At 66.8% G+C, this 922,746-nt stretch carries 828 protein-coding genes, 27 pseudogenes and 3 riboswitches (2 of these 858 running past the window's edge); of the genes and pseudogenes, 445 read left to right on the top strand and 410 right to left on the bottom strand.

Annotated features, from left to right (window positions below; translation table 11 throughout):
- From PSR88_RS16205 to PSR88_RS16195, 3 genes are all read right to left on the bottom strand, one after another.
- Positions 1–585, bottom strand: partial view of an RES family NAD+ phosphorylase gene (locus PSR88_RS16205; protein WP_016882023.1) — the 5' portion only. It extends 30 nt beyond the left edge of the window; only the first 585 of its 615 coding nucleotides appear in the window; it begins with the start codon at positions 583–585; the stop codon falls past the left edge of the window.
- Positions 586–604: 19 nt separating this feature from the next.
- Entirely contained in the window at positions 605–1,219 is a 615-nt protein-coding gene (locus tag PSR88_RS16200) for a hypothetical protein (protein WP_016882024.1), read from the bottom strand.
- 745 nt (positions 1,220–1,964) lie between these two features.
- Positions 1,965–2,984: a LacI family DNA-binding transcriptional regulator gene (locus tag PSR88_RS16195; RefSeq protein ID WP_016882025.1), complete on the bottom strand. Its 1,020-nt coding sequence runs from the start codon at positions 2,982–2,984 to the stop codon at positions 1,965–1,967.
- A 138-nt stretch (positions 2,985–3,122) separates the two neighbouring features.
- On the opposite strand from PSR88_RS16195, the gene PSR88_RS16190 reads away from it, so the two are divergent.
- The 6 genes from PSR88_RS16190 to PSR88_RS16165 all read left to right on the top strand — a co-directional run bounded on the left by PSR88_RS16190 (position 3,123) and on the right by PSR88_RS16165 (position 8,551).
- Complete coding sequence (locus PSR88_RS16190) at positions 3,123–4,160, top strand: Gfo/Idh/MocA family oxidoreductase (protein WP_016882026.1); 1,038 nt, start codon at positions 3,123–3,125, stop codon at positions 4,158–4,160.
- The gene (locus PSR88_RS16185) at positions 4,157–4,942 is read left to right on the top strand and encodes a TIM barrel protein (protein ID WP_016882027.1); all 786 of its coding nucleotides are present in this window, start codon (positions 4,157–4,159) and stop codon (positions 4,940–4,942) included. The genes PSR88_RS16190 and PSR88_RS16185 overlap by 4 nt, the downstream gene beginning before the upstream one ends.
- 96 nt (positions 4,943–5,038) lie before the next feature.
- On the top strand, positions 5,039–6,469 hold the full coding sequence (locus PSR88_RS16180) for a sugar porter family MFS transporter (protein WP_016882028.1): 1,431 nt from the start codon (positions 5,039–5,041) through the stop codon (positions 6,467–6,469).
- 50 nt (positions 6,470–6,519) lie between these two features.
- Entirely contained in the window at positions 6,520–6,879 is a 360-nt protein-coding gene (locus tag PSR88_RS16175) for a universal stress protein (protein WP_016882029.1), read from the top strand.
- 64 nt (positions 6,880–6,943) lie between these two features.
- Positions 6,944–7,972, top strand: coding sequence for a substrate-binding domain-containing protein (locus tag PSR88_RS16170; protein WP_016882030.1), 1,029 nt, complete (start codon positions 6,944–6,946; stop codon positions 7,970–7,972).
- A gap of 411 nt (positions 7,973–8,383) precedes the next feature.
- On the top strand, positions 8,384–8,551 hold the full coding sequence (locus PSR88_RS16165; RefSeq protein WP_016882032.1) for a hypothetical protein: 168 nt from the start codon (positions 8,384–8,386) through the stop codon (positions 8,549–8,551).
- 37 nt (positions 8,552–8,588) lie between these two features.
- On the opposite strand, the gene PSR88_RS16160 is transcribed toward PSR88_RS16165, so the two are convergent.
- From PSR88_RS16160 to PSR88_RS16130, 7 genes are all read right to left on the bottom strand, one after another.
- Positions 8,589–8,894 (bottom strand): XRE family transcriptional regulator, encoded by a 306-nt coding sequence (locus tag PSR88_RS16160; protein WP_037196773.1) that lies wholly within the window; start codon positions 8,892–8,894, stop codon positions 8,589–8,591.
- A gap of 9 nt (positions 8,895–8,903) precedes the next feature.
- Complete coding sequence (locus PSR88_RS16155; RefSeq protein ID WP_029538992.1) at positions 8,904–9,275, bottom strand: type II toxin-antitoxin system RelE/ParE family toxin; 372 nt, start codon at positions 9,273–9,275, stop codon at positions 8,904–8,906.
- Between the two features lie 278 nt (positions 9,276–9,553).
- The gene (locus tag PSR88_RS16150; protein WP_157180144.1) at positions 9,554–10,450 is read right to left on the bottom strand and encodes an alpha/beta fold hydrolase; all 897 of its coding nucleotides are present in this window, start codon (positions 10,448–10,450) and stop codon (positions 9,554–9,556) included.
- Between the two features lie 150 nt (positions 10,451–10,600).
- Positions 10,601–11,845, bottom strand: coding sequence for an NADH:flavin oxidoreductase/NADH oxidase family protein (locus PSR88_RS16145; RefSeq protein WP_029538994.1), 1,245 nt, complete (start codon positions 11,843–11,845; stop codon positions 10,601–10,603).
- Positions 11,846–11,874: 29 nt separating this feature from the next.
- Complete coding sequence (locus tag PSR88_RS16140) at positions 11,875–13,350, bottom strand: class I adenylate-forming enzyme family protein (protein WP_037196775.1); 1,476 nt, start codon at positions 13,348–13,350, stop codon at positions 11,875–11,877.
- Between the two features lie 11 nt (positions 13,351–13,361).
- Positions 13,362–14,309: an alpha/beta hydrolase gene (locus tag PSR88_RS16135; protein ID WP_016882039.1), complete on the bottom strand. Its 948-nt coding sequence runs from the start codon at positions 14,307–14,309 to the stop codon at positions 13,362–13,364.
- Positions 14,310–14,317: 8 nt separating this feature from the next.
- Positions 14,318–15,283 (bottom strand): enoyl-CoA hydratase/isomerase family protein, encoded by a 966-nt coding sequence (locus PSR88_RS16130; RefSeq protein WP_016882040.1) that lies wholly within the window; start codon positions 15,281–15,283, stop codon positions 14,318–14,320.
- Positions 15,284–15,460: 177 nt separating this feature from the next.
- On the opposite strand from PSR88_RS16130, the gene PSR88_RS16125 reads away from it, so the two are divergent.
- The 4 genes from PSR88_RS16125 (at position 15,461) to PSR88_RS16110 (ending at position 19,709) form a co-directional block, all read left to right on the top strand.
- The gene (locus PSR88_RS16125; protein ID WP_016882041.1) at positions 15,461–16,165 is read left to right on the top strand and encodes a TetR/AcrR family transcriptional regulator; all 705 of its coding nucleotides are present in this window, start codon (positions 15,461–15,463) and stop codon (positions 16,163–16,165) included.
- 115 nt (positions 16,166–16,280) lie between these two features.
- Positions 16,281–17,189 (top strand): SDR family oxidoreductase, encoded by a 909-nt coding sequence (locus tag PSR88_RS16120; RefSeq protein WP_016882042.1) that lies wholly within the window; start codon positions 16,281–16,283, stop codon positions 17,187–17,189.
- Positions 17,190–17,835: 646 nt separating this feature from the next.
- Positions 17,836–18,486: a helix-turn-helix transcriptional regulator gene (locus PSR88_RS16115; protein WP_411755669.1), complete on the top strand. Its 651-nt coding sequence runs from the start codon at positions 17,836–17,838 to the stop codon at positions 18,484–18,486.
- On the top strand, positions 18,483–19,709 hold the full coding sequence (locus PSR88_RS16110; RefSeq protein WP_272943394.1) for a saccharopine dehydrogenase NADP-binding domain-containing protein: 1,227 nt from the start codon (positions 18,483–18,485) through the stop codon (positions 19,707–19,709). Before PSR88_RS16115 ends, PSR88_RS16110 begins: the two co-directional genes overlap by 4 nt.
- Before the next feature lie 1,441 nt (positions 19,710–21,150).
- Here the strand turns inward: PSR88_RS16110 and PSR88_RS16105 are convergent.
- A pseudogene (locus PSR88_RS16105) lies at positions 21,151–21,399 on the bottom strand (dihydrolipoyl dehydrogenase); the annotation flags it as partial.
- A gap of 141 nt (positions 21,400–21,540) precedes the next feature.
- Positions 21,541–21,822 (bottom strand): annotated as a pseudogene (locus PSR88_RS16100) (winged helix-turn-helix transcriptional regulator); the annotation flags it as partial.
- A gap of 655 nt (positions 21,823–22,477) precedes the next feature.
- On the opposite strand from PSR88_RS16100, the gene PSR88_RS16095 reads away from it, so the two are divergent.
- A complete protein-coding gene (locus tag PSR88_RS16095; RefSeq protein WP_016882047.1) occupies positions 22,478–23,473 on the top strand; it encodes an NADP-dependent oxidoreductase in 996 nt (331 codons plus the stop codon).
- A 106-nt stretch (positions 23,474–23,579) separates the two neighbouring features.
- Positions 23,580–24,446, top strand: a complete 867-nt coding sequence (locus tag PSR88_RS16090; protein ID WP_016882048.1) for an alpha/beta fold hydrolase — start codon at positions 23,580–23,582, stop codon at positions 24,444–24,446.
- 322 nt (positions 24,447–24,768) lie between these two features.
- Here PSR88_RS16090 and PSR88_RS16085 read toward each other — a convergent pair whose 3' ends face one another.
- The gene (locus PSR88_RS16085; protein WP_411755679.1) at positions 24,769–25,137 is read right to left on the bottom strand and encodes a transposase; all 369 of its coding nucleotides are present in this window, start codon (positions 25,135–25,137) and stop codon (positions 24,769–24,771) included.
- Between the two features lie 444 nt (positions 25,138–25,581).
- Between PSR88_RS16085 and PSR88_RS16080 the strand changes: the two genes are divergently transcribed.
- On the top strand, positions 25,582–25,902 hold the full coding sequence (locus tag PSR88_RS16080) for a transposase (RefSeq protein WP_083853078.1): 321 nt from the start codon (positions 25,582–25,584) through the stop codon (positions 25,900–25,902).
- A 660-nt stretch (positions 25,903–26,562) separates the two neighbouring features.
- On the opposite strand, the gene PSR88_RS16075 is transcribed toward PSR88_RS16080, so the two are convergent.
- Together PSR88_RS16075 and PSR88_RS16070 are read right to left on the bottom strand one after the other, a co-directional pair.
- The gene (locus PSR88_RS16075; protein ID WP_029538998.1) at positions 26,563–27,276 is read right to left on the bottom strand and encodes an SDR family oxidoreductase; all 714 of its coding nucleotides are present in this window, start codon (positions 27,274–27,276) and stop codon (positions 26,563–26,565) included.
- A gap of 113 nt (positions 27,277–27,389) precedes the next feature.
- Positions 27,390–28,466, bottom strand: a complete 1,077-nt coding sequence (locus tag PSR88_RS16070) for an alkene reductase (protein WP_016882051.1) — start codon at positions 28,464–28,466, stop codon at positions 27,390–27,392.
- A 176-nt stretch (positions 28,467–28,642) separates the two neighbouring features.
- On the opposite strand from PSR88_RS16070, the gene PSR88_RS16065 reads away from it, so the two are divergent.
- Entirely contained in the window at positions 28,643–29,245 is a 603-nt protein-coding gene (locus PSR88_RS16065; protein WP_016882052.1) for a TetR/AcrR family transcriptional regulator, read from the top strand.
- A gap of 131 nt (positions 29,246–29,376) precedes the next feature.
- Here PSR88_RS16065 and PSR88_RS16060 read toward each other — a convergent pair whose 3' ends face one another.
- Complete coding sequence (locus PSR88_RS16060; RefSeq protein ID WP_016882053.1) at positions 29,377–29,550, bottom strand: hypothetical protein; 174 nt, start codon at positions 29,548–29,550, stop codon at positions 29,377–29,379.
- Positions 29,551–29,622: 72 nt separating this feature from the next.
- Between PSR88_RS16060 and PSR88_RS16055 the strand changes: the two are divergent.
- From PSR88_RS16055 to PSR88_RS16040, 4 genes and pseudogenes are all read left to right on the top strand, one after another.
- A pseudogene (locus PSR88_RS16055) lies at positions 29,623–29,854 on the top strand (alpha/beta fold hydrolase); the annotation flags it as partial.
- A gap of 156 nt (positions 29,855–30,010) precedes the next feature.
- Positions 30,011–30,835 (top strand): SDR family oxidoreductase, encoded by an 825-nt coding sequence (locus PSR88_RS16050; protein ID WP_016882055.1) that lies wholly within the window; start codon positions 30,011–30,013, stop codon positions 30,833–30,835.
- Entirely contained in the window at positions 30,832–31,266 is a 435-nt protein-coding gene (locus PSR88_RS16045) for a DUF4345 domain-containing protein (RefSeq protein WP_083853079.1), read from the top strand. Before PSR88_RS16050 ends, PSR88_RS16045 begins: the two co-directional genes overlap by 4 nt.
- 515 nt (positions 31,267–31,781) lie before the next feature.
- A complete protein-coding gene (locus PSR88_RS16040) occupies positions 31,782–31,925 on the top strand; it encodes a hypothetical protein (RefSeq protein WP_016882058.1) in 144 nt (47 codons plus the stop codon).
- A 614-nt stretch (positions 31,926–32,539) separates the two neighbouring features.
- Here the strand turns inward: PSR88_RS16040 and PSR88_RS16035 are convergent.
- The 4 genes from PSR88_RS16035 to PSR88_RS16020 form a co-directional block, all read right to left on the bottom strand.
- Positions 32,540–34,075 carry a long-chain-fatty-acid--CoA ligase gene (locus PSR88_RS16035; protein ID WP_016882059.1) on the bottom strand — a complete coding sequence of 512 codons (1,536 nt, stop codon included), beginning with the start codon at positions 34,073–34,075 and terminating at the stop codon, positions 32,540–32,542.
- Between the two features lie 77 nt (positions 34,076–34,152).
- Positions 34,153–34,986, bottom strand: coding sequence for an alpha/beta fold hydrolase (locus PSR88_RS16030; RefSeq protein ID WP_016882060.1), 834 nt, complete (start codon positions 34,984–34,986; stop codon positions 34,153–34,155).
- The gene (locus tag PSR88_RS16025) at positions 34,983–35,885 is read right to left on the bottom strand and encodes an SDR family NAD(P)-dependent oxidoreductase (RefSeq protein WP_016882061.1); all 903 of its coding nucleotides are present in this window, start codon (positions 35,883–35,885) and stop codon (positions 34,983–34,985) included. Before PSR88_RS16025 ends, PSR88_RS16030 begins: the two co-directional genes overlap by 4 nt.
- Positions 35,885–37,174, bottom strand: a complete 1,290-nt coding sequence (locus PSR88_RS16020) for an NADH:flavin oxidoreductase/NADH oxidase family protein (protein ID WP_051004158.1) — start codon at positions 37,172–37,174, stop codon at positions 35,885–35,887. The genes PSR88_RS16025 and PSR88_RS16020 overlap by 1 nt, the downstream gene beginning before the upstream one ends.
- Before the next feature lie 51 nt (positions 37,175–37,225).
- Between PSR88_RS16020 and PSR88_RS16015 the strand changes: the two genes are divergently transcribed.
- Positions 37,226–37,810, top strand: a complete 585-nt coding sequence (locus tag PSR88_RS16015; RefSeq protein ID WP_016882064.1) for a TetR/AcrR family transcriptional regulator — start codon at positions 37,226–37,228, stop codon at positions 37,808–37,810.
- A 1,154-nt stretch (positions 37,811–38,964) separates the two neighbouring features.
- Here the strand turns inward: PSR88_RS16015 and PSR88_RS16010 are convergent.
- Positions 38,965–40,230 carry a PucR family transcriptional regulator gene (locus PSR88_RS16010; RefSeq protein ID WP_237724043.1) on the bottom strand — a complete coding sequence of 422 codons (1,266 nt, stop codon included), beginning with the start codon at positions 40,228–40,230 and terminating at the stop codon, positions 38,965–38,967.
- 180 nt (positions 40,231–40,410) lie between these two features.
- On the opposite strand from PSR88_RS16010, the gene PSR88_RS16005 reads away from it, so the two are divergent.
- On the top strand, positions 40,411–41,745 hold the full coding sequence (locus PSR88_RS16005) for an MFS transporter (RefSeq protein WP_029539003.1): 1,335 nt from the start codon (positions 40,411–40,413) through the stop codon (positions 41,743–41,745).
- Positions 41,746–41,966: 221 nt separating this feature from the next.
- Here PSR88_RS16005 and PSR88_RS16000 read toward each other — a convergent pair whose 3' ends face one another.
- Together PSR88_RS16000 and PSR88_RS15995 are read right to left on the bottom strand one after the other, a co-directional pair.
- Positions 41,967–42,692 (bottom strand): type 1 glutamine amidotransferase domain-containing protein, encoded by a 726-nt coding sequence (locus PSR88_RS16000; RefSeq protein WP_016882068.1) that lies wholly within the window; start codon positions 42,690–42,692, stop codon positions 41,967–41,969.
- A gap of 193 nt (positions 42,693–42,885) precedes the next feature.
- Positions 42,886–44,163 (bottom strand): NADH:flavin oxidoreductase/NADH oxidase family protein, encoded by a 1,278-nt coding sequence (locus PSR88_RS15995; RefSeq protein ID WP_016882069.1) that lies wholly within the window; start codon positions 44,161–44,163, stop codon positions 42,886–42,888.
- A 107-nt stretch (positions 44,164–44,270) separates the two neighbouring features.
- Here PSR88_RS15995 and PSR88_RS15990 point away from each other — a divergent pair, with 107 nt between their 5' ends.
- The 8 genes from PSR88_RS15990 to PSR88_RS15955 all read left to right on the top strand — a co-directional run bounded on the left by PSR88_RS15990 (position 44,271) and on the right by PSR88_RS15955 (position 54,031).
- Complete coding sequence (locus PSR88_RS15990; RefSeq protein WP_016882070.1) at positions 44,271–44,882, top strand: TetR/AcrR family transcriptional regulator; 612 nt, start codon at positions 44,271–44,273, stop codon at positions 44,880–44,882.
- Positions 44,883–44,950: 68 nt separating this feature from the next.
- A complete protein-coding gene (locus PSR88_RS15985; RefSeq protein WP_016882071.1) occupies positions 44,951–45,865 on the top strand; it encodes an acetoacetate decarboxylase family protein in 915 nt (304 codons plus the stop codon).
- Positions 45,866–45,915: 50 nt separating this feature from the next.
- A complete protein-coding gene (locus PSR88_RS15980) occupies positions 45,916–47,508 on the top strand; it encodes a succinic semialdehyde dehydrogenase (RefSeq protein WP_342338264.1) in 1,593 nt (530 codons plus the stop codon).
- 197 nt (positions 47,509–47,705) lie between these two features.
- A complete protein-coding gene (locus tag PSR88_RS15975) occupies positions 47,706–48,677 on the top strand; it encodes an NAD(P)H-quinone oxidoreductase (RefSeq protein WP_037196781.1) in 972 nt (323 codons plus the stop codon).
- A gap of 212 nt (positions 48,678–48,889) precedes the next feature.
- Positions 48,890–49,843 (top strand): alpha/beta hydrolase, encoded by a 954-nt coding sequence (locus PSR88_RS15970; RefSeq protein ID WP_011595762.1) that lies wholly within the window; start codon positions 48,890–48,892, stop codon positions 49,841–49,843.
- Between the two features lie 488 nt (positions 49,844–50,331).
- Positions 50,332–51,705 carry a YhgE/Pip domain-containing protein gene (locus PSR88_RS15965; RefSeq protein WP_029539006.1) on the top strand — a complete coding sequence of 458 codons (1,374 nt, stop codon included), beginning with the start codon at positions 50,332–50,334 and terminating at the stop codon, positions 51,703–51,705.
- 236 nt (positions 51,706–51,941) lie between these two features.
- A complete protein-coding gene (locus PSR88_RS15960) occupies positions 51,942–53,051 on the top strand; it encodes a saccharopine dehydrogenase family protein (RefSeq protein WP_016882075.1) in 1,110 nt (369 codons plus the stop codon).
- A 371-nt stretch (positions 53,052–53,422) separates the two neighbouring features.
- Entirely contained in the window at positions 53,423–54,031 is a 609-nt protein-coding gene (locus PSR88_RS15955; protein ID WP_011595759.1) for a TetR/AcrR family transcriptional regulator, read from the top strand.
- A 190-nt stretch (positions 54,032–54,221) separates the two neighbouring features.
- On the opposite strand, the gene PSR88_RS15950 is transcribed toward PSR88_RS15955, so the two are convergent.
- From PSR88_RS15950 to PSR88_RS15940, 3 genes are read right to left on the bottom strand one after another with little or no spacing between them, the layout of a single operon-like run.
- On the bottom strand, positions 54,222–55,391 hold the full coding sequence (locus PSR88_RS15950) for a phosphotransferase family protein (RefSeq protein ID WP_011595758.1): 1,170 nt from the start codon (positions 55,389–55,391) through the stop codon (positions 54,222–54,224).
- Positions 55,388–56,152: an SDR family oxidoreductase gene (locus tag PSR88_RS15945; protein ID WP_011595757.1), complete on the bottom strand. Its 765-nt coding sequence runs from the start codon at positions 56,150–56,152 to the stop codon at positions 55,388–55,390. The genes PSR88_RS15950 and PSR88_RS15945 overlap by 4 nt, the downstream gene beginning before the upstream one ends.
- Positions 56,149–57,408 carry an acyl-CoA dehydrogenase family protein gene (locus PSR88_RS15940; protein ID WP_016882076.1) on the bottom strand — a complete coding sequence of 420 codons (1,260 nt, stop codon included), beginning with the start codon at positions 57,406–57,408 and terminating at the stop codon, positions 56,149–56,151. The genes PSR88_RS15945 and PSR88_RS15940 overlap by 4 nt, the downstream gene beginning before the upstream one ends.
- A gap of 91 nt (positions 57,409–57,499) precedes the next feature.
- Between PSR88_RS15940 and PSR88_RS15935 the strand changes: the two genes are divergently transcribed.
- Entirely contained in the window at positions 57,500–58,513 is a 1,014-nt protein-coding gene (locus PSR88_RS15935; RefSeq protein WP_016882077.1) for an AraC family transcriptional regulator, read from the top strand.
- Between the two features lie 588 nt (positions 58,514–59,101).
- On the opposite strand, the gene PSR88_RS15930 is transcribed toward PSR88_RS15935, so the two are convergent.
- Positions 59,102–62,113, bottom strand: coding sequence for a Tn3 family transposase (locus PSR88_RS15930; RefSeq protein ID WP_016882078.1), 3,012 nt, complete (start codon positions 62,111–62,113; stop codon positions 59,102–59,104).
- Positions 62,114–62,577: 464 nt separating this feature from the next.
- Here PSR88_RS15930 and PSR88_RS15925 point away from each other — a divergent pair, with 464 nt between their 5' ends.
- The 4 genes from PSR88_RS15925 (at position 62,578) to PSR88_RS15910 (ending at position 66,321) form a co-directional block, all read left to right on the top strand.
- Positions 62,578–62,772, top strand: a complete 195-nt coding sequence (locus PSR88_RS15925; RefSeq protein WP_342338262.1) for a hypothetical protein — start codon at positions 62,578–62,580, stop codon at positions 62,770–62,772.
- Positions 62,773–63,564: 792 nt separating this feature from the next.
- The gene (locus tag PSR88_RS15920) at positions 63,565–63,957 is read left to right on the top strand and encodes a hypothetical protein (protein ID WP_342338261.1); all 393 of its coding nucleotides are present in this window, start codon (positions 63,565–63,567) and stop codon (positions 63,955–63,957) included.
- A gap of 831 nt (positions 63,958–64,788) precedes the next feature.
- Positions 64,789–65,619 carry a hypothetical protein gene (locus tag PSR88_RS15915; protein ID WP_157180151.1) on the top strand — a complete coding sequence of 277 codons (831 nt, stop codon included), beginning with the start codon at positions 64,789–64,791 and terminating at the stop codon, positions 65,617–65,619.
- A gap of 144 nt (positions 65,620–65,763) precedes the next feature.
- Complete coding sequence (locus PSR88_RS15910) at positions 65,764–66,321, top strand: hypothetical protein (RefSeq protein ID WP_157180152.1); 558 nt, start codon at positions 65,764–65,766, stop codon at positions 66,319–66,321.
- A gap of 755 nt (positions 66,322–67,076) precedes the next feature.
- On the opposite strand, the gene PSR88_RS15905 is transcribed toward PSR88_RS15910, so the two are convergent.
- Genes PSR88_RS15905 through kdgD form a run of 3 tightly spaced genes read right to left on the bottom strand, consistent with a single transcriptional unit; the run spans position 67,077 to position 70,221 of the window.
- Positions 67,077–67,619 (bottom strand): heme-binding protein, encoded by a 543-nt coding sequence (locus PSR88_RS15905; protein WP_016882083.1) that lies wholly within the window; start codon positions 67,617–67,619, stop codon positions 67,077–67,079.
- A gap of 57 nt (positions 67,620–67,676) precedes the next feature.
- Positions 67,677–69,299, bottom strand: a complete 1,623-nt coding sequence (locus PSR88_RS15900; RefSeq protein ID WP_016882084.1) for an aldehyde dehydrogenase (NADP(+)) — start codon at positions 69,297–69,299, stop codon at positions 67,677–67,679.
- Positions 69,300–69,306: 7 nt separating this feature from the next.
- Positions 69,307–70,221: a 5-dehydro-4-deoxyglucarate dehydratase gene (gene kdgD, locus PSR88_RS15895; protein ID WP_342338259.1), complete on the bottom strand. Its 915-nt coding sequence runs from the start codon at positions 70,219–70,221 to the stop codon at positions 69,307–69,309.
- Positions 70,222–70,342: 121 nt separating this feature from the next.
- Here kdgD and PSR88_RS15890 point away from each other — a divergent pair, with 121 nt between their 5' ends.
- The 4 genes from PSR88_RS15890 to PSR88_RS15875 all read left to right on the top strand — a co-directional run bounded on the left by PSR88_RS15890 (position 70,343) and on the right by PSR88_RS15875 (position 74,731).
- Positions 70,343–71,227 (top strand): LysR substrate-binding domain-containing protein, encoded by an 885-nt coding sequence (locus PSR88_RS15890; protein ID WP_016882085.1) that lies wholly within the window; start codon positions 70,343–70,345, stop codon positions 71,225–71,227.
- 251 nt (positions 71,228–71,478) lie between these two features.
- Positions 71,479–72,840 (top strand): MFS transporter, encoded by a 1,362-nt coding sequence (locus PSR88_RS15885; RefSeq protein ID WP_016882086.1) that lies wholly within the window; start codon positions 71,479–71,481, stop codon positions 72,838–72,840.
- Positions 72,841–72,863: 23 nt separating this feature from the next.
- Positions 72,864–74,210: a glucarate dehydratase gene (gene gudD / locus PSR88_RS15880; protein ID WP_029539013.1), complete on the top strand. Its 1,347-nt coding sequence runs from the start codon at positions 72,864–72,866 to the stop codon at positions 74,208–74,210.
- Positions 74,171–74,731, top strand: coding sequence for a double-stranded RNA binding motif domain-containing protein (locus tag PSR88_RS15875; RefSeq protein WP_411755668.1), 561 nt, complete (start codon positions 74,171–74,173; stop codon positions 74,729–74,731). The genes gudD and PSR88_RS15875 overlap by 40 nt, the downstream gene beginning before the upstream one ends.
- Here the strand turns inward: PSR88_RS15875 and PSR88_RS15870 are convergent.
- On the bottom strand, positions 74,679–75,803 hold the full coding sequence (locus PSR88_RS15870; protein WP_016882089.1) for a LacI family DNA-binding transcriptional regulator: 1,125 nt from the start codon (positions 75,801–75,803) through the stop codon (positions 74,679–74,681). The two genes, PSR88_RS15875 and PSR88_RS15870, sit on opposite strands and share 53 nt — an antisense overlap.
- Before the next feature lie 130 nt (positions 75,804–75,933).
- Here PSR88_RS15870 and PSR88_RS15865 point away from each other — a divergent pair, with 130 nt between their 5' ends.
- Both PSR88_RS15865 and PSR88_RS15860 read left to right on the top strand, forming a co-directional pair.
- On the top strand, positions 75,934–77,205 hold the full coding sequence (locus PSR88_RS15865) for an MFS transporter (RefSeq protein ID WP_157180153.1): 1,272 nt from the start codon (positions 75,934–75,936) through the stop codon (positions 77,203–77,205).
- A 22-nt stretch (positions 77,206–77,227) separates the two neighbouring features.
- Entirely contained in the window at positions 77,228–79,000 is a 1,773-nt protein-coding gene (locus PSR88_RS15860; RefSeq protein WP_016882091.1) for a glycoside hydrolase family 3 protein, read from the top strand.
- Positions 79,001–79,330: 330 nt separating this feature from the next.
- Here PSR88_RS15860 and PSR88_RS15855 read toward each other — a convergent pair whose 3' ends face one another.
- From PSR88_RS15855 to PSR88_RS15845, 3 genes are all read right to left on the bottom strand, one after another.
- Positions 79,331–80,782 carry an aldehyde dehydrogenase family protein gene (locus PSR88_RS15855; protein ID WP_016882092.1) on the bottom strand — a complete coding sequence of 484 codons (1,452 nt, stop codon included), beginning with the start codon at positions 80,780–80,782 and terminating at the stop codon, positions 79,331–79,333.
- A gap of 243 nt (positions 80,783–81,025) precedes the next feature.
- A complete protein-coding gene (locus PSR88_RS15850) occupies positions 81,026–81,598 on the bottom strand; it encodes a TetR/AcrR family transcriptional regulator (protein ID WP_016882093.1) in 573 nt (190 codons plus the stop codon).
- 153 nt (positions 81,599–81,751) lie between these two features.
- Positions 81,752–82,060, bottom strand: coding sequence for a hypothetical protein (locus tag PSR88_RS15845; protein ID WP_016882094.1), 309 nt, complete (start codon positions 82,058–82,060; stop codon positions 81,752–81,754).
- Positions 82,061–82,857: 797 nt separating this feature from the next.
- Here PSR88_RS15845 and PSR88_RS15840 point away from each other — a divergent pair.
- From PSR88_RS15840 to PSR88_RS15830, 3 genes are all read left to right on the top strand, one after another.
- Positions 82,858–84,189 carry a flavin monoamine oxidase family protein gene (locus PSR88_RS15840; protein WP_037196806.1) on the top strand — a complete coding sequence of 444 codons (1,332 nt, stop codon included), beginning with the start codon at positions 82,858–82,860 and terminating at the stop codon, positions 84,187–84,189.
- A 165-nt stretch (positions 84,190–84,354) separates the two neighbouring features.
- The gene (locus PSR88_RS15835) at positions 84,355–84,510 is read left to right on the top strand and encodes a LysR family transcriptional regulator (RefSeq protein ID WP_083853081.1); all 156 of its coding nucleotides are present in this window, start codon (positions 84,355–84,357) and stop codon (positions 84,508–84,510) included.
- A 114-nt stretch (positions 84,511–84,624) separates the two neighbouring features.
- On the top strand, positions 84,625–84,972 hold the full coding sequence (locus tag PSR88_RS15830; RefSeq protein ID WP_037196800.1) for a cupin domain-containing protein: 348 nt from the start codon (positions 84,625–84,627) through the stop codon (positions 84,970–84,972).
- A 1,130-nt stretch (positions 84,973–86,102) separates the two neighbouring features.
- Here the strand turns inward: PSR88_RS15830 and PSR88_RS15825 are convergent.
- Both PSR88_RS15825 and PSR88_RS15820 read right to left on the bottom strand, forming a co-directional pair.
- Positions 86,103–86,318, bottom strand: coding sequence for a hypothetical protein (locus PSR88_RS15825; RefSeq protein ID WP_016882099.1), 216 nt, complete (start codon positions 86,316–86,318; stop codon positions 86,103–86,105).
- Between the two features lie 93 nt (positions 86,319–86,411).
- A complete protein-coding gene (locus PSR88_RS15820; protein ID WP_157180154.1) occupies positions 86,412–86,771 on the bottom strand; it encodes a hypothetical protein in 360 nt (119 codons plus the stop codon).
- Positions 86,772–87,590: 819 nt separating this feature from the next.
- Between PSR88_RS15820 and PSR88_RS15815 the strand changes: the two genes are divergently transcribed.
- Positions 87,591–88,337 carry a hypothetical protein gene (locus PSR88_RS15815; RefSeq protein WP_237724048.1) on the top strand — a complete coding sequence of 249 codons (747 nt, stop codon included), beginning with the start codon at positions 87,591–87,593 and terminating at the stop codon, positions 88,335–88,337.
- 64 nt (positions 88,338–88,401) lie between these two features.
- Positions 88,402–88,828 (top strand): annotated as a pseudogene (locus PSR88_RS15810) (SDR family oxidoreductase); the annotation flags it as partial.
- A gap of 71 nt (positions 88,829–88,899) precedes the next feature.
- Here the strand turns inward: PSR88_RS15810 and PSR88_RS15805 are convergent.
- On the bottom strand, positions 88,900–89,814 hold the full coding sequence (locus tag PSR88_RS15805; RefSeq protein WP_342338255.1) for an LLM class F420-dependent oxidoreductase: 915 nt from the start codon (positions 89,812–89,814) through the stop codon (positions 88,900–88,902).
- Between the two features lie 466 nt (positions 89,815–90,280).
- Between PSR88_RS15805 and PSR88_RS15800 the strand changes: the two are divergent.
- Both PSR88_RS15800 and PSR88_RS15795 read left to right on the top strand, forming a co-directional pair.
- A pseudogene (locus PSR88_RS15800) lies at positions 90,281–90,613 on the top strand (cytochrome P450); the annotation flags it as partial.
- A gap of 404 nt (positions 90,614–91,017) precedes the next feature.
- Entirely contained in the window at positions 91,018–91,458 is a 441-nt protein-coding gene (locus PSR88_RS15795) for a MerR family transcriptional regulator (protein ID WP_157180104.1), read from the top strand.
- A 179-nt stretch (positions 91,459–91,637) separates the two neighbouring features.
- Here the strand turns inward: PSR88_RS15795 and PSR88_RS15790 are convergent, their stop codons facing one another.
- On the bottom strand, positions 91,638–91,934 hold the full coding sequence (locus tag PSR88_RS15790) for a putative quinol monooxygenase (RefSeq protein ID WP_009480791.1): 297 nt from the start codon (positions 91,932–91,934) through the stop codon (positions 91,638–91,640).
- 393 nt (positions 91,935–92,327) lie between these two features.
- Here PSR88_RS15790 and PSR88_RS15785 point away from each other — a divergent pair, with 393 nt between their 5' ends.
- A complete protein-coding gene (locus tag PSR88_RS15785) occupies positions 92,328–93,419 on the top strand; it encodes a glutathione-independent formaldehyde dehydrogenase (RefSeq protein ID WP_237726894.1) in 1,092 nt (363 codons plus the stop codon).
- 517 nt (positions 93,420–93,936) lie between these two features.
- On the opposite strand, the gene PSR88_RS15780 is transcribed toward PSR88_RS15785, so the two are convergent.
- Together PSR88_RS15780 and PSR88_RS15775 are read right to left on the bottom strand one after the other, a co-directional pair.
- Positions 93,937–94,764 (bottom strand): SDR family oxidoreductase, encoded by an 828-nt coding sequence (locus PSR88_RS15780; protein WP_016882103.1) that lies wholly within the window; start codon positions 94,762–94,764, stop codon positions 93,937–93,939.
- Positions 94,765–94,788: 24 nt separating this feature from the next.
- The gene (locus PSR88_RS15775) at positions 94,789–96,342 is read right to left on the bottom strand and encodes an aldehyde dehydrogenase family protein (RefSeq protein WP_016882105.1); all 1,554 of its coding nucleotides are present in this window, start codon (positions 96,340–96,342) and stop codon (positions 94,789–94,791) included.
- A 133-nt stretch (positions 96,343–96,475) separates the two neighbouring features.
- On the opposite strand from PSR88_RS15775, the gene PSR88_RS15770 reads away from it, so the two are divergent.
- Positions 96,476–97,720, top strand: a complete 1,245-nt coding sequence (locus PSR88_RS15770; protein WP_016882106.1) for a PucR family transcriptional regulator — start codon at positions 96,476–96,478, stop codon at positions 97,718–97,720.
- 342 nt (positions 97,721–98,062) lie between these two features.
- On the opposite strand, the gene PSR88_RS15765 is transcribed toward PSR88_RS15770, so the two are convergent.
- Positions 98,063–98,683: a TetR/AcrR family transcriptional regulator gene (locus PSR88_RS15765; protein ID WP_016882107.1), complete on the bottom strand. Its 621-nt coding sequence runs from the start codon at positions 98,681–98,683 to the stop codon at positions 98,063–98,065.
- Positions 98,684–98,774: 91 nt separating this feature from the next.
- Between PSR88_RS15765 and PSR88_RS15760 the strand changes: the two genes are divergently transcribed.
- Positions 98,775–100,136: a cytochrome P450 gene (locus PSR88_RS15760; RefSeq protein ID WP_081437439.1), complete on the top strand. Its 1,362-nt coding sequence runs from the start codon at positions 98,775–98,777 to the stop codon at positions 100,134–100,136.
- A 250-nt stretch (positions 100,137–100,386) separates the two neighbouring features.
- On the opposite strand, the gene chrA is transcribed toward PSR88_RS15760, so the two are convergent.
- The 3 genes from chrA to PSR88_RS15745 are packed head-to-tail and all read right to left on the bottom strand — an operon-like array spanning position 100,387 to position 102,785.
- The gene (gene chrA, locus PSR88_RS15755) at positions 100,387–101,790 is read right to left on the bottom strand and encodes a chromate efflux transporter (protein ID WP_011595739.1); all 1,404 of its coding nucleotides are present in this window, start codon (positions 101,788–101,790) and stop codon (positions 100,387–100,389) included.
- A gap of 57 nt (positions 101,791–101,847) precedes the next feature.
- On the bottom strand, positions 101,848–102,279 hold the full coding sequence (locus tag PSR88_RS15750; protein ID WP_011595738.1) for a chromate resistance protein ChrB domain-containing protein: 432 nt from the start codon (positions 102,277–102,279) through the stop codon (positions 101,848–101,850).
- Complete coding sequence (locus PSR88_RS15745) at positions 102,276–102,785, bottom strand: Chromate resistance protein ChrB (protein ID WP_016882108.1); 510 nt, start codon at positions 102,783–102,785, stop codon at positions 102,276–102,278. Before PSR88_RS15745 ends, PSR88_RS15750 begins: the two co-directional genes overlap by 4 nt.
- 205 nt (positions 102,786–102,990) lie before the next feature.
- Here PSR88_RS15745 and PSR88_RS15740 point away from each other — a divergent pair, with 205 nt between their 5' ends.
- Positions 102,991–104,034, top strand: coding sequence for a YncE family protein (locus PSR88_RS15740; protein ID WP_029539020.1), 1,044 nt, complete (start codon positions 102,991–102,993; stop codon positions 104,032–104,034).
- A gap of 212 nt (positions 104,035–104,246) precedes the next feature.
- Here PSR88_RS15740 and PSR88_RS15735 read toward each other — a convergent pair whose 3' ends face one another.
- The 3 genes from PSR88_RS15735 to PSR88_RS15725 all read right to left on the bottom strand — a co-directional run bounded on the left by PSR88_RS15735 (position 104,247) and on the right by PSR88_RS15725 (position 106,014).
- On the bottom strand, positions 104,247–104,462 hold the full coding sequence (locus PSR88_RS15735; protein WP_016882110.1) for a hypothetical protein: 216 nt from the start codon (positions 104,460–104,462) through the stop codon (positions 104,247–104,249).
- Positions 104,463–104,682: 220 nt separating this feature from the next.
- Positions 104,683–105,483 carry a crotonase/enoyl-CoA hydratase family protein gene (locus PSR88_RS15730; protein WP_016882111.1) on the bottom strand — a complete coding sequence of 267 codons (801 nt, stop codon included), beginning with the start codon at positions 105,481–105,483 and terminating at the stop codon, positions 104,683–104,685.
- Between the two features lie 330 nt (positions 105,484–105,813).
- A complete protein-coding gene (locus PSR88_RS15725; protein WP_005264727.1) occupies positions 105,814–106,014 on the bottom strand; it encodes a tautomerase family protein in 201 nt (66 codons plus the stop codon).
- Positions 106,015–106,556: 542 nt separating this feature from the next.
- Here PSR88_RS15725 and PSR88_RS15720 point away from each other — a divergent pair.
- Positions 106,557–106,709 carry a hypothetical protein gene (locus PSR88_RS15720; RefSeq protein ID WP_009475838.1) on the top strand — a complete coding sequence of 51 codons (153 nt, stop codon included), beginning with the start codon at positions 106,557–106,559 and terminating at the stop codon, positions 106,707–106,709.
- Between the two features lie 151 nt (positions 106,710–106,860).
- Here PSR88_RS15720 and PSR88_RS15715 read toward each other — a convergent pair whose 3' ends face one another.
- The 8 genes from PSR88_RS15715 to PSR88_RS15680 all read right to left on the bottom strand — a co-directional run bounded on the left by PSR88_RS15715 (position 106,861) and on the right by PSR88_RS15680 (position 115,022).
- Complete coding sequence (locus tag PSR88_RS15715) at positions 106,861–108,114, bottom strand: CaiB/BaiF CoA transferase family protein (RefSeq protein ID WP_009475837.1); 1,254 nt, start codon at positions 108,112–108,114, stop codon at positions 106,861–106,863.
- Between the two features lie 114 nt (positions 108,115–108,228).
- Complete coding sequence (locus PSR88_RS15710) at positions 108,229–109,677, bottom strand: aldehyde dehydrogenase (RefSeq protein ID WP_016882113.1); 1,449 nt, start codon at positions 109,675–109,677, stop codon at positions 108,229–108,231.
- Between the two features lie 294 nt (positions 109,678–109,971).
- Positions 109,972–110,841 (bottom strand): SMP-30/gluconolactonase/LRE family protein, encoded by an 870-nt coding sequence (locus PSR88_RS15705; RefSeq protein ID WP_029539022.1) that lies wholly within the window; start codon positions 110,839–110,841, stop codon positions 109,972–109,974.
- 64 nt (positions 110,842–110,905) lie between these two features.
- Positions 110,906–111,202 (bottom strand): Dabb family protein, encoded by a 297-nt coding sequence (locus PSR88_RS15700; RefSeq protein ID WP_083849750.1) that lies wholly within the window; start codon positions 111,200–111,202, stop codon positions 110,906–110,908.
- A complete protein-coding gene (locus PSR88_RS15695; RefSeq protein ID WP_011595728.1) occupies positions 111,199–112,848 on the bottom strand; it encodes a flavin-containing monooxygenase in 1,650 nt (549 codons plus the stop codon). The genes PSR88_RS15700 and PSR88_RS15695 overlap by 4 nt, the downstream gene beginning before the upstream one ends.
- Positions 112,849–113,069: 221 nt before the next feature.
- Positions 113,070–113,273 carry a hypothetical protein gene (locus tag PSR88_RS15690; protein ID WP_009475832.1) on the bottom strand — a complete coding sequence of 68 codons (204 nt, stop codon included), beginning with the start codon at positions 113,271–113,273 and terminating at the stop codon, positions 113,070–113,072.
- 522 nt (positions 113,274–113,795) lie between these two features.
- Complete coding sequence (locus tag PSR88_RS15685; protein WP_237724049.1) at positions 113,796–114,017, bottom strand: hypothetical protein; 222 nt, start codon at positions 114,015–114,017, stop codon at positions 113,796–113,798.
- A 237-nt stretch (positions 114,018–114,254) separates the two neighbouring features.
- A complete protein-coding gene (locus PSR88_RS15680) occupies positions 114,255–115,022 on the bottom strand; it encodes an IclR family transcriptional regulator (RefSeq protein ID WP_192815071.1) in 768 nt (255 codons plus the stop codon).
- A 238-nt stretch (positions 115,023–115,260) separates the two neighbouring features.
- Here PSR88_RS15680 and PSR88_RS15675 point away from each other — a divergent pair, with 238 nt between their 5' ends.
- The 3 genes from PSR88_RS15675 (at position 115,261) to PSR88_RS15665 (ending at position 118,260) form a co-directional block, all read left to right on the top strand.
- A complete protein-coding gene (locus PSR88_RS15675; RefSeq protein WP_009475827.1) occupies positions 115,261–116,439 on the top strand; it encodes an acyl-CoA dehydrogenase family protein in 1,179 nt (392 codons plus the stop codon).
- The gene (locus tag PSR88_RS15670; protein WP_016882117.1) at positions 116,439–117,527 is read left to right on the top strand and encodes an acyl-CoA dehydrogenase family protein; all 1,089 of its coding nucleotides are present in this window, start codon (positions 116,439–116,441) and stop codon (positions 117,525–117,527) included. Before PSR88_RS15675 ends, PSR88_RS15670 begins: the two co-directional genes overlap by 1 nt.
- A 226-nt stretch (positions 117,528–117,753) precedes the next feature.
- Complete coding sequence (locus PSR88_RS15665; RefSeq protein WP_016882118.1) at positions 117,754–118,260, top strand: mycothiol transferase; 507 nt, start codon at positions 117,754–117,756, stop codon at positions 118,258–118,260.
- On the opposite strand, the gene PSR88_RS15660 is transcribed toward PSR88_RS15665, so the two are convergent.
- Positions 118,245–119,477, bottom strand: a complete 1,233-nt coding sequence (locus PSR88_RS15660) for an oxygenase MpaB family protein (protein WP_029539026.1) — start codon at positions 119,475–119,477, stop codon at positions 118,245–118,247. The genes PSR88_RS15665 and PSR88_RS15660 overlap by 16 nt on opposite strands.
- A 141-nt stretch (positions 119,478–119,618) precedes the next feature.
- Here PSR88_RS15660 and PSR88_RS15655 point away from each other — a divergent pair, with 141 nt between their 5' ends.
- Positions 119,619–120,245: a TetR/AcrR family transcriptional regulator gene (locus PSR88_RS15655; RefSeq protein ID WP_016882119.1), complete on the top strand. Its 627-nt coding sequence runs from the start codon at positions 119,619–119,621 to the stop codon at positions 120,243–120,245.
- A 99-nt stretch (positions 120,246–120,344) separates the two neighbouring features.
- On the opposite strand, the gene PSR88_RS15650 is transcribed toward PSR88_RS15655, so the two are convergent.
- The 7 genes from PSR88_RS15650 to PSR88_RS15620 form a co-directional block, all read right to left on the bottom strand.
- Positions 120,345–122,651, bottom strand: coding sequence for a serine/threonine-protein kinase (locus PSR88_RS15650; protein ID WP_011595722.1), 2,307 nt, complete (start codon positions 122,649–122,651; stop codon positions 120,345–120,347).
- Positions 122,629–123,174, bottom strand: coding sequence for a glycosyltransferase family 87 protein (locus tag PSR88_RS15645; protein ID WP_011595721.1), 546 nt, complete (start codon positions 123,172–123,174; stop codon positions 122,629–122,631). The genes PSR88_RS15650 and PSR88_RS15645 overlap by 23 nt, the downstream gene beginning before the upstream one ends.
- Positions 123,175–123,302: 128 nt before the next feature.
- Positions 123,303–124,112, bottom strand: a complete 810-nt coding sequence (locus PSR88_RS15640; protein WP_011595720.1) for a sugar phosphate isomerase/epimerase family protein — start codon at positions 124,110–124,112, stop codon at positions 123,303–123,305.
- Positions 124,109–124,576: a type II 3-dehydroquinate dehydratase gene (gene aroQ / locus PSR88_RS15635; protein WP_016882121.1), complete on the bottom strand. Its 468-nt coding sequence runs from the start codon at positions 124,574–124,576 to the stop codon at positions 124,109–124,111. The genes PSR88_RS15640 and aroQ overlap by 4 nt, the downstream gene beginning before the upstream one ends.
- Positions 124,577–124,619: 43 nt before the next feature.
- Positions 124,620–125,711, bottom strand: coding sequence for a Gfo/Idh/MocA family protein (locus tag PSR88_RS15630; protein WP_016882122.1), 1,092 nt, complete (start codon positions 125,709–125,711; stop codon positions 124,620–124,622).
- 43 nt (positions 125,712–125,754) lie between these two features.
- Positions 125,755–127,086, bottom strand: a complete 1,332-nt coding sequence (locus PSR88_RS15625) for an MFS transporter (RefSeq protein ID WP_016882123.1) — start codon at positions 127,084–127,086, stop codon at positions 125,755–125,757.
- Positions 127,087–127,299: 213 nt separating this feature from the next.
- On the bottom strand, positions 127,300–127,986 hold the full coding sequence (locus PSR88_RS15620) for a TetR/AcrR family transcriptional regulator (RefSeq protein ID WP_011595716.1): 687 nt from the start codon (positions 127,984–127,986) through the stop codon (positions 127,300–127,302).
- A 100-nt stretch (positions 127,987–128,086) separates the two neighbouring features.
- On the opposite strand from PSR88_RS15620, the gene PSR88_RS15615 reads away from it, so the two are divergent.
- Entirely contained in the window at positions 128,087–128,419 is a 333-nt protein-coding gene (locus tag PSR88_RS15615; RefSeq protein WP_009475820.1) for an ArsR/SmtB family transcription factor, read from the top strand.
- Entirely contained in the window at positions 128,416–128,904 is a 489-nt protein-coding gene (locus PSR88_RS15610) for an SRPBCC family protein (protein WP_011595714.1), read from the top strand. Before PSR88_RS15615 ends, PSR88_RS15610 begins: the two co-directional genes overlap by 4 nt.
- Here the strand turns inward: PSR88_RS15610 and PSR88_RS15605 are convergent, their stop codons facing one another.
- From PSR88_RS15605 to PSR88_RS15590, 4 genes are all read right to left on the bottom strand, one after another.
- Complete coding sequence (locus tag PSR88_RS15605; protein WP_016882125.1) at positions 128,905–130,074, bottom strand: NADH:flavin oxidoreductase; 1,170 nt, start codon at positions 130,072–130,074, stop codon at positions 128,905–128,907.
- A gap of 131 nt (positions 130,075–130,205) precedes the next feature.
- Positions 130,206–131,624, bottom strand: a complete 1,419-nt coding sequence (locus PSR88_RS15600; protein WP_016882126.1) for an amino acid permease — start codon at positions 131,622–131,624, stop codon at positions 130,206–130,208.
- Between the two features lie 16 nt (positions 131,625–131,640).
- A complete protein-coding gene (locus PSR88_RS15595) occupies positions 131,641–132,867 on the bottom strand; it encodes a Glu/Leu/Phe/Val dehydrogenase dimerization domain-containing protein (RefSeq protein ID WP_016882127.1) in 1,227 nt (408 codons plus the stop codon).
- A gap of 207 nt (positions 132,868–133,074) precedes the next feature.
- Positions 133,075–133,602 carry an Lrp/AsnC family transcriptional regulator gene (locus PSR88_RS15590; protein ID WP_011595710.1) on the bottom strand — a complete coding sequence of 176 codons (528 nt, stop codon included), beginning with the start codon at positions 133,600–133,602 and terminating at the stop codon, positions 133,075–133,077.
- 180 nt (positions 133,603–133,782) lie between these two features.
- On the opposite strand from PSR88_RS15590, the pseudogene hppD reads away from it, so the two are divergent.
- From hppD to PSR88_RS15570, 4 genes and pseudogenes are all read left to right on the top strand, one after another.
- Positions 133,783–134,988: pseudogene (gene hppD, locus PSR88_RS15585) on the top strand (4-hydroxyphenylpyruvate dioxygenase).
- 101 nt (positions 134,989–135,089) lie between these two features.
- Positions 135,090–136,640 (top strand): FAD-dependent oxidoreductase, encoded by a 1,551-nt coding sequence (locus PSR88_RS15580; RefSeq protein ID WP_037196824.1) that lies wholly within the window; start codon positions 135,090–135,092, stop codon positions 136,638–136,640.
- 14 nt (positions 136,641–136,654) lie between these two features.
- Positions 136,655–139,030, top strand: a complete 2,376-nt coding sequence (locus PSR88_RS15575; RefSeq protein ID WP_016882129.1) for an FdhF/YdeP family oxidoreductase — start codon at positions 136,655–136,657, stop codon at positions 139,028–139,030.
- Positions 139,031–139,070: 40 nt separating this feature from the next.
- Entirely contained in the window at positions 139,071–139,976 is a 906-nt protein-coding gene (locus tag PSR88_RS15570) for a DMT family transporter (protein ID WP_016882130.1), read from the top strand.
- Here PSR88_RS15570 and PSR88_RS15565 read toward each other — a convergent pair.
- Entirely contained in the window at positions 139,949–140,716 is a 768-nt protein-coding gene (locus PSR88_RS15565) for a hypothetical protein (RefSeq protein ID WP_029539029.1), read from the bottom strand. The genes PSR88_RS15570 and PSR88_RS15565 overlap by 28 nt on opposite strands.
- Positions 140,717–140,848: 132 nt before the next feature.
- Between PSR88_RS15565 and PSR88_RS15560 the strand changes: the two genes are divergently transcribed.
- Complete coding sequence (locus PSR88_RS15560; protein WP_029539030.1) at positions 140,849–141,094, top strand: sigma factor-like helix-turn-helix DNA-binding protein; 246 nt, start codon at positions 140,849–140,851, stop codon at positions 141,092–141,094.
- A gap of 121 nt (positions 141,095–141,215) precedes the next feature.
- A complete protein-coding gene (locus tag PSR88_RS15555) occupies positions 141,216–141,524 on the top strand; it encodes an antibiotic biosynthesis monooxygenase family protein (RefSeq protein ID WP_016882133.1) in 309 nt (102 codons plus the stop codon).
- Between the two features lie 937 nt (positions 141,525–142,461).
- Here PSR88_RS15555 and PSR88_RS15550 read toward each other — a convergent pair.
- Positions 142,462–143,610, bottom strand: a complete 1,149-nt coding sequence (locus PSR88_RS15550) for a serine hydrolase domain-containing protein (RefSeq protein ID WP_016882136.1) — start codon at positions 143,608–143,610, stop codon at positions 142,462–142,464.
- Complete coding sequence (locus PSR88_RS15545) at positions 143,607–144,998, bottom strand: APC family permease (protein ID WP_016882137.1); 1,392 nt, start codon at positions 144,996–144,998, stop codon at positions 143,607–143,609. The genes PSR88_RS15550 and PSR88_RS15545 overlap by 4 nt, the downstream gene beginning before the upstream one ends.
- A gap of 146 nt (positions 144,999–145,144) precedes the next feature.
- Here PSR88_RS15545 and PSR88_RS15540 point away from each other — a divergent pair, with 146 nt between their 5' ends.
- Positions 145,145–145,855 (top strand): TetR/AcrR family transcriptional regulator, encoded by a 711-nt coding sequence (locus tag PSR88_RS15540; protein ID WP_016882138.1) that lies wholly within the window; start codon positions 145,145–145,147, stop codon positions 145,853–145,855.
- Positions 145,856–146,189: 334 nt separating this feature from the next.
- On the opposite strand, the gene PSR88_RS15535 is transcribed toward PSR88_RS15540, so the two are convergent.
- Positions 146,190–146,882: a GntR family transcriptional regulator gene (locus PSR88_RS15535; RefSeq protein ID WP_237724050.1), complete on the bottom strand. Its 693-nt coding sequence runs from the start codon at positions 146,880–146,882 to the stop codon at positions 146,190–146,192.
- 163 nt (positions 146,883–147,045) lie between these two features.
- Between PSR88_RS15535 and PSR88_RS15530 the strand changes: the two genes are divergently transcribed.
- A complete protein-coding gene (locus PSR88_RS15530; RefSeq protein WP_016882139.1) occupies positions 147,046–147,939 on the top strand; it encodes a LysR family transcriptional regulator in 894 nt (297 codons plus the stop codon).
- Here PSR88_RS15530 and PSR88_RS15525 read toward each other — a convergent pair.
- Genes PSR88_RS15525 through PSR88_RS15510 form a run of 4 tightly spaced genes read right to left on the bottom strand, consistent with a single transcriptional unit; the run spans position 147,879 to position 151,111 of the window.
- Positions 147,879–148,748 carry a LysR family transcriptional regulator gene (locus PSR88_RS15525; RefSeq protein ID WP_016882140.1) on the bottom strand — a complete coding sequence of 290 codons (870 nt, stop codon included), beginning with the start codon at positions 148,746–148,748 and terminating at the stop codon, positions 147,879–147,881. The two genes, PSR88_RS15530 and PSR88_RS15525, sit on opposite strands and share 61 nt — an antisense overlap.
- A 41-nt stretch (positions 148,749–148,789) precedes the next feature.
- Positions 148,790–149,533 carry a 3-oxoacyl-ACP reductase FabG gene (gene fabG, locus PSR88_RS15520; protein WP_009475780.1) on the bottom strand — a complete coding sequence of 248 codons (744 nt, stop codon included), beginning with the start codon at positions 149,531–149,533 and terminating at the stop codon, positions 148,790–148,792.
- A 14-nt stretch (positions 149,534–149,547) separates the two neighbouring features.
- Positions 149,548–150,738, bottom strand: coding sequence for an acyl-CoA dehydrogenase family protein (locus tag PSR88_RS15515; RefSeq protein ID WP_016882141.1), 1,191 nt, complete (start codon positions 150,736–150,738; stop codon positions 149,548–149,550).
- 22 nt (positions 150,739–150,760) lie between these two features.
- Complete coding sequence (locus tag PSR88_RS15510) at positions 150,761–151,111, bottom strand: AMP-binding enzyme (protein ID WP_016882142.1); 351 nt, start codon at positions 151,109–151,111, stop codon at positions 150,761–150,763.
- A 231-nt stretch (positions 151,112–151,342) separates the two neighbouring features.
- On the opposite strand from PSR88_RS15510, the gene PSR88_RS15505 reads away from it, so the two are divergent.
- From PSR88_RS15505 to PSR88_RS15490, 4 genes are read left to right on the top strand one after another with little or no spacing between them, the layout of a single operon-like run.
- The gene (locus PSR88_RS15505; protein ID WP_020476788.1) at positions 151,343–152,512 is read left to right on the top strand and encodes an acyl-CoA dehydrogenase family protein; all 1,170 of its coding nucleotides are present in this window, start codon (positions 151,343–151,345) and stop codon (positions 152,510–152,512) included.
- Positions 152,513–152,516: 4 nt separating this feature from the next.
- Positions 152,517–153,740 carry an acetyl-CoA C-acetyltransferase gene (locus PSR88_RS15500; protein WP_016882144.1) on the top strand — a complete coding sequence of 408 codons (1,224 nt, stop codon included), beginning with the start codon at positions 152,517–152,519 and terminating at the stop codon, positions 153,738–153,740.
- A 46-nt stretch (positions 153,741–153,786) separates the two neighbouring features.
- A complete protein-coding gene (locus tag PSR88_RS15495) occupies positions 153,787–154,239 on the top strand; it encodes a MaoC family dehydratase (protein WP_016882145.1) in 453 nt (150 codons plus the stop codon).
- An 18-nt stretch (positions 154,240–154,257) separates the two neighbouring features.
- Positions 154,258–155,454: an acetyl-CoA C-acetyltransferase gene (locus PSR88_RS15490; protein WP_016882146.1), complete on the top strand. Its 1,197-nt coding sequence runs from the start codon at positions 154,258–154,260 to the stop codon at positions 155,452–155,454.
- Here the strand turns inward: PSR88_RS15490 and PSR88_RS15485 are convergent.
- Together PSR88_RS15485 and PSR88_RS15480 are read right to left on the bottom strand one after the other, a co-directional pair.
- The gene (locus PSR88_RS15485) at positions 155,451–156,887 is read right to left on the bottom strand and encodes an MFS transporter (RefSeq protein ID WP_016882147.1); all 1,437 of its coding nucleotides are present in this window, start codon (positions 156,885–156,887) and stop codon (positions 155,451–155,453) included. The two genes, PSR88_RS15490 and PSR88_RS15485, sit on opposite strands and share 4 nt — an antisense overlap.
- A complete protein-coding gene (locus PSR88_RS15480) occupies positions 156,871–157,299 on the bottom strand; it encodes a MarR family winged helix-turn-helix transcriptional regulator (RefSeq protein WP_016882148.1) in 429 nt (142 codons plus the stop codon). Before PSR88_RS15480 ends, PSR88_RS15485 begins: the two co-directional genes overlap by 17 nt.
- A gap of 210 nt (positions 157,300–157,509) precedes the next feature.
- Here PSR88_RS15480 and PSR88_RS15475 point away from each other — a divergent pair, with 210 nt between their 5' ends.
- Positions 157,510–160,776 carry a protein kinase domain-containing protein gene (locus PSR88_RS15475; protein ID WP_016882149.1) on the top strand — a complete coding sequence of 1,089 codons (3,267 nt, stop codon included), beginning with the start codon at positions 157,510–157,512 and terminating at the stop codon, positions 160,774–160,776.
- A 133-nt stretch (positions 160,777–160,909) separates the two neighbouring features.
- On the opposite strand, the gene PSR88_RS15470 is transcribed toward PSR88_RS15475, so the two are convergent.
- The gene (locus PSR88_RS15470) at positions 160,910–161,167 is read right to left on the bottom strand and encodes a hypothetical protein (RefSeq protein WP_029539035.1); all 258 of its coding nucleotides are present in this window, start codon (positions 161,165–161,167) and stop codon (positions 160,910–160,912) included.
- 305 nt (positions 161,168–161,472) lie between these two features.
- On the opposite strand from PSR88_RS15470, the gene PSR88_RS15465 reads away from it, so the two are divergent.
- The 3 genes from PSR88_RS15465 to PSR88_RS15455 all read left to right on the top strand — a co-directional run bounded on the left by PSR88_RS15465 (position 161,473) and on the right by PSR88_RS15455 (position 165,894).
- Positions 161,473–163,296, top strand: coding sequence for an amino acid permease (locus PSR88_RS15465; protein WP_009475761.1), 1,824 nt, complete (start codon positions 161,473–161,475; stop codon positions 163,294–163,296).
- The gene (locus tag PSR88_RS15460) at positions 163,293–164,183 is read left to right on the top strand and encodes a universal stress protein (protein ID WP_011595685.1); all 891 of its coding nucleotides are present in this window, start codon (positions 163,293–163,295) and stop codon (positions 164,181–164,183) included. Before PSR88_RS15465 ends, PSR88_RS15460 begins: the two co-directional genes overlap by 4 nt.
- Positions 164,184–164,286: 103 nt before the next feature.
- Positions 164,287–165,894, top strand: coding sequence for an SLC13 family permease (locus tag PSR88_RS15455; protein WP_016882151.1), 1,608 nt, complete (start codon positions 164,287–164,289; stop codon positions 165,892–165,894).
- Here the strand turns inward: PSR88_RS15455 and PSR88_RS15450 are convergent, their stop codons facing one another.
- The 6 genes from PSR88_RS15450 to PSR88_RS15425 are packed head-to-tail and all read right to left on the bottom strand — an operon-like array spanning position 165,895 to position 171,533.
- Positions 165,895–167,091 (bottom strand): TetR/AcrR family transcriptional regulator, encoded by a 1,197-nt coding sequence (locus tag PSR88_RS15450; RefSeq protein WP_016882152.1) that lies wholly within the window; start codon positions 167,089–167,091, stop codon positions 165,895–165,897.
- Between the two features lie 15 nt (positions 167,092–167,106).
- Positions 167,107–168,654: an acyl-CoA synthetase gene (locus tag PSR88_RS15445; RefSeq protein ID WP_016882153.1), complete on the bottom strand. Its 1,548-nt coding sequence runs from the start codon at positions 168,652–168,654 to the stop codon at positions 167,107–167,109.
- A gap of 22 nt (positions 168,655–168,676) precedes the next feature.
- Positions 168,677–169,480 (bottom strand): SDR family NAD(P)-dependent oxidoreductase, encoded by an 804-nt coding sequence (locus PSR88_RS15440; RefSeq protein WP_016882154.1) that lies wholly within the window; start codon positions 169,478–169,480, stop codon positions 168,677–168,679.
- 31 nt (positions 169,481–169,511) lie between these two features.
- Positions 169,512–169,892: a MaoC/PaaZ C-terminal domain-containing protein gene (locus PSR88_RS15435; RefSeq protein WP_016882155.1), complete on the bottom strand. Its 381-nt coding sequence runs from the start codon at positions 169,890–169,892 to the stop codon at positions 169,512–169,514.
- Positions 169,889–170,344, bottom strand: a complete 456-nt coding sequence (locus PSR88_RS15430; protein ID WP_016882156.1) for a MaoC family dehydratase N-terminal domain-containing protein — start codon at positions 170,342–170,344, stop codon at positions 169,889–169,891. Before PSR88_RS15430 ends, PSR88_RS15435 begins: the two co-directional genes overlap by 4 nt.
- A 1-nt stretch (position 170,345) precedes the next feature.
- Positions 170,346–171,533 carry a lipid-transfer protein gene (locus tag PSR88_RS15425; RefSeq protein WP_016882157.1) on the bottom strand — a complete coding sequence of 396 codons (1,188 nt, stop codon included), beginning with the start codon at positions 171,531–171,533 and terminating at the stop codon, positions 170,346–170,348.
- 21 nt (positions 171,534–171,554) lie between these two features.
- On the opposite strand from PSR88_RS15425, the pseudogene PSR88_RS15420 reads away from it, so the two are divergent.
- Positions 171,555–171,844 (top strand): annotated as a pseudogene (locus PSR88_RS15420) (hypothetical protein); the annotation flags it as partial.
- A 114-nt stretch (positions 171,845–171,958) separates the two neighbouring features.
- Here PSR88_RS15420 and PSR88_RS15415 read toward each other — a convergent pair.
- From PSR88_RS15415 to PSR88_RS15395, 5 genes and pseudogenes are all read right to left on the bottom strand, one after another.
- A pseudogene (locus PSR88_RS15415) lies at positions 171,959–172,432 on the bottom strand (RNB domain-containing ribonuclease); the annotation flags it as partial.
- Positions 172,433–172,644: 212 nt separating this feature from the next.
- Positions 172,645–173,010 (bottom strand): universal stress protein, encoded by a 366-nt coding sequence (locus tag PSR88_RS15410; RefSeq protein WP_011595672.1) that lies wholly within the window; start codon positions 173,008–173,010, stop codon positions 172,645–172,647.
- A 37-nt stretch (positions 173,011–173,047) separates the two neighbouring features.
- Positions 173,048–174,484, bottom strand: a complete 1,437-nt coding sequence (locus PSR88_RS15405) for a sugar porter family MFS transporter (RefSeq protein ID WP_011595671.1) — start codon at positions 174,482–174,484, stop codon at positions 173,048–173,050.
- 99 nt (positions 174,485–174,583) lie between these two features.
- Entirely contained in the window at positions 174,584–175,540 is a 957-nt protein-coding gene (locus tag PSR88_RS15400) for a dioxygenase (RefSeq protein ID WP_011595670.1), read from the bottom strand.
- Between the two features lie 57 nt (positions 175,541–175,597).
- Positions 175,598–176,674, bottom strand: coding sequence for a maleylacetate reductase (locus PSR88_RS15395; protein ID WP_016882159.1), 1,077 nt, complete (start codon positions 176,672–176,674; stop codon positions 175,598–175,600).
- 257 nt (positions 176,675–176,931) lie between these two features.
- On the opposite strand from PSR88_RS15395, the gene PSR88_RS15390 reads away from it, so the two are divergent.
- From PSR88_RS15390 to iolG, 4 genes are all read left to right on the top strand, one after another.
- A complete protein-coding gene (locus PSR88_RS15390; protein ID WP_011595668.1) occupies positions 176,932–178,539 on the top strand; it encodes an IclR family transcriptional regulator in 1,608 nt (535 codons plus the stop codon).
- 190 nt (positions 178,540–178,729) lie between these two features.
- Positions 178,730–179,815 carry a Gfo/Idh/MocA family protein gene (locus PSR88_RS15385; RefSeq protein WP_011595667.1) on the top strand — a complete coding sequence of 362 codons (1,086 nt, stop codon included), beginning with the start codon at positions 178,730–178,732 and terminating at the stop codon, positions 179,813–179,815.
- The gene (locus tag PSR88_RS15380) at positions 179,812–180,711 is read left to right on the top strand and encodes a sugar phosphate isomerase/epimerase family protein (protein ID WP_011595666.1); all 900 of its coding nucleotides are present in this window, start codon (positions 179,812–179,814) and stop codon (positions 180,709–180,711) included. Before PSR88_RS15385 ends, PSR88_RS15380 begins: the two co-directional genes overlap by 4 nt.
- Before the next feature lie 67 nt (positions 180,712–180,778).
- Positions 180,779–181,786 (top strand): inositol 2-dehydrogenase, encoded by a 1,008-nt coding sequence (gene iolG, locus PSR88_RS15375; RefSeq protein WP_011595665.1) that lies wholly within the window; start codon positions 180,779–180,781, stop codon positions 181,784–181,786.
- A 451-nt stretch (positions 181,787–182,237) separates the two neighbouring features.
- On the opposite strand, the gene PSR88_RS15370 is transcribed toward iolG, so the two are convergent.
- Positions 182,238–182,387 (bottom strand): hypothetical protein, encoded by a 150-nt coding sequence (locus tag PSR88_RS15370; protein ID WP_016882160.1) that lies wholly within the window; start codon positions 182,385–182,387, stop codon positions 182,238–182,240.
- 303 nt (positions 182,388–182,690) lie between these two features.
- Positions 182,691–183,581, bottom strand: a complete 891-nt coding sequence (locus tag PSR88_RS15365) for a LysR family transcriptional regulator (RefSeq protein ID WP_011595663.1) — start codon at positions 183,579–183,581, stop codon at positions 182,691–182,693.
- A gap of 224 nt (positions 183,582–183,805) precedes the next feature.
- Here PSR88_RS15365 and PSR88_RS15360 point away from each other — a divergent pair, with 224 nt between their 5' ends.
- The 8 genes from PSR88_RS15360 (at position 183,806) to PSR88_RS15325 (ending at position 194,510) form a co-directional block, all read left to right on the top strand.
- A complete protein-coding gene (locus PSR88_RS15360; RefSeq protein WP_148228389.1) occupies positions 183,806–185,143 on the top strand; it encodes an MFS transporter in 1,338 nt (445 codons plus the stop codon).
- A complete protein-coding gene (locus PSR88_RS15355; protein ID WP_016882162.1) occupies positions 185,140–186,408 on the top strand; it encodes an alpha-hydroxy-acid oxidizing protein in 1,269 nt (422 codons plus the stop codon). Before PSR88_RS15360 ends, PSR88_RS15355 begins: the two co-directional genes overlap by 4 nt.
- 92 nt (positions 186,409–186,500) lie before the next feature.
- Positions 186,501–187,388 (top strand): AraC family transcriptional regulator, encoded by an 888-nt coding sequence (locus PSR88_RS15350; protein ID WP_148228388.1) that lies wholly within the window; start codon positions 186,501–186,503, stop codon positions 187,386–187,388.
- A 120-nt stretch (positions 187,389–187,508) separates the two neighbouring features.
- Positions 187,509–188,972 (top strand): benzaldehyde dehydrogenase, encoded by a 1,464-nt coding sequence (locus PSR88_RS15345; RefSeq protein ID WP_011595659.1) that lies wholly within the window; start codon positions 187,509–187,511, stop codon positions 188,970–188,972.
- A 188-nt stretch (positions 188,973–189,160) separates the two neighbouring features.
- The gene (mdlC, locus tag PSR88_RS15340; protein ID WP_011595658.1) at positions 189,161–190,747 is read left to right on the top strand and encodes a benzoylformate decarboxylase; all 1,587 of its coding nucleotides are present in this window, start codon (positions 189,161–189,163) and stop codon (positions 190,745–190,747) included.
- Positions 190,748–190,767: 20 nt separating this feature from the next.
- Positions 190,768–192,129, top strand: a complete 1,362-nt coding sequence (locus PSR88_RS15335; protein WP_016882164.1) for an FAD-binding oxidoreductase — start codon at positions 190,768–190,770, stop codon at positions 192,127–192,129.
- 90 nt (positions 192,130–192,219) lie between these two features.
- A complete protein-coding gene (locus PSR88_RS15330; RefSeq protein WP_237724051.1) occupies positions 192,220–193,473 on the top strand; it encodes an amidase family protein in 1,254 nt (417 codons plus the stop codon).
- Between the two features lie 608 nt (positions 193,474–194,081).
- Complete coding sequence (locus tag PSR88_RS15325; protein ID WP_029539042.1) at positions 194,082–194,510, top strand: hypothetical protein; 429 nt, start codon at positions 194,082–194,084, stop codon at positions 194,508–194,510.
- A 40-nt stretch (positions 194,511–194,550) separates the two neighbouring features.
- Here the strand turns inward: PSR88_RS15325 and PSR88_RS15320 are convergent, their stop codons facing one another.
- Positions 194,551–194,922 (bottom strand): hypothetical protein, encoded by a 372-nt coding sequence (locus tag PSR88_RS15320; RefSeq protein ID WP_029539043.1) that lies wholly within the window; start codon positions 194,920–194,922, stop codon positions 194,551–194,553.
- Between PSR88_RS15320 and PSR88_RS15315 the strand changes: the two genes are divergently transcribed.
- The 14 genes and pseudogenes from PSR88_RS15315 to PSR88_RS15250 all read left to right on the top strand — a co-directional run bounded on the left by PSR88_RS15315 (position 194,863) and on the right by PSR88_RS15250 (position 209,659).
- A complete protein-coding gene (locus tag PSR88_RS15315) occupies positions 194,863–195,105 on the top strand; it encodes an acyl-CoA dehydrogenase family protein (RefSeq protein WP_411755678.1) in 243 nt (80 codons plus the stop codon). The two genes, PSR88_RS15320 and PSR88_RS15315, sit on opposite strands and share 60 nt — an antisense overlap.
- Before the next feature lie 50 nt (positions 195,106–195,155).
- Positions 195,156–196,248, top strand: a pseudogene (locus PSR88_RS15310) (CaiB/BaiF CoA transferase family protein); the annotation flags it as partial.
- Between the two features lie 4 nt (positions 196,249–196,252).
- Complete coding sequence (locus PSR88_RS15305; protein WP_029539045.1) at positions 196,253–197,164, top strand: acyl-CoA thioesterase domain-containing protein; 912 nt, start codon at positions 196,253–196,255, stop codon at positions 197,162–197,164.
- 133 nt (positions 197,165–197,297) lie between these two features.
- A complete protein-coding gene (locus PSR88_RS15300; RefSeq protein ID WP_011595652.1) occupies positions 197,298–198,056 on the top strand; it encodes a TauD/TfdA family dioxygenase in 759 nt (252 codons plus the stop codon).
- Positions 198,053–199,063: an AurF N-oxygenase family protein gene (locus PSR88_RS15295; protein WP_016882172.1), complete on the top strand. Its 1,011-nt coding sequence runs from the start codon at positions 198,053–198,055 to the stop codon at positions 199,061–199,063. Before PSR88_RS15300 ends, PSR88_RS15295 begins: the two co-directional genes overlap by 4 nt.
- The gene (locus tag PSR88_RS15290; RefSeq protein WP_016882173.1) at positions 199,060–200,382 is read left to right on the top strand and encodes a KamA family radical SAM protein; all 1,323 of its coding nucleotides are present in this window, start codon (positions 199,060–199,062) and stop codon (positions 200,380–200,382) included. Before PSR88_RS15295 ends, PSR88_RS15290 begins: the two co-directional genes overlap by 4 nt.
- Complete coding sequence (locus PSR88_RS15285; protein WP_016882174.1) at positions 200,379–201,869, top strand: GNAT family N-acetyltransferase; 1,491 nt, start codon at positions 200,379–200,381, stop codon at positions 201,867–201,869. The genes PSR88_RS15290 and PSR88_RS15285 overlap by 4 nt, the downstream gene beginning before the upstream one ends.
- Positions 201,866–202,942, top strand: a complete 1,077-nt coding sequence (locus PSR88_RS15280; protein ID WP_016882175.1) for an Ldh family oxidoreductase — start codon at positions 201,866–201,868, stop codon at positions 202,940–202,942. Before PSR88_RS15285 ends, PSR88_RS15280 begins: the two co-directional genes overlap by 4 nt.
- A complete protein-coding gene (locus PSR88_RS15275) occupies positions 202,939–204,165 on the top strand; it encodes an acetyl-CoA carboxylase biotin carboxylase subunit family protein (protein ID WP_016882176.1) in 1,227 nt (408 codons plus the stop codon). Before PSR88_RS15280 ends, PSR88_RS15275 begins: the two co-directional genes overlap by 4 nt.
- Positions 204,162–205,433 carry a GNAT family N-acetyltransferase gene (locus PSR88_RS15270; RefSeq protein ID WP_016882177.1) on the top strand — a complete coding sequence of 424 codons (1,272 nt, stop codon included), beginning with the start codon at positions 204,162–204,164 and terminating at the stop codon, positions 205,431–205,433. The genes PSR88_RS15275 and PSR88_RS15270 overlap by 4 nt, the downstream gene beginning before the upstream one ends.
- The gene (locus PSR88_RS15265) at positions 205,424–206,344 is read left to right on the top strand and encodes a branched-chain amino acid transaminase (RefSeq protein ID WP_016882178.1); all 921 of its coding nucleotides are present in this window, start codon (positions 205,424–205,426) and stop codon (positions 206,342–206,344) included. Before PSR88_RS15270 ends, PSR88_RS15265 begins: the two co-directional genes overlap by 10 nt.
- Complete coding sequence (locus PSR88_RS15260; protein ID WP_016882179.1) at positions 206,341–207,090, top strand: hypothetical protein; 750 nt, start codon at positions 206,341–206,343, stop codon at positions 207,088–207,090. The genes PSR88_RS15265 and PSR88_RS15260 overlap by 4 nt, the downstream gene beginning before the upstream one ends.
- Positions 207,087–208,406 (top strand): MFS transporter, encoded by a 1,320-nt coding sequence (locus tag PSR88_RS15255; RefSeq protein ID WP_016882180.1) that lies wholly within the window; start codon positions 207,087–207,089, stop codon positions 208,404–208,406. The genes PSR88_RS15260 and PSR88_RS15255 overlap by 4 nt, the downstream gene beginning before the upstream one ends.
- Complete coding sequence (locus PSR88_RS15250) at positions 208,403–209,659, top strand: ATP-grasp domain-containing protein (RefSeq protein WP_016882181.1); 1,257 nt, start codon at positions 208,403–208,405, stop codon at positions 209,657–209,659. The genes PSR88_RS15255 and PSR88_RS15250 overlap by 4 nt, the downstream gene beginning before the upstream one ends.
- Positions 209,660–209,681: 22 nt before the next feature.
- Here PSR88_RS15250 and PSR88_RS15245 read toward each other — a convergent pair whose 3' ends face one another.
- The 5 genes from PSR88_RS15245 to PSR88_RS15225 form a co-directional block, all read right to left on the bottom strand.
- Positions 209,682–211,085 (bottom strand): WS/DGAT/MGAT family O-acyltransferase, encoded by a 1,404-nt coding sequence (locus tag PSR88_RS15245; protein ID WP_011595642.1) that lies wholly within the window; start codon positions 211,083–211,085, stop codon positions 209,682–209,684.
- 232 nt (positions 211,086–211,317) lie between these two features.
- Positions 211,318–211,689 (bottom strand): hypothetical protein, encoded by a 372-nt coding sequence (locus tag PSR88_RS15240; protein WP_011595641.1) that lies wholly within the window; start codon positions 211,687–211,689, stop codon positions 211,318–211,320.
- A 95-nt stretch (positions 211,690–211,784) separates the two neighbouring features.
- Positions 211,785–211,940, bottom strand: coding sequence for a hypothetical protein (locus PSR88_RS15235; RefSeq protein ID WP_011595640.1), 156 nt, complete (start codon positions 211,938–211,940; stop codon positions 211,785–211,787).
- On the bottom strand, positions 211,937–212,179 hold the full coding sequence (locus PSR88_RS15230; RefSeq protein ID WP_016882182.1) for a glutaminase: 243 nt from the start codon (positions 212,177–212,179) through the stop codon (positions 211,937–211,939). The genes PSR88_RS15235 and PSR88_RS15230 overlap by 4 nt, the downstream gene beginning before the upstream one ends.
- 101 nt (positions 212,180–212,280) lie before the next feature.
- Entirely contained in the window at positions 212,281–212,742 is a 462-nt protein-coding gene (locus tag PSR88_RS15225; protein WP_237724053.1) for a hypothetical protein, read from the bottom strand.
- 41 nt (positions 212,743–212,783) lie between these two features.
- On the opposite strand from PSR88_RS15225, the gene PSR88_RS15220 reads away from it, so the two are divergent.
- Positions 212,784–213,260, top strand: coding sequence for an SRPBCC family protein (locus tag PSR88_RS15220; protein ID WP_016882183.1), 477 nt, complete (start codon positions 212,784–212,786; stop codon positions 213,258–213,260).
- Positions 213,261–213,277: 17 nt separating this feature from the next.
- On the opposite strand, the gene PSR88_RS15215 is transcribed toward PSR88_RS15220, so the two are convergent.
- On the bottom strand, positions 213,278–213,694 hold the full coding sequence (locus tag PSR88_RS15215; RefSeq protein WP_411755667.1) for a hypothetical protein: 417 nt from the start codon (positions 213,692–213,694) through the stop codon (positions 213,278–213,280).
- A gap of 897 nt (positions 213,695–214,591) precedes the next feature.
- Here PSR88_RS15215 and PSR88_RS15210 point away from each other — a divergent pair.
- The 6 genes from PSR88_RS15210 to PSR88_RS15185 all read left to right on the top strand — a co-directional run bounded on the left by PSR88_RS15210 (position 214,592) and on the right by PSR88_RS15185 (position 219,833).
- A complete protein-coding gene (locus PSR88_RS15210) occupies positions 214,592–215,209 on the top strand; it encodes a hypothetical protein (RefSeq protein ID WP_016882185.1) in 618 nt (205 codons plus the stop codon).
- A 138-nt stretch (positions 215,210–215,347) separates the two neighbouring features.
- A complete protein-coding gene (locus tag PSR88_RS15205; RefSeq protein ID WP_009475715.1) occupies positions 215,348–215,728 on the top strand; it encodes a hypothetical protein in 381 nt (126 codons plus the stop codon).
- Positions 215,729–215,776: 48 nt separating this feature from the next.
- Positions 215,777–216,481 (top strand): TetR/AcrR family transcriptional regulator, encoded by a 705-nt coding sequence (locus PSR88_RS15200; RefSeq protein WP_009475714.1) that lies wholly within the window; start codon positions 215,777–215,779, stop codon positions 216,479–216,481.
- Positions 216,482–216,489: 8 nt separating this feature from the next.
- A complete protein-coding gene (locus tag PSR88_RS15195) occupies positions 216,490–217,419 on the top strand; it encodes an ATP-binding cassette domain-containing protein (protein ID WP_009475713.1) in 930 nt (309 codons plus the stop codon).
- Positions 217,416–219,053: an ABC transporter permease gene (locus tag PSR88_RS15190; protein WP_011595632.1), complete on the top strand. Its 1,638-nt coding sequence runs from the start codon at positions 217,416–217,418 to the stop codon at positions 219,051–219,053. Before PSR88_RS15195 ends, PSR88_RS15190 begins: the two co-directional genes overlap by 4 nt.
- A 27-nt stretch (positions 219,054–219,080) precedes the next feature.
- Positions 219,081–219,833, top strand: a complete 753-nt coding sequence (locus tag PSR88_RS15185; protein WP_011595631.1) for an IclR family transcriptional regulator — start codon at positions 219,081–219,083, stop codon at positions 219,831–219,833.
- 312 nt (positions 219,834–220,145) lie between these two features.
- On the opposite strand, the gene PSR88_RS15180 is transcribed toward PSR88_RS15185, so the two are convergent.
- Positions 220,146–221,156, bottom strand: coding sequence for an NAD(P)-dependent alcohol dehydrogenase (locus PSR88_RS15180; RefSeq protein ID WP_009475709.1), 1,011 nt, complete (start codon positions 221,154–221,156; stop codon positions 220,146–220,148).
- A gap of 102 nt (positions 221,157–221,258) precedes the next feature.
- Between PSR88_RS15180 and PSR88_RS15175 the strand changes: the two genes are divergently transcribed.
- From PSR88_RS15175 to PSR88_RS15160, 4 genes and pseudogenes are all read left to right on the top strand, one after another.
- Positions 221,259–221,942 carry a TetR/AcrR family transcriptional regulator C-terminal domain-containing protein gene (locus PSR88_RS15175; protein WP_016882187.1) on the top strand — a complete coding sequence of 228 codons (684 nt, stop codon included), beginning with the start codon at positions 221,259–221,261 and terminating at the stop codon, positions 221,940–221,942.
- A gap of 101 nt (positions 221,943–222,043) precedes the next feature.
- A complete protein-coding gene (locus tag PSR88_RS15170; RefSeq protein WP_016882189.1) occupies positions 222,044–223,015 on the top strand; it encodes a PDR/VanB family oxidoreductase in 972 nt (323 codons plus the stop codon).
- A 30-nt stretch (positions 223,016–223,045) separates the two neighbouring features.
- The gene (locus PSR88_RS15165; RefSeq protein WP_037196868.1) at positions 223,046–224,248 is read left to right on the top strand and encodes a cytochrome P450; all 1,203 of its coding nucleotides are present in this window, start codon (positions 223,046–223,048) and stop codon (positions 224,246–224,248) included.
- 107 nt (positions 224,249–224,355) lie between these two features.
- A pseudogene (locus PSR88_RS15160) lies at positions 224,356–226,545 on the top strand (glycoside hydrolase family 3 C-terminal domain-containing protein).
- 7 nt (positions 226,546–226,552) lie between these two features.
- Here the strand turns inward: PSR88_RS15160 and PSR88_RS15155 are convergent.
- Entirely contained in the window at positions 226,553–227,227 is a 675-nt protein-coding gene (locus PSR88_RS15155; RefSeq protein WP_029539049.1) for an FCD domain-containing protein, read from the bottom strand.
- A gap of 119 nt (positions 227,228–227,346) precedes the next feature.
- A complete protein-coding gene (locus PSR88_RS15150; RefSeq protein ID WP_016882193.1) occupies positions 227,347–228,708 on the bottom strand; it encodes a dicarboxylate/amino acid:cation symporter in 1,362 nt (453 codons plus the stop codon).
- A 117-nt stretch (positions 228,709–228,825) separates the two neighbouring features.
- On the opposite strand from PSR88_RS15150, the gene PSR88_RS15145 reads away from it, so the two are divergent.
- Together PSR88_RS15145 and PSR88_RS15140 are read left to right on the top strand one after the other, a co-directional pair.
- Positions 228,826–230,274 carry an aspartate ammonia-lyase gene (locus PSR88_RS15145; RefSeq protein WP_009475702.1) on the top strand — a complete coding sequence of 483 codons (1,449 nt, stop codon included), beginning with the start codon at positions 228,826–228,828 and terminating at the stop codon, positions 230,272–230,274.
- An 87-nt stretch (positions 230,275–230,361) separates the two neighbouring features.
- Positions 230,362–231,201 carry an HpcH/HpaI aldolase/citrate lyase family protein gene (locus tag PSR88_RS15140; RefSeq protein WP_016882194.1) on the top strand — a complete coding sequence of 280 codons (840 nt, stop codon included), beginning with the start codon at positions 230,362–230,364 and terminating at the stop codon, positions 231,199–231,201.
- Between the two features lie 19 nt (positions 231,202–231,220).
- On the opposite strand, the gene PSR88_RS15135 is transcribed toward PSR88_RS15140, so the two are convergent.
- Positions 231,221–232,111, bottom strand: a complete 891-nt coding sequence (locus tag PSR88_RS15135; protein ID WP_016882195.1) for a LysR family transcriptional regulator — start codon at positions 232,109–232,111, stop codon at positions 231,221–231,223.
- A gap of 135 nt (positions 232,112–232,246) precedes the next feature.
- Here PSR88_RS15135 and PSR88_RS15130 point away from each other — a divergent pair, with 135 nt between their 5' ends.
- From PSR88_RS15130 to PSR88_RS15120, 3 genes are read left to right on the top strand one after another with little or no spacing between them, the layout of a single operon-like run.
- Entirely contained in the window at positions 232,247–233,614 is a 1,368-nt protein-coding gene (locus tag PSR88_RS15130; RefSeq protein ID WP_009475699.1) for an MFS transporter, read from the top strand.
- On the top strand, positions 233,611–235,326 hold the full coding sequence (locus PSR88_RS15125; protein WP_016882196.1) for an acyl-CoA dehydrogenase family protein: 1,716 nt from the start codon (positions 233,611–233,613) through the stop codon (positions 235,324–235,326). The genes PSR88_RS15130 and PSR88_RS15125 overlap by 4 nt, the downstream gene beginning before the upstream one ends.
- Positions 235,323–236,504 (top strand): CaiB/BaiF CoA transferase family protein, encoded by a 1,182-nt coding sequence (locus PSR88_RS15120; protein ID WP_016882197.1) that lies wholly within the window; start codon positions 235,323–235,325, stop codon positions 236,502–236,504. The genes PSR88_RS15125 and PSR88_RS15120 overlap by 4 nt, the downstream gene beginning before the upstream one ends.
- Before the next feature lie 6 nt (positions 236,505–236,510).
- On the opposite strand, the gene PSR88_RS15115 is transcribed toward PSR88_RS15120, so the two are convergent.
- The gene (locus PSR88_RS15115; protein ID WP_029539051.1) at positions 236,511–237,206 is read right to left on the bottom strand and encodes a FadR/GntR family transcriptional regulator; all 696 of its coding nucleotides are present in this window, start codon (positions 237,204–237,206) and stop codon (positions 236,511–236,513) included.
- A 197-nt stretch (positions 237,207–237,403) separates the two neighbouring features.
- Here PSR88_RS15115 and PSR88_RS15110 point away from each other — a divergent pair, with 197 nt between their 5' ends.
- From PSR88_RS15110 to PSR88_RS15100, 3 genes are all read left to right on the top strand, one after another.
- The gene (locus PSR88_RS15110; RefSeq protein ID WP_016882199.1) at positions 237,404–238,768 is read left to right on the top strand and encodes an SLC13 family permease; all 1,365 of its coding nucleotides are present in this window, start codon (positions 237,404–237,406) and stop codon (positions 238,766–238,768) included.
- Between the two features lie 166 nt (positions 238,769–238,934).
- Positions 238,935–240,131 carry a CaiB/BaiF CoA transferase family protein gene (locus PSR88_RS15105; RefSeq protein ID WP_011595614.1) on the top strand — a complete coding sequence of 399 codons (1,197 nt, stop codon included), beginning with the start codon at positions 238,935–238,937 and terminating at the stop codon, positions 240,129–240,131.
- A complete protein-coding gene (locus PSR88_RS15100; RefSeq protein WP_029539052.1) occupies positions 240,131–241,639 on the top strand; it encodes a carboxyl transferase domain-containing protein in 1,509 nt (502 codons plus the stop codon). Before PSR88_RS15105 ends, PSR88_RS15100 begins: the two co-directional genes overlap by 1 nt.
- Positions 241,640–241,708: 69 nt before the next feature.
- Here the strand turns inward: PSR88_RS15100 and PSR88_RS15095 are convergent, their stop codons facing one another.
- From PSR88_RS15095 to gcvP, 5 genes are read right to left on the bottom strand one after another with little or no spacing between them, the layout of a single operon-like run.
- A complete protein-coding gene (locus PSR88_RS15095; RefSeq protein WP_016882201.1) occupies positions 241,709–243,091 on the bottom strand; it encodes an L-serine ammonia-lyase in 1,383 nt (460 codons plus the stop codon).
- 3 nt (positions 243,092–243,094) lie between these two features.
- On the bottom strand, positions 243,095–244,363 hold the full coding sequence (gene glyA, locus PSR88_RS15090) for a serine hydroxymethyltransferase (protein ID WP_016882202.1): 1,269 nt from the start codon (positions 244,361–244,363) through the stop codon (positions 243,095–243,097).
- Positions 244,360–244,764, bottom strand: a complete 405-nt coding sequence (gene gcvH, locus PSR88_RS15085; RefSeq protein WP_009475688.1) for a glycine cleavage system protein GcvH — start codon at positions 244,762–244,764, stop codon at positions 244,360–244,362. The genes glyA and gcvH overlap by 4 nt, the downstream gene beginning before the upstream one ends.
- A 38-nt stretch (positions 244,765–244,802) precedes the next feature.
- Positions 244,803–245,918: a glycine cleavage system aminomethyltransferase GcvT gene (gene gcvT / locus PSR88_RS15080; RefSeq protein WP_011595610.1), complete on the bottom strand. Its 1,116-nt coding sequence runs from the start codon at positions 245,916–245,918 to the stop codon at positions 244,803–244,805.
- Complete coding sequence (gcvP, locus tag PSR88_RS15075) at positions 245,915–248,869, bottom strand: aminomethyl-transferring glycine dehydrogenase (protein ID WP_016882203.1); 2,955 nt, start codon at positions 248,867–248,869, stop codon at positions 245,915–245,917. The genes gcvT and gcvP overlap by 4 nt, the downstream gene beginning before the upstream one ends.
- A gap of 121 nt (positions 248,870–248,990) precedes the next feature.
- A riboswitch (glycine riboswitch) is annotated at positions 248,991–249,082 on the bottom strand.
- Between the two features lie 285 nt (positions 249,083–249,367).
- On the opposite strand from gcvP, the gene lipA reads away from it, so the two are divergent.
- The 5 genes from lipA (at position 249,368) to PSR88_RS15050 (ending at position 254,920) form a co-directional block, all read left to right on the top strand.
- Positions 249,368–250,297 (top strand): lipoyl synthase, encoded by a 930-nt coding sequence (lipA, locus tag PSR88_RS15070; RefSeq protein ID WP_016882204.1) that lies wholly within the window; start codon positions 249,368–249,370, stop codon positions 250,295–250,297.
- 34 nt (positions 250,298–250,331) lie between these two features.
- Positions 250,332–251,705: a dihydrolipoyl dehydrogenase gene (gene lpdA, locus PSR88_RS15065; protein WP_016882205.1), complete on the top strand. Its 1,374-nt coding sequence runs from the start codon at positions 250,332–250,334 to the stop codon at positions 251,703–251,705.
- 161 nt (positions 251,706–251,866) lie between these two features.
- Positions 251,867–251,958, top strand: a riboswitch (glycine riboswitch).
- 3 nt (positions 251,959–251,961) lie between these two features.
- A riboswitch (glycine riboswitch) is annotated at positions 251,962–252,062 on the top strand.
- Between the two features lie 123 nt (positions 252,063–252,185).
- Entirely contained in the window at positions 252,186–252,878 is a 693-nt protein-coding gene (locus PSR88_RS15060; protein ID WP_016882206.1) for a DUF5058 family protein, read from the top strand.
- Between the two features lie 29 nt (positions 252,879–252,907).
- A complete protein-coding gene (locus tag PSR88_RS15055; RefSeq protein WP_016882207.1) occupies positions 252,908–253,645 on the top strand; it encodes a hypothetical protein in 738 nt (245 codons plus the stop codon).
- 51 nt (positions 253,646–253,696) lie between these two features.
- Positions 253,697–254,920 (top strand): amidohydrolase, encoded by a 1,224-nt coding sequence (locus PSR88_RS15050; RefSeq protein WP_029539055.1) that lies wholly within the window; start codon positions 253,697–253,699, stop codon positions 254,918–254,920.
- Between the two features lie 69 nt (positions 254,921–254,989).
- Here the strand turns inward: PSR88_RS15050 and PSR88_RS15045 are convergent, their stop codons facing one another.
- Entirely contained in the window at positions 254,990–256,345 is a 1,356-nt protein-coding gene (locus PSR88_RS15045) for an MFS transporter (protein ID WP_011595602.1), read from the bottom strand.
- 197 nt (positions 256,346–256,542) lie between these two features.
- On the opposite strand from PSR88_RS15045, the gene PSR88_RS15040 reads away from it, so the two are divergent.
- A complete protein-coding gene (locus PSR88_RS15040; protein WP_016882209.1) occupies positions 256,543–258,975 on the top strand; it encodes a response regulator in 2,433 nt (810 codons plus the stop codon).
- Between the two features lie 42 nt (positions 258,976–259,017).
- Entirely contained in the window at positions 259,018–260,058 is a 1,041-nt protein-coding gene (locus PSR88_RS15035; RefSeq protein ID WP_011595599.1) for a YihY/virulence factor BrkB family protein, read from the top strand.
- Positions 260,059–260,090: 32 nt separating this feature from the next.
- Here PSR88_RS15035 and PSR88_RS15030 read toward each other — a convergent pair whose 3' ends face one another.
- Both PSR88_RS15030 and PSR88_RS15025 read right to left on the bottom strand, forming a co-directional pair.
- Positions 260,091–261,587, bottom strand: a complete 1,497-nt coding sequence (locus tag PSR88_RS15030; protein WP_011595598.1) for a flavin-containing monooxygenase — start codon at positions 261,585–261,587, stop codon at positions 260,091–260,093.
- A gap of 30 nt (positions 261,588–261,617) precedes the next feature.
- Positions 261,618–262,511 carry an SDR family oxidoreductase gene (locus PSR88_RS15025; protein WP_016882210.1) on the bottom strand — a complete coding sequence of 298 codons (894 nt, stop codon included), beginning with the start codon at positions 262,509–262,511 and terminating at the stop codon, positions 261,618–261,620.
- A 76-nt stretch (positions 262,512–262,587) separates the two neighbouring features.
- Here PSR88_RS15025 and PSR88_RS15020 point away from each other — a divergent pair, with 76 nt between their 5' ends.
- The 7 genes from PSR88_RS15020 (at position 262,588) to PSR88_RS14990 (ending at position 269,883) form a co-directional block, all read left to right on the top strand.
- Entirely contained in the window at positions 262,588–263,241 is a 654-nt protein-coding gene (locus PSR88_RS15020; protein WP_016882211.1) for a TetR/AcrR family transcriptional regulator, read from the top strand.
- 120 nt (positions 263,242–263,361) lie between these two features.
- Positions 263,362–264,639, top strand: a complete 1,278-nt coding sequence (locus PSR88_RS15015; protein WP_016882212.1) for a hypothetical protein — start codon at positions 263,362–263,364, stop codon at positions 264,637–264,639.
- 146 nt (positions 264,640–264,785) lie between these two features.
- The gene (locus tag PSR88_RS15010; RefSeq protein ID WP_016882213.1) at positions 264,786–266,138 is read left to right on the top strand and encodes an MFS transporter; all 1,353 of its coding nucleotides are present in this window, start codon (positions 264,786–264,788) and stop codon (positions 266,136–266,138) included.
- An 18-nt stretch (positions 266,139–266,156) separates the two neighbouring features.
- Entirely contained in the window at positions 266,157–266,918 is a 762-nt protein-coding gene (locus PSR88_RS15005) for an IclR family transcriptional regulator (RefSeq protein WP_011595593.1), read from the top strand.
- A gap of 172 nt (positions 266,919–267,090) precedes the next feature.
- Positions 267,091–268,824 carry an FAD-dependent oxidoreductase gene (locus PSR88_RS15000; protein ID WP_029539056.1) on the top strand — a complete coding sequence of 578 codons (1,734 nt, stop codon included), beginning with the start codon at positions 267,091–267,093 and terminating at the stop codon, positions 268,822–268,824.
- Position 268,825: 1 nt separating this feature from the next.
- Positions 268,826–269,134, top strand: coding sequence for a YciI family protein (locus PSR88_RS14995; RefSeq protein WP_029539057.1), 309 nt, complete (start codon positions 268,826–268,828; stop codon positions 269,132–269,134).
- Positions 269,131–269,883 carry an SDR family NAD(P)-dependent oxidoreductase gene (locus PSR88_RS14990; protein WP_011595591.1) on the top strand — a complete coding sequence of 251 codons (753 nt, stop codon included), beginning with the start codon at positions 269,131–269,133 and terminating at the stop codon, positions 269,881–269,883. The genes PSR88_RS14995 and PSR88_RS14990 overlap by 4 nt, the downstream gene beginning before the upstream one ends.
- 68 nt (positions 269,884–269,951) lie before the next feature.
- Here PSR88_RS14990 and PSR88_RS14985 read toward each other — a convergent pair whose 3' ends face one another.
- Both PSR88_RS14985 and PSR88_RS14980 read right to left on the bottom strand, forming a co-directional pair.
- Complete coding sequence (locus PSR88_RS14985; RefSeq protein ID WP_016882214.1) at positions 269,952–270,410, bottom strand: hypothetical protein; 459 nt, start codon at positions 270,408–270,410, stop codon at positions 269,952–269,954.
- 185 nt (positions 270,411–270,595) lie between these two features.
- Positions 270,596–271,630, bottom strand: a complete 1,035-nt coding sequence (locus PSR88_RS14980; RefSeq protein ID WP_411755666.1) for an MBL fold metallo-hydrolase — start codon at positions 271,628–271,630, stop codon at positions 270,596–270,598.
- A 357-nt stretch (positions 271,631–271,987) separates the two neighbouring features.
- Between PSR88_RS14980 and PSR88_RS14975 the strand changes: the two genes are divergently transcribed.
- Positions 271,988–272,749, top strand: coding sequence for a ParA family protein (locus PSR88_RS14975; protein WP_009475665.1), 762 nt, complete (start codon positions 271,988–271,990; stop codon positions 272,747–272,749).
- Entirely contained in the window at positions 272,746–273,327 is a 582-nt protein-coding gene (locus tag PSR88_RS14970) for a hypothetical protein (protein ID WP_016882216.1), read from the top strand. Before PSR88_RS14975 ends, PSR88_RS14970 begins: the two co-directional genes overlap by 4 nt.
- Positions 273,328–273,522: 195 nt before the next feature.
- Here the strand turns inward: PSR88_RS14970 and PSR88_RS14965 are convergent, their stop codons facing one another.
- From PSR88_RS14965 to PSR88_RS14945, 5 genes are all read right to left on the bottom strand, one after another.
- Positions 273,523–273,942: a WhiB family transcriptional regulator gene (locus tag PSR88_RS14965; protein WP_011595574.1), complete on the bottom strand. Its 420-nt coding sequence runs from the start codon at positions 273,940–273,942 to the stop codon at positions 273,523–273,525.
- Positions 273,943–274,115: 173 nt separating this feature from the next.
- The gene (locus tag PSR88_RS14960; RefSeq protein WP_016882217.1) at positions 274,116–275,627 is read right to left on the bottom strand and encodes a gamma-aminobutyraldehyde dehydrogenase; all 1,512 of its coding nucleotides are present in this window, start codon (positions 275,625–275,627) and stop codon (positions 274,116–274,118) included.
- 116 nt (positions 275,628–275,743) lie between these two features.
- A complete protein-coding gene (locus tag PSR88_RS14955; protein WP_011595572.1) occupies positions 275,744–277,231 on the bottom strand; it encodes an alanine/glycine:cation symporter family protein in 1,488 nt (495 codons plus the stop codon).
- Positions 277,232–277,234: 3 nt separating this feature from the next.
- Positions 277,235–278,128 carry a 4-hydroxy-tetrahydrodipicolinate synthase gene (gene dapA, locus PSR88_RS14950; protein WP_011595571.1) on the bottom strand — a complete coding sequence of 298 codons (894 nt, stop codon included), beginning with the start codon at positions 278,126–278,128 and terminating at the stop codon, positions 277,235–277,237.
- Positions 278,129–278,172: 44 nt separating this feature from the next.
- Complete coding sequence (locus tag PSR88_RS14945) at positions 278,173–279,567, bottom strand: flavin monoamine oxidase family protein (RefSeq protein WP_029539060.1); 1,395 nt, start codon at positions 279,565–279,567, stop codon at positions 278,173–278,175.
- A gap of 295 nt (positions 279,568–279,862) precedes the next feature.
- Between PSR88_RS14945 and PSR88_RS14940 the strand changes: the two genes are divergently transcribed.
- On the top strand, positions 279,863–280,651 hold the full coding sequence (locus PSR88_RS14940) for a GntR family transcriptional regulator (protein WP_157180155.1): 789 nt from the start codon (positions 279,863–279,865) through the stop codon (positions 280,649–280,651).
- A 3-nt stretch (positions 280,652–280,654) separates the two neighbouring features.
- Here PSR88_RS14940 and PSR88_RS14935 read toward each other — a convergent pair whose 3' ends face one another.
- Complete coding sequence (locus tag PSR88_RS14935; RefSeq protein WP_016882220.1) at positions 280,655–282,016, bottom strand: MFS transporter; 1,362 nt, start codon at positions 282,014–282,016, stop codon at positions 280,655–280,657.
- A 1,094-nt stretch (positions 282,017–283,110) separates the two neighbouring features.
- Between PSR88_RS14935 and yddG the strand changes: the two genes are divergently transcribed.
- The 4 genes from yddG (at position 283,111) to PSR88_RS14915 (ending at position 288,455) form a co-directional block, all read left to right on the top strand.
- Positions 283,111–284,202, top strand: coding sequence for an aromatic amino acid DMT transporter YddG (gene yddG, locus PSR88_RS14930; protein WP_016882222.1), 1,092 nt, complete (start codon positions 283,111–283,113; stop codon positions 284,200–284,202).
- A 215-nt stretch (positions 284,203–284,417) separates the two neighbouring features.
- On the top strand, positions 284,418–285,656 hold the full coding sequence (locus PSR88_RS14925; RefSeq protein WP_016882223.1) for an acyl-CoA dehydrogenase family protein: 1,239 nt from the start codon (positions 284,418–284,420) through the stop codon (positions 285,654–285,656).
- Positions 285,653–287,068, top strand: a complete 1,416-nt coding sequence (locus PSR88_RS14920; protein ID WP_016882224.1) for an LLM class flavin-dependent oxidoreductase — start codon at positions 285,653–285,655, stop codon at positions 287,066–287,068. The genes PSR88_RS14925 and PSR88_RS14920 overlap by 4 nt, the downstream gene beginning before the upstream one ends.
- A gap of 28 nt (positions 287,069–287,096) precedes the next feature.
- Positions 287,097–288,455 (top strand): styrene monooxygenase/indole monooxygenase family protein, encoded by a 1,359-nt coding sequence (locus PSR88_RS14915; RefSeq protein ID WP_016882225.1) that lies wholly within the window; start codon positions 287,097–287,099, stop codon positions 288,453–288,455.
- Between the two features lie 126 nt (positions 288,456–288,581).
- Here PSR88_RS14915 and PSR88_RS14910 read toward each other — a convergent pair whose 3' ends face one another.
- A complete protein-coding gene (locus PSR88_RS14910) occupies positions 288,582–289,184 on the bottom strand; it encodes a CGNR zinc finger domain-containing protein (protein ID WP_020476792.1) in 603 nt (200 codons plus the stop codon).
- A gap of 69 nt (positions 289,185–289,253) precedes the next feature.
- Here PSR88_RS14910 and PSR88_RS14905 point away from each other — a divergent pair, with 69 nt between their 5' ends.
- Together PSR88_RS14905 and PSR88_RS14900 are read left to right on the top strand one after the other, a co-directional pair.
- Positions 289,254–290,111, top strand: a complete 858-nt coding sequence (locus tag PSR88_RS14905; RefSeq protein WP_016882227.1) for an alpha/beta fold hydrolase — start codon at positions 289,254–289,256, stop codon at positions 290,109–290,111.
- A gap of 103 nt (positions 290,112–290,214) precedes the next feature.
- Positions 290,215–291,654 carry an ISNCY-like element ISRjo3 family transposase gene (locus PSR88_RS14900; RefSeq protein ID WP_016882228.1) on the top strand — a complete coding sequence of 480 codons (1,440 nt, stop codon included), beginning with the start codon at positions 290,215–290,217 and terminating at the stop codon, positions 291,652–291,654.
- A gap of 185 nt (positions 291,655–291,839) precedes the next feature.
- On the opposite strand, the gene PSR88_RS14895 is transcribed toward PSR88_RS14900, so the two are convergent.
- From PSR88_RS14895 to PSR88_RS14885, 3 genes are all read right to left on the bottom strand, one after another.
- Positions 291,840–292,118: a YciI family protein gene (locus tag PSR88_RS14895; RefSeq protein WP_011595559.1), complete on the bottom strand. Its 279-nt coding sequence runs from the start codon at positions 292,116–292,118 to the stop codon at positions 291,840–291,842.
- 90 nt (positions 292,119–292,208) lie between these two features.
- Entirely contained in the window at positions 292,209–293,384 is a 1,176-nt protein-coding gene (locus PSR88_RS14890; protein ID WP_037196840.1) for an Nramp family divalent metal transporter, read from the bottom strand.
- A gap of 353 nt (positions 293,385–293,737) precedes the next feature.
- Positions 293,738–294,676, bottom strand: a complete 939-nt coding sequence (locus PSR88_RS14885) for a dihydrodipicolinate synthase family protein (protein ID WP_005250735.1) — start codon at positions 294,674–294,676, stop codon at positions 293,738–293,740.
- 175 nt (positions 294,677–294,851) lie between these two features.
- Between PSR88_RS14885 and PSR88_RS14880 the strand changes: the two genes are divergently transcribed.
- Positions 294,852–295,940, top strand: a complete 1,089-nt coding sequence (locus tag PSR88_RS14880; RefSeq protein ID WP_016882230.1) for a LacI family DNA-binding transcriptional regulator — start codon at positions 294,852–294,854, stop codon at positions 295,938–295,940.
- A 168-nt stretch (positions 295,941–296,108) separates the two neighbouring features.
- The gene (locus tag PSR88_RS14875) at positions 296,109–297,305 is read left to right on the top strand and encodes a TetR/AcrR family transcriptional regulator (RefSeq protein ID WP_016882231.1); all 1,197 of its coding nucleotides are present in this window, start codon (positions 296,109–296,111) and stop codon (positions 297,303–297,305) included.
- An 84-nt stretch (positions 297,306–297,389) separates the two neighbouring features.
- On the opposite strand, the gene PSR88_RS14870 is transcribed toward PSR88_RS14875, so the two are convergent.
- The 8 genes from PSR88_RS14870 to PSR88_RS14835 all read right to left on the bottom strand — a co-directional run bounded on the left by PSR88_RS14870 (position 297,390) and on the right by PSR88_RS14835 (position 306,709).
- A complete protein-coding gene (locus PSR88_RS14870) occupies positions 297,390–299,027 on the bottom strand; it encodes a thiamine pyrophosphate-binding protein (protein ID WP_016882232.1) in 1,638 nt (545 codons plus the stop codon).
- Positions 299,028–299,120: 93 nt separating this feature from the next.
- Positions 299,121–300,935, bottom strand: a complete 1,815-nt coding sequence (locus PSR88_RS14865; protein ID WP_016882233.1) for an AMP-dependent synthetase/ligase — start codon at positions 300,933–300,935, stop codon at positions 299,121–299,123.
- A gap of 39 nt (positions 300,936–300,974) precedes the next feature.
- Positions 300,975–302,606, bottom strand: coding sequence for an SDR family oxidoreductase (locus PSR88_RS14860; protein WP_016882234.1), 1,632 nt, complete (start codon positions 302,604–302,606; stop codon positions 300,975–300,977).
- The gene (locus PSR88_RS14855) at positions 302,603–303,772 is read right to left on the bottom strand and encodes a thiolase family protein (RefSeq protein WP_016882235.1); all 1,170 of its coding nucleotides are present in this window, start codon (positions 303,770–303,772) and stop codon (positions 302,603–302,605) included. Before PSR88_RS14855 ends, PSR88_RS14860 begins: the two co-directional genes overlap by 4 nt.
- 68 nt (positions 303,773–303,840) lie before the next feature.
- Complete coding sequence (locus PSR88_RS14850) at positions 303,841–304,644, bottom strand: SDR family NAD(P)-dependent oxidoreductase (protein ID WP_007301704.1); 804 nt, start codon at positions 304,642–304,644, stop codon at positions 303,841–303,843.
- A gap of 26 nt (positions 304,645–304,670) precedes the next feature.
- Positions 304,671–305,066 (bottom strand): MaoC/PaaZ C-terminal domain-containing protein, encoded by a 396-nt coding sequence (locus tag PSR88_RS14845; RefSeq protein WP_007301703.1) that lies wholly within the window; start codon positions 305,064–305,066, stop codon positions 304,671–304,673.
- On the bottom strand, positions 305,063–305,518 hold the full coding sequence (locus PSR88_RS14840) for a MaoC family dehydratase N-terminal domain-containing protein (RefSeq protein WP_016882236.1): 456 nt from the start codon (positions 305,516–305,518) through the stop codon (positions 305,063–305,065). Before PSR88_RS14840 ends, PSR88_RS14845 begins: the two co-directional genes overlap by 4 nt.
- A 3-nt stretch (positions 305,519–305,521) precedes the next feature.
- The gene (locus PSR88_RS14835) at positions 305,522–306,709 is read right to left on the bottom strand and encodes a lipid-transfer protein (protein ID WP_029539063.1); all 1,188 of its coding nucleotides are present in this window, start codon (positions 306,707–306,709) and stop codon (positions 305,522–305,524) included.
- A gap of 312 nt (positions 306,710–307,021) precedes the next feature.
- On the opposite strand from PSR88_RS14835, the gene PSR88_RS14830 reads away from it, so the two are divergent.
- The 11 genes from PSR88_RS14830 (at position 307,022) to PSR88_RS14780 (ending at position 319,403) form a co-directional block, all read left to right on the top strand.
- Positions 307,022–308,254 carry a cytochrome P450 gene (locus PSR88_RS14830; protein ID WP_016882238.1) on the top strand — a complete coding sequence of 411 codons (1,233 nt, stop codon included), beginning with the start codon at positions 307,022–307,024 and terminating at the stop codon, positions 308,252–308,254.
- A gap of 19 nt (positions 308,255–308,273) precedes the next feature.
- Complete coding sequence (locus PSR88_RS14825; protein WP_007301699.1) at positions 308,274–308,480, top strand: ferredoxin; 207 nt, start codon at positions 308,274–308,276, stop codon at positions 308,478–308,480.
- Entirely contained in the window at positions 308,477–309,430 is a 954-nt protein-coding gene (locus PSR88_RS14820) for an acyl-CoA thioesterase (protein WP_016882239.1), read from the top strand. Before PSR88_RS14825 ends, PSR88_RS14820 begins: the two co-directional genes overlap by 4 nt.
- Positions 309,431–309,488: 58 nt before the next feature.
- On the top strand, positions 309,489–310,391 hold the full coding sequence (locus tag PSR88_RS14815; RefSeq protein ID WP_029539065.1) for an SDR family NAD(P)-dependent oxidoreductase: 903 nt from the start codon (positions 309,489–309,491) through the stop codon (positions 310,389–310,391).
- Between the two features lie 76 nt (positions 310,392–310,467).
- Positions 310,468–312,033 (top strand): acyl-CoA synthetase, encoded by a 1,566-nt coding sequence (locus tag PSR88_RS14810; protein WP_016882241.1) that lies wholly within the window; start codon positions 310,468–310,470, stop codon positions 312,031–312,033.
- 9 nt (positions 312,034–312,042) lie between these two features.
- Positions 312,043–313,200: an acyl-CoA dehydrogenase family protein gene (locus PSR88_RS14805; RefSeq protein WP_016882242.1), complete on the top strand. Its 1,158-nt coding sequence runs from the start codon at positions 312,043–312,045 to the stop codon at positions 313,198–313,200.
- Between the two features lie 47 nt (positions 313,201–313,247).
- The gene (locus PSR88_RS14800) at positions 313,248–314,474 is read left to right on the top strand and encodes an NAD(P)/FAD-dependent oxidoreductase (protein ID WP_016882243.1); all 1,227 of its coding nucleotides are present in this window, start codon (positions 313,248–313,250) and stop codon (positions 314,472–314,474) included.
- A 13-nt stretch (positions 314,475–314,487) separates the two neighbouring features.
- Positions 314,488–315,279: an enoyl-CoA hydratase/isomerase family protein gene (locus PSR88_RS14795; protein ID WP_016882244.1), complete on the top strand. Its 792-nt coding sequence runs from the start codon at positions 314,488–314,490 to the stop codon at positions 315,277–315,279.
- Positions 315,280–315,324: 45 nt separating this feature from the next.
- On the top strand, positions 315,325–316,497 hold the full coding sequence (locus PSR88_RS14790) for a CaiB/BaiF CoA transferase family protein (protein WP_020476794.1): 1,173 nt from the start codon (positions 315,325–315,327) through the stop codon (positions 316,495–316,497).
- 333 nt (positions 316,498–316,830) lie between these two features.
- Positions 316,831–318,141: an MFS transporter gene (locus PSR88_RS14785; protein WP_029539067.1), complete on the top strand. Its 1,311-nt coding sequence runs from the start codon at positions 316,831–316,833 to the stop codon at positions 318,139–318,141.
- Positions 318,142–318,245: 104 nt separating this feature from the next.
- The gene (locus PSR88_RS14780; RefSeq protein ID WP_016882247.1) at positions 318,246–319,403 is read left to right on the top strand and encodes an acyl-CoA dehydrogenase family protein; all 1,158 of its coding nucleotides are present in this window, start codon (positions 318,246–318,248) and stop codon (positions 319,401–319,403) included.
- A gap of 66 nt (positions 319,404–319,469) precedes the next feature.
- Here PSR88_RS14780 and PSR88_RS14775 read toward each other — a convergent pair whose 3' ends face one another.
- From PSR88_RS14775 to PSR88_RS14745, 7 genes are all read right to left on the bottom strand, one after another.
- Positions 319,470–320,234 (bottom strand): IclR family transcriptional regulator, encoded by a 765-nt coding sequence (locus tag PSR88_RS14775; protein ID WP_007301689.1) that lies wholly within the window; start codon positions 320,232–320,234, stop codon positions 319,470–319,472.
- A gap of 56 nt (positions 320,235–320,290) precedes the next feature.
- On the bottom strand, positions 320,291–321,274 hold the full coding sequence (locus PSR88_RS14770; protein ID WP_237724057.1) for a cyclase family protein: 984 nt from the start codon (positions 321,272–321,274) through the stop codon (positions 320,291–320,293).
- Positions 321,275–321,282: 8 nt separating this feature from the next.
- A complete protein-coding gene (locus PSR88_RS14765) occupies positions 321,283–321,558 on the bottom strand; it encodes a hypothetical protein (RefSeq protein WP_007301687.1) in 276 nt (91 codons plus the stop codon).
- A 19-nt stretch (positions 321,559–321,577) separates the two neighbouring features.
- A complete protein-coding gene (locus PSR88_RS14760; RefSeq protein WP_272943396.1) occupies positions 321,578–322,525 on the bottom strand; it encodes a TRAP transporter large permease subunit in 948 nt (315 codons plus the stop codon).
- Between the two features lie 11 nt (positions 322,526–322,536).
- Positions 322,537–322,914 (bottom strand): TRAP transporter large permease subunit, encoded by a 378-nt coding sequence (locus PSR88_RS14755; RefSeq protein WP_272943397.1) that lies wholly within the window; start codon positions 322,912–322,914, stop codon positions 322,537–322,539.
- Positions 322,911–324,272: an NAD(P)-binding domain-containing protein gene (locus PSR88_RS14750; RefSeq protein ID WP_016882250.1), complete on the bottom strand. Its 1,362-nt coding sequence runs from the start codon at positions 324,270–324,272 to the stop codon at positions 322,911–322,913. Before PSR88_RS14750 ends, PSR88_RS14755 begins: the two co-directional genes overlap by 4 nt.
- A 400-nt stretch (positions 324,273–324,672) precedes the next feature.
- Complete coding sequence (locus tag PSR88_RS14745; protein WP_016882251.1) at positions 324,673–324,909, bottom strand: alpha/beta fold hydrolase; 237 nt, start codon at positions 324,907–324,909, stop codon at positions 324,673–324,675.
- A gap of 82 nt (positions 324,910–324,991) precedes the next feature.
- On the opposite strand from PSR88_RS14745, the gene PSR88_RS14740 reads away from it, so the two are divergent.
- Entirely contained in the window at positions 324,992–325,138 is a 147-nt protein-coding gene (locus tag PSR88_RS14740) for a hypothetical protein (RefSeq protein ID WP_016882252.1), read from the top strand.
- A gap of 75 nt (positions 325,139–325,213) precedes the next feature.
- On the top strand, positions 325,214–325,672 hold the full coding sequence (locus PSR88_RS14735) for a short chain dehydrogenase (RefSeq protein WP_016882253.1): 459 nt from the start codon (positions 325,214–325,216) through the stop codon (positions 325,670–325,672).
- Between the two features lie 123 nt (positions 325,673–325,795).
- Here PSR88_RS14735 and PSR88_RS14730 read toward each other — a convergent pair whose 3' ends face one another.
- The 3 genes from PSR88_RS14730 to PSR88_RS14720 are packed head-to-tail and all read right to left on the bottom strand — an operon-like array spanning position 325,796 to position 328,885.
- Positions 325,796–327,007 carry a CoA transferase gene (locus PSR88_RS14730; protein ID WP_016882254.1) on the bottom strand — a complete coding sequence of 404 codons (1,212 nt, stop codon included), beginning with the start codon at positions 327,005–327,007 and terminating at the stop codon, positions 325,796–325,798.
- A 25-nt stretch (positions 327,008–327,032) separates the two neighbouring features.
- Positions 327,033–328,040, bottom strand: a complete 1,008-nt coding sequence (locus tag PSR88_RS14725; protein ID WP_016882255.1) for a MaoC family dehydratase — start codon at positions 328,038–328,040, stop codon at positions 327,033–327,035.
- Positions 328,037–328,885 (bottom strand): HpcH/HpaI aldolase/citrate lyase family protein, encoded by an 849-nt coding sequence (locus PSR88_RS14720; protein WP_016882256.1) that lies wholly within the window; start codon positions 328,883–328,885, stop codon positions 328,037–328,039. Before PSR88_RS14720 ends, PSR88_RS14725 begins: the two co-directional genes overlap by 4 nt.
- A gap of 180 nt (positions 328,886–329,065) precedes the next feature.
- On the opposite strand from PSR88_RS14720, the gene PSR88_RS14715 reads away from it, so the two are divergent.
- Both PSR88_RS14715 and PSR88_RS14710 read left to right on the top strand, forming a co-directional pair.
- On the top strand, positions 329,066–330,217 hold the full coding sequence (locus PSR88_RS14715; RefSeq protein WP_016881904.1) for an acyl-CoA dehydrogenase family protein: 1,152 nt from the start codon (positions 329,066–329,068) through the stop codon (positions 330,215–330,217).
- 31 nt (positions 330,218–330,248) lie between these two features.
- Positions 330,249–331,001 carry a GntR family transcriptional regulator gene (locus tag PSR88_RS14710; protein WP_007301678.1) on the top strand — a complete coding sequence of 251 codons (753 nt, stop codon included), beginning with the start codon at positions 330,249–330,251 and terminating at the stop codon, positions 330,999–331,001.
- A 26-nt stretch (positions 331,002–331,027) separates the two neighbouring features.
- Here PSR88_RS14710 and PSR88_RS14705 read toward each other — a convergent pair whose 3' ends face one another.
- Positions 331,028–331,366 (bottom strand): winged helix-turn-helix transcriptional regulator, encoded by a 339-nt coding sequence (locus tag PSR88_RS14705; RefSeq protein WP_009475646.1) that lies wholly within the window; start codon positions 331,364–331,366, stop codon positions 331,028–331,030.
- Between the two features lie 75 nt (positions 331,367–331,441).
- Between PSR88_RS14705 and PSR88_RS14700 the strand changes: the two genes are divergently transcribed.
- Entirely contained in the window at positions 331,442–332,053 is a 612-nt protein-coding gene (locus PSR88_RS14700) for a malonic semialdehyde reductase (protein ID WP_011595551.1), read from the top strand.
- A 10-nt stretch (positions 332,054–332,063) separates the two neighbouring features.
- Here the strand turns inward: PSR88_RS14700 and PSR88_RS14695 are convergent.
- Positions 332,064–332,399: pseudogene (locus PSR88_RS14695) on the bottom strand (beta-mannosidase); the annotation flags it as partial.
- Between the two features lie 201 nt (positions 332,400–332,600).
- Between PSR88_RS14695 and PSR88_RS14690 the strand changes: the two are divergent.
- Positions 332,601–337,079, top strand: a complete 4,479-nt coding sequence (locus tag PSR88_RS14690) for an AAA domain-containing protein (RefSeq protein ID WP_016882260.1) — start codon at positions 332,601–332,603, stop codon at positions 337,077–337,079.
- A 32-nt stretch (positions 337,080–337,111) separates the two neighbouring features.
- Here the strand turns inward: PSR88_RS14690 and paaI are convergent, their stop codons facing one another.
- Genes paaI through paaZ form a run of 3 tightly spaced genes read right to left on the bottom strand, consistent with a single transcriptional unit; the run spans position 337,112 to position 339,886 of the window.
- The gene (gene paaI / locus PSR88_RS14685; protein WP_016882261.1) at positions 337,112–337,525 is read right to left on the bottom strand and encodes a hydroxyphenylacetyl-CoA thioesterase PaaI; all 414 of its coding nucleotides are present in this window, start codon (positions 337,523–337,525) and stop codon (positions 337,112–337,114) included.
- 7 nt (positions 337,526–337,532) lie between these two features.
- On the bottom strand, positions 337,533–337,850 hold the full coding sequence (locus PSR88_RS14680) for an EthD family reductase (protein ID WP_009475641.1): 318 nt from the start codon (positions 337,848–337,850) through the stop codon (positions 337,533–337,535).
- Entirely contained in the window at positions 337,847–339,886 is a 2,040-nt protein-coding gene (gene paaZ / locus PSR88_RS14675; RefSeq protein WP_009475640.1) for a phenylacetic acid degradation bifunctional protein PaaZ, read from the bottom strand. The genes PSR88_RS14680 and paaZ overlap by 4 nt, the downstream gene beginning before the upstream one ends.
- Before the next feature lie 159 nt (positions 339,887–340,045).
- On the opposite strand from paaZ, the gene PSR88_RS14670 reads away from it, so the two are divergent.
- From PSR88_RS14670 to PSR88_RS14610, 13 genes and pseudogenes are all read left to right on the top strand, one after another.
- Positions 340,046–341,266, top strand: coding sequence for a thiolase family protein (locus PSR88_RS14670; protein ID WP_029539072.1), 1,221 nt, complete (start codon positions 340,046–340,048; stop codon positions 341,264–341,266).
- A complete protein-coding gene (locus PSR88_RS14665) occupies positions 341,263–341,991 on the top strand; it encodes an enoyl-CoA hydratase/isomerase family protein (RefSeq protein WP_016882263.1) in 729 nt (242 codons plus the stop codon). The genes PSR88_RS14670 and PSR88_RS14665 overlap by 4 nt, the downstream gene beginning before the upstream one ends.
- On the top strand, positions 341,988–342,842 hold the full coding sequence (locus PSR88_RS14660) for a 3-hydroxyacyl-CoA dehydrogenase family protein (protein WP_016882264.1): 855 nt from the start codon (positions 341,988–341,990) through the stop codon (positions 342,840–342,842). Before PSR88_RS14665 ends, PSR88_RS14660 begins: the two co-directional genes overlap by 4 nt.
- A gap of 39 nt (positions 342,843–342,881) precedes the next feature.
- Positions 342,882–343,673, top strand: a complete 792-nt coding sequence (locus PSR88_RS14655; protein WP_016882265.1) for an enoyl-CoA hydratase-related protein — start codon at positions 342,882–342,884, stop codon at positions 343,671–343,673.
- A gap of 86 nt (positions 343,674–343,759) precedes the next feature.
- Positions 343,760–344,713 carry a 1,2-phenylacetyl-CoA epoxidase subunit PaaA gene (gene paaA, locus PSR88_RS14650; RefSeq protein WP_005250773.1) on the top strand — a complete coding sequence of 318 codons (954 nt, stop codon included), beginning with the start codon at positions 343,760–343,762 and terminating at the stop codon, positions 344,711–344,713.
- Positions 344,710–345,015 carry a 1,2-phenylacetyl-CoA epoxidase subunit PaaB gene (paaB, locus tag PSR88_RS14645; protein WP_016882266.1) on the top strand — a complete coding sequence of 102 codons (306 nt, stop codon included), beginning with the start codon at positions 344,710–344,712 and terminating at the stop codon, positions 345,013–345,015. Before paaA ends, paaB begins: the two co-directional genes overlap by 4 nt.
- A gap of 8 nt (positions 345,016–345,023) precedes the next feature.
- Entirely contained in the window at positions 345,024–345,941 is a 918-nt protein-coding gene (paaC, locus tag PSR88_RS14640) for a 1,2-phenylacetyl-CoA epoxidase subunit PaaC (protein WP_029539073.1), read from the top strand.
- A gap of 1 nt (position 345,942) precedes the next feature.
- Positions 345,943–346,452: a 1,2-phenylacetyl-CoA epoxidase subunit PaaD gene (gene paaD, locus PSR88_RS14635; protein WP_009475633.1), complete on the top strand. Its 510-nt coding sequence runs from the start codon at positions 345,943–345,945 to the stop codon at positions 346,450–346,452.
- Between the two features lie 2 nt (positions 346,453–346,454).
- Positions 346,455–347,552: a 1,2-phenylacetyl-CoA epoxidase subunit PaaE gene (gene paaE, locus PSR88_RS14630; protein ID WP_011595542.1), complete on the top strand. Its 1,098-nt coding sequence runs from the start codon at positions 346,455–346,457 to the stop codon at positions 347,550–347,552.
- 32 nt (positions 347,553–347,584) lie between these two features.
- Positions 347,585–348,883, top strand: a complete 1,299-nt coding sequence (gene paaK, locus PSR88_RS14625; RefSeq protein ID WP_011595541.1) for a phenylacetate--CoA ligase PaaK — start codon at positions 347,585–347,587, stop codon at positions 348,881–348,883.
- Positions 348,884–348,894: 11 nt separating this feature from the next.
- Positions 348,895–349,923: a helix-turn-helix domain-containing protein gene (locus tag PSR88_RS14620; RefSeq protein ID WP_011595540.1), complete on the top strand. Its 1,029-nt coding sequence runs from the start codon at positions 348,895–348,897 to the stop codon at positions 349,921–349,923.
- Positions 349,924–350,255: 332 nt separating this feature from the next.
- Positions 350,256–350,426: pseudogene (locus PSR88_RS14615) on the top strand (amidase family protein); the annotation flags it as partial.
- Positions 350,427–350,496: 70 nt separating this feature from the next.
- The gene (locus PSR88_RS14610) at positions 350,497–351,111 is read left to right on the top strand and encodes an amidase family protein (protein ID WP_037196851.1); all 615 of its coding nucleotides are present in this window, start codon (positions 350,497–350,499) and stop codon (positions 351,109–351,111) included.
- A 16-nt stretch (positions 351,112–351,127) separates the two neighbouring features.
- On the opposite strand, the gene PSR88_RS14605 is transcribed toward PSR88_RS14610, so the two are convergent.
- Genes PSR88_RS14605 through PSR88_RS14590 form a run of 4 tightly spaced genes read right to left on the bottom strand, consistent with a single transcriptional unit; the run spans position 351,128 to position 354,847 of the window.
- A complete protein-coding gene (locus PSR88_RS14605) occupies positions 351,128–352,405 on the bottom strand; it encodes an amidase (protein ID WP_016882268.1) in 1,278 nt (425 codons plus the stop codon).
- On the bottom strand, positions 352,402–353,952 hold the full coding sequence (locus tag PSR88_RS14600; RefSeq protein ID WP_009475625.1) for a cation acetate symporter: 1,551 nt from the start codon (positions 353,950–353,952) through the stop codon (positions 352,402–352,404). The genes PSR88_RS14605 and PSR88_RS14600 overlap by 4 nt, the downstream gene beginning before the upstream one ends.
- Before the next feature lie 5 nt (positions 353,953–353,957).
- Positions 353,958–354,251, bottom strand: coding sequence for a DUF485 domain-containing protein (locus PSR88_RS14595; RefSeq protein ID WP_005255961.1), 294 nt, complete (start codon positions 354,249–354,251; stop codon positions 353,958–353,960).
- A 2-nt stretch (positions 354,252–354,253) separates the two neighbouring features.
- Positions 354,254–354,847, bottom strand: coding sequence for a flavin reductase (locus PSR88_RS14590; RefSeq protein WP_016882269.1), 594 nt, complete (start codon positions 354,845–354,847; stop codon positions 354,254–354,256).
- Positions 354,848–355,072: 225 nt separating this feature from the next.
- On the opposite strand from PSR88_RS14590, the gene PSR88_RS14585 reads away from it, so the two are divergent.
- Positions 355,073–355,693 (top strand): response regulator transcription factor, encoded by a 621-nt coding sequence (locus tag PSR88_RS14585; protein WP_011595535.1) that lies wholly within the window; start codon positions 355,073–355,075, stop codon positions 355,691–355,693.
- A 15-nt stretch (positions 355,694–355,708) separates the two neighbouring features.
- On the opposite strand, the gene PSR88_RS14580 is transcribed toward PSR88_RS14585, so the two are convergent.
- From PSR88_RS14580 to PSR88_RS14550, 7 genes are read right to left on the bottom strand one after another with little or no spacing between them, the layout of a single operon-like run.
- Positions 355,709–356,668, bottom strand: a complete 960-nt coding sequence (locus PSR88_RS14580) for a PDR/VanB family oxidoreductase (RefSeq protein WP_016882270.1) — start codon at positions 356,666–356,668, stop codon at positions 355,709–355,711.
- Positions 356,669–356,714: 46 nt separating this feature from the next.
- The gene (locus tag PSR88_RS14575; protein WP_011595533.1) at positions 356,715–357,455 is read right to left on the bottom strand and encodes an SDR family NAD(P)-dependent oxidoreductase; all 741 of its coding nucleotides are present in this window, start codon (positions 357,453–357,455) and stop codon (positions 356,715–356,717) included.
- 41 nt (positions 357,456–357,496) lie between these two features.
- Entirely contained in the window at positions 357,497–358,000 is a 504-nt protein-coding gene (locus PSR88_RS14570) for an aromatic-ring-hydroxylating dioxygenase subunit beta (RefSeq protein ID WP_011595532.1), read from the bottom strand.
- A complete protein-coding gene (locus tag PSR88_RS14565; RefSeq protein ID WP_011595531.1) occupies positions 357,990–359,264 on the bottom strand; it encodes an aromatic ring-hydroxylating oxygenase subunit alpha in 1,275 nt (424 codons plus the stop codon). The genes PSR88_RS14570 and PSR88_RS14565 overlap by 11 nt, the downstream gene beginning before the upstream one ends.
- A complete protein-coding gene (locus PSR88_RS14560) occupies positions 359,264–359,764 on the bottom strand; it encodes a nuclear transport factor 2 family protein (protein ID WP_016882271.1) in 501 nt (166 codons plus the stop codon). Before PSR88_RS14560 ends, PSR88_RS14565 begins: the two co-directional genes overlap by 1 nt.
- A 5-nt stretch (positions 359,765–359,769) precedes the next feature.
- On the bottom strand, positions 359,770–360,147 hold the full coding sequence (locus PSR88_RS14555; RefSeq protein ID WP_009475617.1) for a hypothetical protein: 378 nt from the start codon (positions 360,145–360,147) through the stop codon (positions 359,770–359,772).
- Positions 360,148–360,175: 28 nt separating this feature from the next.
- A complete protein-coding gene (locus tag PSR88_RS14550) occupies positions 360,176–361,336 on the bottom strand; it encodes an acyl-CoA dehydrogenase family protein (protein ID WP_011595530.1) in 1,161 nt (386 codons plus the stop codon).
- A gap of 198 nt (positions 361,337–361,534) precedes the next feature.
- Here PSR88_RS14550 and PSR88_RS14545 point away from each other — a divergent pair, with 198 nt between their 5' ends.
- Positions 361,535–363,040 (top strand): PAS domain-containing sensor histidine kinase, encoded by a 1,506-nt coding sequence (locus PSR88_RS14545; protein ID WP_011595529.1) that lies wholly within the window; start codon positions 361,535–361,537, stop codon positions 363,038–363,040.
- Between the two features lie 99 nt (positions 363,041–363,139).
- On the top strand, positions 363,140–363,409 hold the full coding sequence (locus tag PSR88_RS14540) for a hypothetical protein (RefSeq protein ID WP_005250812.1): 270 nt from the start codon (positions 363,140–363,142) through the stop codon (positions 363,407–363,409).
- 82 nt (positions 363,410–363,491) lie between these two features.
- Here the strand turns inward: PSR88_RS14540 and PSR88_RS14535 are convergent, their stop codons facing one another.
- The 7 genes from PSR88_RS14535 to styD form a co-directional block, all read right to left on the bottom strand.
- Positions 363,492–365,201, bottom strand: coding sequence for an amidohydrolase (locus PSR88_RS14535; protein WP_011595528.1), 1,710 nt, complete (start codon positions 365,199–365,201; stop codon positions 363,492–363,494).
- Positions 365,202–365,234: 33 nt separating this feature from the next.
- The gene (locus PSR88_RS14530; protein ID WP_016882272.1) at positions 365,235–365,756 is read right to left on the bottom strand and encodes a DUF5134 domain-containing protein; all 522 of its coding nucleotides are present in this window, start codon (positions 365,754–365,756) and stop codon (positions 365,235–365,237) included.
- A gap of 8 nt (positions 365,757–365,764) precedes the next feature.
- Positions 365,765–367,204, bottom strand: coding sequence for an APC family permease (locus PSR88_RS14525; protein WP_009475612.1), 1,440 nt, complete (start codon positions 367,202–367,204; stop codon positions 365,765–365,767).
- Positions 367,197–369,155: a primary-amine oxidase gene (locus tag PSR88_RS14520; RefSeq protein ID WP_011595527.1), complete on the bottom strand. Its 1,959-nt coding sequence runs from the start codon at positions 369,153–369,155 to the stop codon at positions 367,197–367,199. The genes PSR88_RS14525 and PSR88_RS14520 overlap by 8 nt, the downstream gene beginning before the upstream one ends.
- A gap of 172 nt (positions 369,156–369,327) precedes the next feature.
- Entirely contained in the window at positions 369,328–369,897 is a 570-nt protein-coding gene (locus PSR88_RS14515) for a TetR/AcrR family transcriptional regulator (RefSeq protein ID WP_029539077.1), read from the bottom strand.
- 205 nt (positions 369,898–370,102) lie between these two features.
- Entirely contained in the window at positions 370,103–371,218 is a 1,116-nt protein-coding gene (locus tag PSR88_RS14510) for an NDMA-dependent alcohol dehydrogenase (RefSeq protein ID WP_011595525.1), read from the bottom strand.
- 40 nt (positions 371,219–371,258) lie between these two features.
- On the bottom strand, positions 371,259–372,746 hold the full coding sequence (gene styD, locus PSR88_RS14505; RefSeq protein WP_016882275.1) for a phenylacetaldehyde dehydrogenase StyD: 1,488 nt from the start codon (positions 372,744–372,746) through the stop codon (positions 371,259–371,261).
- Positions 372,747–372,916: 170 nt separating this feature from the next.
- On the opposite strand from styD, the gene PSR88_RS14500 reads away from it, so the two are divergent.
- On the top strand, positions 372,917–373,582 hold the full coding sequence (locus tag PSR88_RS14500) for a helix-turn-helix domain-containing protein (protein ID WP_005255983.1): 666 nt from the start codon (positions 372,917–372,919) through the stop codon (positions 373,580–373,582).
- 92 nt (positions 373,583–373,674) lie between these two features.
- Complete coding sequence (locus PSR88_RS14495) at positions 373,675–374,250, top strand: cupin domain-containing protein (protein ID WP_009475605.1); 576 nt, start codon at positions 373,675–373,677, stop codon at positions 374,248–374,250.
- A 70-nt stretch (positions 374,251–374,320) separates the two neighbouring features.
- Here the strand turns inward: PSR88_RS14495 and PSR88_RS14490 are convergent, their stop codons facing one another.
- Positions 374,321–375,673 carry an ammonium transporter gene (locus PSR88_RS14490; protein ID WP_011595522.1) on the bottom strand — a complete coding sequence of 451 codons (1,353 nt, stop codon included), beginning with the start codon at positions 375,671–375,673 and terminating at the stop codon, positions 374,321–374,323.
- Between the two features lie 201 nt (positions 375,674–375,874).
- On the opposite strand from PSR88_RS14490, the gene PSR88_RS14485 reads away from it, so the two are divergent.
- Positions 375,875–376,426 (top strand): HutD family protein, encoded by a 552-nt coding sequence (locus PSR88_RS14485; RefSeq protein WP_016882276.1) that lies wholly within the window; start codon positions 375,875–375,877, stop codon positions 376,424–376,426.
- 45 nt (positions 376,427–376,471) lie between these two features.
- Here the strand turns inward: PSR88_RS14485 and PSR88_RS14480 are convergent, their stop codons facing one another.
- The 5 genes from PSR88_RS14480 to PSR88_RS14460 are packed head-to-tail and all read right to left on the bottom strand — an operon-like array spanning position 376,472 to position 379,939.
- On the bottom strand, positions 376,472–377,047 hold the full coding sequence (locus tag PSR88_RS14480; RefSeq protein ID WP_016882277.1) for a TetR/AcrR family transcriptional regulator: 576 nt from the start codon (positions 377,045–377,047) through the stop codon (positions 376,472–376,474).
- Positions 377,044–378,042, bottom strand: a complete 999-nt coding sequence (locus PSR88_RS14475) for a heme-dependent oxidative N-demethylase family protein (protein WP_016882278.1) — start codon at positions 378,040–378,042, stop codon at positions 377,044–377,046. Before PSR88_RS14475 ends, PSR88_RS14480 begins: the two co-directional genes overlap by 4 nt.
- Complete coding sequence (locus PSR88_RS14470; protein WP_016882279.1) at positions 378,039–379,016, bottom strand: PDR/VanB family oxidoreductase; 978 nt, start codon at positions 379,014–379,016, stop codon at positions 378,039–378,041. The genes PSR88_RS14475 and PSR88_RS14470 overlap by 4 nt, the downstream gene beginning before the upstream one ends.
- Entirely contained in the window at positions 379,013–379,549 is a 537-nt protein-coding gene (locus PSR88_RS14465; protein WP_011595517.1) for a dimethylamine monooxygenase subunit DmmA family protein, read from the bottom strand. The genes PSR88_RS14470 and PSR88_RS14465 overlap by 4 nt, the downstream gene beginning before the upstream one ends.
- Positions 379,550–379,555: 6 nt before the next feature.
- Positions 379,556–379,939, bottom strand: coding sequence for a cupin domain-containing protein (locus tag PSR88_RS14460; protein WP_009475598.1), 384 nt, complete (start codon positions 379,937–379,939; stop codon positions 379,556–379,558).
- A 313-nt stretch (positions 379,940–380,252) separates the two neighbouring features.
- On the opposite strand from PSR88_RS14460, the gene PSR88_RS14455 reads away from it, so the two are divergent.
- The 6 genes from PSR88_RS14455 (at position 380,253) to PSR88_RS14430 (ending at position 387,131) form a co-directional block, all read left to right on the top strand.
- Positions 380,253–381,446 (top strand): NAD(P)/FAD-dependent oxidoreductase, encoded by a 1,194-nt coding sequence (locus PSR88_RS14455; RefSeq protein ID WP_011595516.1) that lies wholly within the window; start codon positions 380,253–380,255, stop codon positions 381,444–381,446.
- 45 nt (positions 381,447–381,491) lie between these two features.
- Positions 381,492–382,853 (top strand): type III glutamate--ammonia ligase, encoded by a 1,362-nt coding sequence (glnT, locus tag PSR88_RS14450; RefSeq protein WP_016882280.1) that lies wholly within the window; start codon positions 381,492–381,494, stop codon positions 382,851–382,853.
- A gap of 24 nt (positions 382,854–382,877) precedes the next feature.
- A complete protein-coding gene (locus PSR88_RS14445; protein WP_016882281.1) occupies positions 382,878–383,774 on the top strand; it encodes a class II glutamine amidotransferase in 897 nt (298 codons plus the stop codon).
- On the top strand, positions 383,762–384,460 hold the full coding sequence (locus PSR88_RS14440) for a protein glxC (protein WP_009475594.1): 699 nt from the start codon (positions 383,762–383,764) through the stop codon (positions 384,458–384,460). The genes PSR88_RS14445 and PSR88_RS14440 overlap by 13 nt, the downstream gene beginning before the upstream one ends.
- 10 nt (positions 384,461–384,470) lie before the next feature.
- Complete coding sequence (locus tag PSR88_RS14435; protein ID WP_009475593.1) at positions 384,471–385,787, top strand: FMN-binding glutamate synthase family protein; 1,317 nt, start codon at positions 384,471–384,473, stop codon at positions 385,785–385,787.
- A gap of 105 nt (positions 385,788–385,892) precedes the next feature.
- A complete protein-coding gene (locus PSR88_RS14430) occupies positions 385,893–387,131 on the top strand; it encodes an allantoate amidohydrolase (RefSeq protein WP_016882282.1) in 1,239 nt (412 codons plus the stop codon).
- 37 nt (positions 387,132–387,168) lie between these two features.
- Here the strand turns inward: PSR88_RS14430 and PSR88_RS14425 are convergent, their stop codons facing one another.
- Positions 387,169–387,762 (bottom strand): TetR/AcrR family transcriptional regulator, encoded by a 594-nt coding sequence (locus tag PSR88_RS14425; protein WP_009475591.1) that lies wholly within the window; start codon positions 387,760–387,762, stop codon positions 387,169–387,171.
- A gap of 80 nt (positions 387,763–387,842) precedes the next feature.
- On the opposite strand from PSR88_RS14425, the gene PSR88_RS14420 reads away from it, so the two are divergent.
- Positions 387,843–388,229 carry a DUF1304 domain-containing protein gene (locus tag PSR88_RS14420; RefSeq protein ID WP_016882283.1) on the top strand — a complete coding sequence of 129 codons (387 nt, stop codon included), beginning with the start codon at positions 387,843–387,845 and terminating at the stop codon, positions 388,227–388,229.
- A 25-nt stretch (positions 388,230–388,254) separates the two neighbouring features.
- Complete coding sequence (locus tag PSR88_RS14415; protein ID WP_016882284.1) at positions 388,255–389,262, top strand: NADP-dependent oxidoreductase; 1,008 nt, start codon at positions 388,255–388,257, stop codon at positions 389,260–389,262.
- 53 nt (positions 389,263–389,315) lie between these two features.
- On the opposite strand, the gene xylB is transcribed toward PSR88_RS14415, so the two are convergent.
- The 4 genes from xylB to PSR88_RS14395 are packed head-to-tail and all read right to left on the bottom strand — an operon-like array spanning position 389,316 to position 394,111.
- Entirely contained in the window at positions 389,316–390,698 is a 1,383-nt protein-coding gene (xylB, locus tag PSR88_RS14410; RefSeq protein ID WP_011595509.1) for a xylulokinase, read from the bottom strand.
- Entirely contained in the window at positions 390,695–391,618 is a 924-nt protein-coding gene (locus PSR88_RS14405; protein ID WP_016882285.1) for a carbohydrate kinase family protein, read from the bottom strand. The genes xylB and PSR88_RS14405 overlap by 4 nt, the downstream gene beginning before the upstream one ends.
- Positions 391,615–393,096, bottom strand: coding sequence for a mannitol dehydrogenase family protein (locus PSR88_RS14400; protein ID WP_016882286.1), 1,482 nt, complete (start codon positions 393,094–393,096; stop codon positions 391,615–391,617). The genes PSR88_RS14405 and PSR88_RS14400 overlap by 4 nt, the downstream gene beginning before the upstream one ends.
- A 10-nt stretch (positions 393,097–393,106) precedes the next feature.
- Entirely contained in the window at positions 393,107–394,111 is a 1,005-nt protein-coding gene (locus tag PSR88_RS14395; RefSeq protein WP_011595506.1) for an NAD(P)-dependent alcohol dehydrogenase, read from the bottom strand.
- A 150-nt stretch (positions 394,112–394,261) separates the two neighbouring features.
- Between PSR88_RS14395 and PSR88_RS14390 the strand changes: the two genes are divergently transcribed.
- Genes PSR88_RS14390 through PSR88_RS14370 form a run of 5 tightly spaced genes read left to right on the top strand, consistent with a single transcriptional unit; the run spans position 394,262 to position 399,639 of the window.
- Entirely contained in the window at positions 394,262–395,284 is a 1,023-nt protein-coding gene (locus PSR88_RS14390) for a sugar-binding transcriptional regulator (protein ID WP_011595505.1), read from the top strand.
- Between the two features lie 52 nt (positions 395,285–395,336).
- Positions 395,337–396,662 (top strand): ABC transporter substrate-binding protein, encoded by a 1,326-nt coding sequence (locus PSR88_RS14385; protein ID WP_009475583.1) that lies wholly within the window; start codon positions 395,337–395,339, stop codon positions 396,660–396,662.
- Entirely contained in the window at positions 396,659–397,624 is a 966-nt protein-coding gene (locus tag PSR88_RS14380) for a carbohydrate ABC transporter permease (RefSeq protein ID WP_011595504.1), read from the top strand. Before PSR88_RS14385 ends, PSR88_RS14380 begins: the two co-directional genes overlap by 4 nt.
- The gene (locus PSR88_RS14375; protein ID WP_011595503.1) at positions 397,624–398,502 is read left to right on the top strand and encodes a carbohydrate ABC transporter permease; all 879 of its coding nucleotides are present in this window, start codon (positions 397,624–397,626) and stop codon (positions 398,500–398,502) included. The genes PSR88_RS14380 and PSR88_RS14375 overlap by 1 nt, the downstream gene beginning before the upstream one ends.
- 51 nt (positions 398,503–398,553) lie before the next feature.
- Positions 398,554–399,639: an ABC transporter ATP-binding protein gene (locus tag PSR88_RS14370; protein WP_016882287.1), complete on the top strand. Its 1,086-nt coding sequence runs from the start codon at positions 398,554–398,556 to the stop codon at positions 399,637–399,639.
- A 67-nt stretch (positions 399,640–399,706) separates the two neighbouring features.
- On the opposite strand, the gene PSR88_RS14365 is transcribed toward PSR88_RS14370, so the two are convergent.
- The 5 genes from PSR88_RS14365 to PSR88_RS14345 form a co-directional block, all read right to left on the bottom strand.
- Positions 399,707–401,356 (bottom strand): AMP-binding protein, encoded by a 1,650-nt coding sequence (locus PSR88_RS14365; protein ID WP_016882288.1) that lies wholly within the window; start codon positions 401,354–401,356, stop codon positions 399,707–399,709.
- A gap of 192 nt (positions 401,357–401,548) precedes the next feature.
- Positions 401,549–402,349, bottom strand: a complete 801-nt coding sequence (locus PSR88_RS14360; protein WP_016882289.1) for an SDR family NAD(P)-dependent oxidoreductase — start codon at positions 402,347–402,349, stop codon at positions 401,549–401,551.
- Positions 402,346–403,302, bottom strand: a complete 957-nt coding sequence (locus tag PSR88_RS14355; protein WP_020476795.1) for an acyl-CoA dehydratase activase — start codon at positions 403,300–403,302, stop codon at positions 402,346–402,348. Before PSR88_RS14355 ends, PSR88_RS14360 begins: the two co-directional genes overlap by 4 nt.
- A 3-nt stretch (positions 403,303–403,305) precedes the next feature.
- On the bottom strand, positions 403,306–404,646 hold the full coding sequence (locus PSR88_RS14350) for a 2-hydroxyacyl-CoA dehydratase subunit D (RefSeq protein WP_016882291.1): 1,341 nt from the start codon (positions 404,644–404,646) through the stop codon (positions 403,306–403,308).
- Positions 404,647–404,674: 28 nt separating this feature from the next.
- Positions 404,675–405,847: a 2-hydroxyacyl-CoA dehydratase subunit D gene (locus PSR88_RS14345; RefSeq protein ID WP_016882292.1), complete on the bottom strand. Its 1,173-nt coding sequence runs from the start codon at positions 405,845–405,847 to the stop codon at positions 404,675–404,677.
- Positions 405,848–406,003: 156 nt separating this feature from the next.
- Between PSR88_RS14345 and PSR88_RS14340 the strand changes: the two genes are divergently transcribed.
- On the top strand, positions 406,004–407,110 hold the full coding sequence (locus PSR88_RS14340) for a CaiB/BaiF CoA transferase family protein (RefSeq protein ID WP_016882293.1): 1,107 nt from the start codon (positions 406,004–406,006) through the stop codon (positions 407,108–407,110).
- 48 nt (positions 407,111–407,158) lie between these two features.
- A complete protein-coding gene (locus tag PSR88_RS14335) occupies positions 407,159–408,028 on the top strand; it encodes a PaaX family transcriptional regulator C-terminal domain-containing protein (RefSeq protein WP_029539079.1) in 870 nt (289 codons plus the stop codon).
- A 68-nt stretch (positions 408,029–408,096) separates the two neighbouring features.
- On the opposite strand, the gene PSR88_RS14330 is transcribed toward PSR88_RS14335, so the two are convergent.
- The 4 genes from PSR88_RS14330 to PSR88_RS14315 are packed head-to-tail and all read right to left on the bottom strand — an operon-like array spanning position 408,097 to position 413,290.
- Entirely contained in the window at positions 408,097–409,533 is a 1,437-nt protein-coding gene (locus tag PSR88_RS14330; RefSeq protein ID WP_016882295.1) for an aldehyde dehydrogenase, read from the bottom strand.
- Positions 409,534–409,569: 36 nt separating this feature from the next.
- The gene (locus tag PSR88_RS14325; protein WP_016882296.1) at positions 409,570–410,676 is read right to left on the bottom strand and encodes an NAD(P)-dependent alcohol dehydrogenase; all 1,107 of its coding nucleotides are present in this window, start codon (positions 410,674–410,676) and stop codon (positions 409,570–409,572) included.
- 57 nt (positions 410,677–410,733) lie between these two features.
- The gene (locus tag PSR88_RS14320) at positions 410,734–411,963 is read right to left on the bottom strand and encodes an NAD(P)/FAD-dependent oxidoreductase (RefSeq protein WP_016882297.1); all 1,230 of its coding nucleotides are present in this window, start codon (positions 411,961–411,963) and stop codon (positions 410,734–410,736) included.
- 4 nt (positions 411,964–411,967) lie between these two features.
- Entirely contained in the window at positions 411,968–413,290 is a 1,323-nt protein-coding gene (locus PSR88_RS14315; protein ID WP_016882298.1) for a cytochrome P450, read from the bottom strand.
- Positions 413,291–413,633: 343 nt separating this feature from the next.
- On the opposite strand from PSR88_RS14315, the gene PSR88_RS14310 reads away from it, so the two are divergent.
- On the top strand, positions 413,634–413,954 hold the full coding sequence (locus PSR88_RS14310) for a 2Fe-2S iron-sulfur cluster-binding protein (protein ID WP_029539081.1): 321 nt from the start codon (positions 413,634–413,636) through the stop codon (positions 413,952–413,954).
- A 22-nt stretch (positions 413,955–413,976) separates the two neighbouring features.
- Here PSR88_RS14310 and PSR88_RS14305 read toward each other — a convergent pair whose 3' ends face one another.
- Both PSR88_RS14305 and PSR88_RS14300 read right to left on the bottom strand, forming a co-directional pair.
- A complete protein-coding gene (locus PSR88_RS14305) occupies positions 413,977–414,912 on the bottom strand; it encodes a helix-turn-helix transcriptional regulator (protein WP_016882300.1) in 936 nt (311 codons plus the stop codon).
- Positions 414,905–416,032 carry a LuxR C-terminal-related transcriptional regulator gene (locus tag PSR88_RS14300; RefSeq protein WP_016882301.1) on the bottom strand — a complete coding sequence of 376 codons (1,128 nt, stop codon included), beginning with the start codon at positions 416,030–416,032 and terminating at the stop codon, positions 414,905–414,907. Before PSR88_RS14300 ends, PSR88_RS14305 begins: the two co-directional genes overlap by 8 nt.
- Positions 416,033–416,254: 222 nt before the next feature.
- On the opposite strand from PSR88_RS14300, the gene PSR88_RS14295 reads away from it, so the two are divergent.
- Both PSR88_RS14295 and PSR88_RS14290 read left to right on the top strand, forming a co-directional pair.
- Positions 416,255–417,034: an enoyl-CoA hydratase/isomerase family protein gene (locus PSR88_RS14295; protein WP_016882302.1), complete on the top strand. Its 780-nt coding sequence runs from the start codon at positions 416,255–416,257 to the stop codon at positions 417,032–417,034.
- Between the two features lie 107 nt (positions 417,035–417,141).
- Complete coding sequence (locus PSR88_RS14290) at positions 417,142–418,821, top strand: AMP-binding protein (protein WP_016882303.1); 1,680 nt, start codon at positions 417,142–417,144, stop codon at positions 418,819–418,821.
- Positions 418,822–418,884: 63 nt separating this feature from the next.
- Here the strand turns inward: PSR88_RS14290 and PSR88_RS14285 are convergent, their stop codons facing one another.
- Together PSR88_RS14285 and PSR88_RS14280 are read right to left on the bottom strand one after the other, a co-directional pair.
- Positions 418,885–419,301, bottom strand: a complete 417-nt coding sequence (locus PSR88_RS14285) for a MaoC family dehydratase (RefSeq protein WP_016882305.1) — start codon at positions 419,299–419,301, stop codon at positions 418,885–418,887.
- Entirely contained in the window at positions 419,298–419,750 is a 453-nt protein-coding gene (locus tag PSR88_RS14280; protein WP_016882306.1) for a MaoC family dehydratase N-terminal domain-containing protein, read from the bottom strand. Before PSR88_RS14280 ends, PSR88_RS14285 begins: the two co-directional genes overlap by 4 nt.
- A 62-nt stretch (positions 419,751–419,812) precedes the next feature.
- Here PSR88_RS14280 and PSR88_RS14275 point away from each other — a divergent pair, with 62 nt between their 5' ends.
- Together PSR88_RS14275 and PSR88_RS14270 are read left to right on the top strand one after the other, a co-directional pair.
- Positions 419,813–420,988 (top strand): acyl-CoA dehydrogenase family protein, encoded by a 1,176-nt coding sequence (locus tag PSR88_RS14275; protein ID WP_016882307.1) that lies wholly within the window; start codon positions 419,813–419,815, stop codon positions 420,986–420,988.
- Between the two features lie 2 nt (positions 420,989–420,990).
- The gene (locus tag PSR88_RS14270) at positions 420,991–422,943 is read left to right on the top strand and encodes an AMP-binding protein (RefSeq protein ID WP_016882308.1); all 1,953 of its coding nucleotides are present in this window, start codon (positions 420,991–420,993) and stop codon (positions 422,941–422,943) included.
- Positions 422,944–423,003: 60 nt separating this feature from the next.
- Here PSR88_RS14270 and PSR88_RS14265 read toward each other — a convergent pair whose 3' ends face one another.
- A complete protein-coding gene (locus tag PSR88_RS14265; protein WP_009475550.1) occupies positions 423,004–423,765 on the bottom strand; it encodes a FadR/GntR family transcriptional regulator in 762 nt (253 codons plus the stop codon).
- Positions 423,766–423,882: 117 nt separating this feature from the next.
- Between PSR88_RS14265 and PSR88_RS14260 the strand changes: the two genes are divergently transcribed.
- From PSR88_RS14260 to PSR88_RS14195, 14 genes are all read left to right on the top strand, one after another.
- The gene (locus PSR88_RS14260) at positions 423,883–424,962 is read left to right on the top strand and encodes an acyl-CoA dehydrogenase family protein (RefSeq protein WP_016882309.1); all 1,080 of its coding nucleotides are present in this window, start codon (positions 423,883–423,885) and stop codon (positions 424,960–424,962) included.
- Positions 424,963–425,034: 72 nt separating this feature from the next.
- Complete coding sequence (locus PSR88_RS14255) at positions 425,035–426,201, top strand: acyl-CoA dehydrogenase family protein (RefSeq protein ID WP_016882310.1); 1,167 nt, start codon at positions 425,035–425,037, stop codon at positions 426,199–426,201.
- The gene (locus PSR88_RS14250) at positions 426,201–426,950 is read left to right on the top strand and encodes an SDR family NAD(P)-dependent oxidoreductase (RefSeq protein WP_016882311.1); all 750 of its coding nucleotides are present in this window, start codon (positions 426,201–426,203) and stop codon (positions 426,948–426,950) included. The genes PSR88_RS14255 and PSR88_RS14250 overlap by 1 nt, the downstream gene beginning before the upstream one ends.
- Positions 426,950–428,143, top strand: coding sequence for a thiolase family protein (locus tag PSR88_RS14245; protein ID WP_016882312.1), 1,194 nt, complete (start codon positions 426,950–426,952; stop codon positions 428,141–428,143). Before PSR88_RS14250 ends, PSR88_RS14245 begins: the two co-directional genes overlap by 1 nt.
- Positions 428,143–429,381, top strand: coding sequence for an acetyl-CoA hydrolase/transferase family protein (locus PSR88_RS14240; protein WP_016882313.1), 1,239 nt, complete (start codon positions 428,143–428,145; stop codon positions 429,379–429,381). The genes PSR88_RS14245 and PSR88_RS14240 overlap by 1 nt, the downstream gene beginning before the upstream one ends.
- A 19-nt stretch (positions 429,382–429,400) precedes the next feature.
- Positions 429,401–430,324: a hydroxymethylglutaryl-CoA lyase gene (locus tag PSR88_RS14235; protein ID WP_016882314.1), complete on the top strand. Its 924-nt coding sequence runs from the start codon at positions 429,401–429,403 to the stop codon at positions 430,322–430,324.
- A 38-nt stretch (positions 430,325–430,362) separates the two neighbouring features.
- Positions 430,363–431,121, top strand: a complete 759-nt coding sequence (locus PSR88_RS14230) for an SDR family NAD(P)-dependent oxidoreductase (RefSeq protein ID WP_005250876.1) — start codon at positions 430,363–430,365, stop codon at positions 431,119–431,121.
- 105 nt (positions 431,122–431,226) lie between these two features.
- Positions 431,227–432,084 (top strand): 1,4-dihydroxy-2-naphthoyl-CoA synthase, encoded by an 858-nt coding sequence (gene menB / locus PSR88_RS14225; RefSeq protein ID WP_016882316.1) that lies wholly within the window; start codon positions 431,227–431,229, stop codon positions 432,082–432,084.
- 116 nt (positions 432,085–432,200) lie between these two features.
- Complete coding sequence (locus PSR88_RS14220) at positions 432,201–432,986, top strand: enoyl-CoA hydratase-related protein (RefSeq protein ID WP_016882317.1); 786 nt, start codon at positions 432,201–432,203, stop codon at positions 432,984–432,986.
- Positions 432,987–432,991: 5 nt separating this feature from the next.
- Positions 432,992–433,963, top strand: a complete 972-nt coding sequence (locus tag PSR88_RS14215) for an EamA family transporter (RefSeq protein ID WP_016882318.1) — start codon at positions 432,992–432,994, stop codon at positions 433,961–433,963.
- A complete protein-coding gene (locus PSR88_RS14210) occupies positions 433,964–435,151 on the top strand; it encodes a CaiB/BaiF CoA transferase family protein (protein ID WP_016882319.1) in 1,188 nt (395 codons plus the stop codon).
- Between the two features lie 81 nt (positions 435,152–435,232).
- Positions 435,233–436,042, top strand: coding sequence for an enoyl-CoA hydratase/isomerase family protein (locus PSR88_RS14205; protein WP_016882320.1), 810 nt, complete (start codon positions 435,233–435,235; stop codon positions 436,040–436,042).
- A 5-nt stretch (positions 436,043–436,047) separates the two neighbouring features.
- Positions 436,048–436,899, top strand: a complete 852-nt coding sequence (locus PSR88_RS14200; RefSeq protein ID WP_051004164.1) for an enoyl-CoA hydratase/isomerase family protein — start codon at positions 436,048–436,050, stop codon at positions 436,897–436,899.
- A gap of 36 nt (positions 436,900–436,935) precedes the next feature.
- The gene (locus tag PSR88_RS14195; protein WP_016882322.1) at positions 436,936–437,970 is read left to right on the top strand and encodes a phosphotransferase family protein; all 1,035 of its coding nucleotides are present in this window, start codon (positions 436,936–436,938) and stop codon (positions 437,968–437,970) included.
- Between the two features lie 62 nt (positions 437,971–438,032).
- Here the strand turns inward: PSR88_RS14195 and PSR88_RS14190 are convergent, their stop codons facing one another.
- The 5 genes from PSR88_RS14190 to PSR88_RS14170 form a co-directional block, all read right to left on the bottom strand.
- Positions 438,033–438,839, bottom strand: a complete 807-nt coding sequence (locus tag PSR88_RS14190) for a PaaI family thioesterase (RefSeq protein ID WP_016882323.1) — start codon at positions 438,837–438,839, stop codon at positions 438,033–438,035.
- A gap of 104 nt (positions 438,840–438,943) precedes the next feature.
- A complete protein-coding gene (locus PSR88_RS14185) occupies positions 438,944–439,840 on the bottom strand; it encodes an SDR family oxidoreductase (protein ID WP_005250892.1) in 897 nt (298 codons plus the stop codon).
- 28 nt (positions 439,841–439,868) lie between these two features.
- Positions 439,869–441,005 (bottom strand): acyl-CoA dehydrogenase family protein, encoded by a 1,137-nt coding sequence (locus tag PSR88_RS14180; RefSeq protein ID WP_016882324.1) that lies wholly within the window; start codon positions 441,003–441,005, stop codon positions 439,869–439,871.
- Positions 441,006–441,094: 89 nt separating this feature from the next.
- Positions 441,095–441,901, bottom strand: a complete 807-nt coding sequence (locus PSR88_RS14175; RefSeq protein ID WP_016882325.1) for an enoyl-CoA hydratase-related protein — start codon at positions 441,899–441,901, stop codon at positions 441,095–441,097.
- 294 nt (positions 441,902–442,195) lie between these two features.
- A complete protein-coding gene (locus PSR88_RS14170; protein ID WP_016882326.1) occupies positions 442,196–442,717 on the bottom strand; it encodes a thioesterase family protein in 522 nt (173 codons plus the stop codon).
- A 46-nt stretch (positions 442,718–442,763) separates the two neighbouring features.
- Here PSR88_RS14170 and PSR88_RS14165 point away from each other — a divergent pair, with 46 nt between their 5' ends.
- Complete coding sequence (locus tag PSR88_RS14165; protein ID WP_016882327.1) at positions 442,764–443,315, top strand: TetR/AcrR family transcriptional regulator; 552 nt, start codon at positions 442,764–442,766, stop codon at positions 443,313–443,315.
- A 48-nt stretch (positions 443,316–443,363) separates the two neighbouring features.
- Here the strand turns inward: PSR88_RS14165 and PSR88_RS14160 are convergent, their stop codons facing one another.
- The 3 genes from PSR88_RS14160 to PSR88_RS14150 form a co-directional block, all read right to left on the bottom strand.
- The gene (locus PSR88_RS14160) at positions 443,364–444,380 is read right to left on the bottom strand and encodes a hypothetical protein (protein ID WP_016882328.1); all 1,017 of its coding nucleotides are present in this window, start codon (positions 444,378–444,380) and stop codon (positions 443,364–443,366) included.
- The gene (locus tag PSR88_RS14155; protein ID WP_016882329.1) at positions 444,377–445,669 is read right to left on the bottom strand and encodes an MFS transporter; all 1,293 of its coding nucleotides are present in this window, start codon (positions 445,667–445,669) and stop codon (positions 444,377–444,379) included. Before PSR88_RS14155 ends, PSR88_RS14160 begins: the two co-directional genes overlap by 4 nt.
- A gap of 129 nt (positions 445,670–445,798) precedes the next feature.
- Positions 445,799–447,040 carry an acyl-CoA dehydrogenase family protein gene (locus tag PSR88_RS14150; protein WP_016882330.1) on the bottom strand — a complete coding sequence of 414 codons (1,242 nt, stop codon included), beginning with the start codon at positions 447,038–447,040 and terminating at the stop codon, positions 445,799–445,801.
- Between the two features lie 150 nt (positions 447,041–447,190).
- On the opposite strand from PSR88_RS14150, the gene PSR88_RS14145 reads away from it, so the two are divergent.
- A complete protein-coding gene (locus tag PSR88_RS14145) occupies positions 447,191–447,643 on the top strand; it encodes a MaoC family dehydratase (protein ID WP_029539088.1) in 453 nt (150 codons plus the stop codon).
- A gap of 19 nt (positions 447,644–447,662) precedes the next feature.
- A complete protein-coding gene (locus PSR88_RS14140) occupies positions 447,663–448,655 on the top strand; it encodes an NADPH:quinone oxidoreductase family protein (protein ID WP_016882332.1) in 993 nt (330 codons plus the stop codon).
- Positions 448,656–448,665: 10 nt separating this feature from the next.
- On the opposite strand, the gene PSR88_RS14135 is transcribed toward PSR88_RS14140, so the two are convergent.
- The 7 genes from PSR88_RS14135 to PSR88_RS14105 all read right to left on the bottom strand — a co-directional run bounded on the left by PSR88_RS14135 (position 448,666) and on the right by PSR88_RS14105 (position 456,586).
- Positions 448,666–449,706: a phosphotransferase family protein gene (locus PSR88_RS14135; protein WP_029539090.1), complete on the bottom strand. Its 1,041-nt coding sequence runs from the start codon at positions 449,704–449,706 to the stop codon at positions 448,666–448,668.
- Between the two features lie 148 nt (positions 449,707–449,854).
- On the bottom strand, positions 449,855–450,562 hold the full coding sequence (locus PSR88_RS14130) for an SDR family oxidoreductase (protein WP_016882334.1): 708 nt from the start codon (positions 450,560–450,562) through the stop codon (positions 449,855–449,857).
- Positions 450,559–451,887: a PucR family transcriptional regulator gene (locus PSR88_RS14125; RefSeq protein WP_016882335.1), complete on the bottom strand. Its 1,329-nt coding sequence runs from the start codon at positions 451,885–451,887 to the stop codon at positions 450,559–450,561. The genes PSR88_RS14130 and PSR88_RS14125 overlap by 4 nt, the downstream gene beginning before the upstream one ends.
- A gap of 7 nt (positions 451,888–451,894) precedes the next feature.
- Positions 451,895–452,815 carry an LLM class flavin-dependent oxidoreductase gene (locus PSR88_RS14120; RefSeq protein ID WP_016882336.1) on the bottom strand — a complete coding sequence of 307 codons (921 nt, stop codon included), beginning with the start codon at positions 452,813–452,815 and terminating at the stop codon, positions 451,895–451,897.
- A gap of 113 nt (positions 452,816–452,928) precedes the next feature.
- Complete coding sequence (locus PSR88_RS14115; RefSeq protein WP_016882337.1) at positions 452,929–453,909, bottom strand: zinc-binding alcohol dehydrogenase family protein; 981 nt, start codon at positions 453,907–453,909, stop codon at positions 452,929–452,931.
- Positions 453,910–453,970: 61 nt separating this feature from the next.
- The gene (locus PSR88_RS14110) at positions 453,971–455,380 is read right to left on the bottom strand and encodes an FAD-binding protein (RefSeq protein ID WP_016882338.1); all 1,410 of its coding nucleotides are present in this window, start codon (positions 455,378–455,380) and stop codon (positions 453,971–453,973) included.
- 9 nt (positions 455,381–455,389) lie between these two features.
- Complete coding sequence (locus PSR88_RS14105) at positions 455,390–456,586, bottom strand: Ig-like domain-containing protein (RefSeq protein WP_011595500.1); 1,197 nt, start codon at positions 456,584–456,586, stop codon at positions 455,390–455,392.
- Positions 456,587–456,846: 260 nt separating this feature from the next.
- Between PSR88_RS14105 and PSR88_RS14100 the strand changes: the two genes are divergently transcribed.
- Positions 456,847–457,302, top strand: coding sequence for a MarR family winged helix-turn-helix transcriptional regulator (locus PSR88_RS14100; protein ID WP_011595499.1), 456 nt, complete (start codon positions 456,847–456,849; stop codon positions 457,300–457,302).
- Positions 457,299–458,723: an MFS transporter gene (locus PSR88_RS14095; protein WP_016882339.1), complete on the top strand. Its 1,425-nt coding sequence runs from the start codon at positions 457,299–457,301 to the stop codon at positions 458,721–458,723. Before PSR88_RS14100 ends, PSR88_RS14095 begins: the two co-directional genes overlap by 4 nt.
- 8 nt (positions 458,724–458,731) lie before the next feature.
- Here PSR88_RS14095 and PSR88_RS14090 read toward each other — a convergent pair whose 3' ends face one another.
- Positions 458,732–459,310, bottom strand: coding sequence for a TetR/AcrR family transcriptional regulator (locus PSR88_RS14090; RefSeq protein WP_011595497.1), 579 nt, complete (start codon positions 459,308–459,310; stop codon positions 458,732–458,734).
- Between the two features lie 68 nt (positions 459,311–459,378).
- Between PSR88_RS14090 and PSR88_RS14085 the strand changes: the two genes are divergently transcribed.
- Positions 459,379–459,849 (top strand): group II truncated hemoglobin, encoded by a 471-nt coding sequence (locus PSR88_RS14085; protein ID WP_011595496.1) that lies wholly within the window; start codon positions 459,379–459,381, stop codon positions 459,847–459,849.
- 26 nt (positions 459,850–459,875) lie between these two features.
- Here the strand turns inward: PSR88_RS14085 and PSR88_RS14080 are convergent, their stop codons facing one another.
- The 3 genes from PSR88_RS14080 to mdlC (PSR88_RS14070) are packed head-to-tail and all read right to left on the bottom strand — an operon-like array spanning position 459,876 to position 464,371.
- Entirely contained in the window at positions 459,876–461,333 is a 1,458-nt protein-coding gene (locus tag PSR88_RS14080; RefSeq protein ID WP_016882340.1) for an aldehyde dehydrogenase family protein, read from the bottom strand.
- A 27-nt stretch (positions 461,334–461,360) separates the two neighbouring features.
- Positions 461,361–462,737 (bottom strand): MFS transporter, encoded by a 1,377-nt coding sequence (locus PSR88_RS14075; protein WP_016882341.1) that lies wholly within the window; start codon positions 462,735–462,737, stop codon positions 461,361–461,363.
- A gap of 47 nt (positions 462,738–462,784) precedes the next feature.
- Positions 462,785–464,371 (bottom strand): benzoylformate decarboxylase, encoded by a 1,587-nt coding sequence (mdlC, locus tag PSR88_RS14070; RefSeq protein ID WP_016882342.1) that lies wholly within the window; start codon positions 464,369–464,371, stop codon positions 462,785–462,787.
- 122 nt (positions 464,372–464,493) lie between these two features.
- On the opposite strand from mdlC (PSR88_RS14070), the gene PSR88_RS14065 reads away from it, so the two are divergent.
- Positions 464,494–465,408 carry a LysR family transcriptional regulator gene (locus PSR88_RS14065; protein ID WP_016882343.1) on the top strand — a complete coding sequence of 305 codons (915 nt, stop codon included), beginning with the start codon at positions 464,494–464,496 and terminating at the stop codon, positions 465,406–465,408.
- Here the strand turns inward: PSR88_RS14065 and PSR88_RS14060 are convergent.
- Positions 465,376–466,506, bottom strand: coding sequence for a nitric oxide synthase oxygenase (locus PSR88_RS14060; protein WP_029539092.1), 1,131 nt, complete (start codon positions 466,504–466,506; stop codon positions 465,376–465,378). The two genes, PSR88_RS14065 and PSR88_RS14060, sit on opposite strands and share 33 nt — an antisense overlap.
- Positions 466,507–466,647: 141 nt before the next feature.
- On the opposite strand from PSR88_RS14060, the gene PSR88_RS14055 reads away from it, so the two are divergent.
- From PSR88_RS14055 to PSR88_RS14010, 10 genes are all read left to right on the top strand, one after another.
- Positions 466,648–467,622, top strand: coding sequence for an LLM class flavin-dependent oxidoreductase (locus PSR88_RS14055; protein WP_016882344.1), 975 nt, complete (start codon positions 466,648–466,650; stop codon positions 467,620–467,622).
- 112 nt (positions 467,623–467,734) lie between these two features.
- A complete protein-coding gene (locus PSR88_RS14050; RefSeq protein ID WP_005250920.1) occupies positions 467,735–468,751 on the top strand; it encodes a LacI family DNA-binding transcriptional regulator in 1,017 nt (338 codons plus the stop codon).
- The gene (locus PSR88_RS14045; protein ID WP_016882345.1) at positions 468,752–469,756 is read left to right on the top strand and encodes a 2-hydroxyacid dehydrogenase; all 1,005 of its coding nucleotides are present in this window, start codon (positions 468,752–468,754) and stop codon (positions 469,754–469,756) included.
- Complete coding sequence (manD, locus tag PSR88_RS14040) at positions 469,753–470,970, top strand: D-mannonate dehydratase ManD (protein ID WP_011595487.1); 1,218 nt, start codon at positions 469,753–469,755, stop codon at positions 470,968–470,970. The genes PSR88_RS14045 and manD overlap by 4 nt, the downstream gene beginning before the upstream one ends.
- Before the next feature lie 5 nt (positions 470,971–470,975).
- On the top strand, positions 470,976–472,511 hold the full coding sequence (locus tag PSR88_RS14035; RefSeq protein WP_029539093.1) for a mannitol dehydrogenase family protein: 1,536 nt from the start codon (positions 470,976–470,978) through the stop codon (positions 472,509–472,511).
- 51 nt (positions 472,512–472,562) lie between these two features.
- A complete protein-coding gene (locus PSR88_RS14030; RefSeq protein WP_020476797.1) occupies positions 472,563–473,942 on the top strand; it encodes an MFS transporter in 1,380 nt (459 codons plus the stop codon).
- A complete protein-coding gene (locus tag PSR88_RS14025) occupies positions 473,939–474,553 on the top strand; it encodes a bifunctional 4-hydroxy-2-oxoglutarate aldolase/2-dehydro-3-deoxy-phosphogluconate aldolase (protein WP_016882347.1) in 615 nt (204 codons plus the stop codon). Before PSR88_RS14030 ends, PSR88_RS14025 begins: the two co-directional genes overlap by 4 nt.
- Positions 474,553–475,491, top strand: a complete 939-nt coding sequence (locus PSR88_RS14020; RefSeq protein WP_016882348.1) for a sugar kinase — start codon at positions 474,553–474,555, stop codon at positions 475,489–475,491. The genes PSR88_RS14025 and PSR88_RS14020 overlap by 1 nt, the downstream gene beginning before the upstream one ends.
- 35 nt (positions 475,492–475,526) lie before the next feature.
- Positions 475,527–476,603 (top strand): L-idonate 5-dehydrogenase, encoded by a 1,077-nt coding sequence (locus tag PSR88_RS14015; protein WP_016882349.1) that lies wholly within the window; start codon positions 475,527–475,529, stop codon positions 476,601–476,603.
- A gap of 88 nt (positions 476,604–476,691) precedes the next feature.
- Entirely contained in the window at positions 476,692–477,693 is a 1,002-nt protein-coding gene (locus PSR88_RS14010; RefSeq protein WP_029539094.1) for an MDR family oxidoreductase, read from the top strand.
- Positions 477,694–477,714: 21 nt separating this feature from the next.
- Here PSR88_RS14010 and PSR88_RS14005 read toward each other — a convergent pair whose 3' ends face one another.
- The 4 genes from PSR88_RS14005 to PSR88_RS13990 are packed head-to-tail and all read right to left on the bottom strand — an operon-like array spanning position 477,715 to position 483,826.
- Positions 477,715–480,936, bottom strand: coding sequence for an acetyl-CoA carboxylase family protein (locus tag PSR88_RS14005; protein WP_011595481.1), 3,222 nt, complete (start codon positions 480,934–480,936; stop codon positions 477,715–477,717).
- Positions 480,933–482,642 (bottom strand): AMP-binding protein, encoded by a 1,710-nt coding sequence (locus PSR88_RS14000; RefSeq protein WP_016882351.1) that lies wholly within the window; start codon positions 482,640–482,642, stop codon positions 480,933–480,935. Before PSR88_RS14000 ends, PSR88_RS14005 begins: the two co-directional genes overlap by 4 nt.
- Positions 482,643–482,675: 33 nt before the next feature.
- Positions 482,676–483,302: a TetR/AcrR family transcriptional regulator gene (locus tag PSR88_RS13995; RefSeq protein WP_029539096.1), complete on the bottom strand. Its 627-nt coding sequence runs from the start codon at positions 483,300–483,302 to the stop codon at positions 482,676–482,678.
- Positions 483,303–483,328: 26 nt separating this feature from the next.
- The gene (locus tag PSR88_RS13990; protein ID WP_411755677.1) at positions 483,329–483,826 is read right to left on the bottom strand and encodes a cytochrome P450; all 498 of its coding nucleotides are present in this window, start codon (positions 483,824–483,826) and stop codon (positions 483,329–483,331) included.
- Positions 483,827–484,487: 661 nt separating this feature from the next.
- Between PSR88_RS13990 and PSR88_RS13985 the strand changes: the two genes are divergently transcribed.
- The 3 genes from PSR88_RS13985 to PSR88_RS13975 all read left to right on the top strand — a co-directional run bounded on the left by PSR88_RS13985 (position 484,488) and on the right by PSR88_RS13975 (position 486,364).
- A complete protein-coding gene (locus PSR88_RS13985) occupies positions 484,488–485,645 on the top strand; it encodes an IS30 family transposase (protein ID WP_342338222.1) in 1,158 nt (385 codons plus the stop codon).
- A 120-nt stretch (positions 485,646–485,765) separates the two neighbouring features.
- The gene (locus PSR88_RS13980; RefSeq protein WP_029539109.1) at positions 485,766–486,236 is read left to right on the top strand and encodes a hypothetical protein; all 471 of its coding nucleotides are present in this window, start codon (positions 485,766–485,768) and stop codon (positions 486,234–486,236) included.
- Entirely contained in the window at positions 486,233–486,364 is a 132-nt protein-coding gene (locus tag PSR88_RS13975) for a hypothetical protein (RefSeq protein WP_272942756.1), read from the top strand. The genes PSR88_RS13980 and PSR88_RS13975 overlap by 4 nt, the downstream gene beginning before the upstream one ends.
- Positions 486,365–486,530: 166 nt before the next feature.
- Here PSR88_RS13975 and PSR88_RS13970 read toward each other — a convergent pair whose 3' ends face one another.
- Positions 486,531–487,676 carry a LuxR C-terminal-related transcriptional regulator gene (locus tag PSR88_RS13970; RefSeq protein WP_029539110.1) on the bottom strand — a complete coding sequence of 382 codons (1,146 nt, stop codon included), beginning with the start codon at positions 487,674–487,676 and terminating at the stop codon, positions 486,531–486,533.
- 102 nt (positions 487,677–487,778) lie between these two features.
- Between PSR88_RS13970 and PSR88_RS13965 the strand changes: the two genes are divergently transcribed.
- From PSR88_RS13965 to PSR88_RS13935, 7 genes are all read left to right on the top strand, one after another.
- Positions 487,779–488,249, top strand: a complete 471-nt coding sequence (locus tag PSR88_RS13965) for a grhN (protein ID WP_237724061.1) — start codon at positions 487,779–487,781, stop codon at positions 488,247–488,249.
- A gap of 11 nt (positions 488,250–488,260) precedes the next feature.
- Positions 488,261–489,064, top strand: a complete 804-nt coding sequence (locus PSR88_RS13960) for an MBL fold metallo-hydrolase (protein WP_011595472.1) — start codon at positions 488,261–488,263, stop codon at positions 489,062–489,064.
- Positions 489,065–489,834: 770 nt separating this feature from the next.
- Complete coding sequence (locus PSR88_RS13955) at positions 489,835–490,701, top strand: alpha/beta fold hydrolase (RefSeq protein ID WP_016882357.1); 867 nt, start codon at positions 489,835–489,837, stop codon at positions 490,699–490,701.
- A 343-nt stretch (positions 490,702–491,044) separates the two neighbouring features.
- The gene (locus tag PSR88_RS13950; RefSeq protein ID WP_020476798.1) at positions 491,045–491,374 is read left to right on the top strand and encodes a hypothetical protein; all 330 of its coding nucleotides are present in this window, start codon (positions 491,045–491,047) and stop codon (positions 491,372–491,374) included.
- A gap of 246 nt (positions 491,375–491,620) precedes the next feature.
- Positions 491,621–492,193, top strand: a complete 573-nt coding sequence (locus PSR88_RS13945) for a hypothetical protein (RefSeq protein ID WP_016882358.1) — start codon at positions 491,621–491,623, stop codon at positions 492,191–492,193.
- Complete coding sequence (locus PSR88_RS13940; protein ID WP_016882359.1) at positions 492,190–492,729, top strand: hypothetical protein; 540 nt, start codon at positions 492,190–492,192, stop codon at positions 492,727–492,729. The genes PSR88_RS13945 and PSR88_RS13940 overlap by 4 nt, the downstream gene beginning before the upstream one ends.
- 199 nt (positions 492,730–492,928) lie before the next feature.
- Entirely contained in the window at positions 492,929–493,327 is a 399-nt protein-coding gene (locus PSR88_RS13935) for an anti-sigma factor (RefSeq protein ID WP_342338220.1), read from the top strand.
- A gap of 111 nt (positions 493,328–493,438) precedes the next feature.
- Here the strand turns inward: PSR88_RS13935 and PSR88_RS13930 are convergent, their stop codons facing one another.
- Positions 493,439–493,603, bottom strand: a complete 165-nt coding sequence (locus PSR88_RS13930; RefSeq protein ID WP_237724063.1) for a hypothetical protein — start codon at positions 493,601–493,603, stop codon at positions 493,439–493,441.
- A 197-nt stretch (positions 493,604–493,800) separates the two neighbouring features.
- On the bottom strand, positions 493,801–494,256 hold the full coding sequence (locus PSR88_RS13925) for a Clp protease N-terminal domain-containing protein (protein ID WP_016882361.1): 456 nt from the start codon (positions 494,254–494,256) through the stop codon (positions 493,801–493,803).
- 907 nt (positions 494,257–495,163) lie between these two features.
- Between PSR88_RS13925 and PSR88_RS13920 the strand changes: the two genes are divergently transcribed.
- Positions 495,164–495,766, top strand: a complete 603-nt coding sequence (locus PSR88_RS13920) for a DMT family transporter (RefSeq protein WP_051004165.1) — start codon at positions 495,164–495,166, stop codon at positions 495,764–495,766.
- Between the two features lie 800 nt (positions 495,767–496,566).
- Here PSR88_RS13920 and PSR88_RS13915 read toward each other — a convergent pair.
- From PSR88_RS13915 to PSR88_RS13900, 4 genes and pseudogenes are all read right to left on the bottom strand, one after another.
- The gene (locus tag PSR88_RS13915; protein WP_016882363.1) at positions 496,567–497,661 is read right to left on the bottom strand and encodes an alpha/beta hydrolase; all 1,095 of its coding nucleotides are present in this window, start codon (positions 497,659–497,661) and stop codon (positions 496,567–496,569) included.
- Between the two features lie 31 nt (positions 497,662–497,692).
- Positions 497,693–497,870: pseudogene (locus PSR88_RS13910) on the bottom strand (IMP dehydrogenase); the annotation flags it as partial.
- A gap of 13 nt (positions 497,871–497,883) precedes the next feature.
- Entirely contained in the window at positions 497,884–498,237 is a 354-nt protein-coding gene (locus PSR88_RS13905; RefSeq protein ID WP_237724064.1) for a cyclophilin-like fold protein, read from the bottom strand.
- Positions 498,238–498,439: 202 nt separating this feature from the next.
- On the bottom strand, positions 498,440–499,696 hold the full coding sequence (locus tag PSR88_RS13900) for an MFS transporter (protein WP_037196906.1): 1,257 nt from the start codon (positions 499,694–499,696) through the stop codon (positions 498,440–498,442).
- 167 nt (positions 499,697–499,863) lie between these two features.
- On the opposite strand from PSR88_RS13900, the gene PSR88_RS13895 reads away from it, so the two are divergent.
- Positions 499,864–500,790, top strand: coding sequence for a helix-turn-helix transcriptional regulator (locus tag PSR88_RS13895; RefSeq protein WP_016882366.1), 927 nt, complete (start codon positions 499,864–499,866; stop codon positions 500,788–500,790).
- Between the two features lie 36 nt (positions 500,791–500,826).
- Positions 500,827–501,219, top strand: coding sequence for an SDR family NAD(P)-dependent oxidoreductase (locus PSR88_RS13890; RefSeq protein WP_016882367.1), 393 nt, complete (start codon positions 500,827–500,829; stop codon positions 501,217–501,219).
- Between the two features lie 294 nt (positions 501,220–501,513).
- Here the strand turns inward: PSR88_RS13890 and PSR88_RS13885 are convergent, their stop codons facing one another.
- Complete coding sequence (locus tag PSR88_RS13885) at positions 501,514–503,019, bottom strand: PLP-dependent aminotransferase family protein (RefSeq protein ID WP_016882368.1); 1,506 nt, start codon at positions 503,017–503,019, stop codon at positions 501,514–501,516.
- 198 nt (positions 503,020–503,217) lie between these two features.
- On the opposite strand from PSR88_RS13885, the gene PSR88_RS13880 reads away from it, so the two are divergent.
- From PSR88_RS13880 to PSR88_RS13870, 3 genes are all read left to right on the top strand, one after another.
- Complete coding sequence (locus tag PSR88_RS13880) at positions 503,218–503,733, top strand: antibiotic biosynthesis monooxygenase family protein (RefSeq protein WP_016882369.1); 516 nt, start codon at positions 503,218–503,220, stop codon at positions 503,731–503,733.
- A gap of 67 nt (positions 503,734–503,800) precedes the next feature.
- Positions 503,801–504,646 (top strand): cupin domain-containing protein, encoded by an 846-nt coding sequence (locus tag PSR88_RS13875; protein WP_016882370.1) that lies wholly within the window; start codon positions 503,801–503,803, stop codon positions 504,644–504,646.
- Positions 504,647–504,693: 47 nt separating this feature from the next.
- On the top strand, positions 504,694–506,199 hold the full coding sequence (locus PSR88_RS13870; protein WP_016882371.1) for an aldehyde dehydrogenase family protein: 1,506 nt from the start codon (positions 504,694–504,696) through the stop codon (positions 506,197–506,199).
- 530 nt (positions 506,200–506,729) lie between these two features.
- Here the strand turns inward: PSR88_RS13870 and PSR88_RS13865 are convergent.
- Both PSR88_RS13865 and PSR88_RS13860 read right to left on the bottom strand, forming a co-directional pair.
- Complete coding sequence (locus tag PSR88_RS13865) at positions 506,730–507,611, bottom strand: DUF4268 domain-containing protein (protein ID WP_237724065.1); 882 nt, start codon at positions 507,609–507,611, stop codon at positions 506,730–506,732.
- A complete protein-coding gene (locus PSR88_RS13860) occupies positions 507,602–507,745 on the bottom strand; it encodes a hypothetical protein (RefSeq protein WP_237724066.1) in 144 nt (47 codons plus the stop codon). Before PSR88_RS13860 ends, PSR88_RS13865 begins: the two co-directional genes overlap by 10 nt.
- Positions 507,746–508,732: 987 nt before the next feature.
- On the opposite strand from PSR88_RS13860, the gene PSR88_RS13855 reads away from it, so the two are divergent.
- Positions 508,733–509,173, top strand: coding sequence for a hypothetical protein (locus PSR88_RS13855; RefSeq protein WP_342338217.1), 441 nt, complete (start codon positions 508,733–508,735; stop codon positions 509,171–509,173).
- Positions 509,174–509,220: 47 nt separating this feature from the next.
- Here the strand turns inward: PSR88_RS13855 and PSR88_RS13850 are convergent, their stop codons facing one another.
- Both PSR88_RS13850 and PSR88_RS13845 read right to left on the bottom strand, forming a co-directional pair.
- Positions 509,221–509,430, bottom strand: coding sequence for an excalibur calcium-binding domain-containing protein (locus PSR88_RS13850; protein WP_342338215.1), 210 nt, complete (start codon positions 509,428–509,430; stop codon positions 509,221–509,223).
- A 159-nt stretch (positions 509,431–509,589) separates the two neighbouring features.
- The gene (locus PSR88_RS13845; RefSeq protein ID WP_237724067.1) at positions 509,590–510,012 is read right to left on the bottom strand and encodes a hypothetical protein; all 423 of its coding nucleotides are present in this window, start codon (positions 510,010–510,012) and stop codon (positions 509,590–509,592) included.
- 332 nt (positions 510,013–510,344) lie between these two features.
- Here PSR88_RS13845 and PSR88_RS13840 point away from each other — a divergent pair, with 332 nt between their 5' ends.
- Complete coding sequence (locus PSR88_RS13840; protein ID WP_029539115.1) at positions 510,345–510,620, top strand: response regulator transcription factor; 276 nt, start codon at positions 510,345–510,347, stop codon at positions 510,618–510,620.
- 674 nt (positions 510,621–511,294) lie between these two features.
- Here PSR88_RS13840 and PSR88_RS13835 read toward each other — a convergent pair.
- From PSR88_RS13835 to PSR88_RS13815, 5 genes are read right to left on the bottom strand one after another with little or no spacing between them, the layout of a single operon-like run.
- The gene (locus PSR88_RS13835; protein WP_016882374.1) at positions 511,295–511,750 is read right to left on the bottom strand and encodes a MaoC family dehydratase; all 456 of its coding nucleotides are present in this window, start codon (positions 511,748–511,750) and stop codon (positions 511,295–511,297) included.
- Positions 511,751–511,793: 43 nt separating this feature from the next.
- A complete protein-coding gene (locus PSR88_RS13830; RefSeq protein ID WP_016882375.1) occupies positions 511,794–512,555 on the bottom strand; it encodes an SDR family NAD(P)-dependent oxidoreductase in 762 nt (253 codons plus the stop codon).
- 17 nt (positions 512,556–512,572) lie between these two features.
- Positions 512,573–514,369, bottom strand: a complete 1,797-nt coding sequence (locus tag PSR88_RS13825; protein ID WP_016882376.1) for an acyl-CoA dehydrogenase — start codon at positions 514,367–514,369, stop codon at positions 512,573–512,575.
- A gap of 31 nt (positions 514,370–514,400) precedes the next feature.
- Positions 514,401–515,132: an SDR family NAD(P)-dependent oxidoreductase gene (locus PSR88_RS13820; RefSeq protein WP_016882377.1), complete on the bottom strand. Its 732-nt coding sequence runs from the start codon at positions 515,130–515,132 to the stop codon at positions 514,401–514,403.
- 21 nt (positions 515,133–515,153) lie between these two features.
- Entirely contained in the window at positions 515,154–516,371 is a 1,218-nt protein-coding gene (locus PSR88_RS13815) for an acetyl-CoA C-acetyltransferase (RefSeq protein WP_016882378.1), read from the bottom strand.
- A gap of 150 nt (positions 516,372–516,521) precedes the next feature.
- On the opposite strand from PSR88_RS13815, the gene PSR88_RS13810 reads away from it, so the two are divergent.
- The 3 genes from PSR88_RS13810 (at position 516,522) to PSR88_RS13800 (ending at position 518,913) form a co-directional block, all read left to right on the top strand.
- Positions 516,522–517,157 carry a TetR/AcrR family transcriptional regulator gene (locus PSR88_RS13810; RefSeq protein WP_016882379.1) on the top strand — a complete coding sequence of 212 codons (636 nt, stop codon included), beginning with the start codon at positions 516,522–516,524 and terminating at the stop codon, positions 517,155–517,157.
- A gap of 320 nt (positions 517,158–517,477) precedes the next feature.
- Positions 517,478–517,903, top strand: coding sequence for a nuclear transport factor 2 family protein (locus PSR88_RS13805; protein ID WP_016882380.1), 426 nt, complete (start codon positions 517,478–517,480; stop codon positions 517,901–517,903).
- Positions 517,900–518,913: an NADP-dependent oxidoreductase gene (locus PSR88_RS13800; RefSeq protein ID WP_016882381.1), complete on the top strand. Its 1,014-nt coding sequence runs from the start codon at positions 517,900–517,902 to the stop codon at positions 518,911–518,913. Before PSR88_RS13805 ends, PSR88_RS13800 begins: the two co-directional genes overlap by 4 nt.
- Positions 518,914–519,168: 255 nt before the next feature.
- Here PSR88_RS13800 and PSR88_RS13795 read toward each other — a convergent pair whose 3' ends face one another.
- The gene (locus tag PSR88_RS13795) at positions 519,169–519,390 is read right to left on the bottom strand and encodes a hypothetical protein (RefSeq protein WP_157180158.1); all 222 of its coding nucleotides are present in this window, start codon (positions 519,388–519,390) and stop codon (positions 519,169–519,171) included.
- A 97-nt stretch (positions 519,391–519,487) separates the two neighbouring features.
- On the opposite strand from PSR88_RS13795, the gene PSR88_RS13790 reads away from it, so the two are divergent.
- The 13 genes and pseudogenes from PSR88_RS13790 (at position 519,488) to pntB (ending at position 530,716) form a co-directional block, all read left to right on the top strand.
- Positions 519,488–519,610, top strand: a complete 123-nt coding sequence (locus PSR88_RS13790) for a hypothetical protein (protein WP_016882383.1) — start codon at positions 519,488–519,490, stop codon at positions 519,608–519,610.
- A gap of 223 nt (positions 519,611–519,833) precedes the next feature.
- Positions 519,834–522,191 carry a LuxR C-terminal-related transcriptional regulator gene (locus tag PSR88_RS13785; RefSeq protein ID WP_016882384.1) on the top strand — a complete coding sequence of 786 codons (2,358 nt, stop codon included), beginning with the start codon at positions 519,834–519,836 and terminating at the stop codon, positions 522,189–522,191.
- 259 nt (positions 522,192–522,450) lie between these two features.
- Entirely contained in the window at positions 522,451–522,669 is a 219-nt protein-coding gene (locus PSR88_RS13780; RefSeq protein ID WP_237724069.1) for a cytochrome C oxidase subunit IV family protein, read from the top strand.
- 327 nt (positions 522,670–522,996) lie between these two features.
- Positions 522,997–523,689: a VOC family protein gene (locus tag PSR88_RS13775; RefSeq protein ID WP_157180159.1), complete on the top strand. Its 693-nt coding sequence runs from the start codon at positions 522,997–522,999 to the stop codon at positions 523,687–523,689.
- A 10-nt stretch (positions 523,690–523,699) separates the two neighbouring features.
- Positions 523,700–523,954, top strand: a pseudogene (locus PSR88_RS13770) (acetyl-CoA C-acyltransferase); the annotation flags it as partial.
- A gap of 11 nt (positions 523,955–523,965) precedes the next feature.
- Positions 523,966–524,724, top strand: a complete 759-nt coding sequence (locus PSR88_RS13765) for an SDR family oxidoreductase (RefSeq protein ID WP_016882391.1) — start codon at positions 523,966–523,968, stop codon at positions 524,722–524,724.
- Positions 524,717–525,388 (top strand): HAD family hydrolase, encoded by a 672-nt coding sequence (locus PSR88_RS13760; RefSeq protein WP_016882394.1) that lies wholly within the window; start codon positions 524,717–524,719, stop codon positions 525,386–525,388. The genes PSR88_RS13765 and PSR88_RS13760 overlap by 8 nt, the downstream gene beginning before the upstream one ends.
- On the top strand, positions 525,385–526,149 hold the full coding sequence (gene fabG, locus PSR88_RS13755; protein WP_016882397.1) for a 3-oxoacyl-ACP reductase FabG: 765 nt from the start codon (positions 525,385–525,387) through the stop codon (positions 526,147–526,149). The genes PSR88_RS13760 and fabG (PSR88_RS13755) overlap by 4 nt, the downstream gene beginning before the upstream one ends.
- A complete protein-coding gene (locus PSR88_RS13750) occupies positions 526,146–526,598 on the top strand; it encodes a MaoC family dehydratase (protein ID WP_016882399.1) in 453 nt (150 codons plus the stop codon). Before fabG (PSR88_RS13755) ends, PSR88_RS13750 begins: the two co-directional genes overlap by 4 nt.
- The gene (locus PSR88_RS13745) at positions 526,598–527,626 is read left to right on the top strand and encodes a phosphotransferase family protein (protein ID WP_016882400.1); all 1,029 of its coding nucleotides are present in this window, start codon (positions 526,598–526,600) and stop codon (positions 527,624–527,626) included. Before PSR88_RS13750 ends, PSR88_RS13745 begins: the two co-directional genes overlap by 1 nt.
- The gene (locus PSR88_RS13740) at positions 527,626–527,775 is read left to right on the top strand and encodes a hypothetical protein (RefSeq protein WP_016882401.1); all 150 of its coding nucleotides are present in this window, start codon (positions 527,626–527,628) and stop codon (positions 527,773–527,775) included. Before PSR88_RS13745 ends, PSR88_RS13740 begins: the two co-directional genes overlap by 1 nt.
- A complete protein-coding gene (locus tag PSR88_RS13735; RefSeq protein WP_016882402.1) occupies positions 527,772–529,292 on the top strand; it encodes a Re/Si-specific NAD(P)(+) transhydrogenase subunit alpha in 1,521 nt (506 codons plus the stop codon). Before PSR88_RS13740 ends, PSR88_RS13735 begins: the two co-directional genes overlap by 4 nt.
- Positions 529,293–529,297: 5 nt before the next feature.
- The gene (gene pntB / locus PSR88_RS13730; RefSeq protein WP_029539116.1) at positions 529,298–530,716 is read left to right on the top strand and encodes a Re/Si-specific NAD(P)(+) transhydrogenase subunit beta; all 1,419 of its coding nucleotides are present in this window, start codon (positions 529,298–529,300) and stop codon (positions 530,714–530,716) included.
- Positions 530,717–531,175: 459 nt separating this feature from the next.
- Here the strand turns inward: pntB and PSR88_RS13725 are convergent, their stop codons facing one another.
- The gene (locus PSR88_RS13725; RefSeq protein ID WP_016882406.1) at positions 531,176–531,706 is read right to left on the bottom strand and encodes an ester cyclase; all 531 of its coding nucleotides are present in this window, start codon (positions 531,704–531,706) and stop codon (positions 531,176–531,178) included.
- A 466-nt stretch (positions 531,707–532,172) separates the two neighbouring features.
- Between PSR88_RS13725 and PSR88_RS13720 the strand changes: the two genes are divergently transcribed.
- Positions 532,173–535,487 (top strand): protein kinase domain-containing protein, encoded by a 3,315-nt coding sequence (locus PSR88_RS13720; RefSeq protein ID WP_016882407.1) that lies wholly within the window; start codon positions 532,173–532,175, stop codon positions 535,485–535,487.
- A 428-nt stretch (positions 535,488–535,915) separates the two neighbouring features.
- Here the strand turns inward: PSR88_RS13720 and PSR88_RS13715 are convergent, their stop codons facing one another.
- The 4 genes from PSR88_RS13715 to PSR88_RS13700 form a co-directional block, all read right to left on the bottom strand.
- Positions 535,916–537,355: an ISNCY family transposase gene (locus PSR88_RS13715; protein WP_016882408.1), complete on the bottom strand. Its 1,440-nt coding sequence runs from the start codon at positions 537,353–537,355 to the stop codon at positions 535,916–535,918.
- A gap of 103 nt (positions 537,356–537,458) precedes the next feature.
- Positions 537,459–538,604 carry an acyl-CoA dehydrogenase family protein gene (locus PSR88_RS13710; protein ID WP_016882409.1) on the bottom strand — a complete coding sequence of 382 codons (1,146 nt, stop codon included), beginning with the start codon at positions 538,602–538,604 and terminating at the stop codon, positions 537,459–537,461.
- 13 nt (positions 538,605–538,617) lie between these two features.
- Positions 538,618–538,902, bottom strand: a complete 285-nt coding sequence (locus PSR88_RS13705; RefSeq protein WP_016882410.1) for a hypothetical protein — start codon at positions 538,900–538,902, stop codon at positions 538,618–538,620.
- A 299-nt stretch (positions 538,903–539,201) separates the two neighbouring features.
- Positions 539,202–540,128, bottom strand: coding sequence for an MBL fold metallo-hydrolase (locus PSR88_RS13700; protein WP_342338213.1), 927 nt, complete (start codon positions 540,126–540,128; stop codon positions 539,202–539,204).
- Between the two features lie 249 nt (positions 540,129–540,377).
- On the opposite strand from PSR88_RS13700, the gene PSR88_RS13695 reads away from it, so the two are divergent.
- Entirely contained in the window at positions 540,378–540,995 is a 618-nt protein-coding gene (locus tag PSR88_RS13695) for a TetR/AcrR family transcriptional regulator (protein WP_016882412.1), read from the top strand.
- A 239-nt stretch (positions 540,996–541,234) separates the two neighbouring features.
- Here PSR88_RS13695 and PSR88_RS13690 read toward each other — a convergent pair whose 3' ends face one another.
- Positions 541,235–542,152, bottom strand: coding sequence for an alpha/beta hydrolase (locus PSR88_RS13690; protein WP_016882413.1), 918 nt, complete (start codon positions 542,150–542,152; stop codon positions 541,235–541,237).
- A gap of 97 nt (positions 542,153–542,249) precedes the next feature.
- The gene (locus PSR88_RS13685) at positions 542,250–542,741 is read right to left on the bottom strand and encodes a tautomerase family protein (RefSeq protein WP_016882414.1); all 492 of its coding nucleotides are present in this window, start codon (positions 542,739–542,741) and stop codon (positions 542,250–542,252) included.
- A 638-nt stretch (positions 542,742–543,379) separates the two neighbouring features.
- Here PSR88_RS13685 and PSR88_RS13680 point away from each other — a divergent pair.
- Positions 543,380–543,553, top strand: coding sequence for a hypothetical protein (locus PSR88_RS13680; protein ID WP_157180160.1), 174 nt, complete (start codon positions 543,380–543,382; stop codon positions 543,551–543,553).
- Positions 543,554–543,806: 253 nt separating this feature from the next.
- On the opposite strand, the gene PSR88_RS13675 is transcribed toward PSR88_RS13680, so the two are convergent.
- From PSR88_RS13675 to PSR88_RS13645, 7 genes are all read right to left on the bottom strand, one after another.
- On the bottom strand, positions 543,807–545,594 hold the full coding sequence (locus tag PSR88_RS13675; protein ID WP_016882416.1) for an AMP-dependent synthetase/ligase: 1,788 nt from the start codon (positions 545,592–545,594) through the stop codon (positions 543,807–543,809).
- A gap of 600 nt (positions 545,595–546,194) precedes the next feature.
- Positions 546,195–547,076: a crotonase/enoyl-CoA hydratase family protein gene (locus tag PSR88_RS13670; RefSeq protein ID WP_342338212.1), complete on the bottom strand. Its 882-nt coding sequence runs from the start codon at positions 547,074–547,076 to the stop codon at positions 546,195–546,197.
- Between the two features lie 2 nt (positions 547,077–547,078).
- Entirely contained in the window at positions 547,079–547,864 is a 786-nt protein-coding gene (locus tag PSR88_RS13665) for an NAD(P)H-dependent flavin oxidoreductase (protein WP_342338210.1), read from the bottom strand.
- Positions 547,865–547,950: 86 nt separating this feature from the next.
- Positions 547,951–548,850 (bottom strand): MBL fold metallo-hydrolase, encoded by a 900-nt coding sequence (locus PSR88_RS13660; protein WP_016882419.1) that lies wholly within the window; start codon positions 548,848–548,850, stop codon positions 547,951–547,953.
- A gap of 305 nt (positions 548,851–549,155) precedes the next feature.
- The gene (locus PSR88_RS13655; RefSeq protein WP_016882420.1) at positions 549,156–550,940 is read right to left on the bottom strand and encodes an AMP-dependent synthetase/ligase; all 1,785 of its coding nucleotides are present in this window, start codon (positions 550,938–550,940) and stop codon (positions 549,156–549,158) included.
- Positions 550,941–551,477: 537 nt separating this feature from the next.
- Positions 551,478–551,963: a tautomerase family protein gene (locus tag PSR88_RS13650; protein WP_016882421.1), complete on the bottom strand. Its 486-nt coding sequence runs from the start codon at positions 551,961–551,963 to the stop codon at positions 551,478–551,480.
- A gap of 338 nt (positions 551,964–552,301) precedes the next feature.
- Positions 552,302–553,219 (bottom strand): alpha/beta hydrolase, encoded by a 918-nt coding sequence (locus tag PSR88_RS13645; protein WP_016882423.1) that lies wholly within the window; start codon positions 553,217–553,219, stop codon positions 552,302–552,304.
- Positions 553,220–553,753: 534 nt separating this feature from the next.
- Here PSR88_RS13645 and PSR88_RS13640 point away from each other — a divergent pair.
- Positions 553,754–553,932 (top strand): annotated as a pseudogene (locus tag PSR88_RS13640) (IS701 family transposase); the annotation flags it as partial.
- 224 nt (positions 553,933–554,156) lie between these two features.
- Here the strand turns inward: PSR88_RS13640 and PSR88_RS13635 are convergent.
- Both PSR88_RS13635 and PSR88_RS13630 read right to left on the bottom strand, forming a co-directional pair.
- Positions 554,157–554,336 carry a hypothetical protein gene (locus PSR88_RS13635; protein ID WP_041811401.1) on the bottom strand — a complete coding sequence of 60 codons (180 nt, stop codon included), beginning with the start codon at positions 554,334–554,336 and terminating at the stop codon, positions 554,157–554,159.
- 396 nt (positions 554,337–554,732) lie between these two features.
- Positions 554,733–554,993 (bottom strand): annotated as a pseudogene (locus PSR88_RS13630) (nitronate monooxygenase); the annotation flags it as partial.
- 486 nt (positions 554,994–555,479) lie between these two features.
- Between PSR88_RS13630 and PSR88_RS13625 the strand changes: the two are divergent.
- The 7 genes and pseudogenes from PSR88_RS13625 (at position 555,480) to PSR88_RS13595 (ending at position 562,455) form a co-directional block, all read left to right on the top strand.
- Positions 555,480–556,298: an SDR family oxidoreductase gene (locus PSR88_RS13625; protein WP_016882427.1), complete on the top strand. Its 819-nt coding sequence runs from the start codon at positions 555,480–555,482 to the stop codon at positions 556,296–556,298.
- Entirely contained in the window at positions 556,295–557,110 is an 816-nt protein-coding gene (locus PSR88_RS13620; protein WP_016882428.1) for an enoyl-CoA hydratase-related protein, read from the top strand. Before PSR88_RS13625 ends, PSR88_RS13620 begins: the two co-directional genes overlap by 4 nt.
- Entirely contained in the window at positions 557,088–558,341 is a 1,254-nt protein-coding gene (locus PSR88_RS13615; protein WP_016882429.1) for an acyl-CoA dehydrogenase family protein, read from the top strand. Before PSR88_RS13620 ends, PSR88_RS13615 begins: the two co-directional genes overlap by 23 nt.
- A 1-nt stretch (position 558,342) precedes the next feature.
- Complete coding sequence (locus PSR88_RS13610; protein WP_016882430.1) at positions 558,343–559,125, top strand: SDR family oxidoreductase; 783 nt, start codon at positions 558,343–558,345, stop codon at positions 559,123–559,125.
- Positions 559,118–560,152 (top strand): phosphotransferase family protein, encoded by a 1,035-nt coding sequence (locus tag PSR88_RS13605; RefSeq protein ID WP_016882431.1) that lies wholly within the window; start codon positions 559,118–559,120, stop codon positions 560,150–560,152. The genes PSR88_RS13610 and PSR88_RS13605 overlap by 8 nt, the downstream gene beginning before the upstream one ends.
- A 2-nt stretch (positions 560,153–560,154) precedes the next feature.
- Positions 560,155–560,289, top strand: a pseudogene (locus tag PSR88_RS13600) (IS3 family transposase); the annotation flags it as partial.
- A gap of 807 nt (positions 560,290–561,096) precedes the next feature.
- A complete protein-coding gene (locus tag PSR88_RS13595) occupies positions 561,097–562,455 on the top strand; it encodes an MFS transporter (RefSeq protein ID WP_016882433.1) in 1,359 nt (452 codons plus the stop codon).
- A gap of 645 nt (positions 562,456–563,100) precedes the next feature.
- Here the strand turns inward: PSR88_RS13595 and PSR88_RS13590 are convergent.
- Positions 563,101–563,751: a TetR/AcrR family transcriptional regulator gene (locus tag PSR88_RS13590; RefSeq protein ID WP_016882435.1), complete on the bottom strand. Its 651-nt coding sequence runs from the start codon at positions 563,749–563,751 to the stop codon at positions 563,101–563,103.
- 34 nt (positions 563,752–563,785) lie between these two features.
- Here PSR88_RS13590 and PSR88_RS13585 point away from each other — a divergent pair, with 34 nt between their 5' ends.
- Positions 563,786–563,965: a hypothetical protein gene (locus PSR88_RS13585; RefSeq protein ID WP_157180162.1), complete on the top strand. Its 180-nt coding sequence runs from the start codon at positions 563,786–563,788 to the stop codon at positions 563,963–563,965.
- 165 nt (positions 563,966–564,130) lie between these two features.
- A complete protein-coding gene (locus tag PSR88_RS13580; RefSeq protein WP_016882438.1) occupies positions 564,131–564,334 on the top strand; it encodes a hypothetical protein in 204 nt (67 codons plus the stop codon).
- Positions 564,335–564,687: 353 nt separating this feature from the next.
- Here the strand turns inward: PSR88_RS13580 and PSR88_RS13575 are convergent, their stop codons facing one another.
- On the bottom strand, positions 564,688–565,596 hold the full coding sequence (locus PSR88_RS13575; protein WP_342338207.1) for a crotonase/enoyl-CoA hydratase family protein: 909 nt from the start codon (positions 565,594–565,596) through the stop codon (positions 564,688–564,690).
- Between the two features lie 2 nt (positions 565,597–565,598).
- Positions 565,599–566,603 carry a nitronate monooxygenase gene (locus PSR88_RS13570; protein WP_342338205.1) on the bottom strand — a complete coding sequence of 335 codons (1,005 nt, stop codon included), beginning with the start codon at positions 566,601–566,603 and terminating at the stop codon, positions 565,599–565,601.
- 419 nt (positions 566,604–567,022) lie between these two features.
- On the opposite strand from PSR88_RS13570, the gene PSR88_RS13565 reads away from it, so the two are divergent.
- The 6 genes and pseudogenes from PSR88_RS13565 (at position 567,023) to PSR88_RS13540 (ending at position 572,870) form a co-directional block, all read left to right on the top strand.
- Entirely contained in the window at positions 567,023–567,949 is a 927-nt protein-coding gene (locus PSR88_RS13565) for an MBL fold metallo-hydrolase (RefSeq protein WP_342338204.1), read from the top strand.
- Positions 567,950–568,095: 146 nt separating this feature from the next.
- Positions 568,096–568,335, top strand: coding sequence for an AMP-binding enzyme (locus PSR88_RS13560; protein ID WP_157180163.1), 240 nt, complete (start codon positions 568,096–568,098; stop codon positions 568,333–568,335).
- A gap of 86 nt (positions 568,336–568,421) precedes the next feature.
- Entirely contained in the window at positions 568,422–569,534 is a 1,113-nt protein-coding gene (locus PSR88_RS13555) for an alcohol dehydrogenase catalytic domain-containing protein (RefSeq protein WP_016882443.1), read from the top strand.
- A complete protein-coding gene (locus tag PSR88_RS13550) occupies positions 569,524–571,020 on the top strand; it encodes an NAD-dependent succinate-semialdehyde dehydrogenase (RefSeq protein ID WP_011595383.1) in 1,497 nt (498 codons plus the stop codon). Before PSR88_RS13555 ends, PSR88_RS13550 begins: the two co-directional genes overlap by 11 nt.
- 105 nt (positions 571,021–571,125) lie before the next feature.
- Positions 571,126–571,260: pseudogene (locus tag PSR88_RS13545) on the top strand (IS3 family transposase); the annotation flags it as partial.
- Between the two features lie 263 nt (positions 571,261–571,523).
- Positions 571,524–572,870, top strand: a complete 1,347-nt coding sequence (locus PSR88_RS13540; RefSeq protein WP_016882446.1) for an MFS transporter — start codon at positions 571,524–571,526, stop codon at positions 572,868–572,870.
- A 710-nt stretch (positions 572,871–573,580) separates the two neighbouring features.
- Here PSR88_RS13540 and PSR88_RS13535 read toward each other — a convergent pair.
- A complete protein-coding gene (locus tag PSR88_RS13535; protein WP_011595379.1) occupies positions 573,581–574,705 on the bottom strand; it encodes an NADH:flavin oxidoreductase in 1,125 nt (374 codons plus the stop codon).
- A 941-nt stretch (positions 574,706–575,646) separates the two neighbouring features.
- Between PSR88_RS13535 and PSR88_RS13530 the strand changes: the two genes are divergently transcribed.
- Positions 575,647–576,087 carry a hypothetical protein gene (locus tag PSR88_RS13530; RefSeq protein WP_016882448.1) on the top strand — a complete coding sequence of 147 codons (441 nt, stop codon included), beginning with the start codon at positions 575,647–575,649 and terminating at the stop codon, positions 576,085–576,087.
- 47 nt (positions 576,088–576,134) lie between these two features.
- Here PSR88_RS13530 and PSR88_RS13525 read toward each other — a convergent pair whose 3' ends face one another.
- Positions 576,135–576,524 (bottom strand): excalibur calcium-binding domain-containing protein, encoded by a 390-nt coding sequence (locus tag PSR88_RS13525; RefSeq protein WP_016882449.1) that lies wholly within the window; start codon positions 576,522–576,524, stop codon positions 576,135–576,137.
- Positions 576,521–578,728, bottom strand: a complete 2,208-nt coding sequence (locus PSR88_RS13520) for an ATP-binding protein (RefSeq protein ID WP_411755665.1) — start codon at positions 578,726–578,728, stop codon at positions 576,521–576,523. The genes PSR88_RS13525 and PSR88_RS13520 overlap by 4 nt, the downstream gene beginning before the upstream one ends.
- A gap of 276 nt (positions 578,729–579,004) precedes the next feature.
- Here PSR88_RS13520 and PSR88_RS13515 point away from each other — a divergent pair, with 276 nt between their 5' ends.
- From PSR88_RS13515 to PSR88_RS13485, 7 genes and pseudogenes are all read left to right on the top strand, one after another.
- On the top strand, positions 579,005–579,958 hold the full coding sequence (locus PSR88_RS13515; protein WP_016882451.1) for an AraC family transcriptional regulator: 954 nt from the start codon (positions 579,005–579,007) through the stop codon (positions 579,956–579,958).
- Between the two features lie 40 nt (positions 579,959–579,998).
- The gene (locus PSR88_RS13510; RefSeq protein WP_016882452.1) at positions 579,999–582,026 is read left to right on the top strand and encodes an acetoacetate--CoA ligase; all 2,028 of its coding nucleotides are present in this window, start codon (positions 579,999–580,001) and stop codon (positions 582,024–582,026) included.
- 190 nt (positions 582,027–582,216) lie between these two features.
- A complete protein-coding gene (locus PSR88_RS13505) occupies positions 582,217–583,128 on the top strand; it encodes an MBL fold metallo-hydrolase (RefSeq protein WP_016882453.1) in 912 nt (303 codons plus the stop codon).
- A gap of 432 nt (positions 583,129–583,560) precedes the next feature.
- Entirely contained in the window at positions 583,561–584,460 is a 900-nt protein-coding gene (locus tag PSR88_RS13500; protein ID WP_009475391.1) for an alpha/beta hydrolase, read from the top strand.
- A gap of 149 nt (positions 584,461–584,609) precedes the next feature.
- Positions 584,610–585,050: a tautomerase family protein gene (locus tag PSR88_RS13495; RefSeq protein WP_016882455.1), complete on the top strand. Its 441-nt coding sequence runs from the start codon at positions 584,610–584,612 to the stop codon at positions 585,048–585,050.
- Positions 585,051–585,490: 440 nt separating this feature from the next.
- A pseudogene (locus PSR88_RS13490) lies at positions 585,491–586,242 on the top strand (enoyl-CoA hydratase/isomerase family protein).
- A 687-nt stretch (positions 586,243–586,929) separates the two neighbouring features.
- Positions 586,930–587,703: an SDR family oxidoreductase gene (locus tag PSR88_RS13485; RefSeq protein WP_029539130.1), complete on the top strand. Its 774-nt coding sequence runs from the start codon at positions 586,930–586,932 to the stop codon at positions 587,701–587,703.
- Positions 587,704–587,873: 170 nt separating this feature from the next.
- On the opposite strand, the gene PSR88_RS13480 is transcribed toward PSR88_RS13485, so the two are convergent.
- The 14 genes and pseudogenes from PSR88_RS13480 to PSR88_RS13415 all read right to left on the bottom strand — a co-directional run bounded on the left by PSR88_RS13480 (position 587,874) and on the right by PSR88_RS13415 (position 602,119).
- Complete coding sequence (locus PSR88_RS13480; protein ID WP_016882460.1) at positions 587,874–588,062, bottom strand: hypothetical protein; 189 nt, start codon at positions 588,060–588,062, stop codon at positions 587,874–587,876.
- 864 nt (positions 588,063–588,926) lie between these two features.
- Positions 588,927–589,115, bottom strand: a pseudogene (locus PSR88_RS13475) (tautomerase family protein); the annotation flags it as partial.
- 92 nt (positions 589,116–589,207) lie between these two features.
- Positions 589,208–590,518 (bottom strand): lipase family protein, encoded by a 1,311-nt coding sequence (locus PSR88_RS13470; protein ID WP_342338198.1) that lies wholly within the window; start codon positions 590,516–590,518, stop codon positions 589,208–589,210.
- Between the two features lie 463 nt (positions 590,519–590,981).
- Positions 590,982–591,413 (bottom strand): ester cyclase, encoded by a 432-nt coding sequence (locus PSR88_RS13465; RefSeq protein WP_011595364.1) that lies wholly within the window; start codon positions 591,411–591,413, stop codon positions 590,982–590,984.
- 317 nt (positions 591,414–591,730) lie between these two features.
- Positions 591,731–592,834: an NAD(P)-dependent alcohol dehydrogenase gene (locus PSR88_RS13460; RefSeq protein ID WP_016882463.1), complete on the bottom strand. Its 1,104-nt coding sequence runs from the start codon at positions 592,832–592,834 to the stop codon at positions 591,731–591,733.
- Positions 592,831–594,357 (bottom strand): aldehyde dehydrogenase family protein, encoded by a 1,527-nt coding sequence (locus PSR88_RS13455; RefSeq protein ID WP_016882464.1) that lies wholly within the window; start codon positions 594,355–594,357, stop codon positions 592,831–592,833. The genes PSR88_RS13460 and PSR88_RS13455 overlap by 4 nt, the downstream gene beginning before the upstream one ends.
- A gap of 31 nt (positions 594,358–594,388) precedes the next feature.
- The gene (locus PSR88_RS13450) at positions 594,389–594,793 is read right to left on the bottom strand and encodes an SCP2 sterol-binding domain-containing protein (RefSeq protein WP_011595361.1); all 405 of its coding nucleotides are present in this window, start codon (positions 594,791–594,793) and stop codon (positions 594,389–594,391) included.
- A 53-nt stretch (positions 594,794–594,846) separates the two neighbouring features.
- On the bottom strand, positions 594,847–596,400 hold the full coding sequence (locus PSR88_RS13445; protein WP_016882465.1) for a long-chain-fatty-acid--CoA ligase: 1,554 nt from the start codon (positions 596,398–596,400) through the stop codon (positions 594,847–594,849).
- A 646-nt stretch (positions 596,401–597,046) separates the two neighbouring features.
- On the bottom strand, positions 597,047–597,748 hold the full coding sequence (locus PSR88_RS13440) for a TetR/AcrR family transcriptional regulator (RefSeq protein WP_011595358.1): 702 nt from the start codon (positions 597,746–597,748) through the stop codon (positions 597,047–597,049).
- A gap of 94 nt (positions 597,749–597,842) precedes the next feature.
- Positions 597,843–598,226 carry a Zn-ribbon domain-containing OB-fold protein gene (locus PSR88_RS13435; RefSeq protein WP_016882466.1) on the bottom strand — a complete coding sequence of 128 codons (384 nt, stop codon included), beginning with the start codon at positions 598,224–598,226 and terminating at the stop codon, positions 597,843–597,845.
- Positions 598,227–598,251: 25 nt separating this feature from the next.
- Entirely contained in the window at positions 598,252–599,415 is a 1,164-nt protein-coding gene (locus PSR88_RS13430; RefSeq protein ID WP_016882467.1) for a thiolase family protein, read from the bottom strand.
- Positions 599,416–599,456: 41 nt separating this feature from the next.
- Positions 599,457–600,689: an NAD(P)/FAD-dependent oxidoreductase gene (locus tag PSR88_RS13425; RefSeq protein WP_016882468.1), complete on the bottom strand. Its 1,233-nt coding sequence runs from the start codon at positions 600,687–600,689 to the stop codon at positions 599,457–599,459.
- Between the two features lie 6 nt (positions 600,690–600,695).
- On the bottom strand, positions 600,696–600,890 hold the full coding sequence (locus PSR88_RS13420; protein ID WP_011595354.1) for a ferredoxin: 195 nt from the start codon (positions 600,888–600,890) through the stop codon (positions 600,696–600,698).
- Complete coding sequence (locus tag PSR88_RS13415) at positions 600,887–602,119, bottom strand: cytochrome P450 (protein WP_011595353.1); 1,233 nt, start codon at positions 602,117–602,119, stop codon at positions 600,887–600,889. Before PSR88_RS13415 ends, PSR88_RS13420 begins: the two co-directional genes overlap by 4 nt.
- Positions 602,120–602,308: 189 nt before the next feature.
- Between PSR88_RS13415 and PSR88_RS13410 the strand changes: the two genes are divergently transcribed.
- From PSR88_RS13410 to PSR88_RS13395, 4 genes are all read left to right on the top strand, one after another.
- On the top strand, positions 602,309–603,964 hold the full coding sequence (locus tag PSR88_RS13410; RefSeq protein WP_016882469.1) for a fatty acid--CoA ligase: 1,656 nt from the start codon (positions 602,309–602,311) through the stop codon (positions 603,962–603,964).
- A gap of 71 nt (positions 603,965–604,035) precedes the next feature.
- Entirely contained in the window at positions 604,036–605,064 is a 1,029-nt protein-coding gene (locus PSR88_RS13405; protein WP_011595351.1) for an LLM class F420-dependent oxidoreductase, read from the top strand.
- A 334-nt stretch (positions 605,065–605,398) separates the two neighbouring features.
- Positions 605,399–606,496, top strand: coding sequence for an NAD(P)-dependent alcohol dehydrogenase (locus PSR88_RS13400; RefSeq protein WP_016882470.1), 1,098 nt, complete (start codon positions 605,399–605,401; stop codon positions 606,494–606,496).
- A 30-nt stretch (positions 606,497–606,526) separates the two neighbouring features.
- Entirely contained in the window at positions 606,527–607,969 is a 1,443-nt protein-coding gene (locus PSR88_RS13395; RefSeq protein ID WP_016882471.1) for an aldehyde dehydrogenase, read from the top strand.
- A 176-nt stretch (positions 607,970–608,145) separates the two neighbouring features.
- On the opposite strand, the gene PSR88_RS13390 is transcribed toward PSR88_RS13395, so the two are convergent.
- The 8 genes and pseudogenes from PSR88_RS13390 to PSR88_RS13355 all read right to left on the bottom strand — a co-directional run bounded on the left by PSR88_RS13390 (position 608,146) and on the right by PSR88_RS13355 (position 615,817).
- Entirely contained in the window at positions 608,146–608,910 is a 765-nt protein-coding gene (locus PSR88_RS13390) for a hypothetical protein (RefSeq protein ID WP_029539132.1), read from the bottom strand.
- Positions 608,892–609,151: pseudogene (locus PSR88_RS13385) on the bottom strand (DUF4193 domain-containing protein); the annotation flags it as partial. The gene PSR88_RS13390 and the pseudogene PSR88_RS13385, both read right to left, overlap by 19 nt.
- Positions 609,152–609,871: 720 nt before the next feature.
- The gene (locus PSR88_RS13380) at positions 609,872–610,207 is read right to left on the bottom strand and encodes an RES domain-containing protein (protein WP_237727009.1); all 336 of its coding nucleotides are present in this window, start codon (positions 610,205–610,207) and stop codon (positions 609,872–609,874) included.
- Positions 610,208–610,506: 299 nt separating this feature from the next.
- Positions 610,507–611,013 (bottom strand): hypothetical protein, encoded by a 507-nt coding sequence (locus PSR88_RS13375; RefSeq protein ID WP_016882473.1) that lies wholly within the window; start codon positions 611,011–611,013, stop codon positions 610,507–610,509.
- 476 nt (positions 611,014–611,489) lie between these two features.
- Positions 611,490–612,920 carry an amidase gene (locus tag PSR88_RS13370; RefSeq protein ID WP_016882474.1) on the bottom strand — a complete coding sequence of 477 codons (1,431 nt, stop codon included), beginning with the start codon at positions 612,918–612,920 and terminating at the stop codon, positions 611,490–611,492.
- 53 nt (positions 612,921–612,973) lie between these two features.
- Complete coding sequence (locus PSR88_RS13365; protein ID WP_016882475.1) at positions 612,974–613,468, bottom strand: RidA family protein; 495 nt, start codon at positions 613,466–613,468, stop codon at positions 612,974–612,976.
- Between the two features lie 22 nt (positions 613,469–613,490).
- Positions 613,491–614,636: an ArgE/DapE family deacylase gene (locus tag PSR88_RS13360; protein ID WP_016882476.1), complete on the bottom strand. Its 1,146-nt coding sequence runs from the start codon at positions 614,634–614,636 to the stop codon at positions 613,491–613,493.
- 44 nt (positions 614,637–614,680) lie between these two features.
- A complete protein-coding gene (locus PSR88_RS13355; RefSeq protein WP_037196943.1) occupies positions 614,681–615,817 on the bottom strand; it encodes a diaminopropionate ammonia-lyase in 1,137 nt (378 codons plus the stop codon).
- Between the two features lie 361 nt (positions 615,818–616,178).
- Here PSR88_RS13355 and PSR88_RS13350 point away from each other — a divergent pair, with 361 nt between their 5' ends.
- Both PSR88_RS13350 and PSR88_RS13345 read left to right on the top strand, forming a co-directional pair.
- Complete coding sequence (locus PSR88_RS13350) at positions 616,179–616,322, top strand: hypothetical protein (protein ID WP_157180164.1); 144 nt, start codon at positions 616,179–616,181, stop codon at positions 616,320–616,322.
- Positions 616,323–616,415: 93 nt separating this feature from the next.
- On the top strand, positions 616,416–617,876 hold the full coding sequence (locus tag PSR88_RS13345) for an amino acid permease (RefSeq protein ID WP_051004168.1): 1,461 nt from the start codon (positions 616,416–616,418) through the stop codon (positions 617,874–617,876).
- A 76-nt stretch (positions 617,877–617,952) separates the two neighbouring features.
- Here the strand turns inward: PSR88_RS13345 and PSR88_RS13340 are convergent, their stop codons facing one another.
- On the bottom strand, positions 617,953–618,879 hold the full coding sequence (locus tag PSR88_RS13340; protein WP_016882479.1) for a LysR family transcriptional regulator: 927 nt from the start codon (positions 618,877–618,879) through the stop codon (positions 617,953–617,955).
- Positions 618,880–619,137: 258 nt separating this feature from the next.
- On the opposite strand from PSR88_RS13340, the gene PSR88_RS13335 reads away from it, so the two are divergent.
- The 4 genes and pseudogenes from PSR88_RS13335 (at position 619,138) to PSR88_RS13320 (ending at position 620,846) form a co-directional block, all read left to right on the top strand.
- Entirely contained in the window at positions 619,138–619,401 is a 264-nt protein-coding gene (locus PSR88_RS13335; protein WP_237724076.1) for a hypothetical protein, read from the top strand.
- A gap of 57 nt (positions 619,402–619,458) precedes the next feature.
- Positions 619,459–619,605, top strand: a complete 147-nt coding sequence (locus PSR88_RS13330) for a hypothetical protein (protein WP_237724077.1) — start codon at positions 619,459–619,461, stop codon at positions 619,603–619,605.
- Positions 619,606–619,753: 148 nt separating this feature from the next.
- Positions 619,754–620,125 (top strand): annotated as a pseudogene (locus PSR88_RS13325) (DUF6308 family protein).
- Positions 620,126–620,705: 580 nt separating this feature from the next.
- Positions 620,706–620,846, top strand: coding sequence for a hypothetical protein (locus tag PSR88_RS13320; RefSeq protein WP_237724078.1), 141 nt, complete (start codon positions 620,706–620,708; stop codon positions 620,844–620,846).
- On the opposite strand, the gene PSR88_RS13315 is transcribed toward PSR88_RS13320, so the two are convergent.
- Positions 620,824–621,363, bottom strand: coding sequence for a nitroreductase family deazaflavin-dependent oxidoreductase (locus PSR88_RS13315; protein ID WP_192815072.1), 540 nt, complete (start codon positions 621,361–621,363; stop codon positions 620,824–620,826). The genes PSR88_RS13320 and PSR88_RS13315 overlap by 23 nt on opposite strands.
- A 180-nt stretch (positions 621,364–621,543) precedes the next feature.
- Between PSR88_RS13315 and PSR88_RS13310 the strand changes: the two genes are divergently transcribed.
- On the top strand, positions 621,544–622,011 hold the full coding sequence (locus PSR88_RS13310) for a DUF6069 family protein (RefSeq protein ID WP_016882481.1): 468 nt from the start codon (positions 621,544–621,546) through the stop codon (positions 622,009–622,011).
- Here PSR88_RS13310 and PSR88_RS13305 read toward each other — a convergent pair.
- A complete protein-coding gene (locus PSR88_RS13305) occupies positions 622,008–622,658 on the bottom strand; it encodes a TetR/AcrR family transcriptional regulator (protein WP_009475326.1) in 651 nt (216 codons plus the stop codon). The two genes, PSR88_RS13310 and PSR88_RS13305, sit on opposite strands and share 4 nt — an antisense overlap.
- Positions 622,659–622,726: 68 nt before the next feature.
- On the opposite strand from PSR88_RS13305, the gene PSR88_RS13300 reads away from it, so the two are divergent.
- Together PSR88_RS13300 and PSR88_RS13295 are read left to right on the top strand one after the other, a co-directional pair.
- Positions 622,727–623,671 carry an oxygenase MpaB family protein gene (locus tag PSR88_RS13300; protein ID WP_016882482.1) on the top strand — a complete coding sequence of 315 codons (945 nt, stop codon included), beginning with the start codon at positions 622,727–622,729 and terminating at the stop codon, positions 623,669–623,671.
- A 3-nt stretch (positions 623,672–623,674) separates the two neighbouring features.
- The gene (locus PSR88_RS13295; protein ID WP_016882483.1) at positions 623,675–624,289 is read left to right on the top strand and encodes a TIGR03086 family metal-binding protein; all 615 of its coding nucleotides are present in this window, start codon (positions 623,675–623,677) and stop codon (positions 624,287–624,289) included.
- A 4-nt stretch (positions 624,290–624,293) separates the two neighbouring features.
- Here the strand turns inward: PSR88_RS13295 and PSR88_RS13290 are convergent, their stop codons facing one another.
- Entirely contained in the window at positions 624,294–624,905 is a 612-nt protein-coding gene (locus PSR88_RS13290; RefSeq protein WP_005250938.1) for a TetR/AcrR family transcriptional regulator, read from the bottom strand.
- Positions 624,906–625,037: 132 nt separating this feature from the next.
- On the bottom strand, positions 625,038–625,988 hold the full coding sequence (locus PSR88_RS13285) for a hypothetical protein (protein WP_016882484.1): 951 nt from the start codon (positions 625,986–625,988) through the stop codon (positions 625,038–625,040).
- Positions 625,989–626,129: 141 nt separating this feature from the next.
- On the opposite strand from PSR88_RS13285, the gene PSR88_RS13280 reads away from it, so the two are divergent.
- From PSR88_RS13280 to PSR88_RS13250, 7 genes are all read left to right on the top strand, one after another.
- Positions 626,130–627,281 carry an acyl-CoA dehydrogenase family protein gene (locus PSR88_RS13280; RefSeq protein ID WP_016882485.1) on the top strand — a complete coding sequence of 384 codons (1,152 nt, stop codon included), beginning with the start codon at positions 626,130–626,132 and terminating at the stop codon, positions 627,279–627,281.
- A 123-nt stretch (positions 627,282–627,404) separates the two neighbouring features.
- Complete coding sequence (locus PSR88_RS13275) at positions 627,405–628,199, top strand: enoyl-CoA hydratase-related protein (RefSeq protein WP_007301580.1); 795 nt, start codon at positions 627,405–627,407, stop codon at positions 628,197–628,199.
- Positions 628,200–628,228: 29 nt separating this feature from the next.
- Positions 628,229–628,963, top strand: a complete 735-nt coding sequence (locus tag PSR88_RS13270) for an SDR family NAD(P)-dependent oxidoreductase (RefSeq protein WP_011595334.1) — start codon at positions 628,229–628,231, stop codon at positions 628,961–628,963.
- A gap of 25 nt (positions 628,964–628,988) precedes the next feature.
- Complete coding sequence (locus tag PSR88_RS13265; protein WP_016882486.1) at positions 628,989–630,668, top strand: class I adenylate-forming enzyme family protein; 1,680 nt, start codon at positions 628,989–628,991, stop codon at positions 630,666–630,668.
- 11 nt (positions 630,669–630,679) lie between these two features.
- Positions 630,680–631,822, top strand: coding sequence for an acyl-CoA dehydrogenase family protein (locus tag PSR88_RS13260; protein ID WP_009475318.1), 1,143 nt, complete (start codon positions 630,680–630,682; stop codon positions 631,820–631,822).
- A gap of 89 nt (positions 631,823–631,911) precedes the next feature.
- Complete coding sequence (locus tag PSR88_RS13255) at positions 631,912–632,574, top strand: TetR/AcrR family transcriptional regulator (RefSeq protein WP_016882487.1); 663 nt, start codon at positions 631,912–631,914, stop codon at positions 632,572–632,574.
- A 19-nt stretch (positions 632,575–632,593) separates the two neighbouring features.
- Entirely contained in the window at positions 632,594–633,193 is a 600-nt protein-coding gene (locus PSR88_RS13250) for a hypothetical protein (RefSeq protein ID WP_016882488.1), read from the top strand.
- On the opposite strand, the gene PSR88_RS13245 is transcribed toward PSR88_RS13250, so the two are convergent.
- On the bottom strand, positions 633,190–633,423 hold the full coding sequence (locus PSR88_RS13245; protein WP_009475315.1) for a hypothetical protein: 234 nt from the start codon (positions 633,421–633,423) through the stop codon (positions 633,190–633,192). The two genes, PSR88_RS13250 and PSR88_RS13245, sit on opposite strands and share 4 nt — an antisense overlap.
- A 257-nt stretch (positions 633,424–633,680) precedes the next feature.
- Here PSR88_RS13245 and PSR88_RS13240 point away from each other — a divergent pair, with 257 nt between their 5' ends.
- Together PSR88_RS13240 and PSR88_RS13235 are read left to right on the top strand one after the other, a co-directional pair.
- The gene (locus PSR88_RS13240) at positions 633,681–635,222 is read left to right on the top strand and encodes a DUF4118 domain-containing protein (RefSeq protein ID WP_029539141.1); all 1,542 of its coding nucleotides are present in this window, start codon (positions 633,681–633,683) and stop codon (positions 635,220–635,222) included.
- A 54-nt stretch (positions 635,223–635,276) separates the two neighbouring features.
- Positions 635,277–635,711: a LytR/AlgR family response regulator transcription factor gene (locus tag PSR88_RS13235; RefSeq protein WP_020476801.1), complete on the top strand. Its 435-nt coding sequence runs from the start codon at positions 635,277–635,279 to the stop codon at positions 635,709–635,711.
- Here PSR88_RS13235 and PSR88_RS13230 read toward each other — a convergent pair.
- Positions 635,689–636,345, bottom strand: coding sequence for a response regulator (locus PSR88_RS13230; protein ID WP_011595329.1), 657 nt, complete (start codon positions 636,343–636,345; stop codon positions 635,689–635,691). The two genes, PSR88_RS13235 and PSR88_RS13230, sit on opposite strands and share 23 nt — an antisense overlap.
- A gap of 90 nt (positions 636,346–636,435) precedes the next feature.
- Between PSR88_RS13230 and PSR88_RS13225 the strand changes: the two genes are divergently transcribed.
- On the top strand, positions 636,436–636,984 hold the full coding sequence (locus tag PSR88_RS13225) for a hypothetical protein (RefSeq protein ID WP_237724079.1): 549 nt from the start codon (positions 636,436–636,438) through the stop codon (positions 636,982–636,984).
- A 137-nt stretch (positions 636,985–637,121) separates the two neighbouring features.
- Here the strand turns inward: PSR88_RS13225 and PSR88_RS13220 are convergent, their stop codons facing one another.
- Positions 637,122–637,688 (bottom strand): peptide deformylase, encoded by a 567-nt coding sequence (locus PSR88_RS13220; RefSeq protein WP_011595327.1) that lies wholly within the window; start codon positions 637,686–637,688, stop codon positions 637,122–637,124.
- Positions 637,689–637,734: 46 nt separating this feature from the next.
- Between PSR88_RS13220 and PSR88_RS13215 the strand changes: the two genes are divergently transcribed.
- Positions 637,735–638,277: a PadR family transcriptional regulator gene (locus PSR88_RS13215; RefSeq protein WP_016882491.1), complete on the top strand. Its 543-nt coding sequence runs from the start codon at positions 637,735–637,737 to the stop codon at positions 638,275–638,277.
- Between the two features lie 21 nt (positions 638,278–638,298).
- Here PSR88_RS13215 and PSR88_RS13210 read toward each other — a convergent pair whose 3' ends face one another.
- Positions 638,299–638,604 carry a WhiB family transcriptional regulator gene (locus tag PSR88_RS13210; RefSeq protein ID WP_011595325.1) on the bottom strand — a complete coding sequence of 102 codons (306 nt, stop codon included), beginning with the start codon at positions 638,602–638,604 and terminating at the stop codon, positions 638,299–638,301.
- Positions 638,605–638,827: 223 nt separating this feature from the next.
- Complete coding sequence (locus PSR88_RS13205; protein WP_029539143.1) at positions 638,828–639,685, bottom strand: SGNH/GDSL hydrolase family protein; 858 nt, start codon at positions 639,683–639,685, stop codon at positions 638,828–638,830.
- A gap of 223 nt (positions 639,686–639,908) precedes the next feature.
- Between PSR88_RS13205 and PSR88_RS13200 the strand changes: the two genes are divergently transcribed.
- On the top strand, positions 639,909–641,267 hold the full coding sequence (locus PSR88_RS13200; RefSeq protein ID WP_011595323.1) for an LLM class flavin-dependent oxidoreductase: 1,359 nt from the start codon (positions 639,909–639,911) through the stop codon (positions 641,265–641,267).
- A 76-nt stretch (positions 641,268–641,343) separates the two neighbouring features.
- Positions 641,344–642,204 carry an SDR family oxidoreductase gene (locus PSR88_RS13195; protein WP_011595322.1) on the top strand — a complete coding sequence of 287 codons (861 nt, stop codon included), beginning with the start codon at positions 641,344–641,346 and terminating at the stop codon, positions 642,202–642,204.
- 2 nt (positions 642,205–642,206) lie between these two features.
- Here the strand turns inward: PSR88_RS13195 and PSR88_RS13190 are convergent, their stop codons facing one another.
- Positions 642,207–642,962, bottom strand: a complete 756-nt coding sequence (locus PSR88_RS13190) for an IclR family transcriptional regulator (RefSeq protein ID WP_009475304.1) — start codon at positions 642,960–642,962, stop codon at positions 642,207–642,209.
- Positions 642,959–644,413, bottom strand: coding sequence for an APC family permease (locus PSR88_RS13185; protein WP_011595320.1), 1,455 nt, complete (start codon positions 644,411–644,413; stop codon positions 642,959–642,961). Before PSR88_RS13185 ends, PSR88_RS13190 begins: the two co-directional genes overlap by 4 nt.
- 422 nt (positions 644,414–644,835) lie before the next feature.
- Between PSR88_RS13185 and PSR88_RS13180 the strand changes: the two genes are divergently transcribed.
- The 4 genes from PSR88_RS13180 (at position 644,836) to PSR88_RS13165 (ending at position 650,406) form a co-directional block, all read left to right on the top strand.
- Complete coding sequence (locus tag PSR88_RS13180; RefSeq protein WP_029539145.1) at positions 644,836–646,341, top strand: aldehyde dehydrogenase family protein; 1,506 nt, start codon at positions 644,836–644,838, stop codon at positions 646,339–646,341.
- A gap of 170 nt (positions 646,342–646,511) precedes the next feature.
- Positions 646,512–648,002, top strand: a complete 1,491-nt coding sequence (locus PSR88_RS13175) for an APC family permease (protein WP_011595317.1) — start codon at positions 646,512–646,514, stop codon at positions 648,000–648,002.
- Entirely contained in the window at positions 647,999–649,945 is a 1,947-nt protein-coding gene (locus PSR88_RS13170) for a primary-amine oxidase (RefSeq protein WP_016882495.1), read from the top strand. Before PSR88_RS13175 ends, PSR88_RS13170 begins: the two co-directional genes overlap by 4 nt.
- A 5-nt stretch (positions 649,946–649,950) precedes the next feature.
- On the top strand, positions 649,951–650,406 hold the full coding sequence (locus tag PSR88_RS13165) for a hypothetical protein (protein WP_016882496.1): 456 nt from the start codon (positions 649,951–649,953) through the stop codon (positions 650,404–650,406).
- 9 nt (positions 650,407–650,415) lie between these two features.
- Here the strand turns inward: PSR88_RS13165 and PSR88_RS13160 are convergent, their stop codons facing one another.
- Together PSR88_RS13160 and PSR88_RS13155 are read right to left on the bottom strand one after the other, a co-directional pair.
- Positions 650,416–651,306 (bottom strand): alpha/beta fold hydrolase, encoded by an 891-nt coding sequence (locus tag PSR88_RS13160; RefSeq protein ID WP_029539146.1) that lies wholly within the window; start codon positions 651,304–651,306, stop codon positions 650,416–650,418.
- A gap of 79 nt (positions 651,307–651,385) precedes the next feature.
- A complete protein-coding gene (locus PSR88_RS13155; protein WP_016882498.1) occupies positions 651,386–652,297 on the bottom strand; it encodes an amidohydrolase family protein in 912 nt (303 codons plus the stop codon).
- 77 nt (positions 652,298–652,374) lie between these two features.
- On the opposite strand from PSR88_RS13155, the gene PSR88_RS13150 reads away from it, so the two are divergent.
- Positions 652,375–653,193, top strand: coding sequence for an alpha/beta fold hydrolase (locus PSR88_RS13150; protein WP_016882499.1), 819 nt, complete (start codon positions 652,375–652,377; stop codon positions 653,191–653,193).
- Here PSR88_RS13150 and PSR88_RS13145 read toward each other — a convergent pair.
- The 6 genes from PSR88_RS13145 to PSR88_RS13120 all read right to left on the bottom strand — a co-directional run bounded on the left by PSR88_RS13145 (position 653,168) and on the right by PSR88_RS13120 (position 658,601).
- Positions 653,168–654,394: a cytochrome P450 gene (locus tag PSR88_RS13145; protein WP_016882500.1), complete on the bottom strand. Its 1,227-nt coding sequence runs from the start codon at positions 654,392–654,394 to the stop codon at positions 653,168–653,170. The two genes, PSR88_RS13150 and PSR88_RS13145, sit on opposite strands and share 26 nt — an antisense overlap.
- 41 nt (positions 654,395–654,435) lie before the next feature.
- Positions 654,436–655,269 (bottom strand): ABC transporter permease, encoded by an 834-nt coding sequence (locus PSR88_RS13140; RefSeq protein WP_011595311.1) that lies wholly within the window; start codon positions 655,267–655,269, stop codon positions 654,436–654,438.
- Positions 655,266–656,222 carry a daunorubicin resistance protein DrrA family ABC transporter ATP-binding protein gene (locus tag PSR88_RS13135; protein ID WP_016882501.1) on the bottom strand — a complete coding sequence of 319 codons (957 nt, stop codon included), beginning with the start codon at positions 656,220–656,222 and terminating at the stop codon, positions 655,266–655,268. Before PSR88_RS13135 ends, PSR88_RS13140 begins: the two co-directional genes overlap by 4 nt.
- A gap of 30 nt (positions 656,223–656,252) precedes the next feature.
- Positions 656,253–657,098 carry a DUF4097 family beta strand repeat-containing protein gene (locus PSR88_RS13130; RefSeq protein WP_016882502.1) on the bottom strand — a complete coding sequence of 282 codons (846 nt, stop codon included), beginning with the start codon at positions 657,096–657,098 and terminating at the stop codon, positions 656,253–656,255.
- Between the two features lie 72 nt (positions 657,099–657,170).
- Entirely contained in the window at positions 657,171–657,686 is a 516-nt protein-coding gene (locus PSR88_RS13125) for a YlcI/YnfO family protein (RefSeq protein ID WP_029539147.1), read from the bottom strand.
- A 123-nt stretch (positions 657,687–657,809) separates the two neighbouring features.
- Positions 657,810–658,601 (bottom strand): SDR family NAD(P)-dependent oxidoreductase, encoded by a 792-nt coding sequence (locus tag PSR88_RS13120; protein WP_016882504.1) that lies wholly within the window; start codon positions 658,599–658,601, stop codon positions 657,810–657,812.
- Positions 658,602–658,753: 152 nt separating this feature from the next.
- Here PSR88_RS13120 and PSR88_RS13115 point away from each other — a divergent pair, with 152 nt between their 5' ends.
- The gene (locus PSR88_RS13115) at positions 658,754–659,941 is read left to right on the top strand and encodes a serine hydrolase domain-containing protein (protein ID WP_016882505.1); all 1,188 of its coding nucleotides are present in this window, start codon (positions 658,754–658,756) and stop codon (positions 659,939–659,941) included.
- A 61-nt stretch (positions 659,942–660,002) separates the two neighbouring features.
- On the opposite strand, the gene PSR88_RS13110 is transcribed toward PSR88_RS13115, so the two are convergent.
- Positions 660,003–660,680 (bottom strand): GntR family transcriptional regulator, encoded by a 678-nt coding sequence (locus PSR88_RS13110; protein WP_011595305.1) that lies wholly within the window; start codon positions 660,678–660,680, stop codon positions 660,003–660,005.
- Between the two features lie 215 nt (positions 660,681–660,895).
- On the opposite strand from PSR88_RS13110, the gene PSR88_RS13105 reads away from it, so the two are divergent.
- A complete protein-coding gene (locus PSR88_RS13105) occupies positions 660,896–662,677 on the top strand; it encodes a CocE/NonD family hydrolase (RefSeq protein WP_237724080.1) in 1,782 nt (593 codons plus the stop codon).
- Positions 662,678–662,695: 18 nt separating this feature from the next.
- On the opposite strand, the gene PSR88_RS13100 is transcribed toward PSR88_RS13105, so the two are convergent.
- Positions 662,696–665,050, bottom strand: coding sequence for an arylsulfatase (locus PSR88_RS13100; RefSeq protein ID WP_016882507.1), 2,355 nt, complete (start codon positions 665,048–665,050; stop codon positions 662,696–662,698).
- A gap of 225 nt (positions 665,051–665,275) precedes the next feature.
- Here PSR88_RS13100 and PSR88_RS13095 point away from each other — a divergent pair, with 225 nt between their 5' ends.
- Together PSR88_RS13095 and PSR88_RS13090 are read left to right on the top strand one after the other, a co-directional pair.
- On the top strand, positions 665,276–666,415 hold the full coding sequence (locus PSR88_RS13095) for an EstA family serine hydrolase (RefSeq protein WP_016882508.1): 1,140 nt from the start codon (positions 665,276–665,278) through the stop codon (positions 666,413–666,415).
- A 59-nt stretch (positions 666,416–666,474) separates the two neighbouring features.
- Positions 666,475–666,954: a nucleoside deaminase gene (locus PSR88_RS13090; RefSeq protein WP_011595301.1), complete on the top strand. Its 480-nt coding sequence runs from the start codon at positions 666,475–666,477 to the stop codon at positions 666,952–666,954.
- Here PSR88_RS13090 and PSR88_RS13085 read toward each other — a convergent pair whose 3' ends face one another.
- The 5 genes from PSR88_RS13085 to PSR88_RS13065 all read right to left on the bottom strand — a co-directional run bounded on the left by PSR88_RS13085 (position 666,955) and on the right by PSR88_RS13065 (position 671,951).
- The gene (locus PSR88_RS13085) at positions 666,955–667,863 is read right to left on the bottom strand and encodes an ABC transporter substrate-binding protein (RefSeq protein WP_016882512.1); all 909 of its coding nucleotides are present in this window, start codon (positions 667,861–667,863) and stop codon (positions 666,955–666,957) included.
- A gap of 11 nt (positions 667,864–667,874) precedes the next feature.
- The gene (locus PSR88_RS13080) at positions 667,875–668,630 is read right to left on the bottom strand and encodes an ABC transporter permease (RefSeq protein WP_011595299.1); all 756 of its coding nucleotides are present in this window, start codon (positions 668,628–668,630) and stop codon (positions 667,875–667,877) included.
- Entirely contained in the window at positions 668,627–669,277 is a 651-nt protein-coding gene (locus PSR88_RS13075; protein ID WP_011595298.1) for an ABC transporter permease, read from the bottom strand. The genes PSR88_RS13080 and PSR88_RS13075 overlap by 4 nt, the downstream gene beginning before the upstream one ends.
- A complete protein-coding gene (locus PSR88_RS13070; protein WP_009475282.1) occupies positions 669,274–670,389 on the bottom strand; it encodes an ABC transporter ATP-binding protein in 1,116 nt (371 codons plus the stop codon). The genes PSR88_RS13075 and PSR88_RS13070 overlap by 4 nt, the downstream gene beginning before the upstream one ends.
- Positions 670,390–670,454: 65 nt before the next feature.
- Positions 670,455–671,951: an aromatic amino acid ammonia-lyase gene (locus PSR88_RS13065; protein WP_016882513.1), complete on the bottom strand. Its 1,497-nt coding sequence runs from the start codon at positions 671,949–671,951 to the stop codon at positions 670,455–670,457.
- 256 nt (positions 671,952–672,207) lie between these two features.
- Here PSR88_RS13065 and PSR88_RS13060 point away from each other — a divergent pair, with 256 nt between their 5' ends.
- Genes PSR88_RS13060 through fdhD form a run of 4 tightly spaced genes read left to right on the top strand, consistent with a single transcriptional unit; the run spans position 672,208 to position 677,054 of the window.
- On the top strand, positions 672,208–673,293 hold the full coding sequence (locus PSR88_RS13060; protein WP_009475280.1) for an S-(hydroxymethyl)mycothiol dehydrogenase: 1,086 nt from the start codon (positions 672,208–672,210) through the stop codon (positions 673,291–673,293).
- Entirely contained in the window at positions 673,290–673,922 is a 633-nt protein-coding gene (locus tag PSR88_RS13055; RefSeq protein ID WP_009475279.1) for an MBL fold metallo-hydrolase, read from the top strand. The genes PSR88_RS13060 and PSR88_RS13055 overlap by 4 nt, the downstream gene beginning before the upstream one ends.
- A 4-nt stretch (positions 673,923–673,926) precedes the next feature.
- Positions 673,927–676,233, top strand: coding sequence for an FdhF/YdeP family oxidoreductase (locus PSR88_RS13050; RefSeq protein ID WP_016882514.1), 2,307 nt, complete (start codon positions 673,927–673,929; stop codon positions 676,231–676,233).
- Positions 676,233–677,054 (top strand): formate dehydrogenase accessory sulfurtransferase FdhD, encoded by an 822-nt coding sequence (gene fdhD, locus PSR88_RS13045; RefSeq protein WP_011595295.1) that lies wholly within the window; start codon positions 676,233–676,235, stop codon positions 677,052–677,054. Before PSR88_RS13050 ends, fdhD begins: the two co-directional genes overlap by 1 nt.
- Before the next feature lie 78 nt (positions 677,055–677,132).
- Here fdhD and PSR88_RS13040 read toward each other — a convergent pair whose 3' ends face one another.
- From PSR88_RS13040 to PSR88_RS13030, 3 genes are all read right to left on the bottom strand, one after another.
- Complete coding sequence (locus PSR88_RS13040) at positions 677,133–678,371, bottom strand: helix-turn-helix transcriptional regulator (RefSeq protein WP_007301542.1); 1,239 nt, start codon at positions 678,369–678,371, stop codon at positions 677,133–677,135.
- A gap of 101 nt (positions 678,372–678,472) precedes the next feature.
- Positions 678,473–678,964, bottom strand: a complete 492-nt coding sequence (locus PSR88_RS13035; protein ID WP_011595294.1) for a Clp protease N-terminal domain-containing protein — start codon at positions 678,962–678,964, stop codon at positions 678,473–678,475.
- Complete coding sequence (locus tag PSR88_RS13030; RefSeq protein ID WP_016882515.1) at positions 678,961–679,176, bottom strand: hypothetical protein; 216 nt, start codon at positions 679,174–679,176, stop codon at positions 678,961–678,963. The genes PSR88_RS13035 and PSR88_RS13030 overlap by 4 nt, the downstream gene beginning before the upstream one ends.
- A 162-nt stretch (positions 679,177–679,338) precedes the next feature.
- Between PSR88_RS13030 and PSR88_RS13025 the strand changes: the two genes are divergently transcribed.
- Positions 679,339–680,943 (top strand): serine/threonine-protein kinase, encoded by a 1,605-nt coding sequence (locus PSR88_RS13025; RefSeq protein WP_016882516.1) that lies wholly within the window; start codon positions 679,339–679,341, stop codon positions 680,941–680,943.
- A gap of 13 nt (positions 680,944–680,956) precedes the next feature.
- Here the strand turns inward: PSR88_RS13025 and PSR88_RS13020 are convergent, their stop codons facing one another.
- Positions 680,957–681,727 carry an IclR family transcriptional regulator gene (locus PSR88_RS13020; RefSeq protein ID WP_005260937.1) on the bottom strand — a complete coding sequence of 257 codons (771 nt, stop codon included), beginning with the start codon at positions 681,725–681,727 and terminating at the stop codon, positions 680,957–680,959.
- Between the two features lie 213 nt (positions 681,728–681,940).
- On the opposite strand from PSR88_RS13020, the gene dctA reads away from it, so the two are divergent.
- The 10 genes and pseudogenes from dctA to PSR88_RS12970 form a co-directional block, all read left to right on the top strand.
- The gene (gene dctA / locus PSR88_RS13015; RefSeq protein WP_011595292.1) at positions 681,941–683,374 is read left to right on the top strand and encodes a C4-dicarboxylate transporter DctA; all 1,434 of its coding nucleotides are present in this window, start codon (positions 681,941–681,943) and stop codon (positions 683,372–683,374) included.
- Positions 683,367–684,149, top strand: a complete 783-nt coding sequence (locus PSR88_RS13010) for an MTAP family purine nucleoside phosphorylase (protein WP_011595291.1) — start codon at positions 683,367–683,369, stop codon at positions 684,147–684,149. The genes dctA and PSR88_RS13010 overlap by 8 nt, the downstream gene beginning before the upstream one ends.
- A gap of 4 nt (positions 684,150–684,153) precedes the next feature.
- On the top strand, positions 684,154–684,561 hold the full coding sequence (locus tag PSR88_RS13005) for a gamma-glutamylcyclotransferase (RefSeq protein WP_011595290.1): 408 nt from the start codon (positions 684,154–684,156) through the stop codon (positions 684,559–684,561).
- A gap of 26 nt (positions 684,562–684,587) precedes the next feature.
- Complete coding sequence (locus tag PSR88_RS13000) at positions 684,588–685,412, top strand: hydroxypyruvate isomerase family protein (protein ID WP_016882517.1); 825 nt, start codon at positions 684,588–684,590, stop codon at positions 685,410–685,412.
- A 40-nt stretch (positions 685,413–685,452) separates the two neighbouring features.
- Positions 685,453–686,337, top strand: coding sequence for a 2-hydroxy-3-oxopropionate reductase (locus PSR88_RS12995; protein ID WP_342338183.1), 885 nt, complete (start codon positions 685,453–685,455; stop codon positions 686,335–686,337).
- A 36-nt stretch (positions 686,338–686,373) separates the two neighbouring features.
- Complete coding sequence (gcl, locus tag PSR88_RS12990) at positions 686,374–688,179, top strand: glyoxylate carboligase (RefSeq protein ID WP_016882518.1); 1,806 nt, start codon at positions 686,374–686,376, stop codon at positions 688,177–688,179.
- An 8-nt stretch (positions 688,180–688,187) separates the two neighbouring features.
- Positions 688,188–689,339 (top strand): glycerate kinase, encoded by a 1,152-nt coding sequence (locus PSR88_RS12985; RefSeq protein ID WP_016882519.1) that lies wholly within the window; start codon positions 688,188–688,190, stop codon positions 689,337–689,339.
- Entirely contained in the window at positions 689,336–690,394 is a 1,059-nt protein-coding gene (gene alc, locus PSR88_RS12980) for an allantoicase (protein ID WP_009475264.1), read from the top strand. The genes PSR88_RS12985 and alc overlap by 4 nt, the downstream gene beginning before the upstream one ends.
- 53 nt (positions 690,395–690,447) lie before the next feature.
- The gene (locus tag PSR88_RS12975) at positions 690,448–691,845 is read left to right on the top strand and encodes an NAD-dependent malic enzyme (RefSeq protein WP_009475263.1); all 1,398 of its coding nucleotides are present in this window, start codon (positions 690,448–690,450) and stop codon (positions 691,843–691,845) included.
- Positions 691,838–692,206 (top strand): annotated as a pseudogene (locus tag PSR88_RS12970) (amidohydrolase family protein); the annotation flags it as partial. The gene PSR88_RS12975 and the pseudogene PSR88_RS12970, both read left to right, overlap by 8 nt.
- 40 nt (positions 692,207–692,246) lie before the next feature.
- Here the strand turns inward: PSR88_RS12970 and PSR88_RS12965 are convergent.
- Positions 692,247–693,495 (bottom strand): annotated as a pseudogene (locus PSR88_RS12965) (RNA-guided endonuclease InsQ/TnpB family protein).
- A gap of 807 nt (positions 693,496–694,302) precedes the next feature.
- On the opposite strand from PSR88_RS12965, the gene PSR88_RS12960 reads away from it, so the two are divergent.
- The 5 genes from PSR88_RS12960 to PSR88_RS12940 all read left to right on the top strand — a co-directional run bounded on the left by PSR88_RS12960 (position 694,303) and on the right by PSR88_RS12940 (position 703,271).
- Complete coding sequence (locus PSR88_RS12960) at positions 694,303–695,820, top strand: NCS1 family nucleobase:cation symporter-1 (protein WP_016882522.1); 1,518 nt, start codon at positions 694,303–694,305, stop codon at positions 695,818–695,820.
- A 12-nt stretch (positions 695,821–695,832) separates the two neighbouring features.
- Entirely contained in the window at positions 695,833–696,561 is a 729-nt protein-coding gene (locus PSR88_RS12955) for an aspartate/glutamate racemase family protein (RefSeq protein ID WP_016882523.1), read from the top strand.
- Between the two features lie 84 nt (positions 696,562–696,645).
- Positions 696,646–699,462, top strand: a complete 2,817-nt coding sequence (gene aceE / locus PSR88_RS12950; RefSeq protein WP_342338911.1) for a pyruvate dehydrogenase (acetyl-transferring), homodimeric type — start codon at positions 696,646–696,648, stop codon at positions 699,460–699,462.
- Positions 699,463–699,480: 18 nt separating this feature from the next.
- The gene (pyk, locus tag PSR88_RS12945; RefSeq protein WP_011595279.1) at positions 699,481–700,953 is read left to right on the top strand and encodes a pyruvate kinase; all 1,473 of its coding nucleotides are present in this window, start codon (positions 699,481–699,483) and stop codon (positions 700,951–700,953) included.
- Positions 700,954–701,087: 134 nt separating this feature from the next.
- Complete coding sequence (locus PSR88_RS12940; protein ID WP_342338182.1) at positions 701,088–703,271, top strand: malate synthase G; 2,184 nt, start codon at positions 701,088–701,090, stop codon at positions 703,269–703,271.
- A 59-nt stretch (positions 703,272–703,330) separates the two neighbouring features.
- Here PSR88_RS12940 and PSR88_RS12935 read toward each other — a convergent pair whose 3' ends face one another.
- The 9 genes from PSR88_RS12935 to PSR88_RS12895 form a co-directional block, all read right to left on the bottom strand.
- Entirely contained in the window at positions 703,331–704,068 is a 738-nt protein-coding gene (locus PSR88_RS12935) for an anti-sigma factor domain-containing protein (protein WP_011595277.1), read from the bottom strand.
- Complete coding sequence (locus tag PSR88_RS12930) at positions 704,061–704,639, bottom strand: sigma-70 family RNA polymerase sigma factor (protein ID WP_005259110.1); 579 nt, start codon at positions 704,637–704,639, stop codon at positions 704,061–704,063. Before PSR88_RS12930 ends, PSR88_RS12935 begins: the two co-directional genes overlap by 8 nt.
- Before the next feature lie 98 nt (positions 704,640–704,737).
- Entirely contained in the window at positions 704,738–705,538 is an 801-nt protein-coding gene (locus tag PSR88_RS12925; RefSeq protein ID WP_016882526.1) for a DUF1295 domain-containing protein, read from the bottom strand.
- On the bottom strand, positions 705,535–706,839 hold the full coding sequence (locus PSR88_RS12920; protein WP_016882527.1) for an SAM-dependent methyltransferase: 1,305 nt from the start codon (positions 706,837–706,839) through the stop codon (positions 705,535–705,537). Before PSR88_RS12920 ends, PSR88_RS12925 begins: the two co-directional genes overlap by 4 nt.
- Complete coding sequence (locus PSR88_RS12915; protein ID WP_016882528.1) at positions 706,836–708,224, bottom strand: class I SAM-dependent methyltransferase; 1,389 nt, start codon at positions 708,222–708,224, stop codon at positions 706,836–706,838. Before PSR88_RS12915 ends, PSR88_RS12920 begins: the two co-directional genes overlap by 4 nt.
- Positions 708,221–708,961 (bottom strand): DUF1365 domain-containing protein, encoded by a 741-nt coding sequence (locus tag PSR88_RS12910; RefSeq protein ID WP_016882529.1) that lies wholly within the window; start codon positions 708,959–708,961, stop codon positions 708,221–708,223. The genes PSR88_RS12915 and PSR88_RS12910 overlap by 4 nt, the downstream gene beginning before the upstream one ends.
- Positions 708,958–710,298: an NAD(P)/FAD-dependent oxidoreductase gene (locus tag PSR88_RS12905; protein WP_029539160.1), complete on the bottom strand. Its 1,341-nt coding sequence runs from the start codon at positions 710,296–710,298 to the stop codon at positions 708,958–708,960. The genes PSR88_RS12910 and PSR88_RS12905 overlap by 4 nt, the downstream gene beginning before the upstream one ends.
- Positions 710,291–710,938, bottom strand: a complete 648-nt coding sequence (locus PSR88_RS12900) for an alpha/beta fold hydrolase (protein WP_016882531.1) — start codon at positions 710,936–710,938, stop codon at positions 710,291–710,293. The genes PSR88_RS12905 and PSR88_RS12900 overlap by 8 nt, the downstream gene beginning before the upstream one ends.
- Before the next feature lie 172 nt (positions 710,939–711,110).
- Positions 711,111–711,776, bottom strand: coding sequence for a fasciclin domain-containing protein (locus PSR88_RS12895; protein ID WP_011595269.1), 666 nt, complete (start codon positions 711,774–711,776; stop codon positions 711,111–711,113).
- 205 nt (positions 711,777–711,981) lie between these two features.
- On the opposite strand from PSR88_RS12895, the gene PSR88_RS12890 reads away from it, so the two are divergent.
- Positions 711,982–712,584 (top strand): lipocalin family protein, encoded by a 603-nt coding sequence (locus tag PSR88_RS12890; RefSeq protein ID WP_029539162.1) that lies wholly within the window; start codon positions 711,982–711,984, stop codon positions 712,582–712,584.
- Here the strand turns inward: PSR88_RS12890 and PSR88_RS12885 are convergent.
- A complete protein-coding gene (locus PSR88_RS12885; protein WP_011595267.1) occupies positions 712,563–714,044 on the bottom strand; it encodes an SDR family oxidoreductase in 1,482 nt (493 codons plus the stop codon). The two genes, PSR88_RS12890 and PSR88_RS12885, sit on opposite strands and share 22 nt — an antisense overlap.
- A 59-nt stretch (positions 714,045–714,103) precedes the next feature.
- Here PSR88_RS12885 and PSR88_RS12880 point away from each other — a divergent pair, with 59 nt between their 5' ends.
- Positions 714,104–715,456, top strand: a complete 1,353-nt coding sequence (locus PSR88_RS12880) for a TIGR01777 family oxidoreductase (RefSeq protein WP_016882533.1) — start codon at positions 714,104–714,106, stop codon at positions 715,454–715,456.
- Here PSR88_RS12880 and PSR88_RS12875 read toward each other — a convergent pair.
- Positions 715,437–715,805, bottom strand: a complete 369-nt coding sequence (locus PSR88_RS12875; protein ID WP_016882534.1) for an MmcQ/YjbR family DNA-binding protein — start codon at positions 715,803–715,805, stop codon at positions 715,437–715,439. The two genes, PSR88_RS12880 and PSR88_RS12875, sit on opposite strands and share 20 nt — an antisense overlap.
- A 169-nt stretch (positions 715,806–715,974) precedes the next feature.
- Between PSR88_RS12875 and PSR88_RS12870 the strand changes: the two genes are divergently transcribed.
- Positions 715,975–716,394, top strand: a complete 420-nt coding sequence (locus PSR88_RS12870; protein ID WP_016882535.1) for a carboxymuconolactone decarboxylase family protein — start codon at positions 715,975–715,977, stop codon at positions 716,392–716,394.
- A 16-nt stretch (positions 716,395–716,410) separates the two neighbouring features.
- Here the strand turns inward: PSR88_RS12870 and aztD are convergent, their stop codons facing one another.
- The 4 genes from aztD to aztB all read right to left on the bottom strand — a co-directional run bounded on the left by aztD (position 716,411) and on the right by aztB (position 720,675).
- On the bottom strand, positions 716,411–717,565 hold the full coding sequence (aztD, locus tag PSR88_RS12865; RefSeq protein WP_016882536.1) for a zinc metallochaperone AztD: 1,155 nt from the start codon (positions 717,563–717,565) through the stop codon (positions 716,411–716,413).
- Positions 717,566–717,640: 75 nt separating this feature from the next.
- Positions 717,641–718,552, bottom strand: a complete 912-nt coding sequence (gene aztC, locus PSR88_RS12860; RefSeq protein WP_029539164.1) for a zinc ABC transporter substrate-binding protein AztC — start codon at positions 718,550–718,552, stop codon at positions 717,641–717,643.
- A 5-nt stretch (positions 718,553–718,557) separates the two neighbouring features.
- Positions 718,558–719,832 (bottom strand): hypothetical protein, encoded by a 1,275-nt coding sequence (locus PSR88_RS12855; protein WP_016882538.1) that lies wholly within the window; start codon positions 719,830–719,832, stop codon positions 718,558–718,560.
- Positions 719,833–720,675: a zinc ABC transporter permease AztB gene (aztB, locus tag PSR88_RS12850; protein ID WP_016882539.1), complete on the bottom strand. Its 843-nt coding sequence runs from the start codon at positions 720,673–720,675 to the stop codon at positions 719,833–719,835.
- 42 nt (positions 720,676–720,717) lie between these two features.
- Between aztB and aztA the strand changes: the two genes are divergently transcribed.
- A complete protein-coding gene (gene aztA / locus PSR88_RS12845) occupies positions 720,718–721,353 on the top strand; it encodes a zinc ABC transporter ATP-binding protein AztA (protein ID WP_016882540.1) in 636 nt (211 codons plus the stop codon).
- Here the strand turns inward: aztA and PSR88_RS12840 are convergent.
- The 3 genes from PSR88_RS12840 to PSR88_RS12830 all read right to left on the bottom strand — a co-directional run bounded on the left by PSR88_RS12840 (position 721,334) and on the right by PSR88_RS12830 (position 723,595).
- Positions 721,334–721,726 carry a VOC family protein gene (locus PSR88_RS12840; protein ID WP_029539166.1) on the bottom strand — a complete coding sequence of 131 codons (393 nt, stop codon included), beginning with the start codon at positions 721,724–721,726 and terminating at the stop codon, positions 721,334–721,336. The genes aztA and PSR88_RS12840 overlap by 20 nt on opposite strands.
- A 26-nt stretch (positions 721,727–721,752) precedes the next feature.
- Entirely contained in the window at positions 721,753–722,226 is a 474-nt protein-coding gene (locus PSR88_RS12835; protein ID WP_016882542.1) for a VOC family protein, read from the bottom strand.
- A 91-nt stretch (positions 722,227–722,317) separates the two neighbouring features.
- Positions 722,318–723,595 (bottom strand): MFS transporter, encoded by a 1,278-nt coding sequence (locus PSR88_RS12830; RefSeq protein ID WP_016882543.1) that lies wholly within the window; start codon positions 723,593–723,595, stop codon positions 722,318–722,320.
- Between the two features lie 190 nt (positions 723,596–723,785).
- Here PSR88_RS12830 and PSR88_RS12825 point away from each other — a divergent pair, with 190 nt between their 5' ends.
- The 4 genes from PSR88_RS12825 to PSR88_RS12810 all read left to right on the top strand — a co-directional run bounded on the left by PSR88_RS12825 (position 723,786) and on the right by PSR88_RS12810 (position 729,606).
- Positions 723,786–725,849 carry an acyltransferase family protein gene (locus PSR88_RS12825; protein WP_016882544.1) on the top strand — a complete coding sequence of 688 codons (2,064 nt, stop codon included), beginning with the start codon at positions 723,786–723,788 and terminating at the stop codon, positions 725,847–725,849.
- Positions 725,850–725,865: 16 nt separating this feature from the next.
- Positions 725,866–726,603, top strand: coding sequence for an IclR family transcriptional regulator (locus tag PSR88_RS12820; RefSeq protein WP_009475227.1), 738 nt, complete (start codon positions 725,866–725,868; stop codon positions 726,601–726,603).
- Positions 726,604–726,694: 91 nt separating this feature from the next.
- The gene (locus PSR88_RS12815) at positions 726,695–727,873 is read left to right on the top strand and encodes a 4-hydroxybenzoate 3-monooxygenase (protein WP_011595255.1); all 1,179 of its coding nucleotides are present in this window, start codon (positions 726,695–726,697) and stop codon (positions 727,871–727,873) included.
- 128 nt (positions 727,874–728,001) lie between these two features.
- Entirely contained in the window at positions 728,002–729,606 is a 1,605-nt protein-coding gene (locus PSR88_RS12810) for a transposase (RefSeq protein WP_342338179.1), read from the top strand.
- Between the two features lie 95 nt (positions 729,607–729,701).
- On the opposite strand, the gene PSR88_RS12805 is transcribed toward PSR88_RS12810, so the two are convergent.
- The 7 genes from PSR88_RS12805 to PSR88_RS12775 all read right to left on the bottom strand — a co-directional run bounded on the left by PSR88_RS12805 (position 729,702) and on the right by PSR88_RS12775 (position 734,804).
- A complete protein-coding gene (locus tag PSR88_RS12805; protein ID WP_016882545.1) occupies positions 729,702–730,328 on the bottom strand; it encodes a TetR family transcriptional regulator in 627 nt (208 codons plus the stop codon).
- 10 nt (positions 730,329–730,338) lie between these two features.
- Positions 730,339–731,613: an NAD(P)/FAD-dependent oxidoreductase gene (locus tag PSR88_RS12800; protein ID WP_016882546.1), complete on the bottom strand. Its 1,275-nt coding sequence runs from the start codon at positions 731,611–731,613 to the stop codon at positions 730,339–730,341.
- Positions 731,610–731,795 (bottom strand): rubredoxin, encoded by a 186-nt coding sequence (locus PSR88_RS12795; protein WP_009475223.1) that lies wholly within the window; start codon positions 731,793–731,795, stop codon positions 731,610–731,612. The genes PSR88_RS12800 and PSR88_RS12795 overlap by 4 nt, the downstream gene beginning before the upstream one ends.
- 1 nt (position 731,796) lies before the next feature.
- Positions 731,797–731,964 carry a rubredoxin gene (locus PSR88_RS12790; RefSeq protein ID WP_005251085.1) on the bottom strand — a complete coding sequence of 56 codons (168 nt, stop codon included), beginning with the start codon at positions 731,962–731,964 and terminating at the stop codon, positions 731,797–731,799.
- Positions 731,964–733,196, bottom strand: coding sequence for an alkane 1-monooxygenase (locus tag PSR88_RS12785; RefSeq protein ID WP_029539173.1), 1,233 nt, complete (start codon positions 733,194–733,196; stop codon positions 731,964–731,966). The genes PSR88_RS12790 and PSR88_RS12785 overlap by 1 nt, the downstream gene beginning before the upstream one ends.
- 305 nt (positions 733,197–733,501) lie before the next feature.
- Positions 733,502–733,915 carry an aminoglycoside phosphotransferase family protein gene (locus PSR88_RS12780; protein ID WP_081437424.1) on the bottom strand — a complete coding sequence of 138 codons (414 nt, stop codon included), beginning with the start codon at positions 733,913–733,915 and terminating at the stop codon, positions 733,502–733,504.
- 400 nt (positions 733,916–734,315) lie between these two features.
- Positions 734,316–734,804 carry a hypothetical protein gene (locus tag PSR88_RS12775; RefSeq protein WP_011595250.1) on the bottom strand — a complete coding sequence of 163 codons (489 nt, stop codon included), beginning with the start codon at positions 734,802–734,804 and terminating at the stop codon, positions 734,316–734,318.
- A gap of 121 nt (positions 734,805–734,925) precedes the next feature.
- Here PSR88_RS12775 and PSR88_RS12770 point away from each other — a divergent pair, with 121 nt between their 5' ends.
- Positions 734,926–735,999, top strand: a complete 1,074-nt coding sequence (locus tag PSR88_RS12770) for a diacylglycerol kinase (RefSeq protein ID WP_016882549.1) — start codon at positions 734,926–734,928, stop codon at positions 735,997–735,999.
- 32 nt (positions 736,000–736,031) lie between these two features.
- Here the strand turns inward: PSR88_RS12770 and PSR88_RS12765 are convergent, their stop codons facing one another.
- The 7 genes from PSR88_RS12765 to PSR88_RS12735 form a co-directional block, all read right to left on the bottom strand.
- Complete coding sequence (locus PSR88_RS12765; protein ID WP_011595248.1) at positions 736,032–736,730, bottom strand: HAD family hydrolase; 699 nt, start codon at positions 736,728–736,730, stop codon at positions 736,032–736,034.
- Between the two features lie 52 nt (positions 736,731–736,782).
- Complete coding sequence (locus tag PSR88_RS12760) at positions 736,783–737,106, bottom strand: putative quinol monooxygenase (protein WP_011595247.1); 324 nt, start codon at positions 737,104–737,106, stop codon at positions 736,783–736,785.
- A gap of 35 nt (positions 737,107–737,141) precedes the next feature.
- Positions 737,142–737,714, bottom strand: coding sequence for a TetR/AcrR family transcriptional regulator (locus PSR88_RS12755; RefSeq protein ID WP_009475216.1), 573 nt, complete (start codon positions 737,712–737,714; stop codon positions 737,142–737,144).
- A 20-nt stretch (positions 737,715–737,734) separates the two neighbouring features.
- Complete coding sequence (locus tag PSR88_RS12750) at positions 737,735–738,205, bottom strand: DUF1348 family protein (protein WP_009475215.1); 471 nt, start codon at positions 738,203–738,205, stop codon at positions 737,735–737,737.
- A gap of 141 nt (positions 738,206–738,346) precedes the next feature.
- Entirely contained in the window at positions 738,347–739,951 is a 1,605-nt protein-coding gene (locus PSR88_RS12745; protein WP_016882550.1) for a cation acetate symporter, read from the bottom strand.
- Positions 739,948–740,301, bottom strand: coding sequence for a DUF485 domain-containing protein (locus tag PSR88_RS12740; RefSeq protein ID WP_009475213.1), 354 nt, complete (start codon positions 740,299–740,301; stop codon positions 739,948–739,950). Before PSR88_RS12740 ends, PSR88_RS12745 begins: the two co-directional genes overlap by 4 nt.
- On the bottom strand, positions 740,298–740,777 hold the full coding sequence (locus PSR88_RS12735; protein ID WP_016882551.1) for a nuclear transport factor 2 family protein: 480 nt from the start codon (positions 740,775–740,777) through the stop codon (positions 740,298–740,300). The genes PSR88_RS12740 and PSR88_RS12735 overlap by 4 nt, the downstream gene beginning before the upstream one ends.
- 203 nt (positions 740,778–740,980) lie before the next feature.
- Here PSR88_RS12735 and PSR88_RS12730 point away from each other — a divergent pair, with 203 nt between their 5' ends.
- From PSR88_RS12730 to PSR88_RS12705, 6 genes are all read left to right on the top strand, one after another.
- Positions 740,981–741,586: a TetR/AcrR family transcriptional regulator gene (locus PSR88_RS12730; RefSeq protein ID WP_011595245.1), complete on the top strand. Its 606-nt coding sequence runs from the start codon at positions 740,981–740,983 to the stop codon at positions 741,584–741,586.
- Between the two features lie 137 nt (positions 741,587–741,723).
- Entirely contained in the window at positions 741,724–742,917 is a 1,194-nt protein-coding gene (locus PSR88_RS12725) for an acyl-CoA dehydrogenase family protein (protein WP_016882552.1), read from the top strand.
- Positions 742,914–743,663 (top strand): hypothetical protein, encoded by a 750-nt coding sequence (locus tag PSR88_RS12720; protein ID WP_009475208.1) that lies wholly within the window; start codon positions 742,914–742,916, stop codon positions 743,661–743,663. Before PSR88_RS12725 ends, PSR88_RS12720 begins: the two co-directional genes overlap by 4 nt.
- Positions 743,660–744,508 carry an alpha/beta fold hydrolase gene (locus tag PSR88_RS12715; RefSeq protein ID WP_011595243.1) on the top strand — a complete coding sequence of 283 codons (849 nt, stop codon included), beginning with the start codon at positions 743,660–743,662 and terminating at the stop codon, positions 744,506–744,508. The genes PSR88_RS12720 and PSR88_RS12715 overlap by 4 nt, the downstream gene beginning before the upstream one ends.
- Positions 744,505–746,211: an AMP-binding protein gene (locus PSR88_RS12710; protein WP_011595242.1), complete on the top strand. Its 1,707-nt coding sequence runs from the start codon at positions 744,505–744,507 to the stop codon at positions 746,209–746,211. The genes PSR88_RS12715 and PSR88_RS12710 overlap by 4 nt, the downstream gene beginning before the upstream one ends.
- Positions 746,204–747,439 carry an acetyl-CoA C-acetyltransferase gene (locus PSR88_RS12705; protein WP_011595241.1) on the top strand — a complete coding sequence of 412 codons (1,236 nt, stop codon included), beginning with the start codon at positions 746,204–746,206 and terminating at the stop codon, positions 747,437–747,439. Before PSR88_RS12710 ends, PSR88_RS12705 begins: the two co-directional genes overlap by 8 nt.
- A gap of 4 nt (positions 747,440–747,443) precedes the next feature.
- Here the strand turns inward: PSR88_RS12705 and PSR88_RS12700 are convergent, their stop codons facing one another.
- The 4 genes from PSR88_RS12700 to PSR88_RS12685 form a co-directional block, all read right to left on the bottom strand.
- The gene (locus PSR88_RS12700; RefSeq protein ID WP_016882553.1) at positions 747,444–748,238 is read right to left on the bottom strand and encodes an alpha/beta fold hydrolase; all 795 of its coding nucleotides are present in this window, start codon (positions 748,236–748,238) and stop codon (positions 747,444–747,446) included.
- Positions 748,239–748,310: 72 nt separating this feature from the next.
- Entirely contained in the window at positions 748,311–749,159 is an 849-nt protein-coding gene (gene catA / locus PSR88_RS12695; RefSeq protein WP_016882554.1) for a catechol 1,2-dioxygenase, read from the bottom strand.
- A gap of 22 nt (positions 749,160–749,181) precedes the next feature.
- Positions 749,182–750,798: a 4-hydroxyphenylacetate 3-hydroxylase family protein gene (locus PSR88_RS12690; RefSeq protein ID WP_011595238.1), complete on the bottom strand. Its 1,617-nt coding sequence runs from the start codon at positions 750,796–750,798 to the stop codon at positions 749,182–749,184.
- 21 nt (positions 750,799–750,819) lie between these two features.
- Positions 750,820–751,392 (bottom strand): flavin reductase family protein, encoded by a 573-nt coding sequence (locus tag PSR88_RS12685; protein ID WP_011595237.1) that lies wholly within the window; start codon positions 751,390–751,392, stop codon positions 750,820–750,822.
- Between the two features lie 239 nt (positions 751,393–751,631).
- Between PSR88_RS12685 and PSR88_RS12680 the strand changes: the two genes are divergently transcribed.
- From PSR88_RS12680 to PSR88_RS12665, 4 genes and pseudogenes are all read left to right on the top strand, one after another.
- Positions 751,632–752,579: an AraC family transcriptional regulator gene (locus tag PSR88_RS12680; protein ID WP_011595236.1), complete on the top strand. Its 948-nt coding sequence runs from the start codon at positions 751,632–751,634 to the stop codon at positions 752,577–752,579.
- A gap of 65 nt (positions 752,580–752,644) precedes the next feature.
- Positions 752,645–752,770, top strand: coding sequence for a hypothetical protein (locus tag PSR88_RS12675; protein ID WP_272943400.1), 126 nt, complete (start codon positions 752,645–752,647; stop codon positions 752,768–752,770).
- Positions 752,770–753,711: pseudogene (locus PSR88_RS12670) on the top strand (DUF222 domain-containing protein); the annotation flags it as partial. The gene PSR88_RS12675 and the pseudogene PSR88_RS12670, both read left to right, overlap by 1 nt.
- Before the next feature lie 108 nt (positions 753,712–753,819).
- Positions 753,820–754,173 (top strand): HNH endonuclease, encoded by a 354-nt coding sequence (locus tag PSR88_RS12665; RefSeq protein WP_237724082.1) that lies wholly within the window; start codon positions 753,820–753,822, stop codon positions 754,171–754,173.
- Here PSR88_RS12665 and PSR88_RS12660 read toward each other — a convergent pair.
- The 3 genes from PSR88_RS12660 to PSR88_RS12650 are packed head-to-tail and all read right to left on the bottom strand — an operon-like array spanning position 754,070 to position 756,868.
- On the bottom strand, positions 754,070–755,281 hold the full coding sequence (locus tag PSR88_RS12660; RefSeq protein ID WP_011595234.1) for a cytochrome P450: 1,212 nt from the start codon (positions 755,279–755,281) through the stop codon (positions 754,070–754,072). The genes PSR88_RS12665 and PSR88_RS12660 overlap by 104 nt on opposite strands.
- A 14-nt stretch (positions 755,282–755,295) precedes the next feature.
- Entirely contained in the window at positions 755,296–756,660 is a 1,365-nt protein-coding gene (locus tag PSR88_RS12655) for an NAD(P)/FAD-dependent oxidoreductase (protein ID WP_016882557.1), read from the bottom strand.
- Positions 756,650–756,868: a ferredoxin gene (locus tag PSR88_RS12650; protein WP_011595232.1), complete on the bottom strand. Its 219-nt coding sequence runs from the start codon at positions 756,866–756,868 to the stop codon at positions 756,650–756,652. The genes PSR88_RS12655 and PSR88_RS12650 overlap by 11 nt, the downstream gene beginning before the upstream one ends.
- 358 nt (positions 756,869–757,226) lie before the next feature.
- Between PSR88_RS12650 and PSR88_RS12645 the strand changes: the two genes are divergently transcribed.
- Positions 757,227–757,511: an ANTAR domain-containing protein gene (locus PSR88_RS12645; protein WP_011595231.1), complete on the top strand. Its 285-nt coding sequence runs from the start codon at positions 757,227–757,229 to the stop codon at positions 757,509–757,511.
- Here PSR88_RS12645 and PSR88_RS12640 read toward each other — a convergent pair.
- Entirely contained in the window at positions 757,508–757,849 is a 342-nt protein-coding gene (locus tag PSR88_RS12640) for a TraR/DksA family transcriptional regulator (RefSeq protein WP_016882558.1), read from the bottom strand. The genes PSR88_RS12645 and PSR88_RS12640 overlap by 4 nt on opposite strands.
- 83 nt (positions 757,850–757,932) lie before the next feature.
- Between PSR88_RS12640 and PSR88_RS12635 the strand changes: the two are divergent.
- Positions 757,933–758,415, top strand: a pseudogene (locus PSR88_RS12635) (class I SAM-dependent methyltransferase); the annotation flags it as partial.
- Between the two features lie 36 nt (positions 758,416–758,451).
- Here the strand turns inward: PSR88_RS12635 and PSR88_RS12630 are convergent.
- Positions 758,452–758,991, bottom strand: a complete 540-nt coding sequence (locus PSR88_RS12630) for a DinB family protein (protein ID WP_011595228.1) — start codon at positions 758,989–758,991, stop codon at positions 758,452–758,454.
- A gap of 41 nt (positions 758,992–759,032) precedes the next feature.
- On the bottom strand, positions 759,033–760,052 hold the full coding sequence (locus tag PSR88_RS12625) for an Lrp/AsnC family transcriptional regulator (RefSeq protein ID WP_016882560.1): 1,020 nt from the start codon (positions 760,050–760,052) through the stop codon (positions 759,033–759,035).
- Positions 760,053–760,180: 128 nt separating this feature from the next.
- On the opposite strand from PSR88_RS12625, the gene PSR88_RS12620 reads away from it, so the two are divergent.
- The 6 genes from PSR88_RS12620 to PSR88_RS12595 all read left to right on the top strand — a co-directional run bounded on the left by PSR88_RS12620 (position 760,181) and on the right by PSR88_RS12595 (position 768,547).
- Positions 760,181–761,425, top strand: coding sequence for a M20 family metallopeptidase (locus tag PSR88_RS12620; protein ID WP_016882561.1), 1,245 nt, complete (start codon positions 760,181–760,183; stop codon positions 761,423–761,425).
- Complete coding sequence (locus PSR88_RS12615; RefSeq protein ID WP_011595225.1) at positions 761,422–762,738, top strand: MFS transporter; 1,317 nt, start codon at positions 761,422–761,424, stop codon at positions 762,736–762,738. The genes PSR88_RS12620 and PSR88_RS12615 overlap by 4 nt, the downstream gene beginning before the upstream one ends.
- Before the next feature lie 92 nt (positions 762,739–762,830).
- Complete coding sequence (locus tag PSR88_RS12610) at positions 762,831–763,973, top strand: lipase family protein (protein ID WP_011595224.1); 1,143 nt, start codon at positions 762,831–762,833, stop codon at positions 763,971–763,973.
- Between the two features lie 157 nt (positions 763,974–764,130).
- Positions 764,131–765,786 carry a sigma-54-dependent Fis family transcriptional regulator gene (locus PSR88_RS12605; protein ID WP_016882562.1) on the top strand — a complete coding sequence of 552 codons (1,656 nt, stop codon included), beginning with the start codon at positions 764,131–764,133 and terminating at the stop codon, positions 765,784–765,786.
- A gap of 116 nt (positions 765,787–765,902) precedes the next feature.
- The gene (locus PSR88_RS12600) at positions 765,903–767,411 is read left to right on the top strand and encodes an aldehyde dehydrogenase family protein (protein WP_011595222.1); all 1,509 of its coding nucleotides are present in this window, start codon (positions 765,903–765,905) and stop codon (positions 767,409–767,411) included.
- Between the two features lie 23 nt (positions 767,412–767,434).
- Complete coding sequence (locus tag PSR88_RS12595) at positions 767,435–768,547, top strand: NDMA-dependent alcohol dehydrogenase (RefSeq protein WP_009475183.1); 1,113 nt, start codon at positions 767,435–767,437, stop codon at positions 768,545–768,547.
- Between the two features lie 34 nt (positions 768,548–768,581).
- Here the strand turns inward: PSR88_RS12595 and PSR88_RS12590 are convergent, their stop codons facing one another.
- Both PSR88_RS12590 and PSR88_RS12585 read right to left on the bottom strand, forming a co-directional pair.
- Positions 768,582–769,586 carry an LLM class flavin-dependent oxidoreductase gene (locus PSR88_RS12590; protein ID WP_009475182.1) on the bottom strand — a complete coding sequence of 335 codons (1,005 nt, stop codon included), beginning with the start codon at positions 769,584–769,586 and terminating at the stop codon, positions 768,582–768,584.
- Between the two features lie 109 nt (positions 769,587–769,695).
- Positions 769,696–770,679 carry an LLM class F420-dependent oxidoreductase gene (locus tag PSR88_RS12585; protein WP_011595221.1) on the bottom strand — a complete coding sequence of 328 codons (984 nt, stop codon included), beginning with the start codon at positions 770,677–770,679 and terminating at the stop codon, positions 769,696–769,698.
- Between the two features lie 199 nt (positions 770,680–770,878).
- On the opposite strand from PSR88_RS12585, the gene PSR88_RS12580 reads away from it, so the two are divergent.
- From PSR88_RS12580 to PSR88_RS12570, 3 genes are all read left to right on the top strand, one after another.
- Positions 770,879–775,417 (top strand): non-ribosomal peptide synthetase, encoded by a 4,539-nt coding sequence (locus PSR88_RS12580; protein WP_016882563.1) that lies wholly within the window; start codon positions 770,879–770,881, stop codon positions 775,415–775,417.
- A 31-nt stretch (positions 775,418–775,448) separates the two neighbouring features.
- On the top strand, positions 775,449–776,225 hold the full coding sequence (locus PSR88_RS12575) for an RsiV family protein (RefSeq protein ID WP_011595219.1): 777 nt from the start codon (positions 775,449–775,451) through the stop codon (positions 776,223–776,225).
- Positions 776,226–776,380: 155 nt separating this feature from the next.
- Positions 776,381–778,003 carry a flavin-containing monooxygenase gene (locus PSR88_RS12570; protein ID WP_029539178.1) on the top strand — a complete coding sequence of 541 codons (1,623 nt, stop codon included), beginning with the start codon at positions 776,381–776,383 and terminating at the stop codon, positions 778,001–778,003.
- 74 nt (positions 778,004–778,077) lie between these two features.
- On the opposite strand, the gene PSR88_RS12565 is transcribed toward PSR88_RS12570, so the two are convergent.
- Positions 778,078–778,584: a hypothetical protein gene (locus PSR88_RS12565; RefSeq protein ID WP_011595217.1), complete on the bottom strand. Its 507-nt coding sequence runs from the start codon at positions 778,582–778,584 to the stop codon at positions 778,078–778,080.
- Positions 778,585–778,810: 226 nt separating this feature from the next.
- Between PSR88_RS12565 and PSR88_RS12560 the strand changes: the two genes are divergently transcribed.
- From PSR88_RS12560 to PSR88_RS12540, 5 genes are all read left to right on the top strand, one after another.
- Entirely contained in the window at positions 778,811–779,971 is a 1,161-nt protein-coding gene (locus tag PSR88_RS12560) for a Rieske 2Fe-2S domain-containing protein (RefSeq protein ID WP_016882564.1), read from the top strand.
- Between the two features lie 28 nt (positions 779,972–779,999).
- Positions 780,000–781,181, top strand: coding sequence for an acyl-CoA dehydrogenase family protein (locus PSR88_RS12555; RefSeq protein WP_009475174.1), 1,182 nt, complete (start codon positions 780,000–780,002; stop codon positions 781,179–781,181).
- Between the two features lie 37 nt (positions 781,182–781,218).
- Complete coding sequence (gene bphC, locus PSR88_RS12550) at positions 781,219–782,124, top strand: biphenyl-2,3-diol 1,2-dioxygenase (protein ID WP_016882565.1); 906 nt, start codon at positions 781,219–781,221, stop codon at positions 782,122–782,124.
- A 170-nt stretch (positions 782,125–782,294) separates the two neighbouring features.
- A complete protein-coding gene (locus tag PSR88_RS12545) occupies positions 782,295–783,086 on the top strand; it encodes an IclR family transcriptional regulator (RefSeq protein ID WP_007297613.1) in 792 nt (263 codons plus the stop codon).
- A 20-nt stretch (positions 783,087–783,106) separates the two neighbouring features.
- Positions 783,107–784,060, top strand: coding sequence for an alpha/beta hydrolase (locus tag PSR88_RS12540; RefSeq protein WP_016882566.1), 954 nt, complete (start codon positions 783,107–783,109; stop codon positions 784,058–784,060).
- Here PSR88_RS12540 and PSR88_RS12535 read toward each other — a convergent pair.
- Entirely contained in the window at positions 784,057–784,794 is a 738-nt protein-coding gene (locus PSR88_RS12535) for a PadR family transcriptional regulator (RefSeq protein WP_011595212.1), read from the bottom strand. The two genes, PSR88_RS12540 and PSR88_RS12535, sit on opposite strands and share 4 nt — an antisense overlap.
- Before the next feature lie 129 nt (positions 784,795–784,923).
- Here PSR88_RS12535 and PSR88_RS12530 point away from each other — a divergent pair, with 129 nt between their 5' ends.
- From PSR88_RS12530 to PSR88_RS12490, 9 genes are all read left to right on the top strand, one after another.
- On the top strand, positions 784,924–785,442 hold the full coding sequence (locus PSR88_RS12530) for a flavin reductase family protein (protein WP_009475170.1): 519 nt from the start codon (positions 784,924–784,926) through the stop codon (positions 785,440–785,442).
- A 143-nt stretch (positions 785,443–785,585) separates the two neighbouring features.
- On the top strand, positions 785,586–787,253 hold the full coding sequence (locus PSR88_RS12525) for an FAD-binding protein (protein ID WP_016882567.1): 1,668 nt from the start codon (positions 785,586–785,588) through the stop codon (positions 787,251–787,253).
- Positions 787,254–787,508, top strand: a complete 255-nt coding sequence (locus tag PSR88_RS12520) for a hypothetical protein (RefSeq protein ID WP_011595210.1) — start codon at positions 787,254–787,256, stop codon at positions 787,506–787,508. It abuts the gene before it with no gap.
- A gap of 13 nt (positions 787,509–787,521) precedes the next feature.
- Complete coding sequence (locus PSR88_RS12515) at positions 787,522–788,322, top strand: mycofactocin-coupled SDR family oxidoreductase (RefSeq protein WP_016882568.1); 801 nt, start codon at positions 787,522–787,524, stop codon at positions 788,320–788,322.
- Positions 788,323–788,324: 2 nt separating this feature from the next.
- Positions 788,325–789,155, top strand: coding sequence for a mycofactocin-coupled SDR family oxidoreductase (locus PSR88_RS12510; RefSeq protein ID WP_016882569.1), 831 nt, complete (start codon positions 788,325–788,327; stop codon positions 789,153–789,155).
- Between the two features lie 104 nt (positions 789,156–789,259).
- Positions 789,260–789,742, top strand: coding sequence for a nuclear transport factor 2 family protein (locus tag PSR88_RS12505; protein ID WP_016882570.1), 483 nt, complete (start codon positions 789,260–789,262; stop codon positions 789,740–789,742).
- Positions 789,742–790,503, top strand: coding sequence for an SDR family NAD(P)-dependent oxidoreductase (locus PSR88_RS12500; RefSeq protein WP_011595206.1), 762 nt, complete (start codon positions 789,742–789,744; stop codon positions 790,501–790,503). Before PSR88_RS12505 ends, PSR88_RS12500 begins: the two co-directional genes overlap by 1 nt.
- 270 nt (positions 790,504–790,773) lie before the next feature.
- Positions 790,774–791,640 (top strand): TauD/TfdA dioxygenase family protein, encoded by an 867-nt coding sequence (locus PSR88_RS12495; protein WP_009475163.1) that lies wholly within the window; start codon positions 790,774–790,776, stop codon positions 791,638–791,640.
- A gap of 56 nt (positions 791,641–791,696) precedes the next feature.
- The gene (locus PSR88_RS12490) at positions 791,697–793,232 is read left to right on the top strand and encodes a phospholipase C (protein WP_009475162.1); all 1,536 of its coding nucleotides are present in this window, start codon (positions 791,697–791,699) and stop codon (positions 793,230–793,232) included.
- A 10-nt stretch (positions 793,233–793,242) separates the two neighbouring features.
- Here the strand turns inward: PSR88_RS12490 and PSR88_RS12485 are convergent, their stop codons facing one another.
- Complete coding sequence (locus PSR88_RS12485) at positions 793,243–794,220, bottom strand: Gfo/Idh/MocA family protein (protein WP_016882571.1); 978 nt, start codon at positions 794,218–794,220, stop codon at positions 793,243–793,245.
- Positions 794,221–794,333: 113 nt separating this feature from the next.
- Positions 794,334–795,749 (bottom strand): amino acid permease, encoded by a 1,416-nt coding sequence (locus PSR88_RS12480; protein WP_016882572.1) that lies wholly within the window; start codon positions 795,747–795,749, stop codon positions 794,334–794,336.
- Positions 795,750–796,006: 257 nt separating this feature from the next.
- On the opposite strand from PSR88_RS12480, the gene shiA reads away from it, so the two are divergent.
- Positions 796,007–797,365, top strand: coding sequence for a shikimate transporter (shiA, locus tag PSR88_RS12475; protein ID WP_016882573.1), 1,359 nt, complete (start codon positions 796,007–796,009; stop codon positions 797,363–797,365).
- 36 nt (positions 797,366–797,401) lie between these two features.
- On the top strand, positions 797,402–797,521 hold the full coding sequence (locus PSR88_RS12470; RefSeq protein ID WP_009475158.1) for a hypothetical protein: 120 nt from the start codon (positions 797,402–797,404) through the stop codon (positions 797,519–797,521).
- 4 nt (positions 797,522–797,525) lie between these two features.
- On the opposite strand, the gene PSR88_RS12465 is transcribed toward PSR88_RS12470, so the two are convergent.
- Both PSR88_RS12465 and PSR88_RS12460 read right to left on the bottom strand, forming a co-directional pair.
- Positions 797,526–798,305 carry an IclR family transcriptional regulator C-terminal domain-containing protein gene (locus tag PSR88_RS12465; protein WP_011595201.1) on the bottom strand — a complete coding sequence of 260 codons (780 nt, stop codon included), beginning with the start codon at positions 798,303–798,305 and terminating at the stop codon, positions 797,526–797,528.
- A 45-nt stretch (positions 798,306–798,350) separates the two neighbouring features.
- Positions 798,351–799,175 carry an arylamine N-acetyltransferase family protein gene (locus PSR88_RS12460; RefSeq protein ID WP_016882575.1) on the bottom strand — a complete coding sequence of 275 codons (825 nt, stop codon included), beginning with the start codon at positions 799,173–799,175 and terminating at the stop codon, positions 798,351–798,353.
- A gap of 363 nt (positions 799,176–799,538) precedes the next feature.
- On the opposite strand from PSR88_RS12460, the gene PSR88_RS12455 reads away from it, so the two are divergent.
- A complete protein-coding gene (locus PSR88_RS12455) occupies positions 799,539–800,618 on the top strand; it encodes a PQQ-dependent sugar dehydrogenase (protein ID WP_016882576.1) in 1,080 nt (359 codons plus the stop codon).
- Between the two features lie 39 nt (positions 800,619–800,657).
- Here PSR88_RS12455 and PSR88_RS12450 read toward each other — a convergent pair whose 3' ends face one another.
- On the bottom strand, positions 800,658–800,987 hold the full coding sequence (locus tag PSR88_RS12450; protein ID WP_016882577.1) for a hypothetical protein: 330 nt from the start codon (positions 800,985–800,987) through the stop codon (positions 800,658–800,660).
- Positions 800,988–801,107: 120 nt separating this feature from the next.
- On the opposite strand from PSR88_RS12450, the gene PSR88_RS12445 reads away from it, so the two are divergent.
- On the top strand, positions 801,108–801,959 hold the full coding sequence (locus tag PSR88_RS12445; protein WP_009475154.1) for a spermidine synthase: 852 nt from the start codon (positions 801,108–801,110) through the stop codon (positions 801,957–801,959).
- On the opposite strand, the gene PSR88_RS12440 is transcribed toward PSR88_RS12445, so the two are convergent.
- The 4 genes from PSR88_RS12440 to PSR88_RS12425 are packed head-to-tail and all read right to left on the bottom strand — an operon-like array spanning position 801,956 to position 806,977.
- Entirely contained in the window at positions 801,956–803,347 is a 1,392-nt protein-coding gene (locus tag PSR88_RS12440) for a GntP family permease (RefSeq protein ID WP_009475153.1), read from the bottom strand. The two genes, PSR88_RS12445 and PSR88_RS12440, sit on opposite strands and share 4 nt — an antisense overlap.
- Before the next feature lie 42 nt (positions 803,348–803,389).
- On the bottom strand, positions 803,390–804,019 hold the full coding sequence (locus tag PSR88_RS12435) for a bifunctional 4-hydroxy-2-oxoglutarate aldolase/2-dehydro-3-deoxy-phosphogluconate aldolase (protein WP_016882578.1): 630 nt from the start codon (positions 804,017–804,019) through the stop codon (positions 803,390–803,392).
- Positions 804,016–805,632 (bottom strand): N-acyl-D-amino-acid deacylase family protein, encoded by a 1,617-nt coding sequence (locus PSR88_RS12430; protein ID WP_016882580.1) that lies wholly within the window; start codon positions 805,630–805,632, stop codon positions 804,016–804,018. The genes PSR88_RS12435 and PSR88_RS12430 overlap by 4 nt, the downstream gene beginning before the upstream one ends.
- Before the next feature lie 22 nt (positions 805,633–805,654).
- The gene (locus PSR88_RS12425; RefSeq protein ID WP_011595193.1) at positions 805,655–806,977 is read right to left on the bottom strand and encodes an amino acid deaminase; all 1,323 of its coding nucleotides are present in this window, start codon (positions 806,975–806,977) and stop codon (positions 805,655–805,657) included.
- A gap of 220 nt (positions 806,978–807,197) precedes the next feature.
- Here PSR88_RS12425 and PSR88_RS12420 point away from each other — a divergent pair, with 220 nt between their 5' ends.
- The 3 genes from PSR88_RS12420 to PSR88_RS12410 are packed head-to-tail and all read left to right on the top strand — an operon-like array spanning position 807,198 to position 809,407.
- Positions 807,198–808,202 carry a sugar kinase gene (locus tag PSR88_RS12420; protein WP_029539182.1) on the top strand — a complete coding sequence of 335 codons (1,005 nt, stop codon included), beginning with the start codon at positions 807,198–807,200 and terminating at the stop codon, positions 808,200–808,202.
- Positions 808,203–808,206: 4 nt separating this feature from the next.
- Complete coding sequence (locus tag PSR88_RS12415; protein ID WP_011595191.1) at positions 808,207–808,956, top strand: IclR family transcriptional regulator; 750 nt, start codon at positions 808,207–808,209, stop codon at positions 808,954–808,956.
- A gap of 46 nt (positions 808,957–809,002) precedes the next feature.
- Positions 809,003–809,407, top strand: a complete 405-nt coding sequence (locus PSR88_RS12410) for a RidA family protein (RefSeq protein ID WP_011595190.1) — start codon at positions 809,003–809,005, stop codon at positions 809,405–809,407.
- A 3-nt stretch (positions 809,408–809,410) separates the two neighbouring features.
- Here PSR88_RS12410 and PSR88_RS12405 read toward each other — a convergent pair whose 3' ends face one another.
- The gene (locus tag PSR88_RS12405; RefSeq protein ID WP_016882581.1) at positions 809,411–810,751 is read right to left on the bottom strand and encodes a potassium channel family protein; all 1,341 of its coding nucleotides are present in this window, start codon (positions 810,749–810,751) and stop codon (positions 809,411–809,413) included.
- Positions 810,752–810,967: 216 nt separating this feature from the next.
- Here PSR88_RS12405 and PSR88_RS12400 point away from each other — a divergent pair, with 216 nt between their 5' ends.
- Together PSR88_RS12400 and PSR88_RS12395 are read left to right on the top strand one after the other, a co-directional pair.
- The gene (locus tag PSR88_RS12400; protein WP_011595188.1) at positions 810,968–811,417 is read left to right on the top strand and encodes a PPOX class F420-dependent oxidoreductase; all 450 of its coding nucleotides are present in this window, start codon (positions 810,968–810,970) and stop codon (positions 811,415–811,417) included.
- 53 nt (positions 811,418–811,470) lie between these two features.
- The gene (locus tag PSR88_RS12395) at positions 811,471–811,953 is read left to right on the top strand and encodes a hypothetical protein (RefSeq protein WP_016882582.1); all 483 of its coding nucleotides are present in this window, start codon (positions 811,471–811,473) and stop codon (positions 811,951–811,953) included.
- Positions 811,954–812,036: 83 nt separating this feature from the next.
- On the opposite strand, the gene PSR88_RS12390 is transcribed toward PSR88_RS12395, so the two are convergent.
- The 6 genes from PSR88_RS12390 to PSR88_RS12365 all read right to left on the bottom strand — a co-directional run bounded on the left by PSR88_RS12390 (position 812,037) and on the right by PSR88_RS12365 (position 816,380).
- Entirely contained in the window at positions 812,037–812,270 is a 234-nt protein-coding gene (locus tag PSR88_RS12390; RefSeq protein ID WP_011595186.1) for a hypothetical protein, read from the bottom strand.
- 110 nt (positions 812,271–812,380) lie between these two features.
- Positions 812,381–813,136, bottom strand: coding sequence for an AIM24 family protein (locus tag PSR88_RS12385; protein WP_011595185.1), 756 nt, complete (start codon positions 813,134–813,136; stop codon positions 812,381–812,383).
- Positions 813,133–813,834, bottom strand: a complete 702-nt coding sequence (locus PSR88_RS12380; protein WP_016882583.1) for an AIM24 family protein — start codon at positions 813,832–813,834, stop codon at positions 813,133–813,135. The genes PSR88_RS12385 and PSR88_RS12380 overlap by 4 nt, the downstream gene beginning before the upstream one ends.
- 5 nt (positions 813,835–813,839) lie before the next feature.
- Positions 813,840–814,463, bottom strand: a complete 624-nt coding sequence (locus PSR88_RS12375) for an AIM24 family protein (protein ID WP_009475139.1) — start codon at positions 814,461–814,463, stop codon at positions 813,840–813,842.
- Between the two features lie 80 nt (positions 814,464–814,543).
- Positions 814,544–815,686 (bottom strand): DUF475 domain-containing protein, encoded by a 1,143-nt coding sequence (locus tag PSR88_RS12370; protein ID WP_009475138.1) that lies wholly within the window; start codon positions 815,684–815,686, stop codon positions 814,544–814,546.
- Positions 815,687–815,804: 118 nt separating this feature from the next.
- Positions 815,805–816,380, bottom strand: a complete 576-nt coding sequence (locus tag PSR88_RS12365; protein ID WP_009475137.1) for a TerD family protein — start codon at positions 816,378–816,380, stop codon at positions 815,805–815,807.
- A gap of 258 nt (positions 816,381–816,638) precedes the next feature.
- Here PSR88_RS12365 and PSR88_RS12360 point away from each other — a divergent pair, with 258 nt between their 5' ends.
- The 7 genes from PSR88_RS12360 to PSR88_RS12330 all read left to right on the top strand — a co-directional run bounded on the left by PSR88_RS12360 (position 816,639) and on the right by PSR88_RS12330 (position 825,138).
- On the top strand, positions 816,639–817,760 hold the full coding sequence (locus tag PSR88_RS12360; protein WP_029539185.1) for a hypothetical protein: 1,122 nt from the start codon (positions 816,639–816,641) through the stop codon (positions 817,758–817,760).
- Positions 817,761–817,772: 12 nt separating this feature from the next.
- A complete protein-coding gene (locus tag PSR88_RS12355; RefSeq protein ID WP_016882585.1) occupies positions 817,773–818,975 on the top strand; it encodes an HpcH/HpaI aldolase/citrate lyase family protein in 1,203 nt (400 codons plus the stop codon).
- On the top strand, positions 818,972–820,255 hold the full coding sequence (locus PSR88_RS12350) for a phosphoribosyltransferase family protein (protein WP_016882586.1): 1,284 nt from the start codon (positions 818,972–818,974) through the stop codon (positions 820,253–820,255). Before PSR88_RS12355 ends, PSR88_RS12350 begins: the two co-directional genes overlap by 4 nt.
- Positions 820,252–821,361 (top strand): cysteine protease StiP family protein, encoded by a 1,110-nt coding sequence (locus tag PSR88_RS12345; RefSeq protein WP_011595179.1) that lies wholly within the window; start codon positions 820,252–820,254, stop codon positions 821,359–821,361. The genes PSR88_RS12350 and PSR88_RS12345 overlap by 4 nt, the downstream gene beginning before the upstream one ends.
- Positions 821,358–822,236, top strand: a complete 879-nt coding sequence (locus PSR88_RS12340) for a hypothetical protein (protein ID WP_016882587.1) — start codon at positions 821,358–821,360, stop codon at positions 822,234–822,236. Before PSR88_RS12345 ends, PSR88_RS12340 begins: the two co-directional genes overlap by 4 nt.
- Positions 822,237–822,298: 62 nt before the next feature.
- On the top strand, positions 822,299–823,564 hold the full coding sequence (locus PSR88_RS12335; protein ID WP_011595177.1) for a TerD family protein: 1,266 nt from the start codon (positions 822,299–822,301) through the stop codon (positions 823,562–823,564).
- Between the two features lie 8 nt (positions 823,565–823,572).
- Positions 823,573–825,138 (top strand): TerD family protein, encoded by a 1,566-nt coding sequence (locus PSR88_RS12330; RefSeq protein ID WP_016882590.1) that lies wholly within the window; start codon positions 823,573–823,575, stop codon positions 825,136–825,138.
- 21 nt (positions 825,139–825,159) lie between these two features.
- On the opposite strand, the gene PSR88_RS12325 is transcribed toward PSR88_RS12330, so the two are convergent.
- The 3 genes from PSR88_RS12325 to PSR88_RS12315 all read right to left on the bottom strand — a co-directional run bounded on the left by PSR88_RS12325 (position 825,160) and on the right by PSR88_RS12315 (position 828,117).
- Positions 825,160–826,566 (bottom strand): ABC1 kinase family protein, encoded by a 1,407-nt coding sequence (locus tag PSR88_RS12325; protein ID WP_011595175.1) that lies wholly within the window; start codon positions 826,564–826,566, stop codon positions 825,160–825,162.
- Positions 826,567–826,683: 117 nt separating this feature from the next.
- On the bottom strand, positions 826,684–827,538 hold the full coding sequence (locus tag PSR88_RS12320; protein ID WP_011595174.1) for an LLM class F420-dependent oxidoreductase: 855 nt from the start codon (positions 827,536–827,538) through the stop codon (positions 826,684–826,686).
- A 258-nt stretch (positions 827,539–827,796) separates the two neighbouring features.
- On the bottom strand, positions 827,797–828,117 hold the full coding sequence (locus PSR88_RS12315) for a GYD domain-containing protein (RefSeq protein WP_009475126.1): 321 nt from the start codon (positions 828,115–828,117) through the stop codon (positions 827,797–827,799).
- A gap of 83 nt (positions 828,118–828,200) precedes the next feature.
- Here PSR88_RS12315 and PSR88_RS12310 point away from each other — a divergent pair, with 83 nt between their 5' ends.
- Complete coding sequence (locus tag PSR88_RS12310) at positions 828,201–829,016, top strand: DUF72 domain-containing protein (RefSeq protein WP_011595173.1); 816 nt, start codon at positions 828,201–828,203, stop codon at positions 829,014–829,016.
- 62 nt (positions 829,017–829,078) lie between these two features.
- Entirely contained in the window at positions 829,079–829,552 is a 474-nt protein-coding gene (locus PSR88_RS12305; protein WP_011595172.1) for a hypothetical protein, read from the top strand.
- Positions 829,553–829,557: 5 nt separating this feature from the next.
- Here PSR88_RS12305 and PSR88_RS12300 read toward each other — a convergent pair whose 3' ends face one another.
- Positions 829,558–829,875 carry an ArsR/SmtB family transcription factor gene (locus PSR88_RS12300; protein WP_016882591.1) on the bottom strand — a complete coding sequence of 106 codons (318 nt, stop codon included), beginning with the start codon at positions 829,873–829,875 and terminating at the stop codon, positions 829,558–829,560.
- Between the two features lie 88 nt (positions 829,876–829,963).
- Between PSR88_RS12300 and PSR88_RS12295 the strand changes: the two genes are divergently transcribed.
- On the top strand, positions 829,964–831,022 hold the full coding sequence (locus tag PSR88_RS12295; RefSeq protein WP_016882592.1) for an SDR family oxidoreductase: 1,059 nt from the start codon (positions 829,964–829,966) through the stop codon (positions 831,020–831,022).
- A gap of 11 nt (positions 831,023–831,033) precedes the next feature.
- Here PSR88_RS12295 and PSR88_RS12290 read toward each other — a convergent pair whose 3' ends face one another.
- A complete protein-coding gene (locus tag PSR88_RS12290) occupies positions 831,034–831,558 on the bottom strand; it encodes a MarR family winged helix-turn-helix transcriptional regulator (RefSeq protein ID WP_016882593.1) in 525 nt (174 codons plus the stop codon).
- A gap of 66 nt (positions 831,559–831,624) precedes the next feature.
- Between PSR88_RS12290 and PSR88_RS12285 the strand changes: the two genes are divergently transcribed.
- Complete coding sequence (locus tag PSR88_RS12285; RefSeq protein ID WP_011595168.1) at positions 831,625–833,037, top strand: FUSC family protein; 1,413 nt, start codon at positions 831,625–831,627, stop codon at positions 833,035–833,037.
- 6 nt (positions 833,038–833,043) lie between these two features.
- Here PSR88_RS12285 and PSR88_RS12280 read toward each other — a convergent pair whose 3' ends face one another.
- Positions 833,044–833,352 carry a hypothetical protein gene (locus PSR88_RS12280; RefSeq protein ID WP_016882594.1) on the bottom strand — a complete coding sequence of 103 codons (309 nt, stop codon included), beginning with the start codon at positions 833,350–833,352 and terminating at the stop codon, positions 833,044–833,046.
- Positions 833,353–833,445: 93 nt separating this feature from the next.
- On the bottom strand, positions 833,446–834,033 hold the full coding sequence (locus PSR88_RS12275; protein WP_029539198.1) for a TetR/AcrR family transcriptional regulator: 588 nt from the start codon (positions 834,031–834,033) through the stop codon (positions 833,446–833,448).
- 94 nt (positions 834,034–834,127) lie between these two features.
- Between PSR88_RS12275 and PSR88_RS12270 the strand changes: the two genes are divergently transcribed.
- The 3 genes from PSR88_RS12270 (at position 834,128) to PSR88_RS12260 (ending at position 836,995) form a co-directional block, all read left to right on the top strand.
- A complete protein-coding gene (locus tag PSR88_RS12270; RefSeq protein ID WP_016882596.1) occupies positions 834,128–835,162 on the top strand; it encodes a hypothetical protein in 1,035 nt (344 codons plus the stop codon).
- A gap of 20 nt (positions 835,163–835,182) precedes the next feature.
- Positions 835,183–835,851: a vancomycin high temperature exclusion protein gene (locus PSR88_RS12265; RefSeq protein ID WP_016882597.1), complete on the top strand. Its 669-nt coding sequence runs from the start codon at positions 835,183–835,185 to the stop codon at positions 835,849–835,851.
- A gap of 67 nt (positions 835,852–835,918) precedes the next feature.
- On the top strand, positions 835,919–836,995 hold the full coding sequence (locus PSR88_RS12260; protein ID WP_011595163.1) for a VIT1/CCC1 transporter family protein: 1,077 nt from the start codon (positions 835,919–835,921) through the stop codon (positions 836,993–836,995).
- Here PSR88_RS12260 and PSR88_RS12255 read toward each other — a convergent pair.
- The 3 genes and pseudogenes from PSR88_RS12255 to PSR88_RS12245 form a co-directional block, all read right to left on the bottom strand.
- Entirely contained in the window at positions 836,918–837,304 is a 387-nt protein-coding gene (locus tag PSR88_RS12255) for a hypothetical protein (protein WP_237724084.1), read from the bottom strand. The two genes, PSR88_RS12260 and PSR88_RS12255, sit on opposite strands and share 78 nt — an antisense overlap.
- Positions 837,305–837,603: 299 nt before the next feature.
- A pseudogene (locus tag PSR88_RS12250) lies at positions 837,604–837,870 on the bottom strand (GAF domain-containing protein); the annotation flags it as partial.
- A gap of 62 nt (positions 837,871–837,932) precedes the next feature.
- Entirely contained in the window at positions 837,933–838,247 is a 315-nt protein-coding gene (locus PSR88_RS12245) for an ArsR/SmtB family transcription factor (protein ID WP_016882598.1), read from the bottom strand.
- Between the two features lie 194 nt (positions 838,248–838,441).
- Between PSR88_RS12245 and PSR88_RS12240 the strand changes: the two genes are divergently transcribed.
- Complete coding sequence (locus tag PSR88_RS12240; protein WP_342338910.1) at positions 838,442–839,296, top strand: FAD-dependent monooxygenase; 855 nt, start codon at positions 838,442–838,444, stop codon at positions 839,294–839,296.
- A gap of 158 nt (positions 839,297–839,454) precedes the next feature.
- Here the strand turns inward: PSR88_RS12240 and PSR88_RS12235 are convergent, their stop codons facing one another.
- Positions 839,455–839,781 (bottom strand): hypothetical protein, encoded by a 327-nt coding sequence (locus tag PSR88_RS12235; RefSeq protein ID WP_016882600.1) that lies wholly within the window; start codon positions 839,779–839,781, stop codon positions 839,455–839,457.
- Between the two features lie 483 nt (positions 839,782–840,264).
- Here PSR88_RS12235 and PSR88_RS12230 point away from each other — a divergent pair, with 483 nt between their 5' ends.
- Positions 840,265–841,737, top strand: coding sequence for a DUF4185 domain-containing protein (locus PSR88_RS12230; protein WP_016882601.1), 1,473 nt, complete (start codon positions 840,265–840,267; stop codon positions 841,735–841,737).
- Between the two features lie 60 nt (positions 841,738–841,797).
- On the opposite strand, the gene PSR88_RS12225 is transcribed toward PSR88_RS12230, so the two are convergent.
- Complete coding sequence (locus tag PSR88_RS12225; protein ID WP_016882602.1) at positions 841,798–843,009, bottom strand: SfnB family sulfur acquisition oxidoreductase; 1,212 nt, start codon at positions 843,007–843,009, stop codon at positions 841,798–841,800.
- Between the two features lie 126 nt (positions 843,010–843,135).
- On the opposite strand from PSR88_RS12225, the gene sfnG reads away from it, so the two are divergent.
- Positions 843,136–844,251: a dimethylsulfone monooxygenase SfnG gene (gene sfnG, locus PSR88_RS12220; RefSeq protein WP_011595156.1), complete on the top strand. Its 1,116-nt coding sequence runs from the start codon at positions 843,136–843,138 to the stop codon at positions 844,249–844,251.
- A 43-nt stretch (positions 844,252–844,294) separates the two neighbouring features.
- Here sfnG and PSR88_RS12215 read toward each other — a convergent pair whose 3' ends face one another.
- From PSR88_RS12215 to PSR88_RS12205, 3 genes are all read right to left on the bottom strand, one after another.
- The gene (locus PSR88_RS12215) at positions 844,295–845,950 is read right to left on the bottom strand and encodes an FAD-binding dehydrogenase (protein ID WP_016882603.1); all 1,656 of its coding nucleotides are present in this window, start codon (positions 845,948–845,950) and stop codon (positions 844,295–844,297) included.
- On the bottom strand, positions 845,947–846,654 hold the full coding sequence (locus PSR88_RS12210) for a TetR/AcrR family transcriptional regulator (RefSeq protein WP_016882604.1): 708 nt from the start codon (positions 846,652–846,654) through the stop codon (positions 845,947–845,949). Before PSR88_RS12210 ends, PSR88_RS12215 begins: the two co-directional genes overlap by 4 nt.
- Positions 846,655–846,761: 107 nt before the next feature.
- Complete coding sequence (locus tag PSR88_RS12205; protein WP_016882605.1) at positions 846,762–848,087, bottom strand: MFS transporter; 1,326 nt, start codon at positions 848,085–848,087, stop codon at positions 846,762–846,764.
- Positions 848,088–848,222: 135 nt separating this feature from the next.
- Between PSR88_RS12205 and PSR88_RS12200 the strand changes: the two genes are divergently transcribed.
- Genes PSR88_RS12200 through PSR88_RS12190 form a run of 3 tightly spaced genes read left to right on the top strand, consistent with a single transcriptional unit; the run spans position 848,223 to position 850,305 of the window.
- The gene (locus PSR88_RS12200) at positions 848,223–849,392 is read left to right on the top strand and encodes an LLM class flavin-dependent oxidoreductase (RefSeq protein ID WP_016882606.1); all 1,170 of its coding nucleotides are present in this window, start codon (positions 848,223–848,225) and stop codon (positions 849,390–849,392) included.
- Positions 849,393–849,411: 19 nt separating this feature from the next.
- The gene (locus tag PSR88_RS12195) at positions 849,412–849,864 is read left to right on the top strand and encodes a helix-turn-helix transcriptional regulator (RefSeq protein WP_016882607.1); all 453 of its coding nucleotides are present in this window, start codon (positions 849,412–849,414) and stop codon (positions 849,862–849,864) included.
- A 9-nt stretch (positions 849,865–849,873) separates the two neighbouring features.
- Positions 849,874–850,305 carry a VOC family protein gene (locus PSR88_RS12190; protein ID WP_011595150.1) on the top strand — a complete coding sequence of 144 codons (432 nt, stop codon included), beginning with the start codon at positions 849,874–849,876 and terminating at the stop codon, positions 850,303–850,305.
- A gap of 10 nt (positions 850,306–850,315) precedes the next feature.
- Here PSR88_RS12190 and PSR88_RS12185 read toward each other — a convergent pair whose 3' ends face one another.
- Entirely contained in the window at positions 850,316–850,828 is a 513-nt protein-coding gene (locus PSR88_RS12185; protein ID WP_009475097.1) for a CGNR zinc finger domain-containing protein, read from the bottom strand.
- Positions 850,829–851,091: 263 nt separating this feature from the next.
- Between PSR88_RS12185 and PSR88_RS12180 the strand changes: the two genes are divergently transcribed.
- Genes PSR88_RS12180 through PSR88_RS12165 form a run of 4 tightly spaced genes read left to right on the top strand, consistent with a single transcriptional unit; the run spans position 851,092 to position 854,827 of the window.
- Positions 851,092–852,942: a hypothetical protein gene (locus tag PSR88_RS12180; protein ID WP_029539202.1), complete on the top strand. Its 1,851-nt coding sequence runs from the start codon at positions 851,092–851,094 to the stop codon at positions 852,940–852,942.
- Complete coding sequence (locus PSR88_RS12175; protein WP_009475094.1) at positions 852,939–853,133, top strand: hypothetical protein; 195 nt, start codon at positions 852,939–852,941, stop codon at positions 853,131–853,133. Before PSR88_RS12180 ends, PSR88_RS12175 begins: the two co-directional genes overlap by 4 nt.
- Positions 853,134–853,496 (top strand): hypothetical protein, encoded by a 363-nt coding sequence (locus tag PSR88_RS12170; protein WP_011595147.1) that lies wholly within the window; start codon positions 853,134–853,136, stop codon positions 853,494–853,496.
- Positions 853,493–854,827 carry a hypothetical protein gene (locus PSR88_RS12165; RefSeq protein ID WP_016882609.1) on the top strand — a complete coding sequence of 445 codons (1,335 nt, stop codon included), beginning with the start codon at positions 853,493–853,495 and terminating at the stop codon, positions 854,825–854,827. The genes PSR88_RS12170 and PSR88_RS12165 overlap by 4 nt, the downstream gene beginning before the upstream one ends.
- 15 nt (positions 854,828–854,842) lie before the next feature.
- On the opposite strand, the gene PSR88_RS12160 is transcribed toward PSR88_RS12165, so the two are convergent.
- A complete protein-coding gene (locus PSR88_RS12160; RefSeq protein WP_007297722.1) occupies positions 854,843–855,649 on the bottom strand; it encodes a family 1 encapsulin nanocompartment shell protein in 807 nt (268 codons plus the stop codon).
- A complete protein-coding gene (locus PSR88_RS12155) occupies positions 855,646–856,698 on the bottom strand; it encodes a Dyp-type peroxidase (RefSeq protein ID WP_342338165.1) in 1,053 nt (350 codons plus the stop codon). Before PSR88_RS12155 ends, PSR88_RS12160 begins: the two co-directional genes overlap by 4 nt.
- Positions 856,699–856,851: 153 nt before the next feature.
- Between PSR88_RS12155 and PSR88_RS12150 the strand changes: the two genes are divergently transcribed.
- Complete coding sequence (locus PSR88_RS12150) at positions 856,852–857,277, top strand: pyridoxamine 5'-phosphate oxidase family protein (protein WP_011595143.1); 426 nt, start codon at positions 856,852–856,854, stop codon at positions 857,275–857,277.
- A 7-nt stretch (positions 857,278–857,284) separates the two neighbouring features.
- Here PSR88_RS12150 and PSR88_RS12145 read toward each other — a convergent pair whose 3' ends face one another.
- Positions 857,285–860,782, bottom strand: a complete 3,498-nt coding sequence (locus PSR88_RS12145; protein WP_016882611.1) for a serine/threonine-protein kinase — start codon at positions 860,780–860,782, stop codon at positions 857,285–857,287.
- Between the two features lie 69 nt (positions 860,783–860,851).
- On the opposite strand from PSR88_RS12145, the gene PSR88_RS12140 reads away from it, so the two are divergent.
- Positions 860,852–861,523: a cyclase family protein gene (locus PSR88_RS12140; protein WP_029539209.1), complete on the top strand. Its 672-nt coding sequence runs from the start codon at positions 860,852–860,854 to the stop codon at positions 861,521–861,523.
- Positions 861,524–861,529: 6 nt separating this feature from the next.
- Here PSR88_RS12140 and PSR88_RS12135 read toward each other — a convergent pair whose 3' ends face one another.
- The 3 genes from PSR88_RS12135 to shbA are packed head-to-tail and all read right to left on the bottom strand — an operon-like array spanning position 861,530 to position 863,555.
- The gene (locus PSR88_RS12135; RefSeq protein ID WP_009475067.1) at positions 861,530–861,820 is read right to left on the bottom strand and encodes a MoaD/ThiS family protein; all 291 of its coding nucleotides are present in this window, start codon (positions 861,818–861,820) and stop codon (positions 861,530–861,532) included.
- Positions 861,817–862,914, bottom strand: a complete 1,098-nt coding sequence (locus tag PSR88_RS12130) for a WD40/YVTN/BNR-like repeat-containing protein (RefSeq protein WP_016882614.1) — start codon at positions 862,912–862,914, stop codon at positions 861,817–861,819. Before PSR88_RS12130 ends, PSR88_RS12135 begins: the two co-directional genes overlap by 4 nt.
- Before the next feature lie 53 nt (positions 862,915–862,967).
- Positions 862,968–863,555 carry an RNA polymerase sigma factor ShbA gene (shbA, locus tag PSR88_RS12125; protein ID WP_009475065.1) on the bottom strand — a complete coding sequence of 196 codons (588 nt, stop codon included), beginning with the start codon at positions 863,553–863,555 and terminating at the stop codon, positions 862,968–862,970.
- Positions 863,556–863,724: 169 nt separating this feature from the next.
- Here shbA and PSR88_RS12120 point away from each other — a divergent pair, with 169 nt between their 5' ends.
- The 3 genes from PSR88_RS12120 (at position 863,725) to PSR88_RS12110 (ending at position 867,743) form a co-directional block, all read left to right on the top strand.
- Positions 863,725–864,912 (top strand): AAA family ATPase, encoded by a 1,188-nt coding sequence (locus PSR88_RS12120; RefSeq protein WP_029539211.1) that lies wholly within the window; start codon positions 863,725–863,727, stop codon positions 864,910–864,912.
- A gap of 130 nt (positions 864,913–865,042) precedes the next feature.
- Positions 865,043–866,998: an aconitate hydratase gene (locus PSR88_RS12115; RefSeq protein WP_016882615.1), complete on the top strand. Its 1,956-nt coding sequence runs from the start codon at positions 865,043–865,045 to the stop codon at positions 866,996–866,998.
- Between the two features lie 28 nt (positions 866,999–867,026).
- Entirely contained in the window at positions 867,027–867,743 is a 717-nt protein-coding gene (locus PSR88_RS12110) for a M50 family metallopeptidase (protein ID WP_029539213.1), read from the top strand.
- On the opposite strand, the gene PSR88_RS12105 is transcribed toward PSR88_RS12110, so the two are convergent.
- Together PSR88_RS12105 and PSR88_RS12100 are read right to left on the bottom strand one after the other, a co-directional pair.
- On the bottom strand, positions 867,678–882,389 hold the full coding sequence (locus tag PSR88_RS12105; RefSeq protein ID WP_016882617.1) for a non-ribosomal peptide synthetase: 14,712 nt from the start codon (positions 882,387–882,389) through the stop codon (positions 867,678–867,680). The genes PSR88_RS12110 and PSR88_RS12105 overlap by 66 nt on opposite strands.
- Positions 882,390–882,524: 135 nt before the next feature.
- The gene (locus PSR88_RS12100) at positions 882,525–883,532 is read right to left on the bottom strand and encodes an NAD(P)H-dependent glycerol-3-phosphate dehydrogenase (protein ID WP_009475061.1); all 1,008 of its coding nucleotides are present in this window, start codon (positions 883,530–883,532) and stop codon (positions 882,525–882,527) included.
- 106 nt (positions 883,533–883,638) lie between these two features.
- On the opposite strand from PSR88_RS12100, the gene PSR88_RS12095 reads away from it, so the two are divergent.
- On the top strand, positions 883,639–884,307 hold the full coding sequence (locus PSR88_RS12095) for a hypothetical protein (RefSeq protein ID WP_029539215.1): 669 nt from the start codon (positions 883,639–883,641) through the stop codon (positions 884,305–884,307).
- A gap of 8 nt (positions 884,308–884,315) precedes the next feature.
- On the opposite strand, the gene PSR88_RS12090 is transcribed toward PSR88_RS12095, so the two are convergent.
- Positions 884,316–885,632 (bottom strand): DUF222 domain-containing protein, encoded by a 1,317-nt coding sequence (locus PSR88_RS12090; protein WP_342338162.1) that lies wholly within the window; start codon positions 885,630–885,632, stop codon positions 884,316–884,318.
- A gap of 236 nt (positions 885,633–885,868) precedes the next feature.
- Here PSR88_RS12090 and PSR88_RS12085 point away from each other — a divergent pair, with 236 nt between their 5' ends.
- Positions 885,869–886,501 (top strand): DUF3592 domain-containing protein, encoded by a 633-nt coding sequence (locus tag PSR88_RS12085; RefSeq protein ID WP_148228379.1) that lies wholly within the window; start codon positions 885,869–885,871, stop codon positions 886,499–886,501.
- Here the strand turns inward: PSR88_RS12085 and PSR88_RS12080 are convergent.
- Both PSR88_RS12080 and PSR88_RS12075 read right to left on the bottom strand, forming a co-directional pair.
- Complete coding sequence (locus PSR88_RS12080; RefSeq protein ID WP_016882620.1) at positions 886,482–887,318, bottom strand: class I SAM-dependent methyltransferase; 837 nt, start codon at positions 887,316–887,318, stop codon at positions 886,482–886,484. The genes PSR88_RS12085 and PSR88_RS12080 overlap by 20 nt on opposite strands.
- Positions 887,319–887,421: 103 nt before the next feature.
- Entirely contained in the window at positions 887,422–890,124 is a 2,703-nt protein-coding gene (locus PSR88_RS12075; protein ID WP_011595131.1) for a helix-turn-helix transcriptional regulator, read from the bottom strand.
- A 122-nt stretch (positions 890,125–890,246) separates the two neighbouring features.
- On the opposite strand from PSR88_RS12075, the gene PSR88_RS12070 reads away from it, so the two are divergent.
- Together PSR88_RS12070 and PSR88_RS12065 are read left to right on the top strand one after the other, a co-directional pair.
- Positions 890,247–892,181, top strand: a complete 1,935-nt coding sequence (locus tag PSR88_RS12070) for a 2-oxoacid:acceptor oxidoreductase subunit alpha (protein WP_016882621.1) — start codon at positions 890,247–890,249, stop codon at positions 892,179–892,181.
- A gap of 5 nt (positions 892,182–892,186) precedes the next feature.
- Complete coding sequence (locus PSR88_RS12065) at positions 892,187–893,254, top strand: 2-oxoacid:ferredoxin oxidoreductase subunit beta (protein WP_011595129.1); 1,068 nt, start codon at positions 892,187–892,189, stop codon at positions 893,252–893,254.
- On the opposite strand, the gene PSR88_RS12060 is transcribed toward PSR88_RS12065, so the two are convergent.
- The 7 genes from PSR88_RS12060 to PSR88_RS12030 all read right to left on the bottom strand — a co-directional run bounded on the left by PSR88_RS12060 (position 893,230) and on the right by PSR88_RS12030 (position 901,388).
- Positions 893,230–894,582 (bottom strand): MFS transporter, encoded by a 1,353-nt coding sequence (locus tag PSR88_RS12060; protein WP_009475052.1) that lies wholly within the window; start codon positions 894,580–894,582, stop codon positions 893,230–893,232. The genes PSR88_RS12065 and PSR88_RS12060 overlap by 25 nt on opposite strands.
- Positions 894,583–894,728: 146 nt before the next feature.
- The gene (locus tag PSR88_RS12055) at positions 894,729–895,523 is read right to left on the bottom strand and encodes a 1,6-dihydroxycyclohexa-2,4-diene-1-carboxylate dehydrogenase (RefSeq protein WP_009475050.1); all 795 of its coding nucleotides are present in this window, start codon (positions 895,521–895,523) and stop codon (positions 894,729–894,731) included.
- Positions 895,520–897,058 (bottom strand): benzoate 1,2-dioxygenase electron transfer component BenC, encoded by a 1,539-nt coding sequence (benC, locus tag PSR88_RS12050; protein ID WP_011595127.1) that lies wholly within the window; start codon positions 897,056–897,058, stop codon positions 895,520–895,522. The genes PSR88_RS12055 and benC overlap by 4 nt, the downstream gene beginning before the upstream one ends.
- A gap of 36 nt (positions 897,059–897,094) precedes the next feature.
- Positions 897,095–897,604 (bottom strand): benzoate 1,2-dioxygenase small subunit, encoded by a 510-nt coding sequence (benB, locus tag PSR88_RS12045; RefSeq protein ID WP_009475048.1) that lies wholly within the window; start codon positions 897,602–897,604, stop codon positions 897,095–897,097.
- Positions 897,605–897,618: 14 nt separating this feature from the next.
- Positions 897,619–898,995: a benzoate 1,2-dioxygenase large subunit gene (benA, locus tag PSR88_RS12040; protein ID WP_009475047.1), complete on the bottom strand. Its 1,377-nt coding sequence runs from the start codon at positions 898,993–898,995 to the stop codon at positions 897,619–897,621.
- A gap of 183 nt (positions 898,996–899,178) precedes the next feature.
- Positions 899,179–900,174, bottom strand: a complete 996-nt coding sequence (locus PSR88_RS12035) for a 2Fe-2S iron-sulfur cluster-binding protein (protein ID WP_016882622.1) — start codon at positions 900,172–900,174, stop codon at positions 899,179–899,181.
- Positions 900,175–900,176: 2 nt separating this feature from the next.
- A complete protein-coding gene (locus PSR88_RS12030) occupies positions 900,177–901,388 on the bottom strand; it encodes a cytochrome P450 (RefSeq protein WP_016882623.1) in 1,212 nt (403 codons plus the stop codon).
- Between the two features lie 218 nt (positions 901,389–901,606).
- Here PSR88_RS12030 and PSR88_RS12025 point away from each other — a divergent pair, with 218 nt between their 5' ends.
- On the top strand, positions 901,607–902,554 hold the full coding sequence (locus PSR88_RS12025) for an AraC family transcriptional regulator (RefSeq protein WP_005562308.1): 948 nt from the start codon (positions 901,607–901,609) through the stop codon (positions 902,552–902,554).
- Between the two features lie 22 nt (positions 902,555–902,576).
- Here PSR88_RS12025 and PSR88_RS12020 read toward each other — a convergent pair whose 3' ends face one another.
- Complete coding sequence (locus PSR88_RS12020; protein WP_009475043.1) at positions 902,577–904,193, bottom strand: 4-hydroxyphenylacetate 3-hydroxylase family protein; 1,617 nt, start codon at positions 904,191–904,193, stop codon at positions 902,577–902,579.
- A 24-nt stretch (positions 904,194–904,217) separates the two neighbouring features.
- Entirely contained in the window at positions 904,218–904,778 is a 561-nt protein-coding gene (locus PSR88_RS12015) for a flavin reductase family protein (protein ID WP_009475042.1), read from the bottom strand.
- A gap of 165 nt (positions 904,779–904,943) precedes the next feature.
- Between PSR88_RS12015 and PSR88_RS12010 the strand changes: the two genes are divergently transcribed.
- Positions 904,944–905,882, top strand: a complete 939-nt coding sequence (locus tag PSR88_RS12010) for an AraC family transcriptional regulator (RefSeq protein WP_011595123.1) — start codon at positions 904,944–904,946, stop codon at positions 905,880–905,882.
- A gap of 10 nt (positions 905,883–905,892) precedes the next feature.
- Here the strand turns inward: PSR88_RS12010 and PSR88_RS12005 are convergent, their stop codons facing one another.
- Complete coding sequence (locus PSR88_RS12005) at positions 905,893–907,377, bottom strand: multicopper oxidase family protein (protein WP_016882624.1); 1,485 nt, start codon at positions 907,375–907,377, stop codon at positions 905,893–905,895.
- A 51-nt stretch (positions 907,378–907,428) separates the two neighbouring features.
- Positions 907,429–908,376, bottom strand: a complete 948-nt coding sequence (locus PSR88_RS12000; protein ID WP_005573872.1) for an acyl-CoA thioesterase — start codon at positions 908,374–908,376, stop codon at positions 907,429–907,431.
- Between the two features lie 231 nt (positions 908,377–908,607).
- Between PSR88_RS12000 and PSR88_RS11995 the strand changes: the two genes are divergently transcribed.
- Positions 908,608–909,147, top strand: a complete 540-nt coding sequence (locus PSR88_RS11995; protein ID WP_011595121.1) for an intradiol ring-cleavage dioxygenase — start codon at positions 908,608–908,610, stop codon at positions 909,145–909,147.
- 14 nt (positions 909,148–909,161) lie between these two features.
- Here PSR88_RS11995 and PSR88_RS11990 read toward each other — a convergent pair whose 3' ends face one another.
- Positions 909,162–909,932 carry an IclR family transcriptional regulator C-terminal domain-containing protein gene (locus tag PSR88_RS11990; protein ID WP_009475037.1) on the bottom strand — a complete coding sequence of 257 codons (771 nt, stop codon included), beginning with the start codon at positions 909,930–909,932 and terminating at the stop codon, positions 909,162–909,164.
- Positions 909,933–910,139: 207 nt separating this feature from the next.
- Between PSR88_RS11990 and catA (PSR88_RS11985) the strand changes: the two genes are divergently transcribed.
- Genes catA (PSR88_RS11985) through catC form a run of 3 tightly spaced genes read left to right on the top strand, consistent with a single transcriptional unit; the run spans position 910,140 to position 912,430 of the window.
- Positions 910,140–910,982, top strand: coding sequence for a catechol 1,2-dioxygenase (gene catA / locus PSR88_RS11985; protein WP_009475036.1), 843 nt, complete (start codon positions 910,140–910,142; stop codon positions 910,980–910,982).
- Positions 910,983–911,011: 29 nt separating this feature from the next.
- Positions 911,012–912,133, top strand: coding sequence for a muconate/chloromuconate family cycloisomerase (locus PSR88_RS11980; protein ID WP_009475035.1), 1,122 nt, complete (start codon positions 911,012–911,014; stop codon positions 912,131–912,133).
- A gap of 15 nt (positions 912,134–912,148) precedes the next feature.
- Positions 912,149–912,430, top strand: a complete 282-nt coding sequence (gene catC, locus PSR88_RS11975; RefSeq protein WP_009475034.1) for a muconolactone Delta-isomerase — start codon at positions 912,149–912,151, stop codon at positions 912,428–912,430.
- A 49-nt stretch (positions 912,431–912,479) separates the two neighbouring features.
- On the opposite strand, the gene PSR88_RS11970 is transcribed toward catC, so the two are convergent.
- Positions 912,480–913,673: an ROK family transcriptional regulator gene (locus PSR88_RS11970; protein WP_029539222.1), complete on the bottom strand. Its 1,194-nt coding sequence runs from the start codon at positions 913,671–913,673 to the stop codon at positions 912,480–912,482.
- Positions 913,674–913,824: 151 nt separating this feature from the next.
- On the opposite strand from PSR88_RS11970, the gene zwf reads away from it, so the two are divergent.
- The 5 genes from zwf to PSR88_RS11945 all read left to right on the top strand — a co-directional run bounded on the left by zwf (position 913,825) and on the right by PSR88_RS11945 (position 920,680).
- The gene (gene zwf / locus PSR88_RS11965; RefSeq protein WP_016882626.1) at positions 913,825–915,303 is read left to right on the top strand and encodes a glucose-6-phosphate dehydrogenase; all 1,479 of its coding nucleotides are present in this window, start codon (positions 913,825–913,827) and stop codon (positions 915,301–915,303) included.
- Positions 915,300–917,153, top strand: coding sequence for a phosphogluconate dehydratase (edd, locus tag PSR88_RS11960; protein WP_011595118.1), 1,854 nt, complete (start codon positions 915,300–915,302; stop codon positions 917,151–917,153). Before zwf ends, edd begins: the two co-directional genes overlap by 4 nt.
- Positions 917,154–917,165: 12 nt before the next feature.
- A complete protein-coding gene (gene eda, locus PSR88_RS11955; RefSeq protein WP_016882627.1) occupies positions 917,166–917,792 on the top strand; it encodes a bifunctional 4-hydroxy-2-oxoglutarate aldolase/2-dehydro-3-deoxy-phosphogluconate aldolase in 627 nt (208 codons plus the stop codon).
- Positions 917,793–917,821: 29 nt separating this feature from the next.
- On the top strand, positions 917,822–919,000 hold the full coding sequence (locus PSR88_RS11950) for an ROK family transcriptional regulator (RefSeq protein WP_009475029.1): 1,179 nt from the start codon (positions 917,822–917,824) through the stop codon (positions 918,998–919,000).
- A 228-nt stretch (positions 919,001–919,228) separates the two neighbouring features.
- On the top strand, positions 919,229–920,680 hold the full coding sequence (locus tag PSR88_RS11945; RefSeq protein WP_009475028.1) for a sugar porter family MFS transporter: 1,452 nt from the start codon (positions 919,229–919,231) through the stop codon (positions 920,678–920,680).
- Between the two features lie 37 nt (positions 920,681–920,717).
- Here PSR88_RS11945 and PSR88_RS11940 read toward each other — a convergent pair whose 3' ends face one another.
- Positions 920,718–921,449, bottom strand: a complete 732-nt coding sequence (locus tag PSR88_RS11940; protein ID WP_009475027.1) for a FadR/GntR family transcriptional regulator — start codon at positions 921,447–921,449, stop codon at positions 920,718–920,720.
- Between the two features lie 167 nt (positions 921,450–921,616).
- Here PSR88_RS11940 and PSR88_RS11935 point away from each other — a divergent pair, with 167 nt between their 5' ends.
- Positions 921,617–922,746, top strand: partial view of a GntP family permease gene (locus tag PSR88_RS11935; RefSeq protein ID WP_016882628.1) — the 5' portion only. Its footprint extends 265 nt past the window's final position; the window shows 1,130 of its 1,395 coding nt (coding positions 1–1,130); the start codon lies at positions 921,617–921,619; its stop codon lies off the right edge, out of view.

Raw genomic sequence — 922,746 nt, 5'->3', positions numbered from 1 at the left:
ATGGGATCTGACCAGCTCCACCCCGGCTCGGTCATCGAGCTTGATCGGGCCCCGGGAGACGGTCATCAGGTCGTGCAGCCCCACACCGGCACTGGGTGTGATGGTCATGACGACGGAGAACCTGTCTTCGTCGTTGCGTGCCCGGTATTTGATACCGAGCACCCCTGCGGTCCCGTGCAGGATGGATGCTGCCCAGTCCCGGGTGATCGGGTAGTCGATGGGGTCGCATTTGGTCAGCCAGGTGTCCTGACCGATCGCCGCCAGATGTGAGCCGTGCACCAAGGCGACCGGGACGTCGTCGGTGACGGTGACCTGGGACAGGACTCGACCGGCCAGCTTGGCCTTGCGCAGGATCCTCGGCATGTGATCATCGAGCGGCAGCGACCGGCAGTAGGTCTCCGCGATGCAGGTGGAGATGTCCTCCCCGAAATAGGAGTAGTGGTACGACCCGTCGGGGGAGTCGAACCGTCCGCCGCCCGCTCCCGCCGGGGTCGGATTCAGGGTCAGGGCGCCCCGGTTCGGGTCGGCGGAGTGGATGCGCCAGAGCTTGGTTCCGGCGGTGAGCGACCCGACGTGCGCGGTCACCGATACCGGTGGTGGGCGGTTAGGCAAGGTCGTCGGCGATCTCGGCGCGCAGCAACGCGCGCACGACGTCATAGGATCCCTCGTCGAGCAGTTGGACCGGGGACTTGCGGTCTGCGGCCGACGGGTTCGGCGAGAGCCACCACGACGCGACACCCCACGGATCGTCCCGGGCGCCGAGGGCCACGTTGGCTTCCCGTACGACCTGGGTCGCCTCCTCGGGCTGGGAGAACTGAAACTCCGGATACCGGAACTTCCCGGCCCGCTTGAGCCCGATGACCTCGCCTTTGGCGCTGAGTTTGCGCAGCGCATCGCTGGGGTTGGCCCAGTTCTTGTCGTAGGTGTCCGCGACCTCTTTGGCGGAGAGGTGCGGGAACGACAGGATGCGTTCGACGGCGTCGCTGAGCACCGTCTTCTCGTCGAGGATGTCGTCCGATTCGATGAGTTCGAGGATCGGGTCGTCTCGATCGATCCGTCCGGCCAGCATGATGTGGGTGACCCGGTCGGCGACCAGTCGCATGCTCGGCCTTTTGTACAGCTCGGCTCGCATGCGGGCGATAAACTCGTGGTCGCTCACGCCGCTGCGCTGTGGTTGCGGATCGGACTCGGAGCCCGAGCCTGCGGTCTTGTGCGCCATGTCCCTCCTCGGTGCCCGGCAGGTACCCTCAACCTCAATTCTATATAGAAGTCTACCGTAGATCCGTGCTGGAGGGGAGAGCCGCGGAGAGTGGCCCGGATGTATGGCCTGCCGAACTGACCCGCACCCGGGCCGCTCCCGACAGATGCCACTCGTACGCAGCTGCCGGCGCCTTGCCGCGGTCCGTGCGAACGAGTTGTGACCAGGGGAAACGATCCGCCACGGTGAGAGGCAAATCATCGGACAGGAGGCGTCGACAAGGGCAACGAGTATGGGGTGGGTCCGCAAACTAGGGCGATGACCTCGCTGGCAGATGCTTCGGCGATCTCAACCGGGCAACCCCCGCATGAACCGCCGAGCGATGGCTGGGTGCCCTGCCGCTGACAATCCGCGGGGCCCGGATCCTCCACAGGACCCGCCTCTGCCGCGTTGGTCTCCAGCTGAAACTCGATGATCTCGGAATCTTGAATCGGCCAACGATCGAAGGCTGGTTCGCGGGCCATGCCATGAAGCGTAAGTAGGCCGGGCTTCTCACGCGTGGGAATTCCGGAGTAGCTAGCGCAGCATCCGATTTTCGACAGTTGCTGGTCGACGGGAAGCGGAACCTGCACCGCCGGGGCGAGATCCGCGCTCAGCACGTGACCGCAGCGGTGGGCGCTCATCTCCGAATGGGGATCGTCATCCGGTGCCCTGATGGCGCTCCGCTAACCGCCAACGGCCTCACCCACTGGAGTAAGGTTCCTGCTCAGCTGGGAGCTGGGCCGGTGGTGTCTCGGGGTATCAATCGCGGGGGCAGGATGGTCTCGCTCGGAGGCCCGCCGGCGATCTGTCGGGCGAGGTTTGTCACTACTTCGTCGGCGATCCGGTCGGCGTCCTGTGCGATGGTGGACAGGCTGATGTGAGTGAGCTGTGAGAGCCGTGAGTCGTCGTAGCCGAGGACCGAGATGTGGTCGGGGGCGCGGATTCCGCGGCGGAGCAGTAGGTCGAGGACGCCGATGGCGCATCGGTCGTTGAATGCGATTACCCCGGTTGGTTGTTCGCCGTGTTCGAGTCCTTCGGTGATCGCGCGGGCGCCGTCGGTTTCGGTGGGTCCGCCGGCGACGACACGGGCGCCCTGGGCTAGTCCGTGGGTGGCCATCCGTGTCGTGAACCCGGTGACGCGTTCGGCGCTTCCGGGTGCGTCACCGCCGGTGATGTGCAGGATTCGCCGGTGGCCGAGGGTAACCAGATGATCGACCGCGGCGACGATTCCTGCGGTGTCGTCGGTGCGGACCGATCCGACGAGGTCGGTACCGGACGGACGTGCCACGACCTGGGTGGGCATCCGCGCCGCCAGGGTGGCCAGGTCAGGTGCCCGCATCCGTGAGCCGAGCAGAATGGCCGCCTCGCATCGGTCGCGGATCAGGTCGCCGATCGCCGCGTGTTCGTCTCGGCTGGGTGCGACGCAGCTGAGCGCCAGGTCGTAGCCGTGTGCGGCGGCGGCTGGATACAGTCGCTCCACCAGGTCGCCGTGGAAGGGTTGCTGCACTTCGAAGGTGACGCCGATCAGCCGCGAGCGCGATTGCCGGAGCTTCTGGGCGCGGCGGTCGGGCACGTATCCCAGGTCGTCCGCGACCTGGCGCACCCGTTCCCTCGTCGCGTCGCTCGCGCCGGGCGCTTCGCGCATCACGATCGACACCAGAGCCGTGGAGACCCCCGCGGCCGCGGCGACGTCGGCCATGGTCGGGCGGCGATCACCACCGTGACCGGTCTGTACCGCTGCCATCGTCGTGCTCCTTTCCGCGTCATCGTCGCACGGGCCCAAGCGTGGGCCTTGACCGCGGGACGTGATCCACCTAACATTCAGAACTAGAACGTACTAGTAGAACGTACTAGTCCCTATCTTCCCAGGTCGGAGCATCACATGTCTACCAACACCCCGGTACGTCTGGCGTTGATCGGCGCAGGCCGGATCGGCTCGAACCACGCCGAGCTCGTCGCCCGCCACGTCCCCGGCGCCACGCTCGTCGCCGTCGCCGATCCCACGCCGAACGCGGACCGTCTTGCCGATGACCTCGACGTCTCCGTGGTGGAACGGTCGACTCAGGCGGTACTCGATCGATCGGATGTCGACGCGGTCCTGATCACCACCCCCGCCCGCACGCACGCGGACCTCGTCGCCCAGGCTGCCGCGGCCGGAAAGCACATGTTCGTCGAGAAGCCGATGGCGGTGACCCTCGACGAGGCCGACCGGGCGATCGCGGCCGCCGCCGATGCCGGTGTGGTGCTGCAGGTCGGGTTCAACCGGCGGTTCGCACCCGGATGGGTCGCCGCTCGTGCCGCGATCGACGCCGGCCGCGTCGGGACCCCGCAGTTGCTGCGATCGGTGACCCGCGATCCGGGCCCGTTCTCGGCCGATCCGGCGCGGATTCCGCCGGGAACTATATTCTTGGAGACACTGATTCACGATTTCGACGCACTGTGCTTCCTCAACCCGGGCGCGCGACCGGTCCGGGTGACCGCACTCGCCGACGCCCTGATCCGCCCGGACGCCAAAGCCGCGGGACATCGTGATACCGCGGTCGTGACGATCGAATTCGACAACGGGGCGATCGCGACCGCCGAGGCGAGCTTCAGCGCACTCTACGGATACGACGTGCGCGCGGAGGTCTTCGGCTCGGGCGGCATGGTCACCGCCGGCAACGGCCGCGCCAGCGACATGACATACTACGGACCGGAGGGGATCGGTATCGACACCGCCCGCCGCGACACAGACTTGCTGCGCAGCGCCTACCTCGCCGAATTCGTCGCGTTCACCCGCGCGATCCGGACCGGAACGCCCGCACCGGTGACCGGCACCGACGCCCGCATCGCCCTGAGCGTCGCCCTCGCCGCGGTCCGCAGCGCTGCCACCGGCCGCGCCGTCGAGATCGCCGACCTCGTCGCGGAGGTGACGGCATGACCGGGGTCGCGCTGGCCGCCTGCGCCGAGATGTTGTACCTCGATCTGCCGGTGGTCGACCGGATCAAGCGGATCGCCGATCGCGGACTGCTCGTGGAGATCTGGGACTGGTCGAGCAAGGACATCGATGCTCTCGCCGGATCCGGCGCCAAATTCTCCTCTATGACCGGCTATCTCACCGGAAACCTGACCGAGCCCGAGGGAATAGCGGAGCTGCTCGCCAGCGCGCACCGGTCCCTCGAGGTGGCCGAACGTCTCGACTGCCCGCGGCTGAACCTGCACGGAACCGGTCTCGGTGACGGCGGCCTCCCGGTTCGGCCGGTCCAGGTGGTGACCCCCGCGATGTGGCTCGCCGCCGCGGACACCCTCCAAAAAGTGGCCGAACTCGGCGCCGCCGCGGGCCGCACGTTCGTGCTCGAGAACCTCAACCTCGCGGTCGATCACCCCGGCACACCGTTCGCCACCGCGGCCGACACCCTCGCCCTGGTCCGTGCAGTCGACCACCCGAACCTCCGACTGAACCTCGACCTCTACCACGCGCAGATCGGCGAGGGAAACCTGATCGACCTGGTCACCGAGGCCCTGCCGTACATCGGTGAGATTCAGGTCGCGGACGTGCCCGGCCGCTGCGAGCCGGGCACCGGCGAGATCAATTACGCGGGAGTCGCGGCCGCGCTGAAGCGGATCGGCTACACCGGCGTCGTCGGCCTCGAGGCATGGGCATCAGGCGACTCGGACGCCGCACTGGACGCATTCGAAACGGCCTTCGCCCGGGCCCGCTGACACCATCCCGCCCGTCCGGGCAACTCCCGCCCACGCGCGAGGGCCGCTGTCGCGCCCCATCCTCATCGCCCTGTGGGCAGAAACTGGAGAACCGCTGTGTCTCATGGCATACCACTCACATCAGCGAGCGTCTCGCTACCGCCGCTGCGACCCGGACCGCATCAGCGTCGCCTCGACCTGATCGCCGTCGTCGCCACCTTCGGCGGGCTACTCTTCGGCTACGACACGGGCGTTCTCAACGGCGCCCTCGAGCCGATGACGCACGATCTCGGACTCACCTCGTTCACCGAGGGTCTGATCGGCGCCGTCCTGCTCGTCGGCGCCGCGATCGGCGCCCTGGCCTGCGGCCGGCTCAACGACAGGATCGGCCGCAAGAAGACCCTGACCATCCTCGCCTTGGTCTTCTTCGTCGGCACCTTCGGCGCCGTGTTCGCCCCGAACCTCGAAGTCATGCTGCCGGCGCGGTTCGTGCTCGGACTCGCGGTGGGAGGAGCCTCGGTCACCGTCCCGGTCTATCTGGCCGAGTTGGCGCCGACCGAACGCCGCGGTGCGCTCAGCGGCCGCAACGAGCTGGTGATCGTCTTCGGGCAGCTGCTCGCGTTCGTCGTCAACGCCGTCATCGCCAACATCTGGGGCGATCACGAGGGTGTGTGGCGGTACATGCTGGCCGTCTGCGCCATCCCGGCCGTCGTCCTGTTCTTCGGCATGCTGCGGATGCCCGAGTCCCCGCGCTGGCTGATCTCGAAACAGCGGCACGACGACGCGCTGGCGGTGCTGATACAGGTGCGCACCGAGGACCGGGCGCGCGCGGAGATGGCCGAGGTCGAGCACCTCGCCGAGGAGGAAAGGGAAGCTCAGACCGGGGGCCTGGTGGACCTGGCCGTCCCGTGGGTGCGGCGCCTGCTGATCGCCGCCGTCGGTCTCGCGATCGCCCAGCAGTGCACCGGCATCAACTCGGTGCTGTACTACGGCCAGCAGTTGCTGATCACCGCCGGATTCGACCCGAACACCGCACTGATCGTCAATGCCGCCGTCCCCGGCGTTCTCGGTGTGGTCGGCTCGATCATCTGCCTGTGGGTACTGATCGACCGCATCCCCCGTCGCACGCTGATCATCAGCGGTTTCATCGCGACCACCATCTGCCACGGCCTGATCGTGTGTGCCGCATGGCTGCTCCCCGAAGGCACCGCAAAGGCCTACATCATTCTCGCGATCATCGGCCTGTTCGTCTTCTCCATGCAGATGATGCTCAACGTCCCGGTCTGGGTCTGCCTCTCCGAAATGTTCCCCCTGCGGATGCGCGGATTCGGGATGGGCGTCGCCGTCCTGATGCTGTGGATGACCAACGCCGTCCTGACCTACGGTTTCCCGATCATGCTCAGCATCACCGGCCTCACCGGCTCGTACCTCGTGTTCTTCGTCCTCGGCCTCGTATGCATCGGCTTCCTGTGGAAAATGTTGCCCAACACCAGCGGACGCTCCCTCGAAGAACTCGAGGAAGCATTCGCCCGAGGCCACTTCCGCTGACCCGTGCACCCGGCCACCGCCGACACCCCGCACCCACAGACAAGGACGCCATGACAGTCATCGTCGCCGTACCCGACAGCGCGGAGGGCAGACACGCCTTCACCGCAGCAGTCACCGAGGCCAAACACCTTGCCGCAGAACTGGTGGTCGTCAACCTGGGACTGACCACCCTCGACATCCCCGCACACGACCCCGCCGTGACGGTCACCGTCGTCGACCGCCACGGGCGAGACGACCGAGATCCCGTGGACGCCGTTCTCGACGAAATCACCGACCGCAACGCCACTCGCCTGGTCATCGGAGTCAAACGGCGCAGCGCGGTGGGCAAGGCCCTCCTCGGCAGCGTCAGCCAACGCCTGCTCCTGAGCGCCCCGATACCCGTGCTCGCGATCAAACCCCCCGAGGATTAGAACCCGCGAAGGGCTACTTCATCCGACGGCGCCCCGCCACACCCACACAACAAGGAGCAAGGCCATGACCAGGTCCAACGCTGCGTCGTCGACGAGGCCGCGACGACACGCACACAGGTTCACCGCCGTAGCCGGTGCGAGTGCAGTGATCGTCGCACTTGCCGGATGCTCGGCCACGGGCGGCAAGCCCGAATCGGCCGGCAGCGGAATGTCGGCGGGATCCGCCGACACCCCCCGGTTGACAATCGCCATGATCACCCACGAAGTGCCCGGAGACTCCTTCTGGGACCTGGTCCGCAAGGGCGCCGAGACCGCCGCGGCCAAGGACAACATCGAACTGCGTTACTCCTCGGATCCCGAGGCACCGAATCAGGCCAACCTCGTCCAGAGTGCCATCGACAGCCAGGTCGACGGCATCGCTGTCACGCTGGCAAAACCCGACGCGATGCGCACCGCCGCGGCGAGTGCGGACGCTGCCGGAATACCGTTGGTCGCGCTCAACTCCGGCCTCGATGCCTGGAAGCCGCTGGGCGTCAAGGAATACTTCGGGCAGGACGAGGCGATCGCCGGTGAAGCCGCCGGACAGCGGCTCACCGAGGACGGGGCCCGCAAGACACTCTGCGTCATCCAGGAGCAAGGCCACGTCGGCCTCGAGGCACGATGCGCCGGCGCGACGAAGGGATTCTCCGGTCAAACCGAAATCCTCAACGTCAACGGCAAGGACATGCCGTCCGTCGAAGCCACCATCACCGCGAAACTGCAGCAGGACCCCGGCATCGACCGCGTCCTCACGCTGGGGGCACCGATCGCACTCACCGCCGTCCAGTCGGTGAGCAACGCGGGCAGCGACGCGAAAGTGGTCACCTTCGACACGAACGCCGAACTGGTCGACGCGATCAAATCCGGAGACATCCAATGGGCAGTCGACCAGCAGCCGTTCCTGCAGGGCTACCTGGCCGTCGACTCACTGTGGCTGTACCTGAACAACGGGAACGTCATCGGGGGCGGTGCGCCGACCCTGACCGGTCCCGCCTTCATCGACCAGTCCAACATCGACTCGATCGCCGAATACGCAAAGGCCGGAACCCGCTGAACACAGATGCTCGGCACACCATCCTTCACCGCTAACAAACGACCGAGCCCGTACCTGAGTGCGAGTAGGGACCGTACCGTCTTCGAGATGAGTAGAGACCACACCTTCGAGGTCCACACCCTTGAACTCGGGCCGTATGACACCTTGAATGATCTCCACCGAGAGCTCTCAAACCACACATCGACGTTCGCCAACATCGTGTTCGAGCGGGAGAACGGGGGCAGTCCAAGAACCTGCTAGTGGGCCGGTTGACCTGAGGCGAACGGAGGCGTCGACGCCCTGCGCCGGAATCGGCTCGCCGACTGGGTTGCCCGCGCCCGAGCCGTGGACCGGTGCGGGTGGAGGGCTGCCGAACCCTGGTCGTCCGGCGAGCGGGAGGCCGCGGCTTGGTTTCTGGACGATCACGATGCGATGGAGAGGTTCGACATCACGCCGGCAGAGATCGTCACACGCCTCGGTTACGACATCCAGGCCCGCAGCCGTGCGGAAGCCGAACGTTACCTGGGCCTTGCGCGAGCGACCTTCGCGGCCGAGCAAGATCCCGCCACCGGGCCCGTCGATGTCCCGAACGAAACGTGATTCCGAAGCAGCCGACCGCAATCGCAGAGTTCGGGTACTACGCGATCTGGAAGCGCTCGTCGCCAAGTTCGACTTCGACGCGAAGTGCTCCGCCGACGGCTTCGACGTACCGGCGCAACGTGTCGATCTGAACACGCTCGAGGTCGCCGTGCTCGATGTTGGACACGCGGTTCTGCCCGACTCCGAGCCGCTCGGCCAGCTGTTTCTGTGTCAGTGCCACCGATTCGCGCAGCTCCTGAAGTCGATACGCCCGCACCTGCTCGATCATGCGGGCCTTGTGTGCCTCGACCGCGCCGCGATCGACAGGACGCTCGGCGAGCATCTGCTCGAGACTCTTTGCCATCGTGTTCACCTACCCTTCCAACTCGTCGAGATGGGCCGCGAAGCGGTCATCGGCGATCGGGATGTTGACCTTGTACCAGCTCTTCCACTGTCCGGCCTTGTTGCCGGCGACCAGCAGGATCGCCTTTCGTTCGGGGTCGAACGCGAACAGCACCCGCAGCTCCGAACGGCCACTCGACCCCGGCCGCAGTTCCTTCATGTTCTGATTTCGGTGATGACGAATCAGCTCACGATCCTCGGGAGTGCGTGGTTTTCCACCGCCGAAGCCCAAGACATGGCCGACCTCGTCGGCACCGGCCAACTCGACCTTTCCACGCTCGAGCATCACACATTCCCACTGGAAAAGATCAACGAAGCACTCAAGGACCTGCCCGCCAGACATGGGGGTTTCACCAACTTCATTAGCGTTCCCTGACGGTCAGTGCCAGGACGTCTCGTACTCGGCCATCATTGGGTGTGCGAAATGTCCGTGGTGACTCTCGGGCCGGCGATCGTAACGAGCTGCAGTTTGGTCTCGTCCGCGCTGCCAGGACGGCCGTCATGATCACCCGGTGATCCGGGCGGCCTCGGCGGCTCAAATCCGTCCTGCGATGATCTCGGTGTCTTGGTTTGCCAGACGGTACGGCGGCCGCTGCGATAGCGCGGGTGTGACCGGGTGCTCTAGGTAGGTCCGTGCGGTGGGCGAAGGAATTTCAGCACCTCCTGGACGAACTGTTCGTGGTGTTGGAACACGCCGCCATGACCGGCGTCCGGGTAGATCCGGAGCGAGGCGTTCGGGAGGCGGTGGGCGAGGTCGAACGAAGCCCGCGTCGGGAGCATTCGGTCGTCCTCTCCGTTCGCGACGAGCACGGGGTGCTCGATCGAGCCCAGGTCCATGGGATCCTGCGCTCCCCATCGCCGAATCGCGAGGATCTGCGCGGCGACTGACCGAGATGAGGTGGGGTTGACGCGGTCGTGGGTGCGTTCGGTGAGCCGGTCCATATAGGCCGTTGCCGCTGCCTTGCCGTTGGCGGTCCTGGTGAAGAAGAGGTAGCGCTTGGGGTCTGTGCGGGTGAGCAGCCCGTGCACGGTGTCGCCGAGAAGTTTCACCGTGATGTTGCCGACGCCGTTACCGCCGGCTGCGCCTGTGCCGGCGAGGATGATCCGGCGGACCAGCGCAGGCTGCTGCGCCGCGATCACCTGCGCGATGAATCCCCCGAGGGAGAATCCCATCAGGTCGACTTGCTCGAGGCCGAGTGCTCGGATGATGGCGATTGCGTCGTCGGCCATGGCCGCGACGGTGGTGGGCGTGTGACCTTCACTTGCGCCGATCCCGCGGTTGTCGAAGGTAATCACGCGACGTTCCGATGCGATTCCGTCGATGACACGCGGGTCCCAGTCGTCGAGGACCGCGGTGAAGTGGTGCAGGAAGACAACGGGCACGCCGGTGCTCGGCCCGAACTCGCGATAGGCGAACCGCTTTCCGTCGACGTCGACGGAAAGGGTCGGAGACGTGTTCGCAGTTCTGGGTGGCGCTTGAGACGTGTTTGCAGTTCTGGGTGGCGCTTGCTGGTTCATCGTTTCTCCAATCAACGGCGTGTTCTGCCACGGTTTGACCTGAGCGTTTCTCGGCCGACTCCTGCCCTGCTGCCGGGGACAACCGTGGGCACAGGGGTGGCCGCGTACCGGTGGCGAAGTCGCCGGGAGGAGTGGGGGAGGGCAGTTGCTTCAGCCGCCGCGTGTGGGGCGCAGGGTTGTCCGGCCGTTGCGGCGCAGCAGCGCCACCGTGGTGGCGAGGCGCCCCCGATTCAGGTCGGGTTCGAGACCGGCGCTGATGCGGTGCAGCTGGTCGGTGTGCCAGCCGAGGTCGAGGATCCCGTCGAGGGCCTTGATGTCGATCACCCGGCCCAGGACGTCTCGCATCCCGGATCGCTGTTGGTGTGTGGTGAGGGTGTCGGTTCGCCCGGTGAGAATCACGTCGGCAGCGTCGGTGGTCGTTGCGGTGGGTCGGCCGATACCGACGACATCGCATTCGCCGGCCCCGATCGCCTGATCCATGGCGGTGCGGGAGCGGAAACCGCCGGTGACCGCCAGCGGGACATTTCCTGCCAGGGTGCGGACCGTGCGGGCGTACTCGAGGAAATAGGCCTCGCGGGCGCGTGTACTGGCCGCGGCGGTGCCCATCATGGCGGGGGACTCGTAGCTTCCGCCGCTGACCTCGATGAGGTCGAGTCCTTCCTGCGCCAGTGCCGCGACCACGGCGCGCGACTCGTCCTCGGTGAATCCGCCGCGTTGGAAGTCGGCCGAGTTGAGTTTGATGCCGACCGCGAAGCCGGGCGACACCCTCGCGCGGATGCGGCGCACGACCTCGAGGACGAACCGCATCCGCCGCTCCGGGTCACCGCCCCAGTCGTCGTCGCGCCGGTTCGTCAGCGGTGAGAGGAACTGGGCGACGAGGTAGCCGTGTGCACCGTGAATTTGCACGCCGTCGAAACCCGCTGTCTCGCAAACGAGAGCGGCGGCGGCGAAACGTTCGATGATGTCCTCGATCTCGCCGGGAGTCAGCTCACGCGGGGTTACCGCGCCGGGAATATCGAGCGGGACCGCGCTGGGGGCGACGGGAGTGTGCCCGAGCGCCAGCGGGTTCGACTGGCGTCCCGGATGGTTGAGTTGCACCCAGATCGGGACGGCGGCATCTTTGGTCGTCTTGGCCCAGCTTGTCAGTGCGTCGAGGTCGCGTTCGTCCTCGATGACGATGTTGCCCGGCTCACCGAGCTGGGTGCGGTCGATCATGACGTTGCCGGTGACGAGTAGGCCGTACCCGCCTCGACTCCAGGTGGTGTAGAGCCGCTCGAGGCGGCCGTCGGGAGCGTTCCGCGCGTCGCCGAGCGCTTCGCTCAACGCGGCCTTCATGATGCGGTTCGGGAGCACCTGGCCGCAAGGCAGTGGCAATGGGTCGTGGAGGGACGTCATAGAGGTTTCCTTTCAGACGGATTCGTTGGTCACGACGTTGCAGAGAGCGCTGTGTGGGCGGCCCGCAGTGCAACCTTGTCGATCTTGCCGACCGCGTTCTTGGCGATGGTGTCCACCACGTCGAGCGCGGTGGGGCGCTTGTAGCGGCTGAGTTTGCGCGCGCAGAGCGCTTGCAACGCAGCGGGATCGACGGTCGAACCCGGTGTCGGCTGGACATAGGCGACGACGACCTCACCCCAGATGGTGTCGGGTACGCCGATGACGGCGGCCTCGAGCACGGACGGGTCACCGGCGAGGACGTCCTCGATTTCCTTGGGATAGATGTTCTCCCCGCCGCGGATGATCATGTCTTTCGAGCGCCCCACCAGTGTCAGGTAGCCCTCCGGATCGAGGTGGCCGACATCGCCCGTGTGCAGCCATCCGTCGATGACGGTCCGTGCGGTGTCCTCGGGACGGCCGAGGTAGCCGCGCATCACATTGGGGCCGCGCACGAGAACCTCGCCGTCCACCCCGGGGCCCAGTTCGACGCCGTTCTCGTCGACGACGCGAATCTTCTGACCCGGGAACGCGATCCCCACCGATCCGGCGCGCCGAGGCCCCGAGACCGGGTTGAGAGTGGAGGCGCACGTTCCTTCGGACAGCCCGTAGCCCTCGAGGAGGGGAAACCCGTACCGGTCCTCGAACCGGGTCAGCAACTCCGCTGAGGCGGGTGCGGCGCCACAGATGCCGAACCGCAGTGAGGACGTGTCGGGCCGAACATCGGCCGGAAGCGCCGCCAGGATGCTGTAGATCGTCGGCACCGCGCTGAAGTAGGTGGGGCGTTCGGATTCGACGAGGTCGAAGAAGGTTCGGGGATCGAATCGGCCGGCGATGACGACGCTCGCGCCGGCGAGTAGCGGGGTGAGGACGCTGACGACGATGCCGTTGACGTGGAAAAGCGGCAGGATCAGCAGGCATCGGTCGGCCGGCCCCAGCTGCAGCGCCTGCACACCCATCTCGGCCATGGCGTCGATGTTGGTGTGGTCGAGCATCACGCCCTTCGGCACCCCGGTCGTGCCGCTGGTGTAAATCAGCAGGGCGAGTGCGGACGAGTCCGCAGGTGATGTGGGATCGGACTCGGTCGCCTCCTGGAACAGCTCGTCGACGGCGAGAGTGGCGACACCGCCATCTCCTGCACCCGCCCAGCCGTCCTCGACGACGAGCAGCCGGGCGGCGGAGTCGGCGAGTTGGCGAGCGACCTCGATGTCGGTCAGGGTCGGGTTGACCGGGGTGATGGTGGCGCCGAGTCGCCAGGTCGCGAACAGCAACACCACGAACTCGGTGCGGTTCGTCAGCTTCAAGGCCACGACATCTCCCGTGCCGATTCCCAGGTCCTGGAGATGACGGGCCGCCGCGCGGACCCGGCTCAGCAGCTGAGCGTTGGTGAGCGAGCCGGCGGGGTCGGAGATTGCCGGCCCGTGCGGGTCGAGATCGGCGCGGTGGTCGGGCAGCGATGCGAAATTCACGGTGGGTGTACTCACCTTCGGTGCGGTGCGATTCGGCCGGCAGTGGGTGTCGCGGGTGCGGGATCGAGGTGGCGGGTGAGGAACTCGATCTGGTCACGGACCAAGGCCTCGAAGGGTTCGCCGAGGTAGAAGTCGAAGTGGCCGGCGTCGTAGGTCTTGATCTCGCCTCGTGGTGCGGTCCGCGCGTATCGGAGGGTTTGGTCGGGTGGGGTGACGGTGTCGGTGTTGCTCACGCAGAACAGGATCGGGAAGTCGATCTTCTTGGCCGCGCGCCCGGGCCGGTAGGTAACGAGACTGGGAATCACCCGGGCCGCTACCTCGTTCCGGAACGTCGTCCCGTCCGGCACGATCGCCTGGTAGCCGGGCAGTGCGTCCGGGGCGTTCATCAGGGCCAGTGAACCGGGGGGCCCGGCGAGCGGAATCATGACCGGCGCAATGCGACGAACTTTGGCCACCAGATCCCGGGCGACCACGGGGGAGGCCTTCACTGAGGCGGCCGGGCCGAGTGCGAGCGCGGAGGCGAGACCGTCGGTGAACGGGCATTGGGCGACCGCCGCCCGCAGTTCCGGATGGCGTGACGCGACGGTGATGGCGTGGCCACCGCCGAAGGAGCTGCCCCAGACCGCGATGCGTGTGCTGTCGAGACCGCGGCGAGCCTTGACCCAGGAGATGGCGGCGTCCCAGTCGGCGAGTTGGCGCTTGATCGACAGCAACTGGCGGGGATGGCCGCCGCTGTCACCGAAGTGCCGATAGGTGAACGCGAAGGCGGCGATGCCGGCCTTGGCGAAGCGTTCGGCGAAGGCGTCTAGGCGCATGTCGCGGGTGGCGCCGAGGCCGTGGCCGAGGATGACGACGGGCGGTGAGGTGACGCCGGTGGGCAGATACAGCCATGCGGCGCAGGAGCTGTCGCCGGAGGAGAAGAGGACGTCGTGGCGGGTGTAGGGTTTCTTGGTGGCCATGGCTGGTCTCATCGTCCGTTCGTCGAGCCGCCGGGCACGCGCCCCGATTCGAGTGCCTGCTTGTAGGTGTCGGGGTTGTAGAGGGGCAGCTCACCGGTGGCGTCGGCGGTTGCGAGGTAGTCGAGCATCAGTTGTTGGCCGTCCTCGGATTGGTCGGTGCCGAGGAATTCGGTGCGCTCGACGTGCAAACCCTCCGTCAGCGACATCGAGCCGCCGAAGTACACGGATCTCTTGACCGCCGCGATCGCCTCCCTCGGGCGGGCACCGAAGTATTCGGCGAGTTCGGTCGCCCGCGTGATCACGTCGTCGGGGGCGACGACCTCGTCGACGGCTCCGTTGGCGAGGGCCTGCGCGGGTGTGAACGGCTTGCCTTCGAGGATGGCGACCAGGGAGCGGTGGGTGCCGATCAGTCGGGTCAGGCGCTGGGTACCGCCACCACCCGGATTGATTCCCAGCAGTATCTCGGGCTGGCCGATGAAGAAGTCACCGTCGGCCATGACCCGCAGGTCGCACGCCCAGGCGAATTCCGCGCCGAGGCCGAGGGCTGAACCATTTAGGGCGGCAACGAAGATGACGCCACTAGCGTTCATCTTCAGAAACGTCGCGTGCAGCCGGTCGAGTTGGACCGCTCCCCACAGCGGGGTCCTGCGCACCACGGGCTCGAGAAGACGGGCTCGATCCGCGCCTCTGGCCACCCGCGCGATCGCGGAGGCACCGCGACGGCCCAGCGGCGGGACCGCTGCACCCTCTTCCTGCAGCCACCGCACATCCGCATGGCTGACGAACCGGCCGGGGCGTGTCCCGGTGAACACGACCGCACGGACGTGCGCGTCGCGGTCGACGCGGTCCACCAACTCCTCGAGCTGGTTGGCTATATCGAGGCCGAACAAGCTGTGCGGGCCGCCGTCGACGCGGACGATCAGCACGTCCCCGCGGTCCTCGACCTCGAGATGGCCTTTGTCTTCGTGTGTCATGAGATTTCACATCCGTAAATGGGAGGAAGGGGAAGGACGTGCGGCGAGCACCCGTGGGAGCGGCCATCAACCTGTAACTTCGTTATGACGTACTATAACCATGTTATGCGGTGGTGGCAAGGGTCACTCGGGCACTTCGGTGCCCACCGGGCGGAAAATGCGAAGTCAGGTGGAGATATGGGAGAGACGTCGCCGACCACACCCGAGGGTGTGCCGGAGCGGCTGATTCGGGCCACGGTCGGCCTGCTGGCCGAACAGGGCCCGTCCGCGATCAAGGCGCGGACGGTGGCGTCCGCCGCCGGATTGTCGACGATGGTCGTCTACCACCACTTCGGCGGCATCCCCGAGCTCGTCCGCGCGGTCGCAGACCATGGATTCACCGAACTCGGCACCGCCTTTTCCCAGGTCCCTGTGACGGAGGATCCGGTCGTGGATCTGTTCGCGCTGGCATTGACGTGTCGGCAAGTGGCGCGCGAGAACCCCCACCTCTACGACCTGATGTTCGGACTCTCCACTCGTGCCACCTACCGACCGTTGGAGTCGGACGTGCGGTTGAGTGGACATTCTCCGGCCTTCCGTGATGCCTACACACACGTCACCGACGCGTGTGCGCGGTTGGTGAGCTCCGGCAGGGTCGAGCCCCACGCCCCGGAGGTGGTCGCGGCGCAGTTGTGGAGTTACGTGCACGGCTACATCACTCTCGAGCTGGGCGAGCACTTCGCCGAGTTCGACGACGCGGTGGGACAGGTGCTGCTGCCGATGGGCGTGAACTTTGCGGTCGGCCTCGGCGACACGCGCGAACGTGCCGAGGTCTCACACGAGAGGGCCGTGCGCATGTACGACTCGGTCCGGCCCGCTTTGGACAGCTCGGCGGGCGCCTGAGCCGAGACCGCGGGGCCCCGGCGCGAAGTCGTTGCTGGGGCTCGGATTCATCCCGACTGGAGGTTGATGGAGCAGGGGCATTGCCTTCGTCATATAACGAAGTTACAGTTGCCGCATGAAACGTGATCTCGTGGGCCGCAAAGTAATCGTCACCGGAGCCGCGCGCGGCATCGGCGAGCAGGTAGCACGCCTTGCCGCGGCGCAGGGTGCTCGGCTCGCCCTGATCGGTCTCGAACCCGACAGACTGCGCGCCCTTTCCGAGGAACTCGGCCCGTCGGCGCACTGGTGTGAGGCGGACGTGCGCGACAGCGCGGGATTGCGGTCCGCGATCGACGAGTGCGCCGATGTCATGAACGGCGTCGACATGGTCGTCGCCAACGCCGGAGTGGCCGCCTACGGAACGGTGCGACACGCGGACGAGGCGTCCTTCGAGCGAGTCGTGGACATCAACCTGAACGGCGTATTCCGCACCCTCAAGCATGCGACACCTCATCTGCAACGCAGCCGGGGCCACGTGCTGATCGTGGCATCCGCACTGTCCTTCACCTCGATTGGCGGTCTGGCCTCTTACGGCGCGAGTAAGGCCGGGGTCGAGTCGCTCGCACTTGCCTATCGCGCGGAAGTGGCCCACCTCGGGATCACCGTCGGTCTTGTCCATCCGTCCTGGATCGACACCGACCTCGTGCGGGGCGCCGAGGTCGACATTCCTTCTTTTCAGCAGATGCGCCGGCGCCTGCCGTATCCGGGGAACGTCACGACCGGTGTCGACCGAGCGGCCTCGGCCATCGTGGACGGGCTCGCGCACCGGCGCAGTCGGGTCTACGTTCCCCGGGCGGTCGCCGTCGCCAACTGGGCCAAGGCGCTGCTGAATTCTCCGGTCGTGTGGCCGTGGACCAGGCGGTTCTCCGCCACGACAATTCCGTCCCTCGAGACCGAAGTTGCCGCCTTGGGCCGCAACGACCAACTCGTTCCAGAGTTGCCGCACGCCACCGAAAACGATCAGCGCAGCCCGGCACGCATCTAGCGAAAACCACCGTGGTCCGCATGTAGAAAGAGATAGAAACACGATGAAGGCTGTCGTTCTCGACCGGTATGGGAACAACGACGGCGTGTGGGCAGCGAGATGCCCGCCCCGCAGTTGCGAGAGATGACCTCCCGGTTCAAAAGACCGTATCGCGAGTCTGAATCCCTTGGTTCTGAAGACCCTGAAGTGGAAGCTCAAACCTGTTCTGCCCTATCATCAACCGATCGTCCTCGGCAATGACCCGGCCGGTGTCATCGCCCGTGTCGGACCCCCGCGGTGCGGCGATTTAAACCAGCCGACGAGGTCTACGCGCGGCCCCGGCAAGGTCGGATCGGTACATTCCCGGAATTCAATTCCGTGCACGAGGAAGACGTGGAGATCAAGCACGAGAGCTCACCATGGAAGAGGCGGCGTCGCTCCCTCTGGTCGGCTTGACCGCGTGGCAAGCGTTGATCGAGAGGGCGAACCTGTAAGCGCAGCAGAAGGTTCTGATCCATGCCTCCTCCGGCGGCGTCGACACGTTCGCGATTCAACTGGCCCGGTATCTCAACGCAATACGTCCGGCCGTCAATCGTCAATCAGGTCCGTAACTTCGAATCAGTCCAAGCAGCAATGTATTACGTTGAACAGGAGCGTGCAAAGGGTAATGTCGTCATCAAGGTCGGATGATAATTCCCTGGTCAGTTGGAGACGGTCAGCTTCCGTTGCTCATCGATTCGCCAGACGCCATGCATCGCCGAGGGCCGAAGCCCGCTTCGTCGATCGGGCTGCTATGCACACCGGCATCTCGTCGACCGCGCCGCGAGCTGATGGAACTCGGAAAGGTCACCTTCTGCTGCCGCAGCCGGTGCCGCGCAGAAGGTGCGAGGGGGGCGCCACGTTGGAGAAGGGTCCTGCCGCGACGAGCGCGGCCCCGCGGATCCGGGATCGGGTACTTCGTGCGCTCGAAGCCCACGAGGACGGTACCACCTCGGGCGCCGACATCGCCCGAACTTTGTTCGTCAGCCAGTCGCACCTTCGACGGTTGTTGCGTCGGGAGGGAGTATCGCTACGTCAGTTGCGCGATCAACACCTCGCCGCGCGAGCTGTCGAGGAACTGCTCCAAGGCAAACCGATCACGATGCTTGCCCTCGAACTCGGCTTCTCCGATCCCCGGGCCTTCCGCCGAGCATTTAAGCGGTGGACCGGATCGACCCCCAGCACTTTCACCCGACGGATAAACCCCTCCACGACAGACGTTCCGTCGACACCTGTCGGTGACGAGTCAGAACTGGTGTCCGCGGTCAGCAGGCAGTGAATGAAAGGCGAAACCGTGGAACAACGCAGAATTGTATTGCTCGGTGCGAAGGATATACCGGGCAACGAGTGCTCCGAGAACTGCTCGCACGCGGTGAGACGCCGACCTTGGTCGGCCGAAACCGCACCAAAATGGTGGCCCTGACCGACCGCTTCGAGGCCAACATCCCCGTGGCCCAGGTGGATATCACCTCGACGCCCGACCTTACGCGGCTCCTGGAACCCACCGATGTGGTGATTTCTACGGTGGGGCCATTCTTGCAGCTCGGTCTGGCGACGGTCACCGCGGCGGCACAGGCGGGGGCTCATTACTTCGACTCCACCGGGGAGGGAACCTTCGTCCGGCGTGCCTTCGAGTTGGATTCCGTCGCGGCCGCCCGCGGAGCGTCCGTCGTGCCGGCGTTCGGCTACGACTATGTGCCGGGCAACCTCGCCGGCGCGCTCGCGCTGACGCGTGCGGGTGATCGGGCAACCCGGATGGAGATCGGCTACTTCCTCACCCGTGCCGGACATGGTGACCCGCTGCGCTACCGAAGCGGCCTGCATGACGTCTTCACCCTGACCACCGGGGGCACGCGGCAGACGCTGGTCAGTGCGGCGGCCGATGACGCGTTCGCCCACCGCCTCCCGCACGCCGGGGCTCCCGCCCGCCTGGTCGACGAGCGCGTCGGCAAGCGTGTGCGCACCTTCCGCTACGCGGGCATGAACCGTGCGGCGATGACCGTCGCCGGCTCCGAGCATCTCGGCCTGCCGGAAGTCTTCCCCCAACTGGAGAGTATCGACGTGTGCATGGGGTGGTTGGGGCGATGGACGCGCCCGATACGGACGGCCACCGCGCTCTCTGCGCCCCTCCTGCGGACTGCGCCGGCGCGGGCCGCACTGACCTGGCTGTCCGAGCGGCGCCCCGGATCGCACCGCGAGCCGAACAGCGACGGCCGTTCGCTGGTCATCGCCGTCGCGCGCGACGACTCCGGTCGGGCTCTGGCCACGACAGCCCTGACCGGACCCGATCCCTATGAGATGACGGCATCGCTCTTGGCCTGGGGCGCCGTCCACGCGGCAGCACCGGATTCCGTCCTCGCACCCGGCGTGCACGGTCCTATCGCGGCCTTCGGGCTCGACACCCTCCGAATCGGCGCCATCGAAGCCGGACTCCACGACGTCGACGAACCGTCGGCCCGCGTGGGCCACACGAGGATGCCGACCCGACAACTCGAAGTATGAATCGGGCATTCGGGTGACCGGCGACCAGCGGCAGACCCTCCGGGCGCCCGCGCCAACGTCTTCCAGCGGTCACTCTGAGCGAACGGTGGCGGAAGGTTACCGCCGTTGATGCGTGTCGACGTGACTTTCGGGCATGAGCGCAGGTCGGGACTTGTGCGCGGTATCCGCGATGTACGGCCTGCCTACGCTCGCGAATTAGCGAGGGGGCCACCGAATGCGCCTGCCAGGCGCTGGTCGAGATAATCGAACAACCGACGGACGATATCGCCGACATCGGTGGCGCCGCCGGCCAGTCGGCGAGATTATCGATGCCAGATGCTCGCTACCTGGGGCGACGGTCGACGGTGTCAGCCACGAGCTCACGCTTGTCACGGCTGGGCCGAGCACCCGATCACCACCCCCTCAACCCAGCTGATTGTTGACCCTCACACCGATGACACAGACAGGAGCATCTCGGTGATCGAACCGGACCGGAACCGGGCACTGTGCCGCCGGAATCCGCAATTGTGGGGCGACACCGCCGACGCAGCGAACACGAGCGTCGAAACTCCGGCACAGCGCTCCATCCGCCACCGCGCGGCGATTACGTTCTGTCGAATGTGCTCAGTGATCGACACGTGCCGAAACGAGGTCGCACTCGCGTCGAATCCAACCGGAGTCTGGGCCCGGTGAGGTTTACCCGACGCCCGGTCACCGGATCCACGGTGAGCGCCAATCGAAGACCGATTACAGAACCCATGCGGTCACCGCGGCACGCCAGGTCGGTCGCCCGGCAGGGATTAGCGGTGATTCCTCCGATGCGGCCTTCACCGATCTGATCACCGCCATCCAAGCGCAACGTGAATCAAGGGAGGCATCGAGCACGAGTTGAAGGGTGTGGCTCTCTCGGCCAGCGTCGGGGTAACCGCACGCCGAAAGGCATCCTCTATGAATGTGACCGATGGCAGCAAGGCGCATCTTCGAACCTACCGTCCAAGATCAAGAAGTTGTTGCAGGGCAATGGGATCCGCGCCGCGAACGTAGTTGTGGGACTGTGCAGGTCGGTGCATGTCACGCGGGCTGAACCGGTCGGTGAGCGGGTGACCCTCGAGGTCCATCGCAAATGCGATCGTCACGCGCCGAGAGCTCCAGTTGTCCTTGCGCTCCGGGTAGAAGGGAGGGGGCGCTGGCGCCAACCATCATAGCTACTACGGCGATGAGGGAAACAGCGATCCTGCCCCGGTGCCGAGGTCTACCCGGATCGGCTCGGCGAGCTCATATGCCCTGTCTGTTCGCGCGATGCTGGACAGACACCGGCAACGAGTCCGACCGCGCGAGAACGGATTCAGAGGCTGATCATGTGGCCGGTGAAGTCCGTGAAACCGTTCCTTGCAACGTTTCGCTGAGCGTTGTGGGGTGTGGCCACTCCGCGCGACGGAAGCCCTGAGGCCCCACGTCTGCGCAGCAGTTGTCCGAACTCGGCATCAGCGGACAATCTTGACGAACCCGAGGGGCTTGCTCAGTCCTTGCGCGTTGCCGTTGACGGCGAAGGGGAACTTCGCCACCTACACGTCGTCGCCCTCATCGCGTGCTGGTTTGCTCGGCTAGGGCTTGCTCTTCAGCGAGTTGGAGCTTGGCAGTCACGTCACCGATGGACGCACGGGGTAGGCACCGAAGTACGCGTGGAGTCGTCGATGGCGATCGCTCCCCGTCGCGGAGGGGCGTCGAGGCGAGTGACCTCACCACGACGTACGACCTGGCCGCACGCCCTGCACGCCGCGACCGCGTGGTATTCCTCGCCGCAGGCGTGCTCGAACCTTGTCGGCGCGCCTGATTCACCTGCCAGATGGCGATCGCCGAACTCACTCATCGTCGTGATGATCGGGCCGAGTGCGTGACCCAGGTCCGTGAGGTGGTACTCGAAACGTGGCGGTCGCTCCTCGTACCGAACGCGGGTGACGAAGCCTTCAGCTTCGAGACGGCGTAGTCGCGTGGCGAGAATGTCGCGTGAGGCGCCGGTGTAGCGCGCGATCTCGTCGAACCGATGGTTGCCGAGCAACAGCTCACGCACGGCGAGCAGTGTCCATTTCGCGCCCACAAGCTCCAGCGTGCGAGCGGTGGAACAAGCACGCATCTGCGATGTCATGGTGACGAGGTTACGCGGGTTGGAACTCACAACCCAGTCCGTTGGAAATCAAAACTAACTTCGTTACCGTGGAAATAGGGTGGTTTCACCTTGACCGACTACGGGATCGACAACCACGTAGGCCGTGGTCATGTTCGACGGCGTGCTGGGCCTCCTCCCGGTCAGGGATGTCGGCGGCTGCGCCGACTGTGCTGGCGAAAGAACGGAAGACGATTGTGCGGCTCGGTAGCGGAATTGAGAGAACTGGAGCTGCAGTAGTAGCTGCGTAGTGCTCGTGTGCGCGATTCCGGCCTGGTCGGTTCGTTTCCGGCAGCGGATCGGCTTCGGGGTAAGACCTTGACAAGGTTTATGAGCACACTCATAATTGAGTATGCTCGGCTAAGGTGTGGAGTGAAGCTCAGGAGATGGACATGGCCGGTGCTCATCGTTCACGGTGGCCGTGAACGGATGGTGCCGGTCGCGAAATGCCACCGAGGTGGCGCGCCGTCTGCCGGGCACACACATGGTTGTACCCGGACTCCGGTCATTGGGGTCGACTTTCACACTCGCCGCGAGTTCGGCGCCGCCGCAAGGGACTTCCTCTGCCGTGAGCAGCGTGCCCTGCGTCAGCCCGGGTCCATCACCGAAGAAGGAGTATCACGCTATGAGAGCGTTCGTCGTCGACAAGTACAAGGGTCCACTGCAGGAGCGGGACGTGCCCGAGCCCGTAGTCGGGGAGGGTGATGTGCTCGTCCAAGTGCAGGCCGCCGGACTCAATCAACTCGACGAAAAGATCCGGGCGGGCGAATTCAAGCAGATCCTGCCGTACACGCTGCCGCTGATCCTCGGCAACGACGTGGCCGGCACCGTCCTCCGGGTCGGCGCGCGGGTACGGGGGTTCAAGGCCGGTGACGAGGTCTTTGCCCGGCCGGACAAGGACCGCATCGGCACGTTCGCCGAACGCATTGCCGTCGCCGAGACCGATCTGGCGTTGAAACCGGCCTCGATCAGCATGGAGGAGGCGGGTTCGCTTCCATTGGTGGCGTTGACCGCGTGGCAGGCGCTCGTCGAGCGCGGCAACGTACAGCCCGGGCAGAAGGTCCTCATCCACGCCGGTGCAGGGGGAGTCGGGACGATCGCGATCCAGCTCGCCAAGCACCTGGGTGCGATTGTCGCGACCACGGCCAGCGCCACCAACACCGACTTTGTCCGCGAACTCGGTGCCGACACCGTCGTCGACTACCGCAGCGAAGACTTCGAGCAGGTCCTGGGTGGCTACGACCTGGTGCTGGACAGCCTGGGCGGGAAGAACCTCGAGAAGTCGCTGCGTGTGTTGAAGCCGGGTGGCACGGCGATCGGGATCGCCGGACCACCGGACCCGGCCTTTGCCCGTGAGGCCGGCCTGAACCCGATACTGCGCCTGGCGATCACCGCCCTCAGCAACCCCATTCGCCGCCAGGCACGAAAGCTGGGCGTGAACTACCAGTTCCTCTTCATGCGCGCCGACGGCGATCAGCTACGCCGCATCGCGCACCTGGTCGACACCGGGGCGCTACGTCCAGTCGTCGGACGTGTCTTTCCATTCGATCAGACCATCGAGGCTCTGGGGCGGCTCGAGCAGGGCGGCATCCGCGGCAAATCCGTGATCAGCAACACCTGACCGCACGCACCGACCGGACCAACCATCCCCGTCCTTACGCCAATCTCACAGCACGAATAACACCACCCCACAACACGAACGACAATCGACAGCGCAAGGGAACGTCATGAACACCAGCAACCACACACCAGAGAACATCACCACCACGTACAAAGACGCTCCGTCCCGCACCGTCACCGCCGGCGGAGTCACCTACGCCTATCGCGAGCTGGGACCGAAGGGCGGAATCCCCGTCGTCTTCTTCGTCCACCTCGCCGCGACCCTGGACAACTGGGATCCCCGCATCATCGATCCCATTGCCAAGAAGCACCATGTCATCGCTTTCGACAATCGTGGCGTCGGTGCCTCCACCGGCACCGTCCCCGACAGCATCGAGGCAATGGCCGACGATGCCGTGACGTTCATCAACGCCCTCGGCTTCGACAAGGTCGACATTTTCTCGTTCTCCCTCGGCGGCATGATCGCCCAGGACCTCGTCGTCAAACACCCTGAACTGGTGCGCAAACTGATTCTCACCGGCACCGGTCCCGCCGGTGGGAAGGACATCGACAAGGTCGCAGGCACCACCTATTACGACACGCTGCGGGCGACCCTGACTCGGTCGGACCCGAAGGAGTTCCTGTTCTTCAACCGCAACGCCACCGGCAAACGCGCCGCGAAAGCGTTCGTGAAGCGCCTCGAAGAGCGCACTGCCGACCGCGACGCATCCATCACAGTGAAAGCATTTCAGACACAGCTGAAAGCGATCAAGAAGTGGGGCCGGGCAACGCCGGTCGATCTGTCCACGATCACTCAGCCCACCCTGATCGCCAACGGCGATAACGACCGAATGGTGCCCTCGGTACTCTCCGAAGACCTCCACCACCGAATCAAGGGCTCCGAGCTCATCATCTACCCCGACTCGGGTCACGGCGGCATCTTCCAGAACCACGACAAGTTCGTCCCCGCAGTGCTCGAGTTCCTCGCCCACTGACCGGACGCGTGCGTCGTGTTCGCGCGCACAAGAAATGGGAAGTGCCATGAGCACGTCACCGTCGAACGCGCAGCCACACGTGTTAGGAAGCATCTTGCGTCCTCAATCCTCTTGTGAATGGTACTAATCACCATCGCGACAGGGGCTGGAATCTTGGGAAGGGGCCGCACTCGGCGATCATCTCGGCGACTAATGGTCTGGAAGACCATCAACATCCACCTGGCCGAGGTCAATCCGGGACTGTGGCCGGCGGCATCGAGACTGATATCCCGGTCGAACGCACGTTAGACGGGGACCACCGGGACTGTCACTTGATCCTCTGTCAAGCAGCGGCTGCGGCGACAAACAGTGGTAGATCTGCGGCCATCGCTTTGAAGACGGCGTCCGAGAGTCTGCGTTTGAGGATGCGAAGTGCTTCCATTCCACCGTCGCCGCTGGCCTTGCGGGCCAACAATGCTCGCGCGTCGGGATGACAGCGGGCCTGAGTGAGCGCGATGCGGTGGATTGCGGCATTGAGCTGACGGCTCCCGGTGCGCGAGAGTCGATGTCGAGCGCGGTTCGACGACCATACCGGAAGGGGCGCGGTCCCATTGTGCCGTGCGAACGCATCCTTGGAGTGAAATCTATCGACACGAGCGGTCTCACCGACCAGCTTCGCTGCAATGAGCGGTCCGCACCCAGGAATCGCCAACAAGGACGAAGCCAGCGCAGCGATCCGGGAAGTGATCTCCCCTTTGAGTTCGTCGATCTCGACAGTGAGGCGGCGTAGGTGCTCGACGAGTCGGGGCCACCAGTTCGGCGACGAGACCCCAAGTGTTCGACAGATGCGCTTGAATCTTGTCGAACGCGCTGGTCCCGCCGGTTTTCGTCGGCGCCTTCCACCCGGGATCGAGCTCGTGAAGGTGCCAGCGCTGTCGTGCGATGATTCGAGTCCGTTCGGCAACGAGGTCTTCGCGACGGTCGACCAGAAGCTAAGAGCTCGCGTTCTGTGCCGTCGAGGCGGCCTTCGGGCAGATCGGGCTCACGCAGGGCCGCGCGTGCGACTGCGAGCGCGTCGATTGGATCCGACTTGCCGTAGGTCGCGGACGTTCGCTTCAATTTCGGCGGGACGCGAACTATTCGTTCGCCGGAGTCGATGCGGTGGTCGGGTTGTCGGTGGTTGCTCGTCGGTGATTTCGGGCGGTTCGCTTCGGGCGAGAAATTGGTGGCCTACCTGGGTCTGCATAAAAAGATTCGGCAGTCCGCGAATCGGTCGGCCAGTCACGGTCACGTCGCCAAGTCCGGTCGTGCAGATGACGTCACGGACTTGCGGCATGCCGGTCGAGGCGCCGTGGGTTGCCTCCCGCGCACCAGGACCGCCAAAGGGCGTTCTACAACCGGATCAAAGTACGGCGCGGACCTCAAGTCGCGGTGGTGGCGACGGCGCGAAAGCTGGCCGTCCTATGTTGGCATCTGACCGTGTCCGGTGAGAACTTCGCTTTCGCCCGGCCCAGCAAGTGGCGTTCAAGCAGCGCAAGCTTGCCCTCACCGCCGGCGCTCCGCGCGTGCGCATGCCCGCCGGGGTCCTGGCGACGACTACAACGACAAACAGTTGCGCCGACACGAGCGAGAAGTGATCGAGGTTGCCGAACGCACCTACGAAACACTTATCGCAGGATGGCAGCCGCGGCGGCCGAATCACAACGCGACCGCAGCCTTCCAGGGTCGATCCAGCGGACGTAGGGTGGCCGACGCCGAGGTCAAGGCACCCGCTGCGCGGTGGCCTGGCGGCCAGCACCGACCGCGGACCCGGGCCGCCCACATGCTCTGAACCGACCGCGGAAAGGAGGTGATGAACGGTCCTGCTGACGAGTGGAGACTTGACGATTACATCCGTCGGTGACACGTCTGATCTCGGGCGTCTCCGCGATCCACGCTTACGAGGTGTCCGAGGCACGGCCCTGCGACAGGGGGCCGGGGATCAATCGAGCCGCCGGTGTCGGAGCCGCTCTGGCCTATGCGGAGGACGGCACGGTTCTTCCGTGCTACCAGCAGTCCTGTCTATTGACGTTGCTCGATCACGGGCGGAGGCGTCGCGGCCATTTGCGTGGTGGCCTAGACGCCTCCGCGTGGTTGGTCAGGCGTCTGCGGCCTTGAGTTGGGGGTAGAGCGTATCGATGGGAGCGCTGAGTCCGGCCTTGAGCTGTGCGGAAGTTTCGTCAGCGAGAACCTCGTACTCGCCGGCCTGGACAGCATCGAACACGGTGCGCACAAGCTCGGCAGGGTCAAGCTTGGGGGCGGTGGTGTGTGCGGCCATGGGGGTGTCGACGTAGCCGACGTGCACGCCGACGACGTGGACGCCGTCGGCCGCGAGCTCGAGGCGCAGTGAATTGGTCGCGGACCACAGTGCCGCCTTGGTGGCGCTGTAGATTCCGGCGACCGCCCACCAGCTCAGTGCGGAGTGGATGTCGATGATCACCGACTCCTTCTTCGCCGACAGGATTGGCGCGAACGCACGGGCCAGGAACAGGGGGCCGAGGAAGTTCGTCTCGACATTGGTGCGGATTTCCTCGTCTGTGTGGGTGAGGATACCGGCACTGGACACCGACGCTCCGGCATTGTTGATCAACACTGTCACGTCCCCGGCCGCCTCGACTGCAGCCCGGATGGAAGTGCGGTCGGTGACGTCGAGAGTCAGGGGGATGATGCGTTCGTCGTCCCATGTGCGGGGGGTGCGGGCGGTGGCATAGACCTTGCTCGCACCGCGGGCGAGGGCGTCGTGGACGAAGTGGGTTCCGATGCCGCCGTTCGCTCCGGTGACGAGGACGACGGATCCGTTGAGTGAGGGCATCTTCACGTTCTTTCTGTATGTACGGGTGGTGCACCGGTCGGTGCGGGTCGGGAATGGGGTGCGGGCTGCCCGTCCCCGGTTGAGTCAAAGAGGGTGCGGCTCAGGAAGGGCGGTCAGGCGGGGGTCAGTGCCGGGTAGTCGGTGTATCCGGCTGCATCGCCGCCGTACAAGGTGGTCTGGTCTACCTCGTTGAGTGGGGCGTCGATCCGCAGGCGCTCGACGATGTCGGGATTCGCCAGTGCGAAACGACCCAGCGGCGCGATGTCGGCGAGCCCGGTGTTGATATCGTCGGCGATCTGCTCGCGGGTGCGTCCGTATCGGACTACGAGCAGCGCGGTTGGCCATACGTCGCGGAACGAGCGGAGCAGTTGGTCGTCGCCGATGTGGTGAATGTGTAGGTAGGCCAGGTTCAGTGTGGCGAGCTCACCGACCAGGTGCCGGTACTGGACTCGCACGCTGTCGGGGTCGCCCTCGTCGATTCCTCCCAGTGGCATTGCGGGGGAGAGGCGGATGCCGACTCGGTCTGCTCCGATCTCCTCGGCCACCGCGGTCGCGACCTCGATCACGAACCGAGATCGGTTCTCCACTGATCCGCCGTAGTGGTCGGTGCGGTGGTTGGCATTCGGAGACAAGAACTGGTGCAGCAGATACCCATTTGCTCCGTGGAGCTCCACGCCGTCCGCGCCGGCGTCGATCGCGGATGCTGCGGCGTGACGGAACTCGGCGATCACGGCGGCAATGTCGGTCACGCTCAGCTCACGCGGCAGCGGCGTCTTCTGTGCCCCGGTTGCGGTGAACATGTCCTGATCGGCGGAGATCGCCGAGGGGGCGACCGGTTGGCGGTGGTGCGGGGTGTTGTCCGGGTGCGACATCCGGCCCACATGCATCAGTTGGATGAACAATGCTCCGCCGCCCGCGTGGACCGCGTCGGCGACGCCCCGCCAGCCCGCGACATGTGCCGGTGTGTAGATACCCGGCGTGTTCGGGTATCCCTGCCCGTCCTCGGAGGGCTGGGTACCTTCGGTGATGACCAGTCCGAGCGATGCACGTTGGCCGTAGTAGGTCGCGGCGAGAGCGCCGGGGGTGCCGTCGGGTTCGGCTCGGTTGCGGGTCATCGGCGCCAAGGCGAGCCGGTGTGGAAGTTCCACGCGGCCGAGTGTGAACGGCTGCCAGAGTGGGGAACTGGTCATGAGACGGTTGATCCTTTACATCGATCGGTCAAGGAAGGTCACCGCAGACTGGAGTCGAGCAGTGCTACGCAATCCACGTCGACGAGGAATGATGCGCACGGCGGATGCAACTCCGGGCATGAGTGACTATACTCAGAACCGAGCGTAGTCAGAATCTATTCCGAAGGATCCCCGTCATGTCAGTCACATCCCGGTCGGTCGGTCGTCGCGAGCGGAACAAGCAGCAAAAGCTCGACCGCATCACCGCAGCTGCTCGCGAGCTCTTCACCGAGCACGGGGTCGACGAGGTCACCACTCAGCAGATCGCGGACAAAGCCGACATCGGTACCGGGACGCTGTTCCTCTATGCGAAGACCAAGAGTGAACTTCTTCTGCTCGTGCAGAACTCCAGTTATGCCGACGCGCTCACCAGAGGCAGGGTGGCCGCGGAGAGCACGACCGACGTGCTCGAGGCGGTGATCGCGATCGTCCGTCCGGTCGTGGAATGTAACCGAACCCAGATCGACAACGGGCGAACCTATTTGCGGGAAATCGTATTCGGTGACCCTGAGGAACCCCATCACCGTGACGCGCTTGCCCTGACCGTGCAGACCGAGGAAGCAATCGCTGCCGTATTGCAGCGCGACGAGAGTGTCAGCGCACCCGATGCAGCCACGTTGGCGCACATCGTATCCGCGATCATGCTCCTCAGCATGGCGGCCACGACGAACATCGCCAGCACCGTCGACGACATAGTGCAGGACATCGAACACCAGGTTCGTGTCCTCCTTCAGCACTGAAACCTCGTACAGAATCGAACACCTCCGTAACCGCCTTGCACGTTCCGGGGGTACGGTCGCCGACCGCAACAGCAGTACAGGATCTGCTGGTCCGCAACTTCACTCCGGACAGGCAGGGGTTCGGTCGGGGCTCAGTTCGAGCGCATATCCGAACCCTCATCCACGAGCAGGATCGTCGCACGCCCGCCTTGTTCACTGTGGATGGTGGACGCAGCCTCCCGGGTGACCTCCGCGTGCACCTGACTGCGGCGGGCGAGCCGCGCCCCGGCCGCCGGCTGAGGGGCGAGCCGCGTCGGACGTCTCATTGCCAGATCGGCTGCTGTCGATTATCGTACGATCATAAGATAATTTGGATCGACAGTTCAGAAGGCCTCCTCATGACCAAGGAAGCGCCCACCAGCACCGCCTCGGCCGGCGGAGTCACCTTCGTCTACCGCGAGCTCGGACCGCGCGGCGGCGTACCTCTCGTCTTCCTGCACCACCTGGGAGCCGACCTGGATGACTGCGACCCCCGGGTCATCGACAGGATCGCTGCCCGGCGCCACGTGATCACCTTCGACAACCTTCATCCGCGCACTCGGCCATGACCAGGACGACCTGATCGGCTTCCCTCGGCCGAGCTGGCCCGGCTCTAGCCCAACGCGGAACCGGTCCATCTACCCCGACCCCGGGCACGGCGTCTTCCAGCACTACCCGCAGCTCGTGTCGATAGGCCCACGAGGCCAGCTGCACATCCCATGCCGACAACGAAAGAGGAGGAATCACATGCCGTCTGTACTGGTGACCGGTGCAAGCCGAGGGATCGGTCTGGCAATCACCCAACACATGAGCGAACGAGGCTGGGACGTGCACGCGACTGCTCGGTCAGCTGCCGACCTTCGCGACCTCGACCGGTTGCCGCGCGTGCATCCGATCCAGCTCGACATCACCGATCGTTCCGCCGTCGTGGGCCTGCACGAACATCTCCCGCCCACGCTGGACGGAGTGGTCAACAACGCCGGGATCATCGTGCAGGGACCCGTCGAGGGCATCGCGCTCGATGACCTGTCGCGGCAGCTGGACGTCAACGTCACGGCCCAGATCGGGGTGATCCAGGCTGTGCTCCCACAGATCCGGAAGGCCCGCGGACGGGTGGTGTTCATGTCGTCGGTCAGCGGGTTGATCACCCTGCCGGGCACCGGCGCATACAGCGCATCGAAGTACGCCGTCGAGTCACTGGCCGATGCCCTCCGGATGGAGCTGCGCCCGTGGCGGATCCCGGTGTCACTCATCGAGCCGGGGCCCACGCGCACCGACATGTGGGGCGACGTGCTCGACGACTACGACCGCATGACCAGCCAGCTGAGCCCGGCGCACCGTGAGCTTTACGCATCGCACCTTGTCGGCAATCGCAAGTTCTTGGGCCGCATGCAGAAGCTCGCGGGCGATCCCAAGAAGGTCGTGGCGACCGTCGACCGTGCGCTCACATCGAGGCACCCGAAGCGTCGTTACCGGTGCGACAACCTCAGTCGCGCGCAGCTGGCGCTCACGTCCGTCACCCCGACCACCGTCAACGATGCGGTGCTCGCAGCCGCCACCACGTCCAGATGAGCCCTCGCTCAGCGCCACCTGCCCCCAACGGGCGCAGCCGACGACGCCTGCAGTGGACCCTCGCGGCGCTAGCGGCCGTACCCCTGGCCAGCGCCAGCCGCGAGATCGTGCTCGGCCCTCAGGGAGTGCCGGGCGGATCACCGGACGTGACCCCGACGGTGGACAGCGCGCTTCGCTACGCCAACGTGTTCAAGTTCGCGGTGGGGCCGGTCATCTGGTCCCAGCTCGGACAGGTCGAGCGATCGCCCAACCTGACCTACGCGCTCTCCAGCATCTTCGTCGGCGGATTCGCCCGGCTGCGGTCCTGGCAGCGACGGGGACGGCCCCACCCGGTCACCGTGGCGGCGGTTGTGATCGAGATCGCGGCACCACCGCTGTTGATTGCATGGCAGCGGCGCATCCTCTCCCGCTCGACTCCACAGGAGCGCTGACGGCCGACGTATCCGCGGCTGAGCGCAAGTGGACGATCAACCTGGGCGAAGGCGAGCATGGTGTGGTCTTCGCTGAGCATGGTCTTCATTTCCTTCGCCGCGGGGTGGTCAACCGGCGATGCGGGGTGTGACCGGGTTCGGGACGTGGGGGAGGGTCGAGCACGGGCGGGCCACGAGAGTTGCCACGACGGCGATGAGGGCGTGGACGATGAGGATTCGCATTCGGGTGGGTTCCTCTAGCCGAACGTATCCGTGGTCCCGTGTTCGGTGAGATCGGCGGAGGTTCGCTCGGTCCGGGGGTGGATGGCCGCGGGGTCGGGGACCTTGCGCGGCCGATGCTCAGTGCGGCCGCCTGCAGCAGTGGTGTCAGGGTTCGCGGTCGCGCCGTCGGGGGTGGGGCCGGCGCCGGGGGTGTGGGGTGTCGCGGGGCGGGTGTGGGTGTCTGTTTCGCCGGTCTTGTGGTGACTTTGAAATAAATTGTGTGTCAATATGTGTGGGTAATTAGTTGGTGAGTAGTGGACCTCGTACGCACGGTGTTCGACGCGGTCGAAGCGGGCGAGTTCGAAGCCCTCGCCGACGAGATGTCCGCGAAGGTCAAGGCAGGACTCGCCGCGCCGCTCGAGGTGGTCTATCCGCAATTCGAGGCCGCAAACGCCTGAGCTGCCACACGGAGGCGTCGTGGTCCCTACATCGATTCATCTCCAGAATCGATACGAGGTAACAAACACGGAAGGCATTTGTCCCGTCCCGCGGCAACGCAGTTGAAGGGAACGTGATCACCGAGTCCTGCTTCGCGGCGGACACGGAAATCACGACAGGGGAGTGACTTTGGTGTTGTCACGGAATCTCCATCCCGCCGAGGCGCGTGCGGCGGCAGATTTCTACCATCGTCGCGAGGCGGGGCGGTGTGGAAATCACGTCCGTACCGAATTGGGGACGGCGTAATCTGGGCGCGTTTCGATCGGCTACGGGAGATTCTCCGGCAGTGTGCCGTACCGGATGTGCTGCAGCGGAACGGAAAACAGCACGCACGGGGCTCCATCGCGATTGGAATCTGTTCGGAGAAGCGGTGGCGGCTTGCCAGGTGTGTGAACGTCTGTACGACGGCGTCAACGCCCGTGCAGGGTCTCCGTCGCGGCTCAGGCCTGCCGGCCACGCGAACTGCGGCGATGGTGTTGGCGCCACGGACTTCACCGCCGCTGGCGGAGGTGCAAACGACCGTGGCCGGGGCGCCCGATCGGGATGGGCGCCCGTGCCACGTTCTGCGATCCTGTCACCGCAGTTCGCGCTTGAGGATCTTTCCTGTCGCGGTCATGGGAATTGAGTTCGTGATCTCGATGATGCGTGGGTACTTGTAGGCGGCCATCTGCTCCTTGGCCCAGGCGATCAGGTCGTCGCTTGTGGTATCGACACCGGTGTTGAGGATGACGAATGCCTTGATCTCCTCACCATGACTCTCGTGCGGGACGCCGATCACGGTGGCGAGGCTGATGTCAGGGTGGCCCATGAGGACTTCCTCGATCTCACGGGGATACACGTTGAAGCCTCCGCGCAGGATCATGTCCTTGGAGCGGTCGACGACGTAGTAGAAGCCGTCCTCGTCCTTGCGAGCCAGGTCACCGGTACGGAACCAACCGTCACGCAACACTTCAGCAGTCGCGTCGGTGCGCTGGTAGTAGCCCTTCATGACGTTGTGTCCCCGGATCGCGATCTCACCGATCTCGGGCACCTCGTTCCAGTCCTGGTCGATCAGCTTGCACTCGATGCCCCAGATGGGAACACCAATCGACCCGGGTCGGGGAGCCTGGTCGGGGTCGCTGAACGTGACGACCGGCGAAGTCTCCGACAAGCCGTAGCCCTCGAGGATCTGCACTCCGAGCTTCTGTTGTGCTCGGGTGATGATGTCGACCGGCAAACTCGAACCGCCGGATACACCGATGCGGAGGTTCTGCGCGATCCGCTCGACGTCCACGTCGTCGGTCAACGCTTCCAGTAGTCCCCACCACATGGTCGGGACGCCAGCGAAGAACGTGATGGCCTCGCGCTGCATGAGGTCGATGACCTGTCCTGCATCGAAGCGGGGCACCAGATGCAACGTTGCGGCCATCGAGAAGCCGGCGTGCATCTGCACGGTCGCGCCGAAGGTGTGGAACAAGGGCAGCGCCAGGACATGCGTGTCAGTCGCCGGCACGCTGGAAAAGAGGCGGTTGCATGTGAGGGAGTTGAAGGAGATGTTCGCGTGCGAGAGTTCGGCGCCCTTCGGCTGTCCGGTGGTTCCGCTGGTGTAGAGGATGGCGGCCGTGTCGGTCGATTCGGTGGCGGCGGACTCGAACGAGGCAGACATGGTGGCCAATGCCTGTCCGAGGGTCTCGACTCCTTCGATTGGGCTAGGTGCGGCTGGGTTCGCCGTGATGAGGAGGAAGTGCTCGGCGCTGGACTCGAGGAATCCGCTGTGTCCTTCGGCGCCCATGGGCAGGGCCGGGGTGCCTTCGAAGCAGAAGTACGCCACGGCGTCGGAATCGGCGAGGTGGTAGGCGATCTCACGGGCCTTCAAGAGAACGTTGAGGGGGACGACGACGGCGCCCGCCTTGAGAGCCCCGTAGTACACGATGGGAAACCACGGGATGTTGGGGCTGCTGAGGGCAATCTTGTCGCCGGGCTGGATGCCTCGTTCGACCAGTAGGTTCGCCACCTGGTTGGCGGCTCCGTTGACCTGCGCATAGGTCAGGCGTGTTTCGCCCAGGACCAGCGCATCGCGTTCAGGGTACTTGCGGGCAGAGTCTTCGAGGAGGACGGATAGGTTGAACATCGAGCTGGCTCCTTGGCTGTTCCGGGAACCGGGAACCGTTCACTTGGGGGCGAACTGTTCCCACGGTTGGATTTTCGTCAGTCGGCCAGGAACTTCAGGACTTCAGGGACGAAGGTCTCGTGGTGCTGGAAGACGCCGCCGTGGCCCGAGTTGGGGTAGATCGTGATCGTGGAGTTGGGCAGGCGTTCGGCCAGGTCCTCGGAGTGTTCGCTGGCGACCATGAGGTCGTGGTCGCCGTTGGCGACGAAGACTGGTGCGGTGATCTTTGAGAGGTCGTCGGGTGCGTGGAGTCCGCCGGTGGTGATGGCGCGGAGCTGCGCGAGTCGGGCCTGGTTTGAGATCGGCTTGTCGCGGTCGGTGGTTCGCTCGGCGAGGCGGTCAAAGTAGGCGTTGGCGGCCTTCTTGCCCTCGAGGGTGCGGGGGAAGAAGAGGAAGTGGCGGGCATCCTTGCGAGCCAGTGCCGCCTTGGCGTAAGCGCCGCCGACAATGAACGGCATCTTCCAGATTCCGCCGCCGCCGCGTGGCCCAGTGCCGGCAAGGACCATGCGACGTACGAGGTCGGGTGCCTGCAGGGCGATCATCTGAGCCACGGCTCCGCCCACGGAGAAGCCGAAGAGGTCGACTTTCTCGTGGCCGAGCGCCCGGATGAAGGCGATGGCGTCGGCACCCATTTGCTCGAGGTCGGTGGGCACCTTGGAGCCGGTGCCGCCGACGCCCCTGTTGTCGAAGGCAATGACGCGGTGCTGGGCGGCAATGCCGTCGATGACGCGAGGGTCCCAGTCGTCGAGGACCGCGGTGAAGTGGTGCAGGAAGACCACCGGAACGTCGGTGTCGGTGCCGAGTTCGCGGTAGACGTAACGCACTCCGTCCACGTTGATGCTGCTGGTCGGCACGTCTTTCCAGGTGGTCATGAGATCTTCTTCCGTGTTGTGGTCGGGGTGGAGGTTTGTCGTTGGGATCCGCGCTGGTCAAGGCGAGCCAGGACGTCAAGCACGGTGCGATCTGTGGTGAGCTTCTTGTCGAGCACCGGTCCGATGACGCCGCGTGCAGCCGAGATCGCCGACCACCGGGAGGGGTGAATCACGCGTGGTGTGCGACGTTCGAGCCCGTCCGCGATGGCAGTGGCTGCCGATGTCGGTGTGACGCGCTTCATCAAGGTTCTGGGGAGTGCGCCGAGGAGGTCGAGGACCACTTGGTCCTCGTCGACGCCGTGCTTGATCATGTCGGTATCCACCAGGGAGAAGTAGGCGGTCAGGACGGAGGCGCCGGCGTCGGTGAGTTCGATGCGAAGACCGCGGCCGAGCTGCTCGATTGCTGCCTTGCTCATGGCGTAGGGGATGGTGCCCATGCCGTTGACGAAGGCGAACACCGATGAAATCAGCACGACCTGCCCGTGGTTGGCCAGTACCTGCTCCAACGCTGCATCGACGGTGTTGACCACGCCCGAGACGTTGACCGCCAAGGCATTGTCTACGTCGGATTCTGGTGTGGTGCGAAGAGTTGCTGCCTTCGGCAGGAGACCGGCGTTGGCGATCACCACGTCGACCCGACCGAAGTGCTCCACAGTCGCAGCGACCGCGGCGGCGAGCTCGTCGCGCCGGCGTACGTCGGCAACCACCCCGAGTGCATGGGTGGAGTGCAGTCGGGAGGCGCGTTCAGGCGTATCTGGTGCGAGATCGGCGATGGTGACCCGTGCACCCCTGCGGAGGAGTTCTTTGGCTGTGGCGCTTCCGATCCCGCCGTTACCGCCGGTGATCAAGACGACCTTGCCCCTCAGGTCGTAGGTTTTGGGGCGGGACCGGAACTTCATCACAGGCCCCGACGCTTCCCGAAGGTGAAGCGGCCGTTGCGGCGCACCATCGTTAGAGTGGTTTTGATCGGGCCGCGTTTGAGGTCTGGCTCCTGGCCGCGGCTCAGTCGGTGCAGTTGGTCGGTGTTCCAGCTGATGTTGAGAAGTCCGTCGAGCTGCTCGAGGTTGGTGACCCGGCCGAGGAATGGGCGAAGTCCGTACTTGATTTCGTGTGTCTTCAACTCAGCGTCTTCGTCGGCGAAGATGTCGGCAGCAGCCTCGGGGTTGGTGGCGGAGGGGCGTGCGATGCCCACGAGGTCGCACTCGCCGTTCCTGACGGCCGAGTCCATGCCCGCGTGGGTGCGGAAGCCTCCGGTGACAGCGATCGGCACGTCGCCTGCCACGTCCTTGACGGAGGCCGCGTACTCGAGGAAGTACGCCTCGCGAGCGCGTGTGCTCGCCGCTGCGGATCCCGACATGGCGGGGGACTCGTAGGTGCCGCCGCTGATTTCGATGAGGTCGACGCCTTCGTTGACGAGGGCGGCAACGACGTCGCGTGACTCGGCCTCGGTGAAGCCGCCTTTCTGGAAGTCAGCCGAGTTGAGTTTGACGCTCACGGCGAACCCCGGGCTGACTGCCTTGCGGGTGCGTCGGACGATCTCGAGCAGGAATCGCCTGCGTCGTTCGGGGTCGCCGCCCCATGCGTCGGTGCGCAGGTTCGCCAGGGGCGAGAGGAACTGGGTGACGAGATACCCGTGGGCGGCATGGATCTGAACACCGTCGAAGCCGGCGGCCTCACATACGGTCGCAGCGCGGGCGAATCGATCAACGATGTCCTCGATCTCGGCGGCGCTCAGTTCGCGCGGTGTCGCCGCGCCGGGCATCGCCAACGCGACAGCGCTGGGAGCGACGGGGGTGTGGCCGAGGTTGAGTGGGTTTGCCTGTCGGCCAGGGTGATTCAACTGGACGAAGATGGGTGTGCCGCCGTCGTGGGCGGCCTTGGACCACGACGCCAGGGCATCGTGGTCGCGTTCGTCCTCGATGACGACGTTGCCGGGCTCCCCGAGCTGAGTGCGATCCACTGCGACGTTGCCGGTGATGAGCAGTCCGTAGCCTCCGCTGCCCCAGCGTCGGTAGAGGTGTGCCAGCTGCTGGTTCGGGGCGTTGTCGCTGTCGGCGAGTGCCTCGCTCATCGCGGCTTTAGTGATGCGGTTCGGCAGGCGCAGGCCGCAGGGAAGGTCGAGCGGGTCGCTCAGGGTCGCTGTCGGATTGGTCACGGTCACTCCAGAAGTTGATTGGAGTACGATCATAATATGATGGTCGTCATATAATCAAGAGGTGGATGAGGAAGGGATGCTCTGATGGCCAGATACGCCAGTGATCACAAGGAGGCGACGCGACGGCGCATCATTGAGACAGCGGGTCGTCGCTTCAAGCGTGACGGGATCGATGGTGCCGGCATCACCGCGTTGATGTCCGATGCGGGACTGACCAACGGCGCCTTCTACGCGCATTTCGCATCGAAGGACGATCTCATCGCTGCCGTCGTCGCTGACCAGCTCGAAGCACAGGCCGCCACCATCACCCAGCTTCCCGAGGGACGCGAAGCCCTCACCGACTACGTCCGCTGGTACCTGTCACTGGATCACCGCGATGACGTTGCTAACGGGTGCCCTTCCGCCGCGCTGCTCGACGAGATCGCGCGGCAGGGTGGAGAAGTAGGTGTGGCCTATCAGCGCGGCGTTGCCGCGATCGTTGATGAGGTTGCGCATCGACTGGCAAGGGATTGGTCCCTTGATCCCACTCTGGCCAGGACGCGAGCAGTCGGGCTGATGACTGTCCTCATCTCGAGCATGCAGCTGGCGCGAGCGATGACAGGCGAGCAGGCGGTGGAGCAGATTCTCACGGCCGGGCTCGAGAACGCCCGAGCGCTCCTGGCCTCCTGATGCGGTAGTTCGAGTCAGGTGGCTGCGTCGGCCGGAGTGCGGTCTTGTTGGACGGCGCCCCACCGCGGGGTCTTGCGCACCAGGGGCTCGAGGGCGCGGGCGCGATCAGCGCTTCTGGCGACCCGCGCGATCGCGGAGGCACCGCGACGGCCCAACGGTGGGACCGCCGCACCCTCTTCCTGCAGCCAGCGGAAGTCGGTTGATCGGCGCCAGGCCTAGCTCAGTCCCGCCTCCGGCAGATCCGTAAGGACCGCCGCGGCATCGCCGAACAACAGTCGTTGCCGTTGTCGTTGTCTGGGCTTTCCGGCCGGTGCCGGTTTCTCCCATGCGGTCAGTGCCCATGTCGGTGTTCGGTCTCGCGAGTGTGCTCTGCCGGGAGCCGGGACTGGGAGACTTCCTGTCATGCAGCAACTTCTCGCCGATCACGAACTCCTCGTCACCGTGGTGATGGTTGTGGTCGTCGTGGCGCTCGCCGCCGCCGCGGTGTGGACGATCTTCCGCTGACCGGCACGGTGCCGGATCGTACGGCGCGGCGATCTGCATCCCGGACCCTGCGTGAGAGTGCCGGCCACCGCCCGGGCGACCGGATCGTCGTGTGTTCCCGCCGAAGTCGGCGTCGCGGTCTGGAGAGTCCACCGGAGGGCTGCTCGACCTCCTCGTGGACAGTGCGCTCCCTGATGCGATCGCAGAGTTTTCGGATGGGTGGTGCGGTGACCACTCACTGTTGCGTTCGCTCTGGATAGTTATGCGCTGTTTCGGGTTGTCTCTCATTCGATGGTTCGCGAGACACCCCGAACCCGAGGACGTTTCCCCAGGTCGTCGGTGCCACGTTTCCCGTGTCCGCGGCTATGGCGCACGCTCGGGGGTTCGTCTTACGCTCGACGGCTGCGGATCGACCTTGGCTCAGGTCTCCACAGCGATCAACTGGCGAGTTCGTCGTCGGCATCTACCACCGGCGGGTGAGGTGCACTTGGAAACGGACCGTCTACTGCAACCTCACCTGAGCAGCAACCAACCGGATCGTGCCAAATAGCGTCGGCAAAACCGTGCCAAATACCGCTGGGAATCACAGTCAGAGGGCATGTCGAAAAAGGATCGATTCTCGACAGCTTGAGAGCGGAGTCGGCAGTGTGATCGCACTGTAACCTTGGGCGTCAGGCCACGGTTGAGCCCGCATGGCCACCGTCGGCGCCGCTCAGCAGTCGGACCGCGATCAGCAACTCCTGGACGTCGACAATTCGCCGCAGGTCATATCCGGTGCGCGCGGCGATACGGTCGAGTCGGTAGTACATGGTGTTCACGTGGGTGTGCAGGCGTTCGGCCGCGATCTTTGCGTTCAGGTCCGCGTCGATGTAGGCGAGCAGTGTCGCGATCAGAACACCGCCACGACGTAGGTCGTCCTCGACGAACATCCGTAGCTTGGGGCGGATCAGGCGGTGCACTGTCGGGTCGGGTCGGCTTACCAGGTAGTCGAAGGTCGACAGCCGCGGCATAGCCCGGATCCCGGGCTCGCGGGCCAATCCGTCGCGGGCGACACCCGCTTCGGCGTATGCCTCGGACACCGAGCCGTGGCCGGTGTGCTCGGTCGAGACACCGAGGCACAAGCTCAGGCCGGCACGCTTCAGCTGCGCGTGCGCGCGAGTGAGCCGATCGATGAGCGCGTCGACCGAGCCGACGACGGGCGAGACACCGATCAACTCGTCTTGGCGGACGACGGTGAGTCCACGGTTTCCGGTTCCGAAGGCGCTGTGCAGCGTAATCAGCGCCTCGCGCAAGCTCTGGCCCGGGGCCAGCGCCTGCGCCGGCACGGCAGAGGCTACGACCAGGCGTGTCGAGGTCTCGAGGCCGACTTCGCGAAGCAGGTCCCGTCGGGGCCCCGCCGCCGGCTCCCGTCCGGCCAGCAGATCCTCGAGCAGGTCGCGGCGTGCCCGGTCGCCGTCGGCGACGTCCAGCTGCTGGGCCTTCAGGTAGGTCTGGGCGGCGACCGAGGCTCCGGCCTCGATTACCTGCATCACGTGCGAGACCTGACCGAGCGCCGCGTCGCGCAGTTGCCGATCCCCGCCGCAGGCCGTGACGATGCCGTGCCACAGATTCTCCTGGTTGAGTCGGTAGGCACGGAGGAAGTCGGCGAGGCCGACGCCCTGACGCACCCGCCGCGTGGCCTGCGAGGCGGTCATCGGGAAGTCCTCGGGCCTCGCGGCGCGGCCTTCGCGCAGGGTGTCGAGCACCACCCGAAAGACCGCGTCGATGTGGCGGTGAAGGTCGTCCCGCAGACTCGCGTCGGGACTTGCGGAATATGCCCCCACTTCGTCCCAGGTGCGCTGCACGGACGACTCCACGATCTCCTGGAGTGAGCCATGCACCCGCTCGGCGATTCGTACGACCCGCGGGTCGGCTGGGGAGGTTGCTGGCACGTTCACGACACTCACTCTCTCTTTGTGTGGTTCGACCACAAGCCCTCCTCGAAGATCCTGTGACTGGCCCATCGTGTGTCCGGGGTCACGTCCGAGGACAGTTCTGTTCTGAGGGACGGCGGGAGCCCTCGACCGAGCCCGCCGACTACCGAACGCCGCGGCAGCGGCTCGACCAGTGAGGCATTCATGACGATCAGAACCAGCAGGGGCGCGGCCCCGGGGCAGTCTTCCGCCCTCCGACGTCCGATGGCTCGCATCGCTGCGGCCTCGTTGGTCGGTACGACGATCGAGTTCTACGACTTCCTGATCTATGGCACCGCAGCGGCTCTCGTGTTCGGCCCGCTGTTCTTTCCTTCGCTCGGTCCGGGCGCGGCGACCGTGGCCGCGATCGCGACCTTCGGAATTGCGTTCGTGGTGCGCCCGCTGGGCGCGATCGTGTTCGGACACTACGGAGATCGGCTGGGCCGCAAGCGCACGCTGGTCACCAGCCTGGTTGTCATGGGCGGCTCGACCTTCGCGATCGGTCTGGTCCCGACTGCGGACGCCATCGGAGTTGCCGCGCCGTTGATGCTCGTGTTTCTGCGCGTTCTGCAGGGCCTTGCGCTCGGCGGCGAGTGGGCGGGAGCGGCGCTGCTGACGTCGGAATACGCCGACTCCGGCGAGCGCGGGAAGTACAGCATGTTCCCGCAGCTCGGCCCCGGGATCGGCGTCGCGCTGTCGAGTGCGACCTTCCTGCTGACCTCCTTGACCATGAGCGGTGCCGCGTTTGCGGCGTGGGGTTGGCGGATTCCGTTCCTGATCAGTGCCGTGCTCGTCTGCGTGGGCCTGTGGGTCCGACTCAATATTGCCGAGACGCCGTCGTTCACCAAGGTCGTGGAGGGTCGGCAGCAGCTCAAGCTCCCGTTCCTCGACGCGATCCGCGATCAGTGGCGGCAGATTCTGCTCGGCGGTGGCATGCTGTCGATGACATTCGGCTGTTTCTATATCTCGATCGTCTTCCTCACCGGCTATGCCAGCGCCGCGCCGGAGGTCGGCGTCCTCGGTCTGCCTCAGCGGTCGATTCTCGTGGTCAATATCCTTGCTGCCCTTGTCATGTGCGTTGTCGTCGTCGCGTCGGCGATCCTGTCCGACCGGTTCGGGCGCCGTGCCGTCCTGCTCACCGGCACCTGCTTCGGCATCGTCGCCGGACCGCTCGCTTTCGCGGTCATGCAGCCCGGCAACGCGGTCTCGTTCTTCATCGCGATGGCGGTGCTGATGATCACCCTCGGCATCCCCTACGGTCCGGCCGCCGCCTACCTGCCCGAGCTGTTCCATGCCCGCTACCGCTACAGCGGTGCCGGCATGGCATACAACCTGGCCGGCATCCTCGGCGGTGCCGTGCCCCTGCTCCTCGCCGACCGGTTGGTCGACGCCTTCGGCAAGGCGGGCATCGCCGGGTTCCTCTCTGCCCTCGCCGTCCTCAGCACGGCCTGCCTGATTGCGCTCAAGGAGCCGCTGGGCGAAACCATGGACGACGAGTGAAGAACGCCTCGGGGACGGCTGCAACCAGCGCCGCACCGATCCCCCGGCCGGTGCACGGGCGAGCCGATCCCATTGGTGGTGACGGGGAGAACCCAGTACTCGAGATCGGCGGCGCACACACCGGCGACTGGATGCACGATGACGCCAGTGCCCACAATCGCTCCGCGGCAGTCGGGAAATGCTCGGCACCAGGCCGACACCGAGATGCGAGCACGACGGCCCTACCCGGTCGCGGAGCCTTTCGCGGCGCCGACAACAACGTCGACGAGCTGGGTGGCCAGTTTCTCCGAGGACTGCGGGTTCTGACCGGTGTAGAGGTTGCGGTCGACGACCACATGTGGGCGCAGCGGGATCAGTCCTTTGGAGTACTCGGCGCCAACTTCTTTCAGTTTGTCCTCCAACAGCCACGGCGCCTTCTTGGCGAATCGGTTCAGCAGTTCTTCGCGGTTGGACAGCCCGGTCATTCGGTAACCGGCGAAGGCCGAGGTGCCGTCGGGGTTGGTTGCGGCCAGGACCGCGGCCGGCGCGTGGCACAGCAGGGCCAGCGGTTTACCCGATGCCAGACGGTGGGTCAGCAGTTCGCCGGAGGTCTTGTCGTAGGCGAGATCTTCCATCGGGCCGTGTCCGCCCGGGTAGAACACCAGGTCGTATTCGTCCGAATCCACCGAATCCAGCGACGCCGGGTGGGAGAGTACGTCGGCGATGCTGTCGAGGTAGTTCTTCACATCGCGGCGTTTCCACGGCATTCCCCCGGAAATGCCGAGGCTGAGCTGATCGAGCGTCGGTGCCTTGCCGCCGGGGGTGGCCACGGTGATGTCCCATCCGGCTTCGGTGAAGATGCGGTGGGGCACCGCGAGCTCCTCGGCCCAGTACCCCGAGGGATGCACGGTGCCGTCGTTGAGGGTCCACCGATCGGCTGCGGTTACTACGAAAAGGACCTTCGTCATGATGTGTTCCTCTCGAACGGGGCGTCAACGGGCCACGTGGGATGGTTTCGGTCTCGGCACACCGCCGAATGTGCACACTGCTTACATTATGCGGGTGGTGTGCGCGCGTCAACAGGTGGATGCCTTTGCCGCGAGGGGCAGGGCGCGGAGTAGTGGAAGGTTCGCCGCGCTGGATGGAGAGGTAAGCGCGGGATCACACGCGGGAGGCGCCGGTCTCGCTGCGCGGCTGGGAAGCGAGCCACTTCGAGTACTGCCGGAGCGCGCGGCGTTTGACCAGCTGATCGGCGACGAGAGCGCGGGCCGGGCCGACGCCGACCGCGGGCTGCTTCCCGCGGGCCAACCGGCGCAGCTGATAGCGCACCATGCCCATGCCGGCGAGGGACGCGAGCGGCTTGTCCTTCCACGTGACCGGCTTGAGCGACGCAGTGGCGTCGGTTCCCGCGCGCCAGCGCGCCGGCAGATCGGGGGTGACGGCGAGGGCGGTGCCGATGCCGACGAGTGCGACGTTGTTGGCGAGTACGTGCTCCGCGGTCTCGCGGCGGGTGATTCCCCCGGTCAGCATGAGCGGTACGGGGCTGTTCTGGGCCAGTTCGGCCGCCAGTTCCAGGAAGTAGGCTTCCCGGGCCGCGGTGCGCCCGTCCACCGGGCGCCCGGACATCGCCGGGCTTTCGTAGCTACCGCCGGAGATCTCGACCAGGTCGACGCCGAGTGGGGCCAGCATGGCGATCACGGTGCGGGCGTCGGCGGCGTCGAACCCGCCGCGTTGGAAATCGGCAGAGTTGAGTTTGACCGCGACCGCGAAGGTGGGCGAGACCTGTGAGCGCACCTCCCGCACGATGTCGAGGAGCATTCGTGCCCGATTCTCGAGCGAACCACCCCACTCGTCGGTGCGGGTGTTGACCAGCGGCGAGAGAAACTGCGACAGCAGGTAGCCGTGTGCGGCGTGAATCTCGACACCGTCGAACCCGGCCGCTTCCGCTCGCCGCGCGGTGGTCGCGAAGCGGGCCACGGTGTCGTGGATCTGCTGCGGTGTCATGGCGGTAGGACGACCGAAGTTCTTCGAGTGCTTGCCGACGTCCACCGCCTTGTCGGACGGCCCCCAGATGACACCGGGCATGTTCGCCTGGATCTGCCGACCGGGGTGGCTGATCTGCATCCACATGGCGGCACCGCCGGCCTTCCCCGCCTTCGCCCAGGCGGCAAACGGTCCCAGCGGCGAATCCTCGTCGAGCACCACACCCCCGGGGCCGGTGAGCGCCTCCGCGTGCACCATCACGTTCCCCGTGATCAGCACGCCGGCCCCGCCGGCGCCCCACCGGCGATACAACTCGATCAGCCCCTCGGTGGGCAGCTGCCCCATGGCGGCCATCCCCTCCTCCATCGCGGCCTTCGCAATCCGGTTGGGCAGCAATTGCCCGGACCGCAACGTGATCGGCTGGAACAAGTCGGTGGCGAATATTTCCTTGGACACCTCGAACCCTTTCGGTCAAAGGCTTCCGGGCGATCCCGAAAGCAAGTAAGCGCCGCTTACACTAAGCTGGAATGTAAGCGGCGTCAACAACCGAGGAGGTTGAGTACATGACTGTCACGCCCTATCACCGCGGCGACCTACCCGATGCGCTCGTGCGTGCCGCCATCGAACTGCTCGATGAAGACGGTGGCGCGTCGGGCCTGTCGCTGCGCGCGGCCGCACGCCGCGCAGGCGTCTCGGCGGCGGCTCCGTACCGCCACTTCAGCGACCGCACCTCACTGCTATCCGCAGTGGCCGCCGTGGGTTACCGGGAACTCGTCACCACCCTGGAGGGGGCGCACCCGGCGCCCGAGGCCCCGGGCGACCTTGCCGACATCGCGGTGGCATATGTGCAGTTCGCGCTTGCCAGGCCGGCGTTGTTTCGGGTGATGTTCGCCGAACCGTGCCATCCGGCGGACGCCGAGCGGCAAGGCGCCGCCGACGAGATCGAGGGCTACCTGCAGACGCTGGTGCAGCGCGCCATCCCGTCCGCCGACCCCGCGGCGATGGCCACCGCAGTCTGGGCGCTGGTGCACGGCCTGGCGTTCCTGCACCTGGACGGCAAGTACGCCGGTAGCTCGACCCCCGATCTCAGGGCCCGGATTCGTGGGGTCGTGCACGCCACGCTCGGCCCGCATCGAGAACGCTCACCCCAACCCCAAGAACCCACGAGGTGTTGACATTGCTTACATCATCGGTCTAGCATCATGTAAGCAGTGCACACATACCGATGGCGAAGGGCCGACACATGACTTCAACAAAGCAGAACACCATCGAGGTCGACCTGGGTGGACATACCGTCACAGTCCCCGCCGGCGGCCTGTTCGAGCGCTTCCGGATGGACACCGACCTGGACGAGGTGGCGCGCGATCCGCGGGTCAGTGGAGTCGACTTCTTCCGGACCCTTCCCAAGACCCGGGTCGAGTCCCGGATCGGGCCCACCTTGACTCCGAACTTCTACTACGCGATGTCGTCGGCACGTCTGACCATGATCGCGCCCAGCAAGGCGATCCGGAACCGGATCCCGGGTGAGCTCGCCCCACTGGAGATCGCTCCCGGTCTCGGCCTGGTGTCGGTGATGTTCTTCCGCTACGACGTCTGCGACATCGACTTCTACACCGAGGCTGCGGTGGGGGTTGCGGTGCGCCCCGCCCGTCACGGCAAAATTCCCGTTGCAGACGTCGCGTCCGCGCTGGCGAACGACCACCTCCACTCGTACGTGCTCTCGCTGCCGGTGAACACCGACATCGCCCAGGTGCGTGGCCGCCACGGCTACGGCTTCCCGAAATGGGTCACCGAGCTGGACGTGAACATCGACGACCGCCGGACCGCCGCGCGCGTCGCCAACGCCGACGGCGGCGTCGACCTCGCCTTCTCCGCCCCGACACCGACTCAGAAGCGCACCCGGAGCGGCGAGAAGGTATCCACCCTGACCTCCTACACGAAGGTCGACGACGCCTGGTACTCCACCCTGAACCAGACCAACGTGCTGGCCAGCGGAACCTCGATGTTCCCGCGCGGGGTAGACCTCACTCTCGGCGCGGGACGCATGGCCGACGACCTGCGCGCACTCAAGCCGATCCGCACCATCGCGTTCGACGTCAGCACCGAAGCACAGGCCGCGCTGCACATGCCGGTTCCGTTCTCGGTCCGCAGCCGGTAATCGGCCACGCCTCCACGCCGACATCCGACACCCTCAACGGAGTCCCCACCATGTCCATCTACACCCCCGAAAAAGCTACGACGACCGCCGGCCTCCCGTCCTCGCTGACCGCCCAGCTGCGGGAGCGTCTGACCGGTCGGGTCGCCGCCAGTGCTGACGCCGCCCGCGTCGCCACCGCCGCCCCCTACACCGGCGGGCCACTCGCCGAATTCCCGGTCTCCACCCCGGGCGACGTCGAGGAAGCGTTCGTCCGGGCTCGTCGCGCCCAGGCCACATGGGCAGCCACCCCGATCGGTGAGCGCCGCAAGGTGCTGCTGCGGTTCCACGACCTGGTCCTCGCACGCCAGAACGAAGGCCTGGACCTGATGCAGGCGGAGAACGGCAAGACCCGTCGCGACGCGTTCCTGGAGATCACCGACACCGCCATCACCTCCCGGTACTACGCGCGCAGCGCCGAAAAGCTGCTGGCCCCCCAGCGCCGGCGCGGAGCGATCCCGATCCTGACCCATACCACCGAACTGCACCATCCCAAGGGCGTGGTCGCGATCATTTCGCCGTGGAACTACCCCCTGTCGATGGCCGCCGGCGATGCGATTCCCGCCCTGCTGGCCGGTAACGCCGTGGTACAGAAGCCCGACACCCAGACCGCGCTCACCGCGTTGTGGGCCATGGATCTGATGTACGAGGCGGGGCTTCCCGCCGACGTGTGGCAGATGGTGGTCGGCCGTGGCAGCTCGATAGGCGAGCCGCTGATGAATAACGCCGACTACGTGATGTTCACCGGGTCCACCGCCACCGGCCGCCAGATCGCCCGCGACGCCGGCGAACGTCTGATCGGAGCCTCGTTGGAGCTGGGCGGCAAGAACCCGATGCTGGTGCTCGACGATGCCGACCTCGATCGTGCCGCCGACGGCGCCGTCGCCGCCGCGTTCCCGTCGGCCGGGCAACTGTGCGTCTCGATCGAGCGCATCTACGTCGCCGAATCGGTGCGCGAGGAGTTCGTGACCAAGTTCGTGGAGCGGACGAAGAAACTGAAGCTCGGCGCGGCCTACGACTACAGCACCGACGTCGGAAGCCTCACCACTGCGTCCCAGCTGGACACCGTCACCACGCACGTTGCCGACGCCGTCGGCAAGGGCGCCACAGTGCTGGCAGGCGGGCACGCCCGCCCCGATCTCGGTCCGCTGTTCTACGAGCCGACCATCCTCACCGACGTCACCCCCGAGATGACCCTCCACGCGCACGAGACCTTCGGTCCAGTGGTCTCGATCTACGGCTTCGCCGACGTCGAGGAGGGCATCGCGCAGGCGAACGCCACCTCATACGGGCTGAACGCCAGCGTGTGGAGCCGCAACGGCGCCCACGGACGTGCGGTGGCTGCCCGGGTGCACGCCGGCACCGTCAACGTCAACGAGGCGTTCGCGGCGGCGTGGGGCAGCATCGACTCTCCGATGGGCGGAATGGGTGACTCGGGCGTGGGACGCCGCCACGGCAAGGACGGCATCCTCAAATACACCGAACCGCAGACCGTCGCCCATCAACGCGCCCTCGGCTTCACCCCGCCCGCACGCATCCCGTGGACCACATGGGCGCCGGCGCTGAGCGCGGTACTGCGCGTCTGGAAGCTGATCGGCGCCCGCTGACCGGTCTCCGCATCCCTCATCCCTCAGAACCCGCGATCCGGACCAAGACGCATCCTGTTGCCGCACATCGGGATCCGCCGGTCATCGGACGACCCAACTATTCATCGCAGTCGCAGCGCGCCCGGCCTCCCCGGCCTTGCCGCCGCGGTTGCACGGAAGGCACTGACATGACCACCCCCGACACCGTTCCCGACACCATGCGGGCCATCGTCGTCGACAATGACAAGAACATGAACATCGAGCAGGTCTCCACACCGACCCCCGCCGCCGGCGAGGTCCTGCTCGAGGTCGCCGCAGCCGGCATCAACCGCGCCGACCTGATGCAGCGCCAGGGCCTTTACCCGCCGCCGCCCGGAATCACCGACATCATGGGCATGGAGGCCTCCGGGACCGTCGTCGCGGTCGGCGCGGGAGTCGACGGGTTTCGGCCGGGCGATGAGGTGTGCGCTCTCATCGCGGGCGGAGCATACGCCGAGTACGTCGTCGTCCCGGCGGCCCAGCTGTTGCCGATCCCGGACGGGCTCTCCCTCGTCGACGCGGCCGCGCTGCCCGAGGTGGCGAGCACCGTGTGGTCGACCATCGTCATGGACGCCGGCCTGAAGGCCGGGGAAACATTGCTGGTGCACGGCGGCGGCAGCGGCATCGGCACCCACGCCATCCAAGTCGGCAAGGCACTCGGCGCCACGGTGGCGGTGACCGTCGGCTCGGAGGCCAAAGCGCAGCGCTGCCGCGAGCTCGGAGCCGACATCGTGATCAACTACCGCGAGCAGAACTTCGCCTCCGAGCTCGCCGGACAGGTCGACGTCATCCTCGACATCATGGGCGGCCAGTACGTACCCGGCAACGTCGATGCGCTCGCGATCGGCGGACGACTGGTGATCATCGGCATGCAGGGCGGCCTCACCGGCGAACTGAACGTCGGAGCACTCATCGGCAAGCGCGCCCGGGTGATCGGCCTCAACGTCCGGAACCGGCCGCTGACCGGTCCCGGCTCCAAGGCCGAGATCGTCGCCGCGGTGGCCGAGAAGGAGTGGCCACTGGTCACCCAGGGGCTCGTGCGGCCGGTCATCTCGGCCAAGCTGCCACTGGCCGACGCCGAACGAGGACAGGCGATGCTCGATTCGAAGGACTCGGTCGGCAAGGTGCTACTGCTTCCCACCCAATCCTGACCCCCACGAACTGGTGCCGTCGACGGCAGGATGTACCGACCACCGACGGCACAGGACTTCTCGCGAAGAAAGGAGGCAGGAACCATCCCGGCTTGCCCAGAATTTACTGGTCGAGCCGAAACAGGTAGCACCGACGATGGGGCCGTGCCCCACGGTGATTCGCATACCGGCAGTGCACCCCGCAGCGCCGGAACCCGCGACAGGAGAGTGACATGACCGACATCAAGCCCGTCCTCGAGCCCGAGGCCGCCGAATTCGCGAAGGCGACCGACACGCCCCCGTTCCTGTTCCAGCTTCCACCGGCCGAGGGGCGCAAAACGGTCGACGAGGTCCAGTCCGGGGAGATCGACAAACCGGCGATCGACGAAGAGTGGATCACCGTCGAGGGCGGTCCGACCGGATCGGTGAAGGTGCGCATCGTGAAACCGGCAGGCGCCACCGGCACCCTTCCGGTCCTGTTCTTCATCCACGGGGCCGGTTGGGTGTTCGGCAACGCGCACACCCACGACCGACTGGTCCGTGAGCTCGCCGTCGGCGCCGACGCCGCGGTGGTGTTCCCCGACTACGACCTGTCCCCGGAAGCGAAGTACCCGACGGCGATCGAGCAGAACTACGCCGCCGCCCAGTGGGTGTTCGCGCACGGCGCCGAGAAGGGGCTCGATGCCACCCGGTTCGCGGTCGCCGGCGACTCGGTGGGCGGCAACATGAGCGCCGTCCTGACTCTGATGGCCAAGGATCGCGGCGATGTGCACATCACGCAGCAGGTGCTGCTCTACCCGGTGACCAACGGTGCATTCGACACCCCCTCGTACCACCAGTTCGCCGAGCACTACTTCCTCGCTCGCGAAGGCATGCAGTGGTTCTGGGACCAGTACACCAGCAACGAGTCCCAGCGTGCCGAAATCTACGCCTCTCCGCTGCGCGCGACCGTCGACCAACTGCGCGGATTGCCCCCAGCCCTGGTGATCACCGCCGAGGCCGACGTGCTTCGCGACGAAGGTGAGGCCTACGCCGCCAAGCTCCGCGAGGCCGAGGTCCCCGTCACCCACGTTCGTGTCGGTGGCGTCATCCACGACTTCATGATGCTCAACGCGCTTCGCTCGACCCAGGGTGCGGCCGCCGCCATCAAGCTGGCGCAGGACACTCTCCGAACCGCCCTGCACTGATCGGTTACCGGTGGTCGCTCGGCGTCTGTCGAGCGACCACCGGACCGCTGCACCGCGGCATCCGCTGTTTCACCGATCCGCATCGACAGTCACGCGGAGTCCCGCGTCCACCTCGTACGTCCGGGGCCGAAATGACCGCCACACCGGACAATCTCGTGCGGCCCTGTACCCAGCTCGCCCGGATAACCCGTCCGCGGCACACGGCGTCAAGGCGAGGTTCCGCGGTCACGCCGCACCCGACCGGTCGAATGTGCGCCACAGACACACCACCACCACCGTGCAAGGAAACCCACCGACCGCACAGCTCGACTTCAGTGCCGCCGTCCTCCTCGAAAGACCTGATCCGGGCACAGATCAGTCAGCCGCATACCTCGTAGGCGTCGGAAGTCGCCCTATGCACAACTTCGACCGGCTTCGGCGCGCGCAACGCGGCGTCCGATCCCATTCAGCGTCACCACCTACTCAACGAATGACCGAGGAGTCGCGCAGTGAGCGAACCCAGCCCAGCAGCCCGGACCACGAAACACGCAGTGCCCGAAGTATCTCCCTCGGTAGTCGCCGAACCCGTCACGCGGCGATTCCTTTGGCACCCGCGTACCTGGATAGCGTCCGTAACGATCCTGATCCTCCTCGGGCTCACGCTCCCCGCCGTCTACCTCGGCGGCACCATCGACCCGCAGGGTGACCTGAAGGACCTTCCCGTAGCGCTGGTCGTGGAGCCGCAGACCGTGCAACTCGGAGCCGCCAGCCCCGCCGACGCTGTGGCCGACGGCATCGAGCAACACGTCGACGACAACAAGATCACGCTGATGGCGATGTCCACCGACGAAGCCGACCACCAGATGCGAAACGGGCACATCGTCGGCATCATCCGAATCCCGAATGACTTCAATGCCCAGGTGGGCGCGCTGACCCGTCCCGGCCCGGGTGCGCCGACGCATCCGGTTGTCCAGTTGGACACCACGTCCCGGTCCGGTGCGATGACCGCCGGCCTGTTCACCGGTAACGTCGGCCCGGTTGTCGAGGGGGTACGCACTGCACTCGGCCGGCAGCTCATGGCCACTGGTGGAGCACCTGTTGACACCGCCACCGCCACCGCCCTGGCGACTCCGTTCGCCATTGCCATCGCACCACTCGATCCGCTGCCCTCCCACACCGGCCTAGGCACCAGCGTCTTCTACCTGGCAATCGTCCTGATCATCGTGGCATTCATCGGCGCCTCCGCGGTACATCCACTCATTGACACCGTGATCGGGTTCATCCCTCAGGAGACAGGCCCCCGTGTCCGTCGCAACCCGTACCGCCATCTTTCCCGTACCCGCACCTTGATCCTCAAGTGGCTCGTGATGCTGGCTGCCACTCCACCAACGACGGCCGCGATCCTCCTCGTCGCCGGGCCGTGGCTCGGTATGCCGCTGGTCTCACCGCTCACACTATGGCTCTTCGCGACCGCTACCGTCGCCGCGGTCGGCGTCGGTGGGCTGACCGTTTTCGCTCTGTTCGGATCCTTCGGTCCGCTCGTCAACACCTTCTTCTTCGTGGCATTGGCGATGACGTCGTCGGGTGGGGCCATCCCACTGCAAGCCACCCCGGACTTCTTCCGTGCGATCGCCCCATTCGAGCCGATGCGTGCAGTAGTCAACGGACTGCGCTCGATCCTCTACTTCGACTCGACGCCTGGCTCAGGAATGGAGCCCGCCTGGTGGTACCTACTGGTGCTTGCCGCGATCAGCATCGCGACCGGGCTGATAGCGACCCGCGTCTTCGACCGCTTCCCAGCCTTCACCCGGCTTCCAGACGACGGTGCGTCTCGCAGCGTCGACAAGGCTCAGCGCACAGAGGTGCACCAGTTCACCGCCTGAGAGCCGCCGGCAATCACCGGTATTACCTGCGCCGGTAGGAAAGGGGACCGCCGCCCGGGGAGCGCCGACTGGCGGTCGTCCGTACCGCCGCCGGGGCCGCACGATTGCGGATCACCGCGGACGCCTGGACCGGACCGAATTCGGCTCGCTGAGCTGAACACCGAACACCGGGCCGCCCGAGGTACCAACCCCAGCACGGCCAGGCACACCGACCCGAACTCGAAGGAGACTCCACCATGACAGAGAACGCGCCAACCCGGATCGTCGTCTTCGGGGCCACCGGATACGCCGGTGGCCTGGCCGTCGAGGCGCTCGTGCGGCGAGGCCTGCGACCGGTGCTCGCCGCCAGATCGGAACACAAGCTCGCACACTTGGCGGCCGCGCACGGCGGCCTCGAGTACCGGGTCGCCGACGTCTCCGACCCCGCCAGCGTGCAGGCACTGATCGAGCCGGGCGAGGTGCTGGTAACCGGTGTCGGACCGTTCGAGCGGGTGGGATGGGTCGCGGCCGAAGCTGCCGCCCGATCCGGCGCGCATTACGTCGACTCCACCGGCGAGATCGGGTTCGTGCGCGAACTCCACCGCCGCCACGACGCCCGTGCCCGCGAGACCGGATCGGTAATGCTTCCCGCGTTCGGCTACGACTACGTTCCCGGGGTGCTCGCCGGTGCGCTCGCCGCCGAGCAAGGCGGCGCGGCAACGTGGTCCCTCGACATCGGCTACTTCGCAACCGGACCTCTGTGGAAGGGGTTGAGCCAGGGAACCCGGAAGACGGTCGCAGAGGGGATGACCCTCCCGGTCACCATGTACCGGGACGGGGCACTGGCAGACCGGCGCGCCGCCCAGGACGTCAGGCGCTTCACGGTGCGCGGTGCCACGCGGAACGCAATCCTCGCATCCGGCACCGAGGTGCTGCAGCTGCCGGCCCGGTACCCGGGGCTTCGCCAGGTGCGGGTGTTCAACGGATGGTTCCCCGAGCTCGCGCGACCCATGCAGGCCGCCTCGCTCCTGGCGACCACCCTGTCCCGCACCGCCCTCGGACGCCGCGTGCTCGACGGTGCCTTTGCACGGATGGCCGGCCCGGCCGGCGGTCCAGACGCGGCAGAGCGCGCCAAGACCCGGGGACTCGCGGTCGCAGTCGCCCGTGCGTCGTCCGGGAAGGTCCTGGCCGAAGTGGAGGTGGAAGGCCCATCCCCGTACACGGTCACAGCCGAACTCATGGCAATGGCAGCACACCGCCTGGCTCTAGGTCTGGGACGAACCCCCGGTGTCGTCGGCCCGATCGACGGACTCGGCGCTGACGAGTTCCCCGCCGCCTGCGCCGAGGTCGGCCTCGCGCGCATCTGACTGGACGGCCTCGGCCCTACTCGCCGATACGAGATAGACAATGTTGTCGTCCGGAAGGACTTGGCGCGCGAAGCTGAGTACGCGGCGCAGGAGAGAGGGATGCAGGTCACCGGCATCGGCTTCGGACCTTGGCACCGGATCCTGCGTGAGCGCTGGGGCCGCTCATCGGTGGATTCTGCCCGGCGCGCCCGCTCCGACAGATGCCGCCGCGGTCACGACACCGTCCACCGCGATCACGGCGCCGCGTGCCTGTGCCGCGCCTCGAGGACACGCTACCTGCCAGCGCCCTGCTGACGATGATCACACCATGCGTTGCGTCACTAACACCAGGCGGGTATGTAAGCGTTGTCAACACTTGCTAAATTGAGATTATGGCAACGACGACCCAGCCGTATCACCACGGCGATCTGCGCAACGCGCTGGTGCGCGCGGCGGTGGAACTCCTCGAGGAAGACGGAGCCGCCGAACTCTCGCTCCGCGCCGCCGCTCGACGCGCCGGCGTGTCCACGGCCGCGCCCTACCGGCATTTCTCCGACCGCGATGCGCTGCTGTCCGCCGTCGCCGCGGTGGGCTACCAAGACCTGGCCGGCCGGCTGACCGCAGCCCATCCCGCCCCGACCACCGCAGACGACCTCGCCGCGATCGCCATCGCCTACGTCCAGTTCGCGCTCGCACGCCCCGGACTGTTCCGTGTCATGTTCGCCGAACCGTGCGACCCGACCAACCCTGAACGGGTAGCCGCGACAACGGCGATTCACGAGTACGTCAAATCTATTGTGCAGCAGACATTTCCCACTGCCGCCCCGGATGCGATGGCTGATGCGGTGTGGGCGCTGGTGCATGGTCTGGCGTTCTTGCACCTCGACGGCAAGTTCGATGCCATCTCCACCGGGGCCGTCGCCGAGCGAGTCCGCGCCGCGGTCCACGCGATCCTCGGGGCGTCGGGCTCGTTCGCAGCCCCGCCCGCCGCACAGCCCTGACACCACCTGTTCATTTGCCGAATTGAGGCGACGATCAGTCGGGGCAGTCAACTCTGTGAGGGCATACCGGACGTTGATCTGTTTGCATTCGGTCGGACGCCTCGGCGATGCCGACCTGGCCGACGGGCCGCGGTACTGCGACGACCATCTGTGTGTGGGATAGGCACTCGGCCGGGGGATCGCGGCGCGCTCACGACCGCTCCAACCCGATGCGCCGTGCAGCGGTTCCGGCTCGACGGCGGCGTTCGATCTCGCGGATGATTCGGCGGCAGCGCAGTTCGAGGGCGACGACGGCGATCCCGAAGGTCCGGAAGGCGGCGTTGGTGGTCTGACGGTGGTAGTAGCGGTAGTAGATCTGCTGACAGATTCCGGCAAGTCGAAATAGGCCGAAGACCTCGTAGAACGCCCATTGTTCCTCGGTGACGTCGATTCGCGTCCGTTCGGCGTAGTGGGCGACGACCTCGCGTCGGGTGAGCATGCCGGGAACATGGGTGGGTTGGCGGCGGAACTGCCGGAACAGCCAGCCGTCGTCGGCTTGGACCCAGTACGCCAACGCGCTTCCCAGGTCCATAAGTGGGTCACCAATGGTGGCCATTTCCCAGTCCAGCAACGCGACCGGGACGGTGGGGTCCGCCGGGTCGAGGACGATGTTGTCGAGTCGGAAGTCGTTGTGGATCAGTACCGCGGCACGGTCGGCGGGTTGGTTCACCCGCAGCCAGTCGATGACCCGGGCGAAGGACCCGACGTTGCGGGTGCGGGCCGCGGTGTAGCGCTTGGCCCAGCCCTCGACCTGCCGACTCACATAGCCATCCCCCTTGCCCAGTGCCGCGAGTTCGGTCCCCTCGATCGGAACACAGTGCAGATCGACGAGCACGTCGACCACCCGGTGACACAGCCTGCTCACCTGCTCCGGTGCCTCCGCGTTTTCTCGGGGAAGATGCCTGCGGGGAATCGGCCCATCGACGCGCTCCATGAGGTAGAACGGGCTCCCGATCACGCCCGAGTCCTCGCACAGAGCGATAGTTTCCGGAGCGAGCGGGAAATGTGGACGCAGTGCGGTCTGCAGCCGGTACTCCCGCCCCATATCGTGGGCCCCGTCGGATTTAGTTCCCGCAGGCGGGCGCCGCAGGATCACCTCTCGTCCTGACGGAAACCTCAGCAGATACGTGAGGTTCGAGGCTCCCCCGGAGAACTGCGTGACCCGCGGGGTGCCCGACAGTTCCGGCGCCCACTGCGGGCCGACATGCTCGGGCAGCCAACCGGCGAGGGCGTCGACGTCGAAAGCATCCTCGCGGCGAACCTCGCCGGCGGCCTCGGGTCGGCGGTGGTGCTGCGTGTGCCCGCGGGCGCGCCTGCTCATGACAGTTTCCTGACCACCGCGAGCGGCAGGAACCGCATCGCGGCACCCACGAGAACCCACGGCCAGACCGGTACGTAAGCCTTCTTGCGGCGCTTCTCGATCGCGGTGACCATCGCCTGGACGCCGGTGGCCGTGTCAACCAGGAACGGGGTGCGGTCGCGGACATGTGCGTTCATCTCCGAGGCGATGTAGCCGGGGTAGATGACCGAAATGTCGATGCCGCTGAGTCCTTCGGCGCGCAGCCCCTCGGCAGCCACGGCGACGCCAGCCTTACTGGCGGCGTAGGTGGTCATTGCCCGGCGCATACCTCGAACCGCCGACATCGATGAGATCAGTACCAGGTGTCCACGCCCTTGCCTCCGGAAGACCTCCATAGCGGCGTCGGCCTGAGCCAGTACTCCGACGAAGTTGGTCTCGGCCGTGATCTTGTTGGCGTTCCAGCCGCCGGTGCCGAGCGCGGCCCCCGTGCCGCTGCCGGCGTTCGCGATCAGTCGGTCGATACCGCCGAGGCGCCGATCGAGCTCGGCCACGACGGTATGCACCGCGTCACCATCGGTGACATCGAGCGCGGCAACCTCGACTCGACGATCGGGATGGGCGGCGAGAATCTCCTGACGAAGTTCGGCGAGTCGTTCCACCCGCCGCGCCGCCAACCCGAGGTCGTAGCCGAGGGCGGCGAACTGGCGGGCCATCTCCGCCCCCAAACCTGAACTGGCGCCGGTGATGACGATCGAACCGCGCCGCTGCTGCCCCGCCCTCATCGGCGGGCCCCGTACTTGCCGAGCTCGACTCGCGCCACCATGCCCAGGTGCACCTCGTCGGGGCCGTCGGCGAGCCGGACCGCTCGGGCGGCGGTCCAGGCGCCAGCCAGCGGAAAGTCGCTGCTCAGACCGGCGCCGCCGTGCAGTTGAATGGCGAAGTCGATGACCTGCTGGGCCATGTTCGGCACCGCCACCTTGATCTGGGAGACCTCCGACAGCGCGTGCAGTGCCCCGCCTCGGTCGAGTTTCCACGCGGCGTGCAGCACCAGCAGGCGTGCCGAGTCGATCGCGATCCGGGCCTGGGCGATGCGCTCGCGGTTGCCACCCAAGCTCGCCAGTGGCTTTCCGAACGCGGTGCGCTCCAATCCACGGCGACATGCGAGCTCGAGTGCATGCTCAGCCAAACCGATCAGGCGCATGCAGTGATGCACCCGTCCCGGACCCAGTCGCCCCTGGGCGATCTCGAAAGCGCGCCCCGGCCCGGCGATGATGTTCTCGACCGGCACCCGGACGTCGGTGAAGCTGACCTCCCCGTGTCCGTAGGGCTCATCCTGAAAGCCCATGGTGTCCAACAGGCGCTCCACCTTCACGCCGGGCGTTGCGACCGGCACCAGGACCATCGAGTGGCGGCGGTGGCGGTCGGCTTCGGGCGCAGTCACCCCCATCACCAGCAAGATCTGACAGTCCGGATGACCGACACCCGTCGACCACCACTTACGGCCGTTCAAGACGACCTCGTCGCCGTCGACGACCGCCGAAAGCTCCATGTTCGTCGCATCCGACGAGGCAACACCCGGCTCGGTCATGCAGAACGCACTGCGGATCTCTCCCGCGAGCAGGGGATCGAGCCACCGCGCTTGCTGCTCAGTGGATCCGTATTTGAGCAGTACCTCGGCGTTGCCGGTATCCGGCGCGTTGGAGTTGAAGACGTACGGCGCCAGGAACGAGCGGCCCATCGTCTCGGCCACCGGCGCGTAGTCGACGTTGCTCAGGCCGGTTCCACCGCAGGTGCCGTACCGCTCGGCATAGTCCCGCTCATGCCCCGCGGGAAGAAACAAGTTCCACAATCCCGCCGCCCGGGCCCGCGACCGCAACTCCGCCACAATCGGCAACGGGATCCATGGGTCGCCACCGCCGGCCCGCAGCTGCGCGACCTCCTGGTGATACTCGTGCTCGATCGGGGCGATGTGCTCGGCAATGAACCCGGAGACCGCCTCGGTCAGCTCCTGGGCGCGTGCCGAAGGTGTGAAATCCATGGCCCCAACGTATGGACGCGCCGTCCATCGAACTTGACGAATCGCGCCAACAATTTGACTGATCACGCCAACGGCCGCGACACTCTTCGCTATGGCGTGGGTGAGATCTGCAGGCCTGCGTGGCGTCCGCCACGTCATCGAGGAACTTGGCGGCGACGCGGATGAACTCGCGACCCGTGCAGGACTCCCCCTTGCCTCCCTGGACAGCGACGAACTCCTGGTCAGAGACACAGCCATGGCCGCGATGCTCGAACTCGCGGCCCAGAAACTGAACTGCTCCGATATGGGACTGCGGGTAGCGCTGCGCCAAGATCTCGACCTGCTCGGCCCCCTGGCAATCGCCGTTCGCAATTCCCGATCGATCGCTGAAGCACTCGACTGCACTGCCAAATACCTCTTCGTCCACGCGCGCGGCCTCAGCGTCGCACTCGTCCCCGACCCGCGCGGCGTCCGCGGTGTCGTCGGCTGCCGCTACGGATACCCGCCCGGCGTCAGCGCCCCACCCCAGAGCATCGACATGGGACTCCTTTTCCTCCACCGCACGCTCCTCTACCTCAACGGCGGCAACTACGGACTCCGCAGCGTCGAACTGCCCCATGCTGGGGTCGCACCCCTTGCCCGATACGAGTCGCTGTTCGGCACCCACGTCACATTCAACCGCGACGCCGCCGTGCTGCGTGTCCCCCGGTCGCTGTCCCGACAACCCATTGCCGGTGGCGATCGCACCACCCGACACCTGGCACTGACCTACCTCGAACAGCACCTCAGCCCTCCCGACCTAACCGTCACCACGCGCGCCAAGACCCTCCTGCGTCAGTCCCTCGGCACCAGCCACCTCAGCATCGAGGCGACCGCGAACCTCCTTGCCATGTCGACACGTTCACTTCAACGGCACCTCCATAGCGAGGGCACGAACTACGGCACAATCCTCGACGACGTCCGACGCGAACGCGCCGCGACCCTCCTCACCGAGACCCGATTGCCACTCACACAGATCGCCGCGACCATAGGGCTGGACAACCAAGCAACCCTCAGCAGGTACGCCCGCCGTTGGTGGAACACCACCGCCCGCCAGAAGCGGCAAACAGCATCGGATTCCACCTGAATCTCACGCCGAAAGCGACCACGCCACGAACCTGTATCGGACGGCGATCCTGCTCCGCCCTACCCCCGCTGGCGATGACCTTGTGAGAGAAGGAGTTGGGCGATCAACTGGCCCAGCGCAGCAGGCGCGGTGAGGACAATGACGTCCCCGGGGCGAACGCTCGTCGAGTCGGCCAAAGCCGGCATCATTACTCGCGACAGTTGAGCACCCCGACAGCGCCTCTTTGCGCCGTAGGAGCAGAGCGAATACCTGACCACCACAACCGGCCCTCGACCTGATTGAAACCCTCGGCCCAGGATTTCCCGGGCAACATCGGCATGGCGGCGACCATGGTTTCCCTCCGCTCCCGGCTCGGGCGGTGCTGTTACCGGTGAGGTCAAGGGACGGCGCCGACACAAATCTCGGGCCAATGACCCTGGGCCGCCGGCGGTGTCAGTCAGGCGGGTGTGCGGTGCGGGCGGCGAGTGCATCCGGGTGGGGTCGGCGAGAACCCGGAAGCTGTCGAGGCGCTCGGAATCGGACGCGACGGGGTGACTCAGGCTCGCGGCCGGGGCCATCGGGTCCATCGCATCACTCGGTTTCCCCCGGTCAGAACAGGGTGTCACGTACGCGCAGCGGCCGGTACCCGGTGGGGCCGAGCTGGGCGAGTTCGGCGTCGATGTCGACCTCGATGGCGCCGAAGAAGTTGATGTTCTCGCTGTGGGCCGGGGAGATGTGCGCCAGCACCTCGTCGTCGATCCGCCGCCCGGCCCGCCGCATTTGTTCGGTCGCCAGCCCGTAATACTCGGTGGTCCAGGCGATGACGGCGTTGGTCGCCAATGTGAGGCACCATGCCTGTTCGGTCTGTCCCTCCAGGTGCCTCGCGCGCACGGCGCCTTCGTGCGCGTAGAGCAGGTCGCGGCGGAGCGCGTGCAGGGATTCGCCCTTGTTGAGCTGGCGGGAGATCTTGCGCCGATAGTCCGGGTCGGACAGATACCGGGCGGCGTAGATCGTGCGCCGCAGCGCCCCGTATTCCTTGAGCGCCGCCGCGAGGGCGTTCTGCCGGCCCGACGCGGAGAGCTTGCCGACCAGCAGCGACGCGGTGGCGTGCCCGAACTTCAGCGACCCGGCCAGCCGGAGCAGGTCGTCGTAGTGCTCGGCGATGAGATCCAGATTCAGCTTCCGGGTCAAAAGCGGCCCGGCGTGCGGGAACGCGGACTCGACCTGGGCCCGCGGCGCCGCCCGGTACAGGGTGATCCGGCCCAGGTCCCGGATGCGGGGCGAGAGCTGCAACCCGAGCAGGTCGAACAGCCCGAAGTTCACCAGGGTGACGCCGTGCGTGTCGGTCGCATGCTCGGTGATCGGCAGATCCGTTGCATTTCCGAGGATTTCGTCCAGCACGTAGTGAGCTTCACGTCTCGTCGCGACGATGACCTTCGTGCCGTAGGTGGCGTGCTGATCGGTGACATGGGTATACGTGCTCAGTCCTTCGGTCGCGAAATAGCGGCTCAACGCTCTGGCGGTGACCGATTTCCCGCGGGTCGGGAACCGTTGCCCATCACTCGACGACAGGGTGCCGGCGCCGAAGACCGGGGTCAGCGGCAGCCTTTGGTGGTAGTCGATGATCGTCAGGTTCGCCGCCCGCAGCGTCTCCTCCCGCACATACCATTCGCTGGTCCAGGCCAGAATGTCGTAGGAGAGGCCCGACGCCTCGGCCATTCGGGTCAGCCCGAGGTTGGTGGAGTAGGCCAGCAGAACGGCGATGAGGTTGCGCTTCACCTCCGGGCTGCGGGCCTGCTTGCCGCCGGCGTGGGTGAAGCAGTCCAGGTAGCCGGTGCGTTTGTCCAGCTCGATCAGCAGCGACACGATCGGCGCGAACGGCAGCATCTCCGTCAGCTCGGCCTTGAGCGCCGTCGCCTCCGCGGGCACGTCCTCCGCCGACAGCGGTGAGATCACCAGGTCACCGGCCTCATCGAGACGGACCGGCCCGTCGCCGACGGCGAGCACCTTCTCCAACTCGCCCATAGCGTCGTCGAGCTCGTCGGTGGCGGTCGCCAGCGCGCGAGCGGGATCAGCGGATTTGCCGACCAGGCGACAGAACTCGTCGCGCTGCGGCTCCCACGCCTGCGGGGTCAGCAGGTACGCGGCCGGGTCGGCGTAGCGGCGTGACCCCGGCACGAACACATCCCCGCTGCGCAACCCGTCGCGCAGCCCCAGCAGCACGCACAGCTCCCAGTAGTGCCGATAGGCGGTGGTACTGCCGGCTTTGCGGGCCTCGTCGAGGTAGCCGCGCCACTTCGTCGGCACGAACCCGGTCGGCGCGTCGTCGGGCACCTTACGGGTACCGGTCGCGTTCAGCTGCCGCAGCATGTGCACCCCGATCAGCAGCTCGGTCGCCGCGGTGCCGCCGGCGAACCGGACCGTCGACAGCACCTGCGGGGTGAACTGCCGCAGGTAGGAGTACGAGCTGTCCAGCGCGGCCAGGTGCCCGTGATCGCGCGGCAGCCGAGGCTTGGCCTGCGCGACCGCGGCCCGCAACCGCTCCCATCCGATCCGATCGCCCCGGATCAGGCCGCCGATCTCCTCGTCGGGGATCTGCAGGTCACAGACGATCGCCAGCAGGTCGTCGAGCAACCCCTGCCGATCCTCTCCGGCCTTACCGCGCTCGGCCAGCTCGTCGCGCATCCGGCGTTCGGCCTTGCTCGACCTGGCCGAGATCGCCTGATCGAATAGCTGCACCACCTCGTCGAGCACATCGGTGGCCGACTGCGCCAACACGGTGAGCAGGATCGGGTAGCGGCGTTGCGGATCCCGGCGTTCGAGGGCTTGGCCCGTCAAGCGGCGGCCCACCGTCGCCAGGAACCGCCGCCGCTCCGCCGGCAGCACCGACATATCCAGCTCATCCGCGCCCAGGTTGCGCAGGAACACCAGCTTCTCGACCTCGGCCTTTACCGCGGTCGCCGACGCCTCGACCGGGCCGGTCGACAACCACCGCAACCGCGACATCTCGATCGACGGGTCGACGACCAGCAACGCATCCAGTTCCTTACACCGCTGCGGTGTGAACTCGTGCGCCAACCGGTCGTAGGTCTCCCGCTGCGCCCGCATGCGGGCGTGCGCGACCCGGCGGACCACCGTTTCCGGGCCCGGCCGGATCACCCGCGCCGAGGTCAGGTACTCACACGCCAGCCGGAACAACAGCGTCGGCGAATCGTGCTCCATCGCCCGCGCCAGCAGGAACTCGTCCAGCTCCTTCAACTCCATCGCCCCGGCAGGCCGCCACCCCAGATACTGGGCCACCAGCCGCACATGCTCGGTCCGTGTCTGCGCCCGCTTGCCATACGAACGAAGCTGCTCCGCATCGATATTCAGCTGGTCCGCCAGTCGGGCCACCGCCACCGGCGGCGCCGACGGCACCTTGTCCGGCACGAACCCCAGCCACGGCAAGGTGCACAGCGCCACCGCCAGGCCCAGACGGACCGCAGGGCCCCTGCCCTGCGGAGCAACGAACGCCAGATCCGCCGGGGTCAGCGTGAAGTACCGGAACAACTCCTCACGACTGATCTCCGGGAACTCCCGCAGGCGCTGCAACTCCTCGTCCGCGAATACCCGCGTCGCCACGAACCCCAGCCTCCAACACGCCGACCAACCTCATCGGCAGCCAAGCCAAGCACCAACCACCCCGGCTCGCAGCCCGAACCGAGAAATCGCCGCCGACCAGGCACTACGCGAACTTCGTTGTTTTTTGCGCCATTACTACCGGGACCCGAGATTGCAGCAGTCCTGGAATTCGAGGGTGCCACGCTCGCACAGTACGACCAGATCCGCAGGGGAGGTCACCCACTCACGGAGGCAGGCAGAGGAGCGCTGTCGCAGACTGAACCAGAAACTGATCTACCGGCCCCTCCGAGCGGGGCCGGTAGATATGCACATCGGGCCTGTTGCAGAGCTAATTCTGTGCTGCCTTTGGGTTATCTCCGTACTCCGGTGCGCACTCCGAAGCGCCGCATGGAGTGTCTTCAGCCGACCAGTTTTGCGGCAATCTGTATGTGCCTTGGTCGGTTCCGGTGTAGGTCCCCGGGCCCGTGTATGTCGTCCCCGGATCGGTGTATGTCGTCCCCGGATCGGTGTACGTCGTCCCCGGATCGGTGTACGTCGTCCCCGGATCGGTGTACGTCGTCCCCGGATCGGTGTACGTCGTCCCCGGATCGGTGTACGTCGTCCCCGGGTCCGTGTACGTCGTCCCCGGATCGGTGTACGTCGTCCCCGGGTCCGTGTAGGTTCCGGGATCCGCCCCGTATCCGCCGATGTCAGGTGGAGCGCCATGTGAAGAATCGGGCATCGGGGCCACGGGCGCAGCTTCGATCGGAGGGGCTTGGGGCGCCGGTGCAGCCTCGACCTGGGGTGCGGGCATTGCCGGTGCGGATTGCGCGCGTGCAGTTCCGTCATGGGCGTCGGGTATCGACGGCGGCGACGCTGGCTCTACCGGCGGAGCAGGCATGGCCGGCGCGGGAGCTGGCTCTACGGGGTCCGCCGCGGCGGGAGCAGGCGCCGCCGGAGCGGGAGCGCCCACAGGTACGGGATCAGCGGGAGCCGGGGCGGCCGGATGGGGTTCTTCGGGAGAAAGATCCGCGGGAGCCGGGGCGGGTGGAGCGGGCGGCGCAGGAGCCGGAACTGGTTCGGGCGTCACCGGATCGGACACGGGCTCCGCCGGAACGAGCCCGGGGTCTCCAGGATCGGGTGCGGGCTCGACGGGAGCGCTGCCCTCATCCCCGGGAGCGGGTTCCTCGACCGGTGTCGCGGCGGGCCGGTTCAGCATCTTCGGGCCGGGCTGGACCGGGGTGTTCCCGTAGTTCACGTAGACGGCACCGATCAGGCCGATCGCGGCGATGCCGACTACGAGGAGGACCAGAGCGGGCCCACTGAGGCCGAGAAGCAGCCGGGCCTCCCGAGCTCTCTTCACAGCACCGAAGGGTCGGGCCGCCTGGGCGGCTCTATTGACGGCCCGGGCGCCCTGACTGAGTTTCTGGACGCTCTTGGCGGCCTGGGCGGCGTTCTTAGCGTCTACGAACTTGCGCATCTCGATGAATTTCTCGGCCATCTGCGCAGCTTCGGGGCCGTGCTTTCCGAGGAATGCCGCTGTCTCGAGCTCCGCCTCGACTGTCGCGACGGTGGTGTTCGCTGCTGCGGCCGCTTCGGCCACGGTCATCTGCCCCCACCGTAGTTTCTCGATGATTGTTGCCCAGGGTATTCCTGGATCGGACATGGGATTCTTCTTCGATCGTCCGGGGCACCCCTTCGGTTGGCGGAACACCCTCGTGGATGTCGACAACCCTTGTCCGCATCTGCAGGGACGAGCACCAACCCTAGGGCTGATGAACCGCACCCCAGGGTCAATTTCTCCCAATCCCACGGTGATCGCGATCCCGGCAGGCTCTTCTGCCATTAACGGCGATGCCGTCTGATGCAATTCCCGAGGGTTGTAGTAGGTCATCGTCGAACGAAGTTTGCCGGGCGATCCGGCTCGGGCCCGGGCGATCCGCTCGGGCCCAGGAGGAAGGGTCGGCGTCGGAGACGCCGCAGTTCAGTGCCTCTATGCACGGCACGACGACACCCCGACCGGTCTCCGTCAGCGTCGACGACACCATCCCCTTCCGGTGTCTCACCAGTTGGTGTCCCAGTAACGGCCGATACCGAGACAGTCCGGATTCGACGGACAGAGAGATAGCCCGCCCGCCAACCGGGACGACTACTCCGTCCGGGGTGGTGGAGATCCGCAGATCCGCATGTCCGCCTATCCGTAGACACGAGAGAGGAAGGCCCACCAGACGAGGACGGTCTGGCCATTCTCGGTGAACCGCTCACCGATCACCCTCATCGGCAAACCCGACACGCTAAATACACCGAATCCCCTTGCTCATGGCGTTATCCATAGCGAGGTCGAACGTGGCGGGGAGGGAACCGAAGCACCGCATCCGTTCGTCACCGTGGCGACCCGCACGGCGTCCTAGTGCCCATATGTCAGATCGCCGGATGGACAGGGTTGGCCGGCTCACTCCCTCGGCATCATCGGGCGCGAACAGACTAAGCGCCATTCTGCGGTCACCAGTTTTGTCCTCTGAATGGGGGGTGGACTAGGAGGACCACTCAGTACCGACCGGTCTTGCCCTTTCGACCCACGGCAGAGGACGATTGTTAGGTCAACATTTACATATTGCCCTGCCCACGCGTCGGCACTTCGGACTCTGGGGAATTGATTGAGCGGGCAATTGAACACACCGATACGGGAAAATGCGATGCTGCTGTTCATTCATGGCGATACTAGGGCCGCCGCAACAGGGAGACTCGATGCCGCAGGTAATTATGTCAACTTACGAGATTACCCACCAGGTAGCTTAAAGGTGTGGTCACACATCGAGCCGGTCGGCGGCGGACGGCTCTTCTTCTACTTCGTTCAGGAAAACAGAGCTGCGACGTATGAGATCGATGCAAACGGTACTTTGGTCAATCTAAAAAACTTTCCTAACGGACAATTCGGGTCCTGGCATATAATCGTGGGAATCGGGGACGACAGACTCTTCTTCTACTCCTCCTTCACAAACGCTGGATCAGTGGGGAGACTTGACGCAACAGGCGATTACATCCACATAAGGGACCTACCTCCCCAGTTCGCAGACTGGAGCACTATCGCTCCGGTGGGCGGCGGACGACTCTTCTTCTACGACCGGGATAGCACGCGAGCTGCATCAGGCCAGATCGATGCGGCCGGGAACTATGTCAACTTGAAAGACTTTCCGGCGGGGCAATTCGGCAAGTGGTCCTATATCCTGCCTGTCGGCGACAGCAAACTATTCTTCTACAGCATGCTGACGAGAGCAGGCTCACTGGGAAAACTTGAGACGACCGGAAATTACATCCACATAAAAGATTTTCCTAGCCAGTTTTCCCAATGGACCGATATTGCGCCGGTCAGCAGCGGAAGGCTCTTCTTCTACAACCGGAATAACACCCAAGCTGCATCGGGCGAGTTCGACGCGGCCGGAAATTTTGTCAACTTGAAAGACTTTCCTGCCGGGCAGTTTGCGAAGTGGAACTGGATCGTGGGTGATTTGCACGCAAGATTCTAAGTAGCGGGACTGCGAGAACTGTGGCCCGCAGGCGCCCGAAAGAACACCCAACGTGCCCTCTCGCCTACCTTCTCGGTGTCTCGACTAATGATTCATTATAGCCCGGAATTAGTACTCGCAGCGGCCGATATGGAGGGAACGAGTGTGTGGAGCAGTCTGGAGATCGCCAAACTTATTGTTTCGGGCCTAGTGCCCTTGACTGTTGCACTGTTAGGCATTTGGGTTGGCCGGCTCGCGAAACGGCTTGAAGACGTTCAATGGCGCAACCAGAAACTGATAGAAAAGCGCATCCTGATTGTCGACAAGCTCGCGCCCGATTTGAACGACTTGTTCTGCTACTACGCATGGGTTGGTCGATGGAAAGAACAATCTCCGGCAGACGTGATCGAGCGCAAACGGCGACTCGATCACACAGTACACATCAACCGCCCGTTCCTGACGACGACTTGCATGGAGACTTACAGCACATTCATGGACCAACTTTTCGTGACCTACGCCGCGCCGGGGCAAGATGCCAGATTGCGAACCACTCTTACCTCAATCTATGGCGATCGGGTTAAAGATTACGGCGGTAGGTGGGAGCCGAGTTGGAACGCACGGTTCACTGGCGACTTCGCCAGTCGAGCGGATCTAGATGCGCTATACCACAATCTTATGAATCAGCTCGCGGACCAGCTCGGCGTCGAACGAAACGGCCGTTAGACATCTACTTGTTCTCCGTTAGACATCTACTTGTTCTGGCGGTTAGATACTGTTAAGCACGGTGATCCCGACCGGACCGGGGGCAACAGGGCCGCTACTCAAGTCCCAGATACCGATCCGCACCGGGCGCAGCGGGACGACGCAGCACCCGGATTCGTAGGAATCCACCTGGTCGGACACAGTGACCTACCGAACCAGTTGGACCCCCACTCGCCAGCCGAACAACTTGGACTGCATTGCGCCAAATATGCTGCTAGAAGCACATTTTCGTCATACCGAAATATTTATATTATGTCAACTAGTAAGTTGGTTATTCGCATGGCCCGCAAATACGACCACCCGCGGTATCTGTCCGTTGACAGGACAGTTGGCATTTTTGACAAGGTTTGCGACACACTACGGTTTGGCGCTTAATAGTCAGGCAATTTGGCATACGACACGCCTCGTGAAACTGATCGAACGTGCGATTGAAACGCTGCCGAACAGGTCCGTCGTGCTGGCAACTTGCCGTCGAATCTGACCGACCGCACGCGCTTCTCGTCCGCCTCGGCGGCGAGGTCCGCAACGACCTGCCGTCGCCGCACGCATCACGTCAACGCCACTCGCGCTCGCAGCGCACCCGCCGAATCGCTACGGAAATTCCACCTGCGAGAATCGCGGTCGGGCGGGTTACCGTGCTGATCGGGCAATGAATGGCAACCCGCCCGCGCAATCAGCCGAAATCACCGTTGATGGCGGCCGAGTTCTTGGGTGTGTCAGGACACGTTCAGGCGGTGCCGGGAATCGAAGTCGCGCACGTCGGCTACCACCGCCTGCACGATGTCGGCGCCGGCTCCGGGGGTGATCGTGACCACGGATAGAACGCCGACGAGCGGGGCGATGTCGCCGGGCTGTGGTGTCCAGGCGGGAATGAGGCCGACGCCGTTGTCGGAAAGTGGTTTGGTGCGGAGGGGGTAGGTTTCGCCGCCGTATTCGCGCACCGCGGCGGTCTTCGCAAGCTCGATGGATTCGTCGAGTAGTTGCGGCGGAGCCCCGTCGGTACGGCAGCATCCCACCAGGTCTGCGGCCGCATCGACGACGGTGATGGCTGCGGCGACGTCGTCGGCCGCGGTGTGGCGTCGGGCCAGGTCGAGGACGAGTTGTGCCCGCGCTGCGGTGAGTGTCATTGCGGTCTCCGGGGTCGAGTGGGTCGCATCGCAGGCGTGGACCGATGGGAACTGGTCGACTTTGCTGCGCAACTCGATCAGATGGCGGGCGTGTTCGTCGAGGGCGAGACCGCTTTCGTTGACTAGCGTCATCAGGTCCCTGAAGTCGGAGGTCGGGTGGAGTGCCGAGCGGCGTAGGAGGATCGCTCGCTACGCCGCTCGGCGATCGGGGCTTCCCTGGTCAGGGTTTTGCAGGGATCCGTCGATGCGCCGCCAGATTCCGAGTGGGTTGTCTGACCGCAGTTCTGGTGGCAGAAGTTCCTCGGGGGCGTTCTGGTACGCGACCGGGCGCAGGAATCGTTCGATCGCGCGGCTGCCGACCGAGGTGGTGGACGGGGCGGCCGTGGCCGGGAACGGGCCGCCGTGCACGATCGCGTGGCCGACCTCGACGCCGGTGGGCCAGCCGTTGAACACGACGCGTCCGGCGAGAAGCTCGAGCTTGTCGGCCAGTGGACCGGCGATGGGGTAGTCCGCCGGTGTGGCGTGGATGGTGGCGGTGAGCTGCCCTTCGAGGCGGTCGATGATCGGCCCGATATGGGTTGCGTCCGGGACCCGGACGATGACGGAGGCGGGTCCGAAGACTTCGTCCTGCAGTGAGTGGTCGGCTTCGAATTGTTCTGCCGTGGTGACGAACAGGGCCGGATGTCCCGGATATGCGATCGAGTCGGCGTCGGTTCCGCGGGCCGCGGTTTCGACGCCTGTGTTCGCCCCGAGCCGGGCGGCGCCGTCGGAGAATCCCGAAGCGATTCTCGGGTTGAGCATGGGTGCCGCGGCCGTCTGCTGTACCGCGGTCGAGGCGGCGGAGACGAAGTCGTCCGCTCCGGGACCGTCGACGACGAAGACCAGGCCGGGGCTCGTGCACAGCTGCCCGACACCGACATTCATCGACGCGATGAATGCGGAACCGAGGTCGGTTCCCCGTTCGGCGAGGGCGCCGGGCAACACGAACACGGGGTTGATGCTCGACATCTCGGCATAGACCGGGATCGGCACCGGACGGCCGGCGGCCGCCGCGGTGAGCGCGAGCCCGCCCTGGCGTGATCCGGTGAACCCGACGGCGCGGACCCGGGGGTCGGTGACAAGGGCGATGCCGACCTCCGGTCCCCCGAGGACCAGGGAGAAGGTTCCTTCCGGGAGGTTGTGTTCCTGGACCGCCCGGCGGACGGCGCGGCCGACCAGTTCCGACGTGCCGGGGTGCGCCGGGTGCGCCTTGACGATCACCGGGGCACCAGCGGCCAGGGCCGACGCCGTGTCGCCGCCGGCCACCGAGAAGGCGAGGGGGAAGTTGCTGGCCGAGAACACCGCCACCGGGCCGAGCGGTACCTCGCGTTGCCGCAGGTCCGGCTTCGGCAACGGCGTCCGGTCGGGGTTCGGGGTGTCGAGCTGTGCCTGAGTCCAACTGCCTTCCCGGACAACGGACGCGAACATCCGCAATTGTCTGGTGGTGCGGGCGACTTCACCCTGCACCCGGGCTTCGGCGATACCGGTCTCCGCGATGACCCGGTCGACGAGGATGGATCCCAGATTCTCGATTTCGGTGGCGATGGTCTCGAGGAACGCGGCGCGCTGTTCGAGCGTGGTGTGCCGGTAGCTGCCGAACGCTTCCCAGGCCAGGGCGGTCGCGCGCTCGACGTCGGCGGTGCTCGCCTCGTGGTAGACCGGTTCGAGTGCCGCGCCGGAGGCCGGATCGATGCCGGTGACGGCGGCGCCGGTCCCCGGCAGGTCTGTGGCTCCGACGAGGTTGACGCCGGTGATCGCGGTGGGGGCAGTCATGGTCAGCTCAGCTCACCTTCTTGATCAGGTCGGCGAGCTCGGCCAGTTCGACGGCGTCGAGGTCGGTCAACGGCGCGCGGACGGGGCCGGCGGGTCGGTCGATCACCGTCATGCCGGCCTTGATGATGCTGACCGCGTAACCCTGTTTCTTGTTGCGCAGGTTGCAGTACGGGATCACGAACTCGTTGAGCGCGTTGATGACGAACGCGTTGTCTCCGCTGCGGAGTGCGTTGTAGAAGTCGATCGCGAACTTCGGCACGAAGTTGTAGATGGCCGAGGAGTAGGTGGTGACGCCCAAGGCGAGATAGGGCAGTGCGAACATCTCGGCGGTGGGCAGTCCGCCGATGTAGGTCAGCCGGTCGCCGAGACTCGCGTAGATGCGCGTCATCTGCTCGATGTTGCCGACACCGTCCTTGAACCCGACCAGGTTCGGGCAGCTGTCCGCGAGCTCCGCGACAGCGGCCTCGGTGTAGACCGCGTTGGCGCGGCTGTAGATAGTCACCCCGAGAGTGGTTGCGGCACACACCTCTTTGACGTGGGCGACGAGGCCGTCCTGGCTCGCCTCCGTGAGATACGGGGGAAGCAAAAGGATGCCGTGCGCGCCGACGCTCTCCGCCGACCGGGCCATCTGCACGGCGGTGGAGGTGCCGTAACCGGCGGGTGCGATCACCGGGAGACCGTCGAGTGCCTCCTGTACCGCGGCCCGGACCACCTGCTCCACCTCGGGCGGGGTGAGCGAGAAGAACTCGCCCGTGCCGCCCGCGGCGAACAACCCGGAGGCGTCGAACTGCCCGAGCCAGCCGATGTTCTCGCGGTACGCGGCCTCGTCGAACGAGTGGTCGTCCTTGAAGTGGGTGACCGGGAACGACAACAGACCGGAGCCGAGCTTGCGGGCGATCTCCTGGGGTGTGGCTGTGGCCATGGGTTTCGTCTCCTCTTCGCAAAGCGTCACGGTTGATGCGCGCTGTGTCCCCAAGGCTAGGAGCGTCTATCATTCAAGTCCAACACTCGTTTTGGATTCTTCAATATAGAAAAGGTATCGGATGTTTTCGCTCGTCCAACTGAGCCATTTCGTCGCCGTGGCCGAGGAACTGCACTTCGGGCGGGCCGCCGAGCGGTTGAAGATGACCCAGCCGCCGCTGAGCCGGCAGATCCAGCTGCTCGAGAAGGAGCTGGACGTACAGCTATTCGACCGATCGAGCAGGGGCGTCAAGCTGACCCCCGCGGGCAAGGCGTTTCTGTCCGACGCCCGCCGGCTGCTCCAGCAATCCGACCGCGCGGCACTGTCCGTTCGCAAGGCCTCGGCCGGCCGGTCCGGCACGCTGCGGATCGGCTTCACCGGCGGAAGCGTGCACTCGGGCCTGGCCATGGTGCTCGACACCGCGCGCGCCACACTCGACGAGGTCGAGGTCGAGCTGCGTGAACTGGTGACGATGGACCAGCTCGAGGCCTTGTCGGAGGGCTCCCTCGACATCGGATTGGTGCGACCCCCGGTGACCAGGCCCGATCTGTCGTCACGCGCCCTGGTGCGCGAGTCGTTGATCGTGGCCGTCCCGAGGAACCACCCCCTGGCCCACCGCGACAGTCCGATCGATGTCACGGACCTGCACGGGGCGAACCTGGTGATGTACACCCCGATCGAGTCCCGTTACTTCCACGAACTGCTGTCGTCGGTGTTCCACGAGTCGTCCGTGGCCCCGGTCATCACCCAGTACATGACCCAGATCCACAGCATCATCGCACTGGTCAACCTCGGGTGGGGACTCGCCGTCGTTCCCGAATCCGCCGGCCGGATGCATTATGACGGCGTCGTCTACCGCCCACTGACGGTGCCTCGTCCCGCACCGGTCGAGTTGGATCTCGTCTGGCGCCGAAACAGCGACGACCCGGTTCTGCACCGACTGCTGACCGCTCTCGGTGCGGATTGATACGAAGCCGCTGCCTGCGGAAGGTCTCGTCGGCGTACGGTCGAAGTGCCAGCGAGACCCAGCCAAGCAGGAGCAATACCTTTTCTGTATTCCAGAATCCAAAACTAGTCTTGGACGAGCATCGGTTGGTTCACTTACCGTCATGGTTTGTGAGCCGAGTCACGATCTTGCGGGACAGCGCGGACGACTCTCTCCACACCGTCCAGATAGGCGCCGACACGCGTAATCGTTCCAGCCGAAAGGAGTGACCGATGTCGATCACTCACTCAGCCAGCACCAGCCTCGACTCGGCTGTGTCCAAGATCTTCCGACGAGTTGTTCCCCTGTTCATCATCATGCTGATCTGCAACCAGCTGAACAGGTCGAACATCGGATACGCCCGTGAGTACCTCGAGGCCGACGTGGGCATCGGCGCCGCGGCCTACGGATTCGGCGCAGGTGTCTTCTTCATCGCATACGCGCTGTTCGAACTCCCCAGCAACGTCATGATGGAGAAGTTCGGTGCCAGGATCTGGCTCACCCGCATCATGGTCAGCTGGGGTCTCGTGTCCGCTGCCATGGTCTTCGTCCAGAACGCGGAAATGTTCTACGTTCTCCGGTTCCTCCTCGGTGCCGCCGAAGCCGGATTCTTCCCCGCCGTCATCTTCTATCTGGCGAAGTGGCTTCCGAACTCGCACCGCGGACGCGCCACCGCGCTGTTCGTGGCGGGGTCTTCCGTGGCGGCGGCGATCTCCGGTCCCGTCTCCGGGCCTCTGCTCTCACTCAACGGGCACCTCGGCGTGCACGGCTGGCAGTGGATGTTCGGCATCGAAGGCACCCTGTCCGTCGTCATCGGCATCGTCGCCTACTGCTTCCTCGATTCCCACATCAAGGACGCCAAGTGGCTCGACGACGACGAGAAGACCGCGCTCTCCCAGACGATCGAGCGTGAAGAAGCCGACAAGGCCGAATCGTCGGGCATGGGGGACGGCCGCTCACGGTGGCGCATGCTCGCCGACCCCAAACTCATCCTGTTCTGCTGGATCTACTTCGCCATCCAGCTCTCGATCTACGCGAACACCTTCTGGCTGCCCTCCATCGTGCGCCGCATCGAAGGCACCAACGACATCACCGTCGGGTTGCTGTCCTCGCTGCCCTGGATCTGCGCCGTCGTGGCGATGTATCTGTCGGCCCGGGTCGGCGACCGCACCGGCAACCGACGCCCGCTGCTGATCATCGCTCTTGCGACCGCCGCGGTCGGTACCTACCTCGCGGCCATCGCGTCACCGTGGTTGGCGCTGGTGTTCCTGTGCATCGCCGCGATGGGCTTCAAGAGCGCCAGTCCACTGTTCTGGGCCTTCCCCCAGACAATGCTCCACCCCCTGGTCCTGGCCCCCGCCATCGCCGTCATCAACTCGCTCGGCAACCTCGGCGGATTCGTCGCTCCCTACGGATTCGGGCTCGTCAAGTCCGCCACCGGCGAGGTGACCTGGGGACTCTACGCACTGGCGATCGCCTCCGCTATCGCCGCCGCGTCGGTGATGTTCATCCGCAAGAGCAACAACCCCCCGACCCCCGCGACACCGGACGCGGACGACGACACACGCGCGACTGTCTCCGCCACCGCCAAATGACCCACCGACAGGAAATCCGCGCGATGAACACCCTCCCAGGCACCCCCGTCGTCACCGACATGCGCGTCATCCCCGTCGCCGGACATGACGACATGCTGCTCAACCTCAGCGGCGCCCACGCACCGTTCTTCACCCGCAACCTCGTAGTGCTCACCGACTCGTCCGGCAACACCGGCGTCGGCGAAGTCCCCGGGGGCGAACCGATCCGCCGCACCCTCGAAGACGCACGAACCCTCGTCGTCGGCCACAGCCTCGGTACATACAACGCCATCCTCGGCGAGATGCGCCGCACCTTCGCCGACCGCGACGCCGGCGGCCGGGGAGCCCAGACCTTCGACCTGCGGATCGCCGTACACGCTGTCACCGCAGTCGAGTCGGCACTGCTGGACCTGCTCGGACAGCACCTGGGTGTCACCGTCGCCGCACTCCTCGGAGACGGACAGCAACGCGAACGCGTCCAGGCGCTCGGATACCTCTTCTTCGTCGGCGACCGAAACAGGACCGACCTCGCCTACCGGTCCCCGACGGACGAGGCACCCGACGCCGACGACTGGATGCGGCTGCGACACGAGGAGGCGCTCTCACCGGAATCCATCGTCCGGCTCGCCGAAGCCGCGCACGCACGCTACGGTTTCACCGACTTCAAACTCAAGGGCGGCGTCCTACCCGCCCAGGACGAAGCCAAGGTGGTCACCGCACTCGCAGACAGATTCCCCTCCGCCCGAATCACCCTCGACCCCAACGGCGGATGGCTGCTGAAGGACGCCATCGACACCTGCCGCGGGCTCGCCGACGTCCTCGCCTACGCCGAGGACCCGGTCGGACCCGAGGGCGGATTCTCAGGCCGCGAAGTGATGTCGGAATTCAAACGGGCAACCGGCCTTCCCACCGCGACGAACATGATCGCGACGGACTGGCGCGAACTGGGCCACACCATCCGCTCCGGTGCCGTGGACATCCCCCTCGCGGACCCCCACTTCTGGACCATGAACGGGTCGGTACGCGTCGCCCAACTGTGCGACGCCTGGGGACTCACCTGGGGATCCCACTCGAACAACCACTTCGACGTCTCCCTGGCCATGTTCACCCACGTCGCCGCGGCCGCCCCGGGAACCATCACCGCCATCGACACCCACTGGATCTGGCAGGACGGCCAACGGCTGACCAAGAACCCCTACACCATCGTCGACGGCTACCTCCACGTCCCCGAAACACCCGGCCTCGGAGTCGAACTCGACATGGACCAGGTCGCCGCCGCCCACGAGCTCTACCAACGCGAGGGCCTCGGCTCCCGGAACGACGCCACCGGCATGCAATATCTCATCCCCGAATGGAAATTCGACAGCAAACGCCCCGCACTCGACCGCTAGTGTTGCCCGATGAATACGAATGGAATCCAGAGAGGCCGCGCTACGCCGACGACCGAATGGCCGCACTGAACCTGGACGGGGCAAAGAAATCCAAGGCACTCTCCAACCCTACCGCCCGGCTGATGAGCCTCGCCCAGAACAACAATCAGGCCCCGCCCGTATGGGAGTTCCACACCGACAGGCCCGCGCACGCACCCCGGTTCACCGCCACCGTGCACCTCGCCGGCCACACCGCCACCGCGAAAACCGCGGCGAAGAACAAGCCAAAACGGGCTGAGCCCCGTTCTGCGGTCATCAGCGTCCGCCAGGTCATACCGGCACCTGAGAACCGGCGCTCCACGGCGAACCTATGGTTGGTGAATCGGCCGCAACCCGTTCGTTTTAGACGTCCGGGTGAAAAATCCGATAAGAAGCGCCTGAAAACGAACGATCTGGTTTGTCGGGCGGTCCGGCGTAGGCGAGATGACGTCACGTCCTCGCAGCGGGATTGGGCGCCACCGGTATCGCCGGTAAGGCGCTAAAGGGTGTTGGGCACATAGGTTCAGCCGGACGCAGGCGCGGGGTGGTCGACGCCCGCTCGACGAGTTGCGTATCGATCTCGTGCCGTTGCTCGTCGAGTTCTTCGCCGCGGATGCTCCGGAGCAGCAGTTCGACAGCGAGGCGCCCCATCTCGGCATAGGGCTGGCGCATCGTCGTGAGCTGCGGATCGACCAGACCCGCCGCCCGTTCGTCGTCGAAGCCGATGAGGGAGACGTCTGCGGGCACCCGCAGCCCGTGCGCCCGCAGGGTGCGCAGCGCCGGCGCCGCCAGGAGGTCGGCTATGCAGAAGATGGCGTCGATCTCGATTCCGCGCTCAACGGCCGCGGAGAGCGAGGGCAGCGTCGGGCGCGCTTCCTCGAGGAAGTCGTCGCAGTCGATGACGAGCGACTCGTCGTGGGCGATGCCCGCGGCCTCGAGGGCGTCGCGGTACCCGGCCGCACGCTCGTCAATGAAGAGGCCGTCGCCCCAATCGGTTGACCCGGCGCCGAGGTCGACGCTCAGCAGCGCGATCGATCGCCGGCCTTGCGCGATCAGGTGCTCGACCGCAATCCGCGCACCCTCACGATTGCGCGGGGAAACAGTGGGGAAACGCACCTTCCGGCTCGTATCGTCGATCGCCACTGCGGGCAGCGCGATGCGGTCGCAGGCCTCACGCACGGCATCCTGGTGGGGAACGCTGATGACGATGACCCCCTCGGTGGGCACGTTCGCAAGGCCCTCGACGATGGCCGCCATGCCGCCGGGGGTGCCGGCGACGGGGTGCACCATGAGCTGGTAACCCTCGGCGGAGGCCGCCGTGAACGCAGCGCGCACGACGGGCTCCCACCAACCCCAGCCGGCATCGGGCACGATCGCACTGATCGCATGAAACCCACCCGAGCGCAGGGCACGCGCCGTGACCGAGGGGCGGTAGCCGAGCTCGCGGGCGACGGCGCGCACACGCTCGCGGGTGGCCTCGCTCACGTCGGGGTGGTCGCCCAACGCGCGCGACACCGTCGCCAAGCCGACGCCTGCTGCGCGCGAGACGTCGCTCAGCCTCACCTTGCGTGCCATCGGACCCCTTCCAGTCATCAAGGGCTTGACGCCCTCCTGCGTTGTGGCCTAGCTTACAGACCCGGTAACGATTCCGGTAACGATTCCAATAGCTTGGTTCGCTACGCAACGCTCAATGGTGAGGATCCCCGTGCCCGCTTCCCTCAGCACCCCAGAAACAGCCACCGCCACCGCCCCCAAACCGGTCGGCCCGCTGTTCCTCTCCGTCTACGCCCTGGCCATGTTCGGCATCTGGATGTCGATCATGCTGCCCGCCTCGGTCACCCTGGCCCTGCGCATCTCCGAGATCAACCCCGAGGGCAAGACCACCAGTTACTCGATCGCCGCCGGCATCGGCACGCTCACCGCGTTGCTCGCCAACCCGCTCTTCGGCCGGCTCAGCGATCGCACCCGCAGCCGCTTCGGGCGGCGGCGGCCCTGGATCGTGGTCGGCCTCGCCGGCACCATCGTCGGCGCGGCGGTCATCGGGCTCAGCAACTCGATTCCGCTGCTGCTCCTCGGCTGGATTGTCATGCAGGCGTTCGTGAATGCGGCCATCGCCGCCACCCTCGCCATCGTGCCCGACCACATCCCCGCGCGGCAGCAAGGTCTGGTGGGCTCGCTGTCGGGCACCGCCTCGGCGGCCGCGGTCGTGGTCGGCGTGTTCTTCGTGCAGTGGTTTCCCTCGAACATCCTTGCCCAGTTCGGGCTGCCGGTGCTGGTGGCCGTCGTGTTCTCCACGCTGCTCCTCGCATTGTTCCGCGACGACGCCCCGGCCGACGACGACATCGAGCCGTTCAGCGTCCGCGAGTTCCTCGACAGCTTCTACATCAACCCGCGCCACTCACCCGACTTCGCCAAGCTCCTCGCCGCGCTGTTCCTCATCTGCTGCGGGCTGGGCGTCATCGCGACCTACACCGTCTACCTTCTGCAGGACCGCATCCACGCGTCCGAGGCCGAACTGCCGCACCTGATCACCCTCGCCTACGTGATTCCCGGCATCCTCGCCGTCGTCTCGGCGCCGATCGCCGGCTGGCTGAACGACCGCACGGGTCGCCGCAAGCTCGTGCTGGGAATCGACGCGGTCATTGTGGCCGCGGGCATCCTCGTGACCGCCTTCGCGGAGTCGGTGCCGATGTTGCTGCTCGGTGTGTGTCTCGTTGCCGGCATCGGCACCGGCGTGCTCTACGGCAGCTACATCGGCTTCGCGGTTGCGACGATGAACGATCCGGCCACCTCGGCCCGCGACCTCGGCGTCACGAACATCGCCATCACCCTGCCCTTCTCGATCATGCCGTTCGCCGCCCCCCTGCTGCTCGATATCGGTGACGGCGGCCCCAACTACCCGGTACTTCTCATCCTCAGTGCGGCGCTCACGCTGTGCGGTCTCGTGCCACTGCTCGCTATGCGCGGCGTCCGCTGACCCGACCGACCGAAACGAGATCATGAACGACTATCGCGATCCCGCCCTGCCCGTCGACCGACGGGTCGAAGACCTGCTCGCCCGCATGAGCGTCGCCGAGAAAGCGGCGCTCATGTTCCACCCGTCCACCGCGCCGGCCGGTGACGGTCTGAGCGAGACCGAGGCGCTCACCGCCGCAGAACAGTACGCCGGCCGGCGCGGCATCAGCCACTTCAACGTGCTCGGCGGCGCCGACAGCGTCACCGTGGCCCAGTGGCACAACACCCTGCAGGCCATCGCCGAGGACACCCGACTCGGTATCCCCGTGACACTCTCCACCGATCCTCGACACGGCCTGCGCAGCAACCTGTTCACCGGGCAGGCGCTCGACAGCCTCTCGCGCTGGCCCGACCCGACCGGTATCGCCGCGATCGGCGGCCTCGACGCCGCGCGCGTCTACGGCGAGACCGTGCGCCGTGAGCTCCTCGCCATGGGTATCCGGGTCTTCCTCGGTCCGATGGCCGACATCTTCAGCGAGCCCCGCTGGTCTCGCGGCTCGGGCACCTTCGGCGAAGACCCCGGGCGCGTGGCCGAGCTCACGGCCGCGTTCATCGAAGCCCTCCGGGGCGGTGCCGCGCTCGGCCCGAACTCGGTCGCCGCGGTCGTCAAGCACTTCCCCGGCGGCGGCCCGCAACTGAACGGTGACGACGCGCACGACCCCCGATACCCCGAACAGATATACCCGGGCGGCATGCAGCAACTGCACATGCGCCCGTTCGAGAAGGCGTTCGCCGCCGGCGCCACACAGGTCATGACGTATTACGGCAAGCCCGTCGGCACCTCGTGGGAGGAGGTCGGCTTCGCCTTCAACGCGCCGGTCGTGCGCGACCTGCTGCGGCGGACCCTCGGCTTCGGCGGCATCGTCGTCACCGACTGGAACCTCCTCGAATCCGAAGCGATCGGCGGCCTGCAGTTCGGCCCCAACGGCTGGGGTCTCGAGCACCTGACCCCGCTCGAGCGCGCGGCGATCGCAATCGAGGTGGGAGTCGACCAGTTCGGCGGCGACCGCAATCCTGCGCTCGTCGAGGAGCTCGTCGACTCGGGCCGCATCGCCGAGTCGCGGATCGACGAGTCGGTACGGCGATTGCTTCGCGAGAAGTTCCGGCTCGGCGTCTTCGAGCATCGCCGCGTCGACACCGATGCCACCCGCGACGTCTGCGGCTCACCGGTGTTCGTCGAACGCGGCCTCTGCGCCCAGCGCACCTCGCTCGTGCTGCTCACCGACGACGAGGACCAGACGGTGCTCGCCGCCGGAGCGCGTGTACACCTCGACGGCATCGCAGCCGAAACCGCCGTCGCAGCCGGTTTCGTCGCCGTCGACGACCCCACCGAGGCCGACGCGGTGATCGTCCGACTCGACTCTCCGTTCGAGCCCGGACGGGGTTCGCTCGGCGACTTCTTCCGCGGCGGCTCGCTCGCCTTCCCCGACACGGTCGTCGCGCGCATCCGCCGCTACGCCGCCCAGGCGCCCGTGCTCGTGTCGGTGTACCTCGAGCGGCCCGCGGTGCTCACACCGCTACTCGAACCCGCCGCCGTCGTGGTCGCCGACTTCGGTGCGAGCGACGCGGTCATACTCGATGCCCTCGCCGGTCGCGCCGCCATCACGGGCATCCTTCCGTTCGACCTGCCCTCGTCCATGGCGGCGGTCGAGGCCTCGCGCGAGGACGTGCCCTTCGACACCGCAAACCCACTCTTCCGCGCGGGTTTCGGGCTCCGGCGTGCCGCCGTAGCCGACCTCGAAGGCGCGCATCAATAGAGTCGACGACGGTGAACGCCGATCGGGTGGGGACATCGAACCCGAGGCACCTGTGAGAGGCATTCCCTGTGCGCCGTCCAGAACGGATGTTCGCGTTTAGTGAACGGGGTTCACGTTCCGAGACCTTCACACTCGACCAATTGGCGGCGGCTCACGCCACAGCGGGAATCCGCTGCTATCACGACCAAAGTCGTTGTGAAAGCCTCAATTTACTTCGGCGGGCCGGTGGGCATCAGATGGGTGCCCACCACCCGCCGAAGTGTCGCTGTCGTCAGGCTGCATTCTAGACATCGGATTGTTTCGATTTTGCGCGTGGAGCGACCGCAGAATCTAGAGGACGATCGTGACCGTCTTCGCTTCGGTATTTGCAAGGATCCCCTCGAATCCGAGTTCACGCCCGACTCCGCTGGTTTTGACCCCGCCCCAAGGCAGTTGTGGTGCCATCGGCGACCAAGCATTCACTGCGACAGCCCCTGCTTCCAGTCTCGCTGCCACGTCGTGCGCACGCGAGATATCACTGGTCCACACTGTTGCCGCCAGGCCGTATTCACTGTCATTGGCCAGCGCCACACCATCTGCGTCGTCATCGAACGGGATCACCGTTCCCACCGGCCCGAAGATTTCCTCCCGTGCAATCGTGAGATCGTTGGTGCCGGCAAAAATCGTAGGCTCCACGAAGTAGCCCGGTCCCTCGACCGCCGCACCGCCGGTAATCAACTGAGCGCCTTCGTGGTTGCCCTGTTGCACATAATCGAGGACACGGTCGCGCTGCTTTGCGTTGATGAGCGGCCCCATGGTGGTAGACCGGTCGAACGGATCTCCGACGACCTGCGCCTTCGCGGCTGCGCTCAACCCGTCGAGAACGTCGTTGTAAACACTGCGGTGGGCGAAGATTCTGGTACCGGCAGCGCAGACTTCGCCCGAGTTCACGAACAGCCCCATGGCAGCCCCGGTGATTGCCGCTTCCACATCTGCGTCGCTGAAGATGAGCTGCGGTGATTTCCCGCCGAGCTCAAGGGTGGTCTTCTTGAAATTGGTTGCGGAGTTGGTGAGGATTCGACGACCGATCTGGGCAGACCCTGTAAAGGTCACCTTGTGCACACCGGGGTGGAGTGCGAGAGCCTCACCGGTCACGGCACCGAGACCGGGCAGCACCTGAACAGTTCCTGCGGGGAAACCTGCTTCTTGAATCAATTTCGCCAGGTGCAAGATGGACAGGGACGCGTCTTCCGCAGGCTTGATGATGACCGTGTTACCAGCTGCCAGGGCAGGCGCAAGCTTCCATCCGGTGATCATAAGGGGTGCGTTCCACGGCACAATTGCTGCGATGACGCCGACTGGCTCACGTCGAGTGTATGCGAACGCAGACCGACCCATGTAGCCGTCGTTGGCTATGGTCTCGCCGTTGATCTTGTCCGCCCAACCGGCGTAATAGCGCAGCGTGGCAACCAAATTGGGCACGAACATCGCTTGGCCGAGACCGAACAGGCCACCCATGTCCAGCGATTCGAGCGTGGCGAGGATTTCCGTGTCTCGCTCGACAAGGTCCGCGAGCTTGGTCAAAAGACCCCCGCGCTGCGAAGGCGGAACGTGCGCCCAGTCGCCCCTGAGCGTTGCCGTTGCAGCACGGACGGCACGATCGACGTCGTCTGCGCTCGCAGACTCAATGTCGGCGATCGACTCTCCCGTTGACGGGTTGAGGGAGGTGAAGGTCCCGGCACCCCCGTTCACCCACTCACCCCCGAGAAACAGGTCGGTGGTGAGACTAGGTATCTGAACCATGGTTACTCCTCGAAGCGAATGGGGGCCGACGTGACCAGCACGGTGTGCCTCAGGGTTGGGCCCGTGCCCACTGTAAACCTTACAAACGGATAGTTTCAATGATCAGCCCGAAACTCATATCTGGTCATCTCGGTAGCCCTCCGTAGAGGGGGATCACGACCTCGGGTGCCACTCGCCCATGTGAGGCAGGTACCGACCTGGCTCGATCGTCGATGTGCGGTGAGCTCGTCGAACGAGCAGGATTCAGCTCGTGGTCGTGAGGTGGTCGCGAAAAACGCCGAGAACCTGGCGTAGTGCGCTTACGGTGCGTTCCGTACGTTCGGGGTTTCCGAAAGCAGTTTGACGAAAAATGATGCCATCGATCGCCGCAAAGACCAGATCGGTTAAGTCCTCGTCGTCGATGTCGACCTGAATGAGCGCGTCTCGCACTGCTGCACGATAGGCGTCGTACACCCGCTCCATAGGCTCGGCGAGCTCGGGTCGACGTCGCGACTCCAAGGCCAACTCGTACTGGAACGCTTGAACGTGCGGATTCTCCGCAACGAACAATCCCAGACCCGTGGCGAATCCGTCGAGCCCTCGGCCGTCGCCCGCGTACAGTGCCGAGTCGCCGATACTCCTCTGCACTGACCACGCCAAAGCCTCTTCGACCAGGTTCGCCCAGCTACCGAAGTGGTATCGCACGGCGCCGTGGGTCACACCTGCGTGGGCGGCCACAGACCGATACGTGAGACCACGCAGCCCGTGAGACGCGACAACGTGGATCGCTGCATCCAGCAAGGCTTCTCTGCCAGTGCCGTATGCAACTCCACTCATCGGTAAACATCCCGTCGTCGAGGCGACCACCCATGCGCCCGCCGAGCCCAGGGGGCACGCGTCCCCCGATCTACGAGCGACTCTACGCGCACAGAACGTCTGACCTCGTCCGACGGTCTCTTCCACCAGGTGCAAGCCGTCGGAAGGTCGAACTCAGAGGCGTGTTCCGATCGCTTCCTCGGCGACCTCGAACGATTCGATCGACACGTCACTGAGAACCTCGAACAGGCGGCCGAAGGCAGCCAGGTTCTCCGCATCTGCGTTGGCAGCCTCCGCGGCTGCTTTGGTCTCGTAAATCCACACGTCGACCCATCGACCATTGTCATCGGCGCCTGTGAACGGAACCGCAAACAGCTTGGGATGCGACTTTTGCACCTCTGCGATCGCATCACGGCGAAGCGCGAGATAGGCGGCACTGTCTGTATTCAGCGAAAAGCATACGATCTCAGCATAATACGGCATGTCGACTCCTCAGTTGGCTCTCGTAGTTCTACCGAACTTCACCAGCGCCCGAAATACGAAAAACCTTTACCGGTTCGCCAGTGCGACAGACACGAATCCACTGAAGTGGGATTGCTTCGGGCGGACTCGACGCAGCTCGGACACTGCCCCGCGCTCGTCGCAACCCCTTCTGCCACGACCGGGAGCGCTGCCCGGGCGCACCCATCGCTCCAGCGCAGCGTCATCGTCGGCCGTGTCCGGCCCCGGGGAGAACCTCGAACGCGCCCCATTCGTTGCGCCAGGGGGTGTGGCATTCCTGCCTCACGGACCTGCCGCACCGCTGGTACGTGCCGGATTGGGCACCGATGATCTGGCCGTCGCCTCCCCGACCTGAAGGCAAACGGCCTCGACAACCTCTAATGTCGCCGATGCAATGCCCTCTGCGTCAAGAGGAAAGCGAACACCCCGACCGCGATGATCGGCGAGCGAGCATCCGAGTTGATCACCTCCGCCCGACGGGAACAGCAAACCGCCCACCCCAAGTGCCTCACTGGGCGGCGAGCTCGAAGCCCGGGGAGAGCAAACTCTCCAATTGACATGTTTCGTGATCCGTGCCACTCTAACTACCGGTGGATGACCTCACTGAGGGTGACGTTGACACGACGGATCGGATTACGTTGCTGCGTCGATGCAGCACTTCACCACGCATCGGCGCAGTCGGACCGCCCCAGCTACGCCATGCCGACCGTCGGTTTTCACGGTCTCCTGAGCCGTTAATTCCTTTGCGGTCTCCAATTTCTCGCTCGAAAGGCGTGTACATGACTCAGCAATACGACGTCGTTATTCTCGGTGCAGGGTTCGCCGGCTTGGTCGCCGGCCGGGAACTCAGCGCACGTGGAAAGTCCGTTCTCATCGTCGAGGCGCGTGACCGAATCGGCGGTAGGACCTGGACAGATCATCGACTCGGACACGATATCGAGCTTGGAGGAACCTGGTTCCACAATCTGCAGCCCTACGTCTGGTCGGAAATCACGAGGTACGGACTGCAGTTGGATACCAGCCCCGAACCCGAATGTTTCGTACTCGCCACCGATGACGGGCCCCGTGCCGTGGATCTGGGGTCGGCCCTGGAGGCGTTGACTCAGGGGCTCGAACACCTGACCAAGGATGCTCGGGGGTTCATGCCACGGCCGTTCACCCCTCTCCACAACCATGACGCCGTCGAGAAACTGGACGAAGTCACCATCGCAGAGAGATTGGCCTCCCTAGATGTTGGAGAAGATGGCCGAATCATCACCGAAGCCTTTGTAGCAACAGGCTTTCAAGCGCCGAGCGACGAACTCAGCCTTGCTCACGCCTACCGAATCACCTCACTCAGCCAGTGGGATGCTGCCACCGAACTCGAAGCAGCGTCGACCTACAAGATTCGCGGCGGAACACGCGCGCTGGCCCAAGCCATCGCAGATGATTCCTCAGCCGAGGTCTACCTCGAAACTCAGGTCACTTCTTTGCGTTCGACCGAAACTGCCGTCGAAGTACACACGAAGGACGGCCGTAGTTTCATTGCCGGCAAAGTCATTGTCACCGTGCCGATCAACGTACTGTCGACAATCAATTTTGACCCGCCGCTCAGCGCAGGCAAACGGAAGATCGTCGACGCTGGACAAGCTTCCCGCGGAGTCAAGGTGTGGGCACGAGTTCGTGGCACAGTCGACCCTTTTGTGGGCATGGCTGCCCCGGACACGTCTCCGCTGACTTTTGCCCAGCTTGAATATTACGTCGACGGCGACAGCCTCATTGTTGCCTTCGGCCCTGACGCCTCCACGGTCGGCCCCGACGACCTCCCCACGATCCAGGATGCCCTTCGACGATGGCTACCGGAGGCCGAGGTCATCGCGGTCGACGGCCACGACTGGACCAACGACGAATTCTCCCGGGAGACATGGGCCAACCTTCGCCCCGGCCAGCTCGCCGCCGGAATTCCGGAGCTGCAGCACGAAGAAAACAACATCTTTTTCGCCGGCAGCGACTACACCTCGGCGTGGTTGGGATATGTCGATGGCGCAGTCGAGACTGCACTTGTCACTGCCAGAAAGATTCTAGACCAGAACGTCGAGGCTCCTGTAGCCGTAGCAGCGGCGAGGGTCTGACTCGACCCTTCCTGTGTGGTGAACGTGACCGACATCCACACCGCACAGGAAGGGAGGCAGACTCGGTCCGAACAGTTTCGACCTAGGCTGAGCGTATGACGTTGCAGGGTAACAGCTTACGCGGGTTCGATCTGAACCTTCTCGTCGTGTTAACTTCGGTTCTCCATGAAACGAAGCCTCACACGCTCATCTGTACAGCTGCATATGAGCCAACCTGCAGTCAGTCATGCACTCGGCCGGGCACGCGACATCTGTGGGGATCAGCTTCTCGTGTGTTCAGGGAACAGGATGGTTCTGACCTCGGGGAGGCGGTCTTGTTAAAACTCGGACCGACGCTGCATTCCGTCCAAAATGTCTTCATCGCAAAGCGACACTCCCACACATTCGTCCAAAGTCGGCTCGTGTAAACGAGCGCAACACGAAGGAAGCAACAAAATGGCTGGACTACGTCATCTCTCGGTGAATGATGTCACCTGGAACAGGCTCGATGTGCACGGCACAATCATGGACAAAGCCACGATCTTCGAGGGAGACTACGAAGTCCGATCGGCATTCTTCAAACTGGAGCAGGGCCAGGTAATCCACAATCACACGCATACCAAGTGGGTTCAGGTCCTCGTTCTGGACGGACGTATGAGGGTGCAGCAAGAGGGAACCGAAGATTTCGATGCTTTGCCAGGTTCCGTCTACTTTCTGGATCCAGGCTACGCGCACGTCGAAATGGCAGTAGAAGACACAACAGTCTTAGTGACGCAGGGCGAAGACCGGCCAGGCTGGATCTGATCGACTGTAAAGAAGCTTGAATTGCCCGACACGGACAGGCGCGCAGTCCGATCATGGCGTATGAACCGACACGCGTGCCTCCTTGTCGGAATGCCCATGTTGCTTCAATTGATCGCATTTGGCGACAAAGCCGTATTGGGTCTCGTGGCTGCGGACACGATGTCAGAGCTGAATATCAGCAGTTCGGCGATCAAGCCGCCTGCACAACACCCAAGGAACGCTAGGCGCCGCGTTGCCGACAGGGTCGGCGCCAGCAGTGCCTCGAAGGACCTCTCGACCGCAGTCGCTCCGGCCGAGAGGAAGCCTCTCCAGAGGTGAGACCCGAAGGAAGTACGCACGTGCCATTTTTGATTTTCGCTATCGCTCGCTGCTTGCAAAGCCTTCGACCGCCGCGCACGCTGCCCGACCTCCTGCATCCCTTCTGGGGATCGTTCGCAAAAATCATCACCCGGGTTGCAGAGGCTAGAGCAACAGCTAGATGGATAGAATCGACGCCAACTGACATCGGATAGCGACATGGTGGTGCCGCCGTCTACTGCACCACCTCGATGATCTGTCCCGGTCAGGGCTCAATCAACCACCACCGTAAGCTCATGCCCACCGGTTCTGAACAGCTCGCGTTGGGAATAGGGATGCTGGCCTTCCTGTCTGGTCCATCCATAGAGTCGGCGTATGAGATGTGCGTTCGAAGGTGGAAACCTCGATGGGAGGTACCTCCACGTCGACGAACGGGAGATGAGTCCGTATCAAGGCCATCAGATGTGCTCCCCTGACCAGTCGCCCGCCCAGACCCGGAGCCATGGCCGCTGCGTGTACATGCGTACGGAACGAGCCCTCGAATGGAATGCGGAGTCCTGGGTTGTCTTCACACACTACGGCGACTGGGCGCACTATGAGCCCAGTGGCGACGACCGCTGACTTTCTTCACCGATAAACGATCCGATTTCGGGACGAGGGCCGACCGCTGCCGGACATGCGCTGGGACGCCGATCTCGTCCCGGTGATGGTTCCCCGTTGGGGACGCCGTTGACGTCATCGACTGCTTTTCGGTGCGCAATGAGGTGTGGCAGGATCCGGACATGGCCATGCGCGCCCGCTGGGCCGAGATGGTGCGCGCGGGTAGGAAAGTCTCAGCGGGTCAACGGCAGCACCTTGAGTTCCTTCTGGGCGGTGCCGAAGGTGCCGAGCTGGTAAATCGCAGCTCCCGCTGGTGAAAACATAAACGCCTCGAATGGTTCCGCCAGCATCTCGTCCAGATAGGTTGTCGTCCCGACTCCCGTTGTGACGTGCGGATTGAATTTTCCGGCCGCCGAGTCCGCGACAAAATTGGCGACGTACTCGACCAAGGATTCCTGGATGTCGCGGCCCTGCTCGGCGCTCGCAAATGCGGCGGTGGTCCCCGTCGTGACCGTGTACGGCGAGATCGCATCGATCAGGCGCTACTGCAGTCTGAGCAAGTCTTCGGTGGGCTCGACGACGATGCCCGCGAGACCGATGGGCGGGGCCGGGATGTAGTAGTGCTTGAACGCCCTCACCTTCCAGGTGGCGGGGTTCTCGGCGGCGAACGCCGTTTCCGCTGCGGTGTAGACGTTGTCGAGGTCGGCGGTGCCGACGAACTGCTGCAGCACCGTGATGTGCGGATGGTGGGCCTCATCCAGGCCGAAGCCCTGCGGGAACACACCGAGCAGGCGGGCGTTCACTGCCCGCGCGTGCTCCAACATGATGGCGTCAGGTTCCAGCATGATATCGATCGCGGTCACCGAGCTTTGTTGCGCGACGGGCTTTTCAGGGAGACTCATTTTTCCTCCAGCTGTCGGCGTCGACAGCGGCCCAGCGCGTGCAGGCACACTGCATGACCTGCACGAAACGTTAGCAGGAGGTCGTCACCGTGGACCGGGCCGAACGGGTCGCAGTGGTGCCCGCGATAAGCCCACGAAGCCTAGTCCGAACCCAAGGATCCCGTTCCGGGACGAGCGTCGTCGGCAGCCGGGCATGCGCTCGGCGCCGATCTCGTCCCGCTGGTGGTCCGTCATCGGCGACAAAGGTCCTCTCGCTCTCAAGTCCCGGATAGTAGGTTCCAACAAGAGGGAGACAGAAGGTGTCGACATGGTAAGCGAGCGTGAGCCGACCAAGAGATCCTTGACCAGGGGCCTTGTGCCGCTTCTTCAGGGCGTTATCGGGTTCATCGCCGGGTGCTTCCTATGGACCCTGTCACTCCTCACCCTGCCGGTGATCGGGGGCCACTGGATGTTTAACGCAGTGGTGGTGGGGCCTGCGATTGCCGCCGCAGTTGCAGTATTGATTCACCTCAAGGCCAGGTCATTCGCCGTGTTCGGCTGGGCCGTATTTGCGGGCGCCACAATCTATGGACTCTCGTACACGTTCCTGGTGCTAGTTCACGTGTAGCGAAACGAATTCGGATACGCGTAGAACTCCTACGCGCGTGCCAGGGGGTCGGCATGGGCGCCGATCTCGTCCCGGGTGCCGGTTCCTGCAACGGGATACGGCTCTGGCCTAATCCGTCGCCCAAGGGTCCGAACGCGACCGGCCGCCACCGAGCGGTCCTCTCCGTTGCTTGAACACGAGTGGTGATTCGTCCACCGGTGGAGACTGAGGGTATGGCGAGTGTGTGGCGGGATTCGGACCTTCAATACGACGTGGCGGCTGGGCATTGGGTGCGCAACGCAATCGAGTCCGCCAGCAAGAACACGGTGGTATCGCTTGTGCCCGTCGGTTTCGAGGCCTACGGCCGTGTTCTAGAACCGGTGCAGTCGGTCGACGAAGGTGGGTACGAGCGTTGGCTTCGCTGGGCGGACGTCGCCCGCGCCACTGGCGCGATCGCGCACGCGTCGATGGAATTGGAGACGATGCTCGAATTCTCTCCTGAAGGGTACGTGCGGTCGACGCCCATCGTCCCGGAATCCCCGGTACCGCCGTGGCAGCCCCAGCAGTTGATAGCTCTGAGCGAGGTGCTCGCACAGCACACCACTACTCCCGAACACTGCTGGTTCGGGTTCTGGAAAGGCAACACCGCATTCGCCGGCATCCCCCTCGACGTTCCGAAGCTCACGGTCGAGGGCTTCCGGTACTACCTCCTGCGCGGGCCGGTCGCCCGGGCAGCGGACACGTTCCACGGGCTGGAAGCTCACTTGTGGCGGCCAGACGATCGAGCCTGGTACGTGGCAACACACTTCGACTTTCCATGCGCCTATCTCGGCGGCAGCACACGATGTATCGATGATGTGCTGAACACTGACTCGCTCGAAGCGTGGCCGGCGGCGACCCTGCAACAGATCACGGTTGATAGCGACCTTGTGAATACGGAACTTCTGCATAAGCGGGGACCGGGGCAACGTCCAGAGTAGGAGCGGAGGCCACGGATGGATTCCGCCGGCCGCTCCGGTAACCGATCCGCTTTCGGGATAGGCGCGGATGCCGGCGTCGAACGCTGATGGGACCCGGTCGCTGAGTCGGGCCTGCGCGCCGTCGGTGGCCCCGTTGGGGCTGGGGTCGCATCGTGACGATGTCTTCGGTGTCGCGCAGCGCGGCGGGGGAGTGTTCGGCAAGGTGCCGTACTCGTCGGCCAAGGCTGCGATCCTCGGCTTCACCAAATCGCTTGCGCGCAACTGGAAGACTCCGGCGTGACGATCAACGCTGTCACGCCGGGAGCGGTGGACACCAACATTCGTGTCGGTAGCACCGACGAGCAGGAATAAGCTATTGCACAGGGCATTCCGCTCGCACGCACCGCGACCACACGCGACGTGGCCTCTGTCATCACCTTCCTGTCTTCCGACGATGCTGCCTACCTGATCGGACGACCATCGACATCAACGGTGGAAGCCACATGCACTGACGACGTCCCAGCTGCGATGTCTCGTCGCTGGTTCGATGTCGCAGCGGGGCGGGGTGATGTGTCTGCGGATGTCAGGTGAGGTTCAACGTGTCCGCGATCGTGGTGAGGTAGTCGATGTGCGCTTCGACGGTGTTGAGGCCAAAGCCCATCGTCGCTACGGCGGCGTGGGTGCCGCCCGCTGCGCGCCAGGCCGCGATCTCGGTGCTGACGGCGTCGGCACCCTGGCTGAGCACGACGTATTCCGCGCCGAAATCCTCGACCGGCCGGCCCGCTGCATGCACGCGTTCGCGCAGCTCTTGCCAGGATTCAACAGCGGTGTCGATCCCGGTCGCTCCGAAGAATATGAAGCCGTCTGCGAGGCGGACGGCGCGTTCGAACGCTGCCTTTGTGGCGCCGCCGAGCCAGATCGGGATGGCCCGGCTCGGTTGGGGTGTGAGGGCGGCGCGATCGACTCGGTCGAAGCGGCCGGAGAACTCGACGACCGGTTCGGTGAACAGCTGGCGCAGCAGCTGGATCTGTTCTTCTTGCCTGGCTCCCCGGGTGCGGAAGGCCTGGCCGAGGGCTTCGTATTCGACGGGGCTCCAGCCGACACCGACACCGAGCCGCAACCGGCCGCCGGAGAGTAGATCGACGTCGGCGGCTTGCCGCGCCACCAGAGCGGTTTGGCGTTGCGGCAGGATCAGCACGCCGGTAGAGAAACCGATCCGCTCGGTGATTCCAGCCAGGAAGGCGAACATGACGAATGGGTCGTGAAACGGGTCGTGTTCGGTGTAGGGCCCTGTCAGGGGCGGTGTCCGGTCGGCGTGCACGGCCCCCAGGACGTGGTCGTAGGCGAGTAGGTAGTCGAAACCCAGATCCTCGACTGCTGTGCCGAATCGCCGCACAGCACGGGGGTCCCCGCCGAGCTCGATTTGCGGGTAGACCGCACCGATCCGCACGCGGTCGGTGTCCCTTCCGGTCGGGGGCACACTTCTATCTGCGGACATGTCGGTTCTCCATTCGTCGGGTCGCCTATCCAACGGGATCAGTGGTCGGTGGGTGGCCTGGGTCGGCGACCGCAGGGCTGGTTCCGGTCGCGCCCGGAGTCGCTGGGTGGGCCTGGCTGCTCGAAGCGGCATCACATCCACATCACCGCTGCTTCCAGTACACAACAGGAGCCTGAGTTCACACCAGTGCAGACCTCACCCAGGATCTGACGGACCCCCTCTGCAGCTCCCGGAGGATCGTCATCATCGCCGCGGCGCCACCCACGTGGATCGACCCCGCCGCCGGCCCCTCGCCGGCAGGGATCCGAAGCCGTCGAGACCTCACGACGTTGCGTTCGAACGTGAGGATGTGGCTAGCGAATAAGGATGGTCCGAAGAACAGACCGGTCAGCGATTCACCGTCAGTGGTGGTGATCATCCCGGTGCCATCGTCGCGGACCCGAGGTACATGAACTGGTGGCACTAGGTCCTCGGCCCGCAGGCGTTGCAGAAAGTTGCGCGCATGCTGGCTGGTGGATGCGGAGGTCCTCGTCGATCAGGTGCTCGAGACGGCAACCACCTTCGACACGGTTCCCGCGCTGGCGGCCGCGTTCCCGCTACGGGTCTTCCCCGACGCCGTCGGCATCCCCGAGGTGGGCCGGGAGAACCTGCTGTCCTACGGCGACCACCTGTTCAACGCGTTCGGGCCGGTCAACAGCCTCGTCGACAAGGGCGCCCGCGGGTGAGCGAGCTGTCCGGGTGGGTCGACGCCCAGTGCACCCGCGACGTGCTGAGCGACGACGGATTCGGGGCCCAGCTCTGCTGATCGCGGCGACATACCTACGGGGACGACCACACCTGATCTGAGGAAGCGGACATCTCGACGCCTACTGCGACTGCCACTTCGCCGTCCGTCATCGATCAACGAGAGCCGGTCCGTCGAGCGAGCGGCCGCCGACGTGGACAGAAAAGTCGGCTGCCGGGTGTGAAATCCCCGGTCAACCGCTCCAGAATATCTGTAGTGGTGACTGTAGACATTGAGGCGTCGCCGTTGTAGAGTTCCTCTCGTCGCAAGGAAAGAGTTCACGAGGTGCGGGAGAGAATGAACTGCCCGCAGAGAAGTAACGCAAGACCAGGATGTGCCGGTCAAGGGTTGATGTGAGTGTGTAAGGCCCCGGCATATCCGGCGGCTGCCGGGCGGGCCCGACAGCCGGAAGAAGTGCAGTGAACAAGGAAGTGAAACCCGCTCCGGCCCCCGGTGCCTCACGGCGCCGGGGGCCCTGTCCGTTGGAAAGGTGTCACCCCATTCCGGAAGATTCGCCCGACCGACGCGCGGCCGGGAAGCTCGACGACGAGGACTACCCGGCGTACAGCATGGGTCACGCCGCCGAGATCCTCGGCGTGACACAGGCATTCCTGCGCAGCCTCGACGCCGCGAAGCTGCTCACCCCCGGGCGCTCGGAGGGCGGCCACCGCCGCTACTCCCGGTACCAGCTGCGTCTCGCCGCCCGAGCCCGCGAACTGATCGACCAGGGCACCGCGCTCGATTCCGCGTGCCGCATCATCATCCTGGAAGACCAACTCGCCGAGGCCCGACGCATCAACGCTGAACTCCAGCACACCCCCCGCACCACGTCGGATCAGCCAGGCCCCGCATCCGGCTGACACGCCGCCGCCCCGAGGTTCATTCCGCGGAAGCCGCCCGATCCGCTCGGCGACCTCACCTCGGGCCTTTGCGGGAACGGGCTGTCCGGGGAGTGTGGTGGGGGGGGCGGTGAGGTGTCAGGCTGCGCTCGTCTCGTCGTTGTGTACCACGATTCGACAGGTTCGGCGGACTCGGCGGCTCAGAGCTTGTCGGCGAGCACGTCGAGGTAGCTGATTTCGGGCGGCGCAGCGAAGAGTTCGTCGGCGCGTTCGCCGAGGGCCTTGCCGACCGGCCCATTGAGATGTGTGTCGCGGGCGGCCTCGTCGGGGAATGCGTCGATGATGCCGAACGTCGAGGGGCCGAACCGTACCGCCAACCAGGGCTTCGTGCCGGGCTCCTGTTCGACGAGTGGCAGCGCCGATCGGAGGAATTCCTCGACCGCGCTTTCCTTGCCGGGTTTGGCTTCGAGTCGGACCAGCAGCGCCTTGGTGGCCATGTCGGGTCTCCTGTTCGAGGTGGTGGACATGGTCCAGCATCACACCATCGACCGGTGAAGGGAAGGAGCCCCCGAGCCCACCAATCAAGGAAACCGATCTCACCCCTAGTAATCGTGGAGCCGAAAGAGGAGACTCCATGGTGGATGGAATGCGACGCCTGGAATGCGCCCGCTGTTATCGGCTGTGACGCGAAACATGGTGGTGTGCCAACGTTTTGGTGTTGTTTTCAGTTCCGTGCGCTGTCGCGTCTGCCCCAGCGGCACGATTCATTCGGTCGCTCACATGTCATCGCCTGTGGCCGCCGGGCCGGGATCCACCGGGAAACGCAGCATCAGGGAGTCGAGATGAAAGCGCTTGTGTACGACGGGCCACGTGAGGTTCATGTGAAGGATATGCCCGATGCCAGGATTGAGCAGCCGACCGATGTGCTGGTAAAGATCACCAGCACCAATATTTGCGGGTCGGATCTGCACATGTACGAGGGCCGCACCGACCTCGAGCCCGGGATGGTCCTCGGTCACGAAAACCTGGGGATCGTCGCCGAGGTCGGCAACGCGGTGGTCAAGGTCTCACCCGGGGATCGGGTGTGCCTGCCGTTCAACATCGGCTGCGGTTTCTGCCGCAACTGCGAGGAAGGGTTGACCGCGTTCTGCCTGACGGTGCACCCGGATCCGAAGATGGCCGGCGCCGCATACGGGTTCGCCGGGATGGGCCCGTTCTGGGGCGGGCAGGCGGAATATCTGCGGGTGCCGTTCGGCGACTTCAATTGTCTGCGGTTGCCCGAGGATGCCCAGGACAAGGAAACCGACTACGTGATGCTCTCCGACATCTTTCCCACCGGCTGGCACTGCACCCGCCTCGCGGACATGCAGCCCGGCGATTCGATGGTGGTGTACGGGGCCGGGCCGGTCGGGTTGATGGCGGCGTACTCGGCGATGATCCAGGGCGCGAGCAAGGTGATGATCGTCGACCGGCATCCGGACCGGCTCAAGCTCGCCGAGCAGATCGGCGTCATTCCGATCGACGATTCGAAGGGCGACCCGGTCGAGCAGGTCCTGGAACAGACCCGCGGGCAGGGTGCCGACAAGGGTTGTGAGTGCGTCGGCTATCAGGCGCACGACCCGCAGGGTCACGAGGACGCCGCGATGACGATGAACCGGCTCGTCGACTCGGTGCGCTTCACCGGCCACATCGGGGTGGTCGGGATCTTCCTGCCCCAGGACCGCAACGGCCCCGACGAACTCGAACGCCACGGCAAGATCGCCTTCGACATGGGCAAATTCTGGTTCAAGGGGCAGAAGGTCGGAACCGGGCAGGCCAACGTCAAGCACTACAACCGGCAGCTGCGCGACCTGATCCACCAGGGCCGTGCCAAGCCGTCCTGGATCGTCTCCCACGAACTGCCACTGGCCGAGGCCGAGTCCGGTTACCAGCATTTCGATGCCCGCGACGACGGATGGACCAAGGTCGTACTGCATCCGTGAGGCCCGTCTGCTCATGCGGGTGCTGCCGAGGCTGCCTTCGGACTGCCGGTTTTCCCTCGGCGGGCGTCCCGAATGCCGAACCCGCACCGGCGTGTCTCGAAAGCCGGCCGCTGACCGGAACTCGCCGACCTCTCTGCATAACCGCCAGCTCGGCATGAGACCCGTCCGGTGATGATTTTGCTTTCGGTCGTCAATCGCACCCCGAACGATCTGGAGCGGGCGTTCGCGGCCGCCGGTACAGGTCGGAACGGGCGCCATTGAGCAGAAGCGGGGATGGATCGTCAGGGTTCCCCCGCTTCGGGTCGGTGTGAGCTGCGTCAGCTCAGTGGGTTCATGCTTATCGGCCGTCATCGTCCGCTCGGCAGACTTACCACGTCTGGCCCGGTCCATGCGGGCCTTGGGATGGCTGCCCGTGCCAGCTACCGACTCGACCGGGTGTCTGGCCTGGTCGAGGTCGGCGCGCATACGGGTAGCCGTCCCATGGCCGGGACTTCGTGACCTGCATCCGAAAGTCTGCTCAGCTGTGACGAGCCCGCTCTTCGTAGGCCTGCCTGGCAGTGATGTCGACGTCTTCCAGAAACACTCTGTCCGTGTGGAGCGCACGGGTGAGCGCTTCGCTGATCCGACGAGGGAAGAACTTCTGACTCGCGGCGAGGGCACCGACGAGCTTGGTCACCCGCACCTTCGGTTTGGGGCGTTCGATCAATGCCACGATGGCGCGCGCAATGTCCTCCGGCTCGGCGTTCTTGAGTCCAGGGAGTCCCTTGGTGCCGGCAGTCAGCTCGGTGTTGACGAAAGACGGGAGCACCGCGGAAAACTCGATTCCCGTTCCGCGGTGCTCCACCCGGGCCGCGTCCGTGAAGCCGACGACCGCATATTTGCTTGCGCAGTAGGTGGCCAGCCCTGGTGTGTAGATTTCGCCTGCGAGTGAGGCGATATTGACCACGTGCCCACGGCCGCGCGGCAGCATTCGCCGAACAGCCAGTTTGGAACCGGTGATCACCCCGAGGACATTGATATCGAGGATCCGGCGGGTGACCGCATCGGGCTCGTCCGCGATTCGGCCGGCGGGCATGATGCCGGCGTTGTTTACGAGCACGTCGATAGGTCCGAGCGTTGCTTCCACGTCGTCGAGGAAGGCCCCGAACGATTCGGCATCCGTCACGTCGAGCTTCCGGTAGCTGACCAGGCCGAGTTCGGTCGCGGACTCCTTCAGCTTGACGTCGTCGATGTCCCCGATCGCCACCTTCGCGCCGAGCCTGGTCAGGGCCGTGGCGGTCGCGAACCCGATTCCGCGGGCACCGCCGGTGATCGCGATGACGCGACCGTGCAGAGATTGTGTCATTTTCCTTCTGTCCTTCTGTCGTCGTTACAGGGAGTTCGAGCGGCTTGTCACGGACAGGCGGCGGCGCGGGTCGCGCGCGACGAGGGCCCGCAGCACCCGGCCGACGAGACGACCGCGGCCGGGCGCGTACGGATACCAGAGCAACTCCCGCTTCACTGCGGGTCCGCGCGGCACCGTGATCGCCTGCTGCCGGGTGTACTTCCGAACTCCATACTCACCACCGAATCGCGCGCCGAGACCAGACTGCTTCCATCCCCCGTGCGGTAACCCCAGCGCGAACAGGTTGGAGAAGGCGTCGTTGATGTTCACCGCGCCGGCTTCGAGCCGGCGCGCGATCGCCTCGCCGCGGGCCCGATCTCCGCACCACACCGTCGCGGACAGGCCGTACTCGGAATCGTTGGCCAGGCGCGCGGCTTCGTCGGCGTCGGCGACCTTCACCACCGGGATCGTGGGCCCGAACGTCTCCTCCCGGATACAGGCCATCGAATGGTTCACGTCGACGAGGACCGTCGGCTCGAAGAAGGTGCCAGCGCTCCCGGCCTTGCCGCCGGTCAGCGCCGTGGCGCCGCCGTCCACAGCGTCGTCGACGTGTCGGGCAACGAGGTCACGCTGGGCCTGTGTAGCCATCGCACCGACATCGATCCGATACCCGTCGCCGTCGTCACCCTGTCGGAGCGAGCCGACGAGTGCCACCAGTCGCGCGACGAATTCGTCGTACACGGGCGCCTCGACGTAAACGCGTTCGATCGACACGCACACCTGTCCGGCGTTGAACAGTCCGCCCCAAGCGATTCCGGCTGCCGCGCGGTCCAGGTCCGCATCCGCCAGCACGATGGCCGGATCTTTGCCGCCGAGTTCGAGACTGCACGGCACCAGCCGCTCTGCGGCCCGCACGGCGATCGCTCGACCGGTCGGGGTGGAGCCGGTGAACTGCACGAAGTCCACCGAATCCACTACCGCTGCACCTGTGTCGCCGCGGCCAGTGAGTACCGAGAAGACCGGGGGTGCACCGATTTCCGACCATCCCCGAGCTAGTTCGACGGCTGACAACGGCGTTACCTCAGACGGCTTGAGCAGCACCGCCGCACCAGCGAGCAGCGCCGGTATGATGTCCATCGCCGGCATCGCGAGCGGGAAGTTCCACGGGGTGATCACACCGACCACCGGGTAGGGGCGGACGGTCTTGATCAGTCGCTTTGTCATCGACAGCGGCCCGTGCGGTTTCACCCGCTCGTCGGCGAGAAACTTGCCGGCGTTGTCCGCGAAGTAGTTGATCAGGTCGCACGCGAGCGCAGGCTCGATGGCTGCTTCGGCGCGTGGCTTCCCGGTCTCGGACCGCAGCACGTCGATGAGGTGGCGCTCATTGTCGAGAAGCCAGTCCCGCAGCTTCCGCAGCCACATGGCCCTTCCTTTCGGCCCCAGCGCTTCCCACTCGGGTTGGTGGGCGCGCAGTCGACGGACGGCATCGGTCACTGCCTCGGAACTCTCGTCCGGTACACGCGCGACCAGGCGGCCGTCGGCGGGGCAGTGCACGTCGATGTCGTCGCACCTCGTGTGCGCCTTGCTTCCGGATCTCATGTGAACCCCGCCTCCTATGATGCACGACACTTCCTATTAGAATTGCACAACCGAACCGCACGTTTCTTAGCGAAATCAGCCAATTGGGCCCTCGTCATTTGTGCTCCGGGTCCAATTAGAAGGAGGTATCGACGTGTCCGCTGACGACATGGTGCTTGCCTGGCTCCGGGAGTTCGCTGCGGAGGCGCTGGTGCCCGGAACCCTGGATGGTCTCGTCGCGAGGTTCGACGCCGTGATAGTGGCCGAGGTTCCCGAGGTTTCCGCGGACCGAGAGTTGCGACGGGACCTCGAAGCCAGCACCCGTGACCAAGGGCGCGCACTGCTGGTCTGGCTCACCGGAGAGTCCGCGGAGGTGGACCTCCCACCCGCCGCACATGGTCTCGCGCGCACAATCGCCCGACGGGGCCTGCATCTGAGGGTATTGATGCAGATCTACCGGGTCGGCCAGAAAGCTCTGCTGAGATTCGCCGCGGAAACAGCAAGTGAGCGCATCACCGACCCGGTATTGGAACCGAAAGTCCTGATTCGGCTACTGGAGCGGGCGAATCACTGGCTCAACGTCTCATTGGAGGTACTCGCGGATACCTACAGTGAGGAACGAGAGCGGGGATTGAGCGGCGCGTTCGCCCGGCAGGCAGAAACGGTGCAGGCGATCATCCGAGGCGAGATCGCCGATACCGTGGCAGCCTCGAATCGTTTGAATTACCCCTTGCTCGTGCATAACACCGCACTTGTGCTGTGGCTCGAGGACACACAGTCGAATCAGGCCGAGGACGAGATCGGCGTTCTGGACTCCGCCGCCCGTACGGTTGCGGCCAAGATCGGGGCTCGGCAAATGCTTACTGTGCCGTCCGGATCGCGAGGGCTCTGGGCATGGCTGGCGGCGGAAGTCGAGCCGGATCTCACCGCATTGGACATCGGTCCGGGCATCCCGGCCGGGATCCGGATCGCGATTGGTAACCCGGGCAAGGGAATTCAGGGATTTCGGCAAAGTCACATTGAAGCTATTGCTGCTCAACGCATCTCGGAATCTCGACCGGCCGAGACTCAGCTCATTTGCTATGCGGACGTCGAAATTGTCCACCTGCTCGACGGCCATCCCGACGCGGCGAGGGCGCTGGTTTCCCGTGAACTGCGCGGCCTTGACGGTACCGATGCAGCCTCCGCAATGCTGCGTCGCACGCTGCGCGGCTATCTGACCGTGAACCGCAGTCCGGACGCGGCTGCTCGGGCGCTCGGCGTGCATAAGAACACCGTGCGTTACCGCATCCAGCGCGCCGAGGAGTTGCTCGGCTGCCCCGTCGGACCGAACAGGCTGAAGCTGGAACTCGCGCTCGAATACGCCGACACCTACGGTCCGGTCGTTCTGAAGGAGTGAAAAGGCGCCTCCGTCGGCGAGTGCGCCCCAAGCACTGGCCCTACACACTGATCGATGCCGCACAGTGCAAGTGTTGGGTAGCCGCGTGTACAGCATTTCGTCGCAGCGTCAGGACCTTGACTTTCCTGTGCATCGAGGCGTCTGCCTCGATGGGTAAAGCCGGATTGCACAATCTGCCGTTCGCTCTGGCCGACGAACTGCCCCCATGGCATCAATGTGGGTACCGTCACCCATCGGTGGCGTAGTCCAGTCGGGAACCTTCTTCGATCCGGATCTGACGACGATCTCGAACAACGCGTCCGTGTCCCGTGGCCAACATTACGAGCCCAAGCACCGCGCCCCTCATCGGTGTGCGGTGGAGGTGAATTGATATGTTGCCGCATCGACGATCTCGCCGGGCGTGATGGAGATCTCGTCGTTCAACCACGCGGTGACCAGCTCGGCCAAGCCGCCCACAAACAGCAGTCCGTTGATTTCACCTTGATGTGGTGACCACGCTCGGTCTCCGTATATGCGCGTGGCTTCGTCCGCCACCATCTGAGCGAAGCCCCGCAGTGCTGCGCGTCGGTGGGTGCGCAGAGGTTCGGACGCGGCGGATTCGATCATCGCAACACGTCCCTTGCGTGGATCTTCGGTGAGGATGGTGACGAACGATGCGATGGCATTTCGTACGCGTTGTTCGATCGTCCCGGTGCTCGCTCGAAGCGCATCCAGTCCGGCCTGACGGACCTCGTCGGCGATGCCGTCCAGGACATTCTGCAGGAGTTCGTCTCTGCTGGTGAAACTTTCGTAGAAGTATCGCTCCGTCAACTTGGCGTGCGCGCAGATGGCGGTCATGGTGGCGCCGCCCTTACCTGTGGCTGCAAACACGTCCAATCCCGCCTCGAGCAGACTGTCGCGGCGCAGTGCTGCACGTTGGTCGCCGCTCAGGCCAGCGTATCGACGGGGCGTAGGGGGAGTCATGGATCGATATTGACAGACGTGATCTCGATGGCGCAGACTACGCTCATCTGACAGGACGCGCTGTCAGATGAGACGGGAGTTGAGGTTCGTCATGTCCAAGATCCTGGCCGTTCCACCCGCACAGTCGCAGTTGCAACCGGTCTCGGGGCGATCGGGGCTGCCCGGCGTCGGGCACGTACTCGAATACATCCGAGATCCACTCGCATTGATGCAAAAGCATTGGGACCGTTACGGCGAGGTCTCCTGGTTCTCGATGGTCGGTCGGCGTTGGGTCGCAGTCCTCGGACCCGACGCATGCCAGGAAGTGCTGCAGAACAAAGATCGGGCATTCGTCAACGGTGACGGCTGGTCGGTGCTGATCGGCCCCTTCTTTCACGGTGGCCTCATGCTTCTCGATTCGGAAGAACATCTACGACACCGTCGAATCATGCAGCAAGCCTTCACCCGATCGCGCCTCGAGAATACCGTCGACGTTCTCAACCCGGCGATCGATTCGGCGCTCGACGCCTGGACTCCCACCAATGGATTCCGCGCCTACACGGCGCTCAAGGCGCTCACTCTCGATCTCGCCACCGACATTTTCATGGGTGGCGCGGAAGGGTCTACCGAGAGCGAGATTTCCTCGGTGAAAAAGGCTTTCGTCGATTGCGTGCAGGCGGCAACCTCGGTGGTCCGCTATCCGGTCCCGGGGACCAGGTGGAAGCGAGGACTAGACGGACGCCGAGTCCTGGAAGACTTCTTCCGGCAATACCTACCGGCGCGTCGATCACACGAAACGGACGACCTGTTCTCCGTGCTCTGTCACATCGAATCCGAAGCAGGGCAACGCTTCAGCGACGACGAGGTGGTCGATCATATGATCTTCCTCCTGATGGCCGCGCACGACACCTCCACGATCACCATCTCCACGATGATGCAGTATCTGGGTCAACACCCGCAGTGGCAGGACAGATGCCGGGCGGAGTCGCTCGCGTTGGGGACCCCGGCGCCGAGTTATGCCGATCTCGACGGACTGGACAGCCTCGATCTGGTCATGAAGGAATGCCTCCGGATCGTCTCTCCGGTGCCGGTCATGGCGCGCCGAGCGGTTCGCGACACCCAGGTGCAAGGGCACTTCGTGCCTGCGGGAACCTACGCGGCGGTGGTGCCACATTTCACCCACCACATGCCGCAGTACTGGCCCGAACCCGAGCGTTTCGATCCCGAACGCTTCGCGGAGCATCGACGTGAAGACAAGGTGCACCGATATGCCTGGGAGCCCTTCGGTGGTGGCGTGCACAAATGCCTCGGAATGCACTTCGCCGGCGCCGAGATCAAAGCAATCATGCATCACCTCCTCCTGCGCTTCGACTGGCACGTCGACGCCGACTACGTCGCCCCACTCAACTTCACGTCCTTGCCGTTCCCCTCAGACGGACAACCTGTCGACCTGCGTTTGCTCGCTACTTCTTGAGGCGAACTGGGGTGGTCTGCCGGACCCTTTAGCTTTAGCTAAGCTAGGAGTCCGAGCCCTTGTGTTGGCACTGTGGAGGAATCCCCACCTCAGCCCGTTTTTCGCCGGAAACTGTCGGTGCGCCCACAAAGCCTGCGGCGGGGCCATCGACGAGGGAAACGAGCCGCTGATCGGGGCGGTATCAACTTCTACCTGGCCATTGGCGCGGGCGGTGTCGCGCATTCGACGTGTGTGAGGGAGGCGGCGCAGGTCAGGTGACGGGGAGCCCGACCAGGCCGGCGGTGAGGCCGAGGAGGGCGCAGACCCCGAGGGTGCGCAGCACGGACCAGTTCAGCCGGTAGATCATCACCCCGGCGAGGACGGCGATGACCGCGACGACCGGGCGGATCGTGCTCAGGTCGGGCACCAGCAGGTGGATCGGCCCCCAGTGCAGCAGGGAGGCGTCGGCGAAGAGGGTGTGGACGGCGAAGTACAGGGCCAGGTTCGCGATCACTCCGACCACCGATGCGGTGATGCCGTTCAGCGCGGAGGTCAGGTGGGTGTTGTTGCGGAGCCGCTCGACGTAGGGGGCGCCGAGGAAGATGAACACGAAGCACGGCACGAACGTCACCCACGTGGTCAGCAGCGCGCCGATGGTCGCGGCGACCCAGGGGTCGAGGTCGCCGGGGTTGCGGTAGGCGCCGAGGAACGCGACGAACTGCACCACCATGATCAGCGGCCCGGGGGTGGTCTCGGCCAGCCCGAGACCGCGGACCATCTCGCCGGGGGTGAGCCAGCCGTAGGTCTCCACCGCCTTCTGGGCAACGTAGGCCAGGACGGCGTAGGCGCCACCGAAAGTGACCAAAGCGGTGCCGGAGAAGAACATCCCCTGTTCGGTGAACACACTGTGCCGGCCGGTGAACACCACCACAGCCACCATCGGAACGGCCCACGCGATCACACCGACACCGAGCACGAGGACCGCCCGGCGCAGGCTGGGGGCGTCGGCGTGCAGAGCGTCGTCGGCGATCAGCGGCGGCGTCTCGTCAGTGTCCTTCTCGGTTGTGCCGCTGTTGTCGGCGCCCTGCGTGCGGCGGCCGATGAGCCAGCCGGCAAACCCGGCCACCGCGATGACGATCGGGAACGGCACCGCGAACAGCGCCAACGCGAAAAATGCGCAGACCGCGATCACCACGTGCGCGGGCCGGGTCAACGCCCGCTTCGAGACCCGGGTGACGGCCTGCACGACCACGGCGAGGACGGCGGGGGCGATGCCGGCGAAGATGGCCAGCACGATAGTGGTGGCCCCGAACGCGACGTAGATCGCGGCCAGTCCGAGCATCGCGATCATCCCGGGCAGCACGAACAACACCCCGGCGATCAGACCGCCGATCGTGCCGTTGAGCAGCCACCCGGTGTAGATGGCGAGCTGCTGGGCTTCCGGGCCGGGCAGCAGCATGCAGTAGTTCAGGGCGTGCAGGAACCGTTTCTGCCCGATCCACCGCTTCTCGTCGACGAGGGTGCGTTGCATGACCGCGATCTGCCCGGCCGGACCACCGAAAGTCTGCAGGGAGATCAGAAACCACGCCCAGCTCGCCTGCCGCAGCGGGATCAAGTCGCGGCGTCGGGAAGTGGGGGCCGGTGTGGCGCGGGTGGTGGGTTCGTTACTGCTCACGTCGGTCTCCGAAACATGAAAGTCAGGGCGGGGCAGGATGGTCGGGTCGCATCGGGGTCAGGACGGTTCGCGGCCGGACAGGACACGTTGGCGATGGAATTCGTAGAGCCCGTCGAAGATGCGGGTCGCCACCACCAGGGTCTGATCGTCGGTGCCGGTCAACGACAGCCCGCGCAGCACCGAGTCCAGGCCGGGGGCTTCGGGGGCGTCGAACTTTCCGTCGTCGATGTCGGCCTCGTGCACGATTTCGGCGAGTACCCACAGCACCGGGTCGGTGAGTTCGTAGCGGCGCAGGATCGTCTCGAAACTGCAATCACCGTGGTGGTGCGAGAGTTCGACGCCGCGCATGTCGAACGCGGTCGCATCGTCCGGGACGTCCGCCGGATCGGTCACCCACAGGAATTTGGCGTCCGGGTCGATATTGCGGCGGATCAACCACGCGCAGGCGGCGCGGTCGATGTGGATCCCGGCGCGGGTCGCCCACCTCATTGCGGCACCTGCGTTTCCGCGGGCCGGGCGGTCGCCAGCCCCTTTAACGCGGCCTCCGCGCCGTCCCGCTGGGCGGTCGGGAAGAAGGTGCGTTTGTCGATCTCCCGCATCCGGCGGCGCAGCTGGGTGAGTTTCTTGGTCCATCCGTCGGGGTCGGGCAGTGAGCGTGCCGCTTCGGCGGCGTCGGTGATCTCGTCGTATTCGGCGGCCCGATCGGCCGAGAGCTTCGCCCGCATCCGGTCCTGTTGGTTCTGGGTGGTGGGGGCGGCGGTCCACACCTCCGCCTGCCCGTGCGCCTCGACGATCTCCTCGGCGACCCAGTCGAACTGCTCGCGGGTGCGGGCCGAGGCGGGCAGCACCACCACGCCGTCGGCGAGCTGGAACACCCCGTACTTGCGGAGCTTGCGCCACACCGCGATCCGCGGCGTCGACGGCTCGCGGGGGATGCGATACGCCAGCATCACCCACTCGTCGGGTCGCTCGTCCGGTGCCGGTTCAGGTTCCACAACCGTGATGTAACCACGGTTTCACTGCGATGTCTATCCGTGGGTTCGCGGGCCGGTGGGGCGACTTGGGCGCGCACCTGGACACTGGACTGTAACCGTGGTTACCGTGAAAGTGGCCGTCGTGTTCGAGGCCGTCGACGACGAAGAGGCGGCCACCCACGTCACGCCCGGAACCTGACCAGTCAGGAAGCAGACAGGAGCTGGGATGGGCACCCGTACCGGTGACCGGCGCAGACCGAGACCAGCCTGGCTGCTGCCCGCACTCGTTATGGCGTCGATCCTGGTCGGCGCGTGCTCGTCCCGGTCGACACCACCCGAGAGTGGCCCGCTGCCATTGCGCCCGGTCGCGGAGATCGCCCTTCCCGGCGACAATTCACGCTTCGACTACGGCAGTCTCGACTCCGAGCGGGGACTGCTGTTCATTGCACACCTCGGCGCCAGCGAGGTCATCGAAGTCGACGTCCACACCCAGCAGGTCGTCCGAACGATCCTGAACCTGCCGCAGGCACACGGCGTCCTCGTCGTCCCCGAGCTGCGCCGGGTCTACGTCACCGCCACCGGCGACAATCGACTGGTCCTCCTCGACGAAGACACTGCCGCCGTGCTCGGACAGGCCCCCACCGGTGACTACCCGGACGGGATCGCCTACGACCCGAAACGCGGTGCGGTGTGGACTACCAACGAATCCGGCGGCACCGAGACCGTCATCGACGCCGCCACCGCACACGTGCGCGGCACAGTCGACCTCGGCGGCGACGTCGGCAACGTCGCCTACGACCCGGTCGCCGACCAGATGCTCGTCGCGGTCCAAGGCACGGGCGATCTCGCCGCCATCGACCCCGAAACCCTTACCGTCATCCGCAGGCTTCCGACACCTGGATGCCGCGGCGGCCACGGCCTCGCCCTCGACCCACCGGCACGGCTCGCGTTCGTTGCCTGCGAGGACAATGCCACCCTGCTCACCGTCGACCTGGCGACCTGGAAGACCGCCGGTGCCGCCGGGGTCGGCAGACAACCAGATGTGCTCGCCTACGACCAAGGGGCGCACCGCCTTTACGTTGCCGCCGAGAGCGGCACCGTCAGCGTGTTCGACCAGGAGGGCGGACACCTTACCGAGGTCGGGTCCGGTCACCTCGCCGATGGCGCGCACGTCGTGGTGGTCGACCCCACCACCCACCACACCTTCTACCCGATCCCGTCCGGGGACCACGGGCGTCCCGCACTCCTCGAACGCGCACCAACCACCTGACCGGCTAGCGCCCCTGAGGGTTCGACGGGATGCGGGCGGGAATCTATCGACGCTCGGCGGGCCAAGGCGCGGAGGAAAAGCCGGAAGCTGTGCGGGCAGGGCACCGCGGCGGCGGCGAGCGCCACCACGACCACGCACATCACGACGGTGAGGGCGAGTTCGTTGTCCGCGAGGAGTTGCTGCATGGGAGGAGTGTGCGGTTCCGGCGCCGGTCAGAGCGAATCGACGAGCACGAGCACCGACAACGGGATCGCGGGCACGCACAACCCGGCGCGGATCGAGCGGCACCGGGCCGCCAACGGGCGACAACGTGTGCGATGGAACGCCGGGATCGCCACACCGGCGAGTACGGCGGCGACGACCAGCACCTGCAGCGTGAGGTCAGGACCACCGCCACACAGCCGGCTGCGGCCGCCGTGAGCCCCCACGGCGGCCGCAGGTCATGGGCTTGCAGGACGGATCCGTTGTCCATCGCGCACCTCCATCGCACCTCGAGTCTAGAACCGTGAACGACTGCCTCCACGGCCATCGCATGTCATTGGGTCAGGCGGTGATAGATCTGCTCGTTCGTGGTTCTCATACTGTGCTCGCGGGCGGCTGGGCGGTCATTCTCCGGTGATACCGACGCAGCCTCGAGCGATTCAGGTGCTACTCACCTGTGAAGGAACCCGGACGCTTCTCCATGAACGCGCTGACGGCCTCCCGGTGGTCGGCGGTGTGATGGGACAGCGCTTGCATGGCAGCGGACAACTCGAGCAAACTATCGAGACTCAGATGCTGGGATTCACGCAAAAGCTTCTTTGCCATCCGCACCGAGTTCGGCGGATTGACCGCTACGCGCTCCGCCAGCCCGCGCGCCTCGTCGAGCAGCTGCTCCGGGGCGACGACCCGGGAGACCAGCCCCCATTCCAGTGCAGTCGCCGCGTCGACGCGGTCCCCGGTCAACGTCATCTCGGCAGCGCGGGCCGCGCCGATCGCGCGTGGCAGCAACCACGCTCCACCGTCCCCGGGGATAATGCCCAGCTTGACGAAGCTTTCGGCGAAGAAGGCCGTGTCGGAGGCGATCCGCATGTCACACATGAGCGCGAGATCGCAGCCGGCGCCCACTGCGGGTCCGTTCACCGCCGCAATCAGGGGGACGTCGCAGTTGTACATCGCCCGAGGAATACGTTGAATTCCCTTCCGATAGCCCTCGCGCTGCTGGTGAGGCTTGCCTCCGAAGAGCCCGCGGCCTTCCGCCATGTCCTTCACGTTACCGCCGGCCGAGAACGCGGAACCGGCGCCCGTCACGATGACTGCTCTGGTCTCATGGCTGGCATTGACAGCGGCCACGCACGCAACGAGCGCGTCGATCACGTCCTCGCCGGAGATCGGGTTGCGTTCTTCGGGCAGATTGATTGTCCAGGTCTCGATAACACCGTCGTGCTGGACGAGAACGGGATCATCCATGAAAGTTGCTCCTTGTGTGAGGGTCAATCAGTCACGATGACTGACTTGTAGTTGTCGGTCCCGACTTCGGCTGCAGTCCGCAGATTGTTCAGTATCGGCACGGCCGAGATCTCGGAATCAAGGACGGCAACGCCGACTACGCCGTTTCCGCAACATTTGATGGCATCGACGAGTTTCTCGACGTGGTGCCCTCCGCTCAGCAGGTGAGCGGAGGGCACCACTCCAGTTGATCGGGGGCGCCGACGTTCAGTGAGAACCGAGGGTGGGTTCCGGCCTCTCGCGCGACCGAGGTGGCCGAACGAGAAGTCGGAGTCGCTCGCCGAAAGTCGGTCAGGCCGGCTTCGAGGCTCGTTCGGTCAGAGTCTCACCGCCGATGGCCCAATCGTCCTTCGACACTTCTTCGATCGTCACCCAGACACTTGCCGGTTTCGCTCCTGTCGCGTCCACGTATGCAGCGGTCAGCTTTTTCAATAGCTCACGCTTCGCTTCGGCGGATTGGCCGGGGGTCTGGGTCACATGCAACAGCGGCATAGCGTGCTCCTTGAGGGTTTTTGTTGGGGAAAGGCACTCGACAAACCACTTCGCTAATCGAGATCAGTTGATCGGCGGGAACCGTGCCACGGCCAAGGGTAACAGCCTTGAGTATCGATTAAAAAGGTTGGGGTGCAACGAATATGATGATACAAGGTTGGTGCGTTGTGTCACTTAGCTTGTAGTCAAGTAAGTTTCAGATAGCCGTTCTTCATTGTGGATAAGATCATCTGTGAAATAACCGCGTTGATGACGCGTCGGTAGGTACGGTGCCTGGAAGGCGAGCCCTCCGTGGCTTTCAGAGTTGATGGGCGAAGGCGCGCGGCACGAACATGATTTTTCTGAGCAATTGTGAAGCACCATTACGAGATTGGGTGTGAATCTATGATCGAGCTCGATCGCGACTGGCCGCGACTTCGCGTAGTGGCCTCGACCGCCCCGCCGCACTGCGCGACGACGCCGAGGCGCTGCGGGAGGGGTGGCCGACGGCGCGACTTCTGCGAGTCGACGGGCTCGGGCAGGTTCGTCTCACGGAGAAGCATGTGCTGCTGGAACCGTACTCCGACCGCTACTTCGAGCCTCCCGAGCATGCGGTGCTGCTCGGTGTCTTCGACGGGGACGACGAATGGGCAGTGCGGGGCGACGAAGGTTTCGATGATCGCTTACTTCCAGGCCGGTGCTATGGCTCGCTTTGATCGAGTTGGACAAGGCGTTCGCGCTGTGGGGTGGACCGCCGCTGGTATTGCGGATGGACAACGGACCGGAGTTCGTAACCACTGTGCTGCAATCGGTATGCCGTCCTCGGAACGCCCCCGAATGACGGAATTCACGGGTGTTGCGGCCCCGCTACTCCGGCAATACCCCGGAGCCGCGTAGAGACGCAACCTCGTTCTCGGAAAATCCGAGCTCGGCGAGAACAGCGTCGGTGTCGGCGCCGCGGTGGCGAGGGCCGAATCGCACCGAACCGGGGGACTCGGACAGCTTTACTGGTACGCCGACACCTCGGTACCCGTCGCATTCGATCACCATCTTTCGGTGCCGCACCTGCGGAAGGTTGAGTGCCTCCCCGACGTTGTTCACGGCCCCCGAGGGAACACCGGCCAGTCGAAGTGCGGCGGCCAGGGCCTCGCGCTGCCAACCGCCGATGAGTCCGCCGAGGACCTTGCGCAGCTGTACTGCGTTCGCCATACGATCGGTATTCGTCGTGAACCGTGGGTCCTCGGCGAGCCCGGGAGCGTCCAACGCGTTGGCGAGCGACCGGAACTGCCGGTCGTTGCCGGCACCAATGAAGAACGGTCCGTCACTGCAGATGAACGTCTCGTAAGGACAGATGGTGGGATGGGCGACGCCGGTGCGTTCCGGCGCGACGCCGGTAGCAAACCATTTGCCGGCGTGTGGGTGCAGGATCGACACCGCGCTGTCGAGCAGCGCGAGGTCGACAAGCTGCCCGCGCCCGGTCTCGCGCCGCACGTGCAGCGCCATGAGGATGCCGTTCATCGCATTGAGGCCGGTGATGATATCCACCAGCGGGATCCCGATCCGCATCGCCTCGCCGTCAGCTTCGCCGTTGATACTCATCAGCCCGGACAGTGCCTGAAGCACTGCGTCGTACCCGGGCGCGCCACCAAGCGGCCCGTCGGTACCGTACCCGGTGATCCGGCAGTGTACGAGGCGCGGGAACTCCGCGGCGAGTACTTCGTCGCCCAGGCCCCACTTCTCGAGCGTCCCGGCCTTGAAATTCTCGATCACGACGTCGGCCTCGGCGAGCATTCGGCGCAGGAGTTGCTGTCCTTCCTCGATTCGTAGGTCGACGCTGATGTTGCGCTTGTTGCGGTTGAGCCCGTCGAAGTACGTGCTGTGGTCTTCTCTGACGAACGGCGGGCCCCAACCGCGGGTTTCGTCGCCGGCTGGTGGCTCTACTTTCGTTACGTCCGCACCGTGGTCAGCGAGCATCTGCCCGCACAGTGGTCCGGCGAGCACCCGCGACAGGTCGACGACGCGAATGTCTGTGAGCGCGCCAGTCCGCGGAGGCAGCGCGGCTGAATTGGAAGAGGCGTCCCAGGCGTCGGCCGAAAGGGCGTTGACTGTCGAGTTGGTCATGGCTGCTCATTCTGGTGGGTATTGAAGGGTCGGGCCGGCCGAGGGGGAAGGTGAATCATGAAGCCTCTAGGCATCCAATTGAACAGGGAGTGGGGTCGGAAGGCTCCGAGGCGACTAGACATAGATGGACCTGTATTCGAGATAGTAATCCAGCGCCTCAGGGCCGAATTCTCGCCCAATTCCGCTGTGCTTCACGCCACCGAAGGGGGAGCCCATGTCCATCGAAAAATAATTGATCCCCATTGTGCCAGACCTGATACGTGACGCGATATCTAGGCCATGCTCGTGATCCTCAGTAAAGACGACCCCGCCCAAACCGAAGACGGTGTCATTTGCGATACGAACGGCCTCATCCTCGGACTCGTACGGGATAACGGAGATGACAGGACCGAATATCTCCTCCTGTGCCAGTCGACTGTTATTGTCCACGCCTCCAAAAATAGTAGGCGAAACAAACCACCCTCGCGTTAGGCCTTCAGGCGGCTCGGCGCCGCCACGGACAAGCTGGAATCCCTCAGACTCCCCGAGCCGGATATAGTTTCTAACTCGCTCTCGGTGTCGATCGCTCACCATCGGGCCCAAAGTGACCGCGTCGTCAAGCGGGTCCCCCATCGCCAGATCATCCACATAGGCAGCCAGGACATCTAGAACTTCCTCGGAACGACCATGGGGAACCAAGATACGGGAGTTTGTGGTGCACGTCTGCCCCCCGTTCTTGAACACAGCGTCGTCCAGGCTCCTAGCGAAGACATCCAGATCCGCATCAGGGAGCACAACGGCCGCCGACTTGCCACCGAGCTCGAGCGATACCCTCTTGAGGGACCGGCCTGCCGCCTCGCCTATCGCCTGCCCTGCAGCCGTTGACCCGGTAAATGCAATCTTGTCCACACCCGGATGGGCCACAAGGGCCTCGCCCGCGCGAACGCCACCAGCAACAATGTTGAGGACTCCAGGCGGCAGACCTGCATCTTCCGCTGCTTCCCCGAGCACGTAGGCGTCAAGCGCAGTTTCGGGGGCTGGTTTCAAAACGATAGTGCACCCAGCGGCGAGAGCAGGAGCGATCTTGGCCATAGCCAGCAACTGAGGATAGTTCCACGCAACGATTGCACCAACAACACCGACTGGCTCTTGCCGCACAATGGTGTGCCCCTTCTTGCTGGGGCGGCGAGTCTCAAAAGTCCGTGCCTCGGCGAGCTCAGCCATTGAACGCAGTACCGCTACCGGGGCCGCAGCGTTACTGATAATCGATAAAGGCCTAATCATGCCATTCTGCTGACTGACCAAGCGCGCGATGGATTCTCCTCGGCGCTCGAGGCTATCGGCGAACCGCCGCATAGTCTCGGCCCGTTCGTGCGGGGTGGAACGCCCCCAGGGGCCGTTGTCGAGTGCCGCCCGCGCGGCCAAAACAGCTTCGTCAATCTCCGAAGGACCACCCATTGCGGCAACGCCCAGCGGCCGCTCGGTTGCTGCTTCTGCAATAGTAAATAATTCTGGGTCGACAGCCTCTCGCCACTGACCGTTAATATAAAACTGTCTGCGGTCGGCGCCACCGGATGGGGGCATAATGTAACCTCTCTAAAGTGGTCATATACCTTGTCTTCCAAGGTTGCTTACGAAAGACGATTACGGTCAATACGCTGCCGCAGCCAAACGAAGGGCAAAGCGCTGGAGCGTCTACAGTTGAAGCGCATGACTAGATGACTGCTCGGCACCGTACCGATCGGTCCGTCTCGGGCCCGATCGAACTCTGTACGGACGGAGTACCGATCGGGCCGTCTCGGGCCGTCTCGGGCCCGATCGAACTCCGCACGGACGGCCCACCTCTAGGGAGATTCAGGTAGGGAGATTCAGGCCGGCCTACTGTGCGACGCCACGTCGATTCACCTGCGCGGTGCGGACGGTGCCTTGTGACTTACCTTCACCGAACTGCTCGAGAGTGGTCGCATTGCAAAACATGTACAGCACATCCAGGTCCGATCCGCCGAACGTGCACGCAACAGCCCAGGCGTCAGGCACGAGAACGGAATCGGTGATCTCGCCGCCCTCCTCAACGCGATAGAAGCCGCTCTCCGGACCGTTGGTCAGGCCATTGCCGAACCAGACGCCACCTTCGGTGTCCAGTGCAATCCCGTCAGGGTGCATGCTCTCGTCGAGTTGTGCCCACACTCGGAAATTAGTCAAGGAACCATCGGCGTTTACGTCAAAAGCATCAATCCGGTGACCGAAAGTCTCCGCGAGGAGCAAAGTTCGACCGTCCGCACTAAGAGCTGCTCCGTTCGGGAATGTCGCATCGCCTTCAACTCTGCTTACGTTGCCCTCGGGTGTTACGTGGGCCAAAGTTGTTGCCTTCGGATCCTCAGCCCCGAGGTCAAAGCCAAAGTTACCAATGTAGGCATGTCCGGACGGCGATACCAGCATGTCGTTGGCCATTCCGCGGGCGATATGCGCGATATCGGCGTACTCGCTGACGGATCCGTCGGACGCGATGCGCACAACCTTCTTCTTCGTCGGATCCAAGAGGACCACTAAGACCGATCCATCCTGTAGGAAACCGAGCCCAGACGGTGACTCTTCGAGCGTCGCGAATGCAGTGTGGCTGCCGTCCTCTTCGAAATGAAGGACGTGCTTGCCAAAAAAGTCGCTGGCCCATAGTCGACCATCGTGCCAGCGTGGTGCTTCGAGGTAGCCATGCCCACTGGATATTGTCTGCAGTGAATGGTTCTTCATTGCCTGCCCTTTCGGTGGTAGATATGGCGATTGCAGCTTCGAGTTAACGCATCCTAGGTGCTAGTCACGCCTCAAATTGCACTACGGTGTATTTCGCCGCGAACTTGGAGAGCAGCTCCTTTGCACGAATATGAGCAGGATGCACGTCGTACTCGGCATAGCCTGTTGGATCATGAAACGCAGCGGAAATCCCGTAGTCGCTGCTCACGTCGCGCGAACTGATGTCTCTTCCATGAGCGTAGGCATGTAGCAGTTCTGTACATTCGGCGGACAGCTGATCAAGCGCAATTGCGAAAGCCGATATATTCGAGTCATCGATCGACCGGGTCCATGATATAGCGACCAAGTGATGAAAAGTCATGACACGGTCAGCCCATCGGTATATCCGGACTCCTTTTCCTTCTGCCAGAACTGCAAGTATGTCGGCACGCCGTTTAGATACTGCAGCATCTGCATTTTCTTGCCCGGAATGTTGCCCCCGTTATACCAAGACTTCGCCCGATTGAATAGCGCCGTGTCGTCGGTCTCGTTGATGTGCGCGGTCCAAGCTTTGTCCGCTTCAACTGTCGATTCGAAACGGGTGAGTCCGTTTGACCGAAGAAATTCGAAGAAGTCGACCATGACCTCGCCCTGAAGCTCGGCGTTCGTGGACCCGTTCGCAAATGCAGCAGGACTCTGGGGGCCGTAGACGAAAATGGCGTTCGGGAACCCGGCTGTGACTGCTCCGAGGTACGCGTCTACGCCCTGGCTCCATTTGTCACGTAAAGTGACGCCATTCGCGTTCTGAACGTCGATCGAGGTTAGTGCGCCGGTGTTGTTGTTGAAGCCTGTGGCGAGAACGATAATGTCAAACTCGCCGTGCTCGACTCCGTCGGCTGTGCGAATTCCCGTTTCGGTGAATCCGACGATCGGGGTCTCTTTGGTGGAGACAAGAGAGACGTTCGTCTGATTCATCACCTCATAATAGTTTTGATGGAGGGCCGGCCGCTTGGCTCCGAAGGGATGAGGGGCGATTTCTGGGACCAACAGCTCTGCTTTGACTGGGTCTTTGATCTGGGGCTTGATCTTGTTCTTCCAGAACTCGTATGTCAGCGCATTTGTTTTGTCATTGAATAGATAGTCCGAGAAATTTCCCAGCCAGAATGCGAATCCGCCCTGATTCCAGAGGCGCTCAAAAACAGCATTGCGCTCGTCCTCTGGGGTTTCGAAACCGCTCCGGGGGTCAAAGTCGTAGTCGATCGCTGCGTGGGTTTCGCGACATTTCGCGGCAACATCGGGCATTTTGTTCTTGAGGGCGGCTTGTTCCTCATCGTCCAAGTACTTCTGTTGCATAGGCAACGAAATATTCGGAGTGCGCTGGAAAACCGTGAGGTTTTCGACTACTGGGCCTGCTTCCTGCACTACCTGAACAGCGCTTGCGCCAGTTCCGATAATCGCGACGCGCTTTCCCGTCATGTCCAGATCGGAACGCCATCGGGCGGTATGAACCAGTTCTCCTTGGTACGCATCCATATCTGGGATGGATGGTGTGTAGGGTTCCGTGGTCGACCCTGTCGCGAACACCACGAACCTTGCCCGGAAAGTGGCTCCGTCCTGTGTTTCGAGGCTCCACATCCGCTGCTCTTCGTCGAACGTCGCGCCCACGACCTTAGTGTTGAATCGACTGTCCTTGCTCAGGTCCAGTTTGGAATCAACATAATTGAAATAGCTACGCATTTCCTCATGATCGGGGTACATCTGCGAGAAGTCCCAATCCTTCCAGAGGTATTCGTCAGTGAACTGATATACCGGTGCGTGGCTGTCCACCCTTGCTCCCGGATAGCGATTGAGGCTCCATGCCCCGCCGAAACCGCCACTGGCTTCAAGGAGGATCACAGAGAATCCCCGGTCCCGAAGATGGCGTAGCTGATAGATGCCACCGAAACCGCCACCGACAACGATGACGTCATAGGTAGGCGTTTCCGCAGACTGTGCCAGGTCGTTCTTTGGAGCGTGGATTGCGGTCATCGATTTGGACCTTTCGAACACTGAGATGGGGCAGGGTTGCCGCTCGCTGTAGCCCTTTGATCAGAGGTGATTAGAGGGCCGAACGAGCTGGAGGGGTGCGAGACCTGGAACCTGTGTGACTGCGACCAAGTCTCGCTTGGGATGTGGTGTACACCATAGGCTTCAGGCTTCAAGTCCGCAACTACAGAGAATAATTCATAACTACGTAAAACACGGACGCTTCAGTAGTGTTCTGCTGCGTTGGCCGCGCGGCGCGGGCGGGCGATGGCTGGAGCGGCGAGCACGATGGTCGGGTACGCCTCGATCGACTCGCGGGTGCGGTGGAAGACCGGTCGGGCCTTCAGTTCGGACTTGGCGAGGCGGAAGAACTGCTCGACTTTCCGCAGGGTGTGATAGGCGGCCACGACCGCATTTCCGACCATCACCGTCGGCTCGATGTCGGTGACGTAGCCCTTGTGGCCGGCGGACTGGCGGGCCCGCTCGATTGATGCCTCATCCAGGATGACGCTCTGTCCGGTGACCTTGACGGATCGTTACCTTCGTAGTGGTTCTGCCAGGTCGCCTACGCGCTGGGTGCGGTCGATCTGCGCGTTAGTGGTGCGCCGGTCGCGTTGGGCGCGCTGCCACTTCAAAGTGCCACACCACCCTGCGGTCGCGCCGGTCAGGGCCCTGGCCCATCGAGCGGGTCAGCTCCGCGGTGTCACCTTCGGCGATAGTGTCACCGCGGCGGCCGAAGTGATCCTCGAGTTCCCTGGGGGCCTTGGAGGTTCGGGAGGCGACGATGAACGACAGCCCCGCAGGTTGGCGTTGATCGTGTTCCGGGGGGGTGCCTGGACGCTGATGTCTTCGAGCGCCCGGTCGTGTCGAGTTTGCTGTTCGGCTCGATCAGTCGGGCGCACACTAGCGACTTTGAATGTCTCATCGCCGATCTCATCGAACCCCAGCGCCTAGTACGTCCCGGCCAGGTCGGCCCACAGGACCTCGCTGGAGTGCGAGCGCACCACCGCATTCCCTCCCGCGCAGACCTGCGGCTCCGGCTCCAGCTCCAGCTCGAGACGCGTCTGATCAGCGTCGATCCTGCCCCTGGTCACCGCCATCAACGTCGTGAGATCGCCCTCGGTATGAGCGAACCCGATGTGCTCCACTAACGGGAACGACCCCAGTGGCACGAAGCTCTCCTGGTGCGGGAGTCTCAGCACCAGCCGTTGGAGTCACTGCTCTCGAGCTGTCGGCCGCTCCGTGGGCGCTCGCGCATCACACCGAGGTCCACCGTGAGGCGCTGACGGCGTTCGCGGGCAAACGCGCCGGCAAGTATCAGGGGCGTTGACACGAGAGATCGCGTTCGTCCTACATCTTGTGAGAACGTTCGTGCACTAGGCATTCGCACGGAGTCGCGCGCCTAGCGGTCAGCGAAAGCCCCACTCCTCGGCGTGCCGGAGACAGATCTTAGCGAGCTCGTCGCGCCGCTCTATGATCGTCTCGCGAACGCCGACCACACCGAGTGTGGCGATGGTTCGGCCGCGTTCCCGGAGAGCCACCGACACGCCGTCACCGTGTTCGACAGCCACGCCCGGGGCTGCACACACGCCGGTGGCCCGTAGTGCCTCGAGGGCATAGAGGAACTGCTCGATGTAGTCGGCGTCGGCCACCGGGCGGGAGTTGAGGTAGGCCCAGATGTCGCGCTGCTCGCGGTCGGCCAGTAGCAGCCACCCCGCGGACGTGCGCAGCAGGGAGCGCCGCAGGCGGTTCTCCGCCAGGTACGCGTACTCCGGTTCAGAGGAGACGTGGTCAACGTAGAACAGGTCGTCGCCCACCGAGGTGGACAGCGCGATGGTCAGTCCGGCCTCGGCGTGCACTTGCTGGAGCTGTTCGTGACTTATCGACGTGACCGGGGGGCGTCCCGCGATGACGTTGAGCAGGTAGGGCGCTGTACCGAGGGTGTAGACACGGTCGCGTTCGTCGAGGTAGCCGACGGCGACGAGACCGTTGAGCAGCCCATGCACCGAACTCACTGGGGCGTTGAGAGCCTTTGCCACGGCCGTGAGGGTGAGACCGGCACCGGAGCGGGCGACGAGTTCGAGGATTGCCGCGACCCGGTCGATCATGCGATGGCGGGGACGCTCGGGAATCTGCTCGAAAGGTACGGCTCCGGCGGCCGGAGAAGTTTCCGTCATTGCGAAAGCGTAGCAATGCATTCGCGCTCAACAGATAGCGTATATACGTAGTCTGCTTCGCTATTGTGTATCTCTGGCGTTTCTGGGACACTTTCCAAGTGATGCGGGGCATCCTCCGCGGCAGGGCGACCCGCGGTCTGGACTGACCCTTGATTTGACTGTGCGCACTCCCCGAACAGCGGCACAGTCGACCCCGATCGCCCGGGCGCCGCCCGGGCAGGACTCATCAGGAGGCCCCATGAGTTCGACTCTCGCGCCACCGACCACGGTGGCGACCGATGAGATGAACGCCCTGCGTGCCGAGGTACGCGCGTTTCTCGCCGAGGAGGTCGACGCCGGGCGGTTCATACCCTGGATCGACACCTGGCTCACCCGCTGGGACGAGGACTTCACCCGACGCCTCGCCGAACGCGGCTGGGTCGGGATGACGATCCCCACGGAGTTCGGTGGCCGCGGCCGAACCCACCTCGAGCGCTTCGTCGTCACCGAGGAACTGCTCTCCGTGGGCGCCCCCGTCGCCGCGCAGTGGGTCGCCGACCGACAGATCGCCCCGTCCCTGCTTCGCTACGGTACCGAGGAGCAGAAGCACGATTACCTGCCCCGCATCGCCGCCGGCGAGTGCTGCTTCGGCATCGGCATGTCCGAACCGGACTCCGGCTCCGACCTGGCCAGTGTCCGCACCAAGGGCGTTCAGGTCGACGGCGGCTGGCGGATCACCGGGACCAAGGTGTGGACCTCCGGGGCCCAGCACGCGGAGGCCTTCATCGCGCTGTGCCGCACCGAACCGCTCGACACCTCGCACCGTCACGCGGGTCTGAGTCAGTTCATCGTCGACCTGCGCAGCGAGGGCGTCACCATCCGGCCGATCGTCTCCCTCTCGGGGGACCACCACTTCAACGAGGTCGTCCTCGAGGACGTTTTCGTGGCGGACTCAATGGTCTTCGGCACCCTCGGTAACGGTTGGGAACAGGTCAACTCCGAGCTCGCCTTCGAGCGCAGCGGCCCTGAACGGTTCCTCTCCTCGTTCCGCCTGTTCGCCGCGGAGATCGGTGCAATCTCCACCGGAGCCCTGCCCGAGCGCAGCGACCTCGGCCGGACCGTGGCCCGGATGGCCGGACTGCACAACCTCAGCCAGAACATCGCCGGCGCGCTGCAGCGCGGTGAACCCGCCGACACTCCGGCAGCCCTCGTCAAGCTGCTCGGCACCGCCACCGAGGGTGACATCGTCGACACCGTCTCCACCCGGCTCGGCGACGAGCTGGCACCCGGTTTCGCCGGCACGAACGGCACCGCCGCGGTCGCCGAGATCCACGGCCTGCTGCGCGCGGGCCTCCACCAGCGCCCGGGCTTCACGCTCCGCGGCGGCACCAACGAAATTCTGCGCGGCGTCATCGCGCGGGGACTGGGGATGCGCTGATGACCACCGCCACGACCGTCGACCTCTCCGTCGACGAGGACCTGCAGGCGATGCTCTCCGACGTCGTCTCCGGTTTCTCCGGCCCCGACGTCCGGCCCGACGCCGACGCCGTGTGGTCGACTCTGCGGGAGGTCGGCGTCGCCCGGCTCACCGCGCCCGAGGACGCCGGGGGCAGCGGAGCCGGCTGGGCCGAAGCCGCCGCGCTCCTGCGCACCGCGGCTGCCGCCGGTGTGGCCGTCCCGTACGCCGAGACCGACCTGCTGGCCGGGCCGCTCCGGCGCGCCGCCGGGATCGACGACTCGTCCGACTCCACCGCCACCGTCGCGCTGCTCGATTCCTCGGGGACCGCGCACGGTGTCCCGTGGGCCGGTGCCACCGCCACCGTCGTGTGCGTGCGCCCCGCCGGCGATACCCACGAGCTCGCGGACGTGCCAACCGACCGGTTGACGATCACGACCATTGAGGGCATCTCGGCAGTGCCGACCGGCTCTGTCACCGTCGGTGAGGGCATCTCCTGGTCACCCGTACCCACCGCGGCCGTCGAGGCGTACGTCCTGCGTGGTGCGCTCGCCCGTGCACTGCAGTGCGTCGGCGCGATGGACGGCATGCTCGCCTCGGCGATTGAGCACACCACCGCCCGCAGCCAGTTCGGTCGCGCCCTGGCGAAGTTCCAGTCCGTGCAGAACCTCGTCGTCGACATCGCCGCCGAGTCCGTGCTGGCCCGCGCTGCCGTGGACACCGCGCTCGCCGACGCCCTCACCGACGACCTCGACGGCGAGCTGTCCCAGTTCCGCGTTGCGGTCGCGCGCAGCGTCGTTTCGCAGGCCCTGGCCGTGGCGGTGCGCAACGTCCACCAGGTGCACGGCGCGATCGGGACCACCCACGAGCACACCCTGCACCGGGTCACCCTTCCCGCCCTGCAGTGGCGCGGCGAGTTCGGGTCACCGGCGTTCTGGGAGGGGTTCCTCTCCCGCGCGGCCATGGTCGGCGGCATGGACGGTGCGTGGCCGCTGGTCGCCGAGGGCGCCCGCGTCGAGGACGCCGCGAGCCGGTACCTCGACGCCGTGATCGCAAGGTCCGTGTCATGAAAACGGAACCGCCACGGTCACCGACCTGACCGAGACGATCAGTACCCGAGCCCACGCATACCGCGATCTCCGGAAGCCGTGACGCTCGGCGGTTCGGATCGTCACCGGCGTAGCCCGGCCGTGGTGGTCGGCGGCCGCCCGGGGTACTGGGGACATGTCGTGCCGGTTCTGTGAGCCCGAGGGGGGTCATAGTGGAACGTGATGTGAACACGACGAAAGGAAGATCGTGGACCATAGCGCGCTGTTGACCGACGCCTTCGATCGCATTCAGGAGACCGTGCATTCCACGCTGGCCGATCTCCCCGCCGACGCCCTCACGTTTCGGGTGGACGCGAAGGCGAACACCATCGCCTGGCTGATCTGGCATCTGACGCGAGTGCAGGACGACCACGTCGCCGGTGTCGCGGGCACCGCGCAGGTGTGGACGTCCGGTGGGTGGGTGGAGCGCCTCGACCTCCCGTTCCCGGTTGCCGACATCGGTTACGGGCACTCCCCGGACGAGGTGGCGAAGGTGCGGACCGGCGCCGACCTCCTGCGGGGGTATCACGATGCCGTGCACGACCGCACCGTCGATTACGTCCAGTCGATCGGCCCGGACGACCTCGACCGAATTGTCGACGAGAATTGGGATCCGCCAGTCACTCTCGGTGTCCGGTTGATCAGCGTCATCTCCGACGATCTGCAGCATGCCGGGCAGGCGGCGTACGTCCGCGGCATCTACCAGCGCCGCTGAGCCCGCGACGTCGTCTCGTTGGCGGCGAGCCACGCCTCGACTCGCCGCCGGGAGCGGCGGCCGACGCGGTCCCGGACGGCCGGACTCACTCTGGCTGCACCGTGCAGGGTCCCGTTCCCCGCCAGCGCCAGCGGAACGTACCAGGCAGGCACGACCGGCAATCCGAGTTCCTGCATGCCACGCTTGCCCGAGAACAACCGCTGGATGCTGAGCAGGCGCTGGCGGTTGAGCCGGCGTCGCAGGGACTCTGCATGCGGGTAGTGGAAGGTGGCCCACGACTTCTGCAGTGAGTCGGCCAGCACCCTGGAGTTGTCGTCGGGACCGGGCGCGAACATCCCGATCTGGCACATGTTGCGGCGTCCGGTGTTCTCGTCGTCGACCAGCCAGTGTTCGTCGATGCCCATCAGCCAGCCGATGTACCGCCACAGGTGCATGACGTCGCGGCCCTCGTCGGCGGAGACCCACACGCCCAGCGACCGGAGTCCGACGAGGAACGTCGTCGAGAAGAGGGCGAGCGTCCCGGCCTGATCCGACTGGTTGATCGGCATGCCCCAGTCGGACACGTCCCAACTCTCGTCCTGCAGCAGGGTCAGGTTCACGAACGAGTGCATCAACCGGACGTGCACGGACAACTGCCAGCCCCGGCGGTCGCGGTCCATGCCGCCGGGCAGGACGCACTCGTACCACCACCGCACGGTCTCGGCGACCCGCTGACCGGCGCCGTCCCCGACGAGCCTGCCGGTGGCCACGAGCTGGCGGGAGGTGGCCGCGCTGCGGTAGCCGTTCATCAGCGAACCGGTCGCGAGCAGGTCGAGTCCGGTCATGCCACTGCGGAGGCAGACGGCGGCCCCGTGCTCGAGGCGGCGGTCGTCGACCCACGACGGCCGACTGTCCACTGCATCGAAGAACGCGACCAGCGGCGGCGCGGCGTCGGGCACGCTGCCGATGCCGTCGGAGAGTGCCCGGGAGAACTGGGCCATCGTCACGGTCTTGTCGACGAGGACGGCCCGCGCCAGTGCGGCACCGATCTCGTCCTGACCGACCACCGCCCGGGCGTGGAGTTCCCGCTCCGCGGCGGTGGGCGTCGGGTCGCCGTGCACGAACCGCGACAGCGTCCGCATCGAGCGCCGACCCCACTCCGAGTCCATGTCGAACCGCCGCGGCGGCGTGAAGTCGGAGAAGCCGGCCGCCGACTCCCGGGACTGGGTTTCTGTCATTGCGGTGCACTCGATTCGGTAGTCGAGAAGGGGGCGTCTTTGTGCCTCGGCCCCCGCTCGAGGGGCTGTGAGTTACAGTTCACCCCACCGAATCGGACGGGTACAAGTCGCATTGTGCGGCAGATCGGGAGGATTCAGCGAATGGGCACTGGCCAGCGGAAAGACCCCTCCCAGCAGCGGTCGCAGGCGACGGTCGCGCGCATCTTGTCGGCAACTGGTCAGGTTTTGCGGGCCAAGGGGTACACCGGCTGCAGCACGAACGCCATCGCCGAGGCCGCCGGGATCTCGAAGGGGTCGGTGTACCAGTACTTCGCGAACAAGGACGAGATCATCGAGGTCCTGATCGACAAGATCATGGAGGAAACCACCGCCACGTTCGGGACGCAGCTCGAGCAGGCCGTCGCGAAGGGCACGTTCCTGAAGGACGCGGCGCTGCAGTCCCAGCTCCTCGCCGTCCTGGACAGGTATCGCGACATCCTCGGTTCGCTGCTCAACGACGCCCCGCACCTGGCTCTCACCGCGCACCGTTCGGTCCGCATCGAGGAACGATGCCGCGACCTGTTGCGTACGTATGTGACGTTGAATCCGTCGGCGATCGGTCCGGGTGTCGATCTCGACGCGCTGCTCCTGGTGCTCACCGTCAGCTACCGCGAGGTGAGCCTCGAATACCTCCGCCGCGACCTCCGCGACCGGCGAAACGAGCTGGCCACCGTCCTCTACGACATGACGATGGGCGGCCTCGCCGGACGCGTGACACGCGGGGTGTAACGCGGAGGGGGCTTCGAGAGAAATACACAGTGAGCCCATGGCGCTGTCGGACCCCGACCCGGCAGCGTCAGGGGCCTTCTTTATCTGCGCCGGCCGCTCCTACCGCCGCCTGGTCGGCGACCCCGGCACCTCCAGCCACACGACCCTCTCGAGCGCACGCAGATCGCTCTCGATCCGCCGGAACAACTGGTACACGGCGATGAAGGCGAAGATGCCGCCCAGACACAGCGCGCGCACCGTCGCGTTCACGGCGTCGCCGGTGCTTCCGCCGACGAAGCTGAGCCCGGCGACCCCGATCAACGGGACGGCCGCGGCGACGGCGAGGTACCGCGGCATGCTCCGGCCGAGGGCCCGGATGTTGCGTCCGTCGTTTCCGCGCAACTCGCCGTGCGACAGCAGGATCGGGCAGAGGCACCGCACTGCGTAGAACGTGAGGATGAAGAACGGGTAGGCGAGCGCGACCGCCCCGCACACGGCGAGGGACGCGAGGAGTTGCGTGTATGCGCGCAACGGAATCCCGCCTGCGGTGATCTCCAGGGCGACCGGGTAGGCGACGCCGGCGACGACCCACAGCCCGAAGCTGACCACGACCGCGCGATGGCCGAGCCCGAGCGTAGTGGCGCGCGCCTTCTCCAGCACCTCGGAACTGTAGGTTCTGCCGTTGCGGAGACCGCGCGGCACCGTGAGCGCGAGTCGACACCAGTAGACGATGAGCACTGCGCCCAGCGGGAACGCGATCCCGCCGATCACCAGATGCACGAATTCGAGATCCTCCTGCGCCTCGACGGGCAGCGTCGCGATGATCAGCACCTTGTTGTAGTAGTAGTTGTATCCGGCTGCCAGCAGGTTCGGGATGCCGACGGCGGCGATCACGATGGGAAGCGCCCACCGCCACATCGTGGACCGCACGCTTCCCGGCGCGGGGTCGACGAGATCGCGGGCGTGCGGGTCGAGGCACAGCGCGAACTGCCGTGTCAGCTTCCGGCCACTCGACCACCGATTGTCCCGGTCGGGTGCGAGCGACTTCACCAGGATGCGCCGCAGCGCGGCGGGACAGTCTTCGGGGAGCGCGGATCGTTCCGGGTCCACTCCTCGGCGTCGCGACTCGAGAAGGACGCGAGGCGACGGCGGTGACGTGGTCCCGTCGTCGTCCGGGAACGGCCGCGCCCCGGTCAGCAGTTCCCACAGCATCACGCCCAACGCGAAGATGTCGCTGCGGGTGTCGAGGTCGGCGGCGGTCCGGTGGATGCTCGGGTCGATCACCTCGAGTTGTTCGGGTGACATGTAGGCGACGGAGCCGCCGATGAATCCTCCGGCGCCGCGATTCTCGACGCTGTCGCTCGAACTGACGTTGAAGTCGGCCAGCTTGGGGATGCCTTCTAGCCCCAGCAACACGTTCGCCGGTTTGATGTCGCGGTGCAGGACGCCGTGCTCCTCGGCGTAGTCGAGCGCGTCGGCCAATCGCAGCCCGATCCACGCGACCGTCTCCGGCCACGACAGCGCGGCGATCTCGTCCCGCACGCTCGAGTACTCGGGCCGGATCTCGCCTCTCTCCGCGAGGACGCGGTCCACCGAATCGAGCAGCAGCTGTCCGGATCGCTGCTCCGGCGGGGTCTTGCGGACCAGCCGCACCACGTCGAGGAGCGTGCCGCCGGGCACGTATTCCATGAACAGCACCCGCAGCCGGCGGTCCTCCAGCACCCGCTGGTCGTAGACGCGGACGATGTACGGGTGGTCGAGCTGCGCGAGTGTCTGCGGTTCGTTGCCGATGTTCCGGGAGATCTTCAGCGCCACCCAACGCTGCATCGAACGCTGCCGGGCGAGGAACACCCGCGCGAACGCGCCGTGACCCAGTTCCATCATCAGGTCGAAGTCGTCGAGGCGTTCACCGACGTCGAGGTCGTCGCCCGGGCCGAGTTCCGCAGTGATGGTGCGCCGGTCCATGCGGCGGTCGTGTTCGAGGAGGGTCTCGAACCGGGCCGCCTGCTGCGGGTATTCGGTGACGTACTCGGCGGGATCGACGTCGGCGCCGCTTTGACGGCGGACCCGGTACTCCAGGTAGACGAGTTCCGGTGGCAGAGGTTCGGCGAGCAGCTCCGGGAATTCGAGGCAGTAGTCGGCGATGCGCTTCGGGTGGCCCGACCGCAGCCACCGGTATTCGAGGTCCACCTTGATCAGCTCGATCAACGCGGCCCGCCTGATCGCGGTCGTGTCGGGGAGATACTCGGTGAGCTCGGCCGGCGAACCGGACGACTCCCAATCCGCGACGAGGCGCTCGACACCGCTCTCCACGACGAACACCGATTCGGCGCCCGACGTCGTCGACGGCGGCAGCTGGGTGTCCTGACCCAGTTCGGTGGGCGGCCCAGACGCGACCGTCGAATCACTCGGCGGGCGATCGTTCATGGCGGTCCGATTCCGGGCGGTGCGGATTCCGGGAGGTGCATGGGGGCGTGTACTTGCCAGGGTATTCCTGACGGTGCGTGAAGGGTACGGAACAGCAGGCCGTCACGCGCTCCGCAACGACACTTCCGACGGTTCCGGTGCCGGCGGGTCCGTCACGACCGATGTCAGGGCCGGCCGACTCTGGGCGGGCCGGGTGCCGCAGCGCGAGGAGCACGACGACGAAGAAGGCGGGGGTCGGTTTGATCGCGGCGCCCAGCCCGATCCCCACCCCGCGCAGGATGCTGCGCTCCGGCCGGGAGAAATCCCACAGCACCCACAGCATCAGTACCAGGTTGATCTGGCCGTGGAACAGCGTCGTCCGCACCGGTTCGACGAATGTGCACGTCACCGTCGTCAGCGCCGTGACCAGCAACAGGTACGGGGTGGTCCGGTACCCGAGGATGCGCCGGCAAACCGAGCGCGACGGGACCGCTGTAGAGCGGCAGGCAGTGCAGAACGCGCCAGCCGCCGTCCCGATAGACATGTAGGTCGGCACCGCCGGCGAAGAGCCCGATCTTCGGCGTCCACCGCTGCGACAGGCGGGTGTCCGGATTCGTTACCGATCCGTACCGGCACCGAGATGCCGTGGGGTGGCGCCCGTCCCGCCGGGGATCACATGGCATGAACCGTGTCACGAAGGGCTCGGTAGGCGTGGTCGGCTCGGACGTCGACTGCCCACCCGGTGTGAGCGAGGACCGGGGCCTCCACGGAATAAACGGCGCCGGCTGGAAATGCGTCGATCAATTCGTGCAACGGGAGCTCACCCGCGCCGGGGAGGAGTCGGTCGGTGCGCGCCTCGGTGATCAGACCCGCGTGATCGGGTGGTGCCTTCTTCGGGGCGTCACACAGCTGAACGTACGAGAGCCAGTGGTCGGGAAGTGCCCGGACCTCTTCGGCAGAGCTGCCGGTGCGGGCCAGGTGCAGTGCGTCCACCACCAGCACCGCAACGGGACTGGTGGCGTGTCTCAGCACGGCGGCAGCGTCACCGATGGTTCGGATCCGGCTGAATGCCATGAACTCCAGCGCAAGAGACACACCTCGTTGCTCGGCTTCACGGCACAGGAGCGCGAATGTATCAGCCTGTCGGGTGGGCTCCGGGTCGTTGCCGTTCACCAGTACATAGCTCGCACGCAGTGCGGACGCCACGTCGAGGAGGCGCAGCGCAGTCTCCACATCGTCCGCGCCGGTGATGCGCAGTACTTCGACGTCCAGGATCTCGATGCCCAGGTCGTCGGCACGGCGCCGTGTCTCCCGCACCATCGGGCCGTCGTCGAGCATCGGCCATTGGGTGTCAGTGGCTGCCGCTTTCGCTCGGATTCCTACGAAGTCGAAGCCGGCGCTCGCAGCCGCGGTCACCAGATCCGGTGGTGAGGCGTCGACGGCTGTGAGTGGTGAGAGCGACAACAGTGGTCCGTCGGTCATGGTCGGGTCGCGCTCCCTTCTGCCGGGTTCAGCACGGCAGCGAGGTGTTCGATCGCGAACTTGTATCCGGTGATCCCGGCCCCGGCGATCACGGTGTTCGCGATCGGCGAGATGAGGGAGCGGTGGCGGAACTCTTCGCGCGCATGGATATTGCTGATGTGAACTTCCACGATCGGGATCTCCGGAACGACCAGAGCGTCGCGAAGGGCCACGGACGTGTGGGTCCACGCGCCGGGGTTGATCACGATGGCGTGTGCGGATCCTCGTGCCCGGTGGATGCGGTCGATCACCTCGCCTTCGTGATTCGATTGGAAGAAAGCCAGTTCGACATTCAGGGGTTCGGCGGTCCGCTCGCACAGTGTGCGGACGTCGTCGAGGGTGTGATGACCGTAGTGTTCGGGCTGTCTCGCCCCGAGCATGTTGAGGTTCGGTCCGTTGACGACCATGAAGGTCGGTGAATTCATCGTGTGGTCCTCACCTGACTGTGTGAAAAATGTTGCGATGCAATTACTGCAGGCCGGCGAGCGCGCCCGAGGTGAGTGCGATGGGTTGCCCGGTGCGGGAGGACTCGTAGATGGCGAGGACGATCTCGAGAGCGCGGCGAGCATCGCGTCCGGAAACCGCGGGAGCACGGTCCTCGACGACGGCATGGACGAAGTCCTCGATCTGCATCTGATGGAACGGGGCGAGACCGACATGAATCTGCGAGAGCGGAGGGTCCGATTCGATGTCCGTCGAGTGCATCTGCTGGTACGCCTCCTCGCCCTCGACGGTCCAAATGTCGTTGACTGCGGGCATCCCCTCGGGAAATTCCGTCAGGCTCACGGTGTGCCCGTTGCGTCCACCGACCACGATTTGAGTACCGAGGCCGGGTGTGAAAGTTGTGCCGGCCGTGATAGTGGCGAGTCCGCCGGACGAGAATTTCACGGTGGCCGCGACCGTGTCCTCGACCTCGATGTAGTCACCGTGCACGAGGGTGTCCACGTGACCACTCACCTCGACGGCGTCGCCCATGAACCACTGCAGCATGTCGATGTAATGGATGGCCTGAGTCATCAGCACACCTCCGCCGTCGGTGTCCCAGCGGCCGCGCCACGGATCGGACGTGTAGTAGTCGCGGTCGCGGCCGAGTCGTACGGTGCAGGTCGCGACAATGGGTGCGCCGCCGAGCGCGCCGGCATCGATCGCAGCGCGGATGCGCTGAGCGGCAGGCCAGAACCGGCGCTGGAACAGTACGCCGAACTTCACTCCCGCGGCGGACGTCGCCTCGACCATGCGGTCGGCTTCGTCGAGCGTGATCGCGATCGGCTTCTCGCACAGAACGTGCAGTCCGTGTTCGGCGGCCGCGAGGACGATCGCTTCGTGGGTCGGGTGCGGTGTGCAGATGGTGACGGCGTCCAGACCGCTGCCGAGCAGTGCGTCGAGGTCGTCGTAGGCGTGGGCGATTCCGTGTGTGGCGGCAAAGGAGTCGGCTCTGGCCTGGTCGGTGTCGCTGCAGGCGACCAGTTCGACCTCGGGCATGGCGTGCAGAGCCTTTGCGTGATTGATGGCGATCTTGCCGCAACCGACGATTCCGACTTTCAGGCGTGCGGGGGACATGTTGTTCCTTCTCTCGAGAACGTCGAATGGTGGGGGTGAGGGGTCAGGCGATGGGTTTGCCGAGCTGACCGAGCGGTGTCTTGTACGTCTCGCGTGCGGTGGAGGCCGCCACTGCCGAGATCAGGCACGCGACGGCCACCAGGATGGCGACGGGAATCCAGTTCGTGCGGCTGTCGCCGACGATCGTCCACGCGATGGTGGGCGCGAAACCGGCGAAGGCGAAACCGATCTGGGTGCCGAGTGCCATTCCGGAGAACCGCACCTTCGTGTTGAACATCTCGGCATAGAACGACGGGAAGATGGCGTTCGGTGCGCTGTAGCAGATTCCGGTGAAGATGATCGCGCCGACGTAGATGAGGACCACGTTCGCGGTGGAGATCGCCCAGAAGTAGAAGAAGATCGACAAAGCAAGACCGACGACGCCGCTGATGAACACCGGCTTGCGGCCGATACGGTCGGCGAGGACGGCCAACGACGGTTGCATGAACAACGCGACGACGTTGGCGACGACGGCCGCCCAGAGCATGGTCGGACGACTGATGCCGACCTCGGCACTGGTCGCGAACGCGAGTCCGAAGACCGAGAAGATGGTGCCGCCGACCGACTGGAACGCGCACAGAATCACTCGCAGCACATCGGTCGCATGAGTGCGCAGAAGTGTCGCGACAGGAAAGCGTTCGAGTTCGCCGTTTTCGCGATTCTCGGTGAAAACCTCCGGCTCCTCCAGCTTGCGTCGCGCGATGTATGCGGCGAAGACGACGATGGCGCTGGCGAGGAAGGGGATCCGCCATCCCCAGCTGAGAAGCTGGTCTTCCGGCAGGGTGGCTACGGAGAGGAACACCAGCGTGGCAAGGATGAAGCCGGCCTGCGTGCCGGTGAGGGTCCAACTGGTGAAGAAGGCTCGCCGGTGTTCCGGGGAGTGCTCGAGCGTGAGTGAATTGGCTCCGGACTGCTCACCGGCTGCCGAGATTCCCTGACACACCCTGAGGCAGACGAGGAGGATCGGCGCCCAGATTCCGATGTGCTTGTACTCGGGCAGGCATCCGATGAGAAACGTTGCCGTGCCCATCAATCCGAGCGTGAACAGCATGATCTTCTTACGTCCGACGCGGTCTCCGAGATGTCCCAGCAGGACCGCTCCGATGGGCCGGGCGATGTACGCGACTCCGAAGGTCGCCAGCGACAGCAGAGTTCCGGTGGCGGCGCTGGACGAGGGGAAGAAGACCTTGCCGAAGACCAGGGCGGCCGCGGAGGCGTAGATGTAGAACTCGTAGTACTCGAGCATGCTGCCGAGAAAGGCGGCAGTGGCTGCTCGTTTGACTTTGTGCAGGTCTGTCCGAGGACCGGTGCCCGTGGCATCGATGGTCGTCGTCATTCGGTCTCTCCTCTGTGCGTGCATGGCACCGCCCGACTGGCGTTCGTATGGCGAACGGAAGTTCGTCCTGCGCAGATCCTGAATCTAGCGCACGGAATGTGACAGGCGCAATAGCTTTGTACCTCACGGACCAAAAAGTGTCCAGTGGGTACAAAGCACGCGACAAACCGCTCCTATCAGGAGCGGAAGGCGCGTGGAGGGGCTTGTGTGCCGTCAGATGCAAACGTACCGGACTGCGACGTCACCGATGACGGTGCGCAAGTGCGATCGGAGCTCGTCCGCGGCGAGATCGCGCTGGAACAGCGCATCGAAGGTGTACTGGTTGGAGATGCGGAACAGGGACACGCTGTTGATGAGCATGTGGACGTCGATGGCCTCGACGTCCTGGCGGAAAACGCCGGCCGCCTGACCGCGGCGCAATACGTCCTCGAGCACGGCCAGTACGGGCATCCCGAGTCCGGCTACCTCGTCGGACTGCCGAATGTACTTGCCTTTCATCATGTTTTCTCCGCTGACGAGGCGGACGTAGGCACGATGGGTGTCGTGGTGGTCGAACGTCAACTGCGCGATCAATCTCAGTGCATCGACCGGTTCGGCGTGTTCGAGGTCTACCTTGTGTTCGAGTTCGCGAATGAGTTTGTAGTTGCGCTCGAGAACGGCGGTGTACAGGCCTTCCTTGCCGCCGAAGTAGTAATAGATCATGCGTTTGGTGGTCTGCGTCTTCTCGGCGATCTCGTTGACGCTGGCGCCGGACAGGCCCTTCTCGGCGAACTCTGCGGTCGCGACTTCCAGGATGTCGGCCTGGACAAGTGCCGGATTGCGGCGCGTTCTCGCGGGCGAGACGCGGCTGTGCGGGCGATCGCGGATCGCCTCTTCGTGTTCGTCGGGCGACGCTGTCATCGGTGGACCACGGCCCAAGCTTATCCGAGTGCGTTCGCGCCTCGTGGATCCCCGGGGCCGGGCCTTGACGGAGTCCAGGGTCGGTGCAACACTGAACTCGATGGTTCAGTATTCGGCTCTCGATGCCACGTTCGCCGCATTGGCGGACCCCACGCGACGTGGGATCCTCCGTCGGCTCGGCGAGGGCGCCTGCTCGATCAGTGACCTGGCCGAACTCTTCGAGATGACCCTCACCGGCGTCAAGAAACACGTGCGACTGCTCGAAGAGGCGGGGATGGTCGTGACCGAGAAGCGTGGCCGGGTGCGGTACTGCATGCTGGGGACCAATTCCCTCGAGCGGGAGGTGGCCTGGATCCGCGACTACCAGCTGTCGCTCGACGGGCGCCTGGACCGTCTGGACGAATTCCTCAATCGAACGGAAGGCACGTCATGAGCACCTCGCAGACTCCCACAACCGCGACCGTCTCGACGCCGACGGACCGGGAGATCCACGTCGAACGCATGTTCAACGCTCCCCGCGACCGCGTGTGGGCCGCATTCACGAGACCGGAACTCCTCGCCCAGTGGTGGGGCCGCGGAAACGAACTCGACGTCGAACGATGGGAATTCGAGCGCGGCGGGCACTGGCGCTTCGTCGAACATTCGGACGGCGAAACCCACGGCTTCGAGGGCAGATTCCGGGAGATCACCCCGGAAGAGCGCCTGGTGTACACGTTCGAGTGGGACGGCATGCCCGGCCACGTCATCGTCGAGAACAACACCTACACCGACCTCGGGGACGGGCGCACCAAGCTGTCCGTCGTCAGCCAGTTCCACACCCCCGAGGAGCGCGACGGCATGCTGCAGTCCGGCATGGAAGGCGGCATGAACGAGAGCTACGCGGCGCTGGATGCGGTTCTGGCGCAGACGAGCTGGTGATCACTCGACGAGCACGCAGCGCGCTCCGCTGAAGATGGTGGGCATGCATTTGTTGCAGTGGATGCACAACGACTGGGTGTGGGGCTCGGACCGGATGCGGTTCACCAGGTCCGGTTCGCGCAGCAGCGCCCGGGCCATGGCGACGAATTCGAAGCCCTCGGCCATGGCGGTGTCCATGCCTGCACGGTCGGTGACTCCGCCGAGCAGGACGAGCGGCAGCGTCACCGCCGCGCGGATCTGGCGTGCGTGCTCGAGCATGAACAGGTCGCGGTAGGGGTAGGCGTGGATCATGGACTTCCCGGCCAACTGGACGCCGAGCCGGACCGGCTGCGGCATGGCGGCCGCGAACTCCCGCACCGGCGCGTCGCCCTTGAACAGGTACATCGGGTTGAGAAGTGAACTGCCCATGGTGAGTTCGAGGGCGTCGACACTGCCGTCCTGCTCCAGCAGTCCGGCCACCTGGATGGCCTCGTCGAGCCAGAACCCACCGGGGACGCCGTCGTCCATGTTCAGCTTGGCGAGGATCGCGACCCGGCCGCCGACGGCGTCGCGCACGGTCCGGGCGACGTCCCGCACCACCCGGGCCCGGTTCTCGAGTGATCCGCCGTAGATATCGGCGCGACGGTTCAGCTTCGGGCTGAGAAACGAACTGGCGAAGTAGTTGTGGCCGAAGTGGATCTCGACGGCGTCGAATCCGGACTCGACGGCGATCCGTGCCGCGGTTCCGTGGGCGGCGGTGATCCGGGTGATGTCGGCGGTGGTGGCCCTGCGGATCATCCGCATGCTGAGCGGGTTGAACGACCGCGACGGTGCGAGCGCGGGCAGTCCGGTGGACTTCTCGTTCGCGACGGGTCCGGCGTGCCCGAGTTGGGCGGATGCGGCCGCGCCCTCCGCGTGGATGGCGTCGGTGAGCCTGCGCAGTCCGGGGACGGCGTCCGGCCGCATCCACAACTGCCCGCGCTCGGTGCGACCCTCCGGCGCCACGGCGCAATAGGCCACCGTCGACATCCCGACCCCACCCGCCGCGGGCCGGCGGTGGAACTCGATCAGTTCGTCGGTGACCAGCGCGTCGGGAGTGCGGCCCTCGAACGTGGCCGACTTGATGACGCGATTGCGTAACGTGATGGGGCCCAGCGTGGCTGGAGCGAAAATGTCTGGATGTGTGGTCATTCCCGGCCCTTCGTCTGTGCAGCCGACGGTAGGCCGCGGGGACGTGCGGCGACCGGAAGGTGTCCGCTCAGCGGGAGACCGCCGCGGTCTCACGGATGACCCCTCGACATCCGTGAGACCGCGGTGTCGTCTCAGCCGACGGTCTCGGGCGTCTTCTCCGGCGTGGAGTCGGCGGCCGCACCGCGTTGCCTGCGTCCGAGCACCCAGCAGGCCACGGTGATCGCACACGTGAAGGTGAGCGTCGCGAACAACTGGTTGCGTGCCGCGTCGTCGAACAACGCCAGCACCGCGACCGCGGCCAGCAGCGCGAGGGCGACATACGACAGATACGGGAAGCCCCACATCTTCAGCGGCAGATCCGTTCGGCCCGACCTCTCGGCGCGCCGCCGCAACACGATCTGCGAGACGGTGACGAACGTCCACAACACCAGGATCGTCGAGCCGACCGCGTTGAGCAGCAGCGGCAGAACACGGTCCGGGGCGAGGTAGTTGAGGACGACGGTGACGAACCCGAACGTCACCGACGCCAGCACCGCCACGCGGGGAACGCCGTTGCCCGACACCCGGCCGAACACCTTGGCCGCCGCCCCACGCTCGGACAGCGAGTAGATCATCCGGGAACCACTGAACAGCATGGCGTTCAGCGACGACAGCAATGCGATGACCACGACGACGGTCATGACGGCACCGGCACCGGGCACGTGCGCGGCGTTCAGGACCGCGACGAACGGTCCCGTCGCGAGTTCGTCGGCGGTCCACGGCAGCACGGTCACCATGATGAGGACGGAACCGACGTAGAACACCAGGATCCGCCACACGATGGACCGCACCGCCCGGCTCACGTTGCGTCGCGGTTCCGATGTCTCGGCGGCCGCGATGGCCATCACCTCGGTGCCGCCGAACGCGAAGACCACGATCAGCAGGCCGGCCGCGATGCCGGTGACACCGTTGGGGGCGAACCCGCCGTGGCCGGTGAGGTTCGACAGGCCTGGCGCGTCGAAGCTGGGAATCCAGCCGAGGATCATCGCGGAACCGACCGCCAGGAACGCGACGATCGCGACGATCTTCAGCGCGGCGAACCAGAATTCGAACTCACCGAAGCGGGAGACGCCCGCCAGGTTCACGGCGGTCAGCACGCTCATGTACGCCAGGGCCGCCGCCCACTGTGGCACCGCGGGTATGGACGCGGCGGTGATCGCCGCCGCCGCGGTCGCTTCCGCGGCCACCACGATGACGACCTGCACCCAGTACAGCCAGCCGATCGTCCGGCCGGCGACCGGGCCCATCGCGTTCTCGGCGTGGACGGAGAACGCGCCGCTGTCGGGGTCGGCGGCCACCATTTCGCCCATCATCCGCATCACGAGAACGACGAGGAATCCGGCGATGAGGAAGGAGACGAGCACGGCGGGCCCGGCGACGGCGATGCCCGCACCGGAGCCGACGAACAGTCCGGCGCCGATCGCGCCGCCCAGACTCATCATCACCAGCTGGCGTGGTTTCATCGCCTGCTGAAGGCCAGTGGATTTCGGTGGGTCGTGAACTGTGTTCATGGGATCTCCCGTGCCGTCAGACGAGCTGATCGAGTGCGATCTCGAATGCGGTACCGGCGATTCCGGTCGGCTGCGACGAACGCGCGAAGCACCGCTCGAGCGCCGTCGCGACGGTGGCGGAGACGTCACCGAAGATCGCCTCGTCCGACACCTCGATGTCGCCCTCCATCAGCAGCGCGAACGCCCGGGCCATGCCGCAGTTGGCGATGAAGTCGGGGACGACGGCGACGCTCTTGTCGGCGTACTCGTAGGTGGGGCCGTAGAAGATCTCGTCGTCCGCGAACGGCACGTTGGCGCCGCTCGCCACCACCTCGAGGCCACCGGCGATCAGCCGGTCCACCTGGTCGCGGGTCACGAGACGTGATGCGGCGCAGGGGAGGAAGATCTCGGCGCCGGAACTCCAGATCGTCTCGTTGATCTCCTCGAACGGCACCGTGCCTGTTGCGCGCAGTTCGTTGCCCTCCTTGGCCAGGAACAGCGCACGGATCTGCTCGAAGTCGTAGCCGTCGGTGTTCGACAGCCCACCGTTGCGGTCGAGGATGCCGACGATCCGGGCCCCGGACAGCGCCAGGTAGTACGCGGCGGCGGCGCCGACATTGCCCCAGCCCTGCATGATCACGCGCTTGCCGGCCAGTTCGCCGCCGTAGACCCGGTAGTAGTGCCGCACCGATTCGGCGACACCCCAGCCCGTGATCAGGTCGGACACCGTGTACTTCGCCTGCGGATCGGGAGTGAACCGCGCATCCTCGACGACCTTCGCGACGCCCAGCCGCAGCTGTCCGACCCGCTGGACCCGCTCACGATCGCTGGCCGCGAAGTGCCCGTTGACGACGCCTTCCTGCGGATGCCACAGGCCGTAGCTCTCGGTGATCGGCACGACCTCGGCCATCTCGTCGACGTTCAGGTCGCCGCCGGTGCCGTAGTACGCCTTGAGAAGCGGGGTCACGGCCTTGAACCAGCGGCGCAGCACCTCGTCCTTGCGCGGGTCGGTCGGGTCGAAGTCGATGCCCGACTTCGCGCCACCGATCGCCGGACCCGAGACGGTGAACTTGACCTCCATGGTCTTCGCGAGCGACTCCACCTCGCGCCGATCGAGACCGCGACGCATCCGGGTGCCGCCGCCGGCAGCGCCGCCACGCAGCGAGTTGATCACCGTCCATCCGCGTGCGGAGGTCTCCGTGTCGTGCCACTCGAAGACGATCTCGGGGGCCTTCTCTTCGAATCGGGTGAGCAGATTCTTCATGGCTTCTCTCGGTTTCTCGACTGCCGGGGCTCGGGGCGCTCCGGCCGTGTACTCGGCCGGTGCCCGCGCTGTTACGGCGATCACTGTGTCGGGCGCCACTCGTGCACCGCAACCGGCCGCGCGGCACGTAGCCACGATGAACATCACCGAGAAAGAAGTTCCAGGATTTTCTATTCAGTTTGTGCAGCAGAACCAATGATTGTGTTGCTAATCCGGTTCGGCGGGGGTCGTGCGATAGGCCGGGGCCTTCGCCGAGCGCGGCCGGTCGAGCGTCCTCAGGAGGGGCATCGACCGGTACGGGACGATCACCGACAGCACCATCACGCTGGTGGACCGGGCGACGACACTCGACTTGTTCAGATCGATCAGTGTCTGCTGCAGCCCGAGGTGGGATCCCGCAGCGATGCGGCACAGGATGTCGCCCGAGCCGGTGGTCGCGAAGGCCTCGAGCACCCCGGGAATCGACTCCAACTCCGACGTCACGGAGTCGAGTGCGCCCTGCGCGGTCTCCAGCGTGACGAACGCCTGCACGTCGAACCCCGCGGCCGCGATGTCGAGACGCGGCTCGTACCCGGCGATCACTCCCGACTCCTCGAGTTTGCGCACCCGCGCCTGAACGGTGGCCCGCGCGACCTTGATCCGGCGCGACAGCTCCAGCACGCCGGCCTTCGGGTCGTCGTGCATGGCGTCGAGAAGGGCGAAGTCGAGCTCGTCCAACTGCACTGCGTCCTTCACGGCCAGACCTCTCCGGGCGGATTCAACTAGTCCGACTGTATAAGAAAATTGGTTCCAGGGCCCCCGAAGGTGGCACTGCGGCTAGCTTCTGCTGGCTCGGTTGCCTATGTGGGCGGGGTGGGTTTTCGTAGTGACCCAGGCAACAGGCCACACCTCGTCCCTCGAACCAGGAAGACAGCGATGACGATCGAGCAGACTCTCACCGACAAGGAACGCCTCGCAGGTCTCGACCTCGGCCAGCTCGAGCAGTTGGTCGGGCTCGTCGAGTACGACGGCACCCGCGACCCGTTCCCGGTCAGCGGCTGGGACGCCGTCGTCTGGGTGGTCGGCAACGCCACCCAGACCGCCCACTACTTCCAGTCCGCGTTCGGGATGACCCTCGTCGCCTACTCCGGACCCACCACCGGCAACCGCGACCACCACAGCTTCGTCCTCGAATCCGGGGCCGTCCGCTTCGTCATCAAAGGCGCCGTGAACCCGGACAGCCCCCTGATCGACCACCACCGCACCCACGGCGACGGCGTCGTCGACATCGCCCTCGCCGTCCCCGACGTCGACAAGTGCATCGCCCACGCCCGCGCCCAGGGCGCCACCGTCCTCGACGAACCCCACGACGTGACCGACGACCACGGCACCGTCCGCCTCGCCGCGATCGCCACCTACGGCGACACCCGCCACACCCTCGTCGACCGCAGCCACTACACCGGCCCCTAACTGCCCGGCTACACCGCCCGCACCTCCGGCCACACCAAACGGGACGGGGCACCCAAGCGCCTGTTCCAGGCCCTCGACCACGTCGTCGGCAACGTCGAACTCGGCAAGATGGACCACTGGGTCGACTTCTACAACCGGGTCATGGGCTTTACGAACATGGCCGAGTTCGTCGGCGAGGACATCGCCACCGACTACTCCGCGCTGATGAGCAAGGTCGTCTCCAACGGCAACCACCGGGTCAAGTTCCCCCTCAACGAACCCGCCCTCGCCAAGAAACGCTCGCAGATCGACGAATACCTCGACTTCTACCGCGGCCCCGGCGCCCAGCACCTGGCCCTGGCCACCAATGACATCCTCACCGCCGTCGACCAGCTGACCGCCGAGGGCGTCGAGTTCCTGGCCACCCCCGACTCCTACTACGAGGACCCCGAACTGCGGGCCCGGATCGGCAACGTCCGCGCCCCCATCGCCGAACTGCAGAAACGCGGCATCCTCGTCGACCGCGACGAAGACGGCTACCTGCTGCAGATCTTCACCAAACCCCTCGTCGACCGGCCCACCGTGTTCTTCGAACTCATCGAACGCCACGGCTCCCTCGGCTTCGGCATCGGCAACTTCAAAGCCCTCTTCGAGGCCATCGAACGCGAACAAGCCGCCCGCGGAAACTTCTGAGCGAGAGGATCACTCCGCGAGTCCGGTGAGCAGGGAATGTCGTCGACGATTGTGCAGCGACTTTCCCGCCGGATCGGTGCCGTCCCGAATACGATGACGCCATGAGCCCTACCGAGGCAGTGGTTGCCGGTGCCGGTCCGACCGGGCTCACGCTCGCGTTGGAACTGGCGCGACGTGGTGTGGAGGTGCGGATCCTCGACAAGTCGCCCGAGCCGTTCGCAGGTTCGCGGGGAAAGGGATTGACCGCGCGCAGCCAGGAAGTGATGGACGATCTCGGCGTCGTCGACGAGATCGTCGAGGCCGGGTTCCGGCACCTGCCCAGCCGGGTCGCGGTGCGCGGCCAGGTGGTGCGCGACGGCGACCCGTACGCGGACCTGAGGCCCACGCACGATCGGCCCTACGACGGCGGTCTGATGATCCCGCAGTGGCGGACTGAGCAGATCCTGCGAGAAAGGCTGTCGGAGTTCGGGATCGACGTGGAACGTGGTGTCGAGGTGGTCGGGTTCGAGCAGACCACCGACAAGGTGACCGTCCGACTCGCCGGCGGCGGGACCGTCATTGCGCGCTACCTCGTCGGCTGCGACGGCGGGCGCAGCACGGTGCGCAAGGCGCTCGGGGTGTCGTTCGAGGGGACGGGCGGCATCGAGGGCATGCTCCTCGGCGACGTGTCCGTCGACGGCCTGGTCCCCGATCGCTGGTATCAGTGGACGCACCCCGAGCAGGGGTTCGTCGCGTTGTGCCCGTTCCGCGGAATCAACTCCTGGCAGTTCCAGGGCGTGCCGTTCGCGGACTTCGACGAGGAGGGCAACCTGCCCGAACCGTCGCTCGAGTACTTCCAGCGCGTTCTCGACGACATCGCCTGCGGCCCGGGCGTGCGATTGTCCGAACCGACGTGGCTGTCCACCTGGCATGTGAACGTGCGGATGGTGGACTGCTTCCGTGACGGTCGGGTGTTCCTGGCCGGGGACGCGGCCCACGTTCATCCGCCTGCCGGTGGGCTCGGGATGAACACGGGAATCCAGGACGCCTACAACCTCGGGTGGAAGCTCGCTCTCGTCCTGGCCGGCTCCGCGGACCCGTCGCTCCTCGATACGTACCAGGAGGAACGGTTGCCGCTCGCGCGCTGGACGCTCGGGGTGAGCAGCGCGGGGCTGCAGAAGGTGGCCTCGAACCTCGGACGCGAGGACTCCGAGGGGTTCGCGGGCGCGGTGACCGAAGACGGTCAGCAACTCGGTCTGGGCTACCCGTGGAGTTCACTGTCTTGGGACGGGGACGCGACGACGGGTCTGCGCGCGGGAGACCGGGCACCCGACGCGCCGTGTCTGAGCCCGGACGGCACGCCGCTGCGACTGTTCGACGTCTTCCGGGGGACGCACTTCACTGTTCTCGGGTTCGGCGGCGGCTCCCGGCACATCCTGCAGACCCTGGCCGAGGACGCGCCCGACGACGTGAAGTACATGGTGGTGGGCGATTCCCGCGGTCCCGGCGTGGACGTCGTCGACGACCGCGGTTTGGCGCGCAGCGCATACGGGGCACACGGTGGCACGCTGGTGGTGGTGCGCCCCGACGGTTACGTCGCGCTCACCGCCGCGGCCACCGCGGCCGATGACGTCATCGACTATCTCGGTCGGCTGGTGGGGAGGTCGTCCTGACGAAAGGCTGAACGATGCGACACAAGGACGAGGAACGGGACTACGACGAGGCCGATCTCGAGGTCGGGCCCCCGAAGGACCACGCGGCCGGCCCGACTGCCGTCGCGGTGTCGATGAAGCGCGCGCTCGAGCACATGGGCGTGGTCCGTACGGCCGAGACGTTGCTGCAACTGAACCAGGCCGAGGGGTTCGATTGCATGAGCTGCGCGTGGCCTGATCCGGAGCCGGGCCACCGCCACGCCGCGGAGTTCTGTGAGAACGGAGCCAAGGCGGTGGCGGAAGAAGCCACCCGCGACCGTGCGACACCCGAATTCTTCGCCCGCCACAGTATCGCCGAACTCGACTGCCACAGCGAGCACTGGCTGGGGCAGCAGGGCCGGATCACGCATCCGATGGTGAAGCGGCCCGGCGGAACGCATTACGAACCCATCGAATGGGACGAGGCATTCGCCCTGATCGGGAATCAGCTCAACGCCCTGGACAGTCCGGACGAGGCGATCTTCTACACGTCCGGCCGGGCGTCCAACGAAGCGGCGTTCGCGTACCAGCTGTTCGTCCGCGCGTTCGGCACGAACAATCTGCCCGACTGTTCCAACATGTGTCACGAATCGACCAGCATCGCGCTGCAGGAGTCGATCGGCATCGGCAAGGCCAGCGTCACGATGGACGACGTCTATCAGGCGAAACTCATTGTGCTGCAGGGCCAGAACCCGGGGACCAACCATCCGCGGATGTTGTCGGCGCTGGAGAAGGCGAAGCAGAACGGCGCGAAGATCCTGTCGATCAACCCGCTCCGTGAGGCGGGCCTGGTCAACTTCAAGAATCCGCAGACGCCCCGCGGCATGGTGGGCCCAGGCACCGACCTGTCCGACATGCACCTGCCCATCGCACTGAACGGCGACCTGGCCCTGCTCCAGGCGTTCGGCTCACTGCTCGTCGAATGGGATGCCCTCGATCAGGAGTTCATCGACCAGCACACGATCGGATTCGAGCTGTGGAAGCAGCACGTCACCGACATCGACTGGGACGTCGTCACCCGCACGACCGGGCTGTCGCGGGAGCAGATCACCGACGCGGCCCGGCTCCTGCGGGATTCCGACGCCACTGTGTTCTGCTGGGCGATGGGACTCACCCAGCACCACAACTCGGTGGCGATCATCAAGGAAGTCACCAATATCGCTCTCGCCCAGGGAAACATCGGCAAACCCGGTGCCGGGCTACTGCCGGTGCGCGGGCACTCGAACGTGCAGGGCGACCGCACGATGGGGATCTGGGAGCGTCCGCCGCGACACTTCCTGGACGCGCTCGCCAAGGAGTTCGACTTCGATCCGCCCCGCGAGAACGGGTACGACACCGTCGATTCCATCCGGGCAATGCGTGACGGCAAGGCGCACTTCTTCCTCGGGCTGGGCGGCAACTTCGTCCAGGCCGCCCCGGACACCGACGTCACCGCCGCCGCACTGCGCAAGACCCGGATGACGGTCCACATCTCGACGAAGATCAACCGCTCGCATCTCGTGTGCGGTGACACCGCCCTGATCCTGCCGACGAAAGGCCGCACCGAGCAGGACGTCCAGGCCGGCGGGCCGCAATTCATTTCGGTCGAGGACTCGACGTGTTCGGTCCACGCATCCCGGGGTCCGCTGAAACCGGCTAGTCCGCACCTCGATTCGGAGGTGGGGATCGTCACCCGCATCGCGGAGGCCACGATCGGCGACCGCTACGGTCTCGAGTGGAAGAAGATGCGGGACGACTACGCGAACATCCGCCTGCACATCTCGCGGGTGGTGCCCGGCTGTGAGGGGTACGAGGTGAACGTCCGCCGGCCGGGCGGATTCGTCCTGCCGCACCCGCCGCGCGATTCCCGGACGTTCCCCACCCACTCGGGGCGCGCCGAATTCGCGGTGTCCCCGATCGAGGTGCTGCAGGTGCCCCCGCGGCACGTGATCCTGCAGACGATCCGCAGCCACGACCAGTTCAACACCACGATCTACGGGCTCAGCGACCGCTACCGCGGAATCGAGGGCGGCCGTCGCGTGATCTTCCTGCACCGCGACGACATCGCCGCCCTCGGATTCGACGACGGCGACATGGTCGACCTCTTCACACACTGGGCAGACGACGACCGCGTCCGCTGCGCGCACGACTTCCGGATCGTCGAATACGACACGCCCCGGGGTTCGGCCGCCGCCTACTACCCGGAGACCAACCCGCTCGTCCCGCTCGATTCCACGGCGGTCGGCAGCAACTGTCCCACGTCGAAGTCCGTCATCGTTTCCGTGGAACACGCCGGCAAATACAGCGCCGAATGCCCACCGGAGGCGAGCCAGGACCAGGTCGGATCGGACCGATTCCACAAGGCGACCCCCCAGCCGAAGCACCTCTCCTGACGTGAGTGCCATCGAACTGGGCATTCTGCACTTACAGTAAATGACTGTGACCGACTCCGTGCTCGCCGTGGTGTTCGCAGTGGGTGCCGCGCTGTGCATCGCCGTCGGGACGGTGGTCCGTCACCGGAGTGCGGCTCAGATCCCGGACGAGAACGTCGGGGTAGTCGGACCGATCACGACGCTGGTGCGTCAACCGGTGTGGTGGGTGGGCACCGTCGTCGGGATCGGCGGATATGCGCTGCAGGCGGCCGCCCTGGGTCTGGGGTCGTTGCTGCTGGTGCAGCCGCTGCTCGTGCTGTCGCTGCTGTTCGCGTTGCCACTGGGTGCCCGGTTCTCCGGGCGCACGGTCACCCGCGCCGACTGGCTGTGGGCGTCCGCCCTCACCGCGGCGATCGCGGTCCTGGTCGTGGTCGGCGACCCGCGGCCGGGCGTCGAGCGCGCGGAGACCCGGCACTGGATCGTGATCTGCCTGATCGGGCTGCCCTTCGTCCTCGCGTGCCTGCTGGGTGCGCGGTCGGGTAGCCGGTCGCGGCGCGCGCTGCTGCTGGGGTTGGCGGGCGGCGCGTTGTTCGGGGTGGCAGCGGTACTGACGAAGGGCGTGGTGCACCTCGCCGGTGAGGGGCCGAGGCCGCTGTTCAGCTCGCTCGAGTTGTACGCGCTCGTCGTGGTGGGAGCCGCCGCGGTCGCGCTGCAGCAGTCGGCCTTTCAGGTCGGAGCGCTGCAGGCCTCGCTGCCCGCGACCACGGTGATGGAACCACTCGTGGCGTCGCTGCTCGGTTTCGTGGTGCTCGGCGAATACCTCGACGCCGACCGGAAGGTGACCGCCGTCCTCGTCGTCGCCCTGATCGCAGTCGTCATGGCCGCGGTGGCGCTGGCGCGCGGCGCCGCCGTCGTGGAGGACGCGGGCACGGATCCGGCTCAGCCCCTGTCCCGATCGCGCAGATAGGCCGCCAACGGTTCGTGGCGTTGTATGCGTGACACGGCGATTCGACGCGCCACCACCCACATCAGCGCGGAGATGACGACGGCGAGGACGACGCACAGTGCGAAGTCCGCGGTGCCGATCCGGGTGTGCACATCGGCCGGGCGCACGAGGCGCCACAGCACGACCGGGACGACGGCGATCGCGACGGAGAACGCCGGGAACACCCCGTACGGCACCACCAGCAGGATCAGCCACCGGACGACGACGGTGCGCCACCGGTCGCGTTGCTCCCACCGCCACTGCAGCGACCGCTGGTGGTAGGGGAAGAACACCCCGACGAGACTCGACCCGGCGAGTGCACCGAACGGGCACAGCGCCACCGCGACCACCACCACCGCGGTGAACAGCCAATCCTGCTCGGCGAAACCCACGGCGACCGCGATGGTCGCGCAGATCGGCGCGATCAGCATCCACAGCGCCACCGCCTTCGCGGCGAGCAACGCACCCAGCGCGTCCCCGTCGTCGAGTGCGGCGAGAACGCGCTCGCGGTCCGGTGCCAGCACGTTGGTGGCGGTGACGTCGGCATACATCCAGCCGGCGAGGGCCAGAGCGAAACCCGACGGTCCGGTCCACTCGAACAACCAGTTCCGGGGCAGCAGGAACCAGGCCCCGATCATCAGGACGGCATTGAACGCAATGGTCGCCAGGGTGTCTGCCGGGTTGCGCCAGATTCTGATCCACTCCGCGCGAAGAGCGGCCATGCCGTTCAGCGTAAAGCGTCGGGCGGGCCGTCGGAGCCGTGTCGGCAGGATCCCGGACGCTCGGGACGCCGGTCCCTTCCACCTGGGACATCGGGTCGGCGACAGTGGTGCGACCCGAGAGAAAGGCCTGTCGTGACCATCGACGACGAGGAGGCAGCCGGGGCCGTCACCCTGATGGACACCCTCCCCGACCGCCACCGGACGGTGCTGCGCCTCCGGCTCGCGCACGGCCTCCCGGCCGTCGAGGTCGCGCGCATTCTCGGGACGAACGTCGAGGCCGTGCTCCTCCTCCAGCACGCGGCGCTCAACCTCCTCCGGCGGCAACTCGCCGCGAGGGTGGTGCTCGACGGCGACAGTCCGGCGGATGGGCGGTACTGATCGACGCTGCGGGATCCCGCGGTGCTGCCTCTTTCACGTCGTCTCGACGGCATGCTGCCGCATTCGTGGAGTTTGTCGACCCGCGGGTTCATTCTGAGGAGGGCCGGAAAGGAGAGCCAGAATGATGACAATCATCACGAGAGTTGTGCTTCGCGAGGAGGGTGCCGCGCAATGGGACCGTGCAATGCATGAGCGGGTTGCTGCGGCGCGTGACAAGCCAGGCTGGATATCGGCGCAGCTTCTGAAAGGGGTCGATGAGCCACTCGAGCGCGCCATTGTCGGCGTCTGGGAAACGAGAGAAGACTGGTCGGCCTGGCATCATGACGAAGCCTTCCGCTCGACTCGTGAAGAGCTCGTGGGACTTGAAGCCGGCCAGATGGATTCTACGTGGTTCGAGGTGGTCCAGAACACTGCGACTGAAGAAGACTGATCGGGATTTCGGCAGTTGCCGGCTGGAACAGAGCACGTGTGGTCCGGGCGTGCTGATCGAGCCGCGCCCGGACCACCAGGGGGATCCGGTTGTGCCGGACTTTCGGTTCGGCGGTGCATATCCGGACTCGTCGAAGCATGCTCCGTTGAATGTTCGACGAAGTGAAAGGAATTCCCTCCCTTACGAATTCGTGTCCGGAATGTGACGCTGCAGCACCGTCATCCATGTGTTGGCATGCTCAACCAGACGGACGGAAAGGCTGCCGATACTCGTAGCGGCGTGCAACGAGGAGGCAGCGGTCTTCGAGGGGGTAATTCCATCGGTTCCGGGGGTGGGTATCGGCGCCGCGTAGGCCGGTGCTCACATTGTCGCCTGCCCGCCCCGCAGGTACACCGTGGTGGTGTGGGTGAAGAATTCGCGCGCCGAGCGGCCCTGCTTCTTCGGCCCGGGCCGGCCAGGCCCTGCTCCTTCGGCCCGGATCGAGGCGCGGGCGGCGGCGTCGACCACCGGCCCCATCTCGGTACCGTCCTGAACGGGTTACCGACGTTCATCGCGTCGGCGCGTTTGCGGAGGCCGGCGTCGCCGAGGACGACGGCGGCGTTCTTGCCGCCCATCTCCGATCGCCAATTTCGCCAGCGACGTCGCGCCGCTCGGAGCCAAGCCAACCGCGAACGCGTCCATCCTGACACCAAGGCGGAGCACCTCATCGCTTTCGCCGGTATGTGGGTCCCATTCGGGGGTGCTACCGAAGAGGACATCCTTGTGCACTTCGGAATGACGAAGCGCCGGTTCATCGAGCGGTTGTGGCAAGTCCTCCCGGCGTCGAACTGTGGGCAAGACGAGATACGCAAGTTGGCGAACGCCTACCCGCATCACTGCCGAACGGGCAGTCCGGGCGGCTGACGGCGGAACGCATCCACTCTGATGCTGTGACCGTTCAGTCCAACGCTGCGGCGACGGCCTCGGCCGCGGCGAATCCGGCGTTGTCCAGTTCGTCGTTCACCGGTGTCGGGCAGGACGACAGTTTCACGACGACGACGCCCCGGTCGACGTCGATGTAGATGGACTGACCGTAGATGCCCAGACACAACAGCACACGCCGATCGGGGTGGGGAATCCAGAACTGATTTCGGTACATTCCGCTCGGGAACGGCGTCCCGGTCGGCGATTGGGAATATGCCTCACACGAATCGGGCGCGCCACGTAGGGAATCGTCGATCCAGTGCAGCGGCACGACCTGTTCGGCGCCGATGCGTCCGCCGCGGCGGAGCATCTCACCGAATCGCGCAACGTCCCGGAGTGTCGCGGCGAGGCCGCCGTCCGCGAAAACGGCTCCGGCACGGTCTACCCCGGCGTCCATGTCGTCGGCGGCGAACTTCGACCACACGAGCCGCGACAGCAGCGCCGGCATACGGTCGGCGGCGGCGCGTTCGCACACCCAGCCGAGTACATCCGTTTCGCACGATCGGTATTCGAAAGGGCCGCCGTGGGGGCGAGCCGCTTTCAGCATCGGAAGGAACTGGTAGAGCGACGGCGGTACCCAATCGTCGACGCGCGGAATCCAGCCCACGGCCTGATCGAGGTAGCGCACCTCGGCGCCCGGTTCCAGATATTCTTCGGAGAATCGGATGCCGGAACGCATGTCGAGGATGTGGCGCACAGTGGCACCCGCGTAGCCCGAGTTCGCAAGCTCCGGAATGTACTCGGTGAGTGCGGCTTCAGGGTCCAGCAGACCGGCTGCGATCAAGTTTGCCGCGACGGTTCCGACGATTGATTTGCTGACCGAGAACAGCATGTGCGTCCGGCCGGGTTCAAGGTCTCCGGGGTACAGCTCGGCGCGGACGCTACCGTTGTGGAGGACCATGAATCCGTCGGTGTAGGTGCGGTCCAGTACCGAACGGAGCGTTTCGGTGCCGACGGCGAGATCGATATCGAGCGGGTCGCCGTCGGTGAGTCGCAGTGGCGCCAATCCGGCAGCCACCTGTGCCGTCGGCACGACTTGCCGCATTCGGCCGAAGGTGTACCGGTTGATCGGTGGGCTCTGCCAATCCGCAAGGCTGACAATCGTCTTGGTGTCGCCGATCATTTCGCGGCCTCGCTGCTCTCTTCGGCGGCGACGATGACCGCCTGTTCGTGGGTGAAGCTCATTTCGGGCGTCGGCCGGCGGAAACCGCGTGTGAGCCAGACGAGGTAGACGATTCCGATTGCCAACCAGGAGAGTCCGGAGATCAGTGCATGTTCGCTGAGCTGGGTGATCATGTACAGCGTCACGGCGGCGCCGACGAGCGGCATGACCACGAAGCGGACTGCACTCAACTGCCGTGTGGCGTAGTTCCGCAGGTAGTACACGATGACGCAGAGGTTGACTGCGGTGAAGGCCGTGAACGCGCCGAAGTTGATGAATCCCGTCGCGGTTTCGAGCGGCATGTTCATACCGAGGAAGCACATGCCGCCCGTGACGAGTACGCAGAACACGGGAGTCCGGGTACGGCCGTTGAGCTTTCCGAACATTCGGCGGGGTAGCACGCCGTCGCGGCCCATGATGAACAGTAGACGGCTCGAGCTGAGCTGGACGGCCAGGCAGGATGCCGATCCTGCGATGATTCCCGCGAGGTTGGTCCAATCGGCGAAGAACTGACCACCGACCTGCACCGACATCGCGTACGACGCGGCCTGCGCGTCGTCGAAGATGTCGCCGGGGTGGACGAGCTGCATGACATATGCCACGACGAAGAAGATGACGCCGCCGATCGAGACGATCCAGATGATGGCCCGGGGGATGTTTCGCGCGGCGTCCTTGGTCTCCTCGGCGAGTGTGGTCACCGCGTCGAAACCGAGAAACGAGTACGCCGCGATCGCCGCTGCCGCGGAGATGCCGGCGACCGTGCTGCTGGAGTTCCAGAACGGCTCGCCGTAGGAGGCGACCGGATTGCCGGCGAGGAACTTGATGCAGTACGCGAAGAAGAGCAGCACCAAGAAGGTGGAGACGGCGAGGAGCAGCCGGTTGAGACGATCGGCGAGCGCGATCCCGATGACGTTGATCGCCGTCGTCAAGCCGGCGTTGATCAACATCCACAGCCAGATCGGGACCGCCGGGAACTGTGCGTTGAGCAGGATCGACTGCGCCAGCCACGCGACCATCGGCAAGAACAGGTAGTCCAACAGGATCGCCCAACCGACCAGGAACCCGGCCGCCGAGCCGAGGTTGCGGCGGGCGTAGAAGTACGCCGAACCCGAGACCGGGTAGATGCGCGCCAGCCGTGCGTAGCTCAGCGCGGTGAGCAGCATCGCCCCGGTCGCGACCAGGAACGCCGTGGGCGCGGTGCCGGCACTGACGACCGCGATGACGCCGAAAATGATCATGACCAGGCTCGGTGCCATGTAGGACAACCCGAACGCCACCACTGACGGAAGTGTCAGTCGCGGCGTCAACTGTGGTTCGTCAGTCGCTGTCGCGACCCGCGATTCCGTCATGCGAACTCCTTGAAGTAGTGCTGTGGCGACGACCACTAAACTCCGCCGAAACGATGTTGTCAACACTGTTGACAACTTTGTGGGTAGCGTGATGTGCAGGTGCTGTATTGCTACGGTGGATCGGTCGAGGAATCGAGGGGAGCACGATGGCGAAGGGCACTGCGCGCGCCACAACGCCGGGGCGGACGACGCGGCGTGAACGCAAGGGGCTGCAGCAGGAAGCCGCGGTGAAGGCTGCGTTCGAACTCGCTCGGCGTGACGGCGCCGCGGGGCTGACGATGCGTCGCCTCGGCGAGGAACTGAAGGTCGATGCGACGACTCTGTACCGGCTGTTCCGTGACAAGGACGAGTTGCTGCTGGCCGTCTACGACCACGCGACCGCCGTCGAGCTCGAGGAGATCGGGGATGTGCCCGACAGCGAGCACTGGCAGGACACGTTGCGGCGCATCGCCGATCGGATCTGGGCGACCGCGGTCCGCTCACCTGCCATCGCGGCGCTGACGTTCGCCCGTACGACGGGCGGTCCGGCAGAGCGCCGAATGGTCGAGCTGATCCTCGAGACGTTCGCGCGGTCGGGCCTGTCTCGCGAAGCCACGGTCCGGTACTACCGGGCATTCGCCGACGCCACGCTCGGGCTGGCCGGGCAGGTCGCCGTACTCGCCACACTGGATCCCGAGATCCAGGCGAAGGACGCCGCGTCGTGGACGCGCATCTACGCGCATCTTCCCGACGGCGAGTATCCGACGGCTCGCGCCCACATCACGGAGCTGACCGGTATCGATCGTCGGACGATCTACGATCTGGTGGTCGAGGCCGTGCTGGCGGCCGCCGAGCGCGAGAGCGCCGAGTCGGCCTAGCGAATCGTGAGCGGGCTCGAACGACACCGTTCGTTCCGCCACAACACCGACGGGGTAGTGAGCGACGGGGACGCGGATGACGTCATCGAAGCCGTGTACGACCGCGAGAACGTCGACGGCATCTGTGGGTGCAGTTACCGAGCAGACCAGTTCGTATCGAACGGCTTTCCCTGCCAGCGGCTCCATTTTCCGGCAGCGCCGCGTTTCCGCAAGTCAATCCCCCCGACACCCACCGCCTACCTGCGTGGCGTTCGGCTCGACCGGGCTCATCGCGAACTTGCTTGCGGTGCAGCGCGCACGGCGCTGAGAACGGAGACGGGCGACAGGCCGCGCATCAGCCCGCGTTCGCCGCATCGTCGGCATCCCACAGCCCGCGCTGCTCGAGTCCTTCGATCAGGTGATCTGCGCCGTCCAGAATGTGCGATTCCATGAGAGTCTTTGCTCTCTTGCTCGCGTGCTTGCGCAAGGCTTCGAGCAGGACGGGATGCTCCTGCTGTGTGGTGGTGATGTGGCCCTCGATGGTGGCGTAGAAGCGGTTCGGAAGATTCGTGACGACGGAGCCCAGGAGTCGGGCGAGGCGCGGAGAGTCCGCGGTCAGGTTGATCTTGCGGTGGAACGCGTGACCGAGGGAGGCGATACGTTCCGTGTCGCCCCGGGCGATGGCGTCCTGGTGCTGCTGGAGGATTCCCTCGAGTTCGGCGACCTGCTGGGGGGTGATGTTCTTCGCGGTCCTGGCAGCCAGTTCACCGGCCAGTTGCGCCTGAGCCCAGAAGAGGTCACGCACGTCTTGCTTCGTGAACGGGGCCACGACGAAGCCTCGACGGGGGATCAACTCGACGAAACCTTCGCTCCGGAGTGTAAGAAGCCCCTCGCGGACAGGCGTCGTGCTGACTCCCACGGCTTCGGCAATCCGCTCGATGCGGAGGAAATCGCCTGCACGCACGTCGCCGGAAATGATCATCTCGCGTACATACGAGGCAACTTCCTCCGGAAGTTGCTGTCGCCTTGATTTGTCATGCAGCGGCATCGGCGGACGCACCTTCCCGGATATGAGACTAGACATAATATACCATCGACCTCTAATGTGGTTGCGGGCTTGTGAAACGGGGCGGTCGCAGACCTTCAATTTGGTTGCGCACCTCGTCGACCGGCGTGGTTTCGGTAAACTGCGTGGCCGCTAGACTCGACTGGTGGACATCCGGGACGCCGAATACCTCGTCGCCGTGGCCGATCACGGCAGCATCACAGAGGCCGCGCGGGCGCTGTTCATCGCGCAGCCGTCGCTGTCGCAGGCGATCCGCACTCTCGAACGCGATCTGGGTGTCGAATTGTTCGATCGTGGAGGACGGAAGCTGCGGATCACCCCGGCGGGCACGTCGTTCGCGCATGCGGCGCGGCAGGTCCTCGCCGATGTGGAGCGGGCGCGGGCGGTCGTGCACGACGTCGCGGAACTGCGGTCCGGCACGCTCACGATCGCGGTTCTCAATTCCCTTGCCGCCGATCCGCTTCCGCGGATCGTCGGCCGGTTCCACCGGCAGTACCCGCGCGTGGTCCTGGCCACGGTGTCGGCGGACGTTCCCGACGGTGTGGGCCGCGCGGTCCGGTCGGGTGAGTGCGATCTCGGGCTCACCGAACTGCTCGTCGACCACCAGGGGCTCGAGTTCCGGGTGGTGGGGGAACAGGAGATCGTGCTCGCGCTCCACGCCGATCTGGCGATCGAACTACCCGATCCGGTACCCGTCGACCTGCTTGCCGACATTCCCATGATCGTGGAGATCGGGTCGCGTCCACGACTGCCGGTGAACAACATCGCCGTCGAGTGTGCGCATCGCCAGTCGATGTGGGAACTGGTTGTCCAGGGTGCGGGGGCGACCCTGCTCCCGCGGCGCGTCGCCGAGCAGGAACTGCCGGGGGTCGTGGTGCGCTCGCTCGCACCGCCGCAGGTGCGCACCATCGGTCTCGTCCATCGACCGGATCCGCTTCCGCCCGCGGCGGCGGCATTCATCGCCGCGCTCGACGAGGCTCAGGGCGCGAGAGTATCGAGGAACGCGCGTCCGGCCGGAGACAGCCGGGCTTCGTCGTAGATCACCCCGTACGGGACGGTGATCGGCGGGTCGAGGGTACAGATCCGGGCTCCGCCGACCGCGGCCCGTTCCGCAAGGGTGCGTTCCATGAACGACATTCCCACGCCCTCGACGACGAACGCGCCGACGGCTTCCCGCTGCTCGACGACGGCCGACATGATCGTCCGGCTCCCAGCGGCCTGCAGTGCCTTCTCGATGACGGTGCGCGACGACGACTCCTTGGGCAACCCCACCACGGGAATACTCGGAAGATCGTCGAGGGGGAACGGATCCCGCCAGTCGATCTCGGCGTCGTGCGGAACCACCAGCCAGTACTCGTGGATTCCGAGGACGCGCGTCGTCAATCCGGCTGCAGCGAAAGGGAAATGACTGAAGGCGATCTCGCAGTGTCCGTCTCGGATCAGCGAGGCGATGACGTCGACCGGCCGCAGGTCGGCGAGCCGGACGACCACGCCGGGATACTGCTTGCGGAAGGACCCGATCAGTTCCGTGACGGGGCCTTCCGCGACGTGCGCGGACGCGCAGATGTCGAGTCGGCCGCGCGGCAGTCCCGAGACGTCGACGAGTGAACTCTCGGCGGCCACCAGGTCTCGCACGATCTTCCGCGCCGGACCGACGAATGCCTTTCCCGCCGCACTGAGCACCAGGCCGCGGCCCACGCGGTGGAACAGTTCGACGCCGAGGTCACGCTCGAGATTGCGCAGCCCCTTCGACAACGACGGCTTGGTGACGCCCAGGGCCTCAGCCGCGAGCGCGAGGCCGTCGTTGTCGACGGTGGCGAGAAAGTACTCGACGTGACGCGACTCCACCAGTGCAGACTACTGCGTACGACCCGTCGATCCGCCGGTTGTCAGATGTGACGTCCGCCGGTGACTTCGAGAACGGTGCCCGTCATGTAGCTGGACAGATCGGACGCGAGGAATAGTGCGACGTTCGCGATCTCCTCGGGCTCGGCACCGCGGCCCATCGGGACCTCCTTGAGCTTCGCTTCGATGATGTCGGCGCGCAGGGCGCGGATCATGTCGGTGTTCACCACGCCGGGCTGGATCGCGTTGACCCGCACCCCGAGGTGGGCGACCTCCTTCGCGGCCGCCTTGGTCAGGCCCACCATGCCTGCCTTCGCGGCGCTGTAGTTGGTCTGCCCGACCATGCCGACCTTGCCCGAGATCGACGAGATGTTCACGATCGAACCCTTGCCGGCCTCCCGCATCGCGATCGACGCGATCTGAGTGCCCAGCCACGCGCCCTGCAGGTGCACGTCGATGACGGAGCGGAAATCGGCGAGCGACATCTTGCGCAGCGTCGCGTCGCGGGTGATGCCGGCGTTGTTGACCCACACGTCCATCGCGCCGAACGCGTCGATCGCCGTCTTTCCCAGGTTCTGCATCTGATCCGGATCGGTCACGTCGCAGGCGACGGCGACGGCCTGGAAGCCGTCGGCCTCCAGCTTTCCGGCGGCGGCCTTGACGTTCTCGGCATGCATGTCACCGAGGACCACCGACGCGCCCTCGCTCGCGAACTTCCGGGCCATCTCGAAACCGATGCCCTGGGCCGCGCCCGTGACGACGGCGACCCGTCCCTCGAGAAGTGTCATTGATTCTTCCTTCCTCAGTTGTACGAACGCAGCAGCCCGCGGCTGATGATCTGCTTCTGAATGTCGCTGGTGCCCTCACCGATGAGGAGGAACGGTGCCTCCCGCATGAGGCGTTCGATCTCGTATTCCTTGGAATAGCCGTAGCCGCCGTGGATCCGGAAGCTGTCCTGCGTCACCTCCGAGCAGAACTCGCTCGCCAGGTACTTGGCCATCCCGGCCGCGACGTCGTTGCGTTCCCCGGAGTCCTTGAGCCGCGCCGCATTCACCATCATCAGGTGTGCCGCCTCGACCTTGGTCGCCATCTCCGCAATCCGGAAGGCGATCGCCTGGTGTTCGGCGATCGGCGAGCCGAAAGTCTCCCGAGTCTTCGCATATTTCACGCCGAGTTCGAACGCGCGCTGTGCGATCCCGCACGCGCGGGCGGCGACGTTGACGCGGCCGACCTCGACGCCGTCCATCATCTGCCGGAAGCCGCGGCCCGGGTCGCCGCCGAGGATCGTGTCTGCGGCGGCCTGGTAGCCGCTGAACACCATCTCGGTGGTGTCGATGCCCTTGTAGCCCATCTTGTCGATCTTCCCGGGGATCGTGAGCCCGGGAAGCACCTCGCCGAACCCGGCGGGCTTCTCGATGAGGAACGCGGTGAGGTTGTCGTGGGGCTTCGCCGCACCCTCCTCGGTGCGGACCAGCACCGCCACCAGCGTCGACGACCCACCGTTGGTCAGCCACATCTTCTGGCCGTCGATCACGTAGTCGCCGTCCGCCGCCCGGGCCGCCTTGGTCCGGATGGCGGCGACGTCGGAACCCAGTTCGGGCTCGGACATCGAGAACGCGCCGCGCAGTTCACCCGTCGCCATGCGCGGCAGGTAGTGGGCCTTCTGTTCGGGTGTGCCGTGATTGGCGATCATGTGTGCCACGATGAAATGGGTGTTGATGACCCCGGACACGCTCATCCAGCCCCGCGCGATCTCCTCGACGCACAGTGCATAGGTGAGGAGGGATTCCCCGATTCCGCCGTACTCCTCGGGGATGGTGAGCCCGAACAGGCCCATCTCCTTCATCTGCTCGACGATCGCCGTCGGGTACGTGTCGGAATGTTCGAGCTCCTGCGCCTGCGGAATGATCGCCTTGTCCACGAACTCCCGCACCGCCGAGACGATCTCGCCCTGGGTGTCCGTGAGCCCGGCGGTCTGCGCCAGTCGTGTCATTGTTCCACCTGTCCCGTATTCATCATTTCTCCGTACTCTGCTCGGCGTGCACGTCATTCAGACGGTCGCGCAACGCGGACCGCAGGACCGCACCCCGTGGGGACAGGGGCAACTCGTCGACGAAGACCACCTCGCGCACCTTCTTGTATGGCGGCACCGTGGCCGCCACGAACTCGATCAGTTCCGCGGCGGTGATGCGCGCCGTGGTTTCTGCCACCACGAAAGCGACGGGCATCTCCCCGACCCCGGGAACGGAGTGGCCGACCACCACGACGTCGAGAATGCCTCGTCGTGACAGCAACAGCTGTTCCAGTTCGTGCGGATCGACGGTGTAGCCCTTGTAGAGGAGTGCGTCCTCGGGTCTGCCAACCATGTCGAATATCGAGTTCCATCTCGCCGGGAAATTTCATTGTTCGTGAATATGCCCGGACAATTCCTCCGGACACTGACACCTATTGAAGTGCCTCGGACCGCCGTGGTCAAAGACGCTGTAGGAAACCGACAGTTTCCCTGTTCCTATGGGTCGTAAATGCCGTCTGCGCTGCGGATTCTCGTTCGCGGCACTCGCTTGACAGCGAGGCCGGGTTGCTGGATATTCACCTTCATGGCTGAACGCGAAGTGAGTGACGAAGACTTCAAGGACATTCTCGCGCAGACGAGAACCTTTATTCAGAAGGAAGTAATTCCCAGGGAAAATGAAATCGCGGAAAAGGACCTGATTCCGGACGACATTCGCCGCAAGGCGGCGGAGATGGGTCTGTTCGGGTACGCCATCCCGCAGCAGTGGGGCGGGCTCGGACTCGACCTCACCCAGGACGTGGAACTGGCCATGGAGTTCGGGTACACGAGCCTGGCGTTGCGGTCGATGTTCGGCACCAACAACGGGATCGCCGGCCAGGTGCTGGTGAATTTCGGTACGGACGAACAGAAGTCGGAATGGCTCGAGCGCATCGCGTCCGGTGACGTGGTCGCGTCGTTTGCACTGACCGAGCCGGAGGCCGGGTCGAACCCGGCGGGTCTGACCACCCGCGCCGTCCTGAAGGACGGCAAGTGGACGATCAACGGCACCAAACGGTTCATCACCAATGCACCGTTGGCCGATCTGTTCGTGGTCTTCGCCCGCACCCGTCCCGCCGACGAGACCGGCACCGGCATCGCGGTGTTCCTCGTTCCCGCCGACACCGCCGGTGTCGTGGTCGGGCCGAAGGACAAGAAGATGGGCCAGGAGGGTGCCTGGACCGCGGAGGTCGCGTTCGACGACGTCACCGTCCCCGAATCCGCCCTGGTCGGCGGCAGTGAGGAGGCCGGCTACCGCGCCGCCATGACGTCGCTCGCGCGGGGCCGCGTGCACATCGCCGCTCTCGCCGTCGGCAGCGCTCAGCGGGCGCTCGACGAGTCCGTCGCCTTCGCGGCGGTCACGAAGCAGGGCGGCACCCCGATCGGTGACTTCCAGTTGGTGCAGGCCATGCTCGCCGACCAGCAGGTGGGCGTGTCCGCGGGCCGCGCGCTGGTGCGGGACGCGGCGCAGAAGTACGTCAGCGGTGAGGACCGTCGGATCGCCCCGTCGGTGGCGAAGCTGTACTGCACGGAGATGGCCGGCAAGGTCGCCGACCTCGCGGTGCAGGTCCACGGCGGCACCGGATACATGAGAGACGTTCCGGTGGAACGGATCTACCGTGAGGTCCGGCTGCTGCGCCTGTACGAGGGCACCAGCGAGATCCAGCGCCTGATCATCGGCGGCGGCCTCGTCCGCGAAGCGAAGAAAGCACTCTGAGACCATGCACGACGCAGTGATCTGTGAACCAGTCCGCACCCCCGTCGGGGGATTCGGCGGCATGTACCGCGACATCCCCGTCACTACCCTCGCATCGACTGTGTTGAAGGGCCTGATCGAACGGACGTCGCTCACGTCCGACGACATCGACGACGTCATCTTCGGTCAGGGCTACGCCAACGGCGAGGCTGCGGCCATCGGCCGGATCGCTGCGCTCGACGCCGGCCTCGACGTCACCGTGCCCGGCATCCAGCTCGACCGCCGCTGCGGCTCGGGGCTGCAGGCGGTCATTTACGCGGCCATGCAGGTGCAGACCGGGATGAGCGATCTGGTGATCGCGGGCGGCGCCGAGTCGATGAGCCAGACCGAGTTCTACAGCACCGGAATGCGCTGGGGCGTCAAGGGTGCGTCGGTGGAATTCCACGATCGATTGGCCAAGCCCCGCACCAATTCCGGCGGCGTCAACTTCCCCGTCGAGGGCGGCATGATCGAGACCGCGGAGAACCTGCGCCGTGAGTATTCGATCAGCCGTGAGGAGCAGGACGCGTACGCCGCCGAATCCCACGCGCGTGCGATCCGCGCCCAGGACGGCGGCCTGTTCGACGCCGAGACGATCCCGGTGACGGTGCCGGGCAAGCGCGGTAAGTCCGACGTCGTCGTCACCACCGACGAGCACCCGCGCCGCGATGTCACGGCCGAGTCGTTGTCGGCGTTGCGGCCCATCCGGTCACGCGTCGACCCGGAGGCGACAGTGACCGCGGGGAACGCGTGCGGCCAGAACGACGCTGCCGCTGCCGCGATCGTGACCACCCCCGAGAACGCGGAACGTCTGGGCCTGCGCCCGTTCGCCCGGCTCGTGAGCTGGGGTGTCGCCGGAGTGGAGCCGAACCGGATGGGCATCGGCCCGGTGCCGGCAGTCGACAAGGCCCTCACCCGGGCGAAGCTCACCCTGAACGACATCGATCTCCTCGAGATCAACGAGGCGTTCGCAGCGCAGGTGCTGGCGTGCGCGCGGGAGTGGAAGTTCGACGAGTCCGACATGCGAGACCGGTTCAACGTCAACGGATCCGGCATCTCCCTCGGTCACCCTGTCGGCGCCACCGGCGGTCGCATCCTGGCCAATCTGCTCCGTGAACTGGACCGTCGCCAGGCCCGCTACGGCATCGAGACGATGTGCATCGGCGGTGGGCAGGGCATCGCGGCCGTGTTCGAGAACGTCAACATCTAGCCGTTTCCACTTCCGCCCGGTTCCGGGCCGACCCGAAAAGAGTGTCATGCGCGTATTCCAGGGAATCGACGACGTCGAATCCGCAGTCGGCGAACATCTCGGCCACAGCGACTGGCTCGAGATCACGCAGGAACGCGTGAACGTGTTCGCCGACGCCACCGGCGACCACCAGTGGATCCACGTCGATCCCGAGCGTGCCGCCGAGGGCCCGTTCGGCGCCCCCATCGCCCACGGCTACCTCACGCTGTCGGTGCTGCCGAAACTCGGCGCCGACCTCATCCGCGTCGACGGCGTGAAGCTGGTGATCAACTACGGTCTCAACAAGGTTCGCTTCCCCCAGCCGGTGAAGGTCGGGGCGAAGGTGCGGGCCGGTGGCGAGATCGTGTCGTTCGAGCACACGAAGCAGGGCGCGCAAGTGGTCGTCAAATACACCATCGAGATCGAGGGTGCGGACAAGCCGGCGTGCGTCGCCGAAACCGTCCGCGTCCTGGTTGCCTGAGACACAAGGAAAGAACACATGCGAAGAGCAGCACTGGTCGCCCCGGTCCGCACCGCGGTCGGTCGTTTCGGCGGCGCACTGCGCGACGTCCCGGCAGAGACGTTGGCCGCGACCGTGATCAAGGAGACCGTGGCGCGGTCCGGGATCGACCCGATTCTCATCGAGGACGTCGTGATGGGGCAGTCGTACGCCAACTCCGAGGCCCCGTGCATCGGACGGTGGGCGGCCCTCGAGGCAGGACTGCCGATCCGCGTCGCCGGACTGCAGACCGACCGCCGGTGCGGCACGGGCCTGCAGGCCCTCGTGACCGCGTCGATGATGGTGCAGACCGGCGCAGCCGACGTCGTGCTCGCCGGCGGCGTCGAGTCGATGAGCAACATCGAGCACTACACCACCGGTGCCCGCTGGGGCACCCGCGCCGGATCGCTGAACCTGTACGACCGCCTCGACCGCGGGCGGGAACGCTCCCAGCCGGAATGGCGGTTCGGGAAGATCAGCGGCATGATCGAGACCGCCGAGAACGTCGCGACCCGATGCGGAATCGGCCGTGAGGAGTCGGACGCGTTCGCCGCCGAAAGCCACGCCAAGGCCCACGCCGCCTGGGAGGCAGGAAAGTTCGACGACGAGGTGATCGAGGTCAAGATCACCGACCGGAAGGGAAACGTCACCGTCGTGGCGCGGGACGAGGGTATCCGCCCGGAAACCACGCCCGAGACCCTGGCGCGCCTGCGGAGTGCTCTCAAAGACGGTGTCGTCACCGCGGGCAACGCGAGTCAGCAGAACGACGCCGCGTCGTCGATGCTCGTCGTCGCCGAAGATCAACTCGACGAACTCGGGCTCGAGCCGATGGGTTTCCTCGCCGGGTGGTCCGCCGCCGGGTGCGAACCGGCGCTGATGGGGCTCGGGCCGGTCGCGGCCACGTCCAAGCTGTTCAGCAGGACGGGCGCGAGCTTCGACGACTTCACGCTGATCGAGTTGAACGAGGCCTTCGCGTGCCAGGTGCTCGGCGTCCTGAAGGAATGGGGATTCGAGGACCGAGACCGCCTCAACGTCAACGGGTCCGGGATCTCGCTCGGACACCCCATCGGCGCGACCGGCGCCCGAATGACGACCACCGCGCTGCATGAATTGCGGCGACGGGGCGGCGGCAAGGCGCTTCTCACGATGTGCATCGGTGGCGGGCAGGGAATGGCCGCCATCGTCGAGGGCGCCTAGCCCCCACTGATGCGCGCGTCCGCCGGCTCCGACAGCGGGGTCGGCGGACGCGACATCACGTGATTGACGAGGAGTGCGACGAAGACGACCGCGCACCCGATGGCACCCACGGCGAGAGCGAGCCTGATTCCGTTTTCGGTGGGAAGTAGGTCCGGTGCCAGGTTCGCCGCGAGCACCGCACCTGCGAGGGCGCTGCCGAACGAACCGCCGACGGTGCGCAGCACCTGGTTGAAGCTCACGGCGCTGCCGAGTTCGGTGTCGGCGACGCTGCGGGCGATCAGGGCCGGCATCGCCGCGTACGTCATGCCCATTCCGGCCCCGAACCCCAACATCCCGATCAGGATTTCCCACAGCGCGTTGTGGGCGACCCAGAGGAGCACGCTCGAGGCCGTCACGAGGCCTGCACCGACGAGCAGCAGAGTCCTCATGCGTATCCGGTGCGAGACCGCGCGGACGAGTCGGTTCGCGCCGAAACTTGCCACCGACAGGGGAAGCATCACGAATCCGGCCCAGAACAGGGGCAGCGCGATGCCGTATCCGGTGGAGGCGGGCGCCTGGGCGATGAGGCTGCCGATCGAGAGTCCGATGTACATCGCGGCGCCGAGGCCGATCGCGGTGCTGTTCGCGACCAGCACGTCACCGTTGCGCAATACTCGCAGGTTGATCAGCGGGTACGGGGTGCGCAGTTCGACGAGGGACCACGCCGTCAGCAGTGTCGCCGCCCCGGCGAAGAATCCGAGTATCCACGGCGAGCCCCAGCCCCACCGGGAGCCTTCGCTGACGGCGACGAGGAGCGACGCGAGTCCGGTCCCGACCAGCAGTGCGCCCGGGACGTCGAGGGTGTTGCGTGGTGCCTGCTCGTCGGGGCCTGCGGGAACGACACGCCAGACGACGAGGATGGTGGTGACCAGGAACAGCGCCGCGAACCAGAAGGCGAAACGGAACCCGAGCAGATCGGCGAGGATGCCGGTCAGGGGGTATCCGAGTCCGAGGCCCGTCGTCACCGTCACCGACAGGCTCGAGATGCCGAGCCGGGCCTGGTTCTCGGGGAGATAGCGGCGGGCCAGAGCGATCGTCACCGGAACGATTCCGTAGGTGAGTCCCTGCAACGCGCGCCCGATGAGGAAGACGGTGAAGTTGGGAGCGGCGGCCGCGACGATCGAACCGACGAGGATCGTGGTCAGGGAGCACAGGAGCAGGCGCTTCTTGTGGGGGCCGTCGCTCAGCCGGCCCATGATCGGTGTTGCGACCGCGCCGACCAGGAGGTTGACAGTGAGCATCCATTGGCCGGTGCTCACCTCGACGTGCATGTCGTGGGAGATCGTGGGCACCAGGAGCATGCCGAGTGAACTGACGATCGCGGTCGTCAGGGCGGCATACGCCAGGGCCGGCAGTAATCGGGGACTCGTTGTGGACTCAGTAACCGGGGGCATCATCCACCAACTTGCGCAGAATCGGGACGACGGAGTCGAGAGTCTTCTTTTCCTCGTCCGTCAGCCGTTCCGCGATGGCGTGTTCCAGCCAGTCCAGGCCTTTCGACCGCTCCTGCGCCAGCCTCTCCCGGCCGGCATCGGTGAGCTCGATCCAGATCCGGCGTCGATCCTGCTCATCGGGCGTCCGTGCAACCAGACCGAGACTCTCGAGTTCGCGCACGGCCGTGGCGATCGCCTGGGGGCTGATCCTCTCGGCCGCCGCGAGTGTCGAGGCAGACGTTTGTCCGTGCTTCGACAGGTAGGCGAGCACGCCTATCTTGCCGACCGAGATCGACCTGCCCGCGGTGAGCTGTCGCCAGATCGGGCGCAGCGCTTCCCGCAGGACCTGCGCGGTGGCCTGTTCGGTGATCATGAGCAAAGCGTACAACCAAATTGATCAATTTAATTGACTAAATGGGGAGGCTCACACCGGCAGCGGCCAGGATCGCCCGCACCGATCACCGTCAGCGATATCCTCGAGAGGACGCCATCGAGAGGTAAATCCACGGTTGTATCCGCGCTGGTCGTGCCGTCGGAACCAGTGCGCGGAACCACGAGCCGACGGAGTGAGTAGACCGTTCCGATGGGTGAAGGTGATCCGCTCGACACGCAGCGGTACCCGCCGTCCCCGGCCGCCGAACTCGGTGGATCCGGTTTCGCTGACGTTCAGGAGATCGGCCGCGGTGGTTTCGGCGTGGTCTACCGCTGCACCCAGGAGGACCTGGAGCGCACGGTCGCGGTGAAGGTCCTCACCGTCGAACTCGACGACGAGAACCGGGCCCGATTCTTCCGGGAACAGCGGGCGATGGGGCGGCTGACCGGGCACCCGAACATCGTCAACATTCTGCAGGTCGGTGCCACCGACCGCGGACTTCCCTACATCGTCATGCCGTATCACCCGCAGAATTCGCTGGAGGCCAGAGTCCGCGAGGGCGGTCCACTCCCGTTGGATCAGGTTCTTCGGTTGGGGGTGAAGATGGCCGGAGCGGTGGAGTCGGCGCACCGGCTCGGCATCCTGCATCGGGACGTCAAACCCGCGAACATCCTGCTTTCCGAGTACGGCGAGCCGGAGTTGGCGGATTTCGGTATCGCGCACATCAGCGGCGGCTTCGAGACCGCCACCGGTGCGGTGACCGGGTCGCCGGCGTATACCGCGCCGGAGGTGCTCGGGGGTGAACCGCCCAGTCCGGCAGCCGATGTCTACGGGCTCGGCGCCACCTTGTTCAGTGCCTTTACCGGCCATGCCGCGTTCGAACGCCGCAGCGGTGAGCAGGTTGTCGCCCAGTTCCTGCGGATCACCACACAGGAGGTGCCCGACCTGCGCGAGCGGGGGCTCCCGGACGACGTGTCCGCGGTGATCGCCCACGCGATGTCCCGCGTACCCGGTCAGCGACCGGCTACCGCCGCCGACTTCGGGGAACAGCTGCGAGGTCTGCAACGCGCCCACGGCTTTCCGGTCGACGAGATGGCACTTCGTGCGGAGGCCGATGCGCGGGGGAACGGGGAGCAACCGACCTCGCGCGGTGGACGAGGTTCGACGGCGCACTCCACGCTGGGTGTGACGGGCAGTCTCCCTCTGGAATTGACCAGCTTTGTCGGCCGTCGGCACGAGCTCACCGAGGCGAAGAACCTGCTGGCCGGGTCGCGGCTGGTGACGTTGACCGGGATCGGCGGTGTCGGCAAGACGCGGCTGGCGATGCGGATCGCGTCGGCGGTGCAGCGCGAGTACTCCGACGGTGTGCGCCTGGTGGAGTTGGGTGAACTGCGCGACGGGTCGTCGCTGGTCGGCGCGGTGGCCGCCGCCGTGGGGGTGCGGGACCACTCGCCGCGGCCGTTGCGGGAGGTGCTGATCGAGTTCCTCGCCCCGCGGGAGGTGTTGTTGGTTCTCGACAACTGTGAACACATGGAGGACGCGGTCGCCGAACTCGCCGGCCCCCTGCTGCGGGTGTGCCCACGGTTGCGGATTCTGGCCACCAGCCGTGAACCCCTCGGCATCGGCGGGGAAGCAGTGCTGCGGGTCCCGCCGCTGGCCGTCCCGGATCCCGGGCGGCGGACCTCCTTGCGGGGGTTGCCCAAATACGATGCGGTGACGTTGTTCGCCGAACGCGCCGCTGCCGCGGTTCCCGGGTTCGCGCTCACCGAGGAAAACGCGGCGACCGTGGCGGGGATCTGCCACCGGCTCGACGGGTTGCCGTTGCCGATCGAATTGGCGGCGGCGCGGTTGCGGGCGATGTCACCCGAGCAGATCCTGGGACGGCTGACCGACCGCTATGCCCTGCTGACCCGCGGCAGCCGGGGTGCGCCGACGCGGCAACAGACGCTGCGGTTGTGTATCGACTGGAGTTTCGAGTTGTGCACCGCCGGTGAGCAACTGGTGTGGGGGCGGGTGGCGGTGTTCGCGGGAAGCGTCGAACTCGATGCGGCGGAGCAGGTGTGCGGCGAGGTCCTCGACCCGGACGAACTGTTGGACACGCTGACGTCCTTGGTGGAGAAGTCGATTCTGATCCGGGAGGAGCACGGGGCGGTGGTGCGGTTTCGGATGCTCGAGACGCTCCGTGAATACGGTTACGAGAAGCTCGAGCAGACCGGTGAGGCTGTGGCGTTGCGTCGCCGGCACCGGGATTGGTACGAGGCGTTGGCGCTGGATGCGGAGGCCGAGTGGATCAGTGCCCGCCAACTCGACTGGATCGCCCGGCTGAAACGGGAACACACGAATCTGCGGGAGGCCCTCGAATTCAGCGTCGACGACGACCCCGCCGCCGGCCTGCGCATCGCCGTGGCACTGTTCCTGTTCTGGAGCTCCCAGGGCCTCTACAACGAGGGGCGACGGTGGTACGACCAGCTGCTCGCCCGCCAGAGCGGACCGCCCACTTTGGATTCGATCAAGGGGCTCTACAGCCACACCGTAATGGCCTTCGCTCAAGGCGACCTCCAGGCCGCGACAGCGCTCGTCGAGGAGGCGCGGACTCTCACCGCGCACACGAGTGACCCCCTACTGCGGGCCTACGTCGACTGCGCCGACGGCATGCTGGCCCTCTACAGCGGTGATCTCGCACGAGCGTGCTCGAAACTGGAGATCGCGCTCGCCGAGTTCACCGAACGCGGAGATCACATGCTCCAAGTAGCCGTCCTGTACCCGTTAGGTCTGGCCCATGGACTGTCCGGCCGGACGGACCAGGCGATCGAATGCCACGAACGTGCGCTCGCGATCACGGAAGCGTACGGCGAGACGATGTATCGATCGCATTCGCTGTGGGCCTTGGGAATTGCGGTGTGGAAGCAGGTTGATGCACGTCGTTCGGTGCAGCTCATCGAACAATCACTGAAGCTGACCAAGCAGGTGAGCAGCCCCCGCGTCGCTGCAGGCTGCCTCGAGGCGCTGGCCTGGATCAGCTTCGAAGGTCGCGATGCGCTCCGGGCCGCAGTGCTGATGGGAGCCGCGGACGGGCTGGCGCGGTCGATCGGCAGTACGGCGATCATCCATTCCAATCTGATTCGCTACCAACAGGAATATGCGGAGAAGGCCCGGAAGGAAGTCGGGGACAAAGCATTCGGAGCGGCACACCGCAAGGGTGAACAACTCGGCTTCGACGCGGCAATCGCCTACGCCCTCCACGAGCAACCGTCCGCCACCTCCACACCCACCGCCGACGCGTCGACGCGACTGACCAAGAGGGAACGCCAAGTCGCCGACCTGACCGCCGGAGGCCTGACCAATCAGGCCATCGCCGACCGCCTGGTGATCTCACCCCGCACCGCACAAGGGCACGTCGAGCACATCCTGGCCAAACTGGGCTTCACCTCCCGAACGCAAGTCGCCGCCTGGGTCGTGGAGCGGGCGCACGATTAGCCACACGAGACAGCAGGATATTCAGCGCCGTCCGATTGCCGCTCGAAAAAGGTTCGAGTGGGCTCAGGCAACGACGATGGCCGCCTTGCCGATAGCGCTACGGGAGCTGGTGGTCACCAGCTCCCGTAGGGAGTCACCGAGGAAGCCATTTCCACGGCTTGTCCCAGTGGCCGGGTGGCGGCACGAACGGAAGCTGTCCCAACTGGCCCGGCGGTGGGATGAACGGCAGCTGTCCCAGCTGTCCGGGCGGTGGAACCACGTCGGGTACCGAGAGACCGGGAATCGGCGGTGGCTTTGGATCAGCATTCGCCGTGCCGGTGCCGAGTCCCAGTGCGCCGAAGCCCAGCGCACCGGCGATCACGGCTGCCGCCACGGTCTTCTTCGAATTCATCGTGAACTCCTTCTGCGGCTGCTCCACCTCGTTCGTGAGCGGCGCGCCGTTTGCGCCCTTCTATTGTGCGCACTTCTGAGGGCGCTGTCGCCTGCCTGGGGCGGAAAGTTCCGGTGCACTCACGCGCAGCGCGCACCGGATCCAACTGCCCGATCTCGCTCGGTGGAAGGACGATACGGCTTACGATTGAGATTCAAGCCCTGCGGCTCATTCCCTCTAGTCGCGTGCCCAGCCGAGTACGGAATCCGACAGCCGGTCTCGCCAAGAGAGCGAGTAGCCGGTGCGTCGAGGTTCGGAGGGATGCAATGAGTGCAACACCCACTTTGAAGAAGGCGCTGAGCCAGCGGCAGCTGACGATGATTGCGATCGGCGGGGTGATCGGCGCAGGCCTGTTCGTCGGCTCGGGCGTCGTCATCGGTGACACCGGGCCGGGGGCCTTCATCACCTATGCGCTTGCTGGGGTCCTGATCATCATGGTCATGCGGATGCTGGCCGAGATGGCGGTGGCCAACCCGTCGACCGGATCGTTCGCCGATTATGCCCGAGCCGCGTTGGGTAACTGGGCCGGCTTCTCCGTCGGCTGGTTGTACTGGTATTTCTGGGTGATCGTCGTCGGTTTCGAGGCGATCGCCGGCGCGACGATCATCCAGTATTGGATCGACATCCCGCTGTGGTTGTCGGCGTTGGTTCTGATGATTCTGATGACCGCGACGAATTTGTTCTCGGTGTCGTCGTTCGGCGAGTTCGAATTCTGGTTCGCCGGGATCAAGGTGGCCGCGATCGTCGTGTTCATCGGGCTGGGCACACTGTTCGTTCTCGGGGTGTGGCCGAACAAATCGCTCGACTTCTCGAACCTGTGGAGCCATGACGGGTTCCTGCCGTTCGGCGCCATGGCCATCACCGTCGGTGTGGTCACGGTGATCTTCTCCATGGTCGGCGCCGAAATCGCGACGATCGCGGCCGCGGAATCGGCGGACCCGGAGCGGGCGGTGACCAAGGCCGCCAACTCGGTGATCGTGCGGATCGCCGTGTTCTTCGTCGGCTCCACGTTCCTGCTGGCGACGATCCTGCCGTGGAACGACGAGGATGCGGCCGCGTCCCCGTTCGTCGCCGCGTTCACCGAAATGGGGATCCCGTACGCCGACCACATCATGAACGCCGTGGTGTTGACGGCGGTGTTGAGCTGTCTCAACTCGGGCATGTACACCGCCTCCCGCATGTTGTTCGTGCTCGCTGCGCGCCGGGAGGCACCCGCACAGCTGGTCAGGGTGACCCGTCGAGGGGTGCCTGCCATCGCGATACTCGCGTCGTCGGTCGTCGGTTTTCTGTGCGTCATCGCCGCGGCAGTCTCACCGGACACGGTCTTCGTCTTCCTGCTGAACTCCAGCGGTGCGGTCATCCTGTTCGTCTACCTGCTCATCGCCGTCTCCCAGATCGTCCTTCGGTACCGCACCAAGGACTCGGAGCTACGGGTCAAGATGTGGCTGTTCCCGGTGTTGTCGATCATCACCGCGGCCGCGATCGTGGCGATCCTGGTGCAGATGTATCTGCAAGAGGATGTGCGGTCGCAACTGGTGCTGAGCTTGTTGTCGTGGGCCGTCGTCATCGTGCTGTTCCTCGCCAACAAGTGGTTCGTGGGCCGGCGGCCCGTCGTGGAAGGGGTCGCGGCGACGACACGTCCGCACCGTGTACTGGTGCTGGCGAACCAGACGGTCCAGTCCAAGGAAATGCTCGACGAGCTTCGTCGCATCGACGCTGATCGGGATGCCACCTACTTCGTGGTCGTGCCTGCCAGCCCGATCGAGACCGGAACTGCCGCCACCCACGGTCCACTCGACGTCGCGGAAGCGACCCGAGAGGTCGCACAGCGGCGGTTGGACGACACGCTGGCGACACTGCGCGCGGAGAACCTCGAAGCCGACGGCGAGTTGGGCGACTACCGGCCGCTGCGGGCCCTGGCCGCCGCCGTCGACTCGTTCCGTCCGGATCAGATCGTCATCTCGACACTGCCACCCGAAGAGTCGGTGTGGCACCGCTTCGACGTCGTGGACCGCGCACGCGCCGAGCACAGCGTGCCGGTGACGCACGTCGTCGTCACCCCGGTCGCCGCAGAGGGATCCCCCCGATGACGATCATCGCCGGCTTCAGCTCGAGCCGTCAGGGGACCGCGCCCCTCAACCTGGCGGTGCAGATATCACGCTGGACCGGTGACAAGGTTGTGGCCGCGGCGATCGTGGAACGGCCGTGGCCTGCGAAAGACGACCCCATCGAACGCGAATACCTGGGCTACGTCACCGAGCAGGCTTCGCACGCACTGGACCGGGTGGTCGGCCAGCTGCCCGGGGGCATGGACATTCCCCGCCTCGTCTACCAATCCGATTCCATTCCAACAGGTTTGATCGAACTCGTCGCCGACCACGACGCGCGTCTCGTCGTTGTCGGGTCGTCGTCGTCCGGGTTGCTGGGCAGGGTGACGCTGGGCAGCGTCACCGAACGGCTGGTCCATACCGCGGCGGTGCCCGTCGCGATCGCTCCGCGCGGCTACCCGCCGGTGCCGGAGTCGATCCGCCGGATCACCGTCGCGTATGGAGGCGAGGCCGATGTCAACGGTCTCGTTGCTGCCACCGCCGAGCTGGCCAGGCAGTGGCCGGTGCAATTGCGGATCGTGTCGTTCACGGTGCGGCCGATGACGATGTTCGGCGGCGCGATCGAGCGATCGACGGAGGACCTCGTCGTCCAACAATGGGCACGCCGGACGCGCGCCGATATCATCAAGCAGCTCAACGCAGTTCGCGCACGAATTCCGGTTCCCGACGTGGACGTCGTGGTCGGCAGCGGCCACGACTGGCGCGAAGCGGTGGAGGCCGTCTCCTGGGAAGCCGGCGACATGCTGGCGCTGGGGTCGGGCGCAGCCGGACCCGCGGCCCACGTATTCCTCGGCTCGGCCGCCTCGAAGATTCTGCGTCACGCTCCGGTGCCCGTACTGATCGTTCCCAGAAACAAGGTGACGGCCTAGGCGTCGTTCGTGCCCGCCTGGGAGAAAACATGCCGTTGCAACGACTAGGACGTTCGTTGGCGGGTATTACTTTCGTACCAATCCGTGTCGCAGGGGAGGGACCATGACAGCCGAGAACCGGGGCGACCGCACCGATGTCGACAAGGCGTTGCTAGGGCACACCACCTATCGCAGCCTCGGCGAACAGCATCTCTCACCCGCCGAGGAGCGATTCGAGAAGGGCCGCCGCACGATCGGGCTCTTTCTCGCGCCACTGATCACGATCGCGTTCCTCGCCCTACCGATCGACATACCGCCCAACCAGCAGACGTTGGCCGGCGTGCTGCTCGGCGTCATCGTGCTGTGGGTGACCGAGGCGGTGCCGATCCCGATCGGCGGGCTGCTCGGGGTGGCGGTCGTGGTGTTTCTGGGCGTGGCACCGGCCGACGAGGTCCTCGCCGCGTTCGGGTCGTCGACGATCTTCACGTTCATCGGAGCGTTCATCCTCGCTCAGGCGATGCTCAAACACGGCGTCGCACGGCGGTTCGCGTTTCGGATCCTGACCCTGCCGCGTGTCGGCCAGTCCACCACCGGCGTGATCGTCGCGTTCGGCGCGATCACGTGCGGGCTCTCGGCGTTCGTATCCAACACCGCGACCGTGGCCATGCTGCTGCCCACCGCCCTGGGCATCCTCGGCGTCGTCGCAAAACTCATGCAGCGTCGCGGCGTCGTCGCAGAGGACTTCGACCCGTTGCGTCTCCGGGTGGGTGCCGCGATCATGCTGATGCTCGCGTACAGCGCAAGCGTGGGCGGCCTGCTGACACCGGTCGGGAGCCCACCCAACCTCATCGGACGCGGGCTCATCGAGGAGGCCACGGGGGAGCGGATCAGCTTCGGGCAGTGGATGGTGATGGCCATCCCGATCTGCCTGCTGATGTTCATCGCGCTCGCCATCATCCTGCTGCGCCTCAACAAGCCGGAGATCCGGCGGATCGAAGGCGTCGCCGATTACCTGGCGGAGCAGCGCGCAGAAATGGGTCCGCTGTCGCGTGCCGAGAAGAACACGCTCATCGCGTTCGGCGTGACGGTGACGCTGTGGATTCTGCCCGGTGTCGTCGCGGTGATCGCCGGCAACGACTCGGACCTCTACGGCACGATCAGCGACCGACTCGACGAGGGCATGGTCGCGGTCTTCGGGGCGGCGTTGCTCTACCTTCTGCCGACCGATTGGGAGAATCGCGAGTTCACGCTGACCTGGCGGGACGCAGCGAAGATCGACTGGGGCACGATCGTGCTGTTCGGCAGCGGCATCATCTTCGGCGCACTGCTCGCCGACACCGGACTCGCCGAGACGATCGGCACCTCCGTCGCGGACTCGCTGGGCCTGACGAGCGTCGTCGCCATCACCGTCTTCGCGGTGCTGCTGGCCATCGCCGTATCGGAGACGACGAGCAACACGGCGTCGGCGGCGGTCGTGGTGCCGATCGTGATCCCGGTGGCGTTGGCGGCCGGGGTCAACCCCTTCGTGCCTGCACTCGCCGCCACGTTCGCCGCATCGTTCGGCTTCATGCTGCCGGTCTCGACGCCGCAGAACGCCGTGGTCTACGGCTCCGGAGCAGTCCGGATCACCACCATGATCCGAAGCGGAATCACCTTCGACATCGTCGGCGCAATTCTGATCATCGTCTTCCTGCCCTTGATGATCGGAGTGGTCGGCCTCGGCGGTGGATGATCAGTCGGTGCGGACTCCCAGTACCCGAAGTGCGAGGTCCTCGATCTCGTCCTGGTGCTGCGGTCGGGCCCGCAGGTGCCGCAACCGGAAAAGGCCGTTGATCAGGTCGATCGCGGCGAGCACCGTGGTCCGGGTCTCGTGGGTGTCGGTGCCGAGCAGATGCACCCACTCGTCGATGTACTCGCGTTGTCCCGTGCGGCTCTGCGACTGTGCCTCTTCGGGAAGATTGGTCGACTCCTCGATGAGGATGCCGATGGCACTGTCGGGTGCCGCCACCGCAGTGGCGTACGAGTGCACCACCCGAGTGAGGGCGTCTTCGCGGGATTGCGCCCCGGCAAGTGCCCGGACCAACCCCATCCGCAGGGTCTCGTTGCCACGGGAAAGGATCGCCTGGAGCACCTCGACCTTGCTGCCGAAGTAGGTGTAGATGCTCGAACTCGCCATTCCCGCCGCAGCGCCGATGTCGTCCATCGTCACCGACTGGTAGCCGCGCTGCCGGAACAGGGAGATTGCGGCGGTCAACAGGGTTTCTCGACGGGAGGCGTGAGCGAAGCCGGAGACGTGCGCCTCCTCGGCGGGTATCTCCTCGGTGTGCAGGATCGGTGCGTCCCGCAGCCTGTCGAACAGCTCCAGCAGCAGGCTTTCCAAGCGTTTGCGTGGCAGAGTCGTTCGGTGCCGGGCGGGACTAAGGGCGACGCTCGACATGGCCCAGGCCAGCATGTCGGCGTCCGCCGCGGTGAGGTCGGGGCGTTCGGCGCGGAGGGCGTCGGCGATGCGTGCCACGACGGACCGGACGGCCGTCTGCACCTCGGCACGCCGATCGGGGACGAGGTTGCGGGATTCCTGGTCGAACAGGACGGCGCGGAAGTCGTTGTCGAGGCAGTAGCGGAACATGGCCAGAAAGTTCGAGGCCGAGTCCTCGGGATCGATGTCGTCGAGCGTGGCGGTGAGCGACGAGGCGGCGTCGAGTATCGCCTGAGCAAGGAGGTCCTGCTTGTTCGGGAAATGGCGGTACAGCGCTCCCGCGGTGATGCCCACCGCGGAAGCGATGTCCTCCATGTTCACGCCGTGATAGCCGCGTCGCCCGAACTGCTCCCGGGCCACAGTGATGATCTGCGCTTTTCGGTTGCGCGGCCGCCGCGTCTTCTTGGCGGTCGGCTCGACAGCAGGTGTGTCGTCCGATGTGTCGATCGTCATTGCAGCCTCGGGGTGTCAGTTCGCGGGGCGGTCAGCCAGGTCGGAGAACTGCCGGCGGAGTTCTCTCTTGAGTATCTTGCCAGCCGGGGAGACCGGCATCTGTTCCACGATCGTGACGCTCCGTGGGGCCTTGTATCCAGCGATCAGTCTCTTGGTGTGTGCGCGCACGTCCTCGCAGGTCAGTGACGTTCCGGGTTTCATCACCAGGAACGCGTGCACGCGCTCGCCGAACCGATCGTCGGGAACACCGATCACCGCGCAGTGCACGACATCGGGGTGGGAGGCGAGGGCATTCTCGACCTCGGTCGAATACACGTTCTCTCCGCCGGAGATGATCATGTCCTTGAGCCGATCCACGACGAAGAGGTAACCGTCCTCGTCCATGTAGCCGCCGTCGCCGGTGTACAGCCAGCCGTCGCGCAGCGCCGTGGCGGTCTCCTCCGGCCGATTCCAGTAGCCGGCCATGATGTTGCCGCCGCGGGCGATGATCTCGCCGACCTCGCCGCGGGGGAGTTCGACGCCTCCGTCGTCGACCACCCGTACCTCGACGTGACCCATCGGCCGGCCGGCCGAATTGAGCCGGGTGGCCGCGTGGTGGTCGTCGGCGCTGAGCGACGTGAGTCCGGGGCCAGCCTCGGTCATCCCGTAGCCCTGCACGAAATCGGCTCTCGGGAAGGTCCGCTGGGCCTCGCGCAGCAGGGTCTCGGAGATCGGGGACGCGCCGTACTGAATCCCGGTGATGCTGGACAGGTCCCGGATCTCGCGGTCGGGGTGACGCAGCAGCATCTGGATCATGGTCGGTACCAACAGCATCGAGTTGATCCGCTGCTCCTCGATCAGTCGAAGAGCCGCGGCCGGTTCGAACGACGGCAACGTCACCAGGATGCCGCCTGCGATGTTCTGGCCATTCCAGCTGGCCAGTGCAGCGAGGTGGAACATCGGTGCCGAGACCAGCGCGCGGCCGCCCGCGACGGCGGTGCGGTTGGCGGCCAGCGAGCCGAGGCTCGCGGTCATCAGGTTGGCGTGGGTGAGCATGACGCCCTTGGGCCGGCCGCTGGTGCCACCGGTGTAGAAGATCCCTGCCAGTGTGTCCCCGCCCATGCGCAGGTCCTCTACGGCTTCGGTGGTGGCGATCAGGTCTTCGTAACCGAGAAGCCCGTCCGGTGTCGGTCGGTCGCCGCAGTGCACCACTGCTCGCAGCGACGGGAAGAGTGTGCGCATCTCGTCCAGCAGCGGTACGAAGGTGTCGTCGACCAGCAGTACCGTCGTCTGTGAGTCTTCGAGGGCGAACGCGATCTCGGCGGCGCTCCAGCGGGTGTTGAGCGGGTTGACCACGCCGCCTATCCACCAGGTGGCGAAGAAGTACTCGTGGTACCGGTCGGAATTGAGCGACAGCATGCCGACGCGGTCGCCGACCCCCAGACCGAGACCGAGCAGAGCGCCCGCGAGACGGGCGACCCTGTCTCCGGTCTCGGCGCTGGTGTGGACGCGGTCCCCGCACACGGTCATGAGCTGGTTCGGGCGTTGCTGCACCGCGCGATGCAGTGACTGAGTCAAGTACATGGGACCACTCCTGTCGGGATAGTTAGCGGCTGCCGCCGTCGCAGACCAGGCACTGGCCGCTGACGTAGTCGGTCTCGGGCAGGCACAGGGCGAACACTGCGCCGGCTGCCTCGTCGGGACGGCCTGCCCGGCCCAGCGGGATGGACCGCTCGGCTGCGGCGAGCAGCTGCGGGTTGACGCCGACCTTGATCTCCCGGCCCCCGACGTCGATGGTGGAGTTGCCGTCGGCGGACACCTCCGTCAGACGGGTGTTGATCAGGCCGTAGGCAACTGCGTTGACGTTGACGTTGTAGCGGCCCCACTCTCGGGCGAGGGTCTTGGTCAATCCGATGATGCCCGCCTTGGCCGCCGCGTAATTCGACTGGCCGGCGTTGCCGACCACACCGGCGTTGGACGAGATGTTGACGACCTTGCGGTGATGGTCGGTCGGGTTCGCCTTGATGTACGGCTGTGCCGCGCGCAGGATCCGGAAGGGAGCCTTCAGATGCAGGTCGAGGATGGTGTCCCACTGCTCGTCGGTCATCTTCTGGATGACATTGTCCCAGGTGAAGCCGGCGTTGTTGACGATGATGTCGAGGCCGCCGAAGGTGTCGACGGCGGTGGCGACGAAGCGGTCCGCGAAGCCTTCCTCGGTGACGGAGCCGATGCAGGCGACGGCCTTACCGCCGGCCGCGACGATCTCCTCGACCGTCTCCTTGGCCGGCCCCGGGTCGAGGTCGTTGACCACGACACTCGCGCCCTCGGCCGCGAACTTCATGGCGATGGCACGGCCGATGCCGCGGCCCGATCCGCTGACGATGGCTGTCCTGTTGTCGAGCTTGCCCATAGCGGGTGTCCTTTCGGTGGTGCGGTGCAGGTCAGGCGGCGACGACGGCGTCGCCGCGGAGGGTGACCGTTCCGTCGGCCAGGGTGACGGTGAGGTCCAGATGTGCCAGGCCGTCCTCGACCTTGGTCACGGTTCCGCTGCAGGTCGGCTTCGCGTGCAGCGGGGTGATGGCGGCGAATCGTACGCTGTAAGAGCAGATTTGTTCCTGTGGAACGTAATTGGTGAGCAGTCGACCTAGGTATGCCATCGACAGCATGCCGTGGGCGAACACGTCGTCCATGCCGCCGGAGCGCGCGACGTCGAGATCGATGTGCATCGGATTGTGGTCGCCGGAGGCGCCCGCATAGAGCGCCAGCGTGGTGCGGCTGATGTCGGCAAGTTGCAATTCGGGGAGAGAGTCGCCTGTTTTCATCGTTGCGCCTTCGGGTTTCGGACGATGAGGGTGTTGGTGAGGCGGGCGATCGGCTCGCCGTCACGGGTGACGTCGACCGTCCGGACGAGGAAGTCCAACGCGCAGTTCTTCTTCGAGTACACGTCGGCAACCGTGCCGTTGTAGGCCAGCGTGTCGCCGGCGTAGGCCGGCGAGTGGTACTTGAACGCCTGCTCGCCGTGCAGCACGTACCGCATGTCGATCCCGAGTTCGCGGATGAGGGCGAATGGGTCCGGCTTCTCCATGTCCAGACAGAACAAGAAGGTCGGCGGCACCAGTACGTCGCGGTGCCCGGCCGCCTTGGCGGCCTCGGCGTCGAAGTAAATCGGGTTGGTCTCGCCGATGGACTGCGCGAAAAAACGCAGACGCCCACGCTCGACGTTCACTTGGTGGCCGGGAATCACCTTGCCGATGACGGCCGGATCGAGTGCCATGTCAGCCCACCTTCTTGAAGATACTGACCACGCACGCGCCACCGAGTCCCAGGTTGTGCTGCAACGCGATCCGCGCGCCCTCCACCTGGCGCGCCCCCGCCTGGCCGCGGAGTTGCCACACGAGTTCGGCGCACTGGGCCAGTCCGGTGGCGCCGAGCGGGTGCCCCTTGGAGAGCAGACCACCCGACGGGTTGGTGACCACCCGGCCGCCGTAGGTGTTGTCGCCGTCGAGGATGAACTTCTCGGCGGTGCCCTCGGGGGTCAGACCCAGTCCCTCGTAGGTGATGAGCTCGTTGGCGGAGAAGCAGTCGTGCAGTTCGACCACCTGTACGTCCTCGGGGCCGATGCCCGCAGCCTCGTACACCTGGGCGGCGGCCGCTGCGGTCATGTCGTAGCCGACCACCTTCATCATGTCCCGGTCCTCGAACGTGCTGGCGGTGTCGGTCGTCAGGGCCTGCGCCTCGATCACCACGTCCGCCGCCAGCCCGTGCTTGCGGGCGAACTCTTCGCTGCACACCACCGCCGCTGCGGCGCCGCAGGTCGGTGGGCAGCACTGGTATCTGGTCAAGGGGCCGAAGATGTGCGGCGACTCGAGCACCTGCTCGTCCGTGAGCAGGTCGCGGAAGACGGCATTGGGGTTGTTGGCCGCGTGCTTGCGGGCCTTGACCGAGATCTTCGCGAACGTCTCCGGCTTCGTGCCGTACTTCTGCATGTGGGAAACGCCCGCGCCGCCGAACAGCTGGGCCGCGCGCGGGGCCTCGTCGTCGAACCCCTGCAGCTCGGTCATCAGGTCGTCCATGCGGAACATCGGCGCCGGACGGTCGTCCCAGACCCGCTTGAGCGCACCGTGTTTCATCTGCTCGAACCCGACCGCCAGAGCACACTCGACGGCACCGCTGGCGACGGCCTGGCGGGCCAGGTACAGCGCCGACGAGCCGGTGGCGCAGTTGTTGTTGACGTTGAAGACGGGGATTCCGGTCAGCCCGAGTCCGTAGAGGGCGGCCTGGCCGGCCGTGGAGTCGCCGTACACGTACCCCACGTAGGCCTGCTGAACGAGGGAGTACTCGATGCCGGCATCACGCAATGCTGCGCGGGCAGCGGTCTCACCCATGACGTTGTAGTTCTCGCTCTTGCCGGGCTTGGTGAACGGGATCATCCCGACCCCGGCGACGTGGACCTTACGAGTCACATCTGACTCCTCTCTGATCGAATGGCGCCCAGCCCCGAGGTGGGGCTCGACTTTCCCTCGGGAGTGGGTACAGTTCCTCGATCCCGACAACTCCGAGCACCTCATCGCCGCGGACGTGACGTGGCTGCTCTCGCATTGGACGTGCGTGTTCGTACTCCGGCGTGCCAGGGGATCATCGCGGGCCGACCGACGACGGCTGTTGCTCGCACGGCGCGTTCTTCACCAACGAGGAGGATGTCGAGAGGTTGCACGAGTTGGTGAAGCTGCGCAGACCTGAGAACTGGCAGTTCATGAGGCAAGGCCTCGGGAAGTCGGCTACGAGTGCTCTGTTCCGCAACTCGGTGGCTGTGGCATCGCAGCGGTTGGGGGTGATGCCCTGCAGCGGAATCAGCGCCTCCCGGAACTCGTACGCAGCGTAGGCGAGGGTAAGCGCTCAGCCGGAGCCCATAGTGGCCGTGCACCGTCGGATCGTAGGTCTCGGCCCGCAGGGTGGAGAGCAGTCGCGCACGCAATTTCGCGAACAGGCCCGGATCCCCGGCCGCGGAGGCGATCTCGTGCATCAGCTCGTCGGTGTTGCCGCGACCGGTTTGGGCCGGTGGTTGCGGAACAGGATCGGCAACCCCGCTCGGCTCACCCCAGTGCCGCCGCCTCGTTGGTGGCGATCATCAGCTCCTGCGCGATGACGTAGGCGACGGTCCGCAGTTTGGCGGCGATCGCCACGATGGCCCCGTCGTCGCTGGCCGCCGGCCGCGGGTGAGGTCGTAGAAGGCGAGCGGCACGGCCTCGCGGCGGGCAGTCGGCAACACCTGCGCGGCAGCATCCGCCGCTACCAGTTGGGGTGCAGCGGATGTTGTGGGGTCGACGAGAATGCCGGGCACCTCGGCGTGATTGACCGCCATGCCTTTCCGACGCATTGCTGAGAAATGCGTCGACAAACACCTGGGTGCACAACGGCCTGTCGCCGTAACACCATTGCGCTGTTACGGCCGACCGGTACAGGTGAATGGGATGGGCTCGATTTCGGTAATCGAACTCGCTTACCGAGCTCGTATGTTCGTTTGTCGTTTGTAGGGTGGAACTGACATTGCGCGCCTGGGTTCGGGCGTTGTTCCTACAGCTGTCGATGTTCGGCTTGAACAGCGAGCACAGGAACAGGAGAGTCGAGAATCAGTCGTTGCGTGACGCTCCCGAGCAGTGCTTTGCCCACCCGTGATCGGTGCCTGATGCCCAGGACGAGCCTGCTCACCTCGTGCGCGGCGAGCTCGTCGAACACGGCCTGCACCGGATCGCGATCGTCGCGACCGATACGTTCGATCACCTCGATAGGCACATCGGTGGGTAGTTCTGCGACGTCGAGGTCATGCAACGCGAGGTTGATGACGACGAGGTTCGTATCGAACCGGCGTGCTTCGGAGATTGCCGCATACAGAGCTGCTGTCCCCTCCGAGTTGTCCGATACGGCGACAACAATTGCCATGCGTGGCGCCCCTTTCCAAGTTAGACGGTTTGTCGGTTCAACGGCGAGCAGAATATGCGGCGCTGTATTCTTCTTCGAATTCTTCGAGGGTTTTCCCACGGGTTTCCGGGACGTATCTGACGATGAAGATCCACGACAGGACCCCGAGACCGGCGAAAATGAAGAATGTCGGTGCAATTCCCAGCGACGCCACCACCGGCGGGAAACCGAACGCGACTCCGGCATTGGTCATCCACAATACGAAGACACACACTCCCATTGCCAGGCTGCGAATCTTCAGGGGAAAGATTTCCGCGAGCATGAGCCACGCCAGCGGCCCGAGAGTTCCTTGCATGGAGAACACGAAACAGACCACGAACGCCAAAATGAGATACGGCTTGATCACGGATCCGTCGGGAATGAGCAGAGCCGACAATCCGATGAGGATGTGGAAAGTCGTGATCAGCCCGTATCCGACGAGGAGCATGGTGCGCCGGTTGACGCGGTTGATGAGCATGATGCCCACTGTGATGCCGAGGACGCTGAACAGGCCGTTGAGTGTGTTGGCGACGATGGCTCCGTTTGCGGAGAATCCCGAGTCCTCGAGCAGCTGGGTGCCGTAGTACATGATCGAGTTGATGCCGGTGACCTGCTGGACAATTCCGAGGCCGATGCCGATGAACACCAGGCGCCGAATCCACGGCACAGCGAGGTCGGTCCATCCCCCGGTCTGCGCCTTTTCTTCCTCTTCGGCGAGCTGGTGGACTTCGGCCATCTCGGCCTCTGCGCGCCTGGGTGAACGGACTTGATGCAGAACGGCGAGTGCGTCGTCGTCGCGGCCTTGGGAGCTGAGCCAACGCGGGCTTTCGGGCATGCGAAGCATTCCGATGAACAGTGCGAATGCGGGGAGCACCGCTATGAGGAGCATGAACCGCCACACCGCGGAGTGCTCGCCCCAGACGTTGAAGATGATTGCGTTGATCACGAAGGCAGCGAACTGACCCGAGACGATCATGACCTCGTTGCGCGTGACGAGGGAGCCGCGCTTTTCGAAGGGGGCGACTTCGGCGAGGTAGACCGGCACGGTGACCGAGGCGCCGCCGACGGCGAGGCCGAGGATGAAGCGGAACGCGCCGAGGACCTCCCAGGTGGGGGAGAAGACGCATCCGAGCGTGCCGAACGCGAAGACCCCGGCCAACATCAAGATGTTGTTGCGGCGGCCGAACCTGTCCGAGAGTCGCCCACCGATCAATGCGCCGAACGCTGCACCGATCACCAAGGCACTGACGACGAATCCTTCGGTGAAGGGTGTGAGCCCGAGGTCTTCCTTCATCGGCTTGAGGGCACCGTTGACCACTCCGGTGTCGTATCCGAACAGCAGTCCGCCGAAGGTTGCGACCACGGCGATCATGCCGAGCCGCTTCGAGTGCGGTCCTGGTTCGTTGGGCGGAAGATGTGCGGCGACGGTGGACGGTGGCGATGCGGGGTGAGTCATGTCTGGGCCTCTCAGGGAACAGGGCAGCGTGCGGGGGAACGCGAGCGGCGAGTGCGGGTCGGCTGCTCGCCTGCCTCGCCGGTGCACCACCGTCTCCGGTCAGTTGACGACGGGGTGATTGCCGGCGACGGCGGGCGCAAGGATGATGTCGAAATTAGCTCTGGCCCAGTTTGATTCGCCGATGTCGCGGCAGTCCGGAGTCGGCGTGCCTGCGGGTTGCTCCACGAAGTCTTTGATCAACGACTCCTTGACGCCGAATACGGTGTCGTGGCGGAGTAGTTCGTCGCCTCGGACGAAGATGTGGGTGACCAGGGTGCGCAGACCTGGGGCGGTGACCATGAAATGCAGGTGTGACGCGCGCATGGGAGAGCGTCCGGTCGCGGCCAACATGCGGCCGACGGGCCCGTCGTGCGGGATCGGATATGGGGTGGGGGTCAGCGCCCAGAACCAGTAACGGCCTTCCTCGTTGCTGAACAGATGCGCTCTCCCCGAGACCCGGGAATCGTCGTATTGGACGTCGTAGAAGCCGTCCTCGTCGGCCTCCCACACCTCGATGCGGGCATTCGGGACGGGATTGCCGTCGGTGTCGCGGACGGTGCCTTCGACCCAGCATGGTTGACCGGCGGCGCCTCCGGCGACGTCACCGCCGTTGTCGATGAGCGGTGCGTCGTCCACGAAGAATGGCCCGAACACTGTTGCTTCGGTGGCATCACCGTGAGCGACGTTGTTGACGTTGATTGTTTGCATCGACGCCCCGAGTACGTCGGAGAGCAGGATGAACTCTTGACGTCGGTCGTCGGTGATGTGTCCGACCTCGGTGAGGAACGAGATCGCGGTGTTCCACTCCTCTTCGGTCAGGCGGACGTCGCGAATGAACGCGTGCAGGTGCCGGACCAACGACTGCATCAGTTGCGTCAGTCTCGGGTCGGTGCAGTCGTCGAACGAGCGAAGCACGGTGCGCGTCAGGGATTCTTCGACGGCGATCTGGGCTTCGGTGAACTCGGTGGTGTCCGGAGGCTGTACTGCTTCGGGGGCCATGTAGGTGTGTTCGGTCATGTAGGCTCTCGCTGGTCTGGTGCGGATACGTTTCTGCAGGCGACGAACGGTCGCGGTCTAGGCGTCGAAGTCGGTGGGTGCTTCACCTGCCCATGCCGCGCGCACGATGGCGGCGACCGCTGCGTGTGTGATCGGGCGAGGATTGCCGTAGGAGCGGCTTGTCGCCTCCTCGGCGATGCGATCGATGTCGTCTTCTTTCATTCCCAGTTCGGCGAGAGAGCGCGGCGCTTTCAGATCGCCTGCGAGTTCCCACAGCCTCGTGGCGGGGTCTGCGGTACCGGGAAGTGCCCGAGAGAGTGCTGCGACGGCGTCGGCGGCGTGGGGTTGGTTGAACGCCAGAACGTACGGGAGCACGACGGAGTGGGTCGGGGCGTGCGGAAGGTTGAGGGTGCCGCCGAGCGCGTGGCACAGCTTGTGGTGCAGCGACATCGTCGTGGCGCCGAGTGTCGCGCCGCACAGCCACGCCCCGTAGAGCGCGTCGCTTCGGGCCTGCGAATCCGATGGCGCGGCAAAGATCTTCGGCAACGCGGAGGCCAGTGCCCGCACGCCGTCTTCGGCCATCAGAGCGATGATGGGACTGATGTCGGGCGCGTAGAGTGCTTCGACCGCGTGTGCCATGGCGTTGATGCCGCTGGTGACGGACATCTCGACCGGAAGGCCGATGGTCAGGTCGGGATCGTAGACGACGCTGCGCGGCAACACCTTCGGGTCTCGTCCGGTCTCCTTGCGTCCGTTGGTCGTCATGCCCCAGACAGGAGTCATTTCGGAACCTGCGTAGGTGGTGGGAACTGCGACAATGGACAGGCCGTGTTCGAGGGCGATGGCTTTGCCCAGTCCGATGGCCGAGCCTCCGCCGACAGTGACGCAGCCGTCGGCGCCGAGAGTCACCGCTTCGGCGCTCGTGCGTGCGGCGACCTCGGCAGGAACATGCATCACGGCATCTGCTCTGGTGCCCACGCACCGGTTGCCGAGGATGGAGGCCACCTGCTCCGCAGTCTCTTCCTGGCCTGGTGAACAGAGAACAAGGACGCGCTCGAGTCCGAGCTGATCGAGCTCGTCCGGTAGCGAGGTGAGTGCTCCGGCCCCGAATCGCACCCGCATGGGGTTCGCGTCGTACAAGAAGTCATAGGTCATCTGGTTCTCCTGGGCACACGTCGACTGGTTTCGCGGAGGCTTCCCGCCTACCTCGCCCGAATCGACTAGTATCATGTCGTGGACAAGATGTTCACACAGTATCATCAACATAGCCGAGAGAGTGACCCACGCAACTGCGGCGCAGTTCCGGCTGCCAACCGGTGTCGGCATGATCTTGGCGGTCGTGAACAGTGGCCCGGTGCCGCTGCAGATCGGCGCGAGCTACGCAGGCCCTGACATGGAGGACGAGTCGACCAGTGAATGCCATACAACTTCTCACCAAGGCTGGTCAGATCGTCGACGAACTTGCGCGACTCGGCCCGTCAACACCTGCGGAGCTGGCCAAAGTAGTCGCCGAACCGCGCCCGAGCGTCTACCGCATCTTGACCGCGCTCGAGCAGATATCTGTCGTTCGTCAGGCAGGCGAGGGTCGATTGGAGCTAGGAATCGGGCTGTTGCGGTGGTCCGATGCTGCGGTGGAGGCATTCGTCGACAAGGGTGAACTCCGCCGCCAGCTGCGGTGGGTACGCGAACAGCTGGGGATGAACGTGTTTTTCTGCGTACCTCACGAACATGGCGTGCTCAGCTTGGACCAGGTCGACGGCGCCGTGGTGGACATGCTCGATCTGGGGCCGGGGCGGATGCTTCCACGATTCGCCGGTGCGGCGCCGCGTGCCCTGTTGGCGTTCGAGAGTCCGGAGGTGCAGGACAGCGTATGCGCTGGTGCGCCCTTCGGCCGGCTCGCGTCCGGCACTCCGACGACGGCGCAGGATCTGCGAGAGCTGCTCGACAACACGATCGCGCGCGGATGGAGCGTCGACGACAGCGAAGTGGTCGAAGGCGTGGCATCGGTGGCGGTACCGGTGCGTCGAGACGACGGAGGTGTAGCGGGCGCAATTGCCGTGGCGGGTCTGCGGGAAAGTGTGTTGGCCCAACAAGACGTAGCTGGGCGGGTCCTCACCGTTGCGGCCGAAGCACTGGCTGCTGCGATGGCTCGCGCGCAGGCGACGGGCCCTCGGTCCGACGCGACACACAACGGGGTGGCCCAGCCGTCGGAGACACGCGCCCCTGCATTGATCGTGAGGGCCGGCGCGCTGATGGAAGCGCTTGCGCGCGAACGCATCGCCACCTCGACCCGCCTCACGGAAATCCTCGACGAGCCGGTCAGCTCGGTGTATCGCATGCTCGCGACCCTGTCCGAGATCGGCTGGGTCGAACAGATCGGGCACAGGGGCGCATACCGCGTCGGCGGTCGGCTGCTCTCATTGTCCGGCGAATTGACCCGTCGCCTCGACATTCGACGCGCCGCGGGGCCGGTGCTGCGTGCAATTCACGAGGCTACGGGCGAGACCACCTTCATGTGCGTTCGGCACGGGACGCGAGCGGTGTGCATCGAACGCGTCGACGGGATACGAGTGAACAGCCGCGTTCTGCGGCTGGGTCGGTCGTTGCCCTTGCACGTCGGCGCCGCGCCGCGGGCACTGCTTGCGTTCGAAGACCGCGCGGCGTGGGACGAGTACGCCTCCGCGGCGCTCAGCGAGGACCTGCTGCACATGGGTTCGCGCTCGACGCTCTACGCCGAACTCGATGAGATCCGATCGCTCGGCTTCGCGCTCAGCGACAACACCGTCACGCCCGGGATCGCCGCGGTCGGCGCCCCGATCTTCGATCATCGCGGTGATGTTGCCGCCTCCTTGTCGGTCAGCGGCCTGCGCGACGGCGTACTGGCACAGCCAGCGCACGGCCGATCCGTGACGGATCTGGTGCTCTGGGGGGCAGCCGAACTCTCTCGGTACCTGGGCTTCGACGTCGCACGACTATCCGAGGCCCCGCGCTCCTCGGCGGCGAACGCACTACCTTCTTGACCCCCTGCAAAGCAGCATGCAACACTATGGACGACTCGTCCACTCAGTGACAGTGGCTTGCGGCACCCGCAGACCGAATCCATCGGATTCATTCTGCCCCGGTGCCATATGTACCTCATCGAACACCCGCGACCGCCCGCACAAATAAGTTCTCGCACACCGGAGCGGTCCCAAAGCAACAGGAGACGATGTGTCCGATCCGATCGTGGTGGGCCTGCTCGGCATCACCCACCCGCACGCGTCCGCGCGAGTGCGAGCACTGCGCGAGATCAACGGCGTCTCCGTGATCGCCGCCGCCGACGACGACTCCCGCCTGAAGTACTTCGCCGACAAATACGACCTCGAAGCCCGCAGCATCGACGAAGTGCTCGGCGACCCGAGCATCAACGCGATCATGGTTCACTCCAAGAGCCGCGACATGGTGCCCCACGCGCTGCGAGCCCTGGACGCGGGCAAGTCGGTCGTCGTGGAGAAGCCGGGCGGCGGGACCGTCGCCGATCTTGTGACGTTGCGCGACGCCGAGGTTGCCGCCCAGCCCGGCCAGATCGTGCAGATCGGCTACAACGTGCGGCTCGCCCCGTCGGTGACACGCGCCAAGGAACTGATCGAGTCCGGCGTCATCGGCGAGGTCGTCACCGTCTCCGCACGCGGAGCCGCACTGGCCGGGGAACACCTCACCCAGCACCTCAATCAACCCGCCGACATGGGCGGTGTGCTCTGGATCCTCGGATGCCACATGCTCGACGCGCTGGTACGGGTTTTCGGTGCACCCGAATCGGTCAACGCTCGAGTACACAAGAGCGCTCGCCTGTCGGACGAGAAGAGCCGCGAGGATTCAGCTGCCGTACTGCTCAACTACCCGGACATGTCGATGACGTTCAGCTTCGACGGTCACGACCGGCTCGAATGGTTCGAGAGTTCGCGCATCATCGTCCACGGCACCCACGGCGTGATCGAGGTCGGTATCCTTCCGCAGAGACTGAAGGTCTACGTCGACGCAGACCGAGGCGGATACAGAGCCGGGTGGACAGAATGGACACAGAGCCACTTCACCCCGCCCTTCGCCCGCACCGAAGCGAACAAATTCTCCGAGCTCCCTGAACTCGAGAACATCAGTAACTTCCACATCGAAATGCAGGGCTGGGTCGACAGCATTCGTGACGGCGCACCCAACGTCGCACCGGTGTCGGACGCATTGTCCGTCGCTCGCATCGTAGATGCCTGCTACCGCTCCGAGAAGTCGCGCGGCGCCGCCATCGACGTGGAGTCTGCATGAACAACCAGAACGAGGACACCATGACACCGGAACTCATCGCCACCTGTTGGGTCAGCGCAGGAAACACAGCACCCGGACTCCCCGACGAAACCAGCCCCGTGCCCATCGAAGAGCGCATTGCCTTGGTCGCCAAGACAGGATGGGCCGGCATCGGCCTGGTACACACCGACCTGATCAATGCGCGCGACACCATCGGCTACGACCGCCTGGCACAGCTGATCCGCGACGCGGGCATTGGAACAGTCGAGGTCGAATTCCTCGACAACTGGTGGACCACAGGCTCCGAACGCGCCGCCGCGGACCGCGTACGCGCAGACCTGTTCGAAGCTGCCACCGCGCTCGGCGCCAGTCACATCAAAGCCGGTGCAGGAATGACCGACGAACCCTTGCCTTTGGCCACTCTGGTCAGCGCGTTTTCCGACCTGGCCGACGAAGCAGAAGAAGCGGGAGTCCGGCTGGCCCTCGAGGCAACACCGTTCTCCCATCTGCGCACCACCCATGAAGCCGTCGACGTGGTGACCGGCTCCGACAGCCCCTCGGCGGGGCTTCTGGTCGACATATGGCACACCTACAAAGCGGGCCTGTCGCACGACGAACTCTACAAAGTGGTGCCGATCGATCGCGTCGTGCACGTGGAAATCGACGACGGAACGGATGAGCGGCGCACCGGCTTGGCCGCTGTCTTCGACGACTCGACCAACTACCGCAAGTACTGCGGTGAAGGCGCATTCGATACAGCGACGTTCATCCGTCGCACGCTCGACGCCGGCTACACCGGCAAGTGGGGCGTCGAGATCATCTCCGAAGAACACCGCCGCACGCCCGTCGAAGAGGGCCTGATCAAGGCACGCGCCACCGCGCTCGCCTCGTTCGAAGCGGCCGCCAGACTGTCCTGACGTCCCGATCGCATTTTCCGAATGTCGTCGCACCGCGGACGACCGAACCCACTTATAAAGGACCGACGTGTCTTCCACCAAACTACGTCTCGCCCTGTTCGGCTCCGGCCGCATCGGGCAGGTACATGCCCGTAACATCGCGGACCACCCCGAACTCGAGCTGGTCATGATCGCCGACCCGTTCATCGACGGTGCTCGTGCACTGGCTTCACGAACCGCCGGGCGCGCCGTCCAAGACCCCGACGAGGTCTTCGCCGACTCGACCCTCGACGGCGTCGTCATCGCCTCACCGACGCCCACACACGTCGATCTCATGTCCGCTTCTGCAGCGCACGGTCTGGCCGTGCTGTGTGAAAAGCCCATCGACCTCGACATCGACACCGTCCTCGACTGTCGCGAACGCATCAAAGAACATGCCGTCCCGATCATGCTCGGCTTCAACCGGCGTTTCGACCCTCACTTCGCCTCGATCCGCACGCAGGTCGCCGCCGGAGCGATCGGTGCACTCGAACAACTCCTGATCACCAGTCGCGATCCCGCACCCGCACCGCGGGATTACATTGCTGCGTCGGGCGGAATCTTTCGCGACATGACCATTCACGACCTGGACATGGCGCGCTTCTTCCTCCCGAACATCGTCGAAGTGTCGGCTATGGGCACCAATTCTTTCCACGACGACACCAAAGCGCTCGGCGACTTCGATGCTGCGACAATCATTCTGCGCGGACGCGACGGCGAAATCGTCAACATCACCAACTCGCGCCATTGCGCTTTCGGATACGACCAGCGCCTCGAAGCCTTCGGATCCACCGGCATGCTGACTGCCGGCAATGTCGCGCCGACGACAGTACGCCGGTACGGCAGCAACGGCACCGAGGAAGCCCCCGCATATTTCCCGTTCTTCCTCGAACGCTACGCTCAGGCCTACCGCGCCGAACTCGACGCGTTCGCCCTCTCCATCCGCACCGGCGACCCATGCTCACCCGGATTCGACGACGGTGTGGCCGCACTCGTCCTCGCCAACGCGGCCGCGGAATCGGCTGCCACTGGCAAGACCGTCGCCATCACCGACTGACCGTCTCCGTCGGTTATCCGCCCACTAGCCGGGCGAGCAATGGAACATCCAGAAGTGGTGGTGCGGGAATGCCCGAGCATGTCCGCATCGCCACTTCGATCAGTTCGCGTGCGCTCCGAGGCTGCGACCATCGCTGTGTCATCCGTCCCGACCCATCGACGTCGAACCGATATCGGTATCGGTATCGGTATCGGTGCGATTTGGGTCGATCTCTTCGCTGAGGCTGTCGGCCTGCTCCGCCGATCGGCGTGCAGATAGTGAGCATCGAGGTAGTGGTGCTCGCCCAGCATTATGGCGACGTCCCTCCCATCTTCGAGCGCAAGTGCGGTTCCCATTCCGGTTTCCGCTACCGACCTGGTCACGGGGCCGAATCACGCTTATCGGCGATGCGGTGCATGCCGCGGACCCAAGATGCGGTTGCGTCTATGAAGATGGATGCTCCCTATTGCTGTCAAGCCGTGTCGACGAGGGATAGGGAGATGGACTGCTGCTCGCGGTCGGTGAGCCACCGCGAGTAGTGGGCGGAGAGATCGGGGTCGAGGCGTTGCCCGATCTCCAGACGTCGTACGCGCTGGTAGGGAACCGCGAGTGCGGTTGCCACCGTGGCGATCGTGATTGCCAGTGTTCGGCGACGTTGTCGAAGTCGGCCTGTGCCGCTAGTCACCGGTAGCGTATTCCGGATGAGCTTGAAATCCTCGCGCGCGACGAAAGCCGAGCCGGCGACATTTTCGGTGCGGAGTTAGGGGGCGCGTTTGACTCATCGGATGCAGTGCGGTGCAGTTTAGTTGACATAATAACCGTTATCGATACTTTGAAAAGCGCTTCCTACCACCATATTTAGCGCCTGGAGCTGTCCCGTATCCCCATTCTCGAATGCGGAGCAGAGCGGGACGTCGAGTAGCAGTCAGCCCAGGGCTTTTCGCACGGTGGCGCGGAACCATTCGGTGCCGGGGTCCGGGAGGACCCTCTTGTAGGTGTAGAGCGAAATCTCGACAGCGGGAACGGCAAACGGCAGTTCGAACGTTTTCACGTCGGCCATCCGGCGGAACTTGTCGGAGACCGACCGGGGGATGATCGAGAGATGGGGCGTCTTCTCGATCAGCTGCGGTAGCGCCGCGAAATGCGCGATACGCAACGCGACGTCGCGCGAGTGGCCGAGCAGGGACAGCGACCGGTCGACGTCCGTGTGGCCGGCGCTCACATCGACGGCAACGTGACGCTCGCTCAGAAATTCGTCGAGCGTCGGATCGGTTCCGACACGCGGATGCGATGCGCTGCAGATTCCGCAGTAGCTGTCACGGAGCAGGACGTCGCGTTCGAAGTCGGGGGCGGTGATCCTTGGGGTGCAGATGACGGCGTCGGCTTGACCTTGCCTGAGTTCGGTCTCGACCACGGCGAAGTTGAGCGGAATGATGTGGACGTCGACCCCGGGAGCAGTCTCCGCGACGAGACCGAGCACCGGCGGCAGCAGACTCACTTCACCGAGGTCGGTGGCGTGCAGTCGGAAGGTGCGGCGCGACGTCGCGGGATCGAACTGGCCGACACCGCTTACCGTGGTGTCGATGACCTCGAACGCCTGACGAAGCCTCGGATACATCGCACTCGCCAGTTCCGTCGGCTGCAGACCTGACGGCGATCGGCTGAAGAGGCTGTCGTTGAACTGTTTCCGCATCCGGCTCAGGGCGTGGCTGACCGACGGCTGGGTGAGCGAGAGGCGTTCGGCAGTGCGTGTGACGCTCCGTGTCTCGTACAGGAGCAGGAACGTCCGCACGAGATTCAGGTCGAAGTCGGTCATGAACTGCAATAGACACCATCGATGGGGGTATGTCAAACATTCATTGGAGCTATTCCCGACCGGCGGATACCGTGACGTGCAGCACAGCGAGGGCCGCCTCCGGGGGCAACTCAGCCGGCGAATGGTCGGCGTAGGTCCCCGGTTCGGTGTGGCGCAGCCAGACCCGACGGCCACTCGCCAGTCGCCCCGATGAACCCTCACACCATTGCGAGAGAGAAGCCGACATGAGCGATCAATCAGCCACGGGACAACGAGAAGGGGCCGGGACATCGGCGCGCGTCGTGCTTCTGCTGTGCCTGCTGGCCGTCGTGTTCGAGGGCTACGACATGGTGGCCTACGGGACCACCCTCCCGTCGATGCTCGCCGACCCGGCGTGGAACCTGACCCCGGCACGAGCCGGAGTGATCGGGAGCTACGCGCTCGTCGGAATGTTGGTTGGCTCGATCCTCGTCGGCGGGATCGCCGACCGTCTCGGGCGCCGAACGTTGATGATCACGGCCACCGGGTGGTTCTCGGCCTGGATGGGCGTGTGCGCCATAGCCCCCGACGCCACACTGTTCGGAGTGGCACGCTTCTTCGTCGGTGTGGGGGTCGGCGCACTCATTCCACTGGCCGCCGCCATGGCGGTCGAGTTCTCACCCAAGGGGAAGAACCACACCTACAGCGCTATCGTGTGGGCCGGTTTCCCCGGCGGCGGTGTTCTGGCGTCCCTGCTCGGGCTCGTGGTGGTGGACGCGTTCGGTGTCCGGGCCATGTACTGGATCGGCCTCGTACCGCTCCTGGTGTTCGTGCCGATCATGCTGAAGTTGCTGCCCGAGTCGCCGAGCTTCCTGCTCGCCCGCGGCAGGGTCGACGAGGCGAACCGCATCGCCGACCGCGCCGGAATCGATCGTCCGGAGCCCCCGCGCCCGGGTGAGAAGGTGGGGCCGCGGGCCCTGTTCACCCGGGAGTTGCGGCGCGCGACCCTGCTGTTCGGGCTGCTCAGTGCATGCGGGCTGCTGCTGACCTATGCGCTGAACACGTGGCTGCCCAAGTTGATGCAGTCGTCCGGATTCGGCAGCAGCTCCGCACTGACGTTCCTGCTGGTCCTCAATGCCGGGGCCATCATCGTGCCGCTGTTCGCGTCCCGGCTGTCGGACCGGATCGGCCCGCAAGCTGTCACCGCCGCGTCACTAGCGAGTGCCGCGGTGGCGATCCTGGTCCTCAGCACGGACGTGTCCTCGTGGTTGTTGTTCGCCCTCGCCTTCGTCGCCGGTGCCGGAACGATCGGCGCTCAGGTGCTGATCTATGGTTTCGCCGCCTCGTATTTCCCGGCATCGAGCCGGGCGGCCGGAACAGCGTGGGTTGCCTCCGTTGGCAGGCTCGGCGGCGTGACGGGTCCGACGCTGACCGGTCTGGTGATCGCCAACGGATCGAATGTCGCACCCGCCTTCTATCTGTTCGCGTTGATCGCCGTCATCGGCGCGATCGCCGCACTGCTGGTCCCTCGGCAGAGGAACAATGCGGCCGTCGGACAGGCCGCAGCGGTGCCCGGAATCGCGCGGCAGGATGCAACGACGTGAAGACCCCCTCCTGGGCGGGCGTCAAGCCCTACGTTCGATTCGAACGCCCGAGCCTGGAGCGCCGGCAGGTGGCACTCGACAAAGCCTGCACCATAGGGGATCTGCGAAAGATTGCCCGCAGGCGCGTACCGCGGATGGTGTTCGACTACGTCGACGGCGCAGCAGAGCAGGAGATCGGGCTCGGGCGGGCACGTAGCACCTTCCGGGACATCGAATTCCAGCCCGGGATCCTGCGTGACGTCTCGTCGACGGACATCTCGACCACGGTCGGCGGGCACGTCAGCGGATTGCCGTTCGGAATCGCCCCGACCGGGTTCACCCGACTCATGAACTCGGAGGGTGAAATCGCCGGTGTCCGCGCCGCCGAGAAGTACGGCATGCCGTTCGTGCTCTCCACGATGGGCACCGCGTCCATCGAGGAAGTCGGCGCCGCGGCGCCGGACGCGCAGCGGTGGTTCCAGCTCTATCTGTGGCGTGACCGCGACAAGTCCATGGCACTCGTCGACCGCGCCCACCGCGCCGGATACGGGACTCTCGTCGTCACCGTCGACACCCCCGTCGGAGGCGCCAGACTGCGCGACGTGCGCAACGGGATGACCGTCCCTCCGGCCCTGGGCGCGCGCACGTTCGCAGACATCGCGCGCCACCCCGGGTGGTGGGTCGACGTCCTCACCACCGAGCCGCTCAGTTTCGCGTCCCTCGACTCCTATCCGGGTTCTGTCGCCCAGCTCATCAACGAGATGTTCGACCCGACCCTGACCTTCGACGATCTCGACTGGCTGCGCAGGGAGTGGGGCGGACGGCTCGTCGTCAAGGGCGTGCAGACGGTCGACGATGCCCGCCGATGCGCCGAGCACGGCGCCGACGCCGTCGTCCTGTCGAATCACGGGGGCCGGCAGCTCGACCGTGCACCGGTGCCCCTTCGTCTGCTGCCACGGGTGAAGGACGCACTCACCGGTTCGGACACCGAGATCTACCTCGACACCGGGATCCTCACCGGTGGCGATATCGTGGCCGCGCTCGCGCTCGGGGCCGACTTCACGTTCGTCGGCAGGGCGTACCTGTACGGACTGATGGCGGGCGGGCGGCGCGGAGTCGAACGTGCCATCGAGATCCTGCGCGACGACATCGTCCGAACTCTCCAGTTGACGGGTGTCCGGACGATCGGCGAACTCACCCCGGAGCACGTACGTTTTCTCGGGGCGAACAGCGGCGACTCGGTGGAGGATCTCGGCCCGGTGCCCCGAGGCGCCCCGCCCACCTAGCGTCATAATGTTCGAGCGGAACGGTCGTGCAGGCGAAGATGTGGTGTGGTGATGCCGACGTGAATCGAGTGACGGACTCCTGGAGCGAGATCATGTCCACCGAATTCGGTGGACTCGCACCTCGACTTGCCTCGGACGCCCCGGTCACGGGGGCGATGCAGGCGGTCCTGCTCGGCAACGTGGAGGCCTTCACGATCTCGGGGACACCGCAGGTGCTGAGCCGCAGCCCCCGGGCCGCTCGGCGGAACCCGTCCGAGTCGTTGAAGCTGTGCGCGGTGAAGACGGGTCGCGCAGTCCTGCATCAAGGGGACCGGGAACTCGTCGTCGACCGAGGTCGTGCGGTGATGTACGACGTCGCGCTGCCGTACGAACTGTCCTTCACGGACACCTGGTCGTGCTCCGTCGTCACGTTTCCACGACACTCGTTCGTTCTCACGCCGAACGAGATCCGGGAGTGTCTGGAACGCACCTACGACGTGCGAGCCGGATCCGGCGCGCTCCTCGAGCACTTCGTCACCACCGCGGTCGCGGAGGGGGCCGACGTGGACCCCTCCGCCGCCACCCTGCTCGGTGACGCCGGCATGAGCCTCGTGTCGGCGGTACTCACCGCACCGGAGACCCGCCCGGCCCCGCCCTCGTCCGCGGTTCGGGACCAGATCCTCCGCCATGTTCGCCGCAATCTCGCCGACCCGGCCCTCAGCGTCGGCTCGATCGCATCGGCACTGCACATGTCGCCGCGCACACTGCAGCGCATCTTCGCCGACTACGGCCACACCCTCAGTGCGGTCATCCGCCGTGAACGGCTGGCGAGCGTGCACCGGGACCTCACCAACCCGAATCTGCACGACCGCACCATCTCGTCGCTGGCGTCGCGATACGGTTTCTACGACGCACCCGCCTTCACGCGCGCGTTCCGCGCCGAGTACGGGATGACGCCGTCGGACGCCCGTCACCAGGCGCTCCCCCACACTGTCGCCTGACGGCAACAATCCTGTCGCTCCGGGACAACACGGGCCCCCACGTCAAGGGCACAGTGTGTTCCACATCGCTTCGTTCCCGTGAAGTGATCGACGTTATCGACTCTATGAATGGGAGCTGACATGACTGACCTTCTCGGCGGCGAGACCTGGTCCGGCAAGATCTTCGACGGCAACTGGGTCACCGCTTCGGGCGGCAGCATCAAGGTGACCGAGCCCGCCACCGGCGCCGTACTCGGTGAAATCGGCGCAGCGGACGCATCCGACATCGACCGCGCCGCCCGCCGCGCCGCGGCCGCACAGCCGGACTGGGCCGCCCGCACCGGTCACGCCCGCGCGGACGTATTACGCAAGGCCGCAATGACACTCGACGCGAACCGCGCCGAGGTCGAACGCTGGCTGATCCGCGAGGGCGGCGCCGTCCCGGGCAAGGCCGCTTTCGAGGTCGACCTGGTTCTCTCCGAGCTGTGGGAAGCATCGGCCCTGCCCACCCAGCCGTGGGGTCACCTCCTGCCCACCAGCCAGGAAGGCCGCGTCAGCATCGGACGCCGTGTTCCGTTGGGTGTCGTCGGCGTCATCAGCCCGTGGAACTTCCCGCTGGTCCTGGCGATGCGAGCGGTCGCACCCGCCCTCGCTCTCGGTAACGCGGTCGTCCTCAAGCCCGACGTGCAGACCGCGATCAGCGGCGGCGTCGTGATCGCTCAGCTGTTCGCGGCGGCAGGGCTGCCGGAGGGAGTACTGCACGTACTCGCCGGGGACGCCGAGCCCGGGCAGGCGCTGTCCGAGCACCCTGCCGTCTCCCTGATCTCGTTCACCGGCTCGACCTCCGTCGGACGCCAGGTCGGCGCGACCGCCGGACGGACGCTCAAGCGTGTTTCCCTCGAGCTCGGCGGCAACAACGCCCTGATCGTTCTGGACGATGCCGACCTCGATGCCGCGAGTTCGGCCGGCGCCTGGGGCTCCTTCCTCCACCAGGGCCAGGTCTGCATGACGGCAGGCCGGCACATCGTCCTCGAATCGGTGGCCGATCGGTACCTCGAGAAGCTGACGGCGCGCGCCGCCAACCTCCCGGTCGGGGACCCGAACACCGGACAGGTCGCGCTCGGCCCCCTCATCAACGAACACCAGGTCGCCAACGTCGATCGCATCGTCCGGGCAACCCGCGACGCCGGTGCCGAGATACGCACGGGCGGAACGTTCGACGGACTCTTCTACCGGCCGACCGTTCTCGCGGGCGTCACCCCGGCGATGCCGGCATTCCAGGAAGAGATCTTCGGTCCGGTCGCTCCCGTCGTGGTCGTCAAGGACGAGGCGGAAGCGATCGCCGTCGCGAACGACACCGAGTACGGCCTGGTCGCCGCTATTCAGACGGGTTCGGTCGAACGCGGGGAGCGGCTGGCCGATCAGCTCCGCACGGGCATGGTCCACATCAACGACCAGACCCTGAACAACGACGCGTATGCGCCGTTCGGCGGTACCGGAGCGTCCGGCAACGGCACGCGATTCGGAACGCAGAGCAGCTGGGACGAATTCACCCAATGGCAGTGGCGCACCAGCCGCTCTGTGGCCCAACAGTTCCCGTTCTGACACTCACGCACCTCACTGATCTGCCGGCCGATCGCGACACACCGCGGTCGGCCGGCAGACTGCGTTCACCGAATACATGAATAGCATCTATGCCCCTATTGGAAACATTCATTGGAGCTATTGTCCCAGCAGCGTTAGCGTGGACGCGGAGACACAGTCGGTGTCGCCGATCACACGAGGGAGAACCGATGGCAACGGTGAGTGAAGTGACGTACGAACTGCTGCGGGCCCGGGGGCTCACCACCGTGTTCGGCAACCCGGGATCGAACGAACTCCCCTTTCTCTCCGGAATGCCCGACGACTTCCGCTACGTGCTCGGTCTGCACGAAGGTGCCGTCCTGTCGATGGCGGACGGGTACTCGCTGGTTACCGGTGAGGCGACTCTGGTGAATCTGCACGCAGCTTCCGGCTCCGGCAATGCCATGGGCGCGCTGACCAATTCGGTCTACTCACACAGCCCCCTCGTCGTCACCGCGGGCCAGCAAGTTCGCTCGACGATCGGGCAGGAAGTCATGTTGTCCAACGTCGACGCAGGCACGCTGATGAAGCCGCTGGTCAAGTGGAGCAGCGAGCCCACGTGCGCGGAAGACGTGCCGCGCACAATCAATCAGGCCATCCACACCGCGCTGCTGCCCGCGAAGGGTCCGGTCTACGTGTCGGTTCCCTACGACGACTGGGCCGCGGAGGCTCCCCCGGAATCCGCTGGCCTCCTCGCGCGCGAGGTGCACAGTGCCGCTTCCCTGTCCGGTGATCAGATCAACGATCTGATCGAGACTCTGGAGTCGGCCACGAACCCGGTACTCGTGCTCGGACCGGCGGTCGACGCCGATCGTGCCAACGCCGATGCGGTGCTCCTGGCCGAGAAACTCCGCGCACCCGTGTGGATCGCCCCGTCCCCCTCACGTTGCCCCTTCCCGACGCGCCATCCGAGCTTCCGCGGCGTGCTGCCCGCCGGCGTCGCTGACCTGTCGAAGACCCTGGAGGGGCACGATCTCATCCTCGTCGTCGGCGCACCCGTGTTCCGCTACCACCAGTACGTTCCGGGCAACTACCTCCCGGGCGGCGCGCGGCTGATCCACGTCACCGACGACGGCGGAGAAGCGGCGCGCGCCCCGATCGGTGAGGCGTACGTCGCCCCGGTCGGCAGCACGCTCGAAATCCTCGCGAACATGGTGAAACCCAGCGACCGCTCCCCACTTCCCCCGCTCGGGGACTTCGAGGAGGCTGTCTCGGTCGGTGCCGGCCTCGATCCCGCGCAGTTGTTCGCCCTGGTCCGGGCGGGCGCTCCGGACGACGCGATCTACGTGAACGAGTCGACGTCGACATCCGACGCGTTCTGGTCGCAGATGGATCTCTCGCACCAGGGCAGCTATTACTTCCCCGCGTCCGGAGGTCTGGGTTTCGGGCTTCCCGCCGCTGTCGGGGCGCAACTCGCCTCCCCGGACCGTCAGGTCATCGGCCTGATCGGCGACGGTTCCGCCAACTACGGCATCACCGCTCTGTGGAGCGCCGCGCAGTACAAGATCCCCGTGGTCATCATCATCCTGAACAACGGCACGTACGGTGCGCTGCGCGGCTTCTCGAAGATCCTGAACACCGGCGAGACTCCCGGCCTCGACGTGCCGGGAATCGACTTCGTCCACCTCGCCGAAGGGTACGGCGTGCGCGGCACGGCGGTCGCGACCGCCGAAGACTTCACCACCGCGTTCAAGTCCGCCTTGGCCGCCGACGCGCCGACCCTGATCGAAGTGCGCACGAACTTCGACGAATCGTGAACGACGAACCAGGATTACGCATGAATCTCATCGAGACACTGAAGGAACTCGTTCCCGCCGACATCGTCGTCACCGACCCCGACACGATGGAAGGCTACCGCCGCGACAGCGCCGACCTGGTGGCCGCAGGCAAGCCGATCGCCGTCCTGCGTCCCCGGACCACCGCCCAGGTGTCGAGCATCATGACGTGGGCCACGCAGACCGACACCGTCGTCGTGCCACGCGGCGCAGGAACCGGGTTGTCCGGCGGAGCAACCGCCCTCGACAACTGCGTGGTGGTGAGCATGGAACGCATGAACTCGATCCGCGAGTTCGACGCGACGAACCACACCGTGGTGGTCGAGGCAGGAGTCGTCAACGCAGACGTGGGCCGGGCGGTCGCGGACGCCGGATTGTTCTACCCACCCGACCCGGGAAGCTTCGAAGTGTCGACGATCGGCGGCAATCTCGCGACCAACGCCGGCGGCATGCGATGCGTGAAGTACGGGGTCACCCGCAACTCCGTTCTCGGACTCGAAGTCGTTCTCGCCGACGGACGCGTACTCCGCACGGGCGGAAAGACGGTCAAGAACGTCGCGGGTCTCGACCTGACCCAGCTCTTCGTCGGCTCCGAAGGTGCCCTCGGAATCATCACCTCGGCGACTCTCCGACTGCGACCCAAGCCTGCCGCCACCGCAACGTTCGTGGCGAGCTTCCCGAAACTGGACGCCGGCGGCAGGGCTTTGAACTCCATCTTCGCCGCCGGGGTCACCCCGAGCATGCTCGAGATCATGGACAACGCCACGATCAACGCGGTCGAGAACTATCAGCGAATGGATCTAGACCGGGAGGCGGCACTTCTCGTGATCGGGCAGGCAGACGGAGCCGACGCGCTCGCCCAGGTCGATCGGATGGTTGCGTGCTGCGACGAGGCCGGGGCCGACCTGTCCGTGTCGACGTCGGATCCCGCGGAGTCGGAGATGCTGCTCCAGGCCCGGCGGCTCGCGGGGTGGGCCACGATGGAGCAATTCCCGACCATCATCGAAGACGTCGGTGTTCCGCGAACACGGCTGGCCGAACTCCTGTCCACCATCGCCGACATCTCGGAGGACACCGGGGTCCGCATCGCTACCGTCGGTCACGCCGGTGACGGCAACGTCCACCCGATGCTCCTGCTCCCCGACCTCGGTGTGGACGCCCGCAATCGGGCGATGGTCACCGCCGACCGCATCTGCGCTGCAGCGCTCGCCCTCGACGGAACCGTCACCGGTGAGCACGGCGTGGGAGAACTCAAGCGGGAGTGGCTCACCCGTCAACTCGACGACGTCTCGCTCGATGTGCAGGCGAGCATCAAACGGGCACTCGATCCGAAATTGCTGCTCAATCCCGGCCGTGGGTTCTAGCCGATGACTTTCACGCTCAGCCAATGGATCGGATTCGAGCCACACAGGCGCCGAACGCTTCTGGGTGACTGCCACCGCGCGGCGGCGGCCGTGCGAAGCTCGCACAACGCCTACATCTCGGTGGTGGACCACACAGATCCAGCGGTCACCGACGGTGAGCTCGCGGGTGTGCCGTTCGCGGTGAAGGACAACATCGACGTAGCCGGCATGCCCACCACCGGCGGGAGCCCGCTGTTCGCACTCGACGTCCCCGAGTGCGACGCCGGGGTGGTCAGCGCGTTGCGTGAGGCCGGAGCGGTGGTCGTCGGCAAGACCAATCTGCACGAACTCGCGTTCGGGATCACGAGCAACAACGCCACCTACGGCCCGGTCCGGAACCCGCTGGATATCGCTCGCGTGGCCGGCGGATCGAGCGGAGGCAGCGCTGCGGCGGTGGCACTGGGAACGGTGCCCTTCAGCCTCGGCACCGACACCGGAGGATCGGTCACCATCCCCTCGGCGTTCTGCGGGATCGTCGGATTCCGTCCCACCACCGGCCGCTACCCGAGCGACGGCGTCGTCAACCTGTCGTCGTCGCGAGACACGATCGGCATTCACGCCCGGACCGTCGAGGACGTGCGCCTCGTCGACCGCGTCATCACCAGAACGAGTCCGGCGATCGACACGCCCGACCGAACCGATCTGGTACTGGGAACCGTCCCGAGCCGATACGACGACATGGAACCCGCGGTCGCCGAGGCGACGCACCTCGCGCTCGACGACCTGCGCGCGAGCGGTGTGAAGATCGTGGAATTGTGCATGCCCGACGATCTGTCCCTGGCCGCGGAGCCTGGTATCGAATTGGTGTTCTACGAGGCTGAACGCCTGCTGGCGGCGCGGGTGAACAATGGTCGCGGACAAACGGGCCCCGTCGATGTCGCGGATCTGATCGACGCGATCGGGTCGCCGGACGTGCGGGCGATCTTCGAGTCCATCGCAGCCACGCGGGTCACCGCATCGGCATACGAGCAGGCCCGCCGCAGACGGTGGCAACTTCGGCGTCTGTACGAGGAGACATTTGCCGCCACCGGAGTGCACGCGCTGATCGCCCCCACCGTTCACGTTCTCCCGCCCCTCATCGGACAGGACGACACCATCGACGTCAACGGGCGACCCCGGCCGGTCTTCCCCACGGTCACCCGCAACTCAGCGCCGGGTTCGGTCGCCGGGGTCCCGATGCTGACCGTCCCCGGCCGGTCGACCGCTGAGGGATTGTCGGTGGGCCTCTGCCTCGAGGGCCGCTTCTTCGAGGACCACCAGCTGCTCACCGTCGGTGCCCTGATCAGCGGCATCCTTCACCGCTGACGCCGACAAGTGGTTTCCGAGCCAGGTCAACACCGCCGGGAACGGTCGTGTCGCGACACACGGCGAGATGGCAGCACTCATCGCCATCGAGGCGCTACTGATCTGGGCATTCGGATCCATCACCGCCCGACTGACGGCGGCGTGATTCACGCGTCTGATCCGAGGCGGTCCGTCGGTCGGTCGAGGTGGGTGGTGGATGCTGAACCGCTTCGCAGGTGATGTCGTCGGATGCTGCTAGGTTCATCGGTCAGAGCCGGTTGTTGCACGGCTGACCCCGAGCCGCCGTGATGCCCGCATCATCATTTTCGGTGGCACCCGAGGGCAAGGTCCGCTGGATCTGCGACAGCCGATCCGTCACTGACCGTGGCGGCGGATGCGGGGCGTCGTCCTCGAGTAGTGAATTGGACCGCGATGACGAAGAATTCCGCGAAGAAGAGGGCCGCCCGCACCTATCAGGCCACTCACCCCGGCGGAGTACGGGTCTGTCCCCGGTGAGGTCGGAAAGTAACGAATGACGAGAGCGTGACGACGGCATCGGTGATCCCTCGCGCGCCGCCGATGGTGTCCGCGGGCGAACGAATGAGGGTTCTGATGGGAGGAAGGATCCGATGCGACGTCATACCTCGCACGCCCTACCCGGACGCCGGATGTCGATCACCGCTGTCCTGGTCGGACTGGGTGCTCTCTTCCTCAGCGCGGCGCCGGTCGCGAGCGCAGCGCCCGCGGACACCGCCCTTCCGGTGCCAGTCGTCGGGATCACGACTCTGCCCACGGGATTGCCCAGCCTCGTCTACACGCAGGTGACGGTGCGCACCGACCCGGAGAGGCGGGGTATCACCGAGTTCGTCGGCTACTGCTTCTGCACCGTGCACTGGCGCAATATGTCGACCGGGGTGGGGGGAACCGTGGTCCCGGCGGTCAAGCCGACTCCCGTCGTAACCGGCTCGGGAATCCTGGTTGCCGCCATGACGGTCGACGGCCGGTCCGGCGTTGCCGTCACGGCACTGCCCGGCGCGGGCACCTGGAATGTCCCGTGAGATAGCGGCTTACGTAACCAGCCTGCACGGCGATCAGGGGTCACCAGATGGCGAGCTGACCGGTTTCCTGCCGGCGTGATGCGGCCGGGGTGGTGTCCCACCGCTTGCGGGACTGGTGGGCGGTCAGGCTGGTGGCTTCGCCGATTTCTGCCCACCCGGCGCCGGCCGCACGGGCGCGAGCAATGTCCTCGGCGAGGTCGAAATGCGCCTGGTGCGCGATCGCGATCCGCACCAGCAACCGTTCCTTCACCGAGTCCGCGGCGGTGTTCCGGTGCGCGTACCAGGCCCTCGAACCCGGTGTGGGAGCGGCCATCACCCGGTCCGCCAGACGTTCGAGCAGCATGTCCGCCTTCTGCGTCAGCAGTTCCGCCGCGTCGGCAATCGCCGCATTCGACACTGCGCTCTCGCCCATACCGACCGGGCGGTCCAGGTGCTCGGCGGAGCCGGCATCGTGGGCGAACACCCGGTGCCGCGCATGTGGCGTGACGTGCGGGCGCTGCGCATCTACGAGGGTGCCTCGCAGATCCACGAGCGCAACCTCGCTCGGGCACTGCCCACCCTGCTGTCCACCACGCAACCCGCTCGAGTCGGCTGAACATTCAGCGTCACAAGATGTTCCATCGCCCAGAAGTAGAGGGAGAATTCATGGCGACCACCACCGGCACCGGACCACTCATCGGTGTCCGCATTGTCGAACTCGCCGGCATCGGTCCCGGCCCGCACGCTGCGACGTTGCTCGCCGACCTCGGCGCCGACGTGGTCCGCGTCCAGCGGGCCGGCCTGCTCCCGACAGCCGGGCAGCCCCGCGACCAGACCCAGCGCGGCCGCCGCGTCGTGGAAGCGAATCTCAAAGACCCCGCCGACATCGAACTCGTCCTCGGCCTCATCGAGCGGGCAGACGTGCTCATCGATGGCTTCCGCCCCGGCGTCACCGAGCGCCTGGGTCTGGGCCCGGACGTCGCACTGGCGCACAACCCGCGCCTGATCTACGGCCGGATGACCGGCTGGGGGCAGGAAGGTCCACTCGCGCAGACGGCCGGCCACGACATCAACTACATCTCGCTGACCGGTGTGCTGCACGCGATCGGCAGGAAGGGCGAGCGCCCGGTGCCGCCGCTGAACATGGTCGGCGACTTCGGCGGCGGCTCGATGTTCCTCGTGTTCGGCATCCTCGCCGCGCTGATCGAGGCGTCACACGTCGGGCAAGGGCCAGGTCGTCGACGCGGCTATGGTGGACGGCACCCTGGCGTTGTCGCACATGATCTGGAGCTTCCGCGGATTGGGCCGGTGGTCGGACGAGCGTGGGGTGAACATGCTCGACACCGGCGCGCCGTACTACGACACCTACGAAACCGCGGACGGCCGATACATGGCCGTCGGTGCGGTCGAACCACAGTTCTACGCACTGCTATTGGAGGGCCTGGGACTCGACCCGGCCGACTTACCGGCCCAGAACGACCGGAGCGGCTGGCCGCAACTGCAGAAACAGTTCACCGAGGTGTTCCTCACCAAGACCCGCGACGAGTGGGCGGCGATCTTCGACGGCACCGACGCCTGCACCACACCGGTGCTGACCTTCGCCGAGGCACCGCAGAACCCGCACATCGCAGCCCGCGGATCCCTCGTCGAACTGGACCGGGTCACCCAGCACCGGCCCGCGCCGCGATTCTCCCGCAGCGAGCCCGGCCTTCCCGACGTCCCGGCCACCGAAGCGGTCGACGCCGCCACACTGTGGAGCTGGAGTGACTGCCGGCGCGCATCTCGAGGTGGAACAGGCGGGGGTCAGATCGGCAAACACTGCTCAACCCTTCTTCGCCCGTGAGGGTTCGGGGTACGAGCCGAGGGCGGCCGCCGTCAGCGGATGGTCGGCGGACATGGTGTCCGGTCCGGCGGTGCTGGGCTTGCTTGCCTACGCCATCGAGGGTGAGTACGAGCAGGATGAGTTCTTCGCCACCCGAGTGACCGCGGATCTCTTTCGTCCGGTGAGGATGTGTCGGATCGATGTTCGCTCACGGATCATCCGGTGGGGAAACCGAATTCGACTTGTCGAAGCCGAACTGATTCAGTCGGGTGAATTGGTGGCCAGGGCCACGGTTGCCTTCTACCGAAGATCGAGGAACGCAGCAGGAGCGCACTGGGTCGACTCCCGCGTCCCGCAGCCTCCCTCGCCGACCGAACATCCCGGTGAGCGGTTGATCGGCACCAGTGGGGTGGATGCCGACTGGGAGCCGTTGCCGCAAGGCGGACCGGCTTGGCGAACCTCGGATCGGAAACGGATCTGGACGACAGGTTGGTCGGTGATCGAAGGAGAGGCGACCACCCCGTTCGTGCGTGCGGCAATGGTCGCCGACTTGACCAACTTGGTGACCAACATGGGCACCGAGGGCATCGGCTACATCAACGGTGACGTCACTCTGGCGCTGACCAGGCTGCCGGCGGGGATCGAACTCGGACTGGAAGCTGACAGTCACCGCGCGTGCGACGGAGTCGCCGTGGGCTCGGCAACCATGTTCGATCGCGACGGCCCTCTGGGGATCTGCACGGTGTCCGCCATCGAGAACGATCGCAGAACCCTGCAGCGACAACCGCATGTTCCGGCGGCGCAACCCCACCCGCACCCGGTTGTTACAGCCCCGGCGGGTTTGTCCGGGTGACGTTTTGGCTCCCCTAGGGTGCCTGGTGTGCGTGGCGGCACGACCACATTCTTGAAACCGATCACGATCCCGGTCTCGAACGACCGGAGTCACGGGTACGCATCCCGGTCGGGTTTTCGGAATGGAGGAATAGATGTCGCCGAATTGTCATGTCGTCTCTGCGCCTGTAGGTGGGAGAACGGTGGAAGGCCGTGTCGACCGGTCCCGGCTGGAGGAGGACGGGTACGTCGTCGTCCACGACGTACCCGACCGCATCGCCGCGGCGGAAGTGGTTGGCTCCCTTGGTGATCTGGTTCCGCAATACAACGGTCTCCTCACCCACGAGGTGACGTACCGTCCCGGCAACGATCATCGGGCGTACTCGCAGAGCGCGAACACGATTCTGGCGCACACCGAAGCGCCGGGCTGGGATCCGAGCCCGGCGTACCTGGCGCTGTTCTGTCACCGGCAGGCGCGCTGCGGCGGTGGCCACACCGATCTGCTCGACATCCGGCGGCTCGTCGACGCCCTGGAACCGGCCGAGGTTGCCCTCATGACGGACGCCGAACTGACCTTCCCGGGCCCGGACGGGGGTGTGCGCACCACGATGCTGGACGCGGACGACACCGGCCGCACGGCCCTGCGCTTCAGCTACAACCTGCTCACCGCGTCCGACTACGACCCGCATCACGACGCTGACGTCGACGACGTCCGGCTGCCGCTCGGCCGGGCCGGTCGCAGGTTGGCGCATCGCGTCAGCGACCTGTTCCACGAGCTGCGCACCCGCGTGTTGATCCCCGAGAACGCGCTGCTCATCTGGGACAACCAGCGCATGCTGCACGCGCGCTCGGAGTACGCCGACCGCGCCCGTCACCTCACCCGTTTCTGGGCCGGCGACCGGACTCGCGCATGATCATCGACGACCTGCAGTGCTCCGACGCCGACGGGCTGGTGCACCTCCCCGGACTGCCGTCGTTCGACCCCGCCGACGAAGCCGAGAACGCCGTCATCAGCCGCCTCGCCGGCAATTGGCACCGACGGTCGACGGTGAAGCGCGACGAGCCCGACCTCGACGAGTTGTTCGACGCCGGCCGGGCCGATTACCCCGAGGGAATCGTGCCGTTCCGCGACCATCCGACGTGGCAGGCGATGCCCGACGCGATGCGGTCGCGGCTGCTGAGCTGGGCCTGGATCGCGTACAACCGGCACACGGTGATCGCCGAGCAACGCGTCGCCAACCCGGCGTTCGCGCTCGTCATGGACGGGGAGTTCCCGGGTCTCGGCGGCCAGGACATGGATATCGCCCTCGCACAGGCCATGGTCGACGAGCAGTATCACACCCTGATGCACATCAATGCGAGTGCGCTGACCAGACGTAAACGGGGGAACCCGTTCCCCGACAGCGCGTTACCCGAATCGCACACCTCACGGACGCACCGTCGGCTGCGGGCCCATGCCGCCGAACGCTGGCAGCGCAGCCTGACCACGCTGGCCTTCGCCACGGTGTCCGAGATCTCGATCAACGCGTATCTCGATCTGCTCGCCGACGATCACGACATCCAGGTGGTCAATTCCACCACCGCAAAGCTGCACAACCGGGACGAGTACTGCCACGCATCGATTTCCGACGAGATGGCGAAGCTGGTGTACGACGTGCTGGACCCCGTCAAGCGCCGCTTCTTCCTGGACATGCTGGTCGCCGGACTGGAGGCGTTCGTCGCGACGGACTACTCGACGTGGGAGTCGATCTTCCGGATCGAGAAGGTCACCGGATGGGAGAAGATGCTCGCCGACGTGCGGGCCGAGAAGTCCGGTGCGCGGCTCGTGCGCGACTACAGCGGGCTGTATTCGCTGATGTCGGACATGAATGTCCTGGGCGATGTCGACTTCGACTGGGGCCTGGCGGTGACGGACAAATGACCGTGCTCGATCTCGACACCCGCACAGCCCTCGCTCCGCGATCGATCAGCGGCGACCGGCTCCGCAAGCTCGTCGCCGAACGAACCGGCGACCCGACCCTGGGGCACGAGGCACACGTGGTGTCCCAGGTGCTGCCGTTCAAGGTCAGCAGCTACGTCGTCGACGAGCTGATCGACTGGGGCCGTGCGCCCGACGATCCGATCTACCGCCTGACCTTCCCACACCGCGACATGCTCGAGACCGAGCACTTCGACCTGATCGAACGGGCTGTGGCGCAGGGAGATCGGGGCACCGTCCGGCAGGCGGTCGACACGGTCCGGGCCGCGCTGAACCCGCATCCCGGCGACCAGCTGAGCATGAATGTTCCGCAGCACGACGACATCGACGGTTCGGGCATGCAGCACAAGTACGCCGAGACCCTGCTGGTGTTCCCCCGCCAGGGGCAGACCTGCCACAGCTATTGCGGCTACTGCTTCCGCTGGGCCCAGTTCGTGGACACCCCCGACCTGAAGATGGCCATGTCCGGGCCGGAGGCGATGACCCGGTACCTCGACCTGCACCCCGGTATCACCGACGTGCTGTTGACCGGCGGCGATCCGCTGGTCATGCGGACGGAGTTGCTGGCCTCGTATCTGGAGCCGCTGCTCGAACCTGAGCGGGAACACGTCGAGACGATCCGGATCGGCACGAAGGCTGTCTCGTTCTGGCCGTACCGGCTGTTGGCCGGGCCGGAAGCCGACGACCTGTTGCGGTTGCTCGAGCGGTTGACCGCCGCGGGCAAACACGTCGCGATGATGCTGCACCTGTCGCACGTCGCGGAACTGCAGACCGATGCTGCCCGGACAGCGCTGGCCCGGTTGGCGTCGACCGGCGCGGTGCTCCGCGCTCAGGCGCCGGTGGTGCGTCACGTCAACGACGACCCGCGAACGTGGGCCGACCTCTGGCAGGCGCAGGTCCGAAACCGGGTCGTGCCCTACTACATGTTCGTCGAGCGGGACACCGGTGCGCGACCGTATTTCGGTCTGCCGCTGGCGCGAGCGGTCGACATCTACCGCGAAGCGCTGCAACGGGTCTCCGGACTCGGGCGGACCGCGCGGGGTCCGGTGATGTCGGCGTCACCGGGGAAGGTCGTGGTCGACGGCGTCGTCGACCTCGACGGCGGACGTGCGTTTGCGCTGCGGTTCCTGCAGGCACGCCGGCCGGACCTGGTCGGCAAGCCGTTCTTCGCGAAATACGACGAGCACGCGCAGTGGTGGGACGACCTCCGCCCGCACGGCCCGCGCGACCGCGAATTCTTCGGTACCGGAGGGACCGCGTGAAGGTCACCGCGCACGAGATCAGCTTGACGCAACGGCATCTGTGGCGCTCTGCCAGAGAAGCGATTCCGGTGCAGCGGGGCCTGGTGGTCGAGGTGGAGCAGGACGGTCTCGCCGGGTTCGGTGAGGCATCCGCGTTCATGACCGACCACTACAACTCCGGCCTGGACCGGATGCACGCAGATCTGCGGCGGATTGCGCCGTTACTGATCGACCTGGGTCTCGACGACCCCTTCGCCGTGTGGCGAGCCCTGTCCGCGGAGCTTCCCGATTCGCCGTTCGTCCTGGCCGCCCTCGACACCGCGGTGCACGATCTGCGGGCACGCCTGCTCGGTGTGCCGCTGTGGCAGGCCCTCGGACTGGAACGTCCGCGCGAGTTGCGCTCCAGCTTCAGTATCGGGCTCGACGAGACCGAGGTGATGGTCCGCAAACTCCGTGAGCGGCCCGGATGGTCGGCGTACAAGATCAAGCTCGCCGATCCGGGAGACCTCACCGTCGTCAAGGAGCTTCGCTGCCATACGAACGCACCGTTCTCCGTGGACGGCAACTGCGGCTGGGAGCTGTCCCGACTGCTCCCCGTCCTTCCCGGCCTGCAGGAACTCGGCGTGCAGTTGATCGAGCAGCCGTTTCCGCGCTCGGCGTGGCGCGACGCCCGGATCCTGAAGGAGCGCAGCCAGATCCCGGTGATCGCGGACGAGAGCATCGCGTCGCCGCAGGACCTGGACGCCTGCACCGACGCGTTCGACGGCATCAATGTCAAGCCGATGAAGGCCGGAGGAATCACCCCGTCCCTCGCGCTGCTGCGCCGGGCCCGTGAACGGGGTCTGATCACCATGCTCGGCTGCATGCCCGAATCCGCGGCCGGGGTGTCGGCCACGGCCCACCTCGGGGGACTGGCCGATCACCTGGATGTCGATGCAATCGACCTGCTGGCGGTGAACACCGGCAGTGGACTGACACTCGACGGGGCCGGCCGCGTCACCCTCCCGGATCGTCCCGGTTCCGGCTACCTCCCCGATCCGGTCGCCCACGGCTGGCGGGTGCGGCCGGTGCCCGCTGCCGATGTGCGACCGATCCGCCACACCGTGCTCCGACCGGGTCAACCGGCCGAGACCTGCGTCTACCCCGAGGACGCGCACGCCGGCACCCGGCACTTCGCCACCCTAGTCGCGGGGCGCCCGGTCGGCGTGGCCTCGCTGTACCACGAGGATCCCCCCGAAACGCACGCCGTGCCGGGTCTTCTCCCCGGCCGGGGGTGGCGCCTCCGCGGCATGGCCACCCTGGAGGAGGTCCGCGGCACCGGTGCAGGGACAACACTTCTGCGCACCGTCCTCACGAACGCCGCGCTGGCCGGCGCCGACGCGGTCTGGTGCAACGCCCGCACCACCGCCGCCGGCTTCTACGTCAAGCAGGGCTTCCGGATTCTGGGCCCGGAGTTCGACATCCCGGGCATCGGGCCCCACGTCTTCATGCATTGGAGTGCTTCATGATCCACGAGACACCGAACACCACTTCGCTGATCGACGAGCAGGAGGCCCGCTGGCTCGCCTCCACCGCACTCGTCGAGGCGGGAGTGCCGGAGGACGACGCCGATCTGGTGGCCGCCGCGCTCGTCGACACGTCCCTGCGCGGCATCGACACCCACGGTCTGCGGCTGCTGCCGCAATACCTGGACGAACTCGCGACCGGCGTCGCGAATGCGGCGGCGTGCCCGACCGTGGTCCGGGACCGTGGGGCCGGACTGTTACTGGACGCGGACGGCGCACTCGGCGTGCTCGCCGGACTCGCCGCCGCCCGCCTGGCAGCCGACCGGGCTAAGGCCTTCGGCGTCGCGGCGGTGGGCGTGCGCAATTCCAACCACTTCGGCGCGGCGTCGGTGTACACCCGGCACCTGGCCGGGCAGGGGATGATTGGCATCGCCGTCACGTCCGCCGCCTCCCGGGTCGCTCCGCACGGCGGGGTCGAGCCGCTGTTCGGCACCAACCCGATCAGCGTAGCCGCGGGTACGGGGGACGACGGGCTCGCCCTCGACATGGCCACCAGCCAGGTATGTTTCGGCGAGGTGAAGCACCGTCGGGCGGAGGGGCGACCACTGGGCAGCGGCTGGGCCACCGACCGCGGTGGGCTGCCCACCGCGGAACCCGACGAGGCGTACGCGCTGTCACCCCTCGGCGGCTACAAGGGACAGGGCCTGGCAATGGCGGTCACTCTGCTGGGGGCCGTGTTGACCGGGTCGCCGCCCGACTGGCAGCTCGAGCAGGTCGGTGAGGGAACGCCCGGCCGAAGCCGAGGGGTCGGCCATTTCGTCCTCGCCCTCGATCCCGGAGCGTTCAGCGGGCATGCGCACTTCGCGGCAGGGTTGGCAGACCTGCTCGACACCGTCCGCGGATCGACGCCCGCCACCGGGACACCGGTGGTGGCCCCGGGCGATCCGCAACGCGCCCACGAGCGCGAACGGCGGGTGCGGGGAATACCGCTCGACCCCCGGACGGCGGAGATTTTCGCCACGCTGGAAACAACTTTCGACGGATTGGCCGTGACAAGAAAGGAGGCTTCTCGATGATTCTCGCACTGATCAGCCCGCGCGCCGCCGGGCTGCCCTTCGCCCAGTGGCTGCCGGAGATGCGCGGACGGCTGGTGGCGGTCTGTGCCGCCGGAACGGATCCGGGTGAGGGATTCGCCGAGATCGTCACGGTCAGCGACTATCACGACGACGACGCCGTGCTGGCCGCCGCTCGGGAACTCGCCCGGCGGCACCGGCCGACCGCGGTCTTCGCCCTGGCCGAGGTGGACGTGGAGCGGGCCGCCGGATTGCGCGGCGAACTCGGCCTCCCCGGCCTGGACACCGCCACGGCAGGCGCCTACCGCGACAAGATCCTGATGAAGGAATTGGCGCAGGCCGCAGGGCTTCTCGTCCCGGCCTTCGCGCCCGTGCGCCACCCGGCGGACATCGTCGACTTCATGGCCGACAACCCGGGCCGCGTCGTCGTCAAACCGCGCAGCGGTTCCGGCTCCACCGGCGTGTACGTGCTCGATTCGCCCGCGGAGGCAACCGGACTCGCCGACATCGTCACGGCCACACCGTACGAAGTCGAGGAATTCGTCGACGGCGCGGTGCACCACGTGGACGCGTTCCGCGTAGCCGGAGACCCGGTGGCCGCCATCGCATCCCGCTACACCGGCCAGGGGTGCCTCGAGCACTGGACCGACGCCCCGTTCGGCTCCCGGTCGGTCGACACCACCGACCCGGTCTGCGCGCGCCTGGTGGACGAGACCTGGCAGCTCGTCGATGCACTCGTCTCGCCGCCCACCGTCTGCGTGCACGCCGAGTTCTTCGTCACCGCCGGCGGCGACATCGTGCTCTGCGAAGTGGCCGCGCGAATCGGCGGCGGGCCGATCCCGACGATGCTCCGCCACGTCCTGGGCATCGACCCCCGGCATCTCTGGGCGCGGGTGGAATGCGGGCTGCCGATCGACCTGGACGCTGTCCGGGACCGAGTGCCGGCCGCCCCGCACGCAGCGTTCTACGGCGTGCCGCCGCGCCGGGGCCGGGTGCTGCGACTGCCGGACGCACCGCCGGGCGTGCACGACTTCACACTGAACACCCACATCGGGGACGACTGGACCCATGCCCGGTACAACGAGCGCAAGTCGGCGGACTTCCTGGCCTACTGGGTGGTGACCGACTCCGATTTCATGGCGCTGGGAAACCGGCTGATCGCGACCGCCGAACAGGTCAGCGCCGGATTCGATTGGGACCGCGTCGAAAGCGAGGACGCAGCATGACCTCCACCCACACCGGCATCGACGGGTTCACCGGCCACGTCCTGCCCCGTGGCGCCCGCCCGACCGCCGCCGACTTCGCGGGCATCGCGGACCCGGACATCATTTGGGAGGATGCGCGGTGGTGGCGGTTCACCGAACGCACCGACCTGCACGAGGTGCGTTACCTCGAGGTGCGTGCGGACGGCCGGACCGTCGCGGTCGCGCCGCTGCTGATCACGGCGCGGCCAGGGGGCCTGCTCTTCTACGACGCGCCCCGGCTGGCGGGAACCGCAGGGCCGATGGCCGAACCGGAGTTGCTCGATCACCCCGATCGGCTGCGCTGGGCCGAGCTGGCCGCGGCGCTGTCCGGTGCCCGCGAGGATCAGTACCCGTCGGTGGCGCTCGCCACGTTCGGAAACCACCACGGTGTCGCGCACGCGCCCGGCCGTTCGCACGATCAGCGACGCGCGGTCATGGCGGCCCTGCCCGGCCTGCTCGACCAGGCCGGTGACGAACTCGGCTGTCGCAGTGTGGCATTACTGTACGTCGGTGGCCCCGACGCCGACGACGTGGACGGGTCCGCCACCCGCGCCGGGTACACGGCGGCGTTGCTGGGCGCCGAGGGTGTGCAGGACCTGACCGGCCACAGCTGGCCGGAGTACGTCGCGAGCCTCAGCAAACGCCGTCGCGCCCGGCTCCGCAAGGAGGTCGCGGACTACACCGCCGCCGGCCTCCGCACGGTGGTCCGCTGGGGCCCCGAGGCGATCGACGACGACGTCGTCGCCCTCCAGGTCGCTCACCGGGCCAAGTACGGACTGCCCGGCGGCGAAGACCGGGTGCGACACGATTTCGACGCCGTCCGTGAAGAATTGGGTGACTCGTGTGTCGTGCTCGGTGCCGAACTCGACGGTCGCCTCGTGGGTTTCGTGCTCTACCTCCGCACCCTCGACTCGTTGTTCGCCAGGACCGCAGGCTTCACCCCGGGGATTCGTGGCTGCTACCTGACACTGACCTACCACGAGACCGCGCGGTGGGCGGTGGAGCACGGCATCCGTCGCGTCCACTACGGCCTCGCCGCCTACGAGGCCAAGATCGCCCGTGGCTGCGAACTGCGACCCCGCTGGGGCTGGTTCGCCTTCCGCGGTGAAGGCGCCGACAAGTATCGAGAGGCTCTGACACTGCAGTCGCGCAGCATCGAACGGCGGCTGGACCTGGTCGGCGCACCGGCAGTCCCTGTCCCGTCCCGGCGGCCCGCCGCCACCGAACCGAAAGCAGAACAATGGAACTGATCCCGACCAGCACCGTCTGGATGGACGGTGAATTCGTTGCCTGGGACCAGGCGCAGGTCCATGTGCTGACACCGAGTCTGCACTACGGATGGGGTGTCTACGAGGGCATCCGGGCCTACGCGACCGACCGCGGTCCGGCCGTGTTCCGGCTTCGCGACCACCTGCGACGGCTGCACGACTCGGCACGGGTGTACCTGATGGACCCCGGGTGGTCGGTGGACGAGCTCACCGAGATCTCGCTCGAACTGCTGCGCCGGACGGGCCTGGACTCCGGCTACCTGCGACCGATCGTCTACCTCGGCTACGGCTCGATGGGTGTCGCGCCCGCGCTGGACACTGCCCGGGTGGCCATCGCGGCGTGGCCGTGGGGTTCGTACCTCGGCGAAACCGCAGACCAGGAAGGCTGCCGACTCGTCGTCAGCAGCTGGCAACGCAACGGTGTCCACTCGGTCCCGCCGCTCGCCAAAGCGACGGGAGCCTATGTCAATTCGGCTCTGGCCAAGCTCGGGGCGCTGCGCGCCGGTTACGACGACGCGCTGATGCTCACCTCTACCGGGCACGTGGCCGAAGCGTCCGCCGCGAACATCTTCGCCGTCCGCGACGGTGAGCTGGTCACCCCGCCGGTCGGCGACAACATCCTGCCCGGTCTCACCCGTGACACCGTGATCACGCTCGCCCGCGACCTGGGGATCACGGTGAGGGAACAGAGCGTGACCCGCAGCGAGCTCTACGTCGCCGACGAGGCGTTTCTCACCGGCACGGCCGCCGAGGTGGTCCCGGTGGCGTCGGTCGACGACCGCCCGGTGGCGGCGGGCGGGTGCGGCCCGATCACCAAGCAACTACGCGACGTCTTCCACGACGTGGTCCGCGGGCGTGAGCCCACCTACCGGCACTGGCTGGAGTTCGCATGAGCACGCGTCTGCTGTCTTCGGCCGTACCCGATCGGGTCGCGGCGATCTGGGATGCCGAGGGACTCGGCATTTTGGAAGGTGCCGTCACCGGATTCGCCAGCGCCGCATACCTGCTCGACGGCAGCGCATGGGCGAATGCGCGTCGCGAGGAGATCGCCGACCGGGTGGTCGACGTGATGGCCGTCCGGGCGTGGAAGGCGCTCCCGGAGCAGTCGCACGGCCGCGCCCGGAGAGTGGCCCGGCGCTGCATCGCCTACTCGCTTGCCGCGGACACCGCCCGCGCCGACGGGAGCGGCACCGCCCGGGCCGACTGCTGGGCCCTCACCACCCATGCGTTGGAACTGCTGACGATTCGCGAACACTTCGACGCGGCCGCCCACCGGTCCAGGGAGCTTCTCGGAGCGGCTCCCCAGGGCAGGTTGCTCGCGGCCTGGCAGATGGTGGACGATGCGCTCGGTACCCTGGACAGAACCCGCCACGAATGGGTGGGGGCAGACCCCGCGACCGTCGCCGCCGCCGGGTGGGTGCTGGTCGACCGGATGAGCCGTCTCCTCATCGCGGCGGCGCTGGTCGCGCAGTCCGCGGCAGCCGAGTCGGCTCAGGACGCCGAACTATTCGTCAACGCGGCCCGCCGGTACGCCTGGAACCACCTGCGGCGTCCGGCGCCCGAGGCGGCGACACCCACCCACGTGCAGCGGTCGGCCGATCTGGTGCACGCCTTCCTGACGCCGGGGAGCGTCCCGTGAACGCCCGCGTGCGGCGGCTGGGCGATGCGCTGCTCCCCGACAGCCCGGCCGGTCGCACGCTCGCCGTCGGCGCCGGCATCGACTCGCTGGGCACCGGGATGTTCTTCGCGTCCTTCGCCCTGTACTTCATCGGCGTCGTCGGTCTCACCGCGAACCAGATCGCCCTGGCCACCACGACAGCGGGTGCGCTCGCGCTGCTCGCCCCGGTGCCCCTCGGCAGGCTGGCCGACCGGGTTGGGCCGGGCCGGTTCTACGTGGCCCTCCTGCTGGTACGCGGCATCGGATACGGATGCTTCGCGCTCGTATCCGACTTCACCGGCTACCTCGTGCTCACCGTGCTGCTCACCGCGGCCGACCGGGCGAGCAGCCCGATCCAGCAGGCCGTCGTGACGGCGGTGATCGGCGGCCGCGACCGGACCCGGACGATGGCCACCATCCGCGCCATCCGGAACGTGGGTCTCACCGCGGGGTTCCTGCTGGCGGGCGTCGTCTTCGTGACCGGCACGTCCGCCGCGTTCACGGCGCTGTTCCTCGGCAACGGAATCTCGTTCGTGGTCATCGCGTTCGCCGTGCGGCTCGTACTCCGGAGGACGGGAACGGTGGTGCAACGCACGCCTCTCCCCGCTGATCCCGGGCCGGGCGGAACGGCGGTGCGCTCGCCGTTCCACGACTGGTGGTTCATGGTCTTCACGGTCGGCAACGGTGTGCTGTCGCTGTACGACACCGTGCTGATCGTCCTACTCCCGATCTGGGTCATCGGGTACACGTCGGTGCCGCTCGCGTGGGTGCCGGTGCTCATGGCGGTCAACACCGTGCTGACCGTGGTCCTGCAGGTCTACGTCGCCCGGTTCGCCGACGGCACGTCCGCAGCGACCCGACTCCTGACGTGGACCGGGGCGCTGATGGCCTTCTGTTGCGGTGCACTCGCCGTCGGCCAGATTGCCGACACCGGCCCGGCGATCGCCGCCGTCGTCGTTGCGGTGGTGGCACTGTCGATCGCCGAGAACATCCACTCCGTGGCCGCCTGGGAACTGTCGGCCGAGTTGTCCCCGCAGCCGGCCGTGGCCCGCTATCTCGGCGCGTTCAGCCTCGGCATGACGGGCCAGAAGGTGCTCGGCCCCACCGTTCTGGTCGTCGTCCTGTTGCCGGCCGGTCTCCTGGCGTGGCCCGTCCTGGCCGGGACGTTCGGGGCCGCGGCTCTGGTCTCCCGGACGGCGGCGCGTCGCAGTCTCGCGGAACGCGCACGGACGAAGGAACTCCCGGCCGGCGACCATCCTGCACTATCTCCCTTCTCGCTACTCGAGGTGAAGAAATGACTGAACACGTCCTCGTCGTCGGCAGCGGCCGCGACCTCCCGGGCAGGGTCCGTGACGCCCTCCCCGGCACACAGACCTCGGTGATCTGCCGACTGGAATTCGTCGCCAAGCTTCGCCGTCTGACCGAGCACTCGCGGGTGATCGCCGTGCGGCACGATGCGCCGGACGAGGAATGGATCGCCCTGGCCTCGGCCGCACATGCGGAGCATCCGTTCACCCGGATCGCCACGTTCGGTGAACGCGACCAGGATCGCTGCGCCGCGATCGGGGAGGCCCTCGGCCTGTCCACCCACTCACGCCGCACCGTGACGTCGGTCCACGACAAGAACGCCATGCGCGCCGCGCTCCGCGAATCCGGCGTCGACGCCACCGCCTCAGCTGTCGTCGCCGACGTGGAGGCGTTGCGCACCTTCGCGTTCGAGCACGGGTTCCCGTGCGTCGTCAAACCGGTGCGCGGCGCGGGCAGTGCCGGAGTGGCCGTGGTTCGGGAGGAGGGCGCACTGGCTGCGGCGTACGCGCGCGCAGGGGGCGACTTCGACGGCCTGACCACCAGCGGGGTGCTCGTGGAGCAGTTCCACGAGGGCCCGCAATTCAGTGTGGAGGCCTTCTCGGAGTGCGGCGAACACCAGATCGTCGCCGTCACCCGCAAGTTCTCCGACCCGGCGACCTTCGTCGAACTCGGGCACGTGGCACCGGCAGCCCTCTCCACGACACAGGAAGAACGGATCCATACGTACGTGACGAGTGTGCTCGACGCAGTCGGCGTGGAGTTCGGTGCAACCCACACCGAGATCGTGCTCACCCCAACCGGTCCCCGGGTGATCGAAACCCACGTGCGGATGGGCGGCGACGAGATACCGGCCCTCGCCGTCGACGCCACCGGCGTGGACCTCGCCGAATGCGTCGTGCGGCAGACCATCGGGGAGAAGGTCCTTCCCGGGATCCGGGCCGTCCTCGCGGTGGAGCGGCCCGCGCACTGTTCCGCGATCTGGTTCGCCGCCGCACCCGTCGCGGGTGTTCTCACTGACGTCAGCGGCATCGACGACGCCCGGAACGTCGACGGCGTGACCGACGCGCAACTCCTGGTCCGCCCGGGCGGCGCGGTCAGCGTCCTGGAGTCGTCCGATTCGCGTGTCGCATACGCACGCGCGGTCGGGGACACCGCCGAGCAGGCGCTCGACGCCGCCCGGGAGGCCATGTCACGCCTCGAATTTCAGGTGCGCGTGGCCCCCGCGAACACGGTGACGGTGTGATCGCGCGGATGCTCCGCCGAGATCACAGTCCGACGGCGGTCTCGAGGAGATCGAGTTCGGCGTCGAGTTGATCGAGCATGGGGTGCAGATCCGGGACGGTGCGGCGGCAGCCGGTGAGGCCGAAGACGATCTGGTCGTCGCTGCTGGTGCACGTGATGTTGAGTGCCTGCCCGGTGGTGGGGATCGAGAGCGGGTAGAGGGATTCGAGTCGGGCCCCGTTCCAGTACAACGGGGTTCGGGGGCCGGCGACGTTGGAGATGACGACGTTGAACGGTGGCCGCAGCGGACCGCGGCGGCCGAGGAACATCTCGACTCCGAGCGGGGCGGCGCCGAGGGCGCTCATTGCGAGCACCTGGGCGGGACTCATCGCCTGGAGGGCGGCCTTGCCCTCGTTCATGCAGTTGCGGACGGTCTCGAGGCGGTGCGCGGGGTCGGGGAGGTGGGTGGCCAGGTTGCACATGAGCACTCCCACCCGATTGCCGCCGGCCCCGGTATTCGGCGCGCGGAGGGAGACGGGGACCATCGCGATCAGGGGGTTGTCCGGCAACGCGTCGCGGGTGTGCAGGTAGGCCCGGAGGGTGCCCGCGCACATTGTCAGCACGATGTCGTTGATGGTGGCGTCGGCGTGCTTGGCCAGCAGGCGGATCCGTTCGAGGGGGAAGGACCGGGCGGCGACGTGCCTGGCTCCGCTGATCGGCACGTTGAACAGGGTGTGCGGTGCGGTCAGCGACACCGCACCACCCTTGCCGTGCAGGGCACGATCCACGGTGTTGACCGCCGCGGGCAGGAGTCCGGCCATCTCGCCGACCGCCGCGCGGGCGGCGTCCCACGCCATCGCGGGCAGTGCGGAGCCGAGCCCGCCCGAAACCGCGACGCCCGCGTCCGGCACGGCCGCCAGCGGGTTGCGGGGTTGCCACGGTGTGGGCATGTTCCGACGGTGGGGGTCCTCGCTCATGCTGTCTCGGAGCAGCCTCATCGCGGATGCCCCGTCGGCGAGGGCGTGGTGGATCTTGGTGTAGATCGCGTAGCGGCCGTCGGCGAGTCCCTCGATCAGGTGCATCTCCCACAGGGGGCGGCTGCGGTCGAGCAGGGTGCCGTGCAGCCTCGACACCAGGGTCATCAGTTCGGTCATTCCACCCGGCTGAGGCAGGGCGTCGCGGCGCACGTGGTGTTCCAGGTCGACCTCGTGGTGCGGGAGGGTGTCCCAGCCCCACTGGCCGAACGAGGTCACCGAGCGGCGGGCCCGCTTGCGGAACGGCGCCGCCACCTGGTCACCGACCAGCGCGGCATCGAACATCGCGCGCACATCGGCCGCGGACGCCCCCTCGGGTGGCGTGAACACTGCCAGGCCGCCGACGTGCATCGGATGCTCGCGGGACTCGCCGAGCAGAAACAGTGAATCGGTCGGTGCCATCGGCAACAGCATGTGGTGTCCTTACCGTTCCCGAACCCGGATCCACCTGCGCGGATCCGCTCCCCCCGGAACTGTTGTTCATGTCTGTGTAGTGGTGTCGCAAAGTAACGTTTAGATGTGGTTCATATCACAAACCGGTCTCGCTGTTTATGTTCTACAGCACAGTCACGCTTTCCGCCACATGCACAGATGTCCAACAGGACGAATGCCGACAGCTCTTTCGTTCCGGGGCTGTCGGCGGCGCTCAGAGTTCGATGTACAGGAAGTTGTCGGCCCAATTCGTCTCGCCGCTGGTCGTCGCGAAGTAGAAGATTCGCTCCGAGAATCCGCAATCGAAGTATTCGGCGATCTTCGATTCGCCGGGGGCGAGCGCGCCGAGGTTCGTGCTCGGGTAGGTGAGCGGCGTGTGGACCGTCACCCCGGGGGCGGTCCCGTCGCCCTCGTTCGTGACACGCACGGCGCACGCGTTGACCCCCTCGGCGTTCGCCTGCGTGATCACGAGGTCGGGTCCGTCGCCGAGGGAGCCGAACGGGGCGGCGGACGCCGTTGCCGCCCCCGCAGTCATCAGTCCCGCGATCATGATCCCCGCCACTGCCGTACGTCGAAAATTGCGCATGGGTGTGCCCTTCCTCGGTCGTGTGGATTGCCCCGATCCGTACGCCACTGCAGGTCACCCGCACCGTCGTGCCGTGACTCTCAGCGCAGCCGGATTCAGTACCAGTAGCGTCGGCCGCCGATGCTTCGTCCGCTGACGCCGAGAAGCAGCAATCCCAGCCCGATCGCTGCGATGACGAGTCCGACGATCCACATCGCCGAAATCTTGACGATGAACCCCACGAGAATCAGAACGACTCCGATGGCGATCATGATTGGCTCCTCTGTTCGATGGACGGGTCGGGGATTTCGTCTCTGCGGTGGTTCGGAAGCCGGCTCGCGGGAATGAGTGCGGTGGTGGCGACCGCACCGGCATCGGCCATGGGATTCATCGGGCTGCCGTCGTGGAGTTCGAGCGCCACGACCGAATTGAATGCCAGCCCGGTGACCTCGGCCACGCAGATGCCGAACAGGGTGGGATCCACCGGGTTCACCCCCTGGTGACCGATCATCGGCGTGATTGTGGTCAGTCGAGCCGAATGCTATCCCACGACTGCGCTTCCCGCGGATCTTTCGCTGGGCGAAGTAGCGGACCGGACCAGGGGAAGCCGGCTCAATACACGTTGATCTTCGTGTCGCTGGGGATGTGCGGACGATCGGTGGTGAGCGTGACCTCGACGCGCCCGGATCCCGTCGCGAGGTGTGTCCACGGCTCCGCCGGGAAGTCGATCACCCCTCCACTGACCTCGGCGGACCACGATCCTGCAGCGCCGGTCTCCAGGTTGCGCCAGTGCAGCGTTGCGGACACCGAGCACAGCACGCCAGGCGTCGTCGAGATACCGACGAACGTCGCGTTCAGTCGAACGTAGACCAGCCCGGGCAGGCTGTCCGTAGCAACGGTGACTCCTCCGATTCGGCCGCCACAGGCAATTCCGTGAGCGACGGTCGCGGTGTCCGGAATGTTCACCCATCGGTCTCGAGTCTGATCCGCCGCAGCCGGGGCGGCGGCACCGAACAATCCGGCCAGCACCAGTCCACTGACCGCGATCGACTTGCCAAGCGTAAGAAGAGACATGGTGCTCCAGATCTGCGGGCTCGTCATGGTTTGATCGAGTTATGACCGAGGAGAATGGGATTCCCACCGTCGTGACCGCCAGCCGCATCATCGCGGCCCCGGCGCGGACGGTCTTCGAACTGATTGCCGACCCGGCACAACAGCCGCGTTGGGACGGCAACGACAACCTGGCCGAGGCCGCCGCCGGGCAGCGGGTACGCGCCGTCGGCGACGTGTTCACCATGACACTCACCACCGGCGGCATCCGCGACAACCACGTGGTGGAGTTCGAGGAGGGGCAACTGATTGCCTGGCTGCCCTCGGTGCAGGGTCTTCAGCCGCCGGGGCATCTGTGGCGCTGGGAACTCGACCGACTCGACGAGGCGCACGTCCGCGTCACGCATACCTACGACTGGTCGCGATTGACCGACGAGAAACGCCTCGAGCGGGCCCGGGCCACCACGTCGGACAGGCTTTTGGCCTCTGTCGACAGGCTTGCCGAACTCGCCGAGGCGAACGGCCCCTCGCCTGACCTGTAGGCGAGGGGCGTCCGACGTCACCGTCCGGGCACCACGGAAATCGTTCCCTGGCAGACGGCGTTCTGCGAGTTGACGAACCACCATCCCGCGCCGGTCTGGACGGTCACGGTGAACGAGACCGTCCCGGTTCCCGTCCAGGTTCGGTTGATCGGGATGCCGGGCTTCTGCTGCCAGGCCGCCTCGTCGCTGACGCTGTGTCCGGTCGCACCGGTTGTCGTGTTGTGCCAGTCGACCGACACCCTCGTGCCGTACCAGTTGACGCCGATGCTCGGGATGAGACCGCCGGGCGGCGTCGGCAGTTCGTTGCCGCCGCTCAGCAGAATTGCCGGCTCCAGCGCAGACCCACCCGGTCGCAGCGACTCCCCGGACGCGGCGTTGATGGTCCACGTGAACGGCGGTCCCCAGACGAGGGGATTCGCACTCGAGCACGTCATGGTCGTCGATGTCGGTGGTGCTGGCTGAGCACTCGCAACAGCGCCTCCTCCGGTCGCCACCGCGGTTCCCAGTCCGACAGCGGTGAGTGCCGCAGCACAGACCCGTCGTCCCAGCTGCTTGTTCATGAGCGCTCCATTCCTTCGTTACCAAGAGAATTGAGACGTCCGTCGCCCCCCTTCCATTTCGGGAGCGGGACAGGATCTGTTACAAATCGTGCGAACTGGACCGCCACTCACGCTGCTTCATTCGGCAATTGACGCTGCCCGAACGGAACGGAGGACTACGTTTCGACAGCAGTGGAGGGGGAGTAGGCGGCGGGCTGTAATCCGCCGATGCCCAACATCGACGGCGGCTACCGGCGCAACGAGAATGCCGATCTGGGCATACAACGTGGAGGGCAGGTCGACGAACTCCGCGTAGGCGGCAGCAGAGGCTCGACCATCTCGCCGGATAGCAACTCCCTCAACGCATTCGGCACCTATCCGAGGTGCTCACCTCGGTCGACGGTTGTCAGGGCCTGTCGATCCGAGGCTGGGACGGGTGACCTGCCAGACACTTCTCGACCCAGACCAGTCACACCTCCTTCTCGTCTACACCGCCATCCCCGGCAGCGAAAGCCACGAAAACTACAGCTTCTCTCCGTGACCCCAACCCATCCCGCAGACGCACCCGAACGCGTGACTGACAGTCCCGGTCGACCGAGTGGGACTACCGCGGTGTCTGGATCTACAACGCGTTGTGACATCGACCCCGGTGAGGCGGAACGGCGGAACGTAGCGAAGTGAGTGTCCACGGCGTCCGGATCGGCGAGAATTGGTGCCGTGCGAGTTCCGGTCGGTTAACTACCAGCTGGCCACACGACGAGGCATTGTCCCGAGCGACAGGGGGTATCGAGCATGCTGCATCCAACGGTGCGGTGCCGCGTGCGAAGGGTCGGCAGTGGCGCGCCTCTCGCCATCCTCGCGATCATCCTGGCCGGCGTCCTGTTCGCGGGTGGGTGTGGGCAGCAGGACACGCAGTCCGATGCCGAATCGCAGCAGGACGCGACGACATCCGAGGCGATCCTGTTGCCTCAGGAGATTCTGGTGGGGTTGGACGTCGTCCAGACGTACTTCCCGGAGATAGAACAACAGACGGCGACGAGTGAGAACTCCACTGCTTCCGGTACTCCCGACGCGACGCGAATGGTGATCTACGAAGCGGGCGACGGTAGAAGGGTGACCGTCTCCGTCGATCGATATCCCAGCGTCGACGCAGCCGCGACCGCATTCGAGCAAGCGATCGACAACAGCGAAGTCGTCCCGGGGTTCGTGGCGATACCGGCGCCGGCTGACGTCGGCGACAAGGCATTCGCCGGCTCCGTGACCCAGGGAGCGGACACGCATATCGGGTACGGCGCGCTCGCCGGCGAGTACGTGATCGGGGTGACCTCGGCCGGCTATCCGGCGACCACCGAGAACGTCGAGAAACTGGCCGGTCTCACACGCGACGCGGTCGAGAAGGCAACGGCATAGGGAAGAACGCGCGACACGACCCTCGCGGCGCCAACACCGCGTCAGGATTGCGGCCATCGGAGTCATGGTGCCGTCAAGAAGGGCCGCGTCCTCGCGTGGCGGGGGTAGATCTGAAACTGAATCCCCGAGGAGGTTCCGATGACGCTTCATCTTCCCCACCCGTTCGTGCACGAGCAGCCGCGGCAGAACATCGTGCTCGACCTCTCGGCGCTCGGCCCGGGCATCGAGGACGCGCTGCGTGAGGTGATGGAACAGCCACAACTGCGGCTGGTCGGTTTCCGCTGCACAGTCGGTCCCGGGGCGGTCGACGAGGCGATCGGGCTGATGGAACAGGTCCGGCGCGACTACGGGGTGATCCTGACGGAACTGGTCCTCCAGGGCGCAGACGGTGTCGATCTGCGGGAGGTCGTCGACGAGGCCCTGGACGAGGCGTGCGCCCGCAATCGGTATCCCCGCCCGAGCGTCGTGTTCACCGGGCACGCGGCAGAGCCGGGACTCCCCGCCTTGACGAAATCTTGACGCCCTCACCCCTTGCGCCCGGTTGAACGCGCGTTTAGCGTATTAAACATGCGTTCAACCAGTGCCGGTTCCGAGGTCCCGCAACCCGATCTGACCACGCGTGCCCGAGTGCGCGACGCGGCCATCACGGTGTTCGGCAATCACGGTTTCAGTACCGGAGTGCGGGCGATCGCCACCGCCGCCGGGGTGTCACCCGGTCTGGTGATCCACCATTTCGGCTCGAAGGACGGCCTGCGCGCCGAATGCGACGAGCATGTCCTGCGGATCATTCGGGAGCAGAAGGCGGAGGCGATTTCGACGCCCGGACCGGCGGGCGCCATGCACGCCCTCGCCGAGATCGAACAGTACGCCCCGCTCGTCGCGTACATCGTGCGCAGTTTCCAGGCAGGTGGAGGACTCGGCGAATCCCTCTTCGAGCACATGGTCGAAGACACCGAGCAGTATCTCGCGATGGGCGTGGCGGCCGGAACTGTCCGGCCCAGCCGCAACCCGAAGGCGCGGGCGCGCTACCTCACCCTCTACAACGTGGGTGCCATGCTGCTCTACCTGCAGATGCGTGCCGACAAGGAAACTCCGCTCGATTACGCCACGGCCATCCGCGACCTCGCCACCGACGTCACGCTGCCCGCCCTCGAGATGTACACCGAGGGCCTATTGCCGGATTCGTCGACCCTCGAGGCGTATCTGGCCACCGAAGACGGTGCCGCGCAGGCGGGCGCTGCACCCGCAGAACATACCGACTCCCCGAACTAGGAGCAGCTATGAGTGCGATCATCGAAGTGCGCAACCTGGTGAAGACGTTCGGACGAACCCGGGCGTTGGACGGACTCGACCTCGAGGTCGGCGAAGGGGAGGTGCACGGGTTCCTCGGGCCGAACGGCGCCGGCAAATCCACCACCATCCGCGTCCTCCTCGGCAGCCTGCACTCCGACAGCGGTGAGGCCACCGTGTTCGGCCGCGACCCGTGGCGCGACGCCGTCGCCCTGCACCTCGACATGGCGTACGTCCCCGGCGACGTGACCCTGTGGCCGTCGTTGTCCGGCGGCGAGACCATCGACCTCCTCGCCCGGATGCGCGGCGGACTGGACGAGACCCGCAAGCAGGATCTGATCGAGCGTTTCGACCTCGACCCGCGGAAGAAGGGTCGGGCGTATTCGAAGGGCAACCGTCAGAAGGTGGCATTGGTGTCGGCGTTCTCGTCCGACGCTCGCCTGCTGCTGCTCGACGAACCGACGTCGGGCCTGGATCCATTGATGGAACAGGTTTTCCGTGAGTGCGTCGCCGAGGCCCGCGACCGCGGTGTGACGGTGCTGCTGTCCAGTCACATCCTGTCGGAGGTGGAGGCGCTGTGCGAGCGGGTCACCATCATCCGGGCCGGACGGACGGTCGAATCCGGAACCCTGGCGTCGATGCGGCATCTCAGCCGTACGTCGATCACCGCCGAACTTCTCGGTGACCCCGGCGATCTGAGCCGCATCGACGGCGTGGCGGACATCGAGTTCGACGGGGCTACGCTGCACTGCCAGGTCGACAGCGAACATCTCGGCGAGCTCATCCGGGTGCTCGGCGACACCGGGGTACGCAGCCTCGTCAGTCAGCCGCCGACCCTCGAAGAACTCTTCCTGCGGCACTACGAGATCGACGACGGCACGACCACGTCGTCCGACGCGGTGGAGAAGGTGCGGGCATGAGTACCGCAACGGTGTCCCGGTACCGGCCCGTGGAGCCGGCGCCGGTGTCTTCCTCGGATTTTACGGGGACACTGCACTTTCTGCGGTTGTTCCTGCGCCGGGATCGGATCGCGCTGCCGCTGTGGATCCTGATCTTCGCGTTCGCGCCCGCGCTGTACGTCGCGAGCATCGCCGACATCTACACCTCCGACGCCCAGTTGGCGGAGTTCGCGGCCACCACGGCGGCCAGCCCCGCGCAGATCGCCATGTACGGGCCGATCTTCAACTCCAGCCTCGGCTCGGTGGGTGTCTGGAAGGCCGGTATCTACTACACGCTGATCGGGCTGGTGGTGATTCTGACGGTCATCCGGCACACCCGCGCGGAGGAGGAGACCGGCCGGGCGGAGCTTCTCGACTCGACCTCCGTCGGACGGTACTCGGGCCTGACCGCGGCGCTGCTCCTCGCCGGCGGCGCCTCCGTCGTCACCGGGATCCTGTGTGCGGCAGCGTTGCTCGCCCGGGACCTTCCGGTGGGCGGTTCGGTCGCGTTCGGGACGTCGCTGGCCTGCTCCGGTCTGGTGTTCACGGCGGTCGCCGCCGTTGCGGCGCAGGTGAGTACCGGCGCCCGTGTCGCGCGCGGCGTCGCGTTGACGGTGCTCGGGATCGCGTTCGCGTTGCGCGCGGTCGGTGATGCCGGGTCCGGCACCCTGTCGTGGTTCTCACCGCTCGGCTGGGGCCTGCAGATCCGTCCGTATGCCGACGAACGCTGGTGGGTGGTCGTCCCCAGCCTCGTCACGGCACTCGTACTCACCTGGGCGGCATACGCTCTCCTGCGCCGACGCGATGTCGGCGCCGGTCTGATCGCCGAACGCCCCGGCCCCACGGACGCCTCGCCGGCGCTCGCCGGCACGCTGGGACTGGCGTGGCGGATGCACCGCGGCACACTCGCGGCCTGGACGGCCGGGCTCGGTCTGTACGGCCTGCTCATCGGCAGCGCCGCGAAGGGGATCGGTGGCCAGGTCGGCGACAGCCAGACGATCCGGGACATCATCACCCGGATGGGCGGCTCGCAGTCGCTGGAGGAATCGTTCATCGGTTACGCGTTCACCATGCTCGCGGTCGCCGCCGCGGCCTACGCGATCTCCGCGTCGTTGCGGCTGTATTCCGAGGAGAACGCCCAGCGTCTCGAACCCGTGACGGCCGGTTCCGTCGGCCGCGTCCGGTGGGCATCGAGCCACATCCTGTTCGCCATGCTCGGACCTGCGGTCGCGATGATCGTGGCCGGAGTGGCCGCCGGACTCACGTACGGTGCATCCATCGACGACGTGGGGGGAGCCCTGCCCGACGTGATCGGGGCGGCGCTCGTGCAACTTCCCGCGATCTGGATGCTCGCCGGCGTGACGGTCCTCCTGTTCGGTGTGGTCCCGCGGTTCACGCCGGTGGCCTGGGGTGTGCTCGTCGCGTTCCTCTTGATCTTCATGGTCGGGTCGATCGCGCAGTTCCCGCAGGCGGTGCTGAATCTGGAGCCGTTCAGCCACGCCCCGAAGCTGCCGGGTGGGCAGTTCGAGGCGACGCCGATCGTGTGGCTGCTCCTGATCACGGTGGTGCTGATCGTGGTGGGCGTGGCGGCGTTCCGGCGGCGCGACCTGCGCTGAGCGCCGGCCGGTGTGCACACTGAAGGCATGGCACGTGTGCACACCGGCGAGTCCGTCCTGGCCCGGACGGTGCGGATAGTCGAATCGTTCCGTTCGGACGATTCGCTGCTCACGGTGTCCGAGATCGCGCGACGGTCCGGTCTCCACATCTCCACGACGTCGCGGTTGATCGACGAACTGGTGGGGTGCGGCTGGCTCGAGCGTGAGGACCGGAAGGTGCGGATCGGGGTCCGCCTGTGGGAGGTCGTGTCGCGGGCGTCCCCGACCCTCGGGCTCAGGGAAGCGGCGATGCCGTTCATGGAGGACCTGCACGCCGTCGTCGGGCAGCACACTCAGCTCGGTGTCCTCGAAGGTGACGAGGTGTTGTTCATCGAGCGGCTCACGGCACCGGGCGCCGTGGTCAACTACACGCGCATCGCGGGTCGGATGCCGCTCCACGTGTCCTCGTCCGGGCTGGTCCTGCTCGCGCACGGACCGGCGGAGCTGCAGGAGCGCATACTGAGCGAGCCGTTGAAGGTCTACACCGACAACACGATTCGCACCGCACGACAGCTGCGAGGAGTGCTCGCCGACGTCCGCCGGCACGGCTACATCCTCTGCGCCGGACACCTCTACCCGGACACCACGGGCGTCGCGGTCCCGGTGCGGGACGGCCACGGCAAGGTGGTCGCCGCGCTGTCGGTCATCGTGCCGAATGACGAGAAGGCGTACGCGCAGATCCCCGCGCTGCAGGCGGCCGCGAAGGGCATCACCCGCGTGATGGCGGCGGCGTCGACGTGAGGCAAGCCCAGGTGGCAGATTCCCACGGATTTGCCGGAATCCGACGCAATTGCGCGGGCGGCTGACCAATGTCTGTGACACTGTGCGCGGTGGACTATCCGCCCCGCCCGTGCCACGGTGGAAACGGAACCACTTCTCCCAGAAAGCGCAGCATCATGGAAAGCACCTCGCAACCCAGCCCCCGGGAATGCCCGGACTGCCACGCGCTCACCGCGGACCTCGAGGCACATAAACTCTGGCACTCGCGGCTCGTCCACGACATCGCCACCGCCGTCGACAAAGACATCAGCCGAAGGGCGCACACCGCCTAACTCAGCCGGCGGACACGGCGACCACGAGCTTCCCGCGAACCTGACCGTCGACGAGCCGCCGGAGTGCGGTGGCGGCCTCGCTCAACGAGTACGTCCGGTCGATGACGGGTGTGACGTCGCCGGACTCGACGAGGTCGCGGAGCACGAGCAGGTCGTTACCGTCCTCCTTCGAGACGAACACGCACAGTGTCTGACTCACGAAGGGGGACAGCGCGAGTGCGCGCAGCTGGCGATCGGTGCCGCCCAGCCACCGTCCGTCGGTTTCGCCGCCGACGATGACGAGTCGGCCGCGCGGGGTGAGGACACGACGCAGGCGGGAAAGGGACGAGTTGCCGCCGATGTCGAGGACGACGTCGTAGCGCCGCCCGAGTCGGGTGAAGTCTTCGCGTGTGTAGTCGACGACGTGGTCGGCTCCGATCGACCGGACCAGGTCGACTTTCGCGGTGCTGCACACGCCCGTGACCTCCGCCCCGTACGCCTTGGCCACCTGCACGGCGAACGTGCCGACGCCGCCGGACGCGCCGATGATGAGCACCGCCTGCCCCGCCGTGACCCTGCCGTGGTCGCGCACACCCTGCAGCGCCGTCAGCCCGGAGATCGCGATCGCCGCGGCTTGCACGAACGTCAGATCGGCGGGCTTGTGCGCGAGCTTTGCCGCCGGTGCGCACGCGTACTCCGCGAAGGTTCCGGCGCCGATGCCGAACACGTCGTCGCCGGGGCGGAATCCCGTGACGTCGCGACCGATCGCTTCGACGCGTCCGGCCAGATCCATCCCAGGAACAGCGGCCTTGGGCCGGCGGAGGCCGTAGCCCGCGAGGCGCAACGGATATGGGAGACCGGTCACGAGGTGTGCCACACCGCGATCGACACCCGCCGCGTGCACTCGGACCAGCACCTCGTCGTCGGCGGGAACCGGTATGTCGACGTCCCGCAGTTCGAGGACCTCGGGCGGGCCGTAGACGTCCTGGGCGACGGCCTTCATGCGGCTGTCGGCGTGGGTCGGTGACTCCATGTCGGACTCCATTCGGATGGCGGATCGGCCGTCTGCTTAGAGCGTACGCTTACAATGTAAACTAGTGCTTACAACGTAAACTATGCCGGTGGAGAATGTGCGATGACGGCCGAGACCGACCCGAAGGCAGAACCCCGCGTCCCCCTGACCAGGGAGCGCGTCCTGAACGCCGCCGTCGCCCTCGCCGACGACAGCGGCGTCGAGGCACTCACGATGCGCCGGATCGCGCAGACGCTCGGGGTGGAGGCGATGTCGTTGTACCGGCACGTGAAGAACAAGGACGACCTCCTCGACGGCATGGTCAACGTCGTCTTCGGCGAGATCGACCTGCCGCCGAACGGTCGCGACTGGAAGTCCGCGATGCGCCGGCGCGCTATCTCCGTACGGGACGTGCTCGCACGGCACCGCTGGGCCACCGTCCTGATGGAATCGCGGACAACCCCCGGCCCCGCGACGCTCCGGCACCATGACGCGGTGCTGGGCATTCTGCGGGCAGCGGGATTCTCCATCGAGCTTGCCGCGCATGCATTCTCGGCCCTGGACAGCTACATCTACGGCTTCGCGATGCAGGAGACGAGCCTGCCGTTCGGCTCCTCCGACGAGCTCACCGACGTGGCGGAATCGATCCTCGGCAGCGTCCCGGCCGACGAGTACCCCCACCTCACCGAGTTCGTGACGCAGCACGCCATGGCATCCGGATACGACTTCGGTGACGAGTACGAATACGGACTCGACCTGATTCTCGACGGACTCGAGCGGGCAGGCGGACCGTCTCTGCCCAGTTGAGTGACCCCGGTTACATCTCGACTTTCAACTATTGAAAATGATCTGGCGGCTCACCCCCGGCTCGGAAGATCCTCGAACAAACGCCAGATCGAGGAGTCGAGATGCCACAGAACCCGGTTTCTTCCGGTGCGCCAGCGAACGCGGCGCTACAGGTTGTCGCCAAAGAGGTTGTCGCGGAAAGTGTTGTCGCGCTGACCTTGCGTCACCCCGACGGACGGCGCCTGCCCGACTGGGCACCGGGGGCCCACATCGACCTGTTGCTCCCGAACGGGCTGACGCGGCAGTACTCGCTGTGCGGCGACCGGTGGGACGCGTACAGCTACCGGGTCGGGGTGCTGCGGGAACCGGCGGGCCGGGGCGGGTCGGCGTACGTCCACGACGTACTCGCGGAGGGTGATCTCGTCGGGGTCGGCGGTCCGCGCAACAACTTCCCGCTCGTCCCCGCACCGAGGTACCTGTTCATCGCCGGCGGTATCGGGATCACCCCGCTGCTGCCGATGGTCCGTCAGGCGGAGCTGATGGGAATCGACTGGCAACTCCTGTACGGCGGCCGCACCCGCACGTCCATGGCGTTCCGGGACGAACTCGCCGCCTACGGCGACCGGGTGTCCGTCGTGCCTCGCGACGAGCAGGGCCACCTCGACCTGTCGGCGCATCTCGCCGCGGAGGCCGTCGACGCGAAGGTCTACGTGTGCGGGCCCGGACCACTCCTCGCCGCCGTCGAAAACTGTTGCACGGACTGGCCCGTCGGCACGCTGAGGACCGAACGCTTCGTGCCGAAGGACAACGGCGTACCGCTGCGCGACGAACCGTTCGAGGTCGAACTCGCGCGCTCCGGCCTCGCGGTGACGGTGACGCCCGGCGCCAGCGTCCTCGACGCCGTGCAGGCGGCCGGGGTCGACGTTCTGTCTTCGTGCCGCGAGGGCACGTGCGGGACCTGCGAAACCGCCGTCCTCGCCGGCGCCCCCGACCACCGCGATTCGGTCCTCGACGACGAGGAGCGGTCCGCCGGCGACTGCATGCTCATCTGCGTCTCCCGGTCCTGCTCCGACCGCCTCGTGCTCGACCTCTGACACACCCACCCGAAGGGACTCACCGTGACGATGTTCGCCCCCGCTCCCGCGTTGCCCGTCAGCGACGCCGACCCGTTCGCCCTCGATGTCCTGCAGGACCCGTTGCCGTTCCAGGCAAATCTGCGGGACGCCGGCCCCGTCGTGTACCTGCGGCGGTACGACGTCTTCGCGCTGGGCCGCTACGAGCAGGTCCATGCCGCGCTGACCGACTGGCAGTCGTTCCAATCCGCTGCCGGGGTCGGCCTGAGCAACTTCCGGTACGAGACCCCGTGGCGTCCGCCGAGCATCCTGCTCGAGGCCGACCCGCCGCATCACGACGCTCCGCGGGCGGTGCTGAGCAAGATTCTGGGCCCCCGCGCGCTGCAGAAACTCAGGGCAGCGTGGATTCAGGATGCGGAGGCCCTCGTCGACCAGTTGCTCGCGAACACAACCGAATTCGACGCGGTCACCGACCTCGCCGCCGCGTTCCCGCTGCGGGTCTTTCCGGATGCCGTCGGCATTCCCGACGCCGGACGGGAGAACCTGCTGCCGTACGGGGACCATGCATTCAACGCGTTCGGTCCCGCCAACGGTCTGGTGGAGAAAGGGGCGCCGCGGGTGGCCGAACTGTCCGGCTGGGTCAAGGCGCAGTGCGCCCGCGACGCGCTCACCGGCGACGGTTTCGGTGCGCAGATCTGGGCGGCGGCGGACCGCGGCGACATCACGTACGAGCAGGCGCCGCTCGTCGTGCGCTCGTTGCTGACGGCGGGGGTGGACACCACGGTCAACGGACTCGCGGCCGTGCTCTACGCGTTCGCGACGCATCCGGACCAGTGGGCGAGGCTGCGCGAGAACCGCACGCTGGCCCGGACGGCGTTCGACGAGGCGGTCCGGTGGGAGTCGCCGGTCCAGACGTTCTTCCGCACGGCCACCCGCGACACCGAGATCGGCGGCGCGACCATCCCGGACGGCAAGAAGATCCTGATGTTCCTCGGCGCCGCGAACCGGGATCCCCGCCGGTGGGAGAACCCGGAAGTATTCGATCTCGGCCGCAACCCGTCGGGGCACGTGGGGTACGGGATGGGAATTCACCAGTGCGTCGGCCAGCACGTCGCCCGGCTCGAATCGGAGGCGCTCCTGACGGCACTGGCCTCGCGGGTGCACTCACTGGAGATTGCCGGGCCGGTTCACCGGCACCTCAACAACACGCTGCGGTCGTGGGAATCCGTGCCGGTCGCGGTGCGGCTGCCCTAGGCGCAAAAACCATACGTACGTATGTATTGGCACGGCGGAAAGTCGCACGAATCCGACGGTCCCACCGATACGATGCTCCCGACCCGGCCGCCACGGAGAGAGGGACCATGGACACTCGTTCGTCCGCATCCACCGCGCTCACCACCGAGGAGAAGGCCTCGCTCACCAGCGGTGAGAACTTCTGGGAGACAAAGGCACTCGACCGGGTGGGTGTCCCCTCGATCTACCTCACCGACGGCCCACACGGAGTGCGGAAGCAGACCGGCGGCGGCGACCACCTCGGCATCGGCGACAGCGTACCCGCGACGTGCTTCCCGCCGGCGGTCGCGCTGGGTTCGACCTGGGACCCGGACCTGCTCGAGACGGTCGGTCGGCCCCCGGCGACGAGGCGAAAGCCCAGGGCGTCGGGGTCCTGCTGGGGCCGGGTATCAACATCAAGCGTTCACCGCTCTGCGGCCGCAACTTCGAGTACCTGTCCGGAGACCCGATTCTGAGCGGCCGGCTCGGTGCCGCCCTCGTCGACGGACTGCAGGGACGGGGGATCGGCGCGTCGCTGAAGCATTTCGCCGCCAACAACCAGGAGACCGACCGGCTCCGGGTGAGCGCCGACATCGACGCGCGGCCCCTGCACGAGATCTACCTTCGCGGGTTCCGGCACGTGGTCGAGCACGCGGCTCCGTGGACGGTAATGTGCTCGTACAACCGCATCAACGGCGTCTACGCGTCGGAGAACCGGTGGCTACTCACCGACGTCCTCCGCGGCGAATGGGGTTTCGACGGGCTCGTCGTCTCCGACTGGGGTGCCGTGTCGAATCGGGTTGCCGCGCTCTCCGCCGGGCTCGATCTCGAGATGCCGTCGACGAACGGGGTCACCGACGCCCAGATCGTCGCCGCGGTCGAGTCCGGTGCCCTCGCGCAGTCCGCACTCGACACTGCGGCGGAAAGGGTGCTCGCGCTGGTCGAGAAGGTGCGGTCGAACTTCGATACCTCCGCCGACTACGACCGCGACGCCCACCACGCCCTCGCCCGTGACGTCGCCCGCCGCAGTGTCGTGCTGCTGAAGAACGACGGAATCCTTCCGCTCGATCCCGCAGCGAACACGAGGATCGCGGTGATCGGCGAGTTCGCACGCACTCCGCGCTATCAGGGTGCGGGCAGTTCGCAGGTCGTCCCGACCCGCCTCGACAACGCTCTCGACGAGATTCGGACGATCGCCGTCGGCCCCGAGATCACGTTCGCGCCCGGATACTCACTCGATGAATCCGGCAGCGCGACAGGTCTACTGGTCGACGAGGCAGTGTCGCTGGCCGCCTCCGCCGATGTCGCCGTCGTGTTCCTCGGGCTCCCCGCTGAGGATGAGTCGGAGGGATTCGACCGGGAACACATCGAACTGCCCGCGGCGCAGACCGAACTGCTCGACGCGGTACTCGCGGCCAACCCGCGCGTCGTCGTCGTGTTGTCCAACGGCAGCGTCGTGCGACTGTCGGGTCGGGCCGGGCGAGTCCCCGCGATCGTGGAGGGCTGGCTCCTCGGTCAGGCCGGTGGGGGAGCCGTCGCCGACGTGCTCTTCGGGGTGGTCAACCCGTCGGGCCGGCTGGCCGAGACGATTCCCGTTCGACTCGAGGACACCCCGGCGTACCTCGACTTCCCGGGCGAGGCGGGCCACGTGCGGTACGGGGAAGGCCTGTTCGTCGGCTACCGGTATTACGACAGTCGAGACGTGGCGGTGAGTTTCCCTTTCGGGCATGGCCTTTCGTACACGAGCTTCGACTATTCCACCCCCACCGCGACACGGACCGCCGCCGGAGTCGAGGTTGCGCTGACGGTCACGAACACCGGGCCCCGGGACGGACGTGAGGTGGTCCAGGTGTACGTCGGTGTCCCCGATTCCGTTCGAGGACCTGGCGTACTTCGATGCGGCGCTGTCGCGGTGGGTCGTCGAAGGCGGCGACTATCGGGTGTGGGTCGGCGCCTCGTCGCGGGACCTGCGCGGGGAGGTGGTCGTGACGGTCGAGGGTGACGCACCCCTTCCGGTGCTCACGGCGGAGTCCACGATCGGTGAATGGCTGGCGCATCCGGTGGGGAGTGAGATTCTCGGGGCGGCGCTGGCGCAGACCGCCGGGTCGGGCGTGTTCGACGACCCGTCACTGCTGCGCATGGCCGCGTCGATGCCGCTGAACCGCGTCGCGGCATTCCCCGGCAGCCCGATCGGCACCGAGCAGTTGGATGCCTTGGTCCGGCGCGCCGAACGGCCGCCGCGGGTGATGACCGATCATGCCCGCGGCGGCCGTTCGTAGCGGCTGGTTACGAGGAGGACTCGTCGATGTCGAAGAGTTCGCCGATCAGGCCGCCGAGGAACCGTCGGTGTTGCGACGATATTTCGGCGGCCGCTCCTTCGTCCCGGGCCGCGCACAGGGTGATCAGGTTGTCGTGGTGTTCGATGGCGTCCTGCCAGCCGCGGAGACTGGAGAACTTGCGGTAGTAGATCCGGTGGATCTGCGGGTGCACCTGGTGCATGAGCCGTTTGAGCAGTGGGTTGCCTGCGGCGTCGACGATGACGCCGTGGAAGGTGTCGTCCGCGGCGAGTGCGGCACCGATGTTGTCGGTCTTGATCGCCTGCGCGAGGTCGTCGTTCGCGGTGCGCATCACGTCGATCATGTCGTCGGTGAGGTTGGGCACCCCCGTTTTGACGGCCAGTTGATCCAGGACCTCCATCACCGCCAGCGTTGCCTCGACATCGGCCCGGTTCAGCGGTGTGATCCGGGTGAAGGCGGCGGGTTTCGCCTCGACGAGTCCGGTGTCGATCAGCCGTGTCAGAGCCTCGCGCACCGGGGTGCGGCTCAGCCCCAGATGTTCGGCCAGCTCGCTGTCCTTGACCTTGGATCCGGGCGCGAGCTCACCGGTGACGATCGCGTCGCAGATCCGCTCGAACGCGACGTCGCTCATGCGGGGGCGCTCCACCGGATTATCACGCAACATACTGGATACTGTACTCTGCACGCCGCACGTTCCCAGGGGCCGCGTGGGTGAGTGCCTGGTGCCTTGTCGCGAGGATACCGAGAATGCCTTCGTCGACTGTCCATCGTCCGGGCCCCCCGCTACCCATCCGCGTTGTGTCGCCCGGCGAGGACCTTGTCGCCGAGGTCGTCGCCAGGCGTTTCGGCGGACCGACCGGCCTTGGCCTCGGCTTTCTCCTCGGACTTGTCGATCACCGACGCGGCGAGGGAGTTTCCGACGACGTTGACCGCGGTGCGGGCCATGTCGGCGATGAAGTCCACCCCCAGCAGGAGCGCGACGGCTTCGGCCGGCAGGCCGATGGTGTTACCTGCGGCGATGAGCACCACGATCGAGGCGGAGGCAACGCCGGCCATGCCCTTGGACAAGATGACCAGGACGCCGACCATCAGCAGCAGGGTGGGGATCGAGGTGTCGATGCCGTAGGCGTTGGCGAGAAAGACCAGGGCGACAGCCTGGTAGAGGACGGAGCCGTCGGTGTTGAACGAGTAGCCGAGCGGGACGACGAACGAGGTCGTCGAGCGGCTGACGCCGAGCCCCTCGAGCTTGAGCAGCAGTGGCGCGAGCACTGCCTCGGAGCTGCGGGTGACGAACGCGAGGCCGACCAGATTTCCGATGGCCTTGAGCATGGTGACGTACTCGACGCGGAAGATCGCGGCGATGATCGGAAAGATGACGCCGAGGATGATCGCCATACCGACGTAGACGACGGCGAGGAAGCCGAGCAGGCTCGACAGGTTCCCGAACCCGTAGTGCGCGACGTCGTAGCTGATGAAGCCCAGGACCCCGAGGGGCGCGAGGCGAATGACGTACCCGACCACCTTGAACATCGCGCTGGCGAGTGAGTCGAGCACGGCCGTCATCGGCTTCGACTGCTCACCGATCGCGGCAAGTGCGACGCCGACGAACCCGGCGAACACGATCACTGCCAGCAGGTTCCCCTCCGCGAAGGCGGCGAAGACGTTTTTGGGAACAGCGTGCAGGAGTAGTTCGTGGAAGTCGATGCCCTGCTCGAGGGTCTCGACGGACGCACCGTCGGCGCCGGCGACGGGGGCGCCGGAGCCGATGTCGAGCAGCTTCGCCAGCGCGACGGCCATCAGCAGGATGATCGTGGTGACGACCTCGAAGTACAGGATCGCCTTGGCGGCCATGCGCCCGACCTTCTTCGCCGAATCCATGCGCGCGATGCCGAGCACGATGAGTGGGAAGACCAAGGGGACGACGATCATCTGAACCAGGTTGAGGAACACGTCGCCGGCCAGTTTGAGTTGCTCGCCGACGGCGGGGGCGAACGTGCCGATGAGTGCGCCGACGCCGACGGCGATCAGTGACTGCACGCCGATCGGCAGCTTCCAGAACTTCCACCACCTGCGTGGTGTGCGAGACGCATCGGCGTCCTCTTGTGCTGTCGCGGAGTCAGCGGGGATGGCTCGGGTTGTCGTCATTCAACAGCTCCAATATATTGGATGTGGTGTACTGTTCGACAACAGTGATCGACGTCATAGTCCCTGTCAAGTAGAACGGCGAATTGGGTGTTGGTGGATAAGTTGAGCGACAGCGATGTGCGGATCGAGCACGATTCGATCGGAGATCTGGCGGTACCGGCGGGGGCGTACTACGGCGTCCACACCGCCAGGGCGATGGACAATTTCGCGATCACCGGGTCTGCCATCGGTCAGTACCCGGCACTGGTCGCGGCGTTGGCGACCGTGAAACAAGCTGCCTGCCTGGCGAACCGGGACCTGGGTCTCCTCGACGACCGGCGGGCCGAAGCGATCGTGGCCGCGTGCACGGAAATTCGCGCCGGGGCACTGCTCGACCAGTTTCCGATCGACCCGATCCAGGGCGGAGCGGGCACCTCGTCGAACATGAACGTCAACGAGGTCATCGCGAACCGCGCACTCGAGATCCTCGGGTTCGGGCGCGGCGCCTACACCGAACTCGACCCTCTCGCTCACGTGAACCTGGGGCAGTCCACCAACGATGTGTACCCGACCGCGATCAAGCTCGCGCTGGTCGAGCACCTCCGAATGTTGATCGCGTCGCTCGGTCGGCTCGCGGAGTCGTTCGAGCGCAAGTCGATCGAATTCGACGACATCGTCAAAATGGGTCGCACCCAGCTGCAGGACGCGGTACCGATGACCCTGGGGCAGGAGTTCGCCGCCTACTCGATCATGCTGAACGAGGACTGCGCCCGGCTCTCCGAGGGAGCGCTTCTGCTGCTGGAATCGAACCTCGGCGGCACCGCCATCGGCACGGGGATCAACGGGCATCCCGAGTACTCCGCGCTCGCCTGCAACTACTTGCGTGAGCTGACCGGTGAACCGGTCGTCCCGGCCGGCAATCTGATCGAGGCAACCCAGGACTGCGGAGCATTCGTGCAGGTCTCCGGAATCCTCAAACGTGTCGCCGTGAAACTGTCCAAGACGTGCAACGATCTGCGGCTCACCTCCTCCGGGCCGACCGCCGGGCTCGGTGAGATCAATCTGCCTCCGGCCCAAGCCGGTTCGTCGATCATGCCCGGCAAGGTCAACCCGGTCATCCCCGAAATGGTGAACCAGGTCGCGTTCGAGGTGATCGGCAACGATCTGACGGTCACGATGGCCGCCGAGGGTGGGCAACTCCAGCTCAACGCGTTCGAACCCGTGATCGTCTACAGCCTGCTGCGCTCGACGACGCACCTGGCCGCGGCATCGGACACCCTGGCGGTGAAGTGCGTCGACGGGATCACCGCCAACCGCGACCATCTCGAGCGGGGTGTTCGGCGCTCGATCGGCATCGTCACCGCGCTCTCGCCGTTCATCGGCTATGCGGCCAGCGCGGATATCGCCAAGAGGGCCCTGGCGACCGGCGCTTACGTCGGCGACCTCGCCGTCGACGACGGTCTGCTCACTCGCGCGCAGGTCGATGACATCCTGTCCCCCCGGCGACTCGCCGGTCTGCTCACCGCGCCCACCGTGGACAGCGAATTCTCCGCACTCGACCATCTCACCGGTGTCGCCGCGCACTGATCGACGCTTCACACCCAGCACCTCGAATACAGGACAGCGCAGTCCTTGCCCGAGTAGAAGTTCACATCGAGAGGAAACGAGAATCGGATGACCCTCACATCGTCGGCACACGCCGCCATAGTCCCCGCGACACATGCGCGCTCCTGGCTCCTGGTCGCGGGCTCACGTCCGGACGAGTTCGCCGCAGCCACGAACTCGGCGGCAGACGCGGTGATCTTCGACCTCGAGGACGGTGTCGTTCCGTCCTCGAAAACACAAGCCCGCGAGGCCGTTGCGCGTTTCCTCGCCGGTGGGGGCACCGGGTGGGTGCGCATCAACGACGTCACCACCGCGGACTGGACCGCTGATCTGGACGCGATCCGGGGGCTCCCGGGACTGAGCGGCGTGATGCTCGCCAAGGCCGAATCCGCGGACCACATCGATCGCACGGCTGCCGAGCTACCCCACATCCCGATCCTCGCCCTGGTCGAATCGGCGCGTGGCGTCGAATTCGCCTTCGACATCGCCTCGGCCGACGCCACTACCCGAATTGCATTCGGCACCGGCGACTTCCGCCGCGACACCAATGCGGGCGCCGACCCCGACGCGCTGGCCTACGCGCGGGGACGGCTCGTCGTCGCCAGTCGGGCGGCAGGCCTCCCCGGTCCCATCGACGGCCCGTGCCTGACCGGCGAACCCGATCTGTCCGAGGCCTTGACCGTCACCAGGTCGATGGGCATGACCGGCAAACTCTGTATGCATGTCGGCCACACCGCGATCGTCAACCGCGAACTGTCCCCGCTTCAGAGCGATGTGGCCTGGGCTGCCGAGGTCATCGCCCACCTCGGAGAGCAGGGCGAGAACATCGCCGACGGCAGCGATCGCCCGAAGCTCGCGCGTGCCCTGCGAATCACCCACCTGGCCGACGTCTTCTCGGTGTCGGCCTGAGCTTCCCGCCGGGCAGCGGTTACCCGACCTCCCCGATCACCTCGCGCAGTACCCGGGTGACCGTCTGCACCGCAGGTGAGGGATTGGCGTCCTGCCAGGCCATGGCGATGGGGAGGGTGGGGGCGTCGCCGGCGATGGGCAGGTATTCGACACCGTCCATCGCGAGGTGCGCCGTCGAATCCACCACGACGGCGACTCCGACCCCGGCGCCGACCATTGCGAGCAGGCTGTACGGGTCGGGCGCCTCGTGTGCGACGACCGGGGCGAATCCTGCTGCCGCACAAAGGGCGAGCGTGGCGTCGCGGACCACGGAACCGTGTTCGGCGGGGTAGATCACGAACCGTTCGCTCGCCAGTTCCTGCGGCACGACGGCACCCGCGTCGACGAGGCGGTGCCCGGCCGGGACCGCCACCATCAGTGCCTCTACGCGCACGGTGTGGGTGGCGAAGCCCCGCGGGACCGGCAACCCCACGATGCCCATGTCCAGGGTTCCGCGGGTGAGGGCGTCGAGCACCTCACCGGAGTACATCTGCGGGCGTAGGTCCAGTTCGATGCCGGGGTAGGCGTCGGCGAGGGAGCGGGCGAGAACGGACAGCACCGTGTAGCCGCCCGCGCCGCCGAAGCCGACGGTGACGCGGCCGGTCTCCCCGGCGGCAGCCGCCTGCGCGATGCCCTTCACGATCCCGACCTGCGCCTCGATGGTCCGGGCCGGACCCACCAGCGCTTCGCCCGCGGCCGTGAGCCGCACGGAGCGGGTGGTGCGGACGAACAGATCGGTTCCCAGTTCCCGTTCGAGGGCCCGCACGGTCTGGCTGAGCGGGGACTGCGCCACGTGGAGACGCTCGGCGGCCCGCCCGAAATGCAGTTCTTCCGCGACCGCGAGAAACGCGTGCAGGTGACGGAGTTCCACGACCCCTCCCGGGACTATGTGTCTGAATCACCTAAATAAGCTGAATTAAGTCTTGGACTCTACACGGAATCCCGACCATAGTGATGCACACCACCTCTGCGTCGGCGTGACGCCCCACGAAAGTCAGGGAGAACCGTGAATCCGAATCCCGGCCGCGACGCGGCACCACCCGAATACAGCACGCGGCAGGCCCGCAAGGCCGGTGTCACCGCGTTCGTCGGCACCACCATCGAGTGGTTCGACTTCTACATCTACGGCACCGCCTCCGCACTCGTGCTGGGCCGGTTGTTCTTCCCCGACGCCTCGCCCGCGGTGGGCACCCTCGCTGCATTCGCGACGTTCGCGATCGGTTTCGTGGCCCGCCCACTCGGCGGGATCGTGTTCGGCCATTTCGGCGACAAGTTCGGACGCAAGAACGCCGTCATCATCACGCTGATCCTGATGGGGATCGGAACGGTCGGCGTCGGCTGCCTCCCCACCTACTCGCAGATCGGGATCTGGGCACCCGTACTCCTCGTCGCGCTCCGCGTGGTCCAGGGCATCGCGATGGGCGGTGAGTGGGGTGGTGCCGTGCTCATCGCCACCGAATTCGCGCCACCGAACAAGAAGGTGCTGTACGGCGCATTCGCGCAGCAGGGTTCGCCCGTCGGCAATCTGCTCGCGACCCTCGCGTTCCTGGCGCTGACGCTGTTGTCGGACAGCGTGTTCGAGTCCTGGGGCTGGCGTCTTCCGTTCCTCGCGTCCGCCGCCCTCGTCGTCGTCGCGCTGTACATCCGGCTGCGGATCTCGGAGACGCCGGAGATGAAGAAGGCCGTCGTCGCCCAGGAGCGCACCCGGATGCCGCTCGTCGAGGTGCTGCGCTCGCACCCGGTCGAACTCGTTCTCGGCGTGGGGGCCGTGGTCGCGGGTGTCGCCATCACCTACGTGAAGACCACGTTCGCACTCGCGTGGGCCACCGCCGACCTCGGATTCGACCGCGGGGACTTCCTGCTCGTGATCACGATCGCGCTCGTCGCGCAGGTACTCGTGCAGCCGTTCGGCGCCGTGCTGGCCACGAAAATCGATCCGTCGCGGGCGGTCCGGTGGATGCTGCTGCCCGAACTCGTGTTGCTGCCGTTGATGTTCCTCCTCGTCCAGACCGGGTCGGTGCCCCTGGCCATGCTCGGCATGGTGCTGGCCACCGCGCCGCACGCGATGTACTACGCCGCCCTCGCCGGCATCCTCGCCCAGGTCTTCCCGACCAACGTCCGCTACACCGGAATTTCGCTGTCGTATCAGCTGTCGACGGCGATCTTCGCCGGAACCGCCCCGATGCTCTGCCAGTTCCTGCTCACCCACACCGACTCGATCTGGCCGGTGGTCGCCCTCGGGCTCGGCTACGTCGTGCTCTCGCTCGCCTGCATGACACTGCTGCTCCGCCGCGGCAAAGCCCGCTCGGACCGGACCGACGCCGAGCCCCGTCCCGAACACACCTCGACCCGGAAAGATGCTGCCCGCTCATGAATTTCGCTCACACCGATCCCGCCCTGCGCGCCGTCGTCGACCGGTGGACCGCACCATCGGAGCGCGACAAGCTGAACACCCTGCTCGACCGGCTGGGCGCCGACGCAGGCGACCGGCTCGACGCCCTCGCCGCCACCGCCGACAAGAATCCACCGGTGCTGCAGCAGTTCGACCGGGACGGCGAACGCATCGACCGGATCGCGTACCACCCCTCTTACCAGGAACTGTGCCGAGCCGCCTACAGCGAATACGGACTGTCGGCACTGTCGCATCGCGGCGGCCTGCACGGCTGGGACGACGTCCCACCGCACCTGGTGAAGTACCTCGCGTCGTACGTGTTCGTGCAGGCCGAATTCGGGCTGGCGTGCCCGGTGTCGATGACCGATGCCGCCGCCCGCACGCTGCGCATGTTCGGCGACCCGGACGTGTTCGGACCGTGGATCGACGCACTGACGTCGACGGCCCCCGACGGCGCGATGACCGGTGCGATGTTCATGACCGAACCGCAGGCCGGCACCGACATCGCCCGCACGGAGACCCGGGCCGTGCGTGACGGCGACGCGTGGCGGCTGACCGGGAAGAAGTGGTTCGCGTCCAATCCCGACGCCGACGTCATCGTGACCCTCGCCCGGTTCCCCGGTGGCGACGACCAGTCCACCCGCGGTGTCGGAATGTTCATGGTGCCCAAGGTTCTGGCGAACGGCGAGCGCAACAGCTACACGATCGACAGGCTGAAGGACAAGCTCGGCACCCGCTCGATGCCCAGCGGCGAGGTGTCGCTGACCGGTGCGTACGCCCAACAGGTCGGCGAACTCGACCGCGGGTTCCGGCAGATGGCCGAGATGGTGAACACGTCGCGGCTGTCGAACGCGATGCGGTCGAGCGCGCTGATGCGACGAGCCGTGCGGGACGCCGTCGACCACACCCGGGAGCGGGTCGTGTTCGGCAAGGCCCTGTTCGACCAGCCCCTGATGCGGGCAACCCTGCTGCCGCTCGCCCTCGACGCCGAGGCGGCGCTCGCCCTGGTGGCATACAGTGCGCAGTGCCTGCAGGCGGCGGATGCCGGCGACGACTCCGCACATGCCCTGATCCGGGTCCTCACCCCGCTCGCGAAGCACTACATCTGCAAGCGGGCGCGCATCGTCACCGGCGAGGCCATGGAGGTGCGGGGCGGCAACGGCTACATCGAGGAATGGGCCCACGCCCGCCTGGTTCGCGACGCCCACCTGGGGTCGATCTGGGAAGGCTCGAGCAACGTCATCGCCCTGGACGTGCTGCGGTGCATGCGCAAGCTCGGTGCGCATCGCCGGCTGGCGGAGACGATGCACGGCATCCTCGCCGGACTCGGACCCGACTGTGGCACCGGGGCCGATGTTCTCCGCCGGCGCTGGGACGACCTGGTCGAGGAAGGCGATCTGCTCGTCGCCGGAGACGACGACACCGCGCAGGCCGGATGCGCGCGCTACGCGAACGAGCTGGCCCGCGCGGCGATGGCCACCCTGCTCTACGACCTCGCCGACTTCGCGATCACCTCGGGCAGCGGCTACCGGTCGCTGCTCGTCGCGAACGCCTACCTGTCCGGCGACACCGGGAACCTCCCGGGGGCTGCCCTCGACCACCTCGCGGCCGTCGTCGACGGCACCGATGTCGCGGCGGATGCCGCCCAGGCCACCGCACCCCGATCCGACTCTGCGACAGGAGTTCTCCTGTGAACACCACCCACACCGGTCCGGCGCCCCTTGCGGGTGTGCGGGTGCTGGACCTCTCCAAGATCCTCGCCGGACCGTACGCGACCATGTCGCTCGCGGACCTCGGCGCCGACGTCACGAAGGTCGAACACCCCGACGGCGGCGACCCGACACGGTCGTGGGGTCCGCCGTTCGTCGGCCCGGACGCCACGTACTACCTCGCGATCAACCGGGGCAAGAAGTCGGTGACCGTCGACCTCAAATCGGAAGAGGGACAGGACGTCATCCATCGCATCCTGGAGGAGACCGACGTCCTCGTCGAGAACTTCAAGCCCGGCAGCGGATTGCAGCGGATCTTCGACTATCGGACGCTGTCCGAGCGGTACCCGCATCTGGTCGTGCTGCACATCTCCGCGTTCGGGGAGGACGGTCCGCTGCGCGACGAACCGGGTTACGACATGATCGCGCAGGCCGCAGGCGGGCTGATGTCGCTCACCGGTGAGCCGGGCGGGGCGCCGATGAAGGCAGGATTCGCGATGGGTGATCTGGGGGCGGCGCTCTTCGGTCTGATCGGCGTGCTCGCTGCCCTGGTGGAGCGGTCGCGGACCGGCCGAGGGCAGTACGTGACGACGTCGCTGTTCGAATGCCAGCTCGCCCTGCACGTGAACTGGGCGACCAACTACTTCGCGACCGGCGAGCGTCCCGGCGCGCTGGGCTCCGGTCATCCCAATCTCGCTCCGTATCAAGCATTTCCCGCGAGCGACGGATACTTCGTCGTCGCGGTGGGCAACGACAATCAGTGGGGGAGCCTGTGCTCCGCGATCGCACGCGAAGACCTGACGACCGACCCGCGATTCGAGCGCAACCGTGACCGCGTGGCGAATCGTGGCGATCTCGAGCGGGAACTGTCGTCGGCCTTCGCGTCGGGCACCGTGGAGCAATGGTGCGACACACTCGCCGCGCACGCCGTGCCCGTGTCACCGATCCGGCACCTCGACGAGATCTACGCGGACCCGCACACTGCCGCGCTCGGGATGATCGGCACGGTCGACCACCCGACGCTGGGCAGCCTGCAGCAGATCGCGTTCCCGGTCAGTTTCGCAGGCGAGCGCCCGCATCTGACGTCCGCGCCGCCGGTACTCGGCGCCGACACCGACGAGATCCTCGGTGCTCACCGGCCGCAGTCGGTGGTCGGCGGGTAGACCCGGTTATCCGCCCTCGCGCAGCAGCGCGACGTCGGACACCATCCGGATGTGATCGGCCATCGCACGGGAAGCGCCCGCGGAGTCCTGGTCTCGAATCGCCGTCGCAATGCGGCGGTGCCCCTCGAGCGAGGCCCGCGGGCGTTCTGCTTGGGACAGGGATTCGATCCGGGTCTCCCGGATCAGCCCGGAAATCTCGTGCATCAGCTTGGCCAGCAGTGACGAGTGCGCCGCGACGGTGATGGCCTCGTGGAACTGCTCGTCGCCGAGGACGCCGCGATCGCCCGCGGCGATCTCGGCTTCCATCGTCGCGAGTGCGGAATCGATCGCCGCCATCTCTGCGTCGGTCCGGCGCTCGGCGGCGAGCCCGGCAAGTTTCACCTCGAGCGCCTCGCGGGCCTCGATCACCTCGGGGAGGCGATCGGCGTGCTCCCGCAGCGCCTTGACCGCTCGTTCCTCGATGGGGCGGCGGACGAGCACGGCACCGTCTCCGTGCCGGACCGACACCACACCCTGTACCTCGAGGGCGACGAGCGCCTGACTCAGCGAAGCGCGACTCACACCCAGCTGAGCGGCGAGTTCACGCTCTGCGGGGAGGCGGTCGCCCGGCGTCATCTCGTGGTCGGCGATATGGGCGCAGAGCTGTTCGACGATCACCTCGTACAGCCGCGGTCGTGCTACCGGACGCAGTTGCTCAGCCACTGGGCCACCCACTCTCCATTCCACTGAAACTACTCCACGGTATCTCGCACAGGCATGTAACCGCACCCACACTTCCTGTTGACAGTGATCCACGACACTGCTTGTATGAAGTGGCTAGGCCAATCTGCCACTGAGTCAATTTGCTCGCCGGCGGCGGTCGAGACCAGTTGCCACTGCCACAGAACCGGAGACTTTTCATGTCGACCGAGTTGATCCCCATACTTGCGCTCGCCGTCATGTTCCTGGCGGCGACCGTGCTGCCCGTGAACATGGGCGCACTCGGCTTCGTTGCCGCCTTCTTCGTCGGAACCCTGTCGCTGCACATGAGCAGCGACGACATCATCGCCGGATTCCCCAGCAGCCTGTTCCTGACGCTGGTCGGCATCACCTACCTCTTCGCGATCGCCCAGAACAACGGGACGGTCGACCTCATGGTCCGCGGGGCGGTCCGGCTGGTCCGCGGCCGTGTCGCGCTGATCCCCTGGGTGATGTTCGGGATCACGGCGGTACTCACCTCTATCGGCGCGCTCGGCCCCGCCGCCGTGGCGATCGTCGCGCCGATCGCTCTCGGCTTCGCCGCCCGCTACAAGATCAACGCTCTCCTGATGGGCATGATGGTCGTCCACGGAGCGCAGGCGGGCGGATTCTCGCCGATCAGCATCTACGGCGTCACGGTCAACGACATCGCGTCCAAGGCGGGATTGACCAACAGCCCGCTCACCTTGTTCCTCGGAAGCCTCCTGTTCAACGCCGCTATCGGGGTGCTCCTGTTCGTCTTCCTGGGCGGTCGGGACCTGATCGGGCGCAGCGTGCACGACGACGGCGCCGAGGACACCGAAGGAACTGGTGCCGGTGGCTCGGGCGCAGGAGTGCCCGCGACCGGGGGTGACTCGGGGTCGGGAGGGGCCACCGCGACCAAGGTGCGCCCGACGTCGACCCTCGCGGACGCACCCGCAGGCTCCGGTGTCACGTTCGATCAGGCTCTCACCCTGCTCGGCCTCGCCGCGCTGGCCGTGTTCTCGCTGATCCTCGACCTGGACGTGGGATTCATCTCGATGACGGTGGCCGTCATCCTGGCGCTCGCTTCGCCGAAGGCGCAGAAGGGTGCGATCGCTCAGATCAGCTGGTCGACGGTTCTGCTCATCGGCGGTGTGCTCACCTTCGTGGGGGTCCTGCAGGAGGCGGGCACCGTCGAGTACGTCGGAAACGCGGTGGCCAGCCTGGGGATGCCTCTCCTCGTCGCCCTTCTGCTCTGCTACATCGGCGCCATCGTCTCCGCATTCGCGTCGTCCACGGCGATTCTGGGAGCGACCATTCCGCTCGCCGTCCCCTTCCTCCTCGCCGGCGAGGTGGGCGCGGTGGGCGTGATCGTCGCCCTCGCCATCTCCTCGACCATCGTGGACGTCAGCCCGTTCTCGACCAACGGAGCGCTGGTCCTCGCGAACGCGCAGAACGTCGATCGAGACCGTTTCTACAAGCAGATCCTGAAGTACAGCGCCCTCGTCGTCGCCATCGGGCCACTCGTGGCCTGGGCGATCTTCGTGGTGCCCGGCTGGCTCTGACGGCCGGCGGGTAGGCGACCGGCCGCGCCTCCCCGCGTCGTTGCATCGATTTTCACTCTTGACATCGGTCGGATCAGGTGTTTGATTTAATTGGCTAGTCCACTAGGTCACTGTACCAACAGTCCAGCTCTCGCGGCTCTTGCCAGGAAGTAACGGGTGGTTTCACATGTCCACGAACACGATGGAGCGCACAGGTCCGCTGCAAGGAGTGGTCGTCGTCGATCTGACCCGCGCACTCGCGGGCCCCCACGCGGCGATGATGCTCGGCGACCTCGGCGCCGACGTCATCAAGATCGAGACCCCGCACGGCGGCGACGACACCCGCGGATGGGGGCCGCCCTTCGTGGAGCCGGCCGACGCCGAGCGGGAATCGACGTACTTCCTGTCCGCGAATCGGAACAAGAAGTCGATCACCCTCGACCTCAAGGCCGAAGACGGACGCACCACCCTCGAATCCCTCATCCGGCGCGCCGACGTCCTCATGGAGAACTTCCGCACCGGCGTCCTCGACCGCCTGGGATTCACCACCGAACGCCTCGCGGAGCTGAACCCGCGCCTGGTCGTCCTGTCCATCAGCGGATTCGGTCACGACGGACCCGAAGGCGGACGCGCGGGGTACGACCAGATCGCGCAGGGCGAGGCCGGACTGATGTCGCTGACCGGACCCAATCCCGACGACGTCCAGCGCGTCGGCGTCCCCATCGCGGACCTGCTCGCCGGCATGTACGGGGCGTTCGGCGTCGTCGCCGCCCTGCAGGAACGAGAGCGCACCGGACGGGGTCGCGTCGTGCGAACGTCGTTGCTGGCCAGCGTCGTCGGCGTGCACGCCTTCCAGGGAACGAAGTGGACCGTCGCCGGCGAGGTCGGCGAGGCGCAGGGCAACCACCATCCGTCGATCTCGCCCTACGGGCTGTTCCGCACCGCCGACGGAGCCGTCCAGATCTCGGTCGGCAGCGAAGGACTGTGGAAGAGGTTCTGCGCGGGCTTCCACCTCGATCCGGAAACCCCCGGAATGGCCACGAATCCCGAGCGCGTCGAGAACCACAAGCAGGTCCTGGAACTGGTCGAGGACGCGTTCGGCGCGTACACCAGCGACGAACTTCTCGTCGAACTCGACCGCATCGGAGTGCCTGCGGGACGCGTCCGGACGATCTCCGAAGTCTACGAATGGGAGCAGACCAAGTCGCAGGGACTGCTCATCGACGTCGACCACCGCACACTCGGCAACATCACCCTGCCCGGCCCGCCCCTGCGGTTCTTCGAACCGGACGGCACCGAGGTCACCGAGACCCGGCACACCGCACCACCGGTCCTCGGCGCGGACAACGACACCGTGCTGTCGTGGCTGAAAGAGTGCAGCTGATGGCTCGCCTGACCGCTCCCGATTTGCTCGACCTCGTGGTCGACGCCGGCACCTGGGAGTCGTGGGACACGCCCCCGATCCAGGTCGCGGCGGACCCCGAGTACGCCGACGAACTTCTTCGCGCACAGGAGAAGACCGGCCTCGACGAGGCGGTGCTGACCGGAGTGGCCACCATCCGTGGCCGCCGAACGGCAATCCTCGTCTGCGAATTCGGCTTTCTCGGCGGCTCCATCGGAGTGGCCGCAGGCGAGCGTCTGGTCGCCGCGATCCGGCGCGCTACGCGCGAGCGCCTTCCGCTGCTCGCCCTGCCCACGTCGGGCGGCACGCGAATGCAGGAGGGAACGACCGCGTTCCTGCAGATGGTCAAGATCACGGCGGCGGTGATCAAGCACAAGGAGGCGCACCTGCCGTATCTCGTCTACCTCCGGAGTCCCACGACCGGCGGGGTGTTCGCGTCCTGGGGATCGTTGGGGCACGTCACCATCGCGGAACCGGGAGCGCTCGTCGGCTTCCTCGGACCGCGCGTGTTCGAGGCGCTGTACGAGTCGCCGTTCCCGGCGGGCGTCCAGACCGCCGAGAACCTGCACGCGCACGGACTCATCGATGCCGTGCGGCCGCCGGATCAGCTCGCCGAGATCGTCGACCGTGCGCTGCGCATCATCACCTCCAGTCGTGCCTGCCGGCCGTCGCTCGCCGACGCCTCGGTGCCCGAGAGTCTCCCGGATGTCCCCGCGTGGGATTCGGTGGTCGCCTCGCGCCGCGAGGACCGGCCCGGGGTGCGGGAGGTGATGTTCCACTCGGCGTCGGATGTTCTTCCGCTCAACGGAACCGGTCAGGGAGAGGTCGATCCGGGCTTGATCCTCGCCCTGGTCCGGTTCGGTGACATGCCGTGCGTCCTGCTCGGCCAGGACCGTCGAGGGCAGACCACGCGGTCGCCACTCGGCCCGGGCGCCCTGCGGGAGGCGCGCCGCGGAATGCGGCTGGCGGCGGAACTGAACCTGCCGTTGGTGACGGTCATCGACACCGCCGGAGCGGCGTTGTCGAAGGAGGCGGAGGAAGGCGGTCTCGCCGGTGAGATCGCCCGCTGCATCGCCGACATGGTCTCGCTCGACGTCCCCACCATCTCCCTGCTGCTCGGGCAGGGCACCGGCGGCGGCGCGCTCGCGTTGATCCCGGCCGACCGGGTGCTCGCGGCCCAGCACGGCTGGCTCTCACCCCTGCCGCCCGAAGGTGCGAGCGCGATCCTGCACCACGACATCGCGCACGCTCCGGACATGGCCGCCCGGCAGGGAATCCGGTCGTCCGATCTCCTCGCGAGCGGCATCGTGGACGAGGTGATCCCCGAATTCCCGGATGCGGCAGACGAATCCACGGCGTTCTGCACCCGGGTGGGTGCGATACTCCACCGCGAACTGTCGCTCCTCGATTCGGCAGACACCACCCAGCGACTCTCCGACCGTGCGGAGCGATTCGACCGGATCGGTCTGTTGCAGCCCGCACACGCATGACCGCGGTGCCGGGGATCCCGATCGGATCCCCGGCACCGCGTCCGTGCGGTGGTCCGCGCCTGACTTACGTCAGCATTCGACGAGGTTCACCGACACGTTCACGGCGAGACCACCGGTGGAGGTCTCCTTGTACTTCGAGCTCATGTCGGCGCCGGTGGCCCGCATCGTCTCGATGACCTGATCCAAACTGACCCGGTGGGTGCCGTCGCCGCGCAGAGCCATCCGGGCGGCGTTGATCGCCTTGCCCGCCGAGATGGCGTTGCGTTCGATGCACGGGATCTGCACCAGGCCCCCGATGGGATCACACGTCAGACCGAGACTGTGTTCCATCGCGATCTCCGCCGAATTCTCCACCTGCTCCGGGCTGCCACCGAGGATCTCGGCGAGGCCGGCGGCGGCCATGGACGCCGCGGAACCCACCTCGCCCTGGCAGCCCACCTCGGCCCCGGAGATCGAGGCCCGTTCCTTGTACAGGGATCCGATTGCGCCTGCCGTCAACAGGAATCGCACCGCCGTGCCGTCCGGATCCGCCTTTCCGGCGGGGGTGTAGTGCAGCGCGTAGTGCAGGACCGCCGGGATGATGCCGGCCGCCCCGTTGGTGGGGGCGGTGACGATCCGTCCGCCGGACGCGTTCTCCTCGTTGACGGCGAGGGCCACCAGGTTCACCCAGTCCTCGGCGAACGCGGGATCACGATCGGGATCCTCGACGTTCAGCCGCTCGTACCAGCCGCGGGCGCGGCGGCGTACCCGCAGACTGCCGGGCAGGTACCCGTCCCGGCTGATTCCGCGTCGCTGACACTCGACCATCACGTCCCGGATGTGCAGGAGCCGCGCCCGGACCTCCGGCTCGGGCCGGAGGGCGCTTTCGTGCTCGAGCATGATCTCACTGATCGTGAGCCCGTAGTGCTCGCTGAGGTCGAGCAGTTCGCGCGCCGACCCGAACGACAGCGAATTCGTGCCTGCGTCGACGGGCAGTTCCGGTTCGGCGCCGGTGACGACGAATCCGCCGCCGATCGAGAAGTACGTCTGCGCGTGCAGTTGGCGACCGGTGACGCCGGTGGCGGTGAGGGTCATGCCGTTGGGGTGAAAATCCAGGACCGTCAACGGGTGCAGCACCATCTCATCCTCGGCGAGCGGGATGTCGACCGTCCCGCCGAGGCGGATCCGCCGACTCGCCCGCACCTCGTCGAGTCGCGTCTCCATCTCCTCCGTGGCGATGGTGTCGGGCCGATACCCCTCGAGGCCGAGGAGGATCGCCGACATGGTGCCGTGGCCGGCGCCGGTGGCCGCGAGCGATCCGTACAGATCGACACGGACACCGGCGACGTCCCCGAGGAGGCCGAGTGCGTCGAGGTCGTCGACGAACGTGCCCGCCGCCCGCATCGGCCCGACGGTATGCGAACTCGAGGGTCCGATACCGACCGAGAACAGGTCGAACACACTGATCGTCACGAGTTACAAGCCCGGGTAGAGGGGGTACTTGTCCGCGAGCACCCGGACCTGGGCGGCCAACCCGGACGTGTCCGCGTCGGCGGGCGCGACGAGGGCCTGGGCGATCAGGTCGGCGACGGTCGCGAAGTCGTCCCGGCCGAAGCCGCGGGCGGCGAGTGCCGGGGTGCCGATACGCAGACCGGACGTCACCATCGGCGGCCGTGGATCGAACGGAACGGCGTTGCGGTTGACGGTGATTCCGATCGCATCGAGGCGGTCCTCGGCCTGCTGCCCGTCGATGGCGGCATCCCGCAGGTCGACGAGGACGAGGTGCACGTCCGTGCCGCCGGTGAGGACGCTGATTCCGGCTTCCTTGACGTCGGGTCGGCTGAGCCGTTCGGCGAGCACCTTCGCGCCGTCCAGGCAGCGTTCCTGACGCTCCGCGAATTCGGGTTCGGCCGCCATCTTGAATGCCGTTGCCTTGCCCGCGATCACGTGTTCCAGTGGGCCGCCCTGCTGGCCGGGGAACACCGCGGAGTTGATCTTCTTCGCGATGGCGGCGTCGCCCGTCAGGATGATGCCGCCGCGGGGTCCGCCGAGGGTCTTGTGCGTCGTCGACGTGACGACGTGTGCGTGCGGGACGGGAGACGGGTGGAATCCGGTGGCGACCAGACCCGCGAAGTGGGCCATGTCGACCATCAGGTACGCGCCGACCTCGTCGGCGATTTCCCGGAAGCGGGCGAAGTCCAGGTGCCGGGGGTAGGCCGACCAGCCGGCGATGATCAGCTGCGGCCGGTGCTCGCGTGCTGCCTTCGCCACCTCGTCCATGTCGATGAGGTAGTCCTGTTCGGACACCCCGTAGGCGGCGACGTTGTAGAGCTTGCCGGAGAAGTTGAGGCGCATGCCGTGCGTGAGGTGGCCGCCGTCGGCGAGGGACAGTCCGAGGATCGTGTCGCCCGGCTCGATCAGCGCGTGCATCACCGACGCGTTCGCGGTGGCGCCGGAATGCGGTTGCACGTTGGCGTATTCGGCGGCGAACAGCGCCTTGACGCGATCGATGGCGAGCTGCTCGATCGTGTCGACGTGCTCGCAGCCGCCGTAGTAGCGCCGCCCGGGGTAGCCCTCGGCGTATTTGTTGGTCAGCACGGAACCCTGCGCCTGCATCACCGAAAGCGGGGCGTGGTTCTCCGACGCGATCATCTCGAGGCCGGTGCGCTGGCGCTCCAGCTCCTTGCCGATCAGTGCGGCGACGTCCGGGTCGAAATCCGCGAGGTCGCGGTTCAGGACACTCATGCCTGCACCCCGTTCTTCTCGGCATACTCGGCCGCGGTGAGCAGCTCGCCGGCGGCGGACGGCTGGACGGCGAACAGCCAGCCCTCCCCGTAGGGGTCGGAGGTGACCAGTCCGGGGTCGTCGACGGCGGCGGTGTTGATCAGGGTGACCCGGCCGCTCACCGGCGGGTACAGCTCGGACACGGTCTTCGTGGACTCGACCTCGCCGCACGATTCGCCGGCGACGATGGTCGCGCCGACCTCCGGCAGGTCGACGAAGACCAGCTCGCCGAGCGAGTTGACGGCGACGGAGGTGATGCCGACGCGGACCGGTTCGTCGGGGAGGGCGGCGCCCGGCTCGATCAGGACCCACTCGTGGTCGTCGGTGTAGCTGCGGTCGTCGGGGAAGGCGTGCGAAGACATGGTGTGACCCTTTCGGGGCTGAAGTGGGCGGGAACGGTTCAGGAGCGGCGGTAGAACGGCGACGGGGTGACCACGAACGGTTCCTTCTTGCCGCGGATGTCGACCGTCAGTTCGGTGCCGGGTTCGCGGAACGCGACGTCCACGAAGGCGAGCGCGATCGGATGCCCGAGTGTCGGAGACAACGCCCCGGACGTGATGGTGCCGACCGCCGACTCACCGGCCGCGTCCAACACGGTGTACTCGGCGCGGGCGGCCCGGCGCCCGCCTCCGGCGAGGCCGACGAGCACCCGCTGCGGGGCCTGATCCGACAACGTCTGCAGCGCATCGCGGCCGACGAAGTCCTTGTTCAGCCGGACCACCTTGCCGAGCCCGGCTTCGTACGGATTCGTGTCGAGGGTCAGTTCGTGGCCGTACAGGGCCATTCCGGCCTCGAGGCGGAGGGTGTCGCGGCACGCGAGGCCGGCGGGGACGCCGCCGCGGGCGGTGGTGGCGTCGAGCAGTGCGCGCCACAACTGCACGGACAGTTCGTTCGGCACGTACAGCTCGAACCCGTCCTCCCCGGTGTATCCGGTGCGGGCGAGGAGGACGTCGATGCCGGCGACCACCGCGCGCGTGACCGCGTAGTACTTCAACTCCGCCACCGTCTCGACCTGCTCGGCGGGAACGAGGGACTGCACGACGTCCTGCGCGGCCGGTCCCTGCACCGCGATCAGCGCGGTCTCCGAGGATTGGTCGTCGACCCTGGCGGAGAAGCCCTCGACGCGTGCCGCCAGTTCGCGGTGCACCGTCGGGGCGTTGGCCGCGTTGGCCACGACGAGGAAATGCTCGTTGGCGAGACGGTAGACGACCAGATCGTCGATGACTCCGCCGCCCGCATTGCACAAGAGGGAGTACTTGGCCCTGCCGACGCCGATCTTCGAGAGTTCGCCGGCCAGAGCGTAATCCAGGACCGCTCCGGATTCAGGGCCGGTGACCGCGATCTCGCCCATGTGTGAGAGGTCGAACAGTCCGGCGGTCTTGCGGACGGCGTGGTGCTCGGCGAGTTCGCTGTCGTACTTCAGCGGCATCTGCCAGCCCGCGAAGTCGGTGAAATGGGCCCCCAGTGCGCCGTGCTCGCCGAGCAGCGGGGACGCGGGCGTCGTGGTGAGGGTCATGCGAAGGCCTCCTCGGGGGTCTCGGCGATGGCCGAAGTGTCGATGTCGGTGGTGTTCTCGAAGGCCTCGGGTGCCGGGCACGAGCAGACGAGGTTGCGGTCGCCGTGGACGCCGTCGATGCGACGCACCGGGGGCCAGTATTTGGCGGCGCGAAGCGATGCGACGGGGTAGGCGGCGAGGTGGCGCGGGTAGGGCAGATCCCATTCGTCCGCGGTCACCTGTTCGGCGGTGTGCGGGGCCTGACGCAGCGGGCTGCGCTCGAGCGGCCACACGCCGTCGCCGACCAGGTCGATCTCGCGGCGGATGGACACCATCGCCTCGATGAAGCGGTCGAGTTCGGCCAGGTCCTCGGACTCGGTCGGTTCGACCATCAGGGTGCCGTTGACAGGGAACGACAGGGTGGGCGCGTGGAAGCCGTAGTCGATCAACCGCTTCGCGACATCCTCGGCGGTGACGCCGGTCGCCTTGGTGACGTGCCGGAGGTCGAGGATGCACTCGTGTGCCACCAGACCGGACGGGCCGGTGTAGAGGACCGGGAAATGCCGATCCAGTGACTGGGCGACGTAATTGGCTGCGAGCACCGCGGTTTCGGTGGCGCTCGTCAGCCCGTCCGGACCCATCAGCGCGATGTACGCCCACGTGATGGGCAGGATGCCGGCCGATCCGTAGTTGGCCGCCGACACCGGGGTGCCGAGGTCGTCGCCGCCCAACGGGTTACCGGGCAGGAACGGCGCCAGATGCTCGCGCACCGCGACAGGCCCGACACCGGGACCGCCGCCGCCGTGTGGGATGCAGAACGTCTTGTGCAGGTTCAGGTGTGAGACGTCGCCGCCGAACTTGCCTGGCTGTGCGAGGCCGACCAGCGCATTGAGGTTCGCGCCGTCGACGTACACCTGCCCGCCGGCCTCGTGCACCAGATCGCAGACCGTCCGCACGTCGTTCTCGTACACGCCGTGAGTGGACGGGTAGGTCAACATGATCGCGGCGATCGCGCCCTCGTGCGCCGCGATCTTCGCGCGCAGGTCGCCCACGTCGATGTTGCCGTTCTCCGCGGTCGCGACGACGACGACCTTCATGCCCGCGAGAACCGCGGATGCGGCGTTGGTGCCGTGCGCGGACTGGGGGATGAGGCAGACGTTGCGTTCGAAGTCGCCGCGGGATTCGTGATAGCCGTGGATCGCGAGCAGGCCGGCCAGCTCGCCCTGGGATCCGGCATTGGGCTGCAACGACACCCGATCGTAGCCGGTGATCTCGCCGAGCCAGCGTTCCAGGTCGGCGACGAGTTCGAGGTAGCCCGCCGTCTGCGCGACCGGGGCGTACGGGTGGATGGACGCGAATCCGGGCCAGCTGATCGGTTCCATCTCGACGGCGGAGTTCAATTTCATCGTGCACGATCCGAGCGGGATCATGGTGCGGTCGAGCGCGAGGTCCTTGTCCGACAGCGTGCGCAGGAAGCGGAGCATCGCGGTTTCGGAGCGGTGATCGTGGAACACGGGGTGCTGCAGGTAGTTCGACGTCCTGGCGAGTGCCGACGGCAGTTCGGGCACCGCGACGGTCGTCGGCTGCGCACCGAACACGGCGACCACCCGCCGGACGATGTCGTCGGTGGTGCACTCGTCGCAGGCGATCGTGACGTGATCGGCGTCGACGAGACGGAGGTTGATGCCGTCCCGATCGGCCGACTCCACGATCGCCCCGGCACCCGCCGGGACCCGCACGAGAACCGTGTCGAAGAAGCTGTCGTGCACGATCGTGTGACCGGCGGCGCGCAGGCTTCCTGCGATGGTCGTCGCGTGGGTGTGCACCCGATTCGCGATGGCGCGCAACCCCTCCGGACCGTGGTAGGCGGCGTACATCGCGGCGACGTTCGCGAGCAGCGCCTGCGCCGTGCAGATGTTGCTGGTCGCCTTGTCGCGCCGGATGTGCTGTTCGCGGGTCTGCAGAGCCAGCCGGTAGGCGGTCTTCCCGTCGACGTCGACGGACACTCCGACGAGACGGCCGGGCAGCATGCGCTCGAGCCCGCTGCGCACGGCCATGTAGCCGGCGTGCGGTCCGCCGAAGAACAGGGGCACACCGAATCGCTGCGCCGACCCGACGGCGATGTCGGCGCCCTGCTCGCCGGGCGGTGTCAGAATCGTCAGCGACAGCAGGTCCGCCGCGACGGTGGTCAGGGCGCCGCGCGCCTTCGCCGCGGCGATCATCGGAGCCAGGTCGCGCACCGCGCCGCTCGCACCGGGCGCCTGGAAGACCACCCCGAACATGTCACCGTCGGGCAGTTCCCCGGACAGTTCCGCGACCACCACCTCGATGCCCACTGCTTTCGCCCGTCCCCGGACGACGGCCAGTGTCTGTGGCAGGCAGTCCGCGTCGAGGACGACGCGGTTGGTGGCGGACTTCGACTTGTTCGCGCGCCGCATCAGCAGTACCGCCTCCATCACGGCGGTCGCCTCGTCGAGCAGCGACGCGCCGGCCAGGGGAAGGGCGGTCAGATCCTCGATGACGGTCTGGAACGTCAGCAGCGCCTCCAGCCTGCCCTGGGAGATCTCCGGTTGGTACGGGGTGTAGGCCGTGTACCAGGCGGGGGACTCGAGCATGTTCCGTCGCAACACCGCGGGAGTGATGGTGTCGGAGTACCCGAGGCCGATCATCTGGACGCGGGTCTCGTTGCGCTCCGACAGCGCCCGCAGATCGGCGAGAACCTGCTGCTCGGACCTCGCCGCGGGCAGATTCAAGGGCTGTGAGCTGCGGATCTGGTCCGGCACCGCGCTGTCGATCAGGTTCGCGAGACTGTCGTAACCGAGGGCGTCGAGCATCCGCCGTGACGCGGCGGCATCAGGACCGATGTGGCGGGACGGAAAGTCGCTGGTGAGGGGCACGCCGCGGATGGCGGTGCGGGGTTCTGCTGGCACGAGGTGACTCCGGTTTCGTTGAGTCCGGACCGCACCGGACATCGACAAGGGGCACCTCCCCGCTCTGTCCTGAAACCTGAGAGTTTGGGCGCACCGCAACTGCGGTGTGCTCTTCACCTTCGGTAAGTTCCGGCCGTACGGCCGATACTTTCTCCAGAGTTGCCTCTGCGCTGCGGTACTGGGGCCTGAGAGATTCCCGGGGAGGAAGTTGCTCCTACGGCGCCTCCGAAACGGAGGTTCTCCCGCTGCGCGTCAACGGCGTCTTCAGTTGTGGTTGGCCAAACAGTACACAGACGCCGCGGGTTTGTCTCCTCGGACCGACGGTGTTGCCAAAAGTCCTCGTCGTTTGGCATCCTCGATGCATCTTCGCTCGGACGTGACCGCACACGCCGGGCGATCAGAGCCCAGATGCCCGCAGCCCCAACGGTTGTCGATGTGTGCTCGCTCTCCCCGATCACCCTTCCCTGGTGCCGCGCTGTCCACCGCGCGGGCCCGACGCCGCATACCGACCGGTTTCGACCGGTCCTAGGAGTTCCCCACATGACTGCACAGCCTGACGGCCGCCGACTGCTCCGCCTCGAAGTCCGCAACGCCAAGACTCCGGTCGAACGCAAACCGTCGTGGATGAAGGTGCAGATGCGGACAGGCCCCGAATACCGGGACCTCGCCGCTCTCGTCGAACGCGAGAACCTGCACACCGTGTGCCAGGAAGCGGGATGTCCCAACATCTTCGAATGCTGGGAGGACCGTGAGGCGACGTTCCTCATCGGCGGAAGCCAGTGCACCCGGCGGTGCGACTTCTGCCAGATCGACACCGGCCGGCCCGCCGCACTCGACCGGGGAGAGCCCAGCCGGGTCGCGGAGTCGGTGCAGACCATGGGCCTTCGGTACGCCACCGTCACCGGGGTTGCCCGCGACGATCTGCCGGACGGCGGCGCCTGGCTGTACGCGGAGACGGTGCGGCAGATTCACGAACTGTGCCCGGGCACCGGCGTCGAACTGCTGATCCCCGATTTCAACGCCGACGCCGCGCAACTACGCGAGGTGTTCGACACCCGTCCGGAAGTGCTGGCGCACAACGTGGAGACTGTTCCCCGGATATTCCGTCGTATCCGCCCTGCCTTCACGTACGAGCGTTCCCTCGAGGTGATCACCCGGGCCCGGGAGGACGGCCTGATCACCAAGTCGAACCTCATCCTCGGGATGGGGGAGACCGCGGACGAGGTGATTCAGGCCCTCCGGGATCTGCATACCGCCGGTTGCCAGTTGATCACGATCACCCAGTATCTGCGGCCGTCCGCCCGGCACCATCCGGTGGCGCGGTGGGCGAAACCGGACGAGTTCGTCATGCTCGACGGGATCGCCCGCGAGATCGGCTTCCTCGGCGTCCTGTCCGGTCCGCTCGTGCGCTCCTCCTATCGGGCCGGCCGCCTCCACGCGGAGGCCGTCGCCGCGACCGCAGTTCACTGAACCCCATCCTCTTCCGTTCCAGCAAGGAGTTCCCATGTCCCACCGATCAGCAGATGTCGTCATCCTCGGCGGCGGTTCCGGCGGCTACGCGGCCGCCATCCGCTCGGCCGAACTGGGCCGTTCGGTCATCCTCGTCGAGGAGAACGAACTCGGCGGCACGTGCCTGCATCAGGGATGCATTCCGACGAAGGCGCTGCTGCACTCCGCCGAGGTCGCCGACAGTGCCCGCACCGCCTCGCAGTTCGGTATCGACGTCACGTTCGACGGTGTCGACCTCGAGAAGGTCCTGAGCTACCAGAACACCATCGTCACCCGACTGCACAAAGGATTGCAGGGCCTCGTCGACTCGTACGGCATCACCGTCGTCAACGGCCGCGGACGGTTGGTCGGACCCAACGGAGTGGAGGTCGACGACGAGCTGATCACGGGCGCCGCCGTCGTCCTGGCGACGGGGTCGTCGCCGAAGACGCTGCCCGGCATCAGCATCGGCGGCCGGATCGTCACCAGCGAACAGGCGCTCGTGTTGCCGTCCGTCCCGAAGAAGGCGATCATCCTGGGCGGCGGCGTCATCGGCGTCGAATTCGCCAGTGTCTGGGCGTCGTTCGGTGCGTCGGTGACGATCGTCGAGGCGATGCCGCGGCTGGTGCCGAACGAGGACGAAACGACCTCCAAGTACCTCGAGCGGGCATTCCGTCGTCGCAAGATCGCCGCGAAGACAGGTGTGCGGGTGACGGAGGTGACGCAAGACGAGGATGCGGTGTCCGTCACCTTCGACTCCGGCGACGTGCTCGACGCCGACGTCGTGCTGGTCGCAGTGGGGCGCGGACCCAACACCGCGTCGATGGGGTACGAGGAGACCGGAGTGATGCTCGACAAGGGCTTCGTGGTGACCAGTGATCGACTGCGCACCACGGTCCCGAACGTCTTCGCGGTCGGCGACATCGTCCCCGGGCTCCAGCTGGCCCACCGTGGTTTCCAGCAGGGCATCTTCGTGGCGGAGGAGATCGCAGGGCTCCGTCCGGACGTCGTCGACGAGACCGGGATCCCGCGGGTCACCTACTCCCACCCCGAGGTCGCGTCGGTCGGGTTGACCGAGACCGCCGCCCGGGAGAAGTTCGGCGAGAACGTCGAGACCGTCACCTACGACCTCGCCGGCAACGGCAGGAGCCAGATCCTCAAGACGTCGGGAGCGGTCAAACTCGTGGTGGCGCCGACCGGGGTCGTCGTCGGCGTGCACATGGTCGGCGACCGCGTCGGGGAGCTGATCGGTGAGGCGCAGCTGCTCTACAACTTCGAGGTCGATGCCGCGCAGGCGGCGAAGTTCGTGCACGCCCACCCCACCCAGGGCGAGGCGCTCGGTGAGGCACTGATGGCAGTGGCCGGTAAACCACTGCACGTCCACGGCTGACACTCACATGGGGTGTTCGGCATGCGAACGCGCACTGGCGATTTCCGCCCGGGAGTGTGAGTTAACACGCCGGAACGGTGAAGTCATCCTTTCGTAATACGTCTGCGGAACAGTACGTCCCGAGTCAGTTCGATTCGGAACCATCACGGTGGTTTCTCCCTATGAACCTGGCTGGAGAGTTCCGGGACCGAGTCCCGGACGCCGAAGGAGCAAGTACCCACAAACTCTCAGGCACCAGGACAGTCAGGGTCGGGAACTCTGGAGAGCAGCGTGTCGGCTGTAACGGCACGTTCACCGACGGGGCACGATGACCACTCCCACGAGTGTGTCTCCAAACTCTCAGGTTACGGAACAGAGCGGGTGTCAGCCGAGGCGATCCACCGGATCACCCTCACATCGCTCGAGCGATCGGTTCGCCGGTTACTCACGCTCCCTGGGAGATCCATGAATGTGACTGCTAGTGGGACATCCACGGACATCATGGCTGTCGCCAACTCGCCTGTTCTCTGGGTGGCCGTTGCCGGCATCTTCGTCGTCATCGTCGTGCAGTCGGCGATCTACATGACCGCGGTCCGCAAGGTGGCACCCGTCGCGGACATGTCGCCGGAAGACATGAAAGTGTCGTTCCGCTCCGGCGCCGTCTCGGCGATCGGACCGTCCCTGGCGGTCTGCCTCGTGGCGATCGCCCTGCTCGCCCTCTTCGGGACGCCCGCCGTCCTGGCCCGCATCGGCCTGATCGGTTCCGCCGCGTACGACGTGTCCGCGGCCAGCATCGCCGCCGACTCCATGGGCGCGAAACTCGGTGCCGACACCTACACCCAGAATGTGTTCGTGGTCGCCTTCTTCGCGATGAGTATCGGCGGTGTGATGTGGATGCTGTCCGCGCTCGTCCTCACTCCGCTGCTCAAGCGGGGCGACGCGAAGATCCGCACCGTGAATCCGGCGTTGATGGCCGTCGTCCCGTCTGCCGCCCTGATCGGCGCGTTCGCGTCGCTGGGCTTCCAGGAACTGACGAAAACCAGCTATCACATCGTCGCGTTCGCCGCCTCCGCGGTCGCGATGGGGATCTGCCTCTTCGTGGCCCGGACGTTCGGCAAGGGCTGGCTCCGTGAATGGGGGCTGGGCATTTCGATCCTCGCCGCCCTCACCGTTACCTACCTGGTCACTTCCTGATTCACGACTCGCACGGAAAGGACTTTTCGATGACTACCGACGAAGCCGTAACGGTGTCCACCGGTGCGCGTGCACTCGCCGAGTTCGACAAGACGACGTCCCGCTGGGGTCGGATCACGATGATCGTGGGGCTGCTCCTGTCGATCGGTGCGCCCCTGTACCTGGTGTTCTCGGGTGAGGTGGACGTCACCGGAGGCCAGTTGTGGACCGCGTTCGCCGCGGTGGCCGGGACATTCTTCATCATCTGGCTGGTCGAACCGCTGACCTATTTCCCCATCCTCGGTCCGGCCGCGATGTACCAGGCGTTCATGATCGGCAACATCGCGAACAAGCTGTTGCCTGCCGCGCTCATCGCGCAGACGAACATCGGAGCCAAACCGGGAACCAAGCGGGCCGAACTGGCTGCGGTCCTGGCGATCTGCGGCGCCGCGATGGTGCACCTCGTGTCCCTGGCCGTGTTCGTGGGGCTGCTCGGCACCTGGCTGATCAGCGTGATTCCCGCCGACATCGTGACCGTCACCCGTTCCTACATCCTTCCCTCGGTCCTGGGGGCGGTCCTCGTCCAGGCGATCGTGTCGATGAAGCAGCCCCGGGCCACGGTGGTCGCGCTGCTGGTGGCCGCGGTCATCACGTTCGTGGTGGTTCCGGCGATGCCGAGCCTCGCGCTGTCGTCCACCGCCATCGCGGTGATCGTGACGGCGGTCCTCGCCTGGTTCCTGCGGAACAAGAACGACCAGAGCCCGGCCGAGCTCGCGACCATCGAGTAAGAATCGATGCGCGGAGACATCTCACCTTCACCTGATTCGAAAGAAGACTCCATGACCGACCTCCCGATCGCGCTCACCGACGAGCTGCGGACGAAGATGCACGACCTCTACTACCACTTGCACGCGAACCCGGAACTGTCCATGCAGGAACACAAGACCGCCGAGTTGATCCAGAGTTCCCTCGTCGCCCTCGGGATCGACACGTTCGTCTGCGGCGGCACCGGAGTGGTCGGTGTCCTGACCAACGGCGAGGGCCCCACGGTGGCCTTCCGCGCCGATTCCGATGGGCTGCCGATCGCGGAAGACACCGGCGTCGACTACGCCAGCGCCGCCACCGGACACCTCGACGACGGCACCGAGGTGCCCGTGATGCACGGCTGCGGCCACGACACACACGTCGCCACCCTGCTCACCGTCGCCGAACTGCTCGCAGGCGCGCGCGAGGCGTGGGCCGGAACGATCGTGTTCCTCTTCCAACCGGGCGAGGAAACGGCCGCCGGAGCGAAGGCCATGGTCGAGGACGGCCTGTGGGACCGGGCACCCAAGCCGGAGATCGTCTTCGGGCAGCACGTCGGGCCGATGCTGGCCGGAACCGTGCACATCACGAGTGGCGACGCGATGGCCATGGCCGATTCGCTGAAGGTCACCGTCTACGGCCAGGGCTCACACGGCTCCCAGCCCCAGGATTCGATCGACCCGATCATCCAGGGCGTCAACATGATCAACCGCATCCAGACCATCGTGTCCCGCGAAGTTCACCCCATGAAGCCGGCGGTCGTCACGGTCGCCACGTTCCATGCGGGGCTGAAGGAGAACATCATCGCGGACCGGGCCGAGTTCACGATCAACGTGCGCACCCTCGACCCCGAGGTGCGTGAGCAGGTCAATGCCGCGCTGCGCCGCATCATCTACGCCGAGGCCGACGCGTCCGGGGCGCCGAAGCCGCTGATCGAGGAGCTGTACACGTTCCCGCGCAACTACAACGATCCCGACGCCACCGCCGAACTGGTCGCCGAGCTGCAGAAGGTGCTGGGCGAGAACAACGTCACGCCGTCGACTCCGATGATGGGCTCGGAGGACTTCGGCCTGCTCGCCGAGGTGATCGGCGTTCCGTCGGTGTTCTGGATGTTCGGTGGCCACACCGCGGAAACCCTCGAGAGTGGAAAGCCTGTGCCGGTGAACCACTCACCGTTCTTCGCCCCCGTCACAGAGCCCACCCTGTCCACCGGCGTCCAGGCGGCGATGACGGCGATCCTGTCGAAGGTCGGGATCTAGGCCCTCCGGGCCCGTGAGTGGTTAACGAGTCTCTACACTCGTCAACCACGCACGGGTGGCGGAGCCGCCTCAGTGAGTGGTCAGCGGCGCGTCCGCGGTGGCGTCCCCGGCGTCCACGCCAGTCTTCTCGAACCGCAGTCGCGACACGGCGAGTCCGGCGAGCACGAAGGACGCGGCCACGAGGATGTACAGCTGGGTGGGCGACCAGTCGCGGTCGAGGAGGGCGCCCGCGACGATCGGGGACGCGATGGCGCCGACGCGGCCGATGCCGATGCCCCAGCCGACGCCGGTGGCCCGGACGGCGGGCGAGTAGACCGACGGCGTGATTGCGTACAGCCCGGCGATGCAGCCGTTGGCGAAGACGCCGATCAGGGCGCCGAGCCCGAACGCGATGACGATGGACGCGGTGGCGGGGACGAAGACGACGAGCAGCACGCCCGCGATCGCCATGTAGGCGATGAGCACGCGCTTCAGGGCGAAGCGTGCGGACAGCGCCCCGAGCAGGGTGGCGCCGAAGATGCCGCCGAGGTTGAGGAGCACTCCGCCGGTGACGCCCTGGTTCGCGGACATGCCCGCCTCGACCAGCAGTTTCGGGGTCCAGCTGGTGACGAAGTAGAAGCCGAACATCGCCATGAAGAACGCGAACCACACCAGGAGTGTGCTGCGGCGGCGCTGCGGTGACAGCAGGACGCGCATCGCGAATCCGGCGTCGGCGGTGGCGGCGGCGCGCGGTGCGGGCAGTCCGTCGAGTCGCGGCTGGCCGACCCGCTGGGCGAAGGCATTGATCCGGTCGAGGGCGTTGGCCGGTCGCCGGACGAGCAGGAAGTCGATGGATTCGGGGAGCCGGGCGTAGACGACGGGGATGATGGCCGCCGTGCACAGCCCGCCGAACAGGAACACCGAGCGCCAGCCGAGCGAGTTCTGCAGCACGACGGCGATGATTCCGCCGAGGGTGGCGCCGACGGCGTAACCGGTGGAGTTGAGACTCACCGCGAGCCCGCGCCAGCGGTTCGACGCGTACTCACTGGCGATGACGTTGCTGCTGGCGAGGATTCCGCCGATGCCGACGCCGGTGAGGGCGCGGAGCAGGCCGAGTTGCAACGCGCTCTGGCTGACCGCCGACAGCAGCATGCCCGTCGACGCGAGTGCCAGGCACAGCAGGATCATGGCGCGGCGGCCGATGGTGTCGGCCCACGGCGCCAGGAACAGCGAACCCGCGGCCATCCCGAACAGTCCGGCGCTGAGCAGGAGGCCGACGACCGAGCCGGACAGATCCCACTCCTGCGACACCGACTGGGCGGTGAACGCCATGACGAGGACGTCGAAGCCGTCGAGCACGTTGAGTAGACCGCAGATGGCGATGGCGCCCCATTGGTAGCGCGTCATCGGACTGCTGTCGATGCGTTCGCGTAGGTCGAATTGCATGCGCGGGACCTGCTCTTCCTCGGAGGTGGGCTGTGATGTGGCTCACGACTCACCTACCGTGGCGGACGGGTCACTCGAATCCAACTTCGCTTCCGAATGTCGGAAGACGAGAAGTGGCGGTTGCACGCGGTACTGGGCCATGATTTCCCTGTTGACAACAGACATGTCCGGGCGACCGGCAGTGGGCGGAAAGGTCCATGGATGTGACTGGCTCGGGTTTCGGTAATTCCTGGTCGGCGGATCGGTTGTTCGCCGGGCCGGGCGAGACACGGGAGCGGCTACGCCGCATCGATTGGGCGGCCACACCGCTGGGGCCGGTCGAGACCTGGTCTGTCGAGTTGCGGGCGGCAATACGCACCGTGCTGCCCTCCGAGGTCCCGATGTTGCTCTGGTGGGGTCCTGAGCTCGTGCAGATCTTCAACGACGCGTACACCCGGGTCCTCGGCGCCAAGTACCCCGCCGCGATCGGCGAACCCGGGGCCCAGTGCTGGGCGGAGATCTGGGACGAGGTGGGACCGCTCGCCGAGCAGGTGATGTCGGGCGGCGCGGCGACCTACACGGAGAATCAGCCGCTGTACCTGCTGCGGCACGGGTACCTCGAGGAGACGTACTGGACGTTCTCCTACAGTCCGGTACAGGACGAGGACGGGAACGTCGCCGGTGTCTTCGTCGCGACGACCGACGTGACCGCGACCGTGCTCGGGGAGCGGCGATTGGAGACGCTGCGGCAACTGGGCACGGTATCCACCGCGGGCGGCGACGACCCGCTCGTCGATGCCTGCCGTGCGGTCGTGCGCGTGCTCGGCGCCAGCGGACAAGACGTTCCGCTGGCCGCGATCTACCTCCGTCGGGAGGTCGCCGGTGGCTCGGGCGACGACGCCGCCGACGACCTCGTGCTCGTCGGTGCCGCCGGGGTGGACGACGACGGCGAGTTCAGGCCCGCCCGGATCCCGGCGACCGACGTCACCAGCCGCCGCGTCCAGGCGCCCGGCGAATCGTTCGAGCCCGCCGGGTCGAAGGCGGTGACGGAGGTGCGGCTGTGCCCGTTGATCGTGACGGGTCACGCGGAGCCGGTGGGTGTGCTCGTGCTCGGGATCAGTCCGTATCGCGCGTTCGACGACGCGTATCGGGGCTTCGCCGAGTTGGTCACGGCGAAGGTGTCGACGCTGATCTCGGACGCTCTGGCCTACGAGTTCGAACGGGACCGCGCCGCCGCGCTGGCGGAACTCGACGCGGCGAAGACGCGGTTCTTCCAGAACGTCAGTCACGAGTTCCGTACCCCGTTGACCTTGCTGCTGGGCCCCCTCGAGACTCTGCGTGAGCGGACCGGGGACGAGTTGCCCGCAGATCAGCGTGACGCGATCGCGGCCGCCTACCGGGCAGCGGTCCGGCTGCAGCAGCTCGTCGACGACCTCCTCGATCTGTCCAAGGCGGAAGCCGGCCAGCTGCTGCCCCGCCCGGAGCCGACCGATGTCGGCAGGCTGACCGCCGAATGCGTGAGCATGTTCGATTCCGCCGCCGTGCAGGCCGGACTCGCGCTCCGGGCCGATATCGACGAAGGCGCCGGTCCGGTCGAAGTGGACCGCGAGATGTGGGTGAAGATCGTGCTGAACCTCGTGTCGAACGCGGTCAAGTACACGCGGTCCGGATCCGTGTCCGTGGCGCTCCGCCAGGACGCCGGCCGGCTGGTGTTGAGCGTGACCGACACGGGGGTGGGCATTCCCGCCGAAGAACGGGAACGCGTATTCGACAGGTTCTATCGCGTCGAGGCCGGCGGGTCGGGCGGCGTCGGCATCGGGCTTTCCCTGGTGGCCGATTTCGCCGCTGCGCTCGGCGGTTCCGTCGAACTCGACAGCGCACCGGGCCGGGGCAGCACCTTCACTGTCCGCGTACCGCGGGTCCCGGCGCCGGACGGCGTGACCCCGCGCGCAGACGACCGACCCGTCGGCGCGGTGACGTCCTTCGGCGACATCGACCAGCGCGAACCGTCCGCCGAGGTCGCGCCGTCGACCGAACCCGGGGCGGACCGCCGCCGCATCCTGCTCGTCGAAGACCATCCGGACCTGCGGGCGTACCTCACACGATTGCTGCAGGAGCAGGGCTGGGACGTCGACGCCGTCGCCGACGCGGAGTCCGCACTGAAGCGCGTCGCCGTCCGCACGCCGCATCTCGTGCTCAGCGACGTCATGCTTCCCGGTCGCGACGGCATCGACTTCCTCCGCGAGCTGCGATCGGAGCAGTCGACGGCCCGGCTGCCGGTCGTTCTGCTCACCGCCCGAGCGGGAACGGAGCCGACCATCGACGGACTGAACCACGGCGCCGACGACTACATCGTCAAACCGTTTCAGCCGAGCGAACTCGTCGCGCGGGTGCGTGTTCATCTCGAAATGTCGTGGCTTCGTGAAACTCTGATCACGGACACCGAGCTCGAGACGGAACAACTGCGCAAAGCGCTGGATACGCGAACAACCCTCAGCCAAGCTGTCGGGCTGACCATGGCCGCCTTCCAGTGCGACGCCGACACCGCCTTCGACAAACTCGCCTCCTATTCGCAGAACCGCAACGTCAAACTTCGGGAGATCGCGGCAGAGGTCGTCGCGAACTTCACCGCAGGCACCGACCACGAATAAGGCCCCAGTTTCCCCGACCTGCGTTCCGGGTAGGCGTGACCGATGAACGACGATCAACACGCCGAACCGGAACCCGACGATCCGCGTAAGCCGGATTCGCCCGCGGACCTGACGAAACCGTCCTGGTGGTACGTCATCAGGAAGACGGCGCACGAGTTCACACGCGACCAGTGCACCGACCTGGCCGCCGCGCTGACGTACTACGCGGTCCTCTCGCTGTTTCCTGCGCTGCTGGCGCTGGTCTCGTTGCTGGGAGTGTTCGGTCAGGGGCAGCGCACCACCGACGCGGTCCTACAGATGGTCGACGACCTCGGGCCGTCCTCCGCCGTGGACACGTTGCGCGACCCCATCGCGCAACTGGTCGCAGCACCGACCGCGGGAATGGCCCTCGTCCTCGGCCTGCTGGGTGCGGTGTGGTCGGCGTCCGGCTACATCGGGGCGTTCGGACGCGCGATGAACCGCATGTACGAGGTCGAGGAGGGGCGTCCCGTGTGGAAACTCCGCCCCCAGATGCTGGCCGTCACCATCGTCGGCCTGGTTCTGGTCGCGGCCGCTGCGGCGATGCTCGCCCTGAGCGGCCCCGTCGCACGCTCGGTGGGTGACACGATCGGATTCGGCGACACCGCCCTGACCGTGTGGAACATCGCACGCTGGCCGTTCGTCCTCGGCATCGTCGTGGTAGCCGTGGCCATCCTCTACTACGTCACGCCCAACGTGAAGCAACCGAAGTTCCGCTGGATCAGCGCCGGCGCCTTCCTCGCCATCGTGACGTGGATCGTGGCGTCGGTCCTGTTCGGTCTGTACGTCGCCAACTTCGGCAGCTACAACAAGACGTACGGCTCCCTGGCCGGCGTGATCGTGTTCCTGCTCTGGCTCTGGATCACCAACCTGGCGTTGCTCTTCGGCGCCGAACTGGATGCCGAACTCGAACGCGGACGGGAATTGCAGGCCGGCATTCCGGCCGAGGACGAACTGCAATTGCCGCCCCGCGATACGCGCGTCTCCGACAAGAACGCCGAGAAGTACGAGCAGTACGTGCAGGAGGGCAAGGCGCTGCGCGAAAGCGAGGCCGCAGGCCCGTGAGTACTTATTAACCGCGGGCGGTTAAGAAGTACTCACGGGCGGCTGAAGGTCATGGCGTCGTCCAGGATCTTGCCGTGCCGCAATGCAACCAGGTCGCGGAAGTAGTTCATCCGCAGCCGCCACGGCGCTTTCGAACCCTGCTTCGGGAACGATTCCACCGACCGCAGCACGTATCCGGCGGCGAAGTCGAGGAACGGCTCCTCCTCGACCGAACTGTCGCGCTCAGGGGCGCATTGCGTGAACCCGTTCGCGTCCATGTGCGCGAGCAGACGGCAGACGTACTCGCACACCAGGTCGGCCTTGAGCGTCCAGGACGCGTTGGTGTACCCGATGACGAACGCGAAGTTGGGGACCCCGCTGAGCATCATTCCCTTGTAGGCCATAGTTTCGGTGAGGTCGATGTCGTGGCCGTCGACGGCGAGCGTCATCCCGCCGAACGCGAGCAGGTTCAAACCGGTTGCGGTGACGACCACATCGGCGTGCAACTCTTCACCGGACTTCAGCGTGATCCCGGTTTCGGTGAAGGTGTCGATGTGATCGGTCACGATCGACACCTCGTCGTTCCGAATGGCGCGGAACAGATCCCCGTTGGGGACCAGGCACAGTCGCTGATCCCACGGGTTGTATCGGGGCGTGAAGTGGGTGTCGATGTCGTACCCCTTCGGCAGCCACTTCTCCTGGAGTTGCCGGATGCGGCCCTTCATGAATTCCGGGTACCGCTGACACAGTTGGTAGATCGCGGTGGCGACCGATGCGTTCTTCAGGCGGGTGAGGCCGTAGGCGAGCTTGGCGGGCAGGTGGCGTCGCAGCTTGTTGGCCAGCTTGTCCTTCGCCGGCATAGAGATGATGTACGTGGGCGACCGCTGCAGCATTGTCACGTGGGCGGCGTCGGCAGCCATGGACGGCGCCAGCGTCACCGCGGTGGCGCCGCTGCCGATGATGACGACCCGCTTGCCCTCATAGTCGAGGTCCTCGGGCCACTGCTGCGGGTGGACGACGCGACCACCGAACCGGTCGAGCCCGGGGAACTCGGGGGTGTAGCCCTCGTCGTAGCGATAGTAGCCGCTGCAGGACATCAGGAAATCGGCTGTGAGCCGGACCGTCTCGCCGGTATCGGTGCGCTCGGCGTCGACCGTCCAGTGCGAATCCGCGGTAGACCACTCGGCACGAACGACCTTGTGCCGGAACCGGATGTTCCGGTCGATACCGTGCTCGGCCGCCGTGTCCTTGACGTACTCGAGGATCGACGGCCCGTCGGCGATGGACTTCTCACCCGACCACGGTTTGAACCGGTAGCCCAGGGTGTACATGTCGGAGTCGGAGCGAATGCCGGGGTAGCGGAACAGGTCCCACGTGCCGCCGATCGACTCGCGGCTCTCCAGGATCGCGTAGGTCCGTCGGGGAAAGTTGTCCTGCAGGTGGTATGCGGCACCGATCCCGGACAGTCCGGCTCCGATGATCAGCACGTCGACGTGTTCGACGGGCGTCTTCGCCCCGGTGGTCTCGGCGGCGGTCTCGGTGTGTGACATGAACGCTCTCTCGCTGGCGGGGAAGGGTGCTTACTTCGGGTCTACGGCGACGTCGCCGAGAGCGACATTACGTGCGCTGGTGCACCGGCCGAGCTTTGCGGCCTCCTCGTCCATCAGCGGAAGGATCCGGGGGACGGGCGGCAGCAGAGTGCGGTCCCCGATCCGCGACGTCACCACCGCCTTCAGCCAGGCGAAGATTCCGACCCACCGGGGCACGTAGACCCGGCGTTTCCGCTTGGCCAGGGCGTCAACGAACGCGTCGACGCACGAGCCCACCGACGTCGTCTTGCCGAGCGGTCCCGGCAGGGAGGCGAGAAATTGGTTGAACGCGGTGAGGTCGGCTTTCGCGTCCTGAACGAGCGGTGTGTCGATCCACGACATGTGGGCCGAGCCCACGGTGACGCCCTGGTGCGCGACTTCGAGACGCAGGGCGTTGGCGAAATGCTCGATGCCGGCCTTGCTGGCGTTGTATGCGGCCAGCCCGGGTGCGGGCGCGAACGCGGCGAGCGACGACACCACCAGGATGTACCCCTTGCGCTCGATCACGGAGGGCAGTGCAGCGCGGACGGTGTGGAAGACGCCGAGAATGTTGATGTCGATGACCCGCTTGAACGTCGCCGGATCGACGTGCAGGACCGAGCCGAAGCTGGCGATGCCGGCGTTCGCGAGGACGAGGTCGATGCCGCCGAACTTTGCGATACCGGCGTCGACGGCCTTCTGCACGGCGGCCAGGTCGCACACGTCGGCGGTCGCGGCGATCGCGACGTCGTCGCCGAGTTCGGCGGCGAGCGCCCTCAGCGGTTCGGCGTCCAGATCGATCAGAACCAGTTTGACGCCCTTGCGGGCGAGCGCGCGGGACGTTTCGGCGCCGATGCCACGCGCGGCCCCGGTGACGAGTGCGACTTTGTTCCTCAGCGTGGGCATGGGATCTCCTGGCGTGTGATCTGGCACCGTTCGGTGTCAGTTTGTATCTGGAACTGTGCGGTGTCAATATGGGGGCGTGAGTTCGCCCCAGCTCGACGACACGGGCCGCACCTACCGCGGTGCGGGTCCCCGTCAGCGTCAGGAAGAGCGCCGCGTGCGCCTCGTCGACGCGGCCGTCGAAGTGTTCGGGACCAGCGGCTACCGGTCGGCAACGGTCGGCAAGATCTGCGAGACCGCCGGGCTCACCAAGCGCTACTTCTACGAGTCCTTCGACGACAGCGAGGCCCTGCTGTTGGCCGCGTACGCGAGCGTGACCGACCGCCTGCGGGACAGCGTCCTGCGCGGTGCGGGGGACGGCAGCGCCGATCTCGACGCGCGGGTGCGCGGTGCGCTGACCGCGTTCTTCCGATCCGTCGCCGACGACCCGCGGATCCCGCGGATCGCATTCCAGGAAGTCCTCGGTGTCGGGCCGGAGGTCGACAACGCCTACCGCCGCGTCACCCGGTCGTTCGTGGATGCAGTTCTCGTCGTCATCGGTCCGGCAGTCGACCGGACCGCATTCCCCGACTTCCACCTGCGCACCCTCGCGACCGGCCTGGTCGGAGCCGTGCTGATGATCGCCCAGCAATGGGTGCTGTCGGAGAACCCGCAGCCGATCGAGTCCGTCATCGGCAGCGCGCACACCATCCTCTCGGCCGTCCTGGGCCAGCTCGGTCCCCAGCCCATGTGAGTGGCACAGCGTCCGGGGGCACGCTTTGTCACTCACGTGCGCTGACCTGGGATGCATTGCGCCGACGGCAATTCGGGCAAACCCCTGACGGCATCACATATATGTTGTGAAATACCTGACATGCCCGGTGCTGTGCACTGCCAATCGCCGTGGGTCCGCACCACGACGATCCGCGCGGTGCTCGTCACGCTGCTCGGGGTGGTCGCGCTCGCGGCGCCGCCGCCGATGGTCGCGCACGCCACCGGTTACGAGCGTCTGCTCGACATCACGCCGGCGAACGCGGCGGCGGAGTCGATCGGCGGACTCGACCCCCGGCTGCCCACCGACTCCGCCGTACTCGGCGCCGCGCTGGCCGCCGCCCGCTCCGACGGCGTTGCTCCGACGCGGTATTCCGCTCTTCTGCAACAGTATTGGCTCGCTCGTGGATCCGAGGCGTCCGGCATCGACCTGGCCGCGTGGGATCCGAACGCCGGGCTGATCGCCAACGCCGCGGTGGTCGACCGGGTCTACGAGAACTACGGCCGGTACCAACTCCAGCGCACCGAGCTCTACTGGTCAGGCATGGCTGGGCTGGCAGGAGGATCGTTCGCCGCCGGATTCTGGGACCTCGACCTCGGCCGCACCGTGCTCGGAGTCGACGCCGTCCACACCCTCGGCAACGCCGTCGCGTCCACGGTCCGTGGGTTACCCGGCGAGGCGATGACGCTCCTGCCCGCGGACCCGAGAACGCTCGCCGGCGTCGGACCGGCGATGACCGCCGACGACATGGACTGGTACCAGAAGCGCCTGCTGATGATGCAGAAGCACATCTACTTCGACATGGTGCCCATGCACGAGGCGTACCTGAACGAGGGCCGGGCCGCTGTCGAGGAGATGGCCGACGCCGGACTGCTCGACGAGAACGCCGAGATTGCGTGGAACGGAATCTTCTCCGGCACTCCGGTGGGTTACGCGGACGCGTTGTTCCGGATGGCGTCGCGCGAGCAGAATCAGATCATCGCCGATCAGTGGGACGTCACCGCGGCAGCCCGCGACGGCGTCGGCCGCGCGCTCACCTACGCCACGACCCTCGCGGCGCAACCGTCGGTTCCCGGCTCGCGCGCACCGGGACAGGTTGCGCCGATGTCGGTCGACGGCGACGTGAACGGCTCGGCCTATCGCCTCCGCACGCCCCTGCCGGGTTTCAACTGGGCCGATCGCGAACCGCGCTGGCAGTACATCGTCAGTGACATCGCGTCGTCCTACCAGCGGCTCGCCGAGGGTCGTCCGGGAGAGTTGCGGGCCCTGCTGGCCATCCCGTTCCGCGACTTCGTCGAGAGCCAGCGGGTGCTGCGGCGGGTGCCCGACCTGGCCCGCGACATGAGCACCGGCTGGGAGTTGTCCCCGGCGCACCAGTAGCAGTTGTCGAACGAACGGGACGCTCGTTCGTCCCGTTCGTCCGGGGCGTGAGGCCGGCTTTCCAATGGATGGATGTGACGTTGCGCACGCGTGGGCCTGTTGGCACGTTGTGTCACACAACGCCAGGCCCGATCGCAGGAGAGTCGATGAACGTATCCGCCGTCACGCACGACAGCCCGACGACCGCGACACCCACCGAGGTCGCGAAGACGCCGAAGAAGGCGGCACTCGCGTCGTTCCTCGGCAGTGCACTCGAGTACTACGACTTCTTCATCTACGGATCCGCCGCCGCCCTGGTCTTCGGGCACACGTTCTTCCCGGCGGGCAACGACGCGATCGGGACGGTCGCCGCGCTCGCGACGTTCGGGGTGGGCTACGTGGCCCGGCCCGTCGGCGGAATCGTGCTGGGACATTTCGGAGACAAGCTGGGCCGCAAGAAGATTCTGCTGCTGACGCTGCTCATCATGGGTCTGTCCAGTCTCGCGATCGGGTTCCTGCCCACGTACGAGCAGATCGGCATCGCCGCCCCGATACTCCTCGTGCTGTGCCGCCTCGCACAGGGATTCTCCGCGGGCGGTGAGGCCGCCGGCGCCAGCACCCTCACGCTCGAGCACTCACCCGAGGGGCGACGGGCGTTCTTCACCAGTTTCACGATGACCGGATATGCCGCCGGGATGGTCCTCGCGACCCTCGTCTTCATCCCCGTGGCCGCGCTGCCGAAGGATCAACTCGACAGCTGGGGTTGGCGAATTCCGTTCTGGTGCAGCGCGGTGATGCTCGTGGTGGCCTACTTCGTGCGCACCAAGCTCGACGAGACCCCGGTGTTCGAGGAGTCACGCGAGCACGCGGAAGTGCAGAAGCTGCCCGTCGTCACCGTCGTGACCACCCAGTGGCGGGACGTCCTGCGGATCGCGCTGTGCTCGCTGTTCGCGGTCGGGCAGACGGTGTTCACGGTCTTCGGGCTCGCCTACGCCACCGGACCCGACGTCGGCATCGACCGCACCACGATGCTGTGGGCGTCGTCGGTGTCGATCGCAGGGTCCATCGTCGCGATCCCGCTGCTCGCCAAGCTGTCGGACCGCGTCGGACGTCGCCCCGTCTGGATCACCGGTGCCCTCGGGTGCGCCGTGACGATCTTCGGGTACTTCTGGGCCATCTCCGTCGGCTCCATTCCACTGATCTTCCTCGCCGCTCTGCTCACGATGACCCTGTTCTACTCGATGGTGAACGGCCTGTGGCCCAGCTTCTTCACCGAAATGTTCGCGGCGCCGGTGCGCTACTCCGGTTTCGCGGTCGGCACGCAGATCGGCTTCCTCATCGCCGGATTCGCCCCGGCGATCAGCTGGGCGCTGCTCGGTACCGGGGTGAACGCGTGGGTCCCCGTCGCGGTGTTCACTGCCCTCTGCATGCTGGTCTCGTCCGTCGCCGCCTTCACCGCCCGCGAGACGTACCGGGTGCCGCTGGCCGACCTCGGGCGTCCGTCGCCCCCGCGGGAGTAGCCGGAGGACAATAGGGCGATGTCACGGACACCGACAGGAGAATCGGTCACTGCCCGCGTCGTGAGGGTTCTGTCCTCCTTCGACGCGGACACACCGTCCCTGTCGGTGTCCGACATCGCGCGTCGATCCGACCTCCCCGTCGCGACGGCGCACCGCATCGTCGGGGAACTCGTGAAGTACCGCCTCCTCGAACGCAACGACACCCGCATCAGCATCGGCGTGCGGATGTGGGAACTGGGCTCCCGCGGCTCGCACACCCTGAGCCTGCGTGAAGCCGCGATGCCGTTCATGGAGGACGTGAACGCCGCGATCAAGCAGCACACCCAGCTGGGCATCCTCGACGGCAACGAGGTGCTGTTCGTCGAACGGCTCTCCACCCGCGGGTCCGTCGTCAACGTCACCAAGATCGCCGGACGTCTTCCGGTGCACGCCTGCTCGTCCGGTCTGGTCCTGATGGCCAACGCGTCCCGCGACGTGCAGGACGAACTGCTGTCGCAGCCGCTCGAGCGCTACACCGACGCCACCGTCACCGATCCCGACCAGATGCGACGTCTCCTCGCCGAGGTGCGGCACCAGCATTTCGCGGTGGCCGCCGGTCTCATCACCCCGGGTGCCACGGGAGTCGCCGTGCCCGTGCGGGACACCGACGGCGGCCGGGTGATCGCCGCCTTGTCCGTCGTCATTCCGCACGATCAGGCCAACCCGCAGTCGGTGGTCGCGGCGCTGACGACGGCGTCGCGCGGCATTACCCGGGCGATGACGCGCGGATCGCGGCACTGACAGAAACTCTTTCCATCCATTGGAGTCGCGCTGTGACTCGGGTCTCGGGTCGGTCAGAGTGGTTGTCGCGAACACACCGTCACCGATCGCGCATCGCGAGCCGAAAGGCGCTGCACACCAGACCTTTCGCCGACGCCTGATCGAGTGCCGACTCTCCAGGGAAGGTCCACGTATGAGCTCGAAAACTGTCAAATGCGACCTGTTGGTCATCGGATCCGGGGCCGCAGGCATGGCCGCCGCACTCAAGGCGGCGAGCGAAGGGCACAGCGTCATCGTCGCCGAGAAGTCGCAGTGGCTCGGCGGCACCACCGCGATCTCGGGCGGCTGGGCGTGGGTGCCCGGCAACAAGCAGGGCGTCGCGCAGGGTGACACCCGTCAGGAGATCGAAACCTACATCCGCGCCCTCGCCAAGGACTGCTACAAGGCCGAGATGGTCGACACGTTCCTCGACGAGGTGCCCGAGGCCATCGACTGGCTCGAACGCGACACCGACGTCGAATTCGTCTATCCGGAAATGGCTCCGGACTACCAGATGGACGCGCCGGGCGCGAAACCGTCGGGACGCGCGATCTCGGGCAAGGTGGTCGACGCGCGCACGCTCGGCGAGAACCGGTTGCGGTTGCGCCCCTACCTCGACACCTACACCGTGTTCGGTTACATGCCGGAGGTCGGACCCGACATCGCCCAGTTCCTCCACGCCAACCAGTCGTGGAAATCGTTTGCCTACGTGTCGAAGAAGCTCCTCAAGACGTGGGCCGAGACGGTGCTCTGCCGCCGATCGTTCGACCGGACCAACGGCAATTCGCTGATGGTGCGGATGGTGTCGTCCGCCGCGAAGCTCGGCATCCGGATGTGGACCGAGACGCCGGTGACGAAGATTCTGCAGTCGGAGAACGGGGTCGTCACCGGGGCGGTGCTCGGGGGAGTGCACGCGGGAACGGTCGAGGCGCGGCTCGGTGTTGTCATCGCAGCCGGCGGCTACTCGTCGGATCCGGCGCTGCGAGCCGAGTACTGGGGTCATGATCCGCACGGGGACAACCACTTCACTCCCACGGTCGGGCACGACGGCGACAATGTGCGTCTGGCCGTGCCGCTCGGCGGGCACGTCGACACCGACGTCCACGAGCCGGCCGCGTGGGCCCCGGTGACGGTGTTCACCGGTCTGCGCGGGCAGCAGCGGATCTTCCCGCACCTGCGGGCATTCGGGCTCCCCGGTCTGATCGCCGTGAACCGCAAGGGTGAACGTTTCGCCAACGAGTCGAGTTCCTACCACGACTTCGGCATGGCGATGATTCAGGACAACGTCGGCCAGAACGAGACGTTCGGCTACATCATCGCCGACTCGAAAGCCATGAACAAGTACGGGATCGGCTACGCCAAGCCGTGGCCGATCCCACAGGGCTATTTCAAGAAGACCGGATTCCTCCACAAGGCCGGCACGGTCGAGGAACTCGCCCTCGAGATCGGTGTCGACGTCGCCGGGTTGAAGCAGACCCTCGCCGAGTTCAACGCGGGAGCCGCCAAGGGGGAGGACCCGAAGTTCAATCGCGGGTCCAACTGGTTCCACCACTTCAAGGGCGACATGGAGCACCAGCCCAACCCGAATCTCGAGCCGCTCGACAAGGGGCCGTACTACGCCGCGAAGATCGAGATGGGTGACCTCGGCGCCTATTCCGGTCTGGCCGTCGACCGGCACAGCCAGGTCCTCGACGACGACAACCAGCCGATCCCCGGACTCTTCGCCGCCGGTTCCGCGGCCGTCAGCATCTTCGGCGGCGGCTACCCGGGCTACGGCGCCAACATCGGGCCCGCCCTCGTCTTCGGATACACCATCGGCCGGGACGCCGAGATCCTCGCGTCGCTGCGGAGCGAATCCGTCGCGCCGACCGTTCTGGAAGAGGTCTGACATGCCGTTCTTCCTCGTCCGCTACACCTACACCGGCGACACGGCCGGCCGGGACGAGCACCGTCCCGAACACAAAAGCCACCTGCAGGCCGCCGCCGACCGCGGGCTGATCCTCGGGTCCGGACCGTTCGCGGCCGGAGAAGAACCCGGCGCGGCGATGATCTACGAGGCCGCAGGCAAGCAGGACGTCGTCGACGTCGTCGACGCCGACCCGTTCCGGACGCACGGGTTCGTCGCGTCGTACGACATCACCGAATGGATTCCGATGATCGGCCCGTGGGCCGTCGCAGCAGTGGGAGGTAGGTCATGACGGGTCGAGTCGCAGGGAAGGTCGCCGTCGTCACCGGGGCGAACGGCGACCTGGGCGGCGCGACCGCGCGGATGCTCGCAAGAGAGGGCGCCCTGGTCGCGGCCCTCGACCTCAAAGTGCCGGATGCGCCGTGGGATTCGACGGCGATCACGTCGTTCGCCGTCGACGTTACCGACGAGGCCGGCGTCGCCGAGACCGTCGCAGCGGTGGTGGAGACGGTGGGTGTTCCCGACATCCTGGTCAACTGCGCCGGCATCATCGGGCGGCCCGCGCCGTCGCACGAGGCGTCGGTCGCCGAGTTCGACCAGATCTTCGACGTCAACGTCAAGGGTGTCTGGTTGACCACCAAGCACGTGGTGCCCCACATGATCGGCCGGAAGAAGGGCAGCATCGTGAACTTCTCGTCGATCCACGGGCTGACCGGAGGCTCCAACGTCCCGCTGTACCACGCGTCGAAAGGTGCCGTGCGGCTGCTCAGCAAGGCCGACGCCGTCACATACGGGCCGCACGGCATTCGCGTCAACTCGATCCACCCCGGGTCGATGCGGACGGCGATGAGCCGGCGGTCGGCCGAGGGCAGCGCGATCGGATCGGAGGAGTACTACCGTCAACTCGTCTCGGGCAACCCCCTCCCGCGGCAGGGGGAGCCCGACGAGATCGCGTACGGGGTGCTCTACCTCGCTTCGGACGAGTCCGGCTTCACCACCGGCACCGAACTCGTCGTCGACGGTGGGTACACGGCGCACTGACTCGTTTCCCGCGCCCAATGTCACACTGGTTCAGTCCGACTGCACCGGTGTGACATTGGGCGAGCCCGTCAGTCGAAATGCCGTACCAGACGGCGATGCCGGTGGGCGAAGAACGCGCCGAGGACGCGGGCGAGCACCGGCGTCAGCGGCACCAGCGGCAGCCTCGGCTCGAACGTGATCCGGTCGTGGACGCCGGTGCTCCCGTCATCGAAAGGCCGCAGCGTCCGTTCGTGCTCCCACCGGCGCATGCTGAGCATCGTCGACTTCTCGTGGAACCGCCGGTACGGTTCGAGCTCGGCGATGGTCAGATCGTCGTAGTCGAACGGGACGAGCCCGAACAGCCGAAGCCACGCCCGCCCGAGCGGCTCACCGACCGGAACCGACTCGATGGTGAGCGACTCACGACCCCGCGGGATGCTCATCGTCATCCACGGACGCATTTCGTCATTGATCCCCTCCGGGTCGACGACCCTCGCCCACACCTGTCCAATCGGTGCGCCGACGACGGAACTGCGTTCGATGATCACAGTCCCATCTTCGTTCGATCACCGGAGGGTGTGCAACGGCTTCGTCCCTACCTCCGACCTCCGACCTCCGACGAGATCAAGCGACATCCTGACAAGCCGACTGGGCGCAGTGCCGACACTCCGGTGACGACGTTCGACAAGGGAAGTGGGATGGGAAGGGGTACGGCAACTACACCGGTCGAGGGTCATTCAACCGATGATGGTGCGCCCATCGGGTCGTCGAGCACGGGGCGGCTCCATGTCTGTTGCGGACCTTCGCCTTTCGCGACGAGGCTCAGCTCGCGCAGCTTGGCGATCGTCATCATGGTGTTGAACATGGGGTTCGGGTTCGCACCCGAGACGCCGAGCGCCTGGGAGCGTGCAATGAAGGCGGCGACGAACGCCGGAAGGTCGTCGATGCCACGGCTGAGCAGTGCCTGTGCGGCGCCGTCGAGCGCCGAGGCCTGATCGAGCAGCGTCGACAGACGCTCGGCTGCGGTCGGGCGATCGAACACCTCGAACGCATGGCCTTCGGTGACGATGTCGACAGCATCGGTCTCGACCAGCGTCAGTGCCTGGGCGAGCGCGGCGAAGATATTCATCTGGTTGGCGTCGTGCATCGCGCCGCACGGGCCGTTCGGTTCGTCGGACAGGTGCAGCAACCGCGCTTCGGGAAGGTGGACGACGACCTGGCCGGCGCAGTGGCCGTGGGTGCGGATGACCTGAACGGCACCGTCGCCGAACGACCAACCCGACATGTGTTGAGAGCCGATGACGAGGTGCTCGAGCGGGAGTTCCTCGTAGGTTCGGGTGATGTCGGTGATGGGAACGTAGGGCCGGTACATGGCGAGGAGACGGCGAGCTGCCGCAGCCGGATCCTCGAAACCTGGTACCAGACCGGACACGCGTTCAAGGCTCGTTGTCCAGTAGGGGAGCCCGTGATCGTGGTACTGGCTCGCATCGTGCGCGCTGACGAAATGGTGCACGTTCGAGGGGTCGAGCCCGTCGCCGAGGTCTGTGATGATGTCGTTGTTCCCGACATGGTCGGGGTGGCCGTGGGTGGTGAGCAGCAGGATCTTCGACCACGGAGCGAGGTCGTCGGCAGCGGATCGGATCGCGTCCCGGACCACGGTTGTTACCCCGCTGTCGACGAGCACCAGGAGATCTCCGGCTCGGTGAACGATCACGTTGCCCACGTCTGGCTGGTGAGCGGCCATATCTAGCTCTTGACCCACAATCATGCGTGTCCGAACATCGATCTCGATCTGTTCGCCGAGTGCCACTCGTTCGTTCTAACACGCCACTCGACTTGTGTGCGGCAGTTCCCGACATCTGCATCCGATGAAATGCGGGTCTATCGGTAGCCCTGCATATTCACACTGGCCGCGTTGGTACTCGGTCTATAGGGGAGCGGGCCGGCGGTGCGGGCCGAATCGTCAGGCCGCACTCCCGCCCAACGCGGCTGTAGTTCCCCTGCGTGTAGTCGCCGTCACAGAAGTTGAAGGTTCAGCGCTCGGATCGGCGGGTCATCCGCGTGCCTCGGCCAAGTTCAGTATCTTGAGCTACGTCACTATATGTACACGAAGGGACAGGCCCATATGACCCGCACCATCGCAGTGGTCAACCATAAAGGTGGCTCCACCAAAACCACGAGCGCGGTCAACCTCGCCCAAGCCCTCGTCGAAGCCGGCTACACCGTCCGCGTCGTCGACCTCGATCCGCAATGCAACGCCACCACCTGGCTCGGCGCCACGCCCGAAGCCGTCGACAACGATGTCCTGTCGGTGCTCATGATGGTGGCGAGCATCGAAGATGCCACCACCATCACCGCGTCCGGGATCCACCTCGTTCCTGCCACCAAGGAACTCGATTCCGTCGGGCCCTATTTCCTCAAGAAGCCCGGTGCGCACGGCGTCCTGCGCAAAGCCCTCGCGGGCGCCCCCGACGTCGATTTCAACCTCCTCGACTGCCCTGGAGACTTCGACCACCTGACCATCAGCGCACTCGTCGCCTGCACCGAAGTGCTCGCCGCTGTCATGACGGGAGCCATGGAACTCGAAGCGCTCATGCGGATCGAGAACTACATCACCGAGCAGGTCGAGTTGCTCAATCCCAGTGCGCGGCTCAATCACATTCTGTGCGGCCGCGTCGAACTCGGCCAGGTCATCGACCAGCAGGTCCTCGCCGCGCTCCGCGAGACCTACCCCGACCAGACGATGCGCACCATCATCCCGAAGTCCGTCCGCGTCAGCGAAAGCTACAGCGCCGAAGAACCCGTCGTCAGGTGGGCACCGTCCTCCGCCGCAGCGCGCGCCTACCGCGACGCCGCCCAAGAACTCGTCGAAAGGGACATCCGATGAGCGTGACACGTAAGCCCGGACTCGCCAACAACCCGCTCGAACGCCGCCCCCAGCCCCGCACTGGCGCGCACCAGGACGGGACGCACTCGAGCACTCGTCGCACGGACCTCCTGACGAGCGTGACACGTAAGCCCGGACTCGCGAACAACCCCCTCGAACGCCGCAAGCCACGACTGCCGAACCTCGTCGAACAGGGCGTGGACGTCGCAGGGCTCGCCAACAACCCCTTCGAACGCCGCAAGAGACGACTGCCGAATCTCGTCGAACAGGGCGTGGACGTCGCACAAGAAGCAGCCACCATCGCCGAACCGGTGGCCCTCGGCGAGGAGAAGAAGACCACCAGACGGGTCCCCGCAGACAAGAAGCAGGAATCCGTCTACATCAACCGCGCCAAGGCCGAAAACGGCAAGAATGCCGTCGCCGCCATCGGCCATATCGCCGGCGCCCCCAACAGTTGGTCCACCCTCGTCGACGAAGCCCTCGCCCACTACCTCGCCGTTCTCGAACGCACATACAACAACGGCGAACCTTTCCCGCCGCGCAAGGCCGAACGCGCCCGGGGGCCACGCATCAACTAGTCCGTCCAGGAGCAGCCACAATGACAGTGAGCACGACCGACTCGTCGGGGACAGCCACATTTTGAAGCGGAGTTTCCGGATTGCTCCCGTCCCATTCCCGAGCGGAGCCGGATCTGCGCGACGGCGCTCACCGAGTACACCATCGAGATCGTGGCACCGAAGGAATCGACGAACACGGCTGTCCGCGCGGAATGGTCATCGAACCGTCGACGGTGACGAAGTCTGCCGGTGACGTCTTCCCGGCCCGGGGTGCCGGCCGGAGACTGTCAGGCGTCCTGCGGCCGGACGGGTTGTGCGCCCACCCGCGGCGCCGTCCGCCTTCACCGATCCGGGCCTGCCGGCGTCACCGTACCGGCGCTCGGACTCCGTGGTACCACCCCAGATCCCGAACGGCTCGCGCACCGTCTGCGCGTGAGTGCGGCATTGCTCGAGGACCGGGCAGGTCTGGCAGATCCGGGTGGCGAAGTCTACCCGGTATCGCCGGGCCTCCCGTGTCTCACCTTCGGGGGAGAAGAACAGATCGGTTCCCATGCTCCGGCACGTGGCGTTCATCTGCCAATCCCACAGTTCGGTCGAGGGCGCGTAGAGGTGTGTGGTCAGGGCGGTGGACTTCATGACTACTCCGATCTTGTCCAGAGGGTGTGAGCGGCAGCAATATCGACGGTGGGTTCCCCTCCCGTGTGGACGACGCCGGCAGAGGACTGCGGCGCCCGCCCTGTGCAGAGAACAGGGCGGGCGCCACGTTTCGCACGACGGTCGACGCCGGGCAGGACGAACCTCGGGATGAACTATCGACCGTGGTTGTGCATGACGTGCTTGGTGCGTGAGTAGTCGTCGAGGGCATAGATCGACAGGTCGCGTCCGTAGCCGGATCCCTTGAACCCACCCCACGGAACTTCGTTGGCCAGCACGAGGTGGGAGTTGACCCACACCGTTCCGGCGTCGATCCGCGCGGCAACTTCGTGGCTGCGGCGGGCGTTCTCGGTCCAGACCGATGCCGAGAGGCCGAACGGAACATCGTTCGCGCGGCGGATCGCCTCGTCCTCGTCGGTGAACGTCTCGACGGTGACCACCGGGCCGAAGATCTCCTCGCGAGCGCATTCGGCGCCGTCGGGTACGCCGACGAGCACGGTCGGTGCGACGAAGTACCCCGGTCCGTCCAGTGCAGATCCACCGATTGCGGCGGTGATTCCCTGTTGCGCCGCACGTTCCAGATATGCGGTGACCCGCTCGAAGTGCGCCTTCGACACCAGAGGGCCGATTTCCACGGTGTCACCTGCTCCTGGCTCGCCGACCACGAACGTGCTCACCTGTTCGACCAGCTTCCGGGTGAACTCCTCGGCGACGGACTCGTGCACGAGAATCCGGCATGCTGCGCCACATTCCTGGCCCGAGTTCCAGTAGCTCGCCGCACGCAATGACACCGCGGCGTCGTCGAGATCGGCGTCGGCGAAGATCACCACTGGTGCTTTGCCGCCCAGTTCGAGATGGACGCGCTTGAGCGTGTCTGCGGCCCCACGTGCGACGGCTTTGCCGCTGCCCACGGATCCGGTCAGGGCGAGCATGTCGACGTCGGGATGCTCGGTCAGCCGCGCTCCCACGGTCGGCCCGAGTCCGGACACCACATTGAACACGCCCACCGGAAGCAGGTCACCGACGAGTTCGGCGAATTTCAGTGTCGTCAAGGGGGTCTGCTCGGACGGCTTGATCACCACCGTGTTTCCGGCTGCGAGGATCGGCGCGATCTTCCACGCCGCCATCAGCAGCGGATAGTTCCACGGGGTGACGACGCCGACCACACCGAGCGGCTCACGCAGGATGACCGACAGGTGGTTCTCGGCGTAGTCTCCGGCGGCCATCGACGTGGTCGCACGCAGTGCGCCCGCCATGAACCGGAAGGTGTCCACAGTGCCTGCGACGTCGTCGTTCGAGACTTCGAAAGGTTTTCCGGTGTTGGCGGATTCGAGCCGCGCCAGTACCTCGGAGTTCTGTTCGATTCTGTCCGCGATGCGGTGAAGCAGAAGGGAGCGTTCCTTCGGAACGAGTCTGGCCCAGTCGTTCTTGGCCGCGACCGCGGCTGCGACCGCTCGGTCGACATCGGCCGCGGTCCCCTGGGGTACCGCGGCGATGACCTGTTCGGTACTCGGGTCGACGACGTCGGTGCGGGGACCGGAGTTGTCGACGGCGTCGAACGCTCCTGCGATGTAGTGCTGGGTCGGAGGCAGGTCGTCCCGGACGTTCAAGGAACCTCCGGGTGCTCGGCTGACGGCGACATGTCCGGTGAGGGTGGTGTTGGGCATCTGGAAGAACCTCCAAGATCGACTGGGATGATGTGGGCCGGCGCGAGAAGCGCCGGCCCGCAACGGGTTGCGCTGGATGATCCGCTATGGCGTGACGGACAGTTGCGGCAAACTCCTCACCGGGAGACGCTGTGTCCGGTGACGGTGTTCGCTTCCCAGAACTCGGCTCCGTCGATGCCGAGCGCTGTGGGATCGAACGCGGGGTCGAGTCCACGCTTCTTCTGTTGCTCGTAATCGCGGTACACCCGGTAGACGAGCGGGAAGAGCAGTACCAGGCACATCAGGTTGACCCAGGCGATGAGCCCGAGCCCGATATCGCCGATCGCCCAGACGAGTCCTGCGTTCACGACGGAGCCGACGAATACGATCGCGAGCGTGCCGAGTTTGAGGACCAGCTTGGATACCGGCCCCTTCCGCCCGTTGAGCAGGAACAACAGGTTCGAGTTGGCCACGTAGAAGTACACGATGAGGCAGGTGAAGCCGAACAGGAACACGGCTACTGCGATGAACGCCGCGCCCCACCCGGGAACCAACGTGTCGATGGCCTTCTGGACCCAGTTCGGACCGGCCTCCACACCCGGAAGGTTCTGGACAAGGTAACCACCCGAACCATCGGAGACGTTGTACTGTCCGGAGACCACCATCATCAGCCCTGTTGCCATGCAGATCAGCAGCACGTCGATGTAGATGCTGAACGTCTGGACGAGACCCTGCTTGCCGGGGTGGGACGTCCGTGCCGCCGCCGCGGCGAACGTCGCCTCACCGATTCCGTTCGCCGACGCGAAGACTGCCCGGCGCACTCCCCATGCAACTGCAGCGCCCGCGATGCCGCCCAGCACAGGGTCGATACCGAACGCCGAGTTCACGATGAGCGTGATCGCTTCCGGGACATTTTCGATGTTCGCCGCGATCACCGCCAGCGCCAACGTCAGGTATCCGATTGCGAGAATCGGTACGAGAGTCTGCGTGACCTTGACGATTCGAGTGGTGCCACCGAAGATCACCAGAGCGATCAGCACGGTGATGAGCACTGCCGGCACCCAGGTCGGTGTTCCGAATGCCATCTCCGCACTCGAGGCAATGGTGCTGACCTGGAATCCGGGGAACATGAATCCGTAGCCGACCAGCCCGAGGAACGCGACGAGGCCCGCGACCTTGGGAAGCTTCAGTCCGTACTTGATGTAGTACGGCATGCCGCCGATATCCTCGTTGGCCTTCTTCCGGTCCTCGTCCTCGACCTGACGTTTGAACACCTGCGCGAGGGTTGCCTCGGCGTACCCGACGGTGCAGCCGACCAGTCCTGTCACGGCCATCCACAGCAGGGCACCCGGTCCACCACCGCCGACTGCTGTTGCGACACCGGCGATGCTCCCGACACCCACACGGCTGGCGAGCGCAAGGACAAGCGCCTGGAAGGAGGACAGTCCTCCTTCGCCTTCGCTGGATTCCTTCAGCTGTCGGATCATGTCCGGGATGCGTCGGAACTGAATGCCTCTGGTGGCGACGGTGTACGCCACCCCGAGGCCGAGGACCACGTAGGCCATCGGTCCCCAGATGGCGTCCGCCACGGTCGTGAGCATCTCGGCCCAGTCCAGGCCTGCCATGATTTACGCAGTCCCCTCTGCGAGCCGCTTCAGTGCCTGTCCGATCTTTTCGACCTGCTCTGCGGGGAGTTCTGCGGTGGGCCGGCGGGGCGCTCCTACCGGTTCTCCCTGCAGAGCGAGACCGGCTTTGACGGCGGAGATGAAGGGAACGGAGATCATCGCGTCGATCACCGGGTACAGGTTCTTCCATTTGGCGAGCGCGCCGTGCAGGTCGCCCTCGCCGATGAGCCGGTTCACGGCGACGATCTCGTCCGGAACGACGTTTGCGGCACCTGCCATGACCCCGGCAGCGCCCTCGACCAGCGCGCTGTAGATGTAGGAGTCCCAGCCGATGAAGGTGCCGATCACGTCGCTGTGGTGGTGGATCAGCTGCAGTGCCTGTTCCCAGTTCGCGCTCGAGTCCTTGATGTACCGAATGTTGTCGACCTCTTCGGCCAGGGAGCGAACAGTGCTCGGGTCGAGGTTCACACCCGTGACCGCGGGGATGTTGTAGAGCATGACCGGCAGCTCCACGGCGGAAGCGACATCCTTGATGTATGCCACCGTCTCTTCGGTCGAGAGCGGCTCGTAGAACGGTGTGATCAGCATGAGCACGTCGGCGCCCGACTTTTCGGCGGCGCGGGAGAGCTGGATGGCCTCTGCGGTCGTCGTGGCACCGGTCTGGGCGATGACGGGAACCCGGCCGTCGGTGTGCTCGATGACCGTGTCGACGAGACGCAGGCGCTCGTCCGACGACAGCGCCCCGACCTCACCGGTCGATCCTGCCGCGACGACACCGTCGACGCCTGCCTTGATCGAGCGGTCCACCACGAGCTTCAGCTTGTCCGTGTCGATGAGTTCGTCGGCGTCGAACGGGGTGGTCAATGCTGTGAGGACACCGCTGAGTTGCTTGGACATGAAATGACTCCTAGATCGTTGACGAGTGTTTGGTGTGGGGAAGGTCAGGCGCTGGCGGGCTGAACGGTGAGCATCTTCGGTTGACGAGTCTGGCGATGGGTGGCGAGCACGCTGGCGACCTCTTGAGCAGCGGAGAACCCCGAGGTGATCGACGTTTCCGTGTAGAGCGTTCCGAGATAGTCGCCGGCCAGGAAGACTCGGCCGGCACCGCGCGTCAAGGTGGGCTGAAGCTTTGCGCGACCGGGGAAGCTGTAGGGCGACGCGTTCTTCCACCGTGCGGCCTTGGCTTCCACGACGGTGTCGGAGAATCCGGGCCCCAGGATCTGCTCGAGGTCGGCGAGGTGAGTGTTCACTACTTCGTCGTCGCTCTTGTCGAGCAGTGCGCTACCCAGCGCCGCAGGCGAGAACGTCATGAAGCTGCCGCCGGGCTGCCGGACGGACTCGGTGCCGCGGACGATGCTTGCCTGGTTGAGCGCGATGGCGAACGAACGCTTGGGGGCGGCGATGGCGTAGATGTCGTCCCACGGCCGCGCCGTCGTTTCGTCGGTGAGAAACGCCGAGCTGACGTGTGGGCCGTACTTGATCTGAGAGAGCGCGTCGCGCAGGTCGTGCGGCAGGTCGACCCCGACCCGGTGGGACACGTCCGCGGTGGTGGCCAGCACGACCGTTCGCGCCTCGACTTCGTGGTCGCGTCCGTCCTGGCGGTAGCGAACGATCACCGAGTCCTTCTTGTGCACGACCTCCTGCACGGCGGCACCCAGCTGAACGCGGTCGCCCAGCGACGCGGCGAGGGCTTCGGTGAGTGTGGACGGCCCGCCGACGATGCCGCGGCTGAGGCCCTGCCCGAACCCGAGCACCAGGCTGAAGTATCCGATGCCTGCGCCCGCCGAGATCTGGTCCATGTTTCCGGCGGACCGGGTGACGGTGGTCTTGAACAGCGCGGCCGCGTCCTCCGGCAAGTCCCCGACGAAGTCGAGGAAGGATTCGTCGTTCGCGAAGTCGTAGATCCGCTGCTGGCGCATCGCTCCCGACTCACCGGCGCGCTTGCGTACCACTCCGGTGTACTTTCCGACGCCCGCAACGATCTTCATGCCGGCGCGCATGGTTGCCACCCGAGCCGAGAGCGACATCGGGATCCGGAACGGATAGGTGGCGATGTGCCCCTTGCGGAGGAACTTCCCGTTCATCGAGAGGGCCTGCAGCGACCCGGGGATGTCGACCGACATCACCCCGGCCTCGTTGAGCAGGGCTTCCGTGGACGATCCGGGGCCGGCGAAGACGTGGCCACCCCAGTTCAGCCAATACGACCCGCGACGTTCGGAACGGATGCGTCCACCGACGCGCTCCTCGGACTCCAAGACAAGTGTGTCCCAGTGACGCAACCGCCAGCCTGCTGACAGACCGGCGAGGCCGGCACCGACTACAACTACATCTCGCACTTCGATATCTCCTTCACTGGGGCCATGTCGCTCGCCGGGGAGTGGTGGCGTGTTCGTGGCAAGTTGTGATTCGGGACGCGCGCACCTGCCGTGCAGTGGTTGCGTGCGATGCACGCAGTCCGGACGCGTCGTTCTCTGGGATAAAACAGTGATGCCGGTCATACCCGCTCCATTGAGGATAAAGTGTGATCACAGATCACACAAGCGGATGGTGTGATCGGCGGCGCATCGTGCGCGAAGGCCCGACAGCGATGGTTCGGGCTACGTCGAGATCAGGGCGAAGGGCGAGGGCCATATGACTGCGACGGAACCGGTGACTCGTGAGGGCGAACGGTCTGCGAGCCGTGCGACCCAACGCCCGGGAGAGTCCTGCTCAGGCCCCGCTGGGATCGCCCCGGTGACCGTTCCGCAGAAAGTCGAGCCGACTCTCCTGACGGATCAGGTGTACTCGATGATCCATCAATCGATCATGAATGGCGATATGCCTGCCGGGACGAGATTGCGCATCCGCGACCTCGCGGCCCAGGTCGGCACGAGTGTCATGCCGGTTCGAGAGGCAATTCGCCGGCTAGAGGAGGCAGGTCTCGCGGAGCGGGTCCCGCACCGGGGTGCTGTCGTGAAGGGACTGAGCTTCGCAGAGTTGGTCCATGTCTACGACGTCCGACTGTTGTTGGAGGTCGAGGCTGCCCGGCTCGGTGCCACTCGAATCACCCGCGCCGACGCCGAGCGAATGAAGACCGAATTCGAGGCGATGAGGGTCGCGATCGTCGAGGGCCGGGTCGTGGAACTGTTGGAACACGACGAGGAACTGCTGTCGATTCTCTACCGTGCGAGTGATAACCCGGTACTCGTCAACATGATTCGCAATCTGTGGCACCACTGCAGGGCCTACAAGATCGTCGGTGCCCGGGGCACGCTGGACTCGGGAGACGTCGAGTCGTTGGTGGTCTTTCAAGAGCGTCTCGTCGAGGCTGCGCTTCGAGGCGACGACGTCGCGGCAGCGAGCGTCAATCACGATTCGCTCGTCGATGCGACCGATCGAATCCGGGCTCTCCTCGAAGCGCAGCACCGAGATCAGGCGTAGATGTTACGACCGGGACGCTCGTGCGGGCGATACCGGTGAGCTGGCGATCCCGAGCGAGGCGCTCTCGGTCAAGGACAGTCCTCGGGTTTCCGGTGCCCAGAAGTGGGACAGAACCGCTCCGAGCAACGTGATCACCGCTGCGATGAGCATCGTCGCTCCGATCCCGAGGCCGCTGAGGGACAGTGGTACGAGGAATGTTCCGATTGCTGCACCGATGCGGCTCAGAGAGGAGGCCATGCCTACTGCGGTGCCACGAATCTCGGTGGGGAAGAGCTCGTTCGGGTAGACCCACTGCAGGATCTGCGTGCCGCCGATCAGTACGGCGTATGCGGCGAAGAGAACCATGATGATCGTGGTAGGTGCCTCGGGAAACGCTCCCATCAGCAGCAGTGCCAGACCGGCCCACAGGAAGCTGTGAATGAGGAGGGGGCGGCGTCCCATGCGGTTGACGAGGAACAGGGCGATGATGCATCCGACCAGGAACAGGATCGTGATGACAGCGGAACCGATATGTGCCGCATCCTCTTCCAGTTTGAGAGCGCCGAGAATGGCAGGCGCAAACGCGTAGACGGCAAACAGGGGGATGATCGAGCAGGTCCAGAACAGGGTGATGAACGCCATCCGCTTTCCGTATCCGGAACGGAGGAGCTCCTTGACGCTGACGCTGTTCTCGTCCTCCGCGGGGAGGTCGGCGACGGAGACGCCGGGGCCGAACACCTTACGCAGCACCTTGTTGGCTTCGTCGATCCTGCCCTTGCCCACCAACCAACGCGGCGACTCGGGAGTGCCGACGCGGGCTACGACGATCAGCACCGCAGGCACCGTGGCGCTGGCGAGCATCCAGCGCCAGGCGTTGTCGTTTCCTGTTTCGGCAAGTACCTGGCCCACTACGTACGCCGCTGCAGCGCCGACGAACCACATGGCGACGAATGCGCCGAGGAACGGCCCGCGGTACTTGCGAGGGGTGAACTCCGTCAGTAGCGACGTGGCGATCGGGTAGTCGGCGCCGACCGCCATGCCGATGAGCAGGCGGAGCACGATCAGCCAGATCACGTCCTGGACGAAGAACTGTGCGACCGAAAATGCGGCGATCGCGATCAAATCGACCGTGAACAAGACTTCTCGCCCGAAACGATCGGTCAACCAACCGCCGGCGAATGCACCGAGGAGAATACCGATCAGCGACGATGCGCCGACCAGTCCCTGCTCCACGGACGACAGGCCCCACTGATCCGCGATCTGGATCATCGCGACACCGATGATGGACAAGACGAATCCGTCCAGGAACGGTCCTCCCGACGAGAACACGGCAAGCTTCTTGTGAAACCTGGACAGCGGCGCGTCGTCCAGCGGATTGGTGACCATATCGAGCTCCTCGTTGACGTTTCTGGTCTGGCTTGACGTGGACCCCTGTAAGACGTGTTCGGGGTGCCTGTCGTGGTCGGTGTGAAAAGAGATGAGTCGAGCCTCGAGCGCGACGGTCCTGCACTGGCGCTCTGGTGAATCCCGATGCACTGAAGGGCAGCGGTATCTGCACCGTGAGACGCGATGAAGATCGATCACCGTCCGAGCCGGCGATCGTGGTTCGAACCTTCACGTCGATGTGATGTGCGTCTCGTCACACAGAATAGGATGAGATCACAGATCACACAACCCTGAATGTGATTTCTCGTGCCCGGGACGCGGGTCGATACGACGGCCCCGGTATCGCCTCCCCAACCCCACTACCTTGCATGATGCTGATAGCCATGTAGTGTTGTACTGATATATCAACACCCTGAGGAGATGAAATGCGCCAGACCTGCACGCTCACGCGCAGTTGTCCGGAGCGTTCGGGCATCGTGCATGCCGTCGGCTCGTTCTCTCCCGACGGCAGCGATCTCCCCGTGCGGTAGACGATTTTCGGGAAGGTCGCGGACAAGTTCACGACCTCATTTTTCGGTGGGACGCGCGCATCCTCGGGGACGACTTTGTCACCGTCTCCAACCGCGAGCACTTGCGGCCGATGGCCGGGGCGCGACTGTTCGTGAGTGTCGACGTGCGACGCCGATCCGGCCGTTCGCGCCGGCTACACGCGTGTCATGTCAGATGACGCCTACCGCCGGCTACGCGGACGTGCCAACAACATTCAGCACTCTGTCCTGCCCGGATTCAGTGTTCACCCGGCGCTCGAGCGCCGAAATCTGTGCGAGTTCAATCGGTCTGAACGTCCCGTGTCCCGGCAGTGGTGTGTCTCACGCATCAAACGCCTTGTCGCATATGTGATCACAGATTACATTCGTATTACCGCAATGTAAGCGGCGGTGTCATCGACTGTCGGTCTGCAACCGAGACCCTCGGTTGCAGTGGTAGTCATCTCCCTGCGCGACAGGGCACGAAACTCGTTGCATTCCGGTCGAATCGGTACGAGCGACGGTGTCACCGAGAGTTCACGAGCACGGTAAAGGAGGAGTGTTGTTGTGAGAGCGACCAAGTCGAGCGGAAGTGCCACCGCGGCGGGGCTGTTGGCGATTGTGTTGTGGAGTTCGATGGTCGGAATGATCCGTCTGGTCACCGATAGCCTGGGGGCGATCGGCGGCGCCGCGATGATCTACTCGTGCTGCGCGATTCTGTTGTCGGTGACTGTCGGATGGCCCAAGCTCAGAGACTTCAGTCGGACGTATCTCGTCACCGGTGCCGTGATGTTTGCCGCGTACGAGGTGTGCTTTGCCCTCGCAATCGGACTGGCGGACACTCCGAGGCAGGCAATCGAAGTCGGAATCGTGAATTATCTGTGGCCGAGCCTGACGGTGGTGTTCGCGATCGTGTTCGCCGGACAGAAGGCTTCGCGCCTGATACTGCCCGGCATCGTGCTGTCGGTAGTCGGCATTGCCGTCGTTCTCGGCGGTGACGCCGGACTGGACGTCGCAGGCACTGTCGACAACGTGCGCTCGAATCCTCTGAGCTATGGGCTCGCGTTCGCCGGCGCAGTGATCTGGTCGGGCTACTGCACCGTCACCAAGATGTTCGCAAACGGGAACAACGGCATCACCCCGTTCTTCGTGCTGACGGCCGTCTCGTTCTGGTGCATGTACCTGTTGTCCGGTCGCGAGCCGATGCACCTGAGCTTCACCGCGGTCGCGGCGACGGTGGTGGCGGCCTGCGCGATCGGCTTCGGCTACGCCTTGTGGAATGTCGGAATCCTGCGCGGAAACATGACCTTGCTCGCCGCTGCCTCGTACTTCACGCCCGTACTGTCCGCCGCATTCTCGTCGTTGATGTTGGCCACGGCACTCGGCCTCACGTTCTGGGTGGGAACTGCCGTGGTGTGCCTCGGGGCAATCCTGTGCTGGTTGGCGACGCGCGGACCGAAGGCGACCGTCGAAGTTTCCGAAGAGGTCGGGTCGCTCGACGAGCAGAGCATCGAGGAGCAGTCTCTCGACGAGAAGAGCATCGAAGAGCCCACCGTCGTTCGTTCACTTCTCGGTACGCGAGTGGAATGCGTGGTAACCATCGCCAGTGATCACCGTTCGGCGCCTCGTGTGCCGATCGACGTCGGGTCGGGAAGCTAGCGATGCTGCGGATATTGATACTGTTCCAACCGATTTCACCGGGACTGTCGGTTCCTCCGTCGATGATCGGTCGGCTCGACGTGCACGGCGGGTAGAGCGGCACCTCAGACCTCGCGAGCCGAGCGTTCGACTCTGCGCGATCGTAAGTAGTGCCCCCACGTGGCCCGTTCGCCCATCGTGGTGTCGACATAGTCGACGCACCGAGGAGCAGGCACGTGAGCAGTTCAACGATCGAGGCCGAGGCAGTGACCGACCGCGAACTCGAAGACCGGTTCCATCCGATCTTCGACCGGATCGCCGAGGGGGCGCTGGGCCGGGAACGGGATCGCCGGTTGCCGTTCGACGAGGTGGGTCTGCTTCGCGACTCGCGGTTCGGTGCCCTGCGCGTCCCCGTCGAGTTCGGCGGGTTCGGGGCGTCGGTCCGACAGCTGTTCGGTCTGCTGATCGACCTGGCTGCCGCGGAATCCAATCTGCCCCAGGCGCTTCGGGTGCACTGGAGCTTCGTCGAGGACCAGCGCCTCGCCGCGCCCACCGACAACCGTGAGCGGTGGCTGCGCGCGGCGGCGGAGGGGACACTGGTCGGCAACGCCATCACCGAACCCGGGGTGGGAGCCGCCGACCGGTACCAGACGACGCTGCGCCGCGGCGACGACGGCACCTGGGTTCTGGACGGCGTGAAGTACTACAGCACGGGCAGTCTCTACGCCGATCACATCCTCGTCGCGGCCGACCGCGACGGCGAGCGGGTGTCGGTGCTGGTGGACGCCGACGCTCCAGGCGTGACCCAGACCGACGACTGGGACGGTTTCGGACAGCGGCTCACTGCAAGCGGCACGACCACGTTCTCGGGTGTCGTGGTGCCCGAGGAGCGGATCCTCGGGCCCGGATACGGCGCGCCCGGCCGCACCTACGCGACGTCCTACCTGCAACTCGTGCAATTGGCCGTCCTCGCCGGGATCGCCCGCCGCGCGGAGACGGACACGGCGGAATGGGTTCGTGCCCGTACCCGCACGTTCACCCACGCCGCCGCCGACCTGCCCCGGCACGACCCGCTCGTGCAGCAGGTGATCGGCAAGCTGTCCGCCGCCGCGTACGGCGCCCGCTCGACCGTGCTCGCCGTCGCCGACGAACTCGACCGCCTGCTCGACGCCGGTGGTGAGGACCCTGAACTCCTGGACCGTGCCGAGGCCGCCGCGGCCCGCGCACAGTCCGTGGTGATCGGCCTCGTCCTCGACGCGACCGCGCAGTTGTTCGAGGTGGGGGGCGCGTCGATCACCTCCTCGGAACTCGGTCTCGACCGGCACTGGCGCAACGCACGCACCATTTCGGCCCACAACCCCCTGATCTACAAGCAGCAGTCGGTGGGGGCGTACGTCCTGAACGGTGACCCGCTGCCGTACGCCTGGAGCGCCGGGCAGCGGCAGAGCGTGCGCGATGCGGACGTGCCGGCATGACCCGGCAGATCCGTTTCAACGCCTTCGACATGAACTGCGTCGCCCACCAGTCGCCGGGGCTGTGGCGGCACCCGGACGACCAGTCGCACCGCTACACCGACCTCGGCTACTGGACCGACCTCGCCCGGCTCCTCGAACGCGGGCTGTTCGACGGCCTGTTCATCGCCGATGTGCTCGGCACCTACGACGTCTACGGCGGAACGGACGAGGCCGCGCTGCGGCAGGGCGCCCAGATCCCGGTCGCGGACCCGTTGCTGCTCGTCTCGGCCATGGCAGCGGTCACCGAACACCTCGGTTTCGGCATCACCACGGGGACGGGATTCGAGCACCCGTATCCGTTCGCGCGCCGACTCTCCACCCTCGACCACCTCACCGGGGGTCGGATCGGGTGGAACGTCGTGACGGGTTACCTGCCGTCCGCGGCCCGGAACTTCGGTGACACCGATCAACTCGACCACGACACCCGGTACGACCACGCCGACGAGTACCTCGAGGTGCTCTACAAGCTGTGGGAAGGCTCGTGGGAGGACGACGCCGTCGTGCGCGACACCGAGCGCGGCGTATACGTCGATCCGGAGAAGGTGCACCACATCGGCCACCGCGGAACGCATTTCACGGTCCCGGGCATCCACCTGTCGGAACCGTCGCCGCAGCGGTCGCCGGTGATCTACCAGGCGGGGGCGTCGCCGCGCGGTGTCCGGTTCGCCGCCGAGAACGCCGAGGCGATCTTCGTGGGGCCGCCGTCGAAGCGGGTGCTGAAGGACACCGTCGCACGGATCCGCCAGGCCCTCGTCGACGCCGGCCGCGACCCCTATTCGGCACGGATCTACGCGCTGTCCACCGTCATCGCGGGCAGCACCGACGAGGCCGCGGCCGCGAAGCAGGAGGAGTACCGGCGATACGCGGACCTCGAGGGCGCACTGGTCTTCACGTCCGGCTGGATGGGGATCGACCTGTCGCGGTACGACCTCGACGACCCGATCGGAAACGTCGAGAGCAACGCGATCCAGTCGGCCGTCGCCGCATTCCAGGAGGCGGCCGACGACGGTCGCGAGTGGACGGTGCGCGACATCGCGGAGTGGGCGAGCATCGGCGGTCTCGGGCCGCGGTTCGTCGGCTCCGGCGAGACCGTCGCGACGCAGTTGCAGGAGTGGGTGGCCGACACCGACGTCGACGGGTTCAACCTGGCGTACGCGATCACGCCGGGTTCGTTCGAGGACGTCGTCACCCACGTCGTGCCGGCGCTGCAGGCCCGGGGTGCCTACCCGACGGGCTACACCGACGGGACCCTGCGCCACAAGCTGTTCGACAAGGGCGACCGGCTTCCCGCCGACCACCGGGGCGCGCGGTACCGCCTCGGCGGCGACCTCTCGACGCGGACCGACCGCTACCGCGCGTACACGAACACCTGAACGACCACCACAACCACCGGGAGGACCCATGAGTACACCCCGCACCGCCGCCGTCGTCGGAGCCGGACTGGCCGGCACCACCGCCGCGCTCGGTCTCGTCGACGCCGGTTTCACCGTCACCCTCTACAGTGACCGCGACCGCATCGCCTTGCGCAACGACGTCCCGGCCACCGGCACCGCCGTCTACTTCGGTAAGTCCCGTGAGGCCGACGCCCGCATCATCGAGGACCTCTACGCCGACGGTCCGCACTCGACCGGGATGAGCACCCGCCTGCACACAGGGGAGGGCGACACCCGCGCCGACGTCCTCGAGTTCGACCCCGACTTCCGGTACGTCGCGCAGGGCGTCGACGTGCGGTTGCGGGCCGACGACCGGCTCGGCCGGTTCCTGGACCGCGGCGGCCGCTTCGAGGTCCGGGCGGTGAATCCCGACGCCCTCGACGCGATCGCCGCCGACCACGACCTGACGCTCGTGGCGACCGGAAAGGGCGGGCTGTCCGCGCTGTTCCCGGTGGACACCGAACGGACCGTGTACAGCGAACCGCAGCGCCGACTGCTGCTGGTGACGTTGCAGGGCCTGGGACACGACGCGGACACGTTCGGCTACCGGTCCGCGGCGGGCGGCGCGCACAATCTCTTCAACCTGCACACCGACTTCGGTGAGGCCTGGCTCGGCCCGTACCTGCACAAGGACGCCGGCGCCACATGGAGTTTCCTCGGCTTCGCGAAGCCGGGCAGCCCCTGGGAGGACCGGTTCGAAGCGGTCACCGACGTGCACTCCGCGCGGCAGACCGTCGTCGACTTCTACCGCGACTACTTCCCGCACGACGCCCCCGAGATCGAGCGGTTGCAGGTGATCGAGTCCGACCCGCACTCGTGGCTGAAAGGGGCGGTCACCCCGACGGTGCGCCGCGCGGTCGGGACGACCAGTAGCGGCCACGTGGTCGCGGCGATCGGTGACACCGCGATCGCGTTCGATCCCCTCGCCGGACAGGGGGCCCAGAACACCGCCGTGCAGGTGGCCGCGCTCGTCGACGCGGCACGTGCGCACGACGGCGAGTTCACCGCCGACTGGTTGTCCGAGCAGTTCGAGAAGCACTGGCACACAAGGGGTCACGCTGCTGCCGAGGTCACCCGGTTGTTCCTCGGCGATCCGAAGTACGCGGTCCACGCCGAATTGCTGTTCCCGGCGGCGACCGTGAGCGAACCCGTTGCCGCGGCCCTGTTCGGGTTCCTCTCCGAACCCGACACGTTGATCGGTCTCGACACCCGGGAGGACGTTCTCGCGTTCATCGCCGCCGCGGCCGGGGAACCGGCCGAGGACGTGCTGGCACGGTTCGCGCCGAGCGCCGGATTCACCGCGTCACCGGCGGCGGCCCGAGCCTAGGCAACTCCTCGCTGTCCCGCACGATGATCGGGCGCCGGTGGTGGCAGTCAGCTGCTGACCGCCACCACCGGTCGGCCGAACGACCAGGTCGGCCAATGGACCCTTCGCCGGATCGTCATCGACTCCTCACCCGGCGTCTGTGGGGCCCGAACCGGGGCGATCCTGCTGTTCGCGACGGCGTCGGGCGCGAAAGTTCGCCACGTTGACACGGTTTCCGCACACCTGGGGCATGCAGAACCGGCGCCGCCCAGCCCGGCTGGTGTCGACGAAAATGCCGTTGCACGAGGGGGATTCGCACGACCGGAACCGGTTCGGTCCCAGCGAAGCCACTGTTCCGAGCAGGCCCGTTCCGATGACGACGGCCAGGTCGTCGGCGAGCGTCGACTCGGGTGCGGTCTCGAGGTGCCACATCCATGTGCCGTCGTGGCGCCCGAGGAAGGGGACGGTGTGGGCGACGCGTAGGAGTTGGTTGGCCCCGTCGACGATCGCCTCCTCGTTCGGCGCGGCCACGACGTCGCGCACCCGTGTCCGCAGCACACGGACCTCGTCCAGATCGGTGCCGGTTGCGGGCCGGTCTCCGCGGGCGATGCCGTGCTCGGTGAGGAAAGCGTGCAGCGACGCGCCGTCGGTGAGGGCGTCACCGGTCGCGACGAGCACCTCCGGGGCAGTGAGGACGAGCGCCGTCGCTACCGATGCCCCGAAGGTGTAATCGGTGAAAGTCAGTTGCATCACTTACAGCCTCCGCCTAGCGTAATGGTTACCAAGTCAGTTTAACCATTACGTCTCGGGAGGATGTTCATGACCCGACAGCAGATCTCCAGCACAGCCGACACCGACCGGTGGCACCTGCCCGACCGCCTGACGGTGGACGGCGCCACCATCGCGGCCGGAGTCTTCGGCGACGGACCACCCGTCGTTCTCGTGCACGGCACGCCCTCGTCGTCGTATCTGTGGCGCGCGGTGATTCCCCGGCTCGCCGAGCAGAACACGGTGTACGTCTGGGATCTCCCCGGCTACGGTGACTCCCCATCGATTCCCGGCGAGCCGGTGGCGATCCGCACGCACGCACGCGTGCTGGCCCGGCTGGTCGAACACTGGGGGCTCGACCGGCCTGTGCTGGTCGGCCACGACATCGGTGCGGCGACGGTGCTCCGCGCACACCTCGTCGAGGGAGTCCCGGTCCGGCGCATCGCACTCCTCGACGCGGCGGTGCTCTCGCCGTGGGTGACGCCGGTAGCGCAGCACATGCAACGCCACCTCGACGTGTACCGCACGATGCCGACGCACGTCTTCCAGCGGATCACCGAGGCACACCTCGACACCGCGACGCGCCGTCGGCTGCCGTCGTCCGTCGCGGAGGCCTACCTCGGTCCTTTCGCGGGCGCGAGCGGGCAGCAGCGTTACCTCGACCAGGTCCAATACTTCGACGAACGCGACACCGCCGACGTCGTCGAGAAACTCGGCACCGTGAAGGTGCCGGTGCAGATCGTGTGGGGTGCGGACGACGAATGGCTGGACCGGTCGTTCGCCGACGATCTCGCGCGCCGCATCCCCGGGGCGCGAGCGACACTCGTTCCCGGCGCCGGGCACTTCCTCACCGAGGACGAGCCCGACCTCGTGGCGCAGGCTCTCGCCGACTTCCTCGCGCAGAGTTAGCTACTTCGACCTGAAAAAGTCGGGGTGTGGCGGTGCGTGATCAGCCAGTCCTGGAACGGGAGAATGGCCTCAACCCGTTGGGCTAGAAGGGATCGAGGCGATCGTGTTCCGTACCGTAGGCGATCAACCGTCCTTGTTCGAGTCGGTGCTGCCGCAGGAGTTGCTCCGGCTTCCCGCGGAGCTCGAGCGAGTGGATGCGCTGTTGGATGATCCGGCGTTCTTCGCACCGTTCGTTCCGTACTTCGACCCGCGGATCGGTCGTCCGTCGACGCCGATGGAGACCTACCTGCGGCTGATGTTCCTCAAGTTCCGCTACCGGCTCGGCTACGAGAGCCTGTGCCGCGAGGTGAGCGACTCGTTCACCTGGCGCCGGTTCTGCCGGATCCCCTTGGACGGGTCGGTGCCGCACCCGACGACGTTGATGAAGCTGACCACCCGCTGTGGCCCGGCGGCGGTGGTCGGGCTGAACGAGGCGTTGCTGGCCAAGGCCACCGAGGCCAAGGTGCTGCGCACCACCACGTTGCGGGCCGACACCACCGTGGTGCCCAGCAACGTGTCCTACCCCACCGACTCCGGTTTGCTGGCCAAGGCAATCCGACGGATCGCGGTCACGGGCAAGCGGATCCAGGCCGCCGGTGGAGCGACACGCACCACGGTCCGGGACCGATCCCGTGCAGCGGGCAAGCGGGCGCACTCGATCGGTTTCAAGCTGCGGTCGCGCAGCGCCGCCGGACGCGACGAGGCCCTGGCGGCGGTCCGGCGCACCACCGGGGAGCTGGCCGACCTGGCCGAGACCGCCGCCACCGATGCCGAACGGCTGCTGACCAACGCGAAACACGCGCTGCGCCGGGCACGCACCAAGGCCACAGCCCGGAAGGCCCAGGGCGAGCACGACGGGGCCGCGGGCCGCCGGCGCGGACGCCTGGCCCGCGCCATCGACGACCTCGAGGACCTGGTCACCGCCACCCGGCAGATCACCGCGCAGACCCGACAGCGGCTGGCCGGGCAGACCCCGGACGGAGCCACCCGGCGAGTCAGCCTGCACGACCCCGACGCCCGGCCCATCGCCAAGGGACGGCTCGGCAAACCGGTCGAGTTCGGCCACAAGACCCAGCTCGTCGAAGGCGACGACGGCGTGATCGTGGACCACAACGTCGAACGCGGCAACCCGGCCGACGCACCCCAGCTGGCCCCAGCCGTGGATCGGGTCCGCACACGCGCCGGCCGGCCACCCCGCACGGTCACCGCCGACCGCGGCTACGGCGAGAAAGCCGTCGAGGATGACCTCCGTGACCTCGGCGTGCGCAACGTGGTGATCCCTCGCAAGGGCAAACCCTCAGCTGGCCGGCGAGCCGAGGAACACCGCCCGGCGTTCCGACGAACAATCAAGTGGCGCACCGGAGTCGAAGGCAGAATCAGCGCCCTCAAACGTGGATATGGCTGGGACCGCACCCGCATCGACAGCACCGAAGGCGCCAAGATCTGGGTCGGCCACGGGGTCCTGGCGCACAACCTGGTCAAGATCAGCACCCTGGCAGCGTGAAAGGCGCCGATCGGGGGGAATTGCGGCCAACCCAATCCCGACCGGCCGAGAACGGCCGAATCATGCTCACCAAGGCGCCTCGTTTTTCAGGTCGAAGTAGCTATTCGTCTGACTGGATACCGGGGTATTTCTCCGTGGATGATCGACCGACCCGATTCCGAATCCTTCCCTCCTCCATCGTCGTTTTAGAGGCGACCCATCACCGGCGTCCATTCGAGAATTCGATGTTCTGGTACGAGTCCGTGGATGACGAAGGGATCGTGCGTGAAGAGCAGTGCCACCGTGTCGGTCGTATCGGACTCGACGAGGATGAAGGCACCTCCGTCATCGGCGTACGGACCGCAGGCGATGACGATCTGGCGGTCGACCAGTTCGGAGAGCCATGCTCGGTGTTCGGATCGGTGCGAGTCACGGCCTGCGGCGGTCTCGGCTGAGTAGGTGTAGTCGACGACGAAGAGCGGCATGGGTTCTGATTCCTCGTGGGTTGCGTCAGGGGGTGGATGCAGCAGTCGAGCGGCACACTGCGGTGTGCAGTGTGCCGCCCAGCGTCGGTGTCAGCCGAGCAGTTCGTAGATCAGCAGGCCGGACAGGGACAGGATCGAGAGGAATCCCAGGGCTCCGATGATGTTCTTCCACCAGGTGTTGCGGAGGTTGCCCATCAGTTGGGAGTTGTTGCTCATCACGAAGAGCAGGAGTCCGAGGAACGGTGCGATCAGCACGGTCAGTGCCTGGGCGAAGATGATCAGCTGGACAGGGGATTTCGTGAACAGGATCGTGATCAGGAGTCCGAAGCCGAGGATCACGGCGCTGGTGCGTTTGGCTGTCGGTGTGCTGGGGGACGGTCCTTTGCCGAGCGCGTCGGAGAGCATGGTGCCTCCGGCGGTGGCGTTGGCGACCATCGCGGAGAACGCGGCCCCGGACAGCCCGAGCGCGAAGATCGTCGATCCGATCGGGCCGGCGATGGGTTCGAAGATCTTCGCCAGGCCTGCGAGGGTGGTTGCTTCGGTGTTCTGGCGGCCGAGGACGGCGGCGGCGACGATGATCACGAGCGAGGTCATGATGCCGGGTGCGACGATGCCCGGGATGGTGTCGGCGATGGTGGTCTGCCGGTATTCGGCTGCGGTGCGCTTACGTTCGTGGGTGCCGTAGGAAGTGAAGAAAGCTGCGTTGAGGGAGAAGTTGGTGCCTACGAGGGCGACGACGAGCAGTTGTCCACCCGGCGGGATGCTCGGGACGAGTCCGTGCACGGCCTGGAACCAGTCGGGCTGGGCGATGACGGCGCTGAAGACGAAGGTGGCCGCGAGGAGGGCGACGATCACCAGCAGGACGCGTTCGACGGTTCGATAGACGTTGCGGAACAACAGGATCAGTCCGACGAAGACTGTGCAGACAGCGGACCACACTATCGGGGACCCGCCGAAGACCATCGACAGTCCCAGGCCGGATCCGACGGCGTTGCCCACGGAGAAGCACAGGGTGATGATGAAGACTCCGACGCCGGCGGAGACGCCCACGCGTCGGCCCAAAATGTCCTTGACCGAGCTGATCATGGACGCGGGGGTGCGGATGCCGAGGCGGACGCTCATGTCGGCGTAGACGAGCATGAAGATGGTCGAGACGGCGATCACCCAGATCAGGGAGTAGCTGTACTCGCTGCCGGCCTGGACGGCACTGGCGAGGTTGCCGGGCCCGAACTGCCACGCTCCGGCGATGAATGCGGGACCGGCCATGGCCAGGGTCCGAACCCAGTACCGCCGCTGGGGCCGGACGCGACCTCCGGGCGGCGGAGGGGTGTCTGCGACCACTGAACCGCCTCCGACGGGATCGGCTGATGTACTCATCGATGAGCCTACTTTCTGGTGTTCGAACCGCAGACGAGGAGTGTGGCGCAACTGACGATGGGGCATCCGACGCTGCCGGCTCGGAAGGGGCGAACGGAACCTGCGGCCGGGAGTGGGCCGGGTCTGCTGCGGGCAGTGCCGGCCGGCCCGGGGTGTCCGGGCCGGGCGGCAGAACCGGCACGCGACGCGGTGGCACCGCGTGCGGCGGATTCGGTGAATCCGAGGTGACGGGTCGAGCGGGGTCAGGCGTGGGCGACGACCGAGGTCAGCTCGGCCGACTGCAGCGCAGCGGCGATTTCGGCACCTGCGCCCTCGGCCAGTGGCAGCAGCGGTGAGCGCACGGTGGCGTGTTCGAGGATTCCACGGGCGACGAGGCCTTCCTTGAGGGCGACGGTGCCTTCCATGTGCGAGCCGCGGTGGTAGACGTTCGCTGTCACCGGCAGGAGGCGGTCGTGAATCGCCCGGGCCGCGGGGTAGTCCTTGGCCTTGCCTGCCGCGATGAGTTCGACCAGCGGCTCGGGCGCGAGTCCGCCGTAGCCGACCAGCAGGCCGTCGACGTCGAAGATGGTGTGCAGCAGGTACTCGTCGTGGCAGCTCAGGATCTGCAGGTCGGGGTTCTCGCGGCGCAGGACCGGGATCTCACGGTCCCAGCGGCGCATGTTCCGCACACCGTTCTTGGTGGCGAACACACCGGGCTGGGCGGCGATCTCGAGCTGGGTGTCCAGGTTGTACGTGGCCTTGGTGGCGTCGGGGTACTGGAACAGGATCAGCGGCAGCCCGGACCCTTCGTGAATCGCCTTGTACCGATCCTGCGGGGCGCCGTCCTGGTAACCGAACCGCAGCCATCCGTGGGAGGGGTACACGAGGCCGGCCGAGGCGCCCGCGTCGACCGCGCGGCGGGCCTCCTCCACGGAGACCGCGGTGCCTTCGCCGGTGATGCCGGCGATGATCGGCAGCCGGCCGTCGACGGAGTCCTTGAAAGCGGCGATGACGCGAACCTGCTCGTCCTGGGTGAGGAATGTGCCCTCGCCGGCGTGGCCGAGAACGACGAGGCCCTTGACGCCGTCGACACTGCCGAGCCACGAGCCGAGGCGCTGGATGGCGTCGTAGTCGACGTCGCCGTCACGGGTGAAGGGCGTCACCGGCGCCGGGGTGAGGCCGCGGAGGTCGAGTGTGCTCATGATCGCTCTTTTCCATCGAAGGAGACGTTTTGCAAACGTTCCCGGGAACGTTCCCGTGAACGATTTCATCGTGCGATACGATCGTGTCTGTGTCAAGGGTCACGTTCCGAATCGGATGTGATCAGGCCTTACCTCACGCGCGGAGGGCCGGGCCGAGGCGGTAGAGAGGAAGACCATGGAAGCCAATGGGAGCGCGCCCCAGCGGGCGCGGGACGGTAAGCACGTCGTGACGCTGCGTGAAGTGGCGGACGCGGCGGGTGTGAGTACCTCGACCGTCAGCCGAGTGCTCGACGATCGCGTGCCGCCGTCCCGCTCCGCGACTGCCGAACGAGTGCGGGCGGTGGCCGATCAGCTGGGCTACCGGCGCAACACCTTCGCCTCCAGCCTGCGCCGCGGGCAGACCGCGACGATCGGCGTCCTCGTCCCACGGTTGAGCGACACCGTCATGGCCTTGATGTACGAGGCGATCAGCCGGGCCGCGACCCGCCTCGGCTACTTCACGGTCGTCGCCACGACGGGGGACAACCCCGCCGACGAGTCCGACGCGGCGAGGACGCTGCTCGCCCGGAACGTGGACGGCCTGATCGTCGCCTCGAGCCGGCGCGACGACCCCCTGCCGCGCGAGCTCCGGGAGCGCGGCGTGCCGCACGCGCTGGTGCTCAGGACCGACGGGATCAGTCCGTCCTCGGTCGGCGACGACGAGGCGGGCGGCTATCTCGCCACCCGCCATCTGATCGACCTCGGGCACACCGACATCGCCGTCCTGTCGGGCCCGTTGTTCGCGTCCACCGCCGTCGGTCGTCTGGCCGGGGCACGAAAGGCGCTGCGGGAAGCGGGAATCGCGGAAGTGCCCGAGTGGATCGTCGAAACGACGTTCGGCATCGAGGACGGCGAGGAGGCCGGGAACCGGCTCTTCCGCTCCGCGTCCCGTCCGACCGCCGTCTTCGCCGCCAACGACAACCTCGCGCTCGGAGTCATGGCCGCCGCGCACCGAAGCTCGTTGACCGTCGGCGACGACGTCGCCCTGGTCGGCTACAACGACATCCCACTGTCGCAACGTCTTCCGGTCCCGCTCACCTCGGTGCGCACCCCGTTCGACCAGATCGCAGCCACCGCACTCGATCTGATGCTCGCCACCACCCCCGTCGACGATCCGATCCGGCGCGCGATGCCCACCCTGATCCCGCGGCGCTCGTCCGGATCGCACCGGGCCACGACCGCGGCACGCCCGAAGACCGCCGGTGTCGTGCACCCTGGCGAATAGTGGCTAACGACTGATGTCAGCGAGGCTGGTCCGTGGGATGGATCGAGTCGTGGCACTCCGAAAGCGTCCCGAACGACTGCTAACATGATGGTGAAGGACGGCGATGCCCCGGGTGCGCCTCGCCGTGGAGATCCGCCGAGTACGGCACCTGGATGAGAGGAGCGGACCATGACCGAGGTTGCCGTGCAGCGTCGGCCACGAAACCGCAAGCAGCTCATCGTCGCCGCTGCGGCGAAGCAGTTCGAGCGCCGGGGTTTTCACGATGCCGCGATCGCGGACATCGCGGCCGATGTCGGTATCACCGGTCCGGCGTTGTATCGCCATTTCCGAGGTAAGCAGAATCTTCTTGCCGCCGCGGTCGAGTTCGAGATCGAGGGGCTCGAGGCGGCCTACGCTGCCCCGCAACCGGGGCTTCGGGACCTGCTCGAGTATGCCGCGGGGAAGTCGCTGGGGCAGAATCGCGCGAGCGCGCTGTGGGAACGTAATCAGGCGTATCTCGATCCGACGATGGGCGCCGAGTTGCGCGACCGCTATCAGAAGGCGATCGCCCCGTTGCGCGAGGCGATACAGACCGCCAGGCCCGGTCTCGACGGACCGTCGGTGGAACTGCTGGTGGGAGGCGCCCATGCGGTGCTGAGCAGCAATCGGTTGTTCCGTCGGGGAAAACTCGAGCCTTCCCGAGCGCGAATGCTGATGACCGAGGCGGCCTCGGCGGTGTGCGAGATGACAGACCTGGGTGTTGTCGATCAAGCGCAATCCGTGCATGGCGAGGCGGGGGGTCGGATCATGCCGGCGTCGCGCCGCGAAGCGATCCTCGAGGCGGCGGTGACCCTGTTCGCCGAACGTGGCTATCAGGCCGTGGGAATGGACGACATCGGTACTGCGGCAGGGATTACCGGCCCGACTCTCTACCATCATTTTCCCGGAAAGTCGGCGATCCTCGTCACCGTGATCACTCGGTGTCTAGACGCGCTGTACTTCGATGTCTCCGGGGCACTCTCGGGCACGGATGATCCTGCCCTCGCGCTCGACGCCGCGCTGGCGTCCTTCGTCCGGATCAACGTCGAACACGGGGACGCGCTGAGTGCGTTGCTCACCGAGGTCGTCAACGTGCCGGAGGACGAGCGCGCACCTATCCGTCGCCTGCAACATGATTACGCCAGCGAGTGGGTTGCGCTGTTGATCCGGGTCCGCCCAGAACTTGCCGCGCCGGAGGCCGAAGCGCTTACCCGGACCGCCCAGTCCGTCATCAACCGGATGCGGAGGCAACTGCGCGGCGACCCGGTGGAGGTCCGGAACCAGTTGAATGGTCTGGGCAGTGCCGTCCTCGGGCTGACCGGGCCGACGTCGTCCGGGCACCAGTAGGCGGCCCGCGGCGCTCGATGGCTGGTCCTCGGACCGATCAGTGGTCGCCGGCGGTCAACCGCCCAGTCTCGGAACCGCCAGTTGTCAACTCGCGTGCCCGACGGCCGCAGCCACTTCGGGACGACGCCGCGCGGGATCTGCCTTGACCTCGACGACCAGCGGGTAGTCTCCGTTCTTCACCAGCGCCGCGACCTGCGCGAAATCGTCGACCTCCCGGATCGTGACCGCCCGTGCTCCGAGTGCGCGCGCCGTCTCCGCGAACCCCGGCCATTCGACCTCCGAATGCGCGGGTTTCAAATCGAGATTCGCGAGCTTGAGGTATTCGGCGCCGTAGCAATTGTCGTCGAGGACGACAAGCACCAGCGGCAGGCGATGCCGGACCGCAGTGCTCACCTCCGTCAGTCCCATCATCGTGCCGCCGTCCCCGGCCACACAGACCGTCGGTACGTCGCGGCGACCCGCGGCAGCGCCCACCGCAGTCGCGACGCCCAGCCCAATCGACCCGAATGCACCGGGAACGGTGAACCGACTCGGCTCGACCGGCAGATACTTCCACGCCGCGGTCGAGAACCGTCCGATGTCGGTGACGACCTGCGCCCCTGGCGGGAGCAGCTCGGCGAGCCGGGCCATCGCGTCTCGCATGTCGACGGTGCCGCCGCCGGAGATGCTGCGGTATCCCTTGTGTTCGAGTTCGCGGACCGCTTCGGCGAGTTGCGCGACGCGGCGCCCGGACGGTGCCGCTGCGTCGGCTTCGGCCAGGCGCTCGCACAAAGCGTGCACCACACCCGCGGCGTCACCCGGAATCGGGAGCGACACCGGCGCGAACCGCCCGAACGCGCTGGACCGGTCGTCGATCTGGATGACGAACTTGCCCTCGAGTAACGCCGTGTTGTCGGTCGTGAACGACGACAAGGCCGCGCCGACGACGAGCATGCAGTCGACGCGACCGATCTCCTCGATCGCCACCGCATGTGACAACGACCCGTGCACACCGAGATTGTCGGGTTCACCGGCGAAGAGGTCCTTCGCGAGCAACGTCGTCATTACCGGCGCGTCGATTGCCCGCGCCAGGCGCAGGATATCCTCGCGGGCACTGGATTCGACCGCCCCGCGGCCGGCGAGGATGAGCGGGCGTGTACTGCCGAGCAACGCGGCGAGCGCGTCGTCGACGAGCTCGGGGTCCGGCGCACCGGCTACCGGGGGCGAGGGCACCGCGCGCGGCAACTCACCGGTCACCGTGACCTCGAGCAGGTCGTAGGGCAGGTCGAGCACCAGGGGAGTCCGGGTGGTGGCCACGCGCGCAAGAGCTTCGGCGATATCCGCGCCGACCGCGGTGGCCTTGCGAACCCGGCGGTATTCGGCGCCGGTGAGGCGGGCGAAACCCTCGAGGTCGAACTCCTGGAAGTGATCTCGCACGTCCGGGGTGCTGCCCGTCAGCAGCAGCACGGCGCTGCGCGACCGCACCGCCTCGACAAGGGCGGTCGTGCAGTTCGTGACGGCAGGGCCGTGCGACACGGACGCGACGCCGACGCGACCGGTCGTGCGGGCATATCCGTCTGCCATCGACACCGCCCCACCCTCGGCCACGGCCGCGACGAACTCGCCGTCCCGGTTTTCCACGAAGTCACCGAGATACGCGAGGTTGGCGTCTCCCATGAGTCCGAAGACGGTGCCGACACCGAACTCGGACAGGGCGCGGGCCGCAAGCTGGTAGGTCTTCATGGGATTTCCTTCGTGATCATCGGTGGGCGGCCCGCGCCACTCGGGCCCGGGCCGCCCATGGCTCGCGACAGTGCAGTCGGATCGGAGGGCGCTCTACAAGACCGACGCTGCCGTCGGGTTGTACAACGCGTCGATCTGGTCGGCGTACTTGGTGTTGACGCGCGCGCGGCGCACTTTCGTGGTGGCGGTGAGTTCTTCGCCGTTGACCTCCCAGAACGCGGGGAGCACGGCGTAGGCCCGCACCTGCTCGACTCGGGAGAGACGCTCATTGCCGCAGGCGACGCCCTCGGCGACCGCCGCCAGTACCCGGGGATCCGCGGCCAGGGCCTCCGGGGTGCGGTCCTCGATCGCGTGAGCGTCGGCAAAGGCGTTGGCCTGCTCGGGATCGAGGATGAGCAGCGCCGCGATGTGCGGTCTACCATCGCCCACCGCGACTACGGCTCCGAGCATGGGGCACTCGAGCTTGATCGCGTTCTCGATGTTCGCCGGGGCGAGATTCTTTCCCGAGGAATTGATGATCATGTCCTTCTTGCGGTCGACGATGGTCACGTAGCCGTCGGCGTCGATGGTGGCGATATCGCCGGTGTGCAGCCAACCGTCGGCGTCGAGGGTTTCGGCGGTCTTCGCCGGGTCGTCGCGGTAGCACCGCATGACACCCGGGCTGCGCAACAACAGTTCCCCGTCGCTCGCGAGCCTGGCCTCGACGCCGGGACGTGGTTGGCCCACGGTCCCGATCCGGATACGGTCGGGATGATTGCCGATGCCGGACGCGGCGGTCTCGGTCAGGCCGTAGACCTCGCAGACCCGCACGCCCAGCGCAAGGAAGAACTCGAGTGCTTCCGGAGCTATCGGGGCGCCGCCGGAGGTGGCGAATCCCAGGTGATCGACACCGAACTCGCGGCGCAGCGGGGCCAGGACGGTGCGGTCGGCCAGTTCGTGAAGAGCGGCCAGCCGTGCCGGGACGGGTTGCCCGGCGAGTTCGAGCCGCACCTTGTCGAGACCGAGCGACAGCGCCCACTCGGCCTGTTCCCGAGCCGGTTGCCCGGACCCGGCCACGGCGGTGTCGATCATCGCCTTGAGCCGGTACCAGATCATCGGAACGCCCATGAACGTCGTCGGGTGCACGTCACGGAAGACCTGCAGCACAGTCTTGCCGTCGCGCACATCGGTGACGGTGGCACCGCTGGCCATCGGCACATAGTGCGCTGCGAAACGGTTCGCGAGGTTGGCGTCGGGGAGATAGGACAGCACCCGCTCGGTAATCTCCGATCCGAGGGCCTCACGCTGACTTGCCACCTTCGCCGCGACGGCGAAGAGAACATTCTCGTGGGTGAGCTCGACGCCCTTCGGCGCTCCGGTAGTGCCGGAGGTGAAGATCAGTGCCAGGAGGTCGTCGCGGCTCACCGCCTGCCAGGAGGCGTCGAAGTCGAAAGACGGGTCACCCTGAGCCACCAGGTCTTCCAGCGAGATCGTGTCGTGGCCGCTGCCGTCGACGCACACGATGTGCTCGACGGGACGGACCACGGCGGCCTGGCGAATCTTGTCGACGAACTGCTCCTCGCACACGATCACCTGGTTTCCGGCGCTGGTCCACAACTGCGCGATCTGTTCCGGTGTGAACGTGTTGTAGACGGAGAACGCCGTCGCACCCAGGTGCATCACGGCCGTGTCGACGAGGTGGAACTCGGGCCGGTTGGTGAACATGATCGCCACCGTGTCCCCGCGACGGACTCCCAGCTCTGCCAGGCCGGCGGCGATCTGCCGCACCTGCTGCCCGTAGGCCCGCCAGGTGATGGTCCGGTCGCCTTCCGCGGTGCGGAGAGCGACCTCGTCGGCGCGGGCGCCGACCATGGTCTGGAAGACCGCACACAGGCTCTGTGCTTCTTCTACCTCATCCAACGACATCATGGGCGTGCTACCTCTCTTCGGTGACTTCGGGTGACATCGTCAGGCGTGTGCACGAGCCGCCGACTTCGCGAGTTCCCTTTGGGCGAGAAACGTTTCCACGGCGCGGGCATGGTCGCCGGAGGCGAAGCACTCCTTCTCGCTGAGGAGTGCGGCGTCGAGGACGAGGCTCGCGGTGTCGCGAAGGATTCTGTTCAGCGCCGCCTTGGTGCCCTGGATCGCACGGACCGGGCTCTCCGCCAGCCGGTGGGCGAGGGCGTGGGCCTCGTCGAGGAGCGCATCCGGTTCGACGACCCGGTTCACCAGGCCGATGCGCTCGGCCTCCACTGCGCCGACCTTGTCGCCGGTGAGCAGGTATTCCTTGGCGCGCGACATTCCGGTCAGCCACGGCCAGGCCACCACTCCGCCGTCGCCGGCGACGACGCCGACGGTCACGTGCGGGTCGGCGATCACGGCGTCGGTGGACGCGTACACCACGTCGCACAGCAGGGCGAGGGTCGCGCCCAGTCCCATGGCCGGCCCATTCACGGCGGCGATGATCGGCTGGGGGAGTTCGAGGAGTTCGATGATGATGGAGCGGGCGTCGAGGAAGAACGCGTCGAGCTCGGGTCCGGCAGTCCTGCGCGGCCCCTTCAGGTTTCCGCCCGCCGAGAACGCCCGTCCGTTGCCGGTCAGAACGACGGCACGCACGTCCGCGTCGCGACGGATCTGCCCCCACAGCCGAATGATTTCGGTGTGCAGGTCGTGGTTGATGGCGTTGTAGTCGTCCGGCCGGTCGAACCGGACGGTGAGGACTCCGTCACGCTGGTCGATCTCCAGATTGGCGTAGTCGTAGGGTGCGGTGGTGCCCATGGTGGTGTTCCTCGAGTTCGTAGGTGTGAGTCGGATCATCGCGGGTCTGCGCCCAGTAGGGCGCCACAGCGGCAGAATCTGCCCGGACATGTACGCGGAGGCGGGTGACACGAGGAAGCGGACCGCCTCCGCGACGTCGTCCGGTGACCCGATCCGCGAGAGGATGTCCGCGCCGGAGTCGGCCCGCTCACGCAGGCGGTGCTGGGCTCGGCCGGTCGCGATCAGTCCGGGCGCGACGCAGTTGACGCGGATCCCCTCCGGCGCCAGGTCGTTCGCGAGATAGCGGGTGTAGTGCATCACCGCGGCCTTCGTGATGCCGTAATGGGCATACGTTCCGGTGGGCTTCGCTTCGACACCGGTGATCGACCCCATGGTGACGATCGAGGGATCGGTGGCCCGGCGGAGCGCGGGCAGCGCGGCGCCGACGGTGATGATGGTCCCGTGCAGGTTTCGGCGCAGGACGTCGTCGAGGTCGGCGAGGTCGATCGCGGAGGCCCGGTTGCCGTCGAACGCACCGGATCCGCCGCCGGCGTTGCAGACCAGTGCGCCGAGCGCCGACCATTCATCGAGGATGCGTGCTCCGAGTTCGTTCATCGCGTCGACGTCGGCGGTGCTGGCTTCGACGGCGATGACCGGGACACCGTGACTTTCGAGTTCGTCGACGACGCTGGTGTTTTCGTCGTCGGCTGCGAACTCGCGGTACCCGTCGAAATCGGTGTCGACGACCGCGACGGCGTATCCGTCCTTGGCTAGGCTCACGGCGATCCGGCGGCCGATGCCGCGTGCTGCTCCCGTGACCAGAGCGGTCCGTGCCGCGGTCATGACAGCAGCTCCAGGATGGTGGCGTTGGCCATGCCACCGCCCTCGCACATCGACTGCAGGCCGTAACGAACGCCCTGTTCACGCATGTGGTGGACCAGTGTGGTCATGATCCGGGCGCCGGATCCGCCGACGGGGTGTCCGATGGCCATCGCTCCACCGTTCGGGTTCATCTTGGTGTAGTCCGCGCCGGTCGCACGCAGCCAGGCGAGAGTGACCGAGGCGAAGGCCTCGTTGATCTCGAACACTCCGATGTCGTCGAGTGTCAGCCCGCTCTTCTCCAATACCTTGGCAGTGGCGGGAATCGGACCCTCCAGCATGGTGACGGGGTCGGTGCCGGCGACGACCGCGGTGTGGATACGGGCGAGCGGCGTCCACCCCTGGGCCCGGGCGTACTCGCTGGTGGTGATCAGCAATGCGCCGGCGCCGTCGGAGATCTGCGAGGCGTTGCCCGCGGTGAGGGTGCCACCCTCCCCGAAGGCAGGTGCGAGTCCGCCGAGTTTTTCGAGGGTGGAACCGCGCCGCACGCCCTCGTCGGTGTCGAAGGTGCGTTCGGTGCCGTCGTCGCCGGTCACCGTGATGGGTGCGATCTGGTCCTTGAAGCGTCCCTCGTCGATCGCCCGGGCGGCGTCGGCGTGCGAGTCGAGGGCGTGCTGGTCCATCTCGGTGCGGGAGATTCCATATTTGTCGGCGATCATTTGCGCGCCCACGCCCTGATGGAATCGTCTGTCGTCGTAGCGCTTCCACACGTCGGGACCGAAAGGCTGACCGTACTGCCCGTCGGCGAGAGTGGCGCTTGCAGGCACGGCGCTCATGATCTCGACGCCACCGGCCACGGCGACGTCGTACTGGCCGGCGATGACACCGGCCGCGGCCTGGTGTACCGCCTGCTGGGAGGATCCGCACTGACGGTCGATGGTCAGGCCGGGAACCGATTCGGGCCAACCGGCGGCGAGGACGGCTGCGCGGCCGATGCAACCGCTCTGCATGCCGACTCCGATGGCGCAGCCCCAGACGACATCGTCGACGACGGCGGGGTCCAGATGGTTGCGTTCGGCGAGGGCGGTGAGGACGTGGGCGGACAGGGTGGCGGAGTGAAGCGTCGCCAGTGATCCGTTCCTTTTGCCGACGGCGGTGCGTACCGCATCGACGATGACGGCATCACGCATGGTTGCCTCCGAGGGAGTGAGGGGCCCGGCGGGCCGATGAGGGTTTCGGGATTGCGGTCGGCACGGGATCAGCGGGAGCCGGCGTCTACGGTAAGACATTGCCCGGAAACGTAATTCGTTTCCTGCAGGCAGAGTGCGTAGACAGCGCCGGCGGCCTCGGCGGGTGTGCCCGGCCTGCCGAGGGGGTTGGTGCGCTTGACCGAATCCATGACGGCCTGACTGACCCCGACCTTGATCTTGCGGCCTTCGATCTCGACGTAGGCGTCGTCCGAGGCGACGGCCTCGGTCATTCGGGTGAGGATGAACCCGAAGGCGACAGCGTTGACGTTGACCCGGTAACGGCCCCACTCCTTGGCGAGGGTCTTGGTGAGCCCGATGACCCCGGCCTTGGCGGCAGCGTAGTTGGCCTGCCCGGGGTTTCCGAAGACACCGGAGACCGAGGAGACGTTGACGACCTTGCGGTGGTGATCGGTCGGATTGGCCTTGATGTACGGCTGGGCGGCGCGCAGAATCCGGAACGGCGCCTGCAGGTGCACGTCCAGCACGTTCTGCCATTGTTCGTCGGTCATCTTCTGGATGACGTTGTCCATGATGTAGCCGGCGTTGTTGACGATGATGTCCAGGCCGCCGAAGGTGTCGGTGGCGGTTGCGACGAAGCGGTCGGCGAAGTCGAGGTCGGTGACCGAACCGACGCAGGCCACCGCCTTTCCGCCTGCGGACACGATGTCGGCGACGGTCTCGTCCGCCGGCGCCTTGTCGACGTCGTTGACGACGACGCTGGCGCCTTCGGCGGCCAGTTTGAGCGCGACTTCGCGCCCGATGCCGCGCCCGGAGCCGGAGATGAGTGCGACGTTGCCGTCCAGGGTTTTCATGATGGGGGTCCTTGTGTTCGGCGGAATCAGTGGGTGGTGACGACGGCGGTGCCCGAGAGGGTGACGGTTCCGTCGGGGAGAGCGACAGTGAGATCGAGGTGGGCGAGGCCGTCCTCGACCTTGGCGACGGTGCCCGTGCAGGTCGGTGTGGTGTTGACCGGTGTGATCGCGGTGAACCGAACGTCGAAGCAGCGGAGGCGATCCAGCGGGAAGGTCGCGGTCAGCAAACGGCCCAGGTAGGCCATCGACAGCATTCCGTGGGCGAAGACGTCCTCGATTCCGACGGCCCGGCAGGCGTCGATGTCGATGTGGACCGGGTTGTGGTCTCCGGAGGCGCCGGCGTACAGGGCGAGGGTCGTGCGGGTGATCGTGGGGCAGTCGAGGGAAAAGGAATCTCCCGCGGTCAGGTATGCGGTGTTCATGCGGCCGACTTCGGGTCGCGGACGACGATGGTGCTGGTCAGTGTTGCGATGGGGGCTCCGTCACGGCTGACGTGAGTGTCGCGGACGATGAAGTCGAGGGCGCCGCCCTTCTTGTCGTAGACGTCGGTGACCTCGGTCCAGAAGGTCAGCGTGTCACCGGCGTAGGCCTGGGCGTGATACTGGAATCGCTGTCCTCCGTGCAGGATTGCGCGCATGTCGACTCCGAGGTCGGCGAGGAATCGATGCCGGTCGGGGTTGTCCATCTCGAGGCAGAACAGAAACGTCGCCGGGATCGGGAGATCGCGGTACCCCGCGAGCCTCGCGGCGTCGAGGTCGGTGTACGCCGGATCGGGCTGTCCGGTCGCCTGCGCGAAGAAGCGCAACCGGTTACGCTCGGCGGTGGTCTGGAATTCGGGGGTACGGGTGCCGACGATGGTCGGGTCGATGGGCATGATTCAGGACAACCTTTCGAACAGGGTGATCACTCCGGCGGTGCCGAGGCCGAGGTTGTGCTGGAGGCCCAGGGTGGCGTTCTCGACCTGTCGATCGCCTGCCTCGCCGCGTAGTTGCCAGGTGATCTCGGCGGTCTGTGCGAGACCGGTGGCCCCCAGCGGATGTCCCTTGGACAGCAGACCGCCGGAGGGGTTGGTGACCACCCTTCCGCCGTACGTGTTGTCGCCGTCGAGGATGAACTTCTCGGCCCCGCCCTCGTCGCACAGGCCGAGCGCCTCGTAGGAGAGCACCTCGTTGACGGTGAAGCAGTCGTGCAACTCGACGACCGCGATGTCGGCGGGGTCGACACCTGCCTGCTGGTACACGTCCCGGGCGGCATTGCGGGTCACGTCCGTGCCGACCAGCGACATCGCACTCTTCTCGGCGAAGAGGTCGCCGCTGTCCGACTGCAGAGTCTGCGCGGCGATAGCGACCCTCGGGGTCAGTCCGTTCGCGCGGGCGAACTCGTCCGAGCAGACCACTGCCGCGGCGGCGCCGCAGGTGGGTGGGCAGCATTGCAGCCGGGTCAGCGGGCCGGCGATCTGCGGGGAGCCGAGCACCTGTTCGAGCGTGATCGGATCGCGGAACACGGCGTAGGGATTGTTCGCGGCGTGGCTGCGGGCTTTGACGGCCACCGCGGCGAAGGTCTCCGGGCTTCCGCCGTACTTGTCGAGGTACTCGAGGCCGGCCGCCGCGAAATATTGCGGAGTCATCGGGACGGCGGGATCGATGTCGTAGATGTCGCGCAGTGCCCCCACGAAGTCGCTCAGTGGCGCAGGTCGGTCGGTCCACTTCGCGCTCAGCGCACCGGGTGGCATCTGCTCGAAGCCGACGGCGAGCGCGCAGTCGACGGCGCCGGATTCGACCGCCTGACGGGCCAGCCACAACGCGGAGGATCCCGAAGCGCAGTTGTTGTTGACGTTCAGCACCGGTACCCCGGTCTTGCCGAGCTGATACACGACCCGCTGACCACTGGTCGAATCACCATAAACATACCCGGCGTAGACCTGCTGCACGCGGTCGTAGCTCAGCCCCGCGTCCGCGAGGGCGGTGGTCACCGCCCTCGGACCTTGGACGTCGTAGGTCTCTCCGGCGCTCGGTTTACTGAACGGTGCCATGCCTACGCCGGCCACCAGTACTCTTCGAGTCATTTTGTCTCCCTATCGCTCTAACGATGATTCACTTTCAAGGATCGGTGGTGAGCCTGTCAAGGGGTGCGTGCGAATTTCGACGCCGACCTGCGTCAACGCTTGCGCGCGACGCGGCACTCGTCAATATGTGACAGTTCGTTAGGCAGAATTGAGAAACCGTTGAAGGGCACCAGTCCAGGCGTAGTGACCGGGTTGAACTCTGCATATGGACTCCGATCGAAGATCCTGCCCTTGACATCGAACGGAATAAGTGAAGTATGGTTTGAGCAGAAACCGATGGCGAGTGAGCTCGCCCGTGACAGGAGAGTTCCCATGCTCGACACCACCGAAGCCCCGGTATTTCCGATGCAGCGCAATGTCGCCCGGTGCCCCTTCGACCCGCCCGCACCGCTCGCGGAATGGCGCCGAGAGGGGGCGCTCAGGCGGGTGCGGATCTGGGACGGTAGTGAGCCGTGGCTCGTGACCCGACACGAAGACATCCGCGCCGTGCTCAGCCACCCCACGATCAGCGCCGACACCGACAATCCGGGCTACCCCCACTCCTCGGCCGCCATCAAGGCGCGCCGGGCACGCGCGAAGACGTTCTTTCAGATGGACGGTCCCGAGCACGACCATCCCCGGCGGATACTCGCCCGCGATTTCACCGCGAAGCGGATGCAGGCACTGCGGGACCACATCCAGCAGATCGTCGACAGCCTCACCGACGAACTGCTCGCAGGTCCGAAGCCGGTCGATCTGGTGGAGGCATTCGCGCTCCCGGTGCCGTCGCTGATGATCTGCGAGCTGCTCGGGGTGCCGTACACCGATCACGATCTGTTCCAACGATTGAGCAAGGTTTTCGTCGCCAAGACGTCGACGCCCGAGCAGACCACCGCGGCAGCGGAGGAACTGATCGGCTTCATCGCCGGTCTGGTCGATGCGAAAAGCGCGGACCCGGGCGACGACGTGCTCAGCCGTCTCGCGGTGGAACAACTGAACCCAGGCCTGATGACGCGCGAAGAGGTTGCGCGGATGGGCCTGCTGTTGCTCACCGCCGGCCACGAGACCTCGGCCAACATGATCGCCCTCGGGACGGCCGCACTGCTCGGCAGGCCGGATCAGGTGGAATTGCTTCGCACGAGCGAAGACCCGGCATTGCTGGCGGGTGCCGTCGAAGAATTGCTTCGCTACCTGACCATCGTTCACAGCGGCCTGCGCAGAGTGGCCACGCAGGACATGGAGATCGCCGGGACCATCATCCGGCAGGGTGAAGGTGTCATCCTGTCTCTCGATTCCGGCAACCGCGACACGTCGGCCTTCCCCGGTGACACCGCGGAGGGTCCGGACGCCCTGGACATCAGCCGTCAGGCACGCCACCACCTCGCCTTCGGCTTCGGTGTCCACCAGTGCCTGGGGCAACAGCTGGCGCGCGTGGAACTGCAGGTCGTGTTCGGCACGCTGTTCCGCCGGATCCCCACCCTGGCGCTTGCCGAGCCGCTCGACGAGGTCGCCTTCAAACATGACATGTCCATCTACGGGGTGCACCGCCTGATGGTGACCTGGTGACCGGAAAGGGCCACAGCACATGAAAATTCACATCATCGAGGACAAGTGCGTCGGTGGCGGGCAGTGCGTGCTCGCGGCCCCCGACGTATTCGACCAGCGTGACGAGGACGGCGTCGCCGTTCTGCTGGTCGAGGATCCGCCGGTCGAGTTGCACGACGGGATCCGCGAGGCCGCTCGCCTGTGCCCGGCGGTGGCCATCGAACTCGCCGAGCGGGCCGAGACGTGACCACGGCTACGACGCCGGTGGAGGTCGACCAGAGCATCGGTGCCGGCCCACCCGAGGTTCGGTGGGGAACGGGACTCGTGGACTTTCTGCGCGTCGAACGCCTGGACCTGAACCTGTTCCGGGGATGGTGTCACGGCGGCTCGCCGATGCGGGCGATGGGAGGGCAGGTGGTCGCTCAGGCGCTCGCCGCTGCCGGGCACACTGTCGATCCGGAGCGCAAGGTGCATTCACTGCACGGGTACTTTCTCCGGGGCGGGGATATCCACAGGCCCGTCTACTACACCGTCGAACGCCTGCGTGACGGGCGTAGTTTCTCGGCCCGCCGAGTGGATGCAACCCAGGACGGCCGGCCCATCTTTACCCTGACCACGTCATTCAAGAGCCCCGAGGAGGGGGCCGAGCGGCAGACGACGATGCCGGACGTCCCTCCGCCGGACGATCTGACCGACGCCTTCGAATGCTGGGCCGAACTCAAGCCCGAGAGTTTTCTCGAGTCGAAGTACGCCCATGTGACGTCCATGCGCGTCGCCCCGTTGTCACCGAACGGTGCCACGTGGGCCGAGGAGGACGGTCAGCTCCGGCAGGCGGTGTGGTTCCGCACGAAGGACCCGTTGCCCGACGACCCGTTGCTGCACGCGTGCGCTCTGACCTATTGCTCCGACATCACGTTGCCGCAGACCTCGGGCCTGAATCTCGAATTGCTCTACCCGCTGCGGGCGGAGCCGTCGAAGGTGACCCTGGCCTCCCTCGACCATGCGGTGTGGTTTCACCGGCCCTTTCGAACCGACGACTGGTTGCTGTTCGCTCAGCGCAGCACCTCGAGGGTCGATGGGCGGGGCTTCAACCTCGGCGAGTTCTGGACCCGGGAAGGCACATTGGTCGCCTCCGTCACCCAGGAAGCGGCGATTCGTCCGCGGAGATCCGCGGGCCCGGCCGAGCCGAAAACCTAGTGAACGACCCCGACGGGCAACCCCCGACGGGTTGAATCTGTGCAGAAAGGAAGAATTCATGGGACAGCTGCATAATCGCGTGGCCGTCGTCACCGGGGCCGGTGGCGGCCTGGGCCGCGCGCACGCATTGCTGCTCGGCGCCGAAGGTGCCAAGGTGGTCGTGAACGACCTCGACGGCACTCGGTCCGTGGTCGAGCAGATCCGCTCCGCCGGCGGGGAAGCGATCGCGGTCGAAGGGTCGATCGCCGATTCCGCCACGGCAGAGCAGCTCGTCGCTGCTGCCATCGAGTCCTTCGGCGACCTTCACGTCATTGTGAACAACGCCGGTGTCGTTCGTGACGCAATGCTGTGGAACATGACCGATGAGCAGTTCGACCTGGTACTCGACGTACACCTCAAAGGCGCGTTCGGGCTCACCCGGGCGGCGGCACGGTACTGGAGGGACCAGGCGAAGGCGGGCGCCGTCGAAGACCGCTCGATCGTCAACACGACGTCCGCCGCCGGGCTGCACGGCAACGTAGGCCAATGGAATTACGCCGCAGCGAAGGCCGGTCTGGCGATTCAGGCCGTCGTCGGGGCAGAGGAATTGGGCCGATTCGGGGTTCGCGCCAATGCGATCTCGCCGGCGGCCCGCACCCCGATGGTCGCGACCGCACCGACTCTGGCCGCGGCGGTCGCGGCACCGGAGGACGACACCGCATTCGACCGGTTCCACCCGCGCAACGTCTCGGCGCTGGTGGGTTACCTGGCCACTGCACGGTGCCCGTTCACCGGTCAGGTCTTCTCGGTCACCGGCGGCCATGTCGGGCTCTACGCGGGTTACTCCCTGGCCCACGCCCTCGACACCGACCGTGGGTGGTCGGTCGGCGACCTGGCCGAGCTGATGGGCGCTGACTCCTTCCCCAAGTCGGCCGAGGTCACTCGGCCCAGCCTGATCCAGCTCGAGGGTGTGGGCCCATGAGCACCGCGGATTCCTGCACCTCGGCCACCATTCACCTGCCCCGGCGGCTCCGCCGGACGGAACATCGGGAGTTGCCGTGTTTCTGACCCACGCCTTACACCGCGCCCTCGCACAGCGGCCCGATCAGACCATGACTGTCGACGGCGACCGATCCCGCCCCACCCGCGAGGTGGCAGACCGGGTCGCCCGCCTGGCCGGGGCGCTGCAGCGGGCCGGAGTCGGAGTCGGCGACCGCGTCGGGATCGTGGCGCTCAACTCCGAACACCACCACGAGGTGTTCTTCGCCAGTTGGTGGGCCGGGGCGGTGGCGAACCCCATCAACACCCGTTGGTCGCCGGCCGAGATCGCGTACGCACTGACCGACTCGGGCACCGAGGTGCTGCTCGTCGACGATGCGTTCGCCGGATTCGGGCCCGAGCTGCGTGAGCGAGCCCCCGGCCTGCGGACCCTGATCTACTGCGGCGCAGGGCCGGCGCCGGAAGGCATGCTGCCCTACGAGGAGCTGGTTGCCGACACCGCTCCGGTGCCCGAAATCCGTCGGGGCGGTGACGATGTGGCGATGCTGCTCTATACCGGCGGCACCACCGGCAAGCCCAAGGGCGTGATGGTCACCCACCGTTCGTTCATGACCTCGCTGCTGAGCTATCACCTCGCCGGTTCCTCGGTCCGTCCGGGCGGGGTCACGATGCTGACGGCGCCGCTGTTCCACATCGGTGCGCTGTTGAGCTGGTATGGGCAGACCCTGCTCGGCGGGACGCTGGTGTTTCTGCCCACCTTCACACCCGAGGGTGTGCTGAGCGCGATCGACGAACACCGCGTCACCGGGTGCGCGCTCGTACCGGCCATGATCCAAAGGATCTGTGAGCACCCGGATTTCGGCACCTACGACGTCAGCAGTCTCGAGTTCATCGGCTACGGCGCCTCGGGTACCCCGCAGAGTCTGCTCGACCGGGCGCTGGAACACTTCCCGTCGGTCAACTTCATCCACGTCTACGGAATGACCGAGACCGGTGTGCTCACCGTGCTGGGCGGCGCGGAGCACCGGGCAGGCGGAGCCAGATTGCGATCGACGGGCCGAGCCACCCCGATCGTGGAGATCGCGGTGATCGCACCGGACGGTCACCCTCTGCCACCCGGGCAGGTCGGCGAGGTGGTGACCCGGGGTGATCATGTGATGGCCGGCTATTGGGGAAAACCGGAGGACACCGCGACCGCACTCAGGGACGGCTGGATGCACACCGGGGACGGGGGATACCTCGACGACGCCGGCTACCTCTACATCGTCGACCGGCTCAAGGACATGATCATCACCGGCGGAGAAAACGTGTACTCCGCGGAGGTGGAGAACGCCCTGGCCGCCCACCCCGCGGTGGCCTCGTGCGCCGTGATCGGTGTCCCCGATCCGGATTGGGGCGAACGGGTGCACGCCGTGGTCGTGCCGCGCCCCGGCCACTCGGTCACCGCCGAAGAACTACGAGCCCACGCCAAGACCCTCATCGCCGGTTACAAGGCCCCGCGCACCGTCGACTTCGTCGGCGCACTGCCGGTGTCCGGCACCGGCAAAATCCTCAAGCGCGAGCTCCGCGCGGCGTTCGCAGAGAACGACGCCGCCGCGGTCGCCGCCACGACTTCCCATAAGTGAGCAGCTGACATGAAACGCACCGTCTACGACGCGGACCACGAAGAATTCCGGACGATGATCCGGGACTTCATCGGCAAGGAGGTCCTCCCGCACTACCCGGACTGGGAAACGGCCGGCCAACCACCCCGCGAACTGTTCCACAAGCTCGGTGAGATCGGAGTCACCGGATTCGGCATTCCCGAGGAGTACGACGGCCCGGGGGACACGAGCTACAAATTCCAGGCGATCATCTCCGAGGAGAGCGCCCGCGCCGGCATCATGCTCGGCCACTACGGTCTCAGCACCGGAATGGTGCTGCCCTACCTGCTGGCGCTGGCCACCGAGGAACAGAAGAGGCGCTGGTTGCCGGGTATCGCGGCAGGCGATCTGGTTCTGTGCATCGCGATGACCGAACCGGGCACCGGCTCGGATCTGGCCGGCATCCGGACCTCCGCGCGGCTGTCCGAGGACGGCACCCATTACGTCCTCAACGGCGCCAAGACGTTCATCTCCGGTGCCCGCAACTCCGAGCTGTGCGTCGTGGTGGCTCGCACCTCGTCCGCGACCGAACAGGACCGGCGAGCCGGACTGAGCCTGCTGATCGTGCCCACCGACAGCGAGGGCTTCGAGTACGGCCGCAACCTCGAAAAGATCGGCCTCAAGGCGAGCGACACCAACGAGTTGTCCTTCACCGACATCCGGGTACCCGTCGAGAACCTTCTCGGTGAGGAAGGCAAGGCCTTCTCCTACCTGGGTCAGAACCTGCCGCGCGAACGTCTCATGGTCGGCGTGGACGCCGCCGCCCGCGCTGCCGCGGCTGTCGAACTGGCCAAGGCGTACGTCACCGAGCGCAACGTCTTCGGACGGCCCGTGGCTTCGTTTCAGAATACCAAATTCGTTCTGGCCGAATGTGATACCGAGGTCGAGGCCGCGCAGGCGCTGGTGGACCGAGGGATCGAACTCGAACACGAAGGCGCGTTGTCCCCGGCCGATGCGGCACGAATCAAGTTGTTCACGACCGAGACCGCCGGCCGCGTCGTCGACAAGTGCCTGCAGTTGCACGGGGGGTACGGATACATGCGCGAATACTCCATCGCCCGGCTCTACACCGACGTGCGCGTCAACCGCATCTACGGCGGATCCAGCGAGGTGATGAAGACCATCATCGCCAAAGACCTCGGCCTGTAGACGAGAGAGCCGAACGTCGTGAGCGAACCGAACCGAAGGAATATGCGATGACACTCCGAGATGTCGTCGTCGTCGGCGCATCGGCGGCGGGATTGACCGCCGCCGAAACACTGCGCCGGGACGGCTTCGAGGGGCGGCTGACGGTGATCGGCGACGAGCCGCACGCCCCCTACGACCGACCGCCCCTGTCCAAGCAGGTGCTGCGCGGCGAGTGGGAACGTGAGCGCGTGGCTCTGCGCGCCCAGGAGTCGCTCGACGCCCTCGACGTGGACTGGTTGCTGGGCACCAGAGCCCAGCGCCTGGATGTGGGTGCGCGCACCGTCGAGTTGGGCGACGGAACACGTGTGCCCTTCGACGGACTGGTCGTCGCGACCGGAGTGCGGCCCCGGCGACTTCCGTTCGGCCACGATCTCGACGGAGTGCATGTGCTGCGCGGCGTCGACGATGCGTGGGAACTGCGGGAGGCGCTGCAGGAGCGCCCGCCCGTCGTGGTCGTCGGTGCCGGATTCCTCGGCGCCGAGGCTGCGGCAGTAGCCCGAGAACTAGGCTGTGCCGTCACGATTGTCGATCCGCTGGACGCGCCGATGGTGCGCCAACTGGGCGCCGGCATGGCGGACCGGGTCGCCCGGCTGCACATCGACCGCGGAGTGGACCTGCGGTGCGGCACCGGAGTCGTCGGCTTCACGGAAGACGACGGACGGGTTACCGGTGTGCGCCTCGGCGACGGCACGGGAATTCCTGCCCGGGTGGTCGTCGTCGCGATCGGCTCGGTACCTGAGGTCGACTGGCTGCGCGACAGCGGTCTGCCGGTCGGCGACGGACTGCTGTGCGACGAGTACTGCGAAGCCGCACCCGGCATCGTCGGCGCAGGCGACGTCGCCTCGTGGATTCATCCCCGGTTCGGCCGAATTCGCGTCGAACATCGGATGAACGCGACTGAGCAGGGGATGGCCGCGGCCCGGACGCTGCTCGGCCACCGGACGCCCTTCGCCCCGATCCCGTACTTCTGGACAGACCAGTACGACAGCAGGATCCAGGTGTACGGACGCATCTCGACTGACATCGAGTTCACGGTCGTCGATGGTGATCCGGAGGTCGGTCCGTTCGCCGCCGTGCAGTTCGATGCGCACGGCCGGCCCCGCGCCGTGGCCGCCTGGAACATGCCGCGGACCGCGCGCACGTGGCGAGCACGACTCGTCGACGCCGCGTCGGCCCCGCAGCCCACACCATCGACGGCGGGCGTCGGCCCGTCACACATCACAGACGCTGAGTAGTGAGGACACAACCATGACCGAGACGGTCGTATACCGAGAAGAAAACGGTGTCGCGACGATCGCGATGAACCGCCCCGAGCGCCGCAACTCCTTCACGATCGAGATGGCCGACGGGCTGCTCGACGCCCTCGAACGGGCGGAGAACGACCGCGGCATCCGAGCGGTCGTCATCACCAGCACCGGCGACCACTTCTCCGTCGGACGCGACAACGCCGACACCAACCCGCCGCCGTACCCGGCGGGGGACCACCTGCGGGGCCGCACCTCGCTCATGCGCTATACGCGCCTGGTGACCTGCATGCACGATATGAACACGCCGACCATCGCGGAGATCCGCGGTGGCTGCGCCGGAGCCGGAATGTCCTTCGCGCTCAACTGCGATTTCCGGTACGCCTCGACTACGGCGGTGATGAGCACCGCGTTCGTGAAGGTCGCCTTCGGCGGTGACCTCGGCGGTGTGTGGCACCTGACCCGGCTCGTCGGTCCGCTCCGGGCCAAAGAGTTGCTTCTGCTCTCCCCGAAGCTGCGCGGCACCGAACTGCTCGACTGGGGACTGGTCAACGACGTGGTACCGCCCGAGGAACTTTCGGCGAGGGTGATGGCCACCGCTACCGAGATCGCGTCCTACTCGCCCACGGCGGTCGCAGCGGCGCGGCGCAATCTGCAAGCCGCGACCAGTCTGTCCCTGGGAGACTACCTGCCCCTCGAGGCGGAGCAGTTCGCCGTCTGCGCGGCCTCGCCGGACTCCGAGGAAGCGCGAATCGCCTTCCTGGAGAAGCGTATTCCTCGATTCGCGGCCGTCTGACGTGTGCGCGCACACCTCGAACAACTCCCACCGAGAGGTACTGCCATGACCTCTTCGCCCCGCACGCGTGACCCGATGGACCAACGCGGTCCGCTGTCCGGCATCCGTGTCCTCGAACTCGGCGGCATCGGACCCGGACCGTTCGCGGGCATGCTGCTCGGCGACCTCGGCGCCGAGGTCATCCGCGTCGACCGCGTGCAGGACGCGGGAAAGTCAGACCCGCATCCGATCCTGCACCGCAATCGCCGCTCCGTCACGATCGACCTCAAGGATCCGCGGGGCGCCGACGTCGTGCTGGCGCTGGCCGAGACCGCGGACGCTGTGATCGAGGGTTTCCGTCCCACAGTCGCGGAGCGGCTGGGCGTCGGCCCCGATGCCCTGCTCGCCCGGAACCCGGCACTGGTCTACGCACGGATGACCGGCTGGGGCCAGGACGGACCGCTGGCCGCGGAACCGGGCCACGACATCAACTTCATCGCCCTCACCGGGGTACTCCATGCGATCGGGCCGGCCGACGAGCCGGTCGTACCGCTCAACCTCGTCGGCGACATGGGAGGCGGTGGAATGCTCCTCGCGTTCGGACTGCTGGCCGCAGTCGTCAACGCGCGGAGCACAGGCCGCGGCCAGGTCGTCGACGCGGCGATGACCGACGGATCGGCAACCCTTCTCGCCATGATCCACGGCTTCCTCAACGCGGGAGCGTGGCAGGACGAGCGTGAACGCAACTCCATCGACGGTGCAAGTCCTTGCTACGGCGTCTATCGGTGCTCCGACGACCGCCATGTCGCCCTCGGGGTGGGGGACTCGCGTTCGTACACCGCTCTCCTCGAGGTTCTCGGCCTCGCCGACGATCCGGACTTCGCCGACCGGCGCAACCAGGGGGCGTGGCCTGTGATGCGCAAGAAGCTCGGTGAGGTGTTCTGCACTCGGGGCCGGGACACCTGGGAGCAGGTGTTCGCCGGTCGGGGAGCCTGCGTGACTCCGGTACTCTCCCTGACCGAAGCACCCCGGCATCCGCACAACGTGGCCCGAAACACCTTCCGGACCAGTCCGGAAGGACACATCGAACCTGCTCCGGCGCCGCGGTTCTCGGGGACCCCGGCCGCCGAACCGTCCCGTGCGCCCGTCGTCGGTTCCGACACCGACGGAGTGCTCGTGCACGCCGGCTACGGACCGGACCGCATCGCACAACTGAGAGCCCGGGGCGTCGTCGGATAGCTCGAGGTAGCGACACCGTCGAACACGACGGACAGCAGCAGGCGACCGCCTTGCCCGTGGATTCATGGGCAAGGCTATCGGTCGTTCGCGGCCCGGCGCAGCCCGTCTCCTGCGATTTAGTGATCAACTGTTAGAGAACATATCCAGACTTCATAGCTGTGAACATTACAAATTGAAACAAGTGAATCGATAAGCGGCTGAAACCTTGCGCCGGCAAAGTGTGGCGTGCTTCACTTCTGGAGAGACGCGAGCCCGTGATGTGTCACCGGGACAGGCGAACTCGACGTGGGAGCGCTCCCACCATCAGATAACTCATCCGAGGAAGGTCGCTCAATGACTGTTGACCAGTCTTCTCCGGCAGCACAACACTCGTCCGGGACCCGCGTCCCGGTGTCCCGGCGCCAAGCCTGGACGATTGTGGTGCTGCTCTTCACGTTCCTACTGCTCAACTACGCAGACAAGGCGATCGTCGGCCTCGCCGGCGTCGAGATGATGGACGATCTCGACATCGATGCCGGTGCGTTCGGCCTCGTGCAGAGCGCCTTCTTCTGGCTCTTCGCCGTGGGCGCGATCCTCGGCGGCTACTTCGTCGGCAAGGTGCCGGCCCGGTGGCTGGTCGGCGGCGTCGCCCTCCTGTGGACACTCAGCTTGGTTCCGATGGTGTGGAGCACGAGCTTCACCGTCCTGATCATCACTCGGATTCTGCTCGGATTCGCCGAAGGGCCCAGTGCTGCAATGGCCTTCGGTATCACCCATACCTGGTTCGCCCCGGAGAAGCGTGCCCTGCCGACCTCGATCGTCGGTGCAGGCGTCGCAGTCGGTCCGGTCGTCGCCGCACCGGTGATCACCGCGCTGATCACCAGCTTCGACTGGCACGCAGCCTTCGCGGTCGCGGCGGCGGCCGGTGCACTGTTCGTCGCAGCATGGCTGCTCCTCGGCCGGGACGGCCCCGAAGCGGTCGGGCACCAGCAGTCCTCGATCGCCCTGCTGCCCGAGCACGTGCCCTACCGGCGGCTGCTCACCTCCGGTACGGTCGTCGGGGTGGCGGTGCTGTTCTTCGCCACGTTCTGCACTGCCGCGACGAAGATCAGCTGGCTGCCCTTGGCGCTGCGTCAGGGATCGGGCTACGACGCGAAGACGGCCGGCTGGCTGGTGTCATTGACGTACCTGGCCAGCGCAGTCCTCATGATCGCCTTCGGAGCGGTCTCGCGGGCAATGACCAAACGGGGCGCGAGCGTTCGCACGGCGCGAGGGTTGTTGCCGTGCGCACTCGTCGGGATCGGCGGCCTCAGCACCAGTGTGTGGCTGGTTCCCGATCCCGGACCGCTGCAGACCATTCTGCTGATCGTCGGTGCCGCACTCGTCGTCGGCGCGCAAGGAGTGGCGTGGTCGCTGCTTTCCGACGTCGTTCCGGCCAAGCAGCGCGGCACCGTAATCGGCACGATCGTAGCCTTTTACAGCATGGGCGGGATCATCGCTCCGTTGATCCTCGGTGGCTTCGTGACGGGCGCCTCGACGCCGCTCGCGGGCTACCAGTCCGGGTTCGCCCTGCTCGGAGGAATCTTGGTCGTCGCGGGAGTGGTCGGTGCCCTGCTGATCAGGCCCGAGCGCGACGTCGCTGCGTTCGCGGCGGCCGACAAGTAGTTCACAGGTCCGGCGGCATACCCGGCGCGGTGGGTCCCGATCGTGTGATCGCGGCCCGCCGCGCCGGCGATGTTCGGTCACCCGCCCATGAAGGAGTGAGAAAAATGCAGTCAACGTCGGTGAGCGATACGCACTCGGAATTCCGGTCGACGGTCCGCGATTTCATCGCGAAGAATGTCGTTCCGTACCAGGAGGAGTGGGAAGATCAAGGCCGTCCACCGCGTGAATTCTTCCGGCAGCTCGGTGATCTGGGGATCCTGGGCATCCAAGTGCCGGAGGAGTACGGCGGCAGCGGAGAGGCGAGCTTCCGGTTCAGCAGCATCGTGTTCGACGAGGTTGCCCGCGCCGGCGTCTCGTTCGGCTCCTACACCGTTCACTGCTGTCTGATCCTGCCGTATCTTCTCGAGTACGCCACGGACGAACAGAAGGCACGGTGGTTGCCGGGCTTCGCCGCCGGCACCCTCATGACGGCGATCGCGATGACCGAACCCGGAACCGGCTCGGATCTGGCGAGCATCTCGACCACGGCAACGCTGTCCGCGGACGGAAGGCACTACATCGTCAACGGAGCGAAAACGTTCATCACCGGAGGGGTAACGGCAGATCTCGTCCTCACCGTGTGTCGGACGGTGTCGTTCGACCCCGAGAATCGGCGTGCCGGGCTGTCCATCCTGTGCGTTCCGACGGACAGTCCGGGATTCTCGGTCGGGCGAAACCTGAAGAAGATCGGACTGCGTCAGCAGGACACGGCCGAACTCTTCTACAACGACGTGAAGGTTCCGGTCGAGAACCTGCTCGGCGCCGAGGGTGTGGCGTTCGACTACCTGACTCACAATCTGCCGCAGGAACGGATGAGCATCGCGCTGAACGCAGCGGCGCACGCGGAGGCGGCGATTCGGCACGCGACCGCATACGTGCAGGATCGCAAGGTCTTCGGAAAGCCGGTCGCCGCATTCCAGAACACCAAGTTCGTACTCGCCGAGTGCTCGGCAGAAACGCGTGCCGCACGCGTGTACGTCGACCACTCCCTCAATCTTCTCGACCGCGGGGAACTGTCCGTCGCGGACGCCGCGCGCACCAAGTTGTTCTGCACCGAGGTGGCGGCCCGAGTGATCGACAAGTGTCTCCAACTCCACGGCGGATACGGTTACATGACCGAGTATCCGATCGCGCGTCTCTACGAGGACACGCGGGTCAGCCGCATCTACGGCGGGACCAGCGAGGTCATGAAGTCGATCATCTCCAAGGATTTGGGGCTGTGAGCGTGAGTGCTTCGAATCCGCGCGACCGCCGCGGATCAACCCGTGGACGTCGACGAAGTCGCCCCGCTATCCGGCGACGGGTACCCGTGTGCCGACGGTGGTGGCTGCGCGGCGGACTTCGGGGATCAGTTGGGCGATTCGGGTGTCGGTGAGGGAGTCGGCGGGTCCGGTGACACCGAGGACGGCGACCAGGGTGCCGTCGGAGGCTCGGACGGGGGCGGTGACGGAGGCGATGCCGTAGAGGCGTTCGCTGACCGACACGGCGAAGCCGTCGCTTCGGATCTTGTCGAGTTGGGCGAACAGTTCCGCTTTCGAGATGGTCGACCCACTCGCCAGTGCCATGTCACCGATACCGCCGACGATTTCCTCGACCTCCGCGGTGTCGAGATGAGCGAGGATCGTCTTCCCGGCGCCGCCCAGGTAGAGCGGTAGGCGTTCGCCCACGGGGAGGATGTAGTTGAGAGGGTTGTCGCTCTCCACCCGGGCGATGAGCACTCGGGAGGACTCGACCTTCACGTACATCGACGCGGTGAACCCCGTGCTCGCGGCGAGCTGCTGCAGCGTCGGCTGAGCGAGAACGCTGAGCGGGTTGGTGACCATGAAAGCGTGCGCGACCGCGAGCGCGGCCGGGCCGGCGGTGTAGGTGTCGCCGATCCGGGCGGCGTACCCCCGTTCGAGGAGCACCCCGAGGATCCGCTGCACGGTCGCGACGTGCAGCGAGGAGTGACGCGCGACTTCACTGAGTCGCAGAGGTTGTTTTGCCTCCTGGAGGACGCCGAGCACGTCGAACGCGCGGTCCAGAGATCGCATGTTGTTGGTCGGCGCCGCCATGTTTCCTCCTCGATTCACCTACTTTCGATGAAACTTATCATTGTGCGATAAACCTGTCAGCGAATGGCGGTCGCGTTGCAGGGCGAACCGACCCCGCCAACGAAGTTCAGTGGCTTGACGGTGAGTAGGGCGTCCCAGGTGTGGGTGCGGCGGCTGTCCTCGACGAGTGCAGTGAGGTTCCACAGTTCTCCTAGCGGGACGCCGAGTTTGCCGATCAGTTCCTGGTGCATCATGCCGGCGTCCTCGGGGGCGGACTCCGCGAACGGGCTGTCGGGGAGGACCGGGAGAACTTCGACGGCGAAGGTGTCGGTGCCGCAGAGCGCGATCTTGTTGTTCCACAACCACTGTGCGAGGTAGCGGCTCTGTGCGAAGCCGGTGGAACGGCGACCTGCACGGACCTCGTTGCGTTGGTCGTCGGTGGCGGTGAGGTACCAGTGCGCCCAGCCGGTGTGGACGAGAATCATGTCACCGCAGCGGATCTCACAGCCCTGGCGGTGCGCGGCGGCGTCCAGATCGGCAGGGTCGAGCGCCGGACCCTGGGCGTGGTCGAGCGGATGCCCGCGTTCGGCGTGGAGCGCTTCGAGGTCGAGGAGCAAGCCGCGGCCGACGATCGGGTCCTGCGACCAGGCCTGGATCCCGAGAGCCGGACTACCTTCGGTGACCTGGTCGTCGGGGACGCCGCCGTAGAAGCCGTGCCCGGACACCCGCCGGTGGCGGAGTCCGTCGAGATGGCTGCTGGCCTGCAGGTAGAAGCCATCGAGGAGGTCGTCGCGGGATTCGGCGTGCGCGGAGACGATGGTGTGCTTCGGCGCCGTGCGCGAGCGGGCCATAGGTGGGTCGAACGCCCCGAGCGGGTAGTCGAGGGCGAACACCGCACCCCGGGTGACCAGGGTGGCGGCGTCGCGGACCTGTTCGGGTCCGGCGAAGTTCGCCGTCCCGCGGTCCCGGTTGTCGAAGACTCCCCAGCTCGACCCGGCCGGGGCGTCGTCGGTGCGGGCGCACAGGTCGGCGTAGGTGGAGTCGGCATCGATCGTGTTCACGGGCCTGGTCATCCGACGTGCTCGGCGGTGCGGGCGGGAGAGTCCTCGTTTCCGAGGGCGTCCTCCTCTCCGCCGTGGTGGAAGTACGACAGGACGAAGGCGAGTAGTCCGGCGATGCCCGCGGCGCCGTAGGCGTAGGGGGCGAGCAGTTCCTCGACGTGGGTGACGACGACGCCGTCGCCGAGGATCAGTCCGACGGTCTGGCCGAGCACGATCGCCAGTCCGCCGAGCAGGAACGCGACGACGCTGATGCGGAAGAGGGTGGAGAAGGATTTCTGAAACATGACGTGTCCTGTCGCGGGATTAGACGGGGAGGAGGCCGAGGGCGATCAGTACCCCGATGCCGAGGATGGGAACGCAGTAGTACTTCAGGAGCGGCATGAAGATCTTCGACGGGTCGATCCGGGCGATCCCGGAGGCGACGTAGATGGGGGCACCCGAGGGCGGGGAGGCGCCCTCGGTGGACGCGAAGACCAGAACGGCGGCCGCGGCCACCGGGGCGGCGATGCCGGTGCCGACCAGCGCGGCGACGGCGACGGGACCGACCGAGGCCATGGTGGCAGAGGCGGTCAGCGGGATCGCGATGACGACGATGATGATGCCGACGAGAATCGCCATCAACCAGGATGGCGCGCTGAGGCTTTCGAGCATGGAGGTCAGTTGCTGGGGCAGCTTCAGCTTGGCGAGCACCGCCGATGCGGAGAATGCGGCGACGATGGTGATGCCGATGACGCCGAACTGGGGAGCGGCGTCGCCGAGGACCTTCCACCAGCCCGTGGTCGTCTTGGGCAGGTGCCGGCGTCCGAGGAAGAGCACCAGCAGGATCATCAGGACCGGGATCCAGGTGATCAGGCTCAGGGCACTCGACATCACCAGGTCGGTGTAGTGCGCGATGGGTGCGGCGATCGGCCCGCGAGTGAGCAACAGCGGGATCAGGATCGGGACGAACAGCAACAACGAGGTCCACCCGACCCGCAGGCTCCGCTTCACCGGGATGCGGTCTTCCGGGGCGATCGGCTGCAAGCCGTTCTTGCGGACCAGGTAGTAGCTCAGGACCAGTCGGTAGCCGAGGCACCAGAGGCCGGCGATGGCGAGGGGAACGATGATGTCGTCGGCGGCCATCATCCCGGTGACGGTGCTGGACCCGACCAGGATGAACATGGTCGCGCTGAACGGGAACGTCACGCCCATGCCCGCGCAGCCGGCGACGACGGTGGCGGAGAGTTCGCCGCTCACGCCGGAGCGTTTCATCCACGGCACGGTCACCGAGCCGACCGCGGCGGTGACCGAGGCCCGACGTGGGCGATGGCACCGAACATGCCGCCGGCGACGGTGGACGTGTAGATCGGACCGCCGCGCAGGCGGCCGAGGAACGAGTTGAGGATGTCGATGAGCCGGTCCAGGACGGGGGTCTTCGCGAGGATGAAGCTCATGAAGATGAACGCCAGCCCGGCGAACGTCACTTCCTCCTGCATCGAGTTGACGAAACCCTCCCACATGTATTTCGGGGCGTCACGGCCGGCGAAGGCCCCGACGACGACGAACCCGACGATCATCGCCTCGCCGATGTTCCGTTTGAGCACCGCGTTCCAGAAGACGATGGAGGCGATGAACGCCAGCAACGCCCAGATGGCGATCATGCCGCGACCTTACGGGCGGCGATGATCGCGGCGCGGCGCTGCGCCTCGTCGGCTTCGACCGCTCGGCCACCGGCCAGGCTGGTGAACGCTTCGGCCGCCGGGATGATGATGACGCCGTCGTCGTCGGCGACGACGAGGTCGCCGGGGGCGCAGACGACACCGCCGACCGCGACCGGGACGTCGATCTTGCCGGGGCCGTCCTTGTAGGGGCCCGAGGGGTTCACCGCACGCGCCCACACACCGAAGCCAATTTCCTGCAGGACGTCGATGTCGCGGGCGGCGCCGTCGATGATCATGCCGACGCAGCCGCGGGAGCGGGCGCGTTCGGCGATCAGCTCGCCCATCAAGGCCCGGTTCTGGTCGCCCTGTCCGTTGATGACGATCACCTCACCCGGTTGTACCTTCGCCAGCGCCTGGTGCAGCGCCTTGTTGTCGCCGGCCCGGGTCCACACTGTGCGGGCACGCCCGACGATGCGCGCACCTTTCCACATTGCGTGGATACCCGAATCGACCATGCCCATGCGTTGGCGGGCGTCGCCGATGTTGGCGACCGGGAGCCCGGCGTAGGCCTCGAGCAACTCGTCGGTGGCGCGGCCATTCGCGTCGGCGAGGGTGCGGTGCACCTCGGCCGTGGCGGACGCGAGGACCGGGCGGACCCCCAGGGTGTCGAGGAGTTCGACCGAAGCGGCCGCCTCCACCGAGCGCCGGGCGGCGTGCTTGCGGGTGCCGTCCCGCAACCGGTCGAGGGCTGAGAAGCTGCCGGACAGTTCACCGGCGATCTGCGCACGCACCCACTGCTCGGCGTCGGCGGCGACCCCTGCATCGACCGATTCGACGATCAACGCGCCGAGGCCCTTCATGAACGTGCTGCGCAGCAGCTTGCGGTTCGAGGCGTCCCCGGGAGCGCCGGCGATGTCCTCGACCGAGGCTCCGAGCGCCTCGAAATGCGCGGTCGCCGAGGCTGATCCGTCGCCGCTGATCACCAGGGCGGTACGCGCCCCGTGGGTGGGGACTGACCCGACCACCGCGACATCGGCGAACGAGGCGCCTGCCGCGCCGACCACGTCGGCGACCTGCGCCTTGATCTCGGCCGGCGCGGCGTTCATGTCCGCGTAGCAAACGCCGGCCGACAGATGCGGTGCGGCGTCGGTCGCTGCCCGCACCGCCACCTTCGCGCTGGTCAGGCTCAGCACCAGATCCGCACCCCGCACGGTGTCGGCGACATGGTCGAAGCGGAGCACTCCCGCGGGGGTGGCGGTGTCGGCCGGGTCGAACCCGGTCACCTCCCAGCCCTTCGCGAGGAATCCCGACGAGTACAGACTTCCGGCTTCACCCAAGCCGAGGATCGCAACCTTCATAATTTCCTCTCATACTGTGATAACCTCTATCACATGATGCAGTAATGGTGGTCACAGTGAGACGTGCTTGTCAAGGCGGGGGAGGTCCAGAGAATTCGGCCGAACAGTGGTGTGGGCAGCAGATGCCACGCGCCATTTCGGCATGTCGAACAGTCGGTGAGCGGAAGGTCGACGGGCTCCAAGCCAGGTCCAGTGCGCTCCGGCCACGCGCCGCGGAATCGACATCGTCAACGAACGGGTGTCAGCCACAGAGATCGAAAGTGGCGGCTAGTCGTGAATATGCTTGGTTCGGGCCTGTTTTCGTCTCGGCCCACTCGCGCGCTCACGGGAGGTCTATCGGCGGTCGATCATCACGTTCGCCGATACCACCGGATCGCGAAGGCGGTAACGGGGGAAATTTCTACGCAGTGAAGAAGTCGATGAGTTCGCGGGCGATCTGTTCGGGCGCGTTCTCCGTGGGGATGCGCCCCGCGTTCGGGATGCGGATAAGCGTGGTGTGCGGGACCTCCGAGGCGAATCGCTCGGCGTACTCCACCATCTCGAAGGGGTCGTCCTCACCCCAGATCAGCAACTTGGGCGTCGTGGACTGCCGCAGCGCTGGAACGAGATCGAGGGTGTAGCGACTTGTCGGCCGCACCCGCGAGAGCCCTCCATGAACTGCGAACCCGCATAGCAGACCACGGATCCAGATAGTCCACGATCCGCCGCTCGGTGGCGGGGTGAAGGTCGACCAGGGGACCACCGTCCTCGCGTGGTCGAACACCACATTCCAGGGCACGGACGGCACGGGCTCGGAGACGACGGCGGAGTTGGTCACCCACGGCGTCGGCAGGACCGAACAGCGGAACCACGAACAGGAGGTCTGACAGTGAAGGTGCTGGTTACCGGGGGAACGGGTCGGATCGGCGCATTCGTCGTCGACGCGCTGAACACAGAACGAGGTGATCGTCGCGTCGCGGTCCAGCGCTCTCGACGTGGACCTGCGCGACGGACGGTCGATCGACCGCATGTACGACCGAGTCGGCACAGTCGACGCCGTGGTGAGCGTCGCGGGCGTCACCCCGTTCCCGTCGTTCGCCGACACCACCTCGGCCGACTTCCGGCAAGGCTTCGACGACAAACTGCTCGGGCAGATCGAACTGGTTCTCCGGGGGCTGCCCTTCGTCGCCGACGGTGGCTCGTTCACCCTGATCACGGGAGTGCTTGCGCGGGAAACCATCCGCTCCGGTGTCGTCGCATCGACGGTGAACGGGGCACTCGAATCGTTCGTCAAGGCTGCAGCGGCCGAACTCCCGCGGGGGATGCGGATCAACGCCGTCAGCACGTCGGTGATCACCGAGACGCTCGATGTCTACGGTGACTACTTCCGGGGTTCGCTTCCGTCCCCGCTGCCGACGTAGCACGTGCCTTCGTCAAATCAGTGCACGGAATCCACACCGGCCAGGTGTACGAACTCGGCTGACCCCGGTCTCACGAGCGACGCTGCGGAACCACGCTTTCCGCAGCGTCGCGGCGTCGAGGCGTCACTTCCCCCCGACGATGCCGCTGTCGAGGAGTTTGGCGATGTCGGAGTCGGAGCTCCCGAGGAGGTCCCGGAGCACGCTGCCGGTGTCGTCGCCGACTGCGGAGGCGGGTGCGACGGTGGCGTGGTGGCCGTCGAACGACGCGGGGTGCCCGGAGGCGAGGTAGGTGCCGATGCGCGGCTGGTCGAGGGGGGCGAACATCGGGTTCTTCTCGAGTTCACCGGACTTCACGACTTCCTCGAAGGTGCGATAGCGCTTGGCGAGCACGGACGTCTTCGAGAGTGCCTCGGCCACTTCGGTTGCGGTGTGTTCGCGGAACCAGCGGGCGAACAGGGCGGTGAGGACGTCGCGGTGGGTGAAGCGATCGGTGTCGCGCGCGAAGTCGACGTCGAGTGCGGTTGCGAGTGCCTCCACGGCGGCGGTGGTTCCGGTGACCGCGACCAGGTCACGGAAGTGGCGGGGGGTGAGGGCGACGATCATGAACCGTTCGCCGTCGCTGGTGGTGAAATCCGTTCCGTACGTGCCGTAGACGGAGTTTCCGGTCGCCGGCCTGCCGGTGCCGTTGATCTGGACTTCGGTGAGGTAACCGAGCGTGCCGGCGGTGGCGAGCGCGACGTCCTCGAGCGGCAGGCGGATGTGGGTGCCCTCGCCGGTGGCGTCGCGGTGCCGGACGGCGGCCGCGACGGCCAGCGCGGCATACAGCCCACACACCACGTCCCACGCGGGCAGGACGTGGTTGACGACGCCGGCATGATCGGTGGGACCGGTGATGGACGGGAAACCGAGCCCCGCATTGACGGTGTAGTCGACGGCGGGGGAACCGTCGGTGCCACCGAGGACCTCGAGGGTGATGACGTCGGGGCGCAGGGCCCTGAGCGAATCGTGGGCGAGCCAGTCACGACCACCGGAGTTGGTGACGAGAATTCCGCCGCCCGCACCGGGGGCCGCGACCAGTTGCTGGACGAGCTGCTGCCCCTCGGGGCTGCGCATGTCGACGGCCACGGACCGCTTGCCGCGGTTGAGACCGGTCCAGTAGATGCTCTCACCGTCACTCGTGACCGGCCAGCGCTTGTAGCAGGCGGAGCCGCCGATGGGGTCGACCCGGATCACCTCGGCCCCCAGTTGAGACAGCGTCAGCCCGCACAGGGGCGACGCGACGAAGCTGGAGACCTCGACGATCCGAAGTCCGGCAAGGGGAGTGTGGGCAGTCACGAGAGAAGCTCCTTGATGGTGGAGGTCAGGCCATGAGGGCGGTGAAACGCCAGTCGAGGACGGGAACGTCGGACGCTGCGGCGTTGTGCGCGAACACGAGTGAACGCAGATGCAGAACTCCGCCGCCGCCGGGCAACGCCTCGGCGCTCTCGATTTCGAGTTCGCTGGTGAGGGTGTCGCCCTCGTGGACGGGACCGGTGTGGTCGCAGGACTTCCAGCCCAGGAAAGTGACGAGGTTGGGCAGAGCGCGTGTGGCCTGCCCGAGCGCGATGCCGATGGTGTGCCCGCCGTAGACGAGCCGCCCGTCCGCACCGACCCGTTCGTCGTGATGGGTGGCCGCGATGTTGAGGGTGAGGCGCGCCAGTTCGGGGGCGCTCGAGACCACGTCGCCGCTGCTCCGCAAGACGGTGCCGGCGAGGTCGGGCGAGAAGTGCTGTCCGGGAACCTTGTCGCGGTAGCGGTCGAGGGCCCAGCCCTCGGGGGCGGCGAAGGACTGCTCGGTCTGCGGGCCGATCGCGGACAGGTCGTCGGACTTGCGGACGCGGTCCTCGTCGGGGTTCTCGCTCAGCGGGAGCATGGCGCAGCGGTAGAAGTCGAGGACGGTGCGGCCGTCCTGGTCGGTGGACGTCATCCGGAGTGCCGCCAGCCCGGTGGGTTTGCGTCCGGGCTTCGCCGAATTCTCGCGCAGGCCCACTACTTCGGTGCGGGTGTACAGGGTGTCGCCGAGGTGCGGGAAGTGGTGGAAGCGGAGGCCGCGGTAGAACAGGTTGGCCTTCACGTGGTGCGTGGCGAGCGTGGACTGTCCGATGGCGACGTCGCAGACGAGGCCGGGATTCGCCACGGCGTCCCCGGATCCGGTGACGGCCCGGGACAGGTGCGCGTCGAGGGGCAGCCGCAGGCGGTCGCCGAGGATGGCCTGATGCGCGGCGGCGAGGCCGCTGGTCAGGGTGACGGCGGGGGCGGTGTCGAACACCTGCCCCACTTCGAGTTCGTCGAAGTACGGTCCACCGACGTAGGTCTGCGTGATCGTCACTGCGCACCTACCTGGGCGAGGACCCGTCGTGCGGCCACCGCGACGGCCTCGTCGAGCATCTGCCCGTCGAGTTGCGCGGCCCCGCTGCCCGCGGCCTCGGCGGCGGCGAGTGCGTCGATCACGCGGCGCGCGTCCTCGACTGCGGTGTCGGTGGGGGTGAAGGCCGACGCGGCCGATTCGACCTGGGCGGGGTGGATGACCCATTTCCCGTCGAACCCGAGCGCGCTGGTCCATGCGGCCGAGTGGCGGAAGGCGTCGTCGTCGGCGATACCGAGGAACGGTCCGTCGATCGCCTGGATGCCGGCTGCGCGGGCGGCGACGAGGACGCCGTCCTGGATCGCGAGCCAGTGTTCGGGGAGGGCGGAGCGGGAACGGCCGAGGGCCGCCCCGAGATCGGCGTAGCCGATGATGACGGATTCGAGCCGGGCCACGGACCGGGTGATGTCGCCGATGTTCTGCACCCCGACCGGAGTTTCGACGAGAGCCTGCAACCCGATGTCGGTACCGGCGAGAGCCTGATCGGCGTGGGCCAGATCCTGTGCCGTCTCCGCCTTGGGAACCACGATGCTCGTGAGGGAGGCGCCGAGGGAAGCGCACAGGGCGAGGTCGTCCTCGGCCCACGGTGTGGTCAGCGCGTTGATGCGGACCGAGACGGCGCGGGAACCGGCGGACTCGCGCACGAGACGGCGGACGAGGTCGCGGGCGTCGGCCTTCCTGGCCGGGGCGACGGCGTCTTCGAGGTCGAGGACCACCTCGTCGGCGGTCGACGCGAGCGCCTTGACGGCCTTGCGTTCGTCGGATCCGGGGGCCACCAGAACGGCGCGCCTGCGGGTGAGGTTCTGCACGATGCTTCATTCCTAGGGTCCGGGAGCCCGGTTCGGGCTGGATATGTACGGCCAGCCCGGTAGGGCTGCGCTGCTGATGCTGGCAGCGGCGTAGCCGTCATGTCAAGACCGATCGTTGACTTTAAACAGACATTGTCGGATTATGGCCGTACAAATGTTGTGCGAGTGCGAGGTGGAGTGATGGGCAAGCTGAACGAGGAAGAGGCGTACCTGGTCGAGACGGTGCGCGCCTTCGTCGACCGCGACGTGAAGCCGACGGTGCAGGCGGTGGAGCACGCCAACGAGTACCCCGAGAAGTGGATCGAGCAGATGAAGCAGATCGGGATCTACGGTCTGGCGGTCCCGGAGGAGTACGGCGGATCACCGGTGTCGATGCCCTGTTACGCGCAGGTGACCCAGGAACTGGCCCGCGGGTGGATGAGCCTGGCCGGGGCGATGGGTGGGCACACCGTCGTGGCGAAGCTGCTGTCGCTGTACGGCACCGAGGAGCAGAAGCGGCAGTATCTGCCGAAGTTGGCGACCGGCGAGATCCGGGCCACGATGGCGCTGACCGAGCCCGGCGGCGGGTCGGATCTGCAGGCGATGTCCACCAACGCCAAGACCGACGGCGACGATCTGGTGATCTCCGGTTCGAAGACGTGGATCTCCAACGCCCGCCGGTCCGGGCTGATCGCGCTGCTGTGCAAGACCGATCCGGGCGCGTCCCCCAAGCACAAGGGCATCTCGATCGTCCTGGTCGAGCACGGTCCCGGCCTGACGGTGTCGCGGGATCTGCCCAAGCTCGGCTACAAGGGCGTCGAAACCTGTGAGCTGTCGTTCGACAACTACCGGATCTCGTCGGACGCGGTCCTGGGTGGCACCCCGGGCAAGGGGTTCGCGCAGATGATGAAGGGCCTCGAGACCGGCCGCATCCAGGTGGCCTGCCGGGCCCTGGGTGTGGCGACGGCGGCGCTCGAGGACTCTTTGGCGTATGCGCAGCAGCGGGAGAGCTTCGGCAAGCCGATCTGGAAGCATCAGTCGATCGGCAACTACCTGGCGGACATGGCGACCAAGCTGACCGCGGCCCGGCAGTTGACCTGGCACGCGGCCGAGCAGTACGACAGCGGTGACCGGTGCGACATGGAGGCCGGGATGGCGAAGCTGTACGCGTCCGAGGTGGCGATGGACATCGCCCTGAACGCGGTGCGCATCCACGGCGGCTACGGCTATTCCACCGAGTACGACGTCGAGCGGTACTTCCGGGACGCCCCGTTGATGATCGTCGGCGAGGGCACCAACGAGATCCAACGCAACGTCATCGTCTCGCAACTCGTGTCGCGGGGCGGTCTGTAGTCCGGCAACCTGCACGTAGGATCGGTGCGCGATGAACGGTAGGGAACGAGAACGAGAGACGGAGCCGGCGTACCAGCTGGTGTCGAAGCAGCTCCGTGAGCACATAGCCGCGGGCAAGTACCGCGGCGGCCTCAAGCTCCCTACCGAATTCGAGCTCGCGGAACAGCACGGCGTGAGCCGGCAGACCGTGCGACGCGCCTTCCAGGACCTGGTAGCCGAGGGCATCGTCTACCGGGTCCCGGGGCGCGGGACGTTCGCCGCGGAATCCGACGGCCGATACCTGCGTCAGCTGGGGTCGATCGAGGATCTGATGAATCTGTCCACGGACACGACCATGGAGGTGGTCTCCCCGCTGCGCCGCCGGGTCGACATCGAGGCCGCGAGCAGGCTCCGCCTCGACACGGACCTCGTCCACACGGTCGTGTTCCGGCGACGCCACGACGACACCCCGTTCGTGCTGACCACCGTGTACCTTCCCGACGAGATCGCCCGGCTCGTCGTCGACGCGCCCGAGATGTCCGAGGGCGCCGTCAGCGCGTACACGATCATCGGTCTGCTGGAGCCGCACCTGCGCAGCCCCATCGTCGAGGCGGCGCAATCGATCACGGTCGCGCCCGCCCCCGCGGACGTGGCCCGCGAACTCGGCTGCCCCGAGGGCCATTCGATGCTGCGGGTCGACCGTCTCTACTCCGATTCGGAGGGGCGGACCGTCGAGTTGGCGGTCAGTTACTTCCTGCCCGAGCACTACACCTATCGCGTGACCCTGCGACGCGGCGGACGCTGACCGTCCGCGTCCTCGTCTGAATCCGGCTACGCCGGCAGATTCTCGCGCGCCCAGGCCGTCAGGGCGTTCAGGGACGGCAGGAGCGCCCGGCCGGCCGGCGTGAGTTCGTACGCGACCGAGACCGGTGGGCCCTCCTCCACCGAGCGCAGGACGAGTCCGGCCGCGGCCAATTCGGCGAGCCGGTCGGACAGCACCGAATCGCTGATACCGCCCACTCCGCGGCGTAACTCGGAGAACGTGGACGGTCCCTCCATCAGCACGCCGAGGATCACACCGTTCCAGCGCTTGCCGAGGAACGTGAAGGCGCGAGCGAGTGCCGCGTCGCAGGCACGGGGTTCGTGCGTCACTTCGCCGTCGTCAGCCACACCTCCACCCTATCAATGGTGCTAGCATCGGCCCTGCAACTAGTATTTTAGAAGTAACAAGCAGAAAGGGAGTCGATGAGCCACGCAATCTCTACAGGTAGAGGACTCGACGAGGCGGCACGGGCGCTGCTCTACACGGAGGCGCGCACCGCCAACAGCTTCGCTCCGACGCCGGTGAGCGACGAGGAACTCGCGCAGATCTGGGAACTCGCGCGCTGGGCGCCCACGGCGGCCAACACGCAGCCGCTCCGGGTCCTGTTCGTGCGCACCGACGAGGGCCGCGCTCGTCTGGTCGAGCACATGAACGAGGGCAACAGGGCGAAGACCGCCTCGGCGCCCGCCGTCGCCGTCCTCGCGGTCGACCCACGTTTCCACGACCACATCCCGGCACTGCTGCCGTTCCGTCCCGAACTCCGCGACGTGTTCGAGGCGAACGAACCGATGCGCAAGCAGACCGGGGACTTCAACGCCGCCCTCCAGGCCGGCTACTTCATCCTCGCCGTGCGCTCGCTGGGTCTGGCGGCAGGCCCGATGGCCGGATTCGACGCCGACGGTATCGACAAGGAATTCTTCCCCGACGGCCAGTGGCATTCGACCCTCGTGGTCAACATCGGCCACCCGGGCGAGAACCCCTGGTTCGACCGGCTGCCCAGGCTCGACCCGGAAGAATCCGTCTCCTGGGCCTGACGATCCACGTCTACGTGTCGTCGGGGGCGGTGCCGGATCCCCAGGTCCCGAACTGGCCCACCACGCCCCTCGTCGGCGGGCGGAGACCATAGGTGCAGTCGGCGGGCCGGGGGCCGGGCACGAACGCCCACAGGAGCGGTTCGCCCAGTGCCGCAGCCTGTTCGAGGCGCCGGGCGAGGCCGTTCCACTGATCGCCGGGCAGCGGAACGCCGTCGGCGCCGTAGTCGTGATACTGCGCGACGTCGACATACGGTGACGCCGAAACGAATTGGTACTCGTCGCCCCGGGTTCCGCACTGGCCGCCGCCGGTGAACCCCGCAGTCAGTGCGACGGTCGCGATCACCGCGGCGAGGGTCGTGATCCGCGGAACCCGTCCTGGATGAATGGTAGAGACCGGTCGGTACCAGCAGGGGTCCGTCCCGGCACCTCGAGCGACCGTCCAGTCCCTCTGCCAGGGGATGACGCCTCGAACTTCACCCCCTCGACCCGATAGTGTGCACGGCGGGGGCAAGCGCACGTCATCACCGAGAATTCGCAGAGGTTTACATTGTCGAGTCCCGAAAACGACGCCGAGCTCGCAGGCCGCGTCCAGCGCCTGCTGCAGTTCCTGCGCGAGATCGTCAGGGCTCGCACGAAGCCGGTTCTCCGCGTCGACCAGCACGAACAGGTCGAATGGCTGCATCAGGAGGGTCGGACGATCCAACTCGATTCCGACGCCGCGCAGGGCGACATCGTTCTGCGCGTGCCCCTCATCGGCGTCGAGGATCCGCCGGAACTGCCCACGGTCCTGGCCGGCTGGGTGGACGCTGCGGCCCGCTCCGACAGCTCGCGTTCCGACCTCGAACTGAACGCGTCCGACGCCTACGCCGAGGACTCCGACGAGGAATACGACGTGCGCCGCGCGTACGACGTCCGGCAGGCGTTCGACGCGTACGTGCCGCGCTGGCAGACGTGGGCGAAGGCAGACCGTGAGCGTCGCCCGCACGCCGATCTGTACCAGTCGCTGCAGCGGATGCTGCAGGAGCTGAACGCCCGACCCGAGTCGATCGAACTCGTCGTCGCGTCCGGTCTGCTGACCCTGACGGGCGCAGGCCCGGACGGCGTCCAGACCCACCTGGTCACCCAGTCGGCGAGCATCCACCGCGATCCCCGGACCGGCGACCTGCTGGTGCGGCTGATCGCGGGCTCCCAGCCCCGGCTCGAAGACTCCCAGCTGTTCACCGGACTCGACGTCTACGACAGCGCGCACGCGATGCCGCTGCAGAAGCAACTGCAGGACACCGCCGCGTCGCCCCTGGGCGACGGCGTTCGCGCACTGCTCGCGGAGTGGGCGCCGAAGTCGCTGATGACGACGGTCACGACGCGCGAGACCGTCCGGCCGCCCGACGCCGACGCCGACGGCACCCTCACGCTGTCGCCCGCCCTGGTCCTGCGCAAACGCAGTGCCTTCGCGCTGGTCGAGTACTACGAGCAGATGATCTCCCACCTCGAACGCGACGGCGCGACCGTTCCGCTCGGGCTCGCGCAGCTGGTCGAGGCGATCGAACCGGCAGACCGGCTGTCGTGGCTCGAGCGCACCGGCGCCGCCACCTCGTCGACGCTCGCCGAAGACCCGCTTTTCCCGCTCCCGGCCAACGCCGAGCAGTCGCAGATCATCGAGCGGCTCGGCGGGGACAGCGGAGTTGTGGTCGAAGGCCCGCCCGGCACGGGCAAGACTCACACGATCGCCAACCTGGTGTCGGCGCTGCTCGCGCGCGGCCAGCGGGTGCTCGTCACGAGCGAGAAGGCGCAGGCGCTCCGGGTGCTGAGGGACAAGCTTCCGCCCGAGATGCAGGAACTGTGCGTCTCCATCACCGACCTGTCCCGCGGCGGCTCCGACGAGCTCACCCGCAGTGTCGCGACGATCGCCGAACGGAAGTCGTCGTTCAACCCGCACAGCGAGGGCCAGAAGATCGCCGATCTCCGTGCCCAGCGGGACGAGGCCGTGCAGAAGCGGGCCGTCGTGCTCGAGCAGGTGAAGGCGCTGCGCGAGTCCGAGACCTACCTCCACGACGCTGTCGCGGACGGCTACGAGGGCACCGCCGCCACCATCGTCCGCAAGGTCATGGGCCTGCAGGACGCCTTCGAGTGGCTTCCCGGTCCGCTGCTGAGCGAGCAGCCGCCCCTCACCGGCACCGAGGTCGAGACACTGCGCCGGCTGTCGGTGACGGCGTCCCCCGAACGGGCGCAGCGGTCCCGTCAGACGCTTCCCGCGCTCGACTCGCTGCTGCCCAACCGGGCCGAACTCGAACGGCTCTGCTCGCGGGCCTCGACCAGTGTCCCCATCGACACCCCGCAGTCGGCGCATCTGCTCGAGGTCCTCGGGGGCGTCGACCCCGGGACCGCGTACACGGTTCGCCGGCACTGCAAGGAACTGCAGGCGCGGGCATACGACGTCCTCGACCTCGACGGCCAGTTCCAGAGCCTCGCCGACACCGTCCTCTCCGGCCGGGCGACGCACCTGTGGGGTCGTCTGGACGCCCTGCCCGCGATCGTCGAGGCGGCTGCGGCCGCCGACCGCTACATCGGCGCGCACGACGTCCAGTGCGCCGTCATGACCCGACCCGCCCTGCAGGCGATCGGTGCACTCGCCGTCGCGATGGAGTCCGGCGCCGTCGAGTGGAAGACGCGCTTCCGTCGCAGCGACGAGCAGAAGGCCGTCGAAGAACTCGGCCTCGACGCCACCGTCGACGGTGTATCCGCCACGACCGCCGCCACCGTGCGGCTCGTGACCGAGCACCTGCGCGCCCACGACGCCGCGCAGACCGCCGCCACCCTGCTGGCGGACCTTCGGATTCCGGTGGACATGAACGGCTCCCGTGCCGTCCAGGTCGACAGCCTCAACATGATCGTCGGCCGGGTGGCCCGCGTGCGCGCCCTCCTCGTCGCGCGTGACGCGCTGGCCCGCGAACTGTTCGCGCTGTCCCCGAACGCGCCGCGGATCCGCACTCTCGCGGACGCCGTCGCGGTGGCCGGGGCCGCAGAGGCGATCACCACCCGAGCCGACGTGGACAGTGCCCGTGCGGAACTCGACGCCATCGTCTCGGCCGTCTCCACGGCGGTCGACGCGGGACCGTCGCCGGAAGGCACCGCCCTGGTGGCGGCACTCGATCAGGCCGACAACGAGGCCCTGTCGGATGCCCTCAGCCGTTACGCGATCGCCCGCGTCGAGCAGCAGGATCAGCGGCTGTTCGACGAACTGTCCGACAAACTCTCACCCGTCGCCCCGGCGCTGTACGAACTGGTGCGCAGGACGGCGGCGCTCACCGAGTGGGACGAGATGAGCTGGCAGATGTCGGAGGCCTGGGCGTGGCGCCGTGCCCGCCAATGGGTCACCGAGCAGCACCGTGGCGGTCGTGAACAGGAACTGGAAGCCGAACTCAACGCCGTCGACGCGGATCTCGCGCACCTGACGGCGCGGCTCGCGGCGGCCACCGCCTGGCGCGACTGCCTCGAATACCTGACGGCAGATCAGGTGCGGGCGCTGCAGACGTACCGCGAGCACATCTCCAGCATCGGTGCCGGCGCCGGTAAGTACGCCGAGAAGTACCGCAGCGCAGCACGATCCGCGATGGGTGAGGCGCAGGGCGCGGTGCCCGCGTGGGTGATGCCGCTGCAACAGGTCCTCGCGTCGATCCCGCCCGTGCCGGGCAGCTTCGACGTGGTCATCGTCGACGAGGCGAGCCAGGCCGACATCACCAACCTGTTCCTGCTGTGGCTGGCGCCGCGGGTGATCGTCGTCGGCGACGACAAGCAGTGCGCACCCGCCGACATCCCCACCACCGGCACCCTCGACGACGTGTTCACCCGGCTCGACGCCTACCTGCCGGACCTTCCGGAGTACGTCCAGGCCACGCTCACGCCGCGGTCGAGCCTGTTCTCGATCCTGCGCACCAGCTTCGGGCAGGTGGTCCGGCTCCGCGAGCACTTCCGCTCGATGCCCGAGATCATCAACTGGTCGAGCACCCAGTTCTACGGCGAACTGCCGCTGGTCCCGGTGCGGCAGTTCGGCGCCGACCGGCTTCCGCCGCTGAAACATACGTACGTATCCGACGCCACCGTGTCGGGCAAGGATGCGACGCTCACCAACCACGTCGAGGCCGCCGCCCTCGTCGACCAGCTCATCGAATGCCTCGTCGACCCCCGCTACGACGGCAAGACGTTCGGAATCGTCGTGCTGCAGGGGCAGTCCCAGGTCGATGCCATCCGGACCGAACTCGTCAAACGCATCGGCATCGAACAGTGGGAGCAGCGGCGACTGCGGGTCGGGACGCCGCCCGACTTCCAGGGCGACGAACGCAGCGTCGTCTTCCTGTCGATGGTCGTGGGACCCGAGCAGAACTTCGCACCGCTGACAGCGAACCAGTACAAGCGACGGTTCAACGTCGCGGCGTCACGCGCGCAGGACCAGCTGTGGCTGTTCCACTCCGTGACCGTCGACGAACTGAAGCGGGCCGACCTGCGGAACTCCCTACTCAGCTACATGATGTCGACGTCGCCGGCGCCGGCCGACCCCATGCCGCAGGACGTCGACCGCGACGTCCGGATCCCGCCGTTCGACAATCTGCTCGAGCAGCGCGTGTTCAACGACATCGCCGAACGCGGCTACCACGTCAATTCGCAAGTCGAGGTGAACAATCGGCGCATCGATCTCGTCGTCACCGGTGGCACCATGAGACTCGCCGTCGAATGCGACGGCGACGCGTTCTCGACCACCCCGGAACAGCGGATCGCGGACCTCGAACGCGAGCAGGAACTCAAACGGTGCGGCTGGACATTCTGGCGCGTCCGCGAGTCGGAGTACTACCTCGACCCGAAGGCGGCCCTGTCGAGTCTGTGGGAGACGCTGGACAACCTGGGCATCGCGCCGCACGCGGTGGATCACGCGATCGCCATCGAGGCGGCCGCCGCCGAGCGGGCAGCGCGCGACGCCGCCGCGTCCGAGCGCGGAAAGCACGCGGCCCCCGTAAGCGCTGCGCACCCGTGAGTACTTGTTAACGTCCCGCGGTTAACAAGTACTCACGGGCGCGGCTGCGCACGACTGTCGCCGCGGAACTCGGCGACGACGTCTTCGCCGCGCCGGACGGTGACGTCGTAGATGCCGTTGCGCCCGTAGCGGGCCCGTTCCACGGCCTCGGCGACGAGCGTGTCGCCGAGGCGGGTGGAGGTGAGGAATCGGATGTCGGCGCGGGCGGCGACGGCGGGCGTGTCGTATCCGTTGCACGCCATCGCGAATGCGGTGTCGGCGAGGGTGAACACGAACCCGCCGTGAGTGATGCCGTGGCCGTTGACCATGGTCTCACCCACGACCATCGACGCGACTGCGTGGCCGGGGCTGAGCTCGAGGATCTCGATGCCGAGCGCCTGGGACGCATTGTCGGCTTCGAACATCTTCCGCGCGATGCGGCATTCCGCGGACGCGTCGACAGTCATGGTTCTCCTACTGGTTGTAGACGGATTCTTCTTCTTGGACGTACATGGTGACGCCGCCGGTGGCGAAGTTGGGGACGTCCTTGCCTGCCTGCTTCATCTCCTCGGACTGCAACCCGGACTTCATGGTGTCGGCGTCGGGGAAGACGAGGCTCGCGACCGCGTAGTACGGCGGCGTCCCGCCGTCGAGGGCACTGCACTTGCCCCACGTGAAGTCGGTCAGGCCGGGGATCTTGCGGGCCAGCGGCATGTGGGTGTCGCGGTAGTAGGCGTCGAACGCCTCGGGGTCATCGGGCTGGCCGTAACAGACGGCGACCTTGAAGCTCATGCGTTTTCTCCTTTGGCGACGAGGGTGAGTACGTCGTACGTTGCGACGGGATCGCCGTCCTGGTTGACGACGATTGCATCCCAACGGACTTCACCGTAGTCGGCGCTGCTGCGCGGCGTGATGAGCTTCGCGGTGAGCGTGACGGTGAGGCTGTCGTCGGCCTTGACGGGGGTGAGGAACCGGAGGTTGTCGACGCCGAAGTTGGCGAGGACGGGGCCGGGATTCGGTTCGACGAACAGACCGGCGGCGAGGGAGACGACGAGGTATCCGTGGGCGACGATGCCGCCGAACAGCGGGTTCGCGGCCGCGGCCTCGGGGTCGGTGTGGGCGTAGAACGTGTCGCCGGTGAACTCGGCGAAGTGGTCGATGTCGGCGAGGGTGACCTGGCGGGGGCCGCCGACGATGGTGTCGCCGATCCGCAACTGCGCAAGGTTCTTCCGGAACGGGTGGACGCCGTCGTCGTTGCGCTGCGAACCGGTGACCCACTTGTTTCCGACCGCGGTCAGGATGTCGGGGGTGGCCTGGACCGCGGTGCGCTGCATGTGGTGCAGGATGCCGCGGATACCGCCGAGTTCCTCGCCGCCGCCTGCGCGTCCGGGGCCGCCGTGCACGAGGACGGGCAGGGGTGAGCCGTGGCCGGTGGATTCCTTGGCGTCGTCGCGGTTGAGGACGAGGACGCGGCCGTGGAACGGGGCGAGGCCCAGCACGATGTCGCGGGCGAGTGCGGAATCACGGGTGACGAGGGAGGCGACGAGGCTGCCCTTGCCGCGGGCGGCGAGTTCGATGACCTCGTCGGTGCTGTCGTATCCGATGACGGTGCTGACGGGACCGAAGGCCTCGATGTCGTGGGGTTCGGTGGCATCCTTGTCGTCGGAGCGCAGCAGGATCGGCGGCAGGAACGCGCCCGTCGCCTTGTCGGCGCCGACGACGTCGAAGTTCTCCGGGTCGCCGACCACGATCTGCGCCGACTTGGTCAGGCCGCGGAGCGATTTCAGGACCTCGTCGCGCTGTTCGAGGCTGGCGAGCGCACCCATCGTGACGCCTTCGGCGTCGGGGGCGCCGACCACGACGCGCGACAGCCGGGCCTCGGCAGCGGCGATGACGTCGTCCATCAACGCCGACGGCACGAAGGCGCGCCGGATGGCGGTGCACTTCTGGCCGGCCTTCACCGTCATCTCGGTGACGAGCTGCTTGACGTAGAGGTCGAATTCCTCGCTGCCCGGTTCGACGTCGGAGCCGAGGATCGACGCGTTGAGCGAATCGGCCTCGGCGTTGAAGTGGACGCCCTCACCGACGACGTTCGGGTGCGCTCGCAGGGTGGCCGCGGTGTCGGCGGATCCGGTGAACGCCACGGAGTCCTGCCCACCGAGGTGGTCGAGCAGCCCGCGGGCGCTGCCCGACAGCAGCTGGACCGAACCCTCGGGCAGCAGCCCGGACTCGATGATGCGACGGAACACGAGTTCGGTGAGATAGGCCGACTGGCTCGCAGGCTTGACGATGGACGGGACGCCGGCGATGAACGCGGGGGCGAGCTTCTCGAGGAAGCCCCACACCGGGAAGTTGAACGCGTTGATCTGGACGGCCACGCCGCGGCGCGAGGTGTAGACGTGCTGGCCGAGGAACGTGCCCTTCTTGCCCAGCTGCTCGAACGCGCCGTCGAGGTAGACGGTGTCGTTGGGCAGTTCCCGCCTGGCCTTGCCGGCATAGCTGAGGAGGGTGCCGAAGCCGCCGTCGATGTCGACGCCGGAGTCGCGCTTGGTGGCGCCGGTCGAGGTGGAGAGGGCGTAGAACTCCTCCTTGCCCGCCATGAGGGTGAGGGCGAGCGCCTTGAGGACAGCGGCACGCTCGTGGAAGGTCAGCTTCGCGAGCGCCGCTCCGCCCACCTCGCGGGCGTAGGTCACCATCTCGCCGAGGTCGAGTCCGGTCGCGGAGATGCGCGCCACCTCGGAGCCGTCGACCGCGCTCAGCAGCGGCGTTCCTTCGTCCGGCGCGGTGTACCAGCGTCCGGCGGCGTAGCTTTCCAGTAACTTGCTCACGACAACTCCATTTCACCGTACGTTCGGTCGGTTAACAGAATCGTCGCTTCCGCCGCTGGTTGTCAAGGGAGCATCGCAACTTTTCGTCCATCACCTCCCCTTGCGTACCGACCGAAGATTCGGTTATTAATAGACGGCACCCCCGTGAAGGAGAAGACTGTGGCCGAAGTGTTTCTGGTGGACGGAGCCCGTACCCCGCAGGGTCGATACGGCGGAGCGCTCGCAGGAGTGCGCCCCGACGACCTTGCCGGTCTCGTCGTGGCCGAGGCCGCCCGCCGGGCCGGAATCCCGGGCGACGCCGTCGACGAGGTGATCCTCGGGGCCGCCAACCAGGCCGGCGAGGACAACCGGGACGTCGCCCGCATGGCCGTGCTGCTCGCGGGCCTGCCCGACAGCGTTCCCGGCTACACGGTGAACCGCCTGTGCGCGAGCGGTCTGACCGCCGTCGCGTCCGCCGCGCACACCATCCGCAGCGGCGAGGCCGACATCGTGATCGCCGGCGGCGTCGAATCGATGACCCGCGCACCCTGGGTGATGGCCAAGCCCGGCACCCCGTGGGCACGTCCGGGGGAGGTGGCCGACACCTCGCTCGGCTGGCGCTTCACGAACCCGCGGTTCACCGCGACAGACCGTGACGTTCCGGCCGGGGCCGGACCGGACGTCCGCAAGGTGACGCTGTCGATGGGCGAGACGGCCGAGGAGGTCGCCGCGCTCGAGGGCATCACCCGCGCCGAGAGCGACGCCTTCGCGCTGCGCAGCCAGGAGCGGGCGATCGCGGCGGTGGACGCCGGCCGGTTCGAGCGCGAGATCGTGCCCGTGCCGGTGCGCGACGGTGAACTGACCGCCGACGAAACCCCCAGGCGGGGAACCACTCTGAAGAAGCTGGGTTCGCTGAAACCGGTGTTCCGCACCGGCGGCATCGTGACCGCCGGCTCGTCCTCCTCCCTCTCGGACGGCGCCGCGGCCCTGGTCGTCGCGAGCGAGGCGGCGGTGGAGAAGTACGGCCTGACCGTCCGCGGCCGCATCGTCACCAGTGCGAGCGCGGGTATCGCCCCCAACGTCATGGGTCTGGGGCCGGTCCCGGCCACCCGCAAGGCCCTTGCCCGCGCCAACTGGTCGATCTCCGACCTCGGCGCCGCCGAACTCAACGAGGCCTTCGCGGCGCAGTCGCTCGGGGTGATCCGGCAGTTGAAGCTCGACGAGTCGATCGTCAACGCGGACGGCGGCGCCATCGCGCTCGGCCACCCGCTGGGCTGCTCGGGTGCGCGGATCCTGCTGACGCTGCTCGGCCGGATGGAACGCGAAGGCGCCCGCCGCGGACTGGCCACGCTGTGCGTGGGCGTCGGCCAGGGCGTCGCGATGTTGATCGAGGCGCCGTGAACACACTGAAGATCGAGGACCGCGACGACCGCATGGTGGTCACGCTGCATCGTCCCGCACAGCGCAACGCGATCAACGCGGAGATGATCGGCGAACTGCACCAGGTGTGCGCGTCGCTGGAGGCGACGCCGAAGCCGATGTTGCTGACCGGCGAGGGCGATCACTTCGCCGGCGGCGCAGACATCGCCGAACTGCGTGAGCGCGGCCGCGACGAGGCGTTCGCCGGCATCAACCGCAACTTGTTCGACCGCATCGCGAAGCTGCCGATGCCCACCGTCGCCGTGGTGAGCGGGTACGCGCTCGGCGGCGGCGCCGAACTGTCCTACGCCTGTGACATCCGCATCGCCACCGAGACCGCGGTCTTCGGGAACCCGGAGCCGGGGCTGGGCATCATGGCCGCGGCCGGGGCCAGTTACCGGTTGCCCGAATTGGTCGGCACGTCCGTCGCCAAGCAGGTTCTGCTCGGCGGCCGGAACCTCGACGCGCAGGACGCGCTGCGCAGCGGACTCGTGATGAGTGTCGTCGCACCCGGCGAGCACATCGATGCAGCGCACAAGGTCATCGACCGCATCACCCGATCGGCGCCGCTGGCGCTCAAGCTCACGAAGATGATCGTCGACGCACCGGGCTCGCACCCGTTCGCCGACGACATCGCGCAGGCGGTGCTGTTCGAGAGCCGCGACAAACACGACCGCATGACTGCCTTTCTGGAGAAGAAGAAATGACGAGCACAGCACCGAAGAACGTCGGAGTGGTCGGCGGCGGCCGGATGGGCGCGGGTATCGCACAGGTCTTCGCCACCCTCGGCTCCACCGTCATCATCGCCGAGAGCGGCGACCGGGAGGCGGCCGTGAAGCGGGTGTCCGACGGACTCGACCGCGCGCACGAACGCGGCAAGCTCGGCGACGTCGATCCCGCGACGATCCTCGGACGGGTCTTCACGGTGGCCGCCCCCGATGCGCTCCCGCCGGCCCTGGATCTGGTGGTCGAGGCGGTGCCCGAACTGGTCGACCTCAAGCTATCCGTGCTCTCGCTCGTCGAGAAGACGGTGTCGCCCACGACGGTAATCGCCAGCAACACCAGTTCGATCTCGATCGCCGAACTCGGCAGTGCCCTCGGCGACCCGGCCCGGCTGATCGGCATGCACTTCTTCAATCCGGTTCCGGCGTCGACGCTCGTCGAGATCGTCCGCGCCCCGGCCACCGATGCCGGCGTCGTCGAGAAGGTCCGGGAGTGGGTCGCCCAGCTCGGCAAGACCGAGGTGCTGGTCAACGATTCTCCCGGCTTCGCGACCAGCCGTCTCGGCGTGTGCCTCGGGCTCGAGGCGATCCGGATGCTCGAGGAAGGCGTCGCCGACGCCGAGTCCATCGACCGGGCCATGGAACTCGGCTATCGCCACCCGATGGGACCGCTGCGGTCCACCGATCTGGTCGGACTGGACGTCCGGCTCGCGATCGCCGAGCACCTGGCGAAGACGCTCGGCGACCGGTTCGCGCCGCCCGCGCTGCTGCGCGAGAAGGTCGCCAAGGGCGAACTCGGCCGCAAGACCGGCCAGGGGTTCTTCACCTGGTCCTGACGGGCCACCCACACCACAACCAGCAGGAGGCACATTCTCATGAGCACTGACGACGTGGTCGGACTTTCCGTGGACGCGGGACTGGCCACCATCACCCTGCGCCGTGCGGGCGCGTCCAACGCCCTGGACCGCGCGGTGAAGGAACAGTTGCTGGCGGCGGTGGAAAAGGTCGCCGCCGACGACAGCGTGCGCGCCCTGCTGCTGCAGGCGGAGGGGAAGAACTTCTGTGTCGGCCAGGACCTGGCCGAGCACGTCGCCGGGCTGGAGGCGGACCCAGCGCACGCGATGGACACCGTCGCCGAGCACTACAATCCGCTGCTCCGGGCGCTGGCCGCGGTCCGCGTCCCGGTCGTCGTCGCGGTCGGCGGCGCCTGTGTCGGGGCGGGGCTGGGCATCGCCCTGGCCGCCGACATCCGGATCGCGGGGGAGGGAGCCAAGTTCGCCACGGCGTTCACGGGGATCGCGCTGGCCGGTGACTCCGGGCTGAGTCACACCCTGGTGCAGGCGCTCGGACCGAGCCGGGCGACCGGGCTGATGATGCTCGGCGACCGGTTCACGGCGGCGCAGGCGCTGGACTGGGGGCTGGTGCACCGGGTGGTGCCCGATGCCGAACTCGGGGACGCGGCCGCCGCGCTGGCGCGGAAGCTGGCCGACGGTCCCACGGCGGCGTATGCGCAGGTCAAGGCGCTGGTCTCGGCGGCGTCGACCGGGCTGTCGGAGGCGCTCGAGCGGGAGCGTGAGGCCGCGGAGCAACTCGGCCGGTCGAAGGATCACCGCAGCGCGGTCGACGCGTTCCTCGCGAAGCGCACGCCCGCCTTCGAAGGCCACTGACGTAATTCGGCGCCCGCCCTTGTGTGGGCGGGGGCTGACATGCATACTTGATACCAACCGATCATTCGGTAATAGAGGTAGGACATATGACCACGTCACACGCTTCCGATGAGCTGCAAGAGCTCTTCGATGACACCATCGCGGCCGACCAGAGGGTCGAGCCGAGGGACTGGATGCCCGACGGCTACCGCAAGACGCTGATCCGGCAGATCGCGCAGCACGCGCACTCGGAGATCATCGGCATGCAACCGGAGGGCAACTGGCTCACCCGCGCGCCGTCGCTGCGCCGCAAGGCGATCCTCATGGCGAAGGTTCAGGACGAGGCCGGGCACGGCCTGTACCTGTACTCGGCCGCCGAGACGCTCGGAGCCGATCGCGCCGACCTCACCGAGAAGCTGATCGAAGGCAAGCAGAAGTACTCCTCGATCTTCAACTACCCGACGCTGACCTACGCCGACGTCGGCGTGATCGGCTGGCTCGTCGACGGCGCCGCGATCTGCAACCAGGTCCCGTTGTGCCGCAGCTCCTTCGGGCCGTACGCGCGGGCGATGATCCGGGTGTGCAAGGAGGAGTCGTTCCACCAGCGTCAGGGCTTCGAACTGCTGATGACGATGATGCGCGGCACCGACGCCCAGCGCGAGATGGTGCAGGAGTCGGTGAACCGCTGGTGGTGGCCGGCGCTGATGATGTTCGGACCGCCGGACGATCAATCGCCCAACTCCGAGCAGTCCATGAAGTGGCGCATCAAGCGGCACACCAACGACGAACTCCGTCAGCGGTTCGTCGACATGTCCATCCCGCAGGCCGAGGTGCTCGGCGTGACGTTCCCGGATCCGGACCTGAAGTGGAACGCCGAGCGCGGCGCTCACGACTTCGGTGAGCCCGACTGGAGCGAGTTCATGCAGGTGATCAAGGGCAACGGCGCATCGAGCGTCGAGCGCGTCGCCAACCGGCGGGCAGCACACGAGAACGGGGCGTGGGTGCGGGAGGCCGCGACGGCCTTCGCCCGCCGCGAGAGCAGCAAGGAGAACGCACGATGAACACGGACGACAACGCAGTGCGCGCGGACTGGCCCCTGTACGAGGTGTTCTTGCGCGGCAAGCGCGGACTCAACCACGTTCACGTCGGATCCCTGCACGCCGCCGACGACGAGATGGCCGTCCGGCACGCCCGGGACGTCTACACCCGCCGCAACGAGGGCGTGAGCATCTGGGTGGTGCGGTCCAGTTCGATCGTGGCCTCCAGCCCGTCGGAGAAGGATCCCTACTTCGCGCCCAGCGGCGACAAGGTGTACCGGCACCCCACGTTCTACGAGATCCCCGACAACGTTCCCCACATGTGAGGCTGACGATGACCGACCACGACAATGCTTACGAAGGCCTCGTCGACGAAGACAGCCACGGCCAGTGGGCGTTCGGCACCAGCTTCGACGACCCCCTCGCGGGTGTCGACACCACGGTTCCGGAGGACGTCGACCTCTCCGCGCTGGCCGGCTACTGCCTGATGCTCGGTGACGATGCACTGATCAGCTCACAGCGTCTCGCCGAGTGGAGCACGCGCGCACCGGAACTCGAGGAAGAGGTTGCGCTCGCGAACGTCGGGCTCGACCTGCTCGGTCAGGCGCGACTGCTGCTCGCCCGGGCGGCCGCGGCGGACGCGTCGGTGGTGCCGTACATCTCGGAGACGAGCCCCATTCCCGCCGAGGACGCGCTCGCGTTCTTCCGGGACGAGAATCGGTTCCGCAACACCCGGCTGGCCGAACTCGACAACGGCGACTTCGCTCAGTCGATCACGCGACTGCTGGTGTTCTCGACGTGGCGTCTCGCGCTGTTCGATCGTCTCCGCACGTCCCGGGACCCGGTCCTCGCGGCGGTCGCGGTGAAGGGCGTCAAGGAACTCACCTACCACCGCGACTACGCGGCCCGCTGGGTTGTGACGCTCGGCTGCGGCACGGAGGAGTCGAAGACCAGGATGGAAGCGGCGCTCACCCACGTGTGGCCGTATGTCGAGGAATTGTTCGTCCCGACCACCGAGGAGCTCGCGCTCGCGGCGGTGGGGGTGGGCGTCGACCCGCGGGACGTGCGTGAGGAATTCGATTCCGTGCTCGAACAGGTGCTGCGCGCCGCCGAGCTCACCGCACCGACCGGCCGGACCGTCGGCACCGTCGGCGGCCGGGCAGGACGGCAGGGATTGCACACCGAGTCGCTCGGACTGCTGCTCGCCGAGATGCAGAGCGTGGCCCGGGCGCACCCCGAAGGAGTGTGGTGACATGACCACCGCCGTGCGCAGCGACGCCCGTCGCCTCGCCGAATCCGTGCTCGACCCCGAGATGCCGATGCTCACGCTCGCCGATCTCGGTGTGCTGCGCGACGTCGAGGAATACGCCGACGGGTCGGTGGTCGTGACCATCACCCCCACCTATTCCGGTTGCCCCGCGATGGCCACCATGCGGGACGACATCGAGCACACCCTGCAGGACGCCGGGTTCGGCAGCGTCGAGGTCAGGACCGTTCTGTCGCCGCCGTGGAGCACGGACTGGATCAGTGAGAACGGGCTGCGCAAGCTCCGCGAGAACGGCTACTCGACACCCGGTCCCGCGCCGCGACGCACATCGGGTCCGGTGCCGTTGACGCTCACCGTCAAGCCGCGACCCGTGGCATGCCCCAAGTGCCACTCGGCGAACACCCGGCTCGACTCGGAATTCGGGGCGACGCTGTGCAAGGCGCTCTACCGGTGCCTCGACTGCCTCGAGCCCTTCGATCACGTGAAGGAAATCTGACCATGACCACAGCGGTCTCCCCGAAACCCGGTGCGGCGTTGCGCAACAGGGCGTTTCACACCCTCACCGTCGCCGACGTCGAATCCCTGTGCGACGACGCGGTCGCGGTCACGTTCGACGTTCCGGCCGAGCTCGCCGACGAGTTCGCGTTCGGTCCCGGACAGTCGCTCACGCTGCGGCGGACGATCGACGGCGTCGAACACCGCCGCTCGTACTCCATCTGCGCGCCTTCCGGTTCCGCGCCGCGGGTCGGTGTGCGCGAGGTGTCCGACGGTCTGTTCTCGACGTGGCTCGTGCGCGACGTCCGCCCCGGCGACCGGATCGAGGTGCAGGGTCCGAGCGGAACGTTCGTCGCCGACCCGGCGGCCGGCGGTCGCCACGTACTGATCGCCGCCGGATCGGGCATTACGCCGATGCTGTCGATCGCCGCGTCGATGCTCGCCAACCCGGAGGCCGAAGTCGTTCTCCTGTACGGCAACCGGCGCACCCGCTCGGTGATGTTCGCCGAGGAGATCGCCGACCTCAAGGACACGTACGGGTCGCGCTTCGACATCATCCATGTCCTGTCCCGCGAGCCCCGCGAGGTCGAACTGTTCACCGGCCGTCTCGACGCCGACCGGCTCCGGGCCATCTTCGACGCCGTGGTCCCGGTGGCCGACATCGATCACTTCTGGCTCTGCGGCCCGTACGGCATGGTCACCGACGCCGAGACCGTTCTCGGCGACCTGCAGATCGACAAGAGCCGCGTGCATCACGAACTGTTCTTCGTCGACGACGTGCCCCCGCCCATGGAAACCCACCGCGAACCCGGCGTCACCGGGCCGAGCAGTGAGGTGACGCTCGTCCTGGACGGTCGCTCGACCACCGCGACGCTGCCGCGGGACGAGTCGATCCTCGACGCCGCCGAGAAGTACCGCTCGGACCTTCCGTTCGCCTGCAAGGGCGGCGTCTGCGGAACGTGCCGCGCCAAGATCACGTGCGGTGACGTGGACATGCGCCGCAACTACGCGCTCGAGGACTACGAGGTCGACTCCGGCTTCGTGCTGACGTGCCAGACCTTCCCGGTCAGCGACAACGTGACCGTCGATTTCGACGCCTGACCATACCCAGCCCGCACACCCCGGAGACTAGAATGACCAGTATCGCCACCCCCTCGCAGGACATCGAGTTCGCCACGCGCGACCGGATCTCGTCGCTGCAACTCGAACGTCTGCAGTGGTCACTTCTCCACGCGTACAACAACGTTCCGCATTACCGGAAGGCGTTCGACGACGCCGGTGTGCACCCGAGTGACCTGAAGGACCTGTCCGATCTGGCGAAGTTCCCGTTCACGGCGAAGGCGGACCTGCGGGCGAACTACCCGTTCAAGATGTTCGCGGTGCCGCAGGAGAAGGTTTCGCGCATCCACGCGTCGTCCGGGACCACCGGGCGCCCGACGGTCGTCGGGTACACCACGGGCGACCTGAACAACTGGGCCGATCTGGTCGCCCGGAGCCTGCGGGCGGGTGGCGTGAAGCCGACGGACAAGGTGCACGTCGCGTACGGGTACGGGCTGTTCACCGGTGGCCTCGGGGCGCACTACGGTGCCGAGCGGCTGGGCTGCACGGTGATCCCGATGTCCGGTGGCATGACGGACCGCCAGATCCAGCTGATCGAGGACTTCGAACCCGACGCGATCATGGTGACGCCGTCGTACATGCTCACGATCGTCGACGCGATGATCAAGAAGGGCATCGACCCGTCGAAGACGTCGCTGCGGACCGGTGTGTTCGGGGCGGAGCCGTGGACCGAGGAGATGCGCACCGAACTCGAGAAGCAGCTGAACATGGACGCCGTCGACATCTACGGACTGTCCGAGGTGATGGGCCCGGGCGTCGCGATGGAATGCGTCGACACCAAGGACGGCCTGCACATCTGGGAAGACCACTTCTACCCGGAGATCATCGACCCGGTCACCGGGGAGGTGCTGCCCGACGGTGAGGAGGGCGAACTCGTCTTCACGTCGCTGACCAAGGAGGCGATGCCGATCATCCGGTACCGCACCCGCGACCTCACCCGGCTGCTGCCGGGGACGGCGCGGTCGGTGCGGCGGATGCAGAAGGTCACCGGGCGCACCGACGACATGATCATCCTGCGCGGGGTGAACCTCTTCCCCACCCAGATCGAGGAGCTGATCCTGGCGGTGCCGGCGCTGGCCCCCCAGTTCCAGTGCATCCTCGACCGCCCGGGCCGCATGGACGAGCTGACCGTGCGGGTGGAATCGCGTCCGGACGCCGTGACCGACGACCACGCGCGAGCCGCGGGTGAACTGCAGAAGCTGGTGAAGAATAGGATCGGCGTGAGCGTGAAGGTCGACGTCGTCGCTCCCGGCGACCTCGAACGCTCACTCGGTAAGGCACGTCGACTGATCGACAACCGCTCCGCTCTGTGAGGTGATCGAAGGTGCGTCTCGGTGGTGGGCCCGCGCGTGACGACGGGCAGTTCGAGCACTGGCGTCAGGCCGTCTCCACGGCGTTCGTCCCGCTCGCCGTGGTGTCCACGGCGGAGGACGGACCGGGGCGCTTCACCGGGACCCTGCGCACCACCGCGCTCGGCGGGTTGCAGCTCAGCGAGGTCGGGGGACACGCGGTCGACGTCCGCCGGACCCGCACGTCGATCAAGCGGTCCGATCCAGGCCTGGTGAAGGTGGGCCTGCAACTGTCGGGCAGCGGCGTCATCGTCCAGGACGACCGCGAGGCCGTGCTCGGGCCCGGCGACTTCGCCGTCTACGACACCAGCAAGCCGTACGACCTGCACTTCGCGGGCGACTTCAGCATGTTCGTGCTGATGTTTCCCCGCGAACTGCTCCGCATCGCCTCGCGGGAACTGGGCACCGTCTCGGCGCGCCGCATCCGCGGCAGCACCGGGATGGGCGCGCTCGTCTCGCCTTTCCTGACGAACCTCCACCACTCCGTCGTGACCGGCACCATGCCGACAACCCCCCTCGTCGAGGACGCGGTGCTCGACCTGCTCGGTGCCGCGGTGCAATCGGAGGCGCCCGCCGACGCCACCGCTCCCGGCGCGTCGTTGCTGCTCGCTGTGAAGTCGTTCATCGACGCGCACCTGCACGACCCCACACTCGACACGGCCGCAGTGGCGGCCCACCACCACGTGTCGACGCGGCATCTGCAGAAGATGTTCGAGGCGGACGGACACACGGTGGCCGGATGGATCCGCCACCGCAGGCTCGAGAAGTGCCGCCGCGATCTCAAGGACATCCGATTCCGCGGCGACAGCATCGGAACCATCTGTGCCCGGTACGGTCTCGTCAACTCGTCGCACTTCTCGCGGCTGTTCAAGGAGACGTACGGGGTCTCGCCGCGAGCCTTCCGCGAACAGGAACTGCTGTCGACCACCGACGTGACGGCGGCAGAAATTCGGTCGCGCCGCACCGCCCCTCCAGGTCAGACTGAAACGGTCGTCGCGACCTGAGGAGTGGGACCGCTGGAACTGCACGAGTACACCAGGTTCGACGCCGTCGGCCTGAGTGAGCTGATCCGGGCCGGTGAGGTGACGGCGATGGAGGTCGAATCCGTTGCGCGCGAAGCGATCGCGCAGGCCGATGCCGACCTCGGGGCACTGACCCTGCCCATGTTCGATCCGGCCCTCGACCACCGGACCGACGGTCCACTGGCGGGGGTGCCGTTCGTCATCAAGGACAGCGGCCCGTTCGCGAAGGGCGTGCCGTTCACACTCGGTAGCCGCAGCATCCGCGGTACGGGCCGACGCGCAATCCGTGGGCACTCGATCGGGGAACCGGCGGAGGATCCGCCGCGCTCGTCGCCGCGGGGGCGGTTCCGCTGGCGCACGGCAACGACGGCGCCGGTTCGCTACGGGTGCCTGCCTCGTGCTGCGGGCTCATCGGCCTGAAACCGAGCCGCGGCCGAATCCCGTGCGGCCCACTGGTCGGCGAGGTCGGGTTCGGGCACATCTACGAGTTCGCCCTCACCCGAATCGTCCGCGACACGGCCCATCTGCTGGACGCCGTTGCCGCCCCGGCGGTCGGTGAAAAGTACGGTATCGGAGGCCACGGTCGTCGCCGGCACGATCCTCGAATGGATCGGCCACACCGTCACGGAGACGCGCCCGCAATTCGACGCGGAGGACGTCGTCGAAGCGTCGACACTCACTGCGATCGCCACGGGCGCGGCGATCCTGCGGGCTCCACGCAGGCCCGATCCCGCTCTGCTCGAGGCGGTCTCGCGGACGGTGCTGCAGGAGACCCAGGCGTTCACCGCACTCGACGTCGCGGCTGCACTCGACGCGCAGCACCGGGTCACCCGGTCCATCGGGCTGTTCTTCACCCGATTCGATCTGCTCGTGACACCGACCGTTGCGTGGCTGCCGGTGCCGCTCGGCACCCTCGACTACGACGACCCCCGGCACAGCGTGCGCTCGTGGCTACGCCGCATCTTCGAGTTCGGGCCGTTCACCGCACCGTTCAACGTGTCCGGAAACCCCGCGATCAGCCTGCCGCTCGCGCTGAGCCCGGAGGGCCTCCCCATCGGGATCCAACTCGTCGCGGCCACCGGCAGAGAAGATCTGTTACTGGAGGTGGCCGCGCAATTGGAGCAGGCGGCGCCGTGGAAGGAACGCCAGCCGTCGATCTTCGTCGACTGACGCCTTCCTGTCGTTGTCAGAGCACGGATTCCAGCCACGCGGCTGTCTCGAACAGGCGCTGCTCGGCACCGGGACGTCCGATCAGCTGCAATCCGAGGGGCAGGCCCGCGCCGTCACGCTTCCCGGGGATCGTGACCACCGGCAGTCCCAGGGCCTGCCACGGTCGGCTCAGAATGGGCGTCCCGGTCGCGCCGTGCCCGGGTGGAGCGGCGCCGAGAGCCGCGGGCCCGAGGATGGCTTCGTCCTCGTCCAACGCCGCGAGCAGCAGCTGTCGGGTCTCGCGGATGCCGGCGAGGGCGGCACGGTAGTCCGCCTCGGTGGCCGCCGCCCCCGCGGCGAACAATTCGGCGAGGGGTGCGCTGATCTTGTCGGTCTGCGCGGCCTCGGCGGCACGTTCCCCGGCCGCCTCGTACGCCATCACCGTGTGGTGATGTTCCGTCAGCGCCACGATCGTTGCGGCGGCGTCCAACTCACGGCACTCGATCCCCGCCGACTCTGCGGAATCGGCGGTCGCCCTGAGCGCCGCCGTCATCTCTCGGGACAGCTCGCCGAGCTCGAACCCACTCCACAGGCGAAGCCGGCGCGGCGCGGAAGGCACGAGGACGGGCGCCCGCGTGCCGTCGCGCAGTGCTGTCCACGCGAAGTGGAGATCGGGCACGGTCCGTGCCAGCAGCCCCACCGTGTCGAGACTGGGACTCAACCCGGTGATGCCCGCGGTCGGGAGTTCGCCGTGGGCGGTGACGAAACCTGCGACTCCGCAGAACGACGCCGGCCTCGTCAGCGACCCCGCGGTCTGCGTGCCGAACGCCAGCGGCACCATGCCGGCGGCCACCGCTGCCGCCGAGCCGCTCGACGACCCGCCGGGCGTGTGGTCCAGGGCACGGGGATTGCGGGTCGGGCCGGGCTTGAAGTACCCGAACTCGGTGGTGACGGTCTTGCCGAACGGGAGCGCGCCGAGTGCGCGCGACCGTGCCACACAGTCGGCGTCCGTCGTCACCGGATCCGTGCTCCGCCGCTCACTACCGCAGCGCGTCGGCATCCCGGCGACGTCGATGAGATCCTTGACGCCGACAGGGACGCCCCAGAGTGCGCCGTCCGGGCCGCTGTCCTGGATCCGGGCGGCCGCGGACCGCACCGCGTCGGCGTCGAGGTGGGCCCAGGCGTGGATTTCCGGATCGAGTTCCGCGATCCGTGCGAGTGCCGCCTCCGCCACGTCGATGGGCGTCGTCGCGCCCGTCGCCAGCTGCTCCGCCAGGTCCCGGAGTGGGCTCGGTGACCGTAGTTCCGTCTTCATTGCATCGCCACCATCGTGTCGTCGTCCGTCGTCTCGGTCTGCCCGGTGAGCGCTCGGGTGCGCATCACCGAGAAGAGTCGATCTGCTCGCGCTTTCGTCTCCCCGGACGGCGCCGACACCAGCGCGACGATGATGGACACCGCCAGCGAGAGGGGTGCCACGGCGAGTGCCGGGTTCGAGAATCCGAGAATGGAGTCCGGTCCCTGCACGACCGGGCTGAGCAGGATGACGGTGACCGACAGGACGAGCCCGACCACGATGCCGGAGATGACGGCACGCGCCGTCATGCGCTTCCAGTACATGGTCAGCAGCAGCGCCGGCAGGTTCGCGCACGCGGCGATGGACATGCCCAGTGACGCGAGGAACGCGACGTTCTGCTTCTGCGCCGCGAACGCGATGGCGACACCGATGACGCAGGTGGCCACCGTCGCGACCCGGGCTGCGCGGTGCTGAGCCTTCGCCGACACCGACCCGTTCCTGATCACCTGCCCGTACAGGTCGTGTGCGATCGCACCCGAGGTTGCGATCACCAGGCCGGACAGTGCGGCCAGAATGGTCACGAACGCCACGGCCGCGACGAACGCCAGCAGGACGCCGCCGCCGACCGTCTCGGCGAGCTGGGCGACCGCGAGGTTGCCGCCCCTGTTCTCGGACTTGATCACCTCGACACCGACCAGCTTGGCGGCGCCGTAGCCGAGCACGGGTACCAGCAGGTAGAAGGCGAAGAAGATCCAGATCGCCGTGTAGGCGGACGTTCTCGCCTGCTTCGCGTCCGGAACGGTGAGGAATCGGATCATGACGTGCGGCAGGCCGAGCACGCCGAGGACGAGCCCGACGGTCTGCGACAACTGATCGAACGACGCGGCACCGGACGTGCGCTGCGGCGCGACGAACGATTGCCCGAACTCGGCGAGCGCCGTGCTGAACGGGCCGAAGGGGTTGAAATCGAACCGCACCAGCACGAGAACGAACAGCACCACGGCACAGACCATGAGAAGACCGGTCTTGATGATCTGGATCCAGCTGGTGGCGAGCATTCCACCCACCAGTGTGTATGCGGTGGTGAGCGTTCCGATGATCAACACGGCCACGGCGTAGTCGAGGTCGAACAGCAGCGACACCAGAAGCGCGGCCCCGACCAGCTGCGACACGAGATAGACCACGCTGATCACCACCGTGCTGATGGCCATCATCGACCGCACGTCCTTGCCGGGGAACCGGGTGGCGAGGACATCTGCCAGCGTGAAGCGGCCGAGGTTGCGCAGGGGTTCCGCGATCAGGAGCATCGCGAGGACGAACGCCACGGGCACGAAGACCGCGAGATAGAACCCGTTGAAACCGGTCAGGGCGATCGCACCGGTGACTCCGAGAAACGAGGCGGCAGAGATGAAGTCGCCGGCGATGGCGACACCGTTCTGCCTGCCGGTGAGGCTGCCGCCCGCGACGTAGTGATCGGCGGCGGACTTGTTCCTCTTGGAAGCCCACGCGGTGATCATCAGCGTGACGGCGACGAGGGCCGCGAAGAGCGATGCGGAGACGAGGTTCATGGCTGTTATCCTTTCGCCCGCGAGGCGGTCCGGGAGTCGAGTTCGGCTGCCCGTGCCATGTAATACCGGGCCACGACGATGGCGACGACGAACTGCGCGACCGCGTAGAGCCACGCCACGGTGACACCGCTGAAGACGACGCCGTCCAGCAGCGAGGTGAACCCACCGAGGATCGGCAGGGGCAGGAACAGTGCGAGGACCAGGGCGCTGAGACGAAAGGTCAAGGCGGCGCGCGTGTCTGCGAGCACCTGCAGGTCGGAATTCTGTGGGACTTGTTCGGGCGGTGACGAGGTGACCATGGCTATTTACCTCCGGCTGCGGCGGGAACGAGGGTGGGCGTCACGGTGATCGGGTCGGACCATTCGTCGTAGAACAGCCAGTCGGGGGACTCGACCGGAACCGACAAACGGTGGAACTTCCGTTGGAAGTAGACGAGGCTGTCGCCGTGTTCGCGCGTCTGCACGCGGTCCAGTTCGACGAACAGCACCGAATGCGACCCCACGGTCTTGCTGTCCGCGATCCGGCCGGCGAGCACCACGTGGGCGGCGCGCAGGATCGGAACACCGTCGCCGGTGTCTTCCTCCCAGATGTCCCAGCGGAAGCGGTCCGCCATCGCGACTTTCGTTGCGCCCGCGAAATGCATGGCCAGCTCTTCGTCGTCGCCGGAGAGAACATTGATTCCGACTCGGCCGTTGTGCCGGAACACGTTGTGCATCGCACTGTTCTGATTCACGCACACCAGGGCGGTGGGCGGGGAGTCGGTGACCGAGCAGACGGCGGTCACCGTCATTCCGCAGCGCCCGGCAGGGCCGTCGGTCGTCACGATGTTGACCGCGGCGGGCAGGTTCGCCATGGCGGTGCGAAAGCTCAATTGCATGGTAGTGAGTTCGGGCATTTTCAGCCTCCGTGAGTTGGAACAGGAAGTCGTGTCTTTCGTGGTGCGCCCGCGTTCCCCGAGAAGAATAGGACGAATCACCTGGGTGGGAACATTGGCGGCGACGCTACTTTCTCGCAGTAAGTCGCCTACCCGGGTAGGGGATTCCTTCAGTTGCCTACCGCTTCCGTTACGGTCGGTGTTCACTGGACGAGGAAGCAAGTCATCTGTGCGAGGCAGGATTCGATGGATCAGCAGGAAACACGGGTTTACATCGTCGACGACGATCAGGAGTTGTGCGCATCGCTTGCATGGCTGCTCGATTCGGTCAACATCACGTCGGAGTACTACTTCTCGGTGCAGTCCTTCCTGGACGAGTACCGTCGCGACATCCCGGCCTGCCTCGTTCTGGATGTCCGGATGCCGGAAGTCGGCGGATTCCAGCTCCAGGAGGCACTCCTCGCCGACGAATCCCCGATCCCGATCATCTTCGTGTCGGCACACGGTGACATCAAGATGTCGGTGCGGGCGCTGCAGCGGGGTGCGCTGACGTTCATCGAAAAGCCCTACGATCCGCAGCACATGCTCGACGTGATTCAGGATGCGCTCCGGGTCGCGCGTCAACGATTCGGCGAGCGACGCAACAGAACAGAGTTGCAGGGCCGGATCGACACGCTGACGGTGCGCGAAAGGGAAATTCTCGCACTCGTCCTCGACGGATTGCCCAGCAAGAACATCGCCAAGGAGCTGGGTATCAGCGTGAAGACGGTCGACGTGCATCGCACCCGTATCAAGGAAAAGACCGGAGCAGAAAGCATCGCCGTTCTCGTCCGCGATATTCTGCAGGCCGGAATTGCCGTGACCTGAAATTATTCGGCACTTTCAGGGAAGTTCGACGACGAGCCGGTCGGATTTCGCGCGCGACACACACGCGGCAATTCTGTCTCCCGCCTTTCTCTCACTCTTGGTGAGGCAATTGTCGCGGTGGTCGGGTTCGCCCTCCAGCACGTCCAGGACGCATGTGCCGCAGATACCCTCCCTGCAGGACGTGTCGATCCCGATGTCGTTCTCTTCGAGTACGTCGGCGATGGATTTTCCGGCAGGCACTTCGAACACCTCGCCCGTGTCGAGTTCCACCTCGAACGCCGTGTCCGACCCGGTCGCTACAGGCGTCGCCGCCTCGAAGTGTTCGAAGTGGACCGCGTCTTCACCGACCGCGGGTTCGGCCAGCCCGCGGACCCGATCCATGAAACCTTCGGGGCCGCAGGTGTAGACGTGGGTGGCGGCCGACGCGTCCGCCACGATCTTCTCGAGCGCGCAGAGCTGATCGTCCCTCGTCAGGCCGAAGTGCAGGTGCACGTCCCGGCGGAAATCCGCGCTCTCCAGCAGGTCGACGAACGCGGCCTGCGCCCTCGTCCGCGCGAAGTAGTGCAGGTCGAACTGCTGTCTCCGCCGGTGCAACGCGAACGCCAGACTGAGCATCGGGGTCAGCCCGATCCCCGCCGCGACGAGGATGTGCCGGTCCGCGTCTTCGGCGAGCGTGAGCAGTGTGCGGGGCCGGCTGATCTGCAACTCGCTGCCGATCCTCACACGATCGTGCAGCGCGGCCGAGCCACCGCGCGGGCCGGTCTCGCGTTTGACGGCGACAACGTACGATTCGGACTCGTGCGGCGGGCTGCACAGAGAGTACTGGGTGAGGACCTCGGTGGGACCGAGAATGTCGATGTGGGCGCCGGCCGGGTACGGGTCGAACGGTGACCCGTCCGTCCGAACAAACCGGAACGACTTGATGTCCGGCGTTTCCTCGACAATGTCCGCGACAGTGACAGTGAACATGCTCATGGTGATTCTTCCTCCGGTGCTGCGACCCGTCGCCCGCGGGCGGGGGTCAGCGCATGTACAGGCCGCCATTGACGTCCCAGCAGGCACCCGTGACCGACGCGGCCGTCGGCGATGCGAGCAGGGCAACGGTCTCGGCAATGAAATCGGGCGAGCCCAGGGTGCCCACCGGAATCGTGGTGAGGATGGCGGCCAGCTTCTCCGCGGGCACCGTCTCGCGCACGACCGGCAGGTCCAGCGGTCCCGGGGAGACCGCGTTCACCGTGACACCCGACGGGGCGAGTTCGCGTGCGAAAACCTTGGTCAGGGTGCCGACGCCGCCCTTGGCCGCGGCGTAGTGCGCGCCGGTCGCCGTGCCACCGTTCTGTCCCGCCAGCGACGCGATGTTGACGATTCTGCCGTATCGCTTCTCGGCGAAGTAGCTTCCGAACACCTGGCAGCCGAGAAAGGCCCCGTTGAGGTTGATCTCGACGATGTCGGAGAATTCCTCCGGCGCGATGTCCATCAAGGAGCCCGTCTGCGACCGGCCGGCATTATTGACGAGGACGTCGATGCCGCCCCACTCCGCGATCACCCGGTCACGGACGGCTTCGAAACTCGTCCTCTTCCGAACGTCCAGTTCCACGCCGATGGCCGTGTCGCCGTCCGGATCCAGCTCCGCCGCAGTCTCTTTCGCGGCACCGCTGTCGATGTCCGTGACCGCGACGCGGTATCCGCGGTCGTGCAATTGCTGTGCGATCGCGGCACCGAGGCCGCGTCCGCCGCCGGTGACTACTGCGACAGAATCCACGTCGAGCTCCTGTTCGATCGATAAGGTTCGGAAAGTGCTGGTCAGAGTAGGTAGCCGGAGGCGTTGACCGCTGCCTGGGAGTTGACGAGCCGGATGACCTTGAGGTCCAACCGCGGCCCGCTCTCGGTGTAGCGAACGCGGTGCGTGACGTCGGCGGCGAGGGTCTGCTGGTCGTCGCGCTTGAAGCCCACGAGGATCTGCGCAGACCTCACCGTGATCGAGTCCTCGGTCCGTTCCTCGACCGTGAACCGCGAGACGGTGCGGACCGTCCGGGCGGCGGCGAGCGCGGACATCGAGTAGCCGGAGGTCAGGCGTTCGATACGCATGCGCCGCATGCGAGTGTCGTCGTTGACCATGTTCAGCGATCCGTCGAAGTCGTCGGTGTCCGGGTCGATGGGGATGACGTACCGGCCTTCGTCGGTCCAGAGGGCGTCCCAGGTCTGGTAGTCCTTGGCGTCGAGGAGGGCCGCTTCGTGCCAGATGAGTTCGATCGCCTGCAGTACGCGGGTGTCGGCGAGTTGGGCGGTCATCAGGTCAGTGCTCATCGGTCATCATCCTCTTCCACATTGCGTAGGCCTCGCGCATCCCGGTTTCGTCGGTGACGTGCGAGGTGCGGTGTCCGTCGCTGTCGAGCGCTTCACGACCCAGACCGCGGTTCACCATGATCGGCATTCCGGGTGCGCCGCGGGACCCGCGTTGGACCCGGTCCCAGGCCTCGGAATCGTCGGGGCTGCCGAACCCGAACGGGCCCTGGAAATGTTCGTGGATGCGGAGGCGTTCGCGGTTGACGATCTCCGGTCCGCCGTCCATGCCGAGGGCGATGTGCCGGATCTCGGTCTCGTCGACGGAGATCGGTCGCAGCACCCGGAAGAACGACATCGACATCGCGACGTTGGGGAAGATGTTCAGGTTGAACCCGGCGCCGTGCATGGAGCGGACGATGCGGCGGACCTTGTCGGCGGGCATCGTCTTCGACAGTTCTTCGACGATGTGGTCGAAACGCGCCTGAATCTTCTCGGTGCCGTCGTCGTGGTCCAGGTCGACGTGCTCCGGGACCATGATCGCGACGCTGTGGCCGTTTCCGAGAGCGTGGGTGACGGCGTTGTCGTCGGTCATGAAGGAGAGCATGTCGGCGGTCTCGGCGTCGACGGAGGACATCCAGGACCGGTGCACGATCGGGAAGTGGTATCCGTCGGTGGTGTTCTCCAACTGGATCTTCCAGTTCCCGCGGAAGCGGAAGCAATGTTCGCCCTGCGTCTTGACGGGGTATCCGGCGCCCTGCTTCATGAACAGGTCCATCCACACCTTCGCGTCGCCGAGGAAGTCGTCGAGGGGTTCGACGTCGGGGTTGAAGCTGGCGAAGATCATGCCGGCGTACGACTCCACCCGCAGACTCTGGAGGGGGAGGTCCTTCTTGTCGAGGTTCTCGTCGTAACCGTCGGGGTACGGAATTCCGCGCAGACGACCGTCGAGGGCATACGACCAGCTGTGATACGGGCAGGTGAACCCGTTCGCTTTGCCCTTGGGGACCTCGCAGACGCTGGCCCCGCGGTGGCGGCACCGGTTCAGCAGGACGTTGAAGTTTCCCTTGCGGTCGCGGTTGACGATCACCGGTTGCCGGCCGATGGTCGCCATCTTGTAGCTTCCGGCCTCGGGGATCTCGCTCTCGTGGGCAACCCATACCCAGGTGCGGTAGAAGATCCGCTCGAGTTCCACCTCGAACATATCGGGGTCGGTGTACAGCGATCCGTCCACGCGGTCGTCCGTGGCGAGGTCCGCGAAGTTGGTGGGATCCAGCGAAGTGGTCATCACGTTCTCTTTCCATTCGATTCGAGCAGTCGTGTCGCCTCGTCGAGGCGAGTGACGAACAGCTTCTCGGTCGTGAAGTGCTTGATTCGGGCGGTACCGCCCCGGACCTCACACTCGGCGGTGATGCGGACGACGAGCAGTTCGGCCGATCCGTCCTCGTATCGCGACAGCTGCTGCATGATCCACCGCCCCTGGGCCTCGGGGCCGTCCACCTCGATCTGCTCATTGCCGAGCAAGTGCACATTTGCGCGGAAATGGGAGTTCGGTGGAAGGTACGCGGTGAGCATTCCGACGATCTCCGGCAGGCCCCGACGCGTGCCGAACTTGTGCGCGTACTCGGTACCGATGCCTTCCCACACCGCGTCGGGTGTGAACAGCGAGGCGAGTTCCTCGACCGAAAACGCCACGGAGGGAACATCGCACAGTTCCATGTAGCGGCACATCACGCGGTGCACGGCCGCACGGCTCTCGACGAGCTCGGCCGCGGTCGTAGAGTGCATACTGCTCACGCGCCGAGGTCGACGTCCTCGCGGACGGTGAGTGCACGGCCGATGCGGGCTTCGATCTTCGCGTATCGCCACAGCGTGTACTCGCCGACCGGGGTGGTGCGGAAGAGGTTGCAGACGGCCTTGACGGTCTCCTGGGTGTCGACGTCGGCGAGGATGTAACAGGTCCACGGCCAGCCGTCCGACGGTCCGACCATGTGGCTGTCGTCGTCGATGTCCCCGATCACCCGGACGCCCGGTGTGTCGGCCACCGCGTCCATCATCCCGGAGAACGCCTTCCACACCAGCCCGCCCTGGCCGGTCGGGAGGTCGAAGAAGTTCTGGTTGATGCCGATGCAGAACAGGACTCGCAGCGGTGCGGTCTTGGTGTCACTCACGATGGTCTCCTCGATTCGAACGGGGTGGTCAGATGAAGCCGGGGAACGGCGGGATGTCCATGAGCACCGCACCGGCGCTGTCGTAGATGCCGTCGCCGAGGAAGGCGTGCTGCGGCGGGACCAGGGCCTCGCGCATGTACCGCTGCATCGCGTTGCCGTCGTAGATCGCGCCGGTGCCCGACAACTGGAATGCGGTGTGCACGGCGGACGCGCCCGCCTTGGCCACGTGCGTCGAGGACAGGCGAAGAAGTGCCGCAAGCTTGTCCGGGACGGGGTCGCCGGCGACCACCGTGGCGTACGCCTCGTCGGTGACCTCGTAGAAGAAGGCACGGGCGGACCTCAGTGTCGCTTCCGCCTTGGCCAGGTCGATGCGATAGTAGGCGCGATCGGCGAGCTTGGGCGCTCCGGTGATTCCCGTGCGTCCCGCTCCGACCTTGATCGCGTAGTCGAGCGCAGCACGGCCCACTCCGAGATTGACGACGGCCAGGACCTGGGCGGCGTACGCGATGGAGGGGTAGCGGTAGAGGGGTTCGTCGACGGTGGGGGTCCCGCCCCGGATGAACGTCCAGTCCTCGGGTACGACGACGCCGTGGACCTTCAGTTCGTGGCTTCCGGTACCCGACAGACCGACCACGTCCCAGTTCTCGACGATCTCGACGTCCTTCGGCCACAGCAGGGCGGTGCGAGGCTTCCCCGCCGTGGAGTCGCCGCCGCGAATCCCGACGCCGAGAATGTCGGCGCCCTTGCATCCGCTGGCGAATTTCCACTGCCCGTGAATCTTCAGACCTCCGGGCACCTGTTCGGCGGGTTGCACCGGGAACAGCCCGCCCGCGAAGACGAGGTCGGGGCTGTCCTTGTACAACTCCGCCTGCGTCGCGAGCGGCAGTGCCGCCAGGTAGACGAGCGCGGAGCCGAAGCTGGCAACCCAGCCCGCCGACGCGTCCACCGCGGAGATGCGTTCGATCATCCGCAGAAACTCGCTCGGGGGGAGCGCGTCGCCGCCGAATTGGCGGGGTGTCGCCGCGCGGTAGATGCCGATCTGCTTGAACTCGTCGATCATGTCGCGAGGCACGAACTTCTGGCGAGCGAACTCTTCCCGCCGCAATGCGACGTGCTCGAGGACGTCCTCGAATGACAGCGTCCCGTTCGCGGCGGCATCTGTCGTGTCGAGGGTCGGTGCGTTGGTCATCAAATACTCCGATCGACGCGAAGTAGAAGGGGTGTGGCGTTTTTCGTGTCGAATTGACGCTATTGCGGTGGCGGGCATCACTCAATCGGTGCTTCCTCCCGCGGACGTGCAGAGATGTCGCCTCGGAGTAAAGGATTTCCCTATCGCGCTCCCGGTCCGACCGCTCAGTAGACTCGAGATGAGCCGAAGGAGGCTGCATTGTCCGATCTCGCGCCGTCCGACTACGAACGACTCGTCGAGTCCCTTCGCTACTGCGTCCTGGTCCACGATGCGGCCACCAAGGACATCCTCTGGGCGAACCGGGCGGCGTCCGAACTGCTCGAGTTCACGGTCGAAGAGCTCAAACCGCTCAAGGCGCCCGATATGAGTTCCCCGGCGAAGCGGTACCGCAGGTCGGTGGGACGGCGGTGGCTGCAGGAGGCCGTCGACAACGGGGCGGCGGTCATCGAATGGGCGTATCGCGCGAAGAGCGGGCGAGAAGTCCTGACGGAGGCGATCGCGATCCGGGTCGAGTTGAATGCCCGGACCGTGGTGATGGTGCAGTTCCGCGACATCGAGCAGGAAACGTCGATGCGCCGCGACCTCACTCGCACCGAGGCCGACCTCACCCGTACCGAGGCCCGGCTGGCCGCGTTCCTGCGGAACATGGCCGAAGGAATCCTCGTCCTGGACGACGACAGCCGGATCACGTATGCGAGCGAGGCGGCGTCGGAGCTCCTGAAGGTTCCGGTGGCATCGCTTGTCGGCGAACGCTTCACGGAATTCTGCCGGGCGGGTCAGTCACGGGAGAGCGTGCGACGCGCCCTGGAACTGACGACCGCCGACGGGGGTTCCCAGAGCCTGCGCTACGAGGTGGAACTGACACCCGGCGAGCGCCGGTGGCATGCGGGGAGCTGCCAGCACATCGGTATCGAGAACGATCTGAGCGGCCACCTCCTGCTCTTCCACGACGTCACCGAACACGTCCGCACCGAGCAGGAGCACGAACGGGACTCGCAGTACCTCAATTACCTGGCCCGCTACAACGCGATGGGCGACATGGCCATGGCCATCGCCCACGAGTTGGCCCAGCCGCTCGCGGCCGCCACCAATTTCATCGCCGGTACGCAGAGCCGCCTCGACGACGGCCGGAGCGGTCACGACGAGGTGAGCTGGGGCCTCGGGGAGGCGCGCAAGCAGATCGACCGGGCCAATCAGATCGTCCGGAGTCTGCGTGAATACGTGACACAACTCGAGGAGTCCCAGCAGATCGTCGATCTCAACGACATCGTCGACGAATGCGCGTATTTCATCGACATCCGGGCGCGGCAGAAGGGAGTTCACGTCGAGTACCTCCGGGCGCACGACACGGTTGCCGTCGTGTGCGAACGTGTGCTCACCGGGCAGGTCATTCTGAACCTGTGTTTCAACGCCATCGACGAGATGGCGGAATGGCCGGCAGCCGACCGCATCGTGACGGTACGCACCGACATCACCGAGACGGAGGGCGTCGTGAGCGTCGAGGACCACGGCAAGGGTCTCTCGCACATCCCGGACGGCCGAATCTTCGACGGCGCGTTCACCTCGAAGTCCACGGGTCACGGAATCGGGCTCGCGCTGAGCCACCGCATCATCTCCCGCCAGGGCGGGACACTCACCGCGCGCGAGAACGATCCGCACGGGGCGGTCTTCACGTTTACGTTGCCCGCCGATCCGAACCGTTGAGCGACCGACCCTCACGCAGCTAAAGGTTTCTTGGATTCCGTTGGGCGCGATCCGGTTCTAGCGTGGTGGGAAACACCACCGCGGCCCCGGAGGTACCTCGTGGACTATTCGCATCATCACCGAACATTCCTGACCTGTTACGCCGACACCCACCGCTACGGGTGGCACCACGTCGACCTCTTCGTGCACGACGAGGACGGCAACGAAGTGAACTGGGTCCACTGGCAGACCCGCGAGGACGGACCGGACGGCGCCGACGCGGCCACCGCGCGCGTCGAACCGAACCTGAGACGGACCACCGACTGGCAACGCGGAATCAGCGCCGACGGAAGCGAGTACTGGATCGCGGAGGCAGCATGGGCTCAGTGAACCGGCAGATGGGGTAGGACGCAGAACTGCCGGTTCGCCGACCGAGCGGCGAACCGGCAGTTCTGACGTATCGATAGAGGCTTTACGCGACGCTTTCGGCGACGCGCTGGAACACGACCTCCCCACCCAGCACGGTGGCGACGACCTGCATTGCCGGGATGTCGTGCGGGTCGATGGTCTCGAGGTCGCCGTCGAGGATGCACAGGTCGGCCACCTTGCCGGCCTCGAGGGATCCCTTCCAGTCCTCGGCGAAGTCCTGCCAGGCCGCGTTGATCGTGTAGGTGCGGACGGCGTCGGCGAGGCCGATGCACTGGTCGGGCCCGCTCACCGCACCGCTGGCCTTGCTCTCGCGCAGGATCATCGTCGAGATGCCCTGACGCCAATCGGGCGGTGTGACCGGTGCATCGGAACTGCTCATCAGGTGCACCCCGGATTCGACGGCGCTGCGATACGGCCATTCGTAGGCGGCTCGTTCGGTCCCGACCACCCCGACCTCCAGGTCGGCGATCGTCCACTTGATCGTAGGGTTCATGTTGACGCCGATGCCGTTCTCGGCCAGTCGCTTCAGGGTAGCTTCGCTGATGAAGTCGCCGTGGATCAGGTAGTGCCGGGCATCCTCGCGGGGGTGCGCGTTCTGCGCGGCGATGATCGCGTCGGCGACGGTGTCGATGGCACGGTCACCGGTGACGTGCACACCGATCTGGTAGCCGGCCTCGTGGCCGATGCGGACCATCTCGGTCACCTCGTACACCTGACGCTCGTCGGTGTCGCCGCCGACGCAGAGGGAGCCGCAGCCGCCGCCGATGTACTCCTCGTGCATCCACGCGGTCTTGCTCGGCGGGATGCCGTCGGCGAACACCTTCACCCCGAGAACCCGGAACATTTTCGGGTCCACCGATTCCGGAACGTCGATGTTCGCGAGGTTCTGTCCGAAATCCTCTGCAGATCCGGACATTCCGGTGGGCAGGAGGAGAAGGTTGACGCGGGCGCCCAGTTCTCCGCGGATGGCGAGATCGGCGTACACCGCGAGACCCTCGGCGCCCATCGCCCCACCGGCGAGGGCCTCGCCGCCGGGGCCGATCGCGGGATCGGTGAAGCTGGTGATGCCCTCGCTCTGCAGGATCGAGATCGCCGAGCGGAGTGCCTCCTCCCGGCGCTCCCGGGTGAGGGCCGGGAGAACACGCTGCACGAGGGCCTGCGCACCCTCCATGACGATGCCGGTCAGCAGGCCGTCCTCGCCGACGGGCATGAGGCTGCCTGGCGGGAGCGGCGTGGTCTCGTCCACCCCGGCGAGCGCCAGCGCCGCGCTGTTCACCCACGACGTGTGCCGCGAGAAGTCCTGCAGGAACACGGGATTGTTCGGGGACACCTCGTCGAGATCCCAACGGTTCGGCGTCCGACCGGCCTCGGCGAGGCACTCGTCGAGATACCCGTCGTCCCAGCCGGTTCCGATGATCCACTCGCCGTCCTCGGCCGCAGCGGCGGCCTCCCGCACGAGTTCACGGACGTCCGCGATCGACCGGACAGCAGGAAACGACACGTCCAGCGACAGCGGCGGGGTGTCGAGCCCGTAGGCGATGGCGTGCAGGTGCGAGTCGTTGATACCCGGGAGGATCGTCTTCCCCCCGAGGTCCGTGACCACGGTGTCCGGTCCGATCAGGGTTTCGATCTCTGCATCGCTGCCCACCGCGTGGACGAGTCCGTCACGCACCGCGAGGGCGGTGGTGATCGTGAAATTCGCGTCGACGGTGAAGACCTTGCCGTGGATGTAGACGGCATCGGCGTAACTCATCGGTTCCTCCAGGTTGCTTTTTTGCGAGAGCGGTCAGACGGCCATGGGGGCCATGCCCAGGATCATCAGTGCGGATCCCGCCGCCGCGGTCCTGACGCCGGACCGGCGCTCGCGGCGCGGGGTGGAGCGAAAGAGATGCAGTGTCAACAGTGCCCAGCACACGAGCACGAGGAGTGGGAGCAAGCCCGTCGAGAATCCAGCGCCACCGTGGTGGTGGCCCGACGGCACCGGCGCCGACGCCGCCGGGGCGGGAGCGGACGTCGGGGCCAGGAGCAGCAGCACCCCCATGGCGGTGAGGTCCACCGCGCAGGGCACGGCGGTCCGGCGGTGCATGGTCTCACCGGTGACGAACACGGCGAGGGCGATGAGGACGGCACCCCCCAGCAGGTGAATCCCCGCCGGCACGCCGGGGATCATCATCGCGACCATGGACACCGCCATCGCGCCGTGCGCGATGCGCACCCGGCAGTCCGTGCCGTGTGCCCGCCACATCGGCACGATCGCGCCGACCGCTCCGACGAGCATCGCCGCGTGCACGGCAGGGATCTCGAACATCGCCGGACTCAGATCGTGGGGGTGAGTTCGCGACGCTGCCCGACATCCGCCCGGCTCTGCCGGGTGACCCGGGCGACGACCAGTCCGGCGACGAAGAACAGAGCGATCACGGCCAGCAGGATGTCTGCGAGCAGTTCCGACCCGCCGATCAGCGTGGTGAAGTTGTCAAGCACCAACCCGGTGACGGCCACCAGGCCCACGCATCCGAGCACCGGAGCGATGCGAGTGTGCCAGAGCCGGGTATCCAGCCGGGTGCGGGCGAAGAACGCGATGATCGCGACGCTGGTGAGCACCATCAGCACCAGGATGCTCACGGTGGCCAGACCCGCCATCCAGGTGAACAGTTCCAGCACCGGGTCCGCGCCGACGAGCGCGAACACCCCCACGACCACCGTCGCGGAGATCGTCTGGGCGACCGAGCCGATATGCGGGGAACCGTGCTTGGCGTGGGTGCGGGACAGTGCGCGCGGTGCCGCGCCCTTGCGGGCGAGGGCGAACACGTACCGGGAGATGGCGTTGTGGAAGGCCAGGAGCGCGGCGAACAGGCTGGTCACAAGCATGATCGCCATGACATCGGCCGCGGGTCCGCCCAGGAACTGCGCGGCAGCGGCGAACGTCAGCCCGGCAGGGTCGGCGGCGGCCGCCGCCGAGACGTTGTCGCTGCCGAACGCGAGCACCACCGCCCAGCTCGCCAGCGCATACACCAGTCCGATGACGATCACGGCGGCGTACGTCGCGATCGGAATCGTGCGCCGGGGGTTGCGGGCCTCCTCGCCGTAGATCGCGGTCGCCTCGAAGCCGATGAACGACGCGATTGCGAACATCAATGCGACACCGGGAGATCCGCTGAAGAACGACGTCGGGGTGAACGACGCGAAGTCGATACCCGCGGCCCCGCCCCGCACCAGCACGCCGAAGGACAGCGCGAGGATGATGCCGATCTCGAGCACGAGGAGCACCCCCAGGACCTTGGCGCCGAGGTCGATGCTGCGGTATCCGAGCACGGCCACGAGAGCGATGAGTACCAGCGCCCACATCCACCACGGCAGGTCGGGTCCGCCGTACTGGACCACCAGGCCCTGAATCGTAGCGGCGGCCAGACCGTATACGGCGGCCTGGATGGCGGTGTAGGTCAGCAGAGCGAGGCCGGCCGCGCCGAGCCCACACGATTCGCCCAGCCCCTTGGCGACGTAGGCGTAGAACGCGCCGGTGTCGACCATGTGGCTGCTCATCGCCGCATATCCGACGCTGAAGACGAGCAGGACCAGTGCGGCGATGAGGTAGGCGGTCGGGGCGCCCGCGCCGTTGCCGATCGCGATCATGACGGGCAGAGCGCCGCCGATCGCGGTCAGCGGCGCCGCCGCGGCGATGACGAGGAAGACGATCCCGACGACGCCGATGGATCCGCGTAACTTGCCGGCTCCCGAACCCGTGGTGGTGTCAGACATCCGATCCCCCGTCCGCGTGGCAGCTGCCGCCACCGGTCGAGCAGTGCTTCGACACGGTGCGGGGAACGTCGAGTGCGGGGTTGCGGTCGAAGAAGCCGTTGGGCTTCAACGTGAATCCGGTGTAGTCGACGGGCATGATCGGCCAGTCCTCCGGCCGCGGGAAGTGAGTGAGGCCGAACGTGTGCCAGACGACGACGTCCTCGTTCTCCAGATCACGGTCGCCGGCCACGAAACTCGGCAGTCCGGCGCCACCCGCGTGCTGGTTCACGAAATCCCCTGCCGCGTAACGCTCCTTCTCGTCGAACCGGGTGACCCACAGGTGCTTGGTGGCGAACGTCGCCCGCGCCGCGATCGAGGAGTCGTCGTCGGCCAGCAGGATCGGCTGACCATCCGGGTGGAGTGCGTACGCCACCGGCTTGCCCAGACGGTTCAGCTTGTTCGGGTTGCTGATGTGCCACACGCGCCCGACGCTGTTGTCCGCGAGGCGCTGCGCCTCGGATTCCTTCGTCAGCGGCGTGCGCTCGAGGGTGAACGCGTTGCCGTGCAGGTTCCCGGGGCCCATCTTCACCCGCTTGGTCTGCACCTCCTCGACGGAGTTGCGGTCGCCGTCGATCATCATGTCGAGGCGGGCGCTGAACAGGTGCTGGTGGTACGGGGCGCCGAGGCCGGGAGCGATCTCCGAGGCGTACGGGTAGTCGCCGCCCGGGTGACCCGACGTGAAGACGATGCCGGTGGCCTTGACCTCGAATTCGATGGTGCCGTCGAGGTAGAGGTACCAGAAGAACCCGTAGTCGTAGTTGCCGATCGTGGTGAAGAAGGAGATGACGAGACGGCGCTGGCGGCGGGTCTCGGCGGAGCCGGCCCACAGGTCGGTGTGCTTCCACAGCACGCCGAAGTCCTCCTCGTGCATGCACACGGCGTTCTTCAGCGTCTTGGGGGTGCCGAACTCGTCGGCGATGACGGCGTCGAAGTAGGTGATGTCACCGACGCAGTCGCAGCCGAGTTCGAGGGCGTTCGCGTACCGGCCCACCATGTACTCGCCGGTGTCGAAGTAGTTCTGCCACGACCGGACCGGCGAAGGGTCGCCGTAGGGCACCACCATCTCGGCGATGGACGCGCGGTGGATGATGGGGCGGACCCGGTCGCCGTCGGCGAATCCGAGCTGGTGGAGGACGAGACCTTCGCGGGCGTCGAAGCCGACGCGGAACGACCACTTCTCCCAGTCGACGTGGTTGCCGTCGACGACGAAGCTCGGTCCCTCGGGCTGGGTGATCTCGATGGGCTTCTGGGTGGTGCGCAGGGGGCCGGTGACGGTGACGTCGTCGAAGTTGCCCGACTCCTCGGGGATCGGGACGGCGCCGAGGTCGAGAACGTCGGTGACGGTCCGGTTCATCACGTCGACGAATCCGACGAGCCCGTCGATCGGGTGGGCCCAGGCGTGGTCCTTCGGGTGGTCCTGGCGGAACGCGAGCCCCCGGAGGATCCGCGTGCCCGTCTCGCCGGGGTAGTCGAAGACGCCGGCCGAGAGGGGAGCGACCCGGACGTCGGCGACGTCGAGTCCGCGGGCGGCGAGCGCGGCGAGCCAGCGTTCGTCGGCGGCCAGCACCTGTTCGACGAGCTCGAACTCCTCGTCCAGGACGGGCATCTGACCGTCGCGGGCGGCGTCGAGGGTCACCGAGCTGATCACCGACCGCTGAGTCACGGACACCACGACGTCCACCGCGTTCGGCGACGAGATGTCGTGCAGCAGAACGCGGAATCGGCGATCGGTCTCGGGGGTCTCCGCCGTGTACAGCGCCGACTTGTCCGGTTCCTCGAGGCCGACGTAGACGAATCTCGTCTGCTCGGTCAGCGCGTCGGCGGCCTCGAGGATCTCGCGGAGGGAGGCGATTTCTTCGACGGTCGGCAGCGACAGCGGGTGGTCGATACGCGCAGGGGAAAGGGTGGGCATGTCGCGATCCTTTGGTTCTACGGGTGTTGAATAAAAAGCTTAGTGACGTACGTTACAGCCGAGGTGCCCTCGTGTAAACAGTGAGTTTCACGCCCGAACATACTGACCGTTCGGTCAAAAAAGATGTTCTATCGGATTCCGCGGCAACGGCTTTGGCCGGGCGACGGAAAGATCAGAGTGCGGCGACGAACTGCTCGAGCATCTCCAGCTGACGCTCCGACGACGTTTCGCCCGGCGTGAGGACACCCAGAATCTGCATGCCCATCATCATGTTCAGGAGTTGCTCGACCACGATAGTGACGTCGATGTCGCCGACAGAGCCCTCCTCGCGCGCCTGCTCGAGGAAGATCGCCATCTGCTCACGCCAATTGTCCATGGTGCGGCGGTTGGTCGCGGCCATCTGCTCGTCGTACATGGCCCGCGGCCACAGCGAGGCGGCGATCCGGGCCTCGAGGAGTTGCTCCTCGTTGATCGGCATCACTTCGCGGCAGAGGATGCGCAGTGCGTCGAGGCCGGTCGCGTCGCCGAGCGCCTCGGCGATCCGGCGGTCGGTGGCCTCGGAGATGTGCTCGTACGAGGTACGGAGGATCTCGTCCTTGCCGGCGAAGTAGTGGCTCAGGGCGCCGTTGGTGTATCCGGCCTCGGTGGCGATGTCGCGCATGTTGGCAGCCTCGATACCGCGAGCGGCGATCAACCGCCAGGCGGCGGCGGTGATGCTGCGCCGACGCTCGTCGTGATCCACGAGCTTAGGCACGACGCGTACCTGCCCCACCAGCGATCATGCGACCACGGTATCAATGTGCTCCGCCGAGATTGAGAACGACCACTCCCGAGACGACGAGACCGGCGGCAATCGCGGCAATCAGGAACACGTACGGCATGGGGACAGGGAACCATGCCGGGAGCGGAGAGGCGTGCAGCGCCCCACCGCTCCCGACTGTGCCGATCTACGAATACATGATGACGCCGCGGACGTTCTCGGCCTTCCGCATCGCCTCGTAGCCGTCGTTTATCTGATCGAGTGTGTATGTCCTCGTGATCATCTCGTCTAGCTTCAGCTGACCCTCCATATACAGGCGCAGCAGATGAGGGATGTCGAACCGGATGTTCGCGTTGCCGAACCACGCCCCCTTGAGGGTCTTGCGCATCGCCGTCAGATCGAACAGGTTCAGATCGACGTCGTTCTGCGTGACGTCGCCGACCGACACGTGGACGCAGGTGCCGCCCTTGGCCACCAGGCTCATCGCCGGGGCGATGATGCGGCCACTCGCATTCGCGACGGTGATGAGCACCTTGTCGGCGAGCTGGCCCCACGTCAGATCCTGGAGGAGGGGGAGCGCCTCGTCGATGCTCGCCGCGGTGTGGGTCGCGCCGAAGATCTTGGCCTGCTCCCGCTTGAATTCCGCCGGGTCGACGACCACCACGTGCCGGGCCCCGGCGAGCGCAGCACCCTGAACCGCACCGCACCCGACGCCGCCCATGCCGATCACGACGACGGTCTCACCGGCCTGGACGCCGGCCGCATACACCGACGACCCCCAGCCGGTGGTGACGCCGCAGCCGACCAGCGCCGCCTTGTCGAGGGGGATGTCCTTCGTGATCTTGACGCACGAAGCCTCGTTGACCACCGTGTACGGCGAGAACGTCCCGATCAGGCACTGGATGGCGGCGTCCTTGCCGCGAACGTGGTGCCGGGCCGTGCCGTCCGAGATCTGCCAGCCCTCGAGCAGGTGGGCTCCCAGGTCGCAGATGCTGGACTGGCCGGTCGCGCACTGCCGACATCGGCCGCACGCGGGGATGAATCCGAGGGCGACGTGATCGCCCTTCTCGACGCTGGTGACACCGGGCCCGACCTCGAGCACGACGCCGGCGCCCTCGTGGCCACCGATGAACGGGTAGTACTCGAGCGGCAGGCTGCCGTCACGGACATGTTCGTCCGAGTGGCACATTCCCGACGCCGCCAACTGCAGAAGCACTTCACCGTGCTTCGGCGGGTCGAGTTCCAGTTCTTCGATCTGCCACGGCTGACCGGGCTCCCACAACACTGCGGCCTGGGTCTTCATAGGTCCTGCTCCTGTCCGACGACGTCGATGCTGTGGGCGATCAGAGGATGATCGTGACGACCTTCTCCTCGGTGTTGGCTTCGATTCCGGCCCAGCCGAGTTCGCGGCCGGTGCCGCTGGTCTTCATGCCGCCCCAAGGCAGGGCCGGGTCGATGGGTGCCCAGCCGTTCACCGCGACCGCCCCGGCGCGGACCTTGCCGGCGAGGGTGTGGGCGTGGGAGACGTCGCGGGTCCAGATGGAGGCGGCGAGCCCGTAGTCGGTGGCGTTGGCGATCGCGATCGCCTCGTCGGTGGTGTCGAACGCGATGACGGTGCCGACGGGTCCGAAGATCTCTTCCCGGGCGATCTTCATGTCGTTGTTCGCGTCCGCGAAGATGGTCGGCTGGACGAAGAATCCGTCCCCGTCCGGGCGGCCACCGCCGGCGACGACCCGGGCGCCCTCGCTGCGTCCGGCCTCGATGTAGCCGAGGACGGTGTCGCGCTGCTTCGCGTTGACCAGGGCGCCCATCGTGGTGGCCGGGTCGAACGGGTCGCCGAGGACCTGTGCGGACGCGGCGGCGGCGAGACCGTCGACCACCTGCGAGTACAGCGACCGGTGCACCAGGATGCGGGTGCCCGCGGCACACACCTCGCCCTGGTTGAAGAACAGTCCCATCGCCGTGCCGTTGATGGCGGCCTCGAGGTCGGCGTCGGGGAGGATGATCTGCGGGGACTTGCCGCCGAGTTCGAGGGTGGTGCGCTTGAACGTGTCGGCGGCGCGCTTGGCGATGATCCGGCCGACGCGGGGGCTGCCGGTGAAGCTGATCTTGTCGACGCCGGGGTGGCCGGCGAGCGCGTCGCCGGCGACCTCGCCGAGGCCGGGCACGATGTTGACGGTGCCTGCGGGCAGTCCGGCCTCTTCCAGCAGCGTCGCGAGGTGCAGGATCGACAGCGGTGCGTCCTCCGGCGGCTTGACCACCAGGGTGTTTCCGGCGGCCAGCGCCGGGGCGATCTTCCACGCGGAGATCATCAGTGGGGTGTTCCACGGGACGATCGCGCCGATCACGCCGACCGGTTCACGGACGGTGTACGAGTGGGTGGGCTGGCCGAAGTAGCCGGCGGTGGGGATGGACTGGCCGGTGATCTTGTCGGCCCAGCCGGCGAAGTGCCGGAACGTGCCCGCGGCCATCGGGATATCGAGCATGGTGGGCTGGCCGACGGGCTTGCCGACGTCGAGGGCCTCGAGCCGGGCCAGGATCTCGCCGTCGCGTTCGATGAGATCGGCGACCTTGTTCAGGATCCGTCCGCGGGCGGCACCGGGCAGCGATCCCCATTCACCGTTCAGCTGGGTGCGGGCGGCGCGGACCGCGTCGTCGATGTCCTGCGCGGTTCCGGCGGACACGTCGACGAGCGGCTTGCCGGTGGCCGGGTTCAGATCCGTGAACGTTCCGCCGTCCGACGCCGGGCGCCACTGTCCGCCGATGAACAGCTGCGTAGCGGCTCCATCAGGAAGCCCTGTGGCACTGACGTTCTCGTGTACTGCGGTCATAGCGTCAACTCTCCCGGTGGTGTTGTGATGGCTGTCACAAGCATGCGGGCGCGGGCGCGGCGCCGTCTTGCACGCAAGCGCACGGTTGTTGCTCGTATGCGCACCGATTCGCCGTCCGGCGTGGTGAGTCGCGGTTTCCTGACAGTAAACGGCGCTGCTACGATGCGGACGTGACCACTCGACCCGAGACCGAGGTCCACCGCGACACGGGAGACCCCGCCCCCGTCGAGCGTGAGGTGCCGTCCGATACGCCCACCGGGCCCGATCTCGAAAAGGTGATCGCCAGGCAGGTGCGGTCGCTCCGCAAAGCCAGTGGACTCTCCGTCGGAGACATGGCGGCCAAGGTCGGAATCTCGAAGGCCATGCTGTCCAAGATCGAGAACTCGCAGACCTCCTGCAGTCTGTCGACGCTGGCGCGTCTGGCGGCCGGACTCGACGTGCCCGTCACCTCTCTGTTCCGGGGCGCCGACACCGCCCGCGACGCCGTGTACGTCGAGGCGGGCCACGGTGCGGTCATCGTCGGGCGAGGCACCCGGGTGGGCCACCACTACGAACTGCTCGGCGCACTGCGTGGGCAGCACAAACGACTCGAGCCGGTGCTGGTCACGCTCACCGACTCCAGCGAGACGTTTCCGCTGTTCCAGCATGCCGGCACCGAACTGCTCTACATGCTCGAAGGCGTCATGGTCTACGGGCACGGCGAGGCCGAGTACACGCTGCGACCAGGAGATTCGCTGCTTCTCGACGGTGAAGGTCTGCACGGTCCCAACGATCTCGTGCGGTTGCCCATCCGCTTTCTCGCCGTCACTGCCTACCCCGATCACCACGAGGACTGACGGCGGTATCGGGATTTCGACCTTCCTCCGCCTCCACACCGGGCGTAGAGTGGCGGTTGGTTCGAAAGGTCGTGGTTACGGTGATAGCGACAGTGCAGATAGCGTCCGACGTCCAGTCCGCGCTGCCCTTCGACCGCCTCGAGCCGGTTCACCTGGCCACCGCGGGCACGATCGGTGTCTACTATTTCGACTACGGCACCGATGCGCGAATGAACTCGGATGATCTCGGCGACTTCTACGTCGTTCAGATCCCGCTGTCGGGTACGGCCCGAATTACTTCTGGCGCAGAGGAGTTCGATTCGACCATGTCGGTCGCGTCGATTCTGCAGCCGGGACGCTCCGCCACCATGCAGTGGCACGAAGGGCAATCTCAGCTGATCATCCGGCTTGCGCGCCGAAGTCTCGAGGAGCACTTGCAGGAAATTCTCGGGAGCACACTCGGTGAACCGCTGAGATTCGAGCCGCAGATGGAACTCGGAAGACCCGCGATCCGCGGGTGGCGTGAGTCGGTCGAACTTCTGGAGCACGAAGTGGCGAATCATGCCGCGATTACCGCAGATTCGGCCGCCATGGAGGAGTTCGACACGATCGTGCTGAGTCAGTTCCTGTCCGCTCAGCCGAACAATTACAGCGCGAGGCTTCGGAGTCTGGCTCAGAGCCTGACCTAGCTGGGCACACCAGTGGCCCTGCCCCGCTGAGTGCTGCGGGGCAGGGCCATTGTCTGTGTCGGGCGCGGAATCAGGCCTTGGCAGGGTCCGCAGCCCTGGTCGTGATCGCTTCTGCGCCGAGAACCGCGTCGGCGCCGTGCTTGGAGGCGCCGGTGAGGCCGACGGCATCGAGTACGTAGGCCGTCTCGCCGTGGACGGACACGTCGAGGCCGTCGTATTCGCTGTCCTGGTCGGCGCGAATGCCCATGAATTTCTTCAGTGCGAGGACGATCACGAGCGTGACGACGAAGGAGTACGCGAGAACGGCTGCCACGGCGACACATTGGCGCCACAGGACGTCGACGCCACCGCCGTAGAAGAGTCCCGCGGCGCCGCTGGGAGCAGCCGGATCTGCGAGGAAACCGATCAGAACGGTACCGAGGATGCCGCCGACCAGGTGCACGCCGACGACGTCGAGTGCGTCGTCATAGCCGAGCCGGTACTTCCAGGAGACCGCGAAGCAGCAGACCGCGCCGGCCGCGCCTCCCACGACGAGCGCGCCGAGGGGTGAGACGGCCCCACAGGCCGGCGTGATGGCGACCAGCGCCGCAATCAGACCCGACGCGGCGCCCAGCGACGTGGCGTGGCCTTCGCGCAGTTTCTCGACGACGAGCCAGGCGCAGATACCGGCGCACGACGCGGCGACCGTGTTGAGGATGACGACGGATGCACTGTTTCCGGCGGACAGAGCCGAGCCACCGTTGAACCCGAACCAACCGAAGAACAGGATCCCCGCGCCGAGCATGGTCAGGGGAAGGCTGTGCGGGCGCGGCGAGACGGGGAATGTCTTGCGCGCCCCGAGGACCAGGACGACCGCGAGAGCGGCCACGCCGGCATTGATATGCACGGCCGTGCCGCCGGCGAAGTCGACGGCGCCGAGCGTGTTTGCGATCCATCCACCGATCACCGACCCGTCCTCGGAGTCGAACGCGAACACCCAGTGGGCGACGGGGAAGTAGACGAACGTGGCCCACAGTCCGGCGAACACCATCCAGGCACCGAACTTCATCCGGTCGGCCAGCGCTCCGGAGATGAGCGCGACGGTGATGCCGGCGAACAACAGCTGGAATCCGGAGACCAGCGCGGGCGGGAGTCCGGGTTCGGCGGGGGCCTCCAGCAGCGAGCTGGAGCCGAAGTACTCGAGGGGGTCGCCCAGGACGCCGAGACCGCCGAGGGAGTTACCCAGCACGGCGGAGTAGCCGAACACGATCCACAGGACGCCGACGACGGCGAACGCGCCGAACGTCATCATGGCCATGTTGAGGGTGTTGCGCACGCTGACCATTCCGCCGTAGAACATGGCCAGACCGGGCACCATGAGGCTCACTGCCGTGAAGGCCGCCAGAATCCAGGCGGTATCGGCCGCAGCGACTGCTTCGTTCATAGTCGTCCACCTTGATCGAAGATGGCGTGACACCTGTAGTGTCCGCCTTTGGGAATCAATGTCTAGTGACAGTGAACCAAAGCGGAGATTGCGGAAATAGTTCGCCGCGTGACAACTACGTAACGGAATTCGGTGTGCGCCTGCGTATCGTTTTGTGAAAAACAGTATCGTGACAGTGGACTTGCTAGGTAAGGAGAAGGAGTGACCACAGGTCGCGAGGCCCACATCGTCCGGCGCTCGGATCGCCGGACCATCCCGTGGGCCAACGGCGCGGGCACCACTGCGGAGATCGCCGCCGGTGCCGCGTCGCGGTGGCGTTTCAGCGTCGCGACGCTCGAGGCGAGCTCGACGTTCTCGCCGTTTCCCGACATCGATCGGATATTCACGGTGATCGGCGACCATCCCGTGTCACTCGACTTCGGCGGCGTCCCCACCCTGATTCCGCGCCTGAGTCCGACGGCCTTCGCCGGTGAGCGCAGCCCCGACTGCGTGGCGGAAGGTCCGACCGAGGCGTTCAACGTCATGGTCCACAGGTCCACCACCGCGGCGTCCGTGGACATCGTCGACATCGGAGCGGCGCAGGACGTGACAGCCGACGGGCGGCTGGCCGTCCTCGTCCTGGTCCTCGGTGGGCGGCTCACGACGGACCTCGGTCCCGTCGAGCCGGGCGACTGCCTCCTCGTCGAGCGGGGATCGGTGCGGCTGTCCGGGCAAGCGTCGGTCGTGGTGGCGAAGATCCTCGCCCGCACGTGAGTGGCAAAGCGTGCCGGGGCACACTTTGCCACTCACGTGCGGGGACTACCTCGCGGTCGACAGGATTCGGCGTAGCCGCTCGATCGCGCGCTCGGTCGCGGGACGATCCTTCGCGACGAGCTGGTGCATGATGAATCCCTCGATCGCCGAGTACACCAGCAGGGTCAGGTCTTCGTCGGCGGTGATGCCCAGCCGGGTCAGTGCCTGCGACGTCGCCTCGATGTACGTGGCGTACAGCAGTTTCACGTGCGGGTCGAGGCGCGGGGTCCGCCGGGACTCGAGCATCAGCTCGTACTGGAAGACCTGGAGGTCGGGGTCGCGGGCGACGAGGTCGGTGAGGTGCTCGACGAAGTTGTCGAGCGACGAGCCGGCGGCGATGTCGGCGAAGACGCTCGCGCTCTTGTCGAGTGCGTAGCGGAGCGCGGCGTCGAGGAGGGCGTCCGTCGACCCGGCGCTGCGCAGGACGGCCTCGTCCGAGACGCCGGCCTCCCGGGCGACGGCCTGCATCGTCAGCCCACGCAGGCCGTCGCGGGCGATCACGGAGACCGTCGCGAGAACGAGGTCGAGAGCCACCTGATCGCTGTGGGGCGCTGCCCGCCGCCGCCCGTCGGTGAGCGTCACGGTTCCACACTCCCGTGGTTCAGCAGCCATCTCATGCCGGGTTCCCGGGTACGACTGATGCCCTTGTATTCCGCCATGTCCACCGGAAGATCCTCGAGCACCCGGTACAGTCGTTCGCCCCATTCCGGAACGGTCGCGACGTCCCGGAACGGAAGCAGATACGTCCGGATCAGGAACATGACGGCGCCCGAGTGAGCGAGCCGGATGAGATGCTGCACTTCGGTTCTCAGGAACAGGCGGTCCCCGACCTCGTCGAGCGGGCCGTCGGCGAGGGTGCGCCGGTCCATCCCCCACTCGGGGTAGGTCTCGGTCGATGTGTCGAGTTTGCCGTCGACGGTCAATGTCCAGTTGGTGCGCCGGTAGCTCTGGCCGGGCTCGAGCCGCATCAGGAAGTTGTGTGCGCGGGTGATGATCTTCTCGCTGTGAATACGCGGGACGGGGCCGTGGATCTCGAGGAAGCTCATGCCCACGTCGAATCCGAATGACCAGTCGGCCGCGAAGGTCACCAGTCCGGCGTCGCCCCACAACGCGCCCTCGCGCTGGTCGAGGAGCACGACGTCTTCCTGGATCTGGCCGCAGATGTACACCAGCGGCGGCGCCGGCAACGTGTCGAGGTCGCCGAACACGAAGGTGTGCTCGATGCCGAGAAGGTCGTTCTTCCAAAACCACCCGTCTTCGCGCCGCTCGAGGGTCACGGTGTCGGGGTATTCGTCGGCGAGGGTGCGCATCAGCGTGAGCATCGCGTCCCAGGCGGCGGGGACCATGTGGGGCAGGCATTGGTGCCGCGACGGATCCTCCGCCAGGATGCGCTCGCGTTCGGCGAGTTCCCGGTGGTAGTGGGCGTCGATGGCGATGCGGGTGTCACCCCAGCTGCCGGCCACGGTGTCGGTCGAGTGTCCGGCCGGCTCGACGTTGGTGCTGTAACGGTACTGGTCGCGGGGAAAGGGGAAGGGAAAGCGCATGATGTGGTCGGCACGCGATTCGGTGGTTGTCACAGATCCAGCTCCAATCGGTCTCCTGCGGAACGTGATACGCACGGCATGATCGAATCTCCGCAGGCCTTCTCCTCGTCGGTGAGGAACAGGTCGCGGTGTTCGATCTCGCCGCCGCGGACCGACAGCCGGCATTCGCCGCACACACCCTGCCGGCAGAGGTTCGGGACGTTGATTCCCTTGTCCAGCAACGCCTCGAGGAGGGTGGTCCCCGACGGCACGGGAACGATCATTTTGGTGCGCCCGAGCGTGGCGGCGAAGGGCGCACCCTCGGGCAGCGGGCCCGCACCGAACGCCTCCGAGTGCACGCGCCCCGGCGGCCAGCCGCAGTCGCGGGCCCACTCGGCCACCGCCGCGATCATCGGCGCGGGCCCGCACGTGTAGATGTGGGTGCCGAGTGGCTGGTCCGCCAGTGTGGGAATGAGGCGGTCCGCGAGTTCTTCGGGCGCCGAGACGGTGACCAACCGGTCGCCGCACAGCGCCGCCAACTCGTCGGCGTGCGCTCCCAGTTGATCGCGAAAGGAGTAGATCACTTCGAACGAACGACCCCACTCGAGGGCCGCCCGGACGTGCGACAGGATCGGCGTGACGCCGATTCCACCCGCGATCAGGAGGTGGTGCCGCGCAGTGAGCGCGGGAGCGAATGCGCTGCGCGGAAGGCTCACGCGGATGCGCTGATCCGGCTGGAGGTCGTGGAGCCAGCGCGAACCGCCGTGGCCGTTCTCGTCGAGCCGGACCGAGATCGCGTAGTGGTCCGGCTCGATCGAGGGGCCGGTGAGCGAGTAGGAATTGTGCCGACCCTCGGCCCAGGTGACGGCGATGTGGCTGCCCGGGGTGAACGACGGCAGGGTGCGGCCCGCCGGGTCCGCGAGCACGATGTGCCGGATGCCCGGGCACAGCAGCCGTGCCTCGCGCACTGTCAGAGTGAGCCCTCCGGTGATGCTCTCGCCCGCAACTGTTTCGAGTGCCGTGGTCATGGAAGTTCCTCCGAGTCGGCTCGATATCCCAGGTAGGCGCTGTGGCGCCGGGAGTAGTGGTAGTAGACGGTGAGTTCGGCGGAACAACCGCCGCACGGCGCGCGGCCGCCGATGGCTACCGGCACCGAGGACGACGTGGTGTGGCAGTGCGCGCAGAACACGTCGCGCACCGGGGCGTCGGGGTGGGGCATCGCGGCGATCTCGGCGGGCAACGCGCCCGCGGAGATCAGCCGAGAACGCACCGCCCCCACCATGTGCTCGGGGCCCGCCACGACGAACCGCCACCCGATGCGCGCCTCGGACAGCAGTTCGCCGAGACCGCCGAACCCGGATCCGGCCGCGTCGTCGACGATCACCGTGCGAGTGGGAACGGGCGCCACGCGCTCGGACAGCGCGCGGAGGACCTGCGCGCTGACCGAACGCTCCGCGACCAGTACGTAGCGGGTGACGAGAGCGCCCGCTGCGAGGTCGTCGACGGCCGAGTAGTCGGATCGCCACCGGGGGACGCTGGTCGACCTCATCGATACCGCCATCGCGGATCAGGGAGCGAAGGAACGGTGGCCGACGAAGTAGGCCAGCGCGCGGTCGGGGGTGGTGAAGCGGATACGCGAACCCTTGGGGAAGAAGATCGCGTCCTTCGCCTTCGCCACCTCGACCTGGCCGGTGTCGAGGTTCTCGAGGGTGAACTCCCCTTCGAGGACGACCTTCATCTCGTCGTAGGCGTAGTAGTAGTCGAGCGGGGCGTCGGTGCGCTGGAGTTCGAAGTAGCCGGCCGACATCTCCGATCCGTCCGGGTTGGCGAAGACGTCGTCGATGTATCCCTTGGTGCCCGGGTACTCCGAGACCGGCATCTGAGGCAGGTTCTCGTGGAATCCGGCGGTGACGCGGAACGGGACGGCGGTGGGCTTGTCGGTCGTGGTCATGGGATCTCCCTGAAGGCGTGGGGACTGAGTTCGCAACCTCCTCGGTATGAAACGAGGAGTAGCAACAGGAAACCACAAGGCATATTTCGATGACGTAAATCAATGCGGCGGTGCTGAAAACATGCAGATCAGCACAGTGATCGATGTTCAAAGCGCATATGAGTGGCGGGATTTGGTGATGCACCAACAACGTTGCTGTAACACGATCGACATAGTGGAACTGTTTCATAATGAACAACAGCGATTCATGAGGTGAAACGAACCGCTACCCAAGCCGCAGCGCCCGAACATCCGGCCGAATGAAGGAAGCAACGTGACACAGACAGTAAAGTTCGTGATCGTCGGTGGGGGACTCGAAGGTCTCGCCATCGCCTGGTCGCTTGCGGACCGCGGCGAGACCGATGTGCTGGTCCTCGAGCGTGACACCCTGTGCTCGGGCATGACCGGAAAGTCCAGTGGCGTGGTCCGGTGCCACTACGGGACGCCGTCGCTGGCGGCGATGTCGTGGTACGGCGTCGACATCTTCACCAGGGCCACCGAGATCTTCGGCGACGACATGGCGTTCCGGCAGTGCGGGTATGTCGTCGGCGTCGGCGAGAACAACATCGACCCGCTGAAGGCGAACGTCGCGATGATGCAGGGCCTCGGTATCGACGTCGACTACATCGGCCACGACACGATGGCCGAACTGTGGCCGGGGCTGCACCTCGACGACTTCGCCGCCTTCGCGTACGAGCCCCTCGGTGGCCGCGGTGAGGCGTACATGGCGGGCATGGCGTTCGGTGCATCGGCCCGCAAGCTGGGCGTCAGAATCCGTCAGAGCACGCCGGTGGCATCGCTGCTGCAGAACGCGGACGGCCGCGTCTACGGGGTGACGCTCGCCAACGGCGACGAAGTGCACGCGGAGCAGGTGATCCTCGCGACCGGTCCGTGGGCCCCCGAACTCGGCGCCGGCGTCGGTGTCGACATCCCGGTCAAAGCCCAACGGGCACAACTCGTCCTGATCGATCAGGGTGTTCCGACGCCGGAGGTGCCGGTGCTGTCGGACCTGGCCGGCCTGCAGTACATCTGCCGCGAGCCGAACGGCGAACTGCTGGTCGGCAACAGCGACCACGCCGCGCCCGAGTACATCGACCCCGACAAGTACAGCAACCGCGCGGACGACAGCACCATCGAGAAGAACATCGGCAAGCTCGGGAACCGTCTGCCCGACATGCCCGACCCGCGGATCACCTCGAGCTACGTCGGCGCGTACGACGTGACGCCCGACTACAACCCCATTATCGGGCCCGCACCGGTCGACGGACTGTTCCTGGCCACCGGGTTCTCCGGTCACGGTTTCAAGATCTCGCCGGCGGTCGGCCGCCTGGTCGCCGACATGCTGCTCGACGACGGCAAGACCGGCCTCCCGAACGTCGAGCCGTCCGACTTCCGCTACTCACGCTTCGAGGAGGGCGACCTCCTGTTCAGCCTGCACCCGTACGAGGGCGCCGGCGAGATGCGCTGACCCACAGACCCCCTCACCCGTAGACCACCAGTTCAGGAGCTACCCATGGCTGTCGACACTGCCGACGCGTTCACCGCGCAGAACATCGTGACCACCCCACCGCAGACCTTGTCCGAGGTGGCCCGGGCCACCGGAACCACCTTCATTCTCGCCCTGTTCGTGACGCTGTCCGGCAAGCCGTGCGCCAAACTGGTCCCGATCGAGGCCGTCGAGCAGCTTCAGGACGACGGCGTGGGCTTCGCCGGGTACGCGGCCGGGCACATGGGGCAGGAGCCCAAGGACTCCGATCTCGTTGCCGTGCCCGATGTCTCGTCGTTCACGCCGATCCCGTTCGTGAAGCCCGGATTGGCGATCGTGCACTGCGACCCGCACGTGGAGGGAAAGCCCTGGCCGTATGCGCCGCGGGTGATCCTGAAGGAGACGCTGAGGAAGGCGTCCGATCTCGGCTTGTCCGTCAACGTCGGCGCGGAGATCGAGTACTTCCTCGTCCACCGCACCGGGGACGGCGCCCTCACCACCGCGGACACGGCCGACGTCAGCCGTCAGCCGTGTTACGACGCCCGCGACGTCACCCGGATGTACGACCATCTGACCGAGGTGTCCGCGGCCATGAACGCGCTCGGGTGGGGCAACTATGCCAACGACCACGAGGACGGCAACGGGCAGTTCGAGCAGAACTTCGACTACGCCGACGCCCTGACCACCGCCGACCGGGTGATCACCGCCCGGTACCTGCTGTCGGTGATCGCCGAGAAGCGTGGCATGAAAGCCACGTTCATGCCCAAACCCTTCTCCGATCGCACCGGTTCCGGCATGCACCTGCACCTGTCGCTGTGGAACGACGCCGGTTCGGTGTTCCCGGACGGCGACGATCCCAAGGGGCTGGGACTGTCGAGGACGGCGTACGCGTTCATCGCGGGAATCCTCGAGCACGCGTGCGCGCTGCAGGGAGTGATCGCGCCGACCGTCAACTCGTACAAACGCACCGGGGCCACGTCCACCAGCAGCGGTGCCACCTGGTCGCCGCGCTACGCCACGTACGGCGGCAACGACCGCACCCACTACCTCCGGGTTCCGGACAGGAACCGGGTGGAACTGCGCGGCGGCGACGGCTCGGCCAACCCCTACCTCGCCGCGGCCGCCGCCATCGCCGCCGGCCTCGACGGCATCGAACGGGATCTCGACCCCGGCACCCCCGGCTCCGGCGACAGTCCCAGCGACATGCTGCCGATGACGCTGCTGCACGCGATGGACGCCCTGGAATCGGATCCGGTCGTCACGGGCGCCCTGGACATCGCAGGCCCCGGGGTCGCCGAGTACTTCGCGAAACTCAAGCGCGAGGAGTTCTTCGCCTGGCACAACACCGTCTCCCCCTGGGAACTCGACCACTACCTGACAGCGTTCTGAACGACCTCCCGAAAGGAGACATCCATGTGTGGAATCGTCGGACTTCACCTGCGTGAGCCGTCCCTCTACCCACAACTCGGCGCCCTGCTCACCGACATGCTCGGTCAGATGTGCGACCGCGGACCCGATTCCGCAGGCATGGCGATCTACGGCGACCGGACCTGGTCGCCGGTCGGTGAGTCGACGGTCTCGCTACTCGACTGCCCCGTCCCCGCAACGGAACTCGCCGCAACGCTGTCGGCGTCACTCGACACCACCGTCACCGGAATCGACCTCGACCCGACGACGATCCTGCACGGCGTCGTCGGCGCGGCAGATCTCGCGGCGGCCGTGCGCAGCGTGGTGCCGTCGGCACGGGTCATCGGCTTCGGCGACGACCTGACCGTCCTCAAGGGGGTCGGAAACCCCATCGACCTGGCGAACCGGTTCGGGCTGCCGTCGGCGAGCGGCTGGCAGGGTGTCGCGCACACCCGCATGGCCACCGAATCCGCGGTGACCGCCGAGGGGTCGCACCCGTTCTCCGTCGGCCCCGACCAGTGCCTCGTCCACAACGGCTCGTTCTCCAACCACATGAGCATCAAGCATCAGCTCGAACGTGACGGCGTCGTGTTCGACAGCGCCAACGACACCGAGGTCGGGGCGCGGTTCGTCGCCAGGCAGCTCGCCGAGGGCGTCGACTTGGAGAAGGCGCTGCTGATGCTGAACGAGAAGTTCGACGGTTTCTACACCCTGCTCGTCTCGACGGCCGACTCGTTCGCCGTGGTCCGGGACGCCATCTCCTGCAAACCCGCCGTCATCGCCGAGACCGACCAGTGGGTCGCGATGGCGTCCGAATACCGCGCCCTGGCGAACCTGCCCGGCGTCGACAACGCCCGAATCTTCGAGCCCGAACCGGAAGAGGTGTACGTATGGCACCGGTAGCCACCACCGAAGCGACTGTCCTGAACCTCGAGACGTCGAGTACCCGTGCCGTCAACGAGCGGCTCACCTCGCCGGAGGCCCCGAAGAAGGTCACCGTCACCGGCCCGCAGGGCGCGCACGCACTGGCCTGCGGCCTCGACTCCGACATCGACGTCACCATCGACGGACACGTCGGCTACTACTGCGCCGGCATGAACCAGCACGCGACGGTGACCGTCACCGGCAACGCCGGAGTCGGCGTCGCCGAGAACATGATGTCGGGGACGGTGCACGTCAAGGGTGACGCGTCGCAGTCCGCGGGCGCCACCGCCCACGGCGGCCTGCTCGTGATCGACGGCAATGCCGCCGCCCGCTGCGGAATCTCGATGAAGGGCGTCGACATCGTCGTCGGCGGCAACATCGGCCACATGTCCGCGTTCATGGGTCAGGCGGGGCGGCTCGTCGTCCTGGGCGACGCCGGTGAGGCCCTCGGCGACTCGCTGTACGAGGCCCGCATCTATGTGCGTGGCACCGTCGCCTCCCTCGGCGCCGACTGCATCAAGAAGGAGATGCGCGAGGAGCACCTGACGGAACTGCGGGAGCTGCTGGATCAGGCCGGTTTCGACGCCGACCCGTCCGAGTTCACCCGCTACGGCTCCGCCCGCAAGCTCTACAACTTCCACGTCGACAACGCCAGCGCGTACTAGGAGAACCGTCATGACTACCCCGAACCCGGCCCTGCGCGAATCGGCGACGTTCGACCGCGGCGTCATCTCCGAGATCCAGCGGGCCGCCGAGACCGGCATCTACGACATCCGCGGCTGGGGTGCCAAGCGCAAGCTGCCGCACTTCGACGATCTGCTGTTCCTCGGTGCGTCGATGTCGCGGTACCCGCTCGAGGGCTACCGCGAGAAGTGCGACACCGACGTCGTGCTCGGCGACCGCAACGCCAAGTTCCCGCTGCACCTCGACATCCCGATCACCATCGCCGGCATGAGCTTCGGTGCGCTGTCCGGGCAGGCGAAGGAAGCGCTCGGCCGCGGCGCCAGCGAGGTCGGCACGTCCACCACCACCGGTGACGGCGGCATGACGCCCGAGGAACGGGGGCAGTCGAAGAACCTCGTCTACCAGTACCTGCCGTCGCGGTACGGGATGAACCCGGACGATCTGCGCAAGGCCGACGCCATCGAGATCGTCCTCGGGCAGGGCGCCAAGCCCGGCGGTGGCGGAATGCTGCTGGGGCAGAAGATCACCGAACGTGTCGCCGGGATGCGCACCCTCCCGATGGGTGTGGATCAGCGGTCAGCGTGCAGGCACCCCGACTGGACCGGCCCCGACGACCTCGCCATCAAGATCATCGAACTCCGCGAGATCACCAACTGGGAGAAGCCGATCTACATCAAGGTCGGCGCCACCCGCACCTACTACGACGTGAAACTCGCCGTGAAGGCCGGCGCCGACGTCGTCGTGGTCGACGGCATGCAGGGTGGCACTGCCGCCACCCAGGACGTGTTCATCGAGCACGTCGGCATCCCCACCCTGGCCGCGATCCCGCAGGCGGTCCAGGCGCTGCAGGAACTGGGTGTGCACAGGAAGGTGCAGCTCATCGTGTCCGGTGGCATCCGCAGCGGCGCCGACGTCGCGAAGGCGATGGCCCTCGGGGCGGACGCCGTCGCCATCGGCACCGCAGCCCTGATCGCGCTGGGCGACAACAGCCCCCGCTACGCGAAGCAATACGAGGAGCTCGGCTCCGCGGCAGGGTTCTACGACGACTTCCAGGCCGGCAAGGATCCCGCCGGCATCACCACCCAGGACCCGGAACTGTCGAAGAACCTCGACCCCGTCGAGGGCGGACGGCGGCTCGCGAACTACTTGCGGGTGCTCACCATGGAGGCGCAGACCCTCGCCCGCGCCTGCGGCAAGTCGCACCTGCGCAACCTCGAACCCGAGGACCTCGTCGCCCTCACCGTCGAGGCGTCGGCGATGGCCCGCGTGCCCCTCGCCGGAACCACCTGGATCCCCGGCACCCTGTAGGGCGGCTCCGCCACCCGTGCGCGGTTAAGGAGTCCAGGGACTCGCTAACCACACACGGGCGCGAAGCGCCTGCCGGCTTGACACTATGAGTAGAGGACCGAGAACATGACTACCTTCGATTCGCTGTGGGCGACCATCCTCGATGTGGGACAGCACAAGTCGACCCGGGGCTACCGAAGATTCGCGTGGAACGACGCCGACATGACGCTGCGCGAATGGTTCTCGGACTGTGCGCAGGCACGCGGCATGAGCGTCGAGGAGGACCGCAACGGCAATCTGTGGGCGTGGTGGATGCCCGACGGCTGGGACGGCGACCCCCGCGACAGTTTCGTCACCGGATCGCACCTCGATTCGGTACCCGACGGCGGCGCCTACGACGGACCGCTGGGCGTGGTGTCCGCGTTCGCCGCGATCGACCTCGTGCGGAAACGGGGGATCGCTCCAACCCGTCCGGTGGCGGTCACTGCCTTCTCCGACGAGGAGGGCGCGCGGTTCGGTGTCGCGTGCGTCGGCTCGCAACTGTCCACAGGGGCACTGGCACCCGAACGCGCCCTTGCGCTGCGGGACAACGACGGCATCAGCCTCGGTGAGGCCCTGGTCGGTGCCGGCCGCGACCCGCACCTTCTCGGTGAGGACCCCGACCTCGTCGACCGCGTCGGCGTGTACGTCGAGTTGCACGTCGAGCAGGGGCGCGCCCTCGACCTGATCGACAGCCCCATCGCCGTGGCGTCGTCGATCTGGCCGCACGGCCGGTGGCAGTTCGTGTTCTCCGGGGAGGCCAACCACGCCGGCGCCACCCGACTCGTCGACCGTCGCGACCCCATGCTCGCCTTCGCCTCCTCGGTCCATACGGCCCGAACCGCCGCGACGCTGCACGAGGCGGTCGCGACGTTCGGCAAGGTGCGAGTACTTCCCAACGGTGCCAACGCCATTCCGTCGGAGGTGCGGGCGTGGCTGGACGCGCGGGCCGCCGACGAGGAGACGTTGACCAAGCTGGTGCAGCAGATCACCGCCGAGGCACAGGCCTACGCGGCCGCCGACGGTATCGGTCTCGAGGTGGACGCCGAATCGGTGACGCCGATCGTCGAGTTCCCGCACTCCACCCGGGAACGGCTGCGCCGCTCACTCGCCCATCTCGGTGACATTCCCGTCCTCCCGACCGCTGCCGGGCACGACGCCGGGATCCTGTCCGCGAAGGTGCCCACGGCGATGATGTTCGTCCGCAACCCCACCGGGGTGTCCCACTCGCCCGACGAGTTCGCCGAGGCCGACGACTGCAACCGCGGCGCCGAGGCGCTGGCGGACGTCATGGCGGACTGGGTCAGCGGGCACCAGCGCACGTGAGTGGCAAAGCGTGTCGGGGCACTCTTTGCCACTCACGTCAGGAGGTGGGCCGCCATTCCTCCAGCTGCTCGACGGCGGTGTTCGCGACCGCGACGGCCTCGTCCCGGTTGACCCGCGACAGTAGGAGCGCGCTGACGGACAGTGACGTCAGGAGCCGGGTGCGGTGGGCCAGGGTGGCGGTCGACGCGTCCGGGTCGTGGGCCCGGAGTGCGTGGCTGAGCGCCCCGGACAGTTCGCGCTGGTATGCGTCGACGACGGACCGTTGTGTGTCGTCGTGCGCGGCGAATCCGGCGGCACTGTTGAGCAGTAGGCAGCCGCGTCCGGGGGTTTCGTCGGGGAGGGCCGCGAGGGCGCCTGCAAGGCTGCGGTAGTAGCGCACGGCGGCGTCGGGGCGGGTCGGTTCACCGGTCAGGATGCGGAGCCGGGGGCGAACCACCCGGTCCAGGTAGTCGTGCACGGCGGCGTCGAAGAGCCCGCGTTTGCTGGTGAACGCGTTGTACAGGCTCGACCGATTCAATCCGGTGACGCGCTCGAGGTCGGGTATCGAGGTGGCTTCGAAGCCCTTGTCCCAGAACAGGTCGCGGGCGCGGCCGACCACTTCGACCGTGTCGAAATCCTGCGTGCGCGGCATGACGATCCTCACTCCTGGTTGTGAAACGACCGTTTCAGTATATATTGAAATGGTCAGTTCAGAACGAGGAGGGATTTCGTATGGTCGCCGCGGGTCTTGTTCTTGCCGCACTCGCCAGTGCGCTGCACGTCTACATCTTCGTGCTCGAGTCCGTCCTCTGGACCTCGCCGCGCACCCGCGCGACGTTCGGGACCAGTGCCGAAGAAGCCGGCGCCACCAAGGAGCTTGCCTTCAACCAGGGCTTCTACAACCTCTTCCTGGCGATCGTGACGGCAGTCGGCATCGTCGCCGTGATCATCGGCGCGACCGCCGTCGGTGCGGCCCTCGTATTCGCCGGCGCGGCATCGATGCTGCTCGCAGCCCTCGTGCTCCTGCTGTCGTCGCCCGACAAGGCTCGCGCGGCGATCACGCAGGGAACACTTCCGCTGCTCGCGGTAATCCTCCTCGCGCTCGGACTGGCGCTGTGACCTCAGAAGTATCGAAAGGAACACCATGACGCCCAGCACCCAGATTCAGCTGATCAAACGGCCGGTGGGCTGGCCCACCCAGGACGACTTCCGCACCGCCACCGTCGAGCTGCCCGACCTCGGGCCCGACCAGGTGCGCGTGGCCAACGAATTCGTCTCCGTCGACCCGTACATGCGCGGCCGGATGAACGACGTGAAGTCGTACATCCCGCCGTTCGCGCTGGGCGAGACGATGACCGGCGGAGCTGTCGGTCGCGTCGTCGAATCGACCGCCGCCACGCATCCGGTCGGCTCGGTAGTGGTCCACGATCTCGGGTGGCGGGACCTCGCGCAGGGTGACGCCTCGGCATTCCGCGTCGTCGACGAGATTCCGGGAGTGTCGATCTCGGCCTATCTGGGGATTCTCGGACTGACCGGGCTCACGGCGTACGTCGGACTCGTCCACATCGCACACCTGAAGGCCGGCGACTCTGTGTTCATCTCCGGCGCCGCGGGTGCGGTGGGGACGGCCGCCGGGCAGATCGCACGACTCGAGGGGGCGTCCCGCGTCATCGGATCCGCCGGGTCCGCGGAGAAGGTCGCGCTGCTGACCGATCGTTACGGATACGACGCCGCCTTCGACTACAAGCAGGCGCCGGTGCGTGAGCAACTCCGCGGACTCGCGGGCGACGGCATCGACGTCTACTTCGACAACGTCGGCGGCGACCACCTCGAGGCCGCACTCGACGTCATGCGGAACGGCGGCCGGGCCGCGCTGTGCGGCGCCATCTCCGCGTACAACGCCACCGAGCGCACACCGGGCCCCGACAACATGGTGAACATCATCAGCCGGGGGCTCACCCTCGAGGGCTTCACCCTCGGCAACTACACGCACGTCTTCCCCGAGTTCGCCGCCAAGATGGGACCGTGGCTCGCATCCGGCGACGTGGTCCACGACGAGACCGTCGTCGACGGCATCGAGAACTCGGTCGACGCCTTCCTGCAGCTCATGCACGGCGGAAATGTCGGGAAGATGCTGGTGAAGGTGGCGTAGCCACCCGTGCGCGGTTAAAGAGTCCAGAGACTCGTTAACCGCGCACGGGCGCGTCAGCGCCTCACGGAGGAATACCGTTCGCGCACTTGGGGTGCCGGGTCGGCCTCGTAGCGCTGGGTGGACGTCTGATCCCACTTGGGTGGTTCAGGGGTCCCGGCCAGCGTCCAAGCCGCCTGCCTGCATGCGCCGATCGCGACGTACTCCGCCGGCTGCGGCACCAGGACCGGGGCCCCGAAGATGGCGGGCGCGAGTTCGCACAGTGCCTGGGAGCGGGCGCCGCCGCCGACGAGGAGGATGCGACGCACCGTGACGCCCTGGGCGGTCAGGTGGTCGATGCCTTCCGCCAGGCCGCACAGCAGCCCCTCGACTGCCGCGCGGGCGAGGTGGGCGGGGGTCGAATTGGCCAGCCGGAGTCCGTGAACGGAGCCGGTGGCATTGGGACGGTTGGGGGTGCGCTCACCCTCGAAATACGGCACCATCACGAGCCCGCCACTGCCGGATGGCGCCGACAGCGCCAGCCGCGACAGCTCGTCGTGATCGACACCCAGCAGCGAGGCGGTCGCGTCGAGTACCCGGGCAGCGTTCAGCGTGCACACGAGGGGAAGTTGACGTCCGGTGGCGTCGGCGAAGCCGGCGACGAAACCGCCCGGATCGTTCGCCGGGGTCACCGATACCGCGGATACGACGCCCGACGTTCCCACGGAGACGACGACGTCACCTTCCTGGGCGTCGAGAGCGAGTGCGGCGGCAGCATTGTCGCCGGTGCCGGGACCGACCGCGGCGCCCCATCGGGTTTCCCCGATCTTCTCGGCCGGGCGGGCCACCCGCGGCACGGCGGCGGTGCGTCCGCGCAGTGCCAGCGACAGCAGGTCGGGTCGGTAGGAATCCGTGGCCGCGGAGAAGTATCCGGTGCCGCTGGCGTCGCCGCGGTCGGTGGCCAGGGTGCCGAGATCGGACCTGCCGGTGAGTTGCCAGCCGAGCCAGTCGTGCGGCAGGCACACCGCGGACGTCCGGTCGGCGTTGGCCGGTTCCGAATCGGCGAGCCAGCGCAGCTTGCTGACGGTGATCGCGGCGAGCGGCACCACACCGACGGCGTCCGCCCACGCGTCCGGACCACCGAGGTCGTCCACCAGCTGGGTGGCGGCGTCGGCGGAACGAGTGTCGTTCCACAACAACGCCGGACGCACGACCGTCCCGGTGTCGTCGAGGCACACCATGCCGTGCTGTTGCGCGCCGACCGACACCGCGGCGACGTCGTCGAGTCCGCCGGCGGCGGCGATGGCGTTGTCGAGGGCCGACGCCCACGCCTGCGGGTCGACCTCGGTGCCGTCCGGATGCGAGGCCCTGCCCTCGCGGACGAACTCACCGGTGTCGGCGTCGCAGACGATCACCTTGCACGACTGGGTGGATGAATCGATGCCCGCGACGAGGGTCATTGCCGGACACCTGCCGCGCGATCCAGTGTTTCGCGGCTGGGGAGGTCCGCCCCTGCGCGCGCGACGGTGAGACCCGACATAAGTACCGCGTTGTCCAGCACGTTCCGCACCTCTTCCGGGTCGATCGCGTGGAGGGCGTCGCGGCTCTCCGCGCCGAGGAATCCGTGCGCCCAGAACCCGTCGAGGAGCCCGGCCATGAAGGCGTCACCCGCGCCGACCGTGTCGACCACCTCGACGTTGCGGGCCGCGACCTCGACGAGTCCGGCCGCGCAGACCGCGAATGCGCCCTCGGCGCCCTTCGTCACCGCGACCAGCGCCGGTCCGCGGGACAGCCATTCGCGGGCGATGTCGTCGGGATCCCGTTCGGGGTCGTACCAGCGGAGGTCCTCGTCGCTGACCTTGACGATGTCCGAGATCGACACGAGGTGCTCGATCCGCTGCCGGGCGCGTGCCTTGTCGGTGATCAGCACCGGTCGCACGTTGGGGTCGTAGCTGATGGTCGCCGACGAGCGGCGGCGGTCGAGCATGTCGGCGACGACGTCGCAGCCGGGTTCCATCACGGCAGCAATGGAACCGGTGTGGACGAGCGCCGGGGTAGACGACCCGCTGGGGGAGGGGAGGTCCCACTCGATGTCGAACTCGTAGGTGGCGGATCCGGCGGAATCGAGGGTGGCGTGGGCCGTCGCCGTTCGCTGCGCGGTGACGCTGCCGGGCGCGAGGCTCACTCCCGACTGCTCGAGGTGCCGGACGATCGCGCCGCCTCTCGTGTCGTCGCCGATCCGGGTGACGAATTCGACCGGACGACCGAGCCGGCCGAGACCGACCGCGACGTTGAGCGGGCTGCCGCCGACATACTCGGTGGTGGCGCCGCTGCTCGCCGTCACGATGTCGATGAGGGCTTCACCGATGACCAGACTCATGACTGCACCTTCTCACGCAGAGCCTCGAGTGTCTTCCGTGCACCGACGCTGTGCAGTGAGTCCAGCGCCCAGAGGTACGCGGTGACGAAGCGCGGATTGTCGGCCAGGTCGCCGAAGACCGACTGATTCTCGATGAACGCCGTGCGGTTCTCGTGCTGGCTGCGCGCGATCGGCACGAGGGAGTCCTTCAACTGGTCGACGACGTCGATGGGCTCGCCGTCCTCGTCGACTCCCTCGGCATACCGGGCCCAGCTCGCGACGATCGCGGCCGACAGCCGGATGTGCCGGTCGGCCAGCAGGTTTTCACGGATCACCGGCAGCAGCCACTTCGGGATGCGGTCGGACGATTCGGCGCACAGGCGGGCGACGGTGTCGCGGATCTCGGGGTTGGAGAAGCGTTCGATGAGCGTGCGCTTGTACTCGTCGAGATCGACGCCGGGCACCGGCGCCAGGGTGGGCGTGGCCTCCTCGTCCATGTACGCGAGCAGGAAGTCGGCGAAGAGTGGGTCCTGCGCGACGTCGTGCACGAGCCGGTATCCCGACAGGTAGCCGAAGTAGCAGAGGCCCTGGTGGCTGGCGTTGAGCAGACGCAGCTTCATCAGTTCGTACGGTTCGACGTCGTCGACCACCTGGACGCCGACGTCCTCGAATGCGGGGCGACCGAGCGGGAAGGCGTCCTCGAGCACCCATGACGTGAACGGTTCGGCGGCGACGGGCCACTGGTCGTCGATGCCGAACCGCGACGACAGCGCCTCCGTCACCTCGGGGGTGGTGACGGGCGTGATGCGGTCGACCATCGAGTTGGGGAACGACGTCTCCTCGCGCATCCACGCCGCCAGTTCGGGATCCTTCAATTCGGCGTACGCCAGGAACATCTTGCGCGCCACGTCGCCGTTGCCCTGAATGTTGTCGCAGGACATGATGGTCGGCGACGCCAGCCCGCGCGCTCGGCGCCGGGCCAGCGCCTCGATGACGAGTCCGAACGTGGTCCGCGGTGCGACACCGTCGGTGAGATCGTGTACGACATCCGGGTTCTCGGCATCGAACTCGCCCGTGTCGTGGGTGAAGTTGTAGCCGCCCTCCGTGATCGTCAGCGAGACGATCTTCGTGGACTCCGCGGCGATCTTCTCGATCACGGCCTCGGGGTCGTCGGGGGCGAAGAGGTAGTCGACGATGGACCCGATGACGCTGACGTCCCAGGTGCCGTCCGGGTGCCGCAGTGCCAGCGTGTACAGGCCGTCCTGCGCGTCGAGGACGTCCTTCATGCGCCGGTCACCGGGCAGGACCCCGACCCCGCAGATGCCCCACTCGCGGGCCTCCCCGCGCCGCAGCAACCGGTCGACGTACATCGCCTGATGCGCGCGGTGGAATCCGCCGACACCGAAATGCACTATCCCTACGGTGATGTCGCTTCGATCGTAATTCGGCACCTGCACGGTGTCGTCGAACTGTTGCAGTGCCTGCGCGCACAATTGCATCGGTCTCTCCTCATTCCTGGACGCGCACGACGGCCTTGAGGCTGCCCGGCGTCCGGTCTGCGTTCAGTGCTTGCTCCGCCTCGGCGAGCGGAAATCTTCCGGTGACCATCGAATCGAGGTCGACCCGTCCCGACCGCGCGAGGGCGATAGCCGTCGGCCAGGTGTTGGCGTAACGGAATACCCCGGTCAGCACCAACTCCCGGTTCTGAATGGTCTGGACCGGCAGCGTCATCTCGGGGGCGCCCATGCCCACCAGAACCACGGATCCCGCGGGCCGGACGGCCTGGATCCCGGCCAGCACCGCACTCGGGGCGCCGGACGCGTCGACGAACGCGTCCACGTGGAGTCCCGCGACGTCCTGCTCGCGCGGGTCGAGCACCGCGGTGGCGCCGAATTTGGTTGCGACGTCGCGGCGCCGGGGATCGAGGTCCGAGACGACCACTTCGGTGGCACCGAACGCGAGGGCGGTCTGCACCATGGCGATTCCGATCGGTCCCGCGCCCGCGATCAGAACACGGGATCCGGCGGTCACTCCGGCTTTGCGGGTGGTGGCGATGGCCACGGACAGCGGCTCGCACAGCGCGGCCGCGTCCTCGGACATCTCGTCCGGAATCGCGTGGGCGAACGCCGAGCCGATGGTCACGTATTCGGCCAGCGCCCCGTCGATCGGCGGGGTGGCATAGAACTGCATGTGCGGGCACAGGTTGTAGAGACCGCGCCGGGATTCGTCGGTGTCCGGGTCGGGGCGCTGCGGTTCGATGGAGACGCGCTGCCCGATACGCGTTGCCGGGACCCCGTCGCCGACACCTACGACCGTGCCCGACGCCTCGTGGCCCAGCACGATCGGCTGTTCGACCACGAACTCGCCGATGCGGCCCTCGCGGTAGTAGTGGGCATCCGATCCGCAGACGCCCACCGAGGCCACGCGGACCAGGACGTCGCCGGGAGCGGGAGTGGGCACGGGGCGTTCCCGGATCTCGATCACGCCCGGCTCGACGAGCACGCTGGCACGCATCGTCCTGGGGATATCCGAAGGGAGTGTTGTGTGGGTCACACTTCGATGCTAGCGTATTGAGCAGATGAACGCATAGTGATCATTTGCTCACGGTTTCTCGAGGTTCCGAAGACACACACGACGGACCCGGGATCATGGCGAGGAGAACCAGTGACGTCCCCCAATTCGACGGCCCCGACGCCGTCACTCATCACGGCACCACCGCCGTCCACGACGGAGGATCTGCGCCTCGCGTTGCGCGCTGCAACGCTGTACTACCTCGACGGAATGACCCAGGCCGAGGTCGCCACACGACTCGGTGTCTCCCGCCCCACCGCGGGCAGGCTGGTGGCGCGAGCCCGCGCCCAGGGCCTGGTGCGCATCGAGGTGCAGGCACCCGCGCATCTGCGGGATGCGCTGCGCTCGGACGAGGAGCGCGCGCTCGAGGAGAAGTACGGACTCGTCGAGGCGGTGGTGGTCGCCGATTCCGTCGACGCCGCCGGTGCGATCGACGACCACAACAGCTTCGCCGGTGTCGGGCGGGCCGCGGCGTCCCTGCTGGTTCGCCGGATTCGCGAAGGCGACACCCTCGGATTCACGTGGGGGCCGGAGACGGTCGCAGTCGCGCAGGGATTGCCGTCCGGGGCGGCCACGTGCGCGTCCGTCGTCCAGCTCGACGGTTCGGTGAGTGCCATCAATTACCAGACCGGAACGGAGTACGTCCTGGGTAGATGCGCAGAGCAGCTGCAGGCCAACACTGTTCGGCTTCCCGTTCCGCTGTACGCGGACGCGTCGACCGTGGTATCCATGCGGGGCGACTCCGTCATCTCCAAGGCGCTCGAGGCCGGGCGGACCGCGGAAATGATGATGTTCGGAACGGGTGCCGTCTCCACGTCGACCACCCTGTTCGAGGGCAGCTTCATCGACACGGACATGCTGTCCGTGCTCACCGGCCTCGGCGCGGTCGGCGAAGTCGGTGGACGCTTCTACCGGCTCGACGGAACCGAGGTTGCCGGCCCTCTGGACGAACGGGCCATGTCCGTTCCTCTCGACGACATCCGCGCGTGCGAGGGGTCGATCCTCGTCACGGGTGGCGTCGCCAAACACCAAGCGGCACTGGGTGCCCTCCATGGCGGACTGGCCAAGATGCTGGTCTGCGACATCGAATGCGCGCGTTGGCTGCTCGATCAGTAGCACCACGCAAGAGAGGTGAAGATCGGTGAAGAAACACAGGAAACCAGCGACGATGCTGGTAGCCGGAGCGGGAGCGCTCTGCCTCACGCTGAGCGGATGTGCGGGCGCCGGATCGCTGGGCGCGTCGGACCAGACCATCACCATCGCGATGGTCTCCAACTCGCAGATGCAGGATGCTCAGAAGCTCGCCTCGCAGTTCGAGGAAGAGAATCCCGACATCGACCTGAAGTTCGTCACGCTGTCGGAGAACCAGGCGCGCGCGAAGATCACGGCGTCCACGGCGACCGGTGGCGGCGAGTTCGACGTCGTGATGATCAGCAACTACGAGACCCCGCAATGGGCCAAGTACGGCTGGCTGAAGAACCTGTCGGAATACGCCGAGGCGACGGAGGGTTACGACGAGGCCGACTTCATCCCCACCCTGCGCGAGTCGCTGTCCTACGAGGGGAACATGTACTCGGTGCCGTTCTACGGCGAGTCCTCGTTCCTGATGTACCGCAAGGACCTGTTCGAGCAGGCCGGAATCACCCTGTCGGAGAAGCCGACGTGGACCGAGGTCGCGACGGCGGCAAAGCAACTCGACTCCGAGGACATGGCCGGCATCTGCCTTCGTGGCAAGCCGGGCTGGGGTGAATTGCTCGCACCCCTCGACACGGTCATCAACACGTTCGGTGGCCGTTGGTTCGACGAGGACTGGAACGCTCAGCTGACCAGCCCGGAGGTGGAACGCGCGGTGCAGTTCTACGTCGACCTGGTGCGCGAGTACGGGGAGCCCGGCGCCGCGACGAGCGGTTTCGGTGAGTGCGCCACACAGCTGGCCCAGGGCCAGGTGGCGATGTGGTACGACTCGACGTCCGCGGTGTCCACGCTGGAGGATCCGGCGTCGAGCGCCGTCGTCGGCAAGATCGGGTACGCCCCCGCGCCGATCGAGGTGAAGGACAACTCCGGCTGGCTGTACAGCTGGTCGTTGGGAATTCCCGAGAGCAGCGAGAATCCCGACGCGGCGTGGAAGTTCATCTCGTGGATGACCGACAAGCAATACATACGCACGGTCGGTGAGGATCTGGGCTGGGAGCGGGTGCCTCCGGGCAGCCGGCTGTCGACCTACGAGATTCCCGAGTACAAGGAAGCCTCGGCGGCCTACGGTCCGCTGACGCTCGAGGCGATCGAGGACGCGACACCGAATGCGCCCACCGTGCAACCGGTTCCGTACACCGGCGTGCAGTTCCTGGCGATCCCGGAATTCCAGGATCTCGGAACCCGCGTCAGCCAGCAGATCAGTGCGGCGATCGCAGGCCAGCAGACCGTGCCCGAGGCGCTCGCCCAGGCACAGCAGTACGCCGAGGTGGTCGGCGCGACATATCGGGAGGACCGATGACAACCATTGCCGAGAAACCCACCGCGAACGACACCGCCGACCGGGTGCGGGAACTGCGGGAGGCCAAGGACGACAGCGTCTCCCGCGCCGAGGGATGGCGTCGCCGGGGGCCGTTGCTGCCCGCTCTGATCTTCATGATCGTGGTGACCCAGATCCCGTTCCTGTTCACGCTGTACTACTCGACGCAGTCCTGGAACCTGGTGCGTCCGGGCTCCCAGGCGTTCGTCGGACTGCAGAACTACGTGGACGTGTTCCAGGACAGCCAGTTCCGTGAGGTCGCGGTCAACACCGTGATCCTGATCGTCGGCACCGTGCTGATCTCGGTGGTGCTCGGGTTGCTGCTCGCCCTGCTGCTCGACCGTGCCTTCCTGGGCCGCGGCATCGTGCGCACGCTCCTCATCACCCCGTTCCTGGTGACACCCGTCGCCGGTGCGCTGCTGTGGAAGACCACGATGTTCGACCCGGTGTTCGGCATCGTCAACTTCGTCCTCTCCCCGTTCGGGGTGGGACAGGTCGACTGGGTCAGCAAGTTCCCGCTCGCCGCGGTCATGGTGAACCTGATCTGGCAGTGGACCCCGTTCATGATGCTGCTGATCCTGGCGGGTCTGCAGTCCATGCCGCGCGACATCCTCGAGGCGGCACGGGTGGACGGCGCCAAGCCGATCGCGATGTTCCGCGAACTGACGCTCCCACATCTGCGCCGGTTCATCGAACTCGGCGCGGTGCTGGGCGCGATCTACCTGATCAACACGTTCGACGCCATCTACATGATGACCCAGGGCGGGCCGGGCACCGCCAGTGCCAACCTGCCCTTCTACATCTATCAGCGCGCATTCCTCGGTTTCGACATCGGGCAGGCCGCAGCGATGGGCGTCATCGTCGTGATCGCGACCATCGTCGTCGCGACCCTGGCGCTGCGCCTGATCTTCAAGAGCTTTACCGGTAACGAGGAGGCAGCGTAATGAGTACCGACACTGCGGCGGCGCCGGTGGAGTCCACCCCCACCGCGCCGGAGACGAAGCGGGCGCGCAAGCACCGCAAGTTCAGCCCGTGGAGCGTGGTGGCGTGGATCGTGGCGCTCGGCTTCTTCTTCCCTGTGGCGTGGATGGTGCTCACCGCGTTCAAGCAGGAGGGCGACGCCTACACGACTCCGCCGAAACTGTTCTTCACGCCCACCCTGGACCAGTTCAAGGCAGTGCTCGACAGCGGAATCGGCACGGCACTGCTGAATTCGGCGTTCGCGACCGCCATGTCGACGATCCTCGTGCTCGTGCTCGGTGTGCCGGCGGCGTTCGCGCTGTCGCTGCGACCGGTCCGCAAGACGAAGGACGCCCTGTTCTTCTTCATCAGCACGAAGATGCTCCCGATCGTCGCCGCGATCATCCCGCTGTACGTGATCGTCAACGACATCGGTTTGCTCGACAACATCTGGGCGCTGGTGATCCTGTACACGGCGATGAACCTGCCCATCGCGGTGTGGATGATGCGTTCGTTCTTCCTCGAGGTCCCCGGTGAGCTGCTCGAGGCCGCGAGCATGGACGGCGCGAGCCTGTGGACGTCGGTGCGCGAGGTGATCCTTCCGCTCGTGTCGCCCGGCATCGCGGCCACCGCGTTGATCTGCGTGATCTTCTCGTGGAACGAATTCTTCTTCGCAGTCAACCTCACCGCCGTTCAGGCGCAGACCATTCCGGTGTTCCTCGTCGGATTCATCACCGGTGAGGGCCTGTACTGGGCCCGGCTGTCGGCAGCGGCGACGCTGGCGGCGCTCCCGGTCATCCTGGCCGGCTGGGTCGCACAGAACAAACTGGTCCGCGGCCTGTCCTTCGGTGCGATCAAATGATCACCCCGGCAATCACTTCCCCCGACTTCGGTACCCGCAAGAGGAGCAATCATGGCTGACATCGCGTACAAGGGCGCATCCTGCATCTACGAGAATGCCGACACGCTGGCGGTCGACACGCTCGACCTCGACATCGAAGACGGCGAGTTCATCGTCCTCGTCGGCCCGTCCGGCTCCGGCAAGAGTACGGCACTGCGGATGCTCGCCGGCCTCGAAGACATCGACGAAGGCACCATCGAGATCGGTGGCAAGGACATGGTGGGTGTGCCGTCGAAGGACCGTGACATCGCGATGGTATTCCAGAACTACGCCCTCTACCCCAACAAGACGGTGGGCGAGAACATGGGCTTCGCGCTGAAGATGCGCGGAGTCGGTGTGGAGGAACGTAAGAAGAAGGTGGCCGATGCCGCCAAGCTGCTCGACCTCACCGACTACCTCGACCGCAAACCCGGCAAGCTGTCCGGTGGTCAGCGCCAGCGCGTCGCGATGGGACGAGCGATCGTGCGTGAGCCGCAGGTGTTCTGCATGGACGAGCCGCTCTCGAACCTCGACGCCAAGCTGCGGGTCCAGACCCGCACGCAGATCGCGGCGTTGCAGCGCCGGCTCGGCACCACCACCGTGTACGTCACCCACGACCAGGTCGAGGCGATGACCATGGGTGACCGGGTGGCCGTCCTCAAGAACGGCAAGCTGCAGCAGTTCTCGGCGCCGACCGAGCTGTACGACCGGCCCACCAACGCCTTCGTCGCCGGCTTCATCGGTTCGCCAGCGATGAACCTGATGACCATGCCCATCGTCAGCGACGGCGTGCGCCTCGGGAACTCGACGCTCGCGCTCGAACGCGACCAGCTGTCGGCGCTGCACGCCGCCGGACTGGAGACCGTCACGGTCGGAGTGCGTCCCGAGCAGCTGGAGTTGTCGACCGGCGAGGGTGGCATCGAGGTCATCGTGGACCTGGTCGAGGAACTCGGGAGTGAATCCTACGTCCACACCCACATCGCCGGTGACGGTACGCAACTCACCGCCCGGTCACTGACCCGCACCCCCGCACGGCTGGCCGACACGGTGTCCCTGCGCAAGCGGGACGGAGCGGTGCACCTGTTCCACCCGGAGACGGGGGAGCGGATCGGCGACTAGAGCGTGCGTGGGCGCGGACCCGATCCGAGATCGGGTCCGCGCCCACCCTGTTGTCCCGATCGTCGAATTAACTGTTGGACAGCCGTTCCGGTGCCGGGCTCTCGTCGAGGCGCGTGGCGGTCAGTGCCCCGGACGCGATCGCCTGCTGCACACGGAACTTCTGAATCTTGCCGGTGGGCGTCATGGGGAGTCCGTCGGTGAAATACCACAGCGAGGGCGTCTTGTGTGCCGCGATTCGGTCGCGGCACCAGGCCTTCAATGCGGCCGCATCCGGCCGATCGGCCGGGTCCGCCGGTCGCACGACGGCGCCGATCTGCTCGCCCCACTTCTCGTCCGGAACCCCGACGATCGCCACCTCGGCCACGTCGGGGTGCTGGAACAACAGTTCTTCGATCTCGCGCGGGTAGGTGTTGAGTCCGCCCCGGATGATCATGTCCTTGAGGCGTCCGGTGATCCGCAGAAATCCTCGTTCGTCCATCGTGGCGAGATCACCCATGTGCAGCCATCCGTCGGTGTCGATCGTCGCGGCCGTTTCGTCCGGCATGTCGGAGTAGCCGAGCATAGTTTGGTATCCGCGACAGCATATTTCACCCTGCTGGCCGATCGGCACAACCTCACCGGACACGGGATCGATGATCTTCACTTCCAGCTCCGGCAGTGGCTGGCCGACGGTGGTCGCCTGATCGGCAGGGTCGTCGGTGACCCGGGTCTGGCTGATGACTCCGTGCATCTCGCTCTGCCCGAACAGAATCGTGAACTGGCAGTCGAGTTCGTCGATGACCCGTTCGACCAACGACTGGGGAACAGCGGCGGCTCCCGACAGGACGGTATGGAGGCTCGACAGGTCACGACTTCGGCGATCCGGATGCTCGAGAAGCGAGATGAGCATCGTCGGGACCATCAGTGAGTGTGTTCCGCGGCAGGTTTCGAGCATCTCGAGCATCAGTGCGGCATCGAAGCCGGGCAGGACGACGTAGGTTCCGCGCGCAGCGAACGTCCCGAGTTCGGTGACGGCGCCGCCTCCGATGTGGTACATCGGCATCGCGTTGACGCAGACGACATGGTCCACCATCCCGGCCCTCTCGAACACGAAGGTGGCTTCGTTGACGATGCCTTTGTGATGCAGCAGTGCCCCTTTGGGGAATCCGGTGGTCCCGGACGTGTATTGGATCTGCACCGGGGCGGTGGGTGCGACAACGGGAAACTCCGTTGCCGGATCGCTGGTTGCGACGAATGCTCGCCACTCGTTCGTCGGGACGACCTTGCGGAGGGCGGGCAGCGATGGCCGGACCTCCGTCAGAACCTTCGTGAGGTCCGCCCCGCGATAGGTCTCCCGGTAGAAGAGTCCGACACTGCGGGACTGGCGCAGGATGTACTCGAGTTCGTGGGCGCGGTAGGCGGGATTCACACCCACCGCCACCATCCCGGCCATCGCGATCGCTTGTTGCAGGATCACCCAGTCGGCGCTGTTGGGTGCCCATATCGCGATCCGGTCGCCGGGTTCGAAGTGGGCGAGCAATGCCCTGGCCGTATCCTCGACGTCGGCGAGGAGTTGGCGGTACGTCCATTCTCGCCGATCGACCGCGTCGGGAGTTCCGTCGACGAGGGCGAGGCGGTCGGGTTCGACTGTGGCGGCCTCGCGCAACAGGTCACCGACGGTGATGTCGCGGACGCCTGAGCTCGGTGTCGCCGGCCAGAGAGACTTTTCGAGGGGCATGATGCAATCCTGCCTTCGGGCTGTGCGGTGTGCTGGGGAGTTGGCGGTGGGGCGAGTGAGCGCCCGCTACCGGGAAGCCGGAATCGGCTGTGACATGCTGTCTCGGTCAGGAGCAATGTAATACATACTTGGAGCGGATAGCTGCGAATCAGTCAAATTATTTTGGTGGGGCTGCCGGCGGCCACCGATCCCTCACCCGGCCGAGATGCCGCCGTTCGGACTCACCGCTTGACCGGTGATCCGACGGGCCTGCGGGCTGCACAGGAATAACACGAGGTCGGCCACGTCGGCCGGCTCGGCGACCCCCAGCGACGCCAGTCGGGCAGCCTTCTCGAAGAGCTTCGCGCTGAACGGCTCGGCCACGACGCGGTCGTAGGCGCCTGTGTCCCGGATGAGCGACGGCGTCACCGCGTTGACGCGGATGCCGTCCCGTTTGGCTTCCATCGCAAGAGTTTTGGAGAACATCACGATTGCGGCCATCGCGGCCCCGATGACGGACTCACCGGGGGTGGGGTGCTTGGCGGCGTCGGAGGCGATGTTCACGATCGCGCCGCCGTGCTTCGCTCGCATGTGCGGAAGTACGGCGCGGCACATGTTGAGGGGACCGAGGGCCTGCTGCAGCAGGATGGCGGGAACGTCTTCGGGTGGCGTCTCGTGAAAGAGCTTCGGCGTGAACGCGCTCACCGTGCTGTTGATCAGGATGTCGGCAGGTCCCAGCGACGCACTCAGTTCCTCGGTCACCCTGGTCGCTTCCACCGGGTCGTTCACGTCGCCTGCGGCGAAGAATGCCCAGACGCCCGAGGCGAGTGATTGGACCTCCGTCGCCGCCTTCTCCCCACGCTCGACATTGCGGCCGACCAGACCGATGCGCTGGGTGCCCGCCCGGACCAACTGACGAGCCACCTGCAGGCCGACTCCGCTCGTCCCGCCCACGATGTAGACGGTGGCCTCGGACAGGTCCGGCACCCAGACTTCGCGTGTGTCCGTACTCATCGCATGTTCCTTTGCAGTTCGAGGGGCACCGGTTCGCCGGTGCCGGGATGGGGATGGCCGGGGCTGCCGTCGCAGTCCTGGCAGTGGGGTGTCCCGGCCGACAGACTCACCTGGACTTGCTTCTCCGTCGCGGCGTCGGATGGTGCCGGTGGGACGGATCCGCCTGCGTAGTCGTCACGCGCCAGCAGTCCGGCACCGTATGCGCCCGCGATCTGGGGCTGATCGAGTACTTCCACCGGGTGTCCCAGCGCACGCGAGACGTGCAGACGCGCGGCCGGGTTCTTCGCCACTCCGCCCGTCATCACCGTCGGCGTTGCCTTACCCACCTGCGCCACCAGTCCGAGTGTGCGCGCCGCGACCGCTTTGTGCACCGATGCCGCGATGTCTGCCTTCTCGCGACCCTGTGCCAGCAGTGAGATCACCTCGGTTTCCGCGAACGTGGCACACATGCTGCTGACTTCGAGGGTCTCGGAACCAGCGAGGGCGAGTTCGCCGACTGCGCTGACGTCGACTTCGAGTGCCCGAGCGAGCACATCGAAGAAGCGGCCGGTCCCGCTCGCGCACCGGTCGTTCATGGCGAACCGTTCCACGAGGCCGTCGTCGTCGACGATGATGGCCTTGCTGTCCTGTCCACCGATGTCGATCACCAGTCGCACACCCGGGTGCAGGGCCGCGGCGCCGCGGGCGTGGCAGGTGATTTCGGTGAACGTGCGGTCGGTGCCGGGGACCAGCTTGCGCCCGTAACCGGTGCTGATGGTGCGGCGGATGTCGGCCTGCGCGACGCGCGCGGCGGCCATCGCACCGTCCATCGCGCGGGCGACCGCCTCGCGGCTCACCGCGCCCATCTGGACGACACTCGACCCGACCAGGGCACCGCTCTCGTCGACCACAGCGGCCTTCGCCGTCGTCGACCCGAGATCGACGCCCATGACGAACCAACTTCCGGTAGCCATGCGCTAGCCCACTGACTTCATCCGTTGTACGTCGATGGCCTCGAGCATGGCCTCCAGACGACTGTCGAACAGTTCGTCGTTGTAGAACGACGCGTCGGCGACGTCGCCCTCGAAGAAGAACGACTTGACGCCACGCTCCGACTCGGCCGCACGGGCCAGCATCGTCTGCGGATTGGTCATCGCCCGGCACGTCCGGGTCGAGTGGAACGCGATCCCGTCGATGGAGTACTCGTCCAGGCGCCGGAGCAATAGCTCCTGCAGGTTCTTCAATCCGTGGTTCAGTGGGCAGAGCAGGTAGTGCTGGGCCATGCCCCGGAGGGGATTGTCCACGTCGATGAGCTGAGGCTCCTGCCAGAACGACTCGTGGGTGTAGCGGCCGGCGACGACGGCGACGTCGTACTCGGCGAACTTCCGGGTGAGGAAGCCGAGCTTGTTCCAGTTCATGATGCCGTCGAAGTACACACGGTAGCGTTCGTCCGCGACCGCGCTGACCCCGTCGGCGACCCGCTGTTCGAGTTCGGCCTTCACCCCGGCGAAGTAGTCGACGAGCCCCTGGTTGCCGGGCAGGAAGTTGATCGGTGCGATGCTCGCGACCCAGTCCCAGTAGGTCGCCGGAGTGGGGGCCTGCGTGCAGAGTGCCATTCCCTCCAGGCGCAACTCGGACGCGCGTTTGATGTAGGACATGCTCTCGCTGAGCGCATCCCAGTCGAACGGCCGACCCGTCTGGTGCTCGAGGAAGGCGATCAGCTCGCGCAACTGCTCCTCGACGTACTTGCCGACCTCGTCCCACTCCTCGCCCCGCATGTAGCCGGCGTCGGGCTTGTTGCCCCACAGCATGGGAATGGAGACGTTGAACAGCGGGAGCTTGCGATCGAACACCCGGTACGTCATGGCGTCCCACTGCTGTCCGGTGCTGCATCCGGCGTAGCCGTTGACGAAGAAGTCCGGGGCCGGCAGTTTGCTTGCCAGTTCCTGCTGGTCGACCATGCCGACCACACCGGTCTCCCGTTCGGCGGCGGATTGGTGTGTCAGCACGGCGCAGCCCAGATGTGTTCGCGCGTAGGAGCAGAGCTCACCGATGTAGCCGTACTCGGCACCGGCCGCCTGGGCGGGTCCTTCGAGGTGCTGGGCGGCCAGACGGGCGGCGAACGCTTCGCCGTGGCACCACTCCAGGCCCGCGGCCTGAAACAGTGGGTTCAGTGCGGCGCCGTTGTACCAGACGACATGCTTCCCGCGTTCCTTGGCGGTGAAGATGTTGTCCCAGTAGTCGGCCACCATCTTGCCGCCGACCCGTGTACTCGACAAACGGCGGGCCTTTTCCTTGCTGGTCTGTTCGATTGACATTGCAAACTCCTCTGAGGGTGAGTCGATTTCAGGACGGGACGGGTGCGGGCTGGCGGCGAATGCGCTCCACGAAGGTCTCGATCTTCGTGCGGAGTGTCTCGACGGGGTTGCCCTCGTGCTCGGTCTCGAGGAGTAGCAGCGGAATCCCGCGCGCGTCGAGCGCCTTGCGCAGCTCCGGGTAGTAGAGCATGTGGGGTTCGCAGAACTTCGCCATCAAGACGACGACGCCGTTGGAGCGACTCTTCTCGAGTGAGTCGATCAGGTAGGTGTCCCAATCGACCCCGACGGTGACTCGTGTGGGGCACGGGGCGTTGTCGTTGCGGTCCAGGTACCACTCCGACAGCGCCGCCAATGGGTCGCCGTGCTCGGGCACGTCGGTCGAGATGTACCGGAATCCGGTGTACAGGTCGTCGTCGACGACGATCACTCCGGATTCCTCGATCACATCGAGGATTTCGGGGCGAGGGGCGTGGCAGAAGTGACCGGAGAGATGCAATCGCACCAGATCGTCGGGTGCGTCGGCATGGGGATCGAGGCGATCGAGGAGGCGGCCCAGCGCGGCATTGTGTTCTTCGATGTCCATCACCATGCTCGACTTCACCAACACCTGCATGTCGCTCGCGGTGATGCGCGCACGGCCGGTGCGCCGCAGGTCGTAGAGTTTCCGGAGCAGGCGTCGATTCGTATTGAACACCCGGATGCTGTGGGCGAGAGTCTCGTCCGTGATCGTGGCGCCGACGACGTCTTCGATCTCGTGCTTCAGTTCGTGCACTCGGCCCGCTACCCGCGGCTTGGTCCACGGATCGTCCATCGCGCTGGTGAATTGTGCGAAGTGCACGGGTTTCTCGGGTCGCGCCCAGCGGATCACGTCGACCGCGCCGAGGAGTTGCACGCAGTGGTCGGCGGCGACGAAGCCGTCGAAGACGTCGAGTTCACCGACCGCGGCCTGGTCGGCGACGCTACGTGTGTAGCCGCAGTAGAACTCGGCAAGCAGGTTGCGCCCCTCCGTGATCGGGGTGCGGCTCTCCTGCACGATCACCGGCAATGCGCCCGCCGCGTGCACGATCTCGGACGGAAAGTTCATCGGAAAGGAACCGATCACCTGCTTCCCGCGCTTCGCTTTCCACGCCTGGGCGTAAGTGACCGGGTCATCGGCAGTGGCTCGCAGCGACGACATGACGGTCGGATCCAGTTCGCTCACATCTAGCCTCTCGACTTCGTGGACGGTGACACTGCGACGACTGACGAACTGCGTCGCGGCGACCTGACTTGAGATATTACGTTATTGGATAGATAGTAGCCAGAGTTGTCAAACATTAGCCGCTGGAGAGCCGCGGCGTCCCCCTCGGAGGTTCCTGTGAAACGTGTGCTGGATGGACTGAAGATCGTCGAACTCGCCGGGATCGGCCCGTCGCCGCACGCTGCGATGCTGCTCGCGGACCTCGGTGCCGAGGTGGTGCGAGTCGAGCGTCCCGGGGGCGTGACGCAGTTGCTGCCCGTGGACAAGGACGCGGGACTGCGGAATCGCCGCTCCGTGAGTGCGGACCTCAAGGATCCCGCCGACCTCGCGAAGGTGCTGAAACTGGTCGACAAGGCAGACGTCCTCATCGAGGGATACCGGCCGGGTGCGGCCGAGCGTCTCGGCATCGGTCCCGACGTGTGCCGCGAGCGGAACCCTCGGCTCGTGTACGCCAGGATCACCGGGTGGGGCCAGGACGGCCCCCTCGCGCCGTACGCCGGCCACGACATCAACTACCTCGCACTCAGCGGTGCGTTGAACGCCATCGGACGGGAAGGTGAACGACCGCTCGCGCCGCTCAACCTGGTCGCCGACCTGGGCGGCGGTTCGATGCAGGCAGTCATGGGCATTCTCGGTGCCCTGTACGCGCGGGTGCAGACCGGGGTCGGAAATGTCGTCGACATCGCGATGGTCGACGGGGTGAGTGCGCTCATGACGATGTTCTGGACACTCACCGAGAACGGGCTGTGGTCCGATCGGCGGGGCACCAACGTCATCGACGGCGGAGCACCCTTCTACGACACGTACGAGTGCGCCGACGGGCGGTACATCGCGGTCGGCGCAGTCGAACCGGTCTTCTATGCCCAGTTGCTGGAGGGGCTGGGACTCGACCCGGCGGGTCTGCCGGATCAGTACGACGAGTCGGCCTGGCCGACGCTCCGGAAGAGCTTCGCCGAGGTATTCGCCACGCGGGACCGGGACTCGTGGGTACAGGCGTTCGCCCGGCTCGATGCCTGCGTGACACCGGTGCTGTCCTTCGACGAAGTGCCGGATCACCCGCACATCTCGGCGCGCAACACGATCGTGAGTGCGTTCGGACAACGTCAGCCGGCCGCGGCACCGCGGTTCGCGAGCGCGCACGACGCAACATACGACGCGCCCCGAACGCCCGGCGCCGACACCGAGGCCGTCTTCCGTGACTGGGGTGTCGATGACGATCGATGACCGGCCCACAAGGGGTGTCGTGGCACAGGGGCGACCCGATGCGCGACGATGACACTCATGTCTGACTCGAAACCGTCCGACTCGAAACAGGTGCCCGCACCCGACAAGGAGGTGGCGTCGACCGGCAGTGCGCGGTCCGTCCTCGTCACCGTGCTCGGTGAGCTCGTCGAACCCTACGGGCAGCCGGTGCGGACGGCTGCGCTTCTCTACGTCCTCAAGGGACTCGGATACGGGGAGCATGCCGCCCGGCAGGCTGTCGCGCGGACGGGTTCCGCGGGTCTGATCGCCGCAGACCGGAACGGTCGCGAGACGCTGTGGACGTTGACGGACAAGGCGCATCGGCTCTTCACCGAAGGGGAACTCCGGGTGTTCTCCACCGACGTGGACACCACGCAGTGGGACGGGCGGTGGCTCGTCGTGAATGTGCCGATCCCGGAGTCGCACCGCTCGACCCGCAAGAAACTGTATGCCGCGCTGCGGTGGGCCGGCTTCGGGAATCCGACGCCCGGCGTCTGGGTCACCCCCCACGTCGACCGCGCAGCGGAAGCGGCGAGAACCATCGAGGCCCTCGGATTGGCTTCCAGCACGGTCTCGTTCGTCGGGGCGATCGCCGTCCCCGGGATCCCCGAAGAGGAACTCGTCCGCCGCTCATGGGATCTGGACGCCGCCGAGAAGGAGTACGACCGACTCCTCGATCGATTCGACGCGCGCACATTCGAGCCGCGCGACGAGCTGCTCTTCGCGCACCTGGAGCTCGCGGACGCGCTGCGGCGTTTGCCCTACATGGATCCCCGGTTGCCCGAGGTGCTGCTGCCCGACTGGCGCGGGCTGAAGGCCGCGCGGCGCCTGCGAGACCTGCGCGCGGAGTGGACCCCCACCGCGCACGCGCACTGGCGTCGTATCGCCGGTCTCGACTGACCGCGCTCGGTGGTGGGCTTCACCCCGTGCTGCGGCCGTGCGGGTGTCGCACGACCGCGTCCACCGGGTCAGCGAACGTCGAGGTAGATGCTCTTGAGCTGTTGGTAGCTCGCGAGGCCCTCGGGTCCGAGTTCGCGGCCGAGGCCGCTGTTCTTGATGCCGCCGAAGGGGGCGGTGGGGTCGTTGGAGTAGCCGTTGATGCCGACGGTTCCGCTGGCGACGTTACGGGCGAATTGGGCTCCGCGTTCGGGGTCGGCGGTCCAGATGGAGCCGCCGAGGCCGTAGTCGGAGTGGTTGGCGATGGCGATCGCTTCGGCTTCATCGGTGTAGGGGATCACCGACAGGACGGGTCCGAAGATTTCCTCCTGGGCGATGGTGTGACCGGTTTCGACGTCGGCGAAGACGGTGGGTTCGATGAACCAGCCGTGGTCGGTGTTGTCGGGTCGTCGGCCGCCGGTGGTGACGCGTCCGCCGTCGGAGCGGCCCTTGTCGATGTAGCCCTCGACGCGGTGACGTTGCCGGGCGGAAACGAGTGGTCCCATCTGGGTGGCGTCGGACAGCGGGTCGCCGACGGTCAGTCCCTTGGCGAGGTCGGTGATGGTGTCGACGATCTCGGCGTAGCGGGATCGGGGTGCGAGGACGCGGGTGCCGAGCCAGCAGATCTGACCGTTGTTGAGCAGGGTTGCGGCGTAGAAGGATTCGAGGTCCGATGCCAGATCGGCGTCGTCGAGGATGACGGCGGCGGATTTGCCGCCGAGCTCGAGAGTGACCGGGCGGAGCAGTTCGCCACAGGTGCGGCCGATGGCGCGGCCGGCGGCGGTGGAGCCGGTGAAGGAGACCTTGTCGATGCCGAGGTGGGCGACGAGGTACGCGCCGAGGTCGCGTCCGCCGGGGACGATGTTGAGCACGCCTGCCGGAAGGCCGGCGGCGATGGCGGCCTCGGCCATGAGGAACGCGTCGAGGACGGTCTCGGGGGAGGGTTTGAGGACGACGGTGCACCCGGCGGCGAGGGCGGGGGCGAGTTTGAGGAACGTGATTGCCTGCGGCACGTTCCACGGGACGATGGCGCCGACGACGCCGATCGGGGAGCGGGTGACGAGGGTGGAACCGCCGAGCATGCCGGGCCGGATCTCGTCTTCCTGCTTGGCCGCCATCTCGGCGTAGTAGCGCAGCAGGACGGGCGGGAAGCCGCCCTCGAACTGCCGGGCGAGGGTGATGGGCATGCCGTTCTGGCTGCTCACCCGGGTGGCGGTGTCTTCGGCGCGGGATTCGAGTTCGTCGGCGAAACGGCCCAGCACCTCGGCGCGCTGAGCGGCTGTCCACGACGCCCAGTCGGTGAGCGCGGCGCGGGCGGCGTCGACGGCGTCGTCGATGTCGGTCTCGGTGCCCTCGGGGACGGAGCCGATCCGCTGCTCGGTGGTCGGGGAGATGACCGGGATGGTCGCGTCGCCGGACGGCCGTGCCCATCCGCCGCGGATGTAGAGATCGGGGTAGTCGATCGTCATCGGGTGTCCTTCGTGAGTGGTTCGGGGGGCGGGTGGTCAGTCGTGGACGAGGACGGGTTTGAGGACCTCGCCGCGGTGCTGGGCGTCGATGGCGTCGTTGATCTTCGTGAAGGGGAACGTGGTGACGAGCTTGTCGAGGGGGAATCTGCCCGACTTGTAGAGCTCGACCAGTTCGGGGATGAACTCGTCGGGGACGCTGTCGCCCTCGATGATTCCGGTGATGGTCAGGCCCATGGCAAGGGAGTTGATGATGTTCAGCGGCACCGACGACTCCGGGTCGGCGGGCACACCGATGAGACCGATCTTGCCGTGGAAGGTCATGGCGCCGACAAGCGATTCGATGACGGCGGCAACGCCGGAGGTGTCGATGGCGTAGTCCACCCCGGCGGGGATGATGGCCCGGACCTGCTCGGCGAGGGGGCCTGCGACGGGGTCGATCACGTGGGTGGCGCCGAGTTCGAGGGCGAGCTCACGCCTCGACTGGTGCGGTTCGACGGCGATGATGGTGCTGCAGCCCCGGACGACGGCGCCCATGACGGCGGCCAGCCCGACGGATCCGGCGCCGGCGATGAGGATCGCCGATCCGGGTCGGCAGTTCAGCGAGCGCATGACTGCGCCTGCGCCGGTCTGGATGCCGCAGCCCAGGGGTGCGAGGAGTTCGGCGGGGACGTCGTCGGGGACCTTCACGACGTTGCGTTCGAACGCGAGGCTGTGGGTGGCGAAGGAGGATTGTCCGAAGAACAGGCCGGTCAGCGACTCGCCGTCGGTGGTGGTGATCGGACCGGTGCCGTCGTCGCGGACGCCGTCGTAGGCGAGGTGCATGAACTGGTGGCAGTACGAGGGTGCCCCGGCGGTGCACGACGGACAGGTGCCGCAGCTGTTGAAGGTGATGGCGACCCGGTCGCCGGGGGCGACCTTGGTGACGCCGTCGCCGACGGCCCGGACGACACCGCACCCTTCGTGGCCGAGGACGGCGGGCAGTGCGGTGGGGAGGGCGCCGTCGCGGGCGGCGAGGTCGGTGTGGCAGATGCCGACCGCCTCGATCTCCACGAGCACTTCACCGGCCCGAGGACCCTCGATGGTGATCGGTTCGAGGGTGAACTCGGTGTGCGGTTCTCTCGCGACTGCTGCGAAAGCTTCCATCGTCAATACTCCATGTCTTGTGGGCCGGCCGGAGATGGCCGGCCGGAATCGAAATGCTCAGAGAACGGTTTCCCGCAACGCGACGACGGGATCGGCGAGGGCAGTGGCGTCGACCTTGGTGCGATTGCCGATGAACTTCTTGCCCGCCATGAATTCTGCTGCGGCGTTGACGGTCTCGACGGCAACGGGTATCCCGTCGCTGTCGAGGTGGAACAGGGCGAAGGAGGAGTCGGACGGGCTGCCTCGCAGGACCGCCCGGGTGTCAGGACCGACCATCCCCGCCATCTTCATCTTCAGGTCGAACTGATCGGACCAGAACCACGGCACTTCGTGCGGCGGCAGGGGTGCGTTCATGATGACAGCCGTCGCCTGCTTCGCCTGTTCGACTGCGCTGGGGATGCTTTCGAGCCGCACCATCTTGCCGAGCGTGTCGTGCAGGCGGTAGGTGACGTCACCGATCGCGAGGATGTTCGGATCGCAGGTGTGTGCCGAACCGTCGACGACGATACCCGCGAGACAGTCGATGCCCGATTGGCGTGCCAGAGCGTCGTTCGGGATTGCGCCGACACCCACCAGCACCAGGTCGCAGGGGATTTCGGTTCCGTCTCCGAGCACGACACCGTCGACTCGACCCGCCGTCCCGATGATCTCCCGAACCTCCGCGCCCGTGCGGATGTGGGTCCCGCGGTCCCGGTGGAACTCGGTGAGGACCGTCGACAGTTCCGGACTGGCCACCCGCGCCAGCACCCGGTCCTCCCGTTCGATCACCGTGACCTCGCATCCACGAGCGCGGGCCGACGCTGCGACCTCGAGACCCACGTACCCACCGCCGATGATGGCGAGTGCCGATCCGGTGTGCACGGCGTCGCGGAGCAGGGTGGCGTCGGCGAGGGTGCGCAGGCTGAGGACACCCTCGAGGTCGCTCCCCGGCAGCGTCAGGGTTCGCGGCGCGGCGCCCGTCGCGAGGACGAGCGTCGTGTACTCGAGGACTGTGCCGGACGCCGTCGTCGCGGTTCGGGCGTCGCGGTAGATCCGGACGACCGGATCACCCAGCCGGGTTTCGATCTGATTGTCGGCGTAGAACGTTTCCGGTTTGAGCCACTGGACGAACTCGTCGTCGGCGTACTTCTTCGACAGCGGTGGGCGGTGATACGGCGGATGCGACTCTTCGCCACAGAGGACGATGCGGCCGTCGAACTTCTGCTGCCGCAGCATGCCGGCGAGTGTGCCGCCGGCATGTCCGGCCCCGACGATCACCACGGTGGGTGTGGGGTGTGGCGTGCGCATCGTGCTAACCGGTGAACTCGATCTTGACGGGCATGTTCTTGAGCCCGCCGACGAAGTTGGTCTGGATCATCTTGGTGTCGTCCACCAACTCGAGCGACTCGATGTGGGGGAGCAACTCCTCGAACATGATTCGGAGTTCCAGCTTCGCCAGGTGCTGGCCGATGCACATGTGCGGGCCGTAGCCGAAGGCGATGTGCTTGTTGGGCCTGCGGGTGTAATCGAAGCGGTCGGGATCCGGGATGGCGTCCGCGTCGCGGTTGCCCGACTGGTACAGCAGCATGAAGCGGTCGCCCTTCTTGATGTCGCGACCGCGGAGCGTGTAGTCCTGGGTTGCCTGACGCATGAAGTGCTTGACCGGCGACGCCCAGCGCAGTGACTCGTTGACGATGTGCGGCGCGAGCGCCGGGTCCGCTTTCGCCTTCGCGAGCAGGTCGGGGTTGCGGCCGAGTTCGAGCATGCCGCCGGCGAGGGTGCTCGACGTGGTGTCGTGCCCCGCGGTGGCGATCGCGATGAAGTATCCGTAGGCCACCTCGTTGGGGTAGTACTCGCCGCTCTCGTCGCGGGCCACCGAGATGATCGTTGCGAGGTCGTCGCGGGGGTTGGCGCGCCGGTCCTGCAGCAGCCTCCCGAAGTACGCGTAGAAGTCCTGGATCGTGGCCACCCACTGCTTCGCGGCTGCGTCCGGGGTGAGCGGTTCGACGTCCTCACGGGCGGCGTCGGGATCGGCCGTTCCGAAGAACTCCTGCGTGAGTGCCATCATGCGGGGCTCGTCTTCCTCGGGCACCCCGAACAGGCTCATGATGACGTGCAGTGGGTAGTGGAGTGCGAAGTCCTTGACGAAGTCGACCCGCCCATCCGTCTCGCGGAGCCTGCCGACGGCGGCCTTTGCCAGGTCGCGGATGACCGTTTCCCACTTCGCGAGGTTGGTCGGCCGGAACCAGTCCAGCGCGATGTCCTTGATCGCGGTGTGCTCCGGCGGGTCGAGGTAGGTGAGGGTCTCGAGGATGCGAAGGCTGCCGTTGTTGATGCTCTTGGTGAATTGGTCGCCGGCCTGGTTCGCCAGGATCGGGTTGACGGAGCCCTTGTCCTCGCCGCCCGCGCTGGTGAAGATGTCGGGCTGGCGTTCGATCTCCATGATGTCGGCGTGCTTGCTCACCAACCAGATGGGGTCGTAGCCCTCGATCTCGGCGCGGCCCAGGGGGTTGTTCTCCCGTAGCCAGCGGTAGGCCTCGAACAACGCGTCGTTGTCCCGGTGTCCCTCGGGTAGAACGATCTGACGGGCGACGGTGTCCGGAATCAGTTCCGTGACCTGCTCTGTAGTGCTCATCAATTCCCCTTTGTGGTGCAGTGAGTTCCGGCGCCGTCTGTCGCGGCGCCCTCGCCGACTGGAGTGACTTCAGCCTGTCAGCCACGAGAGTGAGGGGCATCACACCATTGATCGAAAGTCGTCTACCTAACGGGGTATGTGTGCTGGGTCACGTGGACGGCGGCAGCCTCCTGTGGCGCAACTTCACCCCACCGGAGGGGGGTAATCCGTCGAAGTGGTGATGTGCCGGACCAGTGACCCGCGACACAATTTTCGGTACAGAACGCGGCCGGAATCCCGAGTCGGCAACCAGCTCGGCGAGACGGTCTCGCGGATGTCCACCGATCGATCAGAAGGAGTCGCCATGCCCACCGTCGTATACCAGCTCCCCGACGGCTCGACGTCGTCCGTCGACGTCCCCGCCGGCCAGAGCGTGATGGACGGGTCGGTACGTAACAACCTTCCTGGCATCGTCGCCGAATGCGGCGGTAGCTGCTCGTGCGCCACGTGCCACGTGTACCTGGACGGGGATTCCGCGCCGGCCTTCGAAGAGCCGACATTGGAGGAACAGGATCTTCTCGAGTTCCTCGACGGCGTCCAGCCGTGCTCTCGCCTCGCGTGCCAGCTCGTGCTGACGCCGGACGTGGACACCGTCACGGTGACCGTGCCGTCCTCGGACGCCTGACGCCTGACGCCTTCCGGCCGAGTCACCGGGTGGAGGACTGATACTTCGCGATCAATTCGGCGCGGTTGGTGGCGCCGAGTTTTCGGAGGATGCGTTTCACATGCGACTTGACCGTGTCGACCGTGATGAACAGTTCGGCGGCGATTGTGGAGTTCGACGCCCCGGTGAGAATCAGCCGGACCACGTCCGCCTCGCGTTCGGTCAGCGGGTCGAGCAGGCGCCGCTCGGCGTCGTCGTGCTCGGTACTGGCCGGCGCGAGGTCGGCAGACCCTGCGGTCACTGCGTCGAACTCGTTGTCGCTGCCCCACTGCTGGGCGGTTTCCCGGAGGAGGGCGTCCTGGCGGTCGCGACGGGATTCGAGCCCGACCCGCTCGAAGCATCCGCCGAGCACCTCGGCGAATACGCCCAGGGCGTGGCGTCGTGACCCGTCCAACGGTGTCCCGACGTGAACGAGCGCCGCAGCAGTCCCGTCGACGACGACGGGCACGACGGTGAAATCGTTCGCGCCCAGAGCCTCTCGCAGTTCGACGGGAACCTGGGAACCGACCGTGACCGTGTTCGTCTCGAGGGCACGCGCTTCGGGCGAATCTGCCGGAAGGCCGAACTCGGCGGGCAGCGCGGGCGTCCTGTCGGGGTCGGCGCTGAACGAGGCGAGGGGAATGATCCGGTCGCCGTCGAGTCGCGAGAGCACAACCTTGTCCGCGGAGCAGAGTTCGGCGACGCGCTCGCACGCTCGCCGCACGAGTTCCGCACTCGAGGCGGCGTCGTCGAGTGCGTGGACGGCGCGATCGATACCCTTCGCGAGTGCACCGATATCGGCGGTGCGCGTCGCGGCGAGTGCGTTCCTGCGGTCGAGGAGATCGACCAGACGCCTCCCGAGTTCGACGGCGTGCTCCGAAGTGGCCGTGCGCATTTCGGCGAGGGTGTCCGAGATGGCCCGATCGAGCTCGTCAGCCACCGTTCACCGTCTTGGCATGGGCACACAGCGCCGCCACCTCGGCTCGCGTCGAGACGCCGAGCTTCTTGAAAATCCGCTGGACGTGGGATTTGACGGTGCCGTCGGAAATGCACAGCCGACGGGAAATGGCCGCGTTGGTCGCTCCCGTCGCCATCAGCGTGAGTACTTCCCGCTCACGAGCGGTCAGCGTGTGGGCGCGGGGAACGATCGCTGCCTGCGTGGTCTCGTCCACGCTCGCAGCGCCGGCGCGCGGCAGCTCGGAGGTGGCCAGGTCCGGCATCGTGACGGGAGCCTGTTCGAGGTGTCGCAACGCCCGGGTGAGCCGCTGGACCTCGGCGTCGACGTGCTCGTTGCGCGCAAAGATCTGTTGTCGCAATTCGGCGCGCTCCCTCACCGAGGCGCAGACACCCGCCAGCGCTCCGACCATGTGGACGTCGGTGTCGGTCAGGCTGTCGCTCTGACGGTCCACGTGGATGATCGCCACCGCGCGCGAGTCGACGACGATGGGCACCGCGAGGTATCCCGCAGGACGCGACAGATCGATGAGAGGGCGGTACGTGTGCCGGTAGGTGTCCACGCCGTCCACGGCATACGGCCGGCGGCGCCGGACCAGTTCGGCCTCGCGGGGCGCCTCGCGCAGCGAGATCTCCCGGCCGTCGATCGCCGTGACGAGTTCGTGGAAGTCTCCGGTCAGCTCGGGATTGACAGCTAGCGCGATGGGAGACCAGGTGGAACCGCGAACCACGGAGAACATCGCCTTGCCGTACCCCAGGTTCGTGCAGAGTTCCTGCGTCACGATGCGGGCGATCTGGTCGGCGCCCGCGTCGATGGCGCGGACCACCTGCTGCAACGCCTCGAACTGCTCGGTATGTACGCGGAGCCTTCGAGCGATGTCGTCGCGGCTCGCGGTGTCCAGTCGTGTCACGAGTTCCGCGAGGCGCAGGGCCTGCTCGGGTGAGTCGAGGCCTTCCCGCAATTTCCGGGCCGCGAATGCGCGGATCACGGTCGGATCCGGTTCGCCGTCCGTCAAGCGGATGAGGTTCGGCTCGCTCCCGAGTAGCTCCAGCAACTCTGCAACTGCCTGCTCGGCAAGCTCGAACGAACTCGTCGAAATGACCACTCACCACTCCTTGCGCCGCGGCTGCCGCACCTGTGACACAACGCACAGTATAGAGAAGGTGTCACCTGGGCGTTCGTTACCGTCGGCAGCGTCAGTATCAATGTATATGGTCAGTCCAATTGCGTCACGCATTCCGGGAAAGTCCTTCGAATGAGTTCTTGTTCCCGACGGCAGGCCCGTACTAGGGTCGAATGGTACGACCAAACTGGAAGGATCGGCACTATGGCGCACCCTGTGCGATACGACGTCGACGAGCACATCGCCGTCGTCACCCTCGATCGCCCCGAAACCCGCAACGCGCTGTCCGACGACCTGCTCGACGAACTTCTCGCAGCGCTCGAACGTGCCCGTGGGGACGAAGACGTGAGGGTTGTCGTCCTGGCCTCGTCGCACGAGAAGATCTTCTCGGCGGGCGGTGATCTCAAGGCATTCGCGAGCGACGCCCCCACGATTGTCAAATACGCCGGACTGGACCGATTTCCGAAGCTCTACCAACTCATCGGCGGCCTCGGGAAGCCGGTGATCTGCGCGGCCGGTGGCGACGTGCTGGCGGGGGCGTTCGGGCTTGCGCTGGCCTGCGACTTCGTGCTCGCCAAGGAGTCGGTGCGGTTCGGGTGCCCGGAGATCAACGTCGGTGTCTTCCCGTTCATGATCTCCGCCTTGATCTATCGGAACGTCGGGCGGCTCAAGGCGAACGAGTTGATGATGTGTGGCGAGTCGATCACCGCCGCGGACGCACTCGAGCTGGGACTCGTGAATCGGGTGATTCCGGATGACGACTTCGAGGCGGAGGTTCGGGAGTGGGCGCGCCGGCTCGCGAGTAAATCGCCGCTTCTCATGCGTCTCGGCAAGGAGGCGATCAACAACACCCGCGACATGTCGCTGCCCGACGCCCTCTCGGCGCTGCAGTCTCAGCTCGCTCTGGCATTCACCACAGACGACATTGTCGAGGGTGTCACTGCCTTCCGCGAAAAGCGTTCTCCTGTATGGAGCATGCGGTGACAGCCGCCATCGGAATTCGTTGCGCTTTCGGTCCAACCATTATATTGTGAGGGCCAACACAGGGTTTCTATTCCCCCTCCACATCTGCGCTCAGAGGAAGGCCTCCCATGGCGTTCGCATCGGTCACCGATCGCTATTCGGACGAACAGATCCGAGAGTTCTATGCCACCGGGCAGTGGCACCGTGACACGTTCTTCGACCTGCTCGAGGCTCAGGTCGCCGAGCGGGGCGACCGCGTCTTTCTGACCGACGACACCAGCGGCGGTATCACCTTCCTGCAATTGCGGGACAGGGCGCTGTGTCTGGCGGTCGGTCTCCGGCGTCATGGGATCACTGCCGGCGACCGCGTGTCGGTGCAGGTTCCGAACTGGATCGAGTTCGCGATCATCTCCGTCGCATTGTCGCGACTGGGTGCCGTCCTGGTGCCGATCATGCCGATCTACCGCCGCGACGACGTCGAATACATCCTGAAGAATGCCGGTGTCCGGCTGGCGATTACGCCGCAACAGTTCAAGAAGTTCGATTACGCCGGCATGTACACCGAGATCCTGGGTGCGGTCGATTCGCTCGAGGACGTCGTCGTCGTCCGCGGAAGCGACGAACTGCCGGACCGGTCGGTATCGTTCGAGTCGCTGTCGGTGGATCTGAGCCCGGAGGAGGCCATCGCCGAACTCGGCCCCGGTGTCGGCCCCGACGAGCCGTTCGTCATCGTCTACAGCAGTGGCACGACATCCCGGCCCAAGGGGTGCATCCACACGTTCAACACTTTGGCCTGTGGATCTCGTTTGCTGGCCAAGGGATTCGCCTACACGCCCGATGACGTCCAGTTCGGCCCCTCGCCGATCACCCACACCACCGGACTGGTCACCAGCATCATCCTTCCGCTCGTTCACGGCGCGGCGTCGCACCTCATCGAGGTGTGGGAGCCGGTCCGTGGAATGGAGCAGATCAAGGAACGTGGGTGCACTGTCGCGGTCAGTGCCACGACGTTCCTGCAGATGCTCATGGACGCCTACGATCCCGCCGTGCACGATATCGGCAGCATGAGGCTGTGGGTCGCCGCCGGCTCCCCGATCCCCGGCAGCTTCGTCACCCATGCTGCCGAACAGTTTCCGGGCCTGCAGGTGCTCAGCCTGTACGGACGCTCGGAGAACGTCACCACCACCATGTGCACGGTTCGCGACGACGCTCAGCGGTCGATCACCTCGGACGGTCGCCCGCTGCCGATGCAGTCGGTGAAGATCGTCGACGAACTCGGCGACGAGGTTCCGCGCGGCGAAGAGGGCGACATCGCCTACAAGGGCGCCATGCACATGCTTGCCTATCTCCACAACGACGAGGAGACGGCCAAGCTGTTCACGCCGGACGGCCACTCCCGCTCCGGCGATCTCGGCCGGATGGACGAGGACGGCTACGTGCGCGTCACCGGCCGGACCAAGGACATCGTGATCCGCGGCGGCATGAACATCAGCGTCCGGCAGGTCGAAGACCTCTTGGCGGCGCATCCCGCCGTCCGCGGGGTTGCAGCGGTCGCGATGCCCGACGAGCGGCTCGGCGAGGCGGTGTGTCTCTACCTCGTTCCCGCGCCCGGGTACGGCGACATCACTCTCGAGAAGATCAAGGCGTACCTGCTGGAGCAGGGAGTGGCCATCCAGAAGGTTCCGGAGCGGCTGGAGATCGTCGAGGCGTTGCCGACGACGGCGACGGGCAAGATTCAGAAGCACCTGCTGCGCGCGCAGATCGCCGCGAAGATCGAGGCAGACCGCGAGGCGCGGGCCGTCGTCTGATCGAATCGAAAAGGGGGCGAGGCCGATCGGCTTCGCCCCCTTTCGGCGGTATGAGCAGGGTGGTCAGGTCGTGGCTACCACGACGGTCGCGGATCCGGTGACGACCGGACCCTTGGTCCCGGACACGACGAGGTCGAGGTTCGCCCGCGACTCCCCGTCCGTCTCGGCGATCGCCACAACCGTCCCACCCACGGTCAGGGTGTCACCGAGGAAGACCGGGGCGACGAACCGCACGCCGAAGGAGCGCACATGTTCGACGCCGAACGTGTCGGAGACCCAGCCCGCCAGAATCCCGGCCTGCATCTGGCCCATCGCGATGACGCCGGGAAATCCCGAGGTGGCGACGAACTCTGGATCGTGATGGAGGGGATTGAAATCGCCTCCGGCTCCGGCGAATCGGACGATGTCGGTTTGGCTCACCGGGCCGACCACCCGGGTGTCGGGTACGTCGCCGACGCGGACCTTCGCCGGGGTTCTCATCGCTGTTCTCCTCGTTCGATCAGGACTTCCTCGAGCCGCACCACGGGCACACCGTCGGCGTCGACGTACTCGGTCTCCAGGGTGACGATGCGCATCGTCCCGCCGCGCTTGCCTTCTCGCTGCACGTCGTCGACGACGCGGCGGGTGCCGACGACGTGGTCGCCCGCGGTGAGTGGTCGCAGGTACGTCCACGTGACCGAACCGACGACCACCCGTTCGAGCGCCAGGCCCAGTGCGTCGACGAACGCGCGCTGGTCGCGCTGGTGTCCGGCGACAACCGTGTGCGTGAGAGTGGCCGGCACGCCGCCGAATCCGGCGTCGCGCGCAGCGGCCGGATCGGTGTGCACGGGATCGGTGGTGAACGTGGCGCGCGTGAATTCGCGGATCTTGCCGCGTTCGACGTCGTATTCGACGCGGTCGACGACGCCGGCGGGGAGTGGGTCGGGCATCCAGGCCTCCTTTTTGGACTGACCTATAGTATCATTGAGCCTAAATTCGTGAGGAGGGTGCAATGGAGCTCGCTGATTCCCCAGACGAGGCCACATTCCGTGCAGAAGTCCGGGAGTGGGCCGAAAAAGCGGTCCCGACGCTGCCGTGGCCGGAACCGGTCGATCTGGTCGACAAGGTGCCGTTCTGGCAGCAATGGCAGCGACTGCTCTTCGACGCCGGCTACGGCGGGATGTCGTGGCCGCAGGAGTACGGCGGTCAAGCCGCCGACCCGATCCGCAAGGCCATCTTCACCGAGGAAATGGATCGGGTGGGAGCGCCGGAGCGTCTCAACACCATTGGCGAGGATTTCGCCGGCCCGACCATCATCGACTTCGGGACACCCGCCCAGAAGGAACGGTTTCTCCGGCCCATCCTGACCGGTGAGGAAATCTGGTGCCAGCTGTTCTCCGAGCCGGACGCCGGTTCGGACCTCGCCTCGCTCCGCACCAAGGCCACGAAGGTGGACGGGGGCTGGAAGGTCAACGGGCAGAAGATCTGGACCAGCCGCGCGCACATCGCGGCGCACGCCATCCTGCTGGCCCGGACCGGCGGCGGCGCGCGGCACAAGGGCATCACGTTCTTCCTGGTGCCCATGGACAGTGAGGGCATCACGGTGCGGCCGCTCGCGCACATGCTCGGCGAGGCGGAATTCAACGAGGTGTTCCTCGACGACGTGTTCATTCCCGACGACCTTGTCGTCGGCGAGGTGGACGGCGGCTGGAAGGTCGCGATGGGCACGCTCGCCTACGAGCGGGTCGCGATCGCAACGGGCCGCGTCAACACGAAACGTGCCGTCGACGACATCGTCACCGACATCGCGGGGATGACCGATGACGCGGGCCGACCGCTGGGCGAGGATCCGGTGATCCGGCAGAAGGTCGCCGATCTGTACGGCCGGGCCCTTGTGCACTACCTCATCGGCCAGCGCGTCATCACACTCGCGGCCAACGACGGGCCGCCCGGACCCGTCACCTCGATCGGCAAGCTGTTCTTCTGCCCCCTCGTGGAGGAACTGGCCGACTTCCGGCTGTCCCTCGAAGCGGTCGGCGGGCAATTCGCCCTCGACGAGGTGGGGCAGCGGGCAGCGCGGTGGCAACGGCTCGCCTACCAGGCCCGCGGTACCGCCATCGCCGGTGGTTCCACCTTCATCCAGCGCAACATCGTCGCCGAGCGCATGCTCGACATGCCGAGGAGCTGACCGTGTCCGACTACACCTGGCACCCCACCGACGACTACGTCGAGAACGCCAACGTCACCCGGCTCGCCCGCGCCAACGGCCTCTCGGGTCTGGGTGAGCTCCGTGCCCGTTCCGTCGCCGACGTGCGATGGTACTGGGACGCGGTGGTCCGCGACCTGGGTCTGCCGTTTCAATCGCCGTACCACGAGGTGCTCGACACCTCCCGGGGAATCGAGCACCCGGACTGGTTCGTCGGGGGCAGGGCGAACGTCGTCGACGCGTGTCTGCAGCGTTGGCTCGCCGACCCGGCGGCCGCCGATCGGGTGGCCGTCACACACGAGGCGGAGGACGGCACAGTCCGCAGCCTGTCGTATCGCGAGCTCGCGGCGGACGTCGAGCGCGCAGCGGCAGGGCTGCGTGAGCTCGGCGTCGGCAAGGGTGATGCCGTCGCCCTGTTCCTGCCGATGATCCCCGAGGCGGTCGTATCGGTGTACGCGGTCGCCCGGCTCGGGGCGGTCCTCGTACCGCTCTTCTCCGGATTCGCGCCGAGTGCGATCGCGTCCCGCATCCAGGACGCGGACGCGAAGGTGGTGATCGTCGCGGACGGAACCGTGCGGCGTCGCAAGACCGTAGCGATGAAGCCGGCACTCGACGAAGCCCTGGCTGCCTGTCCGACGGTGCAGTCGGTCGTCGTGGTCGAGAACGTCGGCGCCGAAGTGGATTCCACCGGCCGCGACATCTCCTGGGTCAAGCTCCTCGGGAACGGCGGCGACCCGGGTCCGGTCGAGGCGATGGATGCCGGCGAGCCGTTCGCGCTGGCCTACACGTCCGGCACGACCGGCAAGCCGAAGGGCGCCGTCCACACCCATGCAGGGTTTCTCGTCAAGACGGCCAGCGAGGTCGCGTACTCGTTCGACCTGAGGCCGGGCGGCGCGTTTTGCTGGATCACCGACATGGGCTGGATCATGGGCCCGCTGTCGATCGTCGGCACCCACGCCAACGGTGGAACTCTCGTGCTGTACGAAGGCTCCCCGGACGTGCCGGACACCGACCGGCTGTGGCAGCTCGCGCAGCGGCACCGAGTGACGATGCTCGGCGTCTCCCCGACGCTGATCCGCACCCTCCGCGGGCGGGAGACGGATGTCGCGGCACGGTACGACCTGTCCTCGGTGCACACGATCGGGTCCACGGGTGAGCCCTGGGATCCGGATTCGTACGACTGGCTGGCACGGGACGTGTTCGGCGGGCGCGTGCCGGTCATCAACTTCTCCGGCGGCACCGAGGTCGGTGGGTCGTTCCTCGCGCCGTACCCGGTGGAGCCGATCCACAGCTGCTCGCTGGGCGGGCCCTCGCTGGGTATGGACGTGGACGTCGTCGACGACGCGGGACGTTCGTTGCGGGGCGAACAGGGCGAACTCGTCTGCAGGCAACCGTGGCCGTCGATGACGCGCGGGGTGTGGAAGGACGAGGAACGCTATCTCGAGGCGTACTGGTCGACGTTCCCCGGCATGTGGCGGCACGGCGACTACGCGCTCGTCGACGACGACGGCCAGTGGTACATCCGGGGCCGCTCGGACGACGTGATGAACGTGGCCGGCAAGCGTCTCGCGCCGGCGGAGGTCGAGGCGGTGCTGACCGCACATCCGGCGGTGTCCGAGGCGGCCGCGGTCGGTGTCCCGGACCCGAAGAAGGGCGAGGCGGTGTGGGCGTTCTGGGTTCCCCGCGCGGACGCCGACGGTGACACGGACATCTCGGCCGAGTTGGTCGCCAGTGTGGCAGCGGAACTCGGAAAACCGTTCGCGCCCAGCGTGGTACACCGGGTGTCACGGTTGCCGAAGACCCGGTCGGCGAAGATCCTGCGGCGTGCGGTGCGGGCTGCGGCCCTGGGCACCGATCCGGGTGACCTGTCGGGTGCCGAGAATCCGGAGGCCGTGGACGAGATCCGCGCCGTGGTTGTCACCAACTCGGCGACGTGAGTGCGACGAGGGCCCCACACCGTGCGGTGTGGGGCCTCGTCGCGACTGCTGCCGCGACATTCAGTCGTCGAGGGGAATGTCGGTGCGCTCCTCGAAGTCCTTGATCGACTCGGCGTACGAGTGGACGTGCCGGCTCATGCGCCGCACGGCGGCATCGGCGTCCTTGTCGCGAATGGCCTTGGTGACCGAGCGGTGTGCGCGGACGGTGATGTCGCGAACCTTGTCGTCGATGAAGCCTTCGTTTTCCGTTGCGGCATAGATGGCGCGCGAGAGCGAAATCATCAGGCCCGACAACAGTTCGTTGTGACTGGCGCTCGCAACGGCGACGTGCCAGTCGATGTTCGCCTGCAGAAAAGCGTCGAGGCTGTCGCCCGCGCCCGCGATGTCGTCGTTGGCGGCGTCGAGTCGCGCGAGATCCTCATCGGTGCGGTGACGGGCGGCAAGTTGGGCGCAGAAGGGCTCGATCGCCTCGCGGGTCTCGAGCAGCGCGGCGAGACGGATCTGACGACCGCGGATGAGCAGGGCCACCGTGTCCGCCATGGACTGTTCGCCCGGCCGCTGAACGAAGGCACCCCCGGCTCGGCCCGCCTTGATGCGCACGAGTCCCTGCACCTCGAGGATGCGGAGGGCCTCGCGGACGGTGGTGCGGCTCATCTTCGTCTGAACGACGAGTTCGCGCTCCGGCGGCAGCGGTGTGCCTTCGACGTAGTCCCCGCTGAGAATGCGCTCGCGCAGCTCGTTCGCGAGGACGTCCGACGCCTTCGGTACCGCCATCGGTGTCAACTGGATGGAGGAACGTCCGTTCCGGGTGGTGTTCGGCACGGCTGATGGCATGGCTCCCCGCCCTCTCTGGTCTAACGGTCAGACCTAATATACCATTGGGTTCTCGCTGCGTTCGTCTTGCAGCCTATTCTTCGTCTCATCGAGAGGGCCAGTTGTATGCGCTGGGAACTGTCAGAAGAGCAGGAAATGTTCACCGAAGCCCTCGACGGCTGGCTCGGGCGGTTCGCCGCTCCGGCGAATGTCCGCAAGTGGGGTGAATCGGGTGATCCTGCCGAGTTCGAGCAGAAATTCGCCGAGGAGGGCTGGTTCTCCGCCGGCCTCGCCGAGGACATCGGTGGTCAGGGCGGTGGTCTACTCGAATTGGCGTTGACCGCGGAGGCGCTGGCCCGGTACGCCGCGCCGTCGAGTGCCTGGACCGCGTCCGTCCTCGCCGCGCCCCTGCTGCCCGCCGACGTCGCCGCCGACGTACTGGCGGGGGGTGGGTTCGCGGCCGTTGCCGTCGATGTGACCCGACCGTTCGGCGTCGCCGATTCGGTGCGCGCCGACGAGGGCGGCGCGCTGACCGGCAGTGTCGCAACGGTGCTCGGCGCCGAACGGGCGAAACTGCTGGTCGTCCCGGCTGTGGGCGCCGACGGAACGGCGGCCCTGTACCTCACGCGCGTCGACGATCCCGGTGTCACGGTCGAACCGCGGCGGTTCCTCGACCCGTCCCGCGCGGCCGCGGATGTCCGGTTCGACGGCGTCACCGGACAGCGTCTCGACGTCGAGGCGGCCGCGGCCCTCGAGGACGCCGGACTGCGTGCGGCCGTGTTGGTGGCCGCGGATTCACTCGGGGCGATGGACCGCCTGCTGCATCTCGCCGTGGACTACAGCAAGCAACGCCAGCAGTTCGGTGTGCCGATCGGGTCGTTCCAGGCCGTGAAGCATGCTGCGGCAGGCATTCTCGTCTCCGTCGAGGCGGGCCGATCCGTTGCCTACTTCGCCGCGGCGTCGGTCGACCTGGGTCTGCCGGATCGAGCGATACACGCCGCCGTCGCCAAGGCGCAGGTACCGCGGAATGCGGTGCAGGCCGCCGACAGTGCCCTCGTGATGCACGGTGCGATCGGCTACACGTGGGAACACGACCTGCACCTCTACTACAAGCGCGCCAAGCTCGACGAGAAGTTGTTCGGCGGCTCGGGTGTGTGGAACGAGCGCCTCGCGCGGGATCTACCCCTGTTGCCTGCCGCAGGATGAACCATCGTTGACTTTTTGGTCTGTCCTTTAGTAACTTAAGTCCAAACGGAACCAACGACGACGGGACGTGCTGTGGACTTTGATCTGACCGAGGATCAGGCGACGATCCGAGATGCGGTGCGAGAGCTGGCCGGCAAGTTCGACGAGCAGTACTGGGTGGAGAAGGACAGCGAGCACGAGTTCCCCACCGAGTTCTACGACGCGTTCGCCAAGGGCGGCTGGCTCGGCATCACCACACCCGAGGCGTACGGCGGGCACGGCATGGGAATCACCGAGGCCTCGATCCTGCTCGAGGAAGTCGCCGCGTCCGGCGCCGGCATGAACGGCGCAAGTTCCATGCACCTGTCGATATTCGGGATGCACCCGGTGATCGTGCACGGCTCCGAGGAACTCAAGCAGCGCACCCTTCCTCGGATCGTCGACGGCGACCTACACGTCTGCTTCGGTGTCACCGAGCCCGGCGCCGGTTTGGACACCACCAAGATCACCACCTTCGCGCGACGTGAGGGCGACAAGTACATCGTCAACGGCCGCAAGGTCTGGATCTCCAAGGCGATGGAGTCGGAAAAGATCCTTCTCCTCACCCGCACAACGAAGTTCGAGGACGCAAAGAAGAAGACGGACGGTCTGACCCTGTTCCTCACCGACCTCGACCGCTCGAAGGTCGACATCCGCCCGATCAAGAAGATGGGGCGGAACGCGGTCACGTCGAACGAACTGTTCATCGACAACCTCGAGATTCCGGTCGAGGACCGGGTGGGCGAGGAAGGCAAGGGCTTCAAGTACATCCTCGACGGCCTCAACCCGGAGCGCATGCTCGTGGCATCCGAGGCCCTCGGTATCGGCCGGGCCGCTCTCCGCCGCGGCGTCCAGTACGCCAACGAGCGTGAGGTGTTCGGTCGCCCGATCGGCATGAATCAGGGTCTGCAGTTCCCGCTCGCCGACTCGCTCGCCCGACTCGACGCCGCCGAACTCGTCCTGCGCAAGGCGACGTGGCTCTACGACAACGGAAAGCCGTGCGCCCGCGAAGCCAACATGGCCAAGTACCTGTGCGCCGACGCCGGGTTCCAGGCGGCCGATCGCGCCCTCCAGACCCACGGCGGCATGGGCTATTCGGAGGAGTACCACGTGGCCCGGTACTTCCGTGAAGCCCGTCTGACCAAGATCGCCCCGCTCAGCCAGGAGATGGTTCTCAACTACCTCGGCGAGCACGTCCTCGGCCTCCCCAGGAGCTACTGATGTTCGAACTCACCGGAAAGTCCGCCCTCGTCACCGGCGCGGGCAGTGGTATCGGCGCCTCGGTGGCGCATGCCTACGCGCGAGCAGGTGCGGCCGTGCTCGTCACCGACGTCGACGGCGACGCCGCGGCGGCCGTGGCCGCGGAGATCACTGCTGCCGGCGGTTCGGCGAAGTCGGCTGCCCTCGACGTCCGCAACGGCGATCAGGCGGCCGCCGCAGCAGAGCAGGCCGCCGCGCTGAACGGTGGCATCCTCAACATCCTGGTCAACAACGCGGGTGCGATCGCACCGGCGATGTTCCCGAACCTCGAGGAGGAGGACTTCCGCCGCATCGTCGACATTCATCTCGTCGGCAGCTTCGTCTGCAGCAAGGCAGTCCTCCCGTACCTGCCGTCCGACGGCAGCGGCCGCATCATCAACGTGACCTCCGCCGCCGGCCTGGTGGGCACCATCGGGCAGGCGAACTACGGTGCCGCGAAGGCGGGCATCATCGGACTCACGAAGTCGCTGGCGCGGGAACTCGCCAAGAAGCAGGTGACGGTCAACGCGATCGCGCCGCTCGCCGCCACCAAGATGACGGAGAACATCCGCAGCAACGAGAAGCTCTCCGCGAAGACGCTCGCGCGAATCCCGCTGGGCCGCTGGGCGGAACCGGACGAGATCTCGTCCAGCTTCGTGTTCTTCGCGTCCGACGGCGCGTCGTACATCACGGGCCAGGTACTGCCCGTCGACGGCGGAACGGTGATCTGATGGCCGAGAAACGCAACCCCTTCCAGCGTTCCGCGCGCGAGGTCGTCATCGCGGAAGCGGCCCGCACCCCCATGGGCAAATCGCACCCCGAGCGCGGCTGGTTCCGCGACACCCACCCCAACGACATGCTCGGCGTCGTCTACACGGACCTGATTCGACGCAGCGGCCTCGACCCGGCCGTCGTCGAGGACCTCGTGATCGGCTGCACCGCACCGTTCGGCGAGCAGTCCCGCAACATCGGCCGCAACGCCTGGCTGCAGGTGGGCTACCCGCCGGAGGTCCCGGCCGTCGTCCTGGACCGCCGCTGCGGGTCTGCCCAGACCGCGGTCGAGATGGGCGCCGCCCTGGTCGGCTCCGGCACCCACGACGTCGTCGTGGCCGGCGGTGTCGAACACATGGGCCACGTGCCGATGAACTCACCGGCCAAGATCTCCGAACTGTACGGCGACCCGTGGCCGGAAGCGCTGCGCGACCGGTACGACTTCGTGAACCAGGGCGAGAGTGCCGAACTCATCGCGGACCGGTGGGAGATCTCCCGGCAGGAGATGGACGAGTTCGCCGTCCGCTCCCATCGTCTGGCGACCGAGGCCATCGAGGCGGGCCGCTTCGACGCCGAGATGATCCCCCTCGAACTCGCGGGCGAGACCCGGTCCACAGACCAGACCATTCGCCCCGGAACGAGCCTGGACAGCCTGGCCGGGCTGAAGACGGTGTTCCGGGAGAACGGCCGGATCACGGCGGGCAGTTCGTCGCCGATCTCGGACGGGGCGGCCGGTGTGCTGCTCGCTTCCCGCGAGGCCGTCGACGCGCACGGACTGCGGGCCCGGGCCCGGATCCTCGATCAGACGACAGTCGGGGTGGACCCGATCATCATGCTGACCGGTCCGATCCCGGCGACCCGGAAGTTGCTCGACCGCAACGGGATGAGCATGAACGACATCGACCTGTTCGAGGTCAACGAGGCGTTCAGCTCGGTAGTCCTAGCCTGGGAGCGGGAACTGAAGCCCGACATGGACCGGGTCAACGTCAACGGCGGCGCGATCGCGCTCGGTCACCCCGTCGGCGCGACCGGTGCCCGGCTCATCGCCACCATCGTCGCGGAACTCGAGCGGCGCGACGCCGAAATCGGTCTGGTGACCATGTGCTGCGGCGGCGGCCTGGGAACGGCGACCCTGATCCAGCGGATCGACTGATGATCGACCTGACGCCGCACATCCGGCCCGGCGACGGAATCTGGTGGAGCCAGACGAGCGCGGAACCCACCCCGCTCGTCCACGCCCTGCTCGACCAGGTGTCGTCGATCGGCCCCGTCCGGGCATTCGTGGGACTGACCTGGAATCGGCGGCTGACGAGCGAATTGCCCGACGAACTCTCTGTCGTCTCCTACGGTGGTCTCGGCGAACTCCGCCGCCTCGCCCGACTCGAGGTCGTGCCCTGCCACTACGGAGCCCTGCCGCGGCTGTTCGCCGAACGGCGGCTGCCGTGCGACGTCGGGTTCGTGCAGGTGTCACCGCCGGACTCGGCCGGGAACTGCTCGCTCGGGGTCGGTGTCGACTACATCGCCGACGCCCTCGATCACACACCGGTCCTCATCGCCGAGATCAACCGGCGCATGCCCGTCACTCTCGGCGCACCGAAGATTCCGCTGTCGCGGTTCGCCGCGGTGGTCGAGACCGACCGGCCGTTACTCGAGGCGCCGGACCGCCAGCCCGCGGACGTGGAACTGGCGATAGCGCGGAACGTCGCCGATCTCGTCGCCGACGGAGACACGATCCAGATCGGCGTCGGAACACTACCGTCCGCCGTCCTCACCGCACTCGAGGGACACAGGGACCTCGGGATGCATTCCGGCATGATCTCCGACGCGGCGCTGCGGCTGATCGACCGAGGTGTGCTGACCGGGGCGCGGAAGGAAATCGACCCCGGACTGCACGTGGCGGGTGCCGCGCTCGGCACGGCGGCGCTGTACGACCGGCTGCCGGGTCTTCCGGTGGCCTTCCGCCCGGCGAGTTACACCCATGCGCCGCAGGTGCTCTCGCAGCTACGGTCGTTCGTGTCGATCAACTCGGCGATCGAGGTCGACCTGACCGGTCAGGTCGGCGCGGAACTGCGCAACACGACCTACGCAGGCGCCGTCGGGGGACAGGTGGACTTCTCGCGCGCGGCGGCGATGACCGGCGGCCGGTCCATCATCGCGATGCGCGCGGATTCGCGCGGGGAGTCGACGATAAAGACGGCCCTCCAGTACGGGGCGGTCACCACCGCCCGCGCGGACGTCGACTTCGTGGTCACCGAACACGGTGTCGCGGCCTTGCGCGGGTGTTCCCTCGGGGAGCGTGCGCGTCGCATGATCGCCATTGCGGCGCCCGAGCACCGCCCCACACTGGAATTCGATCTCGAGGAGTACGACCTTGCATCCGCAACGGAGTGAGGGGAAAGGAGTCGACGCCATGACGCGTCCCCACCAGGTCCAGATCCGGGAGGTCGGACCGCGTGACGGTTTCCAGAACGAACCGGAACGCATCCCGACCGACGACAAGGTGCGGTTGATCAACGCCCTCGGGCGGGCGGGATTCACCCGGATCGAGGTGGCCAGCTTCGTGCGGCCGGACGTGATCCCCCAACTGGCCGACGGCGTCGAGGTTCTGGGGCGCATCGAGGTCCCCGACGACACCAAACTGATGGTGCTCGTCCCCAACAGCAAGGGGCTGGACAATGCACTGAAGGTGCGCGACAAGTTCCACGAGGTCGCGATTTTCGTCAGCGCGTCGGAGACCCACAACAAGAAGAACGTCAACCGCACCGTCGACGAGACGATGGCGGACAATGACGTCATGGCCAAGCGGATCGTCGCCGAGGGCCTCGACTGCGCCGCCGTGATCGCGACGTCGTTCGGCTGCCCGTTCGAGGGCAAGGTCGACCTGACCCGCGTGCTGGACCTGGCCGAACGGTTCGCGGAGGCCGGCGCCACCGAGATCGGCTTCGGTGACACCACAGGCATGTGCAACCCGGCGTACGCGTCGGAATTCTTCGCGGCGGCGCTCGACCGGCTGCCCGGCGTGGAGGTCACCGCGCACTTCCACAACACCCGTGGCCAGGGCCTCGCCAACGCGTACGCTGCACTCGAAGCTGGTTGCGCGAGCTTCGAATCGAGCTTCGGGGAGCTGGGCGGCTGCCCCGTTCCGGCGGGCTCGACGGGCAATATCGCCACCGAGGACCTGGTGAGCATGTTCCACGAAATGGGCGTCGAGACGGGGCTCGACCTTCCGCGCGTCATCGACGCGGCCCGGGAAGCGCAGAGCGTGCTCGGCCGCAAACTCACCAGTCACTCGATCGTCGCGGGCCCCATCGAATGGGCCGCGAGCCCGCGCTGACCGCTTTCCACCACGAACACCACAAGACGGAGAAGAACATGAGTAATCGAGTCGCATTTGTAACGGGCGGTGCACAGGGCATCGGCAAGGGCATCTCCGACGCCCTCGGGGCAGCGGGCTTCCGCGTCGCGGTCGCCGACCTCAACCTGGAGGTCGCCGAGGAAACCGCCGCGGGAATCCGCGACGCCGGCGGCCAGGCGATCGCCGTCCCCGTCGACGTCACCGACACCGCGTCCGTGCAGGCCGCGGTGAAGCAGGTCGCCGAGCAGTTCGGCCCCGTCGAGATCGTCGTGAACAATGCGGGCTGGGACGACTTCATGCCGTTCCTGAAGACCGACGAGGCGTTCTGGGACCGGATCCTGGACATCAACTTCAAGGGCCAGCTGCGCGTGATCCAGGCGACCGTCCCGGGCATGGTCGAGCGCGGCTGGGGCCGGGTCATCAACATCGGTTCGGACGCGGGCCGCGTCGGCTCGTCGCTCGAGGCCGTCTACTCGGGGGCCAAGGGCGGCATCATCGCCTTCACCAAGACCCTCGCCCGTGAGGTCGCGACCAAGGGTGTCACCGCGAACACGGTGTGCCCCGGCCCGACCGACACTCCTGCGCTCCGCAAGTTCGCCGACAGTTCGGGTCAGGAGGCCGACAAGGTGATCGGCGGCATGACTCGCGCCGTGCCGATGAAGCGGCTCGGCAAGGCGGAGGACATCGGTGCCGCGGTGGCGTTCTTCGCGTCCGACGCGGCCGAATTCGTCACCGGCCAGACCCTGTCGGTCAGCGGTGGTCTGACGATGTCCTGACGGGCACATCCATACGGAAGGTGCGGCTCGGTTTCCGGGCCGCACCTTCGGCATTCGCGGGCTCGGTCGGTAACGATCGTTATCGGGTGTGCCTATGATCGGTTCATGACGAACAACGGTGATACAACGGATTTCGTGTCCTGGACGGCAATCGGTGAGTTCGAGGACATCCGATACGAGCACAGCGGCGACGGGATCGCGAAGATCACGATCTGCCGTCCGGAGGTGCGCAACGCGTTCCGTCCGCAGACGCTGATGGAGATCTCCGAGGCGTTGGTCGACGCCCGCGAGGACTCCTCGGTCGGCGTCATCGTGCTGACGGGGGAGGGGCCCGACGCGTTCTGCTCGGGTGGCGACCAGCGTGTGCGCGGCGATACCGGCTACCTCACCGAGCCGGGCAAGGCGGGCAGCGTCGGCCGGTTCCACGTCACCGATCTGCAGATCCAGATCCGCCGCCTGCCGAAACCGGTGGTGGCCATGGTCGCCGGCTACGCGATCGGCGGTGGGCACATCCTGCACCTGGTCTGCGACCTCTCCATCGCTGCGGACAACGCCCGGTTCGGTCAGGTCGGCCCGAAGGTCGGGTCGTTCGACGGCGGCTACGGCGCGGGGTTGCTCGCCGAACTGGTCGGGGTGAAGAAGGCCAAGGAGATCTGGTTCCTGTGCCGGCAGTACGACGCGCAGCAGGCGCGTGAGATGGGCTTGGTCAATACCGTTGTTCCCCTTGCCGACCTCGAACGGGAGACGGTGCAGTGGTGCCGCGAGATGCTCGAGCTCTCGCCGTTCGCGCTCCGGCTCATGAAGGCGAGTTTCAATGCGGCCGAGGACGGCATTGCGGGCATCCAGCAACTCGCCCACGATGCGAACCTGCTCTTCTACTCGACGGACGAGGCGAAGGAAGGCCGGGAGGCGTACAAGGCCAAGCGGCGCCCGGAGTTCGAGAAGTTTCCGCGCCGTCCCTGATCTTCCATTTCGGTCCGACAATTAGTATGGTTGGGTCAATACCCCACGTGAGTGGCAAAGGGTGCCGGAGCACTCTTTGCCACTCACATGGGACTGAACCGAAAAGGATGGTGTGCATGTCGGAAACCGCAAATCCCGCAGTCGCGTGGAGCGACGTCGATGCCGGCGTCATGACGATCACCCTGCAGCGCAGGCCGGCGAACGCGCTCGGGCTGCCGATCATCGACGGGCTGAACGCCGCCCTCGACGCGGCGGACGCCGACGGCTCGGTGAAGGTGATCGTCGTCCGCTCCGACATTCCGGGCTTCTTCGCGGCCGGCGCCGACATCAAGCACATGTCGTCCGTGGACGCGGAGTCCTTCACCGCGTACGGCGATCGACTCCGTGGGGCGCTCGACCGGCTCGCGTCCGCCGACCGCATCACGATCGCCGCGGTGGACGGCCTCGCACTCGGCGGCGGCCTCGAACTCGCCATGGCCTGCACCCTGCGGGTCGGCGGAGCGGACGCGAAGTTCGGGCTTCCCGAGGTCAAGCTCGGCCTCATTCCCGGAGCCGGTGGAACGCAGCGACTTCCGCGCCTCGTCGGCCGTGGCCGCGCCCTCGACATCATGCTCAGCGCCCGTCAGGTCCTCGCCGCCGAGGCGCACGCGATCGGGCTGATCGACCGGCTCGTCGACGCCGGCACGGCGACGGACGCCGCGCTGGCGCTCGCCGCCGAGTTGTGCACCATGTCGCTGCCCGCGCAGCGCGCCGTCATCCGCACCGTCGACGCGTCGTTCGACACGCCGCTCGAGGAGGGCTTCCGGTTCGAGGTGGCCCAGGAGCAAGATCTGTTCGAGAACGGAGAGGCGAAGGAGGGCATCACCGCCTTCCTGGAGAAGCGCGCCCCGCGCTTCTCCTGAACGCCATGGCGTCCGCCCGCGTAGGAAGAGGTGCGATCGCGTTCGCCCTGTTCCTCGTCTACGTGATCTGGGGATCGATCTATCTCGCGATCCGCCTGGTGATCGACGAAGTCCCGCCCCTCGGCTCGATGGGTGCGCGGTTCCTCCTTGCCGGCGCGCTGATGGCCGCCTTCCTGGCCTGTCGTGGCGGCTGGCGGCGGCTGCGCCTCACCCGGCGGGAAGCGTCGGGTGCGGCGTTTCTGGGGGTGCTGCTGCTCGCGTGCGGGAACGGCCTGACCTCGGTCGGCCAACTGCACGGAGTGCCCTCCGGGGTGACGGCGCTACTCGTCGCCATGGTGCCGCTGTGGATCTGCCTCTACCGCACGCTGTCCGGTGACCGCCCGCGGATGCTCGAGTTGGCGGGTGTCGGGGTGGGCCTGATCGGCCTCGCCATCCTGGTGTTGCCGCACGGCGGCGAGCGGCCCGGACTCCCGATCGTCGGCGTGGCCGTCATCGTGCTGTCCAGTCTGTCCTGGTCGTTCGGGTCGTGGATCAAGCCGAGGGTCCGGTTGCCTCGGGACGTGTATGTCAGTGCGGCGTACCAGCTTCTGGCAGCCGGAGCGGCCATGTCGTTCGCGTCGGTGGCGACGGGTGAACGGCTGGACTGGGCGATCGGACTCCGCGCGTGGGGTGCGTTCGGCTACCTCGTCGTCTTCGGCTCGATCATCGGTTTCACCGCGTACGCGTGGCTGCTGCATCACGCTCCGTTGTCGCTGGTGGCCACACATACGTATGTGAATCCGGTGGTGGCCGTGGCGCTCGGGTCCGCCGTTCTCTCCGAACCCGTCACTCCCGCCCTCATGGTCGGGGGCGCCGTCGTATTGATGTCTGTCGTGCTGGTCGTCACCGCGCATGCCCAGCCGCGGCGTCGGGGGGATTCCTCCGTGAACGATTTCAAGGTATTATTATCAGACCAAAGATCGGCAGGAGGTGGGTAGATGGTGCGGGATCACTCGAAACGCTCGTTCACCGGGCCGCTGTCGGGCCTGAAGGTGATCGAAATCGCTTCGATTGGGCCGGGTCCGTTCTGCGCCATGCTCCTTGCCGATCTCGGCGCGGACGTGGTTCGCGTGGATCGCGCCACAGGTTCGGGGCTGGTGGGGCCGAACGGTGACTTCCGCACGGAACTGCTGCACCGCGGTCGCCGGTCACTCGCCGTCGACCTCAAGCATCCCGACGGCGCCGCGGTGGTGCTCTCGCTCGTCGCGGACGCCGACGTCCTGATCGAGGGCTTCCGCCCCGGGGTCGCCGAGCGGCTCGGCATCGGACCCGACGACTGCGCGCCCCGCAACGGCGGGTTGATCTACGGCCGCATGACCGGTTTCGGGCAGGACGGCCCACTCGCTCAGCACGTCGGCCACGACATCAACTACGTGGCGCTGAGCGGTGCCCTGTCGCTGATCGGGCGCCAGGGCCAACCGCCCACCCCGCCGCTCAGCCTGATCGGTGACTTCGGCGGCGGGGGAATGCTTCTCGCGCTGGGCGTCCTGTCGGCGCTGTTCGAGAGGCAACGCTCGGGACTCGGGCAGGTGGTCGACGCCTCGATGGTGGAGGGCGCCGCACTCCTCGCGACGCCGTTCTTCGGGTTCGCGCAGACCGGGGTGTGGGGCGAACGCGGCACCAACATCGTCGACAGCGGTGCGCCCTACTACGACGCCTACGAGACCGCGGACGGCAAGTGGCTGGCCGTCGGCGCCATGGAACCGCATTTCTACGCCGACCTCGTCGCGCTGCTGGAACTGCCCGACGACCTGCCGGACCAGAACGACCGCGCGCAATGGCCGCAGATGAAGAAGGTCTTCGGTGACGCCGTGCGCGGCCGCACGCTGACGGAATGGCTCGCCGCCGCCGAGGGGCTGACGCCGTGCATCGCGCCTGTCCTCGACGTCGACGAGGCGCCGTCGCACCCCCACCACGTCGCCCGCGGCGCGTTCGTCGACGTCGACGGTCTCGTCCAACCGGCGCCGGCACCCCGGTTCAGCCGGACGGCCGCCACAGTGGACCGCCGTCCGCCGATGCCGGGGGAACACACCACCGAGATCCTGACCGACTGGGGAATCGACCCGGACCGCAGCGCCGAGTGGCTGCGCTCGGGCGCGGTGCGCGAGGCCGCAGCAGAGACCTGACCCGCCGGGCCGTTGACGTCCGGACCACCACGACACGTGTGGCGACCACCTGGGATCGCCGAACTGAGAAGGAGTGCACTCGTGACCGAGCCCACGACATGGGAGACGTTCACGCTCGAGCGGCCGGAACCCGGCATCGCCGTCGTGACGTTGAATCGTCCCGAACGGATGAACTCGATGACGAACACCATGTTCGTCGAACTGGAGAAGGTCGCGCTGCAACTGGACCACGAGCATGACCTTCGCGTCGTGATCCTGACCGGTGCCGGTAAGGCGTTCTGTGGTGGCTTCGACCTCGACGATGCCGAAGGGCTGTCGTCGATGACGCCGATGGGCATGCTCGACCAGCAGGAACTGGCCGCGCGGGCACTTTCGGCGATCCGCAGCATCCGGGTCCCGGTGATCGCGGCGGTCAACGGTGCGGCCGCCGGTGGCGGGCTGTCCCTGTCTCTCGCCGCCGATATCCGGGTCGGTTCGCCTGCCGCGCGGTTCAACGCGGCGTTCGTGCGGATCGGACTGTCGGCCGGCGACCTGGGGGCGTCGTGGCACCTGCCCAGGCTCATCGGTCCGGCGCGGGCCGCGGAGTTCGCCTACACCGGCCGCTTCATCGAAGCCGTCGAGGCGGAGTCGCTCGGGCTGCTGAATGCGGTCGTGCCCGCCGAGTCGCTGCTCGACGAGGCGCTCGCGATGGCCCGCCTGATCAGCGTGAATTCGCCTGCCGGAGTCCAGCTGTCGAAGCGTGCGCTCCACGCGAACATGGAGGTGTCGTCGTACGCGGCGGCGCTCGAACTCGAGAATCGCGGTCAGGCGTTGCTCACTCGCGGCGACGACATGCCCGAGGCGCTGGCCGCGTTCAAAGAAAAGCGCAGCCCGAAGTTCACGGGAAGGTGAGCCAGATGACGCAGACCGAAGTGCGGGAGAATACGGCGGTGCTGAGCAATTACGAGCCGCCCCAGTTGGACACTCTCACCCTCGAGGTGCTCGAGGGCAAGATCGTCGTCCTCACGATCAATCGGCCCGACCGGATGAACTCGATGGTCGTGAAGATGTTCGAGGAGTTCAACACCGTGGCGTACGCGTTGCGTGACACCGACGCGCGGGCCCTGATCATCCGGGGCGCGGGGGACCGGGTGTTCTGCGCGGGCTTCGACCTGGACGAGATCGCCGTGATCACCCGCATGGGTGTGCGTGAGTTCCTCCGGTTCCAGGAGACGGCGACCGGCGGGCTGGCGGCACTGCACCACCTGCCGTTCCCGGTGATCGCCGCGATTCACGGTGCCGCATCCGGCGGTGGGCTGTCACTCGCGCTGGCCGCCGACATCCGCCTCGTTGCGCCCACCGCGAAGTTCAACGCGGCGTTCGTCAAGGTCGGACTGTCCGTCGGAGAACTCGGCACGTCGTGGCAGCTCACCCGGCTCGTCGGGCCCGGCCGGGCGGCGGAGATCGCGTACACCGCGCGTTTCGTCGACGCGGAGGAAGCCGCCCGAATCGGGCTGGCGAACAGGGTGGTGCCGAGCGAGGACCTGTTCGACGAGGCCGTCGCGGTGGCCCAGGCCATCGCGTCGAACTCCCCGGGCGGGATCCGGATGTCGAAGCGTGCGCTGCAACGGAACCAGGAAGTGACGTCGTACGCGGCGGCGCTGGAGTTGGAGAACCGGGGTCAGGCGCTGCTCACCCGCTGCGACGACATGCCGGAGGCGCTCGCCGCGTTCAAGGAGAAGCGGGCGCCGCGCTTCACCGGGCAGTAGGAATCTACGAATGACGACACGGATGGAGGCGAGCGCATGACCTGGGAATGGACGCCCGACACGCTCGGTGCGCTGGAGGCGTTCCTGCGCGAGCGCGGGATCACCGAGGGCCCGCTCACGACCGCCCGCATCGGCGACGGGCATTCCAACCTGACGTTCCTCGTCTCCGACGGGGTTCGTCAGGTGATCGTCCGCCGGCCGCCGCCTCCGCCGGTTCCGCCGGGCGCCCACGACATGCTGCGGGAGGCGCGTCTCGTCGGCGGCCTCGCGGGCAGTGGCGTGCCCGTGGCGGACGTCCTCGCCGTCGGCCAGACCGGCGACGTGCTCGACGTGCCGTTCTACGTGATGGACTACGTTGCGGGTCCGGTGGTCACCATCGAGACACCGCCGGCGCTCAGCGCGCCCGCGGACCGCCGCCGGATCGGTGAGGCACTCATCGACACCCTCGCAGCGCTGCACGCGGTGGACTGGCAGGCCGCCGGACTGGGTGATCTCGGCCGCCCGGAAGGATTCAACGAACGTCACCTGCGCCGCATGGGCAGGCTGGTCGCGGCCGAGGACGGGACACCGCCGCCGGAGTTCGCGGACATCGACGCGTGGCTCGGCGACCACGTGCCCGCCGAATCCGGTGCGGCGATCATCCACAACGACTACCGCATCGGCAACGTCATCCTCGGTCCCGACTCCCCGGGACGTATTGCCGCGGTGCTGGACTGGGAGCTCGCGACGATCGGCGACCCCCTGTTCGATCTCGGCTACTTCCTCGCGTCGTATCCCGTCGCGGGGGAACAGCGCACACCGACGGAGGACCTCGGTGTGGCCGTGCTCGAGGAGGGATATCCCACCCGCGACGAACTGGCTCAGCGGTATGCGGCCGCCACCGGTGCCGACCTGTCGAACCTGAACTGGTACACCGCACTGGCCCTGTGGAAACTGGCGGTGCTGTACGAGTACGGACGTCGCCGGGCCGTCGCCGGAGTAGGCGACCAGTACTACCGCGACGGCGCACTCGTGCGTGCCTTCCTCGACGCGGCACACCGCGCGGCAGGGTTGGCGCCGTCGGTGGCCTGAAGGCACACCGGGCGGTCGGTACACGAGTAGACCTCGTTACCGACCGCCTCAGTCGTATCGGGTCAGGTGCGGTGGCACGTGACCGTCGCTGTCGTGCAGGTCTTTCCGGATCGGTTGCGTCCGACGACGTGGATGACGGCGAAGGTGTGGCCGCGGTGGATCACCCGGGGTGCGAAGGTGATCGGCTCGGTGCCGGGGCAGGGCCGCACGAATGCCATGGCGATCGATGTCGTCTGGAATTCCGCGTGCGGTGTTACAGCGGAGTGGCCCGCGATCTCGGAAGCGCACAGGAGGACGCCGCCGTGGACGTTACCCAGCGGATTGCAGAGCGACTCCGACGGATCGAGTTCCAGTCCCGCGCCGGCGTTGTCCCGTCGGTGATGGGCGCCGAGTAGTTCGACGATCGACGTCGCGGTCGCCCGTGCACGGACGTCGTCGGGCACGGATCCCGAGGGCGCCGCCGCGGCGACGAATCGCAGGCGGGCGCTCCCGAGGGCCACGACCCGTCCGCTCTCGTCGAGGATCCGGCCGGTCGCCACCCCGCCGTCCTCGTCGACGGCGACGACAGTGCTGTCCGCCCGCAGGATAGAGCCGTCGAGGGCAGGGCCGCGGGTGAAGTCCAGGTGAAGTTCCGTCGTGACGGCCCATTGTCCGTCCTGACAACGTGCGGTGATCGGGTAGCCGGTCACGTCGTCCATCAGGACACCGAATGCGCCGCGGCACGGCAGGCCGGACTCGTCGGACAGCCACGGTCCGGTCTGCATGTGGGTCCTGCCATGGGCCGCGTCGCCGGTCACGGGAGCTACCCGGAACAGCGCTTCGACGCCGGTTTCGACGAACGGAAGCGCGGTGATGTTCTCGATGCTCATGTCTCTCCTGGACGGCTGGTGCGATGCGGAATGCGTGGCACATGGCGAAGGCCTGCCGGCCGGGACTGTGTCGTCACCGGCAGGCAGGCCTCGTATGTGGGGGGTCAGACTCCGCGCTGCGCCTTGGCGGCTTCGCTGGCGGCCTTGCTCTTCTCCCGGGCGGTGGCCCAGTCCTCGTTGCTCATCGATGTCAGGCCGGCGAAAGTGCCGGGGCCGGCGAGCATCTGACCGCCGTCCATGGCGATGGTCTGGCCGGTGAGGTAGTCGCAGGCGTCCGACAGCAGGAAGATGGTGAGATTGGCGAGTTCCTCCATCGTGCCCATCCGGCCCATCGGCACCTGGTCGGCCTGGGTCGCGCCGACGGCACTCTTTTCGGTCGGGTTGAGCATCTCCCACGCGTAGTCGGTCGGGATCGGTCCCGGTGCGAGCGCGTTGAGGCGGATGCCGTAGCGCGCCCATTCGACGGCGAGTGACATCGTCATCGAGTGCACTGCGGCCTTCGCCATCGCGGACGGGACGACGAACGCGGATCCGCTCCAGACCCAGGTGGTGAGCGTCGACAGGACGACGCCCTTGGTCCCGCCTTCGATCCAGCGGCGGCCCGCTGCGTGCGTGGTGTTGAAGGATCCGTTCATCACGGTGGAGGTGACGGCCTCGAAGGCGCGCGGGCTGAGTGATTCGGTGGGGGCGATGAAGTTCGCGGCGGCGTTGTTGATCACGCCGGTCAGTGGGCCGTGGAGCGTCCAGATCTCGTCCATCGCCGACGACACCAGGTCGGCGTTGCGGACGTCGACGGTCTGCCAGTGGACCGAGCCGGGCCGGGAGACGGACGCCTCTGCCGCGGCTTCCTCGAGTACGGCGGGACGGCGGCCCCATAGGTGGACTTCGGCGCCGTGGTCGACGAGATGCCGGGCGACGCCGCGGCCGAGGCCGGTGCCGCCGCCGGTGATGAGCACGCGCTTGCCCGCGAGGGCGTCGGACGCGAAGGGAGAAGTGGTCATGCGGTGGTCCTATGGTCGGGAACGAGGGCTACAGGCCCAGGCTCTTACTGATGATCTCGCGCTGAATCTCGTTGGTGCCGCCGTAGATCGGCGGAGCCAGGGAGCGGCGGACCTGTTCCTCCATGCCGTATTCGCGGGTGTAGCCGTACCCGCCCATCATCTGCATCGCCTCGAGTGCGGTCTTCTTCGCGATCTCGGTACATTTCAGCTTAGCCATCGACCCCTCGCGGTTGAGGTTGTCTTCCTCGCCGGCATCGATCCGCTCGGCCACCTCGTACACGAACGACTTCGCGAAGGCGATCTCCGTGGCGAGATCCGCGATGCGGTGACGGATGGCCTGGAAACTGCTGATCTTGTGACCGAACTGCTCACGCTCGGTGACGAAGGCGATCACGTCGTCGAGCGATCGCTGTGCTCCGCCGAGTGCCATCGTCGCGATGATGAGGCGCTCGACACTGAGCCCCCGCATGAGGTGACGCCACGCCTGGTTCGGAGTACCGACGACAGCGCTCGCCGGAACCGCGACGTCGGTGAAGTACAGGTCGTTGCAGGTCCGGGCCTCCATGGTCTTGATCTCGTGGATCTCGAGGCCGGGTGTGTCGGTCGGCACCATGAACAGGGTCAGGCCCTGGTGTTTGCTACCGGTCGTGTCGGTCCGGGCGAGGAGGAGGATGTGCTCGGCGATATGGGCCGCGGAGATCCAGGTCTTCTGCCCGTTGATGACGTAGTGGTCGTCGACCAGTTCCGCTTTGATCCGGACACCACCGAGGTCGGAACCCGCACCGGGCTCGCTGAGGGCGATCGCCTCGAGCTTGCCGGACGCCATGTTGCCGACGATCGTGCGCTTCTGTTCCTCGGTGCCGTAGCGCAAGTACGTCTGGGCGGCGGTGAGACCGGTGGAGTAGGCGGTGATGGGGGCGAGGCCGCGTGCAGACTCCTCGAGGAAGATGCATTCCTCGACCATTCCGGCGCCGCCGCCGCCGTACTCCTCCGGCAGCGACACGGCGAGCCAGCCGAGGCCGGCGAACTTGTCGAGAATGACGGGGCTGTTGGCCAGGGTGCCGCCGTCGGTCAGCAGGTCGCGCTGCTGCAGGGTTTTGCATTCGGCGTCGCAGAACTCGCGGACGGCAGCCGCGAATTCTCGTTGTTCTCTGGTGAAACGCATAGCGGCGTCAGCTCTCTCGCGTGGGGGGAGGGGTTCGGGTCGACGCGGCCGGCGGGAGGCGGACCGGGTATGCCCGCCTCCCTGATCCGTCAGGCGCCGCGGAACTTCGAGAAGTCGGGCTTGCGCTTCTCGTTGAACGCGCTGATGCCCTCGATCGCCTCGGCGGACTCTCCGAACAGCTTGAGCGTCGAGTAGGCCATGTTGCCCTGCGCGATGAAGTGCTCGGTGTCGGCGTTCAGGGACTGCTTGAGCACCTTCAGCGACGTCGGCGACAGCTGCAGGATCTCGTCGGCCCACGCGCGGACCTCAGCCCGCAACTGGTCACCGGGCACCACCTTGTTGACCAGGCCCCAGTCGAGGGCCTGCTCGGCGCTGTAGCGCCGGCAGAGGAACCAGATCTCCCGCGCCCGCTTCTCGCCGATTGCCCGCGCCAGGTAACCGGTGCCGAGGCCGGCGTCGAACGACCCGACGCGCGGGCCGTTCTGCCCAAAGATGGCGTGCTCGGCGGCGATCGACAGGTCACACAGCAGGTGCAGCACGTGCCCGCCACCGACTGCGACACCGTTGACCGCGGCGATCACGGGCTTGGGCACGTCCCGAATCACCCGGTGCAGTGCCTCGACCTCGAACAGTCCACTGTCGGACGGGCCGTAGTCACCCGTTTCCATCCGCTGCTTCTGATCGCCACCGGAGCAGAACGCCTTCTCGCCGGCTCCGGTCAGCGCGATCGCCCCGACCTCGGAGCTGCCCCACGCCTTCTTGAACGACTTCACCAACTCGTCGACGGTCCGCGCTCGGAACGCGTTGTACCGGTCGGGCCGGTTGATCGTGATCCAGGCGAGTCCGTCCTCGACCTCGTACGTCACATCCGTGAACTCACTCGTGAAGTCACTCATCGACCTACTGGTCCTTTCCTGTTGCACGCGGAACGGGAGACCGTCCGCGAAATTCTTTTGGTCTAACCTTATGACGAAGGTAGCGCTGATAACGAGCGTTTTCAAGAGCGGCGGTGAAAATCGCTCTTACCTGCGGTGATGGATTCGCATTTCTCTGCAAAGGTGGGATGCGACCGAGAGTGGGGTTGAGCAGATCGCCGTCGCGGCAGGCGGCAAACACCCCGTCGGCTCCGGGCGGGGGTGCGTGAACCGGGAAGGTGTACGTCTGTCCGGCCGCTGTGAGAGGAGTCCGGCTCAGCGGGCGGCCCGGGCGCGTATGCCCATCGCACCGCAGACGGGGGCGGGCCAGTCGATGTCGGTGCCGGCCCGTTCCCGGTCGACCGCACCGGCGACGTCGTCCGCGAACGGGACCACCCGGCGGCTGGTGAGGTCGACGTGGGTCGCGGCGACCTCGAGTGTGCTGGCGAGGCGTTCGGTGGTGTCGTCGACGAGAAAGGCCATGGCGTGGACGACCTTGTCGGAGCGTTCGACGATCCGCGCGTGCACCGACACCCGGTCGCCGACGTGCACCTCGGCGTAGTACCGGATGTGGTGCTCGGCGGTGAAGAAGCCCTGGCCACGCGTGGCGCGGTAGTCGTCGGTGATGCCCATCCGATCGAAGACGACGGCGATCGCCTGCGCCTCGAGATCGAAATAGTGGCGGATGTTCATGTGGCCGTTCTCGTCCTCGTAGTCGGACGGAATGGCCACCGGCCCGCACTCGCGGGGCAGGGCGATCACCTGGGCGTAGGAGGGGATTCCGGCTGGTGAGGTCATCGTCTTATCATAACGATCGTTCACAAGCCGGTGCTAGAATGCAGCTGTGGACCGGAACAGGAAGATCCTCGACACCGCCGCAGAGCTGTTCTACGAAAAAGGCTTTCACGGAACGAGTGTCGACGAATTGGGGTCGCGGGCCGGCCTGAGCGGTCCTGCCATCTACCGCCATTTCTCCGGCAAGGACGAGATCCTGGCCACTCTCTTCGACGAGGCGATGGACGAGCTGATCGGGGCCACCGAACCGGTGCTCGACGACGCAGACCTCGATCTCCAGCGGATGATCCGTCATCACGCCCTCTTCGCCGCCCGGCACCGCCACCTCGTCAACGTCAGCCAGCGGGAGGACCGGTCGCTGGTCGATCCGTGGCGGAAGGCGATCAATCGCCGGCGCAAGCAGTACGTCCAGGGCTGGGAGGCTGCGGTGGCGCGGTCCATCCCCGCCGCGTCACCGGCGCAGGTGTCCGTGGCCACCCAATCCTGCCTGGGCATGATCTTCTCCATCGCATACTGGCCCACCAAGGTGACCCGCACAGCCGGCCTCGCCGACCACATGGTGCGAATGGCGAGCGAGGGCCTGGACGCCTTCCGTCACTAGTGCTGCCCCTGCACCTACGGCAGGTGCAGGGGCAGCGACGGCGTCGGATTATGGTGCGAGGCTGGGGCGGTAGGTGTAGGAGGACGACCGCGACAGTGCGAATTCGAAGATCCCGTAGCCGGTCTGCCCGTTCCACTCGAACGCGCAGCAACGGTCGGTCAGGGCCGAGTCGAGAGTCTTCGGTCCCACAGTCCCGTCGAGTGGGTAGGCGTCGAACTCTTCGTGGTCGCGGCCACGAACCTTGCCGTGGTGCCCGCCGTAGCCGCCGCCCGCCATGTAGCCGCCGCCGGCGGAGGCGTCCGCGTCGACGCGATAGGTCGCCCCTGCCGCCGTCACGACCTCCACCGCGCCACTGACGAGATCGTTGCCCGCGGTGAACACCAGGTCGTGCCGGACGTCGGTGATGTCGTCGAGTCGGCCGTCGTCATGCATGACGGCACCCTCCAACAGGATTCGCTCGCCATCCCGATCCTCGACGAGCAGGAACCCGAACGTGCGGTCCGGGAACTGTGCCTGGTACCAGATGTGCAGGCCCTGGCCCCCGGACATGGTGCGCACCCCGCGGGAGCGGTCTCGCAGTCCGTACCAGCCGCCGACGTGGGTGGTGGTTCCGTCGAGGGTAAGTGTGCCCTCGTACCGGCCGGGCTGAAAGAGGTGGTCGAACGAGGTGACGTTTCCGTCGGTGTTCTCCACATCCACCGACCCGAGCCAATACGGTGCGCGGGCGTGCCACACAAGATCCAGTTCGAGTCCGGTCTTGTTCTCGCCCAGCTGGATTCGCCAGGTCGAATTGTCGTCTACCGTCTCCCACTTCAACGGTCCGACGGAGGCGCCGTCGGTCTCGGAGTGTTCGGTGGAGTAGCGGAGATTGCGCTGCTCGGTCCCGGTGGTGAGGACGACGAAACCGTCCACGACGTTGCGGGGCGGGTAGACCCCGGCGCCGAGGATCACCGACGGCGCGGTACGTCCGTCCGGATGAAGGTTGAACATGAACCGGTCGAAGAACTTCTCCGGCATGTCCTCGGTGGCGCGAGTCACCAAGGCGTCGTGAAATCCGTCGGTCATACGTGCTCCTTTTCTTCGACGGTGACATTGTCGGCGCCGATCTCGCGATGGTCCAGAGTGAAGCGGTAGGAACCCACCATCAGCAGGCAGGCGATGGCGATTCCGACCAGCACGATGATCGGCAGCGCGCCGGCGCTGTAGGAACCGGTGGCGCTGTAGACCTGTCCGAGCAGGAAGATGCCGAACGCCGACCCCTGCGCGTAGAGGAAGTAGATGAATCCGAGAACCCGGCCGTAGGAGTGCTTGGGGAAGTAGCGGCTCACCATGTAGGCGGCGAGATCACCCTCGGACCCCAGGCCCAAGCCGATCAGGGCCGCGCCGACGAACAGCAGACCGGTCTGCGACGAGGTGATCATGAAGAAGACCCCGACCCCACACAGCGCGAAGATGATCGAGCCGATGGCGGGGGCGTAGAACCGGTCCAGCAGGTAGCCCACCAGCAGTCGTGCGCCGATCGACGCCAAGCTCAGCACGGACAGGATCGCGACGGCGGTGCCCTGGCTGATGCCCTTGTCCGTGGTCATGGGCACGACCTGGGACATCAGCCCGAACGTCGCGGAGGACACGAGGAAGATGGCAATGGACAGCAACCAGAACTGCCGGTACTTCCTCGCCACGGTGAGCAGCGATTCCCCGGCCATCCGGCCTTCCAGGCGCGCGGCCTTGCGCTCGGCTTCGTGTTCGGCGGGCATCCGGGTGACGAAGGCGTAGACCGCGGCCGGGATGACCGTGCACAGGGCGCCGATGACCAGGAACGCCATGCGCCATCCGCCGATGCCGAGCATCCAGTTGGCGAGATACGGCATGAGCACCCCGCACGAGCCGAGTCCGGCCATGAGGATGCCCAGCGCCATGCCACGACGGTCCTGGAACCACGCGCTCACCACGGTCGAGTGCGCCACCGGGTTCACGGCGCCCGCTCCGGCGCCGATCACCACGCAGAGCAGGTAGAAGACGAGTTGGTTGTTCGGCAGGGCAGCCATCAGCATCAGGCCGATTCCGAACGCCAGCGACATCGGAACCGAAGGGATCTTGGGACCGTACCGGTCGATGAGGAAGCCCAGGATGACGATGCTGATACCCACCAGCACCGTCTCGATGGACAGACCGTTGCTGATGACGCTTCGTTCCCAGCCGAACTCCGCGGTCATCGGCTTGCCCAGGATGTTGAACAAGACGTTGACCGCGGTCGTGCCGAACAACAGAGTCACAAAGCCTGTCACCACATACCACCAGCGGTTCAGATGCCGCGTGGGCGCCTGCAAACCAGTCGTGCCGACTGCGCTCATGGAAGCTCCTGTCGATTGTTATCGGTAAGTCGGGGGCGGCGATGCCGCGCAGGGGAACCCACCGGTAGTGGCCTCCGTCACAGATAACACCATATGGACAGTCCAAAGTAAAGGACAGTCCAAAAGGCGCTAGCGTGGGGACGAGAAGTCGAACATTCTGCTCGCGATGCGGCGCAGCTGCAGCTCGTCCGTGCCCTCGGTGATGCGGTAGCGACGGTGGTGGCGGTAGATGTGCTCGAACTGCTTGTGGCGGGAGTATCCGACGCCGCCGTGGATCTGGATCGCGCGGTCGGCCGCCCGGCAGGCGAGCTGGTTGCTGCGCAGGTTCACCATCGCGACCTTGTCGGTGACGGCCGTCTTCCCGAGCTCGTCCATCATCGCCGCGGTCTTGTAGATCGTGTTGCGGATCAGTTCCGCATCGGTCTGGAGTTCCACCAATTGCCACTGGATGCCCTGATGCTCGTGCAGCGGTTTCCCGAAGACGACGCGTTCCTGCGCGTACCTCACGCTCTCGTCGATGCAGTACTGCGCGGCACCGAGCGACGACGCAGCCTGCCGGATCCGGTTCTCGTGGACGAACAGCTGCGCGCAGTCGAGACCGCGCCCGACCTCCCCGACCACGGCACTCGCCGGGAGCCGCACGTCGTCGAGATGGACCTCGGAGTGGTCGCTGGGCATGTTGAACGTCCAGTGGTTGAACGGAACAGAGAAGCCCGGTGCGTTCGTCGGTACCAGGAACGCGGTGATCCCGTCCGCCTTGCCTGCCTGTCCGGACGTGCGGGCGAACACGAGGTCGACCTCGGAGCAGTCGACGAGGCTGTTGAAGCGCTTCGCCCCGTTGATGATCCAGTCGTCGCCGTCGCGTCGGGCCGTCGTCTCCAGATAGGTCGCGTCGCTGCCGTGTCCGGGCTCGGTGAGGCCGAACGCGATCTCGATGTCGCCGCGAATCAGTGGTTCGAGGTACTGCTCCCGCTGTTCGTCACTGCCGTACTCGTGGAGCACGAGGGCGAGCGGCAGGTTCGCGACCACCGACGCCTCGTCGGAATGGGGGAAGTGAAGACCGGAGCCCCTGGTGAGAAGGTGTTCGCGGACGACGGCCATCGCGAGGTTGCTGCCGTCGTTCCCGCCGAGGGCCTGCGGCAACGGGAACCGGAAGAACCCGGCGGCGTCGGCGCGACGACGGGCCTCGAGCAGCAGTTCGCGCCATTCCTGCTTCGGGAACCCGTCCCGTTCCCAGTCCGTGCGGGCGTACTCGCGTCGGTGGTCGAAGAACTGCGGGTTCTTGGCCTCGAGCGGTGCGATCTCGCGATCGATGAACGCGTCGAGGTCGGTGACGAACTGCTGCACGTCGTCGGGAATGGTCCAGTCCATGGGGCGTCCTCCGATTCGGGATCCGATGTGTCGGACGGTAGGGAGCAGCTGGACGCACGGCGAGGGCGGCGAGGCGCAGCACTGTTGATTTCTCCAGTGCCCGGTCCGTACTTCGTGTCGACACCGCGGCCGCCGTGGTTGCATGCGGTCATGCTGAAGCTGAACGGGATCGACAAGCTGATCGCGCGGGTCGGCACCGACCTGGGCACGACGGAGTGGTACGACGTGACACAGGAACGCATCACGGCATTCGCGCGGGACACCGACGACTTCGAGCGCATCCACCTCGACCCCGCGCGAGGCAGGGAGGCCGGATTCGGCGGCACGATCGCCCACGGGTTGTTCACGCTGTCCCTCGGGCCGAAATTCCTCTACGAGATCTTCGAGATGACCGGGCACTCGCTGGGACTCAACTACGGGTTCGACACGGTGCGGTTCCTGAACCCCGTCCGGGTCGGTTCCCGGATCCGCATGACGGCGCGACTGCTCGACGCGCGACCGATCGACGGCGGATACCGATTCACCATCCGGCAGACCTTCCAGATCGAGGGTCACGACAAGGCAGCCTGCGTCGCGGACGCGGTCGTGGCCTACTTCCACTGAAGCAGAAGGAGAGACGTCCATGCGCGCAGTCGTCGTCGAAGAGCTCACCGGTCCGCAGGCCGCGACACTGGTGGAGATACCCGAACCGCACGGCGCCCACCCCCGGGCAGACGGGCAGCGACTACTCGTCGACGTGCACGCCGCCGGGCTGTCGTTCATCGACCCGTTGCAGACCTGGGGTAAGTACCAGAATGGAGTGCCCACGCCGTACGTGTGTGGCAGCGAGTACGCCGGTGTCGTGGTCGAGGCGCCGGCGGGAGCCGAGTTCCGGCCGGGCGACCGCGTCGGGGGAATCGTCTGGCACGGGGCCCTCGCGGACCGCGCGCTGGCACTGCCCGACTACACGGTGAAGATTCCGGCGTCGATGTCGTTCGTCGAAGGCGCGGCGCTCTACCTGAACTACTCGACGGCCTGGTACGCACTCCACCGGGCGCAGGTTCAGCCGGGCGAGTACGTGCTCGTCCATGGCGCCGCGGGCGGGGTGGGTACCGCGGCCCTCGATCTCGCGGAGACGTTCGGTGTGCAGACGATCGCCGTGGTCTCCAGCGATCGAAAGGAAGAGGTCGCGCGACAATGTGGAGCGAATGCGGTGGTGCGGTCGGACGGGCCGTGGCTCGACGAGGTGCGCGCCCTCACCGACGGGCGCGGTGTGCACGTGGTGATCGACCCGGTGGGCGGTGACCGGTTCACCGACTCGCTTCGCGCGCTGCGCCAGGGCGGCAGGCTCGTCGTCGTCGGATTCACCGGTGGCTCGATCCCCACCGTCAAGGTGAACCGTCTGCTCCACCGCAATCTCACCGTCACGGGAATCACAATGGACAACATGGAAACCGAGTACCCCGGGACATTGCGGATGGTCCGGGACGCCGTCGAATCACTGGCCGCCGACGGGCGGCTACGACCGTATGTCGGCGCGACGTTCCCGCTCGAGCAGGCGGCGGCCGCACTGCGCGCGCTGGACGACCGGGCCGCGCTCGGCAAGGTGGTCGTCGAGGTTGTGCCGCCGGCCTGACGGCACAGACTCAGGGAACCGCCGGGGCGCCGAGGACGGCCAGCCCTCGTTCGACGACCGCGGTGAGGCTTTCCGCGGCGACGACCAGGGCGGGGTCCGGGTCGGACCGCCTCCGGTTGCGCTTGACGAAGACCGACATCGTCGACGCGGTTTTGTAGTAGCAGTAGGCCAGGAACCAGTCCAGGTCGGCAGCCGGAACGTCGCGCTCGGCGCGGTAGGCGGCCAGTAGTTCTCCGCGGGACGGCATGCCGGTGCCGGCCGCGAGGTCGGCCGCGGGACGGGACTGTCGGAACCGGTGCGCAGGGTCGGTGTGCATCAGCAACCACGCCAGATCGGTGCGGGGATCGCCGACCGACCAGATCTCCCAGTCAATGATCGCGGTGAGGTCTTCGCCGGCGAACAGCATGTTCGCGAGTCGGTAGTCGCCGTGCAGCAGAGTCGGAGCGACCGGCGCCGGGATCCGGTCCGCCAGCGCTGCATGCAATTCGGCGTGACGAGGCGCGATGTCGTCGTCGACGGTGTCGAGCAGACGCTTCCAGCGGGCGAGTTCCTCCGCGATCGGGACGACCGGGTCGGTTCCGACACCCAGCGCAACGGGGTCGAGGTTCTGCATCCGGGCGAGCATCCCGGCGGCCGCGCGGGCGCGGGAGGCGACGGTGTCGGGGCCGGGCGGCGAGCCGGCGACGTCGAGCAGCGGCTCGTAGGACTGCCCGTCGACGAGAGTCATCGCGAAGAGGGGTGGCCGTTCGAGAGTCCCGTCCTCCTCGAAGAGAATCGCGGGGACACGGACGCCCGGCGCCGTTCCGAGGAGGCGGATGATCCGCGCCTGCCGGAGCACGTCACGGTTGCGGATCGGTTCCAGTCCGGGCGGCGCCATCTTGAGGACGATGGCCGTGTCGGGCCGCTCCGGCCGCGTGAGGGTAGCCCGGTAGGTCAGGCTCGACACCCCACCCGGCAGCGCCGACGGGGCGGACACCACGGCTCCCGGCCATCGGCGACCCGCGGCCGCCGTCGCCCGTGTGGTCAGTGTGTTCACGTCGAATTCCGTCACGTCTCCACGATCGGGCCGGTCGGCCGGTACCGCAAACACGCGCACGACTGTCGCTGAAGAAATCCACAGTGGCCTCTCGGTGGTTGCTTCGGTTGATCTCCGGTGCGTGGTAGCGCTTGCCTACGACCTCGATCAGCGGAGGTCGCCGTCAGTGCTGCGCCACCGAGGAGGTGACCGTCCGGGTGTTGAGACCGTCGCCCGCGTCGACGGTGAGGAACTGGCCGGTGACGCTGCGAGCGGTGGGGGAGGCGAAGAACGCGACGGCATCCCCGATGTCGGCCGGGTCGACGAAGCCATTGGGCATCGAGGCAAGCCACGCGTCCTGGATGTCCTGCGGCATGGACAGGATGCCGGAACTGGCCGTCATCCCCGGCAGGACGGCGTTGGCGGTGATGCCGAGGGCGACGTTCTCGGCCGCGACGGTCTTCACCAGACCGAGTAGGCCCGCCTTCGTGGTGCTGTACGACACCTGAGCGGGCATGCCCTGCGTGCCTGCGGTACTGGAGATGACGACCACGCGGCCGTATTCCCGTTTGCGCATTCCCGGCAGGCACTGCTGCAGCACTCGGAAGGTCCCGGTGAGGTTGACGTCGAGATCCTTCCGCCACTTGTCGATCGACAGACTGTGTGCGGCACCGAACATCGTCGTCAGACCAGCGTTGGCCACATAGACGTCGATGTCGTCGAGGGGTGGTAGTTCGTCGGTGGACATGTCGGCCTGGTACGTGCACCCCGGTGCGCGGTCGAGAGTGACCACTTCCATCCCGTCGGCTTCGAGTCGGGCGACGATTGCCCTGCCGATGCCGCCCTCGCGTGCGGCACCGGTCACCAGGGCCTTGCGGCGCGGGTCGGTCATGCGGATCTCCGTTCGTCAGGCAGTGTGCCGATGCGCTTCGGTTCATCTGTTTCAGCACAGCGACTTTCGATGTGGAAAGCCGGGTGGTCGCGAAGCCGGAGGACGAGAAGCGCGGCGTGGATGCTCAGTTGATGGGACGCGTCGCCAGTAACATCCAGGCCGGTAAGGGCGTGCACTCGCGACAACCGGAGGCGCACCGTGTTCTCGTGCACACCCAGCCGGGTGGCGGTGCGGCGCATGCCGCGATTCTGCTCGAACCAGACGGCCAGTGTGCGAACCAGTTCGGTCGACGCAGCGTCGTCGTCCAGTAGCGGCCCGAGCATGTCGTCGATGAAGTGCCGGATGGCCGAGACCTCGCCGTTCGCCAGGAAGAGGCGTGACGGTCCCAGATCATCAACGGCGAGAACACGATTCCCCGTTCCGTGGGTGAAACGGTCGATGCAGCGCACGACCTCCCGTGCCTCCCGGTAGGCGCGGGCGAACGATTCGGGTTCGTACACGGACGACACTCCGGCGATCAGCCCGCCGGTGGGGCTCAGTTCGGTGGCCGCGATCTCGAGGGTCGCGGTGATGCGGGCGACGACGGTCGGGGATGCGACGTGCTCGGGTGCCTCGATGAGCAGGAGGATTCCCTCCGAACCGCGAGTAGACAGCACCTCCACACCGAGAGCCCGCTCGGTGTGCTCGGCGAGGGAGCGGTCGAGGTCCTCGGGCGTTCCATCGGATTCGCGGATGTACACCAGGGACCGGCGGGCGTGGACGTTCACGCCGAGGTATTCGGCACCGGCCGCGAGATCGGCCCAAGCGCCGGAGCCGCGAACGAGCTGGCGGGCCAGGGCGGACCGCGCGTTCCAGGCAACCCGGGTGATGCGACGCTGGGTGAGGAACTGCGCTCCGATGCGGCGGGCGCAGCGCAGGGTCACGTACTCGTCCGGGGGATGGAACGGCGTGGGTTGTTCGTCGACGACGAGCCATCCGAGGTGTTCGCCGCGTTCGACGATCGCGCTCAGGATCTTCCGCCGCGACAACCCGGTGCCGAGTTCTGCAGGCAACACCACGGGATCCGCGCTGGTCGGGGTGGTCGTGTGCCCGCGCACGATCTCGCGCAGTGGTGGGAAGGTGGTCTGCCTACCGGCATCGGGCCGGGAGGACGCGACGACGTGTCCCTGACGGTCGAACAGCGTGACTGCTTTGCCGGTGGCCTCCGAACAGACCTGGACGATCGCGGACAGACAGTCGACGGCCACCGCGGCGTCGTCGAGAAGCTCGTCCAACGCGCTGAGCGGAACGTGCTTACGGCCGGTGCGCTCGTCGGGGGTGGACATCACACGGTCAGCGGTGATGATCGAGGAGCAGCGCGCGGACGGACGCCGCGTGCTCGATGGCCGACTCCATCGACGTGGTGGCCGGCACCAGGGTGATGTTGTCGGCGCCTGCCTCGACGAACGAGTTCAGCCACTCGGCCACCTGCTCGGGTGTTCCGGCGGGCGCCAGATGGCGGAATTTGTCGCGTGGCAACTGATACAGCGCCTGCATCTTCTCGCCGACCAGTCGGTCCGCGACAGCGGAATCCTTGTCGAGCCCGCACCACACGTTGACGCCGAACGAGGCGGGGGCACGATCTTCCTGCGCGGCGGCCTCGAGGATCGCGGTGCGAGTCTCGGCGAACCGTCGTGGAGTGCAGAAGATTCCGAGCCAGCCGTCGCCGTAGCGGGCGGTGCGGCGGATGGCGGATTCGCCCCGGCCGCCGATGAGGATCGGCACCGCCGGCTGCGGCGCAGGCAGGATGCGTGCGCGGTCGAGGGTGAAGAACTCACCGTGATGGGTCACCTCTTCACCGGTGAGGACGGCGCGCAATACTTCGAGGGTCTCGTCGAGGCGACGGCCGCGGGTGCTGGGGTCGACGCCGCTGTTCGAGATCTCGGACCGGTCCTCGCCGCCGACGCCGGCACCGAGAACCAGTCGGCCGGGGGCGATCTGCGACAGTGTCGCGATCTGGCGGGCTGCGAGCATCGGATGGCGCAGGCCGAGCAGGTAGACGCCGATGATCACGGACAGGGTGTCGTGGCTGGACAGGACGGACGTGGCCGAGACCATGCCGTCGAACCCGGTCCCGCCGTGAAAGCTGATGTGGTCACCGACGGTGATGTGGTCGAGCCCGGCCTCTGCCGCGGAATCGAGGAGAAGCCGCCGATCCGCGGGTTTCGGGACGAGGAGTGCGTCCGTGACCGACAATCCCACTCTGATCGACACGCTGATCTCCTCTCATGTGAATGGACTGACCATAATCTTGTCTCCCTGGCGGTGGCAAGGGGCGGGGCGAAATTTGATAACGATCGTTCCCGTTGTGGGTAGCGCGGTACGTGTCAGCCGTGCGACAGGACGACCTTGCCGAACCCGTTACCCTGTTCGAGGTGTTTGTGTGCGGCTGCTGCCTCCGCGAGCGGGAACACCGCGCTGATGGGTACGGGCGGAACGGTTTCGGTGTCCAACAGTGTCAGTAGGCCCGCGAAGTCCCGCGGGCTGCCCATCGTGGTCCCGATCAGTTCGTACTGGCCGAAGTAGAACTGGCGGACGTCGAGGGTGGCGAGTTCGCTGCGCGACGCACCGAGCACGACCGCACGGCCACCCGGCCGCAGTGCGGCGATGGACCGTTCCCAGGTCCCCACCGAATCCAGGACGAGATCGAATCCCTGCCCGCCGGGGGAGAGTCGGCGAGCGGCGTCCGGCCAATCGGGGTCTTCGTACAGCACGCCGTTCGCCGCGCCGAGTTCCTGCGCCTGGGCGATCTTGGAGTTCGACGACGACGTGACGGTGACGTTCGCGCCCACCGCGGATGCCAGCATGACGGCCATGGTCGCGACCCCGCCGCCCGCGCCCAGAACGAGCAAGTTCTCGCCGGCTCGGAGGCGGCCGCGCGTGAACAGCGCGCGGTAGGTGGTGAGTCCGACGAGGGGCAGTGCGGCGGCCTGCTCCCAGCTGAGTTCGCGGGGTTTCGGCGCGACGCAGTCTGCGGGAACTCGTACCGACTCGGCATAGGTGCCTCGGTGGTGATCGCCGAGGATCTCCCACTGTGCGCTCGGCGCGGCGTCGCGATCTCCCCACCACAGCGACGGGAGGACGAGAACCTCCTCGCCCGTATCGGTGCGAATACCCGCGCCGTCGGCGCCGAGTACGTGCGGCAGCGGTGACGAATACCTGCCCTGGCGGACGAGGACGTCGTGCCAGTTGAGTGCGGCCGCCTTCAGGCGGACGGTGACCCAACCCGACCTCGCGACGGGGTCGGGGATCGACTCCATCTTCAAGACGTCCGGTTCCCCGAATTCTCGCAACACCACGGCGTCCACAGCTACCCTTTCGGTCGTACCATTTGCAAAATAGCATGGTTTGGCCGAGGGGTGAGCAAGGCTAGAGCGGATAGTGCGTCAGCACCCCCATCGGATCGTGCCTCTGCCGCAGTTCGCGCAGTCGGCGAAGGTTCCCGCCGTAGGCCGCGCCGATCTCGGCGCCGGTCTCGGGGAAGCCGGGCCGGACTTCGACGCTGTAGACGCCGATCGTGTGGGGTGCGAGGGCGTCGAGGGTGCCGCCCGCCCACGACAGGCAGGCGGCGCCGTCGTAGGGGTCGGACCAGATGGCGTTGAGCGGGATGTTCCACTCGCCGCTTCGGCCCCAGAATGCGGTGTCGTGGTCACCGACGTCGGCGAGGGCGCCGCCGGTGTGCTGGAAGTCGATACGACATTCCCGCGTCGGCGCCCCACGGATCTGGGTGGCCAGGGCCTCCGCGAGTTCGGAGTCGAGGGTCGGTCCGGTGAAGACGGCCTTCCCGAAGAACGATCCCCGGCGCTCGCCCGGTTCGGGCAGCCGGATTGGTTCGGGCTCTTCGCCGTCGGCGCCGGGTGGCGCAAATTCGGGTAGCCCGGTGAGGTACGTGCCGGTCGTCTCGGATCGGTACAGCACGGTGCCCGACACGTCGGCGACCGTGGTGGCGGCGGCCCTGGCGCGGTCGATGGCGGATTCGTCTCCGCTCGCACACGCGGTGTACACGAAGAGGACGGGTTCGTCGGAAGACAGTGCGCTGTAACCGAGTACCGCGCCCATCGTCGTGTCCCGCGGAAGCGTCGGTGCGACACGGAAATAGGTGGCGAGTGCTTCGAGTCCGAGCACCATCCGGTCGACCCACACCGGCCCCACCGGGTGCGTGCGCAGCACCGCCGACGTCACGACGCCGAAACATGGTGCGCACCCCCGGACCGCCCACCACAGGTCCGCCTCGTCGCCGGTGCTGGCATCGGACAGGTGGACGACCTCGCCGGACGGCAGCACGAGTTCGACCTCGACGAGCTGATCGAGCGTCAATCCCAGACTGCGCGTGAGGTATCCGACACCGCCGCGGGTGACGAGTCCGAACCCGGCGTGGCCCACGATTCCCACCGGCACCACCCGGCCGGTGGGTGCGAGGGCGTCCAGCATGGTTTCCACTGTGGCGCCGCCGGCGACGACCACCCGGTCGCCGTCGGGTCGGGCCGTGTTCAGGTGCGCCGACAGGTCGAGCATGACGGCGTCGTCGGCGACGCAGTTGGAACTCAGCCCGCCGCCGCGGACGGTGACGGTGCCGCCCGTCCGGTGCGCAACCCTCATGACGGTGGAGACCTCCTCCACGGACACCGGTTCGACGACGCAGGACGGACGGCGTCTCGCGGCATCGGGAAAGAACACTCTGCCCAGCGCGGTGCGGTAGTCGCCGGTGTCCGGCAGATGAACCCGGTGCGGGAGGACCGCCTTCAACTGCGCGACACATTCCGCGGATGGTGAACTCACGAGCGCCTCCTATCCCGTTGCGTTACCTGCCTGCCACTGGTCCCACGGGACCTCCCAGTCACCGTACGTGTCCCACACGGGCAGAAGCGGTCCGCCCGAGTTGGTGATCTCGACGACGTCGCCGATACCGAAATGGTCGAACATCCACTGGGCGTTGGCGGGTGCCAGGTTGACGCAGCCGTGGGAGACGTTGCTGCTGCCCTGATCCCCCACCGACCACGGCGCCGAGTGGACGAACTCGCCGTCGTTGGAGATCCGCAGATTGAGATCGACCTTTTCGCGGTAGTAGTCGGGATCGCCGGCGCAGACCCCGTACGTGCAGGAGTCCATGATGATGCTCTGCTGCTTGTCGGAGATCACGTGGGGACCCTCGTGCGAGGGGTGGTCGGGGGTGCCGAGACTCATCGGCATCGCGTTCTCCTGGACGCCGTTGTGGAAGACGGTGAGCATTTTGCTCGCCCCGTCCGCCTTGGCCACCCACGAGTCGTGCACGGTGTAGTCGGCAGAGTTGTTCTCGGCGCCGAAGGCCCCGTCGCCCAGATCGACGCCGTACACGTCGGCCTCGATGTGGATCTTGGTGCCGGGCGCCCAGTATCCCGCCGCTCGGTAGTGCGCGTTCTGGTCGTCGGTCCAATACCAGGCGCCGGGCTGCGGCGGTGTCGTCGTCACGTGCAGGCGCTGCTGGACCTCGGCCTTGTTCGCGACCGGTGCGGTGAACTGGAAGACCATCGGCTGGCCGACGCCGATGCCGGTGTCCGCCACGACCTCGGGTGCCGGGACGACGTTCGCGTACGCCGTGGTGCCGGGCGTCAACGTCGTGACGGTGAAGGTCTGCTCGACCGGTGCGCCGTCGGGGTTGACCGCGTCCGCGACGACTGTGTACGTGGAGCCGTAGCCGAGTGGTCGGCTGCTCGTCCAGTTCGTGCCGTCGGGTGTGAGATTTCCGGCGACCGGGGTGTTCTGCTCCGCGGGATTCGTGACGGTCACGGCGGTCAGCTTGCCGCCCGTCGCGGTGACCACGATCGGGGTGGTCGGATTGATCGGCGCCCCGTCGGCAGCGGGGACGGCAATCGAGGCGGGCGCGGACTGTGAGGTGGTCGGGGGTTCCGACGTGCCGGTGTCTCCGATGGTGCACGCCGTGGCCAGGAACGTCAGGGCCACCACCGCAACAATGCCGGCTGTCCGTGTGCGAAGAGTCACGACCACCTTCTTTCGGATCTGGATCAGCGCTCGCCGTCCTCATACTGCCAGCGATAGCCTCGGAGTTTCCTGTGAGACGCGTGCCCCGCCCGCCCCACCTGCAGGAATTCGAGCGCGCGACGCCTCCCCTGAACAAATTAGACAGCAGTGCTGATGAAGTTCAGGGCTCGGAACGGCGATCGCTCAGGGTAAATGAACTATTGAGGTTCGCAAATAAAACAGCTAGACTGGCTAATGAACCTGACCAGCGAGAGGGAGGCCACCGCATGGACCAGAAGGTCGATCAGCTTCGCGAGGACGTCGTTCTGTTCAGCCGACGCATCCGCGCCCAGCGCGCCGGGCACCTACTCACCCCCTCGCAGCTCCAGGCCCTCGCGCATCTCGACCGGGAAGGACCGATGAGTGCGCGCGCTCTCGCCGACCGCGAGCAGGTCGCCCCGCAGTCCATCGCGCGGACCGTCTCGATCCTCGAGGAGTCCGGGATGGTCTCCCGGACCGTGGACCCCCAGGACGCGCGAGCGAGCATCGTCGCGATCACCCCGCTGGGGTTGCAGACGCTCGTCGACGACCGGTCGCGGCGAAGCGAGTGGCTGACGGCCGCGCTCGCCGCCGAATGCACCGATGTCGAACGTGACCTCCTCTTCATCGCCGGACGGCTGCTCCGCCGACTCGCAGGAACTCCCGAGCCGGCGCCGCAGCAGGAGTCACTGATGAACTCGTGAGCGCGACCGTCGCCGATACCGGCCTCGCGCAGAAGTCCCCGTCCGTACCGTTCCGGGTCAGCGGCTCCGTCGCCACCGGGAGCATCCTCCAACCGCTGAACTCGTCGATGATCGCGGTGGCGATCGTCGGCATCGCCGCCCAGTTCGGCTCCTCGTCCGGGATCACATGGGTGATCTCTGGGCTCTACATCGCCACGGCCGTCACCGCCCCGATGGCAGGCAAGCTCGGCGCGCTGCTCGGAGCCCGGAAGGTCTACCTCGGGGGCCTCGCCCTGGTGGCGCTGGGCTCGATCGCCGGTCTGCTCGCACCCAGCGTCGGCTGGCTCATCTTCTCCCGAATCCTCGTCGGAATCGGAACCGCCACACAGTATCCCAATGCGATGACGATGATTCGCGGGTACGCGGAGCGACACGGCGCGCAGCCGCGCACCGCGATCACGACCCTCGCGATCTGCAGCCAGGCGGTCGTGGCACTGGGCCCGACGCTCGGCGGGCTGCTCGTCGGGGCGTTCGGCTGGCAGTCGATCATGTGGATCAACCTGCCGATCGTCGCGTTCAGTGCGGTCGCGGTCACGAAGTTCGCGAAGGTCGGCTTCGTCGGCGGCATCTCGGTCAGCGGTCGGCAACTGCTGCACGCGCTCGACATGGCCGGGGTCGTCCTGTTCCTCGGGCTCGTCTCGTCGACGATGCTGTTCCTGCTGTCGCTCACCACCGATCCCGTCTGGTGGCTGATCCCCGCGTGGGCGCTGGTGTTCGCCCTGTTCGTCCAATGGGAACGACGCGCGGACGAACCGTTCATCGACGTTCGGGCCCTGGCCCGGAACCGTGCGCTCAGCGCCACACTCGCCCGCACCCTCCTCACCTACACGGCGTTCTACTGCGTCTTCTTCGGCATCCCGCAGTGGTTGCAGTACTCCCGCGGAATGAGCGCCACCGAGGCGGGTCTGACGATGCTGCCCGTCGCCGTCGTCGGTATCGGCTCCACGTTGTTCGCGTCACGGACGTATCGGCGGTACGGGGTGCGTCGAACGCTCACCGTCGGAACGTGTGCGCTCCTGGTGGGTGGCCTGCTTCTGGCGTCGGTGGAGAGCAGTACGGCCCCGATCGTCGTGCTGCTCCTCGTGGCGGCAGTGCTGGGAATTCCCAATGGATTCAACAATATCGGCAATCAGAACCTGATCAGCTCGGTCACGTCCGTCGAGGAAGTGGGCACGGCGATCGGGATGTACCGCACCGTGCAGTACATCGGGGCGAACCTGTCGGCCGTCGTGCTGCAGACCACCGCCGGTCACGTCATCGGCGACGACGGACTGCACCGCACGGGCTGGTTCATCGCCGTCGCAGGCGTTCTCCTCCTCGTCGGTGTCCTGATGTCACGGAACATGGGGGACCGGCGGTCGGCGAACGCGTCGACGGCGTAGCAACCGCGTCAGGTCGGCGGCACCCCGCCGACGGCCCGCCAGATCAGTGTCGCGGTCCGGGCCGGCCAGTCGGCGGGTGGGCGATCACCGGCCAATGCCCGGCCGTACCAACTGCCGGTGGTCATGGTGACGGCGACGTCGAGATCGGCGTCCGCGTCGATCAGCTTCAGTTCGGCGGCGCGGTCCAGGATGGCGCGGATGCGGCGCCGGCGTGGCGCCACCACCCGGGCGCGGTATTGCGCGCGGACGTCGGCGTCCGTCGTGTCCTGGAGCATCGTGCCGACCAGCGACAACCGGCCGCTCCGCGACACCCCGCGCTGGAAGTCGGTCAACTCGCGCACCAGATCCCCGAAGGGATCGGCCGACGACCGCCCCGGCTGTTCGTCGGCCAACTGCGCGACGACGGCCGCGGCGAGCTCCGACTTCGACGCCCACCGCCGGTACAGCGCCTGCCGGGTGGTGCCGGCCTCCGCGGCGATCGCGGCGATCGACATCGCGTCGTATCCGACCCGGGACAATTGCCTGCCCGCCACTTTCAGCACGCGGGTGTCGATGTCGGTGTCGCGGCTGCGCCCGGTCACGGTCATGTTCGTTCCTCGTTTCAATCCAATACTGATGTGTATTGTAATGGAGACGACGGAGATGAGGAGCTCCCATGAGTGATCAGGAAACACCGTCCCTGTACGAATGGGCGGGCGGTGAGCAGTCGTTCCGGCGGCTGATCGACGCCTTCTACGACCGGGTCGAGCGCGACGACCTGCTGTCCCCGATGTTCCCCGGCGGAGTGCACGAGGAGCATCGCCGCAACGTGACGCTGTGGTGGTGCGAGGTGTTCGGCGGTCCACCCGGCTACACCGACCGACTCGGGGGTTACGAACGGATGCTGCGACACCACATCGGTCTGGGTATCACCCCGGAGCAGCGGCACCGCTTCGCTGCGACGATGAGCCTCGCCGCCGACGACGCGAAGTTGCCGTCCGATCCCGAATTCCGCTCCGCCTTCATGGCATACGTCGAGTGGGGGACCAGGCTCGCGCTGCAGAATTCGAGCCCCGGAGCCGAGGTGGTCGAGCACGCACCCGTCCCGCACTGGGGGTGGGGCGTGGCCCCGCCCTACCGCGGCTGAGTAGGGCAGGGTGTCAGCCTGTCCGATCAGAACGGGTACTGCTGAATCGGCCCCTGGATGGTGGCCCACTGGAGTTCGGTGAACGCCTCGAGGTTCGCTGCGGCGCCGCCGACTCGTCCGCCGTTTCCGGAGAATCCCATTCCGCCGAACGGGATGTGGGCGTGGTCGCCGACGGTCTGATCGTTGATGTGCACGAGCCCGGTGGGAATCTGCTGCGCAACTTCCCAGGCCGCCATCGCATCCGAGCCGAGGACGCTCAGCGACAATCCGAACTCGGTGTCGCGCGCGATCTCGACGGCCTCGTCGATCGTCGAGTAGCGCAGCACGGGAGCGACGGGGCCGAACACTTCCTGGCAGAACGCGGGGGTGTCGCGCTGCACGTGGTCGAGGACGGTCGGGCGGTAGAACAGCCCGTCGTGGGTGCCGCCCTCGACGAGGGTCACTCCGGCCGAGACGCTCTCGGTCACGAGTCGGTGGATGCTGTCGCGCTGCACCGCGTCGATGATGGGGCCGAGTGCCACCTCGCTGGTGTACGGGTCGCCGACGGGGAGCGCTCGCGCCTTCTCGGCGAGCACCGCCACGTATTCGTCGGCAACCGATTCGTGGACCAGGTGCCTGCCTGCGGCCATGCAGATCTGGCCCTGGTGGAGGTATGCGCCCCAGGCTCCGGCCGACGCAGCCTTGGTGACGTCGGCGTCGGGAAGGACGATGAGGGCGTTGTTGCCGCCGAGTTCGAGGTGTGCCCGCGTGAGGTGCGCGGCCGCGGCCTGGCCGACCTTCCGTCCCGCCGACGTGGAGCCGGTGAACGCGATGACGCGGGTGTGCCGGTCGGTGACGAGGGCGGCACCGGCATCGGCGCCGCCGGGCAGCATCTGGAAGACGCCGTCCGGCACCCCGGCGGCCGCGAACACGGCCGCCAGCACCACACCGCCGCACACTGCGGTCCGGGTGTCGGGTTTCAGAATCACTGAGTTACCCAGTGCCAGTGCGGGTGCCACTGCGCGGATCGAGAGGATCAGGGGGAAGTTGAACGGAGCGATCACGCCGACGACACCCGCTGCGATCCGACGGCTGAAACTCAGACGTCCGTCGGCGGACGGGAGCACCTCACCCTTGGGATGCGAAGGCAACGCCGACGCCTCGTAGCATTCCTGCGCTGCGACGTGCGTCTCGAGGCTCGCTTTCGCGCGAATCGATCCGGCCTCCCGGACGATCCACGTCTCGATCTCGGCTGCGTGCTCCTCGAAGAGCTGGCCTGCGCGGCGCAGGATCGCGGCCCGATCCTCGAAAGGCATTTTCTCCCAGCGGCGCTGGACCTCGGCGGCCTTGATGCAAGCCGCGGCGACGTCGGCGGCGGTCGTGGTGCCGACGTGACCGAGGGTGCTACCCGTCGCGGGCTCCACGACCTCTGAGAACGCGCCTTCGGTGGCGGTCCAGCTGCCGGTGAAGACCTTCTTCTCCCAGTCGATGTCGAGCAGGCTCATGGTCGATCCTTCTTTCGGTGAGGTCGGTCAGGACGCGAATACGGGTGATGGCGCCGCGGATTCGGTGCGGGGTGAGCGGAACTTCCGCTTGGCGACGATTGCCACCGCGACCGCGCCGACGACTCCGGGGACGGCGACGGCGAGAAAGTTCTGCTGGAACGGTAGATGAAGAGCGAGGAGCGCGCCGCCGAGGGTGGGGCCACCGATCGCACCGATCCGTCCCATGCCCGCAGCCCACCCGACGCCGGTCGACCGTACCTCGGTCGGGTAGAACTCGACGGCGAACGCGTGGATGATGGCGAGCGCGCCGATGGTCGCCGCACCGGCGACGAACAGCAGCACGTTGAGCAGTGCGGCGGCTGGGTCGAAGGACAGTCCCACCAGCGACAGGGATGCCAGGGAGAAATACGTGATCAGGGTGTTGCGGTAGGACCAGCGGTCGGCCAGCCAGCCGCCGAATATCGCGCCGGCGATGCCACCGAGATTCAGCACCACCAGGGTCCACAGCGCGGAACTCAAAGCGTAGCCGGCGGTCTGCATCAGTTTCGGTAGCCACGTGTTGAGCCCGTAGCTCAACAACATGCACATCGCGAAGAAGACCCAAATCAGGAAGCTGTTCAGGGCGTTTCCGTTGGTAAAGAGCTGCGCGACGGGCGCCTTCCGAGCTTCCGGACGTGGCGTGGCCACGACGTCGCTCAGGTCGCGACCCGGGTCGACCTTGGACAGCACAGCCTCCAGCTTGTCCTGACGACCGTTGATGGCGAGGAACTCCGGCGACTCCGGCAGGCACCTCAGCAGAACGGGTAGCAACAGGAGCGGCAGACCGGCGACGTAGAACACACCGCGCCACGTCCAGAGCGGCTCCACGTTGATTGCGAACACCGCGGCGGCGATGCCACCGACGGAATAGAACGACGACACGAACGTGACGAGCAGTGCCTTCGACGTGCGTGGGGCGAGCTCGGCGATCAGTGCCGTGAAGTTGGGTACGAGCGCGCCGAGCGACACACCGACGACGAGGCGGAGAATGCCGAGTTGCGCCGGGGCGCCGGCGAAGGCGCAGCTGAACGACGCCACGCTCGCCACTGTCACGCAAATGAGCATGAGCGGACGGCGGCCGTACCGATCGGCGAGCGGGGCGACGAACAGTCCGCCGATCAGCATGCCGACGAGCGCCGCGGATCCGAGGGTACCGGCGGTGACCGGGTCCATGTTCCACTCGTCCATCAGATGGACGATCACGGTGCCGTACGAGACCATGTCGTATCCGTCGATGATCATCAGCAGTGAGCACAGGGCCACAACACCATAATGGAACGGCCGCAGTCGGGCGTTGGAGATGATCGAGGTAACTGTGTTCTGGGACAGCGGGTTCTGGGACAGCGGGTTCTGGGACAAGGGCATACTCCCGATGCGGGGCAGCGTTGCTGCCGTGGGAACGAGTGGGGCTATCACGGCTCGGTGAGGTCGGTCTCGACCTCGATCACGGCAGGCTTTCCGCTGCCGAGGGCGGTCTTGAAGGCGCGGACGAAGTCGTCGCCGGTCCGTACCGCGGTGGCCGTCACGCCGTACCCCGCAGCGATGGCGGTGAAGTCGATCCCGGGAACGTCCATGCCGGGGGTCTCGCCGGACCCCAGCACCGTTGAGAACCAGCGCAGTGCGCCGTAGGTCCCGTTCTTGAGGATGACGATGATCACCGGAATGTCGTACTGCGCGGCCGTCCACAGGGCGGTGATGCCGTAGTTGGCCGAGCCGTCTCCGATCAGGCCGATCACCTGACGGTCCGGATTCGCCAGCTGGGCACCGACTGCGGCGGGCAGTCCGAATCCAAGCCCGCCCGATGCGGGGAAGAAGTAGCTGCCTTGGCGGGAGACGTCGGCCTGCGACCAGAACGCGCCGGTGGTGGACGTCGACTCCTTGACGTACACGGCGTCGTCCGGCGCAGTGCCGCGCAACAGTTCGAACAGCTCCTCCGGATGCACGCGCTCGGACGACGTCCTGGCCTGTGGGATGTCGGGCAGCGGCGGCAGGACCGGGCGGCGGCCCGGCGTCACGCTGTCGGCGAGGCGGGACAACGCATCCCGCACACCGCCGACCAGTGCGTCACCCATCGGGGCGCGGGCGGCCTCGCCGGGATCGCTGGTGAGGTGGATGAGCCGGGCGCCGTCGGGCAGGTACTCGCCGGGGACGAACTGGTGGTACCGGAACACGGGTGCTCCCGCGACGAGGATCAGGTCGTGCCCGACCAGTGCGTCGGTAATGCCCTGGACGGCGGCTGGCAGGACCCCGCGGAAGCTGCGGTGGCGGGTGGGGAACGGGCATCGTGACGGGGACGGAGCGATCCAGACGGGGGCGCCGAGTGCGTCCGCGAGACGGACCGCGTCGTCATTGGCGTACTCGGCATCGACTTCCGGTCCGAGTACGAGGACCGGGTTCTCGGCGCGGTCGAGGGCGTCGACGAGGGTGGCGAGTTGATCCGCACTGAGGGAACCGGCAGTGGTTGTGGCGCGGGTGAGGAGGTGCTTCGTCTCGGCGGGTGCTTCCTGCGCCCAGTCGTCGTACGGCACCGACACATAGACCGGACCCTTCGCGGGCAGGTTCGCGATGTGGATGGCCTGGCTGATCGACCGCGGCACGTCCTGCGCGCACGTCGGCTCGCAGGACCACTTGACCAGGGGTTTCGGCAGCGATTGCGCGTCCACGTTGGCGAGCATCACCTCCTGGCCGATGGTCGAGCGGACTTGTTGCCCGGCGGTGATGATCAACGGGCTGTGGGAGTAGACCGAGTTCGTGAGCGCGCCCATCGCGTTGCCGGTGCCCGCGGCGGCGTGCAGATTGACGAAGGCCGCGCCGCCACGGGCCTGGGCGTACCCGTCGGCCATGGCCAGGACGGCGCCTTCGTGCAGACCCAGGATGTAGCGGAAGTCGTCGGGCATCCCGGCGAGGAAGGGGAGCTCGTTCGATCCAGGGTTGCCGAAGATCGTGGTCAGGCCATGCGCCCGCAGTAGGTCATAGGTCGCTTCGCTGACGTCGGCCATCAGGTGTTCTCCATTTCTTCGCATGGTTCTCGCGGTGTGACGTGAACCACGGTAGGGAGCCGCGTCCTATAGGTCCAATGAATACTGTCGATCAGCACATAGACAGGATCTATATTATCGGTATGGCCGACGTGGACCTCAACCTCATCAGGACCTTCGTGCTGCTGTATGAAACGCGGAGCGTCACCCGTACGGCGGAGCTGCTGTTCATCACGCAGCCGTCGGTGAGCCATTCGCTCCGCCGACTGCGGCGGCAGTTCAACGACGACCTCTTCATCCGGTCGTCGGACGGCTTGGCGCCCACGGTTCTGGCGGCGAGTATGTACCCGCAATTGCATCAGGCGCTGGAGGTCATCGACGAGACCGTCTCCGGTGTCGGTCACTTCGACGCCGAGACGTCGGACCGAACCTTTCGGATCTGCGCCACCGATCTCGGGGAGATTTCACTGCTCCCCGGAGTGCTCGCGGCGCTGGAAACCCGCGCTCCCGGCTGCGCCGTGCAAGTAACGCCGCTCGATTTTGCCAGTGCTGCAGAGGAATTGCGTCAGGGTCGTGCTGACGCCGTCATCTGCACACCGCGCATCGACGCGCCGGATCTGCGCCGCGACCCCCTGTTTCGGGAAGGCTATGTCGGACTGTGCGCACTCGGGCATCCGCGGATCGGAGTCGAACCCGGACTGGACGATTTCCTTGCCGAACGGCACATCGTCGTCGACGCCGCCGCCGGGCACGTGGACGCTGATCAAGCCCTCGCGAGGATGGGGCGTCGCCGTGACATCGCCGTGCGGGTACCGCACTTCGCGGTGCTGCCGGAACTGGTGGCGCAGACCCGGCACCTCGCCGTGGTGCCGAGCCGGGTCGCGGAACTGTTCACCCGGTCCTCGCCCGTCCGCACGTTCGCGCTACCTGTCGAGATACCGAACGTCGAGGTGTCGCTCTTTACCGTGCGGCGGGCTCTCCCGTCGCCGGGCGTCGATTGGTTGCGGGAGTTGATAGCCGACGTCCTACAGGCTCCCGCCGCCGATTGGACATCCTGATGCAGTGGCGGCCGGGAGAAAGTTCGGGCGGATGTCCATGTCGGGTGCGTCGTAGAGCCGGTGAAACGTCGGAGTGAGTGCCGCCGACATCGGCGGGTTGATCCACGACCAGTCGGTGGGGCACTTCCGGCCGAGTGACTCTTCGCGTTCGACGTGGCTGATGAACTGCTTGGCGACGGTGTGATGATCGACCATGTGCACACCGGCCTGCCGGTAGCTGTGGATCACGGCGCGGTTCAGTTCGACCAGTGCGCGGTCGCGCCACAGCGTTCGCTCCGACGTCGTGTCCAGGCACAGCCGTTCGGCGATGGCGGGCAGCATGTCGTACCGATCCTGGTCGCTGAGGTTGCGGGCCCCGACCTCCGTGCTCACGTACCACCCGCTGAACGGGGCGAGGGGGTAGGTCAGCCCGCCGACCGAGAAACTCATGTTCGACACGGCGGGCACCGCATGCCACTTGAGACCGAGATCGGCGAACCAGGCGTAGTCGGGGTGCTCGATCTCGACCTCGAGCACCAGGTCGGGGGGAACGTCGTACCAGCGCAGCGGTTCGTCCGGGGTGCTGATCAACAGCGGCAGCACGTCGAACGGCGTGCCTGCGCCGCGCCACCCCATCTTCGTCACCGCCTCGGTGATGCCCACCTGCGCGGGGTCCCCGGTCACCGTCCCGTCCGCGTTGCGATAGCCCGCGTACCGGATCAGTTGCGGGCTGACGATCTTGTACTCGCGTCCGTCCGCCAGCGGTAGCGGACCGACCGTGATGACCGAGCGCAGGGCGCCGCCGTTCGTCGCGACCCGCAGGTGCTCCCAGCACGCCTCCGCGATCTCGTCCGCGGTGGTGACGTGCCGGGCATCGATCAGCTTCAGCGTGCGCCAGTGCTTGCGACCGACGCAGCGGGCGTGATTGCGCCACGCCAGCTGCGAGCCGACCTCGAGTTCCTCCACGGTGTGCTCGTAGCGGCCCGTCTCGGCCAGCGACTCCAGTGCGTCCGCGAGGCGGGCGGTGGGCAGGTGGGCCAGCTCGGGCTCGCTGAAGAATTCTGCGCACTCCCGCATCTGCGCTGCGGACCGCGACGTGACGTCCAGCGAGTACGACATAGTCCCTGTGCTGCTCACCCTTGACCTCCCGGCGATCGTGGATCCTGCGGCGGTCAGTATGTCAGCGAAGCGGGCACACTCGTCCACCGAGTGCGGACGGGGTGAGGAAATACCGCCGGCAGGCGGACCGTTGCCCCGGGGGTGAAGCTGTCGATTCTGGACCGGTCCCGCACGCGCCGGGGTGCGCCCGACTCTGCCGCGTTGACCGGAACGATCGAGCGTGCGGTGCATGCCGAACAGTGGGGATTCCATCGGTTCTGGGTCGCCGAACACCACGCCGTGCCGGGAATCGCGAGTGGGTCGCCGCCGGTGCTGCTCGCTGCCCTCGGTGCCCGCACCGACCGGATCCGGCTGGGCTCGGGTGGTGTGATGCTGCCGAATCATCAGCCTCTCGTGGTGGCCGAGCAGTTCCTGGTGCTCGAGGCGATGTACCCGGGCCGGATCGACCTGGGCGTCGGGCGGTCGCTGGGATTCACGAAGCCGGTGCGCGAGGCGCTGCGCCGCGACCGCAACGCCCCCGACACGTTCGCCGCCGATCTCGACGAGGTGCGGAGCTACCTCGAGGGCAAGGGGGCCGTGACCGCCCGGCCCCACGTGACGAGTCCACCGCCGATGTTCGTTCTCGCTACCCGGCGCGGGCTCGACTTCGCCGCGCAGGCGGGTCTGCCGGTGGTGGTCGGTGGGCCGATCCTCGGCGGATCGGGCGCCCGCGTTCCGGAACTGGACCGGTACCGCGACAGCTTCGTCCCGTCCGCGGGTAACCGGTCCCCGTACGTGATCGTCTCGCTCGAGGTCATGATCGCCGAGGACGAAGACCGCGCGCGTGAGCTGCTGCTTCCGGAGGCGTGGGCGCTGGCACAGTCGAGCCGGACCGGCGAGTTCCCGCCGCTCGAATCGGTCGCGGACATCCGGGGTCAGGCGTGGACTTCGCGGCTGCGCGAACAGGTCGACGCGTCGATCGCGAACTCCATTCACGGCACGGCCGAGCAGGTGAGAGTCGCGCTCGGGGCCCTGGCCGCGCGTACCGGTGCGGACGAACTACTGGCCTCGACGTCGACGTTCGACCGGGCCGCGCTGTTCGAATCCGATCGGCAGTTGTCGCTCCTGGACGTGTGAACACGCACGACGCACACGCTTGCCGCAAGCCTTGCGCAACTATTGACAATCTTGCGCAAGACGGTGGATAGTGTGTGTCGGCAGTCACAACGAACAGCGAGGCGGTAGCACCGTGGCACCCACCTTGACCGAGGTCGCACAACGCGCAGGGGTATCCCTGTCCACCGCGTCACGGGCATTCAGTGCCCCGGACCGGATCGGACCGGACACGCTCGCGCGGATCATCGCGGTCGCCGACGAGATCGGCTACCGGGCGGCGTCACCGACCCGCACCGACGTCGTGCGCCCCACCGCCACCACCGTCGCGGTCGTGGTACCCGACATCGGGCACACCGTGTTCGCGAGCTTCGTGAAGGCGGCGCAGGCTCAGGGGTGGCACCGGCGCCAGACCGTGCTCCTCACCGACACCGACGGCAGCGCCGACCGTGAGCGTGAGGTTCTCGGCGAGTTGCAGGGGCGCGTCGACGCACTCGTGGTCTGCGCTCCACGGCTGCCCGCATCGGACATCGTGCAGCTCGCCGGCGACACACCCTTGGTGCTCGTCAACCGCTCGTCACCCGAATGCGATTGCATCGTGGCGGATTCGGAAGACGGAATTCGCCAGGCCATCGACTATCTCGTCGCCCTCGGACACGAGCACCTGGCGTATGTCCAGGGCTCGCCGCAATCCTGGTCGAACCAACGCCGCGTCGCCGCGGTCGAGGAATTCTGCAAGGCCCGCGACGTGCAGCTGAGTCTGCTCGGCTGGCAGCAGGAAACCCTCGCGGGCGGTCACGCCGCGGCCGCGAGCGTGATCGCGACGGGTGCGAGCGCCGTGATCACGCACAACGATCCGATGGCCATCGGAGTGATGAACGGCGTCCGCGCAATGGGCTTCTCGGTGCCGGCCGACCTGAGTGTCGTCGGCATCGACGACTCGCCGCTGGCCGAACTCGCCAGCCCTGCACTCACGAGCATCAACGTGCCGATGGCACGAGCCGGTGTGCTGAGTCTGGACCTGGTGTTCCAGCGCGCGAACGAGCCGGACTCCGATATCCGAGAAATCCATCTCCCCACTCAACTGGTCGTCAGAGCTTCGGCCGGACCGGCGCACGATCGGGTGTTTCGCCCCGGAAAAGAGAGTCGCTAGATGAAAATCGTTGTTGCCGACAGCAACCTGATCCCGCACCGCCCCCGGCTCGAGGCCGCAGTTCCGTCGGATACACGGTTGTCGTGGCACGACAGCTTCGACGAGGCCGCCCTGATCGAGGATCTGGGCGACGCCGACGTCTACGTCGGGGGAAAGTTCACACCGTCCATGGCATCGGCTGCCGAGCGGCTGCGTCTGGTCCACGTCGCCGGTGCCGGCACGGACAACATCGCCTTCGATACCCTGACGCCGGACGTGCTGGTGGCGAACACCTTCCATCACGAGAAGTCGATCGCCGAATACGTCGTGGCGGCCACCGTGATGCTCCGGCGCGGCTTCGTCGCGCAGGACACGGCGCTCCGGCAGGGCGTCTGGGCGACCTCGGTCTACGACGACCGTCTCACGCAGTCGAATTCGCTGCAGGGCGCGCGAGTGGGCTTCGTGGGGTTCGGCCACATCGGCCACGCCACGTGGAACCTGTTCCGGGCATTCGGCGCGACAGGAGCGGCCGTGACCGGTCGTGGCAACGTCGACGCGCCGGGTGCGGGACTGGACTGGGCTGCCGACGTTTCCCAACTCGGGCGTCTCCTCGTCGAATCCGATGTCGTCGTGGTGTCCGCACCGCTCGACGACCGGACGCGGGGAATGATCGGCGCCGACGAATTGCGCGCGCTCGGCCGCGACGGGGTGCTGGTCAATGTGGGCCGCGGACCCCTCGTCCAGGAGCAGGCCCTGTTCGACGCACTGTCCTCGTCGACCATCGCGGCCGCGGCCATCGACGTCTGGTACGACTATCCCGGACCCGACGGTCGCGGGACGCCCAGCGCTCTGCCGTTCTCCGAACTCCCCAACATCCTGATGACACCGCATTCTTCCGGGGTCTCACAACAGACGTTCGTCGGCCGGGTCGACGACATCGCCGACAACATCACTCGACTCACGCGCGGTGAGCAACTGCGCAACGTCGTCGCTCCCGCCGTCGGCTCGAAAGGATCACGAGCATGACCGACAAGATCATCTCCGCGGACGTGCTGGTCTGCAGCCCCACCCGCAACTTCGTCACCCTGAAGATCACCACGGCCGACGGCGTCGTCGGCTACGGTGACGCCACGCTCAACGGCCGCGAACTGTCCGTCGCGTCGTACCTCCGGGACCATGTCGCGCCCTTGCTGATCGGGCGCGACCCGGCGCGGATCGAGGACACCTGGCAGTACCTCTATCGCGGCGTGTACTGGCGGCGCGGGCCCGTCACGATGGCCGCGATCGGCGCCGTCGACGTCGCCCTCTGGGACATCAAGGGCAAGACCCTCGGCCAGCCCGTCTACCAGCTGCTCGGCGGCGCCGTCCGCGACCGGGTGCTGTCCTACACCCACGCGACCGGGTGGGACGCGCCCGCGTTGCTCGACTCCGTCGATGCGAAGCGCGCGAAGGGCTTTCAGGCGATTCGGGTGCAGTCCGGGGTTCCCGGCCTGGATTCGGTGTACGGCGTGCACCAGGGCGCCACCGGATACGAGCCCGCGAGCCGCGGCGCCCTCCCGGTCGAGGAAGTGTGGGACACCGACGCGTACCTCAACCATGCACCCCGGATCCTCGAAGCCGTCCGTGAACACGTTGGCCCCGACCTCAAATTGCTCCACGACGCCCACCATCGGCTCACCCCGCAGCAGGCCGCGCGGCTGGGAAAGTCGGTCGAACACGTGGACCTGTTCTGGCTCGAGGACGTCACGCCGGCCGAGAACCAGGACGCGCTGCGACTGGTGCGCAACCACACCACCACACCCCTGGCGATCGGGGAGGTCTTCAACACGATCTGGGACTGCCAGCACCTGATCACCGAACAGTTGATCGACTTCATCCGCGTGGCCATCGTCCACGCGGGCGGAATCAGCCACGTCCGCAAGATCTTCGCGCTCGCCGAGGTGTATCAGATTCGTGGCGGCCCGCACGGCCCGTCGGACGTCTCGCCGATCTCCCTGGGTGCGAGTCTGCACCTCGGGCTCGCGACGCCGAACTTCGGAATCCAGGAGTACATGGGTTACGACCCGCTCGTCAGCGAGGTCTTCCCCCACGCGTGGTCGTTCTCGGACGGGCACCTCACCCCCGGCGACGTTCCGGGCATCGGAGTGAGCATGAACGAGGAACTCGCGGAGCAACATCCGTACGAGCAGGCCTATCTCCCGGTCGCCCGGCGCCGTGACGGCTCCATGACGGATTGGTGACGAGCATGTCCGAACCGACACTCTCGCGCCGAAACGTTCCCGCCGCGGCACTGATCCACCGGCGGGTGCCGGAAGGCACCGGGATCGTGCACCTGGGCCTCGGCAACTTCCACCGCGCACACCAGGCGGTGTACACCGCGCTCGCGATGGAACGCGAATCCGGACCGTGGGGCATCCTCGGTGTGGCGAGCCGCTCGAGTACCGTTGCCGATGCGATGAACGCGCAGGACCTCCTGTACGGCGTCGTCGAGATCTCGCCGGAGGGTTCTCGTGTGAGCGTCCCGGGTTCGCACACCGGAACCCTGGTGGCCGAACAGGACCCGGAGTCCGTCGTCCGCGCGATCGCGGACCCGGCGACGAAGATCGTCACGATAACGGTGACCGAACACGGGTACACGGTGTCGCCCGAGACCGGTTCCCTCGACCTCGACTCCGACGCCGTTCGCCGCGACCTCCGCGAGGTGCGGACGCCCCGCACCACGATCGGGCAGGTCGCCCGCGGACTGGCCCTGCGGGCGAGCACACACGCCGCCCCGGTCACGATCCTCAGCTGTGACAATCTGCTGTCCAACGGGCGTCAGACCGAAAAACTCGTCCGCGAGTTCGTCGGAACGTTCGCGCCGACTCTCCGCGATGAGCTGCTGTCCTGGATGGACTCGTCCGTGACGTTCCCCAACTCCATGGTGGACCGGATCGTGCCCTCCGGTTCGGACCGCTACAACGAGACGGCACTGGCACACCTCGGCGTGCGTGACACGATCGCCGTCCCCGCGGAGCCGTTCACGATGTGGGTCATGGAGGAGCGGTTCGCCGCCGGCCGTCCCGCCTGGGAGCACGGTGGCGCGCTGTTCACCGACGACGTCGAGCCCTACGAGCTGATGAAGGTCCGGCTGCTCAACGGGACGCATTCGCTCATCGCCTACCTCGGCGCACTCGACGGGCGGGCCACCATCCCCGAATCCGTCGCGCAACCGTTCGTCGAGGCCGCAGCGCGGCGCATCCTGTGCGACGAGTACCTGCCGACGGTCACCGTTCCCGAATCGGTGGACACGGACGACTACATCCGGCAACTCTTCTCGCGTTGGTCCAATACCGCTCTGGGACACCGCACCTCGCAGGTCGGATCCGACGGATCGGTCAAACTGGCGCAGCGCATCCCGATCCCCGCGCTCGAACACCTCCGCCGCGGTACTGTCCCGCAGTACCTTTCTCTCACAGTCGCGGCATACCTCTGCTGCATCGCCCCGCCGCCCGGGTTCGACCCCGGCCCCCACGCACGATCCATGACCGACCCCGCTCGAGCGCGCCTGGCAGGAATGGCCGACAACGCCGCGTCCACTACCGAATTCGTTCGCTCCGTCTTCGTCGACGGAGGTCTGTTTCCCAGCACTCTCGCTTCGCACACCGAGTTCGTCTCGCGAATCGCCGACTTCGTCGACATCATCGTCCGTCACGGGCCGGCAGTCGCCGCAGGCGAAGCATCCGATCCGGTCCCGGACCTCCGGACGATCACGTCGCTGCGGTCCAGCGCGACCATCTGACTCCCTCACCCCTTGCCCGGACAATTCCGGGAACCATCAATGGAGGAATCCATGGACACTACACTCGACCCCACGGTGAACCCGAAAACTCCCGGCCGCGCAGGCGGTACATCCCAGGCAGACCCGTCCGCGGTCCGCCGGGCGGCGTGGGCGGGGCTCATCGGCACCACGCTCGAGCAGTACGACTTCGTCATCTACGGCACCGCTTCGGCGCTGATCTTCAACACCCTGTTCTTCCCGAACATCTCGCCCGCGGCGGGCATCCTCGCGAGCTTCAGCGCCTACGCCGTCGGGTTTCTCGCCCGGCCGCTCGGCGGCCTGTTCTTCTCGCGGTACGGAGAACGTCTCGGCCGCAAGTGGGTGCTCGTCGCGACGCTGATGCTGATGGGCGGCGCGACACTGGGTATCGGCCTGCTGCCCACCTACAGTCAGGTCGGGCTGCTCGCACCCGCTCTCCTCGTCGCATGCCGATTCTTCCAGGGGTTCGGAGCGGGAGCCGAACAGTCCGGTGGTGCAACCCTTCTGACGGAGACGGCGCAGATAGGCAGGCGAGGTCGGCTCGCCGCCCTGGTGATGACGGGAGCCGCACTGGGCACGGCGCTCGGCGCAGTCGCGTGGATCGCAGCGCAGCTCCTGCCGGAAGAGCAGCTCATGTCCTGGGGTTGGCGTCTCGTCTTCATCAGCAGTCTGTTCGTCACGGTCGCCGCGTTCGTCATTCGCCGCAAGCTCAACGAGAGCCCGGTGTTCCAGGAACTGAAGGAGCAGCACCAGGTTCCGAAGACGCCGGTGAAGGAGATCTTCGCGAACGGCAAGAAGCCGCTATTCATCGTCATGTTCATGACCATCGGCATCAGCGCGCAGTCGTACACGTACCAGGTGTTCATGGCGTCGTACCTCAAGAACGACGTGCACGTCGACCCCACGTTCATTCCCAAGGTGCTGCTGGTCGGGGCCATCTGCGGCGGCATCGCGGCATACGGGTTCGGTCGTCTGTCCGACCGGGTGGGCCGCAAGCCGGTGTACATCTCGATCGTGATCGCCCTGATCATCCTGCCGGTGCCGACCTTCCTGGCCCTGAACACCGGCTCACACCTGCTGATCACGATGGCGATGATCGTCGGCTTCATCCTGGCCTGCCAGGGCGCCGTCGGCGTCACCATGAGCTACTTCCCGGAAATCTTCGGCTCCCGTTACCGCTACGCCGGCGTCACACTCGGCCGTGAATTCGCCTCGATCTTCGGGGGCGGTGTCGCACCACTGATCTGCGCGGCCCTCGTCACGGCCTTCTCCGGCTCGTGGATCCCCGTGGCCGTCTACATGATCGTGATGGCCGTGACCGTTCTGATCGCCTCGACGATGGCACCGGAAACCCGCGACCGCGACCTCACACTGGCCGCCAACTCCACCGACCGCGAGGTGACGGCGGCATGACCTCCTCCGTCATCGCGGTGCTGCGCGCCGCGCACGCCGACCGATACGCCCCCGTGGTGACCGTCCTCGCCAAGAACGGGGTGCGCGCCGTCGAGCTGACGATGAGCACGCCGGGCACCCTCGAGTCCCTGAACAGCATCCGGCGCGCCGCACCCGACGGCGTCGAGATCGGGGTCGGGACGGTCACCACCGTCGACCAGGCCCGCGCCGCCCTCGACGTGGGTGCCGACTACCTCGTGACCCCGACGACCAACCTCGACGTCATCGCCACCGCCGTGCGTGCCGGAGTTCCGATCTACCCGGGCGGATTCACCCCGACCGAACTGTGGAACGGATGGCACGCGGGTGCGACTGCCGTGAAGCTGTTCCCGGCGTCGGTGGTCGGGCCGGAGTACATCGGGCACCTGCGCGGCCCCTTCCCCGACATCCAGGTGGTTCCCTCGGGTGGGGTGGGCATCGAGGACGTCCCCGCGTGGTTCGCGGCCGGAGCGGCGGCGGTCAGCCTCGGCGGCCCGCTGATCGGGGACGCACTCCGCGGCGGCGACCTCGGGCAGCTGGCCGAACGATGCCGGCGCCTCGCCGACGTCGTCGCCGAACTGGAGGTCGCGTGATGACGGTGCTGACATTCGGCGAGACGATGGCCCTCACCAGGGCGGTCGACACCGGACCGCTCGCCCACACCTCCACGCTCCACGTGGGAATCGGCGGCGCCGAATCGAACTTCGCGATCGCGCTGCGGCGACTCGGCGTCGACGTCACCTGGATCGGGCGCGTCGGCCAGGACAGTCTGGGCGACCTGATCGAACGGGAACTCCGGGCCGAGGGAATCACCGCCGACGTCATCCGCGATCCGGATGCTCCGACCGGACTGATGGTGAAGGAGCGGCGAACCGCCACCGCCACCCGCGTCTGGTATTACCGGACCGGCAGCGCGGGGTCGCGGCTCACGATGTCGGACATCGCGGACGACCGCCTCGAGTCGGCGTCCCTGCTGCACGTCACCGGCATCACCCCTGCCCTGTCCGACACCGCCAGGAAGACCACCCTGCACTGCGTCGAACGGGCACGCGCACTGGGCATTCCGGTGTCATTCGATCTCAACTATCGCCGCGCGCTGTGGTCGCCGGACGACGCGGCCCCCGTCTTCCGTGAGCTGATCGCGTTGTCGGACATCGTCTTCGCAGGTGAGGACGAGGCCGCGATCGCGGTGGGCGACGGCACCCCCGCCGAACTCGTCGCCCGTGTCCGCGACCTCGGACCACGCGAGAGCATCCTGAAACTGGGGGCCCAGGGATGCCTGGCGATGATCGACGGAGAGACGTACTCCCTGCCCGCGGTGCCGGTGAGCGTGGTCGACTCCGTCGGGGCCGGAGACGGTTTCGTCGCCGGCTACCTCGCGGAACGACTGGCCGGCGTGGCACCCGCCGACCGGCTGCAAACCGCTGTGACAGTCGGGGCGTTCGCATGCACCGTGTCCGGCGACTGGGAGGGCATGCCGCGCCGGGACGAACTCGGGCTCCTCACCACCGCGGAACCCGTCACCAGATGACAGGCTCCGACCTCCGACAGAACTGGACTTCACCGATGAACACCAGCCCGACCACCGCTTCACACGCCATCGAGGTTCCGACGCACGCGCAGGCGGTCGTCGCCCACGGTGCGCAAGACCTGCGCGTGGAGGAGGTGCCTATCGCCGCACCGAAACCGGACGAAGCGGTGATCCGCATCGCCTACGGCGGGATCTGCGGATCCGATCTCCACTACTGGCAGCACGGCGCCGCCGGCGAATCGATCCTTCGCGCACCCATGCGGCTCGGACACGAGGCGTCGGGCACCGTCCTGATCGGTGCGACAGACGGAAGCGGTCCCGGCGCCGGCACCCCCGTCACCATCCATCCTGCGACCCCCGGCGGCGACAGCGCGAAGTATCCGGCCGATCGCCCCAATATCTCGCCCGGATGCACGTACCTGGGCAGTGCGGCGCATTTTCCGCACGCGGACGGGTTGTTCGTCAGCCACGTCGCCGTGCCGACCCGCATGCTCCGGGTCCTTCCCGACGGACTCGATCTGCGTCTGGCCTCACTGGCCGAGCCGGCGAGCGTGGCGTGGCACGCGGTCGCGCGGGCAGGGGAGGTGAAGGACCGGTCGGTCCTCGTCATCGGGGCCGGACCCATCGGCGCGCTCGTGGTGGCGGTACTGAAGCGTGCGGGCGCCGGGAAGATCACGGCGGTGGACATGCACGAGTACCCGCTGAGGATCGCGCGCGCCGTGGGCGCGGACGAGACCCTCACCGCCACCGCCACCGACGCCGACGCCGTCGCGGCGGTCGAAGCGGACGTCACCATCGAATGCTCCGGCAACCATCGTGGTCTCGCATCGGCGATACACGGCACGGCCCGCGGCGGCCGGGTCGTCATGGTCGGTCTACTTCCCTCCGGCGATCAGCCGGTACCCGTGTCGATCGCGATCACCCGGGAACTGGACCTGGTCGGCTCCTTCCGGTTCAACGACGAGATCGACGAGGTGGTGGCCGCCCTCGCCGACGGCTCCCTGGTGGTGGATCCGATCGTCACCGCCGAGTACGACGTCGCCGATGCGCTCACCGCCTTCGCATCGGCCCGGGATGCGTCCTCGTCGAGCAAGGTGCTCCTGCGCTTCTGATCCGGGGAACTTCGCCCCGGCCTCGTCTGCGGGACACGGTTGTCGCATGATGGTCTCGACGCACCCCCGAGGTCAGGAGAGCAAGCTGATGAAGGAATTCACCGCCTGGATCGCTCGCGAGAACGAGGGCGCCATCGGCCTCTCCCAGGAGACGGTCGACGAGTCGTTCCTGCCGCAGGGCGAGGTCACGATCCAGGTCGAGTACTCCAGCGTGAACTTCAAGGACGCGCTGGCTCTCACGCCGAAGGGTGGAGTGGTCCGCGAGTACCCCATCGTGCCCGGCATCGATGTGGCAGGCACCGTCGTCGAGTCGCAGTCCCCGGAGTTCTCCGTCGGTGACACGGTCGTCGCCCACGGCTACGACATCGGCACCGCCCGCCACGGCGGGTACGCGCAGTTCGCCCGTGTCCCGGCGGACTGGGTGGTGAAACTCGACGGCATGTCCACCCGCACCGCCGCCGCGATCGGGACCGCCGGTTTCACGGCCGCGATGAGCGTGGAGGCGCTGCTGTCCCGTGGTGTCGAGCCGGGAAACGGTCCGGTGCTCGTGACCGGTGCGAGTGGCGGCGTCGGCACCGTCGCCGTCGACCTGCTGTCGGCGGCGGGCTTCGAGGTGGTCGCGTCGAGCGGAAAGCCGGAGAAGGCGGCACTGCTCACCGAACTGGGCGCGAGCACGGTGATCGGACGCCTCCCGGAGCCCGACACGAAACCGCGTCCGCTCGGCAAGGCCCAGTGGGCCGCCGCCGTCGACTGCGTCGGCGGCGCCACCCTGGCGCACGTGCTCAGCACCATCGAATACGGCGGCGCGGTCGCGGCGAGTGGACTGACCGGCGGACCGAAGTTGGAGACCACGGTCCTGCCGTTCATCCTGCGGGGTGTCAGCCTGCTCGGCATCGACTCGGTGCAGTACCCGATCGACCAGCGGCGCCGGCTGTGGGGCCGTCTCGCGTCCGACCTCGCACCGTCCCGGCTCGAATCGATCACCCACGATGTTCCGATCGCGGACGTCGTCTCGGTGATCGACCAGGTGCGGGCAGGCACCTACTCGGGCCGGGCCGTGGTGGGCGTCGCCCCCGTGAGTACTTATTAACGTCCCGCGGTTAACAAGTACTCACGGGCGCCGGAGGCGCACGATCCAGGCACGGGAGTCGGCCGGGTCGATGACGTCGTCGAGTTCGAAGATCGTCGCCGCGTTCAGGGCCTTCCCGTGCTGGTAGGCGGCGTCGACGAGTTGTGCGAACGCGGTGTTGCGCTCGGCGGGGTCGTCGATGGCCTCGAGTTCCTTCCGGAATCCGAGCCGCACCGCGCCTTCCAGTCCCATGGCCCCGATCTCTCCGGTCGGCCACGCGACCGTGAACTCGGACGCGTGGAAGGAACCGCCCGCCATGGCCATCGCGCCGAGGCCGTACCCCTTGCGCAGGATGATCGTCCCGTACGGCACGGTCATCCGCGCGCCCGCGACGAACAGCTTGCCGAACCGGCGAACCGTGGCCTCCTTCTCCGAGTCGGGGCCGACCATGAATCCCGGTGTGTCGCACAGCGAGACGACGGGCAGGCCGAACGATTCGCACAGCTCCAGGAAGCGGGCCATCTTGTCCGCCGCGACCGCGTCGATCGCGCCGCCGAGGTGGTGGCTGCTGTTCGCGACCAGCCCGTACGGCGCCCCCTCCACCCGGATCAGCGCGGTGACGATGCCGACGCCGTGGTCGCGGCGTAGTTCGAGGACAGAGCCGACGTCGGCGATGGCTTCCACGGCACTGCGAACGTCATAGGCGCGCAACCGGTTCTCCGGGACGACGTGGCGTGCGAGCCGCTCGTCGGGGGCCTCCCACTCGGGCAGCGCGCCCTGGAAGTACGACAGGTACTTCTTCGCCAGTTCGACGGCGTGCGCCTCGTCCCTGGCGAGCAGATCGATGACGCCGTTTCGCCGCTGCACGTCGACGGGTCCGATGTCCTCCGGCCGGTACACCCCGAGTCCGCCGCCCTCCACCATCGCCGGGCCGCCCATGCCGATGTTCGCGTCGGGGGTGGCGATGAGGACGTCGCAGACTCCGGCGAGGGCGGCGTTGCCCGCGAAGCAGCGCCCGGAGACGACCGACACCAGCGGGACCTTCCCGTTCAGCGCCGCCAGCGACCGGAAGGTGTTCAGGTCCAGTCCTGCTGCCGGGCCGGCGTCGGTGTCACCCGGCCGTCCGCCGCCGCCCTCGGCGAACAGGACCACCGGGACTTGCTTGCGGCCGGCGAGTTCGATCACCCGGTCGGTCTTCGCGTGGTTGCGCATGCCCTGGGTTCCGGCGAGCACCGTGTAGTCGTACGACAGCACCACCGCCTGCGCGTCGCGCGAACCGAATACGTCGCCGTTGACGGTGGCGAGCCCGGCGACGAGCCCGTCGGCGGGGGTGTTCTCGATCAGGTCCTGCTCGGAGCGGCGGCTGCGCTGCGCGGCCAGGACGAGAGGTCCGTATTCGACGAAGCTGCCGGGATCGACCAGATCGTCGATGTTGGCCCGTGCGCTGCGCCGCCCGAGCTTCGTGCGCTTCGCGATCGCGGCGGGCCGGGCGGCGTCGAGGGTCACCTCGTGTCGCTGCCGGATCTCCGCCAGGTCTGCGCGCTCACGATCCAGATCGGTTGCGCTGTCGGCGACGTCACCGGCCTCCGATCCCGTGCGGCGGATCACGACCAACGGGTCGCCGGCGTTGACGTTCTGCCCGGGCGACACCAGATTCCGCTGGACCACCGCACCGGCGGGCGCGGCGATCACGTGCTGCATCTTCATGGCTTCGAGCACCACGAGCTGAGCACCCGACTCCACGGTCGCACCTTCTCCGGCAGCCTCCACGACGGTCCCGGCCATGTGGGCGCGCAGCACGTCCTCACCCGCCCGCAACTCGAGTGTTTCCGACGCCACCTCCGCCGGCTGGTGCACGTGCGCGGCGTCGACGAGCGCGCTCATCCGCTCGGCGAGATGGTCGGTGCCGACGACGCCGTCGGCGAAGCCGGGATCCGCCAGAATCGCCCGGAGGAAGCCGATATTGGTGGGGACGCCCTCGACGACGAACTCGGCGAGCGCCGCATCCGCCTTGCGTACTGCGGCCGAGAACGACGGGCCTCGCGAATGCACGATCACCTTCGCGAGCAGCGAGTCGTACCGCGGGCTCGGCGACAGTCCGGGCCGGCCGTAGGTGTCGACGCGCACACCCGGTCCCGTCGGCGGCGAGAAGACGGACAGGGTGCCCGCGGCGGGAACGGCCTGACCGTCGGGGCGCATCGTTTCCATGTTGACGCGGGCCTGGACGGCGATTCCACGCGCGGCGGCGGGGGTGCCCGACGTGTCGAGCCCCACGGCGCTGACGCCGTCGGGCAGCGACAGGTCCCCGTAGTCCGCACCCCGGGCGACGTCGATTTGCACGGCGACGAGGTCGACCCCCGTCACCTCCTCGGTGACCGTGTGCTCCACCTGGATTCGGGGATTGACCTCCAGGAACACGAAGCCGTCCCGGAACACCAGGAATTCGACGGTGGCGAGTCCCCGGTACCCGACACTGGCGCACAGCCGAGCCGCGGCCTCGTGCAGTTCGCTGCGCAGTCCCGGGTCGAGCCCCTGCGCGGGGGCGATCTCGACGAGTTTCTGGTGGCGGCGCTGCACGCTGCAGTCGCGGTCACCGACGGCCAGGGCCCGCGTCACACCCGCCTGCGGTGCCGCCACGACCTGCACCTCGATGTGCCGGGCGCCGTCGAGGAGTGCCTCGGCGAACAGTGCGGGGTTGCCGAATCCGAGTTGCGCCTCGGACGCGCACAGCCGGTACTCCTCCTCGACCCGGTCCGCGCTGCGGACGGCACGGATGCCGCGACCACCGCCGCCCGCGAGCGCCTTGATCATGATGCCGCCCGGGTGTTCCGCGAAGAACGCGCGGACGCCGTCCAGGTCGGTGGGACCGGTGGTCGCGGTGAGCACCGGCACCTTCGCGGCCACCGCGGCCTCACGTGCCGACGACTTGTCGCCGAAGATGTCGAGCACGTCGGGGCTCGGGCCCACGAAGGTCAGTCCGGCCTCGGCGCAGGCGCGTGCGAAAGCGGCGTTCTCGCTGAGGAATCCGTAGCCGGGGTGCACTGCCGTGGCACCGAACTCGGCGGCCGCGCCGAGAATGGCCCGGGGGTCCAGATACGCGGACGGGCCGGAACCGCGGAGCGCGACCGCTTCGGTTGCCGCGCGCACGTGGGGACTGTCCGCATCGTCCTCCGCGTAGACGGCGACGGTGTCGACCGACATCTCCTCGGCGGTGCGGATGATGCGGAGCGCGATCTCGCCACGATTGGCGACCAGCAGGGTCACTTGTACTCCTCGGCCAGGGCGAACAGGTCGGCCTTGCGGACCTTCCCGGTCGCCGTCATGGGTAGGGCGTCGAGCACCTCGACGGTGGGCACCTTGTAGGTGGCCATGTTCCGGGCGGCCCACTCCTGCAGTTCCTCTCCCGAGACCTGACGGTCGGGCAGGAGCTGAACGAACGCGAACGGCACCTGGCCTTTGCCCGGATCGGGCTTCGGCACCACCGCGGCCGACTGGATGTCGGGGTGCAGCATGAGCAGTGCCTCGACCTCGGAGGGGAACACGCTCATTCCGTTGGTCTTGATCATTTCCTTGTTGCGCGCCAGATAGTGCAGTGCGCCTTTGCCGTTCAGCTTGCCGACGTCGCCGGTCTGGAGCCATCCGTCGCGGAGCGCGGCAGCGGTGGCGTCGGGTTTGCCGTAGTAACCGGTGAGCAGCGACGGACTGCGCACGACGATCTGTCCGGCTTGCCCCACCGGCACGGGCGCCCCGGCATCGTCGACGATCAGCACGTCGGTGCCCGGAACCGGAAGTCCGCAGAACACGGGTTCGCTGAGCAGGTCTTCGTCGTCGGTCTGGAAGCCGAGCGTGATGGTGTCGGCGGTGTGCGTCTCCGTCATCCCGTAACTGGCTTCCCGTAGCACGTGGCCGGTGGCGTCGCGCCAGCGGCCGCGAATCGCGGGGTCGAGCTTCAGCACGAACGACACGGCCATCGCGTTGTCCAGCGTGGAGAAGTCTCGTTCGGCGAAGCCGGGCAGATCCATCAGTTCGACATAGTTGTCGACCGTCCCGACCATCGACGTCACCCCACGACTGTCGACGAGGGTCGCCGCGGCGTCCGGGTCCCAGCGGTTGAGGAGCACGACGGTGCCGCCGTTGATCAGCGGGTACAGGATGCCGAAGTCCTCGCCGGCGATCCAGAAGATGGGCAGGAACCCGAGGACCACCGGGGGAGCCTCGCCCACCTGCCTGCCGCCGGCCAGTGTCGCGGTGGCGGCGGTGTAGACCATGTGCGCCTGCGTGTGTTCGCAGCCCTTCGGCATCCCGGTGGTGCCGCCGGTGTAGTTCAGTGCCGCCAACGCGTCGGGATCCATCGGAATCGGCTCGGCGCGAACGGAGTTCATGATCTGCGCCCAGTCGGTGGGTGCGGAGGTGAGGGGGAACGGCGGTGCGACGCTGGGTTCGGCGGGCAGCAGGTCCGACAGGGCGGTGATCGCGACGTGCCGCAACGCCGTCTGGTCGAGCACGGAGTCGACCATGGCCGCGAACGAATCCTGCGTCAGCAGGATCTCCACGCCGGCGTCGTCGAGTACGTACGCCAGTTCGTGCTCCCGGAACAGCGGATTGATCGGGACGTGGACGGCGCCGATCTTCAGGATCCCGAGCATCGCCACATGGAACTGCGGACAGTTGGTGAGATGGACGCCGACGCGGTCGCCGGCGGCCGCGCCCCGCTGCAGGAGCCAGCCGGCGAAGCGGTCGGACAGTTCGTCGAGTTCGGCGTAGGTGATGGCACGACCGTAGAAGTCGATCGCGACGGTCTGCGGTCGTTCCGTCGCCCAGTGCCGCAGGTAGTCGATCACGGTGCGGCCCTCGATCGGGTACTCGACTGTCCGCGGTACCTGCGGTGGCCACGCGGCGTCCTGGAGTTCGCGTATCTCGGCGAGGGCCGATTCCAGGGCCGTGAGGTCACTCGAAGGCGAAGTGGGCATACCGAACTCCCGATTCTGTGCGGATTGTCGTTGCTAGGCGAAGCCGATGAGTCTTTCGGAGATAGCGGTCAGGTCGGCGGTGTACCTGCGCTGTTCACGGGCCGTCGCGTCGACCAGCCGGGCGGCGCCCGCGAGCTGGGCGTCGGCGAGGGTCTGCGCGATGCGGGCGGGCGGCGCGCACGGCGTGACGTCGCAGGTGGCGTTGATGCGCTCGATGAACCGGGTATAGCGGCGGATGAGCCGGGTCTGTACGGTGGTCCAGCTTCGGCCGACCTCGGGGTCGAGCCGGGCGCGGTGCCTGATCAGTTCGAGGACGCGTCCGTTGGTGTACACGGCTTCCACGAACGCTTTCGTGGTGGTGCGCAGCACCTCTCGCAGGTCCTCGCTCGCCGGTCCTTCCACGTGCTGCGACTCGAGGAACTCCTCGCACACGTCGGCGGCGACGGCGTGGAACACCTCCTCCTTCGACGAGAAGTAGGCGTAGAACGTTGCCCGCGACACTTCGGCCTGAGTGGTGATCACCTCGACGGTCGTTCGGTCGTAACCGAGTTCGGCGAAGCAGGCGCTCGCGGCGCGGAGGAGTTCGCGGCGGCGGGGACCGTCGTTGTCTTTCCGCGCCGATCGTGCCCGCTCCTGAGCCTCACTTGTGGTCACGGTCACAGTATGTGTTGATATTGACGTCAATGTCAATCTTCGGGTGTCACCTGCTCGATGCGGAGCGGGAGCGCGCTGTGGCGCCGCACGGACAAGCTGGGGACCCAACGTGGCTCGGAGTCCGCGGCGAGGGCGAAGCGGCCGGTGCGCGCGAGCAGTGCGGTGGTCGCGGCGAGCGCTTCCATGCGGGCGAGCGCCGATGCGACACAGAAGTGAACGCCCTTGCCGAATGCCAGATGCGAACGGATGTGCGGCCGGTCGAGCACTATCTCGTCCGGACGCTCGAACACGGCCGGATCCCGGTTGGCCGCACCCCACAGCAGGAGCAGGTGGCTACCGGCGGGCAGTTCGGCGCCGCCGAGCGTGGTGTCGGCAAGCACGTGCCGGTGATGCCCGCGGAACTGGGACGCGAGACGAAGCGCCTCGTCGAGGAACGCGTCGACGAGTGCGGGTTGTTGCCGGAGCCGGGCCTGAAGTCCGGGGCGGGTGGCGAGGAGGCGGGCGGCCCCCCGATCAGCCCCGCGGTCGATTCGCCGCCCGCGCCGACCAACTGGACCAGGACGAGTGTCGCCACGTCCTCGGAGAGTTCACTTGCATTGCATGCGTGCGCGAGGACACCCAGGAGATCCTCGCGCGGATTTGTCCTCGCACGCACGAGGTCGGCCCGCGGATAGCCGGCCAGTTCGGCCGCGGAGGTGACGAGGGGGCGGAGGCGATCCGCGGTGACGACCCCGCCGAGTATTTCCGTGCTGTCGTAGGCCCACGTCAGGAGCTGGGGTACGTCCGACTCGGTCAGACCGATGAGATGCGCGACCATCGCCGGCGGCAGTCGGTTCGCCATCGCGGACGCCCAATCGATCTGCCCGTCGCGGAGCCCCTCGTCCCACAGCGTGTCGACGAGCGAGTGCACGGTCGGGGTCAGCGCGCGGATGCGGCGGCCGAGCGTCGTCAGCACGAGTGTGCGATGGTGCAGGTGCGCCGGGTCGTCGGCGGTGGCCGCGATCGAAGATGTCGATTCCGCGGGTCGGCGTGTGGGTCATCGACAACGTCCATGGTGATCCCGCAAGCTCGGACCTCCACCGGGACGAGATCGGCGCCCAGCGCGCACCCGCAAGGGTTGGCGCTCGTCTCGATAGACGATCCTTGGGTTCGTGCGGTGATCGCAACACCACTGATCAAAGGGTGTTGCACATGGCGAAATATTCTCATCGGATGGTTCCGGAGATCTTTCAGACGTTCTGGTCGGGGATGGCGGCGGGTGAGTTCATCACGGGCGCGGCCGAGGCGGCCGGCTCGTATCGCAAACAGGGTGCTCGGTGGCTTGCGGCCTGTGGTGGGGTGCGTCCCCGGCGTGGCCGCAACCTCAAGGGCCGGTGTTTGACGTTCGCGGAGCGGGAAGAGATCGCCATCGGCATCGCCGCAGGTCACACGCTTCGTGAGATCGCGAAAGCCTTGAACCGGAGTCCGTCGACGATCTCACGCGAGATCGCCCGCAATTGTGAGCCGTCCGGGCGGTACCGAGCCAGATCGGCTCACGCAGCCGCCTACCATCGGGCCTCGCGGCCCAAGCCGTCCAAGCTCGCCATCAATCCGTCGCTGCGCGAGACGGTCGAGAATTCCCTGACCGAGCGCCACTCACCCGAGCAGATCGCGGGCCGCCTCCGACTCGATTTCCCCGACGATCCACAGATGCGGGTGAGCACCGAGACCATCTACCAATCGCTCTACCAACCCTCCCGCGGCGGACTCGAATACACCCTCACTCGATCGTTGCGGACCGGACGTGGGCTGCGCCGACCCAGTCGGAAGGCCGGCCAGCGCAAGAATCGGATCCCCGATATGGCCAACATCGCGGACCGCCCCAAAGACGTGAAAGACCGTGCAGTACCGGGACATTGGGAGGGTGATCTCATTGTCGGCAAACGGAATCTGAGCGCGATCGGCACACTCGTCGAACGTTCGACCGGCACCGTCATGCTCGTTCATCTGCCCGACGGATACAAGCCCGAGCAGACCGCGCCCGCGTTGACCGAACAGCTCGAGACGCTGCCCACGAGCCTGCGCCGGACCCTGACGTGGGACCAGGGTTCGGAGATGCGGGACTGGAAGAGCGTCAGCGCGGCCACCGGGATCGACATCTACTTCTGTGATCCACACGCACCCTGGCAGCGCGGGACCAACGAGAATACGAACGGCATTCTCCGTCAGTACTTCCCCAAAGGTTCGGACCTGAGTGTGCACTCGAAAGCAGACCTGGAGTGGGTCTCACGGCAACTCAATGAGCGCCCCCGGAAACGGCTAGAATTTCGCACACCCATCGAAGAGATGGAACGACTGCTGTTGCGATGACCGCCAGAATCCGCCGATCCCCAAACGGCCTCTCGGAGAGACTCGATGTCTGGCACGTTCTCGACGCTTCGGTGGTGTTACTGGTGAAACCACGGACGTCAGAACGGTCACACTGGTCGAATGAGCATCACACGGTGTGTCGATCTGTCGGCCGCGCGCTGGCTCGAACAGCGGGACGAGGACTGGCGACGGCTGGCGGCTCGGGGGCCGGTCGCCTTCGACAAGTACGCACGCCTACGGTTCATCCCAGACCCGGCCTATCCGGCACAACCGGAAGGCGATGCCCAACGCGACTCAGAGGGTCTGTCCGACAACAAACAATTCGGGGTCGTCCTGGCCGAGCCTGCCCGTCACACCGGCAGGCCTGATGACTGCTACTTCTGCATCTGGGACGGGTGGCCGAGTTTCACCGCCGACGATCCGACGCCGAAGATCTCGATCCCGAACCGCGACTACTTCTTGTTCCACGGCACCCTTGCCGACGTCGCCGACTGGAACGCCCAGATCAAGTCACTGCTGGATGACGTGGGGGACCAGGTGACGCACCTCCCCCCGCGTTCGTGTGGCCATCCGATCACGCGTGGTGCGTGACCTGCGACGTCGATCCTCACTTCGCGTCGATCGGCGCAAGCCCGGACGCGATCGATCGGCTCGTGGCCGACTCGCGTGTTGACGTCGTCGTCGACGATCCCGACACCGAACCCCCGTACTACTCCTGAGTGAAAGCCCTTTCTTGGTTCAGGCGTGGGATCGACCTGTTCACCGGACGAGTCCGGCGACAGATAGAGGCGGGGGTGGAATTGGGAAGGGCCGATTGAGGATCCGCTTACGGAACCACCTGTCCGCCGGCGCGCTGTCGGTCGGAGTGCCCCGCTGGTGGGTCGGCTACTGGCCTGTGCGGCGCCGACGATCCGTGGGCCAGGGGCCACCCCGGAGCGGTCGGTCGGCGAGCGTGCGTTTCTCGTTGTCACGGAACCGTGGTTCGTAGTGGTGGAAGAACACCTTGCCGACCAGGTCGCGGCGGCTGTGCACGCCGGTCTTGTCGAAGATGCTCTTCAGATGTTGCTGCACGGTCTGTGCCGACACGTGTAGTTCGGCGGAGATCTGCGAGGTCGACGCCCCTTGCAACACCATCGCGGTGACCTCCTTCTCGCGCTGGGTCAGCCCGTACGCCGACATCAGCAGCGGATACAGGCGGCTCGGATGGGCCGGCTCCACGATCACCGCGATCCGCCGCCTGCCCGTCGATGTCAGGCATGCCCCGTGCAGCACCAACCACGCCCCCGACCTCGACAGCACCCGCGAGATGGCCACGTCGCCCAGCCGGTCGCGGTCTTCCACACACCGCAATACACGACCGGCGAGAGTGATCACCGCGGCCGGCAACTCCCCCCGATCCCAGTCCCCGCCCGGCAGATCCACCATCCACCGGTCGACCCCGGGCGTCGCGGATTCGATGTTCCAGTTCTCGTCGAGGACGAGCAAACCCGGCGAATCGGCATACTCCGGTTCCTCGGCCTGCCCGTACAGCAGTGCGCGGCGGGCCCCGCCCGCGAGGATCGGCGCGATCTCCTGCACGAACGACTTCTCGGTTTCCGAGAACATCGGCATCCCCTCGTCGCGATAGAGGCTCAGCGCTCCCCACGTTTCTCCCGTGCGCGTGCGTAACCGTGCGATCAACTCCTGGTCGCCGCCGAGTGTCCGGTTCCGGCGCCAGCGCGGACTTCCCGACGGATCACCGTGCGCGGCTTCGTGCAACGTGGAAATCCCTTCGGCCGAACGCATTACGTCGGGGATGGACTGAACGTCGTCCTCGTAGTACTCCGCGGCCAGCCATTCGCCGGGAAATTCGTCCATGCCGAAGTGATAGTGACTGGTCATCAGCATGGACACGGGGTCGAGGGTGAACCAGCACGGCGTCCAGTAGTACGGGACGACACCGGCGACGACGTCCGACGCGTCCCGCCACAGCGAGACCAGGCCGCGTGGTGCGGCGCACAATCGTGCGACCTTGTCTGCCGCGCACTGCACGGAATCCACGCTCACGAGTCAATCGTACGAGCGCGGATCGGCGCCGGAAATACCAGAATTGTGGAATGGTGCCCCCACCGCGCCGACCCTAGCGTCGGTGACATGTCCAAAACCGATACCACGAATGTGCGGCTGAGCCCGCCGCCACCCCAATTGATGCGGCTGGTCAACCCGTTGGTCCGGCGGGTCCTCACGACCCGGTCACTGGGGCGGCGCATCCGGCGCCAAGCGCTGATCGAGTTCACCGGCTGTCGTACCGGGCGCACCCTGCGGGTGCCGGTGTGCCTGCACGACGTCGACGGTCAGACGCTCGTGTTCACCGAGCGTCCGTGGCGGCGCAACTTCGCCGGCGGCGCACCCGTGACGGTCACCCACCGGGGCCGTGTCCGCCGGGGCCGGGCCCTGCTACTCGAGGCCACCCCCGCCGAGGCAGGCGCCGCATTCCGTGCCGCGCTCGACGACGGGGCCACCCCGTTCGAACTGGGCCTGAAGGTCCCGCGGGGATACGAGCCGACCGAAGCCGAACTGGCCACGATCGCCCGGTCACTGATCCGCGTCGACTACGACGACTGAGGAGAGTTCCCATGCGTATCAACAAAATCCGACGTGATATCACCGCTCTCAGCGATGAACTGGAAGTACCGGGGATCGGGCACCTACCGGTGAACGCGTACGTTCTGCACGCCGCCGAACCCGTCGTCGTCGACACCGGACTCAGCCTGCCCGGACGCGGCTTCATGGACACCCTGGGCTCGGTGCTCGACCCCGCGGACGTCGAGTGGATCTGGCTGACACATCCGGACCGCGATCACACCGGCGCACTGTTCGACCTGCTCGACGCGGCGCCGCACGCCCGCCTGATCACGACCTTCGCGGGCGTAGGCATCATGTCCTGCGCACGGCCCGTCCCGATGGACCGGGTCTACCTGCTCAATCCGGGTCAATCCCTCGACGTCGGCGATCGGACACTGACGGCGCTGCGGCCCCCGCTGTTCGACAATCCCAGCACCGTGGGCTTCTACGAAGACCGCAGCGGCGCCTACTTCTCGTCGGATTGCTTCGGGGCGCCGATGGAGACCGCCGAACTCGCCACCGCCAACGACGTCGGGTACGCCACACCCAACGCCGTCCGTTCCGCGCAGCACCTGTGGGCCACCGTCGACAGTCCCTGGGTGCACCTGGTGGACGAGACGAAGTTCCTGCCCACCGTCGCCGCGCTGCGCGCGCTCGACCCGCGATGGATCCTCAGCACCCACCTCCCCCCGGCGGACGGACGCACCGCCGAGTTTCTGGACATGCTCGCCGAGGCACCGAAGTCAGACCCCTTCATCGGGCCCGACCAGGCCGCACTCGAGCAAATGCTGGCAGGCTTCGAACCCGCTCGCTGAGAGTCCTCCGGGGTGGAGCACGACCATGGTCCAGCCGTCGTCGCTTCGTCCGGAGCTCGAGCAGGCCGCACACCGGATGTTCTCGCGAAGCCGGACGGCGCCGGCGCGATATCGAAATCGGGCGGGATCGAGATCGGCAGTATTGCGCCCGTATCGGCAGCTTCGTGAATTTCGTCGACGCCGACAACTACAACTCCGTCCCTTCGATAACCGGGTGGATCTACTCGCCGGACCGCGTATCCGATGACGACGGACGGCTCCTCGTTTCCTGCCCACAGCGGCAGGCCCTGGTACGAGTTCGAATACTGGGCCGCCCTGCGGGTGAACCCGGAGCCGCTTAGGGATCGATGACCGGGCAACGATCCGTTTTCGGAACGGCTCTCCTGCGGGGTTCGCAGCTGCCACCATAATCAGATGTATGAGTCGACGTTCGAGCTTGTCGACCGGTTCGTGGTCGCCCTCCCACGATACGAACCTTCCTGCCCGCACCCCCGACCCAGCACTAGTGTGGCGAGGACTTCGCCCGGCGCCGCCGCGCCGGCTCCGCACACACGTGAGAAGATCAGGCAGGTCGTACACGGACAGACGCGGTGGTAGGCGCCGTTCCACCACCACCGGTGTGCTCCCACCAAGCAGTCATCCCGCGAAGCTGCCGTCGGGCTAGTGATGCCGTCCCCATTCCCGAGGTACCTGACTCCGGCCTCGAATGGCCCTCGGGGGTAGGGGACGCTCTGGCGTTCTACGGTTGAACAACGAGACGGGAGGGCACGGTGTCGCCGCGCAAGCTCGAGTCCGTGATCCTGCACCACGATGTCCTCAGGTTCGTCGACGTCGGAGAGGGACCGCCGGTGGTGCTCGTGCACGGCCTGCTCGGCTCCCATGAATCCTGGGCACCGCAAATCAGTAGGCTCGCCAAGAAGCATCGCGTCGTGGCACCCGACCTGTTCGGGCACGGCCAATCCGACAAACCCTCCGGTGACTACTCCCTCAGTGCCCACGCGGCCACCCTCCGCGACCTGATGGATCATCTCGGGATCTCCTCCGCCGCGTTCGTGGGCCATTCCCTCGGCGGCGGCATCGTGATGCAGCTGTCGTACCTGTTTCCCGAGCGAGTCGACCGTCTGTGTCTGGTGAGCAGCGGCGGCCTCGGCCGCGAGGTGAGCGTGTTCCTCAAGGCGGCCACTTTGCCTGGCAGCGAACTGGTCCTGCCCCTCTTGGCCTCCGACCGACTTCGGCGCACCACCGAGAACATCCTCAAACACCTGGGCCGGCTCGGGCTGCCCGTGCAGCCCAGTCGCAGCGCCACCGAAACCTGGCGATCCCTCGAGACCGTGTCCGACAAGTCTTCGCGAGCCGCGTTTCTCGCCTCCACCCGTGCCGTCGTGGGACTGCGCGGACAGACTGTCAGCGCCAAGCAACACTTCTCGAAGTTCGAGTCGCTTCCCTCGCTGCTGGTATGGGGTGGCCGAGACAAAATGATTCCCGCGTCACATGCCGAGAACCTGCGCCGAGTCGTACCGGATAGTCGCGTCGAGATCTTTCCCCGCGCAGGTCACTTCCCTCAACTCGACGAACCGGAACTGTTCTTCCGCGTACTCGACGAATTCCTCGGTCCTGCTTCGGAATTCCCTCGGTGACACCGGTGCGGGCCCGGGCTGGCGGCTGCGGCGCGCGCAGCTTCGCGCTGGACAAGGAGTGGGAGCGCGCGGACAAGTCGACCCGGACTCGAAGTCACGTGAGACACAGCCGGGCCAAATCCGGAACAGCAGTCGCGAAAACCCTGACACCGACCCCCGAGGTCTCCGGCAGTCCGGGGCTCGGACCCGTGAGCACCGACGCCGCCCCCACAATCGCTGCGATGCGCTCTATCGCCGTGTTGTAGCACGCACCGCTGGTGGGTTGATGGTTGCACGATTCATCCCCGTGTTCGGTCCATGGAAAGTAGCATCGCCCATCGTGACAACAGTGGGCACATTGCCGATGGCCCTGCTGCGGCTGCAGTACCGGCTGGCTCGGATCCCGTTGCAGCTCGTCGAGGATCTCGCGGTCTCGCAGCTCGACGAGCAGGCACCGAGTCGGCTCGTCTACGAGCGGTTTCTCACCGGCTGCGACGCAGCCGCCGCGCACTGGCTCAGCGATGACGCCGCCCGGGAGCGCGCCGCTGACCTCCGGCGACATACAGCGGCGGTGCGGCTGCTCATCGCGCGAGAGCAGCACCGAATTCGGCACCGTGGCGTGATCCTGCTCGACGAGCAGCGTGAACGGTTCCTCCGTCGGCGAGGGCAGCAGCATCCCACCGACCGCGTGTGACTGTTTGACTGCGCTGAGGCCGCAGCTCGCTCGGCCTGGCCGGTGTTTTCGATGGGGTCGACCGTCCGGTGGGCGGAGCGACTATTTCGCGCGCACCAGGATGGCCGGCAGCGCTGGACCCTTCGGAGCAACCGTTTGTCTCAGGGGCGCCAGGGTGGTCGCCCGACCGGCGGGCTGTGCAGCGCAATGGCCGTTTCCGAATAGGCCGCTCGGGTACCCGTTCGAAGGACGAGGAGGTCTGAGGAAATGCCTGTTTGGGGATGGATCTTGATCGCGGTTATCGTCGTGATTGCCGTGGTGGCGGTCATCGTTGCGCGTTCGGTCAGCAGCCGTCAGCGGACGGAACGGCTGAGGGGACGGTTTGGTCCCGAGTACGAGCGGACCGTGGGAGAGGTCGGCAACCTCGACGCCGCGGAGGACGAGCTCACCGCCCGCGAACGAAAGCGGGAGAAGCTCGATATCGTCCCGTTGCCGCCCGAGGCGCAAGCGAAGTACGCCGACTCGTGGCGGACGGTGCAGATCGAGTTCGTCGACAATCCGTCCAGTGCGGTCGGGGCCGCGGACCGGCTCGTGATCCAGGTCATGCGCGAGCGCGGTTACCCGATCGACGACTTCGATCAGCGGGCGGCCGACATTTCGGTCGATCACCCGAAGGTTGTCGAGAGCTACCGACGGGCGCACAGCATTTATCTGGCGCAGGAGCGGGGCGACGTCGGTACCGAGGATCAGCGTGAGGCGTTCGTGCACTATCGGGCGCTGTTCGAGAAGTTGCTCGAGACGGATGAGAACAAAGACAAGCCGAAGGAGACGCGCGCATGACCACCCCAGATCAGCAACCCGAGAGCACCAGCCCGACCAGGGGGACCGAGACCACGGATTCGACCGAGACCACCGGCTCGATCAGGACCGAGCCCTCGACCGGGACAACCGAATCGTCGACCGAGGCTCCCGGCCCTGCGGCCGAGAGCACCCAGCGGTCCACGGACGCCTCCAGTTCGCCGGTTGCGGACCAGCGGGCGACTGATGAGCCGGTCCGCTCGACGGAGAACGCCCATCCGTCCGCAGAGGAGACCGAATCATCGGCTAATCAGACACTGTTCGCTGAGGACGAGTTGTCGGTCCTGCGCTTGCGGTGGGACGAGGTTCAGGCGGGCTTCGTCGACGATCCCAGAGAGTGTGTTCAGAAGGCCGATGGTCTCGTGTCCGATGTCGTCGATCGGATCACCACCGGATTCTCGGAGGCGCGTTCGCGGCTCGAGGAGCAGTGGGCTCGGGGCGAAGAGGGCTCGACGGAGGACCTTCGTCTCGCGCTCAAGCGGTACCGCGAATTCTTCCAGCGGCTGCTCGCACTCTGAGGAGCGAGGAGCAAGGAGTAAGGAGTCTGGCGTTCTCGGTGACAGGGCTAGAACGATTGACACGTTCGAAGAGTTCGTTGAGCACCGGGAAGTGAGACCGGTGGTTGGTGCGGGGATGGGGTGAGCTGATGGATGCGGCGCCGGCTTGTCAGATAGGTGGAATGAGTGGAATGAATTGCGGGAACCTGTGCTGGACATTGTGAGCGCCGGACCACCGACCACCCAGCTGCGGGTGAGCGCAGCCCTGGATCAGTTGCCGATAGTCCTGGCGGCGGCGCGGACGTTAACCCGCCGCCGCGGATTCGCGCTCGAAGAGGTAGCGGAGGTCACCCACGCGATCGATGAGGTGGGCGCGATGTTGATCGATGCGGCGTCGATAGGGTCCCCACTGCGCTGTTCGTTCGTCGTCTCGGGCTCTGTCTTTCTCATGACGAGTACCGTCACCTCGCGCCGATGCCTTCCGCGGCACCCCGATCCGAGGTGGAGGGTGCTCGAGGCGTTGACCGATCGCGTGCTGACCACCGACCTTCCGGGGGAGTCGGAGGGCGAGTACGAAATCGTGGTCGGGTTCGTCACACGACGGCATGGGTGCACCTGAGACGGTCACCGTCCGCCGCTGGCACACCTCACTCTGGCCTTCCCGTCCCCGCCCGAGGGGTGGGCCACCGGTGAGCCCGGGTGGTCTGTTCGTCGGGGTGCTCGTGTGCGGTCAGGAGCAGGTGGTCGAACCGGGCACGAGACGCCGCGGGGAGGTCGCCTCGGCGGTGAGGGTATCGACGAAGCGATCGGCGAGGACGCGGTTTGCTGTTGGTCTGCCGTGGCGCCAGGTGAGGATGCCGAAGACTCGTTCGGGGGAGAGGCCGTAGGCGAGCATGAGCGCACCGTTGGCCTGTTGATCACCGCGCGGGATTGCTCGAGTTCGGCGACCGCGTGGGTGAGCGCGGCGTCGACGATCAGGGACAACGCTGCCCCACTCCTACCGAATTTCTGACCTGAGCTCTGGTGTTCTCCGGCGTAGCGGTCGCCCGTGGAGTCGGGCGGGGTGGATGGATTTCGGTGGGGTGTGCGGGTCTACTCGTGGGGTTGGGGGTGTTCGGTGAGTTGGTGTCGGAGGTGGTCGCGCATCTGGTGCGGGCTGAGGGCGGTGAGGTGGGTGAGGATTCGGGTGCCGGTGCAGGTGGTGTCGGCGAGGAGGGCGAGGAGGAGGTGTTCGGTGCCGATGGTGTGGTGTCCGAGTAGGGAGGCTTCTCGCAGGCTTTGGGCGAGGGTCTTTGTCAGGGTCGGGGTGAAGGGGGGTCCGGCGCATTCGGTGTCGGTGTTGGGGTATGCGGGTATCTCGTCGAGGGCGCTGTCCAGGTGGGGGCTGGTGATCCCCCAGTTGGTGAGGGTGGCAGCGGTGGGGCCGCCGGCGGCGTGGATGCCGGTGAGGAGGTGTTCGGTGCCGAGGTGGTTGTGGTGGTGGGTGCGGGCCGCGTCGGAGGCGAGGACGACGACGTGGCGTGCTTGATCGCTGAATTTGTCGAACACTGTTGATCACCCTCTCGGCGCGAGCCCTGCGGATGGGTGGAGCCGTCGCCCTTCCAGTATCCCCGTGTGGTGTGGCGCTGAGCCTGCCAAGATGCGGCCCCGTGATCTCGGTGCGCCTGCAGGCGTGGGGAGGCGCCGTGCGGGCTATGTGGGATCGCATGGACCACGGCGCGTGCAGCCGACCCCCGATAACGAGTCCGCGACGTGATCGGTTTCGTTCGGGGACTGGTATTGCGGAGGGTGCCCGCCGCAGGTGTGCGAAGCCCGGGGACGGGCGGATTCAGGTCCGCAAACTGGACGGGCAACGGAGTCGTTGCACCAACTCGTTGCCCGCGGCAATGATTGACGGCTCCGACCATTGCGGAGCGGTGATGCCGACGCTGACAGACCAGGCCTTTTTGGGGCGTGTCAGGTGGCAGCCACAGGCGTCGCCGCGCGACGGCCTTCATGCGCTCGAGCAGGTCGGGGCGCAGGGGAGTGGGCGGGGACAGTTCCAGATACTCGGCCAGGTGCCGGAAGAACGCGGCGGCGTCCATGCCGAAGTCGGTCATGATCGTCTCGGCGGGCCCACCGCCGAGGGGCGCACCACCGCACTTCGAACGCGACCACCCGATTCACCCGAGCGGCTTCCACGGTCGTCGCCGTATCTGCGACGGCCGTGCGGCGCCCGCATCCACGGTCCCGACCTCGCCGCCGCGGTCGCCGCGCGCCTTCCAATCGAGGTAATGCTTGATCCACGCGGCCGACCACCCGGACGGCGGGGATGGGTGGGGAGACGGATTCGTCAGGCGAGGAGGCGGGTTCGTCATGGGGCGATGCCTTTCCGGTCGAGTCCTGTCGTGGCAGGGACGGCGGCGAGGGAGCAGTGCACCGAATGGGGTCGGTCGAGCATCGGAAACGTCGGTGCGTGTTCTGCGGTGACAGCAGGGTGGGCGAGTGCTGCGTGGAATGCGTCGGCGACGGTGTCGAAGCAGGACACCGCCGTGCTGAGTCCGAGTCGGTCCAGGGCGGAGTGCAGGTCGGCTGGCTCGGTATCGTGATCGCGGTTCCGGCACTGTGGCTGGTCGCACACACCGGCACGCAGGCTGGACCCGTGCTGTCGGCCGCGGCCCTCGACGGCCTCATCGCGGGACTCGGGATTGCGGTGCAGTATGTGGCGTTGGCGCAGGCCGGCGCGGGGTCAGGATTGTGGCCCGTGGCCGCTGGGCGGGTTGCGGCGATCCTCACCATCGCGCCGCTGCTGCCGAGTTCGGGAGGCGCACACATCCGGTGGTCCCTGGTCCCGGCGTTGGCCGCCGGGTTCACGGGCGCGGCAGCGGCACTGGCGCTGATCGCGTATCTGCTCGCCGCGAGGGAGCAACTCGCCGTGGTCGCGGTGGTTGTATCCTACCTCTACCCGGTCGTCCCCGTACTGCTCGGCGTCACCGTCCTTGGAGAACGCCTCATCCCGAGACAGGCAGCCGGGTTACTCGTCGCCGCGTCCGCGGTCACCCTTCTCGACACCAGCTGACCCTTTCGAGCGCACCCATTGCGCCGCCCACACGGAGGGCGACGGCGGCCGCGCCCCTCGAGGGGAGTGGGTTGACATCAGCGTTCGGCGCCAACACTGGCCCGCGGGTGCCGGCGGTCTCTTGGGCCGTGCCATCGAACGTCGCTTCCGCTGTGTGGCAATGGGGTTGGGGTTGGTCGTCGGCATGTCACCGCGGTGGTTCACGGGAGGTTCGACGAGATTCGGGTCGAGCATCGGTCGAGCGTTGTTTGCTCTCGGACGGGCACCGGATCAGTCCTGGGCGGCAAACCGCTTGATGACGAAATTCATCCCTGTGCTGGGTCGCGGGCCGGCACGGCCTACGTCCAGGCGCCTCGTAGGCGAGTGCGGCGCGGTGATAGCTGTACCCCGTGCAGCGGACTACTGTGCCTTGCGAGTGCGAGAGTCCGCTACCGCTCTTGTCTTGAGAAGGCAATCAACGGGCCAGTGCCTCCAGGTAAGTCAGGAGGGCGGTGATCGCGATGGTCAGTCCGATCGCGATCGTTCCCGCTCGTTCATCGTTGTCGGCATTGTTCGCGGCCATCGGTGCCCCTTCCGTCCGTACTTCGTCACCCCGGTCCGGCAACCGCGGTGCGGTGCGCGCGTGTCATGGTGAGAACGGGTTTGTCCGTGCACCTGTGGAAGCGTCTCGGTGTCCCTGGCACCAGACGCCCGAGGTTGATGGTGATGGGGTAATGCCGGCGTGCGTCGTTGGTGTACGCCGGCATCTCGGGGTTGGGGTACGTGTGCTTGACCGGGTCCGGTCAGTGCTCGCCCACCCGTTAGGTGAGGTTCTGGGTGTAGAACTCGGTCAGCTTGTCGAACGGGATCATCTCGGCCCGGTCGTAGAGGTCGACGTGACCGGCACCGGGCACGATCACCAGTTCCCTGCGGTCCCCGGCGAGGCGGTAAGCCTCTTCGGTGAACTCGCGCGAGTGCGCGTTTTCGCCGGCGATGAACAGCATCGGGCGGGGTGAGATGGTCTCGATGTCGTTGAACGGGTAAAAGTTCATGAATTTGACGTTGCTCGACAGTATCGGCTGAGTGGTGGTGTCGGGGCTGTTCCCGCGCGCGGTGCGGTAGAAGTCGTAGAACTCGCGTTCGATCGGGCTGGATTGATCGGTCAGCTGCTCGGGTGTGCCGCCGGTGTATTCGGTGGGACCGCCGGTGAATTCGACGTCACGCTGGGCTGCGGCTCGGGCCAGGGCGGCTTTGCGCTGATCGGGGGTGACCGAGTGGCCCAGCCCGTTGCGGGTGGCACCGCCCATGTCGTACATGCTGACCGTGGCGACGGCCTTGATGCGGGGGTCGATCTTGGCGGCGCTGATGACGAAGCTGCCGCTGCCGCAGATTCCGAGCGCGCCGATGCGTTCGGTGTCGACGAAGGACTGGGTGCGCAGGAAGTCCACGCCGGCACTGAAGTCCTCGGTGTAGATGTCGGGGGCGACGGCATTGCGGGGCTCGCCGGCGCTCTCGCCCCAGAACGACAGGTCCAGCGAGAGCGTCACGAAACCCTGCTCGGCCATCTTGGTGGCGTAGAGGTTGGCGCTCTGTTCCTTGACCGCACCCATCGGGTGCCCGACCACCATGGCTGCGTTCTTGGTGTTGCGGTCGAGGTTCCTCGGAACGAACAGGTTGCCGGCGACCTCTATCTGGTACTGGTTCTTGAACGTCACCTTCTCCATGGTGACCTGGTCGCTGGTGTAGAAGTTGTCGGCGCCGTGGGACAGATCGCCGGAGGCCAGGTTCGCCACCGGCGACACAGGGGCGGCCGAGGAGGAGCAGGCCGAGGCGGCCAGGACGGCGAGCGTGGCGATACCGGCGCCGGCCAGCTTCATCGAGCGGCGAGTGCCTCGCCGTGTGCGGAGGGTGTTCATCGTTGTCGTGCTCCTGGTGGTGGGTGTCGTGTCAGAGGGTGAGCAGGGTTTTGATGGCGCGGCGCTCGTGCATCACCTGGTAGCCCTCGGCCGCCTGGTCCAGCCGGAGGGTGAGGTCGAAGACCTTGCCGGTCGATCTCGCGGCGCCAGATCAGGTCGATCAGCTCCGGCAGGAAGCGGCGGACCGGTGCGGGGCCGCCCATCAGATGTCGTTTGGGGTGGTCAGGTTGCGGTGATGGTGAGGGTGTCGGTGCCGTCGGCGTCGGTGATGGCGTCGAGTCCGGTGTCGATCTCGCCGATCATCACGATCCCGTGATCGGGAATCGTGAACCCGTCTTCGCGGTAGTAGACGGCCAGGTCACTGCTGGGTGCCCAATAGCCGAGTTGTCCTGCCCGGTAACTGCTCTGGCCCTGACCGTCGGCGAGTGTGCGAGGCAGCGGTCCGGCCTTCTCGCGGCCGCCGAGGTCGTGCAGGGTGATCGTGACGGGTAGCAGGGAGGCGAAGTCTCGGGCCGTGGCGTTGTCGTAGAGTCGTGCGCTCGCCTCCGCCGCGCCGATCCTCAACCGTATCTGCATGACTGGTCCTTCCTGGCCAGGTTGCGGCGTCGCGGGTTGCGCGGTCGGTGACGCCGGCGGCGAACTGCTTGCGGCCGAGTCCGATGTGCTCGCGCAGGCGGTGAGCCCGGCGACGACTGTGACGGCTGTCGTGAGGACCACCAGCCCGGTGATCATGGGACGCATTGTTTTTCTCCTGTCGATACCGGTGTTCAGCCGCGCTTCAGCTCACGGACGTGGGCACCCGCAGCGTCTCCTCGGAGGGACGGGGCGGCGGATTCCCGGCCGCGGGACGCGCCCAGGTGGTGGACAGCAGAGCGATCGGTATCAGCCCGGTGGCCGTGATCGCGGCGCCGAGGACCGCCGGCCCGAGCACACCCAGTGACGTCGACAGGGTGGTCGCGGCCAACGCAGATCCGGCGGCGGTGCCGAGGTTGAAGGCCGCGGTCGCCAGCGACGACGCCAGCCGGGAGCCATGTCCGGCGAATCGCAGGGTCTGGGCGATCAGCACCGGGTTCGCCCCGAGCCCGGAGGCACCCAGGACGACGATCACACCCACCACGATCGCCGAGTGGCTCGCGGTCGCCGCCAGGATGAGCAGCAGAACCGAGGTCAGTGCTACCGCCGCGGCGATGGTCGCCAGCGGCCACCGGTCGCCGATCCGACCACCCAGCGCGGTCCCCACCAGGGCACCGACGCCGAAGCCGGCGAGGACCAGCGGCATCAGCGCGGCGGAGATGCCGGCGCGGTCGGTCAGCAGAGGGCTGATGAAGCTGTAGGCGCCGAGGAACCCGGCCTGCGCCAGCGTGATCGCACCCAGCACCGCCCATACCCGCCACGGCCGCACGGTCGAGATCTCCGAGCGCGCCGACACACTCAGCGTGTCCTCGGTCGCGGTGCCCGGAGCGAACCGAAGAACGGCGACGATCGCGGGGATGGCCAGCATGGCCAGCATCCAGAACGGGCCCCGCCACCCGGTGTACTGGCCGGCGAAGGTGCCCAACGGGACACCGGCGACCACGGCCAGGCTCAACCCGCCCGAGAGCACTGCCAATGCCCGCGCGCTCGCCCCGGGGCCGGCGACCGCGGCCGCCACCACCGCGCCGGTCGCCCAGAACGTGCCGGTCGCCAGCGCGGTGAGGACGCGGGAGGCGGTGACGACGGTGAACGAGTCACTCACCGCCGCTACCACGTGCCCGGCGGAGAACACTGCCAGCGCCCCGACCAGTGTGGCCCGAGCGGGCAACCGCAGCGTGGCCAGCGCCATGACCGGTGGGCCGATGATCATGCCGACCGCGAACGCGGTGACCAGCAACCCGGCCCGGGCGAGGTCCACACCGAGGTCGGTGGCGACATCGGACAACAGTCCGGCAACCATGAACTCGGTCGTGCCCATCAGGAAGATCCCGGCCGCCAGCACATACACCAGCACAGGCAGGCCAGTGCTGGTGCTCGGTTGGACAGGCGTTCGCGTGGTCATGGCACCTCGTCGATGTCGAAGGGTTCGGTCGCAGAGCACCTCGTGCTCGCAGCATCCATGCAACGCGGTCAGCCGCCCGCGTGGGAGGCGAAGATCAGGGGGGTGCTGGCAGCACCCCCCTCACAGCACCTGGCAACCGGCTTCCCGCGGGTCGTAGCCTCGGGTGTGTGGAGTCCACCAACCGAGTCGCTGAGATCGGCCAATTCCTGGCGTCGCGGCGGGCCAAGATCACCCCCGAGCACGTCGGGCTGCCGGTTTACGACGCCGCCAAACGCCGCGTCCCCGGTCTGCGCCGCCAAGAGGTCGCCACCCTGGCAGGGCTCTCGGTCGACTATTACACCCAGATCGAACGCGGCAAGGTCACCGGCGTCTCCGAGTCGGTGCTCGACGCCATCGCGCGTGCCCTCGAACTCGACGAGGCGGAACGGTCCCACCTGTTCGATCTGCACCGCAGCGCCCTCACCCGCCCGCAACGCGTTCGCTCACGCCGCACCACCAAGGCGGTGCGGCCGATGGTGCAGCGACTCCTCGACGGCTACGCCGGGCCCGCATTCGTGCGCAACGCCCGCCACGACCTCGTCGCCGCGAACCGGCTCGCCTACGCGTTCTATTCGCCCCTCTACCCGGACCAACTGCACCCCGACCCCAGCAAGGCGGTCAATTTCGTCCGGTTCTGCTTCCTCGACCCCCGCGCCCACGAGTTCTACCCCGACTGGGACCAGATGGCCGACGGCGCAGTCAACCTGCTGCGCACCGACGCCGGCCGCGACCCGTACGACCGCGGCATCTCCGACCTCGTCGGTGAACTGTCCACCCGCAGCGACGAATTCCGGGTCCGCTGGGCCAAGCACAATGTGCGCCTGCACTACACCGGCACCAAAACCTTCCACCACCCCGTCGTCGGTGACCTCACCATCGATTACGAAACAATGCCGTTACCCGCCGACCCCGGCCTGGTCCTGACCCTCTACAGCGTCGACCCAGGCAGCCCGTCCGCCGACGCCATGACCCTGCTCGGCAACTGGGCCGCCACCACACTCGCAACCACGGCCGCAGCCGCAGCCGAGCAGCCGACACACAGTACCGGCGAATAGCTCTTCGGCGACTCCACCCGTGTCGGAAGGACGACTATGACGACGATTGCAATCATCGGGGCCGGCCGCGGCTTGGGCGCGGCGACGGCCAGACGTTTCGGGCGTGAGGGATTCACGGTCGCACTGATATCGCGGACCCAGGACAACGTCGACCGTCTCGCGGCCGAGCTCGCCGAGCTCGCCGAGCACGGGGTGCAAACGCGTGGATACGCCGCAGACGTGCAGGACCGGCCGACGCTGGCCGGCGCGCTCGAGCGGGCAGCCTCCGAACTCGGCCCGATCGAGGTGCTGCAGTACAGCCCGGTCCCTCGCAAGGACTTCCTGCGCCCGGTACTGGAGACGACGGCCGCCGACCTCGTCGCTGCCGCCGAGTTCTCCATCCTCGGCCCCGTTACCGCCGTCCAACAAGTGCTTCCCGGGATGCGATAGTTGGGACGCGGGACAATCCTTTTCGTCAACGGTTCCAGCGCCGCGACACCGAACGTTAACGTGGCGGGCACCTCGATCGCCTTCGCCGGTGAATCGGCCTATGGCGCAATGCTCCACGAAGTTCTCGCGCCGAAGCGTATTCACGTCGGGCAGCTCATTATCCCCGGCGCAATCGGCGGCGGGGACCCGCTCTACGCCCCCGATGCCCTAGCCGATCGGATCTGGAACATCCACGCCCAGCCAAGGCCCCTTCCGAACCACAGCCGGGCACGGAATCTGTGTAGCCACTCCGGGTCAGCTCAACCGGGCATTTGGTCTGTAGCCACGGAGGATTCGGTCCAAAGAGGCCACGCCGTCCCCGATGTCACGTTCCTTGATTCCGGCGTAGCCGAGCAGAAGGGCCGGTGGCAGGTCGGCTTCGACGCAGTGCGTCGAGAGGGGCCAGAGGTGGAGACGCTGGCGCGCGGCGAGGTCGGCGACCACCTGGTCGTCGTGCCCTTCCGGGAGCCAACCGACCAGGTGCAGTCCGCCGTCGGGGTCCTCGATCCGCAGGCGACTCCCCAGCCGGCGCGTGGCCTCGGCCACCAGCAGTTGCTGCCGTTTGCCGCAGAGGACGCGCATCCTGCGCAGGTGCCTGGTGAAGTGCCCGGCCTCCATGAAGTCGGCGAGCACTGCCTGGTCGAGCAGGTGGGCGTGCATGTCGGTGCTCAGATGCGCTGCGGCGAAGCCGTCGACGAGCTCGGTCGGGGCGATCAGGTAGCCCAGCCGGAGCCCGGGGAACATGATCTTGCTGAAGGTGCCGACGTAGATCACCCGTCGGTGTTTGTCGATGGCCTGCAGCGCGACGAGCGGGCGGCCGCGGTAGCGGAATTCGTTGTCGTAGTCGTCTTCGACGATCCAGGCGCCGGCTTGGGCGGCCCAGTCCAGCAGTGCGAGTCGGCGCTCGAGGGAGAGGGTGACCCCGAGGGGGAACTGGTACGAGGGGGTCAGGACGGCCAGCTTCGCGCTCGGTTCGCGTGCGATGCCGGCGGCCACGTCGATGCCTTTGCGGTCGACGGGCACGGGCACCAAACGCGCTCCGGCGGAGATCAGGGCCGCCTTCGCGCCGAGGTAGCAGGGGTCCTCGATCCAGGCCGGGTCGCCGGGGTCGAGCAGGATCCGGCCGCAGAACTCCAAGGCTTGTTGCGATCCGGAGACGATGACGACTTGGTCTGCGGTGCAGCGGATTCCGCGTGCCGGGCCGATGTAGGAGGCGATGGCCTCGCGTAGTGGGTGGTATCCGCGGGGGTCGCTGTAGCGCATCAGGTCGCGGGTCGATTGCCGCAACCGGGCGCCGTACATCCGCGCCCACAGCTCGGCGGGGAAGCTGTCGAGGGCGGGCAGGCCGATCTGGAAGGCGGTCGCCTCGGCGGGAACGCCGGTGACCTCCGGAAGCGGCATTCTGCGGGTGTCGGCGATCGCCCGGCCGCGGTGCGAGAGCCTGCCGGTGCCGTCGTCGACGGCGGAACCGGTCCACGGAGCGTGATTGATGGTGAGCATGTGTTCGGGCAGGACGTCGGCGACGTAGGTGCCCGATCCGGGACGGCGGTCGAGGTAGCCCTCGGCGTCGAGCTGCTCGAACGCGGCCAGGACGGTGTTACGGGACACGCCCACTTCGGCGGCGAGACGGCGGCTGGCCGGCAGCGGCGATCCCGCTTTCAGTTGGCCGCTGAGGATGCCCGCCCGCAGCTGTTCGTACAGGCGGCGGTACGCGGGCGCGGGTGAATCCGGCCCGTCGGGGGTGTTACTGGTGGGTGACAAATCGGTACCTCTAACTCACTCAAAATTGGATCTGTTGGACCGGTCGGATCAGGTCAACTATAGGAACCACACACAGATCAGTGTGAACGCAATCACAGAGCGAAGAGCGACGTCAGTGCGAGCGCTGGAGTCGACGCCCGCAGCCCCGGGGCGCCCCGAGAACGCACTGTTTCGAGAAGAGGAAGGTTTCACCCCGTCATGGCTATCTACCTGAGCATGCAGCGTGTGCGGTTCTCCAGCCCGGACGCGTACGAGAAGTTCAAGGTGGTCTTCGCCGACACCCGGCATCACCTGATGAAGCTGCCGGGCTTTTTGCACCTGACCTGGTGGGAGCACCCGGACGACCGGATGTGGTTCAACGAGTGCAGCTTCTGGGCGAGCAAGGAGGCGCTCTACGACTGGCACACCGACACCTATCACAAGCACGCCAAGGCGTGGGCGGCAAACGGCGCCATCATGGAGGACATCATCACCAACTTCGAGTTGGTGGGGACCCGGTTGTTGCGAATCTGTCCGTGCTGCAACGAACTTCAGGACAAACCGTACGACCTCGGGCAGGAGCAGGCGGTGCTGCGTGAGCAGTGCCCGAACTGCGGATTCCACTTCCCGTACATGACCGAGCAGGAATCGAGCTTCGGGGTCTTCAAGGACCTGGCCCCAGGTCCTATCTCTGTCAACGGCAAGGAGCCGGCCGCCGCACAGGCGAACGCCTGATCCTCGCCGCTTCAATGTTTCACCCCACCCGAGCCCACCGCGGCACCCACTGAAGGAGAAGGAACACATGACGACACAAGAAACCACCACTGGCCGTGTCTACGGCGGCTCGGCCGACCCGGCCAAGCACGAGTGGGAGCCCTTCGAGTGGGAGGAGCCCGCACTCGGGAGGACCGACGTGCAGGGCGAGATCGCCGTCTTCCGCCCGGACGGGACGAGCGGCAACCTGCTCGCCGGTTTCTGGCGGTATCACGCCGGCGCACCGGGAGCTGGTTCCGACGGTTCCGGCTCGATCGTGTGGTCGTCTCCGCTGGGTGACGAGTGCGCGGTCGTCCTGGAGGGCTCCGCGACCATTACCGTCACGGCGACGGGCAAGCAGTATGAGGTCGGGCCCGGGTCGATCATCTACGAGCCCAAGGGCCTCGAACAGATTTGGGACGTCAAGGGCCCCTACTTCAAGAAGTTCTGGGTGATCTTCGATGGCCCGAACCCCACGGGCGCCACCAGTGATGACCTGATCATCGCGAACGTCAACGACAACCCGGACACGTGGACCCCGTACGACTTCACCGAACCCCTCGAAGGTGACCTGACCAAGGGCGAGCTGGTCATCCTCCGCCCGGAGGGCAGCAGCGGCACCGTGCTGTCGGGGCTGTGGCGCTCGGGCAAGGGCATCGCCGGCAGCGAACCCGACGGAACGCTGGTCACGCCGTACACCGGAACCCTCGGCGACGAGACGATCCTGCTGCTCGAGGGCGAGGTTCACGTCCGCAACGACGAGACGGGCGAGGAATGGGACTTCAAGGCCGGCGATCTGATCGCCCTGCCGTCCGGCGTGCACGTCACCTGGACCTCGAAGGGCCCGTTCGTGAAGAAGTTCTGGGTCATCACCAAAGCGGACCTGCCCGCGTAACAAAGCGGGACACCAGAACACACCCACCTTTTGCAGAGAGTAGGGAAATGACCTCCACCATCAACCCCACCGCGGGATTTTCTCCCACGGTGGCCGACTTCCTCAGCCGACCGATCGAGCACCTGATCGACGGCTCGAACGTGGCCTCGGCAACGGGCGAAACGTTCGCCACGCTCAATCCGTCCACCGGCACCACGCTGACACAGGTCACCCGGGGATCAGCGGAGGATGTCGACCGGGCCGTCGCCGCGGCACGGCAGGCTCTCGACGGCCCGTGGGGCCGGTTGAGCGCCTCCGCACGCAGTAAGATCCTCTGGCGGGTCGCCGATCTCATCGAAGACAAGCTCGAGCAGTTCGCGATCCTCGAGGCCATCGACAGCGGCAAACCTGTCACCTACGCCCAGTTGGTCGACGTGCCGCTGGCCATCGACTGGTTCCGCTACTTCGCGGGCTGGCCCACCAAGCTCGAGGGCACCACCATCCCGGTGTCGGCGGTCGCAACGCCGGGCGACTACTTCGCCTACACCGTCCGCGAACCCGTCGGTGTGGTCGGGGCGATCATCGCCTGGAACTTCCCACTGCTGCTCGCCGCCTGGAAGCTCGCCCCGGCCCTGGCCGCCGGGAACACCGTCGTCCTCAAGCCGGCCGAACAGACCCCGCTCAGCGCGGCCTTGCTCGGTGACGTGCTCCGGGAGGCCGGCGTTCCCGAGGGGGTAGTGAACATCGTCCACGGATACGGCGACCAGGTCGGTGCGGCACTGACCGCCCATCCCGGGGTCGACAAGATCTCCTTCACCGGATCCACCGAGGTCGGCCGGCAGATTATCGCCGCATCCCGCGGGAACCTGAAGAAGGTCACCCTCGAGCTCGGCGGCAAGTCCCCGAACGTGATCTTCGCCGACGCGGACATCGACGCCGCGATCGCCGGCGCCGCGAATGCGATCTTCTTCAACCAGGGCGAAGCGTGCGAGGCGGGGTCCCGGCTGTTCGTGCAGTCGAAGGTGTACGACCGGGTGGTCTCCGGTATCGCCGAGGCCGCGACGCAGATCAAGGTCGGTGACAGCTTGGCCGCGGATACTCAGCTAGGACCGTTGGTCTCACAGCAGCAACTCGACCGGGTGCTCGAATATCTCGACAGTGGCCGCACCGATGGCGCCACCGCTGTCGCCGGCGGCGGCCGCAAGGGCGACACCGGCTACTTCGTCGAACCGACCGTGCTCGTCGACACCAAGCCCACCATGCGCGTGGTCAAGGAAGAGATCTTCGGGCCCGTCGTCACCGTCGCACCGTTCGACGATGTCGACGAGTTGGTTCACGCCGCCAACGAAACCGACTACGGTCTCGCCGCCGCAGTGTGGACCTCGGATGTGGCCAAGGCGCACAACCTGGCCGCGAAGTTCCGGGCCGGCACCGTGTGGATCAACGCCTACCACATCCTCGACCCGGCTTTGCCGTTCGGCGGCTACAAGCAGTCCGGCTGGGGCCGCGAGCACGGCTCGTCCGCCCTCGATGGGTACACCGAAATCAAAACCGTGATCCTCAAGAAGGGATAGCAATCCACCACAGAGGTCGGGGCGTCGCCACCCGCCCCGGCCTCTGCGCGCCCTGCACGACAACGACATGCACCGAACAGACACGAGCAGCCATACCGCCCACCCGGTGCGGCAGCTGACCCCTCGACCCCAGCCGCCCGGGGTGTCGATCTCTCGGGATGACGACCCCATGCTCGTCAACCTCGCGGTCACCTGGCTGCCTTACGGGGGACCTCCGCCAGGAGAAATCTGGATCCGCTTCGGCCTGCACCCCGACCAGTACTGGAGCCGCCTCTGCTACCTTCTCGCGCTGAGTTCATGGCCTCGGCAACTCGGCATCGAAGCGGGCGAACAGATCCGAACACTCGCCCTCGCACATCTTCACCCCACGAGCCAGAGGACTCGCCCTACGCCGACGAAGTGACAGCACCGATCGGACACGCGCACTCTCGAGCGGTGGGCGAGCGAACGAACCTGGGTGAGTGAACGAACCTGACTCTGATCTCGCACGGATGGAGTCCATGACGGTCCCTCGGCACGCGACACGGGCGCTACCAGGTCTGCGACTCGCGCGGTGGTGCAGGGTCGGCGAACTCCGCGCGCCCGACTTCCGCGGCCGCGCGCAGGGGCGTGTTCAGGGTGTTGTACATGGCGACCAACGCATCGACTGCCCACTGGCGGGCCACGTCGCGGTCGACAGGGTCGTCGAGATCGACCGGCCTATAGGTAGCGATGCGTGATGCACGTTTGTCGTCGAACCGCTCCCATGACAGCTCCAGTCCGAGCTTGGTCTGCCAGGAGGCGGCGTCGGCAGCGAATTCGTCGAACAGGGCGTTGTTGACATCGCGGTTGTAGGTGTCGATGTAGGCATCGACGCGCAGGCGGCAGTCGCTGACGGTCAGGTCCCAGTTCCCGAATGGTCCGGAGGCGAAGGAGATCCAGTTGCCTTTCCCCGGTGTCGGAACAGAGATGGCGGGCTGGCGGGTGTTCGCGTCGGTGAGGATGTCGGTGAACAGGGCTTGCCGGGCGGCATTGACCGGAGTGCTCACGCGGGCTTCGGCGGCACTGCCGGCGGTCTTGACCGTTTTCTGCCAGTCGTTGGGGCGCGAGACGATGTCGAAGACCGGCGCCGGGGGCCCGTGGCCGATCTGCACGATGCCGACCTCGACCCCGAAGAAACCGAGTTCGCTGTCGGTGCGTTCGTTGAGCCAGTCGAGGGCGCTGCGGAATTCTTCCCGGAAATTGGGGGCGACCCAGATGACGGTGGAGGCGTCCAGACCGGAGGCGTAGACGAGGCATTGCCCGAGGTGTCCGTGGTCGGTGCGTTCGAGTTGGTTCTCGATGACGACGGAGCGGTCGTTGCCGTCCTTGGCGTGGATGTCGAGGCGGAAGTCACCGATCCGGACTTCGGTGTCGACGACGATCAAGGACATGCCCAGGGCGTCCGCGAGACGTCGATGTTCTCGGCGAGCCAGGGGGTGAAGTCCCCGGACTCGGAGGTCCACACCGACCTGGCGTCCGCGATCCGGCGCAGCCTACCCAGGTTCTTGCTGTCGAGTTCGTCCATGTCGACTCGCCCGACTTCCGCGCACGGTCCTTCGCTGTGGGGTCAGCGTACGGCCGACCGACCGGTGTCGGCGCCGAGTTCATGGCCGGAGGTGGCCTGTGTGTGGTGCAGATAGAACGCAGCCACGCACGGACAGCGGGGTCCGCGGTCACCAACGCCCCTTTTCGCGGCATCGGTGCCCTGGGGTGCGGTATGGATGCTGTGCGGCGTAGTCGTCCACCGTCCCTTGCCGCCGCGGTGGACGAGGGGTTCTGGCGCGTGACTTCCCGCGGAGCGGGGTCATATTCCCTGGGCGTTCGATGAGGGGCGTGTGGGTTGGGCGGGCCGTCGGAGGTGAGGGTGAGTGTCCAGTCGCGGCGTTCGGTGACGGCGCGGTGTAGGTGCTGCGCCCAGCGGCGGCGTTCGTCACCATTGCGATCGTGGGTGATGGTGATTCGCCGCGTCCACCTTTCGGGCAGCCCGCGGTCGTTGATCGCCAGCCCGATGACTACCCGAAGATCGGGATCGGGCGCTCCGGTGACCCCGATGCGGCCGGGTTCGCCGCCAATCTCTATCCGGCCCCGAGCACCGCGGCGACCACTTCGGCCACCTCGAGCACGGACTGCGCCCCGACCACGTCGATGTAGTCGACTTCGGTCATCTCGGTCCTCCATTCCGTGCCGGCTGGGCCGCAAATCGCCGGCACCGTGGACCGAATCACATCCCGCACCTCGGTGGGTTGGTTCGAGTGGCACCGGCGGCCCATGCATCAGCAGACAGGAACGGGTTGGGTTTCACCGGTACGGGTCGGGGTGCACGCGCCCACGGCTACCGAGCACACCGTGCATTGCGCGTTATGCGAGGAGCGGCCCGCGGTGCGCCAACCCCCCCGCCGGTGACCTACGACGGCGCCCCCGTTCTGGTCTTCTCGTTGCCGCCCAACCGGGATTCGGGCCGGACGGAGGGCGGGAGTGGTGCAATGAAGGTGTGCGACGAGGTGAGTGAGCGATGAAGCAGGTCCTGAAGGCGGTGCTGGTGTGCCTGGTCGTCGGCGCCGCAGTGCTGGCGGTGTGGACGGTCGCGTCGCGACCGGACCCGCCCGAGCCGCCGCGCCCGCTGCCTGATACCGCGGTCATGGTCCACGGCCGGCCGACGACGTGCAGTGAACTCTTCGGGCAGCCCTGTGATTTCGGGTTGCAGTCCGCCTTCAACCGGTGGGGGCCAGGCCTCGGCCCGTTCGTCGATTCCGGGGTCCTGGGCCCGTACGCCGAGAGGATCGGGTTCGTGGCGTCGGCGAAGCTGAGTCTGGACGCCTGCGCACTGTCGCACACCACCGGAAAGACGGTCCTCGAATTCGTCGAGCAGGCGCAACGGCAACACCCGGACGCCGGCAGCCCCGAGTTGTTTCCGTTCTGGAACCGGACCCGGCAAACCCTGTGCCCCCTGTGACCCGCACCGTCGACGACGGCACGGCGTCGGGCAATGGTGACGCCGCCTCACTTGTCGCAGGCGATACCGTCCTTGTCCCGGTCGAGTTTCGTCGAGTAGCCGGGCTCGCCTTGGTAGATCGGCGCAGCGCCGACTGCTTTTGCGTCGGCGCAGGACGCCGACTTCCTGCAGCACCAGGCGATCGTCGGTCTCCACGATGCCCGGATCGGTGCCGCCGCCCGTGGGCGCGCGGTCGTGGGCGGACTGCGCGCCGGCACGGTGCGCGTTCTCGGTCGCCTGCGCGAGGTCGCGCTCGAGGCCGGCGTTCCGGTCGAGCAGGGTATTCGCCTCGCGTTCTTTGACCACGAGCATCTCTCGGAGCGCCTTGATGGTGACGCTGGGATCCGGACTGGTCATCGAGTAATCCCTTTGGCCCGTTAGCCGCGGACGCCGCGGGTGTTGACGACGGGGACCAGGTCGTGCGGATTCTTGGAGACGCCGGCACACAGGTGGTCCAGGGTGGCGCGGGCCTCGACCCTGGTCAGGTCGAGGTGGGTGAAGGTGTCGCGGTCGGTGGCCAATTGCACCAGGGTGATGGTGGTGTCGTGCCCGGTGCCGGGGTCGATCACCCGGGTGCCCAGTTCCATCGAGATGGTCTGGATGCCGTCTCGGTCGGCTTCGAAGATTTCGTGTACCGATCGGGTGGCCACTTCGGAGATTGCTTTGGCGTAGCGGTCCTTGCGGGCCTTTACCGTGAGCGGGGTGCTGGTGATCGAGTCACTGGCCTTGACGTACTTGAAGGCCTTCTCCGCCGGGAGGGCGGACGGGGCGGGCACGGTGCTGGAACGACGACTACGCACCCGGCGGCTGGGACTACACCACCTTCCGGCAATTCAACGACGGACGATCGGACGTGGTGTTCATGGCCTACAACCCGCACGCGGTCGACTCGACCTACTTCCCGGAACCGGCATGTACGTCGAGGACTACGACCACGGGGTGCACGCGGCCCGCACACACTCGGACCTCGGTCAGTAACCCAAGTGCCGAACGACCACCGCGCCGGTCTGGGTGGAACTCGATTCACCGATGTCGGCCCCGCGTACTGACCCATCCGGATGGCGCACCGCCTCGAATCACCACGGTGCGAGTCCCGCAGCAAGCGGTGCGGCTCGAGAAGGTGAGATCGGATATGGCTTCTGCTCCTGACCCCACACCCGGCCCTGTCGGGGAGCCACAACAGCGGCCCACGCTGACACCACGCGAGCTGGAGATCCCCCGCCTGTGGCTGCGCAGTGAATCGACGACCGTTGCCGCATCCAACCTGGGAATCAGCCTGGGCACGATCAACACCCACCTGATTCGGATCCGAGCGAAGTACGCTGTCGCCGGGCGCCCTGTCGCGGACAAGTCGGGCCTATTGTTCCGGGCGCTGCAGGACGGGCTGGTGTCGCTCGCCGAGCTCTGACGCGACTGGTCCACCTGGCGGCTTCGCCAGGGCGGAGCGCCGCAGAGGGGCCGACTTTGTCGATCTTGCAGTGTGGAGTGGGGCGTCGTGGCTGGAACTCTGCGCAGGGCACCGGCGCCGTGCGCGACGACCGCAGGCGGCGGACAGTAGCGGTCTATTCCCGTCACTAGTTCCACTCGTCGGTCTAGAGTTTTGGTGTAGCCATCCCATCGCGGTGGGATCGGAAGTGAGCTGCAGGATTACTCGCCGGATGACGAGGCCTGCCACGTCTTCGGTGCCCGCGGGTGCTGTTACCGGCCCACTGAGGGCCTCGTTCACCGGTTCGATCGTCACCGGCGCAGGCTACCGGGGTGCATCGACACGCTGCAGGCAAAAACGCGCTGACCTCGCAGTTTCGGAGGATAGCTGCGATAACTGAAATTATCGTGCCCGAGTGCTCACAAACCGTGAGTGACATAGAGCGGAGGTGTCCCGACAGTGCGTCTGATGCCGTGTAGGTTTTGCAACCTGGTGTTCTCCAGAATCCGTATGTCTCATGAGCCATACGGATTCTGGCGCCGACGCTGGTCAGCGAGGAATCTGCCGGGCGGTCGAACCGCTGTCTCGACAGGCTCGTGAGACGTCGCCTACCGGCCGATTGTCAGGGACTGGCCCCACGGTCTCGAGCACAGGGTTTAACGGTGGTATCGGTAGAGCGGTTCGGCGACGCAGACGGGTTTGTCGGTGGCGCTGCATTCGACGGTGGCGGCGACCACGATTTGGACGCCGCCGCCGATGTCCTGGGCCGAGATTATCTCGGCGTTGAGCCGGACCTTCGATCCCGCGGGGACCGGGGCGGGGAACCGGACCTTGTTCAGGCCGTAGTTCACCGCCAGGGAGGTGCCCTGAACGTCGAGAACCTGTGCGAACATGACGCTGAGCAATGACAGGGTGAGGTAACCGTGGGCGATGGTACGGCGGAACGGGCTTTCCGTGCTGGCCCGTTCCGGGTCGACGTGGATCCATTGGTGATCGTCGGTGGCGTCGGCGAAGGTGGCGATTCGGTCTTGGGTGATCTCGAACCAGTCACTGGGGTTCAGTGTGGTGCCGATGAGGGTTGTCAACCCGTCGACGGTGGTGGTGGTGGGCATGGTGGCTACTTTCGGCGCGATGGGCTTGCGGGGTGTGGTGCGGTCAGGTGATGGTGATGCCGCCATCGACGGCGAGGGTTTGTCCGGTGACGTAGCCGGCGGCGTCGGAGGCGAGCCAGACAAGGGTGGCGGCGAGTTCGGCGGCATCGCCGGTGCGCCCGAGCACCATTCGTGACGCGAGGCTGTCGAGGTAGCCGTCGTGATATTGGTCGGTCATCTCGGAGGCGAAGAAGCCCGGGGCGAGCGCGTTGACGCGAATTCCCTTGCGGGTGCCCCATTGTTGGGCGAGGTCTCGGGTCAGACCGATGATTGCGGCTTTGCTGGCGCTGTAGGCGGCCTGGGGCAGGCCGGCGGTGGTGAGCCCGAGGACGCTGGAAATGTTGACGATGGAACTGCCGGGTTGCATGACCTTCCCGCACGCCTGGGCGGTCCAGTAGGAGCCGCCCAGGTTGATGTCGATCACCGAGCGGAACTGGTCGGGGGTTTCGCGGGTGGCGGGGTGGGCGCTGGCGACGCCGGCGTTGTTGACGAGAACGTCGACGCGGCCGAACTCGGTCATTGCCGCGTCGACCAGGGCGGCGCACTGATCCGGATCAGCGATGTCGGTGGCCACGGGCAGGGCCCGTCGGCCGGTGGCACGGACCAGTGCGGCTGTGTCGCCGAGTTTTTCGACGCGACGAGCCGCGAGGACGATGTCCGCGCCGGCCTCGGCGAGGGCCTTGGCGAAGGCCACACCGAGACCGGACGAGGCGCCGGTGACGATGGCCACGCGGCCGTCGAGGCGGAATTTGTCGAGCACACTCATGTGGGATGCCTCCTGGGTCAGAACCAGTTGGGGTTCATGTCGAGAGTGGTCCGGTCTCCGCTGGCCAAGAGATCGAGTTGCGGGCCGACCTTGGGTAGCTCGTGGGTGTAAAAGTAGCGGGCGGCGTGGCGCTTTCCGTCGTAGAAGTCACCATTCTTACCCTCGGTGGCGATGAGCTGTTCGAGCCACATCCACGCGATGACGGTGTGTCCGAACGCTTCCAAATAGACCGATGAGTTCGCCAACGCGGTCGTCGCGTCACCGGCCGCCCACAAGGCGGCGGTGATGTCGACGATCCGGTTCCAGACGGTGTCGAGGGCGTCGGCGTGACCGGTGGCGTCGCCACCGAGGGACCGAGCCCGCGCGATGGTCGCGGCGATCTTCGATCCGAGTAACCTCAGCCCGGCACCGTCTTGCATGGTGACCTTGCGGCCCAGCAGATCCAGACCCTGGATCCCGTGCGTGCCTTCGTGGATCGGGTTCAATCGGTTGTCGCGGTAGTACTGTTCGACGTCGTAGTCGCGGGTGTAGCCGTATCCGCCGTGGACCTGGATCGCGAGGCTGTTCGCTTCGAGGCACCATTGCGAGGGCCAGCTCTTCGCGATCGGGGTCAGCACGTCGAGGAGCAACGTCGCCTGGTCGCCGGTGGCCGCGTCGAGCGCAGTGTCCTGTTCGTCGACCAGCCGTGAGCAATACAAACCCAGGGCGAGGGCCCCTTCGACATAGGACTTCTGGGCCAGCAGCATTCGGCGGACATCGGCGTGATCGATGATCGGAACCGGTGGGGCGGCGGGGTCCTTGGCGCCGAGAGGGCGGCCCTGGGTCCGCACCCTCGCGTAGTCGAGCGACTTGCGGTATCCCACGTAGCCGAGGGCGATCGCGAGGAGTCCGACACTGATCCGGGCTTCGTTCATCATGTGGAACATGTAGGACAGGCCGCGGTGTTCTTCGCCGACCAGGAAGCCGACTGCCCCGGCATCGCCTGCGGGGGTGTGGGTGCCGTCACCGAAGACGAGCAGGGTGTTGGTGGTGCCGCGGTTGCCCATCTTGTGGTTGAGACCCGCGAGGGTCACGTCGTTGCGTTCGCCGAGCCCGCCGTCGGAGCCGGGGAGATATTTGGGCACGATGAACAGTGAGATGCCCTTGACGCCGGGGCCACCGCCCGGGGTCTTGGCCAGGACTAGGTGCACGATGTTCTCGGTGAGTTCATGGTCGCCACCGGAGATCCACATCTTGGTTCCGGTGACCCGGTAGCTGCCGTCGTTCTGGCGGACCGCGCGGGTGGTGATGTCCGCCAACGATGATCCGGCCTGCGGCTCGGACAGGCACATGGTGCCGAACCAGCGGCCCTCGAGCATCGGACGGACGTAGTCGTCGATCTGCTGCTCGGTGCCGTACTCGGCGAGCAAATTTGCGTTGGCGGTCGTCAGGAACGGATACGACGAGGTGCTGGCGTTGGCGGCCTGGAACCAGGCCATCGCCGCTCGCGCCACCGTGGTGGGCAGCTGCATCCCGCCGACGCTCTCGTCGAATGATCCGGCGATCAAGCCGGCCGCCGCGTAGGCGTCGAGTGCCGTCTTGACCTCCGGGATCATCTCGACGGTGCCGTCCGGGCGCATGGTCGGCTCGTGCGCGTCGGCCTTCTTGTTGTGCGTGGCGAAATGCTTGTGCGCGAGGTCCGCACTGAGATCGAGTACCGCGTCGAACGTGTCCTTCGAGTGTTCGGCGAACCGTTTGCGGGAAGTCAACGAGACGACGTCGAGCCATTCGTAGAGCAGGAAATCGAGATCGCGGCGAGACAGTACATCAGTCATGAGAATCAGTTCCGTTCAAAGGTGGGCTCGCTCAGATGGAGATGCCGCCGTCGACCGGGAGGACGACGCCGGTGACGTAGCCGGCTTCCTCGGACGCGAGGAAGCAGATGGCGTCGGCCATCTCGGCGGGGTCGGCGAACCGCGAGATCGGACCGGTGACTTCGGCGATCTTCTCCTTCGGAATGGAGGCGGTCATCCGGGTCGCGGCGTTCGGGGAGATCGCATTCACGGTGACCCCGAAAGCGGCGAGCTCTTTCGCGGCGGTCTTGGTGAACCCGATGATCCCGGCCTTGGCGGTGGCGTAGTTGGCCTGCCCACGGTTGCCGTGCAGTCCGGTGTAGGAGGTGATGTTGACGACCCGCCCGAATTCCTGGCTCCGGAAGTGCGGAACACAGGCCCGGGTGAACCGAAACGTGCCGCCCGCGTGGACATTGAGGACCTGGTCCCAGTCCTCGTCGGTCAGCTTCCACAGCACCTTGTCGCGCAGGATCCCGGCATTGTTGATCAGAATGTCCACCCGCCCGGTCTCGGCGATCACGGTAGAGACAACGTTCTCGACGTCACCGGTGTCGCTGACGTCGGCGGGGATGCCGATGGCGCCGACCTCGCGGGCGGCCTTGTCGAGTTCGTCCTTGTCGAAGTCGACCATGAACACGGTCGCCTTGGCCTCGGCGAAGTGGCGGGCCAGGGCCTGGCCGATGCCGCGGGCGGCGCCGGTGACGATGACCGATTTGCCGGTGAAGTCGTACGTGATGTTGCCCATCGAGGTTTCCTGTCTTTCTTCTCAGCTGAGGCGTTCGAGGACCATGGCCATGCCCATACCGCCTCCGACGCACATGGTTTCGAGGCCGAACTGCTTGTCGTGGGTGGTCAGGTTGTTGAGCAGGGTGGCGGTGATGCGGGCACCGGTCATGCCGAACGGGTGACCGAGGGCGATCGCACCGCCGGACACATTCAGCTTGTCCTCGTCGATCCCGAGTTCCCGCGCCGACCCGAGCACCTGCACGGCGAACGCCTCGTTGATCTCGACGAGGTCGATGTCGGAGATGCCCAGTCCCGCGATGGCGAGGGCACGCTTGGACGCCTCGATGGGGCCGAGACCCATGATCTCCGGCGACAGACCGGACACCCCGGTGGACACGATCCGGGCGAGCGGGGTCAACCCGAGTTCCTTGGCCTTGGTGTCGGACATGATCACCAGGGCGGCGGCACCGTCGTTGAGCGGGCACGCGTTGCCGGCGGTGACGGTGCCGTCCGGGCGGAACACGGGCTTGAGCTGGCTGACGGCCTCGTAGGTGGTGCCGGCGCGGGGGCCGTCGTCCTTCGTCACGACGGTGCCGTCGGGCAGGGTCACCGGGGTGATCTCCCGGTCGAAGAAACCGGCGCCGATGGCCTCCTCGGCGCGGTTCTGCGAGCGCACCGCCCACCGGTCCTGCTCCTCGCGGGTGATGCCGGTGATCTGCGCGACGTTCTCGGCGGTCTGGCCCATCGCGATGTAGGTGTCGGGGACCAGGCCTTCCTCGCGGGGGTCGACCCACTGCTGGCCGCCCTGGGCGAGCTTCTCGGTGCGGGTCTGCGCGTCGGCGTACAGCGGGTTCTGGGTGTCGGGCAGCGAGTCGGAGTTGCCCGCGGTGAACCGGGACACCGTCTCGACGCCGGCGGAGATGAAGACGTCGCCCTCACCGGCCTTGATGGCGTGCAGTGCCATGCGGGTGGTCTGCAGCGACGACGAACAGTACCGGGTGATGGTGGTGCCGGGGATGAAGTCGTAGCCGAGCTGGACCGCGACGTTGCGGCCCATGTTGAACCCCTGCTCGCCGCCGGGCAGGCCGCAGCCGAGGATGAGGTCGTTGATGTCGGTGGGGTCGAGGGCGGGCACCTTGTCGAGTGCCGCCTGGACCATCTGCGCGGCGAGATCGTCCGGGCGCATGCCCTTGAGCGATCCCTTCATGGCGCGACCGATCGGGGAACGGGCGATGGAGACGATGACGGCCTCGGGCATGAGGAACTCCTGGGTGCGGGTCGCCTGGCGACGGTGATGGAAGGCTATGTAGCCAAAAAATATGCAACCGCATATTTTCTATGCGCTTGCATATACTGACGGTGTCGGCGGAGACCTGTCAACCCCCGCCAACCGAGAGGCAACAGTGCGATGGATGCATCACTAACTGCAGCGGTCGGCGAGCTGGGTACCTCGAAAGCCGCTGCGCGGATACGCGCCGCGGCCATCGAGGTGTTCGCCGCCAAGGGGTACGGCGCCACCACTACCCGGGAGATCGCCGCCAGCCTCGACATGAGTCCAGGAGCGGTCTACCCGCACTACAAGACCAAGGAATCCCTTCTCTACGCCATCAGCCTCGAGGGCCACCATTCGGTACTGGCGGCCATCACCGCCGCTGATTGCCCCGACGTCGCGGCACCCGACCGGCTGACGTCGACCGTGACGGCCTACGTGATCTGGCACGCCGACAACCGCGCCAGCGCCCGGGTCGCGCAGTACGAACTACGCTCGCTCTCGCCCGAGCACTTCGCCATCATCGCGGACATCCGCCGGTCCACCACGAAGGTGTTCAAGCGAATCATCGAAGCCGGCGCAACGGCAGGCGACTTTCATCCCCTCGACATCGAGGCCGCCGCGCTGGCTATCACGTCGCTCGGCGTCGATGTCAGCAGGTGGTTCCCCTCCCACGCCTACTCCGACCCAAGCATTATCGCGGCTCGCTACGTCGAACTTGCCCTTCGCATGGTCGGGTGCGGCGACCGGCAACCCCGCGACAAGCCTTCGTGACACATGTTGCTGGACTGCAGGATTCGAGAACGTCTGTCACCGAAGTTGGCGAGACCTGCGCCGGAGAACAGCCCCGCCGCGGCGTCCGCCTAGATCTCGCGGTGCTCGCCGTAGTCGGTGTCGTCGACCGGTCCAGCCGCTATGCCGAACCCGCCGGCGATGAAGGAGCGGTTCATCCCTCGGCTCCGCGGATCGTTGACATGAAAGCGATCGTTCTCTATCGTTCGAGAAGCGGCACTACGGCAGTTTGTTCGAGCGCATCCTGCGCGAGGAGTACCTCGCCGGCCGCGAATCCAGCCTCGTCTGAAGGAGAGCACTACATGAGCACGCTTGCAGGAGACCTGGCGCGCGCGTTGGGCGATGTCGAAGCGATGCAGCAGCTGTATTCCGACGACATCCGCTGGACACTGCCTGTCACCCTGGGCCGGATCGGCGGTACCCATGAGGGCAAGGACGCCGTCATCAAGTTCAACAAGATTTCCCTTGCGGCCTACAGCAAGTCCGCTGGCTTCAAGGTCGACATCCATCACGAATTCGGTGACGGCGAGTTCAGCGTGGCCCGTTTCACGTGCCGCTCGACCGTCTCGGCGACCGACGAGACCTACGAGAACGAGTACGTGCTCTTCGCGCGTGGGCGTGACGGCAAGATCACCGAGGTCGTCGAGCACCTCGACACGCTCAAGGTCATGCACTACGAGGGACTGCGAACCTTCCTTCCGCGTATCCCGGGGGTCGTCGTCTCATGAGTGTGGTGAACCGGACGTGGCGCGTCGCGGGCATGCCCAGCGAACATCTGGAGACCTCCCACTTCTCGTTCGAGACCGAGGACCTGCACGAGGCGGGCGACGGGCAGGTGTTGTGCCGCGTGCTGTGGATCTCGATGGACGCGGCGCAACGAGCGTGGTTCCAGGCGGCCACGTATCGTGCTGCGATCCAGGTCGGCGACGCCATGCCCGGGTTTTCGCTCGCCCAGGTGGTGGATAGTCGCTGCGACGATTTCGCGGTCGGCGACATCGTCGCCGGTGATCTGGCATGGCAGGACTACGTCGTCGCCGAGCCGAACACTCTGCGTCGGATCGTGCCGAACCGTCCGCTGTCCAACTACCTCAGCGTCTTGGGAATCACCGGCCTGACCGCCTACTTCGGCCTGCTCGACATCGGTGAGGCCAAGCCGGGGGAGACCGTCGTGGTCTCCGGGGCGGCCGGGGCGACGGGCACCCTCGTCGGGCAGATCGCGAAGCTGCAGGGGTGTCGTGTGGTCGGCATCTGCGGGAGCCCCGAGAAGCAGGAGTGGCTCACCTCCGAGCTCGGATTCGACGCGGCGGTGAGCTACCGTGACGAATCGTTCCGGAAATCGCTGCGCGAAGCATGTCCCGACGGCATCGACGTCTTCTTCGACAACGTCGGCGGCACGACGCTCGACACCGTTCTCGGGTCCATGGCGTACCGCGGACGCGTCGTCTGCTGCGGTGTCGTCTCTCAGTACGACACCACCACTCCCGTGCGCGGTGCGCGCGGCGTCCCCGGCGTGCTGATCATCAAGAGCATCACGATGCGCGGATTCTTGGTGATGACAGACTTCGCCGATCGGTGGGACGAGGGGCTGAAGGTGCTGGAGGGGTGGCTCGACGACGGTTCACTGAAGGTCCGCGAGGACACCCTCGAGGGACTCGAGAAGGCGCCGGAAGGCCTCATCGGGCTTCTCAACGGGAACAATGTCGGCAAGCGAATGATTCACGTGGCCGACCCGTCCTGACTTCGAGCAGGCGGGATCGGCGAGATGATCGAGCGGTGGTTGACACCGCGAGCTTCGCGACGCCGAAACACCGCGGCGGACTGGCGTCGTGACCGAGCCAGTCGGCCGCGGTGTCTTGACCAGCCGATCGTCGGCGCCGGCCGTGTGCGTCGGCTCGAAATTGGGTGGGGCCCTCGCCTTCACACCTTGCGGGGGCGCGACCAAATAAATTGAATAGCCTCCCGCGGCCCGAGTAGATGGTTTCCGTCCATGAATTCACACGAGCATCGCCGATGGCTTCAGAGGCGACATGCCGCATGGGTCGAGGTCGACCGCAAGCATCGCGACACCGACGCGGAGTTCCTCATCGAGTTCGCCAGTAGGTGGGCTCCATACGGGGGCCCGAGCGACGAAGAGATCCTCGTTCACTTCGGCCTGACAAGGCCCCGCTTCATCGAGCGTTTGTGGCAAATCATTCCTGAATCCCACTGCGCTCACGAGGAGAAGCTTAAATTTGCGAACGTATACCCGCGTCGGCGTCACCTGCGAACAAACACTCGTCCACGCTGAGTGGTGTGCAGTCCACTCTGGAACCGTGCTCGTCGCACACGAACGCGACGGAGCCGTGAACGATCTTCGGGTCGACCTCCCGCCCGGCTACCCGTTCAACGATCCTGAAGTCGCCCAGTTCGGCGTGCACAACGCGGTCATGCCGTAGACGCCGATGGTGATCTTCGGTCGAACGGCCTACGCTGGATCTTCACGGCAAGCGCAACATGCCCTCACCGCTACACGCAGAGGAGCTGATCGCACATGACGGGGACTGTAGAGGCCACGTCAGACTGGTCGCCACTTCAGTGAGCCGCGTCGTCGACGCGATAACCCGCGGGTAACGTGTCCGGCACCTGGTCGTTGCTCAGGCTGTGCGAGTGGAGTGTGTCATGGCAGTACGGTCTGGGAATGGACCGTCCGGTGTTCCAGCGGAGCTGACCAGTTTCGTCGGCCGCCGGACGGAGGCTGCTGAGGTACGGACACTCCTATCGACTGCGCGGCTGGTGACTCTCGCCGGCGTAGGTGGCGTCGGGAAGACGCGGCTAGCGCTGCGGGTGGCAAGCGACGTCCGCCGCGCCTTCCCCGACGGGGTCTGCCTGGTCGAACTGGCAGCCTTGAAGGATGCGGCCCTGTTGCCACACACCGTGGTGAACGCACTCGAGTTGCTGGAGCAGTCCACGAGGCCTCCCATAACCGTCCTGGCGGACCATCTACGCGGTCGGCAGATGCTCCTGATCATCGACAATTGTGAGCACTTGCTGCAGGCTGTCGCTGACCTCGCTGAGCTTCTGCTCAAGATGGCACCGGAACTGAAGATCCTCGCTACCAGCCGGCAAGCCCTCCGGATCACTGGCGAGCACATCTATCTTGTCCCACCTCTCCCAGTCCCAGACCCGAGAGCTCCGCACACACCTGGCATGGCTACGGGCTTTCCGGCAGTTTCTCTGTTCGCCGACCGAGCCTCGTCGGCAGTGCCCGGCTTCACCATCAGTCCTGCCAATGAAGCGGCAGTCATTCGCCTCTGTCACAGGCTGGAAGGCATCCCGCTCGCGATCGAGCTGGCCGCCGTCCGACTGCGCGTGCTGGATGTCTCGGACCTTGCAAATCGGCTCGACAGCAGGTTCGAGTTACTTCTTTCGGGGAGCAGGAGTGCACCGAAACGGCACCAGACCTTAAAGGCACTAATCGACTGGAGCTACGACCTCTGTGCCGTGCGCGAGCAGGAATTGTGGGCGCGTGCCGCAGTTTTCGCAAACGGCTTCGGACTCAGTGCCCTCGAAGCCGTCTGTGCGGACGAACAAATTCCCCCCGAGACCATTCTCGACACGGTTGCCGAGTTGACCGAAAAGTCAATCTTCGTGCGCGAGGAGCATGGGGGACGCGTCCGTTTCCGCATGCTCGAGACCATTCGAGAGTACGGGCAGGCTCGGTTACGTGAGAGCGGATCCGAACCGGTGTTTCGCCGCCGCCATAGGGACTGGTGCCTCCAGCTGGTGGAGCAAGCCGCCACCGAATGGTTCGGCCCACTACAGGAGGACTGGGCGAGTGTTCTTCAGGACGAGCACGCGAACCTGCGTGGCGCACTCGAATACTCCCTCACGGAGCCAAGCGAGATCGGCGTCGCCCTTCGCATGGCTGGTCTTCCTTGGTTCATGTGGCTCGCTCTCGGATTCATGACTGAGGGTCGCCACTGGATCGAACGGGCCCTTCAAGCAGACAAGACGCCCAGCCACGAGCGCGCCTGGGCCTTAGCGACCTGCGGTTACATCACAACCCTCCAAGGGGATACGGAAGCCCAAGCAGCGCTTCTCGCGGAAGCCCATCGGCTTGCCGTGGAACTCGACGACGATGCCGCTCGCGCCTACGCGACGCACTTGCTCGCAATGCAGGGCAACTTCAGTGGCGAGCTCGCAGCCGGGATTCCGCTTTTCGTCGAAGCCCTGGAACGCTACGCCGCCGTCAACGTACCCCAGGACTACCCCAATTCACTTCGCATTCCACTGGCCATCACGTACTTGCTGCTGGGCGAGTTGGACAAGGGCTCGGCCGTGGTCGACGAACTCGAGCGGCTGTGCAACGTAGCCGGCGAACGCTGGCTCCTCTCGTATGCGAAATGTGTCCGCGCCTTCCTCCACTTGCTGAGTGGCCGCCTAACGGAAGCAGAGACACTTCTGCTTGAAGCACTGAGAGTCCGGCGGCCCATCCACGACATCTTTTGGCGTGCGATGGCTTTAAACTTCCTTGGTTGGGTCACCGTCGCGAAGGGCGATTGCAAACGCGCAGCAGTGATTCTGGGCGGCGCCGACACGCTCTGGCAGACTATCGGTGCGCCGTTATTCGGATCAATCCAACTCCAGGCCCGGCGCCGACAATACGAGGCTACCGCAAGAAAGGCCATCGGCGACGACGCGTTCGACAGCGCCTTCAAGCGGGGACATGGCCTAGACGGAAACGCTGCGGTGGCATTCGCCTTGGGCGAACCCCTCCGCGAGCGGCAACGGGCCGGCGCAGGTCGCTCCGAAGCGGAGCCAGACCCCAGCGAGCTTACCCGGCGCCAGCGTGAGGTTGCCGAACTGGTGACGGACGGATTGACAAACGGTGAGATCGCCTCACGGCTCTTCATTTCTCCGCGTACCGCCGAAGGGCATGTGGAAAATATCCTGACCAAGTTGGGCTTCACATCCCGTGCGCAGATCGTGAACTGGTTGGCAGCACAGCGTTTCGCATCGATCAACGACTCCCGCTAGCTGCTCGCGTAACCGCCCGCTGAAATGGCACCGGCATCGGGGGCGCGACGAGCGCACGCAATTGATACTGCAACGACTGTTTGTGATGTCGATGTTTGGAGTGGCTGGCGCGCGCTCCGGCCTGGCTGGCGCGGCGCCGAAAGAAAGTCAACATTAAGGAGACCGACTGTGTAACGTGCCTACTGGCACCTCGTGGACCTGCTATGGATCGTGCTGTTCCCCTTGCTGTATCTACTGCCGGGGTAGAGCCATGTTGGTGATGCGTCAGCGGGTGACAGCAGTCTGGGCGCTGTTGCTGGCAGCTACCTGCGCCTCCACGTGGCTGTTGTCGAAGGATGCCTTCAGTCCGACCATCGCTGTCGTCGGCACTTTCCTGATCGCTGCCGTGAAAGTCCGGTTCGTGATGCTGGACTTCATGGAGCTGCGACATGCGCCGCTGCCGGTACGGGTCGCGTTCGAGGATGGATCGTGCTGGTGACATGTCTGATCCTCGGGTTCTGGTTCGCCACTCCGGCGATCCCCGGCTGACAACGCATCTACGGTCTATCCCACGGCTCGTGGCCGCATGGCGACGTTCCCTCGCAAACCGACTCCTTCGCAGCTTCTCCAAGCGCCTGCGAAGGAGTCGGTTTGCGCCGGAGACAGGTTGCGGTGCTGCGGATTTCACGTCTTCGGGCGCTGGCGTGCCGATCCCGACGGGTCGAGCCCGCGGACCTCGGCCTCGTCGGGACCCGGTCCGTCGCGCGGCGGATGTGGGGACGACAAGCCCCTTCCCGCGATAGAGAGCGCTTGCTATAGTGCGATGATGACCACCTCCCCCCTGCCCCGAATCCGTCAAGCCGTACTTGTTGCCCGTGACCGCGAATCTGCCGTCAAGGCGCTGCGGGCTCAGCTCCCACTCGGTGACCCGTTCAACGATCCCGAGGTCGAACAGTTCGGAGTTCACAACGCGGTCATGCCGCTCGGTGACACGTTCGTCGAGGTGATCTCACCGTTCGAGGAGCGAACCGCGGCCGGCCGCCATCTCGATCGGCTGGGCGGTGACGGCGCCTACATGGTCATGTTCCAGGTCGACGACATCGCCGCCGCCCGCACGCGAATCGACCAGCTCGGATTGCGCACCGTCTACGACCTGGAACGCGACGGCGATACCGACATTCATCTCCATCCCGGCGACGTGCCGGGCGCGATCGTGGCGATCGACTCGATGAAGTTGCCGGAGTCGTGGCGCTGGGCCGGCCCGAAATGGATCGCAACGGCACCGGCCGAGCTCGGCCCGGGCCGTGTGACCGGAGCGACGGTGACCGCCCGCGAGCCCGCTGCGCTCGCGAAGACATGGGCAGCCGTACTCGGCGTGGACGCCGTTGGTGACCGGATCGCGCTCGACGGCGGCGAGCTCCGCTTCGTCCAGGGCGAGCGCGACAACATCGCCGCCTTCCACATCGCCGGAGTAACTGCCGACGCCTCGATCGGCGACTTCCGCTTCGTGTACGTGTGAACCCGGCCGCGACATGAGAGTCGAGGAGCTGGGGCTCACGCCGCTGACCCGGATCGGCTCGACGGCGGTCACCGGCCTCTCCCTGGAAAAGCTCAACGTCAACGGCGGCGCAATCGCCGTCGGCCACCCGTTCGGCATGGCCGGAGCCCGCATCGCCACCACGCTCATAAATTCCCTGCAGTGGCACGACAAGCGCTTCGGCGTCGAGTCCATATGTGTCGGTGGCGGTATGGGCATGGCCATGGTCATCGAACGTCTGAAGTAAGAGGAACTGACATGAACAAGCGTTTCGAGGGTAAGACCGCGATCGTCACCGGAGCGAGCCGTGGTATCGGGCTCGCCATCGCCGAGCGGCTGGTCGCCGACGGCGCCCGCGTCGTCATCACGGCGCGCAAGAAAGAGGCCCTGGACGAGGCCGTGACCCACCTCGGCGGTCCGGATGTCGCGCTCGCCGTCGCGGGCCGCGCCGACGACGCGGACCACCAGGGCGACGCGGTGCGGCAGGCGGTCGAAACCTTCGGCAGCATCGACTTCCTGGTCAACAACACTGGGATCAACCCCGTGTACGGTTCGCTCGTCGACCTCGACCTGGCGGCTGCCCGGAAGATCGTCGAGGTCAACTGCATCGCCGCGGTCTCGTGGGTCCAGCAGGTCCACAAGGCCTGGATGAAGGAGCATGGCGGCGCGATCGTCAACGTCTCCTCGCTCTCCAGTATTCGTACGGCACCAGGCATCGGGTTCTACGGCGCCAGCAAGGCGATGCTGAACTCGCTCACCGAGTTGATGGCGGTCGAACTCGGCCCGGACATCCGGATCAACGGGGTCGCTCCGGCGGTCGTGAAGACGCGGTTCGCCACGAAGCTGTACGAGGGCCGCGAAGACGCAGTCACCGCGGCGTACCCCCTCGCGCGGCTCGGCGTACCGGAGGACATCGGCAGCGTCGTCTCCTTCCTGCTCTCCGACGATGCCGCATGGGTCACCGGACAAACCGTCGTCGTCGATGGCGGCGTCAGTCTCCAGAGCATGGGTGAGTGAGCCGGTGCGAGAAATCGATGCGGTCCTCTTCGACTACGGCGGCGTGCTCACCAGTCCGGTAAAGCACTCGATCGCCGGCTGGCTGGCAGCGGACGGAATCGAGCCCGAGTCGTTCTCGCACACGTTGCGCGCCTGGATGTCCCGTGACGCCGCAGACGGTACGCCGGTCCACCGGCTGGAGACCGGTGCGCTCCCGGTCGCGGATTTCGAGGCTCTTCTCGCAGCCGAGCTGCGGACCACTGACGGGCGCGCAGTCGCGCCGGACGGGATGCTCGGCCGGCTGTTCGCGGGCATGCAGGCCGACTCGGCGATGTTCGGGCTGGTCGAAGACCTGCGCGAAGCCGGTCTCGAGGTCGGCCTTCTCTCCAACAGTTGGGGCAACACCTACCCGCGCGCACGGATCGACGAACTGTTCGATCCGGTCGTGATCTCCGGCGAGGTGGGACTGCGCAAGCCCCACGCCGCCATCTACGAGCTGGCCCTCAACAAACTCGGCGTACCCGCAGACCGGGTGCTCTTCATCGACGACGCCGAGCCCAACGTGTTCGGTGCGCGGGCAGCCGGCCTCCAATCCATGCTGCACATCGACCACGCGTCGACGCGCGCCGCCCTGGCCGAACTGGTGCCAGGCCTCAATTCCCACCCCACAGGAGTCACCGCATGACCACACCCACCACGACCCGGACCGCCATCGTGACCGGAGCCGCCCGCGGCATCGGCGCCGGTGTCGCGCAGCGCCTCGCCGCCGACGGCCTCGCCGTTGCCGTCCTCGACCTCGACGAGACCGCCTGTAAATCAGTTGTGGCCGAGATCGAGACGAGCGGGGGCCGGGCACTTGCGGTCGGCGTCGACGTCGCCGACGAAGAGGCGGTCCAGGCCGCGGTCGAGCGGGTCGCCGCCGAGCTGGGCGAGCCGACCGTGCTGGTCAACAACGCCGGCATCCTCCGCGACAACCTGCTCTTCAAGATGACCACCACCGACTGGGACGCGGTGATGAACGTCCACCTGCGCGGCGCCTTCCTCATGACCCGTGCCGTGCAGAATTACATGACCAAGGCGAACTGGGGTCGCGTGGTCAACCTGTCGAGCACCTCCGCGCTCGGTAACCGGGGCCAGGCCAACTACGCCGCAGCCAAGGCGGGGATCCAGGGCTTCACCAAGACGGTGGCCATCGAGCTCGGCAAGTTCGGCGTGACCGCCAACGCCATCGCGCCGGGATTCATCGAGACCGAGATGACCAAGGCCACCGCGGACCGGATAGGCGTGCCTTTCGACGACTTCAGGACCGTCTTGGTCAAGGAGATCCCGGTCGGGCGCGCCGGCCAGCCCGCCGACGTCGCGCACGCGGTCTCGTTCTTCGCCAGCGAGGGCGCCGGCTTCGTGTCCGGTCAGGTGCTTTACCTAGCGGGCGGGCCGAAGTCATGAGAGTCTTCGACGGCATCGCCGACCTCGAGAAGGCCGCGGGCACGCACCTCGGTCACTCCGAGTGGCACACAGTCAACCAGGACCAGATCGACGCCTTCGCGGCGGCGACGGGCGACCACCAATGGATCCACGTCGACCCGCCGAAGGCGGCCGAGGGGCCGTTCGGATCGACCGTCGCGCACGGCTTCCTCACACTGAGCCTGGTGCCGATGCTCACCTGGCAGGTCTACAAGGTCGAGGGCGTCAAGATGGGCGTCAACTACGGCGCCGACAAGCTCCGCTTCCCCTCACCGGTGCCGGTCGGCTCGCGCGTCCGGGCGGGCGTGGAGCTGACCTCGGTCACGCCGAACAAGCTGGGCTACCAGGTTGCCACCCGGGTGACGATCGAACGGGACGGCGGCGACAAGCCGGCCTGCGTCGTCGACATGCTCGCGGTCGTGGTGCCGTGATGGCGACCGCGCAAACGCCCCTCGGCCTCGATCTCGACGTCCTCGGCGCGTGGTTCGCGTCCGAAATCCCGGGCTCCGGCAGCGATCTGCGGGCGACCCTGATCGCCGGCGGGAGGTCCAATTTGACCTACATCGTGACCGACGGCCGGCAGGAATGGATCGTCAGACGGCCACCGCTCGGTCATGTACTCGCGACCGCCCACGACATGAACCGCGAGTACCGGGTCATGTCCGCGCTCCAGAACACCGGGGTACCGGTCCCACGGACCTTCGCGTTGTGCACCGATCCTGCGGTGCTGGGCGCGGATTTCTACGTCATGGAGCGGTGCGCCGGTACGCCGTACCGGACGGCGTCCGAGCTCGAACTACTCGGCACCGAGCGGACTCGTACGATTTCCGAACGCCTCGTGGACACGCTCGCCGCGCTGCACGCAGTCGAGCCGGCGTCGGTCGGGCTCGGCGACTTCGGGCGCCCGCAGGGGTTCCTCGGCCGCCAGGTCGCCCGCTGGAAGAAGCAGCTCGACGCGTCCTACACCCGTGACCTGCCCGCCGCCGACGAGCTCTACCGCAGACTCGCGGAGTCGGTGCCGAACGAGTCCGCTGCGGGCATCGTGCACGGCGACTTCCGGCTCGACAACGTCCTGGTAGACAACTCCGATCAGGTGGCCGCCGTCCTCGACTGGGAGATGGCCACGCTCGGTGACCCGCTGACAGATCTGGCGTTGATGCTCGTCTACTTCCGACTCGATGCAGACGCCGGCAGCGACTCGGCGGGCAATGTGTCGACTGCGCCCGGGTTCCTCGACGAGCGTGCGGTGATCGAGCGGTACTCACGCAGCAGTGACCGCGACCTCTCCGGGTTCGGCTTCTATCTCGGCCTCGCGGCCTTCAAGCTCGCCGCGATCATGGAGGGCATCCACTACCGCCACCTCCAGGGCCAGACCGTCGGCGACGGCTTCGACGGGATCGGCGAATCGGTCCACCTGCTGCTCGACGCAGGACTCAACGCACTGAAGGAGAACACGTGATGGGCTTCCAGGATCTCGAGCACCGCTTGACGTGGGAACACCCGACGCACCTGTACCTGAAGAAGGCGAAGGCCGACCAGGTCGCGGTCGGCACCGCAGGCGCACACCGCGCCGGCCTCGTCGACCTCCCGGTGGGGGAGGCGCGATGATTGTCGGAGTGCTGAAGGAGGCGCGTGCCGGGGAGACTCGGGTCGCGGCAACGCCGACGACCGTCGCCGCGTTGCAGAAGCTCGGCTACCAGGTGGTGGTCGAGCCCGGTGCCGGCGAACCTGCCGGCTTTACCGACGGCGCGTACGCCGAGGCGGGCGCCGAGCTGAGGGATCCGCTGGCGGCCGACGTGGTCATCGGGGTGAACCCGCCGACGCTCGCGCAGCGGGACCGGTTGCAACCGGGAGCCACGCTGATCGCGATGCTCAACCCGCGGCTGGACGACGGAATCGTCGCGGACCTGGCGCAGCGCCCGATTACGGCACTGTCGATGGACGCCGTGCCGCGGATCTCACGCGCACAGTCGATGGACGTGCTGTCCTCGATGGCGAACGTCGCGGGCTATCGCGCCGTGGTGGAGGCCGCCCACGAGTTCGGCCGGATGTTCACCGGGCAGGTCACCGCGGCCGGCAAGATTCCGCCCGCACGGGTCTTCGTCGTCGGAGCGGGCGTCGCCGGACTCGCCGCGATCGGTGCGGCGTCCGCCATGGGCGCGATCGTCCGTGCTTTCGACGTGCGCCCCGAGGTGGCCGAGCAGGTCGCGTCGATGGGCGCGGAGTTCGTCGAGATCGACTTCGAGGCCGAGGTCAGCGCCGACGGTTACGCCAAGGAGATGACCGCCGAGCAGGAGATCGCCACCGCGGCGATGTACGACGAGGAGGCGCGTGCGGCAGACATCGTCATCACCACCGCGCTGATCCCGGGTCGCCCCGCCCCGAAGCTGATCACCGAGGAGACCATCGCCGCCATGCGCAACGGCTCGGTGATCGTCGACATGGCTGCGGCCAACGGCGGCAACGCCGCGTTGACGAAGACCGACGAGCGCGTCGTCAGCGACAATGGCGTCCGAATCCTCGGCTACACCGATTTGGCAGGCCGGCTCGCCGCCCAGGCGTCACAGTTGTACGGCACCAACATCGTCAACCTGCTCAAGCTGCTCACGCCCGGTAAGGACGGGGAGCTCGTCCTCGACTTCGATGACGTCGTGCAGCGTGGCATCACCGTCGTGCGGGACGGCGAGTCGACCTGGCCGCCGCCGCCCGTGCAGGTCTCGGCCGCACCGCAGGTGCCGGCCGCGGCAACCGTCCCCGCCGCCGAGCCGAAGGAGCCGATGAGCCCGGGTCAGCGGCTCGGCGTCGTCGCGGCCGCGGCTGCGGTCCTGTTCCTGTTGATCGGCGTCGCACCGGCACAGCTCCAGCTGAACCTGACTGTGTTCGCACTGGCCATCGTGATCGGCTACTACGTGATCGGGCACGTGCACCACGCGCTGCACACCCCGCTCATGTCGGTGACCAACGCGATCTCCGGGATCATCGTCGTCGGCGCTCTGCTGCAGATCGGCAAGGGTGATACCGCGATCACGGTGATCTCGTTCGTGGCAGTCCTGCTGGCCTGCATCAACATCTTCGGCGGGTTCGCGGTCACGCGTCGCATGCTCGCCATGTTTTCTAGGAGCTGACCGGCATGGACATATCTTCTGCATCCGTGGCGGCCTTCCTCGTCGCCGCCCTCCTCTTCGTGCTTACGCTCGCGGGGCTCGCTCGGCACGAGTCCGCCAAGCTCGGCAACTATTTCGGCATCCTCGGCATGGCGGTCGCGCTGGTCGCGACCACCGCGCTGGCCTTCGATGGCGGTGTCGACGGCCTCGGTGCCGTCCTGCTCGTGGTCGCGGTCATCCTCGGCGCCACCATCGGCCTCACGTTGGCCCGCAGGGTCGAGATGACGGGCATGCCGGAGCTGATCGCGCTGTTGCACAGTTTCGTCGGCCTGGCCGCCGTGCTCGTCGGCTGGAACGGCTACCTGCACGTCGAGAACCACCCCGGCGGCCACGAGTCGGCGGTGCTCGAGGCCGCCGGACTGCTCGGCATCCACAGTGCCGAGGTCTTCATCGGCGTGTTCATCGGCGCGGTCACCTTCACGGGCTCGATCGTCGCCTACCTCAAGCTCTCGGCGAAGATGAAGTCCGCGCCGCTGGTACTGCCGGGCAAGAATGTGATCAACCTCGGCGCGCTCGTGGTCTTCGCGGCCCTGACCGTGCGGTTCGTCATCGACCCGCAGCTGTGGCTACTGATCGTGATCACGGTCCTCGCGCTCGCCCTGGGCTGGCACCTGGTCGCGTCCATCGGCGGCGGCGACATGCCGGTCGTCGTCTCGATGCTCAACAGCTACTCCGGTTGGGCCGCAGCGGCATCCGGCTTCCTGCTCAACAACAACCTGCTGATCATCGTCGGCGCACTGGTCGGCTCCTCCGGTGCCTACCTGTCCTACATCATGTGCAAAGCGATGAACCGCTCCTTCATCTCGGTGATCGCCGGCGGGTTCGGCGTGGTGGCCGGACCGGCGGACGACACCGACTACGGCGAGCACCGCGAGATCCAGGCGGACGCCGTGGCGGAGCTGCTCTCCGGCGCGACGTCGGTCGTGATCACCCCGGGCTACGGCATGGCGGTCGCGCAGGCGCAGTACCCGGTCGCCGACCTCACCGCGAAGTTGCGGGCGAGGGGTGTCGACGTGCGCTTCGGCATCCACCCGGTCGCGGGGCGCCTACCCGGTCATATGAACGTGCTGCTGGCCGAGGCGAAGGTGCCCTACGACATCGTCCTGGAGATGGACGAGATCAACGACGACTTCTCCGAGACCGACGTGGTTCTTGTCATCGGCGCGAACGACACCGTCAACCCGTCCGCGGCCGAGGACCCCTCCTCCCCGATCGCCGGGATGCCGGTACTCGAGGTGTGGAATGCCAAGGATGTCATCGTGTTCAAGCGTTCGATGGCCGCCGGTTACGCCGGGGTGCAGAACCCCCTGTTCTTCCGCGACAACAGCCAGATGCTGTTCGGTGATGCGAAGCAGCGGGTCGACGACATCCTCAGCGTGTTGTGACCTTCGGGGACGTGTGACGCCGCCGAACCGATCGGGTGAATGGGGGCCCTGCAATGGGCGCTCACGCTTGAGTCGACCAGCTGCATCGAACGTTTGTGTCTGGCGGACTCGGAGTTTCGTTCGGCGTCGATCACGTCGATGGTCTTCACGATGTGGTCACGCATGGTGGTCGCATTGTCGGTCGGGAACGCGTTGTCGGTCGGGAACGCGTTGTCGGCCGGGAACGCGCTGGCGAGCGGATTGGTGATCCCGACGGTGTTGATGGGAAGTCGGACATATCCCACATGCGCTGGCTGGTCTCCTCGAGTAGCCGCGCTCCGGGCAGCCGTCACGGCTGACGCCCTGAAGTGACTCGCTGGGCTGACCCCATGAGCACCGGGTATACCGAGAATGTCAGCCGTGGGCGTGGAAGGGGGCCACCGGCCCGCCACTCGCCGTGGGATTGGCGATGGTTCTCGGCTAGCGACGGCGAGCGACGCTCACTACACGCGTTGTGGCGTTGAAGGCGGCCTTCAACGCCCGATCTGCAATCGATCCGTCGGGCGGTAGCAGCTTGATCTGGCGGGCGAACTCCATTTGGTCGTAGCGCACCGTGTTAGTGACGACCTTCCCGTCCTCGATGACGAAGTGGTCGAATCCCTCGAAGTCGATTCGCCGCCCGGTGGCGGCGATGCCGATAAAGGTGCCAACGTGCCGTCCGGTCAAGTGCCAGTGGACCAAGACGTCGTTGCCGGACTCGGCGATCGAAACCATCTCGAAGGCGAAGTCGGTGACCGCGGCGAAGACCTGGTCGAAGTAGGCGGCGAGCTCGGCGCTCCCGTGACATGTCCCGGTCGGGAAGTGCACGGTGGAGTCAGCGGCCCAAAAGAATTTGCGCAGGCTCTCGACGTCCTGGGCGTTGATGCGGTCGAAAGCCCACCGGACGAGTTGCGCGTTCGAGACGTCGTTCGGCGGAGCGATAGGGGTCGAGGTAGGGCTTGGATCGGGCATTTCTACTCCACGCACGTTGGCTGAGGCACGTTGGCGAGCAACCGTAAGGGTCTCTACTGTCAACGCTAACATCGCAGATCGTCCGACGCGTGAGTAGCCGAACTACTCGACAACGACGTCGGGACGGTGCCAACGGCCTCTACGCCATTAGACATCCGGGCTGTAAGTCGTCAAGCAGCTTGGGTGGTGCGTCGGTGGCCTCTCGGATCAGGCCGTTCCCCCAGAACCCTCGCCCTAGGCGACGACGTGATCATCTTGTGGAGATGCGTGGCCAGCGGCCCTCGTCGGCTGCCCAGCATCGTCGAAGCCCGTGTGTTGCCCCCGATACTCTATCGTGGTCTCATTTGCTTGCCAGGCGGCGATATCCTGAAGGCACATTCTCCTCCAGGTGTGGCAGGTTGCCTCATCGAGAATCGGATCGTTCAGTCCTGTTCTCGCTCTGCGGGGAGACGGTGAGGACCCTCCGATGGCCGCAGGTGATCCGTTCGAGACCCAGCGCGGCGTGGCCCACACGGTCACGGCGGAGTTGAGCGCCGAGGGATTCGAGGACGCCCACGAGATCGGCCGGGGCGGGTTCGGTATCGTTTACCGCTGCGTGCAGCCGGCGCTGGACCGCACTGTTGCGGTGAAGGTCCTCGCCGCGGACCTCGACGAGGAGAACCGGGTTCGGTTCTTCCGCGAACAGCGGGCGATGGGCCGCCTCACCGGCCATCCGCACATTGTGAGCGCACTGCATGTCGGTGCCACCGACAGCGGTCGCCCCTACATCGTGATGCCCTACCATTCGCAGGATTCGCTCGACGTCCGGATCCGCCGCGACGGCCCACTGCCGTTGGAGGAAGCACTCCGGCTCGGGGTGAAGATGGCCGGTGCCCTCGAGACCGCACACCGTCTCGGCGTCTTGCACAGAGACCTCAAACCCGGAAACATCCTCCTCACCGACTACGGGGAGCCGGCGCTCACCGATTTCGGCATCGCCCATATCGTCGGCGGATTCCAGACCGCCACCGGCACCGTGACCGGGTCTCCGGCCTTCACCGCGCCCGAGGTGCTCAGCGGCGAATCGCCGACTGAGGCCTCCGATATCTACGGTCTCGGTGCGACGGTGTTCTGCGCCGTCACCGGTCATGCCGCGTTCGAGCGCCACAGCGGTGAGCACGTGGTCGCCCAGTTCCTACGGATCACCACCCAACCGGTCCCGGACCTGCGTGAGCACGGCGTCCCCGACGACGTGTCCGAGATCGTCGGCCGGGCGATGGCCGCCGATCCGCGGCAGCGTCCTGCCACTGCCGCCGACTTCGGTGATGAACTGCGGCGGATCCAGCTCCGCCACGGCTTCCCCGTCGACGAGATGGCCCTGTCCGCGAAACAGGGCGCCTCACGGCGCGATCCGGACCCGGCCCGCGCCCAACGTGCAGGGACCACAGCGGCTCCGCCACCTCCGTCGATGGCACCCGCCGTGAGGACTCCGGTGAGTAATCTGCCGCTCGAGCTCACCAGCTTCGTTGGGCGCCGCCGTGAGTCGACCGAGGCGAAGCAGCTGCTGTCGGCTGCTCGTCTGGTGACGTTGACCGGGATCGGTGGTGTCGGGAAAACGCGTCTGGCGCTTCGGCTGGCCGCCGATGTCCGGCCGGGATTCGGTGACGGCGTCTGGTTGGTCGAACTGGGCGAGTTGCGGGACGGGTCCCTCCTGACGGACACGGTTGCCGCGGCCCTGGGGCTGCGGGATCAGCCCGCGCGACAGCTCGACGACGTGGTGGCGGAGTTCCTCGCCTCCCGGCACCTGTTGCTTGTACTGGACAACTGCGAGCAGGTGGTGGAGGCGGTCGCGGTATTCGCCGAGATGCTGCTGCGCACCTGTCCGCAGCTGCGGATCTTGGCCACGAGCCGCGAACCCTTGGGTATCGGCGGGGAGGCGGTGCTGCGGGTTCCCCCGCTGAGGGTCCCGGCCCCGGACCGCGAGCCGTCGCTGCGCGGGCTGACCGGGTACGACGCGGTGACGTTGTTCGCGCAGCGGGCCGCGGCCGCCGTGCCCGGATTCGAACTCACTGAGGACAACCGGATGGCGGTGGTCCGAATCTGCCACCAACTCGACGGCCTACCGTTGCCGATCGAGCTGGCGGCGGCACGGTTGCGGGCGATGTCGCCCGAGCAGATCCTGCGGCGGCTGACCGACCGGTACACGCTGCTGACCCTCGGCAATCGCGGTGCCCCGACACGACAGCAGACCCTGCGGCTGTCCATCGACTGGAGCCACGAGCTCTGCACATCTCGGGAACAGCAGCTGTGGGCCGAGCTGTCGGTGTTCGCGGGAAGTTTCGAACTGGATGCGGCCGAGTCGATCTGCGGCGAGGACCTAACTCCGGAGGAGTTGCTCGACACAGTGACGGCATTGGTCGACAAGTCGATCCTGATCCGGGAAGACGCCGGCTCGGCGGTGCGGTTCCGGATGCTCGAGACCCTGCGCGACTACGGCAAGGAAAAGGCCGAGCAGACCGGTATCCGTCCGGTATTGCGACGACGGCACCGGGATTGGTATCAGCACTTGGTGTTGCAGGTGGAGGCCGAATGGGTCAGTCCGCAGCAACTGGAGTGGATTGCGCGGCTCGAGCGGGAACAATCGAATTTGCGTGAGGCGATGGAATTCTGCCTGTTGGAGGAGACCGACACCGGTGCCGAGGCCGGGCTGCGGTTAGCGGCCGCCCTGTTCCGGTTCTGGCTCTCCCGCGGACTGTTCAGGGAGGGGCGGCACTGGCTCGACCGCGCCCTGGCGCATAACCCCGAGCACCCGACCGCTTCACGAGTCGGGGCGCTGTACGCCGCCAGCGTGTTCGCGGGCGTTCAGGGTGACCTTCCGGCCTCGAGGGCCCTGGTGGACGAAGCTCAGGCGCTGATCCCGCAGATAACCGACCCGCTGGTCCGCGCACGCATCACCCACGCCGACGGTCTGCTAAGTCTTGTCAGCGGCGACCTTCCTCACGCATGCACGCGTATGGAGGAAGCCCTGGAGGTGTTCGGAGCCCGCGGCGACCTGTCATCGCGGGTATGGGTCCTGATGATGCTCGGGTTGGTGTACGAATTGCAGGGAGATGTGCCCCGGGCGGTCGGCTGCCATCAGCAGGTTCTCGGCATCACAGAATCACACGGTGAATCCGTATACCGGTCCTACTCGCTGTGGGCGCTGGGAGTGGCGGCCTTGCAGCAGGGCGATCGCGGCCAGGCGGGAGAACTGCTGAAGCAGTGCTTACGGCTGAACCGGTTGGTGGACGATACGTTCACAGCCGCGATGACCTTGGAGGCTTTGGCATGGATCGCCGACACGGAGCATGGTGCCCGACGTGCCGCCATCCTGATGGGGGCCGCAGAGGCGCTGGGCCGTGCCCTGGGAAGCACCTCGGTGCTGTTCCCCACCCTGCTCGTCCGCCACGAGGACTGCGAGCGGCTCACTCGCACTGCACTGGGTGAGCGCGCATTCGAGGCGGCCCGCAGGGAAGGAGCGCTCCTCGGATTCGAGGGAGCCGTCGCCTACGCCCTCGGCGAGCGCACCGAGGCCACAACACAGCCCGCCGGTAGCAGTGCGACGGGCCTGACCAAGCGGGAGCGGGAGGTCGCAGACCTGGTCGCACAGGGCCTGACCAACAAGGCCATCGCCGCCAAGCTGGTGATATCGCCGCGCACCGCGCAGGGGCACGTCGAACACATCCTGACCAAGCTTGGGTTCACCTCACGAACACAGATCGCGGGCTGGGTCGTGGAGCATTCGCAGGACGAGCGCCCCTGACCGACCAAGCCACACACGTCAGGGTCGAGCACTGTCCTGCCGCTACGAACGCCCTGTGTGAGACTGCCGGCACCGCCGAAGTGCTCTATGGTCGACGGAAGATGACCGCCATCACGACATCGACCTCGCTGCACTCGCCGCGAGTGTTGACGGTAGCCCGTCTTCGGCGAGTTGCGGACGAGACGTGAAAGCGGCACGACAGAAACCAACCCTCAGACACGCCACGGGGTGGGGCACGACGGTAATTGCTGCGGGAACACCACCGAGTTTTGAACGTGACCGAGATGATCCGGACACTTGCGGCGGTGTTAGTTAGTTACTTCGACCTGAAAAACGAGGCGCCTTGGTGAGCATGATTCGGCTGTTCTCGGCCGGCCGGCCGGCCGGTCGGGATTGGGTTGGCCGCAAGTCCCCCCGATCCGCGTCCTTCACGCTGCCAGGGTGCTGATCTTGACCAGGTTGTGCGCCAGGACCCCGTGGCCGACCCAGATCTTGGCGCCTTCGGTGCTGTCGATGCGGGTGCGGTCCCAGCCGTATCCACGTTTGAGGGCGCTGATTCTGCCTTCGACTCCGGTGCGCCACTTGATTGTTCGTCGGAACGCTGGGCGGTGTTCCTCGGCTCGCCGGTCAGCTGAGGGTTTGCCCTTGCGGGGGATGACGACGTGGCGCACGCCGAGGTCGCGTAGGTCGTCTTCGACGGCTTTCTCGCCGTAGCCGCGGTCGGCGGTGACCGTGCGTGGCGGGTGCCCGGCGCGTGTGCGGACCCGATCCACAGCTGGTGCCAATTGGGGTGCGTCGGCCGGGTTGCCGCGTTCGACGTTGTGGTCCACGATCACGCCGTCGTCGCCTTCGACGAGCTGGGTCTTGTGGCCGAACTCGACGGGCTTGCCGAGCCGTCCCTTGGCGATGGGCCGGGCGTCGGGGTCGTGCAGGCTGACCCGCCGGGTCGCTCCGTCCGGGGTCTGCCCGGCCAACCGCTGTCGGGTCTGCGCGGTGATCTGCCGGGTGGCGGTGACCAGGTCCTCGAGGTCGTCGATGGCGCGGGCCAGGCGTCCGCGCCGGCGGCCCGCGGCCCCGTCGTGCGCACCCGTCCCCTTCAGGGCTGTGGCCTTGGCGCGCGCCCGGCGCAGCGCGTGTTTCGCGTTGGCCAGCAGCCGTTCGGCATCGGTGGCGGCGGTCTCGGCCAGGTCGGCCAGCTCCCCGGTCGTGTGCCGGACCGCCGCCAGGGCCTCGTCTCGGCCCGCGGCGCTGCGCGACCGCAGCTTGAAACCGATCGAGTGCGCACGCCTGCCCGCCGCACGGGACCGGTCCCGCACCCGGGTGCGAGTCGCTCCACCGGCAGCCTGGATCCGCTTGCCCGTGAACGTGATCCGTCGGATTGCCTTGGCCAACAAACCGGAGTCGGTTGGGTAGGACACGTTGCTGGGCACCACCGTCGTGTCGGCCCGCAACTTGGTGGTGCGCAGCACCTTGGCCTCGGTCGCCTTGGCCAGCAGCGCCTCGTTCAGCCCGTCCACCGCCGCCGCGCCACAGCGGGTCGTCAGCTTCATCAACGTCGTCGGGTGCGGCACCGACCCGTCCAAGGGAATCCGGCAGAACCGCCGCCAGGTGATCGAGTCGCTCACCTCGCGACACAGGCTCTCATAGCCGAGTCGGTAGCGGAACTTGAGGAACATCAACCGCAGGTAGGTCTCCATCGGCGTCGACGGACGACCGATTCGCGGGTCGAAGTACGGAACGAACGGTGCGAAGAACGCCGGATCATCCAGCAACGCGTCGATCCGAGCCAGCTCGTCAGGGAGCCGGAGCAACTCCAGCGGCAGCACCGACTCGAACAAGGACGGTTGATCGCCTACGGTACGGAACACGATCGCCTCGATCCCTTCTAGCCCAAGGGTTTGAGGCCATTCTCCCGTTCCAGGACTGGCTGATCACGCACCGCCACACCCCGACTTTTTCAGGTCGAAGTAGTTAGAGGCCGAGATCGCGGCCGATGACTTCGCGCATGATTTCGTTGGAGCCCGCCCAGATCTTGGTGACGCGGGCGTCCTTCCAAGCACGGGCGACGCGATATTCGTTCATGTAGCCGTAGCCCCCGTGGATTTGTACGCAGTGGTCGAGGATGTCGTTTTGGATGGTGGAGCTCCACCACTTGGCCTTGGCGGCGTCGACGGCGGTCAGTTCGCCGGCGATGTGGGCGGCCACGCAGGTGTCGACGTGAGCCTGGGCGACGTCGAGTTTGGTAACCAGTTCGGCGAGCAGAAATTTATTCCATTGCATGGAGCCGATGGTCTTACCGAAGGCCTTGCGGTCCTGGGCGTAGGTAACGGTTTCTTCGAGGATGCGGCGAGTGTGGGCGAGGTAGGCGACTGCGCCGCTGATGCGTTCCTGGGGGAGCAGGTTCATCATGTGGATGAATCCGCGGTCGAGTTCGCCGATGATGGCCGTGTCGTCGACACGGACGTCTTCGAAGAACAGTTCGGCGGTATCGGACTCGGGTTGGCCGACCTTGTCGAGTTTGCGACCGCGGGTGAAGCCGGCAGTGTCGGCGTCCACAGCGAACAAGGTGATGCCCTTGGAGCCCTTTTCCCGTGTCGTGCGCGTGGCCACGATGATCAGATCAGCTTGGGTGCCGTTGGTGATGAATGTTTTAGAGCCGTTGATAACCCAGGTAGCGCCGTCTTTGACGGCGGTGGTCTTCAACCCGGCCAGGTCCGAGCCGCCCGACGGTTCAGTCATGGCGATGGCGGTGATGAGTTCGCCGGTGCAAAATTTCGGTAGCCAGCGTTGTCGTTGTTCCTCGGTGGTCAGGGTGACCAGATATGGTGCGACGACGTCGAATTGGATGCCGAAAGACGATGCGGCGGCAGCGCTGGAGCGGGCTAGCTCTTCACCGAGTACGGCATTGAACCGGTAGTCGCCAGCGGCGCTACCGCCGTACTGTTCGGGAACCTCCAAACCCAGGTAGCCGTTGGCGCCGGCCTCGAGCCAGATCCCACGATCGATGTAGCGCTGCTCGATGAACTTCTCCTCGTTGGGCACCAGATGACGGTTGACGAACTCGCGTACCGAATCCCGGAACGCATCATGATCGGAATCGAACAAACTGCGCCGCATTTAGAAGTACCTTTCAGGTGTGGTTGACGGTCATGCGCCGGACCGGACCGGCGGTAAGTAAGGTGCGCACGGCGTTGCGCAGGTCGCGGACATACCAATTCGCGGGCGGGGCCGCCACACCCCGAGGGCTCGGTGAACCGCCGCCCATGGATGGAGTCAGGCCGGCCACCGTCTCGACAGCCTGAATCCTGCCGTCGGGCTGCACGATGGGATGAGATGTCAGCGCGATATCGAACGCCGCGGGCGGTGTCAGGTCGTGTGCGGCGAAGACGAGCGGCAGGCCGTCGAGCGGATGCATCGAACATCGTTTCCACAACGCGGCCCCTGCTCGGGAGGAGTCCGTCGTAGAGGTGCACATCGGCCCCGGCCGAGGGCGTCTTGCCCTCGACCGGCAAGAGCACTACCCGAGTCGGATCGCCGTTCAGGTTCGCTATCGTTCTTGCCGGCGCGTCGAACACGGACGTGGGCTGTTGTGGATCGTCGGTACCCAATCGGCGTACCGGCTGGGCTGTGAGCACTGCAGCGACATGGGTTGTTTGGGCACCGGAGGGTGGGTCGTTTCAGGCACCTACAGGTACGTCGGGAGAGCGTGATTCGTCACGGGACGAGGTCGGCTGCGGAGCTCTGCGCGTCGCGAAGCGCGATGACACTCATGGCGGAGAACTCCAGCGACCAAAGATTTCCGTGGTCCGGGTACTTGGCCGACATGGCGTCGATGAGGTCTTCGGCGCCCTTCGCGGTCTCGTAGGCGGCCGCGAAGTCCTGGATGTAGGCGCGGGTCTGCGCGATCATGGTCTCGGTCGCGTAATCGTCGCCGTCGGGCCGGCGGTGGCCGGCGACGATCATCCGAGGGTTGAGCTTCTCTACGAGGTCCACGGTCTCGAGCCAGTCCTGCCACTCCTTGGGCGTCGCCAGGCCGAGCATCGGGTGGATCTCGTTGTAGACGGCGTCACCGGCCACCACGGCATCGATCGCCGGGATGTGCACGATCGAGGTCGGGTGGATGTCGGCCTGCTTGACCTCGATGATCTTCAGTGGTGAGCCGTCGACGTACAGCGTGTCGCCCTCGATCGGGTCGGGGAGCGCATCGCTGACGACGCAGGCGTCGCCGAACATCATCGCCCACTGCTGACGGTGTTCCTCCATGTTTTCCTTCATGGCCTCGACGACCTGGGGCAGCGCGACACACTTCGCCTCCGGGAACCGCTCCATCAGGGGACCGATGCCAAGGTAGTGATCGGGGTGCGCATGCGTGATGTAGATCGTGGTGAGGGTCTTCCCGGTGCGTTCGATCAGGTCCCCGAGATCCCGGACGTCGTCCTCGAGGTACTGGGCGTCGATGAGAACTGCCTCGGTCGGGCCGCTCACGATGGTGGCGGTGGTCGGCGAGAAAGTCCCGGTGGGCATTTCGGGCCAATCATGCGGGACCCGGGGCCAGCGGCCGACGTAGGTCGTCGCACGGATCGGCGGTGCAGCCGGCGACGATCCTGAGCCTGCGCTAGGTGAGTGAGCATCGATGGTCACGGAGTACCTCCAGGGTTGCGGGTTGGGCAGCGCGTCTTCGCGGGGGCGTCGGGTCGGCGAGGCCGTCTAAGAGAGAGTAATCTCTACCACATGGCAGGGCAAGAGCATGGCGCGGATCCAGCCGGACCGCCTGGGACGGTCCCGGCCCCATACGACAACGGGCCCCGACGCGTGCGCCTCACACATTCGATGTGTGATATAGCGCTCGCTTTTATGTGTGAGATAGTGCTCGCTCGCTAAGATGGTGGCATGACAGCAACGAAAATCTCACCGCGAGATCGCCTCCTGAAGGCCGCGGATGATCTCTTCTTCAAGGAGGGCATCCGCGCTGTGGGGATCAACCGCATCCTGGACGAGGCGCAGACGCCGATCATGACGCTGTACCGCCACTTCGGGTCGAAGGATGGGCTGGCCGCGGCCTACCTCGAGCGTCGCGGCGAGCGTAATGCCGAGGAGGTCGCCAGCGAGCTCGCGCGACGTGCGTCCACGCCGCGGGAGAAGATGCTGGCGACCTTCGACATCATCGTCGAGGGTCTCGAAAAGGGAGAGTTCCGGGGCTGTCCCTTCATCAACGCGACCGTCGAGATGGCGTCACCGGACCATGAGATCGCGAAGATCGCGCGCCGCTACAAGGATGCGGGGCGACAATGGTTCGCCGAACTCGCGGCCGAGGCCGGGGTGCCTGATCCGGCGGGACTCGCTATCCAGCTGACGGTGCTGCTGGACGGTGCGGCCGCGGCCGCGGCCCTGTATCAGGATTCCTCGGGTGCCACGTACGCCCGCTCGGCTGCCGAGGCCCTGGTCGACGCCGCGCTGGCGGCCGCCTCGACCGGCGACGACGTACGCGCTGCTGCGGTAGCAGACTGATCCGGAGCAGGAGGTAGTCGCCGGGCACTCCGGACTGTTGCGCACCGGCGCGTCAGCAACGGGGCACGTTCGCCCTCGCGGCGTACGGGCCCCGGGTCGGGCAGGGGATGTTGCGTGCGCCGCGGGGAGCGCGGGGGTCGGCTCGGCGTCGACCACCGACAGCATCGCGGCGACCTCTCCTCGTGCCCGCGCCTTGCTGGGGGAACGAAGTGAGATCGCCGCGATGACAGACCCCGATCTCAGACCGGTGCCGGGACCACCTTCTGTGCCAGGTGTTCGAGGAACCAGTCGCGTGCCGCGCCCGAGGAGAGCTCGAAGCTGTGACCGGTATACGCGTCGAAGTGGCCGCCGGGGATCGAGACGAGACGCTTGGGCTCCGCCGCGGTCTCGTAGGCCTCCTTGGCCCACTCGCCCGGCGTCACAACGTTGTCGTCCTCGGCGATCACCATGAGCAGCGGGGTGGGAGCGACGAACTTGAGGAACTCGCCGGCCTCGTAGCCCAGCTCCGTCGAGCGTAGCGTGACCTCGTTGCGCCACGCGGTGCCCTCGTAGGCCGAGAAGAACGCGTAGGCATCGGGCGTCGGCATGACGGCCGGCTGCGTCGGGTCCGCGGTGACCACCGGGATCATCGCGGGCGCCTCTCCTCGGGCTCGCGCGAGGCGATCGGCGGCCTGCCCGTCCCAGGCGGCCTGCCAGAATTCCTTCGGCACGTTCGCCTCGAAGGTGCGCCGCCCTGCGACCGCCGGCACCTGACCGCATACGGCCTTCACGCGGCGGTCGATCGCCGCGACGACGAAGGCGTTGCCGCCCGCGTAGCTCGAGCCCCACACCCCGATCCGTGAGGCGTCGACATCGGGCCTGGCCTGCGCGTAGGTGATCGCGTGCTGGTAGTCGCGGACCTGGTCCCACGGGTCGATCTCCTGCCGCGGCTTGCCCGGGGCGGTGTCCGAGGCCCCGAACCCGCGGTGGTCGTAGACCACGCAGGCGAGCCCCGCGGCGCTGAACGCCTCGGCGTAGGGTTCGAGACCCATTTCCTTGGTGCACGAGAACCCGTGCGTCATGATCACGCACGGCACTTCGCCGGACACGCCTTCGGGCTTGTAGAACCAGCCGCGCAGCGTCACACCCTCAGCGTCGAACTCGATATCTTCACGCATCGGCGTCTCGCTTTCAGTAAACGTCATGTGAATGCTTCTCAGGATGGTTCGGGGTGCGTGCCGCATCGCGGCACGCACCCCGGGTCATGCTGGGTGGTCAGGCCCTCGCGTACTGCCCGTACGGCGAGCTCTTGTTGTCCTTGCCCCAGCGCAGTTCGTCCTCGGACCACGGCTCCGGCGGGACCATGCCGTCGATCCGCCACGTCTCGAACGGCGCGGCCTCGGCGTGGAACTCCAGCTCGTATCCCCGGTCCGCGATGTACGGCTTCAGCACATTGTCCATCTGCTCGAAGTACCGCCGGAGGGTCTCCTCGGGCGTGATGCCCAACTTGGCGGCGGACGTCTCGACCGTACGGGCGATGTGGACGACCTCGATCTGGACGAACTGGTCGCGCGGCTCCCCGCCGACGAAAAACGACTCGGCCTTGATCTCGTGGAAGATCACCGAGGTGTAGAACTTCGGCAGCACGAAGCCGAAGTTCTCCTGCGAGAAGTCGGACGAGTAGAGGTCGACGATCTTCCTGGCCATATCGGCCTTCTCTTCGGAGGTGTAGGCGTTCTCCGGGGTGAACAGCTGCCACAGCGGCATGGGGTGCTCCTTGTGATCTGGTGGACCAAAAATGCAAACGGTTCGTCAGCGGCGCCGACCTCGAACTCTTCGCCGTGGTGAACGTTTAGCGGGATCGCGCGGGGTGCGCCGGTGTGCCTATTCGGTGATCGGGTCGACGGTCAGGCTCCCTCGTGGGGTCTGACCGGGAGTCGTCATCAGCACATTCCCGACAGTAGAGTGAGCAATCTCTCTTGTCAATGATTTGCGTTGACTTCATCACAGATGGCCCGTGTAACTGCCCGCAAGGTGCAGGAGAGCCCGCTGCCGGCGAAAATCGTCACACCTCCGACCGTCGCGCACATTGGTATGAACCGAAAGGGAATGTGGCACTGATGTTCTAGCGAGCGGTGTCGGGTACGTGTGCCGGCAAGCGGCCAGCCTCGATTCTGCCCGAACTGGTGGCGATCCTGCACCGTTCCACTCGCATCGACAACGACACCGCCGCGCTGCGGTGAGACACGTCGGCGGCCACCAGCGCCCGCCGTCTGGCTGCCGGATGCAGGAAACATCAGCGCGAGGGCGTTGGTGCACCGACCGAGCACACTGCTTAAAAGCAGTGTGCTGGTGTTGAATTGGGTGCCCGGGATGACGCGGCGTCGGTTTTTCGGGATCGACCGGTGCCCACGACGACGGAAACACCGTCGGGGATCACCGGGACGCCGACCGTCACCGACAATCGCTCCGGGCTGGCGGGGACCGCAGCATGCGCACCAAGGCCGAGAAGTGGGTACGACGGCTGCCACGCGGAGCAGAAGAGCTGGGCGATCGTGCGGATCGTGATCGGCTACTAGCGCTATGGCACCGAGGCGGAACTGTTGGAGCTCAACTGGTATGGGCGCTGCAGTCGTTTCCGACGAACTGCTTCCACCCACGGTAGAAGCTGATCTCCAAGACCTGCTCGACGATCAGCAGTGGACCCGTCGGCCCGTTGAGGACGGGCGCTTCGCCGGGTCAGTGATCCGCGTCCCGGTGCATGCCACGCTTCAGTGGGGCGCGTGCTTCGCCGTTGGGGTTGTGGGAGCTGTCGCCGCGCTCGTCCGATGGTTACTTCGCGTAGAGTTCCTCGATCTGTGTGGCGTACTTGGTGACGACGTTCCTGCGTTTGATCTTCATGGTGGGGGTGAGTTCGTCGCTGCCTGGTAGCCACGGCTCGGCGACGATCGTGAACTTCTTGATTTGTTCGACGCGGGAGAGGTGGCTGTTGGCGTGCTCCACGCCGGCCGCGATTTCGGCGATGGTGGCGGGATCGTCTGCCGCTTTCCCTGCGGCACCCTCGGGGTCGAGCGCGATCAGCGCGACGTTGTACGGCCGGCCGTCGCCGATGCACGCAGCCTGGCCGATCAGGGGGCTCGAGGTCCTCAGCCAGGTCTCGATGTTCGCGGGCGACATGTTCTTGCCGGCCGAGTTGATGATGATGTCCTTCTTGCGGTCCACCAGCCGCACGTAGCCGTCGTCGTCGATCGTCCCGATGTCACCGGTGTGCAGCCACCCCTCGGAATCGATGGCCTCAGCGGTCTGCTCGGGCTTGTTGCGGTAGCCCCGCATGACGGTCTCGCTGCGTACGAGCAGCTCTCCGTCGGGGGCGAGCTTGACCTCGAGCCCGGGGATCGGCACTCCGACCGTGCCCACCCGGTTGCGGTCCTTCGGGTTGACGGTCATGACGCATGACGTCTCGCTCATGGCCCACAGCTCGCAGATCGGGATCCCGACGGCCGCGAAGAATTCGAACACATGGCGCGGGGTGGGCGCCGATCCGGTCAGGAACCATTCGGACTGATCCAGCCCCAGCTTCCGGCGGATCTTCGAGCCGACGAGCGCGTCGGCGATTTTCGCCTGCAGGTCGAGTATCGGACCGACGGACCGGCCGTCCTGCTCGGCGCGGGCTTTCTTGATCCCGGTGTCGATGGCCCAACGCGTCAGCGTGCGGCGCGCTACGTTGGGGTCGGCGTCGATGTCCGCCTCCACGGCCGCCTTCGCCTTCTCCCACATCCGCGGCACCGGCAGGAACACCGTCGGGCGAAGCTGCTGCGCGATCTCCATCACCTTGCGCGCGTCCGCGCACGTGGTGACGGTGAAGCCCCACACCGCCAGCGGCGAATAGTGTCCGCTCCACCGATCACCGATGTGCGCGGCGGGCAGGAACGAGATGGTGCGCCCACCCGGCGTGACCGGCAAGATCTGCTGCAGGGCGCGGATCTTGGTCATCATGTTGTGGTGGGTGAGTTCGACTCCCTTGGGTGGTCCCGTGGTGCCGGAGGTGTAGATCAGGGTGAGGATGTCGTCGGGGCCGACCGCCGACCAGGCTGCCTCGAAGTCGAAGTACGGGTCGCCGCCGGCCTCCACGTCCTCGAGGCTCAGGGTGCCGTCCGGTGCGCCGTCGACGACGATGAGGTGATCGATCGGGGTGCCGCCGTCGCGGACGGCGGTCAGCCGGTCGACGAACGCACGCTCGGTGATCACGATGCGGTTACCGGCGTCAGCGAAGAGATACTCGATCTGATCGTGCGCCGAGGTGTTGTAGATCGAGAAGGCAAGGGCGCCCAGGTGCATGGCAGCGAGGTCCACCAGATGGAACTCGGGCCGGTTGGTGAGCATGATGCCCACCGTGTCCCCGCGCTCGAGGCCGAGGGCCGCGAGACCGGCCGCGACCCGCCGCACCCGCTCGGCGAGAGTGCCGAACGTCAGCGAGACACTGTCATCGGCGGTGCGCACGGCAACCTGGTCCGCGCGGGCGGCCGCGGTGATCTGGAACGCCTCGCACACAGTGTTCGCGTGCAGCGCGCGTTCGAACGCCTCACCGGGAGATGTGTCGGCGGTGCTGGTTGCCTGCATGTGTGATGTCTGCCTCTCGCTTAGTGCCACGGCCGCTACGATAGAGAGCGATCACTACCGAGTCAATACCGTGACGAGTAGGGGGTGACGGCACCGCTAGCGCACTCCTGTCGTTGAAGCGAGGAGAACGACGCCGGGTCCGTACAAGTGGTAAGAGGAGCTTTCGCCTTGGTGCCTGCCGGGATTCGGGATCCGATGATTTATCAGGCGATGAACCCGCCACCAGGTGTTGGTGCCGACCTTCTCGACGATCTCGGACGCCGGTCCTTAGATTGTCATCGAGTGTGCCCACTTCTGCTTACACACCGATGTGCGCCACGGAGGCCCCCGAGCGCGCCGAGTCAGCGCGCGGTCGCCGGTGAGAGCGCACCAGCGCCGATGAGTACGCCGGGTAAGTCATCCCGGGGAAGATCTGGAGGCCCGTGACATGGTCTGGGTCCGAGTCCCGGTCCGCGGCCACCACCCTGGGATCGGGCCGTGCGTTGTGGGTCTCAGGGTTGTGCGACCGGGTCTTCGAGCCTGGGTTCTGTGGCGACTTGGCGGGACTCAGGTGGGTGGGCACCGCGTGGGCGTCGGTTCGGTGTCGTGGGCGTCAGGGGGTCAGGGTTGGTCGGCGATCCAGTCGTTGTAGAAGTCGGGCATCTCGGAGGCGTGTCCGTGGAAGTGGGGTTTCCGTTTCTCGAGGAAGGCGGTGACGCCTTCTTTGCCGTCGCCGATGCTGGTCCAGAACATGGCGAGTGAGTCGATTCGGTGGGCCTGGTCGGGGTGGGTCAGGGTGGCGTTGCGTCGTACCATTTGTCGGCTCAGGGCCACGGCGACGGGGGAGCGGTCCCGGGTCCAGGCGTCGGCGATTGCGGCGGCCTGGGTTTGCAGGTCCTCGCCGGGGTGGATTTCGTCGACGAGTCCGACGGCCAGTGCGGTTTCGGCGTCGAGGATGTCGGCGCGCAGGACCAGGTCGAGTGCTGCGGAGGGGCCGACGAGTCGGGGTAGGTACCAGGTCGAGCAGGCCTCGGGCACGATGCCGATGCGGCCGAAGACGAGTCCGATTCGGGCGGAGGTGGACATCAGTCGGCGGTCCATTGCCAGTGTCATCGTGGCGCCGATGCCCACGGCTGGGCCGTTGAGGGCGGCGATGACGGGTTTGCGGCAGTCGTGGATGGCGAGTGTGCAGCGTCCGCCGGTGTCGCGGACTGCGGCGATGGCCGGATCGTCGAGGTCGGCCATGTCACTCAGGCCTGGTGTGCGTTGCTCGTCGAGGCCGAACACGTTGCCCTCGCCGCTGAGGTCCATGCCGGCGCAGAACGCGCGACCGGCTCCGGTGACGATGACGGCGCGGACGGAGTCGTCGTCGTTGACGGCGCGGAAGGAGTGCTCGAGTTCCTCGGCCATGGTGACGGTGAAGGCGTTGAGGTGTTCGGGTCGGTTCAGGGTGATCGTGAGGATGCCGTCGTTGACGTCGTGCCGGATTGTCTGGAAGTCCATGCTCAGACCGCCTGGGCTGCGGTACGGGCGGTTGCCGGGATGGTGTGGCCGAGGCCGGTGATGATGCGGTCGGCCTCGTCGATGATGCCGTCGACGATTTCCTGGCAGCTCTGCACGGAGTCGATCAGGCCCTGGGCTTGGCCGGCCCACCACATGCCGTCGTGCATGTCGCCGTGGGTGAGGACGCGGTCGCGTCCGCGTGCTCCGGAGGCGAGGTCGGCGACGTCGGCGAAGGTGGCGCCGGGTTGTGCGGAGCGGCGGGCGATTTCCTCCGAGATCGTGTTGCGGGCCACTCGTGCGGTGTTGTTGAACTCGCGGAATACCAGTTGGGTCGCGCGTTCGTCGTTGGCGACGATTTGGTCTTTGACGTTTTGGTGGACGGGGGCTTCGGTGGAGGCGACGAAGCGGGTGCCCATGTTGACTGCGGATGCGCCCAGGGCGAGGGCGGCGACCAGGCCGCTGCCGGTGGCGAAGCCGCCGCTGGCGATCAGGGGGATCCGAACCTGGCGGGCGGCTGCGGGGATGAGGACGAGGAAGGGTCGGGACCCGGGACCGTTCCGGCGGAACGGCGCCTCGATGTTAATTCGGACCGTTGGTCCGTCAAGGGACTTGTAGATTCCCGGTTCGCTGTGAACTGTGTAGTTGAATGCGTCGGTTGCGAGCGAATGGATGGAGAATGAACTCCTCATCGGCGCGGAGTCCCCGGTCGTCTGCGTCGGGGCCCCGGACGGCGCGGTGTGCACCCGCGCCGCACCGTCCGGGTCGTCACTGCCGTCCACGACAAGCACACGGACAGGCTTCACGCTGCCGATCTCGCGGTCCGCCTCGAAGGAGTTTCGAACCTTTGAGCGTCGACGAGGGGTCAGCTGGGCGACTATTGGCCGGAGGTCGCGCCAGCCGTGGTTCGCATCTCTATCGCGCTGAAGGCCGAGAACGTCAGGGTCCATACGTTGCCGTGGTGCGGGAACTTCGCCGACATGATGCCGATGAGGTCTTGAGCATCCTTCGCTACGTTGTACGCGGCCGCGAATTCTTTGATGTAGGAACGGGTTTGTTGAATCATCATGTCTACTGCGTAATCGTCGCCGTCGGGTCGACGGTGTCCGGCGACGATCATTCGCGGCTTCAGGTTCTCCACGACGTCGACGGTTCCGAGCCAGTCCGGCCATTCGTCTGCTGTCGACAACCCGAGCATGGGGTGGATCTCGTTGTAGATCGCGTCGCCGGACACAACAGCGTCGATGGCCGGTATGTGCACGATCGTAGTGGGGCTGATGTCGGCTTGTTCCACCTCGATGATCTTCAGCGGCGAGCCGTCGACGAAGAACGTGTCACCGTCGAACGGGTCGGGAAGAGCGTTACCTGTCACGACCGTGTCGCCGAACATCTGTCCAAACTGTTCGGCGTACTCTTCGTTGTTCTCTTTCATGGCCTCCACGATGTGTGGCAGCGCAATGCATTTCGCATCGGGGAACCGTTCCATCAGCGGGCCGATCCCGAGGTAGTGGTCGGGATGTGCATGGGTGACGTAGATCGTGGTGAGTGTTTTCCCGGTGCGCTCGATCAGATCGCCGAGGTCCCGGACGTCCTCTTTGAGATATTGGGCATCGATGAGTACTACTTCGGTAGGACCGCTCACGATGGTCGACGTGCAGGGCGGGAAGGTACCGGTTTCCGGCCCCGGGAACGGGCTGGGAAATTCGGGCCACCTACCGACGTACACCGTCGCGCGAATTGACGGTGCGACCGCAGTGGGGTGAGCGTCGATGGTCATGTGTCCTCCAGAGGTTCGGGGTTGGTTTGCCTTGGGTGGCCGTGGTTTGCCGGCCAGCGTTATGGAGAGAGTAATCTCTATCACACTCAAAAAGCAAGGGGCCCAGGACTTTCGCATATCGCGGGGGCCTGAGCACACACCGCTTTCGTGATGTTGCGTCACAGTGCCCGTCGGACAGAATGGTGAAGAGTCACCGAAGGTGGAACGGCAGAACGAAACTGCCCTTCTCAGGAAGTCGCCACCGGCACGACTCGTTCGTCGACGGGTGTTCGTGCGTTCAACGTCGCCCCCTGTGCCGGGCACGTCTATGTCGAGTAGAGGTCGTCGATCTGAGTGGCGTACCTTGTCGTGACATTCCTGCGTTTGATCTTCATCGTGGGTGTGAGCACGTCACTTCCGGGCAGCCAGTAATCCTCGACCACCCTGAACTTCTTGATCTGCTCCACCCTGGAAAGTTGAGAGTTTGCAAGATCGACCCCGGCTGCAACCTCGGCGATAACGGCGGGATCGCTTGCCGATCTCCCGGCAGCCGTGTCGGGGTCGAGGGTGATCAACGCGACGTTGTACAGCCGTCCGTCACCGATACAGGCGACCTGCCCGATCAACGGGCTGCTCGACCGCAACCGTGACTCGATATTCGCCGGGGACATGTTCTTACCGGCCGCATTGATGATGATCTCCTTCTTGCGATCGACGATCCGCACGTAGCCGTCCTCGTCGACCGTCCCGATGTCACCGGTATGGAGCCACCAATCTTTATCGATTGCCTCGGCGGTCTGGTCGGGCTTGTTCCGGTAGCCACGCATGACTGTCGCCCCACGGACGAGCAGCTCCCCGTCCTCGGCGACTTTCACCTCGATTCCGGGCAGGGGTAGCCCCACCGTGCCCTCCCGGATGGCGTCGCGCGGATTGACGGTGATGGCAAGGGACGTTTCGCTCATGCCCCACACTTCGCAGATGGGAATACCGATTGCCGAGAAGAACGCGAACACGTCGCGGGGAGTCGGGGCCGATCCAGAGAGGACCCAGTCTATTTTCTCCAAGCCCAGCATTCGACGAAACCTGTCGCCGATGAGCGCGGCCGCGACCGATGCCTGAATGTCGAAGATCTTGCCGAGAGAACGGTTGTCGCGTGCGGCCTGTGCCTTCTTGATCCCGATGTCGATGGCCCAGCGCATCAGTGCGCGCCGTGCCCAGTTGGGGTCGGCCTCGAGCTGAGCCTCCACTTTGGCCTTGGCCTTCTCCCAGATACGGGGCACCGGCTGGAACACCGTCGGACGCACCTGCTCCACGACGTCCAGTATCTCGCCGCCGACCGGATGTGGCGTGACCGTGAATCCCCAGATCATCAGAGCGCAATAGTGCGCACCCCACCGATCACCGATGTGCGCGGAGGGAAGGAAGGAGACGAAGCGACCGCCCGGTGTGGTGGGCATTGCCTGTTGGAGCGCGCGAACTTGACTCATCAGGTTGTGGTGAGTGAGTTCTACACCCTTGGGTGGGCCTGTGGTGCCTGAGGTGTAGATGAGTGTCAGGAGGTCATCAGGAGCGACCGCCGACCACGTTGCGTCGAAATCGAAGTCCGGGTCGCCCGCTGCTTCCACGTCCTCGAGGCTGAGCGTCCCCTCCAGTGCGCCGTCGACCACGACGATCAGGTCGAGCGGGGTGCCGCCATCGCGCACGGCCACGAGGCGTTCGACGAACGCTCGCTCGGTGATCACGATCCGGTTTCCGGCATCACCGAACAGATATTCGATCTGATTGTGTGCGGACGTGTTGTAGATCGAGAACGGCAGGGCACCGAGGTGCATGGCGGCCAGGTCGACGATGTGAAACTCCGGCCGATTCGTGAGCATGATGCCGACGGTGTCGCCGCGCCGAACACCCAGCGCCGCCAAGCCGGCCGTCAGGCGTCGGACTCTCTCCGAGAGTGCGGCGAACGTCAGTGAGACGCCTCCGTCGACAGTGCGCAGAGCGACTTGGTCGGCCCGCGCGGCCGCGGTGATCTGGAACGCCTCGCACAGGGTCGCAGCGTGTAGTGCGCGAGTAAACGCCTCGCCGGGATCGTTGGCGACTTCGAGTGCGTGCATTGTGATTTCTGCCTCTCCATGTGATCGCCCGCTACCGTAGAGAGCGATCCCTACCATTTTTAAAAGCCAATAGTGTCATTCGTCTGCCACGTCGGCTACTGCCGAGAACACGGGCCCTCACCAGATCCGCCGAGTTACTCGACGGCCTTGCTGACCGTGTCGCATTTCGACCGAAGATGCCGACAGCTGACCCGGCAAGCGCAAGCATCCGGGCTACCGACCACTCGATGTCCGATGAGCCGCCCGTGACGAGCATGCGCGGAGCCGGAAAATGTTGATCGGTCCAACTTTCGCCTCACACTCGAACATCGGCCACGACCACGACCACGCAAGCGCACCAGACTTACGGCCAGGTCGGGATCCTTGGTGGTCTCGAACGTGAGCAGTTGCCTACCGGTGGCCGGATTGAGGGGCACGTAAGGCATCGGTTCTCGCCTTCTGCAGTTGCTCGAACGGGCCGACGGCCCGAGTCTGTGGGGGCACAGAGACCCGGGCCGGGATCACGGAGCGTTGGTCAGACTGTGGGTCGCTAGGTATTCAGCCCCTGGGATCGACCAACCCCACGATCTGGCCATCCGCGTTAAGACCGACCGTTTCGGTCCAGTCGTACGGGGATGATTTGTTGTCCTTCATCCACCGCTTCTCCGCCGGCGAGCGGAACGGCGGCGGAGTGAGCCCGTCGACCCTCCACAGCTCGGCCGGCATCTCCCCGATGCTTATTTCCCAATCGTGTCCCCGGCCGTCGAGCCAAGGCCTGATGGTCTCGGTCAGCATGTCCATGATGAACTCCTGCATCACCTTGCCGTCGATCGCTCGTGCGATGTGTTCCACCTGGAGGCGAACAAAGTTGTCGACGGCCTCGCCACCCCTGAACGCGTTCCTTTTCTCCACCTCGTAGAAGAACACGTCGCAGTAGAAGGCCGGCATTTCTGCCGCGTAGCGAGCTGTGATGGCCTTCGCGAAGTCCTCCTTGTCCTGGTCGGTGTAGGCCCCAACAGGGTGGTGGATTCTCCAGAACGGCATGACTATTTCTCCTTTTTCGTCGTGAGCCGAGTGCTCACACTTTCGATGACCACGCCCGGATTGGACGAGGCGTGTTGATTCGGGATGCGGACTGCAATCACCGCGAGATCGCAAGAAGCGGGGCATCTTGTCGAGGGCCTCATGCACCGATGTAGTTGCCGTCGCGGCGCTTGGGTTGTTTCCTACCGCCACAGCACCTCCGCGACGAGCGGAACGGCGGCGGGGAGAACCCGTTGATCTTCCGGATCGGCCGGCAACTCGCTGATGATCATTTCCCAGCCGTAGTCCCGCTCCGTACCCGCTTATTGCCAGGACCGCAGCGGGGTAGACCCCGGATGTCAGACCGATGCCGGGGCGACCTTCTGCGCCAGGTGCTCGAGGAACCAGTCGCGTGCCGCGCCCGAGGAGAGCTCGAAGGGGTGACCGGTGTATGCGTCGAAGTGGCCGCCGGGGATCGAGACGAGACGTTTGGGTTCTGCCGCGGTCTCGAACGCCTCCTTGGCCCACTCCGCCGGCGTCACAACGTTGTCGTCCTCGGCAACCACCATCAGCAGCGGGGTAGGAGCGACGAACTTGAGAAACTGGCCCGGCTCGTAATTCAGCTCCAACGAGCGCATCGTCACCTCGTTGCGCCACGCGGTCCCCTCGTAAGCCGAGAAGAACGCGTAGGCATCGGGCGTCGGCATGACGGCCGGCTGCGTCGGGTCCGCGGTGACCACCGGAATCATCGCCGGTGCCTCTCCTCGGGCACGCGCAAGCCGATCGGCGCCCTGCCCGTCCCATGCCGCCTGCCAGAACTCCTCGGGCACACCCGCCTCGAATGCGCGCCGCATCGAGACACCAGGCACCTGACCGCACACGGCCTTCACGCGGCGATCGAACGCCGCGACCACGAACGCGTTCCCGCCCGAGTAGCTCGAACCCCACACCCCGATCCGCGAGGCGTCGACCTCGGGCCGGCCCTGCGCGTAGGTGATCGCGTGCTGGCAGTCGTGGATCTGGTCCCACGGGTCGATCTCCTGCCGGGGCTTGCCCGGCGCCGTGTCCGAGGCACCGAACCCCCGGTGGTCGTAGACCACGCAAGCGAACCCCGCGGCGGTAAACACCTCGGCGAAGGGTTCGAGACCCATCTCCTTGGTACACGAAAACCCGTGCGTCAAGATGATGCACGGCAGCTCACCGGACGCGTCGTCAGGTTTGTAGAACCAGCCGCGCAGCGTCACTCCCTCAGCGTCGAACTCGATATCTTCACGCATCGGCTTCTCCATTCCAGTAGGTGTCTTGTGGATTGCCTGTTCAGGCAGGCGCCACGATCAGTTCTTCGGCGCTGTTCGACGAGCTCCGGTTCTCCTCGAACCAGCGCGGCCTCGACGGCCGACTCCGGCGGCGGGCCAATAATTCAAATGGTTCCTTCAACGGTGTAGGCGTTCTACGGGGTGAACAGCTGCCACAGCGGCATTGGTGTGCTGCTTCTATCTGACGGGCGTAAAAGTGTGCAAAACCACATTGCGTACTGGGCTCGAGCATGCCCGCTGGGCCTGCTGCGGCACACGCGGGTATATACCTACGTAGGTACCTGTTGAGGGGCCCATCGTCGCCACGGCCGCGACGCGGTGGCGGTGCTGCCGTGCTGGAGCAACGGGTCATGGTCCGCCGAGAACGACGACGGGAACGGGTGCGGCGGCTCGGTCTTTGGTACTGCAACGACAGTTTGTGACCGAGACCGTTGTGGTAATTGATCCAATGGGCAGTCAGAGGTGCTGGAGTGGTCAGCGGGGTTCACCGCGTTCTGGGCGATCGAGGAGTGCTTCCGAACCACCAAGAACGAGACCGGACTCGACCACTCCAGGTGCGTGCGTACTCGGCCTGGTACCGGCACATCACTTTGTCGATGACTGCGGCTGCCTTCCTGACGATCCTGCGCCGCGGCGCTCAAAAGGGGGATCTCCAGTCGGCGCCCGAGATCTAATACCTCTGATAGTCAACGAGATCCGGCGATTGTTTGGGCCGTGTCGCCCCTCCGGTCGAACACGCCCTCGTGCATGTCTGGCACCGATCGAACTGGCGCCGCGCCAGCCAGGCCGGAGTGCGCGCCAGCCACTCCAAACATCGACATCACAAACTGTCGTTGCAGTATTAGCGCTCGTCGCGCCCCAATGCCGGTGCCATTTCAGCGGGCGGTCACGCGAGCAGCTAGTAGGACTTTGTTGCGCTGTCCATCGCGGCGAGGACCGTAGTGGTATCAGCGAACTGCAAGAGGAGTACGGGATCCGCAGCCTGAATACCGTGCGCGCCGCGCAGCAGTGTGTCGCCGAGGAAGGACTGCTCGAAGCCCGCCAAGGAGTCGGCGCCTTCGTCGTGGCACCGAATCACTGACGGCACCCGAAGTGCACGGAGAACTGGCACAAATCCGGGATCGACTCTCGAGTGGGCCGAAACGGCAGACCGACTCCGGCGGAAGGTCGATGACGCCCTGTGAGCTCCGGCGAGCCGGGCCACGACGTCCTCGACCGAAATCCACTCTGAAAGGACCGCAATGGTATTGCTGACACTGCACACCGACCGACTCGACCGACTCACCCCTAGCCAAGTCAGCGACGGCTAATATCTCGCCGGACATTGGCTTCTGCAGAAGGCCGTCGACGCAGAGATGATCACCTGGGACAAAGCGGTGTGGGGGCACCTGCTGCTCGGGGTCGAACCCGAGAATAAAGACGACCTACGTCCCCGCGAACTCGTGATCAGTTACATGGTCTCGAAGGACGGGCCGACGATCACCTCGCGGTACTCGTCGTAGGGCACGGGGGTGAGCGTCGGGAGGATCGTGAGGTTGACGCCGAACGGGCGGTCGGTCATGGTTCGGCAGCGTGCGATCTCCTTGGCCAGCGCCTCGGGAGTCGGTTGGGTGAGTGCCGTGAGGAACCCGAGGGCTCCGGCGTTGGCCACCGGCGCGATCAGGTCGGCGGTGCCGACGGCGGTCATTCCACCGCACACCATGGGGTGCTCGATCCCGAACCGTGTCGAGAGCATGGCGTCCTTTCATTCGTGCCTGAGCTCGGCCGGGCCGTGCGTCCTCACTCCAACCACCCCACGGCCGACCAGGGGCGCTCCGACGACCCGATCCGCCACGAGGCGGATTGTCAGGAACTGTCGACGGGACGAGATGAATCCGTTTTGGCGGCCACAGGAAGTCCATCGACCGGCGCGTCCCTGCGCTGCGTCGGCCATGCGATGTGGTGCAGGCTCCACGAGGACCGGTGTATCGATCTGCTGGGCCCGGGCGACCGGTGGTGTGGACCGCCTCGCAGCGCGACTTCGAACGGACAGGAGCCTCGACGGTGCCGGCTGCCTGTACGAGACGCGCCTGCCCCTTCCATTATCGTCATTCACCGCTACGATAGAGAGCGATAACTATCGCGCAAATATTGCGGCCCTTGCACTTGAACTTGACGCCAGATTCGGACTATACGAAAAAGGGACGCGAGTCACAGTGCACGGCGAAGGAGAGGAAGCCTCGTGAAGGTTGCACGGAAGGTCGCCATCGTGACCGGCGGTGGAAACGGGATCGGCGGAGCGATCGCCGAACGTCTCGCCGAACGGGGTGCGCGGGTACTTGTGGCCGATCTCGACCCGAAAGCAGCCACCGCGGTTGCGGACCGCATCAATGAACGGCACCCCGGATCGGCTCTCGCGGAAGGTGCGGATATCGCAGACTCCGAGCAGATTCGGCGCGTCATCGAGCGGGCAGAGACCGAATTGGGTCCGGTGGACCTGTACTTCGCCAACGCCGGGATCGGGGGAGCGCCGGGCCTCGATGCCGACGACGCCGCCTGGGATCGAGCCTTCGACGTCAACGTCCGCGCCCACATTCGCGCCGCCCAGCAGTTGGTGCCCATGTGGATCGAGCGCGGTGAGGGTTACTTCGTCACGACGGCGTCTGCAGCGGGCTTACTCACGCAGATCGGCTCCGCCACCTATGCAGTCACCAAGCACGCGGCTGTCGCATTCGCCGAATGGCTGTCGGTGACGTACGGAGACCGAGGAATCCGGGTGAGCTGCCTCTGCCCGATGGGAGTGGAGACGAAGTTGATGCGCTCGGGTGAAGACTCGGGGGATCCGCTCGGTGTTGCGGCCACACGGGCCGTGATCTCTGCGGGGGACGTGCTCCAGCCGGCGGAGGTCGCCGACATTGTGCTGGACGCCGTCGACCGGGATACATTCCTGATCTTGCCCCACGAGCGCGTCCTCACCATGTACCGGCAAAAGAGTTCCGACTACGACCGCTGGCTGCGCGGGATGCGCCGCTACCAGAGCTCACTGCTGGAACACGCATGACGGGTGGGCAACAGGATTTCGTGCTCGCCGAGCGTCGCGGACCGGTGCTGGTTCTGACGTTCAACCGGCCGTCGAAACTTAATGCCTGGACGGACGAACTCGAGGACCGTTATTTCGATCTGCTCGACGCAGCCGAAGACGACCCGGACGTGCGTGCTGTCGTCGTGACGGGGGCAGGTCGCGGGTTCTGTGCCGGTGCCGACCTGACGCATCTGCAGGCGGTGGGTGATGCCACCGACCTGCTGGATCGTCGGCCGCGTGACGTCCCGCTGCGGCTGCGCAAGCCGCTCATCGGTGCGGTCAACGGCGTCGCGGCGGGGCTCGGGATGGTCGAGGCGCTCTATTGCGATGTCCGGTTTGCTTCACCGGCTGCGCGTTTCACCACCGCCTTCGCTCAGCGTGGGCTGATCGCCGAATACGGCATCTCCTGGCTGCTGCCACGGTTGGTCGGACGAAGCCGCGCGGCGGACCTGCTGCTGTCGAGTCGGATGGTCGACGCAGAGGAAGCGCTTCGGATCGGACTCGTCGATCACCTGATCGTCGATGGAAACGTGCTCGCCGCGGCGGTGTCGTACGCCCAGCAGCTGGCCACGCAGTGCTCACCGACCTCGATGGCTGTGATCAAACAACAACTACAGACCGACGCGGACGGCACCTACGCCGACTCCGTGTCCCGCGCGGAAGGTCTGATGTTCGACTCTTTCCGAGGCGAAGACCTCGTTGAGGGTGTACAGAGCCACCTCGACAAGCGCACACCCACATTTCCCTCCCTACCTACAAGGAGTTCCCGTGTCCCTGTTCGACATCTCTGACCGCGCGAAGAAGTACCAGGCCGATCTGCTGGAGTTCATGGACTCCCACGTGTATCCCGCGGAGGCGGTGTACGAAGAGCAGATGCGCGAATCGGGCGATCCGCACTTCCAGCCGCCGATCCTCGAGGAGTTGAAGGCGGAGGCGCGTAGCCGCGGGTTGTGGAACCTCTTCCACCCCCATCCCGACACCGGGCCAGGGCTGACGAACCTCGAGTACGCCCCGTTGGCGGAGATCATGGGCCGCAGCCACATCGCCCCGGAGGCGTGTAACTGCAACGCACCCGACACCGGGAACATGGAAGTGCTCGAACTCTTCGGCACCGAGGAGCACAAGGAGAAGTACCTCAAGCCGCTGCTCGACGGGACGATGGCCTCGGCATTCGCGATGACCGAGCCGGCGGTGGCAAGTTCCGACGCCACCAACGTCGAACTCTCGATGGTCCGCGACGGCGACGAGTATGTGCTCAACGGCCGAAAGTGGTTCGCGTCAAATGCGTTACACCGCAACTGCAAGGTGCTGATCGTGATGGGCAAGACCGATCCGTCGGCGGCGCCGCACCGGCAGCAGTCGATGATGGTCGTCCCCATAGATGCGCCCGGTGTCACGGTGATGCGGGGACTTCCGGTGTTCGGATACCAGGACCGAGAGGGCCACGCGGAGATCGACTTCGCCGACGTGAGGGTTCCGGCCAAGGATGTGCTCAAGGGTGAGGGCGAGGGATTCGCGATCTCCCAGGCGCGCCTGGGGCCGGGCCGGATCCACCACTGCATGCGATCGATCGGGATGGCCGAGCGGGCGCTCGAGCTGATGTGCCGGCGGGCGTCGTCGCGGGTGACGTTCGGGAAACCGGTCAGCGAGAACGCGAACATCCAGGATTGGATCGCCGAGGCCCGGATCGAGATCGAGATGATCCGATTGCTCACGTTCAAGGCGGCTCACCTCATGGACACGGTCGGGAACAAGGAGGCGCGCACCGAGATCGCGGCGATCAAGGTGGTGGGGCCGAACGTTGCGCTGAAGATCATCGATCGGGCGATCCAGGTGCACGGCGGCGCCGGTGTCACCGACGACTTCCCGCTCGCCATGGCCTGGGCGCACCAGCGCACACTGCGACTGGCGGACGGCCCCGACGAGGTGCACAAGCGGTCCATCGCGCGCCAGGAACTCCGGCGGTACCGCGATTCGGCGCCCGCGTCCTCGACCAACGGCCACAAGGTTGCGGTGAGCTGAGATGACCGGACTCGACCTCACCGGACGCACCGCCATTGTTGCCGGCGCCTCGCGGGGCATCGGCCTCGCGGCCGCCCAGGCCATCGCCGCCGCCGGCGCCAACGTCGTGCTCACCTCTCGGTCGCAGGACTCGGCGGACGCCGCCGCAGCACAGGTCGGGGGCACCGCGATCGGTGTCGCCGCCCATGCCGTCGACGAAGACGCCGCCCGGCGGTGCATCGATCTGACTCTCGAGCGGTTCGGCAGTGTGGACATCCTCGTCAACAACGCGGGAACAAACCGCGCGTACGGTCCGATCGTCGACCAGGACCACGAGCGCTTCACCAAGACCTTCGATATAAACGTGTGGGCACCGGTGCTGTGGACGGGTCTCGCCACAAAGGCATGGATGGGTGAGCACGGCGGCGCCGTCGTCAACACCGCCTCCATCGGCGGTATGGCGGCCGAGGCGAACATCGGCGTGTACAACGCGTCGAAGGCGGCGCTCATTCACCTCACGAAACAACTGGCACTGGAACTTTCACCGAAGGTGCGGGTCAACGCCGTCGCCCCCGGCGTGGTGCGGACCAAGCTCGCCGAGGCACTGTGGAAGGAACACGAGTCGGCGGTGTCCGCCTCAACGGCCCTCGGGCGGATCGGTGAACCCGAGGACATCGGCTCGGCTGTCGCGTTCCTCGTCTCCGACGCAGCCAGCTGGGTCACCGGCGAAACTCTGGTCATCGATGGCGGGCAGGTGCTCGGTGACGTTCTCCCGTTCCGGCAGGAGGTCCAGCTCGGTGTCTAGCGTGGGTATCGTCGGAATCGACACCGCCGCCGTGGCCCGATGGTTGCACACCACGGGCGTCGATTACACGGGCACACTGACTTTCGACCGGATCGGTCTCGGTCAGTCGAACCTCACCTACCTCGTTCGCGACAGGGTCGGTGGGCGGTGGGTGCTGCGGCGCCCACCGCTGGGGCACCTTCTCGCGTCGGCACACGACGTGGCCCGTGAGGCCCGAATACTCTCCGCACTGCAGGACACCGCGGTGCCGACCCCGCGGGTGTTCGGCTTCACCGAAGACCCGGCGGTCACCGACGTGCCGCTGCTGCTGATGGAGTTCGTCGAGGGGCAGGTGGTCGACCGGATGTCGGAGGCGCAGGCGCTGACACCCGAGCGACGGCGGGCGATCGGCCTGTCCCTACCCCGCACGCTCGCGAAGATTCATGCGGTCGACCTCGAGCAGACGGGGCTGATCGATCTGGCCAGCCACAAGCCGTATGCGCAGCGTCAACTCAAACGGTGGGCGGGGCAGTGGGAGCAATCGAAGACCCGCGAGTTGCCCGCCCTCGATGATCTGACGCGTCGGCTCGTCGAGTCTGTGCCCGAACAACACGAGCTGACATTGGTGCACGGGGACTTTCATCTCCGCAACGTCATCACGTCCACTGACACCGGCGACGTCACCGCGGCACTCGACTGGGAATTGTGCACCCTGGGCGATCCACTCGCCGATCTCGGCAGTCTGCTCGCCTACTGGCCCGAGCCCGGCGAGACGTTCGGTGGTGAATTCCCGGCTTCGACGCTCGACGGCTTTCCCGACCGAGCCGAGATCGCCCAGGTGTATTTCGACGAGACCGGGCGCGATTTGAAAGACCTCGGGTTCTGGCATGCGCTCGGAATGTGGAAGGTCGCGGTCATCGCCGAGGGTGTCATGCGTCGGGCGCGAGATGAACCGCAGAACAAAGCAGCAGCAGGAACGCCGACGGTGGAGCGTATCGACGCGCTCGTGGAAAAGGCGTGCGACATAGCAGCCCGAGCCGGAATCTGACTCGGGTTCTGGGCTGGTGAGTGATGACTACCAAGACCACGCCGTGGGTCAGCGGCGTTCTCGGACAAGCACTGTGCACCTGCAGGAGAACAGGTTTCCGGTTCACCTCAACAGGTTCGAGGTATCACTCGGATGCTAGCCGCCGAGGTTGAGTGGGAGACTGCCGAATGGAGTCGGTCCGCTGTTCAACACGGACCGACTCCATTCGTCAATCGACCAATTCCCACCGAACGACTACGACACGCACTACCGTGAACAGCCCCACCGCCGCCTCGATCCTCGAGATGGCCTGAACGAAGTCTCCACTTACGTCAGGGCGGATCAATCCGCGTATCGGACATTCAGGGCGATCACAGCTATGCACACATGTTTAGATCGCCACCGCAGAGTGAGAGACCAATGACGAACCGGCACGACATACCTAAAACGGACGAAGTAGCGAAAAGAGGAAAAATACGCGGCCTGATTGCCGCGTCCACGGGAACAATCGTCGAGTACTACGACTTCACCGTGTACGCCTATCTTGCAGTGGTAGTGGCTCCGTTGTTTTTCCCCTCCGCTCTGGTCGGGAATGTAGTTGCGGGTCAGTAGATGATTCGATCTCGTGCTGACCACAGATTTTCCGCGAGCGAGTTGTCGAGCCTGTCTCCGACGCTGCCGATGGACGGGGCGATGCCGGCGTCCACGAGCATCTGTGTGAACCGCAGCGCCCTGTGGCGGTCCCTCGAGGTGGCGTGCCACCGGGCTCGCACGACAGCGATACGTTCGACTTCCTGGCCTTCGCCTTCTCATTGCAGCAGGTCTTGATGAGCGGAAGAAGATGCATGTGCTAACTAGTTGATGTGAAATGGTCGTGATTGATGTCCGCGAACGTACTAGCTCCGCCTGTCACCGGTAGTACCGGTAGCCCTGTTCTAATCACCGCGACGCTCGCCGGATGCGGGGTGATCTGCTCGTTCATGCAGACGCTCATGATCCCACTCGTCCCCGAACTTCCGCGGTTGCTCTCGACGAGCCCTTCCAATGCGTCGTGGATCGTTACCACCACGCTCCTGGCGGGCGCCGTCTTCACCCCGATCTCGGGACGCCTCGGCGACATCTTCGGTAAGAAGAGGGTGGCGCTCGTCCTGCTCGGCGCGATCCTGGTCGGCTCGCTCCTGGCGGCAGTGACTACCACCCTTATCCCGATGGTCGTGGGTCGAGCCTTCCAGGGTGCCGGCCTGGGCATGATCCCGCTGGGAATCGGCATGCTGCGCGATACCATCCCGCCCGAGCGACTGGGCCGGTCCGTTGCGTTGATGAGCTCCACACTGGGAGTGGGTGCGGCCGTGGGAATGCCGCTGTCGGCGTTCGCTACACAGCATTACAACTGGCACATGTTGTTCTGGATGTCGGGTGCGCTCAGCGTCCTCGGTGCGGGGGCGCTGTGGGTGATCGTGCCGGCGGGTCCACGGCATCTGGACATGCGCTTCGACATTGCGGGGGCGCTCGGATTGGCCGTCGGGCTCACGGGACTGCTGCTGGCGGTCTCCAAGGGCAGTGATTGGGGCTGGGCCGCCGCGCCGACCCTCGTCTGCGCCGTGGGAGGACTACTCGTGCTGGTGGTCTGGGGGTGCTACCAATGGCGCTCACATAGTCCGCTCGTCGATCTACGCGTCAGCATCCGTCGTCCGGTGCTGCTGACGAACCTCGCGTCGGTCGCTGTTGGTTTCGGTCTGTTCGCGTCGTCGGTGGTGCTGCCGCAACTGCTCGAGATGCCCGCCGTCACCGGGGTCGGGTTGGGGCAGTCGATGGTGGTGGCGAGCTTGTGCATGGTCCCGACCGGTCTGATCATGATGGCCGTCTCGCCGCTCGCCGCACGGGTCTCCGCCGCCCGTGGGCCCCGCACCAGTCTGATCATCGGCGCTGCGACGATCGCGGCCGGATATGGTGTGGCACTGGTGTTGATGACGCAGGTGTGGCACATCGTGCTCGTCGGCTGCTTCATCGGTGTCGGGATCGGTTTCGCGTATGCGGCGCTGCCGACACTGATCATCCATTCGGTTCCAGAGCATGAGACTGGTGCCGCCAACGGCTTGAACACCTTGATGCGGTCGATCGGTACCTCCACCGCCAGTGCTGTCGTCGCCGTGCTCCTCGCGCAGAATGTGGTGGCGGTGGGCGGCCACGAGTACACCACCGCAACTGGTTTGCGGCTTGCTTTCGCGGCGGCCGGGCTCGCGACGTTGGGAGCACTCGCCATCGCCTGGTTCCTGCCGCGGCGCGAAAGGGTATATCCCGACGCAAGCGTCGCAGTCACCTGATAAGTGCACAAAATCTGACAAGTAAGCGGCGAAGTCGCCCGACTCTTGCTGGAATAGCCTGCGATGGGCTGGTGCCGGACTGCGCCGTGTCAACGGCGTATTGCGCGCGGCGAGTGCGTATTCGCGTCCGAGATCAACCCGCGTCACCCCGGTCGTGGGGAACGCCCGAGATCTCACAACTGCCGAACACGCTACCAAAGACTGTCCGCCCACCACCCGGTGTGGAAGGCGGGAGCGCCGTGGGGCTTGCATTCACCGAGGAGCACGAGGACGTGCATGAGTTCGTACATTCCTCCTAGGCCAGCACGCAGGCGCCAACCAACTCCACACTCCCGAGGCATACCCATTCGACGCGAACGCGTGGTTGACGATGGGCGGACAACTGTGGATCCAAGGCCTAGTGGTGTTGGAGGGTCCGGTGCGAACGCGCTCGAGGGCGCGATCGTTGTCCGAGGATGAGGAGCGCTCTACAAGGCTCCGACTCTCCACCTCCTTTTGGACCCGGCTGCTGCGCCATGACAGCATCCGGCGTACAGGAGCGGGCAAAACGAGTCGAAACCGTCTCCCGAGCGGGTGCCCGGCGTGCCCCGAAGATCTCGACTTCAAGCCGACTGACGTGGCCCTTCGGAAGGCCCCAGCCGGCTGTCAGCTCTTGTCGGTGGCTTTCCTCCTGGAGGGGTGATGCGCGATGCGCAACCCATTGCACCACAGCCGTGTCGCGGTGTAGACGAGCTCCTCGAAGTCGACCCTTTCGTTGAGCACGAAGGTGGAGAACGCAATCCTGCTCGTCATACCGGAGAGCGCGCGCGAGGCCATCACGGAATCGAGGTCGGGATCGGCAAGACCTCGCTCCTGGAGATCCTTGATCCCAGAAGCGTTGCGTTCGACGAAGACCCGGCTGCGAGCCTGCCGCAACTCCCGGACATTGGGATCGATGTTCGCCACCTGCTCGAGTAGCTGCATGAGCTTCGCGTTGCGGCGGTAACTCTCGAAATAGGCACGATTGCTCGCCTCGATGATCGCGGCCGGATCATCGACCCCATCGACGTGCTCCATCCGGGGGTGGAGCATCTCGTTCTTCGTCGCTTCCATGACAGCGGCAAAGATCGCCTCCTTATCGTTGAAGTACGTGTAGAAGGTTCCGGTGGAGCAGCTGGCTTCGGCGGTGATGTCGGTCAACCGAGCGGCGAGATAGCCGTCGCGCTCGAAGATGACTCGCGCAGCGTCGACAAGGGATTGGCGGGTGCGGATGCCCCGGCGTGTCACCGGTGGCCTGCGAGCGGTGTCTTCGGTCACGGAACGTCCTTAGGGCGTTGGGAATCGTCGTCGGGTGAACCATCCGCGAAATTCTGACCGGCTCCGGATAGATCGATGCGGACGTGTGGTGGATGCCGGTTCTCGTGCGGCGCCGTTGGATGTCGTCGATGCCGATGCCGATGCCGATGCCGATGCCGATGCCGATGCCGCCGGGTACGTAACCAGACAAACCCTCGCGTCGATGGCGGTATGACCATCACCTGATCGCACCGTACCCACAAGCCCATCGCGTCGAAAGTAGCCGCCATGCCCACAACCACCACCGTCGACGGGTTGAAGAGCCTCGTCGGCACCACACTGGACCCCAGTGACTGGTTCGAGATTGCCTACTGTGCATAGAGCTCACCGATCTGGGAGCATGCTTCGCCGCCTCGTTCTTGCGCTTGACCTTCAACGTGGGCGTGAGTTCGTTGCTCCCGGGCAGCCACTGCTCGTCGACGACTTTGAACTTCTTGATCGGCTCGACAGTGAAAAGTGGCTGTTGGCGAACTCCACACCGGCCACGATCTCGGCGATGGTGGCGGGATCGCTCGCCGACTTCCCGGCGGCGGCGTCGGGATAGAGGGCGATCAACGCAATGTTGTACGGCTTGCCGTCACCGATGCACGCCGCCTGACCGATCAGGGGACTGGAGGACCTCCGGCATGGCTGGATGTTCGCGGGGGCATGTTCTTATTGGCAGTTTTGATGACCGTGCTGCTACTTCTGTTCTCGTGGGTCAGTGAGTGTCAGGCTGGCGCGGAGTTGCTCACGTCATCCGAGGTGTCGTGCCGTCGCGATAGGTAGGCGTGACACCTCGGATGACGTGGAGAGTCCGGCGGCAAACGTGGAAGGGGCACGAAAACACAGGCTTTCGCGTCTGCAGGCATCACAGTCACGCGGAGCGAATCTCGCCTTCGAGCGGTCGCGACCGCATCACTTCCGGTGCGCAGGCGCTGAAGCAGAGGCCCGGCCCGCCACCCAGTCGTTGTAGAAGTCGGGCATCTCGGAGGCGCGTCCGTGGAAGTGGGGTTTCCGTTTCTCGAGGAAGGCGGTGACGCCTTCTTTGCCGTCGCCGATGCTGGTCCAGAACATGGCGAGTGAGTCGATTCGGTGGGCCTGGTCGGGGTGGGTCAGGGTGGCGTTGCGTCGTACCATTTGTCGGCTCAGGGCCACGGCGACGGGGGAGCGGTCCCGGGTCCAGGCGTCGGCGATTGCGGCGGCCTGGGTTTGCAGGTCCTCGCCGGGGTGGATTTCGTCGACGAGTCCGACGGCCAGTGCGGTTTCGGCGTCGAGGATGTCGGCGCGCAGGACCAGGTCGAGTGCTGCGGAGGGGCCGACGAGTCGGGGTAGGTACCAGGTCGAGCAGGCCTCGGGCACGATGCCGATGCGGCCGAAGACGAGTCCGATTCGGGCGGAGGTGGACATCAGTCGGCGGTCCATTGCCAGTGTCATCGTGGCGCCGATGCCCACGGCTGGGCCGTTGAGGGCGGCGATGACGGGTTTGCGGCAGTCGTGGATGGCGAGTGTGCAGCGTCCGCCGGTGTCGCGGACTGCGGCGATGGCCGGATCGTCGAGGTCGGCCATGTCACTCAGGCCTGGTGTGCGTTGCTCGTCGAGGCCGAACACGTTGCCCTCGCCGCTGAGGTCCATGCCGGCGCAGAACGCGCGACCGGCTCCGGTGACGATGACGGCGCGGACGGAGTCGTCGTCGTTGACGGCGCGGAAGGAGTGCTCGAGTTCCTCGGCCATGGTGACGGTGAAGGCGTTGAGGTGTTCGGGTCGGTTCAGGGTGATCGTGAGGATGCCGTCGTTGACGTCGTGCCGGATTGTCTGGAAGTCCATGCTCAGACCGCCTGGGCTGCGGTACGGGCGGTTGCCGGGATGGTGTGGCCGAGGCCGGTGATGATGCGGTCGGCCTCGTCGATGATGCCGTCGACGATTTCCTGGCAGCTCTGCACGGAGTCGATCAGGCCCTGGGCTTGGCCGGCCCACCACATGCCGTCGTGCATGTCGCCGTGGGTGAGGACGCGGTCGCGTCCGCGTGCTCCGGAGGCGAGGTCGGCGACGTCGGCGAAGGTGGCGCCGGGTTGTGCGGAGCGGCGGGCGATTTCCTCCGAGATCGTGTTGCGGGCCACTCGTGCGGTGTTGTTGAACTCGCGGAATACCAGTTGGGTCGCGCGTTCGTCGTTGGCGACGATTTGGTCTTTGACGTTTTGGTGGACGGGGGCTTCGGTGGAGGCGACGAAGCGGGTGCCCATGTTGACTGCGGATGCGCCCAGGGCGAGGGCGGCGACCAGGCCGCTGCCGGTGGCGAAGCCGCCGCTGGCGATCAGGGGGATCCGAACCTGGCGGGCGGCTGCGGGGATGAGGACGAGTCCGGGGATGTCGTCGTTGCCTGGGTGGCCGGCGCACTCGAAGCCGTCGATGCTGATTGCGTCGACGCCGATCGCTTCCGCTTTGAGGGCGTGCCGCACGGCCACCGCTTTGTGGATGACTTTGATGCCCGCTTTCTTGAACGCTGCGACATGCTCTGCCGGATTGGACCCGGCCGTCTCGACGATGGTGATGCCGCTGTCGATGATCGCTTCGCGGTACTCGTCGTAGGGCACGGGGGTGAGCGTCGGAAGGATCGTGAGGTTGACGCCGAACGGGCGGTCGGTCATGGTTCGGCAGCGTGCGATCTCCTTGGCCAGGGCTTCCGGAGTCGGTTGGGTGAGTGCCGTGAGGAACCCGAGGGCTCCGGCGTTGGCCACCGGCGCGATCAGGTCGGCGGTGCCGACGGCGGTCATTCCACCGCACACGATGGGGTGCTCGATCCCGAATTCCTCGGTGAACTGTGTCGAAAGCATCCGCGTCCTTTCGTTGGTGACGTGCCCGGCCGGGCCCGTGCGTTTTCGTGTCAAAGAACTGATCAGCCCACCCGGCGGAGGCACACCCGAGCATTCGATGCACCGAGAGGTGCAGTGCGGGAGGGGGTGTGCGAGAAAGACACGCTGGAACCGACCGCCGGTCATGGGAAGTCGCCATTTCCGCTCCCCATGCCTCCGCTGCTCTCATATGATAGAGAGTGATTACTATCAGGTCAAGGATGCGTTCGTTGGGTCCGATGTCGCGGCAATTGACGGTAAAAGGCGGTCCTGCTGGATGGGGCAGCCGCGCCTTGCTCTTGCCCTGCCATGTGGTAGAGATTACTCTCTCTTAGACGGCCTCGCCGACCCGACGCCCCCGCGAAGACGCGCTGCCCAACCCGCAACCCTGGAGGTACTCCGTGACCATCGACGCTCACTCACCTAGCGCAGGCTCAGGATCGTCGCCGGCTGCACCGCCGATCCGTGCGACGACCTACGTCGGCCGCTGGCCCCGGGTCCCGCACAATTGGCCCGAAATGCCCACCGGGACTTTCTCGCCGACCACCGCCACCATCGTGAGCGGCCCGACCGAGGCAGTTCTCATCGACGCCCAGTACCTCGAGGACGACGTCCGGGATCTCGGGGACCTGATCGAACGCACCGGGAAGACCCTCACCACGATCTACATCACGCATGCGCACCCCGATCACTACCTTGGCATCGGTCCCCTGATGGAGCGGTTCCCGGAGGCGAAGTGTGTCGCGCTGCCCCAGGTCGTCGAGGCCATGAAGGACAACATGGAGGAACACCGTCAGCAGTGGGCGATGATGTTCGGCGACGCCTGCGTCGTCAGCGATGCGCTCCCCGACCCGATCGAGGGCGACACGCTGTACGTCGACGGCTCACCACTGAAGATCATCGAGGTCAAGCAGGCCGACATCCACCCGACCTCGATCGTGCACATCCCGGCGATCGATGCCGTGGTGGCCGGTGACGCCGTCTACAACGAGATCCACCCGATGCTCGGCCTGGCGACGCCCAAGGAGTGGCAGGACTGGCTCGAGACCGTGGACCTCGTAGAGAAGCTCAACCCTCGGATGATCGTCGCCGGCCACCGCCGGCCCGACGGCGACGATTACGCGACCGAGACCATGATCGCGCAGACCCGCGCCTACATCCAGGACTTCGCGGCCGCCTACGAGACCGCGAAGGGCGCCGAAGACCTCATCGACGCCATGTCGGCCAAGTACCCGGACCACGGAAATCTTTGGTCGCTGGAGTTCTCCGCCATGAGTGTCATCGCGCTTCGCGACGCGCAGAGCTCCGCAGCCGACCTCGTCCCGTGACGAATCACGCTCTCCCGACGTACCTGTAGGTGCCTGAAACGACCCACCCTCCGGTGCCCAAACAACCCATGTCGTTGCAGTGCTCACACAGCCCAGCCGGTGCGCCGATTGCGGTACCGACGGTCCACCACCGCCCATGCGAGAGGGTGGCCGACGCGGCGTCGCGGCGGCCGCGCGACGCGCTCGGAGAGGTTCCCATCGCGTTTATCGTCGCAGCAGATGACAGCGGCATCGATGAGGACGATCTGCGGAGTCGCTGCCCGGCGGCGTTGTCCTACTTCAAAGTCCCCGCTGAATTCATTGCCGTACCAGGGATTCCACGTACCGGCTCGGGAAAGATTCAACGCCACCGGCTGCACCGTCCACAATCAGTCGTCGCCGACTAGTCCCGTTGATTCCGCACATCCGCGTTGCCGGTAGAGCGGTCCGCAGCCAGTGCTGTGAGACGCCGCAGAAGGGAAACACACACATTATGAAGATTCGCGGAGCCGTTCTCGAGGCGAGCGGCCGTCCACGGCCGTACGCGGACTCCACACCGATCTCGATCACCGAGCTCGAACTCGATTCGCCGGGACCCGGCGAGGTCCTCGTCCGGATCGAAGCGGCCGGAATTTGCCATTCCGACCTGTCCGTCGTCGACGGCAACCGGCCGCGGCCGATCCCCATGCTGCTCGGCCACGAGGCGGCAGGCCGGGTCGAACAGCTCGGCGACGGCGTATCCGGTTTGGTCGTCGGGCAGCGCGTCGTCATGGCCTTCCTGCCGCGCTGCAACAATTGCGCCGAATGCCGAACCGACGGCAAACTGCCCTGCTCCCCAGGCAGCGCAGCGAACAACGCGGGCACCCTCCTCGGCGGCGGTATCCGCCTGCACCGCGACGACACTGACATCAAACATCACCTCGGCGTCTCTGGTTTCGCCACACACGCTGTCGTCGACCAGCATTCGGTCGTACCCGTCGGGGACGACGTTCCACCCGACATCGCCGCCGTACTCGGGTGCGCCGTCCTCACCGGTGGCGGCGCGGTCATCAACGCCGGTCGCCCAACCCCGGGCCAAGCGGTCATGGTCGTCGGGCTCGGCGGTGTCGGCATGGCGGCGCTGATCACCGCGCTATCCCTCGGGGAGGGCGAGGTGATCGGCGTCGACTCGAATCCCGACAAGCTCACCCAGGCAACAAAGTTGGGTGCGTCCGCGACCTACACTCCCCAAGATGTCGCCGAGCTGAACATCCAGGCGCCGATCGTCATCGAGGCGGCAGGGCACCCACGCGCCTTCGAGACCGCCCTCGCCGCCACCGCCCCCGGAGGCACCACCGTCACCGTCGGACTCCCGGCCCAGGACGCCCGGTCGTCGATCTCGCCACTCGCTCTGGTGGCCGGCGCGCGGACCATCATCGGCAGCTACCTCGGCTCCGCGGTACCGTCCCGCGACATTCCGGTCTTTGCGCAGCTGTGGCGCGACGGAAAACTCCCGGTCGAGAAGCTGATCTCGTCCCGGATCGCACTGTCGGACATCAACTCCGCCATGGACCAACTCGCCGACGGCAACGCCATCCGGCAAGTCATCATCTTCGATGAGAAGTGAGGAAGCCTTGACCAGCACCCAGACCTCCCAGCAGGCGCTACTCGAAGCGGTCCCGACCGGACTGTACATCGGCGGGCAGTGGCGTCCGTCCGAGACGGGGAACACCTTCCCCGTGCACGATCCGGCGACCGGCCGAGAACTCGCCGTCGTGGCCGACGCCACCGTCGCCGACGGAGCCACCGCCCTCGACGCCGCGGCCACCGCTCAGAAGGCCTGGTCACGAACAGCTCCCCGCGAACGTGCCGAACTTCTGCGGGCGGCGTTCGACGCCGTCATCGCTCGATCCGACGACTTCGCGATGCTGATGACCCTGGAAATGGGCAAACCGCTCGCCGAGGCGCGCGGCGAAGTGACCTACGGCGCCGAGTTCCTCCGGTGGTTCTCCGAGGAGGCCGTCCGCGTGTCGGGCCGATACTCGGCAGCACCCGACGGGAAGACCAGACTGCTGGTCCACAAGCGTCCCGTGGGCCCCTGCCTGTTCATCACCCCGTGGAACTTCCCGCTGGCCATGGCGACCCGCAAGATCGCCCCCGCGATCGCCGCCGGCTGCACCATGGTCGTCAAGCCCGCCACGCTCACGCCCCTGACCACCCTGCTGTTCGCGCAGGTCCTCGAAGAGGTCGGGCTGCCGGCCGGCGTGCTCAATGTCATCCCCACCTCGCGCGCCGGAGCGGTCACCGGCCCGCTCATCGCCGACCCCCGGCTGCGGAAGCTCTCGTTCACCGGATCGACCGAAGTCGGCCGGCGGCTGCTCGCGGACTCGGCGGAGCAGGTGCTGCGGACCTCCATGGAACTTGGCGGCAACGCGCCCTTTCTCGTGTTCGCCGATGCCGACATCGACGCAGCAGTCGACGGCGCCGTGATCGCCAAACTCCGGAACATGGGGGAAGCCTGCACGGCGGCGAATCGGTTCATCGTGCACGAGTCCGTCGCGGACGAGTTCGCGACCAAGCTCGCCGGCAAGATGGCGCGCCTGGTCGTCGGACCCGGTATCGACGCGGACTCCCAACTCGGCCCACTGATCGACGAGGAGTCCCGGGCCAAGGTTCACGACCTGGTCCAGGACGCCGTCGCACACGGCGCCGCGATCGTCACCGGCGGTCGACCGGTGCCGGGCGATGGCTACTTCTATTCCCCGACGGTGCTGACCGGCGTCACCACCGATGCGCGCATCCTCCGCGAAGAGGTCTTCGGACCCGTGGCCCCGATCATGACCTTCCAGGACGAGGAGCACGCCATCCAGGTCGCCAACGACACCGAATACGGACTCGTCGCCTACGTCTACACCCGCGATACCGCGCGCACCCTCCGCATGAGCGAGGAACTCGAATCCGGGATGCTGGGAATCAACGTCGGCGTCGTGTCCAACCCGGCCGCACCCTTCGGCGGGGTCAAGCAGTCGGGTCTCGGCCGCGAGGGCGGCTTCGAAGGAATCGACGAATACCTCGACATCCGGTACGTCGGGCTCGCAGACCCCTATGCCTGACCAGGCGCGACATCGGAAGCCGGTCGCCGCCACCGAACGAGTCGACCGCATGGTCGCGCTCGTGGCGAAGGCGTGCGACGTAGCAGCCCGAGCCGGAATCTGACTCGGGTTCTGGGCTGGTGAGTGATGACTGCCAAGACCACGCCGTTGGTCAGCGGCGTTCTCGGACAAGCACTGTGCACCTGCAGGAGAACAGATTTCCGGTTCACCTCAACAGGTTTGAGGCATTACTCGGATGCTAACCGTCGAGGTTGAGTGGGAGACTGCCGAATGGAGTCGGTCCGCTGTTCAACACGGACCGACTCCATTCGTCAATCGATTAATTTCCACCGAACGACTACGACACGCGCTACCGTGAACAGCCCCGCCGCCGCCTCGATCCTCGAGATGGTCTGAACGATGTCTCCAATTACGTCAGGGCGGATCAATCCGCGTATCGGACATTCAGGGCGATCACAGCTATGCACACATGTTTAGACGCCACCGCAGAGTGAGAGAGACCAATGACGAACCGGCACGACATACCTAAAACGGACGAAGTAGCGAAAAGAGGAAAAATACGCGGCCTGATTGCCGCGTCCACGGGAACAATCGTCGAGTACTACGACTTCACCGTGTACGCCTATCTTGCAGTGGTAGTGGCTCCGTTGTTTTTCCCCGGAAGTGATCCGACTGCTGCGTTGTTGGCCAGCCTGGCCGTTTTTGCGTCGGCTTACCTCATGCGTCCGCTCGGCGGCATCTTCTTCGGTCGAGTAGGCGACCGCAGCGGGCGGAAGACGGTGCTGCTGCTGTCCGTGCTGCTCATGGGAGCCTCGAGTCTCTTGATGGCCTTTCTTCCGACGTATGAGACCGCAGGCATTATTGCGCCCATTCTGCTCGTGCTGGCCCGCCTCGCTCAGGGCTTCTCGGCCGGCGGCGAATTCGGCGGCGCCATGACGTATGCCTACGAGATCACCGGACCGAAGCGGAAAGGGTTGGCGGCTTCCTTCGTCTTCCTGGGTGTAACCGGGGGGTTTGCGCTAGCCGCAATCTGCGTTGGTTCGGTGTCGAGCCTGCTGTCCGCGTCGCAGATGGCGTCGTGGGGTTGGCGCATCCCGTTCCTGTTGGGCGTTCCCCTTCTTGCGATCTGTCTATGGGCTAGAAGCAAAATCGACGATAGTTCCGAGCACGAAAAGTCTGTTCAGGATGGCGCGGTGGAGAATTCTCCACTTCTGACATTACTCAAGACACAGACCGTGAGAGTCCTTCAATCTATTGGTATTTCGATCCCCGCCAGCGCCTGCCTGTATATGGTTTTCACGTACCTCGGTATACATCTCGCGAGGGAAAATGATCTGGGGACTAGCGAAGTTGCATGGATCTCAGCAGGCATCATCGCCTGCATTACGATCCTGATGCCGGTGTACGGGTTGATCACCGACCGTGTCGGGGCGCTCAAGGCGTATACAGGTGGGATTATCGCGTGCGTCGTGTTGGTCTTCCCGGTTCTCCACCTGACAGCGACGGGAAGTCGAACGGTTGCGGTCGGTTCCTTCCTGGTGTTTGGACTGGCAATGGCGATAGTGGTCGTAGCCGTATCGGCTGTCTTGCCATCTCTATTCGACTCGCGCACACGAGTAACCGGTGTCGCTCTGGCCAATAACTTCGCGAATCTCGTGACCGGCGGAACGGCAGCTTACGTATCCACATGGCTGATCAGAGAAACCGGTAGCGCTGTATCCCCGGGATTCTTTATCACTGCTTCCTGCTTCTTCGGTTTCGTTGCTCTGCTCTCGATCAGGAGTGCAGCATCGACGATCAAGAACTCCCAAGTCATGCAGTCCGCGCCTGCAGAATCGGTCGACTCCTGACTTCTACAACCCTTGCACGCCGTGCTCGGAGGAATGTTCTCGCTGGCCCGGGACCCTTCCGCCGCCGGAATCCCCGTCGCGGCGTGCTGCCGGATGCCGGGATTCTCCCGGCAAGCGTTCTACGAGGGGACCCGATCCCGTGTCCCGACGGGAGCGGGACGACGACCATCTGATCAACGCCGCGTTCGCTATCCCCGGCGACGATCCAGAGTTCGGGTAGCGGTTCATCGCCGACGAACTACCCGCGCACTGGATCGTCGCCGGCGAGAACCGTGTCCGCCGATTGTGCTCGCAGCAGCGGGTCCTCTCGGTGTTCGCCAAGTAGTGAGGACTTCATCGTCGATCCGGGCCGCCGGTCCGTGACGACCTCGTCTGGGGCCAGTTCAGCGTCCAGCAGCCGAATCGGCTGTGGGTGAGAACATCACCGAGCACTCGACAGATGACGCTCACCTATTTCTGCGATCAAGGATTGCTAATCTGTTCGGATCGTTGGTCATTCGATCGTCGACCGAATGACTGCGGACCTGGCGCGTGTTCGGCGCCCACAGAACGCGATCGCGCTCCGCAACCCGGACGGCACGTGGTTCATTCCGATCGGGGTGGCCAGGGCGATTCCATCGGTGGTCGCAACACCGTATCGTGAGGTCGAGCGTACCTGTGCGGCAGACACTTCCGCTGGCGTTCTGCAACCGTGGGCTTCGGAAATCACCTCAGTGAAGGGTCTCGAGGAGTGCCGCGTCGTACGGTTCGGCGTCTTCGAGCCGCCCGTCGAGCGCCTTGCGGGCCCACTCGGGGTCGGCGATCAGGGCACGTCCTACCGCGACGAGGTCGAATTCATCACGTCCGGCACGGTCGAGAAGTTCTTCGATACTCGTAACGGCTGACCGGTCCGGACGTCCAGCCGGACCCACGAACTCCTTGTCGAGACCGACGGATCCGACTGTGACGGAAGCCTTCCCGGTGACGTTCTTGGCCCAGCCAGCCAGGTTGAGGTTGCTGCCTTCGAACTCCGGAATCCAGTACCGTCGAGTGGACGCATGGAAGACGTCGACACCTGCGTCGGAGAGAGGTGTTAGTATCGCCTCCAATTCCGCGGGTGTCTCGGCAATACGCGCGTCGTACTGCCCGGTCTTCCACTGCGACAGTCGGAAGAAGACCGGGAAGTCGGGCGCGATGGATTCCCGGACGGCCGCGACGACCTCGGCGGCGAAGCGGACCCGGGAGGCGAGGTCACCGCCGTAGGAATCCGTACGCTGATTCGTCCGTCCCCAGAGGAATTGATCGACGAGGTAGCCATGGGCACCGTGCAATTCGACGCCGTCGAAGCCGAGCTCCTGCGCGGCGGCAGCGCCGGTCGCGAAAGCGCCGATGACATCGTCGATATCGGCTGTACTGAGGGCAACCCCCGCCGGCAAGCCATCGAGGGCGAGACCGGAGGGTCCGACGGGCGGCGCCGTACGGACGGGTCCGACCCCCTCGGTACGCGTGGAGCCGACATGCCAGAGCTGCGGAATGATCTTTCCGCCGGCCTCGTGGACGGCCGATGCGACACCGCGCCAGCCAGCGAGCGATTCTTCGCCCCAGAAACGCGGGACCCGGTCGCTGGAGCCCGACGAGGGGTGCTGGACCAAAGTCCCCTCGGTGATGATCAGGCCGACATTCGCGGCGGCCCGGCGTGCGTAGTACTGCGCCACGTCGTGGCCGGGAACCCCGTCTGGGGAGAAGAACCGTGTCAGCGGAGCCATGACGATGCGGTTGGGCACGGTGAGGTTGCCGACGCTGAAGGAGCGGCCGAGAACCTGCGCAGTACGTACCGCATCTGACGCGATGGACATTTGTTCCTCCTTGGTTTCGGGGCGACTCGAGGTCGACAGCGACGTGATGGTTCGGAAACCCGATGCGCTTCTCGGCGTCGAACACGATGTAGGCCATTCTGCCACCCTGCAAGAGAGATGGCTCGCTCTCTTGTGGTGAGTTTGCCCACTCGGCTCTTCGGCGAGGGGGCTGCCTGCGACTCTCACGCTAACCGCGGCTCGCCCGGGCGAGCCGCACATAACGCCGCGCGCTTGTGTCCACGCTGCTGGTCGACGAGGTCGTACGGTCACAGCACGCTGAGGATGTCTTCGATCCGCTGCTTCGCATCACCGAACAGCATCTGGCTGTTGTCGCGGACGAACACGGGTGCGCGGCGGAGGGCGGATGGACCCTGCATGCTGCGGGGGCGGGCCCTGCAATCCACTAGTTGACATAATATTTGTTGTCGGCACATCGAAAGTACTGCCTGCCAGTGCATTTGTGACGATCATCGGTCGGATAGCGACGTGTGCCGACCCGTGAGCAACGCGTCGTGCCGGGTGCACGGCAGCCGGTCGCGGTGAAGTTCCGTGGGCGCCGACCGGGGTTCTTCGGCGCCCACGGCTCGTGATGCGCGATAGTGGCAGGGTTCGGACTCGGTCCGCCCGATGCAGGAGGTCTTCTGATGTCACTATCGCTGGCCCGGGTGCTGACTCGGGCGCCGGGGGAGTGCGTCGGCACCCGGTGACCTCACGGGTCGGGTGTCATCGGTATCGGTCGGGGCAGGCGCCCGGCGGCTATCGCCTGCGACCGAGCACACGGTGCAGTGCGCGCGTCATGCGAGGAGCGGCTCGCGTTGGGGGCCCGGCGGTGACCTACGACGACGCTCCAGTTCTGGCCTTCTGGTTGTCGTCGGGCCGTGTGTCAGCGGGCCGGAGGGCAGGAGTGGTGCAATGAAGGTGTGTGACGAGGTGAGTGAGCGATGAAGCAGGTCCTGAAGGCGGTGCTGGTGTGCCTGGTCGTCGGCGCCGCGGTGCTGGTGGTGTGGGCGGTGGCGTCGCGACCGGACTCGCCCGAGCCGCCGCGCCCGCTGCCCGATACCGCGGTCATGGTCCACGGCCGGCCGACGACGTGCAGTGAACTCTTCGGGCAGCCCTGTGATTTCGGGTTGCAGTCCGCCTTCAACCGGTGGGGGCCAGGCCTCGGCCCGTTCGTCGATTCCGGGGTCCTGGGCCCGTACGCCGAGAGGATCGGGTTCGTGGCGTCGGCGAAGCTGAGTCTGGACGCCTGCGCACTGTCGCACACCACCGGAAAGACGGTCCTCGAATTCGTCGAGCAGGCGCAACGGCAACACCCGGACGCCGGCAGCCCCGAGTTGTTTCCGTTCTGGAACAGGACCCGGCAAACCCTGTGCCCCCTGTGACCCGCACCGTCGACGACGGCACGGCGTCGGGCGAGGGTGACGCCGCCTCACTTGTCGCAGGCGATACCGTCCTTGTCCCGGTCGAGTTTCGTCGAGTAGCCGGGCTCGCCTTGGTAGATCGGCGCGGCGCCGGCTGCTTTTGCGTCGGCGCAGGACGCGTAGCTGACCGATGATTGCGGGGCGGCCGGGATCACGGCGGGGGCGGGCGGGGGAGCAACGGCCACCGTTGTCGTGGGCGCGACCGGCGGGGCGACGGCCGACGTCGTGGTCATCGGCAGGGCGGCGGTGGTCGTGGCGGGCGCCGCGCTGGTGGTGGTCGTGGGTCGTGCGGTCGATGCGTCGACCAGCCGGGCCAACGAGGCCGTGGTGGTGGGCGACATGCTGCTGGACGGCGCGCCGCCGCCGCAGCCGCTGATGAGGGCGGAGATGACTATCACCGATTTGGCGATTCCGGCGCGCGCCGTTGTGCCACCCAGGTCGCGATCTGAGTGCGGGAGTTGAACCCAAGTTTCCCGAAGATGTGCTCCACGTGTACGTCGACGGTGCGTCGGGAGATGACCAGCTTCGCTGCCACGTCCTTGCTCGACATTCCCTGCGCCACCAGCTCCGCGACCTCACGCTCTCGAGGTGTCAACAAGCTGTCGGCCTGTCGGGGCTCGACGGGGGAGACTCGGTGCTCTCGGAGCGCGAAGGTCAGCATCTCCTCAACGGTGAGCTGGCCTCCACGCGCAAACGCGGTGTCGAAGCCGGGGTTGCCCATCGCCTGCCGAGCCATGTTCTCGAACTGTTCGCGCCGCGCGAGCAGGTGTTTCGCTCCGAGCAGTGGGACGCCAATGGTCTGCCAGGCCTGGTCCGATGCGCCGAGGAGCACGGCGGCCCGCTCGCAGTCGCCGCTCGCCGCGGCGGTCCAGGCGAGAACGTCCAGGATGAACGCCAGGCCCAGACTGTCCTGGGTGAACCGCTTGAGCTGGAGCGCCTCGCACAGATCGGCTTCGGCCTGCTCGAGCTCGCCCTGGAGGAGCCTCAAGAACCCCTTCGCCCACATGGCGTAGGACAACAGCCAACGCTCGCCGGCCTGCTTGCACTGTTCGCATGCCTCCTCGACCACTTCGGCGGCTCTGTCCAGCTCGCCCGACAGCACGTAGGCCATGGTCAGTGCAGGCCGCACACTGTTGGGGTAGTCGGCGGGTACGTCGGCGCACCCATATCGCTCGAGCGCTTCAACCAACAGTGGAATCGCAGCGCTCGGGTCGGTGCCCAGTTCGCGTAGGCCGAGCATATGGGTTGCGTAAGCCAGGCCCTGTGGGTCGCCCAGTCGGCCCGCCAGATCGTGGACGGCGTCGATCAGTGCAGTAGCAGCAGCCTCATCGCCCTGGAAGACAGCGATGTCAGCGGCGGTGCCCAGCGCCCAAACCCGCTCGAGACTCGGTTCTTGATCCATTGCCAAGGCCCGGTCCAGCCACAGGCGGCCTTCGGTCATGAAGCCGAGCGCAGTCCAGAGGAACCAGGGCAGGCCCGCCATCCGCAGTCCGACGCGCACCTCGTCTGGCCGCGCGAGGCAGAATTCGAGCGCCGAGCGCACGTTCGGATGTTCCACACGGAGCAGGGCCGCCCAGGCCTCCTGTCCCGGACCGAACCACTCCGCGGCAGCCTTCTCGATCACCCGCCAGTACCAATCTCTGTGCCTGCGCTGCACCTTCGCTTCGGAGCCGGACTCTCGTAGTCGGGCGTGACCGTACTCCCGGATAGTCTCCAACATGCGGAACCTGACACGCCCGCCGTGCTCGCCTCGGATCAAGATCGACTTGTCGGTCAGCCCGGCCACCGTGTCGAGAATGACCTCCTCGGCAAGCAACTCGTCCGCGCAGACAGCCTCGAGCGCGTCAAGGCCGAACCCACCAGCGAACACTGATGCGCGCGCCCACAGCGTCTGCTCGGCCGGAGTACACAGCTCGTAGCTCCAGTCGATCAGTGCCTGAAGAGTCCGATGCCGCTTCGGCAAGTTACGACTGCCCTCGCGAAGCAGCTCGAACCGACTATCCAGCCGATGCGCGAGCTCCTCCACCGTGAGCACGCGCAACCGTACCGACGCCAGTTCGATCGCCAACGGGATCCCCTCCAGCCGCTGACAGAGCCGGATGACCGCCTGTTCATTGTCGGGGGTGATCTCGAACCCGGGAACGACCGCAGCAGCCCGGGCGGCGAACAGGTCGACAGCCGCGAACTGCGTCGCCGAGCCGGGAGCGAGACGGACATCGACGTCGGGCACCGGGAGCGTCGGAACCGGGTACACATGCTCACCGGCGATCATCAGCGCTTGTCGGCTCGTGGCGAGGATCCGCAGTTTCGGCGCCGCCCGGAGCAGCCGGTCCACCAGGTCCGCGGCTGCCTCGAGTATGTGCTCGCAGTTGTCGAGGACCAACAAGGTGTGCCGGGGGCGCAAGTAGTCGGTGAGGACCAACGGGGCAGGGGCTGACTGCTCGCGAATCCCGAGTGCATCTATCAGCGTGTGCGGCAGCAGGTCTGGGTCCTTCAGGGACGCCAGTTCGACCAGCCAAACCCCATCCGGGAAGGCGCGGCAGACATCACGGGCAACCCGCAGTGCGAGGCGGGTTTTGCCGACCCCGCCTACCCCGGTCAACGTGACGAGCCGGTCGGCGGAGAGGAGCTTTCGGACAGTCTGGGTCTCGGATCGACGGCCTACGAAACTCGTCAGATCCGCGGGCAGGTTGTCCGGCTGGTTCGCCGACAGTGAAGCCATGGTCCGACCAGACTAACGCTCACGTCCGACCGGGAGCGGTCGGGCCGCAGCGCGAATAGGTAATGGAATACGTGATTCACACAATGCCCCCCGTGGTGGTCCACAGGCAGGCTGTACAGGCACATCAAACCTAGTCCACTGCTTTGGGAGGCCCCGATGACCGCGTCCGCAGCCACCGAAATCGAAGTCCTCGACGTCGAGGCGGCCGGGCCTGGGGCCCGCTGGGAGACTGCGGTCCGCGATGTCTCGGGGCCCATGACGGTGCAACACCGCAAGAGGTGGGGCAATGCCACTCGCTTGCGTTCGCGAGACGTCGGCGACCTCCAGCTCGCGGACTGGGACTGCCCGCCCCTGCACAGCGTGCTGTCGCTGGGTAAAGATCGTGACGCTGAGCGCGATGTCGTCGTGGTCGTGGCAGGTGACTGGGGCGACGAGCGACTTTCCTTCGCGGGCACGGATGCCGCGCTGGTGAGCGGGACAGTGGTCGTGGCCACCGGCGGTTACGACGGTGACGGCTTCGCGGTGCCGGAGCGGGTCAGGAAACGCACGCTGACCCTGCCGCGGGCCGCGCTGCTGGCAGCTGGTTGCGACGCGAACATTCCCGGCTGCCTCGTGCTCGAGCAGGACCGGCCGCTGGTCGGCGTCCTGTTTACGACCCTTGACCAGGTCTGGAGCCGGCTACCAGCCATGCATCCCTCGGAGATCGAGGCGACCCGCCGGGCGCTGGTGGCACTGACTGCCGGCATCATCCGCGCAGAGACCGGCTCTGTCACAGGTCGATCGGCCTTGGCTGCTTTGCGCGCGCAGATTGACAACTGGATCACGCGCAATCTTCGTAGCGGTCCGATCCATATCGAGGATCTTGCGGCCGCCCACAACGTCTCGACACGAACCATCCACCGGGCCTTCTCCCTGACCGGGGACACCATGACCGCGGTCGTGCGCGCACGGCGAATGGCCGCGGTCCGCGAGGAACTTGTGAACTCCAACATGACCATCGCGACGATCGCTCACCGATGGTGCTACTACGACCCCAGCCACCTTCGCCGGGAGTTCCACCGCTGCTTCGGGGTCTCGCCGAGCGAGTACCGGGAAAGCCACGGCTGCTGATGCCCGTCCTGACTAGCAACGAGCGAAGAAGGGTGCAGATATGGATTTCGGAATGGACGCGACCGTGGAGTTGAGTTCGATCGGACCCGGGGACGTGGCCTGGTCGCCCTCGGCAGAACGGATCGCCGACGCCCGGATCAGTGACTTCATCGACTGGCTGCAGGCGACGGGCCGATTCGAGGCCACCTCCTACCAGTCCTTGTGGGACTGGTCGGTGACCAGCCCGGAGGAATTCTGGGCGTCGATGAAGGACTACTTCGGAGTGCGCATGACCGGCGTTGGCCCGGTGCTGGCAACACGGGAGATGCCCTTTACCGAATGGTTTCCCGGCAGGCGGGTGAACTATGTGGACACGGTGCTGAGCCACGCCCAGTCGTCCCGCCCGGCGATCATCGACGACTCCGAACCAGGCGGGGCCGGGCCGCGGACGGTTTCCTGGACCGAACTCGCCCGCCAGGTGACCGCGCTGGCGAACTGGCTGCGCGCCCGGGGCGTCGGAGAGGGCGACTGTGTGGTCGGATACCTCCCCAACGTTGCCGAGGCAGTCATCGCCTTCCTCGCCACCGCGAGCGTCGGAGCGACCTGGTCGTGCTGCGGACAGGACTACCAACCCGAAGCGGTTGTCGACCGCCTCGGACAGCTCCAACCGGTGGTCCTCGTCACGGCCGACGGCTACCGCTTCGGCGGACGCGAGGTCGACCGGCTCGCGGCCCTGCCAGCCCTGCAGGCTGGGATGCCGACGCTGCGTGAGGTACTCGTCGTCGGCCGACTTCACTCTGGTACGAGTGTTCCCGCAGGCACCACGCCGTGGGTGGAGGCAGTCACAGGGGGTGGGCCGGCCATGACCCCCGCGCACGTGCGGTTCGACCACCCCCTCTGGGTGCTGTTCTCCTCGGGTACGACCGGGAAGCCGAAGGGGTTTGTTCACGGCCACGGTGGAGTCGTGCTCGAGCACCTCAAAGCCCTGGCTCTCCATCTCGACCTGGGGCCTTCCGACACGTATCTCTGGTACACCTCGCCGAGCTGGATGGTCTGGAACTCCCTCGTGAGCGGCCTGCTGACCGGCGCGACGATCGTCTGCTACGACGGAAGTCCGTCGTACCCGACCGACGACGCACTGTGGGCGCTCGCAGCCCGCCACAAGGTCACCGTGCTGGGCACGAGCCCGGCATACCTCCAGGCCTGCGCCCGAGCGGGTCGGTCACCCGGCACCGACCACGATCTGCGTCGGCTGAGGACCCTCGGGGCCACCGGCTCCGTGGTCCCTCCCGAGCTGCACTCCTGGGTTGCCGATCACATCGGCCGCGATGTGCCGCTCGCCTCGGTGACAGGGGGCACCGATGTCGCCAGCGGCTTCGCGGGCTTCGTGCCGATCCTGCCGGTGCGGGCCGGGGAGATCACAGCCCCATACCTGGGCGTGGCCCTTGACTCGTGGGACGCCGACGGCCGAAGCCTGCGCGATGCCGTGGGCGAGCTGGTGGTCACCCAGCCGATGCCGTCCATGCCGACCCGATTCTGGAACGACGGCGACGGGGCCCGCTACCGAGAGACCTATTTCGAGAGCTACCCGGGAGTTTGGCGGCATGGTGACTGGGTCACCATCACCGAACGAAACACCGTGATCGTCCACGGACGCTCTGATTCCACGCTGAACCGTAACGGGATCCGGTTCGGTACCGCCGACATCTATCGCGTCGTCGAAGAACTCCCGGAGGTAGCGGAAGCCCTCGTCATCGGGGCGGAGCAGCAGAACGGCGAGTACTGGATGCCGCTGTTCGTCGCATTGTCCGATTACGCCGTTCTCGATGACGCGCTCCGCGAGCGCATTGTCGGGCGGATCCGCGAGGCGGTCTCGCCCCGCGTCGTACCGGACGACGTGATCGTCGTCAGGGCGATCCCGCACACCCGAACGGGCAAGAAGCTCGAAGTCCCGGTCAAGCGCATCCTGCAAGGGAACGACGTCTCCGCGGTTGCCGAAGCACGATCGATCGACGACCCGTCCCTGCTGGAAACCTTCGCCCGCTACGCAGCCACTCGTGCTGCGACCTCACCGATGCAGGGCGCGTGAGAACCACGACCCGCTGGCGTTGGGCCTGTCGGTTGAGTCACGCCCAGCGAATCGTGGCGGCTGTGTACCCGTGTCCGGCACGGTCGACCTATGTCCCGGAAACGGTGCGCTCATACCGTTGAACTAACCGCGGTGGGCCGGAGGCCCACCCGATGCCACTGACCAATCACTCCCATTCTGGAGGCGCTTCATGGATACCGACACTCGCCCGCCCGCCGCAGCCGCCCCGCCGATCCGAGCGACCGTGTACGTCGGTCGCTGGCCCGAGATCCCCGCGGGAGACTGGCCTGATGTTCCCAGCGGGACGTTCTCGCCCACCACCGCGACCCTCATCAGCGGTCCGACCGAAGCTGTGCTCATCGACGCCCAGTACCTCGAGGATGACGTCCGGGACCTGGGGGACCTGATCGAACGCACCGGGAAGACCCTCACCACGATCTACGTGACGCACGCCCATGCCGATCACTACCTTGGCATCGGTCCCCTCATGGAGCGGTTCCCGGACGCGAAGTGCGTTGCGCTGCCCCACGTGGTCGAGGCCATGAAGGAATCCATGGAACTACAACGACAGCAGTGGGCGATGCTGTTCGGCGACGCCTGCGTCGTCAGTGATGCGCTCCCCGACCCGATCGACGACAACACGCTCTACGTCGACGGCTCGCCTCTCAACATCGTCGAGGTGAAGCAGGCCGACATCCATCCCACGACGATCGTGCACATCCCGGAGATCGATGTCGTCGTGGCCGGTGACTCCATCTACAACGAGATCCACCCGATGCTCGGTCTGTCGACGCCCGAGGAATGGCAAGACTGGCTCGAGACCGTGGACCTGGTGGAGAAGCTGGCACCCAAGGTGATCGTCGCCGGCCACCGCAGGCCCGACGGCGACGACCACGCCGTCGATTCCATGATCGCCGAAACACGGTCCTACATCCAGGACTTCGCCGCTGCCTACGAGGTTGCGGACGATGCGGAGGATCTGGTCCGCATCATGTCGGCGAAGTACCCGGGGCACGGAAACCTCTGGACCTTGCAGTTCTCGGCCATGAACGCGATCCAGCTTCGAGACGCAGGTTCGACCGTGGCGGACATCCGGCCGTAACTTCCCAGGCTGGACCCCGCGCGCAGCGAATGACGCCCGCAGCTCGGGACTCGCAGAACAGCGAGCCCCACGCCTCGACGCGGGTCCCTCCTGCCCCGGCCCATCGCCGCGAGGGGTGCAGTTCTAGGCGTTCGGCTCGAGCACCGCCACTCGATACCGCGCGGTGGCCGCGAGACATTGTGCAACGCGCTCACCGCGCAACGGCACCACGGTCGAGTCGTACGTCGCGCCGTGAAACAGGCCGGGCCGAACCGGGTGCGTCTCGACGGCCGGCCCCCTCCCGAAACGGATTCCGATGGGATTTCGCGGCCGGGGTAACGGCAAACCGCACGTGGCGGACGTGTACTCGGATTGGGCGCAAGCATCCCTTCAACGGTGTGTCCCACGTCACTACCTTCTTCAACAAGCGTACAAATTTCGGAAGGATCTCCAATGCCACGTGAGGATATTGAATTCTCAGCGGACGATGTCACCTTGCGCGGGTGGTTCTATCCCGCGGAAGGGGCCCAGTCCAAGGGCCCAGTGGTGGTGATGGTCCATGGACTGTCCGCCGTCAAGGAAATGTATCTCGACGACTACGCCGAGTCCTTTTCCCAAGCGGGACTGAACGTTCTGGTGTACGACCACCGAAACTTCGGCGCCAGTGACGGTGCTCCGCGCCAGCACATCGATTCGATCACCCAGGCCCGCGACCTTCGCCACGCCATCACGTATGCGACTGGCCGCGAGGACGTCGACCCCGGCCGTGTCGGCATCTGGGGATCGAGCCATGGCGGCGGCCTCGTGCTGAGCGTGGCTGCGGTCGATCGTCGGGTGCGAGCCGTTGTCGCCCAGGTCCCCTTCATCAGCGGGTCCGGCCAGATGACGCGGCTCGTTCGTCCGGACTTCCTGCCGACGGTGCGCGCCCAGCTGGACGGCGAACGACGCAACCTCTACCACGGCGGGGAGCCCACGCTCATGCCGGCCGTCGACGCCGATCCGCTGGCTCCCGCGCTGATGTCCAGCACCGAATCCTGGGAGTTCTTCACCAAAACCGCGCAGGACAGGGCTCCGTCCTGGCGCAACGAGGTGACCCTCGGGTCGCTCGAGCGGATCGTCGAGTTCGAGCCCGGCGACGGAATCCACCGGATCTCACCGACCCCACTACTGATGATCGTGGCCGACCAAGACATCAGTGCATACGCAGAACTCGCCTTCGAGGCCTACGAACGGGCCCTGCAGCCCAAGCAGTTGCTCGTACTGCCGTGTGGCCACTTCGACGTGTATACCGGTGCCGCGTTCGAAGCATCGTCAAAGGCTGCGGGCGAGCACTTTGTGCGCGCCCTGGCGTAGGACCCGTCCGCGACTACGGGTCCATAAAGAACCTTCGTGCGGGCAACATCAGACCTCAGTTAGATGAGCCCATTCGGACCGTCCGACCGAAGCAATCGCTATCGCGGCACAAGTCCCGCCGCACCAATCCAATGAGAGGAAACCGCGCCATGCCGTACTGGGAGATCTTCACGCCCGAGAACGCCTTCACCCCCGAGGACAAGGAGCAGCTGTCCGAGGCGATCACGTCGATCTACGTGGACTACGTCAACCTGCCACGGTTCTACGTGGTCGTCCTGTTCAAGGACATGCCGAAGGAGACGATGTATGTCGGGGGAAAGGCGAACAACAACTTCGTCCGGATCCGACTCGACCACATCGCCCGGCAGATGGAGACCGCAGAGGTTCGCGCCTTGATGATGACAGTGGCCGAGGAGAAGCTCGCGCCCTTCATCAAGGAGCGCGGCTACGACTGGGAGATCCACATCGACGAGACCCCCATGGACCTCTGGCGCACGCAGGGTCTGGTGCCGCCGCCGCCGGAGTCGGACATGGAGAAGCTCTGGGCCAAGGAGAACCGACCCATTCCGTACGACGTCGCTGCCTCGTGACTGAGGATTCCGCGGTACGTCTCCGGACGGCGAGATGTGAACCCGCATGCCATCGGAGTTTGGGGGGTCCAGCCTTGCCGGCGGACACGCGCTCAGTGTGGCGGCCGTGGACCGCCGCATCCGCGCTGCGGTCGCCCAGGTTCCGTTCATCAGCGGCTCCGGCAATCTCACCAGGCTCGTTCGCCCCGACTCCGTGAAGACCGTTCGACAGCGCGCCCGCCGAGCTCGCCTTTCAAGCCTACGAACGAGCGCTCGAACCGAAGCGGCTTGTCGTCACGGACGGTGGGCACTTCGATCCCTGTATGGGCGTGATCTTCGACCAGGCCGCGCGGGCAGCCTGCGACCATTTCACGGCTCATCTGCCATAGCGGTTTGGTCGACTCCGGCGGTTGCTCTCGACAGACTGTCTGGATATTCGGCTGGGAAGGTTGTACGGCGAAATGCAAGATATCTCTTACGAAGAAATAGGCCACGTCGGGGTGATCACGCTGATGCGGCCCGAGGTGCACAACGCGTTACGGCTCGAGACCTACGCCGAGCTGACCGAACTCGTGCACAACGCGACGGCTCGCGTATTGGTCATCACCGGTGCCGGACGATCCTTTTGCTCGGGCGACGATGTCCGAGCGGTGAGCGGTGGCGCAGGTCCGGTGTTTGACGACGAAATCACTCCGGCCGCGGGGGCCCTGTTGGCCACAGATATTCCGGTCATCGCGGCTGTGAATGGCACCGCCGTGGGATGGGGATGGAGCTTGCGCTGCTGGCCGACATCCGCATCGCGGCACGGAGTGCGCGTTTCGGCGAGCTGTTCGTCAAACGGGGGTTGTGCAGTGACGTAGCGGGGCTCGGCCGCCTTACGCAGATCGTCGGGCGCGAGCTGGCAGCAGAGTTGCTTTTCACTGGCGAGATGATCGACGCGGAGAGGGCCCGGCAGATTGGGCTTGTCAGCCGAGTCGTCGACGACGAGCAGGTGATGCCGGTCGCACTCGAGCTGGCGGAGAAGATCGCGGCGAACCCGCCGTTGGCTGTCGCCGCGACCAAGCGCGGCCTCCGCCTTGCACTGGATCCTGACTGGAATGAATTCGGACGCTGGGTGACCGCCACTCAGACGTCGTTGTTCACCACCGTAGATCACCGTGAGGGTGTCCGCTCATTCCTCGAGAAGCGCGAGCCTCGGTATGTCGGTCGATGATCGCGTCGGCCGCGAGGAAGGCGTTCGCAGCGGCGGGTCGGTGAGCGATCGCCACACCCTCGATACCGAACGCATAGCCAGGGCTCGTTCCCTCATGGGATTGAACGGCCACGTGATCAACCTTCCTGTTTCTGCTGATGAATCCACATGAATTGATGGAGAAGTATCACTTTCTGTGGGAGGTCGAGCAGCCATTTCGGAAGGCGAAAACACGCGGGCGGGCCGATTTTCAGTCACACCCGAGATTCGAGCGAGGCGCACTTGACTATCTGTTCGCTGCGTTAGCGATCTCGCGCAATCTGCAGGCCGAGATGTCGATCCGCAAGATTGTGCGCACACCGCCCTCGATCCACTCACGGCTGATGCCGCGAGCCTCCCTCATTCCTTCGAAACCCCGAATCTCCGGCAGGATTGGCACATTGGTGCAACTCGGGTAGGGCACGGGTTTGCAACGAGCTGTCACTTCTATCCAAGGACTCAGGATATTTGAGTACTTATAGCCGGTAGGAACAATACGCGCGTCCGTCCTGGCGCTGAAGTCACACGAATCGTCTTCCTGAATGCGGACTTGGCCGTGCTGACGCTACTCGTGAACTGCGCCAAACCGACCCATCGTGCATACATTCAGGTCGAGTGCACCGGACTGACTGGAACCAGCTACATCGTCTAATGGAAAGGAAGGTGGCCATGCCTGCATCACTCGAAGGCAAGGTCGTGATCGTCACTGGATCGGGCGGCGGAATCGGCGCTGTGATCGCCGCCCGGTTCGCGAAGGAAGGCGCTCGGGTTGTCGTCTCCGATCGACACCGCGGAGCCGCCGAGGCAGTTGTTTCCCGCATCCCCGGCGCGAGCGCAATCCCGGCTGATGTGACCCGCGAGCAGGACGTTTCTGCACTGATAGAACGGACTGTCGAAGAGCATGGGGCTTTGCATCACGTGGTCGCCAACGCTGGGATAATCAGCGCATCGCATCCGATCGCGCAGACGCCGCTCGATGTTTGGCGATCCACCATGTCAGTGAACCTTGACGGTGTCTTCCTGACCATCAAGCACAGCGCGGCGGCTATCGCGAATTACGGTGGTGGATCGATCCTCACCCTCTCGTCCATTTCGGGGACCGGGGGCACACCTCTCGCGGCGGCTTACGGGGCGTCGAAAGCTGCAGTTCGTAACCTCACCGCAACAGCTGCAGGTGAACTCAGAGCACAGAACGTCCGAGTCAACGCCCTGGTGCCCGGCTACGTTGATACTCCGCTCATTGACTCTGAAGTCCCAGTTTGGGAGTCCACCATGGGCCTCGCCCCTGGCGGTTTCGCTCAGGTAATCGACCAGAAGCAGGGGCGGTTGATATCCCCAGAGGATATCGCAGATGCGGCTCTTTTCCTCACTTCGGACCAAGCTTCGATGATCACCGGGAGTGCCTTGACCGTCGACGGCGGTTTCACGAGCCAATTGTTCTGAAAAGTTCATAGGATGGGTTGTGTCACGGGAGTCCAACGTGAGGTCACCATAATTCAATGCCCGGCGAAATACAGCGGACTTCCCGGGAAACCGTTCCCCGGGAACCGCGGCTCGACGGCAGTCCGCAGGCGGCGAGACCCTCGACCGCTGACCCCTTCGGCCGAGGGCCGTCACCCGTCGCGCGTGGACCGAGGACGAATGATCGAACCCACCTCCTCGGGCCCCGCGCGGCCCGGCGCGAGATCATCCTCACCCCCTTCGATGAACTCCTTGACCTTCGACATATCGTGGCGTTGAATTCCCTGCTCTGCCCGGCAATGTTGGGTGGTGGTGGAATCGATCTTCCGAACCTCCTTCACCCCTCCATGAACTGAGGAAACGACAAGGGCACTGGGGAATGAGGAATCTGATCCAGATACGCGAGTTGACTGGATAAGGGACTTATCAAGTTCTGTCGATCACATGGCGGGGAGTCGCTCATCGTTTGGGGTGTTTGATCGCGGGGGTAGCTCCCTCGAACCGGAGCGAATCTTGCGGTCCGGCCGCAAGGGTGCCTTGGCGGTGTGGCGTGATGCGGTGGCGTTCAAAACCCTCTACGGAGGGGCCTGCGCCGCAACGAAGTCCGGCACCTGCAGCTGGTCGATCTCTCCCGCAACGCCCGGGCACCCATCCAGTCCCTCAGTCGCTGCAAATTCTGCATTCGAAATGCATATCCTGCAATGGCGCGAGGTGAACACACAGGTCAGAGGCTGTTTCGTTCGCTCGGCTCGGCTGCCCACGTACTGCGTATCGCAAATGTCACCGCCTCACCCAATTCACCAGGACCGCAGGTGAATACCCTCGGAGACGGCAGCGGAGTAGCGTTACCACGAGTGGTCGGTTATTCGCGGGCCATGCGAATAACCAACTTACCAGTTTACGTAATATTGCTACTGAGCAAATAGAAATTCCTGTCTGCCAGCGCATTTGGAAGGCGACACTGCCGAAATAGTCGTGATCGCCGCAAAGGCCGGGACGAGCCGCGTCCAGGATCAGCCCTTCGCGGAGAACGCCTACGAGCTGACCGCTTTCTGCCGGCACGAATGCGCCCGCGACCGTCACGATCGATCGTCGGGAACCGCCGACAGGCCGGAGCCGGACCGTCGGCCCGTGTCGGGATCAGTGCCCGGAGCCCGGACAGACAAGGCCCGGGGCACGGCGACGCCCTACCCCGGGATCCTCAGTCACGAGGCAGCGACGTCGTACGGAATGGGTCGGTTCTCCTTGGCCCAGAGCTTCTCCATGTCCGACTCCGGCGGCGGCGGCACCAGACCCTGCGTGCGCCAGAGGTCCATGGGGGTCTCGTCGATGTGGATCTCCCAGTCGTAACCGCGCTCCTTGATGAAGGGCGCGAGCTTCTCCTCGGCCAATGTCTTGCGTTCATCGCCTAGCAGTGCGGCCCGGTTTGGGTCGCGCCACTCGGACGCGATCCAGGCCGGCGCCTCTAGCCGAATCGGCTAGGGTGTCAATGGTTGAACCGGTCGATGAGCCATTGCACGGCGGTCGGATTGTCGAGGAGAAGCCCGGCCCCATGCCCCGCGGCCCCGAGTTGCGGTAGCAGCGGAGGCGTGTCGCGGTGTGCCACGGTTACGTCGGCGCCGGCGCCACGCCAGGCGTTCTCCAAGGCGTAGGTGTCCGCGGCGGGGGTGACGTCGTCGTTGATGTTCTGAGCAAGGAGAACGGGATCAGCGGGGGCTGGTGTGCCCAGGTTGAAGCTGTCGAGAACAGACCGGATCGCGGGATGGGCTTGCAGTTCGTCGATGATGGGTCGGCCCCTGACCGTCAACGAGCTGGTGGGCTGATAGGCATGGAATAGGGCGTTCACGTCGCATTCGGTTGCGGTGCGGTGCAGGAAGTCGATCCCGTCGGAGTTGAGCATCGTGGTGACCGCCTCCGTGAATTCCGGGTGGCTGGCCAGCAGGCCGTTGAGGAAGAACCCGATTACATCGGTGAGCGCTTTGCCGTCGACGTTCGACAGGGTAGAGGCCACGTTCGCCGGCGGTGCGCCGACAACGGTGCCCGCGAGGTTGAGTTCCGGAGCGTAGCTGCGGGCGAGTTGTGCGGCGCCACCGGCTGCCGAGCCGCCTTGCGAGTATCCCCAAATTCCTACCGGCGCATGCGGTGTCGCCGCGCCGAAGCGAATGGCGGCCCTTGTTGCGTCAAGCACGGCGTGCGCTTCGGGTATCGGTTGCAGGTACGTGTGTGCGCCCGGGGTACCGAGCCCCTCATAGTCGGTGACCACGACCGTGATGCCGCGTGCCAGCAGCGGCACGACGTCGAGAATGTATAGGTTGGGCATCGGTGTTCCGGCGCCATCGGTAGTGATGCCGTCGGCGATCAGTTTCGAGGGGGCACAATTGTCGCCCGCGCCGATGGTGCCGTAGGTATAGCTGACGAGGGGGCGTGGCCCGGACCCAGGCCACGCCGCGGTCGGCTCCAGAATCGTTCCGGTGACCGCGACCGGCGCGCCGACGGTGTCGGAGGAGAGATACATGATTCGGGTTGCGGACGCGGCCGGTACCAGAGCCGCCAATGGCGAAGCACCCAGCGGGCGGAAGGGTTCGCTGCGGATCAGATCCCCACTGTTGCCGGCGGGCAACGGATGCGGTGGAAGATAGAAGTCCGCCGCGGCTGCGGCGGTTAGCGGTTCGGCCACCACTTGTCCAGCCGACCCGAACATGGCCACCGCAGCGAGCGTGACTGCCGCGGCGGTCACGGCGCGAAAACGATGACGTTTCATCCGAACCCTCCTAGGGGTATTGGTGATATGGATCACAACTCTGGCATGGCTCGATATAGCACCCAAACCCCCGAATGGGGGGCGCGGAAGAACCTCTGCTGCAGGCGATGCGCCGCGGTTCCGGGTATGCCGTGTGGAGGTCGACATTCTCTGGTACTCGGAGACGGGCTGGCAACGCAGCATGAGCATCCGCGGTGTTCGTAGCTGCCGAGCATGAGCAACCGGCATGGCTGTTTCACTCCACGGCAACAATTTTGCGCCGATATGGTGGCGATCGGCTTCATCTTTATGACACGTGCCACCGGCGGCTGCCCGTCCCGTGCCCCACCACCGGGACGTCTCAGTTTCGCCGGTCCCGTGGTTGTGGTCACACTCACGACCGATCGCCGGCGCCGAAAGCCTGGTCAAAAGCACGGCCGCTAGCGGGAGGGTTCTGTGGTGGACGCGTGTGTACCGTTCGCATCGGTCCCGGTCTATCCGATGTAATTCTGGCCAAGTCTCAACCCAGTGCAGACATTTGGGTGAGGAAGTCGTGGTGGTCGTAGTAGACGGTGTAGTTCTTCACCCGACCGTCGGCGAGTGTCCAGAATTCTCCCAGGGTGATGTCGAGGGACCGACCCGTCGGTGGAATGCTCGAGCCGTCCGGCAGCGGGAGGTCTTCCGTGTGTGTCCCGGTCACGCGCAGTTCGAAGGCGATCTCGTCGCCATCGACCACAACGCGGCGTGGATGATGGCGGAGGTCGGGAAACGTGGCGAAGAACCCCGCCATCCACAGGCACACATAGGGGGCGCCGACCTGGGTGAAACCAGGAGCGACAATCTCGCACTCGGGGTCGAGCATCGATTCGACCCGGTCGAAGTCGTGCGCATCGACGGACGCGAAGAAGCGCTGGATGAAGTCAGCAGTGACAGCAGGGGTGTCGATAGGCATCGAGTCAGATCCTTCGTGGTTGAACACGGTGATGTGTTGGTGGATGGGGTTTGTGTACCAATGGTTGGGGCCGTGGTCCTGAGCCCAGAAAGGCACTGCGCCGGTTGGTGCGAGGTGGCGTGGGCGGTCCCGTTGCGGACCGCCCACGCGGCGTCACACGGAGGAGCGCGCAGGCCACGCTCCCGTGACTGGGGGTCTCGGAGGTGCACCGTTGACTTGTCCCACGTGTGGACATCGGCAGCTTCGTCATTCGTCCGGCCACGACGGGAGGAACACCCTCGCCACGAGGATCGAACATGTTTCCCGGCATCTAGTGCTCAGTCGAACACGATCACCGGTTTGATGACCGACCCCGCGGCAGCTGCCGCGAGGACCTCGTTGATCTCGGGCAGTGTGTAGGTCTCGATGAGTTTGTCGAAGGGGAACTGTCCGTTCTTCCACAGATCGACCAACTGTGGGATGAACTGGTGGGGGTCGACGTCGCCTTCTATGACCCCGGTGAGTGTGCGACCGAGTAGGAGATGGCCTTGGTCGATCCGAACTTCGTTTTCGAGGCCTTGTAGTCCGAGGGTGGCGCAGATGCCTGGGGATCGCAGCACTCCCAGCGCCTGCTGCACGACGGACTCGAGTCCTACGGCGTCGACGCTGAAATCGACACCGTTGGCACTGATGTCGGTGACCGCCCACACGATGTCGTCGATCGCAGAGGGGTCGAGGGTGTGGGTGGCGCCGAGTTCGGTGGCCAGGTTCAGGCGTTCCGGATTCGGATCGATCGCGATGATCGGTGTGCAGCCGAGCGCGTTGGCCGCCATGAGAGCGCTGAGCCCGACCGCGCCGAGACCGAACACCGCAATGCTCTGCCCGGGTTTTGCCCGCAGGACACTCATTACGGTGCCGGCCCCGGTCTGCAAGCTGCAGCCGAGGGGCCCCAACAGTTGCAGGGGCAAGGATTCGTCGACCTTGACGGCGTTGCGTGCGCTCGCGACGGCGTGGGTTCCGAACGAGGATTGGCCGAACCAGTTGCCGTGGACCGGTTCGCCGTCACGGCTCATGGTGGTCGAGCCGTCCAGGCGTGTGCCGAAGTAGTTCAGCGCCGCGAACAACTCACAGTAGGCCGGCCGACCCGAGGTGCATTGAGTGCAGGTTCGGCAGGAGTCGAAACTGACCACGACGTGATCGCCGGGTACGAGGGCCGTCACTTCGGCCCCGACCTCTTCGACGATCCCGGATGCTTCGTGTCCGAGCACCGCCGGCAACGGGAGCGGAACACCGCCACGCAGAGCGGTGAGGTCCGTGTGGCAGATCCCGACGCCGGCGACACGGATCCGGATCTCGTCCTCGGCGAGCGGACCGACCTGCACATCGACAACCGTGAGCTTCTCGTCCGGCGCCTCGAACAGCGCGACACGTGCGCGGCTCATCGGTTCACCGCCGCCTGGGCCGCGGGCAGGACAAGGTCGTACACCTTGCGGTCGAGGGAGCGCGAGAGGTCGACGTGGACGAACTTCTCCTCGGTGTACTCGTCGAGCGCGTGGGGTCCGAGTTCGCGGCCGTTTCCGCTCTGCTTGTAACCACCGAAGGGGTAGAGAGCGTTGACCATGTGCCAGTCGTTGATCCAGACGGTGCCCGACTCGATTCGCGCCGCGACGACGAGTGCCGCTTCGAGGTCTTCGCTCCACACCCCGGCCGACAATCCGTACTCGGAGTCGTTGGCGATCGCGACGGCTTCGTCGACGGTGCGGTACTTCAGAACCGACAGGACGGGACCGAAGATCTCCTCGCGGGCGATGCGCATGTCGGGTGTGACGTCGGTGAAGATCGTCGGGCGCACCCAGTGCCCTTGCTCGAATTGCGTTCCGGTGGGCGGTTCACCGCCGAACGCGAGGGCTGCGCCCTCCTTCTGGCCGATTTCGATGTAGTCGAGAATCCGGGCGTGCTGCGCGGCGGAAATGACCGGACCGATGTCGGTGTCGAACTCAGACGGGTCGCCGACCTTGATGGTCGCCGCCCGCTGCACCAGGCGGTCGACGAATTCGTCGTGCAGGCTCTCGGGCAGCAGCAGCCGGGTTCCCGACTCGCATGCCTGACCAGCGTAGAGGAAGCAGGCGAAGAGTGCCCCGTCGACCGCGGAGTCGATGTCGGCGTCGGCGAGCACGATGTTCGGTCCCTTGCCGCCGAGTTCGAGGGTGACCTTCTTGATGTTCTCCGCGGCAAGCTTGCTGATCTCCCGGCCGACCGCCGTCGACCCGGTGAAGGCGATTTTGCGTACGTCCGGGTGTGCGGCGAGACGGGCTCCGACCTCTTCGCCGGCACCGGTGACGATGTTGAGGACACCTTTCGGCAGCCCGGCCCGTTCCGCCGACTTGGCCAGTTCGAGCAGGGTGAGCGGCGTCTTCTCGTCGGGCTTGAGCACGATGGTGTTGCCGGCCGCCAAGGCGGGACCGAGTTTCCACACAGCAAGCAGCAGCGGGAAGTTCCACGGCACGATGCCGGCGACCACACCGATCGGTTCCCGGCGCACGATCCCGGATGCCAATGTCGGGTAGGACAATTGCGGCCCTGACCGCTCGAATTCGTAGGTGCGGGCCAGGTCGGCGAAGTACTGCAGATGCGAGATCGAGTAGCCGACGTGGAAGGCCATCGCCTGGCGGATGGTGACGCCGTTCTCCTTGACGTGCAGAGCAACCAGCTCCTCCATGCGCTCGGACAGGTCGGCGACAATCGCCGACAGGATGTCGGCGCGTTCGTCCGGCGTCTTCGTGCGCCACTCACCCCGGGCGTGGGCAGCTTTGGCGGCGGCGACCGCCTGGTCGAGGTTCTCGACGGAGCCACGGGCGGCGGTGGCGACCAGTTCGCCGTTCGCGGGATCGATGACGTCGAACGTGCGGTCGGTATCGACCCATTGACCGTCGATGAACTGGGTGTAGTGCGGTATGGCTGTCATGGTTGGGATGTCCTTGCTCGAGGCCGTGTGATCAGCTGTGCTGGGCGTCTTTCTCGGCGACCAGGTTCTTGTAGATCGGGAAGAGCGGCTTGGAGATCGGAATCAGCTTGAGGATCTTCGACACCGGGCCCTTGGCCTTGACCTGGCCCTTGGCCAACCCCACCGCGACGTTGTATTCACCGCGCCAGAACTTGTTGCCGTTGTCGGCGGACATCGCCAACCGGACGTCCGGGATGAGGTCGTTTTCGCCTTCGATCACCTCGATGCCTTCTGGCTTCAGTGTGACGGTGAGCGACGAATCGGGGTTGGTGTAGTCGAGTCGGAGGATGAGGTCGGCGTCCTTGAGCGCAGGGCCGGCGGTCGGTTCGTCGTTGGCTGCGCGGAAGACTCCGCCCAGGTAGCGGTAGACCTCGGAGGCGTCGGTGAAGTAGCTCATGGTGTTTTCCCTTTCGGATTGGGGTCTGTGGTTGGTGCTTGTCCGGATTCGGATCAGACCGATCGGCTGCGGCCGGCCCAATGTGGTGCGCGCAGATCGCGCTTGAGAATCTTTCCTGTCGCGTTGCGCGGCAGGCTCGTGACGATGTCAATGGTGCGGGGCCGCTTGTAACCGGCCAGATGAGCGGCACAGAAGTCGAGCAGTTTGTTCTCGTCGATGTCGGCGCCGCTCTTCGCGACGACGACCGCGCGGACCACTTCGCCCCATTTGTCGTCGGGGACGCCGATGACGGCGACTTCCGCGACGCCGGGAAACTCACTGACCACGCGCTCCACCTCGGCGGGGTAGATGTTCTCACCGCCGGAGATGATCACGTCCTTGACCCGGTCTTCGACGAAGAAGAACCCGTCGGGATCCCGTCGGCCGGCGTCACCGGTCCTGAACCACTCCCCATCGAAACTGGCGGCGGTGTCCGCCTCGCGCTGCCAGTACCCGGCCATCACCTGCGGTCCGCGGATCTGGAACTCCCCGACCTCTCCGCTGGGCAGCTCGTCGCCGGTGGCCGGGTCGACCACCCGGACTTCGGCACCCTCGACCGGCCGGCCTGCCGCGCGGAGCAGTTCGGGCCGGGCGGGGTCGCGGTGGTCCTGCGGCCCGAGTACGCAGAACACTCCGGACGCCTCGGTCATGCCGTAGACCTGGTAGAAGTCGACCTCGAAGGTGCTCATCGCCTCTCGTAGGAGGGCTTCGGGCATGGGCGATCCGCCGTATCCGAGGCAGCGCAGCGATCGGAAGTCTCGTGCGGACACACCCGGGACCTGCAGGAAGAACCGGATGACGGCGGGGACGAAGAACGCGTGGGTGACCGACTGGCGGGTGATCTGGTCCAGAACTACCGCGGGAACGACCTCGCGTACGAGGATCGTCTCCGCGCCCTGCGACATTGCGGCCAGTGCCCAGCTGGTGCCACCCACATGAAAGAGCGGCATGGCGACCATGTTCACGCTGTCCCGGGCGAAGCCGAAGGCGGCGCTGGCCGCAATGCTGTGGGCGCCCACGGAGCGGTGTGTCAGCATGGCTCCCTTCGGGTGCCCGGTGGTGCCGGAGGTGTAGAGCTGCAGGAAGCAATCCTCCGGATGGGCTGGATGAGCGATCTCGCGCGGCGGGGCCTTGCCGAGCCATGCCTCGTACTCGTCCGCCTCGCCACCGAGCACGATGATGGTGCGCACGTGGTCGAGGTTCGGCTTGATCGCGTCGACGACGTCGACGAATTCGGCGCCGAGGATCAGCAGTTCGGCACGGCTGTCGTTGATGACGTAGGCCAATTCGGACGGTGCGAGGCGGTAGTTCAGTACCGCGTTCACCGTTCCGGCCAAGGCGCACGCCAGTGTGGTCTCGAGGCTGGCGGGGTGATTCTTGTCCAGGAACGCGACCCGGTCACCGGGCGCCAGCCCGAGTGCGGACTGTGCTGCGGCGTTACGCCGCACCCGGTCCGACAACTGTTGCCATGTCCACGACTGGTCCTCGAAGCGCAGCGCGACTCGGGTGGGATCCTGCGATACCCAGTATGTGATCGGGTCGAAGACATGGTGGATGGGTGAAGCCATCAGGCACCTCTCGAGGGGATTGTTCAGTCCGTTTCGCCCGGCTCAACTAGTGACCGTACGCACGGTCAGTAAAGCAGAATCGTGACGTGCAGCACAAGGGGCCGCTGAACGGTTTGGGCGAAAAACCAAACATGGAGGGCGATCGGTATTGCGCCGCACAGTCGACGCATTGCCGATTTGCCGCGAGGACACCTACCGGCAGAAATCGTGTCTCGTTCGCAAGTTATTGCTGCGCAACCAGTTTCGTCGCTGTGTTCTTGCCGCCGGGTCGGCAGGGATGCGTACGCTCGGCCGCGGCCGCCTGACAAAGCTACGGCGTGCGATCTCTAGCGGGTGTCGCCGTGGTGAGTACCCCAATGCTTTTGGGTGCAGATCGGAAGCGTTCGAAGTGCGGTGGCGAGCGCTCCGGGCACCCGGGCGGTGCAGCGAGCTAGCTCGATACGGCTCTACTCGCAGCGGACTGACCGAACCCGAGCGGCGGTACCGGGTGGCGGGAGACAGCCTTCACCCGAAAAGGCGCAGTATCGAGCGGGGCCGATGCCCATGCCCCTTTTCCCGCTATGTATGTGCGTGCCGAATAAGCAGGCTTGGTCGACCGTCGTCGGCGGCGCTGATGTTGGTATCGGCGGCGGTCACGATACGGTGATCAGGATGCAGCGAGCCCGCTGTCGGATTCGGCGGACGTTTCGAGCAGGCACTGGCGCGCGGTCTGGGCGGCCAGTCCTCTCGGGTCCGACAACCCCGGTAGTGCCGTGCGACGGACCAGGAGACTGCCCAGCACGAGATCGACCAGTGCTGCCCCGACCTCTTCGACGGATTCGTCACCGCTCGGATCGAACCAGGTGTAGGCCCATTGCGCGGATCCGAACATCAGCAGTGACTGAATCCGCAGATCCGTTTTTCGAAGCCGTCCCGCGGCGATTCCGGCTTCGATTACGTCACGCACCAGCTGGATGTATTCGGCGCGTAGTTCGAGTCCCTCGGTGTCGATATCTAGCGCTGCCAGGCGCATGACCTCGCGCTGGAACGCGATCGTGGCGTCGCGGTCGTGCTCTTGGTAGAGGATGAACGCGAACAGCAGTCCCGCGAGTTGCTGCTCGGGATGATCGAGTTTGCCGATCAGTAGCTTCGCTTCGGTGAGGCGGCGGCGCATGTAGGACGTGTGCAGGGCGGCGAGCAGGCGATCCTTGGTGCCGTAATGATGGACGATCGTGCCCTTGGAGATCGACAACTCGTTGGCGATGTCGCTCAGGTTCGTCCCGTCGTAGCCGAACTGCGCGACGTTGTGCGTGAAGACCTCGAGGATCGCGTTGGCTTTTCCGGCCAGCCGGGTACCGGCCTTTGCCATTTCGCTACCTCCACCTCGTTCACGGTCCTGATTGTGCAGTCAGTCTAAGCGCTGTGTGATCACTCGTGGATCCGGCGCACCGTCGATGTGATGGTCAGGTGGCGAGAACGAACGTGGGAATCGCTTCACCGTCGGCAAATTCGGTGATGCGCAACCGCACCGGTGTGGATACCGGGACGTCGGACGCGGTGGCGACGTCGAGGATGCGGCTGGCAAACCACGGTCCTTCTCGGAGCTCGACCAGCGCAAGGACGGTGGGCTCGGGCGCACTCGCGTGGTCGACGACTGCGGACACCACCACCCCGTCACCAGTGGAGCCGACCCACGTGAGCTCGTCGCTGTGGCATGAGCTGCAGCTGAGGGTGTCGGGCCGGCAGACGTGCCCACATCGGGTGCATGACCGCAAGACCAACCTGCCCTCCCGGAGGGCCTCGAAGTACGGTGCCGAGGTCTCGTCCCGGACGGCGGGAAATGTCATCGTGTTCCTTCTCCGTTGCGGGTGTTCACGCCGAGCTGGTGGCGAGAACCAGGGTGCCGTGGTGGTCGAGAATGCCGCCGTTGCCGCTGACGATGGCGGTGGCGTGCTCACGGACCTGCCGTCGGCCGCCTTCTCCTCGCAATTGCGTGAGGGCTTCTATCAACGGGGTCATGCCCCACAGATAGAAAGAGGACAGTTGCCCGCCGCCGGTGTTGGTGGGCAGGGTGCCGCCGGGGGCGAGTGCCCCGCTGGCGGCGAGCTCCCCGGCTTCGCCCTTGCCACAGAATCCGTAGTCCTCGAGCGTCACCAGGAGGGTGTAGGTGTAGCAGTCGTAGATTTCCCGCAGATCAATGTCGTCGACGGTCATTCCGGCCATCTTCAGCGCCGCCGGCCCGGATGCGGCGGCGCCGGTCACGAGGCCGAAATCGCTGTCACGTTCGAGGACGTATCCCGGGTGGGCTTGACCCCAGCCGCGGACGTACACCGGTGTGTTCGGCAGATCCCGTGCCCGCTCCGGGGTGGTCACCACGATTGCGGCACCACCGTTGGAGACGAGGCAGCAGTCGAGCAGATGCAGCGGTTCGACCACCCAGCGCGACTGGTGGTACTCGCCCAGGGTCAACGGCGTCCGCATCTGGGCCACCGGATTGTCGAGTGCCCACGCCCGCTGAGACACCGCTACGGCGCCGAGGTGGGAGGAGGTGAGCCCGTAGTGGTCCATGTAGCGGCGCGCGGCCAGTGCGTAGCGGTGATTGACGCTGGTGAACCCGGCGGCGGTCTCGGCGCTGCGGAAGCCCGTCGCCGTCAGGGAGCTGGTCCGGTACGCGTGCGCTCCGCCGGTGTCCTGCTTCTTGGGGTCGTCGGCGAACACGCACACCACGACCTCCGCTTCGCCGGACAGCACTGCCTTCGAGGCCTGGGCGATCATGATGGCGGCCGAGGCGCCGAATGCATTGATCTCGCTGAGCAGCCGAAGATTCCCGAGCCCCAGGGTGCGAGCGAGGGTCAGGTTCAGATCGGTGCCCGCTCGGGCGTTGACGAGGAGCCCGTCGACGTCGCCGAGGGACAACCCGGCATCGGCGACAGCCAACCGGACCGACTCCGCGGCGAATCCACGCGCGGTCTTCCCGAAGACCTTGCCCACTTCGGTGAGGCCGTATCCGACGATGGTGGCGTTGCGCTCTGGCATCGACCCTCTTTCTGCAGTGTGTCCGGGTGAGCCCTGATGAGTCAGCGGGCCGCGTCGAGCGGCTCGTCCTTGTGCTGGCGAGTGCGCGCGTAATCGAGCGCTTGCTCCCAGCTCGCACGCTTGGCGATCAGGGCACGATATTTCATGATGTGGGTCTGGTGGTCGAGGGCCAGCGCGCCCACGACCCGGTCGCCGCGGCGGTAGAGCGCCACGAACTGGCCGTCCTCGAGATGTCCGGTGACGGTGCGTATTTCGTCGGCCTCGGGCACTCCCACGAATTGGATCCGGGTGTCGTACCAGTCGGACCAGAAATACGGCACGGTGCTGTACGGCTTCGCGGCCTGTGGGTCGAGCGCGTTGCGGACGGCGAGGGCTCCCTGCTCTGCGGCACTGGTCCAGTGCTCGAGCCGCATGGATGCATCGAACAGCGGATTGTGCCAGCGGGCGACGTCCCCGGCGGCGTAGACCCCCGGCAGCGAGGTCGCCATGGTTTCGTCGCAGACGACACCGCTTTCGAGTGTGATGCCCGAGGTCTCGAGCCACTCGGTGGCGGGGTCCGCGCCGACCCCGACCACGACCAGATCTGCCTCGAGAGTTGATCCGTCCGACAATTGCACTGCCTCGACGTGTCCGTTGCCGAGGACCTTCTCGACCCCGACGCCGCAGCGCAGGTCGACTCCGTTGCGCCGGTGAAGGTCCGCGCAGGCACGGCCCATGTCCGTACCGATCGCGCGCACCAGGGGGACCGGCAGGGCCTCGACCACGGTGACGTCCAGGCCTCGTTTGCGTGCCCCCGAGGCAACCTCGGAGCCGATGAATCCGGCACCGACGACCACTGTGCGGGCCCGGTTGTCGAGGGCGGTGCGCACGGTGACTGCGTCGTCGAGTGTGCGGAGGGTGACCACGCCGGCCATGGCAGCCGTGCCCGGCAGCATCCGCGCCGACGATCCGGTCGCGATGACGGCGATGTCGTAGGGCAGTGAGCCGCGCGAGGTGTGAATCATTTGCTCGTCCGGGTCGAGCCGGGTGGCGACGGTGCCGAGACGGAGGTCGATTCCCACGTCGTCGAGGGCGTTGAGGGCCCTGAAGGTGGTGTCCGGTGGTGTCGGCGACGGGTCGAGGTACGCCTTCGACAGCGGGGGACGGTCGTAGGGCAGGTGTTCCTCGGCGCCGACGAGGGTCACCGATCCGGTGAAGCCGGCCTTGCGGGCCGCCTCGGCGGCGCGCAGGCCCGCCAGTGACGCCCCGACTACCACGAGATTCTGTTCGGTCATGGTCGGTCAGTCCTCGATGAGCGTGAGTGCCTCGGTGGGGCACCCCTCGATGGCGGCGCGGACGTCGTCGATGACACTGTCATCGGCGTCCTCGCGCAGCAGCAGCAGCCCGCCGGCATCGTCGATCTCGAAGATGTCCGGGGCGAGGGATTCGCAGATACCGAGGCCGGTGCACTTGGTGCGGTCGACACAGATCTTCATGACGTGGCCTTTCCGAGGTGAACGGGGAGCTTCTTGATCCCGTGGATGAAGTTCGACCGGAACCGGTCCGGGGGTCCGGTGACCTGCCAGTGCGGGAAGCGCGTGAACAGGGCTTCGAGCAGCACCTTCGCCTCGAGGCGGGCGAGGCTGTTGCCCAGGCAGAAATGGGTGCCGGCGCCGAAGGCGAGGTGATTGGCGGCGCCGCGGTCGATGCGGAAGGTGTCCGGGTCATCGAATTGTGCTTCGTCCCGGTTGGCCGAGACGTAGAAGATGACGACCTTCTGTCCCTCGTGCATCTGCTTGCCGCCGAGTTCGGTCGACCGGGTCACCGTGCGCCGGAACTGGATGACGGGGGAGTGGAACCGCAGCACCTCTTCGATGGCGTTCGGCAGCAGCGCCGGATCGTCGGCGAGCTTCTCACGTTCACCGGGGTGTTCGCCGAGGGTGAGGATCGCGCCGGTCAGCAGGTTGCGGGTGGTTTCGTTTCCGGCGATGACCAGTAGTTGAAAGAACCGGTTGAGCTCTTCGGGGGACAGCTGGGTGCCGTCGACCTCGGCATTGACGATCAACGACCACACGTCCGACCCGGGTTCGGTGCGCTTGGCCCTGGTCTGAGCCGCGGAGTACTCGAACATTTCGATGAATGCAGAAAGGAAAGCCTCGCGGCCTCCGTAGGAGGGATCGTCGAGGCCGACCATCCGATTGGTCCAGTCGTAGAGCAGGTGCCGATCTTCCGACGGCACACCGAGGACGTCGGCGAGGACCCGCAGCGGCATCTCCGCCGAGACGTGTTCGACGAGGTCGATCTCACCGTCGTCGGGCAATGCATCGACGATGGCGCGAGCGTGATCAGCGATGCTGTCGAACATCCCGCGCACCATCTTCGGAGTGAAAACCTTGCTGACGATCGACCGCATCTGCGAGTGGTCCGGGGGGTCGAGGTTGAGCATCATCTGCTGCAGGGCGGCAAGATCCTGAGGGCTCTGATCGCGCAGGAACGACGCACCCTTGTGGGAGGAGAAGACGTCCGGCTTCTTCGAGACCGTCATCACGTCGTCGTAGCGGGTGACTGCCCAGAACCCGGGACCGCCGGCGAAACCCTCACCGGCCGGCTCCTCGATCCAGGCCACCGGCTCGTGGCGACGGAGCTCGGCGAATACCTGATGGGGAACTCCGTGGATGTACGCGTCGGGACTTCCGAGGTCGGTGTGCAGGGCCGATAACGTCATGGCGTTTCCTTCAGGGGCTGGCAGGAAGGGGATGGTCGAGCAGAGGATCAGCAGAACATCTTGACTGACCGTACGTACGGTCTAGGGTAGAGAGCAGCTGTCCGCGGGTCAAGACCGGCTCGGTTCCGTAAATCCGGCCGACGGGGCAGCGGAACGACACTGATTCCTCACAGCCAGGACGGACCTGCCATGCACAGCACCATGCAAGATGTCGATCTCCTCGTGTCGGATTTGTTCCTGCACGGCCTTCGCACACACCCCGACAGTGCGGTTCTGCACTATCGGGCGGGCGAGGTACGGCGAGGGTCGTTCCGGGAGTTCGGGACGGCGGTGACCTCCCTGGCCGCCGGTCTGCGCCGCCTCGGCGTGTCCGAGGACGATGTCGTTGCCACGTTGTGCTGGAACAGCCCGGCGCATCTGGCCGCCTATTTCGCGGTACCGGGAATGGGGGCGGTGCTGCACACACTGAACCTGCGACTGCACGACGATCAGATCGTCTACATCGCCAACCACGCCGCGGACAAGGTGATCCTCGTCGACGCGGACCTGGTGCCCCAGCTGCAGCGGGTGATCGACCGGTTGCCCACCGTCGAGCACGTGATCGTCGCGGGCGAGGCGGACCTGGCCGTTCCCACCGGTGTGCAACTGCACCGCCTCGACGACATGCTGGACACCGAGACCGACTTCCGGTGGCCGCGCCTCGATGAGCGCAGCGCCGCCGCGCTCTGCTACACCACCGGGACGACCGGCGACCCGAAGGGGGTGGCCTACAGTCACCGGTCCATCTACCTACACGGCCTGCAGATCTCCACCGGAAGTGCCTTCGGCTTCTCCGACGCCGACCGGGTCCTGCCGATCGTGCCGATGTTCCACGCCAACGCCTGGGGCTGGCCCCACGCCGCCTGGACGAGCGGGGCCGACATCATCCTCAACGACCGATATCTCCAGATCGACCACCTGGCCCGCATCATCACCGACCTCGCGCCCACCGCCGCCGCGGCCGTGCCGACACTGTGGACCGGCCTCGACGAGTACGCCCGAACCCACCCGGTCGACTTCAGCAGCCTGCGTCTGGCCGTATCCGGCGGCTCCCCGCTGGCGGCTGCCTTGGTCCGCAGTATGCAGTCCCGACACGGCGTCCGGTTGACCCAGGGATGGGGGATGACCGAAACCAGCCCCCTCCTGACCTTCTCCCGGCCACCCCACAACACACCCGACGCCGACGTGGCGCAGTGGGCGAGCCTGACGGGGCGCATCGTCCCCGGAGTGCAGGCGCGCATCGTCGACGAATACGGCGACGAGTTGCCCTGGGACGGCGAATCCATCGGGGAAGTCCAGTTGCGCGGCGCGACGATCGCGGGCACCTATTTTCGCACCGCCGCACCGGACAAGTTCGACGACGGCTGGTTGCGCACCGGTGACCTCGGGGTCCTGCACGAGGGCGGCTGGATCCAGCTCAAGGACCGGCTCAAGGACGGCATCAAGAGCGGCGGGGAATGGATCTCCACGGTCGAACTCGAGAACGCACTGCTCGAGCACGACGCCGTCGCCGAGGCCGCGGTGATCGGAGTACCCGACCCGAAATGGGAGGAACGCCCGTTCGTCTGCATCAAACTGGCGCCCGGAGCTACCGCCACCGCACCCGAACTGCTCGCCTTCCTCGACGGCAAGGTCGCCCGCTGGTGGCTCCCCGAACGGTGGGCCTTCGTCAACACCCTTCCCAAGACCAGTGTCGGCAAGCTGGACAAGAAGGACCTGCGCCGGAGCTACGACGCCGACGGATTGGTGGTCAACGACCTGCGGACTGTCCGGACGAGCGACAGCGCGCTTCCACCATCTCAGTAGGCACCACCACCGGATCCGCATACCTCGACAACAAGACACACCAATGACGACGAAGTAAGGACAAGCAAACAATGAAATTGGGATTCCACCTGGGCTATTGGTCTACCGCGCCGTCGGACGACGAACGAGCGGCCTTCTCCCTTGCGGAGAGTCTCGGCTACGACTCGGTCTGGACTGCCGAGACCTACGGATCCGACTGCTTAACCCCCTTGGCGTGGTACGGCGCCTCAACCAGTACCGTCAGGTTGGGCACCAATATCCTGCAAATGTCGGCGCGGACCCCAGCGGCGACTGCCATGGCGGCGATGACACTGGACCACCTGTCTCGAGGCCGCTTCATTCTGGGTTTGGGCGTCTCCGGGCCACAGGTCGTCGAGGGATGGTACGGGCAGCCGTATCCCCGACCGCTCGCTCGCACACGTGAATACGTCGAACTCGTCCGTAAGTTCGTGCGACGAGACGAACCCGTGAGTCACGACGGTTCGTTCTACCAACTCCCGCTGCAAGGTGGCTCCGGCCTCGGAAAACCACTTCGGTCCATGATCCACCCCATTCGTACCGAGATCCCGATCTATCTCGGGGCCGAGGGGCCAAAGAACATCGCACTCGCCGCCGAGATAGCCGATGGGTGGCTGCCGATCTTCTACTCGCCCCGAATGGACGACTTCTATCGAGGAGCGCTGGAGGAAGGATTCTCGAAACCCGGGGCTCGCCGATCTCTCGACGATTTCGACATCGCCGCCACGGTCCCCGTTGTCATCGACGACGACATCGAGAAGGCAGCCGACGTGATCCGGCCCAACATTGCGCTCTACGTGGGTGGAATGGGCGCGAAGGAGGCCAACTTTCACAATCAAGTGTTTGTGCGCATGGGTTACGAAGCGGAATGCGCACGCATTCAGCGTCTCTACCTGGAGGGGCGCAAATCCGAAGCAATCGCGTCGGTGCCCCTGGCCATGGTCGAGGATGTCGCCCTCGTCGGATCACGAGACAAGATCAAAGAAGACCTCGTTCGATGGGAGAAGACTGCGGTCAAAACGCTGCTACTTCAGGGCCTCGGTTACTCCTCGATCGAGGCGGTTGCACAACTTCTCGCATAATGAGACGTGCAGCACGCGGTGGGGCAGGGTAGCGCCCCGATGGTCGATAAGTGATGACCACATGTTCGACGAACTACGAATCGCAGTGTTGCTCAACTGCTTTACGTGACAGCGGCAGCGGGTGTCGTGACGACGATGGGGGAGGGGCTCGCGTCGCGATCCCCTGGGCGTCCCTCGTGGCGAATGCGTTGAAGAGGCGCTCGATCGCGTCCTCGCAGTCCTGCACGATATCGAAACGCATGGACCTGGTCTAGCGACCTCGTCAACGACTATTGACCGTACAGACGGTCAGTCTGTACGTTCTGGTTACGCACCGAACAGAGGGAGCATTCCGATGCGCATCGAAGCCGCAGTGCTACGTCACCACGACGCACCGTTCGAGATCGAGACGGTGGAATTGGCCGACCCGACCGGCGGCCAACTACGGGTTCGCATCGCCGGTGTCGGGTTCTGTCACACCGACGTCCTGCCCAGAGACCTGTCATTCCTCGCCCAGCCGCCGATCGTGGTCGGCCACGAGGGCGCCGGAGTCGTCGAGGAAGTCGGCGCCGGCGTCACCGGCATCGAGGCCGGTGACCATGTTCTGTTGTCGTTCGATTCCTGCGGGCAGTGCGAAAACTGCGCAGGTGGGCACCCGGCGTACTGTTTCGCGTTCTTCGCGCGCAATCTGTCCGGCCGCGGCCCCGAAGGGCCCGGCCCGCTCACCGACATGAACGGCAACGCCCTTACATCACGGTGGTTCGGTCAGTCCTCCCTGGCCACCCACGCGGTCGTCAGTGCCCGCAACGTCGTAGTTGTCGACAAGGATCTACCGCTGCATCTGCTGGGCCCGCTGGGATGCGGGATCCAGACCGGCGCCGGGTCCGCGCTGATCGCCCTGAAGGTGGGCACGGGCACGACGTTCGCCGTCTTCGGTGCCGGCGCGGTGGGTCTGTCGGCGATCATGGCCGCCCGCGTCGCCGGCGCCTCCCGGATCATCGCCGTCGACCTGCACGCGAATCGCTTGAATCTCGCCCTCGAACTCGGTGCGACGGACGTGATCGAAGGGTCCGCTGACGATATCGCGCGACAGATTCGGAAGCTGACCGGAAGCGGAGTGCACGCCGCCCTCGACACCACCGGGGTCCCGCAGGTCATCGCGTCGGCGATCGACAGCCTCCGGCCCACCGGAACCGTCGGCCTCGTCGGCGCCGCAACCCGCGAACTGGTCCTCGCCCCGGCCGCGCTGGCAGCCGGGAAGAACATCATGGGAATCCTCGAAGGGGACGCTGTCCCGCAGTTGCTGTTGCCCCGACTGATCGAACTCTGGCGTCAGGGCCGGTTTCCGTTCGACCGGCTGATCCGCACCTACCCGCTCGCCGAGATCTCAGTCGCCGAGGCGGACGCCGCCCGTGGCGACGCCATCAAACCGGTTCTTCTCCCACATCCCTGACCGCGCACCACGACGACCGAGGTTCCCCACATGAAGTACACCCGATCGCATCTGTTCATCGACGGCAGATGGCATACGCCGTCCACCTCCGACCGCATCACGGTTATCTCGCCGACCACCGAGGAACCCGTCGGGTCGGCGCCGGACAGTACCCCAGCCGGCGTCGACGCCGCAGTTTCCGCAGCCCGCCGGGCCCTGCGTGCACCCGAGTGGTCTGCGTTGGAACCGGCTGAACGTGCCGACCTCCTGCGGCGATTCGCCGATGCGCTCGACCGGCGCCGAATAGACACAGCCGCCATCGTGACCGACGAGAACGGCATGCCGGCAGCGATATCCCTAGCGGCCGAGGGGAGCGGCCCGGCAGCGACGCTCCGGTACTACGCCGATCTGACCGAGAAGACACCCGTCGAGACCCCGCGCATCGCCGCAAACGGTCGGTCCACCACGATCGTGCGCCGCGAGCCGATCGGCGTTGTCGCCGCGATCATTCCGTGGAACTTTCCCCAGTCGCTGACCATGTTCAAGCTTGCCCCCGCACTCGCTTCCGGATGCACCGTGGTCCTCAAGCCTGCACCCGAAACCGTGCTCGACGCCTTCCAACTCGCGGACGCGGCCGAAGAAGCCGGGCTGCCCGGCGGTGTGCTGAACATCGTGACCGGCGGCCGAGAGATCGGTGCCTATCTGGTTGCTCACCCCGAGGTGAACAAAATCGCTTTCACCGGGTCGACCGCCGCCGGCAGGGTGATCGGGGAGACCTGCGGTCGCCTGCTGCGACCGGTGACCCTGGAACTGGGAGGCAAGAGCGCCGCCATCATCCTCGACGACGCGGACCTGGTGAGCGTCGCCAGGGGACTGTCCTGGGCGAGCCTGCTCAACAATGGCCAGACCTGCTATCTGTCCTCTCGAATCCTTGCTCCCAGGTCTCGTTACCGCGAAACAGTCGACGCGGTCGCACACCTCGCGTCGGAGCTCGTGGTCGGGGACCCTGCCGACCCCGCCACCCGGGTGGGACCGTTGGTGTCCGAGCGCCAACGGCGCAGTGTGGAGGCGTACATCGACACGGGTAGACGAGAAGGCGCCACCGTCGCGGCCGGAGGCGGCCGGCCGAAACACCTCGACCGGGGATGGTTCGTGGAACCGACCGTGTTCGCCGACCTCGACAACTCGGCGACCGTCGCGCGGGAAGAGATCTTCGGGCCGGTCCTGACCGTCCTGCCGTATGACGACCTCGACGACGCCGTCGCAATCGCCAATGACTCCGAGTACGGGCTGGGCGGAACGGTCTGGACCTCCGATCCCGAAAAGGGCCTCGACCTGGCCCGTCGGATCGAGACCGGCAGCGTGGGTGTGAACTTCTTCGATCTCGACATCGGAGCCCCGTTCGGGGGAGTCAAGGCCAGTGGTCTCGGCCGTGAACTGGGACCGGAAGGTCTGGACGCATACGTCCGCACGAAATCGATGTACACCCGCTGATCAATCCGCCGGGTGCAGCGCACGAATTCGCTGCCCCGCAATACGCGCCGCTCTTGCACCCGTCCTTGCGCGAATGAAGAGAAGATGAGGGACTTCGTTCTCGGATCACGCGCCACTAGTCACGAGACCCGCCACGAGGAGGTAGAGGTGGCAGCTTCACGCGCCGAGGGTCCACCTTACTGCGCTGAGGGCTCAGCACGGTTGCTCCGACCGCGAGATGACGATGCCCTTCGCGCCGAGCTACGCGTCATCGCAAAGGAGTTTGTGACACCCGCGGTCGTATTCGGCGGCCCCGTGTCCGAGGGAACACTGGCCCATAGTGAGTACGATCGAAACACTGATTCGCCGTGGGCTTCGGTGGTGTCCAGCACTCGCTCATGGCAGGCGATGGCACGGGGAGCGTCACCCTGCAATTCGTAGGCCAGCCCGAGCATCAAAAGAATCCACACCTGGTCTGACAGGTTCCTGCGTGCGCCGAACACCGCGAGTGCTTCCTCCAACCGGGCGCAGGCGCGGGGTATGTCGCCGCTGTAGAGGGCCAGCAGTCCATCGGCGTGGGCGATGCGCGCGTGGACCACGGGGTCGGCCAGCTGCTCGTCCAGGGCCTGCGCCTCCTCAACCAGGAGGCTGCCCGCCGTAAGGTCGCCCTGTACGTCCGCCAGCACGCTGTCGGCGTACAAAGCTTCGACTCGTGCCGTGGTCGGCAGCCCGGACACACGGGCGAGGGCGCGGTCGAGCCAGTGCCGCCCCTCGCTGAGCAGGCCGCGGGAGAGCCAGAACTGAACCAGGGCGGCGGCCATCGCGAGCCCTGCGGTGGCGTCGTCGCCGGGCTCGGACAGACACGATCCCATCACCTCGCGCAGATTCGGCAGTTCACGCTCGAGGCGGGCGATCCACTCCCGCTGCCGGAGACTGATCCTGTTCAGGCGCAGTCGCGGCAAAGTTGTTGCCCAGCGTCGGCGACGCGGCTGCGGTGGTGGACGAGGAAGCAACTGGCGCAGGTGAATTCGTCCGCTGCTTGATGATGGCGCGGACGGTGAATTCTTCACCGGAGAAGTCGGCGCCGGGCAGTTCGAAAGACTCGGCGGTGTCAGTGTCTTCGACGTCGACGACGGGGGACTGGGTGTCTTTCCGGCCGGCGGTGAACTGTTCGAGGGAGGTGTCCGGCTCGTCGGATTCGGTGACAGGTCGGTGGCCGTGCCTGCTGCTTTCTCATTTTCTGGGGTGTTCGGACCGCCACCCACCGGGGTCCGGCGGCCGCGTCACGCCCTTGTGGTCTGGTGTGCTGTGGTTAACCTTTTGGGGCGGTGAGGGGATCGCGAGTCGCCAGGTTCGGCTCGACACGTTGCCGTTGCCGTTGTCTGGGCTTTTCCGGTCGGTGCCGGTTTCTCGCATGCGGTCAGTGCCCATGTCGGTGTTCGGTCTCGCGAGCGTGCTCTGACGGGGGCCGGGCTGGGAGACTTCTTGTCATGCAGCAACTTCTCGCCGCTCACGAATCCCTCGTCACCGTGGTGATGGTTGTGGTCGTCGTGGCGCTCGCCGCCGCCGCGGTGTGGACGATCTTCCGCTGACCGGCACGGTGGTGGATCGTACGGCGCGGCGACCTGCACCCAGGCCCCTGCGTGAGAGTGCCGGCCACCGCCCGGGCGACCGGATCGTCGGGCTGTTCCCGTCGAAGTCGGCGTCGCGGGTCTGGAGAGTCCACCGAAGAGCAGCTGCTCGACCTCCTCGTGGACGGTGCGCTTCCTTGATGCGATTGCGGATTTTTCGGATGGGCGGTGCGCTGACCAGCCTCTGTTGCGTTCTCTACGGCTCTCTAGCGCAGGCTCGGGATGGTGCCTTCGACGCCACCCCGAGACGCCCATCCCGAGGCGCTCACCGGTGTCTCGGGATGGCCTGGCTTCAGATGCTGCCGGGGATGTGAAGGACTTCGATGCCGGCCGTCTCGTACAGCGCATCCCAGAGGTCGGTGCGATCGGGCAACGCGTCGGTGCCGAGCACGGTGAAGTCTGTGGGGATCGCCACCGTGCTGGTCTGGTCCCCACTGGGCGCGAACAGGGCGTAGCAGGCGTGCACGTGCGTCAGTTCGTGCCGCGCCCAGTAGCGGATTCCGTCGAACCCGGCTGCACGGAACGCGTGCGCCCATTGCTGGGTGAGGGCGTAGTCGGTGGTGGTCGAGACCTCGGATGTCATGCCGAATCCGATTGCGGCGTTCGAGGTTGCGTCGGCGAGGTGCAGGTCTCGGTTGACTGCTACCGCGGAGATGACGCGGTGTGCGATCTCCGGGCTCGGGATGATCGCGATGCCGCACCAGGTCTCGATGAGGGTGATCAGTCCGGATCTGCGGTGTAGCAGGTTCAGTCGGGGCCGGGGAGGTCGAAGCGGCCCCCGAGGCTGGTGCCGAACCACCACGGGGCGAACTTGGCCCCGTGGGTGCGGTACGTCGTCGTGCTGGCGGGCACCGTGCACACAGAACCGTCCCCGGAGTGTGTCCGGGGACGGTGAGACGCCGAGGTGTGGTGTCGCGCGGGATACGCTCACGAAGCCAGCCGTTCGGCTGCCTGCCGGGCGAGCGTCACGACATCGGCGGTGTCGCCGTCGAGGAGGGCCTGTCTCGGGGTGCGGTCGTCGAGTTCGGTTTGTGGGCTCGACAGCCACGAGGCGATGGTCCAGGACTGGACGTCGGCGTGCGCCCAGACCTTCAGGACGTCTTTGATACCCCGGATTGGGACGTGGGGCGCGGTGTCGGTCAATCCGCCCGACCAGTAGCCGATCGTCCCGTCGGCGGCCTCGAGACGTAGAATTCGGGTTTCTTTGACGGCTTGGCTGAGGGCCTGCTTCGTCCAGCCGGTGGCGTCGACGGCCTGCTTGTGGGTCAAGATCGCGCCGATGTGGTTCTCCCATGCGCGACGGGCTTTGAGGTTCGAGAGCACGTTCTTCACGCCGGCGGCGACGTATTTGGCGTCGTCGTCGTCGAGCTGTTCCGCGGCCATTCCGCTGGCGGCGAGCTGGTCGTCGACGACTTTCTTCAGTGGTGTGCTCATGCCACCATGGTCCTCGGTCAAGTAGGTCAAGTCAAGAGGTCAAGTAAATCGTTGTGTGGCAGGGCCCCAGTGATCTGAGCAGGGAGTTCTTCACACACAGTGGGTGGGTGAGGGAATGCGGGCAGGGTGAGGTGCACGCTCAGAAGCGCCGTCCACAAGCACCGTCGCGTCCCTTGCGCGGTGGGAGGCTGTTCGTTCCGGCCCGCTTCCGCTCCCGCCGTGGTTCACGATCGGTAGGCCTTGCTGATCCGCCTGTGGCGGTGAACTTCGCAGTCGGGGCACTGTGGTTCCTCGGTTTAGGATCGCCTGTGGCAGGGATGGTTAGGGGCGAGGCGATGGGGAACAGCGAATGCTGCCGGGTGGGGAGGGTTCGCTGTTGTGGCTCGCGGTGGGGCAGGAGCTGTTCCCGAGGATGACCCGGAGACAACGATGTGTTCGGCGAACTCCCAGCCCACTGCGTCTCAGTGGTGTGCGCTCTAGCGAGGCCACACCGGGACGGCCGTCGCCGGCCGCGCCTGCTCGAACCACCGGGCGATTTGAAGGAGCCTGACGTCATCGAATCGCCGGCCGGCAAACTGGGCGCCGACGGGGCGGCCGTCTGCGGTGAAACCTGCGTTGACCGTCGCGGCCGGTTGTTCGGAGAAGTTGTAGGGCACCGTGTACACGATGTCGTGAAGAGCGGTCGCGGGATCATTCGTGGGTCCGCACCAGTCCGCCGGGAACGCGGCAACGGGTGCCACCGGCGAGAGTATGACGTCGTAGCTGCGTGTTGCTTGAATAACGGCGCCGCGCATTGCCTGCACAGTGTCGTATGCGTTGAGCAGTTCCGTCGCAGACAGGTCGGCAGCCCCGAGCGCCCACTGCACGAAGTAGGGCAGTGCCGCTTCGCGACTGGACCGACTCAGATTTTTGACCTCGCGCCACGCACGCGCGCGGAAGAACAGGCACAGCATCTCGAATTGGTGAGGCGTCATGATCGGATCGATCTCCTCCACGCACGCCCCCGCTTCTTCGAATGCTTTTCCGACCGAGTGGATCACGGCACGGATTTCGGGATCGGTCGGCAGTCCGCAACCCGCGTCGGTGTGGATTGCCACTCGTAGTTTCGCGATATCGGATTCGTCGTACGGGGAAGACGCGACCGCACCCCAGTCGGCGGGACGTTCCTGGTAGGTGTAGTCGCGGTACCGCTCGTCTGGCTGCGCGATGACCTGCATCGCCCGTGCGAGGTCGTCGATTGTCCTGGCGAGGGGTCCGACGTGCCGGCCGATGTACGGAACATCGACCGGCACGATGGCGTATGTCGGTTTCAGGGCGGCTAAGCCAGTCCAGTTCGCCGGCAGGCGAACCGATCCGCCGATGTCGGTGCCGATATGGATCGGACCGAATCGTGCTGCGGCTGCGGCCGATGACCCGGCACTCGAGCCGCCCACCGTCCAGTCGAGGTTCCACGGGTTTCTCGTCACACCGTGGAGGCTGGAGACGCCGGACGTCAGCATCCCGAACTCAGGCATGACGGTCTTGCCGAGACGGACAGCGCCCGCTGCCGACAGCAGTTCCGCTACCGGGCCGTCTTCGGTCGCAGGTGCGGCATCGGCGCGTGCGGCGGTGCCCGCAGGTGACGGTGTGCCCACGGTGGCGAGGTTTTCCTTGAGCGTGATGGGCACACCGTCGAGTGCCGTGTTTGCCCGTCCAGCGGTCCATCTCGCAGTGCTCTGATCGGCGGCTCTTTCTGCGGCGGCGTGCTCGCGGACGTAGAACGCGTTGATCTCGGGGTTGTGTTGATCGATGCGATCCTGGATTGCCGCGAAGACTTCTGACGGGGTGAAGTCCTTCTGTCGGTAGCCGTCGATCAGCTCAGAAGCTGTGAGCGCTGCCAGCTCGCTGATGTGATCGGTTGACGCCATGGCGAAGGTTCCTAACTGAGGTGGCCGGTTAAGGGTTCGTGATCGGGTGGCAGCTATGTCTCCTGCTCGTCGAGTTCGACGATCAGTTCGACCTCGACGGGGGCGTTCAGTGGGAGGTCGGCCACCCCGACGGCGGAGCGGGCATGCTGGCCCTTGTCACCGAAGACGGCTAGCAGCAGGTCGCTGGCGCCGTTGACGACGGCGGGTTGGCCGTTGAAACCGGGTGCAGAGGCGACGAATCCGACGACCTTGACGACCCGGATGATGGAATCGAGGTCAACCAGGGCGGATATTGCGGCGAAGGCGTTGAGGGTGCAGATGCGGGCGAGTTCGGCGGCGTCCTCGGCGGACACGTCCGCGGCGACCTTTCCGGTGTGCGGCAGGGCTCCGTCGACGAGGGGAAGCTGCCCGGAGGTGTAGAGGTAGTTGCCGGTACGGACCGCGGGCACGTAGCTGGCAACCGCACTGGATGGGGCGGGGAGTTCGAGTCCCAGTTCCGTCAGGCGTTGGCGGATGATGGTGTGCTGGGCTGTCTGTGTCGGGGTCATCGTCAACTTTCGAATGTGGGTGCTATTTGCAGAAGCTGGCTGCGGTGTCGGTGAGGATCTGCGTGACACGGGCAAGGGAGTCGATCTCGATCCATTCGGTGGCCGCGTGAGCACCGCCGCCGTCGACGCCGAACAGCAGTCCGGGGATCCCCGCGTCGAGGAGGAGGGCGGCGTCGGTCCAGTACGGCTCGCCGCGGATTACCGGTGGCTTGCCGGTGACTCGTTCGACGATCGGCAGGATCGTTTGAACGAGGGGGTTTTCGCTCGGCACGCTGAACGGGTTCCGCTCGAGCCCCGGGGTGATGCTGTATTCGAACTGCGGATCCACGGCTTTGATCGAGTCGAGGATCTCGCGTAGCTCGGCTTCGACCGTTTTCGACGATTCGCCCGGCACGGTGCGGCGTTCGACGGAGATGGTGCACTGGGCGGGGTAGCTCGAGATTTCTTCGCCACCGGTGATGACGGAGGCGTGGATGTTGCCGCTGCCGAGGGTGGGGTGGCCGGGGGTGCGGGCGAGCTTGTGGGCGAGTTCGTCGAGTCCGGTCAGGAAGCGCCCGGCCTTGGCGATGGCGTCGATCCCGAGGTCGGGGCGGGAGCCGTGTGCGGCGACACCGTGGATGGTGACGTCGAACCAGGCGAAGCCGCGGTGGGCGAGGACGATTTCCTCGTGGGTCGGTTCGGAGACGATGGCCGCGTCTGCGGTGTAGTGCCGCAGAACCTCCTCGGTCCCGGCACTGGCGTACTCCTCGTCGGCGACCAGGGCGACGAGGATGTCACCGGCGTGTGGTCGTGCGGCCACGTCGGCGGCGGCGATCATCATCGCCGCGACGCCGGCCTTCATGTCGAAGGTGCCCCGGCCGAACATCTTGCCGTCCTCGAGCATCGGTGCGAGGGGGTCGCCGTCGTAGCCGGCCAGTGTCACCGTGTCGAGGTGGCCGTTGAACATCAGGCTTCTCCCGCCGCCGCTGCCGGCCGCGATGGCCACGATCGAGGGGCGTCCGGGAGTCGATTCGAGTCGGTCGACCGTGAATCCGTGGTGGGTGAACCAGGTGCTGACGAAGTCGGCGATCGCGGGTTCTCCGGCCGCACCGGGAACGAGGTCGGGATTGACCGAATCGATGGAGATGAGTTCCCGGAGGAGCTCAGTCGGGTCGAGTGTGGTGTTCATGTCGTCCTCGGAAGAGTAGGGAAGAGAAGGAAGGGCGGCCAGGTTCAGCGGCCGTCGAGTGGGTTGGCGGCCAGGCCCTCGGTGCTGATCAGGACGACCACGGATTCGGAGCCCAGACCCAGGGCGCGTCGCCGGTCGGCATCTGAGAGTGCCGCCCGCACGCCGGCGAGGGACGCGGCCCCGCAGGGGCCGACATCCTGGCCGAGGTCGGTCAGATCGGCGACAGCGGTGCGTGATTCATCGTCGCTGATGCTGATCGCCGCATCGAGCCCCTGCTGCAGGGATGGCCACCCGATCGCCGACGGGGTGCCGCAATTCAGCCCTGCCATGATCGTCGGAGTCAAGGTGTCGACGCTGGTCGGTGTCCCGGCGACGAGGGATTCGGCAACGCAGGCCGCGGTGGTCGGCTCCACGCTGAGCAGACTCGGGTGTGCCCCGCCGCTGCGATAGTGGTCGACCATCGCGTGGGCCAGGGAGCCCACACCTACCGGGCACGCGACCAGATTGGGTTCGAGCCCTTCGGCACGCAACGATTCGTCGACCTCGGCGAACAAGGTGATGTACCCCTCGACGATCCACTGCGGAACGTCGACATAGCCGTCCCAGGACGTGTCCTGGATGAGGAAATCCAACGGCCTGTCCGCGGTGGAGGCGTTCGCTGCCGCGACGACCTCGTCATAGCTGCCGTCGAAGGCAATCACCTGCGCGCCCTCGCCGCCGATCGCATCGACGGCCGCCCGACTCAATCCCGCCGGGATGTACACCCGTGCGGAGACTCCGAGCAACGCCGCCATTCGCGAGACTGCCCGTCCATGGTTGCCGTCCGTCGCGGTGACGAGCGTCAGGTCCTTCGGATTCGTGACTACTTCGCGCAGGCGTGCCGACAACCGCGGGACCGTCATGGTCACCGGATCCATTCCCAACCAGTCGCTGAGGGCACGGCAGGTCGCCCACGATGCTCCGAGAATCTTGAACGCCGGCAACCCGAGCCGGTTCGACTCATCCTTCACGAACACCCGGCCGACCGACAGCTCGGCAGCAAGAGAGGGGAGCTCGGTCAGGGGTGTAGGTGCGTAGCCGTCGAGGGTCCGGTGGAATTTAACTGCGGACCCGGGCGCCTGGGTGCGCCAGTCGCGAGCAGCGCTGTGGGAGTACCACCGGGTCGCTTCAAGGGAAGTCATGCCACCCATGGTTACGCATCCATCAGTGAAGGTCCAGTGACCATATATGCGCAGTATTGAACGCTATTACTTACCATTCTCGGATGTAGTGTGACCCACTTAGCACGTACTGGCTTAAGAATAGTCATCAGAAATCGGCGCTTTTCTCGATGGAATGTGTCGTGGAACATAGTGGCAGTTCGATCGACGGTGACGAGGAGTGCTCCGGCCCGGTCCACCAGGGCGGAAACGGACTTCACGCGAAAAGGCAAGACTCGGGCCGTCGTTCAGGTCCACGGATGCGGAAGACCCGACCCTCGACAGGGTGATGCGGCCGCACTCAGCGCCTCGGGCAGCCCTAGTGCACGACAAGGAGTGGCTCATGCAGAACATAGCTGAAGCGTTCGCGCCACCACCGGATACCGCGGGCCAGTTGAGTGATATCGAACTCGCGGTGGTGCTCGCCGTTCTGACAGGAGACTCGACGCCGCTTCTGCAGTTGTCCGGTTCCACACGACACCGTTGACCCGATCCTCGTCCTGTTCGTCCCTACCAGTCGCGTGCCCGGGGCCGGCCTGACGGCCCATATCCTGCACCTTTCAGTAAAGGAACCCTCCCCATGGACAATCCACCCCCGATACAAGCCGCTCCGCCAGCGGTGCATACGGCAGACGACGGCTACCGCAAGGCTCTCAGCAATCGCCAGATCCAGATGATCGCCATGGGAGGGGCGATCGGGGTCGGGCTGTTCCTCGGAGCGGGGTCGCGGCTCCAGGCCATGGGCCCGTCGCTGATCCTGGCCTATCTGGTGTGCGGTACCGTCGCATTCTTCGTGATGCGAGCGCTCGGCGAGCTGGTCATGTACCGACCCTCGTCGGGAAGTTTCGCCAGCTACGCCCGCGAATTCATCGGTCCGGGAGCGGGATTCGTCTCCGGGTGGATGTTCTGGTTCAACTGGGGGGTCGGCGGAGTCGCCGAACTGACAGCCATCGGTATCTATGTCCATAAATGGCTTCCCGACTTGGCACAGTGGGTGACGGCGCTGATTGCCCTCGCCATTCTGCTCGCGGTCAACCTTCTCTCGGTGAAAGCATTCGGCGAGTTCGAGTTCTGGTTCGCGATCGTCAAGGTTGCGGCGATCGTCTGCTTCCTGGGTGTCGGTATCTGGTTGGTCGCCACCGGCGCGCAGATCGGTGGTGGCACCGCCGGACTGGGCAACCTCTTCCGCGGTGACAGTGTCTGGACCAGCTTCTTTCCCGCCGGCTTCGCAATCGCTCTTCTGAGTCTGCAGTCGGTGATCATGGCCTACAACGGCATCGAAATGGTCGGCATCGCGGCCGGTGAGACCGCGCAACCACGCAAGGTCATTCCCCGGGCGGTCAATTCCGTCGCACTGCGCATCATTCTGTTCTACTGCGGGTCCGTGCTGCTCCTCGTCATGATCATGCCGTGGACTGCGTATGGTGCCACCGAATCTCCCTTCGTCCTCGTCTTTTCCGAACTGGGCGTCCCGGCCGCCGGCCACATCATGAACATCGTCGTGATCACCGCCGCGTTGTCCTCGACGAACTCAGGCCTGTACTCGACGGGACGAATCCTGCGCAGCATGGCCGAACGCCAGCAAGCTCCGCGAATCCTCTCGCACATGAGCCGACGCGGTATTCCTGCCGGCGGAATCATCTTCACCGCCGTCGCGGCCCTGCCCGGTGTGGCCTTGAGCTACGTCGTTCCGCACGAGGCGTTCGACATCATCCTCGCCCTCGCCGGCCTGGGCGCACTCTGTACCTGGACGACCATCCTGGCCTCGCACCTGGGCATGCTGCGCCAGCGGCGCCGCAACGGCGAACAACGCGAAGCCTTCAGGATGCCCTTCGCCCCGTACTCCAACTACATCGCCATTGCCTTCCTGTTGATGGTCGTCGTCTCCCTCGGATTGGCGCCCGACCTGGCTGCGCGGGTCGCCCTGTGCGCAATCCCCCCGATCGCACTGGTCCTCTTCCTCGGCTGGCGATCAGTGCGCGGACGCGTTACGACCCAGGAAGTCTTCATAGCGACAGAAGACCGCACACCCGGACTATAACGCTCCAGCACCCTCACCGGTTCGGCCCTGTGGCAGCACTCGCCGCCACAGGGCCAGACTCGTCTGTAGTGCACACTCACGATTCGACGCCCGACTGGGCCAAAACGTCCGCGCCCCGCTTCAGGGAAGCGCGCACGGCGGCGATAGTCGGGCTGTTCCTCGTCGACGAACGGCTGGCCACGAGGACCTCCCGATAGGCCAATCCCGCTCCGGTGGGGAAACGGGCAACGCCCGAGCCCAGCTCGGCGAGCGCCAACCCCGGCAGCACGGCGACCGCGAGTCCCGCTTCGACCAAATGCCTGTGCACCAGCAGATCCTCGGACCGGCAGATGATCGATGGTTCGAAACCAGCCCTGCGACAACGATCGATCACCCACATCCCGGGAACAGAATCCGCCAACTCCATCGCCCAATTCGCTTGCGACAACTGGGCGATCAGATCACTGTTGGCGTCCAAAGGAGACGCGAGTTTCTCCGACATCACCAACCACAACGGATCGGTCATCAGCTTGTCCACGTCCACCCCCTCCGGGATGCGTTCGGGATAACCGGGATAGCTCTCGACGATCACCAGATCGAACTCGGACGAGACGAGACCAGGCATCGTTGTGGGTGGTTCGCCCTGGGTGAACTCGATCTTCACCAGTGGGTAACGCTGTTGCAGATCTTCCATCGCGAATGGGACGAGGGTGAGTGCGGCGGTTTGAAATGCGGCGACGCGAACGGTCCCGCGTACCTCACCGAGAGACGCGGTGACGTCCGATTCCGCTTCCTCGAGCAGGCTCAGGATTCTCTCGCCGTGCTGCACCAGTATCAGGGCTTGCTCGGTAAGCCGCACCCCGCGCCCGGCAGGCTCGATGAGCGGCACACCTATCTCTTTCTCCAACTGACGCAACTGCTGCGATACCGCAGAAGGGCTGTAGGACAGCACATCTGCCACTGCAGCGAGGGTTCCGCGTCGGTGCAGTTCGCAAAGAAGGCGTAACCGCTGAACATGAAGCACGACCAACTCGATTCATTCGACAATCTAATTAATTTCATCTTTGAACGGATCGATTATCTACGCAAACCGCGGAGAGATGCGGGTTGCACCCCTTGATCCGCTCGGACGGTGGGTCAGGTCATACGCCGACCTTCACACCGCCAGGCGTCGATCCTCTGAACTAGGCAGATGGTACGTCCCCGTGACGGCCGAAGAACCACGCCCACAACGCGATACTGTCCACACAACGGCCAGGCAGCTCAGACGATGGGGGACTCCGTGACCGATGCAGCAACCACGCCGCCACTCGGGAAGATCCTGACCGCCGACGAGACCGCCCGGCTCGTGGCCCGAGTCGCATACCCCACCAGCCCGCTGGTGAACGAGGAACTCGCCCTGCCCGCCCCGGTCCGAGCCTACGGTTATCGGCGGGTGCCCTCGGCCTGCCGGACCTGGCAGAGAAGGCGCGCACGCTTCTGCCCGAGGCAGCCGACGGCCGCGCCGCGGCCGACACGGATTACTGATTCCGGGCCCGGCGCGTAGCGACCACCCTGCTCGGTTCCCGGCCGCCGGCACCTCAAGGGTGAGAGGGTGCGGGGTATGACATTCCGGCTGTCGACCACCCTCGCGACCGACTCGGACGCCGCGGCGATCGCGGCACTGAAGAGGTACTACGGCCACCCGTACCTGGGCGACGACGCCTACGTCGGTCGGCGCGCACCTCGACGCCTGGTCAAGCACCGGTAGTCGGGCCGGGGAGGCGGACCGGTCGACCGCGGACGACCTGGTCGCGGAGGGTGTTCCTGTCCGTGCAGGTCGCCCCGACGGCGGCGCGGGCGATCCTGTACACCGAGGCGGAGGCGCTGAACGTCCCTTCTGACGGCGATAGGCCCGGATCGGGACCTGGTTCGACGAACCGGACCCGCTCGCCTCGGGATGGCCCGCCTGGGACCTGGAAACGGCCCTGTGGGCGCTGCCGGGGATCGGCCAGACGAAGGCGACGAAGCTGATCGCCCGCAGACGCCCGCGGCTGTAGCCGATCTGGGACTCCGTCGTCAGTCAGGTCCTGGGCACCGAGCGAGCACCTCTGAACCCAGTCCGTGAGGCACTTCGCGCCGACGACGGGGCATTACATAACCGGCTCGAGTCGCTCTGCGAGGAGGCCGGCCTCCCCGAAGAGATCTCGGCACTGCGGGTGTTCGATGTGATCGCGTGGATGGACGGCAAGAATCGCGGCCTCGGAAAGCGCTCTGACCTGCAAAGATGACACGTCCCGGTGTCCTCCCGTGAGTCAGGTTTATGGTGCCGTTCATGCATGAGCTGTTTGTCGTGATGCATCCGCATGCTGAGCACACCGAGCGTGACCTGGTGGGCGGCGCATCGGTAGCTTGATGGTGTAGCTGCCCACATCGGACCGCCGGCAGTGAGTCGCATGTCGTCAGCGATCGGAGGCGTGTTGATGGGCGAGTTCAGGTTCGGGCAGGACTTGGTGCGGGCGTTGCTGCGGGATCAGCATCCGGATCTGGCGGACCTCGTGCTCCGAGACACAGGTCTACGAGTCAGACCATCCGATTGTTGTGCAAGCGAAGAAAGAAGTTGCTGCATATTCCGCGAGGCTTCGCAAATTGGATGAGTGAGGACCAGTTCGAAAAGTCTAGGAGGTGGATTCTCGGTACCTGTCTCGGTACTCGCGAAAAGTGCAAAATGTTCCGGGGTATTCCGTGGACGCAATCGATGATCCAGCGCAGCGGTGACGTCCACGAGCACGGTCGTTAAGCTCGGGCAAACGGACTCGCTACTTCTGCCGTAGCCGGGAAGATATGCCATCCGTCTCACGGTGAGACACAATGACAACGACGTTTCGGACGGCGGCGCGGGTGGAACACGCGGATTGGTTGACCGGCGGCAACCGGCGGGCGCTGGCCGCCGAGCGTCGCGCCGTCGAACGCTTCGTGGAGCCGGTCTTCAGGATTCGCGACTCTCGGTAGCCGAGCGGGTGGGCTCGAGCACGAACAGCCGGAACTCACGTCCACCGGACCGGCGATGCTCCATGAGGTAGCCGGGCCAGTAGTCGACCACCAGTTTCCAGAGATTCTCGCGTTCGTCTCCGGTGATCATCCGGACGCTCATCCGGGATTCGTGCGACCCGGCCTTCACCTGGGCTTCGTCGGCCGCACGCAGATTGACCGACCACGTCGGATGCTCGGGACGTCCCCAATTCGAGCCGGTGACGATGTACCCGTCCCCGTACGGAATGCACAGAAGGGCTGTCGTGCGCGGGGTTCCGCTTTTGCGCCCGGGGACCGTCACCTGCACGGACTGCAGTCCGGCGATGCCGATCAGGCTCACCCGGTTCCCGGTCCACGCGCGCAGGTGCGACTCCAGCCAGATGATGATCGGCGCCATCCGCATCACCCATTCGCGGGTGCCGAGCCAGCGCGCGAGTATGCGGAGGGGGTTGCGGAGCCCCCGCGGTCGGGAAGGTGGCTTGGGGGCAGAGTTCATAGTCGCCATCATCCCTCAGATGACCGACCGGGGCCGACCGCGATGAGTTTTGCGTTCCGCCCGGGTCTACCTGTTCGGGTCTCACCGAGAGCCCTCGATTTCAGGCCTTGACCCAAACAATGGTTGAGGTTGCAGGATCGGTCAGTAGCACTTCGAGCCACTCGACAGGGAGAAACGAACATGTCCAGCACCGGAACCACGATTTCTGCAACCACGACCTCGCGGATCAACCCGATGACGCTCGAACTGAGCCGCCCGTGGGCGATCGCCGCGACTACGATCGGCGCGCTCGTCACCAACCTGGTGATCTGGCTGCTGGGATTGGCTGCCGGCGGTTCGTTCGAGATGACGGATGCCGGCAAGACCAGCAGCGTGGCGCCCGGCGGAGTCGTCATCCTGACGGTCGTTCCGATACTGATCGGAATGACACTGGCCGCGCTGATCTCGCTGAAATGGGTGGCCGTCATCCGGCCGGCCGAAGTGATCGGCGCCCTGCTGCCGCTCGCGACGATCGCCCTGACCATTCAGGCCGACTTCGACACCGCCAGCACCACCGCGCTCTCGGCCATGCACGTGGTGATCGCCGTGGCAGTCGTCGCGGGCCTGGAAGCGATGCGGCGACCCCTGGTTCGCGGCGAGCACGTCTAGGGGGTGCTGTTCACCGGCGCATGAGCCTCGATGGTGAGTGCGATGTGCTCGACGATCCGCTTCTGCGAGATCTTCGGGCTCCCGGTGAGCCAGCGCTGGTACAGAAAGGCGATCGCCCCGAACAGGGCAATCGCGTTCAGCTGGGTGTTGACGGCGTCGCGAGGTGCGCCGTCGACACCCAGGATTGTCAGTGCCGCAGCCATGGGAGTCGTGAACTCGGTGACGAGTTGTTCGCCCCGCTGGGCCAACTCCGGCACCGACTGCGCTTCGACGAACATGATGCGTCCCCGCCGCCGGTCCTGGGCGATGTAGCCGGTGAACGCCTTCACGACGTGGCGGACGAGCTCGCCCGGATCGGCAGGGCCCGTCTCGAGAGCCCCGATCAGGGTGTCCCTCGCGCCCAGGACGACGTGGTCGAGGAGGGCGACGAGTAGCGCCTCCCGATTGTCGAAACTCTCGTAGAAGTAGCGCTCGGTGAGGCCCGCCTGGCGGCAGGTCGCTCGCATCGTCGTCGCGGCCGTTCCCTCGGTTCCCATGAGCTGCAGGCCGGCCTCGATCAGTGCCGCACGCCTCGCCGCGCGCCGGTCGTCCGGCTCCTGGCCGCGCCATTTGCGCGGCGCTCCGCGAGGGTTGTCGCTGTCGGTCATTCCGTCATCGTCTCATCGATCCCGGTAACGATCGGGGAACCCCCGCGCTCCACTGTTGACATCATGCGATGTCAACAGTCATTCTGAATTGCACCACGTTCCATATCGAGCGGCATCTGGAGATCGCCATGACCACCACGGAGCTTCCGTCCCAACGCCGTTCGGCGCTGCCGTCGCTCGGGCCCGACTCGCTGACGTGGCACCGGTTCGGCGACTGGCGAACCGCGCTGCTGATCTCGTGGTCGGGCACGCTGCAGGTGATGCATCCCGTCATCGACACCGCTCTCGTGCAGCACTCGGCAGTATTCGGCAACGAGTTCGCCCGGTTGGCCCGTTCCGCGGGGCCGATCATCCGCGCGCTCTACGATCCGACGGGCGCGGAGGCCCAGATGATCCGCGACATGCACAAGGACATCAAGGGCACGACGGACGAGGGGCGGCGGTATCACGCGCTGAATCCCGGTCCCTACTTCTGGGCTCACGTCACGTTCCTTGGCACCCAGTACGTGGTCGCCGAATACTTCGGTGAACCGCTCGGCGACTCCGAGAAGGAACAGCTGTATCAGGAGTCGAAGCAGTGGTACGCGCTCTACGGGGTGTCGGCTACCAACCTGCCCGAGGCATACGCCGATTTCGTGGACTACTGGGACGAGATGGTCTGCACGGTTCTCGACAAGACCGAGACGGTGCGCAGATCGCGCGTGCTCAACGGGCAGCCGACACCCCGTCCCGACGATCGCATCCCCGCGGTTCTGTGGCGTCTCGTCGGTCCCGTGCTCGGACGGCTGCTCGTGTGGATCGCCCGCGGAACGCTGCCTCCGGTCGCCCGCGACAAGCTCGGCTGGGAGTGGTCTGCGGACGACGAGCGCAGGCTCCGGCGATTCGGCGCGGCAGTGCGGCTCGGATTCCGGTTCGTTCCCGAGCGATGGCGGCTGACGCCGGTCGCGCGGAGGGCATGCGACGGAATGGTGTCACGCGGGCCGTTTCCGACCTCTTTGATCCCTACGCTGTAGATTATGACCAACGACGGGCTCGATCAGGCCACGAAGAACTCGACGACGTGGGACGTGCTGAATGCCGCGCACGCGATGCTGCGGACGGTGGTGCGTGGAGTGGACGCCGACGGCTGGACCCGCCCGACGCCGTGCGAACAGTGGACGGTGACCCAGGTGCTGCAGCATGCGGCGGGCGATCAACTCGCCTTCGCCGCAGCGATTACGGGAGGCCCAGGTCCTGCCGAGAATCCGTTCGCTCCGTCGGGAACCCTCGACGCGGACCCCCTGGAATTCCTCGACACCTCGCTCCTGGCCGCGGCAGACGCGTGGGCGGGCATCGACGCAACCGCCGAGTCGGCCGCGACCCCGCTGCCGCAAGGCGCACTCGCCCCGCGGATCGGTGCGGGAGCGTGCGCCCTCGACGCCGCCGTGCACGCCTGGGACATCGCCGTCGCGACCGGGCAGCCGTCGCCCCTGTCTCCCTTGGTGGCCACTGAGCTCCTGTTCGTGGCGCGCGAGATCGTCGAGCCGCTACGGCAGTACGGTGCGTACGCCCCGGTGGTCGACGGATCGGACGGCGACGAGGTCGCCGACTTGCTGCGGTACCTCGGGCGCACGCCCGACTGGGAGGCCTGACAGCTCAGGTGCGGCGTAGCCCATCGAACGTCAGCTCGACGACGGCATCCGCGAGGTCGGCGACCGTCCCGCCGGTGCGCGGGCGGTACCACTCGATAAGCGAGTTGACCGTGCCGAACACGAGCCGGCTGGTGAGCGCGGGATCGATGCCCGGCCGCAGGTCTCCCTCTTCCGCCGCCGCGACGACGAGATCGCTGACGAACGCGTCGAACTCGCGGCGGCGGGCGAGCGCGCGACGCTCCACCGCGGTGTTGCCCCGAACGCGCAGGAGGAGCGTCACGTAGGGAAGTTCGGCGGCGAGGACCTCGACGCTGCGGCGGACGAGGTATTCGAGACGGTCGATGTACCGGCCGCTCGTCGCCTTCTCCTCGGTGGTGACCGCGAAGAGGGCGTTGAGCGCCCGCGACAGTGCCAGTTCGAGCAGCTCCGACTTCCCGGACACGTGGTGATAGATCGACGACTTCGTGATTCCCAGGCGCTGGGCCAGCACCTCCATGCTGGTGCCGTCGTAACCCTTGTCGTTGAAGACCTTGACAGCGACAGCGAGCAGCGAGTCGAGGTCGTAGCCGGGACGTCCGGGTGAACCGGTCTTCCGTGCGGGGCGTGCCGTCGTCATGCGCGCAATCCTTCCAGGTGCAGAACTCCGCCGCATCGGTGCGCCGTCATCCACGGTAGCCGACCGAAGGTTCGGTTGAAGTGAGAATACCGTGACGACCGCGTCGGCGGTGAACCACGTATGGCGTCCGAATCAGCGGCCCGTGGTCTGGGCCCGGCCCTCCTTGCGGGCCTTCGCCAACCCTCGCCGGGCCAGAAAGCCGTTGGCGAGGAGCAGGAGGGTCTTGTTCGGCGGCGCCGCGAACCCGGCCTGGGTGTGGGGTGCATACAGCGCCTCGGTGCCCGTGACCTCGATCCAGCCGGTGTTCTGACGTGACTCGAGGCCGACGAGCTCGGCGCGATAGGCGTGGGCGAGCAGCCCTGCGCGGCGGCCGCCCTGCGGCACTCCTGCGGGCACTGTCAGACGCACGCCCTCGCTGCTCGAAGAGGTCACGTCGACCGGTACGACGGCCGGATAGCCGTCCGCCTGACGGTAGGCGAGCAGCCGGTGCGACAGCTTCGCCGCGCGCTCCCCGGTCTTGGTCGCATCCACGCGGGGGCCGGTGCCCTTCTTCGGCGGGGTCTGGGTTTCCGCGTCGACCGCGGGCAGCGGTGCGCCGAACACCTCGGGCGGACCGGTCAGGTGCAGGTCGGGCCAGGCGACTACTCGTGTCACCGTCACGGTGACCGGTACCCGGTCGGCGTAGTACGCGCTGAGCCACCGGTCCCAGAACACGCCGCGGCGTGGCTCGCCCGTGTAGGGGGTCGAGCGCCGGCCGATGTCTTCGAGTAGTTCCGGGTCGGGGGTGGGGTCGAACGTCGCGTCTCCCTGCACGAGCACGTAGCGCTGATTGGTGGAGTCGCCGATCCCGTGCTCGCGGGCGTGGTAGGCGAGCGCCACCCGGGGCTCACCGGTGATGCGTTCGAGCTTGCGGCCGAACCCCAGTGAGGTGGTGAAGCCGACCGTTCCCCGCTCGCGGTCGCGCAGCCCGAGGGGCGCCACCGCAGTCACCACGGCCCCGCCTGCGGGCGTGATATACGCGAACCCGCAGGTCAGATCGCCGCCTATGACGTCATCGACCTCGTCCGACCAGGTGATCGGCATGAGTCGAGCCTACTCAGCCGATGCGGCACCGGGCCAGCGGTCGGGGGTTGACGACACCCCGGGGTGAATATAGCTTCACTCGAAGTGAGTAGTTGCTCACAAATAGTGATCGTGTATTCAACACGGCATCGAGGAGTATCCATGGACCTGACACTGACCGCGGAGCAGGAGGAGTTCCGGCAGCTGGCCCGCGACTTCTTGAACAAAGAGGTCGTCCCGCACCGCGCCGCGTGGGACCGCGCCGAATCGGTCGACACCGCGATCGTCGAGAAACTGGCCGACATCGGCTTCTTCGGCATGACAATTCCGGAGGAGTACGGCGGCCTCGGCGGCGACTACATCACGTACTGCCTCGGCATGGAGGAACTCGGGCGGGCGGACTCCGCGGTCCGGGGCATCGTGTCGGTGTCGATGGGGCTCGTGGGCAAGGTGATCCTGTCGCACGGCACCGAGGATCAGAAGCGCGAATGGCTGCCCCGCATCGCGTCCGGTGAGGCGCTCGCCTGTTTCGGGCTCACCGAGCCGGACAACGGTTCCGACCCCGGCAACCTGAAGACCCGGGCGGTACGCAGCGGCGACGACTACGTCATCAACGGTTCCAAGATTTTCATCACCAACGGCACGTGGGCGAAGCTGTGCCTGGTGTTCGCGCGCACCGGAGGTTCGGGGCCCAAAGGGGTTTCGGCTTTTCTGGTTCCGACGGACACCCCGGGATTCGAATCGCGCGAGATCCACGGAAAGCTCGGGCTGCGCGGGCAGGCGACGGCCGAGTTGTCCTTCACGGACGTGCGCGTGCCGGCGAGTTGCCTGCTCGGATCCGAGGGGCAGGGTTTCTCCATTGCCATGCACTCGCTGGACAAGGGCCGTGTCTCGGTGGGTGCGGGTTGCGTCGGAATCATCCAGGGCTGCCTCGAGGCTGCCGTCGACTACTCCCGCGAGCGCACGCAGTTCAACCGTCCGCTCGCCTCGTTCCAGCTCGTGCAGGACCTGATCGCCGACATGTCCGTCGACGCCGACGCGGGGAGGCTGCTCACCTGGCGGGCGGCCGACCTGATCGAGCGCGGTGAATCGTTCGGGACGGCTGCGTCCAAGGCGAAGTACTTCTGCAGCGAGGCCGCGGTTCGCGCCGCCAACAACGCAATTCAGATCTTCGGGGGGTACGGGTACGTCGACGAGTATCCCGTCGCCAAGTACCTGCGTGACGCGCGGGTGATGACGCTCTACGAGGGCACCAGTCAGATCCAGAAGCTGCTGATCGGCCGTGCGGAGACCGGGGTCAGCGCTTTCCTGTAGCGCACCGAGCGCCGAGTGACCCTTGACACATACTTCGGCGTGAATGTACGTTCAATTTCACCGAATAGATGTTCACAATTCATGAACGCAACCTCATTGCACAATTCACAGAGAGGAATCACCGTGACCGACTACGAAGACATCACCTACGAGGTCGACGGCCCGGCTGCGGTCGTGACGATCAACCGCCCCGCGCGCTACAACGCCTTTCGTGGCAAGACGGTCGAGGAGCTGATCAAGGCCTTCCGCTCGGCGTGGGCCGACGACGCGGTGCAGGCCATCATCCTCACCGGCGCGGGGGAGAAGGCGTTTTGCACCGGCGGCGACGTCAAGCAGCGCGCGGAGACCGGCGACTACGGCCCGACCGAGAGCGGAATGTTCGAAATCGGCAACCTGCACAAGCTGATCCGCGACGTCCCCAAGCCCGTCATTGCGGCGGTGAACGGCATCGCCGTCGGCGGGGGACATGTGCTCCACGTGCTCTGCGACCTCACCATCGCGTCCGAGACCGCGAAGTTCGGCCAGGCGGGTCCCCGAGTCGGTTCGTTCGACGCAGGCTTCGGGTCCGCGTTCCTGGCGCGCGTCGTCGGCGAGAAGCGCGCCCGGGAGATCTGGTACCTCTGCCGCCAGTACGACGCCGTCACCGCCGAACGGTGGGGCCTGGTCAATTGGGTGGTCCCCGCCGACCGACTGCTCGACGAGGCCAAGGCCGTCGCCGCGGAGATCGCCGAGAAGAGCCCCACCACCCTGCGTTTCCTGAAGCAGTCGTTCAACGCCGACACCGACCACCAGGCCGGACTGAGCAACCTCGCGATGTCTGCGCTGGACCTGTTCACGCACTCGCCCGAGGGTCTCGAGGGGGCGGCGGCGTTCGCGGAGAAGCGCAAGCCCGATTTCAACAAATACGTGAACGCCTGAGTCCGACAGCACGGGAAGTGGGAAATACCATGAGCAACACCATCGCAGTGGTCACCGGCGCGGGATCCGGCATCGGCCGCGCCATCGCGCTCGCGCTCGCCGAGCAGGGCGACACGGTAGTCGTCGCCGACCTCGACCTGCAGGCCGCGGAGAAGACGGCAGCCGAACGGCCCGACCGGCTCCTTCCGATGACCGTCGACGTCGCCGATCGGGCGCAGGTCGATGCCCTGCGGGACCGGGTGACGGCCGAGGTCGGCGTCGCGAACGTCCTCGTCAACGCGGCGGGATGGGACCGCACCGACCAGTTCCTCAATGCCACCACCGAATTCGCGGAGAAGGTCGTCGCCATCAACTACCTCGGGCCCGTGCACATGTGCAGTGCATTCCTCCCCGGCATGGTGGAGGCGGGGAACGGCGGGCGCGTCGTCAACCTCGCGAGCGATGCCGGCCGTGTCGGCAGTGCGGGGGAGAGCATCTACGCCGGTGCGAAGGGCGGTGTGATCGCGCTGTCGAAGTCGCTCGCCCGGGAGATGGCCCGGTACCGGATCAACGTGAACTGCGTGTGCCCCGGTCCGACCGACACCCCGCTGTTCCAGGCGCAGGCCGAGAAACTCAAAGAGGCTCTGGTGAAGGCTATTCCGTTCCGTCGGCTCGCGCGCCCCGAGGAAGTGGCGGCGCCGGTCCTGTTCTTCGCGTCCGAATCCGCATCGTTCATCACGGGCCAGGTGATCAGCGTCAGCGGTGGCCTCACCATGGCCGGCTGACCGGCACCGGGACGGAGGACTCATCATGACGTACACGTACGATGCGCACGCCTATCGTCAGTACTTCGAGCACGATTTCACCTATCTGAACGGTTTCCGGCGCAACACCCACCGGTATGCCGATCGACTCGCGATGCAGTCCCCGTCGACCGGCGAGAGCTGGACGTACGCCGAACTCGGTGATCGCGTCGACCGGCTCGCCACCGGGCTTGCCCACGCCGGCGTCACACCCGGCGACGTCGTGGCCTACCAGTTGTTCAACGGTCCCGAATTCGCCCAGCTCTACCTGGCGGGGCAGGCCTGCGGTGCGGTCGGAGCCCCGATGAACTTCCGGCTCGCATCCGGGGAGACGGCGTGCATCCTCGACGCGAACCGCCCTACGGTGTTCGTCTACGACACCGAGATCGGCGAGATGGTGCGGGATGCTTTGTCGCGCGCCACACACAAGCCTGCGCTCGTCGTCGCCGTCGGATCCGGAGAACCGCTGCCGGGAAACGGTTTCGAGGTGATTCGCTTCGAAGAACTGGTGGCGGAGTCGGCCTCACCGCCGAACGTGAGTCGCACGGTGTGGGACGAAACCACCCGGCTGTTCACGTCCGGAACCACAGGGATGCCCAAGGGGGTTCCGCTGAACAGCATGATCGAGATCTTCAGCGCCCACGACGTGATCATGCACTTCCCGATGACCGCGGAAGACAAGACCCTGAACATGACTCCGTGGTTCCACCGCGGCGGACTGTACTGCGCCGGGCCGAATCCCACGTTCTATCTCGGCGCCTCGCTGGTGGCGCAGCGCAGCTTCGACGCCGAGGTCACCCTCGACTACGTCGAGGAGTACGGGCTGACGTTCCTGATCGGTGCCCCGACCAACCTGGCGATGCTCGCTCGCGCACAGGAGAAGAAGCCCCGCGACCTGTCGAGCCTCAACGGCATCGTGACGATGGGCGCGCCCCTCGAACGGGAAGCGGCACTGCACTATCAGAAGGTGCTGAATCCCCGCATCTTCAACGGCTACGGCAGCACCGAAGGATTCTGGAACACCTTCCTCCGGCCCACCGATCTGCCGGAAATGGCCGGGACCGCCGGGCGGGCCTGCATCGACGACGACGTCGCCGTGGTCCGGCTGTTCGACGACCGCCTCGCCGACGCTCACGAGACGGTAGCCAAGGACGGCGCCGAGATCGGTGAGGTCATCGTCCGCTCACCGAAGGGCGCCAACGCCTACTTCGATGCCCCGGAACAGGAGAGACGGAAGTTCCGGAACGGCTGGCTCCACATCGGCGATCTGGCCACGTGGGACGGCAAGGAGTTCGTGACGATCGTCGGCCGCAAGGACGACATGCTCCTTTCCGGCGGCGAGAACGTGCACCCCGTGCAGATCGAGGAAGCACTGGGCGAACATCCGGCGGTCACGGATTCGCTGGTGGTCGGGGTTCCCGACGACAAGTGGGGGCAGGTCGTCGTCGCATACGTCGTCACCGCCGCACCGGCCCCCTCCGCGGACGATCTGGACGACTTCTGCCGCAGGCACCCGATGCTGTCGCAGTTCAAGCGCCCCCGCGCCTACCGCTTCGTGGAGTCACTCCCCGTGTCGGCGACGGGAAAGAAGTTGCACTACAAGGCCACCGACACCGCGCGCCGGGAATTCGAGAGCGGGGCATTCGTGGTCCCGAGTGCCCGCGGATCCCACACCCTCAGCTCGTAAAGGACACCGTCATGACCATCGAATTCGAGTCCGAGCACCACCAGTTCCGGGACAGTGTCCGCAGCTTCGTGCGCGAGCGGATCGTCCCGCGGCACGAGCAGTGGGAAAGTGAAAGCTGCCTCGACCCGGCACTGTTCACCGACGCGGGTAAGCAGGGGCTGCTGGGTTTCCCGGTTCCCGAAGCCTACGGCGGCCCCGGCGTCGAGGACTTCCGCTACAACGCGATCGTCGTCGACGAGGTCAACAGGGTGGGCGCCGCCGCCGCGGGCATCGCGTTCTCTCTGCAGAACGACGTCGTGCTGCCGTACCTGACGGACATGACGACCGAGGAGCAGAAGGCTCGCTGGCTTCCCGGAACCGTCACCGGTGAGACAATTCTCGGCATCGCGATGACCGAGCCGGGCACCGGCAGCGACCTCACCGGAATCCGCACCACGGCAGTGCGCGACGGCGACCATTACGTGGTGAACGGCAGCAAGACGTTCATCTCCAACGGTCAGAACGGCACGCTCTTCGTCGTCGCCGTGCGCACGTCGGCGGACAAACACAAGGGGCTCTCGCTGCTCGTCGTCGAATCCGACACACCGGGGTTCTCCCGGGGCCGCAACCTCGAGAAAATCGGGCTGCACGCCCAGGACACGAGCGAGCTGACGTTCACCGACATGCGCGTGCCGGTCGCCAACCTCCTCGGCGAGGAGGGGCAAGGTTTCTATCAGCTCGTCCACAATCTGCCGCAGGAGCGACTGTCCTTGTCCGTCGGCGCGGTCTCGGCCGCCGAGGGCGTACTCGAGCAGACCCTGGAATACGTGAAGGAACGCAGCGCCTTCGGAAAGCCGATCGCCGGTTTCCAGAACACCCAGTTCGTTCTCGCGGAACTGGCCACGGAACTCGATCTGGCCCGCACCTATCTCGACGACTGCATCCGGCAGCACGTACGCGGAGAGCTGACGCCGGCCCGTGCGGCGCGGCTCAAGTGGTGGACCACCGAACTGCAGGTTCGCGTCGCCGACCGCTGCCTGCAGCTGCACGGCGGCTACGGGTACATGCGCGAGTACGCGGTGGCGCGCGCGTTCGTGGACTCCCGGATCCAGACGATCTACGGCGGTACCACCGAGATCATGAAGACCATCGTGGCGAAGGATCTCGGTATCTGACCCGGGCCCGACTGCGGATCCGGACCCGTGCGGGATACTGTGAATACTCGTTCACCGCAGGTTCTGCCAGCAAGGAGAGGTCATCTGTCATGGCGAAGGACACGCCCGCCCTTCCACTCGACGAAGCCGTCCGCGCCGTCCGCGTCAGCTCGAGGCGACGCCAGGTGCTCGACGCCGCGGTCACCGTGATGCAGCGGACCGGCTTCCACCAGATGTCCATGCAGGCGCTGGCCGACGAGGCCCAGGTGAGTGTCGGGCTGATCTACAAGTACTTCGGCGGCAAGGAGGACATCCTCCTCGCCACGATCGTCGAGATCCTCGACGCCTTCCGCGATCAGCTCGAACCCGCGATGGACGCAGCGGGAACCGACCCCGTCGAGCGGCTCGTGGCCGGGTTTCGGCGCTATGTGGAGATCGTCGACGAGAATCTGGATGCCGTCGTGCTGACGTACCGCGAGAGTCGGACACTCGACCAGGACGGGCGTGAGCGGATCAAGGAACTCGAGGTGGCGACGTCCAAGCCGCTCCACGACGCCCTCGACGCCGCGATCGCCGCGGGTATCGCGAGCGATCTCGACGTCGACCTGACGACGTTCGACATGATGATGCTCGCGCACGGGTGGGCGCTCAAGCACTGGCACTTCGCGGCCCGCTACACGGTGGACCAATACATCACGGCGCAAACACGATTCATTCTCCGCACCGTGCTGTCGGAACGGAGCGCCGACACGTACCGACACCTGACGGAGTGACCGCGCATACGCTGGCCGGATGACCCGATGGCAGTTCGACGGGGAGATCACGGGCCTGGGCACCGGCTCGGGCGTGCGCATCGTCGTCGGACACTGGTCGCGATCGCCGTTCGGTGAGTTCACGGACGTCATGGTCGAACTCGCCGACGGTCACCGCGTGCTCCTCGCCCCGTCCGATGCGGTGCGTGACTTCGTCACCGCGACCTACGTCTTCGACGAGACCGTGATCACGCCTGTGCGGCGCTCGCGGTCCGGCGGCACTCGGACCGTCGACGCCGGGGACCTGCGCGTGAGCGTCCAGGTCGGCGCCCGCACCACGCTCGGGCGCCTGCTGAACCTGATTCCGCGCGCCGTCGCGAGTGCACCGTGGTTCTGTGTGGTCAGCGACCCGATCGCCCGCGTCGCTCTCCGCGGTGTGCGCACCCGTGGCACCGCAGGCAACGGGCGTCGCGAGTACTACGGCGCCGTCGATCAGCGGCGGCTGGTGGGAATGTCCGGATCCTGGCGCGGCCGGGACCTCGGCCCGTTGCGGCCCGTGGATCCGCCCGTCCGCTTCGGGTTCGGCTCGACGCCGCGGACCCCGGCTGCCACGTCGATCGTCACCACGATCGTCGACTAGTCGAAGAGGGTGGGGGCCTCACCCGGCTGTTCCCGGTCGGCCGGTTCGACCTCGCCTGCCGGGCTCGTCGCCTTGTGCACCACGGACAGGGTGGTCGTCCGAACCGAGAGCCGATGTCCGTCGGGATGCTGCAGCGACGCCATGCCCTTGCTGACCTCGACCACCAGCCAGGGACCGGCGTGACCGGACGCCTGCACCAGATCGCCCACCTGTATCTGTACGGCTACCACCGCTTCCTCCCAAGGTCTACTGCATCGGCCTAGGCCCAGCGTAGCGACATCGGCGGGTGTCAGCCGAGTGACGGGAACTCGATCGGATGAGACCGGACCGGCAGCTCGATATGATGCTCATCGAGGTCTGTCCGAGAACTCCACGACTGATCCGAGCATGCACGATGACGCGACAGTGGTCACGGCGGTCAATCGGAGCGCTGACCCGGCGCGGCGCAGCGTCCCCACGGGCGGTTTTCGATGCGGACGCGCACCAGATGCCTGCACGTCTGATATCTCTCCTGGTGCGCCCGACCACCCCGCCGTTGTGGCTGGGGATCGTGGTCGCCGCCACCGTGATCACCGTGGAAACCGTTGTGGTGCATCAACTCGACAAGGTCGCGCCGCATAATGCATTCGGTGCGGTGTTCCTGCTCGGAGTCCTGGTGGTCTCGGCCCGGTGGGGATTCGCGCTGTCGGTGATGACGACGCTGGTGAGCGCACTCGTCTATGTCTACTTCCACCTCCAGGTGGAGGGCACCCTCGTTCCGGCCAAAGCGAGCGACTGGGTGGCCGTCGTGGTCTTCCTGCCCGTCGCACTCGTAGCCAACCTCATGGCGGGACAGGCCAGATTGCGCACAGCGGAAGCGGTATTGCGGCGCCGAGAGGCAGAGGCGAGCCGGGACGAACTCGCGATCCTCGCTGAACACCAGGCCGCGCTACGCCGAGTGGCAACATTGGCAGCGCGTGGTGTGAGCCCGACAGAGGTGTTCACAGCGGTGGCCGAAGAACTCGCGCTCTGGCTGCATGTGGTCGACGCCGTGTTGCTTCGCTACGAGGGAGACGGAACCGGGACATTGGTCGCCGTTCGATACGAGCCGGGGGAAAGTCGGATGCCCGTCACCGGAGACACGATCTCGACGGAGGGCGACGACGTCGGGGCGATCGTATTGCGCACCGGCCACGGCGCCAGGATCGACAACCACGCACACGTCGGTGGGGCAGTCGCGACGCGCATTCGTGCCGAGGGCTTCGGATCGATCGTGGGAGTCCCGATCGTCGTGGACGGACGGGTGTGGGGCGCGGCGATCGTCGGATCGCGGCGCACCGTGCCGCTGCCCGCGGACACCGAGACCCGACTCGGTGATTTCGCCGATCTCGTCGCGACCGCGGTCGCCAATGCGGCAACCCGTGCCGAACTGATCGCGTCGCGGGCCAGGATCGTCGCGGCCGCCGACGACGCGCGGCGCCGCCTGGAACGCGATCTGCACGACGGGGCCCAGCAGCGGCTGGTGTCGCTGGGACTGGAGGTGCGTATGGCGGAGGCGTCGGTGCCGGCCGAGTGGGTGGACGTGAGGGAGCAGTTGTCGGCCATCGCGTCGGGGCTCACGGGCGTGTCGGAGGATCTGCGAGAGCTCTCCCACGGAATCCATCCGGCGATCCTGTCGAAGGGCGGGCTGGGATCGGCGGTGCGGACGCTGGCCCGTCGTTCGGCGGTCCCCGTTGCTCTCGATGTCGCGCTCGAGGGCCGGTTCACCGAATCGGTCGAGGTGGCCGCCTACTATGTGGTCGCCGAGGCGCTCACCAATGCCGCCAAGCACGCCCGCGCCTCCGAGGTGGCCGTGTCCCTGCGGGCGGAGGACGGCACTCTGCACCTGGTGATCGGGGACGACGGCGTCGGCGGCGCCTCGTCCGGTGCGGGCTCCGGGCTCATCGGACTGCACGACCGTGTCGAGGCACTCGGCGGCCACATGCGGATCACGAGTCCACCAGGTCACGGGACCACGCTGGACATCACCATCCCGGTGGTCGGCGAGTGACCGAGGAGATCTTCCTGTTAGCGGGAATGCGTACCGGTGAGTACCGGGTCGACCATGGAACTCATGGTGTTGCAACTCGGTCGTCTACGGTGCCTGATCGTCGACGACAGCCCACGTTTCTCGGATACTGCCCGGCGACTGCTCGAGCAGCAGGACATCACGGTCGTCGGCACGGCGTCGAACACCGCCGACGCGGTCCGGGCGGCTGCGGAGTTACACCCCGACGTCATTCTGGTCGACGTCGAACTCGGCGCGGAGAGCGGATTCGACCTCGCCCAGCGGCTCGACGACCGGGCGCACCCGTCAGCGGTGATCCTGATTTCCACCCACGCCGAGCAGGACCTGGCGGAGTTGATCTCCGGGAGCCCCGCGGTGGGCTTCGTGTCGAAGTCCGATCTGTCGTCTGACGCGATCCGGGACGTGCTCCGCGCCGGTAACGGAACCGAAGGGGAGCGGGTGGCCCCGGTCAGCGGGCCTCGAGGAAGGTGACGACCGCGAGTACTCGTCGGTGATCGTCGCCGGTCTCCGGGAGGTTCAGTTTGGTGAGGATGCTGCGTACGTGTTTCTCGACGGTGCCTTCGGTGACCCACAGCCGGCGAGCGATGCCGGCATTGGAACGTCCTTCCGCCATGAGGGCCAGTACCTCCCGCTCCCGCGCACTGAGTGCGGCGAGCGGGTCGTTGCGCCTGCGGGCGGAAACCAACTCCTGCACCAGCGCAGGGTCGACGACGGAGGCCCCCGCGGCGATGCGCTGGAGAGTATCGATGAAATCGTCCACGTCGGTGATGCGGCTCTTGAGCAGGTAGCCGATTCCCCGGCCGCTGGCCAGTAGCTCCATCGCGTGTTCGACGTCGGCGTGCGCCGACAGGACCAGGATGCCGACTTCGGGGAACTCGTCGCGGATCGCCCGGGCTGCGTCGAGGCCTTCGGTGGTGTGGGTCGGGGGCATTCGGATATCGACCATCACCAGGTCGGGCGCTCGCTCCCGGACCAGGTCGAGGAGTGTGGTTGCGTCGCCTGCCTGTTCCAGGACGTCGAAGCCGGAGCGGGTGAGCAGGCTCGCCACACCCTCGCGGAGCAGGACGTCGTCTTCGGCCAGGATCACGCGCAGCCGTGTCGTCACCGGACCGCTCTCCGGACTTCCGCCTGGAATTCGGCCATCGTCGACCCCGAGTGTCCCCGTTTGTGAGAAAAACGCCCGATCACCGTCGGAGTGACCGACTTCGAGAATACTTCATCGGCTCCCGGCCCGACACGCCATGACGCCGGCTTGCACACACCGAACAGTCATGGAATTGCAGCTACCTGGAATACCGAGATTGCAGCTGGTTGCACCCGCAAGCTCCTGCTGGCAGTGGCGACGACGGGCACCGTTTCCGCGACGATTTACATCAATGGTCGTTCGATCATCAACCCATCACCTGCTCCCCGCAAGTCGGTGCAGCACAGAAAGAAAATGAAGGTGAGAACAATGAACAAGTTCGCAATCCGCGCGTCGGTAGCCGTCGCTGCAATCGCACCGCTGATCGCCCTCGGTACCGGAACCGCTACCGCCGCAACAGTACCCGATGGAGTGGCTACACCTGCTGCTCGCGTCGTGCCGGATGCAGGTCCCGTGACGGACGTTCCGAATTCGGGCTTCCCGTGGGGCTGGCCGGGAGCGACAGGTCCGTTCGGACCCGGACGGGGGGATGTGGGGCCTTTCCACGGAGGGTTCGGCGAATTCGGGGGCTTCGGTCACTTCGGTCACGGTGGGTTCTAGCGGAGGTGTATCCCGGAGCACCGCACAGGGTCTACGGCGACAATCACGAGGAACTCGACCAGGGTATTCGCGACATCGCCGTTGAACAGACTCTGCGCCAACGACTTCGGGGCGTACTGGTTGGTGTGGACCGCCGGTCACCAGCCGAAGGGATCACGGTCCGCGCCGGGCACCCACGTATTGCCGGTGTCGGTCCACTGACGCTGTTTGATCATCTTGCGGGCTGCCCGGTGATTGCGTCCGATGAGCCGGTCGAGGTAGAGGTGCCCCGCGAGATGATCGGTTTCGTGCTGCAGGCAGCGGGCCAGATAGCCGGTGCCCTCGACGGAGATCGGTTTGTTGTCGACGTCCACGCCGACCACTCGCGCCCAGTCGGCTCGGCCCGTCGGGTAACGCTCGCCCGGAACGGAAAGGCATCCCTCGAGGTCGTCCGGGTCGGGCATGGTCTCGGGCCGAGGCGAAGTCTCGAGTACCGGATTGATGACGTGCCCTCGATGCCGTCGGGCGTCGTCGATCAGGTCGTACACGAAGATCGCTCTCGGGTCTCCGACTTGGTTGGCGGCCAGTCCGGCCCCGTGAGCGGCGGTGTTGGTCTCGTGCAGGTCGTCGACGAAGGCGGCGAGTTCGCTGTCGAACGCGGTGACCGTCACCGCTGGTGTGGTCAGTCTGGTGTCTCCGGCAATGAGGATCGGTCGAATAGCCATGCGAAAGAGGGTACTCAAATATGAGTACTCCAGTAGAACTGATGGCATGAATCCCACGCGGCTGTTCGTCCTCGGCGCTCTCGCCAAGCGGGGACCCATGCACGGTCACCAACTGCGTCGAGACGCGCGTCTGGATCGAGCCGAACTGTGGTCACAGGTGAAGCCCGGGTCGCTCTACGGTGCGTTGCATCGGCTCGCGGACGAGGGTCTGATCCGGCCGTTGCGGACAGAGCAGGACGGTGCGCTGCCCGCGAGAACCGTGTACGAGATCACGGCGGAAGGCGCCAGGGAACTACGAGCGCTTCGCGACGAGGCGTTCACCGAGTTCGAACTCAAACCGGACCCCGTCGACCTCGCACTGGCTGTGAGCGAAGATCTCGACCGAGGGGTGCTTCGCGGCTACGTCGAGGACCGCATCGCGGTCCTCGCGGCACGCGAGCTGCAGTTCGATCACCAGCTCGATCGCCGATGGCCCGACCAGAGTGCGGCGGACGATCTCATCGTCGCCCACGCCAAGATGCGCATCCAGACCGAGATCGCCTGGCACAAGAAAGTGCTCGCCGACATCGACAAGCTGGAGGCACGCTGATCCGCGGAGAGGAGCAAGCGGTCAACGGCGCCCGCCGGAACGGAGTCGTCGGGCGTGCCGCCTACGGTCGGCTTCGGTCATCCCGCCCCAGATTCCGTACGGTTCGTCGGCTGCCAGGGCATGGTCGCGGCACTGGGTGAGCACAGGGCAGTCCTGGCAGATCTGCTGGGCGTTCGCTTCGCGACGGGCGCGGGCATGACCGCGCTCGCCGTCGGGGGAGAAGAACACCGACGATGCGACTCCGCGGCATGAGGCCAGCTCGCGCCAGTCCTCGGCATCGGGTGCGGCCTCGGGGGCCGGTGTTCGTGACGTTTCTGCCAACAGCAACTGCGTTCCTTCCGTTCCCGGCTCGTGGAACAGGGCCACGTGTCGGGAAACAGATATCGATGTTCTTCGTGTGAGCGTCGGTATCGGTTACGGGCGTTTCCAGTAACAAACCGGACGGCCTGTTTCAAAGATATACCGGACGACCACTCGCCTGCGCCACCGGGTCGGATGTCCAGCAGTGCGGGGTGCGGGAGCCGGTGGAAGCCGGTTTCCGCGATGCAGGTCATGGACGGGCCGCGACGACGAGCGACGCCATCGCCCTCAGTCCTTCGTGGGTGGGGTGCAGGGGCATGGTGAACGATCGGGGTACGAGGCCTTCGAACCACCGTCGGTCGGATCCGGCGCACGCATCGTGTCCCACCGCGGCGGCGGCCACGTCGACGAAGTACGCGCCATTGCGCCGCGCCGCGTCGGCGAGAACGTCGTTCATTTTCACGAAGAACTGCACGACGAAGGCGGCGTCGGCGTCGCTCGTGGGGATGTAGGGCCAGCAACCGCGGTCGCCGAAGATGCCCCCGTGCCCCACCACGAGCACCGTTGCGGCGGGGGACTTCCCGGTGATCGCAGCCAGGGTGGCGGACACCTTCGGGCCGAGCACAGTGAGGGCGTCGTTCATGCGCCGGGCAGTGGTGGCGTCGGAGCGACAGTTCGCGTCGAGTCCCGGGACGAATGTGTAGCAGGGTTCCACCAAGGACGACCACGCGATGTCGTTTCCCCCGATGCTGACGGTGACGAGCGTCGTGTCCGGCTGGAGTGCCCCGATCTGCGGTGGCTGCGCTCCGGTGATGGTGAATTGTGGTGTATTCGTGATGTTTTCGGTCTTCGCCCCGGCGCACGCCCGGCTGACGTAGGATGCCGCGCCCAGAGTGTCGGCGACGATCTGCGGGTACGCGTCCGATGTGCGGAAGCACCCGTCTCGAATCGACAGCGGGTCGTGAGGCGACCCCGTGGCCCGCGAATCACCCAACGCGACGTACCGGATGGCGGAGTCCGGCGCGGCGTCGGCAATGGCGACATGCGACCACGGGAGTGCGAGCGCCACCACGCACCCGGCGAGGGCCGCCGACAGCGCCGACCTCACGGGAACGCTTCGAGGACGACCGGATGGTGGGGGACCGGCGGGTTTTTCGTCATTACTCATCATATTGCGGTGCACCGGATATCGACCTGACTTCGACGGACTCGGCTCCATGCGAGTCTGCGAAAGTCGCGGACTTCGCGTCACGCTGAGTCCAATCGGTGACATCCGTCGCCGCGTTGTTGAAGGCTGAACTAAGACTTCCGACCGATCAAGGAGCCACACCATGTCTCGTGAACTACACCTCGCCGGCTTCCTCATCGCCTCGCACGTCACCCACTCCCACGCCGCCTGGCGGCACCCGGCGTCGGAGACCGACTACCTCGGACCCGATTACTACCGGCGCGTGGCGCAGACACTCGAACGCGGAAAGTTCGACTTCCTGTTCTTCGCCGATCTCCTCGCCACGCCCGTTCGATACGGCAACGACATCCGTGTCCCGCTGAGCAGTGGAACGCAGGCGTCGGCGACCATCGATCCCTCGCTGGTGGCGGCTGGCCTGGCCAACGTGACCGAGAAGATCGGTCTGGCGATCACCAAGTCCACCACCTACTTCCACCCGTACGAGGTGGCGCGGATCTTCGCCACCCTCGACCACCTGTCCCGGGGCCGGGCGGGCTGGAACGTCGTCACCTCGCTCAATCAGGCGGAGGCCCAGAACTTCGGCATCGAGAACCACCTCGGTCACGACGAGCGGTACGACCGCGCCCAGGAATTCCTCGAGGTCGCATTCAAGCTCTGGGGGAGCTGGGATCGTGACGCCCTGGTGCGGGACAAGGCGTCGGGTGTGTTCGCCGATCCCGACAAGGTGCGCACCGTCGACCACGAGGGCGAGTGGTTCAAGACGCGCGGACCGTTGACGGTGCCGCAATCACCGCAGAGCCGTCCCGTGATCATCCAGGCCGGGTCCTCCTCGGTCGGTAAAGACTTCGCTGCCCGCTGGGCGGAGGCGATCTTCGAGATCGACCCGACGAGTGAGGGCCGCAAGGCCTACTACGACGACGTGAAGTCGCGTGCATCGAACTTCGGGCGCAACCCCGAGGACATCAAGATCTTCCCGTCGTTCGTGCCGTTCGTCGGGGAGACCGAGTCGATCGCGCGGGAGAAGCAGGCGTTCCACAACGAACTCGCCGACCCCATCTCCGGCCTGATCACGATGTCGGTGCACACCGATCACGACTTCTCGCAGTACGACCTCGACGCCCCGATCGAGGATGTCGTCGTGCCGGGCACCCAGGGGTTGTTCGACGTCGCGCGCCGGCTCAGCGTCAAGGACAACCTCACGTTGCGCGACATCGGCAAGCTGTATGCCCAGGGTGTGCTGCTGCCGCAGTTCGTCGGGACGGCGTCGCAGATCGCCGATCAGATCGAGGAAGGATTCCTCGGCGGGGAGGCGGACGGGTACATCCTGTCGGCGGCCCAGGCGCCGGGAACGTTCGACGACTTCGTCGACCTCGTCGTTCCCGAGTTGCAGCGGCGTGGACTCTTCCGCACTGACTACACCGGAAGCACCTTGCGCGACCACCTCGGTCTGGGCGGCGCGAGTCTCACTCCCGCACCGCGCGGAGTGGCCGTCGGCGCCTGACGTCGGCAGGTCGAGCGAGATCTCCAGGAGGGATTCGGGCTACCGACGTAACTCAGATACTGCTAGTCTCCGAAATATGAACATCTTCGGCGGTCGGAACTATCCCCGGATCGACCTGGACGGCGCTGCCGTCGTCGTGACCGGGGGAGGGCGGGGCATCGGTCGCGCCACCGCCGAACTGTTCGCGGCCAGGGGCGCAACCGTGTGCATCGGTGACCTCGATCGCGCGGTCGCCGACGAGACCGCGGCGGAGATCGGTGCCCGCGCGTACACAGTCGATGTCACGTCCGCGGAGTCGTGGCGGCGGTTCGTCGATGCGGTGCTGGCGGACTGCGACCGCATCGACGTGCTGGTCAACAACGCCGGCGTCATGCCGCTCGGTGGCTTCCTCGAGGAATCCGACGCAACCAGCCGGATGACCATGAACGTCAACGTGTGGGGTCCGCTGCACGGGATGCGAATGGTGTTGCCCGGCATGGTCGAGCGCGGGCGTGGTCACATCGTCAACGTCGCATCCATGGCCGGCAAGCTGCCCGTGCCCGGGATGGCCGTCTACAACGCCAGCAAGTTCGGGGCGGTGGGACTCTCCGCCGCCGTCCGGGCCGAGTTCGCTCCCGCCGGAGTCAGTGTGAGCACCATCCTTCCCAGCGCGGTGCGCACCGGACTGTCTTCCGGTGTGCCGCTGGGCGGCGGGATGCCGACCGTCGACCCGGAGGATGTGGCGGAGGCCATCGTCCGAACGCTCGACCATCGTCGCGCCGAAACCGCTGTGCCCCGTTACCTCGCCGGGTGGGATCTGATCGACGCCGTGGTCCCGGAGCGTCTCCTCGATCTCGGCCGCCGTCTGATCGACGACCGGCGGGCGCTCACTGCCGTCGACCCCGTCGGGCGGGCCGACTACGACCGCCGGCTCGCCCGCCAGTCGCAGACGCCGTAGCGCTACGCCATCAGCGGGGCCAGTCGTTCCGCGTGCTCGCGCAGCGACGGGACGTGGCGCAGCATGAGGTGTTCGTGATCGACGTGTCCCGACAGGGCGAGACTGCCGACGAGTGCGCCCGTGCCGGACCGGAGGGGGACCGCGACGCAGGCCGACGCGTCCCGGAGCTCCGCGAGTTGGGTGGCGAAGCCCTGGCTTCGGATCAGGTCCAGATTCGCGAGCAGCTCGCTCCGCGCGACGATCGTGCGGGCCGTCAGCGCCCGTGGCTCCCACCGCGGAATCACGGATTCGAGTTCCGACTTCTCCGCGAGAAGGAGTTTGCCGACCGCGCACGCGTAGAGGTGCTGGTTGAGAAACGACTCGTCCTCCGGCGGCGGGTATTCGGGGTCGGCGTCGGCTGTGCGGACGGCCACGTTGGTGTAGTAGAACAGGTGGACTCCGAAGCGCACCGACAGTCGTAGTTCGGCGAGAACCTCACGCGCCGCCGCACACACGGTGGGCACGACGGCGGCGTCGACGAGGATCCCGATCTTCTGGCCCAGCGCGAACCCGGACAGGTCGGGGAGCCGCACCACATAGCCTTCGCCCACGAGAATGTTGAGCAGTCGATACGTGGTCGCCGACGGCATCGACAGGCGGGCCGCGATGTCTTTCGCGGTCACACCCGAGCCGGCCCGGGCCACCTCCTCGAGCACCCGCAGCGCGCTGGTGACGGCCTTCGGCTGCCGCCCCGACAGGGCTCTGTCGTCGGCGCTCACCGGCGGACCTCCCACGGGCGGTACCGGCCCAGCAGGTCTTCGGCCACGGCCTCGTCGTACACACCCATCCGTTCTCCGATTCCGGGGGATCTCCTGGCGCGGATCGCGAAGACCGCGGCGCCGACAAGCATCAGAAGCACGTAGACGGCGGTCGCCGCGCCCGCGACATACGTGCGCGAGAACGCCGCCCACCCGACCAGGGCGACCATCGCCGTCGCCGTCAGCACACCGATGATCAGGGGAAGCCGAGTGAGTTCGCCGATCCGCCGGAGGAACGCCGGCGTCGCGACGCACAGCAGCACGTACGCGAGGACGTAACCGTGGGCGGACACGGCGAGGAGTCCGATCAGGACTTCGCGGCTCGAACCGCTGACGAACAAGTAGAGGACGGGCACCGCGACGACGACCGGCATCGCCGCCGTCAATGCCACGTGCGGGGTGTGGAACCTGTGGTGCGTCCGGCCGAACACGCTCGGGACCACCCCTTCGCGTCCCATCGCGAACAGGGTCCGCGACAGCGCCGTCGTCGAACCGAGGACGCATGCGAACCAGGAGGCGGTGATGCCGAGTTCCATGACGATCGACAGCGCCGACGAACCGGCGCCCGACGGGTCGGGCAAGGTGAGGACGATCGGCAGCGAATCGACTCCCTGCCGCACCGGCTCCGGCAACTGCAGGGCGGCCGCGAACACGTAGAGAACGCCCAGGGCGATGGGGGTCCACCGGATGGCGCGCGGGACGGCGACGAACGGGTTGCGGGCTTCCCGCGCCACCGTGCCCGCACTCTCGAAACCGACGAACGACGTGATCGCGAGCAGCACGGCGAACCCGACCGCGGAACCCGATTTCGCGCCGCCCGCGGTCGGGGTCGCGCCTTCGCGAACCGATTGCACGAACGCGACCACCAGCGCGGCGGAGGCGGCCACGATCGCGAACACCTCGATGGCCAGCATGATCCGCGCCGACAGTGTCACGCCCCGGACCATCAGGAGAAGGGCGAGAAGCCCGACGATCGCGGCGAGGACCGCGATGAGAGGCGTCCCCGCCGGAAGCCCGACTCGCCCGAGCAGCGCGGCGAGGTAACTCGCGGCACCGAGCGTGCTCGCCATGGCCGCGGCCGCGTAGCCGACGAGCAGCGACCAGCCCCCGCCGAAACCGGGCACCGGCCCGAGTCCCTTCACGATGTAGCTGTAGAGACCGCTGACCGCCACCATGCGGGTGGCGAACTGTCCGATGCAGTAGCCGACCGCCGTCATCAGAATCGCCGCCGCGACGAACACCGCGATGGTGGCCCGGCCCGCGTCGGGTATGACGAGAGCAGGCAAAGTGACCATCACGGCCGACGGTGCGACCGCGGACACGGACTGTCCGAGCACCTGGACGAAACTCAGACGCGCCCGCTCGAGACCGGCGACCGGTGATCTAGTTCTGATTCTCGGTGTACCGGACACCACGCACCTGCTCTCCACACTTTCCGGCCGGCCCAGCGCGAGTGATCAACCCGGGGCTGCATGAGTTGCACGCTAGCGCAGGAGACGAGCGCGATGCGCCGATCGGAATTAATTTTCGATCACCTCGAATGAGAATGGCCGGGGAATTCGTTCCCGATTCCGGGGCCTGCGACGCCGCACACGGCGGATCAGCTGCACCGACCCGAAAAGCCGGAATGAGAATCGGCGGCGCGGCGGCCGGAAAAGTCGAATGAGAATGCCGCAGCCGCTGATTCCCATCCGGATTTAGTAGTGACCGGCGACACATCCGGGGTTTATCGTGGGTTCAGGCCGCAGCACGACGAGGTGAACTCATCCGCCAAAAGTGTTCTGCAGAAGCCGGATTCATTCACAGATTCATTCACTCCACCGAAGAGGACATGATGACTGCAGTCGTTCACACCCCAGCCGGACTCGACCCCCGGGTCGTCGACTTCTTTTCGTCGCCGAAGCGCATGTTCGTCGACGGCCGATGGGTGGACTCGGCGTCGGGCAGGACGTTCGAGACGGTCGATCCCGCCACCGGACAGGTGATCACGACAGTGCCGCACGCCGGAATCGAAGACGTGGACCGGGCGGTAGCGGCGGCCCGGCGGGCCTTCGAATCCGGGCCGTGGCGCTCGCTCACCCCCGCGGAACGTCAGCGGATCCTCTGGAAGATCGGCGAGGGGATCCTGGCCCGGGCCGATCAGTTCGCGCAGCTCGAGTCGATCGACAACGGCAAGTCCGTGGCGGTGGCGAAGGCCGTCGACGTGACGTGGGCAGCGGAGATCTTCTTCTACTACGCCGGCTGGGCCACCAAGATCGAGGGCCGCACCATCCCCGTGTCGGTGCCGTGGGCGCCCGGAGCACGTTTCCACGCCTTCACCACCCGTGAACCGGTCGGTGTGTGCGCACAGATCATCCCGTGGAACTTCCCGCTGGTGATGGCCGCGTTCAAGGTGGCGCCCGCGCTGACCTGCTCGAACACCATGATCCTCAAGCCTGCGGAGCAGACCCCGCTCACCGCGTTGCTCCTCGCCGAGGTGATCGCCGAGGCCGGCGTCCCCGACGGCGTGTTCAACGTGCTCACCGGTTTCGGCGACATCGGCGCGGCGCTGTCGAGTCACGACGACGTCGACAAGGTCGCGTTCACCGGTTCGACCGAGGTCGGAAAGAAGATCGTCAATGCCGCGTCGGGGAACCTGAAGAAGGTGTCCCTCGAACTCGGTGGCAAGAGCCCGCAGGTGATCTTCTCCGACGCCGACCTCGAGGCTGCGATCCCCGGCGTGGCCGGCGGGTTCCTGTTCAACCACGGCCAGGCCTGCACGGCCGGAACGCGCCTGCTCGTCGAAGACCGGATCTTCGACGAATTCACCTCCGGTGTAGCCGATTTCGCGAAGTCGCAGAAGATCGGGCCTGGGCTCGACCCCACCAACGACGTCGGCCCGCTGATCTCCCAGGAGCAGTTGGGCAAGGTCACCGGATACATCGACGCCGGACTCGCCGACGGTGCCCGCGCGCTCTCCGGTGGGCACCGGCACGGCGACACCGGCTTCTACGTCGAGCCCACCCTGCTGGTCGACGTGAACCGCGACTTCAGCGTGTACCAGGAGGAGATCTTCGGCCCGGTCGCGGTGGCGGTGCCGTTCAACCGGGAGGAAGGCGTCCGCGCGGCCGCCAACGACACCCCCTACGGCCTCGCCGCCAGCGTGTGGACCCGGGACGTGTCCCGCGCCCACGAGGTGGCCGCCGAGATCAAGGCGGGCACGGTGTGGGTGAACTGCCACAATGCGTTCGACACGGCGCTTCCGTTCGGCGGCTACAAGCAGTCCGGGTGGGGACGCGAACTCGGTGAAGGCGCCATCGCCGAATACACCCAGAGCAAGTCCGTCAACATCGCACTCTAGATTCCTCGACCGGATTCGAAATGAGAATCGTCCTGCGTGCGTTCTCATTTGCTGTCGACGGACTGTGACGCAGCGGCAACTGCGCCGACAACTCGCAGTCACATGCTCGTTCCAGAGCTCACCGCGGATCCTCCACGCAGACCCTCTCCTCGTGAAAGTCGAAGGAAGCCATGACAACCAACGCCCCCACGCACTCGAGTGCGGTCAGCGACGGCGCCACTCGCAGACTGGCAGGCACCCTCGGTCCGGGTGCCATCGTGTTCATGGTCGTCGCGGCGGCGGCCCCGTTGACCGTGATCGCCGGAACCGTCCCGCTGGGCATCGCAGCGGGCAACGGTGCCGCCTATCCCGCGTCGTACATCGTCTGCACGGTGGTGCTGCTGTTCTTCGCCGTCGGATTCACGGCGATGGCCAAGCACCTCCCCGGCGCCGGCGCGTTCTACACCTACATCACGCAGGGCCTGGGCCGGCATGCCGGTCTCGGCTCCGCATTCCTCGCGTTGCTGTCCTACACGGCAGTCCAGGGTGCGGTGTACGGATACATCGGAGCCGCCGTCAACGATTTCGTCACCGCTCACGGCGGCCCCGAACTTCCCTGGTACGTGTGGGCCCTGGCTGTGACGGCCGTGGTTGCGATCCTCGGATACCGGCACATCGACCTGTCCGGCAAGGTGCTCGGCGTACTGCTCGTCTGCGAGGTCGGAATCGTCCTCGTCATCGACGCCGCCGTCATCGTCCGGGGCGGCGGCGACGAAGGATTCTCGACGGCGGCGTTCCACCCCGCCGAGTTCTTCTCCGGAGCACCCGGCATCGCACTGATCTTCGCCATCGCCGGGTACATCGGATTCGAGGCCACCGCCGTCTTCCGTGACGAGGCCCGCGACCCGGGCCGCACCATCCCCCGGGCCACCTACCTGGCGTTGCTGGTCATCGGCGGTTTCTACGCACTGTCGAGCTGGGCGATGGTCAGTGCGTGGGGCGACGAGGGTGCCGTGGCCATCGCGACCGAGAATCCGGAAGGGATGATCACCGAGACCGCCACCCGCTATGTGGGCGCGATCGCCGGCGACCTGGTTCAGATCTTCCTGATCACGAGCCTGTTCGCGGCCCTGCTGTCCTTCCACAACGTGCTTTCCCGGTACATCTTCTCCCTCGGGAACAGTGCGGCCCTGCCCGCGGGATGCGGCCGCTCGCACGCCAAGCACGCGTCGCCGTACATCGCATCGGTCGTGCAGACGGCATCCGCTCTCGTCCTGATCGCCGCGTCCGCCGTCGCCGGACTCGACCCGGTGACCGAGGTGTTCGCCTGGTTCGCCGGCGTGTCCTCGGTCGGCATCGTCGCACTGATGACCCTGACCTCCGTGGCCGTCCTCGTCTACTTCGGCAGGACGCGGGTGGACCGGCGGGTGTGGAACACCGTCATCGCACCCCTGCTCGGCCTCGTCGGCCTGGCCGGGCTCCTGATCATGACCGTCGCCAACCTTCCCCTTCTCGTCGGCGGGTCGAGCACTCTCGCCGCCGTCATCGGGGTCCTGCTCGTCGGAACCTTCGCCGGCGGGGCAGCCGTCGCCGTACTCCGACCCCACGCCGCACGCCACGACACCGCTCTACCGCAGCACGACACGAACGACACCATCATCGACAAGGAGATCGCACGATGAGTACCGCCACCACCGAGACCCCGGCCACCGTCGGTTCCGCCGCCCCGGATCATCCGCTCACTCCGTTGTCTGCGGACGAGATCCGTTCGGCGAAGGCACTCCTCACCGACGAAGGGCTGATCGGCGAGAACGTGCGCTTCGTCTTCGTCGCGCTTGCCGAGCCGCACAAGTCGACGGTCCTCGCGTTCACCGCGGGCGACCCGATCGAGCGACGCGCCCGGATCCTGCTGCTCGACCGCTCCACCGGCATCGGCACCGACCTCGTCGTGTCGGTGACGGAGAACCGCGTGATCAGCTCGACTACTGTCGATTCCGCCACCGACGGCCACGTGCCGATCCTCGACGAGGAGTTCGAGGACATCGAGGCGTTCCTGCTCGGCAGCTCCGACTGGCTCGCGGCGATGGCCAAGCGCGGCATCGAACCGTCGAAGGTCCGGGCGGTTCCCCTGTCGGCGGGCGTGTTCGGTCACGAGGACGAGGTCGGGCACCGCATCGTCCGCGTCCTCGCCTTCCACCAGGAGGACAAGGCGGACCTGCCGTGGGCGCACCCCATCGACGGGGTCGTGGCCTACGTCGATCTCACCGCGCGTCGCGTCGTGAAGGTGGTCGACGAGATCGAGCTTCCCGTGCCCGCCGAGCGCGGCGAATGGAACGCCGAACCGCACGCGACAACCACCCGCACCGACCTCAAGCCGATCGAGATCACTCAACCCGAGGGCGCCAGCTTCTCCGTCGACGGCAACGAGATCACGTGGGCCGACTGGAAGTTCCGGTTCGGTTTCGATGTGCGCGAGGGCCTGACGCTGCACCAGCTCTCGTTCGACGACGGGGGAGTGGAACGTCCCGTGATCTATCGTGCCTCGATCGCCGAGATGGTGGTTCCCTACGCCGATCCGTCCCCGGTCCGGTACTGGCAGAACTACTTCGACCAGGGTGAGTACCTGTTCGGCCGGTACACCAACTCGCTCGAACTCGGCTGCGACTGCCTCGGCGAGATCCAGTACTTCGACGTCACGATCGCCGACGAGTCCGGTGACCCGCGCGTCATGAAGAACGCGATCTGCCTCCACGAGGAGGATTACGGTGTCCTGTGGAAGCACACGGACATGTTCAACGGCATGACCGAGACGCGCCGCTCGCGCCGCCTCGTCATCTCGTTCTTCCTCACCATCGGCAACTACGACTACGGGTTCTACTGGTACCTCTACCTCGACGGCACCATCGAACTCGAGGCGAAGGCCACCGGAATCGTCTTCACCTCCGCCTACCGCGGCGCCGAGGGATTCTCCACCCAGATGGCACCCGGGCTCGGCGCCCCGTTCCACCAGCACCTCTTCTCCGCCCGGCTCGACATGGCCGTCGACGGCAACGTGAACACCGTCGAGGAAGTGGATGCCGTGCCCGTCCCGATGGGTCCGGAGAACCCGTGGGGCAATGCCTTCCGCTGCCAGAAGACCAAGCTGACCACCGAATCAGAGGGGCAACGCACCGCCGACAACCTCAAGGCCCGGGTCTGGCACATCACCAATCCCACCAAGCAGAACCGGCTGGGGCAGGACGTCGGGTACGCGCTGCACCCCGAAGGTCAGCCGGTGCTCCTGGCGGACCCGTCCAGTTCGATCGCCTCCCGCGCCGCGTTCGCGACCAAGCACCTGTGGGTCACGCAATACGACGAGTCCGAGCGTTATCCCGCAGGCGACTTCGTCAACCAGCACCCGGGACAGGCGGGCCTGCCGACGTTCGTGGCGGGCAACCGGGACATCGAGGGCGAAGACCTGGTGCTGTGGCACACGTTCGGGCTGACGCACTTCCCCCGGCCCGAGGACTGGCCGGTCATGCCGGTCGACTATGCCGGGTTCACGCTGAAGCCGGTCGGATTCTTCGACCGCAACCCCGCGCTGGACGTGCCGGCGAGCACCGCGAAGCACTGCTGCGAAGGCTAGAAGTCGTGTCCGCCGTCTTTTCTCCGATCGCCCGCCGCACCAGTCATTGGTTGCGGCGGGCGGCCGCGGTCCTCGCGGTGGCCGCGGCAGGGCTCCACGCCGCGTCGCTCGGTGAGCATGCGACGTCGTCGCCGATGGTCGGCCTGGTGACCGTCGCGATGATCTTCGGATGCCTGTACTGCGCGCGGCACCTGTGGATGCGTGGATCGCACCGGGATTGGGGTCTCGTCGCGCTGATGAACGTCGGCATGATCGCGTTGCACGTCACCGTGATGAGTCCCGGATCCGGTGGCGGCGGCCACCACGGGCACGCGATGCACGCGGCGGCGTCGGCTCCGATGGGTCATTCGATGTCGACTCCGATGGCGGCGGCACTCGCGACGGCCGCACTCGAAGCGGTCGTCGCCGTGACGGTGCTGTTCTACCAGACTCGGCTCGACGCTCGAGAAGTCCCGGCCTGACGGAGAGGATTAGTTTTGCACTGGCGCAAGATCGTTCGCCACCAGTGCGAGAATGTCGTTCGCGTGACTGACGGCAATGAAATGACCACCACCGCTGATCGGGTGCCAGACAGCGCCGGGAGTCTTGTCCGCTACCGTCTTGTTGATGATCTCAGGCACCAGGGTGTCAGCGCTGCCCTGCCAGAAGTGCACGGGGCGCGTCACTTTCGTCACGTCGAACGGCCAGGCCTTGTAGAGCATCGTGGCGTCGACGACGAGTCCGTCCGCGCCATGCCGAAAGCACTCGCGCCCTGCCCTCAGGAACGCGTCGAGGACCTTCTCGTCAGACAGCACCTCCCGATCCGCGGTGCACGCCGACTGCGTGATCGCCTTCGCGTAGCGGTCCGCGAAGTGGGTGGCACTGATACCGAGCACGTCGTACATCAGTGTGAAACCAGGGTGGAAGTGAAGTGCCAGGCGGCCGCCCAGCGCGTCGACGCTGCTGAGATACTTGGCGGCCCAGTTCGATCCGAACGTTCCGTAATTGCCACCGGCGATGCACACGACATTCACCAGGCGCGCGGGGTCCAGATACGCGGCGGCCGCCAGGGCCCACGGTCCACCCTCGGACCAGCCGGTCACCGCGAATCGCTGTGCGCCGAAGGAGTCGGCCAGCAACAGGAGGTCATCGGTCCAGCCTTCGAAGGTGCGGCCCGGTTGAGGATCGGACCCGCCGATGCCAGGCCTGTCCGCGCACACGAATCTCAGTCCGTTGGCCTTCGCATGCGAATCGAACAGCTCGGCCTCCAGTCGGCTCGAGGGTCCGCCGTGGTTGTGCAGCACGAGTGGTCCGCCCGGGTCACCGGCTTCGAGATACGTGATGGTCCGGTCGCCGACCCGGATACTGGCCTCTCGCATCACGTGGACTCCTCACAGCGTTGGCCGGACGCCGAAAGTGGATTGGCGGCGTCGAAACTGCAGGTACTCCGATCAATCCCCATTAGACATCACCGGCGGGCAGGCGGTACACCCGTCGTGCGGTTTCGCCGAAGAAGAGTGCTTGTTCTGTCGACGGCAAGCCGCCGAGTGCTGCCTGGACGGTGGACACCATGGTTTCGGTATCCCACAGCAGATGGTCGATCGGGTAGTGAGAGGCGAACATGCATCGCCCGGCGCCGAAGATGCTGAGGGCCGTCCGGACCCACCGACCGATCGCCTCCAGGGATGTTCCGAAAATGAGGGCGATTCCCTGCAACTTGAGGACGACGTTCGGAAACTGACTCACTGCCGCGAGGCGTTCCTCCCAACGGGTGAAGCCCTCCGTAGTGAGGTCGACCGGCCAACCGGCCGCTTCCAATACAAACGTGGTGTCGGGATACGCGGCGATGAGTTCGTGCGTGGCGGGTAGCTGCTCGTCGTAGACGAGCAGATCCCACACCAGCCCCGCATCGGCGACCTGCTCGAATCCACGCAGCCAGGCCGGGTCTGACAGGTAGTCGCCGCGCGCACCCAGGCGCTTGATCGGGTCGGCCGCCCAGTACAGCGGCTGACGCACAGCCCGGACCACCGGGAGATCCCCGTATCGCGCGAGAACGCCTGTCAGATCGCCTGAATCGAGCTGCACGGCCGCGATGAAGGCGTTCGGCACACCGGCACGGTCGGCGCAATGCTGAATCCAGACGGCCTCCGCGACTCCGTCTGCAGCACCGAACTCGCACGCGACCGAGGCCGTGACGGGCGTTCCCTCGACCTGTGTCCGATAGTCGTGAGGCAGGTACCGGTGCGCAGCGTCATAGTAGTTCGGCAGCAAGGCGGTGAGCGGGGGTGGGCGACTGTCGATCCACGGGTACGCGAGGTCGGGCAGGTTGATGAAATGATGATGAGCATCGACAATGTCCACCTCACGCAGCATATTTCAGTCGTCGACGTGGGATCGGGCAATTGGTCGAGCGCGGCGCGTGTGGTCGCGTGGATCGTTAAGGTGTCGACATGGAACGCCGGATCGACGAAGCCCTGGTCCATTACGTCGAGCACGGCATCGGCGTGCCGCTCGTGGCTCTGCACGGAGCCGGCGTCGATCATCGTGAGATCGAGGCGGCGATCGAGGCCGTCGTTCCCGGCACGGGATACCGACGGATCTACCCGGACCTGCCGGGGATGGGCCTCTCGACAACCGGCGGCCTGACCTGCAACGACGATGTGGTGACGCTGCTCGGTGACTTCATCCACAGTCTGGGTGCGGGCCCGGTGTTGCTGGTCGGACATTCCTACGGCGCGTACCTGGCACGCGGGGTGGCCGCACAGCGACCGGACACGGTGCGCGGCCTGGCGTTGTTGTGTCCGGTCACCGAGCGGTCACGACACGTGCCCGATCACGCCGTGGTTCGCCAGGACGCCGATGCCTACGACGAACTCGAACATGCGCAGAGGGCGGGGTTCGACGAGTACTTCGTCGTGCGCACGCCGGCCACCGCTCGCCGCTACCGGGACCATGTTCTGCCGGGTACGACGCTCGTCGACGAGGATGCCCTCGGGCGCATCTTCGCCGGGTGGACGGTCGACGTCGGGTCGAGTGCGTTCTCGGGACCGACGTTGCTCGTGGCGGGCCGCCGCGATTCGGTCGTCGGGTACACCGACGCGGCCGAATTGCTCGAGCGCTACCGGCACGCCACCCTGGCCGTCGTCGATGGCGTCGGTCATGCACTCATGCACGAGCGGCCTGAACTACTCGCCGCCCTGTTCGGCGACTGGTTGGATCGGCTGACGCGCTCGGCCGATGGTTCTACCGGGACGTTTCCGTCCAGGTGACCGGCAGTTCGTGGACGCCGTAGATGTTCATGTCGGTCCTGAGTTTCACGTCGCCGGCGGGGATGGCGAGCCCCAGGGTCGGGAAGCGGCGCAGCAGTCCCTCGAATCCGGCGCGCATCTCGAGACGGGCCAGTTGCTGGCCCAGGCACAGATGGACGCCGTGGCCCAAGGACAGGTGACCGCGGGCCTTGCGGCGGATGTCGAGGGTGTCGGGGTTGTCGAAGCGCTGCGGGTCGCGGTTCGCGGCCAGCAACGAGACGACGACCGTCGATCCCGCGCGGATTGTTTCGCCGCCGAGTTCGATGTCCTCGGTGGCGTAGCGATAGAAGATGTCGGCAACGGACAGGTAGCGCAGAAGTTCCTCGACGGCATCGGGGAGCAGGTCCGGGTCGGTGCGAAGTTCCGTCAGCTGCTCGGGGTTCTCCAGCAGCGCGAAGGTGCCCAGCGCCAGCATGTTGGCGGTGGTTTCGTGGCCGGCGAGCAGCAGCAGGAAGGCGGCACCGGTCAGCTCCTCGATGGTGAGGTCGTCATCGCGGGCCAGATCGGACAGTATGTCGTCGCCGGGGGCGGCGCGCTTGTGTGTGACCAGATCGGCCAGGTACGTGCTCAGTGCGCCGTACGCGGCCATCTTGTCGTCGAGCGGCTGGTCCTTGATCAGGAACTTGGCGGAGTTGACCTGGAAGTTGTCCCGGTCCACGTAGGGGACACCGAGCAGTTCGCAGATCACCAGCGAGGGCACCGGCAGCGCGAACTCCTTGACCAGGTCGACCGGCGGGGTCAGGCGCGCCATCGCGTCCAGTTGCCGCTCGGCGACGTCGATGATGTGGTCTTCGAGCTGCTTCATGCGTTTGACGGTGAAGGCGCCGGTGAGTTTGCGCCGCATCCGGGTGTGGTCCGGCGGGTCCATGGCGATGAACACGCCCGGCATCTGCGGGGACGGCTCGGTGGCGGCTGGCATGCCGGGGGTGTCGTACGGCACGTGGAGAATGCCGATGTCCTGGCGGGAGCTGAACCGGGTGTCGGCCATGAGCTGGCGGACCGCGTCGTAGCCGGTGACGAGCCAGCCCTCGTGACCGTCGGGGAAGACCATGGGACTGACGGGACGAGTCTCGCGCAGCCGGGTGATCTGCCGGGGCGGGTCGAAGGGGCCCGCATCGCGTTCCATGGGGAGGCCGTACGGGACGGCGACCGTTTTACTCATCGGATGTCCTTTCGTGGCAGTGTCAGTTGCGGGCCGTGCCGCTACCGCGAGTACTCGCGGTTGAAAAGCCTTTTCGACCAGAGGTATCCGCCGAGGGCGATGACGGCGCACCAGCCGAGCGCGATCCATGCGTTGTTCCCGATCGGGGTACCCATGAGCAGGCCGCGCAGGGTTTCGATGATCGGGGTGAACGGCTGGTACTCCGCGAACCAGCGCAACCCGGCAGGCATGGAGTCGGTGGGGACGAACCCACTGCCGAGGAAGGGCAGCAGAACCAGCGGCATACCCACATTGCTCGCGGCCTCGACGGTCTTGCTCACCTGGCCGAGCGCGACGGAGAGCCAGACGAGCGCGAACGTCACCACCACCAGGAAGCCGGCAGTCGCCAGCCACGCGCCCACCCCCGCGGTCGGCCGGAAGCCGACCAGCAGTGCCACTCCGATCACGATCGCGACGCTGAGCATCGCCTGGATCACGCTGCCCAGCACGTGTCCGGTCAACACCGAGACGCGTGCGATGTGCATGGTGCGGAACCGGGCGATGATGCCCTCGGTCATGTCCATCGCGACCGAGATCGCTGTGCCTTGGACCGCGGCCGTCACGGTCATCAGGATGATCGCGGGCACAACGTAGTTGACGTACTCGGCGCGCCCGCCGGACACCCCGCCGAGCCCTGCGCCCAACGTGCCGCCGAACACGTAGACGAACAGCAGCAGGAAGACGACCGGCATTCCGACGAGAGTCACGGTCATCGACGGGTACCGCAGCATGTGATCGAGGTTGCGGCGCAGCATCGTTGCCGAGTCGCGCAGCGGGTGGAACCGGAGGTCCGCGGGGGCCGGCTCGGCGAGGGTGTGGGCGGGGGCGCTGATCATGAGGTCACCTTCTCGTTGTGGGGGTTGCCGGTGAGGGCGAGGAAGACGTCGTCGAGATCGGGGGTGTGCACGGACAGCTCGACGACCTCGACGGCCTCGTCGTCGAGCCGGTCGATCAGGGTCTTGAGCGAGCGGAGGCTGCCGTCGCTGGGTACACGGAGGGCGAGCGCGTCGGGGTCGCGCGAGACCTTGTCGAGGACGCGCTCGGCCGCTTCGAGGCCGCGTGGGTCGGCGAACTGCAGGCGGACGTGGCTCCCGGGGATGCGGCGCTTGAGCTCGTCCGCGGTTCCCTCGGCGACCAGGCGGCCGTGGTCGAGGACCGCGATCCGGTCGGACAGTTCGTCGGCTTCCTCCAGGTACTGGGTGGTCAGGAAGATGGTGACGCCGGTGGCGACCAGGTCCCGGACGATCTGCCACATGGCCCGGCGGCTGCGTGGGTCCAGGCCGGTGGTCGGTTCGTCGAGGAAGATCACGCGCGGGCTGCCGACCAGGGTCATCGCGAGGTCGAGCCGCCGCCGCATGCCTCCGGAGTAGGTCGAGACCGGCTTCGAGGCCGCGTCGGCCAGGTCGAACTGTTCGAGCAGCTGCGCGGCGCGCCGCCGGCCGTCGCTGCGGGCGAGGTGGTGCAGATCCGCCATCAGCAGCAGGTTCTCCTTGCCGGTGAGCAGGTTGTCCACCGCCGAGAACTGGCCGGTGACACCGATTGCGGCGCGCACCGCGTCGGATTCGCGGGTGAGGTCGTGGCCGGCGACTCGGGCGTCACCGGCGTCGGCGCTGATCAAGGTGGACAGGATGTTGACCGTGGTGGTCTTCCCGGCGCCGTTCGCGCCGAGTAGGGAGAAGACCGTTCCCTGCGGGACGGTCAGATCGATGCCGTCGAGCACCACGTGGTCGCCGAACGACTTGCGCAACCCGGTCACCGCGATGGCCGGCTGAGATTGCCTGGTGGTCATGGTTTCCCTTTCTCGAAGTCCAGAAGTGGATCAGGAACGACGGATCGTGATGCCGCCGAACGAGGTGTGCGCGCGGATCTCGACGGTCTCGTCGGACGCCTCGGGCCGGGTGGTGTTGTCCAGCAGGTTGCGTACCTGGCCGAACTTGGTGTTCACCTCGAGCCAGGCGGCGGTGCCCTCGGCGATGCCGATCTCCAGGTCGCCCATCGCGGTCCCGAGCTCGACCGAACCGCGGGCCACCTCGCCGAGGCGAATGCTGCCGTTGGACGTCTTCGACTCGACACTCGCGCCGGCCCGGTCGACGGAGATGTCGCCGTTCGCCGAGCGCACGTGGACGTCGCCGGTGACCGCGGCGATCACGGTGTCACCGTTGGAGTTCTTGACGATTGCGGAGCCCTCGATCTCGCCGATGCGGACCTTCCCGGAGCCGGTGCGGATCTCGGCGTTGCCCGCGACACCGTCCGCGGTGACGTGACCGGCCGCGGTGTCCACTCGCAACGGACCGGTCTGCTCGAGCCGGACGTTCCCGGTGGAGGTCTTGAACCGGCACTGCCCGAGCCGGCCCGTGCTGCTGAGGTCTCCTACCTGCACCTCGCCGGAAACCTGCGAACCGCTGGGCAGGTCGATGGACACCTCCACCGACCTGGACTTGCGGGAGAAGTCGAGAACGCGCGCTTTCGGCCCCATGACCTGGAGCACGCCGTTCGCGTAGTCGACGCGGACCCGCTGGGCGGCCTGCACGTCCGACTCGTCGGATTCGTCGCTCGGGCGCACGTCGACGGTGGTGTCGGTGCGGTCGCTCCCGGTGATCCGCACATTGCCGACGCCGAGCTCGATCGTGACGGAAATCGGTTCGGGTGTATCGAAATTGGGCATAGCTGTCCCCTCAGGATGAGTTGGTGAAACATCCCCGCAGGTCGGGGACGTGGTGTGGGTAAGGCGGTGCGGCTAGCGCACCCAGCCGGTGAGGCTCTGCTTGGTCGGTTTGCCGCGCTGCTGGGCGTGCTGGACGCGGTCCGGTTGCTGCAGCGCGGACGAGGCCGCGCGGACCAGCCAGGCGTTGACCGAGCGCCCCTCCTTGGCTGCGGCCTCCTCGACCGCGGCCTTGAGCTGTTCGGGTAGGCGCACGTTGATCCGCGCGGTCGGGCCGTCCTCGGCGATCGGGGTGCCACCGTCCGCCGGTGCCGCATCGTCGTCGGCCGGTTCCTCGATCGGCTCGGCGGGCCGCGCGGTCACGACGAAGTTTGGGTCGCGCCCGCGCAGGCGCAACTCCACCGATCCCGGGGCCAGATCCTGGGTGATCTCGTCCGTGGCGGCGGACAGTGCGTCCAGCAGCGTCATCCGGATCGCCGATTCGAGCGACCCGGTCAGGCGCTCGACCAACGCACGGGATTCGTCACCGCCGGCTTCGGCGAGGGTGGCGAATTCACGTCCGAGGTTGCTCACATACGGTGTCAAATCCATGGTGCCATCGTGGCACAGCAATGGCACCATGGCAAGGGTTTAGTGGCTCAATGATGGTGCCACATGGCACCACCGGGCTCCTCTCGGATGAAAATTGCTGGTTGTTGCCCCTCGGCCAGTCGATCAGACGTCTCTCGAGGTCAACGGTGACGGCCGAGCGCCGTCCACGTCCGTGATGTCATAGCGTTCGGCCATGGCGGCCGCGACCAGCACCTGTCCGGAATGCGTCATTATTTCGGTATCGGCGGCCAGCGCGGCGATGACACGGCCGATGAACTGTGGCGACTCGGAGTTCGACAGGTCGAGGTACGCCGCAGCCTCCATCACCTTCTCCGTCCGAACGAGTCCCGGATAGAGCGAGACGACGGCGATGTCGTGTGACAGGAGTTCGTATGCCATGTCAGCGGACAGCTTGTCGGTCGCGGCCTTCGAGACGCCGTACGGCACATTCGCGATGTGCTTCTGCGCGGCCCAGAACGAGATGTTCACGATGAGCCCGGATCGCTGGGGGACCATCATGCGGGCCGCGAATTTGCCGGCGACGTAATGCGCTCTGACCCCGGCGGCGAACATCGCATCCCATCGCCAGATCGGTTGCTCCCAGAAGGGAAGGCCCCACGTGAACCGGCCGTCGTCGACCATGCGCTCGTAGCCACCCCACACGTTGTTCACCAGTAGATCGAGTCGCCCCGTCTCCGCGGTCACGCGGCGAAAGACAGCGGAGACCTGTTCGTCATCGGTGTGATCGCAGGTGGCCGGGATGCATCCGGCCGGCAAGTGCGCGTCGTGCACCGTGCGTCCGGTGACGTACACCGTCGCTCCGGCCGATGCCAAATGTTCCGCTACGCCTCGGCCCACTCCGCGGCTGCCGCCGGTCACGAGCGCGACCTTGCCGTCGACCAGGTGATCGCCCATGAGTACGAATGTCGGGGACCGGGCGGCGCGTGTCAACGGCACGGTGCCCTGCGAATAACGGCCGGAACCTCCCTGGGCAACGGCAGTCTGCGCCTAGAATCCCAGTGAGCAGCGACTCCCACTCGACCTCTGCGTACGAAGGGATCGACCCCATGAGCTTGTCGACTCGTAGCCGGCTGCGTCGAACGGCCACCGCGCTCAGCATCGTTCTTGCCCTCGCCACCGTTTCGTGCGGATCGGACGATCGCGGCGGCGAACAGCAAGCAGCGGAGCACGGTCCCGACGTCGCGCACACCGATGCTCCCGACGCCGACAAGATCGTCGATATCGTTCGCGACAAGCTGACGGAGCTCGATCTCAGCGGCGCCGTGTTCGGTGTGTGGCGCGGCGACGAGGAGATCGTCGCCGGGGCGGTGGGAGAGTCGCCGCTCGGCGTTCCCGCGACGCGTGACATGCAATTGCGAGTCGGCCAGCCGATGGAACCGATGCTGTCGACCGTTCTGCTGCAGCTGGGCGAGGCCGGAACGCTGAGTCTGGACGAGCCGATCGCCAAGTGGGTGCCCGACTTTCCGCGGGCCGACAAGATCACCCCGCGGATGCTCGCCAACAGCACCACCGGCATTTCGGACTACGTGACCAACCCCGATTTCCTGAAGATCTTCTACGCAAATCCGATCAAAGGCTTTACGTCTCAGGAGATCTTCGACCTGGCCAACGCCCGCCCGCCGCTGTTCGAACCGGGGACCAGCTTTGCCTACGCGCACAGCGACCTGTGCCTGCTCGGTGTGGTACTCGAGAAGGCGGCGGGAAAGCCGTTGGGCGACCTCCTGAAGGAGCGGATCTTCACGCCGCTGGGGATGGACGCGAGCAGCGTGGTGCTGACACCCCAGATCAGTGAACCCATCCTGCACGGCTATACCAACGAACGTGGCGTCTTCGAGGACTCCACGTTCTGGAATCCCACGGCGTTCCTCAACAGCGGCAACATGAACTCGACGGTGGCCGAAGTCGCGCGGTGGGTTCGGGCACTCGGCACCGGCGAACTCCTGTCCGACACGGCGTTCACGGAGATGATGGCGGACAAGACCGCCGGGCTGGGCCCGCTGACTGCGGACAAGTACTTCGCATTCGGAACCGTTCACCTGGGCAGTTGGCTGCTCATGAACCCGGCATTCGGGGGCTACAACGGCATCGCCCTCTACGAAACGGAGTCGAAGACCACGATCGTCGTCTACGCCACGCTCGGACCGACGGCCAATGCCAACGCCAATAACACTGTGCCGATCGGCAAGGAGATCGGTGCCCTCCTCTTCCCCGACAACCCGCCGAAGGTGCCCTGACGCTCACCGCGCAGGTCGACGGGAGGACCCGGCGGGTCCGCGAAAACCGTTGTCGCTACGGCTAACCGGCATCCTCTTGGGCGGCGAGTTGCACCCTGATCCGCGACGTCGCGTTGATCAACGACTCATTGTTGACGGCGGCCGCAGCGTCGGCGTCGCCCTTGCGGGCGGCCTCGACGAGACGTTCCTGGTACCTCCACAACGAGTCGTCTCCGGGCGTGTCGAGGGTGCCCTGCGCACCGACGATCTTGTAGGCACGGCAGTGTTGCCACAGGGTGCGGATGGAATCGACCAGCACGGGGTTCGCTGATGCTTCGTAGAGAATCGTCAACAGCGCCTCGTCGTGATCGAGCAGCGCCACCACCCGGCGTTCGGCGATAGCGGCCTGCATGAGCTCGTACTCGGTGTGCATCCGCTCCACGTCCGCGGGGCTGATCTGCTGGGCGCCCAATCGTGCGGCTTCCACCTCGAGCAACCGTCGCACGTCGTAGACGTGGACCAGTTCGGCCAGGGTCAGGCCTTTCACGACCGCGCCCTTGTGGGGGACGCGCTCGGCCAGACCGGCTTCCTCGAGCCGCCGGATCGCCTCGCGCACCGGCATCACGCTCGTCCCGACCTGCGCGGCGATGTCGCGAATGCGCAGGCGGGAGCCGGCAGGCAGATCGCCGTTCATGATCGCCTCGTGCATCGTCTCGTAGACCTGGTCGGTCAACAGGGACGTTTCGGCGCGCTTGGTCATTACCACAGCTCAAATATAAACCGCACGAGGGGCGCAGCCGTGCGGCAGACGACCTGCGCGAGTCTGCGAGCCGCGCCGCACACCGGTGCCGCGACACACCGGCAGCCTGAGTTGGTCGTGCGTCCAGAGCGTTTACGCTCGTCGGAGGTGCTCGGGGCGGAGTGACGGACGGCGGGTGGGCTGTGAAACACAGGGCGCGTAGATCAACTCTGGTGGTGGTGACGGCAGCGGCCGCGGTACTGACACCGATCGTGGCGTCGGCCCCGGTGGCAGCGGATCCGGTCGGGTTCACGAAGACCACGCTCCATTTCCAGGTTCTCGTCGGACCGAACCGGGACGAGCCGTGCGACGTGATCGGCGACGTGTACAAACCCGACTCGGCGTCGGCGTCGTATCGGGTGCCCGCCGTCCTCACCACCAACGGCTTCGGCGGTTCCAAGAACGATCAGGCCGGTATCGCCTCGTTCCTCGCGTCCCGCGGTTACGCGGTGCTCGCGTACTCCGGGCTGGGCTTCGGCGGTTCCGGCTGCAAGATTCACATGGACCACCCCGACTACGACGGGCGCGCGGCGAGTGAACTGGTGAGCTTCCTCGGTGGACGCGACGGCATGGCGTTCGTCGATCCCGCGCACACCGTCCCCGTCCCCGGTCTCGACTACGTGGTGCAGGACCCGACCGCTCACCACGGCGTCGCCGAGGCGCACGATCCGCGGGTCGGCATGGTCGGCGGTTCCTACGGCGGGGCCGTGCAGTTCGCCGCGGCCTCGGTGGATCCCCGGATCGACACGATCATCCCGATGATCACGTGGAACGACCTCAGTTACTCGCTCGCGCCCAACGGCACCGACCAGATCACCGGGGTCAGCACGTCGGTTCCCGGTGCGTCGAAGGTGGTGTGGTCGCTCATGTTCGGGGCCATCGGCGTGACCAACCCCCGGGCCGTGGGCTACGCGCAGGACCCTGTGCGGGCGTTGGGTTGTCCCAATTTCGCCGACCCCGCGTGCCCCGCGCTGACGCAGGCCGCGGTGCAGGGCTATCCGGACCCGGGGTCCGTCGACTTCCTGCGCCGGTCGTCCGTGGTCTCGTACGCGGACCGGGTGAAGATTCCGGCGTTGATCATGCAGGGCCAGCAGGACACCCTGTTCGATCTCAACGAAGCGACGGCCACGTTCGAGACCCTGCAGGCGCAGGGCAACGACGTGAAGATGATCTGGCACAGCTGGGGGCATTCCGATCTCACTCCCGCCGAGGGCGAGATCAGCATGAAGGATCCGAACCCCGACACCCAGTACGAGACGGGCCGGATGGTCGACTGGTTCGACCACTATCTGAAGGACAGCGCGGTCGACACCGGGCCGGTGTTCAGCTACTTCCGCAACTGGATCGACTACACCGGCAACGCCGCACCCGCGTACGCCGAATCCTCGGATATTGCGGTAGGCCAGGACTATTCGCTCTACCTCTCCGGCGACGGCGCACTGACCGACCGACTCGACGGCATCGTTCCCGGCTCGCAGACGCTGAACACGCTGCCCGGCGGCCTCCCCACCGACCGGGAGGCGCCGGACACCCGGCCGGGGAACCAGGTCCCGCAGGGCATGATCTCCGGCACCCAGGCCGAATGGTCGTCCGGCATCCTCGATGCCCCGCTGGACGTGGTGGGCGCCCCGACGCTCGACGTCCGTGTCACCGCTGCACCCGCGGTCACCGGGGTCGAGGACTCGGTCGTGGTCTTCGCGAAGCTGTACGACGTGGCTCCCGACGGCACCGAAACGCTGATCAACGGACAGGTCGCTCCCGTGCGCATCGTGGCACCCGGTGAGCCCCTCGAGGTCACGATGCCGGCCATCGTCCACCGCTTCGACGAGGGGCACCGCGTTCGCCTCGTGGTGTCCGGGGGAGATCCGAGCTTCCGCGGAAGCCTGGTGCCGCACCAGGTCACCATCGCGTCCGGTGACCCGGGGCAGGCGCTGGTGCTGCCGGTGACCGGCAGCTGAGGTTCGGGCTCGTCCTGCTCACTCCCGCATGATCATCAGGGCGGCTTCCCGCTCGAGATCGAGGTAGGGCTCGCCGCTGACGTCGATCGCGACCCGATTGATCGTGCCACCGGTGAAGCGGTGGGGTGATTCGCCCGGGTAGTCGTCGGTGATCGGCTCGCCTGGGTGGCGGCCGACGTACGCCCCGGCACCCGCGATCGCGAACGCACCGAGCTGCGTCTTGATTCGCCCCTCTCCGACCTTTCGGTCGGCGTGGTACAGCGACAGAATTCCTGTGGTGAACGTCGGCTCCTGCCCATCCTTGTCGAACGAGGCAGACAGGATCAGATCCGTTCCGAAGGGGATGTCCTCGGAGCCGACGATCATCTGTTCTTCACTGCCCACGAAGTTGTTGACGTAATGCAGCCGTTTGTTCTTCACATACAGTGCGTGGCCACCGAAGCGGGATCCGATCGCGAAGAGGACGCCTTCGGCTCCCGGCGCCGGGATGTCGACGAGCGCACCGATCACGAACGATCGGCCGCGGGTGTTGACCGCTTGCCACTCGGACACTGCGGCGACGTCCGGGTAGTACACGTACCGGTTCCGCGTCGCTGTGAGCTGGGGTCGGGGCGTGTTCATGATCTCGACACCTGATCGATCGTCCAGCGGGAACGCCGCGTTCGCACCGGCTTCGGCGAACCAGAGGTTCACCATCTCCCGCAGCTTGTCCGGGTGCTCCGCAGCCAGGTTGTTCACCTCGGCGCGATCGATGTCCGTGTGGTAGAGCTCCCATTCGTCGTCGTTGAAGTGGCCCCAGCCCGCCAGAGTCGGATGTGTCGTGACGGCTTTCCAGCCTTCGTGCCAGATCGACCGCGACCCGAGCATCGCGTAGAACTGTGACTTGCGCGCCGAGGACGTGGATTTGTCGTCGATACTGCTCCGCATGCTGACGCCGTCGAACGGGCTCTGGACGTGTCCCTTGATCGTCTCGGGGGCGTCGATCCCGAGGATGTCCAGGATCGTCGGCACCACGTCGATCGCGTGATGGTACTGGTCGCGGATCTCGTCCCGGGCCTTGGTACCGGCCGGCCACGAGATGATGCAGGGGTCGGCGGTTCCGCCGTTGAACTCGTAGCGCTTCCACATCTTGAACGGGGTGTTGAACGCCATCGCCCAGCCGTTGGCGTAGTGGTTATATGTCTTGGGTCCGCCGAGATCGTCGAGCTTCGCGAGGTTTTCGGCGAGGTCGTCCGGGATGCCGTTGGCGAACTTCATCTCGTTGACGGAACCGTTCGGACCACCTTCACCGCTCGCGCCGTTGTCGGAGACGACCACGATCACGGTGTTGTCCAACTGATCGTTCTGCTCGAGATAGTCGAGCAGACGCCCGATGTGATGATCGGCGTGGGCCAGGAAACCTGCGTAGACCTCGGCCATTCGCGCGAAGAGGCGCTTCTCGTCGTCGTTCAGGGTGCTCCACGGGCGGGTGTAATCGAGTTCGGGGAACGGTTCGCCCTCGGGTCCCGACCGGGTTTCGGGGGTGCCGATCGGGTTGATCGGCGGAAGCTCGGTGTCCGCGGCGACGATCCCCAGCTCCTTCTGCCGGGCGAGGGTCTGTTCACGGATCGCGTCGTAGCCCATGTCGAATTTGCCCGCGAATTTCTCGATCCATTCCTTCGGGGCGTGATGCGGGGCATGACATGCGCCGGGCGCGTAGTAGAGGAAGAACGGCTTCTCCGGTGCGATCACCTTGGCGTCCTTGATGAACTCGAGTGCCTTGTCCGTGATGTCTTCGGTGAGGTGATAACCCTCCTCCGGTGAACGCGGCTGATCGACCGGGTGGTTGTCGTAAACCAGATCCGGATACCACTGGTTGGTCTCCGCGCCGAGGAAGCCGTACCAACGCTCGAAACCTCGCCCACTCGGCCAGTTCCGGCGAGTGGCGGCCAAATTCATCTCATCGGTCGGGCAGAGGTGCCATTTGCCCACCATGTAGGTGTTCCAGCCGCGCTCGGCGAGTATCTCCGGGAGCATGCCGTTCTCCGGCGGGATCGTTCCACTCGCGTTCGGGAATCCGATCGAAGCCTCGGTGATGCAGGCCATGCTGTTGCGCGTGTGGTTGCGTCCCGTCAGCAGGCAGGAGCGGGTGGGTGAGCACAGCGCCGTGGTGTGCCATTGGGTGTAGCGAACACCCTTGGCGGCGATCCGGTCGATGTTCGGCGTTTCGATCGGCCCGCCATAACAGCGCATCGCCGAGAAACCGACGTCATCGAGGACGATATAGACGACGTTGGGCGCATCGGCGGGAGCCTTGGGTGGCTCGAAGGGGGCCCAGTCCGGTACCGAGTCGCGAATGTCGACGTTGACGACACCCCGAAATGGCTTGCCCATGGCACGGCTCCTCACGTGTAGTCCTGGGTTTCAGCGTCGGCCTCCGCGCCGTCGCGAACCTCACCCGGCACGGGTGAACCCGGTGAGCGCCCGACCGCGGCGGGACCTCGCGAGAATGGGCATCGAAGTGATTGACATCACAGGAGGGCCTGGCCCACACTGGAACCCTAAATTGAACCCGATGTCAAGATCAATATTGCGTCGGCTGGTGGAGAGGAACCACAGGTGACCAAACTCGGAGGAGTGTGCGACAAGCGCTTCACGGCGTTGCAGGAGGCACTGAAGGACAATCTCGACTCCGGTGAGGAACTCGGCGCGTCGATCGTCGTGACCCTCGACGGAGAGCCGGTGGTCGACATGTGGGGCGGATGGTCCGACACCGATCACACCACCGAATGGGAGCGCGACACCATCACGAACGTGTGGTCGTGCACCAAGACGGTTACCGCGCTCGCCGCATTGATGCTCGCGGACCGCGGACTGCTGGACGTCTACGCGCCCGTCGCGAAGTACTGGCCGGAATTCGCCGCGGCAGGCAAGGAACGCGTCGAGGTCCGCCATCTCCTGTCACACACGTCGGGTGTGTCGGGGTGGGATCAGCCGATCACGGTCGAGGACACGTACGACCTGGCAGAGTCCACGAAACGGCTTGCCGCCCAGGCGCCGTGGTGGGAGCCGGGCACGGCGTCCGGGTATCACGCGCTGAACTACGGCCATCTGATCGGTGAAGTCGTCCGCCGAATCGACGGGCGCACGCTCGGCCGTTTCGTCGCCGAGGAGATCGCCGGGCCGCTGGGGGCCGACTTCCACATCGGATTGGACCCGTCGGAGTTCGGCCGGGTGTCGAACGTGGTCCCGCCGCCGCCGTTGCCGATCGATCTGGCCTCCCTCGACCCCGCCAGTGTCATCGTCAGGACGTTCACCGGCCCCGGACCGGACGCGTCCGCGTCCTGGTCCGACGAATGGCGCAAGGCGGAGAACGGCGCGGCCGGTGGCCAGGGCAACGCCCGGTCGCTCGCCCGGATCCAGTCCGTAGTGGCCTGCGGGGGAGAACTCGACGGCGTCCGCCTGCTGTCGCCGGACACCATCTCCCTGATCTTCGAGGAGCAGTCGAACGGCGTGGATCTGGCTCTGGGGCAACCGATTCGATTCGGCATCGGGTACGGTCTGCCGACGCCCGTGTCCGTGCCGTTCGTCCCCGAGGGACGCATCTGCTTCTGGGGTGGCTGGGGCGGCTCACAGGTCGTCGTCGACACCGAACGCCGGATGACCATGACGTACGTGATGAACAAGATGGGGCCGGGACTTCTCGGCTCCGACCGGACCGCCCAGTATGCGACGGCGACGTTCGATGCGCTGAGCTGACGCACCCGTCCGTGGCACCATGCAAGGAGTCACGGGCGCGAGCGACCTCGGAGGCAGGCATGGAGAACGACGTCGAATTGGGGCATCTGCGGCGGTGCGTGGAGTTGGCACGGGAGGCGGTGGAGGCGGGCGACGAACCGTTCGGCTCCGTCCTCGCCTCCGCGGACGGCGTCGCTCTCGCCGAGGATCGCAACCGGGTCGCCGGCGGCGACGCGACCCGCCACCCCGAGTTCGAGCTCGCCCGGTGGGCAGCGGAAAACATGCCGCCCGAGGAACGCGCGAGAGCCACCGTCTTCACATCGGGCGAACACTGCCCGATGTGTTCCGCCGCGCACGGCTGGGTGGGGCTCGGACGCATCGTCTACGTCAGTTCTGCCGCGCAGACGGCGCAGTGGCTCGCCGAACTGGGTGTCCCGCCGGCACCCGTTCGGCCGATCCCCGTCCAGGACATCGCGCCCGACGTCGAGGTGGAGGGTCCGATTCCCGAACTCGAGGAGGCGATCCACGCACTGCACCGGCAATGTCACGCCGGGGCGTGATCAGGACGCCAGCCCCTTGTCCTGCAGCCATTCCCGGGCGATGTCGCCCATGTCCTCGAGGTCGGCCACCCGCTGGTTCATCTCGATGAGATCCCCGGTCGTCAGTGCCGCCGACACGTCGGCCAGGACGCCGCGGACATCGTCGCCTGCCTTGTTCTCGTTGATGATCGGTGTGATGTTCTCCGCCAGGAACAGGTGTTTGGTGTCCTCGAGTGCCACGAGGTTCTCCGAACGCATCGCCGGGTCGGTGCTGAACACGTCCGCCACTTCGATCTGACCGCTCAGCAAGGCGTTGAGCGTCAGGGGACCGCCGGCGTCGAGTGCCAGGAACTCCTTGAACGTCAGGCCGTATTTGTCCCGCAGGCCGGCGACGCCGTTCTCCCGGGTCTTCCATTCGGGCGGGCCGCCGAGGGTCAGCTCGTCGGCGTGGGGCACGAGGTCCTCGATCGTCTCGAGCGAATACTCGTCCGCGGTTTCCTGTCGCACCGCGAGCACGTCCTTGTCCTCGGCGGGGGACGGTTCCAGTGCGATGAGCCCGGCGGGCAGCTTGGCCTTGATCTCCTCGGTCACCTCGTCCGACGCGGTCGCGGTGGTGGCGCTGTCGAGGTATTGGAGCAACGCACCCGAGTACTCGGGCAGCAGGTCGATGGAGCCGTCCCGGATGGCCGGGACGTACACCTCCCGGCTTCCGATGTTCAGCTTCTCGGTGACGTCGATGCCGTTCGCGCGCAGCGCCTCCGCGTAGATGGTCGCGATCAGCTGGCTTTCGGGGAAGTCCGCGGAGCCGACGACGATGGCACCGTCGCTGCTTCCGCCGTCGTCGGATGCCAACGGGTCCTTGCCGATCCCGCATGCCGTCAACGACATCAGGGTGGCGCCGGTCAGCGCGACGATCAATGCCTTCTTCATGATGATGTCCTTCAGATCAGCGAGGGCTCGGGAGCGGACGCGGGTCGGGCTGCGACGGCGGTGTCTTCGGAATCGGATCGCTTCTTCGCGCCGCTCCGGTCGCGTCGCGTCAGACCGGGTGAGACGACCCGAACCGTGAGGAATCCGATCGCCAGGTCGAATGCGAGCGCGAGGAGGGACACGAGGACCGCTCCGGCGGCCATCTGGGCGTAGTCGCTCTGCGCTTTGCCGTCGATGAGGAGACGTCCCAGTCCGCCCAGCGAGATGTAGGCGGCGACGGTCGCGGTCGAGACGATCTGCAGCACGGCGCTGCGCACACCCGACAGCATCAGCGGCAGCGCGCAGGGCATCTCCACCTCGGTGAGGATGCGCATCGACCGGAACCCCATGCCCCGCGCAGCGTCCACGGCGGCCGGGTCGACCGAGCGGATGCCCGCGTAGGTGTTGGTGAGAATCGGGGGGATGGCCAGCAGCACCAGCACGATCAGGCTCGGAATCAGATAGGCCAGCTTGGTCGAGAACGACGGTGCGATGACGAGCACCAGCAGGATCAGCAAACCGATGGTGGGAAGGGCGCGCAGCGAGTTGGCCAGGCCCGCGACGACGACCGCTCCGCGACCGGTGTGCCCGATGTACAGGCCGAGCGGAACCGCGATAAGTGCCGCCGCGAACAGGGCGAGGAACGTGTACATCAGGTGCTGGAGGAGGAGAGCGGGAATGCCTTCGGGTCCGGTCCAATGAGCACCGTCGAGCAGAAAGTCGATCATGATGAGACCACCTTCGGGGTCCACGGTGTGAGTAACCGATTGGCGAGCACGATGAGTAGATCGAGAACCAGCGCCAGCAGCAGGCAGAGCGCGATACCGGTGATGATCGGTGTGTAGAAACGCAGCTGGAAGCCCTGGGTGAACAGTGAACCGATCTGCGGGATTCCGAGAAGCGCGGCGAGTGAGACCAGGCTGACGTTCGACACGACCGCGACGCGCAGTCCGGCGCAGATGACGGGAACACCCACCGGCAGCTGGACTTTCAGCAAAGTCTGGTACGGCCGGTAGCCCATCGCGGTGGCGGCGAGCACCGTCTCCTGCGGCACCGAATCCAGGGCGTCGGCGATGACGCGCACGAGGAGGGCGACGGTGTAGATCGTCAGTGCGACGACGATGTTCATCGGATCGAGGATCTTCGTTCCGAGGATCGGCGGGAGCAGGACGAACAGCGCCAGCGACGGGATCGTGTAGAGCAGGCCGGCCGTCCCCACCACATAGGGGTTGATCCGGCGACTGCGATGCGCCAGCCAGCCGATCGGCAACGCGACGATCACACCGACGACGAGCGGCACGAGCGAGAGAAGGATGTGCCAGCCGACCAGTTCGGCGATGCGATCGGACTGGCGGCCGAGCCATTCGATGTTCATCGGGCCATCGCCTCCGTGGCCACGAGATCCGCCGACTCGATCGCCGCGACCGCCGCGTGTGCCGTCACGGTTCCCACGAGCACACCGTCGCCGTCGACGACGACACCGCGTTTGCTGGGTGCGGACAGGGCGGCGTCGAGCAGGGCCCGCATCGTTCCGTGCGCATCGGCGACCGTCCCGCTGAGATTCACGTCGTCCGGGCGAATGCGGTCGACGACCTTCGCCGGTTGCACCCAGCCGATCGGCTTGTTCGCCGGGTCGACGACGAGCAGCCAGTCGTCCGTGGTCCGGGTGAGGGCGTCGGATGCCGAATCACCGAGACGGGCAACGGGTTCGGCAATCGTCTCCACGCGGCCGCCGAGGTTCGAGAAACCCAGCGAACGGTAGCCGCGGTCGCGTCCGACGAAGTCGGCGACGAACTCGTCGGCGGGTTCGGTCAGCAACTCCAGCGGCGTCGCCGCCTGCGCCAGGATCCCGCCGGTCCGCAACACGACCACCTGGTCGCCGAGCTGGAGTGCCTCGTCGATGTCGTGCGTGACGATGATGATCGTCTTGCCGATGTCCTTCTGCAGTCTCAGGAATTCGTCCTGGAGCTGGCTCCGGACCACCGGGTCGACAGCGCTGAACGGTTCGTCCATCAGCATGAAGGCCGGGTCCGCGGCGAGGGCGCGCGCGACCCCCACTCGCTGCTGCTGGCCACCCGAGAGCTGCCACGGATACCGATCCGCGAAGTTCGCCGCGAGACCGACCGTCTCGAGCAGCTCCATCGCCCGGGTTCGGGCCTCCTTCTTCGTCTTTCCCAGCAATCTGGGCATGGTCGCGACGTTGTCCACGATGGTGCGGTGCGGGAACAGTCCGGCGTGCTGGATGACGTACCCGATCCGCCTGCGCAACAGCGCGGGATCCATGTCCGCCGTGGATTCGCCGTCGAGGGAGATGGTTCCGGACGTCGGTTCGATCAATCTGTTGATCATGCGGAGCGACGTCGTCTTGCCGCATCCCGACGGCCCGACGAGTGCTGTGATCTTCCCGCTCGGGCACTCGAGGTCCAGTTCGTTCACCGCTGTCGTGCCGTCCGGATATGCCTTGGTGACTTTGTCGAATGTGATCATCCGCGTGCTACTTTCGTGTAATCCGAGTGGAGACACACTCGGAAGTTCGGTGTCGTGGGACTGCTTTACCGAGTTGTGTCTTTCTCCGGATTGGGCATCTGTTCCAGAAACTTCACCGCTGCTTTCAGGTCGTCGCTCAGAGGACGGTCGGTCGTCCGCGGGTCCAGGCACGCGCGTGCCCGGTCCAGGTACGCGCCGAGTTCGGTGGTCGTGTCGAGGTCGTGGTCCTGCTGGCCGAGGGCGCGCACCGCCGAGATCAGTTCGCACGCGAGCACGATGCGAGACTGGGCGAGGATGTCGGTGAGCTGTGTGGCGGCCTGCGACGCGAAGCTCGCATGGTCCTCGGTTCCGCGGGAGATCACGGTGTGTCCGAGAGAGCCCGGCGCCGCGGCCATCCGGATCTCGGCGATGGCCGCGGACGTCGTGTACTCCAGCAGCATGGTGCCGCTGCTGCCCGCCGGACCGTCGGCCAGGAACGGCCGGAGACCGGTGACCACCGGATCGGAGAGATTGGCAAGTCTGCACTGCGACAACAGCGCCGCGCTCGACAGCGCGAGTTTCGCCTCGTCCACGGCGAGGGCGATCGGCATTCCGTGGAAGTTCCCGTTGTGGAACACGGCGTCGTCCTCGACGGAGATGAGAGGGTTCTCGGAGGACGAGTTCATCTCGATCGCGAGCGTGCCCCGCAACCGCTGCAGCGCCTGCCAGGTCGCCCCGAGGATCTGCGGCAGGGCGCGGAACCCGTAGGAATCCTGCACGCGGGCAGCCTGTACGCGGTGGCCCGCGAGGAGTTCCCGGACCCGGCCGGCCACCTCCTCCTGGCCGAGGTGCCTGCGGGCAGCCTGCACCCGTGCCGCGAACGGTTCGACGGAACTGCGCGTCGCCAGTAGCGATAGCACACCGACGATCAGCGAGTGCTCCAGCCAGTTCGCCACGCTGTCGGTGGCCGACGCCGCGAGCGCGACCGTCATCGCGTTGGTCGAGATCAGTGGGAGTGCGTCACCCTGGTGTGCGGTCCACCGGGTGACGAGTCGACCGTCCCGCAGCGGTGCCTCGCCCATCAACCCGAGCGCGATCTCGGAGAACGCGCTGAGGTCGCCGGTGCCTATCGCCCCGCGAGCGTGCACGGTGGGCTGTTCGTCCGCCGCGACGGCATCGATCAGCGCGGTCACGATGTCGGGGTGCAGACCGGATCCGCCGTTGAGAATCTGGTTGACGCGAATGATCATGGCGGCGCGGACGACGTGATCCGGCAGCGCGGGGCCCGAACCCGTGGCGTGGCTGCGGAGAAGTCGAAGATCCTGGTCGACGCCGTCGGAGACGGAGGTGTCCCGGTTGCCCCCGACACCCGTGGTGCGTCCGTAGATGGGCTGTCGTTCGGCGATGCGCACGGCTGTCTCCCACGAACGGCGTGCGTGGTCGAGCGCTGCGGGGTCGGGCTCGATCACGACGGGTTCCCGGGCGAGCGCCGTGAGCTGGTCGACGGTGAGCTGGGCGCCGTCGAGCACCACCGGAAGGGGCGGGTGCGGTTCCTCGGTCGAGCTGGAATCTCTCCGGGTCATCAGAACTCCGTGATCGATGTGGTGTGCCTCACTCTTCGAGATGTATAGTCCTGTATATACCGCGGCGTGTCAACCGTCAGTTTCCTGCCATGACCTCTGCCGCAAGACCTCAGTGAGCGGCTGGCATTCCGGCTAGGTCAACCTCTCACTTCGATCAGTCCCTCCGTGAACTTCCGGGACGTAAGGTCTCGGGAGAGGTGCATTTATGGCCATGCATCGATCCCGCTATGACTGATCGACCGAAGGAATGAGTCCAATGCCGCAGCAGGTACGAGGCGTCATCGCCCGCTCCAAGGGTGCCCCCGTCGAGATCGCGACCGTCAACATTCCGGACCCCGGTCCCGGAGAGGTGGTAGTCGACATCGCGGCATGCGGTGTGTGCCACACGGACCTCACCTACCGCGACGGCGGGATCAACGACGAGTTCCCATTCCTGCTGGGCCACGAGGCTTCCGGCATCGTCGAGAGTGTCGGCGAAGGCGTCACGTCCGTGGCGGTCGGCGACTTCGTCGTCCTAAACTGGCGCGCCGTCTGCGGTCAGTGCCGCGCCTGTAAGCGCGGCCGCCCGCAGTACTGCTTCGACACGCACAACGCCGCGCAGAAGATGACGCTCGAGGACGGCACCGAACTGACTCCCGCCCTGGGGATCGGCGCGTTCGCCGACAAGACGCTCGTCCACGCCGGACAGTGCACCAAGGTGGATCCGTCCGCCGACCCGGCAGTCGTCGGACTGCTCGGCTGCGGCGTAATGGCCGGCCTCGGTGCCGCCGTGAACACCGGCAACGTCTCCCGCGGTGACACCGTCGCCGTCATCGGCTGCGGTGGTGTCGGCGACGCCGCGATCATGGGCGCCCGCCTGGCAGGCGCCGTGAAGATCATCGCGATCGACCGGGACGACAAGAAGCTCGAATGGGCGAAGGACCTGGGCGCGACGCACACGATCAACGGCGGCCAGGTGGACGCCGTCTCGGCCGTGCAGGAACTCACCGGCGGTTTCGGCGCCGACGTCGTGATCGATGCGGTCGGCCGCCCGGAGACGTGGAAGCAGGCGTTCTATGCCCGCGACCTCGCCGGCACCGTCGTGTTGGTCGGTGTCCCGACCCCCGACATGACCCTCGAGATGCCGCTGATCGACTTCTTCTCCCGCGGCGGATCCCTGAAGTCCTCGTGGTACGGCGACTGCCTGCCCGAGCGCGACTTCCCGGTGCTCGTCGACCTGTACCAGCAGGGCCGGCTGCCGCTGGACAAGTTCGTCACCGAGCGCATCAAGATCGACGAGGTGGAAGCGGCGTTCCACAGCATGCACGCCGGTGAGGTGCTGCGTTCGGTGGTCGTTCTGTGAGCGGGCAATTGCGGATCGAGCGGGTCGTCACCGAGGGAACGTTCGCCCTCGACGGCGGAGAGTGGAACGTCGACAACAACATCTGGCTGATCGGTGACGACACCGACGTCGTGATCGTCGACGCCGCCCACACCGCGCAGCCGATCATCGACGCGGTCGGAGGCAGGCACGTGAATGCCGTGATCTGCACGCACGGTCACAACGACCACGTCACCGTCGCCCCCGAACTGGCCGAGCGTCTGCACGCCCCTGTGCTGCTGCACCCCGGCGACGACGTGCTGTGGAAGATGAGCCACCCCGACGCCAAGTACTGGCATCTCGAGGACGAACAGCGGATCGCCATCGCGGGCACCGAGATCCAGGTGATCCACTCGCCCGGTCACTCACCGGGGTCGGTGTGCCTGTACCTGCCCGAGGCCGGGGCACTGTTCTCCGGCGACACCCTGTTCTCGGGCGGTCCCGGCGCCACGGGCCGGTCGTACTCGGATTTCCCGACCATCATCGGGTCGATCCGCGACCGGCTGTTCGCTCTTCCCGAAGAAACGCTCGTCCACACCGGACACGGTGACGGAACCACGATCGGCACCGAGGCCCCACACCTCGCCGAATGGATTGCACGAGGAAACTGACTCCATGACCGACACCACCGACAGGTACACCTTCGACGAGGACGATGTCGTCGTCACGCACGAGAAATCCTATGCGGCAGGTGTTCCTGCGGTGTTGGTGTCGTTGCGTCGTGGGCTCGAGCAGATGGGACCGGTGCGCACGGCCCGGACGTTGATGAAGTTGAATCAGCGGGAGGGGTTCGACTGTCCGGGGTGTGCGTGGCCGGAGACTCCGGGGCACCGCAAGCATGCGGAGTTCTGCGAGAACGGTGCGAAGGCGGTCGCGGAGGAGGCGACCACCCGCAAGGTCGGCCCGGAGTTCTTCGCGGCGCATGCGGTGTCGGATCTGCTGGGTCGGACCGAGTTCTGGTTGGGGCAGCAGGGCCGGTTGACGCATCCGATGGTGCTGCTGCCGGGGTCGTCGCACTACGAGCCGATCGGCTGGGACGCGGCGTTCGCGATGATCGCCGGGGAGTTGCGGGCGTTGGCGTCGCCGCACGAGGCGGTGTTCTACACGTCCGGGCGCACCAGCAATGAGGCGGCGTTCGTGTACCAGTTGATGATCCGGGCGTTCGGAACCAACAACCTGCCGGACTGCTCGAACATGTGCCACGAGTCGTCGGGCAGTGCGTTGGTGGAGACGATCGGGATCGGGAAGGGGTCGGTGTCGGTTCCCGACCTCGAGAACGCGGACCTGATCCTGATCGCCGGGCAGAACCCGGGCACCAATCACCCGCGGATGCTCTCGACCCTGGAGAAGGCGAAAGCCAACGGGGCGAAGGTGATCGCGATCAACCCGTTGCCGGAGGCGGGGTTGATGCGGTTCAAGGACCCGCAGAAGGTGCACGGGGTGGTCGGTGACGGTGTGCAGATCGCGGACGAGTTCCTGCAGATCCGGATCGGCGGCGACCAGGCCCTGTTCCAGGGTTTGGGCCGGTTGCTGCTCGAGGCGGAGGACCGCAATCCCGGGACGGTGCTGGACCGGGAGTTCATCGACCGGCACACCGCGGGGTTCGAGGAGTGTGCGGCGCATCTGCGGCAGGTCGATCTGGGCACGGTGGCGGCGGCGACCGGGCTGACGCTCGCGCAGATCCAGCAGACGGCGGACGCGTTGATCTCCTCGAAGAAGACCATCATCTGCTGGGCGATGGGGCTGACGCAGCAGACGCACGGGGTCGCGACCATCCAGGACGCGGTGAACCTGCTGCTGCTGCAGGGGATGATCGGCAAGCCCGGGGCCGGGGTGTGCCCGGTGCGCGGCCACTCCAACGTCCAGGGCGACCGGACGATGGGGATCTGGGAGAAGATGCCCGAGTCGTTCCTGGCCGCCCTCGACGCCGAATTCGGCATCCGCTCGCCGCGCGAGCACGGTCTGGACGCGGTCGACTCGATCCGGGCGATGCGGGACGGGAAGGCGTCGGTGTTCCTCGGGATGGGCGGCAACTTCGTCTCCGCCACCCCGGACACCGAGACCACCGAGGCCGCGTTGCGGGGGTGCGCGCTGACCGTGCAGGTGTCGACGAAACTGAACCGCTCGCACCTGGTGACGGGGCGGACCGCGCTGATCCTGCCCTCGCTGGGCCGCACCGACAAGGACGTGCGGTCCGGTAAGAAACAGCAGGTCACGGTCGAGGATTCGATGTCGATGGTGCACCTGTCCCGCGGCAGCCTCACACCCGCGAGTGACCAGTTGCGCAGTGAGGTCGCCATCGTGTGTGGGATCGCGCAGGCCCTGTTCGGTCCCGACCATTCGGTGCCGTGGTCGGAATTCACCGCCGACTACGACCGCATCCGCGATTCCATCGCCCGGGTCGTTCCCGGGTTCGAGGACTTCAATGCCAAGGTCCGTCAACCGGACGGGTTCGGGTTGCCGCATCCACCCCGCGACGAGCGCCGGTTCGTGACGGACACGGGGAAGGCCAATTTCACGGTCAACGAGCTGTGCTGGCTGCCGGTCCCGCAGGGGAAGCTCATCCTGCAGACGATGCGGTCACATGATCAGTACAACACCACCATCTACGGTCTCGACGACCGCTACCGCGGCGTGAAGGGCGGTCGGCGGGTGCTGTTCATCGCGCCCGAGGACATCGCCGCGTTCGGGTACGCGGACGGGGACCGGGTGGACCTGATCTCCGAATGGACCACCCCCGACGGGACGGTGCAGGAGCGCCGCGCCGACGACTTCCGGCTGGTGCCGTACCCGACGCCGCGGGGGAACGTCGCCGCCTACTACCCGGAGACGAATCCGCTGATCCCGCTCGATCACGTGGCCCGGACGTCGAACACCCCGGTGTCGAAGGCGATCACGATCCGTCTCGAACGGCGTCTCTGATGGGGCGTGTGACCACCCGGACCCCGGTCACCCGGATCACCGACACCCGGCAGTCCACCCGACCGGACACCGTGGTGGTGGAGGAGCCGCTCGAGATCCGGGTGAACGGGACACCGCTGGCGGTCACCATGCGCACCCCCGGTTCCGATGTCGAACTGGCGCAGGGGTTTCTGCTGACCGAGGGCATCATCGCCGACCGCGCGGACATCGCGTCGATCCGCTACTGCAACAGCGTCGACGACAACGGTGTCAACACCTACAACGTCCTCGACGTGGACCTCGCGGCCGGGGTGTTCCTGCCCGACACCGGTATCGAACGCAACTTCTACACCACCTCGTCGTGCGGGGTGTGCGGGAAGGCGTCGCTGGACGCGATCCGGCAGCGGACGAAGCACTCACCGGCCACCGACACGGTGCGGGTGCCGGCCGCGACGATCGCGGAGCTGCCCGACCGGCTGCGGGCCGCGCAGCGGGTGTTCGAGACCACCGGGGGCCTGCACGCGGCCGGATTGTTCACCCGCACCGGGGAACTGCTCGCGATCAAGGAGGACGTGGGACGGCACAATGCCGTCGACAAGCTGATCGGCTGGGCCACCGAACAGAACCGGGTTCCGCTGCGGGGGAGCATCCTGCTCGTGTCCGGCCGGGCGTCGTTCGAACTGGCGCAGAAAGCGGTGATGGCCGGCATCCCGATCCTCGCCGCCGTGTCCGCACCCTCGTCGCTGGCGATCGACCTCGCCCACGACACCGGGCTCACCCTCATCGGGTTCCTCCGCGGCACCACCATGAACATCTACACCCACCCGGACCGCATCACCTGACGTGAGTGGCAAAGCGTGCGCCCACATACTTGCCACTCACGTGCGGGGGTCAGCGCCCGATCGGCGGCGTCGCGACGCTCATGCGTGCCTGCCGGTGGTGTCGGCGCGGATGCCCGCCTCGAGGGCGATCGCGCCCGCCTCACCTCGGGACGCCACCCCGAGCTTCTTCAGCACACCCGCGACATGGAATTTGACCGTGCTCTCGCTGATGCCGAGGCTGTCGGCGATCGCCTTGTTCCGCTTGCCGGTCGCGAGGTGACCCAGGACCTCGAGTTCGCGGGGGTTGAGGTCGCCGAGTTGCTGTTCGTCCGGTCGCGCCACCGGTACGTCGAGGGGGATCGCGACGGCCACCCGGGACCCCCACCCGTCGACCGACTCGACGTCGATCCGGCCACCGAGCGTGTGCACCCGGCCGGACAATTGCCGCACCAGCGCATCGGTGTCGAGACCGCCGTCGCCGTCGTCGCGGACCTCGACCAGGAGGTTCGCGCCGTCACAGTCCCAGGCGATGCGGATTCGCTCGAGGGCGGCCTGCGCCGCGAATGCCAGGACGGCGCTCCGGACGACGGCCCGCGCCGCACTGGCCACTTCGCCGGGCAACGCCCGGCCGTCCACCGGCGGATCGACGTAGTCGACGCGCACGGGACGGTGCTGGAGCAGCGGCCGCAATTCGCCCTGCAGCCGGGCGAACGCGGTGGTGACCGCTTCCTCCGCGAGGTTGCGGTCGGATTCGCCCGCGGAGCGCAGGGTCACCAGCGCCGAGGACGCCGTCTCGCTCGCCGTGATCCGCGACCGACGGTCGTCGAGGTCCTTGGACCGGAGAGTCGACAGGATCGATTCGAGCGTCGCCGCGTGCAGGTCCGTCAGCTCCACGATGGTCCTGGCCCGTTCGCTCGACGCCGCCCGCGACTCCGCCAGGTACGCCGGGCTCGCCTGCGCCACCTGGTGCCGGATCGACACGGCGACGACGCCGAACGCGCCGGCGACCAGCGGGACCTCACGAATGCGCTGCCGCGGCTTCGGGAGAACGAGGAGGAGAGTCCCCGTCGCGTCCAGCAGCGCCCACACCTTCCGCTTCGCGCCGGCAATCACGGTCTGGTCGTCGAAAGGAGTGCCTTCCGTCATGCGGGTGCGCAACGCATCCAGTTCGGCGATGGTGACGCGCTCGACCACCGACGGATCTCCGCTGACCTTGCGGGGACGTCCCGTGCATTCCCGGGTGAAGATCACGAGCGCGGTGTGCGGCCAGATGTCGGCGAGGAACTTGGAGAAGCGGACGGCGATGTCGGGCAGCGGACCGTCGATGACGTCCCGCATGGAACCGAGAACATCTGCAGGGGACACAGAAGTCGAGCTGGGAAGAACCACGTGTCGAGCCTATCCGCGCAGGCGGCGACTGCCGGGCCTGGGCCGTCCGCTCACGGTGCCGGCTCGGCGCGGGCGGCATCGACGACGTCGGATCGGACGAGTTCCAGCAATTCCAGTGCCCGCGCCGTGGTGCCGTGCGTGATGGTGGCGACGGCTGCGACGAGGTCGGCTCCGACGATCGGTCTCCGTTCCGACTTCGCGAGAGCCACCGCATTGCGGAACGCGGCCTGGGCCGGTTCGGTCAGTCGCAGCGGTCCGGTGCGGGGGCGGCTCAGTGCGCTGGTGGCGACGCCCGCGTCCGTCATGCCTGCCGCCGCGAGGGCTTCCCCGTGCACGCGAATGACCGCCTCGCGCAGTGCGTCCCGGTTCGATCCGAGACGCTCGAATACTCGGGTTGCCGTACCGTCCGGCAGCGCGAACGATGCGAGCAGCAGGTGCTCGAGACCCGGTTCCCGGTCGCCCAGCCGGTCGGCCTCGGCTTCCGTTTCGGAGAACAGCGTCTTCATCGTCCGCATGTCGCGCCATGCCCGGGTGAGTTTCATCGTGTGCCCCTCGTCTTCTTGGCGGAGGATCGTCCGGGACCGAGGCGTTTGTGCGCCGCCTGACCCGAGACGCCGAGAGCGTGGCCGATGTCCGCCCAGGTCCAGCCGGCGGACAGTGCGTGTGCGACGGCGTCACGCTCGAGCTGATCGGCCTGACGCCGCAGCGCGACGACGGCAGCGAAAGCGGTTGCCGGGTTCGGATCGTCACTCACGGTATCAACTTAAGTTGATGAGGCGAATCCGTCAACCTTCGTTGATACCGGCCCTGGCGCCCGCCGCCCCGCCGGCGGTGTCGCATCCCGCCGCGATGGGGAAGAATCAGCTCCGGTCGGGAGGTCCGTGCCGCACACGCGGTCGTCGAGGGGAACGGAAGAATGGCGGCAGGGTCGCGGGTCGGCACGCAGTTCGGGCAGTACCAACTGCGCGCGCTGCTGGGACGCGGCGGGATGGGCGAGGTCTACGAAGCGTTCGACACGGTCAAGGGGCGCACCGTGGCCGTGAAACTCCTCGACCTGGAACTGGCGAACGACGCGACCTTTCAGCAGCGTTTCCGCCGCGAATCACACGTCGCGGCGAGGTTGCAGGAGCCGCACGTAATCCCAATCCACGACTGGGGCGAGATCGACGGCGTCCTCTACATCGACATGCGCCTCGTTCCGGGCCAGGATCTGCGGTCGTTGCTGCGTTCGCAGGGCCCGATGGACGCGTCGCGAGCAGTCGTCATCGTGGAGCAAATCGCGTCCGCCCTCGACGCTGCACACGCGGACGGCTTGGTCCACCGGGACGTGAAGCCCGAGAACATCCTGGTCACTGCCAACGATTTCGCCTACCTCGTGGACTTCGGAATCGCCCACTCGAGTTCGGACCTCCGGCTCACCACGCTCGGCAGCGCTGTCGGCTCCTACGCGTACATGGCGCCGGAGCGATTCGACAACGCCCCGGTGGACGGTCGGGCCGATGTCTACTCGCTGGCGTGTGTGCTGCACGAGTGCCTGACCGGGGCGATCCCGTTCCCGTCGAACAGCATCAGCAGCGCGATCCGGGCGCACCTGGCGGCTCCTGCCCCGCGACCGAGCGCCGTCCGGCCCGACATCCCCGCCGCGTTCGACGGCGTCGTCGCGACGGGTCTCGCTAAAAGTCGCGATGCGCGCTATCGCACCGCGGGCGCATTGGCCGCCGCAGCGCGCGCCGCGCTGTCGGGGCGGCCGCCTGCCCGGACCGAGGTCGCGGGCCTGCACGCACCGACCCGGATCGACAGTGTCGGACGGCCACCGGAGTACCCGTCGACCAGCGTTCCGCAAGGCCCGCTCGCTCCGCCCCCGCACCACCCGCCGCCGCGTTCGAGCTACGCGGCCGGTCCGCCTCCGCAGAAGAGGCGATCCACCGCCGTGCCCGTGATGGTGACGCTGCTGGTGGTGGCGGTCCTTGCGCTGGGAGGGGTGGTCGGCTGGCTGGTCCTGGACCGAAACCGGTCGGACGACCCGTTGACAGCCGCGGTCACCACCATTGCGCAACCACCCGTCGTGCGGATGTCGACCGAGTCCGCGGCACCCGCTCCGCCTCCGACAATTCCGTCCGCGACCACGAGGACGACGACCACGAGGACGACGACCACGCGAACGACGGTGGCGGCGCCGCCGCTGGTCGGGGAGGTGTCCGGCACGGACGGGCAGGGCTTCATGTCGCCCGCGGACGCGCGCTGCAACCACACCAACCCGGCGGCGTTCATCGGGCGCACCACGAAATCACTCGTCGTCGTCTGCCAGACGGGGGTCGGACGGTACTACTACCAGGGCGTACGCATCAGCGACGGTGCCGCCATTTCCGTCGACGACCCCGTTCCGAACGGGTCCGGGTTCGTCGCCACCAACGCGGGCAACGGCACCCAATATCGTGTGACGCCGACGGCGCTGACCATCGTCGGTGGCGACGGGCAGGTCATCGCGACCGAACCGATGGTCGAATCCGCGTACCGCTGAGGTGGGGTTCCGATCAGAGCGCGGCGTTCTTGTCGAACTCGGTGCCGAGTTCCTTCGCCACGCGCTTGAGCAGCGGCACGATGTGGTCCGCCGACTCGAGGGTGACGCGGGCCGCAGGCCCCGAGACGGAAATGGCGGTGGGGGTCGGAGCGTTCGGCACCGGCACCGAGAAGCACCGGACGCCGATCTCCTGCTCGCCCTCGTCGATCGCGAACCCGCGGTTTCGGCTCAATTCGAGATCGGCAATCAACATGTCGGGGTCGGTCAAAGAGTTCTCGGTGTACGTCGTCATTCCGGTCCGGCCGACCAGTGAGCGCACGGCGTCATTCGACAGCTGCATGAGGATGGCCTTGCCGACGCCGGTGCAGTGCGGGTAGACGCGTCGGCCGACCTCGGTGAACATGCGCATCGCGTGTTCGGACGGCACCTGCGCGACGTAGACGGCCATGGTGCCGTCGAGGACGGCCATGTTCGCGGTCTCGCCGGTGCCTCGCACCAGTTCGGACAGGTGCGGTCGGGACCAGGCGCCGATCAGCTGGGTGGCGCTCTCGCCGAGGCGGATGAGCTTGGGCCCGAGCGCGTACCGCCGGGTGGGTAGCTGCCGCACGTATCCGCGGTTCATCAGGGTGCGGATGAGCCGGTGGATGGTCGGGAGGGGGAGTCCGGCCAGGTCGGCGAGTTCGCTGACCCCGATGGACCCGCCGGCGCTCGCCATTATCTCGAGTATGTCGAATGCGCGCTCGACCGACTGCACGCCGCCGGCCGGACTCTGACCGTTCGTCATGTCTGTCTCCATCCTCTGACTGCCCGAGAGCCCCCACATTCTTTCCGTCAGGCGGAAAGGGCGCTCCGTATGACGATAGCGCGGGAGTGGCGGATCGCGACGATTCCTTCGCTACATCGGTTGACAAAACTCGGTGTGACGGCGTTCACTATATCGAGATACGAAATACAACTTCCATAATATGGAAAACACCGAGCCCCGAGGGAGGGCCCCGTGTCTGAAGTCGAAATCGCTGCGAAACCCACAAAGCAGCGTTGGTACAGATCACTTTTCGTCCAGGTCCTGATCGGAATCGCCCTGGGCATCGCCACCGGAATCCTGTTTCCGGAGTTTTCCCATCACCTGGCGCCACTGGGTGAGGGCTTCATCAAGCTGATCAAGATGGTCGTGTCCCCGCTGATCTTCCTGGTGATCGTCACCGGCATCGCCAAGGTCGGCAGCATGAAAGCGCTCGGAAAGATCGGCGGCAAGGCGCTGCTCTGGTTCACGGCCGCGACGACCTTCGCGCTCGGGCTCGGCCTGCTCGTCGGAAACCTCGTCAAGCCGGGCAGCGGGCTCAACATCGACCCGGCCACGCTGGACACCAGCGCCCTGGACGAGAAGACGCAGGGCGGCCACCTGCCGGGTGGCGTCGAGTTCGTCATGCACATCATCCCGACCAGCGTGTTCGATGCGTTCGCGCAGAACAACCTGCTGCAGGTGCTGCTGTTCGCGATCCTGTTCGGTGTCGCGCTGGCGTCCTTCAGTGAATCGGCTCCGCCGATCCTGATGGATGTGATCGACCAGACGCTGCACGTCATCTTCCGCATCGTCGGCTACATCATGTACCTGGCACCTCTCGGTGCGTTCGGTGCGATGGCATTCACCGTCGGCAACTACGGAGCCGGCTCCCTCAAATCCTTCGGAATGCTCATCCTCGCGTGCTACGGAGCGGCACTGGTCTTCATCGTCGTGCTGTCGATCGTGGTCAAGCTGATCACCGGAGTGAACGCGTGGAAGTTCATCAAGTACTGCCGCGAAGAATTCATGCTCGCCCTGGGCACCGGATCGTCCGAGGCGGTCATGCCCCGCATCATCAAGAAGTTGGACAACGCGGGATGCGACCGCGCGGTCGTCGGTCTGGTGATCCCTACCGGCTACTCGTTCAACCTCGACGGCGCCGCGATCTACCTGTCGCTGGCGATGATGTTCCTGGCGCAGGCGGTCGGGGTGGACCTCGGCTTCGGCGAGCAGCTCGCGATCATGGGCATCCTCATTCTCAGTTCCAAGGGAATGGCGGGTGTGCCGGGGTCGGCCTTCGTCGCCCTGTCCGCGACCGCTGCCGCGATCGGCGCGTTCCCCGTGGCCGCCGTCGCGTTGCTGCTCGGCGCCGACCGGCTCATGGACTCCATGCGCGTATTCACGAACCTGCTCGGTAACTGCCTCGCCACGTTCGTGGTCGCGAACTGGGAGGGCATGCTCGACAAGGACAAGATGCGAGCGGTTCTCGACGGGAAGGTCACGCCCGACGACCCGGACGACGTCACCATCCACCCGCACCCCGGGCACGAACACCTCCAGGACGCCTCGGCACGGCCGGCGATCGAGAGGCCCGAAGCGCTGACCGCGAACGGGGCCTCGGAAGGAACGGTGAACCACCATGCCTGACACCCAGCCCACCGTCGGAGTGCTCGGCACCTGGGGATACCACGGACTCCTCGACGACGCCGAACAGGTCGACATCGACACCCCGTACGGGCCGACGTCGGACAGCATCGTCCTCGGGTCGTCAGGGGGCCGCCGGCTCGCGTACCTGACCCGCACCGGGCGACACCGCAACATCCCGCCCCACCGCATCAATGCCCGCGCCAACATCTGGGCCCTGCACAGCCTCGGCGTGCGCACGATCCTCGCGCCCACCCCGTCCGGCTCGCTGCGCCCGGCGATCGGCGTCGGCTCGGTTGTCGTGCCCGACCAGCTGGTCGACCGCACGGGCCGCACCGACGACACCTTCCACGACGACGACGTCCACATCTCCTTCGCGGACCCGTTCTGCGCCCACGGGCGCCGAGCGGTGGTGTCGACGCTCCGCAGGAACGGCTGGGTGGTCAACGACGGCGGTGTGATGGTTGCGATCCGCGGCCCGCGCTTCTCTACCCGCGCCGAATCACGTTGGTACGCGGCCCAGGGATGGGACCTGATCAGCATGACCCCGTATCCCGAGGCGGCGCTGGCCCGCGAACTGGGCATGTCCTACACCTGCATCGCTCTGGTCACCGATCACGACGTCATCAGCGACACCCCGTGGCCGGTCACCCAGGACCTGGTACGCGAGGGGCTCGACGCCAACACCAAACGACTACGCGAAGCCCTGCTTCAGGTAGCGATCGAACTCGCAGGCACGTCCGACGCGGCGACACCTGCTTACGGAAGAAGGAGCTGACAAGATGACCGAATTGTTCTGCAACGGTGGAGCGATGCGTGGCGGAAACCTGCATCACAACGTGTCTGCACACACGTTCCTCGGCACGGTTCGGACCGCACCGAAGTACCGATTCTTCTCCGTACGTGACGAATTCCCCGCACTGCTGCTGACGGAGACCGGGGGAGCCTCGATCGAGGGCGAACTCTACGACGTACCGATCGGCGACATTCGCACCGACTTCCTCCCCGAGGAGCCCGAGGAACTCGAGCTCACCGTGATCGAACTGTCCGACGGACGTTCGGTTCTGGCGGTAGGCCTGCGACCGGGCCTCCTCGAGAGCCGGGCCGGCGAGCTCACCGAGATCACCGATCACGGCGGCTGGCGACGCTACCGAGGCCTGCCCGAGCCCGACAACACCGCAGTCTCCTGAACACCCCGAAAGCGAAAGAACAACCGATGGATACCTTGGCCTACACCCTGAACTGCTCGATCCTGCTCACCGACGTCCCACTCCTGCAGCGCCCACAGGCTGCCCGGGATGCCGGATTCGACGCCGTCGAGTTCTGGTGGCCCTTCGACACCGCCGTGCCGCGGGACAGCGACGTCGACGCGTTCGTGGCCGCGATCGAGAACGCCGGAGTGCAGCTCACCGGGTTGAACTTCGCGGCGGGCAACATGCCGGCGGGGGACCGCGGACTGCTGTCCGACCCGGCGCAGGTCTCGGCGTTCCGCGACAACATCGACATCACCGTCGGAATCGGAGAACGGCTGGGCACCAAAGCTTTCAACGCCCTGTATGGTAATCGTATCGACGGGACGGATCCGAAGATTCAAGACGGCACGGCCACCGAGAACCTCGCCCAGGCCGGCAAGGCGGCAGATCGCATCGGTGCCGTCGTACTCGTCGAACCGGTCAGCGGCACGCCGGCGTACCCGCTGAAGAGCGCGGCCGACGCGATCGCCGTGATCGACCGGGTGAAGGCGGACCACGGTGTCGATTCGCTCCGGCTCCTCGCGGACCTCTACCACCTCGAGGTCAACGGCGACGACGTCGGCGCCGCGATCGACACGTACGCGGACCGCATCGGGCACGTGCAGATCGCGGATGCTCCCGGTCGCGGAGAACCCGGCACCGGAACACTCGACATCGACGGCTACCTGAAGAGGCTCGCCGGACACGGCTACCGCGGATATGTGGGGCTCGAGTACAAGTCCACCCGACCGGACACCTTCGACTGGCTGACCCGTGAGCTGCGCGGCGCGCGGCGCGTCGAGGCCTGACACCTTCCCCCCCAACGAACGACGACTTCGAGGAGACCTCATGAGCACCATTGCATTCATCGGACTCGGAATCATGGGCAGCCCCATGGCCGTTCATCTCGCCAACGCCGGCCATCAGGTGGTCGGATACAACCGCTCGCCCGAGCGCACCGCGGCACTCGTCGAGGCCGGCGGCACCGCAGCGGACTCCATCGCCAAGGCCGTTGCCGGCGCCGACGTCGTGGCCGTGATGGTCCCCGACTCGCCCGACGTACAGGCGGTACTCGCCGGTGAGGGCGGAGTCTTCGAGCACGCCCCGGCAGGCGCGCTGATCATCGACTTCTCCAGCATCCGGCCCGACGTCACCACCGCACTCGCCGCGCAGGCGGCCGAGCGTGGATTCCGGCTGATCGACGCCCCGGTGTCGGGTGGCGAGGCCGGGGCGGTCAACGCCGCACTGTCGATCATGGTCGGCGGCGCCCCCGAAGACTTCGAGTCGGCCCGCCCGATCCTCGACGTCGTCGGGAAGACCGTGGTCCACGTGGGCCCGAACGGCTCCGGACAGACGGTGAAGGCAGCGAACCAGCTGATCGTCGCCGGCAACATCCAGCTCCTCGCGGAGGCGATCATCTTCCTCGAGGCCTACGGTGTCGACACCGCGGCCGCCGTGGAGGTACTCGGCGGCGGGCTCGCCGGATCCGCCGTCCTGAACCAGAAGGCGCAGAAGATGCTGGACCGGTCGTTCGAGCCCGGATTCCGCATCGACCTGCACCACAAGGACCTCGGCATCGTCACCAGCGCTGCCCGTGAGGCAGGCGTCGTGACACCCCTCGGCGCCGTCCTCGCCCAGCTGATGGCCTCCGCCCGTGCGAACGGTGATGGTGGCCTCGATCATTCGGGCCTGCTGCGCGGAGTGGAGCGGCTGTCCGGCCGCCCCTCCCAGTGACCCGCCTCAACTCGTAATCCTCGATGGAGAACTGATATGCCTCGTATGCGCGCCGCTGACGCAGCGGTCAAGATTCTGGAACTCGAAGGTGCCACCCAGGCCTTCGGCCTCCCCGGTGCGGCGATCAACCCGTTCTACGCAGCAATGCGTGACCACGGTGGGATCAAGCACGTCCTCGCCCGCCACGTCGAGGGCGCATCCCACATGGCCGAGGGATTCACCCGGGCCAAGGCCGGAAACATCGGTATCTGCATCGGCACCTCCGGGCCGGCCGGGACCGACATGATCACCGGCCTGTACTCGGCGATGGCGGACTCGATCCCGATCCTCGCGATCACCGGGCAGGCCCCGGTCGCGCGCCTGCACAAGGAAGACTTCCAGGCCGTCGACATCGCCGCGATCGCGGGTCCGGTCACGAAGATGGCGATGACGGTGCTCGAGCCCGCCCAGGTTCCGGGTGCGTTCGCGCAGGCATTTCACCTGATGCGGTCCGGCAGGCCCGGACCGGTTCTCATCGACCTGCCGATCGACGTGCAACTGGCGGAGATCGAGTTCGACCCGGACACCTACCAGCCGCTGCCCGTGTACAAGCCGGCGGCGACGCGGGCGCAGGCGGAGAAGGCCCTCGACATGCTGGGGGCCGCCGACCGCCCGCTGATCGTCGCCGGCGGCGGCATCATCAACGCCGACGCCGCGGATCTGCTCGTGGAACTGGCGGAACTGCTGGACGTTCCGGTGGTGCCGACGCTGATGGGCTGGGGCACCATGCCGGACGACCACCGCCTCGCCGCGGGCATGGTCGGTCTGCAGACCGCACACCGGTACGGCAACGCGACCATGCTGGCCTCGGACTTCGTCCTGGGCATCGGCAACCGCTGGGCCAACCGGCACACGGGCGGCCTCGACACCTACCGCAAGGGGCGCAAGTTCGTTCACGTCGATATCGAACCCACCCAGATCGGGCGCGTGTTCGCACCGGACTACGGGATCGTCTCCGACGCCAAGGCGGCGCTCGAACTGTTCGTCGCCGTCGCGAAGGAGCGCAAGGCCGCCGGAACCCTGGCGGACCGCAGCACCTGGGTCGAGGACTGTGCCACCCGGAAGCGGACCATGCAGCGCAAGACCCACTTCGACGACGTCCCGGTCAAGCCGCAGCGGGTGTACGAGGAGATGAACCGCGTCTTCGGGCGCAACACCCGGTATGTCAGCACGATCGGGCTCTCGCAGATCGCCGGCGGCCAGTTCCTGCACGTCTACAAGGCCCGCAACTGGATCAACTGCGGGCAGGCCGGGCCGCTGGGCTGGACCATCCCCGCCGCTCTCGGAGTGGTTGCCGCGGAGCCGGAGACCCCCGTCGTGGCGCTGTCCGGTGACTATGACTTCCAGTTCATGATCGAGGAACTGGCGGTGGGCGCCCAGTTCAACCTGCCGTACATCCACGTCGTGGTGAACAACTCCTACCTGGGACTGATCCGGCAGGCGCAGCGCGCATTCGACATGGACTTCTGCGTGCAGCTGGGCTTCGACAACATCAACACCCAGGAAACCACCGAACACGATGTGCTGCCCGCGGTCCCGAAGGGCTACGGCGTCGATCACGTCAAGGTCGCCGAGGGTCTGGGTTGCAAGGCGCTGCGGGTCACCGAACCCGGCGAGATCGCAGGCGCTCTCGAGAAGGCCCGTGAACTCGCCGGTGAGCACAAGGTGCCGGTGGTGGTCGAGGTCTTCCTCGAGCGGGTCACCAACATCGCGATGGGAACCGAGCTCGACAACGTCGCCGAGTTCGAGGACCTGGCGGAGAGCTGGGAGCACGCTCCCACAGCCCTCATGCTGCTGGACTAGGGGGCACCGTGACACGTGTACTGGTCGCACCCGACAAGTTCAAGGGATCCCTCACCGCCGCGGAAGTGGCGGACGCCCTTGCCGACGGACTCGTCGCCGGTGATCCCTCCTGGGTGATCGATCGTGTCCCGGTCGCGGACGGCGGCGACGGTACCGTTGCGGCGGCCGTCGCGGCAGGGTGGTCTCCGGTCGCGGTCGCCACCACGGGGCCGACGGGTCTACCCGTCACCTCGTCCTACGCGGTGCGCGGCTCGACCGCGGTGGTCGAACTGGCATCGGCCGTGGGCTTGGTACTGCTCCCGAACGGTGTGGCGGATCCCTTGGGTGCCAGTACATTCGGACTCGGCACCGTCGTCAGGCACGCGCTGGAGGGGGGAGCCCGCGAGATCATCGTCGGTCTCGGGGGCAGCGCGTCAACCGACGGCGGTGCCGGCTTGTTACAGGCCCTCGGCGTGCATGTCCTCGACGCCGGCGGCAACGAGGTCGCGCAGGGGGGAGCGGCGCTGCTCCGGGCCGCCCGGGTCGACCTGACCGGTCTCCACCCGGCGGCGCGTGCGGGGCACTTCCGGCTCGCCTGCGACGTCGACAATCCGCTCCTCGGCCCGACCGGCGCCACCGCCGTGTACGCAAGCCAGAAGGGCGCCGCCGCAGGAGAACTGGTCGTGCTCGAGGACGCCATGACCCGGTGGGCGCAGGTCGTGCGCGCCGCGACCGGCCGCGACGACAGCCGGATCGCGGGAGCGGGCGCCGCGGGAGGCGCGGCGTTCGGCGCGATCTCGGTGCTGGGGGCGGACACCCGGCCCGGCATCGACACGGTCCTCGGGCTCGTCGACTTTCCCGGGAGGCTCGCCGGGGCAGACCTCGTCATCACCGGTGAGGGGTCGCTCGACGAGCAGAGTCTCCACGGCAAGGCGCCGATCGGCGTCGCCACCGAAGCACGCAGGGCCGGAATCCCCGTCCTGGCCGTCTGCGGCCGAAATCTGCTCAGCGACATCCAATTGCACAGCGCCGGCATCTCCGCGGCATACGCGCTCGCGGACCTCGAACCGGACCTTCATCGATCGATCAGAGATGCGGCGGAACTACTGCGCCGGATCGGCTGCACGATCGCGGCATCGACTGCCGAACTCGCACCACTCAGCACACGAGGAGAATCATGACGTCAACCGACTTCACCGCACTACCCGACCTCGCCTCACGCGCCCTCGGCGGAAGCGTCTCCGCGGCCAACGACGAACTGTTCGCCCAGCGGGAGAACCTCATCAAGGCGGAGGCCCCGTTCTTCGACCCGTCCGATTTCGGGCACAAGGGCAAGGTGTACGACGGGTGGGAGACCCGCCGCCGCCGCGACGACGGCCACGACTACGCGATCGTCCGCCTCGGGGCCGCGGGCATCATCCACGGAATCATCGTGGACACCGCGCACTTCAAGGGCAACTACCCGCCCTTCATCTCCATCGAGGCGGCGTCGATCGAGGGCTACCCGTCCATCGAGGAGGTCATGAAGGCGGACTGGCAGACCATCGTCGAGAAGTCCCCGGCCGAGGGGCACGCCGCGAACGCCTACGCCGTCGCCGACCGGCACCGGTGGACACACGTGCGGCTGTCCATCTACCCCGACGGCGGCGTCGCACGGTTGCGGGTACACGGTGAGGTCGTGCCCGACCCCCGGTTCCTCGACGGGACGGTGGACCTGCTGGCCGCGGAGAACGGCGGACGCCTCGTCGGCTGCTCCGACGCGTTCTACGCGTCGCCCGCGAACATCATCCTTCCCGGCCGGGCCCGGAACATGGGGGAGGGCTGGGAGAACTCCCGGCGTCGTGGCGGCGGCAACGACTTCGCTGTGTTCTCGCTGGCCGCGGCAGGCAATCCCCGGCACGTCGAGATCGACACCAGCTACTACGTGGGGAACGCGCCCGGCTGGGTGCGGCTGAGCACCGCCGACGCGCGGACCGCCGACATCGCCGACGAGAGCGCGTGGACCGAACTGCTGTCCCGCACAGCCGTTCAGCCCGACACGAGGCACCGCTTCGTTCTGGACGCCACCGACGCGGCCACGCACCTGCGACTCGACGTCTACCCCGACGGTGGCCTGTCCCGGCTGCGGCTGTTCGGCGACCTCGACGCGACAGCGCTGTCGGAGACGCGACGCACCTGGTGGGAAGCCCTTCCCCAGAGCCATCAAGCGCTCGTAGCCGACCAGGCACCGCGCTAGTCCGAGCACCGGCGCGCTCTCCACCCCTACCTGACGAACCCGAGGAAACACGCATGCCCAATCCCAGTCCCGGTTACTCCATCACCGTTCGCGTCACGGCCCCGGTCGGCGCAGGTACCACCTCGACTCTCGCGGGGGCGGTGGCCTCCGTGAAGGGCGCCATGACCGCGTTGGACGTGGTGGAGAGCCACCCCGACCACATGGTCATCGACGTGACGTGCGACGCCTCCGACGTCGAGCACGCCGAGCAGATCGCGTCCGCGATCGCCGACGTGCCCGGCGTCGTGGTCGGCAAGGTCAGTGACCGCACGTTCCTGCTCCATCTCGGCGGGAAACTCGAAGTGGTGCCGAAGGTTCCGCTCAAGCACCGCGACGACCTGTCCCGCGCGTACACCCCCGGCGTCGCCCGGGTCTGCACCGCGATCGCGGAGAACCCCGAGGACGTGCGGCGGCTGACGATCAAGCGCAACACCGTCGCGGTCGTCACCGACGGCTCGGCCGTGCTGGGGCTGGGCAACATCGGCGCCGCCGCGTCGATTCCCGTGATGGAGGGCAAGGCGGCCCTGTTCAAGCAGTTCGCGGACGTGGACGCGTGGCCGGTCTGCCTGGACACCCAGGACACGGACGCGATCGTCGAGATCGTCCGGGCCCTCGCACCGGTGTACGGCGGAATCAACCTCGAGGACATCTCCGCCCCACGCTGCTTCGAGATCGAGGCACGGCTCCGCGACATGCTGGACATCCCGGTCTTCCACGACGACCAGCACGGCACCGCAATCGTGGTTCTCGCCGCCCTGACCAACGCCCTGCGGGTGGTCGAGAAGAGCCTCGACACGGTGAAGATCGTGGTGTCGGGTGTCGGCGCCGCCGGACACGCGATCATCCGCCTGCTGGTCGCGCAGGGGGCGACGAACATCGTGGCGTGCGGGCGGAACGGAATCCTCTCGCCCGACGACACATCCGACTCCTTCCGGTCCTGGATCGCGAACAACACCAACCCGGAAGCGCGGTCCGGATCGCTGCAGGACGCAGTGGTCGGCGCGGACGTGTTCATCGGTGTCTCGGCGCCGGACATCCTGACCGGCGACGACATCGAGACGATGGGTCCCGACTCGATCGTGTTCGCCCTCGCGAATCCGGTGCCCGAGGTCGATCCCGTCGCCGCCGGCAGGCACGCGGCCGTCGTCGCGACCGGACGGTCGGACTTCCCGAATCAGATCAACAACGTGCTCGCGTTCCCGGGCGTGTTCCGGGGCCTGCTCGACGCGCACGCCGTCGAGATCACCGACGACATGCTCATCGCGGCCGCCCGCGCGATCTCCGATTCGGTGTCTCCGTCGGAACTCAACCCCACGTACATCGTGCCGAGTGTGTTCGATGCCGCAGTCGCCCCGGCCGTGGCGGCGGCGGTGCGCAGCGTTGCCGACGCAGGTGGTGAACACGATGTCTGACCGGCTCGACCTGCTGTTCCGCGCCCCGCGGGTGATCACCGCGGCGGGGGAGGTCGCCCGCTGCGTGGGTGTGCGGGACGGCCGGATCGTCGTCATCGAACCGTTCGGCGCCCAACTCGACGCCGAGGTCGTGGTCGAACTGGGCGACGACGAGGTGCTGATCCCCGGTCTCGTCGACACGCACGTGCACGTCAACGAACCGGGCCGCACCGAGTGGGAGGGGTTCGCGAGCGCGACCCGGGCCGCGGCCGCAGGCGGGGTGACCACGATCGTCGACATGCCGCTCAACAGCATCCCGCCGACCGTCGACGTCGCGGCACTGGACGTCAAACGCCAGGTCGCCGCCGATCAGGCGTACGTCGGTTAACGGTGGCAACTCGTCGAGTGCAACAGGAAGCATATCAACTACTCGGCCGTGAGGGGCCGGGTTTGCTGCTCACGTTCCCACTGGCTGTGGGAGGGGTGGCTGCTATGGGCGCGGTTGATTGGGCGGCCCTGTAGGTGCGATGTCCGAGTGCGGCGATGTTGCGGGCCGCATTGTGGTCGGCGTGACCGGTCCACTGGCAGTAGCGGCATCGGAATGTTGCTTGCGAGACCCGGTTCGCTTTGTCGCAGTACCCGCATTGTGAGCAGGTCCGCGATGTGTTCCGGGGGTCGACGACAGCGACGGGCACCCCAGCCCTCTCGGCTTTGTAGGTGATCTGTGCCCGTAGCTGGGCGTATCCCCACGAGTGGAGTTGGGTCCGTTGCCGTCGGGCTAGCCGTACCCGGTCGCGGATACCTGACAGGTCTTCTATCGCGTATCGCGATCCCACGACCGGTGCGTTGTGCTCGGGCAACAATAGTTTTCGACAGTTGATGGTTGATGTCGGTGGCGAACCGCTGTTCCTTTCGTCGCCGTGTCTTCAATTTCCGTTTCGCTGATTTCGTGCCGACTCGCTGCAAACTTGCGCGCATCGCGGCGTTCTTCTTTCGGCGCGCCGTCACTGCCCCGGCGGACCACCGCACGTCGAGGGCGGTCGGATCGTCGTCAGTGGTGACAGCGAGGTTCACGATCCCCAGATCCACACCCAACCAGCCAGCGGCGGTGTCCGGCGGCTCGACCGGTTCCGGTGCGGGTTCGTCGACAGTGGCATACAGGTAGAACAGGCCGTCGCGGTAGACGAGGTCCGTTTCCCCCTTACGGGCGGCCAGGAGTGTGCGTTGCCACGGCGCGCACACGAACCGCACACCCCGCATCCGGCCCGCCGTGGTCCAGATCGACACAGTCGAGGAATCCACTTGCCACGACAGGCACCTGTCGTCGAACGGTTGCGCAGCATGCGGCCGGAACTCGACCGCGGTCCCGGCCACCGCCGTATACCGAGTCGACCCCGGTCGACCGTAGTTTCCGTTGCTCAGGTTCGCCTGCCGGGTGGTGTACGCGTCGGCAACTTTCCGCAGAACATGCAACGCCGGCTGCGCGGAGAGGCCCCGGGTCTTCACCATCGGATACAGCGCGACCTGCAATGCCCGCCGCGACCGCAATCCCCTCGAGTGAGCCCACCCGGCAAACTCATTGGCAACCTCATTGCACAACACCAACGTCGATTCCAGCGCCGCAGACTGATCAGGACTGGGGACGAGCTTGACCACGACAATCCGTTTCACTTCGCACTCAACACCTTTGATGGCCGAGGAGCCTTCACCGCTCCGATGCCGACGCGGTGTCACCAGATCATGACAGAGGGGTCCGACAAGTCCGGGGTACCCTCACCGAATTCGACGGCGACACCGTCACGTGCACTGCGATGGGAGTTCCCATACGCAAATAATTGTGGGGCAACCACTTCTGGTCGTCGCATACTTCGTCGCGCTGCGAGTGGAGCGCGCTGTCGATCATTGCCGCAAGCCTTACCATCAGAAACGACTCGACTCGCCAACCACACCCACCCACCTCCCTCCCGAAGCGGCCCCGCACCACAGATCAGCTTCTTCACGGGCTTGGACGGGCGGTATTCCGCTGATAGCTCATTTGGACTCGAACACGCCCGCGTCGTGCAGGGCCCGTAAAGTCCGGGACGTTGGGGGTACGGCGCGGCCAGGAATCCGACGTCGACGCGCGAACTGGCGCTGAAAGAGATCGCCGGGTTCGGCGCGGCGTAATCGTGCACGCAGCCCTCGCCGGCGTCGTGCGCAGTACCTGGCTGGCCGGCAAGCGGATCGACCTCGACGAGGCGCCCCGGGGCCGACTGCTCAGCCGCGGACTGGCCTGACGCCGCCGCACCCTTGCATGGCGATGGGTCCGAAAGATCTAGTGCTACAGCGGGTTTGTCGTGTTCCAGGCGGTACGGCACCAAGATATATCCTGCCGAAATCATTGACCGCCCACTGTTGCCTGGCTCACACTCGAAGGGACCAATGGAACAAACTTTCCGTGATACGGAAGTTCGTTCGCCGCCACGCAAGGACAGGCACATGCTCATAGACGACACAGTCTCGCGGCACACCACCACCGTCGCGCCGCCGGCGCCGCCAGCGACCCAGACGAGTACCACACTCTACAACCTGGACCTGGCGCCAACGAAGGCCTCGGGTCGCCGCTGGGGTAGCTACAGCATCTTCACGCTGTGGACCAACGACGTCCACAACATCGCCAACTACTCCTTCGCCATCGGCCTGTTCGCGCTCGGGCTGGGTGGCGGCCACATGATCCTGTCGCTCATGATCGGCGCGGTCATCGTCTGCGTCGCGATGACCTACGCCGGGTTCATGGGCCAGAAGACGGGTGTGCCCTTCCCCGTGATGAGCCGGATCAGTTTCGGAATCCGCGGCGCCCAGATTCCCGCCATCGTCCGCGCGGTCATCGCGATCGTCTGGTTCGGAATCCAGACCTACCTCGCGTCGATCGTCTTCCGGATCTTCCTCGTCGCCGTGGCGCCGTCGCTCGACCGCTTCGACCAGAACTCGATCCTCGGACTCTCCAGCCTCGGATGGATCTGCTTCATCGGGATCTGGGCGATCCAGATCGTCGTCCTCGTCTACGGGATGGAGGCCGTGCGCCGATTCGAAAGCCTGGCCGGTCCGCTGATCCTGGTCACGGTCGGCTCGCTCGCCCTGTGGATGCTGTTCCGCACCGACTTCTCCATCGCGTGGACGTCCGATCAGCCCGCCTCGGGTGGGGAGATGTGGCGGCAGGTCTTCGCAGGCGCGGCCCTCTGGATGTCGATCTACGGCACCCTGATCCTCAACTTCTGCGACTTCTCGCGGCGCTCCCCGTCGAAGACCGCCGTCGTGCGCGGCAACTTCTGGGGCCTGTTCGTCAACGTCCTCGCGTTCGCCGTCATCGCGTTCATCCTGTGCGGCGCCCAGTTCCAGATCGATGGAACCATCATCGACAGCCCCACCGACATCGTCGCGGCGATCCCGAACACCCTGTTCCTGTCGCTGGCCTGCCTCGCCCTCGTGATCGTGACGATGGCCGTCAACGTCATGGCGAACTTCGTGGCACCGTCGTACGTGCTGTCGAACCTCGCCCCCGAGAAGATCAGCTTCCGCAAGGCCGGCATCATCAGCGCCTGCATCGGCGTGGTCCTGCTGCCCTGGAATCTCTACGACAGCCCGGTGGTGATCAACTACTTCCTCGGTGGCCTCGGTGCCGTCCTCGGCCCGCTGTTCGGCATCATCTTCGTCGACTACTGGTTCATCCGCCGCACGAAGGTCGACGTACCCGCCCTCTACTCGGACAGTCCGACCGGAACCTACTACTACCGCAAGGGATTCAACCTTCGGGCGATCTATGCCCTCGTTCCCGCCGCGCTCGTCAGCACCCTGTTCGCGATCGTCCCCGCCTTCCATCTCGTCGCCCCGTTCTCGTGGTTCATCGGAGCCGGCCTGGCGGCGGCCATCTACGCGGTCGTCGGCGACCGCACCCGGCGGTACGTGGACGTGTCCGGCGAGTCCATCGCCGTGGACAGCGGCCACGGCGACCACTGACAGGAGCTTTCGATGCGTATTCTCGTCGTCAACGTCAACACCACCACGTCGATCACGGACGCCATCGCCAAACAGGCCGAGGCCGTCGCGGCACCCGGCACCGAGATCGTCGGGCTCACACCGGAGATCGGTGCGGAATCCGTCGAAGGAAACTTCGAGAGCTACCTCGCCGCGATCGCGGTGATGGACCGGGTGCGGTCGTACCCGGAACCGTACGACGCGGTGATCCAGGCCGGGTACGGCGAACACGGCCGGGAGGGCCTGCAGGAACTGCTCGACGTCCCCGTCGTCGACATCACCGAGGCGTCCGCAAGTATCGCAATGATGCTGGGACACAAGTACTCCGTCGTCACCACCCTCGACCGCACCGTGCCGCTCATCGACGATCGGCTCCGGCTCGCGGGCCTCGACACCAAGTGCGCGAGTGTACGTGCGAGCGGTCTGCCCGTCCTCGCCCTGGAAACCGACCCCGAGCGCACGATCGAGGCGATCGTCGACGAGGCCGAAGCTGCTGTGCGCGAAGACAAGGCCGAGGTGATCTGCCTCGGCTGCGGTGGAATGGCCGGCCTCGACGACCGAATCAGGGAGCGCACCGGCGTTCCGGTGGTCGACGGAGTCAGTGCGGCTGTGAAATTGGCGGAATCTCTTGTAGGGTTGGGTCTCTCGACCTCGAAGGTGCGCACCTACGCGCCCCCGCGTCCCAAGCAGATCACGGGATGGCCGCTCGCGAAACCGCAGTAGTCACCTGATGCAGTGAGTTGTACAGCTTCGTCCTCACCCCGGACGGCCGACACGGCGCCTATCCCGCGCCCGCAACGATGGAGTATCCCTTTGCTCGAACAGACCACGACCTCCGTAGACCCTGGCCGCGCCGGTTCGGTTCGCGTCATCCGTGAGGGTGTTGCGTCTTATCTGCCGGATATCGACCCGGACGAGACCACGGAGTGGTTGGAATCGTTCGACGGACTGTTGGACCGGTCCGGACCGACTCGTGCCCGGTATCTGATGTTGCGGATGCTCGAGCGGGCCGGGGAGAAGCACGTCGCGTTGCCGGCGTTGACGTCGACCGATTATGTGAACACCATCCCGACGGAGAACGAGCCGTGGTTCCCCGGGGACGAGGAGACCGAGCGCCGGTATCGGGCGTTCATCCGGTGGAACGCGGCGGTGATGGTGACCCGCGCGCAACGCCCGGGGGTCGGGGTCGGCGGCCACATTTCGACGTATGCGTCGTCGGCGGCCCTGTACGAGGTGGGGTTCAACCACTTCTTCCGCGGCAAGGACCATCCCGGGGGTGGGGATCAGATCTTCATCCAGGGCCACGCCTCGCCGGGCATCTACGCCCGCGCGTTTTTGGAGGGGCGGATCCCGGCGGAGCGGATGGACGGGTTCCGGCAGGAACACTCGCACGCCGATCAGGGCGGCGGGTTGCCGTCGTACCCGCACCCGCGGCTGCTGCCGGATTTCTGGGAGTTCCCGACCGTGTCGATGGGGTTGGGCCCGATGAACGCGATCTACCAGGCGAGGTTCAACCACTACCTGCACGACCGCGGCATCAAGGACACCGCCGATCAGCACGTGTGGGCGTTTCTGGGTGACGGGGAGATGGACGAACCCGAATCCCGCGGTCTGGCGCACGTGGCGGCCACCGAGGGCCTCGACAACCTGACCTTCGTGGTGAACTGCAACCTGCAGCGCCTCGACGGCCCGGTCCGCGGCAACGGCAAGATCATCCAGGAGTTGGAGTCGTTCTTCCGCGGCGCCGGCTGGAACGTGATCAAGGTGGTCTGGGGCCGCGAGTGGGACGCGCTGCTGCACGCGGACCGGGACGGCGCCCTGGTCAACCTGATGAACGTCACCCCGGACGGTGACTACCAAACGTACAAGGCCAACGACGGCGGGTACGTGCGCGAGCACTTCTTCGGCCGGGATCCGCGGACGAAGGAACTGGTCGCGAACCTGTCGGATCAGGACATCTGGAACCTCAAGCGCGGCGGCCACGATTACCGCAAGATCTACGCCGCGTACGCGGCGGCGATGGCGCACAAGGGGCAGCCGACGGTGATCCTGGCGCACACCATCAAGGGCTACACCCTGGGTAAGCACTTCGAGGGCCGCAACGCCACCCACCAGATGAAGAAGCTGACCCTCGACGATCTGAAGAATTTCCGGGACCTGCAGCGCATCCCGATCTCCGACGCCGAGTTGGAGAAGGACCCGAAGATGCCCCCGTACTACCACCCCGGCCCCGATGCCCCGGAGATCCAGTACATGCTCGACCGCCGCCGCGCGCTCGGTGGGTTCCTGCCGCAGCGCCGCACCAGCCCGGCGCCGTTGCCGATGCCGCCGGATTCGACCTACGACGTGGTCCGCAAGGGCTCCGGCAAGCAGCAGGTCGCGACCACCATGGCGTTGGTGCGGATCATGAAGGAGCTGTTGCGGGACAAGGAGATCGGCAAGCGGATCGTGCCGATCATCCCGGACGAGGCCCGCACCTTCGGGATGGACTCCTGGTTCCCCTCCTTGAAGATCTACAACCGCAACGGCCAGCTGTACACGGCGGTGGATGCGGACCTGATGCTCGCCTACAAGGAATCGGAGATCGGGCAGATCCTGCACGAGGGCATCAACGAGGCCGGCTCGACCGCCTCGTTCACCGCGGTCGGCACCTCCTATGCCACCCACGGTGAGCCGATGATCCCGCTGTACATCTTCTACTCGATGTTCGGGTTCCAGCGCACCGGCGACGGCCTGTGGGCGGCGGCGGATCAGATGGCCCGCGGATTCGTCCTCGGCGCCACCGCCGGCCGCACCACCCTCACCGGCGAAGGCCTCCAGCACGCCGACGGGCACTCGCTGCTGCTGGCCTCGACCAACCCGGCCGCCGTCGCCTACGACCCGGCGTTCTCCTACGAGATCGCGCACATCGTCAAGGACGGACTGCGCCGGATGTACGGCGGCACACCGGCGGCCGATGGAACGCTGAAGCCGGGGTTCGGTGGGGAGGACATCTTCTACTACATCACCCTCTACAACGAGCCCTACTCCCAGCCCGCCGAGCCCGCCGACCTCAACGTCGACGGCCTGCTCAAGGGCATGTACCTGTTCAAGAAGTCGCAGGCTTCGGGCCCGAAGGCGCAGATCCTGGTCTCCGGTGTCACCATGCCCGAGGGGCTGCGGGCACAGGAACTGCTCGCCGACGAGTGGGGTGTGGCCGCCGACGTGTGGTCGGTCACCTCCTGGGGTGAGCTGCGCCGCGACGGCATCGAATCGGAGCGCCAGGCCCTGCGCGACCCCGGCACCGACGCCCCGCTGCCCTACGTCACGCAGGCGTTGTCCGACGCCGCCGGCCCGTTCGTGGCGGCCTCGGACTGGATGCGCGCCGTCGCCGACCAGATCCGTCAGTGGGTGCCCGGCTCGTACACCACCCTCGGCACCGACGGGTTCGGCTTCTCCGACACCCGCCCCGCCGCCCGCCGGTACTTCAACGTCGACGCCGAATCCATCGTCGTCGCCGTCCTGTCCGCCCTCGCCGGCGAAGGCACCCTCGACCGCTCCAAGGCCGTCGAAGCCGCCAACCGGTACCGCATCGACGACGTCCGCGCCGCCGCCGTCTCCTACGCCGACACCGGCAGTGCATAGAACGGAATCGAAAATCCGATGACAGCAACAGTTTCCGAATACCTCGGCACACCCGGCCGGGAGGCGCCCGCGTCGGCGAGGCGCGCGAAGATCGTGTGCACCCTCGGGCCCGCAACGGCAACCGGCGACCGCATACGCGAACTCGTCGACTGCGGAATGGACATCGCACGGCTCAACTTCAGCCACGGCGAACATTCCGATCACGAGGAGAACTACCTCCGGGTGCGGGACGCGTCCGAACTCGCCGGCCGGGCAGTAGGTATTCTCGCCGATCTTCAGGGCCCGAAGATCAGGTTGGGGCGTTTCGCCGAAGGCAGCACAGTCTGGTCGGACGGCGACCTCGTGCGAATCACCGTCGACGAGTGCGAGGGCACCCACGACCGGGTCTCCACCACCTACAAGCAGCTGGCCGAGGACGCCGAGCCCGGTGACCGGTTGCTCGTCGACGACGGCAAGATCGGATTGGTCGTCACGGACGTCGACGGCAACGACGTGGTGTGCCGGGTCACCGAGGGCGGACCGGTCAGCAACAACAAGGGTGTGTCCCTGCCGGGGATGAACGTGTCGGTTCCGGCCCTGTCGGGCAAGGACATCGCCGACCTCGAGTTCGCGCTGCGTCTCGGCGTCGACCTCATTGCCCTGTCGTTCGTGCGATCGGCCGCAGACATCGAACTCGTCCATGCCGTGATGGATCGGGTCGGCCGCAGGGTCCCGGTGATCGCGAAGCTCGAGAAACCGGAGGCGATCGACAACCTCGAGGCCATCGTGCTGGCGTTCGACGCGGTGATGGTCGCCCGCGGCGATCTGGGTGTCGAACTACCCCTCGAACAGGTGCCGCTCGCGCAGAAACGGGCCATCCAAATAGCCCGCGAGAATGCGAAGCCGGTCATCGTCGCGACGCAGATGCTCGAGTCGATGATCGAGAACTCGCGGCCCACCCGCGCCGAGGCGTCCGACGTGGCCAACGCCGTCCTCGACGGTGCCGACGCCGTCATGCTGTCGGGCGAAACGTCCGTCGGGAAGCACGTGATGGAAACGGTCCGCACCATGGGCCGCATCATCAGCGCAGTCGAGGAGAAGTCCACGCACGTTCCGCCGCTGGCGCACGTACCCCGCACGAAGGGCGGAGTGCTGTCCTACGCCGCGCGCGACATCGGGGAACGATTGGGCGCGGCGGCGCTCGTCGCGTTCACCCAATCCGGGGACACGGTGCGGCGGCTGGCGCGACTGCACACTCCGCTGCCATTGCTGGCGTTCACCCCGCTCCCGGCGGTGCGCGCTCAGCTCGCGCTGACGTGGGGGACCGAGACGTTCCTCGTCGACCCCGTCGAATCGACCGACCAGATGATCCATCAGGTCGACCACGCGCTCCTCGGCCTGGGACGGTACCAGCGGGGTGACCTCGTCGTCATCGTCGCGGGATCGCCTCCGGGCACCGTCGGCTCGACGAACCTGATCCACGTTCACAGGATCGGCGAGGAAGACCACTGATCGGATGTGACGCTGTAACCGTACGCCCGTCCGCTATTGACAGAACTCGATGGACACGGTTTTCTTGATGTCAAGATACGAAACTGTGTTTTCGCATCGTGGAAGTTTGCCAAGTGCGGAAGGTGAGTCATTTCATGACTGAGCGTGTTGAGGTCGGCGGTCTGCAGGTCGCGAAGGTGCTCTACGACTTCGTGAACGAGGAGGCGCTGCCCGGGACCGGGGTGGACGCCGACGGGTTCTGGTCGGGTGCGGCCGCGGTGATCGACGAGCTGGCGCCGAAGAACAAGGCGCTGCTGTCCACCCGCGACGACCTGCAGGCCCGGATCGACGGCTGGCACCGCGACCGGACCGGGACGGCGATCGACGCGGCCGAGTACAAGGCGTTCCTGACCGAGATCGGGTACCTGGTGCCCGAACCGGCCCCCTTCGAGGTGTCCACGGCGAACGTGGACACCGAGATCACCGCCACCGCCGGCCCGCAGCTGGTGGTCCCGGTCCTCAACGCCCGCTTCGCCCTGAACGCCTCCAACGCCCGGTGGGGGTCGCTGTACGACGCCCTGTACGGCACCAACGCCATCCCCGACGACGGCGGCGCGGAGGCGGGCGCCACCTACAACAAGGTCCGCGGCGACCGGGTCATCGCCTGGGCCCGCACCTTCCTCGACACCGCCGCCCCCCTCGCGCAGGGGTCGCACGCCGACGCCGCCCGCTACACCGTCGACGGCACCGCGCTGACCGTGCAGCTCGCCGACGGCACCGTCACCGGGCTGGCGGAGCCGGGCAAGTTCGTCGGCTACCTCGGCGACCCGGCCGCCCCGGCCAGTGTGCTGCTGCGCAATCACGGGTTGCACGCGGAAATCCAGATCGACCCCACCTCCCCGATCGGGTCCACCGACGCGGCCGGGGTCAAGGACGTGGTGCTCGAGTCCGCGGTCACCACCATCATGGACTTCGAGGACTCCGTCGCCGCCGTCGACGCCGACGACAAGGTGATCGGCTACCGCAACTGGCTGGGCCTCAACCGCGGCGACCTGACCGAGGAGATGACCAAGGGCGGCACCGCGTTCACCCGCCGCCTCAACCCGGACCGCACCTACACCGCCCCGGACGGGTCCGAGCTCACCCTGCACGGGCGGTCGCTGCTGTTCGTCCGCAACGTCGGGCACCTGATGACCACCCCGGCGATCCTGCACGGCGACGGCACCGAAATCCCCGAGGGCATCCTCGACGCCCTGATCACCTCCCTGTGCGCCGTCCACGGACTCAGCACGGGCGAGGCGACGGGGCCGTTGGTCAACTCCCGCACCGGGTCGATCTACATCGTCAAACCCAAGCAGCACGGCCCCGACGAGGTCGCGTTCACCACCGAACTGTTCGGCCGCGTCGAGCAGGTCCTCGGGCTGCCCGCCAACACCCTCAAGGTCGGCATCATGGACGAGGAACGCCGCACCACCGTCAACCTCGCCGCCTGCATCAACGAAGCCCGGGAGCGGGTGGTGTTCATCAACACCGGGTTCCTCGACCGCACCGGCGACGAGATCCACACCTCGATGGAGGCCGGGCCGATGATCCGCAAGGCCGAGATGAAGAAGCAGACCTGGATCACCGCCTACGAGGACTGGAACGTCGATGTCGGGCTCGCCTGCGGGCTGCAGGGGCGGGCGCAGATCGGCAAGGGCATGTGGGCGATGACCGAGCTGATGGCCGAGATGCTCGACCAGAAGATCGGCCACCCCAAGGCCGGCGCGAACACCGCGTGGGTGCCGTCCCCGACCGGGGCCACCCTGCACGCCACCCACTACCACCAGGTCGACGTCGTCGCCGTCCAAAACCAGCTGAAGGGCACCCGGCGGGCCACCCTCGACGAGATCCTCACCATCCCCCTCGCCCCCAGCACCGACTGGTCCGACGCCGAGAAGCAGGAAGAACTCGACAACAACTGCCAGTCCATCCTCGGCTACGTGGTCCGCTGGATCGACGCCGGCGTCGGCTGCTCCAAGGTCCCCGACATCCACGACGTCGCCCTGATGGAAGACCGCGCCACCCTCCGCATCTCCTCCCAGCTGCTGGCGAACTGGATCCGGCACGGCGTGGTCACCGCCGACCAGGTCGTGCAGTCACTGCAACGGATGGCCCCGATCGTGGACCGGCAGAACCAGAACGACCCCACCTACCGGCCCCTGGCCCCGGACTTCGACACCAACATCGCCTTCCAGGCCGCGAAGGAACTCATCCTCGACGGCACCACCCAACCCTCCGGCTACACCGAACCGATCCTGCACCGCCGCCGCCGCGAATACAAAGCAGCCAACGCCTGACCGGTAGTTTCCCCACGTGAGTGGCGAAGCGTCCCGCGGGACGCTTCGCCACTCACGTGTCAGGTGAGGTTCACCGTCGCGAAGATGTCGCCGGTCGGCTGGGTGGAACCGCCGGGCGGTTCCACACTGAATCCGAGTTCCGTGGACTGGTCGATGTCGTTCACGACCGCGGTGGTCGACGGTGACACGTCATCGGCTTCCATGATTCCGGCGGACACCGGCTCGTGTGACGGTCCGAGCAGCCACATCTGATACACCGAACCCGGTGCGGGCGGCGGGACGTCGTTCATCACCAGCACTCCGGCGTCGACGTCCTTGGAGTACACGACTGTGGCCGAACCGCCACCGGCGATCGGTGCCACCGCCGTGCGGACGTCGTCGGCCGCGAGGATCTGCGCGGGCACGGGTTGGCCGTCCTCGCTCTGCAACTGCTGGGCGACGGTGATGCCACCCACGGCGAGGACGATCACCGCGGCCGCCGCACTCAGTGCCGCCACGAGACGCCTGCGCTTGCGCGCACGAACCTCGTCCAGTGCTATCGGTGCGGGTGCAGCGGCGGTGCCGGGCAATGCATCGAGGATGCGCCCGAGCAGGTGAACGGGCGGCTCGACCGCGGTGGACGCGGACTGGGCGGCCATCGTCTCGTGCACATCGCGCACGGCGGTGTCGAATTCGAGGCGAACGTCGGGCGGTGCGCTCTGCACCGCGGTGTCGATCTCGCGGCGCTGCTGATCGTCGACGGCGTCGAGGGCGTACACCTGGGCGAGGTCGAGGATTTCGTGCTGGGACTCATCCATCGAACTGCACCCCCAGACATTGCTTGAGCCTGATCAATCCGTCTCGAATTCTTGATTTCACCGTCGGAAGCGCCACCGACAGCCGTTCCGACACCTCTCGGTACGTCAGGCCTCCGTAATAGGCGAGGACCACGGTTCTCTGCTGGACTTCGGTGAGCGTGCCGAGGCAGTCGACGACGTCGCTGGTGTCGCCGCGTCGGGTGACTTCCTCCGACACCGCGTCGAACGGCCCGTACCAACTCGAGGCGCCGTAGGCGGCCTCACGTTCGGTGCCGGACTGCTCCGACCGCACCCGGTCGACGGCACGGCGATGAGCGAGGGTGATCAGCCACGACAGCGGCGACCCCTGCTTCGGATCGAATTTCTCCGCGTTGTTCCAGACCTGCAGGTACACCTCTTGGGTGGTTTCCTCGCTGTATCCGGGATCGCGCAGTACCCGCAGCACCATGCCGTACACCCGCGCGCTGGTGCGCTCGTAGAAGTCGCTGAAGGCATCCCGCTCACCCTGCGCGATACGCGCCAGCAACGCCGTCAGCGTCACGTTCTCCGTGTCCCTGTCGACACCGGTCATCGGCCCATTCCGTTCATCGATCCACAGCCTAATAGCAGGTTGCGGCCGGTGTGACCACGATGGGATCCGAGGGGATGCGAGCGATGCCGGCAAAGCACTCACCGCTTCGGCGGCAAGGGAAGGAAATAGCTGGTGCGCTGCTGGTATTCGGGGTAGCCGGGACGCTGCGACATCGACTTCTCGAGCAGCCTCGCCCCGGTTGCGAACACCAGGAAGTACGTCATGACCACGGGAGACAGCACGGTGACGGCGCCGGGCCACACGCTCGCCGCGATGAGCCACAGTCCCCACCACACGCAGGAGTCGCCGAAGTAGTTCGGGTGCCGCGTCCATGCCCACAGGCCGACGTCCATGATCACGCCCTTGTTGGACGGGTCTGCCTTGAACGCCGTCAACTGGTGGTCGCCGACCGCTTCGAACACGACACCGACCACCCACAGGAGGGCGCCGAGCACCCCGACGACCGCGCCGAGCCCGGATGCGGGACCGAGCACTGCCGACACCTGCAGCGGCAGCGACACGAACCACTGCGCGAGTCCCTGGGTGAGAAAGATCTTCCTGACGACGACCCAGGGCGAGTTGCCGCCCGCCCTGTCGAGCATCTCCACGTAGCGGGGGTCCTCGCCCTTGCCCGCCGACTTGGCGTACATGTGCCAGGTCAGTCGCAGACCCCACACCGCGACGAGCACCACCACCAGCCAGCGGCGCAGTGCGTCGCCGTCGCCGATGACGGCGGCCACGAGCGCTACCAGGACGAAACCGAGGCCCCAGGACACATCGACGACGTTGTAGCGTCCGATCCGCCGGCCGACGAGGAACGTCGCGGCCTGGAGGACGGCGAGCACGAGAAGGCTCGCCGCGGTGACGGCGCCGAAGTTCGACCAGCCGAATCCGTTCATCGGAGCACGCCGGATCCCGCGGAGTCGACCCGCACAGCAGGCATCATCGACTGACCCGCCGCGGTCGGCTTCACGGCCAGGATCTGATCGACACCCATGCGGCCCTGCTCGAAGCTCATCCCGCCGCCGACGAGGTACAGCCGCCACACCCGGGCCATCTCGAGTCCGACCATCTCGACGACGTCGTCCCAGCGGGACTCGAACTTCTCCAGCCAGGCATCGACGGTCCAGACGTAATGCTCACGGAGACCATGCACGTCGCGCACCTCGAGCCCGGCTCGTTCGAGGTACGCGACGCTCTCACCGACGGGACGCATGGTCATGTCGGGAGCTATGAACGACTCGATGAACGGGCCGCCGCCGGGATGGCGTCCGGTGCGCACCATCTGCTGGATCAGCACCCGCGCACCGGGTTTCGCGTTGTCGTAGAGGGCCTGCGCATACCGGGCGTAGTTCTTCTCGCCTACGTGCTCACCCATTTCGAGGGACGCGACGGCGTCGAACGGACCGTCGGGGACCTCGCGGTAATCCTGCAGACGGATCTCGACGCGGTCCTGCAGCCCACGCTCGGCGATCCGCTTGTCAATGAATGCCTTCTGCTCACGGGAGATGGTGACACCGACGACCTGTGCACCGTATTCGGCCGCGGCGTGGAGGCTCAGCGATCCCCAGCCGCATCCGACGTCGAGCAGCCGCATGTCGGGTTCGAGTCCGATCTTGCGGCACACCAGGTCGAGCTTGTCCCGCTGGGCATCCTCGAGTCCGTAGTCCGAATCCTGCGGCGTTCCCGGCGCATTCCGGGTGAAATAGGCGCACGAGTAGGCCATCTGCGGGTCCAGGATCAGCGCGTAGAAGTCGTTGGAGAGATCGTAGTGGTGACTGATCGCGGCACGGTCGCGCATCAGGCTGTGCAGCGGGCCGCGGATGTTCGCCTGTGTGGCGGGTGTGGGAAGCGGCCCGCCCGTGACACCCAGCTTCGCGGCGACGCGCAGCACCTTCGCGACCGTCCACGGGCTCGGCCGGACTCCGCTGAGTCCTCGCTCGCGCGCCACCGCCCACACGTGTGCCAGGGCCTCGCCCAGGTCGCCCTCGACGTCGATCTCACCGGTCACGTAGGCCTGTGCGGCCCCGAGTTCCCCGGGGCTCCACAGCAATCGGCGCACGGCGTCCGGGCTGCGCAGCACCACCTTCGGTGCCGTCGCCGGCCCGGCGGTGCTGCCGTCCCACGCGGTCAGATGCACGGGCAGTTCACCGCGGACGAGCGGGCGCAACGCCTTGTCGAGTTCGGCGGCAACGGTCACGGTCGTGCTCCCGTCTTGTCGAGGACGAGCTGCTGGACGTCGATGTAGCCGGAGCGGAACCCGGCCTCCGAGTAGCAGAGGTAGAAATGCCACATGCGGCGGAACGTCTCGTCGAATCCGAGTTCCTCCGCCTGCGCGCTGTGCGCGGCGAACCGCTCCTTCCACAGCCGCAGCGTCTCCGCGTAGTGCTGTCCCATGCTCAGGCGTTCCCGTACCCGCAGCGCGGTGTGTTCGGCGGTGACGGATTCGATCGCCTCGGTCGACGGGAGGAAACCGCCCGGGAAGATGTACTTGTGCACCCAGGTGTAGGTGTTGCGGGTCTGCAGCATCCGATCGTGCGGCATGGTGATCGCCTGCAGCGCCACCCTTCCGCCCGGGGCGAGGAGCTTGTCGAGCACCCGGAAGTAGGTGGCCCAGTACTGATGTCCGACGGCCTCGATCATCTCCACCGACACGATGGCGTCGTACTCGCCGTCGACGTTGCGGTAGTCGAGCAGGTCGATCTGCACGGTGTCCGAGTGGCCGGCCTCGGCGACCCGCAGGCGGGCCAGGCTCTGCTGTTCGCTGGACAATGTCACCGAGCGGACCACGGCGCCGCGTTCCGCCGCCCGGATGCACAGTTCTCCCCAGCCTGTCCCGACCTCGAGCAGCCTGGTGCCCGCACCGACGCCGGCCTCGTCGAGCAGCCGATCGATCTTGCGGCGCTGCGCGTCCGCGAAATCCCCCCACTTCGGGGTGACCTGTGGGACGGGTGCCCGCAGGACCGTCACGTCCCGTACCTGACCCACCCGGGTCGGCGTCGACGCGAACAGTGCGCTCGAGTACGTCAGGGTCTCGTCGAGGAACGTCTCGAACATCTCGTTGGACAGGTCGTAGTGCCGGGAGATGTTGGAGCGGGTGTTCTGCTTGGTGTTTCGTTCCTGGGCGGGGTGTTTGGCGACATAGAGTGCGCGCAACCGTTGCAGCGGGCGGGGAACGAGGGTGGCCATCCTGGAGGCGAACACGCTCAGCACCGCGGCGAGATCCGGCGACGTCCAGTCGCCGGCCATGTACGACTCGCCGAAACCGATGAGGCCGCTCGTTCCGACGCGCCGGGCGAACGCGCCCGGGTTGCGGATGATCATGCGCGGCAGGATCTCCGGTTCCCGGCGCGCCCCCACCAGGGTGCCGTCGGGGTACTCGATGCGGACGTCGAGGTCGGCGGCCGCGCGGCGGAACAGGCGGTCGGCGACCTTCGCCGACACCGAGGCACGCAGACCGGTCGGCACGTCGGCCAGCCCGGGCCAGATCCGGTTGTCGATCCGCGGATCCTCGACGGTGAACGCGAGGTCGGCGGTACTGACGGCAGGCGATGCGTCCATGTCGGTGTCCTTGTTCCTTCTCACTGAACTGTCTCCTTCTGCCGGCCGTCGGGCCGAGTCGTGACGGGGAGTCCACGGGCCCACAGAGTGATTCCCTGGATGCGAATGCGAGCCGACACCACGAGAGGTGCCAGGGGAGTGCGTAGTTGGGTCTTCAGGACCGTGCGGTGGGTGGCGGGCTGCCGCGTTCCCCGCACCGTCGCGGTGAACGGGGCGTGTCCGTCCCGGTGGAGTACCACGTTCAGCGAGAGCGTGTCGCCGGGCTCGGGGAACCGCATCTCGTAGCGGCCGCTCACGTCGTTGAACGGGGAGACGTAGAACTGCTTGTCCACCTCGGCGCGGTCGCGGCTGTCGGGCCGGATCAGGTAGCTGTGCCGTTGACCATAGGTGTTGTGTACCTCGGCGATCACACAGCGGAGGGTGCCGTCGACGTCGTGGCACCAGTACACGCTGAGCGGGTTGAACACGTATCCGAGCACCCGCGCGTTGAGGAGCGCCGTCACCGTCCCGCCGCGGAGGTCGACTCCGTGGGTGGCGAGGAACGCATCCACCCTGGCGCGCAGCGTGTCCGCGCCGGCACCGGGGACCGGCTCGAAGTGATCCTCGGCGCGGAAGCGGGCGAACGGGCCGAGCCACCCGGGCAGGTGCGGAAGGTCGTCGACGTCGACGTACCAGCAGTAGCTCGAATACTCGAAACTGTTGCGGACGGGTCCGGTGCGAGCGTGCCGGATCGTCGTCGAGTAGATCGCCGGCGCGGTCACGACACCGTCTCCCGTTCGCGGTGTCGTCCGGCGTGCGTATCCCACGATCCACCGATCCGTTCGGCGGCGCGCAGGCCCGAGAGCGCTCCGTCCTCGTGGAACCCCCAGCCGTGGTAGGCGCCGGCGAAAGCGAACGTGCCGGAGCCGAGTTCGCTCAGCCGCGACTGCGCCGCCACGGATTCGGGGGTGTAGACGGGGTGCTCGTACGTCATCTCGGCGACGACCGTCGTCGGGTCGACGAGGTGCTTGCCGCCGAGCGTGACGAGGAACCGCCGGTCGTGCACGGTGTCCAGGCGCATCAGCCGGGTCATGTCATAGGTGACGATGACGCCCGTCGCGTCCGTGCTGTCGGCGGGAGTCAGGTAGTTCCACGAGGCCCGGGCGTTCTCCGCGCGGGGGAGCAGCGACTCGTCGGTGTGCAGCTGAGCGTGATTCACCGAGTACGGCATGTCGCCGAGGATCTCGGTCTCGAGGTCCGAGGCGTCGCCGAGCAGGGCGAGCGCCTGACGGGGGTGAAGGGCCACCACCATGGCGTCGAAGTACCGGACGTCGCCGCTGCCGTCGACGACGCACGCGCCGCCGTCCGGAGTGCGTTCCACCTGCTGCACGGGGGCGCCGAGAAGTATCTCGTCGAGGTGTGCCGCCACCTTCTCGACGTAGCGGGCGGAGCCGCCCGTCACGGTCCGCCACGTGGGTGATCCGAAGACGGTGAGCATTCCGTGGTGCTCGAGGAACGTGAACAGGTAGCGGGCCGGGTAGTGCGCGGCCGTCGTGGGATCGCACGACCACACCGCCGCGACGAGCGGAGTCATGAAATTCTCGACGAAGTACGGACTGAAACCGTTGCGGCGCAGGAACTCGCCCAGCGGTTCCTGCGCGCCCGCCTCGTCGGCCGGGGTGTCGAGCACGGCACGGGCGCGGCGGTGGAACCGGAGGACCTCGCCGAGCATCCGCCAATACCGCGGCCTGGCCAGGGTGCGGGCAGTGGGGAACAGCCCGCGGATCCCCTTCGCACCAGCGTATTCGAGCCCGCTCGCATCGGATCGGATCGACATCGACATGTCCGAATCCTGGGTGGCCACGTCGAGTTCGGCGAACAGGCGCAGCAGCGTGGGGTAGGTGCGGTCGTTGTGCACGATGAAGCCCGTGTCGACGTCCACTTCTGCGCCCGAGTCGAGCGTCAGATGGTGGGTGTGGGCGTGGCCGCCGAGACGGGCGTCCGCCTCGTAGAGGGTGACGCGGTCGTGGCGGGACAGAACGTAGGCGGCGGTCAACCCGGCGACGCCGCTGCCGATCACCGCGACGTTCCTGCGTTCGAGCTTCTCCGAATCATGCATGGCGACCTGCTTTCCGGTCAGTCGGTGCGGCGACGACACCTTCCGCGGCGAAGGCGTCGAGAACGAAATCGGCGGTGATGCGATGCCACCAGCGCGGCCGGGTGAGCATGAAATGTCCGGCTCCCGTCAGGGGAGTCCACGAGGCGTTCACCCCGCGAGCCAGCGCCTGCTCGGTCTGCACCCGGGACGAGGTGGGATCCGTCCAGCGGTCGGCGGTTCCGTGCGCGACCATCAGGCTGCGGTCGGCGGGCACCAGTTCGCCGTCGGATGCGGGCCACCAGGGTGCGAGCGCGGCGATCGCCCGGACGTTGTCGAGGGCGGCGAGGTGGGCGGCGACGCGGCCGCCCATCGAATGCCCGACGACGGCGACGGGGACGTTCCCGAACCGCAGCCGGGCCCGTTCGACGACCACCCGGGCGTCGTGCACCGGACTGGCCTCGGGGGCGTTCCATCCGCGGACCCGGTACTGCAACCGCTCCACGACGATTCCGTGCCGCCCGAGCCTCGCCCTCAGAGACCAGGCCATCCAGGTCATGCGCAGATTCGACAGGTGCCAGCACCGCGAGGGTGCCTGACTGCGTGGTTTGCCGCCGGGCAGTACCAGTACGTACGCCGGGGCGGTGGGTGAGCCTTTCTCCATAACCGTTATTCGGAGCTGAGTTTGTGTCGGATGGGCGGACCCCCACCCGCTCACGTGAGTGGCGAAGCGTGCCCGAGCGCACCGTGGCACTCACGTGGGAGCACGCAAGAACCCGGCGGCATCGGTGTGGGACCGATGCCGCCGGTCGCGGAGATCTGTCAGACGAGCGTGCTTACTGGGGCATCAGGACGGTGTCGACCAGGTACACGGTGGCGTTGGCGGTCTGGACGCCACCGCAGATGACGCCGGCGTCGTTGACCTTCAGGTCGTCGCCCGAACCCGTGACGGTGACCGTGCCACCCTCGACGGTCGTGTGCTGGCCGTCGATGTCACTCGGCGCGATCTGGCCGGGGACCACGTGGTAGGTGAGGACCTTGGTGAGCAGCGCCGGGTCGGTTTTGAGAGTTTCGATCGTGGCGGGGTCGACCTTCGCGAACGCGGCATCCACCGGCGCGAACACCGTGAACTGTCCGCTGTTCAGCGTGTCCACCAGGTTGACCTGCGGGTTGAGCTGACCGGATATGGCGGCGGTGAGGGTGGTGAGCAGCGGGTTGTTGGACGCGGCGGTCGCGACCGGATCCTGCGCCATGCCGCTGACCGAACCGGCGCCGTCGGGCACCGTCTTCGCGTACTCGGCGCAGCCCGGACCGACCAGGTTGGCGGCGGGATCGGCCATCGCGGACGAGGTCGTCGAACCGGACGACATCGACTCGGACGTCATCGCCTCCGAGGCGGAGCCGCTGCTCGACGAGTCGCTGTCGTCCGACGAACACGCTGCGCCCAGCAGGACGAGGGACGTGCTCGCTGCGACTGCCAGAACTCGTGTGGTGATGTTCATGGGTTATTGCCTCTCTCCGGTGTGGGTGCGGATGAGCACCATCGACAGGCATTCGGAGCGGTCTCCGGAACGGATGGGTGGAACGTTTTCCCGGATCGGCCCATCCGATCCGGAAGTGGCGTCGAATGCCCCGAGAGAGGGTGCTGCACAGGCCCTCTGTTCAGGCTGCCCGTTTCGTCGACGCATGATCGTGAAAGGACCCGAGATGACACTCTCGAAGGCACGTGGATTCGCCGCAGGACTGCTGACCGCCGCTGCGGCCGTGGTGCTGGCCGCGAGCCCGGCACAGGCTCAGCCCGGTGCGCTCGCACCCGTCCCGTCCCTCGACGTGCCGCGGTACCTCGGCACGTGGTATCAGTTGGCCGCTGTGCCACAACCGTTCAACCTGGACTGTGCGCGGGACACCAGGGCGACGTACGGGCTCGTGGACTCGTCGAACGTCAGCGTCGCCAACTCGTGCACCACCTGGGCGGGAGGGACGAACGGCATCAACGGCAATGCGCGTGTCAACGACCCGGTCACCAATGCGCAACTCCACGTGAGCTTCCCGGATGTGCCGTTCCAGAGTTCACCGGACGGTCCCACCAACTATGTGGTCACCTACATCGCCGACGACTACTCGTGGGCGCTCGTCGGTGACCCGGCACGGGCTTCGGGTTTCGTCCTCTCCCGCAACCCGGCGGTCGACGACGCGGGATGGACGCAGATCCGGCAGGTGGTGGAATCGCGTGGCTACAACTCGTGCCTGCTGCTGACGTCCCCGACCACCGGCGGCCGAGAAGGAATTCAGCCGCTCTGCACGGTCTGACGGGCCGCGGATCCGGTGATGTTCTCCATCATGCCTTTGAAAATGATTCCGTGGAACGGCATGATGGAGTACCAGTACAGCCGTCCGGCGAGGCCTTTCGGGAAGAAGATGGCCCGCTGATCGAGTCGGGACCGGTCGGAATCCACACTGTGGACGCACCATTCGAGCCACGCCCCGCCCGGCGCCCGCATTTCGGCGCGCAGTCGTAGCAGGGACCCCCGGTCGATGCGTTCGACTCGCCAGAAGTCCAAGGGGTCGCCGGTGTTGAGTTGCTTCGGGTTCCGGCGTCCGCGGGTGAGACCGACACCGCCGACCACGCGGTCGAGCCAGCCGCGCACCGACCACGCGAGCGGGAACGAGTACCAGCCGTTCTCACCGCCGATGCTCTCCACGACGCTCCACAGCGTTCCGGCGTCCGCGTCGCAGTCCCTGGTGCGTTCGTCGGTGTAGACGACTTCACCGGCCCAATCGGGGTCGGATGGCAACGGATCGGACGGGGCGCCGACCGGGGACGCACTCGCCCACGTCGTCTCCACCTCACCGTTGTCGATGCGCCGCAACGCCAGTCGCACGGCGTCCCGGTATGTCGTCAGGCCGGCCTTCGGCGGTGGAATGACGTCGTCGATGTCGTGCTCGGAGGCGACGGCGTCGTTCTGCAGCGATTCGATCAGCGCCCGGCCGAGCGAGCGGGGGATCGGGGTGACCAGACCGATCCACAGACCGGCGAGCTTCGGGGTCAGCACGGGAAGGACGAGGATGCGACGCTGACGCAGACCGGCGACCTCGGCGTACGTCTGCATCATCTCGCCGTAGCGGATGACGTCGGGGCCGCCGATGTCGAACGTGCGACTGTGCGGCAACGATGCCTCGGCCGCGGCAACGAGGTAGTGCAGCACGTCGCGGACCGCGATCGGCTGGATCTTGTTGTTCACCCACCGCGGGGTGGTCATCACGGGGAGCCGGTTGGTGAGATGACGGATCATCTCGAACGACGCCGAACCGGAGCCGATGACCACCCCGGCCTGCAGAACCATTGTGGGAACACCGGAGTCGACGAGAATCTGCCCCACCTGTGTGCGGGAGCGCAGGTGCGGAGAGAGGTCCACCGAGTCGGGATGCAGCCCGCCGAGGTAGACGATCCGGCCGACACCCGACGTGCGGGCCGCCTCGGCCACGTTCTCCGCGCTGACGCGTTCGGCCTCCTCGAACTCGTCCGCACCACCCATCGAATGCACGAGGTAGTAGACGACGTCCACGTCCGTGAAAGCGGCAGAAAGGGTTTCGGGATCGCTCAGGTCGCCGCGGGCGATCTCGACGTCGGACGCCCACGGGACGTCGGTCAGCTTCTCGGGTGAACGCACCAGCACCCGCACCCGATAGCCGGCTTGCGAGAGCCGGGGAGCGAGGCGTCCGCCGATGTATCCGGTGGCACCGGTGACCAGTACACGTAACTGCGTCATTCCCACACGCTACCCGTCGTTGTCACCGCCTCGCCCGCCATCGCGGCTAAGGTCGGGTCATGGGCATCGTGCATTCGAGTGTGGTCGAGGCCTCACGGGACGAGTTGTTCGCCTGGCACACGAGGGCCGGGGCGTTCACCCGGCTCTCCCCGCCGTGGCAGCCGCTCAGCCTCGCGAAGGAATCCGAGTCTCTGAAATCGGGTCGTGCAGAATTGCGCCTACCCGGCGGCCTGACATGGATCGCGCAGCACGACGCCAAGGAGTACGACCCCCCGCACCGGTTCGTCGACTATTCGGCCGCGCTGCCGCTGCGCCTGCTGGTGCCGTGGCGGCACACCCACACGTTCGACGTCGTGTCCGAGGGCCGGACCCGGGTCACCGACCGGGTCGACACCATCGTGCCCGGCCACTTCCTCCGTTCGACGTTCGTCTACCGGCACCGCCAGCTCGCCGACGACATCGGCCGGCACCACTGGGCGTCCACCCTGCTGCCCGGTCCCCTCACCATCGCCGTGACGGGGAGCTCCGGTCTGGTCGGCTCCGCCCTCACCGCGTTCCTCAGCACCGGCGGGCACCGCGTGATCCGTCTCGTACGGCGTGCTCCCAGCACACCCGACGAGCGGCGCTGGAACCCGGACGCTCCCGCCGCGGATCTGCTCGACGGAGTCGACGCGGTGATCCACCTCGCCGGCGCGTCCATCGCGGGTCGGTTCACCGACGGTCACCGCCGGGCGATCAGGGACAGTCGTATCGAGCCCACCCGTCGGCTGGCGGAAGTGGCGGCCACGTCCGGGCAGGGGCCGAAGATCTTCGTCAGTGCGTCCGCGATCGGGTACTACGGCCCCGACCGGGGCGACGAGGTGCTGCACGAGCAGGACCCGCGGGGCGACGGCTTCCTCGCCGACGTCGTGGCGGACTGGGAGGACGCGGCGACGCCGGCCGCCGACGCCGGACTTCGGGTGGTCCACGTCCGCACCGGGATCGTCCAATCGCCGAGCGGCGGCGTGCTGCGACTGCAGCGGCCGCTGTTCGAGGTCGGGCTCGGAGGCCGTCTCGGTGCCGGAACGCAGTGGCTGTCGTGGATCGACATCGACGATCTGATCGACGTCTACCACCGCGCCGTCGTCGATTCGGGATTGAGCGGTCCGGTCAACGCGGTGGCGCCGAATCCGGTTCGCAACGAGGAGTACACCGCAGTCCTGGCGTCGGTGCTGCACCGTCCGGCCTTCCTCCCGGTCCCCGATTTCGGGCCGAAGCTCCTGCTCGGGGAGCAGGGTGCGCGCGAACTCGCCCTCGCCGATCAGCGCGTCACCCCGGGCAAACTCCTCGACCGCGGTCACCGGTTCCGGCGCCCCGACCTCGACACGGCGCTGCGCCACCAGCTCGGGCGGTTCAAGACCGACGAGGGGTAGTGCGCCCCGCGTCGTACGCCGCCACGACCCGCTTCGGGGCGGTGAGACGCCAGGCCTCCTCGACGAGTTCGGCCAGTTCTTCGGGGTCGACGCGGTCGAGGACGACGTCGATCCAGCCCCACCGCCCGAAGAACGGTGCGACCAGGAAGACGTCGGGATCCTCCTGCAGCAGAGCCGCCTGCGTCTCCTTCGTCGCTTTGAGGCAGACGGTGGGGGCGCCGTAACCGACGAGACCGAACATCTTCTTGCGCACACGGAACGTCGGCTGGTCGCCCCAGTTGGCGATCACCACCTCGTGCGCTTCGGGCAACGCCAGCATCATCGCGCGCACGTCGTGTTCGGTGGGCATCACAGCTCCTGGGCCGGCGGTCGGTGGTCCGGGACCTTTATATCCCCGGCCACCGACAGCCCGGACTGCGGTAGGGCTGACACTCAGTGGTCCGAGGCCGGTGGGTGCTTCGTCGTCGACTCGTAGAGTGACTCCCGAACACGTAGGCGTTGTGAACAGGAGTGAACCCATGACCAGTGAAGAACCCGGGAAGCGGAGTCCGGCCGTCGAGGCGGGGCTGACGGTGCGGCGTGAGGTGATGGGCCCCGACTTCGTCGAGCGGGCGCTCACTCGCACGGCGGGGACCGACAGCGAGCAGCTGCAGGAGTTCGTCACCGAGCACGTCTGGGACGCCGTGTGGAACCGGCCGGGGCTGGACCGGCGCAGCCGCAGCCTCCTCAACCTCGGCATGCTCATCGCACTGCGTGCGCACGGTGAACTGAAGGGCCACGTGCGGGGTGCACTGCGAAACGGTCTGACCCGCACCGAGGTGGTCGAGGCGGTGATCCACGCGAGCGCCTACTGCGGCGCCCCCGCCGGGTTGTCGGCGATGGCGGTGGTGCAGGAGGCGCTCGACGCGGAACTGGGACCGCTGGAAGCCGAAGGCTGAGGCCGCGCGACGCGAATCAGCCAGTGACGCCGGTGATCTCGTTCGGGGTCTCCGGCAGGTCGGCCTGCCCGGATACGGTCCAGGTGTCCAGGTCGATCGCGTGGATCCTCCTGTGCGCGGGGTCGGTCGCGTAGGCGGTGTGGTCCTGCACGTACAGCGCCGGCCGCGGCGACTGCCACTTGTCCGGCTCGGTCCACGGATCGAGGACGTCGACGGTGCGGCTCACCGCCTTGGTGTTCGGGTCGATCACGTGCACGGCGCCGTCGGTGCCGAGGACGAGGGCCTCACCGTGCGGGGCTCGCCCGAGCGAGCGGAACGTGTAGCTGGTGCCCAGGTCGACGAGGGTGAGTTGTCCGGTGACGGTGTCGGTGAGCGAGACCCGTTCGGGGCGTTCGAGTTCGGCGTCGGGATCGGTCTTGTAGTCGCCCAGGATCATCGGTGAATCCTCGTCGCCGGCCTGGTTGCCGATGCGCCCGTAGGGGTCCGGGCTGGTGACCTTGGTGATGACGCCGTCCCGGTAGATCAGCAGACCGTTCTGGCATCCCACGACCACCGTCTCGTCGGCGGCGACGGCCTCACCGTGCACACCCGGGCAGTCCTCGTTGCGCGCGATCTCCCTGCGGTCGCGGTCGAGTACGACGATGCCGGTGCGTTCGTCCTCGTTGCCGACGGTGGTGAGCAGGCCGCCGTCCGAGAGTTCCACGGCCACTCCGTGATGCGCCTCGGGCGTCGTGAACTCGGTGGTGTCCGGTGTGCCTTCGGAGAGTCCGGCCGGATCGAACACGCGCACCAGTCCGGTGCCGTCGTCGAACAGCACGGTCTTGCCGTCGTGCCGGACCACGTGGCCGGGCGTCTTCGCCTCGAACGTGACGTCGGTGAGGGCGGGTTCGGTGGTGTCGAGGGCGGTGAAGCTGTTTCCGGTGCTGACCAGTACGTGCCGGTCGTCGCCTGCGGGGTTGAGCCGGGTGAAGCCGTCCACCTCGGCCGAACCGACCACGTCGAGGCTCTGCGCGTCGAGAACCAGCACGCCGCCGTCGTAGCTCAGTGCCAGCCGCGGTGTGGCCGAGTCGGTGGTGGTCGCTTCGGCCGTGCCGGAGTCGGTGGAGCAGGACGTGAGAAGTGTCGCCGAGAGTGCCACGGCGGCAACGGCGGTGGGGAGAGGACTACGCATAAGGGTCACCCAGGAGAACTAACTCTTATTGCAAACGGTTGTCAAAGTCGGAAGTGTGCATGTGTGAATGCATCGCTATTTCAACCCCTCCGTGATCGCCAGGGAGTTCGAATCCATCATCTCGATGTACGTGCCCGCGCCCGAGCCGTTTTCGCCCAGTGATTCCGTGAACAGCGCGACGACGTCGACGGGAACACCGGCCTCCGAGGCCAAGACCTGCGCGAGCCGATCGGGCTGGGAGGAGTCGACGAAGATCGCGGGAACCCGCGACGCGGTGATCGTCGCGGCGAGGTCCGAGAGGTCGGACGCGCTGGGCGACGCCAGGGTGGTTCCGCTGGGAATCACCGCCCCCACGGTGTCGAAGCCGAAACGTTCGGCCAGATAACCGAAGACGTGATGATTGGTCACGAGCTTTCGCCGATCTGCGGGGACCGTCGCGAACCTGTCCGACATCCGGGCTGTGAGTTCCTCGAGCTGCCGGGCATAACTGTCCGAGTTCGTGCGGACGGCCCCCGCGTCGATCTCCGGCACGTGGTCGATCACCGCGTCGCGGATCAGTGCGACGGCCTCTCGCATACGGTCCGTATCGGTCCAGACGTGCGGATCCAGGGTGCCCGTGGACTTTCCGGAACGGTACTCGATCGGCCGCACGGCGTCACCGACCTGCAGAATCGGAACTCCCTCGGAGTGTGCGGTGTCGACGGTCTTGCCGATTCCCTCCTCGAGTCCGAGACCGTTCGACACGAGGAGGTCGGCGCGCTCCACCCGCGCGGCGTCCGACGCGGAGATCTCGAACGAATGGGGATCGGCGCCTCTCGGCATCAGCACCATCACGTCGGCCTGGTCGCCGACGACGTTCTTCACCACATCACCCAGAATGTTCGTGGTCACGACCACGATCGGTCCGTCGGAGGCGCCCGGGGAACACGCCGTCACGGACAGCGTCACGACTGCGGCCAGCAGGGTCAGCGGCAGCAGGCGCCGCATCCCGGTCACAGCCCGACCACGCCGAGGGTGGACGCGGCGACTCCGACGTCGAGAGTTCGCGCCACCCGCGCGTCGTCCCTGAAGTCGATCTCGGTCACCGTCTTCGATGCGGGATCCGAGACGTACGCGCGAGTGCCGCCGACGACGACGGCAGGCAGCGTTGCGGACTCGTCCCTTCCGTCGTAGGGGGCGGCCAACACGTGCGAGGACGCGGTCTCCGCGCCGGTCGTCGTGTCGTACACGCGAAAGGTGCCGTCCGCGAGGACCGCGAACACGGAGCGACCGTCGCCCGCCAGTGCGACGCTCAGCGCGCGATCCGGCGTCCGGACGTGCGTCCACCCGCGGGTGCGGGCATCGAAGACCAGCACCCCGTCGTTGGTGGCGGCGGGTCCGGCGGCGGCGACGTGGATCGGCAGGCCGTCGTGTCCGCGGATCGACGTGGGCCGGGTGGCGGCGCCGATGCCTGCCGGGTAGGGAACCTTCTCCGACGTCCACGCCCCGGCGGCGGTGGTCGCGAGGAACAGCCCGTCGTCGCACGCGGCGAGTACGTTCGTGTCGGACACCGCCGTGCCGTGCATGTTCGGGCAGGCGGTGTCGAAGCTCTGCTCGACCTCCCCGTCCGCGGTGTGGACCTCGAACGTGCCGGGGCGGGAGTCGGTCCCGTTTGCGACCGAGTGCGACACCACGAATCGGTCGGCGATCGGCAGGGCGACGCCGTGGTGCGGTGCGTCGGCGTCCACGACGGCCTCGACGTCGATGCTGTCCTTGCGGAGGGCGGCGAACTCGATCACGCGGGCGAGTCCGTCGCCGTCGAAGAACGTCGCCACCTTGTCGTCGCCTGCGATCACGTGCGCCGGCTTGCCGCCCTCGAGGGCGCCGAGTTCGACCGGTGGCTTGGTGTACGAGTGGGTGTGATCACCGTGGTTGATGGTCCAGGAACCGGCGTCCACGACATGCACCGCGCCGCCCGCGCCGTCCACGGCGAACGCGTAGCGGTCCTTCACCGTCGTCACCCGCGTCGGGTTGTCGAACTCGAACGACTGGAGAGTCTCTGCCGTCGCGAGGTCGAGCACGTCCACGCGGCCGGAATCGGCGTCCGACACCACGAGCCGGGGTTCGGGTCCCTCGACCTCGGTGGATCCGGCGTCGGCGACAAGGTCGCTACCCGGTTGGCTCCGGCCGTCGGGGGACGCGGACTCCTCCTGGGGAGATGCGCAGCCGCCGAGGGCCAGCGCGGCGACCGCGGCGATTGCTGCGTGGGCGAGGGTCGTGTTCGGCATTCAGGGTCTCCATCTATCGAACGGTATCGGGGTCGGCACAAGGGCAGGCCGAAGTCGTCGCGCCGCCGACCGGGCGAGGGCCGCGACGAAGAACTGGAGCACGGCGATTCCGGCGATCGTCGCGCCCGCAGCGGTGTCGGCATTCCACGACACGATCAGCCCGGCGAACGTGGCGGACCAGCCGAGGAGCACGGCAATTGCCATCGTCGCGCCGATCGACCTGCCGAACAGTGCTGCGGTGGCGGACGGGGCGACGAGGAGGCCGAACACGAGCAGGGTGCCGACGATGCGGAACGAGGCGACCACCGCGAGGACCACCAGTGCGAGCAGTGCGAGGTGCGCCCATCGCGGCTGCAGGCCCAGGGTGTGGGCCTTGCGTTCATCGAAGACGAGGGCGACGAACGGGCGGTACGCGATCACCGAGACGATCCCGGCGACCGCGGCCGCCGCCGCGAGCCAGAGCAGATCTCCTCGTGTCGCCGACAGGACATCGCCGAACAGGAAGGCTGTGAGATCGACCGCGAACGACCGTGCGCGCGAGACGATCACGACACCCAGCGCGAGCATGCCGACGAACAGCAGGCCGATCCCGGTGTCCTCGGACAGTCGCGAGTTCTTCGAGACCCAGGCGACGCCGAGGATCATGACGACCGCACTCACGGCCGCGCCGACGAGGAGATTCGCGCCGGCGAGATAGGCGACGGCCACTCCGGGCAGCATGCCGTGTGAGATGGCCTCGCTCATGAACGCCATGCCGCGCAACACGACCCACGTGCCCACAAGCCCGCAGAGGACGGACACCAGCATTCCCGCGAAGAGCGCACGCCGGACGAAGGACACCATCAGGGGGTCGAGTAGCCACTGCGCTCTGCTAATCTAACGATAATGATTGTCGTAAGCGAAATCGCGGTTCGGTACGGCCCGACCCCGGCGTTGAACGGTGTGAGCGTGCGGCTCACGCCGGGCACCGTCACGGCCGTCGTGGGGCACAACGGCTCGGGAAAATCGACGCTCCTGCAGTGCCTCGCGGGCATCGCGCGACCGACGGCGGGACGGATCGACGGCACGAAGGGGTTGGGCACGGCGTATGTGCCGCAACGCAATGCGGTGAGCGATCAGCTACCGCTGACAGTGCACGAGGTGGCGGCCATGGGAGCCTGGCACCGGCGTGGCTTGTGGCAACGACTCACGCCCGGAGACCGGGAGGCCGTCGACGAGGCGCTGAACAGGCTCGGTCTCGCAGACCTCGGCCGGCGGCGGATCGGCACACTGTCGGGCGGCCAGCGTCAACGTGCCCTGCTCGCGCAGGCGCTCGTGCAACGCGGCGACCTGTTACTCCTCGACGAGCCGACCACCGGTGTCGACGCGGAAGCCCGCGCGGTGATCGGCGACATCGTCGGCGAAGAGGCCGCGCGCGGTGCGACCGTCGTCGTGGCCACACACGAATCCCACGACGCGGAACGCGCCGACCAGGTGCTGACCCTGTCGTCGGGGGTGCAACTCACCCCACTTCGACGATGACCAATTTGTTGCCGTCCGGGTCCCGGAAGTAGAACATGGGCGGCACGTAGTCGCCCATCCGCAGCACCTCCGCGTCCACGTCGACGCCGTTCGCCGACAGGGTCGCACGGTCGGCGTCGGCGTCCGAGGTGGTCAGGCGGATGCCCGTCTCGACGCCCACCGGGACGCCGTCACGGGTCGGGACGAGGGCGATCGACGTCGCCGAACCCGGCGGCGCCACCTCCACCCACCGCTGACCGGGGCTGAACTCTGCATCCATGCGGCGCTCGAAACCGAGTGTGCCCACATAGAATTCGAGCGACCGATCCTGATCGGTCACGGGAACCGCGACCGTGTGTACCCCGTTGATGTGGGTCTTGCCGTCCGCGTTCATGCCGTCCACCTTCTCGTCGGCAGGCGTCACGCCTGCTCGGCCGCCTTCTCGAGTTCGGCGACGTCGAGTTTGCGCATCTTCAGCATGGCCTGCATGGCGCGCTGCGCCTTCGCGTCGTCCGGGTCGCGCATGAGTTCGTACAGCCGCTCGGGCACCACTTGCCAGGACACGCCGAAACGGTCCTTGACCCAACCGCATTGGCTTTCCTCGCCTCCGTCGGTGAAGGCGTCCCAGTACCGGTCCACTTCTTCCTGGTCGGCACACAGGATCTCGAAGGAGATGGCCTCGTCGAACGTGAACTGCGGGCCGCCGTTGAGCGCGATGAACGGCTGCCCGTTGATCTCGAAGGACACCGTCAACACCGCCCCCTCCGGACCGGGAGTGTTCGGACCGTAGTGGGTGACCTCCGTGATCCGCGAATTCGGAAACAGGGACGTGTAGAACTTCGCGGCCTCTTCGCCTTGGGTGTCGAACCAGAGGCAGGGGGTGATGGGTTTCATGGCGCAGTTCCTCTCGCAGGTCCTCGTCGATTCATCCTCGCCGATATAGACCGCGCCCACTCCCGAAACTCATCGGACGGCTGTCAGGAGTTCAGCGCACCGTCCGCGTCGACGAGATGGCGATCGCTCCGAACAGTCCTACCAGGGCGAATGTGTAGAAGCCCCACGGAACCGCGTAGCCGGCGCCCAGCAGGACGCCGCCGAGGATCGGACCGCAGATCGCGCCCACCCGGCCCACACCGGCCGACCAGCCGAGCGCGGTGGCGCGGATCTGCGGCGGGTGGTTGGCGCTCGTGAACGCGTACACGAGCACCTGTGCGCTGAACACGAAGCAACCGGCGAGGAACACCAGGGCGTAGATGCCGAACGACACCTTGACGCTGAGCAGGGCGAGGAACACCGCGGCGCCCGCGAACCAGATGATGGCTGCGGTGCGCGGGCCGATCTTGTTGGCGACGCCGCCCGCGATCAGCAGTCCGACCACCGCGCCCGCGTTGAGGATCAGCAGGAACGTCAGCGACGCGCCGAGGTTGTAGCCCGCCTCGCGCATGATCGTCGGCAGCCACGTGTTGAGGCCGTAGACGAGCAGCAGTCCCATGAACGACGTGACCCAGATGGCGATGCTGTTGCGCAGGAACGGACGCGAGAACAGGGCGCGCACCGGGTTCGCCGAGGCCGCGACGGGAGCGTCGGCGGCGGGTGCCGCCTCCAGTTCCAGGCCGTACTGCTTCGCGACGGCCTCGGCCTCGGCGCGCTTGCCGTGCGCCAGCAGGTACGACGGGGACTCAGGGAGGTACCGCAGCATCAGCGGAATCAGGACCACGGCGGGCAGTGCGCCGACGACGAACATCGAACGCCAGCCGAACGGTTCGATCAGCACGATCGCCAGCGCAGCGGTTGCGACGGCGCCCACGTGATATCCGGTCATCAGCAGCGTCGACGCGGAACCGCCACCCTGCCTCTTCGAGAACTCGTTGACCAGGGCCAGCGCCGTCGGCAGTGCGCCGCCGAGTCCGACTCCCGCAAGGAAACGGAACAGTCCGAAGAAGAACGGATTGGGTGCCACCGCGCAGAGGAGCGTGAGAACGGAGAAGGCCGCAACGGCATACAGGAGGGCCCGCCGGCGTCCGATGACGTCGGTGAGCGTCCCGATGACCAGCGCGCCGATGGTCATGCCGACCAGGCCGAAAGTCGAGATGAACGTGATCGTTCCCGTGGTCAGACCCCAGTCCTCGTAGTCGAGGAGGGAAGGGATGACGGCGCCGAGGACCACCAGGTCGAAGCCGTCGAGCAGCACGGCTACCCAGCAGAGGGGCGCGACCCAGAGGGCGGTGGAGGCGCGGGCGGCGCTTCGTTGGGAAGTGGTCATGGTGTCCTCGACGTTCGGCGGTGATGTGCGCTGTTCGCGATGCGAACCCTAGTTCTATAGGCGGACTTATTGTGTGGCGCGCCATAGTTGCCTGTCAAACATCGGCTACTCCACACCCCGGTTGGTCAAGAACTGGTAAACCCCGTGTGGATAATCGATCGGGTACCGAGTCGATGAGCAGGGACGGATTGTGAGACCCAACCCCCAGGTGGCTGCGAGCCGTCCGAGCCACGCCGCGGCGTCGGCCGTGAGCGGTTACCGGTACGACCTCGACGGTCTCCGCGGAATCGCGATCGCGCTGGTCGTGGTCTATCACGTGTGGTTCGGGCGGGTGTCCGGCGGCGTCGACATCTTCCTGGTCCTCTCCGGGTTCTTCTTCACCGGCATGCTCGTGCGACGTGCCGGGGCGGATTCGGGTCCGTCGATTCCCGCCGTCCTGCGGCGCACCGCCCGCCGGCTGCTGCCCGCACTCGTGGTGGTGTCGGCCGCTACCGCGGTCGTGACCGTGATCCAGCGGCCGTTCACGCAGTGGTCGGCGATCGCGGACCAACTCCTCGCGTCACTGCTGTACGTGCAGAACTGGCAGCTGGCCCGGACGGCGTCCGACTACGCCGCCGCCGACGCGTCGGTCAGTCCGCTGCAGCACCTGTGGTCGATGTCCGTTCAGGGGCAGTTCTACGTGCTCGCCCTCGCGGTGGTGGCAGGTGTGGCCTGTATCTGCCGCCGCCGGATCGGTCTCGTGCGTCCCATCCTCGGCGGTGTGCTCGGTGCGGGGTTCGTGGCGTCCTTCACCTACGCGGCCGTGCTGTCGCAGGACCGGCAGTCGTGGGCGTACTTCGACACGTTCGCGCGACTGTGGGAGCTGCTCGCGGGCGCACTGCTCGCGCTCGTCGTGCACCGCGTCGCGCTGCCCCGGCGGTGGCGGACCGTCCTCGCGGTGTCGGGGTTCGCCGTTGTCCTCGGGTGTGGGTTCCTCGTCGACGGCGCTGCCCTGTTCCCCGGACCGGCGGCCCTGATCCCGGTCGGTGCGGCGGTGGCGCTGATCCTCGCGGGCGCCGGCCGGTCCGAGCAGCCGGGGGTCGTGACGATGATGGCGTCGCGGCCGTTCGTCGAACTCGGTGGCCTGGCGTACTCGCTGTACCTGTGGCACTGGCCGATCCTCATTTTCTACCTCACGTGGCGGGAGCGGCCCGCGGTCGGAGCGCTCGGCGGACTCGCGGTGATCCTCGTGTCGATGGTGCTGGCCTGGCTCACCCAGCGGCTGATCGAAGCGCGGTTCCAGACCGGGTTCGCCCGTCCGAGGCGGGTGATGACCGCGCTGGTCGCGATCCTCGGCGTCGCCGTGGTCGGGACCGCGTCCGGCTGGCACGTGTATCTGGTGCGCAACCCCGAGACGACCGCCCGGGTCGGTGAGCTGGACCCGTGGCTGTACCCGGGTGCGGCGTCGTTGACCGACGGCGCGTTCGCGCCGCGCACGAACATGCGACCCACCCTGCTCGAGGCGTCGGGAGATCTTCCGCAGCCGACCCTCCACGGTTGCATCTCCGATCTGAGCACACGCGACGTCGTCACCTGCGTGTACGGCGATCTCACCGCCGACCGGGCGATCGCCGTGGTGGGCAGTTCCCACGCCGAGCACTGGGTGCCCGCGCTCGATCGGATCGGGCAGCAGCGCGGCATCCGGGTCGAGACGTACCTCAAGATGGGGTGCCCGCTGACGGTCGCGGACGTCCCGCTGCTCGCCGGCGAGCCGTATCCCGACTGCGGCGACTGGTCCCGCGACGTCCTCGACCGTCTTCGTGACCACCGGCCGGACTGGGTGTTCTCGACGTCCTCGCGCCCCAACGAGGAGGGCGCCGGCGACGTCACCCCCGACGACTACGTGGGCCTGTGGGCGCGGCTCGCGGATTTCGGGCTCCCGTTCCTCGGCATCCGCGACACTCCGTGGCTGCACGACGACGGCGTCCCGTACTCGGCCGTCGACTGCCTGGCCGACGGCGGCCACGCCGACAGCTGCGGAATGCCCCGCGACGACGTGCTGGCCACGGACAACCCCACACTCGAGGCGGCCCGCGACCTGCCGTCGGTGTATCCGCTCGATCTCACGGACGCCGTGTGTGACGTGGCGATCTGCCGCGTCGTGCAGGGAAACATTCTCGTGTACCACGATTCGCATCACCTCTCGGCGACGTACGTCCGGAGCCTCGTCCCCGCACTCGACCGGCAGATCGGCATCGCCACCCGCTGGTGGTGACCGGGATACTGGCGGCATGGCCGAAGACGACCGCAGCATGCTGGGACGTGCCTTCCTGGTGCTGGGTTCGTTCACCTCGGAGCGCCCTCGGTTATCGCAGTCGGAGCTGAGCCGGCGCACCGGACTGCCGCTGCCGACGGTGCACCGGCTGTGCCGTCAACTGGTCGACAACGGCGCCCTCGAACGCGTCGACGACGGGCACTACGAGATCGGGGTGCGGCTGTGGGAGTTGGGTGCGCTCGCGCCCCGCGCCCACGGATTGCGGCAGGTGGCGTTGCCGTACCTCGAGGACCTGTACGAGGCGACGCGCGAAAACGTCCAGCTCGTGGTCCGGGAAGATCTCGAGGCGCTCTACATCGAACGGCTGTCGGCGCGGGGTGCCGTGACCGTCGTCGGGAGGGCCGGTGGCCGGTTGCCGCTGCACGCGTCGAGCGGCGGCCTGGTGCTGTTGGCGTTCGGCGGCAAAGACCTGCTCGACGAGGTCCTCGCGGCGGGCCTCGAACGCTTCACCCCGTCGACCATCACCACCGAACATCGGCTGCGCAGCACCCTCGACGACATCCGCCGGACCGGGTGGGTCACCTGCCGCGAACACCTCAACGTAGGAACGCTGGCCGTGGCCGCGCCGGTGTCGCGGTCGACGGGTGAGGTGGTGGCCGCGGTGTCCGTCGTGGTTCCGGCGGAGAAGGATCCCGCCCCCCTGATCCCGGCGGTGCGGGCGGCCGCGCGCGGCATTTCCCGCGGTGTCGCGTAGCTCGCCTTTCACTCAGTGAAAGAGGGGGTGTTGCGATCACACGGCGGGCAGCACAGTGACTGGTGTCACGAACTACGCGAGGAGTCTGCTCATGAACACACAGGTCGGGATCGTCGGCGGGGGTCCCGCAGGACTGATGCTGTCCCATCTCCTGCACCTGAAGGGCATCGATTCCGTCGTGCTCGAAAGCCGCACCCGCGAGGAGGTGGAGGGCACGATCCGGGCCGGTGTGCTCGAACAGAACACCGTCGACCTGATGGTCGACACCGGACTCGGCGACCGCGTCAAGCGTGAAGGACTCACCCACCACGGCATCGAACTGCGGTTCGGCGGTCGCGGCCACCGCATCGACTTCGACGAACTGACCGGTGGCCGCGCCGTCACCGTCTACCCGCAGCACGAGGTCCTCAAGGATCTCATCGCCCGGCGTCTCGACGACGACGGCGACATCCGCTTCGGCGTCTCCGACGTACAGGTCCTGGACCACACGTCCGACAACCCGAAGATCACCTACCTCGACGCCGACGGCAACGAGCAGACACTCACCTGCGCACTCGTCGCCGGCTGCGACGGCTCGCGGACCACCACCCGCGGTCTCATCCCCGAGACCACCGTGCGCACCGACCACTTCCGCCAGTACCCGTTCGCCTGGTTCGGCATCCTCGCCGAGGCCCCGCCGTCGTCCGAGGAACTGATCTACGCCAACCACCCCCGCGGCTTCGCGCTCATCAGCACCCGCACCCCGGAGGTCCAGCGGCACTACCTGCAGGTCGACCCGGACGACTCCGTCGACAATTGGTCCGACGACCGCATCTGGTCGGAACTGCACGCCCGCGTCGACGGCGAAGGCGCGGAGATCAAGGACGGCAAGATCTTCCAGAAGTCGATCCTGCAGTTCCGCAGCTTCGTGTGCGAACCCATGCAGCACGGCAACCTCTTCCTCGCCGGCGACGCCGCCCACACCGTGCCCCCCACCGGCGCCAAGGGCATGAACCTGGCGATCGCCGACGTGTACTTCCTGTCCAAGGCGATGGCCGAATACTTCGCCACCCGCAGTCGGGCTGGGCTCGAGGGTTACACCGACAGCGTCCTCCCACGCGTGTGGCGGACCCAGCACTTCTCCTGGTGGATGTCCTCGATGCTGCACCGACTCCCCGACGACACCGGATTCGGCCACAAGCGGCAGGTCGCCGAACTCGACATGGTCACCCGCTCCGTGGCCGGCCGCACCCTCATCGCCGAGAACTACGTCGGCACGCCGCTGGGCTGACGCCCCCGTGAGTACTTATTAACGTCGGGGGGGCTGTTTCAAATTTCCGGGTCGGGGTGTCCGCGTGCCGCGGCGCCCCGACCTGATGTTTCTTGGATAATGTGTTGGTGGCCAAGGGGTATCGACCGGTGAATCGTGATCAGCAGTTTTTGTTGCCGCCGGACATGCGGGAGTGGGTGCCGCCCACGCATCCGGTGTGGACGGTGATCGAGATCGTCGACACCCATCTCGACACCAGCGCCTTTCACGACTCTCGCCGCACCGGGGGTGCCGGGCGCGCCGGGTACGACCCGGACATGCTGGTGACCCTGCTGATCTGGGCGTGGTCGCGGGGGGTGCGGTCGTCGCGGCAGATCGAGCGGGCCTGCTCGGAGGTGGTGTCCTACCGGGTGATCTGCGCCGGCGACACCCCCGATCACGTGACGATCTCACGGTTCCGCAAGGACAACCACACCGCCTGCGAGGCCCTGTTCACGCAGGTCCTGATCCTGGCCGCACGGTTGGGTCTGGGCCGACTCGAGACGATCGCGTTGGACGGGGTGAAGATCGCCTCGAACGCATCGAAGGACGCCAACCGCACCGAGGACGGGCTGCGCCGGGCAGCCGAGGCCGAGGCCGCGCGGATCGCCGCCGCCGCGGTGGCCGCGCACGCCGCCACCGATGACGCCGAGGACGACCTCTACGGCGAGGACGATTCGGGCCCGGGACAGGTGCCGGCGGAGTTGGCCGATCCCAGCACCCGCTCGGCCCGGATCGCCGAGGCATTGGCCCAGCTCGACGCGGAGAAGGACGCCGAACAGTGCGAGCGGGAGGGGAAAGCACAGGACTATCTGGCCCGGCTCGACGCGGGCCAGACGGTGATGGGCCGGGTGCCGGTCGGGGCCGAGGTCGCCGCCGCCGAGCGGCGTCTGGCCGAGGCGGTCGCCGCCCAGCAGGCGGTGATCGAGCGGTTCCAGGGTGGCACCGCGGCCGGGGGCGGGGGCACCCGGTTCGCACCGAAGCCGGTCGACGAGCACCACCTGGTCCGGCGCCGGCGCACCGAACTCGACACCGCCCTCCGCAAACAGGGTGAGCGCGCCGCCGCCGCCGGGCAGCGGCGCCGCAACACCACCGACCCCGACTCGCGGTTGCAGCCGCTGCGCGGCGGCGGCTGGGTGCAGGGCTACAACTGCCAGGCCTTCACCAGCGAGGACGGGTTGATCCTGGCCACCGGGGTCGGGACCGGCCCGGCGGACTACGACTATTTCCCCGAGATGGTCGACAAGGCCGGGGCGGCCGCGCACCTGATCGACGCCACCCGACGTGGGAAGGAACCGACCGGCACGAGCCCGGAGGAGCTGATCGGGGTGATGCTCTTCGACGCCGGCTACTGCTCCCGCGAGAACCTCACCGCGCCGGGCCCGGACCGGTTGATCGCCACCGGCAAATCCCGTCACCTCGAGGCCGCCGCCACCGCTGATCCGGTCACCGGACCGCCACCGCCGCAAGCGGATCCGATCCAGGCCATGACCCACCGGCTGCGCACCGAGGCCGGTATCGCCACCTACCGCAAACGCTCACCCATCGCCGAAACCGTGTTCGGGCACGCCAAACACAACCTCGGATTCCGCCGCTTCACCAGCCGCGGCCTCGACCGCGCCCGCAGCGAATGGGCGTTCCACGCCACCGTGCACAACCTCGGCAAGATCCTCACCCACCTGACCGGAGGCACCCCGCTCCCGGCCACCCCCTGACCCGGCGGGGGCCACCCCCGCACCGGCACCCACCGCGGCACGAGACACCCGCACCCGGACCGCCCTCACTCAATTCCGCAACAGCCCCCGGGCGGTTAATAAGTACTCACGGGTGGCGGCGCCGCAACGAACGGGGCGAACAGCCGGGCGGTGTTCGCCGACGCCGCCGCGGTGTCCTCGGGTGGGTTGGCGATGAAACTCAAGGCGAGCCGGACGATGGCGTGCGCGATGATGTCCGCGTCGTCCGGGGACGAGTTCACCCACGACCGTTGCAACGTCTGTGCCAGCCGTTCGGCCGCGGGGCGGATGATGATGTTGCTGTCCGTCGTGATCAGGCGCAGCAGATCCTCGGGTGCCTTCCCCTGGTGCAGCGACATCACCAGGGGATCGGCTCCGCTGAGTTCGAAGAACGTCGCATAACCTTCCCGCAGAGCAGTTGTCGCGTCGCCGGGGTTCTCGTACAGAGCGGATTCGATGACGGTGACGAGGCTGTCGGTCAGCCGAAGTGCGTACCCCTCCGCCAACCCGCGCCGCGATCGGAACTCTTTGTAGATCGTCTGCCTGCTCAGCCCCGCGGCGACCGCGACGTCGGTCACGGTGATTGTCGGCCAGGGACGTTCGAGCAGCAGTTCCCGAAGCGCATCGAGGGTTGTCTCCCGCATCAGCGACGTCGCGGCCAGCCGGTATCGACTCTGTCGCTCGGTGCGGTCGTCTGCGGACATGACCTCGATGCTAGCGGGCGGCCGCGACCCGACCTTCCCGCTCGCCGGCGAGCACGTCGGTCAGAGCAACCGACTCGTCCGCCAGCGCGGCGCGGTCGACTGTGCCGCCCCGGGCGATCATCGTGCGCACGGTTCGGAGGTCTTTCGGGCGGCCCACGGCGATGACCCCGACCGGCGTGCTCCCACGGACCGCGACCGCTGTGAAATCGCGATCGTCGATCGAACCGCGGATCACGTAGTCGTCGTCGAAACGGGTCGCGCCGGCGAACTGCACGTTGTGGCCGTACTGCGTGGACCACCCCCACGGAACGTCGGTGAACGGCATGGGCTTTCCGAGGATGGAGTGCGCGGCGGCAATCCCCTGCGCCTGAGCGCCGTTCCAATGTTCGGAACGGTATCGCTCGGAGTCACGCGCACCGGGGATGTTGGCCGCGTCTCCGGCCGCGTAGACGCCGTCGGCCGAGGTGCGAAACTGCCCGTCGACGGTGATGCCGTTGTGCACGCGCAGTCCCGCCGCGACCGCGAGCGTGACCTCGGGGACCGTTCCGACCGACACGAGGACGGTGCCGGCACTCCAACTTCGACCGTCGTCCGCGGTGGCGCGGGCGGAGCCGTCGTCGCTCACGTCGAGCGAGGACAGGGCGACATCCGTGCGGACGTCGACGCCGTTCTCGGAGTGCAGCGACGCGATCATCGTCGAGATTTCCGGGGGCACAATTCGACTGAGGAGTGACGGGTCCCGTTCGAGGACGGTGACCTCCGCGCCGAGCGACCGCGCCGTGGCCGCGACCTCACATCCGATGAGACCTCCGCCGATCACGAGCAGGGAACCGGTGCGCCGAATCGACTCGCGAAGGGAATCGGCATCGGCCATCGACCGCAGAGTGAACACGTGCGCACCGGAGACACCCTCGAGTTTCCGGGCCCGGCCGCCGGTCGCGAGCAGCAGGGCACTGTACGACAGTGTTACTCCGGACGAGAGCGTCAGCAACTTCCGCCGGGTGTCGAGTTCGACTGCCGTTGCACCGGTGATCAATTCGATATCTCTTTCCTTCCAGAAAGAGTCCGGTTTCAGCGCGGTCTTCTCCGCGGCCGTGGCACCCGACAGGAAGTCCTTCGACACCGTCGGCCGCCGATACGGCGGTGCGGGTTCGTCTCCGATCAGGACGACGCGCCCGCTGAAGCCTTCCGACCGGAGCGTCTGCGCGGCGCTCGCACCTGCGATACCGGACCCGACGATGACCACCGTCGACAGTTCCGTGGAAAGGTTCGACAGTGCGCTCACGCCCGGCTGACCTCGACCATGTCGAAGTCCGCCTTGGCGGCCCCGCAGTCGGGGCACGACCAGTCCTCGGGAATATCGTCCCACCTGGTGCCGGGCTCGATGCCGTCCTCCGGCCATCCCTCGGCCTCGTCGTATTCGAATCCGCATTGGGCGCAGCGGTAGAGCTTGAAATCGGTACTCATGTCACGCCACCTTCGGGTCGAAATCGATCTTTTCGCGGACCCCGCAGTCGGGGCAGCACCAGTCGTCGGGCACATCGGCCCACGCGGTGCCGGCGGGGAATCCCTCACGCGGTGCGCCGGACGCCTCGTCGTAGACGTAGTCGCAGACCGGGCACTGGTAGGCGGCCATCACCGAACTCCGCCGCTGTACTTGGCCAGCACCTTCTCGCGCTTGCCGGGTTGGATGTTCACGCGCGTGATGTCGCCGTCGTAGTGGTCGAGCACGCGGTGATCCATCACCTTGCGCCAGAGCGGCGGGAAGTACGCGAGCGTGATCATGCTGGCGTAGCCGCTGGGCAGGTTGGGGGCGCCGTCCATGCTCCGGAGCGTCTGGTACCGCCTGGTCGGGTTCGCGTGATGGTCGCTGTGACGCTGCAAGTGGTACAGGAAGATATTGGTCACGATGTGGTCGGAGTTCCAGCTGTGTGAGGGAGCGCAGCGCTCGTAGCGGCCGCTGGCGGTCTTCTGACGCATCAAGCCGTAGTGCTCGAGGTAGTTGACCGTCTCGAGGAGAGAGAAACCGTAGACCGCCTGAATGATCAGGAACGGGATGACGACCGGACCGAAGATGGCGATGAGCACACCGAACAACGCGACCGACATGAGCCAGGCATTGAGCACATCGTTGTGAATGCTCCACGTGCTCTTGCCGAGTCGCTGCATCCGCGTCTTCTCGAGCTCCCAGGACGACTTCAGGCTTCCCCAGACGCTGCGGGGCAGGAACGTCCAGAAGCTCTCACCGAAGCGTGAACTCGCCGGATCCTCCGGCGTGGCAACCCGAACGTGGTGGCCACGGTTGTGCTCGATGTAGAAGTGACCGTAGAAGGTCTGCGCGAGAGTGATCTTGGCCAGCCACCGTTCGAGCTCGGTCTTCTTGTGGCCCATCTCGTGTGCGGTGTTGATGCCGATGCCGCCCATGACGGCGACGGTGAACGCGACGCCGACCTTCGACACCAGCCCGAGGCCGCCGTCGATGCCGAGCCAGGAGAGGTTGTCCGCCGACCAGAGGTAGCACGCGAACACCAGGCTCGCCATCTGGAACGGGATGAACACGTAGGTGCAGTACCGGTAGTACCTGTCGTTCTCGAGCTGTTCCATCACTTCCTCGGGAGGGTTCTGGCCGTCGGGCCCGAAGAACCTGTCGAGGAGTGGAAGCAGTCCGAACAGCAGCAGGGCGCCGATCCACCACCACACCGGAGCCGCCGCCGACCATCCCAATTGGTTGAAAGCCCACACGAGCCCCGCAGCGAGGAACAGTGAGGTCGGGGGAATCAATCCCATCAACCACAGGTAGCGCTTGCGGTCACGCCACGCTTCCGGTGGTGCCTCTCCTGTCATCCCGCTGATATTCGACGTCGTCACGATCCGAACCTCCTCGTCCAGTGGCCGTACCGGTATGAACCAGCTCACTCTCATTTGGACAGTACACGGACTTTGATCCAGGGTCTAGACAAATATGAAGATTTGTAAATCTCGCGAGGTGCAGTGCTCTAACGCCGGGGTCTTCGCTGCCGATAGAGAGATCGACACCGTTGCGTACTGAGGAGGCCCTTGATGTTCCGCGACCCCGGACTTCCCGACTGGCTCGAATTCGTCCTCGGCCTGCTCGGGTACCGCTGGTAGCTTCACCTGTGAGTACTTATTAACCACGGGCGGTTAATAAGTACTCACAGGTGAAGCATCGCGGCAATGTGCCAGAGCCGGGGCTGGTCGATCGACCCCTCCACGCAGCGCGCGAACAGCCACAGGCGCAACCGCTCGCGGTCGAGGCCGAGCAGGCCCGCTATCCGGCTCGCGAATCCGACGGGGTCGGCGGCGAGGCGGTCGACATGGTCGAGCATGTGCTGCAGCACGTCGTACGTCGGATCGCCGACATACGGTTTGGGATCGATCACCAGCCACGGCTCGCGCGCGGCAGACAGCACGTTGTCGGGGTGAAGGTCCGTGCACAGCAGCCGCGACTGTGTTGCCGTCCTGGGTAGTTCGCGGAACAGCTCCATACCGGTTCGCGCCAGGCTCGGATCCAGGTGCGGTGCACGGGCGAGTTTCTCCTCGAACTCGTCGGCCCACACGTCGCACATGCTGGTGAGCGGGTGCCGGGTTCGGAGGCTTCGAGGAGCAGCGCCGTGGTGTGGTCGAGCACGCGGTGGTCGAGCAGTCGGAGGGCGCCCTCACCGTTCCAGGCCGCGAGTCCGTCCGCCTCGTGCAGTGCCTCGTCGTGTCGCCAGCCGATCTTCAGCACCACGCGTTCGCCGGCGGCGGTGCGTGCGGGCGCCGTCCAGGACGTCACGCCGCCGGGTTGGAACGGGCGACCGACGTCCAGCGACCACTCCCGACTCACCGCTTCGACGACGGCGGGGAGGTCGGCCAGCCACGTTCGGCACGGCGCGTCGGGTGCGTCGTACTCGGCCATCTCTCGCACGAGGTTCGTCGGCAGTTCAAGATCCGGCACACCCGCACTGTGCCTCGCGGATCGTCGGGTCACCGCCTTCCGCGGTCCCACACGCGCTGCGTCTGCTCGGCGATGTCAGGGTGGTGGGTCTGCTGGAAGTTGCGTCCACCGCGGGCGAAGGTGTGCACGGTCGCGGGCGGTACGTCGAGCTCGGCGACGGGTGCGTCGAGCCACTCGCAGTCTCGGAGGTGCACCAGATCCACAGCCGCGGCCTCCGGACTCGAGTCGTAGCGCCACGGACCGTCGATCCGGCCGAGGAGGTAGAGCCCGTCGGCGTCACGCGACCAGACGAACGATCCGTCCAGCACCTGCGTGAAGCGTTCGAGCCGGCGTGCGGCCGGATCGCCGTAGGTGCGCTCGGTCGCATCGAGCGCCTCGCTCAGATCGGCAGGAGGTGGGGCCAGCAACCCGCCGATTCCACACACGTCCATCGCGAGCGCGCGCTGCACCGCGAGCTCTGGGTCCACGTCGTCGCGACGGGAACGCATCGGTGCGCGGTAGACGTCGGTGGGTGTCATACGTATGGATTCTCCCTGACGCCGAACCGCGACGGCGCTCTTCGTCAATCGTCCACCCGGGTAAACTAGAACCTGTTACATTCGCGGGAGGGGTGCTACTTCTGGAACTCGGAGAGAACTCATGAGATACCGCGTCGTCGAATGGTCCACCGGTACGGTCGGGCGTCACGCCATCGCAGGGATCGACGCCCGCGACGACCTCGAACTGGTCGGCGTGTGGGTGTCCAATCCGGAGAAGGTCGGGAAGGACGCCGGGGAGCTGGCCGGTCTCGGAAGAGAACTCGGGGTGAAGGCGACCGGCGACAAGGCGGCACTTCTCGCCCTGAAGCCGGACTGCATCGTGCACACCGCGATGACGGACGACCGCATCTTCGACGCCATCGAGGACCTGATCTCCTTCCTCGAGGCGGGTATCAACGTCGTGTCCTCGGGACCTGTTCTGTTGCAGTACCCGATCGGTGTGGTCCCGGACGAACTCGTCGACCGCATCCACGACGCCGGCGAGCAGGGAGACGCGAGCCTCCACGTGAACGGTATCGACCCCGGATTCGCGAACGACGTTCTGCCGCTGGCCATGACGAGCCTGTCGCAGCGGATCGACGAGGTGCGATGCTCCGAGATCGCCGACTACTCCACCTACTACCAGCCGGTGGTGATGACCGAGATCTTCGGTTTCGGTAAACCCGTCGAGGAGACGCCGATGCTGTTCCAGCCGGGCGTGCTGTCGCTGGCGTGGGGGAGCGTCGTCCGCCAGATCGCTGCGGGACTGGACCTCACGCTCGACGAACCGCTGGTGGAGAAGTTCGAACGCATCCCCGCCGAGCAGGACCTGGACATTCTCTCGTGCCACATCGCGAAGGGAACGGCGGCGGCGGTGCGGTTCGAAGTCGTCGGCACGGTCGACGGGGTGCCCCGCGTGGTCCTCGAACACGTCACCCGCACCCACCCCGAACAGAAACCGGACTGGCCGAAACCCACCCGCGGCGACGGGTGCTACCGCATCGACATCACGGGCGAGCCCGTGATGACCGTCGAGTTCACTCACCACGGCGAGCACGGCGACCACAACGTGTCAGGGATGATCGTCACCGCGATGCGGCTGGTGAATTCGGTGCACGCCGTGGTCGAGGCGAAGCCCGGGCTGGTGACCGCACTCGATCTTCCTCTCATCACCGGTCGCGCTTCGCGCCCGTGAGTACTTATTAACCGCCCGTGGTTAATAAGTACTCACAGGCCGAAGGCACCGAGGGCTGTTCGGAGGCCGTCCGGGCGCTCCGCGAGGGGAAGGGGTTCGACGAGTGCGAACGCGCAGCCCACGTTTCGGGCCGCGCCGTCGGCTTCCTCGCTGTCGCCGATCATGAGAGTTCGTTCGGGCTCGGAACCGAGTGCGGCGAGGGCGTGCTCGAAGATCTTCGGGTCCGGTTTGATCGCGCCCACCTCGAACGACAGCACGAACGCGTCGACGAGATGCTCGACTCCCAGGTCCGCGAACGCGGGCCGGATGTCGAACGCGATGTTGCTCAGCACCGCGACCTTGATTCCCCGGTCCTTCAGTGACGCAAGCACTTCTGCGGTATCGGGGTATGCGCTCCAGCATCCCGGGTCGATGACCCGCTCGTACAGCCCGACCGCCTGGTCCTCGTGCGCGACCCCGGACTTGCGCAGGACGTCGAGGTACGCCTGCCGGTGGAACCGAGGGTCGAGGTCGCGGTTCGTCCACGCGTGGTGCTCGGCGGCATCCATCTCGACGGTCTGACCGACGGGCGCCGTCATGCGCCGCATCAACTCGGCCTGCTGGTGGAGGTCGAACGGTTCACCGTCGTGGTCGGTGAGATCGGCCATCCAACTGTCGTCCTCCTCCAGCCGGAACAGTGTGCCGGAGAAGTCGAAAATCACTGCGTCGAATTCGGTGAGATCGGAAGCCACGTGTCCAGGCTAACGCGCTGTGCACGCGACTTCAGGGTGAAGCCGGGCGGGGTCAGTCGACTTCGAGTTCACCCATCAGCGACCACTCGGTGCCGTCGATCGTGGTGTTGATGATCCGCGGCGTCTGCGCGAGGGCGGGTTTCAACTCGCGCATGGCGTTCCGGAAATGCTCGCTCTGCACGTGGGCGACGGCGGCGTCGTCGTCACGGAATGCTTCGACGAGGACGTACAGATCCGGATCCTCCACCGCCCGCGACCAGTAGAACCACAGGTTGCCCGGTTCGTTTCGGGTCGCGTCGGTGAACGGCTGCACCAGGTCGAGCCAGCCGTCCGCGTGGTCCGGTTTCACGGTGAAGTTGACGACGATGAAGATCACGGCTGCCTCACTTCTCGAGTTGACGCATTCGAATCCTACGCGCGCGATGTCGTCGGATCCCCGACCGAGCGGCGTAGCCGGGTGAGGATGCGCGTGAAGCTGTCGGGGTCGTCCAGGGCACGCGCCAGGACGAGCGCGCCCTGGATTCCCGCGACGACCTCCTCGGCGAGCGGCCGCGACGGCCTGCCGTGGCCTGCGTCGGCGAGGGCGCCGGCGAGCGAATCGACCCAATCGGTGAAGTAGGCGCGGACCCGGTCGGCGAAGCGGTCGCGTTCGAGGCCGAGCGCGAACGCGCCGAACAGGCAGATTCGGCGACCCGACCGGAAGTACGTCTCGACCTCGTCGAACATCCGCTCCAGACGGGCGGCGGCGGGCTCGGACCCGCGCAGCGGCAGGTATACGGCGGTCTGGAACCAGGCGTCGACCTCGTCGAGGACGGCCTCGGCCATCTCGTCCTTGCCGCGGGGGAAGAAGTTGTACAGGCTGCCTTTGCCGAGTCCGGTGTGCTCGGTGATGACGGCCAGGCTCGCGCCGTCGAACCCGTGGGATCGGAACACCTCCGCCAGCACGGGGACGACGTCGCCGCGCTCGGCTACTGCTCGGGGCATGACTACTCCTCGTGTGCCGGTCAGAGGCCGAGATCGCTCAGCCCGGGATGATCCGACGGTCGCACGCCGGACATGTCCCAGAAGAACTTGCGGTCGGATTCGTCGATCGGCACGTCGTTGATGCTGGCGTGACGCCACCGCATCAGACCGTTGTCGTCGAACTGCCAGTTCTCGTTGCCGTACGCGCGGAACCACTGCCCGTCGGTGTTGTGGAACTCGTACGCGAACCGGACCGCGATCCGATTCCCGTCGTGCGCCCACAGTTCCTTGATCAGACGGTATTCCAGTTCGCGGTCCCACTTCCCGGCGAGGAAGTTTACGATCTCGCGGCGCCCTTGCAGAAAGGTGGACCGATTGCGCCACCAACTGTCCTCGGTGTAAGCCTGCGCGACCTTCTCGGGATCACGAGAATTCCAGCCGTCCTCGGCGGCGCGAACCTTCGCGATCGCGGTGTCGCGCGTGAACGGTGGGACGGGTGGTCGAACGGACATGGTGAGCGCTCCTTCGGTAGGTCTTGTACCTTTCAGTACAGACTGTACCGATAGGTACAGGAGCTGTCCAGGGTCGCGCCGGAACCACGTCACGGCCGCTGCCCCCGCCGCGATGGCGACGGCAGCGGCCGAGCGTGAAACCTAGTGCGTCTCGGCGAGTTCCGCGCCGATACCGGTCTCGGCTCGAACCAGCATCTCGGCGAACTTCTCGTCTCGATCCATCGAACGTCCGTGAAAGCGTTCGCCGGCGAGTGAGCCGATCACAGCGGCGGCCAACCCGAGCGGCATCGTGATGATCACCGGCAACTGAATGGTCAGCGGCGCCGGACCACTACCGAGCCAGAGCGCCTCCGTGAACATCAGGCTGACCACGGTGGATGCCAATCCGACCGAGATGCCCCACACGGCGCCTGTGCTGTTGAACCGCCGCCAGTTGAGGCTGAGCAGCAGGCTGGGCAGGTGCGCACTGCCGGCGACCATGAAGGCCATACCCATGAAGTAGGTGATATTTGTAGTGTCGCCGATCGCCATCGTCAGTCCGATCGCGACGACGCTGAACGCGACCGCCGCATACCGGGCGATCTTCGCCTCGCGGGCATCCGCAGTCTCCGTGCCGGCGTCGGCCGACTTCCGGCGGGTGAGGGTGGGCCACACGTCGTGGGCGAACGTTCCCGCAGCCGAGATCACGACGCCCGCGACGACGGCGACGATGCTCGCGAACGCGACGGCAGCCACCATGGCCAGCGCTATCGAACCACCGATGGTGCCGACGCCTCCGCCCAGTTCCGTGACCAGCGTGGGTGCCGCGAGATTGCCGCCGGCGCCGACACGATCCGCCCCGTCGGGACCGAGAAGCGCGGCGGTGCCGAAGCCCATGACGATGACGATCAGATAGAAGATGCTGCACAGTGCGACGGTCCAGCCCAGCGACTTCCGGGCCGTCGCGGCCTCGGGGACGGTGAAGAAGCGAATCAGGATGTGTGCCATACCGGCCGTGCCGAGCGCGAACGCCAGGGAGTACGAGATCAGGTTGATCGCACCGGTCTGCCCGAAGATCAGACCCGGCGAGAGGATCGCGTCTCCGGCTGCCGCGTTCGAGGTTGCCGCCCCGAGCATGCCGGGCACGCTGAAGCCGAACTTCGCGAGGATCCCGAGGCACACCACGATCGCCAGGATCGACAGGATGGACGACTTGATCACCTGAACCCACGTGGTCGCCAGCATTCCGCCGACGAAGACGTAGATGCCCATGAGTGATCCGGCCACCACGACGGAGAGCCCGAACGGGATCCCCGAGACGGACTCGAGCAGGACACCCGCCGCCACGAGCTGGGCGAGCAGCACGAACGTGCCGGTGACGATGGTGCTGAGCGCAACCACCACCCGGACGCGTCGTGCGCCGGTCCGGAACACCAGAACATCCGCGAGCGTGAACTTTCCGACGTTCCGCATCTTCTCGGCGAGGAGGAAGAGGACGGGGAGGAAGGAGACCACGGACGTGCACAGAATGACGGCGCCGTCGACGCCCTTGTAGAAGATCAAGCCGGTGGTGCCCAGGAAGCTACCGGCGGAAATGAATTCGCCGGCGATCGCGAAACCGTTCTGCCAGCCGGTGATCGAGCGTCCCGCAGCGAAGAACCCGGTGGCGCTCCGGCTTCGGCGCGATGCGGCGAAGGTCACCCACAGCGTGAGTGAGATGACGGCAGCGCAGATGCCGATGGCGAGGAAATCGGCGTCGCCGGTCATGAGGCAACCTCCTGATCACGTTGCGCGATGGCCCGGACTGCGGCATCGGCTGCGGGTTGGATATAGGTTCGGGAAAGCCGGAAGTACGCGTACACGAGCACCCAGGTGCCGGCGAACTGGGAGAAGACCACCCACAGCGACAGCGGAATGCCGAACGCCGAGTTGTCGCCGAGGAATTCGGGGAAGAACGCGAATCCGACGAGAAAGCCTGAGAACAGTGCGATCGCGATCAGGCCGAGTCCGGCAGTGACCGCCCGGCGTCGACGCCGCAGTTCGACGAACTCCGGCAACACGAGAATCGGTGACCAGACTGCTGCGCTCGCCGCGGTGGCGGGGGACTCGGTGGTCACGCGTTCACCGCCGCACGTCGCGCCGAGTCGAGCGCGAACTGGTTCTCGTCCCAGCCCTCCGCGAGCGGACCGAAGTAGTGGAAGCGCACCTGCTTGACGCGGTACAACCAACGGCCGTCGACTTTGACGGCCTCGTCCGTGTAGCGGCCGGCGGCGATGGAGGCGTTGCCGTCGGACACGCAGGGCTGCCACAGGAACGAGCGGACGGTGGCGCGATCGCCGTCGAGGTCGATTTCCAGGTTGGTGATGAAGTGCCAGAACGCGGTGAGCCCGCCGGGGGCGAGGCCGGCGAAGAACGCCCGCATCTCGCTCTTGCCGTTCGGGTTGGACAGCCCGTCGAATTCGCCGTCGTCGGTGAACAGATCCATCAGGGCGTCCCAGTTGCCGTCGTCGAGATGGCGGCAGTACTGCGCGTCGAGGTACCGGATGGCCTCCAGGTCTTCGAGGCGGCGGATTCGTTCTTCGAGGGTGCTCAAGGTGGCATACCTCCACGGTGTGAGGAGCGGAATGCGCGAACCGGCAATTAACAACCGTTCACGTGATCTGGACCATAACCGACGCGCTACCGTCGGTCAACACCGTGCGCCGTTCGCCCCGTTCGACGTGCGTGAAGCATGGTGAGCTGCATTTTCTGCCGGGTGTATTGCCCGCGCTGTGCGCGGCCCCTACCCTCCGAGGGATGAACACTCGGTCAAGCGGTGCGGTGATTCCCTCCGTCCGGCAGCGGATCCTGGACGCGGCGCTGGAGGAGTTCTATACCGCCGGCTTTCATGCGGCGACCATGCGCACCATCGCCAAACGCGCGGGCTGCAGTGCCGCCAACGTGTACAACCACTTCGAGAACAAGGACGAGCTCCTGGTCGAGATTCTGCGGTCCGCCAGTGACGAGCAGTTCACCGCCACCCGGACCGCTCTGCGGAAGGCGGGGTCCGCGCCGGCGGAGCAGTGGACGGCCGCGGTGGTCGCGCATTCGCTGTACACCGCCCGTAACCAGCAAGCCTGCCTGGTGGCGAATACCGAGCTGCGGTACCTCGACGAGGTGGACCGTAAACGGGTCGTGGGCTCGCGCGACGCGCAGGAGCACCTGTTCGTCACCATCGCGGAGGCGGGTGTGGCCGGCGGTGACTTCTACGTCCCCCATGTTCACCAGGCGGTGACCGCGGTGCTCACCATGTGCGCGGGAATCGCGCTCTGGTACCGCCCGGACGGACCGTTGTCCGCGCAGGCGGTCGCGGACTCATATGGCGTTTATGCGCTCAACCTGGTCGGATACCGTCCCGCCTGACTCGGGGAGATTCGGCATTGACGGTGCGTTCCCGTCCGTGCTCTACTGGGTGAACAAGCGTTAATGTGATCCCGGGTGTGGAACCGCGAGTTCCCCCGAGTCACGCGCCCCGTAGTTCGAGTGGATGAGGAGTGTCCATGACTCACCGGCCGTCACAGCCGCGTACCGACTCGCCGCGGTATCTGACCGAGGACCGGGTGGCGATCCGCGACCTGGCACGCGATTTCGCGATGAAGCAGGTGCTCCCGATCGCCAACGAACTCGACCCGGTGCAGGGCACCATCCCTGACACGTTGAAGAAGGCGATGGCCGAGGTCGGGTTCTTCGGGATCATGATCCCCGAGGAGCACGGCGGTCTCGGTCTCGGAGTGTTCGAGTACTGCCTGGTCGCCGAGGAGTTGTCCCGGGCGTGGATGAGCGTGTCGGGGCTGCTGGCCCGCGGCAACGGGATGGGCGGCGGGTTCACCCCGGAGCAGGAGGCGGCGTTGCTGCCGAAGGTCGCCCGCGGTGAATACCTCGGTGCGTACGCCCTGTCGGAGGCCGAGGCCGGATCCGATGTGGCGAACATTTCCTGCCGCGCCACCCGCGACGGCGACGACTGGGTGATCAGCGGCACCAAGATGTGGTGTACGTACGCCGACGAGGCCGACTACCTGGTGCTGTTCGCGCGCACCGACCCGAACAAGGATCCGGCGAAACCGCACCGGGGGATCAGCGCGTTCCTGATCGAGAAGCAGCGCGGCGGGTTCCCGGTGGGGATCAGTGGGACGAAGATCCGCAAGATCGGGTATTTCGGGTGGAGTACGTGGGAGCTCTCGTTCGACAATTTCCGGGTGCCCGCGACGGCCATGCTCGGTGAGGAGGGCAAGGGCTTCTACCTGGCGGTGTCCGGTCTCGAGGTGGGGCGGGCGCATACCGCGGCCCGGGCGATCGGTCTGGCGCGGGGCGCGTTGGAGGATTCGATCGCGTACCTGCACACCCGCCGGCAGTTCGGCCACGAGTTGGCCGATTTCCAGCATCTGCGGTTCAAGATCGCGAAGATGGCCGCCGACATCGAGGCCGCCCGGCAATTGATGTATTCGGTGGCCACCGATATCGACACCGGCCGGCGGTGTTCGCTGGAGGCGTCGATGTGCAAGCTGGTGGCGACGGAGATGGCCGAACGGGTGACCAGTGAGGCGGTGCAGATTCACGGCGGCGCCGGGTACACCACCGACTTCCAGGTCGAGCGGCACTGGCGCGATGCGCGGCTGACGAAGATCTTCGAGGGCACCAGCGAGATCCAGATGCGGATCATCTCCGACGAACTGCTGGGGAGGGCGGGCGAATGAGCACACTCACCACAAGTATCGCCGTCGGCGATCGCACTGTGAGCGACGCCCGGCGCGTCTCCGAACTCGGACTGTCGCTGCCGGAGGCGTCGCTGACGGGAATCGTCGTAGCGGGAGTACTTGCTCCGGCGACGACGTCCGGTGCCACACGCACCGGGCTGCAATGGAATTCGCAGTTCGCGGTGACGGGTGCCGACGTCGTCCACGTCGAGTCCGTCGTGACGCGCGTCGAACAGTCCGAGACCGGAGCCGTGTTCGATCGTCACGTGCGGCTCGTCGACGAGGCCGGGTCGATTCGCGAGGAGGGAATCGAGACGTGGCGTTCGCCCGAACCGTCCGCCGTTCGATTCGATCCCGCTGTCGATTTCTGCACGCCCGCCTGGGGAGAGCGTCTCCGCGACTCACTCTCCACCGATACGGCCTTCGCGTCCTCGTTGTCGACTTGGGACGGCACCGTGGGGCTGCGTTGCACCGACTCCTCGGGCCGGGCCCGCGAACTGCAGCTGCGGATCTACCGCGGACGCATCATCGACGTCGCCCGCCGCGTCCCGGGTGGGGCAACGTTCACGCTCATCGCCCCGGCCGTCACCTGGGTCGACCTCGTGTTCGCCGAACGGAACGAATTCATGCGCCGCGCCATCAGTGGTGAATTCTCCTCCAGCGGTGACGGGTACGAGTACCTGCGCCTCACCAAACCACTCGACATCATCATCGCCCATGCCCGCGGAAGGGAGGCCCGGCCATGATCGAGGCCCGATACCTGGAGATCGACGGAGCGCTCGGCTTCGTCGAGATCATCACCCCCGACAATCAGCCGGCCACCGAGGCGCCCACCGTTCTGTGCCTGCACACCGCAGGCCAGAGCGGAGTCCAGTGGCGGCACGTCGCGTCCGAACTGGCAGACCGGGGCTACCGGGTGATCGTCCCCGACCTTCCGGGGCACGGACGCTCCGAGCCCGCGGTCGACGGTCCCGTCACCAGCATTGTCGCCTTCGGAGACTGGCTCGGGAAGGTCCTCGATGCGCTCGCCGTCGAAAGACCCTTCGTCGTCGGGTGTTCCATCGGTGGCAAACTGACACTCGAGCTCGCCACGCGGTCGTCGAGGCCGCTGGCCGGAGCGATTGCGATGGCAGCGGAGGCCGGTCCCGGTCGCGTCAACGTAGGAGGGTTGCGCCGCGAACTCGAGGATGTCGCCGGGCCGAGCCGTGCCGACCGCACCTACCTGGGCACGCTCGCCTCCGTCGGACATGCCGTGCCCGAGGCGAAAGCGCACCTGATCGCCACGATGCACAAGCGTGAGGACCCGGAGATCTCGTCGTCCGACCTGATCGGCTGGGGCACGCACGACGTGCGCGACCGGATCGCCGAGATCACCTGTCCTCTCAGGCTCGTCGCCGGAGCGCAGGACCCGTGGATCGACGCCGGACGCGTCGAGCAGTCCGTGTCGGCGCTCGACGCCGCCCGTCCCGGACTTGCGTCGTTCACCCTGCTCGAGGGCATCGGCCACTACCCCATGGAGGAGATCGACGACTTCGCCTCGGTGGCGGACGAGTGGTTGACCGAACTGCGTGCGGCGGTGGTGCTCTCGTGACGGCGCACGATACGGCGACGCGTCGTGACACACTCGCCTCGCTGCTCGACGAACTCGTGACCGCCGACCCGGGTGCCGCCGCCACCCTCGACGTCGTCGAGGGCGAGCCGGTCGTCACCAGCCGCGCCGAACTTCGTGCCCGCGTCGACGCGCTGAAGTCGGAACTTCTGCGGGTAGGCGTCCGGCGCGGGCAGTGTGTGGCCGTCCTGCTGCCGAACTGGTCGGACGCGATCGTCTGGCAACTTGCCGCGTCCGCTGTGGGTGCACACGTCATCGGCGTCAACACCCGCTACAACACGCACGAGATCGCACACATCCTCACCTCGGCGCGTCCGGCGGTGGTGGCCGTGGCCGGCCACTTCCACGGTCTCGACCTGTTCGGCCGACTCGAAGAGGCACAGCACTCCCTCGACCTCCCGGCACCGGCAGTCGCCGTCGTGTGCGGACCTCGAACGGCGAGTGCCGCTCCCGACCCGGCGCGATTCGACCTCGGCGGCGGTGCCTGGGCAGCGGGCAGCGCGGACACCGGAACCGTCCAGGTGCCGGGGACACCCGACATGGCAACCGTCACGGCTGCCGGCGAGCGGGCCGACCCGGACGACGTGCTCGCAGTCGCGTTCACGACGTCCGGATCCACCGGTGTTCCCAAACTCGCGGCCCACCGCGAATCGGCGGTGGTCCGGCACGCGCGCGCCGACGCCGTCGTTCTCGCCGTCGAACCGGGCGACGTCACCCTGTGCGTCCTGCCGGTGTCCGGGGTATTCGGATACTCCACTGCTCTGGCCACTCTCGCGGGCGGCGGAACGTTGCTGATGGAACCCGTCTTCGACGCCGCGGCCACGCTGGCCCGCATGGAATCGGCGAAGGTGACCCACGTCGTCGGCGGTGACGATCTCTTCACCCGGCTCCACGACACGTGGCACGCGGGTAACCGCGCCGACCTGTCGTCGTTGAAGCGCCTCGGGATCGCCGACTTCCTCGGCCGGTCACACGAGGTGGCCGCGTGGGTGCGCGACGAATTCGACGCCGTCACCACGGGCGTCTTCGGGTCGTCCGAGGTGTTCGCCCTGATGCTGCTGTGGGATGCCGCGGACCCGGAATCCCTGCGCTGGAACGGCGGTGGGCGTCCGGTCGAAGCCGGTATCGAGGTTCGCATCGTCGACCCGCTCGACGACTCCCTCCTTTCGGACGGTGAGCAGGGTGAGCTCCAGGTGCGGGGACCGAACGTCGTCGACGCCTACCTCGGCAATCCGGATGCGGCGGGTCGGGCGTTCACGAGGGACGGGTGGTTCCGCAGCGGCGACCTGGCCGTCGCGACCGGCGACGGCGGCTATACGTACGTGTGCCGGATGGGGGACGTGCTCCGGTTACGCGGATTCCTGGTGGACCCCGCCGAGATCGAGCACCGGCTGGCCGAACACGATGCCGTCCACCTGACGAAGGTCGTGGGCATCACCGGCTCCGGCGGATACACCGAGGCGGTGGCGTTCGTCGTCCCCACCGACGGTGCGTCGGCAGACGCAGCCGAGCTCAAGGCCTGGTGCGCAGAGTCGCTGGCGGCGTTCAAGGTTCCCGCAGCGGTGCACGTGATCGAGGAAATGCCGACCACCGTGGGCGGCAACGGAGCCAAGATCCGAGCGGTCGAACTGCGTGAATGGGCGCAGCGCTGGACCGATCACGAAAGGGATTTCCGCAGTGCCTGAAAATACGAATGCCCAGGCGGACGATGTCGTCGTCTGCGAGCCCCTGCGCACCCCCGTCGGCCGATACGGCGGACAGTTCAAGGACGTGCCCGCCGCCGACCTCGGCGCTCGGGTGGTGTCCGAACTGCTCGCACGGACGAAGGTCGATCCGGGCCGCGTCGACGACGTGATCTTCGGTCAGTGCTACCCGAACGGTGAGGCGCCTGCCATCGGCCGCGTCGTGGCCCTGGACGCGGGAATGCCGGTGACGGTTCCCGGTCAGCAACTCGACCGTCGTTGCGGATCCGGTCTGCAGGCGGTGCTCGACGCGGCGATGCGGGTGCAGACGGGGATCGCCGAACTGGTGATCGCCGGCGGCGTGGAATCGATGAGCCGCGCCGAGTACTACACCGAGTCGATGCGCTGGGGAGCCAAAGGTGCGCCGGCAGTGCTCCACGACCGGCTCGCCCGCGGCCGCGTCACCGCAGGCGGACGCAATTATCCGGTGCCGGGCGGCATGCTCGAGACGGCGGAGAACCTGCGCCGCAAGTACGACATCAGCCGCCTGGAACAGGACGAGCTCGCGGTGAGTTCCCACCAGCGGGCGGTTGCCGCGATCGACTCGGGAAAGTTCGCCGAGGAGATCGTTCCGGTGGAAGTTCCCGTCCGCAAGGGTGATCCGCAGGTCGTCGACCGGGACGAGCACCCCCGAGCCGGCACGACAATCGAGTCGCTCGCTCGGTTGCGACCCATCATGGGCGGCACCGACCCCGACGCGACCGTCACCGCCGGCAACGCCAGCGGACAGAACGACGGTGCGGCAGCATGCCTCGTCACCACCCGGGCGCAGGCTGAGCGTCTGGGGCTCCGGCCTCTCGCGCGCCTGGTCACCTGGGCGGTCGCGGGGGTGGAGCCGTCCGAGATGGGTATCGGACCGGTGCCGTCCACCGAACGGGCCCTGAAACGCGCCGGGCTGACCCTCGCCGACATCGACCTCATCGAACTGAACGAGGCCTTTGCGGCGCAGGCGCTGGCAGTCACGCGCGAATGGAATTTCGGTGCACAGGATTTCGACCGCACCAATGTCAACGGCTCGGGAATCTCGCTCGGGCACCCCGTCGGCGCGACGGGAGTGCGGATCCTCACCACACTGCTGCGCGAGATGGACCGTCGCGGAGCCCGTTACGGCCTCGAGACGATGTGCATCGGCGGCGGCCAGGGACTGACCGCGATCTTCGAAAGGGTCTGACCACTCAGCTGTCGAGAGCCTGAATCCAGTCGGTGAGCGCCCGCACAACCTGTGCGGGCGCTTCCGGCATGAGCGCATGGCTCGCGTTCGGGATGACGGTCACGGTGACCAACTCGCCGAACCGATCCCGCAACTCGTTCGCCGTCTCACGCGGACGGAACGGATCGAGAGCGGACTGCAGGTCCAGGATCGGCTGGTGCGCGACCTCCCACCACTCGTCCTTGGGTGTGGCGGCCGAGGCGGCGAGCTGCCGCTTCGACACCTCCGGATACCAGCCGGTCAGCCACTCGGCTGGATCGTTGCCGGGGGCGAAGAATCCGGTCTGCAGGTAGCCGATCCGCTCCACCTCGGGCAGTGAGGAATCGGAGCATTTCACCGCCAGCGCCGTCAGCGCGGCCGGGTAGTTGCGGGCACCCGCCGCAGCCACGACGACGCCGCGCACCAAGTCGGGCCTGTCGGCGGCGAGCATCCGGGCGACGTAGTGCCCGAAGGCATGACCGAGAACGACGGCCGCACCGTTGTCCTGTTCCTCGATCACCGCTCCGACGTCGGCGGCCAGGTCGTGCAACGTGATGTCCTCCAGCGGTCCGGTGCTCCGGCCGATGCCACGCGGCTGGGGGCGGCACACCCGGAAACCGTTCTGCGCGAGTCCCGTCGCGACGTCGTCGTAGTCGTACGACTCGCGGCCGAGGGAAGGCAGCAGGATCACCGACGGACCGCTGCCCTCGACGACCACCTCGATCACGGCCGTCGCGGTGTGCACGAACTCCGTCGTCCGCGCCGGTGATGTGCTCGGCATGATGTTTCCTCCACAAACGTCGATCCCCCGGGCGACACGAACTTTCGCGTCGCCCGGGGGAGGGTGGGTGTCTCAGTCCGCGGCGGGATCGAGCGCGAAGTCGTAGCTGACAACCTTACGCCCGGCGTCGTCGAGCTGCGGATCGAGAAGGAGTTCGGGTTTGGTTGCGGTGGCGACGTCGTCGTCGATCCAGTCGCCGCCGGCGAAGTACAGTTGGGTGATGATCGGCTGCTTGCCCGGGGACGTCACCCGCAGGTGCAGGTGCGCCGGCCGCCACGGGTGCCAGCCGGCGCCATTGATGAACTGACCGGTCGGGCCGTCGGTCGGGATCTGGTACGGGGCAGGTTCGATGGTGGTGATCTCGTACCGGCCCTCGGGGTCGGTGACGATGGTCCCGCGCAGGTTCCATTCCGGCAGGTGCGGGGCGAACTGCGAGTAGTAGCCCTCGTCGTCGGCGTGCCACAACTCGATGATCGCCCCGCCGAGGCCGGCCCCGTCGAGGTCGGTGACTTCGCCCCGGAGGACGAGCGCGGGGTGCGCCCGGTCCTCCTCGCGCATCGGCAGGGAGCACCGTGCCGGGAGTTCCGGTGCGCCGGGCACGTAGTACGGTCCCTCGATGCTGCCCTTGGTGCCCCGGAACCTGGTGGAGTTGACCTCCTCGATGTCGTGTTCGACGAACACGTCGAGCAGCAGCGGCCACTCGCCGCCCTCCCCGACCTCGATCAGCCACTGCTTGAGGACCCGGTACTCGGGGTAGGTGACGGCGTGCTTGTGGATCAGGGCGCTGAGCCCGGCGAGCACTTCGGTGGCGATCGCCGACAGCCGTTCCGGGGAGGTGTCGGCGGTGAATCGGGCACCCTTGAACTTGTCGGTGGCGGCGTTGCCGGAGCCGACTGCGGTGGGACTGTCGATGGTGGTCATGACGTTCTCCTGATGCTGGGAGTTAGCTGCGGCCGAAGTAGGACACGTCGTCGTTGCCGATCAGGTCGGGGACCGTCCACCCGTCCAGGTCGTACTCGGCCAGGCACTGCTCGGCCAGGCCCTTCATCGAGCTGACCGTGCCCCGGTTCTCGGCGAACATCAGCAGTTCCGCCTTCACGCCCTCGTGGTTGCCGGCGTAGTTGCGTTCGTACAGTTCGTGGCGGCCACCGAACTCGCTGCCGATCGAATCCCACAGCGCCTTCATGATCTTCACCCGCTCGACTGCCGTCATGCCCTCGGAGCCGCGGACGTACTTGTCCAGGTACGGGCGGACGTCGGGGCTCTTGAAGTCGGCGGACGAGGACGGCAGGTAGATCAGCCCGGACGCGACGTCCTGTTCGATGATCTCCTTGATCCGCGGGTAGCCCTGCTGCATGAACATCCGGTACGTCAGCCCGTATTCGAGCTTCGGGATGACGGTGTCACCCACCCACGGTTCCGGGTCGCGGACCATCGATTCGGTCAACGACCAGAACAGGTTCCGCCAGCCGATGACCTCACCGACGCGGGTCTGCACCCCGCGGAACCCACCCGCCCCGGTGGCGTCGAGGGCCTTCATCAGCAGCCCGGCGATGAAGTCCAGTTTCACCGCCAGGCGGGTGCACCCTTGCAGGGTGAAGCGGGGCAGGAACCCGGACTGGGGGAAGAATGCGTTGATCTTGTCCACGTCGCCGTACATGAACACGTTCTCCCACGGCACCAGCACCTTGTCGAAGACGAAGATGGTGTCGTTCTCGTCCATCCGCGAGGACAGCGGGTAGTCGAACGGGGAGCCCATGACTGCGGCCTGCTGGGTGTAGGAGGTGCGGCAGATCAGCTTCACGCCCGGTGCGTCCATCGGGACGGTGCAGATCAGTGCGAATTGCTTCTTCTTGATCGGCAGCCCGTAGTGGGCGATGAAGTTGTAGTTGGTGATGGCCGAGCCGGTGGCCACGACCTTCGCACCGGAGACGATCAGGCCGGCGTCGGTTTCCTTCTCCACCTTCATGAACACGTCCCCCACCTCGTCCGGCGGGAGCTGCCGGTCGACGGGTGGGTTGATGATCGCGTGGTTCCAGTACAGAACCTTCTCCTGCGATTCCTTGTACCAGCGTTCGGCGTTGTCCTGGAAGGGCGAATACAGTTCCTTGTTCGCGTGCAGGGTGCCGAGGAAGGATGCCTTGTAATCGGGGGACCGGCCCATCCAGCCGTACGTCATCCGCGCCCAGGTGGCGATCGCGTCACGATCCTTCAGCAGATCGTCGGAGTTCTTCGGCGCCCGGAAGAACGGCATCGTCACACCCCCGCTGCCGGTGTCCGTCGGGGTGGTCAGGGTGTCGACGTGCTCGCCGGTGTGCATCGCGTCGTAGAGGCGGGCGGTCATCCGGATCGGGTTACGGAACGCCGGATGCGTCGTGACATCCTTGACACGCTCGCCGTGCAGGTAGATCTCGCGATCGTCGCGCAGCGACTCTATGTATTCGTCACCGGTCATCGGACGGGTGGCGAAGTTCGCGGTCCGGTTCGCCTCACAGTCCGCGGCGACATTGACCTTGGTGCGGTCGACGTCGGCATCGGGGGCAGCTTCGGTGGTGGTCATGGTGTTCCCTTTCGGTCAGGATTACGAGGCAGCCTGGGCGAGCTGCAGGTGGAGCGGTGTGAACGACGCGGCGGCGTCGAACCATCCGCTGTGGGGGTCGTCGAGGCAGCCGTTCCACGCCGTGGTGCCCGACGTGGCACCCAGATCGTGGAAGGTGCTGCGGTAGAACAACAGTGGGTCCCTGCTTGCGTCGACGGACGCATCGACGATCTCGCCGATGAAGATGATGTGGTCACCGCCGTCGTAGGAAGCCCAGGGCGAGCACGTGAGCGTCGCCGCGTTGCCGGACAGTGCGGGAGCGATGCCTGAGGAGTCCCACACCGGTTCCGTCCGTTGCGGTTTGCCGGCGAAATGCATGGCCGTGTCGAGCTGATCGGCGGCCAGAATGTTCACCGCGAACGGTGCATCACCGAGGTAGCTGCATGCCTTCGATTTACGGGTCAACGTCACCTGGCACAGCCGCGGCTCGATCGAGACGGCGGTGAAGGCGGTGACGGTCGCGCCGTGCGGCTCGCCGGCGGCATTGGCGCACGTGATCACGGTGACGCCACTGGCGAACTGGCCGAAAATGTTACGCAGAGTGCGCTGGTCCATTTCTCCTGACCGCCTTTCTGCACGATTCGTGCGATAACCCCTGCGATTGGGGACCTGAACAACGTATGACGGCCGTCACAGTCCGTCGATCCGCATTGCGAAGGCGGGATCCGGAACGCGAAACGGGTTTGCCGGACAGGGGTCGGACCCCCTTGCAGTGACGTGAGTCACAGGCGATGCTAGGGTCGGGAGTTGCCCATGCGCGGTCGTGGCGCGAGGTGAGAGGTCTGGACGTACGCATGCGAGGACAGCTGGAAGGTCCCGGTTTCACCGACTGGGACGAGGTTCACGAGGTGGTCGCGGACGCGTACTTCCCTCACGAACTGCGTCCGCTGTCGCGGGACACCGCGGCGCGGTCTTCGCTGGAGTCCTCCCAGATGGGCGCGTCCAGGCTCGCCCGGATCGGTTTCGGGGCGCCCGTGTCGATCGAGTCCGACCATCCCGGTGCATACGGCATCAACATCCCCCTGGCCGGCCGCATCGTCTCCGTCACCGGCGGGACGGAAGTGACCTCGACGCCGGGGCTGGCCACCATCTGCCCGCCCGACACCCGGACCGTCATCACCAACTGGAGCAGTTCCTGCGAGATCATCGGTTTCAAGGTGGACCGGGACTACCTGCAGCGCGAAATGGACCGCGTGCTCGCACGGCCCGGGCAGGAGTTGCCGCGGCAACTCGACCTACGCACCGGCGCCGGCGCCGACTGGCTGAGGTTCGTCCGCTCCGTCGCCGACCAGGCGTTGCGCGACAGCGTTCTCCTGCACAGCGATCAGGTGTCGCAACAACTGTGTGGAGCGTTGACCACCGCGCTCGTGCTCACCGCGATGCCGGACGACGACACGGGTGCCGCGGGAATCCGGCCGCGCATCGTCAAGCGGGTCATCGACGCGATCCAGCAGGACCCGGCCCACCCGTGGAGTGCGGGGGAGATGGCCGAACTCGTCGGCGTGAGTGTTCGGCGCATGCAGCAGGGGTTCCGTGAATACGTGGGCATGACACCGATGGAGTACCTCGTCGACGTGCGCCTCGAGCGTGTCCACGCAGAACTCACCGGAAGCGGTTCCTGCGCAACTATTTCCGAAGTCGCGACACGCTGGGGCATCATGCACACCGGCAGATTCGCCGCCGCCTACCGCCGGAAGTACGGCGTGACGCCGTCCGAGTCACTCCGCGATCGCGGGCTCTGATCGGTTCGGTGAGAGGTCGGAGTTCGCGTCCGAAACTTGTCGGACCCCCGCGATAGTATTCGCACATGAGTTCGGCTGGGGGGTCGGTGGGTAGCCGGGTGGCGGAGTATCTGTCGATGTTCGCTGCCGCGGTCGACGGGCTGCTCGATTCCGGGCTGGCGAGTTGTCGGACACTGAGCTCGTCGAGGTGATGTGCGGAATGGAACAGTCCCTTCGTCGTGCGGAGGTGATCTCACACCGATTGGTCGTGGAAGGCGTCGAACGCTCGGTCCCGGCGAGTCTGGGGTATACCTCGCCGAAGAAACTCCTGATCGACGTGCTGCGGATCTCGGGCGCGGACGCGTTCGCTCGGGTCACCGCAGCCCGTGAGCTCAGGGTGTGGCACACCCTGGCCGGCGAACCGATGCCACCCGTCTTGCCGGAAACCGCTGCGGCACAGGCCGACGGCGACATCGGCGCGGATCATGTGCGGGCGATCGCGAAGGTGATGCGCTAAATTCCCCACGCCGTCGACAACGACGCGGTGGCCGACGCCGAGGCCGTACTGGCCACGTTGGCGCGAAGCGGTACCCCGGAGGATGTGGAGCAGGCGGGGCATCGGCTGCTGGCATATCTCAATCCGGACGGGAACCTCGGCGACGACCGCGACCGGAAACGCCGGCGGGGCATTTCGATCGGCCGTCAGGACACCGAACTGATGTCGAGAATCTCCGGTGAACTCGACCCTGTCGCGCGGGCGATGCTCGATCCGATGCTCGCAAAATGGGCGCGGCCCGGAATGAACAACCCGGACGATCCCGACTCACCGGCAGGCGACGGCGAGAACCCGGCGATCGATCGTGACGTGCTGGCGGCCGCGGCCGCACGCGATACCCGCACCGCAGCGCAGCGCAATCACGACGCGTTCAGCGCGGTATTCCGGGCGCTGCTCGAGTCGGGGGTGCTCGGGCGGCACCGGGGTCTACCGGCCACAGTGATCGTGACGATGACTCTCGAGCAGTTGGAGCAGGCGGTAGGGGGTCTTGCCACGACGGCCACCGGTGGGCTGCTCCCGATCGAGGACGCATTAGCACTGGCCGAGGACGCACATCCGGTGCTCGCACTGTTCGACCATGCGGGTCGTCCACTGCACCTGGGGCGGCGGCGCCGTCTGGCCAGCGCCGATCAGCGGCTCGCTCTGATCGCCTCGGACGGGGGTTGCACTCGGCCGGGGTGTTCGGCGCCGGCGAGTCTGTGTGCGGTGCACCATGTCACGGATTGGCGCAAAGGTGGGCACACCGACATCGAGGGTTTGGCACTGGTCTGCGACGGCTGCCACGCTCAGATCAACGACGGTCCGGCTGGGTGGGCGACGAGGTCCGCGCCCCACCATTCCGCATACGCGGGCCGGACCGAATGGATCCCGCCACCACACATCGACCCCACCCGAAGACCGCGCATCAACCACCGACACCACCCCGGTGAGTTGATCGAGCATGCGCGGCGGCAGCTCACCCACAGTCCACCAGCAGGTGCCGGGGGCCTCGCAGCACCGGGTTGGGCCGGTAGGGCGGCGGGTCCTCGACGAGGCGCGGATTGGGGAGGCGGCGGATGAGTTCGGCGAGCGCCATCTGCCCCTCGAGGCGGGCGAGGGGTGCGCCGAAGCAACTGTGGATGCCGCTGCCCAGACCCACGTGCTGGTTGTCCGCGCGGTCGGGGACGAACTTGTCGGCGTCGACGAAGCGTTCGGGGTCGCGATTCGCCGACGCCAACGCGAGGACGAGGGGTGAACCCTTCGGGACGGTGACACCGCCGATTTCGATGTCCACGATCGGCGTTCGCTGGCCCAGGAGATGCACGGGCGGTTCGAAGCGGAGCAATTCCTCCACAGCCTGCGGCATCAACTCCGGTTCGGCGCGAAGACGTTCGAGAACGTCGGGATTACGCAACAGCGTCAGCATGCCGTTGGTGATGAGGTTGACGGTGGTCTCGTGCCCGGCGATGAACAGCAGGATGGAGTTGGTGACCAACTCGACGGTGTTCAACTGACCGTCCGGCCCCGAATCGTTGGCAAGCCCCGACAACATGTCGTCACCGGGATCGCGGCGACGGTCCTCGATGAGACCGGCCATGAACATGGCCATCTCCATCTGCGCCTTCTGCGCCACCTTCACCTGCTCGTTGTCGGCGCCGGCACGCCGAGGGTCGATGGCTGCCACCAACGCATCGGCCCAGGCGTGGAACCGGGGTTCCTCCTCATGGGGCACCCCGAGCAGTCGGCAGATCACGGTGACGGGGAAGGGGTACGCGAAGTCGTCGACGATGTCGATGCGCTCCTTACCGTCCAGCCCGTCGACCAGCTTCGTGACGAGTGCGGCGAGTTCGCCACGCATGGAGTCGATTCGGTCGGGGCTGTGCGGCGGACCGAACTGTCGCGTCGTCAGTCTGCGCAGTCGATCGTGCTCGGGCGGGTCGAGTTTGAGGAAGGACTCCGGCCCGTCGCCGGCACGATCCGCTCCGGGGAGGCCGGGCCCACGGTTGTGCAGGTCGGAGCTGATCCTCGGGTCGTGCAGGAGCGCCTTCACGTCGTAGTACCGTCCGACGAGGAAAGAACCGTTGTCCTGCGGCGCCACCCGAGTCTCACGAAGTTCCTCGTACAGCGGATACGGATTCGGCCGGCTCGCCTGGTCGGTGATCCGCTGGAACAGCTGCGCACGCGACATGGACACTCTCCCTGTTACTTCGGTAACGAGACGAACTCGACGCGACGTTCTGTGGGCAGATGGCCGGTCACCGCGACGGTGGGTCCGTGGCTGAGAACGGCCGGGTCCGGCAACTCCGACGCACGCACCTCGAACGGTTCCGCCCGGTCCATGACGTCGAAGTCGGGGGGAAACGCCGCGGCAGACTCGATCAGTCCCCGGTAGAAGTCGAGCCACTTACCCTGATTGAACGCCACAGCGGCCGTGACGCGTCCGCGGAAGCCGTATGCCGCCACGAAACGCCGGTCGGCGACGGACCCCTGCGTGATCACCACCTGATCGGAGTAGGTGGGGATGCCCACGGACTTGATGTTGACGCCGAACTGGCTGGACCAGAACGCCGGAATCTCGAGGTGCGGCCGCCGGCGGAGACCGTCGTGGATCATGTTGTGCGCCGCCACCTCGGCCTGGCCGATCGCGTTTCCCCAGTGCTCCAATGCCAGCAGCTGGTAGTCGTAGAGCGGATGTGGTTGCCGCGCAACGTCACCGGCGACGAACACGTTGTCGGTGACGATGCCGTTGATGTCGAACGCCCGGCACCCGGCGTCGCACGTGACTCCGCGGGGCCCGGCGGCGAGACCGGAGCCGAACATCCAGTCGGTGTTGCGGATACTGCCCTGCGCGACGATCGCCACGTCGACGTCGAGTGTGGTCCCGTCCGACAGATGCGCACGGCACAGTTGCCCGTCGCCGTCCCCGTCGAGCCCGGTCACTGTGACCCCGGTGCGCAGGTCGACGCCGTGCTCACGTTGCATGTCGGCCGCGACCGCTGCCACCACTCCGCCGAGCGCACCGACCAGCGGTGCCGGCCCGCGCTCGGTGACAGTGACGGACAGCCCGCGCTCCCGGCACACCGACGCGATCTCCGAGCCGGTGAACCCTGCCCCGATCACCAGGACATGACTCGGTCCGGTAGACAGTCGCTCGTTCAGCCGGCGGGAGTCGTCGCAGGTTCGGATGGTGAAGACGCCGTCGAGTGCGGCCTCGGACGAATTCGACCACGGCCTGGCGCGGACGCCGGTCGCGATCAGCACCTTGTCGAACTCGACGGTGTCGCCGTCGCTGAGAACCACCCGGTTGTTCTCCAGATCGAGACCGGTGGCCCGCACACCGAGCCGCCACTGCGCGTCGAGGTCCGGGCGGAAGGGCAGCGCCGCGTGGTCGGGCGGCATGATTCCGAGGAGCACGGCCTTCGACAGCGGGGGCCTGTCGTACGGCTCGTAGGGTTCGTCGCCGATCAGGGTGAGGGAACCGTCGAAGCCTTGCCCCCGCAGTGCCTCCGCGGCGCGCAGGCCCGCGAGCGACGCACCGACGATGACGATCCGCACGTCACTGCCCATCGCGGCGGTCGGGGATGTCGGTGGTGATGGCATGCACCGGGCAGGCGGCGGCGGCTTGCGCCACGTGGTCGCGTTCGTCGTCGGTGGGGCCCGCGTCGTAGAGAAGAGCCTCTTCTCCGTGCAGGGTGAAGACGTCGGGTGCGAGGAACACGCATTGCGCGTAACCCTGGCACCGATTGAGGTCGACGACGAGTTTCACGTCAATCATCCCGATTCTGAACAGTTCTGGTCACACGGGTCCACAGGGACTGCGCGGCGCACGGCCGTCCGATCGCGTCGGGCGGAGACCTCCACCCGGAAACCAGTATTGCGGAATGGACGGACGGTTCGGTTTCGATCCGCTGTTCTGGAGCCATTCAGAAATGTGGCGCCGCCCGCCCCTACCGACGGGTAGAACCCCGGAGTAGTAACGAGAGTTACAAGTATCTTGCCGGAATTCGTATCCTGCTGTCGAGAAACAACTTTCGGACACGGTCTCGATTCGGCGACACGGACGTCCGGATCGTGATGTGATGTGGTGACAAGAGACCGGCAACGCCCAGTGGCGACACCTCAGAGGCGGAATATTGACGATCGAAGCTCACCGCGACACCCGCGCGACACGGCACCTGTCCGCTTTGGACGCTGCCATCCAGATCCTGATTACCGCGCGCGGAAGCTCGTACAGCGCGGACCAGGCCTTCGACGAACTGCTCGATTCCTCCATGCGGCATCAGGTCGATGTCGGGGATCTCGCGGAAGCCCTCGCCGATCTCGCCGACGGAATGCACCCCGACGCCGACGACCATCGACGCGCACGGGACGTGGCCACCCGGGAATGGGGAGCCCTCCTGCCCGGTGACACCGGCTAACCGGCGCAGTCGATACAGGTCTGCGCGGCAGGTAGCGCGTCGAGTCGCACATCGGCGATCGGCAGACCGCACCGAATGCAGAGGCCGTACGTCCCAGTGTCGAGTCGCTGCTGCGCCGCCGTCAGGTCCTCGACCTCGCGCTTCGCGTCGGCCAGCAGTGCCGACACCTGGGCCCGTTCGAAGGCGATGGTCGAGCCCTCGGGGTCGTGTTCGTCGTCGTCCGTGGTGAATTCCGACCCCTCCACAATTGCAGTGAAACGGCCGGTCAGCGAGGCGATGCGGCGTTCTGCGTCGGCGCGTTCCTCGGCGATTCGGGTGCGGTGTTGCAGCAAGTTCATGCCTGGATCAACATCGACGAGGGCCCGGTGCTTCCCCGGTAATCCGCTCGATCGATCCGGGACTTTCTGTCAGGCTTCCCGGCATGGCACGCACATTCGAGGAGTTGGTGGCCGAGGCGGAATCCGTGTCGGTGGACGGCTGGGATTTCTCCTGGCTGGACGGCCGGGCCACCGAACAGCGGCCGTCGTGGCGGTATCAGCGCCTGATGGGTGAACGTCTCGCGCGCGCGAACGCCGCTCTGGACATCCAGACCGGGGGAGGGGAGGTCCTCGCCGGTGCAATGACGATGCCTCCCGTGATGGTGGCGACGGAATCGTGGCCGCCGAACGTCGCGACGGCGCTGCTGCATCCGCTCGGTGCTGTCGTGGTGGCCGACGCGGACGAACCGCCGCTGCCGTTCGCCGACGGCGCCTTCGACCTGGTGACGAGCAGGCACCCCGCCACGGTGTGGTGGGACGAAATCGCCCGCGTCCTGCGACCCGGAGGCACGTACTTCTCGCAGCACGTCGGGCATGCGAGTGTCTTCGAACTCGTCGAGTACTTCCTGGGGCCGCAACCCACTCGACCCGCTTCCTCATCGAGGCCCGCAAACGCGGCTGACTCAGCCCATCGACTTCGACCCGTCGAGGGCCTCCCTGATGATGTCGGCGTGCCCGGCGTGCTGGGCGGTCTCCCCGATGATGTGGAGCAGGACCCGGCGCGCGGACCAGCGTGATCCCGGTTCGAACCACGGCGCCTTCGGCAGCGGATGCGAGATGTCGAGGTCGGGCAGCGAGGCCACGATCTCGTCGGTCCGGTGTGCCACCCTCGCGTAGCGGTCGAGGACGTCGGCCAGCGTCTCGTCGTCGCGGAGGGTGAACTCCTTCTGGCGATTGTCGGTGCCGGTGCCGTCCGCGGGACCGCCACGCACGGCGTCGGTACCGCGCACGATGAAGTCGGCCCACACCCGTTCGACGTCCGACACGTGTTTGACGAGTCCGCCCAGACACAGTTCGCTCGCCGTCGTGCGCTGGGTCGCCTGTTCGTCGGTGAGGTCCCGAACGGTGTAGCGGAGGAAGTAGCGGTGTTTCGCCAGCGACTCCAGCAAGTCGGCACGCTCGCCGGTAGTCGACGTTCTCGCGGTAGAGGTCACGGTGATCACCTGCTCCAGCCGGTCCGATGATGCGCATTCGACGGTAGCGGTCAGCCGCCGTGCGCGGTGACATAACCGGTCGCGCGGCCGTGGGTGTCGAGTTCCCACCCCATCCGCTTCCGGGACCGGAGCGTCACCGACGAGTCGATGATCTCGAGGCTGGGGGCCCGGCTCTCCAGCCACTCCTGCACCCGCAACAGGTCGGGCAGCGAAGACACCCACATGCTGACGAGGAAGTTCGCGGGGCCGGTGAGAGACATGCACAACCTCAGTTCGGGCCGGGTGTTGACGATCTCCACGACTTCCCGGTGTGCACGCACGGGCAGGCGGCACCACCACGTGACGGTGATGGGCCACCGCGTCGCATCCTGGGCCACGTCGCAGCGCAGCACCACGGCCCGGGAGCGCAGCAACCCCGCGAGCTGCCTGCGAACCGACGACGCGGGCCGGTCGATGACCGAGGCGATCTCGCGCGCGGACGCCCTTCCGTTCCGGGTGAGCTCGCGGACGAGCGCGCGGGCGACCTCGTCCGTCAGGCTTTCCGGCCGGGCCGATCCGGACTGCGGCGGAGTGTTCTCCAGTGCGGCGATCGCCGCGGACTGTGCCGTGTCGAGGGAATCGAGGCGCCAGCGGCTGCCCTCCGCGTGGAGTGCGGTGCACGTGTGGGTCCGGGTCGAATTGACGCTCGGGTGGCCGGGCAATTCCTCGAGCACCAGGTCCGACAACTCGTGCAGGGATCCCGTCTGCACCGTCAGGATGAGGTCCCGCCCGCGCGCCGCATGTTCGATCGACGCCACCCGCGGGTCGCGGGTGAGCGCCTCGACCAGTGTCTTCGTGCCGCTGAGATCGCACGTCACCTCGATCATGGCGGTGAACGCACCGGCGCCCGTCATCGGCGCGGGGTACGCGGTGATCCAGGCCAGTCCGCGTTCGGTGATCGACTCCCACCGCCTCGCCAGCGTCGCGGATGTCGTCCGCAGGATCGGGGCGAGCTCGGACCACGTCGCCCGCGGACGGATCTGCAACGCGTGAATGAGCGAAAGCTCGGATTCGGTCAGCATTTCGCGCATAGAACACTTTCTGGGTCGGCACAGGTGATCGTTTTCGACGTTCTCGGTGGTCCGTCGTTTCGCGGATCACAGCATATGACCACCGACGCATTCGGTCGAGAAAGTGACCACCGACATAAGGGAGAGCAATGAATCTCGTGGACGACGCCCGCGCCCTCCAGGGCGACCTCGTGCAGTTGCGTCGCGTGCTGCACCGCGAACCGGAGGTCGGACTGAGCCTGCCGCGCACGCAGGAACGTGTCCTCGATGCGTTGGCCGGCCTGCCGCTCGAGATCTCGACGGGAGCGAACACGACGTCGGTGACCGCGGTGCTCCGCGGCGGCAGGCGTTCGGTCGACGCCGCGCAGACGGTGCTGCTGCGCGCCGACATGGACGGACTCCCGGTCACCGAACAGACCGGACTCGACTTCGCGGCGCAGAACGGCGCCATGCACGGGTGCGGGCACGACCTGCACACCGCTGCGCTGGTCGGCGCCGCCCAACTGCTCAGCCGTCATCGCGACCACTTGGCGGGCGACGTCGTCCTGATGTTCCAGCCCGGTGAGGAGGGGTGGGACGGCGCGAAGGTGATGGTGGACGAGGGCGTCCTCGACGCCGCCGGCCGCCGCGCCGATACCGCCTACGGCATGCACGTCTTCTCCTGCCAGAAGCCGCAGGGGCGGTTCTTCTCCAAGGCGGGGACGCTGCTCGCGGCGTCGTACAAGCTGACGGTCACGGTGCGCGGGGCGGGTGGACACGGGTCGTCCCCGTCGACCGCCCGGGATCCGATCACCGCGATGGCCGAGATGATCACGTCGCTGCAGACCATGATCACCCGGACGTTCGACGTCTTCGATCCCGTCGTCGTGACGGTCGCGAACGTGCAGGCCGGGTCGCGGCACAACATCATTCCCGACGATGCGCGGTTCGAGGCGACGGTCCGGTGCTACTCGCCCGCCACGTACGAGAAGGTGCCGGCGGCGCTGCGCCGGGTGCTCGAGGGGGTGGCGTCCGCACAGCGGGTCGAGGCCGACGTCACCGTGGCCCCGGAGTTCCCGATGACGATCAACGACGTCGACGAGGTCGCGTTCGGCGCCGAAGTGGTCAGCGACCTCATGGGCGAGGACCGATACGAGACGGTCACGCATCCGATGGCCGGGTCCGAGGACTTCTCCTACGTCCTGCAGGAAGTGCCCGGCGCGTTCATCGGACTGGGCGCGTGCATGCCCGGCGCGGATCCCGCTGCCGCTCCCATGAACCATTCGCCCCGAGCGCAATTCGACGACGCGGTACTCGCCGATGCCGCCACCATCTACGCCGGACTGGCCGTTCGACGGCTGGACAAGGCCCGGTCCGACAATGCTGCTGTGGCGGCGGGGAGTGACGCCCGATGAACGAGATCGCCACCGAGAGTGGGACCGTGAACACCGTCCAGCAGAGGTCCGAGCGCTGGGAGAAGGCCCGCGCGATCGTCGGCGTGGGCACGGGAAACGGGATCGAGTACTTCGACTGGACCGTCTACGCGACGTTCGCCGCCTTCTTCGCCCCGCAGTTCTTCCACACCGGCTCCGCGGTCTCCGACCTGCTCGCGTCGTTCGGCGTCTTCGCTGTCGGATTCGTTGCCAGGCCGTTCGGCGGTCTGCTGTTCGGCTGGCTGTCGGATCGGCGGGGACGCAAGCTGTCGATGACGCTCGCCGTCGGACTGGCCGCGGTCGGCAGCCTGATCATCGGCCTGACCCCGACCCATCAGACGATCGGTGTCGCGGCGGCGGTGGTCCTCGTCGTGGCGCGCCTCGCGCAGGGTGTCGCGCACGGCGGTGAATTGCCGTCCGCGCAGACCTATATCGTCGAATTCGCGCCGACGGCCCGGCGTGGACTGTGGTCCAGTCTCATCTACATTTCCAACACCACCGGAGTCGTCGTCGGCACGCTTCTCGGCGCACTGCTCACGACGACGCTGAGTTCGGAGCAGATGGCCGACTGGGGCTGGCGGGTGCCGTTCCTGCTGGGCGGCGTGCTCGGACTGTTCGTGCTGTGGATGCGGTCGCGGATGAAGGAGACCGAAGTCTACGAGGAGTCGGGTGACGAGACCGCAAAGCAGTCGATGTGGCAGCTGTTCGTGGCGCACCGGCGGCAGGTGTTCCAGATCCTGTTCTTCACGGTCGGCGGCACCGTCGTCTACTACGTGTGGGCCGTGTCGGCGCCGGCGTACGCGATCGCCGTCCGGGGCATCGATCCGTCCGGCGCTTTGTGGGCGGGGGTCGGCGCGAACCTCGTACTGATTGCGTCGCTGCCGTTCTGGGGTGCGTTGTCGGATCGGATCGGTCGCAAACCGGTGCTGTACATCGGCAACGTCGGTATCGCTGCCCTGCTGTTCCCGCTCAACGCCATGATCGGGCACAGTGCGGTCACGCTCTTCTTCGCGATGGCGATCGCCCTGTTCGTGATGGGCGCGATCCTGTCGGTGATGCCCGCGATGATGGCCGAACTGTTCCCGACCGGATTACGTGCTGCCGGCGTCGGAGTGCCGTACTCGGTCGGTGTGGCCGCGTTCGGTGGGACGGCCGCGTACGTCCAGACGTTCTTCGCCGACCGCGGTACGCCGGACCTGTTCGAGTGGTACGCGCTCGCCCTGGTTGCGGTCTCGATCGCCGCACTGTTCACGATCCCGGAGACCCGGGGACGGGATCTCGCGTCCCAGACGTAGCGCACGCGAGTGACAAAGTGTGCTCCCGCACGCTTTGCCACTCAGGTGCGGGGAGGCTCTATCTTGAAGCGGTGAAGACACACTCGGTACGTATGGCGCGAGCCGCGGCAAGTGTCGCGATTGCATCCCTGACGGTGGGCGGCACCTGCCTCGCCTCCCCGGCCGCGTTCGCCGACGAGGCCGAACGCGCGCCGGGGAGCGTCGTGGAGGTCGAGCCGCTACCGGCCGACCTCTGGCTCCCCGGCGCTGCCGACGCGCAGCGAATCACCTACTGGTCGATCGGGTCCGACGGGAGTCCCGCACTCAGCAGCGGCGCCGTGTACGTGCCACCGGGGGAGGCGCCCGTCCGGGGATGGCCGGTGGTCGCGTGGGCGCACGGCACGTCCGGGCTCGCGGACGACTGTGCTCCCTCGCTCGTCGGGCCCGCGCTCCCCGAGCGTGACTACCCGTACCTCGGACACTGGCTCGAACAGGGATATGCCGTCGTCTCCACCGACTACGTCGGCCTCGGCACGCCCGGTGTGATGCCGTACCTCGACGGAAAGGTCGAGGCGCACAGCGTCGTCGACTCGGTGAAGGCCGCCCGCGCCGTCGACGAGTCCCTGTCGAACAAGTGGGTGGTGGTCGGCCAGTCGCAGGGCGGCGGCGCCGCGATCACCACCGCCCGTTACGCCACCGAGTACGGCGGCGAGACGCTGGACTACCGCGGGGCGGTGGGAACGGGTGTGCCGGCGAACATCGAGCTGACACTGCTGCCGCTGGGGCCGGGGGTGCCGCCCACGGCGATCCCCGCCGGCCTCACGTCGTACCTGTTCTACATCCTCGCTGGACTGCGGTCGGCGCATCCCGAGATCGACCTCGACTCCTACCTCACTCCGTTCGGCGCCCGGTACGTGAACGCCGCCGAGCAGCTGTGCGTCAACGACCTTCACGATGCCGCGGAAGGTGTGGTGGTCGGCGACCTGTTCAGCAAGCCGCTGAACCAGATCCCGAACTTTCACGGGCTGCTCGTGGACTACATGGGTGTCCCGACGAGTGGGTACGACCGTCCCCTGTTCATCGGGCAGGGGCTCACCGACATCGACGTGCCCGCACCGTCGGCGTTCTCGCTGGTCGCGGCACTGACCGCCAACGGTGAGCCGGTCACGTTCAAGACGTATCCCACCGACCACAGCGGCACGCTCGTCGATTCCCAGGCGGACACTATCGCGTTCGTGCGTGGGCTGTTCGATTGAGAGAAGGCGGCACTGTCCAGAATCCGGACAGTTGCTCGCCGCGCCCACAGGCACTATGGCGTGGGTCACACTGTGTGGGTACGTTCGGGTGTGAGTCGTGCACCGGTGCACGACCGGACCCGCGCGCGGCAAGGAGTCGAGGTTGGAGTTTGGCGGCATGACCGGGCACGTGGCGATGCGGCCGGAGATCGCGTTGTCCTGGAAGCGTTCGGCGCTCAGCGGTCTGGAACCGAGTTCGACGCCGACCGATGATCCCTGCTCCGACCTGGACAAGTCCAGTCGCCTGCTGCAGGCGGCCCGTCCCGTGCTCGATGAGATGGAACAGCAGATCCAGGGCACCGGCTTCTGTGTCCTGCTCGCCGACCGTGACTGCCGCATCGTCGCCCGGCTCTTCGACGGCCCCCGACTCGAGCGCCTGATCGACGGCGCCGGGGCGGTGCTGGGGTCGCGGTTCGACGAGGACTGCGTGGGGACCACGGCGCTGGGGACGCCGATGGAGGTCCGGCGTGGCGTCGTCATACACGGCGAGGAGCACTACCTCGAGCGGTTCAAGGAACTCAGCTGTTACGGACACCCGATCGTCCATCCGGTGACGCGCCGCGTCGAGGGCATCCTCGACATGACGGGTGTCGCGTCGCGCGCCAACCCGCTGTTCGCCCCGTTCCTGGCCCGAGCGGCCGCGGACATCGAACGACGTTTGCTCGAGGGGGCCCGGGTGTCGCAGCAGCGGCTCGTGGACGCGTTTCAGCGGGTGTCGCCGCAGAATCTGATGGCGGTCACCGCGATCGGCGAGGACATTCTGCTCAGCAACCGGGTGGCGCTCGACCTGCTCCAGGTGTCCGATCACGCGACGCTGCGGGGGCTTGCCGCGGACCTGCGTCCGGATCAGTCGAAGACGGTGCGGATCCAACTGTCCTCGGGCGAACCGGCGTTGGTCCGGGCCGACCACGTGTCAGGCACGGACGGCGGGGCCGTGTTCGTCGTCCGGCCGGACCGCCGGACCAGCACCCCCATCCGGCGCGGCAAGTCCCCGTCGAGTTCCGTCGTCGAACGCAGCAGGTCGGAGTTGTCGCGGCTGCGCGAGACCCGGGATCCGGTGGTGATCAGCGGCGAACCGGGCATCGGCAGGACGACGGCGGTTCGCGATCTGGCCGGCGACAAGTCGCTCGTATGTATGGACGCGGCCGCCATCGCCCTCGACGGCGCCGACGCCTGGATCGACCGACTTCTCACGCTGGCGGCCGGACCCGCCGCGGTCCTGGCGATCGAGGAAGTGCAACTGCTACCCGAGTCGATGCTGCCGCTGGTCGTGAAGATGCTGGCCGCCGACGCGGGCCCACGAATCGTGATGACGAGTTCTCCCCTCGGCGACCTGCCACCGGGCGTTGCGGGTCTCGTCGGCCGCTGCCCCGGACAGGTGGTGCTCCCGCCGCTGCGTCAACGCACCCGCGAATTCGCGGACATCGCGCAGGGAATCCTCGATTCCGTCGATCCCGGTCTCCGGCTCACCGCGAGCGCGCTCGACGCTCTGATCGCCCGCGACTGGCCGGGCAATATCGCCGAACTGTCCGTCGTGCTGCAGGCCGCCGCGGGCAGACGCAGCAGCGCGAACATCGCTGTCGCGGATCTACCCGACCAGTATCGGACGCCGACCCGGGTGTCCCGGCTGGCCGGCCGCGAGCGCGCCGAACGCCAGGCCATCGTCGACGCACTGCAGGAGTGCGGCGGCAACAAGGTGCATGCCGCGGCCGCGCTGGGCATCAGCCGCAGCACGCTCTACGTCCGGATCCGAGCCCTCGATATCACCGTCTAGCTGCAGTTTCATCCACCGATCCGCGACCGTCCGGAGGTGTCCGAAGTCAGGACAGTTAGTGATATGGCAACCAGTGCACTATGAGCCACGTCACATTCACAACTTCGGAGGTTTTGATGACAGCGACGATCGAACCCAGCCAAGCGGAACTCTTGCCGTCGGTACGGAACTTTCTGTCCGGCACCAAGCGATTCCTCGTCGGAGGGCAGTGGGTGGAATCGGCGAGCGGCGAGACGTTCGAGACGATCGACCCGGCCACCGGGCAGGTGCTAACCACCGTCGCACGCGGCGGTGCCGAAGACGTAGACCGCGCGGTCCGGGCCGCTCGTACGGCATTCGACGAGGGCCCGTGGGCCACCATGAAGCCCAACGAGCGGGAACGGCTGATCTGGCGGGTCGGCGACATCCTTTCCGAGCGCGCCGAGGAATTCGGTCAGCTCGAGGCGCTGGACAACGGCAAGTCGGCGGGCATCGCCGCGGCTGTCGACGTCGCCTGGTCGGCCGACATCTTCCGCTACTTCGCGGGCTGGGCCACCAAGATCGAGGGCAGCACGGTAAACGTGAGCATGCCGTTCGTCCCCGGCGGCCAGTTCCATGCGTACACGCTGCGCGAACCCGTCGGCGTCTGCGGTCTGATCGTTCCCTGGAACTTCCCGCTGCTCATGGCCGCATTCAAGCTGGCGCCCGCGCTCGCCGCAGGCAACACGGTGATTCTCAAGCCCGCGGAGCAGACCCCGCTCACCGCGATCCTGCTCGGCGAGGTGTTCGAGGAGGCCGGCTTCCCGCCCGGCGTCGTCAACATCGTCACCGGCTACGGCGACGCCGGCGCGGCATTGTCCGCCCACGACGACGTCGACAAGATTGCGTTCACCGGCTCCACCGAGGTCGGGAAGAAGATCGTCGACGCCGCCCGGGGCAACCTCAAGAAGGTGTCGCTCGAACTCGGCGGCAAGAGCGCCAACGTCGTGTTCGCGGACGCCGACTTCGACGCCGCCGTCACCGGATCGCTCAACGCCTGGCTGTTCAACCACGGCCAGTGCTGCGTCGCAGGCACCCGGATGTTCGTCGAGGACAGCATCTTCGACGACTTCACCGCAGCGGTCGCCGAGGCCGCCAGCCAGGTCAAGATCGGCCCCGGACTCGACCCCACCACCCAGCTCGGACCGCTGGTGTCGCAGGAGCAGTTCGACAAGGTCACCGGCTACCTGGCCGCCGGACTCGCCGACGGCGCCCGCGCCCTCACCGGCGGAAAGCGCTGGGGCGATACCGGCTTCTATGTCGAGCCGACGGTGTTCGTGGACGTGAAACCCGAGTTCAGCATCGTGGAGGAGGAGATCTTCGGCCCCGTCGTCGCAGCGCTCCCGTTCAACGCAGAGGAGGGAGTCGCGAAGGCGGCGAACAGCAGCATCTACGGCCTCGCCGCCGGAATCTGGACCAAGGATCTGTCCAAGGCGCACCTCACGGCCCGTCAGCTCAAGGCCGGTTCGGTGTGGATCAATCAGTACAACGGGTTCGACACCGCCATGCCGTTCGGCGGATACAAGCAGTCCGGTTGGGGACGTGAGCTCGGGGCGACCGCCATCGATCTCTACACCCAGACCAAAGCCGTCAACATCGCACTCTGACCGTCACTCAACGAGGAGAAGACATGAAGACCAAAGCAGCGGTTCTGTTCGAAACGCACAAGCCGTTCGAAATCGTGGAACTCGAGCTCGACGGTCCGGGCCCCGGCGAAGTGCTCATCAAGTATGTCGCGGCAGGCCTGTGCCACTCGGACCTGCACCTCACCGACGGCGATCTGCCGCCGCGTTTCCCGATCGTCGGCGGGCACGAGGGTTCCGGCATCATCGAGGAAGTCGGCCCCGGTGTCACCAAGGTGAAGCCCGGCGACCACGTGGTCTGCAGCTTCATCCCGAACTGCGGCACGTGTCGGTACTGTGCCACCGGCCGCCAGAACCTGTGTGACATGGGCGCCACCATCCTCGAGGGGTCGATGCCCGACGGCTCGTTCCGGTTCCACTCGGGCAAGCAGGATTTCGGTGCCATGTGCATGCTCGGTACGTTCGCCGAGCGCGCCACCATCTCGCAGCACTCGGTGGTGAAGGTGGACGACTGGCTCCCGCTGGAGACCGCCGTCCTCGTCGGCTGCGGTGTGCCGTCCGGTTGGGGCACCGCGGTGTACGCCGGCGGAGTTCGCGCCGGTGACACGGTCGTCATCTACGGCATCGGCGGTCTCGGCATCAACGCCGTGCAGGGCGCGGTCAGCTCCGGCGCCAAGTACGTCGTGGTGGTGGATCCGGTGGCGATGAAGCGGGAGGCCGCGCTGAAGTTCGGCGCCACCCACGCGTTCGCGGACGCCGCGACCGCGGCGGAGAAGGTCAACGAACTGACCTGGGGTCAGGGCGCCGATCAGGCCCTCATCCTGGTGGGCACCGTCGACGAAGAGGTGGTGCAGAACGCGACCGCCGTCATCGGCAAGGGCGGCACCGTCGTCATCACCGGCCTCGCCGACCCCGCCAAGCTCACCGTGCACATCTCGGGAACCGACCTGACCCTGAACCAGAAGACGATCAAGGGTTCGCTGTTCGGTTCGGCCAACCCGCAGTACGACATCGTCCGCCTGCTGCGCCTGTACGACGCGGGTCAGCTCAAGCTCGACGAGCTGATCACCACCAAGTACACGCTCGAGCAGGTGAACGAGGGTTACCAGGATCTGCGGGACGGAAAGAACCTGCGTGGCGTGATCGTCCACCAGCAGTAGGCGGCTTCGCCGCCCGTGCGCCTTTCTGGTTGTGCTAGCTACCAGAAGGGCGCACGGGAGCTCCGCGCCACACGTCGGCGAGCAGGTCGTACGTCTTCAGCCAGGACTCGGTGTTCTCGGCATGGGAGGCGACGATCAGCTCGTCGGCCTGCGCGTGCTCGGCGAACTCGTCGAGGTACGTCTTGACCTCGGTCGGCGTTCCGACGGCGGAGTAGCGCACCATCTGCGCGACCTGCTGACCTGCCGGGGACGTCATGATGAGGTCGACCTCCTCGGGGGTGAATTTCTGCCCGCGACCGACCATCTGCACCACCCGCCGCCGCAGGGACGCCTCGAACTGCCGGTGCGCGTCCTCGGTGGTGTCCGCGGCGATGGCGTTGACGCCGGCGATGACGTACGGCTCGGACAGATCCTCGGAGGGCTCGAATCTCTCCCGGTACAGCGTGACGGCGTCGACGAGCGAGTCGGGGGAGAAGTGGGACGCGTTGGCGTAGGGGAGTCCGAGCTTCGCGGCGAGCTGTGCGCCGAACGTCGAGGACCCGAGGATGTAGAGGGGAACGTTCGTACCCTTGCCGGGGATCGCGTCGACGCCGGGAACCCGTGACACACCGCGGAGGTATGCCTGGAGTTCCAGCACGTCCTGCGGGAAGCGGTCCGCGGACGCCGGGTCGCGGCGCAGCGCATACATCGTCTTCTGATCACTGCCCGGGGCGCGTCCGAGTCCGAGGTCGATGCGACCGGGGTGCAGTGTCTCGAGGGTGCCGAACTGCTCCGCAATCGTCAGCGGCGCGTGGTTCGGCAGCATGATGCCGCCTGCGCCGAGCCGGATGCTCTCGGTGTGCGCGGCGACGTGCGCGATGAGGACGCTCGTCGCGGACGAGCCGATCGACGGCATGTTGTGGTGCTCCGCGTACCAGATGCGGCGGTACCCACGGGTCTCCGCGAGTTGCGCGAGCTTCACGCTCGCATCGAAACTGTCCCGCGCCGTGTCGCCCTCGCGGATGTAGGCCAGATCGAGAATCGACAGAACAGCGCTCACGAGATTCGTTACCTTTCGTCACCAAGAACAGGCGCGAGAGGTCAGCCTCACGCACTACCTCTGGGTGTAACCGCAGAGGTAGTGCGCGTATTCCGGGCGGCCGGAGCGGTCAGGCGTCGACCAGGGGACGCAACGTGCGCCCGGTGAGTTCGACGATGCCGGGTTCGTGCCCGTTGGCGACGAGGTTGAGGACGATGCCGTCGATTCCCGCGTCGAGGACACGGGTCTTCAGCTGTTCGGCCACCTCGTCGGGGGCACCGCAGAACTGCCGGTCGGTGGCGGCGGCGCGTTCCTCGTCCGACGCCGTCGACAGGTCGACGCCCTGCGTGAGCAGGAACTCGTGCTGGAGCTGCCGGGCGCGGTCGCCGTCCTCGTCGATGATGACGAAGGCCAGGTAGCTGGTCTCCAGCGTGGACCGGTCGCGACCGATCTCCGAGCACCGGGTATCGAGAGCCTCGAGCTTGCGCGGCAGTTCGCGGGCGTTGCAGATGATGTTCAGATGGTCCGCGAACCGGGCGGCGAGCCCGAACGTCTTCTTCTCACCGCCACCTCCCAGCATGATCGGCAGGTCGTCGCGGATCCGCGGCTCGTTGATCGCGTTCTCGACGTGATACCACTTGCCGTCGAACGTCGGACGTTCGCCGTGCAGCATCGGCGCAATGATCTGCAGTGCCTCCTCGAGCCGTTCGAATCGGTCGGTGAACGTTCCGAACTCGTATCCGTACTGCGTGTGCTCGAGTTCGAACCAGCCGGCGCCGATTCCGAGGACGGCCCGCCCGCCGCTGGCGACGTCCAGGGTGGTCACCGCCTTGGCGAGCATGGGCGGGTTGCGGTAGGTGTTGCCGGTGACCAGTGCGGACAGCTGGATGTTGTCGGTGGCCGTGGCGAGGGCGCCGAGGGCGGTATACGCCTCGAGCATCGGTTCGTCGGGCGCACCGATGCCCGGCAGTTGATAGAAGTGGTCCATCACGAACGCGGTGTCGAAGCCCGCGGATTCGGCCTCACGGGCCTGCGCGATAACGGTCGGGAACAGGTCCGCGACGGGGGTGGAGTAACTGAAATTCGGCATCTGGTATCCAAGGCGAATAGTCACCCGTTCGACGCTACTCGGATGGCGGCGCGGGCACCTCCCCAAATTCGAGGGTAGGCGGGTGCGCACCCTGGGGTGCCTGGTGAAGGCGGTGTGGGGCGAGGAGGCTGATGGTTGGTGCCATAGCAGTCGCCGATCCGACATCCGCGACGACTCTGCGCAGTGGGGTGATGGAGTGCAGAGCGCAGCCTGAGGGGGAAAGATGAATTTCGATTTCGATTCGCAGCAGCAATCCGGCGGCACGGCGTGCGCCTGCCCGGAAAGGCCCGCACCTGTCCGGCCCGACGTCGCCATCGTGGAACGCCCACTCGGGCGCCCGGCGCGCCCGGCGCGAGCGGCCGTGGGCGCCTTCCCGCTGACCGCGGCGCAGAGATCCATCTGGTTCGCGCAACAGCTCACGCCGGAGATTCCGTACGTCATCGCCCACTACGTCGATCTGCGCGGTCCGGTCGACCTTGCCGTTCTGTCTGAAGCCACCCGGCGCGCGAATCGCGAATTCGGCTGGGGAGCGGTGCGCCTGGTGGACATCGACGGGCAGCCGCATCAGGTCGTGGACCCGACCGTCGACGACCGGGTGCCCACCACGGACCTTCGCGGCGAGGACGATCCCGTGGACGCTGCCCACCGCTGGATGCGGAACGACCGGAGCGCTCGCACCGACATGTACGACGGACCGCTCCTCGTCTCGCGCATTCTGCAGCTGGGCGACGATCACTACTACTGGTACTCCCGCGCTCACCACATCGTGTCGGACGGGTACGCCGCGATGATGCTGATGAGCCGCACGGCCGAACTGTATGTCGCCGCCACCGAGGGCAGGGAGCCGCCGGACAGCCGGATCGTGGGGCCGGAACGTCTCGTGCGGGAGGACGCGACCTACCGTGCCTCGACCCGGTTCGCCCGGGACCGCGACTACTGGCGCGACTCCGGCGGCGACCTGGCGTCGGTCCTCAGTCTCAGCGGTCGCACGGCGCGACCGGACATCGACGCCCGGACGGCGACCGGGCACACGAGCCCGAGCGGGAGCTCACGGAATTCGACGGCGGTGACGGTCGCCGCCTTCGCCTCGTACCTCGCCAGGATGACCGGCGTCGACGACGTGGTCCTGTCGCTTCCGGTGTCGGCGAGAACGACGGCCCGCCTCAGGTATTCGGGCGGTTCGGTCTCCAATGTGATTCCGTTGCGGCTGAAGGGAATCGGCTCTGCCACCGTCCGTCAGGCGGTCGGAACCGCCGAGACGGCGTTGACAGCGGCACTGCGGCATCAACGCTACCGCCGCGAGGACATCGGCCGGGACCTCGCCACTGGCGGTGTCGAACTCCTGCATTTCGGTCCGGTGGTCAACGTCATGATGTTCACGAAGAAGATCACGCTCGGCTCCGTGAACGGGACGGTTCGGGTACTCACCACCGGTCCCGTCGCGGACCTCGCCGTCAACATCTATCCCGGGGCCGAGGGCAGTGCCGCCCGCATCGACTTCGAGGGAAATCCGGCACTGTACGACCACGCCGAACTGACCGGACATCATGCGCGTTTCCTCGCCTACCTCGACAGGTTCACCGCATCGGTCGAGTCGGAACGACCGGTCGCCGACCTCGACGTCTTCCTCGCCGGCGAGCGCGGAGAATTCGCTCCCGCGCAGGGACTTCCGGATGCCGACCCGATCACACTCGACCGTCTCCTCGCGGGGACCGTCGCCGACCACCCGGAGGCGATCGCGATCCGCGACCGCGGCCGCGAACTGTCCTACGGTGACCTGGACCGGCTCGCCTGCCGGCTCGCCCGGCTCCTGACCGGCCGGGGCATCGGACCCGAGAGCATCGTCGCGGTCTCCATCCCGCGGTCGCTCGAGTCGGTGCTGGCGTTGTGGGCCGTCGCGAAGGCCGGCGCGGCCTACGTTCCGATCGATCCCTCGCACCCGAGCGCTCGCATCGCGTACGCACTGGACGATTGCGGTGCGACAGTCGGGCTGACCGTCCGCACAGAGCGCGCCCGACTGCCCGGCACCGTCGCATGGTTGACCACGGATATCGACGACCTCGAAAACCTCTGTGAAGAAGCCCTCCCGGATGCGGAACGGACCCGTCCGCTGCTCGTGGACCATCCCGCGTATCTGATCTACACGTCCGGGTCGACGGGGGCGCCGAAGGGCGTCGTCGTCACCCATCGCGGCCTTGCCAACCTCGCCCAGGAGATTCGGGACAAGTACGCGGTGTCCGCGCGTTCGCGTGTCCTGCATTTCGCCTCGCCGAGCTTCGACACCGCGCTCGTCGAAGTGCTCGCGGCCTGTGTCGGCGGCGCGACGCTCGTCGTGACCCCACCCGGGGTGTTCGGCGGCGAGGAACTGTCACGGCTGTTGCGTGACGAACACGTCACCCACCTCCTGATGACGCCGTCCGCCCTGGCCGCCGTCGACTCCTGCGTCCTGGACGAATTGGAGTTGGTGCTGGTCGGAGGGGAGGCGTGTCCGCAGGAGCTGGCGCGGCGGTGGGCCGGTGGCCGGACCATGCGGAACGCGTACGGTCCGACGGAGACGACGTGCAGTGTCACTCTCACGGATCCGCTGTCACCGGACGAGCGGATGACGATCGGCTCGCTCATGCGGGGCGTGGACGCGGTGGTTCTGGATCACCGTCTACGCCCGCTTCCGCCGGGTGCTGTCGGTGAGCTCTACCTCGCCACCCCGGCACTCGCCCGGGGCTACCATCGGCGCCCCGGGATGACCGCGTCCCGGTTCGTCGCCGACCCGTTCGGCCGCAGCGGCTCCCGGATGTTCCGCACCGGGGACGTGGTGCGGTGGACGGCGGCAGGAACGCTCGAGTTTCTGGACAGGGCGGACGACCAGATCAAGATCCGAGGTTTCCGTGTCGAGCTGGGCGAGATCAACGCCACGCTGAACGCGCATCCGGGCGTCGCCTTCGCCGCGACGGTGGTGCAACGGAATTCGGCCGGAGATCCGACCCTGGTGTCCTACATCATGGCCGAGGGGGACGCGTCGATCGATCGCGAAATGTTGAAGGCGCACCTGGCACGATTGCTGCCGGACTACATGGTTCCGAAATCGATCATGCTCGTGAACTCGATCCCGTTGACACCGACGGGGAAGCTCGACCGGGCGGCGCTCCCGCTGCCGGAGTTCGGCTCGGTTTCGGTGCCTCATCGTGACCCCGAGACCCCGGCCGAGCGCCGCGTCGCGCGGGTGTTCGCCGCGGTACTCGGCGTGGATACGGTCGGCGCCGACGATTCCTTCTTCGATCTCAGCGGCGATTCGCTGTCGGCCATCCGGGTGGTCGCGACGATCAACGCCGAGCTGGGAACCACGCTGGGCGTGCGCGAACTCTTCGATGCACCGACGGTCGCGGCGCTCGCGCGGACGATCGCGGACGCCGGGGCACGCCCGCAGAGCGCGGGGCGGTCCGGCGGACCGAAGTTGGGCGCCGCACCACTGCCGGACCGGGTGCCGCTGTCCCCGTCGCAGTACTTCATCGACCGCGCCAGAGGGGAACGCGCTCTCCACAACATCCCGTTCACGGTACGAGTACGCGGCGCATTCGACGTCGACGCCCTGAGCTCGGCGATGGCGGACGTCCTGCACCGGCACCGCTCGTTGCGAACGGTGTTTCCCGACTCGCCGTCGGGGCCGTACCAGCGTGTGCTCGACGTGGCCGATGTGTTGCCCGACCTGACTCCGGTGGAGTCCGGCGGCGCGGACGTGGCGGCGCAGACGTCGGAACTGCTGTCCGCAGGATTCGACGTGCGGCGCGAGCCTCCGCTGCGCGCCCGGCTGTTCCGGATCGGCGACGGCGACCACCTTCTGGCCTGCGTCATCCACCACATCGCCGTCGACGGCTGGTCGCTTGCACCATTGGCACGAGATCTCGCCGACTCCTACCGTGCCCGGGCGAACGGCAGTGAGCCCGTGTGGGAGCCGCCGATCGTGCACTACGCCGACTACACCGTGTGGCGCCGGGCATTGCTCGGTGACGAGGCCGACCCGGGCAGTGTCGCGTCCCGGCAGATCGCCCACTGGACGAAGGAGCTGTCGGGACTTCGGGGGGAGCTCGCGCTGCCCACCGATCGCCCCAGGCCGCACCGGTGGACCTACCGAGCGGGACGACTTCCGTTCTCCCTCGACGAGCATGCGCACCGAGGCCTGCTCGCCACAACGCACGAGCACCACGCCAGCCTGTTCACGGCGCTCAGGTCGGCAGTGGCGGTACTGCTCGCCCGCGTCAGCGGCGACCCCGACATCGCGATCGGAACTCCGATCGCCGGCCGGGGAGACTCGGCGCTCGACGACGTGGTGGGAATGTTCGTCAACACGCTGGTTCTGCGAACCCGGGTGGACCCGACGATGACGCTGTGCGACATCGTCGATCGATCACGCGGCGTGGAGCTTCGGGCTCTGGCGAATGCCGACGTGCAATTCGAGCGACTCGTCCAGGTACTCGACCCGCCGAGGTCGCCGTCCCTGCACCCGCTGTTCCAGGTTGCGTTGTCGCTGAACAACTTCGCTCCCGCGGCCCTGAACGTGTCCGGGCTCGACTTCGAGGTCACACCCCGTCCACTCGACATCGCCAAGTGCGATCTGCACTTCCACTTCACCGAACGTCACGACGTCGACGGGAGGCCCGCCGGAATCGATGCCGAACTGGTGTATTCCGCCGACCTCTACGACGCGTCCACCGCACAGGGTTTCGTCGACACGCTGCACACCATCGTCGACCCGATCGGTAGGTGACCCCGGGGAATCGACGTGGTAGAGATAGCTCATGAGCGGCATCCGGAGATGTAGTCGGGCAGCGGCGCTCGTTGCGGTCGTCCTCGCCTCGGCCGCCTGCTCCGACCAGACGGGCACCGCGGTGAGCGAGCCGTCGACAACGACGACCGTCACCGCCGCGGACACGCCCGGCACCGAGGCGACCACGTCCGCGGGCCTGCCCTACACGGAGACCGAGTTGCAGGTCACGGGTTCCACCGGCCGCGTCGGCTACGACGTGCTCATCCCACAGATCGAGGGTGGAAATCCGGCCGTCACCGCCGAGTTCAACGAATCGATGCGCGCCGCACTCCAGGACCAGATCGACGGCTGGGGCACCGACGCCTTCACGCTGAGCAGCCAGGAGCACAGCGTCGCGCACATCGGCGAGCACGTGATCAGTGGGCTGCTGGTGACGTCGTGGAACGCGGACCCACCCGGTGCGCATCCGACACCGATCGTCGCGACGGTGGTGGTGAATGCCGATACTGCCGCGCCGATCACGCTCGGCGATCTCTTCCCCGACCTGCCGGCGGGACTGCAGACGCTGTCGGACGAATCCGCGCGCCTGCTCCCCACGACGGTCGCCGGAGCGGACTTCGAGCGCAGCGGCATCGAGCCGACCGAGGCGAACTTCGCGAACTGGCTTGCCACCCCGGCAGGCATGGAGATTCATTTCAACGACTACCAGGTGGGACCGCACGCGATCGGACTCGTCACCGTCACCGTGCCGTGGGACGCCCTGGCCGACGTGATCGACCCCGCTCTCGCTCCCGTCGTGTCGAGCTAGGCGCCGCCCGACCGCTCACCGGGAACGAACCTGTGGCTGCCCCGGTGCCGCGACCTACCGTCCCAGACAGGCCTTTGCTGCCGAATGTGTCTGTCGAATGGGAGAGGAGCGCGCCCGTGAGTGCACGCACCGAAGTTGATGCTCGTGCGAATCGGATCGGCGACGTGGACGCGGTTGTCGTCGGCGCGGGATTCGCGGGACTGTACGCCGTCCACAAGTTGCGGAGCCTGGGTCTGACCGTCCAGGGTGTGGAGGCGGCGGGAGGCGTCGGCGGAACGTGGTTCTGGAACCGCTATCCCGGCGCCCGGTGCGACGTGGAAAGCGTCGACTATTCGTACTCGTTCTCGCGGGAACTCGAGCAGGAGTGGGACTGGAGCGAGAAGTACGCCACCCAGCCCGAGATCCTGGCGTACATCAATCATGTCGCGGACCGGTTCGACCTGCGCGACCGTTTCCTGTTCGGCACCCGGGTGACCTCGGCGGAACTGGACGAGGAGTCGCTGCGGTGGGAGGTACGCACCGACCGCGGCGACGTCCTGTCCGCCCGGTACTGCATCTTCGCGACCGGTGCGCTGTCCACCGCGAACATGCCGAACATCGCCGGCCGTGAATCGTTCACCGGGGACACCCATCACACCGGTCAGTGGCCGCACGAGGGTGTCGACTTCACCGGCAGGCGGGTCGGGATCATCGGCACCGGTTCCTCGGGAATTCAGTCGATTCCCCTCATCGCCGAGCAGGCCGAACACCTGTACGTGTTCCAGCGCAGCGCCAACTACAGCGTCCCGGCGGGCAACCAGGCGTGGGACGACGAGATGCGGCGCGCGATCAAGGCGGGTTACGAGGAGCGCCGGAGGCTGTCCAGGGAAAGCGGTGGCGGCTCGCCGTACAACGCCCACCCGAAGTCGGCGCTGGACGTCTCCGACGAGGAACGTCGCGAGGCCTACGAAACGCGGTGGAAGCTCGGCGGGGTGCTGTTCGCGAAAACCTTTCCGGACCAGACGAAGACCGAGGCCGCGAACGCGACGGCACGCGAGTTCGCCGAGGAAAAGATCCGCCTGCTCGTCGACGACCCCGCCGTCGCGGACAAGCTGATCCCGAACGATCACCCCATCGGGACCAAGCGGATCGTCACCGACACCCACTATTTCGAAACGTACAACCGGCCGAATGTCACCCTGGTGGATCTGAAGGCGGCGCCGATCGAATCGATCACCCCGTCGGGGATCACCACCGCCGACGCCGACTACGCCCTCGACACGCTGGTGTTCGCCACCGGATTCGATGCCATGACCGGCGCCCTCGACCGCATGCGGATCGTCGGACGCGGCGGTGTGCCGCTTTCCGAGTACTGGAGTGAGGGGCCGAAAACCTATCTCGGTCTGGGTGTTCCGGGGTTCCCGAACCTGTTCGTCGTGACGGGGCCGGGAAGCCCGTCGGTGCTGGCGAACATGGTGCTCGGCGCCGAACAGCACGTCGACTGGATCGCGGACTGCATCGAGCACCTGTGGGAGAAGGACTACGACGCGATCGAGGCGTCCGTCCCCGCCACCGAGCAGTGGGTGGAGCACTGCCGCGACCTTGCCGCGCAGACCCTGTTCCCCTTGGCGAACTCCTGGTACATGGGCGCGAACATCCCGGGCAAGCCCCGCGTGTTCATGCCGTACCTCGGGGGCTTCGGCGCGTACGGGCGGATCTGCGCGGACGTCGCCGAGGAGGGGTTCCGCGGTTTCGAGTTCAGCCGGTCCCGGACGAGGCTGGCCGACCCGGTGGGATAGTTTCACAGACGATGGTCAGCCGCGCAGGCAATTGCCTGCGCGGCTGACCAATTCGTGGGAGAACGAGGTCGAGCTCAGTCGGGCAGCGCGTACGTGGCCCACGCCTGAGCGAGCACGGCATCGCCCCGTGTGCACGTGACGGTGACGTCCGCCATGCGTGCGCCGTCCTGGACGTACGTCTGCCGCAGCGACGCGGAGAAGTCTGCCCCGGACGGCACGGCCTGCCGGATGCGGGTGCGGAACCTGCGGAGAGTCCCTGGGAACTGCTCGGCGCAGTAGCGCTCCAGCAGGTCCACCGACTGGTCGTCGGACGTCGGAGTTCCGGTGAAGCTGTTCGTCCAGAACTCGAAGACCAGCTGCTCGTCGCGGTTGCGGAAGCGGACGAGCAGGTCGTGGTCGCCCACCCTCCGGACCTGCGGGGACAGGGCGTCGTGTGAGGTCCGGTGCGGTCGCAGCAGGAGGAAGTCGTGCTCGACGGCCGCCCCCGGCTCGGGTGCGACGACCACCCCGCTCGGAACGGCGTCGGCGCAGAGCCGGCGAACCTCCGCTGTGTACGGCTGCGAAGAGATGAGTGCGGCCATCGTTCCTCCCAATTTCCGGGTATGTGATCCGGACGGTAGTCGCCGCGGCCCGTAAACGGGGGGTGTGGTCCCTGTGATCGGGACGCCGAACTTCCGCTCCGAGGCGTGGATACGAAAGCCTCTCGCTGAGTGGGAGAGTCGGGTACCGCAGCCGACCGCGTACGCCGACTATGAGCTACACCACACCCCGAGGGTGTTCTTGACGTACAGCGAGGCGGAGGTAGACATGGCGCGCAACAGTGCCGTTGACGGCGACGAAGTCCGGATGATCGAAGTGGGATCGGCACCAACGCGTTTCGCGCGGGGGTGGCATTGCCTGGGTCTGGCGAAGACCTTCAGGGACGGCACCCCGCATCAGATCGATGCGTTCGGGACGTCGCTGGTGGTGTTCGAGACGTCCGACGGGACCCTCAGTGTGCTCGACGCCTACTGCCGCCACATGGGTGGCAACCTGGCGCACGGCACCGTGAAGGGCGACTCCATCGCCTGCCCGTTCCACGACTGGCGCTGGGGCGGCAACGGCAAGTGCACGGGAATCCCGTATGCGCGACGTGTCCCGCCGCTGGCGCGGACCCGGGCCTGGACGACCATCGAGCGCAACGGGCAGCTCTACGTCTGGAACGACCCGCAGGGCAACCCGCCGCCCGCCGACGTGACGATCCCCGAGATCGAGGGATTCGGCTCCCCGGAATGGACCGACTGGACCTGGAATTCGCTGCTCGTCGAGGGCTCGCACTGCCGCGAGATCGTCGACAACGTGGTCGACATGGCGCACTTCTACTACGTCCACTTCTCGTTCCCGCGCTACTTCAAGAACGTCTTCGAAGGGCACGTGGCCACCCAGTACATGCAGTCGACGCCCCGCCACGACATCTCGGTGGGCACCAGTTACGACGACCCCAATTCGACGCTGCGCTCGGACGCGTCGTACTTCGGCCCGTCCTACATGATCGACAAGCTGTGGAGCGAAGCGAACGGCATGATGATCGAGACGGTGCTGATCAACTGCCACTACCCGGTCACCGCGAATTCGTTCGTCCTGCAGTGGGGCGCCATGGTGAAGAAGCCCGAGGGGCTGTCCGACGAGGTGGCGAACGGCATGGCGGCGCAGTTCGCCGAGGGCGTGGAACTCGGATTCAAGCAGGACGTCGACATCTGGCTCAACAAGTCGCGCATCGACAACCCGCTGCTGTCGGAGGAGGACGGGCCGGTGTACCAGCTGCGTCGCTGGTACCAGCAGTTCTACGTGGACGTCGAGGACATCACCGACGACATGACCAAGCGCTTCGAATTCGAGATCGACACCACCAGGGCGGTGCAGAGCTGGGAGGCGGAGGTTGCCGACAACCTCGCCAACGGCGTCGTGCCGCTCGACACCAACGCCTGAGCCGGCTCCGAGAAGAAGGACACGACAGATGACCCACGAGGTTCTCGACAACATCATGGCGATCGCGGATCAGCTCCGCGATCAGGCGCCCGAGGCCGAGCGGATCGGCCGGCTGCCCGACGACACGGCGAAGAAGCTCCGCGAGGCCGGGCCGATCAAGCTCCTCCAGCCCGGCAAGTTCGGCGGCTACGAGGCTCATCCGCGCGAGTTCGCGGAGACGGTGATGGCCGCGGCGTCCCTCGACCCGGCGACCGGTTGGGTGTGCGGCATCGTCGGCGTGCACCCCTGGCAGCTGGCGTTCGCCGACCCGAAGGTGCAGGACGAGGTGTGGGCGGCCGACAACGACACCTGGATGGCCTCGCCGTACGCGCCGACCGGGATCGCGACCCCGGTCGACGGCGGCTACCTCTTCACTGGACGCTGGCAGTTCTCGTCGGGAACCGATCACTGCGACTGGATCTTCCTCGGCGCGATGCTCGGCGACAAGGACGGCGCCATGGCCCTGCCGCCGAAGATGCTGCACATGATCCTGCCGCGCAGCGACTACGAGATCGTCGAGGACTCGTGGAACGTCGTCGGGCTCAAGGGCACCGGTTCCAAGGACATCATCGTCCGGAACGCGTTCGTCCCCGACTACCGGGTGATGGACGCCGACGAGGTCATGAACGGCACCGCGGTGCAGAAGTTCGGGCGCACCGAGACGCTGTACAACATGCCGTGGTCGACGATGTTCCCGCTCGGGATCTCCTCCGCCGTGGTGGGAATCGCCGAGGGCGCCTTGGCCGCTCACCTCGACTACCAGCGCGACCGCGTCGGCGCGCAGGGCACCGCGATCAAGGACGACCCCTACGTCCTGTTCGCCGTGGGCGAGGCCGCCGCCGACATCAACGCCGCACGCCAGGAACTGCTCGCCAACGTCGACAGGATCTGGGACCTCGTCGAATCGGGCAGAGAAGTCACGTTCGAGGACCGTGCGGCCGGGCGCCGGACGCAGGTGCGTGCCGCGTGGCGTGCGGTCACCGCCGTCGACCAGATCTTCGCCCGCTCCGGCGGCAACGCGCTGCGCATGGACAAGCCGCTGCAGCGGTACTGGCGGGACGCGCACGCCGGCCTGGCGCACGCCATCCACGTGCCGAGCACCGTCTACCACGCCTCGGCGCTCAGCTCCCTCGGCCTCGACCCGGCCGACAACCTCAAGTCGATGATCTGACCGCCGTCGGACCTCGAAAACAGCAGAAGGACAACACATGACAGACATCAAGGGGCTTGGCTACGTCAAGATCCAGACCAACGACCTGGAGCGGTGGCGCACGTTCGCGTTCGACGTGCTCGGATTCGCCGAGGGATCGGGCCCGGACGAGGACGCCCTGTACCTCCGCATGGACGAGCGCGCGGCCCGCATCGTGATCGTGCCGGGCGAGACGGACGAGGTCGTCACCATCGGGTGGGAGGTCCGCGATCATGCGGGCCTGGTCCGCGTCCAGGAGGCGGTCGAGGGTGCCGGGATCGCCGTCAAACCGTTGTCGGTGGAAGAGGCCGACGCCCGCCGCGTCGAAGAGGTCGTCACGTTCCAGGATCCGACCGGTGCGACGATCGAGATCTTCCACGGCGCCGTCCTCGACCACAGCCCGGTGGTGACCCCGTTCGGCGCGAAGTTCGTGACGGGGGCGCAGGGTCTCGGCCACGTGGTGCTGCCGGTGATGGATTTCAGCGGGGCGTTCGACTTCTACACCGAGGTGCTCGGCTTCCTGCCCCGCGGCGCCTTCCGCATCCCGGCACCGCCGGAGTTCGGTCCGATGCGGGTGCGCTTCCTGGGTGTCAACGAGCGGCACCACAGCCTGGCCCTGTGCCCCGCACCGCACGGCGGGGCGCCGGGTCTGGTGCACATCATGGTGGAGGTCGACACGCTCGACGCCGTCGGGCAGGCGCTCGACCGCGTCGTCAAGGACGGGTTCTCCGTCTCCTCGACCCTCGGCCGCCACACGAACGACAAGATGGTGTCGTTCTACGTGCGTGCCCCCGGCGGATGGGACATCGAGTTCGGCACCGAGGGCATGAAGGTGGACGAGAAGTACTACTCCGCGGAGGAGATCACCGCCGACAGCTACTGGGGCCACGACTGGTCCGGAAGCGAGCCGCTGGCGGCCATGTAAGGGGTGTCCGGGCCCGGTGTGCGTATCCACTCGATGCGTGTACCGGGCCTTTGGGCTGTTCGGGGTCGTTCAGGCACCACTATTGCAAATAGGCATATGCCTATTTATAGTAAGTGTCGCCAGTCACACACCGCGTCGCCGCACCGAGCAGCGCCGCTACGGAGGTCCCCATGACGACGACACTCAGCCCCACCCCCACCGCCGGCCTCGATCGCGCCGCCCTTCTCCTCGACGCCTTCGACGGCCCGGGCAGGCTCACGCTCGCGCAGATCGTGCGCCGCACGGGGCTTCCGCGCTCCTCCGCGCACCGGATGCTCGAACGTCTCGTCCAGCTGCGGTGGCTCCGCCGGGAAGGCCGGGACTACGAACTCGGCATGCGGCTGTTCGAACTCGGGTCGCTGGCCGTGCACCAGGACCGTCTGCACCGGGCCGCCCTGCCGTTCCTGCACGAACTCCACCGGCTCACCGGGCACGCCGTGCACCTCGCGGTGCTCGAGGGGATCGATGTCGTGTACCTGGAGAAGATCGCCGGACGGTTCGGGGTCGGGTTGCCGTCCCGCGTCGGCGGCCGCCAACCCGCGCACTGTACGAGCGTCGGCAAGGTGCTGCTGGCCCACTCGCCCGAGTCCGTGGTCGACCGCGTCGTCGAAGCGGGTCTGCCCCGCAGCACACGATTCAGCATCGACTCGCCCGCGGCATTCCGTGCCGAGTTGCAGAAGACCCGGGAACGCGGAGCGGCGTACGACCGGGAAGAGGATCTCGTGGGCGTCAGCTGCGTCGCCGTGCCGGTGGGCACCGAGGACAACGTGGTCGCGGCCATCTCCGTGTGCGGTCCGAGCAGCCAGATCAAGCTCGATCACCGCCTGACCGCGCCGATCCGCATGTCCGCCAAGGGCACCTGGCGCAACTACATGTCGACCGCGACGCCGGCCGCCGGACGGGCCGACCGATACTCCGCCTGAGGCGGGACGAAGGAGCACGAATGCCGCTCGACGAGCAGGCCGAAACCATCCTCCGGGGACTGAACGAGAACTTCCCCCGGGTGGAGACCATGACGGGCGCGCAGGCGCGGGCAGCGACGAGGGCGGGACGCAAGGCCGTCGCCGACCCCGAGCCGGTCGGTAGTGTGTGCGACCGGGAGATCCGCGGCGATGCCGGACCGATTGCCGTGCGGATCTATTTGCCGGCAGGGCATCGCGCGGAATCCCTGCCCGTCGTCGTCTTCTTTCACGGCGGCGGGTTCGTGATCTGCGACCTCGACAGCCACGACGGCTTCTGCCGCGCGATGTGCAACGGGATCGGCGCCGTCGTCGTCTCCGTCGACTATCGACTCGCCCCGGAATCGCAGTGGCCCGCCGCAGCGGACGACGCCTACACCGCGACGTGCTGGGTCGCGCGGCACGCCCGTGAGTTCGGCGGCGATCCGGACCGTCTTCTCGTCGCCGGCGACAGCAGTGGGGGCAACCTCGCGGCGGTCGCGGCGCTGATGGCCCGGGACCGGGAGGCCCCCGCCGTCGCCGGACAGCTACTGATCTACCCCGTCATCGAACCGGTCTTCGACACCGAGTCCTACGAGCTGTTCGCGGAGGATCATTTCCTCACCCGTTCTGCGATGCAATGGTATTGGGATCAGTATCTGCCCACCCACCGCGAGACCGTACCCGCCTATGCCGCCCCGGTCCGGGCCGAGGACCTCGGCGGGCTCCCACCCGCGATCGTGATCACCGCCGAACGCGATCCCCTCCGGTACGAGGGGGAGAAGTATGCCGGGGCGCTCGCCGACGCCGGTGTTCCCGTGCAGTGCCGGCGGGTCGAGGGAATGTTCCACGGATTCTTGACGATCGACGCGATGGCCGCGGCGCAGACCGCGCGGCGGGAGCTGTGGCCTCGGCTCCGGACTCTGGTGGCCGAACCGGCGTCGACTCCGGTCGACTAGTCTTCGCGCTCGGCCTCGTCGTCCGCGTCCTGAGCCGCCTTCATTGCGGCCTGGTACTCCTTCTGCGCCTCGCGGGAGCGCCGGATCGAATGTGATGCGGTCGGTTTCGGCACACCGGGATGTTCCGGCGTCCCTTCACCGTGCATACGCTCGACTGCCTCGTCGATGTCGGCGAGCATCTGCTTCGCGAGCTCGCTCTCGGCGGCGTAGTACCGCTCGGACCACTTGTTGACCATGTGCGCGAACGCCCACGTGGGTTCGACGTCGGAATCGCGGGCGTCGAGCGCGGCCTGCCTGCTCATCCCCTCCACGTACGAGATGTGCTCCTTCAGGGCATCTTTGAGCTGCTCCGGCTCGGTGAGGTGACCGAGCCACATGCGCAGCATCACGCCGTGCTTGAGGACGGGCGGATCGATCGGCGCCTCCCGCGCCCAGCTGCGCATGACGGCCATGCCCGCGTCCGTGATCTTGTACAGGCGCTTGGGTTTCACCCGTGCCTCGTCGTCCACGACGGTCCGGGACGTCACGTATCCCAGGTCTTCCAGCTTCTTCAGCTCCGAATACACCTGGCTGAAGGACGGGCTCCAGTAGAAGAAACGCACACTGTACGACGCCCACTTCTTCAGGTCGTAACCGGACAGTTCCTCGCCGAACGACAGGATGCCGAGTACCGGCCAGCTCGTCGATCGGAGGCCGGCGAACCCGGAGCTCTGTGTGGGGTCGGACGATGGCATTTCCCGAGCCTATCAACCGTGCGCCGACCGCCGGACACGCGAAACCCTGCCGCTGGGCGGGACGGGGCATTCCCCGCGGGCAGGCGCCGCGGCCAGGCTGAACGCAACCCGTCGATCCGAGGAGACACGATGACCCGAACCGAAGAACCCGTGCCGCCGACGGCACGACGCATCGACCCCGCCGAGCTCAGGTCCGTGCTCGGGCACTTCTGCACCGGCGTCACGGTGATCACCGCGCACGACGGCGAGAGCCCCCACGGCTTCACCTGCCAGTCCTTCGTGTCGCTGTCGCTGGACCCGCCGTACGTGTCGTTCAGCCCCGCACGGACGTCGACCAGCTGGCCGCGACTGCGCGCGAGCGAACACATCTGCGTCAACGTCCTCGCCCACGACCAGCGCGACGTGTGCGGGACGTTCGCGACCAGCGGTGCCGACAAGTTCGCCGACGTCGGGTGGTCGCACGCCCGCAACGGTGCCCCGGCGCTCGATGGCGTGCTGGCCCGGGTGCAGGCCACCGTCGAATTCGAGCACGACGCCGGTGACCACACCATCGTCGTCGCGCGCGTCACCGGCCTGGACGTGCTCAGGGATGCGCCGCCGCTCCTGGTGTACCGCGGCGGACTCGGCATCTTCACCGCGGCCACGTAGCCGCTCTTCTCCCGCCCGGCGGCGGCGCCGCTTTCTCCCGCCCGGCGGCGGCGCCGCTTTCTCCCGCTCCGCGGGAAGGGCTGTGGGAAAAAGCAATTGACACCGGCAGGGTGTGATCGAGACCACTTCGGAAGGTGTGCACGATGAGCGTAGACGAGCAGAACTGGGACCGGGAGGTAGATCTCCTGGTGATCGGCAGCGGTGCCGGTGGAATGACCGCCGCCCTCGCCGGGGCCGAGCGAGGGCTCGACACCCTCGTCGTCGAAAAGTCCGGGGTGTACGGCGGTTCGACGGCACTGTCGGGTGGCGCCCTGTGGATTCCCAACTCGCCGATCCTCGTCCGTGAAGGCCGCGCCGACGACCCCGGCGACGTCCGGAAGTACCTGGAGTCGATCGTCGGCGACAGCGTGCCGGCCGAACGCCTCGACGCGTACATCGAGCAGGGCCCGGCCATGATGAGGTTCTTCGAACAGAACTGCCCGCATCTCCGGTTCTCCTGGTGCGAGGACTATTCCGACTACCACCCCGAGAACGTGGGCGGACGGCCGAAGGGGCGGACGGTCGAACCGTTGCCGTTCGACATGAACCAGCTCGGTGCCGACGGCGACCTGCAGCGGCCGAACTCCCTCGCGATGCCGGGTGGGCTGTACATGACGTCCACCGAATTCCGCCACCTCAACATGTTCTTCCGCACCTGGGCCGGACGCAGGACCGCGCTGGGTGTCGGCTGGCGTTCGGTCGTGGCGATGCTGCGGCGCAGGCGGATGGAGACTCTGGGGCAGGCCCTCGTCGGCCGGCTGCGGCTCACGCTCCAGGAGGCCGGGGTTCCGCTGTGGCTGAACTCCCCGCTGAAGGGTCTGGTCACGAACCAATCCGGAGCTGTCACGGGCGCGGTCGTCGAGTCCGGGGGACGGGAACTGCGCATCCGTGCCCGCCGCGGCGTCATGGTGGCCACCGGCGGATTCGAGCAGAGCAAGGAGATGCGCAAGCGGTACCTCCGGGAAGGCGGCAAGGACAACTACAGCGCCGGCTCACCCGACAACACCGGAGACGGAATCGTCGCCGGCGAGCAGGTCGGCGCGGCCGTCGATCTGATGGACGACGCCTGGTGGATGCCGTCGTTCCGGCGGCCGGACGGCATCATGCACGTCCTGGTATCGGAGCGGTCGATTCCGCCGTCGCTGATCGTCGACCAGAACGGCAAGAGGTTCACCAACGAGGCGTCCCCGTACGTGTCGTTCGTTCACGACCAGATCGCCGGGGGCCACGACCCGGTGTGGTTCGTGTTCGACTCGAAGGCCAAGAGCCGCTACCAGTTCGGTGGTGTGATGCCCGGGCAGAAGTTCCCCGCGGAATGGTTCGAGACGGGGCTGATGCAGCGCGCCGCAACCCTTGGCGAACTCGCGCAGAAGATGGGCGTTCCCGCGGAGTCGCTGACCGCGGAGATCGCCCGGTTCAACGGATTCGCGCGGGCGGGGGTCGACGCCGACTTCGGCCGCGGCGACAGTGCCTACGACCGGTACTACGGCGACCCGCGACTGCCCAACCCGACCATGGACGAGGTGGAGAAGGCCCCGTACTACGCGGTGCGGATGGAAGCCGGCGACCTCGGCACCAAGGGCGGGCTCGTCTGCAACGAGCACAGCCAGGTGTGCCGCAGCAGCGGCGAACCGATCCCCGGCCTCTACGCCACCGGCAACACGTCGGCGTCCGTGATGGGCAACGACTACGCCGGGGCGGGCGCGACGATCGGTCCCGCGATGGTGTTCGGCTGGGTCGGCGCTCGGCATGCAGCCGGGGCGGTGAGTTGAGTGCTTCCGGTCGAATGCCGGCGCTGCGGTAACGCGGTGCTCGTGGAGAAATACAGCGAGGCGCACACGAGCGTGCAGTGGCTGGACGACGCCGAGCAGACCTGCCCGGAGTTCGCCCGGCGTGCGCAGGAGGGGGAGCACTCGATGTTCGTCCCCACCTGCGGCGCGCTGCGCGGCTCGATCGACGACGCGGTGGAGGACGGGCGGGTGGGGCTCTCCCTGCGCAGCTACCCGACTCCCGGCCGCCTGGACTAGAAGGGACAAACCGATGTCACGGATGGCAGGCAAGGTCGCCTTCATCACCGGTGCCGGGAACGGCATGGGACGCAGTCACGCGGTCCGGCTCGCGGAGGAGGGCACCGACGTCGTCGTCGTCGATCTGCCGTCGGCCGAGGCGGATCTCGCCGAAACCGGAAGGCTGGTCGGTGAACTCGGCCGGCGGGCGGTGCTCGCGCACGCCGATGTGCGCGACCCGGCGGCGTTGTGCGCGGCCGTCGACGCCGGAGTCGCGGAACTGGGCCCTCTCGACGTCGTCGTCGCGAACGCGGGTGTCTGCGACAACCCCGGCGCGGCGTGGACGATCGACGACGCGGTGTGGCACCGATCGCTCGACGTCAACCTCACCGGTGTGTGGAACACGGCGAAGGCCGCGGTCCCGGCGATGCGGGACGGCGGCGGTTCCGTCGTGATCGTCAGTTCGACCGCCGGAATCAAGGCGGTGGCCGGGGCCGCCCACTATTCGGCGTCCAAGACCGCGGTGGTCGGGTTGGCCCGGACCCTCGCCAACGAACTCGGCCCGCAGTTCATCCGGGTCAACGTGCTGCACCCCGGCGCCGTCGGCACCCGCATGACCTTGAACCCGGAGACGATGGCACGGCTGCGGCCGGACCTCGCGAATCCGACCCGGGACGACGTCGTCCCCGTCCTCGCGGCGAACCACATGCTGCCCGTTCCGTGGCTGGACTCGCGGGACGTCAGCAATGCGCTGTTGTTCCTGGCCTCGGACGAATCGCGATACATCACCGGCACACAACTCGTGGTCGACGCCGGACTGACCCAGAAGGTGTAGAGATGACAGGTCGAGTGAACGGAAGAGTCGTCCTGGTCACCGGTGCCGCACGCGGGATCGGCCGGGCGCAGGCGTTGCGGTTCGCACAGGAGGGCGCGGACGTCGTCGCCGTCGACCTGTGCGGCCCGGTCGGCACGGTGGTGACGCCACCGGCGAGTCCGGAGGATCTCGAGGAGACCGCGAAACTGGTCCGGGACACCGGTCGCCGGATCGTGACCGCGCAGGTGGACGTGCGCGACGGAACGACGCTCGCCGAGGCGGTCACCGCGGCAGCCGGCGAGCTGGGCGGGCTGGACTTCGTGTGCGCCACGGCGGGCATCACGTCCTCGGGTGCCGCGCTGGAGCTCGACTCCGAGACGTGGCAGACGATGCTCGACGTCAATCTGACGGGGGTGTGGCGCACGTGCACGGCGGCGGCTCCACACCTGATCGAGCGGGGCGGCGGGGCGATGATCCTCACGAGTTCCATCGCGGGTCTGCGCGGGCTCGTCGGCGTCGCCCACTACACCGCGGCCAAGCACGGGGTGGTGGGGCTGATGCGGTCGCTGGCCAAGGAGCTCGCGCCGCACCGGGTGCGGGTCAACAGTGTGCATCCCACGAACGTGGACACGGACATGATCCAGAACGACATGGTGCGGAGGGCGTTCCGGCCCGACCTCGAGCACCCCACCCGTGAAGAGTTCGCGGCGGCCGCCGTGACGATGAACATGCTGCCGATTCCGTGGATCGAGCCGGTCGACGTGGCCAACGCCGCGCTGTTCCTGGCCTCGGACGAGTCGCGATACATCACTTCCGTCGCCCTGCCGGTCGACGCCGGCAGCGTCAGCCGATGACCGCCTCGGGCAGCGTCGGCCGGTAATCCCCGAGTCCGCCCCCACACCTGGCGATCCGTGGTAGAACAGGTGTCAGTTTTGGGGGCGGACGAAGGGTGAATTCCGTGGATCTCGAGGCCGTCGCCGCGATCAGCAGGCTCAAGTACGCGTATCTGCGGGCCCTGGACACGAAATGCTGGGACGAGTTCGCCGACACGCTCCTTCCCGACGCAACGGCGAACTACGGTGAGCATCTCGCGTTCGAGTCGCGGGACGCGCTGGTCGAATTCATGAAGTCGAATCTGGGGCCGCAGACCATCACCGAACACCACTGCGGTCACCCGGAGATCGACGTCGACGGCGACACGGCGACCGGACACTGGTACCTCTCCGACACCGTGCTCATCCCGGAACACGACATGGTGCTGCGCGGGGCGGCGTTCTACTCCGACTGCTACGTCCGCGGACCGGACGGCCGATGGCGGATCGCCCACACCGGATACGAGCGCACCTACGAGGCGGTGATGTCGCTGTCCGACATTCCCAGCTTCCGGCTGACGTCCAACCGGTGGGCAGCCGATACGGAACCCGGCAAAGGAGACTCGTGATGGGGACACTGGACGGCAAGGTCGCACTGATCACCGGCGCCGGTCAGGGAGTCGGCGCCGGGATGGCGTTCGCACTGGCCAAGGAGGGCGCCCGGATCGCGGTGGTCGGGCGAACGGAGGCGAAACTCGTCGACACATGCGCTGGCATCGCCGACTTCGGCGGCGTCGCCGAGCCGATCGTCTGCGACGTCAGCAAACGCGATCAGCTGGGCCCGATGGTCGACCGCGTCGTCGATGAATTCGGTGGCATCGACATCCTCGTCAACAACGCCAACGCGAGCGCACTCGGACCGCTCCTCGACATCACTCCGAAACTTCTCGACCGCGCCATGGCCGTCGGCCCGGTAGCCACCCTGCTCCTCATGCAGCTGTGCTACCCGCACCTCAAAGCCCGTGGCGGCGGTTCGATCATCAACCTCGTCAGCTCCTCGGCCGTGCGGTGGGACACCAGCGGCTACGGGCTCTACGCGGCCACCAAGGAGGCGATGCGCTCGCTCACCCGGACCGCGGCCAGCGAATGGGGACCCGACGGAATCCGCGTCAACGCGATTGCACCGCACGCACTGTCCCCGGGCCTGAAATGGTGGACCGAAAACAATCCCGAGGAGGCCGCCGAGTTCGTGAAGTCGATCCCACTCGGCCGGATCGGTGATTGCGAGCAGGACATCGGACGTGCCGTCGTCTTCCTCGTGGGCCCCGACGCCGGGTACCTGTCCGGTGCCACCATCCCGCTCGACGGCGGCCAGGCGCGCTGGAGCTGATCGCCGCCGATTGCCCCGAGCTTGCTCATTTCCCTCCCATCCGGTAGGAATTGCTTCGTGCATACGACTCACCTGGTGCGACGCCTCACCGTCGACCTGTGCCGTACGTGCGCCAACATCTGTTGTTGCTGATGGTCCGGCGCGCGTACCGCGTGCTGTCCACTCCTCGGTAGCCTCCGGCATCCGGTCATTCCTCACGCATTCTCCGCGTTCGCAGGTCCGGGCCGGTACGCCCGTCTCCAGGCACCATCACCTTCGCGGAAAGACATCATGAGCACTGCATTCGAAACCAGAACACCGTCGCTGACCCTCGACAAGTTCGGCCCCCACTTCGGCGCCGAGATCATCGGCCTGGACGTCGCGTCCGCCACCGACGACGAGGTGGCCGCGATCCGTTCGGCGTTGACCGAACACAAGGTGCTGGTTCTGCGCGGTCAGTCACTGGGCGACGCGAGCCACATCGAGTTCGGTCGCCGTCTCGGCCGGCTGACCGCGGGGCATCCCGTCCACGACAGCGGCGACGTCGCGCAGGAGGTGTACGCGCTCGACAGCCAGGACAACGGTTTCGCCGACGTGTGGCACACGGACGTGACGTTCATGAAGCGGCCGCCGCTGGGGTCGATCCTCCGTCCCGTCGTCCTCCCGCCGCACGGCGGCGACACCAACTGGGCCGACAGCCAACTCGCGTACGAGTCGCTGTCGCTGCCGGTCCGGCAGATGATCGATCAGCTGACCGCGGTGCACGACGGCAACCGCGAGTTCGGGTACTACCTCGCGCAGAAGCGTGGAGGCAAGGGAAACGTCTGGGACGGTGAGGAAGTCACCGCGCTCGTGCCCGTCGAGCATCCTGTCGTGCGGGTTCACCCGGAGACGGGACGCAAGGGAATCTTCGTGAACCCGGGCTTCACGTCCCACATCGCCGGAGTGTCCGAGGCGGAGAGCCGGGGAATCCTCGACTTCCTCTACGCGCACCTGACCAAACCCGAGCACATCGTGCGGCACCGCTGGCGCCTCGGCGACCTCGTGTTGTGGGACAACCGCAGCACCGCGCACTACGCCAACCGCGACTACGGAACCCAGCACCGCGTCATGCACCGCATCACGCTGGAAGGTGACGTGCCCGTCGGCCCGCAGTAGAGCAACCTGCGCATTCGCCGGGCGGGCGGCGTCCGCAGCGACTACCGTCACGATCCGTGACCCCGGCATCGGACATCTCACGACGCAAGTTCCTCGCCTCCGCCGCGGCGGCCGGTGGCGCCGCCTTCCTCAGCTCGTGGGCGGGCCCGGTGATCGACCGCGCCTACGCGCAGGACCCGGGCGGTAGCGGGTCGCTGAACGACATCGAGCACTTCGTCTACCTCATGCAGGAGAACCGCTCGTTCGACCACTACTACGGCACGCTGTCGGGGGTGCGCGGCTTCGACGACCCGTCACCGGCGTGGCAGCAGTACGGCTGGACGCCGGGTGCCGGGCCCACCCCGACCGGGTTTCTCAACCCGTTCCGGCTCGACACCACGCAGGGCACGCACCTCGACGGCGAGTGCATCAACGACCCCACCCATTCGTGGGGTCCGCAGCACGACGCGTGGAACGGCGGCGCGATGGACCGGTGGATGCCGGTGCACATCGCGCACGAGGGGCCGCTCAACGGTCCCGCGACGATGGGCTACTACACGCGCGCCGACATCCCGGTGCACTACGACCTCGCCGACGCCTTCACGATCTGCGACCACTACTTCTGCTCGGTGCTCGGGCCGACGGACCCGAACCGGCTGTACTGGATGACGGGCACGATCGACCCGGACGGGCTGGCCGGCGGGCCGCTGGTCGAGACGCCGACGGTGATCCCCAAGTTCGTCTACTCCTGGCGCACCTATCCGGAGAACCTGCAGGAGGCGGGCGTCAGCTGGAAGGTGTACGCCAACAAGGACCTCGGCCCCGTGTCGAGTGTCGCGCTCGACGGGATGCTCGGCTGCTTCACGCAGTACAGCGACCCGAATTCGGAACTCGCTCGCCGCGGTCTCGATCCGACGTACCCGAACGACTTCCGGGCCGACGTCGCGAACGGCACCCTGCCCGCGGTGTCCTGGATCGTGCCCAACATCTTCACGTGCGAGCATCCGGCGCTGCCCCCGGCCGCGGGCGCGGTCGGGATCGTCGAGGTGCTCGACATCCTCACGTCGAACCCGGCGATCTGGGAGAAGACGGCGCTGATCATCAGTTACGACGAGAACGGCGGCTTCTTCGACCACGTCACTCCACCCACGCCGCCGCCGGGCACCCCGGGTGAATATCTGACGGTTCCGTTGAACACCGTGTCGGAGAGCGAGAACAATCCGGGACCGATCGGCCTCGGATTCCGGGTGCCGTCGCTGATCATCTCGCCGTACAGTCGCGGCGGCCTCGTCGCGTCCGACACGTTCGACCACACGTCGCAGCTCCGGTTGCTGGAGAAGCGGTTCGGCGTGCCCGTCCCCAATCTCACCGAGTGGCGCCGCGGCGCCGTCGGCGACATGACGTCGGCGTTCGACTTCTCGTCGGCACCGAACGCCGGCGTTCCCGCGATGACGGACCCCGGGCCACGCCTGCAGGCGGCGATCGCGCAGTGCGGGCCGAACGTGGCCGCGGGGACGCTCAACGCCGGTGCGCCCTACCCCGTCCCGCCGAATTCGATGCCCGTGCAGGAACAGTCGCCGCTGCGGCGTCGCCCCAGCGGGCTGATCATGTAGCGGCCTCTCCTCAGAGGCGCACCGCCCGGCCCTCGTCGATCGACTGCAGGACGGCCAGTGCCGCGGTCACCGAGCGCAGTCCGTCGTGTCCGGTCGCCACGGGCGTACCGTCCCCGCGGACGGCGTCGACGAACGCCCGGATCCCCGGTGCGTACAGGTTGTCGACGATCTCGAGCGGGACGGTCGTGTCCTGACCGTCCGCGACGACCCGCAGCGTTCCGGTGGGATCGGGGCGCATGCAGTCGCCTGCGACGAGAGTTCCCGATGTTCCGTGGATTTCGAATCCAGTGACGGCGCCCGGGACCGTGTACGCGTCGTGGAGCGAGAACAGGGTGGACGTGCCGAGCACGCCGCTGGTCATCACGGCGTCCGCCGGACCCTCGCTGAGTCCCTGGCACACGCCCACCGCCGTCACCGTGGTCGGTTCCATCCCGGTGACGAAGCGGAGCGTGTCGATGTCGTGCACCGCGAGGTCGAGGACGACCCCGCCGCCGACGCCGTCGAGGCGCCACCCACGCAGGGCCTGGCGGAGCAGGATGGCGTTGCTGACGCGCACCGACAGGAGGTCGCCGATCGCACCCTCCGCCAGCAACTTTCGCGCTGCACGATGAACGGGATGAGTGCGGAGATGATGGTTCGTCGCGAAGACCACCCCCGCGGCCGCGGCCGCGTCGACCATCTTCTGCGCCTGAGTGACGTCGAAGGAGAGCGGCTTCTCGCACAGCACGTGCAGACCCGCGTCGATCGCGGCCATGGCGTGGTCGAAGTGCTTGTCGTTGGTCGAGGAGATGTAGGCCGCCTGGACGTCGCCGCCCACCGCGTCGCGCAGGTCACCGGTGGCGGACTCGATGTCGTGGGTCCGCCGGTAGTCGTCGGCGCGTGCCGCGTCGCCGCTGAGCACGACGGCTGCGGTCTGCCCGCACTCCCGCAACGCGGGGAGCACGCGTGTGGCAGCGATGTTGCTCGCGCCGAGAATCGCCCACCTCATGAGCTTCGGTCCTTCCTCGGGCCGGTGGGTCCGGCCTTTCCTCGGCGGGACTGTACGCCGAGTTCCGAGAGCGCACTACTGTTCGATATACGAACAGTTCGGCGGATCCGAGCTCAGGGGCGGAGGGCGTCGACCTCTTCGCCGGACGGCGAGGGATCCGGGGTCTCGTCGATGGTCCCGCGAGTGCGCTGACGGTAGATCCCGATTCCGACCACGACCACGGCGAGTCCCATCGAGACGTACATCTGGCTCCTGGTCTCCGGCAGCACCAGCATGCCGACGCAGAGCGCGATGATGGCGGCGATGGTGCACCACGTCAGGTACGGGAACAGCCACATCTTCAGCGACAGGTCCTTGCCCTCCGCCTCGAGGCTGCGCCGCATGCGCAGCTGCGACACCGAGATCGCCAGCCACACGAACAGGGCGATCGCGCCCGAGGAGTTGACGAGGAACAGGAACACGGTGTCCGGGTACAGGTAGTTCAGACCCACGGTCAGGAACCCCACGACCGTCGAGACGAGGACGGCCTGGCGGGGAACACCCGACGAACCGATCTTCGACAACGAGGCCGGGGCGTCGCCGCGGCGGGAGAGCGAGAAGATCATGCGGCTCGCCGTGTACAGGCCGGAGTTCAGGCAGGACAGCACGGACGTGAGCACGACGACGTCCATGATGTTGCCGGCCGCCGGGATGCCGAACGAGTCCATGACGGCGACGTACGGGCTCAGCGCGACGGAGGCGTCGTCCCAGGGGAGCAGCGTCACGACGACGGCGATGGAGCCGATGTAGAAGATGAGGATGCGCCACACGACGGAACGCACGGCGTTGCGCACTGCCGCCACGGGGTTGGCGGATTCACCGGCGGCGATGGTGGCGATCTCGGCGCCGAAGAACGAGAACACGACCACGAGGACCGCCGCGAACACGGCACCTGCCCCGTTGGGGAAGAACCCGCCGTGGCCGGTGAGGTTGGTGAGTCCGGGCGCTTCGACGCCGGGCAGGGCTCCGCAGATCGCGAGGACGCCGAGCACCAGGAAGATGACGATGGCCGCGACCTTGATCGACGCGAACCAGAACTCGAACTCGCCGAACGACTTCACGGACGCGATGTTCGTCAGCGTCAGCAACACCATCAGGATCAGTGCCCAACTCCACTGCGGGACGTCGGGGATCCAGCGGTTCATGATGACGGCACCGGCCGTCGCCTCGATGCCGAGGACGATGATCCAGAACCAGGCGTAGAGCCAGCCGATGCTGAAGCCGGCCCAGCGGCCGATCGCGCGGTCGGCGTACGCCGAGAACGATCCCGTCTCGGGGTTGGCGGTCGACATCTCGCCGAGCATGCGCATCACGAGGATGACGACGATGCCCGCGAGCGCGTAGGCCACGAGAACGCCGGGGCCCGTCTCGCGGATCGCGACCCCGGAGCCCACGAAGAGGCCTGCGCCGATCACCCCCGCGATAGCGATCATCGAGAGGTGCCGCTTCTTCAGCGTGTGCTGAAGCTGCGGATCGGTGGTTCCTGACATGGAGAAATCCCTTCGGCGCTACTCCGGGTGTGATGTGCGTCGCTGATTCGGAAAAGTGTGTACGAGTGGCGGGGGCTCCGGAACCGCCGATTCGGTGAAATTCGTGACGCCGAGATAGACGAAACGGCAGTACCACGCATCTGCGCCTTCTTGACAACGCGGAAACGCTATGGCTACCGTCACATTATTCAACTAGCGGACATTCGTTCGGTATGCGAACGCGGTTTGTCCGGCACCAACGTAGACGGGACATCGGAATGAGCGATCACGCCTTCACCCCGGCAGCCGAGAAGCAGGCGCGAAGAGCAGCGCTGAGCAGTTTCGTCGGCGCGGTCATCGACTGGTACGACTTCCTGCTCTACGGGCTGGTCGCAGCACTCGTCTTCAACTCGGAGTTCTTCCCGAACGTCAGCCCGGCGATCGGCACGCTCGCCGCGTTCGCGACGTTCGGCGTCGGGTTCCTGTTCCGGCCGCTCGGCGGCGTCGTGTTCGGCCACTACGGCGACCGCATCGGACGCAAGCGGATGCTGATCCTGACCGTGCTGATCATGGGCACGAGCACCGCTCTGATCGGGCTGCTGCCGTCGTTCGGGTCGATCGGCTGGTGGGCACCGGTCCTGCTCGTCACCCTCCGCGCCGTCCAGGGCTTCGCCGTCGGCGGCGAGTGGGGTGGAGCCGCGCTGATGGCCGTCGAGAGCGCGCCGCCGAAGAAGAAGGCGTTCTACAGCAGCGGAGTGCAGGTCGGTTACTCGGTGGGGCTCATCCTCGCCACCGGATTCGTCATGCTCATGAGCAACCTGACCACCGAGGACGCGTTCAGCCAGTGGGGGTGGCGGGTTCCGTTCGTCGCCAGCGTCGTCCTGGTCGGTATCGGTCTGTGGATCCGCGCCGGCGTGCAGGAGAGCCCCGAGTTCGTCGAAAAGGTCGAGAAGGTCGAGGAGGAGCAGACCGCGCAGGACAAGAAGCGGATTCCGCTGGTCGAGGCACTGCGCAACCACCCGAAGGCATTCCTCCAGATCATCGGTCTGCGTTTCGCCGAACTGTTCTCCATGTACATCGTGACCACGTTCGCGTTGAGCTACTCCACTCAGGAACTGGGGATGGAGCGCAACTTCATGCTCAACGTCGGTCTGCTCGTCGGTGCGGTGGGTATCGGCACCATCCCGCTGTTCGCGTGGCTGTCCGACAAGCACGGCCGGCGGCGCGTCTACATCCTCGGCGCCCTGATCGGCGCGTTGTGCGCGATCCCGTTCTTCATCTTCCTCGAGAACGGGTCGATGATCGGCACCGTCATCCTCGCCGTGCTCCTCGTCAACATCTCGCACGACATGGTCGTCAGCGTGCAGCAGCCGCTGTTCACCGAAATGTTCGGGGCCGAATACCGCTACAGCGGCGCGGGCGTCGGGTACCAGGTGGCCAGCGCGATCGGCGGCGGCTTCACCCCGTTCATCGCGGCCGCCCTCGTCACCGCCAGCGGCGGGTCCTGGCACCTCGTGGCCGTGTACCTCGCCGGCGGCTGCATCGTCAGCGCCCTGATCGCGTGGCGACTGCAGCCCGATGCCAGTGCCGACACGACGGACGCCGCCACACCCGCGAAGCTCGAGAACGCGCACTGAACATGGCGGCGTGCCCCCACCCTCGGCGGAGCCGGCATGAACGTCTTCCAGGCGGCCGACTCGTTCCAGCTGTTCACCGGTGTCGCACCGGATTTCGAGCGCATGTACGCGCACGTGCTGGAACTCGTCGAACGGCAGAGCAGGCGCGCCGCGTAAGCGATCAGCCGAGGGACAGGTCGGAACCGATCCGCTCCGCGGTCGCGACGAGTTTCGGCACCACCGACACCGCGACGTCGTCCCGCGTGTACTGGGTGCCCTGCAGCGAGGAGTTGAGGGCGGCGACCACGGCGCCCGTCCGATCCCGGATGGGAACGGCCGCGCCGCGAATGCCGATCTCGAGCTCGTTCTCCGACATCGACCAGCCGTCCTCGGCGACCTTCCGGACCTCGGCATGCAATTGGTCGACGTCGGAGATCGTGTGCGGTGTGAAGGCCTGGAATTCGGTGGTCTTCAGGTAGTCGTCGAGCGCGTCGGCTGAAAGTCCCGCCAGCAGAACCCGCCCCGTCGACGTCGCATACGCGGGGAACCGCATGCCCACCGTGATCGAAATACGAATGATCCTCGGCGAGCGGACCCGTGCCACGTACACCACGTCGGGACCGTCGAGGATGGTGACGGAGATGGTCTCGCCCAGTTCCTTCGCGAGAGCCTCGATGTGCGGGTCGGCGACCTGCGGCAGTCGCAGCGCGGCAAGGTACGAGAAGCCGAACCGCAGCACCCGCGGTGTGAGCGAGAAGTTGCGTCCGTCGAGACGCAGGAAACCCTTGTCCACCAGGGTGAGCAGAATACGGCGCGCCGTGGACCGGGTGATCCCGACAGCCTGCGCCACCTCACTCAGCGTGCGTTCCCGGTGCTGCTCGTCGAAGCATTCGAGAACGCTCAGGCCACGGTCCAGGGACTCGAGGAAATACCGTTCCCCCGACGCCGGCTGCTCGGCCACCTCAGCAGCCACCTGTTTCGCACACGCCGTCATGTTACCGGGCGGCTAGGCGTGCCGGAGTCGGCTGAACGCCGCGTCCAGTGAGGGTAGTCCGCTCGTGTCGATGAGGAAATCGGTTTCGAGACTGCCTCGCAGTTCGTCGACGGTCGCCAGTTCGCGCCGCTCGGACGTCCCGCCGAGGTGGTGCACCGTCAGGCGCGTACCGACCAGGGCGTAGCGGCGGTCTTCCGTGGCTCGCGCCGCCATCAGTCCGGTCACGAAATGCGATCCGGGCCAGGTCGACAGGTACCAGTTGGGGGCCTCGTAGTCGACGGGGAACTGCCTGGTGAGGTCGAACCGGTAGATGGTCCGCCACTCGTCACCGACGAGTGCCTGCATCGCGTAGTCGCCATCGATGTCGACCAGGCGGAACGGTTCCAGCGGAGTGTCCTGCACGGTGTCCAGTTCGAGGCGCAGCGTGGTGTTGAGGGTCATGCCGCCGAACCCGACGTCGATGAGCCGCCGCTCGCCGGCGACGTCGACGAGCAACAGCATGTGCGAGCGCGGAGTGATCGCATCGATCGGAGATCCCCACAGAACCCGCGCGGCGAGCGGCGTGACGTCGAATCCGAGGTCGAGCAGGACGGCCCGCAGCAGGAGATTCTGCTCGAAGCAGTAACCGCCTCTTCGTGATTCGACCAATTTCTGTTGCAGTGACGGTAGATCGAGCCGGTTCGGTGTGCCGAGGAACGGGTCGAGGTTCTCGAACGGGATCGAGCGGGCGTGATGTGCGGCAAGCTCGTTCAGCGTCGCCGTCGACGCGGATCGGTCGCCGTCGTACCCGATCCGGTCGAAGTACCGCTCCAGATTCAGATCGCCCGCAGTGGCCATGGAGCACAGTGTAAGTGCGGCGAATGACCGATCAGGGGCCGTCGGGTGTTGCCGCGAGGTAGGCGACGCCGCGCGGCGAATCCGGTACCCGACGTCGAGGCTGTGCGTCAGCCCCAGGTTCTTCAGCTTCCGGACGTCCCGCTTGAACGGCTCCGTCTCGCGGCCGAGGCTTGCGGCGAGATCGGGTGCGCGGCGGCCGGGGTTGTCGGCGACGGAGGCGGCCCCGGACCCCCTGCGCGATCTTCTGCGGAAGGATCACCCGCCGTCACCTCCTCACGTGAGTGGCGATACGTGGTCGAGGATACTTTGCCACTCGCTTGGGGGAGGATGGACAGGGTGCGGTCACGTGACGGGAGGACACCCATGGGGCGGCGACTTTTCTGGGCTACGGCGTTGCTGGTGGTCGTCACGTGTGCGGCTTGCCAGTCCGAGGGGAGTTCCGCGCAGCCGTCGACGACCACCGCCGTCGCCGCGCCGGCAGGCACCGAGCCCACGGTGATCGCCGCCGACCTCGACGTGCCGTGGGGGATCGCGCTCCTGCCGGACGGGACGGCGCTGATCGCGGAACGGGACAGCGGCGCGATCCGGCACCTGCAGGCGAACGGCGACACCACCGTGATCGGCGAGGTGCCCGGTGTGGCGGCGCGGGGCGAATCGGGACTGCTGGGCCTGGCCGTCTCACCGGCCTACGCAACGGACCAGACGATCTACGCGTACCTGACCACCGGCGACGACAACCGGGTGGTCGCCCTGCGCTTCGACGGTCGCAGCCTCGGCGAGCCGGCCCCGATCCTGACGGGCATCCCCGCCGGATCCATCCACGACGGCGGGCGGATCGCGTTCGGTCCGGACGGCAAGCTGTACGTCGCCACCGGTGAAGCCGGCGACCGGCCACGCGCCCAGGACCCGTCCTCACTCGGCGGCAAGATCCTGCGGATCAACCCCGACGGGTCGATCCCGGCCGACAACCCCACCCCCGGATCACCCGTGTGGTCGCTCGGGCACCGCAACGTGCAGGGCCTCGCGTGGGACGACGCCGGCCGGCTGTGGGCCACCGAATTCGGGGCGAACACCTGGGACGAGGTGAACCTCATCGAACCCGGCGGCAACTACGGATGGCCGGAGGTCGAGGGGCGGTCGGGCGACGCGGGCTTCGTCGATCCGGTGGTCCAATGGTCCACCGGCGAGGCGTCCCCGTCCGGGCTCGCGTTCCAGGACGGCGCGCTGTGGGTCGCGGCGCTGCGCGGCGAACGCCTGTGGCGGATCCCCGTGGCCGGTGACGGCTCGCTCGGCGAACCGCAGTCGCTGCTCGAAGGCGAGTACGGGCGACTGCGCACCGTCGTCGCGACACCGGACGGTGCCGTCTGGTTCAGCACCAGCAACCGTGACGGGCGCGGCGATCCGGGGGAGGGCGACGACCGCATCCTCATGCTCCGCCCGTGAGTACTTGTTAACCGCCCGTGGTTAATAAGTACTCACAGGTCAGTCGGTCCAGGGGACGATCGGCGGCTTCACCCACATGATCTTCTCGTCGCGGTGCGCCGGGGTGGCGGCGGGATGGTCGGGGTAGCGCTCCGCCCACGCCGACTTCTGGTCGAGCAACTCGACCACGGTCAGCCACGTCTCCATGGTGCTCGGCGGGTTCGATCCGGCCGCCCGGGCGAGTTTCCGCAGCGTGCCGTCGGTGAGGTCGAGGAGCTCCTGACCGCTGATTCCGCGATCCCACACGTACCGCGCGAGTCCCATCGCCTTCTCGCGACGTCGCTTGGCAGCGCCTTCGGTGTGCGCGAAGTCGACTTCCTGAGGTTCCATCGTCTTCCCTTCTCGTGCGCGTCACAACGGTAGGTCACCCGTGTCTCGTCCCGGTATCGTGGGATGACGATTCTCGCAGCAGACGCGAGCGGACGGCGCGAGCAGTAGGGAAGACGGACGATGGGCAGGCAGCGCGGCGGTCAGGCTGCCCGGACAACCGACGGGGGTCCCGTCGCCGGCGTGTACCCGATCGACACGGGCACGTGCGAGCTCACCGAAGACCACCTCAATCCGCACGGCTGGGTGCTGAAGGTGAACGGGGTCGAGAGTTCCCACATCGACCTGTCGGACCCGACGCACCTCGATTTCGAGTACATGCGGTGGATCGCCGAACTGGTCGCTTCGCACTGGGGGACGGATCAGCGGGTGCGGGCCCTGCACCTCGGCGGGGGCGCCTGCTCCCTTGCCCGGCATCTCGCCGCCCGGTATCCGGACGCCCGGCAGGTGGTGGTCGAACTCGACGGCAAGCTCGCCGAGTTGGTCCGCGAATGGTTCGACCTCCCGCGGGCACCGTTGCTGCGACTGCGGGTGGGTGAGGCGCGGGCGGTCACGGAGACGCTGACGGAGTCCAGCCGCGACCTGATCGTGCGCGACGTGTTCGCCGGGAACACGACTCCGGCGCCGCTGACGACGACGGAGTTCACCGGACATGTGCGACGGGTGCTGGCGCCCGGCGGGATCTATGCGGTCAATTGCGGCGACACCCGCGACCTCGTCCTGGCGCGCCGGGAGGCGGCGACCATCGGCAGCGTGTTCCCGCACACCACGATCATCGCCGATCCCGCCATGCTCAAGGGCCGCCGCTACGGCAACATCGTGATCGCGGGCAGCGACGTGCCGATCGGCGACGACCCCGCGCTCGTCCGCACGCTGCTGGGCGGTGGTGTGCCTGCCCATGTCTGGGACGACCGGCAGGTGCGGACGTTCGCCGGTGCGGCGCGGGTGCTGCGCGATGCGGACTCCGGGAGCTAGACGAGCACCCAGATCAGCGAGGCCATCGCGAAGCCCACCACCGACAGGATGGTTTCGAGTACCGTCCACGTCTTCAGGGTGTCTTTCACCGACATGTTGAAATACCGTGACACGATCCAGAATCCGCCGTCGTTGACGTGGCTGGCGATGATGGATCCGGCCGACACGGCGATCACGATCAGGGCGATCTGCGGGGACGAATAGTTTCCGGCTGCGATCGACGGCTCGATGACGCCTGCGGTGGTGACGATGGCGACGGTCGCCGAACCCTGGGCGATGCGGAGTGCGCAGCTGATCAGGTACGCGGACAGGATGACCGGGAGACCGAGTGCGTCCATCGAGTCTGCCAGGGCCTGTCCGACTCCGGTGGCCCGCAGCACCGCGCCGAAGAACGCACCGGCACCGACGACCAGCAGGATCATGCCGACGGGCTTCAACGCCGCCGCGGACATCGCACCGATCTCCTGCGCCGTGATTCCGCGCCGGGTCCCCAGCAGGTACAGCGCCAGCAGGACGGCGATGGTCAGCGCGATCGTGGGCGTGCCGAGGAAGATGAGGACCGACAGCAGCGTCGAGCCCTCTTCGAGGACCACGTTGCCGACCGTCGCACCGAGGATCAGCACCATCGGCACGAGGATGATGAACGAGATCAGCCAGAGCGGCGGCGGGTTCTTGTCGGCTTCCTTCTCCTCCGGGATGAATTCGTCGGGGACCTCGATGATCACCCGCTTGCCGATCCAGCTACCCCAGACGACGCCGCTGACGAACCAGGCGGGGATACCGCAGGCGAGGCCCATGATGATGATCCAGCCCATGTCGACGTGCAGCAGCCCGGCCGCGGCGACGGGGCCCGGGTGCGGCGGCAGGAACGCGTGCGTCATGGACAGACCGGCGAGCATCGGCATCGCGTACATCACCAGCGACTTGCCGCCGCGCTTCGCCGCCACGTACACGAGCGGGGCGAGGATGAAGATGCCGATGTCGAAGAACACCGGGATGCCGAGGACGAGGCCGGTGACACCCATCGCGAGCGGAGCGCCCTTGGGCCCGAACAACTTCAGTAGTCGTTCGGTCAGGACGTCGGCGCCCCCGGAGCGTTCCATCATCGCGCCGAGGACGGTGCCCAGGCCGATGATCGGGGTGATATGCCCCAGGATGCCGCCGAACCCCTTCTCCAGGATCGAGTCGGCCGCCGACGTCGGTGTGCCGACCAGTTCGACCACCGACACTCCCGCGATGAGCGCGACGCCGACACCGACGACGATCAGCGCGATGAACGGTTCGAGCTTCAGCTTGATGATGAGGATCAACAGCACGGCGATGGATACCGCTGCGAGAGTGAGTAGTCCGGCTGTGTCGTGCTGCAGCCAGTCGACGAACGACGTCATTGCGTCTCCAGGGGAGGTGGGTGGGGTCGGGCGAGAGTGGGTCTAGTTCGAGAGCGCGGCGACGAACGATCGTGCGCGGTCGGTGATGTCGGTCCAGTTGCCTGCCGCGACGCTGGACGGTGGGACGACGCTGGTGCCCGCGCACACGGCCAGCGCGCCGGCGTCGAGGAACTGGCGGGCGTTGGAATCGTTGATCCCACCCGACGGCAGGAGTTCCACGCCGGGATACGGGCCGTGCAGGTCCGACAGGTAGTCGGGGCCGAGCCGCCTGGCGGGGAAGATCTTGACCGCGGCCGAGCCGAGGTCGACGGCCATGGCCACCTCGGTGGGGGTGAACGCGCCGAGGAAGACGGGAACCGACCGTCCCGTCGCGACTTTCGCGACGTCCGGACGGATGCCGGGGGTGACGAGGAACCGGGCGCCGGCGTCGATCGCGGCGGCGGCCTGATCGCCGGTCATCACGGTTCCGACGCCGAGGATGCTGCCTGCCGCGGCTGCGGCGTCGGCGGCGCGGCCGAGATGATGGAGCACATCGGGCGTGGTGAACGTCAGCTCGACCGTCCGGATTCCACCCTCGGCGAGTGCGTGGCACAGGTCCGCGGCGTCGGGGATGGTCTCCGCTCGCACCACCGTCAGTACCCGGTCGGCACGCAGAATGTCGATCTCGGTCATCGAACTGCTCCTTCTTCGCGGCGCAACGATCTTCCGGCGGTCGCGCCGGTGAGGCGGCCGTCCTCGAGGGCGAGGCGGCCACGGACGAATACGTGGGAAATACCGGCCGCCGCCTGGCGCGGCTGCGCGTAGGTCGCGGTGTCGCTGACCGTGTCCGGATCGAAGAGCACGAGGTCGGCGGCGTAGCCGCGGCGGACGAAGCCGCGGTCGACGAGCCGCAACCGGGTCGCGGCTCGGCCGCTGAGGTGACCGACGCACTCCTCGAGGGACATCAGGCCGAGGTCGCGGCTGTAGTGCCCGAGGTAGCGTGCGAACGTTCCCCACCCGCGCGGGTGCGGTTTCGCGCCGACCAGCAGTCCGTCGCTGCCGCCGGTGTGCCGGGGGTGCTGCATGATTGCGCGCACGTTCTCCTCGTGGCCGACGTGTTGCAGGATGCCGCTGCCGAGCTGGTCGCGGATCAGGATGTCGATGCAGACGTCGAAGGGGTCGCGGTTCTCGGCGGCGGCGATGTCCGCGACGGTCTTCCCGACGTAGTCGTCGAGTTCCGTGTTCTGCACGCCGCTGATCTCGAGCGTGTGCCACTCGGCGATCACCCCGTGGCAGCCGTCGGAGCCGGTGACCTCGAGATGCTCCCGGATGCGTTCGAGCGCAACCGGATCCCGGAGTCGATCGAGCGTCTGTTCCATGCTACCCGCCGACGCCCAGCTGGGCAGGATCGCCGACAGCGTGGTGGCGCCGGGAAGATAGGGGTAGGTGTCGAGGCTGATGTCCGCGCCTGCGGATTCGGCCGTGTCGAGCAGGGCGAGCAGTTCCGGGGCGCGGCCCTTGTTGGGTCCGAAGTTCAGCGTGGCGTGGGCGAGATGCAGAGCGCACCCGGCCCGCGACGTCAGGTCGACCATCTCGGCGTAGGCCTCCATGGCGCCGGCGCCGTAGGACCGGTGGTGCGGGGAGAAGTAGCCGCCGTACTCGGCGACGGTCCGGCACAGTGCCAGCAACTCCTCGTTGTCCGCGTACATCCCCGGCGTGTAGGTCAGCCCTGCGGACAACCCGACGGCACCCTCCGCCATGGACTGCGCCAGGATCCGCTGCATTTCCTCGATCTCCGACGGTGTCGCCGGCTGGTCGTCCCAGCCGACCACCAGCGCCCGCACGACCCCGTGCGGGACGAGATACGCGACGTTGGTAGCGATACCGCGATCGAGTCGGTCGAGGTATTCGCCCACACTCCGCCAGGAGAAGTCGAAATCCTCGGGATCGGTGTTCCACCCCGCGATCTTGCGCCGGACCACCGCGAGCACGTCGTCGGTGACGGGTGCGTAGGACAGCCCGTCCTGCCCGAGCACCTCGGTGGTGACGCCCTGGGTGATCCGCGACGGGTGCTCGGGGTTCAGCAGGATCTGCAGATCCGAGTGGGCGTGCATGTCGATGAAACCGGGCGCGAGCACCAGGCCGTCGGCGTCGATCACACGATCCGCGCGGGGGTGTCCGGTCTCGGAGTGATCTGCCTCGGGCCGGATCTCGGCGATCCGGTCACCGTCGACGAGCACGTCGGCGCGGTACCGCGGCGCCTCCGAACCGTCGACGACGGTGGCGGAACGGATCAGAGTGGTCATGGTGTGTGTCCTCGGCCGGGGATCAGAAGAACGTGCGGATCAGGTCGACGACGACGGGATCGTCGGAGTCGTCACCGACGACGGGAATCCAGCGCCACTTGTCGAACGCGGTGCACGGGTGGGAGAGACCGAGCCGGACGACGTCCCCGACACGCAGATCGTGTTCGGGTCGTGCGGGATCGAGCCGCAGGAACGCGTGCTGGTCGTTGACGGCGGTCACTTCGGCGCCGTCGAGGGGCCGTGGCGTCGCCCCGAGTTGGCCGGCGACGGCCTGCGCGGTGGGGAGTCCTTCGTCGAACGGGACGTCGCGCTTGCCGGCGTCGAGCAGGGCGAGGCCCGGCTCGGGGCGGGACACCACCCGGGCCCACGTGTGCATCGCCGACGTGAGCCGACGCGCCTGCCTGTCTTCGCCGCGGCCGAACGGTGAGATCCCGGTGTAGAAGCCGTCGTCGTGGATGATGTATGCGCCGGCGCGGACCACCACTTTGGTTCTGCCACCGGCAAGTTCGGCGAGCACCTCGGCGACCACGTCGAAGTAGGCGCTGCCGCCCGCGGTCACGTACACGTCGCGACCCTCGGGATAGCGGCCCTCGGCCTCGAGCCGGCGATGCAGTTCGGCCATCGACCGGAGGTATGTGCGGACCCGGGCGAGGGACTCCTCGGAGGCATCGTGTGCGAGGGCTCCCTCGTAACCGGAGACGCCGGCCAACCGGAGTGCGGGGCTCTCCCCGATACGTTCGGCCACCTTCACGGCCTCGGCCACGGAGCGTGCGCCGGTGCGTCCTCCCTCCCCGCCGAGTTCGACGAGCACGGGCAGCGGTCGGACCACCGTGACGTCCGCGAGCGCCGCGGTCATCGCATCGACCGTCTGCGGGGAGTCGGCCCACATCAATACTTCGAGTTCCGGATTCGCGTCCATCTGCTCGGCCAGCCACCGCAGCGCGGTCGGGTCGACGAGCGAGTTCGCGATCTGCACCCGGCGCGCGCCGAATCGCACCGCCACCCGGAGCTGACCGAAGTTCGCCAGCGTGATGCCCCACGCGCCGCTGCGGATCTGCCGGTCCCACAGCACCGGAGACATCGTCGTCTTCCCGTGCGGAGCGAGGTCGACCCCGTGCGCCTCGCACCAGGCCGCCATGGTGTCGAGATTGCCGGCGATGGCCGTCTCGTCGAGGACCATCACGGGTGTGCTGAAGGCGGACAGCCGCGGCTGCGTTCCGAGGAATTCGGTCTTGGTGAGGCCGTTCGCCGTGGAGGGGAGAGCTTTGTCCACGTCGGACAAGCGCAACTCGTCGAGCTCCGCCAAGGCACCGGAATCGAGTGTGTCCGGTCCGCTGATCGTCATCGTCGATCCTGTCGTTCGGGTTCTGTGGGGCTGGCCTTCATCGGGGGAGTGCCGTGAAGTGCAACGTTGCGCTCTATGCAACGTTGATTGCGTTTTTGAGTCACCTATGTCTAGCATTGGCCTGGGTCATCGTCAACGGTCCGGTGTGGCATGCATCGCCGGGGCGAGGGCTCTCGAAACGCAACTCCAGTGCCGGTCCGAGCAGTCGTAGAGGTAACAAGTGCAGGAATCGACCCCCATCCCCGAGTCCGGTGTCGCGTGCCTCGGTGAGGCGATGGTCCTGGTGGCCCCGGACTCGACACTCCACCTGGCCGGCGCCGAGGCGAACGTCGCCGCCGGGCTCGCCGCGCTGGGTGTCCCCGCCGCCTGGGTCGGACGCCTCGGCGACGACGAGTTCGGCACCCTCATCCGCACCGAACTGCAGGCCCGGGGTGTCGACGTCCGCGCGATCGAGGTCGATCCCGACAGGCCCACCGGGCACTACTCGAAATCCACCGCCCTCGACGAGCACGGCGAGCCGCGAACGGACAGCCTGTATTCCCGCGCGGGTTCGGCGGCGTCGGCCATGGATCCCGGCTTCCTCGACAGGCCGGCGGTCGCGGACCTGTTCGGCCGCGCCGCCGTGGTCCACTGCAGCGGAATCACACCGGCCCTGTCCGATTCGTGCCTCGCGCTGATGCGGAGACTGCTCCGCGACCGGCCGGGAATCTCCGGTGTGGTCAGCTTCGACGTCAACTGGCGTGAGCAACTGTGGCCGGACGGCGACCCGCGGATGGTCGTGGAACTGGCGAATCTCGCCGATCTTGTTCTCGTCGGCGCGGACGAGGCCCTCCGTGTTCTCGGCACCGCGGATCCGCACGAGTTGCGGCTCATCCTGCCCGCCCCGGCCACCGTCGTCGTCAAGGACGGAGCGCACCGGGCGCTGGCTGTCGACCGCAGTGGCCGCAGTGTGGCTGTTCCCGCGCTCCGCGTCGACGTCGTCGAACCCGTCGGCGCGGGCGATGCCTTCGCCGCCGGATATCTCAGCGGTGTGGTGCGCGGCGAGGATCAGGCGCGGTGCCTGCGCCGCGGACACATCGGTGCCGCCGTCACCCTGACGGTGGCCGCGGACTCGGCGCCACCGCCGCCCGCCGAACTGCTGGACGAGTTGCTCCGGTGCTCCGAATCGGACTGGGCGGCAACGAGCGTCACCGCCGACGGTTTTTTTCCCGAGAAAGTGGAGTGAACGGATGAGTCAGAGTGTCTCCCGCGCCCTGCACCTGCTGGTGCAACTCGGCAACGGTCCCGCCAATCTCGACCAGCTGGCCGAATCCACCGGGGTCCACAAGACCACCGTGCTCCGGCTGCTGCGAACGCTGTCCGACGAGCGGTTCACGTTCCGCGACAACAGCAACCAGTACCACCTCGGTTCCCGCATCTTCGAGCTCGCCGCGCAGGCCACCGATCAGCGGGAAGTCCGGCGCATCGCGTCGCCGCACCTCGTCGCGTTCAACCGCGAATACGGGCGCACCACGCACCTCGCGGCGATGGAGGGCGGTGACGTGGTGTACATCGACAAACTCGAATCGCACGACCAGATCAGGATGTACTCGCGAATCGGACTGCGCGCCAACCTCAATTCCACCGCGGTCGCGAAGGTGATCCTCGCCGATCTGCCGGACTCGGAACTGCGGCCCATCGTCGACTCGATGGACTTCTCCGCCCGCACCGCCAACACGATCACGACGCCCGAACGCTACCTCGACGAGATCCGCACGGTCCGGGAGCAGGGCTGGGCGCACGATCAGGAGGAGAACGAGCCGTCCGTCAACTGCATCGGGGTGCCCATCCGTGGCGCGTCCGGCCGCGTCGTCGCCGCCGTCTCCGTCTCGGTGCCCGACGTCGTGCTCAGTTACGAAGGCGTCCTCGACCTGCTCGAACCCCTTCAGGCCGTGGGGGCGCGGATCTCCCGCGACTGCGGATACCGTGCCCAGCCCTGACCGTCCCCCGTCCACCCGAAAAATAACGACACACAGGAGAGTCGATATGTCCGACACCACCGTCATCCGCACCGAAGGCGCCCCCGCCCCCGCGCACACGTTCAGCCAGGGCATCAAGAAGGGCAACCTGCTCCAGGTGTCGGGGCAGGGTCCGATGGACCCCGTCACCAACAAGTACATCGCGGAGGGCGACGTGCGCGAGCAGACCCGTCGCACCCTCGAGAACGTCAAGGCGATCCTCGAAGCCGGCGGCGCGAGCGTGGAAGACGTGCTGATGTTCCGCGTCTACCTCACCACCCGGGACGACTTCGCCGCGATGAACGACGTGTACGGAGAGTTCATCGCGGCGAATGTGCCGAGCGGACAGCTGCCGTGTCGAACCACGGTGTTCGTCGACCTCCCGCACGAGGTCATGCTCGTCGAGATCGACGCGCTGGCAGTGACCGGCTAGTCGTCAGGCGGTGACGAGGTGCCGACAGCTCATCCGCGGCGACACGGGCAGCTCGGTGAACACGGGCTCGGACGATTCCGTCGTCGGCACCTCCAGGTAGAGGTGGCTGCCGTCCGCCACGACCCCCTGCGGTTGCAGGCCGATCAGCTTGGCCACCACGTACGTGGCGCTCAGGCTGGTGACGTCGCGGATGATGCCGAGCCGCAGCAACGACCGCGTCTCGGCGATCGCCTCCTGCTCCCCGGCCCGCAGGACCAGCCGCAGCCCGGGCGACAAGGCCTGTGCGGCCACGGACACCGCAATGTTGTCCAGGTCGTCGGAGCCGACGGCTGCCAGCGCCAGGGCGCGGCCCACGCCCAGTCGCTCGAGGAGTTCACGGTCGCCGCCGTGCCCCACGACGGTCGGGATGTTCATCGACCGCACGAGCCGCAGGTTCTTCGCCTGGGGGTCGCGTTCGACGCCCACCACCGCGACACCGAGAGCCTGTAGCTCCCGGCACAGCCGGAGCCCGACCTGGCCGAGGCCCACCACGATGACGTGGCCGGAGCGGGGCAGGACGCGGCTGCCCACCAGGCCGACCAGGCGGGGGCCGAGCAGGCGCTCGATGATTCCGGCGGTGAACATGGCCGTGAAGACGACGGTGAACAGCATCGCCACCGAGGCGAACACCGCGTAGGCGGGGCTGCCGTGGGTATCGGTTCCCGGGCCCACGGTGGTCACCACCCGCACCGCCTCGTTGAACGCGTCGAGCGGTGCCACGTGCTGGCCGAGCATCAGCCACAGCCAGTCGGCGAACAGGACCGCGAGGAGTCCCGCGAGCCCACCGAGCAGGATGCGCGTGCCGATGTCGTGCGACCGCAACAGTCCGGTCGCGCCGGTCGCCGCGGTGCGCCACCAGTTCCGCCGGGGCAGGTCGACGTGCGCGCCCTCGGGGTGGCCGTCGATCATGCGGACCGTCAGCATGTGCTCGCCCGCGTGCCTGGCCGCGACGAGTTCGGGTTCCAGGCACGGACCGGCGAGCGTCGGTGCGGCGAGATCTGCGGGTGACGTCACCTCGCACTGCGGAAGCAGCTGGGACAGCTGGTCCGCGACCGTGCGGTCGAAGATCGTCACCACCAACGGGATCGACGCCGAGATGTGCGCGGCCGCCAGCGCGTAGCGCAGCGCGACGACGTCGTCGCGCACCAGTACGGCCATACCGCGGGGTTCGTCCGCCATCGCCAGGCGGAGTTCGTCGTCGTCGGGGGCGACGAGATGGCGTACGTCGAAGTCCCTTTCGCGGAGGGATGCACAGACCCGTCGGGCCACGGTGGTTTCGCCGATGACGAGATATGGGTCGTTCACGTGTGGTCCTTCCGGCTCGGGATCACGAGAGCGTACCCGAGAAGAACCGCAGATCCCACACGAGAACGTCTACCGGTGAGTAGCCGGAACACGTTATCGGCCAATGATTTTGCGACATGTTCGCTCTACTCGTCGGTAGGAGCGCGCTGTATCGCCAGGACGAGTCTGCCGAGGGTCGCCGGGAACACCGCCTCGGTGACCGTGGTTGGGTGAGATATGACCCTCGATGCGAATGACGACCGGCGCCCACTTCTCGACCTCGTTGCCGCACACAACCGTGCGGTCCTCGCGACGATCAAACGCGACGGGCGCCCGCAATTGTCCAACGTGATCTATGCCTGGGACCCCGCAACGCAGACCGCGAGGGTGTCGGTGACGGCGGATCGGGCCAAGACCCGGAACGCCGCCCGCGACCCGCGGGTCTCGCTGCACGTCAGCGCGACCGACTTCTGGAGCTACGCGGTCGTGGAGGGAGACGCGGAACTGAGCGCGGTCGCGGCCGATCCGCACGATCCGGCGGCGGACGAGCTCGTCGACGTGTTCCGGTTCGCGTCCGGAAAAGAGCACGACGACTGGGAAGAGTTCCGCCGTGCGATGGTGTCCGAGCACCGGCAGGTACTCCGGGTCCGCGCGTCGAAGGTGTACGGCATGGCCCAGTTGTCCTGAGTGTGCGAAACGTAGCTGTGGCAGCCGGTCGGAGCCGGTGGGACGATTGAGTCATGCGCAGGAGACGGTGGCCGGCGGCACCGCCGCCTGCCACGGAGGGAATCGTGGTACACGGGCCGGTGGAGCTCGTGACGAGCCGCGACTTGAGCCTGCGACTGGCGGAGGTCGTCGCGCACCCGACGGGCATGCTGCTGCGCGTCGAGCTGACGGCGAGAGGCAGATCCGCTGATCTCGCGCGGCACGAGACGCGTCCGCTGGACGATCCCGACGACCCCTCGGCACGGTGGTCGTATCTCGCGGTGAACGTGCAGGTCGACGACATGGAGGGTGTCGCCGATCCACGCCACCCGCATTCGACGTCGAAGTCCGACGCCGCGGACGCGTCCGAATATCACTCCGCGCCGCACTACTGGATCAGCGACTACCCGGAGTCGGGGACGATCACGCTGACCGCGGGGTGGAAGGAAATAGGACTTCTGCCGAGAACCCGGACGATCACGCTCGGCCCGAATCCGAGTATGCGACCCGCCCGCTAGTCGTCGCGGGTAGACATACGAAGGTGCCCTTCGGCGCCGTGGGAGCGTCGAAGGGCACCTTCGCCCTGCGAGGGGAACGCAGATCAGGGCAGGGGAACCCAGGTGCCGAAGAACCAGAATCCGTGCGGGCTCGGCGCGGGGGCCTGCTGCTGCGGAGCGTGCTGCTGCTGCTGCGCCTGAGGCTGCGGTGCCTGCTGCTGCTGGGCGGGGGCGGGGTTGTGGCCCACCGGGTCGGCGCTGGCAACGCCGGCTCCGATGCCGAGGGCTGCGAGGGCGATACCACCGGTTGCGACGGCCTTGGTGACGACGGACTTCATGCGGTTCCTCCTGGAACGTATCGGATGCGGTGTCAGAACTTCCTGACACAGATGAGATTGCTCCCCGTCCCTGCCACAACTCTTCGCTCAGCCTGTCAATCTCCTGGGTGTCAGCGAGGCTGCTCCGCCAGTTTGGCGGCGATCACGCCGTTGAGCCGTTGCAGACCACTCGGGGTGATGCCGTGGATCTGACCCTCGATGCTGCGCACGACATGCGTGTCGCTGAGGACCTTCTCGCTCGACTGGATCAGAACCGTTCCGGCGCCGGTGAAGTCGAACTGCCGTTCCTCCCCGGAGTTGATTCCCATCATGTGGGCGCCCGCCGCGAGGAAGTTGCTGATCCACCCCTGGTCGTAATGGTGGCTCGGGGACGGGCAGTCGGCCCACCCGACGAGCGCCTCGGGGTCGATCCGCAGCGGCGGCTCGGCGAACATCACCGGGCCGTTGGACGACGCCAGGAACTTGCCGGTCCCGATGAGCGTCAGGAAGCCCGGCACGATGGACTGGTTCAGGGCCAGACCCGGTTCGAACGCAAGGAGATTCGACGCCCGGATGGTGAGGTTGCCGTCGTCGAGGTCGTACGAGTTGATGTCGTAACCGCGGTCGCCGATGATCAACTTCCCGAATCCTTCGGCCACCGCGTAATCGCCCATGTACAGCGGCGCGGAGAACTGGTTGGCGACCATGTGCAGTGCGGCGCCGTGCAATCCGTGGGTCAGTGCCTGGAACTGCATCTGCCCGTAGTAGGCGATCATCGCACCCTTGCGGATGAACCAGGGCGCGGTGAGGTCGATGCAGAATGCGTAGCTGTTGTCGGGAATGTTGTCGCTGGCGCCGAGAGTCGACGGATTGTGGATGGCGGTCACAGTTTCTCCTCCGAAGCCTGAACGTAGACGATGCCCTGACCCGTGCACTGCAATTGCATTGCTTCCCCGACCCCGCGGCCCATGGCCTCACGCCAGCCGACGGCGGATTTCAGTTCCACCTGGACGCTCCCGTACGTGCCGACGAAGGCGTCGGGGTCGACGAAGACCGGATTCGGGCCGCCGACAGGGAGTTCGATGAAGCCGCCGTGTGCGAGGAGGACCGCCGACCCGTATCCGGACAACTGCGTGGTGAACATTCCGGTACCGGAGAGGGCGCCTGCCGCCGCGCCGCGCAGGGCGCCGAGCATGCCGCGTCCGCCGCCACCACCGCCCTGACTCGTCACGGAGATCACCGAACTCTGCAGTCCCGCATTGTGAGCGAGCAGCCGGGAGGCCTCGACGCACAGCGCGCCGCCCTGCGACATGTCGACGACGTGCACCTCGAGCCCGGCGTGACCGTAGTGCACCTCGCCCTGCCCCTGCGCGAGCATCGTGCGTTCGTGCTCACCCTGCATCATGCGTCCGGCCATCCGGGTGAATCCACCCATGCCCGCCATCGACTGGGAACCCGGCACCTGATGCGGCGAGAACTGCACCCGACCCGTGTAGAAGAGCATCGCACCCGTGCGCGCCACCACACCGCCGGCGGCGCCGACGTCGACCTTGACGACCTTCGAGTTCACTTTCGAGAAGACCATGGGGCTCACCGCTCTGCCGGTTGAATGGAGACGACGCCGTGACCGTCCCACTTGAGGGAGAAGGCCTCACCGTTGCCCTGGCCGACGGCGTTACGCCACGACACGTCGGTCACGAACGACTGCGTCACCTGCCCGCGCGCCGAGACGAACGCGTCGGGATCGACCACCAGCGGGTACTGCGGCGACACCTCGAGGTGGATGAGTGGCCCGCCCGCCGACAGCAGTGCCACCTGCCCCTGGCCGGAGACCGTCGTGGTGAACAGGCCCTGACCGCCGACCCCGCCGCGCAGTCCGGTGAACGTGACGTTGGTGTTCAGGTTGCCGCTCAAGGCGAGCAGCTGCTGCGACTCCACCTGCAGGGTCTCGTTCGCCAGGTCGACGACGGAAACGTACTGACCGCCCACCGCGAGGTACACGACACCGTGGCCGGAGCATTCCATCAGCGACAGCGCCTCGCCCGTGGCGCGCCTCTTCATTCCGGCGAGCACACCGTCACCGCCACCGAAACCTGCCGACTTGAAACTGACATTGCCCTCGTAGGCGATCATCGAACCCTGTATCGCCCGGATGGTGGTTCCGGCGAGCTGCGCCTCCACCACCTTCTTCGACTTGTCGAGCAGCCGCCCCATGGGTGCCCTTTCCAGTGTCGAGCGGCAGTGCCCGTGACCGGGTCACGAGCACTGCCGCTGGATGTGAGTACAGGCAGAACCTAGCCGACGGACACCGGGTCCTGCTCGTCCACGTCGTCTTCCGCTCGACCCGCCGTCGCGACGGCCTTGCGGTTGCGGACGATGCTGGAGATGAAGGCGGCACCGATGAGGGCGACGCCGACGAGTCCGGTGACGTTCTCGTTGACGTGGTAGCCGATGGACACCAGCAGGATCACGGCCAGTGCGCCGATGGCCCAGTGGGCGCCGTGCTCGAGGTACACGTAGTCCGACAGGGTTCCCTTGCGGACCAGGAACACCGTGATGGAACGGACGAACATCGCGCCGACGAAGCCGAGGCCGAGGGCGATGATGATCGGGTCGGACGTGATCGCGAACGCGCCGATCACACCGTCGAAGGAGAACGACGCGTCGAGGACCTCGAGGTAGAGGAACAGGAAGAACCCGGCTTTACCGGTGGCCTTGGCCAGCTCGGTCGGTCCGCCCTTGGACCCTTCGACCAGTTCGCCGTCTTCGTCTCCCTCGGGAGTGTTGAACAGCTCACCGAGACCGTTGACGGCGATGTAGGTGACCATGCCGAGGACGCCGGCGATCATCACCGTGGAGACGGTGTCCTCGGGGGCGATGTACGCGGCGGTGATCAGCAGCAGGGCGCCGGCGATGATGACGGCGAGCTGGTCGAGCTTGCCCGCGCGGGCGAGGGGCTTCTCCAGCCAGGACAGCCAGGTGATCTCCCGCTCTTCCAGGATGAAACCGAGGAACAGCATCAGCAGGAACATGCCGCCGAACGCCGCGATCTGCGGGTGGGCGTCGGTGAGCAGGGTTTCGTAGCTGGCGCTGCCGTCGGGGAAGTACGCGGCACCGTCGGCGGGCGGGTTGAGTGCCAGGTCGAGGGCGGCGACGGGGCCGAGGCCGGACGCGAGCCACACGATGACGAGGGGGAAGACCAGGCGCATGCCGAACACCGCGATGACGATGCCGACGGTGAGGAAGATCTTCTGCCAGAACTCGCTCATCCGGCGCAGCACGGTGGCGTTGATGACGGCGTTGTCGAAGGACAGCGAGATCTCGAGGATCGACAGGATCACCACGAGGAGGACGGCCTGGGGGCCTCCGTAGATCGCCGCGATGATCAGGGAGATCACCGTCACGGCGAAGGAGAGACCGAATATTCGCAGAACCACGAAGCGTGGCCTTTCTCTAGTGGGCATGCAGGGTGGCTACTGCAGGAGGACGAACACCGGGGGAGGGTTTCACGTCAGGGCCGTGAAACCCTCCCCCGGCTGGAGAACGAAACGACTGTCAGACGTTGACGCCGTAGTCGCGCGCGATACCGGCCAGCCCGGACGCGTAGCCCTGGCCGATGGCACGGAACTTCCACTCCGCGCCGTTGCGGTACAGCTCGCCGAAAACCATAGCGGTCTCGGTCGACGCGTCCTCGGACAGGTCGTAGCGGGCGAGCTCGTTGCCGTTGGCCTGGTCGACGACGCGAATGTAGGCGTTGCGGACCTGACCGAACGACTGCGAACGGGTCTCCGCATCGTAGATCGAGACGGGGAACAGGATGCTCTCGATGTTCGCGGGGACCGCCGCCAGGTTGACGTTGATCACCTCGTCGTCACCCTCGCCCGCACCGGTGGTGTTGTCACCGATGTGCTCGATCGAGCCGTCGGGGGAACGCAGGTTGTTGAAGAACACGAAGTGCTGGTCCGACACGACCTTCTTGTCGGCACCCGCACCGATGGCGCTGGCGTCGAGGTCGAAGTCGGTGCCGGTGGTCGAGCGGGCATCCCATCCGAGTCCGACAGCCACCGCGGTCAGGTTCGGCGCCTCCTTCGTGAGAGAAACATTGCCGCCCTTGGTCAAGCTGACGCCCATTCAGGGGTCCTTTCGAGAGGAGGTGGGTGGACCCTCGACAACTGTCGAAGTTCCGGGTTCGTCGTGCAACACCACGATAATGAATTTGTCCGACTTGTCCCATCCCGCGAACTGTCCACAGGTTTGTGCACAGGCAATTCCGGACCACTCGGTGTTGTCGGCCCGACCAGTACGATTCAGGACGTGACGAGCGGATGGGCGGGGCGCTTCCGAGGAAGAGCCCGGGGCGACGACTCGGCTCGTCGCGCCCACGACACGATGGTCGCAGCGTTTCTCGATATGGACAACCGGCAGAGCATCGCCGCCGCGGCCGTGGACGCCTCGGACCAGCTGACTCCGGAACGCGGAATCCGGCGGGCCTGGGAACCGGTTCGCGACGGGTGCTACCAGGCCGCGACGGCGTATCTGGCGGCGGAAGACCAATTCGAGAACGTGCAGACACCCGCGGCGGCCGCCGCGTACGAGCAGGTGACGCGGCAGTTGGTGGCGGCGACGCAGTCTCTCGACGAGTTCTATCGCACACATCGGGGCCATCTCGAGGAGTCGACCGCGATGCTGGCGGCCGTACCCCAACTCGCCCAGCAGGCGTTTCAGGTCGCCTCCGCGGCGCAGCAGCGGGTGCAGACCGAGGGCGGCGCGTACGCCGGCTACCCGTCGGTGCGCGATCGGGGTGCGGCACTCGACGCCGCAGTCGTGGCGCTGCAGGGTGCCCGTGGAGCCAACCCGGTCCGGGAAGCGGCAGCGCGTGTGCGGGAGGAGTCGGCGGCGCTCGAGAAGGCACTGGCCGCGGCCCCGTCCAAGGAACTGGACGCCGCTCACGCCGTGTCGTCGGTGACGACGAGGATCGCCGCGGTGCAGACGCGGGCGGAACGGCTCGCGCCCGCCTACTCCGCCCTGCTGCGCGAGTTCAACGCGGCCAGTTCGGCGGATCTCGTCCACAACGACCGCGAGAGCCGCAGGCACATCGAGCAGGCGCAAACCGATCTGCAGCAGGCGCAGAGGGCTCTGACCGCCGGGAATCCGGAGGGGGCGCTCGATCTGACCGCCGCCGCGCGGACCCATCTGGTCGACGCCGAGGCGAACGTCGACGGCGTCACCGATCGCCTGCTGTTGCTGCGGGAGGTCCGCGAGAACCCGCGGGCCAAGGAGAACGAGATCAGATTTCGCCTCCGCGACGCCCAGATGCTGGCTGTCAATCGTGGTCTCGTGCGGGAATGGGGGTCGGTCCTCGACGCTCAGCTCGAGCGGATAGACCGAATTGCAGGGACACTGACCGGGAGGCATCCCGACTACTGGGCGTACGTCGCCCAGCTCGATGCCGTGTCGGCGTTCATCGCCGAGGTGGTTCAGAAGATGAGAGGACGCACAGGACAGCGATGACACGGGGGGACGATGAGCATTAGCGAAGAGGTCACGACGGCGGCGGTGCGGCATGTTCGGCACTTCCACCACCTCGATCCCGAGACGCACGGCCGGCTGTTCCTGCACGCTCCGCAGGCGCTCGGGCCGGACGAGGATCGGACGGTGCTGGCCGTCGCGCTGGGCGCGACGCTGTACGTGCCTGCGACGAGGTCCGACCTCGCGGACACGATCCTTCGCCGGTCCGGTGACGGTGTCTGCTCGATGGTCCTGGACCTCGAGGACGCGGTGGCCGACGACCAGGTGGAAGCGGCGCTGCTCAACGCCGTCGACGCGCTCGATCGGCTCGCGACCCATGGTGGTGCGCGGATGCAGTTGTTCGTCCGGGTGCGGGCCGCCGAGGACCTTCGGCGGATCGCCGACCTGCTGACCACCGGCGTCGAGGTGTTGTCCGGATTCGTGATTCCGAAGTTCGGTGGTGCGACGGGACGTGCGTTCCTCGACGAGCTGGCCGCGGCGTCGGAGCGGCTCGGCAAGCACCTGTACGCGATGCCGGTGCTCGAATCGCCGGCACTGGTGCACCGGGAGACCCGCGACGACGAACTCGCGAAGATCGGCGAACTGCTCGTCGAACACCGCGAGCGGATCCTCGCCGTGCGCATCGGCGCCACCGACATGTGTGCCACGTTCGGCATCCGCCGCGACCGCGACCTGACGATCTACGACGTGCGAGTGGTCGCGGACGCGATTGCCGGCATCGTCAACTTCCTGGGCCGCGCCGACGACACGGGACACGTCATCACCGGTCCTGTGTGGGAGTACTTCGCCGACCACGAGCGGATGTTCCGGCCGACCCTGCGCGCCACGCCGTTCGAGGAGCACAACGAGGTGCGGTTCCGTCAGCAGCTGGTCAGCCGGGATCTGGACGGTCTGCTGCGGGAGATCGCCCTCGACCGCGCCAACGGCATCCAGGGCAAGACGGTCATCCACCCCACGCACGTCGCGGCCGTGCACGCCCTGTCCGCGGTGACACACGAGGAGTACCACGATGCGCTCGACATTCTCGGCGCCGAGAGCGTCGGCGGCGTCCAGGCGTCGGGGTATCGCAACAAGATGAACGAAATGCGCCCGCACCGCAGCTGGGCCGAGAAGACACTCGTCCGGGCGAAGGTGTTCGGCGTGACAAACGAGGGAATCACGTTCGTGGATCTACTGACCGCACTGGCCGTCCGATGAGCTCACCCACTGCCGTGCGCGCAGTGCCCTGGGCCACGGAACACCTGGGGTTGACGCTCGCCCACGTGGGTTCGGGCACGGGGCTGACCATCCCCGAACTCGTCGAGCCCGGCCTGCGGCGCAACCCGCGACGTGCCCACCTGCTCGTCTCGACGGTCCTCGGCAAGCACGTGCCCACCGACCCGGGTGCCGTGATCGGCGCAGGCGACCGCCTCGGCGATCTGGTCGCCGAGGTTCTCGGACCGGATGCAGATCCCGTGGTGCTCGGATTCGCCGAAACCGCAACAGGTCTCGGGCATTGTGTCGCGGCCCGGCTGCGCGCCCGGTGCTACCTGCACTCCACGCGCCGGGACGTACCCGAGATCGGGACGTCCGCCGGGTTCGAGGAGGGGCACTCGCATGCAACCAGCCACCAGTTGCAGCCGACGTCCGTCGAGTTGTTCACGGGCGATCGCCCTCTCGTCCTCGTGGACGACGAGATCTCCACCGGCGCCACCGCTGTGGACGCGATCCGCGCGCTGCACCGGCAGAATCCCCGTAGCCGTTACGTCGTGGCGTCGCTCGTCGACATGCGCGAGCAGGGCCACCGGGACGCCGTCGACGCCGCAGCCACCGAATTGGGAGTGCAGATCGACAGCGTGAGTCTGGCGGTGGGGCGCACCGAGCTTCCCGACGGCCTGATCGACTCGGTCGGTGCCCTTCCGCAACCGGTGCTCAACCCCATCGGTGAGCGGACCGGGACCGTCGATCGTGCCGACATACCGTGGCCCGCAGCGGTTCCGGAAGGTGGTCGGCACGGATTCCTGCGGGAAGACACCGAGGAGTTCGATGCGGCCGTCGCGTCGGCGGCCGCGGTGCTCCGGGACCGGCTCGACCCGCAGCGGCCGGTGATCGTCGTCGGACACGAAGAGCTGATGTACCTGCCCCTGCGAATCGCGGACGCGCTCGCCACGTCCGGTTTCCGGGTTCGATTCCAGACGACGACGCGGTCACCCGCCTACGTGCTCGACCAGCCGGGCTACCCGCTGCGCCGAGGATTCCGCTTCACGGCGCCCGAGAACGGTGAAGAGCAGCCGCGTTTCGTCTACAACGCCCAGTGGCCGGGCGAGGACGCCGTCGTGGTCGCGGTGATCGACACCGCGGCCGACACCGACCGGCTCACTGCGGCCGGCGGACTCCTCGACGTGCTCACCGCGTCGGGAACGGATGTGCTCCTGGCCGTCGTGTCCGGCGCCGACCCGCGGTCGCTGCGCGCCGCACGTGCGGGAGCGTCGACGTGACGGCGCCGCTGACCGGCCCGGCGTTCGGTTCGTACTCCACCGACGAGGTGGGCTGGCTGCTCAAGGATCTGTCGCACGTCGACCTCGAAGCCGATGTCGCCGAGCGGGAGCGCCGCATCCAGTCGGGTGAGTCCCACTACGCGGAGACGCTGCCCATCGAGTACCAGCCCGACGCGGAGTACCGCGAGCTGTTCGAGAAGGTGCTGCAGGACAGCTCCATCCGGCTGGCGCGCGCCGTGGGGACGGTCACCGACCTCGTGCTGGCCGAGCGGGGCCGCGACGTCACCCTCGTGTCACTGGCGCGTGCGGGAACCCCGGTGGGGGTGCTCATGCGCCGCTGGGCGCGGGACGTCCACGGGTTGACGCTGCCGCACTACGCCGTCTCCATCGTCCGCGACCGGGGGATCGACGCCGTCGCGCTCGACTACCTTGCGCGTCATCACGACTCGAAGAACGTGGTGTTCGTCGACGGCTGGACGGGCAAGGGCGCCATCGCCCGCGAGCTGTCGCAGGCACTCGCCGAGTACCGCGAAGCCGGTGGCGCCGACTTCGACGACGACCTCGCCGTCCTCGCCGATCCCGGGCACTGCGCTCGCACGTTCGGCACCCGCGACGACTTCCTGATCGCCTCCGCGTGCCTGAACTCCACCGTGTCGGGCCTGGTGTCGCGGACCGTCCTCAACGACACGCTGATCGGACCCGGCGACTTCCACGGCGCCAAGTTCTACGCGCACCTCGCGGGCGAGGACGTGTCCAACCACCTCCTCGATTCCGTCAGCGCGTCCTTCGGGGACGTGCGCGAGCACGTTCCCGGCGACGTCGAGGACCTGCTGCGGTCGGACCGCACCCCCACCTGGGACGGTTGGAAGTCCGTCGAGGCGGTCCGGGAGCAGTACGGGATCTCGAGTGTGAACTTCGTGAAGCCGGGCGTCGGCGAGACCACCCGGGTGCTGCTGCGCCGGGTGCCGTGGCGGGTGCTCGTCCGCGACCTCGACGCCCCGGAGCACGCACACATCCGGCTACTCGCCGCCGCGCGTGCGGTCCCCGTCGAAGAGGTTCCCGGCCTGGCATATTCGTGTATGGGCCTGATCAAGGATGTGACATGACCGCGCTGATCGCGACCGACCTCGACCGCACCATGATCTACTCGCGCGGGGCCATGGAACTCGCCGTCACCGAGAGCGACGTGGCCGAGCGGCCCGGCGACGAGGACCTCCTCTGCGTCGAGGTGTACGACGGCAAGCCGCTGTCCTACGTCACGTCGGCCGCCGAGGCCATGCTGCGCCGGCTCACCGCGTCCGCCGTGATCGTGCCCACCACGACGCGCACCGTTGCCCAGTTCCAGCGCATCGACCTGCCGGGGGCGCCGTGGCGGTACGCGATCACGACCAACGGCGGCAACATCCTCGTCGACGGGGTGCCCGATGCGGGTTGGCGGTCGGGTGTCGACATCGCGATGGCCGAAGGTGGAGCCTCGCTGGTGGAGGTCGGCGCCGAGCTGAGCCGCCGCATCGACGACAGCTGGGTGCGTTCGTCCCGGGTGGCGGACGAGTTGTTCTCCTACCTGGTCGTGGACCTCGACGCGATGCCGTCCGGCTTCGTCGAGGAGTGGAACGACTGGTGCGTCGACCGGGGATGGGGAGCGTCCCGCCAGGGTCGCAAGATTTACACGATGCCCGACGCGGTGTGCAAGGGCCGCGCGGTCGCGGAGGTCCGTACGAGGCTCGTCGACGACGGAGTGCTCGAGCCGGAAGCGCCCCTGCTGGCGGCCGGGGACGGGGCCCTCGACGCCAACATGCTCAGTGCCGCCGACGCCGCCATCCGCCCCCGGCACGGCGAACTCGAAACCCTCGACTGGCAGCACCCGACCCTGTCGGTCACCCGCAGTAGCGGTATCGCCGCTGGTGAGGAGATCCTGCGCTGGTTCGCGGATCGGGTCGCGCGGGGTGCGGGGACGACGGCCTTCGGCTCTCTTTTGTAGGTTGTAGGCAAACAGACCAAACGGGACAAACCCGACGCTCCCACAGTGAAGGAACCACCGCAGTGTCCACTCCGCTAGCCAAGGGTCAGAACGGCCCGCTGAGCGTCGACGACGTCATCGTCTCCCTCGAACTGACGGCCGCCGCCGACCTGTCCGCGCTGCTCGTCACGGACTCGGGGAAGGTCCGCTCGGACGCCGACTTCGTTTTCTTCAACCAGCCGACCGGTCCCGGGGTGCAACTCGTCCCCGGAGCCACCGGACAGGCGGCCTCGCTGAAGGTGTCGCTCGGCGCGGTGCCTGCCGACATCGCGCAGGTGCGCGCGGTCATCACCCTCGACGACGCCACCAGTAGCTTCGGCCGCTCCGCTCCGCCGACCGCCCGGGTCGCCGACGGCGCCGGAAACTCGCTGTACGAGTACAAGATCGAGGGGCTGAACTCCGAGTCGATCGTCATCGCGCTCGAGCTGTACCGACGCCAGGGCGCCTGGAAGGTGCGGGCCGTCGGGCAGGGCTACGCCGGCGGGTTCGCCGCACTCGTCACCGATCACGGCGTGTCCGTTGACGACGCTCCCGCACCCGCCGCCGCTCCCGCACCCGCCGCCGCTCCCGTCCAGCAGCCGCCGGCTCCCGCACCGGCACCGCAGGCCGCCTACCCGCCGCCGGCCGCACCGGTCGCGCCCCCGGCTCCCGCTGCACCCCCCGCGCCAGCCGCCCCGTCGGCTCCGGCCGAGGTCAGTCTCACCAAGGCGCGACCGGTCAGCCTCTCCAAGGGGCAGAAGGTCACGCTCCGCAAGGACGGTGGCGTCGCACTGACGTACATCCAGATGGGACTCGGCTGGGATCCGATCGAGAAGCGCGGCATGTTCGGGAACCGTTCCGCCAACGTCGACCTCGACGCGTCGGCGGTCCTGTTCGCGGACAACAACATGGTCGACGTCGCCTACTACGGCCAGCTGGCGTCGAAGGACGGATCGATCCGGCATCAGGGCGACAACCTCACCGGTGAGGGCGCCGGCGACGACGAGGTGATCCTCGTGGATCTCACCCGCATTCCGCCGCACATCTCGACCATCGTGTTCATCGTGACGTCGTACCGCGGGCACACGTTCGAGCAGGTGAAGAACGCCTTCTGCCGCCTCGTGGACACCACGTCGTCGGCCGAACTCGCCCGGTTCACGCTGCAGGGCGGGATGCCGTTCACCGGAATGGTGATGGCCAAGGTGTACCGGGTGGGCGGCGAGTGGAAGCTGCAGGCTATCGGTGAGGGTATTCAGGCCAAGCACGCCGGTGAGGCTGCGCCTCAACTCGGCCGCTTCCTCGGCGTGTAGGGGCGGCGGTGACGGTCCACCTCGTTCCGGGGCAGAACGCCCCGCTGCCGTCGCGCGTCCTGCGTTTCCGCGCGGTCGATGCGACGCCGATCGACGTTTCCGCGCTGATCGTGGACGGCGATCTCCGCACGCTGTCCTCGGACCACTTCGTGTTCTACAACCAGCGGCGCGCCGCCGGGGTGGAACTCGAGGCGGACGGAACGGTCCGGCTGCAGCTGGACGAGGTGGACGCCGCTGCGGCCGGTGTGCTCTGCGTGGTCAGTGTCGATCCGGCGTCCCCGAACGGTCCGTCGACGCTGTCCCGGGAGGGGCTGTCGGCCACTCTCACCGACGAAAATGGTCGTCCGCTGGTCGTTTTCGATGTTCCGCTGGTCGGTTCCGAGGCGGCCGCGATCTGCCTCGAGATCTACCGGCGCGGCACCGAATGGAAGGTGCGGGCCGTCGGGCAGGGATACGACGGCGGCCTCGCCGAACTCGTCACCCGGCACGGCGTCGAGGTGGACGAACCCGCACACCCTGTCGCCGAGGAGGTTCCGGCGACACCCGGTCCTGCGGGCATACCGCTCGACCCGGCCCACTCGTTCGAGAGAGCGTGGATGATCTTCGAGGACGCCGCCCGGTCCGCGGCCTCCTTCCGATCCTCCCGCGACTACGCGCAGGCGCGGCTGGACGACGAACTCTCCGAGTCGGTGGCCGACCCGTCCACACGCAACAGTCCGGCGGTCGTGCAATCGCAGGCCAGGGCGCAGGAGCGGTGCGATGCCCTCGTCGCCGAGGCTCAGCGCAAATTCGACGGCGAGACTTCGCAACTGGCCGACGAACTCCGCGCCATCGACCCGCTGCTGCCGCGGTCACTGGCCACCTTCGAATCCGCCGCCTGGACGAGCCCCGTCACCGGCAGCGCGGTAACGGACGGGCTGAGGCTCGGCGAGCTCTCCGCACCCGATCTCGGTGAGCTGCGGGTGCCGTTCTGCGTCCATTACCCGTTGGGGCGTCCGCTCTGGATCGTCGGCGATCCGGCCGAGGCCGCACCGGTGGTCGCGGCGCTGGCGGCGCGCATGCTGGTCGCGTCACCTGCGGCACAGCGGTTGGAGGTGGTCGACCTCAGCGGCTCGCTGCGCACGTTCACCGAACCCCTCGGCGCACTTCTGGCTTCGCCCGTCGTGTCCTCGGCGTCCGACATCACCGCCCGCCTCACCGCGCTGTCCGAGAGCGTCGACCTCGCAGAAATGGCGGCCCGCAGCGGAATCCGCGACACCCTGCCGGAGCCGCAGCTGGTGATCCTGGGCGACTTCCCGCACGGGTTCGGCGCCGAGGACGCCGCCCGCATCGTGCACCTCGCCGATCACGGTCCCGCGGTCGGGACGTCGCTGATCATCGTCGGCGACAGTGCCTCCGCGGATTCGGATCCGGGTGTCGCGGTACTCGAACGCATCGCGCAGCAGGTTCCGACGTCGGGGGTCCTCACCGTCTCCGACCCGTGGACCGGCAACGACTGGATCCTGACACCCGACCGGCTCCCGGACCACCCCCTCCACCGAGCCTCGGTGCTGGATTCACTGACCGGGCAGTAGATCCCTCGCCGCGAACTCGCGTCACTCGTCGGGCAGTTCGACCCCGAGTTCGAGGGCCTTCGCGGCGACGGCGTCCGGGAAGACGTTGCGGAACAGGAACAGGTCCTGCCCGATCACCCAGCCGGGGGCGAGTTCGGTGGCGTAGCGCTCGAAGTAGCCGAGCTGCTTCCCGAACAGGACGAGTTCCTCGGGGCTGGCGACGCCCCATTTCTTGCCGATGCCGATCAGCGCCATGATGAGTTCGCTGAGCCGCAGCTCACCGAGGTCCCGGCCCAGTAGCGGTGCGAGGGCGGCGGCCACCTGGAGTCCGATCTCGTCGTCGGTGGCGTCGTTGTCCGTCGCGTAGCCGAGGCTCCGGATTCCGCGTGCCATCCGGGAGAAGTCGCCGTCGATCAGAGTCGCGTAGAACATGTCGCGCAGGATCTGCCGCCACGAATCGGGGAGCTCACCGACGATGCCGAAGTCGAGCATCGCGATGCGTCCGTCGTCGAGGACCCACAGGTTGCCGGCGTGCACGTCGCCGTGGAACGGGCCGTGGAGGATGACGGACTCGATCCACACCTTGACGCCGCGGCGGATCAGCATGCGGGTGTCCATGTGGACGAGGTCGGGGAACCGGTCGAGCGGCAGGCCGTACATGCGTTCCATGCAGATGACGTGCGGGCCGCAGTAGTCCCAGTACACCTCGGGGGTGGTGACGCCCTTGTTGTCGCCGAACGCCCCGATGTTGGTCCGGAACCGGGCCTGCCGGTCGGCCTCGACCGCACTGTTGAGTTCGGTCATCGTGGCCGCGTGGAGGTCGCGGATGATGGCGGTGGCGTTGGCGATGCGGAAGAACTCGAACAGCTTCTCGAGGATCCGCGCACCCCAGTACGCGGTGCGCAGGTCCACCACCATGCGCCGGAAGATGTCGGGGCGTTGCACCTTGATGACGGCTTCCCTGCCGTCGGGGAGTACGCAGCCGTGGACCTGCGCGACGGAGGCGGCGGCGAGGGGGACGTCGTCGAACGACGCGAACAGCGCGTCGACGGGATGGCCCAGGTCGGCTTCGATGACCCGGCGGGCCTCCTCGGCGGGCACCGGCGGCACGTCGTCGAGACATCGCAGACACGCGTTGGCCAGCGGGGCGGGGAACACCCCGGAGGACGACGCCATCAGCTGACCGACCTTGACGAATGTCGGCCCCAGCACTTCGAAACCGTTGACCAGGCCCTCCGACGCCGCGTCCGCAAGGGTGCGGCCGCGACGTCGGACAGGCCAGGTGACCAGCGCGAACAGGGTGTAGGCGACGACGACCACGCCGATGACGAGCGCCCGCCACAACTCCGCGGCACGGAAATGGTCGAGGCTCGCGGAGTGCACGGTCAGGGCTGCAGGTGGCGGCCCCGAAGCGTACGGGCCGACTGGACGTGCCGTTGGCTCTTGCACAGTTCCTACCTTGCGTTCAGTCCCGCCTGCCGTTCAGAAGGGGACCATACCCCGACCGTTTCGGCGAACCCCTTTCGGTATGCGGTACCCGCCATCACATCATTTCGTTAGCAGAACTCAGAGTCCCAGCGCGCCTGCGAGTTCCCGCAGGGCAGGCACCGGATCGTCACCTGCGGGGAGTACCTGGATGGCCACGTGATCGGCGCCCGCGTCGAGGTGTTCCCGGAGGCGACCGGCGACGTACTGCGTGTCGCCGTGGGCGACGAGCGCGTCGATGAGGTCGTCGCTGCCGCCGTTCTCGATCTGCTCGTCGGTGTACCCGAGCCGTTTCAGATTGTTGACGTAGTTGCGCAGGTGCAGGTACGGATCCTCGACGGCCGAACGTCCGATGGGGCGAGCGCGTTCCGGATCGGTGTCCAGCACGACCTTCTGCTCCGGCGCGATCACCGGGCCCGGGCCCAGCAGTTCCCGCGCTTCACGGGTGTGCTGCGGCGTGGTCAGGTACGGATGGGCGCCGGCGGCGCGGGCTGCGGACAGTTCGAGAACCTTCGGACCGAGGGCGGCCAGGACGCGTCGTCCCGCCGGGACGCCGGCACCATCGAGGGCGTCGAGATACTCCACGAGCGCGGCGTACGGCTTGCTGTAGTTCAGGCCGGGCTGTTCGGGATGGCCGACGCCGATGCCGAGGAGGAAGCGCCCTGGATGACGCGCTTCGAGCCGGTGAAACGAGGTAGCGACCTCGTCGGCGGGGGCGGTCCAGATGTTCACGATTCCGGTCGCGACCGTGATGGTGGATGTCGCGTCGAGCAGGCGCTCGGCGACGTCGAGGTCGGCAGGCGGGGAGCCGCCGATCCAGATCGCGCCGTAGCCTGCCGATTCGATCGCCGCACCCACCTCAGGGGCCAGTCCGCCGGCGTGACGCCAGACGCCGAACTGTCCGAGCTGCGGGGTTTCTGCTGTGGTCTCCGTCATGTGACGTGCAACCTTCCCTCGTGGACATTCATTCCGGTGTTTCGGATTGAGGCTCTCAGGCCTGATGCGGCCAGGAGCGGAACAGGAGCGCGGCGATCAGCCCGAGAAACGCGAAAAACCAGGCCACCATAACTCGGTGGTGAACGGGTTCACCGACGTCGAGTCGGCCTGGTCAGTTGACATGGCTCGACGCTATCGACCGACTCCGCCGCCGCACATCATCCTGCAGAACGATATTCGCTACCGCAGGGTGGTCGATCAGCTGCCGGGTGCCCGGTACTCGGCGTCCCGGCGCACCGCGTCGTCCACCTGCTCCGGCGTCAGCAGCACCACCGATTCGGATCTCGCCGCACCGGAAGCGGTGGTGCGGATCCCGAGCGCGGCGGCCGCGACGTCGTCCGGCACGTCACCGATGACGAACAGATCCCGGCCACCCAGTGCGAAGTAACAGGATTCGACTGTGCCCCCGACGCTTTCGACCATCTGCGTGATCGCCTCGCGTCGTGCGGTGCCGCCTTCGGCGAGTAAACCCTTCGCGCCTTCGGGTGAGTACGTGACCTGCCAGAGATATCTCGGCATCAGTGCCTCCTCGATTGTGGGGTCCTCTCATGGTTCTCCCGGGACGGGCCACATGCAATAGGTTCCGGCGCTAGGGTCGTGAGATGGCTGAGGCCCGCATAGGTATCTCCGGCTGGACGTATCCCGGTTGGCGCGGTGACTTCTACCCGGACGGTCTGGCCCATCGCAAGGAGTTGGCCTACGCCGCGGGGCGATTGACATCCATCGAGATCAACGGGTCCTTCTATTCGTTGCAGCGACCGACGAGTTACGCGAAGTGGCGTGACGAGACACCGGAGGATTTCGTCTTCGCCGTCAAGGGTGGTCGCTACATCACGCACATGAAGAGGCTGGTCGGCGCCGAGACGGCGCTGGCGAACTTCTTCGCATCCGGGGTGCTCGCGTTGGGCCCCAAGCTCGGACCGCTGCTGTGGCAACTGCCCCCGACGCTCGCGTTCGATTCGACGAGTCTCGCAGCGTTCTTCGACCAGCTGCCGCGGACGACCACCGATGCCGCGACGCTCGCGTCTCGACACGACGACAAGCTCACCGACGACAGGGCATGGACGGAGACGGACGCCGATCGCCCCGTCCGCCACGCCCTCGAGGTCCGGCACCCCAGTTTCGACACGGAGGAGGCGAGGGAGTTGCTCCGCGCGCACGACGTCGCGTTCGTCGTCGCGGACACGGCAGGCCGGTTCCCGTACGTGGAGGCGGCGACGAGCGATTTCGTCTACGCCCGGTTGCACGGGGACAAGGAGTTGTATGCCAGCGGCTACACGGACGAGGCGCTGGACGAGTGGGCCCGCAAGTTCGAGCGATGGCTCGGGCAGGGCCTCGACTGTTTCGCGTACTTCGACAACGACATGAAGGGGTACGCGCCGTTCGACGCGCTGCGGTTGATCGAGCGGCTGCGCTGAGTGTCGGAGCCTCGTGGCACAGTGAGCTTCGGTTCGACGAAGACGAGAAGAGGATCTACCGGATGTGGCCCACTCATTGGCCTGCTGTCGCGCGTGACATCGCCGAAGCATTGGACGCCGCCATCGTCGCAGCGCGTGCGTCGGACGCGGCGGCGCTGACCGAGGCGACGGAGGAACTGGCGGCCCTGCCTGCGGAGCAGGTCGGTGCGGTGCTGGCGGGGGTGGTCCGGGAACTGCTCGAGACGTTGCACCCGGACGGTCTGACGGGGGAGGACGTGCAGGACGTCCTGACCCGCTGCGCGCGAGCGGCGGCACTCTGGTTTCCGGCCGTCGACGTCGACTCGCTGGTCACGGTGCTGACCGGTGCCCTCGGCGTGGCCGATGTCGAGGAGAACCCGCGCAGACCGGAGCGTGCGGTGGAGGCCGCGATCCTGGTGATCGCCGATCTGCTGAGTGCGGCGGAGGTTCCCGCCGACGGTTACGTCCGTCGGGCGCTCGACGAGATCGCGCGCGCCGAAACCGTCGAGATGCCCTGATTCGTTCAGAGTTCGGTGCGGATGTGATCGGCCAGCCGGGCGATCCGGTCCTCGTTGCGGCGGTAGTGGGTCCACTGGCCGATCCGATGGCTGGTGACCAGTCCGGCGCTCTGTAGGGCGGCCATGTACTGCGAGGCCGTCGATTGGGAGACCTCGGCCCTCGCCTGAATGTGCTTCAGGCACACGCCCACCTCTTCCGCGGGTTCGAGTTGCGGGGGAAAGCTGTCGGGGTCCTTCAGCCACTGCAGGATGCGTACGCGGGTCGGGTTCGACAACGCTTTGAAGACGAGGGCCAGGTCGGTCGCGTCCGGAAGTTCACTCACAGCCCCACCGTACCGTCATATCGCGATTTTTCGATATGTGTGCTTCACTCGGTATATCGCAAATTCGCGATATACCGATAGGAGTCGAATGATGGCGAAGCGCAGAGTGGCAGTGGTCGTCGGTGCGCGCGGGGTGATCGGCGGAAATCTGATCGACCACCTCGAGGCAACCGGGGAGTGGGAGATCATCGGACTGTCGCGACGCGGCGGATCCGACACCGACCGGGTGCGGCACATCGCGGTCGATCTGCTCGACCAGCGCGACGCCGCCGAGAAGCTGGGTGAACTGCGCGACGTGACCCACATCTTCTACGCCGCCTACCAGGACCGCCCGTCGTGGGCTGAGCTCGTCGCGCCCAACGTCGCGATGCTGGTCAACACGGTGAACGCGCTCGAACCCGTGGCTGCCGGGCTCGAGCACATCAGCCTGATGCAGGGGTACAAGGTCTACGGCGCCCACCTCGGACCGTTCAAGACGCCGGCGCGCGAGAGCGACCCGCCGCACATGCCGCCCGAGTTCAACGTGGATCAGCAGCAGTTCCTCGAAGGCCGTCAGCGTGGCAAGAGGTGGACGTGGTCCGCGATCCGCCCCTCGGTCGTGTGCGGATTCGCTCTCGGCAATCCGATGAATCTCGCGCTGGTGATTGCCGTCTACGCGACGATGTCGAAGGAACTCGGCGTGCCACTGCGGTTCCCGGGTAAGCCCGGCGCGTACACGAGTCTGATCGAGATGACCGACGCCGGACTGCTGGCGGAGGCGACCGTCTGGGCCGCGACCACCCCCGAGTGTGCGAATCAGGCTTTCAACATCAACAACGGCGATCTGTTCCGCTGGGACGAGATGCTGCCGAAGATCGCGGATTTCTTCGACCTGGACGTCGCACCGCCGCTGCCGATGTCGATGGACGTCGTCATGGCCGACAAGGAGCCGGTGTGGAACGACCTCGTCGCGAAGCACGGGCTGGAGCCGACGCCGTACTCGGACGTCTCGTCGTGGGCGTTCGGCGACTTCGTCTTCGGCTGGGACTACGACGTCATCGCTGACGGTTCCAAGGCGCGCCGGCTGGGTTTCCACCGTCACGTCGAGACCGAGCAGATGTTCCTCGACATCTTCCGCGACCTTCGGGCCCGGAAGATCATCCCCTGAAAGACAAGGAACTACCGGCGAATCCCGGATTCGACGTTGGCGGCGATCCGCCGGAGCAGCCCGGCCAGGACGGCGCATTCGTCCTCGTCGAGCCCGGCGAGAAATTGCCGATCGCGTTCGACGCGCTGCGGGAACTCGGTGTCGACGAGTTGCCGCCCGGGCTCGGTCAGGTGGAGCAACACGACGCGCCCGTCGCGTTCGAACGGTAGCCGTTCCACGAGGCCCAGCCGGGCGAGGCGGTCGACGTGCTTGGTGGTGGATGCGCCGCTGAGCATCGTCACGGCGGTGACCTCGCTGGCCCGCAGTGGCCGATCGCTGCGGGCGAGTACGCACAGGACGTCGAACTCGGCGCGCGAGACCCCGCTCGCGTCCAGGGCGCGGTCGAGTTGCTGCAAGGCCTGGGATCCGATCCGGGTGATACGGCCCATCACTTCGATCGGTGACGTGTCCACTTCGGGATGGGTCTCGGCCCATTCGCGTCGAACGCGATCGGTGAAGTCCTCATCCGGGCGTGGGGCAGTGCTCATGAAAACCATCGTAGCGACCAACTTCACACTAATTCAGAACTATTTTACTAGTGAAGTATAAGGTACGCTGAGGTCATGCAGGCTTCCCCTCGATACGCACCCGACCTCAGCCGGCTCCATCACTCCCGTGGGGCGCTGGCCTACTCGGTGGCGCCGTCGACGTGGCGTCGTGCGTTCGAGGTCCGGAACGCCGATGCCACCATCGCTCCCGCACTGCGGGTGGGTGCGGCGACGGCTCTGGTGCTGGTCATCGGTGGTCTCCTCGGGCACGGCAACCTCGCGGGTTTCGCGGCACTCGGTGCGCTGACCGCCGCGTTCGGTCGATACGAGCCGTACCCGCGGCTCGCCCGCAAGGCGGGACTCGTCGGTGTCGCGCTCATCGCCTTCGTTGCCGGTGGAGCGCTCCTCGGTGCAGCGGGACTGTCACTCTGGCTCCAGATAGCGGTCATGTCCGTCGCGTCGGGAGTCGCCGCGTGGCTGCTGGCGGCGTTCCGTATCGCCGGTCCCGGCCCGGTCATCCTGGTCTTCGCGGCGACCGCGGCGGTCGGCCACGCGACCCATCTCTCCGATCTCGGACCGGCCGTCGTGGCCGTGGCGATCGGTGTCGTCGTGGGCTGGCTCGCCGCCATGACGCCCTGCCTGTTCGTTCCTCTCGGTCCCGCCCGGCTGGCGGTGGCGCGGGCACTCGCCGCGGCCGCGGAACTGCAGCGTGCACACGACGCCTCCGCGATCGCGTCCGCACGCAAGGCCATCGACAACGCGCGTGACGTGATCGCCCACAGCGGGCGGGGTCGGGACGGGCACTCCCACCAGTTGTTCGCGCTTCTCGCCGAAGCAGACACGGTCGTCGATCGGTGGGCGCACGAGCGTGACCACGACACCCTGCGTGCGCTCGTCGATCACGAGTCCGAACTGCGTAAGGTGAAGCGCCGCAGCGATCTTTCGGCCTTCGGTGCGGAGACCGCGGTGCTGCCGCGGCCGGGTGGCTTCTTCGCAGACGGTCTCCGGGCGCTGCGGTCGCGAGTGGGGATCGTCAACGCGGCCCGTATCGCCGCTGCCGCCGCGCTGGCCGGATGGATCTGTGTGGCAATCGGATTGGAGCATCCGCTGTGGGCGTCGATGGGTGCGATGGCCGCGATGCAGGGTTTCAACTTCAGCCAGACCGTGCAGCGGGGAATTCAGCGGCTCGTCGGTAACGTGGCGGGCGCCGTCCTCGCCGCCGGGCTGATCGCCGCCGCGATGGGGTACTGGCAGACCGTCGTGGTCATCGTGGTGCTGCAGACCGTCACCGAGCTGGTGGTCATCAAGAACTACGCGTTCGCATCCGTCGCCATCACGCCCATGGCTCTGCTGCTCACCGGCCTCGGGTCGGCGGTCGCACCGGACATCGCGGTGAGCCGCATCGTCGACACGCTCGTCGGTGTGGTGGTCGGGGTGATCGTCTCCGCTGTCGCGATCAGCCGGACCGACCACCATCACGTGGGCTGAGGCCGCTCAGATCCCCGTCGCGGAGACGTAACCGGCGAATCCGATCGCGCATGCGCCCGCACAGAGGATCAGGGTTCCGCACGCCACCGGCCATGCGATCGTGCGCCGCGCGATGCGTGCGATCGTGACCATTCCGCCGATCACCGTCACGAGTGCGGCGACCGCGAGCGCCACGCACACCGCGATCCACGCGTTCTCGGCGCTGCACGTGGCGGGCGGGCAGTAGTCGAGGAACAGTAGCCAGAACAGCCCCGCGACTGCGGAGATGCTGGCGACGGCGACCGCGACGACGAGCGCGGCCGCCGACAACGCCACGTCCCAGCCGTTCAGCCGCGGCTGATCGTCACCCGTACGCGGGTGATTCCATGGATGTGACTGAGGCCCCCCTGGCTGCATACGCGTCACAGTTTACTTCGGGGGGATCGGCGGTGGCAGCGCAGCCCCGTCCGGGCGCAACCCGGCGAGGAACACCGTGATCAGCCGCGGAACGAGGTTGGCCGTCGTGTCCTCGAACATCAGCACGTGGGGCCGGGTGAGCATGGCGATCCCCATGATGATCTCGAGCGGCACGACGTCCTCGCGCACCAGCCCGACGTCCTGGAGCCGGCGAATGAAGTCGGTGACCGTCGCCTTCGTGAGCTCTCTCGCCTCGCGGACGTCGGGCGGCAGCTCGTCGAGGCTGTTGACCAGTGCGGGAACCAGCGCTCCCATCCGCAGTTCGACCACGGCGTCGACGAACCGCCGCCACGCTCCCTCGGGGTCGTCGCCGCAGTCGTCCAGTCCCCGGACGGCGAGTTCGCGGACTTCGGCGAGCGTCGTCCGGGCCACGGCGTGGGCGAGCTCGTCCCGGCTCGGAAAGTTCCGGTAGAGGGTGGCGATCCCGACGCCGGCTCTCGCGGCGATGGCGTCGAGCGGGGCGTCGTGCCCGCGGTCGGCGAACACCACGCGGGCGGCCTTGATCAGGGTGTTGCGTCGTTCCAGCGCGTCTGCCCGCACGATTCCACCTCTTCCGTTGACAACCCAGCATAACCGGAGGAATATTCTCCACAAGTAACGGAGGAATTTCCTCCACTTCATGAAGGGGAGTCCGATGACCACCTCGGATACCGGGACACTCGCGCCGCACACGGAGCCCGCCGGGCGGTCGGCGCACGGCCCGTCCGATCCCGTGAAACTGACCGCTGTCGTGCTGGGGCTCACCGCGGTGATCGCGCTCATGCTGCTGGCGTTCGCGTTGCCGGCCGTCAACAGCGGCCCGCACGACCTCCGGCTGGGCGTCGCCGGACCCGACGCGGCCGTCACCCGGATCGACAGCGCGCTCGCCGCGGGACACCCGGGCGCGTTCGTCACCGAGCGCTTCCCCGACGCCGATGCGGTCCGGACGGCGATCGAACACCGGGAGGTGGTCGGCGGAATCGTCGCGACACCGGACGGCATGGCGGTCCTGTCCGCCGGCGCAGGCGGGGCGCCCGTCGCGCAGACGATGAACGGCCTCGCGGCGGGAATGAGCAAGACTGCGGGACAACCCGTTCCGGTCGAGGACGTCGTTCCGCTGACGGTCGACGACCCCGCCGGCGTCGGTCTCGGCGCCTTGGCGCTTCCCCTGGTCTTCGGCGGCATGATCCCCGCGCTCGCGCTAATGCGGCTGTTTCCGCGCAGTGTCGGTCGACGGGTGGCCGGGGCGGTGCTGTTCGCGGTGAGCGCCGGGGCGGTGCTGGCGGCAATTCTGCAGTTCGGCCTCGGAAGCGTCGACGGCAACTACTGGACGACCACCGGTGCCGTCGTGCTCGGCATCGCCGCCATCTCGCTGACCGTTCTCGGGCTCGAATCGGTGCTGGGCACAGCGGGGTTCGCGCTCGGAGCGGTGACGATGATCTTCCTCGCCAACCCGCTGTCCGGACTGGCGACCTCCGCGGCGTGGCTGCCGTCGGGGTGGGGCGCACTCGGTCAGCTGCTGCCACCGGGAGCGGCGGGAACCGTGGTGCGATCGACGGCGTTCTTCGACGGACACGGAGCCGGTGCGGCGGTACTCGTGCTGACCTGCTGGGTTCTGTTCGGGCTCGGCCTGTGCCTGGCATCCGGACTGCGGGAGCGGCGCGCCGGGGAAGAACCGGCCGTCGCCTGACGCTGTGGTTTGATGGCGGCATGGGGGAACGACGGATCGTCCGCCGACTGGTCGGCATCGGAGCGGGTCTCGGCGCGCTCGCCGTCGTCGTCGTCGCGGCCTCGACGGTGTGGATATCGCGGGAGGCCTCCGGCCACGTCTACGACGTCGACGACGCACCCGAGGCGCCGGTGGTCATCGTCCTCGGTGCGCAGGTGCGCGACGGCAAACCCCGCGAGTATCTGGCCGGACGCCTCGACGTCGCCGTCCGTCTCGTGCAGGACGGTCGTGCGCGGGCGGTCCTCGTCTCGGGCGACGGCGCAGGCAGATCCGGCGACGAGATCGCCGCGATGACGGACTACCTGGTCGAGAAGGGCATCGACCGCAACAAGATCGTCGGCGACCGGTACGGGCTCGACACCTACGACACGTGCGCTCGCGCCGTCCAGACGTACGGAGTGACCAAGGCGCTGATCGTCACGCAGGGTTTCCACGTTCCCCGCGCGGTCGCGCTGTGCCGCGGTGCCGGGATCGACGTCGCCGGTGTGAACGCCGGATGCGAATGCCGCCCGATCACGATGGCCAGGAACACCGTGCGCGAATCGCTGGCCCGGCCGAAGGCCGTCCTCGACCTGCTGTCCGGGCGCGATCCCGTGGTGGTCTCCGAACCGGAGGACTCACTCGGGAAGGCGCTCGCCGCCGAGGGCTGACCTCGAACCGCCGCGCGGGGAGTGGCTGGTCGGTACGCTTCTCCCGTCGACGATCGGGAGGCTGACGATGGTTGGTGCACGACCGGATCCCGGTCCGCGGGAAGTCCGGAAATGGCGTCGCTACCTCGCCGACGAACGCGCCGAGGCGGCCGTCTACCGCGACCTCGCCAAACGCCGGAGCGGTGAGGAACGCGAGATTCTGCTGGCACTCGCGGACGCAGAGGGACGGCACGAGGCGCACTGGCGCGGGCTGCTCGGCGAACACGTCGGCAAGCCCGTGCGCGGTGATCTCCGCACACGCATCCTCGGTGTGCTGGCCCGGCGGTTCGGATCGGTGTTCGTGCTCGCCCTCGCGCAGCGCGCGGAGACCCGGTCGCCGTACCCGACCGACGTCGACGCCACCGACGCCATGGGCGCGGACGAGCGGATCCACGAAGAGGTGGTGCGGGCGCTGGCGGCGCGCGGGCGAAATCGGCTGTCCGGCACGTTTCGTGCCGCAGTGTTCGGTGCCAACGACGGCCTGGTCAGCAACCTCGCCCTCGTGCTCGGCATCAGTGGCAGCGGCGTCGACAACCACATCGTATTGCTGACCGGCCTCGCCGGCCTCCTCGCGGGCGCGTTGTCGATGGGTGCCGGCGAGTACGTGTCCGTGCGCTCGCAGCGTGAACTGCTCGAGGCGTCGGCGCCGGGGCAGGGCGCCCGTGAGGCGGTGCCGCTCCTCGACGTCGACGCGAACGAACTCGCACTCGTGTACCGGGCGCGGGGCATGCCCGCGGAGGACGCCGAGAAGCGCGCGGCCGACGTGCTGCGGAGAGCCGTTCAGCCCGACCCCATTTCGAGTACGGAAACCGCCGACGAGCACGAGGCCATCGGCACCGGGCTCGGTGCGGCCGCCGCGAGTTTCTGCTTCTTCGCGTCGGGTGCGGTGATCCCCGTGCTGCCGTATCTCTTCGGCATGGAAGGCACCGCCGCGCTCGTGGTCGCGGCCGCGCTGGTCGGCGTCGCACTGCTCGGGACCGGTCTGGTGGTGGGATTGCTGTCGGGTGGCCCCCCGGTCAAGCGCGCGTTACGCCAGCTGGCCATCGGGTACGGCGCCGCCGCCGCCACCTACCTGCTGGGCATGCTGTTCGGGACAGGCGCCTGAGAACGTCATCATCACCACGGGTGTGGAACCGTAGCCGGGGACGGGAAATGTGCGCACCGTGTGCCGGGACCAGGACCCGTCGGAGAGGGCGACACGGGCGACACCGGGAACGCCGGCCGTGATCCGTTGCCGCACCGCGGCAAGGTCTTCGCCGTGCAGCAGTCCGATCTGCCCGCCCTCCGCCGCGGCAGACAAACCCGCCAGCGGTGCGGTGATCCATTTGATGGCGTACCCGTGCTGTGAATCGACCAGTGCCGCATGAACCCCCGCGACCGCGTGCACGGTCGACGCGATATCGGAGTCCACCACCCGGATCGCCAGTTCGCGGACAGGAACTCGCCGTCCCGCGCATTGTCGACGCGTTCCATCAGCACCGCGATGTCCGAGAGTCGCGGCACCCTCCGGTACAGGTCGGCGAGACCGAAATGGCCGTGGTCCGGCCGGGTGTCCGCCACCCCGTACAGAAACCGGAACTCACTCGTCCATCGTGTGCGTCGCGGACCCGCCGACACGGACAGGTTCCACTCCCACCCCGCCGCCCGGTGCGGTTGGGGCACCGGACTGTCCGCACGACCGGTGAAGATCTGCACCGCGAGGACGTCTCCGCCCGGACCGAGCACCGGTTTCCCCACGACGAGATCGATGTCGCCGACCGTCTCTCCGAGAGTCACCTGCACCGGCTGTCCCGACGACTTGACCGTGTCGATGGCTCCCGCCACCAGCGTCGGCATCCTGCCGCGGTAGACGTTCCCGAGCGGCCGGCACTGCCGCTGCTTGATGCCCTCCGCGATCACCGTCGGTGCGTCCCCCAGGATTTCGACCAGAATCCAGCCGTCTCCGCTTCCCCGTTGTTCCACTCGTACCGCCCCCCTCATGGCGCACGATCATCGCAACGGCGGCGATCCGGATGCTCGGCGAGACTTCGCTGCGACGGCGTTCAGTCCGGTGCGGCCGCGACGGCGTCCAGGAGACCGGGGAAGCGGGATTCGATGTCGGATCTGCGCAGCTGAGCCATCCGCGAATTGCCGCGGTCGACCTGCGTGATCAGCCCGGCCTCACGCAGCACCTTGAAGTGGTGGCTGCGGGTCGATTTGGACACCGGCAGCCCGAACGACGTGCAGTGACGTTCCGCCCCGTCCGCCTCCACCATGAGCTTCTGCACGACCTCCAGTCGCAGGGGGTCGGCGAGAGCGGCCAGGACGGAGACCAATTCGATCTCGTCGACCGCGGGATGTCCCTCGGCGTCGGGCACGGCGCACCTCCAGGTTCGGGTCGTCGACCACCAGAGTGAAGGTTCGTCTTGCATCGAACCTAACTCTGGTGCATGGTTCGTATTGTATCGAACCTCTGGTGCACGGGGGCCGCACTCTTCAGGAATGATCGACATGACCTCGGAGCTGACGGGGCTGGACCGTCCTCAACGTCAATCACGCCGGCTTCAGTCGCATCATCACGTTCGACCTCGGTGGTCCGCACGAGGATCATCGCCGGCCCCTCACCGCGGAGGAATTGCAGGAGACGGTCGACAGATTCGCGGGCCGTCCCGTTCCGTTCCGCGACGCGCGGTCGCTGTCCCGCTTCAGCGACTATTCGCGGCTGGTCGACGACTACCGGCTCGGCCGGGTCCTCCTCGTCGGTGACGCTGCGCACGTGCACTTTCCGCTCGGCGGGCAGGGCCTGAACCTCGGTATCGGCGACGCGATCGGCCTCGGCTGGCGCCTCGCCCTCGTCGCGCGGGGACAGGCCGACCCGTCGGTGCTGGACGTGTACTCGCGGGAACGGCACGCGTGCGCGGCCGGGGTGATCGCCAACGTCGCGGATCAGCGTGAGCGTATGCGAATCGGAGTGGACGGTGACCGCCTGCGACACGAACTCGGCGTCCTGCTGGAGGACCGCGACCGCAACCGGGCGCTGGGTTCCGCGATCAGTGCGCAGAGTCAGCCGGCGCCCAGCGCTCTCCAGGACGCGGCGCGCGGCGACTTCGCAGCGAACACCGTGATCGAGACGGACACCGGGATCACCGACCTGATCAGGTTGCACGTCGCGGCGGGGGACCGGGGGCTCCTGCTGTGCGGGGACGCATCCGAATCCGTCCGCGCAGTCGTCGAACCCCCGTGGGGTGAACGGGTGCGGCTGATTCGGGCGCGGAACCTCGGGCCCACCACGGTGCTCGTGCGACCGGACGGCGAAGTGGCCTGGTCGGGGGAGCTGGGAGACGGCGGCGAACTCGTCGCCCGGGTCGCGGAGACGTTCGGCGGCTCCGCCGCCCGTGCGCGGTTGACGAGTGCAGGGACTCGTTAACCGCGCACGGGCGACCACGTTGTCGAACGAATGTCGAGCCACCACCCGAGGCTCGACCCGCTCGTGCAACGGATGCGGACGGGCGGGATCGAGCTGCAGCGGTGCCCGACCCTTTTGCCGGAGGCGGTCCCACGCGTCGCCGGGCATCCACTGGATGGTCATGGTGGCGCCGCGGCAGATCCGTCCAGCGCCAGTGTCATTGCGAGCGTGATTCCGACGATGTCGGCGCCCCGTCGCTTCTCCGCGGTGATCGTGGCGTCCAGGACCTCCGCGGCGGGTGCGGGGCCCACTCTCACGGAGTCGAGGTCGATATTGTGATCGCTGTAGTAGCTGTGGACTCTGGGGAGCTGCACACCGAGACGAAACTGTGGGTAGCTCTCGCAGATGATGTCGGTGAGGAAGACCTCGCAGATCGCCGCGCGGTGCACGTGCGCGCGGGGGATGGACGACGAATAGGACAGGGTCGGTTCCAGGACGGCGGTCATGTCGATTCCTTTCGTTGACAGCGGAATTCGCACGGGTCGATGCCGCCGAGCGACGATGGTGGTGATCGGTGGAATGCGGGACCCGTGCAGAACGGTGGTTCGCGCTGGAGCGGAAGAACGCGGGCGGGCCCGCAGCGCAGAGGGCGAGGAGCTCGGGGTCTCGTCGCGGGCCGGGAATCCGGTGGATGCGCACGATCAGTGAATACCGGGCGATCCCGGAGCGTCAACAGATGCAATCGGGTGTTCACCGATCCCTTGACGGTGTTCGGTACGCGAACACACCGGTCGAAAGTCGTTGGCCTGCGGTATCGGTGACTCGGCGTACGAGTAACTTCCACTGTCGCGTGGCAGGAGTCACAGCCCCGGTCCGGATCGAGTCGGAAATGTTACCGCCAGGTATGGCGTGTGGTAACCGGCGAGCGTAGAAGGGCGATGCTATGTTCCCCTCGCCGGGAGTGGCCGGAGTTGACGGAGGGGTCGGGGATGTCGAAGAGGTGGGTCGCGTCGGTCGCGGCAGTGGCGATCGGCTCGGGCATGATCGCCTACTCGAACCAGAACGCTGCTGTCGCGGAACCAGAGCCGGTGTCCAACGGCCTACCCGGCAGCGGTCCCTGCGCGAGCGAAGTGTCGAACGAAACCCATTCGCTGATACCGGAAAAGCTCGAGATTCCGATCCCGTACCCGAAAATCACGACGGTGCCGTACCCCGCCCCCGTCACCGAGCCTGTCCGCGTGTCGCAGGCGTTGCCCGCCGACACGTGCACCGATCCGTGCCCCGACCTCACCGACGAGACCGACCAGGCCCCGGGAAACCTGTCGAGCGTGCTGAACATCCCGGACGTCAGCGTGAAATTCACACCCTTCCACTTCGGCATTCCCGTCCCGGGCGCCGACATCCAGTTGCCCCCACCGCCGCCTCTCGTGCACCCCGCGACCGAGGAGGCGCCGCGCAGCGCGGCCCCGGCCACCCCGAAGATCGGCGACGTGACCCGCGTGGCCAAGGTGACCGGATCCGGCTCCGTCAGCCGCACCGACAAGCGTTACCAGGTCAACGGCACCGACCTCGGCATCATGTGGGAGAGCGCCCCCGACCAGATCGCCGTCGCGTTCGGCGACACGGTCGGCAAGGGATTCCAGCCACCCGGTGGCCAGGGCGACGACTGGCGCAGCAACGTCCTCGGTTTCAGCTCCGACCGCAACCTGTCCGACGGCCTGAGCCTCGACAGCATGGTCCAGGACAGCCGGTGCCACGCGGCGGAACTGCTCGACAGCCGCAAGCTCGACAACATCGAGATCACCACCATCCCGACCTCGGGTTTCGCCGTCGGGAACCGGCAGTACATGAGCTACATGTCGATCCGCACCTGGAACAGCATCCCCGCCACGTGGTGGACGAACTACGGCGGCATCGCCTACTCGGACGACGGCGGATCGACGTGGACCAAGGACCCGTACGCGAAGTGGGACAACATCTTCGGGGTCACCAAGTTCCAGGTCGCGTCGATGGTCCCGGCCGGCGACTACGTGTACATGTTCGGCACCCCCAACACGAGGCTCGGTGCCATCGGTCTGGCCCGCGTCCCGGCCGCCGATGTGCTGAACACATCCGCGTACCAGTACTGGCAGAACGGCAACTGGACGCCCGTCGGTGGTTACACGGAGGCGACGCCGATCGTGGACGCCCCCGCCGCCGAATTGTCCGTGCGCTACGAGGAGGCCACCGGCAAATGGCAGATGGCGTACCTCGACACGTCCAAGGCGGCCATCGTTCTCCGTGAGTCCGACTCGCCGCAGGGAGCCTGGTCCGACGGGGCACCGATGGTCAGCGCCGTCGAGTACCCGGAACTGTACGGCGGGTTCATCCACCCGTGGTCGAGCGGCGACGATCTGTACTTCACCATGTCGACGTGGTCCGACTACAACGTCTTCCTCATGAAGGCGGACATAGGCGCGTAGCGCCCGTGCGCGGTTGACGAGTCCAGGGACTCGCTAACCGCTCACGGGCGGCGGAGCCGCCTACAGCAGGCCGTGACGGGGTGGGACGGTGCCCGACAGTGTCCACCGGCCGATGTGCTGGATCTTCCACCGCGTGGGGTCGTGCAGGGTGTGGGTGCGGGCGTCGCGCCAGTACCGCGACAGGTTGGACGTTTCCGACGCACTGCGGGTGCCGCCCAGTTCGAACAGCACGCTCGACGCCTCGAGTGACGCGCGGGCGGCAGCGACCTTGGCTGCGGCGGCGTCGATCGAGGCGACCGCGGCACTCTGCGCGGTGAGGTCGCGCCGCGCTGCGTCGATGCTGCGCGCACCCTCCCGGAGGAGTGCCGTCGCGGACCGGACGGTGACCGCCGCCTCACCGGCCAACTGGATCAGCAGGGGATCGTCGACGGCGTCGGTGACGCCCGCCTCGAAAAAGGGCCGTGCCTGACGCGCGGAGCGCACGCCCTCGTTCAGGGCCGCTGCGGCGATCCCGGCGTCGATGGCGGCGTGCAGGATCTGGGCCTGCGACCCGTACGTGGTGGGTGCGTCGAAGATGGGGGAGAACGGCACGACGTGGAATGCGGGCACCCGGACGGCGTCCAGAGTGACGGTTCCGCTCGCCGTGGTCCTCTGCCCCATGCCGTCCCAGTCGTCGACGATCGACAGCCCGGCGGCGGTGCTCGGCAGGTAGGCGACGGCCTTGGCGGGTTTCCCGGTCGGCGTCGTCGTCCCCGGAATGGTGGCCCGTACCGCGATCCAGTCGGCGAACAGTGCGCCCGTGCTGTAGAACTTGCGACCGTCGACGACGAAGTCGCCGCCCTGCTCGGTGAGCGTCGTGGCGTCGATATCGATCGTCTTGGTTCCGCGCTCGCTCTGGGCGTTGGCGAACCGGCGCCCCGCGAGCACCTCGGGGTAGAAGAATTCCTGCTGCGCGGGCGTGCCCTGGTGACGGAGCACCTCGAGGAACGTGTAGTGGCTGTGCGGGATCTGCGCGATGCTCGGATCGCCCTCGGCGAGAAGGCGGAAGACTTCGGCGAGGGTTTCGGTCCGCGCGTCGATGCCGCCGTGCTCGCGGGGAACACCGAGCGCGAGCAGTCCCGACGCGGCGAGAGCGCCTACCTGTTCGTAGGGGAGTTGCCTCCCGGCATCACGGCCTGCCGCCTCCTCGGCGAACTGTGCGGCGAGATCGGCAGCAACGGCGAGCGCTTCGGCCTCGTCACTGATGCGGTGGGCGCTCTGGACGGCGGTCATGCCTGACCTCCCTGTACTGCTGTCATGCCGTCGAACCTCACACGGACCCGCGAGCCGGGTGAAGGGTTGTACGCGCACTGATTGGAAGGGTGGGCGTGCGCTGTATGGGCGGGTTGCATGCTGGGTATGTCAACCGAACACATCGCTGAGCAGATCAAGTTCGCCTACTGGGTGCCCAACGTCAGTGGCGGGCTCGTCACGTCCGACATCGAACAGCGGACCAGCTGGGATTACGAGTACAACAAGAAGCTCGCCCAGACCGCCGAGAACAACGGTTTCGAGTACGCGCTCAGCCAGGTCCGGTACGAGGCCAGCTACGGGGCCGAGTACCAGCACGAGTCGACCAGCTTCAGCCTCGCACTGCTGCTGGCCACCGAACGGTTGAAGGTGATCGCTGCCGTCCACCCGGGTCTGTGGCAGCCCGCCGTGCTGGCGAAGCTGGGTGCCACGGCCGACCATCTGTCGAACGGCCGGTTCGCCGTCAACGTCGTGAGCGGCTGGTTCAAGGACGAATTCACCCACCTCGGGGAGCCGTGGCTCGAGCACGACGAGCGGTACCGGCGCAGCGCCGAGTTCCTGCAGGTGCTCCGAAAGATCTGGACCGAGGACGACGTCGACTTCCGCGGCGACTTCTACCGCATCCACGACTTCACCCTCAAGCCGAAGCCGCTGAACACGCCCGACCGTCCGAACCCCGAACTGTTCCAGGGCGGCAACTCGGCCGCCGCACGGCGGAACGCGGGCCGGTACTCCGACTGGTACTTCAGCAACGGCAAGGACTACGACGGCGTCACCGAACAGCTCGTCGACGTGCGGAAGGTGGCGCGCGAGCACAACCGGGAAGTGAAGTTCGGGCTCAACGGATTCATCATCGCCCGCGACACCGAAAAGGAAGCGCGCGACACCCTCCGCGAAATCATCGAGAAGGCGAACAAACCCGCGGTCGAGGGATTCAGGTCCGCCGTTCAGCAGGCCGGCGCGTCCACCGCCGACAAGTCGGGAATGTGGGCCGATTCCACGTTCGAGGATCTCGTCCAGTACAACGACGGATTCCGCTCCCAGCTGATCGGGACGCCGGAGCAGATCGCCGAGCGCATCGTCGAATACCGCCGCCGCGGAGTCGACCTCATCCTGGGCGGATTCCTGCACTTCCAGGAGGAGATCGAATACTTCGGCGCCAACGTCCTGCCGCTGGTCCGTGAACTCGAGGCTTCCGAGAGGCTCGCGCCCGTGAGTGGTTAACGAGCCCAGGGACTCGTCAACCGCGTACGGGCGGCGGAGCCGCCTACAGGTGCCGGGCCAGCGCGCGACCCGCGGCCCGGCCCGAGAAGATGCAGCCGCCGAGGAAAGTGCCCTCGAGTGCGCTGTAACCGTGGACGCCGCCGCCGCCGAATCCGGCGACCTCACCGGCGGCGTAGAGACCCTCGAACGGTGTGCCGTCGGGCCTGATCACCTGCGAGTCCAGGTTGGTCTCGAGGCCGCCGAGGGTCTTGCGGGTCAGCAGGTGCAGCCGGACCGCGATCAGGGGGCCGTTCTTGGGGTCGAGCAGTTCGTGGGGGCTCACGACGCGGGTGATCTTGTCGGCCAGCAGGTTCCGTGCATTGCGGATCGCCATGATCTGGAAATCCTTGGTGTAGCTGTTCTTCACCTCCCGGTCGCGGGCCACGATTTCACGTTCGAGGTCCTCGTACTTCAGCGGCGCCTCGGGGGTGAGGGCATTCATGCCGTCGACGAGGTCACGGAGATTGTCGCGGACGACGAAGTCCGCACCGTGCTGTTTGAACGCCTCGACGGGACCGGGCGCGCCCTTCTTCAGGCGTTCGGCGAGCAGTTTGAAATCGCGCCCGGTGATGTCGGGGTTCTGCTCGGAGCCCGACAGCGCGAACTCCTTCTCGATGATCTTCTGGTCGAGGACGAACCACGTGTGGTGGTGGCCGCTGTTCATGATGTGGTCGAGGGTTCCCATGGTGTCGAAACCGGGGAAGTTGGGGCTGGGCAGGCGTTTGCCGTTGCCGTCGAACCACATCGACGACGGTCCGGGGATGATGCGGATGCCGTGGTTCGGCCAGATCGGGTCCCAGTTCTGGATCCCCTCGGTGTAGTGCCACATCCGGTCGCGGTTCACGATGTTGCCGCCGGCGTTCTCGGTGATCTCGAGCATGCGGCCGTCGACGTGCGCGGGGACGCCGGCGAGCATGTTCTCGGGAGCCTTGCCGAGGCGCGCGGGCCAATTCTTCTTGACCAGTTCGGGATTGCCGCCGATGCCGCCGGACGTGACGACCACGGCCTGCGCGGCGATTTCGAATTCCCCGACCGGGGTCCGCGAACTCTTCACACCGCGTGCTTCGGTGGACGGTTCGAGGACGGTGCCGCGCACGCCGGTGGCGGCGCCGTCGGTGACGACGATCTCGTCGACCTGGTGACGATGCTTGAACGTGACGAGGCCCCGCTTCGACGCGGCCATCACGCGGGTGAGGAAGACTTCGACGACCCCCGGTCCGGTGCCCCAGGTGATGTGGAAGCGCGGAACGGAATTGCCCTGTCCGAGAGCGGATCCGCGTCCGCGTTCGGCCCACCCGACGTTCGGCATCAACCGCAGTCCGAGGTCGTGCAGGTATTGCCGCTTCTCGCCTGCCGCGAACTCGACGTACGCCTGGGCCCACAGCCGCGGCCACTGGTCTTCGCGGGCTCGATCGAAGGCCGCGGTGCCCATCCAGTCCTGGATCGCCAGTTCGTACGAGTCCTTGATGCCGAGGCGCCGCTGTTCGGGGCTGTCGACGAGGAACAGGCCGCCGAGCGACCAGAAGGCCTGCCCGCCGAGATTCGCGGAACTCTCCTGGTCGACGACGAGGACCTTCCGGCCCGCCTTGACCATCTCGTAGGTGGCGACGAGTCCGGCCAGTCCGGCGCCGACGACGATCACATCAGCCTGTTCGGTCACGAGGACCCCTCTTTTCGGTGTGTGTGGGTGTGGGTGGTGTCGGGTTCGGTGTACGCGGCCACGACGTGGGTGAACAATTCGAGACGTAGTTCCCGGGCGGACGCGTCGTCGTCCTCGATGAGGCACTGGACGCTCGTGCCGTCGTGCAGGGCCACGAGCGCGCGGCCGAGCACCCGCGGATCGCCGACGACGCGCCGCCCGAGCCGGTGCAGCGCCTTCTCGAGGATCGGCACGATGGTCGCCAGAATGGTGTCCTCACGTGCTGCGAGGGCCTTCTTCAGCGACGGGTTGCGCAGGGCGTGGGCGGTGAATTCCGCGTTGATCCGGTACCACTGGTCGTCGACGGGGACGACTCCGAGCACCAGTTCGGTGCCGGCGCGCAGCTTTTCGGCAGGCGTGAGCCCGGACAGGTCGATGCTGGACGAGTCGGCGGCGAGCCGGATCTGTGCGAGCATCGCGCTGGAGCGCTCTTCCCACATGGCGAAGAACATCTCGTCCAGCGATGCGAAGTTGGAGTAGAAGGCGCCGCGGGTGTAGCCACCGCGTTCGCAGATCTGCTCGACCGTCGACCGTCCGAAGCCGTTTTCGGCGAACACCTCGACCGCGGCGTCGAGCAGACGCCTGCGTGTCTGGCCGCGCCGTTTCGTCACCCGGCGGGGTGTGTCGGTGGCAGGCTCGGTGGAGCGCGCCGGCGGCGTCGGCATGGGCACTCCTCCGATCGGGTCGACAGCAGCCGTCGATACACTAGCGTATCGGATACACCAGTGTATCGATCTCGGCTGTCAGAGCCCGTTCGGAGCGTTCGGCGCCCTCAGAGGTAGAGGTCCTGCTTTCGGATCAGAGCTGTGGCCACGACGCTGACGACCGAGGTGGCGACGAGGTATCCGCAGGCCAGCCAGGGAGTTCCGCTGGCGACGGCGATCAGGGCGGTGAGGATCATCGGCGTGATGCCCGACGCGTAGATTCCGGAGAACTGGTACACGACGGACAGGCCGGTGTAGCGGATCTCGGTGGGGTACAGGCTTGCGTACAGCGTGCCCTGCGCTCCGTAGAAGAGGGCATGGACGACGCCGAACACGAGCACCATCGCGACGCCGAACAGGATGAGATTCTCCGTGCCGAACAAGGAAAACGCGGGGAAGACCGCGAGCCCGTAGGCCCCGATGCCGATGAGGTAGATCCTCTTGGCGCCGTAGCGGTCGACCAGCAGTCCGGAGAACGGCAGGAGCACGGCCATGACCGTCGCCGCGATCGTGACGACCAGGAGGGCGGGAATCTTCGCGAACTCCAAATTCTTGGTCGCGTACGTGATCGCGAAGACGCCCCAGGTGTTGAACGCGGCGCCCTCACCCCAGCGAGAGAGCAGGCCGAGGATGGTGCCCCGGCGCACCCGGCCGCGGAACACGTCCTTCAGTGGAGCGGAGGAGCGCTTCGAGAGGTCGTGCACTTCCTGGAACGCCGGGGTCTCCTCGACCTTCAGCCGGACCACGAATCCGACGAGTACGAGAATCAGGCTCAGCAGGAAGGCGATCCGCCACCCGTAGGAGAGGAATTGTGCGTCGTCGAAGATCACCTGCAACGCGGCGAAGACGCCGGTGCCCAGGGCCAGGCCCAGCGCCAGGCCGATCTGGGGGATGCTGCCGAAGATGCCGCGCTTCTTCGCGGGACTGTGTTCGACGGCGAGCAGCACGGCGCCCGCCCATTCACCGCCCAGTGCGAACCCCTGCAGGATGCGCAGCAGGAGCAGCAGGATCGGCGCGATCATCCCGACCTGCGCGGCCGTGGGCAGCACACCCATCAGGGCGGTGGCGATGCCCATGATGAACATGGTGAGCGCGAGTGTCTTCTTGCGTCCGATGCGGTCGCCGATGTGGCCGAAGACGACTCCGCCGATCGGCCGGACCACGAAACCGACCGCGAACGTGGCGAACGCCAGCATGGTGCCGACGAACGAACTCTGATCGGGGAAGAACAGCTGGTTGAACACCAGGCTGGCAGCCGTCGCGTAGAGGAAGAAGTCGTACCACTCGACTGTCGTCCCCAGGAGGCTGGCGGCGACGACGGTGCGGAGCCGCTTGCGCCGCTCGAGGTCGGATTCGGTCGAAGGTGTGTACGGGGCGTCGGACAGCGTAGTCATAGCGCGGCGACCGTAACCCTGCCCACTGCGGTCGGGCACGATTCCGAATCATGGTGATCGAAACCCTCGCGCCCCGGCTTCGTCGTTGATGAACTGTCCTGTGGTGCCCATCTGTCGTCGACAAGAGGATCGCGCGTGTCTCTGCATTTCCACTGGTTCCTTCCCACCTACGATGATTCCCGCAACCTGATGGCGGGTGGTCACGGGAGTTCCATGGCAGGAGACCGTCCCGCCACGCTGCGGTACCTCAATCAGATCGGCGCGGCGGCGGAGTCGAACGGCTTCGAATCGGTGCTGACGCCCACCGGTGCGTGGTGCGAGGACGCCTGGCTCACCACGGCCATGATGCTGGAGACCACCGAGACGTTGAAGTTCCTGGTCGCGCTGCGACCGGGCCTGCTCAGCCCCACGCTGGCCGCACAGATGGCGGCCACGTTCCAGTGGCAGTCGCAGGGGCGGCTGTTGCTCAACGTCGTCACCGGTGGTGAGGACCACGAGCAGCGCACGTACGGCGACTATCTCGACAAGAACCAGCGCTACGCCCGCTGCGGCGAGTTCCTCGACGTCATCCGTCAGCTGTGGGCGGGAACCGGACCGGTCGACTACGCGGGCGACTACATCCGGGTGGAGAACGCCCAGTTGCAGCGCATCCCCGACCCGGTGCCGCCGATCTTCTTCGGCGGGTCGTCGCCGGCCGCGGGCACCGTCGCGTCCCAGTTCGCCGACACCTACCTCACCTGGGGTGAGCCGCCGAGCGCCGTCGCCGGGAAGATCGCCTGGATCCGCGACCTCGCCGACGTCCAGGGCCGCACGCTCGATTACGGCATCCGGCTGCACGTGATCAGCCGCGACACGTCCGAGGAGGCGTGGGCCGAGGCCGACCGCCTCCTCTCCGCCCTCGACCCGGCGACGGTCGAGCAGGCGCAGCAGAGCCTCGCCCGGTCGGGTTCCGAAGGTCAGCGCCGCATGCGCGAACTGCACGGCGGGGGAAGCGCCTACTCGAAGGACGCCGGAGCGCGCGCGCTCGAGGTGTCCCCCAACCTGTGGTCCGGTGTGGGGCTGGTCCGCGGCGGCGCCGGCACCGCGCTGGTCGGCTCCCACGAGGAGGTCGCCGACCGCATCGCCGAATACGCGGCGCTCGGACTCGACCACTTCGTCCTCTCCGGCTACCCGCACCTCGAAGAGGCCTTCAACTTCGGCGAAGGGGTCCGGCCGATCCTCGAACGCCGGGGGCTGGTGCAGTCGCGCAGTCACCGCCCCGGCGACCTGTCCGGGTCGACGGCGTTCCTGTCCTCGAGTCGGTAGCCACTGCCAGACTGGGGGCATGGTAGAGACTGCGCGAGTGCCGGGGGAACTGCTCCCGCACCTGCGCCGTGCCCGCGACCTCGCCGACCGTGACTACGCCCGAACGCTCGACCTCGGAGAACTCGCGGCGACGGCAGGGGTGTCGAAATACCACTTCCTCCGGTGCTTCGCGGCGGTCTACGGCAGGACGCCGGGTGTCTATCTCGCGGAGCGCCGCGTCGAGCGCGCCCAGGACCTGCTGCGGGCGACGAACCTGACGGTCACCGAGATCTGCCACCTGGTCGGGTACACCAGCGTCGGGTCGTTCAGCGCCAAGTTCTGTCAGCTGGTCGGCACGTCACCGTCGGTGTACCAGGCGAAGTTCGCCGAGCACGGGGCACCGCGCATTCCCGGCTGCTATGTGTTCATGCACGGGCTGAGCGATCGAAATGCCGCAATTTCCGAGAAGCGCGGTCGGTCGCGCCGGACATAGGTTGGTCGCATGATCACCAACGTTTCTCTCGTCACCCTGTGGGTCACCGACCAGGACGATGCGAAGAAGTTCTACATCGACACGCTCGGTTTCGCCGAGGGCACTGACGTCACGATGGGTGACGGGTTCCGGTGGGTGACGATCCTGCACCCCGATCACCCGGAACTCGAGGTCACGCTCATGAAGCCCGGGCCGCCGCTCGACGCCGACATGGCCGAGGCGATCCGTCGGTCGCTGGCCGCGGGGACGATGGGCGGATTCGGGCTGACCACCACGGACTGTCACGAGACGTACAAGGATCTGGTTGCCAAGGGCGTCGAGTTCACCCAGCCGCCTGCCGAACGCCCCTACGGCGTAGAGGCGGTGATGCGGGACAACTCCGGCAACTGGCTGGTGCTCGTGGAGAAGCGGGAGTTCACCGGAGAGGACTTCCCGCACTGAGCGATACGGGTCAGCGCGCCCGGTGGCGTCGAACGGCGTCACGGTTCGCGCACTTCGGTGAGCAGTACCGCTGACGGCCGTTGCGGGACGTGTCGGCGTAGATGGCGGTGCACTCCTCGAGTGCGCAGCGGCCGAGCCGGTGCATGCCGCGGCCCACGAGGTGCAATGCGGTGCCGACGGAGAAGAGCGCCTCGAGCACGCCTGCCAGCGACTGCTGGTCGTCGCGATAGTGGAGGTGCCAGCCGTCGCCGGCGTGGTTGGTCAGTCGCGGGTAGGCGGATGCCTTCGTGAGCATGAGGTTGACCTGTTCGGCGCGGGCTTCGTCGCTGGTGGTGTCCGCAATCGACGCCCACCGGTGGAGCATCGCGAGCACGTCGGCGAGGTCGTCGTCGGTGACGGGGAAGTCGACGACGATGCCGGCGTCGACGCATCGATCCACGAGTTCGCCGGTCGAGCCGGGCGGGTGATTCGTGAGGTCGGCGGCGAGTGTGACCGCGTACTCGCCGTAAGGGTTGAGATGCACAATGCCATTACATCACGCTGGGTGCATGAGCGAACATCACGAACACGACTGGCAGGAATTATCTCGACATCGGACGAGCACAGGAGTTGTCACGTACCTCGGTTGCTCGTGCGGGCGGTGGCAGTTATCGCTGCTCGAGGCATCGATAGGGGAATCTAGCCATATCTACGTCTGATCGCAGATCTGAATAGATTTGCCTACGAACCGCCGTGTGCCGGGTCGAGGGTCTGGCGTTTTCGGCGCGAGGCGCACATAATCACCACGTGAGCCAAGTAACTGTTACTCCGAGTTCACCCATTCTTGCTCAATCGGGCGGAGAGGGTGGCGGTGCGGCGTTCGATCAGATCATCGGAATCTCGGTGGCGACGGCGATCATCACTGTGGGTCTGCTGTGGATCGCGTACCTGCACCGCACACGCAAGATCACGTGGCTGCAGACGGCCGCCGACACGGCGGCACGCGCGCTCGACCGGCCCCCGTGGGTGGCCCTGCCCCTGGTGACGTTCGTCGGGACCATCCTGACGGCGTTCTTCGGTTTCATCTGGGACGTCAGCCTGCACATCGGGCGAGGCCGCGACGACGGGCCGCTCGCGAACCCCGCGCACTACTTCATCCTCGTCGGACTCTTCCTGCTGTTCATCACCGGAATGCTGGCGATGATCCTGCCGCGCGACGAGAAACCCGGTCCGGCGGCGATCAAGATCACGCGCACCTGGTACGTCCCGGTCGGCGGCGTCCTGGTGGCCGGGGCGGGGCTGTACGCCCTCATCGGGTTCCCCCTCGACGACGTCTGGCACCGCATCTTCGGTCAGGACGTCACGCTGTGGGGGCCGACGCACCTGATGCTGATCGGCGGTGCGGGACTGTCGCTGATCGGCGTCCTGCTCCTGGACTACGAGGGCCGGATGGCGACCCCCGGTGACACGAAGCAGGACAGCAGGCTGATCTGGTTCCTGCGGTGCGGCACATTCGGTGGCCTGCTCATCGGCCTGTCCGTCTTCCAGATCGAATACGACTTCGGCGTCGAACAATTCCGCCTCGTCCTGCAGCCGATGATGATCGCCGGCGCCGCCGCGTTCACCCTGGTGGCGGCGCGCATCGTTCTCGGACCCTTCGCGGCGATCGTGGCCGTGGCGGTGGCCGGCGTCGTGCGTGCGATCACGGCACTGATGGTGGGGCCGGTTCTCGGCGCCCCCACGAACGTGTTCGAACTGTGCCTCGGCGCCGCGGTGCTGATCGAACTCCTCGCCCTGACACCGCTGATCAAGAATCGGGTGGCCTTCGGTGCCGTCGGCGGACTCCTCGTCGCAACGGTCGGGCTGTGGCTCGAGTCGCTGTGGATCGACGCCGTGTACATCTACCCCTGGCCCACCAGCATGTGGCCGGAGGCGCTGGCCATGGCCGTGCCCGTGGGCATCGCGGCCGGGGCCTGCGGCGCCCTGCTCGGGCGGGTGCTCCGATCCGAGGGACTTCCGCGTCCCGCGATCAGTCGCACCATCGTCGTCGCCACGGTCGTGGTGATCGCCGGTGCCACGGCCAACGGGCTCGTCGCGACCGTCCCGGAGAACGCCACGGCGACAATCGCTCTCACGGAGGCCGCGCCGGACGGCGGCCGGATGGTCGACGCGGAGGTGCGCATCGACCCACCCGATCTCGCCAGTGACAATCCCGCCTGGGTGTCCATTCTGTCCTGGCAGGGCGGCACCGGACTGGGCAACGGATTCACGGTCGACCGACTCGAACGCACCGGGCCCGGCACCTACCGGACACACGAACCGGTGCCGGTCCACGGAACGTGGAAGACGTTGCTGCGCGTGCAGGACGGGCGCACGATGACGGCCGTCCCGATCTACCTGCCCAGCGATCCGGGCATCGGCGCCGAGGAACTCCCCGCCGTCGCATCCTCGACCCGCGACTTCGTCCCGGAGATCACCATCCTGCAGCGGGAACGGAACTTCGATCACCCGTCCTGGTTGTTCGGTGCCGCGTCGCTGGTCGTACTCCTGTGCACTCTTGCGCTGATCACCGCGCTGGCCTGGGGAGCGGGCCGGATCAGCAAGTACACGCAGGGGCAGGCGGCCACCGGCACCCGCGAGGACGTGACGGTGACATGAATCCGGTGACCGATCCGGACGTCGTCTACCTCGCCGATCACTCGGTGCTGCTGGCGATTCCCGCGTTCGTCCCTGCGTTCCTGGTGGCAGGCCTGGTCATCTACCTGGCGGTCCGGGACCGCAAGGCGGAAGCGGCCGAGAATGCCGAGAGCGCGAAACACGGCCCGAGTGAGAAAGACGAGGAGAATTAGGTGATCAGGCGGTTGGCCGGAGTTGTCGTGGTACCTGCTGTCGTCGTCGCCCTGGTGTCGGGCTGTGGAGGCGACAACGACACGCCGGCAACGGACGACGGTGTCGTGATCGACGTCGTGATCGACGCAGGCTCGGTCACACCGAGCAACGAGCGCATCGAGGCCGCGGTGGGGGAGACCGTCACCGTGCGGATCGAGAGCGACGCCGACGACGAACTGCACGTGCACGCCGTGCCGGAGCATTCGTTCGAGATTCACCCCGGAACCCAGGAAACCCAGTTCTCCGTGGACGTTCCGGGCCAGGTGGCGGTGGAATTGCACGACACGGGTAAGACGGTGGCCACCCTGCTCGTGCGTCCATGACCGTTGTTCTCGCGCACGGCCTCGGCGGATCCACCGACCTTCCGATCCCGTTCACGTATGCGCTGATCGGGGCGAGCTGGGCGCTCACCGTGTCCTTCGTGGTCCTGGTGTTCGCCTGGCGCACACCGAAACTGGACCCGGACAGTCCCGGGCGCCGATTGCCCGGCTGGGTGACGCGGTTCGCCGACGCGCCGATCACGCGGAACGTGCTGGCGGCGTTCGGTGTGGTGTTCGCGGTGTGGGTGGCGCTCGCGGCGTTCTTCGGACCCTCGGAGTCCTCGGCGAATGCCCTGCCGGGCGTGTTCTACGTGCTGCTCTGGGTGGGGCTGGTTGCGGTGTCGCTGGCGTTCGGACCGGTGTGGCGAGTGTTCTCCCCGGTCCGCACGCTTCACCGATCGGTGTGCGCGGTGATCGGGCGCTCCCCGGCCGAAGGCACTGCGCGGTACCGCAACTCGTGGGGGTACTGGCCCGCGGTCGCGGGACTGTTCGCCTTCGTCTGGCTCGAGCTCGCCTCCGGCGACCCGGGTTCCGTTGCCGCCGTACGTACCTGGCTGCTGGTGTACGTCGTGGTCACGACGGCCGGGGCCTTCACCTGCGGTGAGCGCTGGTGTGAGCGGGGCGATCCGTTCGAGGTGTACAGCACGCTGGCGTCGCGGTTGTCTCCACTGAGCCGGGATCGACACGACGGCCGGATCGTGCTGCGCAATCCGCTGGACCACCTGGGATCGATGCCCGTTCGTGCCGGCTCCGTCGCGCTGATGGCAACGCTGCTGGGATCCACGGCCTTCGACAGTTTCTCGGCGTTCCCCTGGTGGGCGCGGCTGGTGGACGGAATCGGTTCCCCGATCGGCGCGACTCTCGCGCGCACGGCCGGGCTGCTGGTGTTCGTCGGCTTCGTCGGGGTGTCGTTCTGGGTGGCTTCGCGGGCCGCGGGTGGATTACGGCCGGAGCAGCGCGCCGCCCTCCCGGGGCTGCTGTCGCATTCGCTGATCCCGATCATCATCGGCTACGTCTTCGCCCACTACCTGACGTATCTGGTGGAGAAGGGGCAGGCGACGGTGATCCTGCTGACCGATCCGATGGGTCGGGGATGGAACCCACTGGGACTCGGCGACGCGGAGGTCTGGTACGTCCTGTCCGAGCATCCGGCCGCGACGGCGTCGATCAAGGTGCTGTGCGTCCTTGCCGGTCACGTCCTCGGAGTGATTGCGGCACACGACAAATCCGTACGGGTCCTGCCCCGGGGTCATCAGCTGACCGGGCAGCTGGCACTGCTGTTCACGATGGTGACGTACACCTTCGGTGGGCTGTACCTGCTGTTCGGCGGCTGACGACCCCGGCGTGCGTCAGCGTGCGAGGACGACCGCCGCCTCCGCGGTGAGCGAGGCGAACGTGAACGTCTCTTCGAGGTAGAGCGTGACGTCGGTGGCGGTGTGGCTGTCGTAGCCGATCGACAGGTCCGTGCCGAGGGTCAGCTGGTTGTCGCCGCCGCGAGTGGACAGCACGTATCCGCCGCTGATGGCGGGCGCCCAGATGATGTCGCCGGTGACCAGGTCGCGCAGGTGGTGGAACACGGGATGTCCCTCGTCGCGGGTCTCGCTGACCGCGGTGTACGCGTCGGCGTCGAGTACCACCGAATACGGTCCCTCGACACCGGCGAGTCGCAGCGCCGACAACGCGGACGCGACAGCGTCGGGGATGAGCAGCGGATCCTCCGGCAGACTGAGAACCGGGTTGTCGCTGGACGGACCGAGACCGCGGATGCCCGCCTCGTCGAATCCCTGGAAGATCGACTGGTCTTCCGCGAACGCGACGGCCTTCGCGGCGTCCTTGACGGGTTGCCAGTCGGAGTCGAGGGAACCCCGGGCGACGTCGTCGACCTCGGCCCGGCTGAGGGTGAACGGGAATCGGAGTTCGACGAGCGGGTTCACCTGCCGCTGCTGCGCCCGGATCCTGCTGTCCGACGTCTTGATCGGGGTGACCCGGCCGAGGTTGTGGGCCGAGTAGGAGTATCCGAACGGTCCCGCGACGTCGACGACGCGTCGACCGGCGACGTGGCGCTTGAACGTGCGGGCGGCCTCTTCGCCGATCTGCTGCCAGGCAACCTCGGTGACGGGTGCCAGGTTGCGGTGCAGATTGCTCGAATCACTCATTGCGATACTCCTTTGAGACCACCGATTTTCAGGGACAGGTCGTACGGGCCGGCTGCGGCGGGCTCGACCGGGTCTTCGGGTGCCGACTCCGCGTCGGCCGGCTCGTCGCCGAGCGATTCGAGCACGTCCCGGCTCGGCACGAAGAACAATGTGCCGGTGGCCGCCGTGGAGAAGTCGAGGACGCGGTCGTAGTTGCCGGGCGGTTCGCCGAGAAACATGCGTCGCAACATCAGCTCGGTGACGGCGGGGTCCTTGGCGTACCCGATGAAGTAGGTGCCGTATTCCGCCTCGCCGAGGCTGCCGAATGCCATGTTGTCGCGGAGGATGTCGTGTTCGACGCCGTCGTCGTCGACGATGGTGTTGAGGGTGACGTGCGAATTGCTGGGCTGGGCGTCGTCGTCGAGTTCGACGTTCTCGAGCTTGGTGCGCCCGATGACCCGTTCCTGTTCCTCGGTGCTCAGCGTGTTCCACTCGCTCATGTCGTGCAGGTACTTCTGCACGATCACGTAACTGCCGCCCCGGAAGTCGGGGTCCTCGTCGCCGATCAGGGCGGAGTCCGCGGCGTCGTCGTCGGTGGGATTCTCGGTGCCGTCGACGAATCCGAGGAGGTCGCGGGAGTCGAAATAGCGGAAGCCGTGCACCTCGTCGACCACGGTGGCGGCGGAGCCCAGCGCGGAGACGATCTGGCGGCCCAGTTCGAAGCACAGGTCCTTGCGGGCGGCCTTGATGTGGAACAGGAGGTCACCCGGCGTGGAGGGCGCGCTGTGGACCGGCCCGGACAGCGGGACGAACGGATGCAGGTGCGCCGGCTTCGACGACGCGCTCACGCGGTCCCAGAACTGCGCACCGACACCGACCACGCAGGACAGGGAACCGGCGAGTTCGCGGAATCCCACCGCCTTGAGCGGTCCGTCGATCCCGGAGATCACGTCGCACACCGTCGCGCGGTCGTCGTCGGAGTCCCCGGCGACGAGCACCAGGAAGAGGGAGGCGGCGCTGGGCGGAGTGAGGACTGCTTGTGGTGCCAATCTCGCGACTGGGCCTGGCATCTGTGTCTCCGTTCACCTCGACGTACGACGCTGCACTGTCCGGAACCTCACGTCCCATCTAACCGTTTCGAACCGCCAGGTTCCATTCAATCGGTTCGCCGCGCCGGTGCGGGGCCCCGGAATCTGTCGGTGGTGGCTCCTATCGTCGGGGTCATGCCATTGTCTGTGTCCGAGCGCGAACAGTTCCTGTCCGAGCCGCACATCGCGGCGCTGTCGGTTTCCGCCGGTGAGAGCCGCGGACCTCTGACGGTCCCGATCTGGTATCAGTACGCCGCGGGCGGTGATCTGTGGGTACTGACCGGCGCCGGTTCGGAGAAGGCGCGCCTCATCGAGGCGGCCGGGCGATTCACCATGATGGTCGAGCGAGTCGACCCCACCGTCCGGTACGTCTCCGTCGAGGGCGCCGTGGCGCGCACTGTCCCGGGAACCGACGCCCAGTTGCGGGAGATCACCGAGCGCTACCTCGCGCCGGAGAAGGTCGACGCCTACCTCGACTTCGCCCGGGCCGAACTCGGCGAACAGGTCGCGATCTACCTCCGCCCCGAGCACTGGCGATCGGCAGACATGGGCGCCGCCTGACCGCGGGTCACATCGTGTACGGAGCCGTCGCGTTCTGTAGCTCCTCGAGAAAGTCGGAGGGCACCGTCGCCCAGTCCGGCCGCCACTCTCCGGCCAGCTGATCGGCCCGCAGATCCGCGACCAGCGCGACGACGAAGGGTCCACCGTCGGGAAGCACGCGGTGGAGTCCACGTGCCGCGCAGATGGAGGCGATGGAGGCGAGGGCCTGCTTCGCCTCGTCGTCGCGGCCCGCGGCGGCGAGGCACGCCACCCGGAGGCGCTCGGCCAGCAGGTGGGCGCGGTTGCGGCCGGTGCCGGCCAGCCGGTCGGTCCACTCCTGCGCCCAGGTGCACGCCAGCTCGATGTTTTCGCGCGCCCCGGTGGCGAGCAGCATCCGAATCGCGGTGGTCTCCTCGACCTGCGCGACGATCTCGTCGATGCCCGACACCGGGCGCCGCCGGTCTTCGTGCCGGAGCGGGTCCGGAGCCCGCAGCGAGGGATGCGGGGTGATGCCGAGCCGCCGGCGTTCGTTCTCGATGCGGGCCCGCAGGCGGGCGAGGGAGTAGGTCTGGGCCACCTCGAGTCCGGCGTGCAGGCGTGTCGTCGCCTCCTCACGGTCACCCCGCAGCGCCTTGACGTGAGCACCGGTGACGAAGCGGGCGACCTTGAAGTCCACCCCACCGGTCTCGACGGCGAGGGTGTAACCGTCGTCGAGGAGTCGTTCGGCTTCTTCGACGTCCCCGCGTTCGTAGAGCACCTCACCGAGCAGCGACCCCGCGAGCCGGGCGGATGGCGCTCGCGGCCCGCCCAGTTTCCGCCCGGCTCGGCGGGCCCGCCGGAAACGGTCGACGGCGTCGTCGATGTCGAGCTGCTCGTAGGATGCGACACCCAGATAGCTCTGACCGTGAACGACGTTGTGCGGTCCGGTGTTCCGCTCGTAGTAGGGCCGGGCCACCTCCTGGATCCTGCGCACCTCCGCGAAGTCGAACCGGTACACGGCGGCGAACGTCGTGACGTTGAAAGCGGCGCACACCACCCACGGGGTCATGGCCTCCGGCCGCGCCAGGCAGTCGGCGGCGAGTGCGTCGATCCGGTCGCTGCGGTCGTTGCGCAGTTCGGCCACCGCACGGACGACGCCCGCCTCCGCCCGCAGATCCGCCGTGTCGCTCGCGCTCGCGCCGCTGTGTTCGAGTGCCCATTCGGCTCGCTCGAGCGCGCGTTCGGCGGCCATGGTCCGGTTCGCCATCGCATGCGCCCACGCCGTCGTGACCTGCAGCCGGGCGCTCGCGGCGACGAGAGCCGGTGGCAGCTTGTCGACCACCGCCGACAACGTCGCCGCCTGGGACTGCTCGAGCAGTATCAGTCCGTCGGCCTCGACGAGTTCCACGGCGCGTTGCTCTTCGCCGCCGGCGATGGCGTGGTCGACGGCCTCGCGGAGCAGGCTGTGGTCGCAGAACCAGCGGGACGCGATGCGGTGCAGTTCCCGGACGCGGTCGGGTTGGTCGCGTTCGAGCCGGCGGCGCAGGAACTCCGCGAACAGGGTGTGGTACCGGAACCACGTTCGCTCGTCGTCGATGTGGCGCAGGAACAGGTCCCGGTCCTCGGCGGCCTCGAGCATCGCCTGCCCACGCGCGGTGTGCGCGAGGGCGCCGGCGAGGCTGCCGCACGTGCGCTCGGTGATCGAGGTGGCCAGCAGGAAGTCGAGCATCTCGGGTTCGAGGGTGTCGAGGACGTTCTCGGCGAGAAATTCGCCGATCGCGTGGTGACGGCCGGACAGTCCGGCGATCAGCTCGGAGGGATCCGCTCGCCCGCGCAGCGACAGTGACGCCAGTTGGAGAGCCGCGACCCACCCGTCGGTGGAGTCGCGGAGCTCGGTGACGTCCTCGCTGTCGAGGGGCAGGCCACCGAGGTCGACGAGGAACGAGCGGGCTTCGGAATCGTCGAAACGCAGTTCCGAGTAGTCGATTTCGACGAGTTCGTCCTTGACGCGCATGCGGCTCATCGGCAACCCGGCCCTGGTTCGGCTCGTCACCACGACCTGCAGGTGGTGGCACCCGTTGTCGAGGAGGAACTCCAGGGCGGCGATCGTCGCGGGTTCGGACACGCGCTGCCAGTCGTCGATGATCAGGGCGATCCGTTCGCCGCTCTCGTGGATCTGGTTGACCAGTGAGGTGAGCACGTAGCGTTCGGCCTCGTCGTCGTGCTCCTCGAGGACCTGGCCGAGTTCCTCGGCCAGGTTGGGACGCACGCGGCGGATCGCCTCGATGAGGTGCGCGACGAACCAGACCACGTTGTCGTCGTCGTTGTCGACGGTGAGCCACGCGACGGCCACTCCCTCGTCGGTGAGGACGTTCCGCCACTGGGCGGCCAGGGTGCTCTTGCCGAATCCGGTGGGGCCGTGGATCACGGTCAGCAGGCGCCGGCGTCCGGCCCGCAGCAAATCGATCAGCCGGTTCCGGTCGACGAGCTGACGGGTCGCGGCCGGCGGCCGGAACCGGGTGGCCGGCGCGGGCGGCGGCGTCGACGGGTATCGCGCCCGTCCCGTCGTGGACGTGCGGAACGGACCGGAGATGGTCGAGACGGCCCCGTGTGCGGAATCCTCGACGTGGTGGACCCCGGCGTCGACGGGCATCGCCATCTCGTCCACGGCCAATCCGTGGTGGCGTTCGACCTCCCGCAGTTCGTCCCCGAACGCGGCGGCGGACGCGGGGCGATCCTCCGGTTTACCGGACATCGCCCGCTGGATCACGGCGCTGAGGTCCTCGGGGAAACCCTCGGTCCGCAGGTCCGGGACGGGTTGGGTGGTGATGCGCAGGAACTGCGCGATCACCTCCTCGCCGTTGTGCCGTTCGAAGGCGGCGTGCCCGGTGATCGCGCTGAACAGGGTCGCACCGAGGCTGTACACGTCGGAGGCGGCGGTCGGGGTCCGCCCGGACAGCACCTCGGGAGCGGTGAACGCGGGGGAGCCGGTGACCGTGCCCGCCGTCGTCTCGAACGCCCCCGACATCCGCGCGATCCCGAAATCGGTGAGCTGCGGTTCGCCGTACTCCGTCAGGAGGATGTTTCCAGGTTTGACGTCCCGGTGGAGGATGCCCACCCGGTGCGCGGTTTCGAGCGCACCGGCAAGTTTCACCCCGACACGCAGGGCGTCGCTCCAGGGGATGGGCCCGCGCCTGCGGATCTGCGCGTCCAGCGAATCGTGGGGATGGTACTGCATCACGATGTACGGACGGCCGGTGTCGGTCGTCCCGACCTGCATGATGTTGACGATGTGCGGGTGGCCGCTCAGCCGGCCCATGGCGCGCTGCTCCCGCAGGAACCGCTCGAGGTTCTCGGCGTCGAGCGCCGCGGTGAGGACCTTGACCGCCACGGTTCGATCGAGTTCCGGTTGCGCACACCGATAGACCACCCCGAACCCACCGTGCCCGATCTCCCTGGCGTCCTCGAGACCGACTGCGGACAGCTCGGATATGAGGGTTTTCGACACAGACTCACGCTGGGTGGCGAGCGGGTCAAAATCGGTCATTCCACCACCTCTTCGCTCGTCATCGAGCATATCGCGGTACGCGTGACCCCGAGGCCGGACAATCGAGCGATGCCACACGTGCGGAAAATCGTGGATCTGTCACACACCATCGGGCCGGGCATGCAGGTGTATCCCGGCGACCCGGTGCCGACGCTGATCCGGCACTGCACCCTCGAGCGCGACGGCTACAACGTGCTGGACGTCAGGATCGGTTCGCAGTCCGGGACTCATGTCGACGCACCGGCGCATCTGAAGGCGGGGGCCGCGACCGTCGAACGGCTGGCACCGGACCTGTTCGTCGGCCGCGGCGTCGTGTTCGACCTGCGCGAGCTCGTTGCGCGACAGCGGATTACCCGCGAACTGATCATGTCCCGGGCGGACGACGTCGGGCCGGGCGACATCGCCGTGTTCCATACCGGGTGGTCTCGCCACTACGGAACGGATGCCTACTACACGCATCCGTTCCTCGACCCCGAGGCGTGCACACTGCTGCTCGACCGGGGAGTGCGGACGTTCTGCCTGGACGCCCCGAGCATCGACGAGACGCCGGACGAGGACCACGCCGACGCCGGATACCCGGTTCACCATCTGATCGCCGACGCCGGCGGAGTGATCGGCGAGAATCTGTGCCGGCTCGACCGGATCGACTTCCCCGACCCGCTCCTCAGCCTCCTGCCGATCGCCCTGGCGGCCGGCGACGGAGCACCCAGTCGGGCAGTGGCGATGGAGCTGGCGGAGTAGTCGCGCTCAGCCGCCGGCCACGGACTGCAGAATCTGCAGTTCCTGCCCGGGCGTCACCTCGGTGCCGACACCGCCGAGGAGCCGGACGTCCTCGCCGTCCACGTAGACGTTGACGTACCGCCGCAGGGCGCCGGTCTCGTCGCGAATCCGGCGGCCGAGAATCGGGAACTCGCCCGCGAGGACGTCGAGCACGTGGGACACCGTCGAGGCGGCGTCGAGGGGCACGTGCACGGAGCGTTCACCGCCGACGATCGACGCCAGCGCCCGCGGAACCCGCACGGTGACTCCCTCGCTCATGATGCGACCACCGCGGCCCGCACGCACAGGACGTCGGGCAGATGCGCCGCGACCGTGCCGAACGAGGCACCCTCGTCGGCGCTCCCGTAGACCTCGCCGCCGCGCGTGCCGAAATACACGCCGACCGGGTCGGCGGTGTCCACTGCGGCGGCGTCGCGGAGCACCACGTTGTAGTCGCGTTCCGGCAGCCCGCTGTCGAGGCGGGTCCAGCTGTTCCCGGCGTCCTCGCTCCGGTATACGGCCAGCCGGCCGTCGGGTGGGATCCGTTTGCCGTCCGCCTCGATCGGAACGACCCAGATGGTTCCCTCGCGGCGGGGATGGGTGAGCATCACGAAGCCGAAGTCCGTCGGCAGTCCGTCCGCAATCGATTTCCACGTGTCGCCGCTGTCGTCGGAACGGTAGACGCCGTGATGGTTCTGGGCGTACAGCCGGTCGGGAACGTACGCGTCGCGGGCGATCTTGTGGACGCACTGGCCGAACTCCGGGTTCGGGTCCGGCAGGAAGTAGGCCGTGATCCCGGTGTTGCGCGGCTCCCAGGACGCGCCCCCGTCCGTGGTGCGGTAGACACCTCCGGTGCTCATCGCGACATGCACCGTGTTCTCGTCCTGCGGATGAGGGACGACGGAATGCGCTGCGGCGCCGCCGTATCCGGCTCCCCACTCCGGCCGGTGCGGATGGTCCCACAGCCCGCGTTCGAGCTCGAAATGCTCGCCGCCGTCGACCGACCGCCACACCGAGATGGGTTCGCATCCCGCCCACACGACGCCCGGACGGTCGTCCGTGTCGGGTCGGAGCTGCCACACCCGCTCGAGCGCGGCGCCGTCACCGTCGCCGAAGCGGATGGCCCCGTGGTCCGGTTCGGTCCAGGTGGCACCCAGGTCGTCGGAGTGCGCGACGGTGGGACCCCAGTGCTCGGACCGGACCCCGACCAGAATGCGGGTGCCGCCGGCCCGCGTGTCGATCCCGATACTCGGAATCTCGTTCATCAAAAAGTGCGGGCCCGACAACGCCCAGGTGGTGCGGTCGCGGCTGGTGGCCAGCCACAGGCCCTTCTTCGTTCCGATCGCGACCAGGACCGTGTCGGGTGCGCTCATGAATCCATCGGACCACTCGGCCCTCGCAGTTGGCAACGACGGGGCGGGAACTCTCAGCGGGCAGGCCCGTGCCCGATCCTCGCCCGCAGGTGGCTCAGCGCCCGGTGCTGGGCGACGCGGACGGCGCCCGGCGTGGTGTCCAGGACCCGTGCGGTCTGCTCGGCCGACATTCCCACGATGACGCGCATGAACAGGATCTGCTGGTGCCGGACCGGAAGGGTCTCGACGAGCTGGCCCATCTCGCCGCGCAGTTCGCGGCGCAGGACGTGATGCTCGGGGCCGTCCTCGACGTCCACCACGTGATGTGCGGCAGCGCCGCGTGCGGTGGTCGGTGCGGACAACCGGGTGGCGCGGCGCCGCGCGTCGGACACCTTGTGCGCGGCGATGCCGAAGATGAACGACAGCAACGACTTCCCCTGGTTCTCGTATGTCCGTAGGGAGCTCATCAACGCGAGGCACACATCCTGGGTGACGTCGTCGGCGGTGGCGTGCGGGTGATCCACCGACTCGAGCCTGCTCGTGCAGTAGCGGTGCACGAGGGGGTGCGCGATGCGGAGAACCTCTTCGACGGCGTCTTCGTCGCCCGTCGCGGCGTACGGCGCGAGTCGTTCCAACTCGGCTCTGGCGTCCAATTCGATCATGGTGTTCTCCCTGTTCCTGCGGCTGCATCCAGCCTCGGGGGAACGCGCGATAGTCGATAGGCACCGAAGGGTGCGGAAGTCGCCACCCCCGCTACGACTTCATAGCGGGATCTAGGACACGCGCTAGATGAGCGCAGATTCGCCAACAGAGGTTGTTACCTTCGTGGCCATGGACCCTGTCCGTAACCCCTATGCGCCCGGCGCGGGGCAACGCCCGCCGGAGCTCGCGGGCCGAACCAGGCAGCTCGACGCGTTCGACGTGGTGCTCGAGCGGATCGCGCGCGGTCGCCCGGAACGCAGTGTGATGCTGACGGGTCTGCGCGGCGTCGGGAAGACGGTCCTGCTGAACCACCTGCGGTCGGCCGCCATCTCGCGGCGGTGGGGCACGGGGAAGATCGAGGCCCGACCGGATCAGGATCTGCGGAGGCCGCTGTCGTCGGCGTTGCACATGGCGGTTCGGGAGATCGCGGGTTCGCATCGCGACCCCGACCGGGTGGAGGAGTTCCTCGGCGTCCTGAAGTCGTTCGCCCTGCGCGCGACGGCCGACAAGGGCATGCGGGAGCGGTGGCAGCCGGGCATCGACGCCCCCGCGGTGAAGGGGCGCGCCGATTCCGGGGACATCGAGATCGACCTGGTGGAACTGCTGCTCGACGCGTCATCCCTGGCCCGCGACGTCGGGGTCGGGATCGCACTGTTCATCGACGAGATGCAGGACCTCGGCGCCGCGGACGTCTCGGCGGTGTGCGGGGCGTGCCACGAACTCAGCCAGGACGCGGCGCCCCTGATCGTGGTCGGGGCAGGACTGCCGCACCTGCCCGCCGTGCTGTCGGCGTCCAAGAGTTACTCGGAGCGGCTGTTCAGCTACCACCGCATCGACCGGCTGGACCGGGTGTCGGCGGACCGGGCATTGATCGCGCCCGCCGAGCGGGAGGACGTGAAGTTCACGGACGAGGCGCTCGACGCGTTGTATGCCGCCGCGGACGGCTACCCCTATTTCGTCCAGGCCTACGGCAAGGCGACGTGGGACGTGGCCGCAGCCAGCCCGATCACCGAGGAGGACGTGCGGGTGGCCGCGCCGACCGCGGAGGAGGAACTCGCGGTCGGGTTCTTCGGATCGCGATACGAGCGCGCGACGCCTGCCGAGCGGGAGTACATGCGGGCGATGGCCGACCTGTCCGGGGACGACGGACCGGTCGCCACGTCGGCGATCGCGTCCGAGCTCGGCCGCAAGCCCGCGTCGCTGTCACCGGCGCGGGACGGGCTGATCAAGAAGGGCCTGATCTATTCGGCCGAGCGCGGGTCGATCGGATTCACCGTGCCGCACTTCGGCAAGTATCTGCGCGCGCAGAACGACTAGCGGAATCTAGCTTTCTCTACGAATTTGCCTAGATAGCCAAAGATTGTCCTGTCGAGTGCCGGACGTGTTCCGGGCGCTGGCCGTTGCCGTGGCTCCGGCGCATCCTGGAGGTACGACGAAGGGATCAGCAATGTCGGACACTGTCGCCCGCAAGGTCATCGGTGCGCACCTCCTCGACGGCCGGATGGAACCGGGGGAGGAGATCTCGATCCGGATAGACCAGACCCTCACCCAGGACGCCACCGGAACCCTGGTGATGCAGGAACTCGAGGCGCTCCACCTCGATCGCATCAAAACCGAGTTGAGCGCGCAGTACGTCGACCACAATCTGCTGCAGGCCGACGAGAAGAACGCTGAGGACCACGAGTTCCTCCGGACGGCTGCCCTGCGGTACGGGCTGTGGTTCTCGAAGCCGGGCAACGGGGTCTCTCATCCCACCCACATGCAGCGCTTCGGTGTTCCCGGCAAGACCATGGTCGGGTCCGACTCGCACACACCAGCGGCGGGATCGCTGGGCATGCTCGCGATCGGCGTCGGGGGGCTCGAGGTCGCCATGGCGATCGCGGGTCAGCCCCTGCATCTGCGGATGCCGCAGATCTGGGGTGTGGAGTTGACCGGCAGGCTCCCCGACTGGAGTTCGGCGAAGGACGTCATCCTCGAGATGCTCCGCCGCCACGGGGTCAAGGGCGGGCTCAACAGAATCATCGAATACCACGGTGAGGGGCTCGCGACGTTGACGGCGATGGATCGCCACGTCATCGCGAATATGGGAGCCGAACTGGGCGCCACGACATCCATCTTTCCCGCAGACGACGCCGTCCGTGATTTCCTGCGCGCCGAGGGCCGGGAAGACGACTTCGTGGAACTGCTCGCCGACGCAGGCGCGGCGTACGACGTGCACGAACACCTCGACCTGTCGACGATCGAGCCGCTGATCGCGAAGCCGTCGTCGCCGGGAAACGTGGTGCCCGTCCGGGAGGTTGCCGGTGAGGACGTCAGCCAGGTGGTGATCGGGTCGTCCGCCAATCCCGGACTGCGCGACTTCGCGATCGCTGCGGCCATGGTGTCGGGGAGGCAGACCGACCCGAGTGTGAGCTTCGACGTCAATCCGAGTTCGCGGGAGATCCTCTCCGACCTGACCAAGATGGGCGCCACGCTCGAACTCGTCGTGGCGGGCGCGCGAATTCATCAATCCGGGTGTATGGGCTGTATCGGCATGGGCCAGGCGCCGGCGACCGGCCGGAATTCACTCCGGACGATGCCCCGCAATTTCCCGGGGCGTTCGGGCACCCGCGAGGACTCCGTGTGGCTGTGTTCACCCGAGACGGCGGCCGCGTCGGCTCTCACCGGGGTGATCACCGACCCGCGGGACTGGGCGGAGAAAGTGGGGATGCCGTACCCGGAACTCACGCTTCCGGACGAGGCCACCGTCAACACGGCCATGTTGGTGGCTCCGCTGCCGGAAGAGGAGGCTCGGCACGTCGAAGTCGTGAAGGGACCCAACATCTCGTCCCTGCCCGAGTTTCCGCCCCTGCCCGACCGCATCGAGGCACCGGTCCTTCTGAAGGTCGGTGACAACATCTCCACCGACGAGATCTCTCCGGCCGGGGCGCGGGCCCTGCCGTTCCGCTCCAACATTCCCAAGCTGGCCCGGTTCACGTTCACCCAGGTCGACGAGACCTATCCGGCGCGCGCGGAGGAGACGGCGAAGACCACCGGGCATTTCATCGTCGGCGGCGACAACTACGGGCAGGGGTCCTCACGTGAGCATGCCGCGATCACCCCTCGGTACCTCGGGTTGCACGCGGTGATCGCCACCTCGTTCGCCCGTATCCACTGGCAGAACCTCGCCAACTTCGGTGTGCTCGCTCTCGAATTCGAGAACCCGGACGACTACGACACGATCCGGCAGGACGACGTGCTGATCCTCGACGGAGTTCGGGAGGCCATTCGTTCCGGCCCCCGTCTGACCCTGTTCGACTCGACCCGTGACGTGGAGATCCCGGTGCGTCATCGGCTGTCCCCACGTCAGGTCGACGACGTGCTCGCGGGCGGATTGATTCCACAGCTGGCACGCAGGGAGTGATCAGCCGGTCGCCGTACACTCGGCGCCGATGAATGGAATTCACTCGTTGTGGGAGCGCATGAGCGCCGTCAGCCCTGCGCCGGCTCCCTGGATCGTTCAGGTCACGGCGGTGGTGGCGGTGATACTCGTCCTCGAACCGCACGCCTGGCGACTCACCCGCAACGTGGTCACCATCGTGCACGAGGGCGCGCATCTGGTGGTCGCCCTGCTGTTCGGCCGAACCCTGAAGGGGGTGCGGCTGCACTCGGACACGTCGGGTGTGGCCATCTCGTCCGGCAAACCGACCGGGCTCGGTGTGGTCCTCATGACATTCGCGGGCTACGTGGGCCCCGCCGTTCTGGGGCTCGGCGCGGCCTGGGTGCTGGGCACCCAGCACGCGGTTGCGGTGCTGTGGATCGGTGTCGTGGCTCTCGCCGCGATGCTGATCCTCGTCCGGAACCTGTACGGGTTGTTCTCCCTCACCGTGGTCGGGGCGCTGCTGTTCGGACTCGTGTGGTTCGGGACGCAGGACCAGCAGGTGGCCGCGGCGTATCTGATCACCCTGTTCATGCTCGTCGCCGCGCCGCGCCCGGTCCTCGAACTGCAGCGGCAACGCGCCCGCGGCGCAGCACCGGAGTCGGATGCGGATCAACTGGCGCGACTCACCCGCGTTCCCGGCATCGTCTGGGTGGGTCTGTCCCTACTCGTGACGCTGAGCTGTCTCGCGCTGGGTGGGTGGTGGATTCTCCGTCCCGTCGGTGGCTGAGGCGCCCGCGAGGTATTCGGCGAGGATCGGTCCGATGACGGCCAGTGCCCCCGGGTCGGTCATCCGCGTGTGTGGGCGGTCGACGGTGTGCGCGATGACGTCCCCATCGATCCACGGCCGCCACGTCTCGCTCGCCGGAGCGGGCTGGGATCCGTTCCCGGCAGCGCCGAAGAACACCAGGTCGCCGTCGAAGTGTCCCGGTACGAAGTCGGCGGCCGCGTCGACGACGTCGACGTAGTCCTCGTACAACCGGGTCAGCTGCTCCGGCCCGAGGTGCTCCGACGCTCCGCCGCCGAATTCCGTGAGCAGTTCCGGCAGTGTCGGTGCCGGGGTGTCCCGCTCCGCCGCCGCGTAGCTGTCGATCATCGCGAGCACGCCGACCTCCCCGCCGCGCGACCGCAACTCGACGGCCATCGCGTGCGCGATCACGCCGCCCACCGAGTACCCGAGCAGGTGATACGGCCCCCTCGGCTGCACACGGCGAATCTCCTCCACGTATCGATGGGCCCGCTGCGTGATCGACGCGAATCGTTCGCCGGGCACGGTCACGGCGGGCGACTGCACACCCCAGACCGGGCGGTCCGGGCCGAGATGCGCACCCAATCCCGCATAGCACCAGGCCAACCCGATGGCCGGATGGATGCAGAACAGCGGCTCCCGTCCGCCGTCCGGATGCAGCGGCAGCAGCACCCCGAGCCCGGCGGAGGCGGCGGAGGCCGCCGCGAAACTCGACGAGATTCGCGCGGCGATGCTCTCCGCGGTCGCGTCGGCGAAGAACCATTCGAGCCGGACCTCGACCCGAGTCGATGTGTGCAGCCGCGACGCCGCCCTGGTCGCGGACAGGGAGTTGCCGCCCAGTTCGAAGAAATTGTCGTCCAGTCCCACCAGACCCGTACCGAGAACGTCCGCGAATACCGCGGTGACCAGTTTCTCGGTGCGGGTCGTCGGGGGACGGAACCGCTGCGCCCGTGGCACCCCCGGGTCGGGAAGTGCTCGCCGATCCAGCTTGCCGTGGGGTGTGGACGGTAGCGCCCCCAGCACCACGATCTGGTTGGGCACCATGTACCGGGGCAGCCGCTGCGCCAGCTCCGCCGACACGACACGGGCGTCCACCACCATGTCCGGATGCGGCACCACGTAGCCGACCAGCCGGGCCCCCGTGCCGGCTGATTCGTACACGGCCGCCGCGGACTGCGCGACGGCGGCATGGCGTCGCAGCGCCGTCTCGATCTCCTCCAGTTCGACGCGCTGACCGCGGATCTTCACCTGGAGATCGCGCCGGCCGAGATAGTCGATCGTCCCGTCTCTGCGACGACTCACCACGTCGCCGGTCCGGTACATCCGCTGACCGGGCGGTCCCCACGGATTCGCGGGGAATCGGGCGGCTGTCGCCCCCGGCTGCCCGAGATAGCCGCGCGCCAACTGGGCACCGGCCAGGTAGAGCTCACCCGGAACGCCGATGGGCACCGGATGCAGTCGCGAATCCAGCACGAGCACGCCGACGCCGTTCTGCGGCACACCGATCGGGACGGTCGCGGCCTCCGTGCCGACGACCGTGCGGGTCACGGCGACCGCCGTCTCGGTCGGGCCGTACTCGTTGTACAGCACGGCATCCGGGCACCGCGCGTGGACACTGTGTGCCGTGCCGGGCGGCAGGACCTCCCCGCCGCAGGACACCTGCCGCAGAGACGTGAGGTCCGCCTCGGGGATCGCGAGGATCTCGGCCAGCATCAGGGGTAGGAAGTATCCCGCGGTCACCCGGTGCCGTCCGATCAGCTCGGCGAGATGCCGCGGGTCGCGGTGGCCGTCCGGTCGAGCGATCACCAGCCGCGCACCGGCGATCAGCGGCCACCAGAACTCGCGGACCGAGGCGTCGAACGTGTACTGCAACTTGAGCATCACCGTGTCGTCCGCGCCGAGCGGGTCGGTGTCCTGGCGCCAGCTGAGGAAGCTCACGACGGCAGCATGGGTCACGATGACCCCCTTGGGGGTGCCCGTCGATCCCGACGTGTGGATCACGTACGCGGGGTGCTGAGCGAGCAGGGGAGCGATCCGGTCGAGGTCGGAGATCGGCGACGGATCGACGCCGGACAGGTCCACCCGGTCGATGACGACGAGCCGTGTCTCGGCGGGCAGGACGTCGGAGAGGTCGAACCGATCGCGCTCGGTGGTGAGGACGACACGCGTGGCGGACGACCGGATGACCTGGGCATTGCGCTGCCCGGGCTGATCGGGGTCGATCGGCACGTACGCCCCACCCGCCTTCGCGACGGCATACATTCCGACGAGGAGGTCAACGGAGCGGCGAATCGCCAGTCCCACCATGGACTCCGGGCCGACGCCGGCGCCGATCAGGTGCCGGGCCAGGCGATTGACCTGCTCGTCGAGTTCACGGTAGGTGAGTGTTCGGTCTCCGGAGACGACGGCGATCGCGTCGGGTGCGGCGGCGACCTGCCGCTCGAACAGATCGACGAGGGTCTCGCCGGAGGACGGCGTCGCGGTGGGGACATCCGGGTCCGGATCGAGGAGGGCGAGGTCGCCGACGGCCGTATCCGGTTGTGCGACGGCCTCACTCAACATCCGGATGAACCGTTCACCGATGTCCGCGACGGTGTGGTGGTCGAACAGATCGGTGGCGTACGTGAACACCGCCGCATGCCGGGTACGTTCCGTCGACGGGTCCGGCTCGGCGGTCACGGTGAGTTGCAGGTCGAATCGGGCCGACCGGGTAGGGGGCGTCATCTCCGACACCCGCAGTCCGGGCAGGGTGAGCGGGGTGTGGTCGAGATTCTGGAACGCCAGGGCCACCTGGAACAGTGGATTGCGTGCACGTGACCGGGCGGGATCGAGCACCTCGACCACGGTTTCGAACGGAACGGTGGAGTGCGCGAACGCGTCCAGGTCGACCTCTCGCACCCGGCCGAGCAGTTCCGCGAAGCTTTCCGCGGGAATCACCTCGGTGCGCAGAACCAGGTTGTTGACGAACATGCCCACCAGGTCGTCGAGGGCCTGATCCCCGCGTCCCGCGACGGGAGTGCCGATCACGATGTCGGTGGATCCGCTGAGTCTCGCGAGCAGCACCGCGAATGCCGCGTGCACGATCATGAACGGGGTGACCGCAAGGGCAGTAGCGGTGTGCTCGACCGCGCGATAGAGAGCGTCGTCAATCGCGAATTCGACTGTGCCGCCACGGTGCGACGCAATGGCGGGATGCGGTCGGTCTGCAGGGAGGGACAGCTGTTCCGGCGCACCCGACAACGCGTCCTTCCAGTACGACAGTTGCTGCGCGGCAACGGACTGCGGGTCGTCGCGGTCGCCCAGCAGCTCGTGCTGCCACAGGGTGTAATCCGTGTACTGGACCGGTAAGTCGGCCCACCGCGGTGCCTCTCCCGAGACCCGCGCCTCGTAGGCGGTCATCACGTCGCGGACGAGCACCGGCACCGAGAATCCGTCCGTGCTGATGTGATGGACCATGACGGCGAGCACCCATTCGTCGGGGGCCGGGGCGAACAGCCGGGCACGGAACGGCGGTTCGGCGCCCAGGGCGAAACCCTTCGATGCGAACGTCGCAACCCGCGCGGCGACGTCGCCGCGGGACACGGGTATCGGTCGGAGTATGGGAGCGGCCCGCGACACCGGGATCAACTGCTGGTACGCCACGCCGTCACTGTCGGGATACACGGTGCGCAGCGGTTCGTGACGGCTGATCACGTCCGCGACGGCCGCGGTGAGCGCGGCGACGTCGAGTGCCCCGGTCAGCCGCAATGCCATCGGGATGTTGTATTCGGGGGAGCCGGGTGCGAGGCGGGCGAGGAACCACAGTCGTTGCTGTGCAGGCGACAGCGGCACACGGGCCGGGCGCGGACGCACGGTGAGTGCGACGTGCGTCGCGCCGTCGGTCTGCTCGGTGACAAACGCCGCGAGCGCCGAGACGGTCGGCGTGTCGAAAACCGCGCGCACCGGCACCGTCGTCTCCAGTGCGGCACCGATCCGGGACGCGGCGCGCGTGGCGGACAGGGAACTGCCGCCCAACGCGAAGAAGTTGGCCTCACGACCCACGAGATCGAGCCCGAGCACCTCGGCGAACACTGTGGCCACCACCCGTTCGGCGGGCGTGTGCGGGGCCTCGAATTCGGTCGCCGCGGGAACGGGGTCGGGCAGCGCCGAGCGGTCCAGCTTCCCGTTCACGGTGAGCGGGACGGCGTCCACCACGACCACGATCGCGGGCACCAGCGGCATCGGCAGACGCGTCGCCGCGAAGCGGATCAGCTGATCCGGATCGACCGTCTCGTTCCGTGCCGGGACCACGTACGACACGAGTGCGTCGACGCCGTCCCGCAGCTCACGCACATCCGTCGCCGCGAATCGCACGGTCGGATGGGCGAGGAGGGTGGCGTCGATCTCGCCGAGTTCGATTCGGACGCCGCGCAGTTCGATCTGCGAGTCGTTGCGGTGCAGATACTCGATCGACCCGTCGCGACGCCATCGACCCACGTCGCCCGTCCGATACATCCGCTCCCCGGAGGCGCCGAACGGGGAGGCGACGAAGCGTGCGGCGGTCAGCGCGGGCCTGCGATGGTAGCCGCGGGCGACGCCCGGACCACTGATGTAGAGTTCGCCGGCGACTCCCGTCGGAACCGGGTGCAGACGCGAATCCAGCAGGAGTACGGCGGCGCCGCGGATCGGACGGCCGATGGTGACCGGACCGCCGGCCGCCATGGGATCGCTGATACTCGTCATGACCGTCGTCTCGGTCGGACCGTATCCGTTGTACATCTGCTCCTGCGCCGACCACACCGCGACGAGTTCCGTTGGGCAGGGTTCGCCGCCGGCCACGACGACCCGGAGGTCGTGCAGGCCGCGCGGGTCGACCGTCGCCAGAACCGTCGGCGTGGTGAACACGTGGCTGACCCGCTCGCGGGCCAGCAGGTCCGTGAGTTGGTCGTCGGCCTGGACTGTCGGTGGTGCGAGCACCATGCAGGCGCCCGCACCGAGCGCGAGCAGTATCTCCAGCACCGAGCCGTCGAAGCTGGGAGACGAAGCGTGCAGCGTGCGCGACGACGCCGTCACCGAATACCGCTCCCGCTGTTCCGCTGTGAAGTCGGCGAGACCGGTGTGGGTCACCACCACTCCCTTGGGGTTTCCCGTCGAACCGGACGTGTAGATCACGTACGCGGGGTGGCGCGCATCCAGCGGCCGCGCACGGTCGGCATCGGTGACCGGGGCCGACGAGTAACCGCGACATTCGGTTCGGAAGTCCGGGTCGTCGAGCAACAGCCAGTCGGTACCGTCGGGCAGGGCCTCGCGGTCCGCGGCGGTGGTCAGCCCGAGGACGGCGCCGGAGTCGTCGATCAGATACCGAACCCGCGCGGCGGGGTAGTGCGGGTCGACGGGCACGAACGCGGCACCCGTCTTCGCGACCGCCCACACGGAGACGACGGACAGGACCGAGCGCGGCACCCCGAGGGCCACGAGCGCCTCGGGTCCCACCCCGCGCCGCATCAGGGCGCGGGCGAGCCGATTCGATTCGGCGTCGAGTTCGCGATACGTCATCGACCGGCCGTCCGCCGTCAGCGCCGGTCCCCCCGGGTTCTGCCGGGCGGCGGCGGACATCAGGTCGGGCAGGGTGCGCTGCGGCACCGAGGGCGGTCCGTGATGCCGCGCCTGCTGCTCCGCGAGGTCCCGCACGTCGATGTCGCCGATCACGACGGACGGCTGTGCGAGCGCGGCCCGCAGAATACGCTGGAACCGGTCCGCGAATCCCGAGACCGTGGCGTCGTCGAACAAGTCGGTGGCGTAGGTGAAGACACACGACAGTGGTGCCGGGGCGTCTGCGTCGTCCACTGATTCGGTGACCGTGAGCTGGAGGTCGAATTTCGCGGTGTGCGTCTCGATCTCGACGATTGTGGCGGAGACCTCCGGCAGGTCGATCACGACCGGCGCCGTGTTGTGATAGGCGAGCGCCAGCTGGAACAGCGGATTACGACCGCGGGACCGAGCGGGAGCGACCGCCTCCACAACCTCCTCGAACGAGACGTCCGCATGGGCGTACGCGGCCAGATCGACGTCCCGCACGCGGCCGAGCGTGTCGGCGAACGTGGTGTGCAGCGGGACGTCTGTCCGTAGCACCAGTGTGTTGACGAACATCCCGACGAGATCGTCGAGTGCGCGGGGCCCGCGTCCCGCGATCGGCGTGCCGACGACGATGTCCGACGTGTCGCCGAGTCTGGCTGCGAGGACGGCCAGCGCCGTGTGCACCACCATGAACGGAGTGGCGTCGTGTGCACGCGCGAGAGCACGAATCCGCCGATGAATCTCGGCGTCGAGAATGAACTCGACGTTCGCGCCGCGGTGCGTCGCGACGGACGGGCGCGCACGGACGAACGGCAGGGGGAGCAGCTCGGGCAGCCCGGACAGGGTCTGCGTCCAATACGCCAGTCCGCGTTGCCCGTCCTGCAGTTCACGCTGCCAGAGGGCGTAGTCGGCGTAGCGGACGGGGAGGGGCGTCCAGACAGGCGCGTTGCCCTGCGCCCGCGCGCGATATGCGGCCATCACATCCCGGGCGAGCGGTCCCAGCGAGAACCCGTCCGCACTGATGTGGTGGACGACGAGGGTCAGCACCCACTCGTCGGCGCTCACCGCGAGAAGTTCGGTGCGAACCGGGGGTTCGGTGGCGAGGTCGAATCCGGTCGACAGCAGGTCGCGGACCCGGCCGACCGGGTCCGTCGTCGTCCGCACCGTGCACGGCGGCACTGCGGAGGCGGGAAGAACCTGCTGGCAGGGGATCCCGTCGTGCTCGGGATAGACGGTGCGGAGGGGTTCGTGCCGTTCGATCACGTCACCCACCGCCGCGCACAGTGCCGATTCGTCGAGCGTGCCGGTGAGGCGGAGCGCGACGGGAATGCTGTCGGTGGCCGAGCGCCCGTCGAGCCGGTTCAGGAACCACAGTCGCTGCTGTGCCAGGGACAGCGGCACGTGGGCGGTCGGGGCGCGGGGGACCAGGGGCGCCCGCCCGGTCCGGTGCGATCCGTTCGCGAGATACTCCGACAGTTCCGCGACCGTCGGGTGGTCGAACAGTGCGCGGATGTCGACGGAGGTTCCCAGCGCCGCTCCGACGCGGGCGACGGCCTGCGCCGCGGTCAGCGAGTTTCCGCCCGCCGCAAAGAAGTTGTCGTGCCTGCCCACCCGGCCGGTGCCGGTGACCTCCGCGAACACGAACGCGACCACGTCCTCGGTGGGGGTGGCGGGCGGGTCGAAAGCGGACGCGACGGGCGCCGGTTCCGGTAGGGCGGCGCGATCCAGCTTTCCACTGGTGGTGAGTGGCAGTGCCGGGAGCGGGACGACGGCGGAGGGAATCATGTAGGCGGGGAGCAGACCGGCGAGACGGTCGACGATCCGGCGCTCGTCCGGCGGCACACCGTCCGCGGCCACGACATAGGCGATCAGCCGATCTCCCGCTTCCGCGTCACGGTGCACCGTGACCGCCGCGTGGGTCACCGCCGGGTCGGACGTGAGCGCGGACTCGATCTCGCCGGGTTCGACGCGTTGGCCGCGGAGTTTGATCTGGAAGTCGGTGCGCCCGAGATACTCGAGCCGGCCCGACTCGTTCCACCGCACCACGTCGCCGGTGCGGTACATCCGTCCACCGGTTTCGCCGAAGGGATCGGCGACGAAGCGTTCGGCGGTCAGGTCGGGACGTCCGGCATACCCGCGCGCCAAGTATGCACCGGCGAGGTACAACTCGCCCCTCGTTCCGACTGGCACCGGTCGGAGCCGGCTGTCGAGTACATACGTACGTATGTTGTGAATGGGGCGGCCGATGGCGACCGAGGTGCCGAACTCGTTGCCGTCCAACGACTCCGAGGTCGCCGCCGCCGCCTCGCACGGGCCGTACCAGTTGTACAGCGCGGCGGCACTGCGCTCCTCGAATCGCGATGCCGTCGCCGCGGACAGGGGCTCGCCCGCCGAGTACACGCGGCGCAGCGGGGCGAGCTCCCGCGGCCCGCACTGCTCCAGAAAGGCGTCGAGCATCGACGGCACGACATGGAGGGTCGTGATCGACTCCTGCGCGACGATCCGCGCGAGGTAGCGGGGATCGCGGTGGCCGTCGGGTGCGGCGATCACCACCCGCGCACCGGTGTGCAAGGGCCACAGAAGTTCCCACGCGGAAATGTCGAACGTGAGAGGCGTCTTGTGGAGTACCGCATCGGAACCGTCGAGCGGCGTGAGCGTCTGCGCCCAGCGGAACTGGTTCACCATCATCTCGTGCGTCACCGTCACGCCCTTGGGCCGGCCCGTGGAACCGGACGTGTAGATGACGTACGCGGCGTTCGCCGGATGCAGCGGTGCGCGTCTCTCGGAATCCGTGATGGATCGGGCGTCGTACCCGGTGAGGTCGAGCAGATCGAGATCCACGACGGCGACTCCGTGTGGGACCGCGCGATTGTGGGAATCGGATGTGAGGACCAGCGCGGGTGCGGCCGAGTCGATGACGAGCGCCGTTCGTCCGAGTGGGTGCTCGGGGTCCATCGGCAGGTAGGCACCGCCGGCCTTCAGTACCGCGTGCAGCGCGACGAGAAGCTGAATCGAGCGGGAAACCGCGACACCGACGACGGTTTCCGGTGCGATTCCCTTCGCGACGAGATACCGGGCGAGCCGATTCACCCGTGCGTCGAACTCCGCGTACGTCAGTCGATCCGGGCCGAAGATCACCGCAACGGCCTCCGGAGAACGCTCGACCTGCGCGTCGAACAGGTCCACCAGGGTCTGCGAGGGTACCGGTGCGTCCGTCGCGTTCCAGGTGCGCAGCACCCGCTCGCGCTCCTGATCGCCGAGGAGATCGAGCCCGCCGAGGACGACGTGCGGATCCCTGCCGATGCACTCGAGGACGCGGCCGACCCGGGCGAGCAGGGCTTTCTCGTCGTACCGGTGTGACCGGCACTTCGCCGTCAGCCGGACGGTCCGGGACACCGTCACCGCCAGCGTCACGGCGTAGTGCGACGCATCGTGTGCGCGGACCCCGTCCAGCGTGAGTCCGTCGACGGGTTCCGGCAGCGCGGTGCGGTCCACGGGGTACGACTCGAACGCGACCAGCGTGTCGAACAGCGGCGCCACGCCGACTGCATGCTGGATATCCGCCAGGCCCAGATGGTGATGTTCCAGGAGGCGCACGTGGTCGGCCTGCAGGCGGGTGACCAGCGTGGCAGTGTCGATATCGGGGTCCAGCGGGATCCGCACGGGCACGGTGTTGACGAACAATCCCACCGCACACTCCACCCCGGCGACGTCCGCGGGCCTGCCGGAGACGGTCGCGCCGATCACGACGTCGTCCCGGGCGGTCGCCTGCCCGAGAACGATTCCCCAGGCTGCCTGCACGATCGTGCTCAGCGTGACTCCCACCTCGGTCGCTCGCGCGGTCAGCTTCCGTGTGCCCTCCTCGCTCAGCTCCAGCACCGCCTCGGACGTGGTGGGGGTCGGCTCTGCCGCGACGGCGGGCTCGGTGATGCCGTCGAGAGCCGCAACCCACGCCCGCGCCGAGGCCTCGGTGTCCTTCGCCGTCAGCCATTCCAGGTAGTCGCGGTACGGGCTCGAATCCGGTGACTCGGTGCGGACGTCGTCGCGTGGGTAGGCGGTGAAGAGTTCGCGCACCAGCAACGGCATGGACCAGCCGTCCAGCACGATGTGGTGGGCGGTGATCGCCAGGTCGGCACGGGTCGGCCCCCGCGACAGCAGGGTGAACCGAATCAGCGGTGGGGCAGACATGTCGAATCGGGTGGTGCGGTCGTTGCGCAGGATGTCCTCGGGATCCTCCGTGACGTCCGTGAGGTCGATCTGCCGCCACCGCAGCGGCACGTCGTCGAGCACGAGTTGCACCGGGACGCCGCGACTGTCGCGCACGAACGCGGTGCGCAGGTTCGCGTGCCCCGCGAGCACGGCGCTGCATGCGCGCCGGAGTCGATCCTGATCGAGGTGTCCGGACAGGCTCAGGATCACCTGCATCGCATACGGATCGGCATCCGTGCCCGTGAGCGCCGCGTGGAACAGCAGGCCCGACTGCAACGGCGTCAGCGGCCACACGTCGAGCAGACCCGGACGGTCACGCTCCCACTCGTCGATGTCGTTGCGGTCCACGGCGACGAGCGGCAGATCGGACGGGGTGAGCCCACCGGCGTGCGGAGACCGCGGCACCGCGGCGAGCGCTGTCAGCGCCTGCTCCCAGAGATCGGTCAGGGCCCGCACGTCCTCGGACGCGATCGCACCCGTCGGGTATGCGAAGGTGGCGTCGAGGACGCCGCGGGCGGTGAACGCGGTGATATCGATCAGCGCGGTGACCGGCATCGACGGCTCCGCCGACGAAAACACGGCGGCGTCGTCCCGTACGGGGCGCCAATCGTGTTCGGTCTCCGCGGTATCGAGCCGGCCGAGGTAGTTGAAGGCGACCTGGCCGGGGTCGTCCCCCGGATACCGCAACAGCCCGTAGCCGATGCCCTTGTCGGGCACCGCACGCAACTGTTCTTTGACCAACTTGATCGCGGTGCTCGCGGCATGGCCGCCCGCGAACGCGTCGTCCAGGTCGACGTCCCCGAGGTCGAGGCGGATCGGGAAGATACTGGTGAACCACCCGACGGTGCGGGAAAGGTCGGCGCCGGGGAGCACCGCTTCCTCGCGGCCGTGCCCTTCGAGCCGGATCACCGGCGCGGTGGCCGGTCGTCCCCGGCGGCGCTGCCATTGCGCGAGGGCGAGGGTGAGCGCGGTGAGCAGTGCGTCGTTGACCTCACAGCGGAAGGCGGCCGGGAGATCGGTGAGCAACGAGTGTGTGACGTCCGCAGAGACTTCCGTGTGGACCCGATCCACGGTGGAATTCACGTCACGCCCCGCGTCGAGTGGGCGGGAGCCGAGCGGCGAATCCTCGTACGCGGTCATCTCACGCCAGAACGACAGCTCGGACCTGCGGCCCGGCCGCTGCGCCTCCTCGACCAGGCCGTGCGACCACCGGCGCAGGGATGTGCCGATCGATGCCAGAGTAGGCGGTACCCCCGCCTTCACCTGCGTCCACGCTGCGGCGAGATCGCCGATCAGGATTCGCCACGAGACCCCGTCGATCACCAGGTGATGGGCGACGAGGAGGAGGCGCCCGCGGCGGGTGGTGTCATCCGGCCCGGGATCGAGCCAGACGCACTGCACCATTACGCCCGCAGCAGGATTCAACCGGCAGACTGCGGCCTCGTGTTCGTCCCGCGTACGCTGCGCCGGGTCGGCATGGGCGGGCAGCGGGACCCGCAGGATCGTGCCCACCGGCAGCGGTGCGCCTGCCGGACGCACAGTGAGGAACGCCGTGCCGTCCGCGCCGCACACGAGGCGCGCGCGCAGTGCGTCGTGCCGTTCGACGACGGCGCCGATCACACTGTCCAGCGTGTCGGGATCTATAGCGCGTGGCAGTTCCACCACCACCGCCTGTGCGTACCGGTCGATGACGCCCGCCCGGTCGAGGAGGAATCGGGCCGCCGGGGTGAGCGGCAGGTCGCCGACCCCGCCGCCGGGCAGTTCCGCGAGGACCGGTCTGTCGCAGGCGCTCCCCGCGACTTGGCCGAGACGGGAGATCGTGCGATTCTCGAATACGTCGCGCGGAGTGAACGAGATTCCCGCACTTCGTGCGCGAGAAGCCAATTGGATGGCCATGATGCTGTCGCCGCCGAGCGCGAAGAACGACTCGTCCACACCGAAAGCGGACGTCCCGAGAATGTCGGCGTACAGGGCGTGGAGTGTACGTTCGCGCTCATTTCTGGGGGCGGTCCGGGAGCGTGACCGGCGGCTGTGCTCGGGGAGGGCAGTGCGGTCCAGCTTGCCCGACGGGGTCAACGGAATGTCGGGGAGCACGACGACGGCGGCCGGCACCAGATGCGGTGGCAGCTCGGTGCTGAGGAACGACAGCAAGTCCTGCTCGGTCACGGTGTCGGCGCCCACCACGTACGACACGAGTTGATCGCCGGCCCCCCGCGAGCGAATTACGGTGACAGCGAACCGAACCGCCGGATACCGGAGGAGTGTCGCGTCGATCTCGCCGGGCTCGACGCGCAGACCCCGCAGGTTCACCTGTTCGTCGCTGCGTCCGAGGTACTCGAGTTCGTGGTCGTAGGTCCAGCGGACCGTGTCGCCGGTGCGGTACATGCGGGTGCCCGGTGGTCCGTACGGGTCGGCGACGAACCGTTCCGACGTCTGCCGGGCGTTGCGGTGGTACCCGCGGGCCAGGGCGGTCCCCGCGACGTACAGCTCGCCGACCACTCCGACGGGGACCGGACGGAGCCGGTGGTCGAGGACCACCGCCCTCGCTCCTCGGATCGGCCGGCCGACGGTGACGGGTCCCGGCTCGGCGAGGGGCTCGCTGACGGTCGCCATGACGGTGGTCTCCGCCGGACCGTACGCGTCGATCATCCGGCATCGGGATGCCCACCGAGACACCAGTTCCGGTGGACACTTCTCACCGGCGACTACGAGTGTGCGCAGGCCTCCGACCTCCCCGGGGTCCATCGACGCCAGGACCGACGGGGTGATCACCGCGTGTGTGACGCGTTCGGTGGTCATCAGCCGCGCCAGAGGGGATCCACCGAACACTGCGGGTGGGGCGATGACGAGCGCAGCGCCGGAGCCGAAGGCCATCAGCATCTCGAAGACGGAGGCGTCGAAGCTCGGCGATGCGACATGCAGGACCCTCGCCGCGCTGTCGAGGTCGAGTCGGGTGCGCTGCGCGGAGACCAGATTGGCGATCCCGCGGTGGGTGACCACGACTCCCTTGGGAACTCCGGTGGATCCGGACGTGTAGACGAGGTAGGCGGCGTCGTCGAGTCGTATTGTCGGCGTGGGAAAATCGTGGACGTTCGAGCCGCCCGACTCGTCGAGCAGTAACCACTCGGTGCTGTCCGGCAGCGTGTTCGTGTATTCGGCGGACGTCAACCCGACTGCCGCGTGGGAGTCGCCGAGCATGTGCCGAACACGGGAAACCGGGTAGGTCGGATCCACCGGAAGGAATGCCGCCCCCGTCTTCGCGACGGCCCAGACCGCGCAGACGTAATCGGAGGACCGAGGTAAAGCCACCGCGACGACGTCGCCGGACCCGACGCCCAGCCGTGCCAGCGTCGCAGCGATCCGATCCGATCGTCCGTCGAGTTCGCGGTAGGTGATCTCGCTGCCGGCGGTGACGACGGCGGTCGCGTCCGGATGCTGTGTGGCGGCGGCGCGGAACACGTCGGCGAGCGTGACGGGCACGCTGTCGGGCGGCCCAGGGAAGGGGACCAGTGCCGCGGTTTCGTTCTCCGTGAGGACCGGGAGTTCACCGATCGGATGGGCGGCATCGGCGTCGAGGAAGTGCCGGAAGTACCGCAGGAATCTCGTGTGATGCCCCTCGAGCTCGTCCTGCGAATACAGTCGCGGGTTCGCCTTGAAATCGAGGTGCACACGTCCGCGGGGACCGTACCGGTACAGATTCACCAGGAGGTCTTCGATCGGACCCGAAGACAGCACATGCAATTGGCTGCGCAGCGAACCGAGATCCAACTCCTCGGGGAACAGCATGATATTGACGGCGGGGCCGAACAGTCGCGACCCGGACACCGCGCTTCCCAGGTCTGCGCGAATGTCCTCGTGCCGGTACCGCTGATGTCGTAGGGCACCCGACATCACGAGGCGCGTGCGGGACACCAGATCGCCGACAGTCCCCGTTCCCGCGGACGTGATGCGCAGCGGCACCACGTTGGACACCATGCCACCGGACCGACGCAGCGCCGCGGTCGTGCGGGCCGACACCGGCAGGCTGAGCGTGACGTCGTCGGCGCCGGTCATTCGCGCCAGATAGCCCGCGACCGCGCAGACGGTGAGCGTCGCAGGATTGACCCCGTGCGCTGCCGCGCACTTCTCGAGTTGATCGACGGCCTCGGTGGTCAACGTTCCGCCGACGTTCCGGGAACCGGCGGTCGCCGGCGCGGAGCCGCGCGCGAGGGTGCTCGCGTGGGTGACACCACGCATCGTCTCGGTCCAGTAGTCCCTGTCGGATTCCCGGCGGGCGGAGGTGCGGTAGTCGGTCTCGAGTTCGTGGATGCGCCGCAGACCGACCGGACTGCTCGCGGGTGGTGGCAGTCCGTGCACCGCGGCGGTGTAGAGCGCGGCGATCCGGTAGAGCATCGTGACGGACCCGAAACCGTCCATCGCGAGGTGATGGGCGCGCGAATACCAGAAGTAATGGTCGTGTCCGACATGGAGAAGGAACGAGACCGTCAGACGGTCGCGTTGGATGTCGATCGGATCGGCGGTCTCGGTGCGCATCCACGCGTGCGCCGACGCCTCCGGGTCCGGTTTGTCCCGGAAGTCGAGGTAGCCGACGGAGGCGTCCAGGCTCGGGTCCACCCATTGCAGCGGTTGCCCGTCGATGTCGGAGACCTTCAGGAAAAACGACTCGAACTCGGCGGCCGCTCGGACACACGCGTCTGTCAGGACGCTCCGGTCCAAGTCGCCGTGGATGTCGACGTACTGGGCGACCGACACCGGAACCGTGGGGTCGACGTGCTGTGCGAGCCACATCCCCGTTTGCGCGGGTGACAGGGGGAACGCGCGCGCCGACGAGTCTCCGGGACCAACCGAGGTCGGTGAACTCATCGCTGACTTCTCTCACGCATACGTCCCCGCACGACGCTGCTTGCTGGGGTGCCTCCATTCAGGAGTCTGCCCCAGTTTTCTAGGAGATTGCTTAGAAACGTCTAGATAGTGCTACTTCCGGTTGCAGTTGTGCGGTCACGCCACCTCGTGCTCTCCGCCGGCAGCGACTTTCCGCAGGCCACGATAGGCGCCTTCCGGCGTCTGCCGACCCGCGACCACCGCCTCGACCTCGGCGGCAATGGGCATCTCCACGTTGTAGTCGCGGGCCAGTTCCATCACGGTGGGGGCCGTCTTCACGCCCTCGGCCACCTGCCCCAACTTGGCGACCGCCTCGTCGACCGTCATGCCGCGGGCGATGTACTCGCCCACCCGCCGGTTACGCGAACTCGGGCTCATACAGGTGGCGATCAGGTCTCCGACCCCGGTGAGTCCCGCGAACGTCCGCGGGTTCGCGCCCATCGCCTCACCCAGCCGGGTCATCTCGGCCAACCCTCGCGCCAGGACCATCGCGCGCGTGTTGTCGCCGACGTCCAGTCCGTCGGCCATGCCCGAGGCGATGGCCACGATGTTCTTCAGCACGCCGCCGAGTTCGCAGCCCAGCACATCGGTGTTCCGGTACACCCGGAACACGGCGGACGCGAACAACGGCTGCAAGGCGGTGGCCACCCGGACGTCCTGGGTGGCAACGACCGACGCGGCCGCCAGTCCGTCCACGATCTCCCGCGCAATATTCGGGCCCGCGAGAAGCCCGACCGGATGCCCGGGCAGGCACTCGGCGATCACCTCGGTGGGTCGCAGCCGTGTTCCCGGCTCCAGCCCCTTCGCCAGAGACAGCACCGGCACCCACGCCCGCACCTCGTTGGCGATCTGGGCGAGGGTGCTGCGGACCGCGTGCGACGGCACCCCGACCACGAGAACGTCGGCCTCGTGGGCCGCTTCGACCAGGTCGGCTGTGGAGCGCATGGAGTCGGGGAGCGGGCGGTCGCCGAGGTAGCGGGAGTTGCGGTGCTCGTTGTTGATCTCGTCGGCCGTATCCGAGTTCCGCGCCCACAGCAGAGTCGGTGTGTTGTGGGCGGCGAGACCTGCCACCGTTGTCCCCCACGAGCCGGCGCCGAGCACGACGACGCGTACCGGGCGGGCCATTACCGGTCACCCATCGAGTTGATGCTGTCCATGACCTCAAGCCTGGCACTTGCCGGGCGTTCACGAAGCTGATTCGGCAAGTCCCGGTGGCCGCTAACATCCATTCATGCGTGGACGAATTGCAGGATTTGCGGCGTGTGTCGGTGTGCTCGTTTCCATGGCAGCCGGTGAAGCGCACGCCGCGCCCCCGCCGCTCGGCCACGTGGCGGCAGTGCGAGCCGCCCTCCAGTCGGCCGCCATGCCGATCAGCACTCGCACCGCGCAGTCGATCACGACCACCATCGAGCGCGTCGCCGCCGGTACACCGCGCTACAACTACTTCCCCCGATCGGTTCATCTCGTCGAGGGCACGGCCCAACCGTTCCTGTACGACACCACCGCTGCCGACTGCCTCCCTGCAGGCTTCGGTGAGCAGAACGATTCGGTCGGTATAGCTCGCGCGATAGCAGGCCCCGCCGTCGACGAGAACCTTCCTGTCCCAGTCATTCCGCCGGGGAAGGTCAATGTCTTCTTCAGCGGGTTGAACACGGCAATGTCGTCGCCACTGCAGGGCGACCTCGTCGAGGTCGCCTGGCTGAACCTCACCACCATGCAGTCGGGGCGAGCGCCGCTGTATCAGGAGCGGCCTGCCGATTACATCGTCACGCTGTCCAATACCCTCGAGACAGGCAGGGGCACAATCGTGTTCGTCGTCTTCGGGAGCATCCTCGACAACACCAGCCGGGCATTGCCGCCATGTGATTACGCCCCGGTGGTCGGCGTCGTCCAGGCGTGATCGCGCTGTCACGACGCACGCACGTGTGCGATGAGCATCGCCTCGACCTCCGACTGCCTCGCTGCGGCCGGGAGCGGCGGGGCCGCCGACCGGTAGTGGTGCCCGGTCGGGGTGCCCAGGTCGAGGAGATGGGTGCGGCCAGGGCGGTGTATCGGGCGGGCCGTCCACCCCGGTGCCTCCTTCGCATAATTGCAGGCCTCACACAGCCCGGACCCGTTGTGCACGCTGGTCGCCCCGTGCTTTCGGCGTGACCGGATGTGGTCGTGGTGCCGGATGGGCGCGTCACACCAAGGGGTGCGGCACGTCCGATCCCTCAGGTCGATCAGCTTTCGCAGGCCCTTCGGGAACGTGCGCGACTGCGACTCCATCGCCGTCAACGCCCCCGACTGAGGACACGCGTACACCCGCCGCAACGACGTCTCCGCGTCGGCATCGACAGAATCGGCCACCAACTGCCGCGCGATTGCCGCCGGCACCGGCCCGAACCCCTGCAACTGCGCCGCCTCGTGCCCGCCCGCCAGCAGGGTCTCGTCCGAGAGCACCAGATTCACCGCCACTGGAACACCACTAGCAGCGGCCCGGCCGGTGCCGCGGTCGAACAACAGATCCACCATCAGCTGATTGCGGGTGCGGCCACGGCTGTTCCCGGTCGCGATGAGACTGTCCGCGTCCCGTCCCAGCGTGGCCTGCAGGCAGATCGCCTGTTCGACCGGCATCAGCACGCTCAGGTAGGCCATCGAGTCCGGCGCCGGCCGTGTCGTGACCCGACGCTCCGACACCGCTTTGCGATGCCGGGCCACGACCGCCGCGGCATCGAGTTCCACCGCCAATGCTTTCGCCCGTGCGATCAGACCGCGGTCGCCGGCGCCGTCGAGTGTGGCCGGGTCCGAGCACAACCGGCGGTCCACGATCGCCCGATCGGCGGCCGACAGGCAGGCTGTTTCGCGCACTAGCAGGGTGGCTCGCCATTCGTTCAGCCGGCCGGTCTGCAACATCGCCAGGGTGTGCGGCATCTCGTGCACCAGAGCCTGCGCAAAACCCAGATGCCGGCCGCCGCGGTTCGGGGATTCCCTGCGCGCCAACGCAATCTGCGAGGCGATGCCGCGGTCCCACTCCGCCCGCGGCAACCCGGCAGCCTTGCGGTCCGCGCGGATACTCGTGGCGACGTCGTCGGTGATCACCGCCTGCGCCGCGCACCCGACCGATTTCAACGTCTCGATCGCGTCGAGCAGATCGATGCCCAATCCCGCATCGCCACTTGCCGCCTCGGCACATTGCAACCGCGCCGTGAATGCGCGCAATTCCTCGAGAAGTAATGCCCCCACAACCAACCTCCCCCAAGGTCGTTCGATACATGTTCGACTCTAGCAACCCGGTCCGGACCGGGCAATACCCAAGTTGCCGACTGGGTAACGTGTGCGTGGTCGGGGTGGAGGGGGAGGGCGATGACCCAGCGGGTCGAGTCGAAGTGGCGCAAGAGCATCTGGATGGACGTGACGGTCACGCGGCCGCCCGGTGCGCCATCACTCGAGTTCATCGCCACCACACCTGGCGTCGAGCCGTGAGCATCATCGACCCGGCCGACCGACGGGGTGCCACCAAGCTCGGCCGGCGTCCGTCCGCGAAGAAGGCGGCGGCCGTGCTGGTGATGTTGTTCGTCGCCGGCGCGGCGATCGGTTACGCACTGTCCTTTCTTGCTGCAGGCGGGTTGCATTGGCAGAGGTTGGGGGCGTTCCTCGTCGGTTGTCCGCTCACCTTGCTCGGGCTGATCAGCTGGATCAGCATGTGCGTCAAGTACGGTCGCGGAGGTCTGCTGTACGGTCCGACGACCGCTGTTCTCGGGTTCGGTGCGGTGTTGACGGCGTTGGCTGCCGCGACCTCCGTCCGCCGCGGGCGACGCCGACGGGAAGCGGCACGCACGGTGCGATCGGGAACGCCGACGGTGGGGACCGTGACGGGCAAGGGGTATCGCGACTTCACGCCGCGCCCGTTCGGTCCGAGCACGATCCTGACAGTCGTGACGTTCACGTTCGTCGACGCGAACAATGTGCAGCGCTGGGTCCGGCGGCAAATGCTGATCAGCAGCGACGCACCGGTCGTCGACGGTCAGACGACGACGATCTGGTACGACGCTGCCGACCCGGGCAACGAGAGCACGATCGTGGTCGACCTCGCTACCACTTCCGTGCGGTGAGGAGGAGGTACTCCCAGTTCATCACGGTGCCGCCGGTGCCGTGGTCGAAACGGCGTGCGAGGTCGGCGAGTTCGTGATCCAGCGCGGCGACCCGGGCGGGGTCGTCGGCGATGTTCCGGTACACGGCGATGGTCGGACCGTAGTGGGATTTGAAGTAGTCACGGAAGTCCTCCGGCGACCGGAATTGATCGATGCGCACGGTGTGCCGGGTTGCCACGACGTCGGTGACGCGATGGCCGAACAATGCCCGGACGTGTTCCTCGCGACCCCACAGTGGCGGGGGCTGCGCGCCCGGAGGGGGCGGGGGTGCATACGGTTTCATCGTTGCGAACATCTGGCCGATGAAGCCTTCGGGTGTCCAGCTGAGTAGACCGATCGTTCCTCCCGGCCGGCAGACGCGGACGAGTTCGTCGGCGCTCGCCTGATGGTGCGGGGCGAACATGACGCCGACGCACGACAGCACGGTGTCGAACTCGTTGTCGGCGAACGGCATGGCCTCGGCGTCGGCCTCGCGCCACTCCACCCCGGCTCCGAGTTCGGCGGCCCGGCGGCGTCCGGCGTCGAACAGTTCGGGGGTGAGGTCACTGGCCACGACGCTCGCGCCGGACAGCGCCGCGGGGATGGCGGCGTTGCCTGAGCCTGCCGCGACGTCGAGAACACGGTCACCGGGCCTGACCCGGCTTGCGCGGACCAGGGCGGGCCCGAGGCCGGCGATGATCTCGGTGGCCAGGGCGGGGTAGTCGCCGAGAGCCCACATGGCGCGGTGTTTGTTCTTCAGGTCGCGGTCGGCTTGGACTGCGTCGATCGTGTCATCCATTTCGGTACTCCGGCGGGTCGGCTGCATCGGTCGAGATCCAGCCTGGCCGGACGGCGGTGCCCGGAACAGGCACCCTCGGGTTAGGTTCCCGTCACCTCGGCTGTCAGTCCTGCTCGCGGAACTGCGCCGCGAGTTCGCTGCGCGAGCGGATGCCGAGCTTCGCGTAGACCCGGGTGAGGTGGTACTGCACGGTCTTGACGGACAGGAACAGTTCGCCGGCCGCCTCCTTGTTGCTGGCTCCGCCGGCGACGAGTTCGGTCACGGCCCGCTCTTGCGGAGTCAGTTCCTCGAGTGTGAACCGGCTGCGTTTGAGGTTGAGGCCGCCCGCCTTGAGTTCGCGGTCGCACCGCTGCACGTAGGACGTGGCTCCGAGCGCGAAATATCCCTCCCGGGCAGCCTGCATGACGGCGTCCGCTTCACGCCGCTTGCCTGCCCGGCGCAAAGTCTGGCCGTACGCGAAGTTCACGCGTGCCCGATCGTAGGGGAGGGGAAGGGTGTCGAGGTGCGTCAACGCCGTCTCGAACACGTCCCGGGCGGCATCGATGTCGCCACGCGCACCGGCGACGCGACCGCGGGCATAACCGAGACGAGCCATCGCCGACCGGTGCCCGCGCTCCGAGGCGCGTTCCTCGTGCGGGGTGAGGAAGGCATCTGCGTCGTCGACGCGACCGGCCATCACGAGCGCGTTCGCGTAGACGTCGGGCCACTGCCAGAAGCCGGGCTCGTCGATGCCCTCCCGTGGGTGCAGGCGGGTGAGAGGCTCGAGCGCCCTGATCACGGCGGCGTAGTCGGCCTGCACTTCGGCGCACTGGGCGCGGGCCAGGGAGGACGGAATGAACATCATCGGGTAGTCGTGCGAACTCGCCGCCGCGAGGCGGAGGTGCTCCTGCGCGGCGGGCCAGTTTCCGCGCAGCGCGTGTGTCTGTGCGCCGGTCCAGTGCACGAGGGGCCGGACGAGGTCGAGCGCGGCGTCCTCGAGCTGGTGTGCCGCACGGTCGACCGTGGCGATCGCGCCGCTCCAGTCACCGAGGGCGAATTGCGTTCGCGCCAGCCAGGCCTGCGCCCACAACGAGATGCGGGTCGAGCCCATCCGGAAGGCCGTGGGGACGGCGCTCTCGAGTTCCTGACGCGCCGATTCGGGATCGTCCAGCGCCAGGTCGAGCCAGCCCCTGGCCATGTCGAAGCGCTGGGATTGGGCACCGAGGGCGATCTTCGCGGACAGCGTGTCGTAGGCGGCCCGTGCCTCCACGATCCGACCCGTGGCGGCGAGTCCGAGTCCCATGATCGCCGCGGATTCGACGGCCGACGGATCGCCCGGATCGACGAGAGCTACGGCCCGGCTGGCCCATTCGACGAGGTCCGGTCCGTGCCAGCGGACGAGGGAGTCCAGGACGCGGCGCTGGCAGATCAGCGCGGCGGTGGCCGGATCGGTATCGGGGTCGCATGCGGTCCACGACTGGGTGAGCAGCAGATCGGCTTCCGCGGGTCGTCCTCGGAGGATGGCGAGGTAGCCGAGTACGGCGTCGCGTAACGGACTTTCGGGGAAGCTCTCGATCTCCGGCGCGAAGGCCAGTGCCTGGGGAAGGTTGCTGGCGCCGACGAGAGCGTCGACGGCCCGGATGAGGCGTTGTTCGCGTTCGCCGCGGTCCGCGGTGAGGCGGCTCGACTTGATCAATGCGTCCGCGACGGTCGACCACGCCCCGACGGTCGCCCTCTGCGCAGAGTAGGTGTCCAGTTCGTCCGCGAGCGCCGGATCGGCGAACGGGGCGGCTGCGGCGCGATGGTCCAGTCGCCTGCCCTCGTCCTCGACGATCCGTGCGGCATGATCGTGCAGGTCACGCAGCCGGATGGGCCCGAGGCTGCGGTAGACGGCGGCCCGGGTCAGCGGCGACGGGAAGGTCAGCACGGTCACGCCGCGATGCTCGCCGACGGTGAGGAGGCCGATCCGATGGATTTCGTCGAGCGCTTCCACCGGGTTCTCGATGGCGGCGAGCGCGGCAGCGTCGGCGAATCGGGGATCCCCGGCGAGTACCGCCGCCGATTCGACGAGGGCCCGGGCAGGCGCCGAGCACGCGGACAGTTGTGACTGCACTTTCGCGGCGAACGTGCGGGGTACGGGGAGCACCGGCTGCCACTGGCTCCACGCGCTGGGATCGACTTCCTGCAGAAGTTGCGTGAGGTGCCGCGGATTCCCGCCCGTGTGCTGAACGAGCTGGTGCGCCACCGGGGCCGGAAGGTCGATATGCGCAAGGGTATTCGCAAGTCTGCGGGTGTCGGACGCGTCGAGCGGACGGACGTGGAGCCGATGCCTGCGATGCCGGTCGAGGAGGTCGAGGACGTCCGCAGGAACACCGTCGGGAGGTTCCGAATTCGTGACGAGGACGATCATCGCCGGTCGGTCGAGCAGGTGCACGGCGGAGGTCAGCGCCTGCAGTGAGGCGAGGTCTGCCCAGTGCGCATCGTCGAGCACGAAGACGAACGGCGCGTCACCAGCAGGCGGATCCACCGCCGCGACGAGTTCGCGGGCGACGTCCAGGGGGTCCTTCGACGTGACTGCCGCACCGAGGAGTTGTTCGGCGACGCCGAAGGGATGGCCCGACGCCCACGGGGCGCAGACCGCGGAGAACGCCGGCAGGTCGGGATGCGCCGCGAGGAAGTGCTCCACCAGAGTGGTCTTGCCGATGCCCGGCACGCCTTCGACGACCACGACGACGGGCGCGTTCTCGCCCGCCTCACGGAGGATCGACTCTAGTTCGGCGAGTTCGCGGGAACGCCCGACGAGCTCGATGTTCCCCGGGTCACTCACACCCCTCACCGTATCGCGACGCCTGATTTCGGCGTGTTCCTGGCGAAAACTGGGAACGCTTGTACCGTGAGGTTAGAAGCTGCTGGTCAGAACGACTACGAGTCGAAGGATTCGGTGCATTCATGACGACGGAGGTTAACTCCACGAAGCTGGAACGGGTGGCGATCCGCTTTGCCGGAGACTCCGGCGACGGCATGCAGTTGACCGGCGACCGGTTCACGTCTGAGGCGGCGGCGTTCGGCAACGACCTCGCCACCCAGCCCAACTTCCCCGCCGAGATCCGGGCGCCTCAGGGCACCCTCCCCGGGGTGTCGTCGTTCCAGATCCAGATCGCGGACTACGACATCCTCACCGCCGGCGACCGCCCGGACGTCCTGGTCGCCATGAATCCGGCGGCGTTGAAGGCGAACCTGGACGATCTGCCGCGGGGCGGCATGATCATCGTGAACACGGACGAGTTCACCAAACGGAATCTCGCGAAGGTCGGATACGCCACGAGCCCCCTCGACGACGACTCCCTCGAGGACTACGTGGTGCATCCGGTAGCGATGTCGACGTTGACGGTCGGCGCGGTGGAACCCGCCGGATTGAGCCGGAAGGACGGCGAGCGGGCGAAGAACATGTTCGCGCTCGGACTGCTGTCGTGGATGTACAACCGTCCCACCCACAGCATCGAGCGGTTCCTGCAGACCAAGTTCGCAGCGAAGCCGCAGATCGCGGAGGGCAACCTGCTCGCGTTCAAGGCCGGGTGGAACTACGGGGAGACGACGGAGAGTTTCGCGACCACCTACGAGGTGTCCGCGGCGACGCTCCCACCGGCCACGTACCGCCAGGTCACCGGGAACACGGCCCTGGCCTACGGGGTGGTGACCGCGGGACGGCTGGCGTCGCGGGACGTCTTCCTCGGCACCTATCCGATCACCCCGGCATCGGACATCTTGCACGAGCTGAGCAAGCACCGGAATCTCGGCGTCACCACGTTCCAGGCGGAGGACGAGATCGCCGGAATCGGCGCGGCGCTGGGCGCGTCGATCGGGGGTGCGCTCGGCGTGACGAGCACGTCCGGACCCGGACTGGCGTTGAAGAGCGAAGCCATCGGGCTGGCGGTGATGACGGAGGTCCCGCTGCTCGTCATCGATGTCCAGCGCGGTGGCCCGTCCACTGGGCTCCCGACGAAGACCGAACAGTCGGACCTGTTGCAGGCGATGTACGGGCGCAACGGCGAGTCTCCGGTCGCCGTGATCGCGCCGCGCTCACCCGCGGACTGTTTCGATGCCGCGGTCGAGGCCGCCCGGATCGCGTTCACGTACCGCACACCGGTGCTACTGCTGTCGGACGGCGCCATCGCCAACGGCAGCGAACCGTGGGCCATCCCGGACGTGTCCGAACTGGACCGGATCGACCCCGGCTGCGACACGGCACCACCGATGGACGGCGAGTTCGCACCGTACGCCCGCGATCGGGAGACGCTCGCCCGTGCCATGGCGATACCGGGAACGCCCGGGCTCGAACACCGCATCGGCGGACTCGAGAAGGCCGACGGCAGCGGCGACATCTCCTACGATCCCGCCAACCACGACCTCATGGTGAGGTTGCGCCAGGCCAAGATCGACGGAATCGACGTTCCCGACGCGGTCGTCGACGACCCGTCGGGTGAGGCCGACCTGCTGCTCGTCGGGTGGGGCAGCTCGTACGGACCCATCGGCGAGGCCTGCCGGCGTGCTCGCCGTGAGGGCAAGAAGGTGGCCCACGTGCACGTGCGCAACATCAACCCGCTGCCCGCCAATCTCGGTGCGGTGCTGCGCAGCTACGGGACCGTCGTCGCACCGGAGATGAATCTGGGCCAGCTCGCGATGATTCTCCGCTCGAGGTTCCTCGTCGACGTGCACTCGGTGACCAAGGTGCAGGGGCTCGCGTTCCTCGGCGACGAACTGCACGAGGTGATCGATTCCGCGCTGGCCGGAACGTTGCGTGAGCACGAGCTCGCGAAGACCGCCGACGCGCTCGCGTCGGCTACCTACCGATCGACCGGACCCCGGCAGGAGGAATCGGTGTGACACGGATGATCAGTCGTGTCGGTGCGGATCTGGGCCTGAGCGCCACCGCGCACGTGCCCAGGACTGACGAACCGCAGAAGGCCAAGGACTTCACGACGGACCAGGAGGTCCGTTGGTGTCCGGGGTGCGGCGATTACGTCATCCTCGCCACGATCCGGAGTTTCCTGCCGGAGTTGGGACTCCGACGCGAGAATCTGATGTTCGTCTCCGGCATCGGATGCTCGAGCCGGTTCCCGTACTACCTGGACACGTACGGCCTGCACTCGATCCACGGTCGTGCGCCCGCCATCGCGACGGGTCTCGCGGTGACGCGCCCCGACCTGTCGGTGTGGGTGGTGACCGGCGACGGCGACGCACTGTCGATCGGGGGCAACCATCTCATCCACGCCCTGCGGAGGAACGTCAACATGACGATCCTGTTGTTCAACAACAGGATCTACGGGCTGACCAAGGGGCAGTACTCGCCGACGTCGGAGGTCGGCAAGGTCACCAAGTCGACTCCGCTGGGGTCGGTGGACCACCCGTTCAACACACTGTCCCTCGCGCTGGGAGCCGAGGCCACCTTCGCGGCCCGCGCCATGGACTCGGACCGCAAGGGGCTGACGGAGGTGCTGCGGCAGGCTGCGGCCCACCGCGGCACGTCGTTCGTGGAGATTTACCAGGACTGCCCGATCTTCAACGACGGCTCGTTCGACGTCCTACGCAAGGACGGTTCCGAGCAGCGCCTCATCCCGCTGACCCACGGCGAGCCGATCGTCTTCGGCGGAGCAGGCGAATACTGCGTCGTCCGATCGGGTTTCGGTCTGAAGGTGGTTGCGACCGCCGACGTCGACCGGGACGACATCGTCGTGCACGACGCCCACACCGACGACCCCGACTACGCGTACGCACTGTCGAGGCTCTCCGACCAGGACCTCACCCACACCGTGACCGGTGTGTTCCGCAGCGTCACGCGGGACACGTACGACGACATGGTGCGCCTGCAGAACGAGATCGCGCAGGAGAAGGACCCCGTCGACGACGGCTCGCTGCAGCGACTGCTGACCGGTCACGACACCTGGACGGTGGAGTAGGCGGCTGCCGGCGCAGCGCGGGTGACCCGTGCGCGCGGAACGAAGAATGTCACGATCCCGCCCAGGACGGCGATGCCCGCGAAGACGTAGAACGCCACCTGGCTGCTGATTCCGGCGCTGATCAGTGCTCCGCCGATCAGGGGGCCGAAGATGCCGCCCAGCCGGCCGAATCCGGCGCACCAGGCCACCCCGGCGCCGCGCGCGGACGTCGAGTAATAGTTGGAGACGAAGCCGTAGATCAGGACCTGGGTGCCGATGGTGCCGACTCCGGCGACGGCGACGGACGCGAGGAGCACCGGGAGCGGGAATCCGAGCGTCAGCAGGATCAGGGCCAGCGCGGCGAGACCGAACGTCGTGGCGACGACGCGTTGCGGTCCGATGCCGTCGGCGACCTTGGAGGCAATCAGGCCGCCGAGGATCGCGCCGCCGTTGAGGACGAGCAGGAACGACAGCGAACCCTTCGCGTTGAAACCGGCGTCTTCCATGATCTTCGGAAGCCACGTGTTGAGTCCGTACGTGAGCAGCAGACCGGAGAAGCTCATCATTCCGAGAAGAGCAGTGCCCCAGGCGTAACGGCGCGTCGCGAGTGCGGCGAAGCCGACCTTCTCGACCGACGCCCGTTCCGCGGCGATCTCGTCGGCGTCGGGCATCGGGATGCCGGTGCGTTCGGAGATGCGGCGTGCCTTGTCCTCGTGGCCGCGGGCGACGAGCCACTTCGGCGACTCGGGCAGCTTCACGAGAGCCAGCGGAAGCAGGATCACGATGGGCAGTGCGCCGATCCAGAAGAGGCCGCGCCAGCCGATCGTGTCGCGCAGGACGATCGCGAGGAGGGAGGCGAGCACCCCGCCGGCGGGGACGCCGCTGTAGACGATGGCGTTGTACAGGTTTCGCTTCCCGGGCGGTGCGAACTCCGCCACCATCGCCCCGGCAGTGGCGACGAGGCCACCGACTCCGATGCCGGTGAAGAATCGCAGCAGGCCGAACATGGTCACATTGGTGGCCAGCGCGGCGAGTCCCATTCCGATGGAGAACCAGACGATGTTGACGAGCATCATGCGCCGCCGGCCGAGGTAGTCGCCGACGGCGCCGGCGGTCAGTGCGCCCACCATGACCCCGATCAGCGCGTACGAGCCCAGGGCCCCGGCCTGCTGCGCGGAGATCTCCCCGAGTTCGCCGGGATCGTTCATCAACGTCGGGAGGATGGTGCCGTACACGACCAGGTCGTAGCCGTCGAAGATGATCGCGATCGTGGCGATCGCGACGACCCACGTGACGGCACTACGGTGTCTCGGACTTGCCCAGGTTTCGGGGGTGGTGGATGGGTTCATGGTAATCTCCGCTCGGTGGGTGTGACGGGGAACCGGGTAGTACTCGTAAGTGCGCTGTGTCACAATCGAATTCGGCTAAAGAAGTGCCCCAACGGCGAGACGATGCAATGCGCCCCGCCGATGAGGCGGTCGAGATCTGTGGGCTGCTAGCCGAGGTCGCCACCGGCGACGGGCAGCACCGTCCCGGTGATATAGGTGGCCTCGTCGGAGGCCAGGAAGACGATGGCCGCGGCCTGCTCGTCCAGCGTTCCGTACCGCTTCAGCAGGGACGAGTCGACGGTCTGGTCGACGATCTGCTGGTACCAGGCCTTTTCCTGGTCGGTCTCAGCGCCGGGACCGCGGGGAACACGGCGAGCGGGCGCCTCGGTGCCGCCGGGAGCGGTGGCGACCACACGGATTCCGTACTGCGCGGCTTCGAGAGCCAGGGAGGCGGTGAGGGCGTTGACCCCGCCCTTCGACGCCGCGTAGGGCACGCGGTTGACGCCCCGCGTGGCCACCGAGGACACGTTGACGATGGTGCCCGACTGCTGCGCGATCAGGTGGGGGAGGACGGCGCGGCACGTCCACAGGGTCGGGAACAGCGACCGCTGCACCTCCGCCTGGATCTGCTCCGCCGTGTAGTGCTCGTACGGCTTGGCCCAGATGGTGCCGCCGACGTTGTTGATCAGTACGTCGAGCCGGCCGTGCTGCTGCCGCGCCTCGTCGATCGCCGCCTCGGCGTCGGCGAACTGTTCCAGGTCGGCGGTGATGCTGTGCGCGTCGGTGCCGTTCTCGCGCAACCCCTTCGCGACCTCGTGGACGATTTCGGCCCGGTCGATCAGGATCAGCGACGCACCCTCGGCCGCGAGTCGGGTCGCGACCGTCAGGCCGATGCCCTGCGCTGCGCCGGTGACCGCGACGACCTTGCCGTCGAAGCGGTGCGGAGTGACGAGTCCGCTCATGCGACGGCACTCCTTTCGATGGCGCGGCACATGGTGGCCTTCGCGTGCGCGCTGTGGCTGACGATCAGGTCGTGGGCGGCGGCCCGGTCACCCTTTTCGAACGCGGTGACGATGTCGAGGTGGTCGTGCTGGATGTGCTCGTCCACCCAGTCCGCGGTGCGGAGCACCTTCGTCATGAGCTGCGTGACCTCCAGGCGGTTGTACGCCTCGAGGAGCACGTCGTTGGCGGTGCACCGGAACAGGAATTCGTGGAAGGCGGCGTTGGTGTCGGTGAACGCGCCGGCGTCCGTGAAGTGGTCGTTCTCGATCGATTCGCACGAGGTCTCGGCGAGGATCCGGTACTCGGACAGCTGTTCCTGCGTCATCCGGCCGATGGTCAGTTCCATCGCACCGAGTTCGAGCGCCATGCGGGCGTCGAACTGTGCGTCCGACTCGGACAGAGGCTGGTGTTCCTCGCCGATCTCGTACTCGGGGGCCGCCTCGACCGTCTCGGCCGCCGGCGGTGCGGACGCCTCGGACCCACTGGGCGTCGCCGCGTTGTTGAACTTCTCGAAGTAGAAGTTCGCCGGCGTGACGCCCTCCGACTTCAGGTGGTCGCGCACCGCCTCGACCATGGGAGGCGGACCGCACAGGTACACGTCCACATCGCCGTCGTTCAGGTGTGCGGGCTCGAACAGTCCGGTGACGTAACCCTTGTTCGGCGCACTGCTCGCCGGGTCGGACACACAGTAGTCGAACGTGAACTGGGGCAGGGACTTCGTGTATTCCTCGAGCTTGTCCAGTTCCACCAGGTCCGCGTCGGACGAGACACCGTAGACCAGGTGCACGGGGTGGTCGGCGGCGTCGGTGCGCATCTTGTCGAGGATCGACAGCAGCGGGGCCAGCCCGGTGCCGCCGGCCAGCAGCAGGGCGCGACGCTTCTGCTCGCGGAGGAAGAAGCTTCCCATCGGGCCGGTGAACTCGAGGGTGTCGCCGACCTGTGCGCGGCTGCGCAGGTACTCCGACATCAGGCCGCCGTCGGTGATCTTGACCAGGAACGACAGTTCCTTCGACGTGGGTCCGGTGCTGAACGAGTACGAGCGCGTCGCTTCGGTTCCGGGAACGGTGATGTTCACGTACTGGCCGGGGAGGAAGACGAGGTCGTCCCGGTTCGCGATCTCGATCGTGAACCCGATGGTGGTGTCGGAGAACTTGCGGATCTCCGTTACCGTCGACGTGAACGTGCCCGCGGCAGTCTTGGCGACGTCGGACGTGGTCGGGATCTGCAGTACCAGATCGCTTTCCGGCATCATCTGGCACGGAAGGCAGTAACCGTGCTCCGCCTCTTCGTCGGTGAGCGCCTCCTCGATGTAGTCGCCGCCGTCGTACGTGCCGGATTCGCAGAGCGACTTGCAGGTGCCGCACGCCCCGTCTCGGCAGTCGAGGGGAATGTTGATGCGCGCGCGGTAGGACGCGTCGGCGACCGTCTCGTCGCCGTCACACTTGATGAAGCGGGTGATCCCGTCCTCGAAACTCAGTGCAACTTGGAAAGTCATGGAAAACAGCTCGATTCGCGAAGAATGGGGAAGAAATCAGATGTGGTAGATGTCCACCACGTGGTGGATGTAGTCGTTCTTGAGCACGACCTTCTTCTTCAGGATCAGAGGCTGCTCACCGGAGAAATCGATGGTGTAGAACGAATTCCCGAAGTACGTGTCGACCGTGTTGTACCGGAAGTAGAGCGTGAACCAGTTGAACCGGACGTCCACGACGTCGCCGCGACGCTCGATGACCTCGACGTTCGAGATGTTGTGACCGGTGCGGGGTTCCGGCAGGCTCGTCGCGCTCGACCGGTCGGTCTTGATGCGGAACACCCGGTCCTCGATGCCACCACGGTTGGCGTAGTAGATCAGGGAGATCTCGGTCATCGGGTCGGTGGTCAGTTCACCGTCGTCGGCCCACGCCGGCATCCAGAACTCGGAGGCGGGGTGGTAGCACTCGATCCACTTCTCGAACTCGCGGTCGTCGAGGTAGCGGGCCTCACGGTAGAGGAACTGTTCGATGTCGTGCTGGGTGACAGTGCTTTCGGCTACTGCGGTCATGTTTCTCGTCTCCCTCAGCGGTTGTTCGCGGCAACGTCGGCGTCGAGCGCCTTGGTGAGCGCTTGCACCCAGTAGCCGTGCTGGATCGGGTACAGGCCCTCGTCCTCGGTCTTCACACCGCTGGAGATGGGGTTGATGCCGATCTTCTTCGCGTCCTCGTCGGGGCCCTGGAGTTGGTGGGTGACACCGCGGCTCAGGTCGTTGAACGGGGCGGCGCCGGCCTGGTACGTCTTCTGGCAGGAGCGGAACTCCTCGAGATCGTCCGGGGTGGCCATGCCGGTGGCGTTGAAGAAGTCCTCGTACTGGCGGATGCGGGCGGCGCGTGCCGTGCGGCTCTCACCCTTGGGGGCGATGCAGTAGATGGTGACCTCGGTCTTGTCGACGGAGATCGGACGGAAATGCCGGATCTGCGAACCGAACTGGTCCATCAGGTACACGTTCGGGTACAGGCACAGGTTGCGCGACACGCCGATCATCCAGTCGGCGCGGTCCTCGCCGTACTCGGCGACGAGTTCGTCGCGACGCTCGTTGAGGGGACGGTTGGCGGGGTCGGCCCACTTGGTCCACAGCAGCAGGTGACCGTTGTCGAACGAGTAGTATCCGCCCTGCTGCTTCGACCACTTGCCGGCGTCCATCGCCTTCGTGGCGTTGGTGGACTCGCCCGACTCCCGGCGCGACGTGGTCGCGGCGTAATTCCAGTGGGTGGCGGACACGTGGTAGCCGTCGGCACCGTTCTCGGTCTGCAGCTTCCAGTTGCCGTCGTAGGTGTAGGTGGACGCACCGCGCAGGACCTCGAGGCCGTCGGGCGACTGGTCGACGATCATGTCGATGATCTTCGTGGTGTCACCGAGGTGCTCCTCGAGCGGCGGGACGTCGGCATTGAGGCTGCCGAACAGGAAACCGCGGTAGTTCTCGAACCGCGCGACCTTGGTGAGGTCGTGGGAGCCGTCCTTGTTGAACTGTTCCGGGTAGCCGGCCTCACGCGGGTCCTTGACCTTGAGGAGCTTGCCGGAGTTGTTGAACGTCCAGCCGTGGAACGGGCAGGTGAACGTGGTCCGGTTGTCCGTCTTGCGCCTGCAGAGCATGGCGCCGCGGTGGCTGCACGCGTTCACCAGGGCGTTGAGTTCGCCCTCCTTGTTGCGGGAGATCACGATCGGCTGGCGGCCCATGTACGTGGTGAAGTAGTCGCCGACATTCGGGATCTGGCTTTCGTGGGCCAGGTAGATCCAGTTGCCCTCGAAGATGTGCTTCATCTCGAGTTCGAACAGGTCCTCGTCCGTGAATACGCTGCGTCGCACCTGGTAGCGGCCGGTTTCCGCGTCCTCGATCAGCGCGTCGGCCAGCTTGGCGCGCACGTCGTCGGACGGCGCTGTGTACAGGGTGTCAGTCATGGGATCCTCCAAGATCTCCGGGGGCTTGCGCCCTGCGAGGGCGCCCGGGTCCGGCAATGAATTCCACTCTTGCAGCCTGTGCGCTGCATCACACTAGGCATTTACCGAGTACTGACTAGGACGTGTCCGGCATGCGTACGCCGAGGCTCGGAGGGCCTCGGCGTACGCATCGGGGTGCGGTCGTCACGCGGCGGGCGTGAACTTCTCCCGGAAGATGCGTCGAGGAGCCATGCGCCGGCGCTTGAACGCCTTGACTCCGGCGTCGACCATCGCCGGAGGCCCGCACAGGTACCCGGAGTAGCCGCGACAGGTGTCGAAGTCCTCCACGAACGTGTCGGTGACGAAGCCCGTCCGGCCGGACCACGTCGAATCGCTCAGACACGGAACGTATCGGAACCCCGGGTGCGCGCGTTCCCACTCCCGAAACAGGTCGACGTCGTACAGGTCGGCTGCTTCCCGCACGCCGTGATAGAGGTGGATCGCGCGTTCCGGTGTGACCGTGAGTGCCTGGCGGACCATCGATTTCAGCGGGGCGAGCCCGGTTCCGCCGCCGAGCAGGATCATCGGACCCTCGTCCTCCGGATCGAGACGGAAGTCGCCGAGCGGCCCCGTCATCTCGACTCGCTCGCCGACGGACAGCGTGCCGAAGACCCAACCGTCCGTCGCGACTCCACCCGGTTGCCTGCGGATGTGGAACTCGAGCTGTTTCGACTCGCCCGGCGTGTTCGCCATCGAGTACTGGCGGCCGTGGTCGGTGCCGGGTACTCGCAGTTCGACGTACTGCCCTGCGGAGAATTCGAGCGGGCTGTCGAGCGTGACGAGAACCCGCCGCGTGTCACGGGCGACGTCCTCGATCGCACTCACGGTGCCGATGAGGTCCCGCAGGGCGTGGACGGTGCCCGCCGGCGCCGTGTCCAGGCGTTCCACCACGGTGTCACTGCACGGTGTGGCCTGGCAGGCCAGGGCGAAACCCTGCTCGCGGTCGGCCTGGGTGAGCGTGTCCTCGGGCGAACGCCCATGATCGACCGATCCCGACACGACCCGCAGCTTGCACGTTCCGCACGTGCCCTGGTTGCACGAGTTCGGCATCCACACGCTGCCCCGGAGGAAAGCGTCGAGTATCGGCTGGTCGGGGCGGCATTCCACCCTGTCCGCGGCGACCGAAACGGTGAAGGTCACGGCTACACCTCCCACGTGGCCCGGAGGGCGGTCGGGCCGCGGAAACCCCAGCCCCAGAACTCCACGTCCGCGCCGGAGTCACGTTCGAGGTTCGGGATCGCCTCGAACAACTCCTCCAGGCCGATGCGGCAGACGTGGTTCGCGAAGTAGATACCCGCGCACGCGTGGTTGCCGGAACCGAACGCCAGGTGGGGGAGCGGAGGGCGCGTCATGTCGTAGTCGGAGGGGGCGTCGTAGACGGCGGTGTCGTGGTTGGCCGAACCGTAGGACAACAGGACCACGGATCCTTCGGGAAGGAACACGTCCCCGAGCGTGACGTCCTTGGTGCTGATGCGGGCCGTGGCCGACCAGATCGGGGAGGTCCAGCGCATTCCCTCGGATATCGCCCGCGGAATCAGGGCAGGCTCGTCGATGACGGCCTCGAGCTGCTCGGGGCGGGTGAACAGGCCCACGAGTGTCGATGCCATTCCGTGCCCGGGTTCCTGCATCGCGCCCAGCAGGTAGACGAAGAGCGTGGGGTAGATGTACTCGCGGTCGCGGACCTGTCCTTCGGGCATGCCGTCGTGCAGCCAGTGCGAGATGGCGCTGTCGTCGGGGTGGACGGTCCACTTGTCGATGAGCGGATCGACGACGGCCCGGATCTCTGCCTTGGCCTCGTCGCCCTGCACGAATCCCTCCGGGTTCGTGAACTCGCCGTCCGCATCCACTCCGGCATTGGTGAAGGAGTTCGACAGCCGGTGGAACCAGTCGCGCAACGTGTCCGAGCTGACCTCGTTCAGCCCCAGGAGGTCACCGAGCGCGCGCACGCTGACGGGTTCGCAGTACTGCGAGACCAGATCGGCCTTGCCGTCGTTCTCGAACTGCTCCACGTAGCGCCGCGCGATGGGGCGGACGAGTCCGTCGACCCAGCGGTCCACCTCCGACGGTTGCAGTGCGGGGTCGACCATCGAGCGGAGATCGCGGTGGATCTCGCCGTTGACGCCGATCACCGCAGGGTGACCGAACGTGCGGCCGCCGGCTTTGGTGATGATCCCCTCGAAGTCGGGGCTGTTGGCGATGGTGCGGCACAGGTCGGCGGTGGTCGCGACGAACGAGCCGAGGACCGGCACGTAGGCCAGCGGCGCCTCGGCGCGCAGCCGCTCGTAGACGGGGTACGGGTTGCGCTCGAGTTCCGTCATCGTGATCTCGTCGAGCCAAGACAGGGTGGCGGTCATCTGAATCTCCTCATTCAAAGCAACTGCTCGGAAACAACTTTCGTTGTGTGAGCGGGGTGAGGAAGAAGGTAGGCCGTCGCAGGAGGGTGGTCTAGCCACTCTGCGCGGTCTCTGGACCATCTGCGCGACTACTTGTGATTGCGGTCTCAGTTATCCTCGACTAGGCGTGACGACACGGTTTCAATGAGGTCGGAACGATTCTTCAGTGAGGCAGGTGCATGACGATGGCATCGACGATCACCGAAACCCAGGACTGGGATGCGGCGTCGAGGGCGGTGGCCGGTGCGTACTTTCCCCACACGTTGACCGACTTGTCGCCGAACGGAGCGATGAAGCTGTCGATGCGGACCGTTGACCTCGGCCCCGTCACTCTCGGGAGGCTGGGCTGGGGTGCCGACGTGTCGATCGAGTGCGACTATCCGGATGCGTACGAGATCAACATTCCGCTGTCCGGTTCGCTGGAGTCCTGTTCGCAGGGCGACACGGTGCTGTCTCGGCCCGGTCAGGCCACGGTCTTCCGGGCGGACGAGCCGACCCTGATCACCCGGTGGAGCGGCGACTGCTCGGTGCTCGGCGTCAAATTCGACAGCGCCTACCTCGAGCAGGAGGCTGACCGGATCCTCGGCTCCGACCTGCGGCCCGGGCTGCACCTACCGTCGCAGATCGATCTCACCGAGGCCCCGGGGCACAGCTGGTTTCGTCTGGTGCGCTCATTGACCGCGCAACTGCGGGAGCCGGCCGACCTCCTGGCCAACCCGGTGGTCGGCCCACAGCTCGCCGGCGCGATCACCTCGGCGTTCGTCCTTGCCGTCACGCCCGACGAGGAGGTGCGCGGGGGCGCACCCCGACCGCGAATCGTCAAACGAGTGCTCGACGGACTCAACGACGACCCGGCCCGCGCCTGGACGGCAGCCGACATGGCCGAGCTGGCGGGTACAAGCGTCCGCCGGTTGCAGGAAGGGTTTCGCGAGTACGTCGGGCGCAGTCCGTCGGAATGCCTCCTCGACATCCGCCTGAGTCGCGCCGACGCCGACCTGAGGGCACTGGAACCCGGTGTCACGGTCTCCGAAGTCGCTGCCCGGTGGGGGTTCACCCATGCGGGCCGGTTCTCTGCCGCGTACCGCCGGCGATACGGCAAATCCCCGTCAGAGCTGATTCGCTTCTGACGGGGATTGCGCGGCTGTGCGGTTACTTGTTGCCGAAGTACGAGACGTCGTCGTTGCCGATGAGGTCGGGGACCGTCCAGCCGTCGAGGTCGTATTCGGACAAGCACTGCTCGGCGAAGCCCTTCATGGAGGCGACGTCGCCACGGTTCTCGGCGGCGAACAGCAGTTCCGCCTTGACGTTTTCGTGGTTGCCGGAGTAGTTGCGCTCGTAGAGTTCGTGCCGGCCGCCGAACTCACTGCCGATCGAATCCCACAGTGCCTTCATGATCTTGACACGTTCGACGGCGGTCATGCCGTCGGAGCCGCGGACGTACTTGTCGAGGTACGGGCGGACGTCGGGGCTCTTGAAGTCGCGGGCGCTCGAGGGCAGGTAGATCAGACCGGACGCGACGTCCTGTTCGATGATCTCCTTGATCCGCGGGTAGCCCTGAATCATGAACATGCGGTACGTGAGGCCGTATTCGAGCTTGGGGATGACGGTGTCGCCGATCCACGGCTCGGGGTTGCGTGCCATCGATTCGGTGAGTGACCAGAACAGGTTTCGCCAGCCGATGACCTCACCGACGCGGGTCTGCACGCCGCGGAAACCGCCCGCGCCGGTGGCGTCGAGGGCCTTCATCAGCATGCCGGCGATGAAGTCGAGCTTCACGGCGAGACGGGTGCAGCCCTGGAACGTGAAGCGGGGCAGGAATCCGGACTGCGGGAAGAAGCCGTTGATCTTGTCGACGTCGCCGTACATGAAGACGTTCTCCCACGGTACGAGCACCTTGTCGAAGATGAAGATGGTGTCGTTCTCGTCCATGCGGCTCGACAGCGGGTAGTCGAACGGGGTGCCCATCACGGCCGCGTTCTGGGTGAACGAGGACCGGCAGATCAGCTTCACGCCCGGTGCGTCCATCGGGACGGTGCAGATGAGGGCGAATTCCTTCTTCTTGATCGGCAGGCCGTAGTGGGCGATGAAGTTGTAGTTGGTGATGGCCGAGCCGGTGGCCACGACCTTGGCGCCACTGACGATGAGGCCGGCATCGGTCTCCTTCTCCACCTTCATGAACACGTCGCCGACCTCGTCGGGCGGGAGCTGGCGGTCGACGGGCGGGTTGATGATCGCGTGGTTCCAGTAGAGAACCTTTTCCTGCGATTCCTTGTACCAGCGTTCTGCGTTGTCCTGGAACGGGGAGTACAGCTCCTTGTTGGCATGCAGGGTGCCGAGGAAGGAGGCCTTGTAATCGGGGGACCGGCCCATCCAGCCGTACGTCATGCGCGCCCAGGTGGCGATGGCGTCGCGTTCCTTCAGCAGGTCGTCCGAGGACTTCGGTGCCTTGAAGAACGGCATCGTGACGCCGCCGTTGCCGGTGTCGGTGGGGGTGGTGACCTTGTCGACGTGTTCGCCGGTGTGCATCGAGTCGTAGAGGCGTGCGGTCATCCGGATGGGGTTGCGGAACGCCGGATGCGTGGTGACGTCCTCGACACGCTCGCCGTGCAACCAGATTTCGCGGTCGTCGCGCAACGACTCGATGTACTCGTCGCCGGTCATCGGGCGCGACGCGAAGTTGGCGGTGCGGTTGGCTTCGCAGTCTGCGGCCGGGTTGACCTTCGTCGGGTCGAGCGCGGTCTCGGGAGCATTTTCGGTGGTGGTCATGGAATGTCCTTTCGGATCGGGCGGTCAGTTGGCGGGCTGAAGATGGAATGGGGTGAAGGAGGTGGTGGAGTCGAACCAGCCGTTGTTCGGATCGTCCATCGATCCGTTCCACGCGGCCGACGCGGACGGTGAGCCGAGGTCGTGGAAGGTGCTCCGGTAGAAAAGCAGCGGGTCCTTGCCGCTGGATTCGGCCGCGACGATCTCACCGATGAAGATGATGTGGTCGCCGCCGTCGTACTCGGCCCACGGCCGGCACGACAACGTGGCGGCGGCACCGCAGATGATGGGGGCGGTCGGTCCGTCGGCCCACACGGGTTCGGGGTTCTGCGGTCGCCCGGCGAAATGCATCGCGGTGTCCACCTGGTCGGCGGCGAGAATGTTGACAGCGAACGGCGCCTTGCTCAAGTAGTTGCAGGCCTTGGACTTTCGGGTCAGGGTGATCTGGCACAGTCTCGGCTCGATCGAGACGGCGGTGAAGGCGGTGACCGTCGCTCCGTGCGGCAGGCCCTCGGAGTTGGCGCACGTGATGACCGTGACTCCGCTGGCAAACTGCCCGAAAATGTTCCGGAGTTCGCGTTGCTCCATGGTCGGAGCCTCCCTTCCTGTCCGGGGCGCTGATGAGATACGGACGAAAGTACGACCGTGGGAACGGTGCGTCGATCCGCTGAGCGCGGAGGTGATCCGCTTTGCGCGGTGACTTGGATCACGCCGAAAATTGCAATCGAAGGTGTCCGTAGTCACACTGGTGCCATGCTGCCCGCGTCCAAGCTGATTCGCCCCGAAGATTGGGACGAAGCGTCGCACGTGGTGTCGGACGTGTACTTCCCGCACCGGCTGACCCCGCTGAACAGGTCGAACGCGGGCAACACCGTCGCGGAGGCGGTGGAACTCGGGCCCGTGAAGATCACCCATATCGGTTGGGGCGCCGACGTGTCGATCCAAACCGACCACCCTGGCGCGTATGCGATCAACGTGCCGCTGTCGGGACATCTGGAATCGGTGACCGGCAAGCACGAGGTGTCGTCCGTGCCCGGGGAGGGAACGATATGCCCACCCGACACGACGACGCTCATCACCGACTGGAGCAAGGACTGCTCGATCATCGGCGTGCGCGTCGACCGCGACTACCTGCACCGCGAGATGGCGCGGATCCTGGCGCGGCCAGGGCTGCGACTTCCCCCGCAGCTGGACCTGACCAGCGAGAACGGTGCCAGCTGGCTGGCCCTGGTGCGGTCACTGCTCGACCAGATGCTGCGGTCGGGCGGCATCTACACGAACCCGCTCGTCGCCGAGCAACTGTCAGGGGCGGTCACCACGGCACTGGTCCTGGCGGCGATCCCGGACGACGAGACGGCCGGTGCCGGTACCCGGCCGCGCATCGTCAAGCGCGTCATCGACGAGATCCACGCCGACCCCGCGCGGGCGTGGACGGCGGCCGAGATGGCCGGGATCGCGGGTGTCGGGGTCCGCCGCCTGCAGGAGGGATTCCAGGAGTACGTCGGGGTGAGCCCCCGCGACTACCTGCTGAACGTGCGGCTCGAACGCGTCCACGACGACCTGCTGCGCGCGGACGGTTCGTCGACGGTCGCCGAGGTCGCGATGCGCTGGGGTTTCACCCACACGGGCCGGTTCGCGGCGGCGTACCGCCGGAAGTACGGCGTGGCGCCCTCGGAAGCGCTCCGGGGCTGACGGTGCGGCGTCAGCTCACGTAGGAGAAGATCGTCGCCATCCCGGCGGCAAGGTGATAGTCGTTGTGGCAGTGCGTGATCCACTGACCAGGGTTGGTCGTGTCGATGTCGGCGGCGACGGTCTGCCCGGGAAGCACGATCACGGTGTCCTTCCGCGGTCCGGAGCCGTCCGGCCGGGCCACGGCGAACGTGTGCCCGTGCAGGTGCATGGGGTGGAACATCATCGTGGGGTTCGTGTAGACCAGCCGCACTCGCTGGTCCCGGTGGACGGTCAGCGGCGTGTGGTCGGGATAAGCCCGGCCGTTCACCGTCCACACGTACTGCTTCATGTCGCCGCCGAGCGACGCCTCCAGGGTGACACCCGGGTCGACGACGGGGAGCCGGACGGCGTCGGTGGCCCGCAGGTCGGCCACGGTGAGCGGGGGAGGGCCCAGTTCGCGGGGCACCACGGCAGGGTCGGGGGCCGCGCCACCGCCGGTGCGCACCACCGCGAATCCCTGCGCGCCCTTCCCCTCGGCGACCGCAACCAGCGGGAACGCCCCGTCCTGCAGGGTGACGACGGCGTCGTACCGCTCGCCCATGCCGATCAGCACCGAGTCGGTGTCGACCGGTTCGACGGGGAAACCGTCCGTATCCGTGACGGTCAACCGGTGGCCACCCAGCGCGACCCGGAACGCGGTGTCGTCACCCGCGTTGATCAGCCGGATACGGGCGCGTTGCCCCGGCCGTGCCGTGAAGACGGCCGGATCGCCGGGTGGTTTCCCGTTCAGGAGGTACACCGGGTACCGGACGTCGCCGGAGTCGCCGCTGAGCACGGGCGACGTCATCTCGGCCATGGACGTCATCCGCCCGCCGCGGAGTTCGTCGAAGACCTGCGACGGCGTGCGGTCGGTCAACCAGTCGGAGAGCACGACCACGAATTCGGCGTCGTAGTTCGCGGGTGCCGCGGGATCGTCGACGATCAGGGCCCCGTACAGCCCCCGGCCGCGCTGGAGGTCGCCGTGCGTGTGGTACCAGTACGTGCCCGGGTCGGGCGGGATGAAGTCGTACACGAACTCTGTGCCCGCCGGTATCGGAGCCTGGGTAACGTCCGGGACCCCGTCCATGTCGTTGCGGATGGCCAGCCCGTGCCAGTGCACGGTGGTGGGATCCGGGAGCTGATTGCGAAACCGCACCTGGACCCTGTCCCCGACGTCGGCCCGCAGGATCGGGCCCGGCAGTTGCGTGTTGTATAACCATGCGGCGGTGCGGGTACCTGCGATGTCGACGTCGGACTGCGTCGCGGAGAGTTCATAGGCGATCGGTCTGCCGCCGGGAAACCGGCGTTCCTCGGACTCGGCGTACGCGCGCACCTCCGGGGAGTCGGGTCCGATCGCAGCCTCGGTGTCGTCGCTGCGGGCGCAGGCCCCGGTGAGCCCGAGGAGTGCGGCTCCCGCTCCCCACTGCAGCACACGCCGCCGGGACAACTGCGGGTCGAGTGGACGGTTCCCGGGCATCCCCCGCTCCTTCCGCGGGTAGACCGTTTCCCGTGACGCTACTCGGGCGGATTACGCCAGGGCGCCGATTCGCGCCCGGTCGCGGAGGGCGATGAGTTCGCGGGCGTGCGCCTCCAGCTTGCGGTCCTCGTCGGACTGGGGCACCCACTGCTGCACTGCCGTCGCGGCGCCGTCCTCGTCGACGGCGGCGACGACGGTGAGGCAATGCGTGGTGAGGTTCATTTCGCGGGTGCGCGGGTCGCCGGACCGCACGTGCACCGAGATGTGCATGGTCTGCGCACCGGTGTGCAGCAGGCGGGCGTCGACCTCGACGACGTGACCGATCTGGATCGGGCGGTAGAAGCGCACCCCGCCGGCGTAGACGGACACGCACGGCGTGCCGTTCCACGACGTGCCGCACAGGTAGGCGGCCTCGTCGATCCAGCGCATCACGGTTCCACCGTGCGTCTTGCCGCCCCAGTTGACGTCGGTGGGCGCGGCGAGGAAACGGGTGAGCGATTCCGGTGCGGTGCCCGCGTCGGTGTAGTTCTGCTTGCTCATCGCCTCTTCGATGTCGGCCCGCAGGCCGATTCGCATGACCGCCTCCTCGGACTCGGCGCGGTCGGTGGCGGTGACGGGCTGCCACGGCGGCACACTCGTCGGCTTACCGGAATCGTCGACGGCGACGAAGATGATCAGGCAGTTGCTGGCCTCGGTGAACTGTCCGGTGCGCGGGTCGGCCGACGACACGGTGCACTGGATGTGCATGCTGGAGCGCCCGGTGTGGACGAGCCGGGCTTCGACCTCGACGAGGTGTCCCGACTCGATGGACCGGGTGAACTTGATGTTTCCCACGTAGGCGGTGACGCAATAGCTCCCGCTCCAACCGACCGCGCAGGCGTAGGCGGCCTTGTCGATCCATTCGAGGATCCGGCCCCCTTGGACGGCCCCTCCGAGCGTCGCCACCTCGGTGGGTGCGGCCAGGAAGCGGAGGGTGATGCTGCGGGGAGGCGTGGTCATCGATGTGATCCTCGGGAATTCGACGTGGCCGGCACGAGGGCGCGAACCGGGGACGGCGAAACGTCGTTGTCCGCCGGTGGCGGGGAAATTATCCCACAGATGCACCGGGGCGACCCGTCCGCGATGTGAACGGACCGAGGTTGACGAATGCGTGTGACCACGCGCACACTCGACATCGACCGCACAGCGTTCTAAATGTACGCACAGCGTACGAGAGGATCGGATCAGGTGATGACCTCGACATCGACGACGACCGCACCTCACGTGGACCAGGCAGGCCTCGACCACGTCGACCGGGAGTTCTACCTCCCCGCGCAGCGAGTGCTGCCGTGGAAGGCGAACCTCGCGGCACTTCCCGGCGAACCGGGAACTCCGCTCCGCATCGCGGGAATCGTGCGCTCACGCGACGGCGAACCGCTGTCGGGGGCGGAGCTCGAGATCTGGCACGCGGACGCCGACGGTTGCTACTCCGGGTACTCCGTCGAAATTCTGCGCAACAACCTGCGCGGCATCGTCGTCACGTGCGCCGGGGGCCGCTTCGACATCTCGACCGTGCAGCCCGCGCCATGTGAATTCTCTAGCGCCCGAGGCGAAGCCGATATCGGACACGTCAACGTCGTCGTACACGCGCGCGGCTTCCGGCCGCTCGAGACACGCCTGGTGCCGACCCCGGGCGCGTCGCGAGAAGTGGTCGCGTCCGCCGTCGAGTCGCCCGTCGACCTCGGTGCCGGCGGACAGGTCTCCTGCGACTTCGTGCTCGACCCGATCTGACCGACGTGACGCCGTCAGCCGGCGAAACCCATGTCCGCGCTCAGGGCGGCCGCGGCGGCGAGGACGCAGGGAACGGCCTGTTCCCGGAACTGCGCCGGAGTGTTCCGTGCGGACGACGTGGAGCACGCGACCACGCCGACCACTGTGCCGCCCGCGTCGTGGACGGGGGCGGCCAGCGAAATCAAACCCTTCTCCAACTCCTCGGACGTCAGGGCGAACCCCTGCTCGCGGACCTTGGCGAGTTCCCGCTCGAGTTCGGCTGCCGTGCCGATGGTCTCGGGTCCGAGTTTCTGGAACGTGGACTCGGCGACCACCCGCTCGACGACATCCGCGGGGGCCCAGGCCAGGAGCGCACGGCCCATGGACGTGGCGTAGGCGGGGACGCGGGTGCCGACGGAGACGTTGATGCTCATGATCCGGCGGACGGGAACGCGCGCCGCGTAGACCACGTCGGCGCCGTCGAGCACGCCGAGCGACGCGGACTCCTGGGTCTTCTCGGCCACCTCGAGCAGGCGGGGCATCGCGGCCTCGATCAGTGCGTGCGACTCCGAGTAGTGCTGTCCGATGCTGAGCACGCGAGGAGTGAGCGACCACCGGCCTCCCGAGCCGGCGACGTACCCCAGCTTCTGCAGGGTGAGCAGGATCCGGCGAACCGCGGGGCGCGACAGTCCCGCTTCGGTGGCGAGTTCGGCGAGCGTCGGGTTCGGACGCTGCGCGTCGAACGCGAGAAGCACTGCGAAGCCGCGCTCGATGCTCTGGATGTAATCGCGATCGCTCTCGGTCATTGCGGCCTCCACCAGCGCTTCGTGTGCAAATTCGGACTCGGGGTTGACATTTCAATGTGACTGCGCGCACAGTAGTGGTGTACGCACAGCGTGATATTAGTACGCATAGCGTACACGTGCAAGGCCTCCGGCGCGTGAACACCCACCGCGTCGCCCAAAACTCGATATCAGCCCAATCCGATCCCCTCCCAGCCCAAGGAGAAACAAATGACCACCACCGAGAGCCCCACCGCCGCCGGATCCGGCTCCGCCGCCACCGACAAGTTCAAGGCCGAGCGCGTCACGGCCGACACCTCGCCGGAGCGGCTCGCGGCCATCGCCAAGGATGCGCTCGGCGCACTCAACGACGTGATCCTGAAGCACGGCGTCACCTACCCCGAGTACCGCGTGTTCAAGCAGTGGCTGATCGACGTCGGCGAGGGTGGCGAGTGGCCGCTGTTCCTCGACGTGTTCATCGAGCACTCCGTCGAAGAGGTTCTCGCCCGCAGCCGCAAGGGCACCAAGGGCAGCATCGAGGGCCCGTACTACATCGAGAACTCCCCCGAACTGCCGTCGAAGTGCACCCTGCCCATGCGTCCCGAGGACGAGAAGATCACCCCGCTCGTCTTCTCCGGCCAGGTCACCGATCTGGACGGCAACGGCCTCGCGGGCGCCAAGGTCGAACTGTGGCACGCCGACAACGACGGCTACTACTCGCAGTTCGCCCCGCACCTGCCCGAATGGAACCTGCGCGGCACCATCATCGCCGACGAAGAGGGCCGCTACGAGATCACCACGATCCAGCCGGCGCCCTACCAGATCCCGACCGACGGCCCGACCGGTCAGTTCATCGAGGCGCAGAACGGTCACCCGTGGCGTCCCGCGCACCTGCACCTCATCGTGTCGGCACCGGGCAAGGAATCGGTGACCACGCAGCTGTACTTCAAGGGCGGCGAGTGGATCGACAGCGACGTCGCGTCGGCGACCAAGCCGGAACTGATCCTCGACCCGAAGACCGGTGACGACGGCAAGAACCACGTCACCTACAACTTCGTGCTCGACCCCGCGTGACCCGTTCCACCCGTAGAGAAAGTGATCCGATGACCGACCTGTCGATCGTTTCCATTGAAACGACGATCCTCGATGTGCCGTTGGTGCGTCCCCACAAGTTCGCCACCACGTCGATGACGGCGCAGCCGCTGCTGCTCGTCGCCGTCACGACCGCGGGCGGCGTGACCGGCTACGGCGAGGGCGTCGTCCCCGGCGGCCCGTGGTGGGGCGGCGAATCGGTGGAGACGATGCAGGCGATCGTCGAGAAGTACATCGTCCCGGTGCTGCTGGGGCGGGGCGTCGACGAGATCACCGGCATCATGTCGGACATCGAACGAGTCGTCGCCAATGCACGTTTCGCGAAGGCCGCCGTCGACGTCGCGTTGCACGACGCCTGGGCCCGCAGCCTGGGTGTGCCCGTGCACACGCTGCTCGGCGGCGCCTTCCGCAAGGGCGTCGACGTCACATGGGCCCTCGGCGCCGCACCCGCCGAGGAGATCATCGAGGAGGCCCTCGGTCTCGTCGAGTCGAAGCGGCACTTCAGTTTCAAGCTGAAGATGGGTGCGCTCGATCCCGCCGTCGACACTGCGCGGGTGGTCCAGATCGCGCAGGCTCTGCAGGGCAAGGCCGGCGTCCGCATCGACGTCAACGCCCGCTGGGACAGGCTCACCGCGCTGAAGTACGTGCCCCGCCTCGTCGAAGGCGGCGTCGAACTGATCGAGCAGCCCACGCCAGGTGAGCAGCTCGAGGTCCTCGCCGAGCTCAACCGCCTCGTCCCCGTCCCGGTGATGGCGGACGAGAGCGTGCAGACTCCGCACGACGCCCTCGAGGTCGCACGCCGCGGCGCCGCGGACGTCATCGCCCTCAAGACCACCAAATGCGGCGGACTGAAGAAGAGCCGCGAGGTGGTCGCGATCGCCAAGGCAGCCGGAATCGCCTGCCACGGAGCCACGTCCATCGAAGGCCCGATCGGAACCGCGGCGTCCATCCACTTCGCGTGTGCGGAACCCGGCATCGACTTCGGCACCGAACTGTTCGGACCGCTGCTGTTCAGCGAGGAGTTGCTGCAGGAACCGATCCGCTACGCCGAAGGCCAGGTGTTCCTGCCCGAAGGACCCGGCCTCGGAATCGAGCTGAACATGGACGCAGTCAAGACCTGGACCAGGAACTAAGGAGCACACCACCCGATGGCACTCTTTCACGTCCGCATGGACGTCGCCATTCCCCGTGACCTCGACCCGAAGGTCCGGGACGAGACCATCGCCAAGGAGAAGGCGTACTCGCAGGAGCTCCAACGCTCCGGCAAGTGGCCCGAGATCTGGCGGATCGTCGGCCAGTACAGCAACATCAGCATCTTCGACGTCGAGTCGGCCGACGAACTGCACGAGATCCTGTGGAACCTTCCACTGTTCCCGTACATGACGATCGAGATCATGCCGCTCACCCGGCACGGTTCCGACGTCAAGTAGGCCCTCCGGGCCCGTGTGTGGTCAGCGAGTCTCTGGACTCGTCAACCGCTCACGGGCGCGGAGAGCCTGCGAGTAGCCGATCGACGGCGCGCACGCTGAGGACGTGGTCGAGCGCCATGGTTGCGCTTCCGACCACTCCCGACAGTTCCCCGTGCGTCCAGGGGAGGATCTGAAGCTGTTGGGTGGCAACGGCGATCGCGTTGCCGTAGAGGGTTTCGCGTAGCCCCGCGACGAACGTGTCGTAGGCCTGCGCCATGTCGCCGCCGACGATCACGACCTCCGGGTTGAGGAGGTTGATCGCGCCCGACAGCACTTCGCCGATCTGCCGTCCGCTCTCACGGATCATCCGCCGGGCCTCGGCGTCCCCGGCCAGGGCGAGGGTGATGACGTCGCGGATGTGGGTGACTTCGCGTCCCTGCTCCTGCAGATTGCGGACCAGCGCCCACCCGCCGGCCACGGCCTCGATACACCCCACATCACCGCAGCGGCACACCACTCCTTGTGCCGCTGCGGTTTTCGTGTGCCCGATCTCGCCCGCCGCGCCGAGGGCGCCCCGCTGGAGAACGCCGCCGGACACGAGTCCCGCGCCCAGGCCGGTCGACGCCTTGATGAGCAGCATGTCGGCGAAGTCGCGGCGTTCTCCGCGCCGTTCCGCCAGGACCATGACGTTGGCGTCGTTGTCGACGAAGACGGGTGCGTCGGTGACGTCGGCGAGGAACGGCTGGAGGGGGACGCCGTCCCAGCCCGACATCATGGGGGAGTTCAGGCTGCACCCGCGTTCGGTGTCGACGGTGCCGGGGAGGCTGATCCCGATCCCGACCGTCCGTCCCGCGGTCTCGCCCAGACTCTCGCGCAGCGCGATTAGGCGTTGCGCGATGACGGGCATCAGCTCGGCCGGGCTGGTGCCGATCTCCTGCTCCACGTCCTCGGCGACGATGACGTCGCCCGCGAGGTCGCAGATGGCCAGCTGGGTGCGGCTCCGGCCGATGGCCGCCGACAGCACGACACCGGCCTGTACGTGAAACGAGAGCTTCACCGGCGGGCGACCCCCGGTCGAGACGCCCTCCTCGCGTTCGACGACGAGCCCCGACGCCTGCAGCGAGGAGACCCGCGCCGCGACCGCGGTGCGGGAGAGGCCGGTGAGGGTGCCGATCTCGGTGCGCGTCGTTGCTTGCCCTGCGCGAATGAGGGCGAAGACGTCGCCACCCGTCGCCGGGGAGGTCGTCGAGCGAGGCGTCCGCATGCTGGCCATTCAACCAACCGGACACGCGTCTGACAACGTAAGGCCGTGATCTTTGTTCTCAGAAATACGTAAGTCTGTATTGATCGAAAGCCAAAGGTCGCCTACTGTCGTCTGTGACGGCCCACACATCCGGCTTTCAGAGGGAGATGACATGTCACCAGCGACCACCGTGGAACCGTGCGATTTCGTCGTGTTCGGCGGGACCGGCGACCTGGCGGTTCGTAAGCTGCTTCCTGCGCTCTACCTGCGCGACAGGGACGGCCAGCTGCCCGCAGAAACCCGCGTGATCGGTGCCTCGCGAGCCGGTCTCGACACCGACGGCTACCGCGACAAGGTGCGAGGAGAACTCGCGCGGTTCGTCTCCGGCGATCAGCTGGATTCGGACACCTGTGAGCGATTTCTCAATCGCCTCGAATACGTCTCCGTCGACGCCGGGGACCCCGAGAACTGGGCGGGCCTCAGCGAGTGCCTCGCCGCGCGGGAAGGGGCGATCCGGGTCTTCTATCTGGCTTGCGCTCCCGGACTGTTCGGGCCGATCTGTGACAACCTCGCCCTGAACGGTCTCGCCGACGCACAGTCCCGCGTCGTGCTGGAGAAGCCGATCGGACACGACCTCGCCTCGGCCCGCGCCGTCAACGACGCAGTCGGCGCCGTGTTCGAGGAATCGCAGATCTTCCGCATCGACCACTATCTCGGCAAGGAGAGCGTCCAGAACCTTCTGGTCACGCGATTCGCCAACACGTTCCTCGAACCGCTGTGGAACTCCTCGTCGATCGACCACGTGCAGATCAACGTCGCCGAGTCGCTCGGAGTCGGCAGTCGCGGCGGCTACTACGAGTCGGCGGGTGCCCTGCGCGACATGCTGCAGAACCACCTCCTGCAGATGCTCTGCCTCGTCGCGATGGAACCGCCCACCTACGTCGACCGCGAGACCGTGCGAGACGAGAAGCTCAAGGTCCTCCAGGCCCTCAAGCCGATGAGCCCGCAGGACGTCGAACGCTGCACCGTCGCAGGCCAGTACGGCCCCGGCCTGGCCGACGGGATCGCCGTCCCCGGATACCAGGAGGACGTCGAGAACCCGGAGAGCACCACCGAGACGTTCATCGCCGTCAAGGCCGAGATCCAGAACTGGCGTTGGGCCGGCGTGCCGTTCTACCTGCGCACCGGCAAGCGCATGGACCGACGCTGCTCGGAGATCGTGGTGCAGTTCAAGCCCGTTCCGCACCCCATGTTCCCCGGCAGCGAGGGCCACAGCGAACCCAACCGCCTGGTGATCCAGTTGCAGCCTCACGAGGGCATGCGGTTGCACATGACGGCGAAGGAACCCGGCCCCGGCGGTATCCGGCTCAAGCCCGTGTCGTTGGACCTCAACTACATCGAAACGTTCAAGCGTCCGTCGCCCGACGCCTACGAGCGGCTGCTGATGGACGTGGTCCGGGGTAACCCGACCCTGTTCATGCGCCGCGACGAGGTCGAGGCCGCCTGGGAGTGGGTCGAGCAGATCCTCGTCGGCTGGGAGAAGTCCGAGCGCGCCCCGCGCCGCTACCCGGCGGGCACCAACGGACCCACCGACGCGACCACCCTGATCGAGCGCGACGGCCGCGCCTGGCACGAAGGAGTCACCGCATGACCGACGCACCCACACCGACGGCCGACGTGCACCCCGTCCTCGCCGCCGTCACCGAACGCATCATCGAACGCAGCAAACCCGAGCGCACTGTCTACCTGAACCGCATCCGGGCGGCGGGCGACCGCGGCCCGGCGCGCGGCAAGCTGGCCTGCGCAAACCTCGCGCACGGCTTCGCCGCATCCGGCCCGGCCGACAAGAAGGCGCTGCGCAGCTTCGTCAAGCCCAACATCGCGATCGTCTCGTCGTACAACGACATGCTGTCGGCGCACCAGCCGTTCGAACACTTCCCGCGGCAGCTGAAGGCCGCGGTCATGGAGGCCGGTGGCATCGCCCAGTTCGCCGGCGGTGTCCCCGCGATGTGCGACGGCATCACCCAGGGCCGCGACGGCATGCAGCTGTCGCTGTTCAGCCGCGACGTCATCGCGATGGCGACGGCGATCGGACTGTCCCACGACATGTTCGACGGCGCCCTCATGCTCGGTGTGTGCGACAAGATCGTGCCGGGGATGCTCATCGGCGCACTGGGTTTCGGTCACCTACCGACGATCTTCGTCCCGGCCGGGCCGATGACGTCCGGTCTGCCCAACAACGAGAAGTCGCGTGTGCGGCAGTTGTACGCGGAGGGCAAGGCCGAACGCGAGGAGCTGCTCGACGCGGAGGCGGCGAGTTACCACGGCGCAGGCACGTGCACGTTCTTCGGCACGGCCAACTCCAATCAGCTCCTCATGGAGGTCATGGGCCTGCACCTGCCCGGATCGAGCTTCGTGAACCCCGGTACCCCGCTGCGTGACGCACTGACGTCGGAGGCAGGAAGGCGCGTCACCGGTCTCACCGCACTCGGCGAGGAATACACGCCGGTCGGCGAGGTCGTCGACGAGAAGGCCGTGGTCAACGGTTGCGTGGCGCTGCTCGCCACCGGCGGTTCGACCAACCACACGATGCACCTCGTGGCGATCGCCCGCGCCGCCGGAATCACGCTCACGTGGGACGACCTGTCCGAGTTGTCCGCGGTGGTGCCGCTGCTCGCCCGGATCTACCCCAACGGCTCGGCCGACGTGAACCACTTCCACGCGGCCGGCGGACTCGGCTACGTCGTGTCCTCGATGCTGGACGCGGGACTGCTGCACGAGGACGTGAAGACCGTCGTCGGCCCCGGGCTCCGCCGCTACACCGAGGAACCGAAGCTGTCGGGCGAAGGCGTCGAATGGCAGCCGGGCACACGAATCAGCCTCGACACCAACGTGTTGCGCGGACCGGAAGATCCGTTCGACGTCAACGGCGGGCTCAAGATGCTCACCGGAAACCTGGGTTCGTGCGTGATGAAGACGTCCGCCGTCCACCCGGATCACCGCGTGGTGACCGCTCCGGCCAAGGTCTTCGACGATCAGCTCGACTTCCTCGCCGCGTTCGAGGCGGGCACGTTGACCGGCGATTTCGTGGCCGTACTCCGGTACCAGGGCCCACGCGCCAACGGCATGCCCGAATTGCACAAGCTCACCCCGGTGCTCGGCGTTCTGCAGGACCAGGGCCGGAAGGTCGCGCTGGTCACCGACGGCCGGATGTCCGGCGCCTCCGGAAAGGTCCCCGCGGCCATCCACCTCACCCCCGAGGCGGCCGCCGACGGACCGCTCGCGCGTGTGCGGGACGGCGACGTCCTCACCGTCGACGCCGTCACCGGATCCGTGAACGTGCACCTCGACGACGAGGAACTGGCCGCCCGCCCGGCGACCGGTCGTGCACTGGGTGCCGACGAATGGGTCGGCACGGGGCGCGAACTCTTCGCGGGTCTGCGCGCCGCTGTCGGACCGGCGACCCAGGGCGCCAGCGTTTTCCACCCCCAACCCGTCTAAGGAGAAATTTCAGTGACGAACAGCCCCTCCCTCCTCGGCCTCGTCCCGGTCATCCCCGTCGTCGTCGTGGACGACCTCGGCGACGCGGTGCCGGTGGCTCGCGCGCTGGTGGCCGGCGGCATCCCGATGATCGAACTGACCCTGCGCACGCCGTGTGCCCTCGACGCCATCAAGGCGATCGCGAGCGAGGTGCCGGAGATCTGCGTCGGCGCGGGCACCATCGTGGAACCGGTGCAGGCTGCGCAGGCCTCCGACGCGGGAGCACAGTTCCTGGTCTCGCCGGGTAGCACCGAAACTCTGCTGAAGGCCATGACGGACACCGGACTGCCGCACCTCCCGGGCGCGGCCACCGTCTCCGAGGTCCTCTTCCTGCTCGAGCACGGCTACCGCGAACTCAAGTTCTTCCCCGCCGAGGCGTCGGGTGGCGCGAAGTTCCTCGGCTCGATCCACTCACCCGTTCCGGCGGCACGATTCTGCCCCACCGGCGGCATCTCGACGTCGAACGTCGGCGACTACCTGTCGCTGCCCAACGTCGGTTGCGTCGGCGGATCCTGGCTCACGCCCGCCGATGCCGTGAGGCAGAAGGACTGGGACCGGATCAGCGGCCTCGCGCGTGAGGCGGCGGCACTCGCCCGATAGCAGGAGAAGCGGCGCGGTACGGTGAATTCGTGCGCGACAGTGACAACGGTGACTCTCAGAGGCCGGGTTCTCAGTCCTCGCTGAAGTCCGCCAACCAGCACCGTGTGGTCCGCGCACTCCAGACGTCGGGTGAGCTCACCCAGGCGGAGATCGCGCGTCGCACCGGGTTGGCTCCCGCCACCGTGTCCAACATGGTCAAGGAATTGACCGCGGCCGGGATGGTTGCCGTGCCGGGCGGCGACCACCCCGGCCAGCGGGGCCGCGCGGTGAGACTGACCCGCAAGATGGGGCTCGCGGTCGGGATCGACTTCGGGCACCGGCACCTCACCGTGGCCGTCGCCGACATGGCACACCAGGTGCTTGCCGAGGAGCGCGTCGAACTCGGTGCGGGGCACCGCGCCGAGGACGGCGTGGTGCTGGCGGGCGCTCTTCTCGACGCGGCCCTCGATCGACTCGGCTGCGACCGTTCGTCCGTCCTCGCGGTCGGCATGGGTCTGCCCGCGCCGCTCGAGACCGACACCGGCGAGGTCGGCGGCCCGTCGATCCTCCCGGGGTGGGTCGGTGTCGACGCGGCGGCCATCGCGTCGGAGTATCTCGGCACCGCGGTGCACGTCGACAACGACGCGAACCTCGGCGTGCTCGCCGAACACATGTGGGGAGCGGGCCGGGGGACAACCGATCTCGCCTACATCAAACTGTCCGACGGTGTGGGAGCCGGGCTCGTCCTCGACGGCCGGCTGTACCGCGGAAGAGGCGGCACCGCAGGCGAAATCGGCCACCTGACACTCGACGAGTTCGGTCAGGTCTGCCGCTGCGGCAACCGCGGCTGCCTCGAGACCCTCGTCGCCTCGCACGTCGTGATCGGGCTGCTCGCACCGAGTCGCGGCCCCGATCTCACCATCGCCGACATCGTCGCGATGGCCGAGGGCGGAGACGCCGCCTGCATCCGGGTGCTCGCCGACACGGGGCGGCACGTCGGGGTCGCGGCGGCGAGTCTGTGCAACCTCGTCAATCCCGAACGGCTCGTCATCGGCGGCGAACTCGCGCTGGCCGGTGAACTGCTGCTCGGGCCGATGCGCGAGGTCGTCGGCCGCTACGCGGTGCCCAGCGCAGTTCGCTCCCTGGACATCCGCGTCGCCGAACTCGGCCCCCGGGCGCAGGTGCTCGGCGCCGTCGCGCTGGGTCTGCGATCCGCGCTTCCGGCCTGACCGTTCGCCGCTGAAGTCTCCCACCAGTTTGTGGGGTGAACTCTGCGCTCGTCACGGCAAGCGAGTTCATTCGTGAACATTTATGCCGTGACATTCGTCTGTTTGTGTTCACATCTTGACGGTTCCCCGTTTCGTTGCCTACTGTGTTCCGCACCACAACGAATTCGCTCTCACGCAGGCCTCGGCTCGATCCGAGACCCGATCACCCCCTTGCTCACGAGGAGTCCCATGACTGAAAACGTCCTGTTGCCCGGCGCGGAATCGCCCGGCGACACAGCAGAGGGCACTTCGGTTCCCGTCCGTATCGCGGTGGTCGCCGCACTCGGCGGGTTGCTGTTCGGCTACGACAGCGCAGTCATCAACGGCGCGGTGTCGGCGATCGAGGGCAAGTTCCAGGTCGATTCCGCTCTCCTCGGATTCGCGATCGCCTCGGCACTGCTGGGCGCCGCGGCGGGAGCGATGCTGGCCGGGCGGATCGCCGACCGGTACGGACGCCTCGTCACCATGCGGGCCGCTGCGGTGATGTTCCTGCTGAGCGCCATCGGCACCGGATTCGCGGCCAACGTCGAGATGCTGGTGACGTTCCGAATCGTCGGCGGCATCGGTGTGGGTCTGGCCTCGGTCATCGCACCCGCCTACATCGCCGAGATCTCGCCCGCCCGGGTGCGTGGACGTCTCGGGTCGCTGCAGCAACTCGCGATCGTCACGGGCATCTTCGTCTCGCTCCTGGTCGACTACGCTCTCGCGGCCATCGCCGGCGGGTCGCAGGAAGAACTCTGGTTCGGGCTCGAGGCCTGGCGCTGGATGTTCCTCGCGATGTGCGTACCCGCACTGGCCTACGGACTGCTGTCGCTGACGATTCCCGAATCTCCCCGCTACCTGATCGCCCAGGGCCGCCTCGGTGAGGCCCGCGGCATCCTCGCGGTCCTGCTCGGCGAGAAGGGTCTGGACCTCAAGATCGAGAGCATTCGCTCGACGCTGGCCCGGGAGACGCAACCGTCGATCCGTGATCTGAAGGGCTCCGCGTTCGGCCTTATGCCGATCGTGTGGATCGGTATCGGACTCTCCGTCTTTCAGCAGTTCGTCGGTATCAACGTGATCTTCTACTACTCCAGCGTCCTGTGGCAGGCCGTCGGCTTCGACGAGGGCAGCTCACTGCAGATCACGGTCATCACGTCGGTGGTCAACATCGCCACCACCCTCATCGCCATCGCCTACATCGACCGGGTGGGCCGGCGACCGCTGCTGATCATCGGCTCCGCCGGTATGGCTGTGACACTCGCGACCATGGCGTTCATCTTCGGCACCGCGTCCACCACCGTGGTGGACGGCGTCACGACGCCGCAGCTGACCGGACTGCAGGGTCCGATCGCCCTCGTCGCCGCCAACCTCTTCGTGGTGGCCTTCGGAATGTCGTGGGGCCCCGTGGTGTGGGTCCTGCTCGGCGAGGCGTTCCCCAACCGCATCCGGGCCGCCGCCCTGTCGCTCGCCGCGGGCGCCCAGTGGGCAGCGAACTGGCTGATCACCGTGACGTTCCCGTCCATGAAGGACTTCTCGCTGGGAATTTCGTACGGCTTCTACGCGGTGTGCGCGGTGCTGTCCCTCGTCTTCGTGTTGCGCTGGGTCAAGGAGACGAAGGGCGTGGAACTCGAAGCCATGCATTCGGATTCGGTCGCGTAAGACCTACCGCGCAGCGCAGGAGACACCCGCGAGTACCTCACTCGCGGGTGTCTTCTTCGTCCTTCATCTGCTCGACCGCCGTCGCGGATTCGCTGACGATGGCGCGCATGGCCGTCTCCGCCGCGTCGGCGTCGCCCATCTGAATAGACGACGCCACGACGCCGTGCAGGCGGATTGCTTCCGTCTCGGCGACGTGCGGCATCAGTGAGTGCCGGGTGCGGCCCTCGAGCACTTCCACGACGATCTGCGACATCGCACGCAACAGCGGATTCCCCGACGCAGTCAGCAGTGTGCGGTGAAAGTCGGAGTCGTGGGCCAGGTAGGCGTCCGTGTCCGCGGCGCGGGACGTCGACGACATTCCGATGACGGCGGCGGTCAGCGCCCCGCACTGTTCCGGCGTCGCCCGTGTCGCCGCGAGACGCGCGGCGAGCGGTTCGATACCCGATCGCAGCTCGCTCAGGCTCGACAGCTGTTCGAACCGCTGCGGGCCGGCCAGTTTCCACCGAATCACGCTCGGATCCAGTGAATTCCAGTGCTCCTCGCCCAGGACGGTGATCCCGACGCGCCGTCGGACGGCCAGCAGTCCGAGGGATTCGAGGACGCGGACCACTTCGCGGACGACGGTGCGGGAGACGGAGTACTGGGTGACCACGTCGTCGGCGGAGATCCGGGTGCCGGGTGCGACGACACCGGCCACGATGTCGCTCCCCAGCCGATCGAGCACCGTTTCGTGCAACTGCCGGTACTCGCCGCCGTCTGCGTTGGTCATCCGCCGATGTTCCCACGGTTGCCCCCATTGAACACACGTTGGCGCGCGATACTGACTCTAAGTAGTACTTAATCGAGTACAGCCTTGAAATCATATGGTTTATGAGGCAGAGTGATTTGAGTCACGAACAAGGGTCATTCCATCACCGATCTCCCTGGAGCAACAGAATGAGTACCGCGTCACTACTCGCAGCGGCCGACAGTGCCGGCCACGACGCGCGGCTGATCACGGCTGCCGTCGTCGGCGTCGCCGTCATCATCGCGCTGATCACCTGGCTCAAACTCCACCCGTTCCTCGCGCTGTCGATCGGCGCCGTCGGCGTCGGTATCGCCGCAGGTCTGGGCGGGCAAGACTCGGTGAAGTCGTTCGTCGAGGGCTTCGGGGCCACGATGGGCAGCGTCGGAATCCTCATCGGATTCGGTGCCATGTTCGGCAAGCTGCTCGCCGATTCCGGTGGCGCCGACCGCGTCGTCGACACCCTCGTCGGACGGGCAGGTCCGCGGACGCTGCCGTGGATGATGGCGCTGGTCGGCGCAGTGATCGGCCTGCCGATGTTCTTCGAGATCGGCCTCGTGCTGCTGATGCCCGTCATCATCCTGGTCGCGCGGCGTTCGGGACTGTCGCTGATGCGGATCGCGATTCCCACGCTGGCAGGTCTGTCGGCCATGCACGGTCTCGTTCCGCCGCACCCCGGGCCCCTGGTCGCGGTGGCGGCCCTGAACGCCAACCTCGGACTCACCCTCGCGCTCGGCGTCCTCGTCGCGATCCCCACCGTCGTCATCGCCGGACCGCTGTTCAGCAAGCTGGCGGCACGCTGGGTGGACGTCCCCGTCCCCGAGCTCTACGTGACCGTCGAAGACCGGGAAGGCGCCGAGGCTGCCGCCGAGCGTCGCCGGCCCAGCTTCGCGGCCACCCTGTCCGCGATCCTGCTGCCTGTCGTCCTGATGCTGGGCAAGGCGATCGCCGACGTCATCGCCGCCGACTCGGAGTCGCCCGCGAAGGCGCTGCTCGACTTCCTCGGTACACCGGTCGTGGCCCTCGGGCTCGCGGTGCTCGCCGGGATGGCGCTTCTCGGCCGCGGTGGCGGCATGGACCGCAAGGCCATCGCCGTCTCGCTGGAGCGTTCGCTGCCCCCGATCGCCGGAATCCTCCTCATCGTCGGCGCCGGCGGCGGATTCAAGCAGGTCCTGATCGACACCGGCATCGCCGATGTGATCGCCGACGCGATCAAGGACAGCGCCCTGCCCGTTCTGTTCCTCGCCTGGCTCGTGGCCGTGCTCATCCGCGTCGCCACCGG

Origin of the sequence: Rhodococcus sp. DK176, assembly GCF_038447315.2 — a bacterium.
GTDB lineage: Bacteria > Actinomycetota > Actinomycetes > Mycobacteriales > Mycobacteriaceae > Rhodococcus_F > Rhodococcus_F jostii_A.
This window is presented reverse-complemented; position numbering and strand designations above follow the sequence as displayed.

Coding starts and splice junctions, on each gene's coding strand:
- PSR88_RS16200 (WP_016882024.1), bottom strand. CDS start 1,219: ATGGCGCACAAGACCGCAGGCTCGGGCTCCGAGTCCGATCCGCAACCA.
- PSR88_RS16195 (WP_016882025.1), bottom strand. CDS start 2,984: ATGGCAGCGGTACAGACCGGTCACGGTGGTGATCGCCGCCCGACCATG.
- PSR88_RS16190 (WP_016882026.1), top strand. CDS start 3,123: ATGTCTACCAACACCCCGGTACGTCTGGCGTTGATCGGCGCAGGCCGG.
- PSR88_RS16185 (WP_016882027.1), top strand. CDS start 4,157: ATGACCGGGGTCGCGCTGGCCGCCTGCGCCGAGATGTTGTACCTCGAT.
- PSR88_RS16175 (WP_016882029.1), top strand. CDS start 6,520: ATGACAGTCATCGTCGCCGTACCCGACAGCGCGGAGGGCAGACACGCC.
- PSR88_RS16170 (WP_016882030.1), top strand. CDS start 6,944: ATGACCAGGTCCAACGCTGCGTCGTCGACGAGGCCGCGACGACACGCA.
- PSR88_RS16165 (WP_016882032.1), top strand. CDS start 8,384: ATGGAGAGGTTCGACATCACGCCGGCAGAGATCGTCACACGCCTCGGT.
- PSR88_RS16160 (WP_037196773.1), bottom strand. CDS start 8,894: ATGGCAAAGAGTCTCGAGCAGATGCTCGCCGAGCGTCCTGTCGATCGC.
- PSR88_RS16155 (WP_029538992.1), bottom strand. CDS start 9,275: ATGTCTGGCGGGCAGGTCCTTGAGTGCTTCGTTGATCTTTTCCAGTGG.
- PSR88_RS16150 (WP_157180144.1), bottom strand. CDS start 10,450: ATGAACCAGCAAGCGCCACCCAGAACTGCAAACACGTCTCAAGCGCCA.
- PSR88_RS16145 (WP_029538994.1), bottom strand. CDS start 11,845: ATGACGTCCCTCCACGACCCATTGCCACTGCCTTGCGGCCAGGTGCTC.
- PSR88_RS16135 (WP_016882039.1), bottom strand. CDS start 14,309: ATGGCCACCAAGAAACCCTACACCCGCCACGACGTCCTCTTCTCCTCC.
- PSR88_RS16130 (WP_016882040.1), bottom strand. CDS start 15,283: ATGACACACGAAGACAAAGGCCATCTCGAGGTCGAGGACCGCGGGGAC.
- PSR88_RS16125 (WP_016882041.1), top strand. CDS start 15,461: ATGGGAGAGACGTCGCCGACCACACCCGAGGGTGTGCCGGAGCGGCTG.
- PSR88_RS16120 (WP_016882042.1), top strand. CDS start 16,281: ATGAAACGTGATCTCGTGGGCCGCAAAGTAATCGTCACCGGAGCCGCG.
- PSR88_RS16115 (WP_411755669.1), top strand. CDS start 17,836: ATGTCGTCATCAAGGTCGGATGATAATTCCCTGGTCAGTTGGAGACGG.
- PSR88_RS16095 (WP_016882047.1), top strand. CDS start 22,478: ATGAGAGCGTTCGTCGTCGACAAGTACAAGGGTCCACTGCAGGAGCGG.
- PSR88_RS16090 (WP_016882048.1), top strand. CDS start 23,580: ATGAACACCAGCAACCACACACCAGAGAACATCACCACCACGTACAAA.
- PSR88_RS16080 (WP_083853078.1), top strand. CDS start 25,582: ATGCGGTGGTCGGGTTGTCGGTGGTTGCTCGTCGGTGATTTCGGGCGG.
- PSR88_RS16075 (WP_029538998.1), bottom strand. CDS start 27,276: ATGCCCTCACTCAACGGATCCGTCGTCCTCGTCACCGGAGCGAACGGC.
- PSR88_RS16070 (WP_016882051.1), bottom strand. CDS start 28,466: ATGACCAGTTCCCCACTCTGGCAGCCGTTCACACTCGGCCGCGTGGAA.
- PSR88_RS16065 (WP_016882052.1), top strand. CDS start 28,643: ATGTCAGTCACATCCCGGTCGGTCGGTCGTCGCGAGCGGAACAAGCAG.
- PSR88_RS16060 (WP_016882053.1), bottom strand. CDS start 29,550: ATGAGACGTCCGACGCGGCTCGCCCCTCAGCCGGCGGCCGGGGCGCGG.
- PSR88_RS16050 (WP_016882055.1), top strand. CDS start 30,011: ATGCCGTCTGTACTGGTGACCGGTGCAAGCCGAGGGATCGGTCTGGCA.
- PSR88_RS16045 (WP_083853079.1), top strand. CDS start 30,832: ATGAGCCCTCGCTCAGCGCCACCTGCCCCCAACGGGCGCAGCCGACGA.
- PSR88_RS16035 (WP_016882059.1), bottom strand. CDS start 34,075: ATGTTCAACCTATCCGTCCTCCTCGAAGACTCTGCCCGCAAGTACCCT.
- PSR88_RS16030 (WP_016882060.1), bottom strand. CDS start 34,986: ATGACCACCTGGAAAGACGTGCCGACCAGCAGCATCAACGTGGACGGA.
- PSR88_RS16025 (WP_016882061.1), bottom strand. CDS start 35,885: ATGAAGTTCCGGTCCCGCCCCAAAACCTACGACCTGAGGGGCAAGGTC.
- PSR88_RS16020 (WP_051004158.1), bottom strand. CDS start 37,174: ATGATCGTACTCCAATCAACTTCTGGAGTGACCGTGACCAATCCGACA.
- PSR88_RS16015 (WP_016882064.1), top strand. CDS start 37,226: ATGGCCAGATACGCCAGTGATCACAAGGAGGCGACGCGACGGCGCATC.
- PSR88_RS16005 (WP_029539003.1), top strand. CDS start 40,411: ATGACGATCAGAACCAGCAGGGGCGCGGCCCCGGGGCAGTCTTCCGCC.
- PSR88_RS16000 (WP_016882068.1), bottom strand. CDS start 42,692: ATGACGAAGGTCCTTTTCGTAGTAACCGCAGCCGATCGGTGGACCCTC.
- PSR88_RS15990 (WP_016882070.1), top strand. CDS start 44,271: ATGACTGTCACGCCCTATCACCGCGGCGACCTACCCGATGCGCTCGTG.
- PSR88_RS15985 (WP_016882071.1), top strand. CDS start 44,951: ATGACTTCAACAAAGCAGAACACCATCGAGGTCGACCTGGGTGGACAT.
- PSR88_RS15980 (WP_342338264.1), top strand. CDS start 45,916: ATGTCCATCTACACCCCCGAAAAAGCTACGACGACCGCCGGCCTCCCG.
- PSR88_RS15975 (WP_037196781.1), top strand. CDS start 47,706: ATGCGGGCCATCGTCGTCGACAATGACAAGAACATGAACATCGAGCAG.
- PSR88_RS15970 (WP_011595762.1), top strand. CDS start 48,890: ATGACCGACATCAAGCCCGTCCTCGAGCCCGAGGCCGCCGAATTCGCG.
- PSR88_RS15960 (WP_016882075.1), top strand. CDS start 51,942: ATGACAGAGAACGCGCCAACCCGGATCGTCGTCTTCGGGGCCACCGGA.
- PSR88_RS15955 (WP_011595759.1), top strand. CDS start 53,423: ATGGCAACGACGACCCAGCCGTATCACCACGGCGATCTGCGCAACGCG.
- PSR88_RS15950 (WP_011595758.1), bottom strand. CDS start 55,391: ATGAGCAGGCGCGCCCGCGGGCACACGCAGCACCACCGCCGACCCGAG.
- PSR88_RS15945 (WP_011595757.1), bottom strand. CDS start 56,152: ATGAGGGCGGGGCAGCAGCGGCGCGGTTCGATCGTCATCACCGGCGCC.
- PSR88_RS15940 (WP_016882076.1), bottom strand. CDS start 57,408: ATGGATTTCACACCTTCGGCACGCGCCCAGGAGCTGACCGAGGCGGTC.
- PSR88_RS15935 (WP_016882077.1), top strand. CDS start 57,500: ATGGCGTGGGTGAGATCTGCAGGCCTGCGTGGCGTCCGCCACGTCATC.
- PSR88_RS15915 (WP_157180151.1), top strand. CDS start 64,789: ATGCTGCTGTTCATTCATGGCGATACTAGGGCCGCCGCAACAGGGAGA.
- PSR88_RS15905 (WP_016882083.1), bottom strand. CDS start 67,619: ATGACGCTAGTCAACGAAAGCGGTCTCGCCCTCGACGAACACGCCCGC.
- PSR88_RS15900 (WP_016882084.1), bottom strand. CDS start 69,299: ATGACTGCCCCCACCGCGATCACCGGCGTCAACCTCGTCGGAGCCACA.
- kdgD (WP_342338259.1), bottom strand. CDS start 70,221: ATGGCCACAGCCACACCCCAGGAGATCGCCCGCAAGCTCGGCTCCGGT.
- PSR88_RS15890 (WP_016882085.1), top strand. CDS start 70,343: ATGTTTTCGCTCGTCCAACTGAGCCATTTCGTCGCCGTGGCCGAGGAA.
- PSR88_RS15885 (WP_016882086.1), top strand. CDS start 71,479: ATGTCGATCACTCACTCAGCCAGCACCAGCCTCGACTCGGCTGTGTCC.
- gudD (WP_029539013.1), top strand. CDS start 72,864: ATGAACACCCTCCCAGGCACCCCCGTCGTCACCGACATGCGCGTCATC.
- PSR88_RS15875 (WP_411755668.1), top strand. CDS start 74,171: ATGGAAATTCGACAGCAAACGCCCCGCACTCGACCGCTAGTGTTGCCC.
- PSR88_RS15870 (WP_016882089.1), bottom strand. CDS start 75,803: ATGGCACGCAAGGTGAGGCTGAGCGACGTCTCGCGCGCAGCAGGCGTC.
- PSR88_RS15860 (WP_016882091.1), top strand. CDS start 77,228: ATGAACGACTATCGCGATCCCGCCCTGCCCGTCGACCGACGGGTCGAA.
- PSR88_RS15855 (WP_016882092.1), bottom strand. CDS start 80,782: ATGGTTCAGATACCTAGTCTCACCACCGACCTGTTTCTCGGGGGTGAG.
- PSR88_RS15850 (WP_016882093.1), bottom strand. CDS start 81,598: ATGAGTGGAGTTGCATACGGCACTGGCAGAGAAGCCTTGCTGGATGCA.
- PSR88_RS15845 (WP_016882094.1), bottom strand. CDS start 82,060: ATGCCGTATTATGCTGAGATCGTATGCTTTTCGCTGAATACAGACAGT.
- PSR88_RS15840 (WP_037196806.1), top strand. CDS start 82,858: ATGACTCAGCAATACGACGTCGTTATTCTCGGTGCAGGGTTCGCCGGC.
- PSR88_RS15835 (WP_083853081.1), top strand. CDS start 84,355: ATGAAACGAAGCCTCACACGCTCATCTGTACAGCTGCATATGAGCCAA.
- PSR88_RS15830 (WP_037196800.1), top strand. CDS start 84,625: ATGGCTGGACTACGTCATCTCTCGGTGAATGATGTCACCTGGAACAGG.
- PSR88_RS15820 (WP_157180154.1), bottom strand. CDS start 86,771: ATGAGTCTCCCTGAAAAGCCCGTCGCGCAACAAAGCTCGGTGACCGCG.
- PSR88_RS15815 (WP_237724048.1), top strand. CDS start 87,591: ATGGCGAGTGTGTGGCGGGATTCGGACCTTCAATACGACGTGGCGGCT.
- PSR88_RS15805 (WP_342338255.1), bottom strand. CDS start 89,814: ATGTCCGCAGATAGAAGTGTGCCCCCGACCGGAAGGGACACCGACCGC.
- PSR88_RS15790 (WP_009480791.1), bottom strand. CDS start 91,934: ATGGCCACCAAGGCGCTGCTGGTCCGACTCGAAGCCAAACCCGGCAAG.
- PSR88_RS15785 (WP_237726894.1), top strand. CDS start 92,328: ATGCCCGATGCCAGGATTGAGCAGCCGACCGATGTGCTGGTAAAGATC.
- PSR88_RS15780 (WP_016882103.1), bottom strand. CDS start 94,764: ATGACACAATCTCTGCACGGTCGCGTCATCGCGATCACCGGCGGTGCC.
- PSR88_RS15775 (WP_016882105.1), bottom strand. CDS start 96,342: ATGAGATCCGGAAGCAAGGCGCACACGAGGTGCGACGACATCGACGTG.
- PSR88_RS15765 (WP_016882107.1), bottom strand. CDS start 98,683: ATGACTCCCCCTACGCCCCGTCGATACGCTGGCCTGAGCGGCGACCAA.
- PSR88_RS15760 (WP_081437439.1), top strand. CDS start 98,775: ATGTCCAAGATCCTGGCCGTTCCACCCGCACAGTCGCAGTTGCAACCG.
- PSR88_RS15750 (WP_011595738.1), bottom strand. CDS start 102,279: ATGAGGTGGGCGACCCGCGCCGGGATCCACATCGACCGCGCCGCCTGC.
- PSR88_RS15740 (WP_029539020.1), top strand. CDS start 102,991: ATGGGCACCCGTACCGGTGACCGGCGCAGACCGAGACCAGCCTGGCTG.
- PSR88_RS15730 (WP_016882111.1), bottom strand. CDS start 105,483: ATGGATGATCCCGTTCTCGTCCAGCACGACGGTGTTATCGAGACCTGG.
- PSR88_RS15725 (WP_005264727.1), bottom strand. CDS start 106,014: ATGCCGCTGTTGCATGTGACCCAGACCCCCGGCCAATCCGCCGAAGCG.
- PSR88_RS15715 (WP_009475837.1), bottom strand. CDS start 108,114: ATGACCAACTCGACAGTCAACGCCCTTTCGGCCGACGCCTGGGACGCC.
- PSR88_RS15710 (WP_016882113.1), bottom strand. CDS start 109,677: ATGCCCCCATCCGGTGGCGCCGACCGCAGACAGTTTTATATTAACGGT.
- PSR88_RS15705 (WP_029539022.1), bottom strand. CDS start 110,841: ATGAAGAACCATTCACTGCAGACAATATCCAGTGGGCATGGCTACCTC.
- PSR88_RS15700 (WP_083849750.1), bottom strand. CDS start 111,202: ATGACTTTTCATCACTTGGTCGCTATATCATGGACCCGGTCGATCGAT.
- PSR88_RS15695 (WP_011595728.1), bottom strand. CDS start 112,848: ATGACCGCAATCCACGCTCCAAAGAACGACCTGGCACAGTCTGCGGAA.
- PSR88_RS15680 (WP_192815071.1), bottom strand. CDS start 115,022: ATGACGGAAACTTCTCCGGCCGCCGGAGCCGTACCTTTCGAGCAGATT.
- PSR88_RS15675 (WP_009475827.1), top strand. CDS start 115,261: ATGAGTTCGACTCTCGCGCCACCGACCACGGTGGCGACCGATGAGATG.
- PSR88_RS15670 (WP_016882117.1), top strand. CDS start 116,439: ATGACCACCGCCACGACCGTCGACCTCTCCGTCGACGAGGACCTGCAG.
- PSR88_RS15660 (WP_029539026.1), bottom strand. CDS start 119,477: ATGACAGAAACCCAGTCCCGGGAGTCGGCGGCCGGCTTCTCCGACTTC.
- PSR88_RS15655 (WP_016882119.1), top strand. CDS start 119,619: ATGGGCACTGGCCAGCGGAAAGACCCCTCCCAGCAGCGGTCGCAGGCG.
- PSR88_RS15650 (WP_011595722.1), bottom strand. CDS start 122,651: ATGAACGATCGCCCGCCGAGTGATTCGACGGTCGCGTCTGGGCCGCCC.
- PSR88_RS15645 (WP_011595721.1), bottom strand. CDS start 123,174: ATGTCTATCGGGACGGCGGCTGGCGCGTTCTGCACTGCCTGCCGCTCT.
- PSR88_RS15640 (WP_011595720.1), bottom strand. CDS start 124,112: ATGACCGACGGACCACTGTTGTCGCTCTCACCACTCACAGCCGTCGAC.
- aroQ (WP_016882121.1), bottom strand. CDS start 124,576: ATGAATTCACCGACCTTCATGGTCGTCAACGGACCGAACCTCAACATG.
- PSR88_RS15630 (WP_016882122.1), bottom strand. CDS start 125,711: ATGTCCCCCGCACGCCTGAAAGTCGGAATCGTCGGTTGCGGCAAGATC.
- PSR88_RS15625 (WP_016882123.1), bottom strand. CDS start 127,086: ATGACGACGACCATCGATGCCACGGGCACCGGTCCTCGGACAGACCTG.
- PSR88_RS15620 (WP_011595716.1), bottom strand. CDS start 127,986: ATGACAGCGTCGCCCGACGAACACGAAGAGGCGATCCGCGATCGCCCG.
- PSR88_RS15615 (WP_009475820.1), top strand. CDS start 128,087: ATGGTTCAGTATTCGGCTCTCGATGCCACGTTCGCCGCATTGGCGGAC.
- PSR88_RS15610 (WP_011595714.1), top strand. CDS start 128,416: ATGAGCACCTCGCAGACTCCCACAACCGCGACCGTCTCGACGCCGACG.
- PSR88_RS15605 (WP_016882125.1), bottom strand. CDS start 130,074: ATGACCACACATCCAGACATTTTCGCTCCAGCCACGCTGGGCCCCATC.
- PSR88_RS15600 (WP_016882126.1), bottom strand. CDS start 131,624: ATGAACACAGTTCACGACCCACCGAAATCCACTGGCCTTCAGCAGGCG.
- PSR88_RS15595 (WP_016882127.1), bottom strand. CDS start 132,867: ATGAAGAATCTGCTCACCCGATTCGAAGAGAAGGCCCCCGAGATCGTC.
- PSR88_RS15580 (WP_037196824.1), top strand. CDS start 135,090: ATGAGCCCTACCGAGGCAGTGGTTGCCGGTGCCGGTCCGACCGGGCTC.
- PSR88_RS15575 (WP_016882129.1), top strand. CDS start 136,655: ATGCGACACAAGGACGAGGAACGGGACTACGACGAGGCCGATCTCGAG.
- PSR88_RS15570 (WP_016882130.1), top strand. CDS start 139,071: ATGACTGTGACCGACTCCGTGCTCGCCGTGGTGTTCGCAGTGGGTGCC.
- PSR88_RS15565 (WP_029539029.1), bottom strand. CDS start 140,716: ATGGCCGCTCTTCGCGCGGAGTGGATCAGAATCTGGCGCAACCCGGCA.
- PSR88_RS15555 (WP_016882133.1), top strand. CDS start 141,216: ATGATGACAATCATCACGAGAGTTGTGCTTCGCGAGGAGGGTGCCGCG.
- PSR88_RS15550 (WP_016882136.1), bottom strand. CDS start 143,610: ATGATCGGCGACACCAAGACGATTGTCAGCCTTGCGGATTGGCAGAGC.
- PSR88_RS15545 (WP_016882137.1), bottom strand. CDS start 144,998: ATGACGGAATCGCGGGTCGCGACAGCGACTGACGAACCACAGTTGACG.
- PSR88_RS15540 (WP_016882138.1), top strand. CDS start 145,145: ATGGCGAAGGGCACTGCGCGCGCCACAACGCCGGGGCGGACGACGCGG.
- PSR88_RS15535 (WP_237724050.1), bottom strand. CDS start 146,882: ATGCCGCTGCATGACAAATCAAGGCGACAGCAACTTCCGGAGGAAGTT.
- fabG (WP_009475780.1), bottom strand. CDS start 149,533: ATGACACTTCTCGAGGGACGGGTCGCCGTCGTCACGGGCGCGGCCCAG.
- PSR88_RS15515 (WP_016882141.1), bottom strand. CDS start 150,738: ATGACACGACTGGCGCAGACCGCCGGGCTCACGGACACCCAGGGCGAG.
- PSR88_RS15510 (WP_016882142.1), bottom strand. CDS start 151,111: ATGGTTGGCAGACCCGAGGACGCACTCCTCTACAAGGGCTACACCGTC.
- PSR88_RS15505 (WP_020476788.1), top strand. CDS start 151,343: ATGGCTGAACGCGAAGTGAGTGACGAAGACTTCAAGGACATTCTCGCG.
- PSR88_RS15500 (WP_016882144.1), top strand. CDS start 152,517: ATGCACGACGCAGTGATCTGTGAACCAGTCCGCACCCCCGTCGGGGGA.
- PSR88_RS15495 (WP_016882145.1), top strand. CDS start 153,787: ATGCGCGTATTCCAGGGAATCGACGACGTCGAATCCGCAGTCGGCGAA.
- PSR88_RS15490 (WP_016882146.1), top strand. CDS start 154,258: ATGCGAAGAGCAGCACTGGTCGCCCCGGTCCGCACCGCGGTCGGTCGT.
- PSR88_RS15485 (WP_016882147.1), bottom strand. CDS start 156,887: ATGCCCCCGGTTACTGAGTCCACAACGAGTCCCCGATTACTGCCGGCC.
- PSR88_RS15480 (WP_016882148.1), bottom strand. CDS start 157,299: ATGATCACCGAACAGGCCACCGCGCAGGTCCTGCGGGAAGCGCTGCGC.
- PSR88_RS15475 (WP_016882149.1), top strand. CDS start 157,510: ATGGGTGAAGGTGATCCGCTCGACACGCAGCGGTACCCGCCGTCCCCG.
- PSR88_RS15470 (WP_029539035.1), bottom strand. CDS start 161,167: ATGAATTCGAAGAAGACCGTGGCGGCAGCCGTGATCGCCGGTGCGCTG.
- PSR88_RS15465 (WP_009475761.1), top strand. CDS start 161,473: ATGAGTGCAACACCCACTTTGAAGAAGGCGCTGAGCCAGCGGCAGCTG.
- PSR88_RS15460 (WP_011595685.1), top strand. CDS start 163,293: ATGACGATCATCGCCGGCTTCAGCTCGAGCCGTCAGGGGACCGCGCCC.
- PSR88_RS15455 (WP_016882151.1), top strand. CDS start 164,287: ATGACAGCCGAGAACCGGGGCGACCGCACCGATGTCGACAAGGCGTTG.
- PSR88_RS15450 (WP_016882152.1), bottom strand. CDS start 167,091: ATGACGATCGACACATCGGACGACACACCTGCTGTCGAGCCGACCGCC.
- PSR88_RS15445 (WP_016882153.1), bottom strand. CDS start 168,654: ATGTACTTGACTCAGTCACTGCATCGCGCGGTGCAGCAACGCCCGAAC.
- PSR88_RS15440 (WP_016882154.1), bottom strand. CDS start 169,480: ATGGGCAAGCTCGACAACAGGACAGCCATCGTCAGCGGATCGGGCCGC.
- PSR88_RS15435 (WP_016882155.1), bottom strand. CDS start 169,892: ATGAAAACAGGCGACTCTCTCCCCGAATTGCAACTTGCCGACATCAGC.
- PSR88_RS15430 (WP_016882156.1), bottom strand. CDS start 170,344: ATGGCACTCGATCCGGCCGTCATCGGCAAGGTGATTCCCGGCCACCAA.
- PSR88_RS15410 (WP_011595672.1), bottom strand. CDS start 173,010: ATGGCAATTGTTGTCGCCGTATCGGACAACTCGGAGGGGACAGCAGCT.
- PSR88_RS15405 (WP_011595671.1), bottom strand. CDS start 174,484: ATGACTCACCCCGCATCGCCACCGTCCACCGTCGCCGCACATCTTCCG.
- PSR88_RS15400 (WP_011595670.1), bottom strand. CDS start 175,540: ATGACCGAACACACCTACATGGCCCCCGAAGCAGTACAGCCTCCGGAC.
- PSR88_RS15395 (WP_016882159.1), bottom strand. CDS start 176,674: ATGACCTATGACTTCTTGTACGACGCGAACCCCATGCGGGTGCGATTC.
- PSR88_RS15380 (WP_011595666.1), top strand. CDS start 179,812: ATGAACAACCAGAACGAGGACACCATGACACCGGAACTCATCGCCACC.
- PSR88_RS15365 (WP_011595663.1), bottom strand. CDS start 183,581: ATGACCGACTTCGACCTGAATCTCGTGCGGACGTTCCTGCTCCTGTAC.
- PSR88_RS15360 (WP_148228389.1), top strand. CDS start 183,806: ATGAGCGATCAATCAGCCACGGGACAACGAGAAGGGGCCGGGACATCG.
- PSR88_RS15350 (WP_148228388.1), top strand. CDS start 186,501: ATGTCCACCGAATTCGGTGGACTCGCACCTCGACTTGCCTCGGACGCC.
- PSR88_RS15345 (WP_011595659.1), top strand. CDS start 187,509: ATGACTGACCTTCTCGGCGGCGAGACCTGGTCCGGCAAGATCTTCGAC.
- mdlC (WP_011595658.1), top strand. CDS start 189,161: ATGGCAACGGTGAGTGAAGTGACGTACGAACTGCTGCGGGCCCGGGGG.
- PSR88_RS15335 (WP_016882164.1), top strand. CDS start 190,768: ATGAATCTCATCGAGACACTGAAGGAACTCGTTCCCGCCGACATCGTC.
- PSR88_RS15325 (WP_029539042.1), top strand. CDS start 194,082: ATGCGACGTCATACCTCGCACGCCCTACCCGGACGCCGGATGTCGATC.
- PSR88_RS15320 (WP_029539043.1), bottom strand. CDS start 194,922: ATGGGCGAGAGCGCAGTGTCGAATGCGGCGATTGCCGACGCGGCGGAA.
- PSR88_RS15300 (WP_011595652.1), top strand. CDS start 197,298: ATGTCGCCGAATTGTCATGTCGTCTCTGCGCCTGTAGGTGGGAGAACG.
- PSR88_RS15295 (WP_016882172.1), top strand. CDS start 198,053: ATGATCATCGACGACCTGCAGTGCTCCGACGCCGACGGGCTGGTGCAC.
- PSR88_RS15290 (WP_016882173.1), top strand. CDS start 199,060: ATGACCGTGCTCGATCTCGACACCCGCACAGCCCTCGCTCCGCGATCG.
- PSR88_RS15280 (WP_016882175.1), top strand. CDS start 201,866: ATGATCCACGAGACACCGAACACCACTTCGCTGATCGACGAGCAGGAG.
- PSR88_RS15275 (WP_016882176.1), top strand. CDS start 202,939: ATGATTCTCGCACTGATCAGCCCGCGCGCCGCCGGGCTGCCCTTCGCC.
- PSR88_RS15270 (WP_016882177.1), top strand. CDS start 204,162: ATGACCTCCACCCACACCGGCATCGACGGGTTCACCGGCCACGTCCTG.
- PSR88_RS15265 (WP_016882178.1), top strand. CDS start 205,424: ATGGAACTGATCCCGACCAGCACCGTCTGGATGGACGGTGAATTCGTT.
- PSR88_RS15260 (WP_016882179.1), top strand. CDS start 206,341: ATGAGCACGCGTCTGCTGTCTTCGGCCGTACCCGATCGGGTCGCGGCG.
- PSR88_RS15250 (WP_016882181.1), top strand. CDS start 208,403: ATGACTGAACACGTCCTCGTCGTCGGCAGCGGCCGCGACCTCCCGGGC.
- PSR88_RS15245 (WP_011595642.1), bottom strand. CDS start 211,085: ATGCTGTTGCCGATGGCACCGACCGATTCACTGTTTCTGCTCGGCGAG.
- PSR88_RS15240 (WP_011595641.1), bottom strand. CDS start 211,689: ATGCGCAATTTTCGACGTACGGCAGTGGCGGGGATCATGATCGCGGGA.
- PSR88_RS15235 (WP_011595640.1), bottom strand. CDS start 211,940: ATGATCGCCATCGGAGTCGTTCTGATTCTCGTGGGGTTCATCGTCAAG.
- PSR88_RS15230 (WP_016882182.1), bottom strand. CDS start 212,179: ATGATCGGTCACCAGGGGGTGAACCCGGTGGATCCCACCCTGTTCGGC.
- PSR88_RS15225 (WP_237724053.1), bottom strand. CDS start 212,742: ATGTCTCTTCTTACGCTTGGCAAGTCGATCGCGGTCAGTGGACTGGTG.
- PSR88_RS15220 (WP_016882183.1), top strand. CDS start 212,784: ATGACCGAGGAGAATGGGATTCCCACCGTCGTGACCGCCAGCCGCATC.
- PSR88_RS15215 (WP_411755667.1), bottom strand. CDS start 213,694: ATGACGTGCTCGAGTGCGAATCCCCTCGTCTGGGGACCGCCGTTCACG.
- PSR88_RS15210 (WP_016882185.1), top strand. CDS start 214,592: ATGCTGCATCCAACGGTGCGGTGCCGCGTGCGAAGGGTCGGCAGTGGC.
- PSR88_RS15205 (WP_009475715.1), top strand. CDS start 215,348: ATGACGCTTCATCTTCCCCACCCGTTCGTGCACGAGCAGCCGCGGCAG.
- PSR88_RS15200 (WP_009475714.1), top strand. CDS start 215,777: ATGCGTTCAACCAGTGCCGGTTCCGAGGTCCCGCAACCCGATCTGACC.
- PSR88_RS15195 (WP_009475713.1), top strand. CDS start 216,490: ATGAGTGCGATCATCGAAGTGCGCAACCTGGTGAAGACGTTCGGACGA.
- PSR88_RS15190 (WP_011595632.1), top strand. CDS start 217,416: ATGAGTACCGCAACGGTGTCCCGGTACCGGCCCGTGGAGCCGGCGCCG.
- PSR88_RS15185 (WP_011595631.1), top strand. CDS start 219,081: ATGGCACGTGTGCACACCGGCGAGTCCGTCCTGGCCCGGACGGTGCGG.
- PSR88_RS15180 (WP_009475709.1), bottom strand. CDS start 221,156: ATGGAGTCACCGACCCACGCCGACAGCCGCATGAAGGCCGTCGCCCAG.
- PSR88_RS15175 (WP_016882187.1), top strand. CDS start 221,259: ATGACGGCCGAGACCGACCCGAAGGCAGAACCCCGCGTCCCCCTGACC.
- PSR88_RS15170 (WP_016882189.1), top strand. CDS start 222,044: ATGCCACAGAACCCGGTTTCTTCCGGTGCGCCAGCGAACGCGGCGCTA.
- PSR88_RS15165 (WP_037196868.1), top strand. CDS start 223,046: ATGTTCGCCCCCGCTCCCGCGTTGCCCGTCAGCGACGCCGACCCGTTC.
- PSR88_RS15155 (WP_029539049.1), bottom strand. CDS start 227,227: ATGTTGCGTGATAATCCGGTGGAGCGCCCCCGCATGAGCGACGTCGCG.
- PSR88_RS15150 (WP_016882193.1), bottom strand. CDS start 228,708: ATGACGACAACCCGAGCCATCCCCGCTGACTCCGCGACAGCACAAGAG.
- PSR88_RS15140 (WP_016882194.1), top strand. CDS start 230,362: ATGACCCTCACATCGTCGGCACACGCCGCCATAGTCCCCGCGACACAT.
- PSR88_RS15125 (WP_016882196.1), top strand. CDS start 233,611: ATGAATTTCGCTCACACCGATCCCGCCCTGCGCGCCGTCGTCGACCGG.
- PSR88_RS15110 (WP_016882199.1), top strand. CDS start 237,404: ATGTCGACCGAGTTGATCCCCATACTTGCGCTCGCCGTCATGTTCCTG.
- PSR88_RS15105 (WP_011595614.1), top strand. CDS start 238,935: ATGTCCACGAACACGATGGAGCGCACAGGTCCGCTGCAAGGAGTGGTC.
- PSR88_RS15100 (WP_029539052.1), top strand. CDS start 240,131: ATGGCTCGCCTGACCGCTCCCGATTTGCTCGACCTCGTGGTCGACGCC.
- glyA (WP_016882202.1), bottom strand. CDS start 244,363: ATGAGTGTCCTGAACCGCGACCTCGCGGATTTCGACCCGGACGTCGCC.
- gcvH (WP_009475688.1), bottom strand. CDS start 244,764: ATGTCTTCGCACGCCTTCCCCGACGACCGCAGCTACACCGACGACCAC.
- gcvT (WP_011595610.1), bottom strand. CDS start 245,918: ATGACCCTCACCACGACGCCCGCGTCCCCGCTGCTCGGCGAGCACGGC.
- gcvP (WP_016882203.1), bottom strand. CDS start 248,869: ATGTCCGGTGCGGTCCGGACTCAACGAAACCGGAGTCACCTCGTGCCA.
- lipA (WP_016882204.1), top strand. CDS start 249,368: ATGACTGCACAGCCTGACGGCCGCCGACTGCTCCGCCTCGAAGTCCGC.
- lpdA (WP_016882205.1), top strand. CDS start 250,332: ATGTCCCACCGATCAGCAGATGTCGTCATCCTCGGCGGCGGTTCCGGC.
- PSR88_RS15060 (WP_016882206.1), top strand. CDS start 252,186: ATGGCTGTCGCCAACTCGCCTGTTCTCTGGGTGGCCGTTGCCGGCATC.
- PSR88_RS15055 (WP_016882207.1), top strand. CDS start 252,908: ATGACTACCGACGAAGCCGTAACGGTGTCCACCGGTGCGCGTGCACTC.
- PSR88_RS15050 (WP_029539055.1), top strand. CDS start 253,697: ATGACCGACCTCCCGATCGCGCTCACCGACGAGCTGCGGACGAAGATG.
- PSR88_RS15045 (WP_011595602.1), bottom strand. CDS start 256,345: ATGCAATTCGACCTACGCGAACGCATCGACAGCAGTCCGATGACGCGC.
- PSR88_RS15040 (WP_016882209.1), top strand. CDS start 256,543: ATGGATGTGACTGGCTCGGGTTTCGGTAATTCCTGGTCGGCGGATCGG.
- PSR88_RS15035 (WP_011595599.1), top strand. CDS start 259,018: ATGAACGACGATCAACACGCCGAACCGGAACCCGACGATCCGCGTAAG.
- PSR88_RS15030 (WP_011595598.1), bottom strand. CDS start 261,587: ATGTCACACACCGAGACCGCCGCCGAGACCACCGGGGCGAAGACGCCC.
- PSR88_RS15025 (WP_016882210.1), bottom strand. CDS start 262,511: ATGCCCACGCTGAGGAACAAAGTCGCACTCGTCACCGGGGCCGCGCGT.
- PSR88_RS15015 (WP_016882212.1), top strand. CDS start 263,362: ATGCCCGGTGCTGTGCACTGCCAATCGCCGTGGGTCCGCACCACGACG.
- PSR88_RS15010 (WP_016882213.1), top strand. CDS start 264,786: ATGAACGTATCCGCCGTCACGCACGACAGCCCGACGACCGCGACACCC.
- PSR88_RS15005 (WP_011595593.1), top strand. CDS start 266,157: ATGTCACGGACACCGACAGGAGAATCGGTCACTGCCCGCGTCGTGAGG.
- PSR88_RS15000 (WP_029539056.1), top strand. CDS start 267,091: ATGAGCTCGAAAACTGTCAAATGCGACCTGTTGGTCATCGGATCCGGG.
- PSR88_RS14995 (WP_029539057.1), top strand. CDS start 268,826: ATGCCGTTCTTCCTCGTCCGCTACACCTACACCGGCGACACGGCCGGC.
- PSR88_RS14990 (WP_011595591.1), top strand. CDS start 269,131: ATGACGGGTCGAGTCGCAGGGAAGGTCGCCGTCGTCACCGGGGCGAAC.
- PSR88_RS14980 (WP_411755666.1), bottom strand. CDS start 271,630: ATGATTGTGGGTCAAGAGCTAGATATGGCCGCTCACCAGCCAGACGTG.
- PSR88_RS14975 (WP_009475665.1), top strand. CDS start 271,988: ATGACCCGCACCATCGCAGTGGTCAACCATAAAGGTGGCTCCACCAAA.
- PSR88_RS14970 (WP_016882216.1), top strand. CDS start 272,746: ATGAGCGTGACACGTAAGCCCGGACTCGCCAACAACCCGCTCGAACGC.
- PSR88_RS14965 (WP_011595574.1), bottom strand. CDS start 273,942: ATGAAGTCCACCGCCCTGACCACACACCTCTACGCGCCCTCGACCGAA.
- PSR88_RS14960 (WP_016882217.1), bottom strand. CDS start 275,627: ATGCCCAACACCACCCTCACCGGACATGTCGCCGTCAGCCGAGCACCC.
- PSR88_RS14955 (WP_011595572.1), bottom strand. CDS start 277,231: ATGGCAGGCCTGGACTGGGCCGAGATGCTCACGACCGTGGCGGACGCC.
- dapA (WP_011595571.1), bottom strand. CDS start 278,128: ATGTCCAAGCAACTCAGCGGTGTCCTCACAGCATTGACCACCCCGTTC.
- PSR88_RS14940 (WP_157180155.1), top strand. CDS start 279,863: ATGACTGCGACGGAACCGGTGACTCGTGAGGGCGAACGGTCTGCGAGC.
- PSR88_RS14935 (WP_016882220.1), bottom strand. CDS start 282,016: ATGGTCACCAATCCGCTGGACGACGCGCCGCTGTCCAGGTTTCACAAG.
- PSR88_RS14920 (WP_016882224.1), top strand. CDS start 285,653: ATGACCCGGCAGATCCGTTTCAACGCCTTCGACATGAACTGCGTCGCC.
- PSR88_RS14915 (WP_016882225.1), top strand. CDS start 287,097: ATGAGTACACCCCGCACCGCCGCCGTCGTCGGAGCCGGACTGGCCGGC.
- PSR88_RS14910 (WP_020476792.1), bottom strand. CDS start 289,184: ATGCAACTGACTTTCACCGATTACACCTTCGGGGCATCGGTAGCGACG.
- PSR88_RS14905 (WP_016882227.1), top strand. CDS start 289,254: ATGACCCGACAGCAGATCTCCAGCACAGCCGACACCGACCGGTGGCAC.
- PSR88_RS14895 (WP_011595559.1), bottom strand. CDS start 292,118: ATGCCGCTCTTCGTCGTCGACTACACCTACTCAGCCGAGACCGCCGCA.
- PSR88_RS14890 (WP_037196840.1), bottom strand. CDS start 293,384: ATGGCCGGTCCCGCATTCATCGCCGGAGCGTGGCAGTTCGGGCCCGGC.
- PSR88_RS14885 (WP_005250735.1), bottom strand. CDS start 294,676: ATGAGCACACTCGACCTCCGCGGCCTCACCCCGGCGCCGGTGACGCCC.
- PSR88_RS14880 (WP_016882230.1), top strand. CDS start 294,852: ATGGAAGCCAATGGGAGCGCGCCCCAGCGGGCGCGGGACGGTAAGCAC.
- PSR88_RS14875 (WP_016882231.1), top strand. CDS start 296,109: ATGACCGAGGTTGCCGTGCAGCGTCGGCCACGAAACCGCAAGCAGCTC.
- PSR88_RS14870 (WP_016882232.1), bottom strand. CDS start 299,027: ATGAAGACCTACCAGCTTGCGGCCCGCGCCCTGTCCGAGTTCGGTGTC.
- PSR88_RS14865 (WP_016882233.1), bottom strand. CDS start 300,935: ATGATGTCGTTGGATGAGGTAGAAGAAGCACAGAGCCTGTGTGCGGTC.
- PSR88_RS14860 (WP_016882234.1), bottom strand. CDS start 302,606: ATGACCGCGGCACGGACCGCTCTGGTCACGGGAGCAGCACGCGGCATC.
- PSR88_RS14855 (WP_016882235.1), bottom strand. CDS start 303,772: ATGCGTGATGCCGTCATCGTCGATGCGGTACGCACCGCCGTCGGCAAA.
- PSR88_RS14850 (WP_007301704.1), bottom strand. CDS start 304,644: ATGAAAACCCTGGACGGCAACGTCGCACTCATCTCCGGCTCCGGGCGC.
- PSR88_RS14845 (WP_007301703.1), bottom strand. CDS start 305,066: ATGAACACCGCATACCTGACCGCGGGAGATTCCTTTTCCCTCGACTGC.
- PSR88_RS14840 (WP_016882236.1), bottom strand. CDS start 305,518: ATGCCCATCGACCCGACCATCGTCGGCACCCGTACCCCCGAATTCCAG.
- PSR88_RS14835 (WP_029539063.1), bottom strand. CDS start 306,709: ATGACTCGAAGAGTACTGGTGGCCGGCGTAGGCATGGCACCGTTCAGT.
- PSR88_RS14830 (WP_016882238.1), top strand. CDS start 307,022: ATGCTCGACACCACCGAAGCCCCGGTATTTCCGATGCAGCGCAATGTC.
- PSR88_RS14825 (WP_007301699.1), top strand. CDS start 308,274: ATGAAAATTCACATCATCGAGGACAAGTGCGTCGGTGGCGGGCAGTGC.
- PSR88_RS14815 (WP_029539065.1), top strand. CDS start 309,489: ATGGGACAGCTGCATAATCGCGTGGCCGTCGTCACCGGGGCCGGTGGC.
- PSR88_RS14805 (WP_016882242.1), top strand. CDS start 312,043: ATGAAACGCACCGTCTACGACGCGGACCACGAAGAATTCCGGACGATG.
- PSR88_RS14800 (WP_016882243.1), top strand. CDS start 313,248: ATGACACTCCGAGATGTCGTCGTCGTCGGCGCATCGGCGGCGGGATTG.
- PSR88_RS14795 (WP_016882244.1), top strand. CDS start 314,488: ATGACCGAGACGGTCGTATACCGAGAAGAAAACGGTGTCGCGACGATC.
- PSR88_RS14790 (WP_020476794.1), top strand. CDS start 315,325: ATGACCTCTTCGCCCCGCACGCGTGACCCGATGGACCAACGCGGTCCG.
- PSR88_RS14785 (WP_029539067.1), top strand. CDS start 316,831: ATGACTGTTGACCAGTCTTCTCCGGCAGCACAACACTCGTCCGGGACC.
- PSR88_RS14780 (WP_016882247.1), top strand. CDS start 318,246: ATGCAGTCAACGTCGGTGAGCGATACGCACTCGGAATTCCGGTCGACG.
- PSR88_RS14775 (WP_007301689.1), bottom strand. CDS start 320,234: ATGGCGGCGCCGACCAACAACATGCGATCTCTGGACCGCGCGTTCGAC.
- PSR88_RS14765 (WP_007301687.1), bottom strand. CDS start 321,558: ATGTTTCAGAAATCCTTCTCCACCCTCTTCCGCATCAGCGTCGTCGCG.
- PSR88_RS14760 (WP_272943396.1), bottom strand. CDS start 322,525: ATGAAACGCTCCGGCGTGAGCGGCGAACTCTCCGCCACCGTCGTCGCC.
- PSR88_RS14755 (WP_272943397.1), bottom strand. CDS start 322,914: ATGATCGCCATCTGGGCGTTGCTGGCGTTCATCGCCTCCATCGTCTTC.
- PSR88_RS14750 (WP_016882250.1), bottom strand. CDS start 324,272: ATGAAGGTTGCGATCCTCGGCTTGGGTGAAGCCGGAAGTCTGTACTCG.
- PSR88_RS14715 (WP_016881904.1), top strand. CDS start 329,066: ATGGGCAAGCTGAACGAGGAAGAGGCGTACCTGGTCGAGACGGTGCGC.
- PSR88_RS14710 (WP_007301678.1), top strand. CDS start 330,249: ATGAACGGTAGGGAACGAGAACGAGAGACGGAGCCGGCGTACCAGCTG.
- PSR88_RS14700 (WP_011595551.1), top strand. CDS start 331,442: ATGAGCCACGCAATCTCTACAGGTAGAGGACTCGACGAGGCGGCACGG.
- paaI (WP_016882261.1), bottom strand. CDS start 337,525: ATGACTGTCGACGCGTCCGCGGAATGCCGCATCGCGCGGAAGATGTTC.
- PSR88_RS14680 (WP_009475641.1), bottom strand. CDS start 337,850: ATGAGCTTCAAGGTCGCCGTCTGTTACGGCCAGCCCGATGACCCCGAG.
- PSR88_RS14660 (WP_016882264.1), top strand. CDS start 341,988: ATGACGAGCACAGCACCGAAGAACGTCGGAGTGGTCGGCGGCGGCCGG.
- PSR88_RS14655 (WP_016882265.1), top strand. CDS start 342,882: ATGAGCACTGACGACGTGGTCGGACTTTCCGTGGACGCGGGACTGGCC.
- paaA (WP_005250773.1), top strand. CDS start 343,760: ATGACCACGTCACACGCTTCCGATGAGCTGCAAGAGCTCTTCGATGAC.
- paaB (WP_016882266.1), top strand. CDS start 344,710: ATGAACACGGACGACAACGCAGTGCGCGCGGACTGGCCCCTGTACGAG.
- paaC (WP_029539073.1), top strand. CDS start 345,024: ATGACCGACCACGACAATGCTTACGAAGGCCTCGTCGACGAAGACAGC.
- paaD (WP_009475633.1), top strand. CDS start 345,943: ATGACCACCGCCGTGCGCAGCGACGCCCGTCGCCTCGCCGAATCCGTG.
- paaE (WP_011595542.1), top strand. CDS start 346,455: ATGACCACAGCGGTCTCCCCGAAACCCGGTGCGGCGTTGCGCAACAGG.
- paaK (WP_011595541.1), top strand. CDS start 347,585: ATGACCAGTATCGCCACCCCCTCGCAGGACATCGAGTTCGCCACGCGC.
- PSR88_RS14605 (WP_016882268.1), bottom strand. CDS start 352,405: ATGAAGACGGAACTACGGTCACCGAGCCCACTCCGGGACCTGGCGGAG.
- PSR88_RS14600 (WP_009475625.1), bottom strand. CDS start 353,952: ATGAACCTCGTCTCCGCATCGCTCTTCGCGGCCCTCGTCGCCGTCACG.
- PSR88_RS14595 (WP_005255961.1), bottom strand. CDS start 354,251: ATGGTCACCTCGTCACCGCCCGAACAAGTCCCACAGAATTCCGACCTG.
- PSR88_RS14590 (WP_016882269.1), bottom strand. CDS start 354,847: ATGCCCGAACTCACTACCATGCAATTGAGCTTTCGCACCGCCATGGCG.
- PSR88_RS14585 (WP_011595535.1), top strand. CDS start 355,073: ATGGATCAGCAGGAAACACGGGTTTACATCGTCGACGACGATCAGGAG.
- PSR88_RS14580 (WP_016882270.1), bottom strand. CDS start 356,668: ATGAGCATGTTCACTGTCACTGTCGCGGACATTGTCGAGGAAACGCCG.
- PSR88_RS14570 (WP_011595532.1), bottom strand. CDS start 358,000: ATGAGCACTGACCTGATGACCGCCCAACTCGCCGACACCCGCGTACTG.
- PSR88_RS14565 (WP_011595531.1), bottom strand. CDS start 359,264: ATGACCACTTCGCTGGATCCCACCAACTTCGCGGACCTCGCCACGGAC.
- PSR88_RS14560 (WP_016882271.1), bottom strand. CDS start 359,764: ATGCACTCTACGACCGCGGCCGAGCTCGTCGAGAGCCGTGCGGCCGTG.
- PSR88_RS14550 (WP_011595530.1), bottom strand. CDS start 361,336: ATGACCAACGCACCGACCCTCGACACGACAGATGCCGCCGCGAACGGG.
- PSR88_RS14535 (WP_011595528.1), bottom strand. CDS start 365,201: ATGAGTTACGCCGATGCCGTCTACATCCACGGCAAGGTCTTCACCGTC.
- PSR88_RS14530 (WP_016882272.1), bottom strand. CDS start 365,756: ATGTTCGAGATCCCTGCCGTGCACGCGGCGATGCTCGTCGGAGCGGTC.
- PSR88_RS14525 (WP_009475612.1), bottom strand. CDS start 367,204: ATGTCTGACACCACCACGGGTTCGGGAGCCGGCAAGTTACGCGGATCC.
- PSR88_RS14520 (WP_011595527.1), bottom strand. CDS start 369,155: ATGCCCACCCTTTCCCCTGCGCGTATCGACCACCCGCTGTCGCTGCCG.
- PSR88_RS14510 (WP_011595525.1), bottom strand. CDS start 371,218: ATGAAGACCCAGGCCGCAGTGTTGTGGGAGCCCGGTCAGCCGTGGCAG.
- styD (WP_016882275.1), bottom strand. CDS start 372,746: ATGACCGCAGTACACGAGAACGTCAGTGCCACAGGGCTTCCTGATGGA.
- PSR88_RS14490 (WP_011595522.1), bottom strand. CDS start 375,673: ATGAACGAAGCAGTCGCTGCGGCCGATACCGCCTGGATTCTGGCGGCC.
- PSR88_RS14470 (WP_016882279.1), bottom strand. CDS start 379,016: ATGACCACGGCACTCGAAACAGTTGCGGGCGAGAGCATCACCGGAGGG.
- PSR88_RS14465 (WP_011595517.1), bottom strand. CDS start 379,549: ATGGCGGTATCGATGAGGTCGACCAGCGTCCCCCGGTGGCGATCCGAC.
- PSR88_RS14460 (WP_009475598.1), bottom strand. CDS start 379,939: ATGACCACGACCGACAAGCCCACCGCCGTCCCGTTCCGCGTCACCGCC.
- glnT (WP_016882280.1), top strand. CDS start 381,492: ATGGCTGTCGACACTGCCGACGCGTTCACCGCGCAGAACATCGTGACC.
- PSR88_RS14445 (WP_016882281.1), top strand. CDS start 382,878: ATGTGTGGAATCGTCGGACTTCACCTGCGTGAGCCGTCCCTCTACCCA.
- PSR88_RS14440 (WP_009475594.1), top strand. CDS start 383,762: ATGGCACCGGTAGCCACCACCGAAGCGACTGTCCTGAACCTCGAGACG.
- PSR88_RS14435 (WP_009475593.1), top strand. CDS start 384,471: ATGACTACCCCGAACCCGGCCCTGCGCGAATCGGCGACGTTCGACCGC.
- PSR88_RS14430 (WP_016882282.1), top strand. CDS start 385,893: ATGACTACCTTCGATTCGCTGTGGGCGACCATCCTCGATGTGGGACAG.
- PSR88_RS14425 (WP_009475591.1), bottom strand. CDS start 387,762: ATGCCGCGCACGCAGGATTTCGACACGGTCGAAGTGGTCGGCCGCGCC.
- PSR88_RS14420 (WP_016882283.1), top strand. CDS start 387,843: ATGGTCGCCGCGGGTCTTGTTCTTGCCGCACTCGCCAGTGCGCTGCAC.
- PSR88_RS14415 (WP_016882284.1), top strand. CDS start 388,255: ATGACGCCCAGCACCCAGATTCAGCTGATCAAACGGCCGGTGGGCTGG.
- xylB (WP_011595509.1), bottom strand. CDS start 390,698: ATGACCCTCGTCGCGGGCATCGATTCATCCACCCAGTCGTGCAAGGTG.
- PSR88_RS14405 (WP_016882285.1), bottom strand. CDS start 391,618: ATGAGTCTGGTCATCGGTGAAGCCCTCATCGACATCGTGACGGCGAGC.
- PSR88_RS14400 (WP_016882286.1), bottom strand. CDS start 393,096: ATGCAATTGTGCGCGCAGGCACTGCAACAGTTCGACGACACCGTGCAG.
- PSR88_RS14395 (WP_011595506.1), bottom strand. CDS start 394,111: ATGCGTGCCAGCGTGCTCGTCGAGCCGGGCGTGATCGAGATCCGGGAA.
- PSR88_RS14385 (WP_009475583.1), top strand. CDS start 395,337: ATGCTGGTAGCCGGAGCGGGAGCGCTCTGCCTCACGCTGAGCGGATGT.
- PSR88_RS14380 (WP_011595504.1), top strand. CDS start 396,659: ATGACAACCATTGCCGAGAAACCCACCGCGAACGACACCGCCGACCGG.
- PSR88_RS14375 (WP_011595503.1), top strand. CDS start 397,624: ATGAGTACCGACACTGCGGCGGCGCCGGTGGAGTCCACCCCCACCGCG.
- PSR88_RS14370 (WP_016882287.1), top strand. CDS start 398,554: ATGGCTGACATCGCGTACAAGGGCGCATCCTGCATCTACGAGAATGCC.
- PSR88_RS14365 (WP_016882288.1), bottom strand. CDS start 401,356: ATGCCCCTCGAAAAGTCTCTCTGGCCGGCGACACCGAGCTCAGGCGTC.
- PSR88_RS14360 (WP_016882289.1), bottom strand. CDS start 402,349: ATGAGTACGGACACACGCGAAGTCTGGGTGCCGGACCTGTCCGAGGCC.
- PSR88_RS14355 (WP_020476795.1), bottom strand. CDS start 403,302: ATGGCTACCGGAAGTTGGTTCGTCATGGGCGTCGATCTCGGGTCGACG.
- PSR88_RS14350 (WP_016882291.1), bottom strand. CDS start 404,646: ATGTCAATCGAACAGACCAGCAAGGAAAAGGCCCGCCGTTTGTCGAGT.
- PSR88_RS14335 (WP_029539079.1), top strand. CDS start 407,159: ATGACACTCATGTCTGACTCGAAACCGTCCGACTCGAAACAGGTGCCC.
- PSR88_RS14330 (WP_016882295.1), bottom strand. CDS start 409,533: ATGACGATCGACTACCCCGATCTCTACATCCGCGGCGGATGGGCACGG.
- PSR88_RS14325 (WP_016882296.1), bottom strand. CDS start 410,676: ATGGAAGCTTTCGCAGCAGTCGCGAGAGAACCGCACACCGAGTTCACC.
- PSR88_RS14320 (WP_016882297.1), bottom strand. CDS start 411,963: ATGCGCACGCCACACCCCACACCCACCGTGGTGATCGTCGGGGCCGGA.
- PSR88_RS14315 (WP_016882298.1), bottom strand. CDS start 413,290: ATGAGCACTACAGAGCAGGTCACGGAACTGATTCCGGACACCGTCGCC.
- PSR88_RS14310 (WP_029539081.1), top strand. CDS start 413,634: ATGCCCACCGTCGTATACCAGCTCCCCGACGGCTCGACGTCGTCCGTC.
- PSR88_RS14295 (WP_016882302.1), top strand. CDS start 416,255: ATGGCGCACCCTGTGCGATACGACGTCGACGAGCACATCGCCGTCGTC.
- PSR88_RS14290 (WP_016882303.1), top strand. CDS start 417,142: ATGGCGTTCGCATCGGTCACCGATCGCTATTCGGACGAACAGATCCGA.
- PSR88_RS14285 (WP_016882305.1), bottom strand. CDS start 419,301: ATGAGAACCCCGGCGAAGGTCCGCGTCGGCGACGTACCCGACACCCGG.
- PSR88_RS14280 (WP_016882306.1), bottom strand. CDS start 419,750: ATGCCCGACCCACTCCCCGCCGGCGTCGTCGACCGCGTCGAATACGAC.
- PSR88_RS14275 (WP_016882307.1), top strand. CDS start 419,813: ATGGAGCTCGCTGATTCCCCAGACGAGGCCACATTCCGTGCAGAAGTC.
- PSR88_RS14260 (WP_016882309.1), top strand. CDS start 423,883: ATGCGCTGGGAACTGTCAGAAGAGCAGGAAATGTTCACCGAAGCCCTC.
- PSR88_RS14250 (WP_016882311.1), top strand. CDS start 426,201: ATGTTCGAACTCACCGGAAAGTCCGCCCTCGTCACCGGCGCGGGCAGT.
- PSR88_RS14245 (WP_016882312.1), top strand. CDS start 426,950: ATGGCCGAGAAACGCAACCCCTTCCAGCGTTCCGCGCGCGAGGTCGTC.
- PSR88_RS14240 (WP_016882313.1), top strand. CDS start 428,143: ATGATCGACCTGACGCCGCACATCCGGCCCGGCGACGGAATCTGGTGG.
- PSR88_RS14235 (WP_016882314.1), top strand. CDS start 429,401: ATGACGCGTCCCCACCAGGTCCAGATCCGGGAGGTCGGACCGCGTGAC.
- PSR88_RS14230 (WP_005250876.1), top strand. CDS start 430,363: ATGAGTAATCGAGTCGCATTTGTAACGGGCGGTGCACAGGGCATCGGC.
- menB (WP_016882316.1), top strand. CDS start 431,227: ATGACGAACAACGGTGATACAACGGATTTCGTGTCCTGGACGGCAATC.
- PSR88_RS14220 (WP_016882317.1), top strand. CDS start 432,201: ATGTCGGAAACCGCAAATCCCGCAGTCGCGTGGAGCGACGTCGATGCC.
- PSR88_RS14215 (WP_016882318.1), top strand. CDS start 432,992: ATGGCGTCCGCCCGCGTAGGAAGAGGTGCGATCGCGTTCGCCCTGTTC.
- PSR88_RS14210 (WP_016882319.1), top strand. CDS start 433,964: ATGGTGCGGGATCACTCGAAACGCTCGTTCACCGGGCCGCTGTCGGGC.
- PSR88_RS14200 (WP_051004164.1), top strand. CDS start 436,048: ATGACGCAGACCGAAGTGCGGGAGAATACGGCGGTGCTGAGCAATTAC.
- PSR88_RS14195 (WP_016882322.1), top strand. CDS start 436,936: ATGACCTGGGAATGGACGCCCGACACGCTCGGTGCGCTGGAGGCGTTC.
- PSR88_RS14190 (WP_016882323.1), bottom strand. CDS start 438,839: ATGAGCATCGAGAACATCACCGCGCTTCCGTTCGTCGAAACCGGCGTC.
- PSR88_RS14185 (WP_005250892.1), bottom strand. CDS start 439,840: ATGACCACTTCTCCCTTCGCGTCCGACGCCCTCGCGGGCAAGCGCGTG.
- PSR88_RS14180 (WP_016882324.1), bottom strand. CDS start 441,005: ATGCGTTTCACCAGAGAACAACGAGAATTCGCGGCTGCCGTCCGCGAG.
- PSR88_RS14175 (WP_016882325.1), bottom strand. CDS start 441,901: ATGAGTGACTTCACGAGTGAGTTCACGGATGTGACGTACGAGGTCGAG.
- PSR88_RS14170 (WP_016882326.1), bottom strand. CDS start 442,717: ATGACCTCACCAGCCGGAATCCCCTCCTACGCCCAGGTGATCGCCCTG.
- PSR88_RS14160 (WP_016882328.1), bottom strand. CDS start 444,380: ATGACCGACGGATTTCACGACGCCTTGGTGACTCGCGCCACCGAGGAC.
- PSR88_RS14155 (WP_016882329.1), bottom strand. CDS start 445,669: ATGAGCGCAGTCGGCACGACTGGTTTGCAGGCGCCCACGCGGCATCTG.
- PSR88_RS14150 (WP_016882330.1), bottom strand. CDS start 447,040: ATGGACTGGACCATTCCCGACGACGTGCAGCAGTTCGTCACCGACCTC.
- PSR88_RS14145 (WP_029539088.1), top strand. CDS start 447,191: ATGCTGAAGCTGAACGGGATCGACAAGCTGATCGCGCGGGTCGGCACC.
- PSR88_RS14140 (WP_016882332.1), top strand. CDS start 447,663: ATGCGCGCAGTCGTCGTCGAAGAGCTCACCGGTCCGCAGGCCGCGACA.
- PSR88_RS14130 (WP_016882334.1), bottom strand. CDS start 450,562: ATGACCGACCCGCGCCGCAAGGCCCTGGTGACCGGTGCCGCACGCGAG.
- PSR88_RS14125 (WP_016882335.1), bottom strand. CDS start 451,887: ATGTCCACCCCCGACGAGCGCACCGGCCGTAAGCACGTTCCGCTCAGC.
- PSR88_RS14100 (WP_011595499.1), top strand. CDS start 456,847: ATGGACCAGAAGGTCGATCAGCTTCGCGAGGACGTCGTTCTGTTCAGC.
- PSR88_RS14090 (WP_011595497.1), bottom strand. CDS start 459,310: ATGACCGTGACCGGGCGCAGCCGCGACACCGACATCGACACCCGCGTG.
- PSR88_RS14085 (WP_011595496.1), top strand. CDS start 459,379: ATGAGTGATCAGGAAACACCGTCCCTGTACGAATGGGCGGGCGGTGAG.
- PSR88_RS14080 (WP_016882340.1), bottom strand. CDS start 461,333: ATGAGCCTGCTCGACATCGACTGGGAGAAGAAGGTCTTCACCGGCAGC.
- PSR88_RS14075 (WP_016882341.1), bottom strand. CDS start 462,737: ATGCCCTTGTCCCAGAACCCGCTGTCCCAGAACCCGCTGTCCCAGAAC.
- mdlC (WP_016882342.1), bottom strand. CDS start 464,371: ATGGCCGACGTCAGCGAAGCGACCTATGACCTACTGCGGGCGCATGGC.
- PSR88_RS14065 (WP_016882343.1), top strand. CDS start 464,494: ATGGCCGACGTGGACCTCAACCTCATCAGGACCTTCGTGCTGCTGTAT.
- PSR88_RS14060 (WP_029539092.1), bottom strand. CDS start 466,506: ATGTCGTACTCGCTGGACGTCACGTCGCGGTCCGCAGCGCAGATGCGG.
- PSR88_RS14045 (WP_016882345.1), top strand. CDS start 468,752: ATGAAAATCGTTGTTGCCGACAGCAACCTGATCCCGCACCGCCCCCGG.
- manD (WP_011595487.1), top strand. CDS start 469,753: ATGACCGACAAGATCATCTCCGCGGACGTGCTGGTCTGCAGCCCCACC.
- PSR88_RS14035 (WP_029539093.1), top strand. CDS start 470,976: ATGTCCGAACCGACACTCTCGCGCCGAAACGTTCCCGCCGCGGCACTG.
- PSR88_RS14030 (WP_020476797.1), top strand. CDS start 472,563: ATGGACACTACACTCGACCCCACGGTGAACCCGAAAACTCCCGGCCGC.
- PSR88_RS14025 (WP_016882347.1), top strand. CDS start 473,939: ATGACCTCCTCCGTCATCGCGGTGCTGCGCGCCGCGCACGCCGACCGA.
- PSR88_RS14020 (WP_016882348.1), top strand. CDS start 474,553: ATGACGGTGCTGACATTCGGCGAGACGATGGCCCTCACCAGGGCGGTC.
- PSR88_RS14015 (WP_016882349.1), top strand. CDS start 475,527: ATGAACACCAGCCCGACCACCGCTTCACACGCCATCGAGGTTCCGACG.
- PSR88_RS14010 (WP_029539094.1), top strand. CDS start 476,692: ATGAAGGAATTCACCGCCTGGATCGCTCGCGAGAACGAGGGCGCCATC.
- PSR88_RS14000 (WP_016882351.1), bottom strand. CDS start 482,642: ATGCCCACTTCGCCTTCGAGTGACCTCACGGCCCTGGAATCGGCCCTC.
- PSR88_RS13985 (WP_342338222.1), top strand. CDS start 484,488: ATGGCGAAATATTCTCATCGGATGGTTCCGGAGATCTTTCAGACGTTC.
- PSR88_RS13980 (WP_029539109.1), top strand. CDS start 485,766: ATGAGCATCACACGGTGTGTCGATCTGTCGGCCGCGCGCTGGCTCGAA.
- PSR88_RS13965 (WP_237724061.1), top strand. CDS start 487,779: ATGTCCAAAACCGATACCACGAATGTGCGGCTGAGCCCGCCGCCACCC.
- PSR88_RS13960 (WP_011595472.1), top strand. CDS start 488,261: ATGCGTATCAACAAAATCCGACGTGATATCACCGCTCTCAGCGATGAA.
- PSR88_RS13950 (WP_020476798.1), top strand. CDS start 491,045: ATGGCCCTGCTGCGGCTGCAGTACCGGCTGGCTCGGATCCCGTTGCAG.
- PSR88_RS13945 (WP_016882358.1), top strand. CDS start 491,621: ATGCCTGTTTGGGGATGGATCTTGATCGCGGTTATCGTCGTGATTGCC.
- PSR88_RS13940 (WP_016882359.1), top strand. CDS start 492,190: ATGACCACCCCAGATCAGCAACCCGAGAGCACCAGCCCGACCAGGGGG.
- PSR88_RS13930 (WP_237724063.1), bottom strand. CDS start 493,603: ATGCTCGCCTACGGCCTCTCCCCCGAACGAGTCTTCGGCATCCTCACC.
- PSR88_RS13915 (WP_016882363.1), bottom strand. CDS start 497,661: ATGAACACCCTCCGCACACGGCGAGGCACTCGCCGCTCGATGAAGCTG.
- PSR88_RS13905 (WP_237724064.1), bottom strand. CDS start 498,237: ATGCAGATACGGTTGAGGATCGGCGCGGCGGAGGCGAGCGCACGACTC.
- PSR88_RS13900 (WP_037196906.1), bottom strand. CDS start 499,696: ATGACCACGCGAACGCCTGTCCAACCGAGCACCAGCACTGGCCTGCCT.
- PSR88_RS13890 (WP_016882367.1), top strand. CDS start 500,827: ATGACGACGATTGCAATCATCGGGGCCGGCCGCGGCTTGGGCGCGGCG.
- PSR88_RS13880 (WP_016882369.1), top strand. CDS start 503,218: ATGGCTATCTACCTGAGCATGCAGCGTGTGCGGTTCTCCAGCCCGGAC.
- PSR88_RS13875 (WP_016882370.1), top strand. CDS start 503,801: ATGACGACACAAGAAACCACCACTGGCCGTGTCTACGGCGGCTCGGCC.
- PSR88_RS13870 (WP_016882371.1), top strand. CDS start 504,694: ATGACCTCCACCATCAACCCCACCGCGGGATTTTCTCCCACGGTGGCC.
- PSR88_RS13865 (WP_237724065.1), bottom strand. CDS start 507,611: ATGTCCTTGATCGTCGTCGACACCGAAGTCCGGATCGGTGACTTCCGC.
- PSR88_RS13860 (WP_237724066.1), bottom strand. CDS start 507,745: ATGGACGAACTCGACAGCAAGAACCTGGGTAGGCTGCGCCGGATCGCG.
- PSR88_RS13855 (WP_342338217.1), top strand. CDS start 508,733: ATGAAGCAGGTCCTGAAGGCGGTGCTGGTGTGCCTGGTCGTCGGCGCC.
- PSR88_RS13840 (WP_029539115.1), top strand. CDS start 510,345: ATGGCTTCTGCTCCTGACCCCACACCCGGCCCTGTCGGGGAGCCACAA.
- PSR88_RS13835 (WP_016882374.1), bottom strand. CDS start 511,750: ATGCCCACCACCACCACCGTCGACGGGTTGACAACCCTCATCGGCACC.
- PSR88_RS13830 (WP_016882375.1), bottom strand. CDS start 512,555: ATGAGTGTGCTCGACAAATTCCGCCTCGACGGCCGCGTGGCCATCGTC.
- PSR88_RS13825 (WP_016882376.1), bottom strand. CDS start 514,369: ATGACTGATGTACTGTCTCGCCGCGATCTCGATTTCCTGCTCTACGAA.
- PSR88_RS13820 (WP_016882377.1), bottom strand. CDS start 515,132: ATGGGCAACATCACGTACGACTTCACCGGCAAATCGGTCATCGTCACC.
- PSR88_RS13815 (WP_016882378.1), bottom strand. CDS start 516,371: ATGCCCGAGGCCGTCATCGTCTCCATCGCCCGTTCCCCGATCGGTCGC.
- PSR88_RS13810 (WP_016882379.1), top strand. CDS start 516,522: ATGGATGCATCACTAACTGCAGCGGTCGGCGAGCTGGGTACCTCGAAA.
- PSR88_RS13805 (WP_016882380.1), top strand. CDS start 517,478: ATGAGCACGCTTGCAGGAGACCTGGCGCGCGCGTTGGGCGATGTCGAA.
- PSR88_RS13800 (WP_016882381.1), top strand. CDS start 517,900: ATGAGTGTGGTGAACCGGACGTGGCGCGTCGCGGGCATGCCCAGCGAA.
- PSR88_RS13785 (WP_016882384.1), top strand. CDS start 519,834: ATGGCAGTACGGTCTGGGAATGGACCGTCCGGTGTTCCAGCGGAGCTG.
- PSR88_RS13780 (WP_237724069.1), top strand. CDS start 522,451: ATGCGTCAGCGGGTGACAGCAGTCTGGGCGCTGTTGCTGGCAGCTACC.
- PSR88_RS13775 (WP_157180159.1), top strand. CDS start 522,997: ATGACCACCTCCCCCCTGCCCCGAATCCGTCAAGCCGTACTTGTTGCC.
- PSR88_RS13765 (WP_016882391.1), top strand. CDS start 523,966: ATGAACAAGCGTTTCGAGGGTAAGACCGCGATCGTCACCGGAGCGAGC.
- fabG (WP_016882397.1), top strand. CDS start 525,385: ATGACCACACCCACCACGACCCGGACCGCCATCGTGACCGGAGCCGCC.
- PSR88_RS13750 (WP_016882399.1), top strand. CDS start 526,146: ATGAGAGTCTTCGACGGCATCGCCGACCTCGAGAAGGCCGCGGGCACG.
- PSR88_RS13745 (WP_016882400.1), top strand. CDS start 526,598: ATGGCGACCGCGCAAACGCCCCTCGGCCTCGATCTCGACGTCCTCGGC.
- PSR88_RS13740 (WP_016882401.1), top strand. CDS start 527,626: ATGGGCTTCCAGGATCTCGAGCACCGCTTGACGTGGGAACACCCGACG.
- PSR88_RS13735 (WP_016882402.1), top strand. CDS start 527,772: ATGATTGTCGGAGTGCTGAAGGAGGCGCGTGCCGGGGAGACTCGGGTC.
- pntB (WP_029539116.1), top strand. CDS start 529,298: ATGGACATATCTTCTGCATCCGTGGCGGCCTTCCTCGTCGCCGCCCTC.
- PSR88_RS13725 (WP_016882406.1), bottom strand. CDS start 531,706: ATGCCCGATCCAAGCCCTACCTCGACCCCTATCGCTCCGCCGAACGAC.
- PSR88_RS13720 (WP_016882407.1), top strand. CDS start 532,173: ATGGCCGCAGGTGATCCGTTCGAGACCCAGCGCGGCGTGGCCCACACG.
- PSR88_RS13710 (WP_016882409.1), bottom strand. CDS start 538,604: ATGCGGCGCAGTTTGTTCGATTCCGATCATGATGCGTTCCGGGATTCG.
- PSR88_RS13705 (WP_016882410.1), bottom strand. CDS start 538,902: ATGCATCCGCTCGACGGCCTGCCGCTCGTCTTCGCCGCACACGACCTG.
- PSR88_RS13695 (WP_016882412.1), top strand. CDS start 540,378: ATGACAGCAACGAAAATCTCACCGCGAGATCGCCTCCTGAAGGCCGCG.
- PSR88_RS13690 (WP_016882413.1), bottom strand. CDS start 542,152: ATGCGTGAAGATATCGAGTTCGACGCTGAGGGTGTGACGCTGCGCGGC.
- PSR88_RS13685 (WP_016882414.1), bottom strand. CDS start 542,741: ATGCCGCTGTGGCAGCTGTTCACCCCGGAGAACGCCTACACCTCCGAA.
- PSR88_RS13675 (WP_016882416.1), bottom strand. CDS start 545,594: ATGCAGGCAACCAGCACCGCCGACACATCTCCCGGTGAGGCGTTCGAA.
- PSR88_RS13670 (WP_342338212.1), bottom strand. CDS start 547,076: ATGGACTTCCAGACAATCCGGCACGACGTCAACGACGGCATCCTCACG.
- PSR88_RS13660 (WP_016882419.1), bottom strand. CDS start 548,850: ATGACCATCGACGCTCACCCCACTGCGGTCGCACCGTCAATTCGCGCG.
- PSR88_RS13655 (WP_016882420.1), bottom strand. CDS start 550,940: ATGCACGCACTCGAAGTCGCCAACGATCCCGGCGAGGCGTTTACTCGC.
- PSR88_RS13650 (WP_016882421.1), bottom strand. CDS start 551,963: ATGCCGTTCTGGAGAATCCACCACCCTGTTGGGGCCTACACCGACCAG.
- PSR88_RS13645 (WP_016882423.1), bottom strand. CDS start 553,219: ATGCGTGAAGATATCGAGTTCGACGCTGAGGGAGTGACGCTGCGCGGC.
- PSR88_RS13620 (WP_016882428.1), top strand. CDS start 556,295: ATGACGGGTGGGCAACAGGATTTCGTGCTCGCCGAGCGTCGCGGACCG.
- PSR88_RS13610 (WP_016882430.1), top strand. CDS start 558,343: ATGACCGGACTCGACCTCACCGGACGCACCGCCATTGTTGCCGGCGCC.
- PSR88_RS13580 (WP_016882438.1), top strand. CDS start 564,131: ATGCTTCGCCGCCTCGTTCTTGCGCTTGACCTTCAACGTGGGCGTGAG.
- PSR88_RS13575 (WP_342338207.1), bottom strand. CDS start 565,596: ATGGACTTCCAGACAATCCGGCACGACGTCAACGACGGCATCCTCACG.
- PSR88_RS13570 (WP_342338205.1), bottom strand. CDS start 566,603: ATGCTTTCGACACAGTTCACCGAGGAATTCGGGATCGAGCACCCCATC.
- PSR88_RS13555 (WP_016882443.1), top strand. CDS start 568,422: ATGAAGATTCGCGGAGCCGTTCTCGAGGCGAGCGGCCGTCCACGGCCG.
- PSR88_RS13550 (WP_011595383.1), top strand. CDS start 569,524: ATGAGAAGTGAGGAAGCCTTGACCAGCACCCAGACCTCCCAGCAGGCG.
- PSR88_RS13540 (WP_016882446.1), top strand. CDS start 571,524: ATGACGAACCGGCACGACATACCTAAAACGGACGAAGTAGCGAAAAGA.
- PSR88_RS13535 (WP_011595379.1), bottom strand. CDS start 574,705: ATGTCCATCGCGTCAGATGCGGTACGTACTGCGCAGGTTCTCGGCCGC.
- PSR88_RS13530 (WP_016882448.1), top strand. CDS start 575,647: ATGAAGCAGGTCCTGAAGGCGGTGCTGGTGTGCCTGGTCGTCGGCGCC.
- PSR88_RS13515 (WP_016882451.1), top strand. CDS start 579,005: ATGACCGCGTCCGCAGCCACCGAAATCGAAGTCCTCGACGTCGAGGCG.
- PSR88_RS13510 (WP_016882452.1), top strand. CDS start 579,999: ATGGATTTCGGAATGGACGCGACCGTGGAGTTGAGTTCGATCGGACCC.
- PSR88_RS13505 (WP_016882453.1), top strand. CDS start 582,217: ATGGATACCGACACTCGCCCGCCCGCCGCAGCCGCCCCGCCGATCCGA.
- PSR88_RS13500 (WP_009475391.1), top strand. CDS start 583,561: ATGCCACGTGAGGATATTGAATTCTCAGCGGACGATGTCACCTTGCGC.
- PSR88_RS13495 (WP_016882455.1), top strand. CDS start 584,610: ATGCCGTACTGGGAGATCTTCACGCCCGAGAACGCCTTCACCCCCGAG.
- PSR88_RS13485 (WP_029539130.1), top strand. CDS start 586,930: ATGCCTGCATCACTCGAAGGCAAGGTCGTGATCGTCACTGGATCGGGC.
- PSR88_RS13465 (WP_011595364.1), bottom strand. CDS start 591,413: ATGCCTATCGACACCCCTGCTGTCACTGCTGACTTCATCCAGCGCTTC.
- PSR88_RS13460 (WP_016882463.1), bottom strand. CDS start 592,834: ATGAGCCGCGCACGTGTCGCGCTGTTCGAGGCGCCGGACGAGAAGCTC.
- PSR88_RS13455 (WP_016882464.1), bottom strand. CDS start 594,357: ATGACAGCCATACCGCACTACACCCAGTTCATCGACGGTCAATGGGTC.
- PSR88_RS13450 (WP_011595361.1), bottom strand. CDS start 594,793: ATGAGCTACTTCACCGACGCCTCCGAGGTCTACCGCTACCTGGGCGGA.
- PSR88_RS13445 (WP_016882465.1), bottom strand. CDS start 596,400: ATGGCTTCACCCATCCACCATGTCTTCGACCCGATCACATACTGGGTA.
- PSR88_RS13440 (WP_011595358.1), bottom strand. CDS start 597,748: ATGGCAAAGGCCGGTACCCGGCTGGCCGGAAAAGCCAACGCGATCCTC.
- PSR88_RS13435 (WP_016882466.1), bottom strand. CDS start 598,226: ATGACATTTCCCGCCGTCCGGGACGAGACCTCGGCACCGTACTTCGAG.
- PSR88_RS13430 (WP_016882467.1), bottom strand. CDS start 599,415: ATGCCAGAGCGCAACGCCACCATCGTCGGATACGGCCTCACCGAAGTG.
- PSR88_RS13425 (WP_016882468.1), bottom strand. CDS start 600,689: ATGACCGAACAGAATCTCGTGGTAGTCGGGGCGTCACTGGCGGGCCTG.
- PSR88_RS13420 (WP_011595354.1), bottom strand. CDS start 600,890: ATGAAGATCTGTGTCGACCGCACCAAGTGCACCGGCCTCGGTATCTGC.
- PSR88_RS13415 (WP_011595353.1), bottom strand. CDS start 602,119: ATGACGTTATCGGCCCTGCACACCGACCTCGGAAGTCCCGACGCGTAC.
- PSR88_RS13410 (WP_016882469.1), top strand. CDS start 602,309: ATGCACAGCACCATGCAAGATGTCGATCTCCTCGTGTCGGATTTGTTC.
- PSR88_RS13405 (WP_011595351.1), top strand. CDS start 604,036: ATGAAATTGGGATTCCACCTGGGCTATTGGTCTACCGCGCCGTCGGAC.
- PSR88_RS13400 (WP_016882470.1), top strand. CDS start 605,399: ATGCGCATCGAAGCCGCAGTGCTACGTCACCACGACGCACCGTTCGAG.
- PSR88_RS13395 (WP_016882471.1), top strand. CDS start 606,527: ATGAAGTACACCCGATCGCATCTGTTCATCGACGGCAGATGGCATACG.
- PSR88_RS13375 (WP_016882473.1), bottom strand. CDS start 611,013: ATGAGCACACCACTGAAGAAAGTCGTCGACGACCAGCTCGCCGCCAGC.
- PSR88_RS13370 (WP_016882474.1), bottom strand. CDS start 612,920: ATGGCGTCAACCGATCACATCAGCGAGCTGGCAGCGCTCACAGCTTCT.
- PSR88_RS13365 (WP_016882475.1), bottom strand. CDS start 613,468: ATGACCCCGACACAGACAGCCCAGCACACCATCATCCGCCAACGCCTG.
- PSR88_RS13360 (WP_016882476.1), bottom strand. CDS start 614,636: ATGAACACCACACTCGACCCGACTGAGCTCCTCCGGGAACTCATCTCC.
- PSR88_RS13355 (WP_037196943.1), bottom strand. CDS start 615,817: ATGACTTCCCTTGAAGCGACCCGGTGGTACTCCCACAGCGCTGCTCGC.
- PSR88_RS13350 (WP_157180164.1), top strand. CDS start 616,179: ATGCAGAACATAGCTGAAGCGTTCGCGCCACCACCGGATACCGCGGGC.
- PSR88_RS13345 (WP_051004168.1), top strand. CDS start 616,416: ATGGACAATCCACCCCCGATACAAGCCGCTCCGCCAGCGGTGCATACG.
- PSR88_RS13330 (WP_237724077.1), top strand. CDS start 619,459: ATGACATTCCGGCTGTCGACCACCCTCGCGACCGACTCGGACGCCGCG.
- PSR88_RS13320 (WP_237724078.1), top strand. CDS start 620,706: ATGACAACGACGTTTCGGACGGCGGCGCGGGTGGAACACGCGGATTGG.
- PSR88_RS13315 (WP_192815072.1), bottom strand. CDS start 621,363: ATGAACTCTGCCCCCAAGCCACCTTCCCGACCGCGGGGGCTCCGCAAC.
- PSR88_RS13310 (WP_016882481.1), top strand. CDS start 621,544: ATGTCCAGCACCGGAACCACGATTTCTGCAACCACGACCTCGCGGATC.
- PSR88_RS13305 (WP_009475326.1), bottom strand. CDS start 622,658: ATGACCGACAGCGACAACCCTCGCGGAGCGCCGCGCAAATGGCGCGGC.
- PSR88_RS13300 (WP_016882482.1), top strand. CDS start 622,727: ATGTCAACAGTCATTCTGAATTGCACCACGTTCCATATCGAGCGGCAT.
- PSR88_RS13295 (WP_016882483.1), top strand. CDS start 623,675: ATGACCAACGACGGGCTCGATCAGGCCACGAAGAACTCGACGACGTGG.
- PSR88_RS13290 (WP_005250938.1), bottom strand. CDS start 624,905: ATGACGACGGCACGCCCCGCACGGAAGACCGGTTCACCCGGACGTCCC.
- PSR88_RS13285 (WP_016882484.1), bottom strand. CDS start 625,988: ATGCCGATCACCTGGTCGGACGAGGTCGATGACGTCATAGGCGGCGAT.
- PSR88_RS13280 (WP_016882485.1), top strand. CDS start 626,130: ATGGACCTGACACTGACCGCGGAGCAGGAGGAGTTCCGGCAGCTGGCC.
- PSR88_RS13270 (WP_011595334.1), top strand. CDS start 628,229: ATGAGCAACACCATCGCAGTGGTCACCGGCGCGGGATCCGGCATCGGC.
- PSR88_RS13265 (WP_016882486.1), top strand. CDS start 628,989: ATGACGTACACGTACGATGCGCACGCCTATCGTCAGTACTTCGAGCAC.
- PSR88_RS13260 (WP_009475318.1), top strand. CDS start 630,680: ATGACCATCGAATTCGAGTCCGAGCACCACCAGTTCCGGGACAGTGTC.
- PSR88_RS13255 (WP_016882487.1), top strand. CDS start 631,912: ATGGCGAAGGACACGCCCGCCCTTCCACTCGACGAAGCCGTCCGCGCC.
- PSR88_RS13250 (WP_016882488.1), top strand. CDS start 632,594: ATGACCCGATGGCAGTTCGACGGGGAGATCACGGGCCTGGGCACCGGC.
- PSR88_RS13240 (WP_029539141.1), top strand. CDS start 633,681: ATGCCTGCACGTCTGATATCTCTCCTGGTGCGCCCGACCACCCCGCCG.
- PSR88_RS13235 (WP_020476801.1), top strand. CDS start 635,277: ATGGAACTCATGGTGTTGCAACTCGGTCGTCTACGGTGCCTGATCGTC.
- PSR88_RS13220 (WP_011595327.1), bottom strand. CDS start 637,688: ATGGCTATTCGACCGATCCTCATTGCCGGAGACACCAGACTGACCACA.
- PSR88_RS13215 (WP_016882491.1), top strand. CDS start 637,735: ATGAATCCCACGCGGCTGTTCGTCCTCGGCGCTCTCGCCAAGCGGGGA.
- PSR88_RS13200 (WP_011595323.1), top strand. CDS start 639,909: ATGTCTCGTGAACTACACCTCGCCGGCTTCCTCATCGCCTCGCACGTC.
- PSR88_RS13195 (WP_011595322.1), top strand. CDS start 641,344: ATGAACATCTTCGGCGGTCGGAACTATCCCCGGATCGACCTGGACGGC.
- PSR88_RS13180 (WP_029539145.1), top strand. CDS start 644,836: ATGACTGCAGTCGTTCACACCCCAGCCGGACTCGACCCCCGGGTCGTC.
- PSR88_RS13175 (WP_011595317.1), top strand. CDS start 646,512: ATGACAACCAACGCCCCCACGCACTCGAGTGCGGTCAGCGACGGCGCC.
- PSR88_RS13170 (WP_016882495.1), top strand. CDS start 647,999: ATGAGTACCGCCACCACCGAGACCCCGGCCACCGTCGGTTCCGCCGCC.
- PSR88_RS13155 (WP_016882498.1), bottom strand. CDS start 652,297: ATGCTGCGTGAGGTGGACATTGTCGATGCTCATCATCATTTCATCAAC.
- PSR88_RS13150 (WP_016882499.1), top strand. CDS start 652,375: ATGGAACGCCGGATCGACGAAGCCCTGGTCCATTACGTCGAGCACGGC.
- PSR88_RS13145 (WP_016882500.1), bottom strand. CDS start 654,394: ATGAGTAAAACGGTCGCCGTCCCGTACGGCCTCCCCATGGAACGCGAT.
- PSR88_RS13140 (WP_011595311.1), bottom strand. CDS start 655,269: ATGATCAGCGCCCCCGCCCACACCCTCGCCGAGCCGGCCCCCGCGGAC.
- PSR88_RS13135 (WP_016882501.1), bottom strand. CDS start 656,222: ATGACCACCAGGCAATCTCAGCCGGCCATCGCGGTGACCGGGTTGCGC.
- PSR88_RS13130 (WP_016882502.1), bottom strand. CDS start 657,098: ATGCCCAATTTCGATACACCCGAACCGATTTCCGTCACGATCGAGCTC.
- PSR88_RS13125 (WP_029539147.1), bottom strand. CDS start 657,686: ATGGATTTGACACCGTATGTGAGCAACCTCGGACGTGAATTCGCCACC.
- PSR88_RS13120 (WP_016882504.1), bottom strand. CDS start 658,601: ATGGGCGATCACCTGGTCGACGGCAAGGTCGCGCTCGTGACCGGCGGC.
- PSR88_RS13115 (WP_016882505.1), top strand. CDS start 658,754: ATGAGCTTGTCGACTCGTAGCCGGCTGCGTCGAACGGCCACCGCGCTC.
- PSR88_RS13110 (WP_011595305.1), bottom strand. CDS start 660,680: ATGACCAAGCGCGCCGAAACGTCCCTGTTGACCGACCAGGTCTACGAG.
- PSR88_RS13100 (WP_016882507.1), bottom strand. CDS start 665,050: ATGGGCAAGCCATTTCGGGGTGTCGTCAACGTCGACATTCGCGACTCG.
- PSR88_RS13090 (WP_011595301.1), top strand. CDS start 666,475: ATGGAGAACGACGTCGAATTGGGGCATCTGCGGCGGTGCGTGGAGTTG.
- PSR88_RS13085 (WP_016882512.1), bottom strand. CDS start 667,863: ATGAAGAAGGCATTGATCGTCGCGCTGACCGGCGCCACCCTGATGTCG.
- PSR88_RS13080 (WP_011595299.1), bottom strand. CDS start 668,630: ATGATCGACTTTCTGCTCGACGGTGCTCATTGGACCGGACCCGAAGGC.
- PSR88_RS13075 (WP_011595298.1), bottom strand. CDS start 669,277: ATGAACATCGAATGGCTCGGCCGCCAGTCCGATCGCATCGCCGAACTG.
- PSR88_RS13070 (WP_009475282.1), bottom strand. CDS start 670,389: ATGATCACATTCGACAAAGTCACCAAGGCATATCCGGACGGCACGACA.
- PSR88_RS13065 (WP_016882513.1), bottom strand. CDS start 671,951: ATGACCCGGAGAGATTCCAGCTCGACCGAGGAACCGCACCCGCCCCTT.
- PSR88_RS13060 (WP_009475280.1), top strand. CDS start 672,208: ATGCCGCAGCAGGTACGAGGCGTCATCGCCCGCTCCAAGGGTGCCCCC.
- PSR88_RS13050 (WP_016882514.1), top strand. CDS start 673,927: ATGACCGACACCACCGACAGGTACACCTTCGACGAGGACGATGTCGTC.
- fdhD (WP_011595295.1), top strand. CDS start 676,233: ATGGGGCGTGTGACCACCCGGACCCCGGTCACCCGGATCACCGACACC.
- PSR88_RS13040 (WP_007301542.1), bottom strand. CDS start 678,371: ATGCGGGACGTCATCGACGGTCCGCTGCCCGACATCGCCGTCCGCTTC.
- PSR88_RS13035 (WP_011595294.1), bottom strand. CDS start 678,964: ATGAAACTCACCCGGGCATGGCGCGACATGCGGACGATGAAGACGCTG.
- PSR88_RS13025 (WP_016882516.1), top strand. CDS start 679,339: ATGGCGGCAGGGTCGCGGGTCGGCACGCAGTTCGGGCAGTACCAACTG.
- PSR88_RS13020 (WP_005260937.1), bottom strand. CDS start 681,727: ATGACGAACGGTCAGAGTCCGGCCGGCGGCGTGCAGTCGGTCGAGCGC.
- PSR88_RS13010 (WP_011595291.1), top strand. CDS start 683,367: ATGCCTGACACCCAGCCCACCGTCGGAGTGCTCGGCACCTGGGGATAC.
- PSR88_RS13005 (WP_011595290.1), top strand. CDS start 684,154: ATGACCGAATTGTTCTGCAACGGTGGAGCGATGCGTGGCGGAAACCTG.
- PSR88_RS13000 (WP_016882517.1), top strand. CDS start 684,588: ATGGATACCTTGGCCTACACCCTGAACTGCTCGATCCTGCTCACCGAC.
- PSR88_RS12995 (WP_342338183.1), top strand. CDS start 685,453: ATGAGCACCATTGCATTCATCGGACTCGGAATCATGGGCAGCCCCATG.
- gcl (WP_016882518.1), top strand. CDS start 686,374: ATGCCTCGTATGCGCGCCGCTGACGCAGCGGTCAAGATTCTGGAACTC.
- alc (WP_009475264.1), top strand. CDS start 689,336: ATGACGTCAACCGACTTCACCGCACTACCCGACCTCGCCTCACGCGCC.
- PSR88_RS12975 (WP_009475263.1), top strand. CDS start 690,448: ATGCCCAATCCCAGTCCCGGTTACTCCATCACCGTTCGCGTCACGGCC.
- PSR88_RS12960 (WP_016882522.1), top strand. CDS start 694,303: ATGCTCATAGACGACACAGTCTCGCGGCACACCACCACCGTCGCGCCG.
- PSR88_RS12955 (WP_016882523.1), top strand. CDS start 695,833: ATGCGTATTCTCGTCGTCAACGTCAACACCACCACGTCGATCACGGAC.
- pyk (WP_011595279.1), top strand. CDS start 699,481: ATGACAGCAACAGTTTCCGAATACCTCGGCACACCCGGCCGGGAGGCG.
- PSR88_RS12940 (WP_342338182.1), top strand. CDS start 701,088: ATGACTGAGCGTGTTGAGGTCGGCGGTCTGCAGGTCGCGAAGGTGCTC.
- PSR88_RS12935 (WP_011595277.1), bottom strand. CDS start 704,068: ATGGATGAGTCCCAGCACGAAATCCTCGACCTCGCCCAGGTGTACGCC.
- PSR88_RS12930 (WP_005259110.1), bottom strand. CDS start 704,639: ATGACCGGTGTCGACAGGGACACGGAGAACGTGACGCTGACGGCGTTG.
- PSR88_RS12925 (WP_016882526.1), bottom strand. CDS start 705,538: ATGAACGGATTCGGCTGGTCGAACTTCGGCGCCGTCACCGCGGCGAGC.
- PSR88_RS12905 (WP_029539160.1), bottom strand. CDS start 710,298: ATGCATGATTCGGAGAAGCTCGAACGCAGGAACGTCGCGGTGATCGGC.
- PSR88_RS12900 (WP_016882531.1), bottom strand. CDS start 710,938: ATGGAGAAAGGCTCACCCACCGCCCCGGCGTACGTACTGGTACTGCCC.
- PSR88_RS12895 (WP_011595269.1), bottom strand. CDS start 711,776: ATGAACATCACCACACGAGTTCTGGCAGTCGCAGCGAGCACGTCCCTC.
- PSR88_RS12890 (WP_029539162.1), top strand. CDS start 711,982: ATGACACTCTCGAAGGCACGTGGATTCGCCGCAGGACTGCTGACCGCC.
- PSR88_RS12885 (WP_011595267.1), bottom strand. CDS start 714,044: ATGACGCAGTTACGTGTACTGGTCACCGGTGCCACCGGATACATCGGC.
- PSR88_RS12880 (WP_016882533.1), top strand. CDS start 714,104: ATGGGCATCGTGCATTCGAGTGTGGTCGAGGCCTCACGGGACGAGTTG.
- PSR88_RS12875 (WP_016882534.1), bottom strand. CDS start 715,805: ATGCCCACCGAACACGACGTGCGCGCGATGATGCTGGCGTTGCCCGAA.
- PSR88_RS12870 (WP_016882535.1), top strand. CDS start 715,975: ATGACCAGTGAAGAACCCGGGAAGCGGAGTCCGGCCGTCGAGGCGGGG.
- aztD (WP_016882536.1), bottom strand. CDS start 717,565: ATGCGTAGTCCTCTCCCCACCGCCGTTGCCGCCGTGGCACTCTCGGCG.
- aztC (WP_029539164.1), bottom strand. CDS start 718,552: ATGCGGCGCCTGCTGCCGCTGACCCTGCTGGCCGCAGTCGTGACGCTG.
- PSR88_RS12855 (WP_016882538.1), bottom strand. CDS start 719,832: ATGCCGAACACGACCCTCGCCCACGCAGCAATCGCCGCGGTCGCCGCG.
- aztB (WP_016882539.1), bottom strand. CDS start 720,675: ATGGTGTCCTTCGTCCGGCGTGCGCTCTTCGCGGGAATGCTGGTGTCC.
- aztA (WP_016882540.1), top strand. CDS start 720,718: ATGATTGTCGTAAGCGAAATCGCGGTTCGGTACGGCCCGACCCCGGCG.
- PSR88_RS12840 (WP_029539166.1), bottom strand. CDS start 721,726: ATGAACGCGGACGGCAAGACCCACATCAACGGGGTACACACGGTCGCG.
- PSR88_RS12835 (WP_016882542.1), bottom strand. CDS start 722,226: ATGAAACCCATCACCCCCTGCCTCTGGTTCGACACCCAAGGCGAAGAG.
- PSR88_RS12830 (WP_016882543.1), bottom strand. CDS start 723,595: ATGACCACTTCCCAACGAAGCGCCGCCCGCGCCTCCACCGCCCTCTGG.
- PSR88_RS12820 (WP_009475227.1), top strand. CDS start 725,866: ATGGCCGAAGACGACCGCAGCATGCTGGGACGTGCCTTCCTGGTGCTG.
- PSR88_RS12815 (WP_011595255.1), top strand. CDS start 726,695: ATGAACACACAGGTCGGGATCGTCGGCGGGGGTCCCGCAGGACTGATG.
- PSR88_RS12805 (WP_016882545.1), bottom strand. CDS start 730,328: ATGTCCGCAGACGACCGCACCGAGCGACAGAGTCGATACCGGCTGGCC.
- PSR88_RS12795 (WP_009475223.1), bottom strand. CDS start 731,795: ATGAGTACCGATTTCAAGCTCTACCGCTGCGCCCAATGCGGATTCGAA.
- PSR88_RS12790 (WP_005251085.1), bottom strand. CDS start 731,964: ATGGCCGCCTACCAGTGCCCGGTCTGCGACTACGTCTACGACGAGGCG.
- PSR88_RS12780 (WP_081437424.1), bottom strand. CDS start 733,915: ATGTGCGACGTGTGGGCCGACGAGTTCGAGGAGAAACTCGCCCGTGCA.
- PSR88_RS12775 (WP_011595250.1), bottom strand. CDS start 734,804: ATGACACCCACCGACGTCTACCGCGCACCGATGCGTTCCCGTCGCGAC.
- PSR88_RS12770 (WP_016882549.1), top strand. CDS start 734,926: ATGAGATACCGCGTCGTCGAATGGTCCACCGGTACGGTCGGGCGTCAC.
- PSR88_RS12755 (WP_009475216.1), bottom strand. CDS start 737,714: ATGCCCCGAGCAGTAGCCGAGCGCGGCGACGTCGTCCCCGTGCTGGCG.
- PSR88_RS12750 (WP_009475215.1), bottom strand. CDS start 738,205: ATGTCCGTTCGACCACCCGTCCCACCGTTCACGCGCGACACCGCGATC.
- PSR88_RS12745 (WP_016882550.1), bottom strand. CDS start 739,951: ATGACCGGCGACGCCGATTTCCTCGCCATCGGCATCTGCGCTGCCGTC.
- PSR88_RS12730 (WP_011595245.1), top strand. CDS start 740,981: ATGAACACTCGGTCAAGCGGTGCGGTGATTCCCTCCGTCCGGCAGCGG.
- PSR88_RS12725 (WP_016882552.1), top strand. CDS start 741,724: ATGACTCACCGGCCGTCACAGCCGCGTACCGACTCGCCGCGGTATCTG.
- PSR88_RS12720 (WP_009475208.1), top strand. CDS start 742,914: ATGAGCACACTCACCACAAGTATCGCCGTCGGCGATCGCACTGTGAGC.
- PSR88_RS12715 (WP_011595243.1), top strand. CDS start 743,660: ATGATCGAGGCCCGATACCTGGAGATCGACGGAGCGCTCGGCTTCGTC.
- PSR88_RS12700 (WP_016882553.1), bottom strand. CDS start 748,238: ATGCCGAGCACATCACCGGCGCGGACGACGGAGTTCGTGCACACCGCG.
- catA (WP_016882554.1), bottom strand. CDS start 749,159: ATGACCACCATCGACAGTCCCACCGCAGTCGGCTCCGGCAACGCCGCC.
- PSR88_RS12690 (WP_011595238.1), bottom strand. CDS start 750,798: ATGACCACCACCGAAGCTGCCCCCGATGCCGACGTCGACCGCACCAAG.
- PSR88_RS12685 (WP_011595237.1), bottom strand. CDS start 751,392: ATGGACCAGCGCACTCTGCGTAACATTTTCGGCCAGTTCGCCAGTGGC.
- PSR88_RS12680 (WP_011595236.1), top strand. CDS start 751,632: ATGCGAGGACAGCTGGAAGGTCCCGGTTTCACCGACTGGGACGAGGTT.
- PSR88_RS12675 (WP_272943400.1), top strand. CDS start 752,645: ATGAGTTCGGCTGGGGGGTCGGTGGGTAGCCGGGTGGCGGAGTATCTG.
- PSR88_RS12660 (WP_011595234.1), bottom strand. CDS start 755,281: ATGTCGCGTGCGCAGCTGTTCCAGCGGATCACCGACCAGGCGAGCCGG.
- PSR88_RS12655 (WP_016882557.1), bottom strand. CDS start 756,660: ATGGGCAGTGACGTGCGGATCGTCATCGTCGGTGCGTCGCTCGCGGGC.
- PSR88_RS12650 (WP_011595232.1), bottom strand. CDS start 756,868: ATGATTGACGTGAAACTCGTCGTCGACCTCAATCGGTGCCAGGGTTAC.
- PSR88_RS12640 (WP_016882558.1), bottom strand. CDS start 757,849: ATGAACTTGCTGCAACACCGCACCCGAATCGCCGAGGAACGCGCCGAC.
- PSR88_RS12625 (WP_016882560.1), bottom strand. CDS start 760,052: ATGCGCGAAATGCTGACCGAATCCGAGCTTTCGCTCATTCACGCGTTG.
- PSR88_RS12620 (WP_016882561.1), top strand. CDS start 760,181: ATGAATCTCGTGGACGACGCCCGCGCCCTCCAGGGCGACCTCGTGCAG.
- PSR88_RS12615 (WP_011595225.1), top strand. CDS start 761,422: ATGAACGAGATCGCCACCGAGAGTGGGACCGTGAACACCGTCCAGCAG.
- PSR88_RS12610 (WP_011595224.1), top strand. CDS start 762,831: ATGGCGCGAGCCGCGGCAAGTGTCGCGATTGCATCCCTGACGGTGGGC.
- PSR88_RS12605 (WP_016882562.1), top strand. CDS start 764,131: ATGACCGGGCACGTGGCGATGCGGCCGGAGATCGCGTTGTCCTGGAAG.
- PSR88_RS12600 (WP_011595222.1), top strand. CDS start 765,903: ATGACAGCGACGATCGAACCCAGCCAAGCGGAACTCTTGCCGTCGGTA.
- PSR88_RS12595 (WP_009475183.1), top strand. CDS start 767,435: ATGAAGACCAAAGCAGCGGTTCTGTTCGAAACGCACAAGCCGTTCGAA.
- PSR88_RS12580 (WP_016882563.1), top strand. CDS start 770,879: ATGAATTTCGATTTCGATTCGCAGCAGCAATCCGGCGGCACGGCGTGC.
- PSR88_RS12575 (WP_011595219.1), top strand. CDS start 775,449: ATGAGCGGCATCCGGAGATGTAGTCGGGCAGCGGCGCTCGTTGCGGTC.
- PSR88_RS12565 (WP_011595217.1), bottom strand. CDS start 778,584: ATGGCCGCACTCATCTCTTCGCAGCCGTACACAGCGGAGGTTCGCCGG.
- PSR88_RS12560 (WP_016882564.1), top strand. CDS start 778,811: ATGGCGCGCAACAGTGCCGTTGACGGCGACGAAGTCCGGATGATCGAA.
- PSR88_RS12555 (WP_009475174.1), top strand. CDS start 780,000: ATGACCCACGAGGTTCTCGACAACATCATGGCGATCGCGGATCAGCTC.
- bphC (WP_016882565.1), top strand. CDS start 781,219: ATGACAGACATCAAGGGGCTTGGCTACGTCAAGATCCAGACCAACGAC.
- PSR88_RS12545 (WP_007297613.1), top strand. CDS start 782,295: ATGACGACGACACTCAGCCCCACCCCCACCGCCGGCCTCGATCGCGCC.
- PSR88_RS12540 (WP_016882566.1), top strand. CDS start 783,107: ATGCCGCTCGACGAGCAGGCCGAAACCATCCTCCGGGGACTGAACGAG.
- PSR88_RS12535 (WP_011595212.1), bottom strand. CDS start 784,794: ATGCCATCGTCCGACCCCACACAGAGCTCCGGGTTCGCCGGCCTCCGA.
- PSR88_RS12530 (WP_009475170.1), top strand. CDS start 784,924: ATGACCCGAACCGAAGAACCCGTGCCGCCGACGGCACGACGCATCGAC.
- PSR88_RS12525 (WP_016882567.1), top strand. CDS start 785,586: ATGAGCGTAGACGAGCAGAACTGGGACCGGGAGGTAGATCTCCTGGTG.
- PSR88_RS12515 (WP_016882568.1), top strand. CDS start 787,522: ATGTCACGGATGGCAGGCAAGGTCGCCTTCATCACCGGTGCCGGGAAC.
- PSR88_RS12510 (WP_016882569.1), top strand. CDS start 788,325: ATGACAGGTCGAGTGAACGGAAGAGTCGTCCTGGTCACCGGTGCCGCA.
- PSR88_RS12500 (WP_011595206.1), top strand. CDS start 789,742: ATGGGGACACTGGACGGCAAGGTCGCACTGATCACCGGCGCCGGTCAG.
- PSR88_RS12495 (WP_009475163.1), top strand. CDS start 790,774: ATGAGCACTGCATTCGAAACCAGAACACCGTCGCTGACCCTCGACAAG.
- PSR88_RS12485 (WP_016882571.1), bottom strand. CDS start 794,220: ATGAGGTGGGCGATTCTCGGCGCGAGCAACATCGCTGCCACACGCGTG.
- PSR88_RS12480 (WP_016882572.1), bottom strand. CDS start 795,749: ATGTCAGGAACCACCGATCCGCAGCTTCAGCACACGCTGAAGAAGCGG.
- shiA (WP_016882573.1), top strand. CDS start 796,007: ATGAGCGATCACGCCTTCACCCCGGCAGCCGAGAAGCAGGCGCGAAGA.
- PSR88_RS12470 (WP_009475158.1), top strand. CDS start 797,402: ATGAACGTCTTCCAGGCGGCCGACTCGTTCCAGCTGTTCACCGGTGTC.
- PSR88_RS12460 (WP_016882575.1), bottom strand. CDS start 799,175: ATGGCCACTGCGGGCGATCTGAATCTGGAGCGGTACTTCGACCGGATC.
- PSR88_RS12455 (WP_016882576.1), top strand. CDS start 799,539: ATGGGGCGGCGACTTTTCTGGGCTACGGCGTTGCTGGTGGTCGTCACG.
- PSR88_RS12450 (WP_016882577.1), bottom strand. CDS start 800,987: ATGGAACCTCAGGAAGTCGACTTCGCGCACACCGAAGGCGCTGCCAAG.
- PSR88_RS12445 (WP_009475154.1), top strand. CDS start 801,108: ATGGGCAGGCAGCGCGGCGGTCAGGCTGCCCGGACAACCGACGGGGGT.
- PSR88_RS12440 (WP_009475153.1), bottom strand. CDS start 803,347: ATGACGTCGTTCGTCGACTGGCTGCAGCACGACACAGCCGGACTACTC.
- PSR88_RS12435 (WP_016882578.1), bottom strand. CDS start 804,019: ATGACCGAGATCGACATTCTGCGTGCCGACCGGGTACTGACGGTGGTG.
- PSR88_RS12430 (WP_016882580.1), bottom strand. CDS start 805,632: ATGACCACTCTGATCCGTTCCGCCACCGTCGTCGACGGTTCGGAGGCG.
- PSR88_RS12425 (WP_011595193.1), bottom strand. CDS start 806,977: ATGACGATCAGCGGACCGGACACACTCGATTCCGGTGCCTTGGCGGAG.
- PSR88_RS12415 (WP_011595191.1), top strand. CDS start 808,207: ATGAGTCAGAGTGTCTCCCGCGCCCTGCACCTGCTGGTGCAACTCGGC.
- PSR88_RS12410 (WP_011595190.1), top strand. CDS start 809,003: ATGTCCGACACCACCGTCATCCGCACCGAAGGCGCCCCCGCCCCCGCG.
- PSR88_RS12400 (WP_011595188.1), top strand. CDS start 810,968: ATGACCCTCGATGCGAATGACGACCGGCGCCCACTTCTCGACCTCGTT.
- PSR88_RS12395 (WP_016882582.1), top strand. CDS start 811,471: ATGCGCAGGAGACGGTGGCCGGCGGCACCGCCGCCTGCCACGGAGGGA.
- PSR88_RS12390 (WP_011595186.1), bottom strand. CDS start 812,270: ATGAAGTCCGTCGTCACCAAGGCCGTCGCAACCGGTGGTATCGCCCTC.
- PSR88_RS12380 (WP_016882583.1), bottom strand. CDS start 813,834: ATGGTCTTCTCGAAAGTGAACTCGAAGGTCGTCAAGGTCGACGTCGGC.
- PSR88_RS12375 (WP_009475139.1), bottom strand. CDS start 814,463: ATGGGGCGGCTGCTCGACAAGTCGAAGAAGGTGGTGGAGGCGCAGCTC.
- PSR88_RS12365 (WP_009475137.1), bottom strand. CDS start 816,380: ATGGGCGTCAGCTTGACCAAGGGCGGCAATGTTTCTCTCACGAAGGAG.
- PSR88_RS12360 (WP_029539185.1), top strand. CDS start 816,639: ATGGTCGCAGCGTTTCTCGATATGGACAACCGGCAGAGCATCGCCGCC.
- PSR88_RS12355 (WP_016882585.1), top strand. CDS start 817,773: ATGAGCATTAGCGAAGAGGTCACGACGGCGGCGGTGCGGCATGTTCGG.
- PSR88_RS12350 (WP_016882586.1), top strand. CDS start 818,972: ATGAGCTCACCCACTGCCGTGCGCGCAGTGCCCTGGGCCACGGAACAC.
- PSR88_RS12340 (WP_016882587.1), top strand. CDS start 821,358: ATGACCGCGCTGATCGCGACCGACCTCGACCGCACCATGATCTACTCG.
- PSR88_RS12320 (WP_011595174.1), bottom strand. CDS start 827,538: ATGACGGAGACCACAGCAGAAACCCCGCAGCTCGGACAGTTCGGCGTC.
- PSR88_RS12315 (WP_009475126.1), bottom strand. CDS start 828,117: ATGCCGAGATATCTCTGGCAGGTCACGTACTCACCCGAAGGCGCGAAG.
- PSR88_RS12310 (WP_011595173.1), top strand. CDS start 828,201: ATGGCTGAGGCCCGCATAGGTATCTCCGGCTGGACGTATCCCGGTTGG.
- PSR88_RS12305 (WP_011595172.1), top strand. CDS start 829,079: ATGTGGCCCACTCATTGGCCTGCTGTCGCGCGTGACATCGCCGAAGCA.
- PSR88_RS12295 (WP_016882592.1), top strand. CDS start 829,964: ATGATGGCGAAGCGCAGAGTGGCAGTGGTCGTCGGTGCGCGCGGGGTG.
- PSR88_RS12290 (WP_016882593.1), bottom strand. CDS start 831,558: ATGGTTTTCATGAGCACTGCCCCACGCCCGGATGAGGACTTCACCGAT.
- PSR88_RS12285 (WP_011595168.1), top strand. CDS start 831,625: ATGCAGGCTTCCCCTCGATACGCACCCGACCTCAGCCGGCTCCATCAC.
- PSR88_RS12270 (WP_016882596.1), top strand. CDS start 834,128: ATGACCACCTCGGATACCGGGACACTCGCGCCGCACACGGAGCCCGCC.
- PSR88_RS12265 (WP_016882597.1), top strand. CDS start 835,183: ATGGGGGAACGACGGATCGTCCGCCGACTGGTCGGCATCGGAGCGGGT.
- PSR88_RS12260 (WP_011595163.1), top strand. CDS start 835,919: ATGGTTGGTGCACGACCGGATCCCGGTCCGCGGGAAGTCCGGAAATGG.
- PSR88_RS12235 (WP_016882600.1), bottom strand. CDS start 839,781: ATGACCGCCGTCCTGGAACCGACCCTGTCCTATTCGTCGTCCATCCCC.
- PSR88_RS12230 (WP_016882601.1), top strand. CDS start 840,265: ATGTCGAAGAGGTGGGTCGCGTCGGTCGCGGCAGTGGCGATCGGCTCG.
- PSR88_RS12225 (WP_016882602.1), bottom strand. CDS start 843,009: ATGACCGCCGTCCAGAGCGCCCACCGCATCAGTGACGAGGCCGAAGCG.
- sfnG (WP_011595156.1), top strand. CDS start 843,136: ATGTCAACCGAACACATCGCTGAGCAGATCAAGTTCGCCTACTGGGTG.
- PSR88_RS12210 (WP_016882604.1), bottom strand. CDS start 846,654: ATGCCGACGCCGCCGGCGCGCTCCACCGAGCCTGCCACCGACACACCC.
- PSR88_RS12205 (WP_016882605.1), bottom strand. CDS start 848,087: ATGACTACGCTGTCCGACGCCCCGTACACACCTTCGACCGAATCCGAC.
- PSR88_RS12195 (WP_016882607.1), top strand. CDS start 849,412: ATGGTAGAGACTGCGCGAGTGCCGGGGGAACTGCTCCCGCACCTGCGC.
- PSR88_RS12190 (WP_011595150.1), top strand. CDS start 849,874: ATGATCACCAACGTTTCTCTCGTCACCCTGTGGGTCACCGACCAGGAC.
- PSR88_RS12175 (WP_009475094.1), top strand. CDS start 852,939: ATGAATCCGGTGACCGATCCGGACGTCGTCTACCTCGCCGATCACTCG.
- PSR88_RS12165 (WP_016882609.1), top strand. CDS start 853,493: ATGACCGTTGTTCTCGCGCACGGCCTCGGCGGATCCACCGACCTTCCG.
- PSR88_RS12160 (WP_007297722.1), bottom strand. CDS start 855,649: ATGAGTGATTCGAGCAATCTGCACCGCAACCTGGCACCCGTCACCGAG.
- PSR88_RS12155 (WP_342338165.1), bottom strand. CDS start 856,698: ATGCCAGGCCCAGTCGCGAGATTGGCACCACAAGCAGTCCTCACTCCG.
- PSR88_RS12150 (WP_011595143.1), top strand. CDS start 856,852: ATGCCATTGTCTGTGTCCGAGCGCGAACAGTTCCTGTCCGAGCCGCAC.
- PSR88_RS12145 (WP_016882611.1), bottom strand. CDS start 860,782: ATGACCGATTTTGACCCGCTCGCCACCCAGCGTGAGTCTGTGTCGAAA.
- PSR88_RS12140 (WP_029539209.1), top strand. CDS start 860,852: ATGCCACACGTGCGGAAAATCGTGGATCTGTCACACACCATCGGGCCG.
- PSR88_RS12135 (WP_009475067.1), bottom strand. CDS start 861,820: ATGAGCGAGGGAGTCACCGTGCGGGTTCCGCGGGCGCTGGCGTCGATC.
- PSR88_RS12130 (WP_016882614.1), bottom strand. CDS start 862,914: ATGAGCGCACCCGACACGGTCCTGGTCGCGATCGGAACGAAGAAGGGC.
- shbA (WP_009475065.1), bottom strand. CDS start 863,555: ATGATCGAATTGGACGCCAGAGCCGAGTTGGAACGACTCGCGCCGTAC.
- PSR88_RS12120 (WP_029539211.1), top strand. CDS start 863,725: ATGGACCCTGTCCGTAACCCCTATGCGCCCGGCGCGGGGCAACGCCCG.
- PSR88_RS12115 (WP_016882615.1), top strand. CDS start 865,043: ATGTCGGACACTGTCGCCCGCAAGGTCATCGGTGCGCACCTCCTCGAC.
- PSR88_RS12110 (WP_029539213.1), top strand. CDS start 867,027: ATGAATGGAATTCACTCGTTGTGGGAGCGCATGAGCGCCGTCAGCCCT.
- PSR88_RS12105 (WP_016882617.1), bottom strand. CDS start 882,389: ATGAGTTCACCGACCTCGGTTGGTCCCGGAGACTCGTCGGCGCGCGCG.
- PSR88_RS12100 (WP_009475061.1), bottom strand. CDS start 883,532: ATGGCCCGCCCGGTACGCGTCGTCGTGCTCGGCGCCGGCTCGTGGGGG.
- PSR88_RS12095 (WP_029539215.1), top strand. CDS start 883,639: ATGCGTGGACGAATTGCAGGATTTGCGGCGTGTGTCGGTGTGCTCGTT.
- PSR88_RS12080 (WP_016882620.1), bottom strand. CDS start 887,318: ATGGATGACACGATCGACGCAGTCCAAGCCGACCGCGACCTGAAGAAC.
- PSR88_RS12070 (WP_016882621.1), top strand. CDS start 890,247: ATGACGACGGAGGTTAACTCCACGAAGCTGGAACGGGTGGCGATCCGC.
- PSR88_RS12065 (WP_011595129.1), top strand. CDS start 892,187: ATGATCAGTCGTGTCGGTGCGGATCTGGGCCTGAGCGCCACCGCGCAC.
- PSR88_RS12060 (WP_009475052.1), bottom strand. CDS start 894,582: ATGAACCCATCCACCACCCCCGAAACCTGGGCAAGTCCGAGACACCGT.
- PSR88_RS12055 (WP_009475050.1), bottom strand. CDS start 895,523: ATGAGCGGACTCGTCACTCCGCACCGCTTCGACGGCAAGGTCGTCGCG.
- benC (WP_011595127.1), bottom strand. CDS start 897,058: ATGACTTTCCAAGTTGCACTGAGTTTCGAGGACGGGATCACCCGCTTC.
- benB (WP_009475048.1), bottom strand. CDS start 897,604: ATGACCGCAGTAGCCGAAAGCACTGTCACCCAGCACGACATCGAACAG.
- benA (WP_009475047.1), bottom strand. CDS start 898,995: ATGACTGACACCCTGTACACAGCGCCGTCCGACGACGTGCGCGCCAAG.
- PSR88_RS12030 (WP_016882623.1), bottom strand. CDS start 901,388: ATGACCGCCACCCTGTCTTGGCTCGACGAGATCACGATGACGGAACTC.
- PSR88_RS12025 (WP_005562308.1), top strand. CDS start 901,607: ATGACGATGGCATCGACGATCACCGAAACCCAGGACTGGGATGCGGCG.
- PSR88_RS12020 (WP_009475043.1), bottom strand. CDS start 904,193: ATGACCACCACCGAAAATGCTCCCGAGACCGCGCTCGACCCGACGAAG.
- PSR88_RS12015 (WP_009475042.1), bottom strand. CDS start 904,778: ATGGAGCAACGCGAACTCCGGAACATTTTCGGGCAGTTTGCCAGCGGA.
- PSR88_RS12010 (WP_011595123.1), top strand. CDS start 904,944: ATGCTGCCCGCGTCCAAGCTGATTCGCCCCGAAGATTGGGACGAAGCG.
- PSR88_RS12005 (WP_016882624.1), bottom strand. CDS start 907,377: ATGCCCGGGAACCGTCCACTCGACCCGCAGTTGTCCCGGCGGCGTGTG.
- PSR88_RS12000 (WP_005573872.1), bottom strand. CDS start 908,376: ATGACCACGCCTCCCCGCAGCATCACCCTCCGCTTCCTGGCCGCACCC.
- PSR88_RS11995 (WP_011595121.1), top strand. CDS start 908,608: ATGACCTCGACATCGACGACGACCGCACCTCACGTGGACCAGGCAGGC.
- PSR88_RS11990 (WP_009475037.1), bottom strand. CDS start 909,932: ATGACCGAGAGCGATCGCGATTACATCCAGAGCATCGAGCGCGGCTTC.
- catA (WP_009475036.1), top strand. CDS start 910,140: ATGACCACCACCGAGAGCCCCACCGCCGCCGGATCCGGCTCCGCCGCC.
- PSR88_RS11980 (WP_009475035.1), top strand. CDS start 911,012: ATGACCGACCTGTCGATCGTTTCCATTGAAACGACGATCCTCGATGTG.
- catC (WP_009475034.1), top strand. CDS start 912,149: ATGGCACTCTTTCACGTCCGCATGGACGTCGCCATTCCCCGTGACCTC.
- PSR88_RS11970 (WP_029539222.1), bottom strand. CDS start 913,673: ATGCGGACGCCTCGCTCGACGACCTCCCCGGCGACGGGTGGCGACGTC.
- zwf (WP_016882626.1), top strand. CDS start 913,825: ATGTCACCAGCGACCACCGTGGAACCGTGCGATTTCGTCGTGTTCGGC.
- edd (WP_011595118.1), top strand. CDS start 915,300: ATGACCGACGCACCCACACCGACGGCCGACGTGCACCCCGTCCTCGCC.
- PSR88_RS11945 (WP_009475028.1), top strand. CDS start 919,229: ATGACTGAAAACGTCCTGTTGCCCGGCGCGGAATCGCCCGGCGACACA.
- PSR88_RS11940 (WP_009475027.1), bottom strand. CDS start 921,449: ATGACCAACGCAGACGGCGGCGAGTACCGGCAGTTGCACGAAACGGTG.